This window comes from Cellvibrio sp. 25HG11W-0 (genome assembly GCF_057815475.1).
This window is the reverse complement of sequence record NZ_CM174230.1, coordinates 2,652,886-3,575,631: the sequence shown is the minus strand read 5'-3', so window position 1 is coordinate 3,575,631 and position 922,746 is coordinate 2,652,886. Positions and strand designations below refer to the sequence as shown.

General features: G+C 47.0%; 729 protein-coding genes, 5 tRNA genes, 1 other RNA gene, 5 pseudogenes, 1 CRISPR repeat array and 1 riboswitch (1 of these 742 only partly in view). Of the genes and pseudogenes, 460 read left to right on the top strand and 280 right to left on the bottom strand.

Going from position 1 to position 922,746, the window contains the following annotated elements; all coding sequences use genetic code 11:
* From AC0KUT_RS14885 to AC0KUT_RS14865, 5 genes are all read left to right on the top strand, one after another.
* A protein-coding gene (locus AC0KUT_RS14885; RefSeq protein ID WP_488831116.1) for an anthranilate synthase component II crosses the window boundary here: on the top strand, window positions 1-300 show its 3' portion. The gene continues 282 nt to the left of window position 1, outside the view; only the last 300 of its 582 coding nucleotides appear in the window; the start codon falls outside the window, past its left edge; the stop codon is at window positions 298-300.
* A gap of 90 nt (window positions 301-390) precedes the next feature.
* Window positions 391-780, top strand: coding sequence for a tautomerase family protein (locus tag AC0KUT_RS14880; protein ID WP_488831114.1), 390 nt, complete (start codon window positions 391-393; stop codon window positions 778-780).
* Window positions 781-824: 44 nt separating this feature from the next.
* Complete coding sequence (trpD, locus tag AC0KUT_RS14875; RefSeq protein WP_488831112.1) at window positions 825-1,862, top strand: anthranilate phosphoribosyltransferase; 1,038 nt, start codon at window positions 825-827, stop codon at window positions 1,860-1,862.
* 20 nt (window positions 1,863-1,882) lie between these two features.
* On the top strand, window positions 1,883-2,680 hold the full coding sequence (gene trpC, locus AC0KUT_RS14870; protein ID WP_488831110.1) for an indole-3-glycerol phosphate synthase TrpC: 798 nt from the start codon (window positions 1,883-1,885) through the stop codon (window positions 2,678-2,680).
* Between the two features lie 100 nt (window positions 2,681-2,780).
* Window positions 2,781-3,578, top strand: a complete 798-nt coding sequence (locus AC0KUT_RS14865; RefSeq protein ID WP_488831109.1) for a hypothetical protein — start codon at window positions 2,781-2,783, stop codon at window positions 3,576-3,578.
* Window positions 3,579-3,687: 109 nt separating this feature from the next.
* On the opposite strand, the gene AC0KUT_RS14860 is transcribed toward AC0KUT_RS14865, so the two are convergent.
* Complete coding sequence (locus tag AC0KUT_RS14860) at window positions 3,688-4,509, bottom strand: universal stress protein (RefSeq protein WP_488831107.1); 822 nt, start codon at window positions 4,507-4,509, stop codon at window positions 3,688-3,690.
* A gap of 194 nt (window positions 4,510-4,703) precedes the next feature.
* Here AC0KUT_RS14860 and AC0KUT_RS14855 point away from each other — a divergent pair, with 194 nt between their 5' ends.
* Window positions 4,704-5,189, top strand: a complete 486-nt coding sequence (locus AC0KUT_RS14855) for a MaoC/PaaZ C-terminal domain-containing protein (RefSeq protein ID WP_488831106.1) — start codon at window positions 4,704-4,706, stop codon at window positions 5,187-5,189.
* A gap of 27 nt (window positions 5,190-5,216) precedes the next feature.
* Here AC0KUT_RS14855 and rnt read toward each other — a convergent pair whose 3' ends face one another.
* Both rnt and pyrC read right to left on the bottom strand, forming a co-directional pair.
* Window positions 5,217-5,888, bottom strand: a complete 672-nt coding sequence (gene rnt / locus AC0KUT_RS14850) for a ribonuclease T (protein ID WP_488831104.1) — start codon at window positions 5,886-5,888, stop codon at window positions 5,217-5,219.
* A 9-nt stretch (window positions 5,889-5,897) separates the two neighbouring features.
* Window positions 5,898-6,935: a dihydroorotase gene (gene pyrC / locus AC0KUT_RS14845; RefSeq protein ID WP_488831103.1), complete on the bottom strand. Its 1,038-nt coding sequence runs from the start codon at window positions 6,933-6,935 to the stop codon at window positions 5,898-5,900.
* Window positions 6,936-7,127: 192 nt separating this feature from the next.
* On the opposite strand from pyrC, the gene AC0KUT_RS14840 reads away from it, so the two are divergent.
* The 8 genes from AC0KUT_RS14840 to recO all read left to right on the top strand — a co-directional run bounded on the left by AC0KUT_RS14840 (window position 7,128) and on the right by recO (window position 15,597).
* Entirely contained in the window at window positions 7,128-8,165 is a 1,038-nt protein-coding gene (locus AC0KUT_RS14840; protein WP_488831101.1) for a MotY family protein, read from the top strand.
* 186 nt (window positions 8,166-8,351) lie between these two features.
* Window positions 8,352-9,761 carry a DegQ family serine endoprotease gene (locus tag AC0KUT_RS14835; protein ID WP_488831099.1) on the top strand — a complete coding sequence of 470 codons (1,410 nt, stop codon included), beginning with the start codon at window positions 8,352-8,354 and terminating at the stop codon, window positions 9,759-9,761.
* 251 nt (window positions 9,762-10,012) lie between these two features.
* Window positions 10,013-11,812: a translation elongation factor 4 gene (lepA, locus tag AC0KUT_RS14830; protein WP_488831097.1), complete on the top strand. Its 1,800-nt coding sequence runs from the start codon at window positions 10,013-10,015 to the stop codon at window positions 11,810-11,812.
* Between the two features lie 26 nt (window positions 11,813-11,838).
* Window positions 11,839-12,687, top strand: a complete 849-nt coding sequence (gene lepB, locus AC0KUT_RS14825; RefSeq protein ID WP_488831095.1) for a signal peptidase I — start codon at window positions 11,839-11,841, stop codon at window positions 12,685-12,687.
* A 101-nt stretch (window positions 12,688-12,788) separates the two neighbouring features.
* The gene (locus tag AC0KUT_RS14820; RefSeq protein ID WP_488831094.1) at window positions 12,789-13,202 is read left to right on the top strand and encodes a DUF4845 domain-containing protein; all 414 of its coding nucleotides are present in this window, start codon (window positions 12,789-12,791) and stop codon (window positions 13,200-13,202) included.
* A 3-nt stretch (window positions 13,203-13,205) separates the two neighbouring features.
* Entirely contained in the window at window positions 13,206-13,883 is a 678-nt protein-coding gene (rnc, locus tag AC0KUT_RS14815) for a ribonuclease III (RefSeq protein WP_488831093.1), read from the top strand.
* Window positions 13,884-13,945: 62 nt separating this feature from the next.
* On the top strand, window positions 13,946-14,857 hold the full coding sequence (gene era, locus AC0KUT_RS14810) for a GTPase Era (protein WP_488831091.1): 912 nt from the start codon (window positions 13,946-13,948) through the stop codon (window positions 14,855-14,857).
* 8 nt (window positions 14,858-14,865) lie between these two features.
* Window positions 14,866-15,597 (top strand): DNA repair protein RecO, encoded by a 732-nt coding sequence (gene recO, locus AC0KUT_RS14805; RefSeq protein WP_488831090.1) that lies wholly within the window; start codon window positions 14,866-14,868, stop codon window positions 15,595-15,597.
* A gap of 1 nt (window position 15,598) precedes the next feature.
* Here recO and AC0KUT_RS14800 read toward each other — a convergent pair whose 3' ends face one another.
* Entirely contained in the window at window positions 15,599-18,403 is a 2,805-nt protein-coding gene (locus tag AC0KUT_RS14800) for a response regulator (protein ID WP_488831088.1), read from the bottom strand.
* 173 nt (window positions 18,404-18,576) lie between these two features.
* Here AC0KUT_RS14800 and cysM point away from each other — a divergent pair, with 173 nt between their 5' ends.
* The 5 genes from cysM to AC0KUT_RS14775 all read left to right on the top strand — a co-directional run bounded on the left by cysM (window position 18,577) and on the right by AC0KUT_RS14775 (window position 25,656).
* Window positions 18,577-19,467, top strand: coding sequence for a cysteine synthase CysM (cysM, locus tag AC0KUT_RS14795; RefSeq protein WP_488831087.1), 891 nt, complete (start codon window positions 18,577-18,579; stop codon window positions 19,465-19,467).
* A 42-nt stretch (window positions 19,468-19,509) separates the two neighbouring features.
* Window positions 19,510-21,009, top strand: a complete 1,500-nt coding sequence (gene rlmD, locus AC0KUT_RS14790) for a 23S rRNA (uracil(1939)-C(5))-methyltransferase RlmD (protein ID WP_488831085.1) — start codon at window positions 19,510-19,512, stop codon at window positions 21,007-21,009.
* A gap of 127 nt (window positions 21,010-21,136) precedes the next feature.
* Window positions 21,137-23,383 (top strand): GTP diphosphokinase, encoded by a 2,247-nt coding sequence (gene relA, locus AC0KUT_RS14785; RefSeq protein ID WP_488831084.1) that lies wholly within the window; start codon window positions 21,137-21,139, stop codon window positions 23,381-23,383.
* Window positions 23,384-23,434: 51 nt separating this feature from the next.
* Window positions 23,435-24,196, top strand: a complete 762-nt coding sequence (gene mazG, locus AC0KUT_RS14780; RefSeq protein ID WP_488835752.1) for a nucleoside triphosphate pyrophosphohydrolase — start codon at window positions 23,435-23,437, stop codon at window positions 24,194-24,196.
* A 203-nt stretch (window positions 24,197-24,399) separates the two neighbouring features.
* Window positions 24,400-25,656 (top strand): HD-GYP domain-containing protein, encoded by a 1,257-nt coding sequence (locus AC0KUT_RS14775; protein ID WP_488831082.1) that lies wholly within the window; start codon window positions 24,400-24,402, stop codon window positions 25,654-25,656.
* A 106-nt stretch (window positions 25,657-25,762) separates the two neighbouring features.
* Here the strand turns inward: AC0KUT_RS14775 and AC0KUT_RS14770 are convergent, their stop codons facing one another.
* Window positions 25,763-26,572, bottom strand: coding sequence for a pseudouridine synthase (locus AC0KUT_RS14770; protein ID WP_488831081.1), 810 nt, complete (start codon window positions 26,570-26,572; stop codon window positions 25,763-25,765).
* Between the two features lie 248 nt (window positions 26,573-26,820).
* On the opposite strand from AC0KUT_RS14770, the gene AC0KUT_RS14765 reads away from it, so the two are divergent.
* Window positions 26,821-29,043, top strand: a complete 2,223-nt coding sequence (locus AC0KUT_RS14765) for an NADP-dependent isocitrate dehydrogenase (protein ID WP_488831080.1) — start codon at window positions 26,821-26,823, stop codon at window positions 29,041-29,043.
* Window positions 29,044-29,216: 173 nt separating this feature from the next.
* Here the strand turns inward: AC0KUT_RS14765 and cspD are convergent, their stop codons facing one another.
* Window positions 29,217-29,474 (bottom strand): cold shock domain-containing protein CspD, encoded by a 258-nt coding sequence (gene cspD, locus AC0KUT_RS14760; protein ID WP_488831079.1) that lies wholly within the window; start codon window positions 29,472-29,474, stop codon window positions 29,217-29,219.
* A 386-nt stretch (window positions 29,475-29,860) separates the two neighbouring features.
* Here cspD and clpS point away from each other — a divergent pair, with 386 nt between their 5' ends.
* Both clpS and clpA read left to right on the top strand, forming a co-directional pair.
* Window positions 29,861-30,232, top strand: a complete 372-nt coding sequence (clpS, locus tag AC0KUT_RS14755; protein WP_488831078.1) for an ATP-dependent Clp protease adapter ClpS — start codon at window positions 29,861-29,863, stop codon at window positions 30,230-30,232.
* Window positions 30,233-30,277: 45 nt separating this feature from the next.
* Window positions 30,278-32,572, top strand: a complete 2,295-nt coding sequence (gene clpA / locus AC0KUT_RS14750; RefSeq protein ID WP_488831075.1) for an ATP-dependent Clp protease ATP-binding subunit ClpA — start codon at window positions 30,278-30,280, stop codon at window positions 32,570-32,572.
* A 129-nt stretch (window positions 32,573-32,701) separates the two neighbouring features.
* On the opposite strand, the gene infA is transcribed toward clpA, so the two are convergent.
* From infA to trxB, 4 genes are all read right to left on the bottom strand, one after another.
* On the bottom strand, window positions 32,702-32,920 hold the full coding sequence (infA, locus tag AC0KUT_RS14745; protein ID WP_488831074.1) for a translation initiation factor IF-1: 219 nt from the start codon (window positions 32,918-32,920) through the stop codon (window positions 32,702-32,704).
* A gap of 232 nt (window positions 32,921-33,152) precedes the next feature.
* A complete protein-coding gene (locus AC0KUT_RS14740) occupies window positions 33,153-33,860 on the bottom strand; it encodes an arginyltransferase (protein ID WP_488831073.1) in 708 nt (235 codons plus the stop codon).
* Window positions 33,861-33,920: 60 nt separating this feature from the next.
* The gene (aat, locus tag AC0KUT_RS14735) at window positions 33,921-34,667 is read right to left on the bottom strand and encodes a leucyl/phenylalanyl-tRNA--protein transferase (protein ID WP_488831070.1); all 747 of its coding nucleotides are present in this window, start codon (window positions 34,665-34,667) and stop codon (window positions 33,921-33,923) included.
* Between the two features lie 140 nt (window positions 34,668-34,807).
* Window positions 34,808-35,755, bottom strand: coding sequence for a thioredoxin-disulfide reductase (gene trxB / locus AC0KUT_RS14730; RefSeq protein ID WP_488831068.1), 948 nt, complete (start codon window positions 35,753-35,755; stop codon window positions 34,808-34,810).
* A 379-nt stretch (window positions 35,756-36,134) separates the two neighbouring features.
* Here trxB and AC0KUT_RS14725 point away from each other — a divergent pair, with 379 nt between their 5' ends.
* From AC0KUT_RS14725 to AC0KUT_RS14660, 14 genes are all read left to right on the top strand, one after another.
* Complete coding sequence (locus AC0KUT_RS14725; RefSeq protein WP_488831066.1) at window positions 36,135-38,009, top strand: efflux RND transporter periplasmic adaptor subunit; 1,875 nt, start codon at window positions 36,135-36,137, stop codon at window positions 38,007-38,009.
* Window positions 38,010-38,067: 58 nt separating this feature from the next.
* Window positions 38,068-40,215, top strand: coding sequence for an efflux RND transporter periplasmic adaptor subunit (locus AC0KUT_RS14720; RefSeq protein ID WP_488831065.1), 2,148 nt, complete (start codon window positions 38,068-38,070; stop codon window positions 40,213-40,215).
* Window positions 40,216-40,289: 74 nt separating this feature from the next.
* The gene (locus AC0KUT_RS14715) at window positions 40,290-41,129 is read left to right on the top strand and encodes an efflux RND transporter periplasmic adaptor subunit (protein WP_488831063.1); all 840 of its coding nucleotides are present in this window, start codon (window positions 40,290-40,292) and stop codon (window positions 41,127-41,129) included.
* A gap of 248 nt (window positions 41,130-41,377) precedes the next feature.
* Window positions 41,378-54,094 (top strand): tandem-95 repeat protein, encoded by a 12,717-nt coding sequence (locus tag AC0KUT_RS14710; RefSeq protein ID WP_488831061.1) that lies wholly within the window; start codon window positions 41,378-41,380, stop codon window positions 54,092-54,094.
* Window positions 54,091-55,593 (top strand): sensor domain-containing diguanylate cyclase, encoded by a 1,503-nt coding sequence (locus AC0KUT_RS14705; RefSeq protein WP_488831059.1) that lies wholly within the window; start codon window positions 54,091-54,093, stop codon window positions 55,591-55,593. Before AC0KUT_RS14710 ends, AC0KUT_RS14705 begins: the two co-directional genes overlap by 4 nt.
* Before the next feature lie 269 nt (window positions 55,594-55,862).
* Entirely contained in the window at window positions 55,863-58,169 is a 2,307-nt protein-coding gene (locus AC0KUT_RS14700) for a DNA translocase FtsK (protein WP_488835751.1), read from the top strand.
* A 108-nt stretch (window positions 58,170-58,277) separates the two neighbouring features.
* Complete coding sequence (gene lolA, locus AC0KUT_RS14695; RefSeq protein WP_488831057.1) at window positions 58,278-58,931, top strand: outer membrane lipoprotein periplasmic chaperone LolA; 654 nt, start codon at window positions 58,278-58,280, stop codon at window positions 58,929-58,931.
* Between the two features lie 2 nt (window positions 58,932-58,933).
* Entirely contained in the window at window positions 58,934-60,274 is a 1,341-nt protein-coding gene (locus AC0KUT_RS14690) for a replication-associated recombination protein A (RefSeq protein WP_488831054.1), read from the top strand.
* Between the two features lie 83 nt (window positions 60,275-60,357).
* Window positions 60,358-60,732: a fluoride efflux transporter CrcB gene (crcB, locus tag AC0KUT_RS14685; protein WP_488831053.1), complete on the top strand. Its 375-nt coding sequence runs from the start codon at window positions 60,358-60,360 to the stop codon at window positions 60,730-60,732.
* Window positions 60,733-60,778: 46 nt separating this feature from the next.
* Window positions 60,779-62,065: a serine--tRNA ligase gene (gene serS, locus AC0KUT_RS14680; protein ID WP_488831051.1), complete on the top strand. Its 1,287-nt coding sequence runs from the start codon at window positions 60,779-60,781 to the stop codon at window positions 62,063-62,065.
* A 77-nt stretch (window positions 62,066-62,142) separates the two neighbouring features.
* Window positions 62,143-63,195, top strand: coding sequence for a hypothetical protein (locus AC0KUT_RS14675; RefSeq protein ID WP_488831049.1), 1,053 nt, complete (start codon window positions 62,143-62,145; stop codon window positions 63,193-63,195).
* Between the two features lie 120 nt (window positions 63,196-63,315).
* Complete coding sequence (gene cysG, locus AC0KUT_RS14670; RefSeq protein WP_488831048.1) at window positions 63,316-64,701, top strand: siroheme synthase CysG; 1,386 nt, start codon at window positions 63,316-63,318, stop codon at window positions 64,699-64,701.
* A gap of 193 nt (window positions 64,702-64,894) precedes the next feature.
* On the top strand, window positions 64,895-66,382 hold the full coding sequence (locus AC0KUT_RS14665; RefSeq protein WP_488831045.1) for a SulP family inorganic anion transporter: 1,488 nt from the start codon (window positions 64,895-64,897) through the stop codon (window positions 66,380-66,382).
* Between the two features lie 50 nt (window positions 66,383-66,432).
* Window positions 66,433-67,296: a universal stress protein gene (locus AC0KUT_RS14660; RefSeq protein ID WP_488831044.1), complete on the top strand. Its 864-nt coding sequence runs from the start codon at window positions 66,433-66,435 to the stop codon at window positions 67,294-67,296.
* Window positions 67,297-67,308: 12 nt separating this feature from the next.
* Here AC0KUT_RS14660 and AC0KUT_RS14655 read toward each other — a convergent pair whose 3' ends face one another.
* Window positions 67,309-68,364, bottom strand: a complete 1,056-nt coding sequence (locus tag AC0KUT_RS14655; protein WP_488831043.1) for a LacI family DNA-binding transcriptional regulator — start codon at window positions 68,362-68,364, stop codon at window positions 67,309-67,311.
* 345 nt (window positions 68,365-68,709) lie between these two features.
* On the opposite strand from AC0KUT_RS14655, the gene AC0KUT_RS14650 reads away from it, so the two are divergent.
* Together AC0KUT_RS14650 and AC0KUT_RS14645 are read left to right on the top strand one after the other, a co-directional pair.
* Window positions 68,710-69,561 carry a GTP-binding protein gene (locus tag AC0KUT_RS14650; RefSeq protein WP_488831042.1) on the top strand — a complete coding sequence of 284 codons (852 nt, stop codon included), beginning with the start codon at window positions 68,710-68,712 and terminating at the stop codon, window positions 69,559-69,561.
* A gap of 300 nt (window positions 69,562-69,861) precedes the next feature.
* Window positions 69,862-74,463, top strand: a complete 4,602-nt coding sequence (locus tag AC0KUT_RS14645) for a two-component regulator propeller domain-containing protein (RefSeq protein WP_488831041.1) — start codon at window positions 69,862-69,864, stop codon at window positions 74,461-74,463.
* Window positions 74,464-74,484: 21 nt separating this feature from the next.
* On the opposite strand, the gene AC0KUT_RS14640 is transcribed toward AC0KUT_RS14645, so the two are convergent.
* Window positions 74,485-74,790 carry a DUF1244 domain-containing protein gene (locus AC0KUT_RS14640; RefSeq protein ID WP_488831039.1) on the bottom strand — a complete coding sequence of 102 codons (306 nt, stop codon included), beginning with the start codon at window positions 74,788-74,790 and terminating at the stop codon, window positions 74,485-74,487.
* A gap of 317 nt (window positions 74,791-75,107) precedes the next feature.
* Between AC0KUT_RS14640 and motA the strand changes: the two genes are divergently transcribed.
* The 3 genes from motA (at window position 75,108) to AC0KUT_RS14625 (ending at window position 77,750) form a co-directional block, all read left to right on the top strand.
* Window positions 75,108-75,962: a flagellar motor stator protein MotA gene (gene motA, locus AC0KUT_RS14635; protein WP_488831038.1), complete on the top strand. Its 855-nt coding sequence runs from the start codon at window positions 75,108-75,110 to the stop codon at window positions 75,960-75,962.
* A gap of 12 nt (window positions 75,963-75,974) precedes the next feature.
* Window positions 75,975-76,958 carry a flagellar motor protein MotB gene (gene motB, locus AC0KUT_RS14630; protein WP_488831037.1) on the top strand — a complete coding sequence of 328 codons (984 nt, stop codon included), beginning with the start codon at window positions 75,975-75,977 and terminating at the stop codon, window positions 76,956-76,958.
* A 279-nt stretch (window positions 76,959-77,237) separates the two neighbouring features.
* Entirely contained in the window at window positions 77,238-77,750 is a 513-nt protein-coding gene (locus tag AC0KUT_RS14625; RefSeq protein ID WP_488831036.1) for a DUF1993 domain-containing protein, read from the top strand.
* Window positions 77,751-77,883: 133 nt separating this feature from the next.
* On the opposite strand, the gene AC0KUT_RS14620 is transcribed toward AC0KUT_RS14625, so the two are convergent.
* From AC0KUT_RS14620 to AC0KUT_RS14600, 5 genes are all read right to left on the bottom strand, one after another.
* A complete protein-coding gene (locus AC0KUT_RS14620; RefSeq protein ID WP_488831035.1) occupies window positions 77,884-80,016 on the bottom strand; it encodes a vWA domain-containing protein in 2,133 nt (710 codons plus the stop codon).
* Window positions 80,013-80,582 carry an RNA polymerase sigma factor gene (locus AC0KUT_RS14615; RefSeq protein WP_488831034.1) on the bottom strand — a complete coding sequence of 190 codons (570 nt, stop codon included), beginning with the start codon at window positions 80,580-80,582 and terminating at the stop codon, window positions 80,013-80,015. Before AC0KUT_RS14615 ends, AC0KUT_RS14620 begins: the two co-directional genes overlap by 4 nt.
* Before the next feature lie 209 nt (window positions 80,583-80,791).
* Window positions 80,792-82,840, bottom strand: a complete 2,049-nt coding sequence (locus tag AC0KUT_RS14610; RefSeq protein ID WP_488831033.1) for a transglutaminase TgpA family protein — start codon at window positions 82,838-82,840, stop codon at window positions 80,792-80,794.
* Complete coding sequence (locus AC0KUT_RS14605; RefSeq protein ID WP_488831032.1) at window positions 82,833-83,834, bottom strand: DUF58 domain-containing protein; 1,002 nt, start codon at window positions 83,832-83,834, stop codon at window positions 82,833-82,835. Before AC0KUT_RS14605 ends, AC0KUT_RS14610 begins: the two co-directional genes overlap by 8 nt.
* 3 nt (window positions 83,835-83,837) lie before the next feature.
* Window positions 83,838-84,752: an AAA family ATPase gene (locus AC0KUT_RS14600; protein WP_488831031.1), complete on the bottom strand. Its 915-nt coding sequence runs from the start codon at window positions 84,750-84,752 to the stop codon at window positions 83,838-83,840.
* 326 nt (window positions 84,753-85,078) lie between these two features.
* Here AC0KUT_RS14600 and AC0KUT_RS14595 point away from each other — a divergent pair, with 326 nt between their 5' ends.
* Entirely contained in the window at window positions 85,079-85,954 is an 876-nt protein-coding gene (locus AC0KUT_RS14595) for a substrate-binding periplasmic protein (protein ID WP_488831030.1), read from the top strand.
* Window positions 85,955-86,087: 133 nt separating this feature from the next.
* Complete coding sequence (gene waaA, locus AC0KUT_RS14590) at window positions 86,088-87,386, top strand: lipid IV(A) 3-deoxy-D-manno-octulosonic acid transferase (protein WP_488831027.1); 1,299 nt, start codon at window positions 86,088-86,090, stop codon at window positions 87,384-87,386.
* Window positions 87,387-87,493: 107 nt separating this feature from the next.
* On the opposite strand, the gene AC0KUT_RS14585 is transcribed toward waaA, so the two are convergent.
* On the bottom strand, window positions 87,494-88,849 hold the full coding sequence (locus AC0KUT_RS14585; RefSeq protein ID WP_488831026.1) for a TolC family outer membrane protein: 1,356 nt from the start codon (window positions 88,847-88,849) through the stop codon (window positions 87,494-87,496).
* Window positions 88,850-88,972: 123 nt separating this feature from the next.
* Entirely contained in the window at window positions 88,973-89,128 is a 156-nt protein-coding gene (locus AC0KUT_RS14580) for a hypothetical protein (protein ID WP_488831025.1), read from the bottom strand.
* 484 nt (window positions 89,129-89,612) lie between these two features.
* Between AC0KUT_RS14580 and nhaD the strand changes: the two genes are divergently transcribed.
* The 12 genes from nhaD (at window position 89,613) to radA (ending at window position 105,486) form a co-directional block, all read left to right on the top strand.
* Window positions 89,613-90,869 carry a sodium:proton antiporter NhaD gene (gene nhaD, locus AC0KUT_RS14575; RefSeq protein ID WP_488831024.1) on the top strand — a complete coding sequence of 419 codons (1,257 nt, stop codon included), beginning with the start codon at window positions 89,613-89,615 and terminating at the stop codon, window positions 90,867-90,869.
* 161 nt (window positions 90,870-91,030) lie between these two features.
* The gene (locus AC0KUT_RS14570) at window positions 91,031-92,284 is read left to right on the top strand and encodes a cation:proton antiporter (RefSeq protein WP_488831022.1); all 1,254 of its coding nucleotides are present in this window, start codon (window positions 91,031-91,033) and stop codon (window positions 92,282-92,284) included.
* A 137-nt stretch (window positions 92,285-92,421) separates the two neighbouring features.
* A riboswitch (TPP riboswitch) is annotated at window positions 92,422-92,522 on the top strand.
* A gap of 56 nt (window positions 92,523-92,578) precedes the next feature.
* Window positions 92,579-93,397, top strand: a complete 819-nt coding sequence (gene thiD / locus AC0KUT_RS14565; RefSeq protein WP_488831021.1) for a bifunctional hydroxymethylpyrimidine kinase/phosphomethylpyrimidine kinase — start codon at window positions 92,579-92,581, stop codon at window positions 93,395-93,397.
* 36 nt (window positions 93,398-93,433) lie between these two features.
* Window positions 93,434-95,344, top strand: coding sequence for a phosphomethylpyrimidine synthase ThiC (thiC, locus tag AC0KUT_RS14560; protein ID WP_488831019.1), 1,911 nt, complete (start codon window positions 93,434-93,436; stop codon window positions 95,342-95,344).
* Window positions 95,345-95,429: 85 nt separating this feature from the next.
* Window positions 95,430-96,056, top strand: a complete 627-nt coding sequence (locus tag AC0KUT_RS14555; RefSeq protein WP_488831018.1) for an NUDIX domain-containing protein — start codon at window positions 95,430-95,432, stop codon at window positions 96,054-96,056.
* 130 nt (window positions 96,057-96,186) lie between these two features.
* Window positions 96,187-96,675, top strand: coding sequence for a DUF1249 domain-containing protein (locus tag AC0KUT_RS14550; RefSeq protein ID WP_488831017.1), 489 nt, complete (start codon window positions 96,187-96,189; stop codon window positions 96,673-96,675).
* Window positions 96,676-97,051: 376 nt separating this feature from the next.
* Complete coding sequence (gene cpdA / locus AC0KUT_RS14545; protein WP_488831015.1) at window positions 97,052-97,834, top strand: 3',5'-cyclic-AMP phosphodiesterase; 783 nt, start codon at window positions 97,052-97,054, stop codon at window positions 97,832-97,834.
* 3 nt (window positions 97,835-97,837) lie between these two features.
* Window positions 97,838-98,416, top strand: coding sequence for a YqiA/YcfP family alpha/beta fold hydrolase (locus AC0KUT_RS14540; RefSeq protein ID WP_488831014.1), 579 nt, complete (start codon window positions 97,838-97,840; stop codon window positions 98,414-98,416).
* A gap of 42 nt (window positions 98,417-98,458) precedes the next feature.
* Window positions 98,459-100,357 carry a DNA topoisomerase IV subunit B gene (parE, locus tag AC0KUT_RS14535; protein ID WP_488831013.1) on the top strand — a complete coding sequence of 633 codons (1,899 nt, stop codon included), beginning with the start codon at window positions 98,459-98,461 and terminating at the stop codon, window positions 100,355-100,357.
* 157 nt (window positions 100,358-100,514) lie between these two features.
* Window positions 100,515-102,878 (top strand): hypothetical protein, encoded by a 2,364-nt coding sequence (locus AC0KUT_RS14530; protein WP_488831012.1) that lies wholly within the window; start codon window positions 100,515-100,517, stop codon window positions 102,876-102,878.
* A 222-nt stretch (window positions 102,879-103,100) separates the two neighbouring features.
* Window positions 103,101-104,021 (top strand): PDC sensor domain-containing protein, encoded by a 921-nt coding sequence (locus AC0KUT_RS14525; protein ID WP_488831011.1) that lies wholly within the window; start codon window positions 103,101-103,103, stop codon window positions 104,019-104,021.
* A 94-nt stretch (window positions 104,022-104,115) separates the two neighbouring features.
* A complete protein-coding gene (gene radA / locus AC0KUT_RS14520) occupies window positions 104,116-105,486 on the top strand; it encodes a DNA repair protein RadA (RefSeq protein WP_488831009.1) in 1,371 nt (456 codons plus the stop codon).
* Window positions 105,487-105,513: 27 nt separating this feature from the next.
* Here the strand turns inward: radA and AC0KUT_RS14515 are convergent, their stop codons facing one another.
* The 3 genes from AC0KUT_RS14515 to AC0KUT_RS14505 all read right to left on the bottom strand — a co-directional run bounded on the left by AC0KUT_RS14515 (window position 105,514) and on the right by AC0KUT_RS14505 (window position 107,384).
* Window positions 105,514-106,398: a hypothetical protein gene (locus AC0KUT_RS14515; protein WP_488831008.1), complete on the bottom strand. Its 885-nt coding sequence runs from the start codon at window positions 106,396-106,398 to the stop codon at window positions 105,514-105,516.
* 78 nt (window positions 106,399-106,476) lie between these two features.
* Window positions 106,477-106,854 (bottom strand): PilZ domain-containing protein, encoded by a 378-nt coding sequence (locus AC0KUT_RS14510; protein WP_488831006.1) that lies wholly within the window; start codon window positions 106,852-106,854, stop codon window positions 106,477-106,479.
* Between the two features lie 143 nt (window positions 106,855-106,997).
* Window positions 106,998-107,384, bottom strand: a complete 387-nt coding sequence (locus tag AC0KUT_RS14505) for a PilZ domain-containing protein (RefSeq protein ID WP_488831005.1) — start codon at window positions 107,382-107,384, stop codon at window positions 106,998-107,000.
* A 150-nt stretch (window positions 107,385-107,534) separates the two neighbouring features.
* On the opposite strand from AC0KUT_RS14505, the gene AC0KUT_RS14500 reads away from it, so the two are divergent.
* The 6 genes from AC0KUT_RS14500 (at window position 107,535) to AC0KUT_RS14475 (ending at window position 112,889) form a co-directional block, all read left to right on the top strand.
* Window positions 107,535-108,446, top strand: coding sequence for an ROK family protein (locus AC0KUT_RS14500; RefSeq protein ID WP_488831003.1), 912 nt, complete (start codon window positions 107,535-107,537; stop codon window positions 108,444-108,446).
* 235 nt (window positions 108,447-108,681) lie between these two features.
* Entirely contained in the window at window positions 108,682-109,449 is a 768-nt protein-coding gene (locus tag AC0KUT_RS14495; RefSeq protein WP_488831002.1) for an ABC transporter substrate-binding protein, read from the top strand.
* Window positions 109,450-109,463: 14 nt separating this feature from the next.
* Complete coding sequence (locus tag AC0KUT_RS14490; protein WP_488831000.1) at window positions 109,464-110,483, top strand: FecCD family ABC transporter permease; 1,020 nt, start codon at window positions 109,464-109,466, stop codon at window positions 110,481-110,483.
* A gap of 2 nt (window positions 110,484-110,485) precedes the next feature.
* Window positions 110,486-111,274, top strand: a complete 789-nt coding sequence (locus AC0KUT_RS14485) for an ABC transporter ATP-binding protein (RefSeq protein ID WP_488830998.1) — start codon at window positions 110,486-110,488, stop codon at window positions 111,272-111,274.
* A gap of 52 nt (window positions 111,275-111,326) precedes the next feature.
* On the top strand, window positions 111,327-111,788 hold the full coding sequence (locus AC0KUT_RS14480) for a DUF4442 domain-containing protein (protein WP_488830996.1): 462 nt from the start codon (window positions 111,327-111,329) through the stop codon (window positions 111,786-111,788).
* Between the two features lie 60 nt (window positions 111,789-111,848).
* Window positions 111,849-112,889 (top strand): Gfo/Idh/MocA family oxidoreductase, encoded by a 1,041-nt coding sequence (locus AC0KUT_RS14475; protein WP_488830994.1) that lies wholly within the window; start codon window positions 111,849-111,851, stop codon window positions 112,887-112,889.
* An 88-nt stretch (window positions 112,890-112,977) separates the two neighbouring features.
* On the opposite strand, the gene AC0KUT_RS14470 is transcribed toward AC0KUT_RS14475, so the two are convergent.
* The 6 genes from AC0KUT_RS14470 to AC0KUT_RS14445 all read right to left on the bottom strand — a co-directional run bounded on the left by AC0KUT_RS14470 (window position 112,978) and on the right by AC0KUT_RS14445 (window position 119,507).
* Complete coding sequence (locus AC0KUT_RS14470; protein WP_488830993.1) at window positions 112,978-114,699, bottom strand: bifunctional protein-serine/threonine kinase/phosphatase; 1,722 nt, start codon at window positions 114,697-114,699, stop codon at window positions 112,978-112,980.
* A gap of 157 nt (window positions 114,700-114,856) precedes the next feature.
* Window positions 114,857-115,669, bottom strand: coding sequence for a formate/nitrite transporter family protein (locus AC0KUT_RS14465; RefSeq protein WP_488830991.1), 813 nt, complete (start codon window positions 115,667-115,669; stop codon window positions 114,857-114,859).
* A 529-nt stretch (window positions 115,670-116,198) separates the two neighbouring features.
* Window positions 116,199-117,044 (bottom strand): ion transporter, encoded by an 846-nt coding sequence (locus AC0KUT_RS14460; RefSeq protein ID WP_488830990.1) that lies wholly within the window; start codon window positions 117,042-117,044, stop codon window positions 116,199-116,201.
* A gap of 77 nt (window positions 117,045-117,121) precedes the next feature.
* Entirely contained in the window at window positions 117,122-117,376 is a 255-nt protein-coding gene (locus tag AC0KUT_RS14455) for a DUF2164 domain-containing protein (RefSeq protein ID WP_488830989.1), read from the bottom strand.
* A 35-nt stretch (window positions 117,377-117,411) separates the two neighbouring features.
* Window positions 117,412-118,854, bottom strand: a complete 1,443-nt coding sequence (locus tag AC0KUT_RS14450; RefSeq protein ID WP_488830988.1) for an MATE family efflux transporter — start codon at window positions 118,852-118,854, stop codon at window positions 117,412-117,414.
* Window positions 118,855-119,111: 257 nt separating this feature from the next.
* The gene (locus AC0KUT_RS14445) at window positions 119,112-119,507 is read right to left on the bottom strand and encodes a DUF3465 domain-containing protein (RefSeq protein ID WP_488830986.1); all 396 of its coding nucleotides are present in this window, start codon (window positions 119,505-119,507) and stop codon (window positions 119,112-119,114) included.
* Between the two features lie 140 nt (window positions 119,508-119,647).
* Here AC0KUT_RS14445 and AC0KUT_RS14440 point away from each other — a divergent pair, with 140 nt between their 5' ends.
* The 3 genes from AC0KUT_RS14440 to AC0KUT_RS14430 all read left to right on the top strand — a co-directional run bounded on the left by AC0KUT_RS14440 (window position 119,648) and on the right by AC0KUT_RS14430 (window position 121,722).
* Window positions 119,648-120,256, top strand: coding sequence for a transposase (locus tag AC0KUT_RS14440; protein ID WP_488830985.1), 609 nt, complete (start codon window positions 119,648-119,650; stop codon window positions 120,254-120,256).
* 148 nt (window positions 120,257-120,404) lie between these two features.
* Complete coding sequence (locus AC0KUT_RS14435) at window positions 120,405-120,740, top strand: hypothetical protein (protein ID WP_488830983.1); 336 nt, start codon at window positions 120,405-120,407, stop codon at window positions 120,738-120,740.
* A 259-nt stretch (window positions 120,741-120,999) separates the two neighbouring features.
* Complete coding sequence (locus tag AC0KUT_RS14430) at window positions 121,000-121,722, top strand: hypothetical protein (protein ID WP_488830982.1); 723 nt, start codon at window positions 121,000-121,002, stop codon at window positions 121,720-121,722.
* A gap of 105 nt (window positions 121,723-121,827) precedes the next feature.
* Here AC0KUT_RS14430 and AC0KUT_RS14425 read toward each other — a convergent pair whose 3' ends face one another.
* From AC0KUT_RS14425 to AC0KUT_RS14400, 6 genes are all read right to left on the bottom strand, one after another.
* Window positions 121,828-122,478, bottom strand: a complete 651-nt coding sequence (locus AC0KUT_RS14425; protein ID WP_488830980.1) for a hypothetical protein — start codon at window positions 122,476-122,478, stop codon at window positions 121,828-121,830.
* A complete protein-coding gene (locus AC0KUT_RS14420; protein WP_488830978.1) occupies window positions 122,475-123,029 on the bottom strand; it encodes an exosortase/archaeosortase family protein in 555 nt (184 codons plus the stop codon). Before AC0KUT_RS14420 ends, AC0KUT_RS14425 begins: the two co-directional genes overlap by 4 nt.
* 273 nt (window positions 123,030-123,302) lie before the next feature.
* Window positions 123,303-126,458 carry an efflux RND transporter permease subunit gene (locus tag AC0KUT_RS14415; RefSeq protein ID WP_488830977.1) on the bottom strand — a complete coding sequence of 1,052 codons (3,156 nt, stop codon included), beginning with the start codon at window positions 126,456-126,458 and terminating at the stop codon, window positions 123,303-123,305.
* Window positions 126,451-128,061 carry an efflux RND transporter periplasmic adaptor subunit gene (locus AC0KUT_RS14410; RefSeq protein WP_488830975.1) on the bottom strand — a complete coding sequence of 537 codons (1,611 nt, stop codon included), beginning with the start codon at window positions 128,059-128,061 and terminating at the stop codon, window positions 126,451-126,453. The genes AC0KUT_RS14415 and AC0KUT_RS14410 overlap by 8 nt, the downstream gene beginning before the upstream one ends.
* Window positions 128,058-129,371, bottom strand: a complete 1,314-nt coding sequence (locus AC0KUT_RS14405) for a TolC family protein (RefSeq protein WP_488830974.1) — start codon at window positions 129,369-129,371, stop codon at window positions 128,058-128,060. The genes AC0KUT_RS14410 and AC0KUT_RS14405 overlap by 4 nt, the downstream gene beginning before the upstream one ends.
* 195 nt (window positions 129,372-129,566) lie before the next feature.
* Entirely contained in the window at window positions 129,567-130,142 is a 576-nt protein-coding gene (locus tag AC0KUT_RS14400; RefSeq protein ID WP_488830972.1) for a hypothetical protein, read from the bottom strand.
* A 684-nt stretch (window positions 130,143-130,826) separates the two neighbouring features.
* Between AC0KUT_RS14400 and AC0KUT_RS14395 the strand changes: the two genes are divergently transcribed.
* The gene (locus AC0KUT_RS14395) at window positions 130,827-132,599 is read left to right on the top strand and encodes a glycosyl hydrolase family 18 protein (RefSeq protein ID WP_488830971.1); all 1,773 of its coding nucleotides are present in this window, start codon (window positions 130,827-130,829) and stop codon (window positions 132,597-132,599) included.
* A 110-nt stretch (window positions 132,600-132,709) separates the two neighbouring features.
* Here the strand turns inward: AC0KUT_RS14395 and AC0KUT_RS14390 are convergent, their stop codons facing one another.
* Window positions 132,710-133,690 carry an aldo/keto reductase gene (locus AC0KUT_RS14390; protein ID WP_488830969.1) on the bottom strand — a complete coding sequence of 327 codons (981 nt, stop codon included), beginning with the start codon at window positions 133,688-133,690 and terminating at the stop codon, window positions 132,710-132,712.
* A gap of 290 nt (window positions 133,691-133,980) precedes the next feature.
* Here AC0KUT_RS14390 and greB point away from each other — a divergent pair, with 290 nt between their 5' ends.
* The 3 genes from greB (at window position 133,981) to AC0KUT_RS14375 (ending at window position 136,639) form a co-directional block, all read left to right on the top strand.
* Window positions 133,981-134,457 carry a transcription elongation factor GreB gene (gene greB, locus AC0KUT_RS14385; RefSeq protein ID WP_488830967.1) on the top strand — a complete coding sequence of 159 codons (477 nt, stop codon included), beginning with the start codon at window positions 133,981-133,983 and terminating at the stop codon, window positions 134,455-134,457.
* Between the two features lie 249 nt (window positions 134,458-134,706).
* Window positions 134,707-136,086 (top strand): MATE family efflux transporter, encoded by a 1,380-nt coding sequence (locus AC0KUT_RS14380; protein WP_488830966.1) that lies wholly within the window; start codon window positions 134,707-134,709, stop codon window positions 136,084-136,086.
* Between the two features lie 58 nt (window positions 136,087-136,144).
* On the top strand, window positions 136,145-136,639 hold the full coding sequence (locus AC0KUT_RS14375; protein ID WP_488830965.1) for a nuclear transport factor 2 family protein: 495 nt from the start codon (window positions 136,145-136,147) through the stop codon (window positions 136,637-136,639).
* Here AC0KUT_RS14375 and AC0KUT_RS14370 read toward each other — a convergent pair whose 3' ends face one another.
* On the bottom strand, window positions 136,640-138,598 hold the full coding sequence (locus AC0KUT_RS14370; protein WP_488830964.1) for a S9 family peptidase: 1,959 nt from the start codon (window positions 138,596-138,598) through the stop codon (window positions 136,640-136,642).
* A 187-nt stretch (window positions 138,599-138,785) separates the two neighbouring features.
* Here AC0KUT_RS14370 and tilS point away from each other — a divergent pair, with 187 nt between their 5' ends.
* The 3 genes from tilS to rnr all read left to right on the top strand — a co-directional run bounded on the left by tilS (window position 138,786) and on the right by rnr (window position 143,299).
* Window positions 138,786-140,186 carry a tRNA lysidine(34) synthetase TilS gene (gene tilS, locus AC0KUT_RS14365; protein WP_488830963.1) on the top strand — a complete coding sequence of 467 codons (1,401 nt, stop codon included), beginning with the start codon at window positions 138,786-138,788 and terminating at the stop codon, window positions 140,184-140,186.
* A 292-nt stretch (window positions 140,187-140,478) separates the two neighbouring features.
* Window positions 140,479-140,688 (top strand): cold-shock protein, encoded by a 210-nt coding sequence (locus AC0KUT_RS14360; RefSeq protein WP_488830961.1) that lies wholly within the window; start codon window positions 140,479-140,481, stop codon window positions 140,686-140,688.
* 289 nt (window positions 140,689-140,977) lie between these two features.
* A complete protein-coding gene (gene rnr / locus AC0KUT_RS14355) occupies window positions 140,978-143,299 on the top strand; it encodes a ribonuclease R (RefSeq protein ID WP_488830960.1) in 2,322 nt (773 codons plus the stop codon).
* A gap of 291 nt (window positions 143,300-143,590) precedes the next feature.
* Here rnr and AC0KUT_RS14350 read toward each other — a convergent pair whose 3' ends face one another.
* The 6 genes from AC0KUT_RS14350 to AC0KUT_RS14325 form a co-directional block, all read right to left on the bottom strand.
* Window positions 143,591-144,757, bottom strand: a complete 1,167-nt coding sequence (locus AC0KUT_RS14350; RefSeq protein WP_488830959.1) for a carboxylesterase family protein — start codon at window positions 144,755-144,757, stop codon at window positions 143,591-143,593.
* A gap of 139 nt (window positions 144,758-144,896) precedes the next feature.
* Window positions 144,897-145,085, bottom strand: coding sequence for a hypothetical protein (locus tag AC0KUT_RS14345; protein ID WP_488830958.1), 189 nt, complete (start codon window positions 145,083-145,085; stop codon window positions 144,897-144,899).
* A gap of 581 nt (window positions 145,086-145,666) precedes the next feature.
* On the bottom strand, window positions 145,667-145,984 hold the full coding sequence (locus tag AC0KUT_RS14340) for a hypothetical protein (protein ID WP_488830956.1): 318 nt from the start codon (window positions 145,982-145,984) through the stop codon (window positions 145,667-145,669).
* 20 nt (window positions 145,985-146,004) lie between these two features.
* Complete coding sequence (locus tag AC0KUT_RS14335; protein ID WP_488830955.1) at window positions 146,005-147,243, bottom strand: RHS repeat-associated core domain-containing protein; 1,239 nt, start codon at window positions 147,241-147,243, stop codon at window positions 146,005-146,007.
* A gap of 111 nt (window positions 147,244-147,354) precedes the next feature.
* A complete protein-coding gene (locus AC0KUT_RS14330) occupies window positions 147,355-149,523 on the bottom strand; it encodes an FG-GAP repeat protein (protein ID WP_488830954.1) in 2,169 nt (722 codons plus the stop codon).
* A 463-nt stretch (window positions 149,524-149,986) separates the two neighbouring features.
* Complete coding sequence (locus AC0KUT_RS14325) at window positions 149,987-151,897, bottom strand: di-heme-cytochrome C peroxidase (RefSeq protein WP_488830953.1); 1,911 nt, start codon at window positions 151,895-151,897, stop codon at window positions 149,987-149,989.
* Window positions 151,898-152,341: 444 nt separating this feature from the next.
* Here AC0KUT_RS14325 and AC0KUT_RS14320 point away from each other — a divergent pair, with 444 nt between their 5' ends.
* A complete protein-coding gene (locus AC0KUT_RS14320) occupies window positions 152,342-152,728 on the top strand; it encodes a hypothetical protein (protein WP_488830952.1) in 387 nt (128 codons plus the stop codon).
* Window positions 152,729-152,817: 89 nt separating this feature from the next.
* Here AC0KUT_RS14320 and AC0KUT_RS14315 read toward each other — a convergent pair whose 3' ends face one another.
* Window positions 152,818-153,168 (bottom strand): hypothetical protein, encoded by a 351-nt coding sequence (locus AC0KUT_RS14315; RefSeq protein WP_488830950.1) that lies wholly within the window; start codon window positions 153,166-153,168, stop codon window positions 152,818-152,820.
* 15 nt (window positions 153,169-153,183) lie between these two features.
* Window positions 153,184-154,524, bottom strand: coding sequence for a flavohemoglobin expression-modulating QEGLA motif protein (locus tag AC0KUT_RS14310; RefSeq protein WP_488830949.1), 1,341 nt, complete (start codon window positions 154,522-154,524; stop codon window positions 153,184-153,186).
* Window positions 154,525-154,760: 236 nt separating this feature from the next.
* Here AC0KUT_RS14310 and AC0KUT_RS14305 point away from each other — a divergent pair, with 236 nt between their 5' ends.
* From AC0KUT_RS14305 to AC0KUT_RS14215, 19 genes are all read left to right on the top strand, one after another.
* Window positions 154,761-155,168 carry a Rieske (2Fe-2S) protein gene (locus AC0KUT_RS14305; protein ID WP_488830948.1) on the top strand — a complete coding sequence of 136 codons (408 nt, stop codon included), beginning with the start codon at window positions 154,761-154,763 and terminating at the stop codon, window positions 155,166-155,168.
* 60 nt (window positions 155,169-155,228) lie between these two features.
* Window positions 155,229-155,738, top strand: a complete 510-nt coding sequence (locus AC0KUT_RS14300; RefSeq protein WP_488830946.1) for a DUF4124 domain-containing protein — start codon at window positions 155,229-155,231, stop codon at window positions 155,736-155,738.
* A gap of 78 nt (window positions 155,739-155,816) precedes the next feature.
* A complete protein-coding gene (gene mtgA, locus AC0KUT_RS14295; RefSeq protein WP_488830945.1) occupies window positions 155,817-156,512 on the top strand; it encodes a monofunctional biosynthetic peptidoglycan transglycosylase in 696 nt (231 codons plus the stop codon).
* A gap of 141 nt (window positions 156,513-156,653) precedes the next feature.
* Window positions 156,654-156,923, top strand: coding sequence for an FmdB family zinc ribbon protein (locus AC0KUT_RS14290; RefSeq protein WP_488830944.1), 270 nt, complete (start codon window positions 156,654-156,656; stop codon window positions 156,921-156,923).
* 58 nt (window positions 156,924-156,981) lie between these two features.
* Window positions 156,982-158,805, top strand: a complete 1,824-nt coding sequence (gene aspS, locus AC0KUT_RS14285; protein WP_488830943.1) for an aspartate--tRNA ligase — start codon at window positions 156,982-156,984, stop codon at window positions 158,803-158,805.
* A 118-nt stretch (window positions 158,806-158,923) separates the two neighbouring features.
* Window positions 158,924-159,667, top strand: coding sequence for a YebC/PmpR family DNA-binding transcriptional regulator (locus tag AC0KUT_RS14280; protein WP_488830942.1), 744 nt, complete (start codon window positions 158,924-158,926; stop codon window positions 159,665-159,667).
* Window positions 159,668-159,789: 122 nt separating this feature from the next.
* A complete protein-coding gene (locus tag AC0KUT_RS14275; protein WP_488830940.1) occupies window positions 159,790-160,440 on the top strand; it encodes a helix-turn-helix transcriptional regulator in 651 nt (216 codons plus the stop codon).
* A gap of 3 nt (window positions 160,441-160,443) precedes the next feature.
* On the top strand, window positions 160,444-160,959 hold the full coding sequence (locus AC0KUT_RS14270; protein ID WP_488830938.1) for a GNAT family N-acetyltransferase: 516 nt from the start codon (window positions 160,444-160,446) through the stop codon (window positions 160,957-160,959).
* Between the two features lie 91 nt (window positions 160,960-161,050).
* Complete coding sequence (gene ruvC / locus AC0KUT_RS14265; protein WP_488830937.1) at window positions 161,051-161,572, top strand: crossover junction endodeoxyribonuclease RuvC; 522 nt, start codon at window positions 161,051-161,053, stop codon at window positions 161,570-161,572.
* A gap of 47 nt (window positions 161,573-161,619) precedes the next feature.
* Window positions 161,620-162,237 carry a Holliday junction branch migration protein RuvA gene (gene ruvA, locus AC0KUT_RS14260; protein WP_488830935.1) on the top strand — a complete coding sequence of 206 codons (618 nt, stop codon included), beginning with the start codon at window positions 161,620-161,622 and terminating at the stop codon, window positions 162,235-162,237.
* A 126-nt stretch (window positions 162,238-162,363) separates the two neighbouring features.
* Window positions 162,364-163,389: a Holliday junction branch migration DNA helicase RuvB gene (gene ruvB / locus AC0KUT_RS14255; protein WP_488830934.1), complete on the top strand. Its 1,026-nt coding sequence runs from the start codon at window positions 162,364-162,366 to the stop codon at window positions 163,387-163,389.
* A 291-nt stretch (window positions 163,390-163,680) separates the two neighbouring features.
* Window positions 163,681-164,367, top strand: a complete 687-nt coding sequence (gene tolQ / locus AC0KUT_RS14250) for a protein TolQ (RefSeq protein ID WP_488830931.1) — start codon at window positions 163,681-163,683, stop codon at window positions 164,365-164,367.
* 39 nt (window positions 164,368-164,406) lie between these two features.
* Entirely contained in the window at window positions 164,407-164,835 is a 429-nt protein-coding gene (tolR, locus tag AC0KUT_RS14245; RefSeq protein WP_488830930.1) for a protein TolR, read from the top strand.
* Window positions 164,836-164,842: 7 nt separating this feature from the next.
* Window positions 164,843-165,685: a cell envelope integrity protein TolA gene (gene tolA, locus AC0KUT_RS14240; protein WP_488830929.1), complete on the top strand. Its 843-nt coding sequence runs from the start codon at window positions 164,843-164,845 to the stop codon at window positions 165,683-165,685.
* On the top strand, window positions 165,682-166,962 hold the full coding sequence (gene tolB / locus AC0KUT_RS14235) for a Tol-Pal system beta propeller repeat protein TolB (RefSeq protein ID WP_488830928.1): 1,281 nt from the start codon (window positions 165,682-165,684) through the stop codon (window positions 166,960-166,962). Before tolA ends, tolB begins: the two co-directional genes overlap by 4 nt.
* A 46-nt stretch (window positions 166,963-167,008) precedes the next feature.
* Window positions 167,009-167,473, top strand: coding sequence for a peptidoglycan-associated lipoprotein Pal (gene pal, locus AC0KUT_RS14230; protein WP_488830926.1), 465 nt, complete (start codon window positions 167,009-167,011; stop codon window positions 167,471-167,473).
* Window positions 167,474-167,487: 14 nt separating this feature from the next.
* The gene (ybgF, locus tag AC0KUT_RS14225) at window positions 167,488-168,222 is read left to right on the top strand and encodes a tol-pal system protein YbgF (RefSeq protein ID WP_488830925.1); all 735 of its coding nucleotides are present in this window, start codon (window positions 167,488-167,490) and stop codon (window positions 168,220-168,222) included.
* 433 nt (window positions 168,223-168,655) lie between these two features.
* Window positions 168,656-169,861, top strand: coding sequence for a hypothetical protein (locus tag AC0KUT_RS14220; protein ID WP_488830924.1), 1,206 nt, complete (start codon window positions 168,656-168,658; stop codon window positions 169,859-169,861).
* Window positions 169,862-170,143: 282 nt separating this feature from the next.
* A complete protein-coding gene (locus tag AC0KUT_RS14215) occupies window positions 170,144-170,779 on the top strand; it encodes a class I SAM-dependent methyltransferase (RefSeq protein ID WP_488830923.1) in 636 nt (211 codons plus the stop codon).
* 22 nt (window positions 170,780-170,801) lie between these two features.
* On the opposite strand, the gene AC0KUT_RS14210 is transcribed toward AC0KUT_RS14215, so the two are convergent.
* The 3 genes from AC0KUT_RS14210 to AC0KUT_RS14200 form a co-directional block, all read right to left on the bottom strand.
* Window positions 170,802-171,995 (bottom strand): lipid A-modifier LpxR family protein, encoded by a 1,194-nt coding sequence (locus tag AC0KUT_RS14210; protein WP_488830922.1) that lies wholly within the window; start codon window positions 171,993-171,995, stop codon window positions 170,802-170,804.
* Between the two features lie 315 nt (window positions 171,996-172,310).
* The gene (locus AC0KUT_RS14205) at window positions 172,311-172,919 is read right to left on the bottom strand and encodes a TetR/AcrR family transcriptional regulator (RefSeq protein WP_488830921.1); all 609 of its coding nucleotides are present in this window, start codon (window positions 172,917-172,919) and stop codon (window positions 172,311-172,313) included.
* A 154-nt stretch (window positions 172,920-173,073) separates the two neighbouring features.
* The gene (locus AC0KUT_RS14200) at window positions 173,074-174,093 is read right to left on the bottom strand and encodes a nucleoid-associated protein (RefSeq protein ID WP_488830920.1); all 1,020 of its coding nucleotides are present in this window, start codon (window positions 174,091-174,093) and stop codon (window positions 173,074-173,076) included.
* A 77-nt stretch (window positions 174,094-174,170) separates the two neighbouring features.
* Here AC0KUT_RS14200 and AC0KUT_RS14195 point away from each other — a divergent pair, with 77 nt between their 5' ends.
* Window positions 174,171-174,518: a RidA family protein gene (locus tag AC0KUT_RS14195; protein ID WP_488830919.1), complete on the top strand. Its 348-nt coding sequence runs from the start codon at window positions 174,171-174,173 to the stop codon at window positions 174,516-174,518.
* Between the two features lie 147 nt (window positions 174,519-174,665).
* A complete protein-coding gene (locus AC0KUT_RS14190; protein ID WP_488830918.1) occupies window positions 174,666-175,835 on the top strand; it encodes a PilT/PilU family type 4a pilus ATPase in 1,170 nt (389 codons plus the stop codon).
* A gap of 41 nt (window positions 175,836-175,876) precedes the next feature.
* Here the strand turns inward: AC0KUT_RS14190 and AC0KUT_RS14185 are convergent, their stop codons facing one another.
* Window positions 175,877-176,746 (bottom strand): RluA family pseudouridine synthase, encoded by an 870-nt coding sequence (locus tag AC0KUT_RS14185; protein ID WP_488830917.1) that lies wholly within the window; start codon window positions 176,744-176,746, stop codon window positions 175,877-175,879.
* 510 nt (window positions 176,747-177,256) lie between these two features.
* On the opposite strand from AC0KUT_RS14185, the gene AC0KUT_RS14180 reads away from it, so the two are divergent.
* Both AC0KUT_RS14180 and AC0KUT_RS14175 read left to right on the top strand, forming a co-directional pair.
* Window positions 177,257-178,138 carry an HDOD domain-containing protein gene (locus AC0KUT_RS14180; RefSeq protein WP_488830915.1) on the top strand — a complete coding sequence of 294 codons (882 nt, stop codon included), beginning with the start codon at window positions 177,257-177,259 and terminating at the stop codon, window positions 178,136-178,138.
* Between the two features lie 76 nt (window positions 178,139-178,214).
* On the top strand, window positions 178,215-178,598 hold the full coding sequence (locus AC0KUT_RS14175) for a DUF3859 domain-containing protein (RefSeq protein WP_488830914.1): 384 nt from the start codon (window positions 178,215-178,217) through the stop codon (window positions 178,596-178,598).
* 83 nt (window positions 178,599-178,681) lie between these two features.
* On the opposite strand, the gene AC0KUT_RS14170 is transcribed toward AC0KUT_RS14175, so the two are convergent.
* The 3 genes from AC0KUT_RS14170 to AC0KUT_RS14160 all read right to left on the bottom strand — a co-directional run bounded on the left by AC0KUT_RS14170 (window position 178,682) and on the right by AC0KUT_RS14160 (window position 183,312).
* On the bottom strand, window positions 178,682-180,265 hold the full coding sequence (locus tag AC0KUT_RS14170; protein WP_488830912.1) for a cellulose binding domain-containing protein: 1,584 nt from the start codon (window positions 180,263-180,265) through the stop codon (window positions 178,682-178,684).
* A 367-nt stretch (window positions 180,266-180,632) separates the two neighbouring features.
* The gene (locus tag AC0KUT_RS14165; protein ID WP_488830910.1) at window positions 180,633-181,859 is read right to left on the bottom strand and encodes a glycoside hydrolase family 27 protein; all 1,227 of its coding nucleotides are present in this window, start codon (window positions 181,857-181,859) and stop codon (window positions 180,633-180,635) included.
* 376 nt (window positions 181,860-182,235) lie between these two features.
* Window positions 182,236-183,312 carry an arabinan endo-1,5-alpha-L-arabinosidase gene (locus AC0KUT_RS14160; protein ID WP_488830909.1) on the bottom strand — a complete coding sequence of 359 codons (1,077 nt, stop codon included), beginning with the start codon at window positions 183,310-183,312 and terminating at the stop codon, window positions 182,236-182,238.
* 114 nt (window positions 183,313-183,426) lie between these two features.
* Here AC0KUT_RS14160 and AC0KUT_RS14155 point away from each other — a divergent pair, with 114 nt between their 5' ends.
* Window positions 183,427-184,473, top strand: a complete 1,047-nt coding sequence (locus AC0KUT_RS14155) for a glycoside hydrolase family 43 protein (protein ID WP_488830907.1) — start codon at window positions 183,427-183,429, stop codon at window positions 184,471-184,473.
* Between the two features lie 164 nt (window positions 184,474-184,637).
* Window positions 184,638-185,717, top strand: coding sequence for an aldose epimerase family protein (locus AC0KUT_RS14150; RefSeq protein WP_488830906.1), 1,080 nt, complete (start codon window positions 184,638-184,640; stop codon window positions 185,715-185,717).
* A 436-nt stretch (window positions 185,718-186,153) separates the two neighbouring features.
* Here the strand turns inward: AC0KUT_RS14150 and tnpC (AC0KUT_RS14145) are convergent, their stop codons facing one another.
* The 10 genes from tnpC (AC0KUT_RS14145) to AC0KUT_RS14100 all read right to left on the bottom strand — a co-directional run bounded on the left by tnpC (AC0KUT_RS14145) (window position 186,154) and on the right by AC0KUT_RS14100 (window position 196,913).
* On the bottom strand, window positions 186,154-187,701 hold the full coding sequence (gene tnpC, locus AC0KUT_RS14145; protein WP_488829883.1) for an IS66 family transposase: 1,548 nt from the start codon (window positions 187,699-187,701) through the stop codon (window positions 186,154-186,156).
* 41 nt (window positions 187,702-187,742) lie between these two features.
* On the bottom strand, window positions 187,743-188,090 hold the full coding sequence (tnpB, locus tag AC0KUT_RS14140) for an IS66 family insertion sequence element accessory protein TnpB (protein ID WP_488829882.1): 348 nt from the start codon (window positions 188,088-188,090) through the stop codon (window positions 187,743-187,745).
* Window positions 188,090-188,380: an IS66 family insertion sequence element accessory protein TnpA gene (gene tnpA, locus AC0KUT_RS14135; protein WP_488829881.1), complete on the bottom strand. Its 291-nt coding sequence runs from the start codon at window positions 188,378-188,380 to the stop codon at window positions 188,090-188,092. The genes tnpB (AC0KUT_RS14140) and tnpA (AC0KUT_RS14135) overlap by 1 nt, the downstream gene beginning before the upstream one ends.
* A gap of 496 nt (window positions 188,381-188,876) precedes the next feature.
* Entirely contained in the window at window positions 188,877-189,365 is a 489-nt protein-coding gene (locus AC0KUT_RS14130) for a DinB family protein (protein ID WP_488830904.1), read from the bottom strand.
* Window positions 189,366-189,572: 207 nt separating this feature from the next.
* A complete protein-coding gene (locus tag AC0KUT_RS14125) occupies window positions 189,573-189,989 on the bottom strand; it encodes a hypothetical protein (RefSeq protein ID WP_488830903.1) in 417 nt (138 codons plus the stop codon).
* Between the two features lie 262 nt (window positions 189,990-190,251).
* Window positions 190,252-190,803 carry an N-acetyltransferase gene (locus tag AC0KUT_RS14120; RefSeq protein WP_488830901.1) on the bottom strand — a complete coding sequence of 184 codons (552 nt, stop codon included), beginning with the start codon at window positions 190,801-190,803 and terminating at the stop codon, window positions 190,252-190,254.
* Window positions 190,804-190,980: 177 nt separating this feature from the next.
* Complete coding sequence (locus AC0KUT_RS14115) at window positions 190,981-193,695, bottom strand: hypothetical protein (protein ID WP_488830899.1); 2,715 nt, start codon at window positions 193,693-193,695, stop codon at window positions 190,981-190,983.
* A gap of 215 nt (window positions 193,696-193,910) precedes the next feature.
* Window positions 193,911-194,735: a hypothetical protein gene (locus tag AC0KUT_RS14110; RefSeq protein ID WP_488830897.1), complete on the bottom strand. Its 825-nt coding sequence runs from the start codon at window positions 194,733-194,735 to the stop codon at window positions 193,911-193,913.
* Window positions 194,736-195,084: 349 nt separating this feature from the next.
* Window positions 195,085-196,458 carry a family 43 glycosylhydrolase gene (locus tag AC0KUT_RS14105; protein WP_488830895.1) on the bottom strand — a complete coding sequence of 458 codons (1,374 nt, stop codon included), beginning with the start codon at window positions 196,456-196,458 and terminating at the stop codon, window positions 195,085-195,087.
* Window positions 196,459-196,766: 308 nt separating this feature from the next.
* A complete protein-coding gene (locus tag AC0KUT_RS14100) occupies window positions 196,767-196,913 on the bottom strand; it encodes a hypothetical protein (RefSeq protein WP_488830893.1) in 147 nt (48 codons plus the stop codon).
* Window positions 196,914-197,594: 681 nt separating this feature from the next.
* On the opposite strand from AC0KUT_RS14100, the gene AC0KUT_RS14095 reads away from it, so the two are divergent.
* Both AC0KUT_RS14095 and AC0KUT_RS14090 read left to right on the top strand, forming a co-directional pair.
* Window positions 197,595-199,541 carry a glycoside hydrolase family 97 protein gene (locus tag AC0KUT_RS14095; RefSeq protein WP_488830891.1) on the top strand — a complete coding sequence of 649 codons (1,947 nt, stop codon included), beginning with the start codon at window positions 197,595-197,597 and terminating at the stop codon, window positions 199,539-199,541.
* A gap of 53 nt (window positions 199,542-199,594) precedes the next feature.
* On the top strand, window positions 199,595-201,568 hold the full coding sequence (locus tag AC0KUT_RS14090; RefSeq protein ID WP_488830889.1) for a family 43 glycosylhydrolase: 1,974 nt from the start codon (window positions 199,595-199,597) through the stop codon (window positions 201,566-201,568).
* 139 nt (window positions 201,569-201,707) lie between these two features.
* Here AC0KUT_RS14090 and AC0KUT_RS14085 read toward each other — a convergent pair whose 3' ends face one another.
* The 7 genes from AC0KUT_RS14085 to AC0KUT_RS14055 form a co-directional block, all read right to left on the bottom strand.
* Entirely contained in the window at window positions 201,708-202,430 is a 723-nt protein-coding gene (locus tag AC0KUT_RS14085; protein WP_488830887.1) for a FadR/GntR family transcriptional regulator, read from the bottom strand.
* A gap of 309 nt (window positions 202,431-202,739) precedes the next feature.
* A complete protein-coding gene (gene yjfF, locus AC0KUT_RS14080; protein WP_488830885.1) occupies window positions 202,740-203,696 on the bottom strand; it encodes a galactofuranose ABC transporter, permease protein YjfF in 957 nt (318 codons plus the stop codon).
* Window positions 203,689-204,708, bottom strand: a complete 1,020-nt coding sequence (locus AC0KUT_RS14075) for an ABC transporter permease (RefSeq protein WP_488830883.1) — start codon at window positions 204,706-204,708, stop codon at window positions 203,689-203,691. The genes yjfF and AC0KUT_RS14075 overlap by 8 nt, the downstream gene beginning before the upstream one ends.
* Before the next feature lie 24 nt (window positions 204,709-204,732).
* On the bottom strand, window positions 204,733-206,229 hold the full coding sequence (locus AC0KUT_RS14070; protein WP_488830881.1) for a sugar ABC transporter ATP-binding protein: 1,497 nt from the start codon (window positions 206,227-206,229) through the stop codon (window positions 204,733-204,735).
* Window positions 206,230-206,394: 165 nt separating this feature from the next.
* Window positions 206,395-207,339 (bottom strand): ABC transporter substrate-binding protein, encoded by a 945-nt coding sequence (locus AC0KUT_RS14065; RefSeq protein ID WP_488830879.1) that lies wholly within the window; start codon window positions 207,337-207,339, stop codon window positions 206,395-206,397.
* Window positions 207,340-207,381: 42 nt separating this feature from the next.
* Window positions 207,382-208,152 carry an SDR family NAD(P)-dependent oxidoreductase gene (locus AC0KUT_RS14060; protein ID WP_488830877.1) on the bottom strand — a complete coding sequence of 257 codons (771 nt, stop codon included), beginning with the start codon at window positions 208,150-208,152 and terminating at the stop codon, window positions 207,382-207,384.
* A 10-nt stretch (window positions 208,153-208,162) separates the two neighbouring features.
* Window positions 208,163-209,938 (bottom strand): IlvD/Edd family dehydratase, encoded by a 1,776-nt coding sequence (locus tag AC0KUT_RS14055; protein WP_488830875.1) that lies wholly within the window; start codon window positions 209,936-209,938, stop codon window positions 208,163-208,165.
* Window positions 209,939-210,255: 317 nt separating this feature from the next.
* On the opposite strand from AC0KUT_RS14055, the gene AC0KUT_RS14050 reads away from it, so the two are divergent.
* The 9 genes from AC0KUT_RS14050 to AC0KUT_RS14010 all read left to right on the top strand — a co-directional run bounded on the left by AC0KUT_RS14050 (window position 210,256) and on the right by AC0KUT_RS14010 (window position 226,626).
* Window positions 210,256-211,260 carry a glycoside hydrolase family 43 protein gene (locus AC0KUT_RS14050; protein ID WP_488830873.1) on the top strand — a complete coding sequence of 335 codons (1,005 nt, stop codon included), beginning with the start codon at window positions 210,256-210,258 and terminating at the stop codon, window positions 211,258-211,260.
* Window positions 211,261-211,380: 120 nt separating this feature from the next.
* Window positions 211,381-213,063 carry a ribulokinase gene (locus AC0KUT_RS14045; RefSeq protein WP_488830871.1) on the top strand — a complete coding sequence of 561 codons (1,683 nt, stop codon included), beginning with the start codon at window positions 211,381-211,383 and terminating at the stop codon, window positions 213,061-213,063.
* Window positions 213,060-213,752, top strand: coding sequence for an L-ribulose-5-phosphate 4-epimerase (locus tag AC0KUT_RS14040; RefSeq protein ID WP_488830869.1), 693 nt, complete (start codon window positions 213,060-213,062; stop codon window positions 213,750-213,752). The genes AC0KUT_RS14045 and AC0KUT_RS14040 overlap by 4 nt, the downstream gene beginning before the upstream one ends.
* A gap of 92 nt (window positions 213,753-213,844) precedes the next feature.
* Window positions 213,845-215,362 carry an L-arabinose isomerase gene (gene araA, locus AC0KUT_RS14035; protein WP_488830867.1) on the top strand — a complete coding sequence of 506 codons (1,518 nt, stop codon included), beginning with the start codon at window positions 213,845-213,847 and terminating at the stop codon, window positions 215,360-215,362.
* 216 nt (window positions 215,363-215,578) lie between these two features.
* On the top strand, window positions 215,579-217,198 hold the full coding sequence (locus AC0KUT_RS14030; RefSeq protein WP_488830865.1) for a DUF6351 family protein: 1,620 nt from the start codon (window positions 215,579-215,581) through the stop codon (window positions 217,196-217,198).
* A gap of 146 nt (window positions 217,199-217,344) precedes the next feature.
* A complete protein-coding gene (locus tag AC0KUT_RS14025; RefSeq protein ID WP_488830863.1) occupies window positions 217,345-218,712 on the top strand; it encodes an MFS transporter in 1,368 nt (455 codons plus the stop codon).
* 169 nt (window positions 218,713-218,881) lie between these two features.
* Entirely contained in the window at window positions 218,882-219,850 is a 969-nt protein-coding gene (locus AC0KUT_RS14020; RefSeq protein WP_488830861.1) for a glycoside hydrolase family 43 protein, read from the top strand.
* Window positions 219,851-220,317: 467 nt separating this feature from the next.
* Window positions 220,318-223,749 (top strand): LamG-like jellyroll fold domain-containing protein, encoded by a 3,432-nt coding sequence (locus tag AC0KUT_RS14015; protein ID WP_488830859.1) that lies wholly within the window; start codon window positions 220,318-220,320, stop codon window positions 223,747-223,749.
* Between the two features lie 102 nt (window positions 223,750-223,851).
* Window positions 223,852-226,626 (top strand): TonB-dependent receptor, encoded by a 2,775-nt coding sequence (locus AC0KUT_RS14010; RefSeq protein ID WP_488830857.1) that lies wholly within the window; start codon window positions 223,852-223,854, stop codon window positions 226,624-226,626.
* A gap of 491 nt (window positions 226,627-227,117) precedes the next feature.
* Here the strand turns inward: AC0KUT_RS14010 and AC0KUT_RS14005 are convergent, their stop codons facing one another.
* A complete protein-coding gene (locus AC0KUT_RS14005) occupies window positions 227,118-228,749 on the bottom strand; it encodes a sodium:solute symporter (protein ID WP_488830856.1) in 1,632 nt (543 codons plus the stop codon).
* A gap of 496 nt (window positions 228,750-229,245) precedes the next feature.
* Between AC0KUT_RS14005 and AC0KUT_RS14000 the strand changes: the two genes are divergently transcribed.
* From AC0KUT_RS14000 to AC0KUT_RS13990, 3 genes are all read left to right on the top strand, one after another.
* Entirely contained in the window at window positions 229,246-232,107 is a 2,862-nt protein-coding gene (locus tag AC0KUT_RS14000; protein WP_488830854.1) for a TonB-dependent receptor, read from the top strand.
* 158 nt (window positions 232,108-232,265) lie between these two features.
* A complete protein-coding gene (locus AC0KUT_RS13995) occupies window positions 232,266-233,729 on the top strand; it encodes a family 43 glycosylhydrolase (RefSeq protein WP_488830852.1) in 1,464 nt (487 codons plus the stop codon).
* Window positions 233,730-233,825: 96 nt separating this feature from the next.
* Complete coding sequence (locus tag AC0KUT_RS13990) at window positions 233,826-236,228, top strand: beta-L-arabinofuranosidase domain-containing protein (RefSeq protein WP_488830850.1); 2,403 nt, start codon at window positions 233,826-233,828, stop codon at window positions 236,226-236,228.
* Between the two features lie 108 nt (window positions 236,229-236,336).
* Here AC0KUT_RS13990 and AC0KUT_RS13985 read toward each other — a convergent pair whose 3' ends face one another.
* A complete protein-coding gene (locus AC0KUT_RS13985) occupies window positions 236,337-237,842 on the bottom strand; it encodes a methyl-accepting chemotaxis protein (RefSeq protein WP_488830849.1) in 1,506 nt (501 codons plus the stop codon).
* Window positions 237,843-238,564: 722 nt separating this feature from the next.
* Between AC0KUT_RS13985 and AC0KUT_RS13980 the strand changes: the two genes are divergently transcribed.
* The 10 genes and pseudogenes from AC0KUT_RS13980 to AC0KUT_RS13935 all read left to right on the top strand — a co-directional run bounded on the left by AC0KUT_RS13980 (window position 238,565) and on the right by AC0KUT_RS13935 (window position 248,379).
* Window positions 238,565-239,575 carry a methyl-accepting chemotaxis protein gene (locus AC0KUT_RS13980; RefSeq protein WP_488830846.1) on the top strand — a complete coding sequence of 337 codons (1,011 nt, stop codon included), beginning with the start codon at window positions 238,565-238,567 and terminating at the stop codon, window positions 239,573-239,575.
* Between the two features lie 8 nt (window positions 239,576-239,583).
* Window positions 239,584-239,946: a response regulator gene (locus tag AC0KUT_RS13975; protein ID WP_488830844.1), complete on the top strand. Its 363-nt coding sequence runs from the start codon at window positions 239,584-239,586 to the stop codon at window positions 239,944-239,946.
* A 14-nt stretch (window positions 239,947-239,960) separates the two neighbouring features.
* Entirely contained in the window at window positions 239,961-240,266 is a 306-nt protein-coding gene (locus tag AC0KUT_RS13970; protein WP_488830842.1) for an STAS domain-containing protein, read from the top strand.
* Between the two features lie 2 nt (window positions 240,267-240,268).
* Window positions 240,269-242,500 carry a chemotaxis protein CheA gene (locus AC0KUT_RS13965; protein ID WP_488830840.1) on the top strand — a complete coding sequence of 744 codons (2,232 nt, stop codon included), beginning with the start codon at window positions 240,269-240,271 and terminating at the stop codon, window positions 242,498-242,500.
* On the top strand, window positions 242,484-242,993 hold the full coding sequence (locus AC0KUT_RS13960) for a chemotaxis protein CheW (RefSeq protein WP_488830838.1): 510 nt from the start codon (window positions 242,484-242,486) through the stop codon (window positions 242,991-242,993). The genes AC0KUT_RS13965 and AC0KUT_RS13960 overlap by 17 nt, the downstream gene beginning before the upstream one ends.
* A gap of 5 nt (window positions 242,994-242,998) precedes the next feature.
* Window positions 242,999-244,705: a methyl-accepting chemotaxis protein gene (locus AC0KUT_RS13955; protein WP_488830835.1), complete on the top strand. Its 1,707-nt coding sequence runs from the start codon at window positions 242,999-243,001 to the stop codon at window positions 244,703-244,705.
* A gap of 71 nt (window positions 244,706-244,776) precedes the next feature.
* Window positions 244,777-245,595 (top strand): CheR family methyltransferase, encoded by an 819-nt coding sequence (locus AC0KUT_RS13950; RefSeq protein ID WP_488830832.1) that lies wholly within the window; start codon window positions 244,777-244,779, stop codon window positions 245,593-245,595.
* A 4-nt stretch (window positions 245,596-245,599) separates the two neighbouring features.
* The gene (locus AC0KUT_RS13945; RefSeq protein ID WP_488830831.1) at window positions 245,600-246,100 is read left to right on the top strand and encodes a chemotaxis protein CheD; all 501 of its coding nucleotides are present in this window, start codon (window positions 245,600-245,602) and stop codon (window positions 246,098-246,100) included.
* A gap of 13 nt (window positions 246,101-246,113) precedes the next feature.
* Entirely contained in the window at window positions 246,114-247,154 is a 1,041-nt protein-coding gene (locus AC0KUT_RS13940; protein WP_488830829.1) for a protein-glutamate methylesterase/protein-glutamine glutaminase, read from the top strand.
* Window positions 247,151-248,379, top strand: a pseudogene (locus tag AC0KUT_RS13935) (EAL domain-containing response regulator). Before AC0KUT_RS13940 ends, AC0KUT_RS13935 begins: the two are co-directional and overlap by 4 nt.
* A gap of 256 nt (window positions 248,380-248,635) precedes the next feature.
* On the opposite strand, the gene AC0KUT_RS13930 reads toward AC0KUT_RS13935, so the two are convergent.
* Window positions 248,636-248,761 (bottom strand): hypothetical protein, encoded by a 126-nt coding sequence (locus AC0KUT_RS13930; RefSeq protein WP_488830827.1) that lies wholly within the window; start codon window positions 248,759-248,761, stop codon window positions 248,636-248,638.
* Window positions 248,762-248,815: 54 nt separating this feature from the next.
* Entirely contained in the window at window positions 248,816-249,049 is a 234-nt protein-coding gene (locus tag AC0KUT_RS13925; protein ID WP_488830826.1) for a hypothetical protein, read from the bottom strand.
* A 314-nt stretch (window positions 249,050-249,363) separates the two neighbouring features.
* Here AC0KUT_RS13925 and AC0KUT_RS13920 point away from each other — a divergent pair, with 314 nt between their 5' ends.
* On the top strand, window positions 249,364-249,951 hold the full coding sequence (locus AC0KUT_RS13920) for a hypothetical protein (protein ID WP_488830823.1): 588 nt from the start codon (window positions 249,364-249,366) through the stop codon (window positions 249,949-249,951).
* 122 nt (window positions 249,952-250,073) lie between these two features.
* Here AC0KUT_RS13920 and AC0KUT_RS13915 read toward each other — a convergent pair whose 3' ends face one another.
* The 9 genes from AC0KUT_RS13915 to cobT all read right to left on the bottom strand — a co-directional run bounded on the left by AC0KUT_RS13915 (window position 250,074) and on the right by cobT (window position 259,652).
* Window positions 250,074-250,358, bottom strand: coding sequence for a hypothetical protein (locus tag AC0KUT_RS13915; RefSeq protein WP_488830821.1), 285 nt, complete (start codon window positions 250,356-250,358; stop codon window positions 250,074-250,076).
* 456 nt (window positions 250,359-250,814) lie between these two features.
* Window positions 250,815-252,827, bottom strand: a complete 2,013-nt coding sequence (locus AC0KUT_RS13910) for a bifunctional 2',3'-cyclic-nucleotide 2'-phosphodiesterase/3'-nucleotidase (RefSeq protein ID WP_488830820.1) — start codon at window positions 252,825-252,827, stop codon at window positions 250,815-250,817.
* A 56-nt stretch (window positions 252,828-252,883) separates the two neighbouring features.
* Entirely contained in the window at window positions 252,884-254,878 is a 1,995-nt protein-coding gene (locus AC0KUT_RS13905) for a DUF6359 domain-containing protein (protein ID WP_488830818.1), read from the bottom strand.
* 335 nt (window positions 254,879-255,213) lie between these two features.
* Entirely contained in the window at window positions 255,214-255,618 is a 405-nt protein-coding gene (locus tag AC0KUT_RS13900) for a hypothetical protein (RefSeq protein ID WP_488830816.1), read from the bottom strand.
* 56 nt (window positions 255,619-255,674) lie between these two features.
* Window positions 255,675-256,286 (bottom strand): glutathione S-transferase, encoded by a 612-nt coding sequence (locus AC0KUT_RS13895; protein ID WP_488830814.1) that lies wholly within the window; start codon window positions 256,284-256,286, stop codon window positions 255,675-255,677.
* Window positions 256,287-256,631: 345 nt separating this feature from the next.
* On the bottom strand, window positions 256,632-257,246 hold the full coding sequence (gene cobC, locus AC0KUT_RS13890) for an alpha-ribazole phosphatase family protein (protein ID WP_488830812.1): 615 nt from the start codon (window positions 257,244-257,246) through the stop codon (window positions 256,632-256,634).
* A gap of 2 nt (window positions 257,247-257,248) precedes the next feature.
* Complete coding sequence (cobU, locus tag AC0KUT_RS13885; RefSeq protein ID WP_488830810.1) at window positions 257,249-257,803, bottom strand: bifunctional adenosylcobinamide kinase/adenosylcobinamide-phosphate guanylyltransferase; 555 nt, start codon at window positions 257,801-257,803, stop codon at window positions 257,249-257,251.
* On the bottom strand, window positions 257,804-258,577 hold the full coding sequence (locus tag AC0KUT_RS13880) for an adenosylcobinamide-GDP ribazoletransferase (protein ID WP_488830808.1): 774 nt from the start codon (window positions 258,575-258,577) through the stop codon (window positions 257,804-257,806).
* Window positions 258,578-258,584: 7 nt separating this feature from the next.
* Window positions 258,585-259,652 (bottom strand): nicotinate-nucleotide--dimethylbenzimidazole phosphoribosyltransferase, encoded by a 1,068-nt coding sequence (gene cobT / locus AC0KUT_RS13875; RefSeq protein WP_488830807.1) that lies wholly within the window; start codon window positions 259,650-259,652, stop codon window positions 258,585-258,587.
* Window positions 259,653-259,815: 163 nt separating this feature from the next.
* Here cobT and AC0KUT_RS13870 point away from each other — a divergent pair, with 163 nt between their 5' ends.
* Window positions 259,816-261,006: an amino acid aminotransferase gene (locus AC0KUT_RS13870; protein WP_488830805.1), complete on the top strand. Its 1,191-nt coding sequence runs from the start codon at window positions 259,816-259,818 to the stop codon at window positions 261,004-261,006.
* Between the two features lie 105 nt (window positions 261,007-261,111).
* Here the strand turns inward: AC0KUT_RS13870 and AC0KUT_RS13865 are convergent, their stop codons facing one another.
* A complete protein-coding gene (locus AC0KUT_RS13865; protein ID WP_488830803.1) occupies window positions 261,112-262,188 on the bottom strand; it encodes a hypothetical protein in 1,077 nt (358 codons plus the stop codon).
* A 454-nt stretch (window positions 262,189-262,642) separates the two neighbouring features.
* The gene (locus tag AC0KUT_RS13860) at window positions 262,643-263,305 is read right to left on the bottom strand and encodes a mechanosensitive ion channel domain-containing protein (protein WP_488830801.1); all 663 of its coding nucleotides are present in this window, start codon (window positions 263,303-263,305) and stop codon (window positions 262,643-262,645) included.
* Between the two features lie 162 nt (window positions 263,306-263,467).
* Here AC0KUT_RS13860 and AC0KUT_RS13855 point away from each other — a divergent pair, with 162 nt between their 5' ends.
* The 3 genes from AC0KUT_RS13855 (at window position 263,468) to AC0KUT_RS13845 (ending at window position 266,652) form a co-directional block, all read left to right on the top strand.
* On the top strand, window positions 263,468-264,184 hold the full coding sequence (locus AC0KUT_RS13855; RefSeq protein WP_488830799.1) for a glycerophosphodiester phosphodiesterase: 717 nt from the start codon (window positions 263,468-263,470) through the stop codon (window positions 264,182-264,184).
* 25 nt (window positions 264,185-264,209) lie between these two features.
* Window positions 264,210-265,487, top strand: coding sequence for a lytic murein transglycosylase (locus tag AC0KUT_RS13850; RefSeq protein ID WP_488830798.1), 1,278 nt, complete (start codon window positions 264,210-264,212; stop codon window positions 265,485-265,487).
* 70 nt (window positions 265,488-265,557) lie between these two features.
* The gene (locus AC0KUT_RS13845; protein WP_488830796.1) at window positions 265,558-266,652 is read left to right on the top strand and encodes an SGNH/GDSL hydrolase family protein; all 1,095 of its coding nucleotides are present in this window, start codon (window positions 265,558-265,560) and stop codon (window positions 266,650-266,652) included.
* Window positions 266,653-266,773: 121 nt separating this feature from the next.
* On the opposite strand, the gene AC0KUT_RS13840 is transcribed toward AC0KUT_RS13845, so the two are convergent.
* Both AC0KUT_RS13840 and AC0KUT_RS13835 read right to left on the bottom strand, forming a co-directional pair.
* Window positions 266,774-267,910 (bottom strand): endo-1,4-beta-xylanase, encoded by a 1,137-nt coding sequence (locus tag AC0KUT_RS13840; protein WP_488830795.1) that lies wholly within the window; start codon window positions 267,908-267,910, stop codon window positions 266,774-266,776.
* 58 nt (window positions 267,911-267,968) lie between these two features.
* On the bottom strand, window positions 267,969-268,799 hold the full coding sequence (locus AC0KUT_RS13835; protein WP_488830793.1) for a diguanylate cyclase: 831 nt from the start codon (window positions 268,797-268,799) through the stop codon (window positions 267,969-267,971).
* 236 nt (window positions 268,800-269,035) lie between these two features.
* Between AC0KUT_RS13835 and AC0KUT_RS13830 the strand changes: the two genes are divergently transcribed.
* Complete coding sequence (locus AC0KUT_RS13830; RefSeq protein ID WP_488830792.1) at window positions 269,036-271,240, top strand: alpha-glucuronidase family glycosyl hydrolase; 2,205 nt, start codon at window positions 269,036-269,038, stop codon at window positions 271,238-271,240.
* Window positions 271,241-271,419: 179 nt separating this feature from the next.
* On the opposite strand, the gene AC0KUT_RS13825 is transcribed toward AC0KUT_RS13830, so the two are convergent.
* The 3 genes from AC0KUT_RS13825 to AC0KUT_RS13815 form a co-directional block, all read right to left on the bottom strand.
* Window positions 271,420-271,554, bottom strand: a complete 135-nt coding sequence (locus AC0KUT_RS13825; RefSeq protein ID WP_488830790.1) for an N-acetyltransferase — start codon at window positions 271,552-271,554, stop codon at window positions 271,420-271,422.
* 47 nt (window positions 271,555-271,601) lie between these two features.
* The gene (locus AC0KUT_RS13820; protein ID WP_488830788.1) at window positions 271,602-271,994 is read right to left on the bottom strand and encodes a hypothetical protein; all 393 of its coding nucleotides are present in this window, start codon (window positions 271,992-271,994) and stop codon (window positions 271,602-271,604) included.
* A 210-nt stretch (window positions 271,995-272,204) separates the two neighbouring features.
* Window positions 272,205-272,309: a transposase gene (locus tag AC0KUT_RS13815; RefSeq protein WP_488830786.1), complete on the bottom strand. Its 105-nt coding sequence runs from the start codon at window positions 272,307-272,309 to the stop codon at window positions 272,205-272,207.
* A gap of 231 nt (window positions 272,310-272,540) precedes the next feature.
* On the opposite strand from AC0KUT_RS13815, the gene AC0KUT_RS13810 reads away from it, so the two are divergent.
* The 3 genes from AC0KUT_RS13810 (at window position 272,541) to AC0KUT_RS13800 (ending at window position 276,582) form a co-directional block, all read left to right on the top strand.
* Window positions 272,541-274,925 (top strand): DNA polymerase II, encoded by a 2,385-nt coding sequence (locus AC0KUT_RS13810; protein WP_488830785.1) that lies wholly within the window; start codon window positions 272,541-272,543, stop codon window positions 274,923-274,925.
* A gap of 149 nt (window positions 274,926-275,074) precedes the next feature.
* Window positions 275,075-275,479 (top strand): SMI1/KNR4 family protein, encoded by a 405-nt coding sequence (locus AC0KUT_RS13805; protein ID WP_488830783.1) that lies wholly within the window; start codon window positions 275,075-275,077, stop codon window positions 275,477-275,479.
* A 293-nt stretch (window positions 275,480-275,772) separates the two neighbouring features.
* Window positions 275,773-276,582, top strand: a complete 810-nt coding sequence (locus AC0KUT_RS13800) for a lytic transglycosylase domain-containing protein (protein ID WP_488830782.1) — start codon at window positions 275,773-275,775, stop codon at window positions 276,580-276,582.
* A 173-nt stretch (window positions 276,583-276,755) separates the two neighbouring features.
* Here AC0KUT_RS13800 and argF read toward each other — a convergent pair whose 3' ends face one another.
* From argF to AC0KUT_RS13785, 3 genes are all read right to left on the bottom strand, one after another.
* Window positions 276,756-277,673, bottom strand: a complete 918-nt coding sequence (gene argF / locus AC0KUT_RS13795; RefSeq protein WP_488830780.1) for an ornithine carbamoyltransferase — start codon at window positions 277,671-277,673, stop codon at window positions 276,756-276,758.
* A gap of 52 nt (window positions 277,674-277,725) precedes the next feature.
* Window positions 277,726-278,889 (bottom strand): acetylornithine transaminase, encoded by a 1,164-nt coding sequence (locus AC0KUT_RS13790; protein WP_488830778.1) that lies wholly within the window; start codon window positions 278,887-278,889, stop codon window positions 277,726-277,728.
* Window positions 278,890-279,278: 389 nt separating this feature from the next.
* Window positions 279,279-281,708 carry a response regulator gene (locus AC0KUT_RS13785; protein WP_488830776.1) on the bottom strand — a complete coding sequence of 810 codons (2,430 nt, stop codon included), beginning with the start codon at window positions 281,706-281,708 and terminating at the stop codon, window positions 279,279-279,281.
* Between the two features lie 155 nt (window positions 281,709-281,863).
* On the opposite strand from AC0KUT_RS13785, the gene AC0KUT_RS13780 reads away from it, so the two are divergent.
* The 4 genes from AC0KUT_RS13780 (at window position 281,864) to AC0KUT_RS13765 (ending at window position 289,558) form a co-directional block, all read left to right on the top strand.
* Window positions 281,864-284,050: a TonB-dependent receptor family protein gene (locus tag AC0KUT_RS13780; RefSeq protein WP_488830775.1), complete on the top strand. Its 2,187-nt coding sequence runs from the start codon at window positions 281,864-281,866 to the stop codon at window positions 284,048-284,050.
* Window positions 284,051-284,200: 150 nt separating this feature from the next.
* Window positions 284,201-286,639, top strand: coding sequence for an ATP-dependent helicase HrpB (hrpB, locus tag AC0KUT_RS13775; RefSeq protein WP_488830773.1), 2,439 nt, complete (start codon window positions 284,201-284,203; stop codon window positions 286,637-286,639).
* Window positions 286,640-286,782: 143 nt separating this feature from the next.
* Window positions 286,783-287,922, top strand: a complete 1,140-nt coding sequence (locus AC0KUT_RS13770) for a carbohydrate porin (protein ID WP_488830771.1) — start codon at window positions 286,783-286,785, stop codon at window positions 287,920-287,922.
* Window positions 287,923-287,959: 37 nt separating this feature from the next.
* Window positions 287,960-289,558: a methyl-accepting chemotaxis protein gene (locus AC0KUT_RS13765; RefSeq protein ID WP_488830769.1), complete on the top strand. Its 1,599-nt coding sequence runs from the start codon at window positions 287,960-287,962 to the stop codon at window positions 289,556-289,558.
* A gap of 274 nt (window positions 289,559-289,832) precedes the next feature.
* Here the strand turns inward: AC0KUT_RS13765 and AC0KUT_RS13760 are convergent, their stop codons facing one another.
* Together AC0KUT_RS13760 and AC0KUT_RS13755 are read right to left on the bottom strand one after the other, a co-directional pair.
* Window positions 289,833-290,495: a response regulator gene (locus AC0KUT_RS13760; protein WP_488830767.1), complete on the bottom strand. Its 663-nt coding sequence runs from the start codon at window positions 290,493-290,495 to the stop codon at window positions 289,833-289,835.
* 25 nt (window positions 290,496-290,520) lie between these two features.
* Window positions 290,521-292,086: an ATP-binding protein gene (locus AC0KUT_RS13755; RefSeq protein WP_488830765.1), complete on the bottom strand. Its 1,566-nt coding sequence runs from the start codon at window positions 292,084-292,086 to the stop codon at window positions 290,521-290,523.
* Between the two features lie 207 nt (window positions 292,087-292,293).
* Between AC0KUT_RS13755 and grxD the strand changes: the two genes are divergently transcribed.
* A complete protein-coding gene (grxD, locus tag AC0KUT_RS13750) occupies window positions 292,294-292,611 on the top strand; it encodes a Grx4 family monothiol glutaredoxin (protein WP_488830763.1) in 318 nt (105 codons plus the stop codon).
* A 191-nt stretch (window positions 292,612-292,802) separates the two neighbouring features.
* Here the strand turns inward: grxD and AC0KUT_RS13745 are convergent, their stop codons facing one another.
* Window positions 292,803-293,117 carry a hypothetical protein gene (locus tag AC0KUT_RS13745; protein WP_488830761.1) on the bottom strand — a complete coding sequence of 105 codons (315 nt, stop codon included), beginning with the start codon at window positions 293,115-293,117 and terminating at the stop codon, window positions 292,803-292,805.
* A 130-nt stretch (window positions 293,118-293,247) separates the two neighbouring features.
* Here AC0KUT_RS13745 and lpxL point away from each other — a divergent pair, with 130 nt between their 5' ends.
* Both lpxL and corA read left to right on the top strand, forming a co-directional pair.
* Window positions 293,248-294,180: an LpxL/LpxP family Kdo(2)-lipid IV(A) lauroyl/palmitoleoyl acyltransferase gene (lpxL, locus tag AC0KUT_RS13740; protein WP_488830759.1), complete on the top strand. Its 933-nt coding sequence runs from the start codon at window positions 293,248-293,250 to the stop codon at window positions 294,178-294,180.
* A gap of 107 nt (window positions 294,181-294,287) precedes the next feature.
* On the top strand, window positions 294,288-295,244 hold the full coding sequence (gene corA, locus AC0KUT_RS13735) for a magnesium/cobalt transporter CorA (protein ID WP_488830757.1): 957 nt from the start codon (window positions 294,288-294,290) through the stop codon (window positions 295,242-295,244).
* Window positions 295,245-295,402: 158 nt separating this feature from the next.
* On the opposite strand, the gene AC0KUT_RS13730 is transcribed toward corA, so the two are convergent.
* On the bottom strand, window positions 295,403-295,798 hold the full coding sequence (locus tag AC0KUT_RS13730; protein ID WP_488830755.1) for a hypothetical protein: 396 nt from the start codon (window positions 295,796-295,798) through the stop codon (window positions 295,403-295,405).
* Between the two features lie 196 nt (window positions 295,799-295,994).
* On the opposite strand from AC0KUT_RS13730, the gene queE reads away from it, so the two are divergent.
* Complete coding sequence (gene queE / locus AC0KUT_RS13725) at window positions 295,995-296,645, top strand: 7-carboxy-7-deazaguanine synthase QueE (RefSeq protein ID WP_488830753.1); 651 nt, start codon at window positions 295,995-295,997, stop codon at window positions 296,643-296,645.
* Window positions 296,646-296,764: 119 nt separating this feature from the next.
* The gene (gene queC, locus AC0KUT_RS13720) at window positions 296,765-297,457 is read left to right on the top strand and encodes a 7-cyano-7-deazaguanine synthase QueC (protein ID WP_488830751.1); all 693 of its coding nucleotides are present in this window, start codon (window positions 296,765-296,767) and stop codon (window positions 297,455-297,457) included.
* A 17-nt stretch (window positions 297,458-297,474) separates the two neighbouring features.
* Here the strand turns inward: queC and AC0KUT_RS13715 are convergent, their stop codons facing one another.
* Window positions 297,475-301,416: a bifunctional diguanylate cyclase/phosphodiesterase gene (locus tag AC0KUT_RS13715; protein ID WP_488830749.1), complete on the bottom strand. Its 3,942-nt coding sequence runs from the start codon at window positions 301,414-301,416 to the stop codon at window positions 297,475-297,477.
* Between the two features lie 297 nt (window positions 301,417-301,713).
* Between AC0KUT_RS13715 and AC0KUT_RS13710 the strand changes: the two genes are divergently transcribed.
* From AC0KUT_RS13710 to AC0KUT_RS13675, 8 genes are all read left to right on the top strand, one after another.
* Window positions 301,714-301,789, top strand: a tRNA-Lys gene (locus AC0KUT_RS13710).
* A 123-nt stretch (window positions 301,790-301,912) separates the two neighbouring features.
* Window positions 301,913-301,988 (top strand) — tRNA-Lys (locus AC0KUT_RS13705).
* Window positions 301,989-302,204: 216 nt separating this feature from the next.
* A complete protein-coding gene (nadA, locus tag AC0KUT_RS13700) occupies window positions 302,205-303,263 on the top strand; it encodes a quinolinate synthase NadA (protein WP_488830747.1) in 1,059 nt (352 codons plus the stop codon).
* A gap of 116 nt (window positions 303,264-303,379) precedes the next feature.
* Window positions 303,380-304,252, top strand: coding sequence for a 4-hydroxy-tetrahydrodipicolinate synthase (gene dapA, locus AC0KUT_RS13695; RefSeq protein WP_488830745.1), 873 nt, complete (start codon window positions 303,380-303,382; stop codon window positions 304,250-304,252).
* A 157-nt stretch (window positions 304,253-304,409) separates the two neighbouring features.
* Window positions 304,410-305,513, top strand: coding sequence for an outer membrane protein assembly factor BamC (locus AC0KUT_RS13690; RefSeq protein ID WP_488830743.1), 1,104 nt, complete (start codon window positions 304,410-304,412; stop codon window positions 305,511-305,513).
* Window positions 305,514-306,284, top strand: a complete 771-nt coding sequence (locus AC0KUT_RS13685; RefSeq protein WP_488830741.1) for an MBL fold metallo-hydrolase — start codon at window positions 305,514-305,516, stop codon at window positions 306,282-306,284. It begins immediately after the preceding gene.
* Window positions 306,285-306,376: 92 nt separating this feature from the next.
* Window positions 306,377-307,087 (top strand): phosphoribosylaminoimidazolesuccinocarboxamide synthase, encoded by a 711-nt coding sequence (purC, locus tag AC0KUT_RS13680; protein WP_488830739.1) that lies wholly within the window; start codon window positions 306,377-306,379, stop codon window positions 307,085-307,087.
* 325 nt (window positions 307,088-307,412) lie between these two features.
* Window positions 307,413-307,688 (top strand): PilZ domain-containing protein, encoded by a 276-nt coding sequence (locus tag AC0KUT_RS13675; RefSeq protein ID WP_488830737.1) that lies wholly within the window; start codon window positions 307,413-307,415, stop codon window positions 307,686-307,688.
* A 36-nt stretch (window positions 307,689-307,724) separates the two neighbouring features.
* On the opposite strand, the gene AC0KUT_RS13670 is transcribed toward AC0KUT_RS13675, so the two are convergent.
* Window positions 307,725-308,252: a leucine-rich repeat domain-containing protein gene (locus AC0KUT_RS13670; protein WP_488830734.1), complete on the bottom strand. Its 528-nt coding sequence runs from the start codon at window positions 308,250-308,252 to the stop codon at window positions 307,725-307,727.
* Window positions 308,253-308,518: 266 nt separating this feature from the next.
* Between AC0KUT_RS13670 and AC0KUT_RS13665 the strand changes: the two genes are divergently transcribed.
* The 9 genes from AC0KUT_RS13665 (at window position 308,519) to AC0KUT_RS13625 (ending at window position 317,362) form a co-directional block, all read left to right on the top strand.
* Window positions 308,519-309,172 (top strand): YiaD family glycine zipper/OmpA-like lipoprotein, encoded by a 654-nt coding sequence (locus AC0KUT_RS13665; protein ID WP_488830732.1) that lies wholly within the window; start codon window positions 308,519-308,521, stop codon window positions 309,170-309,172.
* A 209-nt stretch (window positions 309,173-309,381) separates the two neighbouring features.
* On the top strand, window positions 309,382-309,780 hold the full coding sequence (locus tag AC0KUT_RS13660) for a BlaI/MecI/CopY family transcriptional regulator (protein WP_488830731.1): 399 nt from the start codon (window positions 309,382-309,384) through the stop codon (window positions 309,778-309,780).
* 20 nt (window positions 309,781-309,800) lie between these two features.
* Window positions 309,801-311,363, top strand: a complete 1,563-nt coding sequence (locus tag AC0KUT_RS13655) for a TonB family protein (protein WP_488830729.1) — start codon at window positions 309,801-309,803, stop codon at window positions 311,361-311,363.
* A 106-nt stretch (window positions 311,364-311,469) separates the two neighbouring features.
* Complete coding sequence (locus tag AC0KUT_RS13650) at window positions 311,470-312,117, top strand: energy transducer TonB (protein WP_488830727.1); 648 nt, start codon at window positions 311,470-311,472, stop codon at window positions 312,115-312,117.
* A 76-nt stretch (window positions 312,118-312,193) separates the two neighbouring features.
* The gene (locus AC0KUT_RS13645) at window positions 312,194-312,715 is read left to right on the top strand and encodes an energy transducer TonB (RefSeq protein ID WP_488830725.1); all 522 of its coding nucleotides are present in this window, start codon (window positions 312,194-312,196) and stop codon (window positions 312,713-312,715) included.
* A gap of 9 nt (window positions 312,716-312,724) precedes the next feature.
* Complete coding sequence (locus tag AC0KUT_RS13640; protein WP_488830723.1) at window positions 312,725-313,573, top strand: class I SAM-dependent methyltransferase; 849 nt, start codon at window positions 312,725-312,727, stop codon at window positions 313,571-313,573.
* Between the two features lie 240 nt (window positions 313,574-313,813).
* A complete protein-coding gene (locus AC0KUT_RS13635; RefSeq protein ID WP_488830721.1) occupies window positions 313,814-314,593 on the top strand; it encodes a 2OG-Fe(II) oxygenase in 780 nt (259 codons plus the stop codon).
* Window positions 314,594-314,940: 347 nt separating this feature from the next.
* Window positions 314,941-316,386 carry a circularly permuted type 2 ATP-grasp protein gene (locus tag AC0KUT_RS13630; protein WP_488835749.1) on the top strand — a complete coding sequence of 482 codons (1,446 nt, stop codon included), beginning with the start codon at window positions 314,941-314,943 and terminating at the stop codon, window positions 316,384-316,386.
* 1 nt (window position 316,387) lies between these two features.
* Complete coding sequence (locus tag AC0KUT_RS13625; protein WP_488830719.1) at window positions 316,388-317,362, top strand: alpha-E domain-containing protein; 975 nt, start codon at window positions 316,388-316,390, stop codon at window positions 317,360-317,362.
* Window positions 317,363-317,895: 533 nt separating this feature from the next.
* Here AC0KUT_RS13625 and AC0KUT_RS13620 read toward each other — a convergent pair.
* Window positions 317,896-318,054 carry a hypothetical protein gene (locus AC0KUT_RS13620; RefSeq protein ID WP_488830717.1) on the bottom strand — a complete coding sequence of 53 codons (159 nt, stop codon included), beginning with the start codon at window positions 318,052-318,054 and terminating at the stop codon, window positions 317,896-317,898.
* 195 nt (window positions 318,055-318,249) lie between these two features.
* On the opposite strand from AC0KUT_RS13620, the gene AC0KUT_RS13615 reads away from it, so the two are divergent.
* From AC0KUT_RS13615 to AC0KUT_RS13510, 22 genes are all read left to right on the top strand, one after another.
* Window positions 318,250-320,394, top strand: coding sequence for a cellulose binding domain-containing protein (locus tag AC0KUT_RS13615; RefSeq protein WP_488830715.1), 2,145 nt, complete (start codon window positions 318,250-318,252; stop codon window positions 320,392-320,394).
* Window positions 320,395-320,416: 22 nt separating this feature from the next.
* Window positions 320,417-323,878 carry a DUF1592 domain-containing protein gene (locus AC0KUT_RS13610; RefSeq protein ID WP_488830713.1) on the top strand — a complete coding sequence of 1,154 codons (3,462 nt, stop codon included), beginning with the start codon at window positions 320,417-320,419 and terminating at the stop codon, window positions 323,876-323,878.
* Between the two features lie 8 nt (window positions 323,879-323,886).
* Window positions 323,887-325,221: a DUF1552 domain-containing protein gene (locus AC0KUT_RS13605; RefSeq protein WP_488830712.1), complete on the top strand. Its 1,335-nt coding sequence runs from the start codon at window positions 323,887-323,889 to the stop codon at window positions 325,219-325,221.
* Window positions 325,222-325,365: 144 nt separating this feature from the next.
* On the top strand, window positions 325,366-326,556 hold the full coding sequence (locus tag AC0KUT_RS13600; RefSeq protein ID WP_488830709.1) for a M48 family metallopeptidase: 1,191 nt from the start codon (window positions 325,366-325,368) through the stop codon (window positions 326,554-326,556).
* Entirely contained in the window at window positions 326,546-327,208 is a 663-nt protein-coding gene (locus tag AC0KUT_RS13595; RefSeq protein ID WP_488830707.1) for a TIGR00266 family protein, read from the top strand. The genes AC0KUT_RS13600 and AC0KUT_RS13595 overlap by 11 nt, the downstream gene beginning before the upstream one ends.
* Before the next feature lie 11 nt (window positions 327,209-327,219).
* Entirely contained in the window at window positions 327,220-327,903 is a 684-nt protein-coding gene (locus tag AC0KUT_RS13590) for a TIGR00266 family protein (protein WP_488830705.1), read from the top strand.
* 10 nt (window positions 327,904-327,913) lie between these two features.
* Window positions 327,914-328,933, top strand: a complete 1,020-nt coding sequence (locus AC0KUT_RS13585) for a TIGR00266 family protein (RefSeq protein ID WP_488830702.1) — start codon at window positions 327,914-327,916, stop codon at window positions 328,931-328,933.
* A gap of 177 nt (window positions 328,934-329,110) precedes the next feature.
* Window positions 329,111-330,214, top strand: a complete 1,104-nt coding sequence (locus AC0KUT_RS13580; protein WP_488830701.1) for a GmrSD restriction endonuclease domain-containing protein — start codon at window positions 329,111-329,113, stop codon at window positions 330,212-330,214.
* Window positions 330,211-330,858, top strand: coding sequence for an MAE_28990/MAE_18760 family HEPN-like nuclease (locus AC0KUT_RS13575; RefSeq protein WP_488830699.1), 648 nt, complete (start codon window positions 330,211-330,213; stop codon window positions 330,856-330,858). The genes AC0KUT_RS13580 and AC0KUT_RS13575 overlap by 4 nt, the downstream gene beginning before the upstream one ends.
* Before the next feature lie 376 nt (window positions 330,859-331,234).
* A complete protein-coding gene (locus tag AC0KUT_RS13570; protein WP_488830697.1) occupies window positions 331,235-331,444 on the top strand; it encodes a hypothetical protein in 210 nt (69 codons plus the stop codon).
* A gap of 18 nt (window positions 331,445-331,462) precedes the next feature.
* Window positions 331,463-331,900 carry a hypothetical protein gene (locus tag AC0KUT_RS13565; protein ID WP_488830696.1) on the top strand — a complete coding sequence of 146 codons (438 nt, stop codon included), beginning with the start codon at window positions 331,463-331,465 and terminating at the stop codon, window positions 331,898-331,900.
* 31 nt (window positions 331,901-331,931) lie between these two features.
* Window positions 331,932-332,222: a DUF1330 domain-containing protein gene (locus AC0KUT_RS13560; RefSeq protein WP_488830694.1), complete on the top strand. Its 291-nt coding sequence runs from the start codon at window positions 331,932-331,934 to the stop codon at window positions 332,220-332,222.
* 28 nt (window positions 332,223-332,250) lie between these two features.
* Window positions 332,251-333,699 (top strand): mechanosensitive ion channel domain-containing protein, encoded by a 1,449-nt coding sequence (locus AC0KUT_RS13555; RefSeq protein ID WP_488830692.1) that lies wholly within the window; start codon window positions 332,251-332,253, stop codon window positions 333,697-333,699.
* Between the two features lie 78 nt (window positions 333,700-333,777).
* On the top strand, window positions 333,778-334,068 hold the full coding sequence (locus tag AC0KUT_RS13550; RefSeq protein WP_488830690.1) for a peptidylprolyl isomerase: 291 nt from the start codon (window positions 333,778-333,780) through the stop codon (window positions 334,066-334,068).
* Between the two features lie 31 nt (window positions 334,069-334,099).
* Complete coding sequence (locus tag AC0KUT_RS13545) at window positions 334,100-334,870, top strand: SAM-dependent methyltransferase (RefSeq protein ID WP_488830688.1); 771 nt, start codon at window positions 334,100-334,102, stop codon at window positions 334,868-334,870.
* Between the two features lie 194 nt (window positions 334,871-335,064).
* Complete coding sequence (locus AC0KUT_RS13540) at window positions 335,065-335,535, top strand: hypothetical protein (RefSeq protein ID WP_488830687.1); 471 nt, start codon at window positions 335,065-335,067, stop codon at window positions 335,533-335,535.
* 150 nt (window positions 335,536-335,685) lie between these two features.
* Window positions 335,686-336,861, top strand: coding sequence for an acyltransferase family protein (locus AC0KUT_RS13535; protein WP_488830685.1), 1,176 nt, complete (start codon window positions 335,686-335,688; stop codon window positions 336,859-336,861).
* Window positions 336,862-336,896: 35 nt separating this feature from the next.
* Entirely contained in the window at window positions 336,897-337,250 is a 354-nt protein-coding gene (locus AC0KUT_RS13530; RefSeq protein WP_488830684.1) for an antibiotic biosynthesis monooxygenase family protein, read from the top strand.
* Window positions 337,251-337,327: 77 nt separating this feature from the next.
* The gene (locus tag AC0KUT_RS13525; protein WP_488830682.1) at window positions 337,328-337,606 is read left to right on the top strand and encodes a hypothetical protein; all 279 of its coding nucleotides are present in this window, start codon (window positions 337,328-337,330) and stop codon (window positions 337,604-337,606) included.
* 129 nt (window positions 337,607-337,735) lie between these two features.
* Window positions 337,736-338,299 (top strand): hypothetical protein, encoded by a 564-nt coding sequence (locus AC0KUT_RS13520; protein WP_488830680.1) that lies wholly within the window; start codon window positions 337,736-337,738, stop codon window positions 338,297-338,299.
* 995 nt (window positions 338,300-339,294) lie between these two features.
* The gene (locus AC0KUT_RS13515) at window positions 339,295-341,538 is read left to right on the top strand and encodes a cellulase family glycosylhydrolase (RefSeq protein ID WP_488830678.1); all 2,244 of its coding nucleotides are present in this window, start codon (window positions 339,295-339,297) and stop codon (window positions 341,536-341,538) included.
* A gap of 280 nt (window positions 341,539-341,818) precedes the next feature.
* The gene (locus AC0KUT_RS13510) at window positions 341,819-342,091 is read left to right on the top strand and encodes a helix-turn-helix domain-containing protein (protein WP_488830676.1); all 273 of its coding nucleotides are present in this window, start codon (window positions 341,819-341,821) and stop codon (window positions 342,089-342,091) included.
* Between the two features lie 47 nt (window positions 342,092-342,138).
* On the opposite strand, the gene AC0KUT_RS13505 is transcribed toward AC0KUT_RS13510, so the two are convergent.
* The 3 genes from AC0KUT_RS13505 to can all read right to left on the bottom strand — a co-directional run bounded on the left by AC0KUT_RS13505 (window position 342,139) and on the right by can (window position 348,078).
* Window positions 342,139-344,388, bottom strand: a complete 2,250-nt coding sequence (locus AC0KUT_RS13505) for a PAS domain S-box protein (RefSeq protein WP_488830674.1) — start codon at window positions 344,386-344,388, stop codon at window positions 342,139-342,141.
* 159 nt (window positions 344,389-344,547) lie between these two features.
* Complete coding sequence (locus AC0KUT_RS13500) at window positions 344,548-346,911, bottom strand: PAS domain S-box protein (protein ID WP_488830672.1); 2,364 nt, start codon at window positions 346,909-346,911, stop codon at window positions 344,548-344,550.
* Window positions 346,912-347,448: 537 nt separating this feature from the next.
* Window positions 347,449-348,078, bottom strand: a complete 630-nt coding sequence (gene can / locus AC0KUT_RS13495) for a carbonate dehydratase (RefSeq protein ID WP_488830671.1) — start codon at window positions 348,076-348,078, stop codon at window positions 347,449-347,451.
* Window positions 348,079-348,260: 182 nt separating this feature from the next.
* On the opposite strand from can, the gene sbcB reads away from it, so the two are divergent.
* From sbcB to AC0KUT_RS13380, 23 genes are all read left to right on the top strand, one after another.
* Window positions 348,261-349,730 (top strand): exodeoxyribonuclease I, encoded by a 1,470-nt coding sequence (gene sbcB / locus AC0KUT_RS13490; RefSeq protein WP_488830670.1) that lies wholly within the window; start codon window positions 348,261-348,263, stop codon window positions 349,728-349,730.
* A gap of 216 nt (window positions 349,731-349,946) precedes the next feature.
* Window positions 349,947-351,164 (top strand): argininosuccinate synthase, encoded by a 1,218-nt coding sequence (locus AC0KUT_RS13485; protein ID WP_488830668.1) that lies wholly within the window; start codon window positions 349,947-349,949, stop codon window positions 351,162-351,164.
* Window positions 351,165-351,486: 322 nt separating this feature from the next.
* Window positions 351,487-352,944: a cytochrome-c oxidase, cbb3-type subunit I gene (gene ccoN / locus AC0KUT_RS13480; RefSeq protein ID WP_488830666.1), complete on the top strand. Its 1,458-nt coding sequence runs from the start codon at window positions 351,487-351,489 to the stop codon at window positions 352,942-352,944.
* 10 nt (window positions 352,945-352,954) lie between these two features.
* Complete coding sequence (gene ccoO / locus AC0KUT_RS13475) at window positions 352,955-353,566, top strand: cytochrome-c oxidase, cbb3-type subunit II (RefSeq protein ID WP_488830664.1); 612 nt, start codon at window positions 352,955-352,957, stop codon at window positions 353,564-353,566.
* 2 nt (window positions 353,567-353,568) lie between these two features.
* Window positions 353,569-353,736: a cbb3-type cytochrome oxidase subunit 3 gene (locus AC0KUT_RS13470; protein WP_488830662.1), complete on the top strand. Its 168-nt coding sequence runs from the start codon at window positions 353,569-353,571 to the stop codon at window positions 353,734-353,736.
* 24 nt (window positions 353,737-353,760) lie between these two features.
* Window positions 353,761-354,678, top strand: a complete 918-nt coding sequence (gene ccoP / locus AC0KUT_RS13465; RefSeq protein WP_488830661.1) for a cytochrome-c oxidase, cbb3-type subunit III — start codon at window positions 353,761-353,763, stop codon at window positions 354,676-354,678.
* Window positions 354,679-354,825: 147 nt separating this feature from the next.
* Window positions 354,826-356,259: a cytochrome c oxidase accessory protein CcoG gene (ccoG, locus tag AC0KUT_RS13460; RefSeq protein ID WP_488830659.1), complete on the top strand. Its 1,434-nt coding sequence runs from the start codon at window positions 354,826-354,828 to the stop codon at window positions 356,257-356,259.
* Between the two features lie 67 nt (window positions 356,260-356,326).
* Window positions 356,327-356,875, top strand: a complete 549-nt coding sequence (locus tag AC0KUT_RS13455) for a FixH family protein (protein ID WP_488830658.1) — start codon at window positions 356,327-356,329, stop codon at window positions 356,873-356,875.
* Window positions 356,876-356,881: 6 nt separating this feature from the next.
* Window positions 356,882-359,365: a heavy metal translocating P-type ATPase gene (locus AC0KUT_RS13450; RefSeq protein ID WP_488830656.1), complete on the top strand. Its 2,484-nt coding sequence runs from the start codon at window positions 356,882-356,884 to the stop codon at window positions 359,363-359,365.
* A gap of 53 nt (window positions 359,366-359,418) precedes the next feature.
* Window positions 359,419-359,694 carry a cbb3-type cytochrome oxidase assembly protein CcoS gene (ccoS, locus tag AC0KUT_RS13445; protein ID WP_488830654.1) on the top strand — a complete coding sequence of 92 codons (276 nt, stop codon included), beginning with the start codon at window positions 359,419-359,421 and terminating at the stop codon, window positions 359,692-359,694.
* Between the two features lie 72 nt (window positions 359,695-359,766).
* Entirely contained in the window at window positions 359,767-360,663 is an 897-nt protein-coding gene (locus AC0KUT_RS13440; RefSeq protein ID WP_488830652.1) for a sulfite exporter TauE/SafE family protein, read from the top strand.
* Between the two features lie 175 nt (window positions 360,664-360,838).
* Window positions 360,839-362,650, top strand: a complete 1,812-nt coding sequence (locus AC0KUT_RS13435; protein ID WP_488830650.1) for a BamA/TamA family outer membrane protein — start codon at window positions 360,839-360,841, stop codon at window positions 362,648-362,650.
* An 85-nt stretch (window positions 362,651-362,735) separates the two neighbouring features.
* Window positions 362,736-363,116 carry a lactoylglutathione lyase gene (gloA, locus tag AC0KUT_RS13430; protein WP_488830648.1) on the top strand — a complete coding sequence of 127 codons (381 nt, stop codon included), beginning with the start codon at window positions 362,736-362,738 and terminating at the stop codon, window positions 363,114-363,116.
* Between the two features lie 28 nt (window positions 363,117-363,144).
* Window positions 363,145-364,767 carry a protein adenylyltransferase SelO gene (locus AC0KUT_RS13425; protein WP_488830646.1) on the top strand — a complete coding sequence of 541 codons (1,623 nt, stop codon included), beginning with the start codon at window positions 363,145-363,147 and terminating at the stop codon, window positions 364,765-364,767.
* A gap of 128 nt (window positions 364,768-364,895) precedes the next feature.
* The gene (djlA, locus tag AC0KUT_RS13420; protein ID WP_488830644.1) at window positions 364,896-365,672 is read left to right on the top strand and encodes a co-chaperone DjlA; all 777 of its coding nucleotides are present in this window, start codon (window positions 364,896-364,898) and stop codon (window positions 365,670-365,672) included.
* 119 nt (window positions 365,673-365,791) lie between these two features.
* A complete protein-coding gene (locus AC0KUT_RS13415) occupies window positions 365,792-367,099 on the top strand; it encodes an MFS transporter (RefSeq protein WP_488830642.1) in 1,308 nt (435 codons plus the stop codon).
* Window positions 367,100-367,216: 117 nt separating this feature from the next.
* A complete protein-coding gene (locus AC0KUT_RS13410; protein ID WP_488830640.1) occupies window positions 367,217-368,074 on the top strand; it encodes an SPFH domain-containing protein in 858 nt (285 codons plus the stop codon).
* 20 nt (window positions 368,075-368,094) lie between these two features.
* Window positions 368,095-368,307: a type II toxin-antitoxin system antitoxin gene (locus AC0KUT_RS13405; RefSeq protein ID WP_488830639.1), complete on the top strand. Its 213-nt coding sequence runs from the start codon at window positions 368,095-368,097 to the stop codon at window positions 368,305-368,307.
* Between the two features lie 710 nt (window positions 368,308-369,017).
* Window positions 369,018-369,908, top strand: coding sequence for an AEC family transporter (locus AC0KUT_RS13400; RefSeq protein ID WP_488830638.1), 891 nt, complete (start codon window positions 369,018-369,020; stop codon window positions 369,906-369,908).
* Between the two features lie 256 nt (window positions 369,909-370,164).
* Window positions 370,165-370,701, top strand: a complete 537-nt coding sequence (locus tag AC0KUT_RS13395; protein ID WP_488830636.1) for a GNAT family N-acetyltransferase — start codon at window positions 370,165-370,167, stop codon at window positions 370,699-370,701.
* A gap of 208 nt (window positions 370,702-370,909) precedes the next feature.
* Window positions 370,910-371,476 (top strand): phage tail protein, encoded by a 567-nt coding sequence (locus tag AC0KUT_RS13390; protein WP_488830634.1) that lies wholly within the window; start codon window positions 370,910-370,912, stop codon window positions 371,474-371,476.
* Between the two features lie 124 nt (window positions 371,477-371,600).
* On the top strand, window positions 371,601-377,144 hold the full coding sequence (locus tag AC0KUT_RS13385; protein ID WP_488830632.1) for a beta strand repeat-containing protein: 5,544 nt from the start codon (window positions 371,601-371,603) through the stop codon (window positions 377,142-377,144).
* Window positions 377,145-377,801: 657 nt separating this feature from the next.
* Window positions 377,802-377,966 (top strand): hypothetical protein, encoded by a 165-nt coding sequence (locus tag AC0KUT_RS13380; RefSeq protein WP_488830630.1) that lies wholly within the window; start codon window positions 377,802-377,804, stop codon window positions 377,964-377,966.
* A gap of 277 nt (window positions 377,967-378,243) precedes the next feature.
* Here AC0KUT_RS13380 and AC0KUT_RS13375 read toward each other — a convergent pair whose 3' ends face one another.
* A complete protein-coding gene (locus AC0KUT_RS13375) occupies window positions 378,244-378,657 on the bottom strand; it encodes a GNAT family N-acetyltransferase (protein WP_488830628.1) in 414 nt (137 codons plus the stop codon).
* A 102-nt stretch (window positions 378,658-378,759) separates the two neighbouring features.
* On the opposite strand from AC0KUT_RS13375, the pseudogene AC0KUT_RS13370 reads away from it, so the two are divergent.
* Both AC0KUT_RS13370 and AC0KUT_RS13365 read left to right on the top strand, forming a co-directional pair.
* Window positions 378,760-378,975 (top strand): annotated as a pseudogene (locus AC0KUT_RS13370) (IS110 family transposase); the annotation flags it as partial.
* A pseudogene (locus AC0KUT_RS13365) lies at window positions 378,965-379,807 on the top strand (IS91 family transposase). The pseudogenes AC0KUT_RS13370 and AC0KUT_RS13365, both read left to right, overlap by 11 nt.
* Before the next feature lie 468 nt (window positions 379,808-380,275).
* Here the strand turns inward: AC0KUT_RS13365 and AC0KUT_RS13360 are convergent.
* The 3 genes from AC0KUT_RS13360 to AC0KUT_RS13350 form a co-directional block, all read right to left on the bottom strand.
* Window positions 380,276-380,758 carry a GNAT family N-acetyltransferase gene (locus AC0KUT_RS13360; protein WP_488830626.1) on the bottom strand — a complete coding sequence of 161 codons (483 nt, stop codon included), beginning with the start codon at window positions 380,756-380,758 and terminating at the stop codon, window positions 380,276-380,278.
* A gap of 461 nt (window positions 380,759-381,219) precedes the next feature.
* Complete coding sequence (locus AC0KUT_RS13355) at window positions 381,220-381,735, bottom strand: CPCC family cysteine-rich protein (protein ID WP_488830625.1); 516 nt, start codon at window positions 381,733-381,735, stop codon at window positions 381,220-381,222.
* A 539-nt stretch (window positions 381,736-382,274) separates the two neighbouring features.
* Entirely contained in the window at window positions 382,275-383,693 is a 1,419-nt protein-coding gene (locus tag AC0KUT_RS13350) for an aminotransferase-like domain-containing protein (RefSeq protein ID WP_488830623.1), read from the bottom strand.
* 187 nt (window positions 383,694-383,880) lie between these two features.
* Between AC0KUT_RS13350 and AC0KUT_RS13345 the strand changes: the two genes are divergently transcribed.
* From AC0KUT_RS13345 to purU (AC0KUT_RS13335), 3 genes are all read left to right on the top strand, one after another.
* Entirely contained in the window at window positions 383,881-384,687 is an 807-nt protein-coding gene (locus AC0KUT_RS13345; protein WP_488830621.1) for a PhzF family phenazine biosynthesis protein, read from the top strand.
* On the top strand, window positions 384,680-385,561 hold the full coding sequence (gene ilvE / locus AC0KUT_RS13340) for a branched-chain-amino-acid transaminase (protein WP_488830620.1): 882 nt from the start codon (window positions 384,680-384,682) through the stop codon (window positions 385,559-385,561). Before AC0KUT_RS13345 ends, ilvE begins: the two co-directional genes overlap by 8 nt.
* A 671-nt stretch (window positions 385,562-386,232) precedes the next feature.
* Window positions 386,233-387,093, top strand: coding sequence for a formyltetrahydrofolate deformylase (purU, locus tag AC0KUT_RS13335; RefSeq protein WP_488830618.1), 861 nt, complete (start codon window positions 386,233-386,235; stop codon window positions 387,091-387,093).
* 122 nt (window positions 387,094-387,215) lie between these two features.
* Here purU (AC0KUT_RS13335) and AC0KUT_RS13330 read toward each other — a convergent pair whose 3' ends face one another.
* Together AC0KUT_RS13330 and AC0KUT_RS13325 are read right to left on the bottom strand one after the other, a co-directional pair.
* Window positions 387,216-388,052, bottom strand: coding sequence for a Crp/Fnr family transcriptional regulator (locus AC0KUT_RS13330; RefSeq protein WP_488830616.1), 837 nt, complete (start codon window positions 388,050-388,052; stop codon window positions 387,216-387,218).
* Between the two features lie 336 nt (window positions 388,053-388,388).
* Window positions 388,389-388,829, bottom strand: a complete 441-nt coding sequence (locus AC0KUT_RS13325; protein WP_488830614.1) for a PRC-barrel domain-containing protein — start codon at window positions 388,827-388,829, stop codon at window positions 388,389-388,391.
* A gap of 346 nt (window positions 388,830-389,175) precedes the next feature.
* Between AC0KUT_RS13325 and AC0KUT_RS13320 the strand changes: the two are divergent.
* Window positions 389,176-389,744, top strand: a pseudogene (locus AC0KUT_RS13320) (DUF4142 domain-containing protein).
* A gap of 29 nt (window positions 389,745-389,773) precedes the next feature.
* Here AC0KUT_RS13320 and AC0KUT_RS13315 read toward each other — a convergent pair.
* Window positions 389,774-390,313: a hypothetical protein gene (locus tag AC0KUT_RS13315; protein WP_488830612.1), complete on the bottom strand. Its 540-nt coding sequence runs from the start codon at window positions 390,311-390,313 to the stop codon at window positions 389,774-389,776.
* A gap of 622 nt (window positions 390,314-390,935) precedes the next feature.
* Between AC0KUT_RS13315 and purU (AC0KUT_RS13310) the strand changes: the two genes are divergently transcribed.
* Complete coding sequence (purU, locus tag AC0KUT_RS13310) at window positions 390,936-391,796, top strand: formyltetrahydrofolate deformylase (RefSeq protein WP_488830611.1); 861 nt, start codon at window positions 390,936-390,938, stop codon at window positions 391,794-391,796.
* 152 nt (window positions 391,797-391,948) lie between these two features.
* On the opposite strand, the gene cynS is transcribed toward purU (AC0KUT_RS13310), so the two are convergent.
* The gene (cynS, locus tag AC0KUT_RS13305; protein ID WP_488830609.1) at window positions 391,949-392,389 is read right to left on the bottom strand and encodes a cyanase; all 441 of its coding nucleotides are present in this window, start codon (window positions 392,387-392,389) and stop codon (window positions 391,949-391,951) included.
* A gap of 343 nt (window positions 392,390-392,732) precedes the next feature.
* On the opposite strand from cynS, the gene AC0KUT_RS13300 reads away from it, so the two are divergent.
* From AC0KUT_RS13300 to AC0KUT_RS13270, 7 genes are all read left to right on the top strand, one after another.
* The gene (locus AC0KUT_RS13300) at window positions 392,733-393,578 is read left to right on the top strand and encodes a hypothetical protein (RefSeq protein ID WP_488830608.1); all 846 of its coding nucleotides are present in this window, start codon (window positions 392,733-392,735) and stop codon (window positions 393,576-393,578) included.
* Between the two features lie 38 nt (window positions 393,579-393,616).
* Window positions 393,617-393,976 carry a DUF6164 family protein gene (locus tag AC0KUT_RS13295; RefSeq protein WP_488830606.1) on the top strand — a complete coding sequence of 120 codons (360 nt, stop codon included), beginning with the start codon at window positions 393,617-393,619 and terminating at the stop codon, window positions 393,974-393,976.
* A gap of 184 nt (window positions 393,977-394,160) precedes the next feature.
* The gene (locus AC0KUT_RS13290) at window positions 394,161-395,258 is read left to right on the top strand and encodes a phosphoribulokinase (RefSeq protein WP_488830605.1); all 1,098 of its coding nucleotides are present in this window, start codon (window positions 394,161-394,163) and stop codon (window positions 395,256-395,258) included.
* A gap of 5 nt (window positions 395,259-395,263) precedes the next feature.
* Window positions 395,264-396,067: an HAD-IIB family hydrolase gene (locus AC0KUT_RS13285; RefSeq protein WP_488830603.1), complete on the top strand. Its 804-nt coding sequence runs from the start codon at window positions 395,264-395,266 to the stop codon at window positions 396,065-396,067.
* A 107-nt stretch (window positions 396,068-396,174) separates the two neighbouring features.
* Window positions 396,175-397,473 carry a glycosyltransferase family protein gene (locus tag AC0KUT_RS13280; RefSeq protein ID WP_488830601.1) on the top strand — a complete coding sequence of 433 codons (1,299 nt, stop codon included), beginning with the start codon at window positions 396,175-396,177 and terminating at the stop codon, window positions 397,471-397,473.
* A 2-nt stretch (window positions 397,474-397,475) separates the two neighbouring features.
* Window positions 397,476-399,233 carry a sugar phosphorylase gene (locus tag AC0KUT_RS13275; protein WP_488830599.1) on the top strand — a complete coding sequence of 586 codons (1,758 nt, stop codon included), beginning with the start codon at window positions 397,476-397,478 and terminating at the stop codon, window positions 399,231-399,233.
* 367 nt (window positions 399,234-399,600) lie between these two features.
* Window positions 399,601-401,913 carry a sensor histidine kinase gene (locus AC0KUT_RS13270; RefSeq protein ID WP_488830597.1) on the top strand — a complete coding sequence of 771 codons (2,313 nt, stop codon included), beginning with the start codon at window positions 399,601-399,603 and terminating at the stop codon, window positions 401,911-401,913.
* Window positions 401,914-401,949: 36 nt separating this feature from the next.
* Here AC0KUT_RS13270 and AC0KUT_RS13265 read toward each other — a convergent pair whose 3' ends face one another.
* The 6 genes from AC0KUT_RS13265 to AC0KUT_RS13240 all read right to left on the bottom strand — a co-directional run bounded on the left by AC0KUT_RS13265 (window position 401,950) and on the right by AC0KUT_RS13240 (window position 407,557).
* Window positions 401,950-402,453 carry a methylated-DNA--[protein]-cysteine S-methyltransferase gene (locus AC0KUT_RS13265; protein ID WP_488830595.1) on the bottom strand — a complete coding sequence of 168 codons (504 nt, stop codon included), beginning with the start codon at window positions 402,451-402,453 and terminating at the stop codon, window positions 401,950-401,952.
* Between the two features lie 37 nt (window positions 402,454-402,490).
* Complete coding sequence (gene lnt, locus AC0KUT_RS13260; RefSeq protein WP_488830594.1) at window positions 402,491-404,077, bottom strand: apolipoprotein N-acyltransferase; 1,587 nt, start codon at window positions 404,075-404,077, stop codon at window positions 402,491-402,493.
* A gap of 118 nt (window positions 404,078-404,195) precedes the next feature.
* A complete protein-coding gene (locus AC0KUT_RS13255) occupies window positions 404,196-405,053 on the bottom strand; it encodes a CorC family transporter (RefSeq protein ID WP_488830592.1) in 858 nt (285 codons plus the stop codon).
* Window positions 405,054-405,134: 81 nt separating this feature from the next.
* The gene (gene ybeY / locus AC0KUT_RS13250) at window positions 405,135-405,596 is read right to left on the bottom strand and encodes an rRNA maturation RNase YbeY (RefSeq protein WP_488830590.1); all 462 of its coding nucleotides are present in this window, start codon (window positions 405,594-405,596) and stop codon (window positions 405,135-405,137) included.
* A gap of 14 nt (window positions 405,597-405,610) precedes the next feature.
* Window positions 405,611-406,690, bottom strand: coding sequence for a PhoH family protein (locus AC0KUT_RS13245; protein WP_488830587.1), 1,080 nt, complete (start codon window positions 406,688-406,690; stop codon window positions 405,611-405,613).
* A gap of 192 nt (window positions 406,691-406,882) precedes the next feature.
* Window positions 406,883-407,557: a BON domain-containing protein gene (locus AC0KUT_RS13240; RefSeq protein WP_488830585.1), complete on the bottom strand. Its 675-nt coding sequence runs from the start codon at window positions 407,555-407,557 to the stop codon at window positions 406,883-406,885.
* Between the two features lie 707 nt (window positions 407,558-408,264).
* Here AC0KUT_RS13240 and AC0KUT_RS13235 point away from each other — a divergent pair.
* The 9 genes from AC0KUT_RS13235 to AC0KUT_RS13195 all read left to right on the top strand — a co-directional run bounded on the left by AC0KUT_RS13235 (window position 408,265) and on the right by AC0KUT_RS13195 (window position 415,485).
* The gene (locus AC0KUT_RS13235; protein WP_488830584.1) at window positions 408,265-408,426 is read left to right on the top strand and encodes a DUF1328 domain-containing protein; all 162 of its coding nucleotides are present in this window, start codon (window positions 408,265-408,267) and stop codon (window positions 408,424-408,426) included.
* 64 nt (window positions 408,427-408,490) lie between these two features.
* A complete protein-coding gene (locus AC0KUT_RS13230) occupies window positions 408,491-408,784 on the top strand; it encodes a hypothetical protein (RefSeq protein WP_488830582.1) in 294 nt (97 codons plus the stop codon).
* 10 nt (window positions 408,785-408,794) lie between these two features.
* Complete coding sequence (locus AC0KUT_RS13225) at window positions 408,795-409,253, top strand: hypothetical protein (RefSeq protein ID WP_488830580.1); 459 nt, start codon at window positions 408,795-408,797, stop codon at window positions 409,251-409,253.
* A 317-nt stretch (window positions 409,254-409,570) separates the two neighbouring features.
* Window positions 409,571-410,893 carry a sigma-54-dependent transcriptional regulator gene (locus AC0KUT_RS13220; protein WP_488830578.1) on the top strand — a complete coding sequence of 441 codons (1,323 nt, stop codon included), beginning with the start codon at window positions 409,571-409,573 and terminating at the stop codon, window positions 410,891-410,893.
* A gap of 20 nt (window positions 410,894-410,913) precedes the next feature.
* Window positions 410,914-411,141, top strand: coding sequence for a histidine kinase (locus AC0KUT_RS13215; protein WP_488830576.1), 228 nt, complete (start codon window positions 410,914-410,916; stop codon window positions 411,139-411,141).
* On the top strand, window positions 411,134-412,660 hold the full coding sequence (locus tag AC0KUT_RS13210; RefSeq protein WP_488830574.1) for a sensor histidine kinase: 1,527 nt from the start codon (window positions 411,134-411,136) through the stop codon (window positions 412,658-412,660). Before AC0KUT_RS13215 ends, AC0KUT_RS13210 begins: the two co-directional genes overlap by 8 nt.
* Window positions 412,661-412,687: 27 nt before the next feature.
* Window positions 412,688-413,134, top strand: coding sequence for a response regulator (locus AC0KUT_RS13205; protein ID WP_488830572.1), 447 nt, complete (start codon window positions 412,688-412,690; stop codon window positions 413,132-413,134).
* Between the two features lie 20 nt (window positions 413,135-413,154).
* Window positions 413,155-415,098, top strand: coding sequence for a response regulator (locus AC0KUT_RS13200; RefSeq protein ID WP_488830571.1), 1,944 nt, complete (start codon window positions 413,155-413,157; stop codon window positions 415,096-415,098).
* A 180-nt stretch (window positions 415,099-415,278) separates the two neighbouring features.
* Complete coding sequence (locus tag AC0KUT_RS13195) at window positions 415,279-415,485, top strand: hypothetical protein (RefSeq protein ID WP_488830569.1); 207 nt, start codon at window positions 415,279-415,281, stop codon at window positions 415,483-415,485.
* 78 nt (window positions 415,486-415,563) lie between these two features.
* Here AC0KUT_RS13195 and miaB read toward each other — a convergent pair whose 3' ends face one another.
* A complete protein-coding gene (gene miaB, locus AC0KUT_RS13190) occupies window positions 415,564-416,880 on the bottom strand; it encodes a tRNA (N6-isopentenyl adenosine(37)-C2)-methylthiotransferase MiaB (RefSeq protein ID WP_488835747.1) in 1,317 nt (438 codons plus the stop codon).
* 240 nt (window positions 416,881-417,120) lie between these two features.
* Between miaB and AC0KUT_RS13185 the strand changes: the two genes are divergently transcribed.
* Entirely contained in the window at window positions 417,121-417,561 is a 441-nt protein-coding gene (locus tag AC0KUT_RS13185) for a hypothetical protein (protein ID WP_488830568.1), read from the top strand.
* On the opposite strand, the gene AC0KUT_RS13180 is transcribed toward AC0KUT_RS13185, so the two are convergent.
* A complete protein-coding gene (locus AC0KUT_RS13180; protein ID WP_488830567.1) occupies window positions 417,554-417,883 on the bottom strand; it encodes a type 1 pili tip component in 330 nt (109 codons plus the stop codon). The two genes, AC0KUT_RS13185 and AC0KUT_RS13180, sit on opposite strands and share 8 nt — an antisense overlap.
* A gap of 312 nt (window positions 417,884-418,195) precedes the next feature.
* On the opposite strand from AC0KUT_RS13180, the gene AC0KUT_RS13175 reads away from it, so the two are divergent.
* The 5 genes from AC0KUT_RS13175 to AC0KUT_RS13155 all read left to right on the top strand — a co-directional run bounded on the left by AC0KUT_RS13175 (window position 418,196) and on the right by AC0KUT_RS13155 (window position 421,928).
* Complete coding sequence (locus AC0KUT_RS13175) at window positions 418,196-418,531, top strand: DUF6172 family protein (protein ID WP_488830565.1); 336 nt, start codon at window positions 418,196-418,198, stop codon at window positions 418,529-418,531.
* Window positions 418,532-418,822: 291 nt separating this feature from the next.
* Entirely contained in the window at window positions 418,823-419,209 is a 387-nt protein-coding gene (locus AC0KUT_RS13170) for a GntR family transcriptional regulator (protein ID WP_488830564.1), read from the top strand.
* 10 nt (window positions 419,210-419,219) lie between these two features.
* Window positions 419,220-420,104: an ABC transporter ATP-binding protein gene (locus AC0KUT_RS13165; protein ID WP_488830562.1), complete on the top strand. Its 885-nt coding sequence runs from the start codon at window positions 419,220-419,222 to the stop codon at window positions 420,102-420,104.
* Entirely contained in the window at window positions 420,101-420,778 is a 678-nt protein-coding gene (locus AC0KUT_RS13160) for a hypothetical protein (protein WP_488830561.1), read from the top strand. Before AC0KUT_RS13165 ends, AC0KUT_RS13160 begins: the two co-directional genes overlap by 4 nt.
* Window positions 420,779-420,785: 7 nt before the next feature.
* The gene (locus AC0KUT_RS13155; protein WP_488830559.1) at window positions 420,786-421,928 is read left to right on the top strand and encodes an acyltransferase family protein; all 1,143 of its coding nucleotides are present in this window, start codon (window positions 420,786-420,788) and stop codon (window positions 421,926-421,928) included.
* 33 nt (window positions 421,929-421,961) lie between these two features.
* Here AC0KUT_RS13155 and AC0KUT_RS13150 read toward each other — a convergent pair whose 3' ends face one another.
* Window positions 421,962-423,503 (bottom strand): amidohydrolase family protein, encoded by a 1,542-nt coding sequence (locus AC0KUT_RS13150; RefSeq protein WP_488830557.1) that lies wholly within the window; start codon window positions 423,501-423,503, stop codon window positions 421,962-421,964.
* Window positions 423,504-423,669: 166 nt separating this feature from the next.
* Here AC0KUT_RS13150 and AC0KUT_RS13145 point away from each other — a divergent pair, with 166 nt between their 5' ends.
* A complete protein-coding gene (locus AC0KUT_RS13145; RefSeq protein WP_488830555.1) occupies window positions 423,670-424,731 on the top strand; it encodes an AraC family transcriptional regulator in 1,062 nt (353 codons plus the stop codon).
* An 80-nt stretch (window positions 424,732-424,811) separates the two neighbouring features.
* Here AC0KUT_RS13145 and AC0KUT_RS13140 read toward each other — a convergent pair whose 3' ends face one another.
* Entirely contained in the window at window positions 424,812-426,149 is a 1,338-nt protein-coding gene (locus AC0KUT_RS13140; RefSeq protein WP_488830553.1) for a DEAD/DEAH box helicase, read from the bottom strand.
* Window positions 426,150-426,715: 566 nt separating this feature from the next.
* Window positions 426,716-428,914, bottom strand: coding sequence for a catalase/peroxidase HPI (gene katG / locus AC0KUT_RS13135; RefSeq protein WP_488830552.1), 2,199 nt, complete (start codon window positions 428,912-428,914; stop codon window positions 426,716-426,718).
* An 898-nt stretch (window positions 428,915-429,812) separates the two neighbouring features.
* On the opposite strand from katG, the gene AC0KUT_RS13130 reads away from it, so the two are divergent.
* The 14 genes from AC0KUT_RS13130 (at window position 429,813) to cas6f (ending at window position 448,639) form a co-directional block, all read left to right on the top strand.
* On the top strand, window positions 429,813-432,464 hold the full coding sequence (locus AC0KUT_RS13130; RefSeq protein ID WP_488830550.1) for a glycosyl hydrolase family 8: 2,652 nt from the start codon (window positions 429,813-429,815) through the stop codon (window positions 432,462-432,464).
* 350 nt (window positions 432,465-432,814) lie between these two features.
* Window positions 432,815-433,351, top strand: a complete 537-nt coding sequence (locus tag AC0KUT_RS13125) for a MarR family winged helix-turn-helix transcriptional regulator (protein ID WP_488830549.1) — start codon at window positions 432,815-432,817, stop codon at window positions 433,349-433,351.
* Window positions 433,348-434,376, top strand: a complete 1,029-nt coding sequence (locus AC0KUT_RS13120) for an HlyD family secretion protein (RefSeq protein WP_488830547.1) — start codon at window positions 433,348-433,350, stop codon at window positions 434,374-434,376. The genes AC0KUT_RS13125 and AC0KUT_RS13120 overlap by 4 nt, the downstream gene beginning before the upstream one ends.
* A 46-nt stretch (window positions 434,377-434,422) precedes the next feature.
* Window positions 434,423-435,970 (top strand): DHA2 family efflux MFS transporter permease subunit, encoded by a 1,548-nt coding sequence (locus AC0KUT_RS13115; protein WP_488830545.1) that lies wholly within the window; start codon window positions 434,423-434,425, stop codon window positions 435,968-435,970.
* A gap of 137 nt (window positions 435,971-436,107) precedes the next feature.
* Entirely contained in the window at window positions 436,108-436,449 is a 342-nt protein-coding gene (locus AC0KUT_RS13110) for a DUF1820 family protein (RefSeq protein ID WP_488830543.1), read from the top strand.
* A gap of 106 nt (window positions 436,450-436,555) precedes the next feature.
* A complete protein-coding gene (locus AC0KUT_RS13105; protein WP_488830541.1) occupies window positions 436,556-438,145 on the top strand; it encodes an FGGY family carbohydrate kinase in 1,590 nt (529 codons plus the stop codon).
* Between the two features lie 654 nt (window positions 438,146-438,799).
* Window positions 438,800-440,008 (top strand): polysaccharide lyase family 7 protein, encoded by a 1,209-nt coding sequence (locus AC0KUT_RS13100; RefSeq protein ID WP_488830539.1) that lies wholly within the window; start codon window positions 438,800-438,802, stop codon window positions 440,006-440,008.
* A gap of 293 nt (window positions 440,009-440,301) precedes the next feature.
* The gene (locus AC0KUT_RS13095; protein WP_488830537.1) at window positions 440,302-441,021 is read left to right on the top strand and encodes a ZIP family metal transporter; all 720 of its coding nucleotides are present in this window, start codon (window positions 440,302-440,304) and stop codon (window positions 441,019-441,021) included.
* A gap of 176 nt (window positions 441,022-441,197) precedes the next feature.
* Window positions 441,198-442,049 (top strand): WYL domain-containing protein, encoded by an 852-nt coding sequence (locus tag AC0KUT_RS13090; protein ID WP_488830535.1) that lies wholly within the window; start codon window positions 441,198-441,200, stop codon window positions 442,047-442,049.
* Window positions 442,050-442,173: 124 nt separating this feature from the next.
* On the top strand, window positions 442,174-443,178 hold the full coding sequence (gene cas1f / locus AC0KUT_RS13085; RefSeq protein WP_488830534.1) for a type I-F CRISPR-associated endonuclease Cas1f: 1,005 nt from the start codon (window positions 442,174-442,176) through the stop codon (window positions 443,176-443,178).
* On the top strand, window positions 443,175-446,108 hold the full coding sequence (locus tag AC0KUT_RS13080) for a CRISPR-associated endonuclease Cas3'' (RefSeq protein ID WP_488830532.1): 2,934 nt from the start codon (window positions 443,175-443,177) through the stop codon (window positions 446,106-446,108). Before cas1f ends, AC0KUT_RS13080 begins: the two co-directional genes overlap by 4 nt.
* A gap of 3 nt (window positions 446,109-446,111) precedes the next feature.
* The gene (gene cas7fv, locus AC0KUT_RS13075) at window positions 446,112-447,059 is read left to right on the top strand and encodes a type I-Fv CRISPR-associated protein Cas7fv (protein ID WP_488830530.1); all 948 of its coding nucleotides are present in this window, start codon (window positions 446,112-446,114) and stop codon (window positions 447,057-447,059) included.
* An 8-nt stretch (window positions 447,060-447,067) separates the two neighbouring features.
* Complete coding sequence (gene cas5fv / locus AC0KUT_RS13070) at window positions 447,068-448,078, top strand: type I-Fv CRISPR-associated protein Cas5fv (protein ID WP_488830528.1); 1,011 nt, start codon at window positions 447,068-447,070, stop codon at window positions 448,076-448,078.
* 9 nt (window positions 448,079-448,087) lie between these two features.
* On the top strand, window positions 448,088-448,639 hold the full coding sequence (cas6f, locus tag AC0KUT_RS13065; protein WP_488830525.1) for a type I-F CRISPR-associated endoribonuclease Cas6/Csy4: 552 nt from the start codon (window positions 448,088-448,090) through the stop codon (window positions 448,637-448,639).
* A 172-nt stretch (window positions 448,640-448,811) separates the two neighbouring features.
* Window positions 448,812-453,217: direct repeats of the CRISPR family, unit length 28 nt; unit sequence GTTCACTGCCGCGAAGGCAGCTTAGAAA.
* Between the two features lie 319 nt (window positions 453,218-453,536).
* Here cas6f and AC0KUT_RS13060 read toward each other — a convergent pair.
* Complete coding sequence (locus tag AC0KUT_RS13060; protein ID WP_488830524.1) at window positions 453,537-454,208, bottom strand: UPF0149 family protein; 672 nt, start codon at window positions 454,206-454,208, stop codon at window positions 453,537-453,539.
* A 210-nt stretch (window positions 454,209-454,418) separates the two neighbouring features.
* Here AC0KUT_RS13060 and AC0KUT_RS13055 point away from each other — a divergent pair, with 210 nt between their 5' ends.
* The 3 genes from AC0KUT_RS13055 (at window position 454,419) to AC0KUT_RS13045 (ending at window position 457,457) form a co-directional block, all read left to right on the top strand.
* Window positions 454,419-455,624 (top strand): glycerol-3-phosphate dehydrogenase/oxidase, encoded by a 1,206-nt coding sequence (locus AC0KUT_RS13055; RefSeq protein WP_488830522.1) that lies wholly within the window; start codon window positions 454,419-454,421, stop codon window positions 455,622-455,624.
* A gap of 198 nt (window positions 455,625-455,822) precedes the next feature.
* Window positions 455,823-456,839, top strand: a complete 1,017-nt coding sequence (locus AC0KUT_RS13050) for an aspartate carbamoyltransferase (RefSeq protein ID WP_488830520.1) — start codon at window positions 455,823-455,825, stop codon at window positions 456,837-456,839.
* A gap of 102 nt (window positions 456,840-456,941) precedes the next feature.
* Window positions 456,942-457,457, top strand: a complete 516-nt coding sequence (locus AC0KUT_RS13045) for a GNAT family N-acetyltransferase (protein ID WP_488830518.1) — start codon at window positions 456,942-456,944, stop codon at window positions 457,455-457,457.
* Between the two features lie 111 nt (window positions 457,458-457,568).
* On the opposite strand, the gene AC0KUT_RS13040 is transcribed toward AC0KUT_RS13045, so the two are convergent.
* On the bottom strand, window positions 457,569-458,864 hold the full coding sequence (locus tag AC0KUT_RS13040; RefSeq protein WP_488830516.1) for a diguanylate cyclase: 1,296 nt from the start codon (window positions 458,862-458,864) through the stop codon (window positions 457,569-457,571).
* A 273-nt stretch (window positions 458,865-459,137) separates the two neighbouring features.
* Window positions 459,138-459,581 (bottom strand): YchJ family protein, encoded by a 444-nt coding sequence (locus AC0KUT_RS13035; RefSeq protein ID WP_488830514.1) that lies wholly within the window; start codon window positions 459,579-459,581, stop codon window positions 459,138-459,140.
* 183 nt (window positions 459,582-459,764) lie between these two features.
* On the opposite strand from AC0KUT_RS13035, the gene AC0KUT_RS13030 reads away from it, so the two are divergent.
* From AC0KUT_RS13030 to AC0KUT_RS13015, 4 genes are all read left to right on the top strand, one after another.
* Window positions 459,765-460,928: a 1-acyl-sn-glycerol-3-phosphate acyltransferase gene (locus AC0KUT_RS13030; RefSeq protein ID WP_488830513.1), complete on the top strand. Its 1,164-nt coding sequence runs from the start codon at window positions 459,765-459,767 to the stop codon at window positions 460,926-460,928.
* Window positions 460,929-460,939: 11 nt separating this feature from the next.
* Window positions 460,940-463,066 (top strand): ATP-dependent DNA helicase DinG, encoded by a 2,127-nt coding sequence (gene dinG / locus AC0KUT_RS13025; protein WP_488830511.1) that lies wholly within the window; start codon window positions 460,940-460,942, stop codon window positions 463,064-463,066.
* Between the two features lie 189 nt (window positions 463,067-463,255).
* The gene (locus AC0KUT_RS13020) at window positions 463,256-463,582 is read left to right on the top strand and encodes a YqcC family protein (RefSeq protein WP_488830510.1); all 327 of its coding nucleotides are present in this window, start codon (window positions 463,256-463,258) and stop codon (window positions 463,580-463,582) included.
* A 358-nt stretch (window positions 463,583-463,940) separates the two neighbouring features.
* On the top strand, window positions 463,941-465,980 hold the full coding sequence (locus tag AC0KUT_RS13015) for a carbohydrate-binding module family 20 domain-containing protein (RefSeq protein ID WP_488830508.1): 2,040 nt from the start codon (window positions 463,941-463,943) through the stop codon (window positions 465,978-465,980).
* A gap of 166 nt (window positions 465,981-466,146) precedes the next feature.
* Here AC0KUT_RS13015 and AC0KUT_RS13010 read toward each other — a convergent pair whose 3' ends face one another.
* Window positions 466,147-466,752 carry a PEP-CTERM sorting domain-containing protein gene (locus AC0KUT_RS13010; RefSeq protein WP_488830506.1) on the bottom strand — a complete coding sequence of 202 codons (606 nt, stop codon included), beginning with the start codon at window positions 466,750-466,752 and terminating at the stop codon, window positions 466,147-466,149.
* A gap of 618 nt (window positions 466,753-467,370) precedes the next feature.
* Window positions 467,371-469,110, bottom strand: coding sequence for an arginine--tRNA ligase (gene argS / locus AC0KUT_RS13005; RefSeq protein ID WP_488830505.1), 1,740 nt, complete (start codon window positions 469,108-469,110; stop codon window positions 467,371-467,373).
* 265 nt (window positions 469,111-469,375) lie between these two features.
* Here argS and AC0KUT_RS13000 point away from each other — a divergent pair, with 265 nt between their 5' ends.
* Both AC0KUT_RS13000 and AC0KUT_RS12995 read left to right on the top strand, forming a co-directional pair.
* Complete coding sequence (locus AC0KUT_RS13000; protein ID WP_488830504.1) at window positions 469,376-470,155, top strand: enoyl-CoA hydratase; 780 nt, start codon at window positions 469,376-469,378, stop codon at window positions 470,153-470,155.
* A gap of 58 nt (window positions 470,156-470,213) precedes the next feature.
* Window positions 470,214-471,026, top strand: a complete 813-nt coding sequence (locus AC0KUT_RS12995) for an SDR family oxidoreductase (protein ID WP_488830503.1) — start codon at window positions 470,214-470,216, stop codon at window positions 471,024-471,026.
* A 171-nt stretch (window positions 471,027-471,197) separates the two neighbouring features.
* Here the strand turns inward: AC0KUT_RS12995 and AC0KUT_RS12990 are convergent, their stop codons facing one another.
* Window positions 471,198-471,986, bottom strand: a complete 789-nt coding sequence (locus AC0KUT_RS12990) for a glutaminyl-peptide cyclotransferase (RefSeq protein ID WP_488830502.1) — start codon at window positions 471,984-471,986, stop codon at window positions 471,198-471,200.
* A 54-nt stretch (window positions 471,987-472,040) separates the two neighbouring features.
* Here AC0KUT_RS12990 and AC0KUT_RS12985 point away from each other — a divergent pair, with 54 nt between their 5' ends.
* Complete coding sequence (locus AC0KUT_RS12985; RefSeq protein WP_488830500.1) at window positions 472,041-472,685, top strand: DUF502 domain-containing protein; 645 nt, start codon at window positions 472,041-472,043, stop codon at window positions 472,683-472,685.
* A 131-nt stretch (window positions 472,686-472,816) separates the two neighbouring features.
* Here the strand turns inward: AC0KUT_RS12985 and AC0KUT_RS12980 are convergent, their stop codons facing one another.
* A complete protein-coding gene (locus tag AC0KUT_RS12980) occupies window positions 472,817-473,284 on the bottom strand; it encodes a late competence development ComFB family protein (RefSeq protein ID WP_488830498.1) in 468 nt (155 codons plus the stop codon).
* A gap of 357 nt (window positions 473,285-473,641) precedes the next feature.
* On the opposite strand from AC0KUT_RS12980, the gene AC0KUT_RS12975 reads away from it, so the two are divergent.
* Window positions 473,642-474,463, top strand: a complete 822-nt coding sequence (locus tag AC0KUT_RS12975) for an HDOD domain-containing protein (RefSeq protein WP_488830496.1) — start codon at window positions 473,642-473,644, stop codon at window positions 474,461-474,463.
* 191 nt (window positions 474,464-474,654) lie between these two features.
* On the opposite strand, the gene AC0KUT_RS12970 is transcribed toward AC0KUT_RS12975, so the two are convergent.
* Window positions 474,655-475,611 (bottom strand): tRNA dihydrouridine synthase, encoded by a 957-nt coding sequence (locus AC0KUT_RS12970; protein ID WP_488830494.1) that lies wholly within the window; start codon window positions 475,609-475,611, stop codon window positions 474,655-474,657.
* Window positions 475,612-475,830: 219 nt separating this feature from the next.
* Here AC0KUT_RS12970 and AC0KUT_RS12965 point away from each other — a divergent pair, with 219 nt between their 5' ends.
* The 9 genes from AC0KUT_RS12965 to AC0KUT_RS12925 all read left to right on the top strand — a co-directional run bounded on the left by AC0KUT_RS12965 (window position 475,831) and on the right by AC0KUT_RS12925 (window position 500,393).
* Window positions 475,831-477,219, top strand: coding sequence for a DEAD/DEAH box helicase (locus AC0KUT_RS12965; protein ID WP_488830493.1), 1,389 nt, complete (start codon window positions 475,831-475,833; stop codon window positions 477,217-477,219).
* A 420-nt stretch (window positions 477,220-477,639) separates the two neighbouring features.
* Window positions 477,640-478,443: a PhoH family protein gene (locus AC0KUT_RS12960; protein WP_488830491.1), complete on the top strand. Its 804-nt coding sequence runs from the start codon at window positions 477,640-477,642 to the stop codon at window positions 478,441-478,443.
* Between the two features lie 104 nt (window positions 478,444-478,547).
* Window positions 478,548-479,405, top strand: a complete 858-nt coding sequence (locus AC0KUT_RS12955) for a methyltransferase domain-containing protein (protein WP_488830490.1) — start codon at window positions 478,548-478,550, stop codon at window positions 479,403-479,405.
* Between the two features lie 442 nt (window positions 479,406-479,847).
* On the top strand, window positions 479,848-481,671 hold the full coding sequence (locus AC0KUT_RS12950) for a TolC family outer membrane protein (protein ID WP_488830489.1): 1,824 nt from the start codon (window positions 479,848-479,850) through the stop codon (window positions 481,669-481,671).
* 278 nt (window positions 481,672-481,949) lie between these two features.
* Window positions 481,950-484,088 carry a type I secretion system permease/ATPase gene (locus AC0KUT_RS12945; protein WP_488830487.1) on the top strand — a complete coding sequence of 713 codons (2,139 nt, stop codon included), beginning with the start codon at window positions 481,950-481,952 and terminating at the stop codon, window positions 484,086-484,088.
* Entirely contained in the window at window positions 484,088-485,503 is a 1,416-nt protein-coding gene (locus tag AC0KUT_RS12940) for an HlyD family type I secretion periplasmic adaptor subunit (protein WP_488830485.1), read from the top strand. The genes AC0KUT_RS12945 and AC0KUT_RS12940 overlap by 1 nt, the downstream gene beginning before the upstream one ends.
* Window positions 485,500-486,108, top strand: a complete 609-nt coding sequence (locus AC0KUT_RS12935; RefSeq protein ID WP_488830482.1) for a response regulator transcription factor — start codon at window positions 485,500-485,502, stop codon at window positions 486,106-486,108. The genes AC0KUT_RS12940 and AC0KUT_RS12935 overlap by 4 nt, the downstream gene beginning before the upstream one ends.
* Before the next feature lie 258 nt (window positions 486,109-486,366).
* Window positions 486,367-499,992: a retention module-containing protein gene (locus tag AC0KUT_RS12930; RefSeq protein WP_488830480.1), complete on the top strand. Its 13,626-nt coding sequence runs from the start codon at window positions 486,367-486,369 to the stop codon at window positions 499,990-499,992.
* Between the two features lie 68 nt (window positions 499,993-500,060).
* The gene (locus tag AC0KUT_RS12925) at window positions 500,061-500,393 is read left to right on the top strand and encodes a hypothetical protein (protein WP_488830478.1); all 333 of its coding nucleotides are present in this window, start codon (window positions 500,061-500,063) and stop codon (window positions 500,391-500,393) included.
* Between the two features lie 57 nt (window positions 500,394-500,450).
* On the opposite strand, the gene AC0KUT_RS12920 is transcribed toward AC0KUT_RS12925, so the two are convergent.
* Together AC0KUT_RS12920 and AC0KUT_RS12915 are read right to left on the bottom strand one after the other, a co-directional pair.
* The gene (locus AC0KUT_RS12920) at window positions 500,451-502,367 is read right to left on the bottom strand and encodes a bifunctional diguanylate cyclase/phosphodiesterase (protein WP_488830476.1); all 1,917 of its coding nucleotides are present in this window, start codon (window positions 502,365-502,367) and stop codon (window positions 500,451-500,453) included.
* Between the two features lie 35 nt (window positions 502,368-502,402).
* Complete coding sequence (locus AC0KUT_RS12915) at window positions 502,403-502,990, bottom strand: transglutaminase-like cysteine peptidase (protein WP_488830475.1); 588 nt, start codon at window positions 502,988-502,990, stop codon at window positions 502,403-502,405.
* A gap of 655 nt (window positions 502,991-503,645) precedes the next feature.
* On the opposite strand from AC0KUT_RS12915, the gene AC0KUT_RS12910 reads away from it, so the two are divergent.
* The gene (locus AC0KUT_RS12910; protein WP_488830473.1) at window positions 503,646-506,267 is read left to right on the top strand and encodes a choice-of-anchor I family protein; all 2,622 of its coding nucleotides are present in this window, start codon (window positions 503,646-503,648) and stop codon (window positions 506,265-506,267) included.
* A gap of 169 nt (window positions 506,268-506,436) precedes the next feature.
* On the opposite strand, the gene AC0KUT_RS12905 is transcribed toward AC0KUT_RS12910, so the two are convergent.
* Complete coding sequence (locus AC0KUT_RS12905) at window positions 506,437-506,805, bottom strand: 50S ribosome-binding protein YggL (RefSeq protein ID WP_488830471.1); 369 nt, start codon at window positions 506,803-506,805, stop codon at window positions 506,437-506,439.
* Window positions 506,806-506,838: 33 nt separating this feature from the next.
* On the bottom strand, window positions 506,839-507,633 hold the full coding sequence (locus tag AC0KUT_RS12900) for a YceH family protein (RefSeq protein WP_488830469.1): 795 nt from the start codon (window positions 507,631-507,633) through the stop codon (window positions 506,839-506,841).
* A gap of 264 nt (window positions 507,634-507,897) precedes the next feature.
* On the opposite strand from AC0KUT_RS12900, the gene AC0KUT_RS12895 reads away from it, so the two are divergent.
* A complete protein-coding gene (locus tag AC0KUT_RS12895; protein ID WP_488830467.1) occupies window positions 507,898-509,073 on the top strand; it encodes a hypothetical protein in 1,176 nt (391 codons plus the stop codon).
* Window positions 509,074-509,187: 114 nt separating this feature from the next.
* On the opposite strand, the gene AC0KUT_RS12890 is transcribed toward AC0KUT_RS12895, so the two are convergent.
* From AC0KUT_RS12890 to AC0KUT_RS12880, 3 genes are all read right to left on the bottom strand, one after another.
* The gene (locus AC0KUT_RS12890) at window positions 509,188-509,742 is read right to left on the bottom strand and encodes a shikimate kinase (protein WP_488830465.1); all 555 of its coding nucleotides are present in this window, start codon (window positions 509,740-509,742) and stop codon (window positions 509,188-509,190) included.
* 61 nt (window positions 509,743-509,803) lie between these two features.
* Window positions 509,804-510,214, bottom strand: coding sequence for a hypothetical protein (locus AC0KUT_RS12885; protein ID WP_488830462.1), 411 nt, complete (start codon window positions 510,212-510,214; stop codon window positions 509,804-509,806).
* A gap of 35 nt (window positions 510,215-510,249) precedes the next feature.
* Complete coding sequence (locus AC0KUT_RS12880) at window positions 510,250-510,549, bottom strand: hypothetical protein (protein ID WP_488830460.1); 300 nt, start codon at window positions 510,547-510,549, stop codon at window positions 510,250-510,252.
* Between the two features lie 853 nt (window positions 510,550-511,402).
* Between AC0KUT_RS12880 and AC0KUT_RS12875 the strand changes: the two genes are divergently transcribed.
* From AC0KUT_RS12875 to AC0KUT_RS12860, 4 genes are all read left to right on the top strand, one after another.
* Window positions 511,403-513,544 carry a glycoside hydrolase family 6 protein gene (locus AC0KUT_RS12875; protein WP_488830458.1) on the top strand — a complete coding sequence of 714 codons (2,142 nt, stop codon included), beginning with the start codon at window positions 511,403-511,405 and terminating at the stop codon, window positions 513,542-513,544.
* Between the two features lie 416 nt (window positions 513,545-513,960).
* A complete protein-coding gene (locus AC0KUT_RS12870) occupies window positions 513,961-515,655 on the top strand; it encodes a cellulose binding domain-containing protein (protein ID WP_488830455.1) in 1,695 nt (564 codons plus the stop codon).
* A gap of 389 nt (window positions 515,656-516,044) precedes the next feature.
* Window positions 516,045-516,305 carry a TIGR02647 family protein gene (locus AC0KUT_RS12865; protein ID WP_488830453.1) on the top strand — a complete coding sequence of 87 codons (261 nt, stop codon included), beginning with the start codon at window positions 516,045-516,047 and terminating at the stop codon, window positions 516,303-516,305.
* A gap of 151 nt (window positions 516,306-516,456) precedes the next feature.
* Complete coding sequence (locus AC0KUT_RS12860; RefSeq protein WP_488830452.1) at window positions 516,457-517,470, top strand: DUF4380 domain-containing protein; 1,014 nt, start codon at window positions 516,457-516,459, stop codon at window positions 517,468-517,470.
* A 64-nt stretch (window positions 517,471-517,534) separates the two neighbouring features.
* Here the strand turns inward: AC0KUT_RS12860 and AC0KUT_RS12855 are convergent, their stop codons facing one another.
* The gene (locus AC0KUT_RS12855; RefSeq protein WP_488830450.1) at window positions 517,535-518,386 is read right to left on the bottom strand and encodes a 6-pyruvoyl trahydropterin synthase family protein; all 852 of its coding nucleotides are present in this window, start codon (window positions 518,384-518,386) and stop codon (window positions 517,535-517,537) included.
* Window positions 518,387-518,731: 345 nt separating this feature from the next.
* Here AC0KUT_RS12855 and AC0KUT_RS12850 point away from each other — a divergent pair, with 345 nt between their 5' ends.
* From AC0KUT_RS12850 to AC0KUT_RS12830, 5 genes are all read left to right on the top strand, one after another.
* Window positions 518,732-519,256, top strand: a complete 525-nt coding sequence (locus AC0KUT_RS12850; protein WP_488830449.1) for a YfiR family protein — start codon at window positions 518,732-518,734, stop codon at window positions 519,254-519,256.
* Between the two features lies 1 nt (window position 519,257).
* Window positions 519,258-521,954 carry a response regulator gene (locus AC0KUT_RS12845; RefSeq protein WP_488830447.1) on the top strand — a complete coding sequence of 899 codons (2,697 nt, stop codon included), beginning with the start codon at window positions 519,258-519,260 and terminating at the stop codon, window positions 521,952-521,954.
* Window positions 521,951-524,383, top strand: coding sequence for a two-component system response regulator (locus AC0KUT_RS12840; RefSeq protein ID WP_488830445.1), 2,433 nt, complete (start codon window positions 521,951-521,953; stop codon window positions 524,381-524,383). Before AC0KUT_RS12845 ends, AC0KUT_RS12840 begins: the two co-directional genes overlap by 4 nt.
* A 71-nt stretch (window positions 524,384-524,454) precedes the next feature.
* Window positions 524,455-526,497 carry a TonB-dependent receptor plug domain-containing protein gene (locus tag AC0KUT_RS12835; RefSeq protein WP_488830443.1) on the top strand — a complete coding sequence of 681 codons (2,043 nt, stop codon included), beginning with the start codon at window positions 524,455-524,457 and terminating at the stop codon, window positions 526,495-526,497.
* 28 nt (window positions 526,498-526,525) lie between these two features.
* The gene (locus tag AC0KUT_RS12830) at window positions 526,526-528,568 is read left to right on the top strand and encodes a TonB-dependent receptor plug domain-containing protein (RefSeq protein ID WP_488830441.1); all 2,043 of its coding nucleotides are present in this window, start codon (window positions 526,526-526,528) and stop codon (window positions 528,566-528,568) included.
* A 4-nt stretch (window positions 528,569-528,572) separates the two neighbouring features.
* On the opposite strand, the gene AC0KUT_RS12825 is transcribed toward AC0KUT_RS12830, so the two are convergent.
* The 4 genes from AC0KUT_RS12825 to tpx form a co-directional block, all read right to left on the bottom strand.
* On the bottom strand, window positions 528,573-528,875 hold the full coding sequence (locus tag AC0KUT_RS12825; RefSeq protein WP_488830440.1) for a hypothetical protein: 303 nt from the start codon (window positions 528,873-528,875) through the stop codon (window positions 528,573-528,575).
* 147 nt (window positions 528,876-529,022) lie between these two features.
* Window positions 529,023-531,500 (bottom strand): EAL domain-containing protein, encoded by a 2,478-nt coding sequence (locus AC0KUT_RS12820; protein WP_488830438.1) that lies wholly within the window; start codon window positions 531,498-531,500, stop codon window positions 529,023-529,025.
* Window positions 531,497-531,880, bottom strand: coding sequence for a hypothetical protein (locus AC0KUT_RS12815; protein ID WP_488830436.1), 384 nt, complete (start codon window positions 531,878-531,880; stop codon window positions 531,497-531,499). Before AC0KUT_RS12815 ends, AC0KUT_RS12820 begins: the two co-directional genes overlap by 4 nt.
* 197 nt (window positions 531,881-532,077) lie before the next feature.
* Complete coding sequence (gene tpx, locus AC0KUT_RS12810; RefSeq protein ID WP_488830434.1) at window positions 532,078-532,575, bottom strand: thiol peroxidase; 498 nt, start codon at window positions 532,573-532,575, stop codon at window positions 532,078-532,080.
* A 274-nt stretch (window positions 532,576-532,849) separates the two neighbouring features.
* On the opposite strand from tpx, the gene ffs reads away from it, so the two are divergent.
* The 17 genes from ffs (at window position 532,850) to AC0KUT_RS12725 (ending at window position 550,601) form a co-directional block, all read left to right on the top strand.
* Window positions 532,850-532,945: signal recognition particle sRNA small type (ffs, locus tag AC0KUT_RS12805), an RNA gene on the top strand.
* Window positions 532,946-533,145: 200 nt separating this feature from the next.
* Window positions 533,146-535,335, top strand: coding sequence for a DNA polymerase III subunit gamma/tau (gene dnaX / locus AC0KUT_RS12800; protein WP_488830433.1), 2,190 nt, complete (start codon window positions 533,146-533,148; stop codon window positions 535,333-535,335).
* A gap of 26 nt (window positions 535,336-535,361) precedes the next feature.
* Entirely contained in the window at window positions 535,362-535,682 is a 321-nt protein-coding gene (locus AC0KUT_RS12795; RefSeq protein ID WP_488830431.1) for a YbaB/EbfC family nucleoid-associated protein, read from the top strand.
* A 65-nt stretch (window positions 535,683-535,747) separates the two neighbouring features.
* Window positions 535,748-536,341, top strand: a complete 594-nt coding sequence (gene recR / locus AC0KUT_RS12790) for a recombination mediator RecR (RefSeq protein ID WP_488830429.1) — start codon at window positions 535,748-535,750, stop codon at window positions 536,339-536,341.
* Between the two features lie 3 nt (window positions 536,342-536,344).
* The gene (gene rnd / locus AC0KUT_RS12785) at window positions 536,345-537,514 is read left to right on the top strand and encodes a ribonuclease D (protein WP_488830427.1); all 1,170 of its coding nucleotides are present in this window, start codon (window positions 536,345-536,347) and stop codon (window positions 537,512-537,514) included.
* The gene (locus AC0KUT_RS12780) at window positions 537,511-537,807 is read left to right on the top strand and encodes a YcgL domain-containing protein (RefSeq protein WP_488830425.1); all 297 of its coding nucleotides are present in this window, start codon (window positions 537,511-537,513) and stop codon (window positions 537,805-537,807) included. Before rnd ends, AC0KUT_RS12780 begins: the two co-directional genes overlap by 4 nt.
* Window positions 537,808-537,810: 3 nt before the next feature.
* A complete protein-coding gene (locus tag AC0KUT_RS12775; protein WP_488830423.1) occupies window positions 537,811-538,251 on the top strand; it encodes a YcgN family cysteine cluster protein in 441 nt (146 codons plus the stop codon).
* Window positions 538,252-538,392: 141 nt separating this feature from the next.
* Window positions 538,393-538,923 (top strand): hypothetical protein, encoded by a 531-nt coding sequence (locus tag AC0KUT_RS12770; RefSeq protein ID WP_488830421.1) that lies wholly within the window; start codon window positions 538,393-538,395, stop codon window positions 538,921-538,923.
* 281 nt (window positions 538,924-539,204) lie between these two features.
* Window positions 539,205-541,274, top strand: a complete 2,070-nt coding sequence (locus AC0KUT_RS12765) for a VWA domain-containing protein (protein WP_488830420.1) — start codon at window positions 539,205-539,207, stop codon at window positions 541,272-541,274.
* A gap of 2 nt (window positions 541,275-541,276) precedes the next feature.
* Entirely contained in the window at window positions 541,277-541,753 is a 477-nt protein-coding gene (locus tag AC0KUT_RS12760) for a GNAT family N-acetyltransferase (RefSeq protein ID WP_488830418.1), read from the top strand.
* Window positions 541,754-541,990: 237 nt separating this feature from the next.
* Entirely contained in the window at window positions 541,991-542,458 is a 468-nt protein-coding gene (locus AC0KUT_RS12755) for a Dps family protein (RefSeq protein ID WP_488830416.1), read from the top strand.
* 137 nt (window positions 542,459-542,595) lie between these two features.
* Window positions 542,596-546,558 carry an ATP-dependent RNA helicase HrpA gene (gene hrpA, locus AC0KUT_RS12750; protein ID WP_488830414.1) on the top strand — a complete coding sequence of 1,321 codons (3,963 nt, stop codon included), beginning with the start codon at window positions 542,596-542,598 and terminating at the stop codon, window positions 546,556-546,558.
* Between the two features lie 162 nt (window positions 546,559-546,720).
* Window positions 546,721-547,119: an HvfA family oxazolone/thioamide-modified RiPP metallophore gene (locus AC0KUT_RS12745; RefSeq protein WP_488830412.1), complete on the top strand. Its 399-nt coding sequence runs from the start codon at window positions 546,721-546,723 to the stop codon at window positions 547,117-547,119.
* A complete protein-coding gene (locus AC0KUT_RS12740) occupies window positions 547,119-547,973 on the top strand; it encodes an HvfB family MNIO-type RiPP peptide maturase (protein ID WP_488830411.1) in 855 nt (284 codons plus the stop codon). Before AC0KUT_RS12745 ends, AC0KUT_RS12740 begins: the two co-directional genes overlap by 1 nt.
* On the top strand, window positions 547,970-548,716 hold the full coding sequence (locus AC0KUT_RS12735; RefSeq protein WP_488830410.1) for an HvfC family RiPP maturation protein: 747 nt from the start codon (window positions 547,970-547,972) through the stop codon (window positions 548,714-548,716). Before AC0KUT_RS12740 ends, AC0KUT_RS12735 begins: the two co-directional genes overlap by 4 nt.
* A gap of 328 nt (window positions 548,717-549,044) precedes the next feature.
* Window positions 549,045-550,079, top strand: a complete 1,035-nt coding sequence (locus AC0KUT_RS12730) for a porin (RefSeq protein WP_488830409.1) — start codon at window positions 549,045-549,047, stop codon at window positions 550,077-550,079.
* A gap of 63 nt (window positions 550,080-550,142) precedes the next feature.
* A complete protein-coding gene (locus AC0KUT_RS12725; RefSeq protein ID WP_488830408.1) occupies window positions 550,143-550,601 on the top strand; it encodes a hypothetical protein in 459 nt (152 codons plus the stop codon).
* A gap of 61 nt (window positions 550,602-550,662) precedes the next feature.
* Here AC0KUT_RS12725 and AC0KUT_RS12720 read toward each other — a convergent pair whose 3' ends face one another.
* The 4 genes from AC0KUT_RS12720 to AC0KUT_RS12705 all read right to left on the bottom strand — a co-directional run bounded on the left by AC0KUT_RS12720 (window position 550,663) and on the right by AC0KUT_RS12705 (window position 556,202).
* Entirely contained in the window at window positions 550,663-551,388 is a 726-nt protein-coding gene (locus tag AC0KUT_RS12720; RefSeq protein WP_488830407.1) for an energy transducer TonB, read from the bottom strand.
* Window positions 551,389-551,479: 91 nt separating this feature from the next.
* Window positions 551,480-551,695: a hypothetical protein gene (locus AC0KUT_RS12715; RefSeq protein WP_488830405.1), complete on the bottom strand. Its 216-nt coding sequence runs from the start codon at window positions 551,693-551,695 to the stop codon at window positions 551,480-551,482.
* Between the two features lie 45 nt (window positions 551,696-551,740).
* Window positions 551,741-554,416 carry a TonB-dependent receptor domain-containing protein gene (locus tag AC0KUT_RS12710; RefSeq protein WP_488830404.1) on the bottom strand — a complete coding sequence of 892 codons (2,676 nt, stop codon included), beginning with the start codon at window positions 554,414-554,416 and terminating at the stop codon, window positions 551,741-551,743.
* Between the two features lie 109 nt (window positions 554,417-554,525).
* Window positions 554,526-556,202 carry a hypothetical protein gene (locus AC0KUT_RS12705; RefSeq protein WP_488830402.1) on the bottom strand — a complete coding sequence of 559 codons (1,677 nt, stop codon included), beginning with the start codon at window positions 556,200-556,202 and terminating at the stop codon, window positions 554,526-554,528.
* Between the two features lie 505 nt (window positions 556,203-556,707).
* Here AC0KUT_RS12705 and AC0KUT_RS12700 point away from each other — a divergent pair.
* Window positions 556,708-557,583, top strand: coding sequence for an MlaA family lipoprotein (locus AC0KUT_RS12700; protein ID WP_488830401.1), 876 nt, complete (start codon window positions 556,708-556,710; stop codon window positions 557,581-557,583).
* Between the two features lie 30 nt (window positions 557,584-557,613).
* Here the strand turns inward: AC0KUT_RS12700 and AC0KUT_RS12695 are convergent, their stop codons facing one another.
* The 3 genes from AC0KUT_RS12695 to mutS form a co-directional block, all read right to left on the bottom strand.
* Entirely contained in the window at window positions 557,614-557,874 is a 261-nt protein-coding gene (locus AC0KUT_RS12695; protein ID WP_488830399.1) for a PilZ domain-containing protein, read from the bottom strand.
* Between the two features lie 342 nt (window positions 557,875-558,216).
* On the bottom strand, window positions 558,217-558,540 hold the full coding sequence (fdxA, locus tag AC0KUT_RS12690; protein ID WP_488830397.1) for a ferredoxin FdxA: 324 nt from the start codon (window positions 558,538-558,540) through the stop codon (window positions 558,217-558,219).
* A 111-nt stretch (window positions 558,541-558,651) separates the two neighbouring features.
* Complete coding sequence (gene mutS, locus AC0KUT_RS12685) at window positions 558,652-561,303, bottom strand: DNA mismatch repair protein MutS (protein ID WP_488830395.1); 2,652 nt, start codon at window positions 561,301-561,303, stop codon at window positions 558,652-558,654.
* Between the two features lie 208 nt (window positions 561,304-561,511).
* On the opposite strand from mutS, the gene AC0KUT_RS12680 reads away from it, so the two are divergent.
* On the top strand, window positions 561,512-562,810 hold the full coding sequence (locus AC0KUT_RS12680; protein WP_488830393.1) for a tyrosine-type recombinase/integrase: 1,299 nt from the start codon (window positions 561,512-561,514) through the stop codon (window positions 562,808-562,810).
* A 52-nt stretch (window positions 562,811-562,862) separates the two neighbouring features.
* Here the strand turns inward: AC0KUT_RS12680 and AC0KUT_RS12675 are convergent.
* The 50 genes and pseudogenes from AC0KUT_RS12675 to AC0KUT_RS12430 form a co-directional block, all read right to left on the bottom strand.
* Window positions 562,863-564,365, bottom strand: a pseudogene (locus tag AC0KUT_RS12675) (type VI secretion system Vgr family protein); the annotation flags it as partial.
* A gap of 12 nt (window positions 564,366-564,377) precedes the next feature.
* Window positions 564,378-565,769, bottom strand: coding sequence for an AAA family ATPase (locus AC0KUT_RS12670; RefSeq protein ID WP_488830392.1), 1,392 nt, complete (start codon window positions 565,767-565,769; stop codon window positions 564,378-564,380).
* A gap of 296 nt (window positions 565,770-566,065) precedes the next feature.
* The gene (locus AC0KUT_RS12665) at window positions 566,066-566,317 is read right to left on the bottom strand and encodes a T6SS immunity protein Tdi1 domain-containing protein (protein ID WP_488830391.1); all 252 of its coding nucleotides are present in this window, start codon (window positions 566,315-566,317) and stop codon (window positions 566,066-566,068) included.
* On the bottom strand, window positions 566,248-566,727 hold the full coding sequence (locus AC0KUT_RS12660) for a GAD-like domain-containing protein (RefSeq protein ID WP_488830389.1): 480 nt from the start codon (window positions 566,725-566,727) through the stop codon (window positions 566,248-566,250). The genes AC0KUT_RS12665 and AC0KUT_RS12660 overlap by 70 nt, the downstream gene beginning before the upstream one ends.
* Before the next feature lie 15 nt (window positions 566,728-566,742).
* On the bottom strand, window positions 566,743-567,405 hold the full coding sequence (locus tag AC0KUT_RS12655; RefSeq protein WP_488830387.1) for a GAD-like domain-containing protein: 663 nt from the start codon (window positions 567,403-567,405) through the stop codon (window positions 566,743-566,745).
* 17 nt (window positions 567,406-567,422) lie between these two features.
* Window positions 567,423-568,127 carry a polymorphic toxin type 15 domain-containing protein gene (locus AC0KUT_RS12650; protein ID WP_488830385.1) on the bottom strand — a complete coding sequence of 235 codons (705 nt, stop codon included), beginning with the start codon at window positions 568,125-568,127 and terminating at the stop codon, window positions 567,423-567,425.
* 84 nt (window positions 568,128-568,211) lie between these two features.
* Window positions 568,212-568,427, bottom strand: a complete 216-nt coding sequence (locus AC0KUT_RS12645) for a hypothetical protein (RefSeq protein ID WP_488830383.1) — start codon at window positions 568,425-568,427, stop codon at window positions 568,212-568,214.
* Between the two features lie 463 nt (window positions 568,428-568,890).
* Window positions 568,891-570,081, bottom strand: coding sequence for a DUF1444 family protein (locus AC0KUT_RS12640; RefSeq protein ID WP_488830382.1), 1,191 nt, complete (start codon window positions 570,079-570,081; stop codon window positions 568,891-568,893).
* Window positions 570,082-570,086: 5 nt separating this feature from the next.
* Complete coding sequence (locus tag AC0KUT_RS12635; protein WP_488830380.1) at window positions 570,087-570,845, bottom strand: PoNi-like cognate immunity protein; 759 nt, start codon at window positions 570,843-570,845, stop codon at window positions 570,087-570,089.
* A 54-nt stretch (window positions 570,846-570,899) separates the two neighbouring features.
* Complete coding sequence (locus tag AC0KUT_RS12630) at window positions 570,900-571,280, bottom strand: hypothetical protein (protein ID WP_488830379.1); 381 nt, start codon at window positions 571,278-571,280, stop codon at window positions 570,900-570,902.
* Between the two features lie 299 nt (window positions 571,281-571,579).
* Window positions 571,580-572,320, bottom strand: a complete 741-nt coding sequence (locus AC0KUT_RS12625; RefSeq protein ID WP_488830377.1) for a hypothetical protein — start codon at window positions 572,318-572,320, stop codon at window positions 571,580-571,582.
* A 4-nt stretch (window positions 572,321-572,324) separates the two neighbouring features.
* Window positions 572,325-573,935 (bottom strand): Tox-REase-5 domain-containing protein, encoded by a 1,611-nt coding sequence (locus AC0KUT_RS12620; protein WP_488830375.1) that lies wholly within the window; start codon window positions 573,933-573,935, stop codon window positions 572,325-572,327.
* Window positions 573,936-574,109: 174 nt separating this feature from the next.
* Window positions 574,110-574,397, bottom strand: coding sequence for an immunity protein Tsi6 family protein (locus AC0KUT_RS12615; RefSeq protein ID WP_488830373.1), 288 nt, complete (start codon window positions 574,395-574,397; stop codon window positions 574,110-574,112).
* A 21-nt stretch (window positions 574,398-574,418) separates the two neighbouring features.
* The gene (locus tag AC0KUT_RS12610; RefSeq protein WP_488830370.1) at window positions 574,419-574,694 is read right to left on the bottom strand and encodes a hypothetical protein; all 276 of its coding nucleotides are present in this window, start codon (window positions 574,692-574,694) and stop codon (window positions 574,419-574,421) included.
* Between the two features lie 2 nt (window positions 574,695-574,696).
* The gene (locus AC0KUT_RS12605; RefSeq protein WP_488830369.1) at window positions 574,697-575,626 is read right to left on the bottom strand and encodes a PAAR-like domain-containing protein; all 930 of its coding nucleotides are present in this window, start codon (window positions 575,624-575,626) and stop codon (window positions 574,697-574,699) included.
* Entirely contained in the window at window positions 575,616-576,941 is a 1,326-nt protein-coding gene (locus AC0KUT_RS12600) for a DUF2169 family type VI secretion system accessory protein (protein ID WP_488830367.1), read from the bottom strand. Before AC0KUT_RS12600 ends, AC0KUT_RS12605 begins: the two co-directional genes overlap by 11 nt.
* An 18-nt stretch (window positions 576,942-576,959) precedes the next feature.
* Entirely contained in the window at window positions 576,960-578,984 is a 2,025-nt protein-coding gene (locus AC0KUT_RS12595; RefSeq protein ID WP_488835746.1) for a type VI secretion system Vgr family protein, read from the bottom strand.
* Window positions 578,985-579,165: 181 nt separating this feature from the next.
* On the bottom strand, window positions 579,166-579,594 hold the full coding sequence (locus tag AC0KUT_RS12590; protein WP_488830365.1) for a tetratricopeptide repeat protein: 429 nt from the start codon (window positions 579,592-579,594) through the stop codon (window positions 579,166-579,168).
* Window positions 579,595-580,026 carry a tetratricopeptide repeat protein gene (locus AC0KUT_RS12585; RefSeq protein WP_488830363.1) on the bottom strand — a complete coding sequence of 144 codons (432 nt, stop codon included), beginning with the start codon at window positions 580,024-580,026 and terminating at the stop codon, window positions 579,595-579,597.
* A 10-nt stretch (window positions 580,027-580,036) separates the two neighbouring features.
* Window positions 580,037-581,566: a hypothetical protein gene (locus AC0KUT_RS12580; protein WP_488830361.1), complete on the bottom strand. Its 1,530-nt coding sequence runs from the start codon at window positions 581,564-581,566 to the stop codon at window positions 580,037-580,039.
* A gap of 174 nt (window positions 581,567-581,740) precedes the next feature.
* A complete protein-coding gene (locus AC0KUT_RS12575) occupies window positions 581,741-582,028 on the bottom strand; it encodes an immunity protein Tsi6 family protein (protein WP_488830373.1) in 288 nt (95 codons plus the stop codon).
* A gap of 21 nt (window positions 582,029-582,049) precedes the next feature.
* On the bottom strand, window positions 582,050-582,325 hold the full coding sequence (locus AC0KUT_RS12570) for a hypothetical protein (protein WP_488830370.1): 276 nt from the start codon (window positions 582,323-582,325) through the stop codon (window positions 582,050-582,052).
* Between the two features lie 2 nt (window positions 582,326-582,327).
* Window positions 582,328-583,257 carry a PAAR-like domain-containing protein gene (locus AC0KUT_RS12565; protein ID WP_488830369.1) on the bottom strand — a complete coding sequence of 310 codons (930 nt, stop codon included), beginning with the start codon at window positions 583,255-583,257 and terminating at the stop codon, window positions 582,328-582,330.
* Entirely contained in the window at window positions 583,247-584,572 is a 1,326-nt protein-coding gene (locus tag AC0KUT_RS12560; protein ID WP_488830367.1) for a DUF2169 family type VI secretion system accessory protein, read from the bottom strand. The genes AC0KUT_RS12565 and AC0KUT_RS12560 overlap by 11 nt, the downstream gene beginning before the upstream one ends.
* Window positions 584,573-584,590: 18 nt before the next feature.
* Window positions 584,591-586,615 (bottom strand): type VI secretion system Vgr family protein, encoded by a 2,025-nt coding sequence (locus AC0KUT_RS12555; protein WP_488835746.1) that lies wholly within the window; start codon window positions 586,613-586,615, stop codon window positions 584,591-584,593.
* A gap of 181 nt (window positions 586,616-586,796) precedes the next feature.
* Complete coding sequence (locus tag AC0KUT_RS12550) at window positions 586,797-587,225, bottom strand: tetratricopeptide repeat protein (protein WP_488830365.1); 429 nt, start codon at window positions 587,223-587,225, stop codon at window positions 586,797-586,799.
* Complete coding sequence (locus tag AC0KUT_RS12545) at window positions 587,226-587,657, bottom strand: tetratricopeptide repeat protein (protein WP_488830363.1); 432 nt, start codon at window positions 587,655-587,657, stop codon at window positions 587,226-587,228.
* Window positions 587,658-587,667: 10 nt separating this feature from the next.
* Window positions 587,668-589,197 (bottom strand): hypothetical protein, encoded by a 1,530-nt coding sequence (locus AC0KUT_RS12540; protein WP_488830361.1) that lies wholly within the window; start codon window positions 589,195-589,197, stop codon window positions 587,668-587,670.
* Window positions 589,198-589,371: 174 nt separating this feature from the next.
* Complete coding sequence (locus AC0KUT_RS12535; RefSeq protein ID WP_488830359.1) at window positions 589,372-589,605, bottom strand: immunity protein Tsi6 family protein; 234 nt, start codon at window positions 589,603-589,605, stop codon at window positions 589,372-589,374.
* 198 nt (window positions 589,606-589,803) lie between these two features.
* Window positions 589,804-590,232: a tetratricopeptide repeat protein gene (locus tag AC0KUT_RS12530; protein ID WP_488830357.1), complete on the bottom strand. Its 429-nt coding sequence runs from the start codon at window positions 590,230-590,232 to the stop codon at window positions 589,804-589,806.
* Entirely contained in the window at window positions 590,233-590,661 is a 429-nt protein-coding gene (locus tag AC0KUT_RS12525; RefSeq protein ID WP_488830355.1) for a hypothetical protein, read from the bottom strand.
* A 9-nt stretch (window positions 590,662-590,670) separates the two neighbouring features.
* Entirely contained in the window at window positions 590,671-592,125 is a 1,455-nt protein-coding gene (locus tag AC0KUT_RS12520) for a hypothetical protein (protein WP_488830353.1), read from the bottom strand.
* 147 nt (window positions 592,126-592,272) lie between these two features.
* Window positions 592,273-592,791 carry a hypothetical protein gene (locus tag AC0KUT_RS12515; protein WP_488830352.1) on the bottom strand — a complete coding sequence of 173 codons (519 nt, stop codon included), beginning with the start codon at window positions 592,789-592,791 and terminating at the stop codon, window positions 592,273-592,275.
* Window positions 592,792-592,808: 17 nt separating this feature from the next.
* Window positions 592,809-594,083 carry a DUF4150 domain-containing protein gene (locus AC0KUT_RS12510; RefSeq protein WP_488830351.1) on the bottom strand — a complete coding sequence of 425 codons (1,275 nt, stop codon included), beginning with the start codon at window positions 594,081-594,083 and terminating at the stop codon, window positions 592,809-592,811.
* On the bottom strand, window positions 594,073-595,398 hold the full coding sequence (locus AC0KUT_RS12505) for a DUF2169 family type VI secretion system accessory protein (RefSeq protein ID WP_488830349.1): 1,326 nt from the start codon (window positions 595,396-595,398) through the stop codon (window positions 594,073-594,075). Before AC0KUT_RS12505 ends, AC0KUT_RS12510 begins: the two co-directional genes overlap by 11 nt.
* Window positions 595,399-595,416: 18 nt before the next feature.
* Window positions 595,417-597,672 carry a type VI secretion system Vgr family protein gene (locus tag AC0KUT_RS12500; RefSeq protein WP_488830347.1) on the bottom strand — a complete coding sequence of 752 codons (2,256 nt, stop codon included), beginning with the start codon at window positions 597,670-597,672 and terminating at the stop codon, window positions 595,417-595,419.
* A 12-nt stretch (window positions 597,673-597,684) separates the two neighbouring features.
* Window positions 597,685-600,528, bottom strand: a complete 2,844-nt coding sequence (gene tssH, locus AC0KUT_RS12495; protein WP_488830346.1) for a type VI secretion system ATPase TssH — start codon at window positions 600,526-600,528, stop codon at window positions 597,685-597,687.
* 12 nt (window positions 600,529-600,540) lie between these two features.
* Window positions 600,541-601,410 carry a hypothetical protein gene (locus AC0KUT_RS12490; protein WP_488830344.1) on the bottom strand — a complete coding sequence of 290 codons (870 nt, stop codon included), beginning with the start codon at window positions 601,408-601,410 and terminating at the stop codon, window positions 600,541-600,543.
* A 31-nt stretch (window positions 601,411-601,441) separates the two neighbouring features.
* Window positions 601,442-602,515, bottom strand: a complete 1,074-nt coding sequence (tssG, locus tag AC0KUT_RS12485) for a type VI secretion system baseplate subunit TssG (protein ID WP_488830342.1) — start codon at window positions 602,513-602,515, stop codon at window positions 601,442-601,444.
* Entirely contained in the window at window positions 602,512-604,386 is a 1,875-nt protein-coding gene (gene tssF, locus AC0KUT_RS12480; protein WP_488830341.1) for a type VI secretion system baseplate subunit TssF, read from the bottom strand. Before tssF ends, tssG begins: the two co-directional genes overlap by 4 nt.
* Window positions 604,383-604,910, bottom strand: coding sequence for a type VI secretion system baseplate subunit TssE (gene tssE, locus AC0KUT_RS12475; RefSeq protein WP_488830339.1), 528 nt, complete (start codon window positions 604,908-604,910; stop codon window positions 604,383-604,385). Before tssE ends, tssF begins: the two co-directional genes overlap by 4 nt.
* 2 nt (window positions 604,911-604,912) lie before the next feature.
* Complete coding sequence (locus tag AC0KUT_RS12470; protein WP_488830337.1) at window positions 604,913-605,719, bottom strand: type VI secretion system accessory protein TagJ; 807 nt, start codon at window positions 605,717-605,719, stop codon at window positions 604,913-604,915.
* A 294-nt stretch (window positions 605,720-606,013) separates the two neighbouring features.
* Complete coding sequence (locus tag AC0KUT_RS12465) at window positions 606,014-606,439, bottom strand: STY0301 family protein (protein WP_488830335.1); 426 nt, start codon at window positions 606,437-606,439, stop codon at window positions 606,014-606,016.
* 9 nt (window positions 606,440-606,448) lie between these two features.
* Window positions 606,449-606,841 carry a BPSL0067 family protein gene (locus tag AC0KUT_RS12460; RefSeq protein WP_488830332.1) on the bottom strand — a complete coding sequence of 131 codons (393 nt, stop codon included), beginning with the start codon at window positions 606,839-606,841 and terminating at the stop codon, window positions 606,449-606,451.
* Window positions 606,842-606,927: 86 nt separating this feature from the next.
* Window positions 606,928-607,422 (bottom strand): Hcp family type VI secretion system effector, encoded by a 495-nt coding sequence (locus AC0KUT_RS12455; RefSeq protein ID WP_488830329.1) that lies wholly within the window; start codon window positions 607,420-607,422, stop codon window positions 606,928-606,930.
* 103 nt (window positions 607,423-607,525) lie between these two features.
* Window positions 607,526-609,019, bottom strand: coding sequence for a type VI secretion system contractile sheath large subunit (tssC, locus tag AC0KUT_RS12450; protein ID WP_488830327.1), 1,494 nt, complete (start codon window positions 609,017-609,019; stop codon window positions 607,526-607,528).
* Window positions 609,020-609,049: 30 nt separating this feature from the next.
* Window positions 609,050-609,574: a type VI secretion system contractile sheath small subunit gene (tssB, locus tag AC0KUT_RS12445; RefSeq protein WP_488830325.1), complete on the bottom strand. Its 525-nt coding sequence runs from the start codon at window positions 609,572-609,574 to the stop codon at window positions 609,050-609,052.
* Window positions 609,575-609,617: 43 nt separating this feature from the next.
* Complete coding sequence (gene tssA / locus AC0KUT_RS12440) at window positions 609,618-610,643, bottom strand: type VI secretion system protein TssA (RefSeq protein ID WP_488830323.1); 1,026 nt, start codon at window positions 610,641-610,643, stop codon at window positions 609,618-609,620.
* Between the two features lie 11 nt (window positions 610,644-610,654).
* Complete coding sequence (locus AC0KUT_RS12435) at window positions 610,655-611,056, bottom strand: TssQ family T6SS-associated lipoprotein (protein WP_488830321.1); 402 nt, start codon at window positions 611,054-611,056, stop codon at window positions 610,655-610,657.
* A 55-nt stretch (window positions 611,057-611,111) separates the two neighbouring features.
* Window positions 611,112-613,511, bottom strand: a complete 2,400-nt coding sequence (locus AC0KUT_RS12430) for a serine/threonine protein kinase (protein ID WP_488830319.1) — start codon at window positions 613,509-613,511, stop codon at window positions 611,112-611,114.
* A 276-nt stretch (window positions 613,512-613,787) separates the two neighbouring features.
* On the opposite strand from AC0KUT_RS12430, the gene tagH reads away from it, so the two are divergent.
* Genes tagH through tagF form a run of 7 tightly spaced genes read left to right on the top strand, consistent with a single transcriptional unit; the run spans window position 613,788 to window position 623,531 of the window.
* Window positions 613,788-615,275: a type VI secretion system-associated FHA domain protein TagH gene (gene tagH, locus AC0KUT_RS12425; protein WP_488830318.1), complete on the top strand. Its 1,488-nt coding sequence runs from the start codon at window positions 613,788-613,790 to the stop codon at window positions 615,273-615,275.
* Window positions 615,272-616,111 carry a PP2C family protein-serine/threonine phosphatase gene (locus AC0KUT_RS12420; protein ID WP_488830315.1) on the top strand — a complete coding sequence of 280 codons (840 nt, stop codon included), beginning with the start codon at window positions 615,272-615,274 and terminating at the stop codon, window positions 616,109-616,111. Before tagH ends, AC0KUT_RS12420 begins: the two co-directional genes overlap by 4 nt.
* Window positions 616,101-616,670, top strand: coding sequence for a type VI secretion system lipoprotein TssJ (gene tssJ / locus AC0KUT_RS12415; protein ID WP_488830313.1), 570 nt, complete (start codon window positions 616,101-616,103; stop codon window positions 616,668-616,670). Before AC0KUT_RS12420 ends, tssJ begins: the two co-directional genes overlap by 11 nt.
* A 1-nt stretch (window position 616,671) precedes the next feature.
* A complete protein-coding gene (gene tssK / locus AC0KUT_RS12410) occupies window positions 616,672-618,006 on the top strand; it encodes a type VI secretion system baseplate subunit TssK (RefSeq protein WP_488830311.1) in 1,335 nt (444 codons plus the stop codon).
* Between the two features lie 25 nt (window positions 618,007-618,031).
* Window positions 618,032-619,321, top strand: a complete 1,290-nt coding sequence (icmH, locus tag AC0KUT_RS12405) for a type IVB secretion system protein IcmH/DotU (RefSeq protein WP_488830309.1) — start codon at window positions 618,032-618,034, stop codon at window positions 619,319-619,321.
* Window positions 619,322-619,335: 14 nt separating this feature from the next.
* On the top strand, window positions 619,336-622,917 hold the full coding sequence (gene tssM, locus AC0KUT_RS12400) for a type VI secretion system membrane subunit TssM (protein WP_488830307.1): 3,582 nt from the start codon (window positions 619,336-619,338) through the stop codon (window positions 622,915-622,917).
* Window positions 622,918-622,922: 5 nt separating this feature from the next.
* On the top strand, window positions 622,923-623,531 hold the full coding sequence (tagF, locus tag AC0KUT_RS12395) for a type VI secretion system-associated protein TagF (protein ID WP_488830305.1): 609 nt from the start codon (window positions 622,923-622,925) through the stop codon (window positions 623,529-623,531).
* Between the two features lie 166 nt (window positions 623,532-623,697).
* On the opposite strand, the gene AC0KUT_RS12390 is transcribed toward tagF, so the two are convergent.
* Both AC0KUT_RS12390 and AC0KUT_RS12385 read right to left on the bottom strand, forming a co-directional pair.
* Window positions 623,698-626,820, bottom strand: coding sequence for an FG-GAP-like repeat-containing protein (locus AC0KUT_RS12390; RefSeq protein WP_488830303.1), 3,123 nt, complete (start codon window positions 626,818-626,820; stop codon window positions 623,698-623,700).
* Between the two features lie 150 nt (window positions 626,821-626,970).
* On the bottom strand, window positions 626,971-627,738 hold the full coding sequence (locus AC0KUT_RS12385) for an IclR family transcriptional regulator (RefSeq protein ID WP_488830301.1): 768 nt from the start codon (window positions 627,736-627,738) through the stop codon (window positions 626,971-626,973).
* A gap of 263 nt (window positions 627,739-628,001) precedes the next feature.
* On the opposite strand from AC0KUT_RS12385, the gene AC0KUT_RS12380 reads away from it, so the two are divergent.
* From AC0KUT_RS12380 to AC0KUT_RS12365, 4 genes are all read left to right on the top strand, one after another.
* Window positions 628,002-628,766: a phytanoyl-CoA dioxygenase family protein gene (locus tag AC0KUT_RS12380; protein ID WP_488830299.1), complete on the top strand. Its 765-nt coding sequence runs from the start codon at window positions 628,002-628,004 to the stop codon at window positions 628,764-628,766.
* A gap of 128 nt (window positions 628,767-628,894) precedes the next feature.
* Window positions 628,895-629,974 carry an NHL repeat-containing protein gene (locus tag AC0KUT_RS12375; RefSeq protein WP_488830298.1) on the top strand — a complete coding sequence of 360 codons (1,080 nt, stop codon included), beginning with the start codon at window positions 628,895-628,897 and terminating at the stop codon, window positions 629,972-629,974.
* Between the two features lie 522 nt (window positions 629,975-630,496).
* Window positions 630,497-630,832, top strand: coding sequence for a hypothetical protein (locus AC0KUT_RS12370; RefSeq protein ID WP_488830297.1), 336 nt, complete (start codon window positions 630,497-630,499; stop codon window positions 630,830-630,832).
* Window positions 630,833-631,917: 1,085 nt separating this feature from the next.
* Window positions 631,918-637,269, top strand: a complete 5,352-nt coding sequence (locus AC0KUT_RS12365; RefSeq protein WP_488830296.1) for a cellulase family glycosylhydrolase — start codon at window positions 631,918-631,920, stop codon at window positions 637,267-637,269.
* A 462-nt stretch (window positions 637,270-637,731) separates the two neighbouring features.
* Here AC0KUT_RS12365 and AC0KUT_RS12360 read toward each other — a convergent pair whose 3' ends face one another.
* Together AC0KUT_RS12360 and AC0KUT_RS12355 are read right to left on the bottom strand one after the other, a co-directional pair.
* Complete coding sequence (locus AC0KUT_RS12360; RefSeq protein WP_488830294.1) at window positions 637,732-638,781, bottom strand: LacI family DNA-binding transcriptional regulator; 1,050 nt, start codon at window positions 638,779-638,781, stop codon at window positions 637,732-637,734.
* Between the two features lie 294 nt (window positions 638,782-639,075).
* The gene (locus AC0KUT_RS12355; protein WP_488830292.1) at window positions 639,076-643,770 is read right to left on the bottom strand and encodes a family 31 carbohydrate-binding protein; all 4,695 of its coding nucleotides are present in this window, start codon (window positions 643,768-643,770) and stop codon (window positions 639,076-639,078) included.
* Window positions 643,771-644,020: 250 nt separating this feature from the next.
* On the opposite strand from AC0KUT_RS12355, the gene AC0KUT_RS12350 reads away from it, so the two are divergent.
* On the top strand, window positions 644,021-645,421 hold the full coding sequence (locus AC0KUT_RS12350; RefSeq protein WP_488830290.1) for a hypothetical protein: 1,401 nt from the start codon (window positions 644,021-644,023) through the stop codon (window positions 645,419-645,421).
* Here AC0KUT_RS12350 and AC0KUT_RS12345 read toward each other — a convergent pair.
* Together AC0KUT_RS12345 and AC0KUT_RS12340 are read right to left on the bottom strand one after the other, a co-directional pair.
* Window positions 645,400-646,023, bottom strand: a complete 624-nt coding sequence (locus AC0KUT_RS12345) for a hypothetical protein (RefSeq protein ID WP_488830288.1) — start codon at window positions 646,021-646,023, stop codon at window positions 645,400-645,402. The genes AC0KUT_RS12350 and AC0KUT_RS12345 overlap by 22 nt on opposite strands.
* Before the next feature lie 126 nt (window positions 646,024-646,149).
* Window positions 646,150-648,642: a family 31 carbohydrate-binding protein gene (locus tag AC0KUT_RS12340; RefSeq protein WP_488830286.1), complete on the bottom strand. Its 2,493-nt coding sequence runs from the start codon at window positions 648,640-648,642 to the stop codon at window positions 646,150-646,152.
* Window positions 648,643-649,126: 484 nt separating this feature from the next.
* On the opposite strand from AC0KUT_RS12340, the gene AC0KUT_RS12335 reads away from it, so the two are divergent.
* Window positions 649,127-651,430 (top strand): DUF5060 domain-containing protein, encoded by a 2,304-nt coding sequence (locus tag AC0KUT_RS12335; RefSeq protein ID WP_488830285.1) that lies wholly within the window; start codon window positions 649,127-649,129, stop codon window positions 651,428-651,430.
* 98 nt (window positions 651,431-651,528) lie between these two features.
* On the opposite strand, the gene AC0KUT_RS12330 is transcribed toward AC0KUT_RS12335, so the two are convergent.
* On the bottom strand, window positions 651,529-654,471 hold the full coding sequence (locus AC0KUT_RS12330; protein WP_488830282.1) for a TonB-dependent receptor: 2,943 nt from the start codon (window positions 654,469-654,471) through the stop codon (window positions 651,529-651,531).
* A 49-nt stretch (window positions 654,472-654,520) separates the two neighbouring features.
* On the opposite strand from AC0KUT_RS12330, the gene AC0KUT_RS12325 reads away from it, so the two are divergent.
* The 3 genes from AC0KUT_RS12325 to AC0KUT_RS12315 all read left to right on the top strand — a co-directional run bounded on the left by AC0KUT_RS12325 (window position 654,521) and on the right by AC0KUT_RS12315 (window position 657,441).
* Window positions 654,521-654,742 carry a hypothetical protein gene (locus AC0KUT_RS12325; protein WP_488830280.1) on the top strand — a complete coding sequence of 74 codons (222 nt, stop codon included), beginning with the start codon at window positions 654,521-654,523 and terminating at the stop codon, window positions 654,740-654,742.
* Between the two features lie 125 nt (window positions 654,743-654,867).
* A complete protein-coding gene (locus AC0KUT_RS12320; protein WP_488830279.1) occupies window positions 654,868-656,424 on the top strand; it encodes a sugar porter family MFS transporter in 1,557 nt (518 codons plus the stop codon).
* A 45-nt stretch (window positions 656,425-656,469) separates the two neighbouring features.
* The gene (locus AC0KUT_RS12315; protein WP_488830278.1) at window positions 656,470-657,441 is read left to right on the top strand and encodes a Gfo/Idh/MocA family protein; all 972 of its coding nucleotides are present in this window, start codon (window positions 656,470-656,472) and stop codon (window positions 657,439-657,441) included.
* Window positions 657,442-657,494: 53 nt separating this feature from the next.
* On the opposite strand, the gene AC0KUT_RS12310 is transcribed toward AC0KUT_RS12315, so the two are convergent.
* From AC0KUT_RS12310 to AC0KUT_RS12295, 4 genes are all read right to left on the bottom strand, one after another.
* Window positions 657,495-658,214: a GntR family transcriptional regulator gene (locus tag AC0KUT_RS12310; RefSeq protein ID WP_488830276.1), complete on the bottom strand. Its 720-nt coding sequence runs from the start codon at window positions 658,212-658,214 to the stop codon at window positions 657,495-657,497.
* Window positions 658,215-658,332: 118 nt separating this feature from the next.
* A complete protein-coding gene (locus tag AC0KUT_RS12305) occupies window positions 658,333-659,040 on the bottom strand; it encodes a phytanoyl-CoA dioxygenase family protein (RefSeq protein ID WP_488830274.1) in 708 nt (235 codons plus the stop codon).
* A gap of 19 nt (window positions 659,041-659,059) precedes the next feature.
* On the bottom strand, window positions 659,060-660,337 hold the full coding sequence (locus AC0KUT_RS12300) for a glycoside hydrolase family 26 protein (protein WP_488830271.1): 1,278 nt from the start codon (window positions 660,335-660,337) through the stop codon (window positions 659,060-659,062).
* A 22-nt stretch (window positions 660,338-660,359) separates the two neighbouring features.
* Entirely contained in the window at window positions 660,360-661,964 is a 1,605-nt protein-coding gene (locus tag AC0KUT_RS12295; protein WP_488830269.1) for a glycoside hydrolase family 43 protein, read from the bottom strand.
* A gap of 384 nt (window positions 661,965-662,348) precedes the next feature.
* Between AC0KUT_RS12295 and AC0KUT_RS12290 the strand changes: the two genes are divergently transcribed.
* Window positions 662,349-663,131 (top strand): diguanylate cyclase, encoded by a 783-nt coding sequence (locus tag AC0KUT_RS12290; protein WP_488830268.1) that lies wholly within the window; start codon window positions 662,349-662,351, stop codon window positions 663,129-663,131.
* Window positions 663,132-663,301: 170 nt separating this feature from the next.
* On the opposite strand, the gene AC0KUT_RS12285 is transcribed toward AC0KUT_RS12290, so the two are convergent.
* The gene (locus AC0KUT_RS12285) at window positions 663,302-663,529 is read right to left on the bottom strand and encodes an IS3 family transposase (RefSeq protein WP_488830266.1); all 228 of its coding nucleotides are present in this window, start codon (window positions 663,527-663,529) and stop codon (window positions 663,302-663,304) included.
* A gap of 111 nt (window positions 663,530-663,640) precedes the next feature.
* Between AC0KUT_RS12285 and AC0KUT_RS12280 the strand changes: the two genes are divergently transcribed.
* Window positions 663,641-664,849: an IS256 family transposase gene (locus AC0KUT_RS12280; protein ID WP_488829801.1), complete on the top strand. Its 1,209-nt coding sequence runs from the start codon at window positions 663,641-663,643 to the stop codon at window positions 664,847-664,849.
* Between the two features lie 52 nt (window positions 664,850-664,901).
* Here AC0KUT_RS12280 and AC0KUT_RS12275 read toward each other — a convergent pair whose 3' ends face one another.
* The 3 genes from AC0KUT_RS12275 to AC0KUT_RS12265 form a co-directional block, all read right to left on the bottom strand.
* The gene (locus tag AC0KUT_RS12275) at window positions 664,902-665,000 is read right to left on the bottom strand and encodes a hypothetical protein (RefSeq protein ID WP_488835744.1); all 99 of its coding nucleotides are present in this window, start codon (window positions 664,998-665,000) and stop codon (window positions 664,902-664,904) included.
* Between the two features lie 54 nt (window positions 665,001-665,054).
* On the bottom strand, window positions 665,055-665,351 hold the full coding sequence (locus AC0KUT_RS12270) for a hypothetical protein (RefSeq protein WP_488830264.1): 297 nt from the start codon (window positions 665,349-665,351) through the stop codon (window positions 665,055-665,057).
* 174 nt (window positions 665,352-665,525) lie between these two features.
* Window positions 665,526-665,693 (bottom strand): hypothetical protein, encoded by a 168-nt coding sequence (locus tag AC0KUT_RS12265; RefSeq protein WP_488830262.1) that lies wholly within the window; start codon window positions 665,691-665,693, stop codon window positions 665,526-665,528.
* 1,266 nt (window positions 665,694-666,959) lie between these two features.
* On the opposite strand from AC0KUT_RS12265, the gene AC0KUT_RS12260 reads away from it, so the two are divergent.
* The 13 genes from AC0KUT_RS12260 (at window position 666,960) to AC0KUT_RS12200 (ending at window position 683,379) form a co-directional block, all read left to right on the top strand.
* On the top strand, window positions 666,960-667,814 hold the full coding sequence (locus AC0KUT_RS12260; protein WP_488830260.1) for a hypothetical protein: 855 nt from the start codon (window positions 666,960-666,962) through the stop codon (window positions 667,812-667,814).
* 358 nt (window positions 667,815-668,172) lie between these two features.
* On the top strand, window positions 668,173-668,463 hold the full coding sequence (gene tnpA, locus AC0KUT_RS12255) for an IS66 family insertion sequence element accessory protein TnpA (RefSeq protein WP_488830258.1): 291 nt from the start codon (window positions 668,173-668,175) through the stop codon (window positions 668,461-668,463).
* Window positions 668,463-668,810: an IS66 family insertion sequence element accessory protein TnpB gene (tnpB, locus tag AC0KUT_RS12250; protein ID WP_488830146.1), complete on the top strand. Its 348-nt coding sequence runs from the start codon at window positions 668,463-668,465 to the stop codon at window positions 668,808-668,810. The genes tnpA (AC0KUT_RS12255) and tnpB (AC0KUT_RS12250) overlap by 1 nt, the downstream gene beginning before the upstream one ends.
* A gap of 41 nt (window positions 668,811-668,851) precedes the next feature.
* On the top strand, window positions 668,852-670,402 hold the full coding sequence (tnpC, locus tag AC0KUT_RS12245; RefSeq protein WP_488830256.1) for an IS66 family transposase: 1,551 nt from the start codon (window positions 668,852-668,854) through the stop codon (window positions 670,400-670,402).
* A 138-nt stretch (window positions 670,403-670,540) separates the two neighbouring features.
* Window positions 670,541-671,593, top strand: a complete 1,053-nt coding sequence (locus AC0KUT_RS12240) for a UDP-glucose--hexose-1-phosphate uridylyltransferase (RefSeq protein ID WP_488830254.1) — start codon at window positions 670,541-670,543, stop codon at window positions 671,591-671,593.
* 12 nt (window positions 671,594-671,605) lie between these two features.
* Window positions 671,606-672,763 (top strand): galactokinase, encoded by a 1,158-nt coding sequence (galK, locus tag AC0KUT_RS12235; protein ID WP_488830252.1) that lies wholly within the window; start codon window positions 671,606-671,608, stop codon window positions 672,761-672,763.
* A gap of 58 nt (window positions 672,764-672,821) precedes the next feature.
* Entirely contained in the window at window positions 672,822-673,742 is a 921-nt protein-coding gene (locus tag AC0KUT_RS12230; RefSeq protein WP_488835742.1) for a 2-dehydro-3-deoxygalactonokinase, read from the top strand.
* Between the two features lie 75 nt (window positions 673,743-673,817).
* A complete protein-coding gene (locus tag AC0KUT_RS12225) occupies window positions 673,818-674,912 on the top strand; it encodes a glycoside hydrolase family 117 protein (protein WP_488830250.1) in 1,095 nt (364 codons plus the stop codon).
* 201 nt (window positions 674,913-675,113) lie between these two features.
* The gene (locus tag AC0KUT_RS12220) at window positions 675,114-675,983 is read left to right on the top strand and encodes a hypothetical protein (RefSeq protein ID WP_488830249.1); all 870 of its coding nucleotides are present in this window, start codon (window positions 675,114-675,116) and stop codon (window positions 675,981-675,983) included.
* 20 nt (window positions 675,984-676,003) lie between these two features.
* Window positions 676,004-676,339, top strand: a complete 336-nt coding sequence (locus AC0KUT_RS12215) for a hypothetical protein (protein ID WP_488830247.1) — start codon at window positions 676,004-676,006, stop codon at window positions 676,337-676,339.
* 33 nt (window positions 676,340-676,372) lie between these two features.
* Window positions 676,373-677,407, top strand: coding sequence for a UDP-glucose 4-epimerase GalE (gene galE / locus AC0KUT_RS12210; protein WP_488830245.1), 1,035 nt, complete (start codon window positions 676,373-676,375; stop codon window positions 677,405-677,407).
* Window positions 677,408-677,699: 292 nt separating this feature from the next.
* Window positions 677,700-681,335 carry a TonB-dependent receptor gene (locus AC0KUT_RS12205; RefSeq protein ID WP_488830243.1) on the top strand — a complete coding sequence of 1,212 codons (3,636 nt, stop codon included), beginning with the start codon at window positions 677,700-677,702 and terminating at the stop codon, window positions 681,333-681,335.
* Window positions 681,336-681,405: 70 nt separating this feature from the next.
* The gene (locus tag AC0KUT_RS12200) at window positions 681,406-683,379 is read left to right on the top strand and encodes a hypothetical protein (protein ID WP_488830242.1); all 1,974 of its coding nucleotides are present in this window, start codon (window positions 681,406-681,408) and stop codon (window positions 683,377-683,379) included.
* A gap of 115 nt (window positions 683,380-683,494) precedes the next feature.
* Here the strand turns inward: AC0KUT_RS12200 and AC0KUT_RS12195 are convergent, their stop codons facing one another.
* Entirely contained in the window at window positions 683,495-684,301 is an 807-nt protein-coding gene (locus AC0KUT_RS12195; protein WP_488830241.1) for an alpha/beta hydrolase, read from the bottom strand.
* 5 nt (window positions 684,302-684,306) lie between these two features.
* Entirely contained in the window at window positions 684,307-685,422 is a 1,116-nt protein-coding gene (locus AC0KUT_RS12190) for a Zn-dependent alcohol dehydrogenase (RefSeq protein ID WP_488830239.1), read from the bottom strand.
* Between the two features lie 182 nt (window positions 685,423-685,604).
* Between AC0KUT_RS12190 and AC0KUT_RS12185 the strand changes: the two genes are divergently transcribed.
* From AC0KUT_RS12185 to AC0KUT_RS12160, 6 genes are all read left to right on the top strand, one after another.
* Window positions 685,605-686,471 carry an AraC family transcriptional regulator gene (locus tag AC0KUT_RS12185; protein ID WP_488830237.1) on the top strand — a complete coding sequence of 289 codons (867 nt, stop codon included), beginning with the start codon at window positions 685,605-685,607 and terminating at the stop codon, window positions 686,469-686,471.
* A 315-nt stretch (window positions 686,472-686,786) separates the two neighbouring features.
* Window positions 686,787-689,201: a beta-galactosidase gene (locus tag AC0KUT_RS12180; protein WP_488830236.1), complete on the top strand. Its 2,415-nt coding sequence runs from the start codon at window positions 686,787-686,789 to the stop codon at window positions 689,199-689,201.
* 94 nt (window positions 689,202-689,295) lie between these two features.
* The gene (locus AC0KUT_RS12175; RefSeq protein ID WP_488830235.1) at window positions 689,296-691,494 is read left to right on the top strand and encodes a glycoside hydrolase family 3 C-terminal domain-containing protein; all 2,199 of its coding nucleotides are present in this window, start codon (window positions 689,296-689,298) and stop codon (window positions 691,492-691,494) included.
* Window positions 691,495-691,549: 55 nt separating this feature from the next.
* Complete coding sequence (locus AC0KUT_RS12170) at window positions 691,550-693,907, top strand: alkaline phosphatase D family protein (RefSeq protein WP_488830233.1); 2,358 nt, start codon at window positions 691,550-691,552, stop codon at window positions 693,905-693,907.
* A gap of 313 nt (window positions 693,908-694,220) precedes the next feature.
* On the top strand, window positions 694,221-696,008 hold the full coding sequence (locus tag AC0KUT_RS12165; RefSeq protein WP_488830231.1) for a carbohydrate-binding protein: 1,788 nt from the start codon (window positions 694,221-694,223) through the stop codon (window positions 696,006-696,008).
* Between the two features lie 206 nt (window positions 696,009-696,214).
* Window positions 696,215-696,475 carry a hypothetical protein gene (locus AC0KUT_RS12160; RefSeq protein ID WP_488830229.1) on the top strand — a complete coding sequence of 87 codons (261 nt, stop codon included), beginning with the start codon at window positions 696,215-696,217 and terminating at the stop codon, window positions 696,473-696,475.
* A 162-nt stretch (window positions 696,476-696,637) separates the two neighbouring features.
* Here the strand turns inward: AC0KUT_RS12160 and AC0KUT_RS12155 are convergent, their stop codons facing one another.
* The 4 genes from AC0KUT_RS12155 to AC0KUT_RS12140 form a co-directional block, all read right to left on the bottom strand.
* A complete protein-coding gene (locus tag AC0KUT_RS12155) occupies window positions 696,638-697,891 on the bottom strand; it encodes an NAD(P)/FAD-dependent oxidoreductase (protein WP_488830227.1) in 1,254 nt (417 codons plus the stop codon).
* A gap of 76 nt (window positions 697,892-697,967) precedes the next feature.
* Complete coding sequence (locus AC0KUT_RS12150) at window positions 697,968-698,276, bottom strand: 2Fe-2S iron-sulfur cluster-binding protein (RefSeq protein ID WP_488830225.1); 309 nt, start codon at window positions 698,274-698,276, stop codon at window positions 697,968-697,970.
* Window positions 698,277-698,327: 51 nt separating this feature from the next.
* On the bottom strand, window positions 698,328-699,497 hold the full coding sequence (locus tag AC0KUT_RS12145) for a cytochrome P450 (RefSeq protein WP_488830223.1): 1,170 nt from the start codon (window positions 699,495-699,497) through the stop codon (window positions 698,328-698,330).
* 235 nt (window positions 699,498-699,732) lie between these two features.
* The gene (locus AC0KUT_RS12140; RefSeq protein ID WP_488830222.1) at window positions 699,733-700,674 is read right to left on the bottom strand and encodes a sugar kinase; all 942 of its coding nucleotides are present in this window, start codon (window positions 700,672-700,674) and stop codon (window positions 699,733-699,735) included.
* A gap of 271 nt (window positions 700,675-700,945) precedes the next feature.
* Here AC0KUT_RS12140 and AC0KUT_RS12135 point away from each other — a divergent pair, with 271 nt between their 5' ends.
* Window positions 700,946-701,794: a hypothetical protein gene (locus AC0KUT_RS12135; protein WP_488830220.1), complete on the top strand. Its 849-nt coding sequence runs from the start codon at window positions 700,946-700,948 to the stop codon at window positions 701,792-701,794.
* A 48-nt stretch (window positions 701,795-701,842) separates the two neighbouring features.
* On the opposite strand, the gene AC0KUT_RS12130 is transcribed toward AC0KUT_RS12135, so the two are convergent.
* Window positions 701,843-704,005 carry a cellulase family glycosylhydrolase gene (locus AC0KUT_RS12130; protein WP_488830218.1) on the bottom strand — a complete coding sequence of 721 codons (2,163 nt, stop codon included), beginning with the start codon at window positions 704,003-704,005 and terminating at the stop codon, window positions 701,843-701,845.
* A gap of 213 nt (window positions 704,006-704,218) precedes the next feature.
* Between AC0KUT_RS12130 and AC0KUT_RS12125 the strand changes: the two genes are divergently transcribed.
* The 7 genes from AC0KUT_RS12125 to AC0KUT_RS12095 all read left to right on the top strand — a co-directional run bounded on the left by AC0KUT_RS12125 (window position 704,219) and on the right by AC0KUT_RS12095 (window position 712,589).
* Window positions 704,219-705,793: an MFS transporter gene (locus tag AC0KUT_RS12125; protein ID WP_488830217.1), complete on the top strand. Its 1,575-nt coding sequence runs from the start codon at window positions 704,219-704,221 to the stop codon at window positions 705,791-705,793.
* 233 nt (window positions 705,794-706,026) lie between these two features.
* Window positions 706,027-707,166: a mandelate racemase/muconate lactonizing enzyme family protein gene (locus AC0KUT_RS12120; protein WP_488830216.1), complete on the top strand. Its 1,140-nt coding sequence runs from the start codon at window positions 706,027-706,029 to the stop codon at window positions 707,164-707,166.
* Between the two features lie 13 nt (window positions 707,167-707,179).
* On the top strand, window positions 707,180-708,199 hold the full coding sequence (locus AC0KUT_RS12115; RefSeq protein WP_488830214.1) for a zinc-dependent alcohol dehydrogenase: 1,020 nt from the start codon (window positions 707,180-707,182) through the stop codon (window positions 708,197-708,199).
* A gap of 7 nt (window positions 708,200-708,206) precedes the next feature.
* Complete coding sequence (locus tag AC0KUT_RS12110; protein WP_488830212.1) at window positions 708,207-708,971, top strand: SDR family oxidoreductase; 765 nt, start codon at window positions 708,207-708,209, stop codon at window positions 708,969-708,971.
* Window positions 708,972-708,976: 5 nt separating this feature from the next.
* On the top strand, window positions 708,977-710,422 hold the full coding sequence (aldA, locus tag AC0KUT_RS12105) for an aldehyde dehydrogenase (protein ID WP_488830210.1): 1,446 nt from the start codon (window positions 708,977-708,979) through the stop codon (window positions 710,420-710,422).
* A gap of 171 nt (window positions 710,423-710,593) precedes the next feature.
* Window positions 710,594-711,202 carry a GntR family transcriptional regulator gene (locus AC0KUT_RS12100; RefSeq protein WP_488830209.1) on the top strand — a complete coding sequence of 203 codons (609 nt, stop codon included), beginning with the start codon at window positions 710,594-710,596 and terminating at the stop codon, window positions 711,200-711,202.
* Between the two features lie 227 nt (window positions 711,203-711,429).
* Window positions 711,430-712,589 (top strand): IS3 family transposase gene (locus AC0KUT_RS12095; RefSeq protein WP_488830207.1). Its coding sequence is split into 2 segments (ribosomal slippage): window positions 711,430-711,682 and window positions 711,682-712,589, totalling 1,161 coding nucleotides; the frame shifts between segments, so codons are not numbered across the junction.
* 323 nt (window positions 712,590-712,912) lie between these two features.
* Here AC0KUT_RS12095 and AC0KUT_RS12090 read toward each other — a convergent pair.
* From AC0KUT_RS12090 to AC0KUT_RS12065, 6 genes are all read right to left on the bottom strand, one after another.
* Complete coding sequence (locus tag AC0KUT_RS12090; protein WP_488830206.1) at window positions 712,913-713,275, bottom strand: hypothetical protein; 363 nt, start codon at window positions 713,273-713,275, stop codon at window positions 712,913-712,915.
* A 223-nt stretch (window positions 713,276-713,498) separates the two neighbouring features.
* Window positions 713,499-715,811, bottom strand: coding sequence for a beta-galactosidase (locus tag AC0KUT_RS12085; RefSeq protein ID WP_488830204.1), 2,313 nt, complete (start codon window positions 715,809-715,811; stop codon window positions 713,499-713,501).
* A 90-nt stretch (window positions 715,812-715,901) separates the two neighbouring features.
* Entirely contained in the window at window positions 715,902-716,948 is a 1,047-nt protein-coding gene (locus AC0KUT_RS12080) for an SMP-30/gluconolactonase/LRE family protein (RefSeq protein ID WP_488830202.1), read from the bottom strand.
* Entirely contained in the window at window positions 716,935-717,696 is a 762-nt protein-coding gene (locus AC0KUT_RS12075; RefSeq protein WP_488830200.1) for a SapC family protein, read from the bottom strand. Before AC0KUT_RS12075 ends, AC0KUT_RS12080 begins: the two co-directional genes overlap by 14 nt.
* A 37-nt stretch (window positions 717,697-717,733) precedes the next feature.
* The gene (locus AC0KUT_RS12070) at window positions 717,734-719,287 is read right to left on the bottom strand and encodes a tryptophan halogenase family protein (RefSeq protein WP_488835740.1); all 1,554 of its coding nucleotides are present in this window, start codon (window positions 719,285-719,287) and stop codon (window positions 717,734-717,736) included.
* Between the two features lie 114 nt (window positions 719,288-719,401).
* Window positions 719,402-722,149 carry a TonB-dependent receptor gene (locus AC0KUT_RS12065; protein ID WP_488830199.1) on the bottom strand — a complete coding sequence of 916 codons (2,748 nt, stop codon included), beginning with the start codon at window positions 722,147-722,149 and terminating at the stop codon, window positions 719,402-719,404.
* A gap of 571 nt (window positions 722,150-722,720) precedes the next feature.
* On the opposite strand from AC0KUT_RS12065, the gene AC0KUT_RS12060 reads away from it, so the two are divergent.
* The gene (locus AC0KUT_RS12060) at window positions 722,721-727,223 is read left to right on the top strand and encodes an Ig-like domain-containing protein (RefSeq protein WP_488830198.1); all 4,503 of its coding nucleotides are present in this window, start codon (window positions 722,721-722,723) and stop codon (window positions 727,221-727,223) included.
* Window positions 727,224-727,825: 602 nt separating this feature from the next.
* Here the strand turns inward: AC0KUT_RS12060 and mnmC are convergent.
* The 4 genes from mnmC to trmL form a co-directional block, all read right to left on the bottom strand.
* Window positions 727,826-729,874: a bifunctional tRNA (5-methylaminomethyl-2-thiouridine)(34)-methyltransferase MnmC2/FAD-dependent 5-carboxymethylaminomethyl-2-thiouridine(34) oxidoreductase MnmC1 gene (mnmC, locus tag AC0KUT_RS12055; RefSeq protein WP_488830197.1), complete on the bottom strand. Its 2,049-nt coding sequence runs from the start codon at window positions 729,872-729,874 to the stop codon at window positions 727,826-727,828.
* A gap of 44 nt (window positions 729,875-729,918) precedes the next feature.
* Window positions 729,919-730,479, bottom strand: a complete 561-nt coding sequence (gene fldB, locus AC0KUT_RS12050) for a flavodoxin FldB (RefSeq protein WP_488830195.1) — start codon at window positions 730,477-730,479, stop codon at window positions 729,919-729,921.
* Window positions 730,480-730,506: 27 nt separating this feature from the next.
* A complete protein-coding gene (locus AC0KUT_RS12045; RefSeq protein ID WP_488830193.1) occupies window positions 730,507-730,953 on the bottom strand; it encodes a flavodoxin domain-containing protein in 447 nt (148 codons plus the stop codon).
* A 76-nt stretch (window positions 730,954-731,029) separates the two neighbouring features.
* Window positions 731,030-731,515: a tRNA (uridine(34)/cytosine(34)/5-carboxymethylaminomethyluridine(34)-2'-O)-methyltransferase TrmL gene (gene trmL / locus AC0KUT_RS12040; RefSeq protein ID WP_488830192.1), complete on the bottom strand. Its 486-nt coding sequence runs from the start codon at window positions 731,513-731,515 to the stop codon at window positions 731,030-731,032.
* A gap of 163 nt (window positions 731,516-731,678) precedes the next feature.
* Here trmL and pilM point away from each other — a divergent pair, with 163 nt between their 5' ends.
* The 17 genes from pilM (at window position 731,679) to AC0KUT_RS11955 (ending at window position 749,525) form a co-directional block, all read left to right on the top strand.
* Window positions 731,679-732,632, top strand: a complete 954-nt coding sequence (gene pilM, locus AC0KUT_RS12035) for a type IV pilus biogenesis protein PilM (RefSeq protein ID WP_488830190.1) — start codon at window positions 731,679-731,681, stop codon at window positions 732,630-732,632.
* Window positions 732,633-733,304 (top strand): MSHA biogenesis protein MshI, encoded by a 672-nt coding sequence (locus AC0KUT_RS12030; protein ID WP_488830189.1) that lies wholly within the window; start codon window positions 732,633-732,635, stop codon window positions 733,302-733,304.
* Window positions 733,304-733,981 carry an MSHA biogenesis protein MshJ gene (locus AC0KUT_RS12025; protein ID WP_488830188.1) on the top strand — a complete coding sequence of 226 codons (678 nt, stop codon included), beginning with the start codon at window positions 733,304-733,306 and terminating at the stop codon, window positions 733,979-733,981. Before AC0KUT_RS12030 ends, AC0KUT_RS12025 begins: the two co-directional genes overlap by 1 nt.
* A gap of 10 nt (window positions 733,982-733,991) precedes the next feature.
* The gene (locus AC0KUT_RS12020) at window positions 733,992-734,375 is read left to right on the top strand and encodes a general secretion pathway protein GspB (RefSeq protein ID WP_488830186.1); all 384 of its coding nucleotides are present in this window, start codon (window positions 733,992-733,994) and stop codon (window positions 734,373-734,375) included.
* 51 nt (window positions 734,376-734,426) lie between these two features.
* The gene (mshL, locus tag AC0KUT_RS12015; RefSeq protein ID WP_488830184.1) at window positions 734,427-736,229 is read left to right on the top strand and encodes a pilus (MSHA type) biogenesis protein MshL; all 1,803 of its coding nucleotides are present in this window, start codon (window positions 734,427-734,429) and stop codon (window positions 736,227-736,229) included.
* Between the two features lie 168 nt (window positions 736,230-736,397).
* Window positions 736,398-737,318, top strand: a complete 921-nt coding sequence (locus AC0KUT_RS12010; RefSeq protein ID WP_488830182.1) for an ExeA family protein — start codon at window positions 736,398-736,400, stop codon at window positions 737,316-737,318.
* Between the two features lie 224 nt (window positions 737,319-737,542).
* The gene (locus tag AC0KUT_RS12005; RefSeq protein WP_488830181.1) at window positions 737,543-738,868 is read left to right on the top strand and encodes a hypothetical protein; all 1,326 of its coding nucleotides are present in this window, start codon (window positions 737,543-737,545) and stop codon (window positions 738,866-738,868) included.
* Window positions 738,869-738,901: 33 nt separating this feature from the next.
* Entirely contained in the window at window positions 738,902-740,620 is a 1,719-nt protein-coding gene (locus AC0KUT_RS12000; RefSeq protein ID WP_488830179.1) for a GspE/PulE family protein, read from the top strand.
* Window positions 740,621-740,669: 49 nt separating this feature from the next.
* Window positions 740,670-741,890: a type II secretion system F family protein gene (locus AC0KUT_RS11995; RefSeq protein ID WP_488830177.1), complete on the top strand. Its 1,221-nt coding sequence runs from the start codon at window positions 740,670-740,672 to the stop codon at window positions 741,888-741,890.
* A 7-nt stretch (window positions 741,891-741,897) separates the two neighbouring features.
* A complete protein-coding gene (locus AC0KUT_RS11990; protein ID WP_488830176.1) occupies window positions 741,898-742,449 on the top strand; it encodes a hypothetical protein in 552 nt (183 codons plus the stop codon).
* Between the two features lie 192 nt (window positions 742,450-742,641).
* Window positions 742,642-743,049 (top strand): type II secretion system protein, encoded by a 408-nt coding sequence (locus AC0KUT_RS11985; RefSeq protein ID WP_488830174.1) that lies wholly within the window; start codon window positions 742,642-742,644, stop codon window positions 743,047-743,049.
* A gap of 25 nt (window positions 743,050-743,074) precedes the next feature.
* Window positions 743,075-743,506, top strand: a complete 432-nt coding sequence (locus AC0KUT_RS11980) for a type II secretion system protein (RefSeq protein WP_488830172.1) — start codon at window positions 743,075-743,077, stop codon at window positions 743,504-743,506.
* Window positions 743,496-743,960, top strand: a complete 465-nt coding sequence (locus AC0KUT_RS11975) for a type IV pilus modification PilV family protein (RefSeq protein ID WP_488830170.1) — start codon at window positions 743,496-743,498, stop codon at window positions 743,958-743,960. The genes AC0KUT_RS11980 and AC0KUT_RS11975 overlap by 11 nt, the downstream gene beginning before the upstream one ends.
* Entirely contained in the window at window positions 743,960-744,787 is an 828-nt protein-coding gene (locus AC0KUT_RS11970; protein ID WP_488830168.1) for a PulJ/GspJ family protein, read from the top strand. The genes AC0KUT_RS11975 and AC0KUT_RS11970 overlap by 1 nt, the downstream gene beginning before the upstream one ends.
* On the top strand, window positions 744,777-745,286 hold the full coding sequence (locus tag AC0KUT_RS11965) for a pilus assembly PilX N-terminal domain-containing protein (protein WP_488830167.1): 510 nt from the start codon (window positions 744,777-744,779) through the stop codon (window positions 745,284-745,286). Before AC0KUT_RS11970 ends, AC0KUT_RS11965 begins: the two co-directional genes overlap by 11 nt.
* Window positions 745,287-745,289: 3 nt before the next feature.
* The gene (locus AC0KUT_RS11960; RefSeq protein WP_488830166.1) at window positions 745,290-749,102 is read left to right on the top strand and encodes a DUF6701 domain-containing protein; all 3,813 of its coding nucleotides are present in this window, start codon (window positions 745,290-745,292) and stop codon (window positions 749,100-749,102) included.
* A gap of 3 nt (window positions 749,103-749,105) precedes the next feature.
* Window positions 749,106-749,525, top strand: a complete 420-nt coding sequence (locus AC0KUT_RS11955) for a DUF2721 domain-containing protein (RefSeq protein ID WP_488830164.1) — start codon at window positions 749,106-749,108, stop codon at window positions 749,523-749,525.
* A gap of 130 nt (window positions 749,526-749,655) precedes the next feature.
* On the opposite strand, the gene AC0KUT_RS11950 is transcribed toward AC0KUT_RS11955, so the two are convergent.
* Window positions 749,656-750,186 (bottom strand): glycine cleavage system transcriptional repressor, encoded by a 531-nt coding sequence (locus AC0KUT_RS11950; protein WP_488830163.1) that lies wholly within the window; start codon window positions 750,184-750,186, stop codon window positions 749,656-749,658.
* A gap of 98 nt (window positions 750,187-750,284) precedes the next feature.
* Between AC0KUT_RS11950 and AC0KUT_RS11945 the strand changes: the two genes are divergently transcribed.
* Window positions 750,285-750,521, top strand: a complete 237-nt coding sequence (locus AC0KUT_RS11945) for a YheU family protein (RefSeq protein WP_488830161.1) — start codon at window positions 750,285-750,287, stop codon at window positions 750,519-750,521.
* Between the two features lie 15 nt (window positions 750,522-750,536).
* Window positions 750,537-751,589: a 23S rRNA (cytidine(2498)-2'-O)-methyltransferase RlmM gene (gene rlmM, locus AC0KUT_RS11940; RefSeq protein ID WP_488830159.1), complete on the top strand. Its 1,053-nt coding sequence runs from the start codon at window positions 750,537-750,539 to the stop codon at window positions 751,587-751,589.
* Between the two features lie 37 nt (window positions 751,590-751,626).
* On the opposite strand, the gene AC0KUT_RS11935 is transcribed toward rlmM, so the two are convergent.
* On the bottom strand, window positions 751,627-752,001 hold the full coding sequence (locus tag AC0KUT_RS11935; RefSeq protein WP_488830157.1) for a hypothetical protein: 375 nt from the start codon (window positions 751,999-752,001) through the stop codon (window positions 751,627-751,629).
* A gap of 138 nt (window positions 752,002-752,139) precedes the next feature.
* Between AC0KUT_RS11935 and tusA the strand changes: the two genes are divergently transcribed.
* A complete protein-coding gene (gene tusA / locus AC0KUT_RS11930) occupies window positions 752,140-752,373 on the top strand; it encodes a sulfurtransferase TusA (protein ID WP_488830155.1) in 234 nt (77 codons plus the stop codon).
* A 58-nt stretch (window positions 752,374-752,431) separates the two neighbouring features.
* Here tusA and AC0KUT_RS11925 read toward each other — a convergent pair whose 3' ends face one another.
* Window positions 752,432-753,133, bottom strand: a complete 702-nt coding sequence (locus tag AC0KUT_RS11925) for a hypothetical protein (RefSeq protein WP_488830153.1) — start codon at window positions 753,131-753,133, stop codon at window positions 752,432-752,434.
* Between the two features lie 220 nt (window positions 753,134-753,353).
* Between AC0KUT_RS11925 and pdxB the strand changes: the two genes are divergently transcribed.
* From pdxB to AC0KUT_RS11910, 3 genes are read left to right on the top strand one after another with little or no spacing between them, the layout of a single operon-like run.
* A complete protein-coding gene (gene pdxB, locus AC0KUT_RS11920) occupies window positions 753,354-754,490 on the top strand; it encodes a 4-phosphoerythronate dehydrogenase PdxB (RefSeq protein WP_488830152.1) in 1,137 nt (378 codons plus the stop codon).
* A complete protein-coding gene (locus AC0KUT_RS11915; protein ID WP_488830151.1) occupies window positions 754,483-755,649 on the top strand; it encodes an ATP-NAD kinase family protein in 1,167 nt (388 codons plus the stop codon). The genes pdxB and AC0KUT_RS11915 overlap by 8 nt, the downstream gene beginning before the upstream one ends.
* A gap of 6 nt (window positions 755,650-755,655) precedes the next feature.
* Window positions 755,656-756,585, top strand: a complete 930-nt coding sequence (locus AC0KUT_RS11910) for a class I SAM-dependent methyltransferase (RefSeq protein ID WP_488830149.1) — start codon at window positions 755,656-755,658, stop codon at window positions 756,583-756,585.
* Window positions 756,586-756,697: 112 nt separating this feature from the next.
* Here the strand turns inward: AC0KUT_RS11910 and AC0KUT_RS11905 are convergent, their stop codons facing one another.
* Window positions 756,698-757,102, bottom strand: coding sequence for a hypothetical protein (locus AC0KUT_RS11905; RefSeq protein ID WP_488830148.1), 405 nt, complete (start codon window positions 757,100-757,102; stop codon window positions 756,698-756,700).
* Window positions 757,103-757,128: 26 nt separating this feature from the next.
* Here AC0KUT_RS11905 and tnpA (AC0KUT_RS11900) point away from each other — a divergent pair, with 26 nt between their 5' ends.
* From tnpA (AC0KUT_RS11900) to tnpC (AC0KUT_RS11890), 3 genes are read left to right on the top strand one after another with little or no spacing between them, the layout of a single operon-like run.
* Window positions 757,129-757,419 (top strand): IS66 family insertion sequence element accessory protein TnpA, encoded by a 291-nt coding sequence (gene tnpA / locus AC0KUT_RS11900; RefSeq protein ID WP_488829881.1) that lies wholly within the window; start codon window positions 757,129-757,131, stop codon window positions 757,417-757,419.
* Window positions 757,419-757,766, top strand: coding sequence for an IS66 family insertion sequence element accessory protein TnpB (tnpB, locus tag AC0KUT_RS11895; protein ID WP_488830146.1), 348 nt, complete (start codon window positions 757,419-757,421; stop codon window positions 757,764-757,766). The genes tnpA (AC0KUT_RS11900) and tnpB (AC0KUT_RS11895) overlap by 1 nt, the downstream gene beginning before the upstream one ends.
* 41 nt (window positions 757,767-757,807) lie before the next feature.
* Window positions 757,808-759,355, top strand: coding sequence for an IS66 family transposase (tnpC, locus tag AC0KUT_RS11890; protein ID WP_488830143.1), 1,548 nt, complete (start codon window positions 757,808-757,810; stop codon window positions 759,353-759,355).
* Here tnpC (AC0KUT_RS11890) and AC0KUT_RS11885 read toward each other — a convergent pair.
* Together AC0KUT_RS11885 and AC0KUT_RS11880 are read right to left on the bottom strand one after the other, a co-directional pair.
* Window positions 759,352-759,594, bottom strand: coding sequence for a hypothetical protein (locus AC0KUT_RS11885; RefSeq protein WP_488830141.1), 243 nt, complete (start codon window positions 759,592-759,594; stop codon window positions 759,352-759,354). The two genes, tnpC (AC0KUT_RS11890) and AC0KUT_RS11885, sit on opposite strands and share 4 nt — an antisense overlap.
* 216 nt (window positions 759,595-759,810) lie before the next feature.
* A complete protein-coding gene (locus AC0KUT_RS11880) occupies window positions 759,811-761,025 on the bottom strand; it encodes a pyridoxal phosphate-dependent aminotransferase (protein ID WP_488830138.1) in 1,215 nt (404 codons plus the stop codon).
* A 78-nt stretch (window positions 761,026-761,103) separates the two neighbouring features.
* Between AC0KUT_RS11880 and msrB the strand changes: the two genes are divergently transcribed.
* From msrB to AC0KUT_RS11865, 3 genes are all read left to right on the top strand, one after another.
* Window positions 761,104-761,502 carry a peptide-methionine (R)-S-oxide reductase MsrB gene (gene msrB / locus AC0KUT_RS11875; protein ID WP_488830136.1) on the top strand — a complete coding sequence of 133 codons (399 nt, stop codon included), beginning with the start codon at window positions 761,104-761,106 and terminating at the stop codon, window positions 761,500-761,502.
* Between the two features lie 390 nt (window positions 761,503-761,892).
* On the top strand, window positions 761,893-763,023 hold the full coding sequence (locus AC0KUT_RS11870; RefSeq protein ID WP_488830134.1) for an efflux RND transporter periplasmic adaptor subunit: 1,131 nt from the start codon (window positions 761,893-761,895) through the stop codon (window positions 763,021-763,023).
* 12 nt (window positions 763,024-763,035) lie between these two features.
* Window positions 763,036-766,149 carry an efflux RND transporter permease subunit gene (locus AC0KUT_RS11865; RefSeq protein WP_488830132.1) on the top strand — a complete coding sequence of 1,038 codons (3,114 nt, stop codon included), beginning with the start codon at window positions 763,036-763,038 and terminating at the stop codon, window positions 766,147-766,149.
* A gap of 101 nt (window positions 766,150-766,250) precedes the next feature.
* Here AC0KUT_RS11865 and AC0KUT_RS11860 read toward each other — a convergent pair whose 3' ends face one another.
* On the bottom strand, window positions 766,251-767,978 hold the full coding sequence (locus AC0KUT_RS11860; RefSeq protein ID WP_488830131.1) for a proline--tRNA ligase: 1,728 nt from the start codon (window positions 767,976-767,978) through the stop codon (window positions 766,251-766,253).
* Between the two features lie 179 nt (window positions 767,979-768,157).
* Between AC0KUT_RS11860 and AC0KUT_RS11855 the strand changes: the two genes are divergently transcribed.
* The gene (locus AC0KUT_RS11855; RefSeq protein WP_488830130.1) at window positions 768,158-768,583 is read left to right on the top strand and encodes an HIT domain-containing protein; all 426 of its coding nucleotides are present in this window, start codon (window positions 768,158-768,160) and stop codon (window positions 768,581-768,583) included.
* 99 nt (window positions 768,584-768,682) lie between these two features.
* Here the strand turns inward: AC0KUT_RS11855 and AC0KUT_RS11850 are convergent, their stop codons facing one another.
* The 7 genes from AC0KUT_RS11850 to mnmA form a co-directional block, all read right to left on the bottom strand.
* Window positions 768,683-769,156, bottom strand: coding sequence for an HU family DNA-binding protein (locus tag AC0KUT_RS11850; RefSeq protein ID WP_488830128.1), 474 nt, complete (start codon window positions 769,154-769,156; stop codon window positions 768,683-768,685).
* A 476-nt stretch (window positions 769,157-769,632) separates the two neighbouring features.
* Window positions 769,633-770,133 (bottom strand): DUF7931 domain-containing protein, encoded by a 501-nt coding sequence (locus AC0KUT_RS11845; protein WP_488830126.1) that lies wholly within the window; start codon window positions 770,131-770,133, stop codon window positions 769,633-769,635.
* A 94-nt stretch (window positions 770,134-770,227) separates the two neighbouring features.
* Window positions 770,228-770,668 carry a GNAT family N-acetyltransferase gene (locus AC0KUT_RS11840; protein ID WP_488830124.1) on the bottom strand — a complete coding sequence of 147 codons (441 nt, stop codon included), beginning with the start codon at window positions 770,666-770,668 and terminating at the stop codon, window positions 770,228-770,230.
* 3 nt (window positions 770,669-770,671) lie between these two features.
* Window positions 770,672-771,820 (bottom strand): JmjC domain-containing protein, encoded by a 1,149-nt coding sequence (locus AC0KUT_RS11835; RefSeq protein WP_488830122.1) that lies wholly within the window; start codon window positions 771,818-771,820, stop codon window positions 770,672-770,674.
* Window positions 771,821-771,943: 123 nt separating this feature from the next.
* Entirely contained in the window at window positions 771,944-773,323 is a 1,380-nt protein-coding gene (gene purB / locus AC0KUT_RS11830; RefSeq protein ID WP_488830120.1) for an adenylosuccinate lyase, read from the bottom strand.
* A gap of 60 nt (window positions 773,324-773,383) precedes the next feature.
* Entirely contained in the window at window positions 773,384-774,007 is a 624-nt protein-coding gene (hflD, locus tag AC0KUT_RS11825) for a high frequency lysogenization protein HflD (protein WP_488830118.1), read from the bottom strand.
* 117 nt (window positions 774,008-774,124) lie between these two features.
* Entirely contained in the window at window positions 774,125-775,225 is a 1,101-nt protein-coding gene (mnmA, locus tag AC0KUT_RS11820) for a tRNA 2-thiouridine(34) synthase MnmA (RefSeq protein ID WP_488830116.1), read from the bottom strand.
* Between the two features lie 300 nt (window positions 775,226-775,525).
* Between mnmA and AC0KUT_RS11815 the strand changes: the two genes are divergently transcribed.
* Complete coding sequence (locus AC0KUT_RS11815) at window positions 775,526-776,638, top strand: hypothetical protein (RefSeq protein WP_488830115.1); 1,113 nt, start codon at window positions 775,526-775,528, stop codon at window positions 776,636-776,638.
* A 121-nt stretch (window positions 776,639-776,759) separates the two neighbouring features.
* Here the strand turns inward: AC0KUT_RS11815 and AC0KUT_RS11810 are convergent, their stop codons facing one another.
* Complete coding sequence (locus AC0KUT_RS11810; protein ID WP_488830113.1) at window positions 776,760-777,197, bottom strand: NUDIX hydrolase; 438 nt, start codon at window positions 777,195-777,197, stop codon at window positions 776,760-776,762.
* A gap of 405 nt (window positions 777,198-777,602) precedes the next feature.
* Here AC0KUT_RS11810 and AC0KUT_RS11805 point away from each other — a divergent pair, with 405 nt between their 5' ends.
* From AC0KUT_RS11805 to AC0KUT_RS11790, 4 genes are all read left to right on the top strand, one after another.
* Window positions 777,603-778,727 (top strand): efflux RND transporter periplasmic adaptor subunit, encoded by a 1,125-nt coding sequence (locus tag AC0KUT_RS11805; RefSeq protein ID WP_488830111.1) that lies wholly within the window; start codon window positions 777,603-777,605, stop codon window positions 778,725-778,727.
* An 89-nt stretch (window positions 778,728-778,816) separates the two neighbouring features.
* Window positions 778,817-781,897: an efflux RND transporter permease subunit gene (locus AC0KUT_RS11800; protein ID WP_488830109.1), complete on the top strand. Its 3,081-nt coding sequence runs from the start codon at window positions 778,817-778,819 to the stop codon at window positions 781,895-781,897.
* Window positions 781,898-781,986: 89 nt separating this feature from the next.
* Window positions 781,987-783,090, top strand: a complete 1,104-nt coding sequence (gene apbC, locus AC0KUT_RS11795; RefSeq protein WP_488835738.1) for an iron-sulfur cluster carrier protein ApbC — start codon at window positions 781,987-781,989, stop codon at window positions 783,088-783,090.
* Window positions 783,091-783,188: 98 nt separating this feature from the next.
* On the top strand, window positions 783,189-784,841 hold the full coding sequence (locus AC0KUT_RS11790) for a PQQ-dependent sugar dehydrogenase (RefSeq protein WP_488830108.1): 1,653 nt from the start codon (window positions 783,189-783,191) through the stop codon (window positions 784,839-784,841).
* An 84-nt stretch (window positions 784,842-784,925) separates the two neighbouring features.
* Here AC0KUT_RS11790 and AC0KUT_RS11785 read toward each other — a convergent pair whose 3' ends face one another.
* Window positions 784,926-786,188 carry a glycosyl hydrolase gene (locus tag AC0KUT_RS11785; protein ID WP_488830106.1) on the bottom strand — a complete coding sequence of 421 codons (1,263 nt, stop codon included), beginning with the start codon at window positions 786,186-786,188 and terminating at the stop codon, window positions 784,926-784,928.
* Window positions 786,189-786,532: 344 nt separating this feature from the next.
* On the opposite strand from AC0KUT_RS11785, the gene prfB reads away from it, so the two are divergent.
* The 4 genes from prfB to AC0KUT_RS11765 all read left to right on the top strand — a co-directional run bounded on the left by prfB (window position 786,533) and on the right by AC0KUT_RS11765 (window position 791,032).
* Window positions 786,533-787,628 (top strand): peptide chain release factor 2 gene (prfB, locus tag AC0KUT_RS11780; RefSeq protein WP_488830105.1). Its coding sequence is split into 2 segments (ribosomal slippage): window positions 786,533-786,604 and window positions 786,606-787,628, totalling 1,095 coding nucleotides; the frame shifts between segments, so codons are not numbered across the junction.
* 76 nt (window positions 787,629-787,704) lie between these two features.
* On the top strand, window positions 787,705-789,198 hold the full coding sequence (gene lysS / locus AC0KUT_RS11775) for a lysine--tRNA ligase (RefSeq protein ID WP_488830104.1): 1,494 nt from the start codon (window positions 787,705-787,707) through the stop codon (window positions 789,196-789,198).
* 731 nt (window positions 789,199-789,929) lie between these two features.
* Window positions 789,930-790,901 (top strand): group II intron reverse transcriptase/maturase, encoded by a 972-nt coding sequence (ltrA, locus tag AC0KUT_RS11770; protein ID WP_488830103.1) that lies wholly within the window; start codon window positions 789,930-789,932, stop codon window positions 790,899-790,901.
* Window positions 790,898-791,032 carry a hypothetical protein gene (locus AC0KUT_RS11765; protein ID WP_488830101.1) on the top strand — a complete coding sequence of 45 codons (135 nt, stop codon included), beginning with the start codon at window positions 790,898-790,900 and terminating at the stop codon, window positions 791,030-791,032. Before ltrA ends, AC0KUT_RS11765 begins: the two co-directional genes overlap by 4 nt.
* A gap of 276 nt (window positions 791,033-791,308) precedes the next feature.
* On the opposite strand, the gene AC0KUT_RS11760 is transcribed toward AC0KUT_RS11765, so the two are convergent.
* The 6 genes from AC0KUT_RS11760 to AC0KUT_RS11735 form a co-directional block, all read right to left on the bottom strand.
* Window positions 791,309-792,028, bottom strand: a complete 720-nt coding sequence (locus AC0KUT_RS11760; protein ID WP_488835736.1) for a TrmH family RNA methyltransferase — start codon at window positions 792,026-792,028, stop codon at window positions 791,309-791,311.
* A gap of 135 nt (window positions 792,029-792,163) precedes the next feature.
* Window positions 792,164-792,922: a pyridoxine 5'-phosphate synthase gene (locus AC0KUT_RS11755; protein ID WP_488830100.1), complete on the bottom strand. Its 759-nt coding sequence runs from the start codon at window positions 792,920-792,922 to the stop codon at window positions 792,164-792,166.
* Complete coding sequence (locus tag AC0KUT_RS11750) at window positions 792,919-793,569, bottom strand: peptidylprolyl isomerase (protein ID WP_488830098.1); 651 nt, start codon at window positions 793,567-793,569, stop codon at window positions 792,919-792,921. Before AC0KUT_RS11750 ends, AC0KUT_RS11755 begins: the two co-directional genes overlap by 4 nt.
* Window positions 793,570-793,582: 13 nt before the next feature.
* The gene (locus tag AC0KUT_RS11745; RefSeq protein ID WP_488830097.1) at window positions 793,583-794,242 is read right to left on the bottom strand and encodes a TIGR04211 family SH3 domain-containing protein; all 660 of its coding nucleotides are present in this window, start codon (window positions 794,240-794,242) and stop codon (window positions 793,583-793,585) included.
* A 31-nt stretch (window positions 794,243-794,273) separates the two neighbouring features.
* Window positions 794,274-794,573, bottom strand: a complete 300-nt coding sequence (locus tag AC0KUT_RS11740) for a YciI family protein (protein WP_488830095.1) — start codon at window positions 794,571-794,573, stop codon at window positions 794,274-794,276.
* Window positions 794,574-794,593: 20 nt separating this feature from the next.
* Window positions 794,594-795,331 (bottom strand): VC0807 family protein, encoded by a 738-nt coding sequence (locus AC0KUT_RS11735; protein WP_488835734.1) that lies wholly within the window; start codon window positions 795,329-795,331, stop codon window positions 794,594-794,596.
* Window positions 795,332-795,423: 92 nt separating this feature from the next.
* Between AC0KUT_RS11735 and AC0KUT_RS11730 the strand changes: the two genes are divergently transcribed.
* The 5 genes from AC0KUT_RS11730 to AC0KUT_RS11710 all read left to right on the top strand — a co-directional run bounded on the left by AC0KUT_RS11730 (window position 795,424) and on the right by AC0KUT_RS11710 (window position 800,267).
* Window positions 795,424-796,293, top strand: a complete 870-nt coding sequence (locus tag AC0KUT_RS11730) for a PHP domain-containing protein (protein WP_488830094.1) — start codon at window positions 795,424-795,426, stop codon at window positions 796,291-796,293.
* Between the two features lie 102 nt (window positions 796,294-796,395).
* Window positions 796,396-797,022: an L-threonylcarbamoyladenylate synthase gene (locus tag AC0KUT_RS11725; protein ID WP_488830092.1), complete on the top strand. Its 627-nt coding sequence runs from the start codon at window positions 796,396-796,398 to the stop codon at window positions 797,020-797,022.
* Window positions 797,023-797,237: 215 nt separating this feature from the next.
* The gene (locus AC0KUT_RS11720; RefSeq protein WP_488835732.1) at window positions 797,238-798,068 is read left to right on the top strand and encodes a segregation and condensation protein A; all 831 of its coding nucleotides are present in this window, start codon (window positions 797,238-797,240) and stop codon (window positions 798,066-798,068) included.
* Window positions 798,065-799,048 (top strand): SMC-Scp complex subunit ScpB, encoded by a 984-nt coding sequence (gene scpB, locus AC0KUT_RS11715; RefSeq protein ID WP_488830090.1) that lies wholly within the window; start codon window positions 798,065-798,067, stop codon window positions 799,046-799,048. The genes AC0KUT_RS11720 and scpB overlap by 4 nt, the downstream gene beginning before the upstream one ends.
* A gap of 385 nt (window positions 799,049-799,433) precedes the next feature.
* Window positions 799,434-800,267 (top strand): pseudouridine synthase, encoded by an 834-nt coding sequence (locus tag AC0KUT_RS11710; RefSeq protein WP_488835730.1) that lies wholly within the window; start codon window positions 799,434-799,436, stop codon window positions 800,265-800,267.
* Between the two features lie 132 nt (window positions 800,268-800,399).
* On the opposite strand, the gene AC0KUT_RS11705 is transcribed toward AC0KUT_RS11710, so the two are convergent.
* The 3 genes from AC0KUT_RS11705 to AC0KUT_RS11695 all read right to left on the bottom strand — a co-directional run bounded on the left by AC0KUT_RS11705 (window position 800,400) and on the right by AC0KUT_RS11695 (window position 803,866).
* Entirely contained in the window at window positions 800,400-801,314 is a 915-nt protein-coding gene (locus tag AC0KUT_RS11705) for a GGDEF domain-containing protein (protein ID WP_488830088.1), read from the bottom strand.
* 447 nt (window positions 801,315-801,761) lie between these two features.
* On the bottom strand, window positions 801,762-803,162 hold the full coding sequence (locus tag AC0KUT_RS11700; RefSeq protein WP_488830086.1) for an ATP-binding protein: 1,401 nt from the start codon (window positions 803,160-803,162) through the stop codon (window positions 801,762-801,764).
* 8 nt (window positions 803,163-803,170) lie between these two features.
* Window positions 803,171-803,866 (bottom strand): response regulator, encoded by a 696-nt coding sequence (locus AC0KUT_RS11695; protein ID WP_488830084.1) that lies wholly within the window; start codon window positions 803,864-803,866, stop codon window positions 803,171-803,173.
* A gap of 224 nt (window positions 803,867-804,090) precedes the next feature.
* Between AC0KUT_RS11695 and AC0KUT_RS11690 the strand changes: the two genes are divergently transcribed.
* On the top strand, window positions 804,091-804,585 hold the full coding sequence (locus AC0KUT_RS11690) for a Spy/CpxP family protein refolding chaperone (RefSeq protein ID WP_488830083.1): 495 nt from the start codon (window positions 804,091-804,093) through the stop codon (window positions 804,583-804,585).
* Window positions 804,586-804,768: 183 nt separating this feature from the next.
* A complete protein-coding gene (locus AC0KUT_RS11685) occupies window positions 804,769-805,311 on the top strand; it encodes a flavodoxin (protein ID WP_488835728.1) in 543 nt (180 codons plus the stop codon).
* Between the two features lie 117 nt (window positions 805,312-805,428).
* Here AC0KUT_RS11685 and cmoB read toward each other — a convergent pair whose 3' ends face one another.
* Together cmoB and cmoA are read right to left on the bottom strand one after the other, a co-directional pair.
* Window positions 805,429-806,397 carry a tRNA 5-methoxyuridine(34)/uridine 5-oxyacetic acid(34) synthase CmoB gene (gene cmoB, locus AC0KUT_RS11680; RefSeq protein WP_488835726.1) on the bottom strand — a complete coding sequence of 323 codons (969 nt, stop codon included), beginning with the start codon at window positions 806,395-806,397 and terminating at the stop codon, window positions 805,429-805,431.
* 69 nt (window positions 806,398-806,466) lie between these two features.
* Complete coding sequence (gene cmoA, locus AC0KUT_RS11675; protein ID WP_488830082.1) at window positions 806,467-807,201, bottom strand: carboxy-S-adenosyl-L-methionine synthase CmoA; 735 nt, start codon at window positions 807,199-807,201, stop codon at window positions 806,467-806,469.
* A 156-nt stretch (window positions 807,202-807,357) separates the two neighbouring features.
* On the opposite strand from cmoA, the gene AC0KUT_RS11670 reads away from it, so the two are divergent.
* From AC0KUT_RS11670 to AC0KUT_RS11645, 6 genes are all read left to right on the top strand, one after another.
* On the top strand, window positions 807,358-809,124 hold the full coding sequence (locus AC0KUT_RS11670) for a bifunctional diguanylate cyclase/phosphodiesterase (protein WP_488830080.1): 1,767 nt from the start codon (window positions 807,358-807,360) through the stop codon (window positions 809,122-809,124).
* A 140-nt stretch (window positions 809,125-809,264) separates the two neighbouring features.
* A complete protein-coding gene (locus tag AC0KUT_RS11665) occupies window positions 809,265-810,911 on the top strand; it encodes a response regulator (RefSeq protein ID WP_488830079.1) in 1,647 nt (548 codons plus the stop codon).
* A complete protein-coding gene (locus tag AC0KUT_RS11660; protein ID WP_488830078.1) occupies window positions 810,908-811,651 on the top strand; it encodes a sensor histidine kinase in 744 nt (247 codons plus the stop codon). The genes AC0KUT_RS11665 and AC0KUT_RS11660 overlap by 4 nt, the downstream gene beginning before the upstream one ends.
* A gap of 83 nt (window positions 811,652-811,734) precedes the next feature.
* On the top strand, window positions 811,735-812,631 hold the full coding sequence (locus AC0KUT_RS11655) for an FHA domain-containing protein (RefSeq protein ID WP_488830076.1): 897 nt from the start codon (window positions 811,735-811,737) through the stop codon (window positions 812,629-812,631).
* 105 nt (window positions 812,632-812,736) lie between these two features.
* Window positions 812,737-814,026 carry a DUF5610 domain-containing protein gene (locus AC0KUT_RS11650; RefSeq protein WP_488830075.1) on the top strand — a complete coding sequence of 430 codons (1,290 nt, stop codon included), beginning with the start codon at window positions 812,737-812,739 and terminating at the stop codon, window positions 814,024-814,026.
* A 99-nt stretch (window positions 814,027-814,125) separates the two neighbouring features.
* Window positions 814,126-814,380 carry a glutaredoxin family protein gene (locus AC0KUT_RS11645; protein WP_488830073.1) on the top strand — a complete coding sequence of 85 codons (255 nt, stop codon included), beginning with the start codon at window positions 814,126-814,128 and terminating at the stop codon, window positions 814,378-814,380.
* Between the two features lie 30 nt (window positions 814,381-814,410).
* Here the strand turns inward: AC0KUT_RS11645 and AC0KUT_RS11640 are convergent, their stop codons facing one another.
* Window positions 814,411-815,643, bottom strand: a complete 1,233-nt coding sequence (locus AC0KUT_RS11640; protein ID WP_488830072.1) for an EAL and HDOD domain-containing protein — start codon at window positions 815,641-815,643, stop codon at window positions 814,411-814,413.
* Window positions 815,644-815,995: 352 nt separating this feature from the next.
* Here AC0KUT_RS11640 and AC0KUT_RS11635 point away from each other — a divergent pair, with 352 nt between their 5' ends.
* Complete coding sequence (locus tag AC0KUT_RS11635) at window positions 815,996-816,937, top strand: chemotaxis protein CheV (RefSeq protein WP_488830071.1); 942 nt, start codon at window positions 815,996-815,998, stop codon at window positions 816,935-816,937.
* 48 nt (window positions 816,938-816,985) lie between these two features.
* Here AC0KUT_RS11635 and AC0KUT_RS11630 read toward each other — a convergent pair whose 3' ends face one another.
* The gene (locus AC0KUT_RS11630; protein ID WP_488830069.1) at window positions 816,986-818,971 is read right to left on the bottom strand and encodes a transglycosylase SLT domain-containing protein; all 1,986 of its coding nucleotides are present in this window, start codon (window positions 818,969-818,971) and stop codon (window positions 816,986-816,988) included.
* A gap of 384 nt (window positions 818,972-819,355) precedes the next feature.
* On the opposite strand from AC0KUT_RS11630, the gene AC0KUT_RS11625 reads away from it, so the two are divergent.
* Complete coding sequence (locus AC0KUT_RS11625) at window positions 819,356-821,269, top strand: ATP-binding cassette domain-containing protein (RefSeq protein WP_488830067.1); 1,914 nt, start codon at window positions 819,356-819,358, stop codon at window positions 821,267-821,269.
* A gap of 41 nt (window positions 821,270-821,310) precedes the next feature.
* Here the strand turns inward: AC0KUT_RS11625 and AC0KUT_RS11620 are convergent, their stop codons facing one another.
* Window positions 821,311-821,775: a universal stress protein gene (locus AC0KUT_RS11620; RefSeq protein WP_488830065.1), complete on the bottom strand. Its 465-nt coding sequence runs from the start codon at window positions 821,773-821,775 to the stop codon at window positions 821,311-821,313.
* Between the two features lie 185 nt (window positions 821,776-821,960).
* Between AC0KUT_RS11620 and AC0KUT_RS11615 the strand changes: the two genes are divergently transcribed.
* The gene (locus tag AC0KUT_RS11615; protein WP_488830063.1) at window positions 821,961-822,464 is read left to right on the top strand and encodes a hypothetical protein; all 504 of its coding nucleotides are present in this window, start codon (window positions 821,961-821,963) and stop codon (window positions 822,462-822,464) included.
* Here AC0KUT_RS11615 and AC0KUT_RS11610 read toward each other — a convergent pair.
* Window positions 822,448-823,155, bottom strand: coding sequence for a hypothetical protein (locus AC0KUT_RS11610; protein WP_488830061.1), 708 nt, complete (start codon window positions 823,153-823,155; stop codon window positions 822,448-822,450). The two genes, AC0KUT_RS11615 and AC0KUT_RS11610, sit on opposite strands and share 17 nt — an antisense overlap.
* 349 nt (window positions 823,156-823,504) lie before the next feature.
* On the opposite strand from AC0KUT_RS11610, the gene topA reads away from it, so the two are divergent.
* From topA to AC0KUT_RS11565, 9 genes are all read left to right on the top strand, one after another.
* Window positions 823,505-826,126 carry a type I DNA topoisomerase gene (gene topA / locus AC0KUT_RS11605; RefSeq protein ID WP_488830059.1) on the top strand — a complete coding sequence of 874 codons (2,622 nt, stop codon included), beginning with the start codon at window positions 823,505-823,507 and terminating at the stop codon, window positions 826,124-826,126.
* Window positions 826,127-826,196: 70 nt separating this feature from the next.
* The gene (locus AC0KUT_RS11600; protein ID WP_488830058.1) at window positions 826,197-826,724 is read left to right on the top strand and encodes a DUF6586 family protein; all 528 of its coding nucleotides are present in this window, start codon (window positions 826,197-826,199) and stop codon (window positions 826,722-826,724) included.
* A 148-nt stretch (window positions 826,725-826,872) separates the two neighbouring features.
* Window positions 826,873-826,957, top strand: a tRNA-Leu gene (locus AC0KUT_RS11595).
* A gap of 73 nt (window positions 826,958-827,030) precedes the next feature.
* Window positions 827,031-828,344, top strand: coding sequence for a trigger factor (tig, locus tag AC0KUT_RS11590; protein ID WP_488830057.1), 1,314 nt, complete (start codon window positions 827,031-827,033; stop codon window positions 828,342-828,344).
* Between the two features lie 193 nt (window positions 828,345-828,537).
* Entirely contained in the window at window positions 828,538-829,161 is a 624-nt protein-coding gene (gene clpP / locus AC0KUT_RS11585) for an ATP-dependent Clp endopeptidase proteolytic subunit ClpP (RefSeq protein ID WP_488835724.1), read from the top strand.
* Between the two features lie 176 nt (window positions 829,162-829,337).
* On the top strand, window positions 829,338-830,636 hold the full coding sequence (gene clpX / locus AC0KUT_RS11580) for an ATP-dependent Clp protease ATP-binding subunit ClpX (protein WP_488830054.1): 1,299 nt from the start codon (window positions 829,338-829,340) through the stop codon (window positions 830,634-830,636).
* Between the two features lie 165 nt (window positions 830,637-830,801).
* A complete protein-coding gene (gene lon, locus AC0KUT_RS11575) occupies window positions 830,802-833,222 on the top strand; it encodes an endopeptidase La (protein ID WP_488830053.1) in 2,421 nt (806 codons plus the stop codon).
* A 226-nt stretch (window positions 833,223-833,448) separates the two neighbouring features.
* Window positions 833,449-833,721, top strand: coding sequence for an HU family DNA-binding protein (locus AC0KUT_RS11570; protein ID WP_488830051.1), 273 nt, complete (start codon window positions 833,449-833,451; stop codon window positions 833,719-833,721).
* Between the two features lie 340 nt (window positions 833,722-834,061).
* The gene (locus tag AC0KUT_RS11565; protein WP_488830049.1) at window positions 834,062-835,927 is read left to right on the top strand and encodes a SurA N-terminal domain-containing protein; all 1,866 of its coding nucleotides are present in this window, start codon (window positions 834,062-834,064) and stop codon (window positions 835,925-835,927) included.
* A gap of 47 nt (window positions 835,928-835,974) precedes the next feature.
* Here AC0KUT_RS11565 and AC0KUT_RS11560 read toward each other — a convergent pair whose 3' ends face one another.
* Both AC0KUT_RS11560 and AC0KUT_RS11555 read right to left on the bottom strand, forming a co-directional pair.
* Window positions 835,975-836,889: a GGDEF domain-containing protein gene (locus AC0KUT_RS11560; RefSeq protein WP_488830047.1), complete on the bottom strand. Its 915-nt coding sequence runs from the start codon at window positions 836,887-836,889 to the stop codon at window positions 835,975-835,977.
* 58 nt (window positions 836,890-836,947) lie between these two features.
* On the bottom strand, window positions 836,948-837,565 hold the full coding sequence (locus AC0KUT_RS11555) for a histidine kinase (protein ID WP_488830046.1): 618 nt from the start codon (window positions 837,563-837,565) through the stop codon (window positions 836,948-836,950).
* Window positions 837,566-837,992: 427 nt separating this feature from the next.
* Between AC0KUT_RS11555 and AC0KUT_RS11550 the strand changes: the two genes are divergently transcribed.
* The 8 genes from AC0KUT_RS11550 to AC0KUT_RS11515 all read left to right on the top strand — a co-directional run bounded on the left by AC0KUT_RS11550 (window position 837,993) and on the right by AC0KUT_RS11515 (window position 847,931).
* Window positions 837,993-840,005 (top strand): M3 family metallopeptidase, encoded by a 2,013-nt coding sequence (locus tag AC0KUT_RS11550; protein WP_488830044.1) that lies wholly within the window; start codon window positions 837,993-837,995, stop codon window positions 840,003-840,005.
* 19 nt (window positions 840,006-840,024) lie between these two features.
* A complete protein-coding gene (locus tag AC0KUT_RS11545) occupies window positions 840,025-841,677 on the top strand; it encodes a peptide ABC transporter substrate-binding protein (protein WP_488830043.1) in 1,653 nt (550 codons plus the stop codon).
* Between the two features lie 4 nt (window positions 841,678-841,681).
* A complete protein-coding gene (locus tag AC0KUT_RS11540) occupies window positions 841,682-842,617 on the top strand; it encodes an ABC transporter permease (RefSeq protein ID WP_488830041.1) in 936 nt (311 codons plus the stop codon).
* A gap of 1 nt (window position 842,618) precedes the next feature.
* Window positions 842,619-843,482 carry an ABC transporter permease gene (locus tag AC0KUT_RS11535; protein WP_488830039.1) on the top strand — a complete coding sequence of 288 codons (864 nt, stop codon included), beginning with the start codon at window positions 842,619-842,621 and terminating at the stop codon, window positions 843,480-843,482.
* A 2-nt stretch (window positions 843,483-843,484) separates the two neighbouring features.
* Window positions 843,485-845,098 (top strand): ABC transporter ATP-binding protein, encoded by a 1,614-nt coding sequence (locus AC0KUT_RS11530; protein ID WP_488830038.1) that lies wholly within the window; start codon window positions 843,485-843,487, stop codon window positions 845,096-845,098.
* A 423-nt stretch (window positions 845,099-845,521) separates the two neighbouring features.
* Complete coding sequence (locus AC0KUT_RS11525; RefSeq protein WP_488830036.1) at window positions 845,522-846,499, top strand: HPP family protein; 978 nt, start codon at window positions 845,522-845,524, stop codon at window positions 846,497-846,499.
* 229 nt (window positions 846,500-846,728) lie between these two features.
* A complete protein-coding gene (locus tag AC0KUT_RS11520; RefSeq protein ID WP_488830034.1) occupies window positions 846,729-847,538 on the top strand; it encodes a peptidylprolyl isomerase in 810 nt (269 codons plus the stop codon).
* A gap of 27 nt (window positions 847,539-847,565) precedes the next feature.
* The gene (locus AC0KUT_RS11515; protein WP_488830032.1) at window positions 847,566-847,931 is read left to right on the top strand and encodes a hypothetical protein; all 366 of its coding nucleotides are present in this window, start codon (window positions 847,566-847,568) and stop codon (window positions 847,929-847,931) included.
* Window positions 847,932-848,056: 125 nt separating this feature from the next.
* Here the strand turns inward: AC0KUT_RS11515 and AC0KUT_RS11510 are convergent, their stop codons facing one another.
* Together AC0KUT_RS11510 and AC0KUT_RS11505 are read right to left on the bottom strand one after the other, a co-directional pair.
* Window positions 848,057-848,809: a TIGR04219 family outer membrane beta-barrel protein gene (locus AC0KUT_RS11510; RefSeq protein ID WP_488830031.1), complete on the bottom strand. Its 753-nt coding sequence runs from the start codon at window positions 848,807-848,809 to the stop codon at window positions 848,057-848,059.
* A 125-nt stretch (window positions 848,810-848,934) separates the two neighbouring features.
* A complete protein-coding gene (locus tag AC0KUT_RS11505) occupies window positions 848,935-849,810 on the bottom strand; it encodes a LysR family transcriptional regulator (RefSeq protein ID WP_488830030.1) in 876 nt (291 codons plus the stop codon).
* Between the two features lie 131 nt (window positions 849,811-849,941).
* On the opposite strand from AC0KUT_RS11505, the gene leuC reads away from it, so the two are divergent.
* From leuC to AC0KUT_RS11400, 21 genes are all read left to right on the top strand, one after another.
* Entirely contained in the window at window positions 849,942-851,366 is a 1,425-nt protein-coding gene (gene leuC, locus AC0KUT_RS11500) for a 3-isopropylmalate dehydratase large subunit (protein WP_488830028.1), read from the top strand.
* 12 nt (window positions 851,367-851,378) lie between these two features.
* Window positions 851,379-852,026 (top strand): 3-isopropylmalate dehydratase small subunit, encoded by a 648-nt coding sequence (leuD, locus tag AC0KUT_RS11495; RefSeq protein WP_488830027.1) that lies wholly within the window; start codon window positions 851,379-851,381, stop codon window positions 852,024-852,026.
* Between the two features lie 21 nt (window positions 852,027-852,047).
* Window positions 852,048-853,124 carry a 3-isopropylmalate dehydrogenase gene (leuB, locus tag AC0KUT_RS11490; protein WP_488830025.1) on the top strand — a complete coding sequence of 359 codons (1,077 nt, stop codon included), beginning with the start codon at window positions 852,048-852,050 and terminating at the stop codon, window positions 853,122-853,124.
* Between the two features lie 55 nt (window positions 853,125-853,179).
* Window positions 853,180-854,289: an aspartate-semialdehyde dehydrogenase gene (gene asd, locus AC0KUT_RS11485; RefSeq protein ID WP_488830024.1), complete on the top strand. Its 1,110-nt coding sequence runs from the start codon at window positions 853,180-853,182 to the stop codon at window positions 854,287-854,289.
* Window positions 854,290-854,654: 365 nt separating this feature from the next.
* The gene (locus tag AC0KUT_RS11480; RefSeq protein ID WP_488830023.1) at window positions 854,655-857,984 is read left to right on the top strand and encodes a motility hub landmark protein FimV; all 3,330 of its coding nucleotides are present in this window, start codon (window positions 854,655-854,657) and stop codon (window positions 857,982-857,984) included.
* 91 nt (window positions 857,985-858,075) lie between these two features.
* Window positions 858,076-858,987, top strand: a complete 912-nt coding sequence (truA, locus tag AC0KUT_RS11475) for a tRNA pseudouridine(38-40) synthase TruA (RefSeq protein WP_488830021.1) — start codon at window positions 858,076-858,078, stop codon at window positions 858,985-858,987.
* Between the two features lie 185 nt (window positions 858,988-859,172).
* Window positions 859,173-859,811: a phosphoribosylanthranilate isomerase gene (locus tag AC0KUT_RS11470; RefSeq protein ID WP_488830020.1), complete on the top strand. Its 639-nt coding sequence runs from the start codon at window positions 859,173-859,175 to the stop codon at window positions 859,809-859,811.
* Between the two features lie 41 nt (window positions 859,812-859,852).
* Window positions 859,853-861,079 (top strand): tryptophan synthase subunit beta, encoded by a 1,227-nt coding sequence (gene trpB, locus AC0KUT_RS11465; protein ID WP_488830019.1) that lies wholly within the window; start codon window positions 859,853-859,855, stop codon window positions 861,077-861,079.
* Window positions 861,080-861,151: 72 nt separating this feature from the next.
* Window positions 861,152-861,961 (top strand): tryptophan synthase subunit alpha, encoded by an 810-nt coding sequence (trpA, locus tag AC0KUT_RS11460; protein ID WP_488830018.1) that lies wholly within the window; start codon window positions 861,152-861,154, stop codon window positions 861,959-861,961.
* Between the two features lie 116 nt (window positions 861,962-862,077).
* Window positions 862,078-862,938, top strand: a complete 861-nt coding sequence (accD, locus tag AC0KUT_RS11455) for an acetyl-CoA carboxylase, carboxyltransferase subunit beta (protein ID WP_488830017.1) — start codon at window positions 862,078-862,080, stop codon at window positions 862,936-862,938.
* Window positions 862,939-862,957: 19 nt separating this feature from the next.
* Window positions 862,958-864,262 (top strand): bifunctional tetrahydrofolate synthase/dihydrofolate synthase, encoded by a 1,305-nt coding sequence (folC, locus tag AC0KUT_RS11450; protein WP_488830016.1) that lies wholly within the window; start codon window positions 862,958-862,960, stop codon window positions 864,260-864,262.
* A 61-nt stretch (window positions 864,263-864,323) separates the two neighbouring features.
* Window positions 864,324-864,929: an SPOR domain-containing protein gene (locus AC0KUT_RS11445; protein WP_488830015.1), complete on the top strand. Its 606-nt coding sequence runs from the start codon at window positions 864,324-864,326 to the stop codon at window positions 864,927-864,929.
* Between the two features lie 182 nt (window positions 864,930-865,111).
* A complete protein-coding gene (locus tag AC0KUT_RS11440) occupies window positions 865,112-865,681 on the top strand; it encodes a CvpA family protein (protein WP_488830014.1) in 570 nt (189 codons plus the stop codon).
* 51 nt (window positions 865,682-865,732) lie between these two features.
* Window positions 865,733-867,262, top strand: coding sequence for an amidophosphoribosyltransferase (gene purF, locus AC0KUT_RS11435; RefSeq protein WP_488830013.1), 1,530 nt, complete (start codon window positions 865,733-865,735; stop codon window positions 867,260-867,262).
* A 33-nt stretch (window positions 867,263-867,295) separates the two neighbouring features.
* Window positions 867,296-868,483 carry an O-succinylhomoserine sulfhydrylase gene (locus AC0KUT_RS11430; protein ID WP_488830012.1) on the top strand — a complete coding sequence of 396 codons (1,188 nt, stop codon included), beginning with the start codon at window positions 867,296-867,298 and terminating at the stop codon, window positions 868,481-868,483.
* Between the two features lie 115 nt (window positions 868,484-868,598).
* Window positions 868,599-868,675 (top strand) — tRNA-Val (locus tag AC0KUT_RS11425).
* Between the two features lie 197 nt (window positions 868,676-868,872).
* Window positions 868,873-870,777 (top strand): molecular chaperone HtpG, encoded by a 1,905-nt coding sequence (gene htpG / locus AC0KUT_RS11420; RefSeq protein ID WP_488830011.1) that lies wholly within the window; start codon window positions 868,873-868,875, stop codon window positions 870,775-870,777.
* Window positions 870,778-870,866: 89 nt separating this feature from the next.
* On the top strand, window positions 870,867-871,334 hold the full coding sequence (locus AC0KUT_RS11415) for a methylglyoxal synthase (RefSeq protein WP_488830010.1): 468 nt from the start codon (window positions 870,867-870,869) through the stop codon (window positions 871,332-871,334).
* Window positions 871,335-871,336: 2 nt separating this feature from the next.
* Window positions 871,337-871,885, top strand: a complete 549-nt coding sequence (locus tag AC0KUT_RS11410; protein WP_488830009.1) for a hypoxanthine-guanine phosphoribosyltransferase — start codon at window positions 871,337-871,339, stop codon at window positions 871,883-871,885.
* 150 nt (window positions 871,886-872,035) lie between these two features.
* Window positions 872,036-872,791 (top strand): S-methyl-5'-thioinosine phosphorylase, encoded by a 756-nt coding sequence (locus AC0KUT_RS11405; RefSeq protein WP_488830008.1) that lies wholly within the window; start codon window positions 872,036-872,038, stop codon window positions 872,789-872,791.
* A gap of 152 nt (window positions 872,792-872,943) precedes the next feature.
* Window positions 872,944-873,156 (top strand): cold-shock protein, encoded by a 213-nt coding sequence (locus AC0KUT_RS11400; RefSeq protein ID WP_488830007.1) that lies wholly within the window; start codon window positions 872,944-872,946, stop codon window positions 873,154-873,156.
* A gap of 276 nt (window positions 873,157-873,432) precedes the next feature.
* On the opposite strand, the gene AC0KUT_RS11395 is transcribed toward AC0KUT_RS11400, so the two are convergent.
* Entirely contained in the window at window positions 873,433-874,344 is a 912-nt protein-coding gene (locus tag AC0KUT_RS11395; protein ID WP_488835722.1) for a CsiV family protein, read from the bottom strand.
* A 96-nt stretch (window positions 874,345-874,440) separates the two neighbouring features.
* Window positions 874,441-877,908, bottom strand: coding sequence for a transcription-repair coupling factor (mfd, locus tag AC0KUT_RS11390; RefSeq protein WP_488835720.1), 3,468 nt, complete (start codon window positions 877,906-877,908; stop codon window positions 874,441-874,443).
* Window positions 877,909-878,524: 616 nt separating this feature from the next.
* Here mfd and AC0KUT_RS11385 point away from each other — a divergent pair.
* From AC0KUT_RS11385 to sthA, 8 genes are all read left to right on the top strand, one after another.
* A complete protein-coding gene (locus AC0KUT_RS11385) occupies window positions 878,525-879,868 on the top strand; it encodes a Na(+)-translocating NADH-quinone reductase subunit A (RefSeq protein WP_488830006.1) in 1,344 nt (447 codons plus the stop codon).
* Window positions 879,869-879,871: 3 nt separating this feature from the next.
* Window positions 879,872-881,074, top strand: a complete 1,203-nt coding sequence (locus tag AC0KUT_RS11380; protein WP_488835718.1) for an NADH:ubiquinone reductase (Na(+)-transporting) subunit B — start codon at window positions 879,872-879,874, stop codon at window positions 881,072-881,074.
* A complete protein-coding gene (locus AC0KUT_RS11375) occupies window positions 881,067-881,843 on the top strand; it encodes a Na(+)-translocating NADH-quinone reductase subunit C (protein WP_488830005.1) in 777 nt (258 codons plus the stop codon). The genes AC0KUT_RS11380 and AC0KUT_RS11375 overlap by 8 nt, the downstream gene beginning before the upstream one ends.
* 2 nt (window positions 881,844-881,845) lie before the next feature.
* Window positions 881,846-882,514: an NADH:ubiquinone reductase (Na(+)-transporting) subunit D gene (locus AC0KUT_RS11370; protein ID WP_488830004.1), complete on the top strand. Its 669-nt coding sequence runs from the start codon at window positions 881,846-881,848 to the stop codon at window positions 882,512-882,514.
* Window positions 882,514-883,122 carry an NADH:ubiquinone reductase (Na(+)-transporting) subunit E gene (nqrE, locus tag AC0KUT_RS11365; RefSeq protein ID WP_488830003.1) on the top strand — a complete coding sequence of 203 codons (609 nt, stop codon included), beginning with the start codon at window positions 882,514-882,516 and terminating at the stop codon, window positions 883,120-883,122. The genes AC0KUT_RS11370 and nqrE overlap by 1 nt, the downstream gene beginning before the upstream one ends.
* A 21-nt stretch (window positions 883,123-883,143) precedes the next feature.
* Window positions 883,144-884,367: an NADH:ubiquinone reductase (Na(+)-transporting) subunit F gene (nqrF, locus tag AC0KUT_RS11360; protein ID WP_488830002.1), complete on the top strand. Its 1,224-nt coding sequence runs from the start codon at window positions 883,144-883,146 to the stop codon at window positions 884,365-884,367.
* Window positions 884,368-884,495: 128 nt separating this feature from the next.
* Window positions 884,496-884,738: a (Na+)-NQR maturation NqrM gene (nqrM, locus tag AC0KUT_RS11355; RefSeq protein WP_488830001.1), complete on the top strand. Its 243-nt coding sequence runs from the start codon at window positions 884,496-884,498 to the stop codon at window positions 884,736-884,738.
* 63 nt (window positions 884,739-884,801) lie between these two features.
* Complete coding sequence (gene sthA / locus AC0KUT_RS11350) at window positions 884,802-886,199, top strand: Si-specific NAD(P)(+) transhydrogenase (RefSeq protein WP_488830000.1); 1,398 nt, start codon at window positions 884,802-884,804, stop codon at window positions 886,197-886,199.
* Between the two features lie 71 nt (window positions 886,200-886,270).
* Here the strand turns inward: sthA and AC0KUT_RS11345 are convergent, their stop codons facing one another.
* Both AC0KUT_RS11345 and AC0KUT_RS11340 read right to left on the bottom strand, forming a co-directional pair.
* Window positions 886,271-886,591: a hypothetical protein gene (locus AC0KUT_RS11345; RefSeq protein ID WP_488829999.1), complete on the bottom strand. Its 321-nt coding sequence runs from the start codon at window positions 886,589-886,591 to the stop codon at window positions 886,271-886,273.
* 18 nt (window positions 886,592-886,609) lie between these two features.
* Window positions 886,610-887,182 carry a PilZ domain-containing protein gene (locus tag AC0KUT_RS11340; protein WP_488829998.1) on the bottom strand — a complete coding sequence of 191 codons (573 nt, stop codon included), beginning with the start codon at window positions 887,180-887,182 and terminating at the stop codon, window positions 886,610-886,612.
* A 229-nt stretch (window positions 887,183-887,411) separates the two neighbouring features.
* Between AC0KUT_RS11340 and AC0KUT_RS11335 the strand changes: the two genes are divergently transcribed.
* From AC0KUT_RS11335 to AC0KUT_RS11325, 3 genes are read left to right on the top strand one after another with little or no spacing between them, the layout of a single operon-like run.
* Window positions 887,412-888,650 (top strand): lipoprotein-releasing ABC transporter permease subunit, encoded by a 1,239-nt coding sequence (locus tag AC0KUT_RS11335; RefSeq protein WP_488829997.1) that lies wholly within the window; start codon window positions 887,412-887,414, stop codon window positions 888,648-888,650.
* A complete protein-coding gene (lolD, locus tag AC0KUT_RS11330; RefSeq protein WP_488829996.1) occupies window positions 888,643-889,362 on the top strand; it encodes a lipoprotein-releasing ABC transporter ATP-binding protein LolD in 720 nt (239 codons plus the stop codon). The genes AC0KUT_RS11335 and lolD overlap by 8 nt, the downstream gene beginning before the upstream one ends.
* A complete protein-coding gene (locus AC0KUT_RS11325; RefSeq protein WP_488829995.1) occupies window positions 889,355-890,584 on the top strand; it encodes a lipoprotein-releasing ABC transporter permease subunit in 1,230 nt (409 codons plus the stop codon). The genes lolD and AC0KUT_RS11325 overlap by 8 nt, the downstream gene beginning before the upstream one ends.
* 426 nt (window positions 890,585-891,010) lie before the next feature.
* Here AC0KUT_RS11325 and AC0KUT_RS11320 read toward each other — a convergent pair whose 3' ends face one another.
* Window positions 891,011-891,355: a YajD family HNH nuclease gene (locus tag AC0KUT_RS11320; RefSeq protein ID WP_488829994.1), complete on the bottom strand. Its 345-nt coding sequence runs from the start codon at window positions 891,353-891,355 to the stop codon at window positions 891,011-891,013.
* A 204-nt stretch (window positions 891,356-891,559) separates the two neighbouring features.
* Between AC0KUT_RS11320 and AC0KUT_RS11315 the strand changes: the two genes are divergently transcribed.
* The 3 genes from AC0KUT_RS11315 to AC0KUT_RS11305 are packed head-to-tail and all read left to right on the top strand — an operon-like array spanning window position 891,560 to window position 895,992.
* Window positions 891,560-893,809, top strand: coding sequence for an OsmC domain/YcaO domain-containing protein (locus AC0KUT_RS11315; protein WP_488829993.1), 2,250 nt, complete (start codon window positions 891,560-891,562; stop codon window positions 893,807-893,809).
* A 36-nt stretch (window positions 893,810-893,845) separates the two neighbouring features.
* The gene (locus tag AC0KUT_RS11310; RefSeq protein ID WP_488829992.1) at window positions 893,846-894,868 is read left to right on the top strand and encodes an NAD(P)/FAD-dependent oxidoreductase; all 1,023 of its coding nucleotides are present in this window, start codon (window positions 893,846-893,848) and stop codon (window positions 894,866-894,868) included.
* Window positions 894,869-894,894: 26 nt separating this feature from the next.
* Window positions 894,895-895,992 (top strand): ADP-ribosylglycohydrolase family protein, encoded by a 1,098-nt coding sequence (locus AC0KUT_RS11305; protein WP_488829991.1) that lies wholly within the window; start codon window positions 894,895-894,897, stop codon window positions 895,990-895,992.
* Window positions 895,993-896,076: 84 nt separating this feature from the next.
* On the opposite strand, the gene AC0KUT_RS11300 is transcribed toward AC0KUT_RS11305, so the two are convergent.
* From AC0KUT_RS11300 to AC0KUT_RS11250, 11 genes are all read right to left on the bottom strand, one after another.
* Complete coding sequence (locus AC0KUT_RS11300; protein ID WP_488829990.1) at window positions 896,077-899,190, bottom strand: efflux RND transporter permease subunit; 3,114 nt, start codon at window positions 899,188-899,190, stop codon at window positions 896,077-896,079.
* A 53-nt stretch (window positions 899,191-899,243) separates the two neighbouring features.
* Window positions 899,244-900,173, bottom strand: coding sequence for an efflux RND transporter periplasmic adaptor subunit (locus tag AC0KUT_RS11295; RefSeq protein WP_488829989.1), 930 nt, complete (start codon window positions 900,171-900,173; stop codon window positions 899,244-899,246).
* Window positions 900,174-900,292: 119 nt separating this feature from the next.
* Window positions 900,293-901,576, bottom strand: a complete 1,284-nt coding sequence (locus tag AC0KUT_RS11290; RefSeq protein ID WP_488829988.1) for a TolC family protein — start codon at window positions 901,574-901,576, stop codon at window positions 900,293-900,295.
* A gap of 82 nt (window positions 901,577-901,658) precedes the next feature.
* Window positions 901,659-902,045 carry a hypothetical protein gene (locus AC0KUT_RS11285; RefSeq protein ID WP_488829987.1) on the bottom strand — a complete coding sequence of 129 codons (387 nt, stop codon included), beginning with the start codon at window positions 902,043-902,045 and terminating at the stop codon, window positions 901,659-901,661.
* Between the two features lie 259 nt (window positions 902,046-902,304).
* Entirely contained in the window at window positions 902,305-902,631 is a 327-nt protein-coding gene (locus tag AC0KUT_RS11280) for a YnfA family protein (RefSeq protein WP_488829986.1), read from the bottom strand.
* Window positions 902,632-902,801: 170 nt separating this feature from the next.
* Window positions 902,802-903,938, bottom strand: coding sequence for a serine hydrolase domain-containing protein (locus tag AC0KUT_RS11275; RefSeq protein WP_488829985.1), 1,137 nt, complete (start codon window positions 903,936-903,938; stop codon window positions 902,802-902,804).
* Between the two features lie 87 nt (window positions 903,939-904,025).
* Window positions 904,026-904,511 carry an asparaginase domain-containing protein gene (locus AC0KUT_RS11270; RefSeq protein WP_488829984.1) on the bottom strand — a complete coding sequence of 162 codons (486 nt, stop codon included), beginning with the start codon at window positions 904,509-904,511 and terminating at the stop codon, window positions 904,026-904,028.
* A 146-nt stretch (window positions 904,512-904,657) separates the two neighbouring features.
* The gene (locus AC0KUT_RS11265; RefSeq protein ID WP_488829983.1) at window positions 904,658-907,156 is read right to left on the bottom strand and encodes a glycoside hydrolase family 9 protein; all 2,499 of its coding nucleotides are present in this window, start codon (window positions 907,154-907,156) and stop codon (window positions 904,658-904,660) included.
* A 407-nt stretch (window positions 907,157-907,563) separates the two neighbouring features.
* A complete protein-coding gene (locus AC0KUT_RS11260; protein ID WP_488829982.1) occupies window positions 907,564-909,171 on the bottom strand; it encodes an inorganic phosphate transporter in 1,608 nt (535 codons plus the stop codon).
* 66 nt (window positions 909,172-909,237) lie between these two features.
* Window positions 909,238-910,167: a polyphosphate kinase 2 gene (gene ppk2, locus AC0KUT_RS11255; protein ID WP_488829981.1), complete on the bottom strand. Its 930-nt coding sequence runs from the start codon at window positions 910,165-910,167 to the stop codon at window positions 909,238-909,240.
* 255 nt (window positions 910,168-910,422) lie between these two features.
* Window positions 910,423-910,953, bottom strand: coding sequence for a DUF2062 domain-containing protein (locus tag AC0KUT_RS11250; RefSeq protein WP_488829980.1), 531 nt, complete (start codon window positions 910,951-910,953; stop codon window positions 910,423-910,425).
* A gap of 172 nt (window positions 910,954-911,125) precedes the next feature.
* On the opposite strand from AC0KUT_RS11250, the gene AC0KUT_RS11245 reads away from it, so the two are divergent.
* The 12 genes from AC0KUT_RS11245 to AC0KUT_RS11190 all read left to right on the top strand — a co-directional run bounded on the left by AC0KUT_RS11245 (window position 911,126) and on the right by AC0KUT_RS11190 (window position 922,717).
* Complete coding sequence (locus AC0KUT_RS11245; RefSeq protein ID WP_488829979.1) at window positions 911,126-913,612, top strand: DNA internalization-related competence protein ComEC/Rec2; 2,487 nt, start codon at window positions 911,126-911,128, stop codon at window positions 913,610-913,612.
* Between the two features lie 260 nt (window positions 913,613-913,872).
* Window positions 913,873-914,499: a MotA/TolQ/ExbB proton channel family protein gene (locus AC0KUT_RS11240; RefSeq protein WP_488829978.1), complete on the top strand. Its 627-nt coding sequence runs from the start codon at window positions 913,873-913,875 to the stop codon at window positions 914,497-914,499.
* A gap of 13 nt (window positions 914,500-914,512) precedes the next feature.
* On the top strand, window positions 914,513-914,938 hold the full coding sequence (locus tag AC0KUT_RS11235) for an ExbD/TolR family protein (RefSeq protein WP_488829977.1): 426 nt from the start codon (window positions 914,513-914,515) through the stop codon (window positions 914,936-914,938).
* A 112-nt stretch (window positions 914,939-915,050) separates the two neighbouring features.
* Window positions 915,051-916,148 carry a tetraacyldisaccharide 4'-kinase gene (gene lpxK, locus AC0KUT_RS11230; protein WP_488829976.1) on the top strand — a complete coding sequence of 366 codons (1,098 nt, stop codon included), beginning with the start codon at window positions 915,051-915,053 and terminating at the stop codon, window positions 916,146-916,148.
* Between the two features lie 7 nt (window positions 916,149-916,155).
* Window positions 916,156-916,923 (top strand): 3-deoxy-manno-octulosonate cytidylyltransferase, encoded by a 768-nt coding sequence (gene kdsB / locus AC0KUT_RS11225; protein WP_488829975.1) that lies wholly within the window; start codon window positions 916,156-916,158, stop codon window positions 916,921-916,923.
* Window positions 916,920-917,393 (top strand): low molecular weight protein-tyrosine-phosphatase, encoded by a 474-nt coding sequence (locus tag AC0KUT_RS11220; RefSeq protein WP_488829974.1) that lies wholly within the window; start codon window positions 916,920-916,922, stop codon window positions 917,391-917,393. The genes kdsB and AC0KUT_RS11220 overlap by 4 nt, the downstream gene beginning before the upstream one ends.
* Window positions 917,394-917,406: 13 nt before the next feature.
* On the top strand, window positions 917,407-918,432 hold the full coding sequence (gene murB, locus AC0KUT_RS11215) for a UDP-N-acetylmuramate dehydrogenase (protein WP_488829973.1): 1,026 nt from the start codon (window positions 917,407-917,409) through the stop codon (window positions 918,430-918,432).
* Window positions 918,433-918,504: 72 nt separating this feature from the next.
* Window positions 918,505-919,179: an alpha-ketoglutarate-dependent dioxygenase AlkB family protein gene (locus tag AC0KUT_RS11210; protein WP_488829972.1), complete on the top strand. Its 675-nt coding sequence runs from the start codon at window positions 918,505-918,507 to the stop codon at window positions 919,177-919,179.
* A gap of 171 nt (window positions 919,180-919,350) precedes the next feature.
* A complete protein-coding gene (locus AC0KUT_RS11205; RefSeq protein WP_488829971.1) occupies window positions 919,351-920,004 on the top strand; it encodes a response regulator in 654 nt (217 codons plus the stop codon).
* 59 nt (window positions 920,005-920,063) lie between these two features.
* Window positions 920,064-921,914, top strand: coding sequence for an excinuclease ABC subunit UvrC (uvrC, locus tag AC0KUT_RS11200; RefSeq protein ID WP_488829970.1), 1,851 nt, complete (start codon window positions 920,064-920,066; stop codon window positions 921,912-921,914).
* Window positions 921,915-921,965: 51 nt separating this feature from the next.
* The gene (gene pgsA / locus AC0KUT_RS11195) at window positions 921,966-922,520 is read left to right on the top strand and encodes a CDP-diacylglycerol--glycerol-3-phosphate 3-phosphatidyltransferase (protein WP_488829969.1); all 555 of its coding nucleotides are present in this window, start codon (window positions 921,966-921,968) and stop codon (window positions 922,518-922,520) included.
* A 123-nt stretch (window positions 922,521-922,643) separates the two neighbouring features.
* Window positions 922,644-922,717 (top strand) — tRNA-Cys (locus AC0KUT_RS11190).
* Window positions 922,718-922,746: the final 29 nt, after the last annotated feature.

Below are 922,746 nucleotides of genomic sequence, written 5' to 3'. Positions count from 1 at the left end.
CGCGCGCCGTTTGTAATGCACGGTAAAACTTCACCGGTTTATCACAAAAATACGGGTGTATTTACCGGTTTAAATAATCCGTTTCAAGCCACTCGCTATCACTCGTTGGTGATTGAAAAAGAATCTTTGCCAGATTGTTTAGAAATTACTGCCTGGACGCAAAATGAGGATGGCTCTATGGCCGAAATTATGGGCGTGAAGCACAAAACGCTTGCCGTAGAAGGAGTGCAGTTTCACCCAGAATCCATCCTTACTGAGCATGGGCACGACATGTTACGTAATTTTCTAGAAGGAAAATAAAAGCGTTGTTGAATCATTTTTTCCTAAAAGGAATAATTTTTTACATGAAGCTGTTTGCAGTATGTGCAGCTTCAAAAAGGAGTGAAGTTTATGTCGCAAATCAAAATTTATGGAATTAAAGCGCAGTTAGATACCATTAAGGTGCAGTTGTCAGATGTCATTCACAGCTGCGTGATGGATGCCTTACAGTTTCCCGCGGATAAGCGTGCCCATCGATTTATAGGCTTGGCACCTGAAGATTTTTTTATGCCCGCAGGACGTAGCCAAGCCTATACCATTATTGAAATTACCATGATTGAGGGACGCAGTATTGCCGCAAGGAAACAATTGATTCGTCTGTTGTTTGATCGTATCGAGGCGACATTGGGAGTAGCCCCAATGGATGTGGAGATATGTATTTATGAAAGTCCTGCGTGTAACTGGGGCTTTCGTGGTATGCATGGCGATGAAATTTCATTGAATTACAATATTAATGTTTGACTTGCTGCGCGATAAGTTAAGTCAAAAATCCTATAGGTAAGCTTATGGATATAAAACAAGCGTTAAACAGCTTGGTGAATCGCATAGATCTTTCTACTGAAGACATGATTGCGGTTATGCATCAGGTAATGACCGGTGAAGCAACGCCTGCACAAATTGGTGGCTTTTTAGTGGCTTTGCGAATGAAGGGTGAAACTATCGATGAAATTACCGGTGCAGCCACTGTCATGCGCGACTTGGCCACCAAAGTGGTTATGGATGAAACATTTCTTGTCGATACCTGTGGTACCGGCGGCGATGGTGCGAATTTATTTAACGTTTCTACCGCGAGCGCTTTTGTCGTTGCAGCAGCAGGGGGCCGAGTAGCTAAACATGGCAATCGTTCAATATCCAGTACTACCGGCAGCGCTGATGTATTGGAGGCCGCAGGTATTAACTTAACGATTACGCCTGAGCAGGTTGTTCGCTGCGTTGATTCTATCGGTGTCGGCTTTATGTTTGCGCCTGCCCATCATAGCGCTATGAAACATGCTATAGGGCCGCGTAAAGAGTTGGGCCTGCGTACTATTTTTAATATGCTGGGCCCTATGACAAATCCCGCGGCTGTTAAGCGCCAGGTAATTGGTGTGTTCAGTGCGGCCTTGTGTCGTCCTATGGCGGAAGTGCTGGCGCGCTTAGGTAGCGAGCATGTCATGGTGGTGCACGCCAAAGATGGCCTGGATGAAATTAGTATCGCCTCTGAAACTCATGTGGCCGAATTAAAAAATGGCAAAGTCACCGAATATATCCTTAAACCGGAAGATTTTGGTTTGCAGAGCCAAAGTTTAATTGGTTTGTCAGTCACGAGTGCGCAGGAATCCTTGGCGTTAATATTTGATGCGCTCGGTAAGTGCCGTGGCGAGCATGCGCAAAAAGCAGCAGATATCATAGCGCTCAATGCCGGTGCAGCTATCTATGTCAGCGGCGTAGCAGCGACTATGGCGGATGGTGTAGAAATGGCACGCGATGCGATTGGTAGTGGTTTAGCCGCTGAAAAAATTCGCGAGTTAGCTGCATTTACTGAAGTGTTCAACGAGCAATAAACGTTTTAAAGAGAATAACTATGACAGATACACCAACAGTATTGCGTACGATAATTGCGCGTAAATGGGAAGAGATTGCTGAGCGCAAACAGCAGGTTTCGCTCGCTGAATTAAAAATAAAAGTGGCGGAAAAAGCCCCCGTGCGCGGTTTTGTGCGGGCTATTGAGACGAAAATAGCACAGGGTAAGGCTGGCGTAATTGCAGAAATTAAAAAAGCATCTCCAAGTAAGGGCGTCATTCGCGAGCACTTTGTACCTGCAGAGTTGGCGCGCTCCTATGAGCAGGGCGGTGCTGCTTGCTTATCAATTTTAACTGATGTTGATTTTTTTCAAGGTGCCGATACTTATTTGCAAGAAGCGCGCGCTGCGGTAAATTTACCCGTGATCCGTAAAGACTTTTTAGTTGATGAATACCAAATATACGAAGCGCGCGCTATGGGGGCGGATTGTGTGCTGTTGATAGTTTCTGCTTTGGAAGAGGGGAAGTTAATAGAGTTAAATGATCTTGCTCAAGCTATTGGTTTAGATGTATTGGTAGAGGTGCACGATGAGCAGGAGCTGGATATAGCATTGCGTTTGCCCAACAAGCTGATTGGTATAAATAATCGTAATCTGCATACTTTTGATGTCACCTTAGATACAACCTATCGGCTGCTCCATAAAATTGGCGCAGAGCGTATTGTGGTGACTGAGAGCGGTATATTGGCGTCCGCCGATGTGGCGGCTATGCGTGCTAAGCAGGTTAATGCATTTTTAGTGGGAGAGGCCTTTATGCGAGTAGATGATCCTGGCGCGGCATTGCGTGAATTCTTTCAGTGAAAAAGCCGGCGCAAGCCGGTTTTTTTTCTTTAGGAATTCGAGTTTTTTGTAACTTGAGCGTTAAGGGCTAGACTCAATAAAACCAATGAGGGGCCTGCTTATGTACGTTAAGAGAAAATGTAGCTTTCACTCTGGTGATTTGCGGTTTTTCCCCGCTTGTTTTTGCTATCGCTGGCTTTTGTCTTGTTGCTGGTTTTTTTTGGGTTGCATGAATGCGGGGGCGGCATTCGCTGCGGAGGTTAGCAATGCTAAAGGCGGTTTTCTGGATTTTAACCTTTACCCATATTTAAGCGATGTTCCGAGTGATAATAGCTTTACCCTTAATATGGCGACTAACTTACCTAACCGCATAAGCTATTTTGGTTTCATCAACCTATCTAATCAGGCCGATCGCACTGAGCTTGGTGATTTGACAGGGTATTACACCGAGCAAAATATTCGCTGGCAGCTGCGTGAAAATTCCGTTTTTGATGCGACCCTTCAATACAACACAAAAAACGGCAACGATAATGACAAGTTGCGTTTGGGAGTCCGCTGGCGAGCAAGTGATAGTGGGTTCTTGAAACCTTTTTTTAATGCGCTATCTTTAAAGTGGTCGGTAAATTTTCATGTGCTGCAATTCGATCATGATGAGCGGCGCGCCTGGCAAATTGAACATGCCTTTGCTCTGTCGTTCCCTTATTTGAGCGATAGGTTATATTTGGCGGGTTTTGTAGATCACAATATTAATGAAACTCTAGGGCCTGGCGTGCCTAAGAATCCAGTAGTCGCTGAAGCCCAATTGGGTTTTCGCCTTGTGGAGAATCTTTTTGTGGTAGCGGAGTATCGTTTGAATGAATGTCGCACGAGTGATGTAAATAATTTGGCAGTAGGTTTCGAATATAAAATGAAGTGGTAATAAAGTTTGTGGATATATGTAGAGCCAGAGACTTCCAGTTTTACTTTGTTAAATAAAAAGGCCGACACGGGAGTGTCGGCCTTTTTATTATTGGTATAAACGATGAATATTATTCGTGGTTTATGACCATTACATCAGTATCAACAGCTGCGATTAAACGCTCAGCGGTATTGCCGCGACGAGTTTTGGTCATGCCATTTTGGCCGAGTGTACCCATAATTATAAGATCGGCATTGATTTTTTCGGCAAGCGCTGAAACAACATCAGACGTGTAGCCATTGTCTACGTGAATCTGTTCGTTGGCCAAACCTGTTTCTTTTACAATGCGGCCGCGATCTGGATAGCTCATGGAGTCTAAGTAGCCATTGATCAAGTGCAACTCCGCGTTGTAAACCTGAGCGTAAAGTTTGGCTTGCTCAACAATTTTTTTGTTCAGTTCAACTTGTACATCGCGCTGTGCTTGGAAGTTAACGGCTGCCAAAATAACTTTGCGCTGTGCATTTGACCCTGGGCGAATCAAAACCACTGGACAGTATGCACCTTTCAACAATTCCCACTTGGAGTCGGTAAAGCTAAAGCGCGAATTACTGGCAGCTGTAGCGTGTACGGGCAGATAGATTAAGTCAGCATCATGGCGCTTTGCAGATTCCATAATGGATTTTTGCCATTCACTCGACCATGAGATTTCCATGGTGTAGCTGATACCAGCATTGGCAAGTGGCGTTTTAATGTTTTGCTCAAACCAGCTGAGGTCGCGAAACAGGTGAGAGTTGATTGAGCGAGTATCAACAGCGTCGGCATCGACAGCGACAAAGGCGTGAATGGAGGGCTTGGTGCTATTGAGTGCAGAGGTGATTATGGCGCGCTCTAATGCAATGTGATGTTCATCATTAGGGTCAACAACAACAAACAGCTTTTGTGGCTTGGTCATACTGGCTCCTGGGGTTCCCTTTGAGTAAATGGGGTTTGTTATTTGTAGGGGGTTAGAAAATTGAATGGCCCTAGCATAGCAACCCTAGGGTGTTTTTTACAGGGCAATCCCTCGCTGCTCACTGCTATGACGCAAAATAATCCTTAGTTCGCGTAAACTAGCCGTCAAATACATTTTAATGAACGAGTAGGCCTATGAATTTGCTTGAAAACTATCCAATTACCGAAATCTCCGTGGGCATGAGTAAGACTTACAGCAGAACCCTTACTGAAGCGGATGTGGTTTTATTTGCTGCATGCTCTGGTGATGTGAATCCGGTGCATTTGGATAAGGCCTATGCGGCGACTACGACTTTTGGCGAGCCTATTGGGCATGGCATGTGGACGGGGGCATTAATTTCCGCGGCGATTGCAACTCAGCTGCCGGGGCCCGGTTCTATCTACCGCAGTCAAAGCCTTAGCTTTAAGCACCCCGTAAAAATTGGCGATACCGTGACGGTGACGCTTACCGTGGCTGAAATTAAGGAGCGGGTAAAGTTAGTGACCCTTGATTGCGCAGCGCACAATCAAGAGGGCAAGTTAATTGCCAAGGGTGTTGCAGAGGTTATAGCGCCAACAGAGAAGTTAAGCCTGCCGGCGGGGCAGTTGCCTATTATCAACATTGCTACCCATCCACGTTAACGACAAACATGATGTGTTTGCGGAGCCTTAGGACTCCGCATCCATGTCGTTATCATCAGCGCCCAGCCAGCCGCCTAAGTCTTTCCAGCGATTGACTATCAAGCAGAACAAATCAGCCGTTTTTTCAGCATCATAAGCGGCTGAATGGGCTGCGCTATTGCTGAATTCGATGCCGGCGACCTGACAGGTTTTTGCCAATACCGTTTGGCCAAAGGCGAGGCCAGAAAGTGTTGCTGTATCAAACACGGAGAAGGGGTGAAAAGGGCTGCGTTTAATATGGCAGCGGTCTACGGCGGCATTGACGAAGTTCAAATCAAAATGCGCGTTGTGCCCCACCATGATTGCGCGGGTACAGCCATTCTCTTTAACAGCGCGACGAACTGCACCGAACAGATCAGTCATCACCATCAATTCCGGCTCAGCCATACGCTCTGGGTCGTCTAAATCTATGCCGGTAAAGTCCAGTGCTGCCTGCTCTATGTTGGAGCCCTCGAAGGGTTCAACATGAAAAGAAAAGGTCTCGTGGCGATGGACTACGCCATTGTGATCCATGCGAATGGTCACAGCGGCGATTTCTAGCAGTGCATCGCTTTGGGCGTTAAAGCCGCCGGTTTCCACATCGACGATTACGGGTAAAAAACCGCGAAAGCGTTGGGCGAGGGGAGATGATGGGTCGCGTTGGTTTTCAGGAGGATTCACGTTATCGCCTTATGCGGATTGTAATTGCCAGCGCAGAGTTTCACCCGCACGTAGAGGAGTGAGCGGTTGATCGCCCAAAGGAAGGCTAGCAGGTGCCTGCCAGTCTTGTTTGATCAAGGTGATTTTGTCGCTATTGCGTGGCAGTTGGTAAAAGTCTGGACCGAAGTGGCTGGCAAATGCTTCGAGCTTGTCGAGTGCGCCTGCGTCTTCAAAGGCTTCGGCATAGAGTTCAATGGCGGCATAAGCGGTATAGCTGCCGGCACAGCCGCAGGCGGCTTCTTTCTTGTCCTGTGCGTGAGGTGCAGAGTCTGTGCCTAGAAAGAACTTAGGGTTGCCACTTGTTGCCGCTTGAATCAATGCTTGCTGATGGATGCCGCGCTTTAGAATGGGCAGGCAGTAGTAATGTGGGCGAATACCGCCGGCCAGCATGTGGTTGCGGTTGTAGAGCAAGTGATGAGCGGTAATGGTCGCCGCCACATTAGCGGGCGCCTCGGCCACGAATTGAGCGGAGTCTGCCGTGGTAATGTGCTCTAGCACCATTTTTAAGGCGGGGAAACGTGTCACGAGCTGGTTAAAGGTTCGGTCGAGAAAGGCTTTTTCGCGGTCAAAAATATCGATGGCTGAGTCAGTAACTTCACCGTGCAGCAAAAATGGCATAGCGGCATCTTGCATCGCCTCCAATACCGGATAGATTTTACGTAGATCTGTGACGCCAGATGCTGAATTAGTCGTTGCGCCAGCGGGATAGAGCTTGCAAGCAACTACCCCAGCAGCTTTGGCGCGGGCGATTTCAGCGGGGTCGGTATCGTCGGTGAGATAGAGCACCATGAGCGGCTCAAAGTGACTGCCTGCGGGGCGAGCGGCGAGAATGCGCGCTTTGTAGTCCAAGGCTTGCTGTGCATTCATGACCGGCGGCACTAAATTGGGCATGATAATGGCGCGTTGGAATTGCTTGGCGGCATCGCCAACAGTGCGGCTAAGGGCATTTCCATCGCGTAAATGTATGTGCCAATCGTCGGGGCGGGTGAGGCTGAGCGTTTGCGTCATGGTGCAGTAAGTTCCAATGCATTCAAAAAGTGAGGGCATGCTACCAAAATTGGCTGCAAAGCGCAGCCGCCGCGCGGGATTATCTGGCTATACTTAAATTCAATGCCTTGTTCGTGTTGGGTTTGAATTCACCTGTTTGAGTTTTAGATGATGATGTTATTTGCGACAAAAAATCGGTTCAAAGCCACCTTTATGTGCTGTTTAGGAGGGGGCTTAGTTGTTTCCGCACTTCCGCTGCAGGCGCAAATTTATGGTGTTAGCTTTGAGGCCTCTGCTTGGAAAACCACGGCAGGGCCCTTTGTTTGTCGCTTAACCCACGAAATTCCTCAATATGGCGTGGGTGTTTTTGAACGCAAGTCTCGGCAAACAGAAACCTTTAGTTTGCAGCAAGGTATGCCCAAGCTAGCCCTTGGTGTAGTCACTGTCGCTGCGGTGCCACCGCCTTGGCGCGCGGATTTAGGGCAGCAGCCCTTGGCGCAAATCCAAGCGGTAGCGGGCAAAAACCCCGTTAATCTCAACGCAGCTCAGGCCGCGGCCCTCACTACCCAGTTAAACAATGGCATGCGTATCATGTTTAGCGGTAGTCAGCAAAATGGCGGTGTGCAGGGTGTTTTTATCACCTTGGAACCTAATAAATTTGCGGCAGCTTATAAAAAATATACACAATGCGTGGCGAACCTCATTCCTTATAGCTTTCAGCAGTTGGCGCGGGTTTTACTGTCATATCCAGCGCAGGCTACTGCGCTTTCTTCTTCGGCTAAAGCAGAGCTAGATAAGATTGCACGTTATGCCAAAGCAGATGCCAAGGTACTAGGCATTATTGTAGATGCGCATGCCGAACAGCTTGAGGATGAGCAGGCAGCTGTTGACGCGTCAAAGCAGCAGGCCGAGTGGGTTACGCAATATCTTGTGAGTAAAGGCATCAAGGCTGAGCAAATCACCACCCGCTGGCACGGTGATGAATTCCCAATCGCCACCAATTCGAACGACGCGGGGCGAGCAAAAAATCGGCGCGTAACCCTTAGGCTTGAATCGGCAGAAACGCGTCTGGCTACCGCGAAAAAATTGGCCGCGCTTAAAGCTGCAGCTTTAGCTGCGCAGCAATCATCATCGGTATCATCGATTCCGGCACCTCTGCCGAGTGCATTGGAGCGTTTAGTCAATATGGTCGATGAGCAAGATCTTACGAGCGGTAAGGTGCCGCAGATTCACGCAGATGACTTGCGCTGATGTAGATTTAGAATCTCTTTCAGATGAATTCCATAATTACTGCACAATTTTTCCATAGTGTTTAACGCAGAATTTGCAGTTCTCGTGGGAATTTTCTCGCTTAACCTCAGTCATAGCCTTGAATTTCGAAGCTGCCAGCTTTACGGCTGACAGTTAATATTGTCTATTTGTTTCAAGGAGTTATCTATGCGTAAATTGCTCACCAGTGTGTCAAGTAGCTTTGTACTTGTACTGGTTTTAGTCGTTCCCACCTCAGCCTTTGCAATTGAGTTGCCGGATTTTACTGCATTGATTGCCGAGCACTCGCCCGCTGTTGTGAAGATAACGGCCGTCACCAAGTCGGTGGCTATGCGTCAGCGTCCAAACATGGCGCCTAATGGGCAAAATTTACCGGATATTTTTCGTGAGTTGCTCGAGCAGCGTCAGCCACCGCGCGATCAGGGTTCACTGGGGTCTGGTTTTATTATTTCGAGTGATGGCTATGTGTTGACCAATAATCATGTCATAGGCGGCGCTGACGAAATTAAGGTGATTTTAAATGATCAGCGCGAGTTTGATGCAGAGTTGGTGGGGAGTGATGAGCGCTCAGATTTGGCGCTGCTGAAAGTGCAAGCTAAAAACTTGCCGACCTTAACGCTGTCGAGCAATGAAAACTTGAAAGTAGGGCAGTGGGTGATTGCCATAGGCTCACCGTTTGGGCTCGATTACTCGGCAACACAAGGCATTATCAGTGCCATAGGTCGTAGCATTCCCTCCGCGCATAATGAAAATACCTATGTACCTTTTATCCAAACAGACGTGGCGATAAACCCCGGTAACTCCGGTGGCCCCTTATTTAACTTAGAGGGTGAGGTCATCGGGATTAACTCGCAAATTTATAGCCCCAGTGGCGGCTCTGTTGGCCTGTCATTCGCCATTCCCTCAACTATTGCGCTGGATGTAGTTGCCCAGCTTAAAGATAAGGGCCGAGTAGATCGCGGCTGGTTGGGGGTTGTGATTCAAGAGGTGGATAAGGATCTCGCCAGTTCACTGGGGATGGATAAGCCCATGGGCGCCTTGATTAGTGATGTAGAGGCCGATGGCCCAGCGGATAAGTCCGGATTGAAGGTGGGTGACTTAATTATCAAGTTCAATGGCAGTGATGTGCACAGTTCAAGCGATTTGCCTTATCTTGTAGGCCGAATTCCGCCTAAGTCCAAAGTGCCTGTCATTATTATGCGCAAAGGAAAAGAGCAAAAACTTAACGTCACCATTGGCATTTTGGCTGTGTCACCTGCGGAATTGGCCAATCAATCTGTGCCTAAACCCAGCGGGCAAAAAACCATTGATCGTTTAGGTTTAGTGGTGAGCCCCTTGGAGCAAGCGCAGCGCGGCGGTGCAGAGGCCGGCGTAGTGGTGCGCGATGTTAAACCCGACAGCCCTGCTGATGAGGCGGGTTTACAGCCTGGCGATGTCATTAGCCAGCTGGCCTTTAGTGATATCAAGTCAGTTGCGGACTACAGTAAGATCGTAAAGGGCTTACCTAAAAATGAGCCTCAGGCGGTACGTTTTTATCGCCAAGGCAGACCGGTATTTCGCTCAATCGTGATTAAATAGCCTTAGGCCAAAAAGCCTCGCTAGGCCGCAAGCAGCTGCGGCCTAGCGCTGCAATGGCTGGGGGTAATTGTGGTGTTCGCATATTAGTTGTCGCAAAAAATCAATTGTGAAAAGAGAAGAGGGTTTGGAGTGCTTGTAAGGTCTTTCAGGGCTTTCATAGCGTGCTCAGGGCAAATAGGCTAGAATGCCGCCCAATCTTTTAACCCCCCATTTTGGGGACTTTTTCTTCTCTTTAAAGTAGTTAAGCGCCTGTGACTGACCTGAGCCATATCCGTAATTTTTCCATTATTGCCCACATTGACCATGGTAAATCCACCATCGCTGACCGCTTCATTCAGATGTGTGGCGGGTTGAGCGACCGTGAAATGGAGGCGCAAGTCCTCGATTCCATGGATCTTGAGCGCGAGCGTGGCATCACGATTAAAGCCCATAGCGTAACCTTGTATTACAAAGCGCGTGATGGAAAAACCTATCAGCTGAACTTTATTGATACTCCTGGGCACGTAGACTTCACCTATGAAGTCTCTCGTTCATTGGCCGCCTGTGAAGGCGCTCTGCTGGTGGTGGATGCGGGGCAGGGCGTAGAGGCTCAATCGGTCGCTAATTGCTATACGGCGATTGAACAGGGTTTAGAAGTTATTCCTGTACTCAACAAAATGGACCTGCCTCAGGCAGAGCCGGAGCGTGTTGCACAGGAAATTGAAGACATTATTGGTATCGACGCCACTGAAGCCGTGCGCTGTTCGGCCAAATCTGGCTTAGGCATGGAAGACGTACTGGAAGAATTGGTGCGTTTAGTGCCACCGCCAACCGGTGATGTTAATGCGCCCTTGCAGGCATTGATCATTGATTCATGGTTCGATAACTATCTAGGCGTAGTCTCGCTGGTGCGCGTAAAGCAGGGCACCTTGCGTATCAAAGATAAAATCATTGCAAAAACCCTCGGCAAGACCCAAATTGTGGATGGTGTGGGTGTGTTTAGCCCCAAGCTTACCCAGCTTAAAGAGCTTAAAGCCGGTGAAGTGGGCTTTGTGGTAGCGGGTATTAAAGATATTCAGGGGGCGCCCGTGGGCGATACCATTACCCATGCTGCGACCCCCGATGTTGAGGCGCTCGCTGGCTTTCAAAAAATTAAACCGCAGGTTTATGCGGGAATGTTCCCCATCAGTTCAGATGACTTTGAAGCTTTCCGCGAGGCCTTGGCCAAGCTCACCTTGAATGATGCATCACTCTTTTATGAGCCAGAAAGCTCCGATGCCTTGGGCTTTGGCTTTCGTGTTGGTTTCCTTGGTATGTTGCACATGGAAATCATTCAGGAGCGTTTAGAGCGGGAATACGATCTTGATTTGATCACCACTGCACCCACAGTGGTCTATGAAGTGGTGAATAATAGAGATGAAGTCATCTACGTCGATAACCCCTCTAAATTGCCCGAGCCGGGCTTGATTCGTGAAATGCGTGAGCCGATCGTTGAGGCCAATATACTGGTGCCCCAAGCGCATCTCGGTAATGTAATTACTTTGTGTGTGGAAAAACGCGGCGTACAAAAAGATTTACAGTTTACCGGTTCTCAGGTGCGGGTTTGTTATGAGCTGCCGATGAATGAAGTGGTTACTGACTTTTTCGATAGATTGAAGTCGGTAAGTCGTGGCTACGCATCCTTGGACTACAGTTTTTTACGTTTCCAAGAGGCTAAGTTGGTGCGACTTGATGTATTGATAAATACTGAAAAGGTCGATGCGCTGGCGATTATTGTACATAGAGACAAAGCGCAAAGAATGGGGCATGCCTTAACGGATAAGATGAAGGAATTAATTCCTCGTCAAATGTACGATGTTGCTATTCAGGCGGCGATTGGTGGTCAGATTGTGGCGCGCTCGACGGTGAAGGCACTGCGTAAAGACGTAACCGCAAAATGTTACGGTGGTGATGCTTCTCGTAAGAAAAAATTATTAGAAAAACAAAAGGCCGGTAAGAAACGTATGAAGCAGGTGGGCAGTGTTGAAATTCCACAGGCAGCGTTCTTTGCGGTATTAAAAATCGATAGCTAAGGCAACTTGCTTGCAAAGGAACATTAATGAGTAGTATCAATCTCCCGCTGATTTTAACCTTAGCCGTATTGATCACAGGTGTTATTTGGCTGTTTGATGCGCTGGTGTTGGCGCGGCCACGCAAAGCTAAATTGGCGGCGGTGGAGCAGCAATTTAGCGGCATGTCACTTACAACCGATGCACAAAAAGAGGCGTTTGTTGAGGCTAAGGATGTCGCGGCTAAAGAGCCCTTGCTGGTGGAATATGCTAAATCATTTTTCCCCGTACTCTTTATTGTTTTTTTTCTGCGTTCATTCTTGGTTGAGCCATTTCAAATCCCTTCAGGCTCTATGATTCCGACGCTTGAAATAGGCGATTTTATTCTAGTGAATAAGTTTGCTTATGGGGTTCGGCTACCCGTGTTAAATAAAGAAGTTATTCCGGTCAGTAAGCCTAAGCGCGGTGATGTGATGGTGTTTTTCCCGCCTCACGCCCCGGAGACCTACTATATTAAACGTGTAATCGGTCTGCCTGGCGACCGCATTTCTTACAATAATCATGTGCTCACGATTAATGGCCTGGTGATTCCTGAAAAATTAGAGGCAGTATTGCCTGTAGGTGCCCCTTATATGCGTGTTGTGAAGGAGACCATTGACGGCAAAGAGTTTATTGCGCATAAACACCTGATTCCCGGCGAACTGAGTCGCCATGGCTCTTGGGTCGTTCCCGAGGGGCACTATTTTATGATGGGCGATAACCGCGATAATAGTTACGATAGTCGCGGTTGGGGCTTTGTATCTGAAGACATGATCGTGGGCAAAGCGTTTACGGTATGGATGCATTGGGAGAAGTTTTTAAGTATCCCGTCTTTTGATCATGTGGGTCTTATTAAATAATAATTGATGTAAGTAAATTGACGGTAGGCGTACCTTTACCTTAATTCCGATTTTGGCCTAGGCTTAAAATTGGAGACATTCAGATCCTCTTGGGGGCAGCTATGAAAGCGATTAAATATCAGCGCGGTATGGGTATGTTGCAGCTTGCGTTAGTTTTGGCTATTGCCGGGTTCTTTCTGATTTTTGCCTTTAAAGTCGTGCCGCTCTATGCGGAAAATCGCTATGTTGAAAGCGCTTTACGCTCATTTGGCAGCGATGGTGTTGCTCTGGGTGATATGTCTAACGAACAAATTAAAGCTAAGCTTGGAAAATTTTATATTGTGAATAATGTTCGCTCTGATGGGCCAACCAACAATATTGTAATAGATAGGTCTAACGACAAGGTGTTGGTCACGATTGATTATGAAACTAGGGTTACATTGTTTGCCAATATAGATTTGGTTGCTGTCTTCAAAAATCATCTCGACAGCACTCGCCCTAACGAGTGCTGTAAGCCTGTCGTAAGAGTTAAATAATTAGTGTTAGTACTCAAGTATCAACAACTCGAGCAGCGTCTTGGCTATAAGTTTGAAAGTCAGCGTCAGTTACAGCTTGCACTGACCCATCGCAGCTACGGCGCGACCAATAATGAGCGCCTTGAGTTCTTGGGCGACTCAATTCTTAACTTTATTGTCGGTGAAGCACTGTTTCGCCGTTTTGATGCCGCGCGTGAAGGGCAGTTAAGCCGTTTACGTTCGCAGATGGTTAAGGGCGAAACCTTGGCTGAATTAGCGCGGGAGTTTGAGTTGAGCGATTGTTTGATTCTCGGTGAAGGTGAGTTGAAGTCAGGCGGTCGTCAACGTGATTCTATTTTGGCTGATTGTGTTGAAGCCTTAATTGGTGCGATTTATTTAGAGAGTGGTCTGGATGTATGTCGCGCGCTGGTATTGCGTTGGTATGCACATCGTCTCGATGAATTGAGTTTAGATACCTCGGCCAAAGATTCAAAATCGCGGCTGCAAGAATTTCTACAGGCGCAGCGTCAACCGCTACCTGAATATAGCGTCACTGATGTCAGTGGCGAGGGACATGCTCAGTTTTTTACAATTGAGTGTCGTGTTACCTTGTCTCGTACGCCTACAGTGGCGCAAGCATCAAGTCGTCGCGAAGCAGAAAAGCAGGCGGCTGCGGCTATGCTTGAGCTGCTGAATATTTAAGTTTTTTAAGGCTCAACAACGCCAATCTCTTTTTAAATTCTCCTTTCGTACAAGGTAAAGCTATGTCCTTTTCTTCCGAGCCCCCGAGTGGCCGCTGCGGTTATGTTGCTATTGTCGGTCGCCCTAATGTCGGCAAATCGACTTTGCTCAATCATATTCTCGGGCAAAAAATTAGCATTACGTCGCGTAAGCCTCAAACAACACGAAATAACGTTGTGGGTATTAAAACCGAAGGCGATGTACAAATTATGTTTGTGGATACGCCTGGGATGCACTTGGGGCAGCAAAAAGCGATTAATCGCTATATGAATCGCGCCGCCAATACGGCGATGAAAGATGTGGATGTGGTGGTGTTTGTGGTGGACCGATTTATTTGGACGGAAGAAGATGAAGCTGTCGCAGAGAAGTTACAGCATGCTTCATGTCCGATAATTTTAGCCGTTAACAAGGTTGACCAAATTGACGATAAAGAAACCTTGCTGCCGCATTTGCAGGTTCTTTCTGAAAAACTCACCTTTGCTGAAATAGTCCCATTGTCCGCGCTGCGCAACACCAATCTTGATCGTTTGGAGAAATTAATTGTTGAGCACTTACCTCAAGGGCAGCATATGTACCCTGAGGATCAAATTACCGATCGAAGCTCACGTTTTATGGCAGCGGAAATTGTGCGCGAGAAAATTACGCGGCAGCTGGGCGATGAATTACCCTACGAAATGGCAGTTGAGATTGAAGAGTTCAAACAAGAGGGTGGGCTGTTAAATATAGGGGCTTTGATTTTGGTTGAACGCGATGGACAAAAACGAATTCTTATAGGCGATAAGGGCGACCGCATTAAGCTAATTGGTACTCAGGCGCGCATTGATATGGAAAAGTTATTCGATATGAAAGTCATGCTTAAACTGTGGGTGAAGGTGAAGTCTGGTTGGTCTGATGATGATCGTGCACTGCGCAGTCTTGGCTATAACGACTTATAAATGTCTTTATGCGTATCGAGTTGCAGCCAGCTTATATACTCCATACGCGACCTTATCGCGACACCAGCTTATTGGTTGATTTTTTTACTCCTGACTTTGGGCGTATAAGCGCCATAGCGCGCGGTGTGCGCCAGCGAAAAGGCAATAAACGCCAGTTACTTAATCCCTTTTTGCGCCTGCTTATTTCTTGGCAGGGCAAAACAGACTTGAAACTGCTTACCAGTTTTGAGTCCGATAACCTTCATGTACATTTGCAAGGGCAGAGTCTTTATTCAGGTTTTTACCTTAATGAATTGTTGATGCGACTTTTGCCTGAGATGGACCCCCATAGCGAGATCTTCGCGCTTTATCAAGATACGCTCGCAATGCTTGGTTCGGAAGTAAATGTAGAGCCTTGCTTGCGTAAGTTCGAATTTCAATTGCTGAATGATTTAGGCTATGGCTTGGATTTTTCGGTAGATGCCGTAACGCAGCGGGAGCTTCATAGTGAAGGCTATTATCGCTGTGAGGCTCAGCAGGGTTTTATCGAATGCCCCGCCTTAGTATCAAGTTTTTCAGGAGTGCCAAGTCCGTTAGTATTTAAAGGCGCGGACTTGTTGGCTATAGCCGCAGATGATTACTGTGCGCCAGAAACCCGCCAAGCAGCCAAACAATTAGCGCGAATGCTCTTGCGGCCACTATTGGGCAATCGCCCACTACAGAGCCGCGAACTTTTTCGTCAGTTGAGTCCTCGTGTGTAATTTATTCGTTGCTATTGTCTAAACCAAACAGCTGATCGATATTCTTGCCTTTGCCCCAGTTCATGATTTCGTCGAGCGCGTGATTGAGTGCGGGCATGGCATCGCGTGCCTGCTCATATTGTTTGGACTGAAACAGTTTGTCGAGTAGCCCGCTAATGTGTTTTAGTTTGGGGACGCCACAGTAGCAGCTGCTACCATAAAGTCTATGGACTAATTCCCCCAGTTCTTGATAATTCCCCTGAGTCAACTCGAAATTAATTTGCTGCTTTTCTGCCACTAAGCCACTGAGCAACATGCTTAACATATCGCGTGCTAAGGCCGGTTTATTGTTCGCTAGTTTTAAACAAAGTTGGATGTCCACCGAGCTTTTTTGACCGTGTTCTTGCTCAGGTCTGAGCGCTGTGTCGGGCTTTATTTTATTGTCGTGTGGAATGATGATTTCCTTTTTCCCGCTAAGGCTGGCCCAGCGATTAATGACATGGGCAAGCTGTGCCTCATTCACGGGCTTGCTAATGCAGTCATCCATACCGGCGATAAGCAGTTCGGATTTATGCTCGGTAATAGTGTGGGCAGTTAAGGCAATTATTGGGGTGCGTTTATCTTTAGTTTCGGTGCTGCGAATGTGGCGTGTTGTTTCAATGCCATCCATGCCCGGCATTTGAATATCCATAAAAATCACATCAAATTCTTGTGCGGCACAGGCCTCAATTGCTTGCACGCCACTGTTAGCTTGAGTGACTTGCGTATTTAAGCCGCGCAATAGTTCTGATGCTAACTGCAAGTTTGCTGGGTTGTCATCTACCAGTAAAACCGACGCGGTTGGGCGCTGGGCCTCTTCGTCTTCCTGCTCGCGTAAGTCCTTAATATGAAGATCCAATTGTCGGCCGAGTGTTTGCAAAAATATTTCATTGGTAAGTGGTTTGTTGATAAATAACGCGGGACTTTTTTCGGTGTGAGCGCGAAATAGGCGTTGATGCGCTGCAGTGCAACACACAATGAGCGTGCAGTTAAATTCTGAGTTAAGTTGTGCTGCGAGATTGTTGAGTAACACCGGTGGGATTTTACGTTCGTTAGGCGCTATATCCAAAATAAAGAGCTCGTAGGGGGCATCCGTTTCGCGCGCGCTTCTTAAAATAGGAAAACAATCGTGAATGGCTTCAATTGTATAAATATTTGCATTCCACTCATTGAGCAGATCGGTAATTTGTTTCAGTGAGGCTTGGTTCTCGCCGCATACGAGCATGCGATAGTCGCTGAGGTTGGCCAGTTGATCTGGGGCGGGTTGGCGTTTGTCGATACCGAAACGCGCGGTAAACCAAAACGTTGAGCCTTTTTCTGGCGCACTGACAACGCCTATTTCGCCATTCATGCGTTCGACCAGGCCTTTACAGATAGCGAGGCCTAAACCTGTGCCTTCATACTCGCGGCTATTGGATGTGTCGACTTGATTGAAGGGGCTGAAGAGATGGTCTTGTTCCTCACGGGTCAGCCCAATGCCTTCATCGCTGATACAGACTTTGAGGGTGATTTGTGTTTCTTGACGATTGAGCAAGCTTACGTCAATTAAAATATTGCCTGTGTCGCTGTATTTGATTGCATTGCTTACCAAATTAGACAGTACCTGTTTAAAGCGCAGGGAGTCGCCGAGTAAATTTTTGGGGATGCTGCGTTCGATATGGTTGATAAGCTGCATGCCTTTTTCATGGGCACTGGGTGCGAGTATTTGCAAAATCTCATCGATATTTTTACGGATGGGGAGCGGCGCGTAATCGAGCGTTAGCTTGCCAGATTCTATTTTAGAAAAGTCTAAAATGCCGTTGATGACGGTGAGTAAGTTTTGCGAGGAATCGCGAATGGTCTCAAGGTATTCACGTTGCTGTTCATTCAACTCCGTTTTTAACGCAAGATTTATGAACCCGAGAATACCATTGAGCGGTGTGCGAATTTCGTGGCTGGTATTGGCTAAAAACTCTGACTTCACACGGCTGGCTTCCAGTGCTTCTTTGCGCGCTAAATCCAATTCCACGTTTTGAATTTCGATAGTTTCTAAGGTTTCGCGCAAATCTTCAATAGCGTGATCTATATGTCCCTGCATATCGTGTTGTGCATCTTCCATTGAAGCAGCCATGGTGTTGATTGATTCGGCTAAGCCAAAAAATTCGGAGGTGGGTTGTTCTGCGATACGTTTATTGAGTTTGCCGCGCGCTAATTCGTGCACTACATGTTTTATGTGTTCCAAGGGCTCGGTGATTTTGAAATAGAGCGCTATGGCAAAGTAGGCGCCAATTAGGAGACAGAGAATAGTGAGTGCGAGCGTGAGTATGATCGCTTCGTAACTCAAGACCGCGAAAGGTGAATGCAGCAGTTCTATTTCAACCCAGCCTATGCTGTGTTTACCTTCAAGGTTGACCAGCGGGTTGGCAAAGCGAATGCTGTCGGGAGTCGTGCGCACCAGCGGCGATTGCATGCTGGGTTCATGGTTGTCTTCGGTGGCAATAAACTGCGGACCGCTGTGAAAACTCTGATCGTTGTCGGCAAAGTAAACGTGAATAGCTCTTATGTAGGGTTCTTCAATGGAGGCATCAAGAATACGTTGAACCATCAACAAGTCGCGCTGAAGGAGAGGGTAGTGCAGCAGATGCGCTGTTTTTTCTGCGAGTATCTTGCCGCGTAGATCGATAAAGCGATCAATTTGCTTCACACACAAATAGGTGAGGCTGGCAGAGATCAAAATAATGATGCTGATAATCGGAATAAAAATTAAGCGCCAGACATCCACCTTGATACTGCTGCGTTTATGTTCCATTGATTCATCGCCTTTGCTGATGGCATTTGATCCATCTGCGGTCTTGTTATAAGGATGTGGGCGGATAAGCGGTTTCGCCCTCGTGGTTTCGGCGCTAGAATAGCCGCCCCCTGCGCGCTAGCGCAACCTGCGAGTGCCGCATAGACCCAAGCTCTAGCTATTTTGAGGATATTATGGACTTTCCCACTATTGAAGCCTTCGTAGGCAATACCCCCTTGGTGCGTTTGCAGCGCTTGCCCGGGGTGACCAGTAATCAAGTGCTGGTGAAGCTTGAGGGTAATAATCCCGCTGGTTCGGTGAAGGATCGCCCTGCGCTCTCCATGATTCAAGAGGCAGAGCGGCGTGGGCAAATTACCCCAGGGGATATCTTGATTGAGGCGACCTCGGGCAACACTGGCATCGCCTTAGCAATGGTGGCGGCAATTAAGGGCTACCGCATGATCCTGATTATGCCTGATAACAGCACCGCTGAACGAAAAGCGGCTATGACAGCCTATGGCGCTGAGTTGATCTTGGTAACTAAAGCGCAGGGCATGGAGGGCGCGCGGGATTTGGCGCTGCAGATGCAAGCTCAGGGCAAGGGTAAGGTGCTGGATCAATTTGGCAATGGTGATAACCCCCTTGCGCATTACCGCACTACCGGCCCAGAACTGTGGCAGCAAACACAGGGGCGCATTACCCATTTTGTGAGCTCTATGGGTACGACGGGTACTATCATGGGTACTTCGCGCTACCTCAAGGAGCAAAATCCTGCCATTCAAATTGTTGGGTTGCAACCTGCGGAAGGGGCCAGTATTCCGGGTATTCGCCGTTGGCCTGAAGAATATTTACCCAGTATTTATAAGCGTGATCAAGTGGATAGTATCGTTAATATGCCTCAGCAATTGGCGGAAGACACCATGCGCGATCTCGCGCGCAAAGAAGGTATTTTTTGCGGCGTATCTTCCGGCGGTTCGGTGGCGGCAGCTCTTGCGCTTAGTCAACAACTTGAAAATGCCATCATTGTGGCGATTATCTGCGATCGTGGTGACCGCTATTTATCGTCTGGCTTATTCAATCAGTAGTTTTACCTCTCGCTGCTTAGGCAGCGCTCATTGAGAAATCTCATGCCCAAAAATACCGGTAACAACTCAGGCGGCAAGCGCCCTCCCAACGCTAGTGGCTTGGGTAAAAAACCGCGCCCGAGTAAAACCGATGGGGTTAAAAAGCCTATCAACTATGTAAAAGACGATACGCCCCGTATGGATCGCCCGCGCAAAGTGGCGTCGACTATGCCGCAAACCAATAAGCGCTTAGGTGAGTTTGTAGTGGATCGCTTTGGCCATGATGGACGTGGCGTTGCCAGCCTAGAGGGCAAAACACTCTTTATTGATGGCGCTTTGGCTGGTGAGACTATCACTGCGCGCTTGGTTGAAGAGCATCCACGTTATATCGAGGCGCGTGTTGATCAGGTGTTGGTCGCCGCGCCGCGCCGTGTAACCCCTCCCTGTGCGCATTTCGCCGAATGTGGCGGCTGTCAGTTGCAATATATGGCACTTGAGCAGCAATTGGAGGTTAAGCAAGAGGCGTTATTAGAACAGTTGCTGCGTTGGGGGGGCGTGAGTCCTCAGCATCTCTTACCGCCTATCACCTCGGCAGGACAGGGCTATAGGCATCGCGCGCGCTTGGGTGTTTGGTATGAAGCAGATGGCAGCGTTACCTTGGGTTTTAGGCAAAAGCAAAGTAAAAACCTTGTTCATATCGCCCAATGTTGGGTGTTAGCACCCGTATTAAATCAATTGTTGGCACCCCTACACCTTTGGCTCACTGAGTTGCGCGCGCAGAAGCCGGTAACCCATATGGAGTTGATCGCCGCCGCGGATGGCGCCGTGGTGATTGTTCGCCATACTAAAAATTTGGCGGCAGCAGATTTGAGTAGCCTGCAGCAATTGGCTACTACGCAAGGTTGCCAAATTTGGCTTGAGCCTAATGGTGATGTAGGTTTGACCGATTTGCAGGGTGAACCCTGTGATCCGCGAGTGACCTACATAACAGCAGACTCTGCTCAGTCGCTCGCATTTCATCCCCAAGACTTTACCCAAGTTAACCCACAGGTTAACCAAGCAATGGTGCAGCAAGCGTTAAACTTGTTGGAGTTGAAGCCAGAACAGCGCTTGCTGGATTTGTTTTGCGGTATTGGTAACTTTACCTTGCCCTTGGCGCAGTACTGCGCTGAGGTTATTGGCATTGAGGCGGTGCCAGCCATGGTGGAGCGAGGGCGTGAAAATGCCGAGCGCTTGGGTATAAGCAATGCAAAATTTATCGCGGGCAACCTCGCAGATATGACCCATACTCAATTGCAGCGTTTGTGCGGCAAGGTGGATGCCATATTGCTCGATCCGCCCCGCGATGGTGCAAAAGATATCATTGCCAATATCCAGCAGTTGGTAGCACGTAAACAACTTTTGGTGCCGCGTATTGTCTACGTCAGTTGCAATCCTGCGACCCTAGCAAGGGATTCCAAACTTCTCGCCGACGCGGGCTATATCTTGGCTGCAGCGGGTGTGCTGGATATGTTCCCGCATACAAGCCATGTGGAGTCTATGGCGCTGTTTTTGCTTAAGTGATGTCCTTTATTTGAGCGTGATGGCCTTTATTTGAGTGTGATGGCTTTGGTTTGAGCTAAGACTTTGCTTGAATGAGGTACCGGATGGCGTCAGGGGCGCTATCCGCCATAATAAGAAGGTAAGACCTATGGTTAAAGTAAGAGAAGATCATCCCATAGCCGCCGATGGACAGGTGGATATAGAGGCTTGGATCGATCGCTTAAACAGTCTTCATATTCAGGCTGAGGTATCTCGTGCGGAATTGCGGCACGCAGCGGAGTTGAGTTTGTCGCTTGTAGACATACACGCCGACGATGATCACAACTGGGGTGAAGATGTCTCTTGTTTTCGCATAGGTCTAGAAATGGCGGAAATTCTCGCTGATCTCCAGCTGGATCAAGATGCGTTGGTTGCCGCCATACTTTACCGCGCGGTACGCGAAAATAAAATCACCCTGACCGATGTGCAAAATCGCTTTGGCGAAACCGTTGGCAAGCTGGTAAAGGGCGTGTTGCGCATGGCAGCTATTAGCTACCAGCGCAATGAAAACGAAGATAGGGTTTTAGGAAATCAGGCAGAAGAGCAGGCGGAAAAAATCCGTAAAATGCTCGTCGCCATGGTCGATGATGTACGCGTAGCGCTCATCAAGTTGGCCGAGCGAACCTGTGCTATACGCTCGGTGAAAAATGCCAGCAGTGAGCGGCGCCATCAGGTGTCGCGCGAAGTTGCTGACATCTATGCCCCCCTGGCGCATCGTCTTGGCATAGGGCATATCAAATGGGAGTTAGAAGATCTCTCCTTCCGCTATCTGCACCCTGATGAATACAAACAAATCGCCAAGCTGCTCGATGAGCGACGCCTAGCGCGGCAGGAGTATATCGACAATATGTTAGCGCTTCTGCGCACCGAACTGGGCAAAGCCAGTATTGATGGCGAAGTCTCGGGGCGGGCAAAACATATTTACAGTATCTGGCGAAAAATGAAGCGCAAGGGTATTCCTTTTTCGCAGGTATACGATATTCGCGCGGTGCGTATTTTGGTGCCGAGCGTGCGTGACTGCTATGCGGTGTTGGGAATTGCGCACAGTCTGTGGCGCAACATTCCCCATGAGTTTGACGACTATATTGCCTCGCCCAAAGAGAATGGCTATCGCTCGCTTCACACCGCCGTACTTGGACCTGAAAACAAGGTGCTGGAAATTCAAATCCGTACGTATGATATGCATGAGGAGTCGGAGCTTGGTGTTTGTGCTCACTGGCGTTACAAAGGTACAGACACTGATGCAGCCCAGGACGGCTATGAACAAAAAATTGCGTGGTTGCGGCAGGTGCTGGAATGGCATGAAGAACTGGGTGGTGATAGTGAACAACTGCAGAGCGACTTGCGTGCAGTAGATCAAGATCGTATCTATGTGTTTACACCCGATGGCCATGTGGTTGACTTACCGCGTACCGCGACTCCGCTGGACTTTGCCTACCGCATTCATACCGATGTAGGCCATCACTGCCGTGGCGCCAAGGTGAATAATCGTATAGTGCCGCTTAACTACCATCTCAATAATGCGGATCAGGTTGAAATACTCACCGGTAAACGCGAGGCGCCAAGTCGCGATTGGCTGACGCCCGCACTGGGTTATATCAATACCCCGCGTGCGCGTGCCAAGGTACAGCATTGGTTTAAACAGCAGGCGCGCGATCAAAATATTGCGGAAGGGCAGGCGCTGCTCGATCGTGAATTTAAGCGCTTGGCGTTATTGGATTTGGACTTTGAAAGCCTAGCGAAAAAGTTGCGCTTTAACAGCCTTGATGATCTCTATGCCGCTGTCGGTGCAAGCGATCTCGGTGTTGGTCAGGTGTTGAATGCCGCGCAGAAGCAATTAGATGATGCCAACCCCCAGCAGCCGTTAATTCCCTTCAAGGCGAAGTCGCCGAGTAAGAAAAAAGATTCAGACTTTTATATTGAAGGGGTGGGCAATTTACTCACTCAAATCGCCAATTGTTGCAACCCTGTACCAGGCGATGCCATTACGGGTTACATCACCCTCGGCAAGGGCGTTTCCATACATCGTCAGGATTGCAGCAATGTGTTGCAGCTGCAGAGCGAAGAATCGCAGCGGATTATCACCGTGGAGTGGGGAAATGCACCGCAGAGTGCCTACTCGGTGGATATTATTATTGAAGCCTATGATCGCTATGGTTTGCTTAAGGATATTACCGCGCTACTGGATCACGAGCGTATCAATATTAGCGCTATGCAAACCCTATCTGATAAACGTAAAAACACCGTGGATATGCAGGTAACGGCCGAAATCCGTGGTTTTGATGAATTGAGCCGAATACTGACTAAGCTGAATCAGTTGCCGAATATAGCTTCGGCGCGGCGTAAACACTCTTAAGGATTCTTTGTGCTAGAAGCTCAATACACTATCGATGATTTACTGTATTTAATGGCGCGCCTGCGCGATCCCGAAAGTGGCTGCCCTTGGGATATAAAACAGGATTATGCCAGCATTGCTCCTTCGACCTTGGAGGAGGCCTATGAAGTAGTGGACGCTATCGAGAAGCAAGACTTTGTCCATTTAAAAGAGGAGCTGGGAGATCTACTCTTTCAGGTCATTTTTTATAGTCAATTGGGCAAAGAGGAGCAGCGTTTTGAATTCTCCTCTGTGGTTTCTGGCTTAGTGGAAAAACTGGTGCGCCGTCATCCGCATGTGTTTCCTGATGGGACCTTACATAGTCGCGTGGATAATCGTCACACCTTGCCATTGGATGTTAAACAGCGCTGGGAAGCTATTAAGCAACAGGAGCGGGCCGCAAAAGGTGTGCAAGGTGTTTTGGCGGATGTCCCCTTGAATTTACCCGCTTTAAGTCGCGCAGCCAAATTACAAAAACGTGCAGCAAGTGTTGGTTTTGATTGGGATGATATACAGGGGCCAATCGCCAAGGTGCGCGAAGAACTGCTTGAAGTGGAAGAGGCACTAGGGCTGCAAGATCAAGCGGCAATTGAAGAAGAGCTGGGGGATTTGTTTTTTTCTGTAGTGAATATTAGCCGCTACTTGAAGCTTGATCCTGAATTGTTGTTGCGTAAAGCTAATCACAAATTTGAAGCTCGGTTTAATTTTATTGAGCAACATTGTGAGTTGGGCTTAGCGGAAACCAGTTTGGCTGAAATGAATCGATTATGGGATCTGGCGAAGCAGCGGTGCTAGTGCTGGCTAGATGCTTAATGGTTGGATGCTTAAAAAGCAGCAAAAGTCAAAATAAGTGCAATCTAATTTTTACGTCGGATTCTCATGGGCGTCTCGCTTTTTAAATTCACTGATAGTCATGAAATATGGCTATGCTTAACTTGCATGAAACGAGTAGTATCTGTGTTGACACCTAAAATAACAAATTCACAAGTGAGGTTAGATTGGATCGGCGAGAAGTTAAGCCGGGCTATGTGGATACCAAAAGTAGCAGTATCAAAATCCATGTTTCCGAGCTAAAAATCGGTATGTTCGTCTCCAAACTGGATCGGGATTGGCAGGAAACGCCATTCCTTATGCAGGGCTTCATGATTGAAGATTTGGATGATATCGATATAGTCGCCCAGTATTCGCAGCATGTGTGGATTGATGCGGTTAGGGCTGTCTGGGTGCCACCTGAAGAGCGCGGCAGTATTGCGGCGGCTAAACCCAAAACCAATACTTATATCAATAAAGTCGATGCTAAACAGGAACATACTGCCGCTTTGGGGGTGTTTCGCGAAGCGCACCGCCTCACCAAAACTCTGCTCGAAGATGCTCGCTTAGGCGGTGTCATCAATACCGAACAAGCAAAATCTACTGTTAAAGATTGCGTGCATAGCATACTGCGTAACCCTGATGCGCTTATCTGGATGTCGCGTATGCGCACTGAGGATGAATATACGTCAGAGCACTGCCTCAATGTCTGTATTCTCGCTATAGCTTTTGGTCGTCATTTGGGAATGAGTGAAGCGGAGCTAGAGAAGTTGGGGCTCTGTGGCTTGTTACATGATGTGGGTAAAATGCGTGTACCTCAAGCCGTGTTGAACAAAGCTGAACCGCTTTCAGACAAGGAGTTCAAGGCGATCAAAGCGCATGTCATTCATGGGCGCAACCTATTGATGTCGTCCCCCGGTGTGCCCAATGCCTGTGTTGATGTTGCTTACAGCCATCATGAGCGTATGGATGGCAATGGTTATCCGCGCAAGCTTAAGTCTGCGGGTATATCTGATTTTGCGCGCATTGTCTCGATAGTGGATGCCTATGACGCTATGACAGCAGACCGCTGTTATTCCAAGGCTATTCCTAGCACGGAAGCGCTCAAGAGAATTTTTCAAGATCGCGGCAGTCATTTTGATGAGCGTATGTCATTGGAATTTATTCGGTGTGTGGGTCTTTATCCACCAGGCAGTATTGTCGAATTAGTAAATGGTTTAGTCGGCATTGTTTTAGAGACTAACTATCGCTATCGCCATTTACCCAAAATTATTGTGGTAAAAGACTTAACAAAAAGCCTAGAGAAAGAGCAGGTGCTATCTCTTGATGAGATTGAGAAAAAAGAGTTGGATAAGACTTATCTTATTCGTCGTGCGCTAAGCGATGGCAGCCACGGTATTTGGATCAAGGAATATCGAGAGCGAGGTTTAATGTTTAGTCTTTAGCGATGCAACCTGTAGTTTAAAATCGTAAGGCGCCTTGGGGCGCCTTACGCATTTTTGGATAGTCAATATTCGGCTATAGCCACAAGGCAGCGCGTGCAAATGGGGCCTAAGGTTTAGGTGGTAAAATCTTGGGTTTTGCTTTTTGAGTAATAACCGTTTTATGTGGCGCTTTAGGTGTTCCTATATCTGCACGAGGACGCTCTGTTGCGCGTTTATTTTTAGCGTTGATAGCAATGTTGTTTTGCGCAGATTTTGGTCCTTTCGGCTGGCTGTGATGTTCAGTTCTCGCCCCGCTTTCATTTTTTGCTTGGCGCGGCTTATTGCCTGCGGGGCGCTTGCTGCGCGCGGGAATATTCGCTAATGCCGATGCAGGTAGATGCACGGTTTCCTGTTTGTATTTACCTTGTTCTATTCCATCCAAGGTCCAGTTACCAATTTTGACGCGCACTAGGCGGAGCGTAGGGTGACCTACTGCTGCTGTCATGCGCCGCACCTGCCGGTTGCGCCCTTCGGTAATGGTTATCTCCATCCATTGGGTGGGAATATTAACCCGAGTGCGAATCGGTGGGTCTCGCTCCCAGAGTTTTGGTGGTGCAATAAGCCGCGCTTCGGCGGGCTTGGTCATGCCGTCGTTAAGTTCTACCCCTTGACGCAATTTCGTTAAAGCGTAGCTGTTGGGTGCTCCCTCCACTTGCACCCAGTAGGTTTTAGGGAGTTTGTGGGCTGGATGGGCAATGTGATGTTGTAATGCGCCGTCGTCAGTGAGGAGCAATAATCCCTCTGAATCATGATCTAGGCGGCCAGCCGCATAAACATGTGGAATCTTAATAAACTGCGCCAAAGTGGGGCGGTTGTCATCGCTGGTGAACTGTGAGAGAACCCCATAGGGTTTGTTGAACAAAATTAGTGCAGCCATTGCGGTCTTAATCTTTTAGTCAGTGAGTTGAGTGTTTGAGTTCGGTTAACTTTCGTCACACACAAACAGTTTGCGGCCGCAATTCGGCCAAGCTGTGAATGCGAAAAGTTTACAGCACTGTTATACTGCGCGCGATTTATCTAGCCCCTTTTGGCTTAAATTTTTCATTCGAGGGTGCCGTGTCGGCGTTTTCCGTTGGCGGCGCTTTTGTGCTCTTGCAGCCTGTATTAACGGAGTAAACGTAAAAAATGACTGATTCCAAAATTATTTATACCCAAACTGATGAAGCCCCAGCCTTAGCAACCTACTCGTTACTCCCTATAGTTCAAGCTTTTACCCACTCTTCTGGCATTGCGATTGAAACCCGCGATATTTCATTGTCCGGTCGTATGATTTCTGCTTTCCCTGAATCCTTAACGTCTGCGCAGCGCATAGCGGACGATTTGTCTGAGCTGGGGAAACTGGCGACAACGCCAGAAGCTAATATTATCAAGTTACCCAATATCAGCGCGTCAATTCCACAATTAAAAACAGCTATAAAAGAGCTGCAGTCACAGGGCTATGCGTTGCCGGACTATCCAGAAGTACCGCAAAACGATGCTGAAAAAGAAGCCAAAGCGCGCTATGACAAAATTAAAGGTAGCGCAGTAAATCCTGTGCTTCGTGAAGGTAACTCGGATCGCCGTGCGCCTCTGTCGGTAAAGAATTACGCGCGTAAAAACCCCCATAAAATGGGTGCTTGGGCTGCAGACTCTGCGTCGCACGTTGCACACATGAGCGGTGGAGATTTTTACGGCAGTGAGAAATCTGCCCTAATTGCCAATGCTGGCAGCGTAAAAATTGAATTAGTGGCTGCAGATGGCAGCACTAAAGTACTTAAGGAATCGACCAACGTATTAGCGGGCGAAATTATTGATGCCTCAGTACTGAGCAAGAGTGCGCTGCGTGCGTTTATTGCGGCAGAAATCGACGATGCAAAAGCCAAGGGCGTCCTTTTTTCTGTGCACTTGAAAGCCACCATGATGAAAGTGTCTGACCCGATTATCTTCGGTCAGTTTGTCGAGGTGTTCTACGCTCCTGTATTGGAGAAGTACGCAGCTGAAATCGCTGAGCTGGGTGTTGATTTGAGCAATGGTTTGGGTGACTTTTACGCAAAAATTAAAGCACTCCCCGCTGACAAACAAGCGGCTATAGATGTAGATATGGCTGCGCTTTATGCCTCTCGCCCAGCATTGGCGATGGTAAATTCTGACAAAGGTATCACCAACTTGCATGTGCCAAGCGATGTGATTGTGGATGCATCTATGCCTGCCATGATTCGCGATTCAGGCAAAATGTGGAATGCTCAAGGCAAATTGCAAGATACCAAGGCATGCATTCCTGATCGCTGCTACGCTGGCGTTTATCAGGTTGTGATAGACGATTGTAAAAAGCATGGGGCATTTAATCCGGTCACCATGGGCAGCGTGCCCAATGTTGGCTTGATGGCTCAGGCGGCGGAAGAATATGGTTCGCACGACAAGACGTTTAAAATTCCTGCTGCAGGTGTGGTGCGTGTTGTCGATGCAGCGGGCGCAACATTACTGGAGCAAAAAGTAGAAGAGGGCGATATTTGGCGCATGTGCCAAGTCAAAGATGCGCCGATTCGCGACTGGGTAAAACTTGCGGTTAATCGCGCGCGCGCTTCAGGTGTTCCGGCGGTATTTTGGTTGGACCCTGCGCGCGCTCACGATGCGCAATTGATCACCAAAGTGAACAGCTACTTAAAAGAGCATGATACTAGCGGCCTTGAAATTCACATCATGACCCCTGAGACTGCAACGCAATTCTCCTTGGATCGTATTCGTGTAGGTAAAGACACTATTTCCGTTACGGGTAATGTGCTGCGCGATTACCTCACTGATTTGTTCCCCATTATGGAATTGGGTACCTCTGCCAAAATGTTGTCCATTGTTCCTTTGATGAATGGCGGTGGTTTGTTTGAGACAGGTGCTGGCGGATCTGCACCTAAGCACGTGCAGCAGTTCGTTGAAGAGGGTCACTTACGTTGGGATTCTTTAGGTGAGTTCCTCGCCTTGGCGGAGTCTTTGGATCACTTGGGAACTACTACCAATAATGCCAAAGCCAAGGTTTTTGCAAAAACCTTGGATCAAGCGAATGGTGCTTTCCTTGATAACAACAAATCACCAGGCCGTGCGGCAGGCGAATTAGATAACCGCGGTAGTCACTTTTATTTGGCACTTTACTGGGCACAAGCCCTAGCTGCTCAAACTGAAGATGCAGCGTTACAAGCTAAGTTTGCGCCAGTGGCTAAGTTGTTGTCTGAAAACGAAGATAAAATTGTTACTGAATTAAAGTCTGCTGCGGGCAAGCCGGTAGATTTGGGTGGATATTATCGTTTGGACAATGCCAAGGCTTCGCAAGCTTTGCGTCCTAGTGCCACCTTTAATGCTGCTTTAGCAACGTTATAATTCGAAAGAATTGGCGCCCTGCTCCTAGGGTGTAGCAAACAAACACCAATAGCCCCGAAGTGAAAGCTGAGGGGCTATTTTTTTGCTTGAGTGCGACCTGGCTCTTAAGGTTAATTTAGGAGCAGTAACGCTAAGGGCTATTTAACGCTAGATCCGATACTACTAGATCTAGGCTACGCGCTGACAGCTCGCGCATCCATAGTGTCGTCTGTCGTACTTGAAATCGGTTCGGAGGACTCTATATTAATAGCATGCAGCCCCTTGTCCCCTTTGGTTACATCGAAGCTAACTTTTTGCCCAGCTTTTAAGGTTTTGTAGCCATCCATAGTAATGGCTGAATAATGAACAAATAAATCTTCACTATTCTCATCACCAAGAATGAATCCGTAACCTTTTGCATTGTTGAACCATTTAACGGTGCCGGTTGGCATGATGGAATCCCTCTGCTCAAGAGATACCCTGATAGGGCATCGCCTTTGTTATTATTGTCCCAAAGGCTATAAGCGCACGGGGCGCCATAGATCTTTAGGTGCTATGAGCTGTAACTAGATCGTTCGAGCTATTATTAATATTAGAAAATTGCGTTGATGCACTGCTTTATGTCAGCTATTTGTTATTAATTTTTAGCCTGTTTTTTATTAACCTGTAACATTAAAAGGCATAAAAACATGGATGTTGCTGAAATTGTGTGCGGTGCTGCTTTGTTTTTATCCAACATTTGAACCAAAGTCAAGCATTTGTACGTATTAGGGCTTGTTATGCCAATGAGTTACAATACTTTCTGTCGACTAATCTTTTTATTTTGTATTGAGTCTCTATGGGCAATCTCTTAAACCTTCAACTAACCTTAAATCAAGACGGTGATGAATCGGCTGATGATTCAGATGGCGGCCTAGCCGTTTTAAGTGCTAAACCTAAGTTAAAGCGGCCACCTATGTATAAGGTGATGCTTTTAAATGATGACTACACTCCAATGGATTTTGTAGTCGAGATATTAGAAGATTTTTTTTCCATGTCTCGCGAACAGGCTACTCATGTTATGTTGACAGTACATCTTCAAGGCAAAGCAGTGTGTGGCACCTATACTCGTGATGTAGCGGAAACTAAAGCGGCACAAGTGAATCAATATTCAAGAGAGAATCAGCATCCGCTACTATGTGAAATAGAAGCGGTTGACGATGAAAGTTAGAGACCTTTGTTTCTAATTGGTGTGGGTTCGAAGAGGGTATGTGTGATGCTAAGTAAAGATCTAGAAGTAACATTAAATCTTGCTTTCAAGGGCGCTCGTTCCAAGCGTCATGAGTTCATGACGGTCGAGCATTTGTTATTGGCTTTGATTGACAACGATTCTGCGGCCAACGTTATGCGCGCTTGTGGGGCTGACCTCATAGTGTTGCGTAAAGAGCTGATTGAATTTGTTGACTCTACTACACCGCTTATTCCCGAAAACGACGTTGAGCGCGAAACCCAACCGACGCTTGGTTTTCAGCGTGTGCTCCAGCGCGCAGTATTTCATGTGCAATCTTCAGGTAAGCAGGAAGTGACGGGTGCTAACGTCTTGGTTGCTATTTTTAGCGAGCAAGAAAGTCAGGCCGTCTACTATCTGAAGCAACAAAGTATTGCGCGAATCGATGTGGTGAACTACATCACTCACGGCATACACAAGGTTGCGGGTCAGGGGGATGCAAGCCACGACTCGCATCAAGCGCAAGAAAATCATGACGAAGACAGTGCGACGGGCGAAGCCAGTAGCGCGCAAAGTCCATTGGAAAGTTTTGCAGCCAATTTAAACGAAGCCGCTATGCAAGGGCGAATTGATCCCTTGGTTGGTCGCGATGACGAGGTGGAACGAGTCTGCCAGATTTTATCTCGTCGGCGTAAAAATAACCCGCTCTTGGTGGGTGAGTCTGGTGTGGGTAAAACCGCAATTGCTGAAGGTTTAGCAAAACGCATAGTGGATGGCGATGTCCCCGATATATTAGCGGATAGTGTTGTTTACTCCCTCGATATGGGCGCTTTGTTAGCGGGGACTAAATATCGCGGTGACTTTGAGAAGCGCTTCAAAAGTTTGCTGAATGAATTGAAAAAGCAGAAAAAATCAATTTTGTTTATCGATGAGATACATACCATTATCGGCGCAGGTGCAGCTTCCGGCGGCGTGATGGATGCCTCTAATCTCTTAAAGCCACTGCTTTCATCGGGTGAGATTCGCTGTATGGGTTCTACCACCTATCAGGAATTTCGCGGTATTTTTGATAAAGACCGGGCGCTTTCTCGTCGCTTTCAAAAAGTGGATGTGGATGAGCCTACGGTGGAAGAGACTTACCAAATTCTCAAAGGCTTAAAAAGTCGTTTTGAGAAGCACCATAATTTACGTTATACCGACGGCGCCTTGCGTGCGGCAGCTGAGCTAGCAGAGCGCTATATTAATGATCGCTTTTTGCCGGACAAGGCGATAGATGTTATCGACGAAGCGGGCGCGTATCAGCAGCTGCAAGCGCCGAGCAAACGCAAGAAAACAGTAAGCGTGACGGATGTAGAAAACGTTGTTGCAAAAATCGCACGCATTCCCCCGAAAAGTGTTTCGTCGTCGGATAAAGAGCAGCTGCGCAAGTTAGATCAGAATTTAAAAATGACCGTGTTTGGTCAGGAAGAAGCAATAGATACGCTCTCTACGGCGATTAAGCTGTCGCGCGCGGGTTTGAGTGCAGGCGATAAGCCTATTGGTTCTTTCTTGTTTGCTGGGCCGACGGGTGTAGGTAAAACCGAAGTCTGTCGCCAGCTCGCCAAGTGTATGGGTATGGAGTTGATTCGCTTTGACATGTCTGAATACATGGAGCGCCACACTGTTTCGCGCTTAATCGGTGCGCCTCCAGGCTATGTAGGTTTCGATCAGGGCGGGCTATTAACGGATGCAGTCACCAAGCAGCCGCACTGTGTATTGTTGTTAGATGAAATAGAGAAGGCGCACCCTGAGGTCTTTAACCTTTTGTTACAGGTTATGGATCATGGGTCGCTTACAGATAACAACGGGCGCAAAGCAGATTTCCGCAATGTGATTTTGGTGATGACCACCAATGCGGGTGCGGATGTCATGAGTCGGGCCTCTATTGGCTTTACCCATCAGGATCACACCAGTGATGGCATGGAATCCATCAAAAAAATGTTTACGCCTGAGTTCCGCAATCGCCTTGATGCCATAGTGCAATTTGGCTCGCTGACATTGGCGACGATCAAAACCGTGGTTGATAAGTTCTTAATGGAGCTTCAGACGCAGTTGGATGACAAGCACGTTACGCTGGAAATTGCGGATGATGCACGCGAATGGCTAGCAATTCATGGCTATGATGTGAAAATGGGTGCAAGGCCGATGGCGCGCTTAATTCAAGAAAAGTTGAAAAAGCCTTTGGCGGAAGAGATTTTGTTTGGGTCTCTATCCCAAGGTGGTGGTACGGTTGAGGTTGAGGTAGATCCTATTAATGACAAGCTCGATATCGTCATTAAGGCGAAGCGTCCGCAACCTGCTTAGTTTTTGGGGTGTTGCGACTGTTGATTGAGTTTATTTAAGCGTATTAACAGTTGTATAAAAACAAAAGCCGCTATTTATAGCGGCTTTTGTTTTAGTGCCAAGCCTGCGTGGGCTCGACATAGATATTACTTAGCGTGCGCGATAGGTGATGCGACCCTTGCTCAGGTCATAGGGTGTCATTTCAACCTTTACTTTATCGCCAGTCAGGATGCGAATGTAGTTCTTACGCATTTTGCCCGAAATATGTGCGGTCACTATGTGGCCGTTTTCTAATTTAACGCGAAAAGTTGTGTTGGGCAGGGTATCAACCACTTCACCGTCAAATTCAATATTGTCTTCTTTTGCCATGCGGCAGTTTCCTCAGTTTTTACGATTGGTTTAGCGCTGTTGCAACCCGAGTGGTGGGTGTTTTTACACCCTCCTGCGCGCTTACTGCAGGGGGGTAAAAAAATAGGCGTGAATTGTGCCTTAATTAACCACTGGAGCCAAGTGCTAAGGCCATGAAAAGCGAGGAATAATCGGGATTTGGAGTGGAAATTAGCCTTTTTCCCTAAAAATCATCAAGGAACAATCTAACTGCTTAATTTAAGCGCATCCAGTGACGATTAATGAGCAGCTCTAACGGGTGATATTGGATCTTGTAATTCATTTTTTCACACTCTTTGATCCAATAACCTAGGTAGAGGTATCTAAGCCCGAGTTCTTGCGCTTGGTAAATCTGCGCCAAAATAGCGTATTTACCTAGGCTGCGCGCCTCCTCTTTAGGGTCAAAAAAGGTGTAAACCGCCGAGAGGCCATCCCCAAGCTGATCGCAAACGGCCACGCCGAGTAAACGACCCTGATGGCGAAACTCAAGAAACTGCGTGATATTCCATTCACTGGTTAGGAACGCTTTATATTGTTCCTCTGAGGGTGGATACATGTCGCCGTCTTGATGGCGCTGTTCTATATAGCGTGCGTAAAGGTTGTAATGCTCTAGGGTATTGATGTCGCTGCTGGCGGAGATTGTTAAATCTTGATTTTTTTGCCAGCAGCGACGCTGACTGCGATTGGCTTTGAATTCTGTGACGGCAATACGGCTAGAGATACAGGCTTGGCAGCGCTGGCATTGCGGGCGATAGAGGTGGGCACCGCTGCGGCGAAACCCTAACTGCGACAACTGTGTGTAGATTTCCGGCCCTATGGGAGCTTCGGGGTCTACGAATACCGTTGTGGCCTCTTGCCCGTCGAGGTAGCTGCAGGGGTGAGGGTGGGTGGCAAACAATTTGAGTGTCGAAAGGTCGGTCATTATCATCGCCTCGTAATACATGAAGCTAGTTATTCGATTGCTGCAGAAAGATTCACGACATTACCATTTTGGTAGATTGGGATCAATTTGCGTCCAATCACTGGGGGATTGTTTGGGAGCTGGAACAAAGTTTAGCAGTAATTGTTGGAATTCAGAACGTACTATTTCCAGAGCACCCAAGCTGAACAGGTGATCGTTAGCGACTTGGCAATCGATCAATCTAAAGTCCCAGTCGTTGAGTTGGCGCACAAGATGCGCGAAGCCCACTTTGGACGCATTGTCGGCGCGGCTAAACATAGATTCACCAAAAAATACTTTCCCCAATGCTATTCCATATAAGCCGCCGACTAGCTCACTGCTCGCCAATTCATCTCCGCCGCCGTCGCTATCGCGCCATACTTCAACGGAATGAGCGTAACCACGCTGGTGTAGTTCACTGTAGCCCGCAATGATTTCTTCGCTAATCCAAGTCCCATCGGCATAGGTGCGAGGCGCTGCGCAGGCGCGCATTACTTGGGTGAAGGCGTTATCAAAGGTGACGCGGTATATGCCCTGGCGCAGACATTTACGCAGGCTTTTTGAGATGTGCAGCTGGGTCGGAAAAATTACGGTGCGCGGGCTGGGGCTCCACCACAGAATAGGTTCGCCAGGATTAAACCAAGGAAAAATACCTTGGCGATAGGCACATAAAATACGCTCTGGTGACAGGTCACCGCCAGCGGCGAGCAAGCCTTCAGGCTCCTCTAATGCATTGGCCGGATTCGGGAATATATGGTTGTCCGCAGCGAGCCAAGTTAAGCGTGCCATAGATGATCCATTCCATAGGTTGAGAGTTGAAGAGTTATTGGGGTGGCTTGAGGCAGCGGGCGATTCTACGGGATTTTCGTAAAAAAAAGCCGCTCTAGGAGCGGCTTAGTGAATAACTATCGCACTAGAAGGCGTAGTTATTACAAATCATCCAAATACTTTTCTGCATCTAGCGCTGCCATACAGCCAGCACCAGAAGAAGTAATAGCTTGGCGGTATACATGGTCCGCTACGTCGCCCGCCGCAAATACGCCGGGAATGTTAGTGGATGTTGCGTTGCCGTGCAGCCCGCTTTTTACGGTGATATAGCCATCTTTCATATCGACTTGACCGGCAAAAATATCGGTGTTTGGTTTGTGGCCAATGGCGATAAATACACCTGCTACGTCAATATCTTGAGTAGAGCCGTCTTGGGTGCTTTTCAGGCGCAAACCATTAACGCCAGCATCGCCGCCCAAGACTTCTTCGAGCTGGTGATTCCAAATAATTTTGATGTTGCCATTTTTCTCTTTGGCAAACAGCTTGTCCTGCAGAATTTTCTCTGACTTTAATTTGTCGCGGCGGTGAATAAGGGTGACTTCACTGGCGATGTTGGAGAGATATAGCGCCTCTTCCACGGCGGTATTGCCGCCGCCAACTACAGCGACTTTTTGATCGCGGTAGAAGAACCCGTCACAGGTTGCGCAGGCGCTGACGCCTTTACCCATAAAAGCTTCTTCCGACGGCAGCCCCAAGTATTGAGCTGATGCGCCAGTGGCAATAATCAAGGCATCGCAGGTGTAGGTGCTAGAACCCACCAGCTTGAACGGACGTTCAGTCAGAATAGTTTCGTGAATATGATCAAAAATAATTTCTGTATTAAAGCGCTCCGCGTGTTCTTGCATTTGCACCATCAAATCTGGGCCTTGTAAGTCATGCGGGCCGCCGGGCCAGTTTTCCACTTCGGTGGTGGTAGTCAATTGTCCACCTTGCTGCATACCGGTGATGATCACTGGCTTGAGGTTGGCGCGCGCCGCGTAAATGGCAGCGGTATAGCCTGCAGGGCCGGAGCCGAGAATGATAAGTTGGTGATGTTGAACGTCGCTCATAAAAAAATCCTTAAACTGGCATGAGAATAGATGAACTCAATGTGGGGGCATGATAGGCGAATCACAATGACCGTGCAAAATTGTATGGGGCAATGTTTAAGATTGTGTATTGCTATAGTGGCTTATGGATTGTATTTGTCGTAGCTATGATGGGGTGCAATTTGAGATTATAACGATGCTGATAGCATGGCACTTGATGCAAGCCTTGGCGCGGCGCGGGTCATAGTTAAGCGTCGAATAAGCCTATAGGCTATTATCAGGTAAGCTTTGGGTCGGTAGTCTTGTTTTTAACAAGAACTTTATCGAGCGACAATAATGAATAAACCCTAATGAATAAACCCTAGCTTCTTGCGGTTTGCAGTATTTGAGAGACCTATTAATGCATTCACTCCCCACGGCGTTACGACTTTGGTTAAAGGCGCAATCGCAAGCCATCTCGGGTTGCACGGATTCCCTGCTTGTCGGATCTGCTAATGTCACAACAAACTCGGTCGAGTCGAGTACCGATAAATCACCGCGAGATACGGATGATGTAGTAAAAGCGGCGACTCGCGCGAATCCTTATCAAATATTGGCAAAATGGTCTCAAGGCAAGAGCGATTTGGCGCCCCTATCTCGCCTGGCTCAACAGGTATTGTCGAGCAAAAAATTACAGCTGCTCCCTTTAAATTCCCACTGCTTACTGCTCGCCAAACCGGTTGAGTTTGATGGAAAGCTTTGGGGGGTGGTGGTCCTAAAGTTACATAACCCCGACAATAAAGCGGCAAAGCCTGCTTTGATGACATTGCAGGCAGGCATGGTATGGCTGCAGTTTTTGGTGCATCAAGCGAAAACACCTGTTATCGCTCAGGTTGTGACTGAGGCTCCCGCGCGGGCACAGCCCCAGAGTGCGCCTCAGGCTTATTGGCTGCATCTTGGGCAGAGTTTGTTACAGGAAAATTCGCTGCGCGAAACGGCAATTAGTTTGGTTAATCTGCTGGCGACGCAGGCTAAGGCGGCGCGGGTGAGTTTGAGTTTTATGCAGGGTCGAGATTTGGTCCTTGAAGCGGTATCTTTTTCGGCCAATTTTGATGTGCGTACTCAGGCGATGCGCGCTTTAGTCGAGGCGATGCATGAGGCCGTGGATCAAGCGCAGGATGTATTTTGTAGTCGGCAAGAGGCGCTGGTTGATGGGCAAGTACAGCGCTGCCATCAAATTTTGCTTGAGCAGCAACAGTTAAATGCAGTGCAAACCATTTTGCTGCGCAAAGAGAAACAAAAAGATAAGGCGATTTTTGGTGTTGTCACGCTTGAGTATGTGCACTTACTTGAGGATAGTGCCGCGCAAACCGCATTCGTGCGTCAGTCGCTGAGCTTGGCGGGCCCTATTTTTTCATTGCAAATTCAAGTGGCACAAAGCGTAGGTGCCAAAGTGCGGCAGCAAGCGCAAGGTTTCTTGCAGCGCACGTTTGGCGAGGAGCGGTTACTGGGCAAGTTGGTTCTAGCCGGTGCACTGCTATTTTGCGCATTGATGTTTATTCCTGCGCAATACTGGGTTGGCGGCGATGCCAATTTACAGCCAGCCAATAAGTATTTGTTAGTGTCGCCACAGGATGGTTTTTTGAGTGCTATCAAAGCGCGCCCTGGGGATGACGTTAAAAAAGGTGCACTCTTAGCACAGCTAAACGACGACGACTTACGTTTGGAGCGCCGTAAATTAAGCAGTGAGGTGAAGCGCTATCAGCAAGCCTACGACAATGCCTTGGCAACTTCTAACCGCGTTGATGCTGCTATCGCCAGTGCGCAGGCGGATCAAGCGCGTATTCAATTGCAGCTCATAGAACAACAATTGGGGCGAACGCAGTTGCTAGCACCGGCAGATGGGGTGGTGGTTTCTAAAGATATATCTCAAGCCTTGGGTGCGCCGGTTAAACAGGGCGAAGTCTTATTTGAGATCGCCACAGAAGGCTATGTGGTTCAGTTGTGGGTGGACGAGCAAGACATCGGCGATATAGCGACAGGGCAGGAGGGCAAATTAAAGCTCTCCAGTTTGCCGGGCGAGGTGTTGGCCTTTAGGGTCAGCTCGATTACCCCCTTAAACGAAGTGCGCAGCGGGCGTAATTATTTTCAGATTGAGGCCGCCCTTGCCGATACCGCCGCGCTGCTGCGCCCAGGTATGAGTGGCTCAGGTAAGGTTGCCATAGCCGCGCGGCCTTTGGGCTGGATTTGGTTTCACCAAGCTTGGCGCTGGGTGCGCTTGAACCTGTGGTGGTAATCCTAGTTATGTATTTATCTAAGTCGATAGCAGGGCTAGACCTTGAGGGCTTCGCCATATGAGCGATCTTCTCTGGCCGCAACTGGCCAAACTGCAGCCGTCGCTGCCGCAACATATTGAATTCCAACGGCGCCACTATCAGGGCGAAACTTGGTATCTGTTGCAGGATAAAACCAGTGGTCGCTTTCATCGTCTCAATGGTTCCGCCTATCGATTGTTGAGCTTCATGAACGGGCGCAATAGCCTGCAAACTATTCTCGCAGCCGCGTCTGCGCCTGAGTTTTATGAGCAGCCAGAAGACGCACCAACGCGCGAAGAGTTAGTACATTTAGTACAGTATCTTCATGTCGCAGACTTGTTGCTGTGCGATATGCCGCCCAGCACTCAAGAGCTATTCACGCGGCAGCAACTCAAGCACAAGCAGCGCTGGCAGCGGCTGTTGGTGAACCCGCTTACCTGGAAAATCCCACTTGGCAGTCCCGATCGGTTACTGGATTTTTTATTGCCCCTAGCGCGACTTTTGGCAACGCCGTTTATGGGGGTGATCTGGTTGTGCCTGTTGGGCTATAGCCTCCTAGTCGCCGCGCAACATTGGCCAGAATTAACCCACGGTCAGCTTGATCATCTTTTGTCGCCCGGCAATCTTTTCCTGTTGTGGCTGACCTACCCGCTGTTAAAACTTCTGCATGAATTAGGTCATGGGCTTTTTACTAAAGTCTGGGGTGGCGAAGTACAAGAGTGGGGGCTGGTGTTCATTCTAGGGACGCCTTTACCCTATGTCGATGCCACCGCCGCCACAGGTTTTGCGACTAAGTCGCGTCGCTTGATGGTGAGTGCGGCAGGTATGGCGGTGGAGTTGTTTATTGCCGCCTTGGCGCTGTTGCTGTGGGTACAGGTAGAAGATGGTCTGTTGCGCGATACGCTCTTCAATATCATGGTTATAGGTAGCGTTTCTACCTTGTTTTTTAACGGCAACCCGCTCATGCGTTTTGATGGTTATCACCTTCTGGGTGATGCCTGCGATCTACCCAATCTAGCCGCCCGCGCTAATCAACAATTGAGTTATAGCGTTAACCGCTATCTTTACGGTGTGGCAGGGTTGGTGTCGCCTGCGGCCAGTCGTGCAGAGGGTTTTTTTTTGGTGAGCTACGCGCTTGCCGCCTTCGTGTATCGTCTCTTTATTCTGGTGGTGATTGTGCGTATTGCCGCCAGCTATTTCCCTACCTTGGGGTTGCTGTTGGCAATCTGGCTTATTTTTATCCAGTTGCTTTGGCCTGCGCTAAATTATTGTTTGAAGTTAATAAAGGGCAAATCCGCAGCGGGCCCAAAAACGCGTGCGGTAAAAGTTGTGAGCGGTGCGCTTGGGGTCTTGCTGCTATTTTTAATGCTCGTGCCTCTGCCCAGAACCACCAGCGGAGAAGGGGTCGTGTGGCTGCCGGATGACGCCAATATCAAAGCGCGTGCAGATGGTGAAGTGGTGCAATTAATGGTACAGGATGGTGAGGCTGTTGAGCAGGGGCAGCTTTTGATACAGCTGCGCAACAATACGCTAGAGGCCAATTTGCGCACTAAACAGGCAGTATTACGCGAATACAATGCGCGCTATCAAAAAGCCTGGGCGGAGGATCGCGCCGAAGCGCAGCTCTTAGTGCAGGACATAGCAGCGATAGAAGCAGAGCTGGGGCATTTACAGCTGCAGGTTTCGCACTTGCAGATATTGAGCCCAGCAGCGGGGCATTTTCGCCGCTTACAACATCACGAACTGGTGGGCAGCTATGTCCACTATGGTGATCGCTTGGGGATCATCGATAAACCCGAGCAAGTACGCGTGCGCGCAGCCTTAACGCAGGAGGAAATAGGTGCGGTCCGCCAAGCTACTCAAGCAATAGACGTGAAGTTCGCAGCACAGCCAATGCGAGCTTATAGCGCAGCCTTAGTTGAACAGGTTCCCGCAGGTACATTTGAGCTGCCGAGCGTTGTTTTAGGCGCGCAAGGCGGAGGGCGCTTGGCAATAGACACGCGTGTACCCGAGGGCACCAAAAGTACTAATATGATTTTTGTGGTGGATTTGGCGGTTACAGGGCTGCAATCCAGAGATTATTTCGGCGATAGGGTCTATATTCAATTTCATCACCCTTTGGAACCCGCTTTAATACAGCTATTTAGAATATTAGAGCAGCTTTTTATTCGAGGTTTTCAAATTTGACGATGAATAGGCTATAGTGAGTAAACTGTAATCAGCTAGTAAATGTTTGAAAAATAAGATAAATCAGGCAAGCCATGTATAAGTTGTTTATTGTGATGAGTGCTGTAGTCGCTTCGACTGCATTGGCTCAAACCGCTGAAGATGCGCAGTTAAATTGTCGCATAGAACCCTCTGTTGTCGTTGAGGTGAGCAGTGCCGTTGAAGGTATTGTCAGTGAAGTTCTGGTTGATAAGAATGATCGCGTCAAAAAAGGTGCGGTAATCGCACATTTAGAGGCTAGTTTGGAAGCGGCAACCGCTGAGTTGCGGCGCGTCCAGGCTGAGCTTACGAGCGATGTTGATGCACAGCAACTCGCGCTGGATTTTAGCCAGCGCTCGCTTGAGCGGGTCACCAATCTCTATCAGAAAAAAGCCGCTTCATTTTCCGAATTAGATAAGGTTAAAACCGAGCGCGCTATTGCAGCTCAGCAGCTGACTCAGGCCATGGATCGCAAGCGTCAGGCAGAGTTGGAGCATGAGCGCGCACTGGCAGATTTGCAGCGGCGCACTATCACCAGCCCTATCGATGGCATAGTGGTGGAGCGCTTTAAGGAGCCGGGCGAGCACATCGACTATGAGCCCCTGTTGAAATTGGCACAGCTAGATCCGCTGCGGGTTGATGTGTTCGCCCCAGCGAGCCTCTACGGTAAAATTAAAGCAGGTATGCGCGCGCAGGTTACACCGGATATCGGCAACAATACTCAGGCTTACAATGCTGATGTGGTGCTGGTAGACCAGGTTATCGATGGCCCCAGCAACACCTTTGGGATTCGACTTTCTTTCCCCAACCCCAATAATAAATTACCGAGTGGGTTGAAGTGTCGTGTAAGTTTTCAGGGTGTAACGCTCAATTTTTTAGATTCGCCTATGCCTTGAGTCTAAGTATTCACCAGTAATACTTTTGCGTGTAAGTGACGTCAGACTCTTCCTTAAGGCCGAAAACTGGTTATACCGCACGCCTTATATTGTTTTTTTATGAGAAAGCGCAATTTGATGAGAATGTGCCATGCTGTTGTATAGCTTACTAGCTAACATGGATATCAAGGATAGTTTTTAGTTTACTTTCCTTAACCCCGTATGGCGCCTCTTATGAGAGAGGTGACAGCGACTAATTAGTAACCTCGATGTCAACGAAACCGCGCAAAAATCGGCCTCTTATTGAGGCGCTCGAACCTAGGTTGTTGTTTTCAGCAACGGCGGATATTGCCTTGTTTGATGATGGCGCCGATCATGCGTCACTGCTGGCGCAGTCAGCGGCGGATACCGATTTAACAGAGATTTACCAACCGCACGATAATCAATTGCTCTTGGCTGATGATCCGCCGAGCCTGACCTATGGTGCAGTATTGGTGTTTGTAGATACAAGCATCGATCAATATGACCTGTTGGTTAATGATATTCGCACCAATAATAGTGACGCTAATCTACAGATTATTTACATAAATCTGAATGAGAATGGTGTTGATCGTATTAGTGAAACGCTCGCGCATTATTCGCAGGTCTCTGCAATTCATATTGTCTCCCACGGTATTGCAGGCGAAGTGCAATTGGGCAACCAAGTACTCAGTCTTGCCTCGCTTGATAGTTATGCCAACCTGCTTGCCAGCTGGAAAACGGCACTAGGCGAAGACGCAGACATTCTTATTTATGGATGCGATGTAGCAGCAACCCAAAACGGCCTTAATTTAATGGCGCGATTAAGTGAGCTAACGGGCGCCGATGTTGCGGCCAGCAATGATCTAACTGGCAATAGCGGCAGTGGGAACTGGGAGCTGGAAACCCAAGTCGGCAAAATAGAAGCTCTGTCGCTTTTTGCTGCGAGTCATGCTATGGACTGGCATGGCATATTAGCTGAAGTGACTTATATCAACACCGGTGTGCCCGCCGATCCCAACACTAGCTCTGACACAATTACGACCACCATGAACCCAGGGCAGACGTTTCAGTATGCCTCAAATGTGACCATTGATCATATTAGTGTGCCGCTCAAAGCTTTTGCTGGCGCTGCGGCACAAACCATTACCGTGCAATTAATGGATAGCTGGACAGGTACTGTGTTGGGGGCTGCCAGTATCGCTGCCAGTAGTTTAACCGACAGCTATGTGATGACGGATTTCAATTTCGCGCCAGTAGCGTTAACTGCCTTTAACACCTACTGGATAAAGATCACCTCCACAGGTACCGACGGCCTTGTGCGTGTGGCCTACCATCCCAGCAACGTATTTAACGACGGTATTTATGTTCACAATGGCAGCGGCGATTCTAGTCGTGATCTGGCATTTAAAGTGGGTGCAAGTGTTAATCAGGCCCCGGCGGGTACTAATTATGTGATCGATGCCCCCGAGGACACACCTAAAGTTCTCACTGCGGCGAATTTCGGTTTTAGCGATCCCGATGGCAATGCTTTTAGTGGAATAGTCGTAAGCTCTCTCACTGGGGGTGGTGTTTTTTCAGTAACCGGCAGTGGCCCTGTCAGTGTGAGTCAGTTTATTGCCATTGCCGATATTAATGCTGGCAAACTCATTTTCACACCTACTGCTAATGACAACGCTACCGATTATGCTCGTTTGGGTTTTCAGGTTAGGGATGATGGGGGAACGGCGAACGGTGGTATAAATACCGACCAAAGCGCTAATACACTTCAAATTGATGTTAGTTATGTCAATGATGCGCCGATAAATATAGTGCCGGCGGGGCCAATAGTTACCCCTGAAGATACCACTGTAGCTATCACCGGCGTTAGCGTCACTGATGTGGACGACTATGATCTATGGAATATAGAAGTCACCTTAACGGTTACTAACGGCACCTTAAACGTGAGCGGCGGTACTGCTGGCATAGCGGGTAGCGGTACCGCTACTGTTATTTTAACCGGCACCAAGGCGCAGGTTAATGCCACCTTGGCGGCGACGGTAAATTATACGCCTACCAGTAATTACTTCGGTGCGGCAACCTTCACTATACATACCGATGATAAAGGGGCAGGGCGCACAGGTGATACCGATGCGACTGACACCGATGTGGTGGCTATAAACGTAACCTCAGTCAACGACGCCCCAACGGGTGCCAATAACACCGTCACCACCAATGAAGACACCGACTACACCTTTGCCGCTGGCAACTTTGGTTTTAGCGATGTAGATAGCGGCGATAGCCTATCCGGTGTGCGCATCGACACCTTGCCTGCGGCGGGCACACTTAAACTCAGCGGCGTAGCAGTCACGGCGGGCGATGTCATCAGCACCGCCAATATCGCCAACTTAACCTTCAGCCCTGCGGCCAATGCCAACGGTGCCAGCTACACCAGTTTCACCTTCAGCGTACGCGATCAAAGCAACGCGTTCGACGCGTCACCCAATAGCATGACAGTCGATGTCACGGCTGTGAACGACGCCCCAACGGGTGCCAATAACACCGTCACCACCAATGAAGACACCGACTACACCTTTGCCGCTGGCAACTTTGGTTTTAGCGATGTAGATAGCGGCGATAGCCTATCCGGTGTGCGCATCGACACCTTGCCTGCGGCGGGCACACTTAAACTCAGCGGCGTAGCAGTCACGGCGGGCGATGTCATCAGCACCGCCAATATCGCCAACTTAACCTTCAGCCCTGCGGCCAATGCCAACGGTGCCAGCTACACCAGTTTCACCTTCAGCGTACGCGATCAAAGCAACGCGTTCGACGCGTCACCCAATAGCATGACAGTCGATGTCACGGCTGTGAACGACGCCCCAACGGGTGCCAATAACACCGTCACCACCAATGAAGACACCGACTACACCTTTGCCGCTGGCAACTTTGGTTTTAGCGATGTAGACAGCGGCGATAGCCTCTCCGGTGTGCGCATCGACACCTTGCCTGCGGCGGGCACACTTAAACTCAGCGGCGTAGCAGTCACGGCAGGCGATGTCATCAGCACCGCCAATATCGCCAACTTAACCTTCAGCCCTGCGGCCAATGCCAACGGTGCCAGCTACACCAGTTTCACCTTCAGCGTACGCGATCAAAGCAACGCGTTCGACGCGTCACCCAATAGCATGACAGTTGATGTCACGGCTGTGAACGACGCCCCAACGGGTGCCAATAACACCGTCACCACCAATGAAGACACCGACTACACCTTTGCCGCTGGCAACTTTGGTTTTAGCGATGTAGACAGCGGCGATAGCCTATCCGGTGTGCGCATCGACACCTTGCCTGCGGCGGGCACACTTAAACTCAGCGGCGTAGCAGTCACGGCGGGCGATGTCATCAGCACCGCCAATATCGCCAACTTAACCTTCAGCCCTGCGGCCAATGCCAACGGTGCCAGCTACACCAGTTTCACCTTCAGCGTACGCGATCAAAGCAACGCGTTCGACGCGTCACCCAATAGCATGACAGTCGATGTCACGGCTGTGAACGACGCCCCAACGGGTGCCAATAACACCGTCACCACCAATGAAGACACCGACTACACCTTTGCCGCTGGCAACTTTGGTTTTAGCGATGTAGATAGCGGCGATAGCCTATCCGGTGTGCGCATCGACACCTTGCCTGCGGCGGGCACACTTAAACTCAGCGGCGTAGCAGTCACGGCGGGCGATGTCATCAGCACCGCCAATATCGCCAACTTAACCTTCAGCCCTGCGGCCAATGCCAACGGTGCCAGCTACACCAGTTTCACCTTCAGCGTACGCGATCAAAGCAACGCGTTCGACGCGTCACCCAATAGCATGACAGTCGATGTCACGGCTGTGAACGACGCCCCAACGGGTGCCAATAACACCGTCACCACCAATGAAGACACCGACTACACCTTTGCCGCTGGCAACTTTGGTTTTAGCGATGTAGACAGCGGCGATAGCCTCTCCGGTGTGCGCATCGACATCTTGCCTGCGGCGGGCACACTTAAACTCAGCGGCGTAGCAGTCACGGCAGGCGATGTCATCAGCACCGCCAATATCGCCAACTTAACCTTCAGCCCTGCGGCCAATGCCAACGGTGCCAGCTACACCAGTTTCACCTTCAGCGTACGCGATCAAAGCAACGCGTTCGACGCGTCACCCAATAGCATGACAGTTGATGTCACGGCTGTGAACGACGCCCCAACGGGTGCCAATAACACCGTCACCACCAATGAAGACACCGACTACACCTTTGCCGCTGGCAACTTTGGTTTTAGCGATGTAGACAGCGGCGATAGCCTATCCGGTGTGCGCATCGACACCTTGCCTGCGGCGGGCACACTTAAACTCAGCGGCGTAGCAGTCACGGCGGGCGATGTCATCAGCACCGCCAATATCGCCAACCTAACCTTCAGCCCTGCGGCCAATGCCAACGGTGCCAGCTACACCAGTTTCACCTTCAGCGTACGCGATCAAAGCAACGCGTTCGACGCGTCACCCAATAGCATGACAGTCGATGTCACAGCTGTGAACGACGCCCCAACGGGTGCCAATAACACCGTCACCACCAATGAAGACACCGACTACACCTTTGCCGCTGGCAACTTTGGTTTTAGCGATGTAGACAGCGGCGATAGCCTCTCCGGTGTGCGCATCGACACCTTGCCTGCGGCGGGCACACTTAAACTCAGCGGCGTAGCAGTCACGGCGGGCGATGTCATCAGCACCGCCAATATCGCCAACCTAACCTTCAGCCCTGCGGCCAATGCCAACGGTGCCAGCTACACCAGTTTCACCTTCAGCGTACGCGATCAAAGCAACGCGTTCGACGCGTCACCCAATACCATGACAGTCGATGTCACAGCTGTGAACGACGCCCCAACGGGTGCCAATAACACCGTCACCACCAATGAAGACACCGACTACACCTTTGCCGCTGGCAACTTTGGTTTTAGCGATGTAGACAGCGGCGATAGCCTCTCCGGTGTGCGCATCGACACCTTGCCTGCGGCGGGCACACTTAAACTCAGCGGCGTAGCAGTCACGGCGGGCGATGTCATCAGCACCGCCAATATCGCCAACTTAACCTTCAGCCCTGCGGCCAATGCCAACGGTGCCAGCTACACCAGTTTCACCTTCAGCGTACGCGATCAAAGCAACGCGTTCGACGCGTCACCCAATAGCATGACAGTCGATGTCACGGCTGTGAACGACGCCCCAACGGGTGCCAATAACACCGTCACCACCAATGAAGACACCGACTACACCTTTGCCGCTGGCAACTTTGGTTTTAGCGATGTAGATAGCGGCGATAGCCTCTCCGGTGTGCGCATCGACACCTTGCCTGCGGCGGGCACACTTAAACTCAGCGGCGTAGCAGTCACGGCGGGCGATGTCATCAGCACCGCCAATATCGCCAACCTAACCTTCAGCCCTGCGGCCAATGCCAACGGTGCCAGCTACACCAGTTTCACCTTCAGCGTACGCGATCAAAGCAACGCGTTCGACGCGTCACCCAATAGCATGACAGTCGATGTCACAGCTGTGAACGACGCCCCAACGGGTGCCAATAACACCGTCACCACCAATGAAGACACCGACTACACCTTTGCCACTGGCAACTTTGGTTTTAGCGATGTAGATAGCGGCGATAGCCTCTCCGGTGTGCGCATCGACACCTTGCCTGCGGCGGGCACACTTAAACTCAGCGGCGTAGTAGTCACTGCGGGCGATGTCATCAGCACCGCCAATATCGCCAACTTAACCTTCAGCCCTGCGGCCAATGCCAACGGTGCCAGCTACACCAGTTTCACCTTCAGCGTACGCGATCAAAGCAACGCGTTCGACGCGTCACCCAATACCATGACAGTCGATGTCACGGCTGTGAACGACGCCCCTGCCGGTAGCAATTCGACTATCACCATGCTGGAAGGCGCCAGCCACACCCTTACCGCCGCCAATTTTGGTTTTAGCGATACCAACGACAGCCCCGCCAATGCATTTGCTGCGGTGCGCATCGCCAGCTTACCTGCGGCGGGCAGTCTTACCCTGAATGGGGTGGCGGTAAGTATTGGCGACTTTGTTAGCATCGCCAATATCAACAGCGGCCTCTTGGTATTTACGCCTGCGACCAATGGCAATGGCAGCGGTTATGCGAATTTCAACTTTCAGGTGCAAGACGATGGTGGCACCACCAATGGCGGCGTAAACCTCGACCCCACGGCGAATACCCTGACGTTTGATGTGACCTCGGTCAATGATGCCCCAGCTGGTAGTAATGCGACTATCAGTATGCTGGAAGGCGCCAGCCACACCCTTACCGCCGCTAATTTTGGCTTTAGCGATACCAACGACAGCCCCGCGAATGCGTTTGCTGCGGTGCGGATTGCCAGCTTACCTGCGGCGGGCAGCCTGACTCTCAATGGCGTAGCGGTGAATATTGGCGACTTTATTAGCATTGCCAACATCAACAGTAACCTCTTGGTGTTTACTCCTGCGGTTAATGGCAATGGTGCTGGCTACGCGAATTTTAACTTTCAAGTGCAAGACGATGGCGGCACCACTAATGGTGGTGTGAACCTTGACCCTACGGCGAATACTCTGACCTTTGATGTGACCTCGGTTAACGATGCCCCTGCGGGTAGCGATGCAACAATCAACATGTTGGAAGGGGCAAGTTATACCTTAACGGCGGGTAATTTCGGATTTAGTGACAGCAATGACAGCCCCGCCAATAATTTTGCTGCCGTGCGTATTGCGAGCTTACCTGCGGCGGGCAGCCTTACCTTAAACGGTGTCGCGGTGAGTATTGGCGACTTTGTTAGCATCGCCAATATCAATAGTAACCTCTTGGTGTTTACCCCTGCGGTAAATGGTAATGGGGCTGGCTATGCGAACTTTACCTTTCAGGTGCAGGATGACGGTGGCACGGCTAACGGCGGTGTGAATCTCGATCCCACTGCTAATACCCTGACCTTTAATGTAACCGCAATAAACTCGGCGCCCGATGGCGCCAACAGCACGGTGAGTTTGCAGGAGGATGCGAGCCATGTGCTCACCGCCGCCAACTTTGGTTTTAGTGATGCCAACGACAGCCCCGCCAATAGTTTGGCCGCCGTGCGCATCGCCAGCTTGCCAGCAGCGGGCACTCTTACTCTCAATGGTGCGGCGGTAAATATTGGTGACTTTATCAGTATTGCCAATATCAATAGTGGCTTGCTGGTGTTTACGCCCGCCGCTAATGGTAATGGGCTTGGCTACGCCAGTTTTAATTTCCAAGTAGAGGATGATGGAGGCACGGCCAACGGCGGTGTCAATCTTGATCCCGTGGCCAATACCCTGACGTTTGACGTAAGCGCGGTAAATGATGCTCCGGTCAATACAGTGCCCGGTGTGCAGATCACCATGGAAAATACCGACCTGATTTTTTCCTCTGGCAACGGCAATCAAATTCAAATTAGCGATGTGGACGCAGGGCTTAATAGTCTTGAAGTTAGCTTAAGTGTTATAAACGGTACATTCACCTTGGCAGGCGTGACGGGCCTGACCTTTACTACCGGTGATGGTACCGGCGATGGCAGCATGGTTTTTACCGGTACTCTTGCCGATATCAATGCAGCCTTAGCAACGCTTACCTATAGCCCCAATACCAGTTATACCGGTGGCGATACGCTGAGCATTACTACGCGCGATCAAGGTAATAGCGGCTCGGGCGGCCCCTTGGAAGATATTGACACTATCAATATCACCGTCAGTAATGTGAATGATCCGCCCACCATTACCATCACCCCAGCAACTTATAGTGCGATTGAGCAACAGGCGCTAAGCCTAGTGGGCACGGGTATTAGTGTGAGCGACCCCGATGGTAATCCGCTGACTCTCACTTTGGCAGTGACCGGCGCGGCCAGTCAGTTGCAAGTTGTTGTTGGCACTACGGGAGTTGTTATTTCGTCGGGCAATGGAACCAATAATTTAGTACTCACGGGTTCTATCGCTCAACTTAATGACCTGCTCGCGGGTAACAATGGCGCGAGCCTCAACTACACCTATGCTGGCAATAGCCCTGCAGCGAGCGAAACGCTCACCATGAGCGTCAACGATGGCGCCCTCAGTGCCAATGACACCGTCACCATCAACATTACTGCCGTAAATGATGCACCCTCTGGTACCAATGCCACCTTCAGTATTTTGGAGGGCGGCGCCCATGTTTTTAGTGTTGCCAATTTTGGTTTTAGCGATGCCGTTGATAGCCCCGCCAATGCCTTTGCATTTGTGCGTATCGCCAGTTTACCTGCGGCGGGTAGCCTGACTCTAAATGGCGTGGGGGTTGGTATTGGCGATTTGATCGCCGTCGCCGATATTGGCAGCGGCCTATTGATTTATACCCCCGCGGTTAATGGCAATGGTGTGGGCTATGCCAGTTTTAATTTCCAAGTACAGGACGATGGCGGTACCGCCAACGGTGGTGTGGACCTAGACCCCACGGCCAATACCCTGACCTTTGATGTCACCTCCGTCAATGACGCGCCTGCAGGTGCCGATGCAACCATCACCCTGCAAGAAGGCGCAAGCCGCACACTCACGGCAGCTAATTTTGGTTTTAGCGACAGCAATGACAGCCCCGCGAATAACCTCGCCGCCGTGCGTATCGCCAGCTTGCCCGCGGTGGGAAGCCTTACTCTTAACGGGGTGGCGGTAAATGCTGGCGACTTTATTAGCCTTGCGAATATCAACAGCGGCTTGCTGGTATTTACCCCTGCGGTGAATGGTAATGGCGCCAATTACGCCAGTTTTGATTTCCAAGTGCAGGACGATGGTGGTACCACCAACGGCGGTATAAACCTTGATCCAACGGCTAACACCCTGACCTTTGATGTCACCTCGGTAAATGATGCCCCCGCTGGTGCCGATGCGACAATTAGCATATTGGAAGGTGGTAATCACATACTCACCGCCGCCAATTTCGGGTTTAGCGATACAAATGACTCACCTGCGCACAACTTCGCTGCAGTACGTATCGCCAGCTTGCCTGCGGCGGGCAACCTTAGCCTGAATGGTGCTGCAGTCAATGTGGGCGATTTTATTGCAATTGCGGATATCAATGCCGGGCTTTTGGTTTATACCCCAGCCGTTAATGGCAGTGGGGTAGGCTATGCCAATTTTGTATTCCAAGTTCAGGATGATGGCGGCACCGCTAACGGTGGCGTCAATTTAGACCCAACGGCAAATACACTGAGTTTTGATGTCACTTCCATCAATGATGCGCCCAGCGGTACAGATACCACCGTGGGTTTATCGGAAGGCGCTAGCCACAGTTTCAGTACCGCAGACTTTGGTTTTAGCGATGTCAATGACAGCCCTGTTAATAACTTTGCGTTTATACGTATCACCACCCTGCCGGCCTTAGGGAGCCTTACGCTTAACGGAGTAGGGGTGAATGCAGGCGATATTATTTCGGTGGCAGATATAGGCAGTGCGCTGCTGGTATACACCCCAGCCGCTAATGGCAGTGGCGCTAATTACAGCAGCTTTACTTTTCAGGTGCAGGATGACGGCGGTACCGCCAACAGCGGGGTAGATTTGGACCCTACGGCCAATACCGTGACGTTTAATATTACCGCGGTAAATGATCCACCCAGTATCGACATAACGCTGACAAACTACAGTGTTAACGAGCAATCCATATTGGCTTTGCAGGGCACGGGTATCAGCGTAACCGATGTGGATAACGACCTCTTAACGGTCACCCTCAATGGAGGCAATAGCTATAGCCAGTTGACCGCAGTCGTGGGTACTAGCGGTGTCGTTATAAGTGCGGGGAATGGTACCGACAACCTTGTATTAACGGGTACACCCGCGCAACTTAACGACTTCTTTGCCGGTAATAATGGCGCCACCCTAGGCTATAGGCTTTCAGGCGATACTCCCGTTGCCAGCACCCAGCTCAGTATTACTGTGAATGATGGCACTCTCACCGCGAACGATACGGCGACGATTAATATCACGGCAATTAATGACGCGCCAGTGAACACAGTGCCGGGCCCCTTAGCAACAAACGCCAATCAAGCCATAGTGATTAGTGGTTTAAGTATTGCTGATGTCGACGCGGGAACCTCCAGCTTAACGGTCACCCTCGCCGTTACGCAGGGCACCTTGACCCTCGTCGGTGGCAGTGCGGTTATAGTAGGGAGCGGAAGCGCGACCCTCACTTTAACGGGCACGCTCGCGGCGATTAATTCATCCTTGAGTAGCAATCTCACTTACAACCCTACAACCGGTTTTGCTGGCGCAGATCAGCTGACCATGACCACCAATGACAACGGCGCAACCGGCAGCGGTGGCGCGCAAACGGATATCGATGTTGTCAATATCACCGTTGCGGCTGTGAACAGTGCCCCCACGAATAATTTGCCACCTGCTCAGGTTACCGCCGAAGATACGCCGAAAATTATTTCGGGCCTGAGCGTGAGTGATGCCGATGCAGGTTCGGGCTCAATGACCGTCACCTTGGGTGTCGCTCATGGTGTGTTGAATATTAGTGGCGGCAGTGCCACTGTGGTGGGCAATGGCAGCAACAGTATTACTCTCACAGGTAGTCTTGCCGCGATCAATTCAAGCTTGGCGGCGGCCTTAACCTATAGTCCTGACGCCAATTATTTCGGCGCTGATAGCCTCAGCATGGTAACCAGTGACAACGGCAATACCGGCAGTGGCGGCAATTTAACGGCGAGCAGCAGTCTCGCCATTACCGTCACTGCAGTGAATGACCTGCCGGGCACCAGCAACATAGTCTTAACGCCAATCATTGAAGATCATGCAGGGCGCCTGATCACCCAAGCAGAATTACTTGCCAATGCTACAGACATAGAGGGTGATAGCCTCAGTGCTGTTGGTTTACGCATTGCCAGCGGCGGCGGGCAGCTGATCGACAATGGCAATGCCACCTGGACTTATATTCCTGCAGCCAATGCTAACGGCACCATAGGTTTTAGTTACAGCGTCAGCGATGGTCAAGGGCTTACTGCCGCAGTGGCGACCTTGGTTATCACCCCGGATAACGATGCGCCTACTACCAGTCCGGTCATCCTTGCTCCCCTAATGGAAGATTCAGGTAGCCGCTTAATAACCCAAGCTGCGCTGCTAGCCAATGTACAAGATGTGGATGGCGACATTCTTACCGCGGGCGCCTTAAGCATTAGTAGCGGTATGGGCACGCTGGTGGATAATGGCGATGGTACTTGGACTTACACGCCCGCCGCCAATGACGACACAGCTGTAAGTTTCAGTTACACACTGAGCGATGGTACTGTGAGTGTCGCGGGTAGCGCGAGTTTGGACATTACCCCTGTTAATGATGCACCGACTACCAGCAATGTTACGCTTGCTCCCCTTGTTGAGGATTCCGGCCCGCGCCTGATAACCCAAGCTGCGTTACTCACCAATGCGCAGGATGTGGATGGGGATGTACTCACCGCGAGCAATCTCGTTATCACCAACGGCACTGGGCAGCTGATCGATAATGGCGATGGCACTTGGACCTACACGCCCGCCGCCAATGACGACACAGCTGTAAGTTTTAGTTACACCCTGAGTGATGGCACTGTGAGCATTGCAGGCAGCGCGAGCTTAGATATTACCCCTGTCAACGATGCGCCAAGCGCAAAAGATCTAGGGATCATTCGCAATCTGGAGGATGCAGCGGGTGATCAATTAAATCTGTGGGCTGCTTTTAGCGACCCTGAAACCCCCTCGTCGCAATTGATATACACGCTCGTATCCAACAGCAATAGCGCGCTGGTAACCAGTGCGACGATTGATCCGGCCAGCGGCATATTGCAGCTGCGCTATGGCGCCAATCAATTTGGCATCAGTGAGTTGGTACTGCGCGCCACAGACCCAGAGGGCGCTTTTGTGGATGCGCGCTTGTTGGTCGACATTGCGTCGGTCAATGATGTGCCGCTTACCAGCGGCATTAAGGATGTATTGCTAAATAATACTGAGTTAACAAAAACAATTACCTTAGCGAACAGTTTTAGTGATATTGAAGACACTAAATTGACCTATGTAGTGGTGAGTAATAGCAATCCCAATCTTTTGCAGACTGTGCGCATTGATCAGCAAACCGGGGTTATGACGCTCACCGCAGCCGCCAAGAATAGTGGTGAAACCTTGATAACGCTGCGCGCTACCGATGCGCAGGGTGCGTGGGTGGAAACGAGCTTTAAGGTGACCCTAGTATTGCCCGTTATACCGACTACTCCCGATGTTACTAACCCCACAACACCGCCGCCCTTAACGACAACGCCTGACACACCAACAGCGCCCTCGGAGCCAGAGTCAGGTCGTCCGCCTAATCCTGATATTGTTGTAGTGCCCGATGCAGTGGTTCCACAGGATCAGCCACCCTTAATGGCTGCCAGTAGTGATGTTGCGCTGGTTCAGGTCGAACCATTTGATGCTCAGTTAACGTCGCCGCCCGATGACAATAACCGCACGCGCACGGAACGTATGGAGCAAGCGCGTAACGCTGAAGCACTGAGTACTTTAGATGCCTCCTCGCTTCTGTCTGGTTTGATTGCACCCGATACCGGTTTTAATCTCAATGAGGTCGCTAACTTCAATGACGAAGTGCGTCGCGTGCGCGAAGAAATGGACGAGGCTATGGCGCAGCAATCCGAGCAAAAAGCGATGATAGCGGGCATTACTTTTTCAATTACCACGGGGCTATTGGTCTGGTCACTGCGCGCGAGTAGTTTACTATTTACCTTGTTCTCGATGATTCCGTTGTGGCGCGGTATAGATCCACTGCCTATTCTGGAGGAGGTTGATAAGCGGAAAAAAGAATTAGAACAGCAGCGTAAAGACAAACAAAAAGAAGATAAAAACGCCAAGGAAGTCGGCTACTTATTCGATCATATGGATGATCAAGACCAAAGGAAACGCACTAAATGATACGTATTACACCTGCAGTACGCCTGAGTTTGGGGTTGGTGATTTTGCTTGTTTCTATTTTGATTTTGGCACAGGCTTTGGGCTTTTTGCCCGGCACTGAGCAGCAACAGTTGGAAATTCGCAAGCGTCTGGCCGAAACTCTCGCGCAGCAGGTGAGCCTAGCCGTGTCGCGCAACGACAATCTATTGCTGCAGCATTTACTGAACAGCTCTGTTGAACGCAACCCAGAAATCATGTCGGCCGCGATTCGAGATAATCGCGGGCGTATTCTGTTGCAAACTGCTGAGCACAAAAAATACTGGGCAGGCGCTGATGCGCAACAATCCACGCCTACCCATATTCGCTTTCCTATATTTCACAATGGCGCCAAGCGCGCCGACTTTGAAATCAGTTTTGAAGAGTTGCTAAGCGAGCGGCACCCCTTTTTTCACATTCCCACCTTTATCGTCTTGATGATTTTCGTGTCTCTGAGCGGCTTCGTTGGCTTTTGGTTTTATATTAAGCGCGCACTGCATCACCTTGACCCCAGCGCGGTAGTCCCTGCACGGGTACGCAATGCGTTGAATATTTTGGCGGAAGGGGTGTTGATCTTAGATAGACGCGAGCAGGTAGTGCTGGCGAATACGACGATTATCGAACATCTCGCGAGTACCGAGACGAAGTTATTTGGCAGAAAGGCAAGTAGCCTTGGATGGGAGTTGGAGGCGCACCAAGACGTTACCCAATTCCCTTGGCTAGAGGCGCTCGCAACCGGTGTGCGTCAGGTTGGGATTCGCGTGCATTTAAAAAATAAGTCTGAAAAAGAGAAAATATTTCGCGTTAATGCCGTGCCGATTCTTGATATGCGCGGCAGCAGCCAAGGCACTATTGCCGTATTTGATGACATTACTGAGCTGGAAGAAAAAAGCCGAATTCTAGAAGACACCATTAAAGAGTTGGCACTCACCCAAATTGCGATAGAAAAGCAAAATAAAGAGTTATCTTACTTAGCAACTCGTGACCCACTCACCAATTGTTACAACCGTCGCGCGCTCTATCAATACCTTGAGGGCAAGAGCGAAGGTGGGCGCATTACCGATGGTGAATACTGCTGCATCATGGCCGATATTGATCACTTTAAACGTGTTAACGATACCTATGGTCATGGTGTGGGTGATGATGTGATTAAAATGACCGCGACCACACTACAAGAAACGGTGCGCGATCAAGATCGTGTGGCGCGCTTTGGCGGTGAAGAGTTTTGTATCATATTGCCCGGTGTTGATTTGGAGCGGGCATTTCAGATCGCCGAGCGCTGCCGCGAGAAGATCGCCGCCGCTGATTGTGATGGCGTGAAAGTAACTGGCAGCTTTGGGGTTACCTCCATTCGTTTGGGGGCGGCTAATACCCATGAGCTTTTACAACAGGCAGATCAGGCACTTTACTACTCCAAGCAACATGGCCGAAATCAGGTAACGCGTTGGCAGCAGGGCATGGTCGCCACCGAAACCGCACATTAATTTCCCCGCTAAATACTGCAAATTTGGGTGCAATTTAGTCAATATGGCGCTCTTGTGGCAGAGTTGCTCCCATAGTCCACTCAGCTGTGGTAAAACAGCGCGCAGCTATTACAATAAGCCCAGTTTTTAAAATTCGCGTATCGCGCACTCGCTCTGGCTTGGATGTTCGTGCCACCTTATCGTATTAACAGGATTGCCGTTTGAAACCCATATCGCCACAACGCGCCGCCGGGCGCAAAGCTCCGCCGTCTGAGCACGCCGCTAATCTTATGGTTCGCCTATTGAAAGAGGGGGCACTCATAGGTTTGGGCGCTATCTGTCTCTACCTCATGCTCGCCATGATGACCTATGACGCCAATGACCCAGGTTGGTCGCGGACTGGCAATAACACTTTTGTGACCAATGCGGGTGGCCCTTTTGGTGCTTGGATCGCCGATGTGTTTTTTTCACTCTTTGGTTATTTGGCCTATTTGTTTCCGGTCATGATTGCCTATCGCGCTTGGCTGGTGCTTAAGGACCGCACCCGCCAACATGAGTTTGATTGGTTGTTTTTTGCGCTGCGCACGGTTGGTCTTGTATTAGTTATGGTCACAGGTACCGGTTTAGCGGCCATGCACTACAGCGGTGGCGAGTCGGTGCTGCCTTATTCCAATGGTGGGCTCTTAGGTGCCGCTATTTCTGATGCGGTTGATGGTGCCTTTAGCTACACCGGCGGCACAGTATTAATGCTGGCGTTGTTTTTAGTCGGCATGACGATTTTTACCGATATCTCCTGGCTGCAAGTTATGGAAGATATTGGCCGCTGGGTAATGGTGGGTGTTAATCGCTTGCTGGAAAAATGGCAGGTGTATCAGCGCGAACGCAAAGAAAAACAATTCGCCCAACAGGCGCAGCAGCATAGGCGCGATGTTGTTGAACAGCATGCAAAAGTAGAGGCTAAACGCACCGCGCCGGTGATTATTGAGGAGCCGGTGAAAAAGAAACCCGCGCCCAGCCCTCGCTTGGAAAAAGAAAAACAACCCTCACTGTTTGAATCGCTAGAGCCTGCGGTAGGGCAATTACCGCCGCTGAGCCTGCTCGATCCCGCCGATAAACGCAGCGACAAGGGGTATTCCAAAGAATCCCTTGAAGCTATGTCGCGCATGTTGGAATTGAAGCTCAAAGATTTTGGTATTGAGATTGAAGTGGTTTCGGTTCAGCCCGGCCCCGTGGTGACACGTTTTGAAATTCAACCTGCGCCCGGTATTAAAGCCAGCCGTATCACTGGCTTGGCGAAAGATTTGGCGCGTTCACTCGCCGTGGTTTCTGTGCGGGTGGTAGAGGTTATTCCCGGTAAATCGGTCATGGGGATTGAGATTCCCAATGCCCACCGCGAAATGGTGCGTTTGAGCGAGGTTATTTCTTCAGAGCTTTATGATCACGCCAAATCGCCTTTAACCATGGCCTTGGGGCACGATATTTCCGGTGAACCGGTGGTAGCTGATTTGGCCAAAATGCCGCATTTATTGGTGGCGGGTACGACCGGTTCGGGCAAGTCAGTGGGGGTAAACTCCATGCTGCTCAGCCTGCTCTATAAGTCCACGCCCAAAGAAGTTCGCTTGATTCTGGTCGACCCCAAAATGTTGGAGTTGTCGGTTTACGATGGTATTCCCCATTTGCTGACGCCAGTTATCACCGACATGAAAGACGCCTCCAACGGCCTTCGCTGGTGCGTAGGAGAGATGGAACGGCGCTACAAACTGATGTCTGCCATGGGGGTGCGTAACCTTGCAGGCTTCAACCGCAAAGTGGACGACGCCAATAAAGCCGGAACGCCGATTCCCGACCCGCTGTTTAAGCCGGAAGAAAACTTTGAGCCCGGTGCTGAGGTGGCAACGGCTCCCGGCCTCGAAACGCTGCCCTGTATAGTCGTGGTGATCGACGAATTTGCCGATATGATGATGATTGTCGACAAGAAAAAGGTTGAACAACTTATTTCCCGTATCGCGCAAAAAGCCCGTGCGGCGGGTATTCACTTGATTCTGGCTACTCAGCGCCCCTCGGTGGATGTGATCACCGGTTTGATTAAAGCCAACGTGCCCACGCGTATTGCGTTTCAGGTGTCTTCCAAAATCGACTCCCGTACCATTCTCGATCAAGGCGGCGCGGAACAGCTTTTGGGCCACGGCGACATGCTCTATTTACCCTCGGGTACCAGTGTGCCTATTCGTGTTCACGGTGCTTTTGTGGACGACCACGAAGTGCACAAAGTGGTCGCGGACTGGAAAAAACGCGGTGTGCCGCAGTATATCGACGGCATCACCGATGATAGCAATGACTCTATACCGGTTCCGGGGATTGCCACTGAAGGTGGTGATAGCGACAACGCCGAAAACGATGCCCTTTACGATGAGGCCGTCGCCTTTGTGTTGGAATCGCGCAAAGCATCTATTTCATCGGTACAGCGCAAACTGCGCATTGGCTACAACCGCGCCGCGCGCTTAATTGAAACCATGGAGGCGGCGGGTGTCGTAAGCTCTGCGGGTCACAACGGCAACCGCGAAGTACTCGCGCCAGGGGGCAGGGGGGATTATTAAACCCTTTTGCTTTGTGCGTGTGTATTCATCCATTTTTTCATTTAGCCGTTGTTCATGCCCAGAATTTAACATCAACTGCTAAAGCCCTCACTCATTTGTGGATCTACTATGTCTATTTGTATTCCTTCTTCACGATCAATTGCTCAAATCCTGCTTGCGTTGACACTGGCCTGCAGTGCTTGGGTGAATGCGGCAAGCGATCAAGTTGCCGCTACCCAATTGCGCGGCCTGCTCAACGCTATGGATAGTTTGCAAGGCAAATTCGTACAGACAACCTACGATAAAAAAGGTGTAGAACAGGAGCAGAGCAGCGGTACGTTTATGCTGATGCGCCCCGGTAAGTTTTACTGGGAAACCCTTGAGCCTATGCCGCAGTTGTTGGTATCTAACAACAAAACCATTTGGCTATATGACGCCGATTTAGAAACAGTCACCGAGCGCGCGTTTAGTGATGACCTGCGTCAAACGCCAGCATTGCTGCTCAGCGCAGACATAGAACAGTTGCGTAAAAGCTTTACTATCACGCAAACCTCAAAAGATAAAACCACCAAAACTTTTACGCTCACGCCCAAGGTAACGGAAGGCTTATTTCAGCAGTTGTCGTTAGTGTTCAGTGCCGATCAGCTTGCTGAATTTGTGATTCAAGACAGCCTTGGCCAAACTACCCGTGCGGTGCTGCAGGATGCCAAGCGCAACCAACCGCTGCCCGAAGAAAAATTCTTTTTTGTTGTGCCGCAAGGCGTAGAAGTTATTAAAGATTAATCATGGATCTTTTTGCCAGCCACACCATTGCCTATCAACCCCTAGCGGCACGCATGCGTCCGCGCAATTTGGATGATTACATAGGCCAAGAACATTTGCTCGGCGCAGGTAAGCCGCTGCGCGAGGCGATTAGTCGCGGCCAGTTGCACTCCATGATTTTTTGGGGGCCGCCAGGGGTGGGTAAAACCTCCCTTGCGCGCCTTTTTGCCGAGCAAGCTGAAGCGCGTTTTGAAAGTTTGTCTGCTGTGTTGTCGGGCGTGAAAGAAATCCGCGCTGCGGTAGCCGCAGCGCAACAGGCGCGGGTGAATGGTGGGCGCAAAACTATCTTGTTCGTGGATGAAGTTCACCGCTTTAACAAATCTCAGCAGGATGCTTTTTTACCCTACGTGGAAGACGGCACCTTTATTTTTATCGGCGCCACCACGGAAAACCCCTCCTTCGAATTAAATAATGCACTGCTATCGCGCTGCCGTGTTTACGTGTTGCGCGGTTTGCAGGTTGAGCAATTGCAGCAGGTATTAGTGCAGGCATTAAAGGATGAGGATCGCGGCCTTGGCAAGCAATCGCTAAAAATTGATGACGACTCTCTCGCCACGCTTGCCCACGCCTCCGATGGCGACGCGCGCAAGGCGCTTAATTTATTAGAAATAGCGGCAGACTTGGCGGAAGAGCAGGGCGAATATCGCGTTATTAATGAACAGGTTTTAGCCGAAGTCTTGGCCTCGGATGTGCGCCGCTTTGACAAGGGTGGCGATATTTTTTACGAGCAAATCTCGGCGCTGCATAAATCGGTGCGCGGCTCCTCCCCCGATGGTGCGCTCTATTGGTTGGCGCGCATGCTCGACGGCGGCTGCGACCCGCTCTACATCGCGCGCCGCGTAGTGCGCATGGCCAGCGAAGATATAGGCAATGCCGATCCTCGCGCGCTGCCCTTGTGTCTCTCTGCATGGGATGTGCAAGAGCGCCTCGGCCATCCCGAAGGGCAGCTGGCCATAGCGCAAGCCGTGGTTTACTTGGCCTGCGCACCTAAAAGTAATGCTGTGTATAATGCCTTCAACCAAATCATGGCCGATGTACGCAGCCAGCCGGCGTTTGATGTGCCCATGCATTTGCGCAATGCGCCCACCAAACTCATGAAATCTATGGATTACGGCAGCGAATATCGCTACGCCCACGATGAGCCGGGTGCCTATGCGGCGGGGGAAAACTACCTGCCAGAAGAAATTGCTGAGCGTGTTTATTACCAGCCGGTCGAGCGCGGCTTAGAATTAAAAATTCAAGAAAAACTCGCGCACCTGCGCGCGCTAGACCAACAAAGTAAAAAACAACGTTACAAAAAGTAGGGCGGTTTCGTACAGCACTCCGCCATAGATCAATCCTTGATGGCTTGCTGTGCGCAGCAAGCCTCAAACACGCGGGAAAAGCTATGCAGTGGTTAGCAATCGCATTGGGTGGAGGATTGGGTGCAATGGCGCGTTTTGGCGCTGTGGCCTATATCACGCCGCTGTTGAATTATCGCTTTCCCATAGGCACCTTTGTGGTCAATATATTGGGCTCCTTTTTGATCGGAGTTGCCTATGTGATCTTGGTGGAAAAAACCACCTTGCCTGCAGAGTGGCGTTTGTTTTTTATTACTGGGCTCCTAGGCGGCTTCACTACCTTTTCTTCGTTTTCCTTGGAGTTATTGCAGTTGTGGCAAGAGGGGCATTTGTTACTCGTGCTCGCCTACGCAGCAGGCTCTGTGGTGTTGGGCTTACTTATGGCCTTCGCGGGCATGCAGCTCGCGCAAAAGATTTTCTAAAATTCCATTTCAATTATTATTCAACTTATAAAAGTGTATAAACATCATGTTAGATTCAAAACTCATTCGCAATAACCCCGAGCAAGTTGCCGCCGCGCTGAGCAAGCGTGGCTATGTATTAGACGTCGCCAAAATCAAAGCTTTGGAAGAAGAGCGCAAGGCGATTCAAATTAAAACCGAAGCTCTGCAGCAGGATCGCAATACGCGCTCCAAAGCGATTGGCAAGGCCAAGCAAGCGGGTGAAGATGTAGCGCCGCTAATGCAAGCGGTAGAAAATATTAAGCAAGAACTCGTCGATGCAGAATTGTCGCTCAATAAAATACAAGCAGAATGGGACGCCTTTGTTCAAGCCATTCCCAATACGCCCGCCGATGAAGTGCCCGAAGGCAAAAGCGAAGACGACAATGTAGAAATTCGCCGCTGGGGTATGCCGCGCAGTTTTCACTTCACCGTTAAAGATCACGTTGACCTCGGCGAAAGTTTTGGCGGCCTAGATTTTGAAACTGGCACCAAGATCGCCAGCTCACGTTTTGCGGTATTGCGCGGCGGTGTCGCACGCCTGCATCGCGCCCTCGCACAGTTCATGTTAGACATTCACACCGCCGAGCACGGTTACGAAGAAGTGAACGTGCCCTTTATTGTGAATGCTGCATCACTGCATGGCACTGGCCAGCTGCCTAAGTTTGAAGACGATTTATTTAAGCTCACTGACGAACGCGGCTTTTATTTAATTCCCACTGCCGAAGTGCCAGTGACCAATATCTACCGTGACGAAATTGTCGAAGACGCGCAACTGCCTATTAAATTAGTGTGCCATTCACCTTGCTTCCGCTCTGAAGCGGGCAGCTATGGCCGCGACACGCGCGGTATGATTCGTCAGCATCAATTTGAAAAAGTAGAGCTGGTGCAATTTGTACGCCCAGAAGAATCCGATGCGGCGCTCACTCAATTAGTCGGCCACGCCGAAACCATATTGCAGCTACTTGGCTTGCCGTATCGCACGGTTATTCTCTGTGGTGGCGATATTGGTTTTTCTTCTGCCAAAACCTACGACATAGAAGTCTGGGTGCCCTCACAAGATAAATACCGCGAAATCTCCTCCTGCAGCAGCTTCCGCGACTTTCAAGCGCGCCGCATGATGGCCCGCTATCGCAACCCCGAAACCGGCAAACCCGAATTGCTGCACACCCTTAACGGTTCAGGTTTAGCGATTGGCCGTACACTCTTGGCGGTGCTGGAAAACTACCAGCAAGAAGACGGCAGCGTAACGATTCCGGATGTGTTGCAGCCTTATATGGGTGGTGTGGAAACCTTACAGCCTGTTAAAAAGTAAGTTTTAATATGGATTAGTAAGGTGGGTGGCGCGCAAGCGATACCCACCTTTTTTATTGGTCATATGGAGATAGTGCAATGTTTGCAAAGGGTCTAAATTTTTTATTGTTCTGTTTTTCAGTTTGTGCTTGGGCGGACTCTGTATCCACAGATATTATATTTTCAGATAGTTATGAAGGCTATTTGTTTAACGAGAAGGATTGGGGTTGGGGTGATGAACGTGTTGCGACTTCCTATACGTCGCCGGATAAAACTGCTGCTTCTGAAAAAGTTGAAGTGACCTTGGCATGCCTAGAGGGCAGCGGGGCTGATTGTACTCCAGGGGTGTTGTACAAAAAATTCAGTGAAGATTCCGAAGGGAATAAATTTTATCTGATTAAAAATCAGGAGCAGAAGGATGTATGGATACAAGCCAATAATGTAAAGCCTCGTGTTCTTGAAAAGCAGCTGCTAAAGCTTGGTGGTGAACTAATTTTCTCTGATGATTTCGAGGAAAGCGACACAAGTCAAGAAGATGGTGTTCCCAATTTAGATGCCGAAAGAGATAGGCAGCTTAATAAACTTGTCCAACAATTTGGCCCTGTGCTAGGCAATGTGGTCTTAACAATTCCAAGTGAAATACAGAGCCTAAGTGTTAAAGAGTCGGACTTTGCTCCTGAGGGAGATTTTTTTGATTATCCTTTGTCAAAAGATTCGTATTATTTTAGCGGTCAATCAAATGAGTACCAAATTACGTCTACGGTTTTTAAGCGTCAGGGGAACTATCTGGGAATAGCCTTGGAAGCCGTTCCAGGATTAAAAGAATATAGTTTAGGGTTTGATAATAATGTTAATTATGTCTGGTTGGATGTGTCGGGGTTTCAGGCAGAGGTTGATGTGTGGACTTTAGAGCACTCAAGGGATTATTTGCTAAGCCAGTATGGCGGAAACTATGTTGTCCAAGAGATTAAATTATTCAATGGACATAAGTATGCATTGGTTGTCGAGTCATTTAGTGTCGGTAACCCTTTTGAACCCCCCAATGAAAATGATGTTAACCAAAATTATTTTTCCATTCCCTATAAATGGATAAGAATTCGTGATGATAGAAATCATTTGCGTTTTTGGTTTGATTTGACTATTTCATGCTAAGTCCTTTTAGGTAAATTTTGATATTGATAATTAGAGTCCTGTTTAGGCCTAACCTAAACCTTACGGCTTTATTTATTTTACTTTGGCTGTGACTAAAAGAAATTTCTCAAAGAGTTAGCTATGGAATACTTCCCCATTTTTCTCGATTTAAAAAACCGTCGCTGCCTGTTGGTGGGCGGCGGTGATATTGCGACGCGCAAGGGGCGCTTGCTGTCTAAAGCGGGCGCGCGCTTGCGCATAGTGGCGCCGAAGATTTCGGCAGAGTTGCGTGAACTGGTGGCGCAGAATAATGGCGAGCTGTGCGAGCGGAAATATCAGGCGAGTGATTTGCAGGGCTGTGTGCTCGCGATTGCGGCGACGGATATTGAGCCGCTTAACGAGCAGATTTCGCATGATGCCAAAGCCATTAATATCCCTGTGAATGTGGTGGATAGCCCTGCACTCTGCACTTATATAACCCCCGCGATTATTGACCGCTCGCCGTTGGTAATTGCGGTGTCGAGCGGCGGTGAAGCGCCGGTGCTGGCGCGTTTGATTCGCGCAAAATTGGAAACATTAATTCCCGCGAATTACGGTGTGTTGGCAACTATCGCAAAAAATTGGCGCGACCGGGTTAAGGCGCGCTTTGATAATGGCGATAGTCGGCGCCGTTTTTGGGAGAAAATTTTGCAAGGCCCCGCGGCAGAGTTGGCCTTAAATGGCCAAGCGGATGCAGCCGAAGCATTAATCGCCACTGAGATCGCGAGTGATGATGCGACTATGTCGAATGGCGAAGTGTATTTGGTGGGCGGCGGCCCTGGCGACCCGGAACTCTTAACCCTGCGCGCCCTGCGCTTAATGCAGCAAGCGGATGTGGTGCTTTACGATCGCTTGGTGTCCGATGGGGTGATGGAATTAGTGCGCCGCGATGCGGAGCGCATTTATGTGGGCAAGCGTCGCAGTGAACATGCCATGCAGCAGGAAAACATAAATCAATTACTGGTTGATTTGGCTAAGCAGGGCAAACGCGTACTGCGCTTAAAAGGCGGTGACCCTTTTATTTTTGGGCGCGGTGGTGAAGAGATTGAATTGCTTGCGCAAAATAATATTCCATTCCAAGTGGTGCCTGGAATAACCGCTGCCTCGGGTTGCGCGGCCTATGCGGGTATTCCGCTTACCCATCGCGATTACGCCCAATCCGTTCGTTTCGTGACTGGTCATTTAAAATCTGACGATGTGAATTGTAATTGGCCGGAGCTGGCAAACCCTGGCCAGACCTTGGTGTTTTATATGGGCTTGGTGGGTCTACAAGAAATTTGCAGTGCACTTATTGCCCATGGCCGCGCTATGACTACGCCCGTGGCGCTGGTCGAAAAAGGTACAACACAGGAACAGCGGGTGTTGATTGCCGATCTCGCTACCATTGCCGATCTTGTCGCTGCTGAAAATGTACACGCGCCGACTCTGGTGATTGTGGGTGAGGTGGTAAAACTCCATGAGAGCTTAAAGTGGTTTAAGGTGGTTTAAAGAGCCGCTTAAAAAGAGGCTTACAGGGATGTGGCCTAGATCTGTTCTGCAAGAGCCTGTGTAATTCCCCTTCAATTTTCGTCATTCCCCCGTTTAGGTGCTTAATAGGGTTAAAATACCCGCCTTTTGGCTGTTCTGACCTGTGTTTTAGAGGCTTGAACAGTGCATTCCTTTGCTATTCGGATTTTTACTCATGCTAAATGATTTAAAACAAACGTGGTTTTTTAACCTGCGCGGCGACCTCTTGGCGGGCCTTGTGGTGGCACTTGCCCTGATTCCTGAGGCGATTGCATTTTCGATTATCGCTGGAGTTGACCCAAAAGTTGGCCTTTATGCGTCGTTTTGTATTGCGGTAGTTATAGCCTTTGTTGGTGGTCGCCCGGGGATGATCTCGGCGGCAACGGGCGCTATGTCGCTGTTGATGATTACCTTGGTGAAAACCCACGGGCTGGAATATTTGCTTGCGGCGACACTCTTAACCGGGGTTATTCAAATTGTCGCAGGCTTTTTGCGCTTGGGCGACCTGATGGGCTTTGTGTCGCGCTCGGTGGTGACGGGGTTTGTAAATGCCTTAGCGATTTTGATTTTTATGGCGCAGCTGCCAGAGCTGACCGATGTGACCTGGCACGTTTATGCCATGACCGCAGGGGGCTTGGGTATTATTTATTTGTTCCCCTATGTGCCTGTTGTCGGCAAGATTATTCCATCGCCGCTGGTGTGCATTGTGGTCTTGACGCTCTTGGCTTTGGTACTTAAGTTGGATATCCGCACCGTGGGCGATATGGGCCAGTTGCCTGATACCTTGCCAATTTTCCTCTGGCCGAATGTGCCGCTCAACCTAGAAACCCTGTGGATTATTTTGCCCTATTCGCTGCCGCTGGCGGTGGTGGGTTTGTTGGAATCTATGATGACCTCCACCATCGTTGATGAATTAACCGATACCAATAGCGATAAAAACCGCGAGTGTAAGGGGCAGGGCGTTGCCAATATCGCCTCGGGCTTGCTGGGTGGTATGGCGGGCTGCGCGATGATTGGTCAGTCGGTGATTAATGTGAAATCCGGCGGGCGCGGGCGCCTTTCAACGCTCAGTGCGGGTGTATTCCTGTTAATCATGGTGGTGTTCTTATCCGATATTATTTCGGTTATTCCTATGGCTGCCTTGGTGGCGGTGATGATTATGGTGTCCATAGGCACCTTTAGTTGGGCGTCTATTACCAACCTTAAAAAATACCCGCTCTCGTCTAATATCGTGATGATAGTGACGGTGGTAGTGGTAGTGGCGACACACAACCTCGCTTATGGCGTGTTTGTGGGCGTGCTGCTTGCGGCGCTTTTCTTTGCCAATAAAATCAGCCATTTCATGTTAATGAACTCCAGCTTGGATGAGACTGAAACGGCGCGTACATACAATGTTATCGGGCAAGTGTTTTTTCGCTCGGCAGATAAATTTGTTGCAGGTTTTGATTTTAAAGAAGCGCTCAGCAAGGTGGTAATCGATGTGTCGCGTGCGCACTTTTGGGATATTACCGCCGTATCTGCTTTGGATAAGGTGGTGTTGAAATTTCGCCGTGAAGGTACTGACGTTGAAGTCATAGGTTTGAATGAAGCCAGTGCGACTATTGTGGATGATTTTGCGGTGCACGATAAGCCGGATGCTGTGGATAAACTGCTCGATCACTAGCTGTTAGATAACGCACAAGCAGTTGAATATAACGTACGAGGAAAATAATAATGACGCAAATAATTGCCTGTATCGATCATTCACCCTTGGCGCACAGCGTGTGCGATTACGCGATTTGGGCGAGCCAGCGTTTGGCCGCGCCACTGCATTTTTTGCATGTGCTGGATCAGGGCCGCTATCCCGCTCCGCGTGATTATACCGGCGCCATTGGTTTGGGCAGCCGCGAACATTTGTTGGATGAATTGGCTGACTTAGATGCCAAGCGCATCGGCGTGGCGCGGATTCAAGGCCAAGACTTACTTGATGCGGCTAAAGAGCGGGCGCGTGCGGCGGGTGTGGCAGAATCGCACTGTCGCCAGCGTCACGGTGACTTGGTTGAATCTGTGGTGGCGCTGGAGGATGACACGCGTCTATTGGTGATGGGGCGCGAAGGTGAAGGTGCGCAACAGAATGGCGATAGCGCGCGCAGCCATATTGGCAGCCATATAGAAACACTGGTGCGCAGCCTGCATAAACCCATTCTGGTTATTCCCACTGACTTTGTGCGCCCTGAGCGCTTTTTGATTGCGTTTGATGGCAGCGAAACCAGCCGTAAAACCGTTGAAATGATTGCAGCTAGCCCATTATTGACGGGTTTAACTTGTCATATATTGATGTTAGGCGCAGCGACGCCAGAGGCTCAGGCTGCTTTGGGTTGGGCGCAAACCCAACTGCAGCAGGCAGGTTACAAGCCTGTGGTAAAGCTTATGTCGGGCGTTTTGGGCGATATGCTGCCAGTCTATTGCGTGGCGGAGCAAATTGAACTGGTGGCAATGGGCGCTTATGGTCATTCGCGCGTGCGGCAGTTTTTTGTGGGTAGCAACACCAGTCATCTATTGCGACGTATGAATATTCCCCTGCTGTTACTGCGCTAGCGACCTGTTGGTCTAGCGCTTGTTGGGCGCTGGGCAGCTGGAGTCGCGCACGATCAATTGCGGATAAAATCCTTCACTCTCAACGAGTTTGCCATGGTTGCGAATGGATTCTATTAAGAGCGCTGTAGCGCGCTCAGCAATCGTTGAATTAGGTTGTTGGGCGGTGGTTAAGTTGGGCCAAGCTTGGCGTGAAAAAGGGCTGTCTTCAAACCCGACAATCGATAGCTGTTGGGGTACATCTATACCCTGAATGCGCGCGGCAAAGAGCGTGCCTGCGGCAATTTCATCATTACAGGCAAAGACAGCAGTGGGCTTGAGGTTTGAGGCCAGTAGTTGCCGCGTGCGCTTAACCCCCGATTCAAACGAATACTCCCCCGGTAAAATCAATTTCTTATCGAGTGCGATCTTGTTGGCTTTGAGAGCGGCTTTGTAGCCTTCAAGCCGTTCGCCACTGGATTTATGTGCTTCTTCACCGCCTAAAAAGGCGATGGACTTGTGCCCCAAATCAATTAAGTACTGGGTGATTTTGTGCGCTGCCGTGCGATCATCAATAAAAATACAGGGCGATTTGCTGTCAGGCGGTTGGGAGCCAGAGAGGATGCGCACGAAGGGAATTTTACGTTTATTGAGCGCAGCTAATACATCAGGCATTTCCGACATGGGCGGTGTGAGCACTAGCCCACCCACCTGACTGCGGTCGATCATGTTCAGCACTTCATCAGTAATGTCAGGCTTTTTTGAGTCACAGGGATGAATGACCAGTTCGTAACCTTGATTGCGGCACTCACCCAAAATTCCTTTTTGCATGTCGATGACATAGTTGCTGTTGGGGTTATCGTAAATAAAACCTATAGAGGACGCCGCGCCGCGCAGCAGCCGCGCCGATAAATTAGGCTGGTAATTGAGCGCCTTAACCGCCTGCATCACCTTATCTTGCAGGTCTTGGCCGACGCTGCCTTCTTTGTTTATTACCCGCGAGACAGTTTTAAAAGAAACGCCTGCTAGCTTGGCGACATCTTTAATCGTGGCTTTTGGTTGTGGGTGGTGCTTGTCTGAGCTTTGCTTCATGGAATTCATCGCGAGAAAAGGGCGTTAAGCGCACTGACTTTAGGGGTAGGGTAGGCGTGATTAGCTCAGGCTGGCCCAATATATGCGTTAAAGGTGCCCTAGGGTAGAGCTTGAGGTTTTAGAGCGCAAGGTCTATCCATATTCGATTACAGCGCATTGTAATTTCTGCAAGCGGCTGATGTATATTGGGTCTAGGCTTTTACTTTGCGCGTGCAAGAGCCGTATAAATACAAACCTAGCGCTAAATCCACTAGGTACATGTGAACTAAAGCGCGTTACTCTAGCCGCGTGCTAGATACATTACTCATTTTTCCACGGAGATTTAGGATGACAGCAATAAGCATAATGAAACTGATTATCAATCATTGGGCGAGCAAATTGTGTGTGTTATTGGTGGCTCTGGCACCCTTCACGGCAGTTCAGGCTGAACTGAGTTTAACGCAGGTATGGCAGGCGAAAGATTTGGCTACACCTGAGTCCGTGCTTTATGTTAAGCAAAAGCAAAATGAATTTTTATTGGTGTCCTTAATCGATGGCGTACCTACAGAAGCGGATGCGCAGGGTGGCATTGCTATGTTGGCACTTGATGGCACACCTATAGATAAGGCCTGGGTCACTGGACTCAATGCACCCAAAGGCATGGGTATCTATAACAATAAACTCTATGTGGCCGACATCAATGAAGTGGTTGTGATTGATATTCAACTTCACAAAGTTATTAAAAAAATACCTATTCCCAAAAGCATTTTTTTAAATGATGTCGCAGTAAGCGCGAATGGTGATGTTTTTGTCTCTGATACGCGTTTAAACCATATTTATCGTATTCAAGGGGATAAGCCGCAGTTGTATATGGATAACATTGAAGCGGCGAATGGTTTAACGGTCGTGGGGAAAAATCTTATTGTTGGTGCAGGTAAACAATTGCTGCAAATTGATCCTGCCAAAAAAATGACTACCCTCGCGTCGGGTTTTGCCCAAGGGGTTGATGGAGTCGAATTAATTGCACCCAATGAGTACATTATTTCCTGCTGGCCGGGCTTGGTTTACTACGTTAATGCTAAAGGCGAACTACAGGTGTTAATTGACTCGCAAGCTGAAAAAATCAACACCGCTGATATTGGTTATAACCCAACCCAGCGCCGTGTTTTTGTGCCTAATTTCTTTGCCAATACGGTGACTGCATATCAATTAAAATAAATCGCTTCTGGAGAAAAATATTGGCAATCCTTAGCAGAAAACTATAGTCAAACGAGTTATAGTTCTCTGCCACATAAGAAAGTCAGGGATGCCAATAACTTGCTTCAAATTGGGTCTAGGATAAAACAGCAAAATAATGATAAGACCGCAATTTGTTTACGTTGTTTGCGTGAGAGGTTAGCAGGGTTTATGGGGGGATGTAATACGAATAATCAATTCAGGGCTATTGCAATTGGCCAAGGAGTTGTTGGCAGGGCCATTAAGCATGCTCGGTCTTGGCTCATCAGTTCTATAGTGTTTGTGACGCAAGCAAGCGCTACAGCACGTTTTTGGGTACTCAGTAAGAGCGCTGCTGCGTACACTCTGTTTTTTATCAGTTGGCTATGTGTGTGCCCAACATTGCTTTGGGCGCAGCAGCAATCCACCGCTACTAGCCCCAAGCAACATATCTCTTTTCGTCATATTTTACCTGATCAAATTGCCGCAATTGGCTACGTAAATGCTATTGCGCAGGATGCGCAAGGCTTTGTGTGGTTTGGTGGTGCCAATGGTTTGGCTCGCTATGATGGTTATGAAATCAATATTTATCGAAATAATGAAGAAGACCTTCACAGTTTATCCGACAGCTATGTAAGTTCATTGCATTTGGCTACCAACGGTGACCTCTGGGTAGGTACGCGCAATGGCATTAATCGGTTTGATGCTACTTACAATCGTTTTCAGCGGTTTAACCTCCCACATGAAGCTCGCTTTGGTTTAAGTATTAATGATGTGATGGGTATCGCAGAACGTTCGGCGTCTTATTTATGGCTGGCAACGCGAGGTGGTTTTTATGGGTTCGATGTGGCGAATAACTCCTTTGATCGCTATGAAGAGAATAATGATCAACATAAAAGCGATGCGTTAAATACTCTAGTCGTTGATCAGAATGGGCTGGTATGGCTTGGCTATCAAAGTAGCGGTGTCGCAAGTTTTGATCCAAACACGCAAACATTTCGCTATTTTAACAGTGAGCGCGATCAGGGTTTTGCGGATGTACGCAGCCTTTATGTGGATGGTGCTAACGAGTTGTGGGTGGGCAGTTACGAGGCTGGTTTGTTTCGTTATGATGCGCTGCGCCAGCGTTTTGTTGCAATGGTGCACGACAATCGTGAGAAAAGTACAACCGTATGGACTGTGCTGGAAGATAAAACCGGCAACTTTTGGGTGGGTGATGGCAGTGCTGTATATATGCGCGCTAAGGGTGCCAAGAGTTTCACGCGTTTTTCCTATGAAGAAGGCAACCTGACCACGCCGGGCAATTTTGTGGCTAATGAATTGTTTGAAGATGTGGCCGGTAATATATGGTTGGGCTTCTTTCCCTCGGGGATCGATATGGTTGATCGCCAAGGTTCGGTATTTCATAACTATCGCTACAGTGCCAATAATAAAAATTCGGTAACTGATGGCGGTGTACTTTCAGCGTTAAAAGATGCTAAAGGTAATCTTTGGATAGGTACCGGCTACGGTTTAAATTATTTTAATCCTCTGCAAGAGCGCTTCACGCGTTTTATGCACGACCCGGCCAAGCCAAATAGTTTGAGTGGCAATACTGTATTGGCTATGACGCAGGATAAACAGAAAAACCTGTGGTTTGGTATTTGGTCGGGCGGGCTCAATAAATATAACGCCACTACTCAACAATTTACTCATTATATGCCCGAGGAGGGCAAGGCTGATTCGCTATTAGGGCGTGAGCCTTGGTCGGTGATCGAAGATCATCAGGGTTATATTTGGACTGCGAGTGAAGATGGAGTGAGTCGTTACGACCCTAAAACCAATAGCTTCAAACGTTTTTATCCCAAGCCAGAACAATTAGATGGCGATAAAACACTTTATGCACGTGTTGTCTATGAAGATAAACAGCACAATATTTGGGTGGGCGCATTACGCGGCTTGTATTTATTAGACCCTGATAGTGGAAAGTTCACCCGCTATCATCACCGCGATAATGACCCGCAGAGTTTGCGTGTTAATTTTATCTTTTCTTTGTATGAGGACAGCCGCAACAATTTTTGGGTCGGCACTGACGGTGGTGGCCTACATCTTATGGATCGTCAAGCGGGCACCTTTAAAACCTACCGGACGGTAGATGGTTTAGCGGACAATGTGGTCGCCGGTATCATCGAGGATCAACAGGGTTTTCTATGGGTGGGGACGCAAAAAGGTATTTCGCGCTTTGATGTTGATGCGCAAGTTTTTCGTAATTTTGATAAACGTCATGGTCTTGCGGATAATCTTTTCAATCGCAACACCCCGCAGTTACTGGATAATGGCGAATTATTCTTTGGTCACAGCAAGGGGTTTATTTTGTTTGATCCCCAAGCCATTGTAACCAATAGGTTTACACCGCCTGTAGTGCTAACCAATTTATTAATTCTCAATCAGCCAATGGGTTTGGGTGTGGCTGATTCTCCGCTTACCCAAGCCATTGGTGCTGCTAAATCTATAACACTCAAACATACCGACTCTATGTTTACACTGGAGTTTGCCGCGCTTAATTTTCAAATGTCGGATGAAAATAAATATCGTTATAGGCTTATAGGTTTTGATAAAAATTGGATTGATGCAGGCAGTAAGCGCACGGCAACCTATACCAACTTGGATGCAGGGGATTATGTCTTTGAAGTGAAGGGCAGTAATAATGACGGCATTTGGGGTGAAAACGTTGCAAGTTTAAAAATTAGTATACTGCCCCCGTGGTGGCTAAGTTTTTGGGCCTATGCAGGCTATTTTTGTATTGTGTTGCTCTTGCTTTACTGGCTGTGGCGCGCACATCAATTAAAATTGGTTTATGAGCAGAAAAAAGTTGAGCAGGAACGCTCCTTGGTGCGTCGTTTGCAACAAGTGGACAAACTAAAAGATGAATTTTTAGCAAATACCTCTCATGAGCTACGCACGCCGCTGAACGGTATTATTGGCTTGGCAGAGTCATTAAATGAGAGTATGGATGAAACGCTTTCACAGCAGGCGCACAATAGTTTGAAATTGATCGCTAAAAGTGGAAAGCGACTTGCGGTATTGGTTGACGATATTCTTGACTTTGCCAAACTTAAAAACAAAGCGCTGGCTCTCAATAAAAAAGCAGTAGATATTCGTGTGCTAGTCGATGTGGTGGCAAGCTTGTCTCGCCCTTTGATGGCCGGTAAGCCCATAGTGCTTAGGAATCTGTTGGCCCATGATTTGCCGCCTGTATACGCCGATGAGGATCGACTGTTACAGATTTTCCACAACCTGATTGGCAATGCCATTAAATTTACTCATCAGGGTTCTATTAATATTTATGCCGAGCGCAAGGCGCAGGATTTAGTTGTCACTGTTGAAGATACGGGTATAGGCATAGAGCCCGAGCAGTGCGAAAAGATTTTTCAGGTTTTTCATCAGGTGGAAGGCCATGCCGAGCGCGCCTATAGTGGCGCAGGTTTGGGTTTGTCGATTAGCAAACAGCTCATTGAATTACATGGTGGCACTATTTCAGTTGCATCAAGTCCGGGGCAGGGCTCGCGCTTTACCTTTAACTTGCCCTTTACTTTTGAGTTGCCTGACAGTAGTAGTCGCTCTGAATCAGATGTGATTGAGCCGTCTGATGTTGCAGAGTTAGCGGAACCTGAGCTTGCTACTCATGCAGCCAGTCAACGTCAAAAATTACCGACGCTCTCTATAAAACTTGGGCATATTTTAGTAGTAGATGACGATCCGGTTAATCGCTTGGTGGTAAGTAATTATCTGGAACTGCGTAACTATAGGGTGAGTGAGGCTGAAAGTGGCGAAGAGGCCTTGGCCTTTATTGCAGAGCAACAAGATGTAGACCTAGTATTGCTTGATATCATGATGCCAAAAATGTCGGGCTATGAAACCTGTAAGCGTTTACGAGCTATTTATCAAGCCTATGAGCTGCCTATTATTTTCTTGACGGCACGCAGTCAGACCAATGATTTGGTATTAGGTTTTGAACTGGGCGCCAATGACTTTCTTACTAAACCTATCGGTAAAGAAGAACTTTTGGCGCGAGTGGCAACACATATGCAGCTGCATGGTGCCACTACTTATTTAGATAAAAAAGTGGCTGAGCGCACCGAAGAATTACACAAAAAAAATGAAGGGTTAAAACAGGCTCAAGCAGAGTTGGAGCAGGCGTACAAGAAATTGGAAGAGGCCAGTTTGACCGATCCATTAACCGGCTTGCACAATCGTCGCTTTCTCGCCAAGTCTATGGCGGCAGATATTTCAATGGTCGACCGAGAATATAAAAACTGGAAAGTGACCGCTCAAGCGAAAAAAGAAACTCCATCACTTTTGTCTGCCCCTATACTGTTGCCTGAAAACCATGATTTGATTTTTATGTTGCTTGATGTGGATTATTTTAAGTCTGTGAATGATGAATATGGGCACAGTGCAGGTGATAAAATACTCGAACAGTTAAGTCGTTTACTGGAAGTGGTGCTGCGCGATTCAGATTATTTAGTGCGCTGGGGTGGTGAGGAGTTTTTGATAGTCGCACGTTTTTGTTCGCGTGCTGAAGCGCCTGAGATGGCAGAGCGTATTCGTCTAGCTGTCGCCAGCTTTCAGTTTGATATTGGCGGTGGCCAAATGTTAACGAAAAGCTGCTCGCTCGGTTATGCGGTATATCCTTTTTATCCATTAGTGCCAACGGCATTAACCTGGGAGCAAGTTGTTGATACGGCAGATAGAGCCATGTATTTAGCGAAAAAGTCAGGACGTAATTGTTGGGTTGGTATTGGGAATAATAAAGAAGATAGTGCCCACATTAACCCCGCGTTAAACAAAGATCTGGTGTCACTGGTGGCATCGGGCACTATTTCTGTAGTGTCATCCATTCCAAACGATGACATTATTTTTTAACTTCACACGAGCATTTGGGGACTAGCTGTTTTTTTGTGTAAAGGCTTGTTGTTGCTCAGGGCTCGCGGGGGTTTGATGTTTTTCTTTCCACTCGCTATAGGGCATGCCATAAATATGCGTGCGCGCCTCTTCATAATCGATGCTTAGTTGCTGTTCTTCCGCTGCGGCGACATACCATTTGCTTAGGCAGTTGCGACAGAAGCCTGCAAGGTTCATCAATTCAATATTCTGAACGTCTTTGCGCATATCTAAATGTTTAAGCAGTTGGCGCAAGGTGGCGGCTTCCAGTGCTTGCTGCGTTTCTGGGTGTAGATCAGATATTTTCATAAGTATCCTGTGTGGTTTTCAGCTAATGAATGGAGCTATCTATGGTGGCTATTGAAGGAAATTGGCGGATTTAACCTAGGCTGACGCTGAAATGGTTACATAGACAGAATGTTGATGCAATCCGGCTTAGTTGAGACTGGTATCTATCCGGTGTGACATTGATGGAAATACTCTACAGGCGCTTGAAGATACACCGTGGCTGCCTATACTCAGTCGAGTTGCGTTAAATATTCTGGCTGGCGTATGAATATTGAACATTTTTGCCGCTTGCTAAGTATTGATTAGGTGTTGGCACTTTTTATGTTGAGGATTATTGCGTGAATATTATTTTAGGAATAATCATTGTACTCGGTTGCGTCTGTGGAGGATTTGTTATCCATGGCGGTAACGTCATGCTGTTGATGTCACCCATTGAGATTTTGATTATTTGTGGTGCAGCTTTCGGCGCTATGATTATTGGTAATCCGCTATCCGTGAGTATTGGAGTTATGAAGTCAGCCGGTGCTTTGCTGACACCTTCAAAGTTTAAAAAATCTTTCTATTTAGAATTACTGACCTTGCTCTACGATATTTTGAATAAAACCCGCCGTGAAGGTTTAATGGCTATTGAGGGTGATATTGAAGAGCCAGATAGCAGCCCCATTTTTGCGAATTACCCTACCATTTTAAAAGATCACCATATTGTTGAGTTCGTGTGTGATTACCTACGCATTATGGTCGCGGGCAATATGGCGCCCCATGAGCTAGAAGCGTTGATTGATCAAGAACTTGAGGGGCATCATCAGGAGGCGTCTTTGGTGCCTGGAGCCATTCAAAATGCCGGCGATGGCCTGCCTGGTTTCGGGATTGTGGCCGCGGTATTAGGGGTTGTTATTACCATGGGTAAGATCGGCGGTCCGCCTGCTGAGATTGGTGCATCTGTAGGTGCTGCATTGGTAGGTACACTCTTAGGTATTCTGTTTGCTTATGGTTTTATCAGCCCATTTGCGAGTTACCTCAACCACAAGGTACGCGATGAATCCAGAGTGTACGAAATTATTAAAGCCGTATTGGTGGCTTCAATGAATGGTGTGCCGCCGCAAATTGCGGTTGAGTTTGGACGCAAGGTTACCTTTCACAGTGTTCGCCCCAGCTTTAAAGAGCTGGAAGAACAATACCGCGCCAAAAAGTAAGAGATTGGACTGATGGAAAAGGGCGCAACGCAACCCATTATTATCAAAAAGAAAAAAGGGCACGGCCATGGACACCATGGCGGCTCTTGGAAAGTAGCGCTGGCCGACTTTATGACGGCGATGATGGCTTTCTTTCTGTTGATGTGGCTTTTGGGAAGTACATCGCAGGACGAGCAAAAAGCGATTGCTGGTTATTTTCAAGACCCAGGCAGCAAATATGTAGTGGGCGAAGGTGGCGCTGATATGGGGTTGATTAATCAGGATCAACCCATTCCGCAGATGCAACCCAGTGACATTGAAAATGATCAACCTTTAGATCAAGTCGACTTACAAAAGGAAATCGAACGCATTGAAAAAGAGCAACTCGATCAACTGAAAAAGCAGCTTGAGACTGAGATTAATGCGCTTGACTCGGTCTTTCAGCAAATTAAAGATCAGATTCTTATCGACTTTACTGCGTTGGGTTTGCGTATACAAATTGTAGATAAAGATCAACGGCCTATGTTTGATGTAGGCAGCGCCAACCTCAAATCCTATTCGGTCGAGGTGCTAGCGGCTTTGGCGCCGATACTTGATAAAGTACAAAACAAAATCAGTATTACGGGCCATACCGATGCAACGCCCTATGGTGCAGGTGCAACTTATACCAATTGGGAGCTCTCGGCCGATAGGGCAAACTCTGCGCGCCGCGCCTTGCTAAATGGTAGTTACCCAGAAGCTAAGGTTGCGACTGTGCAGGGCATGGGATCGGTGGCACCCTATTTGGTGGATAAACCGACGGAACCCATTAATCGTCGCATCGCGATTATCGTATTGAAGAAAGCAGTGGCAGATGCACTTGGCAGTGGCGGCGGTATTGATGGGCAACAGCTTATTAAATCAACAAGTGGTGGGGCGAAAACTCAAGTTGTTGAACCGCCTAAACCTGTTCCACAGCCAACATTTTTAACACCTACCGAGGTTGATAGCGCAATTGATGCGGCAAGTGCGGATTAGGTTTTTACAAATATTGTTAAATGTTTTGGGCTGTGAAATACCATATGGCTTGGCAGGTAAATAGCATAAAAAACAGGAGGCTTCGGCCTCCTGTTTTTTTTGTGGAAAAAATTGTTGATTTTTGTGACATTAATTTATGGTTATTTATATGAATTTTTAGTGAAGCTATTGAATCAAGTGGGATTGCCCCCAGTAATGGAGTTCTTCGTGGTGCAGTGACTTTAGGTTTTCGCTGATTCACTCTCCATATTTCTGTCTGCCACACATAGGGTGTTTGCCATGCTTTACGATCTTACCGTTGTGCAATTTACGAAAATGCTTAATAACCTCAGTGCCATTTTGGAGAAGGGTGCTGCGCAAGCGGAAGCTAAAAAGTTCGATGTGAGTGTGTTGCTTAACGCTCGATTGGCGCCTGATCAATTTAATTTAATTCGCCAAGTTCAAATTGCTACTGATACTGCTAAGTTGAGCGTAGCTCGTCTTATTGGCAAAGAAGAAGATGCACCTAAACACGCGGATGATGAAACCACCTTGGCTGAATTACAGGCGCGAATTCAATCGGTAATTGCCTATTTGGCAAGCGTTAAGTCGGATGATTTTGCAGGTGCGTTAGAGCGCCATATTAGCCAGCCGCGCTGGGACGGTAAGTATTTGACCGGGTTTGAGTTCGCCGTTCAATACGCAGTTCCCAATGTTTGTTTCCACGTGACTACGGCATACGCGATTTTGCGTCACAACGGTGTAGACGTTGGTAAGAAAGATTACTTAGGCGTTATGCCTTTTAAAAGCTAAGTTGGCTGCGATGTAAAAAAGCCCCGCGAGTGATTACTCGCGGGGCTTTTTTATGTGCATTTACATCTGCACTTCGTTGTTTGTTACTTCCAGTTTCTTGGTGCTATGTCGATTCGAATTTATATGCGTGACGCTAATCTTTCGCGATTTTAGCTTTGCGTACCAATTGAATAAACTCAGTTCTATAACCGTAGTCATCACTGCCCTTATTGGCTTGCGCTAAGGCTATGACCTTGTCGTAATCAAAGTCGCCGCTGTATTTACTGCCGCGCAACAGTTGAGCAAAACCTGCTACCGCCGTGGCGAACTTAATTTCTTGTTGAAAGCTGACGTCGTTTGATGCTTTAGCGGCAGCGCTTACGGGCGTTTCGATTAATGCAGATTTTTTTGCGCCGGGTAATTTGTAGCGAATGCGTACAAACGCTAATTCATTCTTGTCTGCTATGGCGGGCTTATTCGCTGTAGGCTGATAGCGGCTTGGTTCTAATAGTTTACTGCTTGCTGTTACCGGAGTTACTTCATAAATCGCGGTTACGCGGCTGCCTGCACCTATTTCTCCTGCGTCGACTTTATCGTTATTGAAGTCTTCCTGCGCAAGTGCGCGTGTTTCATAGCCGATTAAACGATATTCAGCTACGGTTGCGGGATTAAATTCCACTTGAATTTTCACGTCCTGTGCTATCGGAAATAAATTCGCGGTAGCTTCATTAACGAGTACTTTTTGCGCTTCGCTGAGGGTGTCTATATAGGCAGCAACACCGTTGCCATTTTGCGCGAGCGTTTGCATGAGCGCATCTTGGTAATTGCCTTGACCAAAACCGAGCACAGATAAATAAATACCTTTTTCGCGTTTGCGTTCAACAAAATCTTGCAGGTTGTCCGCCCCCGTTTCGCCCACATTAAAGTCGCCATCGGTGGCGAGAATAATACGATTGACGCCTTTGGGGTTGAAGTTAGCTTCCGCTAATTGATACGCGCGCGCTATGCCTTCGGCGCCTGCCGTACTGCCACCGGCTTCCAGTTGTTGCAGCGAGGCGAGAATTTTTTGTTTCTCTTTAACCTTGGTGGGTTCTAGCACTGTGCCTGCTGCTCCGGCATAAACCACTATGGCGATAGTATCCTCGGGCTTAAGGGTATTGAGCAGTAGCTCCATGGATTGTTTTACCAGTGGTAACTTGTCTGGCTCATTCATGGAGCCTGAAACATCCAACAAAAATACCAAGTTGGATTGGGGGATTTCACTGGCGGGCAATTGGTAGCCTTGAATGCCGATGTGAATGAGCTTGTTACCCTTGGTCCAGGGTGAGTCCAAGACGGTGGTGTAGGTTGCGAAAGGCGTTGATCTATCCTTGGGCTGAGGGTAGGCATAATCAAAATAATTGATGAGTTCTTCTGTGCGCACTGAATCTTTGGGCGGCAGTTGGCCGCTGTTGAGCAGACGGCGCACAAAGCTATAGGCAGCGGTATCCACATCGATAGAAAAGGTTGATACCGGTGCAGCGCTGACCGTCACCACGGGGTTTTCATCGAAATCAGCAAACTTGTCGCGGTATTCTTTGTTGTCTTTTGGGCGTTGCGCTGGAAAATCCTCTGCGCTTTCATTCAATACCATGTCACGCGGCGCGCCAGCAACGGCGGGCGAGGCGAGCATGGGTTGCATCATGCGTTTACTTGCTACCTTGCCAAGATCTTGTGCTTTTAATTTCATAGCGGCAGAAGGTATTTCTGCCATAGGTTGTGATTCTCTTTTTGCGTCGTCGGCCATTATTATGTCTGCGCGCATACCTGCTACCACGACTTCTTCTGCCTCCATATTGAGTGGTATTTTCTGGGCGTTTTCATGTTGCGCTATTGCTCGCTCTAGCTGTTCTTGGTTGGGGCTGATCATTAGCTGTTGCATAAAAGTTAGGCCGCCTACAACTAAAAGGCTGGAGGCCGCTATCGCAGAAAATAGCATTGGCTTAGGCCACGCGCGGTTATTCGTTGTTGCTGCAGGCTGGTTGTCGCTAGTATTTTGATGGCGTGTGTTCATAGTGTTGCTTCCGTGAGAGTGGGGTTCACGGGTAAGACGAAGCCACTGCCATAATCCTTGGAAAAAAGTTAATTTTTTGGTTGAAGCTGCGCTTTCCGCGTTATTCGGTGCGGTGGCGTCCTCTTGCGCAGTCTTAAATGCCGCCATAGCCAAGGCTTTATGGCGCGCTTTAGTTTTGGCATCGGGGCTGGGCAGGTCGCTGTTAAGTCGTTGTTGCAATTCGTGATCATTCATAGTGATGGCTCCCAACCGCTATTGGGTTCTTGTTGCAGCAATTGCAGTTCTTTTCGAATTTCATGAAGGCGCCAGGAAACGGTGGATTCTTTAATGGCCAAAATGTCTGCGGCTTCTGCGTGGGTGAGACCTTCGCCATGTACCAGCAGGGCCGTTTCTTTAAAGCCTTCCGGCATGCCTGCCAGCAGGCGCAAAAGCTGATGCAAATAAATGCTGGTTTCGCCGCTGTCTGGTGTGCTCGCGTCTGGCCAGCTGTCTTGGGTGATGTCTTGATGTTGGTGGCGCGCTTGGCTTTTGTGCCAGTCCTTGGCGCAGTTGATAACCAAGCGATAGAGCCAGGTGCTGAAGCTCGCTTCAAAGCGGAATTGTTGGATGCTTTGGCCGAGCTTGATGCACGCCAGCTGCGTGATGTCCTCAGCGTCGGCGCGGCGCCCACACCAGCGGTAGGCTATGCGAAATATTTGGTCATAGACGGAGTCGAGCAATGACGCAAAGGCGCGGCTATCGCCCGCTTGGGCCGCCTGAATTAGCGTCATCTCCGGCATGGATTTACATCTTTCATTCATCGGTGTCCAAGTGCTAGGCGAGTATGGCTGGGTTAGTAATACGTTTGCTAAAAACAGGCGCGTACAAACTTAGACGAACGCTATCGGGAAAACCTTGGGGGATTCAGCGCTTTTTTGATTTTATCTTTTAGCGGCCAAGTATTATGGGGCCAGGTATTATGGGGCTAAGTTTCATGGGCTAAGTTTCATGGGGCTAAATTTCATAGGTGTCAATCTTCGGTGATCTTCGGGAATTTACCAATCGCTGCTTTGAGTTTTAGCAGCCGCTGAGCCTGTGCCAAATCGTTATCAGCATTGAGCCTAGTGTTATTGCAATAGGCTAATTGCTCAAAGAGTTTATAAATATAATTTAGGCTCGGGGCATAGGTCGGCTCTTTGGCAGTTACGCGCGCGAGGAAATCTTGCGCTGTTTCACCCTGAGTGCGGTTAAACCCCATGGGCGCAAGGCGTCGCTCTAGTTGTTGAAAGACGAGCGTTTCGGGGCGCAGCCTAGGTTTGGGGTGGCTGAGGCGCAGCGCCCATATCATGAGGGCGAAGAGCAGAAGTGCGCCACCGACGAACCATGCCAGTAAACGCCAAGGTTCTGTTCCGCCAAAAAGTTGAGTGAAGAGTCCCTCTTGTGTGTCTGTGTCATAACTCAGCACCCAGCGCTGCCATGCGTAATCGGCGGCATCCAGGCGGCGTTGTATTTCCCAAAAAAGCGCTGAGCTTGACCAGCGGTTGCTGACGAGGGATTGATCTTCATCACTGAGAGCATCATTTAAACCCTGTTCGATTCGCTCGGGTGCTACAGCGCCGGTGGGGTCTAGGGTTTGCCAGCCCTGGCCGTCAACCCAGACTTCGCTCCAGGCATGGGCGTCAGCTTGATTAACCAGCAGGTAATTTTCGTATTCATTCCAGCGCCCACCTTGATAGCCGACCACAACGCGCGCGGGAATACCCGCCGCGCGCATCATAAAGGTGAAACTGCTGGCAAAGTGTTCGCAAAAGCCGCGTTTAGTGGACATTAAAAAATCATCCACTGCCTGCTCACCCAATAACGGGGGCTGTAGGGTGTAGGTGAAATCTGCGTGAAAAAGCGCAAGTGCGGCAGCGATGATTTGCGCTTGATCCATACCTTGGTCGAGCCAACTCTGCACCAGCGCGCGGGTTTGCGGATTGCTGGCACGTGGCAGATGGGTGTTGAGCCGGCGCTGGGTGTCACTGAGCTGCGGAGCATCGGCCCAGGTGAAGGCTATGGCAGAGCGAACCTGATAGCGCAGCCGCTGCGTGAGCGGATAGCGTGCAATGAGGAGTGAGTCATTACCTAGGCGAATAGGATTGCCGGTGGCTTGAACATTGACTGGGGTGAGCAAACTAAAGAGCCATTGCTGTCCGTGTGGTTCCACAATAATGCTGTAGTCGAGTAGTTTTTGCTCGGTGCGTTCCGGTAGCGCGCGCGGCAGCTCGGATTTCCACAGGGGGCGCAGCGACCAGCGCCGTCCGTCAAATTGATCCAGCACCAAACCGCGCCAATAAAGCTCGGTATTGGGCGGTAAGTCGCCGTTAAACTCAACCCGAAACGCAGGCTCTTTACTCAGCGCTAATTTGCCTAAATCGCCCGGTGCAAGGCTATCGCTAAAACCTGTCTTTGCTGCATTTTGAGTGGGAATCGCCCAGAGTGGCCCAAGGCGCGGCAATACCACAAACAATATCAGCATAATCGGTAGCGCATGTACCACTACCATGGCACTGCGCTTAAGTTGGTGGGTGACTGTTTCACTGCGCAGTAATAGAAGGCTGCGCCAGGTAGCGATGAGTAAACCAATACACCCAAGCCCATAGACTGCGGCAAGCGGTGTTTGATAAAAGAGAAATTGGGCGGCGGTGATAATAAAACCAATAAAAATCACCAACTGCGCCTCACGGGGCGATTTTACTTCCAGTAGCTTTAATACGAAGGCGCACACCAGCAGGCCCACCATGGCCTCGGTGCCTGTTTTGCCGGCATAACTCGCGTAAAGGCCTGCTGCACAACTTAGTGCCAAAGTGCCTTTGATCCAATTATTGGGGCTATTCCAACGAGCGCGAAACATTTGCACGCGCCAGAGTGCGGACATTGCCCACACTAACCATAGCCACAGGGGCAATTGAAACAGTAGCGGCAAAATAACCAACGCTTGGGTAGCGAGGAGCCATGCCAGCTTAGCGCGCGGTAGGTAGCTGTTGGCGAGCGGCAGCTTAGGTGTTGTTGTGTGTGTATGAGCATGACTAGACATTGTCAGGCTCCTTATTGGTGTCGGCGGGCGGCAGTTGATAGCAGGCGAGGGCGCTTAGCACGGCCTGCAAATGGCTATGGCCGCGTGCTGGGGGTAATTTCTGTTCGGGTAAGTGCAAGCCGTAGATGAGCTGCTGTTGTTCGTAGGCCAGCGCCCAATGGCAAAGTCCACTTAAACGCTCCTCTTGTGATTGTGTAAGGCTGTCCCAGTTCAACCATTTTTCTGCAGCGAGCGCCTGTTGATACTCCTTGGTAAACAGGCCTTTCTCTTTGGCATATTGTTTCCAAGCTATGTGCTTAATGGGGTCCCCGGGTTGATATTCGCGCAGGCTGTGAAAGTCATCGCCGCCAGGCACATTGCTTTCGCCCTCCGCTTCGCCCCCGTGGGCAAAGGCCACAGGTTCTGGGCAGGCGAGTGGTTGGGGGTAGATGAGCGCATGGGCGTCAAGGTTAATCCAGCTCCAACAGCGAATAATGCCGAAGGGAAAGCGGCTTTGTACCAGTAGCCGACCAGGCCAGAAATAGCCGCGCCGCTCACTTGTGGCCCAGAGCTCTACCTGCTGAGGCACATTGCACTCAAGATTGATGACGAGGGTATCGCCGCCTGGCCAGCGCAATTCCAAATGTTCGCAGCCGCCCTTGTGGCGGCTGCACAGCTCCAACTTAAAGCTGGCAGGCTCGCCTGCAAAGGCGGGTTGCGCATTGATAAAGCGAATGCTCAGGCTCGCCATGTTGGCGTAGGCATGCACAATACTGGCGACGAACAGACTGATGAGAAAGTAGCTAGTCGCTAAAATAAGATTGTTTTGGTAGTTGGTGCCTAAGAGCCAAATCACCAGCACTACCAGTAAAAAGAGTGCACCGCTGCGATTGGGAAAGGTGTAGAGGTTTTTGTGCGTTAGCGCAATTTGGGCCGCGCGCGGTGCACGTTTATCGGTCCAGCGATAAACGCGCTGCTCCCAGCGCTGGCGCCAAGTATGGGGGCGGTCGCTCATGTGCTAACCCAGCACATTGACGCTATCGCGCAACTGCTGTACCAGTTGATCGCTGCGCAATTCATGATTACTGGCGCGCACTCTATGGCTCACCACCGCTGCTAGCACCGCTTGCACATCCTCCGGCACCACATAATCGCGCGCATGAATTAACGCCCAGGCTTTAGCTGCACGCAGCAAGGCCAAGGCACCGCGCGGGGATAGGCCGTAGCCAAAGCGCGCATCGCTGCGGGTGAAGGCTACAAGGCGCTGTACATAATCGAGCAGTGCGGAGCTGGTCGTCACTTGCTGTACGAGGGTTTGAATTCCACGCAGTTGCTCAGGTGTCAGCATAGGTTCGAGTTGTTTGATGGCCGCCCGCGGGTCTACTCCTTCAAACAGTAAACGTTCAGATGCGGGGCTCGGGTAGCCGAGTGAAATACGCATTAAAAAGCGGTCGAGCTGGGATTCTGGCAGGGGAAAGGTGCCGCTTTGGGAGAGTGGATTTTGCGTGGCAATCACAAAAAAAGGTGAGGGCAGAGGGCGACTTTTACCCTCAATGGTCACCTGTCCCTCCTCCATGGCTTCTAGCAGCGCACTCTGGGTTTTGGGCGAGGAACGGTTGATCTCATCCGCGAGCAATACTTGCGTAAACACTGGCCCTGGGTGAAATTTAAATAGGCCCTTTTCACGCTCAAAAATAGCTACGCCGAGGATGTCGGCGGGTAAGAGGTCACTGGTGAACTGCACGCGTTCAAACTTCAAACCCAGTACCTTGGCGAGACACTGGGCGAGGGTGGTTTTGCCCATACCGGGTAGATCTTCAATCAGCAGGTGTCCCTCTGCAAAGAGGCAGCTCAGCGCCAGTCGCACTTGTTGATCTTTGCCGAGTACAATCTGGTCAATTTGCGTGATAATTTTTTGAATCAGTGACTGCATGAGCATCCTTATACGTCTAATTACGGTTGAGCGTAAGTGCTTTAAATGACATGTTTTCAGTGGGTGGAATCTTAGCAGAATAGCCTAGGTGAGGCTGGGTAAGGTATAAAGAAACGCAAAGGCATAGGACTCTTAGGTATTTTCTATCTACACTAAAAAATCGCTAGTAGTGAATTTTAAACAGGGTCAGGATGTAAAATAGCCTAGCAAGAATAATACTTACGCTAAAACAGGATAGAACTTCACACTAGGATTTACATTAACCAAAGGTAAAAAAGTATAGATTGAGTGCACCTTGAGCACCTAATCTGTAACTATTCATTGGAATGAAATACATGGGTGCTTGGGGTTTCAGTTGCGTAGTATTTATCGTCATGCTTATGGCCACGCCTAAGCTTTATGCCCAAGTGCTGTCTGTTGATTCTTCTTCTATAGCTTCATCTGCGCCCAGTATTGTGCGTGTCCCCAAAATGGTGGTTCATGATATTTATCATGAGGACTTTTATTTTTATCGTATATTGCAGCTCGCGCTAACCAAATCGAGTGCTGAGTTTGGCCCTTATGAGCTTGAACAGTTTCCCTTTATTATTGCGGATAAGCGGCAAGTGTCAGAATTACTGCAGGGTAGTATTGACGTTATATGGCGTACCACCAATAGCGACTACGAAGCTGAATTTATGCCAATCAAAATCTCGCTGTTAAAAAATCTTACTGACTACCGTCTGTTACTGATTCGAAAAGGCGAGCAAGCGAAATTTTCTGCCGTAAAAAACTTGGCTGATTTGGGCCAGCTTAGGGGTGGTATACATACACAGTGGCCGGATTATGCACTCATGAAAGCGAATGGTTTGACGCTGGTGGGCGCGACGGTTTATCCCAAATTATTCAAGATGCTCGCTGCGGGTCGCTTCGATTATTTTTCCCGCGGTATTTATCAAATTCAGCCTGAAGCTACTTTGCATGCAGAGCAACATTTAGTGATAGAGCAGGAGCTGATGCTCTATTACCCGAACAGTATTTATTTCTTTGTACGCAAAGGCCAAGATGCACTAGCACGGCGCATTGAGCAAGGTTTGATGCTCGCGCTGGCCGATGGAAGTTTTGATGAATTGCTCAATAGTATTCCTCATTACCGCTGGGCTACAGATGCATTGCATGACCACACTCGCCGCGTCATTACACTCGCACAACCCGCTCATTAAGGAAGAGTACGTCACGCCAGCTCTTATCAGGAAAGCTGCTGTGGAAAGTACCCGTTGCGTTAGCTGTTGTGAATAATTGGCCTCATTCCTCTCACCTGTTATGCTGCACTCCCTATGATTTCGGGTGTGATTCATGCGTTTTATTTATACCGTCATTTTTTACCTCGCGCTGCCATTTATTCTTTTGCGCTTATGGCGGCGATCGCGCGCAGTACCCGCCTATGCCGAACGTTGGGGCGAGCGCTTTGGTTTCTTTGAGCCGCTCGTTACATCGAAAAAAGTCATCTGGTTACACACTGTTTCGGTAGGGGAGTTTTTAGCCGCCTTGCCGTTAATTCGCCGCTTGCAAGCGAATGCTGAGCTGCAATTGGTGATTACTACCACTACCCCCACAGGTTCTGAGCGGGTGCGTGCAGCGTTGAATGTTGCGGGCAATGCGGGCGTATTTCATGTTTACGCCCCCTATGATTTACCTGAAGTGCTCTATCGTTTTTTACAGCGAATTAAGCCCGCTTTATTCATTAGTATGGAAACTGAGCTGTGGCCCAACACCTTGGCGGCTTGCGCTAAGCGTTCCATTCCCTGCGTATTGATTAATGCGCGCTTATCAGAAAAGTCGGCCCGTGGTTACGCGAAACTGTCTGGGCTGACAAAACCTATGTTGCAGCGTTTAAGCTGTGCCGCCATTCAACATAAAGCCGATGCCGAACGTTTTATCGCCCTAGGTTTACCGGTGGAAAACGCGCAAGTAACGGGTAATATTAAATTCGACTTAACCATAGATGATGGTTTGCGAGAGCGCGCAGCACTATTGAAGCGGGAGCTGAGTGAGCACGGCCGGCGTTTGGTGTGGATTGCAGCGAGCACACACCAAGGCGAAGATGAAATTATTTTGGATGCATTTGCGCGCATGCGAGCGACTGGATCCACACAGGTGCAGGCAAGCTTTTTGGTGTTGGTGCCGCGTCACCCAGAGCGTTTTGATGCTGTGGCGCAACTGTGTGAGGCGCGCGGATTTCGCGTCGCGCGTCGCGCTAGCGGTGAATCGACGACTGGTAAAGATATTTTACTGGGCAACACCATGGGTGAAATGATGCTGCTGTTTGGCGCCAGCGATATTGCCTTTATGGGCGGCAGCTTAGTGCCCAATGGCGGGCATAACTTTATCGAACCTGCCGCTTGGCAGTTGCCCTTGTTGAGCGGCGAGCATCTTTTTAATTTCGCCGAAGTTGCACGATTGCTGAGCGTGGCGGGCGCCTTGCGCCTTGTAACAAATGCCGATGATTTAGCGCAGGCGCTGCAGGGTTTGATCGATGATGAGGCTCTACGCCATTCTGTGGGAGCGGCTGCCGCTCAGGTGGCGCGCGATAATCGCGGTGCTTTAGAAAAAACCTTAAAAATTATTGAGCGCTTTTTAACCGCACCTCATTAAAATCGCCCTGATAACGTTTTAATTAAACCCCCTTCAAAAAAACAAAACCCCACAGATCAGTGTGGGGTTTGTTTGAAATCTGCCGCTTTCGCGGCGCGGGTTACCGCTTATTCATATTTACTGCGATTGACCATGGCGCTATCGAGCAGCCACTTATCAATCTCTTGGACATTGGCTGGGGTGAGCATGCCCGCTACTTCGCGCAGTTTGATGGTATCTATCACATAGTCGTAGAGCGCATCAGAATAGTTGCGACGCGCTTGGTAGAGATTGCGCTGAGCTAACAGTACTTCCACCAAGTTACGTGTTCCCACCTCATAGCCTGATTGAGTTGCTTCCAAAGCTGATTGGTTGGAAATAATGGCTTGCTTGCGCGCTTGCACACGAGCTACATCGGTTTCAACTGACAAATGCAGGCCGCGAGTATTTTGAATCACGCTGCGCTGAGTGCTGTTGTAGAGCTCTTGCGCTTGGGTAAATTGTGCATAAGCTTGGCGCGCGCGACCGGAGGTTGCGCCACCACTGTAGAGTGGGACTTTAAGGGTCAGGCCAATAGAGGTGCCGTCGGTAGATTGATCTATAGGGCCAAATTGTTCGCCATCGCGAGTGTTGTCGCTATAGCCTAACGACGCACCTACTGTGGGCAAGTGTCCAGATTTACTCGCTTTAGCACTTTCATGTGAGGCTTCCGCGCGCAATTTGGCGGCCTTGAGGTTGTAGTTGTTCTTCAGTGAGAACTCGACCCAGTCAGCGCGGTTGGCGGGCGCCGGTGAAATAACAGGAAATTGGGGCGAGAGAGAGGCAATTTGCTCTTCGGGCTTGCCGGTTAATACTTCCAACGCTTCGTAGTTAATACCCAGGTTGCCGCGGGCTTCAAGCGTACTCGCGGTGGCGCTATCAAACGCGGCTTGGGCTTCATGCACTTCTGTTATTGCAGTCAAGCCGACCTCAAAGCGCTGTTTGGTTTGCTCTAGTTGATGAGAGAGAGCGTTTTGCTCGGCAATAGTCGCCTCAAGGCTTTCTACTGCGCGCAATACATTAAAGTAAGCGGTGGCGACTCGGACTATAAGGCTTTGTTGGTCAGCACCAAATTGTGCTTCGGCTTGTTCACTTAATTTGATGCCCTGTTGGTAGTTGTACCAAGCAGACATATCAAACAGTGGCTGCGTCAGCGACAAACTTAAGCTTTTTGTGGTCATGTCAGTGATGCTGTCGGCACCAATGTTGTTGTTGGTCTCGGTATCATCTTTGGTATAGCTGGCGGTGGCATTAATCTGCGGCAAAAGACCCGCGCGCCCTATGGTTTTGTTTTGCAAACCCGCTTCATGATTTGCTTGGTCAGCTTTTAATTGCGAGTCATTCTGCAGCGCCAGTTCGTAGATATCTAACAGGCTGTTCGCGCTGGCAGTAAAGGGCGTTAGAGAGAATAAGCTAACGAGCAGGTAAAGCTTGGTCTTTTTCATAAGAGTTTCCAAAGGTCCAAAAGTTAAAAATTGCTATTCAAGTGTGTATGTCTGACTGCTTTAGTGAGCCTTCAGCGGCTGCGATGAGCGGCTGGAATGAAAAAAGCGGTATGCAGAGCGGATTTAAGTTGGGTCGAGTGTAGCCGCTTGCCGTCTTGGGGTCGAGTAATCCTGTGCAATATCACTGGTTAAAAAGGGTAAACCGCCACCCCGAAAGGGAGAAGTTACAAATGTAAGTGATAGCCGCTTGTTGCTGTCATTAATTCGCTGTTTGTTCACACGCTAACTCCTTCTATTAATTACCTAAATTAGTTTAGGGGTTGGATGATTTTTAAGCGCAATCGCGCACAACTGGCCTATGCTCAGTTGATCTGCGTGCACATTACTGAATACTTTAGACGCACAGAATTTGTATATGGATTCATGTTTTTTCATATTTTGCGAGAAAGCTGGAATCGTTTTTGCTCATGCCTTGCTTCAGGTGATGAGTGGAAGATGCTCATTTTGACTTTTGTTGCGAGAATTGGGCGTGATTTTAACTCTAAAATGCCTCAATTATGGCAGTAGGGTGACTTTATCCATGGTTTTTCCATTGTTTGATTGCTTCATTTAAGTGCGGCTTTTATCATGCGCGCCCGCTTGCAGCTTGACCGGTTTAAGTACGTTTTAATACGTATAGATGTTGTCACCCTGACTAGCTCAGGGGCGGAGCTTAAGCTGCCTTCTTAATTTAACTGTTATATTTCCTTATTAAGGGTTTTTTATGCCTGTTCTTTTAGAAGTTGTATTGGTGACATTTGCACTTCTCGCACTTCTCGGTGTGGTCTTTGAAGAAGTTATTCATATCAACAAAGCTAAAACCACATTGTTTTTCGGCAGCCTTTCTTGGCTGGTGATGTTTATGTTTTCTGGCGGCCACATGGAACAGGATGTGATGCTGGAAAAACTCAATGAAAACTTGCTGGAAATTGCAACGCTTTGGTTGTTTTTGATGGCAACTATGACTTTCGTCGCCTATTTGAATGCTAAGGGCATTGTACAAACAGTGGTGCAGCGTTTGTGCCCCGCGCAAATGACCAAGCGTATGTTGATGGTATTAGTTGCACTCTTCGCGATGTTGTTGTCGATGGTGTGTGACAACGTAACCGCCACCTTGGTGACCCTTGGCTTGGTGCAGGCTTTTAACGTTGATAACCGCACGCGTATTAAACTCGCGGTATTGGTAGTCTTTGCGGTTAACTCTGGTGGTGTGGCGTTGATTACTGGCGATGTAACAACCCTGATGATTTTCCTCGGCGGCCATGTGACTATGCCGCAATTGTTCACCTTGATTTTACCCGCCGTATGCGGCGTGTTGGTGCTGGCTGCACTTATGTTCCCCGGCGTGAGTGGCGTAGTGACAACGGAAAAAGACCCGCGCAAATTTACCGGTATGGACTGGGCGATTGTGGGCACTTTTTTCACCACCATTATCTGCACCATGCTATTTAACTTCTTCTTCCATGTGCCGCCCGTACTGACCTTTTTGGTGGGTTTGTCTGTGATGTTTTTTATTGGTCACTTCATGCAATTGGATAAAGAAGAAACCAAAATTTTGGAGTATGTACGTCAAATCGAGTATGAAACCCTGCTGTTTTTCCTTGGGATTTTACTCTTGGTGGGCATGCTCAAAGAAATCGGCACCCTTGATTTACTGACTGACTTCTATGTACAGGTAGAGCCGGCTTATGCCAATTATATGATGGGGTTGTTCTCCGCCTTGATCGATAACGTACCGCTAACTGCAGCCTTGCTGAAGTCTGAGCCGGTATTGCCTATCTCTGAATGGTTGGCGTTAACCTATGGTGTCGGTGTTGGCGGCTCGTTGCTGGCGATTGGTTCTGCTGCCGGCATTATTGCCATGAGCAAGGTAAAAGGCCTTACTTTCGGCTCATTCTTGCGTTACACCCCTTTGGTGCTGATTGCCTATACCGCAGGCTATATGGTGACTTTGGTATTAGCGAGTGCTGTGTTTGGTTAAGGGCTTGCCTGTTCTAGTGCTGAAGTGAAAAAGCCGGGCTTGTCCCGGTTTTTTTACGTCTAATTGGTGCAAAGTCCTTGGTGTGCGCGGATTTTACACCGAATTTATGTCGGCAATTTATGGCTCTGTCAGTATGCGCCAACTTTATTGTAGAGGTGTCTATGTCACATTTAGAAATTGCCAAGCTTGATCTGCTGTATGTCGGGATCATTATTTTTACCGGGCTTTTGGGTGGCGTGTTCGCCAAAAAAATTAAAGTGCCGGACATCGTTATATTTCTGTTGATTGGGATTGGCTTAGGGCCGGCAGTGAGCGGCTTTTTGAGCGTTCCGGCAGACTCTACGATGAATCAACTTATCCTCACGATTGGCGCCTGCTATCTTCTGTTTGAGGGTGGTGCGACCCTGCGTTTTGCTGTTTTAAAAGAAATCTGGATCAGCCTGATTTTAATGGCCACCCTTGGGGTGTTGATTACTGGCGCAATCACATCGTTTGTAGGCGTTTATTTAGGGATTCCTCTGGGGATCGCCCTTGTGCTGGGCGCGCTAACAGCTTCCACAGATCCAGCAACTCTCGTACCTATATTTAAGCAGGTGCCGATTAAAGATCGCGTAGCGCAAACAGTGATGAGCGAGTCAGCGCTCAACGATGCCATGGGCGCTATAGCGACTTTTGCGGTAGTTGCCTATGTAATGGGCAGTAGTACTGGCACCGCAGAAGCTTTTAGCCTGACTCACTCCCTTAAAGAATTGGCATGGGAGGCCGGAATGGGGTTGCTGTTGGGCGCTATAGTCGGCTACTGCGCAACCTTGCTTATGGCACACAATGCTCTGGGGATTTTTCGAGGCGTCACGCCCTTCGTCATAGTGCTGGCGGTGATCACGGTATTTTTATTGGCAGATGCATTCGAGTCCTCAGGGTTTATGGCGGTATTTACTTGCGGCGCCATCATTGGCAATAAGGACTCATTTGGTTTGCCACTGGACGAACATGAGCATGAATATTTAGAGGACTACGTGGGTAACACGGCGCTCTTAATGCGCATGTTCATTTTTATTCTGCTCGGCTCTCAGGTTGATTTCCATTTACTTAAAGAATACCTCGGTGTAGGTTTGGCATTGCTTGTAGTGTTTATCTTTATTGCGCGCCCACTTACCGTATTGATTTGCGCAGCTCCCGATCGCCGTGCGGCATGGAGTTGGCAGGAGTTAGTGTTTATGAGCTGGACGCGTGAAACTGGTGTAATTCCTGCGGCTTTGGTCGGTATATTGGCGGGTATGAAAGTACCGGGCATGGATGTGGTAGGCGCAATTACTTTCATCTTTATCTTGGGTACGATACTTATTCAAGCACCTACTACTGCGTTGCTTGCGGGTAAGCTGGGGTTGTTGGCGAGTCAGCAAAAGAAACAGTAAAAGATCAAACAATGGGCATTTGCTTGCGAACATATCCTTTCTAATATGGCACCACGCGCGCGTCTCAGCGGGCGGTGGTGTCGCTTTATATCGCCAAAGGTTCCTTTACACCCCTTGGCAACTTCTCTAGACTGCAGGCTTTCTTGTCGGGGTGCTCGCTAATAATTCAGCTGAGCTGAGATATACCCGCCGACCTGATCCGGTTAGTACCGGCGTAGGGAACGAGAGCTTGTCACCTGGCAATTAACTTGCCCCCCTCTCTTTTCCGCGCTTTGTTTTTTTCGCGGGAACTCTATGCAGACCACAGCTAGATCAACAACACCCATTGCCCTGACGATTGCCGGTAGCGATAGCGGCGGCGGCGCAGGTATTCAAGCGGATTTAAAAACCTTTGCTGCTCTTGGCGTTTATGGTTGTAGCGCCATAAGCTCGCTGACGGCGCAAAATACCCAAGGTGTGCAGGCAGTATTGCCAATTGCTCCTTCATTTGTGCAGGCGCAAATTCACTCAGTTATGAGCGATATAGGGGTCAGTGCCATCAAAACTGGCATGCTTGCCACGGCAGATATTATTGCTGCTGTAACGGAATCACTAAAAGATTTCGCGCAGATTCCTTTGGTGGTCGATCCGGTAATGGTAGCGACGAGCGGCGATCGATTACTTGCACAAGATGCGATACAAATCCTGATCGCGCAGTTGATTCCGCGTGCGACTGTGATTACGCCAAACCTGCATGAAGCGGCCGTCCTGCTCCAAACTCACGTCGCGCAAGATGTAGCGCAAATGCAGCGTCAAGGTGAACAGTTATTGGCCTTAGGGGCTAGGGCGGTGCTTATGAAGGGCGGCCATAGTGAAGCTCAGGAGGCAACGGATCTGTTAGTTACACCCGAGGGTTGCTTTGCGTTTAGTGCCCCATGGTTAGCGACGCGCAATACCCACGGCACCGGTTGTACCTTGGCATCTGCAATAGCGGCGGGGCTGGCACAAGGTATGACGCTGCAGGCTGCGGTACAGGCCGCAAAAAATTATTTGCAGGGCGCTTTGGCGGCGTCAGCACAATTGCATATAGGTACGGGCGCAGGGCCTGTGCATCATTTTCATTCTTTTTATTAATCGTTTTTATTGTCAGTAAACTTTAGGGGAAAACCCATGAACACCAGCGTAGAAAAAATTCTGAGCGAAAGCGCTCAAGTGGATCAGGCTTCGGTACAGCCATTTACCGGCTCACGCAAAATTTATGTGCAGGGTTCGCGCCCTGATATTCAAGTGCCTATGCGCGAAATCACGCTGGCGGACACAGGAACTGAATTTGGCGGTGAAAAGAATCCACCGGTACGTGTTTACGATACCTCTGGCCCTTACACAGATCCCAATGTGAAAATTGATTTACGCACAGGTTTAAACGCGTTGCGTACCGCGTGGATTGAAGAGCGCAATGACTCCGAAGTGATTGAAGACAGCGACTCGGTATTTACTACCGAGCGTATGAATGATCCAAAATTAGCGCACTTGCGTTTCAATTTGACGCGCAAGGCACGCCGCGCCAAACCAGGCATGAATGTGTCGCAAATGCACTACGCCAAAAAAGGCATTATCACGCCAGAAATGGAATACATCGCGATACGCGAAAATATGGCGATGGCGCAGGCCCGCGAGTTGGGTATTGCGGATCAGCAACACAAAGGCGAGAGTTTTGGCGCAAGTATTCCTGCGGAAATTACCCCTGAATTTGTGCGCGATGAAGTGGCCCGTGGCCGCGCGATAATTCCGCTTAATATTAATCACCCGGAAGTTGAGCCGATGATTATTGGCCGCAATTTCCTCGTGAAAATTAACGGCAATATCGGCAACTCTGCTTTAGGTTCTTCTATCGAAGAAGAAGTAGAGAAGTTGACCTGGGGTGCACGCTGGGGTGCGGATACCGTGATGGATTTGTCTACCGGCAAAAATATTCATGAAACCCGCGAGTGGATTATTCGCAACTCCCATGTGCCCATTGGTACAGTCCCCATTTATCAAGCGTTGGAAAAAGTAGACGGCGTTGCGGAAAATCTTACGTGGGAAATTTTTCGCGATACGCTAATTGAACAAGCAGAGCAAGGCGTAGATTATTTCACCATCCATGCCGGCGTATTGTTGCGCTATGTACCGCTCACAGCCAAACGCGTTACCGGCATTGTTTCGCGCGGTGGTTCGATTATGGCCAAGTGGTGTCTTGCGCATCACAAAGAAAACTTTCTCTATACGAACTTCGACGAAATTTGCGCCATTATGAAAGCCTACGATGTGAGCTTTTCTTTGGGCGATGGCCTGCGTCCTGGCTCAATCGCTGATGCCAACGACGAAGCACAATTTGGTGAATTGGAAACCTTAGGTGAGTTGACCAAAATTGCATGGAAACACGATGTGCAATGCATGATTGAAGGCCCAGGTCATGTGCCTATGCACATGATTAAAGAAAACATGGAAAAGCAGTTAGAAGTTTGCGACGAAGCACCTTTCTACACCCTTGGTCCATTGACCACAGATATAGCCCCAGGTTACGACCATATTACCTCGGGGATTGGTGCCGCCATGATTGGCTGGTTCGGTTGCGCTATGCTCTGCTACGTAACCCCTAAAGAGCATTTGGGCTTGCCGAATAAAGATGATGTTAAATACGGCATCATCACTTACAAAATTGCAGCTCATGCTGCTGACTTGGCCAAAGGTCATCCTGGTGCGCAATTACGCGATAATGCTTTGTCTAAAGCGCGTTTTGAATTCCGCTGGGAGGATCAATTTAACTTGGGTTTAGATCCAGACACCGCGCGCTCGTACCACGATGAAACTCTGCCGAAAGAGTCAGCTAAAGTAGCGCATTTTTGCTCTATGTGTGGGCCTAAGTTTTGCTCGATGAAAATCTCCCAGGAAGTACGTGAGTACGCGGCAAAAAATGGCACTGATATCACCGCTATTGGCGATGACGACGTTATCCGTATGATCGATGTAGAAGCTGAAATGAAACAGAAGTCGCAAGAGTTTTTGGCGAAAGGGTCGGAGCTGTATCATAAGGTATAAGCTGCATCATAAACTGTATTACAGGATATAAATTGACTGGAGGGCTGGCAATAAGTCAGCCCTCTTGCATTTTGAAGGTGTAAAAGTGATTAAAAAACCAGATTACACGGCAGTGGATGTTGAAATCGTTCGCCGCGAAGAAATGTACAAGCGCTTTTTTCGCGTGGAAAAAATATTTTTGCGGCATAAATTATTTGATGGTTCCTGGGGGCAGGAAATTGGCCGCGAATTATTTGTGCGCGGTGAAGCTGTCGCGGTTGTTATTTACGATCCCGTGTTAGACCTCATTGCATTGGTCGAACAATTTCGCATAGGGGCACTTAACGAACCCAATGGCCCTTGGTGCTATGAAGTGGTAGCCGGAATGCTGGAGGAAGGTGAATCGCCTAGCGATGTTGCTTATCGAGAGCTTATCGAGGAGGCGGACCTGCGGCCTTATCACATGGAATATATTTGTAACTATCTATCCAGTCCTGGTGGTTGCGATGAAAAACTGCATTTGTACTGTGGTTTGTGCGATTTATCGCATGCCGGTGGTGTATTCGGCTTGCAAGAAGAGGGCGAAGATATTCGCGTTCATCTTATGCCCGCCAAAGACGTTTTAGAGAATTTATATGGGGGTGCCTTTAATAATGCCGCGGCGCTAATTTGTCTGCAGTGGCTGCAACTTAATCGTGCTCGCCTTCAGCAGCAAGCGGCATCACCCACTTAGAATAATTAGCACGGGGGATTGACTTAGAGCTGTCTCTGGCTAACACTTCATTTGCGCAGTAATTATTTATTGCGCTATTCAGTCTTTTTAATATTCCTCATGCTTTTTAACATGGGTTAAGTCAACGCTTATGTTCACTTTGCGCCTTACGCCACTGCCTGTTCAAACTCAAACCTTTCGCGAGCGATATAAGGTAAATTTGCCCTTGCAAATGGCAGAGTGTGAAGCGAATTATCTGCGTCTCAATAAATTGCTGTTACATTTGCAAGGGGATGAGTGCCGATTTATGACCAGTCGCGGCTCTCAACAATGGTTGCATCTTCTGCGTATAACTGAGCGCTCGCCTTACACCACTACCTTACAGCTCAGCCAGGTATCTTTGCAGGAACAACCTAATTGGTTGGCGATGCCTAAACTCACCTTGCGCTTATACAAAGATGCAAAATTAGTAGAGGTGTTGGCATGGGAGGGACATAAGCGTTTACGGGCTCGTTACGACTATCCAAATCAAGCAATGTATCAGCGTGATGAAAAGCACCAGCTCAATCAGTTTTTGGGTGAGTGGCTAAGGCTTTGTCTTGAAGAGGGGCATAGCCCTAACAACCTAACATCTATGTAATGGTGGACAGGTTTGTATTAAATTACTGTGCGCTTTTTATTTTCTTACGGTGTCTGATTCTACTAACAAGAAAATCCTATCCTGCTTTTTTGTGAAAGTCTTCAATGGTGGTCATGATCAGTCATTGCTGTAAAAAACATCGACAAGATTCAAACTGCTAGAGACTAAAGTGTGAGTAGCGCACATTTTTACGGTTTTTTACTTTGGATGTGCAATGAAACCCTAGTTTCTGGTGTCAATCAGCTAGCGAAAAGTGGCATTAGCGTATATCGTTGGTATTAGCTTTGACGCTTAAGCGTTCATAATTCGGTGAGGCAATATTGCTTCACTTTTAACCAGAATGCCAACCTGATTATCTAAGGGACAATAACAGCCTGTGCGTCTGATACAAATTACTGATTGCCATCTTGGACCAGAGCAAAGCGAAGCGCTGCTAGGTTTAAACACTGACCAAAGTTTAGAAGATGTGCTGCAGTTAATTGCACGCAAGGAATCTCACTTTGATGCCTTGCTGTGTACTGGGGATATAGCCAGTGCTGGGCATGCCGCATGCTATGAGCGCTTTGTACAAAGTCTGCGTCGCTACTTTCAGCAACCGCTCGCCTGGCTGCCAGGTAATCATGACTCCGCTGAAATAATGCTCACGCTACATCAACAGTTAGGTGCTGAGCAGCGTTTATTAAGTGTGGGCAATTGGTTGATTGTGATGTTGGATTCCAGTGTGCCGGGTCATGTACACGGACAGCTGGCAGCGAGCGAATTGGATTATCTTGCGCACATCTTGCGCACCCATCCCGAAAATCATTTCATGGTATGCCTACATCATCAGCCCGTGGTGGTGGGCAGTGCGTGGATTGATCAATACACTGTACGCAATGCTGATGCACTCTTTCAAATCACTGACAGTCATCCTCAAGTTAAAGTCATTAGTTGGGGCCACGTGCATCAAGCGTTCGGCGCTGAGCGCAAGGGCGTAGCACTTTTGGCTGCTCCTTCTACTTGTGTGCAATTTAAACCTCATTGTGACGACTTTACGGTAGATACGCTTATGCCAGGTTATCGCTGGTTTGAGCTGAATGATGATGGCAGTTTTGCAACGGGCATTGAACGTGTTACCGGTAAACACTATGTGATTGATTATAAGTCAGCAGGGTATTAGTTCTTGGCTGCACTGATTTATATTCACGGTTTTCTCAGCTCTCCTCATTCCTACAAGGCCCAGCAAATACACGTTTGGCTAAGGCAGTATCGCCCTGATATTGCTTATTATTGTCCGCAATTACCGCCTTACCCTGCAGAAACACAACGCATATTAGAGGATCTAGTGGAGTCCTTGAGGTCCGATCCTGTGTACCTCATGGGAAGCTCACTGGGCGGCTACTGGGCGACTTGGTTGGCAGAGAAGTATAATTTGCGCGCAGTGCTCATTAATCCTTCGGTCGCACCCTATGAGTTTATGCCCCAGTATTTGGAGGTTGACCTCAAGAGCTATCACACGGATCATGTCTTCCGTTTGCAGTCACATCATATAGATGAGCTAATCGCCGTAAATGCGCCCATACTGCATCCAGAGAATTACTGGCTGTTGGCGCAAACAGGCGATGAGGTGCTCGATTATCGTCGCGCTAAAGAGCGCTATAAAAATTCTAAACAAACTATTGAGACTGGAGGCGATCACGCCTTTCAGGGGTTTGAACTGCACATAAAACAATTGATTAGCTGGCTAGAACACAAGAGTTAATCAGACCTTCTTTTCATCTTAACGAGTTGCGCATTGTTAATTATGGCTAATTATTCTGCAGAAGATATTGAAGTACTTACAGGTTTGGATCCGGTTAAAAAACGCCCGGGTATGTATACCGAAACAACTCGCCCCAATCATCTAGCGCAGGAAATCATCGATAACTCGGTGGATGAGGCGCTGGCGGGGCACGCTAAATCAATCGAAGTGATATTACACAAAGATCAGTCGGTTACTGTGACAGATGATGGGCGCGGTATGCCGGTGGATATTCATCCTGAACAGGGCAAGCCGGGCGTAGAAGTCATTCTTTGTACGCTTCATGCTGGCGGCAAGTTTTCCAATAAAAATTATCAATTCTCCGGTGGCCTACACGGTGTGGGCGTGTCAGTTGTAAATGCGCTCTCGCAAATGTTGGAAGTGACTATCAAGCGCGATGGCAATGTTTATCGCATGGGCTTCGCCAATGGCGATAAAGCGAGCGATCTGGAAGTTATAGATAGTTGCCCCAAGCGTCAAACGGGTACCAGTGTGCGCTTTTTGCCTAACCCTAGTTATTTTGATTCACCCAAATTTTCTGTCACACGCATGCGTCATGTGTTGCGTGCCAAGGCTGTACTTTGCCCAGGTTTGAGCGTCACCTTTTTGGATGAGCAAACGGGCGATAAAGATGAATGGTATTACGAAGATGGCTTAAAAGATTATCTTGCCGGCGCTACCCACGAGTGGGAAACATTGCCCGAACAACCATTTGTTGGCGATTTTAGCGGCACTACTGAAACGGTAACTTGGGCTGTGCAATGGCTACCTGAAGGCGGTGAGCTGATACAGGAAAGCTACGTTAACTTAATTCCCACGGCGCAGGGTGGTACCCACGTTAATGGTTTGCGTACTGGGCTTTTGGATGCCATACGTGACTATTGTGAGTTTCGCAGTTTGATCCCGCGAGGAATCAAGCTGGCACCTGAAGATCTGTGGAATAACTGCTGCTTTGTTCTATCTTATAAGCATCACGATCCGCAGTTTTCTGGTCAAACCAAAGAGCGTTTAACCTCCCGCGAAGCGGCGGCCTTTGTCTCGGGCATTGCTAAGGATGCGTTTGCGCTCTGGCTCAATCAGCATACGGAAGAGGGCGATAAGCTCGCCGAAGTCTGCATTAATAATGCGCAAAAGCGAGTGCGTTCCAGCAAAAAAGTTGCGCGTAAAAAAATCACTCAAGGCCCAGCTTTGCCCGGTAAATTGGCCGACTGCTCCAGTGGCGAACCAGCCTTGAGTGAATTATTTTTGGTGGAAGGGGACTCGGCAGGCGGCTCCGCCAAACAGGCGCGCGACCGCGAATACCAAGCGATAATGCCCCTGCGCGGAAAAATTCTAAATACCTGGGAGGTAGACTCCTCAGAAATATTAGCCAGCCAAGAGGTGCACGATATCTCTGTTGCTATAGGTATGGACCCAGGCAGTGAAGACTTAAGTGAGCTGCGCTATCATAAAATTTGTATTCTCGCCGATGCTGACTCTGACGGTTTGCATATTGCGACCTTGCTCTGTGCGCTATTTGTAAAACATTTTCCGATACTGGTGCGCCACGGTTATATCTATGTCGCTATGCCGCCGCTCTATCGTATCGATTTGGGTAAAGAAGTTTACTACGCGCTCGATGAGGGCGAGAAAAACGGCATACTCAATCGCATCGCCGCAGAAAATAAAAAAGGTAAACCCAATGTACAGCGCTTTAAAGGCTTGGGTGAAATGAACCCGCTGCAATTGCGCGAAACCACCATGGCGCGCGATACGCGTCGTTTGGTGCAGCTCACCATCGACGACACCAATGTTGATGACGATACTATGCAAGTTATGGATATGATGTTGAATAAAAAACGCGCAGCTGATCGTAAACAATGGCTAGAATTGAAAGGTAATTTGGCAGAAATAGCGGTTTAGCGAATGTTTTTTGTTTTGACGGAGACTGAAGCGCCGATCGCAATCCGTAAATTTCATGAATTAGCTGGCGCCGAGGCTCGCACCTTGGCAAAAACTGGCTAGACTGAATACTGTTAATTTTCAATTAGCTACCCTTCAAATCGCTCAGGGAATTCCCATGAAAAATAATATCAATTTGTTCCTGAAGTCAGCACTTATGACTGCCGTTGTCTCTGCCACTCTTAGCTTATATGGCTGTGGTGGCAGCAGCGGCGACACTCAGACACCGCCTACGCCCACAGGACCTGACGCCTTTGTTGAGGGAACCGCGCCGCGCTTTGACCCCATCATTTCAGATTTACCTTTTAATACCGATTTTATTTTTGCTAAAGCGGCCGCTACTGATGGCACCGCTGATGTAGGCGCAGCGACAGATGCGGTGCGCTCCGCGCTCAATGTTATGGATGGTTTTTCGACCACAGCTTATTTTGATGTGATGATCAGTGGCAGTGTGGACCCTGCGACTGCCATTCCGCTCAAAAGTGTATTTTTAGTTGAAGTGAATACAGGTGGGAAAGATGCGCTCAATCCCGCCAATATTATTGGCTTGGTCGGCCCTGCGAACTTTGATGTAAAAGTAGTTTCGCTGGATGGTGGCACGAACAATGCCGTGCGTCTGCGCCCCTTGGTACCCTTAAAAGCTAAAACCAAATACCTCGTGTTTCTTACGGATGACTTGAAGGATACATCGGGTAAGGCGTTAACGCGTTCTTGGACTTATAACGCTCTACGTGATCCTAGTTATGCTGCTTTTGATACTTTGCTTCCCGTGCGCAACGCCCTGATAGGTTGGGAAGCTTTGGCGAGCGGGTTTATTGCGGCTGCCACTGCTGGTCAAGTTTCAGCTCCAGTCGCTAAAGAGAAGCTACTGCTTACTTATACTTTCACCACGACAGATCCACTGACACCCTTGGTGGCAATGGCTTCACCACGTGCCGCTGTTGCTGGCTTGCAAATCGCTGCAGGTGCAGCGCCAGCAGTTGCTGTTGGTGCCGCCTTGCAGTTGGATGCTGCAGGTGCGTTGCCATCGCCAAAGGCGCGCAGCCTGAAAGTGTCGCCTATGACGGGCATAGACTTCACTGAGCTAACGCAAGGTTTGCTAGCGGGTAATGTAGGTAAGCTATACACCGGAGCTATCAGCTTGCCCTACTATCAAACCACGCCCGCGGGGCTGGAGTTTGGTAAGTTTCTCACCAAAAACTGGAAACCAGATGTAGCGCTAGCGAGCCTTTTGGAGGTTACTCTCCCTAAGGATGTTGACGGCAGTTATAACCTGACCTACAGATTCCCCTTTGCCGCAAAAACAGCCGATGAAATTGTGCCTCTACAGGTTACTTTGCCGTTGCCATCTTGGGTGCCGGGTTATGCGGGTTCTGCAAACTGCAGTCAAATTTATGCTGCGACGGGTTACCCCTTGGTTATTTACGTACATGGTATAACCAGTGAGCGCTCTTCAGGTGTGGCACTTATGCATACACTTGCGAGTCAGTGTATAGCAACAGTCGCCATTGATTTACCGCTCCATGGCGTAGCGGCTAACAATCTATTTGCACCCGTATTAAATGTAGAGAAAAGTCAGCTGATTCACTATGCAGCCATTTACGGTGATATGGCGCCTCATGAACGTCACTTCAATGTGGCGGGTGCTGCGGGTGCTCCCGCACCGATGAATTTCGCTAATCCGGGTGCGAATGATGGCTCGGGAACCCAGTTTACTAATTTGGGTTACATGGCCAATATGCGCGATAACAATCGCGAGGCAGTTGTAGATTTCTTAAATCTCAGCGCTAGCCTTGGCAACCTTAAAGCTGAATTAGCCCAGAACTTTGCTGTCAGCGTGGATACCAATAATGTCTATGTCGTCGGAGTATCTTTGGGCGGTATATTAGGCGGTGTTTTCACTACGGCGAATCAGGTCGCTATTGCCAATGAGATGAAGTTGGGGATGACGCCGGTTTTGACGCCTTTGCGTGGTTTGGTGCTCGCGTCTAGCGGTGCTCAAGTCAGCCAAATCATGATTAACTCACCTACCTTTGGCCCTAGTATTGATGCAGGGTTGGCGGCGAGTGGTGTGATGGCGGGTACGGCTAATTACGAGCGCTTCGTTTATGCCGCTCAATCCATGTTAGATTCAGGTGATGTGGTCAGTTTTGCGCAGACCTTAGGGCAGCTAGGTGTTCCCGTATTGGCGCAGCAAATTAAAGATGACCAAGTTATTGTCAACTCAACCCCACGTGCGCCCCTCGCTGGTACAGAGGCGCTCGCTCGCCTAATGGGCGCCAAACCTTTAGGCGCAGGTGGTGAGCTAATGGGGGTAGGTTTAGTGCGTATGAATGCTGGGGGTCACACCTCGTTACTGCGCCCTGAAGGTGGTGCACCGCAGGTCACAGCAGAACTGCAAACTCAGGTAGCGACTTTTATTCTCTATAAAGGCAAGCCTGTAATTGGTGCTGCCGCGCCGGAAAACGTGATGGCACCCTAATTACCACGTTTATTTAGTGATCCATTTAAAATCCCAGCCTAGCTGGGATTTTTCATTTAGTGCGCTTTGTTTTTATATTGATCTTTTTTATTAGCGTCGATGTGAGGGAAATTTCACCACAAAAAAATACCCTGTTATTAAACCTTGTACTACAGCGTTTTTTTAGCAATCATGCCCTAAACAAGTACCCTAATATCAACGGTTAACGATTGAGCGCCTCTAATGACTCCACGCAATTACCTTTATCTACTTAAAAAATATGATGAATACCAACCGCAAATCGAGCGGCTTCTGGAATCTATTATCACCGCTCAGGCACCCACTAAGCTGGAAGATTCGAGCGAGCAACTAGCCTCTGCGATTAATCGTTTGCATCAGTCTTACCCCTTTGTGGAGTTACTTTACTGTGTTGATGAGCAGGGCACCCAAACGACTGAATCGGCGGCTGCCCCTAAGGTGGCAGACTCTAAGCGACGCGAGCCAGGTTTAGGTTCGGATCGCAGTAATCGCGTTTATTACACAGCTGCACGCGATAACTTTAAAACCGTTACCGTCACTCAGCCCTATCTTTCCAGCGCCACTCATCAGCTTGCGATTTCAGGTGTGCACCGTTTTAATTCCAGTGCAGGTGGTTTGCGTTATTTAGTACTTAACGTCAACCTCGAAAAACTTATCGCATTTTTAAATGGCGATAGTTTACGCAGCTTAGTGCACCCTTTCTTTCAGGTTGTTTATGGCATTATCGGGGTAATGTTGGTTATTGTTTCCGCGCTCTTGTTGTTTGCGGCGGGACAGTCGCTTTTTGATATGTTTTTGGAACACACGAAAACCGCCACCCAAGCGTTCCAATCGGTCATCTTAGTTACCTTAGGCCTCGCTATTTTTGATTTGGGTAAAACGATTTTGGAAGAGGAGGTGCTACTGCATAAAGATATCCATCACACAGGCTCAACACGCCGCACCATCAGTCGTTTCATGTCTGCGATTGTTATTGCTGTTTCCATTGAGTCGCTGCTGCTCATGTTTAAATCGCTACTCGGTGATGCAACCCATTTAAATTCGGCAGTCTTTATGTTGTTTGCGGCAGTAGCGCTTTTAGTTGGTTTGGGTGCTTATTTGAAATTGACAAGTGAAAAGAAGTAAGCCCAAGGCCCTCTTTACAGTCGATATTTTTGGCTGCAAGTTTTGTTGATCCATTGTTTTGCGAACAAATATTATTTGAGTCACAAGGAATTACATGAGTATCAAAACTAAAAGTGCATTTGTTTGCAATGACTGTGGCGCCGATTATAAAAAATGGCAGGGGCAGTGCACTGAGTGCGGCGTATGGAATAGTTTAGCGGAGGTGCGCCTTGGGCCTACACCGGCAAATCGCTCCGCCAAGTTTGATGGCTATGCGGGTGGTGCAGGTGCGACGCAGGTGCAAACACTGGCTGAAATTTCACTCAATGATTTGCCGCGCTTTAGCAGTGGTATGGGCGAGTTAGATCGTGTGCTGGGTGGTGGTTTTGTACCTGGGTCGGTGGTGTTAATTGGCGGTAACCCCGGTGCCGGAAAGTCGACCATACTGCTGCAAATTTTATGCAATTTAGCCTGTAATATCCCTGCACTTTATATTACTGGCGAGGAGTCGCTACAACAGGTTGCAATGCGTGCGCAGCGCTTGGGTTTGCCTACTGACAAATTACAGATGCTCAGCGAAACCAGTGTGGAGAGCATTTGTGCAACTGCGCAAAAAGTATCGCCCAAAATTATGGTGATAGATTCTATTCAGGTTATGCACATGGAGGATATATCCTCGGCTCCTGGCTCTGTTTCGCAAGTGCGTGAAAGCGCTGCTTACCTCACGCGCTTCGCCAAGCAAACCGGCACAGTATTAATTTTGGTGGGACATGTCACCAAAGATGGGTCATTGGCTGGCCCAAAAGTATTGGAGCACATGATCGATTGTTCGATTTTACTAGAAGGCGACAACGATTCACGCTTTCGCACCCTGCGCGGTAATAAAAATCGTTTTGGTGCGGTAAATGAATTGGGCGTTTTCGCTATGACGGAACAAGGCATGCGCGAAGTGAACAATCCCTCTGCAATTTTTTTGCAGCGCGCGGAAGAGCCAGCTTCCGGCTCAGTTGTCATGGTAATGTGGGAGGGGACGCGTCCACTCCTGATTGAAATTCAAGCCTTGGTTGACGATAGCCATTTAGGCAACCCGCGCCGTGTGGCTGTAGGTATGGATCAAAATAGGTTGTCGATGCTGCTCGCCGTATTGCATAGACATGGGGGCATTATGGTGGGCGATCAGGATGTGTTTGTGAATGTGGTCGGCGGTGTGCGCGTAATGGAAACCAGTGCGGATTTAGCCGTATTGCTGGCGATAGTCTCTAGTTTTCGCGACCGTATTTTACCGCAGGATTTAATTGTATTTGGTGAGGTGGGTTTGAGCGGTGAAATTCGCCCAGTGCCCAGCGGCCATGAGCGCTTACGCGAAGCGGCTAAGCATGGTTTCAAGCGCGCCATAGTGCCCTATGCCAATGCTCCGCGCGAAAAAAACATAGGAATAGAAGTCGTTGCCGTCAAAAACTTACAAGAAGCACTGGATGCCCTTTAGTTGTTAGGTGCAGTGTTTGCCTGAAGGTTAGGTGCTGCCGAGAGATGTTGTTGATAGCGAGCTGGATTCTTCTTTGAGGCTATCGCTCATTTCTGGCGGTAATTGCAGCTCTATTAAGCGATAGTGTGATTTGTGTAATTCTTCCCAGGCTTCTTTAAGGCTTGGAGTGCTAAAAAATAATGTATCAAAGCTGCCATCGGCTTGTGCCATTTTTAGCCCATCTAGGATACGCTCCGCCAATTCGCGTTTGTTTTTTTTGATGAAAAAATAGATTGGCTGTGGATAGTGCAGCAGTATTCCTTGATCAATGATCAATCCAAGGTCTTTATGTTTTTCGTATTCCAGCGTGACTTCTTGTAGGCTGCGCGCCATATAGTCAAAGCGTTTAATCGCAAGCATTTTAAACATGGATTCATAGTTGAAGCTGGTAACTGGGTTCATTGCATTAAAGCTATAAACTTGTGTATCGCTCCAATGAGTGCCTGTCCCAATTCTAAATTTCCGCAAAGCGGGTAAATTATCGACTTGATCGAATCGTCTAGTGTCTTCTGCGCGTATAAGCAAGCGTCTATATTCATTCACGCTTTTCATTAAATTAAATTTAATTGCCAATAAATATTCCTCGCGCGCAGGGCTGCTGCTACTCCAAAGTATATCTAAATCGCCTTTGGCTATATGTGTGCGCAAACGCTCGCGGGCAGCAAAAATGGGAAAGTAGTCCAATGTAATTTGTTCGTTGGGTTGCGCTGTTTTCGTCAGGGCGAGCAGTAATAGCTGTTCAAAATAGCGGCTGGTTTCGAGTGGCTCTAGGCTGCCGGGTTTAGGCAAGGTGAGATGAGTGCTTGATTGCGCTGGCGCACTGGATGGCATGAGCGACAACAATAAGCCAAAAAGGAAAAATAATTTATGCATGACGCTTCAGCTTGAAAGGTGAAAGAGTCAATAGTCTAGCGTCTTTTTTTGCAGCTAGAGCTATTTACGAGCAGTTCATTAAGTCGGAACAGAAAGAAAAAGAATGAGCTGCTCCAGCAATTCCTTGTCAGCAGGTGTGTCGGGTTGAAATTTGTAGCCTACGATATGTTCACGTACATGTACGAGGGTGCCATGTAGGTGAAGTTGTTTTTTGTCGCTATTTAGTTCGATATCATCTAGTAAAATATGTACACGCAGATTGTCGTCTTTGCGTAACAGATGTTCGTCTAACAGCGCTAAGCGTGCTCCTGTAACAGACAGGTCGAGCACGTGTGCATTCCAGCTTTTGGTTGAGTATTGTATTTCTGCGTAGGCCCGCAAGGGAAAACGTGCAGACTGACGCTTGTCTTCCTGAAGTGTTACATCCTCTTGAATGTAAGTTGAGGGTTTGTTCATTTTTAGTCTCTCTGGTGTTGAGCAGGTTGCTGCGAAATTGTTTGAGCGCCACTGCTATATCGCTCCTTGACGACTACTGCTGCTGACATTCAGGAAATAACAATATCTATTGCTCTGCACTTACAACATCTAAAATGGGTCAATTATAAATCACTCATGAGATCCGAAAGCTCACGCTCGGCGGCATTGGCATCGCCCAGGTTTAATTCAATTAAGCGTCTAAGGTGACAAACACTATCTATATCGATGGATGTGCAGATAAAACCCACTTGATCTAAATGCTGGTGTGAAGTGAGCACTGACATGGCAATGCTGGTGTTGTCAGCTAGGAGTACTTTTACCAATATGGGTTTGTCGCGCGCTATGTCCGCTGGTAATTTATGCTGCAATAACAAACCTTTAAGCGAAATATCCAGTAAGCTGGCGCGCCAGTGAATATCGCCCTGAGCTAATTCAACTTGTGCATCAAAGAGAATGCGGCTGAACTTGCGGCGTTCGTTGAGGTGTTGCTGATTGTCGCTCTTACTCATGACTCACTCGATTAGTTTTTACGTCGATCTGCTCTGAGTGTAGATGCAACCCACTGAATCGCCAGAATTAACCCGCTTAAATTACCGATTTGCCTCAGCTGTAGTGGCAAAACTATAATCCCCATATTTTTGATTCGCGGACGCATTGATATGACAGATTTTCGTATTGGTATTGATTTAGGGGGCACTAAAACCGAAGTCATTCTGTTGAATGGTGCAAGCCAGGAGTTGTTTCGCACCCGTATTCCCACTGTGCGCGACGATTATGCGGCAACCTTGAGCGCTATAGCTGGCTTGGTGGCGCAAGCGGAGGCTGCGGCGGGCCTTCAAAATTTACCGGTGGGTATTGGCATTCCGGGTACTATTTCCCGTAAAACGGGTTGGATCAAAAATGCTAATTCTACTTGGTTAAATGGCAAACCCTTTCAGGCTGATCTCTCGGCCCATTTGGGGCGTGCCATTAAGGTCACCAATGATGCTAACTGTTTAGCCGTATCTGAGGCTACCGACGGTGCAGGGCGCGGCTACGGCTTAGTGTTTGCCGGTATTTTAGGTACTGGCTGTGGCGCTGGTATTACCTACAACGCCGAGCCCCTTGTTGGGCCTAATGGTGTGGCAGGCGAGTGGGGCCACAGCCCGCTGCCGTGGACGCCTTCCGCGCAGTTGCAAGAACGCCCTTGTTATTGCGGCAAGCAAGGTTGCCAGGAAACCTTTCTTTCGGGCACAGGTTTGTGTTTGTCCTACAAGCTTGCTACTGGGGTTTCATTAAAAGGCCATGAGATAGCGGCGAAGGCCAGTGCGGGCGAGGCAGCTGCGCAGCAAGTGCTAACGGAGTATTTAGATCAGTTGGCGCGTGGCTTGGGTGCGGTTATTAATCTACTCGACCCTGACGTCATAGTATTGGGTGGCGGCGCCTCTAATATTGAAGCGATTTATCAACAGTTGCCGCAACTCTTGCCTCAATATGTGTTCGGCGGCGAATGCGATACCCCAGTAGTACAGGCTATGCATGGCGACTCCAGCGGCGTGCGCGGTGCAGCTTGGTTGAACCCGCTTGTTTAATTCTGTGTGCTTTATTAGTACTGAGCGCCGCACATGGCGCTCATATTTTAGGTGGCGATACCAAGTGCCCAAGTGCTTGAAGGTGTTACTTGGACTACTGCTGTTGTTGGGTGTCAATCTTGTCGTTGCCGCTCCCAGTACTTATGTGAGCATTGATGCAAAGATAAGAGACTCATCTGCGCCGGCCCACACAAAGGAATTGTCGCGGGTAAGTTCGCCGAGGCGCATAGCTTCAGTGAATATCTGTCTTGATCAATTGCTCTGGCAGCTCTTGCCACACAATCGGCTAGTCTCATTTAGTTACCTTACCGCCGATCCTATGTGGTCACCCATTGCGGCTCAGGTTGCCCCGCTTATTGCACAGCGGCATTTGTCACTCAATCACGGCTTAGCCGAGGAAATAGTTCCACTCAAGCCCGATATTGTACTTGCAGGTGAGTTTGATTCTGCCGACGCGGTTGATCTCTTGCGGCGTTTGGGTGCGCGTGTTGAGCGCCTAGCTCTTCCGCGTACATTGGATGATATTCCCGCACAAATTCGGTCGCTGACGCAGTTAGTTGGTGCAGAGCCGCAAGCTGAGCAGTTGATTCAGAATATTAATCATCAGCTAGAAATCTTAGATGCAGTGCCCAAAGCCGATATTGCGCCTACGGCATTTTGGTATTCATCCAATGGCGTGGTGATAGGTGGCGGCACCCTAGAGCACGAACTTATGCAGCGCGCTGGGCTGCGCAACCTTGCCGCAGAGCGCGGCATTCAGGGTTTTGCTCCGCTGGATTTAGAATTGCTTATAAGTGCTAAGCCGCAATTCATCATAATTGAAGAGAGCAATGCCAGTGCCTATTCCCTCGCGCGTGAATATTTAGCTCATCCCCTGTTGCGGCAGGATCACTTTAAGATTGTTCGTTTGCCGTCAGGGTTGTCGGGCTGCGCTGCAACTGCCGTTGAAGAGGTCGCTCTCGCGTTAAAAAATGAACTCAAATTGCATCACCCGCAACGCTAATCATGGCGGCTTTTATGAAAGGAAATAAGCAAGTGCGTTTACAGTTATCCATTGGGGCATTGGTAATCGGGCTCTTGGTCTCTATTGTAGGGGCCTCGGTCATGGCGCTCAATACTGGCGCGGCTGAGCTATCACTGCTGAAGGCCTTAACAGATCTTTGGCATGGCGAAGCGAGTTTGGAGGCAACGGTAGTTGGACAAATTCGTTTGCCACGGTTGTTATTGGCCTTAATTATTGGCGCTACCCTAGGTATGGCTGGCGCTGCTATGCAGGGTTTGCTGCGCAATCCACTGGCAGACCCAGGTGTATTGGGGGTAAGTAGCGGTGCGGCTTTTGGCGCAGTTACCATATTGTATTTTGGTATGGCCGCCAGCGCTTGGTACTGGTTGCCCGTTGCGGCTATTGGCGGTGCGCTGGTGTCGCTATTACTGGTCTATCTTTTGGCGGGTATGAACGCGAGTATGCTCGCACTTATTTTAGCGGGTGTAGCGATCAATGCGATTACGGGCGCAATGATTTCTGTCGCCTTGAATTTTGCGCCGAGCCTTTATGCCATGCAGGAAATTGTGTTCTGGTTAATGGGCTCACTTGCTAATCGTCATTTTGATCATCTGTATATTGCGTTGCCTTTTGCGGTTGTGGGTTGGTTGCTGATGCTCAGTCGTAGTCGTTTTCTTGATGCCTTGAGTTTGGGTGAGGAAACAGCGCGCTCCCTCGGTTTTCGCCATCAGCGCGAGCGCGGTATTTTGTTGGTGGGAATCGCTTTAAGCGTAGGCGCCTGTGTAGCGGTGAGTGGCAGTATTGGTTTTATCGGCTTGGTCGTCCCACATTTAATGCGCCCTTTAGTGGGCTATAGGCCTGGGCGTTTAATGTTGGTAAGCGCACTGGGCGGTGCACTACTTTTAGTGTTGGCTGATATTTTAGTGCGTGAAATAAATGTAGCGCGCGAATTAAAATTAGGTGTCGTCACATCACTGGTTGGCGGTCCTTTCTTTTTATTATTAATTTTAAAAACGCGTTCGCGGTGGGTGTAACCATGGTGCAGCTATCCGCACAACATATCTGCTTTACACGCGATGGTACGCGTATATTAAATAACGCCAGCCTGTGCTTTGGTGCAGGGGAAATAGTCGGTTTAATTGGCCCCAATGGCGCGGGTAAAAGCTCTCTTTTGCGTTTGTTAGCAGGTTTGCAGTTGGCCGATAGTGGGCAAGTGCTATTGCGTGATGCAGAGCAAGAACAGTTGCTCGATCAGTACAGCCCTGCGGCACGCGCGCGTCTTCTCGCTTACTTAGCTCAGCAAGAAACACCTGCGTGGCCACTGCAACTGGAACATTTGGTTGGGTTGGGGCGCGCACCTTGGCATACACCCATGAGCGGAAAATCGGCACAGGATCGCGCCGCTATAGCACGCGCCCTCGAACTCACCGAGTTGACACACTTGCGGCAGCGCAATGTGACAACCTTATCCGGCGGTGAATTGCAGCGCGCACTGCTCGCGCGCGTGTTTGCAGGCGAACCCCAAATTATTCTTGCGGATGAACCTATAGCAGCACTTGATCCCTATCATCAATTACACATGATGGAGTTGCTTGCCGAGCATGCCCAAAAGGGCGGTGCAGTGATGGCAGCGTTACACGATTTAAGTTTGGCCGCGCGCTTTTGCTCGCGCTTAATTTTGCTGCACAAAGGTGAAATTATTGCCGATGGAGAACCTGTGGCGGTGCTCACCAATGAAAATTTAGAGCAGGTGTACGGTATTAGCGCCTATGTGGATTGTCGTGAAGAAGGTGTAGTGATTATTCCACGCAAGCGTGTGTTGTAGTTATGTGTACAGTTAGTCATTAATTTTTGTAAGCACGCACCAGAGTGAAAAAATGAAAGCAGGTTTGTTTCGAGTCTTGGCTAATCTTTGGCCGCCCTTATTATTTTCTGGCATCAAAGCAACCCTGATAACACCGGACTATCGCGAGGTGCAGGTCACACTCAAGCTGCGTTTTTATAGTCGCAATATATTTGGTGTGCAATACGGTGGCAGTCTTATGTCTATGACAGACCCATGGTATATGACCATGTTAATGGAGAATCTCGGGCGCGATTATTATGTGTGGGACAAGCACGCCGAAATTAATTATATCGCGCCGGGTAAAACCCACGTACATGCACAATTTCTCTTAACTCAAGAAACACTCGATGATATTCGCACGCGCACGGCGTTGGGAGAAAAATATATTCCTGAATTCACTGTCAATATTAAAGATGATCACGACCAGCTGGTGGCGCAAGTAAAACGCCGTGTATATATAAAACTCAAACCGCGCGCGCGTACGCTAGGTTGAATTCACTCTGCTGTTCGATTTGCAGCCAAAACGAATTAGCTAAATATGTAAGGTATTCTAATGTTAAATGTCGCACTCTGTTCTTATGGTATGTCCAGTAAAGTATTTCACGCCCCGCTTATAAGCGCTAACCCAGACTTAACATTGCATACGGTTTTGCAGCGCAGTGCGACTAACGCCTTAGATGATTATCCACAGATTACAATTGCGAATACTTTCGAAGACATTATTAACAATCCTGCAATAGACTTGGTAGTAGTTAATACCCCAAATGCGCTTCACTATCCTATGGCGCGCGCTGCGTTAATGGCAGGTAAGCATGTGGTGGTAGAAAAACCTTTCACTCTAAGTTTACAGGAAGGCGAAGAGCTCATTGCTTTAGCACAACAGCAACAAAAAATTCTTTCGGTGTTTCAAAATAAACGTTTAGAAAGCGACCATCTCGATGCGCAAGCGGTGATCAATTCCGGTGTGCTTGGGCGCATAGTAGAAGTGGAGTGGCATTATGATCGCTATAGAAATAACGTCACCCATAAACGCTGGAAAGAAGACAACTTACCAGGAGCCGGCACTTGGTTTGACCTAGGTATTCACATGGTGGATTCGATGCTTTGTCTGTTTGGAAAGCCGCAAGCGGTTTATGCTGATATGCGCAGTCTGCGCCGCACCGAGGGCAGCACGGATTACTTCAATGTGTGTTTTCATTACGCCGATATACGTGTCACATTACGCTCTAGCACCTATGTCAGTGAGAAGGGCGCTACCATCAGTATTCATGGTGATAAAGGTTCTTTTTTGAAATTTGGGCAGGATGTGCAAGAAGCGCAACTGATGAGCGGCACCTTGCCGGGTATGGACACTTGGGCGCAACCAAAGCAGGATAATTACGCCGTTATTCATTACCACACAGATACTGAAACTAAACGTAAGATACAGTCAGGTAGTCGCGGCTGCTATGAATACTACTATCAAAATATTGTTGCAGCTATTCAGCAAAAAACCGCGCTGGAATTTTTACCTGAGAAATCGTTGTTGGGAGTACAAATGCTCTTGTCCGCTGAAATCAGTGCGGCTCAGGGGCGTCTAGTGACTATTGATTAAAATCTAGCTAACAGACTATTGATTAAATCTAGTTAGCAGACTGTTGAAAAAGTTATCGAGAGAGTTGGTGTTAGGCTGGGTGCCTTTTTTAGCGCGCTAACAGCCAAACAATAATCAAACTTAACCCCAAAGAAACTGATTTCCAAAATAATACTGGGTTGCGCTCTATAAGTGGTGGGCGACTTTTGTTCAGGAAGGTTATATTGGGGTGGCGCAAGTCATAAATAAATTCGGATAATTCTGCATAGCGTTTATAAGGATTAGGGTGCAAGGCTTTGCGCAGCACCTCATCAATCCACACCGGTATTTCGCGCTCTTCATTTAAAACCGACTGATAAACTAAACGATTTTGTGCAGCTTTAGTGCGCGCCTGCGCAACTTGAGTGCCGTAGGGGAGCTTGCCGCTCAGCATTTGATAGGTAATGACTGCAAGAGAAAACATATCAGAGTAAGGTGTTCCGCTTTCACCCAAAAAATATTCCGGTGCTGTGTACTGCGCGGTGCCGAGTAAATCTGTGCGTTCAATCGGTGTACTTATCTCCAATATACCTGCTACACGGGTAGCGCCAAAGTCGATAATTTTTACTGTCCCCGTGGTATCTATCATAATATTTTCGGGGCGTAAATCTTGGTGGAGCATTTCCATGCGATGAAACGCATGCAGGCCCTTTACAATTTGTTCGACTATGCCACGCACTGTTTCCATATCAGGCTTAGGGTTGTCAATCATCCATTGGCTGAGTGTTTGCCCCTCAATATACTCTGTAACCACATAGGTGAAATTGCGTTTGCGTGTTTGCGCACAGGGCTTGAGCACATAGGGACTATTAAGTCTTCGCGCTATCCACTCCTCTAACAGAAAACGTTCCAGGTAGGCTGGGTCTGTACGCAAATCGATGGATGGCGTTTTAATAATAACCTGCTCATGGGTTTCGCTGTCCTGAGCGAGGTAGACATGACTGCGGCTAGTGGAATGTACTTGGCGTACGATTTGGTAGCCATCAAACGTATTGCGCGCTTCTAAGGGGGGCGGGAAGGGCAGCTCCGTAAGTTGCTGATATAGTTCTTGTGTTGTCTGTTCGGGTAATTCATCAACACGCACTAGTTGCGCGGTGAGGTTGTCATCACTGCCTTTTTCATAGGCGCTCATCACTAAAAATTTTGCTGCTGCTTCAAAGTCGTCTGCATGTTGATGAATGGCATCTAGTATAAATTGCTGATCAAGAAACTCATAAACACCATCGGTTGCTAACAGAAATATATCATCGACTGCTAGCTCGAGGCATTGGTAATCAATATCTAATTGCGTTTCTATGCCGAGTGCGCGACTGAGATAGGATTCTTCCTGCGACACCCAATGACGATGATCGAGTGTAAACTGTTCGAGATTGTTGCTGCGTAGGCGATAGATGCGTGCGTCGCCTACATGAAGAATATGTGCATGAGTCGATTTAAAAATAAGCGCACTCAGTGTGCATACATAGCCTTTATTTTTGTCGTATCTAAAATCACTCTGCTGTGTCAGTGAATAAAGCCATGAATTTGTGGCTTGCAATACCTGATGTGCTGATTTTTTTACTGACCACGCTTCAGAGGTGCAAAAGTAGTCACTTAAAAAACTTTTAATGGCTGTCTCACTGGCGATTTGGCTAACGCTACTGCTACTAATACCATCCGCCAGTGCTATGGCTATACCCTTGGCACTTAACTGCGGCTCATGGGGAATGCTAATACCATGAAAATCTTGGTTGATTTCCTTGCGGCCCTTATCGGAGTATTGGCTAATACTGAGCTTTAAATGTTGAGCCATGAGGTATTGCCTGTGTGGCTAATTAATATCGTTAGAATTATAAAGTGTTTTCAATGTGAGTTTTAAGGAGGCAGGTTTCGAATTGTCTAACCAATAACACTACCAGCTTTATATAACAACACCTCGGCAGACGGCTGCCGAGGTGTTTTTTTGAAAATTAAGAAATGCTGCGTTTTGGCGCTGTTTTTACATGAGTGCTATAGAGTGTGAGGCCTGTGAATGCGAGGCCACCTACTAGATTGCCTAAAGCTGTGGGGATTTCATTCCAGATAAAATAATCTGCAACAGAAAAGTTTCCACCCATAATAATACCGAAAGGAAACAGAAACATATTTACTACTGAGTGCTCAAAGCCCATAAAGAAAAAGAGAAATATGGGCATCCACATGGCGATTACTTTACCGCTTACGGTAGTGGAAATCATGGCGCCGACCACACCGAGAGAAACCATCCAGTTGCACAGCATGCCGCGAATAAAGATAGTGACCCAACCATCAAAACCATATTGGGCATAGCCTACAGTACGCGACTCACCTATACCGGCAATTTTCACTCCTACAGGGCCTGGGTCGGTATTAAAGCCATAGGTGAAAACAAACGCCATCATAAAGGCAACTGTCAGTGCGCCGCCAAAATTACCTAAAAAAACCAAACCCCAATTGCGTAATAATCCCTTCATGGTAACGCCTGGGCGCTTATCGAGCAGGGCAAGGGGAACAAGTACAAACACGCCGGTTAGCAAGTCAAAGCCCATTAGGTAGAGCATACAAAAACCGACGGGAAATAGAATGGCGCCGAGTAAAAATATGCCAGTTTGGACGGCAATAGTAACTGCGAAAACAGCAGCTAATGCCAAAATTGCACCTGCCATGTAAGCGCGGATTAGCGTGTCTCGCGTTGACATGAAAACTTTGGACTCACCGGAGTCCACCATTTTTGTCGCAAATTCTGATGGAATTAAATAGGACATAGTATGCTCTCTCAATATTTTTTGGGGTTAGCTCACTACAGAGCAATATACTCTTGGGGCATTTTTAATAAGGCAATAAGCGTACCCATATTTAAAAAATATTAATCCGACGGCTATTTAGCGCTATTTAATGAGCTTGTAATAATGTTTGAAATTTTCAGTGCATTTTTTTGGTCGGTTTTGGTGACCAGCGTTATCAAAATAGTGCGCCACGAGGTTTTTCTGTATCAAAAAAACTTTATTTTGGTGCAGGCCTCACCTAGGAGTGTGCACAAAAATGTATTTAAATGGTGCAATTATAGATACTGCGAGTTCTAGAGTTTGATCTGAGAGATTTTTGTGCTGTTGGGGAGATATTAAGATTTGGCTTGAATGTTAAATAGGTATTTGAAAAGTAAAGCTTAGGTTTATTCCTGGGCTCAGTAGGTCGCGAGCGGCGAGGCATTATCTTCTGAAGCCAAAAATTTTAGGTGAGGCGTGCATCCCTATCTTTAACGTGGCGCCTGTAATTCGCTATCTATGTGGGAAGTCACTCATGATAGTGATTTACTTTGCTGCCGCAGCGATCGCAATAGTGTGCAATTTTATCGTGGCCTTGTTTGCCGCAGTTTGGGCAAAAAATGAGATTGCGCTCGCGCGACATTTCATGCGCAAGTTCAGCCGTAAATATGCCCGTTGGCACCGCAATAATAGAGTAGCCCGTAAGCATGGCGAGTGAGGCGATAATTTGCCCGAGTATAGTGTGCGGCGTTATATCGCCATAGCCGACAGTGGTAATAGTTACTATGGTCCAATAAATACTTTTAGGAATACTGGTAAAACCGTTGTCTGGCCCTTCGACAATAAACATGAGGGAGCCAAATATCACCGCGAGGTTTAACACCACAAAAAAGAATACAATAATTTTTCGTCTAATTTGATACATGGTGCGAATTAGACTATTAGCTTCTGTTAAATAGCGCACCAATTTAAGCACCCGAAATATACGCAGCACCCGCAGCAAACGGAAAATCAACAGGTAATTAGCACCGGGTATAAATAGGCTCAAATAGGATGGGAGGGTTGAAAGTAAATCTATGACACCATAAAAGCTGCGAATATATGACCAGCGGTTCGGTGAGCAGTAAACGCGCGTTATGTATTCCATGGTAAAAACAATGGTGAAAAACCATTCTAAGTAACCCATATACTCGCCAAGGCGAAGACGAACACCTGCAACTGAGTCCAGCATCAACAAACCTACGCTGAGGATGATGAAATAAATAAGCACTATATCGAAGAGTTTTCCTGCGGGGGTCTCGGTGCCAAAAATAATATCGTACAGCTGCTCGCGTAATTTATTGTTGGTTTTTTTAGGCGAAGAGGGTTCATTCATAGCAGTTCCTAGTGAAGCATCTAGATGATTGAAGGTCGTCAAACAATGAATCTATGGGTGTAATACACGCAGTATGTCTAACGCACAAAATCTGTAGGCTGTTCGATTTCATAAATTGCATCGGCAATGTCTGCCATCTTGCCTGCAAACAGTGCCTGCGCATCTTGTAAGCCTCGATTGTAATAATAGGCTCCGATTTCCTGAGTAATGAAATCCAGTAAAAACTCCGCATCAAACTGACCAAGTTCATGGTCCAGCTCTTTACTGCAGTATTTTTGCAGCTTAAAACTGATGAGGTCTTTTTCTGTTTTTGAGAATTCAATTTTGGCCATAATAAAGTTTTCACTACGCGATGAATGAGAAAGTCTTAGGCTGGTTGATGAATGACCAGCATTTTAAAGCGAAACATACGTGTCGTCAGCAGAATGGCGGCGCAACTTAAGCCTACTATAAGCGCCGTCCAAAATCCTGCAGCGCCCATAGGTGCTGCAATCCACGATGAAAATGTCAACACAAAGCCCAACGGCAGGCAAATTCCCCAAAAAGAAAACAGCATAATCAACATGGGTATCTTTGTGTCTTGATAGCCGCGTAAAACATTAATCATAGTAACTTGAATAACATCGACCACTTGAAAAATTGCACAAAGCATAAACAGCTGTATCGCGATTGCCAACACGGCAGGATCAGTTGTATAAAAGCTCGCAATCAGTTCGCGCCCAAAAAATAAGATGGGCGCGCTGATGCAGGAAAGACCTAATGCCAGCAATAGCGAGCTGCGCGCAAGGAGACGCGCGGCGATAAAATCCTGTGCACCTACAAGATAGCTAACACGTAGTGTGAGTGCCATACCTAAGCTTAAAGGGGCCATAAACAAGAGTGAGGTAGCATTGAGTACAATTTGATGCCCTGCAATCACATTGGGCCCGAGTGGCGAGAGAAAGAGCGCGATCATGCAAAACATGCTTACTTCTACAAACATCGCCAACCCGATGGGCAAACCAAGCCCTAATACTTGTTTAATAATGTAGATATCAGGTTTTACCCAGTCGCCTATTAAATGCAGGCGAGCATAGGCTTTATTGCGATGCAAATAGGCGAGCAATGCCAGAAGTGCACCCCAATTTGACAGTGCAGTCGCCCAGCCGCAGCCAATGCCGCCCATGGCTTTAATACTCAACAGGTCGCCAAATTCGTAGCCAAAGATAAAAATATAATTGAGCGGCAAGTTTAATGCGGTGCTTAATAGAGAAAACACCATAATAACGCGAGTATGGCCTAAGCCATCGGTTAGGCCGCGCAGTGCCGTTAGTAACAGCAGTGCGGGAACACCCCACGCGAATGCATTTAGATAACCTTGCGCAATCTCAGCAGTTTGTAAATCTAGTTTGAGCAGTATGAGTAGCGGGAAAAGGTGCGTGAGAATCGCGATCATCAGCACCGATCCCACCAGCGCTATATAAATTCCCTGCCAGGTGGTTGGCATAATTTGGCTATGATTATTAGCGCCGCGCTGGCCTGAAATAATAGGCTGCAAAGAACTAAGTGTGCCAATAAAAAACAGTAATACCGGCCCCCAAACACCTGTACCTATACCTACAGCGGCCAAATCGCGCGCGCTGGCATGGCCGGCCATTACGGTATCTATCACGCCATTTGCCATTTGTGCCAATTGCGCAATCAAAATCGGCGCACCTAAAATCGCCAGTGTTTTCCATTCGTGCAACGTGCGTGCAATCAAGCCTTGCGGTTGGGCGGGCGTTACGATTTGGGGCTGAATATCAAGAGGGGTGTGTTGGTGCGGTTCCACGAGTATCTCTAGGGGTAAGTTATGCCTTGGCGGCAGAGTGCTTACTATAACCTATTCAACCAAAGGGATTGGAGCCGTGGTGTGTCGTTTTTGCCATTGAGCGCACTGCATTGCATAGCTAGCACATAAAACAAGCTGGCTGGGCACGCATTCAAATCAAAAAAATTATTGGATGGGCCATCAGTCTTGGGTATTGAGGTTGATCTAGTTACCTTGAGTCATGTTAACGCTAGGCCGTTCAGCGCCTAATTAGATAATCATTCGTACTTCTCACCGTTATAACGCAACCAGCCACCAACATGCCTATTATTGGGGTCTCGGTGAGTCCAGTGGATAACGCCACCCTTAGCGCTCCATTCATACTCACCATAAAACTCTACCCTTTCCGTCACGGCTAAAGGGTCTAGCCGGGGTGCCAGATCAATATTATGGGCCACCAATAATGTATGCCCACTTTCAAGCTGCAAAATAAATCGTTGGTGACGACTCCCATCAATATCATCGGGCAAAACCTTAATAACGACACCAGCCCCTGATACCTGAACATCGCTTCGATGGGTTTGGTACAAATCCGCAATCGATGAATCGTCGCCCCAACAAAACTTTACAGAGAGCAAAAAACAGATACATAAAGAAAGAATGATTTTTTTCATAAAGTTTCTGCCTAAAAATACCTATTGCATTGAGATGGGTTACCGCATTGCATGAGTATGTAGCTTGACCCAGTGTAGCTTGCTTCCATCAATTTCGAAACCTGCCATTTTAATATTGTTGCACACTTTTTAATTGCATAATGATGCAGCGCTTTAGTGTGCCTAGTGTGGGCGTGTACTTATGGGGCAAAGTCCTACATGGAGTGGTCACTGTTGCGGATAGGGAGGTCGACATCTATGATCTCTGTCATCTTGCAGAAGAATTGGAAACTCAATATTTAGTTCGAGCATCTCACAACAGAAAAATCAATAGGTCAGCAATTCATTCTGAAACAACTGGCGAGTTACTATGGGACTTCATGAAACAACAAAAGGTTGTCGGTAATGCAGAAATTGTAGTGCCAAAAAATGGAAGCTGCCCCAAGCGAATAGACAAGTGTATCATTCGAGTTGGAGAAATATCCGTTTTACCACCTAGAAATAATAAAGACTTAAGAAGCACACCTACAGACTTAACTGTCTATGTGATCTATATCAAGGAAATAAATCCGCCTAAAAATGTTAGTGCTATTGAATGGATGCTTTGCACTAACATACCGACACGCTCATTTTCTGAAGCCAGTGAAAAACTAAAATGGTATTGCCTTCGCTGGCGCATTGAGGTTTATTTTAAAATTATCAAGTCAGGGTTTAACGTAGAAGATTGCCGCCTAGAAACTGCAAAACCCCCTGCCAGCTTTATTTGCTGAATTGTTATCTTTTTTAAAGTAATTATAATTGCTTCTATTTTATGCTTCTCCAGTTTCGCTATGGCGCTTCCACCTTCGGCTATCAACGCTCCAGCTGCAATGATTGCCGCCGGACTAACATCTGGGGCCAACTATTATATTATTTTTTGTGACCTCCACTAAAATTGACGCAGTTAATCCCAATGCCGCCACCTACGATACCCATGTGAATACCGCTATAGACCTGTCCGCAGCAAAGGAGGCCAGCGATGCGAGTATCACTTGGAAAGCTTTGGTAGCCACCTTAAATGACGACACACAATTCATTAGCCTATTTACTGCTGATGCCTCGGACTCTATTTATAATTTAAATGGCGACAAGGTAGCGGATAACAGTGCCGACATATTTTATGTCACCCTAGATCGCGCCATTATGTACGGCGAAGCCGGTACTAATGTCTGCGGCGCAAGCAATGAGGTCTGGTCAGTGCGGGCGACGCAGTGACCACCCGCGAGCTGGGTGAGGTTATTGTTCTCCACGAGGTTTGCGATTCAGCAAACAGCACTTGGAATTATGCGGCATCCCAGAGTAACACCGAAACCAACAAGGTATATGCAGCCTCCCCACTTTTAAAGGTACCGGCTGCGGTGGGTGGCGGCGCTAGGTATTGGTTAAAATGGTTCTAACAACTAATAATATATATAGCAAAACTTACATAGCCTGCTAGGCTAACAAAACTTACTAACTCTAAGAGGTTTTCAAGATGTCCCGTCCTATGCAGTTACTACTCCTAAGTCTAGGTTTCTGTTTCGGTAATTCAGCTATGTCTCAAATTACCGCTCCTGCAGGTTTAGTGCCCGCCGGGCTGAGTCCTGGAGATACATTTTTTGTCATATTTACCACCAGCACAACTATCAATGCTTGTTATGACTTAGACCCGACCAATATCGACACTCTGGCGACTAGCGCGGCAGCGGCGGGGACTCAAACCAATGGCGTAACTGGCTGGAAGGCACTTTACATTCATCAGGCAAATGGCGCAGGTCCAATTGTTAACACCGTACAGGCCTCTGGTGCTTGGAGCAACGTTACCAATCGCCCTATATACACCACCGCAGGAGTATTAGTAGCCAATAGCCGTGATGACATGTTTGACGGCACCAGTAACGGCAATAATGGCGCTACTGGTACAGATCTGCTTGCCCCCATAGATTTAGATGAAAGTGGTAATGTTGCGCCACAATATGTTTATACTGGTTTTGATGAGTTGGGAATGGCAGCCACAGGCAACGGCGATGGTACGGGGGTTAATGCGAAATTGGGTACTAATCTGGGCACTGGGTGTCGAGTAGGTGAAAGCCCGCAAGTGAGAAGAAGATGGGCTGATTCGACTATGGCAGCAGATGCACGCTCAGTTTACGTTCTTTCACCTCTACTACGGGTGGCCGGCGGAGTGACTAGCTCTGCATTGGGAATAGATTGGTAATTTATAGTTCCATGGAAAGCGCTAATTGTCGGCTTTGAAAGCTAGCCCCCAAAAGTTGGGGGTTCAGAAGATATAACAGCATATCTTCACCTCCTTAAAAATATATCAGAACATCCCGCCTTTAATTAATCCCCCTAATTTCTCTCTAGTACTAAAGTAATAGCACAATAGGATGGGCGCCACTAACAGCGCAAAAATAGCGCTTAAGTCTCTTAATGGTTTTAATAGCCAGAGCCACTCCAGTGCGGGTTTATGTGGCGTAAAAATATAGGGATCTTTAAATGTTCGAAGTAGCGAATCGCCATTAAGTGCAGTGATAATATTAATCTCAGCATGTAATATTATTGTTGTGCAAATAAGCGCTAAAATAACGGCAGTCCCTATCAGCCCATCCTTCAGTTTTTGCAGCGAATAAACAGCTATAAAGGCCCAAAATAATGGCAGTCCTAAAGTGGCCCCACTCATATGCCCTATGGATATAAATGTGAAGCCGGTAACATGTAAGTTAGGTGAGTAAGCATTATTGGACCAAGGTTTTTCGGCTTGAAATAAACTAGTTTTAATTTCCCAGGTTCGATTAGCTTCACTGTAATTTATACTTGGCGTTAGTTTTGAATAATGCATGTTTACCCAGCTTTCCGTTACCGCACCTACAATAGGTAAAAATAGGTAACTGCCTGTTATTTTCCACAGTAAAAATGCAGGCATTAATAATAAAGCTACAATCCACAATTTTAGGTTCTTACTCTTTTTCACAAATGATTAACCTCACTAATTGAACCCGCTGATAGAGCTGCATTACTGCTTTGTTCTTTAGAAAGTAAAAATTCATGGTGCCGAATCCATACCACAAAAAAGCAGACAGTAAGAAACCCCATTATTAAGGGCCATGCCTGTTCGTGAATACTGTTAAAAAGGGGAAGGGGGAGTGCAACTTTTATATAGAGTAGGGATATAAGGCGAAATACATTTATTATTTGTATAAAAAATATTGCTGCGACCATAGCTAGTAAACGCTGTGCCATAGTTATAGGTGTTGCAAGTATTGCAGCGACTAAAGTTACCCAGTAGGTCAGAGCACTACAGTCTCTGGTGATCTCAAGCGCGTAGCCCCAAGTATTACGCAGGACTACAGCTCCATGGCGAGCCACGCCGCTATCAATCGTCGATAACAGCCATGCAATTGTTTTGGCAAGTACCAAGCATAAGTCATCAATTAGTATTTCTGTACTGGCGAGTCTTAATATCACAAAGCCAATCAATAAATAGAGAAGAAAGTGGCCAGCGTAAATTCTATTTAATTGCATTGATGCTCTCTTTAAATGCAGGGTCATGTTAATTTATAGGGGGTTTATATGCTTTATTGCGTTGATTACAGTATAAAGAATAAAGAGAATGAGGGTGAACATCATTCGAGAATATCTTTTACTGATCCCCACCATTGAATTTATTCAGAAAAGTCACCATTTTTTAAAATATCCAGAAATGACAGTCGCGGCGACAGTTTTGCCTGATAGCTAATCTCATTGGGTGAGTGGGAGGTTAAACCCCAGTGTTTTAAAACGTGTTTGGCGTGGCCTCTATTTGGTTTGATATTGCGTTTTATTAGGTGCTTGTTTATGCATTAACAAATAAGCCGCAGGTAATACAAAAAGCGATAGCAGCGGTGCGCTGAGCATACCGCCGATCATGGGGACGGCGATGCGGCTCATGATTTCTGAGCCGGTGCCATCGCCCCATAGTATAGGTATTAACCCTGCGATTATCACGGCGACGGTCATTATTTTTGGGCGAATACGTTGCACTGCGCCTTCTTCTATTGCGGTGATGATGTCGTTGTGAGTCAGGGGTTTTATTTCGGCGTGTTTGTGCAGCGCTTGTTTTAAATAGAGCAGCATTATGACGCCGAATTCTGCTGATACACCTGCGAGTGCAATGAAGCCCACGCCGCTGGCTATGGAGAAGTTGTAGCCCATAAGGTAGAGCAACCACAGGCCGCCGGTGAGGGCGAAGGGGAGGCTGAGCATGATGAGAAGTGCTTCGCTTAATGAATTAAACGTTAAAAATAGTAAGACAAAAATAATGGCGAGAGTGGCGGGCACTAACCATTGTAGGCGTGCGTTGGCGCGTTCCATAAATTCAAATTGGCCAGCAAAACTTATACTAATGCCTGCAGGTAGTTGCACGGTTTCATTAATGCGTGCGCGCAGGTCGGCTACGGTGGAGGCGAGATCGCGCTCGCGTACATCGATATAAATCCAGCCATTGGTGCGCGCATTTTCACTTTTAATCATGCTTGGGCCAGTGGTGATATTGATGCTCGCCAAGGTGTTGAGGCTAATTTGGCTACCGCCGCTGGTGACTATGGGGAGATTGCGCAGTTGCTCAATGCTGCTGCGCCAGTCTTTGGGGTAGCGCAGGTTAATTGGGTAGCGCGCGCGGCCTTGGGTTTTGGTGTCGGTCACTTCGCCAATATTTTCACCGCCAATTAAACTGCTAACGATGGATTGCGCTTGGTTCATGCTCATGCCGTAACGGGCGAGGGCGGCGCGATCAAAGTCTATATCCAGATAGCGCCCGCCAGTTAAGCGCTCGGCAAGTGCGGAGGAAACACCGGGGGTTGCTTTGGCTATTTTTTCTATGGCGAGTGCAACTGTGTCGATTTGAGTTAAGGAATCTCCTGCGATTTTTATGCCTATAGGGCTTTTAATGCCGGTGGCGAGCATGTCGATGCGATTGCGAATGGGTGGAATCCAAATATTGGCGAGGCCGGGTATTTGCACTGCGGCATCTAATTCTGCGATTAATTTTTTGGGCGTCATACCGGGGCGCCATTGTACGCGCGGTTTAAATTGAATGGTTGTTTCAAACATTTCCAGTGGCGCGGGGTCGGTGGCGCTGACACTGCGCCCCGCTTTACCAAATACGCGTGCAACTTCAGGTACGCTTTTAATGAGGCGGTCGCTGCGTTGTAATAAATCGCTCGCGGCTTGTGCGGATAAACCTGGCAGTGCACTGGGCATGTAAAGTAAATCACCTTCGTCGAGCGGCGGTAAAAATTCCCCCCCTAAATGCATGATGGGCCAAGCCGTGCTGAGTGTTAATACGCAGGCGAACGCGAGGGTTATTTTGGGGTGGCGCTGGGTTTGTGCGAGCAAGGGTTTGTAACTGCTAATGAGCCAGCGGTTTATAGGGTTGGCATTTTCTGCGGGAATTTTGCCGCGAATCCATAAGCCCATTAATACGGGTACGAGGGTGATGGCTAAACCGGCAGCGGCGGCCATGGCGTAGGTTTTGGTGAAGGCGAGGGGGCCAAAGAGTCGCCCTTCTTGTGCTTCTAGGGTGAATACGGGGATAAATGACAGCGTAATAATTAACAGCGAAAAAAATAATGCGGGGCCCACTTCGCAGGCAGCCTCACTGATGACGCGCCAGCGAGTATCGCCGCTTAAGGTTTCTGTAGGGTGTGAGTGTTGCCAGCGCTCTATATGTTTGTGGGCGTTTTCAATCATCACAATGGCCGCGTCTACCATGGCGCCTATGGCGATGGCGATGCCGCCGAGGGACATGATGTTGGCATTTATGCCTTGGTGTTGCATGACCACAAAGGCCATGAGCACTCCGAGTGGCAGTGAAATAATAGCGACGAGGGCAGAGCGTAGGTGCCAGAGAAAAATGGCGCAAACGAGCGCAACCACAATAAATTCTTCGAGCAGTTTGTGGCTGAGGTTACTCACGGCGCGATCAATTAATTCACTGCGGTCGTAGGTGGTGACTATGTCTACACCGGCGGGTAGGCTGTGTTTTAAGTGTGCTAATTTTGTTTTAACCGCGGCAATGGTTTCGCGGGCATTGCCGCCCGAGCGCAGTATTACTACACCGCCGACAACTTCCCCTTCTCCGTCTAGATCGGCAATGCCGCGGCGAATTTCTGGGCCCAAACGTACCTGTGCAACAGCGCTAAGTGTGACGGGAACTGTGCCCGCTAACTTGAGCGGGATTTGGCGAAAATCGTCGAGGCTGGTGAGGTAGCCTTTGGCGCGCACCATAAATTCTGTTTCGCCCAGTTCTACCACACTGCCGCCGGTTTCCTGATTGGCTTGTTGAATGGCGGCGACTACTTGCCCGTGGGTGAGGTTTTGGCTGGCGAGTTTTATGGGGTCGAGCACGACTTGGTATTGCTGCACCATGCCGCCGATGGCAGCGACTTCTGCCACATTTTTTAGCGGTGCTAATTCGTAGCGTAAAAACCAATCTTGCAGGCTGCGCAATTGTGCGAGATCGTGCTGGCCGCTGCGGTCAACCAAGGCGTATTGAAAAATCCACCCTACGCCGGTGGCGTCCGGCCCCAGTGCGGCTTTGGCGCTGGGCGGCAATTGGGTTTGTATTTGGCTGAGATATTCCAATACCCGCGAGCGTGCCCAATAAAGGTCGGTGCCATCTTCAAATAAAACATAGACGTAGCTATCGCCAAACATGGAGTAGCCGCGCACGGTTTTTGCGCCGGGCACTGAGAGCATTTTGCTGGCGAGCGGATAGGTCACTTGATTTTCCACCAGCTGCGGTGCTTGCCCAGGAAAGCTGGTGCGAATAATTACTTGCACGTCGGATAGATCGGGCAGTGCATCTATGGGCGTATTTTTTGTTGAATAAATTCCCCAGCCGCTGATAAAGATCGTGGCGAGCAGTACCAGTAAGCGGTTGCTGATAGACCAGCGAATGATGTGCTTAATCATGCTGATGCTCCTTATCTTGTGCATTTGGGTTTGCTGTTTTGTGTGCGTTGTGACTTGCTGGCTGTATTTTTTCGAGCGCGACAATTATCCAGTAGCCCTCTTCATCAATGCGCGCACTTATATTCACATTGTCGCCAGCATGTAACTGGGCAGCGAGCTGTGGCGATTCTAAACGGAAGCGCATGGTCATAGCATCCATTGAAATACGTTGATCTTTTTGCGCGATAAATTCGCTGTGATCTATGCGAATTTTTTGATCGGCTATGCCTAAAATTTTACCGGTTGCGCGATGCAGCTCGGGTGCTGCGGCTAATGCTTGAGCGCGTAGGCCGAGCATTGAGGCTTCTGAATCTAAAATAAATTGAGCGCTGGCGACCACCTCTTGGCCCGCGCTGAGTCCACTCAGCACGACTGTTTTGTCTTGTATTTCGTGACCTATTTTTATGTTTACTGGGCGAAACTTACCGGGGCCATCTGCCAGCAACACCATGGCTTGTTGGCCGCTGCGAATGATGGCTTCGCTGGCGAGCGCGAGGCCAGTGGTATGAGCGGCATCGGTTATGGATAAATCCACTCGGCCACTGGCGCCGGGTTTAAGTATCCCAGCGCTGTTGTCGATGAGAATGCGTGCAGTGCTGCTTCGGGTGTTGGCATCGATGTTGGGGAGCAGGGTGTCGAGGGTTCCGGTTGCGATGATCTGTGTTTGGTCTGCGCTAAAAAAACTCGCGCTTGTGCCTGCTGCGAGTGGTTCTGTTATGCCGTGAAGTTGCGCTTCAGGAATTGCCGCGTCCAGCCAGAGGCTGTCTAAATTATTGATACGTGCCAAGGTTTGGCCACTGGTAAACGTCATGCCGGTTTTTACATCGAGTGAATCTATAACGCCGCTGATAGGTGCGCGCACAATAAACGTAGTTTGTACTTTTTCAGTTTTTTCGAGGGCACTGATACTGGTGTTGGGCATGCCGAGTAATTCGAGGCGAATTTTTGCGGCGGCGGTTAGGTGGTGATCGCCCGTGGATTTTACCGCGAGATATTCGTATTGGGCGCTGGCCCATTCGGGAATTAAAAACGCGGCTATGGCTTGGCCTTGCTCAAGGGTATCGCCTGCGGCGAGGGGCCAGACTTTTTCAACAAAGCCCGCGCTGCGCAGTTGCACTATGGCTTGCGTGCGTTCATTGGGGCGCAGTGTGCCCGTAAGGCTGAGGGTGCGCGCGAGTGGAATGGTTTCTACTTGGGTTAAACGCATGCCGAGGTTGTGGGTAATGCGCGGGTCTATATTGAGGCTTTGTGCGCTATCTTGCTGAGTGTCGTTTTGATGTTCAGCTGCGTATTTAGGTACCAGCTCCATATCCATAAAAGGCGATGGTCCAGGCTTATCAAAATGTTGACTGGGCACCATGGGGTCGTACCAGTAGAGCACTTTCTTTTCTGTTGTTTCGGTTTTGCTGTTTAAGGGTGCTGAGGGCGAGTCGCTGTGACTTTTGTTCGTAAATAAATACCCGATTAAGACCCCACTCGCGAGCAGTAAGAGTGCGCCGACAAAAAGCGTCAGGCTTGGGCGTTTGTGTTGATGTTGATGGGCAAGATTATCGATAGTGCTCATGGTGTTACCTCGCGGCTAGGCGTGTATTCGTTAGTAGAATTATTATTATTTTCAATGGCGGTGTTTTGTTTGAGTTGCGCTATTTCTGCTTTTTGAATGCTGTAGCGAAAATAAATTTGCGCGGCGATTTGATCCTGTGCAGCGCCGAGTTGTATTAATTTTAATTGCGCTTCCAAGCGTGCTTGGCGCGCATGAATCACATCCGTTAGCCCCATGCCGTTGTTGCCTTGCCAAGCCGCTTGAATAAGCGCAATTTTTTTATCCGCGAGCGGCAGAAAGGTATCGCGCTGGCGCGAATAGGCGCGTGCTAATTGTTGGTAGTCGGCGTAGTCGCTGATGAGTTCCGCTTTAAGGTTGCGTAGTTTTACATCGCGCTCACTGTCGATAGCGGCGCGCTCCGCAACGCTTGCAGCTATGCGCGGGTTTTGGCGGCTGCGGGTGAAGACCGGTAGGTCCACCGTGAATTTGAGCGAGAGCATATCTTCTGCGGGATAACCGCGTGCGCCATACATCACTTCTACTCCCCAGTCGGGGCGCTTGGCGGCGCGCGCTGCGGCTACTTGCGCGTCTAGCTTTTGGGTCATGGGTTCGTAGCGTAAAAATTCAGGGTTTTGTGCCAGTGAGTGTTCCAGGTCGCTGAGGTTTAAGGGCCATTCTGGCGCGCGGCCACTTAGCGGTTGCAGTGCTGCATCACCTAACCAGCGCTGCAGTTGGGCGCGGGCGCGGCTGTGCAAGCGTGGCAGTTCATCGCGCCGCTCTTGCAAGCGTGCGTTTTCTTCTTCGGGTATGAGGGTGTCCATCACCATGCTTTGTTTGCCGGTGTGGCTGGCTTCATGGGTTTTGGTGAGCAGGTTATTTTCTTTATCGAGCTGTTCGAGGACGACGAGTTGCTGTTCGAGTGCGCGTAGTTGTATCCAACTTTGTGCGGTGAGGCTTAGGATTTGACGTGTGTCTAGTTGCACATTGATGGCGGCTAAGTCTATCTCGCTATTGGCTTCTGCTTGGCGTGCGCGACGTTTAGCGCGATTGGGGAATTCTTGCATCACGCCGATTTGACGCATGGTCATAAAATCGGCCGAGGTGCTAAAACGATTGTCGCCCTCTACGGGCATATTATTGATGCCGACCGCGAGTTTTGGGTCGGGCAGGGCGCCGGCGGGTATTGCATTCTGTTGTGCTGCGTCAAGCTGCGCGGCACTGGCCTGCAGCTCGGGTGCTGTTTGCAGGGCAATACTGAGCGCTTGGTTAAAGCTTAGGTCTGCATAACTGGGGGTAGCCCAAAGTAATAAGCTGATTGCGCTTGTGCGCATTATTTTTTTTTTTGCCCAAGGCAATCATGAGTGCGAGGACCCATAGTCCACTCCTAATAATTCGAAAAACTATTTCAGATGATGAAAAATCGAAACATAAATGGTGTGAGTCATCGATAATTCAAGAAATAAGCAACAGTGGTTGAACCGAATAAATTTTATTCAGAGGTAACAGCTGTTGTGCGTTTTCGTGTATTAGGCGGTGATGGGAGGGCGCCAAACGGCATTTGGGTTGAAACTGGTAAAGAAAGGTGAGTTCATACTGGGCACTAACGCCATAGTGCGCGGTGCAATAAAGTCTGGGGCAATATAAATAAAGGCTTGGATGCTGGTTTTACACAGGTGGCAGCATTTCATTTGCGGGCAATCATGATTTGCTGGAGCGTTGCTGTCTGTGTCTTGATCTGCGCTTTGATTTGCATTTTGGTGCGAGGAATTATTAGCCTGAAGGCTAGTAGTCTCTGGACAGCATTTCATGCGCGGCATTTTTTTATCACCGTGCATCTTAACTTGGCTGGGTATTTTATCCATAGCGGCCATGTCGTGCTGCATCTTGGTGCTGGCTATTTTTTGATTACGGGCTTGGTTGTGAGTCTGATGTTGAGTTTGCGCGGCGTTTAATGTGATTGATTCTGTTGCGAGCATCATGGGGCAGACAAGATTGGACAGAAGTGTATCTGCCACCGCTTGTAGGGGCAGCACAAAACTCAAGAGCAGAATAAAAACCATTGGATAGCGGCGCATAGGCGTGAGTATAACCGAATATGCCAAGAGATATAGGCTCTATCTTTACGTGCTTTCTTTACGTGCTTCCTTTGCATGCATTTAACCTTTATAGGGCGCTGGTGCGCCTGCCGCATCTAGCTGGGGGTTGATTAGTGCTACCTGCATTTTTAGGTTTTAGTGCTGGGTTGGGTAGAATTGCTACTCAATCGACAAATTACAATGGCTGACTACCTTTTTTAAACCTCACGGTTGACAACGTTGTCCTGTTGGGTATATTTTCACTGCTCGTTAACTGTGAAAGCTTTGTATGAGGCAGTTTTTTTCGAGCTAATTAATTTTAGCTGGCAGGTATTCTTAATAATATTTTTCGCTATTAAATTTTTCATTTAAAAATCTGCACCGTTTATTTTAAAGGGTATGTGAGAAATAACCTTCTGACTCCCTTTTAAGATTTTTTCTTATTTCGTAACAGTAAGTAGCTGTTATTCAATGTTGTGATACTAATGAAAATTCCAATTCAGTTGGACGGTATTTTTATTGCCTAAAAAATATTAAAGATTGCTAGAGCATTAATAAAAAGATTGCTAGGGAATTAATAATATGCGCGATGGAACAGCCGTGTTTTGCAAGGAATCCAGAGGTTTAGGCTTCTGTTGGTCTTTACTGGCGTGCCACTACATTTTTTATGTAATGGCTTTATCGATAAAAAAGATTCTATAAGGAAACACAATGAAAACCTTTAGTGCAATTATGATGTTATGTGCAGGGCTGCTTGCACATCAGGTGCAGGCTTATGAATGTGGCGGAGTTGCTGCTTATCAATCTGGCACCACTTATGCGACAGGTGCGATTACAAAAAATGTGGGTGTTGCCTATAGCTGCAGTGTTGGCGGCTGGTGCTCGCAAGGTGGCGCCTATGCGCCAGGAACGGGTTGGGCGTGGGAGTCGGCATGGAGTAGTTTAGGTTCCTGCACGGCAACCTCTGCTATGTCGAGTGCATCTTCTCTTGTGGTTGCGAGTGCTGCGCCAAGTTCAAAAGCAAGTTCAGTTGCTGTTTCTTCTGCTGTTGCGGGTTGTGGTGGCTTAAGTGGTTGGACAAGTTCTGGTGTTTACACTACGGGAATGCAAGTTGCTGCGGACGGGGTGAAGTATCAAGCTAAGTGGTGGTCTCAGGGGCACCATCCCGCTATGTATTCTGGGCCTGATGGTGAGTGGTTGAATCTTGGTAGTTGCGGGGCTGCATCCTTATCGTCTGCTGTTGCTTCTTCAATAAAGCCGAGCAGTGCTGCTAGTTCAATTGCACCCAGTTCGGCTGCTAAAAGTTCAGTGGCTAACAGTTCAGTGGCGAGTTCATTAAGCCGTTCATCTTTAGCCTCAAGTTCTGTGCCGTCCTTGAGTGGGAAAAAGGTAGTAGGCTACTTTGCCGAGTGGGGCGTGTATGCGCGTAACTATCATGTTAAAAATATTGAAACGAGCGGTTCGGCCAATGTGTTGACTCATATAGTTTACGCCTTCGGCAATGTTAAAAACGGGCAGTGTATCGTGGGGGATTCTTATGCGGATTTCGATCGCGCCTATTCTGCGGCTGAAAGTGTTGATGGTGTCGCAGACTCTTGGGAGTCGACCAATGTGCGCGGCAGTTTCGGACAGCTGCGTCGTTTGAAAGCGATGCATCCCGGTCTAAAAGTGGTGTGGTCATTCGGTGGTTGGACATGGTCGGGTGGGTTCACACAAGCGGCACAAAATCCTACTGCGTTTGCAGAATCTTGTTACAACTTGGTGGAAGACCCACGTTGGGCAGATGTGTTTGATGGTATCGACATCGATTGGGAATATCCGAATGAGTGTGGTTTGGTATGCGACACGAGTGGGTTTTCTAGCTACAAAAATTTGATGCAAGCGTTGCGCACACGTTTTGGTGCTAATGCACTGGTGACATCGGCGATAGGTGCGGGCGCTGCAAAAATAAATGCCGCAGACTATGCGGGTGCTGCACAGTATGTCGATTTCTATATGCCTATGACCTATGACTTTTTTGGCGCTTGGGATAAAACCGGCCCAACGGCTCCACACTCTGCACTCTATGACTTTGCCGGTATTCCTGTTGCCGGGAATTATTCAGACAATGCATTGCAGTTGTTGCAGGCGAAAGGCGTACCTAAGAGTAAGTTGTTACTGGGTGTAGGCTTCTATGGCCGTGGCTGGGCAGGGGTCACCCAAACGGCTCCAGGGGGTTCTGCAACGGGTGCTGCTATAGGTTCAGTAGAGGCGGGTATTGAGGACTATAAAATTCTTAAAGCTAAATGCCCCACAGCGAATAGTTTTGCGGGTACTGCCTATGCAAAATGTGGGAGTGAGTGGTGGAGTTTCGATACCCCTGCATCTTTGAGTGGAAAAATGGATTACGTCAATCAACAAAACTTGGGTGGTACTTTCTTTTGGGAGTTGAGCGGTGACACCGCCGACGGCGAGTTAATTCGGGTGTTGAATAATGTGCGTTAATCCCTAAGAAATTTGTTGGAGCTTTTGCTGAAGTTGCAACATACAGCTCCTTGCTTTGCGGTGCCAAAATAGTTTTATTATTTTGTGCACCGCTTTTTTTGGCTTGATATTTACATCACACCGCGAATAGTAGCTTTTACTTTATCAGCATAAAAAGCGCTAAGCGTGCGGTGAAGCTCGGCAGACAGTGCAGGCAGCTCGCTCGCGGCAGCATTTTCGCGTACTTGTTCAGGTTTGCTGGCGCCAGTGATAACGCTGCTTACTGCAGGTTGATCGAGAATCCAGCGCATGGCCATCTGCGCCAAACTCATACCATTCGGTAAGTGCTTTGATAGCTCATCGGCAAAATCAACTGCCATAGGGAAAGGTATGCCCGCAAAGGTTTCCCCAACGCTAAAACAGGCGCCGTCTTTATTGAAGTTGCGGTGGTCAGTTGCGGCAAATTGATGCTCTTTGGTCATTTTGCCGGAGAGTACGCCGCTGGCGAGCGGTAGGCGCACTATGATGCCTACATTGTGTTGCTGTGCGAGTGGGAATAATTCACTGATGTGATCTTGGCGAAAGATATTAAAAATAGTTTGTATTGAAGTGAGCTTGGGGTGAGTAACCGCGAAGAGTGCTTCGTCCATGGTTTCTACACTCACGCCAAAATGCTTGATGAGCCCCGCCTGTTGAAAATCTTCCATCCAGCCAAGTAGATCGCCCGCTTTGAGTACGTCGGTAGGCACGCAGTGAAGCTGAGCCAAATCTAAGGCTTCTACCCCTAAACGCTGGGCCGACGCGGCTAAGTTCGCCTGCACCTTGGCTTTGGTGTATTGGTTCGGGAACAAGTCACCCGCACGCCCAACTTTGGTGGCTATAATGCGCGCTGCTGGATGAGCGTTGGTGTAGTCGCCAAGGCGTTGCTCGCTGAGGCCGCCGCCATACACATCAGCAGTATCCCAAAAGTTGATCGCGGAAGCGTCGGCAGCGGCGAGTACAGCCGTTGCGCGCTCAGACTCTATGGGGCCAAAATCGCCACCTAATTGCCAGCAACCTAGGCCGACTTCAGATAGCTGATAGCCACTTTTACCGAGTGTGCGTAGTTTCATGTGTGCCTCTGTTTGATTGTTTAATGTGTGTATTCGTTCGTTTGCGTGTTCGTTTGATGGATGGAGTGAGACTATTGTGTGAACAATAAAGGCCCTGTACACACCCGTGTATTTAGCCGTGCAGTTTAACTTTTTGTGGCGCCCAAGTTTGAGAAGAATTGTTAAGTGGCTTGAATCATAGTTAAAGGGCAAATGCAGTCTGTAGCCGTAAAAGTTGAGTTTTGTGCGTTACTAATATCGTGATTACTCTTAATCCTTGGTGTTTTTTGCTAGAAGAAAGATGTGCAACTATGAAAACTCCTTTAATTACCCGCGCGGGTTTTGATGCGCTGAAAGCTGAATTGGACCATCTTTGGCGTGTTGAGCGCCCGGATACCACAGCCAAGGTCTCTTGGGCCGCCAGCTTGGGCGATCGCAGCGAAAATGCTGATTATCAATACAATAAAAAACGCCTGCGTGAAATTGATCGGCGTGTGCGTTATTTGCGCAAAACCATCGAAGATATCAAGGTGGTGGATTATTCTCCCGTGCAAGAGGGAAAAGTTTTTTTTGGCGCTTGGGTGGAAATTGAAAATGACGACGGCGAAAAAAAGCGCTTTCGCATCGTAGGTTACGACGAAATTTTTAATACGAAAGACTACATCTCCATAGACTCGCCGATGGCGCGCGCACTTTTGAAGAAAGAAATAGACGATGAAGCGGTGGTGAAAACCGAGGCGGGTGAGTTTGTGTGGTACGTAACTGCAATTGAGTACCAAAAAAATTAGGTGTTGACCGTCTAGTGCCTCAAGTGCGGGGCAATTTTTGCTTGAGCTGGTTTTATTTTCGCCAGCTTGGTTTTTGAGGATGCTTGGATTAGGCTCCTTTTGGAGGCCCCAATGTAAAGAAGTCAAATGAGCCTATTACACTAGTGGTCTAGTTGACTATAATTCCCCTCTTTTTTTATAGCGCTGTGTCATTCCTATCGAATGCATCATGTGTACCTTCTTCTCACTTTATTAATAGCTGAAATTTTCATGACCGAAACGACGTCCGCCCAAAAGAAAGGCTTGTGGGGCATGAGCCGCCCATTGCTGGTTGAACAGAGCCTACAACTGAGTGTGCCGCTGCTGGATACCTTCTTTTTAAGCCGTGTGAGCGACTCAGCCGCTTCGGCAGCGGGGGCCATGACACCTGCGGTATTTTTCTGCGTGAATATTTTATGGGTGACGGTTTTTTCTGGTTCTAGTATTGCGAGCCAGCGTTTAGGTGCGGGCAACCAAGAGCGGGCCGTTGCCACTATCGCCACCTATGCCCTGTGGATTTTACTATTGGGCGCGCTGCTAACCTTTTTACTCTACGCCATAACGCCGTGGATCACCTCGGCCATGGGGTTGCCGGGCCAGGTGCAAACGGATGCGAATACCTATACGCGCATTGTGTGTTGGTTGATGTTGATTTGGTCCGCTAAATTAATTTTTCAAAGCATTTTAAATATTTACGGCCAGCCGCAGTGGAACATGGTGGCCAATATCGTATTTTTCTCAGCCAATATGCTGGGCAACAGCATTGTAGTGTTTGGATGGTTTGGCTGCCCACCGCTCGGTATTGTGGGTGTGGCCTGGGCGAGTGTGATTGCATCCATTCTGGGGATTTTAGTGAGCGGCACCATGGTGGTGTGGCAAGTAAAGTTGGCCTTTCATTGGCGTAACTTTCGCCAAGAGTTTCGCAGTGCAACACACAATACTTTTCGCATCGCCTTGCCCAGCATGATTGAGCCTATGTCGTTCGATTTAAATATGATTGTGCTGAACAGTTTTGCTGCGAGCTTAGGTGCAGCGGCCTTGGCGGCAAAAATTTATACCTTTAATACTTTTTTGGTGGGTTTAATTATTACCCTTGCCTTAACCATGGCCAGCGAAGTATTAATTTGCCAGTTTGTGGGTGCCGCTCGCTACGACAAAGCGATTGAGCAAATGCGCCAAAGTTTAAAAGCGGCACTTTGGGGTTCGGGGTTGGTGGTGTTTGCATTGGTGGTATTGCATAGCCCCATAATGCATCTCTATACGGATCAAGATGTCATTATCGCCAGCGCCTTTTGGTTGTTTTTATTGGCAGCTTTGTCCGAGCCACCGCGCGCCATCAATGTGATGGTGGGCGGCGTATTGCGCGCAACCGGCGATGGCTGGTTGATATCGACTGTTGGCCCCTTGTTTACCTGGCTAGTCGCTGTGCCCGCTGCCTATGTGATGGCATTTGTATTTGGCTGGGGGCTTTACGGCATTATGCTCGCCGCGATTTTAGATGAAGGTTGTCGCTCGGTAATGTATTGGAAACGCTGGAAAATGAATCGCTGGCAGCAAACCCATGTGCATGCGCTGGAGCAGAAAAAGCTTATGGCGGAGAGCCTGCAGTAGCGGTGTCTCTCTCGGTTCGGCGCCGACTTTTTTGAGTAAATTATGGAAGGCGTTGACGATGTACAAATCGATTGCACGCTTGGTGTTTAGTGTTGGTCTGTTTTCATCGCTTTGTGTACAGGCTAGGGATTGTTTGGATGAGTCGTCGTTACGCTCTCTGGATAAGGGTTATGAAGATGCCCTAAGAGTGGGTGATCTGGTTTATTTGCAGCAGTTGCTCGCCCCTAAATTTGTGTGGGTGCACAACTTGGCCGTGCAGTCTGAAACTAAGGCCGACTTGCTAAAACGCCTTAGCGAGCCAAGTGAGGTTCCCAAAGCACGCACCACCAGCAATTTAACTTTTCATCGATTGGAAAATACAGTGGTGGTGAGCGGCTTGAGCAGTGTGGAGAAATACAATGAGGACGGCAAAACTACTCGGCTAGCGCGCTATCAGTTTATGCGCACCTATGTGAAGGCGAGTGTTAAAGAAAATGCGAACGCCAATAGCAGTCAGTGCTTACTATTGGCGGTGCAAACCATGAAAGTATTTAGCAGTGACTCTCAGCTGTAATTATTTATTCTGCGCAAAAATCTTTAGATAAAAATTCAGTTCAGCCGTGAGCGCCTGTTCAATATTTTCACCTTGGCGAAAGCCGTGGCCCTCTTCTGCGAAGGTCACATACTCGGTATAAATCCCTTTTGCGGTGAGCGCTGCCACCATGGCTTCTGCCTGCGCAGGCGGTACCACCTTATCTTGTAAACCCTGTAAAAAAATCACCGGGCAATTTAATTGCTCAATGTGGTGAATGGGGGAGCGCGCGGTGTAAGTCTCCTGCTGTGCAGGGTAGGGGCCTACCAGCGAATCTAAATAATGCGCTTCAAATTTGTGGGTGTCCTGCGCAAGCGCCGCGAGGTCGCCAATACCATAGAGGCTTGCGCCTACCTTAAACGTGTTGCCAAAGGTGAGTGCCGCAAGCACTGTGTAGCCGCCCGCACTGGAGCCGCGAATGGCGAGTTGCTCGGGGTCGACTAGGCCGCGCTCCACCAAGTGTTGCGCGCCACTGCATACATCAATCACATCGGTAATGCCCCAATTATATTTCAGCCTATCGCGATACCGGCGCCCGTAGCCGCTGCTGCCGCGATAGTTCACATCTAATACCGCAAAGCCGCGGCTAGTCCAAAATTGTATTTTTACGTTGAGTGAGCTTTCGGTGGCAGCCGTTGGGCCGCCATGGCACATCACTAAGAGTGGTGGCAGGCTGTTAGCGCTTGCGCTAGCCGCAGGGTTTAGCGGGGCATAAAAAAAGCCGTGGCATTCTTCGCCATCGGTTGTGGGAAAGGTAATGGCGTCGGGGGAAGAAAAATAAGCTGGATCTATATCGAGCCTGTGTTGGCTCAGTTGCGCAATATGTTTGTTTGCGCGCGCGTCGCTGTCGTAGCGATAAAGTTGTGGCCCTTGTGTGTTAGTGGAGCCAATAAATACTGCGTGCTGCTTACCGCATTGCAGGCTGGAGATATCGCGCAGGTTTGTTGCATAGGTATTTAATACGCCGTTGATGAGATCAATTTCTCCCAGCTGCCATTGGCCTTTGCTGTTATAGCAGCAGGCAAGATTGTCTGCGTTTAAAAAACTGTAGTAGCTCATACCAAATACCCAGCGCGGCCCTGCGAATTCAGCGTCCAGTGCGAAGACTGTATGAGTGTTGTGGCCGTCCCAGCGGTAGATGTTCCACCAGTTGCTGCGATCGGAAATAAAAAACAATTCACCGCGCGGTGACCATTCTGGTTGTACAACCGCTTCGGCATCGCTGCCCGCTACGAGCTGTGCGTTAATCACAGCACCCTGTGCATCGAGTTCTGCGCACAGGCATTCGCTCCCATCCCACGGCATCTGCGGGTGATTCCAGCGTAAATAAGCGAGGCGTTTGCCGCAGGGACTGAGGCGCGGGTTGGAGTAAAAGTCTGCCCCTGTCGCCAGTAGGCTAAGGCTGCGGTCTGTTAAATCTATAGCGATAATGTGATTGGGCGGGTTGTGTGGTGTGGTGCCATAATCTTCGCGCACGGCTATCAAGCGCTGACGCTGCGCATCAAAACAAAAATCGGCGTAGCGGTATTGGCCTTCAGGGCTAAGTGGTTTGAGTGAAAATGGTTCGGTGGATAATTGCTCTAAAGTTAAATCACTAAGCGCTACATAATAAATACGCTGATCTGAATCCAGCACCAAAAATAAATATTCTTCGGTAACGAGGTAGGCTCCGCCCCCGTATTCGTGGGCGCGGGTACGCAGGCTATGAGGTGCAGGCAGTAGCTCCAAGGGCTCTGCTGCATCTTCAATTAAGCTTAGGCGCATAAGGGTGGTGCGCCCGCGTTCAAGGGGGCGGCTCTCGAGCCAATACACATAATCTCCACAAATTTGCGGCTCGCTCATGCGTAAACCTTGTGTGGCGAGTAATGTGGCACTGATCGGCGAGGGCCAGTGGCCATAAAGCAGTGTGGTGATAGGTGCTGGCGTGTGGTGTGTGGACATGGAGAGCCTTAATGCTAGAGAAAATAAATAAGTTATCGCGTGCGTAGAGTTCGTTTTGCGCAATGAAAATAGCGTGTCATTGTGCCTCTTGAGGCTGAATTTGACAAAGCCAAGCACTTTACAGCTTGCGAGGGTTTTTATTTGGCGGTAATTCCGTTTTAATGCCTCCATTCTCTGAGAGCTCCCTATGACGTTTACACCAGCACAACTCAGCGGCTACTTGCCTGCAATATCGCCCAATAGCTCAGCCAAACCGGTGTGGTGGGTGGCCTTAAGTGGCGGCTTGGATTCGACGGTTTTGCTGCATGCGCTTAGCGCATTGGCGTTGCCTGTTACGCTGAATGCGGTGCATGTAAATCACCAAATTTCCCCCAATGCAGATACTTGGCAAGCGCAGTGTGCAGAGCTGTGCGAAGATTTGGGCGTCGCATTTTACGCGCACAAAGTAAGTGTAAAAAATAATGGGAAAGGTGTTGAGGATGCCGCGCGCGAGGCACGTTACGGGGTGTTTTTGCAGCAAGTAGGCGCGGGTGATGTGCTGCTCACGGGGCATCATGCCGACGACCAAAGTGAAACGCTTTTGCTGCGCTTGATGCGCGGCACAGGCCCACGAGGTTTGGCGGCTATGGCGGCTAGCCGCGCCCTAGGTGAGGCGCAATTGCAGCGCCCGCTGTTACATTTCACCCGCAAAGAATTAGAGGCCTATGCGCTCAGCCATGGGTTGCGTTGGGTTGAAGATGAAAGTAATAACAGTGATGCCTATGACCGCAACTATTTGCGCAACCAAGTTATGCCTTTATTGCAAACGCGCTGGCCAGACTTTCAGCAGCGTTGGCAACAAACGGCATCACTCTGCGCCGATAATGAGCAGCTGTTAGAGGAGTTGGCGGCGCAAGATCTGGCGGCCGCTGAACCCCGCACTGAAAAAATTGGCGCGAGTTTAGATTTATCTTTTCTGCTTGGGCTAAGCGCGGCGCGGCGACAAAATCTTGTGCGCTTTTGGCTGCGCATTCAAGGTATGACGACACCAGAGCAAAGTCATTGGCAGCAGTTACAACAACAGTTTTTCACTGAGGTGCGCGTCGATGCAAGCCCCGATATCCGCTGGGGGAATGTTTCTCTGCGTAGTTTTCGGCAGCGTTTTTACGCCTTGCCTCTTGCTCAGCTCGCGGCTATTGATATCAGCCAAAAGTGGCGCTGGGATTTACCCGCACGATTGACTGGTGCGAGCGCGACTTCAATTCATTTAGGTGCAACAGGAATTGATTTAGGAGCGGCGGGAACATTAAATGCTGAATCCTGTTTGGCAGAAAGCCTACAACAAGGGCAGAGCCTCTTACGCGCAACCATTAGCCCGCTAGAGATTCGTTTTCGCCAAGGTGGCGAGCGCAGCCAACCAGCACGCCGAGCCCACTCACAAACCTTAAAAAAATTATTGCAAGAATATGAAGTAGAACCTTGGCTGCGCGACCGTCTACCTTTGGTGTTTTGCGCTGATCAGCTCGTAGCGGTAGCAGATTTGTGGGTCGCAGCGGGGTACAGCGTTCAGCCTGGTGAGTTGGGTATTAAGTTGTGCTGGCTGCCTTAAGCCTATTAGAGGCGATAGGCAGGGAGTAGATAAAGAATAGGTAAAGGCGGTAATTTTGGTTGGATTTTTAATGTTTGCTATTTACAGGGGTTGTCTGTAGTATCCTCCCCAAGCTTGAAAGAAAGCAATTTGAAAGTTCTGTTTGTCGTGACGTACCGGTAGTTTTTTGATGATAGGCGCAAGCCTTTTCCAAATCCCTTCGTAACATACCTCTCTCAGTTTAAATTACAGCCTGACTTCTTGCTACTCTAGCCCCTGAGGGCGCACTTTTACTTAAATTTTGGAAATAATTATGTCTACTACAACTACTGGCACTGTAAAATGGTTTAACGAAGCTAAAGGCTTTGGCTTTATTGAACAAGAATCTGGTCCTGATGTGTTCGCACACTTCAGCGCAATTTCAAGCCAAGGTTTTAAAACCTTAGCTGAAGGCCAACGCGTTCAGTTCGCTGTTACCCAAGGCGCAAAAGGCCCACAAGCCGAAAATATCGTTTGTATCTAATTGATACAACAATATTTTGAGGTTGAATTCGCTTACCGTTGTAGCAGCAATGTCTGTTTGTAAGCAAATAAAAAGCCTCTGCCTATCTTTCGGATAGGCCCAAAAAAGTGCTGGCGAATACCGCTGGCACTTTTTTTAATTTAATTTTTCCCTCATCCAATCCTCAATTATTTGAGCGATATCAGCCTAAATTTCTGCGTACTCTGTTTTTTGCATACACAAGTTTTGCATACACAAAACCCAGCATAGTTACTGCGCATCATTGTCGGCTGCCTAAACACGAGCATTCATGAAAAAAGTTCCTAATGCGGCGATTGATTCCGCAGACTACCAAAAATACGAAAACCCAATTCCCAGTCGCGAATTTATCGCGCAAGTTGTCGCCGCCAGCAAATCCCCCATACATCGCGACGACTTAGTGGCAACACTTGAATTACACAGCGAAGAGCAGCAAGAAGCCTTGCGCCGTCGCCTGCGCGCCATGGAACGCGACGGGCAATTGAACTACAGCTCTGCCAAAGGTTTTGCTGCACTTGATCCCGCCGATATTTTAACCGGCAGCATTATTGGTCACGCTCAAGGCTTTGGTTTTTTTAAAGCAACCGGCAGCAAAACGGATTTGTTTGTTCCGCCTAATCAAATGCGCCAGCTGTTAGATGGCGACATAGTAGAAGCGCGCATTAGCGGCACCAACAGACAGGGCCGTGAAGAGGTTGCCATTCTCAAAATCGTTGCGCGTGGTATTAAACAAATTACCGGGCAACTCAAGTGCGAGGGCGAACGCTATTTTATTCAGCCGGACAACAATCGCCTGCCCAACCCCATAGAAATTGAGCCAAGCAGCCTTAAGGGTGCCGAGCCAGAGCAGTTGGTGAGCGCTGCTATAGTGAAATACCCCAGCTATAGAAATAACGCTATTGCCGAAATCGTCGAGGTGCTTGGCGATAGATCTGATCCAGGCATAGAAATTAAAATAGCCATGAGTAATCACGATATCGTGAACAAGTGGCCAGCAGGCGTTTTAGCTGCCGCCGAGCAATATGGCGCAACCGTGAGCGAAGCCGATAAAAAACATCGCATCGATTTGCGCGATAAAGCTTTTGTCACCATTGATGGTGAAGATGCAAAAGATTTTGACGATGCTGTTTACTGCGAGCCGCTCGCCAGTGGCTGGCGTTTGTATGTGGCCATTGCCGATGTATCTCACTACGTGCACAAAGGTAGCGAGCTGGATGCCGAAGCCCACAGCCGCGCTACGTCCGTGTATTTTCCCGGTCAGGTTGTGCCCATGCTGCCAGAGGCGCTCTCTAACGGTTTGTGTTCGCTCAACCCCCATGTCGATCGTTTAGTCATGGTGTGTGAAATGACCATCACCGCTAAAGGCAAAATGACCGAACATGTTTTTTATGAAGGCATTATTCACTCGCAAGCGCGCCTTACCTACAACCAAGTGGATGCATTTTTAAATGCGCCGCACACAACCTCGGGCAAATATATACCCCATAACTTCCTCGGTGTTGTACCTGCTATTGGCAGTTTAGACAGTCTTTATCGCGTATTGATTAGCGCCCGCTCAACACGCGGCGCCTTAGATTTTGAATCCAAAGAAGTAAAATTTGAATTTAATGAGCAGCGTAAAATTGCTCAAATAGTGCCGGTAGTGCGCAACGATGCGCATCGCTTAATTGAAGAGTGCATGCTGCTCGCCAATGTGGCCGCTGCGCGCTTTATTGAAGGCTATAAATTGCCGGGCCTCTTTCGCGTACACAACGGCCCACAAGCGAAAAAGTTGGCGAGCATGCGCGACTTTCTCACCAGCAAAGGTTTAGTGCTAGGCGGCAAAGACAAACCCAAACCCAAACATTACGAATTGCTGCTCAACAAAATTGACGGCCGCAAAGATGCGCAGGCCATTCGCATGATACTGCTGCGCTCACTCGGGCAAGCGCGCTACAGTGCCGACAACCAAGGCCACTTTGGTTTGTCCTACGATGCCTACACACACTTTACCTCGCCGATTCGCCGCTACCCCGACTTACTAGTGCACCGCGCTATTCGCTCCATTATTCGCCACCCCAGCAAGCTAGGCACCATAGGCAAACGCATCAAAAAACTTTTGGGTCTTGGCTATGACGACGTAAGGCGTATTGAATCTGCAGACGCAACGCCGTTTCACTACGGTTACGATGAAGCCGATATGATCGCGCTGGCCGAGCACTGCTCGCTGCTATCGCGCAGAGCCGACAAAGCCAACTGGGACGTAGAGGCCGCACTCAAATGTCACTATATGCAGGATAAAGTCGGCGAAACATTTACCGGCATTATCAGCAGCGTTACGCACTTTGGTTTATTTGTAGAGCTAGTAGACACGCAAATAGAAGGGCTTATTCATATCAATGCGCTCGGCAATGACTATTTCAAATTCGATGCCGCCAGCCAAACGCTAAAAGCCGAAGGCAGCAAACGCACCTACGAAACTGGCGACACCATTGTGGTGTCAGTCGCCCGCGTAGATATGGACACCCATAAAATTGAATTTGCCGTTAAGGCAGTAGCAAAAGCGAACGGCGCTAAAAAACACACCGCTAAAAAGCGAGGAGGGCGATCCTAGTTGTTATAGGGCGCCTTTTTAAGTGCAATCTGCGTGTTGGGTAGTGAGGCCCAACACGCAGAAACCTAACTAAAAGACAAAAACTTAAAAATAATAAATCAAAAAGGCAAGACCAGCCCCTGTACTTCTCAATTCTCTTACCAGTTAGAAAAGTTTTAGGGAGAAGGCAAGGCCCCGTTGTTGCTGTAAGAGCGAGCAGCCCTAGCACACTTATATTTAATCAGAAGCCAAAAACTCCAAATAATAAATCAAAAAGCAAGACCCCATTTTTTCTTACAAAGTCAAACCAAGCTACCGTTTAACCTTAGAGAACAGCCAATCCCAAAGTGCATCCTTAGCAAAGGTTTTATCCCAAGAGTTATGCCCGCCGAAAGCATAGAGCGTGAAATTAAATTCATCCTCTGCAATATCACTTCCCAACACCCAAGGCCTAAGACCTCCCTCCGAGCTATAGCTAATAGTGTAATCATTAATCGGCGGCTTAGAGCTAGGGTAAAGCGACCACACATCCTGACCTGCAAACTGATCCACCATCGGCAAAATATAGGAGTGAAATGGAATAGTTTGATCGTCGTAGTTCAGAAATGTCCAAATCGGCATACCACGCAAACTCCTTGCCCTATTCAAGTAATCATCTAGACCACCACAAACCGGAGCAATGGCCGCAATCTTATCCGGGTTTGCCGCCGCATAGTTGAAAGTGCCTATTCCCCCCATGCTCGCACCAACCACATAGATTCTCTTCGCATCAATTCGGTATACCTGCTCCATATAGGCAACGAGCTTATTAAGCTCCTCAGGATTCCACCAGCCCAATCGCTCACCGTGATATACCTCGCGATCTATATGCGGTATCTCAGGATGGACAACAAATGCATCTTTAAGGTGAGGGTTAAGCGTATCTCTGGCTGCTGGGTTTAACTCGCCAGATTCAAGCAAGAAATTGCTAAACACCCCAGTCGGCAGCGGATAGGTTGTTAACTTGGGGCGCAATTCTTTATAGCCATTATCTCCATGCAGCACGATTACCAATGGGTAGCGATCTGCCGGCTTCGCTTGATAACTGATAGGTACATATAAGAAAAAGTTAAATCCATTCGGGTATCCCGTAACATCATAAAACCAGTCGTCAAAGATAGCCTGCTGCGTGTACCCAAGCACAGCCATACTTGATTGCGCAGAACTTGATTGAAGAGAACTTAAAGACACAGCACTCGACCGAGAGGAGCTCGCCAGCATCACACTCGCTCCTATAGAGCTCACTTCTACAGCACTAGACTCAGCAGAGGTCGACAGAGCAGAACTCACGTCGTACGCACTCGACGCAACTGAACTCAAGCCTGCACTATAGGTTGCAGGTGCAGATGACTTAGAGCTATCTCCACCACCGCCACCACCGCACGCCGATAACGTACAAACACCGGCAATACACCACCAAAACTTCCAACTAAAATTCACTCTCATTTCCTTTACCGTATTGATGACTATTAACAAAACGCCCCGATCCTAATGGCGTCCCCCTTTTGGGAGCGAAAATCTCGCCCCAAACTTTCAGCGATTACCCTCAGACAGAATAAGATGGAGCAGAAAAATTATGTTAACCCGCTAGCGGGTAATCTGTATAACCAACGCCACTCGACGCATACACTATGCCCCAGTTTACGTCAGTTAAGGGCAAGTCTTGCTCGAAGCGAACTAGCAAATCCGGGTTGGCAATGTAAAGGCTGACAAAGGCTACGGCGGTTGCACCACCCTTAGCGATTAATACCTCTGCAGATATGACCACGTGAATTTCTCATTGGCTAAGTAGATCAAGGGGTTAGACTCGAATGGCACTTACTTAAGCCCAACTCATTGAAAACTAGAAAGAAAAGGCAGTCTAGATGATAAACTGATTGTGACGAAAAAAATAGAAATCACCGAGACACTGTCTTAATGCGCATTATTAACAAAATGGCGCAACATCAACAGCGAAATATTAAAAGAGCCTGTAAATACTTCTGTGTAACTGCCGGTTATTGATAATCGCTCAAACGTTCATCAAAGACAATCATAAAGTGGTTCAATGCTGCGCGCCAATTTCGAATCGAAAAATTGACGACACCCACAGTTTAGGCTCGCGTAGATATGGACACCCATAAAATTGAATTTTCCGTTCAGGCAGTAGCAAAAACGAACGGCGCTAAAAAACACGCCGCTAAAAAGCGAGGAGGGCGACCCTAGTTGTTGTAGGGCACTTTTTAAGTGCAATCTGCGTGTTGGGCTGTGAGGCCCAACACACAGAAATTTAACTAAACGCCAAAAACTTAAAAATAATAAATCGGAAAGGCAAAAGGCAAGATCAGACCCCTTTGTCACATGTACCCCCTAAGCTTCAAGCAAAATATCTGATGCTAAAACCTCAATATATCCATCTGCAAGGAATATTTTTAACTGACTTGTAGTGTCATTTAATTGAGAAATTTTACCAGCTGTTAGATTTCCTGCTGCTGCATTGTCAATGATACTGATCAGATCAATAGTACATACAACTGACTTTACATTAGAGCATAAGATTTTAAAAATCTCTCTTTCTTTAGAGTCTTCTGCTTTATACAGTTGACACATAATCGAAAACTCTCCAGTTCCATGTAATTCAATATTTTTAAATCTACCGTCATGCCAATATATATCTTTAATATTCATGATTTTATTTCTTCCACGATTTATTGCGTCATTAGGATTCCTGTACCAGTTGCAACTGCTATAGCTCCACATGGTTCTGCAATCACGCATGCAACACCAGCTGCTACAGCAGCACCAATACCCAGTGCTTTCCATGCATTTGCGGTACTATTTGAAGTGCATTCTTGAATAGGGTCAGGTTCAAATCCATTATCCTTTGCACATTCTTTAATATGCTTGGGGGCGCCACTAAGTGTTTCCCCGTGTGATGCCCCCCCAAACTCACCTCCTACTCCTGCACCATTTTTACATTCCCAATGTAAGTGACGTTTTTTTATTCCATCTTGTACCGTGTAGTCAATTCTTATCCGACATCCTTTAGAGCACTCTTTCCATTGACCAGTCGTATGGTCGTTATTCGCAAGTCCATAAGGGTCAACTCCACGCAAAGGATTACCTTCCACATAAGCATAAGTATTAATCCCCCCGCCCAACCCAATCGGATCACTCTCAATATACCGTCCAATACTCGGATCATAATCTCGAAAGTAGTTGTAGTATAAACCCGTCTCGCCATCCAAATACTGCCCTGGAAAACGCGAATACAATTCAATGCTGTTGTTTTGGTTTTGCGCGAGTTTGCCTAAGGGTTGGTAGTCGCCCATCCAGACCACCTGCTGCGCGCTATCGGTAACAACTTGCGGTGTGTTTAGGTGATCGTTGTGAACAAAGTAGAGCGAAGACGCTGTACCCGCCACTGTGTAATTCAATTCCATTTGATCCACGTTCGGGCCACTTTTGCCCGTGGTTTTTAAGCTAATAGTATGGTTGCCCTGGGGAATAGTCACGCTGAGTTCAAGGGTGTTCCAAATGGCCCAGGTGGCGGTAGGGGTGAAATTTATTAAGGATTTTTGTACGCCATCCACTAAGAGTGCTAAGGGGCGATTGGCGGTATTGCCCAATGAGTAGCGCAACTTAATGTTATAGGTTGTACTTGAGGGTGCATAAAAAAGCCAGTCCGCTTGCCCTTCACCCACATAGTCAATAAAACCTGTGCCTGCATAATTGGCATTGTTGGTGGCTATGATGTGGCTACCTTGAAAGGACTCGCCGCTTTCATCGAGTAATGATGTGGCAGGTGTAGACGAGGTGCCTTTTACGGCTAAGGCAATTTGTTGGCTGCCCCAATAAACATATTCACGCAGGCTTGCACCTGTGCCATGGGTAACGAACCACCCAGCTTCATCTTTATCACAACATTGACGACGGACGCTATTCAACCGAGTTGCTTAAATTAATATGTATTTGTACCAATCGGTACCCAATAAAAAAGCGCATCAGAATTAACCTGACGCGCTTTTTTATTGGGTTAACTACTGTGGTTGTTAACCTTAGTAGAGGTAAACCGCTCCTGCTGCATCGGCGCTGTTGTCTGTTTGTTCTGCAGGGGTGCCGCCTTTGCCTGCTTCGCGGTGAGCGCTTACGGCCATGGTTGAACCATCGGCTGAGAGGTCGGTGTTAAAACCAAAGCGGTCATCGGTGTCGGTGTTGCTGGCTTTTACGTAGCTTTTTTTGCTCCAGGTGCCCATGTCGTAGTGGAAAACACTGACGGCGCCAGAGCGCAGAGCGCTGTTGTCGTTCTCGTCACCATTAATACCTATGGCGGCGCTGGCGTCGAAGTAGGTGCCAACTGCTAGGGTGTTGCCGTCGCGCGCGAGGCTGACAGATTGACCAAATTGGTTGCTGTCAATGACCACGGCGGCTTTGATGTAGGCGTCTTGAGCCCAGCTGCTGTCGTTGAGGCGGAATATGTAGACTGCGCCACTAGCAGGAGCCGATACATCGCTGCTGTTGCCATTGATGCCAGGGGCATTACTGGAATCGCCGGTTGCACCTACCGCAATAGTTTTGCCGTCGCCAGAGATATCAATACTGGCCCCAAAATAGCTGTTGAGATAGGTTGAGGCTGGTTTTAAATAGGCCTCTTGTACCCAGCTGCCATCGGTGCGACTAAATACATAGGCGGCGCCATTATTGAGGTAATCAGCATTTCCTGAGTAGGCGTATTTGGCGGCGGTGGTGCAGGCTGCATCAATTTTGATGCTTTCACCATCATAGTACCAGCAGGCATTAACATTTTGATCGCCATTTACACCTTGTGCATTGGAGTCTTCACCCAATGCGCCTATCGCGAGTTTATTGCCGTCGGTTGAGAGTGCGAGGCTCGCACCAAAGCTATCATAAGCTTGTGCGTTAGAGGCTTTTATGAAAGCTTGGTTCTGCCAGCCTGATTCTTCGGTGTAGTGGAAAATGTAAGCCGCACCAGAACCATTGCCACCTATAGCGCTGCTGGAGGTGATAGCGATGGTTGAGCTGCTACTCGATATGCTGCTTGAGCTCAGCGATGAGCTGGATGAGTTACTACTGCTGCTTGAGGGATAGAACTCAAAACAGGCAGTAGCTGAGCTCGATGAGTCGTAGTTGACGATTTGGTTATAGACTAGGCCATTACTGGTGGTGCCTACAGCGATAGTCATGCCATCGCCCGAGATTGCGAGGGATTCACCAAAGCGCAGTTCACTGGTCGAGAGAAAGTGCGGTTTCAAGTAGGCTTCTTGAGTCCAGTCGTTAGCGGTACGCTTGAATACATAGACTGCACCTACATTGTAATCTTGCGCTCTTATTTGGCCGTCGGTGCCGGTGATCTCAAAATTATTTTGGTTGCAGTCAATGCCATAGGAGGGGCTGTCTTCTAAGAGCGCTGAAACAGCAAGGCTATTGCCATCGTCTGACAGTGCTACGCGATAACCAAAGCGATCATTGATTAAAAACCGATTAGTGTTCAAGTTGGGTTGTTCGGTGTTAGAGGCTTTTAGATAGGCTTCTTGCACCCAGCTGTTATTTTCTTTTACGAATATATAAACGGCGCCAGAGTTGGTACTTTCGTTATTGGCTTGGTCGCCATTAGCGCCCAGTGCTTTGCTGTCTTCTGCAGGTGCTCCCACGGCTAGCGTCATACCATCCGCGGCTAAGGAGAGGCTCCAGCCGAAAAGGTCATTGGCTTCGACGTTAGAGGCCTTGAGGTAGCCAATGGCATTAATCATGGCGGTGGCGCTGTAGGTTTCTTCCGAGTCGACACAGCCTGAATCGCTGCAGGCTTGAACCATATAGCGGGTATTGAGCCAGTCGTGAATATGTACGCCGACCATATCTAGGGCGCTATTGGTGTCAAGATTGCCACCAACTTGGACATAGCCGCTATTGCCGCTGGTATTTTTCATCAGCTTGTAATAGCTGGCTCCTGCGACGGCAGACCATTCAAACTTAAGTGTTTTAGCGGCGCTTGCGCTGACTTTTACGCTGGGCCAAGTGCCAGAACCCGTAGCGGGTAGCGAGGTAGCACTGAAGCTGCTGCGCTGAGATGAGGTGCTGGAAGCTGAACTGGATGAGGGTTTATTGCTGTCGCTACCGCCGCAAGCCGCTAGCAAGAGTGAGCTAGTAACAAGGGAGATAACAAGGGTCGAACGGTTAAAAAAATGCGTGAAACGGTCAATATTCATTCAGCTTATTCCTGATGTTTTAAACTGGTCGGTGATTCTGTGTGCCGCAGCCGCTGGTGTCAATGAAATCACCCGAGATAAGCAGTTTTTACCCGAGAGTGGGTTGGAAAATGCACGCTAACGGCTTATTAAGGATTTGGATGCCATAGCAACAGGCTAAAGACCTCGCTCGCGGGGGAATGTTCAGAGTTTATTTCGACGAGTGAACTTCATCGACAGTTTAACGGATTGAATGTGCCGAACCTGTGAACAATTGTGCAAGTCATGGGCGCAAACATAATTCTTTGCTGGTCAAAACTCAGGGCTGAGTTGGGGTCTGGGTTGACGGTTTCTACTATTTTGTGTGACCTGAGCTTCGGTGCGCTTCAAGGCCAGCCGTGTGTGGCTGGCCTGGAGGCTTCTATTGTGGTGTCTATTATTTTGTCTGTTATTTTGTCTATAGTGCCGAGGATGTCCGACCATTCTATAGCGTCTTTAAGTACTCAACCAAGGCAAGGCGCTGAGAGTGATTTAACGGCGGTAGCTGGTAAAGCTGCGGTTTGCCGTCTGCATCTTTTATGGGCTTGCCTTCGGCGTTTAAGCGCATTACCGGTGTTACGCCTGCGGCATATTCATGGCCTTTATTGGCGTTGCTGGGCAGCTGGGTATCAAAGACGAACAGCTCTGGATACTGCTGTGCATCTCTTTGTACAAAACCCACTTTCTCCGCATCGAACTCCCGAGCCCCGAGTGTAAAGCGATTGGCGCGGCAGGCTTTGCCGCTAGCAATTTCGGCATCGCTACAGCTGGGTAAAAAAAGTTCATACAGATTAGCCACAGAGCCATTGTGCAAATAGGGTGCTGTCGCCCAAATGCCATTAAGCGGGCGTGCTTTATAGGCCGCGAAGGCTGCAGGGCTATTTGTAGGAACAACCTCAAAATCGAGATGTTTTTGGGTTTTCTTGATGGGGTTGTGGTTGATCGACGTGGCTAAATCATAGAGCTTCTCTGCCCAGCGACGAATAAGGCTCTTGTCGTGGTCTGGTTCGAGAATGACGCCTTCAACCGCACGACTTAACGCGGGTAAGGAAGAGGTTGTAGTGGCAAACTTAGGGCCATTGAGCATGACAAACTTATAGGGTTGCCCAGCGAAGTAACCGCTGTTACCACCATATTTAAGTGCATTCATTGCCATATAGGGGTCTGTACCTATGTTTTTCAGGCTTGCCATTTGCGCTGTAACTCGCCGTTTAGCATTGGTGCGATCAATTGATTGGTGGCAACTTTGGCATTGATAATCTACAAAAAGCGCGCGCCCTTCCTGTGCCAAGGCCTGGTTTATGGCGGGCAACACCTTCTGTCGGGCGAGATCTTCCCAAAGTGGCGACCAAAGATCCTCTAGGTGTGTTTCAGTGCGGTTTAGATTGCGCAACTCAACGGAGGATCGATAACCCGCATCTTTGGGGCGTTTGTTGAGGTCGAAGTGTGCAAAAACACCTAAGACTTCTCCTGTGTTGCGACCTAATGGTCCGGCTAAAGCGTTATCGGCGCTGCCATTCCACTGCACAAAGTCGTGTTGCGGCGTGTCCCAAAGAAAGGGGTAGCTAACGGGTGCGCAGGCGGAATTGTGATTGGGGGTATTAGGGGTGAGATTGCCCAAGATGCGATTATAGATGCGCCCAAAAGCATCGACACGACCGTAGCCGTAGGCCACATTTTGCTCGCCATGAAGCGGAGCATTGATGCGATTGTAGTAACTAACATCGGTCATTGCTGCACTTAAACGAGTGCGCAATTCTGCTATTTGAGCTGGCGAGTTAGTGTCGGTGATTTTTCTAGCAAGGCGGTCGAATTTGTCAGGTTGCTCTAGGCTGGCATTTAGCGCAGCGCTTAGGCTTTTTAGCATCATATCCATATCTGCGAGCGCGGGTGCACCATCGATGCGAATGGCGGTGCCTTGGTAGTTAATTTGCCCTGTGTGGCAGGCCGCGCAAGTGAAACCTATGTAGTTCTTGCCTTGGTGGCTGTCTTTCACCCAGCCTACAGCCAAGCCATCGGGGTTACTGTGGGAAGGTTTTTGCGGTAAGTAACGCAACCTATTCATATTTTCATCGCTGCGAAATAACGCAGTGCTATCCGCTTGCTCTAGATGTAGAAAAATATCGTAGGGGATGAGGTCCGAGCCTTGGGTAATGGTGTAAAACCATAGACTGTCGGCGCCGCTCCAATTTTGTTCGGGATAAATGGTTTTGCTGGCGCTATCGCCAAATTGATCGGTATCGCTGAGGCTGGCGTAACGGTCGCTATCAACCAAAATACCTTGGGAGACATAGGTGCAGGCATTGAGCGCAAGCAGAGTGATAGTTAGGGCGCAAGCTAAGCGTAGCGGATGCATGAGTAGTCCTTTCAATGATAGATAAAGAGTGCGTGTGATGTATGCGTGGCAGTGACTGCGAAATTTTATGCTTTTTTAGTGCTGAAATGAACAAAATATTATAAGTATTCAGTGTCAATTCAGGGAACTCTTGCGGCGCAAGAGGGACTAACGGATGATTGTTTAAAAAATAAACTTATTTTTTTACTTTTTTGTGTAAGTGTCACCCCTCTGTTGGATTTTCGTGGCAATAAAGTAACAACTGGCACGTTAATTCTGTCTGGATCTATTTCAGGGGCTGTTTTACTTGAACTGTCATAAATTGTGCGTAGACTGCCGCCTCGTCGCTTACCGGTCGTTAATTTACGGTTGGTTGTAAGGATGACTTGGCCGTAATTCAAATATTGAATCAACTTCAGCGATGAGTGTTAGATTCAAAATCATAAAAGCACAGCGGGACTTACAATGTTGATGAATCCTTTATTTGCGGATATCACTTTGCACAATCGCCTCGGACAGGATGTTAATCTTTCTGTCTATCAAATTAAGCACCACAATCGTGATTGCGTTTTTATCAGCGCCCCCAGTCAGCAAGCCTCCAGCCTAGTCGGTAAGAATGCCGAGCCTTTTGCGTTTCAATTGCGCCAACTGTTTGATTTGGATGCACGCAGTTTTGAGCTTATTGAAGTGCGCGAAACGCAAGGTCAATTGCAGTTGTTTCGCTGGCGTTTTGAATGGGTGGGGAATTCGCCGTTGTCGGCGCGCGCTGAGCAAGTTACCTCAGCGGGCCAAATGGCTATGTTGTTAAGTTTAATTGAAGTGCAGAGTAACCTGGCGGCAGTAGGGTCTTAGCGGGTGGAGGTTTCGAACATTCGCTTATAAACCCCGAAAAGCCGCGAAATTATGTGTTTGGCGCTGAAACGTTGAATGTCTGTTCAAGGCTATTTATACCAGTACCATTTGCGCGGCTTCTGTGTAAATTTATCGAGCAGTGCTTGCTTGTCTGCATCATTGGTAAACCAAAAATAATCATTCCCTGTTTTCGGTTTAAACCAACCTTTCACTTCGCTTATGTGTTCCGCCTGCAATTTTGGCATGCCTAATTTACGGTCGGCATTAAAGCTTTGATTCCACTGAACAAGTAGGTCGCGTTTGGCGCGCGCTAGCGCGAGGTCAGGGTTTTCAGCTTGGATTAATTTACAGCTAATAAAGCCCACTACTGGCTCTGCGCTGGTAGTTTCGTTTTCGAAGAAAATGTTTTCCCCCGAAAGTACAATCTTGTAGTGCGTCATGATAATCAATCTAACTCAGTTTATTTCTGCATCATTGTTCTGGTTTGGGTATAGGTGTGCGGCGCGCGGGAATTGCTCAAACATTTTGCTGAAGTGCTGCTGCACGCGTGCAATGTTCATTGAAGAGATTCCGCTTGAAAAACCAAACCACACATAGAGCCCATTTAAATTTTTAAACATGCTTGGAAGATATTTAGGTGCAGCAATAACCCCTTCTAAATGACGTTCGTATAGGAGCGGCAAATCGTCGAGAGTAACTTTACCGACAAAAAGCATGGGAATGATTTCAGGCACACCTGATTGAATGGCGCTGCGAATAAAATTTACATTTTCCACAAAACCTTTCACGTATGAAATGTCTTTGGTGAATACCGAGCCGCCTTCAAGTGTGCCGCCGCGGAACACGCGCTGCGTGACGCGGTAGCTGTCGTGTTCGCTTACGCCGCTGTTGAGAAAGTGTTGATAAACCTCGCAAAAATTTGCTCCGCGCTCGGCTAAGTCCACTGCTACCACTCGGTCGCTAATGCGTCGTGCACGCTGCGGGAATGAACTAAAGGTGAGCGTTTCCAGCAGTACGGCCATGCCTTCTTGAATCGCGGTTATACGCGGCGAACCTACACTTAACCAAGTGGCCCACGGTTGTAGGCGGCCATTGAGGGTGGTGCCTATATGTACCCAGCCTTCGTGTACTTCTAGAACTTGTAAATCTAATTCTGAAAAGCGCGCGCGGCGATTAATCTTAATGCAGTCGCCGCCAGCAGATGCGTCCGACACTATGTCGTCACTGATTTGCACGCGCACTTCGCCCGGGCCGAAGTAGTTGGCCATTCGCTCATGTAAAATTTGCACGGCATTTTCGGCGGGAATGTGATTGGTATAAGGGCAATTTAAATGTTCTACCGCGGGCAGTGAAAAAATATGACAGAGCTGCTCACCCATTTGGCGCAGGGTTTTGCGGTCGCCGCGTAAGTTGTCTGAAGCGGAACCATAAAGCATACGGCTAAAGTGTCCAAACTCTGGGCGTCCGCGATGGCGCAAAAGCTCGATTACAATTTGGTATTGATCTATGGTCGACTGCAGAATTTTGCCGAGCGCGTCGCCGCGTCCTAATTGCCGTCGTACATCGCCTTTTAATTCGGCTAAAAGTTGATAGACAGTGTCGGGCTCAAACCCCAGTTTTTGGCGCTGATAAAAGTCAGCCCCAAGTTCTGGCAGTTCGCGGCCGCCTTGGGCGCGAAAGCGCTCTTCCAGCTCGGCGGGCCATTTGATAGCGTCGAGAATGCGAATTGGCTTTTGTAGTGATACCAAGCGCGATGATAATTGCTTCAATCGTTCAAGGTAGAGTGCTTGAGTCATATCAGGGGGCCGAGAGAGTGAATACTGCAGGCACTTGCTGGGTTTTTTGGTGCCTATTCAATGCGACGGGGGTATCCCGCTGCAGATTGCTTTGTCTTTCGTTGTTTTAACCAGGCATCGTAACGGCTGTTGAATAGCGTTCAGTGGGCGTTGGTTAAAAGCTGCGCGGTTGGTTGCGTAGGTTTAGCGACATTCTAGCGGTTTGCATAGCATTTGTGGTTGGAATTTCGTGTTTGATGAATAGCTTATTTGCGAGGACTACTGGCGTCACTGGGTATAAATCGCCAAAATGGCGCTATCTTCCTCAATCGGCGGTTGTCAGCGGTTTTATTATGGCCTTTGTTGCATTAGAAAAACTTCATCTGCTTCATGATGGTTATCGCCAAGCGGTTCGACTCGCAGGGCAAAATTTGTTGTTGCTGCATGAAAATGGAAAGAGTTTGCTTATTCGTAATGCTTGCCCTCATGCGGGTGCGGCGTTAACGCAGGCAAGTTGCAAGGGTAATCGATTGCGTTGTCCAATGCATGGCATTGAGTTTGATTTAGATACGGGACGCGCTGCGGGTACTGCCTGTGCGCAATCGCTGCAGTTTTTTCCGCTAATTTATGAGGGAAATACGCTGGGTGTTGAGGTTAGTGAATAGCGTTGGTTGGTTCGAAAAAAGATTCACAGAAGAAAGCAATAACAAAAAGGATGCGGTGTTATGAAGCGTTTAATATTCAAGTCGTTAATGGTGGTTTTACTGGTGTTTGTGGTGGGTAATTATCTCATTTATCTCAAAACGGGGCAGTTGCCGCTTAATGATATGAAAGCGCGCTTGGGGAGTGATTGGCTGGTGGATTTACGGGAATTAATGTCCTTTGATAGTCTCTCTGCAGATGCTAAATCAGCCCTCAAGGATTTGAAAGGTAAGTATGTTGAGCCTGAGCCTATAGCGCCTGTTAAGGTGTATAAGTGGACTGACGTCAATGGCCAGGTGCATTTTGGCGATAAGCCTGGTGCTAACGCGGCAGAGCAGGTTGAGGTTGAAATGCGCAATGGAATATCTGCGCCAGAGCGGGGCGTTAGTCCAGCTGCTGGGGCTAAGGGGGGTATTGTAGGTGGTGAGTCAAATACGGCATCGCCAGCTGGAGGCGAATCGGCCTTGGATAAAGCGCGTACTGCCGCTGAAGCCATGCAGCAGCGCAATCAGGCCCAAGAGCAGGTTTATTGATTTCTCGCCAAAGTACCTTAGGTGCAGTGTGTAAATGAATAGGTTTATAAATCGCCAATTAATAATAGTTGAGCATTAATGAATAAATTTTGGCGACGAGCGCGCTGGTTGTTGAAGTGGCTTTTACTGCTCTTGCTGGCATATCAGTTGTGGTTTTTTGTGCACATTTTGGCTTGGCGTTGGTGGAACCCCAGTGAGACCCATTTTATGGCGCTGCGTTTGGCGGAGTTGCGCGAGCAGAATCCTCGCGCCGCCTTGCAGCAGCGGTGGGTGGATTACGCACAGATTTCATCGCATTTAAAGCGCGCAGTAGTGGCGGCTGAGGATGATCGCTTTATGGAGCATCATGGCTTTGATTTGCGTGGTATGCGCCAAGCTTTCGCGAAGAATCAGCGCAAGGGGAAATCGGTAGCGGGTGGATCTTCGATCTCCCAGCAGTTGGCAAAAAACTTGTTCCTGTCGCCCTCGCGCTCTTATTTGCGCAAAGGGCAAGAGGCTGGCCTTGCCTTAATGATTGAGTTGTTATGGGATAAGCGCCGCATTCTTGAGGTGTATTTGAACGTGGTGGAGTGGGGTGATGGCATTTTTGGCGCCGAAGCTGCGGCACGTCATTATTACCAATGTTCTGCTGGACAGCTGGGCCAGGCGCAGGCAGTGCGGCTGGCCATTATGCTTCCTAACCCCCGTGCCTACCAAAAATCTATGCCCACGTGGGTGAAGGCGCACGGGCGTAAAGTGCAGGCGCGCATGAATTACTCGCGTGTTCCCAAGTGATTAAACCCGCAGAAACCCGCAGCCTATGGTTCTCGCAGGCGGCTGCTTAGGCTATAATCGCGAGCTTTTTCGGACTTATCGAGGTTTTATCCGCGCTTAAGTCGTCGATTTTTGGTTGAATATTGTGTTGAGGTTAATGCTGTGCCTATTTATGAATATCAATGTGAAGCCTGTGGTCATAATCTTGAAGCGCTACAAAAACTGAGCGATCCACGGCTGGTGGATTGCCCCGTCTGCGCCAAACCTAGCTTGAAGAAACAAATTTCTGCTGCTGGTTTCCGTCTTTCTGGCGGTGGCTGGTACGAGACCGATTTTAAATCGGGTAATAAAAAGAATTTAGCCGGAGATACAGGAGCCAGTGCGACGAGTTCCGCAAGTGCGCCCAGTACGCCGGCCAAGGCAGCGGATTAATACCAACCGCTAAGCCGCGAATAATTTCTCGACATTAATTAATAAACAGGATTGTCCTATGCGCAGCCAATACTGTGGCGCTTTAAACGCCACTCATATCGATCAAGAAGTCACTCTCTGTGGATGGGTGGATCGTCGTCGCGATCACGGTGGAGTGATCTTTATCGACCTGCGCGACCGCGAAGGTATTGTTCAGGTAGTGTTTGACCCTGATGCCAAAGAAAACTTTGCCCTAGCCGACAAGGTGCGTGGCGAGTATGTATTGCAAGTGACTGGTAAGGTGCGCGCGCGCGCGGCTGCCACCGTGAATGCCAATATGGCGACCGGTGAAATTGAAGTTTACGGCACTGGCTTGAGTATATTGAACGAAGCGGAAACTATTCCTTTCCCCCTGGATTCGCATACAGTCGTGGGCGAAGATGTGCGGTTAAAGTATCGCTACATCGACCTGCGTCGCTTGGAAATGCAAAAAAGTCTGCGCTTCCGCTCTAAAGTGACCAGCGCAATTCGCAATTATTTAGATCGCCATGAATTCCTGGACATTGAAACGCCAATCCTGACCCGCGCTACTCCTGAAGGAGCGCGCGATTATTTGGTGCCATCGCGCACCCACGAAAATAAATTTTTCGCACTGCCGCAGTCGCCGCAGTTGTTTAAGCAATTGCTGATGGTGTCTGGCTTTGATCGCTACTATCAAATTGCTAAATGTTTCCGCGATGAAGATTTACGTGCAGATCGTCAACCAGAATTTACTCAGATCGATATTGAAACCTCGTTCATGAGCCAAGATCAAATTATGTCGGTTACCGAAGGCATGATTCGCGAAGTCTTTAAAGATTTGAAAGGCGTAGAGTTCGATGAGTTGCAGCGTATGCCTTACTCTGAAGCGATTACCAAGTACGGTTCAGACAAGCCCGACATGCGTATCCCGCTGGAATTAGTTGACGTTAAAGACTTGGTCACTGAAGTGGACTTTAAAGTTTTCTCTGGCCCCGCAAACGATCCAAAGTCGCGCGTTACTGCGCTTAAAGTACCCGGTGGTAATGACAAGTTAACCCGCAAGCAAATCGATGAATACACTAAATTCGTGAGCATTTACGGCGCTAAAGGTTTGGCATACATCAAGGTTAACGACAAAAACGATTTGGAAGAAGGTTTGCAATCGCCTATCGTAAAAAACCTGCCAATCCCCGTGCGTGCGGCGATTCTTGAGCGCGTTGCTGCTGAAAACGGCGATTTGATTTTCTTCGGCGCTGATAAACATAAAGTCGTGACCGAAGCTTTGGGCGCATTGCGCTGCAAGTTGGGCGCAGATTTGAAGCTCTACACCAAAGAGTGGGCGATGTTGTGGGTGGTTGATTTCCCCATGTTTGAAGAGCTGGACGGTGGTGCGCTTACCGCAATTCACCACCCCTTCACCGCGCCGTCATGCACCCCTGAAGAATTAAAAGCGAATCCTGCTGCTGCTTTGTCGCAAGCCTATGACTTGGTACTTAACGGTACTGAATTGGGTGGTGGTTCGGTGCGTATTCACACCAAGGCTATGCAACAAACTGTGTTCGAAATTTTGGGCATTAGCGAAGAAGAGCAGCGCGAGAAGTTCGGCTTCCTGCTCGATGCCTTGAAATACGGTGCACCACCACACGGCGGTTTGGCGTTTGGTTTGGATCGTTTGATTATGTTAATGATTGGCGCCAGCTCAATCCGCGATGTTATCGCCTTCCCCAAAACCCAAAGTGCTGCCTGTGTGTTGACTGATGCCCCTGGTTTGGTCGACGACCTACAGTTGCGTGAGTTGCACATTCGTCTGCGCAAGCAGGAGAAAGCCGCTGCTGCCGCCACTACGGAAGCGCAAGAGGCTGCTGCTGAATACGGTATGTAAGCATTGGCGTTAAGCCGCACGTAAAAAAGGGTGGGCAATGCCCGCCCTTTTTTTATTGTTAAAAACAAGACCAATTAAAAACAAGATCAGTTTAAGACTTTAGGTGGAGGAATAGTAAATGGCTGGACACAGCAAATGGGCCAATATGCGTCATCGCAAAGGGCGCCAAGATGCCAAGCGCGTTAAAATTTTTACCAAATTAATCCGCGAAATTACCGTGGCGGCTAAATCCAGCCCCAATCCTGCAGATAACCCACGCCTGCGCGCTGCCGTAGAAAATGCGCTCTACAACAACATGAAGCGCGACTCCGTCGAAAAAGCCATTGCGCGCGGTGCTGGCACTACCGAAGCAGATAACTATGAAGAGTTAACCTATGAGGGCTACGGCGTAAATGGCGTGGCATTTATTGTTGAGTGCATGACCGATAATCGCAACCGCACCGCTGGTGAAGTGCGTCACGCCTTTGATAAGCGCGGCGGCAATATGGGCGCTAGTGGTTCGGTATCCTATTTGTTCGCCCGCAAAGGCCAAATAAGTTTTGCGGCGGGCTTAAGTGAAGATGCTTTGATGGAAGCTGCCCTAGAGGCGGGCGCTGATGATGTCGTCACCAACGACGATGGCTCTATTGATGTATTTACCACCTTTGAAGAATATCTTGGCGTGAAAGACTCACTCGCAGCAGCGGGGTTTGCGGCAGAGCATTCAGAAATAACCATGATTCCTTCACTGACCGTTGCGCTTGATAAAGACCAAGCAGAAAAAGTGATTGCGCTGATTGATATGCTCGAAGATTTGGATGATGTGCAGACGGTCTACACCAATGCCGATATCGCTGAAGATATTATGGAGCAATTGGATTAACGCATTTTTGCGTTTATCAAGCTGTTGGCTGGTGCTTGGCATATCACTGTCGTAGCGCATTACCGTGGGAAGGAGTAAAAACACTAGGGTCTTTTTTCTTTAAGTCGCTAGAGGTTTTGGTAATGGATATGCAATTAGATAAGAATAAATTGCGCGCAGAGCGAGAGCAGCGCGCATGGAGTCAGAGTCATCTGGCGGAGGTTGCAGGGCTTAGCCTGCGTACCGTGCAGCGTTTAGAGCGCAACGGCGCTGCTTCCTTGGAGTCGGCCCGCGCTTTGGCTGCGGCGTTTGATACGCAGGTTGAGCAATTGCGTGAGTTAGCTGTTACCCCGCAACTCAAAACCGCAGATTCCGTTTCAATGGTGTCAGGGGTGCTTAGTCGAGTAAAAGCAAAAACAATCAGTGTTGGATTATTGGTTGCTGGTCTTGTGCTTGCGTCAACTGGTCTGATTTGGTGGTCCAAAGCCGTCGCGGAACCCATAATGATTAATTTATTGGTGGCCAGCGAAAATAAAACCTTGGCCGATGTGCAGCTTGTGAATACTGAGGATGAGATAAACGAGGTCGTATTGGATGAGCGGTTAAAGTTTAGGGTGGCTTCATTTCGTATAGATGGAGGCGTTATGCTCACCACAAAAATTTATGAGTTTACCAATAATCAATTTGAGCTGGTGGCAGAGCCGGGTTTACTCTGTGCCGACAAGCAAGCCTCTGCTATTCATTTTTCTGCCGCTAATGGCAAGGTTTATCGGCTTCTGTTTAGGGTGAATTAATTTATGTTGGATTGTGCGCAGGCTAAGTGTTTAGTGTTGGAAACTGAACGCTTATTGCTACGCCCGTTTGACGTCGCGGATGAAGAGATTTTCGTCGCACAGCTGACCGATCCTGATTTTATGCAATACTCACGTGCAGGTGCCTTGAGTGATGCGGCTGCACGTGAGGTATTTACGCAGCGCTTAAGGCTTTCTAAAACGCAATTTACCAAGCTAGCAATTATCGAAAAGTCTACTGAGTGGCTTATAGGTTACTGCGGAGTTGATTGCTGCGAGTTGGACGCTAAGCCAGAATTAGAGTTGGGTTATCGACTTATTGCGAGCGCGCGTGGCCGAGGTTATGCCACTGAGGCCGCTCGCGCTGTTCTTGAATATTATCAGCGACAGGGCGTCGTAAATATTATTGCGTTTACTGCGCGGGGTAATAATCCTTCACAAGCAGTTCTCAAAAAGCTCGGCTATAAGCTGGTTAAAACCAGTGAAATTGACAGCTTCCCTATTGTTGTTTTTCGCCGCTAACGGCTTGTCTGCTCTTCCTTTGCGTGCAATACTGTATGTAATTACAGTGCTCCATTCGTTCTTGGCTATGTTTCTCTTTTGGTTTTTCTCTATGGCGCTCATTTTGGGGATTGATCCTGGCTCGCGTAAAACGGGCTTTGGCATTATTAATGTACTCGGCAGTAAAACGGAGTATGTCACCAGTGGTGTAATTCGTATGTCCGATGAGTCGAGCTTGCCGGAGCGATTAAAGGTTATTTTCGACTCTGTCACCCAGATTATTAATCAATATTGCCCACAAGAAATGGCGATCGAGCAGGTGTTCATGGCGAAGAACGCTGCATCGGCCCTCAAGTTAGGGCAGGCGCGCGGTGCTGCGATTGTGGCGGCGGTTGCGTTGGATTTACCTGTATCGGAATATGAAGCGCGCAAGGTGAAGCAGTCGGTTGTGGGGAATGGTGCCGCCGATAAATTGCAAGTGCAGCACATGGTTAAAACACTCCTGCGACTGCCCGCGGCGCCACAAGAGGATGCTGCTGATGCCTTGGCAGTTGCACTTTGCCATGCCAACACACAACAACATTTAATTAAGCTGGCTGGTTCTAGCAGTTTTAGACGTGGCCGCGTAGTTTAATAAGCGCATTGCCTTGTGGTATGGCGCGATATAAATGAGAGATTTTTATGATTGGACGTCTACGTGGAATTTTGCTTGAAAAACAGGCGCCTTATTTGGTGTTAGAAGTACAGGGGGTGGGCTATGAGCTGCAAGCACCTATGTCGACTTTTTATAAATTGCCACCTCTCGGTGCGGAAGTGATTCTGCATACTCATCTTTCTATAACCGAAAATCTGCATCAATTATTTGGCTTTGCCGAGCAGCGCGACCGCGCTTTATTTCGCACCTTGATAAAAGTCAGTGGTGTTGGCCCTAAGTTAGGTATTGGCATACTCTCGGGTATTGAATCGGATGATTTGGCGCGCTGTGTGCGCGACAATAATGTTAAGGCTTTGACTAAGGTGCCAGGTATCGGCCAGAAAACCGCTGAACGCTTGGTGGTTGAATTGCGTGATCGCCTTAAAAACTGGGACTTGCCGCATAATGATCTGCTGTCACAAGGTGGAGTGCAGTCGTTCACTGCAAATCAAGATGTCTATGCTGAGGCTGAAAGTGCGCTGATTGCGTTGGGTTATAAGCCAGCTGATGCAGCTAAAATGGTTGCAATGGCTGCTAAGCAATTACCTGATGCGAGTAGTGAGCTTCTTATACGTACTGCTTTGCGCAGTATTGCCAGCGTGTAGTCTATGCACTGTCCGGGCATAATGCTCCTGTCAGTGGTATCCACATGCTTAATGAGCGCGTAGCTTTTATACTGCGCCTAGCTGAATAACACCTCGCAAACTCTTTATCCCCTCTACGAGCCATTTATGATTGAAACTGATCGCTTGATTGCACCTGCCATTAAAGAGCGCGAAGATTTTCTAGATCGCACTGTGCGCCCTAAAAGTCTTGCGGATTATGTGGGGCAGCCAATTGTGTGCGAGCAGATGGAAATTTTTATTGGGGCCGCCAAAAAGCGCGGCGAAGCGTTGGATCATACTTTGGTATTTGGCCCTCCTGGACTAGGTAAAACCACTCTGGCACATATCATAGCCAACGAAATGGGGGTGTCACTAAAGAGTACGTCTGGGCCCGTGTTGGAAAAAGCGGGCGATTTAGCGGCCTTGATGACGAATCTAGAGCCGGGTGATGTGCTTTTTATTGATGAAATACATCGGTTAAGTCCCGTGGTGGAGGAGATTCTCTATCCTGCCATGGAGGATTTTCAGTTAGATATTATGATCGGCGAAGGCCCGGCTGCGCGCTCCATTAAACTGGATTTGCCGCAGTTTACATTAGTGGGTGCTACCACTCGCGCAGGGCTTTTAACATCGCCACTGCGGGACCGTTTTGGTATTGTTCAGCGACTGGAGTTTTATAATGTCGCCGATTTGACTCACATAGTCGCCCGTTCGGCTGCATTGCTCGGCGTAAGTATGGATCGCCAAGGTGCTGAAGAGGTTGCCAAGCGCGCGCGCGGTACACCGCGCATCGCGAATCGGCTGTTGCGGCGGGTACGCGATTATGCAGAAATGAAAGGCGATGGCTTGGTAACGGCGCAAATGGCCGATAGCGCACTTAATATGCTCAATGTTGATGAGCGCGGTTTTGATCAAATGGATCGTCGTTTACTTGTAGCCTTGATGAATAATTTTGATGGCGGCCCCGTTGGTATTGAAAGCCTAGCAGCAGCTATTAGTGAAGACCGTGGCACTATTGAAGACGTAATAGAGCCTTATTTAATTCAGCAGGGCTTTTTGGCGCGCACTCCGCGCGGTCGAATATTGACCAATAATGCCTATCTTCATCTTGGCATGGCAATGCCTAAGCGCCTGCAGGAGTTGGGTGAGTGAATTTAAACACCGTCACTCAAGGCTGCGCTTGGGGTGGTGCTTAAGTGGTAATGCTCAGTTTGATTTCTTTTTGGGTGCGTGCCGAGAGTAAGGGCGTTATTAGTATCCATCAAATTTAATATAAAACTATATGAAGTTAAGGCGTGCAGAATTTTGGCGCGCTTTAGGCTATCATGAGCCCGCATTTTTTGCCCGACGGCCTGGCGTTTAAAGCATTGGCCCTGTAGCCGATATATAGGCTCAGATTGATTCATTTTTTCATAAGTCATTACTTAAGAGTTCAAGATTCCTATGCCTGAAGCTGATAAAAGTTTATCGATACTGCACCTGATTCTCGAGGCGAGTTTTTTGGTGCAAATGGTGATGCTGATTTTGTTCGTCGCATCTGTTGTGTCTTGGGTGATGGTGTTTCAGCGTGAGATGTATCAGCGCAAAGCGTCTTCGGCATTCGATTACTTCGAAAAACAGTTTTGGTCTGGTATTGATCTGAATCAGTTATATCGTCAGGGCAATGGCCGCACAGAAGTTGTTGAAGGTATTGAAAGTATTTTTCGCGCAGGCTTTAAAGAGTTTACGCGTTTACGCCAGCAGGCTGGCGCCGATTCAGATGCGGTAATGGAAGGCTCTATGCGGGCCATGCGCGTTGCGCTTGCGCGCGAAGAGGAAAAGCTCGAAGAGAATTTACCCTTTCTTGCCAGCGTGGCATCGGTAAGCCCTTATATCGGTCTTTTTGGTACTGTTTGGGGCATCATGAATTCCTTTCTGAATATTGCGAATGCGGGCCAACCTAGCTTGGCGACAGTGGCGCCGGGTATTGCAGAGGCCTTGATTGCTACGGCGATGGGGCTTTTTGCCGCTATACCTGCAGTATTGGCTTACAACAAATTTTCAGCGCGCGCAGAAAACCTTTTAAGTAACTATCAGACTTTTGCGGAAGAGTTCTCGGCCATTCTGCATCGCCAGGTTCACAGCAAATAAGGCTGTTTTATTGTCATTTGTAAAAAACAGGTCGCTGTTATGTCTGGATTTGGTCCAAAAGTTAAGAAAAAGCTTAAAGCGGAAATCAATGTGGTTCCGCTCATTGATGTCATGTTGGTGTTGTTGATTGTGTTTATGATCGCTGCACCTATGATGACTCAGGGAATTAAAGTGGAGTTGCCGCAGGCAGCATCTGAACCGGTCGAAAGTAAAGAGGACGATCCTATAACCGTTTCTGTAAAGGCAGATGGCGGCTACTACATCGATTTGGCGGGTGACCCAGAACAGGCGCGCCCGCTTCAGGAAATTAAATCTATCGTAAGCAAGGTACTGGCTGAAAAACCTAATACCTTGGTATTTGTCCAGGGCGATAAAAAAGTGGAATACGGTGTAATTGTGTCTCTTATGGGCGAGCTCAAGCTGGCGGGCGCACCCTCTGTGGGCTTGATTACGGAGCCGCCGCGCTAGGCATTCTATGAAGGTCGAGAAATCATTTTCACTCCCAATATTTCTAAGTGTGTTTTTACATGCAAGTTTGTTGGTATTGTTTTTAGGGAATTGGGACTTCTTCAAAAAAGAAGAGGTACCCTATAAACCTCATTACGTAACGGCAAAATTAGTCGATTTGAAGCCCAAAGCTAAGGCTGCTCCACTGCAAAAGAAAGAGCAGGTGTTAGACTCCAAGGCTTATGAAGACCTGAAAAATTTAAAAAAGCAAGATGAGCAGAAGCGCAAGCAGGCAGAAGCCTTGATCCAAAAACAAAAGGATCAGCAGGCTAAGTCAGCCGCTGAAGCAGAAAACAAAAAACAACAAAAAATTAAAGAAGAGCAAGCAAAGCTAGCCAAAGCTAAGGCCGCTAAAGCCGAGGCGGAAAAGAAGCTCAAGGCAGAAGAGCAGGCGCGCAAGGCGGAAGCTGAGAAAAAGAGCAAGCGTGAGCAAGAGGCCATGGAAGAGAAGCGTCGCGTGCAGGCGGCGCTACAGCGCGAAGAAAAAATGATTAGCGAATCAAATGATGAGGTTAACACCAAAAGTTATGAGGAGATGCTGATCGAGCGCGTGGAGCAGAATTGGAGTCGCCCGCCTTCGGCGCGGCGCGGTTTGGAAGTGGTATTAGAAGTAAACATGTTGCCCAATGGTATTGTGACGGATCTGCATGTTGTAAGAAGTAGTGGTGATCCTGCATTTGATCGCGCAGCAGAGCAGGCTGTTAGGCGTGTTGATCGATTCACCGAGGTAATGCAAATTCCACCAGATATATTCGAGAAGTATTTCCGTGTATTCAAATTTACTTTCAGCCCAGAGGACTTAAGACAGTGAAGCGATATTTGTTGGTGTGTCTGATATTTATCAGTGCGGTTGCCCAGGCGCAGTTAAATATGCGCATTACTAAGGGTGTGGATAATCCCACTAAGATTGCTGTGGTTCCTTTTGCGTGGACTGGTGGAGCCCTTGCCGAGGATTTGGCAAAGATTGTTGGTAATGATTTAGAGTTTTCTGGACAGTTCGAGGCAATACGTGCTGACCGCATGCTCTCCTATCCTAAAAGTGAGCTAGAGGTTCATTATCGCGATTGGAAGATTCTCGGTTCTGAATATCTGCTAATTGGCTCCGTTACTCAGCAGGCTGGACGTTACTACGCGAGCTATGAGCTGTTTGACGTCGTGCAGCAAAAGCGCGTATTTGCTAAATTGACAGTAGATGGCAGCGAAGCTCAGCTGCGCGATATGGCCCATCATATTAGCGACAAGGTCTATGAAACCATTACGGGTATTCGCGGTATCTTCTCCACGAAATTAATCTATGTTGAGGCATTTAAGAGCCCGCAAAAATATCGATTAATGCTTTCTGATGTGGATGGCTTCCGCCCTCGCTTATTATTGGAATCGCGTTATCCACTTTTGTCGCCGGTGTGGTCCCCTAATGGCCAGCGTGTAGCCTATGTGTCTTTTGAAGCAGATAACAAACCGGCAATTTATGTGCAGGACTTGGCTACAGGTCGTCGTCAGCAGATGACGAACTTTCGTGGGTTAAATGGTGCTCCGGCATGGTCACCTGATGGGCAAAAATTAGCAATGGCGTTGTCTAAGGATGGAAATCCAGAAATTTATGTAATGAATGTTTTGACGCGTCAGCTCACGCGTGTAACCAATCATTTTGCAATTGATCATGAGCCTTCATGGTCTGCGGATGGCTCATCGGTATTTTTTACCTCTGATCGCGGTGGAAAACCACAAATTTATCAAGTGACACTTGCTACTGGACAGCAAGAGCGTGTAACCTTCGACGGCGATTACAATGCACGTGGTCGCGTCTCGCCAGATGGTAAAAGTCTCGTTATGTTGAATAAGCGGCCCGGTGGTCAATACCATATTGCTGCTCAAGACATAAAAAGTGGTAATTTACGCATTTTGTCCGAGACAAGTTTGGACGAATCACCTAGTATAGCGCCCAATGGCGCTATGCTTATGTATGCGACTCGTTCTGGTGGTAAAGGAGTATTAGCAGCGGTATCTTTAGATGCGCGCATTAAAATCCTCCAGCCTCCAAAACAAGGTGATGTGCGGGAACCCGCATGGTCGCCATTCTTCAACTAAATCCCCTGTACTAAACTAGACCTATCCTTATTGGAGTTACACACACATGATCATTAAAGCAATTAAACAAGGTTTGACTTTCGCTGTTGTTATGTCTTTTCTCGTTGGCTGTTCAAGCAATGACTCTAAGCCAGTTGAAGAAACTTCAACCGGTACTGTTGCACCAGTTCAGGCTGTTCAAGAAGCTCAATTGTCAAACGTAGTATATTTTGACTTTGATCAATACACCTTGACTGCTGAGAGCCGTGCTCTTTTGTTGGCTCACGCTGACAAATTGAAAGGCGCTTCAGTTGCTGTTCGCTTGGAAGGTCACGCTGATGAGCGCGGTTCACGTGAATACAACATGGCTTTGGGCGAGAAGCGTGCTAACGCAGTTCGCGATTTCTTCGTAACTCAAGGTGTTAACGGTTCTTCTTTGGAAGTAGTTAGCTTTGGTGAAGAACAACCAGTTGCTACTGGTAGCGATGAATCATCTTACGCTCAAAACCGTCGCGTAGAAGTTAAGTACTAAGAGTCTAAGCCCGTATGCTGAAAAACTTACTCGCGGTTGCTCTGTTAGTGGCGGCCCCAGTGTTGCAAGCGCAAGTACGGGTAGTTGAGTCTTCACCTCAAGGCACTCGCCTTGGGGTGGCTCAGCCCTCTCTCGCTGTATCTGCTGATTCTGATGTTTTTTCTCAAATTCGTGCTTTGCAAGATGAAGTTACGAACCTGCGTGGCCTTGTTGAAGAGCAAGCCTACGAATTAAAGCAATTAAAACAATTGCAGCTCGATAACTATATCGATCTAGATAGGCGCATTAGTGGTGTTAAATCAACTGCGAAAGTGGACACTATAGCCTCTCCATCTGCTACTGCCCCAATGCTGGGTACAGAGACATCTGTTCTGGATGGTGTGTCTGAAAGCGATGCATACAAAGCCGCTTATGATTTATTGAATCAAAAAGATTTCGATGGTGCGGTAAGTGCTTTTAAGGCGCACTTGACGCGCTTTCCCAATGGTGAATTTGCCAGCAACAGCCATTATTGGTTGGGCAAGGTCGCTATGCTTAAAAAAGACTATCCAGCTGCTCAGCAGTGGTTTAGTGATTTGATTACACGTTTCCCTAAGGCCTCAAAAGTACCTGATACTAAGTTAGATTTAGGTAAGGTGTATTATATTTTAGGCGAAAAGGCTAAGGCAAAAGCGTTATTGCAGGAAGTTGCTTCTGGTAATAGTGATGCGGCGCGGCTTGCTGATAGATTTTTGAGTGAGAACTTCTAGTTTTTGTTCATTGATTTAATATTGTGCGTCACTGGAACATTTTTAGTGACGCAGCTGAGGCGTGGCATACTTAACCTAGTCAATAATGTGTCGAAGGTAAGTCAGTAGGCACTCGTTAACCCGGCTAGTTATTTGCTAGCGCCCATCTCCCATATTTGTGCAATTCTAATTCAGTAAGCTCCTTTGATAAAAAGACACAGAAGTTGTTTAGGCTTCTGTTGTGTGCTTATTGGTCGCTCAATATCCTTTTCTTGTAGTATTTTTAATTTCTTCTACCAATTCTATTGTGAATTCTGATGTTGGCTTGGTGTCTCAGCAATAGCATGGCGTAAACTGTGACATGATGTGTGGTTTAAAAAGAGATAAATTTTACTGGAGGTTTAACTTGTTTAAAATCTGTACTCTATTTTGCGTACCCCTTTTTGCAATTATTATGTCGATGAATAGTTTGGCAGCATCGGCAGTAAGCAAAGACCCTCTGTCCTATAACCTCGATTTTAAAATGGAGTTGATACCACAGCAGGAGGGTGCTCAGGTTAATATTACTATCGATAAGGGGCAGTTGATGGAGCAAATGCGATTTGATAACCCACATGGGATTTACTCCAATATTAAAGCGACAGGCAAGCTTACATTTAAAGATGATGTGGTGATTTGGGATTTGCCTAGTGATAAGGCGCAGCTATCTTATTTTGTAAAAATTCCTCATGAGCGCAGCCCGGGAAAGTTCGACGCAATGATGACAAAGGATTGGGCCATATTCAGGGGTGATGATCTGTTTCCTGCTGTGCATACCAAGGAAGCTGATGGTGCATATTCGGTAGCGACGTTAACGGTTGTTTTACCGGAGGGGTGGAAGAGCATCGAAACTGGCTGGCCCAGAAAAAAAGGTACAACTTTTTCTATCGATAACCCTAGTAGACTCTTTGATCGACCAACTGGGTGGATGATCGCGGGTAATATCGGCACTCGGCGCACTCGGGTTGCAAAGACATCTATAGCGGTAAGCGCCCCTAAATCTGAACATTTCCAAAGAATGGATGCGCTTACATTTCTAAATTTCGTGTGGCCCGAAATGCACGATGCATTTAAAAGTACCCCTAAAAAACTCTTGGTGGTCGGGGGTGGTGACCCCATGTGGCGCGGTGGTCTTTCGGCTTCTAACTCATTATTTTTGCATGCTGATCGACCTTTGGTGAGTGAGAATGGAACAAGCCCGTTGTTGCATGAGCTCACACATATGGTGACGCGTATAAGTGGTACAGTTGTTAATGGTAAAAATGATGACTGGATTGCTGAAGGCATTGCGGAGTTTTATTCTTTTGAATTACTTTATCGAGCTAAGGGTATGACTAAGTCCAGGCGCAATGGGGTGATTGCTTCGCTCGCTAGCTGGGGCGCAGATGTTAAAAGTTTGCGTGCGACTAAGTCGAGTGGCCCAGTAACGGCGCGAGCAGTTGTGTTATTAGATGAGTTGGATAAAGAAATTCGTAAGCGTAGTTATGATAAATATTGTTTAGATGATGTGGTTCGAGAGTTGATGCCTAAACGTAAAGTCTCACTACATGATCTAAGTATGGCGAGCGAAAAGTTGGTGAAGGGAAAGCTGAAGGCCTTAGAGTCACCACTACTGAAATAAAATAGTGCGGTGTTGATGTTTACTTTTTGAGGTGACAGGGCGGGTTGTTTTTTCTTTATGTATGCATCTGTCATTTTTGAAATAGTATTTTACTTGCATGATGTAGTGAACGGGTTAAAAGGTTTTCCAGATAAAAGGTTTTCTAAGTAATTGGCGTGAAGGGAGTCTGCCTTAGCAAAATATACATAGACTCGTTAAGGCATAGTTTTTGATGCTTTGTTGTCATAAATTTGTATTCTTTTCTCCATAGACTAGCTGGCTATTTAACTGAGAGATAATCTAGTGCCTAAATTAATTGCGCCACCTGAAAAGAATAGCTTTGTCACTTACGGTGTCTGGCTTTATCACGAAAAAAGCAGCCAGATAAAGCGCATTAAAAAGCAGGTGTCTCCCAGTGTCCATGGCGATCGCCACTGGAGTTCGAGCTACGTTCTAATGGATTACTTTACGGCTAAGCCACTTAAGAAAAAGGCGAGAGTCTTAGATGTTGGTTGCGGTTGGGGGCCAACGTCTATCTATTTGGCGAGTAAGGGCTGTGTTGTTACGGGCCTGGATGTGGATGCTGATGTGTTCGAGTTTTTGCAGGCTCAGGCTGCACTTAATGAAGTGAGTGTTACTACACGTCAGGGCCCAATGAGTTCCATGACAAAAAATGATTTGGCAAATTACGATGTAATTGTTGGTGGTGATATTTGTTTTTGGGATGAATTAACAGATGAGTGGTTTGCCATGCTCAAGCGTGCCGCTCAAGCAGGTGTTAAGAAATTAATTTTAGCGGATCCTGGCCGCAGTCCATTTTTTACCTTGGTCGATAAGTGTATAAAGCGCTGGCCAGTCGAGGTCCTTAGTTGGTATTCGTTGGAGCCTAAACGTTTTAGTGGAACCTTATTGATCGTTGATTTGAGTAAAGCTGCTTAGCTGGCATGCTTTAAGTTTGTTATTAGATGGTCTTGGCAAATATCAGTCCGCCCCACAGTAAATTTCTATCGCCAGCTCCAGTGTTTATTTCGGAGCTGTGGCCGCGCAGCACATAGCTGAATCTATAACCGTGCTTATAGGCAAAGGTGTAACCGATCCATGCCTCCACTAACACTGGATTTAGCTCGCCATGTTGATAAGTGACGGGGCTGTCGCGCCATTGTCCCTGTAAAAAAGCATTGTAAGCTCGTGCCTTGATCGCTATTCCTGCCCAAAAATAATGCTCGTTGAGCGCTGTCTTGGTGCTCGCATAGGATGACTTTTCGCCATAACTGGTTAAGTCTGGGTTGAATGATGACCAGAGGCTGTGGATTTTCCCCGTGCGCAAACTGAGGCTCCAGCTGGTTTCTGTCAAATAGCCTATAGATGCTTGCCAGGTAGATTTAACTTCCAAGTTGTTGGTTGTCTTGCCAATGACTTTTTGACGAGCTACGAGATAGCGTGCTGTTAATTCCCCTCCCTCACTGATTTGGTTGTTCCAGCCCTCGGCTTTGGTTCCTTGAGTGTTTCTGTGGGCGATATTTTGTAAGTCACCCACGAGATTTAAGCCCAGTGCGCCAAGTATAAGCGTGCTTTTCCACGCGGTATTGTTAACTAAATCCACGTTTTCTTTTGAGCTAGCAAGATAAACCAGGCTAGCATAAGGGCGATCCAGCGAATTGGCTGCTGCAAGAGTGATATCTTCGGGTGTAAATCCATATGCGCCTAGCTCTCGACTTACAGACTCTATTTGCTGATCATGATGGGTGGTGTGTATACCCAGTGCTTCATCGATGGCGTGAAGTGGCGTCAATAGCGATAGGGCTGCTTGGTGGGCTTTGTGCCCAGTCTGTGTAAAGTTAAGCCCATAGGTGTAATCTTGATCGCGGTGGCCCGGTACAAATAAATCATTATCGAACGCAAATGCCCAACTGTTGTGAGGCTTTGGTGACGTTTTGGTTAAATGTAATAGCGGCTGCTTTTCTTCTTCAGCTAGGTGTGCAATTTGAAGCCACTCTAATTGTTGCTGGGGAATGCGCAGTTTAGTTTCTGCCTGTGCAAAGCTGTTTAAGCTGAGCAGTAATGCAATGGTTAAAATTTGCAGTGCTGCTGCCCCGAAGAGATCATAGCGGTGAATTTTAGGCCTTACTGGGTAAGGGGTTATGTCGATACTCATGTTCGCTCCAATTCTTTTTTGATAAAAATATGACCAGTCGTCTTTTATTTGCTTAAGGTGTATTAGCTTGGCGGTATTAATTTACTTACCTTAATTAAGTGACTGGTCGTCTTTCTTCTGTGGAGAAGAGACTAGGGTTGCACAGGCTGTTTCCAGAGGTGTGCAAGTCGTAAAAGGTAATTTGGTCGTATCTCTAAAAGGAGGCGAGCAAACGTTTGTTGTAGTGCAAAAGCGTGCTTGGTTCAGGTGGTAAGATTAAGGCTATCCGTTGTTCGGGTATAAATAACTTCAAGAGTAACTACGCTTAAGGCTGCACTAGTCTTTGCTTGGCTCGAACAGTTCAGGTAAAACAGTTAAAAATGCATTCAATGGTTCACGGCTTTTGGCTGCTTTCATCCGCATGACTGTGCCTTCCCAAGCGTTAAATAAAAACTCCGCCAATATTGAGGAGGGAATTTTGCTGTTCTGTTGTAAGTGACTGTTTAGTTCTTGATTGAGCCGCGCTTCTTCTAAAACATCTTCAATCGCTTGGGTGCTGTTACGCAACATTTGACGCACTTTTAGGCGTATAGCCTCGCTGGATTCAGACATCTCTTGGCACATGTTGCCAATAAAGCAACCGCCATTCATGTTTTCTTCGCAGCCACCAATATTCTCTACAAAAAAGCGAGTGAGTCGCTGTTGTGGGCTAATACTGCGGTCACCGAGTAGATGACGATTTTGAATCATGCGCTCTTCAGTGACTTTTTCCAGTGCCTCAATAGCAAAATCCTCTTTGCTTTTGAAGTAGGTATAGAAGGAGCCTTTTGGAACATCGGCGGCGTTGACTATGTCCTGAATACTGGTGCCGTTATAGCCACGCGTGGCCATGACTTTTAAGCCGGCATCAAGGAGTTGATCTTTTTTAACTTCGCGTTTGCTCATGTGACTCATAGTATGACCGGTCGTCTTGTTTTGCAAGTGTTGTATTAGGTCTTGTCGTTATAAGCTTTCGTGATTTTTTAGATAAGGCACTTATAACGATGCTATTAGAAAACGATAAATTTAGCATGCTTTCGATGATTCTTGCGCTGGCCTGCTAACTTCCTTCTTTCAGGTGTTTAATTAGGCGCGCTTTTAAGGCGGGCGGTAAATTGCGAATCGTTAGTACATCTTGATCAGCATCATATTCAATTTCACGGCCAAGGCAGTCGGATGCGAAGCTCATGCTTAAGGATTCATTGCGCCCGCTGATGCGTACATAGCTACGAATTTGACCAGCATGGGGGATAAACTCGGCTTTGAGTTCTGGCTTTTGGGATTCTAAATGGCGTACAAACTGCTCGGGTGGGTAGCTTTTAATTTCCTGGGCAAGGTTTTGCGATAGTTCGCTAATGGCGACAGCTTTACCTGCTTTATTCTGCTCGAGACAGTAATCTACGACCTTGGCGCGGGTGATCTTAGCGGTTGGTTCGTCCAGTGTTTGACTGAATTTATCGACCAACTGTAAAAATTCAGCGGTATCGCCTTTAACGTCATGCTTATCGCTAAAGCCGATAAATTGGGTGAAGGCGTCGGCGATATCTTTATCGCCGCGACTCCGCATAAGCGTGAGGTATGTGGTGGAGTCACCCGCATCCCAATCGCTGAGATTTATTTTAGCGGCTAGGGTAAAACCGCCGCTATCAATATAAAGCGCATCATTTAGGCTGATATCGCCATCAAAATACAGCCCGCTTTGGTGCTCTAGTAAATACACGTAAAGGTATTGGCCGGCTTCAATGTTCTCTTCAACGAAGCACACATAGGCATCTAGCAGCGATTCACTGGCTTCAAGGTTTTGTTGCAGTTGTTGTAGTGCTTTATGGGTGAAGCTGGTAAAACTGAGGCGTTCGTGGCGATAGTCTTGCAGCCATGCAGGAAGGGGAGATTCGCCCAGTTCGGTTGAAAAACGCCCGTAACTCTTACCGCCCTTGCGAATAAATTGCGTTTTGAGTTCGTAGGCGAGTTCTTCTAATTTGCCTGAGGCCGCTAGCGGCTGCTCTAACAATTGAATGCCCATGTTGGTGCCTGGGGCATGACGAAAAATACGATGTGCGATGATCGATGCTAGAGCCATAGGAAGTCTGCGCCAAAAAGTGCGTATTATAGGCGCCCCTCGCTCTTTGCAAACCCTTATTCACGGAAAAGCCCAAGATGATTAGTCGATTAAACCCAGCACCGCGCTGGTCGGATGCCACTATTTACCAAGGTATCGCGTATTTTGTTGAGGTTCCTGCAGATACTTCAATGGGGATAGAGTCACAGATTGCCCAGTTGTTGATGCAGGCTGATGTAACCTTGGCACAGCTGGGGAGCGATAAATCGCGCCTATTATCTGCCACAATTTATCTAACGCAGCGCGATGATGTGGACGCACTGAATAGTGCCTGGGAGGCCTGGCTGCCAGCAGAAACCGCACCGTCCCGTGCTTGTGTGAAGGTTGAGTTGCTCGACCCTTTAATGCGCGTGGAGATTGCATTTGTGGCAGCGCTAGTGGCTTAAAACACTCGTCAAACTGTCGGCTGCTCAGCAATGCCAACCAGTTTATAAATTAGGGCGACAAGTTGATATTAGGTGGTCGATTGCACGGTGAATTGATCGATCTTATCTATACTCCTTTGATCAATAGGGGAATAGGTGAGGTGTTACATGGCGGTTCCATTCGATCAGTATTTAAATATTTTAGCGAAGAAAGACGGCTCAGATTTATATTTGAGCACCGGGGCGCCGCCCTGTGCGAAGTTTCAAGGGGTGCTAAAGCCGCTCAGCCAAGAGCCGCTTAACCCAGGTGAAGTTGAAGCGATTGCCAATACCATCATGGATGAAGAGCAGCGTGCTATTTTTGCCCATGAGTTGGAAATGAACTTGGCGATCTCTATTCATGGCGTGGGTCGCTTCCGTATCAATATCTTCAAGCAGCGCAACGAAGTTTCGATAGTGGCGCGCAACATCAACACTAACATCCCCAAATTTGATGACCTAGGGCTGCCCGAAGTCTTGAAAGACGTCATCATGGCTAAGCGCGGCTTGGTGCTCTTTGTGGGCGGAACTGGCTCGGGTAAATCTACGTCACTTGCGGCCTTGATTGATCACCGCAATAGCTCCAGTGGCGGCCACATTATTACGATCGAGGATCCCGTTGAGTTTGTCCACAAACATAAGCGCAGTGTGATTAATCAGCGTGAAGTGGGGGTCGATACACGCAGTTACAAAGCAGCACTCAAAAATACGCTACGCCAAGCGCCGGATGTAATTCTTATTGGTGAAATACGCGACCGCGAAACTATGGAGCACGCCCTTGAGTTCGCAGAGACTGGGCATTTGGCTATATCAACCTTGCACGCCAATAACTCTAATCAGGCGCTGGAGCGAATTATCAACCTATTTCCTGAAGAGCGCCGCCCACAGCTGCTGATGGGGCTTTCGCAAAATTTACGAGCGTTTGTGTCGCAACGGTTGCTGCCCACGGTGGATGGCAAACGCTGTGCAGCGATAGAGGTATTGCTGGGTACTAAAACGATTCAAGAATTAATTCTGAAAGGCCGCATGACGGAAATTAAAGAGATCATGGAAAAGTCGGAAAACTTGGGGATGCAAACCTTTGATGGCGCCATTTTCAAACTTTATACGGCGGGAAAAATTAGTTTTGAGGATGCGATTGCCAATGCGGATTCACCTAATAATTTGCGTTTGCGTATTAAGCTTCAAAGCGAAAACGCGCCGCCTCCTGAAGCTCCGCGCGAAGAACCTAAGCCCAGCCTAACGAATTTTAGTGAATTGAGTTTGGAAAGTATTGATGAGGATGAACCCGAGCACTAGTCAGTAGGTGTCGGGTTCAACGTTGTTTTTTTGAATTGTTTTTAGATAAGCCGCATCAAATTCAAAAAATCAGCTGGGGCGGGCGTTTCAAAATGCAGTATTTCGCGGCTGCCGGGCTTGCTGATACTCAGTGACAAAGCATGCAGGCCCATGCGCGGCCCAGCAATGCCGTAGCGCATATCGCCGATAATGGGGTAGCCGAGCCAGCTGAGATGAGCGCGAATTTGATGCTGGCGCCCTGTTTCGAGTGTGACATTGAGCAGGCTGCGCTGCGCCGTATACTCTTCGGTGCGGTAGTGGGTCACCGCGGGTTTGGCATCGGGGTGGGCACCTACATGCATGCGATACTCGTGCTCATCTAAACGCAATGGTTCATTGATCGTACCTGCAGGCGGGTTGGGGTTGCCTTTGACAATGGCAAGGTATTTCTTGTCTGCGGTCTCCCAAGTGCTCATAACGGTCTCGCGTATTGCCCGCGACGTGGCAAACAGCAGTACCCCAGAGGTATCGCGATCAATGCGATGCACTGGCCAGAGTTGAACGGGTTGGCTGCGGCGCGAGAGTTGTTTGCGCAGTATTGCCAATGCGTGGTTTTGAGTTTCTTTTGTCGTTCCCACAGACAACAGACCAGCAGGTTTGTTGATAGCGATGAGGTCGCGGTCTGAATATAAAATTTCTAGCGGTACGCTGGTGTGGCTTTTAGCATTTGTACTTGACGAGCTGGTGGCGCTAACGGTGATGCTATCCCCTGGATGCAGGGCAAAATCGTGTTGTGTCACTATGGTTTGATTAACGCTGACACAGCCAGACTGCAGGCGCTGTTTAATTTTGCTGCGTGACCACTGCGGTAGCTGGCTAAATAAGAAGGGAAGGAGGGCAGAATCGACCTGCACCTGTAGCTTATCCGACATGTAATACCCTTAACGGAGAGTGATGTGCGCAAGCGACGTAGAGTGGCATTAAGGGCACAGAGAATTTATGGGCGCTAAGGTGACAGCTTTCAGGCTATTTGGCCAGTATTCTAGCGTTTGAGTTACCGATTTGATGCGCTGCTTAGTCGCTATGTTGAATCGTTTTTTGGGTTTGCTACGCTCAGTGCTTAATAAAATTTATTTGAATTACAAATTGCTAAGCTAGGGTATTAACGCTATAAACTAGAGGCGCGTAAGTAAGCAGCGCCGAGTTTTTGTTTACATGGTATCCGAATGGGTTAGTGTTGATTGAGCGTTACCCTAATAAGGCTGCGTCAGCAGACCTATAATGATTGGGCGCGATAAAAGCACTCTGCAGGGTTAGTCATTACTTGCAGTTGGTCAATATAGCGGATTCCTATAGTTAGTAGACCAATATAATAGGCCAATAATTGGCTTTAGCCGCCTCATACATAGGTCTTTAAACAGACTAAAAAGAAGGCCAGTCAAATGGCCAATAAGAAGGAAAGTCGCGTGGAAGTCGACCAAGAAGAGATCACCCCTTACCGCGAAGTAATTGCTAAAATTATTTCAGGCGAAGAGCCTGTGCCTGCATTGCCTGCTGTAACTCTTGAAATTCGTCGCGCCTTAGCTGATTTGAATACTTCAGCCTTATCGCTGAGCAAATTGGTAGCGCAGGATGAAAAGTTGAGCGATCAGCTATTGCGTTACGCTTCCAGTGTGGCGGTGCACAGCATGATGCCACCACAAACGATATTAGATGTGGTGCGTATTTTAGGAATGGATCAGGTGGGGCGCATCACCATGGTTCACACCATCAAAGATATTTTTACGCCGCAGCCCGCAGCCCATAAACGCCTATTTTTATCCGCATGGGAGCGCGTTATTTTAAAGGCTAGCACCGCTGCCTTTTTGGCGAAGTCTCTAGGCCATGTGATACCTGATCACGCTTTACTGGGTAGCTTGATGACGGAAATTGGCACACTTGCTGTCTTAGCAACCTTTAAACCAGATCAGCCGTTACCGAGTAATGAAATCTTTATAAAGCTCTGTCGTGAGTTTGCTAAACCTTTGAGCGAACTGATTCTTGCAGCCTGGGAAATTGAATCTGAATACACAGAGCTTGTCGCTAACACGGGTAATTGGAAAGGCCGTGCCGACAAGCCGTTTGACTTAATTGATGTGGTGAATTTAGGGCTGTATCACTCGCTTAAGGCGCGTATGGTGGGGCGGTCACTGCCAGCACTTGCTGAGCTGAGTGCCTACCGTAAATTAACCCATCCTAAAAATTTCATCACAGATACCAATGAGTTGGAGATAGTGGTTATAGGGCGCGATGTGATCAAGTCCATAGCGGAAAGCTTGCGCTGAAATTACAGCTGCATATAATCCGCGCTCGCCTTCCCACTATCAAACTAGCCTTTTGTGGCTAACATACTTACACGTTATGGCCAAGAAAAAACCAGAAGTAAAATTAGTAAGCTGGGGTAGTTACACCCAGTGGAACAGTGAGTCCAAAGACCTGCCTAAATTAGTCAAAATGACCCGTGAAATTCCCTGTGAGTTAGACGTTGAATTTGGCTACATTCTTAATATTAAAAAAGCCAAAAATCAAAAGCTACAGTATTGTATTTATCACCCGAATATTCCCGATGAAGCAGGCGTTCCCATGGCACCTTTTGCGGGAGAGGAATATATCAAACAAAATGATTGGAATTTTTTTATCGGCGATACAGTCTGGCTGCCGCTAGAGAATAAAAAGGGACCTTGGCGTATAACCTTGGCAATAGAAGGGGTATTAGTAGCCGATGAGACATTTCAGCTAGAGTGAGAGTTTGGTTGTGTGGTCAGCTGACGTGAGAAACAGATGAGAAAGCAAAAGGGCACCTGTGGGTGCCCTTTTGTATTTAACGCTTAATTACAGGTAGTACGAATATCATTGAGCCCAGTGCGATTTATTCCTGAGCGCGAAGTCAGCTCAGTAGGGCAGGCCACTTCTTTGTATTTCAAGTTAGGGTTGTCGGCGGCTTGAAACCAATCTACAAACCACATACAGCCCTTATACAAATCAGTTAAACCACGTGTTTTAAACACGCTGTCGCATTTGTTGGCGACACAGGATTTGTATTGCGTCGAGCTGGCGTTGTAGCCCAGTTGATCTTTACAGGCTGCGAGGAAGCCACCGTATTGTGCACCTAGCTCAGAGGTGGAAACGCCCCATTGCGATGAGCAAGCATTGAACGCGCCCACGCCACCGCCGGGGATTAAAATATCAAACTGACCACCGCTCACATCGCCGCCAATATTGGTCGCCTGCACAATCATCGTTTTACCCGCCAATGCCGCCGAGCCTGGGTCATTGCCGTAGTGGCCTGCACCGGTAAACTGAATTTGGAAGCAGCGGCCACAAATGTCGCCATTGGAGGTGGCGGCATAGCCGTAAGCGAGGTTGTCGTTAACGGCGAAAGGCGCTAGGCCCCAGCACATATGTGCATTGCCGCCGTCGCAGCTGCTGGGTAGGTTTAAGTCACTTTGCAAGGTGTTATTGGTGGAGCAGCTTTTTAATGCCGCTATACCCGTAGGTACATTTGCAGACCAGCCGCAGTGAGGTTTACAACAATCCCAATAGCGTGTGGCATAGCCATCGCAACCCGCCACTATAGGCGCAATACTGCTTGTGCTGCTTGTGCTGCTGGAGCGGCTTGATGGGGTAGGTGTAGAGCTCGGTGTCGCAGGGGTAGAACTTCGTGGGACCGAACTTGGGGGCATAGAGCTAGGCTTTGTGCTGCTTGCGCCACCCACGACGCCATAGGGTGATGGTTGGCCTTGGCAGGTAGAGACTGCCACACAGCTTTTATTGTTTTCATAACCCCAGCCGCTCGTCGTAGTTGCACACAGGGGAATGGGGCTGCCGTACCAATTGCACTGTTGCCCGTTGGCTGCGGTCGAACTTCTGGGCGTTGAGCTGGGTGGCGTTGAACTAGGTGCTACCGAACTCAAGGGCTTGGAGCTAGGTGCTATTGAACTGGGTGCTACAGAACTCAGGGGTTTTGAGCTTGGTGGCGTGGAACTAGGTGCTGTGGAGCTGGGTGGTGTAGAGCTAGGTTGGCTATTACCACTGCACACAGCGCCTGTCACTGTGGGTTTTTCAGCCGCGCTATTGTTGGCTTTGGTGCCCTGCAGGCCAAAACTTACCGTTTGGCCGACACCAATATTGCTATTCCACGATAGGGCAGAGGCGCTGTGAGGGTTATTACCCGTGACTGTCGCGTTGTAGGAACTGGTCATTACATTGCTGTTGTACTGCCAGCCGACAGTCCAGCCATTAATGGCACTGCTGCCGTTGTTGGTAATACTAATCGTGGCGGTAAAACCGTTGTTCCACTCGTTGTTTACCGTGTAGGTGCAGTTTGCCGCTTGGCTCATACTGCCATAAAGGCTGGCACTTCCGCAGAGAAGCACGGTGAATATAGGTTTTATTAGGCGTTGAATTCTCATATGTTTTTCCTTTAATGAGCAACTTGATGAACATGGAGTCGATAACAGTTGTTGTAGCCTTGCGGTCTAGCAACTCCAATAGCCTCAAATACAACAAGCCTAATACTTTTATGGCGAACTTTAAGTTTATCGAGAGTTTGTTTCGTCGCTATGGCGACTAATAAAGTAGGGCAATGCTAGGCAGCATTTTCCTGAGGAACACAGCATTAATTATTATTTTTAAAATACCTGGTAAGGCTACAGCAGTAGCACGCGTGCAACTGTGACATGTTCAGCAACAGTAACCGTACTACGCGCAACAAAACACACGAGTAAGGCTAGTGCGTTTTGTTGCTGGCGGACAACTTTTTCCTCTTAGAAATAAGAATTAATGTTTACTAGGGGTAAGGCGATACACAATCACATCTTCTGCGGGTATGACCTGATCAAAGTTCTTGGCTGTACTGCCCTTAGCATTGCTCCATAGTTCTTGCCATTGGTAAATCATTTTGGAAAAGCGCAACTCGCGCTTGCTGAGTTTATCGACAATATCCTGCTCGACCCAATTGAAACTATAAGTCCTTGCTTGGCGGCCGCGATTTAAAAAGGCGATGGCCCAGTCGCCCCCCGCTAAGGGCTTGGCAAAAATTTCAATATCGCCATCGCGCAGTACGCGCAGCGCTTGAATGCCGAGCTTATCTTGGTTGAGTGCTATTACGGCGCGATTAGTCAGGGTGCCAAGGGTTGCAGCGCTCATGTTGCGTAAATCATTGCCGGTAATCAGTGGTGAATTCATCATCGCCCACAGGGTGAAGTGCGCGCGCCCTTGGCTGTCGCTAATACCATTGCCCACTTCTAGCATGTCCATATCATTCCAGCGCCCAGGGCCCGCAAAATCGCGCAGGCCTGTTTGCAAATCCAAAATTTGTAACACGCTCAGTGCGGCTGTTTTTGGGTCGCCTAAATAACAATCCCAACATTGATAAATATCGCTTGTAGTGCGCCACGCGTGGCCAATCTCGGGCGCCCATTGTGTGGGGTTATTGCTGCCCCATTCGCAAATGCTAAAGACCATGGGGCGACCGGTTTTATAAATGGCGTCGCGCATTTTGGTGTAAGCCGTTTTTGCATCTAGGCCGCGTGTATCACACCAGTCATATTTCACGTAGTCGATGCCCCAGTGCGCATACATAGCCGCATCTTGGTCTTCAAAGCCTTGGCTGCCGGGGTAGCCAGCACAGGTGGTTTTACCTGCGTCGGAATAGATTCCTAGCTTTAGGCCCTTGCTGTGAACATAGTCAGCTAAAGCTTTCATGCCAGAGGGAAAGCGTTTGGGGTCGGGTTGAATAAAACCTAAGAGGCTGCGTTCGCCATGCCAGCAGTCATCGATGTTGACGTACTCATAGCCAGCGTCTTTCATGCCTGTGGTAACCATGGCGTCTGCTGTCGCACGAATTAAATCTTCATTGATTCGGCATTTAAATTTATTCCAGGTGTTCCAGCCCATGGGGGGCGTTTGTGCGAGTTCAGTAAATTTTTGTGCGTAGGCGCCTGTGCAAAAGCTCAACGAAATGAAGGTTAACAATACTGCGGTGAAGCTGCGAATATGACGCATGGGAACTCCCTCTTTCTTTTTATTAATGTATGTTTTAGTGCTCGTGTTTTTATGTGTGCGTAATAAAAAAGTGTTTGAGTTATAGGTGTCTTGGAGCCGATTGGTGAGGCAAAAAGATCGTGCTGCGACCGAGCGACAATAGTGGTAATTAGGCGACATTGCTTGTTGCTAGTAGCATTCTTGTTATTGGTTGTACTTGTTGTTATTCAAAGCAAAAACGGTGTTATACCAGCGCGTGAGATATTAAAAATGGTAATACATCATAAACTAACCTCACCTATGGGGGGAGGTTAGTTTTGTGTGATAGCTCAGCTGTATTTATATGAGCATTGGCAGGGGAGGGCAAGCTTGGTTTGGCACCTTAATAAAACTTATTTCATTTGTTATTTTCTAAGCGTCGGCTTTTATAACTATCCAACTCTTTTGGGTTGACCTGCGGCCAGCCCTCAGCGTCCCAGTGAATGTCTAGTATTTTCAATTTTTGCAGATAGTTGTCAGCGGTTTCATAGGCGTGTAGCACAAGGTAGTCTTTACCGTCCCAGCTATAAGCGCTGTTGTGGCCAAGGCCAACCCAGTTTTTATTGCCTTTAATTAACAGGCTCCCACCGCCTTCGTTCATATCCTTGCCGGTTTTATCTAAATAAGGGCCGGTGATAGATTTAGCGCGTCCTACGACCAAGTGATAGGTTGATTGCGCGCCTTTGCAGCAAAGCCCCCAAGACGCGAATAAGTAATAGTAATCACCATGGCGAAGAATAAAGGGCGCCTCGATTTCACCCGGGCCTGCTTCACTGCTGGTGGCCGCTTTAGGTAGGTCGCGCTTGGCAAGGCTAAACCAGGTTTGCGGTTGGGCGGGGCGAGTCCAGTCAGCGTTAAGCTTGAATATTTTTAAGCCGCCCCAGAAGGAGCCAAAACTCATCCAGCCTTGGCCATGCTCATCTTCAATAACCGCTGGATCAATCGCGTTCCACATATCCCGTTGGGGTACAGATTCAATCACTATGCCCTTATCTGTCCAGCCGTAATCAGGGGAATTGGGGTTGAGGGTCTTAGAAACCGTCACGCCAATCGCAGAGGTGTTTTTGCCAAAGGCAGACACCGAGTAATAAAGGTAAAAAAGATTATTGTGGCGAATGATATCTGGCGCCCACAAGTGCCCATCAAAGCTAGGCGAGACCGCTTTGGCCCAGCTTGGCTCGGTGGCAAAGGCGCGGTCTGAGTAGCGCCAGTTGATACGGTCTTTGGAATTATAAATAGTGATGCCGGGGCCAGTGCTAAATAGATACCAAGTATCTCCTTCGCGGGTCATCACCGGATCGTGCACATCAACTTGCTTGGCGCAGAGCGCTGGGGCGATAACTAAGCTCAGGAGGCAGATGAGCTGACGCAGTCGTTGGCAGAGGGATCTGGGTGTAGACCCCACTGCAGTAATAAAGAGGATGTTTAAAAACATAGATAATTCTCGTATTGGTCTAATTCTTTGAATATGTAATATAATATTAATTCATCGAGAATAATAGTTAACTAGCGTTAAGTCTCCAGTGGAGGCAGCTATAACGGAGTTTTTATGAAGTATGCGTTGAGTTTTGCGATCTTGCTATTAGCGGGGGCTTTGGCGTCTTGTAATACCGGTTGTACGAGTAACTGTAAAAGTGGATCAGACAATGCATTACCTGCTTTATCGGGCGCAGCCGAACCCTTAGTGCGGCAGCGCGCCGACCCCTATATTCATCGCACCCCCGCAGGCCATTATTATTTTATTGCCACAGCCCCCGAATTTGACCGTATAGAGTTGCGCAGCGCTACTTCACTCGCGGGAATAAAAACCGCCGTAGCTAAAACAGTGTGGCGTAAACACAATACTGGTGCGTTGGGGGCAAACATATGGGCGCCAGAATTACACTATGCGAATAATACTTGGTATATCTACTTCGCCGCCGCAGAAGCAGAAAATCCTTGGTTGATTCGTATGCAGGTATTGGCGAACAAAGCTGCCGACCCTATGCAGGGCACTTGGGAAGAGCTGGGGCGGGTGCAAACCGCACGCGATTCTTTTTCGCTTGATGCTACGCGTTTTGAACATAAGGGGCAGGCTTACTTGGTGTGGGCGCAAAAAGACCCAGAGGAAACCCTAAACTCCGCACTCTATATTGCCAAGCTGCTATCACCTACTCAAGTAGGGTCGCCAGAGGTGGAAATTTCGCGCCCAGAATTGGCTTGGGAGATTCAGGGATATAAAGTCAATGAAGGTGCTGCCGTACTTATTCGCAATGGCAAAATATTTATCAGCTATTCTGCTAGCGCCACAGATCACCGTTACGCCATGGGTTTACTCTGGGCAGGTGCTGAAGCCGATTTACTGAATCCCGCCTCATGGCATAAGTTGCCAGAACCCGTTTTTACTACCAACGAAAATCTAAAACGCTACGGCCCTGGCCACAATAGTTTCACCAAGGGTGATGATGGTGAAACTGATTTTATGGTATATCATGCGCGCGACTATTTAAGGCTGCAGGGTACGCCACTTACGGACCCTAATCGTCACACCTATATTCGGCGTCTAGCCTGGACGAGCGATGGCTTCCCAGATTTTGAGCAGGACAAGCCCGATTAAGTATCAGTCATACTTTGCTTAAGAGTCTGTTGAAAAGAAACACGCTAGCGTAGCGACACAGCACAAAAAAATGAAATAGAACAACTTACACCTTCAATTAAAAAAGGCTATTTAACGTTTTTATATTTATGTAAATAGCATTCAAGTCTGAGAGCATATTGGTCATGTCAATTACATCTGCAATTACACAAAAAAAATTCGGCACCACGCCAAGTGGCGAAGCGGTCACAGAGTTCACCCTCATCAACAAGCGCGGCAGCATTGCCAAAATCATCAATTTTGGTGGCATCATTACCGAGCTGCATGTATGCGACAAGCATGGCCAATTGGGTGATGTAGTATTGGGTTTTGAAACCCTTGAACCCTACTTGGAGCAATCCCCCTATTTTGGTGCTTTAATTGGCCGTGTGGGCAACCGCATAGCCAATGCGCAATTCACCCTTGATGGAAAAACCTATTCATTGGCTGCGAATAACGGCAGTAATAATTTGCACGGTGGGCCAATAGGTTTCGATAAAAAGGTGTGGCGCACCGAGCCTTTTGAGAACGAGCAAGGGCCGGGCTTAATATTACAGTTGCTCAGTGAAGATGGTGATCAAGGTTTCCCCGGTAATCTAGCGGTAAGAGTTACCTATCAATTCACGCACAGCGACGAGTTAATCGTGGATTATTTCGCCACCACCGACCAAGCAACCCCGGTGAATCTCACTCAGCACAGTTATTTCAATTTGGCGGCGTTCAGCCCTGAGAGCGGCGGCGACATTCTAAGTCACGAGCTACAAATTTTTGCCGACCATATTAACGCCGTAAACGAAGTGCAAATCCCCCTAGGCGAGCCTATGGCAGTAGCCAATACCCCCTTTGATTTTCGCAGCCCGCGTTTGATCGGCGAATTAATTAACGCTGAACATGAGCAAATAAAAAATGGTTTTGGTTACGATCATAACTACTTGATAAATCAAAAGACCTACAAAGAGCTTACGCTGGCGGCGCGCGTAGAAGAGAAGTTTTCTGGCCGAGTATTAGAAGTATTTACCCAAGAGCCGGGCGTACAATTTTACTCAGGCAATTTTTTAGATGGCTCCCTCACCGGCAAAGGCATCACCTACCAAAAGCGCACCGGTTTTTGTTTGGAACCCCAGCACGCACCGGACTCCATTAATCAACCGCAGTTTCCATCCATAGTCCTGCGTCCTGGTAAGGAATATAAAACTCGCACGATTTTTAAACTCTCCGTTAAATAATTGATTTGAGTAGGGTGGAGTCGCGCAGCGCGCCGCCGAAGCAATAAAAAACGCCCTGTATTGAAAAGTACAGGGCGTTTTTATTGGGTAAATGTTGTTGCTATGTTTTTCTTAAGTCGCTTTTCGGCCGGAGACGGAAGTTTGGTTAATCTGTCTAGGGTTTTAACTTTTGCACTTTTTTCGATAATGGTTTTCGCCCGCTGGCGAGTCACTTTTCTTTGCTTCGCCGAAAGAAAAGTAACCAAAAGAAAGGCGACCCAACTCGTTCGTGTTTCCTGCGCGCTTCGGAAAATCACCGTCGTTCCGACACGCCATCCCTGGCGTGACGTCACTAAAACGGACGTCCTGTCCGTTTTCCGGCAATTTTCCTCCAGTGCTCGGCGAACTCATATGGGATAGTTAAAATCAACAGCAACAGCAACAGCAACGTAAGCGTCTAACCAACCACACCTAGATTTACTTGCCAAGGCATCAAATCTTCAAGTCCATCATCTGTATTGCGCTTAGGGATTTCTGTCAGCAAATGCTCAACATACTTTACCGGATTCAGACCATTTGCCTTAGCCGTTTCGATAATCGAATATAAAATCGCGCTGGCTCTCGCACCGCTGGCGGTGTTGCTAAACAGCCAGTTTTTGCGGCCGATCACAAAGGGTTTTACGGCGCGCTCCGCGCGATTATTGTCGATGCACAGTTGTCCGTGTTGTGTGTAGGTAGTGAGCTTTCTCCATTGTCGCAGCGTGTATGCGACCGCATGACCTAATGTGGATTTAGGGGGCGTCTGTTCCACTGATTTATCGAGCCATGCTTTAAATTCAGTGAGCAGCGGTACAGCATGCAACTGCCGCAGGGTATATTTTTCTTCCGGTGTTTTGTCGTTCAGTAGCGCTTCCACACGGTAGAGTTTCTGAATGTGCGCCACTGCCCAATCAGCACGGCCTACTTTGCCCTTTGGTTGTACTTTTTGCGCATCGGTAAATTTCCGGCGTGCATGAGCCATACAACCAGCCAGTGTTGCTTGAGTGCTTTCGTAAGCCGCATAACCATCAACCTGTAAATAGCCTTTATAGCCGCTTAGAAATTCTTTCGGGCAAGCAGCTGCGCGACTGGGTTGATAGTCGTAAATCACAATGTTGTTCGCGGAGCTGTTCGGATCAGGAGAATCTCTGCCGCTACAGTAGACCCACATGTAATTTTTTTTGTCATCCTGAAGCACTGTCACTGGCGTTTCATCTGCATGGATGGCGGTTTGTGTTAGCAGCGTTATTGTTAATCGCTGCAATAGCCTTTCAAGAACATCCGCACTACGCATTATCCAGTTGGACAGGGTGTTGCGATTGAGGTCGATATTCAGTTGCTTAAAAATAATTTCCTGGCGATACAGCGGCAGTGCCAATTGGTATTTATTGCCGATAATGTGTGCCAGCAAGCTGGGCGTGGCCATACTTTTGGGAATGGGGCTGGCTGGCACAGGGGCGATCACAATCGGCGTATTCGTATGGTTCTTTTCGCACTGACGACAGGCGTATTTCAGGCGCAGGGTTTCAATGACTTTTAAACTGGCGGGAATGTATTCTAGTTGTTCACTTTTTTCTTCGCCGATTTTGTGTAAGTCGCCATTACAGCAAGGGCACATTTTTTCTGTATCAGCGATATCAATTATGCGTGTTTCACGCGGCAAATCGGCGGGCAATGGTTTACGGCCGGTTTTCTTTTTAGTTGAAGTGGCGGCAGATGTGATATCCGCCGCTGTAGCGTCTGTTGTTATCTCTGCGTCACTGTCTGCACGGATTTCGTCTACTATTACTTCCGCTTCGTTAAATAACCAATCAAGTTGATCTGGGGATTTTTCTGAAGACGTGCCAAATTGGCGGCTTTGCGCCAGCTTGAATTGCTCACGCAGAAAACGAATTTCTTGCTCCAATATTTTATTTCGCTCTTTAAGCGAATCAATTTCGACAAGTAATTTATGAGAGTTTGGCATGGCCGTATTTTACTACGACCACCGAGGTTACATCAAAATAATTAACTGGCTTGCTGAAAAAATACCGGTTGATGCCCAATCACATCATAACCGCCTAGCAGCCACTGTAATTGTTGTTCACTCAAGGTAAGTGTTGCAGTTTGAATTTGTGTTGGCCACTTAAAGCGGGATTTTTCCAAACGTTTGTACCAGAGTACAAAGCCTGTAGCATCCCAATAAAGAATTTTCAGTTTATCGCGCGAGCGATTACAAAATACATACAGCGCAGGCTCAAATGCCGAGCGCTCCAACGCTTGCTCTATCACTACGACGAGGCCATTGATGGATTTGCGAAAATCGATAGCATCCTTGTACAGAAAAATAGCAGGCGGATCAACAAAGCAGCGCATTATGCAAGCGCCTTAATAACGTCCGCTAACCATTGCGCCGATACTCCCGTGGGCATACGCAGCTGTGTGGCACCGATGTGAAGCTGAATACTTTGGTTTTCGAGGGGTTTTGTCGTTATCGCAACAAAGCGATTTTCTGCGGGTTGCGTCGCCAATTGCTTTTTGCGTGTACTGAAATATTTATTATCAATCTCGCGCTCTGCGCAAAATGCCTTCGCGGTTTGTCCTGAGGCGGCTTGCTCCTTAATCAGTGCTCGCCATTGCTCTTGTGTTAATCTGGCCATCATCATTCCTCTGTTGAAAAAGGATTAGGCTAATGATTGGTGGCCAAAATGGGAATGTGTGCTTTATTGGACGCTTACACAGCAACAGCAACAAATTAGTTTTGCTTTTAAAATCTTGCTAGTGGCACCCGTTCTCACCCCATGAGAATTTCCCGAGCATCGCAAGGTGCTAGGGCAAATTGGGCAGGACGCCCAATTTAGTCTTGATGGGACAGGGACGTCCCATCAAGACGGCCCGTAGGCGCCTGAGAAGCGCAGGATCAGAAATTCGCCGGGCCGCCTTTCTTTTGCTTACTTTTCTTTTGGCGGAGCAAAGAAAAGTGAGGCCTGCTGCAGGCATGGATAATGAATGATGATTACAAAGTTAAACGTCTAGTACCAAACTTCATCGCAATAATATTGCGAAAAAAGACTTATCATAAATCGAAGACCTGACCCCATATTTCAAATAATGAAAACATACTGGCAATTGTCATGATGGTTCCTTATGCATACACGCTTTTTAGGCTGTTCTTCTATATGGTTCATATTGGTGTAGAAACTTGGGAAATGTATCTTTGGGGCGATCAAGACCACAGTCAGCTAATATCATGGCTACATTACCACGATGATAGGAACCATGAATAATGAGGTGATTTAGTATTTCACTTATACTCATGCGCCCGTGGTCGCCATCAGTAAAGATAAATTGTATTTCTCTATCAAGTTCTGGAGGCTCAACATTTGAAACGTAATGTATCAGCCACGTATCCGTTTGATTTATTGAATCACAAAGTTCATCTAAAGAGGGCGTTTCGTCTGTATTCGTCGAGCCAAAAGGATGTGCCTCACCTTGCATATGAGCTATAAATATTTTGTCAACCACGAGCGTGTGATTCAATAAGCGAACAGCTAATGTTTTTTTGTCCAGATATCTTTCGTTATCTACTTGCTTTAGCAAATTTAGAGTTTCTGAATTTGCCCAGCGCTTATAGCAAAATTGACTTTTCATTCATGTCTCCTTAGGTCTGACCTAGCCTAACTTCCGCTCACGCGTGGCGTTGTAGTGAAGCCGAAGCCGAAACGGAAAAAGTTTGGCTGTGGCTGCGTTTGTTAGCATTTTTTCTAGTGGCACAAACCGACCACTTATTTTTTAAATTGGGGTAAAGTCTTCGTTTTATGGTTATTAAAACTAATCATAAATAAAAGACCCCGTTACTTATTCTAATGTTGCACTAAAATCAGGTATTAATGAATTACCATTACTATTTGATTTTAGTTTAATAAAATATCTTCTCTTTGAAACATCTGCTGGAAACCGATAATTACCGAAAGACCAAGCTTCAAGAGCTTTTACAGCATTAGCATAAAGTATTGAACTATCAGGATGACTTGTACTTATTAGTTTGATATTTGAAGGGCTAAGCCAAAGCTTTGAGGCTGGGTCTGAAGTAAGATTAAATCCCAGTACGACCCATAGATTTTTATAAGCTTTTAGATGTTCTGGGATTTCAGCATTAACTAAGAAAATTGGCTCCATAGGTAGCCTCTCAAGCTCTTTAGCTGATGCATCTCGTTCGAAAGTTGCACACCCAGAAAGACATAGCGCCAGAAATATAAAGGCAATATTTTTCATATTAAATCCATTAATAGTATTCAGAATTATATGCGACAGTGCGTAAATTATATTATTTTAGAAACACAACAAACCGAGCCATAAAATCTACTAGGGTGAAGTCTTTGGTTTATGGTTGACAAAAGTCTAATGGGTGACCCCGTTGCCCTCAGTCGGCTTTCGGCCAAGAGCGGACGTTCATGGCAGCCCGTCAGATGCCTTATAACTGGCACTTCAATTCCAAATAGAATAAAAAGATTATCACGGCGTCGTTTGTTAGGCGCTACTTGAACCTAGCAACAACAAATTTAACATTTAGAGGGTCTTGGAATACTTCGAAGGGTTTTCCTGCCCAAAAGTAATCATAATAACTTTTATTATTTGGATGAGGAACGGCGAATTGATCGCGAATAAACCCTAATCCAGTATATAAACTATCTAGCCTTGAAAATTTTTCATCATTTGTTGCCTCTACACCTACTTGTAAAAAATCCTCTCTATCATTCTTGAGCTGAGCCTTAAACCCACCAATCATTAATTTGGCATATCCATTATTTCGATATTCGGGCTTCACATACACGCACCTTATAACCTTGTAGATTCTATCCGTAAAATAGGCGGAAAAATACATTGGGTTATTTTCAAATTCATCATTAACTAAATAGTTATTTGGACGAACTTTTTGATCGTTCATTAACTTTGGGTTTGTGATTTCCATTGTTAATTTATAGCCGCACTCAAATATCTCTCTCACCTTGTCATTTTCTAAGTAGAGCCTTCTTGCATCGTCTTTTTCCAAATTTTTCAAACCCATCCCCTTAACTATCAGTGCCACATAATCCTGTAAAAAACATTTCAGTAGAAATGCATATTCACAACAATGCTTATGATTAATATTTACGTAAGCCATATTTCTTTATCACTGCTTTTGCGAATCGGTTCGAGCTAACATTCGACCGAGAGCGTACATTTGCAAGATTTACTCTGCCCCCAAATTCAGCCTAATGCATGATTAAGTATCCAAATAAATTTCTTTTGCATTAATTGCTTTTCCTCCAGATCGAGATTCGTCGGCGATGATTCTCATCTTTTGTCCAATAGCGAGCTGACACCAAACTCGCCACCCGCCGTCCTTAAAATTATCATAATGAAGAAAATAATCGTCATTATGAGCGTCCTTAGCAAAGAGATAAGTGGCACTATCTTTTGTTCTATTTGTTATTTGAACTGATATTAAGCCAGTAGAATCCAAATCTTTTTCTTCAATAATTTCTAAAGAGTGATTATTGAGTATATTAACTGTAGATGCTTTAAATGGATTGCCTTGAAGGTTGATTACTAAAAACTTTTTCACCATGCTGTCTATGCTACTACTATCATTTAGGTGATCAATTTCAAAAATATTCTTGAATACAAAATTAAGCAACTCTAGTCCTTCAGTTTGAAAATTCGAACAGTAGTTTTGTCTTGAAAAACAAAATTCCACTTCTTCAAAAACTTTGAATGCCTGGTTATTAGCCGCCCTAGAATAACCCTCATCTCTAAAGACATCGGACAAAATTCTCGATGCTCGCAAAAGCGCATCGATCGTACCCTGCGGATCACTATCTACCAAACCTTCCATCTTTCTTTTCCATGCACTTGCTCTATATGTTCCAATAGTTGCTCGATATGGGCCCGCATCCTTCCATTTTTTTGTTTTTTCAAACACCTCATCATATTGACCTGAGAACAACATAGCTAAAAATAGCCCGCTGTAAATGGTTTTACCAAAGTTAATAACGCTTGGATCATTTCTAGTCCAACCCATTTCGATTAATTTTTCATACTCAGCTTTAGCCAGGTCAAATCTGTTAGTTGAATGATATAGTCTTGCGAGTAAATAATAGGAGGATGGCTGCTCTGGCTCAGACTTTATGGCCAGCTTGTACTGATCTTCAGCAAAATTATAATCTTTTAATGCTTCTAATATTCGCCCATAACCTCTATGGTATAACCCACTGCCTTCATAAATAAATTTCGATTCTTTAAGTCGTTTAAAAATACCGACTGCTATATCAGTATTTTTTCTTGATTTCCGAATTCCGTTGTTAACATCGGTTATTAGTATCTTCAAGCCTTGATTTGTCTCACTTGGAATGTAGTCAGCGTGCCAAATAGGAGTGTCTTTTTGATTCTGACGAATATCAATCTGATTAGAGATATTTCTTCTTTTTAGAATATCCCCCTGAACTTTACTTCGAGTTTCTATATTTCGAGGCGACACCAGCAATAACTCTCGAACAGAATCACTTAACCTGTATATTTCACCTTGTTCGGATGAAATCCTAGTTATTAAACTCGTTTTAGATAACTCACCGATTGCAGAAGAAATATCATCAATTGTTTTATTCAGCAGCTCACAAAGTGATAATCTTGTCGAAGAGTCTTCAACAAAGATGGTTTCCAGAATTTCCACCGCGCTTTTACTTAACGCTTCTATCAAATTGTTGTAGGAAAACTCTGCGATTTCCTTATTCGCAACATTTAACGACTCTGGAATATCTCGACCGGTAACGATTAAATCGATTGTTAGTCGTATAGCAAGTGGGTTATAAAAACATCCTTTCGTTAGTTGCGCATAAGCCGAATCCTCTAGTTGTTGGCCACCTCTTTTAGATAAATATGTTCTAGCTAGATGGATGGCAGATCCTTCTTTAAGTGCTTCCAAACTAAGAATTGTTGCATTTGAAATAACCACTCTACTGGTAACTAGCACTTGCCACGTTGGCGGAAGTTGATAGTTTAGTTCTTCAAAGTTATTTTCTTTGTCCCTTAAAAGGGTTTCTAAATTATCGATACACAAAAGTATTTTCTCGTTCGCCATAGCTTCTTTTGCATTTTCAAATGATGAGAAATTATCATCATATATCTCATTGATTGAACTTAAAATATTGCCCCGAAGCTCTTCCATTGTTTCAATTGAGTCTAGTGATACAACTCCGTCAGACGTTAACTTTTCAGTTTTCATCGTAATAAAAATGACAGAATCGAGCGTCTTAGAAAAAGTAGGAGTAGAAACTATAGTATTAAGTAAATCTAGTGCTAATGCGGTTTTTCCTGATCCCCCTGGGGCGACTAAAGCGACTGTATTAACTCTAGGATTTGCGATGAATTTTTTAAGCTCTTGCAATTCTTTTGACCTGCCTATTAAACCTGTCAGACCATGGTCAAATTGCTCAGGAAGATTATTAGGGATTTGCCAAATAACTTTATTTACCCAGTTTTCTGGTGGATCCGTGATGAGTCCCGCTTCAGCCGATTCAAGCGCATTTTTTACTTCACTTAACCCCAAGATTTCATTAACAGGATCGCTCGCAATCGCTGCAACTCTATACCAGTAACAATCCCAGAAAGGCCTGTTTGGGTGCGCAATGGCATTTCTGACTTCGTATATATCAAGGTGATGAAAGAGTGAATATAGATAGTTAATGGAGTCAATCAAACTGCTATCACGTGCAATATCTAATGCAAACCCAAACAGTTCGTCAAGATATGTTGCTTCTACGACATCTTTAATTGAGTTTCGATTAAATATTCGTCCTTTATCTACCTCGCGTTGATGTATGTTTTCCAATACATCTAAATTTAGCGAATTGATATCGCCATTATTTAATACAAAATTTCCGAGGGCTTCTTCAATTTGATGAAGTAGCATTGTTGTTTTTCTCTTGATTTCGTTAGCCAATTTAAAAACTCCTTGAAATTTGACCTGAATTTGAAAATCATTGCATTTTCAAAGGTTGTGTTATTGTCAATAATGAGATGGAGCTGTTTGCACACTAAATTTTACAATTGAAACAAGTATATTATTCATACTAAAAATAATCCAAATTCCAATTTGGAAAAATTCGACTCATGCTCTCGAAATCCCGAGCATCGCGATAGGCTCCAAATGCCTTGTCATATTAATTTCTTATAATCCTCTATACTCATTAAATTTATATTTGGAAGAATAGATTCAAATAATTTGTCATTGCTGACCATAATACTGTCATGACTGAATAGATACACAGTATGCAATATATCTAACCAGTCATTTTTAGCTGCGTTTTCTCTTAAACAATTCTTTTTAAGCTCATATGTATAACTTGAAAAGAAAAAAAGGTCCAACTTGTCATTGTAAATTTTATGTATTTCATCATTAGTCATGCTCGCATCATCAAATAAAATATGAAAATAAATAGGAGCAGATCTTAATTTTTGATACTCCATCGCAATTCGTGATGCATGAACCCCTTCCGGTAGATTTTTAACACCTATAGGAATATCAACTTTAGGTTGGAGGAACATAGTTTCGAGATCTAGCTGAATATATTCAGGCTCCGGTTTTGGACGAACATAACAATCATTCGACTTCATTTGAAAATCTAATGTATCACGTTCATAGCTCTTGACTAAATCATCATAAGCTTTAAGTCCAGTCGAATCTTCAGCAATCAAACCACCTAACTTATTGGTTATGATATTGGTTTGATCTCTGGATATATCGCCTGAAAATCCAGCCTTCATAATTTCAAACGGCATAGCCTCAATTATGCCAAGATCCACCTCTGCTAGAGCAGTTAATATACTTTTTCTTTTTTGGCTATCTGAGCGCTTATCAATACCTTTCATCAATTCAAAAATTGAAAATATGGATGTATAAGATTGGCGCAATAATTCTTGGTTTTGTTGAATTTTTCTTCCTAATGCACGTAATGCGTTAGTTTCTAAGTAGTATTTCAAAAAAGCTCATCCCAATTAATATATCGAAGTTCAGCGGCAGTTAGTAAGCTGAGGTTTTTTTGGCTATTTTATACGAAGAAAAATTACAAAAGGAAAACTTACTAACTGTCCGGCACCTTAGACGCAATCTGAACATCAAGCCTAATAATTTTTACAAACTTCCGCTTTGGGCACTAAACCGACCTTTACGCTAGCCCAGTCGAAATCTATTGTCCATTACGTCACATAACAGTCAAAAGCAGGCTTTAAATTAACCTGACTCTCCCCCAACGCCCCAGGCTGTGTTTACTCGGGGCTAGCTCATTGAGTGTTTCACTGCGTAGTTCGCGCCCCTGCTTATGAGATGAACTTATCGAAAACTTAGCCAATCTACCTCGATGGCATCGCCACCAGTTTGCGTAATAACAATGTTGCGCACACCTTTTGGAATCTTTTTGGCAGTGGCACTCGACATTTTCCAATCAGTTGATTTGCCAATTTTCACACGGCCCAGCAAGGGTCCATCTTGGCTATCCAAGTGGATTTCGAGTGTGCCGCTAGTGCTAGCTTTAGCACGCAGCTTGATTGTTTTTTGCTTACCCCGACCAAAGTCAACCTCATTGAATCCTACCCATGATTTTGTGGTGCCAAATGTTGTTTTCCAACCTGCATGTGGATTGGCTTGGTCAATAAATGAAACCGCAATGCCTTCGGCACTTTTTGCGCTGTAGCGATCAATTTGAATCTCGCTTTTGGCATCTACCAGTCCAACACCGCGCAGTGTAGGTGTCACTTTTTGGATGGTGCCATCGGCATTGAAGAACAGCTTATCGGCGCGAATCGAACGATTTTTGTCGAAAGCAGGTGACAGATCTCTATCGTGGTAGAAGAGATAGGACTGGCCTTGCCAATCGAGAATGGAGTGATGCACTGTCCAGCAACCGCTTTCGGATTCATCGAGAATCACGCCGGCTTGTTTGAACGGGCCCATGGGTGAGGTGCTGGTCGCATATTCCAGGCGTTCGATCTTATTCTCCACGTGCGGATAGGTCAGGTAGTAAGTGCCCTTGCGCTCAAATGCAAAAGGTCCTTCCAGTAATCCTTTGGTGGGTAGATTGTCGATAGCCATGGGCTCGCCATCGATCTCCGTCATATTGGGTTTGAGTTTGGCGACGTAAATCTTGCCTAAGGAGTAATACAGGTAAGCTGTGCCATCTTTGTCGATTAGCACGTTAGGGTCGATTCCCAGCACGCCTTGAATGTAATTAGGCTGAGGTTTGAAAGGGCCGTAGGGCGTGTCTGAAACTGCTACACCAATTCTAAATTCTGGAGGCTTGGCATCGGGGCTCTCTGTCTTGCCGTCACTTTTGGCAATGGCCGGGAAGTAGAAATAATATTTTCCATCTTTGAATACACAGTCCGGGGCCCACATTGCATAGGCGGTAGGGTCGGTCCACTCCACGCTGGTTTGCGCGACGATCATGCCGTGATCTTTCCAGTCACTAAGGTTGTTCGATGAGAAGACGTGATAGTCCTCCATCACAAACCAGTCGGGTTTTCCTTGGTATTCCGGTGGGGCTTTAATGTCATGGGAAGGGTAGACATATATTTTGCCGTCGAATACCCGCGCAGTCGGGTCGGCGGTGAATTGATCCATGATCAAAGGATTAGTCGCAAAGGCTGGTGTGGTTTTCAGGAAGATAGCAACACCGAGGGTCAGTAAGTAGCCTAGAGAATGTTTCATGCTTGCCCTTTTAAATTCGCATTAGTAGAAGAGGGCACAGAGTGCCCACTCGCACAAATATTGTCAAAATTCAGCTGAATACTTTTAGGTGCTATACCTTTGGCGAGAGTGGACATTGATGACGGTGGAGTTTTATAGATCTCAAGCTCCTAACCTGCTTGGCGCTGGAGCCTAATGGGTGCATGGCTCGCACTGCTCGGTTGGTTTATTGGGTGATGTATTAACGCAATATTTGCCGCGTTACTTTCCAGGTAAATTAGCAATAAAAAAACCCTGCCATTCTGTGAATGGTGGAGCTTGCGGTTAAATCAGTAAATGCCAGCAGCCTGCGAGATATTAAGCCGCGGTAAGTCGTTGCCGAGAATAATCTCAAACACTGAAAGAATAATCAGAATCAGCAGTATAACGAACAACACTCGCACGATTTGGCCGACAGGGGCGGGCAGTGGCAGCATGCTCACTAGCCATCAAATAAGCCCGAAAACTACGACATAATCGATAGGGCTAATAATGACCTAAATGATGTTTCCTTTGATTTAACTGTAGGTGCTGAGTAGAAGCTTATGGTTTGTACGGTAAATTGGCGTTTATACAGTGGTAGCGGATAAATAGAGCCTTGAGTGGTGTATGCCCACGTGGACGGTTGCCAGCAGTGCGTTAGCGAATAAATGGCATAGGGCGCTGTTTTTATATCCCTACTTAAGAAAGGTAAAAAACCTCAAAAAGCCTTGGTTTAAGGGGCATTTTCTGGGTAAAATCAATTTGTCTTATAATAATAAGGGTGATGGGTTTGCATTTCTGCCCCATAACAATAATTACAGGTGTTCACTATGTTCATCTCCATGCCTGCAGACCTTGGCCTATGGGTACTGAAAGTTGCCACTTCGGCAGCTACTTGCGGCGGTTTAGTGAATTCGCGCTATCAATGTCTGTTTGGCAAAACGTGCCGCAGTTACTCTCATTCATGCGGGGGAAGAGAATAGTAAAGCTCAAGGGTGAGCTTCTGGAGTGCTGTTTAGATGAAGGGCGCTGCTTAGATTAAGGATGCTGTTTAGATTAATGTTTTTGTGATTAACCACATTGCTGCGCTGCTGATCCGGCGCGGTCGATTTTTATAATAAGGGTGAGTGTGTGCTATGAAAAAAATAAGCAAGTGTTGGATTGCATTGGGTGTGTTGCTGCTAGGCATTTGTGGTTTAGGGGGCTGTAGCAAGTCTGCGCCTGAGGCGCTAACTAGCCCCAACCAGCAGCTCAATGTAAAAGTATTTGTTACCCAAGCCAAGGCATTGGCCTATTCAGTCGATAGCGCAGCGCAGCCCGTTATTCTTGAGTCTGCTTTGGGTTTAGCGGTTACTGATGCGGATTTTACAGCGGGTATCACACTTGAGTCGGCATCGCCCATTAGCCAAGTGAATGACAATTACACTATACGCGTGGGTAAGAAGCACCAAATTGATTACAAGGCTAATGAACAAACCTTTGTGATTAAAAATGCACAGGGCAATCGCTTGAGTGTTATTTTCCGCGTGTCCGATGATGGCGTTGCGTTTCGTTATGCCTTGACCGATGCAGGCATCGCTCACAAACAATTTGTGAAGGAAACGACTAGCTTCCGTTTTGCCGAAACTGCCAAAGCTTGGTTGCAGCCTATAGCAGTGGCGCAAACCGGATGGAGCAATGTAAACCCTTCCTATGAAGAAAATTATCAAATGGGTATTCCTGTAGGCACAGCTTCAACACTGGGTGCTGGCTGGGTGTTTCCCGCATTGTTCAATACTAATAATCGTTGGGTATTAATTTCTGAAGCGGGTATGGATGGCACTTGGCACGCCTCGCGTTTAGCCCATGATTCCAGCCACGGCGAATATAAAGTTGATATTCCTCAAGCGCCTGAAGTGTTTACCGATGGTGCACTCTTGGCGAGCGGCACCGATAAATTAATTTCGCCTTGGCGCATTCTGGCTATAGGCGATTTGGCGACCCTGATGGAATCAACCCTAGGCACCGATGTGGTTGAACCTGCTGTTGCCATGAATCAAGATTTTATTAAACCCGGCCACTCCTCATGGAGCTGGGCAATATTAAAGGATGACTTTACTACCTTCGAAGTACAGAAAAAGTTCGTCGATTACGCCGCTGATATGCGCTGGGATTACACCTTAGTAGACGCCGATTGGGATAAAAAAATTGGCTATGAAAAATTACAAGAATTGGTGGATTACGCCGCGCAAAAAAATATCGGCATATTAGTTTGGTATAACTCTTCAGGCGATTGGAACCTGACTCCCTATAGCCCCAAAAGTGAATTGCTTACTCATGAGCAACGCAGCGCTGTGTTTTCGCGCTTGCAAAAAATTGGCGTCAAGGGCGTTAAAATTGATTTCTTTGGCGGCGATGGCCAATCCATGATTGCCTACTATGTCGATATATTAAAAGACGCCGCGCAGCATGATTTGTTGGTTAATTTTCATGGCGCTACGCTGCCACGGGGTTGGCAGCGCACCTATCCTAACTTGATGTCTATAGAAGCCATAAAGGGTTTTGAATTTACTACGTTTGCGCAGGCAGATGAGGATGTCGTTGCTCAGCATGTAGCTGCGGCGCTGTTCACGCGCAACCTGTTTGATCCTATGGATTTTACGCCCATGGTGTTTGGCGACATTCCTAATATTGAGCGTGCAACCGAAAATTCTTTTGAGTTAGCCGAGTCGGTATTGATGGTATCTGGCATACAGCACTTTGCTGAAATTCCCGAAGGTATGGCAACTGTGCCTGAGTATGTAAAAGACTTTTTGCGCGAATTACCGCGCGAGTGGGACGACGTAAAATTCATTGACGGTTATCCCGGAAAGTTTGTCGTTATTGCGCGCAGAGCGGGAGATGTCTGGTATGTAGCAGGTATTAATGCCGAGCAGGGCGATAAAAGCCTAACGCTCGATTTAGGTTTCATGGGCGCTAAGCAGGGCACACTTATCACCAGTGGCGACACTGAACGCAGTTTTAGTCAGCGCGCTATAGATAGCAAAACGCCGGTAACACTCAGTGTGCGACCCAGTGCTGGTTTTGTAATGGTTTTAAAATAGTGTATTGGCTCAGCCAAAAAACTATTTAAAAGATGTGAATTCTGAGAGGAAACATGAAAAAAATATTACCCATATTATTATTGCCTGTCATGCTTGTGGGCTGCGGCAAAGAAAACACACCGGTGGTTGGGGCTAATTCTCCTCAGGTAAGCGCAAGTACACCTCAGATAAGTAAGAGTGAGAATGTAAAGCCGCAGGCTGAAAGTGCAGCGCAATCGCGTCAAGAAGATGAGTATCTCAATAGCTTTACGAATCCTATTTTCCCCAATGGCGCTGATCCGTGGTTGGAATATTTTGATGGTAACTATTATTTAACGACGACTACCTGGACCTCGCAGTTGGTGATGAGAAAATCACCCACTTTGGCGGGCTTAGCTAAAGCGACCCCCATTCATATTTGGTCGGAAAGTGAATTAGAGCGCTGCTGTAATTTTTGGGCGTTTGAATTTCATCGGTTAAATACGCCTAAAGGGCCGCGCTGGTATGTGATGTATACCTCTGGTATTGCAGAAAATTATGATCGCCAACATTTAAGTGTGATCGAGAGCCAGGGCGATGACCCGCTTGGCCCTTATACCTATAAAGGTTCGCCTATGCCGGATATTTGGAATATCGACGGCAATTATTTTGAACATGAAGGGCAGCTGTATTTGTTGTGGTCGCAGTGGGTGAAGGACGAGCAAACTATTTGGATTTCTAAAATGTCTAACCCTTGGACGGTGGAAGGCGAAAAGGTGATGATTTCTCATCCGCAATATGATTGGGAATTTTCAGGCATGAAAGTCAATGAAGGGCCAGAAATTATTAAACGTAACGGCAAAACGTTTATGGTGTATTCGGCGAGTTTTTGTAACACCCCGGATTATAAGTTAGGCCTTATAGAATTAACCGGCAGCGATCCTTTGAGTGTGGCGGCTTGGCATAAATATGACCAGCCCGTATTCAGTAAAGCCAATGGCGTTTATGGCCCAGGCCACAACGGCTTTTTTAAATCACCCGATGGCACAGAGGATTGGTTGATCTATCACGGCAATGCGAGCGAATTGGAGGGCTGCAGTGGTACGCGCTCACTGCGCGCGCAAAAATTCACCTGGCATGATGACGGCACGCCAAATTTTGGTGAGCCAGTTGCGGCAGGCGAGCCTGTTGTATCGCCTGCGGGTGAAAATGGTCCATTGGTTACGCAGGTGCAAGGCACGCGTGTGAATCTCGTCAGCAAAGCTAACAATACTTGTGTGCAGGTAAGCAGCAAGGGTAACGTTGATGCTGCCAGCTGTTCGGCAGGTGAAGCGGCAAACTGGAATTTAGATTACACCACCGAGGGAAAATATCGCTTAGTGAACAGCGCTGGGTTATTTTTAACCGCAGGCGGGGCGCAGTGTGTTGCAGCGAATACTGCAGGCCTGAGTGTCGCGCCTTGGCATAATCAAGCGTGCCAAGAGTGGCAAATACAACCACATTTACAAGGTTGGGTGAGTTTGATTAATGCGCAAACGAAAAAGGAGCTGCGTTTTGCTAATTGCATAGAAGCAACGTCTAAAGAAACGAAAAAATCGGTTGAAGATGTACCGCTCTTAGTTGAAGAAAAGCAGACGTGCGTGCAGTGGCGAATAGCCCCTACAGCGGAAATTGCCATAACCAGCACTCAAAGTGGTAAGACGGTGACATTGTCTGGTACCAATGTTGAGCAGGATGAATGGCGCAATGGAGCAAATCAGCGCTGGCATTTTGTTGCGGCAGAGGAAGGCTATTTTTATATCGAGTCAGTTGCCAAGCCTAAGCAGTGCATCGCCATTGCGCAGAAATCAGTTGTACCAGGCAGCAATGCTGAAGTGGCGGCATGTGCGGAGCAGCAGAGCCAATGGCAAGTGGAGTTTTTAGTGGATGGCACGGTTAAACTTGCGAACCGAAAAAGTAATTTGGTGCTGGATTTAGCCAATGGCGGCTTGGCGAATCACACTAACTTTGCGCAAGCTCAGTGGTTGAACAGCCATAGTCAGCGCTTTCAATTAAAACCGATTCAATAACGCGCGAGTATCGAGTGCGGCCATTAGCAATGGCCGCCATAACAACGGTTTTTAACCATATGTAGAAAACCCCATAAAAAAAGCAGAACTCAGGTTCTGCTTTTTTTATGGGGTTTTCAGCGCTTAGATTAGGTTCGATCTAGCTCGGCAGTTTTTCTTGCTTAATGATTTCATCTTCAATGAAGTTTAGTGCTTCATCAACGAGGGCCAACATAGATTGTTTGGCGCGCTCTGAATTGCGGCTTTTAATCGCGTTAAAAACTTTAGCATGATCTTCGATGATGCCTTCACGGTTGCCTTTAATGGGGCTGGTATGGCTAATACTTACGCGCAGGGCGGTGGAGATGAAATCGCGCAGGCGAATATAAAAACGGTTGTTGCTGGCGTAGAGGATGCTGACATGAAAGGCTATGTCTGACTCTAAGTCTTCTTGGCTATGCTCTTCGGCGACGCGCATACGCTCAAGCGCATGCTCAATGGCAGCGAGCTTAGTGTCATCGGCATAGCGAGCGGCGAGGGCCGCGGCTTCGGGCTCAATGGCAATTCTCACCTGCAAAAACTCTTTCAAAACTTTTAAGGTGGGGCGACTTTTTAAGGTCCAGCTTAATAGGTCAGGGTCAAAAATATTCCACTGATCTTCTGGCAAAATGCGAATGCCTTGGCGCGGTTTGCTGGAGATAAGCCCTTTCGCGGAAAGCATTTTAACGGCTTCGCGCACGGCGCTGCGGCTTACACCAAACTTTTCGCAGAGCTCTGCTTCGGTCGGTAGACTGTCATCGCTATATTCGTTGCAGATAATGGAGCGACCGAGCTCCTGCACCATACGTTGAGAGAGATTAAAGTTGCGATCGAGAACAGCCATCAGGTTAATGTCCAATTAAATAGAAGATCGCTGCAGAGTAACGATTTATTATTGATAATACAATCTGAGAATACCAATTAGCGTACTCGGCGCCATTACATCCTTAGCGGTGAATACGTATCATTTGTGAGTTAAGCGTTTACCTAGGGGCTTTCTCGATTGACTCTGCCAGCGCTGAGTTGCTGAACGCGTACAAATCCTTTCTTCTCTCGTCTTCGCTTAAATACAGGCCGTTAATATCGCCGCCTTGAACGCTATTATAAAAAAGCCCAGAGGTATAAGTTCTGGGCTTCTTAATAATCATATTTATTATTTTGGCCGCGCGCGCACCAAGAGTTGTTGGAGTGCGATGAAGCAGAAGAGCAGTAGCCCAATAACAATTTTTGTCCACCAGCTGCTCAGAGTCCCGTCAAATGATATATAGGTTTGCACGACACCCATAATGAGTACGCCAATCAGTGTGCCGAACATGTAGCCATATCCCCCGGTGAGCAATGTGCCGCCTATAACCACTGCCGCGATTGCATCCAGTTCTACCCCTACGGCCGCGAGTGAGTAGCCGGAAAAGGTATAAAAGGAATAGACAATCCCTGCGAGCGTTGCGAGAAATGCGCTTATGGCATAGATGCGAATGGTGGTCTGCGCGAGTGGAATACCCATGAGTGCGGCTGAATTTGCATCGCCACCCACGGCGTAAACACGCCCGCCAAAACGTGTGTAGTGGGCGACTATAATCGCGCTAAATAACACCAGCAAACAAATAATAGTTGAGCTACCAATCCACGCATCGCCCGGTAGCATGAAGCCGAATTCTGCTACTTGATAATAAAAATCATGCTCAATAGGAATAGACTCTTCGCTTATCACACTTGCTAAGCCGCGCGCGAAAAACATACCGGCGAGCGTTACAATAAATGGTTGCATTTTGTAGTAATAAATAATCGCACCCATGATGGCGCCAAAGGCGGTGCCGCCGATAAGTACCACGGGAAATACCAGTAGTGGGTGCCAGTGATACTGGCTGATTAGCACACTGGAGACAACGCCGGTAAGCGCAATAACGGCACCGACTGATAAGTCTATACCGCCGGATAAAATCACAAAGGTCATCCCCACTGCGGCGATAATTAAAAACGCATTATCGCTGAGCAGGTTAACGAATACCCGCGAACTGCCAAAGCCTTCAAATTGTGCGGAACCTATACCGAATAATAAAAAGAACAAACAACAGGTAATGGCGAGCGGAATAAATTTAGGATTAAGCACGGTTAATCTCCTTCTTGTTGCTCCAGAAATTTAACTGGCTTAACTGTTGTTGAAAGCGAGGCGACTGCATAAGTAGCACAATAATAATGGCACTGGCTTTAATCAGCAGATTAAACTTTGGTGGGATGCCGCTTAAGATAATGGTTACGGTCAGTGTTTGAATAATGATGGCGCCTATGATCGCTAAGAGAATTGAAAAGCGCCCACCCATTAGTGATGCACCACCAATAACAACCGCGAGAATGGCATCTAACTCTAACCATAGGCCCGCATTATTGGCATCGGCCCCCTTAATGTCGGCGGCGGCAATCATACCGGCAATGGCTGCACATAAGCCGGCTACGGTATAAACACTGAGTTTAATAGCGCGCGCATTTAAACCCATGTAATGACTGGCTGAAGGATTTGCGCCTACCGCTTCAATGTATAAACCCAGCGCCGTTTTGCGTGTGAGTAATTGCACCAACGCAAATGTAATAATTACGAGCACTACAGGGAAAGGCAGGCCAAGGAAATCGCCAGTGCCTAAAAAAGCAAAACCTGAATGATCGAAGGTGACTACCTGACCTTCATTAATTAATTGTGCAATACCGCGTCCGCCCACCATTAAAATTAATGTGGCAACAATGGGTTGGATACTCATATAGCCCACGAGAAAGCCATTCACCATACCGGCGATTAAGCCCGCAACTAAACCTGCACCAATAATAAGTACTAAGCTATCTACACCTTTGGTTATGTAATAGGCGCTTACTGCACCGGCAATAGCCATGATCGAACCGACAGATAAATCTACACCTGCGGTTGCAATCACCAGCGACATACCAATGGCTAACAGTGCCACGGGTGCCGCGCGATTAAGAACATCGATTAGGCTGCCGTAAAAGCGGCCATCTTTAAATTCAATGGCAAAAAATTCTGGTGCGATTATCGCGTTGATAATCAGCAGCACCAGTAAGCCTGCGCAAGGCCAGAGATAGCGGCGCAGGCTGGGGTTGTTAATAAAATTCATATCTGCCTCAAACAATACTGAAAATTAATTGGCTGCAATAGCTTGCATAATGCGCTGTGGATTGATGTCATCGCCTTGAAGCTCTGCAACTTTTTTGCGGTCACGCAATACCACCACCTTGTTGCTAAAGGCGACAAGTTCCTCAAGTTCAGAGGAGGCGACAATAAGGGACAAACCTTGGTCGCAGAGTTTACGAATGAGGCGAATAATTTCAGCGTGGGCCCCAATATCAATACCGCGTGTGGGTTCGTCCAAAATTAATAATGAGGGGCTGGCGGCCAGCCAGCGCGCGAGAATGACTTTCTGTTGGTTGCCACCGCTGAGCTGCTCAATAGGTTTTTCAATATCGGAGGTGGCTATGTTTAATTCTTTGACATAGCGATTGGCAATGTCTTCTTGCTCAGCGCGCCCAATATATTTCCACCAGCCCTGTTTAATTTGACGGGCGAGAATTATATTTTCACGGATGGATAGTTGGCCGAGAATACCGTCGTGTTTGCGATCTTCAGGGCAGAGGCCAACGCCGGCAATAATGGCATCGCGCGGGCTAGAGAATTGAACGGGTTTTCCAGCAAATAATAGCTCGCCGCTATTGCGTTTATCGATGGCAAACAGCAAGCGGCAAAGTTCGGTGCGGCCTGAACCGAGTAGACCTGCAAGGCCAACGACTTCTCCTCTGCCGAGGGTTAGGTCCATGGGGGCGAGGTTGGTGCTGTTGCCAAGGCCTTTGAGTTCTAAAATAGTATCTTTGCTACTGCCAGCTGTTTGGGGCTTGTGTTCGCCCAGTTCTGCAAGTTCTTTGCCGAGCATGTGGCCAATTAATTCGCTGCGGGTTAAGTGTTCGGTGACAAATTCGCCCACCAGTTCTGCATTGCGCAACACCGTAATACGATCGCACACGGCATAAACCTGATCTAAAAAGTGGGTGACAAAGACTATGCCTATACCTCGTGCACGCAGGTCACGCATGATGCGAAATAGTGACTGCACCTCATCCGCATCGAGGCTAGCGGTGGGTTCGTCCAAAATTAAAACCTTGGCCGACATATCTACGCCACGCGCAATGGCAATTAATTGCTGCACCGCAATGGAGTAACTGGAAAGGGGCTGGGCAACATCAATATCCAAATCGTAACCTTTGAGTAGCTCTTCAGCATCGCGATTGACCTTGCCCCAGTTTATTAAACCAAAGCGGCGCGGCTCGCGGCCGAGATAAATATTTTGCGCCACGGTTAAGTTGGGCAATAAATTAACCTCTTGGTACACGGTGCTAATGCCAAGGTCTTGAGCGTCGCCGGTATTGCAGGGAAATATGGCTTGCCCTTCTAATAGAATATCGCCGCCATCGCGCTGATATACACCGGTCATGACTTTAATGAGGGTGGATTTCCCCGCGCCATTTTCACCGAGTAGAGCATGAATTTCGCCTGCGCGTAGGGTGAAGTCAATCCCTTTGAGGGCGTGCACACTGGGGAATTTTTTATGTATCCCCTTGAGCTGTAAAACGGGAGTTGTGTTCATAGGTTGGTTTTTCTTGTTTAAATTTTATATTTGAATTTTAAATACTCGGAATGCGCCTAGGGTTGAGCACTGAGTTTTGACATTAAAAAACGAGTGCACATCCCTGTGCATTCTTTGGGTCGATTAATACTTGGCGATATTGATTGTTTTCGACCTTTGCTTGGCCTACTTGGCAGCGCGCTGCGTTAATTCTGCGGCAGCATTTTCTTGAGTAAACACAGCGCCGCCCATGCGAATCCATTTTTCAAAATCTTTTTTGCCTGCGCGCGCTTGATCGATAACATCAAAAGCTGGGCCACCCAAGTGTGGGCTAAGCTCTACCGAGACGTTGATTTCACCACTGACAATAGCTTTAAGAGCATCATCTACCGCATCAACTGACACAACCAAAATATCTTTTCCTGGCTGCAGGCCCGCTTCTTTTACCGCTTGAATTGCCCCCAATGCCATTTCATCGTTGTGCGACCAAATCGCGCAAATACCCTTGCCACCACCTTCTGCTTTGAGCATGGTCTCCATTACTTCTTTGCCTTTGGCTCGGGTAAATTCTGCCGTTTGGGTGCGAATAATTTTCGTCTCGGGGAATTTGGCGATAGTCTCGTTAAAGCCTTTCATGCGGCCAATAGCGGCGCTGGAACCAACGGTACCTTGTAATTCTAAAACGCTACATTTCCTCGCCGTATTTTCGACAAGCCACGTGGCCGCGCGTTGACCCTCTAGTTCAAAGTCGGGTGCTATACGGGTGAGGTAGAGCGATGGATTGCTTACGGAGACATTGCGGTCGAGAATGACGACTGGAATACCTGCGCGCTTAGCTTCCATGAGTACGGGTTGCCAGCCTGTCTCTACGACCGGTGCAATTAAAATGGCATCGACGCGCTGGGCAATAAAACTGCGTACTGCCTTGATTTGATTCTCTTGCTTTTGTTGTGCATCGGAAAATTTGAGAGTGATACCGCGTTTTTCTGCTTCTGCTTTTACCGATTCAGAGAAGCTGGTGCGCCAGCCAGATTCTGACCCCACTTGGGCAAAACCTACTGTGAGTGCGCTGGCGCTGGCGCTAATACCAATAGCGGCAGCAAGGGTTAGGGTTTTAAAAAAAGTTTTCATCAGAAATCCTCTTGGTTGAAATCTATCGATTATTGTAAAAAATTAAATCCAGCCACCGTCAACGATAAAATGTTGCGCGGTGCAGAGTCGGCTATCGTCGGAGGCGAGAAACAGTGCCATGGCACTAATATCTTCAGGCATGACCGATTTTTTTAAGCATTGATTGTTGAGAATGTTTTTGGCAGATTTTTCTTGGGTGAGCATAGCGACTTGACGATCCGTCATCACCCAGCCGGGCACCAGCGTGTTAACGCGAATATTATCGCCACCCATATCGCGCGCTAGGCCGCGCGTTAGGCCTTCTATCGCGGCTTTAGAACTGGTGTAGCCGGGCATGCCGCCTTGGGTGGCGTACCAGCTCATAGAGCCTAAGTTGATAATGGAACCGCTGCCCAGTTCGAGCATTTGCGGGTAGACCGCTTGCGCTGCAAAAAAATGATGGCGCAAATTTACCGCAAGGCGCTCGTTCCAATAATCCACTGTCACCTTACGGAAATCGTGACGAGCATCATCGGCGGCATTGTTAATTAATACATTAATAGGGCCAAGGTCGCTGTAAATTTGTTTAATCGTTGCTTGCAACTTAGGAATGTTAAGCAGATTGCAATGATAAAAGCGCGGCGGAATCGTATCAGGTCTATGGCTGAGTTGTTCCACCAGTTTTTCCGCATCTTGAGTGCGAATATCAATAAAACAAACCTGTGCACCCTGACGATTAAATGCCTCTACCAAGTTGGCGCCTATGCCAGAGGCGCCGCCAGTAATGAGCACGACTTTGTACTTTAAGCTGGGGTATTGATTTGTGAGTGTCATGGCCATCACCCTAGTGAGAGTGGCCGGGCACATCGGCGCCGCGACAACCCACTAAAAAATCGAAGTCGCAACCTTCATCGGCTTGCATAACGTGTTCAAGATAAAGTTGTAAATAGCCGCCGCTCTTGTGTTGAACTTTTTGCGCGCGCAAGCGTTCGAGGCGGGCGTTAATATCCTGATCACTGACTTCTAATTCGAGCAGGCCTTGCTCGGCGTCTAATGCAATCCAGTCGCCATCTTGCACGGCTGCAAGGGGCCCAAATTCTTGCGCTTCGGGTGCGACATGCAGCACGACTGTGCCGAATGCTGTGCCGCTCATGCGCGCATCGGAAATGCGCACCATATCGGTAATGCCTTGCTTCAGCAGTTTAGGGGGAAGCCCCATGTTGCCCACTTCGGGCATGCCGGGGTAACCCTTTGGGCCGCAGTTTTTTAATACCATTACGCTGTTGGCATCCACATCAAGATCGTCGTCCATAATGCGAATTTTGTAATGGTCAAAACTTTCAAAGACCAGTGCTCGGCCGCGATGCTTCATTAGTTGTGGGGTTGCGGCGCTGGGTTTTAATACTGCGCCGCGGGGGGCGAGATTGCCGCGCAAAATACAAATGCCCCCGTTATCGCACAGCGGGTTTTCCAACGGACGAATAACCTCGTCGTTGTAGCAGGGCGCCTGGCTGTTGTTTTCCCACAGGCTTTTGCCGTTCGCGGTTAAGCATTTTTTGTGCAATAAGTTGGCGTCGCCCAAGCGTTTTAATACCGCAGGTAGCCCCCCTGCGTAATAAAAGTCTTCCATCAAATACTGGCCAGAGGGCTGTAAGTTTACCAAGGTTGGCACTCGGTGGCCGTAGCTATGCCAGTCGTCAAGAAGTAGGGGGATGTTCAAGCGGCCCGCAATTGCTTTTAAATGTATGACGGCATTGGTAGAGCCGCCAACCGCCGCGTTGGTACGAATGGCGTTTATAACGCTTTCGCGGGTAATTAATTGCGAAATACACAGATCTTGTTTCACCATTTCCACTATGCGCATACCCGATGCATAGGCAAGGGTTTTGCGGCGTGAGTCAACAGCGGGAATGGCAGCGTTCTGCGGTAGCGATAGTCCCAGTGCTTCGACCATGCAGGCCATTGTGGAGGCGGTGCCCATGGTGTTGCAGGTACCGGTGGAGCGCGACATGTCGGCCTCGGCATCCATAAATTCTTGCAGGGTGATTTTGCCCGCTTGGTAGTCTTCGCTCATGCGCCATACCAGCGTGCCTGAGCCAACATCCTTACCTTTGTGTTTGCCGTTGAGCATAGGGCCGCCAGTTACCACTATGGTTGGCAAATCGCAGCTGGCCGCGCCCATTACCAGTGCGGGAGTGGTTTTGTCGCAGCCGACCAATAGCACTACGCCGTCGATGGGGTTGCCGCGAATAGATTCTTCTACATCCATGGCGGCGAGGTTGCGGGTGAGCATGGCGCTGGGACGCAGATTGGATTCGCCGTTGGAAAAAACGGGAAACTCTACTGGTACGCCGCCTGCCTCAAGAATACCTCGACGCACACTTTCAGCCAGATCGCGAAAGTGTCCATTGCAGGGGGTGAGCTCAGACCAGGTATTGCAGATACCTATAATAGGTTTGCCTTGGAAGTGATGCTCAGGTGTGCCCTGATTTTTCATCCAACTGCGGTACATGAAGCCGTTTTTGTCTTGCGTACCAAACCATTGAGCACTTCTCAGGGGTTTGGTGCCTGATGTGTTTGAAGTAGGTGTGGGTAAGCTTGTCTTAGTCTCTCGTCTCATGTGGGGCTACATCGCAAAAGGCCACGGCTATGGCGCAGGTCAGGCTCAAGGCTATTCCTAGCCAAACCAGTAATTTATTATTAATATCATATAATATAAGAGCTGCCTTAGGGGATGACAAGTGCGATTGCCTAGGTTTACACAGTAAATCTGAGTCATTTCCCTCGCGGACAAATCTTTTCGCATCTAAGGCTTGATTTAATTGTAATATAATATCAATATAAATCAACCCCTGTGAGTTTACATGAAATCTGGGGTGTTTTTTTGTTAATTAGCCTCCCGCGAGTGGATGCACTATAAAAAGAAAGGTCATATGTATGAAAGACAAGCCTGTGAAAAATAACCCTATGCGTTCATTCATTCAGTCTTTGGTGGGCGCACTTGGCGTTTGCTGTGCGACTTTTGCGCTAGGGGCGAACCCCATTTTTACTGATGTGTTTACCGCTGACCCGGCTGCCATGGTTCATAAAGGCAGGGTCTATCTCTACGCTGGTCACGATGAAGCAAAAGACAATACCAAGTTTTTTGAAATGCACGATTGGCTGGTTTACTCATCAGATGACATGGTGAACTGGACGGCTCATGGGCCGCGCTTGCATGTGAAAGACTTCGCTTGGGCAAAGGGCGATGCTTGGGCGGGCCAGGTCATTGAAAGAAAAGGTAAATTTTATTGGTATATCACCGCGCGCCACACCGATGACAAGCCCGGTTTTGCGATAGGTGTGGCTGTGGGTGATAGTCCCCTCGGTCCGTTTAAAGACGCACGTGGTACTGCGCTCATCACCAATGATATGACCACCGACACCCCAAACGATTGGGACGATATAGATCCTTCGGTGATGATCGATAATGATGGGCAGGCGTATCTTTTCTGGGGTAATAGCAAGCCGCGCTATGCCAAGCTCAAAGCCAATATGACGGAATTAGATGGTCCTATACAGACGATTCAGGGCTTGCCGGAATTTACGGAAGCAATTTGGGTGCACAAATATAAGGATAATTATTACCTTTCCTACGCTATGGGTTTCCCTGAAAAGCTGGGTTATGCCATGAGTAAGAGCATTACCGGCCCGTGGGAATACAAGGGTATTCTCAATGAGGTGGCGGGCAATACGCCTACCAACCATCAAGCTATTATTGAATTTAACAACAAGCATTATTTCATTTACCACACCGGCGCTGGTCGCCCCGACGGGGGTCAATTCCGCCGTTCCGTCAGTATTGAGGAACTCTTCTACAACCCTGACGGCACCATTAAGCGCATTGTGATGACCAGCGAAGGCGTCAGCGCGAATAAAGCAGCGCCTGCCGCGAAAAAATAGATTCATTACCCAGGACTAACCCCTGCAAAGCAATTGACAGGGGGTGGTCTTGCTGGAACAATATTGTCATACAATATTAATATCCTCTGATGAGGCAATAGTATAAAAATAGGTGGAAATATGACGTCCTACGCCTTGGGGCTGGATTACGGTTCTGACTCGGTCAGAGCGCTGTTGGTAGATGCCCTGACGGGTAAAGAAGTGGCGAGCCATGTGGTTTATTACCCACGCTGGAAAAAAGGTCTGTTTTGTGTGCCTGCAAAAGATCAATTCCGCCAGCATCCCCTCGATTATCTCGAAAGCTTAGAGCAGGTAGTGCAAGGCCTATGGGCTGTGGCACCCGCCAATGCAGCGGCACAAGTGGTCGGCCTAGCCTTTGATACAACGGGGTCTACGCCTATCGCGATTGATGATCAGGGCGTTGCCTTAGCGCTCAAACCCGAGTTTGCTGAGAACCCAAACGCTATGTTTGTGTTGTGGAAAGATCACACAGCGGTAAAAGAAGCTCAAGAAATTACCGCGGCGGCAAGTAAGGCAAACGAAAATTACTTGAAATACGAAGGTGGTATTTATTCGTCTGAATGGTTTTGGGCAAAAACCTTACACGTACTCCGCGAAGATGCGGCAGTAGCTCAGGCTGCTTATCTCTGGGTAGAGCATTGCGATTGGATGTCTGCCGTACTTACGGGCACCACTCACCCGAGTCAATTACGCATGGGCCGCTGTGCAACCGGCCATAAATTAATGTGGCATCAAAGCTGGGGCGGTTATCCACCCAATGATTTTTTTGTCGGCATAGATCCTTTGCTTAATGGTTTGCGCGATAAATTGCCTGCCGCGACTTTCACGTCTGATCAAACCTGCGGCCATTTAATTGCCGACTGGGCGCAAAAATTGGGTTTGCCACTGGGCACTCCGGTCAGTTTCAGTGCGTTTGATTGTCACATGGGCGCCGTTGCTGCCAATGTAAAGCCTGGTGTACTCACCAAAATTATGGGCACGTCCACCTGTGATATTACCGTCGCCACTTATGACGATATTGGCGATAAATGCATCGCGGGTATTTGCGGCCAAGTAGATGGTTCGGTAACACCTGGCTTCGTTGGTTTGGAGGCGGGGCAATCGGCATTTGGCGATCTGTATGCGTGGTTCCGCAATTTAGTGAACTGGCCCGTGGTGAATATTCTGCAGAGCTCCGCTTTGATTGATGAAGCGACTAAGCAGCAACTTGCGCAAGAAATTGAAGACAAAACATTGGTGGCGCTCAGCCAAGCCGCTAGCCAGCTCGCGATTGGCGAGGCAGGTATCACCGCGCTCGATTGGGTCAATGGTCGCCGCACCCCCGATGCGGACCAAACTGTTGCTATGGCAATTGCCGGTTTGAAAATGGGCAGCAGCGCGCCGCATATTTTTCGCGCCTTGGTCGAAGCGACAGCCTACGGTGCACGCGCGATTATTGAGCGCTTTAAACAGGAAGGTGTCGCGGTTAACTCGGTGGTGGCCATTGGCGGCATCTCCAAAAAATCTGACTTTGTAATGCAAACCTGTGCCGATGTTTGGAATTGCCCTATTGAAGTATTAGAGAGCGAGCAGAGCTGTGCTTTAGGTGCTGCGATTTTTGCGGCCGTCGTCGGCGGCGTTTACCCCGATGTTGCCAGTGCGCAAAAAGTAATGGCCTCAAGTGTGTGTAAAACCTACCAGCCGAATGCACAGGCTGCCGCTGCTTATGAAGGCTTGTATAAACAGTATTTGGCGCTGGCAGCCTTTGAAAGTACGGGCGCTGTTAAGGGGGCTGGAATATGAGCTACACCGAATTAAAACGCGAAACGTTTGAAGCTAATATGGAATTAAATCGCCGCAATTTGGTGGTGTATACCTGGGGCAATGTTTCGCAAATTGATCGCGCAAAAGGTGTTATTGCGATTAAACCGAGTGGTGTGTCTTACGAAGTCATGACTCCCGACGATATGGTTATTGTGGATCTGGAAAATGCTGTCGTTGAAGGAAAAATGCGCCCTTCATCTGACACTAAAACGCACACCCATTTATATCGCCATTTTGACAGCATAGGTGGTGTGACCCATACCCACTCAACCTATGCCACTGCTTGGGCGCAAACCCAACAAGCCATCCCCTGTTTTGGCACCACGCATGCGGATTACGCCTACGGCGAAATTCCCTGTACTGCAGTAATGAGCGATGCACAAATAGAACGCGATTACGAAGAAGAAACAGGCGTGCAAATTACCGACTGCTTTAAAACTCGCAGCCCGCTTGAAGTACCCATGGTAATTGTTGCGGGCCACGCCCCCTTTACTTGGGGCAAAAGTGGTGCTGATGCGGTTTACCACGCAGTGATTCTCGAAGAAATTGCGCGTATGGCCTACCTGACGAAAACCCTACAACAAACAACCGCGCCGTTAAAACAAGGCATTGTAGATAAACACTATTTGCGCAAGCACGGGAAAAATGCTTACTACGGGCAAAAATAATATAGTCACATTACTATTTAAAATTTGATTAATACAGAAATCGTAAGCTGAGCTGAAACACTTGGCACACTAGAAAATATTGAGGAATTAACATGAAAATATACGGCGATAAAGAAGTTTGGTTGGTAACGGGTTCGCAAGATTTATATGGCCCAGGTGTATTAAAGCAAGTTGCTGAAAACAGCCAAAAAATAGCGGCGGGCCTTACTGAGTCCAACAAAATTTCGATCAAAGTGATTGCACAGGACACGGTGAAGTCTCCTAAAGAAATTTTAGCGGTATGCCAAGCGGCGAACAGTAATCCCAACTGTGTTGGTTTGATTTTGTGGATGCACACTTTCTCTCCCGCAAAAATGTGGATCGCCGGGTTAAGCGCACTGAGCAAGCCTTACATGCATTTGCACACCCAGTTCAATGCTGAACTGCCGTTTGCTGAGATCAACATGCACTTTATGAACCTCAACCAATCGGCTCACGGCGACCGCGAGTTTGGTCATGTGAGCACCCGCTTGCGTCAAGAGCGCAAAGTGGTTGTAGGTCACTGGGCAACTGAATCGGTGCAAAAACAAATCGACAGCTGGTGCCGCGTCGCTATGGGTTGGTATGCCAGCCAGAATTTAAAAGTCGCACGCTTTGGCGACAACATGCGTCAAGTGGCTGTAACTGACGGCGACAAAGTAGCTGCACAAATTAAATTTGGTTACGAAGTTCATGCTTACGGTTTGGGCGATCTGCAAAAAGTCGTCGATGCAGTCACTGATGAGCAGGTTGCAGCGCAAATCGAAATCTACAAACAAGAATACGACGTAAATTCGGCAATATTTGCCGATGAGCATCAATACCAAATGCTGAAAAATGAAGCGCGTTTGGAGTTGGGTATGCTGAAATTTTTGACCGACGGCGAGTTTGGAGCATTTACCAATTGCTTCGAAAATCTGACTGGCTTAACCAACCTTCCAGGTCTTGCGACGCAACGTTTGATGGCCGCAGGTTTTGGTTACGGTGGTGAGGGCGATTGGAAAACCGCGGCGATGGTACACATCTGCAAAGTGATATCCAAAGGTCGCGCGGGTGGTTCCTCCTTTATGGAAGACTACACTTATCACTTCGGTGCCGTGCATGTAGGTGGTGTGGATCAAGTATTGGGCGCACATATGTTGGAAGTTTGTCCTACTATCGCGGCTGAAAAACCAAAACTGGAAGTACATTTGCACACTATCGGTTGCCGCAATGACATTGCCCGTTTAATTTTTACCGGTAAAGCTGGCCCAGCGCTGTGTATTTCGTTAATCGATATTGGCACGCGTTTCCGCGTGATTATCAACGAAGTAGATACGGTAACACCCGCGCAAGAATTGCCTAATCTACCTGTGGCAAAAGCCTTGTGGGAGCCGCGCCCCAACTTGGAAATTTCAGCCGCAGCTTGGATTCAAGCAGGTGGCGCACATCACAGTGCCTACACGCAAGGTGTAACGGCCGATGAGATTGTGGACTATGCTGAAATGGCCGGTATTGAGGCAGTGGTGATTGGTGAAGATACCACCGTGCGCAACTTTAAAACTGAGTTGCGCCACAACGCTGCTTACTATCACTTGAAAGATGGTGTGTAGTTAGTCGTAAAAATTTCGTTCATCACAGGGAATGTGATGCCTGAATTGCAATATGAACAATATGCCTCTGTTGCGCCAAGTTGAATTGGCTTAATAATCCATCCAGTTTTTGTTAAAAAAGCACTATTCCATAACCAGTTTTTCAATAAAATTATTTGCCAATAAAGTGTTCGCCAATAAAGTGTTTACCAAAAAAATAACGACAGAGAAGTTGCTATGGATTTCATAAAAAAATTATTGGGTGTTGTGAGTTTAAGCTGCCTTGCAGTTTCCTGTTCCAATTTGGACACAGCAGCATCGACATCGGCGTCAAAGGAGAAAATTGCTTGCAGTAACGTCTTGAGTTTTAAGTCTGCAGAGCACAATGTCGTTATCAAAAGTGCACGCCTGGTTCCTGCTGGCCCGGTGCCTTCGGTTCCTTATCAGCGACCCTATGCGGGGACACTTGCCAGCTATTGCCAAATAGATGGCGTGATGGATGAGCGCAGTGGCGTTGCGGGTAAATCCTATGCCATTGGATTTTCTATTGCCTTGCCCCAGAACTGGAATGGTCGCCTGATGATGCAGGGCGGCGGTGGACTTAATGGTGTAATAGCCGCGCCTTTGGGTACCAGTGCCGCTGGCGACATCACAGGGTTGCAGCGCGGTTTTGCGGTAGTGACCACAGATACTGGGCACCAAAGTGATCAGGGTTTTGATGCGAGCTTTTTTAACGATCAAGAAGCGGCGCTGAATTTTTTATATCAAGCCATTGGTAAGGTTGCGCTGACGGCGAAGCAAATAGTTGCGCAACACTACGGCCGCGCTATTGAGCACTCTTATTTTATGGGTTGTTCCACTGGCGGGCGTGAAGCCATGCTGATGTCCCAGCGCTATCCGCGTTTGTTTGACGGTATAGTGGCTGGAGCACCTGCCATGCGTACCAGTTTTTCCAATCTGGCGGACAAATGGGTTGCTGTGTCATTGAATCAGGCTGCACCTAAGGATGCGCAGGGCAAACCAATTTCTGAACGCGCACTTTCGGCACAGGATAAGTCGGTAGTGATTAGAGGCTTGTTGCAGGCTTGCGATGCAGAGGATGGGGTAGTGGACAAGATGATCGCCAATCCATCCGGTTGTCACTTTGATCCTATGACGCTGGTTTGCGCAGGTAAAAAGACCGATGGCTGCATTAGTCGCGCACAGGCGGCAGCGATCAAACAGGGTTTTGCGGGCCCAAAAAATTCGCGCGGTGTACAAATTTATCCCGGCTTTTGGTTTGACACAGGTATTGCCGATTCTCAAGGAATTCCCGGCTTGTTAAATCCTGGTTTTCATCCGGTAAACGGGCCAGTACAAACAACCACAATGGATATAGATGACGAAGCCATGCAGGCGGCAACGGCGAACGCTTTTGTGGGGGATACGGCTTATTGGACCCTGTTAAATACGTTCTCCAGCAATGGCGGCAAGCTAATTTTTTATCACGGAGTGAGCGATCCCTGGTTCTCTGCGCAGGAGACTGCACGTTATTACGATCAGCTGGTTAAGGATAATGGCGGTGCGGCAGAGGTCGCAAAGTGGAGCCGCTTGTTCCTGGTGCCGGGCATGGGCCATTGCGGTGGTGGCTCAGCCACGCTGGATCGCTTTGATATGATCGACCCCATAGTCGGCTGGGTTGAAAACAATAAAGTGCCGGAGCAAGTAAGGGTTACGGGGGATGCTTTTCCCAAACGCAGTCGTCCACTCTGTCCTTACCCCAGTTACGCGCATTATCGCGGCACAGGTGACTCTGAAAAGGCTGAAAATTTTGACTGCAAGGCAGCTGAGCCCGTTAATGCACTGAGGCAGAAATAGACGCTAAAAGCAGCGCGCGGTTTGGAACTTTTTAAATTTAAGGAAGCGGCAATTACTCTTTGGTGTATTGCCGCTTTTTTTAACGCCATTATTTGTCTATTAGATAAAGCGTGGCTCTGAGTAAAAAATTACGAGGAAAAATAATAATGCAAGCACACCCAGCTACAGCAAACGATAAGATGTCGATCATGGAAAAAATCGGATTCGGCGCCGGCGATATGGCGTTGAATGTGGTTATCTCCTCCATGATGTTGATCATCACGTTTTATTACACTGATATCTTTGGTTTAACTCCCATGGATATGGGCATACTTTTTTTTACCGTAAAAATCGTTGGCGCTATATCTGATTTGGTGATGGGGCAGATCACCGATAAATTTACGTTTTTGCAGGGCCGCTATCGACCCTGGCTACTCTGGTTGGCAATTCCCTATGCGGTTAGTGTGTTCTTTGTATTCACTACGCCCAATTGGGCCTACGATGCCAAATTAATTTGGGCCTATTCCACCTACATTATGATGACGCTGATTACCTCGGGTGTTGGCATTCCCTATATTTCTTTGCCTAGTGCGCTCACCAGCGACCCCAAAGAAAAACTGTCGGCTAACGGCTACCGTTTATTTCTCGCCAAAATCGGTGCTTTTATGGTGGCGATTGTGGTGCCGCTAGTGGCGGGCATGTGGGTCGATAAATCGGTGGGCTATCAAGTGGCGATGGCCATAATGTCGGTGATAGGCGCCGCCATGTTTTTGTTCTGCTATTTCAATACCACCGAGCGCGTGGTGCACGTGGTTGAACCGCAGCCGCTGCTCAGTCAGTTTTTGCAATTATTAAAAAATGATCAGTGGTTAATTTTGGTCGGCGTCTGTGTGACTGGGACTATCGGCTATGTAATTCGCGGTTCGGTTGCCATCTATTACGCTAAATATTATTTAGGTGGCGACGCAAAAACTGTATCAGCATTTTTATCCACCGGTGTAGCTGCCGCTATTTTAGCGATGATTGCCTCCACTTGGATTACCAAGTTCTACTGCAAAATTAATTTGTTTCGCTACACCCAATTAATGGTCGCTGGCTTGAGCGTGGCTATTTATGTGTTGGTGGGGCCACAAGATATGTTGTTGGCGTTTGTGTTGTATTTTTTATTATCGTTTGTGGTTGATCTGCATGCGCCAGTGTTTTGGTCCATTATTTCCGAGACGATTGATTACGGCCAAGTTAAAAATGGCAAGCGTGTCTCCGGTTTTGCCTATGGTGGAATATCCGTGGGCCAAAAGGCGGGTATGGGTATTGCCGGTTTGATGGTGGGTTCGCTGCTCACCTATTTTCAATATGTGCCCAATCAAGCGCAATCGGAAACCTCGATGATGGGTATTGCCTTAATGCTGTCGGTGATTCCCGGCTGCTTCCATGCGCTGATGGGCCTGTTGATGTTTAAGTATCGCATTAATGACAGCTATTACGGCGAACTGAAAAATACCATGCGTGAAAAAGGCTACATTGCGCAAAATTAAAGTAGGTTGGTGGTGAGCTTGCGAACCCCAACACGACCATCTTGCTGCACCGCCAAAAGCCAATTAAATATGCGCTCAGATTTACGGCGGTTGGTGCGACATGGCCATGTTGGGATTCGTTTCTCACCGTCAACCTACACGTAACATTTAGAAAAAGTGGAGATTTTTTGTGAGTGAATTGTTAAAACCTTTGATCCCCCAGCGCGCTGATCCGTTTATTTATAAACACAGCGACGGCTACTACTATTTTACCGCGTCGGTACCGGCCTACGACCGTATTGAATTGCGCCGTGCAAAAACCATTGCCGAGCTGGCGACAGCGCCAACGGTTGACGCCTGGTTTAAACCAGAAACTGGCCCCTATAGCGAGCTGCTCTGGGCGCCTGAGATTCACTTTAATAAAGATCCAGAGTCGGGTGAGTCGGCGTGGTATGTGTACTTTGCCGCAGCTCCCAGCCGAGAAATTAAATTCGATCTATTCCAGCATCGGATGTATTGCGTGCGCAATAAAAATGAAAACCCACTTGAGGGCGAGTGGGAATTTATGGGGCAAGTCGATAGCGGTATAGATACGTTTTGTTTAGATGCCACCACCTTCACTCATAACGGTGTCTTGTATTATTTGTGGGCGCAAAAAGATGTGAATGTTCACGGTAATTCCAATTTGTATATCGCCCCGATGAAAACACCGTGGCAATTGGCTGGTGCACCGGTAATGCTGACCAAGCCGGAATTTGAGTGGGAAATTCGCGGCTTTTGGGTGAACGAAGGTCCATCGGTATTAAAGCGCAATGGCAAGATTTTTATCAGCTACTCGGCCAGTGCCACGGATGAAAACTATGCAATGGGTTTGCTTTGGGCAGATGAAAACGCTGACCTGCTTAACCCTGTGTCATGGGTTAAATCGCAAGAGCCTGTGTTGTGCTCGGACCTTGAAAATAGAATTTACGGTCCTGGGCATAATAGTTTTACTTATGCTGAAGATGGCAACACGGTGATGCTGGTATATCACGCACGGACTTACACAGAAATTGAGGGAGACCCACTCTGGAATCCTGATCGTCACACCTTCGTAAAACCCCTCCGCTGGAATGCGCAGGGTATGCCAGTGTTTGGTAAGCCCTCAATGATTGACTAGTCAATTGATCCTGTCTAAACGCGAAGCGTAAAAACGCAGTCCCTAAGCTCGCTTATCAGCGGGCTTTTTTTTAAGTGACACCTTTGGGATAGGTGTTTTTGGCTCAGTCATAAACTGCTGATTTTTAATGCCCTTTTCATTGAGTTCACGCCGAACACGGGTTATTGAATGCCGTGCGCTATCTTCACTGTCATGGGTAGAACTTTGGTGGATGTCGACAATACTCAAGGTACTGGCGCACGTAGATTGAATACATAGCTTGCCGACGAATGGTGCAGAAATTGTTGTTTTGGGCTTTACTCCCCGATAACATTGTGACAACATAAATTATAGTAATATTGTATGATAAAATGTCAACAGTAAAGACTAAAGATCGAGCGCCCTTTTGCCTATGGCAGCGGTGCTTGGTTGTTTTTAAAACACCCAGTTTTTTAAATAAGAAATAACAACAGAGAGAGTACATTCATATGAAGCTATCCAATATAGCGCTCGTCATGGGCAGCCTGCTTATTTTAGGCGGCTGTGGTGGCGGCAGTGGCGGCGGTGATAAAACCTACGCAGCGGTTCCCGCGTCAGTCGAGCCAACCTATAGCAAACCGAGCATGTCCAACACTGTCCCCCTTGCCGGCAATGGCGCTGTGGCCTGGCAAGATATTGGTGTGCATGATCCATCAATCGTTAAAGCTGATGATGGCTATTATATTTTCGGATCGCATTTGGCTGCGGCTAAATCGACTGATTTAATTAACTGGGAATACATATCCGTACTTTCGGGTAATGGCTCGGTAGATGAGAGCCCTCTGTTTAATACCTACTCCACGCAAGCAGCTGAAGGCATTGCGTGGACCGATGGTTTTAAAGGTAACTGGGCAGCTGATGTTATCAAAGCACCCAACGGCAAATATTGGTTCTACTATAACCACTGCGCGCAAGTTGAAGCAGATAATGGTGGATGCTGGAATCGCTCTTACTTAGGTTTGGCGGAAGCCGATTCGGTGCAAGGTCCCTATGTAAACAAAGGTGTTTTCTTGCGCAGCGGCTATAGAAACGCCGACGAATTTATAGCGCACCCACTGGATAACGGCCAGACAACCTACAACGCCGCAATTGATCCCAATGCGATAGATCCTGCCGCGTTCTACGATAAAAACGGCAAGTTGTGGATGGTTTACGGTTCTTATTCGGGTGGTATTTATATTCTGGATATGGATGAAACAACGGGTAAGCCAGTAGTGGGTCAAGGCTATGGCACGCGTTTGTTAGGCGGCGATTACCGCGCTATTGAGGGTTCATTTGTTATCTATAGCCCAGTAGCAGATTACTACTATTTGTTTTATTCGGTAGCGGGCTTTGCGGCGAACGATGGTTACAATATTCGTATTGCGCGCTCCAAAGCGCCTCAAGGTCCTTACCTTGATCCAGAGGGCAATGATATTTCCAAAATTACCGGCACTCTTGAAGTGGGTGCTAAATTGTTGGGCGGTTTTGAGTTTACCCAAACCTTGGGCGAAGTGGGTCCGTCTTGGGGTTATCAATCACCCGGTCACAACTCAGCTTATTACGATGCCGCCACTGGCCGTCACTTGTTGGTGACGCACACGCGCTTCCCCCCATCGGCTACCGCCTATCCCACCAACCCCGAAGCACATGCTGTGCGCACCCATGAAATGTTTGTTAACAAAGAAGGCTGGTTAGTGGTATCACCCGAGCGCTTTGTTCCACTTACGGGCAGTAATTTGGTGGATCTTGCGCAGGTGCCAGGTCACTACAAGTTTGTAAATCAAGGCAAGGCCGTGAATAAAACGGCGATTAAATCGGGCTATATCACGCTCAATGAAAATCGCAGCGTAACCGGTAGTGAAAAGGGTTCGTGGATGTCACAAGGTGATGATTCCATCAAACTGGTATTGGATTCAGGCACTTATTTCGGTGTGCTCAAGTGGCAGTGGGATAATGGTCTGAAAGAATTGGTTCCCGTGTTTACCGCTATGGCGCGCGATGGTTCATCGGTATTTGGTAGTCGCACCGATACCATTGCCGGCACCATGGCTGCATTGAATACCGTTGCTGACGCACTGAATATCAAAACCGAATTAACCCTTGCCGATGAAGGCTACTCGCTACCGACTATTGGTAAAAGTGGCACTGTCATTAATTGGGTAAGCAGCAACGAATATTTTATCGACTCAAAAGGTAATGTATTTATTCCCACGCCTGATCTTGGCGACCAAAAGGTTGTCTTAACGGCGAATCTTTTGTTAGGTGGTCAAGCTACTTCAAAGACATTCAACATCACCATTAAAGCGCGCCCCGCGTTTAAAAATGCAGTGGCTCGTTATTCGTTTGATGGAGCCTTAACCGATAGCTTAGGCAATTTTGCCGTTGCGAATACAACGGACAACAACCTGTTGAACCTCAACCTTACGGCGCCTGCGTACACCGCTGGCTACGCAGGTCAGGCATTTAACTTCTTGGGTAATAATGGCGTAAGGCTGCCAGACAACATTATTAATTCTAGTCAGTACACGGTTTCTTTCTGGATGAAAGCGGATGCGCTCACTGCTTATACGCCTGCATTTTTTGCCACCAAAGCGACTGATCAGTGGATTAGTTTTATCCCCGATAGCGCTGCACATTTCACTACCACCGCGCTGTTGTGGAGCACCATTTTCCAAGCCGATACAACCTTGGATGATGATTGGAATCAAATCATACATAGCGCTAAAGCACCGCTAAATGCATGGCAACATGTGGCGATTACCTATGCCGATAAAACCATGAAGCTTTATGTTGATGGTGCACTTGTTGGTGCTATGCCGCGTCAGGATATTTTCAATGGCACCGGTGGTATGTTTGCTTTGGGCGTTAACTACGGTTGGGACTTACCCTTCGTAGGGCAAATTGATGAGTTCATTGTGTATGACTACGCCCTGAGCAGTTTGGATATCAATGGTGCGGCTATAAACAATTTAACCGATCCTGCGCAATTTGCTGGCTTTGTAAAAAATGCATTGGAGTTGGGCGATCTGTCTGCGGTACGTGAAGATTTTAGTTTAATTCGCGTCGGTCCATTTGTTTCAGGTATCAGCTGGACATCAAGTGACGAGCGCTACCTGAAGCCTACCAATGGTACCGCGGTTGTTACCCAGCCTACGGCCGATGAAGGCGATAAGACAATTACTTTGACCGCACACATTGCATATCAAAATTTTACCGACACCAAAGAGTTTCAAGTGACGGTTAAATCTTTAGCGCCAGCGGAGTACGCCTTTGAGGGCGATTTGACCGCCTTAAATGCAGTTGCAAATGCGGGCACCGTGACCGGTAATTTCCTGTGGAATACGGGCGGCGCGGTGAGTTATGTTGCAGGTGTTAAAGGGCAGGCGGTGAATTTGAATGGTTTATCGGGGGTTCGTTTACCTGACAACTTGATCACCACTAACAGCTATACCATTTCACTTTGGTTAAAGCCGACGGCATTTACTGATTACACCACAGCATTCTTTGGTGGCGCGAGCGCCAATGCGTGGCTAAGTTTGGTTCCGTCTATGACGGGTTCAAATAAAACCCGTCTGTGGGCCAACATGGGCGCCTTTTTCGATAATGCAGAACTAGGTAGTCGTATCCCCCTAAATAAATGGACGCACTTAGTCCTAATGGTGGACGGCGAAAAGAACAACACCATCAAAATGTACGTTGACGGCGCACTGCAACTTGAAGCTGCTGGATTCCCGCGTGTTATGACGGTTGCGGGTGAAACCAATGAGTTTGCGCTGGGCGTTAACTATTGGGATACCCCTTATAACGGTGCAATTGATGAGCTGAAAGTGTTCACGGGCACGATCAGTAACGAACGAATTAACTCTCTCTATCAAGAAGGATTAACAGCCAATCAATAAACAGACTATGGGGGGTGACACCTCCCTATCGTTGATTCTTTTTGGGTTGAGTTAATGCGCAGAGCATTAGCTCACACACTACTAAATATTGTGGAGTTAAATATGTTTAAGAAAACAGCATTAGTCAGCGCAATAGTTGCTGCAATGATGGCGCAAAGCAGCAGCGCGCAAGACGAACAAGTGGAAGAGCTTGTTGTTACGGGTATTCGCAGCAGCTTAACAAAAGCGCTCGATATCAAGCGTAACAATACGCAAATCGTAGATGCCATTGTCGCTGAAGATATTGGTAAGTTTCCGGATAACAACGTAGTAGAAGCCCTGCAGCGTGTAACGGGGGTGCAAACTACCGGTCGCGGCGGCGGTGAAGTGACGGGTATTTCGATCCGTGGTTTGACCGACGTAAATACCACGGTCAATGGTCGCGATGTGTTCACCGGTGTGGGTCGCGATGTCGCAATTTGGGATATCCCTGCAAGCTTGCTGAGCAGCGTTAATGTTTATAAGACGCGCTCTGCTGAACGCACCGAGCGTGGTATCGCGGGTTCTATCGACGTAAAAACTAACCGTCCGTTTATGTTTTCCGGTGAGAAAGTGGTGTTAGCGGGACGCGCTATTTATTCTGATCAGCCTGATGAAATTGATCCCAATTTTAGTGCGCTTTACAGCAATCGTTGGGATCTGGAAAGTGGCGGTGAATTCGGTGCCTTGGTCAATGTTGGCTACGCTGAAACTCATTTTCGCGATGACACTATGACTGCCGGTGCGGTGTTCCCTTACTTTTCTGAGTCGCCTGCATCTAATTATTCGCCATATAAAATGATTCCTAATACTTCAAGCGGCAATCAGGTTTGGCAGGCCGGTTTGGAAACAGGTATTCCTTACAGCGCGGGTTCAACCATGAACGTCGATGGTGAAACCGTTGACTATTTGTTGATGCGCGACGCGGTGTTTGGCACCTCTTTATCAGGTTTTCGTAAGCGCCCTGCGGCAAGTTTTTCTTTGCAATGGGCTCCGAATGATGAGTGGGAATTCCTCGCAGAAGGTTTCTATACCGGCTATCGCAATACCCAGCAAAATGCTATGTGGTTCACTAATACTCTTGAACATCAAAATGGCAACATCGTTATTCCTGTCGTTTATGAAGGGACCAATGTTGTTAAAGCGCACCAAGGGCGCGATAACGGCAGCTTCCAAAGTGGTGACTATTCTGATGGTAAAACGGATAGTTACCTCTATGCGTTGGGAGCCAAGTGGGAGCCAACGGATAAGTTGACGCTCAACTCCGAGTTGGTGGTACAAGACAGTAAATACACGACCAATTTCTTTGCGATGCGTTTTGATCGCACCGCCTATGGGTTGGATGTGGATTACAACAATCGTGACGGCGTGCCTTCAGTTGCGTTCTGGGATAACCCCGCAACGGCAGTTGATGAGTCTGATATCAGTGCGGTAGGCAATTGGAATGCAGGGACTATTTACGACAATGGTTCCACTAATGAAGGCAATTCGGTTGCTTACTCTATAGATGCCGATTGGGTCCTAGATGGTAGTTTTATCGAGAGTATTAAGGTCGGTGGTCGCTACCAAATTCGTGGCGCTGAAGTTCTTTCTCGCGACGACAATAAAGGTATTAAAGATACTGGCGTGAGTAAGTTAATGCAATTATTGAGTGCTGCCGGTGCTTCAGGTGATGGTTCAGGTTTGGTGTTTACGGCAACGGACTACTTTAGTGGTCGCGCCAATGTATTCGATAGTTTTATCACGGCTGATGGCTCTTACCTGCTGAAAAACCAAGATGCAGTGCGCAGTGTTTATGGTCTTGGTACTCCGGCTCTGGCTAAAAATTTCAGCGTTGATGAAAACGCCGCCGCGCTCTATGCCACCACTAAATTTCACCTCGGCGATAGTTTGAGCGGAGAGTTTGGTTTGCGTGCGGTGGATTATCAGCAGGACTTGGAGTTCTGGAAGAATGGAGTGCTCACGCCAGGTACCTCTTCAGTGAGTGAAGTGTTACCGAGTTTAGTGCTCAACTGGGATATTACTGAGGATGTGATAGGGCGCGTGGCCTATACCGAAACCTTGCGTATGCCTGAGTATGGTTCTCTGGACCCCAATCAAACTTGGCAAGACCCTTTAACCAGCACGCCTTATGGCACAGGCAGTGGTGGCAACCCAGAGCTGAGCCCTACTTATTCCAAAAACGTTGATATGTCATTGGAGTGGTATTTTGCAAAAAGCAGTTCGCTCTACGGTGCTGTCTTCAAGCGTGAAATCAACGGTTTGGTAATCGACGGGAAAAAGACTGTCATTCGTGAAGGCGACGATGGCGTCACTCGCCCCTATGTGCTGAATGCCTCGGTTAATGCGGCTGATGGTGAACTGAGCGGTGTGGAAATTGGTTTGGTTTACTTCCCAGACAACCTGCCAGCAATGTTGGATGGTTTGGGTGTGCAAGCCAGTTACACCATGCTCGATTCTGAGCAGCTGAATCCTGAGTTTGCTGTCGATGGCAGTATCAGTGGCTACAACAAATCGAAGATGAGTGGTGTGTCTGACTCATCCTACAGTTTGGTGTTGGCTTACGAGAAAGAAGACTTTGGTGCGCGTTTGTCTTACGTATGGCGTGATAAGTTTTTCCAAGGCAACGAAGCGTCTATCTTTGCTAACCCCATTCAATTTTGGAGTCGCCCTGAACAGGATCTGTCCTTCCAGCTTAGCTATGACGTGAGCGACGAGTTGGCGATTACTTTCGATGGGACCAATTTGTTGGATGATGTTTACCAAAACTACTACGGCGAAGGTAATCAAAACTTGTTTAACTTTGGTAATGCAATCTACTCTAAAACCTACGCGGTGGGCGTGCGCTATTCGTTCTAGTGGGTTGTTAGCTCGACATCATTGTCCCTAGCAGTGATGTAAGCGCTCTATAACATTGCTTAAAACATCGCGGGCTTAACCGCTTAATGTAGGTTGAGTTCTGCACTAAGTATTTATTGTTGTATTGACCTTTTGCTGGGCCTAGTGCCCAGCTTTTTTTTGAGCTGAAATTAACGGGGGCATTAAAGTATTTCATGCTAAAGCAGCGAGTTTAAATTTATCCACTAAATAGCTAGCATAAACCCAATAAGAGTATATAATAATATAAATAGCGGGGCGCACTAGCTAACCCCTAGCGCACCGCTGTTGTTGATGTATGTAGTTTTTATTGAAGCTTTACCCATTGTCGTTGGAAGGTGTTGTGTTTTAATCGCACCGCACAATTTTGCCGCTATTTATAGCGGCTTTTTTTTGCATCGAATTTCATGGGATAGTAACCAAAAAAAAGAGCCGGCCAGAGCTCTTTTTTTGGGGTTGAAGCAGCGATTAAATTACCAAAACAGCGTATAAATCGCCGCGGTAATCATCAAAATAACGAAGGTATGGATAATGTCCCACTTATCAATTCCCGCGCGAATTTCGGCGCGTTGTTCTGCGCTTATAGAGCCGTACGTTAGACCGCGTAACTGTTCCTCACTCGCGGGTTTGGTGACGAGGCTAAGCGCAATAACCAATACAAGAATAATGAGGAATAGCATTGAGCAGTAATAAAGCCAATTCATGGTGACAAGGCTCATGAGAAATCCGTCTGGATCGAGCTGATCTCTAAATATAGTAAGTACTAAGCGCATAATACCCAGCACGAAACCGCTGACTAAACCAATAAATCCTGCTGTAGGTGTAATGCGCTTAGAAAAGACTCCGAGTAAAAAGACGACTGCAATACCGGGTGCTATAAGCGCCTGTACGAGTTGTAAATATTCATAGAGAACGCCAGACACCCTTTGCATGACTGGAATCCACGCTACGCCTAAAATAACCACAACTATAGTCGCGGTACGCCCAACGGAAAGCAGCTTGGTTTCGCTTGCGTCAGGTTTAAATTTTTTGTAAAAGTCGATGGTGAAGAGTGTTGCAGATGAATTAAATAGCGATGCCAATGAACTCATTAATGCGGCAAGTAAGCCAGCGATGACTATTCCTTTAACTCCTGAAGGAAGCAGTTCAGTAACCAAGACTGCGAAGGCTTGGTCGGCGCTTTCGACATGAATTTTCCCTTGGGCATTGAGCGCAAAGGCAATCATTCCCGGGATTAGAAAAATAAATACCGGCAGCAATTTTAAGTAGCCTGCAAAAATAGTTCCGCGTCGCGCCGCTTGAATCCCCTTAGCGGAAAGTACGCGCTGCACAATATATTGATCTGTACACCAATACCAAAAACCAATAATAAAGGAGCCGAAAATAACGCCGGGCCAAGGAAAGTTGGCATCGTCGGCGGAGCGAATTAAGTGCATATTCTCGCCGTTAATACGCTCCAGCTCGGCAAAGCCGCCTACCTTGTCCAAGCCTACGACCAAAATAACCAAGGAACCAAAAATGAGCACCGGTGTTTGCAGTACCGAGGTCCACATAATCGCTTTCATTCCGCCCAGAACCGTGTAAACACCCGTGAAGAGCACCAGCCCCATGGCGGCAATCCAAAAGAAATCTATGCCCCAAAGGCTATCAATTCCTAATATGGTTTTTAATACTACGCCGCCTGCATAAACAGTAACCGACACCTTGGTTAGCACATAGCTCACCAGTGAAATAAACGATAAAAAAGTACGCGAGCGCGAAGAGTAACGACGTTCTAAATACTCCGGCATAGTGTAAATTTTACTACCCCAATAAAAAGGGGCGAACACCCAACCGAGCAACAAAATAATCCATGATTGCAATTCCCAGTGGGCCATTGCCATGCCCGATTGCATGCCCGCACCGGACAAGCCCACTAAGTGCTCTGAGCCTATATTGGAGGCAAATATTGAGGAGCCTATCACCAGCCAGCCCGCATTGCGGCCCGCGAGAAAATAGTCGGATGTACTCTTTTCTTTGCCTAGCATTGACCAGACCACTACAGCAACAAGCAGCAGCATAAAGCCCGCGAGTACCGCCCAGTCCAAGGAGGAGAACTGAATCATGATAAATACCTGTAATAAATTTATTTTGATTATGGTGTGCATCCCTTAATGGCTCGATGAGGCCTGCAAAAAAGGGAAGTGGTCAATAATACGAGAGTTATATTATTATTGTAAGATATTAATGATTGCGATTTATACAGATATTTGGATGCTCATGTGTAGCGCATGAATACCCCTATTTCATCGGGAAGCAAGGCTTTCCGGCCGTTTCATAAGGAAAATTCGAGCACCGTGCTACCTTTGGTAATGTTTTCTCCTTGGGATATTAAAAATATCCGCTAGTGGTTGACGTTACAGAGCCTAAAATACTAGTATTTAATTGTCTTACAATATGCCTATTTCGGTTGCCAACAGCGGCAGAAGTGGGCCGTCTTACACCCAGACAATAAATATAGAAAGTAATTTCTGTAAAAAATAAGACATATAGGCACTGACGTTAATAATAACAATTGCTCAAGCGACGCAGCAGAAAGCAATTGATCACGGGAGAAAACACATGTTTCAGAAGAGAGCACTTAGCTTATCAATAGCGACTGTCGTCGCATTGGGAGCATCCTACGCCACTACTGCAGTGGCTCAGGGGAAAGATCAAATTGAAGAAGTTGTCGTAACCGGAATTCGTGGCAGTTTGACCAAAGCCTTGGATGTAAAGCGCAATAACACCCAAATCGTCGATGCGATCGTTGCGGAAGATATTGGTAAATTCCCCGACAATAACGTTATAGAGGCGATGCAGCGTGTTACTGGTGTACAAGTCACCAACCGTGGTTCAGGTGAGGTTGCTGGTATTTCTATTCGCGGTTTGGGCGACATTAACACCACCGTTAATGGCCGCAATATATTTACCGCATCGGGTTTGGCGGTTGCGTTGCAAGACATTCCCGCTAGCCTGATCAAACAAGTTGATGTGTATAAAACCCGTTCCGCTTCGCAAATTGAAAACGGCATTGCCGGTTCAGTTGATGTTAAAACTCAGCGCCCTTTTGATTTTGATGGTTCCAAATTTGTATTGGCTACGCGTGCGATTAATCAAGAGCAAGCAGATGGGATAGATCCAAACATCAGCGGCCTCGCGAGCAACCGCTGGGATACTGGTTCAGGCGAATTTGGTGCATTGGTAAACTTGTCTTATGCTGAAACCAATTATCGCGATCAAAGCGTAACGCCTGGCGCAATGGTGCCTTTTGCAAGTAACAATCCAGTTGCGCCATTCACCAATTATGAACGTATTTTTCTCGACAAGCCTGGCGTAGCCGAAAATCCAATTTGGTCACCGGGTTTGTTGAACGGTCTACCTAATGCTGCGGGTTCTACGCTGGATGTCAATGGTCAGCCGATGGAATATTTGTTGGGCCGCGACGCTATCTTCGCGAGCGATTTTACCGGTAAGCGTGAGCGCACTGCAGCCAACTTATCTTTGCAATTTGCCCCTAATGATACCTCTGAATATTTATTTGAAGCTTTCTACAACGGCTATCGCAATGAATCATTTAATTCATTGTTGTTCTCTTTTGCTGACTGGTGGGGCGAGTACGCCAACAACCCAAGTGCTGCCAATGTTAAAGTTTTCCCAGGCACCAATATTATTAAATCTCGCAGTGTTGCAAATCAGTATATGTTTACCAGTGGCGACTTTGGCACCGGCAAAACAGACAGCTATGTATACGCATTGGGTGGTAACTGGGATATTGGCAATAACCTAGCTGTAAAATCTGAATTGGTATATCAAGACAGCGAGTTCTCGACTGAGTTTGTGGGTATGCGCTTTGATAAAGTCGGTCATCAATTGGATGTGGACTTTAATTCAGGTGGCGGCTTGCCTGCATACAGCTTCCCTGATAATCCTGCGACTGCTGATGTTGATGAAAGTGATTTGACTGACTTGGTGGCTTGGAATAGCGCGCAGTTCTATGACACAGGCACGCGCAATACTGGCGACGCGGCCACCTTTACTACCGATGCGACCTACACTACCGATTTCAGTATTTTTACTGCATTCGATTTTGGTGTGCGTGTTGATAAACGCACTGCTGCAGAAGCAAGCAGAAGACAAGGTGTTAAGAACGACATTACTGAGTACGATAGCTACAATCTAATTGATGGCGCTTACAATGGCGCAATTCCGATTGAGTCGATTGATGGTCTTGCGTCTATCAATAAAGGCTTCTTTGATGGTCAAGCTAAAGTTCCGACAACCTGGGCAGTTGCAAGTGGCCCATACCTAAAAAGCAATATTGCTGAAATGAGAGGGTTGTATGGTCTAACTGAATTACCGCTTATCAATGGTTTTGATATTGAAGAGCTAACTACTTCTGCCTATGTCACTGCAAAATTCGATACTGAATTAGTCGGCAATCAATTAGATGGTGAATTTGGTTTGCGTTATACCAGTTCGGATACCGATATGGTGTTCACGGACATTAATAAAGAGTTAGCAAACCCCACGCTTGATAATTCTTCTTCAGCCAGTGCCAACACCTCTAAAGTTTTACCAAGTTTAATGGTTCGTTATCACTGGACTGACAATTTGGTGTCGCGCTTTGCATATACCGAGACTTTGCGTCGTCCTGCATTCGGTCAACTCAATGCCAATATTACTTACAACGCAGACGTGACCAATATTGGTTACGGCACTGGCGGTGGAGGTAATCCAGATTTGAAACCTACCGAATCTAAAAACTACGACTTCTCTTTGGAATGGTATTTAGCCGAAGGTAGCTCTTTGTATGGCACTTTGTTCCAACGTGACATCAATGGTTTCGTTATCGACTTCCGTCGTCAGGTTCAAGCTCAAAAACCTGATGGAAGTGGAATTGGGACCTATGTTCTGAGCCAACCTTACAATGCCTCTAACGGTGAATTGAAAGGTTTGGAATTTGGTGCTGTTTGGTTTCCGGATAATCTACCATCAGTACTGGATGGCTTTGGTGTTCAGGCAAGTTATACCGCGTTGAATTCATCACAAACCACACCTATTACCAATTCTGCTGGTGATATTATCGAAACCAAAGAAACCGATTTGTTTGGTGTGTCCGATGAGTCCTACAGCGTAGTGTTGGCCTATGACAAATACGATGTAGGTGTTCGTCTTTCTTACTCATGGCGCAGTGAGTTCCTGAACAACTATGAAGCAGCCGCGTTTGCCAACCCGCTGGAAGTTTGGAGAAAACCAGAGTCCAGCTTGGATTTGCAAGTGAGCTACGATGTTAACGAAAACTTGTCCTTGACTTTAGATGGCACCAATCTAACCGAAGAAATTTATCAAAGTTACTACGGTGCAAATGGTGCAACCACCAACAACTTTGGCTCATCTCTCTACAGTCGTACCTTTGCGATTGGCGCACGTTTAACGTTTTAATTAGTGCGTAGTCCTGCTTTATACAGCACTTGATTTTCAAGTGCTTGTATAAGCGCCTAAAGATCCTTAGTGGTCTTTACCCTTGAGTTCCATCAATTATGGTGGGGCTCTATTCTCGATCCTTGATCCCAAAATAACTAATAACCCAGGGTTTATCTATGCGAAATCTTCTAGGTGTGTTTAAAACTATTGCTGCTCTAGCGGCTTTGTCATGTGTTGTTAATGCATCGGCACTCAGCCTGAAAGGCACCACCGATATTCACGACCCCTCTACCATTATCAAAGAGGGCAATACCTACTGGACGTTTGGTACAGGTGCTGGCACAAGCAACTTTCCTATCAACGCTCTCTATTCCACGGATTTAATTAATTGGAAACGCGGCCCTTCACCCGTTGCTGCCAATACATATCCGAGTTGGATTAACTCTAAAGTCCCAGGTTTTGATGGAAACTTTTGGGCGCCTGATCTTATCGAAATGAATGGGAAATATTATTTGTACTATTCAGCTTTTTCCGCAACCTCTGGTATGCGCTCCGCTATAGGGGTGATGGTGACTGACTCTTTAAATACTCCCAACTGGCAAGACTTGGGTATGGTGGTATCCACAGTTGATGAAGGCACACTCGGTGGCCAACCTGTAAATACCATTGATGCAGGTGTATATCGCGATGCACAAAATAATGTGTGGATGGTATACGGCTCTCACTATGCAGGAATCTTTGTTCGCCAAATTAATACTACTACCGGTAAGTTGTTGAATAGCGCGCGCTATCCAGTGGTGGGTAATAATTATGCATGGCATGAGTATGAGGCTGCTCAGGTAAAATATATCAATGGCTATTACTATATGTTTGTAAACTTAGGTGAATGCTGTCAGGGCACTAATAGCGATTACTATATAGTGACGGGTCGCTCTACCAGTCCAACAGGTCCATTTTTAGATAAGAATAGCGTGAGCTTATGGAATTACGGTGGCAGTACAGTGTTGATGTCTGATGGTAATTATATTGGCCCAGGTCACTTTGGTTACTATTACAATAACGGTCAGCACCTAGCGTCTATTCACTATTATGATGGCACTACTGCTACTGGTTGGCCTGCGCGCTTAGATTTATTGCAAATGAGTTTCGCCAATGGCTGGCCTGAATTGACGCGCAATTATTCGCTAAAGTCGGATAATAATATCGCGGTAAACGGTACATACAGAATCACACCTGCGCACAGTGGTAAATCTTTAGATATTGCCAATTGCGCTACCGCGAATGGTACTAATGTACAGCAGTGGAGCTGGTTAAATAACAATTGTCAAAAATTCAATATCACTTCTGTCGATGGGATTTGGCATAGTATCTCACCGATAAATGCACCTGATAAGGCGTTTGATATAGATGCTTTCTCCACCAGTAACGGCGCTAATGTTATGTTGTGGAGTGCCGCTGCAACTCAAAATCAACAATTTCGTTTTCAGGCGGCGGGTTCAGGTCGCTATCGCATTGTGAATCGCAACAGCGAAAAGTGTTTAGATGTTTCCGCTGCGACAACTGCAGATGGGGGTAATCTTTTACAATGGCAGTGTATTTCTGGCAGTGCTAATCAGATGTTTACCTTACAGAAACAGTAATAAAAACCACTTTTTTGTTTTAGTCAAATTGCCAATCTTCGCTTGCGTGGGGGTTGGTATTTGAAAATATAGCTTTTGAAATGCTAGGAATAGATTATGAAACGCTTTTTATCGCTTAGTTGTCTTTTTCTCAGCACCAGTTTATGGGTTGTACCGGTAAATGCTTTGGAGCTGGTTCCACTACGCGATGTGCAATTGCTCGAAAGTCCTTTTTTACATGCACAAAATCTTAATAAAGCCTATGTGATGGCTTTGGACACCGAAAAACTCTTGGCGCCGTTTCGGCGCGAAGCGGGCTTGCCATTTAAAGAAACCTACGGCAACTGGGAATCTACTGGTTTGGATGGTCATATGGGTGGGCACTATGTATCTGCGCTCGCTTTACTTTATGCCTCCACCAAAGATCCCGTCGTATTGGCCCGTTTAAATTATGTTATTGCTGAATTAAAAAAGTGTCAGGACAAGCTCGGCACCGGTTATATCGGTGGCATTCCCGATAGCCAAAAAATGTGGGCGGAAATTGCCAAGGGTGATATTCGTGCAGATAATTTTTCTACCAATGAGCATTGGGTGCCTTGGTATAACCTACATAAAATATTTGCGGGTCTGCGCGATGCCTACTTGTATGCGGATAACCAGACCGCGAAAGAAAGTTTGGTTAAGTTGTCGGACTGGACGCTGAAACTCACTAAGGATTTATCTGCAGAACAAATGCAGACTATGTTGCGCACCGAACATGGCGGTATGAATGAAGTGTTTGTCGATGTGGCGCAAATAACCGGCGATAAAAAGTATCTTGCGTTGGCAGAAGCATTTTCTCACCAGGCTATTTTACAGCCCTTAGAAAAACAGCAGGACCAACTGAATGGGCTCCACGCCAATACTCAAATCCCTAAGGTTATCGGTTTTAAACGCTACGCTGATGCCGCAAAAAATTCGGAGTGGAATAAAGCGGCAGCATTTTTTTGGCAAACGGTTGTAGATAAGCGCACAGTTGCTATTGGCGGTAATAGTGTTAAAGAACACTTTCATGACAGTAGCGATTTTTCCTCAATGATTGCAGAGGTGGAGGGGCCGGAAACTTGCAATACTTATAATATGCTAAAGCTCACTGAGCTGCTGTATGTGTCTTCACCAGATGCGGCTGACGCTGAAGATTTTTCACCACAAATGAAATATGTGAATTATTACGAGCGCGCACTCTACAACCATATACTTTCTTCACAAAATCCAACCACTGGCGGTTTTGTGTATTTCACGCCCATGCGCCCCAACCATTATAGAGTCTACTCACAAGTGCATGATGGTATGTGGTGCTGCGTAGGTTCAGGCTTAGAAAGCCATTCAAAATATGCAGAATTCATTTATGCTCGCGCTAAAAAATCAGGTAAGCCTGCGGATATTTTTATTAATCTCTTCATTCCTTCGCATATGGAGTGGAAGGATCAGGGCATTCGTTTAACGCAGAAAACACGCTTTCCTGATGCTGAAAGCACACGAGTTACTGTTGATAAGTCGGCGCGCTTTCGCTTACATTTACGCTACCCCAGTTGGGTGGAGGCGGGTAAGTTGAGTCTCTCGATAAATGGTAAAAAATATATCGTTAAACAAAGCCCCGGGAGTTTTATTACGCTAGATCGCCACTGGAAAAAAGGCGACTATATTGAGCTGGGTTTGCCCATGCACAATACGTTAGAGAAAATGCCAGATGGTTCAAATTACTATGCAGTTTTACATGGCCCCATTGTGTTAGCAGCCAAAACTCAACCATTTTCGGCTGAAAGGTTAAACTATTTTAGCGATGACTCACGCATGGGGCATATTGCAAGTGGAAAGATATGTCCACTTGACGCTGCACCGTTCTTATTGGGTAATAGTCAGACGTTTATTCAGCAACTAAAACCTGTTGCAGGAAAATCCCTTACATTTAATGCCTCAGGCTTAATTAATGGGAAGCAGCTAGATAATATTGAACTTATTCCCTTTTTCCGTTTACATGAATCACGCTACGCTATCTACTGGCCCTATAGCACGGCGGATGATCTTGCTAAGGTTCGTGCTCAAACCGCTGCGAGTGAGAGGGCACAAATTGAACTGAAAGCGAAAACGATTGATCAAGTTGCGCCGGGGGAACAGCAACCGGAATCAGATCACTTTTATAAAGGGGAGCAAAGCGAAGCAGGTGTGTATGCAGGCCGCCATTGGCGCCATAGCCGCGCGTGGTTTAGTTATGTGTTAACCGATGTGCAGCAGCAGGCTAAAACCTTACAGATCACCTACGCGGGAATCGATGCTGGTCGCCGTTTTGAAATTCACTTAAATGATCAGCTGATCGCCAAGGTGGAATCTATAGGCGATACACAGGAATTTTTCACCGTAAACTATTCGCTCCCTGCAGCAATCGTGAGCAGCGCAAAGGGTAAATACATCTTAAAATTTATTGCCGAGCCTGGTTCTATCGCTGGTGGTATTTACGGGGTGAGATTGATGCGTAAATAAGTTTTGTGGCAATTTTACGGGAGTCACTAAATCTTATAGTTAAATACTAACCTCAGTATGTATAGCGTGCTGAGGTTATTTTTATAGAGATTATATTACGTAATATTCTTATCGTAGTTTAAAGTAATCCATCATTTCTTGCAGCTGTAGAGCCTGAGTGGTGAGCTCCTCTGCGGTAGAGTAGAGTTCCTCTGCTGAGGATGAGTTTTGTTGTGTAGCTATACTGATTTGGGAAATGGCGATACTTATTTGTCCGGCACCCGTGGTTTGTTCATCGCTCGCGGCAGAAATTTCTTGTACTAAATCTGCGGTTTTACGTATCGCAGGAACTATATCTTCTAAAAGTCTACCGGCACTTTCTGCAAGTTTTACTGAGCTATTGGCAAGTTCTCCAATCTCTTTCGACGCTGATTGGCTACGCCCCGCTAATTTACGTACTTCACTGGCCACTACGGCGAAGCCGCGCCCATGCTCACCTGCTCGGCCTGCTTCAATTGCTGCATTTAATGCCAATAAGTTAGTTTGATAGGCGATATCATCAATAACACTTATTTTGTCAGCGATCTTGCGCATTGCATCAACCGTGTTATGTACGGCTGCGCCACCTTGGTTTGCATCATTTGCACTCTTACTGGCTATGCTGTCAGTTATTTTTGCGTTGTCATTATTCTGAGCGATCGAGGCTGTAATTTCCTCCATTGACGCACTAGTTTCTTCAATGCTGGCGGCCTGTTGTGTTGACGATTGGCTGAGTGACTGGGCGGTAGTGCTTAGCTCTTCAGAGGCGGATGAGAGTGAGTCTGCGGTAGAGCGGACCTCACCGATGATTTCAGCGAGCTTATTTGACATTTGTTGAATTGCATAGAGAACACTGCTCGTATCTTTTGGACTGACAATAACCTTGACAGATAAATCACCTTCAGCGATTTTAGAAACTACATCCGCTGTGTAGCGAGGCTCGCCGCCGAGTTGCGTAATTAAACTTTGAGTTATCATTACCCCTAAAATCACACTGACTAAAATGCTAAAAAGGATACAGCTGATATTGAGTATTAGTGAATGCTCATAACTAAGATTCGAGGCATTGTATGATTGCTCTGCTACCTTGAGTTGCACGTCTACCAATGCTGTAAATCGATCAGAGACGGGTTCTATACTTGGGTAGAGTTTGTAGAGTACAAATGTATCCAATGCTTCATAATCTTGCATGGAAATAATATGTACCAATTCATCAATTGCTTTATTTGACTCTAGAAGAAGAGGCTTTAATTCTTTTACCAGCCTTTCTTCGTCAGTCACTAGTTCTGTTGAAAGATATGCACTCCAGTTATTTTTAATGGTTGTTTCTGCAACCTTTATTCGTTCTACCCCCTCCTGCCAGCTTAAGCCTCGATTGCGCAGCTTATGAGCTGTATCAACAATATTGATCGCGTACATATCCGCTATGGTTTTTAGGTCCTTTAAAGGAATAACTCTGTCTTTATAGACGGAGGCCATGGCTTGATTGGCGTCGCGCGTTGATTCAATGCCCATGAAGCCAATAATCATCATTAGCGCCACCAGCGCACTGGCAAACGTCGTAAGGCGTAACGCCACTTTCATGTTTTTAAACATGATTATCTCCATTTGAAATTGCGGTTACACAGTTGTCGTTATTGAAATTATAGTGCTGCCCTTGTGGGAGCGAGCTAAGAGCAGAATCTTTTTTAAACCTGTAGTTAAGCCTCTTTAATTATCAAACAACTGTAGTTATCAATAGTCACTCTGTCAAAAACCTGAATAAGTATATAAAGGGAGAGTAAGTAGAGCTTTGATAAGGAGGGGCGCTCAAAAAATAGCGATCTAAGCTACAAAGTTTATGTATTACTACATCAGTAGACCCTCAAATTAGTGAGTTTACTACTGTCTAGGGTTTAGATTACGGGTCGATTAAGTGTGTGAGTCATTGCATTCGATAATAGGCAAGGACTTTTGACACATTAATAATCCCCGTCTATACCTACGAAGACTAATAAGCATAATTTGGCAGTGCAGCTGAGTGCAGGCCATCTATATATAACTGTAATAGCTTTTACGCTATTACATTGAGAACTTGGCCTATGTCTTCAACACCCCACAATAGCGACCGATCAACTACTGATATTTCTGTTACTTATTCAATATTGGTGCGATGGGTTTATGGCTCCTTTGCCGTCCTTTTACTTGTTTCTTTATACCTGATTTTTAGCGGCTCATTGGGGGGAGGGCTCCAGCTTCTTCTCGTGCTAATACTTAGTGCTTCGGTGGTAGGTGGTGTTGTTAAGCTAAAGTCATTGCAAGTATTAATAGAGCAGCTTTTGACTGATAGAAGTAGTCTGGTAAATGCTGGTGTCCTAGGCTCCGCGCATATGCAGGTGCTCAATAACTATCAACAACTTATTAAAGATGTACTCCCTCTTTGGGCGCGCCAAACTGAATTGGCGCGCCACCAAATGGAGCAAAGCGTTAATGATTTAGTCAGTTGTTTTTCGGAAATACACGAACGGCTACAAGTGGCTGTAACTAGCTCTGCTGCTACTGTGGGTAGCATGAAAGGTGAAGCGGGGTTGGGGGGCGTTATTCAGTTTGCAAATAAAGAACTTAATCAATTAACAAAAACGTTACGTAATGCTATAGCGCAGCGCGATGAGCTATTGGGTGAAATATCAGGTCTGTCAAAAATTACAGTTGAATTGAGTGGTATGAGTGCAGAGGTTGCAGGCATTGCTTCTCAGACCAACCTTTTAGCGTTGAATGCGGCTATTGAAGCTGCACGAGCTGGTGAGTTTGGGCGGGGCTTTGCAGTAGTTGCGGATGAAGTGAGAACTCTCTCAACTCGCTCAGGAGAGACTGGCTCTCGTATTGGCAGGCGTATTGAGCAGGCTAATTCAACTTTGCAGACAACCTTGGAGCGGACTACTGACTATGCAGCGAAGGATAATTCTCGCTTGAGTGAGTCGGAGTCTTCTATTGCGCAAGTGTTAGAGCAGTTTCAAGCGTCAAGTGAAAGAATTTTAGAGTCGGCGCAAAGTTTGGAGCATGAAAGTTCAGGTGTACAAGCCAGTGTTGAAAATGTGCTGGTTAACTTGCAGTTTCAGGATAGGGTCAGTCAAATTCTCGGCCATGTTACCCAGGATATGGAAAAGTTAGTTGCAGTTGTAGAAGAGCAGCAAACACGGTTGAAACATGGGGAACCCGTCACACCTATAGATGTAAGTGAGTGGTTGGCGGCAGTACAAAAAACCTATACCACGCTAGAGCAGGTTGATGTGCATCGTGGTAGTAATTATGAGAAAAGCCCTGGCAATTCAGAAATAACTTTCTTTTAGGAGATCTTATGTCCAAAGTGATTTTAGTAGTAGATGACTCAGCAAGCGTAAGGCAGGTTGTTGGTATTGCCTTAAAAGGAGCTGGCTACACTGTTATTGAAGCATCCGATGGAAAAGATGCATTGGCTAAGTTAGACGGTCAAAAAATAAATTTAGTTATTTCAGATTTAAACATGCCCAATATGGATGGCATTACTTTTGTTAAAGAGATGAAGCAAAAGCCTAACTATAAGTTTACCCCGGTCATTATGTTGACAACGGAGGGGGCGGAAGGAAAAAAGAAAGAGGGGCAGGCAGCAGGTGCTAAAGCTTGGATTGTAAAACCTTTTAGGCCAGAACAAATGTTACAGGCTGTCTCAATGCTGATTTGATGGAGTGGATCGCTATGACAATTGAGCGAAAGACCGTAAAAGGTATAGCAACACTAAGTTTTTCGGGTGAGTTGACGATCTATACAGTATCCCAGCTCTATCAGTTGCTCTTTGATGGTTATGAAGCATTACCCGCGCAAGTGGAGCTTGATCTTAGTGCAGTTAGTGAAATTGATACTGCTGGGATACAACTTTTACTTTTCTCTAAAAAGTCTTTCGCTGAGGCGAATAAAACGCTTTTTGTAGTGAGGGCAAATGAGTTAATCGACAATGTTTTCTCCATGCTGGATGTAACATCAATATTGTCAAAGGAAACCTAGGCATGAATTTAGACGCTGCGCTACAAACATTTTTTGCTGAGGCCGACGATTTACTTAATTCCATGGAGGCTGCTTTGTTGCGCATGGAGGATGGTGAAGCTGATGTGGAAACCATCAATGAAATATTTCGAGCGGCTCATACAATAAAAGGTTCAGCTGGCTTATTTGGATTGGATGAAATTGTTAGCTTTACCCATATAGTAGAAAATGTGCTAGACCGTGCCCGTGACGAAAAAATCAAAATAAGTAGTGACCTATTAAGTGTGCTCTTGCCTTGTCGTGACCATATTAGCGTACTAGTAGAAAATGCTCGCCATCAACACAAAGGAGATGCTGACTGTGTGGCAGCAGGAAGGACGTTGCTGGAGCAACTAAATCCGTGGCTTGTAGATAGTGCGCAGGATTTAAGCAGTTTAGTTAGTGAACAAGTTAATGAAGAGCAGAGTGTGGCGAGTATAGAGGCTGCAAACAATGCGCATATTATCGACACGGATGCATGGCATATTTCCGTACGTTTTGGTGGTGATCTATTGCGCAACGGCATGGATCCGCTGTCAATTATTCGATTTTTGAATTCAGTGGGCGAAGTGAAGCATATAACAACTATTGCAGATAGCTTTCCTGAATTAAGCGATTTCGACCCCGAAACGCTCTATCTAGGTTTTGAAATTACCCTGCTAAGTGATGCAAAACAGAAGGAAATTGAAGATGCCTTTATGTTTGTGCAGGACGATTCAGATATCACCATCATTCCGCCGCGCAGCAATATCGAATCATTTATCAATTTGATTGAATCACTGCCTGAGGGTTCACAGCGTTTAGGCGAAATTCTAGTAAGCAGTTATGCCATAACTCACCAAGAGCTGGATGCTGCACTTGCTGCACAAAAAGATCAGGCGAGATCCCAAGGCGCAGTGTCTATGTTGGGTAATATCTTGGTTGAGCAGGAGGTTATAACCGAGGAGGTAATTGATGCCGCGCTTAAAAAGCAAAAGAAAATTGTTGAGCGAAAAACATCGGGTGCAGATAACTTGTATATACGCGTTGATGCTGCGCGCTTGGATATACTGATTAATCTCATTGGTGAATTGGTTGTCAATCGTCAACGAGTGGATTTGTTGGCGAGCAAAATGGGTAATCCGTTGTTGCTTGAGGCGATAACGTCGATGGGGAATTTCACTGAGCAAATTCGGGATGCTGCATTAACATTGCGAATGGTCGCTATAAGTGAAACATTTCAAAAATTTAAGCGTGTAGTCCGCGATACGGCTAAAAGTTTAGGTAAAGAAGTTGAACTCATTATTGAGGGTGCAGAGACCGAATTAGATCGCTCTATGGTAGAAAAACTAAATGATCCCTTAATGCATATAGTGCGCAATGCTATGGATCATGGAATCGAATCGCTCGTACTCAGACGTGAGCGACAAAAATCTGATATGGGCACAATCCAGCTGACGGCACGTCATGAGGCTGGGAATATTGTTATTGGTATAAGTGATGATGGGGGCGGATTAGATTTAGAGCGCATTCGCAAGAAAGCGATCGCTAATAAAGTTATTGAAGTGAATGAAATACTTAGTCGTCAGGAACTTTATCAGCTGATTTTTCATCCTGGCTTGTCTACTGCAGATCAGGTTACTAATCTCTCTGGTCGGGGCGTCGGCATGGATGTGGTTAAACGCAATATAGAGTCGCTGCAAGGAAGTATTGAGATTGAAAGCGAGCTTGGCGTTGGCACTAGTTTTAGTATTCGTTTACCGCTCACACTTGCCATTATTGACGGATTTCATGTTTCGACTGGCGCAATAGATTTTATAGTACCGCAAAATACTATTTTAGAATGTGTTGATTTGAAATCTCTTATTCATGTTCAGGGGCAATCTTGCGTTAACTTACGCGGTGATCAGGTTCCTTATATTCGCTTGCGCGATATTTTCTCGTTAAAGTCAAGCGCCGATGTGCGTGAGAAAATAGTCGTAGTGCAATTTGGGGAGAAACGCGCCGGTATTGTTGTAGATAATTTACATGGAGAAATTCAGACTGTCGTTAAACCTATGGGGCCAATCTTTCAGGCATTAAAAGGTATCGGAGGCTCTAGTCTATTAGGTACAGGTGCTGTGGCATTAATACTAGATGTTCAACAACTTATAGGCTTTGCTGTTAATCGCGAGCATGCCCGTAATAACGTGCACCTAATGGATATACAGGAGCTTAAAAATGAATCCGCTGACTAAGTCAAAAAAACCGGTAGAGGCTGAGGTGTTGCAACAATACCTAACGTTTAGAATTGGTAGTGAAAATTATGGATTAGAATTGTCGCAAACACGAGAAATTATTGAATACGGTGGGATAACTGAAGTGCCTTTGATGCCTAGTTTTTTGCGCGGTGTTATTAATCTGCGTGGCGAAGTGGTGCCAGTAATAGATTTGGCTGTTCGTTTGGGGAGAAAGCCAATTGAAATTAAGCGGCGGACTTGCATCATAGTTGTAGAGTTAGAAAATAATGATCAAAATCACATCCTCGGATTATTGGCTGATGCGGTAAGTGAAGTTATTGAAATTGATGATGATAATATTGAAGATGCTCCATCGTTTGGCGCCAATATAAGAGCTGAATTTATTCAAGGTATTGCTAAGCAAGGCGAAGAGTTTGTGGTTTTGTTGGATGCTAATAATACACTTTCTATTCGTGAGCTATCTCACTTGGTTGAAGCTCAGCTGCAATAAATTTAATGGGACTTAAAAATATGTTAAATCAATTATCGTTGAAAATTAAAATTCAGATTCTTAGTATTTTGATAATCTTGGGGTTGTGCACTCTGGGTGTTTCGGCCTATCTACAGATAAGTCAATATAACATTATGGTCGCAGAAAGCTCACAGCACATACAGCGTCGCGCTAATATTTTGGCTCGGGTTGAGAATGCCTCGACTGATTTTAAAACACAGGTACAGGAATGGAAAAATATTCTTATTCGCGGTAATGACCAAGTTCAGTTTGACAAATATTTATCTGGCTTTATAGAGCGAGAGCTATCTGTTCAAGAAAACTTAAACGCTGCAATTGAACTGCGCTTGAAGGAAGGGCAAAGTGTTGATTTGTTTAGTGCTCTAAAAAAAGAACATCAACTACTCGGTGTTAATTATCGTGAAGCACTAAAGAGCTTTGTGCACAGCGATCCCAATACGGGTAAAGCTACTGATAGATTGGTCTCGGGGATGGATCGTGAAACCGCGGGACAAATGAATGATCTTGCGGAAAGTATCTCTGCAGAGTTTGAAAGATATCTTGCTGAAGTTGATGCGAGTGCAGAAGTTCTCTACGGTGAAACTGTCAAAAAATTAATCATGATAAGTATTATCGCTTCAATTGCTATTATAGTCGTTATGATTATTATTTTTCGCGATTTATTTAAAGTTCTCGGGGGCGAGCCTGCCTATGCAGCAGAGGTGGTGGCGCAAGTAGCAGAAGGAGATCTGAGTGTAAAAATCCAGCTAAAATCAGGGGATAAAACATCACTTTTGGCGAGTATTGCTAGCATGTGTACACAATTAGCAGGAATTATTGCTGATGTAAAAAGTTCTGCAGATGCGTTGTCATCTGCTTCTGAAGAAGTTAATGCTACGGCGCAGTCACTTGCGAAAGGTGCTTCAATTCAAGCTGCCAGCGTTGAAGAGACCTCTGCTTCTATGGAACAAATGTCTGCTTCTATTGCACAAAATACAGAGAATTCTAGTGTAACAGATGGCATGGCTCAGAAAGTTGCGCGCGATGCGGTGGCTGGTGGTGATGCTGTGGGTGCAACGGTAGAGGCTATGCAAAAAATTGCAGAGCGAATTAGTATTATTGACGATATAGCCTATCAAACTAATTTATTAGCATTGAATGCTGCGATTGAAGCGGGTCGTGCAGGCGAGCATGGGCGAGGTTTTGCAGTGGTGGCGTCAGAAGTTCGAAAATTGGCTGAACGCAGTCAAGTTGCGGCGCAGGAAATCGGTGCTTTGGCTTCTGAGACCGTTAAGCAGGCAGATTTGGCGGGTAGGCTACTGCAAGATATGGTTCCTTCTGTGCGTAAAACAGCTGATTTGGTACAGGAAATTGCTGCCGCTTCTGCAGAGCAAAATTCAGGTGTGGCACAAATTAATGCCGCTATCGGTCAAGTTAGTCAAACCTTACAGCAAAATGCTGCAGCGTCTGAAGAGTTGAGTTCAACCGCAGAAGAAATGAGCGTGCAAGCAATTAACTTGCAGGAGTCTATGACCTATTTTGTGCTCGAAGGAAAATCAGCTTTTCGCAAGTCAGATAATGCTTTGGAGATGAAGCGAAAAGCTACCGAAGAAAATGTTGCGACGCAACGCCAATCTGGAGCTAAGAAATTAATTTCTGCAAAAGGTGGTGGCGACGATGAGTTGGATAAAAATTTCGTTCGTTTTAATTAACTGTGAGTAGTCTAATAATTAAGTAGTTGACTTGTAGGTAAATCTAGTACTTGCGTCGCTTGAGGTCATTGATGACAGCAGAATGTAATACACCGCTACCAAGCGATCATGAGTTTCAGTTGTTTCAATCGCTTTTTCAGCTCAAGCTGGGAATACATCTTCCTATGCAGAAAAAAGCGTTACTGAGTAATCGGTTATGGAAGCGGCTTCAAGCCTGTCGTTTCAATAATTTTACTGAATATTATAGATTTATCAATGAGCCATCGGGAAAGTCTGAACTGAAAGTAGCATTAGAATTAATCACAACGAATGAAACTTATTTTTTTCGTGAGCAAAAGCATTTTGATTATATGCAAAATGTGATTTTCCCTGGGCGTAAATCACCATCAACTTATCGTGTGTGGAGTGCAGCTGCCTCTACAGGGGAAGAACCTTATAGCATAGCTATGTTGCTACGTGATCGCTGTACGTCTCCTTGGGAGTTGCTGAGCTCTGATGTTAATGAAACGGTTATTGAGCATGCCAAAACTGCCATATATCCTGACATGCGCGCGCGAAATATTCCCCCTAATTACTTGCGTCGATTTTGTCGTAAGGGCATAGGACCGCAGGAGGGCTATATACGTGTTAATGCTGAACTACGGCAGTTGGTGCAGTTTTTCACCCTTAACTTGCACGAAGAATTCCCTAAAATAGGTATTTTTGATTTGGTGTTTTTACGTAATGTATTGATTTATTTTGAAAGCGAAAACAAATCAAAGATACTTGACCGTATTGCAAATACTTTAGCTCCTGGTGGCTTACTGTTTGTCGGACACTCGGAAAGTTTACATGGATTAAGTTCTCGCTTTGTACCATTACAGCCCGCCATCTACCAATTGCGAACCTAGTATTATGGTTTCATCTATTCTGTTGCCAACTAGATCATTGCTTAGCATTCACCCTGGTGAATGGCACTTTGGTGCAGATTATGAATTTCTCCACACTGTATTAGGATCCTGTGTTGGGCTTGTTGCCTGGCATCCCAGGTTGAAGGTGGGTGGGCTTTGTCATTATCTTTTGCCATCCGTTCCTCTTTTAAAGCGGGAGCAAATGCGAGATTGTCGTTATGCAGTAAATGCTTTGCCACAGATGAAGAAATCAATGTTGGACTATGCGGCTATAGCAGAGTTTAGAGTAAGTCTATTTGGTGGTGGTGATATGTTTAGTTTTAATAATCCGCGTTCTATAGGTGCAGCAAATATCCACTATGCGAAAATGTGGCTGGAACGTGAAAAAATATCACTTCACAACACAGATATAGGTGGTTCTATTTCTCGTTCTATAATGTTCTCTATTCGTAGTGGCGAAGTTATTTTAAAGCGCTATTCAATGAATCCACAGCAGCACTTATAAAATTAGAGGTGCTATGACTATTGAAGTGATGATTGTCGACGATTCGGCTGTGGTACGTCAGGTAATGAGCGCCACCCTAAGTGAAGCGCCTGACATTAGTGTTTATGCCACTGCATCAGATCCAATTTTTGCTTTGCAGCAAATGGAAAAAAAATGGCCAGATGTTATTGTGCTAGATATTGAAATGCCTCGTATGGATGGACTGACTTTTTTGCGCCAACTTATGCAAACGCGGCCAACACCAGTGATTATTTGTTCGTCCCTTGCTGAAAAAGGCGCTGAGCTCACGCTGCAAGCCTTAGCCGCTGGAGCAATTGATGTGGTTACCAAACCACAACTGGGCATTAAAGATTTTTTGTTAGAGGCAAAGCATCTGCTATGGCAAACTGTTAGAGCGGCAGCTGGTGCGCGTATTACTAAACAACTACACGCTCAACCTAATAAAGTAATTGTCACACCTACCCAAGACCTTGTGACTATGACGGTTACTACTGATTCTATTACGGTGATAGGTACGTCCACTGGGGGGACTCAGGCGCTCGAAGCTATTTTAACTAAAATTTCTCGCACCTGTGCAGGAATAGCTGTTGTGCAACATATGCCAGAAAAATTTACTGCAGCCTTCGCAAAGCGACTAGATGGTTTGTGTGCGGTCGATATCAAAGAAGCTGAGTCGGGTGATAGGCTTATCCCTGGACGCGTGCTTATTGCACCTGGTGGTCATCATCTTGAGATTCAGCGTTCCGGCGCACAATATGTTGCCCGTGTTTTTCGCGGCCCGAGTGTTAACCGTCATTGTCCATCGGTTGATGTTTTATTTCGCTCTGCCGCTCGTGCAGCAGGGCGCAATGCTTTAGGTATTATCATGACGGGTATGGGGGATGACGGTGCGCGTGGGCTATTAGAAATGCGTCAAGTGGGTTGTAGAACCATTGCTCAGGATGAAAGCTCCTGTGTGGTGTTCGGCATGCCCAAAGAAGCTATTAACTTAGGCGCAGCGAAAGAAGTTAAAAACCTTAGCCAAATTCCAGCAATTCTTGAGGGTAAGGCATGAAATCATCGATTGCTGAATTAGCGATTTTAGTCACCGACGATAGCATCACTCAGCGCGAGTATGCCAAAAGTTTATGTGTGTCTTTGGGGGCGATTACTGTTTATGAGGCTGAAAACGGTGCTGAAGCACTTCGTATTTTACAGAAGAAGAAAATTGATGTTGTTTTAGTGGATTTAGAAATGCCGATCATGGATGGGGTGGAATTAATTAGGGAGATAGCGAGTGAAAAGTTTTTATTGAATCTTATAATTTTAAGTGCCAAGGATCCAATTCTCATTTCTAGTGTAGGTACTATGGCGGAAGCAGATGGATTGCATGTATTAGGAACTTTTCAGAAGCCACTATTACCGGATATGTTGGAATGTAGTCTTGTGCGTTTGCTGCGAGAATTGCAGCAAGTTCCTAATCAGGCTATAGAAACTAATACTGAGGTTACTGCACTTGAGTTAAGTGTTGCCTTGCAAAAAGGTGAGGTAACCTTGGCATTTCAACCTAAGTTGACCGTGCAGGGACTATTGTTGCGCGGAGTGGAAGCCTTGGCGCGTTGGCATCATCCTCAATTGGGTCTCATTTCGCCAGGTGTTTTTATTCCGCTGGCTGAGCGCCATGGCATGATCGATATTTTAACGCGTAAGCTTTTAGAGCAGGCTTTTGCTACAAAAAAACAATGGCAGCAACTCGGTCTACGTTTTCACTTAGCATTCAATTTATCCCCCTGTCACTGGCAGAAGTAGACATCGTCGATTATATTCAAAATCTCGCACAAAAATATGATATAGCGCCTGCGGAGATTACTCTCGAAATTACTGAAAATGCACTTTTGGGAGAATTGGCGAGTGCAATTCGCACCTTGGCGCGATTGCGTTTAAAAGGGTTTCATATTGCAATTGATGATTATGGTACAGGTTTTGCGAATGCTCAGCAGTTATCACGGGTGCCAGCAACTGAGTTAAAAATAGATCGATCTTTAGTGCATCAAGCTGCGTATCGCTCGCAACAACTAACCATATTAACCAGCACTGTCGAACTTGCTCAAAAGTTAAATTTAACGACTGTTGCAGAGGGCGTTGAGACACCGGAGGACTTTAAAATTCTAGAAAATATTGGAGTGGATTTAGTTCAAGGCTTTCTATTTTGCAAGCCTTTGTTTGCAGAGGATCTATTGCGTTGGGTGAAGTCTGATTTGAGTAAGCTAAGAGCAGAGTACGTACAATCAAATAAATAAATATTAGATGCCCTTTTGGGTGCGTGATTTTTCCATAAGTAATATACTTGCTGCCAGAATACTTCCCAATATTACTACAGTTCTATGCTTAGTTTAAATGGAGGGCTGCGGTCTTAGTGCATTGTATTGTAATACTGTAACCGCCTATTGTGGTGGTTTATACATAGGCGAGTTGTGTTGTACAGATATATTACTACTCATAAAAGGCGAACCCTAAGAATAGGGCGCCGCCTTGTTTTGTCTCAAACGGTAAAAATTACGCCGCTTTTTTCAGTTTTTTCTTCAGTACTTTTAACTTACTTTCTTGCTTAGCAATTTTATCTTTACGTGATTTGATTGCTTTTTTGATGCTTACAACAGTTTTAGATAGCTTCTTAGCCATGATGGAGTCTCCAAAAGTTAACATTGAAATAAATAGTGTACAGCTTGTTTATCTTCAGTCTGCTTGATTATCACGAATAAAATCGCGGATAAACTTGCGTATCTCTCTGGCGGCGCTGGTATCTAAAGCTTCACATAAAGCAATAAATTCATCGCGATCTGCACCATTGATACGAATCAAAAGTTGAGAGTCTTTTTTCCCCACTTTTACTTTCGAATCGGTGAGAGTACTTTTTTCCAGCTTTGCCTTAATTTTATTCACCTTAATGGCACCTATTGTTGGTGCCATAGACAAGCACCTATGATCAGTGCTTAAGGAAATATTCAAGAGCACAGAAGATATACTTAGTATATACAAAATATATCATTTGTTTAGTTAAGCTTTTGTGACAGCTGATGTCGGATAGAGGTGGGTATTGATAAGCTGGAGGCGACTGTATTTGTATGAGCTAATTTTTCGTCCTAGCTGCATGGCTCTCTTTCTGACGAAGGGATAGGTTGAAGCTCATAAGAAAGTCTTTGCGATTCTTTGACTTTATCAATATTATGCGGCCCCCTTTAGGCTGGATTAGTCTAAAAATGTATATCACAAAGGAAGCTTTTATGCGTCAATCTTCTCCCTTTTTGCCAAGTTTATTGAGTCTGTGTCTATTCAGCTTAACTGCCTGCGGCGGCGGCGGCGGTGGTTCAGATAAGTCTGCCAGTGCAGACGTTAAAAGCAGTGTTCAATCCAACCAAGCATCAAGCCAAGCATCAAGTGCAGCCAATAATCCAGATTTTAATGCGATTGTTGGGTTATATGATGCGAGCATCACGACGAATAATATTAAAGATGAAAGTTATCTCTATATTAGTGGTAGCGGAAAAGTAACTGCCTATAACTATATGGGTGACAGTAAGGACCTTGGTAATAACTGTTATCGTGAAGCTACTGGTACTGACATTAATGTTGGCCTCACAGGAAAAGCGCTCATCTATTCCGCAGCTAAAGCTGAATATACTACCGATATTGACGGTAAGTCAGTGGCTTGGGTGTTGGGCACAGATAATCAAATTTCTAAAGTTGTTTATGCAGGTTCAATCAGTGCTAGCAGGATCAGCATGTCGGTCTCTGGTGCATCTTTAGTGGTTGATAGTAAAAAAATAACCAGTCTCAGTATTGGTGATATTACTGCTGCACTCTGCAAGTAATAGGTAGTGTAAAAGCAGGGGGGGGCTACTCCTGCTTTTACGCGCACATTTTACCACCATGATAATTTGTGCAGCCGTTACCTTAAAAGAACAAAAATATAGCGACGCCTATAGCTCGCTAATTATGCAAGCACAGAAACCCCTTCGTTTAACACAACAGTTTTCGCTTCTGAACGCTCGATCATTTTGACGAGTGCAGATTGAATCGTTTCATCTTCGCGTGCATCGTTTTTACTGGCGAATTTTTCTGTTTGAATTGCGGCACCTTCCTCCATGACAAACTCTACGACGACTTGGTTGGCATAGTTTACTGTAGTGCCGTAGTAGGCTATAGAAATTCTAGGAAAGCCCTGAAACCCCATTTTGGCCCGCTTTAGTATTCGTTTTTTCGATTTTTCTAAATTCATATAGGGCTCTTGACGTCTGGTGAAGGGGTGAGTGGTGGGTAAGCGTAGGTTCAACAATCGAAGACTGAAACTCAACTGGAGTCCCTCCCGCTATTGCTAACAACTACCAAGGTGCAGTGATTTTTCAATGCGTACTGCATTGTGCAGTATTTTTAAGCAAAAAAGTATGAAGAGTCTATATGAAGAGTTTAGCTGGTGAGTCGTTTGTTCTCGGGGGAATTATGGGTGCAAGCAAGGTTTGGCGATTTCGGATAGTAAGTGGCTGAGATTTTAAGTTGTAGGGAATGACTAGCAGTAGAAGATCGACTCTGCGGCATTAAGGTGCTGCAGATGCTTTTTGAGTTGAGTTGAGTTGAGTTGAGTAAGAGGAGGAGAGGTGATTTTAATGGAGTGTTACAAACAAAAATCCTGCCTCTGCAAAAGCTGAGGCAGGGACTTAAAATGCAGTCACTATACTTATTGTAAATTTAATTCATAAACAACTTCACCCTTGGTATTAACCTCTAATTCGCTTGCTATTGGCAATTGCGCACTTACGAAGTTGCGCGAGCGAGTGGTATTGGGCGCGCGAAACACAATCGTTAAGTTTGTAGCGCTTACTATAGGTGCAAAGGACCAATTGCCATCTGCCGTTGGTGTTACAGGGCTGTTGGCACGAATATAGTTAGCCAGTATTTCACGATTGCTGTCGGGTGAATCTATCACCACGTGGTCGCTGCCGGTGCCGGGGAACTTGCCGCCATTAGCGCGGTAGTTATTGCTCGCCACGATAAATTCTTGTGTATCCGTCACTGGCTTGCCTTGGTGTTTGAGATTAACAATACGCGTGGAATCTGCATTGATAACGGCACAGTCGCGATTCATATGCGCCGCTTTGGTGACATCGATTTGATAGGCGACTCCGTCAATAACATCATAGTTGTAGGTTGGGAAACCGGCGTAGTCGATCAGCTCTTGAGGCTCACTCTTGGTGGTATCAATTTTAAAGAATTGCGATGCCGAACATTCCAGCCAACCTTTCAATTCCGCACCGGTAATTTTTACCGCGACCAAGGTGTTGGGATACAAGTAGAGGTCGGCGGCATTGCTCAATGTTAACTTGCCTTTAGCGACAGTGGTAAAGCTGCTTTCATTGCTGCAGTTTCCTTCGCGATCACAGGCTTTAAATGGGGCTGCGGCAGAAAGGACCGGTAAGTCCTGCAGATTTACATCACCCTTAATTAGTTCTTCCACATAGGCTTTTTGCGCGTCACTTACGATTTGAATCGATGGGTCGTCTTTTACCAAGGCTAAAAAGCTAAACATATCATCGGTGGATTCGCCAATGGGTGTGCCCATATAAGCGATGGTTGCATTATGCTCTTCAGTTAATAAGGCGGTAATGACGGAATCTGGTTCTACGGCGGCGACTGCATCTACCACTATAGGGCGTGCCTCTACTTTGCTGGTCACTACCGTCCATGACTTGGCTTTAGTGTCGTATTCCAATTGCAAATCTATAATGCCTAGGTGACTGCCCCAATAACCGGGCATTACCGCAGGGACATTTTTAATAGTACCTTTTTCAAGATCTACACCCGTGGTTTTGGCATAGGCGGCGGAAGGAAAGACGAGATGGCTGTGGCCAAACATAATGGCATCTATATCGGGCACATCGGCTAAATACCAGCTGCTGTTTTCGGCTTTTTCATTCAGGCTATAAGCAGTAGTGCTAATACCCGAGTGGGCTATGGCAACTACTATATCAGCGCCGGCGGCTTTCATCTGCGGCACATATTTTTCTGCCATGGCTTTAATGTCTTTGGTAGTGACTTTGCCATCCAGATTGCCCTTGTCCCACTGCATAATTTGCGGTGGCACAAAACCGATAAAACCGATAGTAATATCGTGTTTGTTACCTTCTTTATCCATGAGCGATTTGGTAATTAGTTTGTAGGGCTCAAAATAGGGTTGGTCATTTTCTGCATTGTTGTCGCCATCATTTTTAAAAATGTTGGCACTAATATAGGGGAAATTGGCATCATTTACGCTTTCTGCTAAATAATCCAGGCCGTAATTAAATTCGTGATTGCCATAGTTGGCGACATCGTAGTCGAGTTCATTCATGGCTTGATAAACCGGATGCACTTCACCTGCTGTGATGCCTTTTGCCGCTTGCCAATCGCCCATAGGGCTGCCTTGAATTAAATCGCCATTGTCGACTAATACTGAGTTGCTCAGCTCAGGTATTTCCGCGCGTGCATTGCGAATAAGTGTCGCAGTGCGAACTAGGCCAACTTTAATATCGGTCGCTTTACTGTAGTAGTTGTAGTCCATTACATTGGCGTGAATATCGGTTGTCTCCATTAGGCGAAGATCAGCGCGTACTTTTTTTCCTTCGACTTCTTTATTATCGCTACCGCAAGCCGTTAATAATGTAGTGGCGAGGGTAAATGCCACGATAGAAAATCGTTTGATTGGGAAGTTCATAGCAGTCCTTAGATAAAAATTAGTTGATTAAATGTAGGTGTGGGTCTTTGAGAGGCTTATTGGCAATTGCTTAGCTCTTGTAAATTAGCGACAGACTCCAAGCTTGGGTAGGAGAGATAATTGTCACGTGTTCCAGTGATCTCTAAAATTTTATTGAGCATGCTGGGGTTATTGGCAGGGCTGAAGTAAGCGCGTTGGTTGGATTCCAATTTCACATAAATAGTGGTGCTGTTAGTTAAGTCAGCAAGCTCCAGCGCATACTGGCCATTAACTGCGGCGACTACTCGCCCTGCGACCACTAAGTGTGTATTGACTGCGGCGCTGTAGGCAGTGGTCACTGACACTCTATTATTGGAGTAGCAACTAGCGGTGCTACTTGTGCTGGAGCTGCTACTAGAAATGCTACTAGAAAAGCTGTTAGAGCTAGTTGCAGACACTTCTATCATGCCGGTTACATATTCGATGCTGGGATTGTTTAAATAGTTGTCGCGTATTCCGGTAACTTTTATGGTTTTTCCTATAAGTGCGGGATTATTTTGGGGACTAAATTGCGCGCGATATTGGCTTTCGAGTTTGACAAAAATAGTGGTCGATGGATTTTGTGTATCGGCCATCTCCAACGCATAAATGCCATTGATAGCTTGAGTGACGACACCTTGTACAACGACTGCGGTGCCGATCGATTTAGTTAAAGCGACGCTGACGTTTATGGCTCCAGAGTTAGAACCAGAGGAGATTGAAGAGCTAGATACATTAATAGATGAGTTAGCTTGACTCGACGAAGCAGCGCTGCCATTTACCGCTAGGGGCGCGCCGTAGGCACCCTTGGCAAAGGTGGCAGGGTTCCATGGGTTATAACCACCGCTTGGAGAGCTCCAGGGTTGACCATTATCTGGGTCGGTTAATTCCTGAGTTGCTATGGGGTAGGGCGTGGCAATGCCTGCAGGGTGAGTTGTGCTATTAAACTGCGTGTAGCTCTCGGGCGTCGCCAACCAATTTATTATATTGATACTCAGCTGTGCGGCATTGCCTGTATCGGTCCAACCGGGGTAGGTACTTTTGCTGCCGCCCGAATCCTGACGGCGATAGCGCGGTGTGCTGTCTTCAATAGGGCTTGAGTCACCAATAAAAGCGGCTTTGCCTGCGCCGGATTTAGCAATAGCCACATAAGCGCCTTCAGTCGCGCCACCAAAATATAGACCCGAATCTACCGCGCTGCCCCATTTTGATGGGTTGTCACTGTTAGAAAAATAAACTAAACCTTTAGCGCGGCTGGGGTCCACAATCGCCAGAGTTGCCCCTGCCGCCATAAGTACTGGAGCTACTCCGGCCGTAATTCCTTCACTTTGATTTTGCGCTGCTATCGCACTGGCGCCCGCCAATAAGTTGATAGCATTAAAGCGAAAGCGAATACCAAAGGTATTGACTAACCAACCGGCATTGGCATTTGCAGGATTGCGCAGATCACCGTAGCTGCTGCCCAGATTGTATTTGGCTAAATTGGAGCGGTTGTAACCATTAAATACTTCAGTGGCATCCCAAGTATTTAAATTTCGATCAGCATTGTAGTGATCGCCAATAAAATATATGCCCTTGCCGGCGGCAATAAACTGCTCAAGCGCCGTCTGTTCGTCTAGGGTAAAAGGTCGATTGGATTCTGCTAAGACTAATACATCCGCTTGGCTGATAGCGGCGTAAGTAATAACCGCTTCATTCGCGGCGGAGGCTGCAGCGCTCGGGTTGGTGTAATCATTTACAAATTGAATAATGCCGTCATTATTCTTATCGACGCCGCGATACTCTTTGACGGTATAACCTTGGTTAACTAAGCTATCGGCAAAATCAGAAAAGCCGCCGTTAATAACCCAGTCAGCATTGCCTTCAGTACCGCCATGTGAAACATCAAAAAAAACTGTCTTGCCATTATTGGTGCCTGCAGATGGAGTTTTTACTGGCGCTGGATAATTCCACTCATAATCGGCACAGACACCCACAGTGGAAAATGCAAAGGATAGCAGCAAGGCATACTTATTTAATGGTGATCGGCTCATGTTAAAGTCCCTATAATTTAAGTAAAAATGACACATGGAGGACTCTATTCTGGATAGATGACGGTGGCGTGAACCTTGGTTTACTATTGCGTGAATAATTTATAAGGCCGAGCGGCCATATGTGTCATGAAGCAAGCATTAAAATAGTAAAATTTTGATGTGGTGGGGGAAAATAGAAGGGGGCGCTCTAAGCGTAAACGGCTTACTACTTGCTAAGCAGTAGCTGACGTCGGCCACAATTTTTTAGTTTACAGTTTGAGGAGAGCGACTTGAGTGGAAGAATAAAGTGGTGAGGGGCTCAATTCAACCTACTAGACATTCAGTCACCTTAAAGATTAATCTCTGCACCATCCTTCCCCTAAGCGTACTTTCAAACAATTCGATTTTTCTGCAAGCCATTTCATTCCAGTATCAATGCCATTGCTGGCCTGAATTATTTCAGTGAATCCGTTGCGTTCAAAAGATATTTTATTTTTGTCACTGGTTCCTTGATATTGTTTTGGACCATCGAGATTCACAATAATAATTGTGTAGGTACCATCACCACCGGAAATTTCAATAAATGTTCCCTCTGGGCCATACCATTTACCGAGCCAGTTATCTGTTGCTATTGCTGTTTTTTCTGTGCTTGCTGGGTTTGTATTTGATGCTGTGTTAGCTGTAGTATTGTTCTCACTACATGCAACTAGCAGCAGTAATATTAATGGTGATAGATATCTGTATAGTCTTGTGTTTTTCATATCGCTTTCTCGCTTTTTTAGGAATACAGCTACGCAATGGGTACATGTTTATTGGTTTATGGATGCTTGTGCATAATGGCGGTAAACAGGGTGCTGTTTATATTGCACTCTAGCCACCTAGCCACGTGTGGGTAAACACCGCTATAAAACCAGTCTGGGTCTACTCCCGCAAATTGTCGAATAAATGGAAATATAGCTACATCGGCATAGCGGCGTTGATTGTCTATTAAACTGTTGTGCTGGCTTAGGCGCTGTTCCAATTGCTGGAGAAATATTTCGGCTTGGTGGCGGTAATCAATTTGGCGCTGCTCTGGGTGGCGGTCAAAATATTTATAGTGGTCCAAATGTGGCTTGAACTCATGGTCGCAGCTGTTAACTAGCGCGGCCATCTCTGTATTTGCGCTTGCTAGTAACCAGTTCTCTGGGTCTGCTATTTGTAGTGCCCACTGCATAATGTCGCAGCTCTCGTCTAATATGCGTCCCGTAGCGGTTACCAGTACGGGTACGGTTCCCTTGAGCGAGCAATCTAAGAGGCTTTGCGGTTTACTCTTGAGTGCTACCTCAATAATATCAACAGGGATTTTCGCACTATACAGCGCCATGCGCGCGCGCATGGCATAGGGGCAGCGGCGAAAACTATAAAGACGATGAGTGTTTGATTTATTCATGATCATATGTGTATAGCACAATTTTTTTGGTATTTTTTTGCATTGGGTTTTTATTTTGTTTGAAAAAATATTGTGTGAGTGCCTGAGGTACCGGGAAGAAATTCACGCGATAAACGTTTTTAAAATTGATATTTTTTTAGTTGGTCTTTAAGGGGTAAGTGATTTTTCGAGTTGTCTACCGGTTACTATTTTAAGATTGCCTTTCGTGGTCGACTTTAAAGGATTTTTATGAAGAGTGAAAGTAGTTTAAGGTTAAGTTTGTGCGAGACTCGCTTCGATTTAGGCTCGGCTACTATAAAATCTAAGCGTGTTACCCTGTTGGTGTTAAATGCTGCATATGGAGCCTTAATATGAAACGCCTATGTGTTTAATAACCGCGCGTAATTCTGGCTCGCTATGAAGCTCAATGCCGGTGTAGCTTGCGTAGTCAATATGGAGTTGCTGAAAGAGGCGAGCGTTACCTAGTTCCAGCCCGAGAATGTGGGCGATGATGATGCGTATTACACCACCGTGACAGATGATGACGCTATGTTCTGGTCGGCCTTGCTGCACAGCTTCTTCCCACGCGGAAATGATACGCTGAGAAAAATTATTGAGGCTTTCACCATTGGGTGGCTGCTTTTGATTGGGGTGATCCCAAAATGCTTTCAGCTGTGGCCATTGGTTTTGCAGTTGATTGAAGTCTACACCGTCCCAGTCACCAAAATTCATTTCTTTGAATTTTTCCTGCAGTTGCAAAGGCAGGGCGTGGCGCTGTGAAAATTCGTTTGCGACTTGTGCACAACGAAGTAACGGAGAGCTAATAATACTTGCTATGGGGTTTTCGCGATGTAGTTGTGTAAGTGTATGTTGCAGCTCGGTACGACCTTGCTCGCTCAGTATAATATCCGTATGGCCATAGAGTGCGGCAGGGCCGGCCACCTTACCGTGGCGCACGAGGGTGATAAATCTGCTTGCCATCGTTAAGGTGCATTCCCTGTAACAGGTGTTGCCGCCTTCAGTGTTAGGGGTATACCAGCAGCTACAAAAAATACTTGATCTGCAATGGCTGCCAGTTGTTGATTAAGTCGTCCTGCTTCATCGACAAATTTTCGGCTGATCTCACCCATGGGGATTACTCCCAATCCCACCTCATTAGCGACAAAAATAACATGTGCTTGTCTATGTTTTGTTTGCACAGTGGCAATTAAATCATCGAAGAGCAGTTGAAAGGATTGTTCTGGCGCGTGAAATAGTTGGTTGTTAAGCCAGAGTGTCAGGCAGTCAATTAAAATACATTGAGGTTGTTTAATTTCTTCACCCAGTGCGGTGGCTAAATCCAGCGGGCATTCGCGCAACTGCCAATTTTGTTGGCTAGTTTGACGCTGTTGTTGATGGTGTGCAATGCGCTCTTTCATTTCTGTATCTAAGGCGGTAGCGGTTGCTATATAAAGCAGCGGTAGATTTGTTGTGCGCGCCATCTGCTCGGCAATGCGCGATTTTCCTGAGCGCGCGCCACCCAGTACCAGGCTAATCATTTAAAAAACTCCAGAGTGTTGCTGCAGAATAAGTAGCAAGGCATAGATGCTTAATTCGCTAATTTGCTGTGCCGCGCCTAATGCGTCGCCAGTATAGCCGCCGAGCTGGCGATCAAAATAAAATTTAGTGCAGCTACGAATTGTAAACATTAATATTGCCAACACTAAACTGCTTTGCCAACTTAAGAAAAAAAGTACAGGTAGCGCGCTGATTAATAAAATGGCGAGATCGCGGCGCGATTGATTGTTGGCGAGGGGTTTGGATTTTCCGCTATCGGGGTCGGTTACATAATTCATTGAGAATATTAAGCTGGCTGCAAGGCAACGTGAGAGTGAATAGGCAAGTACAAGGCTAACCACTATGTCGAGCGTTTCAGCGAGCAGTAAATACTTTCCAAGTAACGCCATTAGTAGGGCACTTGCACCATAGGTGCCAATGCGGCTGTCTTTCATGATGCTGAGTTTTTGCGCACGGGTAAAGCCGCCACCGCAGCCGTCGGCGGTATCGGCTAGGCCATCTTCGTGAAAAGCGCCAGTGAGTAATAAGCTAAATATCATGGCAAGCCAAAGGCTGATGTTGGGTGAAAATATTGTGTGCGCAAGATAAAAACAGGCTGCCACCAAAGCGCCGAGTAGCCAGCCCACTGCGCAAAAATAACGGCTAGCCGCATTTAAACGTTCGGGTGAATACTCTACCCAAGCGGGCATAGAGATACGGCTGAAGAATCCCAGTGCCAAAAAAAATAAATTTATTTCTTGTTTAAGAAATTTCACAGAGTTTTTAAACCTTTACGCCAGCACTGGCAAAGGTGGCCATATCATTGTAGAAACATATTGCTGCATTAAGCAGCGGCAGGGCGAGGGCGGCCCCCGTACCTTCACCTAAGCGCAAGTCTAAGTTTAATAAAGGCTGCGCCCCTAAACGCTGCAGCATGAGTTGATGGCCAGACTCTAAAGACTGATGTGCGAAAATCATATAGTCGCGCGCTGCTGGATGCAGAGCAACGGCAAGCATGGCAGCGGCGGTGACTATAAATCCATCCACAAGAATGATTTTTTTTGCGGCGGCAGTCGCGAGCATAGCGCCGCAGATTTGCGCAATTTCAAAACCGCCAACTTCTGCTAGTAAGTCGAGCGGCTCAGTGCTGCTAATGCGTGCGAGTGCTTGTTGAATTAAGATAATTTTTTTGGCGAGCTGTGCATCGTTAATACCTGTGCCGCGCCCTACGCATTGGGTGAGCGGTGCTTGGCTTAATGCAGCCAGTAGTGCTGCCGCTGAGCTGGAATTGCCAATGCCCATTTCACCAAAGGCGAACAAGTTAGAACCTTGGTTAATATGGTGCTGTGCAAGTGTTGATCCTAGGTTGAGTGCGGTTTCAAGTTCGCTCTTACTCATGGCAGCTTGCTGTGCAAAGTTGTGTGTGCCCGCCGCTACACGCTGATTAATAAGGTCATGCGGTTGCGGTTGAATTTCCTCTGCTATGCCTGCATCGATAATCACGAGCGGTAAGCCTGCGCTGCGGCAAAAACAATTAATTGCAGCGCCACCCGCGAGAAAATTTAATACCATTTGTTGAGTGACTGCGCTGGGGGCAATGCTGACGCCTTCGGCGGCTATACCATGGTCGGCGGCGAACATCAGCATTCTAGGGCGGTTAATTTGCAGATAGTCGTTTGGTATCTGGATATTACTGCTGACTGCATCGCTGTGTTGAATGAGGGCGATTTGCATGGCGAGGTTTTCCAACTGTCCCAATGCGCCCAATGGTTTGGTTTTTTGATTGATGCGGTCTTGAATACGACTGCGCACAGCTTGATCGACGGGGGTAATGTGCCAACTGGGCAGCATAGTAAATTCCTTTGGGCTGAACTTGAACTGAAATGGTGCGTAAGTCGGTTATAAATTGCTGCGACTAAGTGCGGCGCAAGGTAGCATATTTTGCGCTGAACTTGGCAGATGTGCGTATAATCGCGCCTTTCAAATTACTACTATTTCGTCCTTTGGAGTCTTTATGTTCGAAGCCTTGCCCCTGTTGCCCGCCGATCCCATTTTAGGTTTAAGTATGGCCTTTGCGCAGGATGCTAATCCACTTAAGGTCGATTTAGGTGTTGGTGTTTATAAAAATGATACAGGTGTGACACCGATCATGCAGGCGGTGATGGAAGCAGAAAAGCTGCGCATTGCCCGCGAAGCAACTAAAGCCTATACGCCGCCAGCGGGTTACCCCGGTGCCAATGAAGCGGTGATGCAATTAATTTATGGTGTAGGCCATAGTGCGGTGACGGCTCAGCGTGTGCGCACAATTCAAACCCCCGGTGGTTGTGGTGCACTGCGCGTTGCTGCCGAACTTATTGCGCGTGCAAAACCTGGTGCCAGCCTTTGGGTCAGTACGCCTACCTGGGCTAATCATGTGCCACTATTAGCCAGTGCGGGTTTAAGCCTGCGCGAATATCCCTATTACGATTACGCTACACATAGCATTGATTTTGCGGCGATGCTCGCCACGCTGAATGCAATACCGCGCGGTGATTTAGTTTTACTGCACGCCTGTTGCCACAACCCGAGCGGCGCTGACTTAAGCCGTGCACAGTGGCATGAGGTGGCGGATGTTCTAGAGGCGCGCGGCGTTATCCCGTTTATTGACATGGCCTATCAAGGTTTTGGTGAAGGGTTAGAAGAGGACGCCTATGGTTTGCGTCTCATGGCGGCACGTATGCCTGAGGCTGTTGTTGCAACGTCTTTTTCGAAAAACTTTGGCTTGTATCGCGAGCGTGCGGGTAGCCTTAGTGTGGTATTTGCCAATGAGCTGCAAGCTGATGCAGGTATGAGTCAATTATTAAGTGTGACACGTGCGCTCTATTCTATGCCACCAGCACATGGTGCGGCCTTGATTGATATTATTTTACACAGCAATGAGCTGACGCAAATGTGGCGCGATGAGTTGACGCTGATGCGCGAGCGTATTGCAGGCTTGCGGGTGCAATTAGTGGCGAGTTTAAACCAGCTGCAGACGCAACAAGATTTTAGTTTTATTGGGCAAGAGCGCGGAATGTTTTCATTCTTAGGCTTGAGTGTGGAGCAGGTGCGTCGTTTGAAGACGGAATACAGTATCTATATGACCGATACCAGTCGTATTAGTGTGGCGGGTTTAACTGCTGAGAAAATGGATTATGTCAGTAGAGCAATAGTGTCTGTGCTCTAAATATAGTAATTTTATTATCGATATATGAATAGAGAATAATATTGAGGTATTAAAAAAGGCGAAGCTCCTAGGGGCTTCGCCTTTTTTAATGGAGATAAATTTATGTTACTTCAATTGAAATTCAATTTTCTTAAAGCTGATATCCATTTCTTTGAAGGTTTCAGGCACGCTAGTGCTCCAAGGGTTAATGTTGCCACGTAACACATTACCCGATTTGGTTTCGCCTACGAACAAACCGCGCTGAATAACTACATTGCTTAGATCGGCCAAGGATTTGTTGGTGCGCACGTAGTTGACTTCAGAATAGAACGTAAGCTTGTTCATAGGAATAGTTACGCGCACCCACTTATCGAGCATGGTGGCTTGATCAACTTCAATAATTATTGCTGCATTAAGGTTGCCGCCGTCATGCAAGGTAATACCAATGTTGACCTTACCTGCGTCCATCGCATCTACCGTTGCGCCGGTTACGTAGCTGGCGTAGGTTGTTTTTAAGCTGGCGACTGTAGGTACTTTGGTGTTGGCAGTGTTAATTTTTACATCGAGCACGAGGTTTTCAATGTCGCCAAATCTATAACCCATGGCGAGAATATTTTTCTCGAAGCCATTGGCGTGTTGGTGATCCCAGTCGGCCACTTTTTTAACCAATACCATATTGATAGTGTCTGCACCATTACAAGAGTCGTTTACCTTGGCGCTGGTGCTGAAGTTATAGGTTGTGCCGGTTTTAGCGAGGTTAGTCCATTCGGCAGTAACGCCATTTGTCGCGTGATTCCAGCCGCTGAAATTTAAGCTGGAAAGGCTTTGGTTTTGTACGCCGCCATCGTAATCCGCAAAAAGTGCGTAGGTTTTAGCCGCTGCACTGATGTTCACACCGCAGTTTTGAATTTCAGCAAGGGTCACACCGCTAGCGAGGGTTTGTGCATTGCTGGTGGTTTCATCGCTTGCGTTGGCAAGGCTACTAACAGTGGCTGAACTTGCAGGTGCTACGCTTGCGGCCATTGAGCTGGCGGGTATTGAACTTGCCGGCATAGAGCTCGCTGCAACAGAGCTAGGTACTGGTGTGCTAGAAAGTGCAGCTGTGGATGAAGGCTTAGGCGTGCTGGAGCCACCTCCGCCACCGCAAGCGGCCAAACTGGCGATGATAAAACTGAGACTGGTTACAGAAAGAATTTTGCGCATGGTCCTACCTTATTATTAGTGTCGATTTTAGTTATTAGTCTTGATTTTGATGGTCTATTTTGAGGATCGTGTCGATTTTTATAAGTAGCGCGAACCCTTAAGCCTGAGCCTTAGGGTCGAAGCTCTGTAAAGCGCTATAGCCATCTCACTGTGCGCTTTGGGCAATTTGCGGGCGAAACTATATAGAGTTTCTAACCTTGGCGTAAATAATCGTTTTTTTTTGGACACAAAAACCAAGGTTGTCCTTGGTTTTTGTGTGTTGGTAGGATGAAACTGCTAGAGAATTAGGTTCTACCATGAGCGATCAATGATAATCATGCTGAATTCAGCGAGAGACTCTCTGTGTATTGTTTAGGTCGCTAGCTGTGTATTGTGGGGCGCTAGGTGTAAGGTCACAACAAGGAGCTATACGCTTTTAGGGGTTCTTTTGGGGCTGTTGTCGATGCTCTTGCTATTAATCCTGCGCCGCTAAGCGCACTTGAGGCGCTTGGGCCATGTGCTCTGTTTTTTTGTTGGTGTTTTGGAGGCTGTCTTCAGCGGCAATTTCTTCGGTGTCGAGGTCTTCAAAGTCGTGTTCAATTTTCAGTACGGCTTTTTGCAATATAAGGCTGTTGGGGTAACTAAGTAGGTTGCCATCGCCGCAGCGCAGGAGTACATGGAACATGGTGATCTCTTCAATAATGCCCGTCATATCATCATCTTTATCAAGTATGCGAATACGATCACCCACTTGATAGGGAAAGCTAAAGAAAATAATCATGCTGGCGGTCACATTGCTCAAAATAGACCATTGAGCAAAAAGCGCTATGCCGACTACGGCAAAAATTGACGATAAAAAGACAGAAATTTCGCTGTAACCCAATCCCAGTAGTAAGCACATAACGACCAAACATAAAAATGTCATACCCATATTGAGTAAGCGCGTGATGTGGAGTACGCGCAAGTTGCCGAGGGTGCGGCGAATAGCTGTATCGCGAATGATTTTATTGACCAGCTTGGTCATGAGGTAAAAGACGATAAAGGTAATGCTAAGTAAAATAAATTTTGTCATTAGCGTGTGGTTTAAAATACGCTCTATGAGCGGATTTTCGATAAAGATACTAGCTAGTTGGTTCATCTTGGCTCAACTTTTACGGCGAATGTTATGGCAAAAAAATAGTGATGTGGTTGGTGTTGTGCAACGCAACAGAAATACTTGTTATACATACATCGGGGATGAAGATAAGTTTGCTATTCTAAGCCATCTTGTACTCGTTTGATGCTTAATAGGTAAAGATATATGACATCACTTAAATGTATTGCACATCGCGGTGGCCCTTTAGGCGGACAGCCCCTGCCTGAAAATAGTTTAGCCGCTATGGCGCGTGCGCTCAATATGGGTGTAGATGGCATTGAGTTAGATGTATTTCTTTGTAATGGGGAGTTGCTTGTCACCCACGATCGTCGTTTAGGGCGGGTGGTGAGCGGTGAGGGAATAATTGACCAGCAGCCTAAAGCTTATTTGGCTCAGCAGCGTTTAGAGAATGGCGAGCCCATACCGCGTCTAGAGCAGGTGCTGGCCCTTGTGGGTGAGCGCGCGCTGTTAAATATAGAAATAAAGGGGCAGGGCGTCATGCCTGTACTCAATCGTTGCTTGCGTGATTTTGTGAGTGCGACTCAGGGCAGTTTTGAACCTTACATTATTTCTAGTTTCGATCATCAACAAATATTTCAAGCCTTACAATTATTGCCTGATGTGAAACGAGGGGTGTTAATAGAAGGCGTGCCTTTGGATTATGCCGCGTGTTGTGAGCCATTAAAGGCGTACTCGCTAAACAATCACCTGAGTTATTGTCTGCCAGAATTGGTCCAAGATGCTAATAAACGTGGATTTCACACTTGGGTCTATACCGTCAACCGCGCTGATGAGTGGGAGTACTTGCATCAAATTGGCGTGGATGCTGTATTTACCGATAAACCTAATGAATTTTTGGCTTGGCAAACTCAGTGTATTTAGTTTGCTGGCCTCTACTGGAGTTGTTATGAAAACCCTCAGGACGTTAATCGCCCTTGCCAGTTTAAATGTGCTAATAGCAAATGCGGCTATGTCCTCTGCTTCAAGCTCGTCTTTGGCATCGACAGAATCACCCACAGAACCACCCGCCATTATGCTAACCGCTGAAATGTTTTCCGCGTGTTTAAAAAATTTCGCAGAAAAGGCAGCCGCTGCGGGTGTTTCTAAAATCACCATTGATGGCAGCCTGGCCCATGCACATTTGAATAGTCGCGTGCTTGAATTAGATCGCCAGCAGCCAGAGTTCACGACAACTTTTGCACACTACTTTAATCGTAGCGTGAGTGATCAACGGGTTGCTCAAGGGCGTGAGCTTTGGGTAAAGCACCGCGTGTTGCTGGATAAGGTTGCGCAACAGTATGGTGTGCCCGCAGTGTACCTTTTGGCATTTTGGGGGCTTGAAACAAATTTTGGCAGCTATTTTGGCAATATTCCGGTGGTGGACTCATTGGCCACGCTAGGCTGCGATGCGCGACGCAGTGAATTTTTCACGCGCGAACTGATTTTCGCGTTGCGTATCCTTGACGAGGGTGCGATTACTTCTGACAAAATGGTGGGGTCATGGGCGGGTGCTATGGGGCACGTGCAATTCATGCCTTCAGCATTTTTACAGTATGCAGTAGATTACGATGGCGATGGCAAACGGAATTTATGGGGCAGCACGGCAGATGCTATGGCATCGGGTGCCAATTTTTTACAACACCTTGGTTGGCAGCCGGGCGAACGCTGGGGGCGTGAAGTGAAATTGCCGAAGGGATTTTCATTTATCGAAGCGGGTTTAAAAAATAAAAAACCATTGTCACAATGGAAAAAATTAGGGGTAAGAAATGCTGACAATAGCCTCTTGCCGCAAGCAGATATGAATGCTTCACTGTTAGTCCCATCTGGATATCAAGGCCCTGCTTTTTTGGTTTACGAAAACTTCAATGTGATTATGCGTTGGAATCGCTCCGAGTACTATGCCTTGGCTGTTGGACATTTGGCGGACCGCATTGCAGGTGCAGGAACATTATTGCAAGCACCGCCAACAGACGCACCGCGCTTGCACCGCGCGCAGGTTATTGCCGTGCAAACCCAGCTTCAGCAACGAGGTTTTTACGCTGCAAAAATTGATGGTGTGTTTGGTTCGGGAACACGAAACGCCCTTAGTGAGTTTCAACACGAGCAGGGCATGGTTGCCGATGGCTTTGCAGGGCATAAGGTGCTCGAATTGTTGGGTGTGGTGACCGATGCTGTTGCGCAATAAAGCACGTTAATTTTATATCTATAAGCAGTTTAATAATTTATTGATAACCTAATAGTGAAAGGGGGTGGCGATGAAAATAATCCATAGCTTATTGCAGGGCTTGTTTATAGCGGCATTAAGTTTTTCTATAGTGGCAGCGGCTGAGCCGGTGCAAACAATTAGCGCTGATAATCCGGAATATCTCTATACAGGCCGCGTTGACTTTTCCGACAAAAAAGTACCGCAAATTTCATGGCCTGGCACTAGTATTAAAGCAAATTTTACGGGCACCTCTTTGGCTTTAAGCTTAGATGATCGCTTAGGGAAAAATTATTTCAATGTGTTTGTGGATGGCGACACGCAACATCCCTTTGTGCTTGAAGCCAAGCAGGGTGAGCAAACCTATGTGATATCGACTGCATTGAAGCCGGGCAGTCACAGCGTAGAAATTTATAAGCGCACAGAAGGGGAGGAAGGGGCAACGGGTTTCAAGGGTTTATTGTTAGACGCTGATGCCAAATTACTGCCCGCACCAGCTCGCCCTATCCGCCGCATAGAAATTTATGGCGACTCTATAACGAGTGGTGCGGGGAATGAAGGTGCTGATAATGGCGCTGACCATCTTTTATCAGAAAAAAACAACTATTGGGCTTATGGTGCAATAACCGCGCGTAATTTGAATGCGGAACTGCATACCATTTCTCAAAGTGGTATTGGCATTATGATCAGTTGGTTTCCCTTCACTATGCCGCAGTTTTACGATCAGCTCAGTGCCGTGGGTAATAATGATAGCCGTTGGGATTTTAAACGCTGGACGCCAGATGTGGTGGTGGTGAATCTATTGCAAAACGACAGTTGGTTGATAGATCGCGAAAAGCGCCTGCAGCCAATCCCTAGTGATGAGCAACGTATCCAAGCCTATATAAAATTTGTACGCACTATTCGTGCTAAATATCCTAAGGCGCAGATAATTTGTGCATTGGGTAGTATGGATGCAACGGCCGATGAGAAATGGCCTGGTTACATTAGCACCGCAGTGGCCAAGATGAAAAAGACCTATAAAGATGACAAGCTCGATACTATTTTCTTTGAGTTTACCGGTTACGGGCAGCATCCGCGCATCGCACAGCATAAGGCGAATGCTACTTTATTAAGTGCTTTTATAAAGCAGAAAATGAATTGGTAGCGCGGCAGAATGTCAATGATTTAAGTCTTGCGATTCAAGTGAGGGCAGGACTAATATCATAGAGCTAAAAATAGAAAAAGCGCCTTTATGCGGCGCTTTTTCTATTTTAGGGGCTTGCTTTCTATTTCATGTCGAGTAGGCGAAAGTAAGCTGATTTCGGTTCATGCTTGCGATCAAATAATAATGGGTAGTTGGTGCGCCCTTTGATTGGGAAGTCATTGAGCCAGCTGGCGTCATCACTCACTCCCCACATGGTTACACGTTCAATGTTGTCCTTGTGCTTACGGAATAGTTTAAACAGTGCTTCATAACGACGGGCTAATTTATCCTGCACTTTTTGCGGTAAACCCGTGGTGTAGGGGTCGCGCTCTGGGGTGTAGTCAAAGCGAGTTGAGATTTCAGCCACGGGGATATTCCAGACCGATGGCAATACATCTACATCTAATTCAGTGAAGTGTACGCGTAGGCCGAGCTTGGCAAAGGCGACAATACTTTTTTCAATTTCTTTGATGCTAGGCGTTTCAATGTTTACGTGACCTTGAATGCCGAGCCCATGAATAGGCATGCCGCGTTTTTGCAAGCGCTTAATCATTTCTACTACCGCTTCGCGCTTGCCAGTGTTTTCGATATTATAATCGTTGTACATGAGGTGTGCTTTTGGATCTACTTCATGAGCAAAATTAAATGCCTTATAAATAAAATCGTCCCCCAATATTTTATACCAGTGGCTTTCGCGCATTTTAAGATTATCGTCCATAGCTTCGTTGACGACGTCCCACGCCTGCAATCGGCCTTTATAGCGGCCTGCCAAGGTGGTGATGTGATCTTGCATTTTACCGAGTAGCGCTTCTTTACTGATGTAGTTGCCATCTTTATTTTTAAACACACCATCAGGAATTTGGCTGTGCCACACTAATGTGTGCCCAACGCTATACATATTGTGCTGGGTGCCAAAGTCGACATAAGCATCGGCATCGCCCCAGTTCCAGCTGCCGTCTTCATTGCGAATTTCACCCCACTTCATGCAATTTTCTGGCGTGACCGAATTGAAATCACGCGCGATTATTGCCATTAATTTTGGATCTTTATTTTTAACAATACTGGCGCTGAGTGCAGCGCCGACATAAAAGTCTTTTTTAAACGCATCTTTTAACGTTTTCGCTGCACTCATTTTTTCGGCAGCGATGAGTTGCGAGGCGGGTAGAGCTAGCGCACTGCCTGAGGCGAATGCAAGTAGGTCGCGGCGAGTAAGTTTCATGGGTATTCCTCAGTTTCAAAATAATAATCTGTGTATGTAATACATGCTGAGCGTGTTTTTAGGGCAGTGTGTCTGGATCAAACCAGAGCTCAGGTCTGTTAATGGGCGTTTCTTTGGAGAGAGTTGGATTGCTAAGCCTAAACACTAAGCGGTTTTTCATATTGGCTTTCGCGATTACATCTTGTACCGCTTTGTCCGCTAAAAAAGTGGCATCAAAGCTGCCGTCTGCAATGGCTTTTTCAAGTCCATCTTCAATAATTGCTTTAAGTTTTTTGTTGTTTTTTGATACAAATAGATAAAACGGCATTTGATAATAAACCATGAGGTTTTTCTCTATGCCGAGCTCCATGTTCGGGCGTGCGTCCAATTCACCAAAGGGTTCATGCACACCGCGTGGGAAGCCATCGAATCGACCGCCCTCGACCATATAAAATAAATTGGGGTATTTGTTGGCTTTAATAACTTTAAAACCATTGGCTTCCAAAATGCGAGAGTCTGCCCAAGTGCGTCCCTGCCCAATTGTTAGTTGTTTTAGATCGGCGAGTGTTTTGACATGATCAAACTTAGCTTGGTTATTTTTATTGATAATAAAAATGCGATAACCCAACAGGCCTTTAAAAAGGGGAATGCGAATAGGTTCAATTTGTTGCTCTAGGGTGGCATCTGATGAGTTCCAACAGACATCAAGTGCGCCTTCAGTGGCAATTTCTTCATTGATGCGCGCTTGGGTGAAGTTTTCTTGCAAGACTTTTACGGTGTAATTGGAGTCTGTATGGGCCAATGCAAGCTTTAACATTTTAATGGCATAAGCCGCATTGGGGTCGTTGTAGTCATTAACACGTAAGGTCTGTTCCTCCGCAATAACACGGCTGCTTAAGAGTATAAGCACGAAAAGAGCTATTTTTTTTATCATAATTACGCCTGCTGAAAGGGTGTTATGTGTTAATTGATGTGGCTTAACATTGAGCCTTAAATCCCTATAAAGCGTAGACTAAAATGATATGAAAGCTCGATCTAGCCAACCTTTATTAACATTTAAAAACTTGTCATCTTGTATACGAGTGTTATATTTGAATCGACTATAAGTCTAACCGTTGTTTTGAAAAAGTCCATACGGAGTTGAATGTGAAGCAAATAATAATAGGTAAATTGTTGGTGCTCTTGGTGGTCTGCGTATCACTGAATTCACTTGCCGTGCGTGCGGAAGATGGTTATGAGATGTGGTTGCGCTATACCGTCGTTGCCGATGCAAAGTTACGTAAAAGTTATCAGCAACAACTAACTCAGCTCGTTATTGAAGGTGATTCGCTCACACTGCAGGCGGCAGCGGCGGAATTACAGCGCGGTTTGGGTTCTATGCTCAGTAAGCCTATCAAGAGAGCGTCAAGCTCGCCTATGCAGCATGCGTTGCTCTTGGGCACGCCTAAAAATTCCCCATTAATTGCTGGTTTGACACTTGATGAACGTTTAGCCGCTGTGGGTGACGAAGGGTATCTCATAGAAACGGCGCGGGTGAATAAACGTGATGTCGTGGTGATCGCTGCTAATACGGATATTGGCGTGCTCTACGGTAGCTTTCATCTATTGCGTTTAATTCAAACTGAGCAATCCCTCAAAAATATAGCTATTAGCTCATCGCCCAAGCTGGAGTTTCGCGTTGTTAATCACTGGGACAACGTAAACCGCATTGTGGAGCGTGGCTATGCGGGCCTTTCGCTGTGGGATTGGGGTACCTTGCCCGAGTATAAATCGCCACGCTACACCGACTATGCGCGCATAAATGCTTCGCTGGGTATTAACGGTACGGTTATTAACAATGTGAATGCTGATCCGCGTATGTTAAGTGATCAGTTTTTAGAAAAAATTGCGGCTTTGGCAGATGTGTTTCGCCCTTATGGTATTAAGGTTTATGTCTCGATTAACTACAATTCGCCTAAATTGTTTGGCGATTTAGATACTGCAGACCCGCTCGATCCGCGCGTTATTGCTTGGTGGCGTGAGCGCACTGAGCAGGTCTATAAATTTATTCCCGACTTTGGTGGCTACCTCGTTAAGGCCGATTCTGAAGGCCAGCCTGGCCCACAGGGCTATGGCCGCAATCATGCAGATGGCGCTAACATGCTGGCTGATTTACTGGCACCCCATAAGGGCATGGTGTTTTGGCGAGCATTTGTCTATCACCCCGATATTGGCGATCGCTTTCGCGGTGCTTACGACGAGTTCACCCCGCTTGATGGTAAATTTAAAGACAATGTGATTCTGCAAATTAAAAATGGCCCCATTGACTTTCAACCGCGCGAGCCTTTCTCTCCACTGTTTGCTGCCTTGCCGCACACCAATATGATGATGGAGTTTCAAGTTGCTCAGGAATATTTCGGCTTCGCAACGCACTTGGCTTATCAGGGGCCACTCTTTGAGGAGTCATTAAAAACCGATACTTTTGTAAAAGGCGCGGGCTCTACCATTGGCAATATTTTGGAAGGCAAGGTCTTTGGTGCGCGTCACACCGGTATGGCCGCGGTTATCAATCCTGGTACTGATCGCAACTGGACCGGTCATCCGTTTGTGCAATCGAGTTGGTATGTGTTTGGACGCATGGCGTGGGATCACAACCTCAGCGCGGCAGCCGTTGCGGATGAGTGGTTGCGCATGACGTTTTCGAATGAGGAAATGTTCATTAAGCCTATTAAAAATATGATGCTTAGCTCGCGCGAAGCCGGCGTTAATTACCGTTCGCCCCTTGGTTTGACGCACTTGTATTCGCAGGGGGATCACTACGGTCCTGCGCCTTGGACGGCAGACATGGGGCGCGCAGATTGGAATGCGGTTTACTATCACCGCGCTGCGCAAGACGGTATTGGATTTGATCGCACCGCGAGCGGCTCTAATGCGCTTGCTCAATACCCAGCCCCTATTGCCAAGTTATATGGTGATTTGGACACCGTGCCTGAAGATTTGCTGTTGTGGTTTCACCATGTTTCTTGGGATTACAAAATGAAATCGGGCCGCAGCCTCTGGCACGAATTGGTAGACAAATACTATGCCGGTGTTGATCAGGTGCGCGCTATGCAAGCGGATTGGGATAAGCAAGCGGCGTATGTTGACCCAGAGCGCTTTGCAGAGGTTAAAGCGCTGCTGGCGGTACAAGAGCGTGAAGCCGTGCGCTGGCGCGACTCCTGCGTACTCTATTTCCAAACACTGTCTGGCAAAGCGATTCCCGCCGAATACGAGCAGCCAAAACATGATCTCGCCTATTATCAATTTTTAGCGCGCACGCGCTATGTGCCAGACCCTTGGCACCCAGCTGGCGCCAGCCGCGTGTTGAAATAGCTACTTGTAAAGCCTTGGATTAAACCAAGGCTTTTTTGTTTCGAGCCTAGCAGTGTGCCTATTGATGTTTGGTGGCAAGCATCGCCACTTAAATCCCTCTTTCCAAAAAATCAAATAATATTGAGGCACCCACAAACTAAATTTGCATTATATTTATTGTTTTTTACCACAGTCGCTTGTTAAGCTTTGACACGATACCAATAATCATAGGCCCTACGAAATCCAAGACTTTCATAAAGACTAACTGCTACAGCGTTCGAAGCTATAACTTGTAAATATGCCGAGTTAGCACCTAATTCATAACCCCAACTCATTAAGTTTGAACAAATTTCATTAGCAAACCCTTCTTACCCGATTTATTTTATTTAAATTCTTTACTAATCGAAGAAAAATAAGATAAAGACAATACAAAACCAGAAGTTAGGATGATAAAGTAAGAAATCATTCCGTCAGCAGCGCCTATAATAGCAAGTCCCCAAATAGGTAATAAAAGTCCTGAGGCTATTGTGTATACCATGAAGCATGAGCGGCCCCACTTTTTAAATTTATAGAGCCCTACTAGGGATACCATAAAAAAGGCTGCAAAAAAATAAGGTACTGGACCATTAATATCTATTAGTCCGCCATAGCCATTCCACGCCAAAGCATTTAATGTTTTTTCACTATAAATGTAGTTCCAGGCGAATGGAATAAGCATGTAAATTAAATAGAGTGCAATAATGCCCTGCACTATATTTTTAAAAAAAGACTTCATTTACTCTCCCTATATGACGAGGCTGTAGAAAAATAAAGTTCAAAAACACAAAATATTTCCCAGCGCGTGGTTGTTTTAAATTGGCGACTATTTGAACAGTTTTTCTCGCTATCGACAAGATGCACAGCAAAAGTGGACTAATCCGTTATTCTTTGCCCAAAAACGATTGTGTTGCGCCTATAAAAACACTTCAGTGCTCTTTTGTTCCCACTATGTCGCATATCTCCAGAGTTTTTCCACATTGTGTACCATGCAGTATAACTGCCATTGCGCAATTACCTTTTGCTCTCCGCGCAAGTTGAGTTTGTTGAGCATTTTCTTTGCTATGGGTCAATCTTATTATTAGCGGGGTTATGCTTATTGCTGCAGTTCGGCTTATTTATGAATGCCTGCGTGACCTATACCGATTCTGGATGCTGGGTGGGGCGAGGCTGTTTGCTAAGGCAACAGCGAACGACGGGGTTATAGCTCAGCAGTCTGGTTTTAGGCTCTTTTTAATAGTCACAGAAAAATTGACATTACAAAGGTATACTGTTCGCCTATCCAGTGATTCTGTTTTTCTTTATGTCGATCAATGCCTTTTTATTAAGCCGTCAATGGCGCGACACGCCTAAGGGTGTGTTGCTGGATTTGTGGTGGGCGACGGAACAGGGCAGCTGTTGGACGCAAGTGAGTGGGCAGGAGGTGGTGTTTTTTGTTGCGCGTGCGCAGGCGGAGCAAGTTCAACAGCTATTGCAGCCGTTGCGTAATTGGCGCATGGCCGAAGTTGCGTTAAAAACGTTTCGTAATCAGCCGGTTAATGCGCTGTATTTTTTACGTCAGCGCGATGCGCGCACAGCGCAAGACATGCTGCGGGCTGAGGCAATAACGTTTTGGGAGAGCGATATTCGCCCGCCCGAGCGCTATTTAATGGAGCGCTTCGTCACCGCGGGTGCTCAGCTTAATGATCTTAGTGGTTCCGTGGCGCCGCATGTCAATCCGCGCATTAGCCCTCTGCCTGAGGGGCAATCCCTGTGGCGCCCGCAGTTGCGTATGCTCTCACTGGATATTGAAACCAGTATGGATGCCAATGAACTCTATTCCATTGGTGTTTGGAGTGCTGAGCAGCAGTGCGTTTTTATCTGTGGTCAGGGTGAAAATACCGAGCAGGTGTATTTTTGTACTGACGAAAAATCGTGTTTAACCCAGTTTTTTAACTTTTTAGCGCAGCATGATCCCGATATTTTAATCGGTTGGAACTTAATTCAATTTGATTTGCTGGTGCTGGAGAAAATTTGTCAGCGCTTGAAGATCCCGCTTGCCTTAGGCCGCGCGCGCCAAGCTATTCACTGGCGCCACGAAGAGGGCGACGCGGGGCGCAGCTTTGTGGTGATTCCAGGGCGCGTGGCACTGGATGGTATTGAACTCTTAAAAGCCGCTAATTTTCGTTTTGATAGTTACTCACTGCAGAATGTTGCCGAAGAACTTTTGGGCGAAGGAAAGTTATTGAGCGGTGCAGAGCGCGGCGCTGATATTAGTCAATTATTCCTGACTGATAAGTTGGCGTTGGCGAAATACAACCTGCGCGACTGTGAGTTGGTGTGGAAAATATTTGCCCTAAAAAAATTATTGGAATTCGCACTGGAGCGCAGTCAGCTTACGGGTTTGCTGTTGGATCGCATCGGCGGTTCGGTAGCTGCGTTTGAATATTTGTATTTGCCGCGTTTGCATAGGCGCGGTTATGTGGCGCCTAATTTGGGTGAGCTGGAATCAGACGTTATCAGCCCCGGCGGCTATGTGATGAATTCGCGCCCAGGTATTTATGACAATGTGCTGGTGCTGGATTTTAAAAGCCTGTATCCCAGTATTATCCGCACGTTTTTGATCGATCCCTGTGGCTATTGGCTCGCACAGCATCAGCAGTTAGTGGACGCGGAAACGGTCAGTGGATTTAATGAGGCTTATTTTGCCCGAGAGGGGCATATTTTACCCCAGGTGATTGAGAGCCTCTCTGCCGCGCGCGATCAAGCCAAGTTAGAAAAAAATGCGCCGCTCTCCCATGCTATCAAAATTATTATGAATTCTTTTTACGGCGTATTGGGTTCTCCGGGCTGTCGTTTTTTCGACCCGAGTGTGTGCAGTTCTATCACACTGCGAGGCCATGAGATTATTCAGCGCAGCCGCGCCTGGATTGAGCAGCAGGGTTACGGTGTTATTTACGGTGATACTGATTCGCTGTTTGTGTGGTTGGAAAATAATTGTGTAGGCAAGCCGCCTAAAACACCGGAGCAGTGCAATAAAATAGGCGCGCGTTTGGCGCGAGAGTTGAATCTGTGGTGGCGACAAACCTTGCAGGAGGAGTTTCAGGTTAAAAGTGCCTTGGAGATTCAATATGAAACACACTACCTACGTTTTTTAATGCCCACCATGCGCGGCTCAGACGAGGGCACCAAGAAACGCTATGCCGGTTTAGTCGAGGTAGCGGGGCAGCGCGAATTGATTTTTAAGGGGTTAGAAAATGTACGCACGGACTGGACGCAGCTCGCCAAAAAATTTCAAGCAGAGTTGTACCGCAAAATTTTTGAAGGTGAGGACTATAGCGACTTTGTTCGCAGCACTATGAGCAGCCTGCTGGCGGGCGAGTGCGATGAGGATTTAGTGTATCGCAAGCGGTTGCGACGCCATTTGCATGAGTATCAAAAAAATGTGCCGCCACATGTGCAGGCCGCGCGTAAATATCAGCATTTAACGGGCATTACTCTGCGCCGTGGGGAGTGGATTGCCTACGTGCTCACCTTAAGCGGGCCGGAACCGCTAGCGGCGCAGCAGAGCCCGCTGGATTATCAGCAATATATCGATAAGCAGCTTACTCCGGTCGCCGATAGCATTTTGTATTTTTTGAATGAGTCGACCCACACCTTAACGGATCAGCAGCTCAATCTATTCCAGTGATTGGCCTTAAGGCTTCGCTACTAATATTGCAACTCTGGCGTAAGGTGCGTGAAATCCTAGCCCTAGCGATCTTTCGGTCTTCCTGACTTGTTAATCCGTGCTGCTTCGGGCTATATTCCCCCTCCCGATTTACACCCAAAGGTTTAACAATGGAAGAGATACTGGAACTTCTGCGCGACCACAATGAATTAGTGCCTGTGCCGCTGGAATTGCCTGATCACGATCGTCTGGTCGAGATTGAAGAGGAAATACTCTTACCCATACCGCGCGATGTGCGCACTTTTCTGCTTGAGGCCAGCGATGTAATCTATGGCTCATTAGAGCCGGTTACGGCGGCAGACCCTAACTCTCATACCTACCTGCCTGATGTAACCTCTATGGCCTGGGCCCAAGGTGTGCCACGCTACCTGCTACCCATCTGCGAACATCGTGGCAGCTATTACTGCGTTGATCCTGATGGCGAAGTGTTTTTGTGGCGCGATGGTGAGGTGAATGAAGATGAGACTTGGCCGTCTATTTGGCAGTGGATACGGGATGTGTGGCTAGAGTCTTGATGTAGGCGCGTGATTCTTGTTGTTTAATTCTCTTGTTTTATGAGCGCTGATTATTATCTTTTGCTCTTGATTGCCTCGGGTTAATGGTTTATCACAATCAATAATAATATAAAGCTATATCAAAACTAGGCCCTCATCACGAATTTGGCGCTAGATGCCGCACCGATAAGTGTCATGGGCTACACTCAAGTCCCCCTGATAACAAAAGTGAGGGACGGGTCCCTCACTTTTGTTATCTATGTACTGAGTGACCGTATTCAATAGATGTATTGATCTAAGGGTGTTTCTATTCCATGACGTCTTTGCAAAGACTTGCTTGCTGCTTACTGCTGATAGCCATCGGCAGCGTCTGCTATGGCGAGGAGGCGGCAATGCACATAGAGGTTAGATTGCCTGAAGCTAATAAGCCTTCTGCTGCCGCTACGTTGGATTTTGAGGCACAAGTGCGAGCAGTAGCAGAGCAAACGGCTGCGCGTGAAGCCGCTCAGCGCGAGCAGGAGCGTTTGGAGTTAGAGGCTGCGGCGCAGGCCAAGCCCAAAGATAAGAGCTTTAAGTTTTTTAAATATCGTAAAGAGGGCACTACAGCTTACTCAGACCGAGCCCCGCGCAAGCTCGACTATCAAGTCATTGTGTACAGCAGTTGCTATGCCTGTAGCGCGCTTTCCCGTGTTGATTGGCGCGTGACCCGCTTGTATATGACCGAGTTTTCCTATTCTATTGCTCAAGCTGCGACTGAGTACGGGGTTGATCCGGCATTAATTCGCGCGGTGATTCACGCTGAATCTAACTTTAATCCTTTGGCGCGTTCACGTAAGGGCGCTATGGGCTTGATGCAGCTGATGCCGGGAACCGCAAAAGATATGGGCGTAAGTGATACGGCGAATGCAGCGCAGAATATTCGTGGTGGAGTGAAGTATTTAGCCTATCTGTTAAACCGATTTAACAACAATATCACCCTAGCAACGGCGGCATATAACGCTGGCCCAGGTGCTGTGGCGAAATATCAGGGTGTACCTCCCTATGAGGAGACAAAAACCTATGTGTTCCGCGTTAATATTTTGCGCCAACGCTATAAAACTCAGTCTGAGTTAGCGCGCAATTAAGCGCTTTTTTATCCGCTATTAGTAGGTTTATTCTGCGTTAATCTGCTTTTGTTTGATTGCGGGTTATGTTTTATTTCCCCTTTAGCTGAAGCAGAAAATCACAGCCAAAAAAAATGCCTGATGGATAGATCCTCAGGCATTTTTTATTTGTACCGGTTTGTTCAATGTTTAGTTTATTGGTTGAACAAAAATTCCATCAAGGCTTTTTGCGCGTGAAGACGATTTTCTGCTTCTTCCCAGACCACGGCGGCGGGGTCATCCAATACTTCAGCGCTCACCTCTTTACCGCGATAGGCGGGGAGGCAGTGCATAAAGAGCGCATCACTGTTGGCGTGGCTCAATAGTTCGTGATTGACTTGATAGCCGCTAAAGATTTTTTCGCGCTGTTTCTTTTCATCTTCTTGGCCCATAGACGCCCAAGTGTCGGTGACAATAAGATCGGCGCCGGTAACCGCTTCGCGTGGGCTGGCTGCCATGTGTACGCGATCTTTAGCCGCTTCAAGCATGTGATCCCAAGGTTCAAAACCTTTAGGGGTCGCTACGCGCAATTCAAAATCGCAGAGTTCAGCAGCTTGCATATAGCTCTGGCACATATTGTTGCCGTCGCCCACCCAGGCGACTGTTTTGCCCGCGAGCGAGCCGCGCTGTTCGACATAGGTTTGAATGTCGGCCAGCAGCTGGCAAGGGTGATGATCGTCGGTTAAACCGTTGATAACAGGTACGCGTGAGTACTCGGCGAAACGCTCGACTGTGGCGTGCGCAAAGGTGCGAATCATCACCATGTCGACCATGCTAGAAATGCAGCGAGCTGAATCTTCGATGGGTTCACCGCGACCTAGCTGTGAGTCTTTGGTGGACAGAAAAATAGCGTGGCCGCCCATTTGCGCCATACCAGATTCAAATGAAACGCGGGTTCGGGTCGATGATTTTTCGAAAATCATCGCCAGGACTTTGTTTTTGAATACTTCTGGTGAGGTGCCTTGGCGCTGGATTGCTTTGAGTTCTATCGCGCGGGCGATAACCTGTTTTAGTTCGTCGCGGTTTAGATCGCTAAGGGTTAAAAAATGTCTCGGTGCCTTTGAGGGAACCATAATCATTGCTCTACTTTTTTGTATTGCAGCGCGCGCCTTATGCGCGCGCTTGTTAAAACTCCATCACCAATTCAACAACCTTGGTGACCAGCTCTTTCGCTTCTGCTGCCGTTAAAATAAACGTGGGCAATAAACGAATGGTATTTACAGACGTAACGTTGATCAAAATGCCTTTATCGCGTCCTTTTTGAACCAAGTCAGGGCAGGGCGCGTTGAGCTCTATGCCGATCATCAAGCCTTTGCCGCGAATATCAACAACCTTGGGGTTGTCCGCGAGTGCAGTTCTAAAATCTGCCAGCAGTTGCTCGCCCAGGTTTTTGGCTTGCTCAATAAGTTTGTCGGCGAGCAGTGTTTCTATTACCGCTATACCGGCGCAACACGCCATAGGATTGCCGCCAAAAGTAGTGCCGTGGTTGCCGGGCTGCAGCACTTCCGCTGCTTTGCCTCTCGCTAAGCAAGCGCCAATTGGCATGCCATTACCCAAGCCTTTAGCCGTGGTAACGACATCCGGTAGCAAATTGTTGTGTTGATAGGCGAAAAAGGTACCGGTACGGCCGTTGCCTGTTTGAATTTCATCGAGCATCAATAGCCATTGGTGCTCATCGGCAACTGCGCGCAATTGGTTTAGGTAGTCGGCAGCAGGTACCCGCACGCCGCCTTCGCCCTGCACGGGCTCAACCAAAATTGCCACAATATTTTTGTGCTCTTGGGCGGCGGCTTTTACTGCTGCCACATCGTTATAGGGCACCCGAATAAAGCCTTCGACCAATGGCTCAAAACCAATCTGTACCTTGGGGTTGCCGGTGGCGCTCAAGGTGGCGAGTGTTCTGCCGTGAAAACTGTTGGCCATAACGATGATGGCTGGGTTTTTTACGCCCTTTTCATTGCCGTATTTACGTGCGATTTTAATTGCTGCTTCATTGGCTTCAGCGCCGGAATTGGAGAAGAACACCTTATCCATACCCGATTGCTCAATGAGCATATCTGCCAAGCGCTGTTGCTGGGGAATATTATAGAGATTGGATACGTGTACCAAGCTTGCGGCTTGTTCACACAGCGCTTTGGTGACAGCGGGGTGAGCGTGGCCAAGGCCGCAGACAGCAATGCCGCTGATCGCATCCAAATAGGAATTGCCTTGCTCGTCCCACACTCGGCTGCCCGCGCCCTTAACGAGGGTGAGGGTTCTGGTGCCGTAGGTGTTCATCAAGCTAGACATGCTGTGCTCCAATTTCAAAAAGTAAAAATAACGCGTTTATTGGTGCTGCCCATGGGCGGCGGCATCCAATGATTTGTAGTAAGTAAAACAAAGTGGTGCGGGTAAATCGGACCCAATATTTGAAAAGACAAACCCATTAAGTCAGCTGATAACTGACGTTGAAAATGGGGGCTTAAACAGGGGGGATTTACGCGTTTACGACCATTTTAAAGCGATCTTGTTCGGGGTTTTTACCGCGGCTTTGATCGGCCCCTAATTACTGCTCAGTGAAATTCGCGCAGTATTAAGGTTTAAACAGGCAGCCAATATATAAGTTATTGGGATTATTGGCAAATTCCGCATGGGCCTGAGTAGCGTTTCAGCGCCCATGGTGGTGCTTGTTTTGCTTTTTATAGGGTAAATTTGCCTGCAAAGTCGATATCGGTTTGCATGTGGAAGCGGCTATCCGGCGGCTGAATAAAAAAGCCTTCAAACAGACGCACACCCAGTGCCCACAGGTTTGATAAATTGAGTGAGTCTTCGATTTGTGTGGCGATGACGATAACATTACTTTGATTGGCTGCGTTTACGTAGGCTTCTAATTGCGGGTTTGTCTCCAGCGCTTTGATCAGTTCGGGTGCTAAGCGTACATAGTGAATTTCCAACTCTTGTAATAATTCAATACTTTGCGCTTGAGAGCCCGCACGGGTTAAGCAGAGCCCGCAGTTGATGGTCGCTATAGTTTTGGAGAGCTTACGTGCATGGGCTAAATTATTCAGTACCCACTGCTCTTCCAACATGAATATTAAGCGTTGGTTGCCGCGCAGGCGCGACGAGCGCAGTACGTTGGCGACAAAGGAAAAAAATGCACTTTGTTGCAGGGTTTCTTCGGCGAGGTGAATGAACAGCGTGGCATCCTCACGCGTATTGCTATTGTCAGATATTGCCGTTACTGCCTCTTGTAGCACCCAGCGGTCTAATTCTACATAGCGCTCTGGTTGGGTGAAACGGTTTAAAAATTGCGCGGCGGGTAGCAACTCGCCGTCTTCACGGCGCAAGCGTGTGAGCACTAAAAAGTGATCAATGTGCGCATCTTCTAAGCTGATGATAGGTTGAAAGGCGAGGCGAAGATCGCGTTTAAATTCAATTTTACTGGGCTCAATATAGGTCGCCGATACGCTCTCGGGGTCTTTATGGCCGGGATTTTCTTTGGTGATGCTTTGAAAGCTGCGCTCGGCCTGTATCAAGGCATGGTTGGCGCTCCCTAAGGCTGGATTTAAGTGCGTAATGCTTAAATTAATATCCAGTTTTACTGAGGTCGCGCCTAATTTGTAATCTTGTTCCAGTAGGTATTTAACGAGCTGGGCACTGCGCTGTTGATGAAAACCTGGGCTGCGTTTACTGGCGAGCACGCAAATGACCAAGGTTGAAAGATCTACCCAAAGCTCATCGCTACCGATGATGGCGCTCAGGTGATGGCACAACTGCTCGTGCAGCGTGAGCTGTTCGATGGTGTTGTATTGTTGGCTGAGCTCGTCGAGATGGCTGATGCTTAAATAATAGAGTGCACTTAAATCTTTGCCGAAACTATTGTTTTGCAGTTCGTGATTCAGCGCGGCAAAAAAATAACTGCGCGTTGTCTGCTGGGGTTGTTGGCTGCGCTGCGTGACTCGCGCTATACGATTTTTTAACGCATAGGTATTTTGCAGGGCCTGCTCGCAAGCGCTAATTAAATCCATGCCTTCTACGGGTTTGAGCAACAGCCCGTTAATTCCCAGTGCTTTCAATTCTTTGTGCTGCTGTGTGTCGGTATCCGAGGTGACAAAAATAATGGGCAGCAGAAAAAACTGTGGGTCTTGGCGCACCAAAATCGCAAGTTCCATACCGTTCATATCCGGCATGTGCATATCTAGAATTAATAAATCGGGCTTAAATTCCGCGGCGCGCTGTAAACCTAGGAGCGGTTTGTTCACGCACAGCACCTGCATGCCCGCAGCGCGTAAAAATTCCGCTTGGTAATTGGCGATCTGCGAGTCGTCATCGACAATCATGACTCTGTGGCTTTTTTCGTGTTGATTGATCGCGTTGTGTAACTTGGCGATTAAAAAGTGAAAGTCTAATGGCTTGGTTAAGTAATCACTGCTACCTGCGCGCAGTGCGCGTAGTTTTGCATTGACGTCGGTACGCGCCGACATCAATAAAATAGGCACTTGCTGGTGGACGAGTGCTTTCATTTGCTGCAAGAGCGTAAGCGCTTGCAGGCCGCCATGCTCAAAATCAAGATCCATCAATATGGCTTGGGGTGTATGCAAATAGAGATGTTGAATACAGTCTTGTGGTGTTTCGAAATACTCCACGCGAAAGCCCGCTTCACGCAAATAGACACAGAGCAATGCGCTCAGTGAGGGGTCTGGATCGATCAAAAATATAGCTTTACTTTGGGCGGCGAGCTTGTCGTTAAGAATGGGTTCGGGTTTGAGTATGGGCGTAGTGGATGCCATTTGAGCTTGTGGGGCATTGAGCATGGCCGTTTTTAGGTGTGTTATGCGCTCTGCCAGTTGCGTGCGTTCTTGGCCGCCAAATCCGCGTTCGAGAACGAGAAGATCATTGATATAGCTGTCGAGTTCTTGTGCGCTTTGGCTCAGTTCAGGCAGTCCAAAGCTGGCACCAGATCCGGCTAATTTATGCGCAAACTGTTGCAGGGCTTTAACACCTTCTTCGCTCCAATTTAGATGCTGTAGGTGGCTCCATATTTCGTCGAGGCGGCGCGCGCGCAAGGTAAGGCTGGCGCAAAACTGACTGCGCAGTTGTTCAACTTGGTTATGAAACTGTTGTGGCATAAATAGATCCTTTGATCTTGCGGTCAGTATACTGGTCCCTAACGAAGCTTCGGTCATAGACGCTTTGTGTATTTATAGGTTGGTTTTTCTATACACAAAAGATTGTTAATCACATTAGAGTGCATGATTGAGCACAATACAAGGTGTTAGGTGGAATGGCGTTTTACAAGATGAAATTATTAGGTTCTTGGGCCTTAGTCGGCTGGTTGTTGTACAGCCCTTGGGTGAGTGCAAAACACACAGTTCCCGCTCCTGTAGGGGTATTGGAAACACTCCTAGTTGAGGCGTCATCAACCGCGGCGAATGATACGGCTGTGGGCGTTAATCTGGTGTCATTATCCACAAAAGATCTTTTGCCCAGCGCACGTATCGACAGCGCAGAACTATTGCAACACCTACCCGGTTTGCAGGTGGATTCGCGCAGTAATTACGCGCAGGATACGCGCATCAGCTTGCGCGGTTTTGGCGCGCGCTCAGCCTTTGGGGTGCGCGGCATTGACCTGCAGCTGGATGGTGTTCCGCTGTCGATGCCCGACGGCCAGGGGCAGTTGTCGAGCGTTATGTTGGATGAGGTTGCTGCTGTGGAATTATTGCGCGGCCCCATTGCCGCGCTCTATGGCAATGGCGGTGGAGTAGTGCGGTTGAGTTCTGCGCTGCCGCAGGCGTCGCAGCTACGCCTAGGGCTTACTGCGGGTGATGATGGGCTGGCGCGCGAATATTGGTCGGGTGCGTGGCGTCAAGAGGGCTTGGCCGCCCAGCTTGCCCTAAGCGATATGAGCACCGATGGCACGCGGCCGCACGCGGCGGCAGAGCGGCAGCAGTTAAGTGGGCAGCTTTATTATTTATGGGATAAGCCCGAGTGGGATAATCCACTTGAGCTGCGCCTCAGTCATCATGCAAGTCACGATCCGCGCTTAGAAGATCCACTCGGGCTCACTGCGGCGCAATGGCGCCAAGACCCTCAAGGTACGGCAGTTGCTGCCGAGCGTTTTGATACCCATAAAACCATTGAACACGAACAGACCTCGCTCAGCCTGCGCCAAGCGCAAGGTGATAGCCGCTGGCAATTAGCGCTCTGGCAGGGTCAGCGGGATATCGAGCAGTATCTCGGTTTTGGCGGCGAAACAACCAATGGCGGGGTAGTGGACCTCGCCAAGGATTTTGCTGGTGTTAATGGCAACTTCACCCAAGATCTACAGGTTTTTAGCATGCCCGCCACTGTAAGTGTGGGCGCGGAAGTGGCGCAGATGGCGGATCGCCGTCGCGGCTTTGTAAATGATGTAGGGCGCAAAGGCGAGCTGCGCCGCAATGAGCTCGGCACTGTACTCAATCGCGATATCTACAGTTTGTTGGAATTACAGGCTACAGAGCGCTGGCGTTTGTTCGGCGGTGGGCGTTTAAGCTATGTGGATCTTGAAGTGGATGATTTTTACCTTCAGGCCCCGAGCAATAATGACCCCTTGGGCAACCCTGATGATTCAGGTGCACGCAATTTTGATGAAGAGGCCTGGGCTCTGGGTACATCCTATAGGCTGCCTGCTGATGGATTTGCTGATCTTAGCGACTGGCAGCTATTCGCCAGCGGTGGGCGCGGCTATGAAACGCCTACACTCACGGAAATGGTATACAGAGCAACCGCTACGCCTGCTGGTTCAAGTGGAGCGAGCGCGGACTTAAGCGGTGGGCTGAACCTGGATTTGGCGGCGACGCAAAATCGCCAATATGAGTGGGGGCTGCGTTATCAATCTAGTGGCGTTGCGCTGCGGGGGGATGAGCGTTTGTCAGAATTCAGCCTCACGCAATTTAGGGTAGAGAGCCGCGCAGAGATTGTGGTGGATCAATCCAATAATGGGCGCACCACCTATAGCAACGCTGCCGCAACGCGTCGCAAAGGGGTTGAAGTTAACGCCTACCAACAACTAAACGCCTATTGGCAATGGCGCGCTACGGCGCAATATTTAACCGCAATTTACCATGAGGGCGAATGGCAGGGGCGGCAGATGCCCGGTGTAGCGCGGGCTAACAGCCAACTACAGCTGGATTATCGTCCCTTGGGCGACGCGCGTTTAGCTCTAGGTTTGGCACTGCAAGGGCGAACTAAGGTGGCGGCCAGTGACGACAATCAAATTTATGCCCCCGCCTATGAGCGCTTTGATGCGGTAATGCAAGGCGAGCAAACCTGGGCCGCTTGGCGCCTTGAGTGGTGGCTTAGGCTGAATAATTTAACCGATGAAAACTACGTGGGTGCGGTCATCGTCAATCAAACCAATGGCCGTGCCTTTGAGCCAGCGCCTGGGCGCAGTTTGGCCGGTTCGCTGCAGTTGGCCTATGTGTTTGACTAAGTTCGGTTTGGTTTGCACAGGTGTGATGAAAAACTGTTTGGCCAGAGGGTTATTCGCGGCCATGTTTTGTCATCAGCGCTATGCAGTAGAATGCAGGGTTTTCAACATCTTCAGGTGTTGCCGTCGTCAGCCTTACCTCTGGAACCTATCTTGTCATTAGACCTAAGCCATCTTCCGCTTTACAGCCTGCGCAGTGATTTCATCCATGCTTTGAGTGCTACGCCACTTTTATTAGAAGCCGAGCCCGGTGCCGGTAAATCTACCCTCGCGCCCTTGTGGGCGTTGGAGCAGGCGCCTGCGGGGCAGATGGTGTGGTTGATTCAGCCGCGGGTATTGGCGGCTCAGGCGTTGGCAAACCGGTTGGCTCAGCTATTGGGCGAAGACGTTGGCAAGCGGGTGGGTTATCAGGTGCCCTATGGCGGGCGCCAGTCCAGCAGTACCCAGTTGCTGTTAATGACCCCGGGCATTTTGCTGCAACATTTGCTGCAAAACCCGACGCTTGAGGGCGTGGCCTGTGTGATGCTCGATGAAATTCACGAGCGCAGTGTGAATCAGGATTTGGCTTGGGCATTGTTACAAGAAGTGCAAATTCTGCGCGAGGACTTACAGCTGGTGCTCATGAGCGCCACGCCCGACCCCGCACTGCAACAGCAAATTCGCCAGCGGTTGTTCACGCCTGGACGCTGCTTTCCAGTGACTACGGCTTATGTTCCCGCAAAAAATACCGCGCAAACTTATGGCAGTGGCTATGGCGGCACCGAACCTTTGGAGCGTCACTTACTGCGCGCCTTGGCAACATGCCCCCAGTGGCAGCAGCAAAGCTGTTTGGTGTTTCTACCGGGGTGGCGCGAGATAGAAGCGGCTGCGGCTGCCATTGCGCAGCAGTATCCGTCCCAGGCTATATTTCGTTTGCACAGCCGTGTGGCCGCGCCAGAGCAGATGGCCGCATTAGACCCTGCACGAGGGGCGCGTATTATTCTCGCCACCAATATTGCCGAAACCTCGCTCACGATTGCCGACGTTACCCTCGTGGTGGATTCAGGATTGGCGCGTCGCGCTGAATTTGAGCAGCGCACAGGGGTAACGCGCTTGCGCACTGCGCGAATCAGCCAGGCCAGCGCCGAACAGCGCCGTGGTCGTGCGGGGCGGGTGCAAGCGGGCCACTGCATTCGGCTCTGGTCGCAAGATCAACCCCTAGCCGCTGCCGATCTGCCGGAAATTCGCAATACCGATTATTTGCCGCTCGCACTGCGTATCGCCCACTGGGGTAGCCCGCTTAAAGACTTGCCTTGGATTGAAGCGCCCAACGCAATGGCATTTGGCTTAGCGCAACAGCAGCTGCACAAAATGGCGTTAGTGGATGCGCAGGGTCGCATCACCCATGAAGGGCAGCAGGTGAGCGCGCTGGGGACGCATCCGCGCATTGCCGCATTGCTCTTGCAGGCAGTGCAAACGCAATTTACCGAAGCCAGTTTGCTCTTAGCCTTGGCGCTGCATTTTGAGCTGAGCAGCGAAGGTGATTTGGATGCCTACCTGCAGCTCGCACAACAAGAAATGGCGCGCAACCGCCAGTGGCAGCAACAGCGCAAGCGCTGGTTGGGCGTATTGGCCATTCAGCCCAGCGCGGGCGAAGCACTGGATGCACTGACTCTAGCGCGCGCCTTTAATGACCGTATCGGTGTGCGCCAAGAAAGCGGGCGCTATAGGCTTAATTCCGGCATTAGTATTGAGGCGCAAGGGCGGGTGGAATCCCACTGGGCAGTATTTCCTTTGCTGTATCCCAAAGCCAAAGGTCATGCAGGTTTGGGCGTGGCCTTGACCTTATCGCAAGCGCAGCAGCGGCAGCTGAGCATTCTGAAAACGCAGCTAGTGCTCAAGGCATCGCAATGGCAACAGCACTGCAGTTGGCACATGGGCGGGGCGATTATCGATGAGCACTGGGAGAAAATTCCCGCGCGCGAATTGGCCCCACAGCTCATTGCACATATTCGCGCCAAAATGCTTGAGAGCGGTTTGGCGGCGATGAGTTGGTCGCCCGCTGCGGAACGTTTGTTGCAGGCCGCGCGGCTATTAGTTGCCGAGCAGCTGTTGGAATTGCCCGCTCTGGACGATGCCAACCTGATAGATTGTTTAGAACAATGGTTGGAGCCCTTTGTTGATGCCTCAACGCGACTGGAGCATCTTCCTTTTAATGCGGGTTTGGCGTTTTACTTGGGTTATGACAACTGCCAAAAGATTGCTGCTATTTTGCCGGAAAGCCTAACCTTGCCGAGTGGACGCAATGTGGCCGTCACGTTTTCGGCAGAAGGGGCGCCGCAAATTAGCGCCAAGCTACAAGAATTTTTTGGCTGCGAACAATTGCAGTTGGCCGAGGGCCGTTTGCCGCTCAAAATTCACCTGCTCGCGCCCAACGGCAGCCCTTTGGCAATTACCACCAACCTGCAAACTTTCTGGCAGCAGGGCTACCCCGATGTGCGCAAAGACATGCGCGGTCGCTATCCACGTCACCCCTGGCCAGAAAACCCCTTCGAGCATCAAGCGACAGCGCTCACCAAGCGCAAATTGGCGCTGCAAGACAACAAGCCCTAAATTTCCCACCCAATACACAACATAAGTAGGCTTCAGGTATTGCTAGCTACTGCTAAGTGGCTAGCCGATTAAAAATCACCCTCACAATATTCTCTGCCTATACTTTGAAAATTCATTTCCGTTAGTTTGAAAGGATTTTCAGCATGAAGAAAATAGTCTGGGGTTGCGCATACTATTTTTGCTTAAGTTCAGCTTGGGCCGAATTGCCTGCTCAGCGAGTGGATGAGCCCTATGTTGACGGCTATAGCCCCTTCGAATTAACCACGGCATTGACCTTGGAATCTATTGTCAATTTGCAGGGTGGCTTAGATACCGGCGCACGCCAGCTTGCCAATGTTGATTTGACCTTGGCGCTTGATACTCAGGCCGCTGGTTGGTGGTCTGGGGGTGAATGGTTTGCCTATGTACTTGGTGATTATGGTCGTAATCCTTCGGACTTAACGGGCGACCTGCAGGGAATTTCCAATATAGCCACTGATAATAATATTTTGCTCTATGAGTTTTGGTACCGACATAGTTTTGCCAATGATGCTGTGCAAGTGCTCGTAGGTTTACATGATTACAACTCCACATTTTATTCGTTGGAGTCTGCTGGGCTATTCACGCATCCCTCATTTGGTATCGGGCCAGACACTGCTCAAGTGGGCCCTTCAATATTTTCAACCACAGCTGTGGCGGTGCAGCTTAGTGTTCATGTAGACGGACAGTATTTACTGGCTGGAGTATATGACGGTGTTCCTGGTGACCCAGCGCATGGACGCGGAACTCATATTAAATTTGGGCGTGATGACGGTACCTTTAGTGCATTGGAGTGGGGTGTATTGAAAGAGCAAAACTACAAAGTGGCGCTCGGTTTTTGGCAGCATACTGCGTTAGTGGAGAATCCCGTCATAGGTGCATTAACCGATAGCAACTCGGGCGCTTATGTTATTGCAGAAAAATATGTTAATGAAACCTTAGCGGTCTTCTTGCAGTTGGGGCAGGCAGATGAGCAGCGCAATCAACTCGAACATTACGCTGGTGCAGGTGTGGTATTCAATAATATTTGGCACCCTGACGACAGTTTGGGATTGGGGGTAGCCCATGCGCGTAATGGTAAAGCCTATCTGCTAGAAAACCCTGGGTTACTGAGCGCCGAGACATCATGGGAGTTAAGTTATTTCACGCCGATAGTCGATTACTTAAGTTGGCAAGTAAGCGCTTATTACATTGCTCAGCCGGCGATGGTGCCCACAGGTGAGGACGCTTTAGCAATTGGGACACGGGCTTATATAGAATTTTAACGAATTAAATGAAGTTATTAAGGGAGTCGTAGGTGTTATGAATATCAAGCAATCAGTGGCGCTAGGTGTGGCTGTATTCATTGGTCTAATCTGTATGAATACCTACATTGGTTATAACTCAGGGCAACAGCTGTCGCGGTTGTTAAATTATATTTCTGGTCCGGCATGGAATACGGCCGATGGTGCTATGGAAGGGCAAATAGAACTGCAGGGGCAAATTATTTATTTGCAAAAACTCTATTATAAAGAAGTCTCATATGGACAGATTAAAACGGATTTAGATAATGCTATGGCTGCGGAGACGGAAGCGCTAGATCGGCTTAAGTTAGCAGGGTTGCTTGATAATAATTTGGTGACGAAACTCAACGCCAAGTTGAGCCTCTTTCACAGCACTCGCGATGCGTTTTTGGGCAAGTTGCAGTCCGGTGCCGATGCCCAAGTGGAATATCGACAAATCAGTGCATATCTCGATGAACTGATGGGATTTATAGCCGAGCTGGAAGCAGAGGCGGATAGTAAAGTTGAAAATGAATCGGCCACCATTGATTCCTTAACAAAATCGGCTACCAATGAATTGCTTGTTGGCTTTCTCGTTAGTCTTGGTTTAGCTGTGATGATTTATCTTTTTGCGCACAAGGTTATTTTACAGCCTTTAGCCATTGTGACAGCTAACTTGCATGCACTGTCTTCTGGTTCTGGTGACTTAACCGCGCGTTTGCCTAGTGCAAAAAATGCAACTGAAATAGGTCAGCTGGCTGTTGAGTTCAACCGCTTTGTAGAGAAGTTACAAAGCCTGATTCGTAAAGCGCAACAAAGTAATGAATCTTTGATGGCGGCTAATGCACAAATTGCACAATCACTGCAGTTGACAGCGCAAGGCGTCGACTTGCAGGTTCAAGAAATTTCGCAGGTGGCGCAGGTAGTGGATAAGGTATCGCAGACTTTGGAGAAAGTTGTGGGTGCGGCGAGTCGCGCCAATCAAGCGTCTGAACATGCGGCTGAAACAACGCAAACGGGTAATAAAATGGTGACACTCACACAGCAGGGAGTGGATGAAGTTGCGGTTGAAGTGGACAAGGCATCGCAAGTGATTGCTGATTTGGTTAAAGACAGCAGTAGTATTGGCTCTATGTTGGAAGTGATTCGCAGTATTGCGGAGCAAACCAATTTGCTTGCCCTTAATGCAGCTATTGAAGCGGCACGTGCAGGTGAAACTGGACGCGGTTTTGCAGTGGTTGCCGATGAAGTGCGCAGTTTAGCCTCGCGTACTCAGGATTCGACGCAGGCGATAGAGACAATTATTGCTAATTTAACGCGTGGCTCCGCCAAGGCGGTGACGGTCATGGAAGATGCACAGCTTAAAACGGGCAACATTAAAGAGCGCATTGCGAACACCTCCAGTGCTTTCGCGGAAATTGTGAAGGCGGTGAAGCAAATTCAACAAATGAATGCTGAAATTGCCAATGCTTCGGAAGAGGAGAAGGATGGCATGACACAAATCACGCATAGCATGGAAACTATCTTGCAGCAGGCTCATAAAAACCATGAAGCGGGTGAACAGCTGCATGGTTCAAGCAAACACTTAGAGCGAGAAGTGAATAATCTTGCTGGGTTGTTGAAAGAGTTTCGCACCTAGATTCAACTGAGGGGGAGGCTCTTAATCAGAAAAAAGTCACTATAGGAATAAAATTCTGCTGCCGCTCACGGTAAAGCAGTGCCTTTGTAAATTATGGAAAGAATGTGCAGGGATTAAGGAGAAATTGTGACATTTAATATTTAGGTGTGTTGTGCTGGTTTTTTGCACATTTTTTTGTGGCTTGAGTGTTGCTGGAGCGCAGTTTCATCCTTGGCTGCACGATGCGGTGCAATCTATGTGGTTGGGAAAATCTATAGATGGGAGAGGACTGGCTCTATGAAATTTGGAGTCTGTATCCTGCACCGTAAACGGAGTGAATGAGTTCGCCGCTGTAAATCGGCAAGAGTTTTTTACGCAGTTTGGTGATGTGTGAATCCATGGTTCTGTCACTTACAATACGGTGATCTGTATAGGCATTTTTTAACAATAAATCGCGCGATACGACGCGGTGTTTATTTAAGAGTAATGTTTCTAAAATACGATACTCAATGCTGGTTAACTCCATGCTTTTCCCTTCAATAATAACGCTAACAGTATCTTTATCCATCCGTAAAAATTCGTCGGTTTCAGTACTGCTAGTCTGAGCGCGGCGCAGCACGGCTTTTACCCGTGCGACGACTTCGCGGGGGCTAAAAGGCTTGCAAATATAATCATCAGCACCTACTTCAAGGCCGACCAAACGATCAATTTCTTCCACTTTGGCTGTGGTCATAATAATGGGAACCTGCGACGTTTTGCGCAACTCTTGGCAAATGCTTAAACCATCGCGATTGGGTAGCATTAAGTCTAAAATAATCAAATCCCAGGGTTCATTTGATGCGCGTTCAAATCCTATTTTGCCATCGCTTTCGAGGCTCACCGAAAAGTTTTCACTCTTGAGGTAATCGCTGAGTATTTCGCCTAAATCGATTTCGTCTTCAATAATTAAGATATTCATGAGTGTGTCCTTAGATACTTACAGGTTAACTTTGTAATAGGGGCAGGCGAATGGAAATTTTTAAACCGCCTAATTCGCTATGATCTATTTTAATGGTGCCATTGTGGGCGAGTACTATGTTTTGACAAATACTAAGACCTAAACCAGCACCGCCAGTTTCACGGCTGCGCGATGACTCTGCCCGATACAGTCGCTCAAACAGTTTTTCGTGTAGCTCGCTATCAACGCCGGGTGCTGTGTCGTCAATGCTCAATAAGGCATTGTTGCCGTCACGCATGAGGCTCAGAGCTATGCGCCCAGGTGCGTGTGTGTAGTTAATGCTGTTGTTCAATAAGTTAAGTAACAATTGTTGTATTCGCTGTGCATCGGCCATCACCATGAGTGATTCCGCAGGTTTGTTAAAGCTTAATGTAAGGCCCGTTTGCGCAGCCTTGGTTTCCATTGAATGGCATAAATCATCGAGTAATTCTTCAATATTGCAGGCTTGCTTGCGGTAGCTCATGTCACCAATATCGGTGAGTGCCAGTTGATATAAATCATTCACGAGCCGGGTTAAACGCGATGCGTGTTTTTGTAAGCGCCCGAGCGCTTTGGCGTCAAATTGACGCACGCCATCTTCTAAGGCTTCTAGGTCGGCTTGCAGTACGGCCAAAGGCGTGCGTAATTCGTGTGAAATATCGGCGACCCAGCGTTTGCGTGTTTTTTCACTTTGCTCAAGGGTGTGCGCCAAATGATTGAGATGTTCTGCCAAGGTGGATATCTCATCCTTGCCGCGGCTTGAAATTCGTTCGCCGTAATCGCCGCTGCTGAGACGTTGTACATGGGTGGCCAATTTTTTAACGCGGGTAGTGAGTAGATGCGACAGCGGAATGGCGCAAAGCAATGCAATGCCAATAGCGGTAATGGTCATTAATAAAAAATGTTGCTGTTGCTGCTTGGCAAATTCGGTGTCGCGCAGATCGCGCAGTGCAGGGTTCATCGGTGTACCGAGATAGCCAACGAGTTGTTTTGCTCCGCCAAAGTGACTGGTGAGTTCACTTAAAATATAATTTTCATTGGGCCACTTTTTCCCTGCGATAAGGCGCTGTTGTGCATCCAATAAAATAAAACGTTTAAAAGGTTCGTGCCGTAAGTAGTCATTAGCTTCTTGATGTTTTTGGCGAAGAGTATTTTGCAATGCTTGAGCTTGCTCTGAAGAAAGTCTCGGCATGCTGGGTGGCATTTGTAAGAATGATTCCGGCGCGGGGCCGTAGTTATCCTCGTCTGCATTTTCATCAAAGGGATCGTTCATGTCTCGACGCTGGGGAAAGGGGATAGGGCTGGGATTGCGCGAGCGCTTTTGCGGCATATAAATTTGAACAAAATAAAGCCAATAACGGTTGTTGCTGGCAAAGTTGTACCAGCTGCCGCGCAGTTGATAATAGCTTTCCAGTGCGTTGATTAATTTCGCATTGCGTGCTGCTTCTTTCTGTTCAATGTATTGCGCAAAGCCGCGCTCAAAACTGAGGCGCGAATATAAAAATAGGCCACCGGTCAGGAGCAGTATGAAGCTCAAAAAAGTGATGAAAATTTGGGCGCGCAGATTAAACATAGTGCGATAGTACCTATTTTAGGTAGTGGCTGACATTAACAGAATATGCAAAAACCACCATTTGGCCAACTGTCGCGATTGGCCGCGAGGGCGGTCTCAGGTAGAATGGCAATACTTGAGTGAATTACTCGGACATATCCGTACTCACCTAATTCCCTTCATGCTCAACCTTACATTAACCACCACTCCTGTCAGAGGTAGATTTAGATGGAAGTTTTAGACACGATCAAACAACAAATAGCCGATAACGCCGTAATTCTGTATATGAAAGGTTCGCCCAGCGCACCTCAGTGCGGTTTTTCTCAGCGCACAGTTCAGGCGCTTATGGCTTGTGGGCAGCGTTTTGCGTATGTGGATATTTTGAGCAACCCAGATATTCGCAGTGAATTGCCCAAGTACGCTAACTGGCCAACTTTTCCGCAGCTGTGGGTGAAGGGTGAGTTGGTTGGCGGTTGTGACATAGTGACGGAGATGCACACCAATGGCGAGCTGAAGCCTTTGATCGATGGTGCCACGGCAGAATAAGTTCGACCCCGCTGTACGCAAAATCGTTTTGCGACAGGTCGTATTACTGTCAATTAATCTGTGCTGACTGGCATAGCGGTAACTCTTATTATCCGTGATCGATAGTGTTGCCATAGCTGGTTTAATAGTAACCAGCTCAACAATAGTTAGTTCAGCAATAGTTAGTTCAGCAATAGTCAGCTCAGCAATGGTCAGTTCAGCAAAAGATAGCTCAAGAGTAGCCCACCGCAGATTAGGCTGAGTCCACAAAGGCTCAGCCCAATCAGGCGTTGACGTGCGCGGGCTTGATTGGCAGGATTTTGTTGCAACTCATGGGCGCGCCAGGCTAGATCTTTCGATTTAAGCAGCTTGCCCCGCACCTTAATTAGAGCGGCCATATCTTTAGCCAAGCGTGCTTGCTCTTGCGCATCTTGCGTTTGTTCTAGGCGGAGCTGCAAGTCTTTGAGTTGTTGCTCTAGCTGTGTCAACTTGCTATCAAGCACGGCGGAAATATCTTTTATTTGCATAGTTGCTGCTCTTATAAATTCGGACTTACCATAGCAGAAACCTCTTGATTTGGCAGGCGCGCCCTCGTTTTTTTTGTGCGCAGTGCGGTCTTGTGTCCTAGGTTTTTACGCCAACAGAGTGAGAGTATTTTTGGATAAACATAGCTCGCCACAATTCCATTCTTCTTTTTATCTGCCGACTTATTGGCCTACTTGGATTGCCTTGGGGCTCTTTTATGTCATAGCACACTTGCCCTATGGATGTGGCTTGTGGCTGGGGAAATGCGTAGGTGCACTTTTTTTTCGCTTGGCCGGCTCGCGTCGGCGCATTGCGGAAACCAATGTGGATTTGTGCTTTCCTGAACTGTCGGCGGTTGAGCGACAAGCGTTGGTGCGTGGAATACTCACTTCTTGTGGCGTGAGTCTTATGGAGTCGGCTATGGCACTTTGGGGTCCAGCCGATAAATTTCGTGCGCGTCACAATATTCAGGGCTTGGAGCATTTGCGTCAAGCGCAGTCTCAAGGTCTGGGCGTGCTACTCGTCGGTTGCCATTTCACCACGCTTGACGCTGCCGCACGCATTTTGGCCTTTTATACCGCCTACGATATGCTCTACCGCAAAGACCCTAATCCACTTCTCGCGTACGAATTAATTCGTGCTCGAGAGAGCTTTGCGGGTAATGCCATAGTGCGCAGCGATACGCGTCAATTGATACGTAATTTGCGCCAGGGAAATGTGGTCTGGTATGCGCCGGATCAAGATTACGGTATGAAGCACAGTGTATTCGCTCCCTTTTTTGGTGTTCAGGCCGCAACGGTTACCGCTACCGCCAAGGTTGCCCAGTTGGGAAAGGCGGTGGTGTTGCCTTTTGCGCACTATCGCGATGCGCAGGGTGTGTACAGTCTGGAGATAGGCGCACCCTTGGAGGCCTTTCCTAGTGGGGATGAGCAGGCTGATGCTGCACGTATTAACCAGTTGTTTGAAGTGGCGATAAGACGCCAGCCTGATCAATATCTATGGGTCCATCGTCGGTTTAAAACACGCCCTGAAGGCGAGCCTAGTTTGTATCGAAAAAAGAAATAGTGTTTAAAGAGTAATTTAGGGTTAAAACCTAATAAAATACTTTAAGTGTTGCATGGATATGCTATAAAGCCGCCAAATTCATCGTCCATCCTAAGGAGCAAATGCCTATGTTGAGAATGTTTAAAGTTCAAGGTCATACGCTGCGTGAAGACAAGGTGGAAGATGATAACTTGCGCCCCGCTATGAGCGCTGCGCTTTGGATCGACGCCCATGAACCTAGCGATGAAGAGCGTGAAGCCTTAAACGGTTTTTTGCGCGCGGAGCTGCCTGAGTCTGATGATGTTGAGGAGATTGAATTCTCGGCGCGCTATTTTCAGGATAATTCCGGTATACACGTCCACTCCCTGTTTTTGGCGCCCGGTGAATCGGGCCGACACAACACCGTAACCGTTGCTTTCATTTTACAAGATAAGCGTTTAATTACCGTGCGTGAAGGTGATCAGGCGGATTTTCGGCTATTGCGTATGCGCGTGCGCGCCGGCCAAGTACAGGTAACGTCTTCGCAAGACTTACTGGTAACCATGCTTGAGCAAAAAGTGGAAAACCTCGCCGACGTGCTCGAGGATATTCATCGCAAGTTAGAAGATGTTAGCCACATGGTGTTGGAAGATGTCGACGCAGAGCTGGAAGATGCAATAGATCGTTTAGCGAAGTTGGAAGATAGCAACGGTAAAATTCGCCTGTGCTTGATGGATACTCAGCGCTCAATTTCTTTCTTGCAGCGCCATCTGCGTGAATCTTTTGAGTTGCAGGAAACGGCGCGAGAAATTAAGCGCGACGTAGATACGCTTATGTCTCACACCGCGTTTTTGTTCGATAAAATCAACTTCTTGATGGATTCAACCCAAGGCTTTATTAATATTGAGCAAAACCAGATTATCAAAATATTCTCGATTGCGGCCATGGTGTTTCTACCTCCGACCGTGGTGGCCAGTGCTTACGGTATGAACTTTGATTTTATCCCGCAAACCCATTGGAAGTATGGCTTTGAGGTGGCAGTGTTCTTGATGATCATTTCAGCGGTTTTACCCTATTGGTATTTCAAGCGGAAGGACTGGCTTTAAGGGTTAGTAGTAGGCGGTCTTTGCTCTATGGGTGCAGGCACAAGGAACTCACATTTGGTGTTAATTGTGCCTATTTATACTTGTTTAAACCTAGGTTGTTGAAATTTTTCAGGGTTCTACCCGTTCGAATCTTTTTAGTTTTTTTAGTCTTGAATTGCTTAATCCTCAACCCATTCCCAGCGTAAAGGTTGCCCAAAGTCATCTAAAATAACTTTTTTACGCGGGCGTGGCTTGCGCGTTGGGTAAGGGCTTTGGCCGGTTTTTTTGCGTGCCTCTATGGCGGCCACTACCTCTGGCAGAGGGGTGCGGTCTTCCTGGCTGGTTCCGTCAAAGAGACTAACCAGCGGGCCGTTGCCATAGGGTCGGCCACTGAGGCCGCGCGGCACTTCATCGACCGTCCCGCCTTTGGTAAGGAATTCTTCAATTTGTTGATCGAGCTCGCCATGGAGCTCGCGTCGGGTTTTGGTCGGTTTCATGTTGCTGATGTTAGTCTGCTCTGAGTGACACAATAGCACTTGTTTGAAGGTTGCCTGAATTGGGCGACTGGCCAGCATAGCAGCGCCTATCAGCGAGGGCAAATGAGGTGTAGCAGGCTGGATTGAGTTTGCTCGCATAGAGCGGTAACTTTGAGGTAAACTGCGCGCAATTTACCGACGTTTGTTAATCTTCCCTGATTTTTATCATCGGTCATTCCCTTGTTTTAGGCGACTTCACTTTTGTTGCTTTCTTTATTTCTGTTTACATTCTCCTATGACGCAACCCAGTTTAAAAATCACTGAAATTTTCTATTCGCTGCAGGGCGAGTCCAATACTGTAGGTCTCCCCACGGTCTTTGTGCGCCTTACGGGGTGTCCTTTGCGTTGCGGTTACTGCGATTCCGAGTATGCGTTTTATGGCGGCGAGCGCCTGTCGTTGGAAGAGATTTTGGCTAAGGTTGCCAGTTACAAGGCGCGCTATGTCTGCGTCACTGGCGGCGAGCCCTTGGCGCAGCGTGAGTGTATTAGCTTGTTAACTGCTCTGTGCGATCAAGGTTATTCTGTTTCGTTGGAAACCAGTGGCGCCTTGCCGCTGGATGATGTTGATGCGCGTGTTGTGAAAGTAATGGATTTGAAGACTCCTGGCTCGGGTGAGGTAGGGCGTAATCGCTGGGAGAATATTCCGCTGCTGAATGCGCAGGATCAAGTTAAGTTTGTGTTGTGCAGTCGTGAAGATTATGACTGGGCGCGCTTTAAACTCGATGAGCATCAGCTAAACACCAAGGTGGCGGATGTGCTTTTTTCGCCTAGCTTTGGCCAGTTGGAGCCTTTGACACTGGCAGAATGGATTTTGGCAGATAATTTGCCGGTGCGTTTCCAAATGCAGCTGCACAAATTGCTGTGGCAGGATGTGCCTGGCCATTAGCAGCTTGTAGACATTGCCTAAATTGAGGTAGGAGTTGATGTTGGTTGCAGGGATAATTCAGTTGATGGGTGTGTTTTGGTAAGTCTCTTCTTTTGCAGATTAAAAATTTCGGATTACATATGTTTCAGAAAAAAGCAGTAATTTTAATTTCAGGTGGGTTGGATTCGACTACGGTATTAGCGATTGCCCGCAGTCAGGGTTACGACTGCTACACCATGAGTTTTGATTATGGTCAGCGCCATAGAGCAGAGCTGATAGCCGCAGAGCGAACAGCTCTGGCGCATGGTAGCACTGTGCATAAGGTGATCAATTTAGATTTGCGTACTATTGGCGGTTCCGCTTTGACGGATAATTCAATTGCAGTGCCTGAGCATGAGGCAGCAGAAGGCGCCATTCCTATTACCTATGTGCCGGCCCGCAATACCGTATTTTTGTCTATCGCTTTGGGCTGGGCAGAGGTTTTAGGGGCGGAGGATATTTTTATTGGCGTCAATGCAGTAGATTTTTCCGGCTATCCCGATTGCCGCCCTGACTATATTGCAGCCTATGAAGTTATGGCGAACCTTGCTACGCGCGCTGGCGCTGAAGGGGGCAAATTACATATACGCACGCCGCTGATCAACCTTAGCAAGGCAGAAATAATCCGGCAGGGTTTAGCCTTGGGTGTGGACTACGGTTTGACTGTGTCTTGTTATCAGGCGAGCGATGCGGGTGAAGCCTGCGGTAAGTGTGACAGCTGTCGCTTGCGTAAAGTTGGTTTTGAGCAAGCGGGCGTGGCTGATCCTACTCTATACAGGCCTCACTCTTTATAAGGCTTGCTGAGAGCTGCCTACTTAGCCTTGTGCGAAGCCAGTATTTGCTGCTCAAATTCAGCCAGGCAGCTTGGCATGCCAAAATAATAGCCTTGAAAGAGCGTGCAGCCGTTGCGCTCTAAAAAATCTTTTTGCTCGGCCGTTTCCACCCCTTCCGCAATGACTTGTAAATTCATATTTTGCGCCATGGCGATAATAGTGCGCACTATCACGCGATCGTTGGGATCGAGGGCTATGTCGCGCACAAACGATTGATCTATTTTGAGCTGGTCCAATGGCAGGCGTTTTAAATAAGATAGGGAAGAGTATCCTATGCCGAAATCGTCCATTGAAAAACCAATCCCCGCATTTTGTAATTGCTGCATTTTTTCGATGCTTTGATCGACATTTTTAAGCAGTGAACTTTCAGTTAACTCTAGCTTCAATCGCTGCGGCACTATGCCGCTGGCGGCGACTTCAGCTAGGACATCGTCTACAAAATTAGGTTGATTGAATTGTATTGGGCTGACATTGACCGCGAGTGTCAGGTGCGCAAACATAGGTTGCTGCTGCCACAAATATAATTGCGCGCAGGCCTGCTGGATCACCTGTTTGCCAATCATAATAATGAGGCCGGTGTGTTCGGCAACCGGAATAAACTCTCCGGGGGAAATCATACCCTTGCTGGGATGATACCAGCGCAAGAGTAGTTCGGCTCCTTGAGCTTCACCAAGATGATTAACTTGAATTTGAAAGTGCGGTGTAAGCTGTTGGCCTAATTCCAACGCTGCGCGCAGATCGGTCTCTATGGAGGCGCGTTTTTCGAGGTGCAGTTGTAGATGTGGGTCGAAGAAGCGAATGGCGTTGCGCCCGCTGTCCTTGGCTTGATACATGGCAGCATCGGCGTGGCGCAGTAGGTCATCAACTGAGCGATCTTCACTGCTGTATAAATTCACCCCAATGCTAATGGTGCAGTGGTGCATTGATTGCTGCAGTGGATAGGGCAGGGTAATGAGTTCGTGCAAAGTCTCGGCACGTGTTTTAGCTTCTATTGCTGCAGCCTTGGCATCGTTGCCTAGGCCGTCAAAAATCACAACAAATTCATCTCCACCTAAGCGTGCGACTAAATCGGTCGAGCCAATGATGCTGCTTATGCGCTCTGCTACTTGCACGAGTAGCTGGTCGCCAATGTGATGGCCGCGAGTATCGTTGAGCATTTTAAAATGATCGAGGTCTATAAAGAGCAGTGCACCGTGTTGGCCGGTGTGGCTGCTTTGGGCTAAAGCAAGCTTTAGGCGATCAAGCAGCATGCGACGATTGGGGAGGCGAGTCAGGGGGTCAAAGAAAGCGAGATTGAAAATCTTTTCTTGGTCATCCGCGCGGCGCAACTCACCTGCGATACGCTCGGCGAAAATATGCAATAGGGCGCGCACTTGAGCTGAGGTGGGTAGGGGCTTTTGCGCAAGCAGTACCAAAACTCCAATGGCATCGCCCTGAGAGTCTTTAATGCTTACGCCGATATAGCTCTCAATCTTGGCAAGGCCAAATATGTTTTTCTGCGGGTGGAGAGTTTGAATATTGGATGTCACAAAGCTCAGGCCGTCTTGGAGTATTGCATCGCAGGGGGTATTACTGAGTGTGTAGTTAAGGTTTGGCTGCGGCTGGCCATTTTTAATGTAGGCATGACTGCTTGCGGTGCCTGTACTTTGAGGTGTGATAAGGCTTATTAAAGCGTGTTCAGCGTCTACAGCTTGCGCGAGTGATTGAAGTATGGTGATAAAAAAATCAGTGCCTACGGCTGAATCAGCTGCGGCAGCGGCAAGTGCTACATCTAAGCGCTTGCGCTCAGTAATATCCTGAAAGGTACCTTCTAATAGCGGTTGCCCCTCTTTTTCTGTGTATTGGGCTTGAGCTTGTAGCCAGTAACCTTGGCCTGCTATATCAATTTGTAGTTCGATCCAGAGCGGTTTTTGCTGATTTATGGAGCGTTTCAATGCGCTGACAAAAAGTGCGCGATCTTTGGTGTTGATAAGGGGCAAAAATTCATTGCCATCACAGTTTAATTGGGTGCTGGGTAGTTTGAATAGCTGTGTCATTGAGGGGCTAAAGCTGTAGCAGTCCAGCGTTGAGTGCCAGCTCCAGTGAGCAATACGCGCATTTAATTGCGCGGCTTCTAAGCGTTGCTCACTATCGCGTAGGGCGCGCTCAATGAGTTTGCGCTCGACCAACTCCTGCTCAAGTTGCTGCAGTGCTGCTCGCTGCGGCCCTAGGTCAATATCGAGACAGTACATCTCTTTTTTATCGGGAGTATCGATGAGTACGTGATTGGAGTAGACCCATACCTCTTCATTTTGCGCATTTTTTAACGCTAATTCGCCTGAGGGTATAGCGATATTCTGATCGTGCCAGTCTTCAATCGCTTGATGTACGCCCTCGCGCATAAAGCCGGGGATAATCAGGTCTTCTAGCTTTTTCCCCATGGCATCGCCAGCACTAAAACCGTAGAGGTCTTCGCTGGCTTTATTCCAGAAAATGACTTCATGGAAGCGGTTGTAGCCCTGTACTGCAATATTGCGTGTTGCTTCAAAAATATTGCGAAAACGTTGTTCGTTCGCTAGGTCTGCTTTGTGGCTGTGAATGCGTTTGGTGATGTCGCGTGCGATACAGATAAATCTATCGTCGTGGCGAAAGGTTCCGGGTTGCTTGGCAATCGACAGTTCAAACCATAGGGTTTCTTGTTGGTCGCCTTGAGGGGTTTCTAGTGCGATTACTTTATTGTGTGAAATGCCCCATTGGTCGGCGTCATTGAGTGCTGCTTGCCAGATTGTTAATGCTTGTGGGGGCAAAATGTCGACGATGTTTTTGTTGGTTAAGGTGCTGGGTGAGAGTTGATTGATTGGACTTGAGCCATTGGCGAAAAGAAAGTTGCCAGTACGATCCATTTCGAAGAGTAGATCTGGTATGGCCTGCAGTAGTGCACCTAGGTGTTTTTTTTGAACTTCTTGCTCTTGATTGGATACGCCCAGTTGGGCTGAGGTTAATCCTAATTTGGTGTGGGCTGTGGCAATTATGAGCCCCATCAGTGCCATGCTGGTGCTATAGAGCCATATCAACCAATAACTCGCGCTCTCTTCTTGGGTAAAAAAAGGCCCTAGTCCACGCTCTGTTGACCAGATGGCAATAAAGCTGCAAATGAGAACTATCAGAGTGCTCCCAATGAGTCCAAACGTGAGGCTGGCCCAGGCGACACAAATAAATGTTAGGAAAACAATGGGGGCGGACGACACGGCTTGAAACTGATTGAGGGGGAAGCAGATAGCGGCTACCCCCGAACTGAGCAGCAATAAGCAGAGAAAATGCCACCTGCTGGCCATTATGTATTTAATGTGGTTGCTGGTGCCCCTCATGAGTGCGGGTGCGGCGAGCAGTACGCCTAGGCTGTCACCCATCCACCAACCAAGCCCGTTATGGAATTGCATTGCAGTAAAAAGGCTTTGGTCTTCTAATCCAATGGCAAGGCTGCCAATGGTGGCAGGTAGCAGCATGCTCAGTAAGGTGACAGCGATAAATATCAGACTCTGGCTGCGGTCTAGCATATTGAGGTGGCAGTTGAGGCTGCGCAACAAGAAGACGGTGAGCAGTGGACCAAGAGTGTTGCCTGTTGCCGCGAGAAGGCTTTGGCTGAGGTTGAAGCCGTTGAGCAGGCAGATGCTTAGCGCTGCGCAAAAAATTCCCGGCCAAACCTTATGTGACCAGCGATAAAGCGCGGCTACAGCTATGCCGCTTGGAAGCCAGAAAAGCGTAATTTGTGTGCTGAGAGGAACTGACAGGCCTAGCCAGCCAGTTAAACTATAGGCAATAAAAAGCGCGGCAATTTGGTAGCGTCTAGCTAATGATTGCGAGTTTTCCTTAGCTATAGAGGCAAGCTGCATGCATTCATCCCGGTTGTAACTGCCGTGTTTATAGAGTTCTGGCGGCATGTCATCGTCTGGTCATTATAGGGAGTTTTATGGAATTGTTGCCAGTCATCAGCAGCTTATTGATTTTAATGTGGCTACTTTTTCGTTGTGTGTAGAATTGAACGGTGCGAAAGGGGGCGATGATGTTGCGATGGTACGGTGTTGAATCTTTCATTTTTAGTGGTGAGCTTGATCTTAAAATCCACATAACGTATTTTTAGTGACCAATTGTTCTTTACTGTCATGGGTTTAGGTATTTTTTTTCAAAAAAACTCTTGTCTTTTTTTGCCAAAACATTATTATACGCGCCTCCTAATTGGGTCGTTAGCTCAGTCGGTAGAGCAGTTGGCTTTTAACCAATTGGTCGCAGGTTCGAATCCCGCACGACCCACCATATTTGAAGACTCATGTTGGAGTTGGTGTATTTCGCATCGTTTAACATGATGATAGTAAGAAGAAATTAGTAAGTGGATTAGTCAGTTGTGTGTTAGTTTATGACTAATCAAATCCCAGTTTTGGGTCGTTAGCTCAGTCGGTAGAGCAGTTGGCTTTTAACCAATTGGTCGCAGGTTCGAATCCCGCACGACCCACCATAATAAGGCTTCGAGAGGGGCCGGCTCGGCAGATTGATTCTGTCATGTGAAAAAAGACGCTTAGGCGTCTTTTTTTTTGGCTTTTTTGAGTCGAGTGTTGTTTGGTGAGAGCGATATACGCATAAAGCTGCGCCAAATATCTGTGCGTGCTGTGATAAAATTCCCATCTTCTTTGCTTGCCGCTCTGGTGCAGGCGACTTGTCTTGAGGCTATTCGATGTCAGATCTACTCACTCTTGCTGCGCGTGCCGACTCATCGGCAGAAGATTTGGTCAAGCAACACTTGGCGCGAGCCTGGAGTGCACCGCAATATACGTCAGCGCAGGAGGTGGATTATAAGGCAAAGATAAGGCGCTTATTGATCCAGCACAATGCGGTCTTGGTGGCGCACTATTACACGGATCCTTTGATTCAAGCGCTGGCTGAGGAAACCGGTGGTTGTGTTTCTGATTCACTGGAGATGGCGCGTTTTGGCAAAAATCACTCAGCGGATACCTTGATTGTGGCGGGTGTGAAGTTTATGGGTGAGACCGCCAAGATACTTACGCCAGAAAAGCGGGTGCTTATGCCAACACTAGAGGCGACCTGTTCGCTTGATTTGGGTTGCCCAATTGAGGAGTTTTCCGCTTTTTGCGATCAACATCCAGACCGCACGGTGGTGGTTTATGCCAACACCTCAGCGGCCGTTAAAGCGCGCGCTGATTGGGTGGTAACCTCAAGTATTGCACTTGATGTGGTTGATTATCTGGATCGTCAGGGCAAGAAAATTATCTGGGCTCCGGACAAACATTTGGGTACTTATGTGCAGCAAAAAACCGGTGCTGATGTGTTGCTTTGGGATGGCGCTTGTATAGTGCATGAAGAATTTAAAGCCAAGGGAATAGAGGATTTGAAGTTGCTCTATCCGGGGGCTGCTGTGCTGGTTCACCCGGAGTCGCCTAAAGCGGTAGTGGATTTGGCGGATGTGGTGGGTTCTACATCGCAGCTCATCAAGGCGGCGCAAACTCTTCCTAATCGTGAATTTATTGTGGCGACTGACCAAGGTATTTTCTACAAGATGCAGCAGTTAAGTCCGGGTAAGGTGTTTCATATCGCGCCTACTGCCGGTAGCGGTGCTACTTGTCGCTCTTGCGCAAATTGCCCTTGGATGGCGATGAATGTACTCGATAATCTCGCTAATGTATTTGAACAAAATGACAATGAAATTTTTGTCGACAGTGAATTGGCTAAGCAAGCTATGATTCCACTGCAGCGTATGCTCGACTTTAAAAAGTAAGTGCGAACAGGGTTTTAGATGTTTCTTTACTTGTTTCAGGGCTTGCCACTCAGTACCATGGCGCCTTTCAATTTTTTGATCGCGCTAGTCGATAACCTAGCTAATGGAGCCCCCGAATGATTCAAGGCAGTATGGTTGCCCTAATAACCCCAATGAATGCAGATAACAGCCTAGACTGGGCTGGTTTGCACAAGTTGGTGGACTGGCACCTAGAGCAGGGAACTCATGCCATAGTGCCTGTGGGGACGACGGGAGAGTCGTCTACTTTGGATATTGATGAGCATATAAACGTTATCAAAAAGGTGGTCGATCAAGTGAATGGCCGAGTACCTGTTATTGCCGGTACGGGCGCTAATTCTACGAGCGAGGCTATAGAGTTGACGCAAGCGGCGAAAGAGGCCGGTGTAGATGCCTGCCTACTGGTCACGCCTTACTACAACAAACCCACCCAAGAGGGTTTGTTTCTTCATTATGAGCGGATTGCCAAATCAGTCGCCATACCGCAGCTACTCTACAATGTGCCCGGTCGCACCGCTGTAGATATGAAAAATGAAGTGGTTTTACGCTTAGCGGCTATCGACAATATTATCGGCATCAAAGACGCTACTGGCGATATGCTGCGCGCTAAAGCCCTTATTGAACAGGCTCCCGCTGATTTTGCCGTAATATCTGGCGATGATGCTACGGCGGTTGAATTAATTCTTTTAGGGGGTAAAGGGGATATTTCTGTCACTGCGAATGTCGTACCTGCTGCCGTTGCACAAATGTGTGAATTGGCATTGGCGGGTAAGGCAGAGGAAGCGCGTGCAATTAATGAGCGTTTACTGCCTTTGCATACCGCTATGTTCCTTGAGTCCAACCCCATTCCCGTTAAATGGGCGCTAGGGTATTTGGGTTTAATCCCATCGGGAATTCGTCTGCCTCTGACGTCTTTGTCAGCGCAGTATCACCAACAAGTTAAGGCAGCATTACAGGCAGCTGGTTTATAAGGCTGCACTTCTGCTGCCTTTAATAGGTTTATCCAAGAGTCCAAGTATGCGAATAACAGCGACAATTGCTCCAGCTACCACCCTGAAGTCTAGGTTTAAAAGTGTTTCGTTCTATGCAGTGATGGCTTGTTTAAGTGCTTCACTATCTGGGTGTGGCATGTTTTTTGGCGACGATGGCATTTTTCGCAACCGTGAAAATGATTATTTAAAAGCCGACAATATTCCACCATTAGTGCTTCCAGTGGGTAAGCATTCGGCAGCAATGGGTGAGCTTTATCCTATTCCGCCTATTACTGCGACTGACTTCGGTTATGACCCAAGCTCTTCAGAGTATGAAGTGCCGCGCCCTTTACCTTTATCCGCTAATCTGCAACAAGAAAATGTAAAAATTCAACGGGTTGGTGGAGAGAGTTGGATTTTGTTAAATATTTCTGCGGGTGAAGTCTGGCCGCGAATTCGTAATTTTCTTAATGTGAATGGTTTGGCTGTTAGCCGCGCTGATATTAGCAAGGGGATTATCGAAACGAGCTGGTTGCAGTTTAAAACAGATTTGAACTCGCGCGACCGCTATAGATTACAAATCGATCAAGGCGTGCAGCCAGAGACAACTGAAATTCATATTACCCATATGAGTTTGCCCAGCAGTGAAAAACCCTCGGCTGATTTAGGTTGGCCGGCGCATTCAGTTAATGCTGAGCGTGAAAAATGGTTGATGGATGAATTGGCAGCGACTCTCGCAAGCGATACGACGGAGGGCGGTACTTCGCTCTTGGCTCAAGCTATTGGCGGCACCGTGAAAGCGAATTTGGGTATGTTGCGCGGTGAGCCCAATATGACCATTAAATTGGATAATCAGCGCGCGTTTGCCACCCTCAATTATGCCGTTAAACGCGATGGATTTACGCTCTTCGAGGCTGATACTGACGCAGGTGTTTATTATGTTCACTATGAAGACCCTGAAGATACCAAGCCAGGCTGGTTCAAACGCTTTTTTCATATAGGCCTACACCCCAAGGCGCCAAGCACGCCTTATAGCTTAGCTCAAATTAAAACCAATATGCTTACCGGCGAAGCATTTGAAACTGCGCCTATGGGCAATGTTAAAAAAGAAAAAGTCTTACGCAATGCGCCTGGCTACTTAATTGTGGTTACGGGCAAAGAGGGTGAATATTTGGTGCGTGTTCGCGATCCTTATGGCAAGCGCTTACGCACACACGATGCGCGTGAATTGCTGACGATACTGCGTAAAAATCTGATTTAAATGCGGAGTCTTTTTCGGTTTGCCTCACTTGGCAGTGGTAGTCGCGGTAATGCGACCTTGGTTGAGTGGGGCGGCGAATCTTTATTGATTGATTGTGGCTTTAGCGTGAAAGAAACTGAGTTGCGTTTAGCTCGACTCGGGAAAACGCCACAAGACTTAAGTGCAATATTAGTTACACATGAGCACAGCGATCATATAAAAGGTGTGGCAGCCTTAGCCCGGCGTCATAAGCTTCGTGTATATATGACCCCTGGGACTTATCACAGCCGCGATTTAGGTGAATTGCCGCACTTAGAGCTTATTGAGGCCTATGCGGCATTTCAGTTGGCAGGATTGAAGGTGATTCCTGTCGCTGTACCTCATGATGCGCGAGAACCGGCTCAGTTTGTTTTTGAATATGCTGGCTTGCGCTTGGGCGTGCTGACAGATTTAGGCAGCATTAGCGCACATGTTGAGGAGGCTTATCAAAATTTAGATGCTATGGTGCTTGAAGCTAATCACGACCCACAGATGCTCGCGTCTGGTAGCTATCCATCTTCACTGAAACAGCGTGTTGGTGGTCTCTGGGGACATCTCAGTAACCAGCAGGCAGCAGGATTTTTGCACAGATTAGACTGCGAGCGTTTACAGCATTTAGTGGTGGCCCATATTAGCCAGCAGAACAACTCGCTCGCCTTGGCACAGGCAGCTTTAGCGCCAGCCGCAGCGAAGGTGAAGCAGGTCACCTATGCTTGTCAAAACCAAGGATTTGATTGGCTTTCAGTGGTATGAGTCAGGCTTTACACCATGTGCCATTGCGTTTTTAGTGACGCCTTGGTTATAGATTTCATTTTTATATATCTACTTTTAACGCAGGTCACACAATGGAAAAGCGCGAAGAGCTTTACGCGGGTAAAGCTAAATCTATATACAAGACTGATAATCCTGATCAGGTCATTATGTTGTTCCGCAACGACACCTCTGCGTTCGATGGCAAGCGTATTGAACAGTTGGATCGCAAAGGCATGGTGAATAACAAGTTCAATGCCTTCATTATGGGTAAGTTACAAGACGCAGGTATTCCCACTCACTTCGTTAAGCTGTTGTCTGATACTGAAGTGCTGGTTAAGTCTATGGATATGATCCCGGTTGAGTGTGTTGTGCGTAACTTGGCTGCAGGCTCGCTGGTTCGTCGTTTGGGTGTACAAGAGGGTATAGAGCTGACGCCACCTACATTCGAATTGTTCCTCAAAAATGATGCTTTAGGTGACCCTATGGTCAATGAATCTCATGTTCAATCTTTTGGCTGGGCTACGCCTGAGCAATTAGCGCGCATGAAAGAGCTGACCTTTCAAATCAATGATGTCCTTAAAGCGCTGTTTGCATCTGGCAATATGCTATTGGTGGATTTTAAAGTGGAGTTCGGTTTGCACAAAGGCGAGGTTATTTTGGGTGATGAATTTTCACCTGATGGCTGCCGTTTATGGGACAAGGATACCCGCGAAAAGCTAGATAAAGATCGTTTTCGCCAAAACCTTGGAAATGTAGTTGAGTCTTATGAAATGGTTGGCCAGCGCTTGGGTTTAACCTTTTAGCTGTTTGAATACAGGAAGTGTTGCGCAGCTGTAAGCTTCCTGTATTCGTTGAATGATAAATGTCTTTAATTTCGCTATAGCTATAGCTAATGGCGTCTTAGCCGAGAAATCGTGCGCTACTAACGTGAATTCCCTCGTTTTCGACACTATACTCATCTCACATGAGTTTGTTGTACACCCCTGAGCATGGGTCTAACTTCCCTTACTTTTATTGTCGCTTCAAAAATTGTGTAAGTCTTTATTGTAATCAAGGCTAGTGCGACTGTTGGATGAGGTGTGTTTACTATGCTATTAGAATTAAAAGTAAAATAATGGAGATTTTATTGTGATTGAGCGTCGTTTGTTTGAACGTACCACTACTTCTGTGCGGGTCGAAATGTCCAACCCCAGTTTTGGCACTATTATAGGTTTTGCCAAGGATATATCTGATGGCGGGGCGCTGGTTCAAATTGAAAACCAGGTATGCCCGCCCATAGGTACAGAAGTCGCTGTGATGTTTCGCAAATCTATCGGCGCCATTAATCTTGAGCCTGTGCGTATGAAGGTTGTGCATCAAATGCGCAATACTATTGGTTTGATGTTTGTTAAGGGTCTTAATTAGCCTTTTTTGTATGTCAATGGGCTCACTTTACGGGTTTCAGTGAGTGCACTGGCTGGGCAGTGTTATTTTAAATAGTTTGCTGTCTAAGTTGGCTTTAAGTTGCGTTATATCGCCGCAGCTGAGTTCTGGGTTGTTTTCTAAATTCAATAATTGTAAATGTAGCAGTGTTAAAAGTGGTGCTGCTTCCTTTATATGATTGTGGGCGAGGATTAGCTCCTGTAATTGGCCTAATTTATTCAGTTCACTGATATTCCGCAGTTCATTGTGTGCAAGGTTGAGCGACTCTAAGGCAGAGAATTTTGCTAGTCCATCCAGTGATTTAATACCTGCATCACTACAATTTAACCGAGTTAAGTCTTGTGCGCGAGTAATGTGCAAGTCTTGAAGTGTCTGCGCAACGCAAGTTTTAAGTTGCAGATCCACAATGTGGAAGTCTTTAAAAATAGGTGCAGGCGTATAGACCACATTGTCATTGACACTCACAGAATATTTTTGACATCCATTTAAAAAAGCAGCAGCTGCAAATGCAAACATCATCAGAGTGTTAGAACCTTTATTTGTCATAGTGAATTGCCTTGAGCATAAATGGGTTGTTAAAAAGTCAGAAAGTAAAGCGCAGTTAATATTGTGACTAGGTTGTCGCCATTGTCACCGTCCTCAGTATAAGATGCTAGCAATAAAGATTATTCAGTTTGAGTTCAGTACAATTTGTCAGTATTTGCAAAGCTAATCAATAATTCCTTTTTGATTTCCATGGCTGAGAATAGAAAATTTTCTGTAGATCTATCCCATTCAACTGTAACTTCATTATCCACTAGAGATTTATGACTATGAAATATCTTATCGCTTTATTGTTGACCGTTAGTATTGTTGGCTGTACTACTACAGACCCCTATACCGGTGAGAAAAAAACCAACAGTACTACTAAGGGTGCTGGAATCGGCGCGTTGGCTGGAGCAGTGTTGGGCGCGGCTACCGGTGATAATAAAGGCGATCGCAGAGATCGCGCATTAAAAGGCGCACTTTTGGGTGGCGCTATCGGTGGTGGCGTAGGCAATTATATGGATCGCCAAGAGACTAAACTGCGTCAGGAGTTACAAGGCACTGGCGTGCAAGTACGCCGTGAAGGTAATAATCTATTTTTGGTGATGCCGGGCAATATTACGTTTGCTTCAGGCAATGCGGATATTCGCTCTGACTTTTTTGCTGTTTTGAACTCGGTGGCTAAGGTGTTGGCCGAGTTTAATCAAACCTCGATTCGTGTTACGGGTCATACAGACTCAACTGGCAGCGATAAAATTAATCAGCCTTTGAGTGAGAATCGTGCAAATAGTGTTGCTATGTACTTACGTAGCCAAAAGGTAAGCAGTGCGCGCATCCAATCTTATGGTTATGGCTCACGCTATCCTGTGGCAAGCAATGACAATGATGCAGGTCGTCAGGCCAACCGTCGTGTAGAGTTGGAGCTTATTCCCAACGAGTAAAAATACGCGTTTGGAAAAAGCCGCTGCAGGTAACTGCAGCGGCTTTTTTTGTTTTAAATCAGTTGGTTATCAATATGTGCTATTTTTTTAGCACAACATACTTGACTTGTTATGTGGGTGTGCTAATTTTGTAGCATGGTGCTATGAAAATAGCACCAAGAAGAAATACCACTAACATTAAATAGGCTAAATAAATTTAAGGTGGCTTTATGAGTAAGAGCAAATCCCCGTCCGCGGATTCCATGGTGCTTAGTCGTCGCGAGCGAGAAATAATGGATGCGCTCTTCGAAGCCGGAGAACTATCGGCGCAGGAGGTTAGGGCGGTGCTGCCAGAGGCACCGGGATATTCGGCCGTGCGTGCGCTCTTGGCAAAACTGGTAGAGAAAAAAATTATCGATTTTCGCGAAGATGGCCCGCGTTATATCTATTTTCCCGTGATGGCGCAAGAAGAGGCACGCGCGAGTGCCATGCAGAAATTGCTCAAAACATTTTTTGGTGGATCTACGGCGGCGGCGGTAAATGCGCTCTTGGGTATGAACGCAGAAAAACTGACGGCCAGTGAAATAGGTGAGTTGCAAGCTGCGATAGAAAAAGCCAAACAAGAATAATTTCTAGCTGAGGTGGCATTATGACACTGCAAATAGTTACCACGCTTTTAATGACGTGGATATTAAAGCCATTGTTATTGTTGGGTTTACTGTTAATGGCAATGTTCTTGTTGCGTAAAAAATCTGCTTCATTACAGCATTTCGTGTTAGCGCTAGGCTTATTTGCTCTTTTATTGCAGCCTCTGCTCGGCTTGGCTCTGCCTACTATTTCTTGGCATCTTGTATTTTTAAATGATGTCTTACTAAGTGAATGGGCGGTATATGTCATCTCACTTTTGCCTGCACAAATTACTAAGGCTCAAGTCTTAATAATAATGGGATGCTATTTTCTTGTAGCTAGCTGGTTGATATTTTATTTTCTATTGGGTGTATGGGGTCTGTATCAGCAAACGCGGAGCGCGCAATCAATAAATTCACAATCTCTTGAGCAATTGACCAAAAACCTATGTGAGCTATTAGATATAGCTCGCCCGGTTAAGGTTGTTACATCTTTGGCGGTAGATTCCCCTCAAATGTGGGGTTTGTGGCACCCCGTTATTATGTTGCCGCGCGACGCCTTGCTATGGAACGATGAAAAACAACTAACGGTTATGATTCATGAACTAGGTCATATTAAACGTTACGATTGGTTGACGACAATTGGGGTTAAGTTAAGTTGTGCTTTTTTCTGGTTTTTGCCACTTGTGTGGTGGTTTGCACGGAAGCTTTATCAGCAAGCTGAAATTGCATGCGATGATTTTATTTATCGTTTGCGTGATAAGCACCTTTTATACGCTGAAGTATTAATGGCCTTTGCTGGAGCAGAAAAAGCATCGATTCTGCATGATTCAAGTGCCTTGGGTATAAAAGGGTATTCGGCAATTTACGAGCGTATATATGCAGTTTTGGATAAGCGTCGCCCGCGTCACCAAGTGCCTATGGAAGCGGTACAGTATTGGTTTTTATGCTCGCTCTTCGTGTGGGTGCCTTTGGCGAGTTTGCAACTCATGCCTATTCAGCAGGTATTGGAACAGCGACTTAATGAATTTGAACTGGGTGTGTGGAAACAGTCTGGTGAGGCTATTGATGTAACAGAAGCTGAGTCGAATTCAGTAAGTGCGGCCAAATTGGATTGGCGTAAGTTAAGCCTACAGCATCCAGATTCTAGACCTGTCGAACTTGCGTGGGAGTCTCAGCGGAAACCGAACGACAAGATTGAGATTGCCTTTGAGGAAGCTGAGTTCAATAGTCAGCTACATACTACGCGACCTCTGCGTCCTAAGCTTGAGCTGTCTGATATTAATATTGAGGCTTATTTGCCACTAAGCATAGTGACGCCTAATTACCCTAGTGGTGCCTTACAAAGAGGTATAGAGGGTTGGGTGCAAGTTGAGTTTACTATCGATATAGATGGCTTCACGAGTGCTGCTAGAATTATTGCTCAATCACCTGCGCGGGTTTTTGAAAAAACTGTTTTAACTGCGCTCGCAAAATCGCGCTATCGCCCGCAAATTATCAATGGTCAAGCCATAGGCTTGGCGGGGGTTATAGAGCAGTACACCTTCAAAATCGAAATCCCTTCAAGGCCTGAGCGACGACGCTAGTCGCGCAAATTTAAGTCCCCCCCAGTGTTGTTGTTTTTTCACCTTTCTATGAGGCGGGGAGAGTCATGTCCAGTGGTTGTTATTTCCATACTATGAGGTTACATCTATGCAAACAATACATGCTAATACAGTGCCTTTTGTTGGTACATTTTCATCTCCTTGGGTGCGGTTGGCTGGCGTTATTCCTATGGCGCTTATAGCGACTCTGGGTTTGCTCTATGCTATGTATTCTATGGTGATTTTTGATTATCAAGAAGTGGAGCCAGCCCCGAAAATAATTATTCCTTCAGTAGTCATGCCCAAGATAGTCGCCATTGTAAATATTTTTGATGATTTGCCTGTTCGACCTGAAGAGAGAGTACCTCCGCCTAAAATCGTGGCGACTATAGAGCCTGTAGGAGAAAGGGTTGATGGTGGATTAAAGTTGGATCCTAGTAATGTTGTTATAGATGATGGGAGATTTGATCCTTTCGCTACATCCGCGAAAATTATGCCTTTTATTAAGGTTGCACCTATTTATCCTGCAGTTGCGGCAAATAAAGGCATAGAGGGTTATGTGGATGTACTCTTTGACGTGAGTGAAATAGGTTCGACAGAAAATATTCGTATTCTTGAATTTGTACCTTCAAGTATTTTCAATAAGAGCGTGATCAAAGCGGTTAAAGCATGGAAATATAAGCCTATGCAAGTCGAAGGTGTTGCGATAAAAACACGTGATGTAAAAGAACGTATTCGTTTTAACATGCAGAAATAAGCGATTGTTCCGTCTGAGGCAGTATGGTTACTGCGAAGTTGCTGTCCATTGTTATCTACTAAAAAAAGGAAAGAATATGAAAAGTTTATTCGCGTTATTAATTAGTGTGGTGATTTCTGGATGTACTTCCGCATCTCATGTGGCGAAGAAACAGCCAGCGTCAATTGAACCTATAATGGTAAATGGTCAGGTGTATCGTCCTTTGAGTGCAGTGGCTCCTCATTATCCTTTAGTCGCAATAAGGGATAATATGTCGGGGTTCTGTACAGTAGTGTTTACTGTGGCAAAAGATGGAGTCACGAAGGATCATGATATTGTTGAATGTAGTGATAGGGTATTTAAAAAAGAAAGTTTAAATACTGCAAAATCATTAAAATATTCTCCTTTAAAGTTGAATGGTACTCTTGTTGAAGTAACCGGTGTTAAAAGGACATTCAAATTCAAGATGGTGTCAGAGAGTGGGTTCAAGCTATTCAAGCAAGAGATGCAGCCTCGGTGGACAGCTCATATGGCGCAGTTTTGTAGTGATGAGGCGAAAAATACTGCTACAAAAGACCAGCTCGAACAATGCCGCTTGGCTCGGCAATTCTTTAGGTAAATACTTATTATGGCTGTAGTGGCTAGCACCAAATCATTGCCTTTAATTATTTTGTGCAATACCGACGCGCAAGCTGAGGCTGCACAGGCACTTGCGCAGCAGTTGCAGCTGCCATTGATATTTAATCAAGCACCGGAGCAAGTGCAGGACGCTGACTTTGTGGTACTTTTTTCTGCGCAGTCTATTGCGCTGCAACAAACAGGGCGCAAAGCGCCTGGGCCAATTTTGGCGGAGTTTACTGAAGGGGCCGTTGATCATCGCCGCAAGTTTGGTGGCGGTAAGGGGCAGATGATCGCTAAGGCGGTGGGAGTAAAGGCCAGTGTTTACCCGCGGGTGCTGGATGCCACGGCGGGCTTGGGGAAAGACAGTTTTGTCTTGGCCACCCTAGGCTGCACAGTGGCTATGCTGGAGCGCTCGCCGATTGTTTATCAGTTGCTACAAAGTGGTTTGATACGTGCCCAGCAGTTTGCACAAGAGCAGGGCGATGGGGAGTTGCTTGATGTTATCGCGCGCATGGCGCTAATTCCTCAGGATAGCCACGATTATTTACAGTGTTTAACTCCCGAACAATATCCCGATGTGATTTACCTAGACCCTATGTTTCCTGATCGCCAAAAAAGTGCAGATGTTAAAAAAGATATGCGCGTTTTCCATTCGATAGTCGGCAGGGACGAAGATGCTGATGGGCTTTTACCCATGGCACTGACGCGAGTGAATTACCGCGTTGTAGTCAAACGCCCGCGCAAGGCACCCTTTTTAAACAATCAAGCTCCATCCTATCAGCTCGAGGGGAAATCCAGTCGATACGACGTTTATACCCTTAAAAAAATGCCTGAAAATTTGAATTCATTGAATTAGGAATTTTCTATATTGCTGCGCACCTTTGGCACAGAAAATTCCGTCAATGTGGTGCATTATTATTGGTGAAACTGAGAGATAAAGTCTGCTCAGCTAAGCAATCCATCTGAAATAGGTGTATCTTAATAGGAGCACGCATATGTTCAGAGTATCCTATGTATCTATGCAGGCACTATCAATGTGCTTAATCGCCTAGCCTTTAGACTACCATCGCTTTTAGGAAACTATTTGAAGCTTGCTATGACCCCAACTGAAATTTTCACTGCAGAGTTACCTTTAAGCACTCTTTCTGTGTCTTCCTCCTCCGTGCCAGTGGCAGCGCTGAATCTTGAGTTGGAGCTGATTTCTGATGGTGTCCATGGCAATTCAGATAATCAAAACGACATACTCTTAGACCCATTCGTAGGCGAATTGTCACCTGAATTGGAGTTGGAGTTACTTTTCGATCGTATTGCTTCAGCACTAAATCATCAAGGTTACATAGTATTGCCGCAAATCTTGCCGAGTGAGTTAACGTTGAGTTTAGCTGCTCACTTGGGTTGTGAGCGTGATTTGCAATTAAGGCGAGCTGGAGTAGGGCGAGAGGATGGCTTTCAGCTCAATGGTGATATTCGACGCGATAAAATTCTATGGCTAGAGCCTGATATGGGGGCTGTCACGCAATTTTTATCTTGGATGGATAAACTCCGTATGGGCTTGAACCGTCGGTTATTTTTAGGGCTGCGTGAGTATGAAAGCCACTTTGCAGTGTATGAGCCGGGCGCCTTTTATCAGAAGCATCTCGATGCATTTAAAGGGGAGCCAGGGCGGAAGCTTTCAACCGTTCTTTATCTCAATGAAGACTGGATGCAAGGTGACGGTGGTGAGTTATTGCTCTACGATGAGGCGGGTTTGGAGTCGCTCGAGCGCATTGCACCACAATGCGGCAAAATGGTCATTTTTCTCAGTGAAGACTTTCCTCATGAAGTGCTTGTGGCGCATCGCCGCCGCCAAAGTATTGCTGGCTGGTTTCGTATTTAACCCTATTCACTATCAGCCTATTGAACAATGTGTGTGAAGTAGTAAGTTCTTTTGCTCAATGTAGGTGTCCAAGCCTAAAGTGTAAATAAAGTGGTTTAAATGCCTCCCTTGCTAGGGGGTTGGCAATAAAATTGCAAGTAACTAGCTGTAGCTCGCTGAGCTTTTTGGGAAAAAGGCTGGCGGCAAAGGATTGATGTTCGGCGGGCTTTTTGTGAACTATCGCCCAGTGTTATTGCATAAAGCATCGACAGTAATGTTTTACGCAGTACCTTAGTCGACGTTTCCACAGCTCAAAACATGTCTAATAATGTGAGGCCAGAATGCTGAAGGAAGCCACCATGAGTGCAATGAAAATAGATTGGCAGGATTATAATCCCGGCCACTTCTACGATGAGTTAATTAATGCACCGGGTAAGCCCCGCCCCGAGACTCGACATCTCGCTCAATATTTGAGTTCGCTTTCGGGTGAAGAGCTGCAAGAACGCAAAATATCTGCGGAACTTGCGATTAAAACTATGGGCATATCATTTACGGTTTATAGTGATGCGGGCAATATTGACCGCGCTTGGCCGTTTGATATTATTCCGCGTGTTATTTCGCAGCGAGAATGGCAAAAGACTGAGCGCGGGCTTATTCAGCGTTTAACTGCCTTGAACTGTTTTATCAACGATATCTATAATGATCAAAAAATCCTTAAAGATAAAGTGGTACCTGCCTTTTTGTTGGCTGATTCCGTTAACTTCCGCAAAGAATGCATGGGCATGAAGCCCGCCTATGGTGTTTGGTCGCATATCTGTGGAAGCGATTTAATTCGCGACAACAAAGGTGAATTTTTTGTTTTAGAAGATAACCTGCGTGTGCCCTCAGGTGTGTCTTACATGCTGGAAAATCGCAAAGTCACCAAGCGCGTTTTTCCTGAATTATTTGAAAATCACAAAATAGTTCCTGTCACCGAATACCCTAATCAATTATTTGACACATTAGCCTCATTGTCGCCGCGTCAGTCAGACGCGCCAGAAATTGTCGTGCTCACACCTGGCATATATAACTCTGCTTACTTTGAGCACTCCTATCTTGCACAGCAAATGGGTGTGGAGCTTGTAGAAGGTGGAGATCTAGTTGTTGAAAGTGATGATTGCGTTTATATGCGTAGCATTGATGGTTTGAAGCGTGTTGATGTTATTTATCGCCGTATAGATGATTTGTTTTTAGATCCTGACATGTTTAATAAAGACTCGGTGCTGGGTGTGCGCGGTCTCATGCGCGCATGGCTCAAAGGTAATGTTGCTTTGGCCAATGCACCAGGTGCTGGTGTTGCGGATGACAAGGTGATCTACACCTTTGTACCTGCCATGATTAAATACTATTTAGGTGAAGAGCCTATATTGCCCAATGTACCTAGTTTTTTATGTGTTGATAAAAAGCAGTGCGATTATGTGTTGGCAAACCTAGATAAACTGGTGGTGAAGCCTGCGAATGAATCTGGCGGTTACGGCATGATCATAGGCCCACAAGCGAGCAAGAAAGAATTAGAGGATTTTGCACTTCTGATTAAATCTAATCCGCGCAATTACATGGCGCAACCTCTTATCGCTCTTTCAACTGCGCCCATCCTTACCAATGGTAATGCTGAACCGCGCCATATTGATTTGCGTCCTTTCGTATTACAGGGACGCGAGCATCATGTAACTCCGGGTGGTTTGACGCGAGTGGCAATGAATAAAGGTTCCTATGTGGTGAACTCGTCGCAAGGTGGCGGTAGTAAAGATACTTGGATTGTGGTGGAGGACTAATATGTTATCGCGTGTAGCAGAACGAATTTATTGGTTAGGCCGCTATATGGAGCGCAGTGAAAACACTGCGCGCCTAGTGAATGTGAACTCCAATTTGTTATTGGATTTGCCCAGTGGTGTGAGGGTGGGCTGGGGCTCGCTGATTGATATCAGCGGCACTGGCACCTACTTCGAGCGAGATACTGAGCAAGCCGATGAAAAAACGGTTATTCACTTCATGCTGGCAGACCGCAAAAATCCCGCATCTTTAATCAATTCCTTGAGTTGGGCACGAGAAAATTCGCGTATTACTCGCGAAGCAATGCCCATGGAAGCTTGGGAGTTAATTAATGATCTCTATCACTTTATCCGCGATAGAGTAGACCGTGTTTACTCGCGTCGCGACCGCAATATTATTTTGCTACATGTCATCAATAGTGTGCAGCAATTTAATGGATTGTTGGCGGGCTGCATGAGCCATAACAATGCGTATGACCTTATCCGCATTGGCCGAAACCTTGAGCGTGCCGATATGTCTACGCGCATTGTTGATGTGGGCTTGGTTAATCTATTGCCGCATTTGTCATTGGGGGGAACAGAAGTTCTTGAGCCTTATGACAATATTTTGTGGATGAGCGTGTTGCGCTCACTCAGCGGTTATCAAATGTATCGTCAGCATGTACGTGATCGTGTGAATGCACGCGATGTGGTGACTTTTTTGTTACAAAATGAAGACTTTCCTCGCGCCGTAGCTCACAGCTTAAAACAGCTCGAGCAAGGACTCTGGTCGCTGCCAAACAGTGAGAAAATATTAACAGCTATTGTTAATCTCCAGCAAAAAATCGAAGAAGCTAAAATAACTGAGCTATTGGAGCATGGTTTGCACGAGTTTATTGATGAGCTGCAATTGGAGATTGGAAATTTACATGTGAGCATTGCTGAAACATGGTTTTTGCCGGTGGTGCTTGCTACCCAGGAGCAAAAAGCATCTGCGTAAATGACCGTTTTGTATGATCGCTCTTCAATCTAGCCCGCTTCTGCGGGCTTTTTTGTATTTGTCTGAATGCTCTTTAGGGGATGGCCTTTGGGATTTATTAAGTGAAGTTGGTGGGGGATGAGTAAATATCCTGATAAATGTATTTTTACTCAGTACAAAAAGAGCCAGTGTTTAAGTTTTTTAGTTAGCAGCTGTGTTTGGTCGCTGTAATTTATTTGTCGTATCTATACTACTACTACTATTGTTAATTTGTCTTTGTGGCTTTAATTACGCATATTAAACATATCGCGTGCTCCCTATTTATCCAATGTGCTAAACATAAGTATTAGTGTTTTTTATTTATTGTCACATTAACAATAAGTGTTTGGTTGATTGATGGCAGGCTGCTGTTAGCGCACTTTTTGTCGTCAAAATTATAGGTATCTGTAAAACTGTGTAAAACAGTGCAAATAATTGCACTAATTTTTTTTTAGTAGCTACTATCCTTTCATAAAAATTATAAATCTTTTTAGAAAATACAATTTACTTAAGCTCTACACCCGCCCACAAACTATTTGTGAAATAGCACTGTTATTTACGGTCGCTACTTTTCTAAAAAAAGCATTTTTTAGATAAGCGCTACTTTTCTTTTTTAAGGCCACAACCAAACTTTTGTTTGGGTTAACTTTTGCTAAAAATGGTTGCGCAATCATTTTGCTGAATCCAATAACGCTGGGCTCTGCAGCGTGCTGGGTTTTTACGCCTATTTTTTATCAAAAAATAAAATAAATCGCTCAATAAAATTTCACTCAGCAGTGCCGGGCTCTTAGCAAGAGCGCAATTATTTTAATAATAACAATCAATAAACCTTGCCAATTTTTTTGGCGTTAACTTCTAAGGAAAATATTATGAATCGTTACGAGGCTGCTGCGATTAAGCCGCGCAGGGTAAGGGGGGCTTTAGGCTCCGGGCTTGCGCTGGGGTTTGCTCTGGCTGTATCCGGTTTGTCCGTCAATGTATTAGCCAGCTGCGACTATGCAGTGGTGAACCAGTGGGGCAATGGATTTCAGGCAAGTATAAAAATAAATAACACAGGTTCCAGCGCGATTAATGGCTGGGATATTGCCTGGCGCTATGCGGGCGATAACCGTGTCACCAGTAGTTGGAATGTGGCCTTAAGTGGCAGCAACCCCTACAGCGCTAAAAACATTTCTTGGAATGGCAGTATTCAGCCTGGGCAATCGGTAGAGTTCGGCTTTCAGGGTTCTAAGGGATCTGCGGCGGCCGAGATTCCAATCATAACCGGCGCAGCTTGCGGCGCTGTTGCCTCTAGCTCGGTTGCTTCCTCCATTCCTGTTTCCAGTAAATCTTCAGCTGTGCCTTCGAGCGTACCGTCGAGTGCACTTTCAAGTGTGTCCTCAAACGTTTCCTCAAGTTCAACTGCCGCGCTGGGCTGCGGCAATAGCAATTTATTGTTTTGTTTGGACTTTGAAAATGTTGCACCTGGCGCTACACCAGCTGGGTTTACCAAAGAGGGTAACTCCATTGATGTAGTTCAAGGGCAAGAGGCGCACAGCGGTACTCGCTCGGTAAAATTTGCGAGTAATAATGCGGGTAACTACGGTTACTTTAAAAAGAACTCTGTGTCTGGCAGTCACTGGGGTCGGCTCTATTTCAAAATGAAAATACCGGTACCCAATATTAATACTTGGTTGCATACCACCTTTGTCAGTGCGCGCGGCAACAATGCGGAGTTCCGTTTTGTGGATGCGGTGCAGGAGGCCAGTGGTGCGCATCAATACCTCTATAACTCTGAGCCAGGTGATGTTTCACTGCAGGGGAAATACGCCTATCGTTTTGATAGCGAATGGGTTTGTAGTGAGTGGTTTGTGGATAGTCAAACGCAAACTTACAGATTCTTCCGCAATGGTGAAGAGTTATTCTTTACCCATAACGGCACTGCTACCAACAAAACTAACTTGCCGGGTTTTACACCTGTACCAGCAGTGCTCGACTCGCTCGGTTTTGGTTTTCGCTCCTATCAACAGTCCTCGGGGGTAGAGGGTTGGCTGGATGATGTGGCGGTAGGCACTGAGCGAATTGGCTGTGCCATTGGCGCATCTAGCTCATCGGCCAGCAGCAGTTCTATAGCTGCAAATCGCCCGCCGGTGGCCGCAGTTGCGCGCACCTCAGTGACCACCACCACCTATGGCCCCGTCACCCTGGATGCCAGCGGCTCAACCGATCCGGATGGCGACAGCCTGAGCTTCAGCTGGGATTTGGGTAACGGTAAAACGGCTACAGGTGCGCAAGTAACCACTTCGGGTTACACCCAAGCGGGCAACTTCACCGCCAAGGTAACCGTGAGCGATGGCAAGGGTGGGGTGGACACCGCAGTCGTTAGCGTGCAGGTGTTCAGTGATGTCATTAGCAGTGCCTCCAGTAGTGCTCGTTCTTCTGTGCCCTCGTCGGCCTCTTCCTCTGCTGAGTTTGTTCCCAGTAGCCGTAGCTCATCGAGTGTGGCGCGCGCCAGTTGGGTGTTGAGCGAGAGCAACTCCTACTTAAATTTTGTGACGACTAAAAATACCAATGTGGTAGAGGCGCATAGCTTTACCAGTATTAGCGGCGCCATAAGTGCCGAGGGTGTGGCGAGTTTGGTGATAGATCTCAATTCAGTTGCCACCAATATCGGCCTGCGCGATCAGCGTATGCGCGATTTACTGTTTCAAACCTCCACTTATCCAACGGCGACAATCACCTTAACACTTTCCCCTGCGACCTTAAATGATCTGGCGATAGGAGCGAGTGTGCTAATGGATATTTCTGCAACGCTCAATCTCCACGGCGTCAATAGCCCAGTCGCCGCCAAGGTGATGCTGCAGCGCTTAAGTGCAACGCGGCTATTGGTGCGCTCAACAGCACCCGTGCTCATATCGGCAGCGGATTATGCACTGACCGAAGGGGTAGAGGCGCTGCGTCAAGCGGTGGGTATCGCATCCATTAGTGCTGCGGTTCCCGTGGACTTTGTGCTCGTTTACGACGCCAATAATTAGCAGAGGCTCAAGAGAATTTATCATGAAAAAATTATTGAAAATTTCCATGCTCGCTGTGGGGCTAATGGGCTCCGCGGGCAGCTATGCTCAGGGCGCCTGTTCGGCAGTCTATGATGCGGTCAATCACTGGGGCAGTGGCGCTCAGGTGAAAGTTAGTTTTACCAATAATGGCGCTCCACTCGCAGGTTGGGAGTTGTGCTGGAACTTTAATGGCAGTGAAGCCATTGCCAATATGTGGGACGGCACCTACAGCGCATCGGGTAAGCGTGTCTGTGTCAAAAACGCGGGTTACAACGGCAACCTTGGCAGCGGTGGTTCGGCCACCTTTGGCTTTATTGTCAATAACCCTGCGGCGCAAGCGCCCACTGCATTTACGCTCAATGGCGCCGCCTGCGGTGGTAGCCCTGCCAGCTCTGTGGGCTCTAGCTCCTCACTCAAAAGCAGCTCATCAATTGGCATAAGTTCGTCAGTTGGCAGCTCGCTTAAAAGTAGTTCGCTAACCAGCAGCAGTGCGCCCAATACCGCCGCTAGTTGGGTGCTAGATGCGACTAAGTCCAATCTCCATTTTGTGTCGGTAAAAAATACCGATGTGGCAGAAAACTTTAGCTTCACCCAACTGCAAGCTACGGTGGATGCCTCCGGCAAGGCGGTGTTAACGATTCCGCTGGCGAGTATCTCTACCAACATCAGCATTCGCAATGAGCGTATGCAGAGCATGTTGTTTGAGTCCAACTATTTGCCCAGTGCCCATTTTAGTGCGCAACTGAATATGGCCGCGCTCAATGCCATGGCGGTAGGTGCGGTACAGGTGATGCCGGTAACGGGCGAATTGATTTTGCACGGTGTGGTTAAAGCCATGAACTTCGAGGTGCTAGTGGTCAAGTCGGATGCCAACAGCCTGAGCGTATCGCCGCGCATGCCGCTGGTGATTAACTCGGTCGACTTCGATATGAATGCCGGTATTGAATTGCTGCGCACCACCGCCGGTGCCAGCAGTATTGGCGAGCGAGTGCCGCTTTACTTCACCTTGCAGCTGAGCAAAAACAACCCCGCTAATCTGCCGCCAATCAACTTGGCTGCAGTGCCTAATGCACCGCTTAGTTTGATGGGCAACGTCAATCAAGGCTCGGGTGATGCAACTCTAACCTGGACCGATGCCAGCAATAATGAAACCGGGTTTTTGGTGCGCCGCAAAGGCGCAGATGCGCGCTGGAAAACAGTCGCTGCACCTGGGGCTAACAGCGTTAATTACATCAATAGTTTGGCGGCCCAAATGGGCACCTATGAGTTTAAGGTGATCAGCTTTCAGGGCAGCATGCCCTCGGCGCCCTCCAATATTATTGCGCTTAACTATCAGTTAGCTTCATCCGCCTCCAGTGTTGTCTCTTCTAGCGTTCGCTCCTCAAGTTCTACCGCTGCATGGGTAGGCGATGTGGCGCGCGGTAAAACCGCTTGGGAGAACGCCGAGGTGGGCTGTCTCTTTTGTCACGCGGTGAATGCCAACGGCACGGCGGGCAGCAGCAACAGTTTGATCGACCCGAAAAACCTGCGCTACACCAGTGTTTCTGGGTTGACCAAATATATTGAAGACAATATGCCACGAGGCAATGTCACCGCCTGTGTGGGCCAGTGCGCCGCCGATACCGGGGCCTACTTCCTCTCGCTGCAGCCAGTGGTGGCTTCGTCCAGCAAGTCTTCAACACCACCGAGTTCAGTCTCATCCAGTTCATCGGTTGGCAGCAGTAGCAGCCAGGCAAACTTGGATGGCGCCGCGCTCTTTGTGGAAAAAGGCTGTGCTAATTGCCATGGTGCGCGCGGCGATAACCCCAATCGCCCCATAGATGTGAATCGCTGGACGCGTGCGTCCTTGATTACCAAAATTGATGCGAGCATGCCCGCCGGTAACCCCAGTGCCTGTGTCGGTAACTGTGCAACGGCGATCGCCGATTACATTTTGACTTGGCGCCCCGTGGTGAGCTGCGATGCCGGTGAAGATGTGCTGGCGCGGCGTTTGCGTTTGCTCACCAACCGCGAGTACGGCAATACCCTGAATGATTTGCTGGGTATCACCACCGGTGCGAGTGTGGCCGCAAGCTTGGGGCTGGATGCAACCGTGAAGGGTTTTGACAACAACGTTGAAGCAACCCAAATCACCAACGTGCGTATGGATGCCTACTGGAATGTGGCGCAGCAGTTGTCTGCCAGTGTCAACTTAACTGGCTTGCTCAGCTGCACTACCGCTACCACGCGCGATCAGTGCGCCAGTACCTTTGTTCCCGCCTTTGGCAAAAAAGCCTTCCGCCGTCCATTGGCAGCGGCAGAGACTACCTCTTACAGCAACCTGTTTAAATTGGGTGCCAGTAATGAGGGGGGCGCGCGCTTGGTTATTCAAGCTATGTTGGCCTCACCTAACTTCCTCTACCGCTCGGAGTTGGGCACCTTGGTGAACAACACTTATAAACTTAGCGCCTACGAAACTGCAACGCTGCTGGCCTATACCTTCACCGGTTCTATGCCCGACAGCACACTCTTTACCGAGGCCGACAACAACCGCTTAACCAGCGCGGTGCAGCTGCGCACTCAGGCGGAGCGATTATTGGCAACCACCAAAGCGGGCGATCAATTGGCGCACTTTGGTATGCAGTGGTTGAAGGTGGGTGATGTAGCGAATTTGCAGCGCGATAAAACTCTCTACCCGCAATTTACGCCAACGATTGGCGCGGCCATGAAAACCGAATTGGATCTGTTCTTGAAAGAGATTTTCCTCAAGCCCGGTTACAAAATGGCGGATGTATTTAACCCAGGTTTCAGTTTCCTTAATGGCACCTTGGCGAGCTACTACGGCATGAATAACGTGACCGGAACCCAGTTCCAAAGAGTGGCAACCAACGCCCAGCGCGGCGGGGTCTTGGCCATGGGCGCGGTAACCGCAACCCTGTCTTCGGTTAAAGAGTCGCACCCGATTCATCGCGGCCTGTTAATTCGTCGCAACCTGCTGTGCCAAGACTTTGCGCCGCCACCGCCTAATATCGGCGAGGTGGAGCCACTGGATCCCAATAAGCCAACGCGCGAGCGGTTTGCGGCCCACACCAATAACCCTAACTGTCAGTCCTGTCACCAGTACATAGACAATATTGGTTTTGGTTTTGAAAACTACAACGCGGTCGGTCAGTTCCGCACGGTGGAAGGCAACAATCTGCCGGTCGATGCCAGCGGTGGTATTTCTGGCTTGGCGATTATGACCGAGTCAGACAGCTACAGCTTTAGCGATTTGCGCGGGCTCTCCACGGTGCTGGCCACCTCGGGCAACCAAGCCACCTCCATGTGTTTAGCAAGGCAGTATCAGCGTTTTGCCAATGGTGTGTCTGAGCCCAATGAGTGTGCAGTCGCCGCAAGTTATTCGCGCTGGCAAAGTAAGTCCACGGACCTGCGCGACATGATGCTGGAAACTGTAACTTCACCCAACTTCCTGACCCGCAAATAGGAGTCATCATGAAAAGACGTTCTGTAATAAAAGCACTTGCGGCGGGTTCAATGACAGCCATGACGCCCTTGGCAGCTATGCTGGCGCGCTCGGCCATGGCGGCCGAAACGCAAAAAATTCGCACCCTTTTTATCTATCACCCCAATGGTTGTGTGCCCAATGTATTTTTCCCCTCCGAGGGCTCGCTGATAGGCAAGGGTTTTCCTGGCATGACCGCGCCTTTGCAATCGGTGGCCAACCAATTGGTGTTTTTGGATGGCATAGGTTACGAGGGCTCAGCCAATACCCACGAGGGCGGTGCGCTTAAGTGTCTCACCGGCGCCAGCAGTTCAGCGGCGGGCTTGTCCTCCATTGAAGTACAAATGGGCAAAGAGGACTGGATCAATCGCGCCAGCTCGGGCGTGTCGGTGCCCTCGGTACAAATGGGCGTAGGCACCAAGTGGGGTACGGATACCTCCAAGCGTGTTAGCTACGACAATGGCAGCACCCTGCACCCGGTGGATGATCCGCGCATTCTCTACCCGCAATTGTTTGGTGCCGCCAGTGGCGGCGTTGACCCCAATCAGCTGCAGGTATTGGCGCGCGCTCGGGAGGATATCAATCGCCTGTCCACGCAGCTGGGCAGTATTGAACGCCAGCGCTTGGAGCAGCATGTGGCGGCTTTAGACGTGTTGGAACAGCGCCTTAACTCCGCCTCTAGCGGCGGTTGTTTGGATGTGAACAGCAGCATTAAACCGCGTGTGGATGCGATTGTTGGGCGCGAGGACAGCGCCCTTTGGGCCACTCAGGTGCTGGGTAATATCTCTGCCATTCAGCAGGATATTGCCGTGGCAACCCTGTCCTGTGGCATTACCCGCAGCATCGCCTTTATGTACGGGGTGCCGGTATCGCCCATAGTGGTGCCCGGCACCGGTACTGGCGATCACGATCTGTCGCATCAGGACGCCGCCGCCCACACCACCAGTAAAATTTGGTGGATGGGGCAAATCAAGCAGCTGATCGACAAGTTGGCGGCCACGCCCGATGTCAATGGCAGCCTGTTGGATAACACCATCATTTGTACGGTATCCGACTTGGGCCATGGCAACTTCCACAACCATCACCGTATTCCCATGTTTTTAGCCGGCGGTAAAAATGCTGGCCTAATAACTGGGCGCTCGGTAGACCTGCGGCCCCTGGGCGAAAAGGGCAAGCGCTGGGGCGATCAGTCCACCGCTGAAGGCGGCGTTAATCACTCTAATGTGCTTATGACCATTGCCGAAAAAGCCGGTTACCGCAACGTTACTATGCCCACCGCCAATGGGCGCATTAACAATGTGTGGGTCAATGGCACCGGCCTCTAGCCGCGTTTAAGTTCCTGCATAACGGCCTAGCGGCTTAGTTTGGCCCGAATCGGTGTTGCCGGTTCGGGCCTTTTTTTGGCCTGCGCAAAGGCGCAGGATTAGGGTAAGATCGACCGCTTTATGGAAAAGGACTGAGGTTTTATTGTGACTACATCAACATCCACCTATGACTGCATGGGTTTTAGTGAAACCCTGCCCAAGGGCAAAGCCTCGGGCCGCCTCTCTATCGATCAAGCTGGGCTGCAGTGTGTTATAGGCGAGCAAACTATTCGTCTGCCGCTGCAAAATTTGCAGGTCACTCTCGGTGGCGCCAGCAATCGGCTGGTATTTTTTGAGCACCCACTGGTTAAGGGCTGGAGTTTTTACAGCAGCGACCGCGCGGTATTGCACAACCCCCATCTGCACAGCCAGCCGAGCGTAGCGGCACTGTTAACTCAGGCCAAACAAAAACATCTACTGGGCCGGAGCTTTCTGGTCGGCGTTGTTCTATTGGTGCTGGCCATACCGCTCTTGCTCGTGATGCGCATGGATTTAATTACCGGCGTTATCGCCAAAAAAATCCCTGCCGAGTGGGAGCAAAAACTGGGCGATACCACCATTGCGCAATACCAATTGGGCAAAGAGGTGATGGCAGAAAAGCAGGCAGATAAACTCCTGCAGCCGCTGGTTAAGCCTCTGCTAGCTGCGCTTGAAGATAGCCCCTACCAATATCACTTTCACATAGTGAACGAAGGCAGCCTCAATGCCTTTGCGCTGCCCGGCGGCCAAGTGATGATTCACTCAGCGTTAATTCTGCGCGCCGACTCCGCCGAGGAATTGCTTGGCGTGCTCGCCCATGAAATTACCCACGTAGAGCAGCAGCACGGTTTGCGCAACGTTATAGGCGCGGCGGGTATTTATGTGATTGCCGGTGCGGTTTTGGGCGATGGCAGCGGCATGCTCGCACTGCTGGGCGGCGCTGCGCCGCTACTGCTCAATCAAAGTTACTCGCGCCGGTTTGAAACCGAGTCGGACCTGATGGGTTTTGCGCTGCTGCAAAAAGCGAAAATTAATCCTAGTGGCCTCGCGAGCTTTTTTGAAAAAATGATCGCCGAAGAAAAAAAGCAGCTGGAAAAAATCGACGATGAAGACAACCGCGCGCTGGCTAAAAAAGCGCTGCAATTTTTATCCAGCCACCCCGCCAGTGAGGCGCGCATCGAAAAACTCAGCGACTTGAACGCCAAGGCCAATCACCCCTACGAATACCTAAACCTAAGCGCCGAGTTTGCCGAGCTGCAAACGGCGGTTAAACAATTTGTTACCGAAACCCAGGGAGAAAAAAGCGATGAAGAGTGAAATTAAGGGCTCACAAGCCTTTGGCTATTTGGATGTGGAGCTGGCACCCGGCGAAACCATCATTACCGAGTCGGATGCCATGTCCAGTATGGATGCGGCCTTGGATTTGACGGCGCATTTAAACGGCGGTTTTTTTAAGGGCCTTATGCGCAAATTTTTAGGTGGCGAGTCGCTGTTTATTAATCACTTCACCAACAACACCAGCGCGCCCAAGCGCATGACCATAGTGCAGGGCACCCCCGGTGAAATTCTGCATCGCAAATTGAATGGCGAAGTTTTCTATTTGCAGCCAGGTGCATTTTTAGCTTGCTCTACCGGCGTAACCCTAGGCTTAGAGTTTGCGGGCTTTGTCTCATGGATAGCGCGCGAAGGTATGTTCCGTTTAAAAATGAGTGGCACAGGCGACCTTTATTTTGGTGCCTATGGCGCCTTGCTCGAGCGCGACATAGACGGCGAATACATAGTGGACACCAGTCACCTAGTTGCCTACGAGCCGGGCATAAAACTTAAGCTGCAATTGGCGGGCGGTATTTTCTCCAGCCTGTTTGGCGGCGAAGGTTTGGTGACTCGCGTTGAAGGCAAGGGCAAAATTATTATTCAATCGCGCAGCATTACCGGCCTTGCGGGTTGGTTGAATCCTAAATTCTGGTAGGGAACACACAAATGAAAATTGAATTAGTAAATCAACCGGGCAACACCGCGGCCAAAATTACCTTGGCGGCTGGCGAAACCTGCACCGCCGAGGCGGGCGCTATGATCGCCATGAGCGGCCACATGAATATCACCACCACCACTCACAAAAAAGGTGCGGGCGGCATTTTAAAAGCAGCCAAGCGACTGCTCTCGGGCGAATCTTTTTTTCTCAACCATTTTGATCCCGCCGGCAAAGCGGGCGAGTTGTGGTTGGGCTCTAACTTAGCCGGTGACATGCTCGCGTTAGAATTGGACAATGAAAATCTAATCGTCCAAAGCGGCTCTTTTTTAGCCTGCGAAGAATCCATTGATATGGATATGGGCTGGCAGGGTTTTAAATCGCTGCTGTCGGGCGAAAGTATGTTCTGGCTCAACCTAAAAGGGCGCGGCCAAGTGGTGCTCTCCTCCTTCGGCGCCATCTACCCCATAGAAGTAGACGGCGACTACATAGTCGACACCGGTCACATAGTCGCCTTTAACGAAAGCCTCAATTTCACCATTACCAAAGCCGGTAGTAGCTGGCTGCAATCATTTTTAGGCGGCGAAGGTTTGGTGTGTAAGTTCAGCGGCAAGGGCACAGTTTGGTGTCAGTCGCACAACGCCAATAGTTTTGGCCATGCTCTTACATCCAGCCTGCGCGTGCGCAAAGCCTAAGGAGAAAAAAATGCAGAATTTATACAATGTTGTTATCACCGGCGAGTTGGCGGCGGGTGCAGATCAAGCCGCTGCGATCAATGCGTTTGCCACGCTATTTAAAATCAGCGAAGAAAAAGCGCAGCAAACTTTTAGTAAGGCTCCGGTAACGGTTAAAACCAATATCGATAAAACCACCGCTGAAAAATTTCAGGCTGCCATTAGCAAAACCGGTTTAATTTGCCGTATGAATGAAGTAGCCCAAGGCGATGAACTTGCTGTTGCGAATGAAAAAAGCGAAGTGCTAGTCAGTACCGCTGTTGCCGCTACCCGCGTTGCAAAAACCGAGCGCATAGCCAGTGTTGAAAGCCCCACCAGCTTTAAAGGCTTTAGCTACAAAATAGAAGGCCGCCCCGACTACAGTTTTTTAACGGTGCAAATCCCTGCTGATAAAACCTTAAAAGTAGAAGCCTCCGCCATGGCCACTATGGATACCCATGTGGTCATGAAAACCAAATTAAAAGGTGGTTTCGGGCGCTTCTTAACGGGTGAAAGTTTATTTCTCAATGAATTCACCGCCGCTAAGGGTGCCGGCGAAATTGGCATAGCCCCCGGCACACCCGGCGACTTAGTGCACCAGCACCTAGACGGCAATACCATCTTCCTGCAAAACTCTGCCTTCGTTGCCGCCACTATGGAGGTCAACTTAGAAACCAAATGGCAGGGCATGTTAAAAGGCTTTTTCTCCGGCGAAAGTTTCTTTTTAATCCGCGCCAGCGGCAAAGGTGATTTGTGGTTCAACTCCTACGGCGCGATTATCGAAATCGACGTAGAGGAAAACTACGTAGTAGACACCAGCAACATAGTCGCCTTCACTGAAGGCTTAGATTATGAAATCACCAAAGTCGGCGGTTACAAATCTTTGTTCTTATCGGGCGAGGGTTTTGTGTGTCGCTTTACGGGGAAAGGTAAGGTGTGGATTCAAACGCGTAATGCACAGGCGTTTACCTCTTGGGCGCATTATTTTAGACCGGTGCAGAAGAGTAAGTAGTTGATGGGAACACCAGGTGCTGGTAGGGGCTTGGTGTTTTTTTTGAAGGGTTTGGTTGGGTGTAATGGGCGGTAATGCGGGCACTTGTTGTGAGAAGCCACAAAAAACTTAGGCGGAAACTTTCCGTCTAATAACATTGTTATGAAAATTGAATAATGGAAATCTAAAGGAGCATCAATGAGTCTCGAAAAAGAAATAAATACTGCAAGGAAAGAGATAGTATCTGACGGGTATGATATGTCCTTGGGTGAAGTCATGAATTTGTATAAAGATGACGAGCTAAAGATAAATCCTGAATTTCAAAGACTGTTTCGTTGGGATATTACTAGAAAAACAAGATTCATTGAGTCGATATTATTAGGCATCCCAATACCCCCTATTTTTGTTTTTCAGGACAAAGATGGAAATTGGGAGTTAATTGATGGACTTCAACGGCTTTCAACTATTTTAGAGTTTTCAGGGATTTTAAAAAGTCCTGAAGGAAAGAAAGTAGAGCCGAGCACACTTGAGGGAACTAAATTTTTGCCAAGCCTATCTGATAAGCGCTGGCAGGTATGGAATGAGGGTGATTCTGCAATTGACAAAACGATGCAAATGCAGGTCAAGCGGGCAAGAATACGCGTTGAAATATTACTGAAAGAAAGTGATGAAAATGCCAAATATGAACTATTTCAACGGCTAAATACAGGCGGCGCCCAATTATCACAACAGGAAGTTAGAAATTGTGTCGCTGTTATGATTAATCCTGATTTATACAAGCGCCTGATTAAACTTTCCGAAAATGATGATTTTACTAAAACGACGAATCAGACAGAAAATGCCGTTGAAAAGCAAGCAGGGGTTGAACTTGTTCTTAGATATTTTGCATTCAAACATCACCCATATAAAAATGGTTTAGATGTCCATGAGTACCTTGATTCAGCGCTAGTAGAAATATCTAAAGATGACAATATAGACTGGGAAGAAGAGGGAAAGGACTTTAAGAAAACATTCAGCCTGCTAAATGAAGCTCTCGGTAATAAAGCATTTAAACGTTGGGATGGAAGTGATTTTGGTGGGAAGTTTCTAATGTCACTCTATGAGACTATTGCCTTTGGGGTTTCTCAAAATATTGATGAAATCACTAGTAAGGCTAGAAATGATCAAAAAACATTTGTCATTTCCAGAGCGAAGGAGCTCTGGACTGATCCCGTTTTCGAGAAAAACTCTGGTGCTGGCATTCGTGGAACAACACGCCTTTCAAAGCTTCTTCCAATGGCTAAAGGTTTCTTTAAGCCATGAGTAAAATTAGAACGATTGATCAACTTCAAACTATCTTAGATGGAGAATTTTCGTGGCGCCTGAAAGAAATTGCAACTCTAAAAATTATTGTTCGATCTTCTGATAACCTTAGTAGAAGCACAGCCGTCAGAGCTTCAATACCTTTGTTGTACGGACATTGGGAAGGTTTTATAAAAAACTCATCAACCCATTACCTAGACTATGTGAACGGCCAATCATTGACATATAGAGAGCTGAAGTCTTGCTTTATAGTTTTTGGTGTTAAAAGAAAGATTAACGACTTAGTCAGCTCTAAGAATTCTAGTGTTTCGATCGCTACTTTAGAGTTTTTACGAGATGAACTTGATGAAATAGCAAAATTAAAAATTGAATCGGCAATTCGCACTGAATCTAATTTGAGTTCGAAAGTATTTGCTAATATAGCTCAATCTATCGGTATTGATACGCAAGGCTACGAATCCAGATACCATCTCATTGACGAAAGTTTGTTAAATAGAAGAAACCACATAGCGCATGGTGAATATTTAGATGTCGACTCGGAAGGGTTTCGAGAGTTGGCAAATGAAATACTTTATTTGCTTCGTTCATACAAAACAGATATAGAAAATGCAGTCTCACTTAAAGAGTACAAGCTAAGTGCATAACATAACAGGTGAAAATGCGAGGGATGAAAAATCAGGCCTTGCGTTCTGTCTAGTCGCAATTTACACCATCCATGCCTGCAGCAGGCCTCACTTTTCTTTGCTCCGCCGAAAGAAAAGTAAGCAAAAGAAAGGCGGCCCAGCGAATTTCTGATCCTGCGCTTCTCAGGTGCCTACGGGCCGTTTTGATGGGACGTCCCTGTCCCATCAAAACTAAATTGGGCGTCCTGCCCAATTTGCCCTAGCACCTTGCGATGCTCGGGAAATTCTCATGGGTTGAAAGCGGGTGCCACTAGAGGGATTTTTAAAAGTAAAATGCTTTTGTTGCTGTTGATTTTAACTATCCCATATGAGTTCGCCGAGCACTGGAGGAAAATGGGTGGAAAACGCGCAGGACGCGCGTTTTAGTGACGTTGCGACAGGGATGTCGCATCGGAACGACACGCATTTTCCGAAGCGCGCAGGAAACACGAACGAGTTGGGTCGCCTTTCTTTTGGTTACTTTTCTTTTGGCGAAGCAAAGAAAAGTGACTCGCCAACGGGCGAAATCGGTGATCAACATTGGCAATTTTTATTTCAAATGCAGTAGAGGGCGTAAGTTGTGTATGTGGCCTTAATGATTGGAATGCTTCTGATTTTTGGATATGTCATTTTTCAAGGAAAAGAAGAGGCACGGAACACAGAGGTGGATATTTTTGATGCGATGCTTAACTATGTAGGCGTTCATATAATTGATGCTGAGACAAACAAACACGACTACTACGAAAGGCTACCAGTTGATGGAGAGTTAACTGAGTTATTGCAAAGTCTTGATATCGAGGGTGTTGAGCATTCTATAACTATTGTGCCAAAGCAAGGTGAATCACTTTGCATTCATGGAAAATTTTGTCCCGAAGGTGGAATGGAGGCAGACTACTCCAGTCCGGAAATTGATGGATATAAAAGTGCTAAAAATCCGCTTAAAACTAAAAAAGATATTGAAAAATTAATTTCTTTATATGTTAAGCAAGACAAAGTTTGGGTTGATCTTTATAGGTTTGAGTAGCTATACCGCATTAAATAGAAGAGGTAGCTAAATGAAAGGGTATTTGGTTGTAGATCTATTAATTAAAGATTTAGGCGGTTTCAAAGAGTATGCTGCTAAAATCCCCGCGTTTGTCGAGAAACATGGCGGCAGATATATCGTACAGGGTGTGGTTCCTGAAAAAATGGAGGGTGATTGGACTCCCGAACGACTCGTAATAATAGAGTTTCCATCCACACAAAATGCAAAAGATTTTCTAGCTGACCCAGAGGCGCAGAGTTTGATTGCGCTGCGCCATAAATCAACTGAGAGCCAGCTAATATTGGCAGAGGGTTGTGTTTAATTTCGTTGATTTCTACATTGGATTTGTTATGCACAGTCTAGCTCATAAACTTACTCGGTACCTGTTCACCATTCTGACTTGTTACGCATTGCTGTACTCGTTAATAGCGGTTGCAGAGCTAGGCTCTGCAGCGACGCAGCCCAATCACGAGATTGCGACCGATGTGCAGTTAATCGATCTGGCAGATTCGCTTGATAATAATAAGCCTATTGACGTAACCCGTAGGGTTAGTGATGACCTGATTAAAAAGCGTATTGAAAATATTCTCACCAGTAGTGAGTGGTTTGCGGAACTTAAGGTTACGTCTTCTGAAGGCATTGTCACGCTTGTTGGCGTTGCGCTTGAGCCAGACTTTAAGGACTGGGCGGGCAGTGTGGCGAATCGGACCGAGGGTGTGGTGGCTGTTATCAATAAGCTTAGCCTTGATGCGGGAGATGAGATTAGCTTTGCGCCAGTGCTAACTGAAAGCCAACTCTTGTGGCGTAAAACTATTAAAGCCTTGCCTTCACTGGGTATTAGTTGTGTTGTTCTGTTGATTTTCTATGTGCTTGCGCGCTATGCCGCCGCACTGAGCCAAAAATTAACGCGCGCCAAAATAGAAAGTGTGATGTTGCGGCGTTTAATTGCAAATCTTGTGGCTGCACCAGTGATGCTGATGGGTATTTATCTAGTGTTGCGAATAACCGGATTGGGACAAATAGCCATTACCATATTGGGAGGAACAGGGCTAATTGGTTTGGTGTTGGGCTTTGCCTTTCGGGATATAGCAGAAAATTTTCTAGCGAGTATTTTAATCAGTATCCAGCGCCCGTTTCGGCTGGGTGAAACAATTCAGGTACTCAATCATATAGGTGTAGTGCAAGCGGTTACTACGCGCGGCACAGTGTTGATGACCCTGCAGGGGAATCATGTGCAGGTTCCCAATACCATTATTTACAAGGAGTCCATCACTAATTTTTCTGCGAACCCTCATTTGCGTTTGGATTTTCTTGTTGGTATTGGTTACGACGCGAGTATAGCTGATGCGCAGAGTATAGCCTTGCAAGTATTGCTTGATCATCCTGCTGTGCTTGCAAAACCAGAGCCTTGGGTGCTGGCGGAGGCCTTGTCGGCTTCCACGGTTAATCTAAGAATTTATTTTTGGGTGAATAATAGTCTGCACAATGCCCTAAAAGTTAAATCAGCTATTATTCGCAATATCAAGTACGCCTTTTTGGATAAAAATATTTCAATGCCAGACGATGCGCGCGAAGTTATCTTCCCGCAGGGAATAAAGATTCACACAGATGCAGCTGTTGACGCCGGCATTTCGGCTAAGCAACCTAATGCTAAGAGAAAGCAAGCGCCAGAAATCAAGGAGACGGGTGATAATAAGGAGCGAACGGAAGCAGAGGCTAATTTGGATACGGATATTCCTGCAATCAAATCCCAAGCGAGCCGCTACTCATTGGATGAGGGTGATACCAATTTATTATAAGTCGAACCCTGAGAGCCCACTTACATTTAGTGAAACAGTTAGAGTGCCGATTTAGCGCAATACATAAGAGTCCACACCATGAATTCAAAAAGACAAACAGCCTCGGCGCGGCATATTTTGGTTAAAACCAAAGAAGAAGCGGAGAAAATAAAACAACTTATCGCCAAGGGTTCTGACTTTGGCGCTATGGCGAGAAAGCACTCTAGTTGCAGCTCGTCGAAAAAAGGCGGCAACCTGGGCGAGTTTAGCCCGGGTCAAATGGTGAAGGCGTTTGATAACGTGGTTTTTAAATTGCCTGTGCATGTAGTCCATGGCCCTATCAAAACGCAATTTGGTTATCACCTGATTGAAACTATCTACCGCGATTAATATCCCGCCGCTCCTTTTTTGAAATTTTTTTATGACTCAACAAAACACCACCAACGTCGTAAGGCGACTAGACCAGCGCCTTGCGCATTTGCAGGCGGGTATTTTGGCGCAGGTGCAGCAGGGGGCTGTGTATAGCGATATTTGGGATTTATGTTGTGACCATGGGCGCTTGGGTTTGCATTTACATCAGCAGCCCGCACTCGCGCAAGCACAGCTGCATTTAATTGACTGCGTGCCCAGTATCATTGAACAGTTACAGCTTGTGCATGGCGCGCGCCTAGATGCGCGTTTGCGCTTTGCCTGTATGGATGCCGCGCAAATTGTTCTACCTGTGCAGGGTAATCAGGCGCTGGTGATTGCCGGTGTGGGCGGCGATACCTGCATTAGTATATTGCAGGCGTTGTTGACACAGATAACCGCTCTGCAATCCCCAGATTCGCTGCAGTTTTTTACCGATGTTTATCTAAGCCCTAACTCCGGCTGTTATGAGTTGCGTCAGTTTTTAGCTGGCCATAATGCGCAGCTGCTCAGCGAAGACTTTATTAGCGCCAAGGGTTTTCACCACGAGCATATAGTTGCGCGCTTTGCTCGCCAGCAACCCAACTTAGAGCAGGGTGCGCCGCCAGGCGCAATTAGCTACACCGGCAGCAGCCTATGGCGACCCTTCACCCGCGAGAAAAAAATCTATTTGCAGAAGTTGCTGGCTCATCACCAAAAAGTGAACGTCTATCGCCCTGAGCTGTGGCGCACTCAGGCGATTGCGGATTATCAGACGCTTATTGGCGAACTGGCTGAGGCATAGCAGCTTATAGTGCTGCTTTAATTTATATCCTTCTGAGTAAATCTTCTGGGAAAAGGTTTGGCTTCATCTTAATATAGCCGCCTTGTTTTTGATCTCTTTGTTGCTGCTGTTTTAAGGGGGGAATCTCAGGAATGGGATTAAGTGATTTGTGCATCTACAATCTTGGCTATTAAGTTAAATTCAGGAGCTCTAAATTGAAGCGGATTTTGTTTGTTTTTTTGTGTGTTTTTTCCAGTGTTTTATTAGCTGAGGAAAAAAGTAGTGATTTCTCATTTAACGCAAAGCTAGGCGTTTCACATTTTACCGGCGGCTTAGGGCTTGAGGTACAAAAGGGGAAATGGAGTCTTGGTGTGGGTGTTCCAGGTACTGTATCTTTAAAGCGCTATCAATATGAAAATAAAGATTCTTTGTATTATGGGGTCTATTTAAATCGTTTTAATGATAATAGTTATGATGATACCAAGGACGGTATTTATTTTGATAAATATAGGTTTAAGGAATATGGCGTTGGTGCCGGGTATATTTGGTTGTGGCCGTCTGGTTGGAATATTTCAACGGGGCTTACATTGGGCAACTTTGAAACAGTATATTCCAATTCTCAATTTAAAATGACGAAGACGGGAATTAGATTGGCGTTTGATTTATCTGCTGGCTATAAGTTTTAATTAAAGGCTTTTGTAACCTGAGGGCAGGGATGCCACCTGAACTAACACTAGTATTCAATAACTGTTAATTCTTTGCTTCTTGAACTAATTTTCTGGGCAATAGTGTGGCTTCCCCTTATTATGGCTGCCTATTTTTAAGGGACTTTTGCCATGTTCAATACCACAGCTTCAAAACCTAGCCCGCGCCTACAGGGGTTAGACACGCTCCGTGCTATCGCCATTATTATTGTGTTGATCTATCACTATAGGGTGGTGGTGAGTCGCGAGGATATTTTTGGTTTTTGGAGTCAGCTGGGTTGGACGGGGGTTGATCTCTTTTTTGTATTGAGCGGCTATTTGATTGGCAATCAAATATTTTCTGCTTTGGTAAAGCAGCAGGCTTTCTCTTTAAAGCAATTTTATATGCGGCGTTTTTTGCGCACCCTACCTAACTACTATGTGGTACTGGGGTTGTATTTTTTATTCCCCCTAGCGCTGGGCGGTACTGCAACCGCGCCTCTCTGGTCATTTTTAACTTTCACACAAAATTTGAATATGCACGCCGGTGAAACCTTTACGCACTCTTGGTCGCTGTGTATTGAAGAGCAATTCTATTTAATTCTGCCGTTGCTTGCGCTGGTGCTGGCCGCACAGCGCCGAGTTATTAGTTTAAGCTGGTCGCTGCTAATAGGCGCTATGATATTTGCCGCTTGTTTGCGCGCTTATAATTATCAAACCCATGGGCAGGCGGCTATCTCCAGTCGCGACTTTATGGAATATATTTACTATTCCAGTTTTACGCGCTTTGACGAGCTCTTACCGGGCGTGGCTATCGCCCTGCTTAAAAACTTTCACCCTACTTTTTTTGCGCGCTTGCTGGCGCGCGGCAATCTGCTGTTAGTGGCGGGCATAGCGGCGGTGGCGGGGGTGTTTTATCTACTGCAGCATTATTTTTATATAGAGGGTTATGGCTATAGTTTTGCTATGGTCTCGCTGGCTTACAGCGCTATTGCCATAAGCTTTTCGTTATTGGTATTAGCGGCGCTCAGCCCCCAATCGCTGCTGTATAGGTTGCGCGTGCCCGGTGCGGCCAGTTTGGCGCTCTGGTCCTATGCCATTTATTTAATTCACAAACCCTTATTTTTAGTGCTTAAGCAGCCCTTAACCGATTACGGCATTGATATTAATGCCGCTGCGGGCGTTGTCATCATTTTGGGTGTTAGCTTGGTGAGTGGTTGGGCGCTGTATCAATTTGTTGAATCACCCTTTATGAGCCTGCGTGAACGTTTTTATCCGTCCAATATTAAATCCACGGTCGCAACGACTGTTCGGCCAGAAGCGGCTTAATTGAATAGTGTTGATAGGTAAAAAGGAGCTAGTTAATGGAACAGGTCAGCGTTATAAATACAATACTAGTGCCTGCGGGAATGGAGCAGGAGGCGGAAAATATTCGCGCCGATTATGTGGCTTATTTTCAACAGCAAGAGGGTTTTGTTAGTTCAACCTTTTATAAATCCCTAGAGCGCGAAACCGAAGGCTCGCTTCAATACGTGAATATAGTGGTGTGGGAAAGCTATGCGCATTTTGAGCGAGTGGTGAATAAAGGCTTTGCTAATACGCAGGGCGAAAATAACGATGGCAGACGAGTGTTGGGCAAAGGATTCCCTGAGCCTATAGTGGTCTCTCCAAGGCGCTATAAGATCATTGCGCAAACGGCTGACGGCTCCAACGTATAGGTAGTTTTGAATTGTGTCGATAATGTAAATGGGTGTTTTGGTTGTTTTTATCACGCGGAATATTATAGGTATTTGCAATGAATGATCTTATCGCTGTAATTGCTATGTGCATATTTTTTGTAAGCTCTTACCTTGTGTATGACCTATTTGCTAATGGTTTTAATGTCTATGTGCTTTTGGGGGCTATGCTGGGCTTTACATTGGTGCACTTTATGTGGCCAAAAAGCCGCAATGGTGAGAGCTCATGGTATGAGGCTGTCGAGTTTATATTTGAGCTGCCCTATAAAGCGATAGCATTTTTACTAAGAAGTGCGTTTTCAAAATCTGGTAAATCAGATTTGGATATTGATGTGTAGTTTTTTGGGCAATACAAAATGGCTTTTTATTTCTATCCTGTAGCGCTAGGTGATGCGGATAATTAATATTACTTTTTTGTGAATGAGTAGCCGTATTTTAGAGAGTAATTTTCGTGAAAAGGGTGTTTGATGATCTTTGCATTTATTGTTTTCGCTGAGCTTGGCTTTTGGGTCTTTTTAGGTTTGGGGCTTTGGGTACGCTATGTGGTGCGTTGGCCGCGTCTAGGTATGGTTTTGCTATTAGGTGTACCACTAATGGATGTGGTGTTGCTCGTTGCTACAATTTGGGACTTAAAAAGTGGTGCTATCGCAGAAGATGCTCATGGGGTAGCCGCGCTCTATCTCGGTATCACCTTGGTTTTTGGGCGCAGTATCATTCGTTGGGCAGATGAACGAATGGCTTTTAAATACGCGAATGGTTCTGCACCTCAAAAGAATTCTTTGAGTGGTTGGGCGCATACTCGCTATGAATGGATGCTCTGGTTGAAAGGTGTTGTGGCTTGCTTTATAGCCTCCGTTATAGTCTGGTTGGCAATCTTAATTGTTGGTGATCCTGAGCGAACTCAATTATTGGAGGAGTGGCCTCTGAGCTTGGCGGGCATGATGTTGCTCTGGTGTGTGTTTGGCCCGCTTTGGTATAGCCTTTGGCCTAAGCCGATCCCATTAAAACCTTCGTCGAAAGAGATCGATTAACCGCTTTTTTAACCCCAATAATTCCGTAATAGCAACTATTGAATGTGTTGAAGTGGGCTCTATTTATGGATTGGTTCTTGGCTTAAGAGCCTGCGGCAACAACTCTGTATTTTAACTTTTTACACATAATTATTTGCTAATACTGTTAGCTAAATTAGTACTGCCATTCATTTTTTATTGGCGTTCTACGTTAATACGCCTCCTTTCTAGAAAGAAATATCAAATACAATTTTTACTTCGTAGTAGTTTAATAAAGGGGTTTTTTATTTGAGATTTTCGGTTCATTCTTCCCCTTGCTTTTCGTGCAGTCATTCGTACATAGCTTGTCGCTCAGTTCGTCTTTCCTACAGTAAATAAGAATAATTAAAAGCAATTTATGGCGCCATTTACCTAGCTTTACGATAACAATATCGCAATAATGAGGTTAAGATTCACTTTTTAGTGGTTTTATTTCCATTAGTGGAGTACTTTTTACAGCCTGTATCGGCAATCAATTTTCTGAGCAAGGTTGAGGTTGGCTTAATAGATACAATTTTAATCCCAAAAAAATAAATTTAATAATTATAAAAATACGTTTTCTCTAAAAGACTCTGCGTCTACACCTAAATTAAAATTTAACAAACGTTGAATATTTAAAATATTTTCATATCGAATTTATGTTGGTCACTTATTTTTTAAGTTGCTGCTGAGTTGTCGGTGAGTGATCGCATTACGCATATGTAAACAATGTCTGGGATTTATCGTGTTGTGAAGGTCGCCCTTTGCTTCTTGTTATATCTTTTTCTATTTTGAAAAACTTCTGGTGATGTAAACCTAGTCGTTTTTTGTGCGAGGTTCTCGATGATGATTTGGCTTGCAGCTATTCCATTATCGGAGCAGGAAGCCTGTGTAAATTGTAACGCAGCTACCTTTACTAACGAGTTTCTTAAGGTTTGCCATTAGGTAAGTCTTAGGAATGCTTGGTTGCCATCGAATAATAAATGAGGATAAAAATCATGGGTAGATCAATTGCACCCACTAATACTGTCCCTCGTGCGGTTAAGCGCGCAGGTAGTATTCTTGGGATGAGTGTCGCCTTGGCGGTGTTGTCGCAGAGCGCTTCGGCAGCATGTGATTATATAGTGACCAATAGTTGGGGGTCGGGATTCACCGCCGCCATACGTATTTCTAATACAGGTTCAAGCCCTATTAATGGCTGGAATGTTAGCTGGCAATATAATACTAATCGCGTGACTAATCTGTGGAACGCTAATTTCAGCGGCAGTAATCCCTATACTGCGTCTAACTTGGGATGGAACGGAACTATTCAGCCAGGTCAAACCGTTGAGATCGGTTTTCAGGGAACAAGTAACGGCGCGGCAGAGAAGCCAACCGTAACAGGTGCTGCCTGTGCTGGCGGAACGGTTAGCTCAGTACCGAAAAGCTCAGTCGTATCTAGCTCAGTACCAAGTAGCTCGGGCGATCCTAGCTCAGTGCCAAGAAGCTCAGTTGCACCTAGTTCAGTACCGAAAAGCTCTGTTGCTCCATCTTCGGTACCTGTGAGTTCAGTCGTGTCTACAGGCTTACAATGCAATTGGTACGGTACGCTCTACCCATTGTGCGTAACTACGGCATCAGGTTGGGGTTGGGAAAATAACAAAAGCTGTATTTCTCGCAGTACCTGTACTTCGCAACCTGCGCCTTATGGTGTAGTGGGTGGCGGCACATCAAGTGTTGCACCTAGTTCTGTGCCTAAGAGCTCGGTAGCGCCAAGTTCAGTAGCACCAAGTTCAGTGGCGCCTAGCTCTGTACCTAAAAGCTCTGTTGCTTCAAGTTCAGTTGTACCTCCTAGCTCTTCTTCGGTAGTTTCTAGTGTAGGTAGTGCAGCAACTTATCGTGTTAATGCACAGGGTAAGATTACGCAAAACGGCACTGTATTCCCTGTTAAGTGTGGATCATGGTTCGGCCTTGAAGGGCAGCATGAGCCTAAAGATGCTGAGCACAATCCAGATGGCGCGCCTATGGAACTTTATATCGGCAACATGTGGTGGAACGATTCAGGTCGAACCATTCAACAAACCATGACCGAAATTAAAGCGCTTGGTATTAACATGGTACGTTTCCCCATTGCGCCACAGACCTTGGATGCAACTGATCCTCAGGGTATTGGTAGTGTGCAAGACGGCGGTGTGTTGAAAAATTCCAAATCGCAAATGCAAACCAATGCTCGTCAAGCGTTAGAAGACTTCATTAAGTTGGCGGCTAAGAATGATATCAAGGTGTTAATTGATATCCACTCTTGCTCTAACTATGTAGGCTGGCGCGCAGGCGTATTGGATGCTAAACCGCCTTATGTGGATGCAACCCGTGTGGGCTATGACTTTACCCGCGAAGGTTATTCATGTTCAGCTACCGGTAATCCAAGCAGTGTGACCAAAATTCACGCTTACGACGAAGCTAAGTGGTTAGCTAACTTGAAAACAATTGCTGGTTTGCCTAAAGCTCTTGGTGTGAATAACGTAATTGGTATCGATATTTTTAATGAGCCATGGGGTTATTCTTGGACCGAGTGGAAAACGCTTTCTGAGAAGGCTTATACCGCTATCAACTCTGTAAATACCGATGTATTGGTATTTGTGGAAGGTGTTTCGGGCGGCACTATTGATGGTACTAAGGTTCCACATGGTGATTTAGCGTCTAATCCAAACTGGGGTGAGAACTTCTACGGTGCTAATACAGCTCCGCTGAATATCCCTAAAGACCGCGTTGTTATTTCTCCGCACACCTACGGTCCATCTGTGTTTGTACAGAAGCAATTTATTGATCAAGCACAAACAGGTTGTGCTGGCTTGGAAGGTGATGAGGCCGGTGATGCTAAGTGTAAAATTACACTGGACGCTACACGTCTTGAAGCTGGATGGGATGAGCACTTTGGCTTCTTAAAAGCGCAGGGTTACGCCATGGTTGTCGGCGAGTTTGGCGGCAATATGGATTGGCCTAAAGGTGCTAGTACTGCTGAGCAAACCCGTTGGAACCACATTACTTCTACTGTGGATCGCACTTGGCAAGAACTCTTCGTTGATTATATGAAGAAGAAAGATATCCAAGGTTGCTACTGGTCAATTAACCCTGAATCAGCAGACACTGGCGGTATTTACCAACATGCCTATGATCCAGTATCCAACAAATCAGGTTGGGGACAATGGAAGGACTTTGATCCAAGAAAATCAGATTTGGTTAAGCGTCTTTGGGGTAATTAATCCATAGCGAAAATAGCTAAATTTGTATAAGTTAAAAAAGAGGTCGGCGCAAGTCGGCCTCTTTTTTTATTGTCTGAAAAGTGACATGAAAAGTGACCACAACGATTTATGTCCTGCCTTAAATCTTGCCGAAAACCTCTGCTGAGGTAGTTAGGTAGGAAAGTGCCGCATTAAATAGTTCGAAATATGTGTAAGATGGATAGCGCCTTGGTGCTGATTTTTAAATTCTTAACGTTTCGCTTGGATCATAAACCGAGCAGTAAGTAGAGGTGTACTTTCCATGACTGATTACAGTAAAACTAAAACGAGTTTTTATCGTCGAATTTATGTTGCTTGGTTGGTTGAGCAGGGTATTAATACCGTGCCTAAAATTGTTGCCGCAACCCAAATGCCTAGGCGTACTGCCCAGGATACCTTGGCGGCCATTCATGAATTAGCCATAGAGCTTGATAATACTAATGGCGTTTTTAGTGTGGTGTCTTGGGGTGCAATTAATGCACGGTGGGTAGGGGATAACCTACAGGAGTTAAGATTAGTGTTGAGTTATCCTTAATTTATTATGGGTTTGCTTTTATTGGTAATGTGATTGATTTACAAGCTTCATAAAATCAATGGAAAGCTCAGGTCAGAAATACAGTTTTTTTGTTTTGATGTGTTGTTATTGGTATATAGATGAAACATACCATGCATTTTTTTTGCTAATTCCATTAAGTGCTCTGCTTCAATTTCGTGATTTTGCGGGTGAGTAATTTTATGCTCATGGGTTTCTTCTAATGTTAATGCATCTGCTGGGGAGGGCGAGAGCAAGCTTATTTTTACTTTATTTTCCTCGTCTTCGATAACTATGCGTATGGAGCTGCGCAAGTCGCTTTGCTTAATCGCCTTCTGTAACAAATACGTTAGAATTTGATCGAAGCCATAGGGGTCAATATTGATTAGTTGATGTTTGTGGGGGGATAAAATGTGGATATTGATCTGGTAAAGATCGCCAAATCCTTGAATGCGTTTTACGCAATCTTCTACCATGGGTAAAACGCTATGCTTTGCCAAGTGGAGTGGTTCTTGCTCAATGTCACGCTGACTGCTGAGGGCATTCATGGCTTGTTCGAGTGTGACGCTAGCTTGTGCAGCAATTGCTGTGAGCCGCTGTATATCGCCTGCTAGTGGAGCCGTATTATTAAGCATAGACATGGCTTCGGTAAGAGTTTTAATGGGGCTACGTAAGTCACGTTTTACATTGGCAACAAATTGAATGCGCGCCTCTTCTTGTTGTTTTTCTGCCGTTATGTCGCGCACTATGCCGATAAAATAGGGCTCCTTTTCTTGCATTACCCGTGAAATCATTAAGTCCATTGGGAATTCACGGCCATTTCGTCGCTGCCCCATTATCTGACGCCCGATACCTAAAATCGAGTGTGAACTTGATAAAGCTTGGCTTGTGAAATAATGCGCATATTCTGATTTGTATTCTTGTGTCATCAGCTGGCCGATATGGCCGCCGATGATTTGCGTGGCTTTGTAGCCAAATATAGTTTCGGCAGCATAATTAAAAGATTGAATAATGCCCAGTCTATTGAAGCTGATGATGCCATCTGCAATGTCATTGAGAATGGTTTTGGTTGTCTCTGTACTGGCTTCTAGTGCGGCTTTTGCTTGTGCATGTTGCTGCTCTTGGTCAAAATTTAAAATAAAGTGGGCGATAGTTTGTAGCAGTGGATTTAGTTTTTCGATTCCGCCATGAGTAAAGTCTTCGGGTGAGTTGGCCATGCCGAGTATGGCAATTTGTTGATTTTGATGGTTAAAAATAGGTATGCCAATAAAGTTATTTATTGCTGGGTGGCCAGAAGGTAGACCCCCTGTGCGCATGTCACGCTGTAAGTTATTACTAATGACTATTTTTCCTGTTTCTACTATAGACCCCAATAAGTTATGTGGATTTTTGAACTCTCCATTGGGTGGTAAATTTTTTTCTTGATAGTGTTCTATCGACCCTTGATTTTTTGTGCTGGAAAAAATGAGTGCCTGCATATAGGGCTTTTGCTGTGGGTCATATTTTACTTGAAAAATAAAACCTAATTCACATTGCGAGAAGCTTAGTGTGTCTTCTAGTAATGCAGTAAGTGCGGAATGTGTGTCTTGCTCATCAATAAATACATGCTGGGCGTTATTAATAATTTTTTCAATGCGCTGCTTTTGGTGTAGCTCCTGGCTAAGTGCGAGAAGATGTTGATTTTGTTTTATGTGGTTTTCCATGGCAGTGCGGGTACGGCTAGTGCTTGTCATAACAAAGAAAATAAAAAGTATGGTCATGACGACTATGGCAATTGCAGTAGGACTTTGTTGTTGGTAAATGGTGTAGGTGAATGGGGCAATTGTTAGGAGTACAAAGCCAAGAGCTGAGTATTTATCAGCTGTTAGTGAGGTTGTGGCGCCGCTGATAACGCCAGCTAAGGAAAATACCAATAGAGCTTGATAAATACTGTCGTTGGGTGCGAAAAGTAGGAGACTGGCGGCACCCCAAGCTGCACCTGTAAGCCAAGTGCAAAGGCGAAATGCTCTAAGCCATAGGTTAAGGCTGTAGAGTTGCTGGGTGTTTTTCCACAAAAGCCACAAAATCAAACGCGCCAAAAGCATGCCGACTAAGTACATATTCCATAGTAAAATTTCAGCCTTACCAATGATGTTCCAATGAGAAATGCTGAGAATAATGGCAATAATGAGTGAAGAGGCAAGAGATGAGGGGAGGCTATTGTAGAGCGAGCGAACCTGTTCACTTTTAAGTGTTTGTGTAATGAGCGACTCAGTGCTCGATGTTTCCATTATTTGTGGGTGTGTTGGTATATCGGACATTCCTATTCCTAAGCAGTGTTTGATATTTTAAAAATGACTTCGTGGGAAGTCCGTTGAATATATTTAGGCGCCAGAGCTAATAAGCTAATGCCTTCGCGATTCCCTAGATTCCAGCTAATAAAGTATTTGATAAGTGTATTGTTTAATGAACTTTAGTTTTTACTCGTCCAGACTGTATTGTGTAAATATGAGGTAGAAGCAACTACCTTGCCCTAGTCGCGACTCAACCCCAATCTCACCTTGCATTTGTTCCATTAAGGCTTTGCATATGGCAAGGCCCAAACCAGTGCCGCCCTTTTGGCGGGTACTTGAAGAGTCAATTTGTGAAAATTTTTGGAACAGTTTGTATTGCGACTCTGGGGCTATACCTTCACCCTGGTCGATGATTTCAATGCGCGCAGCTGTATCTTGGGTCGTGAGTCGAATAATAATCTCTCCTTCACGTGGAGAAAATTTGATGGCATTGGAGAGTAAGTTGGTGAGTACTTGTTGTAGGCGCATTTTATCCGCTAAGACTTGCGCATAGGTCGTTTTTGCTTCAAGGGTGAAGCGAATCTTATGTTGTTGAGCAATATTTTGGTTGGCCTCAAGGGCTGCATTGATTTCGACGTACAAATTGAGTGGCTCATTGTTAAGTTGCATCTTGCCGGCAATTAATTTATCCATATCTAACAAATCATTAATCAGCTGGGCGAGTTTATCGCCGTTCTGGCTGGCAATGCGAATAATTTTACTGGTGTTGTTATCCAATGCACTTATTTGGCCGCTGTCGAGTAATCTGAGTGCACCAATAATGGCTGTTAATGGGGTGCGCAGTTCATGGCTTACAATGGATACAAATTCACTTTTTAGTTGATCTAGGCGGACGCGCTCACTGATGTCGCGTAATACGCCCACAAAAACGTGTTCGTGATGACGCTCAAGACGAGTAATGTCCATTTCTATGGGAAAGGTCTCCCCATTTTTTTTAAGCCCGGTTATGGTTTTAGTGAAAATACTGGAGCTGATGTTTAGATGCTGCTTGTCAGTGGCAATGCTATTGTGAATTTCTGTGGCGGCCTCTGGCGTAAATAGCGGGCTTAAAGATGTGTCCAGTAAGTGCGATCCTCGGTATTGAAACATTTTGGCGGCAGCGGGGTTTAGGCTTTTAATCTTACCTGTGCTGTCAAAAACCACAATTCCATCGAGGATATTGTTAAGAATAGCTTGGTTGTAAGTTGCCTCTTCTTGTAAACGACGCTCACTAATAACACGGTGACTAATATCAATTATTTGCATTACCCATTGGGTATTTTCTTTTTGTTTTTCAGTAATGCCTAGGCTTACTATACCGATGAGTAGGTGTCCCATGTCATTGCAGAGCCTAGCTTCAAATTGTGTGCTATTTGCCGTGTAGGGGGAATAATTCTGGCGTAGGTTTTCCATGGTGTTCTGCAGATGATTGTGTTGATCTGCAGCGAATAAACTGTGCGCCTTCAGTTCGGGGAGTTGCTCTTCACTCCAGCCAAACATCTCAGTGAAGCTGGTGTTGACATGCAACCATTTACCTTCGTCATCGAATAGGGCGAGTGATTGGGGGGACATATTGAACGCATCAGAAAAGCGCTTTTGGCTGGCAGCTAAGGCAGCCAAGGTTTGTTGTTTTTCGCGGCGATTTACATGAATGTTTAAAAGTAAAAAAGTAACCCAAAATGCAGTTATCCAGCCCGCAATACGTACACCTTTAAGCGTGTTTGAAAGTGATTCTGGTGCGCTGTAACCAGTAATAGACCAATCTTTTCGTGGTATTTGTAATGCGATTGTGTGAGTGACTTTAAGGCGCTGCGAGTTACCCCAAATAACCTTTTTGGTTTGATTGTCGGTGATGGCAAGTTTAATTTTTAGGTGTTGAGCTTTAGCGGTTATAACCCCAAAGAGCGAATCAGCGTTGATTACAGTGCTGATAAGCCCCCAATAGCTACCGTCCTGTAAAAAAACCGGTTCGCGATAAATTAGCCCTAAACCACCTTGCGCTAGTTGCAGTGGGCCAGCCAATAGCGGCTTGCGACTTTTAATCGTTTTTTCGACCATTGGCCACTGTTGTGGGTTGTCGGGGTAATAAAGCCCAAGTGCTGCTTCATTGCCTTTTAATGGGTAGATGAATGTGATGCGATTGCCCGGTGCTAAGCCTATATTGCGAATATGTGCTGCACGCTCTTGTAGATTTGTTAACCATGGCGCTAAATCTGCTTCGACGAGCGCTCCTGCTTTGGCTTGAATATAGGCATGTAAGCTGTTGGTTAAATAGAGTGATGCGATTAGCTCTTGATCGAAGATGTTGGCTAGGTCGTTAACCTGCGCACTTAAGCGTTCGCGTTGGGCTTGGCGTTGATTGTTTAATTCGTGATCTAAGCCGAGTTCAATAAGGGCAATGGCTATGCAAAAAGTAGTGAGTCCCACGCTTAAGTTGCCTAAACTAGTAAGCCGCCTAATCCATTGTGGGCAGGCTTGGCGGGCTTTTGCGAGAAGTTTAAGTTTGGTCATCGAAAGCAGAAATCCTTGGATGCTGTCTTTAGTCGCACGGAAGTTTGGTCATCATCTCGCGAAAATATTCTCGCGTTTTCAAGTTGTAGAACGTAAGTTTGGGTGGATGGTGCTATTCAAGCGCAGCTTACTTATTGGAGTTCTTTGAGAAAACTATGGTTGCTTTGAGAAAACTATGGTTGCTTAGAGAAAACTATAGTTGATGAAATGGGTTTGTTCAGAGAGTTATTTTTATGACGCAGCTTGTTAATAATCGTGCAGTGCTTGTCTGGGTGTAGCTTTACCAATGGATGCGGAGGTCTTGGCTGCTGGATTGGCGCCGTTAAAACGGACCAGCTATATGAGGTTATGATTCAGCCTAGAGGCTGACTGTGTGGCGCGCGCCAGAGTTGTGCGCTTATGGTAACTGGGTGAGCGGGGAAGCTTGGTGAATAGAGTAATAGGGTAATTGGGTGAACGGGTGCCCCAATGAGGCCATTAGGGCAGTGTTCGTTAACCTAGTTACTGCGATGCAGTTGCTAGGGTTGATTAGGTGACTTAATAAAGGCGATATTGCTCTGGTAATTGCTCGGTTGAGCAAATTGGCTCCATCAGCTTGCGAATAATTCCGTCGTGGATATCGTAAATCCAACCGTGAACGCTGAGTTCTTGGCCGCGTGCCCAGGCATTTTGAATAATGTTGGTGCGCGCTACATTGTTCATTTGTTGCATCACATTGAGTTCGCACAGGCGATCAATGCGCGCATCGGGGTCGCTGATTTGGTCCATGATCTCTTTGTTGTTGTAGTAGACATCGCGAATGTTGCGCAACCAGTAATCAATTAAGCCGAGTTTACGGTTTTCCAGTGCTGCTTTTACACCGCCACAACCGTAGTGGCCGGTGACTATGACGTGTTTTACTTTTAAGAATTCGACCGCAAAGTTAAGTACGGTCATGCAGTTCATGTCGGTATGAATCACTACATTGGCTACATTGCGATGTACGAATAGCTCGCCCGGCGCTAAGTCGACTATTTGATTGGCGGGTACGCGGCTGTCGGAGCAGCCGATCCATAAGTACTCGGGTGTTTGTTGTTGTGCGAGGTTGGAAAAAAACGATGGGTCTTGCTCTTTAATTTTTTCGGCCCATTGTTTATTGCTGGCAAACAAGCTGTCTAAATCGCTCATGGTGGCTCCATATAAAATAAAATTATGTGAGCTGTGTGCTCGGGTTTAGGGGTATGGCGGCAGTATAGGGGAAAGCAAAGACTAAGTGATACAGTGGGCAGGCGCTTCTTTTGGGGTTTCCCCCAAAATTAGGAAGTTGCCAATGAGAATTTGTTTAAAAGTTGTTCGTGAGAGATTATCTGATGAAAAATGATGTACCCGTTACGCTCTATTGGCACGACTACGAGACTTGGGGTGAGGTGCCCGCTCAAGATCGGCCTTCACAGTTTGCAGGGGTGCGTACTGATGAAAATTTGAATGTCATTGGCGAACCGCTGATGATCTATTGCCAGCCAGCTGCAGATTGCCTGCCTAAACCTGAGGCCTGTTTGGTCACGGGGTTGTTGCCACAGCAGGCGTTGGAACGGGGAATCCCCGAGCGCGAGTTTATCGCTAAAATCCATGCAGAGTTAGCGCGACCAGGCACTTGCGGTGTGGGCTACAACTCAATTCGCTTTGATGATGAAGTTACGCGTTTTGCTCTCTATCGCAATTTTTATGACCCCTATGAGCGCGAGTGGCGCAATGGCAATTCTCGCTGGGATATTATTGATGTGGTGCGCATGACCCGCGCTCTGCGCCCCGAGGGTATTGAGTGGCCTAACTATGAGGATGGGCGACCCTGCTTTAGGTTGGAGATGTTAACCGCGGCTAACAATCTTGCGCACGAGGCGGCGCATGATGCGCTCTCTGATGTCTATGCCACCATCGCCATGGCACGTTTGATTAAAACGAAGCAGCCAAAATTATACGATTACGCCTTTAAGCTACGCGATAAACGCTGCGCCGGTGCCATGATCGATATTGGTGGTCATAAACCTCTGCTCCATATTTCTTCGCGTTTTGCGGGAGAGCAGGGCAATGCAGCCTTGGTGCTGCCCTTAGCAATTCACCCGAGTAACAAAAATTCGGTCATTGCCTACAATCTTTTTGTTGATCCTGAGCCGCTGCTGCAGTTATCGGTCGAGGAATTGCGCACACGCCTTTATACGCGCACCGAAGATTTGCCTGAGGGTGTGGAGCGCTTGGCGCTGAAAGAAATACACCTCAATAAAACCCCCATGATACTACCGCCCAATATGCTCGATGATGCAACGGCGGCGCGGTTGAATTTAGATCGCTCGCTCGCGGAGCGTCACTGGCAGCGCCTAGCGAACCTGAGTGTGAGCGAGCACCAAGCGTTGCAGGCGAAGCTCTATGCGCTTTATAGCGAATCTAATTTTGCCGAGCGCACAGATCCTGAGCAGATGCTCTACAGCGGCTTTTTAAATGATCAGGATAAAAAGCTCATGCAGCAGGTGCGTCGTGCAAGCCCTGAGGCACTTGCATCTCAGTCGTTTGACTTCAGTGATGCGCGTTTACCCGAGCTTCTGTTCCGCTATCGCGCGCGTAATTTCCCCGCCAGCTTGAATCCTCAAGAGCAATTGCGTTGGCGCGAGTTTGTTCGGTCTCGTCTTAGTGACAGTAGCGCGGGAGCAGGCCTTATTCTGCCTGAGTTTCAGCAGCGTTTGGCCGTGTTGCAGTCTGCTGAGGGCACATCGCCTGCGCAGCAACAACTGCTGTTGCAATTAGCTGCTTATGTACAAGAATTGGGGCATCAATGGGGGCTTTAGCAGCGAACTTATTTGCTTTCTCTTTGGACAATAGCCATTTTGGGTGTGGGAATTTGTGCCGCTTACGAGTACAATTCCGCGCCCAAGTACCTGCTGGCCTCACCTACGGTGAATCATAGCGGAGGATGCGCCGAGCATTTTTCAACCTCTGCGTCCAGTACCTCTACTCAAAAATCTATTTTCTCAATCCTTTTAGTGCAATGGCGGGAGCCCCCTATGTCATCAATCAAAAAAGTCGTTCTAGCTTACTCCGGTGGTTTAGATACTTCAGTTATCGTGAAATGGCTGCAAGAGAATTACAACTGCGAAGTGGTGACCTTTACAGCTGACATAGGTCAGGGCGAAGAAGTTGAACCAGCGCGCGCCAAGGCTGAAGCCTTGGGCGTTAAGCAAATTTATATTGATGATTTACGTGAAGAATTCGTGCGTGATTATGTGTTCCCTATGTTTCGCGCCAATACTATTTATGAGGGTGAATACCTGCTCGGCACTTCAATTGCGCGCCCTTTGATTGCTAAGCGACTCATTGAGATTGCCAACGAAGTAGGTGCTGATGCTATTTCTCATGGCGCTACGGGTAAGGGCAATGACCAAGTGCGTTTCGAATTGGGTGCCTACGCACTTAAGCCCGGTATCAAGGTAATTGCACCTTGGCGCGAGTGGGATTTGACCTCGCGCGAGACGCTGATGAGCTATTGCGAGCAGCATAATATCCCAGTTGATTTCAACAAAAAGAAGAAGTCTCCTTATTCTATGGATGCCAATTTGCTACACATTTCCTATGAGGGTGGTGTGTTGGAGAATCCATGGACTGAAGCAGAAGATGACATGTGGCGCTGGAGTGTATCGCCCGAAGCTGCACCCGATGTGGCGACCTACCTCGACCTTACTTATGAGAAGGGCGATATCGTCGCTATTAATGGCGAGAAAATGTCTCCTGCAACCGTATTGACCTATTTGAACAAAGTAGGCGGTGATAATGGTGTGGGTCGTTTGGATATCGTTGAAAACCGTTATGTCGGTATGAAGTCGCGCGGCTGCTATGAAACTCCTGGTGGCACCATTATGATGCGTGCGCACCGAGCTATCGAATCTATCACCTTGGATCGCGAAGTTGCGCATTTGAAAGACAGCATAATGCCTAAGTATGCCGAGATGATTTACAACGGCTTCTGGTGGAGTCCTGAGCGTTTGATGATGCAAACCATGATCGACGAATCGCAAACCTACGTGAATGGCGATGTGCGTGTAAAACTTTATAAGGGTGCCGTACACGTTGTGGGCCGCCGTTCAGACGATAGTTTGTTTGATGAAAAAGTGGCTACCTTTGAAGATGACGCCGGTGCTTACAATCAAAAGGATGCAGAAGGTTTTATTAAACTAAATGCCTTGCGTATGCGTATTGCAGCTAACAAAGGCCGTAAATTACGTTAATACTCGAGTGGGGGCGCACTCAGCGCTCCCGCAGCAGCACCTCAATCCTTGCATTGAGTGTTAATTGTGACGGCAAATCTCCCATCACTGACTAGACTGTGAAGCTCGTATTGTTAAAGTAACGCGAGTCGTTAGGCGTAATTGCTTAGCAACTAGTCAAAGCAGCATAAATTTATTGATAAATATCAAGCTGGGTATTATCAGAAAGAGACAAAGCCGTCTGCTTCAGGCAAAATGCCGCACCTTTAATAGGGTTAATGCCTTAGTGCCATAGTGTCTGTGTCATTGGTCTTCATTTTTCATCAAGTAATAGGAAAGTCCTATGGGTAGTCATGCGACAGTAGCTGGTGATCCACCAGTTTACGACTTCGATGTAGTGCGTAAATTTGCCATTATGACAATTGTCTGGGGCATTTTTGGGATGGCGATGGGGGTATTTATTGCCTCTGAATTGGTTTGGCCTGGCCTTAATGATCTGTTACAGCCTTACACCAGTTTTGGTCGTTTGCGCCCTCTGCACACCAATGCAGTTATATTTGCATTTGGCGGATGTGCCCTTATGGCCACTTCATTCTATGTAGTGCAACGCACCTGTCAGGTTCGTTTGTTTGGTGGCTGGTTAATACCTTTTGTGTTTTGGGGTTGGCAGACGGTCATATTGCTGGCGGCCATAACTTTGCCGTTGGGTATGACTACCACAAAAGAATATGCAGAGCTTGAGTGGCCAATTGATATATTGCTCGCGGTGGTTTGGATTGCTTACGCCATAGTGTTTTTTGGCACCATCGTTAAGCGTAAAACCTCTCATATTTATGTTGCCAACTGGTTTTACGGTGGCTTTATTGTCACAGTAGCCGTGTTGCACATCGTCAACAGTGCCGCAGTGCCTGTAACGCTATTCAAATCTTATTCTGCCTATGCAGGTGCTGCCGATGCCATGGTGCAGTGGTGGTATGGTCATAATGCTGTAGGTTTCTTTTTGACTGCTGGCTTCCTTGGCATGATGTATTATTTTGTGCCTAAGCAAGCGGGTCGTCCGGTCTACTCCTATCAGCTGTCTATTGTTCACTTCTGGGCGCTGATTTCTTTGTATATCTGGGCTGGCTCACACCATTTGCACTACTCAGCTTTACCGGACTGGACTCAGTCGTTGGGCATGGTAATGTCGTTGATTCTGTTGGCACCCAGCTGGGGCGGTATGATCAACGGTATTATGACCTTGTCAGGTGCTTGGCATAAATTGCGCACCGATCCGGTATTGCGCTTCTTGGTGGTTTCTCTCTCTTTCTACGGCATGTCTACGTTTGAAGGCCCCATGATGGCTATCAAAAATGTGAATGCCTTATCGCACAACACTGATTGGACCGTAGGTCATGTTCACTCTGGCGCTCTGGGCTGGGTGGCGATGATTTCTATCGGTGCTACTTACCACATGTTGCCCATTCTGTTTGGTCGCAAAGATATGTTCAGCATCAAATTGATCAATCTACACTTCTGGTTGGCGACAGTAGGTACCGTACTTTACGTAGTAGCTATGTGGGTTAACGGTATTACGCAGGGTTTGATGTGGCGTGCGTTTAACCCCGATGGTTCATTAACTTATAGCTTCATTGAATCGGTTAGCTTCAGTAAGGGCGGTTATTTTGTGCGTATGATTGGTGGCCTGCTCTTTTTGTCTGGCATGCTTGTCATGGCTTACAACACCTACCGCACGGTGAAGGGTGCAAATCAAACCGAGTCGCTCGAAGCAGCGCCAACCACTCAGGCTTCGGCGGTATAAGGGGAAAGTCATGAAAGGTCATGAAATTGTAGAAAAGAATATTGGCTTGATGACCGTATTGATGGTCGTTGCCATTAGTTTCGGCGGCTTGGTGGAAATCGTTCCGCAGTTTTTCTTAAAGGAAACTACAGAGCCGATCGCTGGTTTGAAGCCGCACAATGCTGTGCAATTGGAAGGGCGCGACATCTATATACGTGAAGGTTGCCATGTGTGCCACACGCAGATGGTTCGTCCACTGCGTGCAGAGGTCGAGCGCTATGGTCACTACTCAGTGGCAGGTGAGTCTGTTTATGAACACCCCTTTCTCTGGGGCTCTAAGCGTACTGGTCCTGATTTGGCACGCGTTGGTGGCCGTTACTCAGATGACTGGCACAAGGTGCATCTGTTTAACCCACGTATCGTGGTGCCTGAGTCGATAATGCCTGCTTATCCACACTTGTATGACAACAAGTTAGATGGCAAGCACACTGCCGACAAGATGCGCGCACTGCGCTCTGTAGGCGTGCCTTATACCGATGATGATATTGCAGGCGCAGGCGCTGCTGTTAAGGGTGTAACCGAGATGGATGCACTCGTTGCTTACTTGCAAAATCTGGGCTTATTGCTCAAAGAGAAGCGTTAATAATGGACGTAGGCACAATGGGTGCAATTTCAACGGTATTGGTAACTATTGCCTTCTTCGGTGTGACTATTTGGGCTTTTTCGCCCAAGCTTAAAAAGCGCTTTGAAGAAGATGCCAAGTTGCCATTTATCGATGAACAAGAACATAAGCAGACAGATGATTCCAAGTAATCATCGAGAAGGGCGGAGTTAACTATGAGTTTATTTTGGAGCTGTTGGATCGTCGGCCTCACCCTCACTAACCTAGCGTTATTGTTGTGGATTCTGTTGGCTAATCGCAAGGTGGCGGTGTCAGATACTGAACCTTCTGAAGCAAAAACCACCGGGCATGTTTACGATGGTATTGAAGAGTATGACAACCCATTACCGCGCTGGTGGTTTGGTTTGTTTATAGCGACATTCGTTTTTGCCGCTGGCTACCTGATTATTTTTCCTGGTTTGGGACTTTATAAAGGTATTGAGTGGAAAGATTCAGGTGCTTGGACCTCGGTGGGTGAATTGCGTGGCCATCAAGCTGAGGCTGCTGCACTCTACTCAGAAACTTATGGGGCTTTTGCTGCTATGCCGGTAGCTGATTTGGCGAAGAATCCTGATGCCTTAAAAATGGGTGTACGCCTCTTTTCTAACAACTGTGCTATTTGTCACGGTGCGGATGGTGGCGGTAACGTCGGCTTCCCCAACCTAACTGACAAAGATTGGCTCTATGGTGGTACGCCAGAGAAAATTTTGGAAACTATTACTCATGGCCGTAAAGCTGCAATGCCTGCTTGGGGTACTCTTCTTGGTGAAGAAGGCGTAGTTGATGTTACTGAGTATGTGTTATCGCTTTCGGGTACTAAGCATGATGCAGAAAAAGCAGAAGCTGGCGCTAAGCTGTTCTCTACTAATTGTGTTGCATGTCACGGTGCTGATGGCAAAGGTAATCAGTTAGTGGGTGCACCTAATTTAACGGATGAAATTTGGCTTTACGGTGGTGAACCACAAACCATTCGTCAAACTATTCGCAGTGGCCGCAATGGAGTGATGCCCGCTCAAGAAGAGTTATTGAAAGAAGACAAAATCCATTTGCTTGCTGCTTATGTTTATAGCTTGTCATTGGAAGAAACCAAGTAATTCTTGCCTGAGTGAAAGGGGCCTTCATGCAGAGGCCTAAATAGAAAGGGCAGGCATGGGCCTGCCTTTTTTTTTGAGTTAAATTTGCTGTACTTTAATTTAGGTTGGTTAGAGCGACTGCAAATGGCACCTTATTGAGGTAATTCCGTGAGCGACAAACCTACAGCACCTTCATCAAATGAACCGGCCGCTAAAGGGCAGGATTCTGCAATTCGCTATGTCAATTTGTATGAGTCAGATGACAAGATCTATACCCGTCGCATAACGGGATTCTATCAGCGGCTACGTCGCTACACCGGCTTGCCCTTAATGTTGGGTTTTCTGTTGATGCCATGGTTGGTAATTGATGGTCGTCCCGCCATGTTGTTTGACTTACCCGCGCGTAAATTTCATATTTTATGGCTCACTTTTTGGCCGCAAGACAGCATGTATTTGGCATGGCTGCTGATTATTGCCGCGTTTTTATTGTTCACTGTGACTGTTTTGGTAGGGCGTGTGTGGTGCGGCTTTACCTGCCCACAAACGGTGTGGACCCAAATGTTTATGTGGGCTGAGCATCTGTGCGAAGGGGATCGAAACAAACGTATCAAGCTCGATGCGCAGCCCATGTCGGTAGAAAAGTTTTTACGTAAGTTTGGTACACAGGCGATTTGGACCGGCATAGCATTAATTACGTCTCTCACCTTCGTGGGCTATTTCACACCTATACGTGGGCTTGTTGTTGAATTTTTCACTATTGATTTGGATGTGGTACCGGCATTTTGGATATTCTTTTTTGCCGCTGCTACCTATTTGAATGCTGGGTTTATGCGCGAGCAAGTGTGTAAATACATGTGCCCTTATGCTCGCTTTCAGTCGGTCATGTATGACGCTGATACCCTGACGGTTTTTTATAATGCGGTACGCGGTGAAAAGCGTGGCCCCCGTAAAACTAGCGATGATTACAAAGCTGCTGGTTTGGGTGATTGCATCGATTGCTCCTGGTGTGTGCAGGTGTGCCCAGTAGATATAGATATCCGTGATGGCCTGCAGGCGGAGTGTATTGACTGCGGTCTCTGTGTCGATGCCTGTAATAGCGTTATGGAAAAAATGGATTACCCTCTCGGTCTAATCAGTTTTACCACCGAAGATGCGATTCTGCATGGTAAAACCAAGGTGTTTCGTCCACGCTTGATTGGCTACGGTTTGATGCTGGTTATTATGGTTTCGCTTTTTGTCTATTCAATTGCTACGCGTGTACCGGCGGGGATTGAGGCGCAACGCGACCGTGGTGTGCGCATGTACCGAGAGACGGGTGATACCATTCAAAATGTTTACACCATAAAAATTAATAATATGGATCGCAAAACCCATATTTATGATTTGGACGTAAAAGGTGCTTATGATTTTGAAATCCAAGGTTATAAACATATCCCAGCACTTGAAGGAGAAGTTCTCACTATTCCTGTACGTGTTGTGGTGAAAAAATCTGATCTAAAGGCGAACAAGACAGAAATTCGGTTTACTATTCGCGCCCAAGAAAACCCTGAAATAGTAGCGAGCCACACCACAACGTTTATCGGGCCTTATGTCGAGCCTTAAGGTTTTTTGATTAAGAAACTTTAATTCTGCCTATTTAACGTTGCATTAACTGAGTGAAATATCCGCTATGAACACGAGTAGTAATGATGAAACGATCAAGCCTTGGTACCGCCAATTTTGGTTTTGGTTTGTGTTTGGGCCACTGATTTTTATCATCATCATGTGTGGCTTTACCGTAAGTATTGCGCTGAGCGGCTCTGATGATGTGATTATCGATAACTATTACAACGAAGGCCGCATGATTAATCAGGCATTTGATCAAGATAAGCGAGCTAAAGCCTTGGGGTTAAGTGCAGCTTTGCGGTTTGATCGCGCTACTGGTGAAGTATTGTTAACTTTCGAGTCAATGCCTGTGGATGCTGATCAAGTGCCTGATAAGTTGTTGTTATTTATGGGGCACCCCGTTAAAGCAGCTAAGGATCAGGAAATCATTTTGACATCAGTAGGCGATGGGCATTATCGCGGTGAGCTACCATCTGAGCCGCGTTATTCTTGGTATTTAACACTTTATCCCGTTACTGATTTGGAGCAGCGCGATGCGGCGCCTTGGACACTTAGCGGTGACATTAATTTTTCGCGCAGTGAAACCACACATTTGAACCCTCGGGTTAAATAATTCTGCATGACATCTGCTGATTCCCCTCAGTCTGCTGCAGCGCAGTCTTGTTTTCATTGCGCCTTGCCCATTCCACCGCAGGCTTTTTACCCCGTTATCGTAGAAGGGCAGCAGCAGTTAATGTGTTGCCCCGGTTGTCAGGCTGTTGCCATGGCGATAGTAGATGGAGGTTTAGAAAACTTTTATCGTTATCGCGCCACTACGGCTGCTAACGGCAGCATCACCTCCGCTGCAGTGCAACAAGTTCAAAATCAATCTTGGGATATTTATGATTTAGTTCAAGTCCAAGCTGAGTTTGTGGTGCCTCTCGATGAGCGTTATGCCCAAGCGAATTTGTTGCTTGAGGGAATTAGCTGTGCAGCTTGTAGTTGGCTGATTGAAACGCATTTGAAAACCAACCCTGCCGTTCGCTCCATTAGTATTAATCTCGGCAGTCACCGCTGCGCCTTGGTGTGGGATAGGGCAACGCCCCTAAGTCATTTATTAAAAGCGCTGGCGGCTATAGGTTATGTGCCGCGCCCCGCAACTGACGATCAGGCTCAGCAGTTAATTAAAAAAGAAAACCGTATAGCTCTGTTTCGCTTGGGTGTCGCTGGCTTTGGCATGATGCAGGCGATGATGGTTGCGGTGGGCCTCTATACCGGTGCCAGTGGTTTTTGGTTAGATTTTTTACGCTGGTTGAGCATGCTTGTGGCAACGCCGGTGGTGTTTTTCTCCGCATGGCCATTCTTTCAAGCGGCATGGCGCAGTGCGCAAAGTCGTCAGCTTGTTATGGATGTACCTGTTGCGTTGGCGATTGCTCTGGCTTATAGCGCCAGTGTTTGGGCAACGCTGAGTGGGTCGGGTGAGGTTTATTTTGAATCTGTATCCATGTTTACCTTCTTTTTGTTACTGGGGCGTTATTTTGAGTTGCGCGCCCGCCATCGCAATCGCCTTGCCTACGGAAATTTAGCCCAGTTAATGCCGCTCACAGCCTGCTGTCTTGTTGCGCAGCAGGGTTGTGACCTAGAGCTACAGCAGCCGCTGAGTATGCTCAAATTGGGCGACAGAGTTTTGGTTAAACCTGGTGATACCTTTCCCTGCGATGGGCGTGTGGTTGCAGGTGAAAGTGCTGTTGTTGAGGCTTTGTTAACCGGTGAGGCCGAGCCTATAGCCAAAGGTTTAGGGGATATGGTCATAGCGGGTACTCTCAATCAGCAAAGCCCCTTACAGGTTGAGGTAACAGCCTTAGGTGCTGCGACTCAGTTGTCGGCCATTGAGCGCTTGGCGACGCAAGCTGAACAAGAAAAGCCACAGCAGGTGCTGGTAGCCGATAAGATTGCGCGCTTTTTTATTGCGCGTTTATTGCTAGTAGCAAGCGTGGTGTTTTGGTTTTGGTTTTGGTATGAACCGGCCCGAGCGCTGTGGGTGACGCTTTCGGTGTTGGTCGTTACTTGCCCTTGTGCGCTCGCGCTTGCCATGCCCGCGGCACTTTCGGCTGCAACGGCTAATTTGCGTAAGCGCGGTTTTTTGGTCACGCGCGGTCACGTGGTGGAAACACTGCAGCGGATCAATCATTTAGTCTTTGATAAAACAGGAACGCTCACGCGCGGTCAGTTTAGTGTTGCTTCAGTGCGGGCCTTCAGTCCAGATGGGCGTGTTAAAGAGGCCTATGCCGAACAGCGTCAGCAACTTTTAGATATAGTCTCAGCCTTAGAGGCAGAATCTAATCACCCGCTTGCCAGTGCTTTTACGAATAGGCTCAATGCGCCGAAAGCACAAAACGTTAAATATTTCGCCGCACAGGGCATAGAAGCGCAAATTGAAGGTTGCCGATATCGAGTGGGAACACCTGCGTTTGCGAGTAGTATTTGGGGGCAGAGTGAGTCATTAGATCCTGGTGTTTTCAGCCCACCCGACACGCAGTCGCAGTGGTTGCTGCTCTGTACGGAGCAGCAACCACTGGCGTGGATTGGGGTGCAAGATGAGTTGCGCCCCGATGCCCAAGAACTCATGCAGCAGTTGCGCGCGCAGGGTTATAAATTGAGCCTGCTCAGTGGCGATACCCCTGAACGCGTCGCTGCTTTGGCGCAACACTTAGGGATTAGCAGTTTTAAAGGCGGTGCAACGCCAGCCGATAAATTGGCGCAGTTGAGCCTTTGGCAGGCTCAGGGCGATAAGGTGTTGATGCTTGGTGATGGCATTAATGATGTGCCTGTATTGGCAGGGGCGGATGTGTCGGTTGCTATGGCCAGCGCTTCCGATCTAGCGCAAACGCGTGCCGATGGCGTGTTACTGAGCAATCGCCTGTTGGTATTGTTGGAGGCACTGGGTTTGGCGCGCGCGACCCATAACATCATTAAACAGAATTTGGCTTTCGCCTTGCTTTACAATCTGCTCGCGTTGCCCTTGGCGGCTGCAGGCTTAGTACCTCCTTGGTTGGCTGCGTTGGGCATGACCTCTAGCTCTCTTATCGTGGTGTTTAATGCGTTGCGCTTGATGCGCTATTAGCGTCAACCGTTCAATAGCCTGTTTGTTTCATCTATTTTCTGACGAGTTCCTCTATGGAAAGCCTCTATTTTTTAGTGCCCTGTGCAATGGTGTTTCTTGCGCTTGCCATCAAAGCCTTGTTTTGGGCCATTAATTCTGGGCAGTACGACAACCTTGATACCGAAGCTCATCGCATTTTATTTGATAGCGATGCTAAAAAAACTGAGCCTAAAATCAAGGTGGCAGGACGTGAAGAGCCTACATCAAACACAGATAAACCACAGGAAGCAGCCTTGCATAAGGAGCGCGCTACCCAAGAGCTAGATGCTGAACTCAAATCTAAAATATAAGTTAATCAATAACCTGGGCGGTCATTATCCGCGCACTAGGCTTCACAATATTACCAAGGCGAGACTTTCTGGATGGATTGGGCAATTCTAATAACCGCATTTATGTTGGGGCTGTTAAGTAGCGCCCACTGTGTTGGTATGTGTGGCGGCATTATGGGCGCCTTGGCAATGGCCATTCCCGCCGAGGCGAAAGCGCGCCGATGGTTTATTTTATTGAGCTATAACCTTGGGCGAATCCTCAGTTACAGCCTAATGGGGTTATTAGTTGGTGCGTTCGCGCACCAACTCGCCGCGTGGGGCGCTGTAGTATGGTTGCGTTGGTTAGCAGGCTTACTCTTAATTGCTATGGGACTTTATTTGGCCAACTGGTGGCATGGCCTGACTTATTTAGAGCGGGGTGGGCGCTATCTTTGGGCCTATTTGCAGCCTATAGGTAAGGCCTTAATGCCTGTCACCTCTGCGCCTAAGGGGTTGTTGCTCGGGGCTATTTGGGGTTGGCTGCCCTGTGGTTTAGTCTATAGCGCCTTAGTTTATGCCATGGCGCAGGCTAATCCGATCGGCTCAGCAATGGTGATGTTGGCCTTTGGTTTGGGCACCTTACCCAGTGTTCTCGCGACAGGTTTAGCGGCGCAACAGATAGCACGCTTACTGCGCGTGCAACATGTTCGTCAACTATTTGCCGTTATTATCATACTGTTTGGTCTCTGGACCCTGTGGGGTGGCGGCCACCATGGGCATCATCATGGCGGCATGGATCATTCGGAGATGAATCATGCAGAGATGAATCATGCAGAGATGAATCATGCAGAGATGAATCATGCAGAGATGAATCATGCAGAGATGAATCATGCAGAGATGAATCATGCAGAGATGAATCATGCAGAGATGAATCATGCAGAGATGAATCATGCAGAAATGGAGAATTTACCTTCGAAAGAGACCCAACACAGTGTTGTGGCACCTGAATAAACTATAGTGTTGCTATAAGATGGGTTTAGGTGGGTAGTCGACACCTGTAAATCGATAATTTGCTACAAATTAAGTGAGTTTAGCGTTTGAGTCCGTCAAGCAGGCTTTCGCATAGATTTCATGTCTATCCATCACAGCTATGGGTACTTCTTTCCTTAGTGAATGAGACTTTGTTATGACAACAAGCGCCCTGAAAGGCTTAATTTTTGTTTTACTGATATTTTTGGTGCCGATAATTAAAGCTCAGGCAGTGGATGACATAGCTGTCGCAGAAAAACCGCCTGTAGAGCAGCCTGTTTCAGTCACATCCCCTGAGCCGGAAGAACATGCATCGCTAGAGCAAATACTCAAGCAGGATTTATCTCAAAAAACAGAGGATGCCGATGCGAGTTGCGTGGCATTTTCTGGTGTGCGCGAAGCTGTGTCTGCAGCAAAAGAGTCGCGCATTAAAAATAATTTCTTTAAAAATTTTTCCGGTAAGCGGATTCGTCATATTGAATTCAAAACTCTATCCATTTTTGATCCAAATGATCCGCGCGAAAATAATCGCCTCTATTTGTTGCTCAATAAGTTGCATGTTAATACACGGCCTAAGGTCGTGCGCACCCAATTACTCTTTAAAGAAGGCGAACCTCTGGATATTAAGCATGTTCAGGAGTCTGAGCGGATTTTACGTAAACGCGCCTACCTCACCAATGCTTATATATTACCCAAGACTATTTGTGCTGAAGATATAGATGTACTTGTCGTGACCCAAGACTCTTGGGCCTTGGAGCCGCAGATTTCCCTTAGTCATAAATCGCAAGACACCCAGACCGGCTTTGCTATTGCCGACGGTAACATTTTAGGCAGCGGCAATAGCTTGGTTATTGGCTATGCAGAAAGTCAAGCGCGTACACTTATCAGTTACGACTTCAGCAACCCGCATGTATTCAATTCGCAAATCTCTGCACGTATTTACTATGCAGATACTAGCGATGGCAATAACACGCTGTTAAATATTGAACGCCCCTTCCATTCGTTAGAGACGCCTTGGGCTGCGGGTTTTTATACCGAAGATATTACTCAGCTCGATACCATTCGCCACGCTGACCTTCAAATCAACGAATATAATCATCAAAGTATGATGAACCAAGTTTATGTTGGTTTTGCAACAAAGGTCACGTCCAAGGCTACTCAGCGTTTGCTATTTGGTTTGAGTAATGAAGAAGATAATTTTTTCATAACGGAAGATACGCTTCAGGATATTCCTAAAGAACGCAAGGCCGTTTATCCATGGGTTGAGTATCAATACTTAGAAAATCGCTTTGGCGTGTTTAAAAATCTAAATCAAATTCAACGCCCAGAAGATGTGGCGCTGGGCAGTAATTTTAGTTTGCGTTTAGGTTATGCCGGCACTCAGTTTGACAACCCTGATGATGTGGTGCGCTATATCAGTCATTATTCTTTAGTGCAGGATGTGCGCGAAAAACATATGTTCGAAACAAAATTGTCACTTGATGGGCGCTACCACTTTAATCTCGAAGGCATTGATAGCACAGTGGCGGGTGTTGCCGTGAGCTACAACTACTTTCAAGATGAAAAACGTCGTTGGTATGCGAGTTTAAGCTACGATGTGGGGAAAGATTTAGCCCAATATGAAGAGTTAACCGCAGGCGATATTACCGGCTTGCGCGGCTACCCCAGCGACTATCAGCGTGGCGACGAACGCTATATTTTCACCCTAGAGCGCCGTTATTTTTCTGATATTCATATCTTCAATTTAATGCGTGTAGGTGCTGTAGTGTTTTTTGATATGGGAAAATCTTGGGGCTTGGAGCCCTATGGCGCTAGCCCGTTACTCGCCGATGTGGGTTTTGGTTTGCGCCTCAGCTCTACCAAGGTACGTATAGGGAATGTGGTGCATATAGATGTCGCTACACCTACGACTGCCCGTGCCGGTATTAGTAATGTGCAGCTAACTGTAGGTGCCTTTCAGCGGTTTTAGTATGTTGCTTTCGTCCAATTCATCAGCTGCCACCCAATAAGTGGCAGTTATTTTTTCTGCTTTGTTAAACTTCCACAGGAAAATTATGCGTTTATTACACACCATGCTGCGCGTCGGCAATATGGAAAAATCTATTGAGTTTTATACCCAAGTTTTAGGCATGAACTTGTTGCGCAAACAAGACTTTCCGGATGGTAAATTTACCCTGGCTTTTGTCGGATATGGCGAAGAAAGCACGCACACCGTGCTAGAACTTACCTACAACTATGGCGTTGAGTCTTATGATATAGGTAAGGGTTATGGCCACATTGCATTAGGCTGTGAAGACGTTTATGCCACCTGCGCTAAAATTCGCGCAGTTGGTGGGAAAATTGTGCGCGAGCCTGGCCCTATGTTGCACGGTACAACTATTCTCGCCTTTGTCGAAGATCCCGACGGTTATAAAATCGAATTACTCGGCGTATAAATTTCGCCGTGTCGCAGGTGCACCCACTATGACGTCTACCCAACTCACACAATTACAATTCGATAATCGCTTAGTGCAGAGCTTGCCTGCTGATAGTGAAACAGAAAACTATCGGAGGCAGGTGAACGGCGCGATTTACTCACATGTAGTGCCGACCAAGGTGCGCGCGCCGCAGTTAATTTGCGCTGCACGCGAAGTGGCGGAGCTGTTGGATTTAACCTCTGATGTTTTCGCGCAGCCTGAATTTGTCCAACTGTTTTCGGGCAATCAAATACTCGAAGGCATGGCGCCGCACGCCTGTTGCTATGGCGGTCATCAGTTTGGCAATTGGGCGGGGCAGTTGGGTGATGGTCGCGCGATAAATCTTGGTGAAGTGCACAACCGAAAAGGCGAGCACTGGACGCTGCAGTTGAAGGGGGCAGGCCCGACACCCTATTCACGCAGTGCTGATGGTTTGGCAGTATTGCGCTCCTCGTTGCGTGAATTTTTATGCAGTGAAGCCATGTTTCATCTAGGTGTGCCGACGACGCGCGCACTGAGCTTAGTTGCTACAGGCGAGTCAGTGCGACGCGATATGTTTTACGATGGCAATCCGCAGCTGGAAGCTGGCGCGGTTGTTTGTCGTGTCGCCCCGAGTTTTACGCGCTTTGGTAATTTTGAGCTGCTCAGTGCGCGCGGCGATAGTGTGCTGCTTAAGCGCATGGTGGATTTTACGATTCGCGCAGATTTTCCCACGCTGCTAAAAAAGCCTGAAGAAGAAATAACGCCTGCGCACTATATTGAGTGGTTTACCCAGGTCTGCGTGATTACCGCGCAGATGATTGCCCACTGGATGCGCGTGGGTTTCGTGCACGGCGTCATGAACACGGACAATATGTCGATATTAGGTCTCACTATCGATTTTGGCCCCTACGGCTGGTTGGAGGGTTTTGATCCCAATTGGACGCCCAATACTACCGATGCGCAGGGGCGTCGCTATAGGTTTGGTAATCAGCCTCATATCGCCCTGTGGAACCTCACGCAGCTCGCCAATGCCATATATCCCCTCATAAATGCAGTTGAACCCTTACAAAAAGCACTAGCGGAATACACGCGGGAATACGATCATTGCTGGCAGCGCGATATGGCGAATAAATTGGGGCTAAGTAGTTTCAATCCATTGGCCGATCAATTGTTAGTTGATGAACTGCAAGCTGTATTGCAAATCACAGAAACGGATATGACCATTTTTTATCGGCAGCTGGCGCAATTGGATATTAATAAATATGCGCTCTGCGCGGATGCTGAACTAGTAGATTGCATTCGCGCTGCTTACTATGTGCCGCCGAGCGCAGACAGTGAGGCGCGTATGGCACAATGGCTGCGCCGTTATGGCGAACGTGTGCAGCAAGATTATGTGTTGAATGGCAGTGATGACCAACAGCGTTGTACGCGCATGAACGCGGTAAACCCTAAGTATGTACTGCGCAATTATTTGGCGCAGCAGGCGATCACTAAAGCGGAGCAGGGTGATAATAGCGAAGTGGAGAAGTTGCTCGAAATATTGCGTCATCCCTATGATGAGCAGCCAGAGTACCAAAGTTATTTTGCGCTGCGCCCCGAGTGGGCGCGTCATAAGGCGGGTTGTTCAATGTTGTCATGTAGCTCGTAATTGTTATGTGTTTCGTATTAGTTATGTGAATCGTAGTTGTCATGCGATCCTATGCGAAGAGTTAATGGCTGTATGCAATCTCAGCAACAGTGCACCCTTATTTTAAATGATTTAAACCGAGATAAAACATGATTGGAAAAGTAATAGGTTTTGCGCTGGGGTTTGCCTGGCGCGGTTTTTTGGGCGGTTTGGTTGGCGCCTTAATTGGGCATTTTTTTTATGATCGCAATCAGCGCAGTGCGTCGCTATCAGGCGAGCGCTTAGAGGAAGTTCAGCGCACTTTTTTCACCACCGTATTTGGCTTGCTGGGCTATTTAGCAAAATCCGATGGGCGCGTCAGTGAAACTGAAATTCGTCTCACAGAAATTCTCATGAGTAAAATGGGGCTAACACCAGATCATCGCCGTGAAGCGATTAATTTATTTAAAGCGGGCTCTACCACTGGCTTTGATGCCGACACAGTGCTCGATGAATTTAAGCGAGTGTGCGGTGCCAGCCCAAATCTTGCGCAAATGCTCTTGGTGTATTTAGTAAACCTCGCGCTTGCGGATGGCACTATCAACGAACAGGAGCAAGTGGTATTGCGTCAAGTAGCGGATCGCTTGGGCTTTTCGCGCAATGCTTTCGAACAATTGCTGCGTATGATCAACGCGCAAAATAGTTTTGGTAAAGGCCAACAACAGCGTTCGCAGGCGAATGAGTTGGATGCAGCTTATATCGCCTTAGGCGTCGAAAAATCTGTTACCGATGGCGAACTCAAAAAAGCCTACCGTAAACTGATGAGTCAATATCACCCTGATAAACTTATCGGCCAGGGTATGCCCGACGATATGATCAAAGCGGCTACGGAGCGCTCGCAAGAAATTCAAGCGGCCTATGATCTCATTAAAAATACTCGCCCTTAAGTGTAGTGGGTGATGCACTTAATTTTAGAATGTAGAACGATTGAGTCTACAGGTTAAGACCATTATTAAGTCGGGCGCTATTAGCGCCCGTTTTTTTATTTAACTTAAGGAATGCATTCATGCAGCCCGAACTCGTTCTAAAAGGTCTTGCGTCTAACCCGCGTCGCTATGTGTTCTTTTCTATTTTTTTTACAGCGCGCGCTTACTATCCCGTTTTGGCTATTTTGTTTCTCGATTTGGGTTTGAGCCTCGATCAGTTTGTGCTGCTCAACCTAATTTGGGCGCTTACCATTTTTGTATTTGAAGTTCCCTCCGGCGCGCTCGCCGATACCTTCGGTCGCCGCCGCTTACTTATCACCGCCTCGGTATTAATGATTGTTGAAATGCTCTGCCTGTTATTCGCCCCGCGCGATGGTGGTCTGCTGCTCTTGGCGCTCTGTGTTATCAATCGAATTTGCTCTGGTTTATCGGAAGCCTGTGCCAGTGGTGCTGATGAGGCGCTAGCCTATGATTCGCTGCCTGAAGACGGGCGCGTGGCGGCGTGGGATGCATTGCTCGCGCAGGCAATGCGCTGGCGTTCTCTTGGCTTTGTGGTGGCCATGATTCTCGGCGGTCTCTTGTACGACCCCGACACGCTGAATTTTCTTTTGCCATTGCAGTGGCATATTTCTGCCGACACGGCGCATCGCTTGCCTGTTGCGCTGGTGTTGCTGCAGGCGATAATTTGTTTCGTCGTGTGTTGGCGTATGCAGGAGCCGCCCCATGCGGCAGCTGGCTCTACGCTTGCACACGCCTTCCATCTCACCCTTGGCACCGCGCGCTGGGTATTGCGTCATCCTGTGACCTTGGTTGTGGTAGTTCTTGGGGTTGCCTTAGATTCTGTTGTGCGTAACTTTGCGACTATCACCAGTAGTTACTATCGCTTGATTGAATTGCCGGAGTGGACCTATGGTTTTGTGGGTGCGGCTTTAGGGGTGTTTGGTTGGTTTGTACCGAGCATGGCTCAGTATTTAAATAATCGCTTTAGCATGCTGCAAAACTTTGCACTTATTGCGCTGGGTACTTTCATCGGCTTAGCCGCTTTAATTCCCGCTTGGCCAGTTTATGGTTTAGTGCCCGCTATGTTCTTAATGACCATGATGTTCTTTTTAGGCTTTACTGTGAGCCGAGTATTGCATCAAGCGGCTGATTCATCGCGACGAGCAACGGTGTTGTCGGTAAAAGGGTTGATTTTTAATTTGGGCTACGGGCTATTTAGTCTCGGTTTTTCAGGTCTTTTATCTGCCTTCCCCGATACGCCAGCCGGTACCGCACTGCGCACTGCGCTCCTGTGGCAGCTGCCATTTTTTGGTGTGCTGTGCGTAACTCTGTTTAGTTGGGCATATATCGTGTTGCGGAAGCAGGCTCCATTGCCGCAAGAAAGGTAAGTTTAGGTCAGCTCATATTTGACTAATTTATACATGGTGATATCCTAATGATATCACTATGATTTATTGGTGAAGGTTGATATTAGCGAGTTAATTACCTTTTAGGGAGCAGGGCTTATGAGCAGTGAATCGAAAGCGAAGTGCAGTTCGGGTTATGGGATGGTGGGGCTGTTGTTTGTTGCGCAGCTGCTAACCATCGGTGCTTTGGTGTTGTTGCCTGGGTTTATTAAGGTGGCGGCGGGGTTGGTGGCTATTCTGGTGTTTATTTGCTGGTTCGGTTTTTATTTGGTGCAGCCTAATCAAGGGCGAGTGCTGCAGTTGTTTGGGCGCTATGTAGGTACCGATAGAATTAACGGCTTGCGCTGGGCCAATCCGCTGTATAGCAAGCGCGCAGTGAGCCTGCGGGTGCGCAACTTTGAATCGGGTCGCTTGAAAGTGAATGATGCTAACGGCAACCCTATTGAAATAGCCGCGGTTATTGTGTGGCGGGTGATTGACACCGCTGAAGCGGTGTTTGAAGTGGACGACTATGAAAATTACGTCACCATTCAAAGTGAGGCAGCACTGCGTAATTTGGCAACGACCTATCCCTATGAGCACGATAAAGACGATGAGCGTTTGTCGTTGCGTAGCGATTCCAATGCTATCGCCATTGAGCTGCAAAAAGAGGTGCGCGATCGCTTGCTAAAAGCAGGCGTAGAAGTCATGGAGGCGCGCTTGAGTCATTTGGCGTATTCGCCCGAAATCGCCCAAGCTATGTTGCAGCGCCAGCAGGCGAGTGCGGTTTTAGCGGCGCGCAAAATTATTGTGCAGGGCGCTGTGAGTATGGTGTCTGACGCTTTGGATCAACTGAAAGAACAGGGTGTTGTGGAGCTGGACGGCGAGCGCAAAGCGGCGATGGTGAGTAATTTATTAATCGTGCTGTGCGGCGATCAACAGGTAAAGCCGGTGATTAATACGGGCAGCCTTTATTAATCCATAAGGGGGAAATTGCCTTGTCTAAAAAAGCCTTTGCTCTGCGCATTAATGAGCAGGTTATTGCGGCTATGCAGCGCTGGGCCGACGATGACTTGCGCAGTTTGAATGCGCAAATAGAGTATGTGTTGCGGGATGCTTTGGTGAAGTCTGGGCGTGTAAAACTGGTGCAAAAAGTGGTGACAGATGTAGAAGCGTTGGATGCAGCCACGCCCGATGTTGAAGATGAATAGCTGTTTAAGTAAATCTTGACGGCGCAGTGCATAAGTTGCACTTTAAAAAACAGCTCTCACGTTTCCGTGGGAGCTGTTTTTTTTTGACCTTATGTAGCCGCGTTATTAATCGTGCTGATTAGGTTTGGATAAATTGGTATTGGTATTGAGTCGCTTTGGGTTCCAGCACCGCTTAATGGCAATGCGTTTGTCGCGTTTAAGTGGGCTGGCTGGGTGCGATGCTTACTAGCGCTGCTGTTGCCAGCAGCCAAAGCATGCTAAGTGGGCTTTTAATCCAATACCCATAAAAATAATACAAATAAATTTTTTTGATGCCTAAGAAACGATTTTGGTGTTTGAAGGCTTGTTTTAGGTTATGAGGTGGGTTGATTGGTTGTGATGACGCCTGAATTATCCTTATGTAGACATGAATTTATAATATAATTCGTGAGTGGTGCCGCTGTCATGGGTGCATAACGAGTGGCCTGCTTACCTCTGAATCGGTATTCACAACTTCATTCTATGGCCCAGGATAGCTAAAGCATGGAGTGTAATTAGCCTGCTACACTGCGCGGCTCATGGGGAAGGGTTCCCCGTGCTCAATGTTTATAGCGCGCAACCGTCTTTGTCTTAGGTGCGCACTGATTATTTACAGCCGCTATCTAGGTTGTTTCACGTTCCTGCTTTATTTCCACCTTCTACCTTTTAGGCTCTACTTTTTAGGCTTTATTATGCTCAACGAATTACTCGCCATTCTTGCCCCTATCATGATTTCTACTGCCATAGGTTTTGTGTGGGGTAAGTCTGGGGCTGAATTTCCGACGGATTTTATCTCGCGCATGGTGATGTTCGTAGGCACTCCGTCGTTGATTATTGGCGTAATGGCTAAGGTGGAAGTTGAACCTGCGGTAATGGGGCAGGTGGCACTGGCATCGGCATTGGTAATGGTTCTGATGGGCGTGGTGGGCTGGGTTTGTCTGCGCTGGCGCGGGCTGGATATGGCTACCTATTTACCGTCGCTGCTGTTCCCTAATAATGGCAACATGGGCTTGCCGTTATGTCTCTTCGCCTACGGCCAAACAGGACTCGCCCTCGCGTTGGGCTCTTTTATGGTGATGATGGTGGCGACCTTTACCGTGGGCTTGGTATTGGTGACAAGCAGTGAAGGTGGTTGGTGGAAACGCATGGAGTCTATTGCAAAACAGCCTGTGATCTACGCCATGGCTATTGCCGTGGTATTACTCCTTGCCGATATTCACTTGCCGCGCTGGATCACCAATACCCTCGACTTGCTTGGCGGTGTCGCCATTCCGTTGATGACAATTGCACTGGGTGTGTCGCTTGCCACCCTCAAGATCAGTCGTTGGAAGCGCAGTTTGGTGTTTAGTCTCGCCCGTGTCGGTGGTGGATTGTTACTGGGGTTTTTAGTTTGCGAACTAATGGGCCTGACCGGCGTGTCGCGCAATGTGGTGCTGTTGCAATCTGCTATGCCTATTGCCGTGTTTAATTATCTGCTCGCGCTGCGTTACAACCATCATCCAGAAGAAGTAGCTGCTATGGTGTTGATGTCCACCTTGTTGGCGTTTGTGGGGCTTCCTTTTTTGTTGGCGATGATTTTGTGATTAACTTTTACTGCGTTAAGAAATGCATCGTTTTACCAACTGAAATTTCAACTGAATCCCTAGTAAGTTACTAAATGGATCTTTGGCGATGTTGGTTGTTCATCGTTAGGTCCACACCGCTAAACCATCTAGCTTTGCCCTAGGGTGCTGTTTGGTAAAACCCTTTTAGGGGCGGCTTCCATACTTAATTGCTCTTTCGCAACACATTAGCGCGCTCTAAATAGGTTGTGCGCGATGAGATATTTGAGGGTATTGCGTGAATATTCCTAGAATTTTGCAAAATTTGAATTTATCCGATGGCTTGGTGGTGCGTGAAGCAACTGCAGAAGACCAGGTATTTTTGAAGTCGCTGTTTTGTGCGACGCGCGACTATTTGTACTCTCTACCGCTGTCTCAGGCGCAGTTGGATGTTTTAGTGCAACAGCAATTTTTGTCACAGCAAATGGGTTATGCCAAGCAGTTTCCACGAGCAGTGAATTGCATCATCGAACGCAAAGGCGCGTCAGAGGGTAATAAATCGGTCGGCAAGTTGATGCTTGGTGAGTTTGAGAAAAAGATGCACATCGTTGATGTGGCGCTGCTGCCAGAAGTGCGTTGTCAAGGGTACGGCACTGGTCTGTTGCGCCAACTGCAACAACATGCTGGTGCAGAAAATCACATAATAAGTCTTGCGGTCGATAGACAAAATATCCGCGCCAAACAGTTTTATGTCGCATTAGGGTTTAAATGTATAGCTACTTCCGAAACCCATGAAACTATGGTCTGGCAGGGCGCATTGGAGGTGCGGGAGTAGTATTGGGCTTGGCTCGGTTTAGTGTGTTATAGGCTGTAATTCTATTTGCCTACCCTTGGGCGTATTCTTAACGCTGGCAGTAATGGAAATAACATTCTCGCGATTAATTTCAAAAATAGAAAATGTTAAAAGATCATCTACCCTTCGGGTGGTGGTGAAGGAGCTCAGTGAACATATCATTCATTCATAAATAGATAAGGAACATAGTATGTCAGAACCATTTGTTGGTGAAATTCGCATGGTTGGTTTTAATTATGCACCCCCGGGTTGGGCTTTTTGCGATGGGCAAATTATGTCCATTCAACAAAATAGCGCCCTGTTTGCACTATTAGGTACTACCTATGGTGGCAATGGTCAAACTACTTTTGGTTTGCCCGATTTACGTGGTCGCGGTGCTGTAGGCAAAGGCAGTGGCCCCGGTTTGACGCCGGTAGCTCAGGGCGAAATGTCTGGTCGAGAAGCGGTAACACTTACTACCGCACAATTACCTGTGCATACGCCAGTTGCTACAGTGGAAATTGCTATACCTGCGTCTTCTGCTGGTGCAAATCTTGCTGCTGCGCCATCTAATACAGCTGTGTTAGGTCCTGTTTCGGCAGCGGGCCGAGCCGGTACTCTGTATGCGACCGATGCTGCCGATACTACGCTCAAACCTTTTAATGCACCTGTAGCTGTTGCATCTATAGGTGGTAGCTTACCTGTTGAAATTCGTGACCCCTATGTTGGAATGAATTTTATTATTGCCTTGCAAGGTATATTTCCAGCGCATAGTTAATTTCATGTGTTAGTGCAAGTAGGCATTTCTATATTCACGTGTAGAAATGCTTGTTTTTTAGATTTCTGGTTGTGGCGCTTTAGGCTCCATCATCCAATTAACATTAGGCAATAGAGGAAATATCATGCCATTGAAAAAATTGAGTCATCTCCTGTGCATAGGCAGTGACCGGGCTAGAAAAATGAGTACAGCTTGGCTGCGTTTATGCGTGGGTATTTTTTTAGTGGCATTGGTACAGGCCGCTTGGGCGGCGACGCCTGCCGATCAAAATTATGATGGTTTAACTGTGGCCGACCAGGGCAGTAATTCCGTAACAATTAACGGTATTACCTATACCAATAACGCCGCTGTACATATAGCCATAGTAGACGACGGTTTACTTGCTGCCGGTGCAGATCATGCGCTGGGATATAGGACGTCGGGGCCCAACACATCTTCATTGGTTAGCTTTAAAACCAGTGATGGAGATGAGTTCAAACTGAATAGCTTTGCGATTTCTAGTGGATTGGGGGATGTTAGTTTCACCATCAGGGGCTATCGCGATGGTAGCGAAGTAATTAATGAGGTGGTTAATGTCCCTAGCTCCACAACATTTAACGTATCTGCCAATTCCAGCTGGGAAAATATTGATGAGGTTCGTATCACAGGAACTGACCTGGATATAGACATAGATGATGTGGATTTTAGTTCTAAGGTTTTACCTACTCCTACCATCAATAATGCAGCCTACAACGCCTCGACGGGTGCGTTGGTTGTAACCGGCACAAATTTCACGGGAACGGCTGGCGCGACTAATGATGTTGTAGCCAACAAATTTACCCTGACAGGTGAGGGTGGCGCTACCTATACATTGACCGACACCGCCGATGTAGAGATTTCCTCCGCGACCAGTTTCACCTTAAACCTGAGTGCAACTGATCGCGCCGGTGTTAATGTTATGACCAATAAAAATGGTGGCAGCTCCACGGGCGGAACCAACTATAACCTCGCCGGTGCGGCAGGTTTTATCGCAGATGCTCCTGCCACAGCAGATGCCGCCAATACCATTACGGTTTCAAATGTCCCCCTGCCAACTATCAGTAACGCAACCTATGATGCAAGTACTGGCGCACTCACAGTAGCAGGCGCTGGTTTAACTCGGCGTGTAGGCGCTACTAACGACATAGTGGCCAATAAATTTACCCTTTACGGTGAAGGCGGTAATAGCTACACCTTAACCGATACCAGCAATGTTGAAATAACATCGGGCACCAGCTTTACGCTTACGCTTAGTGCGACGGATAAAGCGGCCTATAACCTCATGGCCAATAATAATGGCGGCTTATCTACTGATATCTCTACCTATCGTTTGGTTGCGGCAGATGACTGGGCGGCAGGGGCAGATGCCACTTTGGATGTGGAAGATTCATCTGGGAACAACATTACCGTGAGTAATGTGGCAATTCCAACAATTGCCAACTCCACGTATAACTACTCAACCGGTGTACTGGTGGTTAGCGGTACCGGTTATTTAAGCAAGCAGGGCGCTACCAATGATGTGGTGGCCAATAAGTTTACCCTGACCGGTCAGGCGGGTGGCACCTATACCCTGACGGATACCGCCAATGTTGAGGTCACGTCTGGCACCAGCTTTACCCTAACGCTAAGTGCAACCGATAAAGCCGGCGTCAACAACTTATTGAATAAAAATGGTTTAACGGCGGTGAGCGGTACTACTTATAATCTTGCCGCTGCTGAAGATTGGGCAGCAGGTGCAAATGCAGCGGTCAATGTGGCAGATTTGACGGGTAATGATATTACCGTGAGTAATGTAGTGACTGTAGCGGGCGCTCCAACTATAGGTACTGCCACTGCGGGCGATACTCAAGTCAGTGTGAATTTTAGCGCTCCAGGTTCCAATGGTGGTTCGGCGATTACGGGTTATACCGTTACCTCCAGCCCCGGTGCTTTAACGGGGACAGGTGCGGGTTCACCTATCACAGTAACAGGCTTAACCAACGGGGTGGCTTATACCTTTACCGTAACGGCTACCAATGGTGTTGGTACTGGCTCTGCCTCGGCGGCCTCAAACAGTGCAACTCCTAAGGCGGCACAAACCATCACCTTCGGCAATCCGGGCACGCAAAATTTTGGCACCACGCCAACCTTGAGCGCCTCTGCGAGCTCCAGCCTAACGCCTACTTTTAGTTCTACTACCCCAGGTGTGTGTACTATCACCAGCGGTGGTGCATTAACGTTTGTGACCACGGGTACCTGTAGTATCGATGCTGATGAGGCGGGCGATGGGAGCTACTTGGCTGCTGCGACCGTAACACGTTCATTCAGTGTGGCTGCTGTGGTGCCGGGAGCGCCTACGGCGGTGAGTGCCACGGCGGGTGATACTCAAACCACGGTGAGCTTTACCGCTCCGGCTTTCACAGGTGGCGCAGCAATAACTGGCTATACCGTTACCTCTAGCCCCGGTGCTTTAACGGGAACAGGTGCAGGGTCACCTATAACAGTGACCGGGCTCACTAATGGTGTTGCTTATACTTTTACGGTCACTGCCACTAACTCGGCGGGTACGGGCACGGCGTCTGCTGCATCGAGCGCTATTACGCCAAAGGCGACTCAATCTATTACCTTTGCCAATCCTGGAGCCCAAAATTTTGGCACTAGCCCAACCTTAAGTTCTACGTCTGATTCGGGTTTGACGCCAATTTTTACCTCATCAACCCCAGCTGTTTGCGGTATTACCTCCGGTGGTTTGTTGAACTTTGCATCTGTTGGCACCTGTACGATTAATGCAAATGAGTCGGGTAATGGTGCTTACTTGCCCGCCGCTCAGGTGAGCCGCTCATTTAATGTTAATGCGGTAGCGCCCGGTGCGCCAACCGCTGTGAGTGCATCCGCAGGCGATACTCAAGCTTCAGTTAGTTTTACGGCCCCAGCTTTTAATGGTGGCGCTGCGATTACGGGGTACACAGTTACCTCAAGCCCAGGTGGTCTAACAGCGACGGGTGGATCTTCACCGCTTACGGTGACGGGACTTACCAATGGTATTGCTTATACCTTCACCGTTACTGCCACCAACCCAGTCGGGACAAGCGCGAACTCAGCTGCTTCTAGTTCTATAACGCCAGCAGCACCTTTCGTGAATTCACCTCCGGTTATCACGCAAGGTGCTTCCACCAGTGTCACCATGAGTGAAGATGCAGCTCCAACAGCCTTTGCATTGAATTTGACGGCCTCGGACAATGACGGTGATTCACTCAGCTGGAGTATTGTCGGGGCAGCGCAACACGGTAGCGCGGGTGTATCTGGCGGCAACCTGAGCTATACCCCAACCTTGAATTACAACGGTAGCGATAGTTTTATCGTAAAGGTGAGTGACGGTACCGATAGCGCGAGCATTACGGTAAATGTCATCATCACTGCTGTGAATGACTTGCCAGTCATCAGCGGTAGCCCAATAACAGCGGTGAATCAGGATGCTACGTATAGCTTCGCGCCAGCAGCCAGCGATGTGGATACAGCGGATGTGCTGACATTTAGTATTGCCAACAAACCGAGCTGGGCGAGCTTCAATAGCGCAACGGGTGCACTCACGGGCACGCCAGTAGCTGCCAACGTTGGGGTCACCAGCGGAGTGGTGATCAGCGTAAGCGATGGCACCTCAAGTGTGAGTCTTGCCGCCTTCGATCTACAGGTAGTGAATGTAAATGACGCGCCAGTTATCAGCGGCTCACCGCTTACGTCAGTGGATCAAGATGTTGCCTACAGCTTCACCCCCGTGGCCAGCGATCTTGATGCAGCCGATACTCTGACATTTAGCATTGCAAACAAACCAAGTTGGGCGACCTTCAGTACAACAACTGGGGCACTTACCGGTACGCCAGTACATGCTGACGTAGGTACTACTAGCGGTATTGTTATTACTGTGAGCGATGGCATTCTCTCTGCTTCACTGCCAGAATTTGCGATTGAAGTGATTGAAACTATTGATCCTGCGACACCAGTATTAACGGTGCCTGCGACCTTCTCCATCAATGCCACTGGGCTTTATACCAAAGTCAGTTTGCGTCAATTATTAGGTTTGGTATCAACTGCCGACCAAGCGCAGCTAGATCAAGCACTCAAAGGTCTAGCGCGCAATGGTGTTTCAGCTAACGACTGCTGCACCACTAAGGTGGAGGGCTTAGTCGATGGCAGTCTGCTCTTGCCGCCGGGTAGAAATAAGGTAACTTGGGTTGCTACCAATGGCGCAGGTGAAGCGACTAAGGCTCTGCAAATGGTTGATGTGAACCCATTAGTATCTATGAGCAAGTCGCAAATTGCCGTGCGCGGCAGCAAGGTAGAGTTCAAAGTTATTCTCAATGGTGCTGCACCAAGCTATCCCTTAAGTGTTGACTATGTCATTGATGCCAGCACTACGGCGAGCGTTGCAGAACATTCACTTATCAATGGCTCAGTGAGCTTTACCAGCGGGCAACGTGAAATAGCCGTGCCAGTGCAGCTGAATAGCGTTTCTGGTTTGAGCGATAGCCAATTGGTGGTGAGCTTGGGTGATAAGGTCAATAGCGGCGTCAATAAACTCCATGTGATCAGTTTGCGCGAAGGCAATGTGCCGCCTAGGGTAGACATTAAAATGACACAGGGTGGTGCTAACACGCGCTTGATTACACCGAGCGGCGGCCCAGTCACCTTGGTGGCCGAGGTAACTGATCCCAACGTCGCAGATACTCACAGCTTCGATTGGTCAGCCACTAGCGGTTTGGCAGACACAGATGGCAATCCAGTGGATGCAGTGCGCATATTTGATCCTGCGAGTCTAAGTGGCAGCCATCAAGTTTCAGTCACAGTTGCCGACTCTGCAGGTGCTAGTGTGTCGGCGCAAGCCTATTTCCGTGTAGTGACTAGTTTGCCTCAGCTAAGCGAGAGCGATGATTCAGATGGCGACGGCATCGATGATGTAATTGAAGGAACTGGTGATGATGACGGTAACGGCATCCCCAATTACCTCGACAATATGCCCTCCAGCAATGTGTTGCCGCAGGTCGGCTTAATTACTAACTCCTATCTCTTGGAATGTGATCCAGGGGTGCGCTGTGGCCTAGGTTTATTTGCCTTAAAAGGCAACTCTGGCGGCGTACAAATTTTGGATGGCGATCTGGGTAGTCTTGGTGATTTGAAAGCAGATGACAGCTTTAAACCCGTAGGCGGAATTTTTGACTTTACGATTAATGATTTGCCCTCGCCAGGTCAAACGGTGCGTATCGTTATACCTCAGCAAGCGGCTATTCCCACGCAGGCTAGCTATCGTAAATTCCAAAAAGGTCGTTGGGTGACCTTTATTGAAAACGCCAATAATAGTCTTGCATCATCTGCAGGCAGTCCTGGTTATTGCCCGCCTCCTGGTGCAGCTGAATGGACGCCCGGCTTAACGGTTGGTCATATGTGTGTGCAATTAACCATTGAGGACGGCGGCCCTAACGATGACGATGGTCTAGTGAATTCTGCTGTGGTTGACCCCGGGGCCGTCAGTGCACCTGTGGTGGTGGCGCCACCACCCGTTGAGCCGCCCGTAGTAAAACCGCCTACCAAATCCAAAGGTGGTGGTGCAATCAATCTGCTATGGCTGTTAATGCTCGGTGGTTTAGGCGTGTTGCGCGGTGTTAAGCAGCGCTAAGGTTTTTAAACACTAAACTATAAAAAGCAGGCTGCAGCAATGGAGCCTGCTTTTTTATGCGTGCAACTTAGACGGTAGGCGGTTGATGTTTAAAAGGGTGATATTTACTCTGGGTTATAAGGGTTTTGAAAGAGGCAATTATAAATTGTATTAGCTTCGACTTAATCTGACACTTCTGCTTGTAAAGAAGAGAATTCCCCGTTTTGATAAAGGTGTCAAATCTTAAATCAAAACAAAAGGTGGCTCTCATGATTCACAAAACAATCCCATCATTTGGTCTCTGGACTACCTCTGTCACCCTATCAACGCGGCATATTTTTCATACCGAGAGCTTGTTGTGAATGGAAAAGTATTAATAGTGGGCGGTGATACACTGGAGCTATATTGGAAAGTACAAGTTTCTAGCCTGAAATAAAGAGCCACGCGGTGATGGCACGAATCACTCTAAATAGTCGCTCTGTAATCAGTGTTTAAAAGCCCAAGACAACTTTTTGTCGTGGGCTTTTTTAATTTTGGGGTTATTTAAGCTTGCTGTTATTAAGCCCGTTGCGAAGCCAGTGAGAATTCCGTGTGTTTATCTCGGAAATATAGTAGGTGCTTTCAGTCTTGGATATTTATTAGTGAAGGATTGACGCTAAACATAAATATTTAATACGCATGGGTCCTTCAAAAGTTATCACCGTGCCTTATTGTGCATCCAATAAAAGTTATTGGCGCAGTGCAAAAACAGCGGCGATTCACATGGCACTCAACAATGACTTTTTCGCCAACTTGGGATTAATTTCGTTACGTGATCGCTGGACAGAAATTCATTATCCGTAGGGAAACGCCCTGTGCGGAGCCGTTGGTCCGACACTCGGTGCAGGGTATTGTGGGGAGGGGGTGCTATAAACTCCTCCTTACCCGATTTAAGCTGATTAGTTTTCTGCCCAACTCGAATCTGATTCGATAATGAGACTTACAGAGTCAATTGTACCCATACCCATGTATTCTCCGTATTCTCCGTTGATTCCATACTCTGGGTGATGACAATGGGATAGGTCGCGGCTGCGCGCGACATATCCTTATTTGTTATGTGTTATTTTTTAATGAAAAAATATTATATTGTAGATGATAATACGTATACATACTTTTCTTCATTAGTCTTTGTGTATCCGCTACGGTGATATAGGTTAATTGCACGACTATTTTTAAAGACCTTTAGTTTTATAGCACTAAAGCCTTTGGATTTAGCTATTTCCTTTGCCATTGCTAATAGCGTGGCCCCAAAGCCTTTGTTTCTATGTGCTTCTAAAATTTGTAAATCTGCCACAAAGATACTCCCTTCATTTTCACGAAGAGCTAAGTAGCCTAGAAATTCATTTTCATAAACCTCATAGATTTCAAATGTTGAATAGAGCTTGAGGCGTTTTTCAAAATCCCATGGAATTTGGTGTTCAGCAAAGTATGCCTTCATTGATTCTTTACTAAGAAGAAGGCAATCCTCATGTTTTTTAGTTGGCACAAGCTTCATTGATTCGACTCTGTGTAACGAATGATATGCCCCCTCTTAACAGTCAGCCCTGTGTCAGCGCAAAGTATCGGTGCTGTCATAACTACCAGAGGAGCGAATTTCATGAATCTTACAACACTCGGTATCGATTTAGCGAAAACTTCTTTCAGTCTCGTTGGTATGGATAAGAACGGGAAGGTCATTCTGCGCAAAACCCTCAAGAGGGCACAGCTGCTGCCTTTCATAGCGCAATACCCGCCTTGCTTAATCGGCATGGAAGCCTGTAGCGGCGCTCATTACTGGGGCTGCGAGTTTCGCAAGCAGGGCCATGAAAAGCGCCAGCCAATGGCTGGCGCGGCAGCAACGCAAATTATTACCGGTGGATTACTTTATGGCGACCTTCACCTTGCCTAGTGAACTGCGTGAGCTCGCCAAGGCAAATCCTAAACACATTTACGCGCTGTTGTTTGACTGTGCCGTCAGTACGCTCAAGGATTTTGGTTTGCATAAAAAATCCTTTGCAGCGGAATTGGCGATGACCGCCGTATTACACACCCACACGCGACGGCTCGACTATCACCCACATGTACACATCATTATCCCGGGTGGCGGCGTTAAGGTAGAAGGCGCAACTGCGCTTTGGAAAATCATCAACAAACGCTACCTGTTTAATGGCCGCGCACTCGCGCGCGTTTTTCGTGCGCGCTTATTGGTTGCAATTCGCACCGGCGGGTTTAGGGTTCCCGACACACCTGAAAAATAGGTAGTGCAATGTCAAGCGGTGGGGCGAGGTTTACCGGCCCTACAATACCTGTCGCGCTATCTCTACCGAGGCGTCATCAGCGACCAGAATATTCTTAGCAATGATGGCGAGACAGTGACCTTTCAATATAAGGACAGCAACACTGGAAAGATGCAAACACGAAAGCTGCGTGGCGAAGACTTTATGGCGCTAGTGCTGCAACACACCTTGCCCAAAGGCTTTCGCCGTGCACGCGACTACGGTTTTCTGCACGGCAATGCCAAACGTTTGTTACAGCGAGTGCAGTGGGCGCTGCAGGTTAAGCTTCCCGCATTCACACCCAAACCAAGACCACACTTCACCTGCACGAAATGCCAATGTGTGATGTCGATTGTGAGCTTTATCCGGCCGCGACCTGCGCCGCAATAAATCGGGGCGCAGCAAACACAGCCATTCATGTAACGCGGAGAAAAGAAAAAGACTTATGGGATAGTGTAAATCTTTATCGTCGACACAGGCGAGGCAAAGACTCGCCCATCAAAAATGCGAGCGCCAAGCAGCTCTCGCCTTCCGTTGAAAACTCAAGAATATATTTCCTATAAAGAGACGAACGAGACCAGGCTTGTTCAACAATGGGATAGGTCGCGGCTGCGCGCGACATATCCTTATCTGTTCTGTGGTAAAGCTCCCCTGTAGGGGTGCACCGTTTTAGGGGGTTTTATTAAACGCTAACGACTAACGACTAACGAATGACAAGCGCGTTTCTTCGGGTGGATGGGCTAAAGAGTTGTAGCGCAGAGAAAGCGGCCAGTTGGTTTCATGTTCAGTAAATATTCTGTGCAAAGCCGCAGCAGAGTGTTGTGGGTAGGAGGTGCTAGAAGCTCCTTTCTGCCCGTTTTAGGTATTTAAATTCAGTTCTAATTTATTTAAAACCTTATTAGTTTTATTACCTGTACTGTGACTGGTAGATATCAATTTGAAACCGCATTCTTCATAAAGCTTACACGCCGGAACATTGGTTGATAGAACTTCAAGAAAAACAGAGTTCTTATTTAATTCCTTGGCATGTTGGATAGCTCTATTAACCAGTGATGTAGCGATTCCTTGACCTCTTTGGCTAGGCGACACCCACATTGATATTAATTCGTATTCATTAGTTTTATGAATACCCCCGATTATACCAGCAGAAAGCGTACCAATTTTAGCGATAAAATAATTACACGTTTCATTGCCAGATGCTCGACTTCTCCATTCTAGTTCACTGAAATTTAACGCAGCTTCATACGTTGCCGAAAAAGCTTCCGGCGATTCCTTTAATGCCTCTAAACGAATAGATTTTAGCGCTTCCCAGTTACTTTCACGAACCGATATTAATTCCATGCTGTTTTTGCCTAATTTATGAGGTGAAAGTCCCCTGTAGGAAGATCACCATTTAATGCAATTTATTAAACGCTAACTGCTAGCGGATGGCAAGGGCGTTTCCGCGAGGAAGGGCCTGGAGAAGTTGTAGTGAAGCGGAAACCACGCCAGCGCAGCGAAAGCGACCGCAGGTTGCGTTAACCCATCAGCAAAACTACGAGCTGACGAAGACTAGGTGTCCCTGAAGATCTCGCTGTACCTTGTGGTGCGTCCAGTAAAAGTTATTGGCGCAGTGCAAAAACAGCAGCGATTCACATTGCACTCAACAATGACTTTTTCGCCAACTTAGGATTAATTTCGTTACGTGATTGCTGGATAGAAATTCATTATCCGTAGGGAAACGCCCTGTGCGGAGCCGTTGGTCCGACACTCGGCGCAGGGTGTTGTGGGGAGGGGGGAGCTAGAAACTCCTCTTACCCGATTTAGCTGTTGCCTGCACCGCGAAACTCTTTAACATAACCGAAGATCTCTGACTTTCTTTTACCAAAGCGAACGCGAGCTTGAATAAGAGACTCTTTATTTGCACCACCTTCATATGCTGGATCGCGAAACTGAACAGCATCATCTTCCCAATTGCAAATTTCACATATTTCATAAGAGCCACTATTCCAATCTGATAGTGTTAAAAACTCACAGCAAGGGCACGCCCGAGGAGTAACTAATACGGTAGTTGGCTTCGTTGTTGCTTCCCGTCCTTCGATACAAGACCAGAATAACTTGGAATCTCTTGGGTGCTCTCGAATGAAGTGATCCCACCCTTTTATGATAAGGAATCCAGGAGGGTTTGACGCACCTACATCGTTGATACATTCATCAAAAGCATCCCAGTTATTTCCATAGTACTCAGGAAATTCCAGGGCTTTTGCTAGCAAAGAGTGGATTTCATCGATTCCCATTCCTTGCTTTATCTCAATTTTTAATTCAGGTGTTCGATACATAATTTACAGCTAACATTTATATCGTGGTCGCGACGACCGTTTTGCCCGCGACTTATATGTCTTTGGGCGCTTACCGCACGATAGGCTGAAACCTCAATCTCGTCAATAACTTAGCATTACACCTTCGCAATACCCCAAAAGGCAAAACGGTCGCCGCGACTCATATCACCTTTTTGGGTGCCCTACACAACTCATTGAATCTGCTAAGAAAAATTATCATTTTGAAAAATATCCAGAAATAACATTTGCGGCGATCGTTTTAGCTGAGGATTTATCTTAGTGAGTGATCAGTTGGTGCAAAAAAGTTTTTTGAAAAGTGAGGGGCATGCTTTTCTGGGTTGATGTTGTTTTTATGGCGTACTGCTTCTGCTTGAAATCTTAAGGGTGAGTAATTAATTGAGGGTGTTAAATTTCTGCGATTAATTGAGGGCGGCTGCTCATTAATATCCTTACCTATTTTAATGCTGTCCCTGAGAGGCGCGACTTAATTTCCTAAGGTGAAATTACTTTGGATTTTTTTTGGATAATTGATGTGGCGTTTAACTTGCTGCCATTAAACCCGCTAAGGTTGCGAGCGCGCGTTCGATGCGTTTGTCCCATACGCAGGCGCAGGAGAGCCGAATAAACGAGCGGTATTTTTGGCTTGCGGAAAATATTGGCCCCGGTGCGATGCTTATGCCTTGTGTGAGCGCTTTGTGGGCGAGGGCGAAGGTGTCTATGTCGCCTGGGAGTTCTAACCAAATTACAAAGCCACCTTGGGGGCGTGTAATTTTGGTGCCTTCGGGAAAGTAGTGAATTATTGCTTCGGTCATGCGCGCAACGGCCTGTTCATATTCACTGCGCACACGGCGTAGGTGGCGTTCGTATTGGCCGCTTTCGAGTAGTTCGGCTACCGCGAGTTGTTGAATACCCGCTGTGGCGAGGTTGAGTACATATTTCATGTATTCCACTTTTTCTTGAAAACGCCCCGGTGCTATCCAGCCTACGCGCAAACCGGGTGAGAGTGTTTTGGATACTGAGCTACACAGAATGACATCGGCCTCTGGGTCCATCGCTAATAGCAGCGAAGGGCGTGCGTGGTTAAAGCTTAAATCCCCGTAAATATCATCTTCAATTAATACAATGCTGCGCGCCTTGAGCATGGCAACGAGCTTGCGTTTGTGCTCATCGGGCATGCAGCAACCGAGCGGGTTGCTGTAGTTGGGAGTGACTACGCAGGCCTTAACGGGCCAGCGGCTTAGGGCTAGTTCTAGCGCTTCTAGCGACATGCCGGTACTGGGGTTGGTGGGAATCTCCAGTGCTTCTAAGCCAAGTGATTCAATGACTTGCAGTAACCCATAAAAGGTGGGCGATTCTATGGCGACAGTGTTGCCTGGTTGAGTAACCGCACGCAGGGCGAGACTTAGGGCTTCTTGACAGCCGTTGGTGATGACGAGGTTGTCTGGGTGAACGGCTGCGCCAGCATCGGCGATGCGACGTACCAGTTGCCGACGTAATTCGGGCGCACCGGGGGAGAACTCATAGTTGGCAACACGCAGGCGATGTTGGCGCGCGACTTGGGTGAGTGCGCGCTCAATGGCGCGGCTCGGCAGAAATTCAGGTGCTGGCACCGCCGCGCCAAGTTGAACTATATCGGGGTTGTTGGCTGCTTTGATGAGCTGCAACACCATATCTTGCCCCGTTACGGGGGCAGGGCGCATGGTGGTGACCAAAATGCGTGGTGGTTGGACGTGAATTTTAGGTGCTGCTTTTACATAAAACCCCGAGCGATTGCGCGCTTCGAGTAGACCTGAATCCTCCAATAGGCGATAGGCGGCAATGACTGTTGCTACGCTCATGCCTTTTGCTTGGGCTTGTTGGCGCACGCCGGGCATGCGGTCGCCGCTATTGAAGCTGCCGGATTTAATCAGCGCGGCGAGTTCATCTGCGAGTTGGCGATAGAGAGTATCCATAGTCATTCTGCTCTAGTGCCCGAATTGCGCTCAGTCAGCACAGTTGCGGCGATTTCAATAGGTACAGATTTTGGAGTGAGTAATCTGTGCTGCTTCAATTTATGTTTTTTGAAACTGTACTCTAGTGCGTTCAAAAAATACACTGCTGATCCCGCCGAGCTTCGGTGTTTTGTATCTTCATGAGGAGGTAGTAATGGAATATTCGTTTTATCTGGTGGATGCCTTTGTTCGCGTCGCGCGCCCTTTTACGGGTAACCCTGCTGGCGTCTGTATTTTGCATAGCGAGCAGCCTGCAAGTTGGATGCAGCAGGTCGCCGCAGAGATTAACCAAGCTGAAACTGCTTTTTTACTGAAACGCCAAGATGGCAGTTGGCAGCTGCGTTGGTTTACGCCGACAGTGGAAGTCAACCTCTGCGGCCACGCAACCCTCGCGGCAGCCCATGTACTGTGGGAGCAACAAGGAGCAACTGTAACTTGCTTGGAATTTCACACCGCTAGCGGTTTATTAAAAGCCGAGCGCAGAGGAGAAAGTATCGCCTTGGATTTCCCCGCTGATCCGCCGAAGGCTTTAGCTGAGTTGCCTATAGGTATTGAGCAGCTTTTAGGAGAAAAGCCGCAGTGGTTTGGCAAGGGCAAAGAATTCCATGTGGCGATAGTGTCTAGCGCGCAGGTTGTGCGCGATTTACAGCCAGATTTTGAACGCATTAAAACTATTGCGCCCATCGGCCTTATTGTTAGTGGGCCCAGGAGTGGTGATGATAGCGATGTCGATATGGTTTCCCGTGTTTTTGCGCCTAACGCAGGTATTAACGAAGACTCGGTAACAGGCGCTGCTCACTGCACACTCGCAGTTTATTGGGGGGAGCGTCTCGGCAAATATTATTTACGCGCTCTGCAGGCATCCGCTCGTTCGGGGTCACTCGCACTTGAGTGGCAGGGTGTACGGGTTGCGCTCATAGGCACTGCGCATACGCGCTTAACCGGAGTTTTTTATGGATAATTCTAAGCGCTCTACCGCAGCTGCAATTTGTTGGATGAATGGCCGCATAGTGCCACCGGAACAGGCGACAGTATCGGTATTTGATCATGGGTTGTTATATGGCGATGGCGTGTTTGAAGGCATACGTTTTTATGGCGACCGCGCTTTCCGTTTGCAGGCGCATTTAGAGCGGCTATTGCTGTCGGCGCGCGCCATAGCCCTTGAGCTGCCCTATAGTTTGACGGAGCTCAGTCACGCAGTAGAGGAGATTATTCAAGCTGCGCCCAATAGCGATGGCTATTTGCGCTTAGTCGTCACCCGTGGTCGCGGTGCTTTGGGTATAGACCCCGCCACTTGCAGCGCCCCTTCTGTGTTTATCATTGCGGCGCCGCTTGCCTTAGTGAGTGAAGAGGTGCGCGCTAAGGGCGCCAAGGTGATTATCGCGGCCACACGTCGCTTAGGCCCAGATGGCTTAGATCCGCGCATTAAAAGTTTGAATTATTTAAACCATATTATGGCGCGCATGGAAGCCAACCACGCCGGTGCCGACGAAGCTATATTGCTCAATAGTGCTGGCCGTATTGCAGAAGGCAGTGCGGACAATATTTTTATTGTGCAGCGTGGCGAGCTGTTAACGCCGCCCGTGATTGAAGGCGCGCTCGATGGTATTACGCGGCAAGTGGTGCTCGAACTTGCAGAGAAGCTCGGCATTAAATCGCGTGAAACACCCCTCGCGCCTTATGATCTATTCACCGCCGACGAATGTTTTCTTACTGGAACAGGTGCGGAATTAATTCCGGTGGGGCTTGCTGATGGTCGCCCAATCCCCCAGTGCCCCGGCCCAGTCTATTTGCGGTTGGCGGCGGCGTTTAGGGAGTTGGTGTTGGTTGGGTGAGAAGCTAAGTAAAGTAAAAACTTTTACTAACTAGTGGTGATATTGGAGCTTATCCTGCAGAATCAGGTCCCTATATAGATTGAGAGTACGAGTATTTGATGGCCGGCAAGAAAAACATAGCGCGCTTTAATGATTCAATTGACCAACTGGTTGCAGGAAAGGCAATACAGTGAGAGTTGATTAAGAAACAATTGTGGTGGTGCAGTGCGCATATTACTATGGTTGGTTAATGAGTGCCTAGGAGGCTGATGTGCAAATATTGTTTTTAGTTATTTTATTGTTTTGGATTATATGGGGCATATTTGGTTTCTTTTTTATATATGTAATGAATCGGGTAATAAAAAATCGACTGAGTGAATGCCATCGCCATTATATAACTCTGATTGGTTTGTGGTGCACCCAGTTGATCGCACTTCTAGTGTTATTTGTGACTCCCGGCTCAGGGTATCATAGTGGTACTCACGAGTATGACAATATATTAATTCCTGTTTTTTTTATTTATCTTATTTCTTATCTCTCTTCACTATTTTTATATTTTTGGTTAAATTCAAAAATTAAAAAAAAGAGCGATGGTATTAAGTGCTAGTAACTACTGTGGCTTTAGTTAACTAGAGTTGGGGTTTTGATGTGAAAATTATGAGCTATTATAAAATTTTAAAGAGAAAATAAAAATGTCCGCCGTAAAAGAAATTGTTTTAACCTTTAGTTGTAAAGACTCCAAAGGTTTGGTAGCCGCCGTGGCAACCTTATTTGCGACCTTGGGGTTTAATATTAAAGAGTCTTCGCAGTTTGAGGATGTACAGAGCTGTCGCTTTTTTATGCGCACGGTGTTTGAATGCCCTGAAGGGTATAACCTCAGCCAAATTCGCTCGCTGTTTAAGCCTCTCGCAGAACAGTATCAAATGAATTGGACCATTGCCGACACCGCTTGTAAGCCACGGGTGTTGATAGCCGTGTCTCAATGGGGGCATTGTTTGAATGCATTGCTGAATAGTTGGAAGAATGGTTCCTTGCCAATTGATATTGTAGGCGTTGTCTCTAATCACAATGTAATGCGCGATTTAACCGAGTGGTATGAATTGCCCTTTCACTATTTGCCCATCACCGCGGATACCAAAGCGCAGCAGGAAGGTGAGTTGTGGCAATTGATGCAGGATTTGCAGGCAGAATTTTTAGTGCTGGCGCGCTATATGCAGATTCTTTCCGATGATCTGTGCAAAAAATTGAATGGTCGCGCAATTAATATTCACCATTCATTCTTGCCTGGGTTTAAAGGTGCCAAACCTTATCATCAGGCCTTTGATCGCGGTGTAAAATTAATTGGTGCCACGGCGCATTTCGTCACGGCTGATTTGGATGAGGGCCCCATAATTGAGCAGTCGGTAGAGCGCGTGTCTCATATTTATTCACCTGAAGATATGGCGGAAATCGGGCGTGATATTGAAGCCGTGGTGCTCAACCGCGCCGTGCGCTGGCATGCTGAACATCGCGTTTTATTAAACGGTACTAAGACAGTTGTATTTAGTCGTTAAGGTTTTGGTGCGAAGCATGCTCGGGTCATTAATCAAAGTTGATAGAGCTTACTGTTTAATCGTTCGTAAGGTTCAACAGCTGGTGACATCTAATAGCTGGAAATTTACAAAGGTCAGCCGTTCTAAATGAATTTAGCTTTACGAGTGTTTTTTAGCGAGCAGCTTAAGCCGAATGGAGATATGTTCGGTATTAGTCGAGCCTTTTCTTTTTTTACTACGTCATAGCACTCACAAACTTCATTCATAAGGCCCTTTTTGTTAATTATTTTAATCTTTCCTCGGCTATAGCTGATAAATTTTTGTTGTTGTAATTTTCCAGCTGAATGCGTTATTCCTTCACGTCTTACACCCAACATATTAGCGATACACTCATGTGTTAGATAGAGATCATCTTGCTCTAAAAGGTCAGCATTCATCAAAAGATACCGGCATAGTTGTTGGTCTACAGTATGCAAGCGGTTGCAAACGGCCGTTTGTGAAATTTGAGTAAAAAATATTTGCGAGTAAAGTAATACCATTTTCAATAGCGCATCTTTCTTGTAAAGTTCTTTCTTGAGGTGATGCGCCTTTATGCGGTAGGTGAGGCCTGAGGTTTGGACCGTTGCATAACAAGTGGCGTGATCGCTACCCATAATGCAAGGTAGGCCGACTAAGCCATCTTTCCCGACTAAGCCTACACTTGGCATTGAGCCGCTTTCAGTGATATAGCCTATACATATTACTGCCGTAGTCGGAAAATAAATCCATTCAAATGGCATTCCAGCTTCATGAAGGTTTTCTTCTGCTTGCACATAATAAAGCTCTAAATTAGCTAATAACTGTACGTAATCATTTTGTGGTAAGCCGGCTAATAATTCATTGTGCTTAGGTGAGTTAAATTCTGTGTCATTAAATTCCTTTCCTGTGTTTGCATGAAAAGCAGAGATTTTTCTTGGCGTGTTAATTTGTGCTGCAGTCATGTTATTACCTCGATAAATAGTTAATTAGTCTTAATAATCTAATGTTAAAACCCACATTCACTCATAAACGTTTGATATGAAAAATACCGATATAGTCTTAACCACCTTCATTCTTAAGGTGGTTTTGCAAAGCTAGTGCCAATATTAAATGTTCTTTAATTTCAATGGGTTGGATAGTGGTACTGCAGTGGCGGGGGGAGGGGGAGGATTGTGTATTAAGTAGTTCTTTCAATTTTTGTGAAAGTTTTACATATTTAACTGCGGAGATTGGATTGTTCAGAGGGGTGTGTGTCTCCCTTCCGCCAATAATCTAATGGGCGGAAGGGAGGGAGAAAATTAGTTTCTATTTTCCCAGTAAGGTTTGGCTTCATAAAAGTCATGAACTTTTTTTGACCAAGTTTGATCAGCCATATCAGGCCAGCTATCTTTGTCGAAGCCTGGCGCGTTACTCAAGCGCTCTTTGTTGGCATTCAGCATGAAACATTTATTTTCGGTGTCAAGAATTAATGCATTCCATGGTACTGCAAATAATTTTTCTCCCATACCTAAAAATCCACCAAATGATAGAACTGCATAAGCTATTTTTCCAGTATGCATGTCTAGCATGATTTCTTTTATGTCACCCAGATCGTCACCCGCGATATTGCGCACATCGTTACCTATTAAGGTGTTAGCACCCATTAGGTGAGGGCCTGGGCCTTTCTTGTAATCTAGTGTGCTTGTGGTGAAATGCGATTGATTGTAAATACCGTAGGTATCTCTTTCTAAATAATTCATAGTAATCTCCTTAGCTTAGTTTATAGATAGAAACCAAATTGCATCAGGTGTGGTGCTTTTTGGTTTTTTTAATATCTCCTTATTGATTTTATTATTCTGTTTGTAATGACACATATCGATATTTATTTTTTTTATAAAATATACATTTATTTTGTAAAAAATACTTTCTTGTGGATGAGTGTATGGACCATAAAGGTGGGTGATTATCTTTAATCTAATGGTAATAAATCTAATTTCTAATATATTTATTTGTTGGCTTTATTTTTGCCTTTGTTAATTGCAGCGTGAGATTGGGTTTTTATCTTGGCGCTTATTTTATATATCTATTAATACGTGAGGTATTATTATGAAAATTGTAAGTATGTTTAATGTTGGTGTATGCATGGCCTTGTTGTGTTGTTCTACTGCTTCTTTGGCTGATGAAGTTAGTGTAGAGGACTTTGTTGGGAAGGCTTCTGCGATGAATGTCGCTGAAATTGAATCGGGTAAGCTTGCGCTCGAAAAATCTTCATCAATGGATGTAAAGGGTTATGCTAGAAAAATGATTGGCGAACATTCATCATTAAACAACGAGTTGCGCATATTGGCCTCAAAAAAAATATGGAAATAGAAGATGAGGCATCAATGTCTGACAAAACAAAGAAGTTTATACTTGAGCAGCGAGATGGGAATTCGTTTGATGAGGCTTATGCCGACAATGAAATTAAAGCCCACGAAGATGCCATTGTGCTTTATAAAAAAGGAGCTAAGTCTGCTGACACGGCAGTTCGAGCTTTTGCGGTTTCTGGGTTGCTAAAGATTGAGCAACATCTAGAGTTGGTAAAAGCTCTTTCCTTTAAGTCTACTTCAGCCCCTAAAACTATGAAAATCTACAATAGCTATTCATCCTCAAGTCGCGTGAGTACAGTTAATTAAGAGGGTTTCTCGTAAAGCATTAGCAGGATCTAAGAGGTCCTGCTTAATGACGTGTTGGCGCTATTGTCGGTTTCCTGGTATTCCCCGACCGCTTCACTAATTATATTTTTTGCTATCAAGTTTTCCCGCTCCGAGGTTGCTTCTACGATGAGGATAAACTGACCGTTATTGATGGCATCCTGCACTAGGTAAGCAAAGGGTTTATTGTGCTCGCTGATGCCTACTGTTGCCCCCAGAAACCCACCTAGGCTAGCTCCCCAGCCTAATAGCGCCAACGGAGCTAAGAGAGGGCTTGCTACAAATAAACTTACATTTGCTGTTACTAATGCAATTTCTGCGACTATCCCTACGCCTGTACCTACTGCGGCGCCAACAGCTCCATCGATTAACATTTCATCCAGGGTTTTATTGCTGTCGTCTTTGTCGGAGTGGGGAGGTGCGATTTTGTGCTCGCGATTGATATGAATACGCCTTGAAGGTATTCCAAGGGTGCGTAATTTTTTTACAACTGTTTCAGTTTGATCTTTTTTCTGAAAAAAACCTGAAACGAAGTGCTTATAGCTATTCATAAAATATTCCTCTAGTAAGATATTGAAGTGGGCTGTATGTAGTTTTGAAGTTAAATTAAGGCTGTTTTTTTGTAACTAGTTTGATGTCTGCCATGTGTGTATTTTGAGCTGTTCAAAAGAAATAATAATAGGGTTAATCGATATTAAAGAACTGCATTTTTGGCTGAAAGTGTTGGTGTTCAATAAGCTTCTTCTGGCTTTCAATCCTTGCGTTACGGTTGTAATAAGACATGTATGGTGACAATTCGAGTAGTTTTATATACATTCTGTTTTCTTTAATGGAGCAGGATTTAATCCTATCAATTCAAGTACTGGTTTTTGGGTTAATTCACTGTACTGTTAATAAGCTTCATAATTAATAGCTTTCTCTGTATCGCTTAACAGTGCGCTAGAGCACATTGGAACTATTTGATTCCACTAAGTGATTAGCGCTTTGGGTTGTGGTTTAAGGTATAGCTATTGGATGAAAATAAGTTGGTTGTGATCAAGTGAGTTGTGGGGGAATGAGTTATTTTTACCGAGTAAGTTATGCGTATAATGGCTAACTTCAGCATCTGCCCAAGTCTATAAATCTCAGCCGTTGACTAATAATTGATCATTGGCTTTTTGACGAGAATTTACTATGTCTGCCGTAAAAGAAATCGTTTTAACCTTTAGCTGCAAGGATTCCAAAGGCCTTGTGGCCGCTGTGGCTACCTTGTTCGCAACCTTGGGTTTCAATATTAAAGAGTCTTCGCAGTTTGAGGATGTACAGAGCTGTCGCTTTTTCATGCGCACGGTATTTGAATGCCCTGAAGGGTATAACCTAAGCCAAATTCGCTCGCTGTTTAAGCCTCTCGCAGAACAGTATCAAATGAATTGGACCATTGCCGACACCGCTTGTAAGCCACGGGTGTTGATAGCCGTGTCTCAATGGGGGCATTGTTTGAATGCATTGCTGAATAGTTGGAAGAATGGTTCCTTGCCAATTGATATTGTAGGCGTTGTCTCTAATCACAATGTAATGCGCGATTTAACCGAGTGGTATGAGTTGCCCTTTCACTATTTGCCCATCACCGCGGATACCAAAGCGCAGCAGGAAGGTGAGTTGTGGCAATTGATGCAGGATTTGCAGGCAGAATTTTTAGTGCTGGCGCGCTATATGCAGATTCTTTCCGATGATCTGTGCAAAAAATTGAATGGTCGCGCAATTAATATTCACCATTCATTCTTGCCTGGGTTTAAAGGTGCCAAACCTTATCATCAGGCCTTTGATCGCGGTGTAAAATTAATTGGCGCTACGGCGCATTTTGTCACGGCCGATTTGGATGAGGGCCCCATTATTGAGCAATCGGTAGAGCGCGTGTCTCATATCAATTCACCTGAAGATATGGCGGAAATAGGGCGCGATATTGAAGCTGTGGTACTTAACCGCGCCGTGCGCTGGCATGCTGAACATCGCGTTTTATTAAACGGCACTAAGACAGTTGTATTTAGTCGTTAAGGTTGTGGTGCGAAGCATGCTCGGGTCATTAATCAAAGTTGATAGAGCTTACTGTTTAATCGTTCGTAAGGTTCAACAGCTGGTGACATCTAATAGCTGGAAATTTACAAAGGTCAGCCGTGATGCTGACCTTTGTGTTTTCTAGCAAGTCGTTACCAGCTTTTATAAGGCAAAAATTTTCCATTAAGATTTATAATAACGCGGTCACCTTTAGGGTTTTCTTCTTTGTCGATATCCATAGAGAAGTCAATTGCACTCATAATGCCGTCACCGAATTTTTCATGTATTAGGGCTTTAATGGTAGGGCCGTAAACGCCAATCATTTCATATAGACGATAAATGAGTGGGTCTTGCGGGATGGTGTCGCCCCAGGTTTTTGTAGGGCACTCCATTAAGGCGGCTTTAGCCCCTTCGGAAAGGTCGAGTATTTTGCATAGGGCTTCGGCTTTATCGCTCGGCGCGCTATTCATGCCTAAGCAAACAGATGTTGTCCAAACTGGTGACATGCCCAGCGCGGCGGCAATGCCCTCCCAGCTTAGTTGTTGCGTTTGCTTTTGAAGAACAATTAATTCAACAAGATCAGTTTTTTTCATAGCAAGGTTCCTGGTTGCGGCTAAAGTAATTAACGTGTGATGTTAGTTAAGAGTTCGTAGTAATAATATTTACTCTGAATGATTGCGCTAGGGCTCTAGCCCTATGAAAATTAAAATGACCCCTGCCGGTGCTAGCAAGTAAGGTTGAGCACTAAAAAGTGGCGCTTGCAGTAAGTTTAAGCAGCGTTTTTTGTGCATCACAGGGCTAGCTTCAAAGGTATACGCGATATTTGTGCCAATATAGATAAAACTTTAGTGAAGGGCGCAAACATTTGTGTGTCGTACAGTGTGTAATATAAATAATTGATGAAATAAATTTTTAGATGAAAGAGAAGGATGTTGCATGAAGTTTGCAAAATTTTGGGCATTTACACGCTTGCCAGTGAAATCTACATTTTTTGGGCAAGACACCGTAAAACTATGGGGTGCGTCCAACAAAAGTATGGATGCAGCAGTAGCTCAGGCTAAAGCGCGCGCAGAATCACTGCGCAGTTTTTTCCAGGGAGAGCACTTGGCTCAGGGGGAGTATGAATATTGGGCTGACTTTATTCGTGAAGAAATACTTGAGGAAATTTACAGCGACGATGGTCGTTTGTTGGGTGTTGTAACACGTAATCACTATGGTGCAGAAGTCTTAAACTCTACCTCAGTACTTTTTGGTGATATCGATGTAAACACGGGTACAGCAGGTTTTGTTGCCCGTTTTCTGGCCCGCTTAGGTATACCCCTAAAGAATAAGGCCTATTACATGCAACAGCTAGAAGCCTATCAGCGTCAGCATCCACAATTAAATATCAGCATTTTTGAAACCTGTGCAGGTTTACGCTTTGTATTGACCAATCAAATGCTTGCTCCGAATGATGCTTTTGCTCAAAAAATGTTTCTTGAGCTCGGTGTTGATAAGCTCTATAAAACCTTATGTTTGCGTCAAAATTGTTTTCGTGCGCGCCTAACACCCAAACCTTGGCGAATGCATCTTGCGCGCCCTGCAAGTCGTTTTCCGCGCGACCCAGCCACAGAACAAGTAGATTTTGAGCGTTGGTTGGGAGAGTACCAAAGAGCGAGCAATCAATTTGGGGTAGTAAAGCAAATTCAACAGCTGGGCAATCAATCGATTCCTGCTGATGTGAAGAAAATTTTAGCGGTGCATCAGCGCTGTGTGGCAGCAGCGACTAAGCCTTTGGCGTAATGTCTATCCATAACCCTTTAAAAAAATGACATATATATATGGCGATACTTTTATTTAAATTAACCCATGTTCCTGATGATGAGGCAGCAGAGGTGCGCGCTTTATTGGATGAAGCAGAAATTCACTACTACGAAACAGATGCAGGATTTTGGCGCGTAGGGCTGGATGCTATTTGGCTCGCCAATGGCGCACAAGAAACCCATGCGCGTGAATTGATGGAGGCCTACCAAGCGACGCGAACCAGCCAGCAGCGGCAACTTTACGGTGAATTACAAGCCGATGGGCGTGCGCCGAATTTATGGCAAAAGTTCTGTGAAAGCCCACTGCGTTTTGTCGGTTTTATTCTTATTGTTGTATTTATTTTGGCATTAACACTATTGCCCTTTCTGTTGCTGTAAGTGGAATATTTTTTTGATATTTTTCATTAGGTTATGCTAAAACCTTTTGTCATATTCCAAGGTGATGCGAAACTATATTTGATGGTGATACGGTTTAGTATTACCTTGTAAGATAGTGGAAAAAATCACTATCGTTCGAACATTGGACTTTATCTTGCAGGTGTTTCCTATAAGGAGACTCAGTATGCACAAACCATCGCACTCAGACCCGCTAAATACCTCATCAATAGATTCACTACGGCCGCGCCAGACCTTGGAGTGGTCTGCGATTACAGCAATTCTTGCAGATTTTATGGTGGTGGAGCACTTACCAGACGATTTTTCTCACCTTGCGCAGTGTTATTATTTTCCCCTGGCGCAGCTTATTGCGCGTGATTATGGTGATTTTTCTGTGCGCACTGGGCGCCCACAAATTTTGGGAATTAATGGTGCACAGGGCACGGGTAAATCAACCTTGGCTGCACTGCTAAAGCGCATATTGGAGGAGGGTGCGGGATTAAGGTGCGCAATACTCTCTATTGATGATGTGTACCTCACGCGCGCAGAACGAAAAAAATTAGCGGATTCAATACATCCTTTGTTGCAAACTCGCGGTGTGCCTGGTACTCATGATCTTTCTTTAGCATTGGATGTATTAGCCAAACTGAAAGATGGCAGCGAGCAGCGTAACTCACATATGGCGCCGGCTATAGCTGATGGCGATGTATATTTTGGAGAGCCATCTGTACAACAAAAAACCTCTACAATTCTTAAACTTCCTCGTTTTGATAAGGCTTGCGATGATCGAAAACCGGATGCAGAATGGTTTGCGCAGCAGGCGCCAGTCGATATTATTTTATTTGAAGGTTGGTGTGTGGCGGCGCGGCCGCAATCTGAAACAGATTTAATCGAGCCTATTAATAAATTAGAAGCTGAAGAGGACACCAAGGGAATTTGGCGCGGCTATGTTAACAACTCCCTCGCCAGCACTTATCAAACGCTGTTTTCCCAGCTTGATGGCTTAATTATGATAAAGGCTCCCTCTATGATGGCCGTGGATGAGTGGCGCTGGGAGCAAGAACAAAAATTAATTTCGCGCAGTCATGCAAGCGCTCATTCGCAATTAATGAATCGTACGCAAATAGAAAGATTTATTCAGCATTATGAACGCCTTACTCGCCATATTTTAACCGAAATGCCAGCGCGGGCCGATCTTGTGTTCCATCTAGATAATGAACACGCTATTACGCAGGTTAGTGGGCTTTGGTCGCAGGATGCACTTTTTCGGGCAAGGGAGGGCTGAACACTATGGTGCAACTTATTATTTTTACTGATCTCGATGGCACACTACTCGATCACCACACCTACAGTTACGCGCCTGCAAAAAGAGCATTGGCGGAAATTAAAGCCAGTGCGATTCCGCTTATTTTAATCTCCAGTAAAACCCCTGCAGAAATTTTATCTCTACATAAAAACATGGTATTGAACTCGCCTTTTGTGTGTGAAAACGGCGCTGCTATTTTTTGGCCGGAAGGTACAGGTTATAGAAAACAGGCGCTAGTCCCTGAGCGAGGAATTTTATTAAAGGTTTTAGCTGATTTGAGTACAGAGTTTAATTTTAAGTTTACGGCTTTTGCGGACTGCACCACGCAGAAATTAGCAGAACTGACGGGCTTGTCATTGGCTCAGGCTGCACTTGCGGGGCAGCGCGAATTTACCGAACCACTGTTATGGCAGGATACGGCAGCGCGCCGCGAGATATTTATCGAACAACTTGTACAGCGAAAATTACAAGCTCAGCAGGGCGGCCGCTTTCTTACAGTGATGGGTGAATCCACCAAGGCAGAGGCAATGAAGTTGCTTATTGCACACTATGCTGCTCGCCAACCGGTCGTCACTATGGCGCTGGGCGATAGTTTTAATGATGAGGCTATGCTGCAAGGTGCCGATATCGCGGTGATTATTAAATCGGCACATTCGTCACAGCTGAAAGTGGAAATACCGGAGTGGATTATTCATACCGAAGAGACGGGGCCAAAGGGTTGGCAGGAGGCAATGGATATAGTCTTGCCTGTTATGTTGGATACAGCTGGAAATCAGCAAATCATTTAACCAATTACTCATTTAACGATTGTATTTAGGGTGATTGTTTTTTCTAAAAGATAGGCGTCAAGTGAAATACGCGCAGATTACATATAACAATTCAGCGAGGTATTACTATGGGTGATTTTCATCAGAATGGCGTTATTGCAACGCTACATAATTTAGCTAAGCGTCCTCTTAGCGATTTAGAAAGAGAATTAGAAGGTTTTAATGCTACACGTTCTTTAGGTTTAGTCTTGCCCTCTCTTTTTTCTGAGTTACAAGGTAAAGCCTTGGCGACGATTGTTGAGGAACTTACGCATGTTAATTATTTGGATGAAATTGTTATAGGTCTCGATCGAGCAAATCTCGATGAATATCAAGAGGCACTTAGATATTTCTCTAAGTTGCCACAGCATCATAGAGTTCTGTGGAATGATGGGCCACGTTTGATGGCTATTGATGCACAGTTGCAAGCCTTGGGCTTAGCGCCTGGAGAGATGGGTAAGGGGCGCAATGTTTGGTACTGTTATGGCTATGTGCTGGCTTCAGGCCGCGCCGATGCTGTCGCGCTTCATGATTGCGATATAGTGACCTATGATCGAGAATTACTTGCGCGTTTAATTTATCCCGTCGCCAACCCTGCGTTTAATTATGAATTTTGCAAGGGATATTACGCGCGGGTAACACCCAGTAAAATAAGTGGTCGTGTTACGCGTTTGTTTGTCACCCCGTTATTGCGCGCCCTTAAAAAAGTATGTGGTCATAATGATTTTATTGAGTTCCTGGACGGTTTTCGCTACCCCTTGGCGGGTGAATTTTCTATGCGTACGGATGTGATTAATGATTTGCGTATTCCCAGTGATTGGGGCCTAGAGATAGGTGTGCTTTCAGAAATGCAGCGCAATCATGCGAACAATCGCTTGTGTCAGGTAGATATTGCCGATGTCTACGATCACAAGCATCAGGATTTATCATTGGATGATGTGGACAAAGGGTTGTCCAAAATGAGCACTGATATTGCCAAGGCAATTTTTCGCAAGCTGGCGACCAATGGTGAAGTATTTTCAAGTGAAAAAATTCGCACCATCAAAGCAACCTACTACCGCATGGCGTTAGATTTTATTGAGATATACCACAATGACGCACTGATTAATGGCTTGAGCTTTGATCGACATAGCGAAGAGAAAGCGGTTGAATTATTTGCGAAAAATGTCATGCGCGGTGGCGAACACTTTTTGGAAAACCCGATGGAAACGCCATTTATTCCCAGTTGGAATCGGGTGATCAGTGCCGTGCCCGACATTCTTGAGCAATTGAAAGCAGCAGTAGAGGCAGACACCGAGGAGTACGCTGCACTGGCCGGCATTACTCAGAGTAAAGCGCTAGACGATTTGTCTAAGGGAACTGTGTCATCTATTCAACAGGTGGGTTAATTATGAATATGAGCGCAAGTGATCACGTAGTGGAACATAGTCGCCGTGTAAAAGAGCATTTATTATTTATTTATCCCGATGTAAATCAGGAGCAGTTGGCAGCAGATTTAATTGCCTTGATGGGTTTAAGTGAGGCCTGCCAAGTGCCGCGCACCCATTGTAACCACTGGGATGAGTCAGACACATTGCTGATTACCTATGGTGATAGCATTGTGAATGAACGCGAATTGCCTTTGGTGACCTTGAAGCACTTTTTAGATAAACATCTGCGCGATAGCTTTAGTGGTGTTCACATATTACCCTTCTTTCCCTATAGCTCCGACGATGGTTTTTCGGTAATAGATTACTTGACTGTTAACCCTTCATTGGGTGAGTGGGATCATATTAGCGCTATAGCGAAGGACTACAAGCTCATGGCAGACTTGGTGATTAATCACATGTCGAGTCGCAGCCGTTGGTTTGAAAACTTTAAAAAACGTATAGATCCTGGTAAAAATTACTTTATGGAGGCGAACCCTGCAGCCGATCTTAGCGCAGTCGTACGTCCGCGCAATTCACCGCTCTTAACAGAGTATCAAACCTTGGGTGGCCCGCGCCATGTGTGGTGTACCTTTAGCGCCGATCAAGTGGATTTGAATTTTAAAAATCCCGAGGTGCTCAAAGAGTTTGTCAATATTATTCGCCATTATCTTGAGTGGGGCGTAAAAATATTTCGTATGGATGCAGTCGCTTTTTTATGGAAAGAGGAGGGCACTCCGTCAATTCACCTGCAACAAACCCATGAAATTATTAAGCTCCTGCGTACGCTGATTGAGCACCATACTCCAGATACGGTTGTTATCACTGAAACTAATGTACCTAATCGCGAAAATTTAACCTATTTTGGCAATGCCAATGAAGCGCATGTTATTTATAATTTCTCACTGCCGCCGCTATTGCTCTATACACTTTTAAGTGGTGATTGCCGTCATTTAAAAACCTGGATGATGAGTATGCCGCCTTCACAAGCAGGCACTGCGTATTTGAATTTTATTGCTTCGCACGATGGCATAGGTCTGCGCCCACTCGATGGATTGGTAAGCGATGAAGAGCGTGATCATTTGGCGGAAACTATTATAGGTTTTGGTGGAAAGGTTTCTTATAGACGCGATAACGAGGGCAATGATAAGGCTTACGAATTAAATATTGCCCTTTTCAGTGCACTTAAAGGCACTATGGATCGCGCTGAAGATGGTTTTCAAATGGAGCGTTTTATTTGTGCGCACGCTATTATGTTTGCATTGGAAGGTATTCCGGCCATCTATATCCACAGTTTGTTCGGCACAGAAAATGATTATATTCGCGTGGAGCAAACAGGGCGTGCTCGTTCTATAAATCGCCATATTTGGCAGCAAGAAAAATTGGAAGAGCAGCTAGAGAATGCAGATAGTCACCATCAGCAAATATTTAAAGAGTTGTTGCGGCTGCTGGCTATTCGGCGCAAACAGCCCGCATTTCACCCCAATACTACCCAATTTATTATGCACCTCGATACCAAGGTGTTTGCTTTTTGGCGGCAGAGCAGTGATCGAAAGCAAAGTATCTTTTGCTTAAATAATGTCACCCCGCGCACGCAAACCATAAATTTGACCGATATAAATTTAATTGGCAATGAACAATGGTTTGATTTGATCAGCGGCTTTCAATATGTAGAGCCAAGTGGTCAATTGCATTTGGCACCCTATCAAACTGTGTGGATTACAAACTATTTGGTGCCTTAAATTCACGAGTTTTTTCTGCGTTAAATATAGTAGCCGATGTGTTAGGGAGATGCGCCTAAGCATTGGCTGCTGCTGATCACTTATGCATTTTTCTTCGTTAAACTCCGTTGTTACCACACATTGGCTACTAAAGCTTTTTGAAGCTATGCTCAAGTCAGTTGTGCACCTCTGTTGTATGTGAAGTTATGGCCCTCTATGAGTCTATTTTAGGCGTCACAACCCACTAAGCCTGATCGCTTTAAGGGAGCCCGCTCCCAAAAAATATTCTCCCATTAGGTTTTTATCTTAATCAAGCTTATTGGGTAATGAGCTGACGCTTAGAGCGAAAAATGCGGCTTTTTGATAGCTGATCAATGGAATAGAATTCATGAATCAATCTAGCGACTATGCTCGATTACCACAGCAAAAATGGGAGCAGCTGCTAAAACGGGAGCAAACGAAGTCCTTGTATGGCGGTTTTCCTATTGCTGTATTGGGTAATGTTTTTCTGGCATTGCTATTAATTTATGTGCAGTTAGATGTTGTGAGCCATCAAGTATTGGCGATTTGGGGTGCGTCATTGGGCTCCGTACTCCTTTTGAGAGTTTTTCATTATCGCGAGTATGTGAGCCATTCTTTGGACCTGCCGCTAGCCCGTTTGTTGATTAAATTTAGGCTTAGCGTACTTGCAACAGGTATAGTCTGGGGCGCTTCTGGTATTTGGTTGTTTCCTGCTGCTAATGCGGAACATCAATTTTTTGTTGCCTTTGTGCTGGCGGGGCTTACGGCGGCAGCGGTAACTTCCTTGGCGATGGATAAACTATCGGCCATGGCTTTAATTTTTCCAAGTTTGCTTCCTATCACCTGCCATTTACTCTTCGAGAATACTCAAACAGGTTATGCCATGGCGGCCATGGTCACTTTTTTTATGATCTATGTCGCTATGAGTTCAATTCGTCTGCAGCACGATATGCATGAAAGTGTTCGTTTGCGGGTCATTGCGGGCGATCGAGGGAAAAATTTAAGTCGCCAGCAGGCACTTAATGAAATTATTGCCGGTGCTCAAGCAGAGTTTATTGATCAGACCCAAGAGCTTGTCGCTTATGAAAACCTTATTAGTAAATTACTGGCGTTAACGGATGGCCAATTTGGTTCGATCAGCCTGATAGATACAGATAAAACCAACGAGCTTTATTTCAAGAATCATACAGTGGCGAGTCAATTGTTATCCTTTAATGAACTATTTCTTTATAAAAGTTTTCTTGAATCTGGACGGTTATTTCAGCTGCTAGAAGCGCGCTTTAAGTGGTCGGTAGAACAAAAAGTTTCGCTCATTATTAATGGTGTGGCTGCAATTGATGGTGCAGAATTTGATCTGGGGACGGGTGATGATATAGGGGGTTCTGCAGTCTCTGGCTACCTCTCTTTATTGGCATTGCCCATTCTTTATTCGGGGCGGCTTGTAGCACTTTTATTGATTATTAAAAAGCAGATTGCGCATTTTCAGCCTGATCAAAAAAATGAAAATAACAAAGGGTTTACGCAAGGGGATGAAGTTTTTCTACAACCCTTGAGTGCGGTTGTAGGGCAGTTAGTGAATGCGGCTGAAATCAATAGGGCTCATGCTCGGGTTCAGAAGGAATTAGCCTATACTTATGACTTGATGGAGCGCTCAAATGCTGTGGCATTGATTGGAACCTGGAGTGTTGATTTTGACCCCCTGTGTATACATTGGAGTTCGGTTACAAAATCAATGCACGAGGTTGCTGAGGATTATGTACCGGATATTGAAACTGCTATAAATTTTTATAAAGAGGGTGAGTATCGCGATACTATAAGTCGTGTTTTTAATCAGGCGGTATCAGAGGGTATAGGTTTTGATGAGGAACTTGTGATTGTCACCCTTAAAGGTAATGAGCGCTGGGTTCGTACGATTGGGGTTCCAGAATTTAAGCATGGTGTTTGTCAGCGTGTGTATGGCACTTTTCAAGATATTACAGAAGCTAAGCGTATAGAGCGTGTGAAGAATGAGTTTGTATCCACTGTAAGCCATGAATTGCGCACGCCTTTAACCTCAATTAGCGCATCGCTAGGGGTTATGCGCAGCGGAAAGCTAGGTGATTTCCCCCAGCCTATTCATCAGCTTTTAGATATAGCCTTTTCCAATAGTTTGCGTTTAACCCACTTGATAAATGATTTGTTAGATATGGATAAGCTTGTGGCAGGGGAAATGCATTTTGATGTGCAGCCTCAAAATATTATGGCCTCGGTTAAACAAGCGCTTATAAGTAATAAGGCCTACGCAGAACAGTATGGCGTTTTTTTGTGTTTTGAAGAGGAAGCTAGACCAGAAAACATCTTAGTTGATAAACAGCGCTTACAGCAGGTGCTTGCTAATTTATTGTCGAATGCGATTAAGTTTTCCCCTGCTGGTGGCGTAGTGAGGGTAGAGCTAGCTGTTGTAGAAAATTACTTGCGTATTTCAGTTGTAGATCAGGGGCCGGGCATTGCGTTGGAGTTTCGGGGCAAAATATTCCAAAAGTTTTCGCAGGCTGATTCGTCAGATACGCGCCAAAAAGGCGGGACAGGTTTGGGCTTGGCAATTACCCGTGAATTAGTTGAGCGCATGAACGGTCGTATAGATTTTTTGTCGGTTGAAGGGCAGGGTGCTAATTTTTTTTGTGAGTTTCCGATAGTTTGATTTTTCGTTAATTTTTCTGCTTTAGGCCTCTTCAATTTAAAGGTTATTAAAGGCGGCTGCTTCGCGCTGGAGTAAGGTCGCTTTGCGCGATAACCCCCAGCGGTAACCTGAGAGCCCACCATCTTTGCGAATTAGCCTATGGCAAGGAATAGCAATGGCGAGTTTGTTGGCGGCACAGGCAGAGGCGAGTGCGCGCACTGCGTTGGGTTTTCCGATGCGCACTGCTAGGTCACTGTAACTTGCGGTTTCACCAAGAGGAATTTGTGCAATAGCACTCCACACCAGTCGCTGTAACACTGTGCCTTGAATATCCAAGACTAATTTCAGTGATTGCTTGGGTTGCGCAATATAGTCAATAATTTGCTTTAATGAATCGCAAGGTTTGGACTCTATCAGTGTTTTCGCTGGGAAACTGGCTTTCAATTCGGCTTCTACAGACTGCCTAGTGTCCCCCAATAAAATAGCGCATATTCCTTGCTCGCTGTGTGCAACTAAGACCTCATTAAGTAAAGAAGTTGCACGTGAAAAATGAATGGCCATGTTTTTTCCTTTCACTATAAAGGGCGCTTAGGCGCTATTACGTATCTTGTTTTATCGGGTTAAGCTTTTGTGAAGCATAGAGGCCGAGCAAGCTCAATAGTGCAAGGAGTGCTAGCGGCCAACTGCCAATCATCATAAAGGGCGTCCAATCTTTCACTGGGTAAATTTTCCCACTAAAGGTTTCAGTGGTGAAGGCGTGACTTTGGTTGACGATTTTTCCGTGATTATCAATAAAGGCACTGGGGCCATTATTGGTGCTGTAGATTAAATAGCGGCCCGTTTCCAGTGCGCGCATTTGGGTCATTTGCAAAAATTGCTTGGATTGAATGGAATCTAAAAACCATCCAAGGTTATTCACACTCAATAGCACCTGCGAACTCTTTGCGCTCTGGGCGACCAGATCGGGAAAGGCAATTTCATAGCAGACTACTGGGTTGATGCGAATACCGTTGGCGATAAGGCCGTGCTGGTCTTGAGGGCCAATGCTGATGTAAGACGTTGGCAAATTAAAAAACTCAATTGTATCGCGTAAATATTTTTCGAAGGGCACATATTCGCCAAAAGGTACCATGCGCCGTTTGTGATAAAATCCTAAACCTTCTCCGAGGCCGGCAATGGAATTGTAGTAATTGATTTTTTCTAAACCGTTACTTGCCGATGGCGCCTCATCAAATAGTACGCCGGTAAATAAAGCGGTGTGGGTTTGTGCTGCCTTGGTGTTCATTTCCTCTAAAAAGGGCAGAGCTTTGTGATAGGTTAGCTCCGCGGGAATGGCGGCCTCAGGCCAAACAACCCAGTCATTCCCCCAAAGTTCTTCGCTCATGTCGCGCAGTTGGTCCAGTGCTGCAACAACGGACTCTTTGTGCCAGCTGAGCTTTACACTTTGATCTAAATTAGGTTGCACGAGCCCGACGCTAATAGCGTGTTCGCTGGGCAGCGCCCAGGTGATCGTTTTTAATAATGCGCCTGTACCCCAAAGGCTCGCCGTAATAAAGCTAGCAATGATGAGAGACCGCGACATTTTTTGTACAGATGTTTGTTTCCAGTGAAAATATAATTCGGCGATTAAACATCCGCTCAGTACGGGAATTAAACCTGTGCCTATTACACCTATCACAGGCGCCCAGCCTGCGAGCCATGTATCAATGTGTGCATAACCAACAAATAACCACGGAAAGCCGGTGAGAAACCACGTTCGCATCCATTCGCCCAGTAGCCAACATGCTGGTAATGCGACGAAGAGTGCGAGCATATGACGACTGAACCAGCGCCCGAAAATATAAAAGGGTAGTGCGAATATTAAACCCATAAAAATGGCAAATATCAGCACCATAGCGCCTGCGAGCAGGGCAGTGGCACCGCCAAAATTATGAATGCTTACAAAGATCCAATGCACACCTGCTGCAAATAGTCCTGTGCCAAATAACCAGCTGTAGCAAAAAACGGTTTTTAGTTTTTGTGCTTTGATGAGGCTTGCAAATAAGGCGATGGCAACAATCGCAAGCGGCCAAATATTGAAGGGGGCGAAACTCAAGGGTATGAATGCGCCAGCTAAAGTCACTAAAATCAGTGCTAGCCCTTGGGGGAGCTGGAGTGGAGCTGTGGTATTGGTGGTGTTTTCCATGAGTGTTATATTCTAGTGGTGAAGTAAATGCATTTTTTGCCTAATCGCGCTTAGAAAAATCCCGCCAAGGGGCGGGATTTTTCTAAGCGCGATTAGGCAAAAATGTGTGCTTTATTGCTTATTCTTCCAATATGGTTAAACGTAACAAATGTATTTGACGATTGTCAGCGTAGAGCACACGGAATTGCAAATTATTAATGTGGGCGACTTCATTGCGTTTGGGTAAGTGCCCAAATTCTTGCATGAGTATACCGCCGATAGTGTCGAAATCTTCGTCACTAAATTCTGTTTTAAAATAGGTGTTGAAATCATCGATATGGGTGAGGGCTTTAATAATAAAATCTGTTTCACTCACGCGTTTGATAGAGTCCGAGGTTTCTTCCTCCTCGTCAGTCTCGTCTTCAATTTCGCCTACAATTTCTTCTAAAATATCTTCGATGGTAAGCAGGCCAGAAATACCGCCGTACTCGTCCATGATCAATGCCATGTGGTAGCGGTCTTCGCGGAACTCACGCAAGAGCACATTTACGCGCTTGCCTTCGGGCACTATGTTGGCGGGGCGCAGTACGCTTTCCAAATTGAAATTCTCGGTGCCGTTAAGGGCGAGCGGTAGTAGATCTTTGGCGAGCAGAATACCGCGTACATCGTCGAGATTTTCACCTATCACGGGATAGCGGGAGTGCCCAGAACTCATTACTTGTTCCAGGGTTTCTTGAATGCTCGCATCTATGCGCAGAGCGACGATTTGTGAGCGCGATACCATGATCTCGCGGGCGTGGAGTGTTGATACATCCATAGCGCCTTCGATGATGCTGAGCGCTTCGGGGTCGAGCAGGTGATTGTCGGCGGCGTCTTTAATAATTTCAAGCAGCTCATCGCGTGATTTAGGTTCGGTGCTAAAGCTGTGCAGTAGTTTGTCCAACCAAGAGCGTTCTGGTTTTTCGGTTGAGGTGCTACTGGGATAGTCGTCCGACATGATATTTTTCCTAAGGGTTTCTTCGTTATTTTTACTAAATGAAAGAATAAAGTGTTTTGGTGAAAATGTTTGTGTAAGAGTCTAGTTGGTTTCGCTGTAAGGTGCGGGAAAACCTAAATCGACAATGATCGCCGTTTCTAAGGCTTCCATCACTTCAGCCTCGCCATCATCGATATGGTCGTAACCTAACAAATGCAAGCTGCCGTGCACGAGCATGTGCGCCCAATGGGCAGCGAGGCTTTTGCCCTGTTCTGCCGCTTCGCGCTCTACTACGGGGGCGCAGACCACTAAGTCACCCAAGAGGGGTATATCGACTTCTTCTGGCAAGTCAGCAGGAAATGACAATACGTTGGTGGGCTTGTCTTGACCGCGATATTGGGCGTTTAGGGTCTGGCTTTCATCGTTATCAACGATATAAACGCTGACTTCGGCTTGGGATAGCTGTTGTGAGTTGAGAGCCGCGCTAATCCAGCGCTCTATATCAACCACAGCCGGAATCTGCAAGCTTTGGCTATTGCTCTCTATGTCTATTTGGAAGGTCATTTTTGGGTGTTGCCTTAGTGCTGGTCGGGCTTAGGGTGTTGTTGCTCAAATGCTTCGTAGGCTTCGACGATACGTTGCACTATGGGGTGGCGCACCACATCTTTGGAGGTAAAGTGAGTGAAGCTAATGCCATTCACGCCTTCTAATACTTCAATGGCGTGGCGCAAGCCTGAGGCCATGCCGCGCGGCAAGTCTACCTGAGTCGGGTCGCCGGTAATGACGGCTGTAGTGCCAAAACCAATACGCGTTAGGAACATTTTCATTTGTTCGCGGGTGGTGTTTTGGCTTTCATCCAAAATAACAAAACTGTTATTCAGGGTGCGGCCGCGCATAAAGGCGAGTGGGGCGACTTCAATAACGCCGCGCTCCATTAACTTGCCAACAGTATCGAAGCCTAACATTTCAAATAATGCATCGTAGAGAGGGCGCAAATAGGGATCGACTTTTTGCGCTAAGTCGCCAGGTAAAAAGCCGAGCTTTTCCCCTGCTTCTACCGCTGGGCGCACCAGCAGAATGCGCTCAATCTCATTTTTGAGCAATGCTTCTACCGCACAGGCTACGGCTAAATAGGTTTTACCGGTACCGGCGGGGCCAATGCCAAAATTAATATCGTTCTTTTGAACTTGTTTTACATACTGCTGTTGATTAAGGCCGCGCGGTTTAATCGTACACTTTTTAGTTCGAATTAAGGCTACACCACCTTCTAGGTTTGTGTCTTTGGGGGCGGCATATACGCCCTCGGGCTTGTCGCTGTTGTGTTGCGCTTGGCCATCGGCCTTATTTAATTGTTCCATAAGTTGTTCAATACCAGAGGTTTGCAGTGCGAGGTGCACTTCATCGGGGGTAAGGTCGTCTTGTTCGGTAATCGCGTAGAGGTTGCGTAGCAGCTCAGCGGCGGTGCGCACACGATCAGAGGGGCCGCTCAGCATGAACAGATCACCGCGATTGCGGATTTCTATTTCCATACGCTCTTCGATTTGGCGTAGATGCGAACCTAAAAGGCCGCAGAGATTGGCAAGGCGACGGCTATCACTGGGTTCCAGCGTGAGTTGCTGGGTGACGGTTTCTAGAGGGGGGGTAACTTGGGTGTTCAAGAGATTAGTGAGCTCATATTACATAATGAAAACTAAGACTAAACCATTCGGCGAGAGGGATAAAGCCTAAATTGCAGTTCAGTGGGTAACGGCACTGAACGGAATAAGCTATTTTCATTTAACTTATTGTATTTATTGATGTTTTTTGTGGTGGATGGGGCGACTAGCGCCCCGAAAAATACCATGATTCAATTATGAAGACTTTACTTGAAGGTTATTCACCACACTTTTCACGTCATCGTGTTTGGCGGTTATAGCTTGAACAAGTGCTTTTTCCTCTTGGGATTTGACTTCGCCCGATAAAGTTACTGTGTCATTGTGCGTGTCTACGTCAATCGCAAGGCCTTTTATATTCTTAGACGCTAGCAGCTCGGTTTTTATTGCCGCAGTCGTGGATGCATCCGCAACGTATTGTGCAAAACTGCGTCTTTTGGGATCGGGCTTATTTGCAGTCATAGTGGGCTTTTGGACGACTTTAATCTTGTTGTTTACTGAGTCAATTCCTTCTACCCCTAACGCAATATTTTCAGCGAGCTCACTGTCAATATCAGAATTTACTTCGCCCTGTAGTGTGGCGACGTTGTTATCAACGCGAATATCGATCTTAAAAGGATTTAGATGTTTGTTAAGAATTAACGCAGTTTCAAGCTTACTCTCGATCCATCCATCTTTAAATGCTTCCTTGCTGTCTTTCCATGTTTGTTGACTATCTTGCTTGAAGTCAGCCCAGAACTCCGAAGCTGTTTTTTTGTCTTCATAACTTTTATTTGGTGCGGATGAATTGTCGCCAGCATTTACTGATAATGATGCAGCCAATGCGAGAGAGCTAACGCTGAATATAAGTGAATTTAATAGTTTCTTTTTCATGATGTGCTCCTTTGAATATTTCTTTGGGTAAAAATGCATGCGTTTTGATTGATGTACGCATGATTTTGCTACTGCGTATTTCATGCCAACCATAAGGATTTTCTCTAAGTCTTTGAGTTTATTGATTAATTAAATTCTCATGCAGCATGTGAAGGCGCTGATAAATTAATAGCGACTAAGAATCGTTGGAATTTTTACAAAAAATGTAAATAGGATAATATTTTTTATTGGATGTTTAATTAAGCGGCTTGAAAGAATGTAAGAGTTAAATTTTTAATAAATAGCTCGATAGAAAGCGTAATTTTTTTGTCGAGCCTGACTTTCTTGTTAAATTTAAGGTGCAGTCAGCGCGCGGGCTAAAAAAAGTGCCTCATGATTTTTCTATCATCATTGGGCATTGTTGACTGAGCGGAGTTTTTTGGGGCGCTAATACAGATAGGGGGGATTGTTTTTCTAAAGTCTAGTAATTAAGGATGGGCGCATTAAATATATAAACATCTAGTGTGAATTGAGGCTTTCATGTAAGAAATTCAATTTATTGAATTTCTTACATGATTTCGGTGTTGCCATATTAATTTTTTTACTAAAAGCCATATTCTTTATGGATTTATGGCTAGAAAATAAGCTTAACGAGTGTTTTTTTTGAAGTAAATGAGTTGGCACGTTCATTGTAAGTAACTTATTGAACCCATTAAAAGGAGTGTGCCATGCTTTATTACTCTATCATTTTTTTTATTGTCGCTATCGTTGCTGCGCTATTTGGTTTTGGTGGTATAGCCGGTGCCGCAACGGGAATCGCACAAATACTATTTTTCGTATTTCTTGTGCTATTTATTGTTTCATTGATATTTGGTCGGCGAAGAATGTAACTACGTATTAAGGTTGGCTTTGTAACTATATGCAATAACTTAATTAATAATTGTGAGGTTAAAAATGAATACTCAAAAATCAGAAAAACATACTGCAGATGAAAAAGTAAGCAATCTTACTGTGGCGGAAGCTGTGTCGCAGTTTAAAGATGCAACATCGAATATCTATGATGCGGTTGGATCAATTGGAAATGCTACGGCAGCGAAAGCTAAAGTACATATTGATGATGGGAAGGTGCGCGCTTTAGAGCTTGAGGAGAGGGCGGAAGAGGCGCTAAGAGCAAAACCGTTGATCACTGTTGGTGTTGCATTTGCTGCAGGTTGGTTAGCTTCATATCTGCTACAGCGTCGTAACTAAGGGGCCGATCATGAAAACACATGATCTGGCGAGCAATTCTCCTGAGGCGGCAGCGCCTCAGGAGGATGACCAGCAATCTGGAATGGATTTTGAAAAAACACTTTTGCTCGGAGAACAAATTACCTGTGTTATGGGCAGTATAGTAGACCTCGCGCGCGCAGAGCTGTTATTGGCTTTGCAGACCTTACCAAAATTAATGATGCTTTGGTTAATGATGATGCCGATAGCGCTGCTTACGTGGTGTTCTCTCTCGGTACTATTTGCATGGTTCGTGTATGCAGCTAGTGCGCAGATTGGTCTTAGTGTTTTGGTGTTCTCCTTACTGCAAGTATTGTTATTGTTAATATGTCGTTGGCTTTTTGTGCGTTATCGTACACGCATGACGCTACCTTATACGCGTGCCCAAGTTGATGACTTTGTGCGGAGTGTAAAAAATGAACTTAGCAGCCAAAGTAGAACTAAAGAATGATCATCTCGTAAGGCAGAAGATTTTGTTGCAGCAAATGTGGGGCGCAAGAGTAGAGGCTAGGAGTTTTAGCTCTTGTTTAATCACATTCGTATTAGTACCTTTTGCTGCGGGTATATTATCTCGACTCATTGTGACTTCATCTTGCTTAAAATCTCATCATTGGCCGTTTTCCCCTTTGGCATTGTTAAGGTTTCCCCTTTTCCGTAGGTAGCTTAAAAAGAGAATTAGTTCGCTAAGTTACTGATTAGCGTGTTTTTTAATGCTCGACTGGTCTAGAATCGGCCTAATGTTATCTAGCTAACAAGAGGGGTTGAATTGTGGCTGACGTTTTATTGGTCGACGACGACAAACGGTTTTTAGATGCAACTGTACAATTGTTACAATTGCTAGGACATAGAGTGACCGCAGCTGAATCAGTTGCTAGCGCGAGTATATTAGTTAATAAACATAAATACACTCACATGATATTAGATTTGATTTTACCAGATGGTAGCGGGTTGCATTTGCTGGAAAAAATACCAGCAGACAGCAATGTAAAAGTTACGCTAATAACTGGTCATCCATCCATAAAGTCTATAGTTAAAAACCTGTATGGTTCAAATATTAGTTATTTAATTAAACCTATAGACCTGCAGCAGTTAGAGACACTTTTTGAAGATAAAAAGCGCGTAGCTTCCCCTCAAGACTCAACAATAGATTTACATTTTAATTGTTTGGTGGGTGAGTCCTCTTCCATGAAAAAGCTCTATGAAATGATTACTCGTGTAGCTGCTACCAAAGCAAATGTTATGTTGTTTGGAGAAAGTGGAGTAGGCAAAGAAATGATAGCCGCTGCTATTCATTATGCGAGTAAACCAAGTGGTGACTATGTGGCCGCTAATTGCGGGGCATTTTCTCGTGAGCTTATTAATAGTGAGTTGTTTGGTCATGAAAAAGGTGCTTTTACAGGAGCCGTACATCGTAAAATTGGTGTCTTTGAGCAGGCGCATAATGGAACTTTATTTTTAGATGAAATAACGGAGATGCCAATAGATTTACAGCCAAATTTATTGCGTGTTTTGGAGACAAAAGAAATAGTTCGTGTAGGTGCAACAAATACGGTGGATATTGACTGCCGTGTAGTGTCTGCAACTAATAGAGCTGAGCGAGATATTGCTGAGCAGGGTTGTCTGCGAGAGGATCTATATTTCAGATTGGCGGTATTTCCTATCCATATCCCGCCCTTGCGCGAGCGTAAAGAAGATATTCCATTGTTGGTGCAATACTTCTTATCATTTTTCAATGATGAATATGCGAATGATATAGGTGTTGATGATGCCGCCATGAAGAAAATCATGGAGTATGATTGGCCTGGCAATGTACGTGAGTTACGTCATGTTATTCATCGCTCCTATATCATGGCCGATCAGAGTCTTAAATTATTAAGTTTGCCTGAAAACATGTCATCCCCATTTTCAAAAGTTTCTATTAATACTGCGGTGGGTATTAGTGTTGGTCGAACTGTGGAGGATGTCGAGCGAGAATTGATTAAGTCAACGCTTGAGCATGTGGAGGGAGATAAAAAACAGGCAGCTGATATGTTAGGTATTAGTTTAAAGACGCTATATAACCGGATTAATAGCTACGAAGATATTCACTAATAGGGTTAATGGTGCTGAATATGCGAGATGATAAAAATCGTTTTATACATGATGTGCGTAATCCACTTAACACCATTTCGATAAATGCTGAATTAGGAAAATTAACATTAGAGCGAACGGGGGATATTCATAAAGCAATCAGCATCTTCGAGGCTATTTTAGCCGAGTGTCGTCTATGCAGTAATGTAATTGATGCATTCGGTAATAAAATTTCATTAGATGATAAAGAGGGTGGGGCTAGTGAGTAAGTTCTTGCTGGGTAGTATAGTCTTTTATCGAAAGATGCTGAGTAAACTTCCTGATTCTGTGTGGATTATGGCTCTAGTTGCCGCAATAACTTTTTTTGCGATTAGTTCAGTACTTACTTATAGATCTATCTCGGTAATTACGAGTAACAATGCCAGTATCAATAATACACTGCAAACCATTAATCTAATAAAAGATCTCGATAGAGAGCTATCGGCTGCAGAGTCTAGTCAGCGGGGTTATCTATTAACTCAGGATCCTGAGTATTTAGAGCCTTATCATAAAACATTGGCTGTGGTCGATCGCTTATTGGAGCGACTCAGTGAGTCCTCCACTGAGTTACCCTATCAAAAAGTTCGTTTTGAGTCTCTCTATATTTATGTGCGTAGCAAAATTGAACATATGCAACGAATTGTTAAATTAACTGACAGAGATAAAATTCGCACGGCAATTCGTCAGGTTAAAACAGATGAGGGAATTGAGTTGATGCGCGCCATTTCACAGTTGATTGTTGAAATGGAAAATGATGAATTTAAACTTCTTAAAAAGAATAAATCTGAGGCTGCAAAAAATAGGCAATTTATTATTGTGGCATTATTATTTGCTAATGGGATCGGGTTGGTATTGTCTTTAGGTGTTTTTTATATCTGGTATAGAAATGCCTCTCGGGTGGCGGAATTAAATGCTCAGTTGGCATCGGCTAATGCGCTCTTGGAAGAGAAGGTTAGCGCTCGTACTCAGGCACTATTGCAGTATTCTGAGGAGCTGCAGCGCAGCAATAAGGAGCTGGAAGACTTTGCATTTGTGGCTTCACATGATTTGCAGGAACCACTTCGTAAAATTCGTGCTTTTGGCGATAGATTACAGCAAAAATTTTCCGCTGAATTAGGTGAGAGTGGCGCAGATTACGTTGCTCGTATGCAGGCAGCCTCAGGGCGCATGTCAGCGCTTATTGATGATTTGTTGAGTTTTTCACGCGTTACCACGCAACAAAATCCTTTTGTGAATGTCGATCTTAATAGTGTGATGGACGGGGTATTAGATGATCTTGATTATGCTATTGAGGATGCTAAGGCTCGAGTATATATCGAGCCATTACCTAATGTAGAGGCGGATGCTTCACAAATGTCACAGGTGTTTATGAATTTGATTGCAAACAGTTTAAAGTTTCGCCGAGTTGATGCACCACCTGTCGTTACCGTGACCAGTGAAGTGAATATATCGTCGCCCTTATCTGATGATGATCGGTTGTGGTGTTGTTTGCGTGTTGCTGATCAAGGGATAGGATTTGAACCGCAGTATGCAGAGAGAATATTTAGTTTGTTTCAGCGCTTGCATGGCCGAGATGTATATACTGGAACCGGTATAGGTTTGGCGTTATGCCGTAAAATTATTGAGCGCCACGGTGGTACGATTAGGGCGGAAAGCGAGCCAGATGTGGGTACGGTATTCATTATTTATCTTCCACTAACTCAAAAATTGATTGATCCCTTGATGGATGTAAATGCAGACCTTTCTTAGCGGTCTTATTACTTTAAGGATGTAAATATGAATGCACCAAGAAAAACGTTAGTGATTTTGATGGCAGATGATGATGCAGATGATCGTTTGCTGGCGCAAGATGCAATGCATGAAAGCCGCGTATTGAATGAGCTTCATTTTGTCGAAAATGGCGTAGAGTTATTAAGTTATTTGCGTGGTGATGACGGTTATAGCGATCGTACACTTTATCCAATGCCAGGTTTGATTCTGTTGGATTTAAATATGCCTAAAATGGATGGCCGCGAAGCTTTGGCTGCAATTAAGGCCGACTTAAGCTTGCGCCGTATTCCCGTTGTTATATTAACTACTTCAAAAGCAGACGGAGATATGATGAAAGGCTATGACTTGGGCGCCGCCTCCTACATCACCAAACCTGTTACGTTTGATGCATTAGTTGAACTCATGCGCACCCTAGGGAAGTACTGGGTGGAGTTTGTTGAGTTGCCTTGTTGAAATCCGCCTAAGGAGACGGTATGCAAAACGTTAAGCTACTCATTATTGATGATGATGAGGATGATTTTTTTCTTGTTAAAGAGTTGCTGGAGGAGATTAGTCAGACGTGCGTATTGGATTGGGCTCCTAGTTATGAGCAAGGGCAGTTATTACTGCGTAAAAATGCACATGACCTCTGCTTGATGGATTATAAATTGGGGGCTCGCGATGGTATTGAGTTATTAACTTTTGCTCATGAGATCGGTTTTTCAGGCCCTGTAATTTTGCTGACGGGTATGCATCAAGCAGAGATAGATCGTCAAGCTCTACGTGCTGGTGCTGTGGATTATTTAGTTAAGTCAAATCTTAGTGCGGAGCAGCTTGCGCGCTCGATTCGCTATGCTTTGGCACGGCGTGAAGTTGAGCGAGAAAGAGTAGAGCGCTTAAAAGCAGAGGCAGAAAATCGCTCAAAAAGTGAATTTTTGGCTCATTTGAGTCACGAGCTACGTACACCCTTATCTGCAATTCTAGGTTTTACTGAAGTATTGTTGAATAAAATAGATGATATTGAAAGTTCAGCACATTTACGTATTGTTCATCGCAATGGGAAACATTTACTGGGTTTGCTGAATGATATTCTTGATCTTTCTAAGATCGAGGCTGGCAAGCTAGAGCTAGAAAAGCAAACAGTTTCTCTTTCCGTTTTTCTAACGGATATTTATTTTTTAATGAAAGCTGCGGCGGTAGATAAAAACCTACAGCTTCGTATTGAGGCGCCGCACCCCTTGCCCATTGTTATTGTTACAGACCCAATGCGCTTGCGGCAAATTTTACTTAATTTAATCGGCAATGCTATCAAATTTACTTATGAAGGAGAGGTGCTGGTTGTTATTGACTGGTGCGATGATGCAGATAAAAAATTATTACGTTTTAGTGTGAGGGATTCGGGCATAGGAATTTGTGCTGATACGCTGCAAGTAATATTCGAGCCTTTTGTACAGTCTAAAGATTCTTTGGTTCATCCACGCGCAGGGACGGGTTTAGGTTTAACAATAAGTAAGCAATTAATTGAGCGTTTGGGCGGTACTATTAACGTTAGCAGTGAAGTTGGAAAGGGAAGTGAGTTTAGTTTTACTCTCGATATAGGCGACACCGAGGGTATTGCTACTGCCTCCTTAAAATTGGATGCTACTGCAATTCAAAATAGTCAGGTTGAGATCCCACTTTTTTCTGGACGTGTACTTGTAGCAGATGATTTACGTGATATTCGTATGCTAATTGGCCATTTTGTGCAGCTGACGGGAGTGGAGGTTGTGTATGCTCGCGATGGAGCAGAAGCTGTGCGTATTGTGGAGATGGAGCGCTGGGCAGGTAGAACGTTTGATTTGATTTTGTTAGATATCCATATGCCAGTTATGGATGGTCATCAGGCGGCACAACAGCTGCGTGCAGAGGGGTTTACACATCCTTTGATTGCTTTAACCGCTGCGCACATGAAGGGCGATATGGATCAGTGTTTTGCTTCTGGTTTTACTGCTTATTTGGGTAAGCCTTTGGATCAAGCCAGATTGTATAAATGTTTAGCGCGTTTTTTGCCAGTTAAATCTATAGCATCCGCCTCAAGAGAGACACTCTCTAAATCCATTTTAGTCATTGAAGATGATGCAGATGCACTTGCTGCAATGAAGGGGTTGTTGACGCTGATAGGTTGGGATGTGATTGGTGTTCAATATGCTGCTGCTGCATTGCAGCAATTAGATTTGCAATGTCCACAGGTAGTTTTAATCGATTTAAACTTACCTGATATGAATGGCTATACATGCGCTGCACTTATTCGTGAGCGCTATCCCGATGTCCGTATCATTGTTGTTAGTGGTGAGGCTGTGGATACACAGCGTGCTGAAGAATCTGGTATTGCCGCGAGTTTATTAAAACCCATTTCTATGGCGCAGCTTGAAATGGTATTGGAAGGGCAGTTGGCGTAACGATTTTCTTTTGAATTTGTATATTTCACTCATTCGTTTGTAAATTATTCAAATTTTTAGGTCTATATCTTTAAATCAATAACTGAAAGCTTACTTAACTTACTGTGAATAAAGGGTTTAAAAAAGTTGGCATAGATTCCGCAATATAGAAATTACCTACACACAAAATTAGGAGTTTTTATGAATTTATTACAACGTATATTTATAGTTGCCTTGTTAGCTATCCCCCTAGCTGCTTGTGATTCGAATGATGGACCAGCAGAAAAATTGGGGGGTGAAGTTGATAATGCGCTTGATAATACCCGCGATACATTGGATGACGCGGCTGATGAGGTCAAAGATGGCATTGAGGATGCCTGTGAAAAGGCATCTAATAAGGACTGTTAGTGCGTAGGCGCTACAGTTTTACTAAATAAAAAACCTGTGTTGGGTAGACCAGCACAGGTTTTTTTATTTAGTGTTTTGCTATTTGATCCAATCGATATCTAGCTCGGAGCTGATAAGGATGCCGCGCAGCGAGTTAGTGAGCGCCTCTTCGATGAGGATATCGGCAAACTTACCTATGAGGTCGGCATCGTTACAGCGGAAGTTAACCACACGGTTATTCTCGGTGCGGCCCGATAACTGGCCCGGGTCTTTGCGCGAGTAGCCAGTCACCAAAATGCGTTCAGTATTACCCACCATGCGGCGGCTGATGGCCAGCGCTTGCTGAATTAAGCGGTCTTGTAAAATCGCTAAGCGATGTTTCTTAACTTCATCAGGTGTGTCATCGGGGAAATCCGCTGCGGGGGTGCCGGGGCGGGCGCTGTAGATGAAGCTAAAGGATGTATCAAAATCCATATCTTGAATCAGCTTCATGGTCGCTTCAAAGTCGGTGTCAGTTTCACCAGGGAAGCCGATAATAAAGTCCGAAGAAAAGCTGATGTTGGGGCGATTCTTTTTGATGCGACGCAGTTTGGATTTGTATTCCAGTGCCGTGTGGCCGCGCTTCATGGCCATCAAAATACGGTCTGACCCGCTTTGCACTGGCAGGTGCAAGTGGCTGACCAGCTCGGGCACTTCGTTGTAAACATCAATTAATGAATCGCGAAATTCCACTGGATGTGAAGTGGTGAAGCGAATGCGATCAATGCCATCGATAGCGGCGACATAGGTAATTAACTCCGCTAAATCCACAGGTGTGCCGGTCGTGCTTTCACCCTGATAGGCGTTAACATTTTGGCCGAGCAAATTCACTTCGCGCACACCTTGTTGTGCGAGGTGAACAATTTCCGCCATCACATCGGCTACTGGGCGGCTCACTTCTTCGCCGCGGGTGTAGGGCACTACGCAAAAGGTACAGTACTTGGAGCAGCCTTCCATAATAGAAACGAAGGCGCTTACGCCGTCTGCATCGGGTTGCGGTAAACGGTCAAATTTTTCGATTTCAGGGAAGCTGATGTCAATGACTGCCGTACCCTCTTTGCGTGGTGCATCCATCATTTCTGGCAGGCGATGCAGGGTTTGGGGGCCAAAGATTAAATCTACATAGGGCGCGCGCTTAGAAATGGCTTCACCTTCTTGGCTTGCCACACAGCCACCTACACCTATCACTAATTCAGGCTTGGCTTTTTTGAGTTTTTTCCAGCGCCCTAGCTCGTGAAAGAGGCGCTCTTGCGCTTTTTCGCGAATAGAGCAGGTATTAATGAGGATAACGTCGGCATCTTCAGGGTGCTCGGTAGCCACCATGTTGTGCGATTCGCCCAAAAGGTCCTTCATGCGCGAGGAATCGTACTCATTCATCTGGCAGCCGTGCGTCTTGATATAGAGCTTTTTAATGGGCTTGTCAGTGTGGGTGCTGAGCGGCGCAGCGGCTGTTTGTGCTGCAGCGAGTGGTGCGTCGCTAATAAGTGCTTCACCGGGAATGTATTGATTGACGGACATGGAGCTTACCTGAGTAAAAAACGGTCAAAAAAGAGGCGGGCATTATAGGCGCTTAAGCCGTTAGAATCACCCTTCATTTTATGTAGGGTGATTTCTGAAATGTTAAGTGCCCAATTGCTCAGCCAGATTGCTGATGCCTACACGCCGCTGCTGCTTTTATTATCTCTTGCGCTCTGTTCCGTAACGCCATGGCGCTTGGCCTGCACGCGCTTGGTGCAGTTACTCTTGTCGGCCATGTTGGTTTACGGGCTTATGGGGGCTGATAAGCTGTGGTATGGCTGGGCGAGCCTGGGGCTCGATTATTCCACCCATACTGCTGCTGCCCTTGCGCTCGTTGTCTTTGCAGGGCGTTCTCTTGGGAAACGGTTGGCGTGGGTCTGCCTGCTGACGAGTTTGTTGACCTATGGCGAATTGATGTTTTATCTGGGCTACCACAGCTGGGCTGATATGTTCAGCACAGCTGTAGTTATGGCCTTGGGCTTGTGGGCAATCTATAGGGTGATCGCGGTGCCTATTGGGTCTAAAAAAACCGTCAATTAAGTTTTTTCAGGTGACTCAGGTGTTTGTGGCTCAGGGCGATAAACTGTGGTGTAGGTCCCATGTCTTCATAGAGCGGGTCGCCTTCTTCGTCGCGGCTAATGATTTTGTCGCCCTCAACATAGGGCATGCCACTTTCTAAATCGTTCAACGCGGCGGAAAGCAAGTCGGTGATAAGCTGTTCAGTGGTTCGTTTGGGGTACATTTCCACCAATGCCGCCAGCTTGGCTGCATCCTCAACGGGTAGATGCACGCTATAGCTGTTCTTTGTCAGCTCGCCGCTGGCCGTTTGATCCCAAAGTCGAAACAGATTGCTAACTTTCATGAGTTAATTCCTCTTAAGCATTTAAAACAAGGCATTTTCACTGTGCCCGTCTGTTTAGTTATAGCTCAGGTGTGTTGGCCTGAGCAGTCTTTTTAAGGTAAAAATCATCATTATGTAGGCTTGTCGTCTTTTTTCTGCGTGCTTCCTCCATGGCTTTATAGCGCTGTGTGTGGCAGCCAGCTGTCGTGGCCTAACGAGCGGTTCTGCCGTGTTACTCGGCCTTCTGTCGTGTTACTATGCCTCCCCTTTATTACAGCACCCGTTCGCATCAAAATTTGAACAAGTGTTTCCCTTTTGAGTTACAGGTATTCCATGAAAAAGACGTTCCAGCTTCACATCGAAGGTAAAAATAACGACCGCGTGTTGGAGGCTATCAAGCACGAATTGCGTAAATACGCCAAGCGTGAGCGCAACAAGCAGCTGCCTACAGGTTCTGATTACTGGAGATTTGATTGCAAGTTCGGTGCCACGGCAGAGGTTGCAGAAGAGTTGCGCCTAGCGGATATGACCAAACATATTGATGCGTTGGTGGCGACTGGTGTAGAAAGCTTTTATGTTGAAATTATCGCTGCTGCCGCAATACGTAAGGCGCGCGATGCAGCAGAAGATGCAGGTGAATTTGACGAAGAGGATGACTTGGGCGAATAAGCTAGGGCATCTGTGCTTAGAGGCCTAATGAATTCATATTAGGCTTGTATAAGTGCCAAATAAAAAACCGCCGATGACTATGTCTCGGCGGTTTTTTATTGCCTGCTTTTTATGTTAGATGATGACTGCTCATTTTTCATTTCATGGTTTCTATCCATAACCGGTCATGATTTTTATCCAAAAGAAGTCCAGCTGATGTGCGGTGATCGTTTATATACGCTGATCGCACTTCTTGACGACTGTGTATATCTGTATATACTGTGCATAACGATATGCACAGAGGGTTGCTCCGTGACGGAAGGACTGTTTCTTTCTCAGGCCGATAGCCGGCCTATGTATTTACAAATTATTGAACAAATCAAATTAAAAATTTTGGCAGGTGATTGGCCGAGTGGACACCCTTTGCCTTCGATTCGAGAATTAGCGGCAGATACAAAGGTGAGCGTTATTACCATTAAGCGCGCCTATGCCGAGCTAGAGCTAGAAGGACTTATAGTGACGCAAGCGGGGCGCGGCTCTTTTGTTGCGAAGGCGCAAGAAATATTAAAAGACCTGCGTCAGCTTGAATTAGATAAAAATATTGAAACCCTACTCGATACAGCGAAGCACGTGGGTTTAAGCCATGCAGAGTTACTAGAGCGAGTGCGAAAACATATTAATCAGCGTGAGCAATCTTGAGGTAGGTGAAATGGAAAACGTGATACGACTGGCGGGCGTGAACAAACACTATGAGCACTTCCAGCTCAAAGATATTAATTTGCAGTTACCCGAAGGCGAAATTATGGGGCTGGTGGGCGTGAATGGTGCGGGTAAGTCCACCACCTTGCGCATTCTCATGGGCTTAATTCAAGCTGATGCGGGTGAGGTTGATGTTTTAGGCTATCGCCTGCCTGAGCAGCAAGTTCAAGCAAAGGCTGAGATAGGTTTTGCCTCTGAAGATATGCGCCTCTATAAAAATAAGGATATGGATTGGCATATGGGTTTTATTCAGTCAGTCTTTCCGCGCTGGGATGCAAGTTATGCAACGCACCTGTTAAAGAAATTTGATTTAAAAGCGAATCAAAATATTAAAGGTTTTTCTCACGGGCAGCGCGTAAAGGCGAGTTTATTATTGCTCTTGGCACGCAGGCCAAAATTACTTATTTTAGATGAACCCACAACAGGGCTTGATCCCGTTGCCCGCAGTGAAGTAATTGACGAATTGGCCGATGTATTGCGCGACGATAAACGTAGCGTGCTCTTTTCTTCGCATAACACCCACGATATTGAACAGCTCTCGGATTCCATCACGTTTTTGCATGATGGGCAACTGCTCGCATCCCAGAATATTGATGACTTTTTAAATAACTGGCGCTCTATTCGCTGCCAGGGGGCGCTTGCGGCCAGTGATATTTGTTTGCCTGACCTAGCGCGGGTTAAAAAAAGCGGTTCTTTAATGAACCTGCAAGTTGATAATTATCGCGATGATAATTTGGATATTTTGCGTGCACAGGGTTTAGAGGTTGTTGAGGTTATGCGCATGAGTTTAGAAGAAATTTTTATCGCCACCGTAAAAAAAGGAGCCGCTCAATGACTATTGACTTCAACATGGTTAAACGCCTTACTCTAAAAGATTGGCAAATTCATCAGAAGGTAATTGCAGGCTATGTAGCTGGCGGCATATTGGGCTTGGCAATTTTTGGTATGCCCCATGCTTATACATTTTATATGGGTGCAGTCATAATGCTGACGGTGACGATAGCGTCAGGTTTTCATGCGGTTAGTGTAACGATCATTAATGAGAAAAAAGAGCAGACTCTGCCTTTTATTATGAGTTTACCCATACGCCCTATAGAGTATGCCTTGGCTAAGTTTTTCGCCAATTTTACTATCTTCATTGTGCCCTGGTTAGTGATGATGATGGGGCTCATTTTTATTGCGCTGTTCGGCCCCATTCCTAACGGTATGTTGCCTTTTTTGGTGCTGGTTGGCACGCTGGTAGTGGCGAACTATTGCATTGTATTGAGTGTGACCATGATGACTGAGTCAGAGGGCTGGTCCATATTCACTATGGTGCTGGTAAATCTCTTACTGAACCCCGTGATTATGTTAATGACGAGCAACCCTGATTTTTATTCGCACTTTAAAGAGGAAACCATGGTGTGGCCGGCTATAGCCAGCCAAATACTGCTGGCACAAATGGTAGTAAGCATCATTTCTATTGGGCTTGTTCTAACCCATCAAGCGCGTCGCTTGACGTTTATTTGAGGTGATTGTGAATACTTCAAATTTTCGTCTTTATTACATGGATAACCTGCGTGCGATCTTAATGATTGCCGGTGTGTTCTTTCATGCAGCCCTGGCCTATAGCCCTATGTTGCAGCCGCTGTGGTTGAGCGCAGATAAAATCAACTCACCTTGGGTAGATTATGTCATCAATTTTTCACACACCTTTCGCATGCCGTTGTTCTTTGTCATCGCCGGTTTTTTTGCGGCATTGTTGGTGGAGCGTCGCGGTGTTGGCGCCATGCTGAAAAATCGCAGCCTAAGGATTTTGTTACCCCTTGTGGTGTTTGTGCCGCTGGTCATGCTGGGCGTTATATTGCCTATTGGTTGGGTGCTTGAAAATATACAAAATCTTTCGCCGCTGTTGCAGATGATCGACCAGATGAAAGACATGCCCAATGCACCGAAGCCACCGCCGACCACAATGCATTTATGGTTTCTGTATTATTTAATGTTTTTTTATGTGCTTATTTGGGTCTTTCGCTTGCTGGTGCCAACAGTTGTTAAAACAACACTGCTGGCCTTAAACCCAATGGTTGCACTTGTGTTGCTGCCTTTGCTATTGCTGCCAGGGTTATCCTTGGTAACGATCCCCTATCCGCCGCCGGATAGTTTTATTCCCCAGCTCTGGGCATTCGGTTATTTCGGATTGTTTTTTGCTTATGGTTATTTGCTGTTTAATGGCTATGGGCTGATCGAAAAATTCCAAAACAAATGGCCGATTCTGGTGGTGGCCAGCTTAATTTTATTTGTACCTTTTCAAATGTTGCTGCCAGAACAGGTGAATTTTGACTCTCAATCTCCAGCTTGGCCTAAGCGCTTAGGCTTGATGATCTGCCTAGCGTACATATCGGTTTTTATGTCGGTGGCCGGTTTGGCGTTTGCCAAGCAAGTACTAGATGTTCGCAATGACGTTATGCGCTTTTTTGCTGACGCGTCCTATTGGATATACATCGCGCATTTACCGCTACTGTTTGCTATTCAATATTGGTTATTAGATCAACCTGGCGGCCTGCTTTATAAGTATTCGCTTTCTGTGGGCGTGACCTTGCTTGTCTGCCTAGTAACCTACGTCCTGCTCGTGCGTTGGACGCCCATTGGCTGGATGCTCAACGGGCGGCGCAGGGCTTAATATGAACGGCTACTACACAGTGTTGTGTGTAGATTATTGTGTAGTATGCAAAGCCGATAGCGTTGTTCGCGCTATTGGTTTCCCCTTGAGAATGACCCAGTTAATTGAGTCGTAGGCTGTAATATCGGTTAATGGATTTTTACTGAGCAATAATAAATCGGCAGCTTTATTCGTTGCCACGCTGCCAATATTTCTATCCAATCCTATCTTTTTGGCATTGCCTATGGTCATCGCTTGAAAAAGCTCGGGTAAGCTAATTCCCATATCGACCCAGCGTTGCATTTCTTGGCGGCCATTTAATCCTGGAAACTGTGTATATATAGGGCCACTGGGCGTGTCACTACCAAATATAAGTAGGGGTTTCTGTTGGGCGAGTTGGCTGCTAACTATTTGAATATTTTTCAACATGGGCTGATAAACGGCTTTGACTTGCTGGTATTTTTGTTGATCCGTAAGTGTTGAGTCCTTGCCAAAATACTCACCTATCTCTTGTTTCATCCATTGCCCCGCCTCTGATTGGTACCACTCGATGAGTGACGCGGGCATCACCTGTTTTATATAGGGTTCTTGAAAAAAGTCGGGGTTAAATAATTCTTGTTCGCCGTAAAGGACTTGAACCGTAGGCTGTACGGCGATATTGGCGGAAGCTAATCGCTTAGCGATTTGGGTTAAGTCCGCGGGGGTGGTGTTGGCATTCGCATGCCATAGGCCGTGGACCAGCATGTCGACATCGGTTGCCAGTGCGAATTCGTAGGACTCCTGTGAGTTGCCATGTAAAAACACGGGCAGTTTCTTTTGATGTGCAGCTGCAACCAGCTCGCGAATAATGGCCTTGCTGGGAACAGGGAGATTGCGTTTTTTTCCAAAACCTTTTTCATAGTAAATTTTTACGCAGAGTGCTCCATCTTCTTTAATGGCGGCGACTAGCTGTGCCGGTTTGTGGGGGGCTGCATGGCTATTTTGTGATATTGAATGTGCTTGGTGATCGTCTTGTAAGTAATAACGTGCCGCATCCACCTTCAATTGAATTTCTTCAGGCAAGGTAGCGATGGGATAGCCCTGAGGAATAGGGGCAGGGGCACAGAAGTACGCTTGGGGTGCAAGTGGCTGTTGATTCCACTGGGTGATAAATTGTTTGGTGTTGGCGAGATCCAGTAGCGTGGTAAAGCCAGCATATAGATAGCTCCTTGGAATCTGGGCCAGTGCTTGCTGATAAACCTTTGTATCTTCGTTACCGGTAAAGCCTGGCACGCCACTAAGGTGTACATGGGTGTCGATAAGGCCTGGTATTAAATATTGCCCTTGGCCATCAATTACCTTATCGGCGCTATATTGGGCAGTGCTTATGGCCTGTATCCGCCCATTTTTAATCATCACGTTGAGAGGTTTTTTACTGAGTGTGGCGTCGGCACTGACAATGATGACATTGCGAATTAACAGGCTGTCATTACTACTGGCATAGGTTTGTACGGGTAGTAATACACCTAAGATGAGGACGAGTGCTAAGCGATAAAGCGCGGATGTGCTCTTTTTTAAGCGAGCTGTCAGGTGGTCATAATGTGCAGGGTTTGTCATGGCTGTGGCTCCTTATATAGTATCTGTGGGGCGCAGATTTTCGCCATTTGATCCCATGGCAGCGACCTCAAGCGCGATTGAGGACCTTAAAGCAGGTAAAATCCTAAAAAATTAATGCAAATACCGAGTTATAAAACTCTTTTTAGCGGATATAGAGACATTGGTTATGGAGCAAAGCTTTATTCACCTTTATTTGTCGTCGGGGGTGATTTGTTTATTACTTGCGGTAGGGTTTCTTGTATCTCAAAAGTTACAGGCGTTACCTGCGCGTTTACTCGGTATTAACTACGGCCTTTATGCTGTGCAGAATCTTTTGGCTGTTTTAATTTTGGCCTTTTCATGGGAGTTCGCAGCTGTTTCACGCGCAATTATCGCGTTGACTCTGGGGCCTGCTATTTATTTCTATTATTCCAGCTTGGTGGGGGAGTTGCGCGGTATCAGCAAGCGTTGGTGGCTGCATTTGTTACCTGCAATTTTAGTATTTGGTAGCTGGCTGCTGCAGGCCCCTGTGTTGTGGATGATCGACTACTTAATTATCGGTAGCTTTGCGATTTATCTCGCTGTCATTATCCGTCTGTTAGTGGGGGGCGAGAAGCGTTTAGCGCATTTGGCGCAGTTCGCTGCTCCTGCCTATCGCTGGCTGCTTATTCTGGCGAGCTTAATGGCAATCAATTTGTTGATTGAGTTGCTGGTGTTAGTAGACCTTAGTCGGGGAATATCGCCGCGTCGGTCATGGGTTTTGTGGGGTGGGGCTGCGGTCTTTTTGGTGTTTAATGCGCTAACAATGGTACTGATGATAGTGCGCGCTCCTTTAATCGAGTGGATGCATGCCCTGCAGGATTTACGGACAACCAAAGCAAAGCCCGTGAGTGATGTGGAAGCGAAGGCAGTATTTGAGCGCTGGGAAGCTATGGTTGCTGAGCGCGAGCTGTATAAGCGGGAGGGTGGTGTAACTTTGGAGCAAGCGGGTAAGTTGTTGGTATTACCAGCGCGCCAAATTTCACAGGCGATTAATCGTGTATATGGTGGCAGTTTTTCGCAATACCTTAATGATTGCCGAGTAAGTGCGGCGCAAGCATTGTTGCGTCAGGAAGCGGAAATGCCGATCACTCGATTGCTACTTGAAGCCGGGTTTAGTACAAAATCTAATTTTAATAAAGAGTTTATGCGAGTGACTGGACTGACGCCGAGCGAATATCGCAAGCAATCCGAGAAGCAACAGGCCTAGTCACTATCACTATCACCAGAACGCAAAAAAGCCGCCAGAGATGAATCTCTGGCGGCTTTTTTATGGGCAAAACCCAAGCGCTATTCTGGTTTGGGCTTCGGCGGGCGCGGCGGGCGGCCTACGCGGGCGCTAATGGCGGCTTTGCCTGCTTTGGTGGGCGGTTTGCCCGCTTTGGCGGCAGAGCTGCGGCTTTTGGTGACGCCTTTTTTGATGGTCGCTTTTTTCGGTGTAGGTATGCGTGCATCGGCGCGCATTTTTGGGGTGACTATCTTGGTGGGGAAGTCGTTTACTTCATAGCCTTTGACGCGTACACGTTTAATTTTACTGCCAATTAACTCTTCAATCATGGCGAGCTTAAGCGCTTCTTGCGGGCCTACCAAGGAGATTGCCAGGCCTTTTTTACCGGCGCGACCGGTGCGGCCTACACGGTGTACGTAGTCTTCGGTAAAGAAGGGCAGGTTGAGGTTGATGACGACATCTAGCCCTTGAATATCCAAACCGCGCGCGGCAACTTCGGTGGCCACTAACACTTGCAGCTTGCCATCTTTAAATTCTTGCAGCGCACGTTTGCGTGCGCCTTGAGTTTTTTCGCTGTGGCATACCGCCGCTTCTACCTTGTCATCTTTCAGCGCTTTAATCAGCTTGTCCGCTTCTTCGCGGGTGCTGGTAAAGGCCATAACTTGATACCAGCTTTGGCTGCGCAGTAGTTCTACAAAGAGTTTGTATTTGTGTTCTTCTTCCACTGGGTAAACTACATGGTCGATGGTATCGGCCACGGCATTTCGCTTTGATATAGCAATAAGAGTAGGGCGGTTCATCGCTTGCTTGGCGAGGTTGTTTACCAAGGGTGAGCTGGTGGCGGAGAAGAAGAGCGTTTGGTGCTTGCGCGTGATGCTGGTGAGCAATGCGTGAATGTCCACGACAAAACCCATGTCGAGCATGCGGTCGGCTTCATCGAGTATGACAAACTCGGTGCGCGCTAAATCGATGTGGCCCATTTCTACGTGTTCTTTTAAACGGCCGGGGGTGGCTACCAATATATCGGTACCGGCTTTGAGCTTATTAGCCTGACTACTGACCTTGCCGCCGCCGTAGCAGCTGGTAATTTTAAGTGATGTGTATTGCGCGAGGTCGGTAATGTTTTCGGCCACCTGCTGCGCCAACTCGCGCGTGGGCGCCATCACCAGCACGCGGGTTTGACCCGGTTGGGCTGCTTTAGGGTTATCCAGCAGTTGTTGCAGTACCGGCAAGGTGTAAGCACAGGTTTTACCGGTACCAGTTTGCGCAGTTACCAATAGGTCGCCTCCGCGTCGTGCAGCGGGGATGGATTGCTCTTGTACTGGCGTCATTTGGGTGTAGCCAATAGTTTTAATAGCGCGCAGTAATTCAGGGGCAAGGCCGAGCGAAGCAAAATTCATAGGAGTATCGATGACTTGGTAAAAATAAGGGCGCGCAGTATAGAGGATTGGCGCTATTTAGGGGGATTTAGTTTGTGCAAAAAACAGTCATTTAAATAGAATGTGGCAGCGTTATAAGGGGTTTAACGGAATTACTTGGCGAGGTGGTAAGCATTTGAATTGCTCAGTGTTCTTTTGGGCAAAAAAAAGCGGTGTCAGAAACTGACACCGCAAAAATTAAGGTTCCTGACGAGGGAGACCTAACGACACACAAAAGACTTTAGGGGCTTAACAGGATGTAAACACTTAAAGTCAATTTGACAATTTCACTATAGCAAGTAGAAAAAGCCTCTTCCACGTGAGTCACTCATTTTTTTACGTGTTTTGCATCGCAAAAGTGACTTATATGAATATTATTGTCACTTTGACTATAATATTTTATCGCAAGTAAAAGTATTTTTTGTATATGGATTATCTTGCGGTAATTGGCTTAAGAAGTAAGAAAATCAGTTTGGATTGTTATTTCTAAGTACAAGAAAAGGGGCGATGAATGCTTTCACCGCCCCGTTTGGGTTGTTGCGCGCTAACTAGTTCACATCAAACCTATCCGCATTCATCACTTTTACCCAGGCTTTTACAAAGTCTTTTACAAACTTCTCGCGGTTATCGTCTTGCGCATAGACTTCAGCGTAAGAGCGCAAAATCGAGTTGGAGCCAAACACCAAATCCACCCGTGTTGCGGTCCATTTCACAGTGCCTGTAGCGCGCTCTACAATGTTGTAGCTGTTTTTACCGGTCGGTTTCCACTGGAAGCTCATGTCAGTGAGGTTGACGAAAAAGTCATTGCTGAGCACGCCAACCTTATCGGTAAACACACCATGGGCCGTACCGCCATGATTGGTGCCTAGGACGCGCATACCGCCCACTAATACAGTCATTTCTGGCGCCGTCAAACCCATAAGCTGGGTGCGATCCAACAGCAATTCTTCGGGTTGAACGGCATAATCTTTTTGCGCCCAGTTGCGGAAGCCGTCATGAATGGGCTCCAGCGCTGCAAATGATTCTGCATCAGTTTGCGCATCAGTGGCGTCGCCGCGACCAGCCACAAACGGTACGGTGATGGTCACGCCCGCCGCTTGCGCTGCCTTTTCAACGGCTGCTGTGCCACCCAATACAATCAAATCGGCCATGCTGACGGCTTTGCTCAGATCGGACTGGACTCCTGCGAGAACCTCAAGCACTTTTTGCAAGCGCGCAGGTTCATTAGCTTCCCAATCTTTTTGGGGCGCTAAACGTATGCGCGCGCCGTTGGCACCGCCACGGAAATCGGAGCCGCGAAAGGTGCGCGCACTGTCCCAAGCTGTGGCAACCAATTCCGCCACACTCAAACCGCTGGCCAAAATTTTTGCTTTTAGCTCGGCAATTTCTGTCTCGCTTAAGGTGTAATTCACGGTCGGCACAGGGTCTTGCCAAATTAATTCCTCTGCGGGCACATCAGCGCCCAGGTAACGTGCTTTGGGGCCTAGGTCGCGGTGAGTCAATTTAAACCAAGCGCGCGCAAACACGTCAGAAAAGTAGGCTTGGTCTTTGTGAAAACGCTCGGAAATTTTGCGGTACTCGGGGTCTACCTTCATCGCCATATCGGCGTCAGTCATCAAAGGCATACAGCGAATAGAGGAATCTTCTACGTCCACCGGCTTATCTTCCTCTTTGATGTCTACGGGTTTCCACTGCCATGCACCCGCTGGGCTTTTGGTTAGCTCCCACTCGTGATTAAGCAGCATGTCGAAGTAGCCGTTATCCCACTGGGTTGGGTTAGTGGTCCAGGCGCCTTCAATACCGCTGGTGACGGTATCGCGACCTATGCCGCGAGTTTTGTGGTTGTTCCACCCCAAGCCCTGCTCTTCAACATCAGCCGCTTCTGGCTCTGGGCCCAAATTCGCAGCGTCGCCATTGCCGTGTGCTTTACCCACGGTATGACCGCCGGCAGTTAAGGCCACGGTTTCTTCATCATTCATCGCCATGCGCGCAAAGGTGATGCGAATATCGTTGGCAGTCTTTTGCGGGTCTGGGTTGCCATCCACACCTTCCGGGTTTACATAGATCAAACCCATCATTACTGCCGCCAGCGGGTTCTCAAGGTCGCGCTCGCCCCCCTGAGCTGATGAAGAGTAGCGAGTACCTTCGCCGCCGCTTTTGGCCAGCCATTCTTTTTCTGAACCCCAGTAAACGTCTTTTTCGGGGTGCCAAATGTCAGCGCGCCCACCGGCAAAGCCAAAGGTTTTGAAACCCATGGACTCATAGGCCATATTGCCCGCGAGGATCATTAAATCTGCCCACGACAGCTTGTTGCCATATTTCTTTTTAATGGGCCACAAGAGGCGGCGGGCTTTATCCAGGTTGCCGTTATCTGGCCAGCTGTTGAGCGGGGCAAAGCGCTGGTTGCCTGTGCCTGCACCGCCGCGCCCATCGGCAATGCGGTAGCTACCGGCGGAGTGCCAAGCCATGCGAATAAATAGGCCGCCATAGTGCCCCCAGTCGGCTGGCCACCAGTCTTGGCTGCTCGTCATCAAGGCTTTAAGATCCGTTTTAACGGCAGGCAAATCCAGTTTTTTGAACGCGTCGGTGTAGTTAAAGTCCTCGCCAAGTGGGTTAGTTTTGCGATCCTGTTGATGGAGAATGTCGAGATTCAGGGCATTGGGCCACCAAGCTGTGTTGGACTTGCTTGAAGCGGTATTGCCGCCATGCATCACTGGGCATTTACCGCCAGATTGTGTGTTGTCCATTGTTCTCTCCTGGTTTACGTTGATGTAAATGTAAAGGTTGGTCGGAATGGGAAACAAAGCCGCAAACTGCCAAGGGTTGTTTCGCGAATCCTCTAAACAAGTTCACCTTAGTCTAAAATCGACCAATAACTAAAATTTATATTTAATAACTGCCTGATTGCCTAAGGCTATTTGTTGGGTTTGGCGTTGATGCAAGGCGGTTTTAATCTTTGTCATAAATACTCAGTGTTACAGTTGATTGTTTAATACCAAAAAAATCTACCGATAGCAGAGGCGAGCGCTTTGGTAATAGGCAGCGCTAAGGCTGAATATCCCAAGATCGTGCCACAGGTAACATATCAAGGTATTTAGCTAGTCGAGGTGTTTAGTTAAACCGCTTCATAGGCAGGAGGGCGTTAAAGCGGGGGATTCGCTATTCAGGTGCGCAACTGGGATAGCAAGTGACTGGCATCGGTGCCCTATGGCTTTAAGCTCCTGTGAACATGCTTTTAAATATAAAATTATTTATGGTCATTTTGACCATAAATAGAAAATAACCGACGATTTTGTTAAGTAACTTCAATAAATTGCGTTTTGTATGTTTGGCGCATTTAACCGCTCTTGCTATAGTGAAATTGTCATTATGACTTTAAGTTTTCGGCCAAAACTTGCGTGACCCTTAAATAATAATAGTGAATGGACGCAAGCCTTATTGGCGTGCTGATTTTTCACAGCGTTGTGTAATAAAGAAATCTAGCCTCGGCGAATAGTCACTTAATCCGGAGAGTGAATGTTTGCTGATTTTTTATTACAGGTTACGGCGCAATGTAGTATCAAAAAAATATATATCTCACAAACCTTATTGAACCCAACACAATTTTGTCGATGGTTTGATATCTATGGTTATTCGGAGCTAATAATGAAAATAAAAAGTCTAACAACAGCGTTTTTTGTCAGTGTTTTAAGTGTTCCCTCTTTAGCCGCTCAATTGCTTGAGCATGTTGAATCTGAAGCGGGTAGTTTGTTGCCGGGTTATACCGGCATTATTGCGAGCCCTTTTAATGGTGTTGCTGCTTATGGCAATGGTGATGGGGTAGAGCACAGTACGGTTAAGTTAAATAATGCCCCTGGTGTTTTTCGGATTGATTTACGTGGCGCAAGCAGTGCAACGTCTGCGGCGGGTATCTCAATCTATGTCGATGGAAAAAAAGTAGGAGCTGCGTCGTTTAGTGGTACCGCTGCCGCGACAAAATCGGTTGAGTTTAATGTGGGCGCAGTAAGTACATCGCCCAAAATAAAATTTTTATTGGAAACCGATTCTGGCTCCAATGATACTTTGTTAGATTGGTATGAGCTCTACTATGTAGGCCAGCTGCCAGCACCTTTACCGGCGCCAGTGCTACCTCTTAAGGGTGCGTTTGAAACCGGTGTTTACCGCAATATGTTTGTTGAGGCGGGTTATTCGCAAGCGGCAGTGACCGCCAAGGTGAACGCTGCTTACAATCAACTCTTTCACAGCACCAGCAAAGATAAGAATTCAGGCGAGGCTATCTTTATCGATGCGCCCAATGACCCGGGAATGGCGTACATTTGGGATACGGGTAATAACGATGTGCGCAGTGAGGGAATGTCTTACGGCATGATGATGGCGGTGCAAATGGACCGCAAAGATGACTTCGATAAGTTGTGGGCCTGGGCGAATAAATACTCGCTCAACAAAACCGGTGAAATGAAAGGCTATTTTGGTTGGCAAAAAACCACAGCGGGTGGAAATATAGATTCAAACCCCGCACCTGATGGCGAAGAGTATTTTGCCATGGCGTTATTTTTTGCGTCGAACCGCTGGGGTGATGGAACGGGTATTTACAATTACCGTGCAGAGGCCAATAAATTGCTCGACAACATGATCAGCAATGGCCAAACCCATTACGTAAATAGTCAGTTGGTGAGTTTTAGTTTATTTGATCCGGCAACTGGGCACATATTGTTTTCACCCTACGGCACGCAACACACCGACCCTTCGTACCACTTGCCTGGCTTCTATGAACTGTGGGCGCGTTGGGCAGATCGCAACAATGATTTTTGGGCGCAGCGCGCTATCGCTAGCCGTGCGTTTTTAAAATCTACAGTAAACAGTACCACCGGTCTGAATCCTGATTACGCCAATTTTGATGGCAGCATCGTCAGTAGCACTTCGCCAAACCACAAAATATTTGCCTATGACGCTTGGCGTACCATAAGTAATGCGGCGAATGATTATGCGTGGTGGAAAGCCGATGCTTGGCAGGTTACCTACGCTAAAAATCTTCATTCATTTCTTAAGAGCAAGGGTGTTGATTCCTATGCAAGTCTCTATGAATTAAATGGCCAAGTTTACAGCGGTAATACTGACCACTCGCCGGGTTTGGTGGCCATGAATGCAGTGGGCTCTTTGGCCTCTAACAGTGCGGATGCGTGGGACTTTGTAAATGCGTTTTGGAATACCCCTGTACCTACAGGCCAATACCGCTATTACGATGGCTCGCTTTACATGTTGGGCCTGTTGGCGGTAAGCGGTAACTATCGTATCTATTGCCCCAATAACGGTTGCGGCACGGCGCCTAGCTCGGCGGCTTCATCTAGCTCGGCGGCGTTATCTAGTTCGGCGGCTTCATCTAAGCCGGTACCAAGCTCTGTACCAGCAAGTTCCGTAGCGCCTAGCTCCAAGCCTGCTAGTTCTGTTGCCCCGAGCTCTGCTCCTATTAGTTCTGCGGCAGCAAGTTCACCTGTTGCAGTAAGCAGCTCTGCCAATGTTGCTTTGATAGGGCGCCTAGAGGCAGAGAACTACGCGGCACAGTCTGGTATTCAAACTGAAGCCACGAGTGATACCGGTGGTGGTTTGAATATTGGCTACATCAACAGTGGCGACTATGTTGAATACCAAATCAATGTGCCAGCAGCGGGTACTTACAAAATGCAGCTGCGCGTTGCCTCGGGTACAGCAGGTGGGGCTATCAATGTTGTGGCGAAAAATGCCCAAGTAGGCAGTGTTGCGGTAAATGGCACCGGTGGTTGGCAAAGCTGGGTCACAGCAAGCATCAATGTAAATCTGGCGGCTGGCGCGCAAACCCTGCGTTTGAATTTCACCGGTGGCAGCGGCTACTTGTTCAATCTCAATTGGATGGATTTTAGCGCTGCAGCTACAAGTTCGGTGCCTGCTAGCCAAGCGGCGTCAAGTAAGCCCGCGAGCAGCGCGGCGGCTTCATCGGTTGCCGCAGGTGCGGGGTTGAATTGTCAGCACGTTATTGTGGATCAATGGAGCCAAGGCTACACCGCCGCCATTCGCGTCACCAATACCAGCACGGCACCTATTTCGGGTTGGTCGGTAAACTGGCGTTATAGCGATGGCTCAGTTATGACTAATAGCTGGAATGCCAATGTGACCGGCTCCAACCCCTATGCAGCCACACCTTTGGCTTGGTTAAACACCATTAACCCTGGCCAAACCGTGGAGATAGGCATTCAAGGTAGCAAGGGAATCCCTAATGGCGCTGCGCCAACTGCCGTGGTAACGGGGCCTAAATGTAACTAAGTCAAAACAGGGCCAATGGCTAGAAATTGGCGAATGCTTTTTTTGTACTATTTTTTTTGATCTGTGTTTTTTTGATCTGTGTTTTTTAATGTTGTCTCTCTTGATGTAGCTTTGCGGTGCCAGACTTCTGGCACCGCTTTTTTTTGAGCGTTTCCTTCCTTGTGTGACTCAATAGTGTTTAGGCCTATCGGTACTGCTCGAAGCAGTTTTGCAGCGCAGGCGCATTTTTTACTTACATATTTATTTATATAACCAAATCACGATTTTGGTGCCATAGCTCGCCCCAAACGATCTTTTGATAATTAGTAAGCTATGTATACTATATGCCTAGCTATCAATAAGGATCCCTCATGACTTTCCCCAATGTACCCAATGCCAGCAGTCTTATCCCTGAAGCCGAAAACCTAGGTTTCCTCTTAGCGGATAACTCCCGTCTTACGCGCCGTTTGGCCGCCTGTTATTTGGAGCGGCACGGCATAACCCTAGCGCAAGCGCGCGCCCTGTTGTGTGTGTGTCGCTGGGAGGGAATGCGTCAGGTGGAGTTGGCCGATTATTTGGAGATTCAACCCATCAGTGTGGGGCGCCTATTGGATCAACTCGCACAAGCGGGATTCATTCAGCGCCGCCCAGACCCAAATGACAGACGTGCTTTCAAACTTTACTTAACCGCTGCTGCTGGGCCGACTATCGCCCTCATTAATCAAGGCGCGCGCGAGTTTCAAGCGGCCATGTTGGATGGGCTAACAGCGGAGGAGGTCAGCGCACTCTTTAAGGGGTTAAATCGTGTGCGGGAGAACCTGAATAATCTCGCTAAGTGCCCGGCGGCACTACTTTCCACACCGTCAGAAATAACACCCGCAGTCGATCAAGAGGTAGAAAAACCATGAGCAACAACAAATCCCTTCGTCAATTACTCTTAATCGCCGTGCCTTTGGCTGCGCTGATTGCGGGCTTATTGATTTATTTGCTCGGCGGCCACGAAGTGGGAACTGAAAACGCCTATGTAAAAGCCGACATGATCAGCATTCGCCCGCAGGTGGCAGGTACTGTTGTCTCTCGTTTAGTGGCAGAGAATGAACAGGTCAAAGCGGGCCAATTGTTATTCACCCTCGACCCCAAGCCTTTTAATGTGGCGATTAACAAGGCTCAAGCCAAATTAGATGAAGTACGCACCAATCTCGCCGTGCTACATGCGAGCTACAGCGAGAAGCAATCTGAATTGCAATTGGCTCAAGCCAACCGCGACTACGCCAGTAACGAGCAAGCGCGCCAAGCGAATTTGGCCGCGCGTAAATTAGTGGCTAAGCAAGCCTTCGATGAGGTGAGCCACAATCTGCGTGTGTCTGAGCAACAAGTCATTACCTTAGAGCGGGATTTAACGCGCATTGCCGAATCGCTCGGGGGCGATCTCAACTCTCCTATTGAGCAACACCCTAGCTATCGCGCCGCCCAAGCTGAGTTGGAGCAGGCGCAGTTAAACCTTGGTTATACCCAGATCACCGCCGCTAAAGAGGGCGTTGTCACCAAACCGCCTGAGGTAGGTGAGTTCTTAGGGCAGGGCGCTTCGGCCATGGCGCTGGTAGCAAGTGACAACCTTTGGATAGAAGCCAACTTTATAGAGACAGATTTAACCCATGTGCGCACAGGCCAAAAGGTGAGGGTAAAAGTGGATACCTATCCCGATGAGGTGTGGGAAGGAGAAGTGCAAAGTATTAGCCCTGCTACCGGCGCGCAGTTCTCGGTGATACCCGCCCAAAATGCAACCGGTAACTGGGTCAAGATCGCTCAGCGTGTGCCCGTGCGCATTAGTATCAAACCCAATGCCCATGCACCTGCTTTGCAAGCTGGCCTAAGTACAGAGATAGCGATTGAAACTCATCATAAGCGCAGCCTTTTTGGATTTTCAATCTAACAAGCTGGCGCTTTCTATCGACTTAACTCTTGGGTGAACGACAGACATGAGCAATTCTGAAATAGCCACCGCTACGGGCAATGCCAAACGCGGGCTGATCACCATATCGGTGATGCTGGCGACGATTATGCAGGCGCTGGATACGACTATCGCCAATGTGGCCTTGCCGCATATGCAGGGCAGCATGTCAGCCACACAGGATCAAATCTCCTGGGTGCTGACCTCTTACATTGTCGCCGCCGCTATTTTCTTGCCACTCACCGGTTTTTTAGCCGATAAGTTTGGGCGCAAACGTTTGTTTGTTTGGTCGGTCGTGGGTTTTACCATCGCCTCAATGCTCTGTGGCGCAGCGCAAAACCTGCCGCAAATAGTGCTATTCCGTTTATTGCAGGGTGTTTTTGGGGCCGCGCTTGTGCCCTTATCCCAATCTATTTTGCTCGACAGCTACCCGCGCGAAAAACATGGTTCGGCTATGGCGATGTGGGGTATGGGGGTGATGTTAGGGCCGATACTCGGGCCCACCCTAGGTGGCTGGCTCACCGAGTATTACAGCTGGCGCTGGGTGTTTTATATCAACTTGCCTTTTGGCATTTTGGCCCTAGTGGGCATTCTCAGTTCGATAAAAGAAACCGAGCTAAAGCCGGAGCGCAAGTTCGACCTGCTCGGTTTTGCCTTCTTGAGTTTGGGTATAGGCGCTTTGCAAATGATGCTGGATCGCGGCGAAACCCTCGATTGGTTCAATAACCGCGAAATCATCATCGAGTGTGGGCTGCTGTGTCTTGGCTTCTATTGGTTTATCGCCCATATATTCACTCACAAAAATCCTTTTATCGAACCGGCAATTTTTAAGGATCGCAACTTCTCCGTCGGTATGGTGTTTATGTTTATCGTGGGCATTATATTACTGGCGACCATGGCGCTCTTACCGCCGTTCCTGCAAAGCCTGATGGGTTATCCGGTCATAGATGTCGGCCTTGTCATGGCGCCGCGTGGGGTGGGGGTGATGCTTGCTATGATGTTAGTGGGCAAGCTCTCGGGCAAAATCGACCCGCGCCAGCAAATCTTTTTTGGCCTAATGCTCACGGCCATATCCCTGTGGGAAATGGCGCGCTTCACCACGGAAATTACCAGCTGGGACATCATCAGAACCAGCGTAGTGCAAGGTATAGGCTTGGGCTTTATCTTTGTGCCGCTGTCTACCGTCACCTTCTCCACGCTCGATGCACGCTTCCGCAATGAGGGCACGGCGCTGTTCAGCCTCACCCGTAATATCGGCTCCAGCATTGGTATCTCGGTAGTGATTGCACAGCTACAGCAAAATATTCAAAAGAACCACGCCGCCTTTGCCGATTACATAACGCCCTACAACCAAGCCCTCGCCAAAGTGGGCGAGTCGGGCTATTGGAATATTCACACCACGCAGGGCTTGGTCGCCATTAACGGCGAGGTGCAGCGGCAGGCCGCCACGCTCGCCTACTTGCAGGACTTCTACCTCATGATGTGGATAACCCTCGCGGCCTTGCCCTTGCTGTTCTTAATGCGCAGCCCCAAAAAGCAGCTAAAAGCCGAAAACCCAGTGGCAGCGCTAGAGTAAAGTCTGTTTAAAAACTGTGCAGCTTGGGGGAGAATAGCCAAAAGGTGTGCTATGCTGCGCGCCCTTTGTCGAGGCCAGTGAATCGCTGGTTTCCAAATCAGTATGTTTTTAGTATCAGTAAACTTTTAGAGAGTCTTATGGCAGTTAAACCCGTTTACAAAGTGATTTTTCTTAACCAGGGTCAGGTTTACGAAGTCTTTTGCTCCGCGATTTATCAAAGTGAAATGTACGGCTTTATTGAAATTGAAGAGTTTGTGTTTGGCGAGCGCAGCCAGCTAGTGGTTGACCCCGCAGAAGAAAAGCTCAAAAACGAATTTGCCGGTGTAAAACGTTCTTATATTCCGATGCACGCCATAGTGCGCATCGATGAAGTAGAAAAAGAAGGCCCCGCCAAAATTAGCGACATCAAAGGCGGCAGCGACAAAATCGCGCAATTCCCCTACGGTGGTTTTATTCCCAACCCCAATTTGGGCGAATAAATATCTTGGCAACACTCAAAACGCCCAGCTTAGTCTGGGCGTTTTGCTATCTCTCAAAACAAAATCCGCCTACACTCAAAACCAATAACACTCAGAGACGCGGCCCATGCTCAACAACAATTTGTATCTCGCCATAGATCAAGGCGGCCAAAGCACGCGCCTAGCCCTGTTTGATATAAAGGGAAATTGTGTATGTGTTTACTCTGCTCCCTGCGCTACCCAACACCGCCAAATACAGTATGGCAATTGCCAGCAAAGCAATAGTCAGCCGCAAGAATTTATTGAGCAAGACGGCGAAGAAATTTTAGCGGGCATTCGCAGCTGTCTCGCCAATATCACTGAATTTCTTGGGGGTGAGGTAACGCGCATAAAAGGCGCTGGGTTTGCAGGGCAGGGCTCATCGCTACTCTGTTGGGATAATCAAACCGGAGCAGCTTTAACGCCGGTACTCAGTTGGCAAGATATTCGCGGCGAAGCCTATATCAACGGCTGCGCGCTCACCCAAGAGCAAGTGCAAGCTAAAACGGGCCTGCGTTTATCGCCACACTATGGCGCCAGCAAAATTCGCTGGTGTTTAGAGCATGATCGAGCGGTAATTCAAGCTCGCGTCGACAATTGTTTAACTATAGGCCCCATCGTCAGCTATATATTTTGGCACTTGCTCGGCCCAAAAAACCAAGTAGATCCCGGCCACGCGCAGCGCACGCTCCTATGGAACCTAGCGCGCAATCAATGGGATGAAACGCTGCTCGCAGAATTTAAAATTCCCGCGACACTGTTGCCAGAATGCCGCTACCACAATCAGCACTTTGGCGAATTACAGCTCGGTACCCACAGCATTCCTTTTGGCGCCAGCGCGCGCGATCAAGGCGCCTCTTTATTTGCTCGTGGCACCCCGGCGGGCGACAGCATTTACCTGAATCTCGGCACAGGTGCATTCATCCAGCGCCTCAGTAAAAATATGCAAGCGCCTACAGGGCTGTTAGTCAGCCCGCTCTGGTTGCCGCAGCCCTCGGCTGTTAACGCTCAGGCTCATCCAATAATAGAAGTCTCATCGCCCACCTGTTACCAAGCAGAATTTACCAGCGTGTCGCAAACAGAAAACAGCTCATCCGAATCGCTCTACGCCTATGAACCACTCTACGCGTGGGAAGCCACCGTCAACGGCGCAGCAGCAGCCACTGCCTACCTGCAAGAACACACCGGCCTTGCCGTCACTCCCGCAGACATGCAGCAAGCGCTCGGCTTAAATCCAACTCATGAATGTTATTTTTTAAATGCGGTCGGTGGTTTAAGCGCGCCTTATTGGCGAACAGATTTACATTCGCGCTTTAGCGATAACTTAAGCCCACATGAAAAAATTCTTGCGTGGCTCGAAAGTGTTTTATTTCAATGCGTCATTAATATTCAGCGCATGGAATCACTCGGCGCAGCACGCAGCATCATCATCAGCGGCGGTTTCAGCAAAGCCGATGCGCTCTGCCAAAAGTTCGCCGATCTCACACATATAAAAGTAGAGCGCAGTGACAACAGCGATGGAACCCTGCAAGGTATAGGCTACCTTGCTGCCGCCATGCCTGCGACCTGGGCACCACAGTTGCAATGCGATATTTTTATACCCAATAAAAATGAGCAGCTTGCACAGCGTTTTACACTGTGGAAAAAAGCGATGGAGCATTGGCTAAATGAATCTTAGTCACCCTTGTTCATATGTGCGGGTAAGGTGTTGGCTGGCACTGGCTTTTGTATACCCATAATTCCCCGCTGCTGTGCTGCTGATATTTTTAATCAAAGGCTTTTTGGCGCCTCTATTATTGTTTTGACTATTATTACTTTCTCTATTATTGCTTTCGGTTGGAGGCAGTAAAATTCGCCATCTCGGTGGTTAGGGTCTGCCGCTAAACTGCTCACATTTTTGTGTGGTATTCATTATTCCTGCACGTTTTTACTTCCCGTCTTACTTATTAAAATCCTTATATTTCAATCGCTTTTAACGATTCTCCCTCACGGCTAAATTGGTTTTTATCAAATAGACTATAAGCCCTCTGTCGACATCTGTATTTTTATGCTGCGATTATTGGTAATTAAAGTGGATGATATATTATTACCAATTTAAGGATTTTATTTGGTAATTAAATGGGCTTACCAATTACCAAATTGTAATAATTGTTGGCATTTTTGTTATTACAATGTGGTACTATTTTTTGGTCTTCACTGTTTTTCCTCTGCGGAGGCATGTGTAGATAGCTTGTCGCCAGTGCTCTCTTAGCTACTAGTAAAGCGGGGTGGAGCAAGCACCAAAAAAATAAATCAACACAATAATCACATTTATCAAACAAGGGTAAAAACCATGACAGCAAATACTTTTATGGGCACTTTTTTGCGCCCGCTTAGCTATGCCGCGTTTATTGGCAGCCTATTGGTAAGCACCAGTGCTATGGCGCTCACCGTTACATCAAGTGGTTCCGACGGCAATGTCGCTACCAACACTATCGACAATAATCTCAATACTCGCTGGTCTGCTAATGGCGACGGCCAATGGATCAAATACGACTTAGGTCAGTCCTTCACTATTGATGACCTCTCTATCGCCTTCTACAAAGGCGCAGATCGTACATCCACCATTGAGATTCAAGTTTCCACCGACAACAAATATTGGAGCACCGTTTTCTATGGTACTCAGCCCAAAAAAACCAACAGCCAACAAGAATTTAATATCACCGATACCGCGGGTCGCTATGTAAAAATTATTGGCCACGGCAACACCTCCAATAATTGGATCAGCTTGACGGAAGTCGATATCAACACCCTAGGCGGCGCGACCAGTTCCACTGCAAGTTCTACTGCGTCTACTGCAAGTTCTAGTATTAAATCCAGCGTTAGCGCTAGCTCAGTGGCTAGCGGCGGCACAATTCCCGCAGCGCTTTACACTAACTTTGAAGCAGAAGGCAGCAGCCCTTTTGTTAACGGCAATTCCATGGTGTTTAAAGCACTGGTAGAAAAAGTTGTCACCTCTAACGGCAATGGCTGGCGTCATGAATTAAAACTCATTAAAGATTTGCGCCAGGGCATGACTAAAAATTACGAATACTTTAAAGCGGATGTAAAAGTAGACCTGTCGAAAGGCGGTAAATTAATTGCACTGCAATACCACGCCGAAGACACAGGTACTATCGTAAAAGTGTATGTGTCCGACAGTGATGAGTCTGGTTTTATCAACAGCGTTGCCAAAGACGGTATTTTTGATGTCTATGTACGCATGTTGCCCGCCAGCGGCGGCAGTGAAGAAAAATACGCATTGGGCACCATCAAAACTGGTGAAAGTTTTACGCTTACCTCTACCAACAACTACGGCAAGGTAACCGTATCTGCCTTCTCCAAATCTAAAACCCTAACCGTAGCTGACGGCGGCGCTTCTTATCTTAAGTTTGGTAACTACCTCCAATCGCAAGACCCAGTAGGCAGCGCTAAGTGTTCAGACTTTGCGTCCTGCTACACCAAGTTTGGCATCACCACCGCAACCATCACCATGAGTAACGTGTCTTACAGTCGCCAATAACGTCTAATTCACCTTAAGCAGCTGTAAAAAAACCGACCCACATTTTTGTGGGTCGGTTTTTTTATAGGGCATAGTTTGCGGTAAACTCAACCTATGGTCTGCTAATGGCCAATTGCGGTAGATGTGCCAAGGTTTGTATGCTTGCGATGCAATAGCTACTCTCTGTAATGCCATTGTGCTAAATAGCGGCTATCTTAAGTGCATCGAAGTTAATTGCACCTGTATCAACTGTGCTGATATTAATCGCATCGATATTAATTGCGCCTACCCTAACAGTGTCTTGCCTACATCCTATGTCTGAAATTATTTATATTCTTTTATTATCCCTACTCGCTGGCGCCGCTATGCCGATAGGTGCGCTCTGTGCGCGGCTTGATCTAATTCATCCTTCTATTTTGGGGTCATCTTGGCGTCATTTCATTGTCGCCTTCGGTGGTGGCGCACTCATCTCGGCAGTGGCCTTAATATTAATTCCCGAAGGCACAAGTAAATTAACCCCCGCACCGGCGGCATTTTGCTTTGCGGCGGGCGGCCTCTTTTTTTATTGGTTGGATAATTATTTAAACAAACTAAAAAGTTCTGCAGGTCAGCTAGTCGCCATGCTCTCCGACTTTATTCCCGAAGCTATTGCCCTAGGCGCCGCCTTCGCCGCCGGTGAAAACTTCGGTTTATTACTGGTACTGCTCATGGTGTTGCAAAACCTGCCCGAAGGGTTCAACGCCTATGAAGAACTTTGCAGCAGCGCAAAGCTGCGCTCAAATACCATTGTTGTCGCTTTTGCGGGCTTAGCATTAGTAGGTCCAATCGCCGCCGCCATAGGCTATTACCTATTGGCGCAACAGCACGAACTTATGGGCGGTTTAATGCTCTTCGCCAGCGCCGGGATTTTGTATTTGGTATTTCAAGACATAGCGCCCGAATCTAAAGTAAATCACCAAGGCATGCCCGCCTTAGGCGCAGTTGCTGGGTTCTTGTTGGGCTTGGTGGGTAATATGTTGATTGTGGGTGGGTGAATGTTCTCGTGATACAGATATTTAAACTGCTAGAACTGTCATTTCAATGTTCCAATGTAATATTTTTCAGGATGGCTTAACGTAAAAGCTGAGGGCATTATTTAGAAAACACCTAAATGAAGTGTGAAGTAAGGTATAAATAGTAAAATATATACCCCTATGAAAGGATCTGCGTTTTGGAAAATATAATAATTCACAATTTCCCCCCTAAAACCCTAGCGCGATTTAGGTTAATTGAATTGCTAGCCTACTGGGAGGGGCGAGTGAATGCTCAGGACTTAAAACACTATTGTGACCTTAGCCGACAGCAGAGCAGCAGTGAACTTAATAATTACAAAGAATTCGCGCCGCAAAATCTCATGTACAACGCATCACAAAAAGCACATTTACCGAGTGAAAGCTTCACACCCTTATTTATCACTACAGCTGCAGATGAATACCTTTACTGGTTTCATCACGGACATGTAAGTGCGCCGTCTACGCATCATTTATCTGAATCACTTTCAATTCCATCACGAAAAATATCGCCTTTTGTAATGCGCGGCATAGTGACAGCTATGCGCCAACAAAAACGCTTGGAGGTGGATTATGTATCGCTCAACAACCCCAACCACGAAGGCCGAATCATTTCGCCGCACAGTTTTGTGAATACCGGTTTGCGCTGGCACCTGCGTGCATGGTGCGAAAAAAGTGGAGACTACCGCGATTTTGTTTTAAGCCGTTTTCGCGGCACGCCAGAACTGATGGAAAAAGCAACACATACCGCAATCGAAGACACCGCTTGGAATACTCCCGTCATTATTAAACTTGCGCCTGATACGCGCTTATCCCCCGCTAAACGCGCCGTCTTAGAAAATGATTACCAAATGCAAAACGGCCAATTACACATCACCACTAAAGGCTGTTTAGTGCAATATCTCCTGCGCGAATTGCAAGTCAGCATCAAAGTTATCGACGGCACCCCCGAAGCCCAGCAATTAATATGTGTAAACCCTCAAGACATAAAACCATGGTTATTCGACGCTTAATGGCTGTAATGCGGTGTAATAGCTAAATACCTGCCTAGTTTGTATACCTGTGTTTATGCGCAGTGTTGTGGCGTATTGAAAAATGCGTAAAGTTACGTGATTGAAAATAAAATGGAGCTTTAAGGTGAATGATCTATCCCCGTCAGATTTAAAGGCAATACTGCATTCAAAACGCGCAAACCTCTACTATTTAGAGCATTGCCGCGTAATGCAGAAGGACGGCCGAGTCTTGTACTTAAAGGAAGCTAAGGCAGAAAATCAATACTGGAATATTCCCATAGCCAATACCACCGTAATTCTTTTAGGTACGGGCACCTCCATTACCCAAGCCGCCGTGCGCATGCTCGCCCAAGCGGGCGTACTAATAGGTTTTTGCAGTGGTGGCGGCACACCGCTCTACATGGGTAGCGAAATAGAATGGATGACCCCGCAAAGTGAATATCGCCCCACACAATACCTACAAGGCTGGATGGGATTTTGGTTTGAGGCCGAAAAGCGCCTAGAGGCCGCTAAGGATTTTCAGCAAGCGCGCATCGCCTTTTTACAAAAACTTTGGAGCAGCGACAGGGATTTAATCGCCGAAGGCTTTAATGCGGAAGATAAAGACACCCAACAAGCATTAACCACCTTCACAACCGCTATTATCAGCGCGCAAAAACCAGCCGATTTACTCTTGCAAGAGGCTAGGCTCACCAAAACGCTCTATAAAATTGCCGCCAATGCAACCAAGCATGGCGACTTTACTCGCCAGCGTGACGCTCAAAATAATAGTACAGACAAAGCCAATAGCTTTTTAAACCACGGCAATTATTTAGCCTATGGACTAGCCGCCTGCACCCTATGGGTATTAGGCATACCCCATGCCTTTGCTGTTATGCACGGTAAAACCCGTCGCGGTGCTTTGGTGTTCGATATTGCCGATCTCATCAAAGACGCTATAGTCCTGCCCACCGCATTTATCTGCGCCAAAGAAAACGCCACAGAGCAAGAATTCCGCCAGCAGTGCTTGCAAATGTTCGCCAAACACAAAGCGTTAGATTTTATGTTCGAGCAAGTGAAATTGGTTGCATTGCAGGGCAAAGCAGAAGAGGAAAACCCACAGGAAAATTATGGGGTAAGTCTTACATGATGGTCACCTTTGTAAGCCAGTGCGAAAAAAATGCCCTCAAAAAAACACGCCGCGTGCTTGATGCCTTTGCCAACCGCATTGGCGATAACACGTGGCAAACCGTAATTACCGAAGACGGATTATTAGCTATTAAAAAAATGCTGCGCCAAACGGCAAGTAAAAGCACGGCGGTAAGCTGCCACTGGATAAGATCGCGTGCGCGCAGTCAGTTTTTATGGGTGGTGGGGAATAGGAATAAATTTAGTGAGGAAGGGGTTGTACCGGTTAACTATACAGATAAAGAGGTTTTAATGGACGTTCCAAGTGAAAAGCCAAAAGCAGGTATTTTATATGCCAATACACATCTGCAACCACTAGCCGAGCATTTGTTTGCTGTTGGGTATGTCGCAGAATCCCTGCATAAAAAATTGGTGCCTAATGCAGAGGAAAAATCGTTAAAAGTAAGTTTTTTAGCAGGATGCTTACACGATTTAGGTAAATTAGATCCAATTTTTCAATCTTGGGTTATTAACCCTAAAAAAAGGGGTTTTATTGCTGATGATGGCCAGCATGTTGATGATGTTAAATTTAGTTTTGATAAGCATCCTCGGCATAATGAGGTGTCACTGCTGCTTTGTTATTTGGTAGATAGCCCGTTATTGAAGTTGGTGAATAAATCCAATAAGAACGCTATTAAGCATGCTGTCTATTGGCACCACGCAAAACCCTATCGTAAGGAAAAAGATGCCTTCTCATCTTATAAATTAATATCGAAAAAGCTAACTGCTAACCAAAAAGAAAAATCACTTGATGAAATATTGGTATCTGCTACCAAATTGCTAAATCAGGTCTCCGGTATAGATAAGCGTTATAGCGGTGCAGCAAACTCTAGGGTGGCTGATATATATAATCAAGAACTTGATATTGACTGTACAGATGACCTAAGTGATGCTCCACCATTGCCTAGTTATAAAAACTACGAGCCAGAGGAAGCTGTTCAAGATTATGCAAAGGCAGTAAGAGTAAATGCTGACAATAATATATACAGAACATGTGTGATTACAGCAGATCGAGTTGTGTCATCGTTAAATGCTACTGAGTTGCATGATGCACTAATTAATAAAACCTTGGATGACGTTGTGCTTGACTTACTGTTACCAGAGTCGTCATTAATTTCTCATATTGAGCAGTGTTTACAAAATTTTCCTGATGACGAAAGAGGTAAGCAGCAGCGGATGGCCGCTGAAAATCTTAATAACGCACAAGGTGTTGGAGTATTGGCTGGTGCAGCAGGATGTGGGAAAACAAAAATAGCGCTGGAGTGGGCGAAGCTAAAGAATGCACAAAAAATAATATGGGTTTGCCCGAGAGTGCAGGTTTGCCAAGGGTTGTTCTATGAGTTAACCAGTGACAATTACTTGCCTAGTGCTACGGTTGAAATTAATACGGGTGAATTTAAGTTTTTAAACAATTGGGGGGAATTAACGCCTGATGATGAGTATTTTTCTGGTGATGTAGTTATAACTACAATAGATCAAGTTTTAGGATCAATAATTAGCCATACCAAGGCTAACACCTTAGTTGATTTTATGAATGCTCACGTGGTGTTTGATGAGTTTCACGAATATGTAAATATGTCGGCTTTTAATTTGTTGTTTGCAGAGCTTGTGGCTTGCAAACAAACCAAGGAAATCCTTGCCAATACCTTATTGGTCTCTGCTACACCTCATTACACCTATGTCGAAGAGCTTTTAGGTATAGATAAAGACGATATGGTCGTAATGTCATCGTTTAATCACAGTCAATACCAATTGGATTTTAAGCTGTTTAACGATAGTGTTTTAGATGATAACAACCCTCTGTTTACTCGGCAGCAAGGTAATACATTTGTAATCAGTAACATGGCGCTTACTGCACAGAATAGTTTTATTCGCCATCAGTTAGATGAAAATTCAATCTTGTTACATTCAAAATTCAAAAAAAGTGACAAGCGTAAATGGTTTGATGAAGTTTATGAGTGTTTTAAGAAAGACGGCACAGGAAAGTATGAGGTATTGCGTAGTGGGCCAATAGTCCAAGCGTCACTCAATATTAGCTGTGATTATATGGTGGCTGAAATTACCAGCGCCGAAGATTGCTTGCAACGACTAGGGCGTTTAGATCGGTTCGGGAAAAACGAAAAAAACACCTACTGTTTAGCTGTACCTGAGGCTATTGCTGCTGCAAAAGGTAATAGCGCCGCTACACGTTTTTTATCACACATGCATGTGTTAAGTTCCGTTAGGGCATGGTTTCAAGTTTTGAAAAATGAGCTGGATGAAAAATCGTTTAGGTTGGTTGATATCTACGATCTATATCGAGAGTTTCATTCTAAAGATAATACGAGAAAATATATAGAAGGTGATTTGGTTGGCTCTCTAAAATCTAGTGTTATAGCAATAAATTCGAAGGTTCTAGATCCTATTGTTGTTCCGCCTAAAAAATCACAGGAAAAATCCCGGTCCAAAATAAGTAAGTCTTCCTTAAGGGGGGACAATCGATTTGTGCAAATGGCAATTTGCAACTTAAATGATCGCTATAAACCTGAGTTTATAAATAAGTATGCTTATTTAATGCCGTTAGATGATGTAACTGACATCGACAACTTAACCTATTCTACCAATGCAATAAATGGGTATGGAAAAAGCGATCAAAATTTAGTGGCGAATATGTTTAAAAAGCATCACAACATTATGGGTGGGATAAAACCATTTAACGATTTCACTTTGTTAAATGAGGCAAGAGATCCTGAGCTTCCCATTTATTTGAGTTATATCACGCAGGATTTAGAGCAAGTGGGTGGTGAGTCTGCACGACATAGTCATGCAATATATTATGCTGTGTGTGATAAACAGCCAATAGGCGCAATTTCAATCAACCAAATTAACAACACAACCGACCTTGAGGATTAAAGCATGGAAAAAGTAACTGGAATTAAAAGTGTAGATTTTAAAATTAAAGCCTTAGGGCATGGGGTAGTGAATTGGAATGGGCCTACCTCTTTGAATGGTGGAGATGGAAAAACAGTGGATAACCATACACTTCCTAAATTACGTGGCTACACCAATTTGACCGGAAAAATTAAAGATGAAACAGGCTACAAATATAAAAAAGAAGCCACCGATATTAATTTTAAGGAAACGCCTTTGTATATTAGTCAAAACTGTATAAGGCACCACTTGTTTAGAGATCAGGCATTTGATTTGCATTATGCCAGCGAAAAAAATTTACAATTGGTTATTTCGTCTATCACTGGATTAATTCGGGGGTATGTAGTCCCATCTAGCCAATGTAAGCGTACTAGCCCATTGTTACTTGAGGATTTTGTAGACCAGTTAGGTAATGGTAATTTTGAACAGTACGGCCAAGCTGGTGCTCGTGATAGTTCGTCTTTCTTTTCTAAAACTACATTTGGCGATACTGAGTACACATCTTATGGCTCAATAAGTGTCGAGCAGTTGCAGTTTGTGTCTCTGGATAGAAAGTTTGATCGTGCTGCAATAGTTGTTAAAGAAGGTCAGGGTGAAGAAATTGCTGAAGAAGTTACCGTTTTTATAAAATCACTTAACCCAGAGTTAAATCCGCAAGCTACCTTCCACCCTAATTATGTTCGTAAGGGTACTATTTTTGAAGAGGGGGAAGTGGGGATTTTACTAAATGATGATGCGATTAAAGTTTTAATTACACATACGCTATCAATGATAGAAAGCCTATCTATTAGGCAAGCAAAGAGCTATATGTATGTAGATGAAATAAAAGTTGATTATAACGATAGCAATAAAATGATGCGTATAAAAAGGAATGAGTCAGAAATTTCTGAACATCCAGAGTCATCATTTGCAGTGTATTTTTACGCTAAGTAGGGGTTTTCATGCGAATTGAAATTGAGTATGAAGCTTCTTGGCGAAATTCTTTTTTGGATGGTGACAATAATAGTCCTCTTCCTAAAAATGGCCGAGAGTATTTAGGTTCAATGACCACCTTGAAAAAGGATGGTAATTTTATCGAGAGAAAAGTTACCTTAGATACCGTTATGGGTTTGTTGAATCGGCTAATAGGAGATCAGCGTAAGTTGTATCAAGCGAGAGAGATGAAAACCTCTGGGTTTTATTTTTTTGAGGATATTGAATCTAAGGTTAGCTTTGAAGATAAACCATTACTGACAAATGAGATTGTATACATCCGCAACATGAAGGGAAGTACAGACCAAAATTCCTTTACCGGAATTATTAAATCAAGTGACCCAATGTTTTCATCGGATTACTCTCGTGAACTTTGGGGGGTGTTGGCTTTAGATTTGCAATCGCTTTGTACCTTTATTAATGATGATTCCAATGTGATTGATGGGATTGATACTGACCCACTAAATGCCTGTGCATTAATGGAAGAGTTGGAGAAATTAAAGCCTGTAAATAATGATGGATTTGTGGCGGAAGCTTTAACGACCTTGGAGTCATTTTTCCCAGGAACTATTTATCTTAATAATAAAGATTTAGTTATAACGTCCTCTTTATATTGTTCAGCGCTTTATCTGCAGTTGAATCGCTTAACTAAGCGTTTTGACTTGACATCTGCACTCACTAAATCTGGAGGGATAAGTGGTATATCGAAAAGAGGGTTTACCAAAAAGGACTTTATGGATCGTTTTACCTCAGGTAAGAAAAAAATGCTTTGGGGTAATCCATTTATGTTAAAAAAATTAGTGAAGGGGCAAGGTGAGGTAACGTCAATTTTAACTAAAGCCAGCGGTCAGCTTGAAATAACAATTGATGTTGATCAGCAAAAAGGTCAAGAAATAAAAACGATGATTGAGAATGCCGGTGTGTCTGCTTTTTATCTCGGTAAAAAAGGGCTGGCCTACGTTTCTAAAATTCGAGTATAGGGTGGCGTAATGAACTATTACCTAGATATTGTATTAAAGCCCGATGCAGAAATGCGTGAAAATGTATTGATGAACAAGGTTTATACCAAGCTACATAAAGCACTTTGTGATTTCCAAGCCAGTGATGTTGGTGTTAGCTTCCCTAGCTGGAGTGTCATGTTGGGTACGCGAATTAGGCTGCACTCTAATTCGGAGCGATTAGGGCAATTACTTGCTGCAAATTGGTTAGGTGGGCTTGCAGGCTATTGTGATGTTAGTGGTGTGAATACTGTGCCTGATAATGCGCAGTATCGTGTTATTTCGCGTATTCAGACCACAATGTCTAACGCCAAGCTTCAACGTTTAATCAAAAGGGCTGGTATGGAGGCAGTAGACATCAAAGCCTACAAGGCCAAAATGTTTACCCGTGGGTTGGATAATCCATATGTGGAATTAGATAGTAGTTCTAATGGCCATAAACATAGACGTTACATTAAATTTGGCGATTTACAGTCGACCGCGCAAGTTGGTGATTTTGATCATTTTGGGTTATCTAAATCAGCCACTGTACCTTGGTTTTAAAATACTGGGTTAAACCGCCAAAGCGCGGTTTAACCCAAATTAACCAAGTAAAATTGCTCTTTAAAAATGCGCAATAAAATCAATAGGTTACAAAGCCGCTCTAAACAAAGGGTAAAACCTTAAAAATTAGGTAAGTGGTTGTTGTAACTTATTTTTTTGCTTGTAAGATCTAGTTCACTGCCGCGAAGGCAGCTTAGAAATTTAGTTGATTGGCATATGTGACCTTACTGTCGTTCACTGCCGCGAAGGCAGCTTAGAAATTCGCTTTGTTGCTAAAAGTGTTATAGGGAGCGTTCACTGCCGCGAAGGCAGCTTAGAAATTGCTAGAATAGGTAGTGCTGTCTACTCAATAGTTCACTGCCGCGAAGGCAGCTTAGAAAACTAGATCGAGTTGCGACTTAGACACACTCGTGTTCACTGCCGCGAAGGCAGCTTAGAAAAATTCAGTACAGCATTAAACTCAGGTCTTTCAGTTCACTGCCGCGAAGGCAGCTTAGAAAGAAATAGTGCTTAGCAAAGTTAGCGCTGAACGGTTCACTGCCGCGAAGGCAGCTTAGAAATTTTCTATACACAGATTTTTGTTCAAGCCAGCGTTCACTGCCGCGAAGGCAGCTTAGAAAATCTATGAGGGTGCTACGCCTCGTGATGCTCAGTTCACTGCCGCGAAGGCAGCTTAGAAAATTTACATCAATATCACCCGTCAACCTAGAATGTTCACTGCCGCGAAGGCAGCTTAGAAACAATGTTCGGCTCGTTGCGTCATTTGTATACGTTCACTGCCGCGAAGGCAGCTTAGAAATTGCCATAAATCAAGCGAGCTTCCCCGCTGATGTTCACTGCCGCGAAGGCAGCTTAGAAAAAATGCTGCAAGGTTGTTAAATCAGGGGCGAAGTTCACTGCCGCGAAGGCAGCTTAGAAATTTTTCATAAGAGGCTTGCCCTCGCCCCGCGTGTTCACTGCCGCGAAGGCAGCTTAGAAATCAATAAATGGCACACTTTGGGCATTAACGGAGTTCACTGCCGCGAAGGCAGCTTAGAAACTGTTAAAATTCCACAACATGCTTAAGGCTCTAGTTCACTGCCGCGAAGGCAGCTTAGAAATAAAATGGGGGCTGCGTAGTGCATTTAGAGACGTTCACTGCCGCGAAGGCAGCTTAGAAAAGAGAAATACAACGCCGCCGCGCGTCTGCTTAGTTCACTGCCGCGAAGGCAGCTTAGAAAATTCTGAGTGTCTCCCGACAAGTCTAGGCAAAGTTCACTGCCGCGAAGGCAGCTTAGAAAACAGCACTATTTCTCAAATATGCCCAATCAACGTTCACTGCCGCGAAGGCAGCTTAGAAAAGCCTGCAGAATCCAATAGCCCAGCTTTTTATGTTCACTGCCGCGAAGGCAGCTTAGAAACAACATATTTTGATTGCGCCATTCTGAGTGTCGTTCACTGCCGCGAAGGCAGCTTAGAAAAAAAAATAAGGGTGATGAATGATGCGAGTGTTCACTGCCGCGAAGGCAGCTTAGAAAATATATGCGCCAGCACATGCAGCGTCTTTTATGTTCACTGCCGCGAAGGCAGCTTAGAAATGGCGATAACACCCGTTTTTTATAAATGACAAGTTCACTGCCGCGAAGGCAGCTTAGAAAACAGGAATTGTCATGGCAGGAGGGTGCCATGCGTTCACTGCCGCGAAGGCAGCTTAGAAATACATCACCACCGGTCGCCACGGCACCCAGCGGTTCACTGCCGCGAAGGCAGCTTAGAAATGCAGCACCCCGACCGCCCTGCAGCCCTTGGTGTTCACTGCCGCGAAGGCAGCTTAGAAAGTCTGCGGAACACGCAAGTTTTGTTTCTGCAGGTTCACTGCCGCGAAGGCAGCTTAGAAAAGTAGATGCGCGCTTTAAGTCAGAGCGCGAAAGTTCACTGCCGCGAAGGCAGCTTAGAAAATCTTCATTGTCGGCATCTAAGGTGTTCGCCAGTTCACTGCCGCGAAGGCAGCTTAGAAATTCCATTACAGACGACAAAGAATTTGTTACACGTTCACTGCCGCGAAGGCAGCTTAGAAAGCGTTTTAAATGAGTTGAGAGCATGTTTCCCTGTTCACTGCCGCGAAGGCAGCTTAGAAACACCACCGCCTGAGCCATCGCCGCCAGTTTCGGTTCACTGCCGCGAAGGCAGCTTAGAAAGTAAGTTCAGCTGCGGTAACATCAAGCGCCGTGTTCACTGCCGCGAAGGCAGCTTAGAAAGCAAAATCCCGAAATCAACAATAAGCGCTTGAGTTCACTGCCGCGAAGGCAGCTTAGAAATGAATCATTGGCCACTGCGATTTTTATGTACTGTTCACTGCCGCGAAGGCAGCTTAGAAATACAGAAATTAAACTTGCGTGGGCAGCAGCTAGTTCACTGCCGCGAAGGCAGCTTAGAAATGGCAAGCCTTCATGAAATACGATCATTACCAGTTCACTGCCGCGAAGGCAGCTTAGAAATTTGCAATATGCGGCGCTTATTGCAGCGATGAGTTCACTGCCGCGAAGGCAGCTTAGAAATGATTTGAGTTTTGCGCTCCACTAATTGCCACGTTCACTGCCGCGAAGGCAGCTTAGAAATTTCAAAAAGGTAAAACAAATAACATACGGTAGTTCACTGCCGCGAAGGCAGCTTAGAAATGTATCTCTCGGTGATGATTCTCGCAAGCGTAGTTCACTGCCGCGAAGGCAGCTTAGAAAAGTCTGTCAGCCTTAGCGTGCTTGGCATTATTGTTCACTGCCGCGAAGGAAGCTTAGAAATATTAAGCCAAAACATTTTTGCGGCTGATCAGGTTCACTGCCGCGAAGGCAGCTTAGAAAAACATTGAAGTTAGGAAAAGAATGAGAAAAACGTTCACTGCCGCGAAGGCAGCTTAGAAATGAGTTGATAGACGTGATAACTTGCGCCGCTGGTTCACTGCCGCGAAGGCAGCTTAGAAATCAATTAAGAACGCTTTTTCAACTGCTGGCTAGTTCACTGCCGCGAAGGCAGCTTAGAAAATTAACGGCGGGTAGTGATTGGGTGCATGAAAGTTCACTGCCGCGAAGGCAGCTTAGAAATGTACTGGGTGACGGTCTGCGCGCGTTGTTTAGTTCACTGCCGCGAAGGCAGCTTAGAAATTGCGTATGCGTCCGATTCATTAAACGGATTTGTTCACTGCCGCGAAGGCAGCTTAGAAATGATTAGCGTTCATATATGCATTACCAACCGAGTTCACTGCCGCGAAGGCAGCTTAGAAGAAAACTGTGGCGCGGGGCGACAAGGGGCAAAAGTTCACTGCCGCGAAGGCAGCTTAGAAAAACTCATGCTTAGCTTTTGTTAAGGCGTCAACGTTCACTGCCGCGAAGGCAGCTTAGAAATAAGCAATAGGTCACCACACGACTACTCACGGGTTCACTGCCGCGAAGGCAGCTTAGAAAGGTAAATCTGCGGGATAAATACTTTCTTTTGGGTTCACTGCCGCGAAGGCAGCTTAGAAATGGTTAACAAAGAGCAGTGCGAAAAATCTTTGGTTCACTGCCGCGAAGGCAGCTTAGAAAGGCTGATGAATTTGTAAGTAAAAAATCCTTTGGTTCACTGCCGCGAAGGCAGCTTAGAAAGATGGGAGTTCTTCGTCGAGTGTTGCGGCTGTGTTCACTGCCGCGAAGGCAGCTTAGAAAATTATGAGCGTTTACCGCTGGCCCGCTGATAAGTTCACTGCCGCGAAGGCAGCTTAGAAAGATTTTTGTTGCTTCGATTTTTTTTGCTGTGAGTTCACTGCCGCGAAGGCAGCTTAGAAATGCTGCGTTATCTCAGTGAACCCGCGCGCTGTGTTCACTGCCGCGAAGGCAGCTTAGAAATACTACGCATCAGCCAGCTCGCTCAATTCTCTGTTCACTGCCGCGAAGGCAGCTTAGAAATCTGATTTTTTGCGAGGGTTTTGCGACGGGTGGTTCACTGCCGCGAAGGCAGCTTAGAAATGCCTTTGCAGGTGCTTTAGGCTACGCATTGAAGTTCACTGCCGCGAAGGCAGTTTAGAAAAGTCGATGGGAAATATTTTAAAGGCCCCAGAAGTTCACTGCCGCGAAGGCAGCTTAGAAATATAGACGAAATAAAAAGCTTTTTATTGTGATGTTCACTGCCGCGAAGGCAGCTTAGAAAATCAAAAATTAAGAGTGTTCAGCGCGGCGTTTGTTCACTGCCGCGAAGGCAGCTTAGAAAACAGCAAACGGTTTGCGTCATCTGCCGGGTCTGTTCACTGCCGCGAAGGCAGCTTAGAAAGATTGCTTGCAATTCGCTTGTGTCTATCATTTGTTCACTTCCGCGAAGGCAGCTTAGAAAGCTTGAAGTGTTCCAGCAGCGGGAGGACAATCGTTCACTGCCGCGAAGGCAGCTTAGAAAGATTTACTTGAGCATAACTATTTTCAAGTTGCGTTCACTGCCGCGAAGGCAGCTTAGAAACAATTTGGGAACCAGGTGAAGGCGCTGATCCGGTTCACTGCCGCGAAGGCAGCTTAGAAATCACGCCGAAAGAACTGCGGTGTTCATTGCACGTTCACTGCCGCGAAGGTAGTTTAAAAAAACCTATTTCTAGCGCGTTTTTGGTGGGTGGCCTCAATGTCGCCTTTTCGAAAACTACGCCATCCGCCGCCTGTATGACGAGGAGTCGGAAATATGGTGGTTCTCGGTGATAGATATTGTGCAGGTACTTACGCAGCAGCCTGATTATCAAACGGCGCGCAAGTATTGTAATAAGCTTAAAGAGCGTTTAAATGAAGAAGGGAGTCAACTGGTTACAGATTGTCACCAGTTGAAACTGCTCGCTGAAGATGGCATGCAACAAATGACCGATGTAGCCAAAACTGAGACTCTACTGCGCTTGGTGCAATCAACCCGACTATCACCCACAACACTTTTTAAACTTTTTCCCGCTGCCGCATACGCAGGGGTCATTGCGGCCAATTTTGGCGGCGTCGCGAATGAAGGGGGTGCGGTTGGCTTGGGCGTTGGCGCGTTGGTTGAGCCAGTAGGTGTAGAGGCTTTGGGCGGCGTATTGGAGGTGGTTTTTGAGTTCTTCGAGTTCGTCTGGGGTGAGGGTTTCGGCACCGGTGAATTGGTCAGGGCCGGCGAAGTAGGTGATGGTGGCGAGGTCGCCGGCTTCGGCATCGGGAATTTCTTCCCATTGTTCTGCGCGTAATTCAACGGCGCGCACATAGCCTAGGCACCATTCTTCGGCGTCTATTAGGGTTTTGCCGTCTTCTTCGTATTCAAAGAAGAGGGGGTCGAAGTCGTCTGAGCCGTCTATGAGGGCGGCGCCAATAAAGTTCATTTGGTCGATGAGCAGTGTAATGAAACGGTCTAGTTCGGCTTCATCGACACCTTCCGGTTCTTGGTCGCCCCAGATGGCGCTGAGCCATTCGCTGGGCATTATGGCGTCGGGGCTTGAGACTATCCCGGTTAAGAAACCATCCAGCTCTGAGCAGTTTTGTACCGCATCTTCATTGTGGTGTGCACGGGCGAGAATGGTGTCGATGAATTCTATGGCGGCATCGGTGAAGGGGCTGGGGTTCATAAACTGGGCTCTTTAATGGGCCGCTGCACGTGGTTGGGCGGCTGATTTTGCGATTGATGAGTATTTGAGCAGGGCGCAGTTTACCTTATTTGATATTTAGCTGTTAGCGCGTAGACTCAACCCGCGGTGAATGACGTAGAAAGAGTGGTTTTGGCGCTATAAAAGCTTGCTCCTTGGCTATGTGGTTTCTCAAAGAATTTCGGGTGTTATATGGAAACAATGAAATACGATGTGATTGTAATTGGCGCAGGTATTCAGGGCGCAGGTGTGGCGCAGGCAGCGGCAGCGGCAGGTTATTCGGTATTGGTGCTAGAGCAAACTGCGCCTGCGGCGGGTACCTCGAGTAAATCGTCGAAATTGATTCATGGTGGCTTACGTTATTTAGAAACCGCACAGTTTGGCTTGGTGCGCGAAAGTTTGCATGAGCGCGCTTTACTGCTGCGCTTAGCGCCGGAGCTGGTAAAGCTACAGCATTTACATATTCCTGTTTATAGCGATTCCACACGCTCGCCCTTAACCATACGTGCGGGTTTGAGCCTTTATTCTGTGTTGTCGGGGTTTGATCGCGATGCGCGTTTTAGCCGTTTAGCCCCAAAGGACTGGGCTGAATTAGAAAACTTGCGTCTAGATGGTTTGAAAGCGGTGTTTCGCTATCAAGAAGCGCAAACAGATGATGCTGCCTTGACCCGCGCGGTATTGCATTCGGCCATGCAGTTAGGGGCAGAAGTGCAAATGCCTGCACGGTTTGTGGGGGCGGTACGCAATGGCCAGTGCTGCCATGTGGAATTTGAAAATACCCAAGGTGTTCAAACAGCAAGCTGCCGCGTGTTAGTGAATTGCGCTGGGCCCTGGGCTTTGGATGTTTTAGCGCGTGTTACGCCGCGCTTGCGGTTGCCTGCCATTGAGTTAGTGCAGGGCAGCCATATTCTGTTGCCGCCGTTGCTCAAGCAGTATTTTTATTTAGAGGCACCGCAAGATAAGCGCGCTGTGTTTGTATTGCCTTGGCAGGGCCAGCTGATGGTGGGTACTACAGAAAAAATGCACCAAGGCGCACCTGAGGCCGCCCACTGCAGCGACGATGAGCGCAATTATTTATTGAAAACACTGATGCATTACTTCCCCGATTTAACCGTGCCCGCTGATGAAGTGAAAACCTTTGCGGGTTTACGCGTATTGCCCCGCAGTGAGCGCACCGCCTTCGCTCGCCCGCGCGAGGTGATGTTTAACCTTGATGATGAGATACGGCCACGGGTGTTGTCGGTTATGGGCGGCAAGCTCACTACCTATCGCGCAACGGCGTTATTGGCACTGGCGCGGCTTGCGCCTTCACTGCCGGTAACAGAGGCCAAGGCGAATACGGCTAGCTTAAAGCTGGTGCCTGTATCTGAAGCGGAGTTAATGAGCTGCACTGTGTAGTGCTGTTGGTTTCATCGACTTTTCTAGCTTGCTTCGCAGTGCGTGCTATTCGCCTGCTTTTTCTTACTCGCTTGGCTCCTTAAACAGGAAGCCAAGCGCAAAAAATGCTTTCAGCCTAAAAAACAATTGGTCACAGCGCCCTAAGGGGCTAAAATGCCCGCCAGTTTTTCCCTTCCCCCCGCGCTTCGAGGACTCTCTGTGAACTTTACCGGTGCTCACATTCTCTCTATTACCCAATTTGAACGCGCAGACATTATGCGTGTGTTTGCTGTGGCTGATGCCATGGAGCCCTATGCGTTACGGCGCAAGGTGACGCGCGTGCTTGAGGGGGCCATCCTCGGCAATATGTTTTTTGAACCCAGTACCCGTACGCGGGTGAGCTTTGGTGCGGCGTTTAATTTGCTGGGCGGCAATGTGCGTGAAACTACCGGCTTTGAAAGTTCATCCTTAACGAAGGGTGAGTCGCTGTTTGATACCGCGCGCGTGCTTTCGGGTTATAGCGATGTAATTTGTATGCGCCACCCACAAGCGGGCAGTGTGGCGGAGTTTGCGGAAGGCAGCCGCGTACCAGTGATTAATGGTGGCGATGGCCCCAATGAACACCCCACGCAAGCCTTGTTGGATTTGTACACTATTCGCAAAGAGGTTCGCTCGCGCGGCTTAACCATTGATAATTTGCGCATTGCGATGATTGGCGATTTAAAGCATGGGCGCACGGTGCACTCACTGTGCAAATTGTTGTGCTTGTTTGAAAAGCTGACAATTTCTTTGGTGTCGCCCAAAGAATTGGCGATGCCAGAGTACATAGTGGAAGAGCTGCGCGCGGCTGGCCATACCGTCACCATTAGCGAAGACTTGCCCACCAGTATTGGCAAAATTGACATCGCCTATTCCACACGCATTCAAGAAGAGCGTTTCGCCACGAAAGAAGAGGCGGATATGTATCGCGGTCGCTTCCGCTTGAATCAATCTATTTACACTGAGTTTTGCGAGCCGAACACGGTGATTATGCACCCGCTGCCGCGCGATTCGCGTGCAGAAGCCAATGAGCTAGACAATGATTTAAACAGCAACCCCAACTTGGCCATTTTCCGCCAAGCAGATAATGGCGTATTGGTGCGCATGGCCTTGTTCGCATTGGTGTTGGATGTGGCAGATAAAGTAGACCTGCACGCGCGCGAAGTGAATTGGTATAGTTCGCTGCGCAATCACTAGAGAGAAAATATTTTTATTAAATCCGCTGTGGGCAACTGCAGCGGATTTTTTATTTTTAATCCACGCTATTTTAAAACTAAGCCATTTTTGAAAAGGTGCGGCATGCATATAAAAATTGTGGATGAAATAGATGCGCAGCGGTTGGTGGGTTTTTATCAAACTAATCGCTTGCACCTTCAAACGTGGGAGCCTGCGCGCAGTGATGATTTTTATACGGAGAGCTATTGGCAAGAACTACTGCGCCAGCGTAGGTTAGAGATGGATGCGGGCCGCGCGGTATTTTTTATCGCGCTAGATGATGCAGGTAATGTGATAGCCAGCTGTAATTTAACCAATATAGTGCGCGGTAGTTTTCAGGCAGCTTATATGGGCTATGCGGTGGCTGCTGCTTGGGAAGGTAAGGGCATCATGAAGCAGTTGTGCGAGTATGTGGTGAACTATGGGTTTAGCGAATTACAGCTCAACCGCATTATGGCAAATTATTTGCCGCACAACATCCGTTCAGAGAAGTTGCTGGCGGGTTTAGGTTTTGAGCGAGAGGGTTACGCGCGCCGCTATCTACAGATTAACGGCGACTGGCAAGACCATGTGTTGACTGCGTGTGTGCGAGGGGATTAGGCACGGGTTTATTTGCTGCTAGCCTTTTTTGCTACGCTAGATTTTGGATCGAAATTTTTTTTGTCGCATGTGGTGATGAGAACATTATGGCCTCGCATGAAACAAACCGCTTTAATTTAGAATATCCAACAGCTGATGTAAGAGCGCGGGTGTATTCATCTCCTTATCAACGTAGGTATAAATACCGAGTTCATGGTCTGCTGGATCTCGGCTGCGGCGGGTGTTTTCAGCGCCTTTTATGGACGGCACTAAAAGAGCTATAGGAATGCCTCGCGTTTTATTGTTTTCGCGGAGTTCCGTGCAGAGTGCTGCGTGATTTTCATCAGAAAATTCAACATCCAGTAATATTACATTGGGCGATGTTGCTTCAGCGAGGGAGAAGCATTCGGCAGCGCTATTGGCCACGCTAAGATTAAAATGCTGTTGCAAAATAACGGAAAAGTGGCGCGCGGCTTCGCTGTTTGCGGCAATTAGAATATTTTTTTGTGTCACTACTTCATCAATCCACGCGCGATTGCGCCCGCTGCGTTTAGATTTATACAGTGCATTGTCTGCGTGCTTAATGAGTTCTTCTAAATTGTGACCATTGGTTTTTGTGCAGCTAGCGCCGCCAATACTGGCAGACACGAGATTGTGCGTGGGCGATGTGTCGTGACGAATACCCTGTGCGGCTATGGCGGCATTAATCGTTTGCGCGACGCGATAGGCACCTTCGCTGTCGGTATCTGGTAATAGCACAATAAATTCTTCGCCACCGTAGCGGCCAAATAAATCACAGGAGCGTTGCAAGCAGGACTTAATCGCGAGTGTGACTTTTTTCAAGCAGCTATCACCCGCGGGGTGGCCGTAGTGATCGTTATAAAGTTTGAAGTGATCTAGGTCGATCATTAAGGCGCTGATGGGTTGTTGGTTGCGTTTAGCTTGGGCCCAGAGCTGCATGGCTCGCTCATTAAATGTGCGGCGATTGTAGATATTGGTAAGGCTGTCTAATTGGCTTAGCGCCTCTAATTCACTGTTGAGTTTATTGAGTTGGTCGCGCATCTCGACAATACGGGCCATGGCGCGGATTTTGGCGTGGATGATGGTGAAGCTTACGGGTTTAATGAGGTAATCATCGCCGCCCGCTTCTATCCCCGTGCGGTAACTAGAATCTTCATTTAAACCTGTTACGAAAATAATGGGTATCCAGTAGTCGCCCAGCCATTCACGGATTAAGCGGGTGGTTTCAAAGCCATCAAGCCCAGGCATTTCCACATCCATGATGATCATATCAACAGGGGTGTTTTCCAATAGCTGTAATGCCTCTTCGCCACTGCGCGCCATGATGGGCGTGTGACCTGCTTCTACAATAAAGCCACGCATGGCATGACGCAGGGTAGCACTGTCTTCTACGAGAAGAATTTTCATAAGCATTAAATATGGTTAGAGAGTGAATCAGCGAAAACGCATCGATTAAATGTATTCATATCAGAGAGAATAGTTCGCTCTCGTGAGCAGAGAGTTGGAACAAGCAATAGGTTTGCTGACTCTCACTCGGTGTTCTGGCTCATTTTTTTACTTATTGAGCTTAGTTGCGATTGTGGCGCGGCGCAGAACTAATTGAGCGAATATATACGTACTTTAGGTGGTGGTGTTTGTTTTTTGGGCAGTGGCGATGCTTGAGTCACACATTTATTGAATTTAGGTGAGTGTATCGCGTTGATTAAGGTATAGCCAACCTTGTGGGCTGCGGGTGAAATGTGAAATTTCGTGATGTTGCTGTAGTTCACCCGCGCGGCGAAAGTGAGCAATAAATTCTACAATTCCCTCTTTGTCATCTGGGCCACCCTGTTGGGTTGCTAAAATTTCTAGGCGCAGCCATTCGCAGGATTTAGCCCAGCGGCGTATATCTGCGCGGTTGGAGCCTTGGCGCTCAGTTTGGTGCCACGTTTGCCATAAATAATCTATGGCGAGTGTGGCATGTGCGCTATAGCGTGAACGCATTAAGGCTTCTGCAGTGGGCGCAATGCGGGTGCCATTTATATAGGGTAAGCAACAATGGGCTAGACTCTCTTGGCTGCCGCAGGGGCAGGGCTGCTGTGGAGAATGGTGCTCGGGGGCTGATAATGGCTTTTTAGGTGGCATTTTTCGCCTCTTTTCGGTATTTTGTGCGGCTATTTTCCCTGACTAGGCGGCATAGCGCTAGCGGCAATTTGTATTGTTGCGCATCTATATTTATGTGACTGCTTCTTATTTGCGCTTAGGTTTTTTAAGTGGCTCGCCCTAAGTCTCCATCAACATTTACTCATTAACAGTAATCTGCCCGCTATGAAAGAGTTCGACGATATTCGCCCTTACCACGATGATGAAGTGCGCCCTACCATAGAGCGTCTTTTAGCCGACCCAGAGTTGAGCGATGCATTGGTGCGGTTAAAATTTCCTAAATGGCGCAAGGGGTTTGGTTGGCTGCTGCGCCCATTGGTAAAAGCAAAATTGAGCCGTGAATTAGCGCGAGTTAATAATGTGCGCGCATTTCAAGAGGTGGTGGCTAAGTATATGGGCTCAGTGGTAGCTACCACTGTCGCGTCCCTTACGGTATCTGGCTTGGAGCGTTTAGATCCACAACAGTCTTATTTGTTTATCAGCAACCATCGCGATATTGCAATGGACCCCGCGTTTGTCAATTTTGTTTTGTTTGAAAATGATTGCAATACCCTGCGAATTGCGATTGGTGACAACCTGCTCACCAAACCATTTGTCGCCGATATTATGCGTTTGAACAAATGTTTTATTGTGAATCGTTCAGCTAAGGCACCGCGCGAAAAACTAAAAGCTGCGAAACATCTTTCCGCTTATATGCATCACTCAATCGTCAATGAACACTCCAGTATTTGGATTGCGCAGCGTGAAGGTCGCGCAAAAGACGGCTGCGATAAAACTAATTCTGCCGTGCTAGGTATGATCATGCTCAATAAGCCGAAAGCGGTTGAGCTGAGTGAATACGTGAAAGAGTTGCGTATAGTGCCTGTTGCGATTTCTTATGCGCTAGACCCCTGCGATGCCGCTAAGGCGCGCGAGCTTTATCAACAGCGCACGCAAGGTAGCTATCAAAAAGAAGAGCATGAAGATGTGAAAAGTATCGCCTTGGGAATAGCCGGGCAAAAAGGCAATGTGCACTTGGAATTTGGTGAAGTACTGCAGGGCGATTACACCGATGCAGATGAGTTGGTGGAGGATATTGACCAGCATATATTGCAGGATTATGTATTACATGCGACCAATTGTTTCGCGTATGAAATGTTGCATGGCACTGCTCCAAAAGTAAATTACAGCGCGAAAAATATTCCTTTCAATACGGCTGCGCTAGCGGAAGAAAAAGCGGCATTTATTGCGCGGATGAATGCCATACCTGAGGAGCATCGCGCTATAGCCTTAGGTATTTACGCCAACCCTGTGTTGAGCAAAATAGCGGCTTCCCAAGTCGCCCACTAATTGGCTATTGCATGTTAACTGACGCGCTTAAAAAGCAGATTCAAGGTTCTTACAGCAAATTTTTGGAAAACAAAAATTTAAAATCGCGCTACGGTCAAAAATTAATGATCGCCGAGATCGCTAAAACCTTGGGCGGTATTGAAACTGACGATGAGAATGTTCGCACCAGTCATAGCCATATTTGTGTGGTGGAGGCGGGTACAGGCACGGGTAAAACTATCGCCTATTTATTACCGGCCATTATCATGGCGAAAGCTATGGGTAAAAAATTGGTAGTTTCTACCGCGACAGTGGCCTTACAAGAACAGATTGTGAACAAAGATTTACCGGAGCTGGCGCGCCACAGTGAATTAGTTTTTTCCTTCGCGCTTGCCAAGGGTCGTGGCCGCTATCTGTGTTTAAGCAAATTAGATAATTTATTGGCTGAGTATGAAAGCGGTGCCAACCCGACTAAAGCATTGTATGAAGATGAGTTGCCTAGCGTTACCGCGCAGGGCGTAAAACTTTATCAGGGTATGATGGAGTCGCTCGCCTCCAATAAATGGAACGGCGAGCGGGATACTTGGCCGCAAGCTTTGGAGCAAAGCGAGTGGCAATTAATCACCACAGATCATCGCCAATGCACAGGGCGCCGTTGCTCAAATGTATCGGCCTGTAGCTTTTTTAAAGCGCGCGACTCTATTCACTCGGTAGATTGTATTGTCACTAATCACGATTTGGTACTCGCTGATTTGGCTTTAGGTGGCGGCGCCATATTGCCCGACCCTGCGGAAACGATTTACGTATTCGATGAGGGTCATCACTTACCGCAAAAAGCGCTTAGCCACTTTGCCCATCACAGCCGTATGCTTTCTACCAGTAAATGGTTAGATCAATGTAATAAAGCGCTGGGTGCTATGCTCGGCCATATTAGCGGCGCCGGTAATGTTGATCGCTATGCGGAGCAGTTGCCCGCAGCACTCATGGATTGTAAGCAGCGTTTGGATCAGGTTTATCCTTTTATTGATGCGCTGGTGCAAACCATTGCGGTGGATGAACGTCAATCGAATTACCGTTTTAACAATGGTGTTGTGCCGCAAGAATTATTAATTCCCTCGGTGGAACTCTATAAAGGCTTTTCGCGCTTAAGCGAGTTACTCAATAAAATGTGCGAAGAATTAAATGAGGCCATGGAAGACCCTCATTGCCCGGTACCTAAGGTGGATTTGGAGAATCACTATCCTGTGGTGGGTACTTGGCAATCGCGCGCTGAAGCAACGCGAGATTTGTGGGGCAGCTACGCAACCCCCGATAAAGATTCTGTACCCAAAGCACGCTGGCTAACGCCGGTAGATAATTCCGGCAGTATGGATATAGAAGTTTGCTCTAGTCCTATCCTTGCGGCTAAAACACTTGAGTACAGCTTGTGGGACAAAGCCTGTGGCGCAGTGGTTACCTCTGCGACTATGACCGCGCTGGGCAACTTTCAGCGTTTTCAAATGCGCGCGGGAACACCTGCAGACTCCAATTATCAAGTAGTGCCCAGCCCATTTAATTTTCAACAGGCAACGTTGGAAATTCCCGCGGCAGCAGTGGAAGCCAATAATGCGGAAGCGCATACGCTGTCGCTAATTAATTGCCTGCCCAATTTATTAGAGCGCGATGCAGGCAGCTTGGTGCTGTTTTCATCTCGTCGCCAAATGCTGGATGTGTTTGATGAAATGCCTGATGAACTGCGCGATTTAATATTGGTGCAAGGCGATAGCTCTAAACAAGAAATGCTCAACCAGCATAAAAAGCGTATAGATGCAGGCGAGGGCAGTGTGCTCTTCGGTTTGGCGAGTTTTGCCGAGGGTGTGGACTTACCCGGTAACTACTGCACTCATGTGCTTATCGCAAAATTACCCTTTGCAGTGCCTGATGATCCCATTGAGGCTTCGCTGTCGGAATGGGTTGAAGCGCGTGGCGGCAATCCCTTTATGGAGATTACTGTGCCTGATGCATCCCTTAAACTGATTCAGGCGTGTGGTCGCTTGCTTCGCACGGAAACCGATACCGGAAAAATCAGCTTGCTCGACCGTCGTATCATCACCAAACGCTATGGCAAGGCCATTTTAAATTCGTTGCCACCCTTTACCCAGGTGGTACATAAGTATTGAGATTGGCCATGAAGTTTAGGTTGCTGTTGCCGGTAGCCCATACATTTATGATGAAAAATAAAAAAGTTATCGCAGAGACCATTCATTATTTGCGTTATGGAACCTTTGTCGCGGCTTTGGCACAGAACAATTGTGTAGCCAAATAGTCCAGATGACAAAGGGTTTTTCGTATAATACAGAGGTGAAAAAATGACGGACGTTCATGTTGCCGTTGCAGAGCTTTTGATGGATATAGAGCGAGAGTTGCGAGTGTTGCAGTTGTGGGAAGATGAGCTGCCGCCTGCTGATGCTTTGGCCAGTACGCAACCTTTTGCTGTGGACACATTAAATTTTCCGCAATGGCTGCAGTTTATTTTTATTGAGCGAATGTATTTTCTTGTTGATCAGCGCGCCCAGTTACCGAATAACTGCGGTATTGCGCCCATGGCAGAACAATACTTTGCAGTATTGCAGTTGAACTCGACTCCGTTAATTTCACACTTGCAAAAAATGGATGATTTATTAACCCATGTCTGATGTGCGCTGATTTTTTACCTTCTTTTTATGGAAGTGAACTTGGTGTGGTCTGCCTAGTTTAATTTTTTCGATAATTCCGAATAAGGCTCGCAGAGAACTGCGGGCCTTTTTTTATGTTTTTTGTGTTGGTATGTAGCAAGCATATTAATGTGTTTCCTTTTGCTACAAATTTATGTGCTGCATACGTATTCAGTTTTGTTTGCGGAGTGAATACGTATGCAGTGCGTGGCCTGAAGTGTGTCTGAGCCTCAAGATTGATTGCTGTAGCTACTGCCTAGTGGCTGTTGTACACAGGGAGCGTTAATCGATTGGATCACGATAATAATCATAATTTACACTCATTAATCAGGATATTTTTATGAAAACCAATGCATTTAAGTTGGGCATATTTTTTTGCTCGATATTCTTTTCTCTTAATAGCCACGCGCTTGATCGCACCGTGTTTGTTCATTTGTTTGAATGGCAATGGAATGATATTGCGGCTGAGTGCGAAAATGTTTTAGGACCTAATGGCTTTTCTGCTGTGCAGGTGTCTCCGCCACAGAAATCTGTCAGTGGCAGCCAGTGGTGGACACGCTATCAGCCAGTGAGTTATGCCATTGAAGGGCGCTCCGGTACTCGCACCGAATTTGCCAGCATGGTGAGCCGCTGTAAGGCGGTAGGTGTGGATATTTATGTGGATGTGGTTGGTAATCACATGGCCGCTCGGACGCGCAGCTTTCCCGAAGTGCCCTATGGCAGCAACGATTTCCATAGCTGCACAACGCCGATAAATTATGGCAATGCTTGGTCTATTCAAAACTGTGATTTATCGGGGTTGAATGATTTAAAAACCGAGTCTGATTACGTGCGCGGTAAAATCGCAGCTTATATGGAGGATTTGCAATCCATGGGCGTTGCAGGCTTTCGAATGGATGCGGCTAAGCACATGGCAGCAGCAGATGTGGCTAATATTATTAGTCGCTTAAGTGGTCACCCCTATATTTTTCAAGAGGTGATAGGTGCGGCGGGTGAGCCTGTGCAGCCGAGCCAATATACCTATATTGGCGATGTGACTGAATTTAATTTCACCAATACATTAGGTAATTATTTTAAGGGGCGCGGCGCGTTAAAAAATATTAGCAATATAGGTACGGGCAATTGGGCTGGTTGGCTGGCGAGCAGTGATGCAGTGGTGTTTGTGGCCAACCATGATAATCAACGCCAAAACACCGGGAATATTATTACCCATAAAGATGGTGCTAATTTAAATAATTTGGCTCATGTGTTTATGTTGGGCTGGCCCTATGGTTACCCTAAAGTGATGTCTAGCTACGATTGGACTGATCACGACCAGGGGCCACCGAGCACCGGTGCCAGTGCGTGCAATAATGGTTGGCTGTGTGAGCATCGTATTCGCGCCATTAAAAATATGGTGGCTTTTAGAAATAATACTAATGCTGCTTTTTCTGTTTCCAACTATTGGGATAATGGCAATAATCAAATCGCATGGGGGCGGGCAGGTTTAGGTTATGTGGCGATCAATCGTGAAGATAGCGGTAATCTAAATCGCACTTTTGCCACAGGCATGGCTGCGGGTACCTATTGCGATATTATTCACGCTGATTTTAATTATGCGACGGGTGTTTGTAGCGGTGCGAGCATTACCGTTAACGCCAGTGGTAATGCAACGTTTAATGTGGCTAGTCACGATGCGGTGGCGTTCCATGTGGGTGCTAAAGTGGGTGTTCCCTGCGTGAGTTGTGGTGGCGGTAATAGCAGTGCTGCGAGTAGTGCGCGTAGCTCTGTTGCGGTTAGCTCTGCAGCAACAGATGCATGGTATTTTCGCGGCACGCCAAATGCTTGGGCGGCTACGTCTATGAGCCTTGATGCTGGGCTTTATTGCACAACACAAACCTTTGGCGATGCCAGTACCTCGCCACGTTTTAAAATTGATCACTATGCTAATTGGACAGAAAGTTATCCTGCCAGCGATGTTGTTGTGACAGCTAACACAACTTACCGCATTTGTTTTAATGCCCAGACTCGGGGTGTTACGGCAACGACAGTGGCGACCAGTTCGGTTGCTAGTAGCGCAGCGAGTTCCAGTGTCGCAAGTGGCAATGTGAATGTGACGTTTGTGTGTAACAACGGCACCACTTATTCTGGCCAGAGTGTCTATGTTGCAGGAAATCATGGTGCCTTGGGTGGGTGGAATCTAGCACAAGCAATAAAATTAACGCCATCAGCCTATCCCAGCTGGAGTACAACGCTTTCATTGCCAGCCAATACCGCGATTACGTGGAAGTGTGTAAAGCGGGAGGAGGCAAATGCGGCAGCAGGTATTCAGTGGCAGTCTGGTGCTAATAATAGCCTTGCCACAGGAAGTGTTGGGGGTACAGTGACGGGAAGTTTTTAATAAAGGGTTTTTATTGGTCTTTTGATCTGATTGCAGTTGCTTGATTTATAACTGCTTTATGGGTCTTCGCCTTAAACATTTTTTAAATGTTGTTGTAGATGTATCTTAAATCGGCAGCCTCTTTGACGCAGAGGCTGCCGATTTTTGCATTTAAAACACTAAGAAATTATGCCGCTTTTCGTAGTTGTCTTATGGCAAACACGGCACCTAAGGCGAGCAGTAACAAACCTAGGGTGTTGGGTTCTGGTACATGAGCGCTGGCGCTGGCGTTGTCGCTAATGCGCACATTGTCGACTGCCCACCATTCATCATTAGGGCCTTGGTCTAGTGTTGATGAAAATCTTAGGGTGAGTGAGGTTGCGCTGGTGTTGAATACGAGGTTGATGGGTACTAATAGCTCGTTCCAGAGGTTGTACATTTGTCCGGCAACTTGGCTGCCTTGTGCATAGGTATAGCTGTTGCTGAACAGCACATTGTTGTTAGCAGTAACCATGAAGCTTTCGCCATCCCAAGAGTCACCTTTCCAGAAATCTAAATTAATGTAGACCTCGGTTTGGGTGCCTGAAAGTGCAAATGTTTTTTCCGCTGTGGCGCCTGCGCCAAAGAGATTAAAGCCACCTAATACTTCGTTGCCAGCAATGCTGCTGGTGCTGTTATTGCTCCAGCCGCTCGCGCCGCCGGTGAAGTCTTCGTTGGTGATAAGTGCTGCTGAAGCGCTAAAGCTAAATATTGCGGTTAAGGCAATGAGTGCTTTGATGGTGGTGTTGCGCATGTGTTGCTCCTATTAAGGTGTAAAAGCTGCTGTTGAGAGCAGTTAATATCCCGATTTATTGTGTTGAGGGTAGGCAAAGTGGAAACAGACTGCCCTGGTGATGTTGCATGGACATGGTTGCTCGACCTTACTATTGTTTTTTGAGCTGTGTAATTATTCGCGGCGTTTCATGTCACAAATCAACTAATGCACTTGTTATGCCATTTTATAGTTTAATTTTCAATGTTGTGATGCTGTCTGCATATAAAAGGAGGTTTGCGTCACTTTGTTGTGCTGTTTATGGTTGACGTTAGACTTTTTAGGCAGTTTTTTTGTCAGCATGTGACCAAAATTGTCATAAAAACCTGTTTTGTGATACCTAAATAGATGGGAGTCTATAGGTTAAGAGTCGTTATTGATTAATGTTAAATAGCGCTCGCGCTCGGCGCTATGAGGCTAAGGCGTTTGGTGTGCTAGTGGTGGGAAGGAGGTGCGGGCAGTGGAATGATATTAGCGGGTGTGGAGCGGCGGGTCTGATGTGAGTCGATAATTGGCTGGCTAGCAGAGTTTGGATTACTACAAGCGCGTCATTTCATTGGTGACGCGCTTGTAGTTGACGGTGTTTTATTAGAGGCCGCGTTACATTTTTTCCATGACATCGATGCCGAGCAACTCTAAACCTTGCGCTAGGCTGCGCGCCACGAGGTGACACAGGCGTAAGCGACTGTCGCGCAGCTCCGGTGCTATGCCTTCTTTTAAAATAGGACAGGCTTCGTAAAAGGTCATATAGAGGCTAGCGATATCGTAGAGATAGGTGCAAAGCAAGTGCGGCATAGCTTCACGCGCTACTTGATCGAGTACTTCACTGAATTGCAGCAATTTTATCGCCAGGGTTTTCTCTTGTTCAGTGCCTATGATAATGGCGCTGCTAAGGGATTCTGGCGTGACGCCTGCCTTGCGGAAAATGCTTTGCACGCGGGTGAATGCGTACTGCAAATAGGGGGCGGTGTTGCCTTCAAAGCTGAGCATGGAATCCCAGTTAAACACGTAGTCATTGGTGCGTGTTTTACAGAGATCAGCGTATTTCACTGCGCCTATACCCACTTTACGGGAGATTTCCGCTATTTCTGCTGGGCTTAAATCGGTACTCTTTTCGCTTACCACGGCTGCGGCGCGTTCAACGGCTTCTACTAATAGCTCGGCGAGTTTAACGGTACCGCCGGTGCGGGTTTTGAAGGGTTTGCCGTCGCTGCCCATCATGGTGCCGAAGGCGAGATGTTCAAGGCTGGTAGTGTCGTTTACAAAGCCTGCTTTGCGGGCGAGGGTAAAGACTTGTTGCATGTGCAGCGATTGACGCGCATCGATAAAATACATAATGCGGTCGGCATTGAGGCTTTTGGTTCTGTAGCGCAATGCGGCCAAGTCGGTGGTCGCATAAAGAAAGCCGCCCCCTTGTTTTTGAATAATTACTGGAGAGGGGTTGCCTTCTTTGTCGGCAAGTTCCTGTAAAAACACAACCTGTGCACCTTCACTTTCTTTGGCCAACCCTTGTTCTTGTAATTCTTTAACCAGCGGTGCGAGGTCGTTGTTGTAAAAGCTTTCGCCGCGTACATCTGCATCGGTAAGGGTGACGTTGAGCTGTGCATAAATCTCAGTGCTGTGGTGCAGAGAAATGGTTTTGAACTGCTGCCAAAGCTTGAGCATGTCGGCATCGCCCGATTGCAGGCGCACTACGTAGTTGCGTGCTTTATCGGCGAAGGCAGCATCATCGTCAAAGTGTTTTTTGGCTTGCTGATAAAAAACTTCCAGATCTTTGAGCGCCATTTGACCGTCGCCATTGGCACCCAGCTGTTCTTCCAGTTCCGCAATCAGCATCCCGAATTGCGTGCCCCAGTCGCCCACATGGTTTTGTCGAATAACTTTGTTGCCTTGGAATTCAAGTAGGCGGGCGAGGGCATCGCCAATGATAGTGGAGCGCAAATGCCCCACGTGCATTTCTTTGGCGAGGTTGGGGCCTGAGTAGTCTATTACGACGGTTTGTGGTGATGGCGCTTGGGCAATATTTAAACGGTTGTCTTTTTCGGCGAGAGCTACTTGAGCACCGAGCCATTCGGGCTTGAGATCGATGTTGATAAAGCCTGGGCCTGCGATTTCTACTTTGTCGGCTATGTCGGCCAGATCCAACGCGGCGATAATTTTAGCGGCCAGTTCGCGTGGATTGGTGCCCATGGCTTTGGCGGCGCCCATGGCGCAGTTGGCTTGGTAATCACCAAAGCCAGCCTTTTTGCCTGGCGCTATGAGTGCGGGTAGGTCTGCTGCTATGCCACAGGCTTGCATGGCGTGGAGGACACGGAGATTTAATAATTCGCGGATATTCATAGGAGTCGATCAACAGCTGGGAAAGATGGGGGCGAATTGTACCTGCCACCCTCCACCTATGCCATCTTTTGCTGTTTTAGGTGCCCGCGCCGGAGCTGCTTTTGCTGGAGCAGTGCTTGGCGCAGTAGTTTGGTGAGTTCAAAAACTAATCAGCATCGAAGTGGAAAACCTAAGCTTTACCAAAGAAGAGAGTGAGTTTGACTATACTCAACCGACCCTCGGTTTTAATCTATTCAATTACATAACTTATTAAAGGGAATACACCATGATTAGCAGCCCTTGTTCCGCTCTTGAGTTGCAGCTAGACGCACGCGTACTGCGGCTTCGCTTAAATCGACCTGAGCGTAAAAATGCGCTCTCGCTCGCTATGTATTCTGCCTTGGCTGATGTCATTGCCGCTGCCGATAATGATGCGGATATACGGGTGATAGTGCTCACTGGCAGTGATGATTTCTTCACCAGCGGCAACGACTTGCTGGATTTCATGAATGAACCGGAATTGCACGATCAGCATCCAGTGTTGCGCTTTATGCGCGCGCTACAGCTGTGCAACAAGCCAGTGGTGGCCATAGTGCGCGGCCACGCTATTGGTATTGGCACCACGCTACTGCTGCATTGTGATTTGGTCTACGCGGCAGAAGATGCACGTTTACAACTGCCTTTTGTGAATTTAGGTCTGTGCCCAGAGTATGCGAGCAGCTATCTCATTCCGCGTTTGTTGGGGCATCAGCAGGCGGCAGAATTATTTTTATTGGGCGAAGCGTTTAGCGGAGCGCAAGCCTCAGTTTTGGGTTTGGTGACGGCGGCTATTCACCGCGATGATTTGGCGGAATATGCAGAGGCTAAAATAGCGCGTTTAGCTCAACAGCCTCCCGCTGCAATAAAACGCACAAAAGCTTTGTTGAAAGCGGCGCAGCGCACAGCGGTAGATGCTGCTATGGCGGCGGAAATTATTGGTTTTGCTGAGGGGTTGGGGTCTGAAGAATGCAAAGAATCAGTTACCGCTTTCTTTGAAAAACGCACACCTGATTTTTCACGCTTTTAGCTAAGGCAATTAATAACGAATGAACTGTTCAGTCAATTGCGAATAACAGGATTTGATTATGTTCGATTTCCAGCAAAAAAATGTATTAGTAGTTGGCGGCACCAGCGGAATTAATCGCGGTGTTGCGGAAGCCTTTGCGCAAGCCGGCGCGCGCGTTGCGGTAGTGAGTCGTGCGCAAGAAAAAGTGGATGACACTATTGCTGCTCTAAAAGCAGCAGGTGCGGCAGAGGCGGGCGGGTTTGCCGCTGATGTGCGCGAGTTTGATGCGCTTAAGTTGGGGATAGATAAGCTCGCGCAGGCTTGGGGTAAATTTCATGTGGTGGTATCCGGTGCAGCGGGTAACTTCCCTGCGCTGGCGATGGGTATGTCGCCCAATGGTTTTCGTTCAGTCATTGAAATTGATTTGCTCGGTACTTTTCATGTCATGCAGGCAGTCTATCCACACCTACAAAAACCGGGCGCCAGTATTATTAATATTTCGGCGCCTCAAGCGATTACACCTATGGCGGGGCAGTCGCATGTGTGCGCGGCGAAAGCAGGTGTAGATATGATTACGCGCACGCTCTGCTTGGAGTGGGGCGCAGAAGGCGTGCGTATTAATTCGGTGATTCCCGGCCCAATTGACGATACTGAAGGCATGAAACGCTTGTCGCCCACAGAGGCTTTGCGCACGCGGGTAGTGCAATCTATTCCGCTGCAGCGCATGGGCACAAAAACAGATATAGCCAACGCCTGCATGTTTTTAGCGTCTGATTTTGCCAGCTATATTAGCGGTGCGGTTATACCTGTCGATGGCGGTTGGGCGCAGGGCGGGGTGAGTGTCGTCGGTGCTGGATTGGCGCAGATGCTTCAGCCTAAACCATCTGAATAGGTATTCTGGTTTTGGGTGTTATCACCTGCTAAAAAATTATCTGCGTTGCTGTGCCGGCTTTTGTATGTGGCCTGCATTTAATTGCCACAAAATATTTTAACAAGTTAGTTATAGGCATCCCAAAATAGGCTCAGGCTGCGCTAAGGCTACCTGAGCTGTTGTTTGTCCTCGTCATTGATGAATTTTCAATAAAAAGAGTTTTGGCCACTGCTTTCCGGTTATCCACATGGCCTGCCGTTGTTCATCCCATGCCATGCCATTAAGCACCGATTCTGTATCTTTTAACTGTAGGTCGCGTGCAATAGGGCTTAGATTCAGTTTGGCGACAACTTGGCCCGAAGTGGGGTCAATTTTGAGCAGATGATTGTCGTACCACACGTTGGCCCAAATAAACCCTTGCGCATATTCCAGTTCATTAAGACGTTCAACAGCTTGTTCACCATCGCGCACAGCGAGGGTTTTGGTCACGACAAATGATTCTGGGTCGTGAAAACTGAGGGTGCTAGTGCCATCGCTGCGAATAAGGCTTTTACCATCGCTGGTTAGGCCCCAGCCTTCGCCTTCGTAACTCAGTGTTTTCTCGTAGCTAAAGGTGTCTTTGTTGTACACCAGCACGCTTTTTTCTTGCCAGGTAAGTTGATATAAATATTTGCCATGCAAGGCCAGCCCTTCAGCAAAAAAGCGCTCGGGCAGGTCTTGTTTGTGCGTGAAGGGGCGTGCGATTTTGGCCCAAGTGCTATCGGGCTCAGCAATGGGATAACTAATGAGCTGGGATTTCCCATAGAGTCCGCTACTTTCGTAAAAATAGCCCTTATCAATTAATAGGCCTTGGGTAAAAAGCGTCGCTTTATGGCTGCGCTCGGCGAGAATCTCATAGCTCAGGCTCGTGGCGGCTTGGCAATTCGCTATCAGTACTAGGCTCGGGCACAATAGCCAGCCCCAGAGGGTTATTTTTTTCACCTTGGCTCTCTTATTCGTTGTTTGGTTTAAGTACTTATTGGAAAGGCGATCATCATGAAGCGTTTGCGGGCATTTGTCAGTATCACTCTCATAGGCGGGTTTATGGTAGTGCTGCCTATTGTCATTTTTATTTGGATGGTCGAATGGCTGCTGGGGGTAGTGCGCGACTTGGTTCGGCCTTTAAGTCGTTGGTTGGTAGAGCAAACGGCTTTGAGCCATTATTTGACTGATTTAATTGGCGTAATGCTGGTGTTAAGTATTTGCTTCTTAATTGGTTTATTTATCAAAACCAGTGTGGGCGAGTGGGTTCATGACCGTATAGATGCATGGCTGACTCGATTGGCCCCCGGTTATAAAACCATTCGGGAGATTGTGTCGCAATTATTGGGTGGTGAGGGTAATACTTCGCTCTTGAAGGGGGAGGTTTGCCGCGCCTATGTAATGGGGCGACCAGCGGGTGTGTCGGTCACGGCTATAGTCACGGCGAAGCATCTTAACGGCGATTACACGGTTTACGTACCCACGGCACCGATTCCAACTTCGGGGTTCGTGTATCACCTCGCCGCAGATTGTGTAGACCTGTTGCCCTATATCAGTGTTGAAGAGGCTATGCGCACGGTTATTGCCTGCGGCAGCGGTTCGCAAATAATCTCTGATGAGGCAAGAAAGCTCGCGGGAAAACCTAAATCTAAGGGTTAGCTTTTTTGGCAGGGGGATTGGGGGGGATGTGAGTGCGTTACTCTGGATAAGCCTTGTTGTACCAAACTGCCAGTGGTTGGCTGGCAGTTTGGAAAAGTATCTATCTGGCTATTTATTAAAGGCTAAAAAGGCTAGCTGCTTTTCTTTTTTGAACTCTTGGCTTTAGGGGCAGATTTACTCGCTTTTGCTACTGGTGCAGCCGCTAAGCTCTCGTTGATCGATTCCTGTGCCGCTGCTTTATCGGGTTTACTTGCGCGATTGCCAATTAAAGACACTTCTAGCGGTGGTAGCTTCACATCTTCGCCTCTCTCGCGGCTCTCAACATGATTGATGGCTTCGGTCACCGCCAAGCTCACCTTCTTTTCTATTTCGCCCATATCTTGCGGCGACATAAAAAAAGTCATGTCTACGTCGTGGCGAATATAGCGCGGCGGTAGGCGATTAAGCGCTACGCAGGCAACATCGGCGAGAAAGTCTCGGTCGCCTTCCTGTACGCGCTGACTTTGGTCGTAAATCTCTTGGGCGACCAGTCGCTCGTAATAGTTGTGAATAAAGTCAACGTTATCATCATTCATAAAATAAGTGCGATTGGTTAGCATGCGAGTATCTTCTCTATAGACGGCTTGAGTGCTAGGCAGTGTAGATGGTGTTTCAAGAGTATAGACCCTGAATGTGCAATGGCGAGAAACCTAAAATTTGTTTGCGCTGGTTATGGCCCTCCAACAATGTTCCTCTAAACTCTAGATATCAGCCTTAGTGTTATTGGTTTTATTTGAGTAGTTTTAACCAGTTCGTGTTTTTCTGTTATTAAAATCTGACATTTCTATTACTTTATTGCTATCCCTCTAACATTTGCTATACCCATTATCAGGCCTACAGAAAAATTGAGCGGACAGTCTGCCGCAGGCCCCCTATAAAAATTTGCATCGTCAATTTGTCGCAGAGTGAGGATTACCGTGGATCTTAAAAGTTTAATTGATAACGCTCAAAAAATGCCCAACATCCCTAAGGTCGTGCAGGAGCTAATAGAAAGTTTTGGCGATGAAAATATTAATAATGAGGCTATTGCGCAAAAAATCAGTGCTGATCAGGTTCTGACCGCAAAAGTCTTACGCGCGGCGAACTCAGCACACTACGGTGGCAATCGGAAAGTGGGTTCAGTCAGTGATGCTGTCTTTATTCTCGGATTTAACGCAGTGCGTACCTTGGTGCTTGCGTCTGGCTTGACCGGTGCATTTAAGGCACCCGAAGGATTTGATTTACCCAAGTTTTGGCACGATAGCTTCGCGGTTGCCAGTACCTGTAAATGGTTGGCGCGCTTTTCTCACGATGATGTAGAGACTGCTTTTACGACGGGTATGATGCATAACATTGGTGAGTTGTTAATACATATCCTTATGCCGGAAGAGTGTTTGGAAATTAAGAAAGTAGTGGACCGAGGTGCGCGCAACTCGGATATTGAGAAAAATGTACTGGGCTTTAACTTTCCCGAAGCGGGCGCTGAGTTGGCTAGCCGATGGAAGTTCCCCGATGCCATTGTGGCGGGTATTCGCAACCAATTGAATCCGCTTAAAGCCGATGAGTTTTCACGTTTGGCTGGCCTGATCAATCTTGCAGACTACATAGTGCATATGAATGAATTGGGCGATGATGCAGCGCTTGTGGCCAATTTTCCTAATGAATTGGCGACTCAGCTGGGTATTAATCTCGTTAAAATGATGGAGAAAATAGAAGACACCAAAGACTTGGTGGGTGGATTTGATTCGCTTTTGAGCTAGATATACTTTTGAATCACATGAACTTTTGAGCTACATGAACTTTTAAGCCACATGAACTTTTAAGATAGACGTGTTCATGAAAGGAAATATGTCCCATCAAGCTAAAAAACCCCGCACTGCGGGGTTTTTTGTGCGTGCAATGCATGGATTAGTGTTGGTTTAACACGCTGTGCGGCATCTAAAATACAGCGCTAAAGTGCCGCGATGGCTGAGCCAAAACAGGCTTCAATATCGGCGGGTAAGCTTTTTCGTTTTACTTCATCAAAAAATACACCCGCCTGCGGGTATTGGCGGCTTAAATACATCAGCCACTGTTTCACGCGGTTGCCGCAGTTGCGCTCGTCATAGAGAGGCGTGGTGGTTTGATAGTAGTCAAATAGCATGGTGCAAATCTGTGCCCAGCTAAGTGGTTGATAATCCTCTCCCGCGAGATGGGCTTTAATTTGCCTTGCTAGATCAGGGCAGGCGAGCAGCCCGCGCCCCAGCATCACATCATCGCATTGAGACTCTTCGCGGCAGCGCAGATAATCCGCTACTGACCAAATTTCACCATTGGCGATGACGGGAATTTTAAGCTCGCGTTGGATGTCGGCAATATAAGACCAGTAAGCTGGGGGCTTATAGCCATCGGCTTTGGAGCGGGCATGTACGGTGAGCTCATCGGCGCCAGCGGCTTCTACCGCGCGCGCGTTATCTAAATAACTCGATCGATCATCAAAGCCCAAGCGAATTTTGGCCGATACGGGAATCGCTTTAGGTACTGCATCGCGCACGGCTTTAATAATGGCGTAGACCCTGTCTGGCTGGCGCAGCAAGCAGGCGCCGCCTTCGTGAGAGTTGACGGTTTTGGCGGGGCAGCCAAAATTTAAATCGATCGCCTTGGCTCCATAGCGCACTAGTTCTAGAGCATTCATCGCCATAGGCTCTGGTTTGCTGCCGAGGAGCTGCACCTTAACGGGCGTGCCATTAGGTGTGTTGCAATTGGATTCTAATTCTTGGGCGTACTTATAAAAGACCTTATAGGGGAGCTTTTGGTCGGTAACGCGAATGAATTCGGTCACGCAACCGTCCAATCCGCCAATACGGCTGAGAATGTCACGCACGTGATGCTCGACAACACCCTCCATCGGGGCCAGCATAATCCGCATAGTTATTGCCTTGTGTAATAGGTCGCAATCTTGTTTTAGGTTCGATTGAGCGAACACGAGTGTCGAAGTAGCTCTATAATGGGCGGCATTCTACGCATGCGGGCGCTATATTCCAGCGCGTTTGCGGCATTTGATTGATAAATACGCGCAATCTGCGTAGATTGCGCGCCTTTTCCCCATTTGCTGGCTGTTTCACCTATCGATTATCGAGGATGCTCTATGTCTAACCCACGCTTTCAGGATCTGATTTCTGACGCTCAATTACAGAAGGCAATCAATCTGCTGGGCTATGAGCAACCTACGCCAGTGCAGCTGGCCGCTATACCTGAAATACTGGCGGGCAAAAATGTGCTCGTTAGCTCTAAAACGGGAAGTGGCAAAACGGCTGCGTTTCTTTTGCCCACCTTGCAAACCATATTGACGCGCGCCACCTTGCATCCTGCTAGCTCGCGTATTTTAATTCTTACACCTACGCGGGAATTGGCGCGGCAGATTTTGAAAAATGCCGAGCAGCTCTTAAAGTTCACGCCCATAAAAGTCGCCATGATTTGCGGTGGAGAAGAGTTAAAGTATCAAAAAGCTGTGTTGCGTAAAAATCCAGAAATTATCGTAGGTACTCCTGGTCGTTTGGGTGAGCATATCTCTCATAAGTCAACGGACTTTAGCGGTTTGGATGTGCTGATTTTAGATGAAGCTGACCGCATGCTGGAAATGGGATTGAGCGAAGATGTATTAAAGATCGCAGAGACCTGCGCTAAAGATCGTCAGACGCTTTTATTTTCAGCCACTCTTGAGTTAAAGGGTTTGCGTCACTTGATTGGCCAAGTTGTCTTAGGCGATGCAAGTGAAATTCACATTGACGAAAAGCCTAATGCCATTACTCAGCAATATGTTTTGGCTGATGATGTAAAACACAAAGAAAAATTATTGCTGTCGCTACTTGCCAGTGCAAGCTATGAAAAAGTGGTGGTGTTTACCAACACTAAAATCAAAGCGGCACAGCTGGATGGTTTGTTGCGCTACAACAAATATCGCGTAAGTGCGCTGCACGGGGATGTGACCCAAGATCAGCGTAAAATCACCTTGGATTTGTTCCGTCAAGGTAAAACCCAAGTGTTAGTCGCGACTGATGTGGCGGCGCGTGGTTTGGATATTTCCGGCGTTGACTTGGTTATCAACTTCGATATGGCGCACTCAGCCGACGATTATTTACACCGTATCGGGCGCACTGGGCGTGCAGATGCCGAGGGCAGAGCGGTAACCTTTGTTGCTGCGCCGGACTGGAATCTTGCCAAGGGTGTTGAGCGTTATTTGCAGGTGGAGTTTGAAAAGGTATCGCTGCCAGGCTTAATCGCTAATTATAAAGGGCCGGATAAACTTAAGTCTTCAGGTAAGGCCGCGGGTACTAAAAAGAAAGATACAGCGAAAGATAAAAAAGCTGCAGCAAAAAAATCGACAACTGAGAAAGTGAAGGTGCGTGAGCGCGATAAAAAGAATATTGGTAAGCGCCGTGCGCCTGCGGCACCTGGTGAAGGTGCACCTCTCGTCGATGGTTTTGCGCCGCCTAAGAAAAAAATCACTAAGTTTGTAGATGATGCAGATGTTTAATTCTGTGTATTTGCACAGCATATATACCGTGCAAGTAGTACAAAATTATTTCAAATCGGTTATTGACCACTCTTCTAAATAAGCCTAGTATCAGCTTAGGGTTGCTGAAAAACGCAATTCTAAAGCTCTGATACTAGAGTTAAGCTTTAAGACAACTGACAGAGGTTTTTATTCGCTGTCACTTGATCGTCACACTGTTTTGTTTTACTCGAATTGTTTTTGGTGAGTCTTTAGTGAAGAAGTACTTGATGTGTTTTATGCATTATTTCAAGTAAACGTTTATTCATTTAACACTGGCAAACAGAGGAGATAAAATCGACACCTATCTTGCGACACAAAGTATTTGCGTATCTCGGGTATATCACAACAATGAGCAATTATTGCTCCTGTTTACTTTGAACCTGTAGGGGATAAATATTTATGGCAAAAAAAACGAGTGCCAGACGCAACACAAACCATCATTCATACAGCGACTACGGCGGCGGTTCGCGCCATAAGTCGACGCGAAAAGGTTCGCGAAGTGATGACAATATTGTCGAAATATCTTCTCGGTCACAGCAAGTCGAAACTGCTTACTCTCCCTCCCGCTCCGCCCAACCCTTTCGCGCTAAAAGTAACTCCCAACAGCAATACATCAACGCCATCAACACGCATATGCTTACCTTTGGTATTGGCCCTGCCGGTACAGGTAAGAGCTATTGTGCGGGCGCCTTGGCTGCTGAGGCTTTGGAATCGGGCCGTATTGAACGCATTATTCTCACGCGTCCCGCCGTGGAATCGGGGGAAAACCTCGGCTTTTTGCCGGGCGATTTAGACCAGAAGTTTTCAGTCTACATTGATGCCTTTCGCGATATTTTAAATGAGCGCTTAGGTGCGGGTACGGTGGACTATTGTTTGCGCCATGGTCGCATAGTCGCTGCACCACTTGCATTTATGCGCGGTAAAACTTTTAACAGTAAAACCTTTGTGATTTTGGATGAGGCGCAAAATACCAGCCCCGCGCAAATGAAAATGTTCCTCACGCGCATTGGTGAAGACTGTAAGGTGGTTATTAACGGTGATATCAAGCAAAGCGATATTCGTGGTGTGAATGGCTTGGCTGATGCCGTGATGCGACTTGGCAGTTTACCCAGCGTTTATATTCATGAGTTTGAGCGCGAAGATATAGTGCGCAGCGGTTTGGTGCGGGACATTATTGATTGTTACGAACCTCCGGAAATTTAACTTCTCGATCGAAGTGTGCTTGACGGCACACTTCGATTTTGACTTGCCATTTATACAGTGAGTCGTCATGCTGCCCGCACATTTTTTTATGGGCTGATTTCAGCATGAATTTACTGCGCTGTCCCCTGTGTCATGCATCTTTCATCTCTCTCGATAACGCTAAAAGCAATCTATTAGGTGGTGAACTACATCACAGCCTTGTCTGTGTAAATCGCCATAACTTTGATCGGGCTAAAGAAGGTTACTTCAATCTCCTGCCGGTTCAATTTAAACAATCCCTTGAACCTGGCGATTCGAAGGCGCAATTGCGCGCGCGTCGTTTGTTTTTACACGCTGGCCACTACGCTGTTTTGCGAACGGCTATCCAACATGTACTACCTCAATCAGCACTCGCCTTGCTTGATCTGGGCTGTGGTGAGGGTTATTTCACTCAAGCACTGGCGGAGCAGCTTCCTTCTGCACAGGTTTATGGTGTTGATATCTCAAAAGAGGGGGTGCGAATGGCCGCAAAATATGCAAGCCAGCAGACTCATTTGGTGAAGACTCAAACACCTCTTTATTTAGTAGCATCCGCGTTTGATGTGCCGCTGTTAGATAGCAGTCTAGATGTGATTACGCGCATTTATGCACCCAGTCGCGCGACTGAGCTGAATCGATTATTAAAGCCAGAGGGCGTTTTAATTGTGGTAACGCCCGGTAATGATCATTTGTTGGGACTGCGCACACAAATTTATGAAGAGGTTCGACCTCATCCTGTGCCCCAAGCGCCGGAAGGATTTACTTTGCTGTCGCAGAGTGAACTTACAGGGGGCGTGTCCGTGTGCCCTGGTGAAATGACGGAGGCATTGTTAGCTATGACACCTTTTGCATGGAAGATGCCTTCATCTTTATCGGTTTCCATGATTCAGGAGGGTATTGAAGATGGTTATCACTTTATCGTTTCTTGTTATGGTAAATGCTAGCCTTTTTTAAGCCTGTGCGAGATGCAGCCAGTCATACATCACAGATGTTGCTGTAATCGCATGAAATACCTTTTTTCCGTGATATGTGTCTCAATGTGGAAATGTTGTGCGAATGTGGCAGCTAAGTTACTATTCAGTTGTTTTTTCTATGATTTTTTGCATAAGGCGTGTGCAGTGGGTGTTCGTAAGCGGCGTTTTTTTTGAAATAGGGATTGTTACAGAGTGTAGGATAGTGATGGGCTTATGAACAAATATACGTAAAATCCATTAAAAATAATAGATTGTGTAGTTTTCATGGATTGAAATTGACTTGGCGAGACACTCTAGCGAGTAAATTAATACGTGTGATTTGGATGTTTTTAAGTCTGCTTGTTTGTCGGTGTTGCTTGCCCGCTTTGTGTGATGGCACCCCTAAATTGTTAGAACTGCTCAGGAATCCTTAATGCGTAATTCAGCTTTGGCTATTAATTCGATCTTTACTCTCTCTTTTTTGCGTGTACTTCACTCCCCCATTATTCGATTTGCACCGATTTTCTTGTTGGGGTTTGCCAGCGTTAGCGCACAGTCTGAAATCGCGACTGGCGACCTTAAGACGACAGTGATGCAGGCGCTTGAAACTAGCCCGGAGGTGCAATCCACGTGGCATTTGTTCCAAGCGGCGACGGAGGATGTGGCTCAAGCGCGCTCGGGTTATAAGCCTAGCGTCGATATATCTGCGGCTACTGGCAAAACTTCACGTGACTATGATGGCCGTGGCAACTACACCAACACCCAAGCGCAGCTGACACTGACGCAAACATTGTTTGATGGTTTTAGAACCCGTGGTCAGGTGGAATATTTTAATGGCGAACGTTTGGTTCGTTACTATGAACTTTTAAGCAGTTTAGATTCTGTGGCGTTGGATGCAGTCACTGCCTATCAGGATGTAAAGCGCACCCGCGAATTAGTGGAATTAGCGCGCGCCAACTATGCCAAGCATCGCGATGTTTATGGCCAAATTGAGGAGCGCACTATTTCTGGTGTAGGTCGTCGCGTCGACTTAGAGCAAGTGGCGGGGCGTTTGGCATTGGCGGAATCCAATCTCTTGACTGAAGCAGCCAATTTGCATGACGTTACTGCGCGCTATTTGCGTATTGTGGGTCAGTTGCCCGCAGCAGACCTGAAGTCCTCAGCACTGTCGAGTGCTCCTTTACCGGAAAATATTCGCATAGCCATGCAGTTGGCCTACGAAGGCAATCCTAGTTTTCATGCGGCGATTAAAAATATTACTGCAGCTCAGGCCAACGTGAAAGTTGAGCGTGCCGGTTACTACCCTAAAGCTGAGCTGCGTGCACGTCAGGTTACTAGTCGCAACCAAAATGGTTTTGATGAGCGCGTAGACCCAAGCCGCTACGGTGACGAAAGTGCCATAGAGCTAGCATTGACCTATAACCTTTATAGCGGTGGCGCAAACCGCGCAGCCGTGCGTCGTTCGCTGGCGTTGGTCGATGAAGCAAAAGATCGTCGGGATTTAGCCTGTGTTGATCTACGCCAGAATACTCAAATTGCCTACAACGATACTCAGCGTTTAAAAGAGCAGTTGTTGGCACTGCAGCAACATCGCATCGCCAGTGACAAGGTGCGCACAGCCTATAGCGATCAATTCAATATAGGTCAGCGCACTCTGTTGGATTTGTTAGATGCTGAAAATGAATATTTTCAAGCCAGCCGTTCCTTGGTGGTGGCTCAGGGCGATATCGAAATTGCCTATGCGCGTGCACTGACCGCTATGGGTAAATTGTTGCCCGTATTAGGTGTGGTGCGCGAAGGTTTGGATTTGTTACAGGGTACCAAGGTGAATGATTCGCTCAGTATCTCTAACTCAGTTTGCCCTGATATTGCACCGATTGCGTTGGGGCGTGATGATTTAATCTCTGAAGTGACATCATTGAGTGGCGATGCGCTTTTTGATCTTAATAGCTCTAGCCTTAAGGCCAGTGCGCAACAAAAGTTGGATGTGCTTATTGCCAGTATTAAGGCGACTCCCAAGGTTGTGAATATTGGGATTGAAGGGCACACCGATAGCAGTGGCTCCGATGCGTTAAATGCACGCTTGTCTGATATGCGTGCTCAACGAGTGCGCGATTATTTTGTGCTAAATGGTTTGGAAACTATTCCTATGTCGGTGGCAGGTTATGGTGCTTCACGCCCTGTTGCTGATAATAAGACCGCAGCAGGTATGGCGGCAAATCGCCGTGTTGTGGTCACGGTTAATCGCCAGCAATAATTTTTGGTTGAAAATCACAGCAGTGGCTTGAGTGAAATTGCTCAAGTACTGCTGAGTTGTTTGCAATATCCGTTATGGTTAAATTCACTCTTTTAGCCACTTCTTTTCTAAGAGCTTCTATACTAAGGCCGCTAAGCGCGGTTTTTTTGTGATTAACATTCCCTCACAGTAATTCAAGCGCTGCTTTTTTGTTAAGTGGCTTGCATTTTAAGCTGATATATAACGTCCTGTAGCGTCTGCTAATGAATGTTGATATGAATTCCTCGAAGGATACTTCTTTGTCCGAAACTACAAAATCGTTCACCGCTGATTCTTTGTTAGAATCGTTGCTCATTCTTGTGCGTGCACATCAAATGAATGCCAGTGCGGAAACGCTGATTGCAGGCTTGCCATTAGTTGCCCATCAACTGACCCCATCGTTATTTGCGCGCGCGGCCAAGCGTGCGGGCTTTACCAGCAAGCTCGTGCAGCGCGATCTCCGCTCCTTAAATTCAGCACTTTTTCCTGTGGTTTTGTTGTTGCAGGACAACCAGGCTTGTATGTTATTTGGGCTGGATGAGTCCACGCAAGAGGCGCGAGTTGTGTTTCCTGACTTGGGTGATGCGCCAGTGTCACTGCCGATTGCGGAAGTGACGGAGCGCTATACTGGCCGTGCAATTTATGCGCGCCCAGAGGAGCGCTTAGATGCGCGCGCGGCAGATGTCGGTAAGCGCCACACGGGTCACTGGTTTTGGAGTGTGATCGCCGATCATAAGTACCTCTATAAAGATGTATTGCTCAGTGCGCTTTTGATCAACTTTTTTGCGTTAATCGCGCCGCTCTTTGTGATGAATGTGTACGATCGTGTGGTACCCAACCATGCGACTGACACTCTGTGGATTTTAGCCCTGGGCATGTTGATTGCCATGAGTGCTGATTTTGCGTTGCGTTTGATGCGTGCCTGGTTTGTGGATTTAGCAGCAAGTCGTGTTGATGTAACACTTTCGGCCACGATTATGGAGCGGGTGCTGGGCATGAAAATGTCTGAGCGTCCTGCATCTGTCGGCTCTTTTGCCGCGGGCCTTCAATCGTTTGAATCGGTGCGCAGTTTTATCAGTTCTGCCACGATTCTTGCCCTAGTGGATTTACCCTTCGTATTTTTATTTATGATGGTCATTTTAATCATCTCTTGGACGCTGATGATTCCTATCGTTATAGGCGTGCTGTTGGTGGTTATTTACACCCTCGCGGTACAGCATAAAATGCACATGCTCACTGAAACCTCCATGCAGGCTTCAGCGCAGCGCAATGCAACCTTGGTGGAAAGTTTGAGCAGTATTGAAACGCTCAAAACCTTGGGTGCTGAAGGTCGCATGCAAATGTTGTGGGAAAAGTCGACGCTGATGCTGTCGCGCATCGGGGTGAAAATGCGCTTGCTCTCCGGCTCTGTTTCAAGCTCCACACTATGGGTGCAGCAGGCGGTATCCGTGGTGGTTATTATTTTGGGTGTCTATGAAATTATTGCGGGCAATCTCACCCAGGGTGGTTTGATTGCTACTTACATGTTGGCGGCGCGGATCATGGCCCCCGTAGGTCAAACGGCGGGGTTATTATTGCAATACCATTCAGCGGCTACGGCATTGCAGTCGCTCAACAGTATTATGGATAAACCCATCGAGCGGCCTGCAGATGCCAATTGGATTAGTCGCCCGCGCTTAAGTGGCGCTATCGAGTTTAAACAGGTGAGCTTTTCTTATCCGCAAGATGAGCGAGAAGTCTTGCGCAGTATTTCGATCGCGATAAATCCCGGCGAACATATCGCCATCTTGGGGCGCAATGGCTCCGGAAAAACCACCTTAGAGAAAATGATTGCGGGTTTGTATGCGCCTAGCGCGGGCAGTCTTTTGCTTGACGGTATTGATATTCGACAGCTGGATCCTGCAGAGCTGCGCCGCAACCTGGGTTATGTATCGCAGGACATAAATTTATTTTTCGGCACACTGCGTGACAACATTGCGATGGGCAGTACCGGCGTGAGTGATGCTGAAATTTTGGAGGCGGTGCGCCTCAGCGGTTTAACAGAATTTGTGAATTCCCATCCTATGGGGTTGGCCATGCCTGTGGGTGAGCGCGGGCATTTGTTATCGGGTGGCCAGCGTCAATGTGTTGCTATAGCGCGCGCGCTTTTAAGCGATCCATCTATCTTGTTGATGGACGAACCCACGGGCTCCATGGATCACTCCAGTGAAGAAGAGTTTAAACGGAATATTGCGGAGTACAGCCAAGGTAAAACTCTGCTGGTGATTACCCATCGCACGTCATTATTAGAGCTCGTTAAGCGCATTATTGTGATAGATGGCGGCAAGATTGTGGCCGATGGCCCCAAAGAACAAGTGGTTGAAGCGCTGCGTCAAGGTCGTATTGGGAGGGCTAATTAATGGCTGCTGCTGAACAGCGACTGTTTGAAAAACTCGGTCGGTGGCTGGCGCGCTTCGGCGCGCCCGCCAGTCGCTTTATGGACAGGTTATATAAGCGTTGGCTGCAGCCTTTGAGTGATCAATCGCAAGATTGGGTAACCGATTCCGACTGGGCACGCTTACAGCAAGAGCCGGTGCGTGCGCGGCTCATGCTGCGCTTTATGGTGCTGGTGGTTTTGCTCCTGTTGATCTGGGCGGCCTTTGCGCCGCTTGATGAGGTTGCACGCGGTGAGGGCAAGGTTATTCCCTCCTCGCAACTGCAAGTGATTCAATCATTTGATGGCGGCGTAGTTGAGAAAGTGTTAGTGCACGAAGGGCAAATAGTGGAAAAGGGCGATTTGTTGTTGCGCATCGATCCCACGCGTTTCATTTCCAGCTTTCGCGAAAATCGCGCCGAAAATTTCGGCCTGCAAGCGCGTGCGGTGCGCTTACAAGCCTTGACCTCCAAAGCAGAATTTACCTTACCTCAAACACTGTTGGATGCAGCGCCCGACATAGCCGAGCATGAACGCAGATTGTATTTTTCCAATATTAAAGAGTTGGATGAGCAAATGTCGATTGCGCGCAGCCAATTGGAACAGCGGCAAGAGGAGTTAAATGAGGTTCGTGCCAAGCTTACTCAGGCAACGCGCAGTTTGGAGTTAACGACACAAGAGTTAAATGTCACGCGCCCCTTGCTCGCCAGTGGCGCTATTTCTGAAGTGGAAATTTTACGTTTGGAAGGTGAGCTTGCACGCGCTAAGGGCGAGCGCGAGCAATCGCTGTCGCAGGAGTCGCGCTTAGTGTTAGCGGTTGAAGAATCAGCCGGAAAGCTGCGCGAAACTGAATTGATGGTGCGCAATAAGTGGCGCGGTGAACTGTCTGAAGTGCTCAATAAAATAGCCTCCTTGGCAGAGAGCAGTACTGGTCTTGCGGATCGGATTAAATATGCAGAAATTCGTGCACCGGTGCGCGGTACTGTACAGCGATTATTTACCAATACCGTGGGGGGCGTTGTGCAGCCGGGGCATCAGGTGTTGGAGTTGGTGCCACTGGATGATCAGCTACTTATAGAGGCTAAGGTATCGCCTAAAGACATCGCGTTTTTACATCCTGGTCAAGAAGCCATTGTGAAATTTACCGCTTATGATTTTGTGGTTTATGGCGGTCTTAAAGGAACACTAGAGCATATTAGTGCCGATACCATTACCGATGAAAAAGAGCGCACATTTTATTTGGTGCGAGTGCGTACCGAGCGTGCGGGTTTTAATCCTAAGCTGCTCATAATGCCCGGCATGACAACCCAAGTAGACATACTGACAGGTAAAAAGACCGTGCTCTCCTATCTTCTTAAACCCTTGCTTAGGGCCAAACAAAACGCTATGACTGAGCGATGAGCACACATTTTTTTATTGCACCTATTGAGACCTTCTCGCCGCGTTGGCGCGAAGCCTTTCCCGCTGCAGTGCTCGTGGCGGAAGCACCTGGCGTGCTTATGGAAGGGGATTATGTGTGGCTGCTGCTGTCGTCTACTCAGGGTGCTGAACAAATTGTACGTTTAACCAATATAGGTATGCGGGTTATTGCCATGACGGCCGTCGAAAGCCCAGCACAAGCACAGCAGGCCTTGGCGGCTGGTGCTGTGGGTTATGTACATTATCTCGCTGTGCCCGCCGTGTTAACCCAAGTTGCGCAAGTAGTGGCGGCAGGCGGTTTGTGGTTGGGTGCAGAATTGATGCGGCAACTGGTATTGGCCACCGTTAAGCGGCTACCGGTAACTCCAACAGCGGCAGAAAATGCATTGGATGTATCCAGTTTGACACCGCGTGAGCTTGCCGTAGCCGAGCTAGTGGCTGCGGGTAAGTCAAATAAAGAGGTGGCACGCGAACTGGGTATTACCGAGCGCACTGTGAAGGCTCATTTGGGCGCTAGCTTCACCAAACTAGAAGTGCGCGATCGTTTGCAGCTTGCGCTAATTTGGGCGGGTAAAACGCAGGCCTAACTAGCGCCTAATTCTTTATGCGTGTTATACCCAGTTATTGATGGCTATTTAATTCTCACCCAGTGAGAGATAAATGCAGCGCCTGTTTTCCTCCACTCTCTACTATCCCTTCTTGTCGATTCCCTTTTGTCAGTTTTTTTGCTTTAGCGCTTCTTATTGTCCAATGGTCCAATGGCGTTAATATCATCTTTCACTAGACTTCAGCCTAAGTAAATTTTTTTATTGAGCCACCTGTTTTTATCCCCTTTGGAGCTAAGTATGAGTAACCCTGTTGCCACAGTTGCATTTTTACAAGGACAAGCTTGGGCTAAAAGCCCTGACGGGAGTTTGCGTCCCTTAACGGTGGGCAGTGTGCTCCAAGATAATGAGATCGTGGTAACGGCTGAAGGGGCGAGGGTCGAGCTGGATCTGGGCAACAGTGAATTTGTGACAGTGCAAGGTGGTCAAGAATTGGGCATGAGCCCTGACCTCAATACAGATACGGCGACAAATATAGATGAAGCCCTGCTGAGTGATGCCAGTGTGCAAGAGGCGCTAAAGGTATTGGAAGAAGGTGGTGACCTTACTGAAACCTTGGAGGAGACTGCTGCAGGTTTAGGGGGCGGTGCCGGCGGTGGAGGTCACGATTTTGTGCGTTTGGCGCGCATTGTGGAATTAACGGAGAATAATAACTACAGCTTTCAAACTGAGGCTGAATCGGCGGCCGATGCCGAACTGCGCAGCGGCACGATTAATCATGCCCCCTTAGTAACAGATCAGGCCTTAGAAGGCGCTGAGGACACCACTATAAGTGGCAGAATTCTAGCGACGGATGTCGAAAAAGGCGTATTGATTTATGAAGTAGAGCAGGGGCCTACATCGGGAACCTTGCAATTAGATAGGGCCACCGGCCAGTTTATTTATACCCCGACAGCCGACTACAACGGTCCGGATAGTTTTGTTGTTACCGTCATTGATGACCATGGCAATCGCACCAGCAGCCGAATTGATTTGACCATAACACCGGTCAATGACGCGCCCGTTAGCAGCGATCAAAACCTCACTACCTTGGAAGATACGCCTGTTGATGGTCAAGTCGTGGCGACTGATATCGAGAACGATACTCTCAGCTACGTTGTTTCCAGTCCTGCGGCTAATGGCACTGTCAGCCTTGATGCGGCGACAGGGGTTTTCACTTACATCCCCAATGCGGATTACAACGGCAGCGATAGTTTTATCGTCACCATTGATGATGGCCAAGGGGGCACTACTACTAGCAAGATTACAATAGGTGTTATTCCGGTCAATGATGCGCCTGTCAGTGCGGATCAAAATCTCACCACTCCAGAAGATACGCCGCTAGATGGCCAAATTAACGCGAGCGATATCGATAAGGATGTTCTGAGCTATAGCATATCTAGCCCCGTTACCCACGGCACCGTGAGTCTCAATCCTGCAACCGGTGCCTTTACCTACACACCCAATGCCGACTACAACGGTAGCGACCGCTTTGTAGTTACTATCGACGACGGACAGGGCGGCACTACGACCAGCACCGTCAATATCGGTGTGACCCCGGTGAATGATGCGCCCGTCAGCGCGGATCAAAACCTCACTACACCCGAAGATACCTCGCTCGCTGGCCAAGTAGTTGCACGTGATGTAGATGGCGACACATTAAGCTACAACCTGTCTACGCCTGTGACGCATGGCACGCTCATTCTCAATGCCACTACCGGTGTTTTTACCTATACCCCCAATGCTAACTACAACGGCAGTGATCGTTTTGTGGTGACAATTGACGATGGGCAGGGTGGTACCACGACCAGTACGATTAATATTGGTATTACGCCTGTTAATGATGCGCCCGTCAGCGCGGATCAAAATCTTATTACACCGGAAGATGTGCCGATCAATGGGCAAGTTGTGGCGAGTGATGTGGATGGCGATGCGCTTAATTACAGAGTCACCACCATCGCAGCCAATGGCACAGTGAGTTTAAATGCGGCTACCGGGGCCTTTGTTTATTCCCCCAATGCGAATTTCAATGGCAGTGATCGCTTCGTGGTAACGGTTTCTGACGGCAACGGTGGCGTCACCTCGAGTACGATTAACATAGGCGTTACTCCCGTAAACGATGATCCGGTAGCGAATAATCTCAGCCTAACCACACCTGAAGATACGGCGGTGAGTGGTGCGATCAGTGCGAGTGATGTTGATGGAGATAGTTTGACCTACAACGTTATTGGTGCGGGCCCAAGTAACGGTAGCCTCAGTTTTAACAGCAGTACGGGCGGCTTTGTTTATACCCCTAATCATACTTACACTGGGAGCGACAGCTTTCAGGTTCGCGTCAGTGACGGCCAGGGTGGATCGACAACGAGTACTGTTTCAATCGGTGTAACCCCTGTTAGTGACCCCGTAGTAAATAGCATCACCAGCCCAAGTGCGATAGAAGGCGCCGACCTTAGCTATAGCGTCACCTTGAGCCGCGCGACCACGAACCCACTTAGTTTGCCCTACAGTCTCGGCGGTGGTAGTGCGATTGCAGCTGACTACGGCACCCCGACCTTCAGTAACGGCGTTACCTTAGTAGGCGGCAATCTCATTATTCCAGTAGGTGTGGCCAGCTTCAGTGTCACTGTGCCCACGGTGGATGATGTGCTCAGCGAATCCACCGAAACCCTGCCCTTGATCATTGGCGGCGTGACCGGCACCGGCAGCATCACCGACAACGATGGCACCCCAAGCCTGAGTATTAATAACATCAGCGTAAATGAAGGGGCGGGCACGGCAACCTTTACCGTCACACTGTCGAGTGCCTCCAGCCAAGCAGTCAGTGTCAATTACGCTAGTAGCAACGGCACCGCCACCGCCGGTAGCGACTACACCGCCGTTAACGGCACCCTCAACTTCGCGGCGGGTGATCTCACCAAAACCATCACCGTGCCTATTACCGATGATAGCCTCGCTGAAGGCCCCGAGAACTTCAGCATCACCTTAAGTACCCCGAGCAATGCCACCCTTGGCACCGCTGTGGGTACCGGTACTATTGTCGATAATGATGGCGCACCAAGCCTCAGCATCAACAACATCAGCGTGAACGAAGGCGCGGGTACCGCGACTTTCACGGTCACCTTATCCGCCGCTTCAGGCCAAGCGGTTACGGTCAACTACGCCAGCAGTAACGGCACCGCCACCGCCGGTAGCGACTACACCGCCGTTAACGGCACCCTCAACTTCGCGGCCGGTGATCTCACCAAAACCATCACCGTTCCGATTAGCGATGACAGTCTGTTCGAGGGTAATGAAAACTTCACCATCACCTTAAGCGGTGCCAACAACGCTAGCATCGCCACGGCGACCGGCACGGGCACCATTGTCGACAACGACAGCGCGCCCACGGTCAGCAGCATCAGCAGCCCCACGGTGGTAGAAGGTGCGGACTTGGTCTACAACATCGCACTCAGCAACGCGTCGACGACCACCACTACCTTGGCCTACACCTTAGGCGGCGGCAGCGCGAGCGCCGCAGACTATGGCACCCCGACCTTCAGCAACGGCGTCACCTTAGTGGGCAGCAATCTGCTCATTCCCGCGGGCGTCACTACCTTCAGCGTCACAGTGCCCACGGTCGATGATGTGCTCAGCGAACCCACCGAAACCCTGCCACTGATCATTGGCGGCGTGACCGGCACCGGCAGCATCACCGATAACGACGGTGCGCCAAGCCTCAGCATCAACAACATCAGCGTGAACGAAGGCGCGGGTACCGCGACTTTCACGGTCACCTTATCCGCCGCTTCCGGCCAAGCGGTTACGGTCAACTACGCCAGCAGTAACGGCACTGCCACTGCAGGCAGCGACTACACCGCGGTCAACGGTACGCTCAACTTCGCCGCGGGTGATCTCACCAAAACTATCACCGTTCCGATTACCGACGACACCATTTTTGAAGGCCCAGAAAACTTCACCATCACCTTAAGCGGTGCCAACAACGCTAGCATCGCCACGGCGACCGGCACGGGCACCATTGTCGACAACGACAGCGCGCCGACGGTCAGCAGCATCAGCAGCCCCACGGTGGTAGAAGGTGCTGACTTGGTCTACAACATCGCCCTCAGCAACGCCTCGACCACGACCACCACCTTGGCCTACACCTTGGGCGGCGGCAGCGCGAGCGCCGCAGACTATGGCACCCCGACCTTCAGCAACGGCGTCACCTTAGTGGGCAGCAATCTGCTCATTCCCGCGGGCGTCACTACCTTCAGCGTCACAGTGCCCACGGTCGATGATGTGCTCAGCGAACCCACCGAAACCCTGCCACTGATCATTGGCGGTGTGACCGGCACGGGCAGCATCACCGACAACGACGGTGCGCCAAGCCTCAGCATCAACAACATCAGCGTGAACGAAGGCGCGGGTACCGCGACCTTCACAGTGACTCTGTCGGCGGCTTCCGGCCAAGCAGTCAGCGTCAACTACGCCAGCAGTAACGGCACCGCCACCGCCGGTAGCGACTACACCGCCGTTAGCGGTACGCTCAACTTCGCCGCGGGTGATCTCACCAAAACCATCACCGTTCCGATTAGCGATGACAGTCTGTTCGAGGGTAATGAAAACTTCACCATCACCTTAAGCAGCGCCACCAATGCCAGCATCGCCACGGCGACCGGCACGGGCACCATTGTCGACAACGACAGCGCGCCGACGGTCAGCAGCATCAGCAGCCCCACGGTGGTAGAAGGTGCTGACTTGGTCTACAACATCGCCCTCAGCAACGCCTCGACCACGACCACCACCTTGGCCTACACCTTGGGCGGCGGCAGCGCGAGCGCCGCAGACTATGGCACCCCGACCTTCAGTAGTGGCGTCACCTTAGTGGGCAGCAATCTGCTCATTCCAGCCGGTGTCACTACCTTCAGCGTCACAGTGCCCACAGTGGATGATGTGCTCAGCGAACCCACCGAAACCCTGCCACTGATCATTGGCGGCGTGACCGGCACCGGCAGCATCACCGACAACGACGGTGCGCCAAGCCTCAGCATCAACAACATCAGCGTGAACGAAGGCGCGGGTACCGCGACTTTCACGGTCACCTTATCCGCCGCTTCCGGCCAAGCGGTTACGGTCAACTACGCCAGCAGTAACGGCACTGCCACTGCAGGCAGCGACTACACCGCGGTCAACGGTACGCTCAACTTCGCGGCCGGTGATCTCACCAAAACCATCACCGTTCCGATTACCGATGACAGTCTGTTCGAGGGTAATGAAAACTTCACCATCACCCTAAGCGGTGCCACCAATGCCAGCATCGCCACGGCGACCGGCACGGGCACCATTGTCGACAACGACAGCGCGCCGACGGTGAGCAGCATCAGCAGCCCCACGGTGGTAGAAGGTGCGGACTTGGTCTACAACATCGCCCTCAGCAACGCCTCGACCACGACCACCACCTTGGCCTACACCTTGGGCGGCGGCAGCGCGAGCGCCGCAGACTATGGCACCCCGACCTTCAGCAACGGCGTCACCTTAGTGGGCAGCAATCTGCTCATTCCCGCGGGCGTCACTACCTTCAGCGTCACAGTGCCCACGGTCGATGATGTTCTCAGCGAACCCACCGAAACCCTGCCACTGATCATTGGCGGTGTGACCGGCACGGGCAGCATCACCGACAACGACGGTGCGCCAAGCCTCAGCATCAACAACATCAGCGTGAACGAAGGCGCGGGTACCGCGACCTTCACAGTGACTCTGTCGGCGGCTTCCGGCCAAGCAGTCAGCGTCAACTACGCCAGCAGTAACGGCACCGCCACCGCCGGTAGCGACTACACCGCCGTTAGCGGTACGCTCAACTTCGCCGCGGGTGATCTCACCAAAACCATCACGGTTCCGATTACCGATGACAGTCTGTTCGAGGGTAATGAAAACTTCACTATCACCCTAAGTGGCGCCACCAATGCCAGCATCGCCACGGCGACCGGCACGGGCACCATTGTCGACAACGACAGCGCGCCCACGGTGAGCAGCATCAGCAGCCCCACGGTGGTAGAAGGTGCTGACTTGGTCTACAACATCGCCCTCAGCAACGCCTCGACCACGACCACCACCTTGGCCTACACCTTGGGCGGCGGCAGCGCGAGCGCCGCAGACTACGGCACCCCGACCTTCAGCAATGGCGTCACCTTAGTGGGCAGCAATCTGCTCATTCCCGCGGGCGTCACCAGCTTCAGCGTCACAGTGCCCACAGTGGATGATGTGCTCAGCGAACCCACCGAAACCCTGCCGCTGATCATTGGCGGCGTGACCGGCACGGGCAGCATCACCGACAACGACGGTGCGCCAAGCCTCAGCATCAACAACATCAGCGTGAACGAAGGCGCGGGTACCGCGACCTTCACGGTCACCTTATCCGCCGCTTCAGGCCAAGCGGTTACGGTCAACTACGCCAGCAGTAACGGCACTGCCACTGCAGGCAGCGACTACACCGCGGTCAACGGCACGCTCAACTTCGCGGCCGGTGATCTCACCAAAACTATCACCGTTCCGATTACCGACGACACCATTTTTGAAGGCCCAGAAAACTTCACCATCACCTTAAGCGGTGCCAACAACGCTAGCATCGCCACGGCGACCGGCACGGGCACCATTGTCGACAACGACAGCGCGCCGACGGTCAGCAGCATCAGCAGCCCCACGGTGGTAGAAGGTGCTGACTTGGTCTACAACATCGCCCTCAGCAACGCCTCGACCACGACCACCACCTTGGCCTACACCTTGGGCGGCGGCAGCGCGAGCGCCGCAGACTATGGCACCCCGACCTTCAGCAACGGCGTCACCTTAGTGGGCAGCAATCTGCTCATTCCCGCGGGCGTCACTACCTTCAGCGTCACAGTGCCCACGGTCGATGATGTGCTCAGCGAACCCACCGAAACCCTGCCACTGATCATTGGCGGTGTGACCGGCACGGGCAGCATCACCGACAACGACGGTGCGCCAAGCCTCAGCATCAACAACATCAGCGTGAACGAAGGCGCGGGTACCGCGACCTTCACAGTGACTCTGTCGGCGGCTTCCGGCCAAGCAGTCAGCGTCAACTACGCCAGCAGTAACGGCACCGCCACCGCCGGTAGCGACTACACCGCCGTTAGCGGTACGCTCAACTTCGCCGCGGGTGATCTCACCAAAACCATCACCGTTCCGATTAGCGATGACAGTCTGTTCGAGGGTAATGAAAACTTCACCATCACCTTAAGCAGCGCCACCAATGCCAGCATCGCCACGGCGACCGGCACGGGCACCATTGTCGACAACGACAGCGCGCCGACGGTCAGCAGCATCAGCAGCCCCACGGTGGTAGAAGGTGCTGACTTGGTCTACAACATCGCCCTCAGCAACGCCTCGACCACGACCACCACCTTGGCCTACACCTTGGGCGGCGGCAGCGCGAGCGCCGCAGACTATGGCACCCCGACCTTCAGTAGTGGCGTCACCTTAGTGGGCAGCAATCTGCTCATTCCAGCCGGTGTCACTACCTTCAGCGTCACAGTGCCCACAGTGGATGATGTGCTCAGCGAACCCACCGAAACCCTGCCACTGATCATTGGCGGCGTGACCGGCACCGGCAGCATCACCGACAACGACGGTGCGCCAAGCCTCAGCATCAACAACATCAGCGTGAACGAAGGCGCGGGTACCGCGACTTTCACGGTCACCTTATCCGCCGCTTCCGGCCAAGCGGTTACGGTCAACTACGCCAGCAGTAACGGCACTGCCACTGCAGGCAGCGACTACACCGCGGTCAACGGTACGCTCAACTTCGCGGCCGGTGATCTCACCAAAACCATCACCGTTCCGATTACCGATGACAGTCTGTTCGAGGGTAATGAAAACTTCACCATCACCCTAAGCGGTGCCACCAATGCCAGCATCGCCACGGCGACCGGCACGGGCACCATTGTCGACAACGACAGCGCGCCGACGGTGAGCAGCATCAGCAGCCCCACGGTGGTAGAAGGTGCGGACTTGGTCTACAACATCGCCCTCAGCAACGCCTCGACCACGACCACCACCTTGGCCTACACCTTGGGCGGCGGCAGCGCGAGCGCCGCAGACTATGGCACCCCGACCTTCAGCAACGGCGTCACCTTAGTGGGCAGCAATCTGCTCATTCCCGCGGGCGTCACTACCTTCAGCGTCACAGTGCCCACGGTCGATGATGTTCTCAGCGAACCCACCGAAACCCTGCCACTGATCATTGGCGGTGTGACCGGCACGGGCAGCATCACCGACAACGACGGTGCGCCAAGCCTCAGCATCAACAACATCAGCGTGAACGAAGGCGCGGGTACCGCGACCTTCACAGTGACTCTGTCGGCGGCTTCCGGCCAAGCAGTCAGCGTCAACTACGCCAGCAGTAACGGCACCGCCACCGCCGGTAGCGACTACACCGCCGTTAGCGGTACGCTCAACTTCGCCGCGGGTGATCTCACCAAAACCATCACGGTTCCGATTACCGATGACAGTCTGTTCGAGGGTAATGAAAACTTCACTATCACCCTAAGTGGCGCCACCAATGCCAGCATCGCCACGGCGACCGGCACGGGCACCATTGTCGACAACGACAGCGCGCCCACGGTGAGCAGCATCAGCAGCCCCACGGTGGTAGAAGGTGCTGACTTGGTCTACAACATCGCCCTCAGCAACGCCTCGACCACGACCACCACCTTGGCCTACACCTTGGGCGGCGGCAGCGCGAGCGCCGCAGACTACGGCACCCCGACCTTCAGCAATGGCGTCACCTTAGTGGGCAGCAATCTGCTCATTCCCGCGGGCGTCACCAGCTTCAGCGTCACAGTGCCCACAGTGGATGATGTGCTCAGCGAACCCACCGAAACCCTGCCGCTGATCATTGGCGGCGTGACCGGCACGGGCAGCATCACCGACAACGACGGTGCGCCAAGCCTCAGCATCAACAACATCAGCGTGAACGAAGGCGCGGGTACCGCGACCTTCACGGTCACCTTATCCGCCGCTTCAGGCCAAGCGGTTACGGTCAACTACGCCAGCAGTAACGGCACTGCCACTGCAGGCAGCGACTACACCGCGGTCAACGGCACGCTCAACTTCGCGGCCGGTGATCTCACCAAAACCATCACCGTCCCGATTACCGATGACAGTCTGTTCGAGGGTAATGAAAACTTCACCATCACCTTAAGCGGTGCCAACAACGCTAGCATCGCCACGGCGACCGGCACGGGCACCATTGTCGACAACGACAGCGCGCCGACGGTGAGTAGCATCAGCAGCCCCACGGTGGTAGAAGGTGCTGACTTGGTCTACAACATCGCCCTCAGCAACGCCTCGACCACGACCACCACCTTGGCCTACACCTTGGGCGGCGGCAGCGCGAGCGCCGCAGACTACGGCACCCCGACCTTCAGTAACGGCGTCACCTTAGTGGGCAGCAATCTGCTCATTCCAGCGGGTGTCACTACCTTCAGCGTCACAGTGCCCACAGTGGATGATGTGCTCAGCGAACCCACCGAAACCCTGCCGCTGATCATTGGCGGCGTGACCGGCACGGGCAGCATCACCGACAACGACGGTGCGCCAAGCCTCAGCATCAACAACATCAGCGTGAACGAAGGCGCGGGTACCGCGACCTTCACGGTCACCTTATCCGCCGCTTCAGGCCAAGCGGTTACGGTCAACTACGCCAGCAGTAACGGCACTGCCACTGCAGGCAGCGACTACACCGCGGTCAACGGCACGCTCAACTTCGCGGCCGGTGATCTCACCAAAACCATCACCGTCCCGATTACCGATGACAGTCTGTTCGAGGGTAATGAAAACTTCACCATCACCTTAAGCGGTGCCAACAACGCTAGCATCGCCACGGCGACCGGCACGGGCACCATTGTCGACAACGACAGCGCGCCGACGGTGAGTAGCATCAGCAGCCCCACGGTGGTAGAAGGTGCTGACTTGGTCTACAACATCGCCCTCAGCAACGCCTCGACCACGACCACCACCTTGGCCTACACCTTGGGCGGCGGCAGCGCGAGCGCCGCAGACTACGGCACCCCGACCTTCAGTAACGGCGTCACCTTAGTGGGCAGCAATCTGCTCATTCCAGCGGGTGTCACTACCTTCAGCGTCACAGTGCCCACAGTCGATGATGTGCTCAGCGAACCCACCGAAACTCTGCCACTGATCATTGGCGGTGTGACCGGCACCGGCAGCATCACCGACAACGACGGTGCGCCAAGCCTCAGCATCAACAACATCAGCGTGAACGAAGGTGCGGGTACCGCGACCTTCACAGTGACTCTGTCGGCGGCTTCCGGCCAAGCAGTCAGCGTCAACTACGCCAGCAGTAACGGCACCGCCACCGCCGGTAGCGACTACACCGCCGTTAACGGTACGCTCAACTTCGCCGCGGGTGATCTCACCAAAACCATCACCGTTCCGATTAGCGATGACAGTCTGTTCGAGGGTAATGAAAACTTCACCATCACCTTAAGCAGCGCCACCAATGCCAGCATCGCCACGGCGACCGGCACGGGCACCATTGTCGACAACGACAGCGCGCCGACGGTCAGCAGCATCAGCAGCCCCACGGTGGTAGAAGGTGCTGACTTGGTCTACAACATCGCCCTCAGCAACGCCTCAACCACGACCACCACCTTGGCCTACACCTTGGGCGGCGGCAGCGCGAGCGCCGCAGACTATGGCACCCCGACCTTCAGTAGTGGCGTCACCTTAGTGGGCAGCAATCTGCTCATTCCAGCCGGTGTCACTACCTTCAGCGTCACAGTGCCCACAGTGGATGATGTGCTCAGCGAACCCACCGAAACCCTGCCACTGATCATTGGCGGCGTGACCGGCACCGGCAGCATCACCGACAACGACGGTGCGCCAAGCCTCAGCATCAACAACATCAGCGTGAACGAAGGCGCGGGTACCGCGACTTTCACGGTCACCTTATCCGCCGCTTCCGGCCAAGCGGTTACGGTCAACTACGCCAGCAGTAACGGCACTGCCACTGCAGGCAGCGACTACACCGCGGTCAACGGTACGCTCAACTTCGCGGCCGGTGATCTCACCAAAACCATCACCGTTCCGATTACCGATGACAGTCTGTTCGAGGGTAATGAAAACTTCACCATCACCCTAAGCGGTGCCACCAATGCCAGCATCGCCACGGCGACCGGCACGGGCACCATTGTCGACAACGACAGCGCGCCGACGGTGAGCAGCATCAGCAGCCCCACGGTGGTAGAAGGTGCGGACTTGGTCTACAACATCGCCCTCAGCAACGCCTCGACCACGACCACCACCTTGGCCTACACCTTGGGCGGCGGCAGCGCGAGCGCCGCAGACTATGGCACCCCGACCTTCAGCAACGGCGTCACCTTAGTGGGCAGCAATCTGCTCATTCCCGCGGGCGTCACTACCTTCAGCGTCACAGTGCCCACGGTCGATGATGTTCTCAGCGAACCCACCGAAACCCTGCCACTGATCATTGGCGGTGTGACCGGCACGGGCAGCATCACCGACAACGACGGTGCGCCAAGCCTCAGCATCAACAACATCAGCGTGAACGAAGGCGCGGGTACCGCGACCTTCACAGTGACTCTGTCGGCGGCTTCCGGCCAAGCAGTCAGCGTCAACTACGCCAGCAGTAACGGCACCGCCACCGCCGGTAGCGACTACACCGCCGTTAGCGGTACGCTCAACTTCGCCGCGGGTGATCTCACCAAAACCATCACCGTTCCGATTAGCGATGACAGTCTGTTCGAGGGTAATGAAAACTTCACCATCACCCTAAGCGGTGCCAGCAACGCTAGCATCGCCACGGCGACCGGCACGGGCACCATTGTCGACAACGACAGCGCGCCCACGGTGAGCAGCATCAGCAGCCCCACGGTGGTAGAAGGTGCGGACTTGGTCTACAACATCGCCCTCAGCAACGCCTCAACCACGACCACCACCTTGGCCTACACCTTGGGCGGCGGCAGCGCGAGCGCCGCAGACTATGGCACCCCGACCTTCAGCAACGGCGTCACCTTAGTGGGCAGCAATCTGCTCATTCCCGCGGGCGTCACTACCTTCAGCGTCACAGTGCCCACAGTGGATGATGTGCTCAGCGAACCCACCGAAACCCTGCCACTGATCATTGGCGGCGTGACCGGCACCGGCAGCATCACCGATAACGACGGTGCGCCAAGCCTCAGCATCAACAACATCAGCGTGAACGAAGGCGCGGGTACCGCGACTTTCACGGTCACCTTATCCGCCGCTTCCGGCCAAGCGGTTACGGTCAACTACGCCAGCAGTAACGGCACTGCCACTGCAGGCAGCGACTACACCGCGGTCAACGGTACGCTCAACTTCGCCGCGGGTGATCTCACCAAAACCATCACCGTTCCGATTAGCGATGACAGTCTGTTCGAGGGTAATGAAAACTTCACCATCACCTTAAGCAGCGCCACCAATGCCAGCATCGCCACGGCGACGGGCACGGGAACTATTATTGATAATGATCTTGACCCATTAAATCACGCGCCTAAGGCTGTGAATGATCCAACTACTACGCCCTACAATATTAATTTAGGGAATACATCTACCGACTTTTGGGGTGCTCTCACAGCGAAAGGCGTAAATTTAGCTTTTTATAAGGCTAATGGCTCTGTGGGTGCGATGTTCGAGCGGGCAAGTGATCACGCCATTGGTGTTGCCACAACACCCAGAACAGTTCCCGGTACCAGCGTCGCTGATCAAATTGAATACGATCAAACCACGGGTAAGTCGGAAGCGATTGTGATGAACTTTACCAAGGGAGCCTTGAGTCAAGCCACTTTCTCGGTCAGTAATCTTTTTCCCGGTGAAAATGGTGGTGAGATGGGGGCTTGGGAGGTGTCTTACCAAGGAGTCATTATCGCTGCTAATACTTTCCGTCTTACGGGTACCAGTGATAAGGGAACCTTTACGATTGATACCGGTGGTAGGGTTTTCGATAGTGTTAAATTCACGGCGTTGAATACCAATAACGGTACTGGTGATGGAGGCGACTATTTCATCACCAATTTTGTGGGTTCAGGCCCTGGCACCACTACCGGTAGCTATGTTGTCAATGAAGGTGGCACAAGTGTTGTGGGCAGTACGAGTAGTGTTCGTTTATTGGCAAACGATACGGACGCTGATGGCGACACACTAAAAGTGACGCATATTAATGGCAATCCCATTACCGAAGGCCAATCGATCTCCTTACCTAGCGGTGCGACCTTAGTTATACATACTGATGGTAGCTTTAGTTATGCCACTAACACAGCCTATGATTATTTAAATGCGGGGCAGCTAGCCACAAACAGTTTCACGTACAGCATATCTGATGGTAGAGGTGGAGTTGATACAGCTACAGCAACTATGACCATTGTGGGGGCAGGCCCAGCGCTCTCTACTACGGGTACCAGCGGTAATGACACTATCGTTGGCACGAGCGGCGCCGATTTAATTATCGGTGGTGCTGGTAATGACTCTCTCACAGGGGCACTTGGTGCTGATACGTTTAAGTGGAGCTTGGCGGATAAAGGGTCAGTAGGAGCACCTGCAACAGATACTGTGATCGATTTTAGTAATGCCCAAGGTGATGTGTTACATCTCTCGGAGTTATTACAGGGCGAAAATTCAGGTAACTTAACGAATTATTTGCACTTTACTTACAATGCAACGGCTAACTCTACCACTATAAGTATCAGCAGTTCTGGCGCTTATGGGGCGGGTGGGTATAGCGCTGCATTAACGGATCAAATCATAGTGCTCAATGGTTATAGCACCTCTGGCTCAGATACCGATATCATCAACCAATTAAAAGCGGCGGGGCGCTTGATAACGGATTAAATCATTATCAATGCCTATCATCTTATTGTGGATGATAGGCCCCCATTGTTTTGTGGTTGAGGTGGATTATGTACATAAAGCGCGATGCGCAGTTCAACATAGTAGCTATAAGTCGCGTACCTGTAGTTGGGTATGAGGAGCATCGGGAGGCAGACACTGATACAGACCTGGTTGCTTTTTTGGAAGGGCTTAAGTCGTCGCAGCAAGTCATCTTAGAACAATCAGATTTGGCGATGGCGCGGGTACTAGAAGATGTAATTCAGCTTTTAGTCACGCAAGGTACTATTCGTTTTACGGATTTGCCCGACGCCGCACAACACAAGTTGTTGGCGCGGCGTGAGTTGCGGGGACAGCGTCAAGCGATAGACTTATTGGACGACGGCGATAATATTTCACTCTAAATTATTATAATAATCGAGAGTGAAATATTAATTTAAACATTCTATTTACATTTTTGACTAAACAATATTTGGGCCGGTAAAACCGTCCATGCCCAGTTTATTCAATGTCTGCTGTTCTGCTTCAGAATTCACACCTTCGGCAATCATGATGACTCCCAAGGAGTGACCCAATTGGCATAAGCTTTGTAAAAAATGCAAATTATTGGGCGAGGTGTCTATGGCGCGTACCAGAGCGCTGTCCACTTTCAAATAGCTTAATCCTACATCCTGTAAATCATGGAATTGGGTGAACTCTAAGCCAGCATGCTTCATTCCTACTTTGCAGCCCAGTTGACGTAACTGCCCTGTAAATAAACGCAATTCCTCCAAGTGGCGCAATGCACACACCTCGGTAAACTCTAAATAGATTGATGATGTTTTTAGGCTGTTACGTGCTAATAATTGCAGTGCGCGTGCGCGAAAGCCCGCATCGCAAAGCGCTTGAGCCGATACGTTTAACGCTATCTTCGACGTACTTTCGTCAATGTCCTCTATGACCTTGTTTAAAACGGCTAAATCAATTTGTGGCATAAGCTCCAAGCGTGTTGCCCAGGGAATAAAGTAACCTGCTGGCTGGAAAATATTGTCAAACTCAAGTCGTAAGGGGGCTTCATTATGTAAAAGCTCGCCTGTGCTAGTGCGTACGGGGAATTCGCCTAATTTCAATTTATTAAGACTTAACGCGGAGAGAATAGTATCGCGCCATTCATCGCGGTTGCGCTGCGGTTGAGCGGGGTTATTACTATCTACTGACAGTGCTATGACCGCACGGTTGCCGGTCAACTCTGCTTGTGCGAGAGCACCGTCCAGTTGTTGCAGTAAATTGAGCCGCACTTGACCGCTGTGATAGGCAATACACGCGAGTGGTAGTGCCACATCGTTAAAGTTGTGTTGCGCTAGCTGCAGGTTAAGTTGTTGTGATATTTCACTGCTCACTGCTTCAAGTGCCGCGTGGGTGGGCAGCACTAGCGCGAAGTCGCTGCCATTGAGACGCCCGACATGGCTATCGGGATAACCTGCTGCAACCTGCTGCAAAGCTTCACCTATGTGGCGCAACAATTGATTGGTGTGTGAGTGGCCAAGCTCAATGTTTAATTCACTTAAGCGCATCAGGCGTGCAATGGCTACTACACCCTGCATTTCGCTATCATCGCGGGTGAGTTTGGCATCGAATAAATTCATAAAATGGTCGCGTTGCGCAAGCCCAGTGAGGCTATCAAATTGCGCGTCGCGGCGCAGCAGTTCTAATTGTCGCGTCTCTTTTTCCAACATGGTTTGAACACCTTGAGACAGGGTGTTCATAGCACGCACCAAACGGCGAAACTCTTTTGTTTTAGGTTCTTGCGAGGTAATAAAACGGCGCTCGCCAATGGCTTCAGCCTGTTGTACGACTATATCCAATGGGCGCGAAATATATTTCAACACAAAGCTACCGATTAAACCGCTGAGCAGCGTGGCGACAATAAACCAATCAAAAAGATCGCGCGCATTGCGCCACAGGCTTTCTACCGCATAGCGCGAGTGGCTTTTTACCAATAGGGTGCCATATTGTTGCCAGCCATCTTGTACTTGAGCAATGCCGGGCGCTGAATTGATGTTGGCCAGTTTAAAAAACCAGTTGGGAACATCGCTGTCTAGCGGTTCATTAGCAGAAAAGTTGCGCGCAATAATGGGTTTTTTATTGGGGTCGTTAAAAATAATAAATTCATAGTGGCCTGCGTCAAACTGCGCGGTTAAAAACAATTCTATGGCGACAGGTTCTTTGTCCATTTGTGACATGGACAACGCAAGGGTATTAGCGTTATCAATATTTTTTAAGCGCAGCTGTTCTTGTAAGTAAATTTTTGCCGACATGAGGCTGATGGCAAAGGTTCCACCTAGGGTGATAACTAACAGCAGCGCAATGCCGATCCATAATTGTTTTATCAGTGACATATTTGGGGTCTCATCGAATTCTAGGAATTCTCTCACTACTTAGATAATAAATCGAAGCCTTCTTGGCGCGTCCGGTTTAGTAGGTTGCGCCAACGCGATAGGCGCGCGGTGGGATCTGCTAGGGCTTGTTGATTGCCAATCCACAGGCCTTCACTGTTGAAGCTAAACACAGGGCGCAAATCCGGGCGGTTAGTGGCCGATTCGAGCCCAGTGACTAGGCTGTCTAAAATGAGTGGGATTGCGCTGGTCGAGGAGTAGTAGCCGAGCACCATATGTGCTTGGTAAATTTTACTCTGGGCACTTCCCATACGGGCTTTTACGTAAATCAAACGCAATTGCTGAATAGGAATGCCAAGTTGCACCAAGCTTACATATTTAGCAATGGTGTAGTCTTCACAGTCACCTGCACGCATGCCCATGGTCTCCATGGGTGTTGCCCAGTAATCACTTTGTTGCCATAGATCGCGATCTTCGGTGTAGTGAATCCGCTGGTTAAAAAAATTATTAATTTGCGTGATTTTTTCCAGTTCGGACTTATCTTCTAGTTCATTCATAAGTTGTTGCCAGGCGCTAAATATTGCCACGCCATCAGCGCCATAACGTGTTTCCATGTTTGCGAGCATTTTCTGTCCATCGAAATTTGCCCCCGTTATGGCTGCAAAGCAGAGCAGAAGACCTAAACAAATCGACTTTAGGTGCTGGCGAGTGCATAAAATTTGCGCTAATAAGGGTATAGGTGAACGTTGTTCGGATAATTGTTGGGGGGGGATTAAAAGGCAAACCAGTGGTGCCAGCCTTGCCTGCAATGTCACAGCCCCCCTTAAGTACACAGCTGCACGGCAGCTATAACCCAATATATTCGGAACTACAGCCTTGCCCAACCTGTTTGAGATTGTCTGAATTCTTTTAAGGCTAAGTCGTAGGCAGTTGAGCATGCAGGTTGGGTAGCGAGAACCGGTCAGATGAAAAGTATCCTTAGTATAGTCAGTCTCTCTCGCATTGCTGCTTATCTCTCAAGAGTGATTCATGCAGTCATTTGTGAATATCACTCTACTGGTCTTTGTGCCCTAGCTATTGGTTATTGCTTCTTACTATTGTTGCGACCACTGTTTTTCCATTAGCCTTGTTAGGCTTGTCATTGAACCCTCATGAAACTGTAGTCCCTTTGTCATATTGGCTTGTTAGCGTTGTCGCCGAAAATCACAGCTCAAACCATGACCTCCAGGCTATCGATAGTGGCGAATGGAGGCTATTTATTTTTTAGTGACAGGGTAAACAATGAAAACTTTTTATTTTTTCTCTCGCGTACAGCGCTTGGCGCAAACAGCCGCGCTAGCCAGTGTGGCCTTAACCTTAGGTGCCTGCGGTGGCGATAATAATGCCTCATCGAACAACAGCTCCGCGATGAGTGTAGTGTCTTCCGCTGTTAAAAGCTCCATAGTTAATAGCTCGGCAGTGAACGCTAGCTTGACAGCTCAATCGAGTCTTGCCGCAAGCGTAACGCCTTCGTCTGCCGCGCAATCTTCAGCTGTTTCGGTTCAAATTATGTTGAACGAAATGCGCTCAACGGAAGGTGGCTACGACTATATCGAAATTTATAATGCCGCCAATACTGACTACACCTTCGCTGAGGGGGATTGGGCAGTAAATGACATCAAAGGTTTTGCAACGGATAAAACGGCTGGCATAGCAATTCCTGCCGGCACATTAATAGCAGCAAAGGGCTTTTTAGTGATTGCTGTTGATCAAACGGTCGCGCCTTTTGGTTTGCCAGAAAATGCGCTGATTGGCGGCGTCAATAGTTTTGGTTTAGGTAAAGGCGATACAGCAGTTCTTGTGTATAAGGGTGCAATTCTTGAGCAAAAAACATGGGCGGATGGTGCTCATGTAAATGCTTTTGGGCGGCTGCCGGATGGCGGAAATTGGCATGATGAAACTGAATCCTTAATCGCAACACCGGGTATGAGCAATAAGTTGCCTGCGATAGCGGTAGAGACGAAACCAAGCGATATCGTCATTAACGAGGTGGTCTCTAAAGGTCGCACCGATATCAATTTTGATTATGTTGAGCTTTATAACAAAGGCTCTGAAACCTATGTGTTTGCGGAAGGTGAATGGACCCTCAGTGATGGTGGCGTGCCTATGCCCATTCCTGCTGGTACTGAAATATCAGCCAAAGGCTTTATTGTATTGCTGACAGATATTTCTACGAGTGCTGCACTGCCTGTTAATGCACCATCGAAAAGTGTGCGCAATGCAGCGGCCACAACGTTCGGTATTGGTAAGGGCGAGCGTCTATTGCTGAGTTATAAAGAGACCATTGTTGACGAACTGAGCTATGGAGACTTTCATGTTAATGGTTATGGTCGTCTACCTGATGGCGGTGCGTTAATTGATTTGGGTGATGGCACTAAGCCACAACTTTATGCCTCACCCGCGTTAAAAAACTTTATGACACCTACGTTAAGCCTAGCGGTGAACACATTAAATTTTACGGGCTATAACGATCAAGAAACGGCACTGGAGAACAACGGTTTTCGCGTGTTTGGCTTGAATGCTACCTTGGCGCAAGATGTGGAGCCAGAATACATCGCAGTAGCGGAAGACTCGCAAACTGCTTGGGTTAGCTTGCAGGAAAATAACGGTATAGCGCGCATTAATTTGGCTGGCACACCGAGCATCACCCATATTTTCCCCTTGGGTTTTAAAGACTATGGCGCTGCAGGCAATGAGATCGATGCAAGCGACAAAGACAATAAAATTGAATTTACGGCCTATCCCAATGTGTATGGTATGTATCAGCCAGATGGTATCGCGGTGTTCCGCGAGGGCGGAATGGACTATGTGATTAGCGCTAACGAAGGCGATGTGCGCGACTACTACACCAATTTTGAAGAGGGCGTTAAGGTCTCTGGTTTGGCTCTCGATGAGGTAGCATTCCCCAATGCGGCGGATCTACAGCAGGACTCGCAATTAGGTCGTTTGCTGGTCACTCAGTTTGCCAAGTCTCCAACTGCCGAAACACATTATTCAAAGCTGCTTAGTTTTGGGGGCCGTTCTTTTAGTATTTGGAATGGCACCACGGGCGAACAGGTATACGACAGTGGAAAGGATTTAGCTGTACAAGCTAAAGCTGCGGGTGCGTATCCTGATGATCGCAGCGATGCTAAAGGTACTGAGCCGGAAAATGTTGCCGTGGGCATGATTGGCGCTAAGCGTTTTGCTTTTATTGGATTGGAACGCGCCGATGCAGTAGCGGTTTACGACATTACTGATTTGAGCAATGTACACTTTTCGCAATTTCTAAAAACCCAAGATGATGATGCGCCTGAGGGCATTTTGTTTATAAGTGCTGCTAATAGCGCCAATGGTAAACCGCTGTTGGTGGTATCCAATGAAAATAGCGGCAACGTAACGGTTTATCAAAGCAATGCAGAAGGGCAATTCAGCTTTGCTTCGCGTTTGGTATTGGAAGGTGGCGCAGCAGCGGCAGAAATTAGTGCTTATGATCCTATTACGAAGCGTTTGTTTGTGTTGAACAATGGTGAACTCTTGGCCAGTTCGCGTATTGAGGTGTTAAATCTTGCGGATCCTACGCAGTTAGCATACCTGACGACTATTGATTTGAGCCCCTATGGTGGCGGTATTAATAGCGTGGCGGTGAGTAATGGAAAAGTTGCTGGTGCGTTGCAGGCGGTTGATAAAACGCAGCAGGGCAGTGTGGTGATTTTTGATACGAGCAGCTATGCGTTATTGGGTATCGCCAAGGTGGGCGCGCTGCCCGATATGTTGATCTTCACGCCTGATGGTAAACATATATTGACGGCTGATGAAGGGGAAGCCAGCGATGATTACGCTATAGATCCCATAGGTTCGGTATCTATCATCACATTGCCTTAGTTATTTTCGGGCACAAAAAAAGCCGCTGAATAACAGCGGCTTTTTTTGTTTTTAGGGCCAGGTATTTTTAAATGCTGTTATATATCAATGACGCTAGTTTATTAACGTATCGAACGCATCTATTGTGCATGCGCGAGGTAACGCTTTGTGCACATGGCTAATGTCTTACCTATTTAAAATAACGATTGGCATCCATTATTTCGCTGAGCTCGACACTGGCGACCGATGCTTTGGTTTGTAGCCATGTTGCAAGCTCTTGTTTTTGGGATTCAGTAACAGAGTCATAACGCTTTTGTGCGGTGATAAAGCCAGACAGACGTTTACTGGATAAACCCCCGCCAAAGCCTAAGCCCTGAGGCGCAAGCGCATCAATAAAGAATGCATCGATGAAGTCGCGCAAAGTGTCGTCACTAAGGTCGTCTTTAAATTTGCATTCCAGTTCAAAGCCAAAGGTGGCGAACTCTTCGAGATAAAGCTTTTTACGCAGGCGTTTGCTACGTTGTGAGATTTTGGTGTTGGACGAGTTTGTTGCTGTCATGGGGCTGCCTTAAGTCATTTCTATAATAAAAATTTAGCTGGGTAAATCAGCATTGGTAATGCCATTCAAATCCATCAGGGTTGCCATTTGCTTTTCTAGCAATGATACCTTGCTTTCGAGTTCATTGATTTTGTTGTTCTGCAGCTCCAGTGTTTGCTCAAGCTGTTTGTAGTTGTCGTCATTGGGGCTTGCCGTGGTTTTGCTTTGACTTTGCATCGCAGCAATCGCGTTTAAGTCGGGTTGACCACAGAGAAGGTGCATGTAGCGATCTTCACGCTGCCCAGCTTGCTTGGGAATATGCATAACAATGGGTGTTGTTTTGGCGCAGAGCTGAGTTAGTTTTTCCTCAACCGCTTCAGGGGTGCCGAAATCGAACATACGTTGAGTGCGAGTGAGAATCTCGGCAACTGTTTGGGGGCCGCGCAAGAGTAATACCGTCAAAATAGCTTGAGTGGGTTTATCCACGCTCAGCACGCGAGTAAGCCGTTGACCATAACGATGTGCACGAGAACCGTAGTCGACCTCAACCCATTGCCGATCTTGCATGGCGCTTAAGCTGCGCTGTACCGCACCGCTTTCATAGTTAGTTACTGGTTCGCGGCTCGTTTTTTGATTACACGCTAGCAATAGGCTATTCAGTGTAAGCGGATAGGCATCGGGAGTAGTGAGTTGCTTTTCCATAAGTGAGCCTAATACTCGTGCTTCTATGGTCGACAACATGGCTACATCATCTGCTGAGCTGGGCGTAGCATCGTTTTCTGGAGCCTCGATGTCTTCCGGCGCTATTTTATCTTCTGGAGCTATTTTATCTGGATTTTCCATAAACATTCATGTCTCTCGCTGAAAATCGGTCACCCACTTTACGCGGTTAAGCAAAATATTTCACGGTAAGCTTTTTAGATTGATACGCAATTTTCTGTCAATCGGCGTTAAGGCTGATCGGGGTGGTCGTCATCTGATCATATGGCATATTAAATGTACCAGTAGGATGCAGGGCATTTTTCCCTAAGCTGGCTATACTTTAGGCTAAGGTTCAGAACGCGGATCGATTTAATGCAGTTACGCTGCGCGGCTTTGTCGAGGATTGACGATATGGATACACTTTGGCTGACATCTGGTTTGGCTCAGTTTTTTATGGCGCCTGATCAGCAGCTTATGGTTAGTAGTCAGGGTAAATTATTGGCCGATGCGCAGGCTTGCATGGCTAAACCCCTAACACTCGCGAGCTTTGAAAAGCTTTGCGCGGGGAAAAGTGTCATTGTTTTATTGGCAGATGAAGGGTTTTTTGATGAGGAGTACACTGAGCTAATCCCTGCGTCAATGGCAAAGATTGCGCTTTTAACTGAGCAAACCACGACGGAGCTGCGCGCGCAATTAAGTGCGCTTGATGTTGATGGCTATGTGACGAGTGCTATGTCATCTAAGGATTTGTATTTGGCGATTAATAAAATAATCGACGACAAGAAGATTGCTACTACATTGCAAGAAGAGTTAAAAACCTTTTCGAATATTGCTTTTACGGCTATGTCGTCTGCGTCTGAAATGGGCGTTGTGACAGTTTTTGCTGAAAAGGTACAGGAGGTCATGGATCTCGAGCGTTTGGCACAACTTATTTTTGGTTGTTTGAAAGATTTCAAGCTAGAAGGTGCCTTACAGTTTTCGTTTGATGACGACGTGACTGTGTTCCCTAAAACGGCCACTATAAGTCAGCGGCGACTTTTGCAGGGCACGCTGACGGCACAAGCACGCATCATTTCACATGGCCGGTTTTTGTTGTTTAGCTTCAATCATTTGCAGCTTTTGGTTACGGATGCTCCTGTAGATGATATGGAGCGCTACGGCCGTTTGCGTGATGTTTTAGCGCAAGTTGTGTCTATTGCGGAAGCGCGAGCCAAAACCTTACGGGTCAATCAACTATTAAAGGCCCAACAAGATAATACGCGGATGGTCATGATGTTGTTGGAGATGGCATCTAAGGATAATCGTAATTCTGTTAAAGATATTATGAATAACTTGTCATTATCCTTGCGTGATTTGGCCCTAGGGATGGATTTAACATTGACGCAGGAAAATGCCATGTTGAAGCTTTCGGAACGCGCTTTAAATTCCCTGGAAACATTGCAAGAGGCGACAGTAGCAGTGGAAGAGCATTTTCGCAGCTTATTGCAGCAACTGGATAACGTGGCCAGTTTGTTGGAGACACCTATCAGTGAGGCTGATGCGGGTAGTGAAGCAGAGGACTCGGATGGAAGTGTGTGTTTGTTTTAATCGGCAAGTTATCAGGCTGCACCATTTGGGTAGGCAGCCTTATAATTGCAGAATTTTGAGGCAAGGTGCTGGCTAATCACTGCGTGATTGCGCTGTTAGCCACTAAATTTGGTGCTAGGCATCTTCTTCAGTGTAGCCATGGCCTTCTTGATAAATTATCTCGTCGATAATTTCCATTTCTGTTTTATCATTGCAATCCACCACAATCTCAGCGTGCTGCAGGTATAGCGGTCTTCTCTCGTTGTAAATGTCGCTAAAAGATTGGTCTGGAGCACGCGCGATACCGCGTTGATCCATGTTGTGAATACGTCTTTCTAACTCTGGTTGCGCCACATCCAAAAAAATCATAGGGCCTATGTGCTTGAGGTGCGCCATACTTTTTGCACTATAGACAGCACTGCCGCCTGTGGCTATAACTTGATGAGAAAAGCGTGTATGGAGTAATAGCTCCTCTTCAAGTGCGCGCAGTTTTTTATAACCTTGTATTTCAAGAATTGTTTGCAGGCTGATGTTTTGTTGTGCCTCTAATAATTGATCGGTATCAATAAAGTCTTTTGCCAGTACCTTGGCCAATTGTACGCCAAGAGTACTTTTCCCTGCGCCAGGCATACCAATTAAAATTAAGCTGTTGCTAAATGCATTCATGGTAAGCCCTATTGTTAGCGCCATTGTAAATAGCGAGTGTTAGCGCATTGGCTGAAGAAGATGGTAACAATCATTTCTGCAAAAATTACAAAAGTCTAGTATTTGCTCTATTGCTGGCGTGAAATATGGCGACAAGTGAATAGCGAAAAAAATCTTTGGCGGTGGTGAGGTAATCGTGCAGCCAAAAATATATTTTCTCCTCTAGCTCTTTCGTCCGGATCGCTACATTCATCTCTTCATTGCTAAGTGTAAATACATCACACGCGAGAAGTGGCGAGTCTTGGGATTTGGTGTCATCAGTCACCACAATACTTAACTGAGCTTTAGTGCTGTCCCATTCGAAGAGTAAATATAGTGAGTCATCTTTAATATTCTTATCCAGTAACGCTATTGCTTTTGCTGTCGTTGACTCAAGGGCTTGTTTTAGTTCGATGTCGCGAGTGATCATATTGATATCAAGTTGCAGTTGTAAATTGAGGAGGGGATGTCTGTTCATGTATGGCTGAGAGCGGAGAAGAGGGTGGCTCACTATTACTCCGATTCGTCTTCATCGCCATAAAAACGTTCAAACGCATCAATGATCAATTCTTCATCTGCTTCTGACAGCTCTGCAAGATCCATGATGGACGGGTCATCTATGCCTAAAATATTTTCTATATGCTCAAAGTCTAGGCCAGCAGCGGTTGCCTCTGCAAAAAAAGCGGTTATGGCATTGATTAATGCATCTTCATTGCCGCGGGCTGTTTTTAATGCGGTTGCGGTTTGCGTAATAAGTCGTGCGTTAAGCTCATTGTCGACAGTTAATGTAGGCTTTGATTTTTTGTCGTTCACGCTGCGCTTCCTAAGAGGTAATTGTAGCCGCGCATTATACCCTCATGTTCTGTGTTTCTACGAATATCCGTATGCATTAATACGCAGTCTTTATAGGTAAACTTACTGAGTAATTCTGGTGTTAGACGCAATTTGTCGTCTCTTAACTACTTTTCTTGACAGATTATGCATTGCGTGATTTTAGTCACGTATAAATCATATATAATTTTACTCCTAGGGTTGTTATTTACCCATATTTACACTAACTTAGCGCTTCTACATCCTGTGTGGTTACTGATGAAGCGGATCTTTAAACTGCTCTATCTGAAGTTAAGCGGCTATTATAAGCGGCTATTAAATGTAATTTACTGATAGGCGTAGCTTACTTTTACTATAAAAATTGAAGTGTTAGGTAATTCATTAATATTCACAATTTAAATCTGTACGGCCAACAAGAAAAATAAATGGCAGTGAGGTTTGAAGGTATGGTTAGGTTATAAAGTAGTTCCAAGCCAACTGCTCTAAGCAATTGTTACTTTAAATAGTATCTAGTTTAAATGTTTAGAGATTATCTCCCTCGTTTTCTATCGAATGTATTGTGACCCTGTTTAGTTCATGTGATGAATGATTGCGCAACCATATTTAATTTCTAGATGTGTAACGTTGTGAAAGACAGGTGGTATTCACAGTTAAAGTGGGTTCTTTTGTGCCCCTTTAGTAAAGAGTCTGTTTAAGGATAGACATTGCCGTCAGCAATTTGAATGGTTGGCGATTGATTTACAGGATGTATCGGCAAGCAGCGTCTGTTGGTAAATGGCGTTTAATAATAACGAGGGTTATTCAAGACCTTCTTTTCCGTATCCAGGAGCATTTAATGACAACTCCACTTAAAAAGACCTATGTCTTGGCAGCTATGCTGAGTATGGGGCTAGTTGCCGCAAGCCAAAGTGCTAGCGCAGCTTGCAGTTATAAAATTAGTAATGAATGGAATACTGGCTTGCAGGGTGAGATTGTAATCACCAATAGTAGTTCGGCAGCAATTAATGGTTGGACAATTGGTTGGCAGTACAATACCAATCGCCTGTCTAGCTCGTGGAATGCTAACGTAACCGGAAGCAATCCTTATACAGCTAAAGACGTGGGATGGAATGGCACTATTCAGCCAGGTCAATCTGTAAGCTTTGGATTTCAAGTAGATAAGAAGGGTGGTAGTGCAGAGGTGCCAACTATTACTGGTGCTGCGTGCTCCGGTAATACGCCTCCTGTGTCATCAGTAACTCCACCTTCAAGTGTGCGTCTGCCTTCAAGTACTCCTCCAAGTTCGACGCCACTTCCTAGCTCGACACCTCCGTCAAGTACACCGCCAATCACTTCGGGCCAGCAATGTAATTGGTACGGCACTTTGTACCCATTGTGCGTAACTACGGCAAGTGGATGGGGTTGGGAGTCAAACAAGAGCTGTATTTCACGTAGCACTTGTACTACTCAGCCAGCGCCTTACGGTGTAGTGGGTGGTACTCCACCGAGCAGCACTCCACCAAGTAGCACTCCGTTGCCAAGTAGCACTCCGTTGCCAAGTAGCACTCCGTTACCTAGTAGCACTCCGTTACCAAGCAGCACACCGTTGCCAAGCAGTCGTCCTGCTACAAGCAGCTCTGTGGGGTGCCCACCGAACTGCACTAGTGAGTCGAGCAGAGCTGAATTTATCCCTTCTTCTATTAGATCTAGCTCTTCAGTGGCCCCTGTAGTCCCAGGTGTTCGTTTGGATAATCCTTTCGTGGGCGCTAAGTGGTATGTAGATCCAATTTGGTCAGCAAAAGCACAAGCTGAAACCGGTGGTTCAAAGGTTTCTGGCTTCAATACTGCAGTTTGGATGGATCGTATCGGCGCTATTGAGCCAACAGACGGTTCAACAGGCTTGCGCGATCATCTTGATAACGTAATCGCTCAAGGCGCGAATCTGTTTATGGTTGTGGTTTATGACTTACCAAACCGTGACTGTAAAGCATTGGCTTCTAACGGTGAGCTTGTTCAAGGTCCCGAAGGTTCTCAGCGTTACAAAACTGAATATGTCGACAAACTCGTATCAATTTTAGGCGATGCTAAATACAAGAATATCCGTATTGTCGCTATTATTGAGCCTGATTCCTTGCCGAATTTGGTTACTAACTTGAACCAAGAAGCGTGCTCTAAGGCTAATGACGCTACCTATGGTTATATTCCTAACACTCAATACACTCTCAATAAGCTCTATCCGTTAACCAACGTATACAGCTATGTTGATATTGGCCATTCAGGCTGGTTGGGTTGGGATGATAACTTGGGTAAAGCAGCTACTTTGATTGGTAATGTAATTAAAGGTACGACCAATGGTGTGAAAAGTGTTGCGGGCTTTGTATCAAATACCGCTGGCTATACGCCAAACACTGAGCCTTTCCTTGATGCCTTATCAAGTGGTTCATTTGGAACTGGTGGCGGCACTCAAGTTCGTCAAGCTGCATTCTACGAGTGGAACCCCTACTTTAGTGAAGTGGCCTTTGTTAAAACTTGGCGCACTAAAATGCTAGCTTTGGGTTTCCCAGATACTCTGGGTATGTTGATCGATACTTCGCGCAATGGTTGGGGTGGTGCAAGTCGTCCTACCGCAGTTTCTACCAGTACCGTGTTGGATACTTTTGTTAATCAGTCTCGCGTAGATAAGCGTGCTCATCGCGGCAACTGGTGTAACCAAAAAGGTGGTATCGGTGAGCGTCCACAAGCTGTTAATGCGGGCGGTATCGATGCTTATGTTTGGGTTAAACCACCAGGTGAGTCTGATGGCGCGGCTTCTTTAGCGCTGTCTTTCGATCCACAAGATCCTGCAAAAGGTTTCGACCGTATGTGTGACCCAACCTACACCCTCTCTGGTGGTGGCGGTACTGTTGAGTCTGGCGCTATGGCAGATGCTCCAGTAGCGGGTCGCTGGTTCAGCAAAGGCTTCCAACAATTGCTGAATAATGCTTATCCACCACTTTAATCGTGGTACTAACTCGGCATGAGTTAGTGTTTAACGAGGTCATGGATGACCTTTGATTTACAAAGCTTGAGTTGCAAATGAGTGGTTAGCGTTTGTCACTCAAGTTTTTTTTGCCTAAAAAGTGAAGTATTGATGCAGCGCTATAGCTGCTGTCCATAAATTAATAATGATTTTTTGTGACCCTCTAGCCTTTGGGTTTAATGCATAAGGGTACGTTACTGATGAGTTTTCTATAGGAAATTCTTATGCGGTTTTAACGTCGTAAAGCATCATTTATGAAGTGATCGCGCAAGTTTTCTCGTTTGAAGTTGTATCTTGCGCCCTCTGTTGAAGTATTGCTAAAAATTATTATCACTACTTTATATCTACGCGTGAGCCTTTTGGGCTCTACAACTACTAGCGAAGGAGCACATGCTATGATTACTAAATGTCAATTTATACGTAGGATCCTCGTACCGATTTTTGTCGGTATCCTACTGATCAGTTCCCCCCTCTATGCTCAGTCAACGACGAATATAATGCCGCTGGGCGACTCTATTACAGGTTCGCCTGGTTGCTGGCGCGCTTTTCTCTGGGAAAAATTGCAAAATGCTGGTCTCACCGACAAGTTAAATATGGTTGGCACTCTTGCGCCGCAAGGTTGTGCAGTTCCACATGATGGCGATAATGAAGGTCATGGCGGAATTTTGGCTACTAATATGGCCAGTCAAAATCAATTGCCTGCATGGCTTTCTGTCACCAATCCCAAAATTGTGTTGATGCACTTGGGCACCAATGATGTATGGAGTAATCGCTCAACTGCCAGCATATTGGGTGCATTCACCACCTTGGTAAATCAGATGCGCGCTAATAATCCCACCATGAAAATTCTAGTGGCAAAAATTATTCCTATGGATGCTGCTGGCTCCTGTGCGGGTTGCCCTAATGGTGTTATTGCGCTTAATAATGGCCTCACTAGTTGGGCTGCGGGTTTAACCACTTCTGCTTCGCCTATTGTATTAGTTGATCAGTGGACTGGATTTAGTGCCACTGCTGATACTTATGATGGTGTGCACCCGAATACCCAAGGCGATAAAAAAATGGCGGATAAGTGGTATCCGGCACTCGTTGCTGCCTTGGGTAATGTTCCGACGAGTAGTTCTGCAGCAAGCTCAGTTAAGTCAAGTGCCGCACTCAGTTCGGTGCGTTCAAGTATTGCAGTTACCAGTGCTCAGCAGTGTAATTGGTATGGCACTTCTTATCCTTTGTGCGTTTCTACGCAAAGCGGTTGGGGCTGGGAAAATTCAAAAAGTTGTATAGCGCGTGCAACTTGCAGTGGTCAGCCAGCTCCCTACGGTATAGTGGGGGAGGTGGTTGCAAGCAGCTCAGTGGCGCCAAGTTCAGTCAGTGTGGTGAGTTCAAGCGGTGCGGCCAATCGTGCGCCTATTGCCAAAATTACAGCAAGTACTTATATGCCAACAGGGTGTACGACGAGTGGGCGTGCTTCTGCTGCGGGATCTACTGACCCTGATGGGGATAGCTTGACCTATGAGTGGGCAATCTCAACCGGCACATCTTCATATGCATCTGTTGCAACAGGGATAGATATTACTTTTGGTATGACCCAAATTGTCACGTACAACATCAAGTTGACGGTAAGTGATGGAAGAGGTGGCGTTAGCGTAGCTACTGCACAATTGAGCCATTCCAACACTGACTTTTGTTCGGGCACCAGCAGCAGTGGCGGTTCTGTAAGTTCCTCGGCGCCAAGCTCGGTTCCTATCATATCCTCTTCGAATGTTAGATCGTCTAGTTCAGTGGCTGCTGTTTCCGGCGCCTGCAGTTATGTTGTTACAAATCAATGGAACGGTGGTTTTACAGGCGCTATCCGCATTAAAAATAACGGAGTTTCAGTGCTAAATGGCTGGAATTTAAGTTGGAACTATAGCGATGGCTCGAAAATTACCAATAGCTGGAATGCTAATCTGTCAGGAGCAAATCCCTATGTTGCAGCTAATCTTAGCTGGAACAGCAGTATTCAGCCTGGCCAGACAGTTGAGTTTGGGTTCCAGGGCACTAAAGGTGGTGCGGCTGCACAGGTTCCTCAGATAGCGGGCACTGTCTGTCAATAATGATTAGAAAGTGAGGATATAAAAAAGGTCGCAAGCTCATCACTTGCGACCTTTTTTATTCAAATAGTATCGTCCTCTAACAAACGCTGTAGGTGTTGGTATCTAGTCTTGTTATGTCTTTTTTGTCGTTGATGATATGAATGGCACCGAATATAAAACGTGTTGGTGCAGTGGTTTTAGGTATCTGTTCAATTTGGGCCTCATAGCTGAGGAGGCGCTACTGAGGTTTGGTTGTCTAGAGTGCATTTTTACCTGATGGCTATGTAGTAAAAGGTCAATACATCAAAATGTATTGGATTTATTGGTCCTAGCCTTTAAGCTGGCCTCTCAACGGATGCGAGATTCGATCCATTCATACAATAAATCTAATACCAATGGAGTTGCCTGTTATGTCAATTAGTCTAGATATTTTTGCTGAATTTCAAGTCCTGCGTATGTTCGATGTCTCTGGTACGCAAATTGGTATCAAAGTTCATTCAGCGGCTGCACCTGAACTTATTGCGGCTGCCCAGCGGCTGCACCAAAAACAATTAATTACGCAGTTAGATGGTGGTTATTTAACACCTCTTGGTTATGAGACTGCGGTACACCTTCAGCAAGCTTTACACATATTAAGCACATCGTCTGAGTTGGATGTGGCTCATTCTTAATGTGCTCAGGAATCATGTATCAAAATTTCTGCGTTTAAAACCGCTAAGCTTTCCCAGATATTTCACGACCTGAGTTATTCGGGAGCAGGTGCTAATTTTGCTTAAGTTTCGCGTGTTTTCTTTTTTTAATATTTCTTTGATGGTTTGTTTGATGGTTATGATCACATCTATGGTGCAGGGTGCTCCTGCGCCAGTAACGCACTTAACGCTCTCTAATCAGGTTATTAATGTCGATATTACTCCCGATATCGGTGGCCGTCTTTTGAGTATTTCGCTCCAAGGGCAAGATAATTTTTTACTTGTAGGTGATGCAGTTGCAGAGAATTCAGCCCCCTTGGTTAGCCCCCAATCGGGGCATATGCCCTATATGGGGCATGAAATGTGGGTTGGTCCTCAGTCTCAATGGTGGGTGCACCAATTATTAAATGCGGAGCGAAGCGAACAGAAAGCGGTTTGGCCTCCAGATCCTTATATAGTATTGGCTAAAAATAAAAAGGTATTGGAGAGCGATAGCCAAGTTGTTTTGCGCAGCCCAAGCAGTCCTATCTCTGGCGTGGTAATGGAAAAGACTTACTCATTGGTAGCGAACAATCCAAACCAATTGCAGTTGGATGTGAGTGTGGAGAATATTCGCGATACGGATGTACGTTGGGATATTTGGTTTAATTCACGCGTTACACCTGCAAGCCAAGTTTATGTGCCGATAGCGAGTGAACAGGATATAAGAGTTAATAATCTTGAAGATGATATCCACGGGCCACTTGCATATGACTTGAGTCAAGGCATTTTTCATCTGGATTCTCAGTCGGTGCCCTCGAATAAATTAGGACGCAAGGGTAAGCTTTTAATTCAGCCTTCTCATGGTTGGATAGCGGCGTTTCGTGCAAAGCAGCTACTTGTAATTCAATTTACGCATCAATCTCACGCGAGTATCCATCCAGAGCAGGGGCAGGTTGAGCTGTATTTGGAATACCCAATGGAGGAGGCAAGCGCAGGTGTGCTTGAATTAGAGGTTCATGCGCCTTATAAAACGCTGAAGCCTGCAGATGTTATGCGAGCGCAAGAATTGTGGACCTTGCTTCCTTATGAGGGTGAAGATAACCCCGTTGCGCACAGAGCATTTTTACGTGTGCAGGCCAAAACCTTGGGTTTGGGTGGTTTTTAACGGCTAGGCTGATGATGGTATTGGCCGCCGATGTATTCGGCGGCAATAGTTCTACAAAACAGGCTTAAGCTTCGGCAATAGCGCCTTTATTAATCCCTTCGTAGGCTTTTACTCTAATAGATGTCTCGGGATGCGAGCTGCGGGTTTGTTGCGCAATATGATAAGCAAGTAATTCGACAGTTGTATCTGTCTCTATTAAATAACAGCAGCGTTTCGGCAAGGTGATTTCAAAGGGGCCTTGTGCAGAGACATACGCAAACTTCATGTAGTCTGTTCCATTTATGACAGGAGTGTCGGTGATATCTTGTCGCGTACCTATATAGATATCCTTCCATTTTTCTGCCCAATACTGCTCCAATTCCGGTGACTTCTTACCGTTTGCCCAGATGTCGAGCCGCGAGCGATGCCCGTGGGCTATACGTTGACAATTCCCGAGATGCTTTTTGAGGCCGTGGCTGTAGTGGTAGTAAGCACCGTCTATAGGTTCTACGCTGAAACTCAACTCTAAGCGGGCTATGCTCAACGGGAAGTGTTGTTTTAGCTGGGTGATACACCAGCGTGCGATAGATTCTGGCGTTAGGGTTTCTGCCTCAACTAAGGCAATCGCATCACGTGGAGAGCGTGTGTGCAAGTGCTCTCCTTGCGCGCCAAACTGCCAGCGAATATCAATATAGTCGCTACTTTCTGTTAGCGTTATATTCGGCGAGTGGATCGGCACAGCGAGTCTATGATCTAACTCTGTATCCAGCCAATGACGCAGAATCTTCTTAACGGTACCAAAATCACAGACCATCCCCTGCTCATCTAACTCGCCATGCAAAATAATATTGGCCAGCCAAGTCTCGCCCAGTAGGCCTCGCTCTGGATCTAGGTAGCTAAAATCTACATTAGTAAGGTTGTCGACAAACAGTTGCATGTTGGAGCATCTTCATGGGAATGGGGTTGGCATGATACCACTTGGTTATGATTATGTGCGTTGCCTATGGCTATCAAGGGTTAAGCTCTTGTTTGTAGTGTTTTTTTACCTTAACTGTCCTCGGCGCCAGAAACTGGTCTATTCTCAGTTAGAATTGCCTAGTGATTCAAGGGTCTATAGAGGTAGTGTTGTTGAAAGTCTGCCTTAAAGGGTAATGTTTAAGATGAGTTTTCCCGCTTTCGCGATCCTTTTATTAATAATAAAGGTGAGTCACTAAATGGAATGTTAGGAGGGGTGTGGAGATTTACGTAGCGAGGGCTTTCGCATGGGTAAATCTTTAAGGTTATGAAATTCTTAAGCCGATATCTACTATTGGGGTGCTTACTCCTCGCCAATCTCGCATGGTCATCAGAGACGACCCTGAGGGTTGCGTTTGTCTATAATTTCATCAAGTTTATTGAGTGGCCGACAGCAAAAGTTCAGCAGAGCATGCGTCTTTGTGCACTGGGAGTTGATACCGAGGTTCGGCAGGCATTAACTCAAATTAAAGGTAAGTCCGCTAATAAACAGGTCATCGAGTTGGTCTATTTGGACTCCGAAGAAGATCTCGTTAAGTCTCTTAGTTCTTGTCAAATGGTTTACCGACCCCTTCGTTCAAGCTTGCATGTTTTACCGCACCCGCTTCCACAGGGAGTTTTATTGGTCGCAGATGAAGATAAGCACCGTGATCTTAATGCAGGTATCTCACTGGTGCGGAATAACGAAGGTCGAATTGAGTTTAATATCTATCGACCTGCAATAGAGCAAGCTGGTGTGGTGGTTAGCAGTCAGCTCCTAAAGCTGGCTAAAAATTCCACGGAGGGCCTCTAGTATGCGCTTACCCTGGAGCTTGTCGCGCAAAATTAGCCTATTGGCAATGTTAATTACGTCACTTGCTGTGCTCGCTGCATCCTTGGTGGGGGTATGGCAGCAGTACAACAGTGCCTATGCCCAAACTGATCGTCAGTTAAAAACCTTAGCTGAAGCAACAGCCTTTGGTGTTGCTGCGCCGAGTATGTTTAGTGACGTGCAAGCCGCAAATGAATCCCTTAAATCATTAAGTGTTGACTCTCAAGTTGTGAGTGCTCGGCTCATTCTTGCCAATAATGAACAGCTTGCAGAGTATCACCGTGAAGATGTAGATGTTCGCAGTGTCGATAAGCAACTGGTGGTGGACGTTAATTGGAAGCAAGAACAAATTGGCCGCTTGTTGTTGGAGGTCGATACATCAGGGCTTCAGCGAGTACTTTATCAGCAGATAGTTTTCGCGTTAATGACTGCATTAATCGCACTGGTCTGTGCGGGCATTCTCTCTACTGGGTTAATACGACTTATTACACAGCCATTGCGCGGATTGAGTGAGCTGGCGGAAACGATTGGTGCGCAGGGCGACTATAGATTGCGTGCACCTATGTATCGCGGCAACGACGAGGTTGGGCAACTAACTTTGCGTTTTAATGCCATGCTTGAGCGAATAGAGTCTCAAGATAGTCAGTTACGCAAGCAGCACGATTTGCTTGAGCAGCGTGTTGAAAAACGAACTGAACAACTGCGTTTAGAAACAGAGCGCGCAGAGGCGGCGAGTCGAGCAAAAAGTGAATTCTTAGCGGTCATGAGTCATGAAATTAGGACTCCGCTCAATGGCATCATGGGCATGACGAGTCTCTTATTAGAAAGCCCACTAGACAGCAAACAAAAACGTTTTGCACGGGTTGCGCGGCGCTCGGGCGAAGATTTGCTGACGATCATTAATGATATTTTGGATTTCTCCAAGATAGAAGCTGGCAAGCTAGAGCTTGACCCCCGCCCATTCAAATTAAACACACTTCTCGAAGACTTGGCCGAGCGCTATGCCCCTCTTGCACAAGCCAAGGGCGTTGAGTTGCTCTGTCATACACCTATACCACCTATATCTGTTTTAGGGGATTCACCACGCCTGGCACAGGTGCTTACTAACTTATTAAGTAATGCGATTAAATTCACCGAGCTAGGTGAGGTGATGCTGGAAGTAAAGCAATTAGAGATTACCAATGAAAGTGTAAAGTTGCATTTTGGGGTGCGTGATTCTGGAATTGGAATTTCATCGGAGCAGAAAGAAAAGCTATTCAATGCATTTACCCAAGCCGATTCATCAATGACACGTAAGTATGGCGGCACAGGTTTAGGGTTGGTTATCTCGCAGCGACTTATAAAATTGATGGGCGGGGAAATTAGAATATTAAGCGAGCTAAATAGAGGCTCCTATTTTCATTTTGTTTTAAATCTACCCCGCACTAAAGAGCAATATTCCTATGATTTAGTGAAAGGATTTGAAAAATTACGTGTGCTCGTTGTGGATGATAATCAAACAAACCGTGAAATCTTGCAGTATTGGCTGCAAAGCTGGAGGGTAATGCCTGTTATGGCAGAGTCTGGTGCTCAGGGATTAGAAATTCTTGAGCAGGCGCTGGTGGCAGGGCAACCATTCGACTTGTTGATTACGGATTGGATGATGCCAGAGATGGATGGCGGGCAATTTATTGCTGCAATTCAACAGGTCCCACAGCTGCTTGATTTATCCATAGTCGTTTTAAGCTCAGCAGGAATAAATGTTAGCGACAGTTTGCCTGCACATATTGTTTATTTAATGAAGCCTGCACGACAGTCAGAGCTTTACGAACTCTTAGTGGCAGAGGTTGCCGGCAATGGGCTTCCTTTGCGTCAGCTCGGCTTTGCAAGCGCTTTAGGGGGAGAAGTCGAATTAAATAATAATGGGTTAGGGTTTTGTAAAGGAAAGGTGTTGTTGGCAGAGGATAATCCCGTCAATCAAGAGGTTGCCATAGCGATGTTACAAAAAATTGGTATTAATCCAATTGTGGCAGCTAATGGCCAAGAGGCGCTAAACCTACTTGCTGAGGAATCTTTTGATGTGGTTTTGATGGATTGTCAAATGCCCATCATGGATGGTTTTGAGGCCACAGCAAAAATTCGAGCGCGAGAAAAAAGAGATGGTTTGGAACCTATTCCTATTATTGCACTAACGGCTAATGCAATTGTAGGTGATAGGGAGATGTGCATTGCAAAGGGCATGGATGATTACTTAAGTAAGCCATTCACTGCAGAGCAGTTACACGCAATACTCTTGCTGTGGTTGCCTTCGCAAACAATTAAAGAGTCGGAGTTAGTCGAACCCAATAATAGTGTTTTTATTGATCTAAGAGTGATAGATCAACTCCGTGGGTTGCGCGAGGGACTTTTGCCCAAAGTAATCCAATTATTTAGCAGTTCAAGTCCTGGGCTGCTTGCAGATATGCAACAAGCAATCGCGGAAAATAATTCAGATCGACTTTATAGAGCTGCGCACAGCTTAAAGAACAGCGCGGCTAATTTGGGCGTGGTCGCACTTGCAGATTCCTGTAAAGAGCTAGAAGCACGCACGCGTGTAGGTGATATGAGCGACGCGCAGTTATTGGTTGCTACCATAAAAACCTACTATGAAGGCGCATTGGTTAGCTTGGCTCCTTATGCGGAAGGGGGTTGCATCACGTGAGAAAAATAGAAGATGCCTCCGCAGTTATTCTTGTAGTAGAAGATGATGTTGCAGCAAGTTTGATGATGACAGCAACCCTTGAGGAGGCTGGTTTTTATGTGCTTACTGCTGCAAGTTGCAGTGAAGCGCGGATAATGTTTTCGCAGAAAATGTTTGATTTAGTGTTAATGGATGTGCTCTTACCTGATGGTGACGGATTTAGTTTGTGCGAAGAATTCTTACAGCACCGTAAAGGACTTGATTTGTCTATCGCTATGGTGACTGGTTTAGACGATTTAGAGTCTATACGTCGTGGTTATCAATCAGGCGCTACAGATTTTATAACTAAACCGGTAAGTTGGGGAACCCTGCCTTACAGAATCGATTATTTGTTGCAGGCAAGTCGAACACTTGTTGATTTGAGTTTGAGTGAAAGTAAAACACGTGCACTTCTGTCAAGTATCCCCGACATCATTATGCGTGTAGAGCGTGATGGCTGTGTGTTAGATATGCAAGTGGGATCCTACGTTTTTGATATGGAAGATTGGGTTTATTACGAAGACACACATACTCATGGCTATTTACCTATGCAAGTTATGCGTGAAATCGAAGATGCACTTGCCTTGGTGTTGGCGGGTAATGGCATGCAAATGGTTGAGTTTCAATGGTCACAAGATCCCTCGCGTATCCGCTATTGGGAGGCGCGCTTAATCTATCGTGATCAAAAAGATATATTGATGGTGGTCAGAGAGATCACACTGCGTAAGCAGCAAGAAGTTCAAATGCGTTTGTGGGCAAAAGTTTTTGAGGGTAGCAGCGAAGCCATACTCATTACGGATGCTAGTTTCCATATTATTTCTGTAAATAATGCCTATCAAAAAATAATGGGTTTTAGCGAAGCTGAAGTCCTTGCAGTAGATGCCAATGCCGTCGGATCTCGCTTACATACGCACAGTTTTTTCCGCAATATGCTCTCTGTATTGCATGAGAAAGGGCATTGGCAGGGGGAGCTAACCAATCAGCGAAAAAATGGTGAGCAATTTCCCTGCTGGTATTCAGTTAGTTTGCTGGTTGATTCAGATGGCAACCCTGAAAATTACATCGCTATTTTTAATGATATTACAGAGTATAAAAACTCGCGTAAACAAATAGAGTTTTTGGCGCACCACGACAATTTAACGGGTTTGCCTAATCGTGTTTTACTCAATGATCGCTTAGATATGGCCATTAATACAGCCAAGCGTCAGGGTGAAAAATTGGGTGTTTTATTTATTGATTTAGATCGTTTTAAAAACGTTAATGATTCCCTTGGTCATGCTGTAGGCGATCAAATATTGAAAGAAGCAGCAACCCGTCTAAGTTCAGTTGTTCGCACTGAGGACACTGTTTCTCGCTTGGGCGGAGATGAGTTTGTTGTGCTATTTCCAAAGTTAAAGCAGGAGGAGTGTTTAGCTGATTTGACCATAAAAATTCGCGATAGCCTGCAGCTTCCCTATACAGTATCGGGCATTAGCATACATATTACTCCCAGTGTCGGCATTGCAATATTTCCTGGTGATGGTACCGATGCCAGTACATTGATTAAAAATGCAGATGCCGCCATGTACTTGGCGAAAGAAAAGGGTCGGAATAATTTTCAATTTTATACACCTGAACTCAATGCGCGAACCTTCGATCGCTTAAAGCTTGAGAGTGATTTTAGGTTGGCCCTAGAGCAGGGTGATTTTGAGTTGCATTATCAGCCGCAAGTTATGGCGTCGGATGGCAGCTTGTGGGGCATGGAAGCCTTAGTCCGTTGGCGTCATGCGGAGCGAGGACTTATTCCTCCCGGTGATTTTATTCCCTTGGCGGAAGAGAGTGGTTTGATTATTCCGTTGGGTGAGTGGGTGCTGGCAGAGGCTTTACGTCAGCAGGAGCTTTGGGCGCAGCAAGGTTTTTCTGAGTTGGTTGTTAGTGTCAACATATCTGTTATGCAGTTTAAACAGAATAATTTTCTTGAGCGTGTAGAGACTATTTTAAATGAGGTTGGAGCGAACCCGCAATTAGTCGAGCTAGAGCTTACGGAAAGTATGCTGATGAATGATATGGAATCATCCATAGAATTGCTGAAAAAATTAAGAGCTTTGGGGTATCGCACAGCTATAGATGATTTTGGTACTGGATTCTCTAGTTTAAATTACTTGCGTCAATTGCCAGTTAATGTGTTGAAGATAGACCAGTCCTTTGTGCGCGATATGCTGGTGGAGCCAGCATCTTTAGCCATAGTTGAATCCATTATAAAATTGGCGCATGCCTTGGGTAAGGAGACAGTTGCTGAAGGTGTGGAAACGGAAGAGGAGTATCGATTGCTGTGTGAGCGAAACTGTCGAGTCATTCAAGGTTATTTTATTGCCAAACCTATGCGCGCTGTAGATTTTGAGCTCTGGATGAAGTCCCGTAACGTGAAATAGATAATAAGTAGATGAGCTAGTTATTTTTATATTGCATTAATGGATTGATGCTTAACCTTGTGAGCTAGGGTATGCCGTACATCTATACAGATATAGTGAATTATAAAAAAAGAGTGATATTTATCAGCTTCTCGTTATGGCTCAGCGCTGCTAATACCAGTGCTCGTGAAACGGAAGACTATATGACGTTAGATTTAGAACAGTTACTTCAGGTTAAAGTTACAGGCGCCACGTTGCGCGATGAATCATTAGCGTCTGCTCCTACGGCAGTAACTGTTTTCAATCGTGCGCAACTGAATAATCTTGGAATGGATTATCTCTATGAGTTGCTGAGCTTAGTGCCTGGCTATCAATTTAATCGCAATGCGGATAGCCCTGCGGGCTATACCTTTAGTGCTCGCGGGCGACGCAACAGTTCTGAAGCTCGGGAAGTTTTATTGTTGGTGGACGGGCGCGTATTTTCCGATTCGCGCACGGGTGGCGCAGATGGTTCGCTGCCTTTTTTCCCCTTGTCACAGATTGAGCGAGTCGAGGTAATTCGCGGTCCAGGATCGGCCCTCTATGGCTCAAATGCCATGACGGGGGTGATTAATATAGTGACGCGTAAACAGGAAAATCAGGTGACGCTTGCGACAGGTTCACAGGGGCGAGCTAGTGCTGATTTATTGCTTTCGTACAATCAGGATGATTGGGATTTTAATTTATTTGCGCGTAGCTATGCGGATCAAGGTCAGCAGTATAATTTTGGTTCTGAAGCAGCCTTGATGGAAACACAAGATCCCGTCCGAGCTAACAATATAGATTTGTCCATTGGGCGGCATAGTACCCAGTTGAGTTTTACTTATCATCGTGTACGCACAGAAGATTTTTTTGTCGCGGAGAGCATCGACAATAACATTAACGAGTATTTACAGCTGTTTCGCAATGTAGATTTGAAGCAGGACTGGCAGGTCGCGCCGGATTTTAGATCGCATTGGCAGGCTTCATATACTGATATTCGTCAGGAGCTTGCATTCACAGCCTTGCCAGCTGCTGCGTTAGCTGCCGTCAGCGAGCCCGCTAGTTCTGCACCCTTGGTCTTAAAAGGTGTTTTGGCGGGTGATACCTATCAGTTGGTGAATAATAATGATTGGACCTTAAGTTCTACTGCAAGTATGCAATTTGGTTTTGATTGGCATCAGCAGCGAGAAACGCAGGCCTACGCTTACAATAATTTTGATCTTGGGCAGTTAGTGCTAGGAGAGTTTCCAGTTCAATACTATGGTGATTTATCCCATTTGACACCAGTTGGTCTTGGGCATTCGCAAGGGGCTCTGGGTATTTATAGTCAATATCTGTATCAATTCAGTTCAAGTGGGCGTTTAAATCTGGGGCTGAGATACGATGATTATCAAAATATAGGTGCGCATTTGAGCCCGCGTTTGGGTTGGGTGCAGCAGCTGACGGAGCAGCAGACACTGAAATTACTGTACGGGGAGGCTTATCGTGCGCCATCGCTGAGTGAAATGGGCTTGATTAACAATCCAGTCTTAGTTGGCAATCCAGATTTACGCTACGAAATTGTTAAGACCTGGGATGTAATTTGGATGCATAACTCTCAGGAATTTCGCATAGTTGCTGATTGGTTTCACAGCCGTTATAAGGCGCCTATTGGTACGGGCTTTTTGGGCTCTACACGCACCTATATTAATGGCGATGATGAGTCGAGTCAGGGGGTGGAGCTGGAGTTGAGTCGGCAGTTGAATTCGCGCTGGCTGATAAATGCCACCTATACACATTTTACGGACTTGCCAGATACTGCATTTCGCGAAGCTCGGCAGCTGGCCTCATTGGTGCTGAATTATGATTATAAAATGTGGAATATTAATTTCTCGGGTGTTTATTCGGGCGAGCGCTATGCCACCAAAACAGCTGATTTTGAGCGTGAGTTAACTGGTCAATGGCAGCTGCAAAGTAAAGTTGGCTACAGCTTTAATCAAAAAACTGAATTGGTGTTTCAAATTAAAAATTTACTTAACGCGCGAATTCAAACGCCTGCACAGGGTTTAACGTTGCAAGATGGTGTTCCTAATCGCGGGCGTGAATGGCATTTGGGAATTCAATTTCAATTGTAGGGATATGGCAAGCGGAGTCTTGAGTCCTATGGTGCAAAAACGACGCTTATGTTGCTCATTCGTAGTGGCAATAGGTTTCCTAGGAGGCAGCCTTACGGCTGAAGCGGCGAAGACGAATCGAGTAGATGATTATCTATCGTTAAATCTTGCGCAGCTCATGCAGGTCTCGGTGACAAGCTCAACACTTCGCGATGAATCCTTCTTGCGAGTTCCTTCAGCGGTAACCGTATTTACTCGAGCGCAATTGGATTCTCTAGGGTTTGATTATCTCTACGAAGTACTAAATCTTGTCCCTGGGTTTCAATCCAATCGTAATGCAGATAGCCCTCACGCTTATACCTACAGTGCACGTGGCAGACGGACAGGCTCCGCTGCGCGTGAATTGCTACTGATAGTAGATGGTCGTGACTTTACTGACCCGCGTGGTGGCAGCGCGGATGTCAGTTTCAGATTGTTTCCTTTAGCATTGGTGGAAAAAGTAGAAGTAATTCGTGGGCCTGGCTCGGCGATTTATGGATCAAGTGCTTTTACTGGCGTTATCAATATTACAACCCGCACCCAAAAACAGGCGTTGAGTTTGGCGGTCGGTAGCGATAATCGTAGGCTTGTAGGTGTCAGTGGTTTTGCTGAGGGAGATGACTGGACTGCAAGCACGATGCTACAGGGATTTGCTAGCCAAGGGCAGCATTATAGGCTTAAGGATTATACCGGCGCACCATTCACAACGACAAATGACCCTTATGATAGTTATGATCTTAATGCCGATTTGCGTATTCGTGATACTCAGTTTCGTTTTACCTATCATCGCCTGTCAACTGAAAACTTTTACATGCTGGAATCCATCGGCGATGATGTCAATCGCGACATCGAGTCCTCATTACAATTTAGTTTGGAACATGATGTTGTCTTTAATGAACGCCTAAAAACTCACATCATGCTGACCTACAGTCAGGCGCAACAAAAATTCAATACCATTATTTTACCTGAAAATTTTTTAGCCCTAGTGAGCGAGCCTGCCAGTACCGAGCCCATGGTAGGGCATGCATTGTTAGCGGGGGAACGCTATGCGTTAAAAATTTCGAATGATTTTTCTTTGGGTGAAAATGATAGCTTGCAGTTTGGTTTGACACTGCACAATAATCGTGAGACCGATGCTTTTGTCCATACAAATTTCGATTTAACTCAGTTTGTGCAGCGTGACTTTCCCGTTCGTTTTTATGGAGACTTTTCTCATTTTAGTCTTGTAGGAACAGAGGCTTCACAAGCAGCTTTGGGGGTTTATGGGCAATATTTGAATGAGTTAAACCATGGTTTACATTTGACATTAGGTGGTCGCTTTGATCGCTATGAACACATTGGGCAACATTTCAGCCCGAGGGTGGGTTTGGTACAAGAGTTAAGCGCGCAGCATTCATTTAAATTGCTGTATGGTGAAGCCTATCGCGCGCCTTCATTGAGTGAAATTGGGCTGATGAATAATCCCTTGGTGGTGGGTAATCCTGACTTAACCTATGAGATTGTCAAAACATGGGATTTGATTTGGGCGGGGCAATGGCAAAATTCGACCGTGACTTTTAGTGTGTTCAATAATAGTTATGAGTTGCCCATAGTGCCGCTTTTAATTAATAGCACGCGTACCTTTGGCAATGGTGCTAATCAACAAAGCCATGGTTTTGAGAGTGAGTGGGTGCAGCAGTTGGGCGACTACTGGCAATTGCGAACGAGCTATACAAAGCTTTTCTCATTACCGGATAGTGCATTGCGCGAAGCTGATAATTTTGGTTCTGCGACATTATATTATGAGCGAGCTAATTGGGGTTGGAACTTGGCCGCAATTCATCATGGCGAGCGCTTTAGTTTAAATAACATTAATCAGCTGCAGTCGTTATCCTCCTATTGGCTTATCAATACTAAGGTGCGCTATGCGTTTGCCAACAACTATGAAATTTATTGGCAGCTTAAGAATGTGCTCAATGAGGGTTACATGACGCCTGTTCAAGGTAACCGCTTGCCTCAAGGTGTTCGCAATCCGGGGCGGGAATGGTTGATTGGTTTAAATTGGGAATGGTGAGTTATTAGATAAATAGGCGAGAAAGGTTTTCACCTAGAGCGCCAAAGTAACTCGCCAATAAAATCTTTAATGAGCTGCGCTGTAAGCGGTGATACACAGCTCGAAAAGCGTGTTGCCATTTTGCGGGTAAGTCGAGAACGAGTATGGGATCGTCGATTTGTACCCAGCTAGCGCCGGTTTGCGCTAAAGCCGCAAGTAATTCCTCATAAGCGATTATTTGTGCACTACCTAATTGGGTATTGACTGAGAATGCGCAGCAGGCGCTTTTAACGCTTCGCTCTGCCGGCGAAAAGGGAGTGTGGCCCAAACTCTATGCCGCCTTGCGTGAAGAGTAATTGACATTGCCTATGTGCAGGATTCTTTAAAACTAGCACTGGCGTATTGTTTAAAAAATTTGGAGGGCGTGAAGCAAGTATTGTAATTAAGCAATACTCTTTTGTTAAATATTGGGGCTTTATTTGTTGAGGGAAGAAATTTTGAAATTTTTCACATGTTCTTGAGCTTGAGCTGCTGGTAATGGTGGTGAAAATAAATTTCCTTGAATAAGGTCGCATTGCTGCTCCTGCAGAAATGCCAATTGCGTATTGTCCTCAACACCTACACCTACTATACGCAGAGGCATTATTTTATTAAGCTTTATAAGTGTCGCGATCAATGTATTGTGCTCATTACTCTCATTGATTTTATGGATCAAGCTGCGATCAATTTTTAAGTATTCAGGTGCAATGCGAGCAATAAAGTTTAACGATGCGTAGCCGAGCCCCACTTCATCCATTGCTATTTGGAAACCTAGGGCCTTAAGCTTTTTGAGTTGTGTTAGGTGGTCTTGTGTGCGTTCTTGTAATAGTTGTTCAGTAATTTCAAGTATTAGATACTGAGGATTTAATGAGTGCTTAGTCAGTATTTGAGTGAAGAAATTTACTAAATTTCCATCGTGGAACTGCTTTATATTGATGTTGATGGAAATGGTAAGTGGAGTGCCCAAACGCTGCCATTCTGCAGCTTGAGATGCCGCTTCATTTATTACCCATTCACCTAGCTGCTCCATAAAACCATTTTCTCGTGCGTAGGGAATAAAGTCGTCAGGGACTAAGCAGCCGCGCGTGGGGTGGTGCCAGCGAATAAGTGCCTCAACGGACATAATGGAGTGGTTGTTAAGGTCCACAATGGGTTGGTAGTAAAGTTCAAATTCTGCTGAATTGATGGCTTTCCGTAAGTCGGTTTCTAGCAAAAGGCGACTGTGAACATATTCGGTGAGCTCTTTGCGGTAGAGCTGATAGTTGCCTCGGCCTTTGGCTTTTGCATCATAGAGCGCACTGTCAGCATTGCGCAGTAATGTTTGTGAGTCATCGCCATCGGTTGGGTAGAGCGCTATACCGAAGCTAATGCCTACATGAACTTTGTGTTGATTGATGCGTATGGGGCGGCTGATGCGCTGTATTAGTTTCTCTGCAACTGTTGCTACTGCTTCGTATTTTTTAACATCGTGCAGCAAAATAATAAATTCATCACCACCAATACGCGCTACGCTATCTTCGCGGCGAAGGGTTCGCTCTAGGCGTCGTGCTACTGTTTTTAGCAGGAGGTCGCCGGCTTCATGGCCGAGGCTGTCATTGATTTTTTTGAAGTTGTCTAAGTCAGCAAAGAGTAGGGCAAAAGGTGCAGATCCGCGGTTGGATTTTTGAATGAGATAATCTATATCCTCATTTAATTTGGTGCGATTTTTCAAGCCTGTCAGTGGGTCAAAATGTGCTAGTTGAATAAGCTTGTTTTCGTAGTGTTTACGCTCAGATAAGTCTGAAATTTGAAATAAAAATCGTGGTTCATTGCCGTGACGATTGATGATGGCGACGCTGGCTAGCGCGGGTATTTCTTGTTTGTTTCGGTGAATGTAGCAGGTTTCATATTGAACAAAATCTACCTTGGTGTCTTTTAATTTTATGAGTTGTTCCTGTTCTCCCGCACGGGTCTGGTTGTGGCTAATATTGAAAATATTAAGCTGAGCTGCCGCACTAGCTTCATACCCTAGTAGTTTTTGTAGCGCGGGATTGAATTCTAAAATGTCACCCTGGATGTTAACAATTGCCATCCCGAGAGGGGCGTAATCAAATATGGCGTGAAAGTGTTGTTCGCTTTCGGTGAGTGCTTGACGGGTTAATTCTATATCGGTGATGTCGGTGTTACTGCCCAACCAGCGAATGATGTCGCCCTTATCGTTGCGCTGAGGTGTGGCGCGGGTATCGAACCAGCGGTATTCTCCATCCGCGCGACGAACACGGAACTTGGTTGTTAATTCATTGCCAGTGGTTACTGCTGATTGCCATTCTGGAATAACCTTGGGTCTATCCTCGGGGTGGATCTGTTCTGCCCAGCCGTAACCTAGCTGGGATTCTCGCGATAGCCCCGTGTATTCACACCAGCGGCGATTAATGAAATCGCATTCGCCGCTGGGCAGGCAGGTCCAGATAAATTGCGGTAAACCTTCTGCTAGTTGGTAAAAGCGAGTGCGGCTGACTTGGTTTTTATATTCTTCTTCTGCCCAAATTAGGCCTGCGAGAATGGCATTTTTTAATTCGGCCACACCGAGATCGCGTTTAGGGAGGTAGTCAAATACGCCGTCGCGCATAACGTCTGCAATGATGCGCTCGCTACTGTTGCCGCTAACCATGATGATGGGCGTGGGCAGTTTTCGATGCTGCTGAATAGCATCAATTAACTCCGAGCCTTGGGTGTCGGGTAATTGGTAGTCGATAATTGCGCAGTCAAATTCAATATTTTGTAGCAGTTTCTGCGCACCTATTGATGAGTCAGATTCCACTATTTTTAAGGGGATTAAAGATTTTATTAGCGTTCTGGATATGTGTTCGCGATCTACCTCATCATCTTCGACAAGGAGAATTTTGAGGGTTTTATTGGTATTGGATAGGTTCATATTGGCTTTGCATCCTGGCCGCCCAATGGTAATAAGATCGCTTTCGAATAAGCACGTAGGTGTTGAAAGCAGGGCAGTAATTCATGGATGAGGTGCACCATAGGATTAGTGAGGGTCTTTGAAGTGGCTTCACTGCAGTTTCTGGGGTGACCGGTGCGATTAATGCTTAATGCTGTGGGTGTGACGACGTTGAGCGTGAATTGCTGTTCTTCTGTTTTTGTGCAGGCTTGGCTCGGGGCAATTTCTGAGGGGGATTCGTAAATAGTACCCACGGATGTGGCATCCAAGAGTTCTCGGTAATAGATTGAGTTGACGCTGTCGGGGGTAAGCTTCATTTCCTGCGACATCCTTAGCTGGTTGTTTAGTCCAAGCGTTGTCATATATGGTCTCCTTGCCCAGATGTGGCTTTGGGGCTGGAGCCAAAAATTACTTTCCGAATTAACTCGGTGGTATCAGTATAGGTAATTCTTCCTAAGTGCCAATAATATTCCTGAAAGTGCGGCGAAAAAAATGCCAGAGTAGTTGGCTCTGGCATTTTTTGGGATTTAGATGTTAGGTTTGTGGGCCAAACAGCAGCTTATGCTAATGATTTTAGCGCTGCATCATAATCAGGCTCATTAGCAACTTCGCTCACAAGCTCGGTATGTAACACCTTGCCGTCAGTATCCAATACCACGACTGCACGTGCGGTCAGGCCGGTAAGGGGGCCGTCAATTAGTTTTACACCAAAGTCGCTGGCGAAGCTGGAGCGAAACGCTGAGGCAGGGATAACCTTGTCTAAGCCTTCTGCACCGCAAAAGCGTGCTAGAGCAAAAGGCAAGTCCTGTGAGGCGCAGACAACGACGGTGTTGTCGAGTGCACTTGCTTGCGCGTTAAATGTACGCACAGATTGCGCGCACGTTGGCGTGTCTACGCTCGGAAAAATATTTAACACAATACGTTTTCCTGCTAAATCACTCGTTGCCACTTCAGATAAGTCAGTTTTTACCAAACTGAAAGCAGGAGCTGCAGCGCCAACGGTGGGCAGATTGCCGTTAGTGTTAAATGGGTTTCCTTTGAGGGTCACTGTTGCCATGGTAATACTCCTATTTATGGTATGAGAGATTGTAGGTATGGGGCGCGCATTAGTTAAAGCGTGCAGCTAGCCTAGTTGATGGAGGCAAAAAAAGAAATTGCAAGGCGCGCCAAAGGTGAAATATCTTCTAAATCTTTTTGTTTTAGGTGAATGTCGAGTTGTTAGCTGAATCAAAATGAATGCAGTTGCGTCTTGCAATGAGCCCTCAAAGTGTTGATAATGCGCGCCTCTTGCGAAGCTAGCTACATTTTCTCGCAAGCTGCAATGGTGATCTAATCGGTCCCCTCGCAATAATGACCTGTGAACTCCGCCAGGCCCGGAAGGGAGCAACGGTAGCAGTTAGTTATGTGCCGGGGTGTGGCTGATTAGATTGCCACCTTAATTTGCCCCTCCCCCTGTATTTTCTTAGCTTGATCTCATCGCCCCTCGCTCTTGAGGCGTCATTCGATTTTGTGGTTTTTGCCTAGGCGCTACTGCGGCCATAGGGCTCTTCTTGTGCTTTTTAGTGTCTATTGTTGTCTTGGCGGCTATAATCGCCCCTCTTAAATAAATTGACGAGTAGCGATTGGCATGAGTTATCAAGTCTTGGCGCGCAAGTGGCGCCCGCGAGTATTCCGTGAAATGGTGGGTCAGGAGCATGTGCTCCAAGCCCTAATCAATGCGCTCGATCATAATCGTCTCCATCACGCCTATCTATTTACCGGCACCCGCGGTGTGGGTAAGACCACTATTGCACGTATTCTTGCCAAATGTTTGAACTGCGAAACGGGTGTTAGCTCCGAGCCCTGTGGTCAGTGTGCTTCCTGTCGTGAAATTGCCGAAGGGCGCTTTGTGGATCTCATTGAGGTGGATGCGGCCTCGCGTACCAAGGTTGAAGATACTCGCGACCTGCTTGAAAATGTGCAGTACGCTCCGACTCGTGGACGCTACAAGGTCTATCTCATCGATGAAGTGCATATGCTCTCCAACAGCAGTTTTAATGCGCTGTTGAAAACCTTAGAGGAGCCGCCCCCGCACGTTAAATTTTTGTTGGCGACTACCGACCCACAAAAATTGCCCATGACAATTTTGTCGCGCTGTTTGCAGTTCAATCTCAAAAACATGAACCCTGAGCGCATCGTTAAGCACTTACAATTTGTGTTGGAAAAAGAGCTGGTTCCCTTCGAGGAGCGTGCGCTTTGGCATTTGGGGCGCGCCGCCGACGGCAGTATGCGCGATGCTATGAGCCTCACAGATCAAGCCATTGCTTATGGTTCAGGCAAAATCACCGAAGCTGAAGTTAGCACTATGCTTGGCACCATAGATCAGGCAGCGGTGTATGACATAGTCACAGCCTTGGCGTCGCTCGATGGCCGCGAGTTATTGGCGGCGGTAGAGCGTATGTCTGAGCAGGCACCGGACTATGCGAGTGCACTGGGTGAAATGTTGTCCATGTTACATCGCATCGCTATTGCGCAAGCTCTGCCAGAAGCCGTGGATAATAGCCACGGTGATCGCGAGCGGATTATGCAGTTAGCACAACAAATCCCCTCTGAAGATGTGCAATTGTTTTATCAAACAGCGTTGTTAGGGCGACGTGATTTACCCTTGGCGCCGGACCCGCGTGCTGGCTTTGAAATGGTCTTATTGCGGATGCTTGCCTTTAAACCGCAGGGTGTGATTGACGTGCCCAATCAGTCTTTACCTCAGCCGACGGGCCCAAAGGTTGCGCCAGTAAGCGCGCCACAAATTGCATCGCAAGCTAGTCCAGCGCCGAGTGAGCCTAGCCCATCTGCAAACAGCCCAGTGGTAGCTACTGTGCCCACTTCGAGTACATTAGTTTCACCTCAAGAATCTGCTTCATCTCAAGTACCTGTTGAGCCACCGGCTGCACCGGCGGCTACTTTGCCCTCTGCGCAAGAACTTGCAACAGCGACACCTTCAGCTCCAACAGTTGCCCCAATCGTGCCTGTGCCAAGTCCACAGTCTATAGTTTCGATGCAGCCTGCCGCGCCGCAATCGGCGATCGAAAAGCCACCGTTTGATGGCCCCTATGATAATGCGCCGAGCCATGGCGAGGCTGCGACTTATAATGAAGCGCCGAGTTATGCGGCTGATTATGAAGAAGTTCCTGATGGAGAATATGAGGATGATTACACACCGGCGTCGGCTTATTACCAAGCGCCGACGGCCGCTGAGCCTCAAACACTCAATACTGCAGGAGATCTTGAGCCAAAAAAGTCTGAGGCGGCTCAGCCGCCGATAGCGGTGGCAGAAGCGGAGCAGTTAGAGAGGCTGCAGCCCATAATGGCTGAAGCACTCAGCGTGCCTATCAATAACGCGCCTATCAATAATGTGCCTAGCAAAAAATCCTTGCGCAAAGTGCTTTATGAGGAGGCAGCGCCACAAGATTGGTTGGAAATCTATCTCGGCTTGGGTGTTACCGGTATTTTGCAAAGTACTATCGCTAACTGCCAGATGATCGGGCGTCAAGGCAATGAATTTCAGTTTGTATTGGATGACACCAACAGCACCCTTTACGATGTGAGCCATCAGCAGCGCTTAGAGGCCTTGCTCACTGATTATTTCGTCGAGCGAGTAAGCGTAAAAATTCAAGTGGGCGTGGTTAGCGCAGAAACACCTGCAAAAATGGCGGTTCGTCTAAAAGAAGAACGGCAAAAAGACGCAGAGCAGGCGATTAAACACGACCCTATAGTGCAGCAGTTAATGGCCCAGTTTGGCGCGACGTTGCGCGAAGATACGATTCAACCGATTAATTAATACACTGCTCAATTTGTGAGGAAATTATGCAAGGCCTTGGCGATTTAATGAAGCAAGCTCAAGAAATGCAAGCCAATATGCAAAAAATGCAAGCAGACTTGGCGAAGCAAGAAGTAACCGGCGCTGCGGGTGCAGGTTTGGTCAGTGTGGTTATGAATGGCCGCCACGATGTAAAGCGCGTGAATATAGATGCGAGCTTGATGACTGAAGACAAAGAAATGCTTGAGGATTTGTTGGCCGCTGCGGTCAACGACGCCGTGCGCAAAGTGGAGAGTCAAAGCCGCGAACAAATGGGCAAGATGACCGCAGGTATGGGAATACCACCTGATTTTAAAATGCCGTTTTAAAATTTCGTTTGTTTTCAGTAGATATTTTCTGTTTGCTGGCTTTCTGTTTATGAGTGTTGTGCGTTATGTTTAGCCCCTTGATCGACGAGCTTATGTCATCCCTGCGCTGCCTGCCCGGTGTGGGGCCTAAATCTGCCCAGCGTATGGTGCTACATTTATTGGAGCGCGATCGCATCGGTGCAGAGCGCTTGGCGCAGGCTTTGCACAAGGCCTGTGAAGGCGTAGGGCGCTGCACGCGCTGTCGTACCTTAACTGAGCAGGAGCTGTGTGGTATCTGTAAAAATCAGCGCCGCGATAATACGCTGCTCTGCGTGGTAGAAACACCTGCAGATGTATTAGCTATAGAGTCCTCAGGCACCTATCAGGGCAAATACTTCGTATTGCAAGGGCATTTGTCGCCTATAGATGGCATAGGCCCAGAAGATATCGGCATAGATCAGCTCATTCAGTTGTTGCAACAAGAGCCTATTACCGAAGTCATTTTAGCCACGAATCCCACCGTGGAAGGCGAAGCAACGGCCTATTATATTAGCGAGCGCGCCAAGCACCTCAATGTCACTGTATCGCGTATTGCGCATGGCGTGCCCCTTGGCGGAGAGCTTGAATTCATTGATGGCGGTACACTAGCTCACGCTTTCTCCAGCAGAAGAAGTTTTTAATTTATGTTGATTCCCACAGAACCACTTTGGATTGATAGCGATGATCAATTAGCGGCGCTTTGCGCGCAATGGCAGCAGCAGGCAGCTATCGCAATTGATACCGAATTTATGCGCAGCGATACCTTTTACCCTATTCCTGGGTTGCTGCAAATTGGCGATGGCAAGGGCTGCTATTTGATTGATCCCTTAGCGATTCAATATCTCGCCCCACTGCGCGACCTAATGCTGGACGAAAATGTCACCAAGGTGTTGCATTCCTGCTCAGAGGATTTAGAGGTGTTTCAGCGCTGGTTAGACGTTGTACCATCGCCTTTATTTGATACGCAAATTGCAGCGGCTTTTGCCGGATACGGTTTTAGTTTGGGCTACTCGGGTTTAGTGAATGCGGTCTTAGGGATAGAAATTCCGAAGGATGAAACGCGTTCAGATTGGTTGCAGCGGCCTTTGTCTCAGGCACAATTAAAATATGCGGCGCTCGATGTAGCTCACATGTTAATTATTTACGGCAAACTCCTGCAAATATTAAAAACCAGCGAGCGCTTGGCGTGGGTTAAAACTGATTGCGCTGATTTGGTGGCGAATGCTCGCCGAGCGGATGACTTTAGCCAAGCTTATGAGAAAGTCGGTTTTGGGTGGAAATTGCGTCCGCAAGAATTAGCCATTTTGCAGCAGCTGTGTATTTGGCGCGAAATAGAAGCGCGCGCGCGCGACATACCGCGCAATCGCCTGATAAAAGAGCCTTCGCTATGGGAGATGGCGCGCAAGCGGCCAACAGATGTCGCACATTTACAGCGCATTGATGATATTCCTTCGCGCACCTTAAAAAATGATGCGGATGAGTTGCTCGATATTATTCAGCAGGCAGCCAGCAGTGCAGAAACAAGTTGGCCCGTGCGGCTTGATGCACCCTTAGCACCAAGTGAAGGGCCAATCATGAAAGCCCTGAAAGCCTATGTGCGCGAACAGGCGGAGCAGCTTGAAATGCCAGCAGAAATATTGATTCGCAAAAAAGAATACGAAGGTCTCGTGCGTTCGGGCATGAATGGCGGCAGTTATAGTTTGCCTGAGCGTTTGCAAGGTTGGCGCTTTAACATTATTGGCAACGGCTTGTTGCATCTGGCGCAAACGTTTAATGGTCCGGAAACTGTCAATACAACAGAGAATCTCTCATGAAAATTATCTGCGAAATTTACCGCAGCCCCAAGGAAGAAGGGATGTATCTTTATGTTAATAAATCCGAAGGCTTAACCCGAGTGCCAGAAACATTACTCGCACTCTTTGGACGCCCCCAGCAGGCTATGGTGCTGCTCTTAACGCCCGGCAAAAAGTTGGCGCATGCAAGTGTGGAGAAAGTGGCAGAGTGCTTGGAAACCCAAGGCTATTACCTGCAAATGCCCCCGCGTACTGATCAAGACCCAGATGCCGAGCGCATCAGAGCACTCAATTCTAAAATGTCTGGTAACTAAACAATGGCACAACAGGTTTTTTGGGCGGCGAAGAAACTTTCGCAAATGACACCTGCTGAGTTTGAATCACTCTGTGATGGCTGTGGTAAGTGCTGCCTGCATAAGTTAGAAGATGAAGACACCGGTGATGTTTACTACACCAAAGTCGCCTGTCGTTATTTGGATCACGACACCTGCCGCTGTCAGGAATATAATCAGCGTCAGGCGTTGGTTCCAGAGTGCGTTGTGCTTACGCCCGAATCGGTGAAAGACACCTATTGGTTGCCTGAAACCTGCGCCTATCGCTTGGTGGCTGAAGGCCTGCCGCTATTTGATTGGCACCCCTTAATTTCGGGCGATCCAAACAGTACACACACCGCAGGTATGTCTGTTGCCGGGCAGGTTGTGGCTGAAGATGCGGTAAAGCTCGAAGATATGGAAGATTACATAGTGCGTTGGGTTTAAATGATAGTGCATTGGGTTTTGTTGACGGTGCGTTGTGTTTAGGTGATAGCGCGTTGAGTTTAAGTGGTTGGCTCATTAGTCGACGTTGATTTAAAGGTTACATATTTGCGTAATTACGCAGGGGTTAATAGGCGCTAAGCAATGGAAAATATGACGGAATACCAGTATGCCTGGATGATCTACGCCATAGGGGCTTTGGGTTGCTGCTTGGCTGCTTGGCTGTTGTTTCGCCGCGCGGGTCGCGCCTGGGCACATTTTTTTGTGATTACGGTGATGGTATTGCTGTTCACGCCCTACGCGGTAGATGCGGAGACTATGACCATGGCACCCGCTATTTTTGCGTTGGTGTTTGGATTTATGACGGAAGGCTTTGAGTCAATAAAACCTGTTATTAAATTGATGCTTGGTCTTTGGGTCGTACTTTTAGTTCTTTCATTCATTTATCAGCTGTTGACGCGAGTTCGGCATCAGTCTGCAGCCAGCGCGGAAGAATATGACCGCCAAGAAGAGGTTGCGTCACGCCGGACTCAGCACAACACCTCTAAACAACGTGGTAATCGCTATCGGGACGATGAGCCTCCATTCGATAGTGTGCGTGGGCTTTCGCGAGATGAGCGCCAGGCACGCGCTGAATTGCTTGCAGGCGAGGAGCCTATGCGCGCAATTCGTTGAGTTTCACAGGTCTAACCTTATTAATTGATGTAGCAAAGGTGGTTTTTGTTTTAAGTTTCTTTTGATTACAAGATAGGCCTTCATTTCTTTCAACTACAGCTCGCTAAAACAGCGGGCTGTTTTTTTATGCTCTAACGCATCTTTCCCATAAAATGGCAGTTTGGTCATTAACTGCTATAAATAATAGCTATATACACTTCAAAAACATCCAAATTACAGCTAAACCTCTATTTGGGTGACGGTTACAAATATTTCCCTTTTCTCCGTTAACAGGGTTTGCGATGCGCCATCTAATAAAATTCAATGTTGTTTTTATCTGCGCTTTTATTGTCAGTTGTCTGTTGAGCAGCGTGACCTTCGCTGTCACTACAGCGCCTGCACGTTTAGCCTCTGATGTACGCGTCATCATTGATATTTCTGGCAGTATGAAAAAAACCGACCCTCGCAACTTACGTAAACCCGCGGTCGATTTAATTGTGCGACTTATGCCAGACAACAGTAAGGCGGGTATTTGGACCTTTGGGCAATCCGTCAATATGTTGGTACCTCACCGCGTGGTGGATGATGCCTGGCGCAAACAAGCAGCAACTCAAGCCAAAAGTATCAACTCCATAGCACTTCATACCAATATAGGTGCAGCACTTGAAAAGGCCACTGAAGATTTTGCAGTACCTTCAGAAAATTATCGCCGCAATATTATTTTGCTAACCGATGGTGTGGTTGATGTGAATAATGCGGCGGTGGTTAACCTCAATGAACGCAAGCGCATACTGACGGAGTTATTACCCAAACTTAAGGCTGCGGGTTATGTCATACATACCATTGCTTTATCGCAAGATGCCGATCAGGAGTTGATGAAAAAATTATCGACCTCAACGGACGGTATGTTTGCCGTCGCGCAGACGGCCGATGAACTTATGAGTACTTTTTTGCGTATATTTGATCAGGCCGTCCCTGCAGAGCGCGTACCATTTGATGAAAATGGGTTTTTAGTTGATGCCAGTATTCAAGAGTTCACTGCTTTAATCTTTCGGCAAACAGAGGTGCCCGCCACTGTCATAGTGGCACCGGATGGGCGTGAGTTCAGTGCAACCGATCCTGAGCATAATGTGAACTGGTATAGAACGGATACCTATGACCTAGTAACGGTGCAACAGCCGCAGGCAGGGCAGTGGCATGTAAAAACCAAAATGGCGCCCAATAGTCGCGTTACAGTGGTCAGCAATCTGCAGTTGATTGTGAATCCGCCGCACAATAATTTAAAACCCAATGAATCTTTAGCATTGGTTTACTCATTCAGTGAAAGTGATCAGGTGGTTGTTAAGCAAGAATTTTTACAGCTGCTCTCCGCTGATGCAGTAGTTGCAAAAATGGATAGTCAAGAAATAGCAGAATACAGTCTCAATCCTTCTGCTATACCTGCCGACGGCATTTTTCACGCAAGTGTCAGTGGCTTTACATTGCCGGGCAATTACGATGTCAAAATGATTGTGGATGGTAAAACCTTCAAACGTGAATTTAGCCATCATCTTGTCGTATCTGATTCACTCTTCAGTTTGAAAAAAAGCCAGCAGGAAAATCAAGGTAAACGCACCTATGCCTATCAACTTTTGGCCGATATAACGGCAGTCGATGTAATGGCGACACAAGTCACTGCCAAAATCAGTAATTCACTCGATAATAATATGGCAAAAGCATTAAATGCCATAGGCAAAGAGCACTGGGAGTTTTCATTTACACCGGTGCAAGCTGCAAAATATACCATCGAGTTGGTGGTGGAAGGCAAAGAGTTGGATGGCACTGCGCTGAGCGAGACTATTGTTGCGGACGATTTCTACTATCCCGACGAGGCAAGTGTTCTTGCCGCACAGGCGGCTGCTCATCCTGAGCCTGCTCCCGTTGTGGAAAAGCATGAAGAAGCTACCAAAGAGGCAGTCCCAACAGATGAAAACCAAGATCATGATGCAGATGAGTCGGGCGCGGATAAAGACTCAGAGAGTAATATATGGCTTTATATCGGTATAGGCATGGGGAATCTCCTGCTTTTAGTGATGGCTTTTTTTGTGTATCGCATGATCGCGGGGAGTAAGGGAAAAAGTGAGTTGGCCGCTATTGAGGAAACCTTAAATACCGATATTAGTAAGGTGAAAAAGAGCGCTGAGACCCCTAAAAACGGTACAGCTAAAACGGTGATAAATGTCAGTGGCGACGAAGATATTGCAGAAAAGCCAATAACGGAGCCGACAGAAAATCTTCTGGATGATTCTGATGCGGAGGGCGTGGATCAAATGATGGCGGATGATTTATTTCCGATAGATAATATCGAGGACACAGACCAAGAAAAACCATAATAATGCAAAGTTTCTTCCCACTTGAATTGGCACCTGACATTATCGATTTTCACGCTGTAGAGTTACTGCGCTTCCCTTTGATTGCAAAGTTTTATCAGGCGCAAGGCTACAACATTAAATGCGGCCGGCAGGAACTCATACTAAGCCTGCAAACACGCCAACAGGAAATTCTAGCTGCTGCGCGTTTACTTCCCCTAGAAAATGGCGATTATTGGCTACGTAATTTATTGGTCGCTAAAATCTGGCGTGAAAAAGGTATAGGGCATAAATTTATGCAGCAAGCACTTATCCACATGGGCGATAAAAATTGTTATTGTTTTGCATTGCCGGAGGTGGAAGCGTTTTATCGGCGGCTTGGATTTATTAATTTACGCACGCAGGATTCACCACCCGCAATTACTGATTTGGCGCAACGCTATGAATTGCGCAGTCGCGGTTGGCGTTTAATGGGGCATGGTTCTGATGTGGTTAGTATTTGATGGTTTACAGGTTTGAGTCTTTGAAATACTTGCGGATTTGCGTGGCTTTTGATTAGTTGGGGGAGTTAATAATGAGCTGGATTTGTAATGGCTGGATTTGTAATAAGTAGGCTCGTTATGAGCTGATACAATCTAGGCTATAGTCAATGCCAAATAGTATAGCCCTCTGTTTTTATATACCATTGAGTCGTTAGATTGAGCAATTAATACATTCACAACATCTAGAAAGGAGCCATTATGAATATCGATATAGGCATATCACAAGCTCACCGCGAAGATATAGCGCTGGGGTTGTCGCGCGTATTGGCAGACACTTACACGCTCTATTTAAAAACGCATAACTTTCATTGGAATGTGACTGGTCCTATGTTTCAAACACTGCATTTGATGTTTGAAACCCAATACACTGAATTGGCGTTGGCGGTAGATTTGATTGCTGAGCGTATTCGTTCACTCGGATTTCCCGCTCCTGGCACTTACAAACAATACGCAGAATTAAGCAGTATAAAAGAAGAGCAAGGTATTCCTAAGGCGCAGGAAATGATTCGTCTGCTTGTGGAGGGGCAAGAAGCTGTTGTGCGCACAGCTCGCTCGCTTTATGCAACAGCCGAAGCTGCAAATGATGAAGCAACTGCAGATCTATTAACTCAGCGTATTCAGCTGCATGAGAAAACTGCTTGGATGTTGCGCAGCCTCTTAGAGTAGGCTTATTTAAATTCTTTCGTTAGATCATCACTGCAGCAGCCTTTAAAATAAGTCTGTTCATCGTTAATAACGATCAAAAGCCCAGCCCTGCTGGGCTTTTTGTTATTATGCCCTCTAGATTTGAAGGGTGATAAGTTATGCAAGTTGATTGGTCAAAATACAAACAAATGCTAGATGCGGTGATGGGGCAAGATCGTCACCGTCTTGCGCGCCGCTTGCAAGAATTCGAGAAATTAGCGCGTGCTGATAAGCTAAGTGAAGAAGCTTTGGATAAATGGTTGCAGCAACAATCCCGCTCGCAAGCCAATCTAGAGCGGCGTCAGGGGCTGATACCTGTTGAGATTGAATTTCCTAATTTACCGGTCTGTGAAAAACGCGACGAAATTGCACAGATTATTGCGGCTAATCAAGTTGTGATCTTGGCCGGTGAAACAGGCTCGGGTAAAACCACACAGATCCCTAAAATTTGTTTAACGATTGGGCGCGGCGTTAAAGGTTTAATTGGCCATACACAGCCGCGTCGTATTGCCGCTAATACAGTCGCAACCCGTATTGCGGAAGAGTTGCACACCACCTTGGGTGAGAAGGTGGGGTATCAAGTTCGCTTTAGTGACCAGTCCAATGAAAACACCCTGATTAAAGTGATGACCGATGGCATTTTGTTGGCTGAAATTCAACATGATCCCTACTTAAATAAATACGATACGCTGATTATTGATGAGGCCCATGAGCGCAGTTTAAATATCGATTTCTTACTGGGATATCTCAAGCAATTATTGCCCCGCCGCCCTGATTTAAAACTGATTATCACCTCTGCCACTATAGATTTAGAGCGCTTTTCTGCGCATTTTAATAACGCTCCTATTATTGAAGTGTCCGGCCGAACATTCCCCGTTGATGTTTGGTATAGACCTTTATTTGAACAGCGTAGCGGAGATGATGCTGAGCAGGAGCCAGATCAGTACGCGGCAATAGTTGAAGCTGTACATGAAATTGAATTGCATGAAAAATCTAATCGTGGCAGCCGTGGTGGCGACATTTTAGTTTTTTTAAGTGGTGAGCGAGAAATTCGCGAAACAGCTGAAGCGTTGCGTAAAGCTCAGTTTCCGCATATGGAAGTGGTGCCATTTTATGCACGCTTGAGCTTGGCGGAACAACAAAAAGTGTTTCAGCCACACACAGGGCGGCGTATTGTTCTTGCTACCAATGTTGCAGAGACATCTATTACCGTTCCTGGTATTCGCTATGTTATCGATCCAGGTTTTGCGCGCATTAGTCGCTATTCTTACCGCACTAAAATTCAGCGCTTACCCATAGAGCCTATTGCGCAGGCCAGCGCCAATCAACGCAAGGGGCGCTGTGGGCGTGTCGCAGAAGGTATCTGTATTCGCCTTTATAGCGAAGAGGATTTTAACGGGCGCCCTGAGTTTACCGATGCGGAAATTTTGCGTACAAATCTTGCGGCCGTTATTTTGCAGATGCTTCATATGCGCATGGGGGATATTCACAAATTTCCTTTTATTGACGCACCTGATCACCGCTTAATTAGCGATGGCTTTAAATTGCTTGAAGAGCTGCAGGCGGTAAATAGCCAGAATCAGCTCACGCCTATTGGGGTGACCCTAAGCAAGTTGCCGCTTGATCCGCGCTTAGCGCGCATGCTACTCGCTGCTCAAGCGCAATCTTGTATTCGCGAGTTGTTGATTATTGCAAGTGCACTTTCAGTACAGGACCCGCGGGAACGGCCTGCCGATAAGCAACAAGCCGCCGATCAATCTCATCGCCGTTTTTGGGTGGATCACTCTGACTTTCTCGGTTATGTCGCCCTGTGGGATCACTTTGAAACCCAGCGACAAGCACTAACTCAAAATCAATTGCGCAAACTTTGTAAAAAGGAATTTCTATCCTATTTGCGCTTGCGTGAATGGCGCGATGTGCATCATCAACTTTGTGTTGCAGCAAAAGACTTAGGCTTTAAAGCTAACAGTGAGCCTGCAAACTACGAGGCTGTGCATCGATCTTTGTTGCATGGTCTTTTGGGTAACTTGGGTTTTAATCATGAGGAGAGAGAGTATCTCGGCGCGCGTAATCGTAAGTTTGCGATTTTTCCGGGTTCCAGCCTAAGTAAAAAAACACCAAAGTGGATGATGGCCGCTGAACTGTTAGAGACATCAAAACTATTTGCGCACACAGTTGCAAAAATTGAACCTGAATGGGTCATTGAAACGGCGCAGCATTTAGTAAAGCGCCAACACTTTGAACCTCACTACGATAGCCGCAGTGGGCAGGTGATGGTTTTTGAAAAAATTACGCTGTATGGTTTGGTTATTATTGAGAAGAAGTCCGTCAGCTATAGTCAAATTGATCCAGCGCAATGTCGCGAAGTATTTATTCGCGCTGCTTTGGTCGAGGGGCAATATGAGTTGCATCCTAAGCGTAGGCACCTGCCTAAAAATATCGCGGAACATGATTTCTTCGGTCACCAGAAAAAACTTTTAGCTGAGCTGGAGGATCTTGAATCCAAAGCGCGCCGCCGCGACATAGTTGTGGATGAGCAGGTGGTTTTTGATTTTTATCAAGAGCGAATCCCTAGCCATGTTGTAAATTTGGCGGGCTTTGAGTCTTGGCGAAAAAAAGCGGAGCAGGGCAATCCGCAACTGCTGTACCTTACGCGCGAAATACTTATGCGCCACGGTGCGGGGGATATTACTCAAGCTCAGTTCCCAAGCGAGTTAGAGTGGCGGGGCATGCAGTTTCCCTTGAGTTATCATTTTGAGCCAAATCATGCTTTTGATGGTGTGAGTATTCATGTGCCGGTTAGTCTTTTACATCAAGTACCTGAGGCGCGCTTGGAATGGTTAGTGCCGGGCATGCTGCGCGATAAATGCATTGGTTTGATTAAATCTTTGCCAAAAAATTTGCGCAAACATTTCGTACCGGTACCGGATGTAGTCGATAAATTGCTAGCAAGCTTGGCGCCTGATAATAAGCCTTTAACGGATGCCTTGGGCTTTCAGTTAAAGCGACAAACCAGTGTAGATATTCCTAAAGAAGCTTGGCTTGAAGCAAAGGTTGACGATTATTATCGTTTTAATATTCATGTTGTCGATGATAAAGGAAAAATTATTGCCAGTGACCGCGATCTTAATCTGCTACGTGACAAGTATCGTGAGCGAGTGCAGCAAAATATCCAGTCTGCAGCAAGCGATATTGAGCGCACAGATATTATTGCGTGGGATTTTTCCGAGCTGCCACAGGCCATTCAATTACCGCGCGGTGGTATTAGCATTCGCGCCTATCCCGCATTGATCGATAAACAGTCATCAGTGGCACTGCAAGTGTTGGATAATCCGCTGCAAGCGCGGCACTTCACTCAACAGGGCATTACCCGGTTGTTATTTTTGGCGCATGCCCAAAGTGTGAAGTATTTACAGAAAGAGTTGCTGACGGGCCAAGATATGGCATTAAGCCTTGCGGGCATTGGCACCCGCGCGCAAGTGGTAGATGACCTAATCATGGCGGCTTTAATGCAATTGGGAGTGCCAGATCAGCAGCAGTTACCGCGCACGCAGAGCGCGTTTGAAGTGTTGGTGTTGTCGACTAAGGAGAGCCTAATTGCACAGGCGCAGGACTTGGCGAATCATTTGCTCAATAGCTTGAAGCTTTTAGTTGAGGTCAAAAAAAATCTTAAGCAACATAAAAATGCCTTGGTTTTAGCATTTACAATCAGTGACATTAATACCCAGCTGCAGCAGTTGTTTTATCCTGGTTTGGTCTATCAAACCCCCTATATTTGGCTGCAGCAGTACCCCAAGTATTTGCGTGCCATAGGGCAGCGTTTGGAGAAGGCGATACTCAACCCTCAAAAGGATCGGTTGCAGCTGGCCGAAGTGGCTCCCCATTGGCAGCGCTTGGTGGACTACTTGGCGAAAGAGGGTGACTATCGTTTCTGGCAAAATTCAGCGCTGCTGGAATATCGTTGGTGGATAGAAGAGTTGCGGGTATCGCTTTTTGCTCAAGCTTTAAAGACCTCTGTGCCAGTGTCACCCAAGCGTTTGGATAAGCAATGGGAACAGGTATTGAGTGATGCTGAATTGTAGAAGTGATTTGTAACAAATTCAGGGTTCAAGTATCTAAGCAGTAACCTTGAAGCACTAGCGCGCTGAAACCTGCGGATGTTTTGTTTTTCATGTTTAAAATGTGCTAAGTTTCAAGGGCATTTTTACCACAACGCAATGAACCTAATCTAAAGGATACATCTTATGAATAACAAAATATCTTCTCTGTCTGCGGTTATTGGTGCAACATTTCTGGCTTCTGCGGCTTTGGCACCTATGGCTTCAGCGGCAGATGCAACTTTCACCGCGACGACTATGGAAGCGGGCTACACCCTTGCAGAGCATGCTGAAGGCAAGTGCGGTGAAGCAAAATGCGGCGCTGACATGAAAAAGTCCGATAAAAAGACTGACGGAGAAGCTAAGTGCGGTGCAGATAAAAAAGCAGATGCTGAGCATAGCTGCGGCGCTGAGATGAAAAAGGCCGACGGCGAAAAAACCTGCGGCGCTGACATGAAAAAATCTGACAAAGAGCATAGCTGCGGCGCAGATATGAAAAAAGCCGATAAAGAGCACAGCTGCGGTGCAGATAAAAAAGCTGAATAATGTTTACTTCTTCGGCATCTAGCTACACTGCTGAGATCTCCGGCGCAGGCTTAGGCCTGCGCCGGAGTCTTTTGGGGCCACTGAATGAACTGACCCCAGAAGATATACAGTTTATGGAAGTGGCGCCAGAAAACTGGATTCATGTCGGCGGACGTTTAGCCAAAAAATTACGTGCCTATACCGAGCGCTTCCCCTTTGTTTGTCACGGCTTATCGCTCTCTATTGGCTCCCCTGCGCCACTTAATGTTGAATTGTTGACCGACATAAAAGCTTTTATGCAAACCCATAATGCGCGCTATTACAGCGAGCATTTGAGTTATTGCAGTGACGAAGGACAATTGTACGACTTGCTGCCAATCCCCTTCACGGAAGAGGCTGTTAAATATGTTGCCGCGCGTATACGTCAAGCGCAAGATATTATTGGGCAAAAAATTGCGTTTGAAAATTCATCTTATTATTTTGCGCCACAACAAGAAATGAGCGAGAGCGAGTTTATAAATGCTGTTGTGCAAGAATCAGATTGTGCGCTTTTGTTAGATGTTAATAATGTTTATGTGAATAGCATTAACCACAATTATGATCCTTACGCATTCTTAAAAAGTCTACCGGGTAAACGTACTGCCTATATACATATTGCGGGTCATTTCGAAGAGGCAGAAGATTTGCGCATAGATACTCACGGCGCCCCAGTGATATCGCCAGTCTGGTCATTGCTGGAGTATGCCTATAAAGAGTTTGGCGTTAAGCCAACACTGTTAGAGCGGGATTTCAATATTCCACCTGTCGCAGAGCTAATGACAGAAGTCGCACAGATTAATGCTATTCAGCAATCTATATTTGCCAATTCTTTATGAAGACTTTCCAAAAAATGCAGCGAGAGCTGGCGCAGCATTTACGGGCTCCCGAGCACTTTCCAGCACCAGCAGGCGTAGAAACGCGGCGCTTAGCGATTTATCGCGACTTGATTTTCAATAATATTGAAGGCTTTGTGGCAGGGGCCTTTCCGGTGCTGCGTTCACTTTATAGTGAATCCTTATGGCATGAGTTGATACGTGATTTTATGTTATTACACCCATGCCAAACCCCTTATTTTTTACACATCAGCCAAGAGTTTTTGCATTACGTAACCCAAGAGCGCGAAGCGAAAACTAATGACTACGCCTTTATGGGGGAGCTTGTTCATTACGAGTGGGTTGAGTTGGCATTGGATGTGGCCGAGGCAATTATTCCTCCAGCGCAGACTTATGCTCTCACGCCTTTGCTGTTAAAAGCGCGTGTATCGCCGTTAGTTGTGGGGTTACAGTATCAGTATCCCGTTGAAAAAATATCCAGTCGTTTTCAACCAAATGAACCTCAATCAAGTTTTTTATTGGTTTATCGTAATCGCGCTGATGAAGTGGCCTTTATGCGCGCCAATCCTCTCACTCTGCGCCTAGTGTTTTTGTTGCAGCAGCCTCACAATCTTCCTCTTAGTGCAATTTTTGACCAAATAGCTCTCGAGTTACAGCATCCTGAACCGATAAAACTACAGCAACAAGGTTTGAGTATTCTCAAAGAACTGTTTGATTTAGACATTATTAGCCACTTTGAGCCATAGTTTGAATGATAGAAAGTGACTTTACCTGTGACCTGTTAATAGCACAAAAAAAGAAGTTGGCGCTGAATTCGCCCTATTTGTGTGCAATTTTTACGTTAATTTTCCGATGTTTGCGCTAGATCTACCACTTACTATTATTTTTATATATATAATCGCCGCGCAATCAACATTTCTTAGTTCTTTGTAATATTAATGAAATATAAATGACACAAAATGGACACGAACTCGTCGTGTAACCGTCATAAAAGAATGTTGTTGTGCAAGGGGGCTGGACGTTAAAGCGCCTATGTCAATTACAAATACAGAAATACCACTAGGGGATTACTTCATGAAAAAAGCATTACTTCCACTTGCTCTGGCTTCACTTTTCCCACTTTCAGCAATGGCTGATGTTGTTGTATACGGTAAAGGCAACGTGTCTTTCCAGAATGCTGATGAAGCAGATCAAACGCAACTTGAATTAGTTAGCAATGCCTCTCGTATCGGCATTAAAGGCTCTGAAGAGATATCTTCAGGTTTGAAAGCTATTTATCAATTCGAATATCAAACTGCAGTAGATAGTGGCAATGAAGGATCACAAACCTTTGCACAGCGTAATATCTATATTGGTTTGCAGGGTTCTGCCGGTACTATTATTGGTGGAAAGTTTGATACTCCCACTAAGGCGGCCCAAGAAAAAGTTGACCTTTTTAATGATTTGGAAGGTGATATTAACTATTTGCTAGACGGCGAAACTCGTGCGGCCAATATAGTGCAATACACCACTCCGTTAATGGGCGCAGTTGCAATCAATGTTGCGGTAGTTGCAGCCGAAGCTGGTGAAAATGGTGATGATGGTGTTTCTGCTTCAATCGCTTACAGCACTCCAGCTCTGTACTTGGCTTTGGCTGCAGAGACTGATGTTACCGGAACTGGTGCGGCTTCGTCGTTTGCTAAGTCTCGAGATAAAGACGCTAAAATTTCCTCATCTGGTTATGATGTTACCCGTATTGTGGCTCGTTATACTGTAGGCGCTGTACAGCTGGGTGCTTTGTATCAGCAATCAAGTGGTGTAATTAAGGTGGCGCTCGGAAATAATACTGTTATTTTAGATGCTGATTCAGACGCATGGCTGGTGTCTGCCAAGCTGAATACAACTGATAAATTGGCTCTCAAAGCTCAATACGGTACCGTTACTAATGAGCTCGGTGTATCACCTGCGCAGGTTGATGTTGATGGTACTCAAATCAGTGTAGGTTTTGATTACGCGCTATCTAAAAATACCACTTTATTTGGTTTTTATACGGCGGAGTCTGCAGATGTAGCATCGGTAGAAGCTGCTGATGACAACTGGATCGGTGTTGGCTTGGATCTGAAATTCTAATTTTAGGCTAATCTAAAGATCATAAAAGGGTGCTTCGGCACCCTTTTTTATACGGAGATTTATATGCGTAAGAATTTATATGCAGCAATATCGCTCTGCTTTTTTTGTGGCGTAGGAAATGTATGGGCTGACAGACAAGAGGGTTGTGATGCAGCTGTAGATGTTGCTGATTCTTTAAATGTGAATACGCAAGCTGATTGTGACTATTCAGATGAAGGGTTAAATGGTTATTTTCGTAAGGCATTCTCAGCAAAACAGGAAAAAGAGGTGCTCACACAAGAGACTTTGGTAACACCTGATGCGACCGTAAGTCGTGCACAGGTGACTACAGTCACGCAACAATCAGAACAATCGTTAAAAGTGGTTGTTGATCAATGGGCGGCGGTTCCTTTGGCGCGCACACAGTTGCTGCCTAAAATGTTGGCGGTATGCCCACAGGGTTTTAGAGTCGTTTATGAAGAGTATCGTCCTATCGCTATGGGTCGTATTGAATTAACCCTAGGCGCCAACTGCATAAATTAAAAAAGCCGCAGTGCGGCTTTTTTAATGAGGTTGAACCTCGTTTTGTAATATTGCCTATACTTTATTTCGCGTAGTTAACCACGGCTATGTAGTGCATGGCAGTCGCTTTATTTTCAACAAAGCCTGGAATAAACTTCGATTTTTTCAAGGCGTCTTCGATATTGTTCGCATCACTTTTCTTGCGCATTGCTGCTTCAATGGTATTCACTGACTCTACGTTACCATTGGATTCCACATTCGCCATGATACGCGTTACCTTGGTGTCAGCAAAAAATAATTTACCATTGCCGCGATCTTTCGTGGTGTATTGTACATACCAGTCATTCGCATCGAGTCGTTCTTGTGGCGCGGTATAGTGAGTGCCGTATTGTGACTGTAGGGTCCCCAAGTTAGGGAGCATCACTATGGGGTTTTGTGTACCGTTGAGTGAATAAATAACACGAAATTGCATTCTAACGGGTACTGCTTGACCGTCTATTTTTGCCGCTTCAAATGTGGCTGATTGCAATGCGGATTCGGTTGATTTTTGCATGGAAACCATAGGGCTATTTTCATAGCAATTTACATTGTTTATGTTACCTGTGGTCATTACATCTGCTTGGCAGTAAACCGCTACAGTTTTAACACCTTCGCCAAAGCTAGTGGGGAGGGTAATCATTTTGGCTAGAGTCTGTTCTGCTGTGCCAAAATGCGCAGGTGAATATTCTGCGGCAAAGCTCGCAATGGGAGCTGCAGCTGCTAGGATGATGAGAGTGTTGAGTATTTTTTTTAGGTTTTTGGTTTTCATTGTTATGCTCCTCATGTATCAAAAGAGGGCTTATTAAGCCTCTAAGGTTCAATCGCCGCGAGCTCCAAGAGCTCATCCGCCGACCTTGAACTTAGGTTAGCATCGCATAGAGCACATTTATGTGAATATATTGTGACATTCTGGCGTTTTTTTTGCAGAAACATCCCTTTTTTTGATTTTCCTCTTCAAATCTACCACTTTTAGCATCATTTTTTACTTGTTGGGTTAATGCTGCCTTTTTGTTGTGCAACAAATATGGCTTAATTTCATCTGCGCTATTTGAATATCGTGCTAATAAAAAAGCCACCCGAAGGTGGCCAAAAGGGATTTAAAATTTTTCCTGCGACTCAACTTAGAAGTTGTAGCTAATATCTACGCTTAAAGATGTGCCGACTTCTTGTGTAAGTATGGCGACATTCTTTCCTGATGAGTTGGTTTGCGTAATTTCTCGGTTTTCATCGAGTAGATTGCGCAATTTTCCCTTGAGAGTTAGCTGCTCGGTTGGGTAGTAGGAGTAGGTGATGTCTAACGAACTGAAGGGTTGCTCGAAGGCGTCGTCATGTCCTGTTTCAAGTGCTGAGAAATAAATTTTCTCGCCTGCAACATTGTAGCTAAAGGCAGCTGCGTGTTTTCCGTCATCTGAGTCGTAACCCAATTGCATATTTAACACGTAGGGTGATTGGCCCGTCATGGAACGCACAGGGTTAGTAAAGCCTTGGCCTGCAGGTGAAACAATTTCCGAGTCGCTAAGGGTTAGGTTGCCAGACAAGAAGAATCCGTAATCTAAATTGTAAAGGCCCTCTAATTCTAAGCCGTAAATTTTACCGGAGTCGGCATTGTAAAAACCCAGTAAAACGTCTTGATCTGAGCCTGGAATTAATTTTTGTTCAATGGGGTCGGTGATATCTTTATAAAACAATGATGCCGTAAAGTTATCGCCACCGTCAAAATACCATTCGCCGCGCAACTCAAAGTTATCTAAGGTGGCTGCCACTAAATTGGGGTTGCCTTGTACTCGCTGATTTAACTCTGGATCTATATAGGTTACATCTGATAACTCACGAAGATCGGGACGAGTCAGTGTTTGCGAGTAGCTGCCGCGTAATTGAAAGGTTTCTGAACCCATGAAGCCATCATTGATATAGGTGACTGCTAGCGAGGGGTACCAGCCGTCATCGCGCGATGCAAATTTTTGATCTTCTTTTTGCAGATCAGCAATCAGCTTCTGAATGGTGACACCTGAGTAGTCCAGTAAATCAACAGGTAGTAGCGCGGTGCGGAAGTCTTCATAGCGAGCACCGGCGGTAATTCTATAGGTGTCACTGAAGGTGGCATCAATCATACCGTAAAAAGCATCGGTCATTTGTGCTGCTACATAGCTTTCAGTACCAAAGCCTTGGCTCATGGTAAGTTCTAAGCTGTTATTGATGTCTGCTACGTTTGCATCGCTGAATACTGTACCTGGAATGCCTTGTAGGAAGTTGCCGCCACCGGTAGTAACCCAAGCTGTATAGCCATAGTATTCGCGTGCTTTGTCATTGTAGCTATAGCCACCAGTTAACACGACTTCAGTGGCATCAAAAGAGAGTGGTAGCTTGGCATTCCAACCATGGCTGCGCACATCATCTTTCAAATTGAGATAGGAAAAACTGTTAGTGGCACCAGAGGACAGGCTGGTGCGAATCAGTGCGCCGGTGGTGGGGTCTATTTCATTGTCGCCTACGATATTGGACCCGCCAGGTAAATTAGTTTCTACGCTTGAGTCAGAATAGAACCAATCAAATTCAATATTACCCAGTGTGTCGCCGGCCAATTGGTCAAAAGAATGTTTACCCAATAGTTGGGTGACATCAAGTTGGCGATCTTGATAAGTGGTTTGGTAGGTGATCTTTTGCTTGCCATCAGAAATAAGATTGTTGTTGTTTTGTGCAAGGGTGATAGCGGCCTCGTCACTTTCGTTACCAATTTGCATGTAGCTAACTTGAATTTCATGGTTATCTTGAAATTTAACGCCAAAGCCGATAGACGCGAGATCTTTGGTGTCTTCAACTGAGCGTTTAATTTCAGCGTAATTTACATCCGGTGAGCCTACACCTTTTCGGATTTGATTTTTGTTGCGCCATTCAGTTTTTTGCGACCAGTTAAGAATGCTGCCGAGTGTCCAGTCATCACCTAGCTCCCAAGAATCGCCAAGTGCTATAGCCATATTTTGGTCGTAGGGTGTTTTTTTATTTTTTATTTCCACGTCGCGATTAATAGCCTGCATTAAGTCGCGGTTGGTGTGGCGAGCTTGAGTGATTTGCTCGGGTGAGTGGATACCGTTAGTGGTGTCTGCAAAACTTAAAAGACCATTAACGCTAATCTTACCTTGGTAGTCGTCAAGGGCATTTGCGATCGCTGAGGGTAGGCCTTTATTATTGTCTCCGCCTGCATAACTTAATACGTCATCACTGTTATTGGAATTAGTGCCAGTGCCTATACTTAGGTTCAGAACAAATTCATCGGGGACTGTTTTAGTGCGAATGTCTACATTACCACCGCCAAAATTTGCGGGTAGATCTGGGGAGTACGATTTCTGAATTTTCAGACTTTCAACAATTGACGCGGGCAAAATATCCAAGGGTAAAACATTGCGCGTTAGTTCTGGCGATGGAACCTGAGCGCCATTGAGCTGTACGCTTGAGTAACGTTCACCCAAGCCGCGTACATAAACATATTTACCTTGGTTTAGCGTTACGCCAGTTACACGTGTTAGTGCTACAGCGACGTTAGAATCGCCAGTGCGAGAAATTTGGTCGCTGCCCATAAGGTCGGCAGAGAAGGCGTCTTCCATGCGCTCTTGCAGTACAGATTGTGCGCCACTTTGTTGGCGACCTGTAACCAGCATTTCTTCGAGCGATGGAGCTTCTATAGTGGGCATTTCCACTTTTGGTTTGGTGCTTTCAACTTGTGCCATGGAGGCCATTGAAAGGGAAGCGGCGGATAAAGCTATAAATAATTTGTGCTTGGATAGGGTGTTCTTTTGCATGATTCTGACCTTCTGAAGGCGATTGATTCAACTGCACAGGGCCACAAGAAGAGAGGCGCCCTTAGGCGCCTCTTGTTGTTACCGGCAATATTCAGTTTCTAAACCAGTCTTATTTGTTCAGACCAACAGTCCAGCCAGTAACCCAGTCATCAGACTCAGATACAGCGCCGATGAAGTCGACAGAGTCAAAGAAGGTGTTGCTGCCAGCCACTGGAGCGGTAGTGGTAGATGGGTTTTTAGACAATTTAGTGACATCTACAACAGGTACGCTGAAGGCCATTAAGTTGCCATCACTAAAGGCTGATGCAGTGATGTAGGCCAATGGGTTTGTCGCCAAGTCTTTGATTACAGTTGCGGGCAGGGTGCCAGCTGCAGAAGCTGAGTCCATCACAACGTTGTTGGTATTGCCTGCTGCTGTAGTAAACCAAGTCTTATCGTTGAAACCTGCGTTACTTGGGTCAACTTTGCCAGTTTTAATGGATTCGCTACAAGCTACTACTGTGCTCTTAACAACTGAAACGCCTGCTTCCATGAAATCGACAGTCTGTGGGCCTTCAGTATCGTCTTGCTCAAAGCATTCTTGTGAAGCGTTGCCTGTAGCACTTGAGGTAATAATAGAGTTGTAAATTTCGAACTGAGTACCTTCGCGTAACAAGGGGCCTTCTGAGTCGCCTTTACCTGAAGGTACTGTGCCTTGGCCTTGTTTTACGCCAGTGGTGATACAAGTAACATTTGAAAAACGTGGGTGAGATACAGGTAGCATATCGTCAGCGCGGCCTTCACCAGTGTTATCACCTTCGATACAACGGTTTGCACCAGAGGTGTGTACGGCTAACGCAAATTGGATGTTACCTTGGTAGCCGTCGGTAAAGTCGAAAGAGTCATCGGCTGCGTTAACGGCAACTATGTGCTTGGCATTTACAGCGCCACCGAAGAATTCGAAGCCATCATCTGCGACACTATAAGTTTGTACGTGGTCGATCACAGTACCCGAACCTACGGTGTAAAGTGTTAAACCATTTAGTTCGTTACCATCAACTACTTCGTAGCCGGCATGTTTAATGACAACATACTTAAGGGCGCCTGAAGATTCGGCATTGTTGTTGCCGCCGTAGGTGCCTGGGCGACCTTCAGAGGTGATGTGGCAATTGGTGTGATCGCTACACTTGTTGGTTAAACCGTTACCCAAAATTTGAACGCCGCCCCAAAGACCGCGGTCAGCTTCAGTGGCGGTGCCACCGATAAGATCTTGTTTCGCACTGAATATGATCGGTGCAGTTTTGGTACCTTCGGCGATAATTTTTGAGCCGCGCGCAACACGCACATAGTCTTCTGGATTGGTAAAGGCTAATTTAGAGCCAGCTTCAATAGTTAAAGAAGGACCTTGACCTTGTTGGGGTACTAGCACGCCAGCTGCTGCAGCATTGGCATCAACATCTTCGCCCATAAACAAGCTGTCATCAAAAATATGAACGCCGCCGTTAGGCAATGCAGGGATATAAAGATCAACCGTGAGTGGGCGAGTGTCACTCACGAATGAAACGCTGTAGTTACAGTTATTACCTGACATAACCCCTGAAAACTTTTGACCTGCAAGCTCATAAGTTGCACACAAATTGGCCGCAGCTGAAGAGCTGCTTGCTGCGTTATTGTTGGTGGTGTTGTTAACGGGATTATTTGAGTCTGTAACGGTGTTGCTAGGGTTCAGATTGATGTCACCACCGCCACCACAGGCAGCCAAGGTTGCAGCGAGAAGATTTAAAGCAAACAGGTTTTTGATATTCATGAGGATTAACTCTCTTCAGGTCTAAAGGGGTGATGGAAAATGTGAACGCTGTTGGTCGCGTTTGTGGGTGCTATCTTTGATGACAAATGTGAAATTTAGGCGACAAATTTGTTAAGCTTTTATTTCCATTTGATGTCAGAAATATTGCAAGAAAGGCGTGGGTGCTTTTCTACTATTGAGGTAGCCAAGGGGGGAGGGGGATTTAGTTTTGGGTGATGTTTACTGTGATATGGGTGTGGAATGACACGGTTTATCGCGGAATTAGACGATGTTGGGCGAGAAGCGCTAAGGGCATGATCGGTAATGACAGATGTCATCTGAGTAGTTTAGTTACATGAAAAGCCTTTAAAAAGTGTTATTCTGTCACCCTCAGCGGACACTGGCTCGTGGATGCTGGAGTAGGGTTGGTCACGTTTTTTTATGAGCTTTTCGAGTATTTAGAGGCAGCATTGGGTTATGTTGGTCTTTACTATTTCCTGGATGAAATAATTTTTTGAGTATTTCTATGTTAAATTTTTCTTGCCCGAAACTACCTAAGTCGCCTCTATTCCTCTCGGTATTGATAAGTCTATTCGGCAGTTCTGCCAACGCCCAGCAATTAGAAGCGCCAAAAGATCCAGATCCTTGGCAGGGTTTTAATCGCGGTGTATTTGCATTTAATGAAGTCTTAGATAAGTGCTGCTTGAAGCCTCTGGCTATTGGTTATAAGGCTGTTATGCCTGATCCCTTAGAAGTTGGTGTGAGTAATATTTTTGCCAATGTTAAAGAGGTGCCGAATATCCTCAACGGCTTGTTGCAAGCGGATTTTGGTGGAGCTGCGCACGATACCGGACGCTTTCTAGTGAACTCTACTCTGGGTGTGGGTGGTTTACTTGATGTAGCCCAATACATGCATCTGCCTAAAGATGACGATGAAGATTTTGGTCAAACTCTCGCAGTCTGGGGTGTGGGTTCTGGCCCTTATTTGGTGTTGCCACTGTTCGGCCCTAGCACTCTGCGTGATGGTGTCGCGCGGCCAGTTGATTGGTATTCAAATCCATTGACCTACATAGAGCATGACCCGACAGAAAATGCCACTACGGCGACCGCACTGTTAACGACTCGTGCAGGATTATTGGATTTAGAAAAAAATATTGTGGGTGACAAGTATGTCTTCTTTCGTGATGTTTACCTGCAGCGGCGCGACTACCTTATTCACAATGGTGAGGTGGTTGATGATTTTGGTTCAGGTGATTTTGGTAGTGATGATTTTGGTGCAGAAGATTTCGATTCGGCAGACTTTGGTGCTGTGGATATGGAATCTGAAACAAACGAAACATCTACTGAAGATCAATCTGCTGTACTTGAGCGGCAGGGAAAGCGTGAGGTTACTGCGAAGTAACCTCGGCAAAAGTTCAATAAATACTGCTGCTTAAGGCAGTACTTCCAAGATAACGAGCCCCAATTGATAAGTCCCATCTTCGCCTTCTGCAGAGCGTGCAACCTTTGCGCGTGCTTTCAGTGTGGGGTTGTGGCCGTGGTCAGACGATACTTCCACTTCTAGTACTGTGTCGATGGGTATAGCGTGTTGTGTTTCCACTTGCATGCCACCACCACTCAGGTCGCGGCACAGTCCTTCTACTATAGATGCATCCACAGATAGCTTGGCATTCAGCGGTGCGCTTATCTTCATGCGGATAAAATCTCGTTTTTCACTGTATGGTTTGTCACTTGTCCCCATGGCCGTCTCCTATTATTACTTGTAGTGAAAGTGTTCATTTGAGTATTGAGCTGGAACTTATTATTTTCTTGCTAAAAGGTCATTTGCCAGACAGGTTTGAGTGTAGCACAGGCATTTCTAAAGCCATGGTCAGTGGGCCTATTTTTGCGATGTGGTGATAATGGTGCGTGCTACAGATGTTGTGAGAGGTTGGTACCGAATAAGCTGCTTGGTTTTAGGCGGGTGCATGTGAAAGTATTGTCGAAAAAAAACCGCGCAATGCGCGGTTTTTAGTTACGGTAACGCCTAGCCGAATTAACGCTCTAAGTGTTGCAACTTACCTGGTACACCATCCCAGTCCTCAGCATCTGCTGGAGATTCTTTCATTTCGGTGATGTTGGGCCAGATCTCTGCCAATTCTGCGTTCAGCTCGAGGAATACCGCCTGATCTTCGGGTAGCTCGTCTTCCGAGAAGATGGCACCTACAGGACATTCGGGTTCGCACAGGGCGCAATCAATACACTCATCCGGGTGAATAACTAAAAAGTTTGGGCCTTCATAGAAACAATCTACAGGGCAAACTTCCACACAGTCAGTGTGCTTACATTTGATGCAATTTTCCCCAACTACAAACGTCATAGGAGACTCCACAGGTTACTAGTTTCAAGATGGCAATAAACCGAGGGGCGCATTCTAAACAGCCTTGGCCATTTTGGGTAGGCTTTTGCCCTCAGTTTTCGTGTGTTTCGCTTACTTGCCGCGTTTTAGAATCTCTTTTAGGCGATAGAGCTGTTCCAATGCCTCGCGCGGCGAGAGGTTATCAGGATTAATTTTCATTAAAGCATCTACTGCAGGGTTAGGTAGAGCATCAAATAAACCTGATTGCATGACTTTCGGCGCCACCGAATCGCTGGCGCTCGCCATTTGCTCATGGGTCTCTCCACTCGACGCAGTCTCGCTAATATGCACAGCATGAGGATGTTCGCCCTTTTCCAATAAATGCAATTGCGTTTGCGCTTGGGCAAGCACTTCAGCGGGAATGCCCGCCAGTTTTGCGACCTGCAGACCGTAACTTTTGCTGGCGGGCCCCTCTTGCACCTTGTGCAAAAATACAATGTTGTCGTTGTGTTCGGTTGCATTCAAATGCACATTCGCGATGCCTGCAACGGTTTTGGGCAAGGTGGTGATTTCAAAATAATGCGTGGCAAATAGGGTAAAAGCGCGCACTTTTTCAGCGAGATGTTTTGCGCAAGCCCAGGCGAGTGATAAACCATCAAAGGTGCTGGTGCCGCGCCCAATCTCATCCATAAGTACCAAGCTACGCTCAGTCGCATTGTGCAAAATATTGGCAGTTTCGGTCATCTCCACCATAAAGGTTGAACGGCCACCGGCTAAATCATCGGAGGAGCCAATGCGCGTAAAAATACGATCTACAATGCCGATCTGTGCACTTTGCGCGGGCACAAAACTGCCGATGTGTGCGAGTAAGGTGATGAGCGCGGCTTGACGCATATAAGTCGACTTACCGCCCATATTGGGGCCAGTAATAATCAACATGTGGCGATTTTGGTTGAATTTGAGGTCGTTGGGTACAAAGGGTGCACTGGTAACCTGCTCAACCACCGGATGCCGTCCCCCAATAATATCAATACCGGGCGCTTGGCTTAATTGCGGCTTGCACAGGGCGAGCGCATCGGCGCGCTCAGCCAAGGTTGCCAGCACATCCAGTTCCGCGACAGCGGCAGCGGAATCCTGCAAGGGAATTAGCTGTTGATTGAGTATATCGATGAGTTCTTCGTAAAGCGCTTTTTCCCTTGCCAGCGCACGGCTCTGTGCGGACAGGGCTTTATCTTCAAACTGTTTTAACTCGGGCGTGATGTAGCGTTCAGCATTTTTGAGTGTTTGGCGGCGAATATAATCAGCGGGTGCCTTTTCTGATTGGGCACTGGTCAGCTCAATAAAATAGCCGTGCACGCGGTTGTAGCCGACCTTAAGCGTTGGTATGCCGGTGCGCTCGCGCTCGCGGGTTTCTAGGTCGATTAGGTACTGACCTGCGTTGGTGCTGATATTGCGTAAATCATCCAGCTCGGCATCGTAACCCTCGGCAATGACGCCGCCATCGCGAATCACTACCGGCGGGTTTTCAATAACCGCGCGCGACAGTAGATCGACCAACTCGGGAAAGGTGGAAATTTGTTGGGCGAGTGTCCCTAGCTGCGGCGCTAGTTTGCTGGATAGTTCAGATTGCACTTCAGGGTAGGTGCCGATCGATAAGAGTAAGCGGGATAAGTCCCGTGGGCGTGCAGAACGCAGAGCGAGGCGACCGAGAATGCGCTCCATGTCGCCGACACGCTTTAAAATATTATTGACTACCTCAAATGCATAATTTTGTTGTAGTTCTGCTATCGCCTCTTGGCGTCCTAACAGCACATGCATATCGCGTAAAGGGCGATTCAACCAGCGTCGCAGTAAGCGGCTACCCATACTGGTCGCTGCGCGATTCAGCACCGAAAAAAGTGTATGTTCTTCGCCGCCGTTAAGGTTGATATCCAGCTCAAGATTGCGTCGGGTCGCTGCATCCATTATCACTGCTTCATCGCGGTTTTCATGGGCAAGGCAGCGCACATGGGGCAGGGCGGTACGCTGGGTTTCGCGCGCATAGCTTAACAAGCACCCTGCGGCGCAGAGTGCGGTGGTTAGATGTTCGCAGCCAAATCCCGCTAAATCTTTCGTGCCAAATTGCTGGATTAATAAACGCTCAGCTGTTTCATAGTCAAACTCCCATGGGCCGCGACGGCGTAAGCCTTTACGATTTTCAACGAGTTCTGGAGTGGTGACATGATCGCTTAGTAATAGCTCGACAGGGCTTAGACGCTGCAATTCTCCCAGCGCAGACTCCAGCCCTTGTACTTCAAGTACTAGGAAGCGGCCGCTGGCCATGTCAAGCGATGCTATGCCAAATGTACCAGTGGTTAGATCATCACCGGAATAGTGTAGTGCCACCAAAAGGTTGTCGCGGCGTGAATCCAAGAGCGCTTCATCGCTCACAGTGCCGGGGGTGACTATGCGCATGACCTTACGTTCAACCGGCCCTTTACTGGTTGCAGGGTCGCCCACCTGCTCGCAAATCGCCACCGACACCCCTTCTTTGACCAGCTTGGCTAAATAGCCATCCGCTGAGTGATAGGGGATGCCCGCCATGGGAATTGGCTCACCATTAGACTTGCCGCGTGCTGTCAAGGTGATATCCAAAATCTGTGATGCGCGCTTGGCATCATCAAAGAACAGCTCGTAAAAATCTCCCATGCGATAAAACACGATTTCATCTTTATGCTGAGCTTTGATGCGCAAATACTGCTGCATCATAGGGGTGTGCTGGTCGGTTGGGGCGATTGATGTCATTGCGAATAAGTCTTTTAAGTTGTTAATTTAAATGTGTATTAATTACTTTTCATGGTTCGTTTGATGCACTATGAAGCACCCTGATACAACCTGTAATCGCACAAATTAGTATAGGTTAAAGTATAGGTTGTTTGAGGTATGATCCCACTTACAAAACAACCTACACTAATTTGACAATCATTCACTAATTCAGAGGCTTGGATTGACGATGCAGCTTACCTCTCAAGACGACAAACCCAATAAAGCTCTGACCAGCAGAGCCATCGAAACCATGAAGCCTACGTCTAAAGAGCAGGCTGATTCGGGAGAGAATCGCGGCTTGAGGGTAACCTGCGGTGCAAAAGGGATTAAGACCTTTATCTATCGCTATCGCAGCCCGCTTACCAATAAGTTAATGCAAATAAGTATTGGGCATTATCCCACAGTCTCACTGGCAGAGGCGCGCCTCAAATGCGCCGAATTGAAGTTGATGCGAGCTAATGGTCTTTGTCCTGCCTCAGTGCGGCGCGAGCGCAAAGCGGAAGAGCAGAGAGTTCAGCAAGATCGTCAGAGCCAGCCGAGTGCATTTACTGTAAGGGATGTGGTGGAACTCTACCTCACTCAGCATATTGAAGACCGCAAGGCAAATGGAAAGATCATCGCTGGTGTTCGCAAACCCAAAGGTCAATCTGAAACACGGCGCACACTTTATGGTGATGCGGTAAGAGTACTGGGTGATATACCTGCAGTGAATGTTACCCGCAAAGATATAACCAATATGGTGATGGCAATTATCGAGCGCGGCGCCAAGGTGCAAGCAGGAAATGTATTGCGGGAACTCTCTGCCGCATACGAATATGCGATTGGTTTGGAAAAATTACCCGATACATTTGCCAATCCTGCTTTGTTGGCAAAGGCCGGATTACGGCAAGCAAAGGTAAAATTAACCTGCGAGCGCGGCAAGCGTGTTCTCTCCGAAGCGGAATTAAAAAAGCTGCTGCAATGGTTGCCTGGCTCTGCTTACACCACAACGCAAAAAAACATACTCAGGTTTACCCTCTGGACGGGTTGCCGCACGGGAGAAGTTTGTGCAGCGGAGTGGAAAGATATCGACCTTAATAAAAAGACATGGCACCTGCGTGATACCAAAACCGGTGTGGAGCGCCATGTGCAATTATCCACTCAGGCCGTTGAATTTCTAAAAATATTGAAACTTACTACCGGTGAGTATTTGTTTCCATCAATAAAAGGCAAAAAACCACTGCAACAAAAACAACTCACTGAGCAGGCATGGCGGTTAAGAGCGGATGGGCGCATGTTAGATATTGAGCCTTGGACTCCACATGATTTGCGTCGCACGGTGCGCACAGGTTTATCAAGGTTGGGGTGTCCAAACGAAGTCGCTGAAGCGATCTTGGGCCATTCTCGTAGTGGAATCGAGGGGACTTATGATTTGCATAAGTATGAGAAGGAGTGTGCGCATTGGTTGCAAGGCTGGTGTGACTGGGTTGAATCGTTAAAATTTTAGAAGGATGACGCCCGCTTACCCAATGGGTTTCATCGTGTTCGACTTCAATGTCTTGGTTTCGTTGGGCGTGGAGCCAAATTTGTTCCTGGCCGATTTTGTCCTCAAAGCGAAAGGCGTTGGCGTCTTCCCACGTACCCTTAGGGGTAGAGCGGGTTAAAAAACCGGATTGAGTGGCGTTAGCCGGTAATGCCCAGGGCACCGGCTGCAAGTTGTTGTATACACGGCTGGTAATCACCGGGCGATCGGGGTCGCCGTTTAAGTAGTCAATCAATACTTCTTGGCCGATGCGCGGTACATGCATACCCCCAAAACCCGCGCCCGCCCAAGGGTGGGAAACCCGAATCCAGCAGGAACTGTTCTGATCATTTTTATCGTATCTGTCCCAATGAAATTGCACTTTTACGCGGCCGTGTTCGTCGGTGTACAGCTCTTCGCCCGGCGGGCCGGCAACAATGCCGGTGTCTGGCCCTTGGCTGACGGGCTTGGGTGTTAAACGTTCGGGACGATAGGCTTCGCTGCTGCGATGGGCTTCAATGTTTACCTGCATCACAAAGGGTGATGATTCGCTATTGGCTTCGTAGTCGTTATCCTGAAAATCGTAATCGCAGGCGAGAATCAGGTATTCCTGATTGTGGTGTGCCTGCGGGTGCAGTGCGAGGCTTAACAAATAACCAGGTGCAACACCGCGCGCCGAGGCTTTGCCATAACTGCGTTGATGGGGGCTGCGCAGTTCTTCCATGCGCACCTTGGCATAGTCATCGCCTTCATCCACATGGGGATAACTGCCGGGGAAATCGTACACATCAAAGCTGCCAAAGGGGTGGCTGGCGGCTTGTACGCGGTTGGTGTCGAGCAGCGCATTGGCTTGCAAGAAATTGTAATCCCGCGCTTGATAGCTGCCTGAGGTGACGCTGCCTGCACCGTGCCAGAGATCCATAAAATCTTCATTGGAGCGCGAGCTACCGGCTTCGCGGAAGGGCAAGCTGGTATAGGCAGGGGTAGGGCTGGCGAGGCCAATGTCATCGGTCATCACTAGCGTATGGGTACCGGCATTGTGTTCAAACCAAAACCAAATGCCCTCGTGTTCGAGCATACGCATCACAAAGTTGGCGTCCGTCTCGCGGTACTGCACGCAGTATTCCCAGGTGCGATAACGGCGACAGAGGTTAAAGCGAAACTCAAAGGGATAAGCCCCCAGTACTTGTTTCACCATGTCTTGCACGGTCATGTTTTGATAAATGCGGTAATCCTGCCGACGGGTGGCGTACCAGAGCCAAGGGCGCAGGGTGGCTTGATACAAATAATGCCGACCCTGTTTGCCGATATTGCGAAACGCGGTGCATTGGCCATTGAGGTGGCGCTGGGCGCCGCCTTCAAGTACCACATCCAAGGTCATGGGTTGGCCAAGCAGATCGTTCGGCTGAATGCTGCCGCTAGGGCTTTTTAGAATGAGATCAAAACTGAACAGTTCAGACAGCGCTTCGCGCCCGCGCAAGCTGGCAAAACGCAACTGGTCCGCGGGCAACGGGCTGGTGAGGTTGTATATACGTTCCATGGTAAAGCTCCTTTATACCGCTTCCGGGGTGGCCAGCTCATTGGCTTGAGTCGGCTGCGCGCTGCTTGGTGTGGTTAGTACGGGTTCTGCACCGGTGCTCATGTTTGTTATCGGCGGGGTGATTGCAGGCGCAAAACGGTAGCTGAACTCACCTTTGTCGGCACTCAGTTGAATCTCGGTAAGGCTCTGGCCATCTACCATGCGGGTTAACAGCTCGCGGCTAATCACCGGCAGCAGGCTGTGAGTGAGAATGGCGTCGATCATGCGACCGCCGGATTCCACCTCGGTACAGCGCTGAATAATCAAATCAATTGCGGCCTGATCGTAGCTGAAGTTGATGTGGTGTTGCTCACCGGTGCGCTGCGCAATGCGGTTAAGTTGCAAGCGAACGATTTTGGCCAGGGTGTCATGATTGAGCGGGTAATAGGGGATTACCACCAAGCGCCCTAAAAAGGCCGGTGGAAACACCTGCAACAAAGGTTCGCGCAAAGCGCTAGCCATGGCATCGGGTTCGGGCATTAACTCTGGGTCGCGGGTGAGGTTGGTGATCAACTCAGTGCCGGTGTTAGAGGTAAGTAGAATCACCGTGTTGCGAAAATCTATCGCGCGACCTTCGCCATCTTCCATCCAGCCTTTATCAAAGACTTGAAAGAACAGTTCATGTACATCGGGGTGGGCTTTTTCCACTTCATCTAACAACACCACGGAATAGGGCTTGCGGCGTACCGCTTCGGTGAGTACACCACCTTCGCCATAACCCACATAACCAGGCGGTGCGCCTTTAAGGCTGGAGACGGTGTGTGCCTCTTGGTATTCGCTCATGTTGATGGTGATGAGGTTTTGTTCGCCGCCGTAGAGGGTTTCTGCCAGTGCCAAGGCAGTTTCGGTTTTACCAACGCCGGAGGGCCCGACCAGCATAAATACCCCAATCGGTTTGTTGGGGTTATCCAAATGGGCGCGCGCGGTTTGAATGCGGCGGCTGATTTGCTCAAGGGCGTGGCTTTGGCCAATAACGCGCTGATCCAAATGCTCGGCCAATTGCAATACGCTGCTGATTTCATTGCGCACCATGCGCCCAACGGGAATGCCCGTCCAATCGGCGACCACTGAGGCAACGGCGGTTTCATCGACTGCTAATAAAATTAAGGGACTATCGGCCTGTAACTCCGTCAGGGTATGCAGGCCTTGTTGATGGCGCGCTAACAGCTCGGCCATGTCGCTTGCGTTAGGTATTGTCGCGTTCAATTCAGCCGTTTGTGCTTCGCTGCGATTGGCATCAGGCAGCGCAAGCTGTTGCTTGGCTAGGCGAATCTCATTGAGCTGCTGACGCAGCTGTAGGAGTTCATCGACTAGGTTTTTCTCGACCTGCCAACGGTTGGTTAATTCGGCTTCGCGGGTGATCAAGAAATAAAAAAGAAAAATGAAAATAGAAAAACATAGCCGACAACTTACTTCCCGTAAATTGTCGGCTTTGTAATTTTTTCCGAATTGTTAAATAGCGGTTTTATCGCGGAGGGATAATTATTTATCCTATAGGCGTGTTATTTTTGTTGGGTTTTAAGTCATCTGCTTTTCAGAAAGCTTGGATAAATAAAACGCACCATCATCTTCTGCTTGAAAAATATCTTCGCCGTCTAGCATGTAAGCCTGCAATAGGTGATTAATTCCACTTTTCACTCGTCTTTGTAAGTTTAAGTTTACTAAACTGATCCAAACAGTTCACTCGCGCTGGGTAGCACTACGGGTGTATCCAAGTCGCACAGCATGGATAGCTGCTCAAGAATTTTTACTTTCTTAATGTTTTTAATATCTGCTGATCCACCCAATGCTAAGGCTGGTGAGAAGGTATACATTTCATCGTGAGTGAGCGGACCATATTTTTTTAGGCAGCGATCAAATAGTAATTTATCGTTTTTATCTCGGTAGTCAGTTGCTTTCTTGCTTTTGGCCATAAAAAAACACCGATAGCTTTATCTATAGTCTCTGCGTCTAATGGTGTATGGCTAAAATCACCAGGAAGAATATTATTTAGGTGTGGATTTAAAATGGTAACAGAACGACTTTTGTCTCCCCAAATATACAGTTCCCCAAAAGCTGAGCGAGCTATAACGGAATAACTTTCTCGCTCTGCAAAAGGAGTTTTTTGCAGCCATTTGTTGAGGATATCCTGATAATCATTTGGATTAACTATCCAAAATAGCCCATCCGAAAATCCTGTAAAGCCATATTCTTTCCAGTATTTTAATAATCGGCTGGGTAATTTATTTTGAAAGCCCTCATAAGCCTCTTTCTCTACTGATGTGGATTCCGCTATTGGCGTAAATCCCCCATAATTTAGAAATTCGTTAAAGTATTGATCCACTTTACAAGCCTTAATCTAAACCGACCCGAACAGTTCACTCGCGCTGGGTAGCACTACGGGTGTATCCAAGTCGCACAGCATAGATAGCTGCTCAAGAATTTTTACTTTCTTAATATTTTCAATATCCGCAGAACCACCTAATGCTAGTGCTGTAGAGAATGTATACATCTCGTCGTTACCAAGTGGGCCATATTTTTTAAGGCAGCGTTGAAAAAGAGGTTTTCCTTTATCGTCTTCATAGTCCAATAATTCCTTATTCTTCAATTCGAAAAATATTCCAATGCCTCTATCTATCGATGCTACGGTTGGTTCGAGTTTTTCAGCGTCTCCGGGAATTATTTTATTCAAATGAGGATTTATAATTGTACTCGAATTGCTCTTGTCTCCCCGCACATATAATTCTCCAAAAGCCGTGCGTGCGATAACATAAAAACTCTCTCTCTCCCAAAGATGGGTTTGCTTAAGCCATTTTTCTAGAATATCCTGATATTCACTTGGATTAACCATCCAAAACAATCCTTCTCCGAAACCAGAAAAGCCATACTCTTTCCAGTAGCCTAGTAGCCTTTCCGGTAGTCTATTTTGATATAGGAGTATGGTTTCTTCATCGAGCGGAGCCGAGTTGAATGGTGGAGAAAAACCTTCACCAGTAAGAAACTCATTAAAATATTCGTCCATTTTGCAGTCCTCAATACTTAGGGGCATCGGTGCATATTTGCGTTCATCTTGTGATCGCCGTTTCCATTGGCAACAGCTTCTTTTGCGTCCTTATCTAACATTTCTACTCTGGTCATTGTTTCCCCTTTGGGGGTCTTATTCCATTGCGAGCCAATGGACTTGTTAACACCGGCATCACCAAAATCTGCAATAACATCTTTTCCGCCAGCATACATGTCGGGATTGTGAAGTGCGTTCAGGGTTTTCATTTTATCAGATGCCATTTTTTCGGCGTCCTTTTTTGAATGCCCAGCATTCCTAAAGTTTTCAACCATCCCATTTTCATATTTTTTTCTATCGCTCGCAGTACTCGCTCTATTTCCAGTATACGCAGCTCTACCATCAAGGTATTCCTTTGCGGTCATATTATTCAAACCGTCTTGCTGGCCTTTTAGTTGGCGATCATATTCTTTCGGGTCACCTTTTTTGTTTTTCTTAAAGCAAGGTAAATCTTTCTTTTTGAGTTTGTTGCTTGCTGTAACTTTCCCCCCATTCCCTTTAGGCCCCTGCGGCTCTGGCGGTTTACTAATCTCTATCGCATCTGCGGCTTTGGCTGTGTCATCTGTTTTGCTAATGGCTTCGGCAGATTTTACCGCAGTGTTGGCATCTTGTGCTGTTTCCATTGCCTGTGTTGCTTTGTTTACGTCGCTTAGTGCGCCTGCCGTTTCACCCACCTTGGCCACTTTGTTAGCCTTAAAGACGGCGAACGGCAGCGTGGCGATTTCGGTGATGCCGCGGGTTACTGACTCTACGTATTGGCCCTCTGCTCAGGGTTTGGTGACCGGCGCGACAAGGGCTTTGCCGACACTGGTTGCGGTGTTGGTAAAGTCACTGGTGATGGTGTCTGTGGTTATATTGCCCAGGCGCATTTCTTCCATAAGAATTTGCGCATCAAGAACTTGCCCTTGAATCCCGGCGGGGGTGAGCATGCTTTGTTGTAGGTCGATGGCTTTTTTGCCACCTTCGTAAACAAGTTCACCCACACCTACGAGTGCATCTTTCGCAAAGCCGAGCAGGCCGCGTGTGCCTTGCGCTGCGTAGTCGGCTAGGGTGCCGGGTTCGCCTTTAATTTGCCCTATGAGGCCATTGGCAGATTGATGTAAATCAGCGAAGCGAACGTATTCATCAGCTGCATCGGGATTGATGAGTTGTTTGCTGATGGCTTCGCGTTGCGCTTTTAGTTCTTCTAGTTTTTTACTGGTGCGCTCACCCGGTTTTTGTTGCTGGGTATCGAGTAGGGCGCTCGCTTCTTTAAAGGATTAGTCGCGCGCGGTGTAATCGCCCGAGGTCACAGTGCCTGCGGCATGTCACTCGCTGACAAAATCTTCATAGGGGTTGACCCGCGCGGAATTGCGATAGGGCAGTGAGGCGCAAGCGAACGCGAACGCCGGGCTGGCCTGCCGACCACTAACGCCTGCCCCTAGTTTTTTAGGTTACTCGACCTTACTATTGCACTAGTGCTTTTAATTGCTCAGAGCTTGGAAAAATAGATACTGCAAATCTATCTGGATTGCTTATCACTGGTGTGTCCGAAATTAACCCCATTATATCCTGCAGGCGAGTCCAAGCTATGGGAATAGGTTCACCGTCTTCAGGTACCAAAACAACAGTGTCGGCTTTAGGTAACCATAACGGAACACCAACGCCTTCAGTCCAGCCAACATAACTCACGATGTGACCATTTTTTTTAGCAAGATTGTAAGTAGAGATAAACGGATCTTTTTCTTCGTTATGATAAATTTTTTGCAAAGCTGTTTGCTGCGAGCTATAGACCTGATTAAGCCATAATTTCTTTAGTTCTGAGTAGGCCTGTGTTGATGGGTGACCTAACGGTAGCTCCACTTCACGCCAATTATTTTCCTCCAAGCAAAGCAAGCTAGGAGACAAAGATTTTCCATTGTTATGCAGTGCTTTGGAAACTTCTGCTATTAGTTTTTCGATGGTTTCTGGCTTGTTACTATCAGCGACAATCATCATATCTGCGCTCATTGGCGCCACAATTATTTTCCTGTCTGGTTCGATGGCGCTGAAAACAGATGGCAATAATATTCTGGACGCGTCATAACCATCATCCCATGTGGCCTGATAAATTCCTGCTTCAATTTGCTTAAACTGGGGTTGGCTATTTTTTGAAAGATTGCGCATTGCATCTTCCCGTACTTGCTCTATTGATACCTTCCAGGTATTCACATTTTCCATAACAACAGTTTGCATCAGGCGCGGTCGATCAATGACAATGCCGATGACAAAGTCACCGGTTAATGGAAAAAGTAACTCATTTCCTGCGTCTACGCCTTCTGCTTTGAGTGCTAGTGCTTTATTGCTTGACAGCATCAATGAGCGTAATACTGGTTGTAATAGATGTTTTATGTCGGAATAAGAATCAATAGATGACGGAGGCTGAAGATCCTCTTGGATTTCGGTCATTACCTTATCATGTTCGGCGGCGCTGGCATCTTTAAACTGCTGAAAATAATTGCTAAGTGAAACTTGATCTTGATCAAGTTTCAGCACGAAATCTTCAGGACGATATTGGATCGATCGAGTTTCACCATGTTGTTTTAAATGTTGTATTAATAACTGTGCAAACTCGTCACGAGACGCTGATTTTTTAGTGAGAAATCCAAATAATCCCATTACTCTTATTCCTTCCAATGCGCTAAATCTTTTGGGTAATTAGGGTGATCGCAAAAAGAGCTGTCGTCGATCCCCCAAAGCTTGACAATCAACGCAGCTTCAAAACACCAGAAGCCAAAATAGCCTGAGTCTTCACGTTTGGCATTATCGTACCAATAGGCTTTTTTGCATCCTTGATACCAACCCTTCAGGAATTTAGCAACTAATGCTGCTTGCTTTTCTTTTGGTGCATCTAGAGTGTCGAGTAATGGCTGATAAGGTCGTGGATAAAATAATTTGTCTGATGCTGAATGAGTTGAATCCAATTTCATAAGGATTCGGTCGAGCAACGCGTCTCTTCCTGTGTTATCAATTAATTTAATAGTTCGCACTAACGTCGCGGTATCCACATTCAAATTGACCGCAAAGCTCAGTAGCCATAAGTAAACAGGATAGTTATCAAAATCAAGCCCTGCGTATTGCGGCCATTCTTTTTCAGGTAATAATGAGTGGAGACATTTTTTTGCCGTTTCCCAGGCGTCAAGAGCTTTATAAAATTCCTCTTTCAGTGTTGATATGTCGTCACCACGTGAATATTTTGATATTAATACGTGATATTGCTTAGCAAACAATCTGTAGGCGTATGAGACACCTCCACCCGCATTAGCTGCAGGCTCATTTTTGATTTCATCGTACATTTCAATAATTTTTCCTTCATCATATTGAATCCATTTATCAAAATATGCCTTATTGATGTAGGCTATGTCTTTTAACTGATTTCGCATTGTTGCCTCGTATTTAAAATGGTTTTTTTCCGCGAATAATATTACCAGCGCTGTCTAATGTTTTCCCAGTAAAATTACCTGTGTTGCTTTTTTTACGTCGCTTAGTGCGCCTGCCGTTTTACCCGCCTTGGCCACTTTGTTAGCCTTAAAGACGGCGAGCGGCAGCGTGGCGATTTCGGTGATGCCGCGGGTTACTGACTCTACGTATTGGCCCTCTGCCAAGGGTTTGGTGACCGGCGCGACAAGGGCTTTGCCGACACTGGTTGCGGTGTTGGTAAAGTCACTGGTGATGGTGTCTGTGGTTTTATTGCCTAGGCGTATTTCTTCCATAAGAATTTGCGCATCAAGAACTTGCCCTTGAATCCCGGCGGGGGTGAGCATGCTTTGCTGTAGGTCGATGGCTTTTTTGCCACCTTCGTAAACAAGTTCACCCACACCTACGAGTGCATCTTTCGCAAAGCCGAGCAGTCCGCTGTGGTGTAGTCACCTGCAGCTTCGAAAGTGCCTTGTATTTCCCCAATTTAATCATCCGTAGTGCTGTATACATCACCGATACGAACATATTCTCCGGCGGCATCTGGGTTGATGAGCCGCTTTTCGTTTGTCTCTCGCTGGACTTTAATTTACTGGTTCGTTCGCCCGGAAGTGCTTTGGCAATTTGAAGGGGTGGCTTTTTCTGGGGTAAATACCCTCGCTTTGTGTGCAAGGGCATCAATCAATTTTACTTTGTAAAATTATTTCAAGAAAAGGTAATCAAGCCTACCTAAGGAGTTTCTTATGTCTATGGCTCTGGCGATTGCTTCATCAGCTGGTTCGACGATAGAGTCCTCTAACCAAAAAAAGATGCCACTCGTTGTTTCGATATAACTTGTTTGTTTGGGTATGTGCATTTGCACTTCTTTATTTTTAAAGAAATTTAACCAGCCTATTTCTGTATCATAATCCTTTTCATAATCTACAACATGATCGTATAGGCTATTGGTGTACGCATATGCAGTCTGTAGATCAACTATTTTTTGTATATTTGAAATCAAATCAATTAAATTTTTAATTGAAGAAAATTCAGAAAAGCAACATGGCGGCAATTCAATATTGATAAACCCTAAATTAGTCTCCCCGCCTGCACCAATTGAAACAAGATATTTTTCTTCAAGTGGCTTTTTTAGGTTCGAGTATGAGTTAGAAAATTTTGCCCAAGATGTAGCTTCTAGCGAAAATTCCATTTTCTTACCAGTTATATCTGTGTAGACGATCTCCTTATCGTAAATGTGAGCTAGCACTACTTTTTCGAAATTAGTGAAATCAGAATCTATTTCTGTCCAAGAGCTGGGTGTGTCCCCCCAGCTGTTAATTCTTTCGAAAATACGATGGAATTTTTTAAGATTTAACAAAATCGAGTGGCTTAGATTTATATATTGGCGGGCTGTTAATCTGTCCGTTTTAAATCGGCTAACAATCTTAATAGTCTGATTCATTACGTTATCCTTTTGGTGTCACTACTACTTTCACGCCTTTCACATCTTCTGATCTGAAGATTTCGCGTAACTGAGCAGCCTTTTTCTGGGTGGGTACATGATATTCTAAATTTGCGCCAACATCTCTAGCTATGGCAGCATCTTTTTCAGCTATTTTGGCTACGTTTTTAGACGCCCAATCTTGACCCTCTGGTGGCCAACCTTTAGGGCCAACTTCCCAATCCTTTGCGTCAGTTAGGGTATTGGTTTCTGGGTCATAACCATCAAATTTTTTCTTACCACTTTTCATTCGGTCGGTTTCTACAACATATTCTGTATCTTTTGGCGCGCCAGTGACTTTCTCTTGATAATCTGCACCCTTTGTCGGTGTTGTTTCTTTTTGCCAAGTCCCGGGACCTCCATCACTTTGTCCATGTACATAGGATGGCTGTTTCTTTTGGTTAATTACTTTCCCCCCATTCCCTTTAGGCCCCTGCGGCTCTGGCGGTTTACTAATCTCTATCGCATCTGCGGCTTTGGCTGTGTCATCTGTTTTGCTAATGGCTTCGGCAGATTTTACCGCAGTGTTGGCATCTTGTGCTGTTTCCATTGCCTGTGTTGCTTTGTTTACGTCGCTTAGTGCGCCTGCCGTTTCACCCACCTTGGCCACTTTGTTAGCCTTAAAGACGGCGAGCGGCAGCGTGGCGATTTCGGTGATGCCGCGGGTTACTGACTCTACGTATTGGCCCTCTGCCCAGGGTTTGGTGACCGGCGCGACAAGGGCTTTGCCGACACTGGTTGCGGTGTTGGTAAAGTCACTGGTGATGGTGTCTGTGGTTATATTGCCCAGGCGCATTTCTTCCATAAGAATTTGCGCATCAAGAACTTGCCCTTGAATCCCGGCGGGGGTGAGCATGCTTTGTTGTAGGTCGATGGCTTTTTTGCCACCTTCGTAAACAAGTTCACCCACACCTACGAGTGCATCTTTCGCAAAGCCGAGCAGGCCGCGTGTGCCTTGCGCTGCGTAGTCGGCTAGGGTGCCGGGTTCGCCTTTAATTTGCCCTATGAGGCCATTGGCAGATTGGTGTAAATCAGCGAAGCGAACGTATTCATCAGCGGCATCGGGATTGATGAGTTGTTTGTTGATGGCTTCGCGTTGCGCTTTTAGTTCTTCTAGTTTTTTACTGGTGCGCTCACCCGGTGGCGCTTCGGGGTTTTCTGCGTCTTCCGGCGGCAATTCCGCTGGATTGGCGTGTTCTGCGCGCACATTGCCAGTGGGTGGCATAAAGGTGAGTTTGCCAAGGGTGTTGCCGGTGCCTTCCGGTGCCATGGCGGGTAATTCCATGGTGCGTATATGCGGGCGCTGGCGAAACTCTTCATATTCTTCATGGGTCATTTCGACGCTGACGAGGCTATCGGTTTCACCGGTTTGCATGTCGGTGCTTGTTTGATAGTTAAGCTTTTTAAAGCCGTTGGCGTCGGCGCAGGCTTTGGGGTCAAAGCCGGGTTCGGGTTTCCATGCTAACACCACCCCTTCGGGGTGATTAACGATGTCCAGTCCTTGGCGGTGAGTGACCTGACTGGTGTAGGGGTTTAGCAAGAGAGGTTGCTGCCCTGTTGATTGGGTTTCACTCATGTTTCCATGTTCCTGTGTTGTCCTTTTCCTGCTGCCGTCTAAGGTGTTGTTGATTAAAAGGCGCTACCACCGGCACAAAAGCCACATCCCTAGGCACACAAGCCGGTTGTGGTGGTAGCGCGCTAGTCGCTGAATAACCTTGATTTACTGAATTCTTTGGGTGGATATATAAAGCTAACCAATGTTGTAAAGTTTTTTGTATTGGTAATCTATTTCACAGAGCAGATCAGCGAAGTCAGGTTGGCTGGCATCTATTTCTCGAATCGCTTGTACACCTAAAATAATGTCTTTGACGCGTTGCTCATCGGCGCTGTGTTTGAAGTTTCCGAGTGAATCAAAATCTTGTGCAATAAACTCCAGTTGAGCGGCTATAGAGTTCCACAAGCCGTAGGTTGGATTTTCTTGCACTAAAAGCGCGATGATGTTTTTGGCATTCAATACATTTTGATAATGGATATTCACTAAGGATTCCTTTTCGGTGAATTATTCGTTATCTAAACAGCTCGATACATTATCAATGTGATCTTTTATCACCATTTCTTCAGGGCTAGCCAGTTCACGTGAAGCCAATATGGCATAAGTGAATTTTCTGTCTCCCAATTGTGTTACTGGATTAATTTTGCGCACCGCATTTTCGCTTATAAATTTCATTTGGGCTTTAATTGATTCTAACGTGTCATTTTTGCCATTTTTATATGTGAACGCTTCTATTTCATGAATAGTTCGTTGGGCTGCTAGCGCTAGTTTTTCGTAGTCCATAGTTATATACCCACCTTATTCATTGAAATGACTTGTTTTTTCGTAGCCTCATTGACAAACAATTGGGCGCCGCCACCGCTAGTGCTTATCGGGTTTTTAGGGTTTGTCCAATTATCTACAATAGGTTTGGAATGACTTTGTAAGCCACTAGCTTTAGGCATCACAAAGTTTTTAAGTGTGCGGCCTTCACCGCTAATTCCTAAAGAGTCAGGGCTTTGAGTTCCTTTGGGGTCAAACCAGTTGCCAGGAAAACCATGAGATTTTACGTGTTGAGACATGTGCTCTGGAGGTGGAAATGAAATGACTTCCACTGGCTTTTTAAGGTCAACACCTCCAATCCTAGAGTCATCTTTACTGCCGAGAGCCTCTGTGATTTGTGATTCGCTAAAGTCATTTTTTTTAAGATAATCCCGAGCCACCTTTTCTCTGGCTGCAACGTGTTCAGGGCTTGTACCTTCCGTTTTAGCTAGCGCTACATCGGCAGCAGAAGGCGCTGTTGGCGATGCTACCTCATTCATTTTGTCGATAGTTTCTTGGTTGTGTTGCACCGGTTTATTCGGTGCTAAACCCGAAGCTTTGCCATTCATCCAGAACATGTCGCCGTGGCGAAGGATGCGCTGTTTGTCGGCATTGACGGTGGAGCTGTGCTGGCCGCCTCTGAACGAGGCGGTGCCGCCGACGGTGCTGGATTTTATGCCTTTTTGTACCCCGGGCTGATCACCGGTAGTGGTGGGTATGTAGCTGGCGAGGGTAATCAGCGGCGTGCTATTTGCGCGTACATGAGGTACTTCTTTAGTGGCGCTGCCGCATTGCGCAATGATCGGATAGGGAATGGGGACTACGGCACTGCCTACAGGGGTTTTGCACACATCCGCCACCATGCTGATAACAAGCCATGCGCCGTCTTTGCGGGCGGTTATATTATTGGGCATTTGAGGTTTCCTTTCCTTGTGTGGGTGTGCGGCTTTGCCATTTCAATAATGGCGCCGTTGGATCTGTTTCAAAGCGCGCTTCAAGGCTGGTGGTTAAGGGATTTTGGGGGATACGGCAGCGCCAAACCACATTCAGTGTTTGGGTGTCGGTGTCCAGCACCAAGGTATCGATAAGCATGGGCAGCGGCAGCGGCGTGCCGTTTTCCAAGCGCGCCATGACGAACGCACGGTGTTCTGGCAGCGGTAGTTGTACATAGCCTTTGGGGGCTAGACGTGGATCAAATAAATGCCAGGCTTCCAGTACTGCATCTGCACTGGGCCAAGGAGCTTGTTGATCGAGCGGTGCGCAGTTCCAATAACCTTCATCAAAATCGGTTGGGAGCAGCGGCCAGCGCTCTTTTTCCCAGCGCTCATCATAGGTGCCACTTAAGCCGATGCGCGGTGCCCAGCTGCGGGCAATAGGCCCGAAGCCGGCGGGTTGTAAGGGGTATTTCGCAGCGGCAGCAACGATTTGTTGTGTGTTGACGATTCCGTCGGGATGTTTGATGAGTAGTGGTTCTTTGAGTGTGTCTTTGGGATAAAAAATACTCGGCGCCAGCATTTGCTTGGGTATCTCTTTACCCGCTTTACGCAGGCTGCGTTCATAGCGTTTATCGAGCCAGCCAGCGCCTAATGGATTGCTAAAACACACCTCGTTTAAGAGCCACTCGGGTTGGGTTGCGTCAGTGGCATGTGCGGGGTTAGCGACTTGGCAGCTGCCACCAAAGGCGTTTTCCCAGCGCAAAGGAACCTGTGTTGCAGTTTTGGCTCGCTGTAATTTCCAGCCTAGAATCCCCTGCTGAAATACGCCTTGTGGAAGAACCTTAAGGGTTTTTTCCAGCACGGGGGTTAATGCTGCAGGGCTTGCCTCAGTTCTGCTGTGCAGGCGAATTTGAATCGGCCAGCTGTCAGTGGCTTTACCCTGGGGGGCGTAAGCATTGCCGATGACCAGCAGATCACAGCGGGGCTTAAAAGGGGCTAAATCGGTTTCTTGACGTAGGCTGTAGTGGTAAAACGGTTTGCTAGCCGCGTTTTGTTGTTCATTGTCACCTTTATTTTTAGCGCTCGGGTTTATCTGATCCTCACCCCAATAGTCATCCTCCACGTGCAATGGCTGGGGTTTGAGGTCTTGCACCTCAAGTTGTGCTGCACCCGTTGCGGGGTTAATGGTAATCCCATAACCCACGCGCATCACCACGGTATCGCATTCACGCCCTTTAAGATCAATTGATCCAAAGCAAAGCGCAGGAAAGGGCGTTAAATTGGTCATTTGCATTAATACAACGTCCTTGCCTTAGTTCAGGTCGATATCTTTGCCGGTGATTTGCATGGGGCCACTGGCCTCAAGCGTAATGTCGGTACCCACCAGCGTAATCTTGCCGTCGCTGTTCATAATGAGCGCCGCCTTGCCTACCTGTAAGGTGATGCTTTTACCCGCTTCCAGTACTAGGTTTTCACCGGTTTTAAAGGTGGTGTTTTTGTTCACCTGAGTGTTTTTACTGTGCCCAACTTGCTCGCTCTGGCTTAAGGCCACAATCGTGTTCATGGCGGCGCCGACGTTGAGGCTGTAAAGCAACCCCACGTTATCCATCCGTGCCAGTCCCACGTTGTGCATACTGGTTTTGTTGATAGTTTCCTTTTTGTGGCCACTGACATTAACCGTGGCATTTTTGCCAATGCTCAGGGTGTCGCTTTTACCAATATCGGTAGTGCGATTAGCACCAATGGTAATGGTCTCGTTCTTACCTACCGTTTCGGTACGGTTATCGCCAATACTGATTTTTTCGTCTTTACCCACATCTTCACTGCGGTTGTCGCCAATGCTGATGGTTTCATCGTGGTCAACGCGCTCTTTGCGGTTGCTGTGGATGGTGATGGTTTCGTTGCCATCAACTTCTTCGGTGCGCTCTTTGTGCACGGTGATGGTTTCATTGCCATCGACGGTTTCGGTGCGGTGGCGCTTGATGTGGTTGGTTTCATCGCGGTCGATGGTTTTGGTGCGGTCGTTACCGACCCAATGGGTTTCATCGTGCTCGACTTCAATGTCTTGGTTGCGTTGGGCGTGCAGCCAAATTTGTTCTTGGCCGATTTTGTCCTCAAAGCGAAAGGCGTTGGCGTCTTCCCAAGTACCCTTAGGGGTAGAGCGGGTTAAAAAGCCGGATTGGGTGGCGTTGGCCGGTAATGCCCAGGGCACCGGCTGCAAGTTGTTGTATACACGGCTGGTAATCACCGGGCGATCGGGGTCGCCGTTTAAGTAGTCAATCAATACTTCTTGGCCGATGCGCGGTACGTGCATACCCCCAAAACCCGCACCCGCCCAGGGGTGGGAAACACGAATCCAGCAGGAACTGTTCTGATCATTGTTATCGTAGCGATCCCAATGAAAGTGCACTTTTACCCGGCCGTGTTCATCGGTGTACAACTCTTCGCCCGGTGGGCCGGCAACCACGCCGGTGTCTGGCCCTTGGCTGATGGGTTTGGGTGTTAAACGCTCGGGGCGATAGGCTTCGCTGCTGCGATGGGCTTCAATGTTTACCTGCATCACAAACGGCGATGAATCGCTATTGGCTTCGTAGTCGTTATCCTGAAAATCGTAATCACAGGCGAGAATCAGGTATTCCTGATTGTGGTGTGCCTGCGGGTGCAGTGCGAGGCTTAACAAATAACCGGGTGCAACACCGCGCGCAGAGGCTTTACCGTAACTGCGTTGATGGGGGCTGCGCAGTTCTTCCATGCGCACCTTGGCATAGCCATCGCCTTCATCCACATGGGGATAACTGCCGGGGAAATCGTACACATCAAAGCTGCCAAAGGGATGGCTGGCGGCTTGCACACGGTTGGTGTCGAGCAGCGCATTGGCTTGCAAGAAATTGTAATCCCGCGCTTGATAACTGCCGGAAGTGACGCTGCCGGCGCCATGCCAGAGGTCAATAAAATCTTCATTGGGGCGCGAGCTACCGGCTTCGCGAAAGGGCAAGCTGGCATAGGCAGGGGTAGGGCTGGCGAGGCCAATGTCATCGGTCATCACCAGCGTATGGGTACCGGCATTGTGTTCAAACCAAAACCAAATGCCCTCGTGTTCGAGCATGCGCATCACAAAGTTGGCGTCTGTTTCGCGGTACTGCACGCAGTATTCCCAGGTGCGATAACGGCGACACAGGTTAAAGCGAAACTCAAAGGGATAAGCCCCCAGCACCTGCTTCACCATGTCTTGCACGGTCATGTTTTGATAAATGCGGTAATCCTGCCGACGGGTGGCGTACCACAGCCAAGGGCGCAGCTGCGCTTGGTATAAATAATGGCGCCCCTGTTTGCCGATAGTGCGGAAGGCGGTGCATTGGCCATTGAGGTGGCGCTGGGCAATTGAAAGAGTTAATAGATAAAAAAGAAGTCACAATAGAAGCAGCTGACAACTCACTTCTTGTGGGTTGTCAGCTTTCTGTTTTTCGAATTTTTAAATAGCGGTTTTATCGCGGATGGGATAGTCGTATGGCAATAATTTAAGTTAATTGCTTTTCGGATAATTTTGATAAATAAAACGCACCATCATCTTCTGCTTGAAAAATTTCTTCGCCATCGAGCATATAAGCTTGCAGTAAATGATTGATGCCACTTCTTTCATTACCAAGATGAATTTCACACTGGCCTAGGCGATAGTGTACAAATGGGTTTTCTTTTCCATCAGGCCCATTGAGCGCATCGAAAAATTTCTCGCGGGCAGCGGCAAAATCTGTTAGTTGGTAGAGCGCATCGCCAATAGAAGCTGAAAGCCAAGTGTAAGCTTCCCAATCAACTTTTGGTTCTGGCAGTAGTGAAAAGGCTTGGCTCCACTTTTCTATGGCAGCTGAAAAATTTTCATCATCACATAATTCGTTGCCTTCTTCGGATAGATTTTCAATTGCGGTATAGATTTCGTCAGGTAGTTCCATTTATTTGTCCTGCTTGTTTTCGAGGAAAAATTTTAGGTATTTAGGGTCTTGCTCACGAAAACAACGTCCCTTTGATATTTCATTTGCTTGCGATAGCCATTCAATTGATTCTAATTTATCTCCCATTTCAAAATATATAGTTCCCAATAAAAAATAGGGGCCATCTTGGTGTTTTTTTACCGTTCCTGATGAAAATAACTTGTTCATTAATGTTAACGCTGCATCAAATTTTTTTGAGTTCCTATATATTCTGGCTACTGAGCTTACAAAGCTTTTACTTACATCCCAACCAAATTTTGGTTCTGGAACTTTTGCCCATGCGGTAGTCGCCATATTAACGGCCAGTTCTATTTCGCCCAACTCTAAATTATTTCTTGCATTTATTAGTATTGCGTCAATCTCGTTTCTAATTTCTATAGCTAAATCTTCCAATTGTTAACTCCTATTTTAAAGGTGGTAGATAATTCTCAGTTAATTTTGCGCCTGCAGATCGATTACTTGAATAATGTTCAAGTGTATAGTTTTTGGAGTCGAGCATCCATTTTCGTACTTCGGGTGATTTGGCTCCATATTGGCGCCCCGTTTCGTTCCACCAGCTTACGGCATCTTTAGGATGATGTGCCATATCCGCATCTCTCAATGGATACCATTCACCATCGGATGATTTAAATTCAATACCATCTTCTCCATCTCGTAGTTTTCCTTCTTCTCGCATTCTGTCTTGAACTTCTTTTCCTGTTCTCGATTTTTTGCCGGGGGTTCGTCCTAAATACTGCTCCCGCAGTTTTTTAATTTTTTGTTTAATCTTCCCCCCATTCCCATTCGGCCCCTGCGGCTCTGGCGGTTTACTAATCTCTATCGCATCTGCGGCTTTGGCTGTGTCATCTGTTTTGCTAATGGCTTCGGCAGATTTTACCGCAGTGTTGGCGTCTTGTGCTGTTTCCATTGCTTGTGTTGCTTTGTTTACGTCGCTTAGTGCGCCTGCCGTTTCACCCACCTTGGCCACTTTGTTAGCCTTAAAGACGGCGAGCGGCAGCGTGGCGATTTCGGTGATGCCGCGGGTTACTGACTCTACGTATTGGCCCTCTGCCCAGGGTTTGGTGACCGGCGCGACAAGGGCTTTGCCGACACTGGTTGCGGTGTTGGTAAAGTCACTGGTGATGGTGTCTGTGGTTATATTGCCCAGGCGCATTTCTTCCATAAGAATTTGCGCATCAAGAACTTGCCCTTGAATCCCGGCGGGGGTGAGCATGCTTTGTTGTAGGTCGATGGCTTTTTTGCCACCTTCGTAAACAAGTTCACCCACACCTACGAGTGCATCTTTCGCAAAGCCGAGCAGGCCGCGTGTGCCTTGCGCTGCGTAGTCGGCTAGGGTGCCGGGTTCGCCTTTAATTTGCCCTATGAGGCCATTGGCAGATTGGTGTAAATCAGCGAAGCGAACGTATTCATCAGCGGCATCGGGATTGATGAGTTGTTTGTTGATGGCTTCGCGTTGCGCTTTTAGTTCTTCTAGTTTTTTACTGGTGCGCTCACCCGGTGGCGCTTCGGGGTTTTCTGCGTCTTCCGGCGGCAATTCCGCTGGATTGGCGTGTTCTGCGCGCACATTGCCAGTGGGTGGCATAAAGGTGAGTTTGCCAAGGGTGTTGCCGGTGCCTTCCGGTGCCATGGCGGGTAATTCCATGGTGCGTATATGCGGGCGCTGGCGAAACTCTTCATATTCTTCATGGGTCATTTCGACGCTGACGAGGCTATCGGTTTCACCGGTTTGCATGTCGGTGCTTGTTTGATAGTTAAGCTTTTTAAAGCCGTTGGCGTCGGCGCAGGCTTTGGGGTCAAAGCCGGGTTCGGGTTTCCATGCTAACACCACCCCTTCGGGGTGATTAACGATGTCCAGTCCTTGGCGGTGAGTGACCTGACTGGTGTAGGGGTTTAGCAAGAGAGGTTGCTGCCCTGTTGATTGGATTTCACTCATGTTTCCATGTTCCTGTGTTGTCCTTTTCCTGCTGTCGTCTAAGGTGTTGTTGATTAAAAGGCGCTACCACCGGCACAAAAGCCACATCCCTAGGCACACAAGCCGGTTGTGGTGGTAGCGCGCTAGTCGCTGAATAACCTTGATTTACTGAATTCTTTGGGTGGATATATAAAGCTAACCAATGTTGTAAAGTTTTTTGTATTGGTAATCTATTTCACAGAGCAGATCAGCGAAGTCAGGTTGGCTGGCATCTATTTCTCGAATCGCTTGTACACCTAAAATAATGTCTTTGACGCGTTGCTCATCGGCGCTGTGTTTGAAGTTTCCGAGTGAATCAAAATCTTGTGCAATAAACTCCAGTTGAGCGGCTATAGAGTTCCACAAGCCGTAGGTTGGATTTTCTTGCACTAAAAGCGCGATGATGTTTTTGGCATTCAATACATTTTGATAATGGATATTCACTAAGGATTCCTTTTCGGTGAATTATTCGTTATCTAAACAGCTCGATACATTATCAATGTGATCTTTTATCACCATTTCTTCAGGGCTAGCCAGTTCACGTGAAGCCAATATGGCATAAGTGAATTTTCTGTCTCCCAATTGTGTTACTGGATTAATTTTGCGCACCGCATTTTCGCTTATAAATTTCATTTGGGCTTTAATTGATTCTAACGTGTCATTTTTGCCATTTTTATATGTGAACGCTTCTATTTCATGAATAGTTCGTTGGGCTGCTAGCGCTAGTTTTTCGTAGTCCATAGTTATATACCCACCTTATTCATTGAAATGACTTGTTTTTTCGTAGCCTCATTGACAAACAATTGGGCGCCGCCACCGCTAGTGCTTATCGGGTTTTTAGGGTTTGTCCAATTATCTACAATAGGTTTGGAATGACTTTGTAAGCCACTAGCTTTAGGCATCACAAAGTTTTTAAGTGTGCGGCCTTCACCGCTAATTCCTAAAGAGTCAGGGCTTTGAGTTCCTTTGGGGTCAAACCAGTTGCCAGGAAAACCATGAGATTTTACGTGTTGAGACATGTGCTCTGGAGGTGGAAATGAAATGACTTCCACTGGCTTTTTAAGGTCAACACCTCCAATCCTAGAGTCATCTTTACTGCCGAGAGCCTCTGTGATTTGTGATTCGCTAAAGTCATTTTTTTTAAGATAATCCCGAGCCACCTTTTCTCTGGCTGCAACGTGTTCAGGGCTTGTACCTTCCGTTTTAGCTAGCGCTACATCGGCAGCAGAAGGCGCTGTTGGCGATGCTACCTCATTCATTTTGTCGATAGTTTCTTGGTTGTGTTGCACCGGTTTATTCGGTGCTAAACCCGAAGCTTTGCCATTCATCCAGAACATGTCGCCGTGGCGAAGGATGCGCTGTTTGTCGGCATTGACGGTGGAGCTGTGCTGGCCGCCTCTGAACGAGGCGGTGCCGCCGACGGTGCTGGATTTTATGCCTTTTTGTACCCCGGGCTGATCACCGGTAGTGGTGGGTATGTAGCTGGCGAGGGTAATCAGCGGCGTGCTATTTGCGCGTACATGAGGTACTTCTTTAGTGGCGCTGCCGCATTGCGCAATGATCGGATAGGGAATGGGGACTACGGCACTGCCTACAGGGGTTTTGCACACATCCGCCACCATGCTGATAACAAGCCATGCGCCGTCTTTGCGGGCGGTTATATTATTGGGCATTTGAGGTTTCCTTTCCTTGTGTGGGTGTGCGGCTTTGCCATTTCAATAATGGCGCCGTTGGATCTGTTTCAAAGCGCGCTTCAAGGCTGGTGGTTAAGGGATTTTGGGGGATACGGCAGCGCCAAACCACATTCAGTGTTTGGGTGTCGGTGTCCAGCACCAAGGTATCGATAAGCATGGGCAGCGGCAGCGGCGTGCCGTTTTCCAAGCGCGCCATGACGAACGCACGGTGTTCTGGCAGCGGTAGTTGTACATAGCCTTTGGGGGCTAGACGTGGATCAAATAAATGCCAGGCTTCCAGTACTGCATCTGCACTGGGCCAAGGAGCTTGTTGATCGAGCGGTGCGCAGTTCCAATAACCTTCATCAAAATCGGTTGGGAGCAGCGGCCAGCGCTCTTTTTCCCAGCGCTCATCATAGGTGCCACTTAAGCCGATGCGCGGTGCCCAGCTGCGGGCAATAGGCCCGAAGCCGGCGGGTTGTAAGGGGTATTTCGCAGCGGCAGCAACGATTTGTTGTGTGTTGACGATTCCGTCGGGATGTTTGATGAGTAGTGGTTCTTTGAGTGTGTCTTTGGGATAAAAAATACTCGGCGCCAGCATTTGCTTGGGTATCTCTTTACCCGCTTTACGCAGGCTGCGTTCATAGCGTTTATCGAGCCAGCCAGCGCCTAATGGATTGCTAAAACACACCTCGTTTAAGAGCCACTCGGGTTGGGTTGCGTCAGTGGCATGTGCGGGGTTAGCGACTTGGCAGCTGCCACCAAAGGCGTTTTCCCAGCGCAAAGGAACCTGTGTTGCAGTTTTGGCTCGCTGTAATTTCCAGCCTAGAATCCCCTGCTGAAATACGCCTTGTGGAAGAACCTTAAGGGTTTTTTCCAGCACGGGGGTTAATGCTGCAGGGCTTGCCTCAGTTCTGCTGTGCAGGCGAATTTGAATCGGCCAGCTGTCAGTGGCTTTACCCTGGGGGGCGTAAGCATTGCCGATGACCAGCAGATCACAGCGGGGCTTAAAAGGGGCTAAATCGGTTTCTTGACGTAGGCTGTAGTGGTAAAACGGTTTGCTAGCCGCGTTTTGTTGTTCATTGTCACCTTTATTTTTAGCGCTCGGGTTTATCTGATCCTCACCCCAATAGTCATCCTCCACGTGCAATGGCTGGGGTTTGAGGTCTTGCACCTCAAGTTGTGCTGCACCCGTTGCGGGGTTAATGGTAATCCCATAACCCACGCGCATCACCACGGTATCGCATTCACGCCCTTTAAGATCAATTGATCCAAAGCAAAGCGCAGGAAAGGGCGTTAAATTGGTCATTTGCATTAATACAACGTCCTTGCCTTAGTTCAGGTCGATATCTTTGCCGGTGATTTGCATGGGGCCACTGGCCTCAAGCGTAATGTCGGTACCCACCAGCGTAATCTTGCCGTCGCTGTTCATAATGAGCGCCGCCTTGCCTACCTGTAAGGTGATGCTTTTACCCGCTTCCAGTACTAGGTTTTCACCGGTTTTAAAGGTGGTGTTTTTGTTCACCTGAGTGTTTTTACTGTGCCCAACTTGCTCGCTCTGGCTTAAGGCCACAATCGTGTTCATGGCGGCGCCGACGTTGAGGCTGTAAAGCAACCCCACGTTATCCATCCGTGCCAGTCCCACGTTGTGCATACTGGTTTTGTTGATAGTTTCCTTTTTGTGGCCACTGACATTAACCGTGGCATTTTTGCCAATGCTCAGGGTGTCGCTTTTACCAATATCGGTAGTGCGATTAGCACCAATGGTAATGGTCTCGTTCTTACCTACCGTTTCGGTACGGTTATCGCCAATACTGATTTTTTCGTCTTTACCCACATCTTCACTGCGGTTGTCGCCAATGCTGATGGTTTCATCGTGGTCAACGCGCTCTTTGCGGTTGCTGTGGATGGTGATGGTTTCGTTGCCATCAACTTCTTCGGTGCGCTCTTTGTGCACGGTGATGGTTTCATTGCCATCGACGGTTTCGGTGCGGTGGCGCTTGATGTGGTTGGTTTCATCGCGGTCGATGGTTTTGGTGCGGTCGTTACCGACCCAATGGGTTTCATCGTGCTCGACTTCAATGTCTTGGTTGCGTTGGGCGTGCAGCCAAATTTGTTCTTGGCCGATTTTGTCCTCAAAGCGAAAGGCGTTGGCGTCTTCCCAAGTACCCTTAGGGGTAGAGCGGGTTAAAAAGCCGGATTGGGTGGCGTTGGCCGGTAATGCCCAGGGCACCGGCTGCAAGTTGTTGTATACACGGCTGGTAATCACCGGGCGATCGGGGTCGCCGTTTAAGTAGTCAATCAATACTTCTTGGCCGATGCGCGGTACGTGCATACCCCCAAAACCCGCACCCGCCCAGGGGTGGGAAACACGAATCCAGCAGGAACTGTTCTGATCATTGTTATCGTAGCGATCCCAATGAAAGTGCACTTTTACCCGGCCGTGTTCATCGGTGTACAACTCTTCGCCCGGTGGGCCGGCAACCACGCCGGTGTCTGGCCCTTGGCTGATGGGTTTGGGTGTTAAACGCTCGGGGCGATAGGCTTCGCTGCTGCGATGGGCTTCAATGTTTACCTGCATCACAAACGGCGATGAATCGCTATTGGCTTCGTAGTCGTTATCCTGAAAATCGTAATCACAGGCGAGAATCAGGTATTCCTGATTGTGGTGTGCCTGCGGGTGCAGTGCGAGGCTTAACAAATAACCGGGTGCAACACCGCGCGCAGAGGCTTTACCGTAACTGCGTTGATGGGGGCTGCGCAGTTCTTCCATGCGCACCTTGGCATAGCCATCGCCTTCATCCACATGGGGATAACTGCCGGGGAAATCGTACACATCAAAGCTGCCAAAGGGATGGCTGGCGGCTTGCACACGGTTGGTGTCGAGCAGCGCATTGGCTTGCAAGAAATTGTAATCCCGCGCTTGATAACTGCCGGAAGTGACGCTGCCGGCGCCATGCCAGAGGTCAATAAAATCTTCATTGGGGCGCGAGCTACCGGCTTCGCGAAAGGGCAAGCTGGCATAGGCAGGGGTAGGGCTGGCGAGGCCAATGTCATCGGTCATCACCAGCGTATGGGTACCGGCATTGTGTTCAAACCAAAACCAAATGCCCTCGTGTTCGAGCATGCGCATCACAAAGTTGGCGTCTGTTTCGCGGTACTGCACGCAGTATTCCCAGGTGCGATAACGGCGACACAGGTTAAAGCGAAACTCAAAGGGATAAGCCCCCAGCACCTGCTTCACCATGTCTTGCACGGTCATGTTTTGATAAATGCGGTAATCCTGCCGACGGGTGGCGTACCACAGCCAAGGGCGCAGCTGCGCTTGGTATAAATAATGGCGCCCCTGTTTGCCGATAGTGCGGAAGGCGGTGCATTGGCCATTGAGGTGGCGCTGGGCAATTGAAAGAGTTAATAGATAAAAAAGAAGTCACAATAGAAGCAGCTGACAACTCACTTCTTGTGGGTTGTCAGCTTTCTGTTTTTCGAATTTTTAAATAGCGGTTTTATCGCGGATGGGATAGTCGTATGGCAATAATTTAAGTTAATTGCTTTTCGGATAATTTTGATAAATAAAACGCACCATCATCTTCTGCTTGAAAAATTTCTTCGCCATCGAGCATATAAGCTTGCAGTAAATGATTGATGCCACTTCTTTCATTACCAAGATGAATTTCACACTGGCCTAGGCGATAGTGTACAAATGGGTTTTCTTTTCCATCAGGCCCATTGAGCGCATCGAAAAATTTCTCGCGGGCAGCGGCAAAATCTGTTAGTTGGTAGAGCGCATCGCCAATAGAAGCTGAAAGCCAAGTGTAAGCTTCCCAATCAACTTTTGGTTCTGGCAGTAGTGAAAAGGCTTGGCTCCACTTTTCTATGGCAGCTGAAAAATTTTCATCATCACATAATTCGTTGCCTTCTTCGGATAGATTTTCAATTGCGGTATAGATTTCGTCAGGTAGTTCCATTTATTTGTCCTGCTTGTTTTCGAGGAAAAATTTTAGGTATTTAGGGTCTTGCTCACGAAAACAACGTCCCTTTGATATTTCATTTGCTTGCGATAGCCATTCAATTGATTCTAATTTATCTCCCATTTCAAAATATATAGTTCCCAATAAAAAATAGGGGCCATCTTGGTGTTTTTTTACCGTTCCTGATGAAAATAACTTGTTCATTAATGTTAACGCTGCATCAAATTTTTTTGAGTTCCTATATATTCTGGCTACTGAGCTTACAAAGCTTTTACTTACATCCCAACCAAATTTTGGTTCTGGAACTTTTGCCCATGCGGTAGTCGCCATATTAACGGCCAGTTCTATTTCGCCCAACTCTAAATTATTTCTTGCATTTATTAGTATTGCGTCAATCTCGTTTCTAATTTCTATAGCTAAATCTTCCAATTGTTAACTCCTATTTTAAAGGTGGTAGATAATTCTCAGTTAATTTTGCGCCTGCAGATCGATTACTTGAATAATGTTCAAGTGTATAGTTTTTGGAGTCGAGCATCCATTTTCGTACTTCGGGTGATTTGGCTCCATATTGGCGCCCCGTTTCGTTCCACCAGCTTACGGCATCTTTAGGATGATGTGCCATATCCGCATCTCTCAATGGATACCATTCACCATCGGATGATTTAAATTCAATACCATCTTCTCCATCTCGTAGTTTTCCTTCTTCTCGCATTCTGTCTTGAACTTCTTTTCCTGTTCTCGATTTTTTGCCGGGGGTTCGTCCTAAATACTGCTCCCGCAGTTTTTTAATTTTTTGTTTAATCTTCCCCCCATTCCCATTCGGCCCCTGCGGCTCTGGCGGTTTACTAATCTCTATCGCATCTGCGGCTTTGGCTGTGTCATCTGTTTTGCTAATGGCTTCGGCAGATTTTACCGCAGTGTTGGCGTCTTGTGCTGTTTCCATTGCTTGTGTTGCTTTGTTTACGTCGCTTAGTGCGCCTGCCGTTTCACCCACCTTGGCCACTTTGTTAGCCTTAAAGACGGCGAGCGGCAGCGTGGCGATTTCGGTGATGCCGCGGGTTACTGACTCTACGTATTGGCCCTCTGCCCAGGGTTTGGTGACCGGCGCGACAAGGGCTTTGCCGACACTGGTTGCGGTGTTGGTAAAGTCACTGGTGATGGTGTCTGTGGTTATATTGCCCAGGCGCATTTCTTCCATAAGAATTTGCGCATCAAGAACTTGCCCTTGAATCCCGGCGGGGGTGAGCATGCTTTGTTGTAGGTCGATGGCTTTTTTGCCACCTTCGTAAACAAGTTCACCCACACCTACGAGTGCATCTTTCGCAAAGCCGAGCAGGCCGCGTGTGCCTTGCGCTGCGTAGTCGGCTAGGGTGCCGGGTTCGCCTTTAATTTGCCCTATGAGGCCATTGGCAGATTGGTGTAAATCAGCGAAGCGAACGTATTCATCAGCGGCATCGGGATTGATGAGTTGTTTGTTGATGGCTTCGCGTTGCGCTTTTAGTTCTTCTAGTTTTTTACTGGTGCGCTCACCCGGTGGCGCTTCGGGGTTTTCTGCGTCTTCCGGCGGCAATTCCGCTGGATTGGCGTGTTCTGCGCGCACATTGCCAGTGGGTGGCATAAAGGTGAGTTTGCCAAGGGTGTTGCCGGTGCCTTCCGGTGCCATGGCGGGTAATTCCATGGTGCGTATATGCGGGCGCTGGCGAAACTCTTCATATTCTTCATGGGTCATTTCGACGCTGACGAGGCTATCGGTTTCACCGGTTTGCATGTCGGTGCTTGTTTGATAGTTAAGCTTTTTAAAGCCGTTGGCGTCGGCGCAGGCTTTGGGGTCAAAGCCGGGTTCGGGTTTCCATGCTAACACCACCCCTTCGGGGTGATTAACGATGTCCAGTCCTTGGCGGTGAGTGACCTGACTGGTGTAGGGGTTTAGCAAGAGAGGTTGCTGCCCTGTTGATTGGATTTCACTCATGTTTCCATGTTCCTGTGTTGTCCTTTTCCTGCTGTCGTCTAAGGTGTTGTTGATTAAAAGGCGCTACCACCGGCACAAAAACCACATCCCTAGGCACACAAGCCGGTAGTGGTGGTAGCGCGCTACTCGCTGAATAACCTTGATTTACTTAATTCTTTGGGTGGATATATAAAGCTAACCAATGTTGTAAAGTTTTTTGTATTGGTAATCTATTTCACAGAGCAGATCAGCGAAGTCAGGTTGGCTGGCATCTATTTCTCGAATCGCTTGTACACCTAAAATAATGTCTTTGACGCGTTGCTCATCGGCGCTGTGTTTGAAGTTTCCGAGTGAATCAAAATCTTGTGCAATAAACTCCAGTTGAGCGGCTATAGAGTTCCACAAGCCGTAGGTTGGATTTTCTTGCACTAAGAACGCGATGATGTTTTTGGCATTAATTATTTGTTGCGGGAGTGTGTTCAGGGTATGCCTTCCTCGATCTCTGTTACTGGTCTAACGTTAAGCCGATATAAACCTCAAAAGCATGCTGAAAAATTGCTTTCATTCGTCTTCCGGCTATAGGTCTTACATGAAGATTGTCGTGGCAGAAGAAGGCGTGGCGGCTTTTTAGGTGAGCTGTTTTTCAGATAATTTTGTTAAGTAAAGTACGCCATCATCCTCCGCTCGAAAGATCTCCTCGCCATCGAGCATATAAGCTTGCAGTAAATGATTGATGCCACTTTTTTCATTGCCAAGATGAATTTCACATTGTCCTAGTCGATAGTGAATAAAAGCGTTTTCTTGTCCATCTGGGCCATTTAAGGCATCAAAAAATCTTTCGCGTGCGGCTGAAAAATCTTTTAGTTGGTAGAGCGCATCCCCAATGGAGGCCGATAACCATGTGTAGGCTTCCCAATCAACTTTTGGATCGGGCAATAATAAAAAAGCGTCTTCCCATTTTTGAATGGCAGCCTTAAAATTATCATCGTCACAAAGTTGATTGCCTTCCTCAGAAAGGTTCTCTATGGCTTCGTAAATGTCGTCGTCAAGTTCCATTTATATTCCTTTTTTATTTTCTAAGTAAAACTTTAAGTATTTGGGGTCTTCTTCACGAAAGCAGCGGCCTTTAGATATGTTATTTGAAATATCGAAATGCAAAAAGGCTTTGTCTCGTTCTCCCAATTCAAAATACGTCATACCAATTAAAAATTCTGGTTCATCATCTATGTCAGATGATGGATAGTTTTTTAATTCATTTATCCATCTTAATGCGTATGTCGGTTTTGTTGACTGAGCCATTAATCTTATGGAGGCAAGAATTTTTCTTGTTGTAATATCGTACTCATATTTTGGTTCTGGAATTAAGCCCCAACCTTCTTCGAGAAATTTTTGTGCGCTATCCGCCTCTCCTTTTTCTAATGCTTCTCTAGTTTTTTTACCTAAATCTCGTAACACAATTAGGGTGATTTCGTCCATCGTTCGCATATATATGCCTCATTTAAGTGGAGATGAATATGTTTCGGTTAATTTTCCACCTGCAGATCGGTTAATTGAATAATGATCTAACGTGTAGTTTTTCGAATCAAGCATCCATTTTCTAACTTCAGGAGCTCTTGCTCCGTACTGTCGCCCAGTTTCATTCCACCATGTGACGGCATCTTTGGGGGTATGGGACATATCAGCTTTACTTAGGTCGTACCATTTCCCATCCGACGCTTTAAACTCAGTGCGACCAGTATCGATATTCTCCCTTAACTTACCTTCTGTTCGCATCCGCTCCTGCACTTCTTTACCTGTGCGTGATTTTTTGCCGGGTGTTTTGCCAAGATATTGTCTTCGTAATGATTTAATTTTGACGAGAATCTTCCCCCCATTCCCCTTAGGCCCCTGAGGTTCAGGGGTTTTGCTGATATTGCTCGCTTCAGATGCTTTATTCGCGTCTCCTGCTGTATCAGCCGCTTTTGTTGCTTTGACTGCTTCGCTGGCGGTGTTGGTTACTTTAGCGGCATCGGCGGCGGTGTCTAGTGTTTTGGCCGCTTTTACGGCTTTAGCAGTGCTTGCGCTGGCTTTTACGAGGGTGCCCACAGGAATCAGTATGGAGGCAAAACTTCCACCTTTTTGGGCGTCATTTTCTAGCTCAAAAATATCTCCCACATTTCCCATTTCTTGAATGCTGGCCGATTGACTGGCGAGCGCATTGGCGCGAGCTAGGTTGCCGCTTTCATAGGCTTTTACTGCGCTATAGTCGAGATATTTACTGAAGTTGTTGAGGTTGAGCGGGTTGCCCATACCACTTTTAGCGCCCTCTACCACGAGATTGGCGAGGTCAGAGGGGATGTTGCCAACACCTTTTAAGACGCCGATACCGAACTCCCCTGGGTGCTCCCAAGACTCGCCTGCAATACGCTTGGTGCTGCTCCATGCGGCGGCGGCACCTTCTTTGGTGCGCTGCCAGAAGCTGCGGTCATCTTTGGATTTGTCTATCAGTGCTTGCAGGTGTTCATTGGGTTGGCTGTTATCGGCCTTTGGTGTTTGCTGCTCCGGCGGTAATTCCGGTGGGTTGGCATGTTTGGCTTTCACATTGCTGGTAGGAGGTATAAAAGTGAGCTGACCGAGTGTATTGCCAGTACCCTCGGGTGCCATGGCGGGCAATTCCATCGTGCGAACATGAGGGCGTTGACGAAATTCTTCATATTCTTCATGGGTCATTTCGACGCTGACGAGGCTATCGGTTTCACCGGTTTGCATGTCGGTGCTTGTTTGATAGTTAAGCTTTTTAAAGCCGTTGGCGTCGGCGCAGGCTTTGGGGTCAAAGCCGGGTTCGGGTTTCCATGCTAACACCACCCTTTCGGGGTGATTAACGATGTCCAGTCCTTGGCGGTGAGTGACCTGACTGGTGTAGAGGTTTAGCAAGAGAGGTTGCTGCCCTGTTGATTGGGTTTCACTCATGTTTCCATGTTCCTGTGTTGTCCTTTTCCTGCTGTCGTCTAAGGTGTTGTTGATTAAAAGGCGCTACCACCGGCACAAAAGCCACATCCCTAGGCACACAAGCCGGTTGTGGTGGTAGCGCGCTAGTCGTTTTATAGGGATTCACTCTTACGGGTAAACATCGTCTTCTAGTTGTAGTGCGATGAATTTAAACTGCTCGAATAGGCCTTTGGTGAAGAGGAGTTCGTCGCTGAAATTAGCTTGTTGGGGTTTGTCATAGAGTTTCGTTAAATAATCTTTTCTAGAGTAATTTCTAAATCCATAGCCGGGGGTGCCAAACATACGCGATACGCAGAGACGCTCGCCCATGACTTCTTCTTCAAAGGCATATTTTCCTTTGGGTAAGCCCCCCTCGGCGGCGCTTTTAAAAAACTGTTGTTCGAGGATGTTGATAAACCAGGCAAGGCCAGCGACGGGGAATTCGACTTCGGTACTGCCAGACCATTGAATTGCTTCAGCATCCTTTTCCGGATAAGGGCTGGTAAGTGCCCAGATCAAATGGTCACCCTCTTTTAATAAATAGTAATAGGTCGCGAGCGTGGGAATTTCATTGGGCTCAACAAACTTGAGGATAATTCTAGGGTCGCTATCGAGTGTATTCGGGTCGATGTTGGTAAATGTTTTCATGGCTGTCTCAGTCATTATTATTTCGCCGCTACAGTGAGCAGAGCATTGTGTTGCTTTAGTTCGCTAAGGGTTTTGGGGGATTTATCCAACATCAGTAATTCAACAGGGCCATAGGCGGTGGTGTTTTTTACATTGGTGTCAAGGGTCATTCCCTTGCCGGTAAATTCTTCCCAGGCAGCGACTTCGCTGGCGAGTTGATGTCTAGCAAGTAATAAGTCAGTTTCATCGTCGGCAAAACCTTTGCTTTCGGCAAAAGCTCTCATCTTGTTTTTATCTTTCGTGTTTATGTCTTCTGCACTCACGCCCTTCGCAAATACATAATACTTAGGCGCAAAATCCTCTGCGAGTACCTGTTGGGTGATTTCTGGAGGCACTTCGCTGATTTGTGGGTTTTCGGCCAGAAGTTTTTGTAAATTGCTGTTGGTGGGGATGATAGTTTCTACATCAGCCACGTCACTCATTTTATGTGTGTCGATGATGAGAACGCTGTAGTTTTTCTTGGGGTTGTGACGGGTGCCAAAGGCATTGAGCAATGCTTCCGCATCAGTATCGCCATGTTCCACCATGGAGAGCGGTGCCATCCAAGAGATGGTTGCGCCATGTTCGCGTACTTTACCGATATAGCCCTCGTCTTTGGCATAGTCTGACTCTATAACCCGCACGGCAAATTGTTCTGGTGCGCCGCTGTTAATGACCGCCTGTTTATCTGCTTGAGTGTAGGGTGAGGCGGGCAGAGGTTTGCCGGCTTGCTTGGCGGCCATCACCGCGGGTGCGGCATCTTGCAATTTTTGTGCGGCTTCGCCCAGGGTTTTGGCGAAAGTAACACCTTTTGGTGTCGGTGCCGCAGAGGGCGCCGTTGGTGCTGCTACCTCGTTCATTTTGTCGATAGTTTCTTGGTTGTGTTGCACCGGTTTATTCGGTGCTAAACCCGAAGCTTTGCCATTCATCCAGAACATGTCGCCGTGGCGAAGGATGCGCTGTTTGTCGGCATTGACGGTGGAGCTGTGCTGGCCGCCTCTGAACGAGGCGGTGCCGCCGACGGTGCTGGATTTTATGCCTTTTTGTACCCCGGGCTGATCACCGGTAGTGGTGGGTATGTAGCTGGCGAGGGTAATCAGAGGCGTGCTATTTGCGCGTACATGAGGTACTTCTTTAGTGGCGCTGCCGCATTGTGCAATGATCGGATAGGGAATGGGGACTACGGCACTGCCTACAGGGGTTTTGCATACATCCGGCACCATGCTGATAACAAGCCATGCGCCGTCTTTTCGGGCGGTTAAATTATTGGGCATTTGAGGTTTCCTTTCCTTGTGTGGGTGTGCGGCTTTGCCATTTCAACAAGGGGGCTGTTGGGTCTGTTTCAAAGCGCGCTTCAAGGCTGGTGATTAAGGGGGTCTTGGGGATGCGACAACGCCAAACCACTGTGAGGGTGTTGGTGTCGGTATCCAGCACCAGGGTATCGATAAGCATGGGCAGCGGCAGCGGCGTGCCGTTTTCCAGACGCGCCATGACAAAGGCACGGTGTCCGGGCAGCGCCATTTGCACATAGCCCTTAGGGGCCAGCGTTGGGTTAAACAGGTGCCAGGCTTCCAGTACAGCATCTGCACTGGGCCAAGGCGCCTGCTGATCGAGCGGTGCGCAGTTCCAATAGCCTTCATCAAAATCTGTTGGGAGCAGCGGCCAGCGCTCTTTTTCCCAATGTTCATCATAGGTGCCACTTAAGCCGATGCGCGGTGCCCAGCTGCGGGCAATAGGCCCGAAGCCGGCGGGTTGTAAGGGGTATTTCGCAGCGGCAGCAACGATTTGTTGTGTGTTGACGATTCCGTCGGGATGTTTGATGAGTAGTGGTTCTTTGAGTGTGTCTTTGGGATAAAAAATACTCGGCGCCAGCATTTGCTTGGGTATCTCTTTACCCGCTTTACGCAGGCTGCGTTCATAGCGTTTATCGAGCCAGCCAGCGCCTAATGGATTGCTAAAACACACCTCGTTTAAGAGCCACTCGGGTTGGGTTGCGTCAGTGGCATGTGCGGGGTTAGCGACTTGGCAGCTGCCACCAAAGGCGTTTTCCCAGCGCAAAGGAACCTGTGTTGCAGTTTTGGCTCGCTGTAATTTCCAGCCTAGAATCCCCTGCTGAAATACGCCTTGTGGAAGAACCTTAAGGGTTTTTTCCAGCACGGGGGTTAATGCTGCAGGGCTTGCCTCAGTTCTGCTGTGCAGGCGAATTTGAATCGGCCAGCTGTCAGTGGCTTTACCCTGGGGGGCGTAAGCATTGCCGATGACCAGCAGATCACAGCGGGGCTTAAAAGGGGCTAAATCGGTTTCTTGACGTAGGCTGTAGTGGTAAAACGGTTTGCTAGCCGCGTTTTGTTGTTCATTGTCACCTTTATTTTTAGCGCTCGGGTTTATCTGATCCTCACCCCAATAGTCATCCTCCACGTGCAATGGCTGGGGTTTGAGGTCTTGCACCTCAAGTTGTGCTGCACCCGTTGCGGGGTTAATGGTAATCCCATAACCCACGCGCATCACCACGGTATCGCATTCACGCCCTTTAAGATCAATTGATCCAAAGCAAAGCGCAGGAAAGGGCGTTAAATTGGTCATTTGCATTAATACAACGTCCTTGCCTTAGTTCAGGTCGATATCTTTGCCGGTGATTTGCATGGGGCCACTGGCCTCAAGCGTAATGTCGGTACCCACCAGCGTAATCTTGCCGTCGCTGTTCATAATGAGCGCCGCCTTGCCTACCTGTAAGGTGATGCTTTTACCCGCTTCCAGTACTAGGTTTTCACCGGTTTTAAAGGTGGTGTTTTTGTTCACCTGAGTGTTTTTACTGTGCCCAACTTGCTCGCTCTGGCTTAAGGCCACAATCGTGTTCATGGCGGCGCCGACGTTGAGGCTGTAAAGCAACCCCACGTTATCCATCCGTGCCAGTCCCACGTTGTGCATACTGGTTTTGTTGATAGTTTCCTTTTTGTGGCCACTGACATTAACCGTGGCATTTTTGCCAATGCTCAGGGTGTCGCTTTTACCAATATCGGTAGTGCGATTAGCACCAATGGTAATGGTCTCGTTCTTACCTACCGTTTCGGTACGGTTATCGCCAATACTGATTTTTTCGTCTTTACCCACATCTTCACTGCGGTTGTCGCCAATGCTGATGGTTTCATCGTGGTCAACGCGCTCTTTGCGGTTGCTGTGGATGGTGATGGTTTCGTTGCCATCAACTTCTTCGGTGCGCTCTTTGTGCACGGTGATGGTTTCATTGCCATCGACGGTTTCGGTGCGGTGGCGCTTGATGTGGTTGGTTTCATCGCGGTCGATGGTTTTGGTGCGGTCGTTACCGACCCAATGGGTTTCATCGTGCTCGACTTCAATGTCTTGGTTGCGTTGGGCGTGCAGCCAAATTTGTTCTTGGCCGATTTTGTCCTCAAAGCGAAAGGCGTTGGCGTCTTCCCAAGTACCCTTAGGGGTAGAGCGGGTTAAAAAGCCGGATTGGGTGGCGTTGGCCGGTAATGCCCAGGGCACCGGCTGCAAGTTGTTGTATACACGGCTGGTAATCACCGGGCGATCGGGGTCGCCGTTGAGGTAATCAATCAACACTTCTTGGCCGATGCGCGGTACGTGCATGCCCCCAAAACCCGCACCCGCCCAGGGGTGGGAAACACGAATCCAGCAGGAGCTGTTCTGATCGTTGTTATCGTAGCGATCCCAGTGAAAATGCACTTTCACGCGGCCGTGTTCATCGGTGTACAACTCTTCGCCCGGTGGGCCGGCAACCACGCCGGTGTCTGGCCCTTGGCTGACGGGCTTGGGTGTTAAACGTTCGGGACGATAGGCTTCGCTGCTGCGATGGGCTTCAATGTTTACCTGCATCACAAACGGCGATGAATCGCTATTGGCTTCGTAGTCGTTATCCTGAAAATCGTAATCACAGGCGAGAATCAGGTATTCCTGATTATGGTGTGCCTGCGGGTGCAGTGCGAGGCTTAACAAATAACCGGGTGCAACACCGCGCGCAGAGGCTTTACCGTAACTGCGTTGATGGGGGCTGCGCAGTTCTTCCATGCGCACCTTGGCATAGCCATCGCCTTCATCCACATGGGGATAACTGCCGGGGAAATCGTACACATCAAAGCTGCCAAAGGGATGGCTGGCGGCTTGCACACGGTTGGTGTCGAGCAGCGCATTGGCTTGCAAGAAGTTGTAATCCCGCGCTTGATAACTGCCGGAAGTGACGCTGCCGGCGCCATGCCAGAGGTCAATAAAATCTTCATTAGGACGCGAGCTACCGGCTTCGCGAAAGGGCAAGCTGGCATAAGCAGGGGTCGGGCTGGCAAGGCCGATATCATCGGTCATCACTAAAGTATGGGCACCGGCACTGTGTTCAAAATAAAACCAAATACCTTCGTGTTCGAGCATACGCATCACGAAGTTGGCATCGCTCTCGCGGTACTGCACGCAGTATTCCCAGGTGCGATAACGGCGACACAGGTTAAAGCGAAACTCAAAGGGATAAGCCCCCAGCACTTGCTTCACCATGTCTTGCACGGTCATGTTTTGATAGATGCGGTAATCCTGCCGACGGGTGGCGTACCAGAGCCAAGGGCGCAGGGTGGCTTGATACAAATAATGCCGACCCTGTTTGCCGATATTGCGAAAGGTGGTGCATTGGCCGTTGAGGTGGCGCTGGGCGCCGCCTTCAAGGGTGACATCCAGGGTCATGGGTTGACCGAGTAGATCATTGGGCTGAATGCTGCCGCTAGGGCTTTTTAGAATGAGATCAAAACTGAACAGTTCAGACAGCGCTTCGCGCCCGCGCAAGCTGGCAAAACGCAACTGGTCGGCGGGCAACGGGCTGGTGAGGTTGTATATACGTTCCATGGTAAAACTCCTTTATACCGCTTCCGGGGTGGCCAGCTCATTGGCTTGAGTCGGCTCGACGTTGTTGGGTAGTGCGATTAGGGGCTCTGCTGAGATGCTTATATCCCTTAGCGGCTGAGCGGCTGCAGGCGCAAAGCGGTAGCTGAACTCACCCTGGTCGGCACTGAGGTGAATCTCAGTAAGGCTCTGGCCATCTACCATGCGGGTTAACAGCTCGCGGCTAATCACCGGCAGCAGGCTGTGAGTGAGAATGGCGTCGATCATGCGACCGCCGGATTCCACCTCGGTACAGCGCTGAATAATCAAATCAATTGCGGCCTGATCGTAGCTGAAGTTGATGTGGTGTTGCTCACCGGTGCGCTGCGCAATGCGGTTAAGTTGCAAGCGAACGATTTTGGCCAGGGTGTCATGATTGAGCGGGTAATAGGGGATTACCACCAAGCGCCCTAAAAAGGCCGGTGGAAACACCTGCAACAAAGGTTCGCGCAAAGCGCTAGCCATGGCATCGGGTTCGGGCATTAACTCTGGGTCGCGGGTGAGGTTGGTGATCAACTCAGTGCCGGTGTTAGAGGTAAGTAGAATCACCGTGTTGCGAAAATCTATCGCGCGACCTTCGCCATCTTCCATCCAGCCTTTATCAAAGACTTGAAAGAACAGTTCATGTACATCGGGGTGGGCTTTTTCCACTTCATCTAACAACACCACGGAATAGGGCTTGCGGCGTACCGCTTCGGTGAGTACACCACCTTCGCCATAACCCACATAACCAGGCGGTGCGCCTTTAAGGCTGGAGACGGTGTGTGCCTCTTGGTATTCGCTCATGTTGATGGTGATGAGGTTTTGTTCGCCGCCGTAGAGGGTTTCTGCCAGTGCCAAGGCAGTTTCGGTTTTACCAACGCCGGAGGGCCCGACCAGCATAAATACCCCAATCGGTTTGTTGGGGTTATCCAAATGGGCGCGCGCGGTTTGAATGCGGCGGCTGATTTGCTCAAGGGCGTGGCTTTGGCCAATAACGCGCTGATCCAAATGCTCGGCCAATTGCAATACGCTGCTGATTTCATTGCGCACCATGCGCCCAACGGGAATGCCCGTCCAATCGGCGACCACTGAGGCAACGGCGGTTTCATCGACCGCTAACAAAATTAAGGGACTATCGGCCTGTAACTCGGTCAGCGTTTGTAAGCCTTGTTGATGGCGCGCTAAGAGTTCGTCCATAGCGCTGGCAGAGGGAATGATTGCGTTTAGCTCTGCCGTTTGAGCCTCGGTACGATTGGTTTCGGGCAGTGCAAGCTGTTGCTTGGCAAGGCGGATTTCATTGAGCTGCTGACGCAGTTGCAGCAGTTCATCGACTAAGGTTTTCTCAGCCTGCCAGCGCGTTGTTAATTCGGCTTCGCGAGCGAGGGCGGCATCGAGTTGAGTTTGACACTCCTCGGCGCGGGTGGGGTTAGCTAAACCCAGTGCTGTTTCACGGGCAATAATGTCGCTTTGAATACGCAGGCCAGCAATGTGGCGTTGACAGTCTTCCAATTCAGCAGGGGTAGCATGCTGGCTTACGCCAACGCGCGCGCAGGCGGTATCCAGCAGACTGATGGCTTTATCCGGTAACTGACGCGCGGGAATGTAGCGGTGCGAGAGTTTTACTGCCGCGGCAATGGCATCATCGAGCAATAGTACGCCGTGATGTTTTTCCAAACTGGCGCTAATGCCACGCAGCATATCGATGGCTTTGGCTTCGTCTGGCTCACCTATTTGCACGACTTGAAAGCGGCGGGTTAGGGCTGGGTCTTTCTCTATATATTTTTTATATTCGCTCCAGGTGGTGGCGCCAATCGTGCGCAGAGTGCCACGGGCAAGCGCGGGTTTTAGTAAGTTGGCGGCATCGCCAGTACCTGCGGCACCACCGGCACCGACCAGGGTATGTACTTCGTCAATGAATAAAATGATGGGCTTGGGGCTGGCTTGTACTTCGTCGATGACTTGGCGCAGGCGTTGTTCAAATTCGCCTTTCATACTGGCGCCCGCTTGCAGAAGACCTATGTCCAACAACAGTAGGCTTACGTCTTTTAGTTGTGGCGGTACATCGCCTTGCGCAAGGCGCAGCGCGAAGCCTTCCGCGACCGCGGTTTTACCGACACCTGCTTCGCCAGTTAGCAGAGGATTGTTTTGGCGGCGACGCATAAGAATATCGACAATTTGACGAATCTCTTCATCGCGTCCGGTCACTGGATCAATTTCTCCATTGCGCGCGCGCTCGGTTAAATCGACCGCAAAGCGGCGCAGCGCTTCTTGCTTACCCAGTGCACCGGGCGCCATGGCGCCACTGGCTTCACCGGGTTCGCCAATTTGCAGGTGGCTGGCATCGCTGGCGCTTAATTGAGTTTCAGGTGATTCCTGAATAATCTGCATAAGTTCGCTGGTAAGTTTATCGGCCTCGATGTTTGCGAGGCTCGGTGAAACTTGCGCTAACTTTTGCTTGAGATTAGGGGTTTTTAATAGGCCTAACAGTAGCGTGCCGCTGCGCACTTGATTGTGGTTAAACATTAGGGTGGCATAGACCCAGGCGCGCTCTACGGCATCCTCAACGTTTGCCGATAGATCACTGATAGCATTTGCGCCGCTGGGGAGGCGTTCCAGGGCTTGGGTGAGTTCTGCAGCAATCGCACCGCTATCCAGTTGGTAGTGACGCACAATACGGTGCAAGTCACTATCATTGAGCTGCACAATTTGATGCAGCCAATGGACGAGTTCGACATAGGGATTGCCACGGAGTTTGCAAAATACCGTAGCTCCCTCGATGGCTTTGTAGACCAGAGGATTGAGTTTGCCGAATAGGGCGGTGCGACTGATTTCGCTCATAAATAATCCTTATTATTTAGTGGTGTCTTTTTTCTTGGTATTTTTCTTTTTACTGCGTTTTTTATTTTTTGGCGGATGAAGACGCTCGTAATCTTCGATAGTCATGCGTGCGCCAGTAAAGTAGTGGCCTTTGCGATCCAATTCATCGGTGATGGGGGTTGTTTCTGATTTGCTTAAATTCCATAAAGGGCTGTCGGTTGCTTTTTCCAGAATATAAGACAGCGCGATTCCATTTTTAAATACTCGCTCAATACCGTTGCGGTCGAGGCTGTAAAGTAAAATTTCATAGCGAATTGGCAGATTATCTTTGTCCCAAGTGGTTGGCACTAGGCGCGCATAATTTAATGAAGGTGAATCGGGCAGATGACCTAATACTCGCTCACCTAAGCCGGCTTCAGCGAGTAGGGGATAGTAGTTTACGATGTTGCGTCCGCGGCCTATATCTAATACGTGTAAAAAACGATAGTGTTTCCACGTAGTGGCGGAGAATAACCCTTCACCTAAACCCGAAAGTACGAGATAAGAAGTTTGCGGTACTTTAATTTCGATAAGACGCATGGTGTCAGCATTGAGGTGTGGAAAACTACCCCAGCGATTTGGGTTAATAGCATAGCGTTTTTTTTGGTATTCAATCGCACCGACCTCGCCTGTCTCACGTAAATAGATGGGTGCATCTTTATATTGAGGTTCGTGGCGCAGCATTTGATTAATTGCGCGAGTATCTACCCGCTCTGTCAGCAGTGTGGTGGCAACGCGCTCCATTTGCCAGACCCCGTCAAATGCTTGAGCTAAAAAAGGATCCGGATCTGGTGATGTTTGAGCCATCAGGGCCTGACTAAAAAATCCGATGATTAATGCGCAAATATGTAGCTTTTTTTTCATGATTTGAGTCATCTATAAGTTTAAGTGAACGTTAGTGGTGCTGATGCACAGGAAGTGGTTTTTGGTATTGATTTAATATATTTTCCGGATGCAGTATGACATCGTTTAGGTGTCCTTTTAATGGCGCTCGTTCCCCCAGCCAGCTGTTCCAACCTAGGTGTTTGTTTGGCCCCAATTGCATGCCGGCAGTTTGTCCATCATTGTGTAGAATGAGATGTAGATCCCAGCTGAGTTCGATACCAATGTAGCTGCGCACCCAATCCAACAGTTGGCGAAACTTGGGTTGAGTTGGCAAAAACTGGTTGTAGGCTGATTCTTTCATCGGGCCAAGATGAATGCGAAAGTGATGTTGGCGGTCGCGTACTTTTTTACCTAGTACCGCATCATAACCGAGCGTTGCGCCACTGAACCCGCCGAGATAGCTTCGTTGATCTTTCGGTAATTTGAGCCAATGACAAACAAACTGTTCGATTTGAACGGGCACTTTAAAATAGTTGGCGAGAATTTTTTCTAAACCTTCAGCGCTGCGGGTTTGTTGCACTAAATGACCTGCTTGATGCCAGCGGCCATGGTTAGCAATAGCGTCTGGTGTTTCATTGGGGTCAATGCCCAGGCCCGTGAGGCTGGCAAGGTGGCGGGAAAAATTATCTTCTTTTCGGTCTAAGCTCGCACAGGACTGCGCATTTGCCCAGGCGCGATAGAACAGCATAATTAAGCGATTGTGAAATAAATCGGCAAAGTCGCTGAGAGTGTAATCGCCATGGTGCGCCATGCGCTCTTTGACGTATTCGGTAAAGACCAAGGGCATGGCGCCATTGGGACCAAAGAGCCCGAAGCTATAGATGTTGAGTTTGGGTTTACGTTTACCGCTGTAGTGATAAAGCTTGGCAATAGTTGAAGTTGCAAAGGCACAGCTTGGTTCTTGGCCGAGTTGCAGGGGCTCTTGAATGTAGCGATGCGCGCGCCCTAGGCGAGGGTATTCGGGTATGCAGGATTCCACTTGGCGCAACAAACTAAATAAATCAAAGCCATAGGGGTTGGCCTCAATGGCTTGCAGTAAGGTTTGAAGTTTGTCGTGTGGGCCTGGGGTTAGCACTGCATTCATAAAATTGCTCTGCCTCCCACGCGTGCCGCCCAGTGGCCAATTTTTCCTCGTTGTGCACTAATCAAATGAAATTCGGTAAACGAATTAATACTGACGTGACGCGCGAGGTAGCGCTCTAAAACGGCACCCAACAAGTAGGGACTGGCGCCAGCAAAGGGAGTTTCATCAACTTCTATAGAGATTGCTACACCGCGCCCGAAAATAAGTGGCCCTGTGCCAGGTAAGCGACGCGTTATCGCGCTGAGTTCACTTTTAAGTAAGCTCTTGCTGTGGCGATTGGTAGCGGGATCGCCTAATGCGGTGTAAAGGCTCAATAATTCGCGCAAGGCTTTTGCTCCTTGTTCTGGTGTGTCATGCGCAAGGCTTTGATAGGAGAGATTGAGGTGGCTGATAAAGCGCCAGTGCATTTCACCTTCATCAATCGCTGGAGTCGGGCGCGTGGGGCCGTGAATGATTCGAATTCCAGCTATAGGTAGAGATTCCACTGGGGTTAAATCTTGCTCGGTTCCGATGGAAAGTAATAGCGGTAAATCTCTGTTGGTGCAGGTCATTTCTACACCAAGTTGACGCATGGTTTTACTAAAGGGTGCATCTTGCTGATCAACCAAGGATAAAAATATTTCTGATCCTTGATAAGTTGAGCGCGCGCCGTTGCGTTGAATTTTTTCAGATGCGAGTCGCGGTTCTCTGCGCATGGAAAAATAAGCTCCATGATTACCCTTGTCATCGGCATTGGTGGCATAGAAGGGGCGGAATTCCTCTTCAATGGTATTGTCCCGATCGAAACCTTCAGCGCGCTCTATGCTGTACACCTCGTAATCCAGCGGACGTTCGCGATCGGGTATCGCATGGAATTCATTACGTGTGTCAGAGAGTGGGATGCGGTCTGAGCGCATCGAGAGTAAATTAATCGCGGGCGTGCAAAAGAGCGCGAAACTATTCTGATCGACTATTTGTTCGAATTCTGCCGTGTCTTGATCAAGTAAAATCGCAATTTCAAATTGTTGGCAGGCATCGTATCGGTCTAAAAATTTCTTGATTCCATGGAGCATAAAAAAATGAAAGCGGCTTGGCATGGAAAAATATTCATGCAGTAGGCGATAGCCTTGAAAGCTTTGATTGGCGTAGGGTAAAAGTGCTTCGTTTTCATCAAACCCTTGGGGGGAAAGTGTATCCGCTGAAAGAAATTGCCACGCCTCGGTTTCAATGCGATCTGTTGGGCGTATAGCAACACCTAAATTATGCCCCAATATGAGCTCGTATAAGCACGAGGCTAATTGCTGGCCGCCACTGAGATGAATGGATATTTTGTCTTTTTCTTTGCCGGTATACAGCAGGGGCACATGGAGTGAGAACTGCATGCGCAGAATGGAAATTGGTTTTGATTTTACTTTGTGACGCAACAGTTTTAAATCTATGGGCATCGGTTGAAACTGTGCATGGGTAATTTTTAGTGGCAGTAATTCAACTTCATGCGCAGTGCGGAACTCACAGGGTGTTTTGCCGAGGACTGGCTTGGAACGCAGACGTGTGCCGCGGGCTAAGGTGTAGCCATTGCGTTGGTTGTTGGCTAGATCGCCTGGCGTCATGCGTACAATACACATTGAAGGGGTGGGCGCCAAATAATTTGGATAAACCACTTCAATAAGTCGTTGAATAAAACGTGGGAATTCCGCATCCATTTTTAATTGAATGCGTGCAGTAAGAAAACTAAATCCTTCCAGCAGGCGCTCAACATAGGGATCTGCGACATCTATACCGTTCATGGCCAAGCGCGAGGCAATTTTCGGATAGTGTTCGGCAAAAGTCTCACCTGCTTCGCGCAGGTAAGCTAATTCCTTGTTGTAGTATTCCAACATTTTTTGGTTCATTGGGCTGAGCCTAAAAGATCAGTTAGTTGCACCAAGCCGATTTCCAAATCTATGTGGCTGCGAAGCAAAAATTCTAGCGGGTAGGGCTCTGCCCACAGTTGCCCTTTTATTTCCAGCGATAATTGGTTTTTTGCGGCATAGTCATCGTTCATGGGCAAGGCATTCACATGTAAGCTCTCGGGTATGATCCGCGGCTCAAATGCAGTGAGTGTTTGCGCTATAGAGCGTGCAATCATACTGCGGTCATCGTCGACCAAATACTGCCCAGAAAGCGCCGCCACTCCAAAATTCAATACTGATTTTTGGGCGTGAGACGCTGCTGAAAAATCGATTGAGGATTCTGCATTGGTGGTGTTGAGCAACCAAGTCATATCGCGCAAAACACTGGCGCGATAGTCACGCTTATTCATACTAAACGTATTAAAAACTTCCTTTTTTTGTTGCGGATTGTGATCCGTCAGCCGTTCGAGCAAGCTTGGTAATAAGCGCGCGCCGCGTGCAGGTTTGATGGCAGTATGTTGCATGCTTAATTGCCACTTAGTTGCTGTAAACTACGGACAGAAAGCAGTGAAAACTCAACTTCATCTGCTATCAGCATTTTTTGACCTAACCCGGCCCAACTTTCTGCGCTTAGTGGCGTCCACTCTGTCAGTGCCGATAGCGCCAGTTGATCGTTGTTAGTGGCATGGCTAGCGGCATAGCGACTAGGTAGGAAACAAACGTGCTCTGACGCGTCGATTAAGGTAATTGTTGCTGGCATCCACACTAGATCGCGTAAATCCTTTGGTGGTTCTAGCGTCATTTGCTGGATTTGCGTGAAGGGAACCCAGTAATAGCTACCATTAATAAACAGTTCGCAGATAGGTCCAAGGCGTGAGTCGCCATCTGCGATCGAATTGACGATTTGATCATTAATTAAAAACTTGCAGGTTGGCGCCTGATTATATGCTTGTTGCTGTAATTCATCTGCTATCGCGGGTTGGTTGTTTGCTCGCGCCACTAAAGCTTCCGCAAGTAGATCTTGCCAAGGCTCCACTGCGGCTTTGGCGGTGGGTGCCCGTTGCCCGCTGAATACTTGCTCGCGAAAAATTTCTGCGCAAATTAACTCTCTATAGGTTTGTGCCATAGGGATGGATTTTGGATCCAATTGTGCAGTTGTTTGCAGTTGTTGTAAGCAGCGGTTCCACTGGCCAGAAATCATGAGCAGTTGAGCTAGATGTACTCGGTATTCCACTTTAGCTGGATTGCTGCGAATTGATTGATGTAGCTGCGATATTTGTAAGTCAATCGCTACATTATAGGTGGTGGATTCTTGGGCTGTTGTTGATTGCATTTGTGCAAATCCTAGCAGTTTTTAATTAAAGTATGAGAAATCTGCAAGCAGCTTGCTAGTCGAAAATCTGTACCCTAGTAATGTGGTTTGGGTGGAGGCTTAAGGGCTGGTCGCCAAGGTCAAGATAGCCTTGAGTAGCAATTTTCTTCTCGTTGCTATTGTTTAAACATTTAAGTGTTAAACATTTAAGTGTTAAACATTTAAGTGTTAAACATTTAAGTGTTAAACGCTTATCTGTAAAACTCTTATTAAGAAATTTTTTAACCTCTTTTGAGAGTTTTTTTGGATCGCCTACTATTTGCACGAAAAGGCAGTCAGCAATTGCCTTTTTCCGTTTGGCAGTGGTGCGAAGGTTGCTGTACAAGACGTTGCGGAGCGCTTTATTTTTTGGAAGAGAATGGCGCTTGTGTCTAAATAACTGCAGCCAACCCAAAAGGTATCTTTCGGGCCACGAACTAAATTCCATGTGACTAGGTCGTGCGTCTTAAATTCTTGTATTTCGTCAGGGACCTGTGACGAGTAATCAGATAAGGTTCCATTGTAAACGCTAACATTCTGTAGCTGTCGCTCACCCGTTGAGGTAACAGCGGACCATTTTGTTGTGTTCGTTGCAACCATAGGGGTTTCAGTTATGGATGAGGGGCATTGAATTTCGTAGGCCTCTGTAAAGCTTGCCGCTAACGAAAAAATAAAAACTGAAACAACAAAAATAACTTGCATTTTAAGGCCTCATTCAATTACATAAAAAGTATTGGCGTCATTGCTGCGCTTTGTGCCTTTTGGTCTGTTGAAGCGAATAGGACGTTGTTTAACTTCACCTTGTTGGTTCCACTGGTCTAGCACGACGATATTTTGATCGTTATGTTGTAAATAAATGGCTGCATGCCGTCCGAGTGAGTCTGTTGGATAGTTTCCATTGGTGTCGAAGGTAGCGATAGCTGTGCCTCGCGCTATTTCACCAAATTTGGCTTCTGATACCTTAATACCTTTTTTCCATAGGGTGCTCTGCGGAGCACTGGTTGCTTGCCGAACAAATTCGACACACTCAGTATTGCCCTGCGCGTTTACGTAAAGTCCCTTACCGAATACACTTTGTTCCGTCACTTTTAATTTGTAGCTCATTGATCAGAGTCCTTCTTGGGATCATTTAATAGGAGTAGATAGTTGCATTTAAAACGTTGCCTGCTGAGCAGGCAACGTCGGGCCAATTAAGCGGCCTTGTTTTGCTTAACATCCCAAGCGCCAGTAACTGCTGCGCCCATGGAGCCGTTAGCATTTTGTTCTTTAACTTCCACCTTGATCTGGGAGTAAGAAACGCCAACTTCTTCCATAACGCGTGGGCTACTAGAGTCGCCGGTAGGGCAAACGCGAGTAATAAGCACATCGCTTAAGGTGACTTTCATGTATTGCTGTTGGCCGTCGCCCACTTTGCAGCAAGAAAGCTCAACAGAAGCAATGTGTTTACCGCTGGCGCAGTACTTCATCAGGTTGGGAGTTGATTTATCGATATAGTGAGAAAACACTAATTCGCTAAAGTTCGCTTTCCCTACGCCGCCGCCGCCGCCGGTGTTAGCCGATGACGATTGAGTAACTGCGTAACCCCAGTTAAGAACATCAATTTGACCCTTGTGGTTAGAGTCTTGTGATTCGCCGGCAATACCGTCGATTTTTATGAAAAAATCTTGTAATGATTCGGTAGACATGGTGTTTCTTCCTTTGTTAATACAACATCAAGTGTTAATTTCCCCCTTGAGGGGGAAACTTTTCCTATTAAGAGCTAGCTGCAATGCAGCAAGATCCTAATCTCTAGTTACTACCATTTTTTACAGAAGGTAGTTTTGATACCAAGCGCAAAGATACGGTAAGCCCTTCAAGCTGGTAATGCGGTCTTAAGAAAAATTTAGAAGAGTATTGACCTGGATTTCCTTCAATTTCTTCCACATAAACCTCTGCCGCCGCAAGTGGTTTAAGTGCTTTGGTTTGTTGCGATGAATTAGCCGGATCACCATCCACGTAATTCATGATCCAATCATTGAGCCAGCGCTGCATATCTTCGCGCTCTTTGAAGGAGCCAATTTTATCGCGCACTATGCATTTCAAATAGTGAGCAAATCGACAGCATGCAAAAAGATATGGTAAGCGTGCAGCAAGATTTGCATTTGCTGTTGCATCTGGATCGAAATATTCACTAGGCTTTTGCACTGATTGAGCACCGATAAATGCGGCTATATCGGTATTCTTTCTGTGTATAAGAGGCATAAAGCCATTTTTTGCTAATTCGGCTTCGCGTCTATCGGATATGGCGATTTCAGTTGGACATTTCATATCTACACCACCATCATCGGTGGGAAAGGTATGCGTGGGTAAGTTCGGCACTGCACCGCCAGACTCCACACCGCGAATAGATGTGCACCAGCCATATTGCTTAAATGAGTTATTGATATTTACGGCCATTGCATAGGCTGAGTTTGCCCAGCAGTAGCGTGTATGATCAGACCCGTCTATATCTTCTTCAAAGTCAAAATCATCGATTGGATTTGATTTTGCTCCATAGGGAGTTCGTGCCAGAAAGCGCGGCATGGTGAGCGCCAAGTAGCGAGAGTCATCTGATGCGCGAAGGCTGCGCCAAGGGGCATACTCAGTATTTTCAAAAATTTTGGTTAGATCTCGTGGGTTGGCAAGTTCTTGCCATGAGTCCATTTGCATGACTGTTGGTGCTGCAGCACTTATAAAAGGACAGTGCGCGGCGGCAGAAATTTTTGCCATTTCACCCAGCAGCTCTACGTCTGGCGGTGAGTGATCAAAATGGTAGTCACCAACTAGGCAACCATAAGGTGAGCCGCCGAGTTGATCGTATTCCTGTTCGTAGACTTTTTTGAATATTGGGCTTTGGTCCCAACCCACGCCTTTATGACGGCGCAGTGTGCGATGCAGTTCTTGCTTGGTTATAGGCATGAAACGGATTTTAAGCATTTCATCTGTTTCAGTATTATTGACAAGATAGTGCAAGCCGCGCCAAGCACTCTCCAGCTTTAAGTACTCTTCATGGTGAATGATGGTGTTGATTTGTTCCGATAGACGAATATCTATTTCAGCAATAATAGCTTCGATGGCCTTGTAGGCATCGTGATCAATAGTCGTCGACATTGATAGTGCTTGTTGTGCAAGTGTTTGCACTGCAATTTGCACAGCGGATTTTGCTTCTTCTGTTTTAGGTTTAAATTCTTTTTGCAGCAGGCTTGAGAAGTCACTGGTCTGACTTAGTTGCTCAGCAGGATTTATCGCTTCAGTTAGCTCCATGGGGAGTGCTCCTGTTTAAATGTATGATAACTATTCGTTGTCTGCTGTTGCAGATTCAGCTTTTTTAGGAACCGTTGCGAGGCTTTGCAAGAGTGCTGGGTCTTGCAGTACTTTACTTATCAGTTCCTCTGCGCCAGTCTTGCCATCCATATAGGTGAGGAGATTGTTGAGCTGAGTGCGAGCATCCAATAATGTAGATAATCCTTCAACTTTTCTGGCTACTGCGGAAGGCGAGAAGTCCTCCATGCTGTTAAATGTGATATCAACCGCTAAATTGCCTTCACCGGTTAAGGTGTTGGGAACACTAAACGCAACCCGTGGCTTTATGGCTTTCATGCGTTCGTCGAAGTTATCTATATCGATTTCAAGAAATTTCCTGTCTGTTACTGCGGGCATCTCTTCTTGTTGCTTTCCTGCTAAATCCGACATTACGCCCATGATAAATGGAATCTGGATTTTCTTTTCAGAGCCGTAGATTTCTACGTCGTATTCAATCTGGACGCGGGGAGCACGATTGCGTGCGATAAACTTTTGACTACTTTGATTGTTGCTCATGAATGATCTCCTAGATTAAGCGCTGGGATGTTTACAGGTACTATTAGTGTTTGAAGCCAGTAATGTTCTCGGCTTGAGATACTCCATCGGGAGCGATTTCTTTTAAAATGGTAAAAAAGTCTTGTCCAATCATATTCCTTGCTCTCCGTATTAAGTGTGGTGCTGGGTTGGCCGGATCATTATTTTCAAGAAACTGACAAACGGTGTCTAGCAATGCGATTGCATCTGTTCTGTTTTTGACTTTATTGATATTGACTGTTTTTTCATTAGTTGTTGTGTCATCACTTTCGTGAGCGAGTGATAGCTCAGCCCCCTCATCCTGCTCGTGCTTTTGGGTGTTTGCTTCAGGAACTATTAGGTTAATGAACGCGTATAGATTCTTTAGGTCTGGCGCGTATTCGATGCCAAAACTTTGCTTTAATGCTGCATCGAGCATGCTTATTTCTTTGCGTAAATCATTAAGAAGTAACATGTCTGCATTATTGTTTGTGAGTTCTTCTTTCAGGGCTTGAATAAGCTGATCTCTGCGCAGCGGTTGCTCATCCTCATCTTCTCTGCCGGTTAGAATCCGCTCTATTTTCCCGAGTGTGATTTTGCCTGCTTGTCTCAGTGAGATTTCAGTTGCACGCAAATCTCCTATAAGACCTTGCGCGGCTCCAATAGGTGCTATCGCATTGCTACGCGGCAAGGGGTCTTTTTCTCCATCAAATTCAAGACTGGGGTAGGCGCTTTCCCAGAAGTGTTGGCAGAGATTCTTAATAACTTGTAAACCTTTTAATGTGCCATTTAACCCCTGGCGGTGAGTTGCCGCACGGGTGATGATGGTGACCAACCGAAAGTCTCTACTTTTCTCTAAGAGTTGCATTGCCTTGGGGAGCGCTTTGGACCAATCAGGCCCCGCAGCAGGAATAATGGTATCTCCATATTGCTGCTCTGGCTGAGTGTTTAACATGTTCTCTAAGTCAATAAACTCTGGATCGTAATCTAATTCAACTCCGCTTCCTTTATCTGAGGATTGGGAGTCGCTAATAAGTGATTCGAGAAGCTGTTCAATTGAAGAATATTCCATTTCAGTTGACCCTAGATTCCATTTTGGCCGCTAAGCGCAACGATAAATTCTGGTCCCCATAGTGGATGGGTGCTTTCGGCGGGTGATAATTTAAAGGTGGGGTCTAATTGTAGAGCTTTGTAAAAGGAGTGTCGGCACAGCGTAACTCGATCAGTGACACAGTAGATAAAGGCGAGATACTTCAGTGATTCTACTCGGGTCTTAGGGCTTGCCTGCCAAATAATTGTATTTAATAAGTCCGACTCGGCTTGACTATAATTGCCAGCGTGAAAATAGGATTTGCCGCTCTCCAGCTTTAAGGTGGCCTCGCTTTTGGCCAAGTCGATGCCGCTCTTCTTTTCCTGTACTGCACAGCCGCTCAGAGCAACGGCAACCAACGAGAGTGCAACGATAAAATGCTTTTTAATATTCATGGCTATATTTCTGTCAAATTTAATGTGCTATGGGAAGATTGAATATTCATTCGGGCTACCTAAATGAATATTCAATGGTTGTGTTTTCTGATGAACTCACATCTACATCAATTATTTTTGATGGGTAGTTTGGATGAGACAGCTCAATTCTATGTTTGTTTTTATTCAGTTTCAGTTCGTGTAGTGGTGGTGTTACGCCCGCCATTTTTCCATCGACCCAAACCTCACCCCACGGAAGTATTTTTAAGTTCAGCGTCCATTCCTGTACTGCTTTTACTTCTGTTGTGTTGTTTGTTGAATCAGGTGATTTTTGTGAGTCAACTCGCACTTCCTTTTTTGGCTCGCTTGACTGATAGTCTGTTTTTGATCCCGTGGGCTTGTCTTTTATTTGCGGCTGGGAATTGCCTTTTTCGGAAAAGTTGTGTTGGACCTCAGTAGTTTTTTCTTTAGTTATCTCAACAGTGCGCATTTCCGTCAGCAAGCCGGGGCTACGTATTTCTATATTGTGAATGCCCACTGGTAAGGACAGTTCTCTCATTGGTGGGCTTACACCAAGTTTTTTATTCTCAACCCAAACTTCTCCCCACGGAATAATAGTGAGTTTAAGTAATCCCGTTTCTATGGCTGGGGATGAGAGTTTAATCTTTTTAGGTTTGACGATGGCTTTGGGTTGCGCTTGTAGGGTCTGTTGTGGCTCTACCACTTCTGGCGCGGCTGCTACCGCTACGGTAATTGTCTCTATGGGCCTGCTAAATCTGAAGCTGTCATTTATGGGGGCAGCTGCAGGTATTGTCTGGGTGTCACGAAAGGGCGCGACATTTTCATCTAAAACTCTGTCTAAGAGTTTCGCCGGTGTGCGTTGGTAGGCAAAAAACTTGTTGTCTTCAAACTGTGTATCGACCTCAGCGGTTGTTGGCGCGCTCTTGTTGTCTGTAAGCTTATTGGCTGCATTCGAGGCTGTTTCCGTTTGCTGGGAGCTAAAAGCCTCATCAGCTGTTGTAGCTGCAATAGTTGTTCTTTCGGGGGTGCTTAGAAAAACGAATACCAGGAGACCGAGCGCGCTGAGTACTACGCCAGATATGGCCAGCGCGTGAAGCTTAAATCTTGAAGAGATATGCGTTCTTGGGTTGGCGTTATGTTGACTCGTTGATGTGTCGGAGCGAGGTGCATCATTTTTCTGAGGTTTTTTTGCGGGGGCTTCATCGGTGGGAATTACGACGCTGTAATTGCCGCGAGAATCAGTTCCGTCAATCAGCTCCTGTACGTCAGAAAAGCTGCTTTTGCTGGTTGGCTCCGGAGTCGCTAATGGATTAGATTGTAATAAATCCTTTGCAGGGGTACTTGCATCATTGCCGGTTCGGGCGGCAGTGGCGGTTAAGATCTTTTGCTTTAGGGCTTCAATTTCTTCGGTAGATAAAATGACAGTTTTTCCGTCATCCTCAGTTTTCGCTGTTGAGGAATTGTTCGTTACTGGAGATGGGGAAACCAACGCAGAAAGCATGACACTTGCGGAGGGTGATGTGGCGACATTTAATGCTTCGCGAAACTCGTCAATACTTTGAAAGCGATCCGCTGGCTGCAATTTAAGCGAGCGATTGATTGCGCCTAAGAATGATTCGCTAAAGTCTGGGTATTGATTCGCGGTTAAGGGTTGCAGTGTGTCTTTCATCATACGCGAGACGGAAGCGCTCGGTGCTCGCCCTACTATGGTGAAGTACAATACCGCGCCTAAAGCATATATATCTGTCCACGCCCCCTGTTCGATTGCAGTATCTTCTGTGTATTGCTCAATTGGCGCGTATCCGGGCTTAACAACAATTGTTAGCGCGCTTTGCATGCCTGCAATTACTCGACGTGCCGAACCTAAATCTAAGAGCACGGGCTGGCCATTGTCTTGAATGACAATATTGTCCGGTGCTATGTCTCTATGGAAAATTTGACGAGCATGTAGTAGTTCAATCGCATCGAGTAGCGGGCTAAGCATGGCTTTAAGCCAGCGCTCAGTAGAGTCAACACGGAAGTCCTTTAAAATATTGCGAAGCGTCTTGCCTTTGTAGTGGGGCATAACCATATAGGCTGTGCCGTTGGATTCCCAAAAACGCAATATTTCTACCAAAGCTGGGTGCTTAAATTGTGCGAGTAACCGAGCTTCATCAATAAAACTTTGTAAGCCAGCGGAAAAGGTGTCTTTATGTCGCTCTGAACGCAGATTTACATGGGTGGTTGCGAGGCGATTTGCGATAGCGGCGGGCATGTATTCTTTAATGGCCACACTGCGCTGTAACAGCGAATCGTGCGCAGCATAGACAATACCAAAGCCACCTTCCCCGATGATGTCAGTAACAATAAATTCATTTAGTTTCGTGCCAATAGGCAACGCCGAAGGAGAGTAATGTGAAATCTCATCGTGTGCGGCTTCTTTTGCCGACGCTTTTACGCTCATTGTGGCGTCCATGCAAACCCTGCTGAAATTAAATTATCGAAACGGATGGTGGAAAAGTTGAAGAGAAGTACAAATGCATGGGCGTTAAAATATTGGAGGCTTCCATCTAACTTTATGCGACGAGATTCTATTGCCTAATCAAATTTAGCTTTGTGATCCATGTCTCGTATATTGATTTGTGATGCAAGATTTTATCGCTATCATGTCAACCTTCGGTTTTGGGAAGAGTTACTTGTGTGTGTTTGTGCGCCAAGTCTAAAAATTATAGTGTTTAGGGATTAAAAAATTATGCTCGATACACCGGGGTTGGCACTTGTTACCTTGTCTTATGATGGTACCCCCTTAAATGGTGATCGACTTTGTCATTTAAAGCCTGGCCAAAAAATCAGCGTTGGGCGTGGCGTTGATAATGATCTTGTTTTGGAGGATCCGTCACGACTTGTGTCGCGTGTTCAAGCTCAGGTGAGTTATAAAAATGCAACATCTGCAGTTCTTATGAATGTCAGCACCTCTACCAGTATCTTTATCAATGAGCGAGAAGTTCCACCGGGGATGGATGATACCGTAAAAATTTCCGACGGTATTTTTTTGGGACGTTATTTGCTTGGGTTGACTTCTTGGGGAGAGCGTGAGGTCGAGTTGGATGCGGTGGGTGTGCCTGAATCTGAAGCTTCAGTATCTCCTATAAGCCCAATGCAATTTATTCCTGAAGATTTTGATATATTCGCAGCGCCTGACGCGGACGTTAGAGTTGATGAGAGTAACAATTTTGAGTTGAGTGATTTAGATTTTGAGTCAGCGAGCGCTCGGCAATCCTTGCTCGGCGATAATTACTCTGAAGATTTATTGTCGGGTAGTGAGACTGTTGGTGAGTCTGAAGGCAGCTTAATGGCTGGAGGGGATCAGCTTTTTGATCCATTGGCTCTATTGTTAGGCGGGCAAGCCGATCTATCGGTCTTTAATCAAGTAGATCTAGGGTCAGAGCTGTCGACGCCTTTTGTTGCACCTACGCCCATAAAAACGAAAAAGGAATTTAAGCCTGAGCCTGCAAGAAAAAGTGAGCCAGGCAATCACGAGTCGCGTGCCCTCCCATTGGAAAGCTCTGCGCCTGTTGTTCCTAAGCATCGGGAATTGGATGGGGTTGCTCCACTTAATGCCAAGAAAGTAGTGCCTGGCAGTGATGAGCTGCTTAAGGCATTTGCTGCGGGGGCGGGCCTGGATGTTTCCCGTTTGCCGGAATTTAATGTTGAATTTGCATCGCAGCTGGGGGCCTTGATGTTACATCTAACTCGCGGAACCATCAGTATGATGCACGAGCGTTCGCTGACCAAGCATGAGATGCGCGCTAATGTCACAATCATCGCCTCGGCAGGTAATAATCCCTTGAAGTTTGCACCTGATGCGCAGTCCGCATTGATTCAGTTACTCGGAGAAAGGTTCTCAGGTTTTATGGAGCCAATAGCGGCAATCGATGATGCATTTGTCGACCTGTCTGCCCATCAAGTGGGATTAGTTGCGGGGGCCCGTGCCGCCGTTTATGAAGTTGTTAAGAAATTTAGCCCTGATAGACTGCAAAAATATTTAATTTCAAATCAGATAATTGATGCTTTGGTTCCTATGTCTAAAAAATCTAAATTATGGGAGCTTTATGAGGCAAGTTATTCTGAGTTGGCTGGTGACGCTAAAGAGGATTTTGAAATCCTATTTCAGCAGGCATTTGCTGATGCCTACGAAAAGGAAGTGGATAGGATGAATGAAGCTCGAGGTTTGCAATGACGACATATAGGGCCGCGTCAGGGAAAACGATTGATTTTGCAACCCTTTCGCGCCAGGGTGCTCGGGATTATAACGAAGATGCTTGCGGCTACTGGACTTCTGATGTTGGTGCGTGTTTTGTAGTCTCGGATGGCGCGGGTGGTCACGGTGGCGGAGATGTGGCCTCGGAGGCGGCAGTAAAAACATTCCTGATTGGGTTTTCTGAATTGCCATCGATCGAAAAGCCCCATATCGATTCACTTTTGTTGCAAGCCGATGCTGCGATTCGTTATGGGCAGCAATTGTCCGGTGGATTAAAAAAAATGAGCGCAACCATTGCAGGTCTTTTTTTTGATGAAAATGCTGATTTTGCCCAGTGGATTCATCTGGGAGATACCAGAATATATTTTATACGTCGGCGCGAGTGCAGGCAATTAACGAAAGATCATAGCTTGGTGCAGCGATTTATAGATTCCGGCATGTTGCAAGCGGCCGCGGCCCATGAAGCTGTGGCGCGCAATGTTCTTTATGCCGCACTTGGAACCGGAGATGAAATGTTATGTGAGTCGCTTGATGTGCCTTTTCGCGTACAAGATGGAGATGTTTTTTTAATTTGCTCTGATGGGTTTTGGGAGGATGTTGAGGTTGGCGCTTTGGTGAATACCCTGACGGCATCGGCATCGGCAGAGGAATGGTTGATACGCATTGAAGAAGAGATTCTAAACAAGCAATCTTTAGCTCAAGATAATTATAGTGCTGTAGCGGTATGGGTTGGAGCCCCGAATGAAATTACGCTTCCCTGGGATCCTGCCCTTTACGATAAATCACACATGGATAATCGCAATCATGATAATTGATACAGGCTTCATTTTTGCTTTGAAGAAAGCGGTTCCGATTGCGCTCAAAACTAGTCGAGTAATACTGGTTTCAATATTGTTGATTATAAGCGCTTGTGCGTCGTCGCCTAGAAAAGACATTTTCCAGATTACGTATATAGCCGCTAACAATTTGAACCCTGATATCAATGGGCGTCCATCACCCGTGGCGATTACGCTTTACCGTTTGGCTAATAGTTCAGCTTTTGAAAAAAGTGATTATTTGTCGTTAGTTGAGAATGATCAAGTCATTTTAAGTAAAGATCTGTTGTCAAAAGAGGTTGTCATTCTTAGGCCGGGTGAAATACTGCAAAAACGTTACATCCTGTCTGGGAAGGAACGTGCGTTCGGTATAGTGGCTGGGTATCGAATTATGGATTCTAGTGATTGGCAACTTGTACATTCTACCCCCAAGGCTCGATCGAGAATCTCTAAGACATTTAATAGTGATCAGTCCCTCTATGACCGCACTATTTTGGTGGGAAAAAACGCACTAAAACTTAAACCTCTCGAAGTAAATAATGAAAAGGACGTGTTTTGATATGGAGCTGTTTAAAAAAGTAATATGGTCTGAGGGAATGTTTTTACGGCCGCAGCATTTTCAGCAGCAAGATCGATATACGGACTTTATATTGCATCAGCGATCTCTGGCGCCTTCTTATTATTTTTGGGGTTTTAGACAGTTAAGTATCGATGCATCAGCCTTAGCTATAGGGTTGATTTCTTTAAATTATGCGGAGGGGATTTTTCCTGATGGTACGACTTTCAGTTTCCCCTCGCAATCCGAAGTGCCCGAACCTTTAGAGATTAAAGAGGGGGTTGTTGATCAAGTTGTGTATTTGGCGCTCCCTATTAAGCGGTTAAATTCTGATGAGATAACTTTTGATGATCGTGATATGTCGCAGGCTCGCTACAAGGTTACTGATAGTTTAATTGAGGATATTAACTCCACTAAAGGCGAGCCTGCTGAGTTACAAATTGCCAATCCGCGCTTACGGTTATTGCTCGCGCAAGATTTGACGGATTCTTGGGTGTCATTAGGTGTGATAAAGATAGTTGAACGAAAAAGTGATCGCCAAATACTTTTAGATGACAACTATATTCCCCCGTTGATTTCGCGCGGGGCCTCACCGTTACTAACAAATTATCTTAATGAGGTCTTGGGGTTGGTGCAGCAACGTGCCGATGCCTTGGGGGAGCGCATAAGTCAGCCAGGGCGCGGTGGAGTATCCGAGGTCGGTGATTTTCTAATGCTGCAGTTGCTTAATGGAGTCCAACCTAGAGTTTCTCATATATTGGAGAATCACGGCATACCACCTGAAGAAGTCTATAAGCTGATGATCTCTCTCGGAGGAGAGTTGGCCACTTTCGCGGCAGAAAATAAGCGTTGCGAAACCATTCCCAAATATAATCATGATGACCCTATATTAACCTTTCTTCCTTTAATGCAAATGTTAAGACGCTACTTGTCTACTGTTTTGGAGCGTAATGCCATAGAGATAGAGCTAGTTGAAAAGGCATATGGAGTAAGAGTTGGGCTGGTCAGCGATAGAGAGCTGATTTCAAGCTGTCAATTTGTCTTGGCTGTTCATGCTAGTGTTGCGCCAGAAATCATCAAGGGAAATTTCCCTAAACAAATTAAAATCGGCTCAGTTGATAAGATTCGTGATTTGGTCAACTTGCAATTACCTGGAATTTTGATCAATCAACTCCCAATTGCACCGAGGCAAATTCCTTATCATACCGGCACGCATTATTTTGAAATGGATGCGTCCTCCGACATGTGGAAGTCGTTTAAAGCATCTGGGACGATTGCAATGCATGTCGCGGGAGATTTTCCTGATTTGGAAATTCAATGTTGGGCAATTCGCAGATAATACTTCATAAAAGGGAAGTTTCATTATGGCTCCAATTGATTCATTTGGCATTAATCAGTCGCGCACTTTTGTCATGCCTAATCCTGGAGGGGCGCGTAGCGGCAATCAAGGAGGTCAAGTAGCTTTGGGGGCCGTAGCCACAGAAGAGGAAGATGTGGTATCAGGTAGTAACCCAATAATTGCGATAGCAAATCCAATATTGAATATGATTTTCCAAATTCGTACGCTTGTCCATAATCCAGACCCCTCGAAGTTAAGAAGTTATTTGATTGAAGAAATAAAGAAATTTGAGGCGAGAGCTAAGTATGAGGGGGTGTCACAGGAGCACTTGGCTGCGGCGCGTTATTGTCTTTGTACGGTAATTGATGAAACAGCCGCCCAGACTCCATGGGGTGGCGGCGGTGTTTGGGCTAAGTACAGTTTATTGGTTACTTTTCATAATGAAACATGGGGTGGTGAAAAATTCTTCCAAATTTTATCGAAGATCACTCAGGCCCCAGCGTTGCACCTCGATCTAATAGAGCTCATGTTTTATTGTATTTCTCTCGGCTTTGAGGGGCGCTATAAGGTTGTTTCTAATGGCCAATCTCAATTAGAGGTGTTACGTAGGCGCTTGGCTGAAATAATTGCTGATAATAGAAGTGAAAAAGTTAGAGCTTTTTCTATTCGTTGGCAAGGTGTTGCTAAAGATAGGCGACCTATGTGGAATGCACTTCCGGTATGGGTTTCTGCGGCTATATTCTTATTTTTTTCCGTAATACTTTATTCTATTTTGAGCTTTAAGCTATCGGATAGATCTGATTTCACCTTTGGGTCTATATCAAAAATTCATTTGCCTGAACTGCCGGTATTTTCACAATCTCCAGTAAGGGCTAGTACCCTAACACTGCTCTTGCAGCCAGAAATAGAAGCTAATTTGGTGCGCGTAAATGAAACGGCGAGTGTTGCCACCGTGATTTTATTGGGTGATGGGTTATTTAATTCTGGCAGTATAGATATCAATGCCCCCTATAAGCCTGTACTTAGAAAAATTGCAGATGCGATTGATGAGATCGGTAATGGGGTTATTGTTTCCGGTCATACTGATAGTCAGCCTATTCGTACTGCACGATTTCCTTCAAATTGGCATTTGTCGATGGAGCGTGCTCGCAGTGTGGCACAGCTATTAAGTTTATTTATTCAAAATAAGTCTTTGAAGATGAATGTCGAAGGGCTCGGATCAGCTGAGCCTGTTGCATCAAATGGTGAAGCTGAGGGGCGCGCGCTTAATCGGCGTGTTGAAATTAAAATATTTACAAATTCTCCGAATAATTAAAAGGAATTGACAACGTGATAAGTCGTTTTTTTCGATTTTTATTTAATCCCTATTTTTGGGTTTTTATAGGAATATTTGCAGTTGTATTATTGGTTTGGTTTGCTGGCCCGCTGTTTGCTTTCGCAGATTGGCGGCCTTTGGCCTCGGTAGCTGTGCGCTGCTGGGTAATAGGGATATTTGTAGGGTATTTTTTGCTTAAGTTAATTTTTGGATTGCTACGCAAGCGAAATATTAATGCTAAATTGCTGGAGGCAATGACGAAATTAAAGCCGAGCGATAGCGGCGACAGCAATAATGTTAACGTAAGTGAATTGCAGAAGAATTTTAATAAGGCATTATCTCTACTTAAAAAATCCACATTTAATAGTGAGTCCGGTTTCTTTTCCAAAATTAATAGAAAGTATGTTTATCAGCTGCCCTGGTATGTTTTTATTGGCGCACCGGGATCAGGAAAAACCACAGCGCTAGTAAATAGCGGCTTAAAATTTCCATTGGTGGATATGCTGGGAAAAGAGTCGGTTAAAGGCGTTGGCGGAACTCGTAATTGTGATTGGTGGTTTACCGAAGACACCGTCTTTCTTGATACGGCGGGGCGCTACACTACCCAAGATAGCGATGCTAGTACGGATAAGGAAGAGTGGCTGGATTTCATTAACTTACTGCGTAAATTTCGTCCAAAGCAGCCGCTAAATGGGGCAATTGTTACCGTCTCGATTACTGATTTGCTAACACAAGACGAGCACCTTAGGGAGCATCATGCGAGCCAGCTCCGCGCTCGATTAAGTGAGTTAAGCGATAATCTTGGTGTGAATTTCCCTGTCTATGTATTGATAACGAAGGCAGACCTTTTGGGTGGGTTTTCTGATTATTTTTCTGGATTAAATAAAGAAGATCGAGAGCAAGTGTGGGGCTTTACACTGCCAGTAGCGTCAGAGCCTTCGAATGTTGAGGCTGCCCTTCCGGAGCAAATTGCACATGAGTTGGCCGCTTTATCGAAAAGACTTTTTAGTGGCTTGCCAGATGCAATGTTGCGCGAGCACGATATGGCGCGGCGCGCGCATGCTTATGCGTTTCCACAGAACTTTTCTAATTTGTTACCTTTGGTTAATCAAATCATAGGGCAAATATTTTATGGGAAAGTATTGGCGAGCATTAATTTTCGCGGCGTTTACTTTGTAAGTGGAACCCAGGAAGGTACACCTTTTGATCGTGTTTTAGGTGCTCTAGGTAGACGCTTAGGCGCTAACTCTAGTCTTAATATCAATACCAACCCCCAGACTTCATCAGGAAAAAGTTACTTTATTAAAGATCTTGTTAATAGAGTGATCTTTCCTGAGGCGCACATGGCAGGAAGGAATAAGAAGGAGGAACGGAAGGAGTTGTTGTTTGGGGTTGCTGGACACGGAATTGTAGCATCTTGTTTTATTTTGCTCTGTATTTTATGGGCTGCCAGCTACTTTAAAAATTTAGCTTATGTAGATTTTGTAGACAAAAAAAATAATGCAGTCGCTCAGGAGTTTTCGAACCTTGCTGCACAAAAAGGCACTGGGGTTTTAGAGTACTTACCCGCGTTAAGTGAGTTATTAGTTTTAGCTGATGGTAATGGTTTCGCGGTGATGGATCCGCCTCTCGGAGTTGGTTTGGGATTATATCAGGGGGAGAAGCTTAACTCTGCAGCTCAATATACCTACCGCAAAGCATTAGAGCGTACCTTGCTGCCCGGCGTGTCAAGACGATTGGAGTTTTTGTTACGCTCGTCTGATGAGCATGATTTAGGTTTGTCATATGAATCGTTAAAGGCCTATTTAATGCTTGCTGATCCAGTACATTACGATGCTAATTTTCTATTTGCATTCGTAAATAAGGATTTTCAAGAGCATCTGCCATCTGGCGTTTCACGTGATGTGCGTGAATCTCTTAGTTTGCATTTGCAGCATTTGTTACTAGATAAAATAATTAGTTCTCCTTACCCTTTTGATTTGGGGTTGGTACAAGAGAAGCGGCAGCTCTTAAGCCGTTCTTCTTTTGCTGAACGAGCTTATTCGCATCTAAAGGCATCACTGCTACAAAAAAACACTGGTGGATTTTCATTTTCAGAAGCGGGTGGGCCGAAAAGCGCATTTGTATTTCGAAGAAATAGCGGCCAGCCGTTAGGTCTTACTATCCCGGACCTGTTCACTTACCATGGATATCACAAGCGCTTTTTACCTGCTTTAAGTGAGTTGGTTGGCAGTATGTCAACAGAGGATGGTTGGGTGTTGGGTGCATATTCGGCTTTTGAGAATACGAATTTAAAGGTTGCTTCACTGGCTAATGCTGAGCGCGCGGTGAAACGCTTATATCTTCATGAATATGTGATTCTTTGGGAGGACTATCTTTCTGATTTAAGGCTAGTTGAGACCCATTCAATGGCTGAGACAATAGAGGTCGCACGTATCTTATCGGCCGTCGATTCTCCGCTTATACAGTTGCTACAGGCTGCTGCGCGTGAACTCAATTTAGGGAATTCCTTCTCAGCGGATGCGACCTCTGTAATGAGTAGTGCTGTTAAACGTGCGGGGACTGTAGTTTCTAACATGGAGAGAAATATCGGTGCTTTGGCTAATGAGCTTGGGCATGATGATGAAGTGTTAGAGCGGATTGTTGATGATAGATTTAAAGCTATTATTCAATTGGTGCAAGGGCAAGGGGGTGCTTCTTCGACTGATGCCATCTTGAAAATGTTTAATGAAGTCTACATTAATTTATCCAATACAGATTACTCAATTCGTAGCGGCTCAACAGCGCTAGGTCAGACCGATGCCATATCACTTATACGCTCTGAGGCGGCGCGCTTGCCCAGCCCAGTAAGGCCAATCTTGGAAGGTTTAACGCAGGAGGGTAGTCGGCAAGCTGAAGGTGGCATTAGAAATACATTAAGCTCTGAGCTGGATAATTCTATTGGAGATTTTTGTCGAGTTGCAATAAGAGGACGCTATCCATTTGATCATTCATCTACGCGTGATGTCACTCTGGCAGATTTTTCACGAATGTTTGCGCCTGCGGGGATGATGGACCAGTTTTTTAGTAAGCATCTAAAATCTATGACAGATATGACAGGGCGCTCATGGGTGTTGCGAGCGACCAATGAAAATAGTATTTCAATTGGTTCTTTTCAGCAAGCGGCCCGAATTCGCGATGTATTTTTCCCTTCGGGGGCTCGCTCGCCCGAGCTTTCCTTCGAGTTTATAGTCATTGAAATGGATGCTGCTATAAATCAATTGACGTTAGATTTTGATGGTCAAGTGTTTCAGTATGCACATGGGCCGCAAATTTCTCGGACCGTTGTTTGGCCTGGACCTAGAGGGAGTAATCAAATTCGATTGGAGTTAAATGGTGTTGATGTGTCACGAAATTCACTTCAGGTTTCTGGCCCTTGGGCGTTGCTGAGGCTATTTGAAAATAGCGAAGCTCGCAAGCGTATAGAGCCGGAAAAGTTCGTTGCTACTGTGTTAGTTCACGGCTATAGAGTTGTATTTGAGGTGACGGCCAGTAGTGTTCATAATCCATTTTATCTTGCAGAGTTAACGCAGTTTTCCTGCCCAAAACGACTTTAAAGTTAATGAGTGAAGAAAAGCAAAATACTAGGTTTAGTTATTATGGGAAGTTACCATCCGTTGGAGACTTTATTTCCAGAAATATTGAAGCTGAATTATTAGGTAATATTGATGATTGGTTTAAGGGCGGGATTTCACATATAAAATCAGCACAAAAAAATTGGCTGGATTTTTATTTGATCGCTCCTGTTTGGTGCTTCTATATCCCTCCTGGCATTTGGGGAGGGGAGTCATTATGCGGTGCTCTAATGCCAAGCGTAGATCGCGTAGGGCGTTATTTTCCATTCATTGCATTGATCGATGTAATTGAAGTCACACCAATATCCCTCGCCTCGCTCTGTGCTCGTGCCTCCAATCTATCTCTGCAGCTCCCTTTGTTGCTAGAGGGGGCACATCAGCCGGATGATGTTGTGACTTTTTTCGAATCGGTGTCTCTTTCACTGGATTTAAATCTAGATGAATATAGCGAAATTGAGAGAGCGCTTTATTCATCGCAAGGGGCTAGAAGTTACTGGTGGAATCAATCCGCACCGAGTCAAACTTTATTTGAGTTCCCTTTTGCCCCTAATGCCAGGTTATTCGAAATGTTGTTTTTTAGAGCGATCTCTGAATGAAAAAATCATCCACCAAGTAGTTGGTAGGTACATTCTTATTTCGTAACCGCTAATTCTTATTGGAAAGGCGATTAAACTGGCGGCGCCAGCTATAAATTTGTAGGGCACTAACATCCAGATCACTTGCCCTTCCGTGGGCAAAAAAAGCATTTTTTAAAACAGTTTACTATTGGGTCGACACGATTTTTATATCATCAATAGTGGTGTCGTACATGCGGCCATTGCTGGATACAAAAGAAGCGCGCAGTTGGTAAAACTGGCCTTCTGGTAACTCGGCGCTGGGCGTTAGGCCTTTAAGTGAAAAACTCATGGTGGATGTTCCGGATTCGGTTTTTAATGCCCCCGAGTCTATTAACGCTATGTCCTTAACAGGTATCCATTTAGATTTAAAGTGTCGCAACCAAAAGCGAATTCCCCCCTCATCTGAGGCAATGACTTTATTGCCTGATCCGGCGTGGTACTCGACGTTTAATCGAATTTTATTGTTTTGAGCCCATATTTTGGTACGCAACTTTTTCTCGTCAGTAAATTTTATAAAGGGCGCTATGGTTAGAGCCACTTTCACTTTGACTGCGTCGCTTAGCTTGGGGGCTTTTTTTGAGGCAACTTTGATGGTTGCAGATCCTGGATGTAGAGCAGTGATTGTCCCGGCACTATCAACGCTGAGCACTTTATTGTTGCTGCTGCTCCAGGTAAGTTCTTGATTGTCGGCATGGGTAGGTAATAGGGTAGTGGTGAGTAAGTGACTTTCTCCTACAAACAGCTGCGCCGGATAGCCGCCGAGCTTTAGTGATTTAGCCGGTACCGCAAACCAAGGCGTAATGTTAACTTTGCTGTGAGCGCTTATACCCTTACTTGGACTGGTGGCCGTGATGATGGCGCTTTGGCCTATTTCCCCCAGTGCTTGTATTCGTCCTTGGTTGTCTACTTCGACAGCACTTTCATCGCTGGATGACCATTGCAGCCGGGTGTCAGCATTGACTGGTGTTAGTTGGGCAGTAAGTTTTAATGCCGTGCCTTGGCGCAGATTTGTTTGTGCCGGTTCAAGGCGCAGACTTTCTACATCTGCTTTGTCGGTATCAAATAATTGATTGGCGGGTTTGTTGGTGAAATTTTGAATTTCCCCATTGCGCCATCTAATACTAATACGCTCAATCGTTTGCGCGCTCCCTAAACCAAAATGCACAATGTTTAACAGGCTTTGGGAGAAAACGCCTCCCGCTGAACCTACCCGTTTGCGATAAACACCTCGCGCGGTGGTGATTTTAACTTCAGCGCCGATGGCATCCACATGGGCTTTAGGTGAGTAGCCCACTCGCACTAATGCGTAATGTCCGGTTATAGTTTTGTTGTTGCGATAGAGGTACCACTCACCACCTTCACTGCCGTTTAATAGGTCTAGGCCGCCATCCAAGTCAAAATCAAAGGCTTGACCCATATCGCCATTGCCGGGGCCGCCGACATCATTGGCACCGTGTTGAGTCAGCGTGTGAAAGTGACCTTTGCCATCATTCAATAGCATGTAATCAGAAATGCGCGATCCAATATTCCCCCAGCGGTAAAGAAATAAATCCTGGTGACTGTCGTTATTAAAATCACCCGTGGTTACACCCAGCGTATTGCCGCCGGGTTGAATTTTCCATTCGCGTGAAACGTCAGTGAATTTTCCTCCGTCGTTGCGTAACAGAATGTCGGTCATATTACGATTCTCTGGAACAAATTCGGGGGTGGCGCTAGTAACACCAGAGAGGCTAAATTTAAAATTCCAAAAAACATCCCCATTGCGAACTAATGCGGCTTTCCAGCGGCCTTTGCCTAAGTGACCAAAGTAAACTCCATTTTCCGCAATATTATCCGGCCAGCCTTGTGCTTCGCTGGGGTCTATTTCCAGCTCCTGCCCAACGGAAAGTACCTTCGATATTTTATTTCTGCCGAGAAAAAATGGATAATTTTTTCCTCTAAATTCACCCTGCGCGAGGAAATAATAATTGTGCAATTTAATCTTGTCAGCAGCGGTGAATTCGAATTTATCCACACCTTTAAAGCCGCGCGGTTTGATCGAGAATTCTTGGGTAATGGGGTCGTGATCGACTGCAGGTGCTTCACCTTTGCCGTGTTCAACTTCTTTGCCGCGTGCGAGGTAAAGGTCCTGATCTCCATCATTGTCGATATCCAAATCGGCGACTGCCATTATGTTGTGTAAGGCGATGACCTCGGTAGGGAATTGCGCGGTAATATCGGTGAAAGTGAAATCGCCATTGCCCAGCCAGACGGAAAGTGGGCCAAATAAAATCACATCATCAATGTTGTCGTGGTTTAGATCGGTCACTAAAGAGCGCGATGGTTCCTGATCTTGCAGGCCTGCAATTGCGCGCTGCGTAAAGGTTCCATCACCTTTGTTTTCGTAAAAAAAATGTTGCGGTTTTTCATGTGTAAGACTGGATTCGTTAATGAGCATTAAATCCAAATCGCCATCCAAATCCATATCTGACCATTGCGCAGCGCGGCCACGGCCTCCTTTGTTGATACCCACATCGCCTGTTGTTAATACCAGTGTGCCATTGTCATTGGTGTAGAAATTGGCTTTGGAGGGATCTGTGCCATTGCCGCCGCCTTGCGTAACGATTAGATCCAGATCGCCATCATTATCGTAATCGCCAACGGCAGTACCGTGCAGGTCGTGCATAAACCAGCGCGCCAGATTTTGACTGTGTTTAGTTACAGTACCGTCGCCATTATTCCAATAAAGTTTGCTGCTCTCTTCATTGTGATTATTCACAATAAAATCGTAATCGCCGTCATTATCTATATCGGCTACGGTTGGCCCCCCGTATTTAATTGAGCTGACTTTATCAATGCCTGCACTAACGGATATGTCCTCAAACTGAGGGACATCGAGATTGGGTACATCTATTAATTCAAGGCGATGAATGTTGAGTATTGCGTTGTTTGCTCTGAGGCTGAGATTAATCTTGCCCTGCGCAGGAAGTTTGATGAGCGCGGTTAATTGCTGCTGACCAGAATGCGGAATATCAATATTGTCGAGTAGTAATTCATCGTTGGCGTAAAGACTAAAGTTGGCATAGTTTTTAGGGTTGTCGACGACCAACACCATTTTTTTTATCAGGCTGCCTTGAGCCTGATATTGAATTATTTTAGGTGTTGCGGGATTGAGATAGAAATCACTGACAATAGAGGCAGCCTGGGCATTTATCGCACTCAGGAGCCAAGCTGCGCTTAGAAGAGATAGGTATTTAAGACTGGAATGGATTGCTTTATTTATCATCATTTAACTCACCATAAAGTTATAACGGTCTATATGGCGATATCAGACAGGGCATGAATTTGCTGCCTGATTAACGCCAAAACCTAACTTTACCTCAGTGAGGGTAATGCTGATAGTTAATTGTTAACAAAAATGACGTAGATTGAGTGTGAGTTACAAATCGCCCAGTTGCAGGGCAATTTTGTTGGCAGTAGTCACAACCAGTGTTTGCAGTTCTTCTTGCGGTATCTGCTGGCTCCAGTGTGACTTGAGGGGTGAAATGGCCAATGCTGCAATCACCTTACCTTCTGGTCTACCGATGAGTGCCGCAAAATCGGTGGCGCCTTCAATAAAAGGACTTTGTGCCGCGAGACAGCCGCTTTGTTTGATATCTTCCAATTCAGTGATCAGTGCGGAGCGTTTATTTTTGCTGAATTTAGTGTATTCGGCGTCGCGCTCCAAAATCATGTCACGCACCGCCGGATTGCTGTTGGCGAGCAGTAATTTGCCGGCGGTAGTGGTCATGGTGGGAAACAAAGAGCCTTCGCTCATGTTGAGCGAGATAGGGCTGTGCCCGCGTGCGTGCACAATAATCATGGTCTGGCTTTGGTAGAGCATAGCCAGATAGCAGGATTGGCCAATATTAACCGCAAGATCTTCCATATAGGGCAGAGCGCATTGGCGCATTTGATCGATAGGCGAAATGCTGCGCGACAAATTGTAAAGCTTGAATGACAGCCGATATCGGCCTGAAAGCTCATCCCGCAATAAGTAGCCACGGGCTTCCAAGCCAATTAACACGCGGTAAATGTCATTAGGGTTGCGCCCTAAGCCCTGAGCAATTTCAGTTTGTGATTTAGGCAGCTCCTGAGTCACCAAGTATTCCAATATATCCAACCCTTTATCCAAGGCCGGAACCGCGTATTTATTGGCAGCAGTCATCAAAGTCGTTTAATCCTGTGGTCGAACTCGAATTTTTCGAGGGCAATTGAAGCTGTGAGCTTCATTCACCCCATTGTTTACGTCACAAAAATACCTTATTCATCATCAAATAAATAGGAATTTACGGTTTTTGGTCTAGTTATATTTATTTTTATAGAAATATTCTATTCATATATAAATAAAATACTTGCCTTTTGGAAGTTGATGGATGATGATTGTTAACAATGCAAATTAAGCAGAAATCAACCGTTGGAGACTAGGTTATGAGCGCAACAAAACTGACCCAAGAACAGATTGAAACCTACCATCGCGATGGCTATGTGATTGTGCGTGGCTACTACTCGCCTGAAGAAATTAAACGTTTGCAAGATACTGCTTTTAATGACGATTCGTTAAATGAACGTGCGTGGCAGAAAAAAGATGGCTCAGGAAAAGTCAGTAAAGTCTGCCTGTGGCAACAAACAGGCGATGACTTTTACAGCATGTTTTCACGTGGACGCCGTTTGGTAGATACCGCTGAAGCTTTAATTGGCGAGCCGGTTTATCACACTAGTACCAAAATTATGATGAAAGAGCCCTTTGTTGGTGGCGCGTGGGAATGGCATCAGGATTTTGGTTACTGGCATCGCGATAACCTTATGCTTTATCCAAAATCATTGAGTTGTATGGTGGCAATTAACCGTGCAACGGAAGAGAACGGGTGTTTGCAAGTGCTTAAAGGTTCGCATCATTTAGGGCGTCTTGATCACAGTAAAACCGGTGATCAAAAAGGTGCGGATATGTTGTTTGTGAATGAAGCACTTAAATATCACGAGCTTATCAATGTTGAGTTGGAGCCTGGTGATACCTTGTTTTTCCATTGCAATCTGTTGCATAAATCGAATGAGAATCGCTCATCCGAACCGCGTTGGTCGATGATTAGTGCTTATAACGCTATCACCAACCAAGCGTTTCAGGAAAATGAAGCGGTTTATTATCCATTGTACCCAGTTGATGATGACGCCATTCTGAATTGGAAGGCTGCATAGTTTTTTAAGTTGTGTTATTGGTTCTTGCTCTGCCGGGGTAATGTTCGGCAGAGCTTTTTATCTTTAGGTTGTAGGTTTAATCCCGTCATCCATTTATTTTTATCGTCTCATTCGGAGCTTTCCCGCCAATGATTAAGCAAAATATTCCGTTGCCAAAATCCAATATTGATCCGCATGGTTTAATTGTAGGGCAGGGTGATTTTCGTTATCGCGTTAACAGTCACTGGGGCTTGCTGGATGCGCAAAAAACACCGGTAGAAAATTGCCACGGCTTTGCCATGGATTCACAAGGCCGCATTGTGATGGTGACAGATCATCCACGTAACAATGTGATTATTTACAGTAAGGATGGGAAATTGCTTGATGCGTGGGGCACACAATTTCCCGGAGCTCATGCACTGCGCATTGTTAATGAAAATGGTGAAGATTTTATTTATTTGGTGGATAGCGGTTGGGTACTGAATCGCAATTGGGATGGTAAGTCTACTGATGATTGGGCGTCGCCCTACAACAAAGTGATTGCTCAGAGTGGGTTTATCGCCAAGCTTACCTTGGATGGCCGTTTGATTTATACCATCGGTCATCCGCAAACCATTGGTGTTTATCGCCCGGATCAGCCTTTCAGGCCGACTGATATCGCTATAGCCCCCAATGGTGATCTTTATATCACTGATGGCTACGGATCAGATTATTTACTGCACTATGATTCCAATGGTCGTTATATTCGCCATTGGGGCGGTAGTGATAATGCTAACGCGGCAATGAATTTAAAAAATACTCACGGTATAGAAGTGGATTTGCGCAATCCACAAGATCCGCATCTGATGGTGAGTTCTCGAGCGGAACAGGTATTAAAATTATTTGAATTAAATGGCGATTACCGTGGCGTGATCGATGCAGCGGGTGCTTATATTGGCGGGCCTGTTTTTAGCGGTGATCATTTTTTTGCCCCAGTATGTTGGTCTCATATCGATGGAAAAAATGCAGACGACTCAGGCTTTATCAGTGTGTTTGATCGACACAATCGTGTAGTGGCCAATCTTGGTGGAACTCAACCGGAATATATCAATGATGTTTTGCAGCCTATGGCTAGCACCTGGGATGTATTTAATCATTGCCATGCACTCTGTGTAGATGAAGATGAGAATCTGTATGTGGGGCAGTGGAGAGCGAATCAAACTTATCCTTTTAAATTGGAGCGGTTGTAAGCACCAGAAAGTTCATGATTTGGGTGTTGTACTTTTTTTGGCTTCATACTACGAATAGCTATACCTGTAATGGCTGCACGGTAACAGCAACAATTCCTTTGATTGAATCAGAGAAAGGCCAGCTTATTTGCTAGTTTTTGGCATTGTCTTTATCGAAAGCTGGAATTAATATTTCTTTAAAACAACTAGGTCAAGTGATTGTTGATGCCAGAAAAGCTCGCCTTACCGAAGGTGGGTCCTTAGGTCTAAAGGGGTCGTCTGCGTCAAATCCAGCGGAGAAAAATCTTTGACCAATAAAAGTGCCTATTTTTAAAGATTGACTTGATTATCGAGTTTTTGTGATCCATAAGGGCGATCAATCCACTTGAGGGTTTGCGTATACTAAAAGTAGGGCAGGGCTATTTTGGGAGAGATGAAAAATACTGCAAGTGCCTGGAGTTCCCCCTGTTGCTTCAGCACAGGGGCGAAATTTATGGTCAATGTTGGCCGCTAAGCATTTTGATTATATGCCACTCGCTGTGCATGAGCCTTGACTGGATCTTGAAAGTCGTTCTGAACTTCACTTGTGGTGAAAAAATTGTGCTGGGTTACCCCCTCGGCAATATTTTATATGTGTCGCCAGATAATAAGATGTTTTACGATTTAACTTCATTCAACATGGAAAAGGCGATTGATGATGGTAGTTATGATAGGTTGTTTAATCAGCCTAGGATGATTAAAGTTGCAATTAAGTATGCCAATTTCCCCGCCCGAAAAATTATTCATATTAAAAATCCTTTAATCGATATGAATATTCTTGCGTCTGATCCTAAATATTGGATTTCTTTACTAACGCTGAGCTTACCTCGCTTACAATAATATTGTCCTGCGTTAGTGGTTTTGTATTTACTCTTGCATGAAATTAATTTGTCTAAATGTACGGCTGAACTCAATAACAAGTAAAAAATAACAAAGATTGAAGGAGCCTTTCATTTAGCGTTTCTCAAGTACTTCTTCACTAAGCTGGTGAGTGTGATATCCCACGCGACAGGCACTGACAAACCTTTTTGGTGTGGCCTTTATAAAGCGAAACGCGACAATGGAACTCTGCCGCAAACGGACGATTAAAACTTGCCATGAATGACGCGCTCCAGGGCAATACTCTTCGTTTCCATCTGTCTGCATTTACACCCGCGATACCACGGCAAAACGACCCGAACCGATGGTGGCGGCATGCGGCCGTCAGTATCCATCGGTCCATTGCGATTTAAGTCCACGCCTACTGGTTGAGTGTCTGCATATCATCAATCGCGGTTGCTGCAATTGCTGCTGCAAGCCTCAATCTCATCGCAGGCGCTTCAACAGTGATTGCAGTCAAACGAAGGGTGTCTGACTGTGTTCGCGTATCAAGCACTTTAGTTGCAACAACTCGGGAAGACTTTTATCTAAAAAGATGGGGGTTTTGTTAAGAGGTGGTGTACAGCGTTGCTTCTTGAAGTGCCTGTCTTGTGTTACGTGGGGTGAGGTTTATCGCTTTAATAGGTGTTAAAATGTAACCGGTTACTATTTTGTGAGTACTTTTGTATGGTTATTATAGCTATATGAAACAGTGTGTTGCAGTATCGGCTGTATATGTTAACGTTATTATTGAGACAGGCGACCGTTTTTTTGTGTTGTTAATGTAATCGATTACATATAGTCTTTAATAGGTTCATGGGGTGCGATAACAAGAATAGATAAGCTGTCGACACAAATTCATGGCATTCAGCTCACTCTCCCTCTCCAAATCAGGTGAGCAAGTATTCAGGAAACATAATATTGCGTGCAGGAAGTGCGCCTATAGAGAGAAAGCAAGTCAATACATGACAATTATGCAGCTCCTGCCTTATGGCGTGGGATGGCTATTGTTTGGGTAGTGCTTGCGCTGGTCAAGATAACTCTAATATTAACTAGCAGGTGTTTTTATGAAACAACTTCAACTGAAGTCCGCCATTTTGGGGATTTTTATGACGGCGAGCGCGCTTCCGGTATTGGCCGGGCAGTGCAGCTCCGTCGCATGGTCCTCCAGTACCACCTACAAGGGCGGCGAAGTCATTGTCTATCAGGGCGATGAATACAAGGCGCGCTATTGGATCAACCCGGGGAAAACCCCCAACAAGGCCGATGAATGGGACGCATGGCAATGGCAGCAACAGTGCAGCACTAGCCAAAGCTCGGTAGTCGTTGCTTCGTCGCTGCGCTCGTCGGTGGCGGCTTCGCTCGCGCCCGCGTCAGTAGCGGCTTCGTCGCTACGCTCATCAGTAGCCCCTTCCTCTGTCGCGCCCTCATCAGTCGCACCTAGCTCACTGGCGGCGGCTGCTCAGTGCAATTGGTACGGCAATCTTTATTCGCTCTGTAAAACCACACCTTCAGGCTGGGGCTGGGAAGAGCAAAAAAGTTGTATTGCGCGCAGCACCTGTAGCGAACAGCCAGCGCCCTATGGTGTGGTAGGCGCCGCCTCTAGTGCTATTGCTGCCAGTTCACTGCGCAGCAGCTTGGCACCTAGCTCGGTGGCTAAGTCTGCTGCCAGCTCGATTGCTAGCTCAATTAATAGCTCGGCTAAAAGCTCCAGCCTTGGCGCTGTGACCTCCTCTAGCCTTAGTTCGGTAATAGGCACGCCTAAAAACCCGGGCTTTGTGTATGCCACGCCCGACGGTCACTTTGGCCTGGACGGCAAATACTTTTACACCAACGGTTCCAACCAATACTTCATGTTCTACAAGCACCCCAAAATGGTGTTGGATGTGTTGGGCGACATGAAAAACCTAGGCATGACCAGTTTGCGCGCCTGGGGTTTCTGCGATGGTGAATACTATGGCAGCACCGACTACACCGGCTATTGGGACCCGATTTTTGGCACCGGCACCCAGTCCGACAGTCACTGCTTCCAGCCTAATAACCCCGATAAAGTGACCGCAGCGGCGCGCTTCAATGAAGTGGGCTTTAAGCAGTTGGACTTTATGCTGAAGGAGGCGGGCGATCGTGGCATTAAAACGATTTTACCGCTGACTAACTACTGGGCTGGTTTTGGCGGCATGTGCCAATATGCGGCCTGGTCACCTAATATCGACGTGGATGGCGATGGTCAAACCACCGATGCCGACGAGGCGTTGCAATGCTATCGCGTTGAGATCAAACAGCGTTACGCCGAGCGTTTTACGGCGACTACCCCCGATGGCATTAACAAGGCAGTGGCCGATTACAACGCCGCTATAGTCAATGGCCCGCAAGGTAAAGAAGACTACGAGTTTATCGTTGAAGCGGCGGCGAAATTCTATGGGGATGCTTGGTCGCAACAACGGTTCCGTGAGTACATCAGCTATGTGTTGAATCGCACCAACCACTTGACCGGGATTAAATACAAAGACGACCCCAGCATTATGATGTGGGAGCTGGCTAATGAGCCGCGTTGTGTTGGCTGTACGGAAGAGCAGCGCGCTGCATTCCACCGCTGGATCGACGAGACCTCACGCTATATTAAGTCTATCGATGGCAAGCATTTGGTCTCTACCGGTATGGAAGGGTTTGATGCCTCCAACCCTTGGGAAGAGCGTCAGCGCGAGGAGTTAGTGGCACAGGGTCAAACCCGCGCGCAAGCCGAAGCGGCCATTCCGTTAACCTATAAAGAGGGTACTGACTTCATTGCCGATCACAGCTATCCCGCTATTGATGCCTACTCCTTTCACCTCTATCCAGATTGGTGGGGCCTGAATGAAGCGGAAGCCAAAAGCTATATCAGCAGCCGTATCGATAAAGCCCGCGCCGGTGGCAAGCCCGTTTATTTGGGCGAGTTTGGACGCATGGTGGAGTTTGATCAGGCGGCCATGTACGACTATCAATTTTGGGATGGCCGTCAGGGCGTAAGCCAAGCGGAGCGCGAACGCATTTATGGCGAGTGGTACGACCTTATGGATGCCAAGCAGTTGGATGGCGCCATGCTCTGGTTGTTGTCGGGCCTAGATTACTGGGAGAGCGACAATATGCTGCCCTGGACTTACAACGGCAAAACCGACTACGGCAACAAAACCAAATACTGTTTTGCGCCTGAGTATGAGGCCAGCCGCACATCACACCCAGGTGCTGCCGCCAACCTGAACAGCTGGACTTGCGATGGTCTGTACAACGACTGGGACAGGTTTACCGTTTACTGTAACAGCGCGCGCACCGATGCTGTCTGTTCTAAAATTGGCGCCTACAGCAATTTATTGCAAACTCAGAAAAACACCGTCGATGGCACGGGTATGGCCACTGTGTCCAGCGTGCCTAAAAGCAGCAGTTCTGCCGCTGCCAGCTCTGCGCCTAGCCGTCAAAATATCTATGTGACTGGTCGCTCTATCTACCTTGCCAATGGTACGCCGCTGGTTATGCGTGGGGTGAACCTGCAGTACGGCGACGACCCAGCGGTTAAGTTTGCATCCATCGCGCAAATCGCTAAAACCGGCGCCAATGTAGTGCGCTTGCAACTGCGCGCCGATACCACTGCCGCTCAGCTGCGCAGCGCGCTCGATGAAATTGTGCGCAACCGCATGCTGGCTATGCCCATGTATTGGGAAGATGGCAGCCGTGGCAGTTATCAAATTACCGGCGGCAGCGATGCCAATGCGATTGATAACGGCGTGGCTGGTGGCGATGACGCCGTCAGTAAGTGGACGGAAACCTGGGGTGCGGTAATTAAAGACCCTAAATACCAAGCTTACTTGCTGATTAATATCGCCAATGAATGGGGTCAGGATAAAACCGTATGGCGCGATACCTACGCCAAAGCGGTAAAAACCCTGCGCGACAATGGCATCACCGCGCCCTTGGTTATAGACGCGGGCGACTGGGGCCACAACCCTTACTTCTTTGATGGCGGTGCCAGCGTGCTGGCGGCAGACCCGCTGCACAACACTATCTTCTCGGCCCACGGTTATTACGAGTGGTCAAACGCGGCGGAGATAGATACGCGCATGCAGTACCTAATCAACACCCAGTTGCCGGTAGTGGTGGGTGAGTTTGGGCGCAGCAATCACACCGCCGGTGGCAAAACTACCGATCACTTTTACTTAATGCAAAAAGCGCAAAGCTTATCCATGGGCTGGATCGCCTGGTCTTGGCGCGGCAATGGTTTGGGTGAAACCATGCTCGATATGTCTAATGCTTACGACAGCTATTCACTGACTCAGCACGGGGTGGATATAGTCGATTCAGCGGCGGGTATTAAAGCGACTGTAGTGCCCTTGGCGGCGAGCTACTTTGGTGTAGCGACTAGCTCGGCAGCGACAAGCTCGCAAGCCTTAAGCTCGGTTGCGCCCAGTTCTATGGCGGCGTCTAGCAAGCCTGCGTCGTCCCTTGCCAGCTCAAGCAGTGTGCAAACTGTAAGCTCGGTAGCAACCAGTTCTACACCGGCTGAAATGACTTGGAACTATGCCGCAGCCAGCGCCAGTCTGCAGGGTGCGGCAGTGTTATCTGGCGGTGCGGTGGAGTTGAAAGCTGCTGGTAGCGGCGCCATTTGGACATTCAATGCGCCTATGGCAGGGGAGTATCGCTTAACCCTAACCTGGAGCACGCCCAGCGGCAGCAAAGTTAATACGCTCATGGTGGACGGTGCCGGTGTTGCCACCAGCTTCAACTCAACGACCCCTGCAACCAGTATTCGCACTTTGATGCTAAGTCAGGGTAGCCACAGCGCCGGTATTCAAGTAAATGCCAGCGACTGGGGATATATGACGGTGCATAGTCTTAAGGTGGAATTGTTGGGTGGCTTGCAAATTCAAAGCCCGGCGAACTTTGCGCAGCTGGCTTCGGGTAGCAATATTCAAATCAACTACCTTAAACAGGGTGCAGGCAAACTGAGCTACAGCCTCAATGGTGCCGCGCCGGTGAGCTATAGCGGTGCCAGCCCCTTGGTTATTCCCAATCAGGGCGATGGTACCTATCGTCTGCAATTTGGGGTGGAGGGCACGGGCCTGAGCCAAAGTCTGCGCCTGCAAGTGGGGGCAGCGGCGAACAACCAGTTTGTAGAGCGCTCGGGTACGCAGTTTGTGCTGGGCAATAAACCCTTCTATTTTAACGGTTCTAACCAGTACTACTTAATGTACAAGCCCGAAGCTATGGCCAAGGACTTCTTTGAGCGCGCCGCCCATTTAAAAATGAATGTGGTGCGCACCTGGATGTTCTGCAACGACACCAAAACCCACGACGGCGTCTGCATCAATATGAAGTCCAATGGCTCGTTCATCTTGAGCAAACCAGCGGCTGAGCGTACGGCGCAGGAGCAGGCGATTATCGACCGCAGTTTCCAACTGTTTGATAACTATGTGGCACTGGCCGAGCAACATGGTATTCGCTTGGTGCTGTCGCTTGGCGACCATTGGAACTACTTTGGCAATATCGACAGCTACGGTGGTTATGCCAGTGCACCTGGGCGTGAAGTCTTCAAGACTTTCATCACTAATCTGCTCAATCACACCAACACTATCACCGGTGTCGCCTACAAAAATGATCCAACCATCATGATGTGGGAGCTGGCCAATGAGCCGCGTATTGGCAGCGACTTGCCCGGTTTTAGCAGCTGGGTGAGCAGTATCGCTGCGCACTTAAAATCCATCGCACCGCAGCAGTTGGTCTCTATTGGTATGGAGTCATCTTTTGGTGCCGCTGGGGCGGGCGATAGTTACGCCAATCTACGCGCGGTTAACAGCGACCCTAATATCGACGCTATTAGTGCTCACCTTTATCCAACTTGGTGGGGTTTAACCGATGCTCAAACCCTGGGCAATTTCGACCTATTGGCGGACTTGGCGCGCGATTTGGGTAAGCCAGCTTATATTGGCGAGTTCAGCTGGCCGGTCAACGAGCAACGCACCACCGGCGCGCAAACGGTAAAACTGGCTAGTTTTACTGACCAAGCGCTTGTGGATAGTTTTGTGAAAGTGTCTCTGCAGCAGCGCGACCAATACTTTGCCAGCTGGTACGCCAAAGCTTGGGCCCAGCGCGATGCCATTGGCGGTATGCTCACCTGGCAGCTTTCCGGTTTGGAGTGGGGTAATGGTTTAACACCTTTGGGCGGCTGTCAGTGGTGCTCTGGCCCCTATGGCGAAGCCAGCGGTGGCTGGACAGCTAACAACGATGGCTTCCAGTTCTACTGCGCAATTAATGAAGCCGAACTCAGCCTTAGCAAGCTAGGCGCACCGGGCAATAATGTTGAAGGCAAGGTAATCCACATGGCCTGGCACAAGCCCAGCTGCGACATTATCAAGCAGTACTCGGAGCTGTATCAGGGCTTAAATCAATAGAGCTGTAATACTTGTCGTTCTCTCTTCCCTCGGGTCGGCTTAAGTCGCTCGGGGGCTTTTTGCTTTGGTCGTACTTATAAAATAGTTGTACATTACGTGTTTTATGTTGCCATCGTTTTTAAGGTGCTCGCTAATCCCCTGCCAAGAGCAAAACAAGTAATCCAGTTATGCCTATAAACAAATTTGGCAATAACACCAAAAAAAACCTTCCTTAATAAAAACGGGTGCCTAACAGAATTTAGTCATCACCTCGTGGCCACTATCCCAGTAATTGGGATCAATATTGTCGACAGCAAATTAATAGTAGTAACCGATTACAAATTATTGATGTTGTGCTGCTTTAAATCATAGTCATTCACTGATAATTTTTATTACTTTATTAATCAATAGGTTATAAAAATAAAATCAACTATTAGAACACTAAAAAATAAAAATATAAGCAGTCTTAAAATAGGCCAACGTTTATTGAATCTCGTTGACTGAATCCCGATCTTTTAAATAATGATCCAATTCTATTTGCACTTTGGAGGTGATTTTTTTATCGAAGTTCGAGCGAATAGATTCCACTAATAAATCTACCGCCGATTGCGACATTTCATAAATGGGCTGATGGATTGTCGTCAGTTTTGGCCACATGGATTCAGCGAGCGTGGTGTCATCGAACCCTGCGACGCTCAGTTGTTCAGGTACGTCGATATGCAATTTGCGCGCAGCTGCAATTACGCCTGCAGCCATATCATCGTTAGAGGCAAAAATGGCACTGACTTTGGTTTTTTTTAAGATTTTTTCAGCGGCGCGCATGCCGCCTGCAAATTCAAAATTGCCTTCACCAATCCAGCTCGATGCTACGCTTAAATTGTGTTTTTGCATGGTGTCCATATAGCCCGCAAACCGACGGTGACTAGTTTCTTGAGAGAGATCGCCCTTAATGAAACCAATGCTTCTATGGCCTTTATTGATAAGGTGTTCGGTCATTTGCACGGCGGCACTATAGTCATTGATGTGAACGCAAAAGGCGCGTTTGAGTTGCGCACCTGGCCCGACGCGTACATAGCGCAGCCCTTCGGCATCCAGCGCATCGAGCAGCTTGGCATTATCGCTTAGCGGCGGTGGTACTATGATGCCGTCCAGTGCATGGCGACGAACCATTTTTTTAATATGGGCATTGATGTCCAAATCGGAAAAGTCGCAGGGTTCCAGAATTAGGTGGTAGCCCAATTGGTTGCAGCGCAGCATGGTGCCGATCAAATATTCTTTAATAAAAGCGCCTTTACTTTGATCGTAAAAAAAACCTATCTCATAGGATTTTGCGCTAGATAAGCTGCGCGCTGAAATATTGAGCTTGTAGTTCAGTTTTTCTACGGCAGTCATGACGCGTTCGCGCGTTTCATCGGACACCTTGCCGTCTTCATTGAGCACGCGTGATACGGTCATTAGCGAGACATTGGCCATTTCCGCTACATCGCGCATGGTGGATTGTTTGTTTTTTTCGGGGGAGCGTCTTCCACTCATTAGATATTTCCATTGGATCAAAGGGGGTGAGTATGCGCGGCATCATAACGCGATTGTTATCCAGAGCAAATTATCCAATGCCAAATCGTGCAGCTCAATTGATAAATAAGAGGTGGTGCGGGGAAGGGGGAGAAAAAAGACGACCCAAAGGATCGCCAAGAGGTTATCCGCTACAGCACAGGTGTTGCAGCGAACTTCACCAGTCAAAACCCTATTGCCTAAAAATTACAGACTGAGGATAGGGGTGGCGCGATCCTTGCGCCATTAAACTATTTTTATGAAATTACACGTGGTTTACAGCGATTTCACAAAATCTACGACGGCTTTTTTATCTGTAGAGCTCAGTGCATTATAGGCGCTGCGCGACGCTTGACCCGCGCCGCCATGAGCAGCGATCGCAGCTTCGACGCTGGTGGCAGAACCGTCGTGCAGGAAGAGAACTGCGCGATTACGCGACTCCAGTAGCGTCAGGTTGTGGCTTAAACCCCATAGTGCAGGGGTGCGGTAAGGTTGATCGGCGCCTAAGTCCCAGATTTTCATATCCGTGTATGGGCGGATATTAATGTTGCGCAGGTGCGAGGGTGCATCAGCGCGAGTTCTGGCTTCTGGCTTGTGGCAACCACCACAACCCACTTCATTGAACACCACATCACCACGTGCAACTGAAGGATTGTCATATACCGCTGGGCGACGCGCGGGTACTGTCAACACTTCGGTGTAGTTAATGAGTGTTTCGAGCACGCGCGGCGGTAGATCTTCAGCTCTTACACCGTGATCCTCTAAAAGTGCGTTGCGAATTTGAGCTTCAACTGTGGCTACCTGGCCATCCCAACGGAAACCCGCTTCACGCCCATCCATCCACTCCAGCAATTTTACGCCGTATACCGGTGGTGGTAGGCGTTTGCCGCGTGGTGTGTCAATCACCTCTGAGCCGCGACCATCGCGGAAGTGACATCCGCCACAGCTGCGCTCACCAATTTTTACTTGGTCGTGTGCACCATGACGAACCTTGGGGTCAATACCGTGGAACAGGTGGTGACCAACAATGAAGTCATTCATCAGGCCTTCCGAGTGAACAGTGACCAAGGGTTGGGTAAAGATAGCTTCCTGCTCATTGAAAATATCCGCACCCGGTGCGCCGGCGATAATCATGGTGGTTCCGGCACGACCCGCTGGGTTCAAACGTGGATCTCCGTAGTTACCCCAACCTAAACCGACGGTGTAGTAGGAGAAGTCGTTGTAAACCTGCGAGCCTGCTACAGCGGTGATCTCAAATTGAATGACCTGACCGTAACTGAACTCACTGCCAAACCCAGTACCCATGTTGTAGGTGAATTGTTGTTGGCCGTTGGTGTTACCGGCGTGATGACGCGCGGCTTCAATCCGCAAAATACCGCCGCTGGCCGAGTGGCGCACCTGTACATTGTTGGGCGAGTCATCGACCCAAATGGTGTAGCGATCCAAATCGCGCAACAGGCTGTTGTTGTGGCAGGCATCCGATACCGCTGCGGTACAGCCGTCGTGCGCAATCGGGTGACGCCAGCGCATCCAGTTGGCAGAACCATCGGTAAAGGGGGTGTAGGCATTGACGTTAACCCGTGTGGCGATAGTGAAGAGTGCCGTGTGAATCCAATCGGTACCGGGCAAGCTGCTCATTGCCAGTGGGTGCTTGTAACGGAAGAAGTAAGTGTAATTAGCTGACGAACATGGAATGGTCAGGGTCGAATTAACCAACTTGGCCATTTTAAAGGTCTTGTTGCCATCGTCAGAGCAATGCATTTCAAGGCCAGAATCGCCCGCGGTACGGGTGAAGCCAACATTGCCCGCGGTGCCTTCGGGAACATTATTTGCGCCCCAGCGCCAGGTTAATGTGCTGCCGGTGATATCAAATGCAAAACCACGCGGATTAGCAGTGGCGCCATTGATGGGCGTTGCTAGCGCGTCTGGGCGATTAGCGCGGGGGGCTGGGCCAACTTCATTGCCACCAAAGTGCACATAGCCTTCGTGGGAATTGGTGGTGAAATCCAGATTGCTAAAATCTGGTGGGTTAGTTGCCACACTGATTGCGGTTGTTTTGGCTGAGCAATTGCCAGAATCATCACAGGCTTGTACGGCGTAGTTGTGACGCTCACCGGATTTCATACCACCAGCGGTGAATGTTGTTGTGGTCGGGCTGCCAATTTTCACGTCGTCTTTAAATACGTTATAGAGTGCAACCAAACCTGCCGCATCGGTCGATGCATTCCAACTAAACAAGACTGCGTTAATCGAGCTGCCTTTACCGGTGAAATTGCTCGGAACGGTAGGGGCTGTGGTATCGGGCGTAAAATTGCCCGTTGCCACAGAAATTGCCGCGCTTTTTGCTGAGCAGTTATTGGCTGCATCACAGGCGCGAAGCGCATATTGGTAGCTGCTGTTTTCGGTCAAACCAGAATCGTTGTAGTTGGTGCCGGTGGGCGATGCAACCAGTATGTTGTTGCGGAACAATTCATAGCGGGCAACACCACGGTTATCGGTAGCGGCAGACCAGATCAACGCAATGGCGCGGCCATTCTTTTGTGTACCTTGTAAATTACCCGGTACGCTGGGCGCTTCAAGGTCAGGCGGCAGGCACGAGCTGGCGACAAAGGCGCCTTCTTTGGTGAAGCTGACAGTGGCGTTAATGGCGCACTGACCGGCGGTGTTATCTTGAATTTGGGTGCCTATAGTGTAAGTGGCCCCCAAGGTTAGACCTTCGATAGTTCGCTCCCAATAACCATTGCGTAAAGTCGCAGTTGAACAGCCGCCGTTAAAACATAGGTTGGCAAAAGTAGCGGTGAAGGGTTTATCTCGATGGCGAATAATACCGCTGGTATTGCTCACATAAACCAAGCCGAAATCACCGCTCGCGGCGGGTGCTGAGCTGGATGAGGATTGGCTACTGGAACTTGGCAACACTACGGCTGAAGATTGGCTGCTAGAACTCAAGGGTGTTGATGATTTACTGCTTGAACTCAGCGGTGTTGATGACTTGCTGCTGGAGCTCAAAGGGGTTGAGGATATGCTGCTCGAACTTAGCGGTGTGGATGACTTACTGCTGGAGCTGGGGGCAAGTGAGGAAACGCTAGCCGAGCTGGCACTGACGCTGCCAGTGAAACAGGCAGTTTCGCTTAATGCACTGCCGGGTTTGAGGTTGCCAGAGGTGATGCATTGACCGGTGGCATTGTCCTGAATTTTAAACTCGACCTTATAGTTGGTCGCAACGCTGACCGAACCAAAATTGCGCTCATAGCGGCCATCGGTTTTAGTGGCCGTTTGGCAATTGTCATTCAAGCATAAATACACAAAACCGCCGGTTTGGCCACCATCCAAATGGTACAGTAGTCCGCTGGTGGTCAAGCCAAATACACCTGCACCACCAGTATTAGCACTGCTGGAGCTAGTCGGTGCAGGTGCTGAGCTGGCGGGAATAGATGAGGCTGGCATTGAAGCTGGTGCTGAAGAGGTCGCGGCCGAACTTACGGGAACTGAGCCGGAATAACAAGGGGTGCTTGCGACCGCATTGCCGGGTTTAACCGATGCAGATGTTAGGCATTGGCCAATAGCATTGTCTTGGATTTTAAATTCGATTGAATAGGTTGTGGCCGTCGTCACCGGTGCGAAAGAACGCTCGTAACGATTACCCACTTTAGTCGCTGTACGGCAATCGCCATTCACACACAGGTACACAAATCCTGCGGTTTGGCCGCCATCTAAATGGTACACAGTACCGCTGTTGGTCATACCGAACACACCGCTAGTGCTAGTGCCTCCAGTTGAACTTGCTGCTACCGAGGTTGTTGCGGCAGAGCTTGCAGGCGTGGAACTGGGTGCGCTGGAGCTTTTTGGTGTGGAGCTGGCTGCTGTTGAAGATGGCGTGCTACCAAAACCCAATTTGCTAAACAAATCGCTGGAAGTTTGGTAGATAAATGTTTCGCCTGTTAGCGCATTATTATTCAATTCATTCAGCCAATTGGTTTTGATTGTTACATTAGCCTCTACTCGGCTATCGCCCCAATAACCTTCATTGCCTGACGCCCAGCGCGATTGCGCATTCCAGTTGGCGTCAATGTAAGTCACCGCTTTTAAGTGCGATGAATAGGTATCCATAAATTCAAAATAGCCCACAAACCATTCATTCCAGATTTGGTTGGCAGTTTTATTTATCCGACCGGTGCCGCGTGCTGCATCAGCGGAATAACTCAATTCTCCAATCGCAAAACGCTGCGGAGTGGATTCATTAATCATCAGCGGTTTATTGTGTGCAACCGCAAAGTTTGCCGTCTTGTTCACTTCGCGGAAATTACAATCTTGCGGTGAGAAATAAGACAGGCCAACCCAATCTACATACTGGTCACCTGGATACCACTGCTCGATATTGGAATCAACTGGGCAGTAGGACATGGTTTGCCACACCATCGCAATGCGATCGCTAAAACCTAAGGTGGCGATGCGGTCGTGCACATAGCGGAAGGATTGAATTACGCCGCTCGGGCTATTGTTGTTCCAGGGGCCATCTACCTCATAGGCCCAGCGCAAAAATACTGGGCGATTGTAGCTGGCAAGGGTGTTAATAAGGGTGTCGATATTGGCGTTGTAACTGCCTGCGGCCACGGCGTCTACCTGGCCGTTCATAGACACACCCACCACTAAGGCACTGTTGGGGTAGGTGTTGGCCAATTCGCGAATATTATTGCGCCCTGCACCGGCATCGGCGTTGTTATTCAATCCATCAAGGTTGGTAATACCAACATAGTTGGTTACACCTGCAGGCACATGACCAATGGCGTTTTTGTAATTATTAATGCTGTCAATATCCTGTCCGACGGTCATTAAAATACTGTTGTCGTTAGGCACAAATTTTCCGCTAATGGCATAGCTGCTGGGCGCTAAAAGTCCCAAGCCAGTCGCTAGGGTCGCTAGTGCGACCCAGCGACTTAGCTGGAACCTAGTGGGGGTAAGTTGCGACATAAGTCTTTCCTCGTTATTGTAAAGGTTGTTATTAGTTAATAAATTGGCTGTATGTCTGGTGAAGTTTTCTTATGGCTCTTCCTGAGGGATTATTGTTATTTTTAGTTATTGCTGTTAACGTTACCACTGTTTAAAAAGCTTTACAAATAACTTGTATGGTTTTTGTGAGGGAGAGTGCAATTGATCTAAGGAGCTTGTGTTAAGTGAATAAAGATCAATAAAAGAGGCTGGCTCAAACATGATAAAAATAATGAAAAAAAATCATACTTTTAGGTTGAACAGACCCTTAGAGTTGGTGCTCTTAGGGTGTATTTTAAGTGGGATGTCAGGCTGCGAAAAAAATCTGGAAGCAGCGCCCAGTCAGCGCGCGCAAATGCAGGCACAGTTGCTGGCGAGCGGCGGGGTTGCCCAGCACCAAACGTTATGCCCGCGCTCGGTTTTAGATACACTTGTGCCTATAACTCAGTTGCACCCAGCACCTTTAGCGAATCAGCCGAAAATGACGGTTGCGGGGCTAAAGCGTTTTATTCAGCAAAAAAATATTACCCGCCTCGATGATCTGCTCGGTTATTTCCCCGATGAATATCGCACAAATTTTTCACTGGTGGAGCACACTCGCGCCACGGGCCAGTCCAATCTGAATTATCCACGCATTATTTTATTTGGCGCTGATGGTCATTTTTTATTGAATATTGGCACCAAGCCTGATGACCCTAAATATCATTTTTTAGATGTGGCGCAATTACATGAAGACACTGGTCACTGGGAGTTTTCAGTGTTTGATTTTAACGGCGAAAAGCCACAGGTAATCCGCAATGATCCTAGCTGCGCCGAGTGTCATGGCACGGCCAATGCGCGCCCAGTGTGGGGCACCAATTTAGATTGGCCTGGTGTATTTGGCGATAACATTGCGCCAGGGCCACAAGGTGAAGCGTTGGACGGAAAGCATGCCGAAAAAATGAATGCACTTATGCGCGGCGAATTAAATTCACCGCGCTTTGGGTTTTTACTCTGGAGCCCGCAGCCCTTAACACGCGGGGCCAAACGCCGCATCGCGCACCACGCCTTTGGTGCAGAATTAATTTTGTCGAACATTGCTATGGGCAGCGCCACGGCGCGCGGTGCTTTTGTGCGCTTGCAAAACACTATGCCCAGCGCCTACAGGGAGGCGCGCGCAAAACTGTTATTGGCTTATTATCGGCAGCGCGGAAATAATACCTTTAATCCGCTAGCGACAGAGGGCGATATTTATACTCAGCTAAATACACTTGGGCTGGATGTCAATGAAGCCTTCTCGCTTGCGACCCTAGCCGCTAAAGAAACGCCCAGGCTCGATTGGAGTATGGGGGAGGGTGACCTGTTAGATATGTTGATGCTGCAGGTATTAAATGACTTGCGCTTAAGCGATAAAAACCTAGCGCAGCTGTTGGCCCAGAGCCCTGCTGAAAAAGGTTTGGTGGACTGCCCAGACACCTTGAAAAATATGGCGGAGCTGATCGACTTTAAAATGTTGCACCTGTTTTATTTGCGCGGCAGTGCGCGCTATCAGGTCAACTGGGTTTACTACCCACTGGATGCGGAAGATATTTACGAGCGAGTATTTGAACCACTCACTGAAAGTCTTACAAACTACTTATCCGCTAAAAAATAACTGTTGGTTTGCGCATTAAATTCGCACTGATAGTTAAAGCTTTGCACGGTTGAATTATCGCTTTGCTTTGTGGCGTTAACGCGCTGCTCGAGGCGAATAGAATTGCCCAGCTCAATATAGTAACCGCCGAGAACACAGCCGTTTATACCAAAATTTAACTGGCTGGCGCTGGGGTAATAAATGGGTGCGCTGGAGTAGAGTGAAATTTTATCGGCGCTCTCTGGTGTAGATATGTCGACACTGTAGATACCTGCATCATCCTGAATTATTTTATTTTCCTTTGTTGCCAATAGTTGTTGCTGCAAGCGGCTTAGCTCTGCCTGGCTTAAGCTGTTGGGTTTTGCTTGCATTGCACTGCTGGTAGTTTGGGTTTGCGCTTTGGTATGAATTGTTTGGTTGTTACTCGGTTGGTCTTGGGGGCGATAATTGTTGTTGCTGGTGGGTTCGCTTAAGGGCGCTACAATTATCTCTTGTTGCTCGGGTGCACCCTCAGGTGGCTCGTAATTAATTGAGTTGCCGGGGTAGGTGCCCAGCATTTGCATCATGGCTAATAGGCTTATGGCGCCAATGCCAAAAGCCATTAAAAAGTCTTTGATTTTCATAGTAGTACTGGTGGTTTTGAGGTCTGAAGGTGAAGTGGCTTAAACTGCCCGATTAGTTGTCAATCGGGCGGTTTAAGGGCAGCAACACGCTTACGTTAAGTGACAAGTGTTAACAACTTAGCCAATTTAGTAGCAGCTAGCCGATTTAGCTTGGTTGATATCGGCAAAACAGCGCTGACATTGATTTGAGTAAAGTGGATGGCTGGCTGGGCAATTATTGCTGGGGGCAAGGCTGCTGGCAGCGGCGCTGCTGAGGGGGACGACAGAGCTTTTACTGCTAGAGCTTTTGGCCATAGAGTTCTGCACTGCTGAAGAGCTTTGTATTGCAGCAGAGCTTTGCGCCGTGCCACAGCCACCGCGATATTCGCAAGCTTGTGCGCTTACGCCTGGCTGCCAGCTGCGGGTAAATTTCAGCATTGAGGTTTTTACTGAGGCATCCAAATCGCCCGCATATTTGTCGATGGCGCCATCGCCCATATAAAGACCTAGGTAGGCCATTATGTCGTCGGTAGACAGACCACAGCCAAAGCCGGTGGTAAGTACTTGGCGGGGATCGGAGCCCTTGGCTTGACTGGCTTCATTGCGATCAATCCAGCCGTCGCCATTGGTGTTAAGGGCGTTGGTTAAGTCTGAACCTTGTTGTGGACCTAAGAGCGCCATAAAATATTTGCGCACATCTTCAGTTTTCATGCGCGGGTTAAGTGAGGGCACTGCGCCCTGATAACCGGCGGCGGCCACAAAGGCATCGTCAATATCAATTCCCAAGTTGTATTCAATATCGAGCATAGCCTCTTTGGCATTGGCAGGGTCGCTACAAATACTGGCGTTGCTGACGAAGATGCCATCTTTATTTAAACAGCCAGTGTCATTGCCCACCATGGTCACGCAGACAGTATCGCACCAGCTTTGGGTAAATTCACCGCGACGACCCGATACCACATGAGAAGGGTTGGTATCACTTTGGCAGGTAGCCGCTTTGCTGCTGACAGTGCCGCTAGAACTAGCGGTTAGGCTAGAGGGGGCAATTGAGCTTGCTGCCTTGCTAGAGAGCGTAAGGGAGCTCGCCGCTTTGCTTGAAGCTGTGCTGGAAAGCGTCGCTTGACTGGAAGTAACCGCTTGACTTGAGACTACAACTGTACTTGTGTAACAGGGCGTAGCTGCAACGGCTTGGCCGGGTTTAACCGATGCGGAAGTCAGGCATTGACCGGTGGCATTGTCTTGGATTTTAAATTCAAGACTGTAGCTGGTGCTGCTGACAACTGGGCTAAAGGCGCGCTCGTAGCGACCGTTCACCAAGCTGGCGCTGCGACAGTCGCCGTTAACACAGAGATACACAAAACCGCCGGTTTGGCCGCCGTTTAGGTGATAAACCGTGCCGCTGCTGGTCATGCCAAACACATCATTGCTGGCAGCTGTGCTAGTTGCGCTGGATGCAGGAGTGCTTGACGCGGGTGTTGAGCTTTTAGCCGCTGAGCTATTCGCGATTGAGCTTTTAACAACTGAGCTATTAACCGCTGAGCTGGCACTGCTGCCATAACCCAAGAGGTCAAACAAATTGCTTGCCGTTTTATAGCTAAAACGGGTGCCGGTAAGACTGCCATTGGCCAGCTCGGCGGCCCAGTTGGCTTTAATAGTGCTGTTGGCTTCTACGCGGCTATCGCCCCAGTAGCCTTCATTGCCCGAGGCCCAGCGCCACTGCGCATTCCAGTTGGCGTTAATGTAGGTCGCGGCTTTTAAATTGTTGGAGTAGCGTTTCATAAATGCAAAATAGTTTATAAACCACTCGTTCCAAATTTGATTGGCAGTTTTGTTCACGCGCCCAGTGCCGCGTGCGCCATCGGCAGAGTAGCTTAATTCACCTATGGCAAAGCGCTGCGGGGTAGATTCATTAATCATCAGCGGCTTATTGTGCGCCACGGCAAAGTCGGCGGTTTTATTCACTTCGCGCCAGTTACAATCTTGCGGAGAGAAATACGATAAGCCCACCCAATCTACGTATTGATCGCCGGGATACCATTGATTGATATCGGAATCAATCGGGCAGTAGGACATGGTTTGCCACACCATCGCAATGCGATTACTAAAACCCAGAGTGGCGATGCGGTCGTGTACATAGCGGAAGGATTGAATAACTCCGCTAGGGCTGTGACCATTCCAGGGGCCGTCCACCTCATAAGCCCAGCGCAAAAATACTGGGCGGTTGTAGCTGGCAAGGGTGTTAATAAGGGTATCGATATTGGCGTTGTAGCTGCCCGCGGCCACGGCATCCACTTGGCCGTTCATAGAAACACCCACCACTAAGGCACTGTTGGGGTAGGTGTTGGCCAATTCGCGAATATTATTGCGCCCGGCACCGGCATCGGCGTTGCTATTCAAGCCATCGAGGTTGGTAATGCCCACATAGTTGGCAACGCCCGCGGGGGTAATAGCATTGCTGTTTACATAGTTGTTGATACTGTCTACATCCTGGCCGACAGTCATCAAAATACTATTGTCGCTGGGTACGAATTTACCGGTAATGGCCGCGGCATTATGAGCTCCAAGGCTAAGACCCGCCATGATGCTGGCGATTTGGGTAAAGCGCCCAAATTGCCGGGTAAGTTTAGTGATGCGTGACATATTTAATCCTCATTATTGTAGTGACATGGTTTGGGCTCTTATTATCAAACTCTTGCTCCTGCGGGCTTACCCGCTGCGCCTATAAGGAATGGGGCAAGCTGTATCGTCGCTTATTAAAGATAACGTTAACATTTTTTTATTGGATGTTTCAAATATCGAATAGTTATTAGGGAATCTTTAACTCAAAGGCGGGTAAATTTGTAACCTTTTTGGTTTTTTAAGGGTAGAAGTCAGCGTTTTTTTAGTGGCAGTTAAATGCTCGTTTCTATCGCCATGTCTCATTTCCCAAACCTGCTGGACCAAACTGCCAATTAGTTGCTTTTGTTAACAAAAAACTGTGAACACCTACATCTCGAGAAAAATAACCTCTGCTAGGCTGCGCTGGAGCCTTATGTGCGTATGCGATAAGGCTTGAATAAAGGCATCTGCTTCAAATAATCAACGGCTGTAATACCCTAGAAACTATAAAAAGTGAGTAATACCTATGGTCAAATTAATGCTACATAAAAACAAATTGTTATTGCTGTATTTCATGTTGGTCTCCCTGTGTGCATCCTTTAATGCCTATGCAATTGATGAATGTAATAACACAAATGAATGCAAAACTCTGTGGGGCGATACTGCCAATGACTGTAAAAACAGCAAGTCGCTCACTAGTGTTTGCATGTGCGGCACCAGTGCCTGCGCGACAACACTGCCGGTGAGTAAAAGCTCGGCATCGAGCAAGTCATCAAGCGTGAGTCTGCCGGTCTCCTCTGCGGCACTCAGTCTGGCTGCTTCTTCTATTGCCGTTAGCTCCAGCCAAGTACAGTTGGTGGATGAGTGCAATAGCACCGCGCAGTGCAAATTGCAGTGGGGCAATAGCGCCAATGATTGTAAAAATAGTCAGGCGCCCAACAGCATTTGTATGTGCGGTACAACGGCCTGTTCGCTCTTATCGCCCGGCGCGTCAAGTTTGGCCGCTTCAAGTCGCGCCGCTTCTAGTGCATCAGTGGTTGCAATTTCTTCAAGTGCATCCTCACAGCCCGCAACCAATAATCAGTGCCTAGTGAGCGGAAATTTAAAACAGTGGCATAGAGTTGAACTGCTGTGCAGCGGTTATGCCGCTAACGAAGCCAGCGCCGCCAGCTTTACCGACTTGCGCTTTGATGTGACTTTCACTCAGGGTTCCACCCGCATTAAGGTGCCGGGGCACTTTGCGGCAGACGGCAATGCCGCCGATAGCGGCGCCACCTCTGGCGATAAATGGCGCGCCTATTTTTCGCCGCCTACAACGGGCACCTGGGCTTACGCTGTTTCTTTTCGCAAGGGCACTAATATTGCCGTAAGCAGCAGTGAAACTGAGAGCAGTGCGCAGAGTCCCTTAAATGGTTTGTCGGGCAGTTTTGCCGTGGGTAATTCCACCGCCGTGGCGCCCGACATGCGCAGTCGCGGTTTGTTGCAGCATAGGGCAGGTGAGCGCTACCTGCGTTTTGCGGGCGATAACAGCGTGTTTATTGAAGGCGGTATGGACAGCCCAGAAAATATTTTTGGCTATTCCGATTTTGACAACACCACCAAATACACCGGCGGTTCCTGCAAGGGCATATTGCATGATTTTGCTACCCATGAAGCCGATTGGAACAACGGTGATCCCAGCTGGAAAAATGGCGATGGTAAAAGTTTAATTGGCCTGGTGAATTACATCGCCTCCCATGGCGTCAATGCAATCTACATCATGATGAACACGGTAAATGGCGATGGCTGCGATGCGCACCCCTGGGCCAGTTACAATGCCAATGGCAGCGTAAAATCCTTTGATGTGAGTAAGCTCGACCAGTGGGAGCGAGTGCTTGAGCATATGTCCGCCAAGGGCATAATGATTCACGCCATGACGCAGGAAACCGAGAATGATCAGCTGCTAAATGGCGGCAACCTAGGGCTGGAGCGCAAGCTCTATTACCGCGAATTAATTTCGCGTTTTGCCCATCACCCCGCGCTGCAGTGGAATCTAGGTGAAGAAAATACCAACACCACAGCACAAGAAAAATCTTTTGCGGATTTCTTCAAGCAGCTCGATCCCTATGGTCATCCTATAGCCTTGCACACCTTTCCGGGCGAGCACGAACTTAGGTATGCTGGTATGTTGGGCCACAGCACCTTGGATGGCATCACCATGCAGTTTGGTGGAATTCCTGAAGCAGCCAGTGCGGCTAATGGTGTTTATGCTACAACCATTCAGTGGTTGGATAGATCCGCCGCTGCCGGCAACCCCTGGTACGTCACTTTTACTGAAGCCTCAGGTGGCGATGCCCCAACCCCTAATACCCCCGTTACCAGTCGTCAGCGCATTTATTGGATGTACGCGGGCGTAATGGCCGGCGGCGGCGGTTTTGAGTGGTATTTAAAAAATAACGGTGCCGGTCACGCCTATGACTTGGCGGTAGAAAATTTGCGCGAGTTTGACCAGCACTGGCAGCAGACAGGTTATCTCGTAAATTTCTTCAACAATATTTTGCAAAAAGACTTAGGTATTAATTTGCAAAATCTTCAGCGTGATAACAATGCTACCAGTACCGACAGTGATTGGGTTTTGTCGGCAGGTGGCAATAGCTATGTGGTCTTTCTGCGCACCGGCGGCACTACCAACATAACTCTACCCAATGCGGGTAGCTACTCGGTACTGTGGTTTAACCCGCGCACCGGCGTTACCACCCAAGGCACCAGTTTGGCCGGTAGCGGTACCCGTGCACTTGGCAATCCACCGACAGAAACCACTCAAGATTGGATTTTGGTGGTCAGCAAATAACCCTTGGCGAGTTGTGCGCTAATGCGTTAGTTAAAAAAATGGGGGAAGCCAAAAGCTTCCCCCATTTTTTTGTTTTTAAATCACCCATTCACTGCAATTTAAAAGCTTGCTCTTACCCCTAGGTTGTAGCGTGCACCGAAGGATTGTGCGCTGACGAGTTGGTTGCTAAAACGACCGTGAAGACGGGTGTTTTCTTCCAGAATATTTAGGCCTTCAACAAACACGGTGAACACATCATTAAGCGCGTAGCTAGCGGTTAAGTCGACTTGTCCGTAGGCTTCGGCAAACACTGGTTCATTGGGTGCGCGCAGTTGGTCGGTGGAGAGCAGGAACTCATCGCGCCAGTTGTAGGCGATACGCACTTGCACACCGTTGTTGTCGTAGAAGGCAACTAAGTTAGCTGAGTCGCTCAGACCGGTGAGTGCAACTTGATTGCTGGTACTGTAGATGTCGTAATCTACATCGCCGTTAACCAAGGTGGCATTTGCTTGAGCACCGAAACCAGAGTCGCCAAACATATGTTGCAGTGCGATTTCCACCCCGCTGACCTCGGACGAACCTTGGTTAATGGGTGTGGTGAGCTGCCAGTTAATGCTGGGTGAATTGGCTACTGCGGTGCCATCGCAGGCGGCAATATCGCTGCCGTTCAGTGGGCAGGCGCCACCTAGATCACCTTGGCTTGGGTCGCTGTAGGCTAGGCCGTCGGCGTTATAGAGCAGACCTGAGGTGGTGCTGGTTGATACATAGTTATCAACAAACTTTTTAAAGTAGCCGATAGAGGCATAGCTAGCATCGGCGTAGTACCACTCAAGCGAAACGTCGAAGTTGTCAGATGTGTAGGGCTGCAAATTGGCGTTGCCTTGATAGGCCAAATAGGGGCCGTTGGGACGTGAGTTGGCAAGGCTTACGGCGGGGCGCAGGGAGGTTAAGTCGGTGCGTGTTAGGCTGCGACCTACAGAGCTGCGCACTATAACGTCATCGGTAACTTCAATGCTGAAATCTAAACTTGGCAAGAAGTAGGCGTAGCCCCCTTTAAGTGACGTCTCACCGTATTCAGCATCGTCGGTATATTGTGGACGCAGCTCGGTCAGACTTTCATAGCGCAGGGCGTAGGGTGTTACCTGACGAGTGTTGCCGGTCACCTTGGTGTCTTCGTAGCGCACACCACTAACCAAGTTTACCGGCATGCCGTTAAATTCGGTGGCGAACTCAAACTCGGCATAGGCAGAACTAGTGGCTTCGTTAACTTGGTTGTACACTTCTGGGTTAAAGGTGAAACCGTATTCTTGTTCTATCTGACGGTACATGGCGGGCACATCAAATTGCACGAAGTTGGCAAAGAGTGATTCATGGCCACTAAAGTCGCTAGCGGTGTTGCCCTTGGGCACTACAGTCAATTGATCAACGCTGGGGTTCCAGGCGCGGCCAAGGGTAGTCATGTTCATGCGCCAGGTTGTTTCGTAATTAAAATCTACATAGCTGGTGCCTAGGTTGATTTTGGTGAGCGCGCTGTCGCTGCTGTTTTCCCAAACCACATCAAACTTGGCTTGGTCAATGGTGTTTTCAACTTCATTGCCACGACCAATGACTAGGTTGCCACCGACACTGGGCAAATCGTATTGCGTGGCCTTGTAGGCACCATCGTAAAGCCAGTGTGCATTGCCATCAAAACCGGCGGCGGCCATTTGCGCTGGGTCGTTAAGTATTGGCAATTGTGTTCCCTGACCATAGTCTACGGTGAACTGACCGGCGTAGCACTGGCCATAGGTGGCGCAGTAGAAGTCGGCATTAGTGAGCAGTATGGATTGCTCGGACAGGGTGCCGTCGGGCTGTGCGTGGGAGACAGAGTGATGGGCATCGAAAGTGGCGGTCATTTGATCGCTAATGGCCCACTCAAGGTTTAAGCCCACCGAGTCGTTAGTGGTTTGCACTTGATCTATGTAGCCGATAAAGTCAGTGCCGCCCGCGCCATTGACGATTTTGCTGATGGTGCCATTGCTGTCGGTTGCTCCATTAACCCAATTGCCGAACCAGTGCGCGGTTTGGTAGCGCTCTATATCGTCTTGGTAATCCGAGTAAAAGTAATCCAACTTGGCGGTTAGCGCATCGGTAACTTTCAGTTGACCTACCAACTGTAAATTAGTGCGTGTGCGCTCGTGGTTGCTCACATCCATATTGTAGTTTTGCGGCAGCCAAATGGTGCCGTCTGGATTGCGCGTTATGTCTATCGCGGAATCATCAATGCGATTGCCGCCGCAGTTGTCGCTAGCGGTGCTAAAGCCCAGCTCGCAGTTGCCCTTGGTTTGGCGCAGCCAGCCGTCGGTGGCAATAATATCTTGCGCGCTGTCGCGCTGTGAGTAAGAGCCTGCCGCTAATAATCCAAGGCGGCCATCGGCGAATACATTTGAGATCATGCCGGATATTTCGGGGGTGGTAGTTGCGCCCTTAATGACGGTGGTGTCCGACATGGCTTTTACGCTAAATGCGGCTTTCATTTCATTGTGATCAAAAGGCTTAGCGGTTTGAATATCAACCGTTGCGCCTATGCCGCCCGATGCTTGGCTGGCCTTAGCGGTTTTATACAGATTTACGCCGCTAACAGATTCCGACGCAATTTGCTCAAAGTTAAAACTGCGGTTTTGTGTTCCACCTACGCCTTCCTGCTTGGGTGAGTCAGCAAAAGGCATGGAGCGGCCATTGAGTGTTACCAAGTTAAAACTGGGGCCAAAACCGCGCACGGTGATTTGATTGCCTTCGCCATTTTTGCGATCAATCGATACGCCGGTAATGCGCTGCAGTGACTCGGCTAAGTTGGAATCGGGGAACTTGCCCATGTCTTCGGCGGAGATAGCATCTACTACACCGGAGGATTCGCGCTTGATATCCATGGCGCGCTCCAGCGAGCTGCGAATACCGGTCACGACAACTTCCTCAATACTGCTGCCTGCTTCCTGTGCCATGCTGATGCCCGAGGTAGTTGCAGCTATAGCGGCGGCAATACTGGTGGCGAGTAACTTCATTTTCATATTTTGTGGTTTCATTATTGTCTTCCCCTCTGAGTTTTTATTGGACTCTTGTTAAAACCTTAGTATGCCCTTAGTGGGCTTTGTTGGTGCCGCACTAGCCATGAGCTTGAGCCTCTGGATTGCGTGCAATTTACGCTTGATATCGATGGTATTTGTCGATAGAGTTAACGTTAACAATTGGCGTGCGGATTTGCAACAGGAAAATGCAGGTTTTTTAATCAAAGGCATTTTGGGTGGCGCTGGGTTAAAAACTGGAATATGGGTTAGAGGCTTAGCGCAGGGCTGACTTTAGTAGTTTAATACTGTGCAAATTTGTATTTTCCATTTTACTCTTAAATGGTGTTGAGTAAGAGACTAGTAAGAAGTGATTACTCAGTCAATTAATAATGAATAAATAAAAGGTGTTGCTACATGAGTTACAACAAATATCTAAGCCTTGTCCTGGCGATGGTGGTTTCCTTAGGTGGGTTTGTGTTTGGCTTTGATGCCTCGGTCATCTCTGGTGCCATAGCGCAAATTAGCCAGCAGTATTCGCTTAGCGCCCTAGAGCAGGGGTTGGTGGTAAGTTCTCCCACCCTCGGTGCGGTATTGGCGGCTAGCGTCGTGGGTTACTTGACCGATGCCTATGGGCGCAAAAAAATTCTACTAAGTATCGCTTTGCTCTATGTGGTGTCAGTCTTGGGGTCGGCCTTTGCCAACGGCTACCTTATGCTGGTGGTGTTTCGCTTTATTGGCGGAATGGCTTTTGCCTCGCTCATGGTGGCACCTCTATATATTGCTGAGATAACCCCGGCTGCGCTGCGCGGAAAATATGTTTCTATTAACCAACTTAATATTATGTTGGGTTTTTCTGCCGCCTATTTTTCTAACTATTGGCTGTTGTCACAAGTTAGTTCGCCCGCTGAATGGGCGCAAGTCTTGAATTTAAAAGATGATCTTTGGCGTTGGATGCTGGGCTTAGAAATCATTCCCGCTGCACTCTATTTTGTGTTGCTGTTTGCCGTACCTGAAAGTCCGCGTTGGTTGATTTTAAATAAACGCAGTCTTGAGGCTAAAAAATTATTGGTGCGCTTATTCCCCGCGGCTGAGGTAGATGAACAGTTGTCCTACGGCACCAGTCATAGCGATAGCGGTAGCTTTTTCACTAAGCTTGCCAGTTTGTTTTCGCACAAAACTCGCTTTATTTTAGTGGTGGGTATAGTGGTCGCTATTATTCAGCAGGCCACGGGTATTAATGCTGTGTATTTTTACGCCCCGACTATTTTTGAGCAGAGTGGCGTCGGCACCAATGCCGCTTTTGCGCAGGCAATTTGGATTGGTATTATTAATATTGTTTTCACCCTGATAGCGGTTGTCTGTATTGATCGTTTTGGTCGTCGCCCTTTGATGCTGGTGGGCTTAGTGGGGGTTATGTTAAGCATGGGGCTGTGCGGTTATGGCTTCTCACAAGCTAAGTATCAGCTTACCGAACAAAATTCCGCGGCTGTGGCGCCCGCGGCACTGCAGCAGTTAACGCCTATGTTTAATTTGGCTTATACCAATGACGTGGACTTTAAACGCGACCTGCGTATGCACTTGGGTAATCAGCTGGCAAAGCAGTATGAAAGTGAGTTGCTCACTGCTGCAATAAAAATAAATTCTACGGTGATTTTGCTCGGTATTTTAGGGTTCGTGGCTGCCTTTGCGGTATCCCTTGGGCCTGTCATGTGGGTGCTGCTGTCGGAGATATTTCCTAATCAAGTGCGCAGTGTTGCGATTGCGTTTGTGGGGGTTATTAACAGTATAGTCAGTTTTGCTGTACAGTTATTTTTCCCCTGGCAGCTAGAAAATCTGGGGGCAACCGCGACCTTCATTATTTATGGATTATTTGCTGTAATGGGTTTGATTTTTATTATGCGATATTTACCTGAGACCAAAGGTCAATCGCTTGAGCAACTGGAGATATCCTTGGCAAATAAATCAGTTTGATAGATTGTTGTTAAATTATTTAATCAATAGCGGAGATGATAGTCTGTGAGCGATAAGGTTAGGTGGGGTATAGTTGGGGCAGGGCGCATAGCGCATACATTTGCGCAGGATATTGCCCTAGTGGGGTCGGCAGAGCTTGTTGCCGTGGCTTCTCGTTCGCTTGAGGCTTCAGCTGGGTTTTCCGCGCAATATGGATTAAAAAAATATTACGGTAGTTACGCAGAATTATTTTCCGATATAAGTGTTGATGCAGTTTATATCGCGACTCCACACAATTTGCATTGTGCTCAGGCTTTGGCGGCGCTAAACGCAGGTAAGCATGTATTGTGTGAAAAGCCTGTGACAGTTTCTGTCGCTGAGTGCGAGCAGCTAATTGCCTGCGCCACGTTTAACCAGCGCTTTTTTATGGAAGCAATGTGGACCTATTTTCTGCCGGCGATACGCAAGGCGCAAGAATGGATTGAAATAGGTCGAATTGGCCAGATTCGTCATGTGAAATCTGACTTTGGTTATCCTCTACCTTATGATCCGCTACGCCGCGAATACGATGCTTCACTAGCTGGCGGCTGTTTGCTGGAAATGGGTGTCTATCCAGTTGCAATGAGTCATCTGTTTATTCAGGAGCCATTGTTGCAGCACTATTCCAGTGTAAAGCTTGCTCCCAATGGGGTAGAGACTGATGTGTCAACAATCTTGACCTTTCCAAATGCTATGGCAACTATTGGTAGTTCATTCAGTGCCAAACTACAAAATTGGACCTATATCATTGGTAGCCATGGATACATTGCGATACCCGACTTTTGGCGCGCCGATAAATGTTTTCTGTATAAATTAGATGAACAGGTGGATGCATTTTACGATGAGCGAAAAACACTTGGTTTTGATTATCAAATTGATGCCGCAAGTCGAGATATTTTGGCGGGTAAGCTAGAGTCAGATGTGGTCCCGCATAGCGCCAGTTTGCGTTTTCAGCAACTTATGAAGCTTATTAAAGCTGAATGGAATCACATCGTATAGGTATGAAATTTCATTAAGGGGCGGCGTATTGCGCCACCCCATTTCATTGCTGTTTAATTGAAGTATGTTGGATGTTCCTGAGGTATTACTTTTAGGATATTGTAAACATCCTTCAGGTGTAAGCTCATCGCTGCAGTTGCCTTTTCTGTGGATCCCACTTTTATGGCATTGATTATGGCGGAGTGTTGATTAAGAATTCGTTTATATTGGCCTACCACATGTAAGCTTAAATTGCGCACTCTATCCATGTGATATTTTTCATATTCAATTAATAATGCTGCGCGGGGGTACTGGGCAAAAACTGCCAGTGTTTGATGGAACTCATCGTCCATATTTTTAAACGAAATAGCATCCTTATCTGCTGCCGCTTTATTTTGATAATCAATAATTTTTTCACAGGCGTTTGCTACATCTAATCGAAAATATTGGTCAGTGTTGGCTGCAAGTTGTTTGACAACTGAGACCTCCAAAGCCTCCCGAATAAACTGGGCTTCTAAAATTTTTTCTTCGCTCAGTTTTGAAACATAAGTTCCTCGCTGAGGTAGAATTTCCACAAAGCCAATAGTAGCAAGTTTCATTATGGCCTCACGTATCGGTGTCCGGCTAACGCCAAATTGTTGAGTGAGGGACGCTTCGGAAATCATTTGCCCGGGCAGCAGTTCCATGCTTAGAATAGCGTCGCGCAACAACTCGAAAATCTGGCTAGCTGCAGAGCGATCGAAGGATAGTCTCGTTGATTCAGGGCGCATATTGATTATTGATTGTTTGGCCACGAGAGTCTCCTCGACAGGTATGGATTGTAAGGGATTAAACTTTACTGTTTATTCCTCGATGTACTTTCCACATCGAGGTTTTGCTCTGCAAAAGTGAATTCCCTATCCTTTTTTACTCTTATGCTAATCGGTCCTCAACGACATGACTGGTTGAAAATTGATAGCGCATATTGCGATAGACACAAATGTCGGTAATGTTTTCCGGTGTGCCTACTGGAGCAGAGCGGTAATTAGTAGATACGCGGTATTTCCCTGTTACGGGTAATACTTTATGCCAAGTGTGTCCGTGCAATAAAATCAATGTTCCTTTTTTTGGGATAAATGTTTGTTGCTCAGGAAAATCGACATCATGGTCGCAAGCTGGCAACAGGCCTATTCTGTGAGAGCCTTTTACTGCCATGGTATAGCCGCCGGTTTCCTCGGTAATATCCATTGTGTAAATCAAGCGGTTCATGTTGAAGCGAGAGGGATCTTCCGGTGGACAATCTTGATGCCATGCCTGGCCTTTTGTGCCTTGGCGAGAAAACATCACCATACAATATTGGGTGTACCAATCATCGCCAAGAATCGCTTGCGTGAGCGCAATTAACCGAGGGTCTTTCTCAACTGAATCGAACAGATGCTCTCCCTCTCGCTGAGGAAACCAAGGAATTACCTCGGTATCCGATTTTTCTAAAAACTCTTCATTGTGAGAAAACTCGGGTGACTCCCCAAAGTGCCCAAGAATTTTTTGGTTGTAGCTATCCATTAAATCAATAGGAAAAAAGTTTTCCAACATAATGTAGCCATCGCGCCAAAATTGTTCTGCAAGTTGCTTATAATTCATAAAATGAGTATCCAGTTTATCAGTGACGAGATTCTTGAACAAAAATAGGGCTTTTAAGCGCTTTGGCAAAGCGTGTTAAAATACTCGGATTTGCTTCTATGCGGCTATCACCCCAATAGCTCTGTTTGCAGCCTTCTGCTCCAGCCGTGGCATTGGGTTCGCAATACCACATTGATTGTGTATGCCAGTTGGTATTTATATATGCTGCTGCACGAATCACGTCACGATTTTTTTCGATATAGTCAAACCAATCCTGATACCAGCTATTCCAGATTTCATTTGCAGTCATTGCTGTTGGACGATTGGTAAATATACAGCTAGCTGTTAATTCAGAGGTGCTATAACCTGCAGGGGCCGCTTCGGCAATCATTACAGGTTTATGGTGGGCACGAGCGAAGTCGAGCAATCGGTCATGCTGAGATACTGCACTCACTGCAGGAGTAAACCACTCTGGATTTAGTGCGTCACAGCTCCATTGATGTTTGCGATAGTGCTCGCCATAAAATTTTGAAAAAGAAATCCAATCGACAACATCGTCGCCAGGGTAATATTTTTCCAAATGGTTCTCGTTAGTCACCTTATAAATATCCTGATCGCGCAGCCAAGAGGCGGTTTGCCATACAGTGGCAATTTTATCGGCATTTAACGCATTAATACGTTCCTTTATATAGCGGTAAGCTGCCTTGTAAGCATCGGGGTTGTAGCAATTCCAAGGACCGTCAAATTCATAGCCTATGCGTAAAAATATTTGACGATCAGATTTTTTGAGAAAGTTAATTAACTTATCGACTTCGCCGCGGTAAAAATCCGCCAGTTCGGGTGTTATATCTGAATCTACTATGCCACCAATGGCTTTGGTAGGAATCGATTTGCAGTCAGCATGTGCATCGGTGATATCCAAACCAACGGCTAAAGCAGTGCCGGGAAATTGTTGTAGTGTTTCAACAAAGTTATTTCTGCCTGATCCATAATCGACATCGGTAGTTACACCAGCAAGGCTGCCGTATTTGAAAGAGTGAGAAATTTTAGTGTAGAGGGTTACTCCGCCCGGATAGGGGAACTCTGGATCTTTGTCTAATACATTGGTTTTAAATGCATTGAGGGTTTCAGTATCTTGCCCGATTACAAATAAAATTTTCTCCTTCTTAGGCAAGTTTCGCGCAACTATTTTTGCAGGAATTGCAGATTCATTTGTTGCTAATGATGCTATATCGCTTTGAGTGACGGCTGTATTGCAGCCGTTCAAGAGTAGAGTGGCAATAAACAGCAGCGACCATAATGCGGGTGTTTTTTTCATAGAGATTATCTCCAGTTAGTTATTATTCGCCAAGTTCTTGGTAGGAAAACCAATCAAAATCAGCGTGTACTTTTTTGCCGGTAAAATCTTGACAACACAATCCAATAAATGCTCCGGTAAATGCGGCACGGTACTTATGCCCGCCATCGCGAACAACATCATCTGAAAGAACGCTGCCGTCTCGCAGCGGGCCACACTTTATCCAACTCTCGGGTTCATTGGTGAGCGAGTAATAAAACTGTAATTCATCGCGCTGCCATGTCAATTGTAAATAAACAGGTTGTGTTTTTGGATAGCATATTTTCTCTACCATAGGCTCAAACAGCTCACCATTAATTACCTCAATTAGGTGTAATTGATTGAAATTTGAATCTGTCTCATCGTTTGTTGCGTGAAAATAGATATAGTGATTAGTGTTGTAGTAGCAGACTATGCCGGCCATTTGCTGGAATGAAGTGGGTGAAAACTCCATTTTGCAGGCTGCAATAACATCAAAAGATTGTAAGCGCCGTGCAATTAAACTTTGTTCATGAGTTGAGCTAAGTGACTCTCTACCTTTTAAGCGTAAAAAATCCGGCCGTTCAGTTAGGCTTATCCAGGTTTCATCCGTGGGAATGCGCAATGACTGCCAATGGGGAGCAAGTTTACTGGTGTTGAAATTGTCCTTAATCGCGATAGCAGGGTAGGGGTGCTGCATCAAATCTGGCGCGGGGATGGTTAGGCGTGTATTTTTATCTGCATTAGCAAGGTGCGGCCAGTCATCTTTCCAAAACAGTTGTTCAATCAATGTCTCCCGGCCAAGAGTACAGCGTTTGGCGGGCATTATGGGTCGGCTACCGAGATAAACGATGTACCACTCCCCGTTTTGTGTTTCTATAAAATCTGCATGACCTGTGCGTTGAAAAAATGCACAGGGCGAAGCCTTGACAATTGGATTCTTCGGGTGTAACTCATAGGGGCCGGTAATATTTTTTGCACGTGCGATAGTGACAGCATGGTTATATTCAGTCCCACCTTCGGCGAGTACCAAGTAATACCATCCGTTGTGGTAATATAGATGCGGCCCCTCTGTGCACCCCAATTCGGTACCTTGAAAAATATGATGAGTGGCGCCAATCAGTTCGCCGCGCGTCTCATCCCACTCTTGTAATTGAATGCCACCAAAAAACTTCCCTCCTCGGTGATCAACCAGCATATTGACTAACCATTTTTTCCCATCTAGATCATGAAATAGAGAGCCATCGAAACCATTGGAATTGAGATAAATGGGGTCTGACCAAGGACCATTGATCGATTGACTGGTGACGAGGTAGTTCGGTGTATCCTTCCAGGGGCCATCAAATGAGCGCACATTGCTGTACACCAAATAAAAAGTACCGCGATTGTAACTCAGGCAGGGTGCCCACACTCCGCAAGAATCCGGCATGCCTTTCATGTTGAGCTGGGAACTGCGGTCAAGAATCTGACCAATGGTACGCCAGTGCACAAGATCGCGAGAGGTGTGTACTTGCACACCGGGAAACCATTCAAAGGTTGACGTTACGAGGAAATAGTCATCCTCTACGCGAATAATACTAGGGTCTGGATTGAACCCTCTTATAATCGGATTGGTAATTTTTGTAATCATTTCTCGCCTTTAAAGAGTGAACCTAAACAGAGGGTTGGGCGCTGTGTACTTGATATATCTGCTACCACTGGCGAATTATTTTCGTGTTTGACAGAAGAAATTCCATAGGGTAATGTTAACGTTAACTGGATCGATTGGCAACTTAGATATTCGCTATTTATACATCTCAGGTTGCGTTTAAGCCCCTTTTGCCGAAATCAAGATTGTGGGGGATAGGTGATACTTCCTCTTTTTTACCTTTAACAATTTGCTTTTAGGGGGATTTGTGAATTTAGTTGCGAGTATTAAGCCTCCCTCGGAGTCGATATGCTGAAAAGTTTAATTAATTCAATTAAGTGCTTTTTCTTTGTCTTACTAAGTGGGTTCGCGTCCGCGGAAATTATTTTGACTCCCCCCATTGCTAACTCAAATGATCAGTATTGTCTGGATATGTTGCGCCTCGCGCTAAGTTACTCTGAAAAAAAATTCACTATCGAGGAGCAGCCTCTGCCGGAAAAGACTCTTCCACGAGTTACCAGTGAGGTGGAAAGTGGTGAGCTCAGTGTAATGTGGACAGCGACAGACAAAGAAAAAGAGCAGCAATTGCGACCCGTTCGTATACCGTTGTTTAAGGGTATGTTTGGCTATAGGGTTTTTATAATCAATAAGAGTAATCAAGCTAAATTTGATCAGATTAAAACCCTTGAGCAGTTACGCCAAAATGTTTCCTTTGGGCAGGGCAGAACTTGGGCGGATACTGAAATTCTCAAGGCTGCCAACTTTAATGTAATCACTACGATGAAATTTGCGGGTTTGATGAATATGGTTGAAGGTGGACGCTTTGATGCGTTTCCACGCGCTATCCATGAGCCATGGGGGGAACTACAAAGCTTTTCAGCATTGGATTTGGCGGTGGAGAAGAGAATTCTTTTGGTTTACAAAAATCCATTCTACTTTTTTGTTTCAAAGGACAATGAGCGGTTGGCAGATGCATTACAAACAGGATTAGAGAAGGCGCTTGCTGATGGTGAATTTAATAAATTGTTTTTTGGCAACGCCGCTGTGAAGTCTGCGTTGGAGAATGCTGGATTAAAAACTCGTCGTATATTTGAAATCGATAATCCCAATCTTTCAGCAGATACGCCAATAGATCGCACTGAACTATGGTTAGACATCTCCTCGCTGTAACGGTTTGGTATTTTTATGTGTTGTCGTTAGTTAGAGAGTCAACCCCAGAGTGCTCTCTGTGACTTTGCCCCGGTTTCGGGGCTTTTTTATATGTATTGGCTTAATATCAGTGTGATAACCACCACCAACTTCAGACAGTTAACTAAAATACATTTATTGCCTCAAGGCGCTCAGGGATAATACCAAGACCAAGACCAAGACCAAGACCAAGACCAAGACCAAGACACAAGGGCACTGTGGCGGCGGTTCTGATTATAGTCTACTTCGATATATTCAAAAATAGAATCGCGGTTTTGTTCTCCATCCTGTAATGGCTTGCCGTGAATCAGTTCAGCCTTGGGCGAATGAAAGAAGCTTTTCGCACACACATCTCCCCAATAATATTCCTTTAGGATCATACTTTGTGCGAGATAATATTTTTTAATAAGCTCCTGAATGCATGCGATGAGACTGTAATTAAATCTGTGTAACTGTTTATCATTAACCCTCCGAAGGGAAGGATAAACAGTATGAACCCAAAAGACCTTGAAGCCTTTGCCCGCGAAGCGGCAATGCACCTGAAAACCGAAAAAGATCTGAGTAATTTCACCCAGATGCTGACCAAAGTCGCCGTAGAGGCTGCCCTCAACGGTGAGCTGGACGCCCATCTTGGCTATGAGAAGCACCAGAAATCCACCGCCTCCAATAGCCGCAATGGGCACACCACTAAAACACTGAAAACGGAAGAAGGTGAATTCCAGCTCAATACCCCGCGGGATCGTGAGGGCAGTTTTGAGCCGCAACTGGTGAAGAAGCATCAAACTCGCTTTACCTCCATGGATGACAAGATTCTGAGCCTCTACGCCAAGGGCATGACAACCCGTGAAATCGTCGCAACCTTTAAAGAAATGTATGGTGCTGACGTATCACCCACATTGATCTCCAAAGTCACCGATGCGGTGATTGAGCAAGTGATTGAATGGCAATCGCGCCCGCTAGATGCGGTCTATCCGATTGTCTATTTGGACTGTATTGTGGTGAAAATCCGGCAGGATAAGCAGGTAATCAACAAAGCGATTTACCTGGCGTTGGGCGTTACTATGGACGGCCAAAAAGAGTTGCTGGGCCTATGGTTATCAGAAAATGAAGGCGCCAAATTCTGGCTTGGAGTACTAACCGAACTTCAGAATCGCGGTGTGCGTGACATCTTGATTGCCTGTGTTGATGGTCTCAAAGGCTTTCCTGACGCCATCACTGCCGTCTATCCGCAAACCCAAATCCAGCTGTGCGTGGTGCACATGGTGCGCAATTCGGTGAGATATGTGCCTTGGAAGGACTACAAGGCCGTAACCACTGACTTGAAGCGGATATACCAATCCGTGACCGAAGAAGAGGCGCTTTTGGCGCTGGAGCAACTAGGCGAGCGCTGGGATGACAAGTACCCGCAGATCAGTCGCTGCTGGCACACGCATTGGGCGAACCTGCGCACGCTATTCCAATATCCTGAAGACATTCGGCGTGCGATTTACACGACGAATGCGATTGAATCCCTGAACAGCGTCATTCGCCAAGCCATCAAAAAACGGAAGTTATTTCCGACCGATGATTCTGCGAAAAAAGTTATTTATTTGGCGATTCAAGATGCGGCTAAAAAGTGGACAATGCCAATTCGAAATTGGCGCGCAGCATTGAACCACTTTATGATTGTCTTTGATGAACGCTTGAGCGATTATCAGTAACCGGCAGTTACACAGAAGTATTTACAGGCTCCATGCGATGCATATTGGCCACCTAGATCGCTGTGAACAATAATACCTGCGGTAACTTTCGTCGCCACAAGGCCATTACTAACACATCACAAAAAGATTGAGTATCTATATTTTTACTCATTGAACAGTCAACAGTTTTACGCGAATAAAAATCAATCATCACCGCTAAATATAACTAGCCTTTAGTAGTTTGGATATAAATACTATCCGCCACCCATTTGTCATCGGGATACTCCGTAGAAACATCTCTGCCAATAGGTATGGTGCAACAAGCAGTGCTTGATTGCTGTGAATAGTCACTTTGAATAGTTTGCCCGCCTTTGCAATTACTACCTATCTTTTCAAACTTAATATTAATCGTTTTTATGTCGAGTGGATTATTTTGTTTCCCCAAATCATGAAACATTCGTCCAGCACCATGGCGACCTTTTTCGGCTGCAAGTGCAGCCTTTACCAACACATCAATCGCCACTCTTTACTGCATGTGCCGACTGACCACCAAACGGCTATTTAGCCAGCTTTAATATCCGTATCGAGAAACTAATAGCACGCGCGCCATCATCGAGATTGAAAATAGCGCGTAGTATGTCAGCATAAATTCATAGCGATTTATTTTTAATGCTTCGCAAAGTAGGTGGCGCCATTTTTAGAATTTATAGCGTTTCTGCTTGCTCTGCCAGTTTGCGCTTAAGGCGAGCGTTTTTGGTTGCAGGAGTGGCTCTCTTTCGACACCAGATCGGTTGTTGTTCAGCGTACTGCGCCAGCTGTAGATTTGGCTGAGGTAGGTGCCCAGCTTTTCAGCGGCCTCGGCCACACTAAAACGCTCAGCATGCTTTAGTGGCTCTGACTTAAAGTCGGCTGTATATCTTTTGTTCAACTGCGGGGGCGCCATTGATCACCACTGGAGCAGGTTTACCCAGTTTCAGGGTGTCCGATATTGGTGGAGGGGATGCATGCAGATGTAATACTCATCAGTAATCAAATATTTCAATATGCGTTAAAATGTCGTCTATTATAAAAGTGGTCGAAAATGGTGATGCTTTTACAATTTAGGACCATAAGGTTAGTTTCCGGTTTTGTTCTGGTGTGGCTGAGGTTTTTACTTCAGACATGAACTTCTTTGGTTCGGTTAATCTAATGGATTTTACTGAAGTAAATTTTAATTCGGGTGCCGGTATTGCCTAGGTTAATTGCCACTATCGTGACGGGTGTGGCTCCTATGTGATCCAACGGTATTTGGTAAGTAGATAGCGCCGTCAGTATTTGGTGTGGGTCTGCTGCAAAATATTGATGGTCGTGAGGCAGAGTTTATTTGGAGTGATACAGTGTGCTAACAAATTTAAAATACAATGGTAGCTGGTCATCAATTTTATTCTAATAACTCGTTAGGAGTCACTTCGGAATTTTTTTAATTAATTAATCACTATGCATTGTTTTTGATTGTGCGCACGCGTTCTTCCGGCATGTATGATCAGCCCAATGTAAAAAAGTGATAGTTACTTTGCGATATTGGTTGCGCAGGCAGTCATTAGTCTATTCAGAAAATAGCAAGCCATGCGCCGGATAAGTTTCATAATTTTTCTATCCACTTCTATATAGATATGAAAATACATAGAGTCGCAGGTGGAGATTATCGCTGAGCACCGCTATAGGGCTAGTATGCAATATGGATTTACTGGGAGGCTAATAATAAATTAGTAGCAGGTGATTTGGTGATGGGTATTGTGCTTTACGATGGCTCTAATTAGGGGGCAATGGGAAATATTAATCACGGAAGCATCCAGTATTGTTTTTGCATGATGGTCACGTAACCCCTTTGCAGGTGGTAATAGTTGGGCATAAAAATACTAGCACTACAGCTGGTGATGCTGATATGATCTTTGGCCGCTTTGAGTTTTTATCGTATTTAGAGAAACATAATATATTTAATTTGTTGCGAAGTTTATGAACTATTAAGTAAATAGCTCGGACGTACGGCGAGTCTTTTATTTAAATTAAATGTTATTAATAGGAAGTGTTGGGTGGGATAATTAAATAGTTATAGTGAATTTCGTGTTGTCTCGAAAAGTCAGAGGGTGCAATGAAAAAGCTGCCAATAGTAGGTTTAATTATCCTATCATTATTGTCGTGTCATGCTTCTGCAGAAAAAATTCGAATTCCTGTGGGGGTTTACTCTGAGCATATTAATGCCTTTCAAACAGTACTCGTCAATGGTGAGTGCCCTCATCCGCGTGACTACCCAATTACTAATAATCAAATACTTGCTGAATTTCTAATTTTTTGTGAGGCGTTGAGGTTGGGAGGCTTGGAGCCTAGCTTTGATTTCAAAGCTTTCCCTGTCTATGGACGCTTACTGCGTGAGTTGGATGGTAATTCTATCGCTGCCTTGGCTTTTGGAGGGTGGCGCCGTGATTTTGATGAGTCTCGCTTTTATATTTCGAGTCCAATAATTCCAGCTAATACTTTTGTTAAAGGTGTTTTCGTAAAACCTACCAATGAATTAGCATTGAGTTTTAATACTCGACAGCAAATCAGCGCACTCACTGCCGTGACTAATGCCGGGTGGGAGGTTGATGTTGAAAGTATTGATTGCGTTGGCTCTAAAATAATAAGTGCACGCACCTATGTAAATATGTTTCGTATGGTAGGTGTAGGGCGTGCCGACTATCTAATTACTACTTTTCCGGCGAACGATAATCTTGAGGTGGAGTTGTATGGAGTTAAATTGCGCCCCATAGAAGGTGTTAAATTGGTATTTAAAGATTCACTGCATTACGCCGTCAGTAAAAATTATACTGATGGGAAAAAGATATTTTTAGCTTTGGAAATAGGCCTATCTGAATTAAAAAAGGATGGAACGATTAAGGCAGTAATCGATAGATTAGGCTTAATTAACCCAAGGATATCTTCTTGGAAAAATATAGGTTGTGAGTAGGCTTGATAAACGATAATAAGCAGCGCTCCTGGAGCTAGTTAAGGAGGATTATCTGAGTGTTGTCATCTTGATTCGATGTGATCTTTTCATTCCTCACCTCAAGTGCCTGCCAGTCTGCCGACAAGCTTATTAGCTATGTCTCCTGTTTTTAGTTACTTTCCCCCTCTATTCCCCTCTATTCCCCAAGCCTACCTCGTGATTTGCACTAATGATCAGAAAACTCATTGGTAAACCTTAATTTAAGGGCAAAAAAGCCTAAACAATATGTGATTTATCTGCTTATTATGTAAGCGTCCAATAAAGCACACATTCCCATTTTGGCCACCAATCATTAGCCTAATCCTTTTTCAACAGAGGAATGATGATGGCCAGATTAACACAAGAGCAATGGCGAGCACTGATTAAGGAGCAAGCCGCCTCAGGACAAACCGCGAAGGCATTTTGCGCAGAGCGCGGGATTGATAATAAATATTTCAGTACACGCAAAAAGCAATTGGCGACGCAACCCGCAGAAAATCGCTTTGTTGCGATAACGACAAAAACCCTCGAAAACCAAAGTATTCAGCTTCACATCGGTGCCACACAGCTGCGTATGCCCACGGGAGTATCGGCGCAATGGTTAGCGGACGTTATTAAGGCGCTTGCATAATGCGCTGCTTTGTTGATCCGCCTGCGATTTTTCTGTACAAGGATGCTATCGATTTTCGCAAATCCATCAATGGCCTCGTCGTAGTGATAGAGCAAGCGTTGGAACGCTCGGCATTTGAGCCTGCGCTGTATGTATTTTGTAATCGCTCGCGCGATAAACTGAAAATTCTTTATTGGGATGCTACAGGCTTTGTACTCTGGTACAAACGTTTGGAAAAAGCCCGCTTTAAGTGGCCAACACAAATTCAAACTGCAACACTTACCTTGAGTGAACAACAATTACAGTGGCTGCTAGGCGGTTATGATGTGATTGGGCATCAACCGGTATTTTTTCAGCAAGCCAGTTAATTATTTTGATGTAACCTCGGTGGTCGTAGTAAAATACGGCCATGCCAAACTCTCATAAATTACTTGTCGAAATTGATTCGCTTAAAGAGCGAAATAAAATATTGGAGCAAGAAATTCGTTTTCTGCGTGAGCAATTCAAGCTGGCGCAAAGCCGCCAATTTGGCACGTCTTCAGAAAAATCCCCAGATCAACTTGATTGGTTATTTAACGAAGCGGAAGTAATAGTAGACGAAATCCCGGCAGACAGTGACGCAGAGATAACAACAGACGCTACAGCGACGGATATCACATCTGCCGCCACTTCAACTAAAAAGAAAACCGGCCGTAAACCATTGCCCGCCGATTTGCCGCGTGAAACACGCATAATTGATATCGCTGATACAGAAAAAATGTGCCCTTGCTGTAATGGCGACTTACACAAAATCGGCGAAGAAAAAAGTGAACAACTGGAATACATTCCCGCCAGTTTAAAAGTCATTGAAACCCTGCGCCTGAAATACGCCTGTCGTCAGTGCGAAAAGAACGATACGAATACGCCGATTGTGATCGCCCCTGTGCCAGCCAGCCCCATTCCCAAAAGCATGGCCACGCCCAGCTTGCTGGCACACATTATCGGCAACAAATACCAATTGGCACTGCCGCTGTATCGCCAGGAAATTATTTTTAAGCAACTGAATATCGACCTCAATCGCAACACCCTGTCCAACTGGATAGTGCGTAGTGCGGATGTTCTTGAAAGGCTATTGCAGCGATTAACAATAACGCTGCTAACACAAACCGCCATCCATGCAGATGAAACGCCAGTGACAGTGCTTCAGGATGACAAAAAAAATAATTACATGTGGGTCTACTGTAGCGGCAGAGATTCTCCTGATCCGAACAGCTCCGCGAACAACATTGTGATTTACGACTATCAACCCAGTCGCGCAGCTGCTTGCCCGAAAGAATTTCTAAGCGGCTATAAAGGCTATTTACAGGTTGATGGTTATGCGGCTTACGAAAGCACTCAAGCAACACTGGCTGGTTGTATGGCTCATGCACGCCGGAAATTTATCGATGCGCAAAAAGTACAACCAAAGGGCAAAGTAGGCCGTGCTGATTGGGCAGTGGCGCACATTCAGAAACTCTACCGTGTGGAAGCGCTACTGAACGACAAAACACCGGAAGAAAAATATACCCTGCGGCAGTTGCATGCTGTACCGCTGCTCACTGAATTTAAAGCATGGCTCGATAAATCAATGGAACAAACGCCCCCTAAATCCACATTAGGTCATGCGGTCGCATACACGCTGCGACAATGGAGAAAGCTCACTACCTACACACAACATGGACAGCTGTGCATCGACAATAATCGCGCGGAGCGCGCCGTAAAACCCTTTGTGATCGGCCGCAAAAACTGGCTGTTTAGCAACACCGCCAGCGGTGCGAGAGCCAGCGCTATTTTATATTCGATTATCGAAACGGCTAAGGCAAATGGCCTGAATCCGGTAAAGTATGTTGAGCATTTGCTGACAGAAATCCCTAAGCGCAATACAGATGATGGACTTGAAGATTTGATGCCTTGGCAAGTAAATCTAGGTGTGGTTGGTTAGACGCTTACCTTATTATCGGTGCATAATTCTTTTCAATGGTGTAGATTGTTGACAATATCTGATATCGCTGGGTTGTGACTCACCTTTGCGAGTGTTTAAGACACCGTTAATAATGATTAGCATTAGTTGGATAAGTATATGAAACCAGAGTTTGCATTAAGTGATCACTCGCACCGTCGGTTTAATCCGCTAACGGGCGATTGGGTATTGGTCTCGCCCCATAGAGCCAAACGGCCCTGGCAGGGTCAAATTGAGGAGCTGGCGGCGGATGATAAGCCTGCCTATGACCCATCGTGCTATTTATGCCCGGGCAATACCCGCATTAATGGTGCAGTGAATGACAGCTACGTGGGTGCTTATGTATTCACCAATGACTTTGCGGCGCTGGAGCCGGAAGACAGGGATTATCAAAGCAGTAGCGATTTGTTTTGTGCGGAGAGTGAGCGCGGCACCAGCCGTGTTATTTGTTATTCCGAAAGCCACAATAAAACACTGCCGGAAATGTCCCAGGCGGCGGTGACAAAACTGATTGATACCTGGTGCGATTTGTATCGTGAGCTTGGTGAAGAGCATTCCTGGGTACAAATTTTTGAAAACAAGGGCGCTATTAATGGCTGCTCTAATCCTCATCCGCATGGGCAAGTGTGGGCAACGGGTTCTGTGCCGACGTTGCCGCAACGGGAGGATGAAAAGCAGCTTGCGTATCAACATAAGCATCAGAGTTCTATGTTGTTGGATTATGCGCAGCAAGAGTTGGCCTTTAAAGAACGTATTGTGGTGCAAAATCAGGATTGGTTAGTGGTAGTACCTTATTGGGCTAGCTGGCCATTTGAAACGTTGCTCTTACCTCTGCGCCATGTGCCCGATATGTTGAGTTTGTCTTCATCGGAGCGTGAATCTCTGGCCGATATTTTGATTCAATTAACGATTCGTTACGACAATCTATTTAAGACTTCCTTTCCCTACAGCATGGGGTGGCATTGCGCACCTTTTACCGCAGAAGATCATAGCCATTGGCAGTTGCACGCACATTTTTATCCGCCGTTATTGCGTTCGGCATCCATTAAAAAATTCATGGTGGGTTACGAAATGTTAGGTGAAGTTCAGCGTGATATTACTGCTGAGCAAGCGGCGCAATATTTGCGTTATCAATCCGCTATTCACTACAAAAATACTGCATTAAAAGATTAAGGGTGTTTGGCTATGACTATGTTGGAAAGTGTTACTCAGTGTTTTACAGGCCATTTTAATCAGCTGCCTGATTTAATTTCAAAAGCGCCTGGGCGCGTTAATTTGATTGGTGAACATACTGATTATAACGATGGTTTTGTACTGCCGGCCGCGATTGATTTTTTTACGCTGGTTGCGGCCTCGGCGCGCAACGACAAAATAATAGAGGTCGTTGCACTTGATTATGAAGAGCAGTCTGATCGATTTTGGTTTGATGAGATATATATAAATAATCCCACCCAAATGTGGAGTAATTATGTCCGCGCAGTGGTGCGCACATTGGTGGATCGCGGCTATCAGCTCAAGGGCTGTAATTTGGTGGTGTCAGGCAATGTTCCACAAGGCGCTGGTTTAAGTTCTTCCGCATCTTTGGAGGTTGCGTTAGCGCAGGCGATTTTAACGGTTGCCGGCATTCAAATTTCGGCCACTGAATTAGCGCTGATTGGCCAAGCAGCAGAAAACAATTATGTAGGCTGTGCGTGCGGCATTATGGATCAACTGGTCTCGGCTGGCGGAAAACAAGGTCATGCATTATTGATCGATTGCCGCAGCTTGGAGGCTACACCTATCCTTATGCCTTCAGAGTTGTCGATTGTCATTATCAACTCAGGTGTGAAACGAGGATTAGTCGACAGTGAATATAATTTGCGTCGCGAGCAATGCGCAGAAGCGGCGAAATTTTTTAATCAATCGATTTTGCGCGATGTGACCAAAGAGCAGTTTTTCGCTGCTGCGCATCAATTACCTGATGTGGTGCGCAAGCGCGCACAACATGTGATTGAGGAAAATGAGCGAACCCTGAAGGCAGCTGAAGCGCTCGCGGAAAATAATGTTGCACTGTTAAGTCAGTTGATGGCAGAAAGCCATGCATCCATGCGCGATCTGTTTGAGATCACCACGTCTGAAATTGATTATTTAGTTGCATCGTTGGATAAAGAATTGGGTAATAAAGGCGGTGTACGTATGACAGGTGGTGGTTTTGGCGGATGTATTGTCGCTTTGGCGCCACAACAAAAACTGTCTATCGTGGAACCGATTCTTGCTGATTACCAATTAAAAACGGGTTTGATCGCAACGCCTTTTATCTGTACCCCAGAGCAGGGCGCTAGTTTAGTTGCATTGGAACGTTAATATTCTCCTCGTTTATTCTTACGAATAAATGCGGGTATGAGGTTATATCGTGGATGAAATGATTGCCATTGATTGGGGCGGCACCAATTTTCGACTACAGGTTGTAAATAACCTGGGCGATATTGTGTATAGCATTGCCCAGCCTATTGGTATTAATCAGTCATCACGCGCTGAGCTTGAAGCATGTTTGGTTAATGCAGTTGCACAGCTACCTCAGCAATATTCGGGTGCGCCGATTGTGATGAGCGGGGCAGTGGGCTCTAATGTGGGTTTGCATGAAACGCCTTATGTTGAATGCCCTGTTGACCCTTATCAACTGGCAGAGCATTTAATTAGTGTTCGGGTTGGCGATGTGAGGGCCTATATTGTTCCAGGGATTAAAACGCATGTGCGCGCAGGATTGCCCGATGTTATGCGAGGAGAGGAAACTCAGGTGCTGGGTTGGATGCAGCAGGCGAGTAAAGCAGAGTTAAAAGAGGCGCTCCTGTGCTTACCTGGCACCCACTCTAAATGGGTGCTAGTTAAGCAAGGAAACATTATCGATTTTTACACCGCATTTTCGGGCGAACTTTTTGGCAGTTTATGTGCGCAGAGTTTGTTAGTTAGTGGTGTGCAAGTTCATGATGATGCTGCGTTTCTCCAAGGTGTTAATGCTAATTTTAGAGATGCTTTTTTATTGAACTTGATGTTCAGTGCGCGTTCCCGAGTCTTAGCGGGCATGCACGAAAAGAATGTGAGTGCCGCGTATTTGTCGGGTGTATTAATTGGTGCTGAAGTAAAAGCGGCAATGAATTTATATGGAAAAGGGAAAAAAATACACCTGATCGGTGCCGATCAACTAGTGAATAGTTACGCTACAGCGATAAAGATTTACAGTGGTAAATCGATTAAACATCAAGGCGCATTGATGGCAGTTCAGGGGGCAATGTTATTGGCGAATCGATTTTTCGTGAGTCACTCGCTGGAGCGCCGCGCCTGATAAACTTTGCACCTGATAAGTATTGTTCCTGATAAAAATAGTTCAAGTAATCATTTTTAAAATAGTGAGTTAAATATGGGTGATTCCGCAGAAAAAAAATTAAGTAAAGCCAGTCTTCGCGCCATTGAGCTTGGTTATGACCAAAAAAATGCAGATTGGGTATTTGAATTTGATGTGAAACCCTTGGGAGGCGATTTTGCCTACCAAGAGGGTGTAATTCGCCGTGACCCTTCAGCAGTTATCAGCGTGGATGGTGTTTATCATGTTTGGTATACCAAGGGGGAAGGGGAAACTATTGGTTTTGGTAGCGCCAACCCCGATGACAAAGTATTTCCGTGGGATAAAACCGAAGTGTGGCATGCCACATCCGATGATGGTTGGGATTGGACGGAGCAGGGGCCTGCGGTAGTTGCGGGTATCGCGGGCTCTTATGATGATCGCGCCGTATTTACGCCAGAAGTGTTGGCGCATGAAGGGCGTTATTATTTGGTTTATCAAACTGTTCAAGCGCCTTATTTGAATCGCACCAAAGAATGTATTGCGCTCGCAAGTGCTGATTCGCCTTATGGCCCTTGGGTTAAAAGTCCGGCTCCTATTTTAATGCCAGCAGATAATGGTGTTTGGGATGGCGAAGAAGATAACCGCTTTAATTGTTTGACGCGTGGAGATTTTGATAGTCATAAAGTGCATGACCCTTGTTTGATGTTTTATCAAAATAAATTTTATCTTTATTACAAAGGTGAAATTATGGGGGAGCGCATGAACTTTGGTGGCCGTGAAATTAAACATGGCGTAGCGATTGCCGATAAGATTGAGGGACCCTATGTGAAATCGGAATTTAATCCGATCACCAACAGTGGGCATGAAGTTGTTATATGGCATGTGAAGGATGGCATCGCCAGCCTGCTGACCACTGATGGGCCAGAAAAAAATACCTGCCAATGGTCACCCGATGGAATTAATTTTGACATCATGGCGCATATCAAAGGAGCGCCTGAAGCGTTGGGCTTATATCGTGATCCAGCGGCTGACACTCAAGATCCTATTGCAGGTTTGGCTTGGGGGCTGTGCCACAAATACGATCCATCATGGAATTGGAATTATATTTGTCGTTTCAAAACTCGCCGGCAAGTGCTAGATCCGGGCACATTTCAGAATGTGGCATCCTAATTAAATAATTCAGGTGATATTTTTTTAAGTGCTGCGATAGGCTATCGCAGCACTTGTATATATCCTTTCACTTATTTTTCGCGCTGCCTTTTCCCGCCTATAAATCACTTAAAATTCTCTAAAACATCATGTGCGTGGCATTGCAATTGGCTGATATTTGCGCTAGTATAATGTAAACTGTTAACAATATGTGGGCTGTGTATGTTGCGTATAATAATATTAAGTTTAGCTATGTTTGCTATAAACGTATTTTCTGCAGCTCCAACAGTAATCACTTTTGGCTCAGGGGAGATAGCGCCTAAAGAGGAGATATATGAATATCATTTGTTGCGTCTTGCGCTGGATGCCACTAAAGCGGAATACGGCGAGTATGAAATTAGGGATTTGCCTAAGGGCGATGTCCCTACTTATTCGCGTTTGCGTATTTATGCTGAAGACAATCAATTTGAAAATTTTGTATATAAAGATTCGGCATCCAATGAAATAGTTGAAAAGTTACACGGAGTGGAATTTCCTGTTGATTTGGGTGTGACCGGTTATCGGATTGGGTTTGTATCGCCTGATTCCAAACGCAAGATAGAAGAAATTGAAACCTTGAGTGAATTAAAGCAACTTAAAATAATTCAGGGGCGTGGTTGGTTGGATAGCGAAATACTTAAAAAAATTGGGTTTAAGGTTGTTGAAGGCGGTAATATCAAAGGTTTGTTTTATATGGCAGCCAATGATAGGGCCGATATATTTTTGATAGGTGCGAATGAGTTAGAGCGGGAGTGGAAAAAGAATCAGGATGTTAAGTATTTAAGCTACGACCAAAATGTGTGTATTTATTATCCACTACCAAAATTCTTTTTTTTAAATAAAAAAAATAAAGACTTAGCTGCGCGCATTGGAAAGGGGCTTCTTATTGCCTATGAGGCTGGCGCCGTTAGAGAGTTGTGGGATGAGTATTATGGTGAGGCGGTAAAATTTGCTGACTTGAATAAAAGGAAAATATTTAGATTTGATAATCCTTTAATTGACTCGTTAGGAAAGGAATATGAGCGCTTTGTTATAAATCCTGAATTACTGTAATAATTTTTCTGGAGTTTGTGATGCGCTGGCAATCAGTAAATGTAAAAAATCCTATTGAGGCAGCTAATCGTTACCAGCGATTATTTTCTGCTCATGTAATGGAATTAAAGCATCCCTTTGGGGAGAGTAGCTTTTTTATAAATTTAGGTGGCGCGTCACTAAAGTTGGCTGGTATTCAGTGTGCTAAAAATGAGGCTAAAAAGCGCATAAAATTGAGTATGAAAGAGAAGGATATTCTTGCGGTGGTTGATAGCCTGATTAAAGAAAGAGAGCTGTTTCAAGTCGAATCCTGCAGTGGAAATTTATTTTATACGGATGACGATGGTAATGTTTTCGAAATTATCTGCATCAATTAAGCCTCAAATTAATCGTGCATATGGGAAATGGTAATGAAGTCGTATCTTAGGAAGGTTTTGGTGACCGGTGGGGCGGGTTACATTGGTAGCCATGTTTGTATTGAGCTGATTAATAATGGTTACTTTCCTGTTGTGGTGGATAATTTATTGAATGGTAAGTTAGAGTCACTTGCCAGAGTTGAAAAAATCACCGGCGTTAAACCCGATTTTTTCCAAATAGATATTAATGATAAAGCCAGCTTGCATCAAGTCTTCGAAGATTATGCAATAGGCTGTGTTATGCATTTTGCAGGTTTGAAAGCCGTAGGTGAGTCCACTCAAGTTCCCATTAAGTATTATCGCAATAATGTGGCAGGAACTGTGTCGTTGTTGGAGGTCATGGAGGCGCATTCAGTATTTGATTTTGTTTTTAGTTCATCGGCGACCGTTTATGGCGATCCTGTATCGGTGCCGATCGATGAGTCATTTTCCTTATCGGCCACTAACCCGTATGGACGCAGTAAGCTTATTGTAGAAGATATTTTGCGTGATATGGCGAAAGCACCAGACAATCAGTGGAACTTTTCAATTCTGCGCTACTTTAATCCTGCGGGCGCACATGAGTCGGGTTTAATTGGTGAGGACCCCAAGGGGATACCTAATAATTTAATTCCCTATATCGCTCAGGTAGCTGTAGGTAAGCGTGAGGCGCTCACTGTTTATGGTAATGATTACGCAACTGCTGATGGCACTGGTGTACGCGATTACATACATGTAGTGGATTTAGCGCGAGGCCATGTGGCTGCACTCAATGGTTTGACGCAACAAGGGCAGGGCTGTTCGATCTATAACTTAGGGACTGGCACTGGCTATTCTGTATTGGAGATGTTGCAGGCTTTTGAGCTGGCATGTGGTAAATCGATACCCTATGTTATTAGTGAGCGGCGCCCTGGCGATATTGCTAGCTGTTATGCGGATGTCTCTCTAGCGAGAGAGCGCTTGGGTTGGGTTGCTGAGTATAGTGTTGAGCGCATGATGGCAGATACTTGGCGCTGGCAATCGCGCAATCCTAATGGTTTTGCTGAATAAAGTTTATCTGTGTTTGCTGTTGTGTTCTTTGGGAGACCTTGCGTCTCCCTTTTTTTGTCTGCTAGCTTACTTTTACCTTTATTATGGCGGTAGGGCGGAACAATTTAAGGTTACTTTTTTTCACACTCCTTAATGCTTAAGTGTAGATTGCTAACAATCTACAATTTATTATTGACAATAAATGGTGGCTGAGTAGTATTGGAGTTGGCGTTAAAACTTTGCTTTTGTGTTCGCTCCTTGGAAGTGGGCGGCATAAAATAAAACAATAAATACCTTACATGGGGGCTTTACGATGTCAAACATCACTCACCGACTTAGAATTACGGCGTTGTCAGCAGCAATATGTGCAGTCAATAGTGCTGCTATTTATGCACAGCAAGATAACAGTTCAGTCAAGCAGGATCAGGACGTAGAAGAGGTTACTGTAACCGGTATTCGCGGCGCGCTTCAGCGCTCGATAGATGACAAGCGTAATGCTAAAAATATTACCGATACTGTGAATGCTGAGGATATGGGTAAAACCACAGATCAGAATATTGCGGATTCTTTAGGGCGAGTGACAGGGGTGACGGTTGTAAGTCGCGATGGCGAGGGTTCAAGTATTACCGTGCGCGGTGCGACTGCGGCACAAAACATCATCACTCTAAATGGCCAGCAATTAACCAGTACCGACTTTAGTCAGTCAGTCGACTTGAGCTCATTTTCGGCGGACATTCTCTCTAAATTAGAGGTGGTGAAAACCCCCAGTGCCGACCATGATGAAGGCTCCCTTGGCGCCAGTATTAACTTGGAGACTGTGCGCCCATTGACTCAGCGCGAAAATACTCGCTCGGTGACGGCTCAAGGTCGCTATAACGACTTCTCTGACAATGAAGACTATAAGTTGCAGTTTGCTGCAACCCACAAATTTCTCGACGACACCCTAGGTGTTGCATTTACTGCTTACAATGAAACCAATAATTATCGTAGAGACCAGTACCGCGTAGAAAACTTTCTAGAGTCGCCAGAGATTGCTGCCGCGACGGATCAAAATGGCGAAGTGGTATCGGGTCTCAAGGCAATCTATCACTCCAACACCGGCTATGAATTATCGCAAAATGCTTCTGATCGAAAAGGTATGACATTAGGTGTTCAATGGATGCCAAATGAAGATACTGAGCTGATGCTGGATACCACCTATAGCACCCAGGAGCAAACGCGCTCTTTGGATGCATTAAAAACCCGCTACCCGCGCAATTCTAACTTTGTAGAAGGTAAAAAACCGCTGGGTGATTTGCGCCCTGCAGCCTCATTTACCGACCCACAAGCTGACTGGTATAGCGTAGATACAAGCACCAATACCATGACCAAAATGATTAACCGTTTTGGCGCTGGGGATATGACCCGCTCAGAAGGTGGTGACGATCAAGTGAATGGCAGCATAAGTTTGCAGTTGAAGCAAACCTTAACCGATAGCTTCCGCATGGAGGCGCAAGTGGGCTATTCAGAGAGTACTTCTGAGAGTTTGCCTAATGCCTATGCGGCTTTACAAAACTATAGAAATATTCCAGCTACGCATTTGTTTGATGCGGGCGCAGAGGTTGAACCCGTTGGTTATGACTGCACCAGTGGCCGCTGTGTACAAGTGTTTGGCTCGTCGTTTGTCGATTTTGGCAGTCAGCTGCTCGATCAAACTGTCGATGGTGTATTCATTCCTGGCTACGAAGATAATATTGTTAAAACCGGTTTCAACCCACTTGATACAGATACATTCCACTTGGCTTACTTGTCGGAAACTGATGTAACTGTGGAAGATACTCTACAGAATGCGCAGGTAGATTTTGATTTTGATCTGGACAAGTTTGGTATGACTACCATTGAGTTCGGTGCAAAAATAACTCAGCGTGAAAAAATGGTAGATAACCAGCGCTACCAATTTAACTCAGTCACAAAAACAGAAGTAGTTACTGACAAAAACGGCAACCCAGTGGCTGTACCCGGCGGTGCGTTGCTCGATGTAACGGCTTCTTTGGTGGCGCGCAATGGTTTGCCTTACAACGACTTCATGAGCACGCTGGGCTATGGTCGCGACAGTGCAACCAATGGCTGGTTACCTATAGATGCTCGCGCGGCAGTTGGTCTAGTACTGGATGATGCCAACACTGAGCGCACACCCAACAAAACCGAATCGCGCACTACCGGTATAGATACCGAGGCCCTCTACCTTAAAACCAATTTTGCATTCTTTGATGAGCGCTTAACTGGTGACATAGGTGTTCGCTATGTTAAAACTGAGGTTGAGTCTAAAGGCTATGCAGGTGCAGACTTTTGGCAATTTAGCGAGTCGCTAGAGCGTGAATTTGATCTAGTAAAATTACGTGACCTGCGCGATACCAGTTTGCCTGAATGTCGCCCCTACACCACCGCTTTAGGTGCGGAGCGCCCAGGTTATGAGGCTAAATTCGAACGTGTAGATGGTTTAGGTTGGGATACCTCTAGCGGAAGTGATCCCGCCGGTTGGACCCCCATTCCCGATCAAGGTCCTTGTCATGATCCAGCCTATGCTTCTTGGGCAGCCTTTCAGCAAAATCCAGCGCTGCCAGACCCAGGCGTTACCATCAATTGGTTAACCATGTGGCGTTATGCGGATGTGTCCACAACCCGCCAAAGTGGTTGGGGTGCGTCAGGTATAACCTATGACGGCACTACGCCTATTGCGGGTAATAACGCTAATCAATTTGCGTTTAACTCCGTGGTGAATAATGAACTGCAATCCTTTGAGGCAGAGGGCACTCATACCTACACCAATCTACTCCCCAGTTTGAATTTAAATTATGCCATTAGCGATGACTTAGTTGGTCGTTTTGCCGCGTCTAAAACCATGACACGCCCCGAAATTGACCAGCTTCGTCCTGGCTTCCAAGTGGTTGAAAATGGCTACTGGGCATCGAGCGATACGGGCAGCAAGGTAAGCATGTACAACACTAAGTTGGACCCACTTGAGTCTAACAATTTAGACGTGTCTTTAGAGTGGTACTTTACTGATAGCGGTATGGTAAGTGTTGCCGTGTTTAACAAGGACATGACTAACTTTACCGATGTAGAAAGTGCAAAAACCTACATTAGTGATCTGCGCAATGTTGATGGTCCAATTGATGCCTCTACGCTGATTAAGTTGCCAACAGAAGATGCAGCTAACGATTATGGTTTACAAAACTGTATGCCGTTGCGTGCAACCGCTGACTATGGTTGGTGGGCGACAGATGCCAATCGCTTTAGCGATGACCTGCGTGATTTGTGTGGCCAATATAGCGTCAATAAAATCATCAATGGCAAGGGCGCTACTATTACCGGCGTAGAGTTGGGCTACAGTCAATCCTATGATTTCCTACCCGGTTACATCTTAAGTGGTTTGGGCTTTTCGGCAAACTATACCTATCAAAACAGTAAGTATGAGTCCGACAAATCAACCATTGACCCCACCAAAAATCTGCCCGCCTTTCCTGTGGCCGATACCCCAGAGCACAGTTACAACTTAACTGCATATTGGGAGCAGGATGGTCATCAAATTCGCTTTAGCTATCGTGGTTCAAGTGACTCCTTAGTGGGTACCGATTACAACACTGGTTTGCAGGGGCGCACCTGGAATCAGGGTTCAATTTGGAATGAAGGTCGCGACACGCTCGATTTTGCAGCTACCTATGCACTTAACGAAAGTGTGAACTTCACCTTCCAAGCCACTAACTTAACGGACGCTGTTTACCGTACTTATTTTACTAGCCGTGAATTGGAAGTGCAGCGTGTATATAGCGCTGACAGTGCCAGTGGATATGACTTTGTCGCCTATGAAGAGGGCAATCCATTGGATGGGGAAGCTACTAAATCGCGCACCTACACTGAATATAAAGTTGGTCCAACTTTCCGTTTAGGTGTGCGTGTAGCCTTCTAACTTACCGACTAAAGACCGGTGCGGGCTAGCTCCGCTCCTATCGCGAATAAAATAAATACGGGTGTTTATTATGAAACTATTTAAAAAATCAAAGTTGTGCCTCAGCTTGATAGTTGTCTCTGCATTAACGGCTTGTGGCGGCGGCAGTGGTAGCGATGGTAAAAAAGACAGCGCCGCTAATCTTGCAGCACCAACTCACAGTGGCAATATTGTAAAAAGCTACAGCGAGAAAGATGCATTTGAGTTTGTGGAATTATTGAAGGGTGCCACTGATACCGACGGCGATATTTTGCTGGTGCGGAATTTGTCGGCAGATATTGCCGATACCACCGGTTTTGAAAATGCGAGCGTGCGTATTGGCGTGCGCCCCAGTGCCTTGGCTCCACTGTTAGATACAGGCGATGTGCGCACTATTACTTATACCTATAACATAAGTGATGGCGTACACGATGTTCAGCGCACCGCAACTTTCTCAATAGTGGGTGAGGACGCCGCACCTGAGTTTGAAAATATTGCAGTAACTTCCGCTGAGGATGCCGCTGATACCGTAACGCTTGATTTATTGCAGGGCGTAACCGATGCCGATGGCGAGCCCTTATCAATTGGCAATGTAAAGGTTGTATCCAATCCCGACTCTGCAGCTACCTTGGTTGGCAATATTGTCACTATCAATGTTGGTTCTTTTAAAGATTCAATAAAAGGTGGCGACACACGGGTATTCTCTTATGAATACACCGTAAATGATCACAACCATAGTTTGCCAAGAACGGCGGTAGTCACTATTAATGGTGTGTCTACTGAGCCAGAACCACCCACGGTTTACGGCCCACAAAAAGCGAGCTTTACCACCGCAGGTGCAAAAATAATTTTGGATTTGGTGGCCTCACCTAACGTAATCGATTGGAATGGCGATGCGGTCAGTGTTGATTACAATACTCTGCAGCCAGTGGGGGATGCGCCTGCCTTTACTTTTGCGGGTTCCGCCAATGGTAAGTTGATTATTGAGCCGGCTGCATTTTACCAGCATGTCGAGAGTGCTAAGACATTCACCTACACCTATGATGTGGTGGATTCTACCGGTCGCAAAGCAGCTGCTAGTGCAGAGCTGAGTGTGACCAGAGCGCCTGCGGTATTGCGTATTACCAATGGTGGCTTTGAAAATGGTCTAGTGGGTTGGGCTGCAGAGACGGGTGGCATTGCTTCTATAGCCACAGCATCTGCTTTAGGATTAGATTTTGAAGGCGCGCAATTAGTGAAGTTTTCTGGGGCTGAAACATTAACGGCGAACCTGGCGGGTATAGAAGCAGGTGCAACCTATGTGGCAGAAAGTCGCGTGAAGCATGCAGATGGTTGGGGTGGTGCTGCAACATCAGCGATATTTGGCACTGTTGGGGGCGTACCTGGTACACGTATCACCGGAACCTCAATGTACGAACACGGTGCAGGCGCGCGTACTAATGTGGTGGCCTTTGTGGGTACGGCGGGAATGTCATATGCCTTTAAAACTGCCCAAGTTACCGAGCTTGATGATGTGCGTGTTTATAAGTACGGCTTTGAGCAGGTTAACAACCTTATCTCTGCTGGCGACTCTACCTTTGATTTGGGTGCAGGTAACTGGAAGTTGGCTGACGGCGCCATGGTCAGTGCTAATAGCCCTCTTAGCGGTGCTATGAGCTTAGAGTCTGGCAAGGTTGGCGATGTGAGAAATATATTGCCCTTGGCTACTGGTGCTGTTAAGAACGGCAAGCGTTATTTGGTGACAATGGATGTGGAGATTATTGGCTTTGCTCCTACGAATCATACCTTCCGCGTGTCAGTAGTTGACCCTGCCAATAATGACTCAACTGTTATTGGAGGTGCATTCAAAGGTGTTTATATGTTGTCAGAAGCTAAGCAAACCTTTGCTGCAGTGCTTGATGTTGCACGTGATTCTACGGTCACTGATTGGGCAACAAAAGCTCAGGAGTTGCATATAGGCACCAACGTGTGGGGTCAGGGTTTCAACTACCGTATTGACAATGTACGTTTATTTGAAATCCCCTAGTACATCTGCTTGTTTTAACGCCTTATAAAAAAACCGACCCTGAGTTTCTCGGGGTCGGTTTTTTTATGGGCTAGAGTTTAGCAATAAAGTAGCAATGGGTTTGAACTGAAATATTCTATTTAAGGGTGTTTTGGATGTCGTTAAAAAAGTAGAGGGTTTTACTAATATTTTTGTGCCAATACTCCCAATTATGCTCCCCGGGGAGAGCTTCAAGTTTCACCTCTATGCCCAGTGCGCTTAAGGCCTCGTTAAACGCTAAGTTACCTTGATAGAGTAAATCTTCGGTACCGCAATCAAAGCGCAAAGGGGGCAATGAATCTTTGTGGGTTTTTAACCAGTAAAGTATGTCGGCCTCCTGTGGTTTTTGGCATTGGTAGATGGATAAGTCTTCACCCACAAAGAGTGCCATTTCACTTAAGTGGGTGATGGCGGAGTGGGCTGATACCCCTTTAAATATATGCGGGTATTTGGCACCCAGGCGCAGCGCGCCATAGCCGCCCATGGAGAGTCCAGAAATATAAATAGGCGATTGCGCCGAGGCGGATGGGTTGTTGTCAATTACCGCCGCAATCACATCTTCTACAATCCATTTTTCGTAATCCTCCCCATTGGTTAGGGGGAGATAAGCCGAGCCACTGTGAAATCCACCATCCGACGGCATCACCAATATCATCTCAGTTAAATTACCTTGGTTATAGCAGTGCATATAAGCCTGCTGTGCACCGCCCAAACCCTGCCATACCCAGTGGTTGCCATATACGCCGTGTAGGAGCAGCACTATGGGTAGATTCTCGGCGTTACTGTGTGGGTTAAAAACACTAATATCTGCGCGCTTTTTTAAATGGCTACTCTCAACACAGAGCATCTGCACGGCGTCGGGCATAAATTTTAGGTTGGACTTTTCTACTCTAATAACGGTCATTTGTGTCACTCCTCATCATCAAAGATAACAACACCTTTGGCGATACGGCCATTAATTAAATCGTCAAAACCCTGAGCAACATCTTCAATGCGATAGGTTTTGGTGACCAATTCATCGAGCTTTAATTGGCCTGAGCTGTAGAGATCCATAATGCGCGGGAAATCCCGGTCGGGATTGCACATGCCATAAAGTGGATTGATATAAATTTTGTCCCATTCAAATAATTCACAATCAAAATCAATGCGCTGTTCAATGCCGCTGACTTGCACCGCCATCCCGGCACTGCGAATAAGTTTGAGTGGTGCGGAGCCAAGCGCGGGAACGGCGGTGCACTCAAACGCGTAATCTGTTCCGCGCCCGCCGTTGATCGCACGCACTTGAGTGGCTACCTCATTGAAATCTTTATCTTCTCGCGTCGCGATGACGCCATGGGTTGCGCCGAATTTTTTAGCTTGATCTAGTCGCTCGCTATTGATATCAATGGCGATAATTTTATTGGCGCCCGATAATTTTGCCGCTTGTATAACATTCAAGCCCACGCCACCACAGCCAATCACACTGACAGATGATCCCAATTTGACATTGGCGGCATTGACGACCGATCCCCAGCCCGTCATTACACCGCAACCAATAATTGATGCGGTAGCGTAGGGGATGTCGCAGTCAATTTTTACTACTGCAGATTCTTTAACAATAGTATGTTCAGACATAGTGCCGAGATGAAATGAGCGCTCAATCGGCGTTCCCTGATGGCTGGCAGCTTCTGCGTGAGCATGTCCACAAAGGCCTTGTCCACAAACGGGTGAGTTTATCTCGCAAATATGCATATTCCCTTCGCGGCATTGGAAGCAGTGACCGCAGGGAATTGCCCAATTTAAGATAACTCTATCGCCAGGTTTTACTTTGGTAACCGCCGAACCAACGGCTACTACAATACCCGCACCTTCATGGCCAACAATAAAAGGTTTTTTCCAAGTGTTGATCGAGTCCCAATCGGTGTGGCATATGCCAGACGCTTTTAATTTAACATGTACTTCATTCTGTGCCGGCATACCAATGGCGATACTGGTTAAATGGAAATTGCCCATTCCATCAGACAATATGGCTTTTGAGTTAATCATGGCAGTTTGCTCCAGTGTTATTTGTAGAGTTAATGTTAAGTGAGCTAAGCATTGAACAAATAGGCTAGAATCAACATAACAGACATTATCTATAGGGTATTTTTTTAGTTGCGATGCAATTGCTAGCGTATAAAAAATATAATTACTTTCGTCCCGAGTATATTGACTACTGGAAAATTAACATGCGCAAAAACAACGTATATTGTGAGCCGTTTTGCATACAGCATGGTTATGATTTTGAAATTCATCATGTGGTTTATTCGGAGGATTCTCCTTATTCCTGTTTTATGCATTTTCATGAGGTTCACGAACTTATCGTGTTTGATACTATAGAGGGAACCTTTTTTTACAGTCAGGGTAAGTCGACCTTATGTGATCAGGATTTAGTGTTCACTCCCGCGTTAGAGACACATGATTTTGAGTTGTCATCGCGCAATAAATCTTGGTATATCATCCAATTTCTACCTGAAATTTTGCTGTCGTCTGGATTAGAGCAGGCAGAAGAATTTTTTAAGTATGGTATGCATTTGCGCTTAAAGTCTGAGGATGCAAGCGCAATCCAAACTTTGGCAAAATGGTTGCTGGAATCGTATAGTGAATCGCCATCCAGTAATCGTAGTGAAGCATTACTGCGAGCCCTACTAACTTGGGTGGCGGAACGATCAGTACCATTAAAGCCACCGCACTACGATACACTGGTGAAATCTTCCGGTTATGTAAAGCTTGAGCCAGTCGTTAATTTGTTTCGCCACAATAAAAGTGTTGAGCTCTCTCTGGAGCAAGCGGCGGCGTTGTGTTGTATTTCACCTGCCTATTTTTCACGCTTGTTCAAATCGGTGTTTCGCTGCAATTACTCTGATTACAATGTTAAGCACCGGCTTTACAGTGCGGCTAGAATGTTAAGCCAAAGTCAGTTTTCCATTACTGAAATCAGTTACGAGCTCAATTTTTCCAGCCCGTCCCATTTTATTTCTCAATTTAAAAAGTTATTTGGCGTCACCCCTAAAAAGTTCAAAACCACCATGCTGCAGCGGGTTAGTGATATCTAGCCCAAGATGCGCACATATACTGTGCGTGGCCGTGAACGGGCACACTGTGTCGGTTTCAATGTAACAAAACACCATTGTTATAAATGGCACTAGAAAAACCAGGAATGTCATTAATTTGACATTTAGGGTTTGGATGCGCGCGGTTATTTAATGAGTGCTTGTCGACCTTGATAAAACGCCAGCATGGTGTATATTGTTGAATGTTAACAAAAAATGAATGGCTGCAATAGTGGGAATTGGTTGTTTCATACGATTTCGTTTATAAATCGCGGCTATTGATAACACTTCAATATATAAATTAAAAATAGGTGATTCATGATGTGTTCGAATTACAAGCTTGATCGATCCATTGCATTGTTACTGAAAACTAGCGTGCTGAGTGTGGCCTCATTGTTCCTTATCGCCTGCCAGGATGAAGCTGTTGACAAAGCTCCTGCTGCAACCCCAGCCCAAACCCAAACCCAAACCCAAACTGCGGCCACTGAGAAGGTATTGTTTGATTTTGAGGGCGATCAGTTGCCCGCGGAAATCAGTTTTTTTAATGCTCAGGGAAGTTTGGTTAAATCCTCAGCGAGTGATACCTCAACATCGCAAGCATTAAAAGTAAAGTTCAACTCTGTTGATCATGAATACACCTCCTTGGTTATCCAGCCAAAGTCAGACAATTGGAATTGGACTGATTTCGGCGATGCCAGTCTTGCTTTTGATATCGCCAATGAGGGTGACCATTCTGTACAGTTATTTTTAGATGTATCTGATGCAAAGGGCAATAACTTTACACGCAGTGTCAGTGTGCCGGTAGGAAAGTCTCGGGTTTACTATTCCAAGTTAAGTGGTCACGACATGGTAAGCGCCAACCCTGATTCCAAGGTGGAGCTTAATGCCGCTTCCGGTTTGCGCGGTAATCCTCCGACTTGGGCGGGAGATGATGTGCAGTTTATTTGGATGTGGGGGGTAATGAATCTAGATCTCTCTGCGATTAAGCGCATATCGCTCAGTGTGCAATACGCCCTGCACAACAAAGAAATTACCTTGGATAATATTCGGGTGATAAAAAATCCGGCCATGGATAAAGATTTTTTAGTGAGCCTAGTGGATAAATTTGGTCAGCCTGCCAAGGTGGACTTTGCCGGTAAAATTCACTCAGAAGCTGAGTTGGCCGCGGCGACTAAACAAGAGTTAGCTGAATTAAATAATGGTGCACCACTGACGGATCGCTCGCAATACGGCGGTTGGAAGAATGGCCCCAAGCAGCCAGCCACAGGTTTTTTTCACCCTAAAAAAGTGGATGGAAAATGGTGGTTGGTTGATCCAGAAGGCTATTTATATTTTGCCACAGGTTTGGACATAGTGCGCTTGGCCAACGCTTACACCATGACCGGCTATGACTATGATGCCGCGACTATTGAGCAGCGCAGCGCCGACGATTTAACCCCAGAAGACTCTAAAGGTAAGATTGCAATTAGCGCCGCCGCGCAAAAAACTCGGCATCAGGTTTCTAAAACCCGCGCCGACATGTTTGAGTGGTTGCCCAAGCACACTGACCCCTTAGGCAATCACTACGACTACAATCGCGACGCCCATTCTGGCCCTTTACTTAAGGGTGAAGTGTTTAGTTTTTACAGCGCCAACTTGGAGCGAAAATACGGCGAAGCCGAACCTGAGTCCTATTTAAGACAGTGGGAAAAAGTGACCGTGGATCGTATGTTGAGTTGGGGCTTTACTTCGCTCGGCAACTGGACTGATCCAAAATTCTATAACAACAAACGCATTCCCTACTTTGCCAATGGCTGGATTATTGGCAACTTCAAAACTGTGTCCAGCGGCAATGATTTCTGGGGCGGCCTGCCAGATCCATTTGACCCTGTCTTTAAAGAGCGTGCATTGGCAACCGCTAAAGCCATTTCTGAAGAGGTGAACAATAGTCCTTGGTGTGTAGGTGTGTTTATCGACAATGAAAAAAGTTGGGGACGTTCGGATAGCAAAGAATCCGAATACGGCATAGTGCTCAACACCTTAACGCGCGATGGTGCTGATTCACCGACCAAGGCAAAGTTTACCGAGTTAATGAAGGCCAAGTACTCGGACATAGCCGCATTAAATACAGCCTGGGGAACTTCGGTTGGTTCTTGGGCTGAATTTCAACAAGGTGTTAAAACCGGCATAAACAACGATGCACAGTTGCAGGATTTCAGTCTGCTGTTTACGGCTTATGCAGCGGAATACTTCAAAATTGTTGAAGCGGCCTTAACTCAATACCTGCCTAATCATATGTATTTAGGCGTGCGCTTTGCCGATTGGGGAATGCCAAAAGATGTGGTTAAGGCAGCGACTAAATATGCCGACGTGATGAGTTATAACCTCTATAAAGAGGGCGTCACTAAAAATAGATGGAAATTCCTAGCGGAGCTGGATATGCCCAGCATTATCGGTGAATTCCATATAGGTAGTACCGAGTCGGGTTTATTTCACCCGGGTTTAGTGCATGCCGCCAACCAAGAGGATCGCGCCAAAATGTACAAAGAGTACATGGAAACCGTGGTGGACAACCCTTACTTTATTGGCGCCCATTGGTTTCAATATATGGATTCCCCCGTGACTGGCCGCTCTTACGACGGGGAAAATTACAATGTAGGTTTTGTATCGGTTACCGACACGCCCTATGCACCCATGGTGAAAGCTGCCAAGGAATTGCACAGTGAAATGTATGAGCGTCGCGCTAAAAAGTAATTTAGGTTAAATGCGCAAAAAATAAAAAGAGCCAGCCAGTGTTGGCTGGCTCTTTTTTTTGCTCAAAAAAATACTAATAAATATAGGTTTTACTATGTTTAAACAGTCGCTGTTAATCATCTTGCTTTGTTCCAGTCAATTAGTCTTTTCTGCTGAAAAAAAAGCGCTTGAGCAGCCTTGGTTTGACGCAAATATTGGCTTTGACACGCGCGCAGAATTGTTAGTTAACGCCATGACACTGGATGAAAAAATTGCGCAGCTTTCACACAGCACTCCCGCTATTGATCGGCTCGGGGTAGTTGAGTACAACTGGTGGAATGAAGCCCTACACGGCGTGGCGCGCAATGGTAAGGCGACAATTTTTCCTCAGACCATTGGGCTTGCCGCTAGTTTTGATCCCGATCTTGCCTTTAGGGTTGCCTCCGCCATTTCAGATGAAGCGCGCGCTAAATATGCCATTGCCCAAGCAATGGGGAATAGGGGGCAGTACGCCGGTTTAACCTTCTGGACGCCGAATGTAAATATTTTTCGCGACCCGCGCTGGGGGCGCGGGCAGGAAACCTACGGCGAAGATCCGCTGTTAACGGCGGTTATGGCCACGGCTTTTGTGAAAGGCTTGCAGGGCGATCATCCTAAGTATTTAAAAACTGCCGGTCTCGCCAAGCATTTTGCGGTTCACTCTGGCCCTGAATCCCTGCGCCATCATTTTAATGTAACGCCCTCCAAAAAAGATTTGTATGAAACCTATTTGCCCGCGTTTGAGGCGCTAGTGACCGAGGCCAAGGTGGCCGGTGTTATGTGTGCCTACAATGCCGTTAATGGCGAGCCTGCCTGCGCTAATAGCCAGTTAATCAATGATGTGCTTAAGGGTGGCTGGGGGTTCAAGGGTTATATTGTTTCGGATTGCGGGGCACTTTACGATTTACACGCAGGCCACAAGGTCACTAAAAATTCGGTTGAGTCGGCGGCCTTGGCACTGGGTGTGGGCGTCAACTTAAATTGTGGTAATACCTATGAGCAATCCTTAAAAAAGGCCTTCATTCAGGGTTTGGTCGCAGAGACACTTATCGATGAGCGACTTAAAGAGCTTTTATTAATTCGCTTTCGCTTAGGTTTTTTTGATCCGGCCAGTGAAAACCCCTATAGCAATTTTAAACCTGAGGTGATTAACAGCGAAAAAAATAAACGCTTGGCGCGCGAGGTGGCGGCTAAGTCGATTGTGTTGCTCAAAAATAAAAACAATACGCTGCCGCTGGCAAAGGACATTAAGGTTCCCTACGTCACTGGCCCCTTTGCGGCTTCCGCCGATATGTTGATAGGCAACTATTACGGCATATCTGGGCACCTAGTCACTATATTGGAAGGTGTGGCCGACAAGGTATCCCTAGGTTCCTCGCTCAATTATCGCAGTGGTGCCTTACCCTTTCACCCCAACATTAACCCTCTTAATTGGGCCCCTGAAGAAGCTAGGACGGCGGATGCCGTTATAGCGGTGGTAGGTGTAACGGCCGATATGGAAGGCGAAGAGGTAGATGCTATAGCCTCGGCGGACAGGGGTGACAGGGTTGATATTACCCTGCCCAAAAATCAAATCGATTATGTAAAACAAATCGCCAAAAATAAAAAAGGCCCATTAATTTTAGTGGTTGCTGCGGGCAGCCCAGTAGCCCTTGGTGAATTAGAGGCGCTGGCTGATGCCATACTTTGGGTTTGGTACCCAGGTGAGCAGGGCGGTCATGCGGTTGCCGATGTGTTGTTTGGCGATGTAAATCCCTCGGGGCATTTGCCGCTTACTTTTCCTATGTCGGTGCAAGACTTGCCGCCCTTCGATAACTATTCCATGAATGGCAGAACCTACAAATACATGGAAAAAACGCCGCTCTATCCATTTGGATTTGGACTTTCCTACACGCATTTCGTGTTCGAAAATCTGAAAGTGCAGGCGCAAAAAATTGCTGAGGGAAGCTCGCTAAACCTAAGCGTTGAGTTAAAAAATGCAGGAGATATAGCTGGCGCCACCTTGGTTCAAGTGTACCTCTCGCCCCTATCACCCATTGTGGGGGAGCCCATCGCCGAATTAAAAGCGTTTCAATCTGTAGCGCTTAAGCCCCATGAAAAACAGCGCGTGCAATTAACCATCGACAGCAAGAATTTGTATCGAATAAATGAGCGCGGTGAAAAAGTCTGGCCAAAAGGAAAATACCGTCTATCCGTGGGAAATTCTCTGCCCTCCAAGCGCAGCCTTGATTTGGGTGCGGCGCGCTATCAGCAAAAAATTATTCATTTTAAATAGTGTGATTGCATAAAGAGCACAGATTAAATTAAACATTAAAAAGAGTAGGTGAGATATGACCGAGAACTTTTCACGCCGCGAAGCCTTAAAGCTTGCTGTTGCTGGCTTGGCTACGGGTGTTACTGGTTGCGCTATAAATACCGGTAAAGCTACAACTCTAGCTCCCGCTGCATTGAGCACCACAATTGAGGATAGCTGGCGCAATAGCCATGACCGAGTTTGGCTGGGCGGAGACTACTGGGCTAACCCCATGGAGGATTGGCGCATTGTAAATGGCGGCGCGGAATGCTTGAGTGCAGGCGGTAATCGCAGTGTTCATGCCTTAAGACACCAATTAATAAACACCGCGGGTAGCTTTACGCTGGCGGTTAACCTTAGGCGCTTACAGTTGGGCTTAGAGGATGGCGGCGCTGGCCTGCGCTTGGGCGCCAAGAGTGACATTAACGAGCACCGCAGTAATTGTTTTGTGCAAGCGGGCATAGACGCGGGCATTATTCACAATCAATTAGCCTTGGGTGACAAGCGCCTGGAATTGTCGCAGTTGGTCGCCCAGCAGGAAATTAGGTTAACGCTCAAGGGTGAGCCGCGCCTAGGGGTTTATGCCTTGCAGCTTGAGGCGCACTTGCTCAGCAGCGGGGAGTTACTGGGTAAGCTAGAGGATTTAATCGCGGCCGAAAAACTCTTGGGGAATTTGTCGGTAGTGAGCAATTTTGCTTTTTCCTCTGACGTTGCCGCGCCGGTACAGGGCAGCCGCTATAGATTTTCACAGTGGTCTATAACGGGAGATGCATTCAGCGATTTACCCGAGCAAAAATTTGGCCCTATTTTATGGTGTATGTACAGCTTAAATGACCCCCGCAGTCACGAGGGCTTTGTGTTAAAACTCAGTGTACTCACTGGCCCCATGGGCGCTAAGGACAACAAAGCTGTTGAATTAGAAATTAACAAATCGGGCCGCTGGCAAACCCTAGCTAAAGCCGAGTTAGATACAGATGCCTGGCTGGCAACTTTTCGTATTGCGCACTGGAATGAAGCTGAGGCTATAAGCTATCGCGTGGTTTATCGCGAGCAGTGCCGCGATGGCAGCCAGCTGCCAGATTATTTTTCTGGCACTATTAAGGCTAATCCCCAGGGGAGGAGTTTGCGCATGGCGGCACTTACTTGCCAAAATGATTACGCCTTTCCCTATGCGCCAGTGGCTGAAAATGTTGCAAAATTAAATCCAGATTTGGTGTTTTTTTCCGGCGATCAGCTCTATGAGAATCACGGCGGTTTTGGTTTTATTCGCGCACCCGCCGCGCCCGCCATTTTGAATTACCTGCGTAAGTTTTATCAATTTGGCTGGGCCTTTAGGGAGGTAATGCGCAATGCCCCCACCATTTGCCTGCCGGACGACCACGATATATTACAGGGCAACCTCTGGGGCGAGGGCGGTGCTGCAGCACCGGCGGACGCTCCGCTGGCGGGTAATGTCGACGCCTGGGGCGGCTATGTGACGCCAATTCGTGTTGTCAATGTGGTGCATAAAACTAACACATCACATCACCCAGACGCCTATGATCCAACCCCTAGCGCGCGCGGCATGAGTGTGTACTACACCGACTTGGTCTATGGCAATGTCGGCTTTGCCATTCTTGCCGATCGCCAGTGGAAGAGCGGCCCTGAGCGTCTCAATATTAAAGTGGGTGTTACCGGTGAAGATGAGGCGCCAAACTACATCAACCCAAAATTTGATCGCGCCGACTTACAGTTATTAGGGGCAAGACAAGAAGAGTTTTTAACGCACTGGGCCAGCGATTGGCGCGGCCATGCGTTAAAAGCAGTCTTGAGTCAAACTGTGTTTGCGGGCATATCCACGCACCAACCTCTGCCTACAAAATATTTAAAATATGATTTCGATTCCAGTGGCTGGCCCGCCGGTGCGCGCAATCGCGCAATTGACATAATGCGCACATCCAAAGCATTGCATATTTGTGGCGATACTCACTTGGGCTCCCTGTCGCAATATGGTGTGCACGCGCAGCGCGATAGCAACTGGGCTTTTTGTACGCCGGCAATTGCCGCGGGTTGGCCTAGATGGTGGCGCCCCGACGCAGTAAATGCTCCCGTTCACAATCGCCCACAACATGGACTTGAACAAACCGGTGAATACTTAGATAGCTTCGGCAATAAAATTTATGTCTATGCCGTGGGTAACCCTGAAGTAGGGAAATCGCCGAATCGCTATATTCAAGCCCATGAAAAGGGCAGTGGTTTTGGTTTTATTCTGTTTGATACTGCCGCCAAAACCTATAGCACCCAAGCCTATCGCTTTTTAATTGATGTGAGTGACAATAATCCGCATAACCAGTTTGCGGGTTGGCCAGTCACTATTCATCAGGATGAAAATGCGGGAATAAATAAACTAGGCTAGTCACCTTGTTGCGCCAGAAGACCAGTAGGGAGCTTTACACTCCCTACTGGTTTAGCCTGCCAGTTCGCGCTGTTAATCTTTCATTTTCTTCTCGCTGTGTAAATTTGTAACCTTTTGCCCGCTCTGCTTAAAAACCCATTGCACACAATTGATTAATGTTAACAATTAACATATATTGGTTTTTCAGCATTACCTGCCAGCATTGGCTATCGACATAGATGTCGCGTATTTATAAAAATAATATAGCTAACCATTACTTTTACCCATTGATACCTGTTCCGTATCTATAACAATAATTATTTGGAGTTCTACGATGAAAAAATATTTTTCATGTGCCGCCGCATTGCTGTTGGCTTCAGCTTCGCTCTGCAGTTTTGCTGCCGATTGGGATGGGGTACCTATTCCCGCCGCCGCTGGCAGTGGCAAAACCTGGCAATTGCAATCTATTTCCGACGAATTTAATTATACCGCCAGCCCAACGGCGAAGCCTGCAGCCTTTAATACCCGTTGGAATCCCTCATTTATTAACGCCTGGACTGGCCCTGGCGATAGCGAATTTAATGCAGGGCACTCCTACACTACAGGTGGCTCTTTAGGCTTGCAGTCAAGCGCTAAAGTGGGCACCAATAAAATTTATACCGGTATTATTTCGTCAAAGGATACCTTTACCTACCCACTGTATTTAGAGGCAAGGGTTAAGCACACGGGCAATACCTTGGCGAATGCGGTTTGGATGTTAAGTGCAGACTCGACCCAAGAAATTGATGCAATGGAATCCTATGGCAGCGATCGCACCGGGCAGGAGTGGTTTGATCAACGCATGCATGTGAGTCACCATCTGTTTATTCGCAGCCCCTTTCAAGACTATCAACCTAAGGATGAAGGCTCTTGGATCCTGAATTCACAGGGCACTTGGCGCGGAGCCATGCATGTGTATGGCGTGCATTGGAAAGACCCATGGAATTTGGATTACTACATTGATGGCGTAAAGGTTCGCAGCGTGTCTGGCCCAGCCATGATCGACCCTAATAACTTTACCAGCGGCACCGGTATCAATAAACCTCTGCACATTATTATCGATGTGGAACATCAAGATTGGCGTGATGTGCGTCCAACGGCGGCCGAGTTAGCGGATGTTAATAAGAGCACCATGTTTGTCGATTGGATTCGTGTTTATAAACCCGTGGCAGGTGCGGCGAGTTCAAGCAGCCTGAGTACAAGCAGCGCTGCAAGTAGTTCTAGCTCTAGTGCGACTAGCACAACGCAGGTAATCGATTTTGCTAATTATTTTGATACTGGAAAGTCTACCGCAGTTGTAGCGGGTGATAACTATATTGGTTTCAATAAAGCCGGTGGCGGTAATATCAATTACAACACCGCAGGTGATTGGGCTGACTATTTGGTAACCCTGGCAAAAGACGGCCAATATAAATTTGAAATTACCGCCGCATCGCCCATGACCAGTGGCTTGGGTGCCAAGCTAAGTATCGATGGTATCTATGTGGGCACTATTGCTATTAGCTCAACCAGTGGTTGGGAGAATTACAGTAAATTCTCTTTAGCTAACCCAATTTCTATCGGTGCGGGCACCCACACATTGCGCATAGAAAGTGCAGGCACTAGCGCTTGGCAGTGGAATGGCGATGATATTCGCGTTACTCAAGTGGGCAGCGACCCAGTAGGTTCACCCGCCACACCTGTGGCCGAAGCTATGACCCTGCAAGCGGAGAGCTTCAGCGCCACTGGCGGTGTCTACGACGGGTTTAAAATTTATACGGTAAATGGTGTGCAGGGCATCAACTACAATCAGCGCGGCGATTGGGTTGAGTATTCCGTGAATGTAAAAGTGGCGGGCAACTATAGTTTTAATGCCTATGTGAGCACACCCATGAGCGGTTCCGCCTTAGAGGTAAGTGTGGATGGCGTTAAGGTGTTAACTCAAGCTGTGGCGAACAATGGCAGCTGGGATAGTTTCCAAAAACTAACCGCCGCTAGCAAGATTAATTTGAGCGCAGGTGTTCACACTATTCGGGTTACTAGCGCAGGCACTACCAGCTCAACTTGGGAGTGGAATGCGGATAAGTTTGAGTTGGTTCCGTAGTAATACTTTTTCCCATGGAGTTCACATACCCATTGAAATGATGGGTAAATAAAAACACCCAACAATTGCGCTTAAGCATAGCGCCGTTGTTGGGTGTTTTTTTGTGGGTGCAATAGCGATTGTCATTATTTTTTTTGGGTGAGATAATCCAGCGTGATTAAGCTATAACGATAACTCTAGTTAATTCACCTTAAAAGGACTCATAGATGAATATTCAAAAAACGCTCATATTCCTTGTTTTTATCTTGCTGCTTTGCGCCTGTACAGGACGGGAGCTGATCACCGGTGTGGCCCAATTTGAAGCTGATAAGCACTGTAAGACCAGCAGTAACATTAGCTACTTAGAATGCGGTACTATTCTGGATGATGAGTATGAAAAAAACAAACTATTAAAGGAACAGCAGCTGCGTGAAGCCGATGAAGCTATACGGCAGGAAAATTTGGAAAAATTAAAGAGCGCTAAATAATTATTAGCAGTTAAGAAATAGGTTGGTTGGTTAAATTATCGGCCTAAAAAACATTGGCATTCAAAACGCTAGCGCCTTAAAAAGTTATACCCATCACGGTTGATTCCGCACAACAGTTATTTTTAATGGAAAATAGGAAAACTCTTCTCGTTTTTTTCAGTGCTATTCCTGCAATAACTCTAGCTTTAATTCGCGGCTAGTATCTGCCAGTGCAGCTTTGTTTATGCGCGCGTTGGCTTTGATGAGTTTGGTGCCCAGTACATAGGCTTTGGCGTTGTTGACGGCATCTACCGCCAGCAACTCATCGCCGTAAAAATACCAAGTGGAAAACTTTTGTTCAGTGGTGTTTTCGTGTCGAATTATGACTTGGTCATATCCGGTTGATAGTCCCACCATTTGTAATTTTACATCGTACTGATCCGACCAGAACCAGGGTAGGGCATTATAATCTTGCGCTTTACCACAAATATCCAGCGCCGCAATTTTGGCTTGATCGACAGCATTTTGTACCGATTCCAAACGTATGTGACGTTGATAGTGTGGATTAAAGTGATAGCTGCAATCGCCAATAGCATAGATGTTTTCGTTGCTAGTGCGCGCCTGTGCATTGACACAAATGCCGTTTTCAATGGTTAAACCAGCTTGTTCTGCGAGGGTTTTATTGACCCGCACCCCGACCCCCACAATAATAATATCGGCTAGATATTCTGCACCGTCGCTGGTATGCACTTTATTAACGCCAGCATCGGTGGTGATGGCGCTGACATTTTTCTCGGTAACAATTTTTACACCATGAGATTCATGCAGTTGTAAAAAAAAGGCCGACATTTCAGGGGCGGTGACACGAGCGAGAATGCGATTTTCGCGCTCTAGTACCACCACGGATGCGCCCAATTTTTTTAGCGAGGCCGCCGTTTCCAGACCTATATAACCACCGCCAATAATTACGACACGTTTGTTCGGGCTCTGGTGAATGGCGACTTTGATGCCTAGGCTATCTTCCATGTTGCGCATAAAAAAGAGATTGTGCGCATCAGCTAAGCCATTAATCGCAGGCACTATCGGGCTTGCGCCGGTAGCGAGAATCAATTTGTTGTAGATAATTTCATCGCCATTGTCCACATTGATTTTTTTTGCGTTTGAATACAGTTGCGTAACTTTAACACCCAGTAGTAATTCAATGTCATTTTGTGCGTAGCTCGTTTCTGGTTTTAAAGCGAGCTTATCTATTGCATCATCGCTAGTGATATAGGTTTTGGATAGCGGTGGGCGGTGATAGGGTAGTGTGGGGTCGGAATCGATGAGCAATATTCTGCCTGCCCAACCCTCTTTGCGCAGCGCAAAAGCAGCGTTAACACCAGCGTGACTTGCGCCGACGATAATACAAGTTTGTGTTGTAAGCAGATGATTAGTCATAGCGAGGAACCCACAAATAATGGTTTATGATTGCATGGATTTTACTGGGGTGTGTTGCTGGTCTGTGATTGCTGGGTTAGCCAACCACTTCGAGTATTAAGCCATCCACTTGCTCGTTGATTTCTATTTGGCAGCACAGGCGACTACGCTCATTAACATTATCGTCAAGTTCCAGCATATCTTTTTCGATTTCACTTGCGGCGTTCAATTTACTGGCATGTTCTGTCGGGACATATACATGGCAAGTTGCACAGGAACATACGCCACCGCAGTCGCCGCCAATACCTAGAATGCCATTATTAACCGCCAGCTCCATTACACTGCCTGAAGTTGCTTCCAAAGTGATGCTGTCTTTGTTGGGGGTAATGAAAGTAATTTTTGCCATTTTGTTTTCTCGCGTAAAAGTGTTGGGTTCAATCTTTGTTTGAACAAGATATTATTTGGATAATTGTAGATGCAACTTGTGGTAGCCAACCTTGCGCTGGAAATTACCCCAGTTTTCGATGTTTTCTTGTGCATCACCCAGGGTGATCTTATCGACTTGTTGGCACAGTTCATCTAACAGGATTTGCATAGCTACCCGTGCGTGGGTTGCACCAAGGCAATTGTGATGACTAAAACCAAACCCTACGTGCGGGTTTAATTTACGATCCAACACCACCTCGTTGGGGTTTTCAAAAACCGCTGCGTCGCGGTTGGCGGAAGCCCAGCAGAGTGAAATCCGCGTATCATTTTTTACTGCATGCGCACAGACTTCACTATCTTTAGTCGCAACTCTTCCCATATGGGTGAGTGGTGAGAAATAGCGAATTAACTCTTCAATTGCACGATTATGAATTTCAGGTTCTTTGCGTAAACGTGTCAGCGATTCGGGGTTTTCACCTAAGTAAGCGAGAGTATTGGTGACCATATTAATCACTGTGTCGCGACCGCCGGCAAAGGTAAGCACGATAATGCCTTTAATTTCATCGTGAGTTAATTTTCTACCCTGTAATTCAGTGGCTAGTAACACGGAAAAAATATCGTCACTGGATGATTTTTCTGCCTCAGCGATTTTTTTATCAATGTAGTTGTACAGTACCTGCGCCTTACTACCGTCTAATGGGTTATCTTCGCTGCGGAAAACATGTGTTCCCCAACTAATAAATAAATCTGCTTCTTCATAAGGAATGTTGAGCAGTATGGTTAATGCTCGGGATTGTAAGGGCAGCGCAAAATCGTAAATGGCTTCAATTGAATCCTGTTGTAGAGATTCTTGTACCAATGCTGAAATCTGTTGGCGCAAAGCTTGGCGATAAGTTTCTTCCAAAGGACGTTTAAACCAAGGCTCTAAAAAGGCGCGGTAATCGCCGTGTAGGGGCGGGTCTATTTCAAAGGGAACCTGACGAATATCGCGAATATTGACTTCGGAGGGCACCACTATCCTGCCGGGGGTGGCAGCGGAGCTAAAGGTTTTCCAGTCGTGCGCACATTTGCGCAAATCTTTATGGCGTAACACCATCATCACTGGATCATTTTGATCATCTACAAAGCCAACACCTTGTTCAAGGCGAGCCTTTTCAAAAGGGTCGGGAATACCTGCGTGATTAAAGGGGCACTTGTTCATAGTGTTAGTCTCCAAGTGATCATTGATAGGTTTCATAATAGAGCGGAGGGGCTGTGGCTAATACACAGATAAGGTGAAGAAATATCAGAAATTTGACATGCTGTTGATGGAAAAAACTATGCAGATACAACCTTATAATTATTCTAATGGTAACTTGATTGGTAAAAGCTCCGACTAAAATGGAGCCGAGCTTTTACCTTTTCTAGCAAAAAGAGACTTGATGCCTGTAGATTTTCTACTCGGTGGTTACGCTATTTAGATGGCGCATAAATAGTTCTCTGTTAAGAATGGCTCCTTTATGCTGAATAACCAGCGCGGAGATTTGTGCGGCAAAACGAATTGCTCTTTCAGGATCTAGACCGCGTGCACGTGCCGCCAGATAGCTGCCGTTGAATGAATCACCGGCGGCAGTCGTATCGATAACCTGGGTGACGGGTTCGATGGCAATCTCTAGTTGTTCTTGAGGTGATTGGTAAATGATAGGGGCAGGGCCATCTTTTATAATGATTTCATCAATTTGATAAACACTTAAAAATTGGCTCACCGCTGTCGCGGAACCTAACTGATAAAGGTTGGTAAAATCCTCTAAACTCGGCAAAACCAAATTGCTTGCACGAAAAGCAAGTTCATATTGCGCTTTGCAATCCTCAATAGAAGACCATAATTTTGCGCGATAATTGGGGTCAAAAATGACCTGGGTACCTTGTTGTTTCAGCCAGTGAATAAACTCCCAAAAACTAGCTCGACTATCTTTTTCTAAAATGGCCAAAGAAATACCAGAAAAAAACACTTGCTCGGGAATAATGAAGTTCTCGGCGGAAAATTGTGCCTGATGTAAATGCATGACCTGTTTTGCCGCTGAGTCATTGCGCCAATATTGAAAACTGCGTTCGCCGCTACTGGAGTTGTTGATCATATATAGCCCCAAACTTTTGTCTGGGTGCTGATAAATCAAAGCGGTATCTATATCCTCTTGCTGCAAGGCGGAAATCAAGTTAGCACTGGGTGCATCTAGGCCCACTGCCGTCATAAAAGAGACTTGCATTGCTTCTGGTGCGCAGCGTTTTAAATATACCGCCAAACTGTGTACATCCCCTGCAAAAGATTGTTGCCATAAGTCAGGGCTAGCAGGGCTCAATTCCAGCATGCTTTCGCCAATAATAACAATTCGTTTCATGATCTCTTCGCTTGTTTGGAGTTGGGCATGGTTTTTAGTGAATGGTCCATTCTATAGATGCGCCATTAAAATGTAAAATGTTGACAATATTTTGTGGGTGAATGATCTTGATTAGGTCTAAACGGTTTGTGGCCGATGGTCTACTCTTTATGAAGTGAAATAGTTAGTTGGCTGTGTATTTAGCTGGAGAAAAGTTGTGAACTTACATCTACGCCACATAGTTGGGATTCTATTTTTGTCGGGTATAGGGGGCTCTTGCGAGTGTCTTGGCATGCAGGTTGTCAATTATCGTATTCCCAGCACCACCATTGATCAATACGAAAATTATACGGTTGAGTTGCTAAGGTTGGCGCTTGAAAAAACGCGTGCTAGCTATGGCGATTATCAGCTTCGGCCTTTGCCAGATGGTGTTAATAGACTCAGAGCAAAAAAAGCTATTGCTAGCAATGAATACGCTAATTTGGTTATTGAGGATAGCTATGATGGCTCTGAAACTGCTGATGTTACCTACATTCCATTTCCTGTTGATCTAGGTATTTTGAGTTATCGGGTATGTTTTGTGAATCCACGTGTGGCTAAAGCAGTTGCGACTGCTCATACGTTGGGTGAGTTGAAGCGCTATCGTATTTTACAAGGTATTAATTGGACTGATACGAAGGTTCTGAATGCCAACGGATTTAAAACACTAGAAGTGTCTGCATATAAGAGTTTCTTTCGTATGGTGTCGTCTGGTCGTGCGGATTTGTTTTGTTTGGGCGCCAGTCAAGTAATGAATGAATACCTTAATAATAATAGAGGTCTGCAATTGATGGTTAATGACAGCTTCTACTTTTATTATAAATTGCCGCGATTTTTTTTCCTCAGCACACATGACATTATCTTAAAAGAGAGGATTGCGCAGGGATTGTTACTTGCCTATCAGGATAAAAGTCTACAGGCACTATGGGAGGAGAAGTTTTTAACTAGCTTAATGTACATAAGGTTAGATACGCGAAGAAGCTTTGTGCTTCATAACCCATTGAGTGAGGCATTAAATCCAGCCTATGAGAAATATTTTATGCCATTGACTGCATTTGCTCAGTCTGGTGATACTTCAATTAAAAATAAATATTTAAAATAAAAAAGCCATACTCTTTCGGGTATGGCAAACAGGACGACAATGGAATTTTTAGTGCGTAATACTTCGGCTGTACTGGTATGCTCTTAGTGCAACTGAGCTTATGTGGCCACCATCATCTGGAAAGCTCACTTCAATTTGATTGTTGGCGTTGAGCAGTGTATATGAAATCGGAATTTCAATTACCCCAAAAAAGTTTTCCCGCCCTTTGCCTTGATGGTACTGATCGTAACCGCGATAATCTTTGGGTACGGTCACTTCGGTACCATTGATGGTCACTTTTGGCTGTAATGACTTTCCATGATTGCGACCTATACCCAAGCGTAATGTGGCTTCTCCAAATTGTGCAGGTGCGATGCCATTAATTTCAAACTTAAGTATGCTGTTGGCTTGAATCGCTTTTAGATATTCAGTTGCGTAGACTTTTTGTTCAACTTTGGTTTGATCAATTACCATTGCACTTTCATAGTTCATTGTGATGATCATGGTGCCGTTAGCGCCAATGTTTAAAGTGTCAGGAAAAGCGGCGCTAGTAGTTTCTGTTAATACTGGCGCATTTTGACTATCTGTATGTAAATGTTTAATTGTGGCATTTGCAAAAGCTGGATTATTTAATGAGTAGTCACTCAGTGTGAAATCTACATTATTAAATTCCAAATTATTAATGATTACATACACGCGCTTATCATCAGCATAGGCATTGACTACTAGGTCTGGATCGCTAGACGCGATATCAATACGTGTCCCCTTAACGTCTGACCACAATTGATAGAATTTAATCATGTCAGTAAAAACCCACTCGTCACCGGTTTCACCGGGCGCTTCTTTGCGTTGACGCATAAGGCGATCATTGTAGGGAATACCGTTCACACGCCCCCATTCTGCTTTTATTGGAATAAATGGAATTGTCTTGGCGATATGGTCGGGTCGTTCCATAAAGCTCATCAATAAGCCATTTAGTGCAATCAAGCGTAATCCATCACGCTGAGGGGTCCAGGGATCATAAAACATAGAATGAATGCTAGCGCCATATTCTGAAATAACCAAGGGCTTGATGCTGCCAAATTTAATGGTGTCGTATTGCTCTAGCAGATCAAGTGTGGCCTCGACGTTGCTACCGCGACGATATTTTTCGCGATTGTTGTATGCTGGGAAATCGTAAAGATGAATGGAGTAAAAATCCATATTGGCGCCAGCTATATCAATAAAAAGCTTGTCGCGGTTGAGCCATTGCTGAAAATTATTTTTATCGTAATCGGGAAAGGCTACGGTGTAGCCACCAATCAATACATCACTATTGGTTTTGCGAATTTCTGCGGCGACTGTGTTGTGGTATTGGAATACCTTTTCTACAGAAACGGGGGAGCTGCTGGCATCCACAAGGTCATAAAGGGGTTCATTCATCACTTCAACATAAAGCGGTTTGGGTTGGCCAAATATATCGCCGACACCTTTATTAAAGTATTTCGAGAGGAACTGCCCCATATAATGCCCGGTAGCGGTCCCAAAAGGCTCGCTTGCGCTATCCGTTTGGGAAAGCGCCCAGCCTTTGCGGGTCAGTTTTCCATCGGGCCAATAGGGGTGCTGCTGTGCTCCCACAATCATATCTGTTAAACGATTTTCAAATTGGCGGACTTTTGCACTGTTGGCGTTGTTGCTGTACACCCAGCGAACGCCATCACCTTTGGTTTGCGCATCAGTTTCACTGACAAAACCTAGGCGAGCAGAGTCTTGATTGAGTTCACCTAGCTGCCAGCTGATACCGCCGGTATCGCGGCCAAAATACACATCATAGCCTTCCATGACTTCCGTAATCAGGTCAGCCGAGGCATTGGGTGCCCCTAAACTTTGGGCATTTGAACCAAACCAATCCGCCTCAGTATTGGAGGAGTGGATGGTGATAAATTTACGTCGGTCAAAGCTGTCTACGTTGCCAACTATATGTTTGATATCCCTATTGAAGCTGATTTTCGGTCTGCTGTCGGTCGATGCAGCTGCACTGCTTATTGAGCTTGATAGGCTCATACTGCTCATCGTACTCGACACGCTAATACTGCTATTACTTGCGGCTAAACTGCTAATAGCTGCTGATGAGGGCGTCGAGCTGACACCTGCCTTGCTAGTGGTTGATGGGGGAATTGATGTCCCGCCGCCGCCGCAACCGCCCAGAATTAGGGTATAGGTTGCGATAGTCATTAGTTGAATGAGTTTCATATCACACCTGCAGGAGTTATATTTATTTGGCCAGCTTGATTGATGGCAGTACAGATAGTAACAGTTCACCTCTAAAATGTATATATTTAATTGTTAACAAAAATAACGCGTGTTACACTTGAGCTAGAGTCTCTATTGTGGTGGGCTTGATTTTGTCGGTGTTTGTGGGCTGGTTGCTCGGTTCAAATAATAACTATTGAGTGGTAATTAGATATGCAGAGAGCAAATAGAAACGCGTTTTTCTTTTCCTTTATTGTGGCTCTGGGTGGATTTGTCTTTGGTTTGGATATAGCCCTTATTTCCGGCACCATTAAGTATATTATTGCTGAATTTAATTTATCCGCTTTTCAAGTGGGGGCCATTGTCGGTGGTGCTACAGGTTTGGGGTCAATTGTAGCGCTGTTATGCGCTGGCTATTTTTGTGAGCGATTTGGGCGGAAAAATACCTTATTAGTGATTGCGGCTCTTTATTTGGTGTCTGCACTAGGCTCGGCATTTGCGGTTAGTTTCGAGACACTTTTTGCGGCGCGCTTTTTGGGCGGTTTGGCTTTTGCATCGCTCATGCTTGCCTCAATGTACATTGGGGAGATTGCTCCGCCAGGCATGCGCGGTAAGTTGGTGGGCTTGAATCAAATGAATATTGTCGTCGGGATTTTTATTGCGCAGCTTTTGAATTTCTACATAGTTACTGTAATTAGTTCGCAACCTGTCTGGGCGAATTGGATTGGTTTGACAGAGTTAACCAGTTGGCGCTGGATGTTGGGGTTGGAGATTTTTCCGGCGCTCGTCTGGTTTTTACTGCTCTTTCTTATTCCAGAGAGTCCACGTTGGTTGGTGATGAATGGTCGAAAGCACAAGGCAGAAGAGGTGATCGCTAAAATTGCCCCTGCTGCGATGGTTCGCTACCAATTTGAGCAAATTTGTGAAAACTTGAAGGGGGCGGAGCATTCGCTAAGTGTGAGTGAACAATTGAGGTTGTTGTTTAATTCCAGGTTGCGTATTGCACTTTTTATTGGCGTCGGAGCGGCTATGTTGCAATCGCTGTGTGGCATGAATGCTGTTCTGGGGTATATGCCATTCATCTTTTCACAGGTGGGAGGGGGCGATGCCAGTGCATTTCAGCAAACTGTATGGGTAGGGGCAATAGGCTTATTTTTTACATTCCTTGCGTTAGTCATGATTGATCGAATGGGACGCCGTCCTATTTTACTCTGGGGATCGGTTTGGGCTGCTGTGAGCATGGGGATTGTTGCCTATTGTTTTGCTGAGGCAACTTATGTGTTGACGGCGGAATCCGTAGCAACTTTTGGTGGGCGGGTTGATGTGTCGCTGTTAACACCCATGCTCGGCATTGAGTATTCTAGTGACTTGGAATTTAAACTTGCATTGGCGAAAAATTTGGGTTCGGCAGCGTTTGGCTCCTTACCGGCTGATCTGCTTAGTGCGGCGGCGCACATGCAAGGTGTGTTGGTATTTGTTGGGTTGATAAGTTTCGTGGCAGCATTTAACTTTTCGTTAGGTCCGGTCATGTGGATTTTATTTTCAGAGATATTCCCCACTCGAATCAGGGGGGTTGCTATCCCTGTTTGCGCGCTGGTTTGCACATTATTTGGCGGGGTGTTGGTGCCAACGTTGTTTCCTTGGCAGATAGAGGTTCAGGGTGTAGCGGCCACATTTATGATTTATACCTGTTTTTGTGTATTGGGCGCTTTTTTTGTTTTAAAAATGGTGCCGGAAACCAAGGGTAAAAGTCTTGAGGAGATCGAGGCTCAACTTACGACGGATTAATGGCGTGACATTTTATTAATTACTCTCTTATGTGCTCTTGGCGTATTGCCGGATGCAGGCATTAAAACGCTTTCGTCTGGCGATATCGGCAGATATTGCCTTGCTCTCTAGTGTTTTCTCATCTTTATTGTATCCCCGCATCTTACTTTTGAAATTATAAGACTTTTCTGCTTTACAATTACCTGTCTCGAGTGTAGATTGTTAACAATAGACAAATGCATCGGGATAGATCTATGCTAAATACAATTTCTTGCGTGAGTAATAATGCACTCTCTGCAACACACATCAAAGCAGTCAAAATTGAATACTACCAAGTACCTTTGGTTGAAGTGTTATCTGATGCAAAGCATGGCGATCACACCTGTTTTGAGCTGCTCGTTTGCCGTATCTATTGCCAGGATGGTGCTGAGGGTGTTGGTTATACCTATACCGGAGGTAAGGGTGGGCGCGCGATCTATTCCCTTTTGGATGATGAATTAAAGCCAATGCTTATTGGCCGAGATGCGTCAGATATTCACGCGATTTGGGAAGATTTGGGTTGGCATCTGCACTATGTGGGGCGTGGCGGTTTGGTCAGTTTTGCCATTTCCGCGGTCGATATTGCCCTGTGGGATATACGCTGCAAGCGTCTGAATTTACCTTTGTGGAAATTGGCGGGAGCCGCCAGTAACAAGACCCGGTGTTATGCGGGTGGCATTGATTTGAATTTCAATGAACAAAAGCTGCTAAAGAATATAGATACGTATTTGGGTCGTGGTTTTAATGCTGTAAAAATTAAAGTTGGAAAAGATAATTATAAAGAGGATGTTGCGCGTGTTGCTGCTGTGCGTCAATTAATTGGTAAGGATGCCACTTTTATGGTCGATGCCAATTATTCTATGACTGTTGAAAAAGCCATTCGCTTTGGCCGAGCGATAGAGCAGTACGATATTACCTGGTTTGAAGAACCAACAATTCCCGATGACTATGAAGGTTATGCCCGCATCGCAGACAGCATTAATATTGCGCTGGCGATGGGTGAAAACCTGCACACTATCCACGAATTCACCTATGCCATCAAGCAAGCCAAATTAGGTTTTTTACAGCCAGATGCTTCCAATATCGGTGGCATCACCGGTTGGTTGAAAGTGGCAGAGCTCGCCTATGCCCACAATTTGCCCGTATGTAGTCACGGCATGCATGAACTGCATGTATCACTGATGTCTTCCCAGCCGCACGCGGGCTATCTCGAAGTTCATTCCTTTCCAATTGATGCTTACACCACACGTCCGATAGTTATCGCCGACGGCCTTGCCGTTGCATCCGATGAGCCTGGAACAGGTGTGACATTTGATGAAACATTATTACGTCCACATTTAATCAAACAATCCTGAGGGGATCGAAATTATGTTAGCTGCTCAATATGTTGGTAATAAAGGCTTTCAGGTTGTTGAGGGCCACATGGTGGCCCCTGCTGCTGATGAAGTACGTTTGCAAGTAGGATTTGTCGGTATTTGTGGTACAGATATGCATATCTATCATGGTGTGATGGATCAACGCGTTGCACCGCCGCAAATTATTGGTCATGAAATGTCAGGCACCATTGTTGAAATGGGCGCAAGTGTAACTGGCTTTAATATTGGTGACCGTGTAGTTGTGCGCCCGTTAGATTACTGCGGTGAGTGCCCTGCATGTACAGCAGGCCACAGCCATGTGTGTCACAAATTAAAATTTATGGGGATTGATAGCCCAGGTGCATTCCAAAATTCATGGACTGTGAAAGCGCGTACATTGCACAAGCTTCCCGACAATATTGATCTTAAGCAAGGTGCGCTGATTGAGCCATTGTCGGTAGCAGTGCACGATATTTCTCGCGCTCGGTTAAAAGCAGGTGAGAAAGCGGTCGTTATTGGTGGTGGCCCCATTGGCCAATTAGTTGCTCTGGTAGCAAAGAGTGTTGGTGCAGAGGTAATGATTTCTGAGGTCAACCAAGTGCGCAATGAGTTTGCGCAGAAAAATGGTATTAAAGCTGTTAATCCGCTTGAGCAAGATTTGGATGCTGCCGTTAAAGAGTGGACAAATGGTAAGGGCGCAGATGTTGTATTTGAAGTGTCTGGTGTGAAAGCTGCTATTGAAGCTATGACTAAAATTGCCTCTGTGCGCGGCCGTATTTGCATGGTTGCGATTCACTCACAAAAACCAGAAGTTGATCTGTTCCAGTTCTTCTGGAAAGAGCTTGAACTTGTAGGTGCGCGCGTCTACGAGGCTGCCGACTTTGATATGGCAATTGAATTGGTCGCATCAGGTAAAGTAAATCTGGAGCCTTTTATTAGTTCGGTATCCAGCCTGAATAACATTGGCAGCGCTTTTGCCAGCATGGATAACAATCCTGCTGGTATGAAAGCTTTAGTATCTTGCGCGGAGTAAATTATTCATGTTGGATCAATTCAGTTTAAACGGTAAGGTCGCATTAGTGACTGGCTGCAAGCGTGGCATAGGTAAAGCCATGGCTGTTGCACTTGCGGAAGCAGGTGCAGATGTTATCGGTGTATCTGCCTCGCTCGAATTACACGGCTCTGATATAGAAAAAGCAGTGCTGGCAACTGGTAAAAAATTCAGTGCGTATCAATGTGATTTTGGTAATCGTGCAAGCCTTTATGCGTTTATCGAAAAAGTAAAAGCAGAGCATCCGGTGATTGATATACTGGTGAATAACGCCGGCACGATTTTGCGCGCCCCCGCGGCTGAGCACAGCGATGAGTATTGGGATCAGGTGATCAATGTAAACTTGAACTCACAATTTATTTTGAGTCGTGAAATTGGCAAAACCATGCTTGCGCGCAAAAGCGGAAAAATTATTTTCACCGCGTCATTGTTAACCTATCAGGGTGGCTTAACTGTGCCTGGTTATGCAGCGAGCAAAGGTGCTGTGGGGCAATTGGTGATGGCGCTGTCGAATGAGTGGGCATCGCAAGGTATTAACGTCAATGCTATTGCGCCCGGTTATATCTCTACCGATAACACCGAAGCGTTGCGTAATGACAAAGATCGTTCTGCGTCTATTCTTAGTCGTATTCCGCAAGGCCGCTGGGGCACGCCGGAAGACTTTAAAGGTCCGGTGGTCTTTTTGGCATCAAGCGCCTCTAACTATATGAACGGCAGCACCGTGTTGGTTGACGGTGGCTGGATGGGGAGATAAGCACCATGAAAAATGATCTCAATTTTATTAATGGCCAATATGTGCCATCAAAAGTGGCTGGACATATTGCTGTTTACAGCCCAAGTACGGGTGCTGAAATTGGCCGCATCCCGGAAGGGTGTAAAGAAGATGCTCAAGATGCATTAGAGGCAGCACAGGCAGCACAAAAGCCTTGGGCTGCCCTTACCGCGCGTGCCCGTGCAACATTGCTGCGTAAATTTGCTCAGGCAATTCGCGATGAAACTGAATTGCTTGCCACTATGTTGGTGCAAGAGCAGGGCAAGTTGCTCGATGTGGCGCGCGGTGAAGTAACTGCAACGGCTACGTTTATCGAATACGCCTGCGACAATGCACTCACGATTGAAGGCGATATTTTGCCTTCCGATAAACCCAATGAAAAAATCTACATCCACAAAGTGCCGCGCGGTGTTGTGGTGGCGATCACTGCTTGGAACTTTCCTTTAGCACTGGCAGGTCGCAAAATTGGCCCTGCGTTAATAACGGGCAACACTATTGTTATTAAGCCTACTCAGGAAACACCTTTAACAACATTGGAGCTGGGTCGTATTGCCAATGATGTCGGCATTCCAGCGGGTGTGTTGAATATCGTCAATGGTTCTGGTTCAGTGGTGGGGCAGCATTTATGCGAAAGCCCTATCACTCGCTTAATTACCATGACCGGTAGTACCCGTGCCGGACAAATTATTTATAAAGCCAGTGCGCAGCATTTAACCCCTGTGATGTTAGAACTGGGCGGAAAAGCACCTTTTATTGTGATGGAAGATGCTGATTTGGAATTGGCGGCCGAAGAGGCGCTCTGGACGCGTTTTGCCAACTGCGGACAAGTGTGTACCTGCGCCGAGCGCCTCTATGTGCATGAAAAAGTATATGACGCATTTGTTGCCAAGTTTGTACCTAAGGTGAAAGCCTTGGTAGTGGGCGATCCTATGAACCCTGCAACGCAAATGGGGCCAAAGGTTAATCGCCGTGAAATTGAGCAGATTGATGGCTTGGTAAAAAAAGGTTTGGCGCAAGGGGCGGAATTAGCCTGTGGTGGTAAGCCTGCGGTAGTGCCTGGTTTTGAACAGGGTAACTGGTACGAGCCAACAGTCTTGGTGAATGTGAAACAAGATAATATTTTGGTTCATGAAGAGACCTTTGGCCCCATATTGCCGATCGTGAAAATTAGCAGCATTGATGAAGCGATTGCTTACACCAATGACAGTGAATACGGACTTTCTGCGTATCTTTTTACGCAGAGCCTGAATTATATCCATCGTTCTATCGCAGAAATGGAAGTGGGTGAGGTCTATGTAAATCGCGGTATTGGCGAGCAGCATCAAGGTTTCCATAATGGTTGGAAGATGAGCGGCGCTGGTGGCGAAGACGGTAAATACGGTCTGGAGCAATACTTAGAAAAGAAAACTGTCTATTTGAGCGAGAAATACTAACATCGCTAATTTGAGGCTTTACAGTAGTCTGACCAGTGAATAGTAGTAATTTTGGATACAAATAGTCATTTTTACTCACTGTTATTGTTTAGATTATTGTCTATTGTCTGCAAATAGCTTAGCCTTACTAGTATTCTCTAATAAGGCTATTTTCGAAAGGTCATGCAGATCATGAAAGAAACAAAAAAAATTATTCCGGTAAGGGATCAAATTGCCGATCAAATCAGGTCAGATATTATTGCTGGCGATATGGCACCGAATGCTAAGTTAAATGAAGTTGCTTTGGCGGAGCGTTTCGGCGTATCGCGCGGTCCAGTTCGCGATGTCTTGTTGCAGCTGACAAAAGAAGGGTTGCTGGTAGCTAAAAATAATTGTGGTGTATCTGTAAATAGCGTTCTTTCGCCTGAGCTGCAAGAGCTAATGATCGATATCCGAACAAAAATTGAACTTCATGCAGTTAAAAATTTAAAAGGTAAGTTGCAAGAAGCTGATTTTTCTGCGATAGATGCGATTTTGGATCGTTTGCAGGATGCTTTTGACAATGAAAATTTTACTGAAGTTACGAAGGCTGATATGGAGTTTCATCGCTATTTGGTTATGAAAGCCGGCGGCGAAGAACTAGTTAACTTGTGGCAACCGATTATTTTGCGTATGCGCATGAACTACAAACGCATCACTAAGCCGGTGGATTGCGTTAATGAACATAGAGCGATTAGTGATGCACTGCGTAAAGACAATATTCGTGAAGCGACTGCTGCGCTTAAATCAAATATTCGTTAAGTTAATAATCATTATTGTTTAACTAATTAATTCAAGAAAAATCGACCTGAGCTTAAATTGTTTTTAACCTGCTAATGTAGGTAGCAATTTGAACTCAGGTTTTTTTTTCAATCCGAATTTGTCGAGCAGGCTTGTACTGTCTTGATTTCTCATCGACTATGGCAATGAACCCCTCCACCAATATCGGACACCTTAGAAACTGAGTAAACTTACTCCAGAGGTGATCCATGAGCAAGAAACAACCCCCGCAAACGAACAAAAGATATACAGCTGAGTTCAAAAGCGAAGCCCTAAAGCTAGCCGAGCGACTTAGCGTAGCAGAAGCCGCCGAAAAGCTGGGCATCTACCCCAGTCAAATTTACAGCTGGCGCAGCGCACTAAACAACAGCCGAACTGGTGTCGAAAGAGAGTCACTGCTAGCAACCGAAAATGCTCGTCTAAAACGCCAACTGGTAGAGCAAGCAGAGGAACTAGAAATCCTAAAAAAGGCGGCTACCTACTTCGCGAAGCATCAAAAATAAATCGCTATGAGTTTATGCTGACCTATTGCGCGCTATTTTCAATTTCGATGATGGCGCGCGTATTGTTAGTATCGCGAAGTGGGTATTACAGCTGGCTAGATAACCGTGAGGTGATCAGTTGGCGCATGCAGCAAAGGGAAGCGATTGACGTGTTAGTAAAGGCAGCGTTCGTTGCTGGAAAAGGTCGCTATGGCGCCGAACGAATTTTTCATGATTTGGCGGAGCAAGATAATCCGCTCGACATAAAAACGATTAGTAAAAGCCTGAAAATACAGGGTTTAATTGCTAAGGCGGCCAAACTATTTAAAGTTACCACTGACAGCAATCACGCACTGCCAGTTGCGCCAAATTTGTTGGAAAGAAATTTTGCAGCGCATCGACCTAATGAAAAATGGGTGACGGATATTACTTACATTCAGACCACTGAAGGCTGGTTATATTTGGCGGTGATGATTGACTTGTATTCGCGCAAAATTGTTGGCTGGTCGATGAGTAAAAATATAGATGCTCAATTGGTTTGTGATGCATTAATGATGGCGTTGTGGCGACGGAAATTTCCACAAGACGTTATTGTTCACAGCGACCGAGGCAGCCAATATGCATCGCATGCATTTAGAGATTTATTAAATAAATATTCGCTCAGACAAAGCATGAGCCGCAAGGGAGATTGTTGGGATAATGCGTGTGCGGAAAGTTTCTTTCATTCACTAAAGGTTGAGTTAATTCACGGCGAGCCACTACTGAATGGAAAACAAACACGCGAATCTATTTTTGAATATATCGAAGTAGATTACAATCGGTACCGCCGCCACAGCGCTATTGGCTTTATTAGCCCTGAACGCTTTGAGGCAACAAATGTATGTTAGTTAACTGTCCGATGTTGGCGGTGGGGATCATCCCCGTCGTAGCGGGAATTATGGACAATTTCAGGCTCCACTAACATATTGCCATTTTAATTTTTAAAAGAGCTTGCGGCATAAAAATTGACAATTACTATCATCTGACCATTTGTTTAAATGCTCTACTAAAGATACAGGAATCATTATGAAAAAAATAATGTTGAATACAATAATAAAAATTTTGTATCTTGCTAAACCCATTTTTCTCAATCTAATATTTACAAATGTTCCTACTCCCCAAAAAATAAGTAGCACTAGCGTTATATAAAAATCAAACAACATCGTAAGCCTCACTTAAAGTGATTAAAAAAATGGATCCAGTTTTCACCATTTGCAAGAACTCGATAATCATTGACCATCAATAGTGGTTGGTCTTGCGCAACCTGCTCACCTTCAGACACCAACACCTTTTCAACAATGCCAGTGGTTTCGGCATATACACGAATAATACCTTCGGGTGGCTCAAGCCAGCCCACGACGGTTTCTTTGCGCGCATAGTGGCTGAAGAAAAGCCAAACAAAAACAGCAAATACCCACAGCAATAAAACGCTGAGTATGAGCGTATGGGATAGTTGAGGTAGCAAAACAACATCTCCAAGCAGTCTTTGCTTGCGATAGTCAATTGCTTGTTGACGAAAAAGCTGTTTGTTCATTCCTTTAACACACTTAAATTATTTATATTTATTTAAGTGGGCAGGATAATTTCGGTAAATCTATATGTCAATAGTATACTGTCAACAAAGTGGTCTGATTTTTTCGGGTTCGATATTTTTATTAGAATTATTATTTTAAATTAATTTTGGCGCTATAAAAGAGTGGAGTGTAAGGGCTAAAAAGTGTAGCCCTCAAGTTTAAATCTTGAGGGCTACACTTTATTTATTGAATAGGCGGAATTTTACTGCGACGTGTATAGAGTGATTTGTTCACCCGTTTGGCAGCATCCACCATGGGCTGATAGGGGATGTCGGTATTGCTTACCCAGCCCACGTTGTAGTTTTCGCCATCGTAGGCGCGGCCAGTGACTGGGTCATCCACATATTGGAACCAATGAGCGCCCACCATGTAAGGGTTGTCGATTACGCTATTCATGTAGTTTTCATACATTTTTGCGCGGTCGGTTTGGTCGGCAGCAATCACTAATCCTGGATGATAAAAATCTGTATCTGAGGTTGAGCCTATGTGGTATTCACCGATGATGGTGGGGAAATCCAAATCTTTCAAAAATCCCCAGGTGTCTGGGTGCATGCCTTCACGATAATTATTAAAGCTGAGAACATCGCTGTATTTTTTTGCAGCGGCTACCACTTCAACCGGCATACCCCATTCGGCGGCGATTCTCACACCCATATACATATGGTTGGGTAGGGCGCGTTTAATTTCGCTACTCACAATGCTGAAATAGGTTTCTGCATAGTCGGCGTAGAGCATAGAAAAGTCTGCGCGTGAGGCATCGTTAAGTTCATCCATAGTGATGCCTGCGGCAAAGCTTGACCATGACTCGATCTGTGTGCCCCATGCGTTGTTTAGCGCTGTTATATCGCTGTATTTTTTAGTGAGCAATTGTGTAAATTGTTTTTTCGCAGGGCTTTCATCAGCGGTTCTGCTTAATGCGTAATACACAGCGCCAAAATGAGCGCGGTCATTTTTCATCGAGCCCCAACCTTTTTCATTGTCCACAAATACACCGACACACCAGGGTGTGTTTTTTACTTCGCGACCAATTTGTTTGATGGTCAAATGCGCGCGACGTTTAAATTCTGGATCATAAACATCGGGCAGTGGTGACCAATAATCCTGCCCGGAATAAATCACTTTGAAGTCGCCGATAATCCAACCGTTGGCAAAAAATGGCATGCGCTGGTTGTCGTAAAACATCGGATCAATCCAATTACCAAATGAGGTGAAGCCCCAATCCACCATGCGATCCAGAGTCACATCGCGCCAGGTTTTTATATAGGAATTGGGTGAGCTTTGGCCGTAACGGCGCTCCAAATTGGCTTTGTAGAAACTATACACTTCACCGTGTTCGATCACACCTTGGTGCACTGTGCGCCGGTAGCCATAGTGTTCGCCGAGTGCGTGATCATAGGGAGGCAACCATTCAAACATTTCACGGCGCAGTGGCGATGCGAGAAAACGAGAGTTCAATGATTTTTTACCGACCGGGATAATATCGCGCGAATCTTCCGGGGTTAATTCTTCCGGATCTATTTTGCGCACGCTGGCATCGTTGAAGTCATAACCAGTGATGGTTTCTAAATTAGCCATACGCACATTGGCGATAGCGCTGGAAAAAAACAAATAGCCTTCCGGGTCTACCATCCACCAGCGGCCATCCACTTTTGCGGTGCGGAAATAACCTGTGCCTTCCAATTTAGGGCCTTTGCTCCAGCCACCAAAACGCGATCTGTCTTCCGGTTGTTTGGCATTGGCCAAACTGGCTAACTCGGCATCTGCCGCTGCTTTTAATTGTTTTTCTGAATGAATTTTAGTGGGGTAATCTTTTTTAGCGGCTTGGCCAAATTTATCGACTATACCTACCAGATATTCCGGATCTTGGGCTGGATTAACACGCAGCTCAAGGTTGTCCACAATTAAGGTATTGGTTTCAAACTGGGCGTAGGCTTTGAAAATAATTTTAGTCACTTTAGTGAAATCAAAATCGCGATCACCTGAGCGCCAAGCTAACTTTTCTTCGCTGGTTTGCCATGCTGGTGGGGTTTCGCGCATACCCGTTTGTGCATTGGCAACACGTCCGGTTAAGGGGGCATAAAAACGGGCTGATTGACCTGCATCAATCACTGCGCTGCGCTCTTGTTTACGGCCTTTTGCATCCATTAATGTCAGCCAAAATTGAAATGATTGGCTGCCTGGATTGTTCACATCTAGCGACAAATTTAAATCGCCTGCATAGCTCCAATTCCAATAGCCTTGTGCGGGGGTAGGTAATTCAATAGTGGATTCTTCGCGCGGCTCGAACACCAATTTAAGTGCCTTGCCGTATTTTTTTTCTTGCCCAGTAATCAGACTTGCTTTGAGGTTATTTTCCACGGATTTGGTCAGTGAAAAATGATCAAAATTTTCAATGCTGCCTAGTGGTGAATCTTGATTGGCGACACTGCCGAGTGACATGAGCGCCAGAGTGCTGGCGAGTATATGTCTGGCAAATCGTATTTGATTTCTCTTCATTGTTGATTCCTCTCGTGTTTTATAAAATTTTTCATGGTTGCTTTTGGTGCCCCCAAGGAAATTGAAAATAGGAATAATTTCAGCGTTACATTATTTTAATGACAGGCTCATTAAGGTGTCGTGCGCGGTGATATATAAGGTTTTTTCGTCGCTGGAAAGAGTGCAGTTAGCGGTGAGTTTTTCGGTGTGAATTTTTGCCAGTACTTCACCCGTTGGAGAAAATACCCAAACACCGCCAGGGCCTGTCGCAAATAAAAAGCCGGATGAATGTGTCGCCATTCCATCGGGTACACCTTGGTGTTCGGTGTTGTTTTTAAATTCACTCGCATCATAAAAAATACGTTTATTCGATGTATTTCCTTGCTCATCAAGGTCATAGGCCAACCAATGCGGATGTTCTGGATCTGACACGCCGATGTATAGGGTTTTCTGATCTATTGAGAGGCCAATACCGTTAGGGGACTTTACTTGATCATCCAGCAGTACGGTTTCCCCTGAGGGCGTTACTTTATAAATGCCTTGAAATTCAATGGCTCTACGCTTGTCAGTCATGCCGCCAGCCAAGCCATAGGGTGGGTCAGTAAAGTATAAATTTCCGCTGCGGCTGAGCACCGCATCGTTAGGGCTGTTGAGTCTTTTTCCTTTGAACTCGCTGGCAACATTTTTGTATTGTGGCGCAGGGCGGTTTAACGGGGCGTTCATAAGTGCAACGCGTCGGTCGCCTTGCTGCAACAAAATCAATTCGTTGTTTTTATTGAGTAATAATCCATTGGGGCCACCGTTATCGTCATTGGGAAAGAGTGCGGTTGCACCAGCGGGCTCTAAATAAAGGCGAGTTCCTATGCCGGGTTGATATTGCATAATGCGATTGTTGGGAATATCTGAGAATAGCAATGCTTGCAATTCATCAACCCATAGCGGCCCTTCAGTCCAGCGAAATCCATCAGCACGAATAAGGATTTTTTTCGTTGGGTCGATCAGCTGTAAAGCACGGGGGTCAATAATCTCAATGGATCCTGTCGCTTGGTTGAGTTCTGGCGCTAAGTGACCTTCACTTTTATCCCATTTTTTTGTGGTGCAAGCAGCAATAGTGCAGGTCATCAGGAAAAGTATTGTAATTACATTAAGCTGTTTCATGTGTTAATCCTTGCAGGCGATTGTTTTTAAAATCAATTAGACGTTGTAATTGCTGTAAGGACTGGATAATAAATTTTATGGGAGCCAAAAAATGTTGCTCTTGTAACCGGTTGATTTCCACTTCACTTAAACCATTCAATCTATCGGTATTGATGGTATAGATACCTTCGTAACTAAAACTTGATCCGTCATTAAACGCGATGTTAATGCGCGCCGATTCCAGCAACTGATGGTTTAATAGCTGTGCAATAAATACTTTTGTCATGGTTTCACTGGGTGTTAATTGACTCAGTAATTCATTGATGGAATTTAAATAAGCGGTGGGTGTTCCGTCGGTATTAAAAAGCGACTCTCCTTGCGTGTGGCTAATACGTTTGCTCTGAGTGTTGATGCTAATAAAATCACTGTCGTGTTCTGGGGTGGGTGATTGGGTATTCTCAGTAGCGTGGCGACGCCCAACAATAAATGGCTGACGTTGGATGTGGAGCGGAATGTAATTGGCGTTCCATCGGTGTTGATCTAAATAAAGATTCTCTTCAGGCGCAAAACCTAATAGGGCATATAGATTAAACTGACCTGTGTCAGGGTCTTTCATAAAACATAGCGGGTATTCATGGGGTAATTTTTTTAGCTCATGGATCAATACCGGAACGTTATTAATATTTTCACCGTATTCTGCACCATGCTCAGTAATCACTTTCAGTTGCGCGTGTGTTTGGTGATTCAGTATTTCAATGGAAGTGCTCATATGTTCTCGCTATCGTAATTGGATAATAAAGTCCACATTAAACGGGCTGTAATCCATATTTTTTAATTTTGTTAATAAGCGCTCTGTTGCTGGGAAGTTGGCTTTTGAGTTGTTGCGACAACGTTGCATTTTTGTTGAATAACACTTGCGCTAATTGTTGATTGTGTTGCGACATACCTAGAGTGCTGGCTTCTGTTGTGTAGCCCATTCCGTACAGTAAATATTGATAGCTGGCAGCAGGAAATACCTCAGTCGCGCGATCAAAATCCATATGCCAAGGCGGTTGGTGGCGCCACAAAGTCATTAACTCTTGCAAGCTTTCTGGAATGCTACTTAAGCGTCGATTGTCTCGCCAAAAATCACTGTCGTCGCGTTTGCTAAGGGTGTAATGCAATTTCAAAAAATCAATAATACGTTGCCAGCGATATAAAAAAGTTTCATTAAATCGTTTTGCAATGATGTCCATCGCGGGGCGTGTTGCTGGTAGTTGGTCGGCAATCATCGCGGCTGATATTTCAATCAATACTAATGCCGATGCCTCCAGCGGTTCAAGAAACCCTGCGGATAACCCTACAGCGACACAATTTTTTTCCCAAAACTTTGCTCTGTGCCCTGGTGTTATAGGAATTTTTCGCACAGAAATTTGTTCGGTATTGGAGGAGTGTTGTCTGAGGTATTGGTGCAGTTTTTCTTCGGCTTGCTCTGTGCTGGTGTGCGCGCTGGAAAATACGTGGCCTATACCGCGTCTGCTTGGCAGGCCTATATCCCAAATCCAACCGGAATCCTGTGCGGTAGAAATGGTGTGCGAGGCGATGGGGCTGTTGTCATTTTCATAGGGCAGGTGGACTGCCAAGGCTGTGTCGATAAAAAGTACATCTTTACAGGATATAAACGGCACTTTGTAGTGTTTGCCCAGCAGCAGCGAATTAAATCCACTGCAGTCTATAAATAAATCGCCTGCAATATCGCCCTGTGTATCGGTAGCAATTGAGGTGATATCGCCATTGTCGGCGGCATTAACATGAATGACATCGGCTAATAAATGGGTGACACCAAGGTTGGTAGTGCAATGCTTTTTTAAAAATTCGGCAAATGCACCGGCATCCAAATGGTAGGCATAGTTTGCAACAGCGGCATATTCCGGTGTGGTAATTAATTTCGGCGCTAAGCCCGCTTCACAAAGGGTTTCTTGTACGCAGACGGCGTTGGAGAAAGATTGGTTGTGTGGATTAACTAACCAGTGGGGCGCAAGATTAATCTCGGAAAAGCCTTGCGGTAATACTAGAGGGTGATAATAAAAATCGTCTTTTTGACCAGTACACCAATGCACAAATTTTGCCCCCTGTTTAAAGGACACATTACATTCACGCAGAAAATCTGTTTCACGCACGCCCATTTTTTTTAAGGTGTTGCGCATGGTGGGCCAGGTTCCTTCACCGACGCCAATGATGGGTGTTTTGGGTGATTCTACGAGGCTAATTTGAATGCCTTCGCTATGCTGGCTGCGTATTTTGGCTGCGAGCGTGCCTGCGGTAATCCAACCGGCTGCACCACCACCAACAATGACAATGGATTTTATTGCTTTTGTCATATTTGCACCGCCGTTTTTATTATCCATTTAATCTGTTTCGTTTTAAAAAAAAGGTCGCCAATAGTAGGCGACCTTTTTTGTACTCAATCATAATTGGGTGTTAAACACTGACAATTAGAATTTCGCACGTACACCTACGTTGTAACGAGAACCGTATTGCTCGTAATCTTTAATTTGATTAGTCCAACGGCCGTAACGATGGGTTGCTTCATCGGTTACGTTCAAGCCTTCGATAAATACGGATAGATTCTCATTGATTTCATAACTTGCGTTGATATCAATTTGATCATAGGCCGCAGTAAAGACGGGTTCATTGCCGGATGACAGGAGGAACTTGTCGCGCCAGTTATAGGCAATACGAATTTGGAAACCATTATTTTCGTAGAAACCAACAAAGTTGGCTGAATCGCTCAAGCCTTGTAGCGCCAAATCATTGTCCAAACTGTAGACGTCGTAACTGTCATCGCTATCTACCATGGTGTAGTTAACAATGGTGCCGAAGCCTGAGTCGCCGAACATGTGCTGTACATTAAATTCCCAACCATCAACCAAAGAGTCGTTCAGGTTTTGTGGTGTGGAAACTTCCCAGACAATAGCTTGATCACCAGGTTGTGAAGTACAGGCTGATGTTGGGTTAGCTACTGAGCCACCTGGGCAACCAGGGCGCGGATTGGCGCTGGGGTTAGTCAGCGGGCCATTGGGGCTGTTGATGATGCGGTCTTCTTGGCCTACAGCAATAAAGTTATCCACTTTCTTGCGGAAGTAACCACCGGATACATAACTGCCTTCGCCGTAGTACCACTCAAGTGACAGGTCGAGGTTTTCGGATTCGAACGGTAATAAACCCGGGTTGCCTTGATTGGCTTTGAATGGACCGGTTGATAAGTGCGTGACTAAATCTGTACCGGGATACATTGCATCAATATTGCTGCGCGCAATAGTTTTGCTGTACGAGAAACGCGTTACCAGATCATCGGTTAAATTTAAACTTAAATCGAAGTTAGGTAAAAAATTATCGTAATTGCCGGTGAGCGTATCTGATTGCTCTGCGTCAGCGTAAATCTTCGACATTTCTAACGGCGATACCCAGTTAAATCCTACGACTGGATTGCTGATGGTGTAGGAGCTAACATCAGTTTCTTCATAGCGCAGGCCAACATTGGCTTTAACCGGCATTTGGTTAAACTCTGCATCAAAATCAAATGACAGATAAAGCGCGTTAGTTTCTTCTTCAATACCATTGGTGCCGTAGTTCATTGGGTTATTCAGATTTTGCGCGTACACCAAATCAATAAATTCATTGGCGCTAAATACAGGTACATATTCAAAACCTATATCACCTGTTTCAAAACTGAGATCCAGATTGGTTAGGTCCATACCGCTTAACGCAAAGTTAGCGCTGTAAATATCTTTTACATCTACGGTGTTTTTGGTTTGTGCTACACCAAAATTAATCGCTGTAAGTGCACCTGCATCGGCATTTTGCCAAACGCCGTGCAATTGAACTTGTTGAATATTATTTTCCAGTTCATGACCGCGCTCTTGATACAAGTCGCCGACAATATTGTCTTTGTTGTATGCGCCGCCGGGTAAGTCTGAATCGTCATAGGAAACGCTGGGCAATTTGCCAGAGAAATCCGCTGCGATATCCACTGCACCAAACGGGTTTTTGGTATTGGCAATGCGCTCGGCAGGCTGTGCACCTGGGTTCGCATGAGAGGTTGAGTCATGTGCATCCAGAGTGAAAGACAATTGATCATTAACGTCCCACTCTACATTTACACCGAATGAATCATTTTCAGTATTAAAACCGTATTCCCAGGCCCAAAAGTTCAATTCATCGTTGCTGCGCGCTGGGTTAATGATGGTGCCATTGGCATCAGCTTTGCCGGTTTGTACATCATCAAACCAAAAACTCATGCGATTCATCGCGCCGTCTTCTTCAAGACGTGACATGGTGTAATCAACAGTGGCGATCAGGTTGTCGGTTGGGGCAAATTGCAATACCAATTGACCGTTTTGGCGGGTGCGCTCGTAGTTGGCATTCTCCAAATCGACAGTGGGGATACGCCAAGTCGCTTTAGTGGGATTGCGATCAGTATCAATAGCGCTGGTGTCAGAATTTTGTTGGCCGGGATACCCTTGGCTCCATCCATTTTGTGTGCCGATACGATCGACATGGAAGTTGCGTTCTGCGTAGGAGTAGGAGGCGAGTACACCAAACTTTCCATCGGCAAACGTGTTGCTAATCATGCCGGAAACTTCTGGTGTTACGTCATCGCCCGTTTCCACGGTGGGTTCGATAACTCCTTTCACGCTGACATGAGCAACCATTTCATTAAAATCAAATGGCTTGGCTGTTTTTAAATTGATGGTTGCACCCAATCCACCGGAAGCTACATGAGCCTTACCGGTTTTATACACTTCTACTCCTGAAACGCTTTCTGCAGCAATTTCACGGAAATTAAAGCTGCGAGAGATAGGCGTGCCATCCAACGCAGATGAGTTAGGCATTTGACGGCCATTCAAAGTCACCAGATTAAAACTGGGACCGAAGCCCCGCACGGTTACTTGATTGCCCTCATTGTTGCTGCGGTCAATAGATACACCAGTGATGCGCTGTAAAGATTCAGCGAGGTTGGTGTCGGGGAATTTACCAATATCTTCCGCACTGATGGCATCGACTACACCGCTGGCTTGACGTTTGGTTTCCATTGCGCCAGTGAGTGAGCTTCTAATTCCGGTTACTACAACTTCTTCTATCGAGCCGGAATCTTGTGCGTAAAGGTTAATGCTGGATGCAGCGATCACAGCAGCCGAAAGCACTTTTAATTTAAAACGGTCTTGAATAATCATCGCCATACAACGCTCTCCTAGTGAGTATTACTTTTTTAGTCTTTTATCCGCTTGTTGTTTTGGTCGCATTAGCGTCAAAACGGGTCTTAGGGTCGAAGTGAAAGTAAGGGCCAATTTATAACAGCTGAAAAACCCAGCATGTGCCCATTACTTTGCTTAAGTATAATCGGCGCACTCCTTTTGAATGTCAATTATTAATTGTTAACAAAAAGGTGTTGGTGATATGTATGAATGGCGTATATATCGGTTTTGAAGGTAATTACGCTGGAGGTGTATTCTTTGCGGCTCGCACGGTTTTTCAGTTTAACCCTAAAATAGTTAATGATTAACTGTAAATTGTTGACAAAGTTGGCATTAATGCTTAAAAAGGTTGTGTAGACTTACGCTTGGATTGTTGAGGGTGCACTTTTACTGGTTGTTAGTTTGCGCGAGCAGGGGATTTGCCACGCCCGCCGCTAACAAGGCTCAAGCAGAGCCAACTTTAAATAACAACAATAAATTGCTATTCACAGTTTGTAATATTTTCCAATAACGATAATTTTCACTACATCAATTTTTACTACACAAAGAGGCATCTATGTTTAAGCAACATAAGCTCGGCCTTGCTATTGCCGCTATTTCTACCGGATTATTCGGTAGCCTTGCGTCTTTAGCATCGGCAGAAAACGTTAAAGTCGATATCAACGCCAACATCAAACACTCGGTTAATGGGGTTTCTGATTTCGGCCGTGAAAGACGTATTACCATTCACGCCAGCCCTATGGAAAATGACTTCCTCGGCGAAAAAGAAAAGCTGGATTACTTGATGGACTTAGGCGTGACCTTTGGCCGCGACAACGGCTTGTCCATGTATTACTTCAGTCAAACTGGCGGTGACATTGCCCGCTCTAAATATTCGCCAGGCCCTTTTCCATATGGCTATGCCGAAAAGGCTGATCTATCGCAACTAAGCAAACTCTCGGCGCAATATAAAGACAACCTAGACACCAAATACGCCGATGCGCAGGAATACTTTGGCCGCACCTCTTCTCTTATCATGGGCACTCAGCCGCGCCCCGCCTTTCCCAACTGGAGTTCCTACTCTTGGTTTGGCGGCGGTTTAACCACTGAAACGCCCTGGCGCCCGCGCACCTCACTTGACTCTGCTGAATGGTACGCCGAATTTCTAAAGCAATTCTTTGTGAAATACGAGGGCGACCCCACGGCTATTCCTATGCCTAAGTATTGGGAAGTAGTCAACGAACCCGACATGCAAATGAATACCCAAGGCGGCGAAGGCCACCTATCTACTTGGGAAGAACTGTTTGAGTATCACAATGTTGTCGCCAATAAAGTGCGCGCCGAACTGGGCGCTAAAGCCCCTAAAATTGGCGGTATGACCTGGGGGCTACACGATCTGCAAAATGGCGATCAAACCGCCACAGGTGCAACCCGCGGTCGCGGTGACAGCCTGTTAAATGCTTTTTATGGCACCGATGCTGGCAGCGTTGCTATAAAAAATGCCATCACCAATGGAATTTTTGCCAAGTCACCCACCATGGCTGCCAATGGTCCAGACCCCAAAGCCAATTGGTACCAGTGGGATTACATCTGGAAAGGCTTTATGGATGCCGCCGGTAAAAATATGGATTTCTACTCCATCCATTTATACGACTGGTCTTCATGGAGCGGTAGCACCACCAAAAATGGCGCATTGCGCACCGGTTTTCAAACCGAAGGTGTAATGGACTTAATGGAATGGTATGACATGAAAATGCTCGGCCAGCACAAAGAAGTGATTGTGTCTGAGTACGGCAATATTACCGGCACCTCTATATCCACACTGGATCGTCAACGCATGCGCTGGGAAGTACTCAAACCCTTCTCGCAAATGATGATGGAATTTATGGAGCGCCCAGATTACATCACCCTCTCAATGCCCTTTATTGTGGTTAAAGGCGAATGGGGCGATGACGGCAAAGAAAACCCCTACGGTCAAAGCTTGCTGGATCGCGACTACTCCACCTGTACTGAAACCGCCACCGCCTACACCAACTGTACCTGGGACTTTAACCCCTCGATTAAGTGGTATGAATTGTGGCGCGACGTGGACGGCACCCGGGTAGACACCTATGCCAGCGACCGCGATATTCAGGTTGATGCCTATGTGAACAACAAGCACATGTATGTGATTCTTAACAGCTTGGAATCTACCCCTACCACAGTTGATTTGGCCTTTGCCGGTATCAGTGGCAACACCATCAAAAATATCACCATGCGCCACCTTTATTTGGATGAAGGGATTGATGCCGACAACAAACCAAGTAACGGTGTAGGCAAGCCGATTTTGGCCGATGCGACCCTGACCAGCCTGCCTAAAAACGTCACCATAGGCGCTGATGCCACGGTAATTATGGATATTGAGTACACCAATAACCTTAACCCTGCGCTCAACAGCAAAGAGAAAAAATACCCAGCTGAAGCTCTTACCCCCAACGCCCCTTATCGTGTGGCGGCCAGCAGCTTTAGCACCCAGGTTAATGGTGTAGCTAAACCGGCCAAAGGTGAAGCGCAACTGCGGATAACCGGTGCTTTCTTCATTAACGGCCAGATAGCGGCCGACTCGTCCGACAGCCGCATGGTGCTTAAAATTAACGGCAATGCGGTGACCTTCAAGTCCGATTGGCGCGGCGATGAAGCAAGAAGAACTGGGCGCTCCATGGCTACCTTGGAAATTCCTTTCCCAATTTCCTACCTCAATAGCACAGGTAATAACAGCATAGAATTCTCCAGTATTTATCAAGGGGAAGTTGCCGCTGTGGCTATGCAGGTATGGGATATGGACACTCAAGTCACGCGCAGTGCACCTGCAGCTTGCAGCCCCTGCACCGCAACCACTGGCTTAAACTTGAACAAAACCAGCATCGACAATTTGTTGGTCACTCGCTCGGTTGCCCTACAGGCTAGTGTTACCCCAGTTGCAGCTTCCAACCAAAACGTCACCTGGGTTTCTTCTAACCCTAGCGTCGCCAGTGTTGATCAAAACGGTTTGGTAACGGGTAACAACCCAGGTAGCGCCACTATTACTGCTACTACTGTTAGCGGCGGCATAAAGTCTACCGCCACTGTGTCTGTAGGCCAGTTGTTGCCAGAAAGTGTTGCGGTAGTGGGTTTACCTAACCCGCTTTACATAGGTGCCAGCAAGCAATTAAGCGCAGCGGTAAAACCCATTCATGCGCCCAACCGTGCAGTGACCTGGACTAGCTCTAACACCGCAGTGGCAACCGTTGACAGCAAGGGTGTAGTAACCGGCTTAAAAACCGGCACAGTGACTATTAACGCCAAAACAGCGGCCAATAACATTGTAGGTAGCGCCACCCTGCAGGTAAAAGCCAAGGCACTGACCGGCATGGCAATAACGCCCGCCAGTACTTTGATTCCACAAAATGACAGCCTGCAAATTCAAACTGCCTTTACCCCAAGCGATGCCAGCGACAAGTCGGTTAGCTGGACCTCAAGCAACACCGCTATTGCTACCGTTAGCAGCACCGGTTTGGTGAAGGGCGTAGGCCTAGGCCAAGCGGAAATTACCGGGCGCAGTAACGACGGTGGTTTTAGTGGTAAAACCCAAGTTGAAGTTGTGGCCTCTAATACCAGCCTGGTCTATGTAGAAGCTGAAAACTTTGATCGGACCGGCGGTGCCTATAGTGGTTTTGTAAAGAATACTGCACTCGGCAACATCAACGACAACCAAACCGGCGACTGGGTAGAGTTTGATATTAACTTCACCCAAACCGGTATCTATCAACTGGTATTAGCCACGGGCACACCGCTGGATGGCGCAGGGGTAGAGTTCTTTGTTAACGACATCTCCAATGGCCGCTCCTCACTGCCGAACAATGGCAACTGGGATCAGCATGTGACCACTGTGGTTACCAACGGCCTGCAGATCAATGCAACTGGTGTTAATACCATCAAGCTCTTGAGCGTCGGTGCCGGTGGCGCTTATCAGTGGAACCTGGACAAGCTTGGTTATCGCCTATTAAAGGCAACGAGCGGCAGTTCAGTGTCTTCAGTTGCCAAGTCGTCAGTCGCGCCATCATCAGCGCCTAAGTCGTCAGTAGCGCCATCTTCGGTGCCTAAGTCGTCGGTAGCGCCTTCTTCAACAGCGCCTTCTTCGACAGCACCGTCTTCGGTAGCTAAGTCATCAGTCGCGCCAGTTGGATCCTCTAGTTCAGTGAGCAGCGGGCTTAAAATTGTGTTGGAAGCAGAGGCCTATAGCGCCACCGGTGGTGCTTACCAAGGCTTCCAAAAATACACAACACAAGCGGGCGTAGGTGCCATTAACTACAACCAACGCGGCGACTGGGCCGACTACAGCATCACTGTTGGCACTGCCGGCAGCTATAGCATCGACGCCTTCGTGGGCACCACGCTTGCCGACGGCGCTATAGAGATACTTATCGACAATGTGTCGGTTGCCAAAAAAACCGTTCCCAACAACAACAATTGGGATGCGTTTGCCAAGCTAAACCTGAGCAATAGTGTGCAATTGACGGCGGGCACCCACACAGTGCGCATTATTTCTGCGGGCACTACGGCATCAACTTGGGAGTGGAATGCGGATCGCATAGAGTTCACCTTGGTGGCAGCTACACCAAAATCCTCTAGCGCCGCCAGCTCTTCCGCGCAAGCTACCGCAGTAGTTGTGCAGGCAGAGGCCTTCACGGCAACCGGCGGTACTTATCAGGGTTTTGAAAAGTACACCACCGCCGCAGGCGTTGGCGCCATTAACTACAACCAACGCGGCGACTGGGCCGACTACAGTATCAACATTGCGGCCACAGCCAACTACAAAATCAATGCTTACCTAGGCACCAACCAAACCGGTGGCGCCATAGAGATATTGATTGACGGTGTGTCGGTTGCGAAAAAGACTGTGCCCAACAATAACAACTGGGATCAATTCTCACTGTTAGAAGTCATCGGCAGCCTGCGTTTAACGCAAGGCACCCACAGCCTGCGCATCATCTCGGCCGGCACCACCGCATCAACCTGGGAGTGGAATGCAGATCGTATTGAGTTCGTGCCAGTAAACTAAATACTCAGTAGAGTCTCCTCTGCTCGTTTTGCCCACACCCTAATTGGGGTGTGGGCTTTTTTATGAGTTAAAGTTTATAGCTTTAGCGAGCATATTTATTCATCAAACGACTTGGCTTTAATTCCTCTAAATATATCTTGGTGAGGAGTTCTTTGCGCACTAAGAGCTGCATAGTCATGATGTCGGGAATGGTTCCCCATAGATGACTAATACCGTCGGTTTAGCAGCGATTGGCTGCAATGAGTTCGCTTCTGAGTCATTGTTTGAATAACTGCTGCACTCGTCGGGATATATGGCTTTGGCTTTACTAATGGTTTTAATTGCCTACGCTAGGGCGTTAGCATCAGACTCGATGCCAGCTCTGAGTGGCGTAATTATTTCCATTTCATCATTCATATGTCGAATCGTGAATTCATTGAATTTAGGTAATAGGTTTCCCGTTCCGCCTTTGCAAAACACCTCAAAGCGCGGGATCAAGTCAATGTGACCTAGCTTGGTTGGACTGTCGGCTTCTTAAATATGTCCACTCCTAAAATAGGTGTCAACTTATGCTAGGACTGGACATCTTGATGTTTTGTTGTGTCGGGTATTAATAAATGTGACTAGCGTTTATTTTTAATTAAATCTCTAATTAAAAATCGCGCTGGATTAAGTGCGTTGATTAGCTCACGTGTTGCCGGTGGAATCTCTTGGTTGATTTGTGCGGCAAGAATTTCTGCGCAGAGTGGTGTGTAAGCGAGGCCGCGTGAGCCGTGACCAATGTTAATGAAAAGCCCTGGCCAATAGCTGCCTGGTAATGGTATTCCGGCGCGTGAATTTTTTCTCAGCGGAGCGAAGTCATTTAGAAGCTCTTGTTCTTTGGGAGCTGGACCTACGGCAGGCAGGTAGTCGGGTAGTGTGCAGCGAAACGCGACGCGTCCGTCTAGTTTGTTTAAATCTGTTTCCTGCAATTGCGCTGCTAATTCAGGGATAAGCTTTTGTAAGTTGTTGAGATTGGTTTGATGATCGCTTGCGCGTAGTTCTGAGCAATCGTCTTTTAGGTTGAAGGTTGCACCAGTGCAGTATAGGCCTTGCACTGCAGGGCCTATATAGCCCTCGCCACAGAGTAGGGTTTTAAGTTGGTTGCTGTTTGCGTTTGCAGCTATATAGGTGATCTGCCCGCGAATAGATTTAATAGGTAGGTGCTGCGTTTGGCTGAAGTCTTTAACGTCGCGGGCATTGGCGAGCACGGTAACAGGCGCGCTAAATATCTGTTCTTCGGTGTGAACATGCCATAAGCCATCATTATATTGAATACTTAGCGCTGCTTGAGTGGTGATGATTTGAATATTTTTATGTCGCACTAGTTGTTCGCAGAGCGCACGCGGATTTATCCAGCCTGCTTGCGGGAAATAAAGCCCTGAGTAATCTAATGTTGTGCCTGCAATTTCGCTGGCTTGTGCTGCAGTTACTTGAGTTACTAGGTTCGCAGCATCTGTAAACTTGTGTTGTAAATTAGTATGCAGCTCTTGTTCGCTTTGATCGTAGGCGAGTTGTAGCACTCCGCATTGTTCCCCTGCTTTTTGCCAATAATGTTGATAAAAACGCAGGCTGTATTGTAGGCCGCATAGATTAAATTCAGCCTGCATTTCAGTTTTATGGGAAAGCTTGGCATAGAGCACACCTTGAGGGTTGCCTGAGGCTTCATTTGCTAGCTGAGGATGCCGCTCGAGTAGCGTGACCTGCCAGCCGCGTTCAGCAAGCGCGCGCGCACTGCTGCAGCCTGCCAGACCGCCGCCAACAATAATGGCGCGTTTGTCATTCACTCTGGGATTGAGATTGATTGCCCAAGGCACAGGGTAGGGGGAAAAGCTACGGCGATTGAAAAAGGTATCCGCTTCTGGTGTTTGCGGGGGCCGCGCAAAATAGCCTTTTACCATTTCGCGTTTGCGCCCGAAGCCGGGTACTTTTACTACATCGAACCCCGCATGTTTTAAACCATTTTTTACGATAGCGGCAGCGCTGAAGGTGGCAGCCGTTGTTTGGTGGTAACTGAGTAACGCTATGGCGTTAAATAGTTCCTCGCTCCACATGTGTGGGTTTTTTGAAGGCGCGAAACCGTCGAGAAACCAGGCATCGACTTTGGTACATGATTGGGCGAAGAGTGGATGTGTAGTCGCCAATAATTGTTGAAATCCGAGTGCCGCATCATTGATGATAAGTGTGAGTTTGACGCGGCCCAGAGAAAAGTTAAGGCGGTGAATGCCGGTGCCAATAAATACAGGGTAGGCATCAATTAAGGCTTGGGCGAGATCATCTAATTCGGGCCAGAGCGCAAGTGCACGCGTTAAGTCTGTTTTGCTAAGTGGAAACTTTTCGACGCTGACAAAATGTAGCTGCGAATCTTTCGGTGCAATATTTAGCCAGAGCTGCCATGCGGCAAGAAAGTTTAAGCCAGAGCCAAACCCAGTTTCTGCAATGGTGAAGAACTCGCCGTTAATTAATGTTGGCCAGCGTTCATTGAGTTGATTGTGTTGTAAAAAAACGTGGCGAGTCTCCTCTAAGCCATTGGCACGCGAGAAGTAGACATCGCCAAAGGCGGTGGAGACTGGCTGGCCTTCTTGATCCCATTCAAGCTGCGCATGGGAAATACTGCTGGATTCTTCGCTCACGGATTTCTCAGAAGGTGTTGTTTAGGATTGCTGCAGAAGATTTCTTAATCTGCAGATTTGGCTGGGCTCTGATGTGTGTCGGGCAACCCAAACTCGGTGAGTATTTGTTGGCACCATTGCTCGATGCGTTCTGCACTTAAATTAAATTCACTTTCCTCGTCGAGCGCCAAGCCTACAAATGCTTCGCCATCAGGTGTTAATGCTTTGGAGCCTATGAACTCATAACCAGTTTTGGGCCAGTAGCCACAGGTAACTGCGCCGCGCGCAATTAATTTGCTGTGTAAATAGCCCATGGCATCGAGGAACCATTCGGGATACCCAATTTGATCGCCCAATCCATAAAGCGCAACCTTGCGTCCGCTGAGGTTGATGCCATCCAAATCATCCCAAATTTCTTCCCAATCCTCTTGCAGCTCGCCGTAATCCCAGGTGGGTATACCAAAAATTAAATAATCGTAAAACTCTGCCTGCACTATGGGTGTGTCGGAAATATTGAAAAAATCTACGCGCTCCTCTCCTAGCCGCATGCGAATTTTTTCGCCTGCCATTTCGGTGTAACAAGTAGATGAGCCGTAAAAGAGCCCTATGGTTTTATTTTCACTCATGAGTTTGATTGTTGCTTCGCGTAGTCATTAAATCAGATTGGCCCATTGGGCAATCCAGTTGCGTGTTTCTGTAGCTGGGTCGTCGCCACTGCAGGCATCGAGTACGAGCGGTTCACCTAAGCGTTGTGCACCAAGGTCGGCAAAGGCAGCGTCGAGTGCAATGCCTGCTTCATTAAAGGTGGTGTAGCTACTGTCACCTAAATTGATGACACCATAACGACGCCCCGCAATGCGGGGGACATCGCGTGTTAAATGTAAATACAGAGGTTGGATGTTGTCGGGGAGTTCACCGGAGCCAGTATTTGAATGGCATAGCAGGATGATTTCTTCGGCATCGCGTGCTAAATCTTTTGCCGCTGCGTAGGTATTAAGCGTTGTTTCGTGACCTAGCTTGTTAAGTTCTTCCGCGGCAATTTCGCCAACCTGTTCAGCAGCGCCATAAACGCTGCCAATAAATATTTGAATTTTACTCATGCGCAGTTCCTGTAGATGACACCTAGTGGTTGGAGTTCGTAAAGTAGTAATGCATTGCTCATTAAGCGGTTGTTTTTCATTTTGGCGTTGGGGTGACCTCGAGGGAGCCAGCATATCCTATCTGACGCCAAGCTTCATAAACCATCACTGCGACTGCATTAGATAGATTCATGCTTCTACTATTGCCTACCATGGGGATGCGCAGTACTTGCTCCTGCGGTAGTGCGCTGCGTATTTCGGACGGTAAGCCGCGGGTCTCAGGCCCGAACAATAAATAGTCACCTGTCATAAAACACGCATCGCTGTGATGGCGCGTACCTTTGGTGCTCAGCGCAAAAATACGCTTTGGTTGCTCTTTCGCTAAAAAGCTGGCCCAGTTGCCATGCAATTCGATAATTTGTGTTTCAGCATAATCTAACCCCGCGCGCGCAACATTTTTTGCATCCAGCTTAAAGCTGAGCGGCTCTATAAGGTGCAAGCGACAGCCGGTATTAGCCGCTAAGCGGATTATATTTCCGGTGTTGGGAGGTATTTCTGGTTCGAAGAGAACTATGTTGAGCATTTGGCGTTTTTTGCCTTTATGGTCTATGTTAAGAGTTATGTATTTACTGCCAACTATAAGTAAGAGTTATTAGCTGAGTGGCAGTGATTTTACTTGTTTAGCGGAAGTTTCACAGCCGCTAATTCTCTCGTTACCCCAAGTACCGCCGTCTGAGAGGCCTACGTTGACGTCAGTTGCTCAAATAATACGCTTTCTAACTCCCTCTGGTCGTGGAAGAAACGAACTGTTAGGTATTGAGTTTGGCGAAGACTATGTCAGCTTTGCTCATATAAGGCGAGTTTCCAATCAACAGCCACAGTTACTTCACTGTGAACAATTATTATTTGAAGCTGGCTCCAATCCTGTTGAGCTCCTCCGTGCTCGGTTGCTTAAATTGGGTTTGTTGACTGTGCCGTGCAGCTTTGTTTTAACCGCAGGCGCATATCAGCTGGTTTTGGGAGAGGCGCCCAAGGTTCCTGCTGAAGAGTTGGCGGAAGCTCTGCGTTGGAGATTAAAAGATGTTGTGCAGTATCCCATCACAGAGGCGGTGGTCGATGCTTTTTTATTACCTGAAGATAGTGCTCGTGGCACCAATCGCATGGCTTATGCAGTAGTTTGCGAGAGTAAAAATATTCAACTGCTCGCAGATCATGCGAAGCTGGCGGGGTTGAGCTTAAAAGCTATAGATATTCCTGAACTGGCTTTGCGTAATTTGGCTGAAGCCTGCTGTGATACTGAGCGCGGTATTGCCTTGGTAAAATTAGTACAGGGTGGCGGTAGCCTACAAATTTTTCGCGGTGGCGCACTGTATTTGTCGCGTCAATTTTCACTTCCCTACAATGGTGGTTTGCTGGATGACTTACCCGCAGATGCCTTGATTCTCGAGTTGCAGCGCTCCTTGGATTATTTTGAACGGCAGATGCGTCAAGTTCCCCCAACGCATGTTTATTTGTGCGGCGAAAATGTGACCCCCGATAAACTTACGGGTGCTATTAGTAATGCACTGGCTGTCTCTATTAATGTTCTCGATTTGGCAAGTGGTTTGCAAATTGCCGAAGGGGTGGCGGAGCACAGCTTGTCATTATGTTTGGCTGCAGTCGGTGTAGCACTGCGTCAAGATCAGTTAGGGTCAAGCTAAATGCAGCAAATTAATTTATACAAAGCTCAGTTTCAACCTAATCGCGATCCCTTGCGCAGTATCCATATATTGTCTGGAATGGTTATTTTGGTGTTGTTGTTGATTTTTTTAAGTGTGTATAAAGCCCGTGCAATACATACATTACAGCTCCAAGTCGCCTCAGATCAGCTTGCCTTAGCGACTTCTAAAGCTGAATTGGCAGAGTTGCTTGTGCAAAATCCAAAAAATGATTTGGCGCTATTTGATGCAAAAATTTTGGGGTTGACGGATGATTTTAATAAGCGCCAAGAGATATTTGAGGTTATATCTAATAAGGATTTGGGTAATAACACTGGCTTTTCTCTGCAGTTAGCCGCGCTCGGACGGCAGTCTATGGCCAGTGTCAGCCTCCGAGCATTTTCTTTGCAAAAAGGCGGAAACTATGTGGAGCTGTTAGGGACTACGCGCAGCGCGGATCAGGTGCCGCTCTATATTCAACAGTTACGCACAGAGCCTGCATTTGCAGGGGTGGGATTTGGTGTGCTGAATGTCGTACCACAAAGTGCTAATAAAGCAATTTATCAATTCAGTCTTGCAGAAATGTTGGATGCTAAAACCTTAAAGTTGCGCGATAAAACCTTGGTGCAAAGTTTGCTGGAAGCGAGCGAAAAAGCTGAAGAGGTTCGTCAATAATGAAGTACTGGAAAATTGTAGCTGAAAAAATTGATGCTCGTGTGCTGCGCGAGCGTGTGCTTATTGGCGCGGCACTTATCGTGTTGATCTATTTATTTTGGCAGCTTATGGTTGCTTCGCCTTTGGAAAAGCGTGAGCTACTTTTGAAAAATGAGCTGGCGACAATTAATTCAGAGCAGCAGCAAACAGAGTTGCAAATTAGCACGCTAAAAATGGCTGCAGCAAGTGAATTATATCAGGTTAAGAAAGTAGAAATTGCAAAGCTAGAGCAGCAGATTCTGGCGGCGGATGAGCGTTTAAAGGGACTATCACAAGGTCTGATCAGTGCTGATCAGCTTCCAAAGGTGTTGGAAGATATGTTGTTGCAAAGTGCGCAGCTTAGGTTGCTTAAGGTGCAAACGCTACCGGCCACCGAATTACAATTGAATACAACGATTACCGAGCCGGATGGAAAAACATCGCTCGCGCTTAAAGGCACTGGTGTCTTCAAGCATGGTGTAGTGCTTGAACTGGCCGGTGGATATCAAGAGTTGTTAGCGTTATTGAGTGCCATTGAGGCGCTGCAATGGAGATTTTATTGGGAGAGTTTGGATTATGAAGTTTTACAATATCCGAATGCCCACATTGAGTTGCGCGTGTTTACATTATCCTCAGAGGAGGGGCTCCTAGGTGTTTAAGGTGTCCAAAATGTCGAGTAAAGCGGTGATTCGTTGCGGGCTAGCGATTCAGTTGCTTTTTTGTGCGTCTTTCTGTTCGGCACAGCTGTCGGCTGCCGCACAAAATGTCGCCACAGAAAATAAGCTGGTGCGTGACCCCACTATACCTTTAGGGTCTATTACAGCCAAACAGGCTGCCTCTCCGAGTTACCATCTCATGTCAATTTTAATAAGTGAGCGCCGTCGCACAGCGATAATTAATGGCCAGCGCTTGCGCGAAGGACAATTAATTGTGGGCTCAGATGGGGTAAGAGTTAAACGCATATTGGCTCAAGCAGTGATAGTGGAACAAGGGGAAAAAACTTGGGATTTGCGCCTGAGTTCACAACAAATCAGAACACCGCATCAAAATTAAGTGCCGGAGTTTTGAGTATAAATAGATTGCGTGATTACTTGAGGTTGTGAGATGTATATCCACCCAAATGATATTAATAAAACAAGGTTTGCTCCGATACTGACAGTAAAGCCTTGGGCTGTGTGTATTGGTATGCTTTTACTGGCGTCCTGCTCCAGTCAAGAATCAAAAACACTTATCACTGAAACTGCGCTTAATGATGTTGCGCAGCAGCACGCAGCAGCACCTAAATCCGTACCAGATGCCGTCACTAATAGTTTGTTAAATAGCCAAAGTATGGTGTCTGCTGGTACAGCGAACGGTGTTACCAAAAAGGTTAGCGAACGTTTTGATGTGGCAGTGCGCAACGTTCCCGCAAAAGATTTTTTCTTGGGCCTAGTAAATGGCAGCGGCACGAATATAGTCGTACACCCGGATGTAAGCGGGTCTATTACGCTTGAATTGAATAATGTGACTATAGAAGATGTGTTGCGTGTGACACGTGATATTTATGGTTATGAGTATCAAGCGCGCAATAATATATACACTATTTATGCGAATGCATTGCGCACTGAAGTGTTTCAAATTAATTATCTGGATGTGCAGCGAGTTGGTGTTTCGGATACCAGTGTGATGATCGGGCGAGCGCAGTCTAGTGGTAATAGTAATTCCAATAGTGGCGGTGGTGGTGGCGGTAATAATTCAGGAAGTAGCGGTGATACGGCTAACTTGCTGGGCATGATTGAATCTAATGCTAAAGGAAAGTCCACGACTACAGCCCTTACGCCTGGGTCGCGCGTGCAGACTATGAATCGCACCGATTTTTGGGCATCGTTAAATACAACTTTAGTGTCTATTATCGGTGGAGAAGGCGAGAATCGTTCAGTTATGGTGACACCTCAAGCGGGTATGGTGGTGGTCAAGGCAATGCCTAATGAATTAAGTGCGGTACGGGAGTTTCTTGAGCGTTCGGAGTTAAGTGTTAAGCGTCAGGTTATTCTTGAAGCAAAAATTCTTGAGGTTCGATTAAGTGAGGGTTTTGAGGCAGGCGTAAATTGGGGCGCGATAAGCGGGCAATTAGGGTATAGCCATGTAACGGGCAGGGGGCCGATAGAGCAATCAGATTCACTCTCTATACAATACGATGCCAATGGAAATTCACTGGGTTCTTCACGCAGCATTAGCGAGTCGAGAACGATTGGGAGCGATAATATATTTACGTCGCTGTTGCAGGTAACGGATATAGGCAAGCTGCTGAGTTTGCTAGAAACTCAGGGCGCTGTACAAGTGCTGTCAAGTCCACGGATATCCACAGTGAATAATCAAAAAGCGGTGATTCGTGTTGGCTCGGATGAATATTTCGTGACAGGAATATCCAATAATCAAACGACGAATGCCGCATCGACAACAGATACACCGAGTATTGATTTGTCTCCTTTTTTTAGTGGTATTTCATTAGATGTGACCCCGCAGATTTCAGAGAAAGGCGAAGTTATTTTGCATATCCACCCTATGGTGAGCGAAGTGACTGACCAGCTAAAAGTGTTTACAGTCGGAGATAAGAGTTTCTCTTTGCCTTTGGCATTGCGTGGGATTCGTGAATCAGACAGTATTGTTAAGGCATCTAATGGTCAGGTTATTGTCTTAGGCGGGCTCATGACGGAGTCGATTAATCAGATTGATGGCAAGCGTCCGCTTTTGGGTGATATACCATTGCTCAACACCTTCTTCAAAACCAAAAATAAAAGAAAGGTAAAGACAGAATTGGTGATTCTGTTGCGCCCTATTGTTGTGGATGATACAACTTGGGCAACACAGGTTGATGAAATGCAACAAAACATGCAGCGTATGGGTGATGTCTATCGTAATAAATAACCTGGTTCAGTTGAATAATATTTATTAAGGTTTGACTGAAGTTTAATGATTTTTCATATTCCTTATGGCTCTGGATTGTGGTCTTTAAAAGGTTACGCATTGCCCCCGCAAGCGAATATCAATAGGTTGCAGTTATGAGTGTATTGTATCTGTAGCCGTGAGGTTTTTATGTATCGTCAGCATTTTGGCTTAACGGCATACCCGTTTTCACTCACACCTGACACACAATTTTATTTTAATAGCCAGAGCCATCGCGAAGTGTTAAGTACAATACTTTTGGCTTTGCGTCACAGCGAAGGATTTATAAAGGTTGTCGGTGAAGTAGGTACCGGTAAAACTTTATTGAGCCGGAAATTATTAGCCAGCCTTGGCGCTGGTTTTATCACGGCATATATCCCCAACCCTTACTTAACACCCGATGAGTTGAAGCGGTTTTTGGCCGAGGAAATTGGTGTTCCTTATAGCCCTAGTGCGCCGTCCTATCAATTATTGAAAGATATAAATTTGCGTCTTGTTGAATTGGCTCAGCAAAAACGTCAAGTTGTATTGGTGGTCGACGAAGCGCAGTCTATGCCTCGTGAAACCATCGAGTCATTGCGGTTACTTACCAATTTAGAAACAGAGAAAAATAAATTGCTTCAAGTGGTACTGTTCGGGCAGCCAGAATTGGATGAAATGCTAAATCGCGCCGATCTTCGTCAGCTGAAGCAGCGCATCGTATTTGCTGAGTATCTACAAACTATTCCCGCTAAAAGTTTGCCAGATTATATTGCGTATCGCTTAAATTCTGCGGGCTATAGCGGTGAGTCCTTATTTAATCGACACAGCTTGAGCTTGCTCTACAAGGCTTCGGGCGGCGTGCCGCGCCTTATTAATGTGATTGCACACAAGTCAATGTTGGCAGCCTATGGGCAGGCGAGTTTTCAGGTTAAGCGGCGGCACATGATTCGAGCCATTAAGGATACCGGTGAAAGTCGTGCATTGGGGCGTATTTTGGCACGTCAAGATATGTGGTTGTGGCCTTTAGCGGCAGCCTGCGTTGCAGCAATTGTGGTTTTTATACCTAGGTTAATAGGCGGTGTTTTTTGAGCCTTCTTAACGATATGTTGCGCGACCTGTCGCAGCAGGAAAAAAGTCTTTCTGCTCCAGAGTTGCAGGAGAATAAACTATCGCAAGCAAATTTGGCGCAAAACTCTGACCGCGAACTTTTCGAGCAATCAAGTCTTGCGACTATCAAGCGAATACCTTGGTTACCTAGCATTGTAGTGTTTTGTAGCGTGTTAATTATATCGCTGTTAGTTAAACACTATGTTGTGCAAAAAGAACCTGCTGCAGTTGTGGTGATTGATGTGGTTGAAAATACAAAAACGAAGGAATCAACTATTGGTATCACTCCTATAGTTGAAATCTCCACAGATAATAATGTGCTTTTAGCTGCTGAGCAGCAGGCGGCATCGCTAGACACTGGCAGCACCTCCGAGCCGATCTTATTAGAACAATTAAATAATCAAAGAATAATCCAGACAAAGCAACTGGATGAGTTGATCTTATTGGCGGAACAAGCTCTGGTCAGCGATAGGTTAACAACACCTATTGAAACTAGTGCTTATGCATACTACCAAGAAGCACTAAAACTAGACCCAGAAAATTCCGCCGCCAAATTGGGTATGCAGCGTATTGCGGAACGCTATTTGGCTATGACGGGATTGGCTGAAACGACAGATTCGATGTGGACTGACGCCGAATTAAAGCGAGCAACAGGACTTGTTAAGCGTGCAGCATGGGTGGCGCCAAGTTATACCGCTATTGAGTGGTATGAAAGTAGGCTTGACCAGTTAGTTAATAATTCAACTGACTCTTCATCGTTGGAGATAGGAGTAGGGGCAGGCGAAGGCGAAGAAATACCGACTACTACCACTGCGTTAGTGACTGCGGTTGGTACAGTAGCGGGTGAGGATATGGTTGTCGCATCTGAATCCCAAGTGCCAAAAAATTCAACAGCCATTATAGATCCATTTGGTGAGCAGGCACTGAATGCAGAAGAAGCTCAATTATCGGTAGTGACGAATACGCATTGGCAGGATCAACAGGCAGTGATGCAGGCAAAAAAACTGATAGCCCAAGGTGACGCTCTTGCCGCTGAGGTGCTCCTGAAAAAAACTCTAACCCACATCGAAACCCCCACATTGTCAGCAGCTTATTTATTGGAGCTTTATAGCCAACAAACGCGTATTCACGATTTCTCTGCTTTACTTGAAGATGTCACTTATTTATCCGAGCTAGATCGCCAATACTTTTCTGCCAAGCAAGCACTTCTACAAGGAGATGAACTCAAGGCTATTGAGTTGTTAGAGGCACAATTGGCGGCGGCGGAGTCCCATGAAAATTATCGAGCATTATTGGCTGGCCTTTATCAACACAGTGGTCAATATGTTCAGGCTAGCAATAGTTATCGACGATTACTGGCGAGCTTTGGTGATAAACCAGCCTATTGGTTGGGATTTGCGTTGGCACTGGATGCCTTGAACCAGAAGTCTAGTGCGCTTCAGGCCTATAAGCGGCTTGATAGTTATCGAGAATTAGAGGCTGCGGTTCGCGATTATATTGTGCAACGTATCCACGCATTAAGTAGTGAGTAAGCTTTTAAACTTTTTTAGTATCGAGTGGTGAAAATGACATCTACAACACCTCATAAGCGTATTCGTATTGGCGACTTACTGGTCGAAAAAAATATTATCAGCGATACCCAGCTGCAGGATGCCTTACGCGAGCAAAAAATTAGTGGGCGTAAACTCGGGGCAACACTTGTAGAGCTGGGTTATGTTGAAGAAAATGCGCTGCTAAATTTGTTGTCGGCGCAATTAGAGATTCCATTCGTAGAATTAAAGCAATTCCGTTTCGATAAAGATTTAGTTCAAAAGCTGCCTGAAACCAGTGCGCGTCGCTATAGAGTTATATTGCTGCGCGAAGATGCTGATGGGTTGTTGCTAGGTATGGCTGATCCCACAGATATTTTCTGTTTGGATGAGTTGCAGCGTATTTTACAAAAAGATTTAAAACCTGCGGTTGTGCGTGAATCCGAATTGTTAGATGTGTTGGATATTGCTTACACCCGAGCCAGTGAAATTGCCAGCTTAGCAACTGAGCTTGATGAAGAGTTGCAGGAGTCGGCCGTTGATCTGGCTGAGTTTGCAGTAGACGCAGCCGATAGTGATGCGCCAGTGGTCAAATTGCTACAAAAGATATTTGAGGAGGCTATTAATAGTAAATCTTCAGATATTCATATTGAACCTGATGAAAAAGTCTTGCGTATTCGCAATCGTATCGATGGTGTATTACTTGAGCAGGTCATGAATGAAAAGCGTATTGCGACAGCCTTAGTGGTGCGCTTAAAGCTTATGTCAGGTTTGGATATTTCAGAGAAGCGTTTACCGCAAGATGGACGTTTTAATTTAAAAGTGAAGCATCACAATATTGATGTACGTATTTCTACTATGCCAGTGCAGTTTGGTGAGTCTGTTGTAATGCGGCTTCTCGATCAAACAGATGGCGTGCGAACCTTGGATAAGGTAGGCATGCCTCCCCATCTAATTGAACGTTTTCGTCGTGTTATTACTCGCCCTCATGGTTTGGTGTTGGTTACGGGGCCAACAGGTAGCGGTAAAACAACAACGCTCTACGGTGCTTTATCTGAACTTAATAGCCCTGAGAAAAAAATTATTACCGTGGAAGATCCAGTTGAGTATCGGCTGCCGCGGGTTAACCAAGTGCAGTTGCATGAAAAAATTGGTTTAACCTTTGCCAGTGTATTGCGCGCAACATTGCGGCAAGATCCGGACATTTTGTTGGTGGGGGAGATTCGTGATGCCGAGTCTGCGGAAATTGCATTGCGCGCCTCTATGACTGGTCATATGGTGTTATCGACGCTGCACACTAATGACGCCGTGACCTCTGCATTACGGTTAATCGATATAGGTGTGGATGGGTACTTAGTGGCTACAGCATTGAAAGCCATTGTTGCTCAGCGCTTAATTCGCCGTATTTGCTCTAGCTGTATTCAGCCGCATAAGCCCGATGCCAACGAACAGCAATTGTTGGCGACGATTGGCAAGGGCCGAGATTTTTCTCAACAAGTATTTAAACAGGGTGCAGGTTGTCCGCATTGCCATAATACGGGTTATCGCGGTCGTATTGGCGTGTTCGAAATGCTTGAGCTTAATGCACCTATGGCAGAAGCCCTGCGTATTAATGATATCAATGCATTTACTCGTGCTGCCTATGCGAATGAAAACTTTGTAACGCTCAGTGAGTCGGCTTTGAGTTATGCCTTAGAAGGTGTAACAAGCCTCGATGAGGTCATGGCAATCTCTGCGCAAGTAAATGAAATTTAAATGAAGGTGTATTTTATGCACTCAAACAATTCTTGCAGGATTAATCGCTATGGCGATATATGAATATAAAGGGCGCAATAATGATGGGCGACTGTTAACGGGGCAACTGGATGCTTCGTCCAAGGATGCAGCAGTGAATCAGTTGTTGGGCCGCGGTATAACACCTGTTGAGCTACAAGAGTTCGTGGAGAGTTTAAGCCTTTCGGAGCGCTGGACGCGTGCAACGAATAGCGGGAAGGTTGAAACGGTTGAGCTGATCATGTTTTGTCGTCAAATGCATACCATTACCCGCGCGGGTATCCCCTTAATAAAAGGTTTGAAGGGGTTGGCTGCCTCTTTGCGTAATTATACTTTTCAGCAGTCACTTAATGATATTGTTGAGCGTTTAGAGGCGGGTGTAGAGTTGTCGACGGCAATGCGCTATCACCCCAATATATTCCATAATTTGTTTGTGAGCATGGTAAGTGTGGGGGAAAACTCGGGTCGTTTAGATTTGGTGTTTAAACAATTGAGTGAGTACATGGAGCGTGATCTGTCGACAGTTAAGAGCATCAAAACAGCTTTGCGCTATCCATCGTTTGTTTTGATTGCTATCAGTATTGCGATGGTTATTATTAATATTAAAGTTATTCCTGCTTTCGCGGGTATGTTTTCTAAGTTCGGTGCACAGCTACCTTTGCCTACTAGAATTCTGATGAGTGTGTCAGATTTTTTTGTGAATTATTGGTTGTATATGTTGCTGGCTATAGTTGTTACCACTGTGTGGGTAATTCATTATGTGCGCACGCCAGAGGGCAGCCGTGTGTGGGGGCAAAAAAAACTCAAGATTATTGTGGTGGGGGATATTATCGAGCGCGCCTCCTTAGCACGCTATGCGCGTTCATTTGGATTGATGTTAAGCGCGGGCTTGCCGCTTTCCAACGCACTTGAGTTGAGCGCAAAAGCTATTGATAACCCTTACCTAGGCGATAAAATTCGCGGAATTCGTTCAGGAGTAGAGCGGGGTGAAGGGCTATTTCAAACGCATTTATTGAGCGGTATGTTTACGCCCTTGGTGTTACAAATGATTTCCGTGGGAGAGGAGAGCGGCCAGGTGGATGCGCTTTTAGCAGAAGTAGCCATTTTTTATGAAAGTGAAGTGGAGTATGACGTTAAGCAGCTAAGTGATCGTATAGAGCCCATTATGATTGTAATCATGGCTGCTTTTGTGACCATATTGGCCTTGGGTATTTTTCTGCCTATGTGGGATATGTACTCCATTCAAAAGTGAGGTGCTCGTGATTAAACCCTATGGCCGCGGGCGATTTGAAATATTTGTTGTGGCGTCAGCTATAAGTATTATTGCAGCCGTAGGTTTAGCCCGTTATACGCTGTTGGCACGAGATGCACGTAATCTATCTTTTGAGTTAACGGCACATCATTTTATGACGGGTGCAGCAAATTTGCGGACTCAGTGGCTTATGGCGCGTAATACAGATGGTAGGGCTGAATCTTATTTTTCTGCCTATACTGAAGGGGCAAGCAAAAATCTGTCTGGGGCGCTTATTTTTTCTTCGCAAGGCTGGCCTTTAGGGCTTGTAGCACCTTCAGCGCTAGATCGCCCCCCTATTATTGAAAATTGCTATCAGTTGTGGATGAGTTTATTGCAAGATCCTGCACCTATATCTATTGAGGGTAAAACGGTCTTGGGGAGCAATGATTATCATGTGTCGGTACAAGGTAATGCATGCCGCTATAGGCTTTATGATGAGCAGGGTGGGGATTACTATTTTGATTACTTCCCTGAGGATGGAAGGATGTTACGGCATATTTTTGGTGTAATGAAATAAGAAACAATTTGCTTATCAACTGGTAATTTCGTAACTCTACGCTATATTCAAGTTAACTGCTGTTGTTTCAGACGTTTGTAACTGGGGCTTACAAGCAGCAACTTCTGCATGGACGACCTTCAAGCGGTCTATTGATTTTTTTACCAAACACGTCGTTTTTAAAATAGTATTCATTTTGTGGAGTTACTTTATATGAAGCAACAATCTGGCTTTACATTGATCGAGTTAATCGCAGTCATCGTCATTTTAGGTATTCTGGCAGCAACGGCTTTGCCGCGTTTTGTAGATTTATCTGACGCAGCAGAAGATGCGGCCGTGAAAGGTGTGGCGGGTGCTTTAGGCAGTGCAGCAGCTTTAAATCATGCAAATAACATTGCTGATGATGCTGGACTCACGATTACAACCGCTTTGGTTTCTGTAGCGGCTTGTGATGACGTAAAGGGGGCTCTTGATGGCGGATTACCTTCTACTGATTATGTTATTACTGATGGTGCTGTTGTTGCAGGTGGGGGTATTAGTGTTGAGAAAGGGGCTTCAACGTGTATCGTTACATACAAGGGAAAAACTGGAAACTTTACCGGTTACGGCGTTACTCCTTAGTATTTTTTTTGATTTATGAGTCAAAATGAAAAACACGCATCAGGGTTTTACGTTAATTGAATTAGTTACCGTAATGATTCTGGTAGGCGTTATGTCGATTGCGTTAATGACCCGCATGGGGTCTGTTAATACAGCCGCAGTGCAAGCAGGCCGCGATGATGTCATCGCGGCCTTATTTTTTGCGCAACAGGCAGCCATGATGCGCAGTAATATTCAAGTAGTAGTGAGCAGCAGTGCTATTAGCGTGACGGAAAATGGTGCTCCGGTGCAATCACCGATTAAGTACCCCTTGGCAATGCCTTCGGGAATAAGTTTGTCATCTTCGCAGGCGGCTTTTGTTTACGATAAGTTAGGGCGTACCACAGCAGGTACTATTAGTTTGACAGGCTCGGGGAATACTCAGGGCACAAGTGCTCAAGTGGCGCTTGATGCAAGTGGCTATGCCTATGCGAATTAAATCAGAGCGACGCTTACATCGAGTAAGTCAATCTGGCGTTAGCTTGATAGAACTGATCGTTTTTATTGTGATTGTGAGTATTGCACTCTTAGCACTAACAGCTGTTTTTCAGCAGGCAACAAAAAGCAATGCAGATCCGTTGATTCGAGTGCGCACTTTAGAGGCGGCGCAATCACTTTTGGATGACATCATTGCATTAAAATATGACGGTGCAACTCCCTCTGGTGGTGTACCCGCTTGCGGTGCTATTGGCAGTGGTATCAGCTGTAACAATACGCCTGATTCTGACTTAAATGATGTGGATGATTACTCCGGCTACAGCGATACACCTTACCCCTCTTACACGCGACAAGTCACCATTACCACTAACAGTAATCGTAAACTTATTCAGGTAAAAGTGACTAATCCCTTGGGTGAATCTATTACCCTTGCGGCAGAGCGAGCAAATTTTTAATGTCGCTTACACCGATAAAAGCATTAATACCTACTCGTGCTCAGCGCGCTATCTTGTTACCTACTTCCTTTCCTAATGGTTTTACGCTTATAGAGCTCATTACAGTTATCGTGATTTTGGCGGTGATCTCATCTATAGGTACGGGTATGGTGGTGCGCACTATGGAGTCCTACCAATCTACGCAGCAGCGCGCACTTTTAGCGAATACTGCCCGCCCAGCACTGGAACGCATGACACGCCAACTGCGCGGTGCTCTGCCTTATTCAGTACGTGTGATAAATACGAATCAATGCATTGAATTCTTGCCTATTTCAGCCGGTGGAAATTATCTATCACCTGTGCCGGATCAGTTTAATGGAGTGACTGCATCGTCGAGTATTAATGTGTCTCCCTATGCTCTTGAGTTCGGGGCGGCGGAATATGTCAGCATTGGTGCAATGGGGGCTAATGAGCTTTATGGCGGCAGTGGTGGATCAATTGCAAAATATAGTACTTCTTCAGCGGCAACTCAGTTGCAGCTGACGGGCACAAAGCGCTGGCTGCGCAACTCAATCAATAAACGTTTTTATATTGTGGATAATCCGCAAGCATTTTGTGTGATAGGCGGTGAATTGCGTTTTTACCAAGGGTTGCAGCTCAATCAGGCGTCACCCTCGTTGACTGGCTCCTACGATATTCTGGCTAAGGGTATTACCGCCGCTCAACCTTTTAGTTTGGAAATGGGCAGTGAAAATCGTAATACACGTATTAATATTACATTGACCTTTGGTGAAAATAATGAATCTATCAGCTTTAATCATAGGGTGATGATTCGCAATGTACCTTAATAAAATTAATCGAGTTAGACCAAACTATGAGGCAGGCTTCCTCTTGCCGCTAGCACTATTTATCGTGGTAGTAATGGGAGTGCTCGCATTAAGTATTTCACGCACAGCCACGCAAACACAAAGTTCAAGTATCGCTGAGCTAATTAATGTCCAAACATTTTATGCAGGAGAAACTGGCGCGCAGCGCGCTATGCAGGTTCTGTTTTTTCCTGATTCGACTAGTCGTCAAGCGGTGGATGGGCGCTGTGCCAGTTTAAATCAAAACTTTAGTTTTTCAGGTATCAATGGGCTCAACCTGTGTAGTGCGCAAGTAAGTTGTCGTTGTCGCTATGCCAATGGCAGTGTGTGTTCGGCTGGTACTGCAACGAACTATTCAACTACGGCTGCAGTCGGGCTTACTATTAGCTTTTATACAATTTCTAGCGTGGCCAATTGTGGTCAAGCTGATATTAATGCTATGCGAACTATAGAGGCAAATGCCTTTTTGGAGCAGGAATAAACTATGCGACAGTTTTTTTCGAAAGCGCTTTGTTTTATTCTTTTTGGCCTATTGTTAAATGCACAATATGCGCACAGCGTTGCCTGTACAGATATTTTTACCAACGGCATTCAGGCAACGGCTACTAATGGCAATATTGCCTTAAGTTATTTCTCAAAAATCACTGGCGGCAGCGCCACACTCAAATCAAAAACCTTAACCGATAACAGCTCACTGCAAGCATGCAGTGGTTCAAGTTGTGTTGCAGCGGGTATTACGGCGACTAAATCTACACCGACTTTTTTAACCGGTAATGGCTCTGATGGCGCTATAAATCTCGGTTATAGAGGTAGTCAAAATATTAATGGTGGTCAATACACCACTATTTCAGTAGGGCAGGAGGCCAGCTTACGCTTTAATAATCCAGGCACTGGTTATAAAACCGGCGCCATGTCAACGTCTTATAAATCTGTTTTGGAGTTTAGGCCAGGTGATTATTGGATTAATGGAGATTTAACAATAGGTCAAGAAACTGAATTGAAGTTGCTTTCTGGGACTGGGCCTGTACGCATTTTTGTAAATGGCAATATTAGTTTTGGTTTTAAAGCTTATACGTCTGGTTTTTCTTCTAGTGATTTATTAATTTATGCTACTGGTTCTATTACAAGCGACAATGAGCTTACGTTAAGTGCCTATCTGTATGCTGGTGGCAATGTCTCATTAAATTATCGTTCCGTTATTAATGGTGCAGTATCGGGTGCTAATTTTACGAGTTCAGGCAATGAGGTCACAGTAAATTATCAGGGAGCTAACCTTACATCTGTTGATTTTAGCCCGTTCTGTAGTGGCGGGTCAGTCGCGCCTGTATTGCTTGGCTCTTGGCACATGGATGAGGGCAGTTGGTCAGGCGCTGCGAATGAAGTTGTTGACAGCAGTGGCAATAACAATCATGGGCGTGCACGTATTGCCGCGGGTTCAAGTAATTTGCCGACAACAGCGTCGGGCAACCCTGCATATACTAGTGGTAATCAAAATACGTGTTATTACGGGTCTTTTGATGGCGTCGGCTCACCTGCTCGTAGTCTTACGTATGTAGAGCTGACGGGCTTTCCTTCTTTACCTCAAGGTTTTACCTTTGCCGCGTGGATTAAATCCTCCAACGCTGGCGCACAGCATCAGCGAATATTGGTGCGCGATGACGCCCAAAATGGTTGGGGTTTTAGTTTGGCGGATGGCACCGGCCAACCAAAATTGCGTTTTTTTGGGCGCAATATTACAAATAATGGTGCTGTAACAGGGCAGGGCTCAAATCCTAATTGCGGTGTTTTTTGTATCGATAGCAATCCTGTTATTAGCAGTAATCAATGGCACTATGTTGCAGCTGTCGTCGATACACAAAGCAAAACAATTACCTTGTATGTTTACAGTCAAGCACGAGTTTTGTTGGCGAAAACATCAGGGGGTTATGCAGGTACTTGGACGGATGGTTCAGGCTTGGCTGCCATTGGGGGCGAAACTTCCGCATCGGGTGAGGGGCAGCAATCATCTTGGCACTTTCTCGGTAATATAGATGAGGTGAATATTTATTCAGGTGCGCTGGCTCAAGCAAGCATCGAAACCCTTATGCAAACGGTACGAACCTGTGCGGGTCCTGACCATTATGAGCTACAGCTGGCGAGTGAAACAATTGCCTGCGAAGGTGCAAAAATCAATATACGTGCCTGCGCTAACAGTGCCGTACCCTGTACGGTTGATGCCTCGGTAAATACAAATGTGACGTTAAATACCGATGGTGGTGCTTTAACCGCCTCGACCTTGACCATGTCGGCGGGTGAGGCCAGCACTGTACTTAAATACCCTGCTGCCGTAGACAACACTCTCGTTAATTTAAATTTGTCGAATGAAATTACGCTAGCAAATAATGCACGCAAGTGTTGTACGGGAAGCTCAAACTGTAACGTGTCAAATAGTTGCGCCACTACCTTTAAGCGCGCGGGTTTTATTTTCTCTAATTCACCATTAGCGAGTGGCGATATACCTAATCAAGTTGCGGGAGTGACTGATTCCAACGTCTATCTGCGTGCAGTAAAATCAAATACAAACACGGGTGCTTGTGTTGCGCGTTTCACTTCGCCGCAAACTGTTGAGGTTGCCTATCAATGTCGCAATCCAATCACCTGTATTACTGGGCAGAGCTTACTGTTGGGCGCTGCTTCAGCAAAAAGTAATGCGAATGCAGTAGCGGTAGGTAGCATTCAATATAGCAATGCGAGCCTCGCATTTGATGCCAATGGTTCAGCCAATATTCCTGTCAACTATTCTGATGTTGGGCAAGTTAAGCTTTACGCAAGGCTTGCATTACCTGACACAGTTACTGAGCCTGCTTATACTTTGACGGGTATTAGCAATGACTTTGTGGTTAAGCCGCATAAATTATTGATAAGTGCGGTGAGCACTCTGAGCAATAGTGCGAATCCAAGTAAGACCAATGAAACTGGCGGTGGGTTTGTGGCAGCGGGTGAAAATTTCAAAGTATCAGTGCAGGCGCAAAATGCGGCGAATGCAGTGACCCCTAATTTTGGTAAAGAACAAACGCCAGAAATTAATAACATGGGGTTGCTTGTGAATACCTTGGTTTATCCTGCAGGTGGGGCACTAACAGCCCTTACGAACGGCGGGAGCTTTGTTGCTGCGACCCCCGTGGGTACATTCGTCAATTCAGGTATTCAGTGGAACCAAGTTGGCAGTATAACGCTGAGAGCAAATCTGACGGATAGCGATTATTTAGGTGCAGGTAATATTCTTAATTATCCTGTCAGCGCCACGGTCGGACGTTTTTATCCTGATCATTATTTTTTAGCGGCAGCCAGTGCTACAGATATGAGTAGTGCCTTAGCGTGCACCACTGCTGGTTCTACGCCTTTTAGTTATATGGGTGAACCTAAGGTTGGGTTGATCTATGAGCTTAGGGCACGCGGTGTGGGTGGCACAATACTGAGTAACTATGATAATACCGATCAAGCTCAGTACTATGCCGCTTCTATGGCAACGCCTAGCTATGTGGCGGAAAATAACAATATTGGCAATGGTGATGCGCTGTTTAATGCAAGGTTAATCGTACCTGCAGTAACGTGGAATGACGGTGTTCTATCTCTGAACTCATCCTCGGCAACCTTTGCTCGCGCCACAGCATTAGGTGGCATCACTACGCCCGATGGCCCTTATGCGAGCTTGCAGTTTGGATTGAAACTGATAGATACATTTGATTCGCGTAGCCTTCAAAACTTGGATATGAATTCTGCTACGACAGGAGCTTGCAGTGGTGCAGGTTGCACAGCTGTTCAGTTGGGGACACCATTGAGTTTTCGCTTTGGGCGTTTGCGCTTAGATGATGCCTTCGGTCCTGAAACCGCTTCATTGCCGGTTACATTTGTTACCCAATATTGGACGGGAGGTTATTTTGCCAATAACGTTAATGACTCCTGTAGTTCAATACTGCGCAGTGCAATTAGTTACCCTGCGGGTAATTTACTAACAGCTGCAAATCTAACGGTGAATCTGACGGGAGGTTCTACTCAAGGCGTCTATGGTGGTTTGACTGCGACAGGTGTGAAATTTACAGCAGGCTCTGCGCAACATTATTTCCAACAACCCAGTGGCGGTGCTACGGGTAATTTTATTGTTGAGGTTGATTTGGCTGCTTATCCTTGGTTGCGTTTTGATTGGGATCAGAATGGGGACTTCAATAACGACTCAAAATTGCCTAAGGCAAATTTTGGTTTTGGGCAGTATCGCGGTCATGACCGCATTATTTATTGGCGCGAAAGGTTTCAGTAGCTTATGGAAATGACCATCACAACACCGAGTTTACTTTTCCCCGCAATTTCACTCTTAATGTTGGCTTATACCAATCGGTTTGTGGTTTTGGCGAATGTGATTCGGCAATTGAGTAAGTTAGAGAATGCGTCCTCTCAAGATCTTGTGGTTCGCCAAATTGACAACTTGCGTAAGCGTATGTTGGTTATCCGCAGAATGCAGGCATTTGGGGTTTTATCCTTTGTGTCTTGCACGCTCTCAATGTTTGCGCTTTTATTGGGTTGGTCGCTTATGGGCCAGTTTTTGTTCGCTAATAGTTTGATACTCCTCGTTGTTTCTTTGTTATTTTCTTTTTACGAGGTCAATATTTCTACTACCGCCATCAATATAGAGTTAGAGCGCTTTGATGAAAAACTATCCAGCAAGAAAAGTAGCCATGAATAGCTGCTTTTCTTGAAGTGGATTTTCTCGGGGGAGGGGTAATTGTAAGCGGCGTGTTAATTTTTAGGAGAAGGTGCCGCTAAAAAAGGGGTTTTAGGCTTTTTTGTGTTGTTTATCTAAGCTTCCCTCTTACTTATACCTTTTCGGTCGAGGACTCTAAGCGAATATCGATCGCCAACTCATCGGCAATTTTATCGAGTTCGTCATAGAGGTCGTTAAGATTGACAGTTTTGGGCACTTCGATGATCCCGCTTGCCTCAAACAGCGGTTCACCAGACCAAGGCATGCTCGAACACGCCGTTTCCAGCTCACCCATGTTAATATGCCGCCCTGCAAACGCTTGAGCGATCTCGAGAACTATACCAGGGCGGTCACCACCAACTACAGTGAAGCTAAATTCACGACAATCGGCCTTGGTAGTGACCAGTGCGTTTTCGATGATGATTTTGAACCCTTGCTTGTCTAGGTCTTGAAGTGCCTTTCGCAATTGCGCTTGATGCTGATCTGCTACAGCAACTTGCAATATACCGGCGAACTTTCCTGCGAGGTGAGCCATGCGGCTTTCGAGCCAGTTCCCTTGGTGTTGGCTTATCGTTTGCGCGAGCTGTTCAACAACACCGGGTTTGTCATCACAAATAACAGTTAGAATCAGTTGGGTATTCACATTGAATCCTTATTTTGTATTTAGAACCTAAGGTTACTCTGCTTGCAGATAGCAGACAAGCCATACATCTTGTCAAATAGTGAACGATTGAGAGCTGAATGATAATTCCCTTTGAACAATTATCCACTGAGGCCCTACAGGGTTTAATCGAAGAGTTTATAACCCGCGAGGGCACAGATTACGGCTGGGAAGAAGTTACACTTGCCACAAAAGTTGAACAAATACGACGCCAATTGTTGAAGCGTGAAATTATGGTGGTGTTTGATGTGGCGACTGAATCCGTTAGTTTATTAACCCGGCAGCAAGTTGCACAGCTGGATGACGAAAACATTTAATTATACGAGAAACTTGTGAATCATTTATTTTTACATTGTCGTGCGGGATTTGAAAAAGAGTGCTCAGCAGAAATAACCGAATTAGCCGGTGAACTCGGTGTATATGGTTATACCAAAACTAAGGAGAGTTCTGGTTATGTGGTGTTTATTACTCAGGAAGCTGACGGTGCTCTGAGTATTCTTCAGCGGTTGCGTTTCCGCAAATTAATATTTACTCGGCAATGGTTCGCTGGTGCGGGTTTAATCAGTGATTTGCCTGTTGCTGATCGGGTAACGCCATTACTGGCAGCAGCAGAGGCATTGCCAGTTGGATTCGAGCTTGTTTTGGAAACCGTTGATACTAATGATGGTAAAGAGCTTTCTGGTTTAAGTAAGAAATTTACTGCGCCCTTCAGTAAGGCGCTTAGAGCTAAAAAATTATTACAAGATAAAAGTGGCTGGCGATTACATTTGGTATTTATTACTGGCACTCAGGCCTTCTTAGGTGTTAGTCAAGTTTATAATAGTTCACCTTGGCCTATGGGTATTGCGCGCTTACGTTTACCGAAAGAAGCGCCTAGCCGCGCAACGCTGAAGCTCGAAGAGGCTTGGCATCATTTTATTCCGGCTGATGAATGGGATACACGTTTGGCATCGGGTATGCGCTCTGCCGATCTGGGTGCGGCACCCGGTGGCTGGACTTGGCAGCTTGTGCAGCGCGGTATGTATGTAGAGGCTATTGATAACGGTCCGATGGATAAGCGACTCTTGGAGTCAGGCCAGGTATTGCAGATTTTGATGGATGGTTTTTTGTATGAACCTAAGAAACCATTGCATTGGTTGGTGTGCGATATAGTTGATAAGCCCGCACGGGTTTCCAGCATGATTATCCGCTGGTTTACTAAAGGGTATTGCCGTGAGGCTGTATTTAATTTAAAGCTACCTATGAAGCAGCGTTATCTTGAAGTTAAAAAGTGTGAGCAGCGGATTATGGCTGAATTAGAGAAGGCGGGTATTAAAATAGAAATACAATTTAAGCAGCTTTATCATGATCGTGAAGAGGTGACTGGTCATATACGTGTACTTTAAACACGTCTAAATGCTCTGTGCGGAGTGTTCTGTAATTTTACTGATAACACGTGCGGTCGTGCTCATCAGGCGAGGTGTGTTCTAAGACCCATTCGGTCAAGAGTACCCAGTCTTCTATTAAGTCGCGTAGCATTCGCATTTGTTCAGGAGGTAAATCTTTTCTTTGCAACGACTTATGGCCTATGTCGGTGAGTGCGGAAATTATTTTACCAACTGTATGGGCTTTAAGTGAGTGCAGTAACTCTGTGTTGCGCAACATTTCGCCCGTATAGGAGCCGTGAAGCTCCTGAAAGGGAGCTATCTTGATAGTGTCCATGGTGTTTTTAATGGCGTGAGCCAGCAGCGGGTGCTGCACATGTAACAGCCTAAAGCTGAACTCCAGTGCTTGGCGGCTGAAATAGTCTGTTGGCATATAATCGCTGTTTGAATTCCGAGACATCGAACTAGGTTCCCCGGTTAAAGAAATGATCCTTGTGGCCTTTTTATCCATTAGCCTAAGCATAGTCATCAAAGTGTTATTTGCTCAAAATTTAATAGAAGATTTAAAACTATGAATGACACAATTAATAAATATTTAGATACGTCTGGATTGCTTTGTCCAGAACCCGTCATGCTGTTGCATAAAATGGTGAGGACTGCGCAAGTAGGAGAGCTGATTGAGGTGAAGGCAACGGATCCATCTACACTGCGCGATATTCCTAAGTTTTGTCATTTTCTTGGTCATGAGCTGGTCGAGCAAAAACAGATAGAAAAGGGCTACTTATTTTATATTCGTAAAAATTGACGCATAAAAAAACGCCGCTGCTGCGACGTTTTTTTATGGTCAAAGATATATATTTAAGCTATTGAATGCCATCAACTAAAAGTGATATGGCGGCCAAGGCTTCTGGATCTTCCGCTTTAATTTTATTCGCAATTTGGTGTTGAAAGAAATAGCGAAAGTTTTCACTAGTCTGAGCTTCGTAAAGGCACTCATCACCTGGAAGCACGGGTGTGCTTACCACTTTTTCCAAATCAGTTAGCATGGCGTAAATGCTGCCATCAAAATGCAGGCACCAGCTTACGACTTCTACTAATGCTAAGCGTTTGGTATCTGCTATGGATAAAACAGCGTGAGTACCTATAGTGTCTGGCAGCTCTTGGATAACATCGTCACCGCTTTCACATTGCACCTCGTAGTAATCAGCGGCTGTTTCCAGCTCAATGATTTTGTGCATAGGTGCATCAAAGAAAACTTCGTCAATACCCGGGTCGTAATAACCTTCCCAGTGACCATTAAGCGGATCGCAAAGTTGGGGGCAGGGCACAATATCATTGAGCCAAGGAACTAGGCCTACAACTTCGCCGTTGGCGCGCAGCCCCCAACAGAGAACTTTGAGGCTAAAGAGTTTTTCGGAGCTGCTGTCATTGGAGTAGAGCATTTCCAAACCATCTAATTCAGGAGAGAGGCGGATAAAGCGCTCATCGTGAATAGCGGAGTAGCTCTTTTTGGTGAAGAGATCAACGACATTATCCATGTTGTGACCAGTGTTCGAGGTCTTCATAATACCACCCCCTAAATTGAGGCGAGAATTAGGGTGAACCTAACCCCCCGAAAGATGGTTTTAACGTCACCATCACTATATAAGGTATATGCTAAACCCCCAAAGCACAACTGCTACGCTAAGATTTTTTATAGCGGGCTGTTGTTTGGCGCTTTAGTAATCTACAAAATGTGTATAACAACATCCATTGGGTGCGATTTGAGCAATTAAGCGAGTGTTTATGAAGATAGTAGCGGATGAAAATATCCCCCTCATTGAAGAGTTTTTTGGTCGCCTCGGCGAGGTAATTCGCCTGCCTGGTCGGCAGATGACCGCAGCAGATGTGCAAGATGCTGACGCCTTGATCGTGCGTTCGGTTACACCCGTAAATAAAGCGCTCTTGGCCGGCAGCAAGGTTAAATTTGTCGGGACTTGTACTATAGGCGTCGATCATTTAGACCAGAGTTATTTTGCCGAGCGCGATATCGCGTGGTCAAGTGCGCCCGGCTGTAATGCCAACTCGGTAGTGGAGTATGTTTATTCAGCACTTACGCAGCTGGATATCAATTGGTTGGAGCACAAGGTTGGCATTATTGGTTGCGGCAATGTGGGCGGGCTTTTGTATCAACGTTTGCGCGCTCAAGGTGTTGAGTGCGTTTGTTACGACCCCCATAAAACCCGCGCTGAAATTGCCGATTTGGGCACACTTGATGAGGTTTTGGCTTGCGACCTTATCAGTATGCATACACCTTTGGAGTTAACGGGATCGCATCCGAGTTTTCATCTGTTGGGTCTTAAAGAGTTGCGCCAACTTAAGCCTAATGCAGTTTTAATTAACTGCGGTCGGGGTGCGGTGATCGATAATCAAGCGCTACTGCAAGTATTAAATGAGCGGGCTGACTTACAGGTAATTCTCGATGTGTGGGAGCCTGAACCCGCTATTTCTTTAGAGCTGTTAGATAAAGTCAAAATAGGCACACCGCACATTGCCGGTTATAGCTACGACGGTAAGCTCAAGGGCACTGAAATGATATATCAGGCTTTTTGTCGACATTTCGGCATAGAGCCTAAGGCGTCTCTCGCCGAATTGGTTCCATCTTTGGCCGACAATCATCTGCACGTTGCCCGCGTAAGGGATTCATGGTTGGATGCTACCAGCCTTATTCAGCAGGTTTATAGGGTGGCGCAAGACGATGCAAATTTGCGGGCCTTAGCACAAGAGGCAATTCAGCAGGGGGCAAACTTTGCGCTCGGTTTTGATGGTTTGCGTAAGCACTATGCGGTGCGGCGTGAGTTTCACAACTATGAAGTGCCTTTAGCAGGCGCGACAGAGCAGGAAAAAAACTGGTTAGCTGCCTTAGGTTTCCGCTGTGTTTAAATTGGGGTTGATAATTAATCCCTATGCGGGCTTAGGCGGAAGTGTCGGTTTAAAAGGTTCTGATGGTGAGGTCATACGTACAGAGGCGCTGGCGCGTGGCGCAGAGCCGCGTGCGATGTCCCGTATGCAGCGCGCGCTTAATCAACTCTTGCCCTATAAAGAGCAGATAGAAATTTACTGTTATGGCGGCGCCATGGGTGAAACCTCTGCCCTTAGCTTAGGTTTTAATACTCAATGTGTAGGCGCCGCTATGAATGAGCCGACACAGCCAGAAGATACCTGCGCTGCCGCACGCGCGTTGCAGCATGCGAGTGTTGATTTAATCCTGTTTGCCGGTGGCGATGGCACGGCGCGTTTAATCGCTGATGTGATTGGTACAAGTCAACCCGTGCTTGGCGTGCCTTCCGGCGTAAAAATGCACTCAGGCGTTTATGCGGTAGCACCCGAGTCTGCAGGTGAAATTGTGCAGCACATACTCAGCGGTAAGTTAGTCAATATCGCCGAGCGCGAAGTAAAAGATATTGATGAGAACGCTTTTCGCAATGGCCAGGTGCGCGCGCGTTTTTACGGCACGCTTATGGTTCCGGAAGATTCGCAACGCTTGCAGCAAGTCAAAAATGCGGGCACCGAACGCGACGAGCTAGCGCAGCTGGATGCGGCTCAAGAAATGATAGGGCAGGTGCAGGCAGATACACTTTACATTGTCGGCCCTGGTTCAACTACGCACCTTTTTTTACAGGAGCTGGGTTTAGACGGCAGCCTTTTAGGTGTGGATGTGCTGTTAAATAATCAACTTATTGCGCAAGACGTGGGTGCAGCCTATCTACTCGAATTAGCGGCGCAGTATGCAGAAAAAAAACTTTTGGTAAAATTAATCATTACAGCCATAGGTGGGCAGGGGCATATCTTTGGGCGAGGTAATCAACAGCTATCGCCTGAACTCTTGCGCCGTATTGGTAAGGAAAATATCCACATTATCGCAGCGCGCGGAAAAATACTGGCGCTCAATGGTCGCCCCTTGTTGGTTGATACCAATGATGTGAACTTGGACCGTGAATTGCGCGGCTATTGGCCAGTCATTGTCGGCTATGGTGATACCATCATCTATCCTGTGGGCTATGAAGCGCTTAGCGACAACCCTCTTGCAAACAACCATTAGGTACACATGCAGATTATTTTAGAACGCCTAGCTCTTTTAAACGCAGCCATTAAGCGCAGCATCAAGATTGACAGCTATAGAGTTTTCCATGGTCGTGGCCGCTGCTTTCCTGATTTAGAATTCATCACCATTGATTATTACCAGCCTGTTATTTTAATTACGCTCTTTGCCGAGCCGCCCGTAAATGTTGTGGCTGAGTTACAGGCTTATATTTCGCGGGAATTTGAAAATGGCACCATTTTATTGTTACAACGTCGCTATCTTCAGGGGGCTCCCAGTGAAATATTACTTGGCAGCCTACCCGAAGAAGTTTTCGCGCGGCGCGGCGCTCTGGTGTTTAATTTGCACTTGGCGCGCCAGCAAAACAGCGGTTTTTTTCTGGATATAGAGCCCGCACGGCAATGGTTAGAACAGCAGGCAACAGGCAAGCGCGTACTAAATTTATTTGCCTACAGCTGCGCGTTTTCGCTAGTAGCCATAGCCGCTGGCGCCGAAAAAGTCGTGAATGTGGACATGAGCAGCGCCGCGCTCAATTTAGGGCGCGACAATCACCGCTTAAATGGCTTGCCGAAAGAGCGCAGCGAATACCTTGCCGAAAATATTCTAAAATCCTGGAGCCGCATTAAAAAACGCGGCCCCTATGACCTAGTTATTATCGACCCGCCCTCCTACCAAAAAGGCAGCTTCATCGCCCATAAAGACTACGCCAAAGTCGTGCGCCGCTTACCCGAGTTAATGCCTGAAGGCGGCCTAGTATTAGCCTGCCTAAATGCCCCCGAGCTCAGCGAAAGCTTTTTGCGCGAGCAGTTTGCAGAGCAGTGTCCAAGCGCTGAATTTATGGAGCGACTAGAGTCCCATGTGGATTTCCCCGATGTAGACCCAGAGCAGCAGTTGAAGCTTTTGGTTTATAAAGTAGCTGCTTGCATTGAGGGGTAATGTTTATTTGCTGGTGGGTTCCCTCAATTGCTTTCGATGAGTAGAATACGCAATTTAATGAAAAAGCAAAAGGTTAGACGCGACCCTGTTGCTCCGCTTTAGGTTTTTCAATTCAATCCTTAAAAGCCGAATCGATCTCTGCGTAAAGAGGGCTTATTTTACGATAGTCATTACTGAAGTTGTCGAAACAAGCAATACTTGATGGGGCATCAAAAATAGTTTTACTTCTATCAAATTTTGAATAATGAAAAATACTGTATTTTACTGATGCGACTTTATTGGAAATATCAAAAATTTCATACCCAGATTTTACCAGTCTGGTTTCATGCATAAACTTAATATTTATCACCCTCCACTCATAATTTAATGTCATTGATAAATTAGATGGGCTTTTCTCATATGATGAATCTTTTTGTGGGTGGCCTCCTATATACTTAATATCATAAAAATTTCCATTTTCATCCTTGTATCGTAAGCGTCCAATAAAGCACACATTCCCATTTTGGCCACCAATCATTAGCCTAATCCTTTTTCAACAGAGGAATGATGATGGCCAGATTAACACAAGAGCAATGGCGAGCACTGATTAAGGAGCAAGCCGCCTCAGGACAAACCGCGAAGGCATTTTGCGCAGAGCGCGAGATTGATAATAAATATTTCAGTACACGCAAAAAGCAATTGGCGACGCAACCCGCAGAAAATCGCTTTGTTGCGATAACGACAAAACCCCTCGAAAACCAAAGTATTCAGCTTCACATCGGTGCCACACAGCTGCGTATGCCCACGGGAGTATCGGCGCAATGGTTAGCGGACGTTATTAAGGCGCTTGCATAATGCGCTGCTTTGTTGATCCGCCTGCTATTTTTCTGTACAAGGATGCTATCGATTTTCGCAAATCCATCAATGGCCTCGTCGTAGTGATAGAGCAAGCGTTGGAGCGCTCGGCATTTGAGCCTGCGCTGTATGTATTTTGTAATCGCTCGCGCGATAAACTGAAAATTCTTTATTGGGATGCTACAGGCTTTGTACTCTGGTACAAACGTTTGGAAAAAGCCCGCTTTAAGTGGCCAACACAAATTCAAACTGCAACACTTACCTTGAGTGAACAACAATTACAGTGGCTGCTAGGCGGTTATGATGTGATTGGGCATCAACCGGTATTTTTTCAGCAAGCCAGTTAATTATTTTGATGTAACCTCGGTGGTCGTAGTAAAATACGGCCATGCCAAACTCTCATAAATTACTTGTCGAAATTGATTCGCTTAAAGAGCGAAATAAAATATTGGAGCAAGAAATTCGTTTTCTGCGTGAGCAATTCAAGCTGGCGCAAAGCCGCCAATTTGGCACGTCTTCAGAAAAATCCCCAGATCAACTTGATTGGTTATTTAACGAAGCGGAAGTAATAGTAGACGAAATCCGTGCAGACAGTGACGCAGAGATAACAACAGACGCTACAGCGGCGGATATCACATCTGCCGCCACTTCAACTAAAAAGAAAACCGGCCGTAAACCATTGCCCGCCGATTTGCCGCGTGAAACACGCATAATTGATATCGCTGATACAGAAAAAATGTGCCCTTGCTGTAATGGCGACTTACACAAAATCGGCGAAGAAAAAAGTGAACAACTAGAATACATTCCCGCCAGTTTAAAAGTCATTGAAACCCTGCGCCTGAAATACGCCTGTCGTCAGTGCGAAAAGAACCATACGAATACGCCGATTGTGATCGCCCCTGTGCCAGCCAGCCCCATTCCCAAAAGCATGGCCACGCCCAGCTTGCTGGCACACATTATCGGCAATAAATACCAATTGGCACTGCCGCTGTATCGCCAGGAAATTATTTTTAAGCAACTGAATATCGACCTCAATCGCAACACCCTGTCCAACTGGATAATGCGTAGTGCGGATGTTCTTGAAAGGCTATTGCAGCGATTAACAATAACGCTGCTAACACAAACCGCCATCCATGCAGATGAAACGCCAGTGACAGTGCTTCAGGATGACAAAAAAAATTACATGTGGGTCTACTGTAGCGGCAGAGATTCTCCTGATCCGAACAGCTCCGCGAACAACATTGTGATTTACGACTATCAACCCAGTCGCGCAGCTGCTTGCCCGAAAGAATTTCTAAGCGGCTATAAAGGCTATTTACAGGTTGATGGTTATGCGGCTTACGAAAGCACTCAAGTAACACTGGCTGGTTGTATGGCTCATGCACGCCGGAAATTTACCGATGCGCAAAAAGTACAACCAAAGGGCAAAGTAGGCCGTGCTGATTGGGCAGTGGCGCACATTCAGAAACTCTACCGTGTGGAAGCGCTACTGAACGACAAAACACCGGAAGAAAAATATACCCTGCGGCAGTTGCATGCTGTACCGCTGCTCACTGAATTTAAAGCATGGCTCGATAAATCAGTGGAACAGACGCCCCCTAAATCCACATTAGGTCATGCGGTCGCATACACGCTGCGACAATGGAGAAAGCTCACTACCTACACACAACACGGACAACTGTGCATCGACAATAATCGCGCGGAGCGCGCCGTAAAACCCTTTGTGATCGGCCGCAAAAACTGGCTGTTTAGCAACACCGCCAGCGGTGCGAGAGCCAGCGCGATTTTATATTCGATTATCGAAACGGCTAAGGCAAATGGTCTGAATCCGGTAAAGTATGTTGAGCATTTGCTGACAGAAATCCCTAAGCGCAATACAGATGATGGACTTGAAGATTTGATGCCTTGGCAAGTAAATCTAGGTGTGGTTGGTTAGACGCTTACCTTGTATCTAACAAATCCTATGTTTTTTAATGCAGCAGCAGAGTGAGCTTCATTTTTATCACCAGCTAACAACCCTACGCCTTTCTTTATGTGCTCATAAACCTTCAGCCCTCCTTCTGCCTCACAGTACTGTTTAAACCGGTAATAGCCTTTAATATTATCAAAAAAATAGAACCCAATTAGTATTGGAAAAATTGAAATGATGACAATTGGCTTGATGAGTGACTTCATGCTTTTCCTTTGCTTGGGTATATGGAGTATTCTTTCTGCTTAATTATTAAGTCTATTTTTACATTCGTTGCCGGCTCTCATATGGTAAGTTGTTGAAATTAAAGCAGCTTTTCTCTTGTTGATTAGACGATAATAAGGTAACACACATATAAAAATGGCCAGCAAATAATTGCTAGCCATTTTTATATGTGTGTTATTTCAAACTTACAACAAAGCTTACTGCGAGTAGCGGCCCAAAAACTCACCAAAGCGATTGATGGCGCGGGTGAGGTCGTCTTCGCGCGGTAAAAAAACTATGCGGAAGTGGTCGGGTTTTGGCCAGTTGAAGGCGGTGCCTTGGACTAAGAGGATTTTTTCTTGAATCAAAAAGTCCAGCACCATTTGTTGGTCGTCGCGAATTTTGTGCATGTCCAAATTGATTTTAGGGAAAAGGTAAAGTGCACCGCGCGGTTTGACACAAGACACACCGGGTAGATTCGCTAGGGCGCTCATGGCGGCATCGCGCTGGTCGCGCAGGCGGCCACCGGGCATGATCAATTCATTAATACTTTGGTAACCACCCAGTGCAGTTTGCACCGCGTACATGGCGGGCACGTTGGCGCAGAGGCGCATGGAGGAGAGCATCTCCAAGCCTTCAATGTAATTTTTAGCGCGATGCTTGGCGCCGCTGATAATCATCCAGCCGGAGCGGAAGCCCGCGAGGCGATAGGATTTGGATAGGCCGTTAAAACTTACACAAACCACATCCTGCGCGAGGCGTGCCATGGGGATAAATTCCGCATCGTCGTAGAGGATTTTGCTGTAGATCTCGTCCGAGAAAATAATCAAATTATGGCGGCGTGCCAGTTCGACAATTTGCTCCAATACTTCTTTGCTGTACACAGAGCCGGTGGGGTTATTGGGGTTGATTACCACAATGCCGCGGGTTTTATCGCTAATTTTGCTTTCTATGTCGGCAAGGTCGGGGAACCAGTCGGACTCTTCATCGCACAAATAGTGACGCGCTTTGCCGCCAGCGAGGTTTACCGCCGCAGTCCAAAGTGGATAGTCGGGTGCAGGCACCAGAATTTCATCGCCATTGTTTAGCAATGCTTGCATGGCCATCACAATTAATTCGCTGGCACCATTGCCAAGGAATATGTCGTCAATGTCCACGCCGGGGATTTGCAGGCGCTGGCACTCTTGCATAATGGCTTTGCGCGCGACAAATAGCCCCTTTGAGGCGGTGTAGCCCTCGGCGTTGGGAAGGTTGTAGATGACATCTTGAATAATTTCATCGGGCGCCGCAAAGCCAAAGGGCGCGGGGTTGCCGATGTTCAATTTAAGAATGCGGTGGCCTTCTTCTTCAAGGCGGTAAGCGTGCTCCAGTACGGGGCCGCGAATGTCGTAGCAAACTCCATTGAGTTTGTCGGATTTCTTAATCAGAGTCATTGCAGTAAGATGCCTTTAGCGCGGGTATAAAAGCCCGAATAATCAAGCCTATACGCCTAGCCTGTCAAGGAAATCATTATGTCCGCACCCGAAAATCACGATGACGCCTACTGGCGTGAAACATTAACCCCTGAGCAGTACCGCATTTGCCGCGAGAAGGGCACTGAGCGCCCCTTCACGGGCGAATACTGGCAGGACTTTGGTGCTGCCATTTATAACTGCCGCTGTTGCGCTGAGCCGTTGTTTGAGGCGGATACAAAGTTTGATGCGGGCTGTGGTTGGCCAAGTTTTTTTGCTCCGCTCAATGACACGGCCATTAAAGAGGAATTTGATACGACGCATGGCATGCGCCGCACAGAGGTAATGTGTCGCAAGTGCGGCTGTCATCTGGGGCATGTGTTTACCGATGGCCCTGCGCCCACGGGCCTGCGTTACTGTATTAACTCCGCATCTATTTTGAAAGTATCCAAGGAGTGACTGCGGCCCAGTAATCCCCATAGCACGAGGATATTTTTTTGGGCTGCCCCTTTGGCTTGTTCGAAATCTCGCAGTGTGGATTGAATTAAGGGTAATTTAGGCTGCACTAACGGGTTGAGTCGCTGGACTGATAGGCTGCATCAAGCCATTTCCATGCTATGTAAACTAGTGTTAATTGTTATTTTATTTGACCTTTAACTTGATTTTTTTTCGTATTCTTGCGGCATATGTCCTTTGATATATTCCCTCCATCGACTTTCTTAATAGAACTCAGTCTTTAATTTGGAGCAGTTTTACGTAGGTGCTGGCGTCAGTGCCTTGTGTAGCTGTCATTTCCAAAGAATTATTAATTAGCCATAACTCTTGAGTGGCTAGCGTTAAGGAACCTATATGAAAAATCTGTTGCAGCGACAGTTATGTTTTATCGGTCTGCTTGTGTTCAGCGCTTGTGGCAGCGCCCAAACGGATAAACAAGCGGCAAAGCCTGTAGAAAAATTCGTTGAGGTGATTGTGCAACCCGTTAGCGAACAGACGCTCACCAGTGCAATTGAAGCCTTGGGAACCTTACATGCGAATGAATCTATAAGGCTCACTGCGAATGTCACCAATACGGTAACGCGTATTAATTTTGAAGATGGGCAGCGTATACGCAAAGGCCGTGTATTGGTGGAAATGACCAGTGCTGAAGAGGCTGCGCTCTTAGACGAAGCGCGTGTGAATGCTGACGAGGCTAAAAAACAATTAGACCGTGTGGAGGCATTGGCTAATAAAGGTGCAGCATCTCAGTCGTTATTGGATCAGCGGCAGCGTGAATATAAAGCTGCGCGTTCACGTGTGTTGGCAACAAAGTCACGCGTAAAAGATTTGCGTTTGTTAGCCCCCTTTGATGGTGTGGTGGGGTTGCGGAATATCAGTGTTGGGGCCTTAGTGACGCCGGGGGATGTGATTACCACGCTTAATGATGACAGCAAAATGAAGTTGGACTTTACGGTGCCTGCTATTTATCTACGCAGCCTAGCCATTGGCTTGCCGATCGTTGCCATTAGCCGCGATCTAGGTGATAAAGTTTTTAAAGGCAGTGTATTTAGTATCGACAATCAAATTGACCCTGTGACGCGCTCGATTAAAGTGCGTGCGCTGTTGGATAATAGTTTGGGCGATTTAAAGCAAGGCATGTTGATGCGTATAAACTTGCAAACAAATCAGCGCACAGCAATGGTTATTTCTGAAGCAGCCTTAGAGCCTCTCGGCAGTAATAACTTTGTATTTGTACTAGCGCAACAAGACAAAGCAAAACCTGCACAGGTGATGCGTCGGCCCATTATTATTGGCGAACGTCTTGTGGGGGCGGTAGAAGTGTTAGAAGGTTTGGCGGTGGGCGATAAAGTGGTGACCCATGGATTGCAAAAAATTCGCGATGAGCAACGGGTATCGGTGAGGGCGGAAGAGCAGCCTGTTAACTTACAGCCCCATGCGCAACCTGAGACCTTGTCCGATTTGCTGCAACAGCAGCAGCCTTGAGGATAAGTCGTCATGAAACTCTCCGATATATCTATCAAGCGTCCAGTATTCGCATCTGTGATTGCGATCCTACTCATTGCATTTGGCTTGGTTGCTTTTGAGCGATTAACGCTGCGTGAATATCCTAATATTGATCCCCCTGTAGTTTCAATTCGCACAGGCTACCCTGGTGCTGCGGCCAATATTGTTGAGACGCGCATTACTAAAATGATTGAAGATCGTATCTCGGGTGTTGAAGGCATTCGCTATATCGAATCATCGAGTGAGAATGGCGTATCCAATATAGTGGTGCAGTTTGAAACTGGCCACAATATGGATGCGGCGGCTAATGATATTCGCGATAGAGTTGCGCGTGTGTTGGATGACTTGCCGCCCGAGGCCGACCCGCCTGAAGTACAAAAAGTTAGCTCCGATGAAGACGTTATTCTTTGGTTTAGTTTGGCGGGTGAAGATATGACTATGCCTGAACTATCTGATTACGCTGCGCGCTATTTAGTTGATCGTTTTTCTGTCGTGGATGGCGTAGCGCGCGTGCGCATTGGTGGCGAGCAACGTTTTGCGATGCGGGTATGGTTGGATCGCCGCGCATTGGCGGCGCGCAATATTGTAGTCAATGATATAGAAGCAGCCCTGCGCGCAGAAAACATTGAGTTACCTGCAGGTAGTGTTGAATCTATTGATCGTCAATTCACATTGCGTATGGCTCGTTCCTATCGCACCGTTGATCAATTTCGTCAGCTGGTGGTTAAGCGCGGCGACGACGGCCATTTGATTCGCTTAGGCGATGTGGCGCGTGTCGAGAAAGGTACAGTCGAAGATCGCAATCTATTTCGCGGCAACGGTGTCTCTCAAGTTGGTATTGGCATTATTAAACAATCTACAGCGAACACCATCGACGTGGCTCGTGGCGTTAAGATCGAGCGCGATAAAATTAATGCGATTTTGCCTAAGGGCATGAGTATTGAGGACAGCTACGATAGTTCGGTGTTTGTCGAACGCGCGATTCACGAGGTGTATATCACCTTGAGTATTGCCATTGCGATGGTAGTCTTGGTTATTTATCTATTTTTAGGCAGCTTTCGCGCCATGCTGGTGCCAGCCGTAGCTGTGCCTGTGTCTATTATTGCGACCTTCACCGTGCTTGCAGTGCTGGGCTTTTCCGTCAATATGCTTACGCTTTTAGCCTTGGTCTTAGCGATAGGTTTGGTGGTGGATGATGCGATTGTGGTGTTGGAGAATATTGTTCGCCACATAGAAGAGAAAGGTAAGTCACCCTTGTTGGCAGCCTATGACGGTACTCGTGAAGTTGGCTTTGCTGTAATCGCGACCACGTTGGTGTTGATTGCGATTTTTGTACCTATAGTATTTTTAAAAGGTGATATCGGCCGTTTGTTTTCAGAGTTCGCCATTACCATGGCGGCGGCGGTAGGTTTTTCGGCACTTATTGCGCTCACGCTTTCGCCTATGCTCGCGTCTAAAATTTTACACAGCAACGATAAGAAAAATGCTTTTGTTATGAAAATCGATACGGGTATGCACCGGTTGCGTGGTCGCTATAAGGTGGCAATCGCATTTTGTATCGCACATACCCGCTGGGTATTGGTTGCATTTGTGGCGCTCTTGGTGATGAGTGTATTTTTAGCCCAGAAAATTCCTTCAGAATATGCGCCTCGTGAAGATCGCGGCACTTTTTTTGTGATGGTAAATGGCCCTGAAGGTGCCAGTTACGCCTACATGGAAGAATATATGAATGAAATTGAGTCGCGCATGATGAAGTATGTGGACTCGGGCGAGATCACGCGTTTAATGGTGCGCGCCCCGCGTGCTTTCGGCACAATCGAGAGTTTTAATAGCGGTATGATTATCGCTGTTATGAACGACTGGAATCAGCGCCGCAGTGCTTTTGTCGTGATGGATGAAATTCGCAAAAAGCTTGCCGATTTGCCGGGCGTGACGGCGGCCCCGGTAATGCGGCAAGGCTTTGGTTCGCAAGCACAAAAGCCCGTGCAATTTGTTATAGGTGGCGGCACCTATGAGGAATTGGCGAAGTGGCGCGATATTTTGCTGGCGAAGTTAGAGCAGGATAATCCAGGTTTGACGGGGATAGATTGGGATTACAAAGAAACCAAGCCGCAAGTTGAGATAGCCATCGACAGTAATCGCGCTGCAGATTTAGGTATTAGTGTAAACAATATCGGGCGCACGCTAGAAGCCATGTTGGGTTCGCGCCGTGCGACGACCTATATTGATGATGGCGAAGAGTACGATGTGATATTGCAGGGTGAGCGCAGCGAACAGCGCACCACCACTAGTTTACAAAATATGTATGTGCGTTCATCTCATTCCGGTGAGCTAATTCCATTGGCAAATGTGGTTGAACTTAAAGAGCTGGCTGATGCAAGTAAACTCAATCGTTACAATCGCATTCGCTCGCTGACCATCGAGGCAAACCTTGCGGATAACTTACCGCTCGGCGATGCCTTGCAGCACTTAAATAAGTTGGTGCGTGAGAATCTTCCGCCGACAGCGGTGGTTGATTACAAAGGCTTGTCGCGTGATTTTCAAACAGCGGGCAGCTCGGTCATGTTTATTTTCCTGTTGGGGATATTGATTACCTTTTTGGTATTGGCTGCGCAGTTTGAAAGTTATATACACCCCTTTGTTATTATGCTTACTGTGCCATTGGCGATTATGGGGGGAATGCTGGGGCTTTATTTCAGTGGCAGCAGCTTTAATCTCTATTCGCAAATAGGTTTAATTATGTTGATTGGGCTTGCGGCTAAAAACGGTATTTTGATTGTGGAGTTTTCTAATCAATTGCGCGATCGTGGCGTGGAATTTAAAGAGGCGTTGTTAGAGGCTTCTTCTGCGCGGTTACGTCCCATTTTAATGACGAGCTTAACGGCTGTTGCAGGTGCGCTGCCACTGGTGGTCTCATCGGGCGCAGGTTCTGAAACGCGTTTTGTGATAGGTATAGTAGTTATATCAGGTGTGGTCGTAGCCACATTGCTCACTTTATTTTTGGTGCCTGTGGCCTATAATTTATTCGCGCGCAATACAGGCTCGCCTGGAGATGTAGAGCGTAAGCTCATCAAAGAGCAGGCTGCTTATAGTGGCGACGATTGAAATCTTATCAATCTTTGATGCGAAAATAAAAAAAGCCCCGTCTCAGGTGACGGGGCTTTTTTATTTATTGAGTTAAAAATCACTAATACAGGTAGATATATTTACTTGTTAATACGAGCCGTTAAGAAGTTAACAATGTCTGCTATAGCCACTTCCTGTTTTTCGGCATCGCGACGGCCTTTGTATTCTATATTGCCCGCTTCTAAACCGCGGTCGCCAATGACAATGCGATGCGGTATGCCAATCAGATCGGTATCAGCTAACATACCGCCCAAACGTGCCTTTTCATCGTCCATTAAGAGTACATCCACACCAGCTGCTTGTAGGGCTGTATAAATCTCTTCACATTTTTCGGCAACCGCCGCAGATTTGTGCAAGTTGATTGGCACAATTGCAACATGAAATGGCGCTATAGAATCAGGCCAGATAATGCCGTTCTCATCAAAGTTTTGTTCAATGGAGGAAGCCACTACACGGGTGACACCTATGCCATAGCAACCCATGATCATGGTTTTTTCTTTGCCGTTCTCATCAAGCACTCGGGCTTTTAAGGCTTCTGAGTATTTTGTGCCCAATTGGAAAATATGGCCCACTTCAATGCCGCGTTTAATCTCTAAAACACCTTTGCCACATGGGCTTGGATCGCCTGCAACAACATTGCGAATATCTGCCACTAGGGGGGCTTGTGCGTCGCGCTCCCAGTTAACGCCGGTTAGATGGAATCCGTCTTTATTGGCGCCGCACACAAAGTCTGCAAGATGCGCTGCTGCGTAATCCACAATGACAGGAATAGTTAAACCTACCGGGCCAATAGAGCCCAAGCCTACGCCCAATTCTTCTTTGATGCGCGCTTCAGGCGCAAGCGTTAAGGGTGCGGCTACCCCCGTAATTTTTTCCGCTTTAATTTCGTTGAGTTCGTGATCGCCACGTAGTACCAGAGCAACCAATGGTTGGGTTTTGTCTTCGCGTACAGCGCCCAATACAATTAAGGTTTTCACCGTTTGATTGGCGGCAACCTTGAGAAAGCTGCTGACGTCTTCAATGCTGTGTTGGCCTGGCGTAGCCACTTCATGTACTGATTGGCTGGGGGCAGGGCGCGGTGCTGCTGGTGGCAGAGCTTCGGCTTTTTCGATGTTGGCGGCATAATCGCTGCCATTACTGAACGCAATATCATCTTCGCCGCTGTCGGCAAGAACATGAAACTCATGAGAGAAGGCGCCACCAATGGAGCCAGTGTCGGCCAATACAGGGCGGAAATTTAAGCCTAGACGGCTAAAAATACTGCAATAGGTACTGTGCATAACATCGTAAGTTTGCTGCAATGATTCGGTGCTGCTGTGGAAGGAGTAGGCATCCTTCATAATAAATTCGCGCGAGCGCATTACACCGAAACGCGGGCGAATTTCATCGCGAAATTTGGTTTGAATTTGATAGAAATTAGCGGGAAGTTGTTTGTAGCTTTTGATTTCGCCGCGAATTAAGTCGGTGATAACTTCTTCGTGAGTGGGGCCAAGGCAGAAGGCGCGGTCGTGGCGATCGTTCATGCGCAGTAATTCTGGGCCATATTGTTCCCAGCGGCCAGATTCTATCCAGAGTTCACTGGGCTGTACTACGGGCATGAGCACTTCTTGAGCGCCAGATTTATCCATTTCTTCGCGCACTATGCGCTCGACTTTACGCAGAACGCGTAAGCCCATTGGCAGCCAGTTATAAAGGCCTGAGGCCATTTTGCGGATCATACCTGCACGCAGCATTAACTGATGGCTAATGACTTCGGCATCGGCGGGGGTTTCTTTGAGCGTAGCAATTAAAAATCGACTGGAGCGCATAGTAAGCAAATCTCAATGTCTATAATGAAAGTGGAGTTAATAGGCTAAAAGCCGCTATTCTACGGTGGAAGATTGATTGGGTATAGGGCAAGCTTCTATAAACGACTTTTATAAGCCACTTCGGTCCGTCATCTAGAAGGCATTGGCCGTGTTAGAGCACTAATCTTTAGGAGAATTTTATGTTTGTACTTCATCCCCGCCTAGCGCAAGACTCAGTAATTATTGGCGAATTCGATTTGTCGCTGTTGTTGCTGAGCAAAGATGCTAATTACCCTTGGTGTATTCTTGTACCGAAAGTAGAGGATGTTTTTGAGATACATCATTTGGGTGAAGAAGAGCAACTACAGTTAATGCGCGAGTCTTGTCGTTTGTCTGAAGTGATGACGAGCATTTTTGACGCAGACAAGATGAATGTGGCAGCACTGGGCAACATGGTGCGTCAGCTGCATATTCACCATATAGTGCGCTTTACGGATGATGCTGCTTGGCCTCAGCCAATTTGGGGTAAGTTTGAAGGTAAGGAGTACAGTGCGGAGGAACTGGCTGCGCGTATTAAACGTTTGCAAAATGCGCTTGTGGGTGAGGGCTTTAAGGTTATTAAATAATCAACGATACGTTTAGTCTATAGGGCGTAAATACGTAAGCCTTAAAACAAAAAACCCCGCAGCTGCGGGGTTTTTATTGAAGATTGGCATAGAATAAAATTAAACAGCCATTTCTTTCAATTTTTTCAGCGGGCGTACTTTCACAGTGGTGCTCGCGGGTTTGGCTTTGAACATCACTTCTTCTTTGGTGAAGGGGTTTATGCCTTTGCGCGCTTTCACGGCAGGTTTCTTAATGGTCATGATTTTGAAGAGGCCGGGGAATACAAACTCACCTACACCTTTCTTCTTGATATGGCCTTCAATGATGTTACTTAACTCATCCAATACTGCTTGAACTTGTTTTCTGTTCAATTCGGTTGTTTCGGCAATTTGAGTCAGCATTTGCGTTTTGTTTTGACGCTCAGTAATTGCTTTAACAACAGCTGGAGCTGCTTTGGCAGCAGGTGCTTTTTTAACAGCAGCTTTGGCAACTGGCGCTTTTTTAGCAGCGGCTTTTGGGGCAGCTTTGGGTGCAGCCTTAGCGGCAGGAGCTTTTTTAGCAGCAGCGGCTGCAGCAGGTTTCTTAACGGCCATAGTGATTCCTTTTTATTTACTTGAGTATGTGTAAGTGTTCGAGGTTAATTGATTGTCTTTTAAGCAGGAGGCATTTGCTGGACTCATGCATGCATGAATAGTGGCATCTACCTATATAGCTATAAATCAATATCGTAAAAATACAAACAAAAACTGCAAAAACCCCCTGTTTTTACAGGCTTCTACGCCAACAATGAGGATTGGCGCTATATATAAAGGATAAAAACTGAATCGGCAACCGAAAACTGGGTTTTTCCGCAGGGAAATACCGCAATCTAGCTGTGGTGTGCATTTTGGTCACAATTCCACCTCTGGTGCAAGCTGGGCTAATCGCAGGGTAACAGCTGTGTTGTGGCAGTTTTTAGTATTCGCTCAGATTCAGATGAGCATTTTTGTTATAGAAGCTTGAGTATAAATAGATCGAGTTTGGAATGATTGGCATGGTAATAAATATGCACACTAGGTGGTTAACAGAATTAAATGGTAAGGATCTGTAAGTCAGGATCGGGTTGTGCATATTGCCAGCAGTAGTTGAACTGTTCGCGTAGTTGTTTTACTTCACGCTGCGCAGCGCAGTTGGCAAAACCACGATAGACGTTATCATCATTTTTATAGACTAGCCCCCAGGTATCGCACAACATAAACCCCATATGTTGATCATCTGGTTCTTGCGTTAATTTACGTAGAATGATTTTGCTGGAAAGACGTTGCGCCAGATGAATTAACGGGTGACCTATGGCGAGAGCTGGTTTGGTATCTTTAATTAATATTTGAATTTGCGCATGACGATTGGCGCGTGCCATGGTGGATAGGCTTTGGATGAAATCGTCCTTTGCAAAGATATCAGCGTCAAGACTGCGGGTTAAAATTGCAATATTGCGTCGACTTTTTTGGCTAAAGGAAAGGGTGTAGTGACGAAAGTCTTCTATACCGTCGAGTAGCCATAAATCGGGGCTTGCAGATGACTCGGTCGCCATGAGTATAGATTCCTATTTTAGTGTGAATGCTTTTCTCTAAGCTGGTGTGGCGGGGGGCTGTGAACCTTGGGGCACTAGTAAGGCGAGTTACGCCCTACTTTAAGTACACGCTGATGTGCGCTATACCTGCATCTATAAACTTTTCGCCCTTTGTAACAAATCCTAGCTGCTGATAGAAGTGCAAACGTTCAAGTTGTGCGTGCAAATAAATGTTGGCTTGTGGGTTGAGTTGTTGGCAGTGGGCGACAACTCCGCGCATTAACACTTGTCCCCAGCCCTGCTGGCGATAGGCTTTACGAATAGCAACGCGACCTATATGAAAAAGCGCCTGTTGCGTGTCGTCATGCTCCAGCAGTAGTCTCGCGCAACCTAGTGCTTGTTGGTGATTGTCGAGCAATAGAAAATGGATGGCTGTTTCATCAAAGCCATCCCACTCTTCAGCTGCACTCACCCCTTGCTCCAGTATAAATACCTTTTGGCGCAATTGTTGTAACTTTGTTTGGTCACTGCGCCAATCGGTAATGGTTAAGTGCATGGGTTACTCGTCAACAAGTAAGGTTTCTTGGCTGACCATTTGGGTGATGGCTGCATTGTCCCGCTGATCTTGTACCAAGGGTTCCAGTGTTGCCCAATTAATTTCAACCTCGGTGCAAACTAATTCTGCCAGTGCTTTTGAGCAGCGGAGCGCAACGCCATCGGCAAATAATACCGTGCCTTTTTCATCGGTATGAAATGCTAAGCGAGCGGCTGGGTGTCTCCAGAGTAAATCGCCCTCGGTAAGTGCTTCCTGCCAGCTTCCAGCATCTAGTTCATTCGCTTCTGCTTCTAGATCGATGTATTTGCGCTCAGTCATATGTTTGCCAAACCAGCGGGCAATATTTTCTGCAGAGCAGTGTTGTTGAATGATCTGCTGGATTTGCGCAATGGCGGCGCTATTGATCTCACCAGGGTTAGTTTGTAGTTGCGCATCTGGGTCGGTAAAGCGCAAATCATTGGTGAGCGCTGAGGCTATATCTTGTGTTAACTCCGTTAAAATATCGGCGTGATTAGGCGCGCGAAAGCCGATTGAGTAGGTCATACAGTCGCCTTCTGCGACACCCCAGTGAGCCACGCCAGGTGGAATATAAAGCATATCACCAGGTTCTAGCACCCATTCATCTTGGCTGGTAAATTTTTGCAAAATATTGAGTTGTACACCTTCGAGGTGTGGTGATTCTGCTGTACAGTCTTGGCCAATTTTCCAGCGGCGCTTGCCTAGGCCCTGCAGTAAAAATACATCGTAATAATCAAAGTGGGGCCCAACGCTGCCCTTGTCAGGTGCAAAGCTCACCATGATGTCGTCGAGCCGCCAGTTGGGAATAAAGCGAAAACTGTTTAGTAGTTCATTCACTTCTGGTACCCATTGATCAACTGCTTGCACGAGAAGTGTCCAGTTGGATTCCGGCAGCGTGGCAAAGGTTTCTTCGGAAAAGGGGCCGTGTTGCAACTCCCAGGGTGTCTTGCCTTGCTCCAATACTAAACGCGATTCAACTTCTTCTTCTAGCGCCAAGCCGGCCAACTCATCGCCGTCGAGGGGTGATTCAAAATCGGGAAAGGCATTGCGAATCAACAGCGGTTTTTTTTGCCAGTAGTCGCGCAAAAACGTTTCAATTGGCATGTCGCCGAGATGGGTGAGGGCGGTGTTCATGTGATTACCTTTTTGGTTAGTGGCAGTAACTTTATGTGGTTAGTGGCCAGCTAAAATCTTTCAGTTCGATGTAAATGTATCGTTCTATAAAAAAGGGCCTTAGCGGCCCTTTATGAATCTTATTTAAATCGCCTTGGCTTGTGCAACCGCGTTGCCAATGTAGTTGGCGGGTGTTAAGTCGCGCATAGTTTGCTTGGCGTGTTCAGGAATATCCAAGGTTTCTACAAATGCAGCGAGCACCTCTTTGGTAATGGCGTGGCCGCGGGTGAGTGCCTTTAATTTCTCATAGGGTTCTGCGACATTGTAACGGCGCATAATAGTTTGAATTGGCTCGGCCAAGACTTCCCAAGAATTATCCAGATCTTGCGCTATGCGCGCGCGGTTAATTTCGAGTTTGCTGATGCCTTTGAGTGTAGAGGCATAGGCAATCATGCCGTAGCCAAAACCTACACCCATATTGCGCAGTACCGTTGAATCTGTAAGGTCGCGCTGCCAGCGAGAAATAGGCAGTTTTTGTGCAAGGTGGGTAAAAATTGCGTTGGCAATGCCCAGATTACCTTCGGAATTTTCAAAGTCGATAGGGTTAACTTTGTGCGGCATAGTGGATGAACCCACTTCGCCTGCAATGGTTTTTTGCTTGAAGTAACCGAGTGAAATATAACCCCAAACATCGCGATTGAAATCGATCAGAATGGTGTTGAAACGCGCGATAGCATCGAATAGCTCGGCGATGTAGTCGTGGGGTTCAATCTGGGTGGTGTAGGGATTGAAGGTCAGGCCAATGCTTTCCACAAATTCTTGCGCATTGGTTTGCCAGTCGATATCGGGGTAGGCTGAGAAGTGCGCGTTGTAGTTGCCTACAGCCCCGTTGATTTTCCCGAGCAACTCTACTGATTGAGCTGCGTGTAACTGACGACGTAAACGCGCAACTACGTTGGCCATTTCTTTGCCAACGGTAGTGGGTGATGCAGTTTGGCCGTGAGTGCGCGAGAGCATGGAGTCAGCGGCGAAATCGTGCGCAAGTTTAGTAATGCCGTCAATTAAGGTTTGGGCATCGGCGACAAACACATCGCGTCCGGCTTTTAACATTAAGGCGTGTGACAAGTTGTTGATGTCTTCACTGGTACAGGCAAAGTGCACGAACTCTAACACGGCCTCTAATTCTGCATTGCCAGCGAATTTGTTTTTAAGGAAGTATTCCACCGCTTTTACATCGTGATTGGTGGTGCGTTCGATGTCTTTAATGGCTTGTGCATCTGCAGTGCTAAAGTCAGCAGCAATTGCATCGAGTTGTGCATTGGTAGCGGCGCTGAATGCAGGTACTTCAGGAATGCCAGTGTGGCGGCTGAGCTGTTGCAACCAGCGAACTTCTACTAAAACACGCGCGTGAATTAAACCGTATTCGCTGAAAATTTTGCGCAGCGGAATTGTTTTGCTGCCGTAGCGACCGTCTACGGGCGAGATGGCATTGAGTGCGGAGAGAGTGTCGAAGCTGTTGTCCATGGTGGGTTCCAGTGCAAGTTTTAAATTAAAAAGAATTCGGTGTGCTAAAGCCGAAAATTGCTACATGCGACGCAATAGTTCATCGACCTGGTAACTGAGCTGTTTACGGTTTAAGAGCAGCTGCCAGCGATTGCCGCCAACTTGACGCCAGAGCATTGCCGAGCGCACAGCGCTAAGCAGCAATGCGCGAATTTGGTTGGCGATACGTTGCTGCTGCAAGTAATTGTAGTCGCCGTTTACTTGAATGCGAAAACGAAAAGTGCTGAGTGTTTCGCTGTAAAGGCCGCCCATATTGCCTATAACATTTTCATGAAGACTGTCAAAGTGTGCAGCTTGTTGGCTTATTTGTGTGAGACGGCTGCCTATGACCTTGAGCATGTCTTTGCGCCCAGTGAGCTTTTTTTGTAAGTGCAGTACGCCTAAACCATAGCGTAGTGTGTCACGCTGTTTTTGTGAGTTGGGCTGTAATAGTTCGCGCATGGTTTCTAAACCTACCCGCAAGTTGGCAGTGGTATTGCCATATACATCAAGCGTATTAGCTGGGTCCATATTGAGAATGCTTTCAATGGAACACTTGTAGGCTTCGGGTGGTACATAACCGGTTTTGGCGAGTTGCTCCACTAGCGCTGTCGCTTGAAAAATGCCGGCGAGGGCGAGGGTAATGTCTTGCCAGTTTTTACTCACAGTATTTCTCTTTTTAAAGTGTTTTTAAGCTGAATGTTTAATGCTGTTCGGTTCAGTACACATTATTGAATGAAATGTTGCTGTTGCTGGATGTTGGTTGTGATGAATGCCAAGCCTTTACCGATTATCAGTTGCCTCAATCACAGCGCCACCTAAGCAAATATCATCTTGATAGAAAACAACAGACTGCCCAGGAGTAATGGCTCGTTGCGGTTCGTCAAAGAGTACCGCGAGTTTGCCGTCACCCATTAGCGTTACGCGGCAAGCTTGGTCAGCTTGTCTATAGCGATTTTTTGCCATGCAACGGAATTCGTTGGTGGCGGGTTCGCCGTTGATCCAATGAGCTTGTTGTGCGATGAGGTGATTGGTGAACAGCAGCGGATGCTCAGTACCCTGCACGACCACTAGCACATTGCGGGTTAAATCCTTTTGTGCGACGAACCAAGGTTCTTCGTTGCCGCCTTTGACTCCACCGATTCCCAAGCCTTGGCGTTGGCCAATGGTGTGGTACATCAGCCCCGCATGCGCACCAATCACTGTACCGTCGGGTGTTTGAATTTCGCCCGGTTGTGCTGGCAAATACTGCTGTAAAAAATCTTTGAAGCGGCGTTCGCCAATAAAGCAAATGCCTGTGCTGTCTTTTTTGTTGTGGGTGATAAGACCGTGCTCTTCAGCAATGCGGCGCACCTCGGGCTTTTCCAGTTCGCCTACAGGGAAAAGGGACTTGGCAAATTCTGCTTCACCCACGGCATGGAGAAAGTAACTCTGGTCTTTGTTGGGGTCTAGTCCCTTTAATAGCATGCTGTGGCCTGCGCGATCTGCGCGGCGCACATAGTGGCCAGTGGCAATAAGCTCGCCGCCCAGCATGCTGGCGTACTCTAAAAAAACTTTGAATTTGATTTCGCGGTTACAGAGTATGTCGGGGTTGGGTGTGCGCCCCGCTTTATACTCTGCAAGGAAGTGCTCAAAGACGTTATCCCAGTATTCGGCGGCAAAGTTGGCGGTATGAAGCTTTATACCGATTTTTTCACACACGCGCTCCGCATCGGCCAAATCGGCCTTGGCAGTGCAGTAGTCGGTGCCGTCATCTTCATCCCAGTTCTTCATGAACAGGCCTTCAACCTCGTAGCCTTGTTGCTTAAGTAGCAGGGCAGATACGGAGGAATCAACACCGCCGGACATGCCGACAATAACAAGCGGTTTGGAACTGGTGGACATAGGCTAAGACTACTGGGGGATAAATGAGGCGGGCATTTTACCCGTCTTTGGACCCTCTTATACAGCCTTTTTAGCCTTGAGGCAGGTAATTGGCGTGAGTTTTTGTGTTAACAAAGGTGGGTAAAAGTGCGACTTTTGTCACAGACTGGTTGAATTCTTGCGAATTGGCGCGGGTAAAAATCTGATTTGAGTGAGGTTTGACGTCCATTTGTTAAGATGCCGACCGCCTCAGTTTGGAGGTGGCTTTCTTCAATGCGTCCCCCCTTAGGTGGGTCTAAAATTTATTCAAGGATTTCAACAATGAAAAAAATGGGCTTTTTACTGGGAGTATTTCTAGTTGTGTTGGCCGGTTGTTCTGCTAAGCCAGCACCGGTGGATACTACTCCACTGAATCCAACCGTTATGTTGACGGCTAAAACAGTCATTAATGGCTATGTATTCCCCGATAACACGGGAACGCAAACTGTTTACACCCGCGCAACCCTGCGTCGAATTGATACTAAGATTGATTTTGATAATTGGCTGGCACGCAAAACCTTTGGCAATGTTAATGATACGCTGATAGGGCTCACTGAGAAGAACTTGTCTTGGCGTATCAATCACCAACAAAAAAATTATATCGAATGCCCTTTGTACGGGTGTTCAAACAACATCTGGAAGAGTTTAACCCAAGCCGAAGACGATGAAGATCAAGAGGAGTCATTTGAAGCGAATACGCCTGAAAATTGCCCTATGACCTCCAAAACCCAGTTTGATGTGGTCGATAAAAAAGTGTCGCGCGATATCAACGGTTTTCCTGCGAATCAATATCAACTGCAATGGACCGTGACCAATACTGACAAAGCAGGCCGCAAAGATGAGCATAAAATTCTGATGGATTTTTGGATGACACAGCCCACTGAATCGATGAAAGAGGGCTGGAAAATACACGGTCAATTCCAAGATAATTATCTGCGTGTAGTTGGGGCTAACGACTCAATACTTGGGCAAATGCTCGGTCAAAAAGTCTACAAGTCCTTGGCTGCCCTAAGCGGCGATATTGAAAAAACCGATGATATGACGCTGTTGAATGGCAAGTTGGCTGCGCTTAAGGGCTACCCAGTGTCGATTAAGTTGGAATGGTTTATGAGCAATAGCAATACCTGTCCTGAATTGGTTGCGCAACGAGAGGCTGCTCAGGAATCAAGCTCAACGCCGGATATCGATTTCAAAGACCCCGTGGGTTCACTGGGTAATTTGGCTGGTGGTTTCTTAAAGAAAAAGGCCAAAACGGCTATGAAGAAAAAGTTTGAACGCGACCCCAATAAACCCATGATTCGCTATATTTACGACGTGACTTCAGTCGGCGTAGAAGAGAAGCATGACAGTGTATTTATGGTGCCAGTAAACTATAAATTGACGAATAGACAGTAAGTACAGTGCTGGAAAAACGGTTTGCGCCATAGGCGTGTAGCCGTTTTCACGGCCTGACAAAAAAGCCGCCAAAATCAATTTTGGCGGCTTTTTTCGTTTTCCGTACTATCACTGGGTCAGTCTAGCCAACAACATCTAAGGGGAAGCGGCGGCCTGCGAGGTATTCTTCGATGATTTGTAAGGTCATGGGGCTGCGCAGTTGATCTTTGCGTTCTACTAACTCTGCATGACTGAGCCACACTGCCTCGATAATGCCGGTATCCAATGGCAGAGCGGGGTTGTGGCTTATGGTTTTAGCGATAAAAGTGGTACGACAATAAGTGATGCCATTACTTGGCGCGGTGTACAGGTTCACGCCGACCACACCCGTGAGGCTGACCGTCCAGCCGGTTTCTTCTAAGGTTTCACGGAGTGCAGCGGTCTGCAGTGTTTCATTCGGCTCTAGGTGCCCCGCGGGTTGGTTGTAAACCTTCCGGCCATCGGCTTCTTCATACACCATTAAAAAGCGATTATCGCGTTCTACTATAGTGGCTACAGTTACATGGGGCGCCCAGCTCATGGCAATTCCTTATTGGTCAGGAGTTTTTGTGGCGTGCATTATCTCCGAGTCTCTTTTCTTCGTATAGATGTGGATTGCTACTGCCAGTATCTGACACTTGTCAGGTCATAATGAGCGCCTAGCCATGATGATTGTCATGAATCGGTTGTAAGCATGGGTTAGTAGTTGGTCTGAGGCCGTTAACCCCTTATGATGCCACCGACCACATGGTCTGTAGACTGGACAACGGCCCTAAATTAAGGTCTACTCTGTTACAAATTGTGACAAAAGTCGGTATTTGTTTGTGAGGGGGTTATGCAACAATTTCCCCGTCTGATTCAAGGAGCATGAACCCTGCGAGCCTAAGTCTCCAAATGTGCCCTTCAGCTTTATTCCTGTTTTCTTACTACTAATGGTTCTTCGATTATGAACAATGTGAAATCAATCGGTATTGCAGTCGCAAGCCTTATCGGGATTGTGTTGCTTGTTGGCGGCATCAAGGGCGGGCAAATTGCCGCCATGGTTCAAGCGGGGGAGAACACTCCGGTACCTTCGGAGACCGTGAGTACCTTTACGGCCGAAGAGCAGCATTGGCCCAATTCCTTTAGCTCTATGGGCACTGTTGAGGCCTCTGAGGGGATTGTGATCTCTGCTGAAGTGGCGGGTAAGGTGCAAACTATTAACTTCAAATCAGGCGAGCAAGTTAAAAAAGGCACCGTTATTTTGGTGCAAGAATCTGGTAACGAAAAAGCGCAGCTGAGTGCGGCTGAAGCGCGTTTGCGCTTAACAAAATCGAGCCATGAGCGCTTAGTGCAGTTGCGCAAAACCAACTCGGTATCGCAAAACGATTTGGACACGGCAGTTCAACAAATGGAATCTGCGCAAGGCGATGTGGATAACCTGAAAACCACTCTTGAGAAAAAAGTTGTGCGCGCGCCCTTTAATGGTCGTCTCGGCATCCGCAAAGTAGATTTGGGTGAAGACTTACAAGTAGGCGGCGAAATTGTTTCACTGCAAGCCACTAACAGTGTACGGGTTAATTTCCCTGTGCCGCAATTTTGGCTAGTACAAATGTCGCGTGGCTTACCGGTGAGCATTAATGTCGGTGACGGTTCTGATGCGGTTATGGCGGGTGAAATCACCGCAATCGCTGCAGAAATTAGCCCTGTTACGCGCAGTGCGATTGTGCAATCTTATTTGAACAACGATAAAAACCAATTGATTCCTGGCATGGCAGTAGAGACAACAGTAACCCTGTCGGAGCCACAAGCTGTTTTGGCAGTACCGAGCACGGCGGTTATTTATGCCCCCTTTGGCGATACCGTTTTTATCATTGAGCCAGGTGAGCAAGCGGGCAGCTTTAAGGCGCGCCAACAATTTGTGCGCTTAGGTAAGTCGCGCGGCGATTTTGTAGAAGTTGTTGAAGGCTTAAAGGCGGGTGATGTCGTTGCAGCAGCAGGTGCATTTAAACTCTTAAATGGCCAGAAAGTAATGATCGGCGAAAAACCTATGCCCGAGTTTAAATTGGACCCAGCCCCCGCTGATAGTTAAGCGAAGGATTACATCAAGCATTCATTAGGTTGCGCCCTCATTGCGGCGCAACACACCTCTTAATCCATAAGCTGCCACGAGCCTAACTTATGAAATTTACCGATATTTTTATTAAGCGCCCGGTACTCGCCATAGTGGTGAGCCTGCTTATTTTAATTCTAGGGATTCAGGCGGGGTCGAACTTAACGGTTCGTCAATACCCGCGCAGTGATATCTCCGTCATTATTATTAATACTGTTTATGTGGGTGCCAACGCCGAATTAGTGCGTGGCTTTATTACAACACCGATTGAGCGTGCTATAGCCTCAGCAGGCGGTATTGATTACATCGAATCACAAAGTGCTATGGGTAGCTCTACGGTGACAGCGCACTTGCGTTTGAACTATGACCCACTCAAGGCCATGACGGAAATTTCCGCCAAAGTAAATCAGGTGCGTGGCGATCTGCCGCCAGAAGCGGAAGTTCCCGCTATACGCATTGAGGCGGCAGATTCGCAATTTGCCGCTGCTTATTTGAGTTTTAGCTCTGAAATACTCGGTCAAAATCAAATCACTGAGTTTCTAACCCGTTCAGTACAGCCGCGCTTAACGGCGGTAGCCGGTGTGCAAAAAGCCGATGTATTAGGTGGAAGAACCTTTGCGATGCGCATTTGGCTGAAGCCTGAACGCATGGCTGCGCTTAATGTGACGCCGGTGCAAGTGCGCGCGGCGCTAGCGGCGAATAATGTGCAGGCAGCCGTAGGGCAAACACGCGGTAGTTATACCCAAGTCAATTTGCGCGCCGATACTGATTTAAAAAATGTGGACGATTTTAAACGCTTGGTCATTCGCAACTCAGCAGAGGGAACGATTCGTCTTAGCGACATTGCTGATGTGGCCTTGGGTGCAGAAAATTACGACGTAGTGGTGAACTACTCCGGCGATACCGCGGTATTTATGGGAGTGTGGGTTGCCCCCAATGCCAACGCGCTGGATGTGATGAAAGCCGTTAATAAAGAAATGAAAGCGATTCAAGCTGAGTTGCCGAGTGGATTGTCCGGTACGGTTGCTTATGATTCTACTCAGTATATTGATGCAGCTATCCATGAAGTCATTAAGACACTGAGTGAAACTCTCTTAATTATTGTCATCGTAATTTTTCTGTTTCTTGGTTTTAGCCGCTCAATCATTATTCCCGTATTGGCTATCCCCCTGTCCTTGGTGGGCGCGCTCTTTATTATGCAGGTTTGCGGTTTCTCACTGAATTTGATTACGCTGTTGTCGATTGTGCTCTGCGTGGGTTTAGTGGTGGACGATGCCATCGTCATGGTGGAAAACATCGAGCGTCATATTCAAGATGGAATGAAACCTTTCAGGGCGGCAATAGTGTCAGCGCGCGAGCTTGCAGGGCCTATTTTGGCCATGACAGTTACACTTGCGTCGGTTTATATTCCAATCGGCTTACAGGGTGGTTTGATTGGCTCACTGTTTCGCGAATTTGCAATTACCCTTGCCGGTGCAGTAACGATTTCTGCCATTGTTGCCATCACACTTTCACCGATGCTTGGCTCACGCATGCTTAAGCCGCATACGGGTTTGAAGGCCCCGCTTGAAAAACCTTTTGAACGCTTCCGTGAGTGGTATAGCCGTAAGCTGGGTGCGAGTTTAGAAAATCGTACTGGCGTTTATATTTTTTGGGTGGGTATAACACTGCTGTGTATTCCGCTCTATAGCATGTCACCTAAAGAGTTGGCACCAACGGAAGATCAGGGTGTTATTTTTGGCATAGTGGATTCCCAAGCTAACTCGACGGTCGATCAAGCATCGTTTTACGGTAAGCAAGTGAATGAAGCCTTCATGAGCATTCCTGAAACAGACTTTACCTTTCAGCTAACCTTTCCTACCGGTGGCTTTTCGGGGATGGTGACTAAACCATGGGCAGAACGCGACCGCGATGTGTTTCAAATTATGCCGGAAGTGCAACAAAAATTGGCGGCAGTTTCGGGTGTAAGAATTCTACCCATCACGCCACCTGCATTACCCGGTGGTGGTCAATTCCCGGTTGAGTTTGTATTAGCGTCTACGGCAGATGTGAAAGAGATTTACGATTACGCCTTAAAGGTTCAAGAGATTATGGCGAAGTCTGGCAAGTTTTATTTCCAAACTCTGGATGTAAAAGTGGACCAGCCTGATTACAAATTAACGATTGACCGTGAAAAAGTTGCTGATCTCGGTTTGGATTTACGCACAGTCACCAATGATGTAGGTACATTGTTAGGTGGGGGTTATGTCAACCGTTTTAATATGGCAGGGCAGAGCTATAAGGTAATTCCTCAGGTGAAGCGTGTAGAGCGCTTAACACCTGATGATCTTGCGAGTCTTTATGTGACGGGTCCGGAAGGTACTTTAATTCGTCTGGACCAAGTTGCCAGCATGAGCCACAGTACTGAGCCGCGCTCTATCAATCGTATGCAGCAATTGAATGCCGTGAAAATTAGTGGTGTTCCGGGTGTGCCGCTAGGCGAAGCCTTGGCGTTTCTTGAGCAGGAAACCCGTAAAATCTTGCCTAAAAGTTACACCATTGATTACACCGGCGAGTCGCGCCAGCTGGTTCGTGAGGGCAACACCTTCCTGCCTGCATTTATAATGGCGATTGTGATGATCTTTTTGGTATTGGCGGCACAATACAACAGCTTCCGTGACCCCTTGGTTATTTTGGCCGGTTCTGTCCCCTTAGCCATGTTTGGTGCTTTGTTATTTACCTTTTGGAAAATTCCAATGCCGATTCCCTTCTTTACCGATGGATTTACCAGCACGCTTAATATTTACTCACAAGTTGGCTTGGTAACACTCATGGGGCTGATCGCTCGTAACGGGATTTTGGTGGTGGAATTTGCCAATAAATTGCAAGAGCAGGGCACGGCAAAATTAGATGCAATTCGCGAAGCTTCGACACTGCGTTTGCGTCCGGTAATGATGACCAGTGTAGCCACCATTGCGGGCCATACACCGTTGATATTTGCGGCAGGTGCAGGTGCAGAGGCGCGTAATTCGATTGGTATAGTGCTGGTGTTGGGCATGACAATCGGGACTTTCTTTACCCTGTTTGTCTTGCCATCGGTCTATATGCTGCTAGCAAAGGATCATCAACATGATCACGATGACCTAGATGCTTTAGCTGAAGCAGACTAAGTCAAACGTGAAGTGAAAAAGGGTGCCCTTGGGCACCCTTTTTTGTTAGGGTGCGCGCAGGTATTTTTAAGCTACTCAACGGGAGATTAATCGTGACTGTTTTAGGTGTTGCTGATGTAGAGGCCGTATTGGCTCAGGTAATAGAGCCGACCCTTGGGCGCGATCTCATGTGTTTAGGGGTGGTAGAGCAAATTAAGATTAATGGCGCTGAAGTGTATGTCGCCATTAAGCTGGGTTACCCTGCCCAAAGTATCAGTGCGTCTTTGGCTGAAGCAATTAATGAAGCTCTTTTGGCGCTGGATACAATTGAAGATTTGTCTGTTGATATAGATTGGGCGGTTGCGGCAAACAGCGCCGCAAACTCTCAGCAGGCGATTACTGGCGTGAAAAATATTATTGCGGTGGCGTCCGGTAAAGGTGGGGTAGGCAAGTCGACGACAGCGGTTAACTTGGCCTTGGCGCTAGCGGTTGAAGGTGCGCGCGTAGGTATTCTCGATGCGGATATTTATGGCCCGAGCCAGCCGCAGATGTTAGGTATTGGTCAGCGTCGCCCCGATGTGGTGGGTGAGCAGGGCAAGCAGCAAATGTTGCCGATTAGCGCTCATGGTATTCAGTCTATCTCTATGGGTTATTTGGTTACCGAAGAGACTCCCGTTATGTGGCGCGGCCCTATGGTGAGCGGTGCGTTGCAACAGCTGCTCATGCAAACTCGCTGGGATAATCTCGATTATTTAATTATTGACATGCCGCCGGGTACGGGCGACATCCAAATTACACTGGCCCAAAAAGTGCCAGTGACAGGCTCGGTAGTGGTGACTACTCCGCAAGATATTGCCTTGCTGGATGCAAAAAAAGGCATAGAGATGTTTCGTAAAGTAAATGTGCCAGTGCTTGGTGTGATTGAAAATATGGCGCTCCACACTTGCTCCAATTGTGGGCATGAAGAGCATATTTTCGGCGCAGGTGGCGGTGCACGTATTGCACAGGATTATCAAACAGAATTGCTGGGCTCTCTGCCGCTGGACCTATCAATTCGCGCTGATGCAGATCGTGGCGTACCCTCGGTAGCGGCTGATGCGGAATCAAATGTGAGCCAGTTGTATCGTACTATAGCGCGCAAATTGGCCGCGAACTTATGGCTGCACAATCTCGCTGCTCAGGCTATGCCTGATATTGAAATATCAGATGACTAGGTGTTCAGTCGTTTGAATTTGGAGGCCCGATGAGCATGGCTCTTCGGGTTTTTTACCTTTTGTGGGTGTAATTTTTTAAAAGTGGTAGAAGGAGTTTTATGTTTCAGATCTCGCTCGTTAAATATCTTAAACGTGAATTTGTTGTAACTGCCATCTTGGTGGCGTCATTACTGTTTTCGAGTTCATTTATCTATGCGGGTTCATACCAACCCCTAAAAACACTATGCGATGGTTTTGCGCAATTACCAGTGGTTACTCAAGCTGATACTTGCTTGGGGTTAGTGGTGAAACGTGATGCAACGAATGGTTTGCGTATGCCGCGCAGCTTGGTGCAAACACCTGATGGTAAGTTATTGATTCTCGATATGGGTGGGTGGTCGCCTAAGCAGGGGAAATTACTGTTGTTAGATTATCCTCAAAAAAGCACTGAGCTAAAAATTTTACGCACTGGCTTAAATTTACCACACAAAATTTTGATCGGCCCTTTGGGGAAGATCTATTTTAGTGAAGCTAACCGTATTTCTCGTTTTGAATGGGAAAATGGTGAAATGGTTAATCAGCAGGTTGTGATAGATGGACTGCCTTTTGCGACGGAGTATTTGCATCCACTCAAAAACTTCACTTTTGATAGGAGGGGGAATTTGCTGGTAAATATTGGCAGTTCGTCGGATCGCTGCGCCAAAAAGGCGACCTTAACGAATTGTATGGATGGCACTGAAGCCAGTATTCGCCGGTATAGTTATGCGGCCAAAACCGATAGTTATGGAGCGGATTTTGAAATTATAGGGCGGGGTTTACGCAACTCTATGGCGCTGGTTGTGCACTCATCAGGAACTATTTTACAGGCAGAGAATAGTATTGATTTACCTGATGCTGATGAGCCTTATGAAGAACTTAACATTATTGATGGTGGTAAGTTTTACGGTTGGCCGTTGTGCTATAACCATCACGTCAGCTTAGCGGGTGGTGAGTGCAACGCGGAGAATTACCAAGGGCCCTGGACCTTGCTGCCGCCGCATGCGGCTCCCTTGGATATGCTGTATTACACCCATGCAAAATTGCCGAACTTACACAATCGACTACTGATGAGCTGGCATGGTTATCGAATTGTGGGTAACCGCTTAGTCAGTTATGAGGTGGATACAAAAGGCCGCCCCCTGTTGCAGGAGCGTGCGTATTTTTGGCGTGCACCGACAGTATCTGAGGGTGAATACACCAAACATTTATTCAATCCAAAAGGTGGGTTTTATTCTGTCTCTGTAACAAATAAGGCGACGCAAAAAGACAGAGCAGGTGATGCGTCTAATTATGTTGCACAGCATCAAGAAGTTATTTCTCAATGGAATGAAATTGAAGGGGTGCGACCAGAGGGGGCGCCTGTGGGTTTAACTCAGGCGCAAGATGGAAGTTTGTTTATTGTTGATGATCGCAATGCCGCCATTTTGCGGCTGTCGACAGGTGACCCTTATCAGCCTCAGAAAGTATTAGCACAAAAGCCAGTAACTATTGCATCTGTGGTGCCGCCCGCGGCAGTTAATGCTGTTTTGCAGCAGCATTGCGCCAGTTGTCACAATGAATTGCAGCAGCCTACAAATATGTTGCTCAGCTCGGCTCGTTGGTTGGCGAAGCAGGAAGGTAAAACATTAATGGAACAAAAAATCTTCGAAGAAAAGCTGCGACCTATGCCGCTTAATGGACATTTAACTGCGCAAGAAAAGGAGGTATTGATCAGTTGGCTTAAGGGGCTTTAATTATTGAAGAGGGTAGAGGCCTCAACGTTAATCCCCCTCGCGATGAGGGGGGTTATTGGTTTCGCTTGGTCTTATCGAGCGCACTTAAAACGTTGGTAATTCATCCAATGTGATCACATCATTGTGATTGTAAACCTTGGTTTTATGGGCATTGGTGTTGTAATACTCGCCCGTCCAAAAGTTGCCAGAGTCTGTAACGCCTGCAGCGGTGTCACTGTCATTCCACACCATAAACCACAACCATTGGGCCTTGTCAGTCGCCATATTGTCAGGGTCAGGTATGTTACTGTTTTCACTCATTGCCACCATTTTGGGTGAATCTGAGTAGGCTGTTGCTGCATTGAACAGGCTAATTTGCGAGCCGTATCGCTTCGCGCCGTCATAAACATCTTGGCTCACAATATCGACATAAGCATCGCCAGGGTACCAAGATTTTTTCTGTCCATTCCAAACCCAAATTAAATTGTGCAAACCATGGGTATTAGTAAGGCGATCATAAAGGTGACGCCACAATAGAACTTGCGCTTGTGCAGGATCTACTCCGTCGGTACGAGCGCGGCCCCACCAAAACCAGCCTCCTTGATCATTGCCTGACGCTTCGTGCAGTGGGCGCCAGAGCACAGGTACACCTGCAGTCTGTAGCGTTTTTAATTCAGCCGCGATAATGTCTATATCGGTATTCATTTGGGTATATGCGGCACTACTGGTATCGAGGGCGCCGTTTACAACCGGAATTTTAAAGGTTGATTTGTTGGTATAAAACTCTGTAGTCGCGCGGCTTGGGTCGCGCCAATGCCAGCACAGTGAAACCAATCCACCGCGATTCCAATGGGTAATTGCCTCTTCTGTTTGTTGATAGCCTGAACCGCCCCAACTGCGGGTGTAATTCATAAAGTCGTAACCCATAACTGCCGGCGCTTTACCTGTGTCATCGGCAACCCGTTGATACATATCAATTGCATCTTGCCAAGTGAGATCTTGCTGGCCGGAGAGCGTTTTCTTGCCCCAAATAGAGCGTAAGTAGTCGTAAACCGCTTGCGTTTTAGCGCTGGCATTTGGATCGATTAATTTTGCGTTAATCGCGTTGCCGAGGCTTGCGGCAGAGCTGCTGGCTGCCGTGCTTGATAAGGGCGTGGAGCTAGGCAGTGCACTACTACTGGAAAGGGGGGGGGGGCTTGAGGGAGCAATACTTGAAACTGCCACAGTGCTAGATGCAGCTAAAGAGCTCGCTATGGGCGTAGAAGATTTGTTGGGTTGTGGTGTTGATCCGCCACCACCGCAAGCGCTAAGTATTAGGCTTAAGCTGAGGCAGCTAATACTTTTAATGGTCAGTGTTAAATATGACATTTTCACTCCAAGATTATTATTGATCACTTAATGGGCAGTTTGGCTGAGGGAATGATACTACGTTCGATGTGCCTTGTAATCGATTACATGTGTCATCAAATGTAAAGACAATCTTGAGTGTAGAAGTGTTTCTGCTATTGCGGCGTTTAGTGATCATCATATTCACGGTAAAAAACATGGATAATTCGACTCTAGCCTAAAGATGAGTGCATCTATCTATTGCGTCATTACTGGCGTGTTATTTCTGTTGCGTGATTTGGCCTCCTTGCCCTTCTCATGTAGAATGCGCGCCTCGCATTTTCTTGCCCTGTTGGGCGTCAACTCTATAGAAATTAAACCAGATCATGGAAATTAACCCCCTATTAAATGCATTAAAAGACCTCACTGAGCGCACCAATGTGCTTAGGGGGTATCTTTGACTACGCGACTAAGCAAGAGCGCTTAGCGGAAGTTGAGCTAGAACTTGGTGAGGCAGATGTATGGGAGAAGCCCGAGCGTGCCCAGGCCCTAGGTCGCGAGCGTGCATCACTTGAAAACGTAGTGAAAACCATCGACGATTTGGGTGCGGGCGTAAGCGATTGCCGCGAATTGCTCGATATGGCAGTAGAAGAGAATGACGAAGCTAGTGTGGCGGATGTTCAAGCTGAAATTACGCGCTTAGACGAACAGCTACAAGAGTTAGAGTTTCGCCGCATGTTTTCGGGTGAAATGGACCCTAACAATGCATATCTTGATATTCAGTCAGGTTCTGGCGGCACCGAAGCGCAAGATTGGGCCGAAATTGTGTTGCGCATGTATTTGCGTTGGGGCGAAGCGAAAGGTTTTAAAACTACTCTTGAAGAATGTTCTGAAGGTGATGTTGCGGGTATTAAGAGCGCGACTATTCGCTACGAAGGTGAATACGCCTTTGGTTGGCTACGCACTGAAACGGGTGTTCATCGCCTAGTGCGCAAATCACCCTTTGACTCAGGTAACCGTCGTCACACATCATTTTGCTCGGTTTTCGTATCCCCTGAAATTGACGATGACATTGAAATTGATATCAACCCATCAGATCTACGCATAGACACCTATCGCGCGAGCGGTGCCGGTGGTCAGCACATTAACAAAACTGACTCAGCGGTGCGGATCACCCATATCCCCACCAATATTGTGGTGCAGTGCCAGAATGAACGCTCGCAACACGCGAATCGTGATCAAGCTTATAAAATGCTGCGTGCAAAAATGTACGAGCACGAAATGCAAAAGCGCAATGCCGAAAAGCAAGCGCTTGAAGATAGCAAATCTGATATTGGCTGGGGCAGTCAAATTCGCTCCTACGTATTGGATGATTCACGCATTAAAGATTTGCGCACCAATGTGCAAACGAGCAATTGCCAAGCCGTGTTAGACGGTGCCCTCGATCAATTTATGGTTGAGAGTTTAAAGGCTGGTTTGTAAGCCCTAAGGGCAAATTGAATTAACTACTTTTTACCGTTATTTTTCATTTCACCTTTATAAAAGATCAGTGAAGACTATGAGCAACGAAAATACTCCCGCACAGCCAGCGCAAGAAGAAAACAAACTCATTGCGGAGCGTCGCAGTAAGCTTGATGCAATCCGCGAAAAGGGTAATGCCTTCCCCAATGACTTCCGTCGCGGCGACAAAAGCGTCGATCTGCAAGCGACTCATGGTGAAAAGACCAAAGAAGAATTAGAAACGCTCAATCATCAAGTGAGTGTAGCTGGTCGCATTATGGCGAAGCGCGGTCCATTTTTTGTATTGCAAGACGGCGAGGGCAGCATTCAGTTGTACGCTGATAAAGCCGCGCAAGAAGTAATAAAGGAAAAATGGGGCCTGTGGGATTTGGGCGATATCGTTGGCGTAAAAGGCGCGCTACACAAATCAGGTAAGGGTGATTTGTATGTGAACTGCGAGGATTTTAAGCTGCTCACCAAAGCACTGCGCCCGCTACCCGATAAATACCACGGTTTGAATGATCAAGAAATTCGCTATCGCCAGCGCTATGTGGATTTGATAGTAAACCCTGAAGTGCGCGATACCTTCCGTTTGCGCTCTAAGTGCATTAACTTCATTCGTAGCTATATGGTCGGGCGAGATTTCATGGAAGTGGAGACACCCATGCTCCATGTAATTCCCGGTGGCGCATCGGCTAAGCCGTTTGTTACGCATCACAACGCACTGGATATGGAAATGTACTTGCGTATTGCGCCTGAGTTGTATTTGAAGCGTTTGGTTGTTGGTGGTTTTGAACGTGTGTTTGAAATTAACCGCAACTTCCGCAATGAGGGTGTATCGACTCGTCACAATCCAGAATTCACCATGATGGAATTTTATCAAGCCTATGCCGACTACAAAGACTTGATGGATTTAACGGAAGACATGCTGCGTAAAATGTCTCAAGAAGTCATGGGTACGACAGTTTTGAAATACCAAGACAGCGAATATGATTTCGGCAAGCCTTTTACTCGTTTGTCTGTATTTGATGCTGTACTGCAATACAACCCGCACATTAGTGCTGAGCAATTAAGCACTTTGGAAGGCGCGACAGCAGCAGCTAAAGCGCTGGGTATTAAGGTTAAAGACTCTTACGGTTTGGGTAAAATTCATATCGAAATCTTTGAAGAAACAGTTGAACATAAATTGGATCAGCCGACCTTCATTACGGAATACCCAATTGAGGTGTCGCCACTGGCGCGCCGTAGCGATCACAACCCTGCGGTAACCGATCGTTTTGAATTCTTTATTGGCGGCCGTGAATTAGCCAACGGTTTCTCTGAGTTGAATGACGCAGAAGACCAAGCTGAGCGTTTCATGCAGCAAGTGCGCGAAAAAGATGCGGGTGACGATGAGGCTATGCATTACGATGCTGATTTTGTACGTGCACTGGAATACGGTTTGCCGCCTACTGCAGGGCAAGGGATAGGTATTGACCGTTTAATTATGCTGTTTGCGAATGCACCGTCTATTCGCGATGTGCTGCTGTTCCCGCACATGCGCCCAGAGTAAAAGCTTGATAAAAACCAAAAAGGGTGCCGCAGTACCCTTTTTCTTAGTGGTGCGCCGAGCATGGCGACATTCTAGGAGGTGAAAGTCCTCTGTGCGCCTCGTCGAGGAGGAAGCACTAGCCTATGCAAGGGTGTCCATCGTGAGGTGGAATCTGAAGGAGTTGTAGCGCAGCGGAAACCATGAGCGAAGCGAAAGTGACCGAAGGGAACGGTAACCAAATGGCAAAGCAAGGTGATGACGAACAGACAAAAGCGAAGTGTTGAACAGCTTTAGCTGGCCCGAAGGGTAGGAGCGAAGCTAGGTATAAATCAGATAGTTAGGCTGTTACAGCGGGGTAACTTGGCCATAGACAAATAACCCTAACCTCGACCGGACGTGTGTAGCAGTAGATCTGGCGTTGCCTTGTGAAAGATTGTCGTCTTACCTCGGGAGATCTTGTTGTGTGTTTCGCGAGAAACTAATTCGTCAGCGATGGTGAATGATGCATAGCAAGAAGTCAGCAGAGGGCATAGTAGTTATTCGACGTACAAGAATAACGAAGACCTGAACTGGTAGTAGCAAGAAGCAGTGAGTCCGCTCTCTGGGTTGTGGTGCGGCAGCAAAGGGTGAAAAAAAATGAAGCGAGTAGTTTTTTTTCATCGCTCGTTTGTATTGGGTAACGGCGGCACCGAAACTCGATGCAATCAAGAGCAGTAAGCAACATAGGCGAAAAGAAAACACGAGTCTTGATAATGAGTAATGAACTGATGGACGCAATCTGCGCCCCATCAAACTCAAACAGCGCATTCAAACAAGTCAAACGCAACAAAGGCGCAGCAGGTGTGGATCGGTTAACGATTGAAACCACTGAACACTGGTTGCGTTCACACAACAATGCCCGTGAGTTTCGCCAACAACTGCTCGACGGAAACTATCACCCGCAAATGATACGCGGCGTGAAAATCCCCAAGGCCGATGGCAGCGAAAGACAACTGGGCATACCCACCGTACTCGACCGCTGGATACAGCAGGCGATAGCGCAAGTATTAACGCCGCTCTATGAGCCGCACTTCTCGAATTCCAGCTATGGATTTCGCCCGAAGCGCAGCGCGCATGACGCGTTAAAACAAGCGAGTGCCTACGTGAAAAGCGGAAAAGTCTATGTGGTGGATGTGGACTTGGAGAAATATTTTGATAGCGTCAATCATGATCGGTTGATGTCGCGCTTATCGAAAGCAATAAACGATAAGCATGTACTGACATTGATCCGTCGCTATTTAACGGCAGACTTGTTACAAAACGGACTGGTAGAGCAACGACAAAAGGGTACACCGCAGGGCGGTCCCTTGTCGCCTCTGCTATCCAATATTGTATTGGACGAACTGGATAAAGAGCTTGAACGGCGCGGTCACACATTTTGTCGCTACGCCGACGACTGCAACATTTATGTCAGCAGTCAGGCAGCAGCAGAACGGGTCATGACCAGCGTCAAAGGTTTTATCGAAAGCAAACTCAAACTCAAGGTCAACGATCTTAAAAGTGCCTGCGCATTGGTGAGTGAGCGACAATTTCTAGGTTACCGCATTCACAAGAGTGGTGATTTGGCGCTATCGCCGAAGACACAAGTGCGCATGAAGCGACGAGTGAGGGAGCTGACGTACCGAAACCGGGGGCGCGCGTTCGAGCAGGTTATTTCGGAGTTGAATCAATTCTTGAGGGGATGACTGCACTATTTTCGCTTGGCGAGATTAAGCACAAAATTGCAAAGTCTGGACGAATGGATCAGGCGGCGATTGCGGTGTTATCGACTCAAGCAACGCAAGCGAAGCTACAGCATTGCAAGTTGGATTATTAGCTTGGGTGTGAAAGCAACTCTGACGTGGCAGCTGGCCATGTCCTCGAAAGGTTGGTGGCGGTTATCGAGAAATCCAGTGATTAATCAAGCGCTGTCGAATGCATGGTTTAAGGAGCAAGGCTTGTACAGCTTGCGAGAGAATTACGCGTTATTAAATTTACCACCAGAACCGCCGTATGCGACCAACGCATGTACGGTGGTGTGTGAGGACGGAGGCCGTGAGGCCTCCTCCTACTCGATTTTTAACTTTTCAGTTGGGGTTTAAAAATTAAGTGTTTATAGCAAATCTCTAAATGCGATAAGTGCAGCAGTCACTGCGACATTCAGTGACTCGACGCCATTATTCATGGGGATTTTTACTTTTTCTGCGCACAGCGCAAAAACTTCAGCTGAAACACCGTGGGTCTCATTGCCCAAGACATAGATAGCGGGAGTTGTTGGAGTGAAGGTACTAAGTTGTTTTTCGGTATGAGAGGAGAGGGCGCAGGCTACCGCTCCCTTTGCGATGAATTGTTGCAAGGCTTGCGATAGATTTTGACAGCGCAAAATGGGTGCGCGAAAAAGCGTGCCTGCACTGGCTTTAATAACGAGTGGGTCGATCTGCGCATTTCCTTTCATTGGTAACAATATGCCATCGATGTTTCCTGCACAGGCTGAGCGAATAATCATGCCTAAATTTTGTGGGTTGGTGATGCCATCAAGTGCAAGTAGGCGGTAATTTTTCTTGGGGGGCTGCTCTAAAAATTGTTCGAAGGTTTGGTAGCCTGGCAATTGCAGGTCGGCTGCTACTCCTTGGTCTTGAGTGGCATTTTTCGAAATACGCGAAAGAGCGGTGCGCTCGTGATAAAGAATCTCGGCGCCTTTTTTTTGTGCCAAGCTAATAATCTCATCGACAATTGAGGCAGATTTATTGGATTTGGCGAGATGTAGTCGATAAATGCTTACTGATTTATCTTCCAGTGCCTCTAGTACGGTTTTGCGTCCATAAACTGTCATGAGTGAGTCGAAAAAGCGCTTTTTGGCTTTGTAGACTTCTGAGTCTTGGCTAGGCGTTGTTGTTGGGTTTTTATCTGTCACGGGAATGTCTCATGAGTGATCATGGTTTGTTGTGTGCGAGTGAAGGAAAGGCATTTAACCGCAAAGTTTTTTGTATGCGGAGACTGCATTGCTCCAGCCCATGCTGATGGCATCAACGGTCAGTGCGTGACCTATTGAAACTTCGAGCAGTTCAGGGGCTTGGCGAAAATACGTGAGATTTTCTAGATTCAAATCATGTCCGGCATTAAGACCAATACCTATATCGGCGGCATGAGCGGCGGCGGCGTAGTAGCGTTGAAATAGTGTCGTGAAAACGTGATCTCGTTGCGTGTAAGCGGCAGCATAGGGCCCTGTGTAGAGTTCAATTCGGTCAGCGCCGAGCTCTTTTGCTAAGCTAATTTGCTCTACATCTGGGTCCATAAAAAGACTAACGCGTACGCCAGCGTCTTGTAATCGTTGAACGATGGGTTTTAAGTCTCGCGCTGCTTTTTTTAAGTCGAAGCCATGATCGGACGTGAGCTGATCATTGCTGTCGGGTACCAATGTGCATTGTTCGGGGCGAGTATCTTCCACTAGTTTTATAAAACCAGGAAAGTCCCCGATTTTTTCAGCAAAAGGATTGCCTTCTATATTGAATTCAGTGCCTTTGTGGTTAGTAATCAGTTCTTTGATCGCGTAAACATCACCGGGACGAATATGGCGCTGGTCGGGGCGGGGGTGTACGGTTAGGCCGTCGGCTCCAGCGGCTAAACATAGCTCACCATGCTTAACGACACTGGGGTAATTCCCCGGCCGCGAATTGCGAATTAAAGCAATTTTATTCAGGTTGACACTGAGTGCAGTGGGTCTCATGGTGCGGTTACCAATGCATCTTTAATGCGCGAATTTTCCAGGGGTGGCGTGATGACGCTTGCGCTGGTTAGGCGCTCAGCTGAGAGTACACGTATTGCATAGTTAGGTGCTTCAGGATAGGCCCTAAACATACCGCGTGGCTCTTGGGCAATTTTTTCGATAACCTCCATGCCTTCTATAATTTTACCGAACACGGTGTAGCCGGGCTTGGTGTCAGTTGCGTTTAGGCTGGGGTTGGCTTGTAAATTAATATAGAACTGCGAGGTGGCGCTGTCGGGATCTGCAGTGCGTGCCATGGCGAGTGTTTTGTAATCATTGCTAAGGCCATTGAATGATTCATTTTTAATGCCTTTGTTTGTTTCTTTCGCATTAAAATCAAACGTCATGCCGCCGCCTTGTACAACAAAACCGGGTACAACTCGATGGAAAATAGTGCCGTCGTAAAACTTGGTGTCCACATAGTTTAGAAAGTTTTGTGTCGTGATTGGCGCTTCTTTATTGTAAAGCTCGACAACAAAACTCCCTAAATCGGTTTTAATCAATACGCGCGTATTGTCCGCTTTATTTGTGGCAGATGAAGTCGACGCAAAACTTACATTTGCGATCATGAGTAGTGTAAATATAAATGCAATAGATTTTCTTAGCATACTAGTTCGCTCCTTAGCGCCATTCTGATTTGCGCTTGCTGCGGCCAATACCTTGCAGCATAAACGACAATATAATCCCGCCTAAGACTAAAGCGCCGCCGTAGAGCCAATGATTGAAACGATCGGTATCGCGCAATTGATCATTCTCAGCTTTGAGCGCATCGGCTTGTGTTTGCAGAATCTGATTGTCACGCAATACGCGTTGGTGGTCTTCCTCAAGGGTGGTTGCGCTGGTTGCTGCTTGGCGCATATCTTCGGTGTCGCTGAGGAACTGCTGATGCTCTTCTTGCAGTGTAGTGAGTTGCTGCTGCAAATTTTCTTTTTCAAGTTGGAGTGCCGCCTTGTCGCGGTCGTCACTGGTGAGCTTGGCAAGCTGCATGGCGGCAGTGGGTTTGTCTGATAGGTTTTGGCTGCGTACCCAGCCTTCGGTTCCCTCAGGTGTTTTAACCTTGGTCCATGGGCTGTTGTCGGTGCCTAAAGCTTCTTCAATAACGCTTAATCGCGTTCCGCTCACAAGACTTTTTTGCACTATCTCGGCCTGTGGATTTTTATCGCTGCGCACAACAATATAAATAACATCGGATACAAATTTATCGGCGGCAATGGTGTAAGTGCTAAGCAGCGAGCCAAGGCACAAAAAAAGGCCGCAGCCAACATGGGTGATTTTTTTCACTGTAGCTCCAATCAGTTTTGAAACAGGGTTGTTAGGGAAGAACCTTTTTAAAAGGTTTTACGATTACCTTGGCGTAAATACCTGCTGCTACATAGGGGTCTTGGTCGGCCCATGCTTGTGCATCTTGCAATGAAGCAAATTCAGCGACAACTAGGCTGCCAGTAAAGCCTGCCTCGCCAGGGTTGTCGTTATCTATGGCGGGATGAGGGCCAGCAATAAGCAGGCGCCCAGCATCTTGTAAATTTTGTAGGCGCGCTAAGTGAGCAGGTCGAGCGGTCTTGCGAAGTTCTAAGCTGTTGGCTATGTCTTCACTGATAATGGCGTATAACATGAGCGGTCTCGTTGATGAAATTAAGCGTCTGTGCCGTCGTTGATTAATTCTTCCAAGGTTAAGTTGGTAAGCTGTTTAATACTGCGGAAAACGTAAAACAATGTACCCATGAGAATGATCATCATAGGCAGTGCAATAACGGGATAGCTAAGTGCGGTCATTTTTCCTAATTCAGCATTAAATTCAGCGGTGCCTGACGGGCTCAGCAAAATAACTTTAGCCAACACATAATTCAATACAGAAGAAATGAAAAATGAACCTGCGATAAGCAGCGATGCAGTATTGAGTGTGCGTTCAAATTGACGGTGAGAATTATGGAGCGTTAAGGCTTCATCCACTTTGTGGATTTTTAGCACCTTGTCGTTATAGACAAAAACTTTCACCAGGGGGTAGCGTGTCTTGGTGGAGACTAAGGTTGCTATACCCAAGAGTGCAGGAATTGCCGCCTCTTTGATGGCGATATATTTTGCATCGAGATGCAGCAAACTGATGCCGCCAGTGAGCAGTACACTCACAATGCCGAGCGCAGAAAAGCCATTGATTTTACGGTTGCGAATAAAATCCTGTAAACCATAACCAATAGGAAACGCGAGCGCGACGACCAAGCCCCATGTTGGACCTAAATATTCATCGTTGCTGAGCTTGGTCAAAATCAGGGTGGGCAACACAATGTTCATCATCAAGTTGGCCAAAAAGCTTTCTTTTTTGGGTTTGGGAGCGGAATTAGTCGCTTGAGGCGCGTGCTTCTCGGTTACCATAGTGCCTTCAGTGGTAGCGTCCATAGGCTCTTTTGAATCAAGAGTGTCATGGGTCATGGGTTGCCTCAATTGTATTGTTCTGGGGAGTTTGCGTGATTTTTGATCTGCACAGCCACACTCATTTTTCTGATGGTAGCTTAAGCCCTGCCGCACTTGTTGCTCGCGCGAAAGCGCAGGGCGTCGATGTGCTTGCAATAACGGACCACGATACCATAGCTGGTTTGGAGTTTGCACAAAAAGCCGCAGTCGATGAAGGTATAACATTAATTAGCGGTATCGAATTTTCAGGCAGTTGGGGTAAGGGTGGCGTACATATTGTAGGCCTTGGGCTTGATGTGAATTCCGTCGCGCTCAATGCTGCTATAAAGTTTCAAGAAGATGCGCGCAATAGTCGTGCTCAGGCAATAGCTGAGCGGCTGGTTAGAGCGGGCTTTCCAGATGCGCTCGCCGGTGCCCAAGCTTTAGCGGGCGAGGGCTCCATAGGTCGACCACATTTTGCACAATACTTGGTGGCCATAGGTGCAGTTAAAAATATTAATGCTGCGTTCAAAAAATATTTGGGCGCGGGCAAGTCGGCAGATGTTAAATATCAGTGGCCTAATATGTCACAAATCATTGAGTGGATTCATCAGGCGGGTGGGGTTGCTGTATTGGCCCATCCGGCAAAATATGCACTTACGCGGACTAAAATGTGCGCCATGATCAGCGATTTTGCGCAAGCAGGGGGTGATGCGCTGGAGATAGTGAGCGGTTATCAAGAGCAAAGCTTAACCAATGACTTGATTCGGATTGCTACTAAGCATCAGTTACACGGCTCCTGCGGTTCAGATTTTCACTACCCAGATCAGCCTTGGCAGGAATTGGGGCGTTTTTTACCTATGCCAAATAGCATTCCGCCGGTTTGGGAGTTGTTAGGTTACAATTTGCCGCTTTCAGACGCGCAGCTTCAAACAATTCAGTAAATCGACCGAGCTTCAGTTGCGTTATTATTTCTGAATTTAAAAGAGCCATTGCATGGATTTAGTGCTGGCTCTACAAATACGTATTTTGTAGGAGGTGCCAAAATGGCACAGTTTTTTCAGATTCACCCCGAAAATCCACAGGCGCGCTTAATTGTGCAAGCGGCAGATATTATTCGCAAAGGTGGCTTAGTCGTCTACCCGACAGATTCTGCTTACGCCTTGGGGTGTCATATCGGTGATAAAGACGCTCTAGAGCGCATTCGCAGCTTGCGCAAGCTCGATAAAAATCACAACTTCACCCTCATGTGTCGTGACTTGTCGGAGCTGGCGACCTATGCGCGGGTTGATAATCGCGATTTTCGTTTACTCAAAAATCACACGCCTGGAGCCTACACCTTTATTTTAGAGGCGACCGCCGATGTGCCGCGGCGCTTGATGCACCCTAAGCGTAAGACTATAGGCTTGCGTGTTCCTGATAACGCTATAGCGCTCGCGCTCTTGGCGGAATTGGGTGAGCCGCTTATGACGAGCAGTTTATTGTTACCGGGTGAAGAGTTCCCCATGACCGACCCCTACGACATGCGCGACATCCTTGAGCACCATGTAGAGCTGATCATCGATGGTGGTTATTGTGGGCTGGAACCAACAACGGTTATTGATTTGACTGGCGATGCGCCTGAATTGATTCGCCAAGGTAAGGGTGACTTCTCGGTATTTGAGGTTAACTAACTGAAATTAAAAGATATTATTAGTTTTTGCCACGGTGCTGTCAGCATCTAGGCATTATGGCTATAATGCCCTCCTTAATTTAAGTGCGGCCTTTTGTCGCCTTATACTTTTATTTTCTGTCAGAGTTTTTCTGTGTGAGCCAAACCCTTGAACCACAAGACGCTGATTTGCTCGGCGATCAAACAACCGCCGCTGAAGCGGTTGTTGGTGAGGCTTTGCCTGATGCAGCTGAAACCGTTGTTGACCTAGGTCCTAAACAGCCTCAACAAGGTGAAATGCCGTTCGCCATGGTTCATGGTAAGGCCTACACCCAGTTACCTAACGATTTGTATATTCCGCCGGATGCGCTAGAGGTATTTCTCGAGGCGTTCGAAGGGCCCTTAGATTTATTGCTCTACCTTATTCGGCGTCAAAATATTGATATTCTCGATATCAATGTGTCGGAAATTACCACTCAGTATATGGCCTATGTTGAATTGATGGATGTGAGTCAATTTGAGTTAGCCGCTGAATATTTGGTGATGGCCGCCATGCTGGCTGAGATTAAGTCGCGTATGTTGCTACCGCGCTCTGCGACAGAAGAGGAAGAGGACGATGATCCACGCGCTTCGCTGATTCGTCGTCTGCAAGAATACGAGCGCTTTAAGCAAGCTGCTGAAGATATAAACGAGCTGCCGCGCATGACGCGGGATCTTCATCAGGCCGTAGCTACGCCGCCAGATCGCAATTTGACACGCCCTGACCCAGAGGTTGAGCTCAAAGAGATTTTACTGGCGCTTGGCGAAGTTTTGCGCCGTGCAGATATGTTTGAAAGCCATCATGTGTCGAAAGAGCGCCTCTCTACTCGCGAACGCATGGCGCAGGTGTTGGATAAGTTGGCGCATCAACACTTCGTACCTTTTGTAAGCCTCTTTACGCTAGAAGAAGGTCGCCTCGGCGTAGTAGTCACCTTTTTGGCCGTTATGGAATTGATTAAGGAGTCTCTTGTCGAGATTGTGCAAAGTGACTCCTTCGGACCCATTCATGTTAAAGCTAGAACACAATGATTAACCAAACTGAACCTGATGATGTGCACGACCTTGACTCTGATACAGATATGCAAGAGTTAGAGGGTACACCCGATACTGATGCTGTATTGGCTGCGCGTGAAGCTCTGCTTGAAGGCACCATGCAAGAGGAGGAGTCTGCGACTGTTCCCGTGACGCAGCAGCCTGTTGATACCGACATGCTGCGTAAAATAGTCGAGGGGGCAATTTTGGCCGCCTCTCAACCGCTTACGATTGCACGTCTTTTGGAACTGTTTGATCCAGAAGTGGCTCCCTCAAAGGATGAGATACAGCAAGCGCTGGACGCTATTCAACATGACAGCGTTGAGCGCGGTTTTGAGTTGAAGGAAGTGGCTTCAGGCTGGCGTTTTCAAGTGCGCGAAGAGTTGGCACCTTGGGTAAATCGCCTCTGGGATGAAAAGCCGCAGAAATACTCCCGTGCACTGCTCGAAACTCTTGCGTTAATCGCCTATCGTCAACCTATTACTCGTGGCGATATTGAAGAGATTCGTGGCGTGGCGGTGAGCTCACACATAGTAAAGACCTTGCTGGAGCGCGATTGGGTTAAGGTAGTCGGGCATCGTGATGTGCCGGGCCGTCCGTCGCTCTATGCAACGACGCGTCAATTTTTAGATTATTTCAATTTAAAAAGTTTGGAAGATTTACCTTCGTTAAGTGAGATTCGCGATTTAGATGACTTAAATCCGGTACTTAATTTAGGTGATGTTGAGGGTTTAGGCGAAAAAGATACAGATGCCCCCATCCCCGATGAAACCACGGCCGTGGCATTGGATGACTTGACCGCTGAAGCGTCGCAAGCTGATGCAGAAGAAGTGTTTGTTGAGGGTGAAGATGCATTTGAACCTGTTGTTGAGTCGGTTGCTACTAAGCTGCCGTTAGACAGCGACACTAATGAACTTGAGCCGGAGCAAGACCCAGCCACTCAAGCGGATATCAATGAGGAAAATAGCAGCACCTAAGGTGCTGAAAACAAGTATGGTAAAGAAAACTCACACAGATCATTCTGATCACTCTACCCGGGCTGTGAAGCCAGTAGTTGCCGGCAAAAAAAAATCTGCACCCGCGTCGGCAAAAACCACTTCTCATACTGAAAAACGCACCCCGAATCGCGCTGAGCGTCGCAGTGATGGTCGCCCTGCCAAACCTGCAGCGGGTGGCGATACGTCATCACGCGGCGAAGCGCACGGTTCACAGCAGCTGCCGAAAGGTTCAGCACCTAAAGCAGGTAGCCTAAAGCCTAGAGTGCAAAAACCACGAGTATTGGTAGAAAACTCTGTTGAAGATACACTTGAGAATGCCGCGCCTACCGATGAAAAGCTGCAAAAAGTGCTCGCACGCGCAGGCATGGGTTCGCGCCGTGAAATGGAGCGCGCCATAGAGGCAGGTTCGGTCAAGGTGAATGATCGCATTGCAACTCTGGGTGATCGCGTTAGCGCTCAAGACAAAATTTTTGTGAATGGGCAGCGTGTGCTCATGCGTGCTGAAGCAACCCGTCGCCGCGTTATTCTGTATAACAAACCTGAAGGTGAAATCTGTTCGCGCTCAGATCCAGAGGGTCGCCCAACCGTTTATTCTCATTTGCCACCCTTGGCGGGTGAGCGCTGGATCTCTGTAGGTCGATTGGATTTTAATACCAGTGGTTTGCTGCTGTTTACCAATGACGGTGAGCTAGCCAATAAATTGATGCACCCTTCATCGGTGATTGATCGTGAGTACTTGGTACGTATTCAAGGTGATGTGACCGATGAGATGAAGAAAAACTTATTGAAAGGTGTGGCACTGGACGATGGTGTTGCGCGCTTTACTGATATCGTTGACGGTGCAGGTGAGTCCCGTAACCGTTGGTTCTACTGCGTGGTAATGGAAGGGCGTAATCGTGAAGTGCGTCGTCTGTGGGAATCACAAGGCGTGAAAGTAAGCCGACTGAAGCGTGTGCGCTATGCGAATATTTTTATTCCATCGCATGTACGCGTTGGTCAATGGATTGAGCTAAGCGAAAAAGAAATAAATGATTTGTGTATGACAGCTGGTTTTGATAGCTCGAGCTATACACGCATTATGGAGCCTTCGCGCGATGATAAAATTAAGCAGGAGCGTCACGATAAAAAATTGCGTGCATCAACTGCACCGCCTAAGCGTGCGAAAACACCTGCGCGCAAGCGTCCACCGCAGGCTTAGACAGTAGTTAATATTCGCGACACTGCTATACAAAAAAACATAAAAAAACCGAATCAGCGATGATTCGGTTTTTTTATGTTTTGAGTAAAAATGTTTCTAAAGTATAGGTACTTAGTTGAGGGGGGAATAGGTTTAAACATTTACCTGCGCATTACTGGTAATCACGCAATTCCTACCAGCGTCTTTAGCAGCGTAGAGTGCCTTGTCAGCCCGTTCAAATAAATTGTCGATATGTTCTTGCTGATCGTGATCGCGCGTCGCAACTCCAATACTCACCGTAGCTTTGAGGGCAATGCCATTGGCGTTAATTGCAGTGTCTGCAATCGCTTGGCGAATTCGATCGGCAATAATGACAGCGCCACTGGTAGGGGTTTTGCCGAGGACTACGACAAACTCTTCTCCACCATAGCGGAAAGTCACATCTGAACCGCGACAAACGCCTTGAATTGTCTGTGCGATTTCGCGCAGGACTTGGTCACCGCGATTATGCCCATATTGATCGTTAATGGCTTTGAAGTGATCGACATCGATCATCAGCAGCGATAGCTCGTGGTGATGCCGTTCAGCGAGTTGCAATTCGCGCCGCAGAGCCGTGTCCAAAGCACTGCGATTGCCGAGCATTGTGAGTGGGTCGATAAGCGCCATACGGGTCGCTGCTTGGTAGCGCAAGGCATTGCGCAAAGGGTAAACCAAGCTACCTAAGAGTACTTCAAGGCTACTGAGTTCCTCTTCGCTAAACCGTTTGCCGCGGCTAAAAATAATTTCGCCTAGATAACCTTCTGCTGTATTCAAGCGATAGTCACAATGATGCAGGCCACTGCGGCCGCAATTCACTACCTCTTCAGCCTCTGCAAAGGTGAAACTAAGCCCTGCGACACTGACTAAGCTTTTTAGATTTTTAAAGAATAACTCAATGATGTCGCGCGGCTCTAAGCTCATTTGTAGCGCCTGCAGCAATTTGTACCGGCCTACCAGCTCCTGCTCGTGAGAGAGCGGCATAAGCGCAATAGGATTGCTATTGGTGGCGTTAGGAGTGGTCGTTACCATAGTCATGTCCCGCATAGTGGTTACCTGTCGCACTAGATTGAGATGGATAGCAGAGGCAATACATTGCCGCTTAAGCCAGACTCTTTGTTTATGTTGGCGTCCAATTCACGCCTATGTAAGGTAATTAGCGAAAACCATGCCATTTGCAGGGGGAATTAAAAAATCTATATAAAACAGTATGTTGGCTTTATGTTTGGATGTGGGTTGTAATTGGCTTCAGTAGAATCGCCAAAAAAGCAGCGTTAGTTGAGTGGGTTTGAGGAAGGAATTCGCCGCCAGTCAAGGCTTTGTCGGTGGGGTTTTGTTGGCGAAGGGCAGTGAGGATTACAGGGAGGTTAAATCTGAACAAAGAAGGTGTATTGGTCGAGTTTGGCTTTCTCCTATTAAGAGTTGACTGATCTTAGAGTTATTTGAACCTAAGGCTTTAATGATCGAAAACGATAAATTTTAAGTCTCGCAAATCGTATCGAGTTGCACACTTATGGCGAGTCCGCCGCCAGGATTATTACTGGCCCAGATGCGCCCGCCTTGGTGCAACGAAACACTGCGATAGGCAATGGCAAGCCCTAGACCATAGCCGCCGCTTTCGCGCGCGCGCGCTTGATCGGTACGGAAGAAGGGTTGGAATATATCATCAAGGGACTCTTCTGCGACGCCCGGTCCTTGGTCACTGATGCGCACGCGAAATTGCTCACCGCGCTTGGCGGGTTCTAGGTCAATGGTGATGGTGGAGTTTAGGGGTGTATAGAGCAGTGCATTGCGTAAAATATTTTCAAAGACGCCTAACAGCATATTGCCATGGGTGGATACTAGTGCTTCCTCTAAATGTGTATTTAATACAATTGCGACCTGTTTCTCATCAGCTTCAGCTTGGTAGTTGTCCATCAGCATTTGCAGCAAACAGCGTAAATCGACTACGTCATCGAGCACCCAGCTGTCTTGCCCTTGAACGGGGAGGGAGAGAATGTCAGTAATAATATTATTGAGATAGTCAGCGGCTTGTTTAATTTTTTCTAGCTCTGCATCAACTATGCCCTGGCTGCGAGATTGAGCCAAGGCTAAGGCTACTTGCAAGCGAGCTAGAGGCGAGCGCAGTTCGTGTGATACATCCTTAATCAAGCGTTTTTGTTCTTGCATGGACTTTTCAAGGCGTTCGGTCATGTGATCAAAGTCGCGCCCGAGAGCGGCAATTTCATCTTTGCGACCATAAAATTGACGGCCGATTCTGACGCTAAGATCGCCGCGTGCAATTTGTTGGGTGGCTTTTTGGAGTGTGTTAATGCTGCGGGTGAAGTGGCGCGCGAGAAAAAAACAAGCGCTGCCACTCACTAAAATGGATACCAGCAGCAGCGGCCAAATATTATTGATAAAAAGTTCCCAGATGATATCGCGGTCTGGCCCTTCATCGCGCCCAGCAGAAATGGTAATTAATTTGACGCTGTTGCCATCATTAAGGGTGATATAGCGCCCAAAGAGCTTACGGTTGCGATCCTGTACCTTATCGAAAGGGTGTTTGATGGTGAGGCGCGGCGCTAAAAACATAACGCCGGGTGGCAGGGGGCGATCCAATAAATCGCGATTTTCTTTGTCGACCACAAACACAAAGCGGGTCGACCAGCTGGGCATGGATTCTAAATCTTGAATAAGCTGACGGGTATTGCGATTGACCGCATTACCCACCAGTTGGAACAGCAGGCGTTTGGCAGGTTCATCATCGGTGGTGCCCGAGTGTTGTAAATTGCCGTCAGGGGTTATGTCAAACCAGTGCACAACAATGTTGGTGCCCACAATGATGACCGCGGTAATGAGCCAAAACGTAAAGAAAATCTTGAGGTAAAGTCGGGTCATCAATTCGGTTAATCGTCATTCATGGTGAGCATGTAGCCAGCGCCGCGCACATTGATAATAAGATCTTTGGTAGAACCGGCGGCGGTAATTTTTTTACGGATATTGCTGACGTGTACGTCAATACTGCGGTCATAGGGTGTGAGTTTACGATTGAGCGCCTGCTCGGTCATTTCATCTTTGCTAATGACTTGCCCTGCACGGCGCACTAAAATTTCTAGCACACTAAATTCGGTACCCGTGAGCGGAACATCTTGCGCCTCCCAGGTAACGCTACGAGTGCCGAGATGCAGTGATAGCTTGCCGGATGTGAGTCTCTCGATATTGGGTGTGCTGGCTTCTTTAGGGGCTGCGCGGCGCAAAATAGCGCGAATGCGTGCGACTAATTCCCGCGGATCGCAAGGTTTGGAAAGATAATCGTCGGCACCAATTTCCAAGCCTATGACTCTATCCACGGTATCGCCCTTGGCTGTGAGCATGAGCACGGGGGTCTGATGGCGTTGACGAATGCTTTTGAGCACTTCAAAGCCGTTGCGAATAGGAAGCATCACATCCAGTACTATAGCGGCGTAGTCGTTATTGAGCCCTAGGTCTAGCGCTACCTGGCCGTCATGGGCCATATCAACACTAAAGCCTTCGGTATTTAGGTACTCACCGAGTAGTTGGCAGAGTTCTTGGTCATCATCAATAAGGAGAACTTTCAGCATAGTCTGTGTAACACCCTTGAAATTATTTGGCGCCGAGTGTGCATGAGCGTGGCACGAGAGTCATGATTCTTGTGGAATCGTTAACCATTCTTAACAGTATAGGGTAGATAATCACTACAGCTACTCCACAGCGAAAAATCAAGTTGGTGGCGACCGTTTTACTTCGCACGGTGGAATCTAGTCAACATGAACAATTTGTTATCAATTTATGATTGGAGATTACTATGAAAAAATTATCACACTTAGGTATGGCAACGTTCCTGCTGGGCGCAATGACCATAAGCTCGGTAAGTTTCGCGGGTGAACACGGCGATAGAAAAATGTGTTCAGGTCATCATGCGCAACATGGTGCAGAATTTGGTGGGCAAGGTAAAGACGTTAAGCGTTTAGGTAAAGCCTTAGATTTAACTGTAGAGCAAAAAGCGACCTTAAAGACTCAACGTGAAGCGACAAAAGAACAGCAAAAACAAAGTATGACAGCACTACATGCAGCGCATAAGGCTTTAATGGATGCTGCCGATGCAGGGGCTAAACCAGCCGAATTAACAGTCTTGGCGAATAACTTGGGTAAGCTGCAAGGGCAGCAGGCACTAGCACGTGCTCAGGCGCAACAGCAGTTCATCGCGATATTAACGCCAGAGCAGAAGCAAAAAATGATCGAATTAAAAGCTAAGCGTGAGGCCAAAATGGCTGAGCGTAAGGAAAAACGTGAATCTTGATCGCTCGGCCAGATTGATTTTTTAGCAGCACATACCTCTGAGGAAACCTTGCCCTGCTATTGCGGGGCTTTTTTGTTTTAAGGTGGTACTCAACTAATTTCAGCGAACGTCGCTTGCATGCGTGGGCTAATGTTGGGAAAATCCGCGCCTAAATGTTTTTCCCCTACAGCGATTGAGGTGATTGTGGCCAATATAGGTCTATTTTTTGGTAGTGACGAAGGTAATACCGAGCGTGTTGCCTACCGTATTCAAGCGCGTTTGGGTAAGGACGTGGTGGATGTGAAGGATATTGCTGATGTGACTCAGCTCGACTTTGCCGACTACGACAAAATTATTTTGGGCATACCTACCTGGGATTTCGGCCAAATTCAGTCCGACTGGGAAGAGTTTTGGGACGACATAGCCGCGGTAGATTTTTCTGGTAAGCAAGTCGCACTCTTTGGCTTGGGTGATCAGTTCGGCTACGGGGACTATTTTCTCGATGCGATGGGCATGCTCCACGATGTCATTATTCAAACGGGTCCTGAAATCGTCGGCCATTGGTCTACCGAAGGTTATGAGTTTGAGGCATCCAAAGCTGAAATACCGGGTGCTGGACTTTTTGTAGGTTTAGCCTTGGACGAAGATCAGCAAGAGAACCTCAGCGCTGAGCGTCTTAACCGTTGGTGTGTGCAAATTCATACCGAATTTGGTTTGGATTCTGAGATTGATGCGTTGGATGATTAACGCGTTGAGCGATGCAGGACATAAGAAAAATGGCGCTACGAGGCGCCATTTTTTTATTCTTTATCTTTACTGTTTTCCACCAAAATCTATTTGTGGCTCGTGTTATTTTCCACCAGTTTAGGCTTCTGCAATAAATACCGCGCGAACAGGTGCCGGATGGCCTTCAGCGGTAAGAGCAGGGTTTTGAGGGTCTAAAAATTCTGGTAGTGAATGAAAGCGCATCCAGTGAGTGGCGCGCTGTTCTTGCGTGGTGGTGGGGCATACATCCACAACGCGGGGATTTTTAAATCCCATTTTGCGCATCCAAGCGAGCATAGTGTCGCAGCTCGGTAAAAACCATACATTTCCCATCATCGCATAGCGGCCTTCGGGCACCAATACGTCGCCGAGCTCTCCTTCTATCACTAAGGTTTCCAGCACTAATTGACCACCGGGGCGCAGGGCTTCACGCAGTTCGCGTAGGTGATCCATCGGTGAGCGGCGGTGATAAAACACGCCCATGGAAAATACCGTATCAAATGCTTGCAGCTTTTCCGGTAACTCTTCTATGCCCAGTGGCAACACATCAATGGGGTGCTCGGCGCCTGCAAAATGCTTAATTGCTTGAAACTGGACCACAAAACGAGGTGATGGATCTATTCCTATTACCCGCTGAGCGCCAGCACCGAGCATGCGCCAGCAGTGATAACCATTGCCGCAGCCTACATCCAAAATCAGACGATCTTTTAGTGGGGCCAAAAAGGGTAGGACGCGTTCCCACTTCCAGTCTGAGCGCCATTCTGTATCAATATGAATATCATGGACAAAGTAAGGGCCTTTGCGCCAGGGGATCAATTCTTCTAGTGCACTGCGAATGTGGTCGCGGGTTGCCTGCGGGATATCCTGCTCGGCGCCTATGGTGACTGAGCCATTAAAATCCAGCCTAGAGGCATCGACCTGGGGCAGTTTGGCGAGTGATTTTTTCCATCCCGCCAAGTCGCCATAACGCTTTTCATCCAACCCTGCGGCAATTTGTTGGGGCAGTATTTCTGCCCAAGGGGCGAGAGGGGTGTCTTTTAAAGCGGCTAAGAGCAAGTCGTAATTCATCATAAACAGCAAAATATCAGTCGGTTAACAGCGGGCTAGTGTAGGGGTAAAAATATCGCGCAGCAGAGTTTATTTAATGGCGATAATCGAGGCGAAATTAAAGCATTGAAACCAAACGTCCACGCTTTGAAAGCCTGCGGCGCGCAAACGTTGGCGATGGGCTTGCAGGGTTTCAGGAATCAGATAGTTTTCAATAGACGTGCGTTTTTGGGCGATTTCTAACTCACTGTAGCCATTAGCCCGCTTAAAGTTGTGGTGTAACTCGGTCATCAGTTGTTGATGGGGCGCATCATCAAAGGCGACTTTTTCAGACAGTATGAGTACGCCGTTTGGGAGTAAGCCGCGATAAATATTTTCCAGCAGCGGTAAACGCTCCTCTATCGCAATAAATTGCAGAGTGAAATTGAGGACGGCCATGGACGCGTGATCAAGCACGACATCTTGAATATTTGCCGCAATTAATTCGACGGGAATTTCACCGCTGTCGGCGGCAATGACTTGCGCGCAGCGCGCTAGCATCGCCGCTGAGTTATCGACACCCACAATGCTGCAGTCGGCTACTTGAATGCGATGGCGCAATGCAAGGGTTGCCGCACCCAGGGAGCAGCCTAAATCATAACAGCGGCTTTGCGGCTGCGCGTAGCGCTCTGCTAAGTTGCCAATCATATTAATGATAGTGGCGTAACCGGGCACTGAACGTTTAATCATATCGGGGAAAACATCAACTACGGTTTGATCAAATGCGAACTGGCTAACCTGCGCCAAGGGATTGGCATAAAGGGTGTCTGTTTTATGTTGATTCATGATGTAGACCGTTCGTTGACTAATTTGGTTGGCATTTAAGCATCGCGCATTGTAACCCTCTCTTTATGTGACAACAAATTATCAGTTTCATCAAACCGTCATATTGGGGGGTAAAGATTCGCCATTAAATAGGTTCGCACTAAGACTGAGTAAAAAATGCAATCAAATCTCTTGATTCCTGACCAAGCACTTACTCAATTAACCCTGCAAAAGGAATTACGACGTTTAATTGATTTTAAATTGTTGACCCCTGTTTTTCAGCCCATAGTGGCACTGGATAATCCTCGTATTTTAGGTTACGAAGCGCTTATTCGCGGCCCTGCGAATAGCGCGTTACAGTCTCCCGATAGTTTATTTGCCGTGGCCCGTGAGTGTCGTTTATTGGCGTCTTTGGAGTTTGCCTGCCGCGCAGTATCGTGTGAACGGTTTGCCGAGCTTGGTTTACCGGGCAAACTATTTCTTAATATGACACCCATAAGTTTTACCGATAGCCAATATCGCGATGGCGTTACCCGCGAGATTTTGCAGCGGGTGGGGCTTAAAGCAGAGCGAATTGTATTTGAGTTAACCGAAAGCCAGCCACTGGATGAATTAGATTTGCTCAGTGCAGCAGCAGAGCATTTTCAACGGCAGGGTTTTGCCGTGGCGCTTGATGACTTGGGTGCTGGTTATGCGGGCTTGCGCGTTTGGAGTGAGCTTTGTCCGGATTATGTAAAGATAGATCGACATTTTATTTCTGGTGTAGATCGCGATCCTGTTAAACGTGAATTCGTGCGCGCCATGTTGGATATAGCACAGCGTATGGGGCACAAAGCTATTGCAGAAGGCATAGAGACGGCGGCAGAGTTAAGTACGCTTGTCTCCATGGGTGTTGAGTATGCGCAGGGTTATTTTATTGCGCGCCCAACGGCGGAGCCGAAAATGCAAATGCCCGAACATATTTATGCATTTTGTCAGGCATCCTTTGCTCGCCATCAAGATTGCTTTGTGCATAAAGTGGGCGGTATTGTCATGGACTCAATTGTAGTCGCACCTAATGTGCTGGCGGAGGATGTGGTCAGAATGTTTCGCGCTGATGTGCGTCTTATGTCCATTCCTGTTGTAGATCAAGGTGCAGCATTAGGGATGGTGAGTCGCGCTGAACTCTTAAATATTTTTTCGCAGCGCTTTGCGCACGAGCTGCATGCCCATAAGCCTATTAAGGAGTTTATAAGTCAGCTCTCTATAGTGGTGGATGTAGAGGCTGAGTTGAAAGCTGTTGGGCAATTAATCACGGAAGATCCAGTGCAAAATTTAAGTGTTGATTTCATCATTACGAAAGATAAACACTATTTGGGCGTAGGCAAGGTACGCGATCTTCTACGGCGTATTAGCGAAGAAAAGTTACGTGTAGCGCGCTACAGCAATCCCTTAACGCAGCTGCCTGGCAATGTGCCGCTCTATGAATGGATTGACCATCTGCTGCTGCAACAAAGCCCTTGTATTGTCGCCTATTGTGATATTAATCAATTTAAATCATTCAATGATTGTTTTGGTTATGCGGCAGGCGACGAGGTTATCCTGAGGCTCAGTCGTTTACTACGTGAGCATCTAGACCCTATACAAGACTTTATTGGTCATGTTGGTGGGGACGATTTTGTAGTGGTGATGCGTAGCCCTGATTGGCGCGCGCGTTGTGAGGCCATATTAGCTGATTTTGCAGCTGCTGCCAGCACCTTTACCCCTTCAATACAACGTGAATTTTGGAGCCTTAATCGTCAAGGCCAGCGTCAAAAATATGGGCCCTTAACCTTGGCGATCGGCTCAGTCGAACCAGCATTGGCAGATTGTAAAACCCACCAACATCTTGCCCAATTACTGGCCGAAGCGAAGCACCATGCCAAGCAGCAGGGCGGCAATTGTCTGTTTGAATTTCAGCGGTAAAAACGTTCATTCTAATGATTCGTGTTGGCGCTTTCATTGAGCGCAGCTTGGGTGATACACCTGATGCAATTTACTTCCAGTATTCGCCTGTAGCTGAAGGTTGGTCTAGTATTAGGCTAATTTAAATGGGAGGTGAATTGATGTCTGATCTTGGTTACTACAAGATGCATGCGCTGGTTGTCGATGATTTTGAAAACTTTCGTAGCAGCCTTCATAAAATGCTCAGTAACATGGGAATCGGCAATGTCGATTCTGCGCAAAGTGGCGAAGAAGCACTTAGGCACACTAAGGCGCGCGCCTATGATTTAATACTTTGCGATCTTAATTTAGGCAAAGGGAAAAGTGGTCAGCAAGTACTAGAAGAATTGCGTATGGTTGATAACCCCTGCGCAGATAGCCTCTTCGTACTGGTGTCGGCTGAGACCAGTAAAGGCATTATTATGGCAGCCTATGACTATGAGCCGGACGCCTATTTAACCAAACCCATCACCCCTAAATCACTGGATCAACGTCTGTCGCGTTTAATGGAGCAGCGCCATGAGTTGCGCCCCATTATTACTGCGCAGCGCCAAGGTAATTTAGATGAGGCAATAGTCTTAAGCAAAAAACTAATTGCCAGTGGCAGTCGTTATATCAATAGCTGCCAAAAAATGCTGGGGCAAATGTATTTAAAAGAAAAAAAATTCGCTGATGCCGAGGCGCTTTATCGCAGCGTGTTAGATAATCGTGAGCTTGAATGGGCGCAGTTGGGTATGGCGCATACCAAGGCGGGAGAAGGTGACTTGATCGGCGCTCAGCAGTGGTTAGAGGCAGTGCTGCAGAATAACCCACTCTGCATGAAAGCCTACGACCTGCAAGCAGACATCTATCAACTGCAAGGCGCCTTGCAGCCCATGCAAGAGGTGCTAAAGCGCGCCACGGAAATCTCGCCATTATCCATACTGCGTCAGCAGGCACTGGGTGATGTGGCCCAACAAAATAATGATCTAGTGACTGCAGCGAATGCACTTAGGTCTGCAGTGAAGCTCGGTAACAACTCCACTTTCGATAAACCTGAAGTGCATACGCGATTTGTTCAGGCCACTATAGATCTAAGCTTGGTCGATGCTGACTTGGCCAAGCCTCTAATGCGTGATGCAGTGAAATGTGTATCCGAAACCGAAGAGAAGTTTGGTAAGTCCCCCGATAGAAAAGCTAGGTCACTTTTTTTAGATGCTCAATTGCAGTTTTGTGCGGGTGATTCACGCAAGGCCATGGCGTCATTGACCGCTGCCCAAGAGGTGGTGGATGAGATGAATGGGGGTAGTGACATTGACGTAAAAATAGAAATGGTGCGCGCGTTGCGTTTGTTAGGCAGGAGCGCAGATGCGGCACAGCAATTATCTTTACTGTTACATCAATATTGTGATGATGAAGAGCAGTTACAAAAACTTGATGTACTGCTGGAAGAACCCCGCAGCGAAAAAAATAAACTCATGGTGGCGGAAATCAATAAAAAAGGTATTGCTCTTTATAACGCCAAAGATTATACGGCTGCAGCAGAGTCTTTTAATATCGCTTTGCAAAAATTGCCGAACCATCTTGGGTTGCGTTTAAATCTTGTGCAAGCGCTGGTGGATAATCTTAAAAATAACGCCGATATGGTCTTAATGGAGCGAGTACAACAAGCATTCACCTACATGGGTAAAACAATTACTCAACAGCATGCTCAATATCGTCGTTATCGACAATTACTTGAGGCCTTTAATGATTTGAAAGAGAGTAAAAACTTGCGAGGTGCATCATGACAGTCCCAATAAGTGAGGAAAACTCTTCCGTGGTTCAGGGTGGAAAAAAAGATGAATACAGGCATTCGCCAATAGATTTTTCGTTTGTATTGGCATCCAGCGTTCACGATATGAAGAACTCTTTGGGGATGCTTATAAACACCTTGTCTGCAATGGTTGAGCATGCACCTCCGAAGGATGATATTCAGGCCAAATTTTTCTCAACCTTAGAATATGAAGCTGCGCGAATAAATACTGAACTGGTGCAACTGCTTTCATTTTATCGAATGGATGAGCATCAACTTGCACTCGATATTGATGAGCATTATGTGAGTGATGTATTAGAGGAGCAGCTAGCGCGAAATCATACCTTGCTAAGTGCATGCAATCTCTCTTTTGAGCTATGCTGCGATCCAGATTTAGTGTGGTATTTCGATGGTGAATTATTGGGCGGGGTCATTAACAATGTATTGGTCAATTGCGCACGTTATTCGCGCGCTAAATTGTTAGTGACAGCGACTGTGGAGGCGAATTACCTGTGTATCGCCGTGGCGGATGATGGTGCAGGTTATCCTGATGACATGCTGTTGGATTCTTCTGCAGCAAGTCCAACATCTTTTGGTTCTGGCAGTACTAAGCTAGGTTTGTTATTTGCGCGTAAGGTGATGGAGCTGCATAAATCTAAACAACATCAGGGCTATCTCGCCATTGCTAATCAAGGGCCCTTGGCGGGTGGGGTGCTAAAACTCTACTTGCCCTGAAAATCAGCGGTTGAATTCGTGATAAGGCTGCTGCATTATCTCAGCTCGTTTTGTTCAAATGCTACTCGTGAAGGTCATGTTGTATGTTAAAAATCCGCTTTAAAGACAATAAATACAATGCGGTATGGTTAGTTGAGCCCAAAATCACCATAGGTCGCTCAGCGACGAATGCGCTGGTGATCGACGATCCTCTGGCTGGCGATATACATATCGAAGTACTTGTTAACAATGAAGAGCTTACGCTTAAAAACTTACTACCCATGCAGCCAATTATGGTTAATGGAATGGAAGTTAGCGGTGCCTGCGCGCTAAAACCTGATGACATGATCACAATTGGTGCAGTAGAGCTTGTCGTAATTGATCCTAAGCGTGAAGCCAAGGTTATTGCCCAAGAAGCGACCAACTCTACCCAGCTACGCGCACCAAAAGCTACTGGTTGGTCGCTTAAGGCCAATCATACCGCGCTGGGTAATCGTGTGTTTCCACTAAAAGACGTTATGGTTATTGGTCGAGCCAGTGAATGCGACATTAGTTTGGCTGCGGCGCATATGTCACGCCGTCACGCTCAGTTGGAAGTCGTAGACGGTAACTTATTCGTAAAAGATTTGGCGTCAGCCAATGGTACATTTCTCAATGGCAAACAAATAACCGAAGCGCGGGTAAAGCGCGGTGATGAGCTGCGTTTTGATGCATTAAGCTTTGGTGTTATGGGGCCTTCTGATGATATGGCCAAAACGACCGTCAGAAAGTTAGATGTTAAATCTGAGGCCGTTGCTGCTCATAAAGCATCTTCCGGTGTTAAAACTCATGCCAAGGCTACGGTGGCACCCACTCGGTCGTCATCCATTACGCGCCCGAGTACTGATTTTAACCCTTCATCGGAAGCAGAGCCGGGTTCAAATAAAGGTAAATATGGTCTTATTTTTATAGGTGTTTTAGGGGTTGTGGTTATAACTGTATTGTTTCTAACACGTAAATAATTCTTTCAGAAATTACTCTAATGGCCGACAAGCTATGACAGGCCCCAGCTATTTTAGTTGGGGCACAGTGTTTAACTGCAAAACTGTTCGTGTCAGAGGAGACTTATGAATATATCTCAAGTGGGTCAAAGTGGTTTTTTAACATCCAACTTACCGCAGCAGGATGGGTTGAATTCCGATGCGAAATCGACCAAATCCCCCATAGTAGATCAAAGCGTAAAAGCAGCAGGTGTGCAGGATAAGCGCCAGCAGGCTTTGAGTATAGTGAATAAAACGCTAACCATGGCCTATGAAAAAATCAGTTCGCGCGGCAAGGATGTTAGCGCCGAATATGATCGTTTTGAGCCACTGACAGCGGAGAAGGTCGCCAATAATATTCTTGGGTTTATAGAGCGACGCCTACAGCTTGATAAGGCCGAAGGTGCTTCTGCTGAGGATCTGCAGGCACGACTTGAAGCAGGTCTATCGGGGTTTAAAAAAGGTTTTGCTGAGGCAAGCGAAAAGCTAAAGGCACTCAGTTTACTTGCACCTGAAATTGAGGCCGATATAGGTAATACCTATGATCGCGTAATAAAGGGTGTAGAGGACTTACGGGCTAAGTTCATCGGTGATTTAACCTCAAATAGTTCTCCCAAGGCTCAGTCTAAAGCCGATTCGACCTTGGTTGCCCCTCTTAAAACCTATACATCAACTTCAACAGCGACGACAAAAACAGATGACTTGCATTTGCCGCAACTTAATTTAGGTCGCTCGTCTGCTACAAACGTTAAATATGAATACGCTCGTGCACGGGAGTTTAGCTTTGAGTTGACCACCAAAGAAGGTGACAAAGTGGTTATTCGTGCTGCAAGTAGCGAAGGCTTTGCGCTTGAGACCGCGCAGCGTCCTGGGGCTGCTGTAAATAGAGCGCAAGGTAGCTACAGTGCGAGTGAATCAATGAATTTTCAGGTTGAAGGCGATCTTAATGAGAGTGAGCTGCGAGCCATAAATGAACTTTTGGGACGAGTAAATGATTTGGCGGGACAATTTTTTGATGGGAATTTAGACAGTGCTTTCGAGTTGGCTTTGGGGCTTGGATATGATGAAGCCCAAATTGGTGGCTTTTCATTAAATTTAGCTCAAGTTGAACTTCGACAGACAAGCCAAGCCTATCAAGCTTATACCCCAGATAACGCATTACTAAATGATGAGCAGAATTTCCTACAGCTTAGTCAGCAATACTTACCAATGGGGAACTTTATTAAGAACTTATTGGATAGCTTAGATTCTGCCCAAGATTTTTCGAAGCCTCAAGAGCTATTGACCGATGTGGCAAGACAGCTACCAGATGAGCCTGCACAGGGTGAGCGTTTAGCGCAATTTATGCATGAGATTTTTGCTTTGAAATTAGCGTAGTAGGGAGCCTGATAAATCAAGCTTAGATTTAGGTGTTGAATCTGGATGCTAGAGTTGAGGGCCGATTTACCGTTAAAATAGTGTTTTTGGCGAGGTCCTATGAAAACTCTTCTTTTATATTCAACATCAGGTTGTCATTTATGCGAGTTGGCGCAAGAGATAGTTTTCCCATTGTTAGACGAATATACGGTTCAAGTAAGTGTTATTGAGATATCTGAAAGCGATGAGCTTGTGGAGCGCTTTGGCGTGCGAATTCCCGTGTTGGTATTTGAGGGTATAGGGCAGGATGAGTTGGGGTGGCCCTTTGACTCCGTACTGGTGAGGCAATATTTGGATAGAGTTGGCTGCCACTAAAAATCAGTCTGTGCGGCTGTTTTGTTAAAATTATTTTGTGCTCGCGCTTAAATTGTTAATGGTTTCTTCCACCCAGACTAACGCCTCTAAATAGATAGCCGAGATCATGTTCTCGCTGATACCTTGGGTTTCTAAATAGTTCCAGTCTATAGAGTCCCACTGGCCTTGCTCGTGGGATTTTACTATTTTTAAAATAATACCCTCGGGACCAAGGTGTTTTAGCATGGCTTGATTTAGCGGCTCAGTGAGGGAGATTTTGCTTAATAAGTCTTCCAGTGGTGCATCTAAAAATGCATCTAATGTGGAGAATAGCCCAACTGTAAAATAAGAATCTGGGCGTATGCTGCTATTCATTTTTGCTGCAATTAATTCACACATTCGGGCACGGGTCAGTGCTGTCACGCTTAATTCATGCGGTTTACCGCCCAGATTAGACAGCGCGAGCAAATCTACCCAGTTTTTCAATTTATTGAGGCCGAGTAACATGATGGCTTGGCGCAGTGAATCGACGTTACGCGATAAGCCAAAGGCTGCTGAGTTAACGAGGCGTAATAATTTGAAACTGAGTAGTGGATCGCTTGCGATCATGCGTTCAATTTTATCTATGGGTGAGTTTGGATTGTGTAGTGTTGACAGTAATTGCAATACGGCCTGTTTGTTTTCTGCAATTTTTCGCCCGCTGATAATTTTAGGGCGTGCAAGAAAGTAACCTTGAAAAAGATCGAATCCCAATGCTTTACACGTTTCGAACATTTCATAAGTCTCTACTTTTTCAGCGAGCAGGGTAATTCCTAGCGGCTTAAGTAGGCTGATATGTTGTTGTAATTTCGAGGCAGATAAATAGATTACATCCAGTTTAATAATGTCTGCATAGGGAACTAAAACCTGAGTTTGTTCATTCAGCTCAAAGTCATCCAAGGCTATTGTGTATCCCTGCTCACGCAGCCGCTTAAGTGATTGAAGCATGCTGTCATCAATGTTTTGCCCTTCCAGTACCTCAATTACCATTTGCTGATTGCTAAACGGCGGCGGAGAATCTAACAGTGTGCGTGTGAAGTTGATATACGCGCGGTGTTTGCCTACTAGCTGCTCAATGGGCATCTCAGTGAATGCATTGAGTAAAACTTGCGAGCTTGCTGCATCACCATCGAATACCTTCGCAGCAAAGATTGCACTATTGCGACACAGCAATTCATAGGCCACTACTTGCATTTGCGCGTTAAAAATTGGCTGGCGTGCAAGTAGTGGAGTTGATTCAGGCATAAAGTCAGCTATAAATTAAGAGTTTAGGGTGTTTTGGGTGTTAATAGATTGTTTGAGTGTAGTTGGGGTATGGCAGCAAAACCAATTTTAAGTGCATGTATTCTAGTACTTTTTTATGGTCTTCAGGGTATAAGCTTGTTTAAAAATGTAATCGTGTACAGCTTGGCTCTAATTTATTTTTTTGAGGTTTTTGGTGGCTATTCATCCCTTTGTTTGAATGCTAGGCAGTGGATTTGGGAATCTAGTGATGACACTGGTAATGTTAAAACCTAGCTGGTTGCCATTTACTGCCTATACTTAAAATATTTAATTTGCGGAGTTTCCGCGCAGATATCATACGAATGGTAACGGCATGTCGAAATTATTAGACTCTATTGATCAGCGAACTCGTCTGGTGGGGGAGAATCGGCTGGAATTATTAATGTTCCGCCTTGCGACTTCGCAAATGTTTGCAATAAATGTGTTTAAAGTGCAGGAGGTTGTGAAGTTGCCCCCTTTGCGCCATGTCCCTCATAGTCATCCATATATCAAGGGTGTGGCTCATCTTCGTGGTCAAACCGTCCCTGTGATTGATCTCAGTGCCGCTATAGGTGTGGGTGAGCTGAAAGAGTCGGCGAGCTCTAATCTTATAGTGGCGGAATACAATCGCTCGGTTCAAGCTTTTTTAATTGGTCCTGTAGACCGCATTATCAACTTAAATTGGGAATTGATATTGCCTCCGCCTAAGGGGGCTGGGCGCAGTCATTTTCTAACTGCAATTACTAAAATCGATGAAAAATTAGTGGAAATTTTGGATGTAGAGCGGGTGCTCGCGGACATTATTCCTTATAACACCCAAGTTTCTGCCAGTGTGTTAGATGTTGATTTGGTGGTGGAGGCGCGCAGACGTAAACTCAAAGTTTTATTAGCTGAGGATTCGCCAACTGCAGTAAAGCAGGTGCGTGAAACCTTAAGTAATTTAGGTATTGAAGTTGTATCTATGCAGGATGGGTTGCAAGCGCTCAATTTATTACGGCAATGGACAAAAGAGGGGCGCAAGGTAACAGACGAAATTCTCATGTTAGTAACAGATGCTGAAATGCCAGAAATGGATGGCTATAGGCTGACAGCAGAGGTGCGTAAGGATCCTCTACTCAGGGATCTCTATGTGGTTTTACACACCTCATTGAGTGGAAGTTTCAATCATGCAATGGTGGAGAAAGTGGGTTGCAATGATTTTTTGTCTAAGTTTCAGCCAGATGAGTTGGCGAAAGTGGTGCAAAAACGATTACGTGCTTTTTTAACGCCAGAATAAAAAAAACGCGGCTATTGCCGCGTTTTTTTATTGCTGTTTAGGACATTTTTATAGTTGTTGAAGAGCTTCTGCTTGGCTGACAAAACTTGTTTTTTCGCCGAGCCTATAAGCGTAAATCACCGAAAAAGAAAGAATGTTTTGCACATAGCCGCGCGTTTCTTTGTAGGGGATAGTTTCGATCCATACATCATAGGGTAACTGCGCGTCCTTATCTTTGTTGAGCCAGCGTTTCACCCGCGATGGGCCTGCATTATAGGCTGCGGCAGCTAAGATGCGATTGCCGCTAAAGCTATTAAGCAGTTGGTCGAGGTAGTGGCTGCCGAGACGCAGATTTTTTTCCGCGGTTAAGAGATCTTGGGTTTGAAAGTGTAAGCCATTTCTCTTTGCCGTTTGCTGTGCGGTGGAGGGAAGTAGTTGCATTAATCCCATGGCGCCTGCGGGCGAGCGGGCCTCTTGGTTGAACGCACTTTCCTGACGAGTAACAGCGTAAATAAACAATGGATTTACTGAACTGTGTTTGGCTGCTTTAGAAATGTAGTCGCCGTACACAATAGGAAATCTCACCTCTAGGTCATCCCAATAATTTGCGTCTATCATGGCTTGAATGCCATGGCGATACCAGCCCCAGCGCTGAGCGAGTCGCCCTGCGATAACAATTTGCTCGCTGGGCATCTTCCGGGTGCTGTAATACCACTCGCGGCTTGCTGAACTTAGGTCGCCACGCATGAAAAATTCACGTGCACGTTGAACTCCTGGCGATTGTTCAACTACAGCCATTTGCTCATCGGTAAAAGCAAGCGGCTTATCGAGTAAGTGATAGTCGATCCCTGTTTTATCTGCAGCGAGAAAGCCATAAAAGCTACGGGCTGGGGCTATATCTGCATAAATACTTGACGGTGTTTCGCCGTTAACTTCTTTGATTCGAAGTTGTTCCATAGTGCGCGCTTGCCAATAGCGCCAGCGCTCGCTTGTTTTGGCTTCTGAAGGAAGACGGGTAAGCCATTCATTGGTTTTTTCCCAATCTTGCTTGCGTAGCGATTCGCGAATCAGCCATTCGATTAAGTCGACGCGTGTTAGTTCTGGTGTCGCGGCAGTGAGTTGTTCTGCTTCAGTCTCATGATCTTGATAGAGCAGGCGCAACGCAATTTGATACTTCATGTTGAGGCGCTGTTCATCCGTAAATAGTTGTTGAGCATCATAACTGTGCCAGAGGCTGAGAGCTGTGCGGGCATCTTGGCGCGCATACTTTTCTAAGCCGTACAGAATAACTTCGCGCATTTGTGGCGATTGCTTGCTGAAGCGCGCTTTTTGCTGCAATAGTTTCGGGTTGGCTGCGACTTGTTGATACAGAAGGGCAAGTGGGCGTTCATTCGTGGGTAATATGTTAGCGAGATAGGCCATCATATTTCTGTCGTTTGCTGCAACGGCCTTGCGATGACGATCCCAGATAATGGTGGGAGTCATTTTGCCCGCTTTTTTCCACTCGGCAAATACTGGGTCGCAGGCTTTGGATTGGGTTTTATCTATATTCCACAGAGGAGCCACATCCTCTAGTGCAGATTTGTCGCCTGTTTCTAGGCGGGCGCGTAATTGTAAGCACGCCAGCTCGGGATCAGTGAGGCGGCTATCGTAAAAATGGCGGTAGTCGGCCCAGCGCTCTCGCTGTGCTAAGGTGCGAAGCCAGCGATGGGTCATGCGCTCCGCTAGAAATGAATCAGGGTAGTGCTGGAAAAAGTCAGCTATCTCTTGTGTTGGGAGGCTGAAAAGGCGATCCGTTAAATCTTGATATTCTAGATAGGGTAATAGCGGGTATTTTTTTAGCTTAGCAATGAGGCGTTGATATTCTGTTTTATTTTTTTTCGCGAGTGCCTTTTGCGCTTGCGCATACCAATCACGCTCTTGTTTCAATTGCGTGTTAGTGGTGTTGTTAATAGTAGTGGTTGCAGTAGCTGCTTGCGCCATATTCAGGGTCATACTACCGATGAATACGCTGGCACTGAGACAAGCTTGCCAAAGTATTGTCGAAAACCTCATGAGAACCTCAAATTGCTGTGTGCAAAAATTGCACTTATTACATGTGTAGACCTCGACTGCGCGACTTGCTTGCGAGGTGACCTTATAAAGTTACTGCTGATAGTTGTTGGTTGGAATTGAAATAATACTTTCTTGGTTAACTCATACCGCTGAGATATGATGCGCCTCCTTTGCCTTTTTCGCGACTTGATTTAGCTGTATCGCGTTGAGTGCACCAATTTCCAATATAGACTGGCTTGAATTAACTATAGGCCAGCTCTGGTCATTTGCTGCAATGACAGATCTATTTGTGCTGTCTTATGTAGAGTGCGATTGAGGATATCAGCCCCCAGTCGCTTCTACCAGTGGCGTTTCGGTCCTTAAACACTGTGAATAATTGTTTATATGTCTTTGATTAAAATTGAAAAAGCGTTTTTAAGTTACGGCCTACAGGTCTTGCTCGATGGTGTTGAATTGACGGTTGAAAAAGGTCAGCGACTTTGTTTGATTGGTCGCAATGGCGCAGGTAAATCGAGCTTGTTAAAAGTGATTGTCGGCGATGTGGACTTGGATAAAGGCGATGTTATTCGGCAAAGCGGTATTCGTATTGCGCGCCTAGAGCAAGATCTGCCAGAAGCGGATGATCGTCAAGTATTTGATGTTGTCGCAATGGGGCTGCAGGGGGTAGGGGAGTTGTTGGCGGAATACCGTCATATATCCCACTCAGCAGAGATAAGCGATGCCCAGTTAGCTCGCATGGCTGAGTTACAGCACAAAATTGAAGCTGTTGATGGTTGGGCGATGCAGCAAAAAGTAGATGAGATTTTGTCGCGTCTTGATTTGCCTGCTGAGCGTTATATGCGCGAACTCTCGGGGGGGTGGCGCCGCCGTGTGGCTTTGGCGAAATCACTGGTGCTCGAGCCTGATGTTCTGTTGCTTGATGAGCCGACAAACCATTTAGACATAGCGGCAATCGATTGGCTGGAAAAACAGCTACTTAATTTTAATGGTGCCCTGATTTTTATTACCCATGACCGCTCGTTGTTGCAGACATTGGCGACGCATATTGTAGAGTTGGATCGCGGTAATCTGCGTTATTGGGCCGGCGATTATGAAAGTTATTTGGTCTATCGCGAGCAAGCGCTTACAGAAGAGGCGCGTCATAATGAGCTGTTCGACAAGCGTTTGGCGCAAGAGGAGGTCTGGATTCGCCAGGGTATTAAGGCACGTCGTACCCGCAATGAAGGGCGTGTTCGGGCGCTAAAAGCACTGCGTGAAACACGCTCTGAACGCCGTGAAGTGATAGGCAAGGCCAACTTCTCTCTCGCTACGGGTGATGCGTCGGGTAAGTTAGTGGCTGAGCTTAAGTCAGTCTCTTATGCCTTTGGCGCTAAAACTATTGTGAAGGATTTTTCCAGCGCTATTGTGCGTGGCGATCGTATAGGGTTGGTAGGTGCCAATGGCGCCGGCAAAAGTACGTTATTAAAGTTAATTTTGGGTGAGCTGCAGCCTCAATCTGGTAGCGTCAAAATGGGCACAAACCTTAAAATTGCCTATTTTGATCAGTTGCGTGATCAGTTGGACTTGAACAGCAGTGCAGTTGATAACGTAGCCGAAGGGCGCGAGTTCATCGAAATTGACGGAAAATCAAAGCATATTTTTTCTTATTTGAGTGACTTTTTGTTTAGCGGTGAGCGCGCTCGCACACCGTTACGCGCTCTGTCAGGCGGTGAGCGCAATCGCGTTTTGTTGGCAAAATTATTCAGCAAATCAGCCAACTTACTCGTGCTTGATGAGCCGACCAATGATTTGGATGTAGAGACCTTGGAGTTGCTAGAGGAGATTCTGACGGATTATCAAGGTACGGTACTGCTCGTTAGCCATGACCGCGCCTTCCTGAATAATATTGTCAGTAGCGTTATTGCCTTTGAGGGGCGCGGCAATGTGCTCGAGTATGTAGGGGGGTACGACGATTGGATTCGCCAGGGAGGTAAATGGACGGAGGCAGACTTACCGGAATCGACAGTTGTTGCTCCTGCCCCTTCTGTGCCTCAGCCAGTTGCTGAGCAGCTTGTACCCACGGCAACTAAAGCGAAAAAGCTCAGTTATAAGTTTCAAAAAGAATTTGATGAGTTGCCGCTAAAAATAGAGAAAATTGAGCAGCGCTTGGCGCAGCTCAATAGCGAGGTGGCCGCTGCAGACTTTTATACGCAAACGGCGGCTTTGATAGAGTCAAAGCTCCAAGAGGTTGCTGCTGTACAACAGCAATTAGAGGTCTGTTTTGAGCGTTGGGCAGAGCTAGAGGATATGCAGCAGTAACTCTAGCTTGTGTCGATTAAATCATAATTCTGCAGAAAGCGTTAATCATCTGCCAAGTCTTGTTTTTTAACCAGTACGGCAAGCACATCGCAGCTTGCGCCGTGAAGTACGCTGTTCGGTGTCGAGCCTAACAGCAGTGCTAGGCCTTTTTTGCCGTGGCTTCCCACAACAATAAGATCTGCCGACTCTTGTTCGGCGAGGTAATGAAGTTCAGCTGCCGCTTGGCCTAGGAGTACGTGCTGTTGTTGAATAGGGTAGTGTGAATTCTTGGCGAGCTGCCCGAGTTCTATTCCTGCTTTTTGTAGCTGCTGCTCTTGTACGCCACTGAGATCGACCGGCATATCGCCACCATAAGCAAAAGCAATAGGCTCAAGCACATGGGCTAATGAAAGGCGCGCATTACAACTGGCCGCTAGGGCAGCAGCTTTGTGAATGACCTGAGGGCAGTCCTCTGAAAGGTCGACCCCGACTATGATGTGGCTATAGCTAATGAAGTCTGCTGGCATCTTTATTCCTTGAGTTGTGGTTAAGGTCTTTGTGGTGCGAAAAACTTCAGGTTAATAGGAAATGGGGTAGCCGAAGCGTCCGCGTAGCGGAATTCTACTTCCCTGCGCATACATTGTTAATAACCATTGTTTTGTTAATGATAGTTGCCTTGTTAATAAATGCATAACAGCAGGATGTATCAGTAGTGAATACGACACTTTTTTTTATTTTAATTGTGGTTATCGCGCTAATTTTAGGCCCTTTGGTGATGCTTAAGCCTAAGCCCGGGCAGAAAATCAAAGAGCAGCTGCGCATGAACGCGCGCGCTTTGGGTTTAAGATTTACGCTTCGCAGCCTCCCCAAGCTGAAAACAGATATGGAGGCATCCGGGGTTTGCCCTGTTTATTATTTGCCACCCTCGGAGGCTTTAGCTTCGCAGCCTGAGTGGTTATTGATGCGAACTCGCTATGAGCATGAGGCGAATTTTTACAAGGAATGGGATTGGCAAACAGATTCGGTTGCTACTCGTGATGCGCAGGCGTTGCTACTCGGCTTTATGCCGCAGTTGCCTGTGTCAGTCTGTGCCATTAGCGCAGGTCCTCAAGGAGTTTGTGTGTTCTGGCGAGAGCAGGGTGGTGAGCCTGTGTTGACGCTCATCCATGATATGTTGTGTGCCCTAGAGTCGTGTGTTGTTATTGAAGCGGGGTAAGTGATGGGCTGTCGAACTCATTGCTCAGACTTGTGCGTGAGCCATCTATCAACTGGCTGAGTTCTTTAATTAGCGTTAAGCGCTTAGAGTCCTGATGAAACGATTCGAGCAGTTGCTGTTGAGCTTTGCGATAAAACTCATAAGCGGTAAAACGATCACTGCTGGCCATGGCTTTTCTACCTTGCTCAATTAGAGACATGGCGCCCACCATCAGATGCGCCCAACGCAGCTCTTGCGTGATCGCAATGAGCTCAGTCTCGTCTATAAGCCCTTGCGCAACCAATTGAGGTAGCAGTGCGAGAGCTGCTTTTAAATAGGTTTGTGTTTGGGCAATTTGGGTGTCGCTATCTTTTTGGAAGCTGATAGTAGGGTGTTCATTGGGGTTAAGTAGGCGTGCAGAGTGGGCTTCAGCCTTTTGTATCGCTACTTCAATGTATGCTTTGTTGTTTTTTTCAATATCGAGTAAGGTCTTAAGTTGAGCAATAAGTCGCTGATTAAATAGCTGTGTAATGGTGCGATTGGGGAGTGTGCTGTCCAAGCACCCAACTAAATCACCTAGTTCTTCAATTTTTAGACGTAACTGACGTTGCTGTTGGCGACGTATAACTTGTTGTTTCTGCTTGCGGCTTAGCAGATTGACAATTATGAGCGTGCAAAGCATAAGTATTGAGAGGAACACAATTATGATCATGCGAGATTCTATAAAACGTCTATGGTTAAAAGGGCGGTTATAAAGGTTTAATCATGCCATTTATATCGCTTGGCAGATTTCCATAAAAATACAGCAAATCATAGGGTTATGTTTACTTTTTGAGATCTTATTTGGTTTTGTGACAGCACCTCCAATATCACCTGTTGGGGCGGCTGCAAGAGTTTATAGACCAAATAATAGCTTGACCCCTAAGGTCTCAGGTCTTATATATGCGCACCTTGAAGTCATTCTAGCCTTTATTGCGGCCCTTATTATGGAGTTTTTGGCGCATTTATCAACATGCGTATCTCCTTAGGCCTTTCCATCGACAGAGACAATAAAACGTATTATGGGTAAATCTTTAGTTATCGTTGAGTCGCCCGCTAAGGCGAAAACCATCAATAAATATTTGGGTAACGATTTTATCGTTAAATCCAGTATTGGACATATTCGCGACTTACCCACCAGCGGAGGTGCCAAACCGGTCGATGCTAAAGAGCGCGCCAAGCAGGCAGCGGCAACGCGAAAGCTTTCGCCAGAAGCCAAGGCGCTTTATCAGGCGAAAAAAAGTAAGTCTCAGCTGATTAATCGAATGGGCATTGATCCTGAAAACAACTGGGAGGCTCATTACGAAATATTGCCAGGTAAAGAAAAAGTCGTAGATGAGCTGAAAAAGCTCGCGGAGAAAGCTGACATTGTTTACCTCGCAACCGACTTGGATAGAGAGGGGGAGGCTATCGCATGGCATCTGCGTGAGGCAATAGGCGGCGATGAGTCTCGCTACAGGCGCGTGGTGTTTAACGAAATCACTAAAACCGCTATCCAAAATGCATTTAAAAACCCAGGGCCAATAGATCAGGACCGAGTGGATGCGCAACAGGCGCGCCGCTTTCTGGATCGCGTTGTGGGCTATATGGTGTCGCCTTTGCTTTGGGAAAAGGTGGCGCGCGGGTTATCGGCAGGTCGAGTACAGTCAGTTGCTGTGCGCTTGGTGGTAGAGCGTGAGCGTGAAATTCGTGCATTTATCCCAGAGGAATATTGGACTTTATTTGCGGATTTGCAGGCAGATAAAAAGCAGTCTGTCAGTTTTGAAGTAAAAAAATTCAAAGACGATGCATTCAAGCCCGTCAATAAAGATCAAGCAATGACCGCAGTAGCGGCACTGCAAGACAGCAGTTATAAAGTTGTGAGTCGCGAAGATAAGCCGACACACTCTAAGCCTTCGGCGCCGTTTATTACTTCAACCTTACAGCAGGCAGCAAGCACCCGTTTAGGGTATGGCGTTAAGAAAACCATGATGATGGCTCAGCGTCTGTATGAGGCAGGTTATATCACCTACATGCGTACTGATTCGACTAATTTAAGTAAAGATGCGGTTGAGTCTTGCCGAGAATATATTTTAGAGCAGTTCGGCAAGCGCTATTTGCCTGAGGCGCCTATAGGTTATTCAAGTAAAGAGGGGGCGCAAGAAGCGCATGAGGCGATTCGGCCTTCTAATGTTGCTGTTATGCCCAATCAACTTAGTGGTATGGAACGTGATGCTGAGCGTTTATATACCTTGATTTGGCAGCAGTTCGTCGCCTGCCAAATGACACAAGCAGAGTACACCAGCACGAGTGTTGTGGTGAGCGCAGGTGACTATGAGTTGCGTACGCGCGGCCGTGTCATCCGCTTTGATGGCTACACCAAGGTGTTACCGCAAGTCGCTAAAAAAGACGAAGATGTAGTGTTGCCTGACATGAAAGTAGGCCAAGTATTGCCCTTACAAAAGCTTAATCCGCAGCAGCATTTCACGAAGCCTACTGCGCGTTTTACGGAGGCGAGCTTAGTAAAAGAGTTGGAGAAACGAGCTATAGGTCGCCCTTCAACCTACGCCGCGATTATTTCTACTATTCAAGATCGCGGCTACGTGCGTCAGGAAAATCGTCGTTTTTATGCTGAAAAAATGGGCGATATAGTTACCGAGCGCTTAGTGGAAAGTTTTGATGACCTTATGGATTATGGTTTTACCGCGAGCATGGAAGAGTCGTTGGATGATGTTGCAAAAGGCGGCAAAAATTGGCGTCAGGTGTTAAATGAGTTTTATGCTGGCTTTAGTAAAAAGCTGTCATTAGCGGCTGGTTCAGACAAGGGAATGCGCGCTAACGATCCGACAAATACTGATATTAGTTGCGCTCTCTGTAGCCGAGACATGCAGATTCGCACCGGTAGTACAGGTGTGTTTTTAGGTTGTTCAGGTTATGGGTTGCCGCCTAAAGAGCGCTGTAAGCACACTATGAATTTGGTGTCCGGTGATGAGGCTATTGATGCAGATGCAGATGAAGAGGCAGAATCGCGATTGCTGCGCGCCAAGCATCGTTGCAAAATCTGTAACTCTGCCATGGATTCTTACTTGCTAGATGAGACGCGTAAGCTCCATATCTGCGGAAATAACCCTGATTGCGCAGGTTACGAAGTTGAGCTAGGTACATATCGATTAAAGGGCTATGAAGGGCCAACGATTGAATGTGATAAATGTTCGAGTCAAATGCAACTTAAAACGGGGCGTTTTGGAAAGTATTTTGGCTGCACTAATAGCGAATGTAAAAATACTCGAAAATTGCTGAAAAGTGGCGAGGCTGCTCCCCCCAAAGTTGACCCAATTGTCATGGCCGATCTTCGTTGTGAAAAAGTAGATGATCACTACGTGTTGCGTGATGGCGCTGCAGGGTTATTTTTGGCGGCGAGTCAATTCCCGAAAAATCGCGAGACGCGCGCGCCCTTAGTTGAGGAGCTGCTGGCGTATAGAGATCAAATAGACCCTAAATACCACTTCCTTCTATCGGCTCCCGTTGCCGACCCTGACGGCAATAAAGCCATTATCCGCTTTAGCCGCAAAACAAAAGAGCAGTACGTGCAAACCGAAGTCAATGGTAAGGCCAGTGGTTGGAAGGCGCTTTATTCTGGCGGTAAATGGCAGGTGCAAAAGTAGTTTTGGGTGCGGCGATCATGTCTGATCGCCGCAGTTGTTTGTCAATATTTTACTTTTGCAGGCTCCGCTCATGGCCGCCACTCATCTTTCGCTCGTCAATCAAAAATTAGCCTATCTTCGCTCAATGCTCTCCCTGCTGGAATCTATAGATACTGAACAACGGGGCGCCACTATGGCGAATCGGGCGCTTGTCGATGCTGGGTTATTCCACCTAAATGTGGCTTATCAGTTCTATTTACGCGAGCTTGCAGAAGTTAATCGCCTTAAGACGTGCGCAGATATTTATAGTCTTACACAGTTAAAAGCGCGCCTCGATGCTTTGGGGCGATCTCCGTCAGAGGTTCAGGAGTTGTGTGTTCTAGCAGGGCAACCTGAAAGCTGGTTGGCTATGATGCTGTCGGCCTATGAGGCTATTTTTCTGTCGCCACCACCGATCCTTGAGCTTAAGGCTTTTCCTGTGCATGAAAATGCTATTCCCCTGATTGATGTAACCGCTGCAACCGCTATAAGGGTTTATTCTCCCTCTGACTTGGCGGCTGCAAGCCAAGCATTCATCGCACTTATAGGGCGTCAGCGAGAAACAAGTGCAGAATATTGATAAAAAGTTGAACCCTTCTTATGACTGTGGCACAATCAGCACCCTTCGCGGCTAGAGGTGAATGATTTTTATAAAAGTGCATAAAAATCAACCGCTTACGGCATTCGGGAAGTGAATGTAGGGCAACGCTCCTTAAAGCGTCAAAAAAGCGGACGTGGTGAAATTGGTAGACACACCAGATTTAGGTTCTGGCGCTGCAAAGTGTGAGAGTTCGAGTCTCTCCGTCCGCACCATATTCTTAGCAGGTGACTGTGCGTCACCTGCTAATTCAACGGCTAATAATTTCAGTTATTTCACGAGGCACATATGCAGGTTTCACTTGAAACGACTTCTGGACTGGAGCGTCGCTTAACCGTAGGCGTACCAGCTGAGCAAGTAGAAAACGAAGTCGAGAATCGCTTAAAACAAGCGGCTCGTGACGTGAGTATCAAAGGTTTCCGTAAAGGCAAGGTGCCATTATCTGTTGTTAAGCAGCGCTTCGGTGCTGGTATTCGCCAAGAAGTTGTAGGTGATGTAATTAATCGTTCTTTTTATGCTGCGGTACAAAAAGAAAATGTGAAGCCTGCAGGTCAGCCTGCTATTGAAGCGAAGCAATTGGCTGTAGGCAAAGATTTGGAGTACGTCGCAACTTTCGAAGTATATCCTTCGGTTGTTTTAAGTGATTTGTCTGCCTACGAAATTACTCGCTATCAGGCTGAAGTTACCGAGGCTGATGTAGATAATATGGTAGAGGTGTTACGTAAGCACCAAGCTACTTGGAATGTTGTAGAGCGTGCTGCTGCAAATGACGATCAACTTGATATCAATTTTGTGGGCACCAAAGATGGCGTTGAGTTTGCGGGCGGTAAGGCAGATAACCACAAGCTAGTATTAGGTTCTAATTCTATGATTCCTGGTTTTGAAGAGGGAATTATTGGAATGAAGGCGGGTGAGCAAAAAGACATCACCGTTACATTCCCTGCTGATTATCAGGCGGAAGAGCTGCGCGGTGCTGAGGCTAAGTTTTCCATTACCGTAAACTCTGTGTCTGAGGCGGTATTGCCGGATTTGAAGAAAGAGTTTTTTGTTAAATTTGGTGTCGAGAAAGGCGGGGAAAAGCAATTCCGCAAAGAAGTAAAAGCCAACATGGAGCGTGAATTAGGTAACGCCCTGAAGGCCAAGGTAAAAGGGCAGGTTATGGATTGCCTCGTGGCGACTCATACTACTGATGTGCCTAAGGCCTTAGTGGCTAATGAGGTCAATGTTCTGCGCAATCAAATGATGCAGCGCTTTGGTGGGCAACAGCAAAACTTTGATGTTAAATCTTTGTTGCCGGACACTATGTTCCAGGATGAGGCAAATCGTCGTGTGACCTTGGGTTTGATAGTTGGTGAGATTGTGAAGTCCGCCAAACTTAAGCCAGATGCTAAGCGCATACGCACAATGATTGATGAAATAGCGTCAACATATCAAGAGCCGAGTGAGGTTGTGGAATATTACAGCAGCAATCCAGAGTTATTAGCTGGTGTTGAATCTGCGGTTCTTGAGGATCAAGTAGTAGATCATATTCTCACCGCGGCCAAAGTGACTGATGCTCAAACTTCTTATGATGAAGTTATTAAGGCTGGTGCAGCAAAGTAATAGCTTAAAAAAGCCGCAAAACGCCTGTTTTGCGGCTTCTCTTCTCTGAAATACTCCGCAAATATCCTCTTTTGACTGGCATATAATCCAATCACGAGTTAAGCTCATCTGTGTTAAAACTCTCACGAAGCTCCCTTTTTAGAGATGCTGTTAGCCTGAATAAGGATGAAATTGCAAGATGCCAAACGAATTTATGAAATCTCAAGTCGCTGCTATTAATAGTGGTTTGGTCCCCATGGTCATAGAGCAAACCGCTCGTGGCGAACGCTCCTTCGATATTTACTCGCGCCTTTTGAAAGAGCGTGTAATATTTTTAGTGGGGCCTGTAGAAGACTACATGGCCAATTTGGTGGTTGCCCAGTTATTGTTTTTGGAGGCAGAGAATCCAGATAAAGATATACATTTATATATCAACTCTCCTGGTGGTTCAGTAACTGCAGGTATGTCAATTTATGACACTATGCAGTTTATTAAGCCAGACATCAGTACCATGTGTATCGGTCAAGCTTGTAGTATGGGTGCCTTTTTGCTTAATGCGGGAACTAAAGGTAAGCGTTATTGTTTGCCAAATTCCCGAGTGATGATTCATCAGCCAAGCGGTGGTGCACAAGGTCAGGCTTCAGATATTCATATTCAAGCCCAAGAAATCTTAAAGATTCGTGCCAGATTAAATGAATTAATGGCATTGCATTCTGGGCAGACGATTGAAAAAATTGAGCTTGATACGGAGCGAGATAATTTTATGTCTGCACAGCAGGCGAAAGATTATGGCCTGGTTGATGCGGTAATTGAAAAGCGTATTCTTGCAGCGAAATAATTTTTATAGGTCTATGGTTGCCCTAAGCCATTGGCGCTGAATAGCATGGTAGTTGAGTTTGGGGGCATATCTTGGTTGGGGCATAATTCATTTTTGCAGGCTGTAATATATTGGCCTCTAATGGGTTCAAAACTCAGTCCCTGACATTGTAAATATAATTAAGCGGAGTGGTTTCAATGACCGATCACACCAGTGACGCCGGCGATAAAAACGGAAAACTTTTATACTGTTCTTTTTGCGGCAAGAGCCAGCATGAGGTACGCAAGTTAATTGCAGGGCCTTCAGTATTTATATGTGATGAATGCGTCGATCTTTGTAATGACATTATTCGCGAAGAGATTCAAGAAACTGCGACTGAAGGCAGCTCTGAGAAGCTTCCTAAGCCTCATGAAATTTCAGCCATTTTAGATCAATATGTTATTGGTCAAAAGCGTGCTAAAAAAGTGCTGGCTGTAGCTGTTTATAATCACTATAAGCGTTTGCGTTTTGGCGGTAAGTCGTCAAAAGATAAAGAAGCTGTTGAGTTAGGTAAGAGCAATATTTTACTTGTTGGGCCCACAGGAAGCGGTAAAACTTTGTTAGCGGAAACTTTGGCTCGCTTATTGGAGGTGCCGTTTACTATTGCTGATGCAACGACGTTAACCGAGGCGGGTTATGTTGGTGAGGATGTAGAAAATATCATTCAAAAGTTGCTGCAAAAATGTGATTACGATGTCGAGAAGGCCCAGCAGGGTATAGTCTACATTGATGAAATCGACAAAATTTCACGTAAATCTGATAACCCATCGATCACTCGTGATGTTTCGGGAGAGGGGGTTCAGCAGGCGCTATTAAAACTTATTGAGGGCACTGTTGCATCTGTTCCACCTCAGGGTGGACGTAAGCATCCCCAACAAGAGTTCTTACAGGTTGACACTTCTAACATTTTATTTATCTGTGGTGGTGCTTTTGCAGGGCTCGATAAGGTCATTCGAGATCGATCTGAAAAAGGTGGGATTGGATTTAGTGCAGAGGTCAAAAGTAAAGACGATAAGCGTAACTTCGGTGAAACATTACATGATTTAGAGCCGGAAGATCTAGTACGTTATGGTCTTATTCCTGAATTTGTTGGGCGCTTGCCTGTAATTGCTACCTTGGATGAGCTAGACAAGGCCGCATTAATGCAGATTTTGATTGAGCCTAAAAATGCATTAACTAAGCAATATGCACGTTTGTTCGATATGGAGGGTGTGCAGATAGATTTTCGTCCAGATGCACTGGAAGCTGTTGCTGAACGAGCAATGGAACGTAAGACTGGTGCTCGCGGTTTAAGATCCATAATGGAAAATGTTTTGCTTGATACCATGTATCGTATTCCTTCTGAGGAGAATGTGGTTAAGGTTGTTGTTGACCAGTCTGTGATAAAGGGTGAGTCTGAACCTTTGTTGGTTTATGGCAGTACGGAAAAGCAAGCTAAGGCTGCAGCCGATGAATAGCTCGGTTTCAAGATTTGCTTGTTCCTTGAGCAAATAATAAAAAAGAGCGCTTTTTAGCGCTCTTTTTTATTATTTGTAATCTAAAAACTTGTAATTATCCTCGCTCGACCCCAATCTTGTTTAGTAGTAGACGCTTGTATGTCTTATCCAGATAGAGAGGAACCTATGGCCGCTGATATTCAATTAAATGTAACTCTAAACGATATCCCTTTGCTCCCCTTGCGTGATGTGGTTGTGTACCCTCATATGGTGACTCCTTTGTTTGTGGGGCGTGGTAAGTCGATTGAAGCGCTTGAACAGGCCATGTCGACTGATAAGCAAGTGTTACTTGTGGCTCAAAAAAATCCTCAACAGGATGACCCCCAGGCGGAGGATCTTTATAGCATCGGGACCGTGGCCTCAATATTACAATTGCTCAAATTGCCAGACGGCACAATTAAAGTTTTGATTGAGGGTAGGGATAGAGCCAAAATTGAAAAATTTACAGATGCGGGATCATTTTTTTCTGCTGATATTGCTTTTATTGAAAGTGAAGAAATTGAAGCTGCTGAAGCACAAACATTAGTATCCACAGCAATAGCGCAGTTTGAGCAGTATGTAAATTTGAGTAAAAAAGTTCCAGCGGAGGTTATAACCTCATTATCTGGTATAGATGAGCCAGGCCGTTTGGCCGATACCATAGCGGCGCACATGTCGTTGGAGTTGCCAAAAAAGCAAGCCATATTAGAAATGGCTTCTATTAGTGAGCGCATTGAACATTTGCTGGGTTTGATGGATGCCGAGGTCGACCTTTTCCATGTGGAAAAAAAGATTCGTGGTCGCGTTAAAAAGCAAATGGAAAAAAGCCAGCGTGAGTATTATCTGAATGAGCAAATTAAAGCGATTCAGAAAGAGTTAGGAGAGATGGGTGAAGAGGTTAATGAAATTGATGAGTTGGAGAAAAAAATCATCAATACCGGAATGCCTAAGGATACAGAAGAAAAGGCACGCGCTGAACTTAATAAATTGAAAATGATGTCGCCTATGTCGGCAGAGGCATCGGTGTTGCGATCTTACATAGACTGGATGATTAAGGTACCGTGGAGCAAAAAAAGTAAGGTTAGGCATGATCTTGTGCGTGCTGAGGATGTTCTAAATAAGGATCATTTCGGGCTGGAAGAGGTTAAGGAGCGGATCTTAGAATATCTTGCAGTTCAGCAGCGAGTGAAAAAAATCAAAGGGCCCATTTTATGTCTGGTGGGGCCGCCAGGTGTAGGGAAGACATCTTTAGGTGAATCCATAGCTCGCGCAACGAATCGTGAATTTGTACGCATGGCCTTGGGTGGGGTGCGTGATGAGGCCGAAATTCGTGGTCATAGACGCACTTATATCGGCTCCTTGCCTGGCAAACTTATTCAAAAAATGGCAAAAGTTGGTGTTAAAAATCCTTTATTTTTATTGGATGAAATTGACAAAATGGGGATGGATAATCGCGGTGACCCAGCATCGGCTTTATTGGAGGTTCTAGATCCTGAGCAAAATAACCATTTTAATGATCATTATTTGGAGGTGGACTACGACTTATCCGATGTGATGTTTGTCTGTACTTCAAATACTATGAATATTCCTGGTCCATTACTAGATCGTATGGAAGTTATACGTATACCCGGATACACAGAGGATGAAAAGTTAAATATTGCACTGCGCTACCTCATCCCTAAACAGTTGAAGGCTAATGGTTTAAAAGATACAGAAATTGACATTAAGCCTGAAGCTATACATGGCATCATTCGTTATTACACACGTGAAGCTGGGGTGCGTGGGCTGGAGCGCGAAATAGCCAAAATATGCCGGAAGGTGGTAACTCGTCATGTAAAAAATAAGAAGCTTGGCGTTAACGTAGTAGACTCAAGCACCTTGGAAGATCTCCTTGGTGTTCGTAAGTTTGATTTTGGTAAGGCTGAAAATAGAGATCAGATAGGGCAGGTAACTGGCTTGGCTTGGACTCAGGTGGGCGGTGAACTTCTAACAATTGAAGCATCATCAGTAGTCGGTAAAGGGCGTATTATCAAAACTGGGTCTCTCGGCGATGTAATGCAGGAGTCGATTCAGGCTGCTCTAACGGTTGTTCGCTCTCGTGGGCAGGCTTTAGGCATAGCTCCTGACTACCATGAGCGTGTAGATATACATATACACGTTCCAGAGGGAGCAACACCTAAGGATGGCCCTAGTGCGGGCGTAGCAATGTGCACTGCATTGGTTTCGGTTCAAACTGGAATAGCCGTAAGGGCTGATGTAGCTATGACAGGAGAGATTACACTGCGTGGCGAGGTTTTACGCATTGGTGGGCTTAAGGAAAAGCTTCTGGCTGCGCACAGAGGTGGAATTAAAACGGTCATTATTCCTGCAGATAATGAGCGTGATTTAAAAGAAATTCCAGCGAACATCAAAGCAGATCTTGTGATTAAGCCTGTTAAATGGATAGATGAAGTGTTAGAAGTGGCGCTGCAGCATGTTCCGACCCCTTTAAGTGATGAGGAGTATAAGGCGCTGGAGAAGGCCGCTCAAAATTCTGAGGCTGGGTCGACACGCCTCAGTACCCATTAATTAATATAATGCGGCAACATTTTGTGTATTTATCGCTGAGCTGCATGATTTGTGAGCAGATCTGAGAAGCTTTTACATAAAGCGGTAAGCTTTCCTTGACCCTCTCGGTGTCTGTTGGTATAAATCGCAATTCGTTTGCTGCACAGGTAATGCAGGGCGATCTATTTACATAAAGCTTTCTCTGCCTTGTGTGTGTTTTTGAACAAATAATCAAAAGGGGTTAAGTGTGAACAAAACTGAGCTGATTGAAGCCATTGCCGCGTCTGCGGATATTCCTAAAGCTGCCGCAGGTCGCGCCTTGGATGCTGTAGTTGAAAGTATCACTGGCGCCTTGAAGAGTGGTGATTCTGTTGTGTTGGTTGGATTCGGTACCTTCTCGGTCAAGGAACGGGCTGCTCGTACTGGCCGTAATCCTCAAACTGGCGCAGAGATTAAAATCGCTGCGGCTAAAGTACCTGGATTTAAAGCAGGTAAAGCCTTAAAGGATGCTGTTAACTAAGTTTGGAATTGGAGCTTTTTGTTGTATTCAGCGATTCTGAGAGCTGCAAAAAGTTAGAGAAGGCGCATCTTGGGTGCGCTTTTTTTTTAATAGAGCTTAGCGTGTGTGTTATTGATGGTAATTGCCTGCTGCGTTCAGTGCAGTAGTAATAGTATTTTTCCAGCAATATTGATTAATATCTATTTCTAAAAATAAGTTCTATTTGTCGGCCAGAATAGCTGTATTTTTTTGGCCTTACTTTATTAATTCAAATAATTACATATTAGTCGTTTGTCTATATCGTTAACTGTGCTGTTGCATTATTCAACGAATGGGCCTGCTACAGTGTTTGGAGTTTAAAATGTTGCAAAATCTTAGAGACAATTCTAGAGGGGTTATTTCTTTTATCCTTATTGGATTTCTTGTAATCATTTTTGCCCTTACTGGTGTTGATGCGTTATTTAATTGGGACAGCTCTGTCAATCAAGCCGCCAAAGTGAATGGTGAGAAGGTTACAGAAATGGAGGTTCAGCGCGCAATTTCCATGCAAAAACAACAGATGATCAATCAGTACGGAGAGCAAATACCTGCTCAATTTTTGAGTGAAGAATATTTGCGCAAACCGGTTATTGAAAATTTGGTTCAGCGCTTGGTGCTAACTCAAGCCGCTACTGACGGGGGGATGGCTACGAGTAAGGATTATTTAAGTAAGCAAATTGCCGTGGCTGAGCAATTTAAAGATGAGTCTGGCGCTTTTAGTAATGTTCGTTATCAACAAGTGTTGCGCAATATGGGATTGACTCATAGCACTTACACTAAGTTATTGTCTGACGAGTTGATTTTTAATCAGCTGCAGTCTGCTATCAATGCAACCTCATTTGCAACCCCATCTCAATTTGAGGAAGTTGTTGCTTTAAGTTTTGAAACAAGAGATGTGAGCTTTGCGCTAATTCCAGCTGCTAAAGTAAGTGAATCTGTAGTTGTAAGCGATGATGAAGTTGCTGCTCACTACGCAGCGAGCCCTCAAGTGTTTACTAGCCCAGAACAAGTTGCTGTTGACTACATTGATTTAAACGTCGCAAATCTGATGAAGGATGTAACAGTTACTGAGGCTCAAGTGCGCAAGCAATACGAACAAAATGTGGCATCGTTTGTGGCGACTCCAGAGCGTCAAGCCGCTCACATTTTGATTGAGGATAACAGCCCAGAGAAAATAAAAAGTGTGAATGAAAGGCTCGCTTCAGGAGAGGACTTTGCGGATGTTGCAAAAGAGCTGTCTGACGACTTGGGTAGTAAAGAGCAAGGCGGAGATTTAGGGTTCACCAAGGGGGATGCTTTCCCCGCTGAGTTTGAAGCTGCATTGGTTAGCTTGAAAGTGGGTGAGGTATCCGCCCCTGTTAAAACGGATGCTGGAACTCATTTTATAAAGTTAATGTCTGAAAAGGGCAGTGAACCGGCAAGTTTTGACGAGCAAAAATTAGCAATAGAGGATCAATTAAAGCGTGCTGAAGCGGAAAATGTATTTGTTGCTAAATTGGAAAAATTAAGAGACTTGTCGTACAACGCTGAAAGTTTACAAGAAGTTGCAATCGAATTAAATTTGAAAGCAGAGAATAGCGGCTTGTTTGCGCGTACCGGCGGTAAAGACTTAACTGCAAATACACAATTTATAGAAGCGGCTTTTTCTTCAGAAGTACTGCAAGAGGGTAATAGCAGTGAGGTTTTGGAGTTGGATACCACTCGTGTGGTGGTTTTGAAGAAGACTGCTTACAAGCCGAGTGAGCTTCGTCCATTGGATGAGGTGAAGAGTGAAATAACAGCACAGCTCAAAGTGGAAAAAGCACGTAAAGCTCTTGCGGAGCAGGGAAGTGGGCTTATTTCAGGTTTGAACTCCGGCTCAACGTTGGCTGAGCTAAGTGAGTCTGCAGGTTTAGAGGTTAAAGAACTTAAGGGGCTGAAAAGAGCAAGTGCTGATTTAGATTCGGATGTTTTACGTTATGCCTTTTCTATGGCTAAACCACAGGCCGGCGGCGCAAGTTATGGCGGCGTTATGACTGCGGGTGGTGATTTTGCTGTGGTAGTTTTGGACGCAGTCAATATTGGTACCATGGCTGATGTTACACCGGAGCAAAAGTCCGCAATAGTTGCACAGCTTGGAAATATTTATGGGCGAAATGATTTCATGAGTTTTCAGAAATTTTTAAAAGATAGTGCAGAAATTAAGTAAATAAAAAGCCCCGAAAGGGGCTTTTTATTTACTTGCTGAACGTGGTATTAGCTAGCTAATGTAGTACGATTTCTACCATTTTCTTTTGAGCCGTAAAGTGCATGATCAGCTTTTTCTATCCAATTACAATGATCTCGAATAGAGTCGTCTAACTCTGCGATTCCTGCACTTATTGTAAATTTAACTTCATGGCCTTCACTATAAACTGTCATGTTTTCAATTGTGGTTCGTAATCGCTCTGAAAACACATAGGCACCGTCACTATTGGTGTTTGTGAGAATGATTGCAAATTCTTCGCCTCCATAGCGCCCGGCAATATCTAGGTCGCGCGCCTGATCTCTTATTGCTTTGCTTACTTGGCGAATGGCTTCATCACCTACAGTGTGGCCATATTGATCATTAATTTTTTTAAAATGGTCGATATCTAACATTATAAGACTTGAGGGGTGCTGGTAACGATCAAAACGTTTGTGCTCATCAATTAACCGGCTTTCCCAGTAACCACGATTAAATAAACCGGTCAGGTGATCTACGCGGCTAAAACTCTGCAGTTGTTTGTTGGCTTGCTGCTGAGCGAGTTTGTTTACAGCGCTATCTGTAACATCATAAATGATTAAGCATATGTGACTGACAATACCATTAGTGTTAGGTAGTGGAATAATCGTGCTATTTTGATACATATGTTCTGCACTGCCGGTGATGGGACGGTAGTGGGGAAACTTAAAGAGGTAAGGCCGCTGCTCCCAGGTTGTGAAGGTGGCGTTTTGCAATACAAATACTGCATTGGCTTTATGCTTGAACCATTGTTCAGATAGCTCTGGAAAAACTTTGAAGATGCTTTTACCTAAAACATCTTCGGGCGCTTTACCGCTATGGTTTTGCATAAAGCTATTCCATATTTCTACGCTATAGTCTGCATTCATCACTACAAGGCCTACATCAATATTTTGAAGTATATCCATGTGCCAATGAGTGTCACTAAAGCTTGTGTCTGCGCTTGTTACCATTGTTTTAGCCAACTCAGTCCAGTAAGTAGTTTAATTTCTCAATCAGCCCAGAGATTGAGTGTTCAGCAACGACAAGTAGAAGATCGCAGTTTATTTGATGGTTTTCTATGGTGTAATTAATTTCAACCACCAATGCTTGCTTCCATTTCATATTATTGTTCTGGAGTAAATCTGTAATATTGCAGTGTTGCCCAAGTAGCATGGGGGGGCCAAAGCTAAAGTGAGTGTCAAGCTGCTCGGCCATTCCCCTTAGGCAAGCTCCATTAAGTACATTGGCAGTATCCATCAACAGTTCATATTGAGCCTGTTCGTCTGGAACTCTGTCATATTTCAGAAGTTTGGCTAAATCATTAAAATCTGTTCCATGAAAAATGAGCATAGCTTCTCCGGCTATGCCACCACCGATAAAGCCCTGGCACACACCGTGTACTATGTCTTCTTTTGTCTCGCGATTAAGTGAGTGCAGCGCCATTGCTATATCTGTGGGATTTAAGACGCTTACGTGGGGTATTGAAAGCACCACAAAGACATCCAAGAGGCGTGCCAGACGATCGCCCGCTTGGCCCATGGCCACATTGGTTATTTCTTGGAGGCAGTCTCGCTGGTCTTCAGTGAGCAAATATTCGCGCATAATGTGGATCTTGTTATAGAGGAAGCAAGAGGGTTTTTAGAAGCTTAGCAGTTATCCCTGAATTTGTAAGAGAAGTTATAAGCAATGTGTGTATGTTGTTGCTCTGATATTCCTCCTACGTAGGTGTTTTAGGCTTTAAATAGTCTTAAGTTCACCTAAATGCTTATAAAATATAGTTTTTTTATCCTTTTATTGGTAGCTTGTAAGATTAGTTTTGCTGTTGTTTTGCGAGCAAGGCAGAGTTATAGCGATGTTTTCGACATTTTAAGGCCTTAATAAACAAAGGCTTTTTCAGTGAGGCAGTACTTTTAATTAGCTGGTTTTTAGATTGGAACTTAAACATTGATTGAGGCGTGTTATGGCTGCGATAAAAACACTTGGTAGGTACTGGCGAGTAGAGTTTAGACAGATAAGGATGTTATCTGTTGTGGCTCTGCTCTTTGTGAGCGCCTGTAGTACAGATTCACTCCGAGAGGCAGCACTAACAACACCAGCAAGCGAACCAGAGCAGCTATGGATCATGCCTGCAAACCAAGAGGCGGCTAGCTATTTGGCCGAATGCAAGCAGGGCTACGAAAAAGTTATCTCACTCATGAATGAGCTCTCTGCGCCGACCCGCACTTATGAAGCATCAGCACTCCTGGGTGTTATTAATGATATTGACCTTATTCTTGATGGACAAATTAATTTGGCAGGACTCTATGCCAATGTTCATCCAAATGAAGCGATGCGTACGAGTGGTGAGGCCTGCGAGCAAAACTTTATGGCCTTGGTTAGCCAGATTAGCTTGTCGCGCCCACTTTATAATCGCCTGTCAGCACTGAACCCCCAGCAGCTAGACGACGTTGACCGACGTTTTTTGGCGCATATGTTGCGCGACTATAAGCGTTCTGGTGTTGATAAGGATGAAATAACGCGTCAGCGTATTGGTCAACTTAACGAAGAGATCAATTTGATTGGTCAGGATTTTGATAAGAATATCCGTAGTGGTTCACGCCAGCTAATCTTAAATTCTTTAGCTGACTTGAAGGGTTTGCCTCAGGATTATATCGAAAAGCATCAACCTAATGAGCAGGGGCAAATTGTCCTCACTACGGCGTATCCTGATTACTTTCCATTTATGCAATACGCGCAGAGCGATGCCTTGCGGAAGCAGTACTATATTTTATTTCGCCAACAGGCTTACCCCGAAAATAAAGCGATATTGCTTGATTTAGTCAATAAACGTCATGAGCTGGCTCAACTACTGGGTTATAAAAACTTTGCGGAATATATTACCGAAGACAAGATGATTAAGTCTGCTGAGAATGCGCAGAGCTTCATTGATAAAGTTTCCGCTATTGCAACTGCTAAGGCTGATGATGAATATCAGGTGCTACTCAAGCGCCTGCAAAAGATCGACCCTAGAGCGACAGAGGTTACTGATTGGCAAAAAGTTTATCTCGAAGAGCTAGTTAAAAAAGAACAGTATCAAGTGAGCGCACAAGAGGTTCGGCAATACTTTCAGTACGATAATGTGCGCCAAGGTATGTTTGATTTAACCCAGACTATGTTTGGTATAAGTATAAAGCCATGGAAAACAGCTGTTTGGCATGACTCCGTTGAGGCCTATGAGGTCTGGGATCAGGGTGAGGTCGTGGGGCGCTTTTATTTGGACATGCATCCACGCGAGGGAAAATATAAACATGCGGCAGAATTCCCCATTCAAAATGGCATAACAGGAAAGCAGTTACCTGTGGCTGCTTTGGTGTGTAACTTTCCTGGTGGCGATGACAGTGAAGGCTTGATGGAGCATTCAGATGTGGAAACTTTCTTACATGAATTTGGCCACTTACTACACAATATTTTTGCTGGGCGTAATCAGCGCTGGATGTATTTTTCAGGCATAAAAACCGAATGGGATTTTGTAGAAGCTCCATCACAAATGCTGGAAGAGTGGGTTTGGGATGCTGATACGCTCGCGACTTTTGCACGTAATAAAAAGGGTGAAACTATCCCCCCGGCACTGATTAAAAAAATGCAGGCAGGGCGTGAGTTTGGTCGCGGCATGTGGACTAAGCACCAGCTATTTTATGCGGCGCTCTCTTTGGGTCTATATAACCAGGATCCTGCTGTAATGGATTTAGATAAGTTCATGGAGCAAGTGCAATCAAACTATTCGCCGTTTGGCTATGTTGACGATACCTATTTCTATACAAGCTTTGGTCACTTAAATGGTTATTCTGCGATTTACTATACCTATATGTGGTCGCTTGTTATTGCCGCCGACATGCACAGTGAGTTTAGTAAAAAGGGACTTAGGAATAGAGAGCTTGCACAATATTACCGTAAAACAGTATTGGCACCTGGTGGTGAACGTGATGCTGCGGATATGGTGACTGAGTTTTTAGGGCGCCCTTATAATTTTGATGCCTTTGCGAAGGACTTAACCAAGCACTAAGTGAGTGCGAGTAATCTTAATGATTGCTCGCGTTGATGATTACTTTAAGAGCAATTTCTGTATGCGCCTTGTTCGGTATCTACTAATTTTTAGCCTGTGCCTTATGTTTTCAGCGTGCGGGGATCGAAAGACCCTGGTTGACGTGGGAAATGAAAAAGGGATTTTATACTTAGGTAATTCTGCGGAACCTGCTGATATAGATCCTCACATCACCACCGGTTCGCCGGAACATAATATTCAAACAGCTCTTTATGAAGGCTTGCTCGCGAAAGATCTTGAAACCTTGGAGCCTATACCGGGAGTTGCGGATACGTGGAGTGTATCTGCGGATGGCAGAGTCTATCGCTTTCATATTCGTGATACGGCGAAGTGGTCTAATGGCGAGAAGTTAGTTGCACAGGATTTTGTGGGCACTTGGCGTAGGGCATTAATGCCCAGGCTAGGTAATGCATGGGCAGTATATCTTTTCGTTATAGTTAATGCGGAAGCCTTCAATAAGGGGGAAATTAGTGATTTTTCCCAGGTGGGTGTAAAGGCATTAGATGAGCAGACACTGGAGATAACTTTGGTGAATGCTACACCTTATTTTTTGCAAATGCTCGATCATAACTCTATGTTTCCCTTGCATATCAAAACGATTGAAAAGTTTGGTGAAATAGATGAACGCAGCACGCCCTGGACTCGCGCCGAAAATTTTGTTGGGAACGGCCCATTTATTCCTGTCGAATGGACGCCGAATAAGGTTTTTTCAGTAAAGAAGAATCCCTACTACTGGAATGCAGAAAGCGTAAAATTAAATCAAATTGATTTTTTACCTATTGATAATCTTGTGGTGCAGGAGCGCATGTACCGGAACGGCCAATTACATATAGTAAATAAGTTGCCGCCAGATAAAATTGCTCAATATCAGGGGGACCCTGCGTTGCGCACTTTTATGAATTATGCGACCTATTTTTATAGATTAAACACTACTATTAAGCCATTAGACGATGCGCGAGTGCGAAAAGCCTTGGCTTATTCAATTAATCGGGAGGCTATAGCGAAGTACATCACTAAGGGTGGTGAAATTCCCGCTTATTCATTGACGCCGCCTAACGACTATTATGCTCCACAGGCGCGTATGGTCTACGACATAGACTTAGCTAAAAAACTATTGGCTGAAGCGGGCTATCCCGATGGGAAAGGCTTTCCCAAGTTGACTCTGATCTATAACACCGATGAGTCGCATTTGAAAATTGCAGTGGCAATACAGCAAATGTGGAAGAAATCACTGGGTGTAGACATTCAATTACAGAATCAGGAGTGGAAGGTTTTTGTAAACAATCAACACCAAATGAATTATGAGATGTCTCGTGCCTCTTGGGTTGGTGATTATGTAGACCCCAATACCTTTTTGGAAATGTGGATTACTGACGGTGGTAACAATGAAACGGGTTGGACCAATAAAGAGTACGACTCTTTAATTAAGCAGGCTTCGTTAGCACAAAATAATGCCGAACGGGTGGCATATTTTCAGCGTGCAGAACATATTTTAATGGATGAGGCCCCCATAATTCCTATTTATACTTATTCTTGGAATCGACTTGTGTCACCAAGCGTTACAGGGTGGGTTGATAATGTTCAGGACTTTTATCGTTTTCAAGACATCACTTTAGTTCCTTCAGAAAATTGATTCTATGTTGATATTTATAATTAAGCGGTTGTTACAAGCTGTCCCCGTACTGCTCTTGGTGGTTACAGTCACGTTTTTTATGGTGCGCGCAGCACCTGGAGGTCCATTTGACGAAGAGCGTTCTGTTCCACCTGAGGTATTAAAGCACCTCAATGAGCGTTATCACTTGGATGATCCACTTTGGAAGCAGTATTTAGATTATTTAGGTAATTTGGTGCAAGGGGATTTTGGTCCTTCGTTTAAGTATCCTAATCATACGGTTAACGATTTGTTGTCGGCTGGTTTTCCTGCAACCTTAGAGCTGTCGTTCTATGCCATTATTTTTGCTCTTTTACTCGGTATGCTTGCGGGTGTTATGGCGGCATTAAAAAGCAATAGTCTGCAGGACTATGTCCCCATGTCGATCGCCATGATTGGTATTTGTATGCCGTCATTTGTATTGGGGCCAATTTTATTATTGATTTTTGGCATTTGGTTGCAGTGGTTGCCGGTGGCTGGCTGGGGCCAAATAGCAGGGGATAAGGTACTGCCCTCTATTACACTCGGTTCTGCCTACGCAGCATATATTGCGCGAATCACACGCGGTGGCATGCTTGAGGTTTTATCGCAGGATTATATTCGTACCGCGCGTGCGAAAGGCTTGTCGAGTGCACGTATTGTGTTTGTGCATGCGCTTCGCGGTGGTATCACGCCGGTTATTTCTTTTCTCGGCCCTGCAATGGCAGGGTTGTTGGCAGGTTCATTTGTCGTTGAGACAATTTTTCAAATTCCTGGTTTGGGGCGTTTTTATGTGATGGCAGCATTTAATCGTGATTACACCATGATATTGGGCTGCACGATCTTTTTTGCTTTTTTAATTATTCTGTTTAATTTATTGGCCGATGTAGTGCTGGTGTGGCTGAATCCAAAGCTGCGTCAAGATTTGAGTGGGGGAGCCTAAGATGCAAGAGTTTGAACAGGGCACTTCGCTCACCCAAGACGCGTTTATGCGTTTGCGTAAAAATAAACTGGCGATGTGTGGTTTATTTATTCTGACTTTTTTTATAGTGATTGCACTATTAACTCCGCTCATTGCGCCTTATGAATACCAAGCGCAAGATTTAGAACTGGGCGCCTCTGCTCCGTCTATGGCGCATTGGTTTGGGACGGATACTTTGGGGCGTGATCAGTTGACACGTGTTATGTACGGCAGCCGTGTTTCCTTAATGGTTGGTTTTATTGCAACATCGGTTGCATTATTAATTGGTGTGCTCTGGGGGGCTACGGCTGGTTTTCTTGGAGGGCGCGTAGATGCATTTATGATGCGCACGGTGGATGTGCTTTATGCCTTGCCCTTCACCATTTTTATTATTTTGCTAACAGTTATTTTTGGTAGCAGTATGTTGCTATTGTTTTTAGCCATAGGTGCGGTCGAATGGTTGACTATGTCGCGCATTGTGAGGGGGCAGGTACTCACTATAAAGCGCCAAGAGTTTGTGGAAGCCGCAGTTTCTATGGGACTTTCTTCTTGGCAAATTATTACACGCCATCTTATTCCCAATGTATTGGGGCCCATCATTGTTTACACCACACTTACTATACCCAGTGTGATTCTATTGGAGTCCTTTTTAAGCTTTTTAGGCTTGGGAATTCAGCCGCCGCAAAGCTCTTGGGGCTCGTTGATATCGGGTGGTGTAGAAACCATGGAAGAGTACCCTTGGTTATTAATTTTCCCTGGTTTGGCGCTATCTTTAACGCTATTTTCGTTAAACTTTTTAGGTGATGGGTTGCGCGATGCCCTTGATCCTCGCAGTTCCAAGGATTAATTATGAGCGTGCAAGCACTTTTAACAGTTGAAAATTTACGCGTCGTATTTAATACCCGTAATGGTCAAACATTGGCGGTAGAAAACTTATCCTTTTCGCTTAACCACGGTGAGGTTTTGGGGATAGTGGGTGAGTCTGGCTCAGGAAAATCCGTTGCCTGTTATAGTCTTTTGGGTTTAATTCCTATGCCGCCAGGCAAGGTTGAGTCGGGTCGTGCACTGTTTCATGAGCGCGACCTATTGCAAATGTCAGAAGCAGAATTGCGGCAGGTGCGCGGCAATAAAATTGCGATGATTTTTCAGGATCCTATGACGTGTTTGAATCCCTATATGCGTGTAGTGGATCAGTTAAATGAAGTGGTTATACAGCATAGTAAATTATCCAAGCAGGAAGCCCGCCAGCGTTCAATAGCTGCTTTGGAAGAAGTGGGTATTCGCGATGCTGAGGCGCGTGTAGATGACTATCCCCATCAGTTCTCCGGTGGTATGCGACAGCGTGTGATGATCGCCATGGCACTTATGTCTGAGCCTGAATTGTTGATTGCTGATGAACCTACAACCGCGCTCGATGTAACTGTGCAAGCGCAGATTCTTGCTCTCATTAAAGATCTCCAAAAAAATCGTGCGCTTTCCGTTATTTTTATTACCCATGATTTGGGTGTGGCGGCGCAGATGGCTGACCATATTTTGGTTATGGAAAAAGGGCGCATGGTGGAGCAGGGTGTCACTGCAGATATTTTTGAGCGTCCGTCCCAAGCCTATACACAGAAATTGTTGAGTGCTGTACTGACGAGCGCGAAACCTACACCTAGCTTGGCCAAGCTCGATGAGGCACCCTTGGTGCAAGTGAATCATTTAAAAACGTACTTTACCTTGACGGCAGGATTCTTCGTGAAACGTATTCTGCAACAAACCAAGGGCGTTGACGACGTCAGCATTAAAATTCATTGCGGTGAAATTGTGGGCTTGGTGGGTGAGTCAGGTTCAGGTAAATCTACCTTGGGGCGCAGTATTGTTCGCTTGCTCAGCGCACAAGAGGGTGAGGTTATTTTTGAGGGGCGCGATATTCTCAAACTTTCCGAAGCAGAGTTAAAAAGCTCGCGACGCGACTTCCAAATGATTTTTCAAGACCCTTATGCGTCGCTCAATCCGCGTATGACGGTATTCGATACGCTCGCAGAGCCATTGCTGACTCATGGTTTGGCAAATAGAAAAAATGTAGCAGAGCAGGTTAATGCGCTGATGGACGATGTGGGTCTTGAGCGTCGTTTTATTCGTAAGTATCCCCATGAATTTTCCGGTGGTCAGCGGCAGCGTATTGCTATTGCCCGTGCTATTGCGCTAAAACCAAAACTGATTATTGCCGATGAACCGGTTTCTGCGTTGGATGTGACTATACGCGCGCAAATTTTGGCACTGCTCTTGAAGCTTACGCAAAAACATAATCTTACAATGTTGTTTATCTCGCACGATATGTCAGTTGTGCGTTATTTGTGCGATAGAGTTGTTGTAATGCAAAAAGGTAAGTTGGTTGAAGAGGGGGAGACGGAAGCTCTGTTTACGAATCCACAAGCTGCCTATACACAACAATTACTGGCTGCTATTCCTAAGTTGTAGTTTGGTTGGGTGTTACTGAGTCCCTATAAGGCTCTGTACAATTTTTAAAAATTCGCTTAAGTTTGGTCGCCTGGACTAAGTGTCTCCCATTCTCTCTAGCGCCTTCACATTAATCCATCCTCAGAAATATAATTGATTCATCGCGTCTGAGGTGCGGGCCTCAGTGTAGCAGTGCATCGCACTGCTTGTTGCGTGTCATACAGCGCAATTGTCGGCGGCTCTTCACAATATGCGTGATAGCTGTTACGAAGGTTGCTGGTGCTGCTCATCGTAGTCATTCTTAAATTGCATATAATCTGACCCTCTAAAATTAATTAGAAATTCGTTTAAAGCTTGCCTCTGTAGTAAAGACCGCAGGTTTTTATTGCACCAACTCGAACAAGGCCCTAGTCTGTGCGCTTATTTGGTGCGAGGTGGGCTGTGATGTCTAAACATCTTTTTCATGAAGTGCGCTTGTTGTTAGGTATAGAGCGTAATACTACGGGTAACAGCGAAAAGCTGATCTCAGCGCTAGGTGCATTTTTTGGGATTTTGTGTGTCTACTGGTCTATGCGTTGGTGTTTCCCCCATGGATTTATGCATACCGCAGGTACCCTGATTATGGTTACTTCAATGGGGGCGAGTGCGGTATTGCTGTTTGCGGTCCCCCAAGGTGCCTTATCTCAGCCTTGGGCTTTAATTGGCGGTCATCTACTTTCCGCATTGGTAGGTGTTGTATGCCAACAACTTTTTCCTGATAGAACCTGGACCCCAGCATTAGCGGTGGGCTTGGCGATTGGTGTTATGCACTATTTGCGTTGTATTCATCCGCCGGGTGGCGCCACTGCGTTAGCCGCGGTTATAGGCGGTGCCGAGATTCACCAATTGGGGTTTTATTATTTACTGATGCCGGTTGCATTTAATGTATTAAGTCTTTTGGTGGTGGCTGTGCTGTTTAATGCGTGTTTTTCTTGGCGTCGTTATCCTGCTCATCTTACTCGTCGCGTCCTTGTTAAACCGAGCCAAGCTGCGGAACGGCAGTTTGAATTGACGCAGGAGGATTTTTCGGCCGCGATGGAAAGCTTGAATTCTTACATGGATATAACGAGTGAGAGCCTTACTCAACTACTTGAGTTGGCGAAGCAGCATGCCGAAAAAAATATTACTCACCCCAAACATATTCGAGCAGGACAGTTTTACAGCAATGGAAAGCTGGGGAACTTGTGGAGTGTTCGCCAGGTCATAGACGCTGCAGATAATGGTGACCCAAATAAAGATCAAATTATTTATAAGGTAGTCGCAGGTGCAGGTGGTTATGTCACAGGAATCTGTTTGCGTTACGAGTTTCAGCAATGGGCTAGATATGAAGTAATGGCTCAAGCTAATGGGCATTGGCTTAAATATCAAGATGAAGATACTTAGCCTTTAAAGGGCATAAATAAGAGGTACAGTGCGCCTGCCTGAGGGGTGAGGTCATTGTGTATCCTATGCCCTTATCAGTTGCAGATTACAAACTCCTACAAATTAGCGTTGGGTAAGCGTAGTAATACAGGCTAAGATGCGGCCTTAATTAACATTTAGGGTGCTATTGCTACTCTGTGCGCCTTTGGATTCATTTAATTCACCTGAAGATATTGTCACGAGGTTTTCCATGGTTTTTACCAAGTGTTCACAACAGTCCATTACGTTTATTAAGCAGGCATTAACGACGACGGGAGTTATTGCTAGTTTGTTTTTTGCGCAATTTAGCTCTGCGACCACGGTACAATTTCAAACTGTTATGGGTGATTTTGAAGTTAATCTCTACGATAAAACTACACCGGAAACAGTTAAAAACTTTCTTGCTTATGTAAATGCAGGAGCCTACACCAACGCTATTATTCATCGTTCGGTTGCGGGCTTTGTGGTGCAAGGCGGTGGATTTACTTATACGGGTACCTTGCCGCCCACGAGTATCGCGCAAAATGCCGCGGTAACAAATGAACCTGTGTATTCCAACTTGCGCGGTACTATCTCTATGGCAAAATTGGGTACTTCGGCAAACAGTGCTACTAATCAATGGTTTTTTAACTTGGCAGATAATAGCGCTAATCTCGATAAACAAAACGGTGGCTTCACAGTATTTGGCCAGGTCACTGGTAATGGGATGGGAATTGTAGATGCGATGGCGGCGTTAAATCGCTTTAATATGGGTAGCCCATTTGATTCGATTCCACTGCGTAATTACACCGCGACTGATGCAACTAACAATGCGCCTATTACTGACGAGCAATTCGTCGTTATTCTCGGTGTGGTGGTCTTAGACGCAAACCCTGATACAGCCGCAAATTTAAATCCGACCAAAAATACACTACTTAATCAAAAAGACAGTGGCAGCAGTAGTGGCGGTACTCAAGGCTGGTTGTTGATTTTGTTGGCAATGCTTGCGCTGGGGCGTAAAAGCCTATTGAATAAAGGCTAATTTGAACTCTAGCGAGGAATGGCCTAAATGATTACCTATTTTTATTGGTTTGTTGTATTGAGCGTTACACTCTTTGTGTTTCTGGGTGTGGGACGCTATTTGAAATGGAAAATAGGTGCTATTGGGGCATTGTTGGTGTTTTTAGTTGGCTGGGGAATGTACGTGTTTCACTATGAGCAGTCCTTTGTTAAAAACTATGGCGGTGTTATGGCTGTTACGGTTCCTGATGGCCAAATGCATATGCAGGCCACGTGGAAGGATGATAATTTGTGGATCGAAAATTATGATCCTGCGACTAACCGCTGTATTTTCAGTGAATATTCTAAAGGTAGCTTGCTGGAAGGCAAGGTGACAATTAAAAATTGTAACCCCTTAATGCCAAAAGCCGAATAGGTTTTTTTAGGATTATGGTTGTTGACTAAAGCCTGATTCTCTCTTGCATATGCATCCCGAATGCATTGTGCAATAAGAGAATCAGGCTTTTTTATTGGGTCACTTATAGCGGCTGATGCTTGACGTTAAAAATGAAAAACGGCAGCAGCATATGGGCCGCGTAATTCAAGATTCACATCATCGTCGTTGAGTTTAATATGAGCTTGTTTGTAGCCCAGCTCTATTCCAAGATCCAGCGCGGAATCAAACATATAACCTATTTTGGCGGAGTAGTCTTGGAGGATGTTGCCGTCATAGCGAATGGCGTTGCCTTCAAGCCCTGCGGAAAAGCCGGTAAAGGGCAAGTCAAATTGAAAGCGTGCATAGACTAAAGGTGCCGTTGCATCTACATCAATATTCTCTGCACTGAACGCACTCTCTGCTTTTACATAACCTGAGTATTGGCGCAGTGTTACACCTAAATCAAGGTTAAGCCAGTTATCGAGAAACTCATAGTAGAGGGTTGCATCGGTGTAGCTTAAGTCAAAGTCGGTGGTGACATTTTCGCCCATAATAAAATCCGTTCCGCCTAATTCAAAACTTTTTTCGATAGTAGCGCTTTGACGGCTACTTAGGTCGTTTTGTTGCAGTTTTAGATTGGGCAGAAAGGGTATAGGGTGCTCTATCGCGATGTAATAAAAGCTGTTGTTTTTTTCATCTACGCCTAGCTCTTGGGTGGTTAAGGCTGGCTTGCCAATATCGCCGTCGTATTCGGTTTGCCAGGCGCCGGCGCCGGCATAAATGCCAAATACAGTATCTGCTTGCAGTGTGTGGCTTGTGGCAGCAAGGCCCAGAGCGGCAATAAGGCTGAACAAAGGCTTATGGCAAAGTGTTTTCATGGTGAATGTCCTGAGTGAGCGGTTGATTTAGTAATGAGGTAATTGTAGCTGCTATCTGTGTTAATTCTGTTAAGCGGGCCGCGCGTATGTGCAAGCGGCGGTAAAAACCACTATGAGTGGTGAGATTAATCGTGTGGTGTCGTTTTAATCAGCTGCAAGAATGCGCGGGCAGCATTGTTAAGGCTGCGCTGTTGGTGATAAATACAGCCTAATGGTCGCTTAATGACGGTTTGGTCAACATCCAATACAGTAAGTTGTTGATCGATTAGGTTGCTGGGGAGTACTCCCCAGCCTAACCCAATGCTCAGCATCATTTTGATAGTGTCTAAATGATTAGTCGCCATGGTGATGTCGAGGGCTTGTCCCTCATTATCAAATAGCGTTTTAATGAGTTGTGTGGTGTAGGTGTTGGTGTCGGGCATTATGGCCTGATGGGGGCTTAAGTCTGCTAGTTGTAATTTTTTTCGTTGCGCCAAGGGGTGGTTTGGCGCTGCGACAAATTGCAGTTTGTCGTGCCAGAGGGTATGGCTGTTAATGCGTGAATCTTGCTGCAGCGCCAGGGTGATGATTGCTAAGTCGAACTTGCCTTGAAGTACAGCTTGATAGGCTTGCTCTGAGTCTAAAAAGTGTAAGTCTAACTTTACTTGGGGATGGCGCTGCGCAAAAGTTTTTAAATAGTTTGGTAAGTAATGCAACCCAATATGATGGCTGGTTGCAATGCTTAGTTTACCTTGTATGTCACCTCGTAAATCAGCGATAGCTTGCTGCGCTGCCAGCACTTCTCCCAGTATTAGTTTTGCCTTCTCCAAGAGTAGGTGCCCTGCTTGCGTAAGAGCAATTTGGCGGCCTATGCGATCAAACAGTTGTGCTTTAAGTTGTTCTTCTAGCAGCGCAATTCGTTTGCTGATGGCGGGTTGCGTTAAATGCAGGCGCTCGGCAGCTGCTGAAAACGAGCCGGTCTCTGCAATAGCTACAAATGCGTGAAGATGTTGAGTGTCCATAGCGGCATTTTTATAGTATTCCTGTGTGGAATGCAAACTATAAAAAAGATAAATTTGTTTTATGGGTTTGTGCCCCGTAGAATTGCGCCATTAGACAATACTTCTTCTCGTAATATTCGGAGATTTACCTCATGACGGCCAAAACCCTGTATGACAAGCTTTGGGACGCCCACTTGGTGCAAGAGCGCGATGACGGCTCGGCGCTTATTTATATTGACCGCCACATCATTCACGAAGTGACATCGCCCCAAGCGTTTGATGGTCTGCGCTTGGCGGGCCGTAAACCTTGGCGTGTGGATTCCATATTGGCAACACCCGATCACAATGTGCCGACCACTCAAAAAGAGCGTGCGTTTGGCGTTAAAGGTATTGAGGACCCTGTGTCACTCATTCAAGTCCAAACCTTGGATGACAACTGCGATGAATTCGGCATAGTTGAATACAAAATCAACGACAGCCGCCAAGGTATAGTGCATGTAATCGGCCCAGAAACCGGCGCTTGTTTGCCCGGTATGACTGTAGTGTGTGGCGATTCCCACACGGCAACCAATGGCGCCTTAGGTGCTTTGGCGCATGGTATAGGTACTAGCGAAGTTGAACATGTAATGGCAACCCAGTGTTTGGTTGCCAAAAAAATGAAGAACATGTTGGTGAAGGTAAATGGCGTTTTAGGTTTGGGCGTTACCGCTAAAGATGTGGTTTTGGCTATTATCGCCAAAATCGGCACCGCCGGTGGCAATGGTTGCGCCATGGAATTTGGTGGCCAAGTGTTTCGCGATATGAGCATGGAAGGGCGCATGACCGTGTGCAATATGGCGATTGAAGCGGGCGCGCGCGCGGGTATGGTAGCGGTAGATCAAACCACTATCGACTATGTGGAAGGCCGCGCCTACGCGCCCAAGGGTGATGTCTGGAAAAAAGCCGTTGCCGATTGGCGCAATTATGTGAGCGATGAAGGCGCGCACTTTGATGTGGTGGTCGAATTAAATGGCGCCGATATCAAGCCGCAAGTGAGCTGGGGTACATCGCCCGAAATGGTGGTGTCGGTAGAAGATAAGGTGCCGGACCCGGCGCAGGAAAAAGATGCAGTGAAACGTGAAGGTATGCTGCGTGCACTTCACTATATGGGTTTGCAAGCGAATCAAGCGATTACCTCTATTAAGTTGGATCGCGTGTTTATCGGCTCCTGCACCAATTCGCGCATAGAAGATATGCGCGCGGCTGCGGCTGTAGTTAAAGGTCGCACCAAAGCCGCTTCGGTAAAAGAGGCGATTGTAGTGCCAGGCTCTGGCGCGGTTAAAGCGCAGGCAGAAGCTGAAGGTTTGGATAAGATTTTCATCGCCGCTGGTTTGGAGTGGCGCGAGCCGGGTTGCTCCATGTGCTTGGCGATGAATGCGGATAAGTTGGGCAATGGTGAGCACTGTGCTTCAACATCCAACCGCAATTTTGAAGGCCGACAAGGCTACGGTGGCCGCACCCATTTGGTAAGCCCAGCTATGGCTGCAGCGGCGGCAATTGCCGGTCACTTTGTCGATGTGCGTACATTTGTAAATTAAGAGGAGCCACGCATGAAAAGTTTTACTGTTTTACAAGGTTTGGCGGCTCCTATGGATCGCGCCAATGTCGATACTGACATGATTATCCCCAAGCAATTTTTGAAGTCCATTAAGCGCACTGGTTTTGGCAAAAATTTGTTTGATGAGCTGCGCTATATGGATGAAGGCAAGCCGGATCAAGAATGCACTGGTCGCCCAATTAATGCTGAATTTCCGCTTAACTTTCCTCGCTATAAAGGCGCGACAGTTCTGTTGGCACGCGAAAACTTTGGCTGTGGCTCCAGTCGTGAACACGCCCCCTGGGCGCTGGATGATTACGGCTTTCGCTGTGTAATTGCCCCAAGCTTTGCGGATATTTTCTACAACAACTGTTTTAAAAATGGTTTGTTACCCATCATCTTAAGTGATGCAATTGTCGATCAGTTGTTTAAAGAAATGTACGCGGCAGAAGGCTATGAGTTAACAATTGATTTGGCGGCAAAGCTCGTTAAAACACCAAGTGGCGAAACCTTTGCGTTTGAGGTGGATGAGTTTCGCAGGCACTGCCTGTTAAACGGTTTGGATGATATAGGTCTAACCCTTGAGCATGCCGATGCGATTCGCACTTACGAAGCTAAAAAGCGCGAGTCGGCACCTTGGTTATTTGATGTAGTTAAATAGATTTTTTTGGGAGAGAGCACTGTGGGAAAGCATATTTTAATTTTGGAAGGCGATGGTATTGGCCCCGAAATCGTGCGCGAAGCGCGCAAAGTACTTGATGTTGTGAATGAAAAATTTAGTTTGGGTTTAACCTTTGAAAATGAACTGATGGGTGGTTGTGCAATTGATGTGCACGGTGTGCCTTTGGCGGATTCAACCCTTGAGCGCGCCCGCCTTGCGGATGCCATTTTGCTCGGTGCTGTGGGCGGCCCTAAGTGGGATAAGTTGGATCGTTCGATTCGCCCAGAAAAAGGCTTGCTGAAAATTCGCTCGCAGTTGGGTTTGTACGCTAACTTGCGCCCGGCACTCTTGTATCCTCAATTAGTAGATGCGTCTTCGCTAAAGCCCGAAGTGGTTTCCGGCTTGGATATTTTAATCGTACGCGAACTGGCGGGCGGTATTTATTTCGGCGAGCCACGCGGTATCCGTATTTTAGAAAACGGCGAGCGCGAAGGTTACAACACCTATAAATACAGCGAGAGCGAGATTGTTCGTATCGGTCGCACTGCGTTTGAAATGGCACGTAAGCGCGGAAAGAAAGTCTGCTCAGTCGATAAAGCTAATGTGCTGGAAGCGACAATGCTTTGGCGCGAAGTTATGGATGAGCTGCACAAAGAATATCCTGACGTAGAGTTGTCGCATATGTATGTAGATAACGCGGCTATGCAGTTGGTGCGTGCACCTAAACAGTTTGATGTGTTGGTGACGGGCAATATGTTTGGCGATATTTTGTCTGATGCGGCCGCCATGTTGACTGGCTCTATAGGTATGTTACCGTCAGCTTCCTTGGATAAAGATGGTCGTGGTATGTATGAGCCTTGCCACGGCTCGGCGCCGGATATAGCGGGCAAGGGCATTGCTAATCCGTTGGCTACCATTTTGTCGGTGTCAATGATGCTGCGCTACTCGCTAGCAATGCCGGACGTGGCGGATGCCATCGAAGTTGCTGTGGGTAAAGTGTTGGATCAAGGTTTCCGCACAGCGGATATTTATGTTGAAGGTACGAAGAAAGTGTCTACCTCAGAAATGGGTGATGCAGTGGTAGCGGCTTTGGTGTAGGGGGGATCCCCTCGGCGGCAATCAAGTTAATACATTTAAATGAGTGAGAAATACAATGAAAGTAGGTTTTATCGGTTGGCGCGGTATGGTAGGTTCGGTTCTTATGGAACGTATGCAGGCAGAGAGCGATTTTGCCGACATTGAGCCTGTATTTTTCACCACATCCAATGTGGGCGGCGCAGCACCTGCGGTAGCCAGCGGTTTGCCTGCATTAAAAGATGCGTTTGCTATCGAAGATTTAAAACAATTGGATGCCATTGTCACCTGCCAAGGCGGCGACTACACCAATGAGGTTTTTCCGAAGTTGCGCGCTGCGGGCTGGAAGGGCTACTGGATTGACGCGGCCTCTAGTTTGCGCATGAAAGATGACGCCATTATTGTACTTGATCCCGTAAACCAAAGTGTCATCAAAGACGGTCTCGCCAAGGGTGTAAAAAACTACGTCGGCGGCAACTGTACTGTTAGTTTGATGCTGATGGGCTTGGGTGTGTTGTTTCGCGAAGGTTTGGTGGAGTGGGTGACCTCCATGACTTATCAGGCGGCATCGGGTGCTGGTGCGCAAAATATGCGTGAATTGATTTCACAGATGGGTGCCTTGCATTCATCTGTTTCGGACAAGCTAGCTGACCCGCGCTCTGCGATTTTGGAAATCGATCGTTTGATTGCTGAAACCATGCGTGCAGATGCATTCCCAACTGATAACTTCGGTCATCCTTTGGCGGGTAGTGTTTTGCCCTACATCGATAAACAATGGGAAACTGGTCAAAGTAAAGAAGAGTGGAAAGGCCAGGCTGAGACTAACAAAATATTAGGCCGTGATGGCAACCCAATTCCAGTTGATGGTTTGTGTGTGCGTGTAGGTGCTATGCGCTGTCATAGTCAAGCATTGACTATCAAGCTGACGAAAGATGTACCTATTGCTGATATTGAAGCATTAATTGCTAATGCGAACCCTTGGGCAAGCGTGGTGGCTAATGAGCGCGAGAGCAGTTTGCGTGAGCTTACACCTACTAAAGTGACAGGCACTTTGAATATCCCTGTAGGGCGTTTGCGTAAAATGAATATGGGTCCGCAATACCTGTCAGCCTTTACTGTTGGCGATCAGTTGTTGTGGGGTGCGGCGGAGCCTTTACGTCGCATGTTGCAGATTTTAAAAGAGGCCTAGGCTTCGTTGGTAGTCCAATAATCTGAGAAAATCGCAAACCCTGAGTTTTTACAAGACTCGGGGTTTGTGCTTTTTATAGCTTTAAAGCTGATTAATGCAGATTTAAATGACTGTCTTTTTTCACAAAATTGCCAGTTGGTAAGAAAAAATAGCCAAAAAAGGCCTTGCGGTAGGTATTTGTCAAGACCCCAAGTATTGATAAAAAGCTATTTATAATGAATACTTACAGAAGATACTGAAGATACATTCGAGGTTTGATCTACACTAAAACCCGCTACTGCTCAAATGCGGTAGTTGTATTTCTTAACTAATATGCCTAGCTAATCAAATTATACTAGGCCGTGAAATAATAAAAGGATCGCGCTATGCGTCTTCGTCAGTTGGTTTTAGCCTGTGGTTTTTCCTCGTTAGTGCTATCGCATTATGCCAGTGCCTTAGGCTTGGGTGAGGTTACGCTCAAGTCAACACTGAATCAGCCGCTTTCAGCGGAAGTCAAATTATTGGATACTCGCGACCTCAGCGCTGAGCAGATTCTTGTAACCTTGGCTGCCCCTGCTGATTTTGAGCGCAATGGTGTCGACCGTTTATTTTTCTATACTGAATTACAGTTTGAGGTTGTCTTGGATGCGCCAGATGGCCCTAAGGTATTGATCACCTCTCGTAATCCGGTGCGCGAACCCTACATGAACTTTTTGATCGAAGCGCGTTGGACGGCAGGTCGGTTGTTGCGTGAGTACACATTGCTGATGGATTTGCCTACCTTTGCGGAGGATCAAGGTACTCGCGCAGTAGAGTCATCCACCGCAGGCTATAAGCCTCAGTCAAATAATTATGCTACACCCGCCAGACCGGCGGCTCGTCAGGCATCCAGCCCAAGCCGTTCTGTGGCTCCAGCCCCAAGTTTGAGCGGCGATGAGTATCAAGTAAAAAGTAATGACACCCTGTGGGAAATCGCACAGCGTATGGGTTCCGGTAGTGTGCATCAAAATATGATGGCGCTCTACAAAGCAAATCCCGATGCGTTCATCAAGGGTAATATCAATCTTCTTCGTCGCGGCCAAGTGCTGCGTGTTCCTACAGCTGATGAAGTTAATTCAATTTCACGACGTGAAGCTGTGAGTCAATTTGCTCAACAAACTAATGACACCGCATTGGGTGCTCAGCTGAATGCATCGCGACGCGATTCTGTGAGTCGGTCTGAATCGACGGGTGTGAGTGGCCGCGTTAAGTTGGCAGCACCAGTGTCTGGTGCTGCACGCTCGGGGCAGGGTAGCGGCGCTAATGATGGTAGCGGTAAAGCATTAGAGTCGGAGTTGGCTACGACTCTCGAAGAGTTGGATAAATCTAAAGCTGAAAATAGTGAGCTAAGCTCGCGCGTAAAAGAGCTGGAAGCACAAATTGATACTATGGAGCGCTTGGTAGATGTGAGCAATGAAAAATTGCGCGCACTTCAGGTCGCTGCCGAACAACAAGGGCAGGCGGTTGCGGCAAATACTGCTGAGCCTGTAGTTTCTATTGATGAGCCAGCTGTTGCCAATGTTGAGCCTGTTGTTTCCGAGCCGGAAGTAGAGAGCAAGCCTGTCGCGGAAGAACCAGAGGTCAAGCCTGTCGTAGCTCCACCTAAACCAATGGTACAACCACCTGTACGTATTCCCACCATGGTGGATAAGTTAAATGATAATGCTCCTTGGCTAGGCTTGGGGGCTTTAGCTTTGGCTGTGGCTGGGTTCTTGGTTTATCGACGTCGCAAAGAAGCAGCGGAAGAAGATGTTAGCTTTGAAGATGAAGCCTTCACTGCAGATGCTAGTTTTGATGAGCCCACGGAAAACCTAGGGTCAGATTTAGAGCTCGATGAACCAAGCGCAGATCTATTTGAGGAAGATGAGCAACCTGTTGAGGCTGAAACAGGAGATGTGGTTGGTGAGGCGGATATTTATATTGCTTATGGCAAGTTAGATCAAGCCGAAGAGATGTTGTTAAAGGGATTGAATAAAGATCCTCAATCGGCTGATATCCGTTTGAAATTACTTGAAGTTTATGCGCAGCAAGAAAATGCAAAAGAATTCGATAAGCATTATGCGGGCTTGTTGCCTTTGGCAACGGGAGCTGTTTTAGCGCGGGCTTCAGAGTTGCGTGCAGGCATTGCTGGTGCAGGCGAGTTTAATCCGGAAAGTTTTGATGTTTCTGCGGATGATGATTTGTTTGCAAATTTAACCGCAGATGATGTGAAAAGTACTAGTGCTAATTCCGCGTCAAGTGCTGAAGACTTTAATGTAGATGACTTTCAAATTGATGATGATGCTTTGGCGCTTGATGAGCTGGAGGCAGATAGCCTAGGCGACGAGTTGAATTTTGATTTGGACTTGAGTGATGACTTTGTTGCGCTTGATGCTGACAGTGATAGCGCATCCGCATCAAGCGCTACTGAATTGGCAGAAGAAACCCTAGATTTTAACACCGATGATTTAGATCTTGATTTTGAAGGTGAAGATGAGACCCTCGATGGTGCTGATGACTTGTCTGCGCTGTCATTAGCATTGAGTGAGATAGATGCTGAGAAGCCAGAAGCGGGTGAGGATATTACGGCGACTGATTTAACCGATGACGAGTTCAGCTTTGATTTAGATGATGACTTATCGTTAACTGATGACTTGTTAGTAGTCGATAGCGCTAAGCCAGCAGTCGCAGTAAAGGAAGAGCAGTTGGATGTTGCAGCGGATGATTTCGATCTTGATAAAGATGTAAATGAAGTTGATCTTGCTGCACTTGATCATGAGATGGAAAGTCTCGACTTTGAAATGGACGATGACCTAGAGTCACTTGCTTCCGAGGAGGGGCTTGCGCTTGATTTTGAAGGAGAGCTTGATCTTGAGGAGGAGCTTGATCTTGAGGAGGAGCTTGATCTTGAAGAAGAGCTGGCAGATTTTGAATCTGCATTTGATGAAGATACTGCTTCGGTTGGTGAGAGCCTAAAGCATAGCGGTTTGGTGCTTACTGATGATTTGGACGTTGCGTCTGTTGCTAGTTCGCCTGTGGATTCTGCGTTAGACGATGATTTTAACTTGGAGGATGAAACCGAACTCGATCTTGCAGATACGGATGAACTGGAAAGTGTTGATCTGGTAGATGTTGACGCTGAATTGATTTCTAGTGCTGAAAAGGCGCTGGAATCTGATGCCTCTACTGATGAGTTGGATGAACTCTCTTTCGATTCAGAGCTCGCAGGTGATCTGGATGGCTCACTAGAGCTTAATGTTGATGAAGAACTTGCGGTTGATTCGTTTGATTTGGAAGATGATGATGTTGCCGATAGTCTTGCAGAATTAGCTGCGGGTTTGGATGAAACAGAAGCTGACACTGCGAGCAATGAAGTAGTTGCTGAGGATGAGGCATTAGAAGAAGATTTATTTGCTCAAGCATTGTCTGATTTCTCTGATGAAAACACAGAGCTTAATTTAGACGATTTTGATTCTAGTGATACTCAGCTGGCTGATTTATCAGATGAGGATATGGATTCCGAGTTGGATTATCTTGCCGATGCTGATGAGTCTGCTACCAAGTTGGATCTGGCGCGTGCTTATATAGATATGGGTGACATAGACGGCGCCAAAGATATTCTTGCTGAGGTGGTCAGTGAAGGCACTGAGGAGCAGCGTAAAGAAGCCACCGGTTTGCTGGGTGGCATAGACGCATAATCTGTCCTTTGGTTTAAAAAGCCTTGTACATTAGTGTGCAGGGCTTTTTTATTTTTTATCATTGGCATTAACTTTTTTTGATTTATCTATTATGAGTGAAAATTATGTGCCTCTTTCAAAGCCTTATCAGCGTAACGGTGAGGTGGTGAGTGATACTGTTTGGCCTGAAGGTATGCAGCGAGTTGCGCTGGGCATAGAGTACAAGGGCTCTGGTTTTCATGGCTTTCAGATGCAGCCTAATGGTGTTAAAACCGTCCAGCAGGCACTTGAATATGCATTGTCCAAGGTGGCAGATGAGTCTGTTTCTTTGGTTTGTGCAGGGCGCACCGATGCTGGTGTACATGCCACCCATCAGGTTATTCATTTTGATACCCTCGCTAAACGTCCTGGTAAAGCTTGGGTGAAAGGAACCCGACCCTATTTGCCTGATACTGTCAGTGTGCGTTGGGCGCTAAATGTTAACCCACATTTTCATGCACGCTTTAGTGCGCAAAATCGAACATATCGTTATTTATTATCCGACTCGCCTACGGCGTCTGCGCTTTTGCATGATCAGGTTACTTGGTCATCAAGACCATTGAATGTTGAGCTAATGCAACAGGGGGCTGCCTACTTGGTGGGTAGGCATGATTTTACATCGTTCCGTGCAACTCAGTGTCAAGCTAAAAGCCCTGTGCGTCACATTGAACATTTACACTTGGTGCGACGTGGGGATTTGATTGTGCTTGAGGTCCAGGCCAATGCCTTTTTACATCATATGGTGCGCAATATCGTGGGCGTGCTGTTGGCGGTAGGTGCTGGCGATAAGTCGCCGGAGTGGGTGGCGCAGGTTCTTGCAGCCTGTGATCGCAGTGCTGGTGGTGTCACTGCTAAGCCTAATGGGTTGTATTTGGTGGCAGTTGATTATCCAAAAGAGCTTCACTTGCCACAATTGGCACCGGGGCCGCTCTACTTCTCGGAGCCTATTGGTGGATTTGGTGCTGATGCTTTAAGCCATAAGTGATCTATTAGCTGCCATGGCTGCGAATCAGCTCTATACGGTATTTAACGGCGCTTTCTGGTAATATCGCCTACTTAATTTTATGGTCTTAAGTCAGCTTTTCAATTGAGATTGGCTGCGGTATCGTCAATTTGTGGTCTTAATGAGTGCAAGCCACTTATCAGTTAGTACAGCGAGATAGGGTTATTGTGAAGTCGGTAAGAATCAAAATTTGCGGCATAACGTCGGTGCAAGATGCCCAAGCTGCCATAGCAGCGGGTGCCGACGCTTTGGGGTTGGTATTTTATGCTGCGAGTCCGCGCGCTGTTTCTATAGCCAAGGCCAAGGCAATTGCGTTGTCTGCAGGCCCATTTGTCGTGGTGACGGGTTTGTTTGTGAATGCAGAGGTTGACTATGTACAAGCGGTGCTTGCGGAGGTTCCATTGCACTTATTGCAATTTCATGGTGATGAATCCGTAGCCTACTGTGAATCTTTTCGGCGCCCCTATATGAAGGCCTTGCGTATGAAACCGGAGCTGGATGTGGCAGCCTGTGTGGCGCAATACGCGAGTGCAAGTGCGCTGCTGCTTGATGCTTATCGTCCAGGTGTGCCGGGTGGTACGGGTGATACATTTGATTGGGGCAGGGTGCCTCAGATTGCAGCGCGCCCACTGGTGCTTGCCGGTGGCTTAACACCCGCTAATGTAGCTGCTGCCATAAAGGCTACAGCTGTCTATGGGGTTGATGTGAGTGGTGGTGTAGAATCCTCCCCCGGCATTAAAGATCATGCAAAAATAACAGCATTTATAGCTAATGCGCAGGCTGCCGCTCTCGGTAGTGCTGCTTAAAATTAGAAAGTCTTTTTACATATTGAATAGGTGAATAAACGGTGAGCAATACTCCTGAGTCTTCAGTCATTGACTACAGTAACTTTCCTAGCGAAGACGGTCATTTTGGCCCCTATGGTGGGCGTTTTGTATCTGAGACACTTATCTACGCGTTAGATGAATTGCAGGATATTTATTTTCGGTTAAAAGATGATCCTGGTTTTCAGGCTGAATTTGACAAAGATATGGCCCACTATGTTGGTCGTCCTTCACCTTTGTATCTTGCCGAGCGCTGGACTCGTGAGTTGGGCGGCGCTCAGATCTATCTTAAACGCGAAGATTTGAATCACACCGGCGCACACAAAGTAAACAATACTATTGGCCAAGCTTTGTTGGCTAAGTTCACGGGTAAGTCTCGAGTTATTGCGGAGACTGGCGCAGGCCAGCATGGCGTAGCCACGGCAACAGTGGCGGCGCGTTTAGGGCTTAAGTGCCGAGTGTATATGGGCGCAGAAGATGTTAAACGTCAGGCGTTAAATGTTTATCGTATGAAGTTACTCGGCGCAGAAGTTTTTCCTGTTACTTCGGGGTCACGTACGCTAAAAGATGCGATGAACGAAGCCATGCGCGACTGGGCAACCAACGTAGATGATACTTTCTACATCATTGGTACAGTGGCAGGCCCGCATCCTTATCCGCAGTTAGTGCGTGATTTCCAATCCATTATCGGGCGCGAAGCGCGCAGTCAATCACTTGCACAAGCGGGCAAATTGCCCGATGCGTTAGTTGCCTGCGTCGGTGGTGGTTCTAATGCCATAGGTTTATTTCATCCGTTCTTGGCCGATGAAAGCGTTAAAATGTACGGCGTTGAAGCGGGTGGCTTAGGCATTGAAACCGGTAAACATGCGGCTCCGCTAAATAAAGGTGTACCCGGTGTATTGCACGGCAATCGCACCTACTTGATGGAAGATGAAAATGGTCAAATAATCGAGACTCACTCAGTTTCGGCTGGATTAGATTACCCTGGTGTCGGCCCTGAGCACTCTTGGTTGAAAGATATTGGGCGTGTGAATTATGTAGCTATTAATGATGATGAAGCTTTGGCTGCGTTCCGCAAGATCACCTTAACCGAAGGGATTATGCCCGCGCTAGAGTCGAGTCATGCCTTAGCCTATGTAGAGAAATTGGCGCCAACGATGGATAAGGATCAAGTTATCATTGTCAATCTTTCTGGGCGCGGTGATAAGGACATTCTGACCGTTGCAGCCATGGATGGAATTACCGTTTAGGCATTGAATTAAACATGTGCTGTTTTCGCCTGATAGTTTTGGGCACTAATAAATGATTAGGATTGTTTGTCGATGAGTCGTATTTCTACGCGTTTGACCCAAGCCAAAGCGGCGGGTAAAAAAACCTTGGTAGCTTACATAGTCAATGGCGACCCTGCACCTGAGGTGACTCTGCCCACAATGCATGCGATGGTGGCAAATGGGGTTGATGTAATTGAGTTAGGTGTCCCCTTTTCTGATCCTATGGCGGAGGGGCCCGTTATTCAACAAGGCCACGAGCGTGCACTTGAACATCATATTAGCCTTAGAGGCACCTTGGCATTAGTGAAACAATTTCGCGCGACAAATAGCGAAACGCTAGTGGTGCTTATGGGTTACGCGAATCCGGTAGAGCGTTTTGGTTACAAGGCATTTGCAGCAGCAGCGGCAGAGGCGGGTGTAGATGGATTGTTGACTGTCGATCTGCCGCCGGAAGAAGTCGTGGTGTTGAAGCAGGAATTGGAATCCCACGGTTTAGATAATATTTTCCTGTTGGCGCCTACAACAACAGTAGCGCGCGCGCAAAAAATTGCCGCTCATGCGACAGGTTTTCTGTATTACGTCTCCCTAAAAGGGGTGACGGGGGCTGGTCATATAGACGTAGGTGCCGTTAAGGCCAAGCTGGCCGAATTTGGTTCATTGACCAATCTACCTGTGTGTATCGGTTTTGGCATCAAGGATGCTGCTACTGCTAAAGCCGTTGCAGAGCTTGCTGATGGTGTTGTAGTGGGCAGTGTGCTGGTCGATAAGATGGGCTCTATGGCAGGTCAACCTGCAGCAGATGTGGCGGCTGCGGTAGGTGTTATCGTGGGCGATATGCGTAGAGCTATAGATAGTCTTTGATGGCAATCAGTTTTTTAACATTGAGGGGCTTTAGATGTGAGCCTCTCAATCAACACAAGTGATCAGGTTGGTAGATAAGGTCTACAGCTTGATCTCCATTAAAAAGAGATACATCCATGAGTTGGTTAGAAAAAATCATACCGAGTATTTCCCGTTCAGAAACCAAACGCAGTAATAAGGTTCCAGAAGGCCTCTGGGAAAAGTGCAGCAAATGTGATGCTGTGCTTTATAAGCCGGAGATGGAGAAAAACCTTGATGTCTGTCCTAAGTGTGATCACCACATGCGTGTGGGTGCAAGGGCGCGTTTGGGTATGTTTTTAGACCCGCAAAATCGTCAAGAACTGGCGGTGGATGTTGAGCCAATCGATCGTTTGAAGTTTAAAGATGTCAAAAAATATAAAGAGCGCTTAGCTACCGCGCAAAAGCTTACCGGCGAAAAAGATGCCTTAGTTGCAATGCGCGGTGAGTTAAAGGGTATGCCTGTCGTGGCCGTAGCGTTTGAGTTCGCTTTTCATGGTGGCTCTATGGGTTATGTGGTGGGAGAGCGTTTCACTCGAGCCGCTACATTGGCGCTGAAAGAAAATATTCCACTGGTATGCTTTTCGGCAACGGGCGGCGCGCGTATGCAAGAAGCCTTGATTTCGTTGATGCAAATGGCGAAAACAAGTGCTGTAATTGAACGTTTGAAAATGCAAGGCACGCCTTATATTTCCGTAATGACCGATCCGGTTTATGGTGGCGTATCGGCTAGTTTGGCACTTTTAGGTGATTTAAATATCTGTGAGCCGGGCTCGCGCGCAGGTTTTGCTGGTCCGAGTATTATTGAGCAAACGATTCGCCAAAAATTACCCAAGGGCTTTCAACGCGCAGAGTTTTTGTTAGAGCATGGCGCAATTGACATGATCATTCATCGTCGCGATATGCGCGATAAGCTGGCTTCTCTTCTCGCAAAATTTACTCGCAAAGCTGCTGTTTAAGCAGCTGCGGGCTAAACGCATGCAATTTCAGTCGTTATCTGCTTGGTTGGGTTGGTTAGAGCAGTGCCACCCGTGTGAAATTGACCTGGGTCTTGCGCGCATTGCGCGTGTTGCTCAAGTCCTTGATCTGCTTACTCCCAGCGCCATTGTTATTACAGTGGCGGGCACAAATGGTAAGGGCTCTTGTGTTACGGCAACGGCTGCGCTGTTGCGTGCGGCCGGTCACTCGGTAGGTGTTTATACCTCGCCTCATTTAATAAGTTATAACGAGCGCATTCAAGTTGATGCAGCGTCAGCGAGCGATGACGAAATTTGTGCTGCTTTTGAAGCAATTTTCAACGCGTGCCAGTTGCTTTCTGCGGCTGATGGCGCTCCTTTAACCTTGACCTATTTTGAGTACGGCACCCTTGCTGCGCTGGAGGTTTTTCGCCGTCGCAAGGTCAGCGCCATGGTGCTTGAAGTGGGTTTGGGGGGGCGCCTCGATGCGATTAATATTCTTGCGGCGAACATCGCCGTCATTACCAGTATCGATATAGACCACCAAGATTGGCTGGGGGATAATCGTGAACTTATCGGCTATGAAAAGGCCGGTATTATGCGCGCAGAGCGTCAAGCTATTTGTGCCGACCCTCAGCCACCCCAGTCAATCACTGCTTATGCTCAAACCGTTTCTGCTCCACTCTTACAAATAGGGCATGATTTTGGTTTCGAGGTGGATCAAGCTTCCGATAGTTGGTCGTGGTGGTCAGCGGTGACACGCTTTGATGTTCAGCCTCTGCCGCATTTACCACTTCCGAGTGTTGCGGCCGCTTTGCAGGTCGCGCATTGTTTGGGTTTAGATTTGATGGCGCTAGATGCCTTTAAGCTTGTATCTGAGCTCAGGGTGCCTGGGCGGTTTCAGGTTGTGGAATGGGAAGGGCGTCAATGTATTCTTGATGTGGCGCACAACCCCGCCGCGACAGCCTATTTGGCGCAGCGTTTGATTAATTTGCCCAAGCTGACGTGTGAGCAGGAATCATCTAAAGCCAGGACCTTTGCGATTGTGGCTATGATGTCGGATAAGGATCGAACAGCAAGTCTGGCCAATTTAATTCCCTTGGTTGATGTCTGGTATCTGGCGGACTTATCGGATATTCCCCGCGCAGCAAATCCCCAAATGTTAATTCAGGACTTGCAAGGCTTAGGGCGCGCGGCGGAGTTTTGCGGCTCAGTAGAACAGTGTCTAATGCAGCTCCTTGCGGCATCCAAGGCTGGCGATAGAATAATTATCTGTGGTTCCTTTTATACAGTCGCAGCAGGTTTGAAATTACTGCAGGCTTTTTGATATTTAGAGTAATTGCAGCCATTTTAGATTGGCGAATTTTGAGTTTTCCTGTGAGGTGAGTGTGAGAGAGTCGGTAAAGCATCGTCTTATAGGTGGCGCCGTGTTGGCAGCCATTGCTGTACTGTTTTTGCCTGGTTTTTTTAAGGATAAGCAGGCCTATGAGGTTGATACTAATTCACATATTCCCACTCGCCCCAGTATTACGGCGGTCGCGTTTAATGAGCCTGAGCAGCCGGAAGACATAGAGCCGGCCCCAGAAGCTGAGTCCATGTTTGTACCGCCTGAAACTGAAGCTATTGCAGTGTTCAGTGAAGAGCCAGTTGCAACTCCATTGCCCATTGCAACAGCAACAGCAACGACCAAAGCGCAAGAAGCGGTGCCTGAAAAAGCAGCAGAGCTTGTAACCGATATGCCGTTAAATAGCCAAGGTCTGTTAGACGCCTGGGTGATACAAGTCGCTAGTTTGAGTACTCTAGAAGCCGCTGCCAAATTGCGCGATCAGTTACAGCTGGATGGTTACAAGGCCTACATTCGCTCTGTCGAAGGTAAAAAAATTCATCGTGTGTTTATTGGGCCGAAACTCGACAAAGCCAAGGCTATAGCATTGAAAGCCGAGCTGGATAAGCGTCTAAAAGTAAATGCTATGGTTTTACCTTTTAAGCCTTAAATATCAAGCATGTGTAGGTTGAGTCTGATTGGCGCGGATGCTCGTGTCTCAGCTCTGTCCTTCGCTTACAGGGCTTCACTCAGGTCTTGAGCCTTTGCATCTTAACCTGCTTTTTTAAACCACAAATTGTTTAGCTCTGTTAGAATGCGCGCCTCTATTTAAGCTGGAGCCGAGCAAATTGCTTGTGCGCTCTGGTTGATGCTATCCCCTTGGAGCAGACCTTACGCATGAATTGGGCAGATTGGGCAATAATCAGCATCTTCTCTCTCTCCTGTTTTATTGGTCTGGTGCGCGGTCTGGTGCGCGAGGCCCTCTCTCTGGTTATATGGATCTGTGCGGCACTCGCTGCAAAATTGTTTAGTCCGCAACTTGACGTTTTTCTGCTCGATCATATAGATACTCCCTCTGTGCGTGCTATGGCGGCCTTTGCTGTGATTTTTGTCGCGGTACTATTACTGGGAGCTATGCTGACCTATTTAATCAGCGCTTTGGTGCGCGCTACCGGCTTGTCGGGTACAGATCGACTCTTGGGGATGCTGTTTGGTGCTACGCGTGGATTTATTATTGTCATGGCGCTGTTGCTAATACTGCCTGCCTTTATTCCGATACATGAAGATACTTGGTGGCAGGAAGCGCAATTAATCCCTCACTTTCTCAGTTGTGAAGTATGGGTCAGAGATGCTTATGAACAAGTCAGTCAATTTTTCATGAGTTTGTTCGGTGCTGCGGAAGTGGCAGAGCAGGCTATTTAAGTATTTAAACAGCTTTATTTTTAAAGTTTTACATCAAATCGAGGCGAATTTATGTGCGGCATTGTAGGTATTGTGGGTAAGCACGATGTCAATGTACAACTCTATGATGCGCTGACAATCCTGCAGCATCGCGGGCAGGATGCAGCGGGTATGGTCACCTGCCAGGATGGCCGTATGACGCAACAAAAGGCCAATGGTTTGGTGCAGGATGTGTTTCGAACACGACACATGCAGCGCTTGGTCGGCAACATGGGTATTGGCCACGTACGCTATCCTACCGCGGGCTCATCGGGCCCTGCCTTGGCGCAACCGTTTTATGTGAATTCCCCTTACGGAATTGCCTTGGCGCACAATGGTAATTTGACCAATGCGGACAAACTCAGCGAAGACTTGTTTAAGACTGACTTGCGCCATGTGAATACCGATTCGGATTCAGAAGTGCTTTTGAATGTGTTTGCTCACGAGCTTCAAGTTTTGGGCAAGTTAGTACCCACAGCAGATGATATTTTTGCTGCAATTTCAGGTGTACATCATCGCGTAACCGGTGGCTATGCAGTGGTGGCACTGATTGCCAACTACGGTTTAGTCGCGTTTCGCGACCCTAACGGTATTCGTCCTTTGGTATACGGTAAGCGTGTAGCAGAAGCGGGTGGCGTAGAGTATATGGTGGCATCTGAGAGCGTTGCCTTAAATGTATTAGGCTTTGAATTGATCGACGATGTGGCACCGGGAGAGGCGATTTTTATTGATGTGGCTGGCGTTTTACATCGTCGTCAGTGCGCTAAAAACCCTAAGCTTAGCCCCTGTATTTTTGAGCATGTGTACTTTGCGCGCCCCGATTCCATCATGGATGGCATTTCAGTGTATAAAGCGCGTTTACGTCAAGGCGAAAAGCTGGCCGAAAAGATTCTGCGCGAAAATCCTGATCACGACATTGATGTGGTTATTCCAATTCCCGACTCAAGCCGTGTGGCAGGACAGGCATTGGCGCACAAGTTGGGCGTTAAGTTTCGCGAAGGCTTGGTTAAAAACCGCTACATAGGCCGCACCTTTATTATGCCCGGCCAGCAGCAGCGCAAAAAGTCTGTGCGTCAAAAGTTAAACCCAATTGATTTAGAATTTAAAGGTAAGAATGTGCTCTTGGTGGATGATTCCATCGTGCGCGGCACAACCTGCCAGCAAATCATTCAGATGGCGCGCGATGCGGGTGCTGCGAAAGTGTATTTCGCCTCGGCAGCGCCGGCGGTGAAATACCCAAATGTATACGGTATTGATATGCCGACGGCAGAAGAATTGATTGCACATGGCCGCACTGATGAAGAGGTTTGCCAAGAGATAGGTGCCGATTGGCTGATTTATCAAGATCTAGAGGATCTTATTGCCGCTTCAGCAGAGGGTAATAGTCGCGTTACTGAGTTTGATTGCGCGGTATTTACGGGCAAATATTGCGCGGGCGATGTAACCCCTGAATATTTGAATCGTATAGCGGCAGCGCGCAGCGACAGTATGAAGGCGGGTAAAAAATCAACTAAGCAAATTGAGTTGCCCATAGGCTTGCACAATAGCTCGGCGCGCGGATAAGTGCGTCGGTAAATTTTGATCGAGGTTTATGCTATGGACGATTTTGAAGACCCGCTTTTAGGTGCAGCGCTGGATACCTTGGCAGTTCGTGCGGGCCAGCGCCGCTCTCATGAAGGTGAGCACAGCGAGGCGCTATTTTTAACCTCTAGCTATGTTTTCGGCAGTGCACAGGAGGCGGCAGATCGTTTTTCGGGTGCGACGCCAGGCAATGTTTATTCGCGTTATACCAACCCAACGGTACGCAACTTTGAAGAGCGCATAGCGGCACTTGAAGGTGCTGAGTCGGCGGTAGCAACCGCGTCGGGTATGGCTGCTATTTTGAGTACCTGTGTAGCGCTTTTGAAGTCGGGCGATCATATCGTCTGTTCGCGCAGTGTGTTTGGTACCACAACGGTTTTATTCACCAAATATCTGCAAAAGCTAGGTATCAATACTACGTTTGTTACCGCGACTGACTATGCCGCGTGGGAGGCAGCTTTTACGCCAGCCTCCAAATTAGTGTTTGTAGAAACACCGTCTAATCCTATGAGCGATGTCATTGATATCCAGCGGTTGGCGGATATCACTCATGCTCACGGCGCAATCTTGGCAGTTGATAACTGTTTTTGTACGCCAGCATTGCAGCGCCCTTTAGAGTTTGGTGCTGATTTAATTATTCACTCCGCTACCAAATACATCGACGGCCAGGGTCGTTGTTTGGGTGGCGTAGTGGCAGGGCCTAAAGTATTGGTAGATGAAGTCTTAGGTTTTGTGCGCTCTGCTGGCCCAAGCTTAAGTCCATTCAATGCATGGGTATTTTTAAAAGGCTTGGAAACGCTGCGCTTACGCATGGAAGCGCATTCAAGTAACGCCTTGGCATTGGCGCAATGGTTGGACCAGCAACCGCAGGTGGAAAAGGTATTCTATGCGGGCTTACCTTCTCATGTGGGTCACGAGTTGGCGGTTAAGCAACAGTCGGCCTTTGGCGGTGTTTTATCGTTTAGAGTAAAAGGTGGTCGCACCGAAGCCTGGCGATTAATCGACTCAACTCGGATCATGTCGTTAACGGCAAATTTGGGTGACACCAAAACGACCATAGTGCATCCCGACACCACAACCCATAGTCGCTTAACCCCAGAGCAAAAAGCCGAGGCGGGGATTACTGAAAATCTTATTCGCATTGCGGTGGGGTTGGAGGATATCGAAGATCTGAAGGCTGATCTTGCTCGCGGGTTGGTTTAAATCTAAAACGTTGCTTTTTTAAGCGCATAGAGTAAAGCAAGTGTGAAAACGTAAAAAATTACATTTCAGACTTGTGTCAGCAGGCGCGGCTTGGTAAAGTGCGCGCCTCTTCAAGAGGACTATAGCTCAGTTGGTTAGAGCACCACCTTGACATGGTGGGGGTCAGCAGTTCGAGTCTGCTTAGTCCTACCAAATTGTAAAAGGCGCATTTTAGTGACTAAAATGCGCCTTTTTTATTGTCTGCAATATAGCCAATTCGCGTCTTGTTAGATGTCTTGCTCTTTTTGCCCTTGAAATTTCTCATAGCTACCCCATCTTCTGAACATAAGTTTTTAGTCATGCAGGCTAAATATTATTCAATTGTAAAATTTTGATTCAGGAGTAACACCATGACCGTAGATGCGCGCAAAGAAACTCGCGGCTTTCAAACCGAAGCAAAACAATTGCTGCACTTGATGATTCACTCGCTCTATTCCAATAAGGAAATCTTTTTGCGTGAGCTGGTATCCAATGCCTCGGATGCTGCCGACAAGTTGCGCTTTGAAGCGGTTTCTAATGGCGATCTCTACGAGGGTGATAGTGATTTAAAAATCCGTATCGATTTTGACAAAGAAGCTAAAACTCTAACCATCAGTGATAACGGCATAGGTATGTCGCGCGATGAAATCGTGGAAAACCTCGGTACCATTGCTAAATCCGGCACTGCGCAGTTCATGCAAAATTTAACGGGCGATCAAAAGAAAGATTCACAGTTGATTGGTCAGTTTGGTGTGGGCTTTTACTCTGCCTTTATAGTTGCAGATCGCGTCGTGGTAACGAGCCGTCGCGCGGGTACACCGAGCAGTGAAGGTGTGCGTTGGGAGTGTTCAGGCGAAGCAGAATTTAATGTAGAAACCGTTGAGAAGGCTGGCCGCGGCATGACCGTTGAGCTGCATTTAAAAGATGATGCCTTAGAGTTTGCAGATAACTGGCGTCTGCGCTCAGTCATTAAAAAATATTCAGACCATATCGCTATTCCTGTCGTGATGAAAAAGCCACAGCCAGCAGGCGAAGGTGAAGATTTGGTCGCAGATACCGATGAAGTCATCAATACCGCGACTGCACTCTGGACACGTTCGCGTACCGATGTAACAGAAGAAGAATACAAAGAATTTTATAAGCATGTAAGTCATGACTTTGCTGAGCCATTAAGCTGGAGTCACAACCGTGTTGAAGGTAACTTAGACTACACCAGCTTGTTGTTTATCCCTGGTCGCGCACCCCATGACTTGTATAACCGCGATGTATCTCGTGGTTTGAAGTTGTACGTTCAGCGCACTTTTATTATGGATGACGCGGAACAATTTTTGCCGCTCTATCTGCGCTTTATTAAAGGTGTGGTTGATTCGAACGATCTCAGCCTAAACGTTTCTCGTGAAATTCTGCAAAAAGACCCCAATATCGATAGCATGCGCTCTGCACTGGCGAAACGCGTGTTGGATATGTTGACCAAAATGGCGAAAAACAAGCCTGAAAATTACAGCAAGTTTTGGAATGAATTTGGTCAGGTCATGAAAGAAGGTCCAGCAGAAGATTTTGCTAACCGTGAAAAAATTGCCAAGTTATTGCGTTTCGCCTCTACCAATACTGATACCGCTGAGCAAATTCATTCACTCGATCAATATGTTGAGCGCATGAAAGAAGGCCAAGAAAAGATTTACTACATTGCGGCAGAAAATTTCAATACGGCTAAACACAGCCCTCATCTTGAAGTCTTCCGCAAAAAAGGCATTGAGGTTTTGTTGCTCAGTGATCGTGTCGACGAGTGGTTGATGAGCCATCTCGCAGAATTTGATGGAAAATCACTGCAGGATGTAGGTAAGGGTGAATTAGATTTAGGTAAACTCGATTCTGAAGAAGAGAAGCAAGCCCAAGAAAAAGTGGCAGAAAATTTAAAGCCGCTACTTGAGCGCGTAAAGGCCTCTTTGAGCGAGCAGGTTGCTGAGGTTCGCATTACCCATCGTTTAACTGAATCGCCTGCTTGTGTGGTGGTAGCTGAGCACGACATGGGCGCGCAAATGCGCCGTATTCTTGAGTCTGCAGGGCAAAAAATGCCTGATTCAAAGCCGATTTTTGAGTTAAACCCTGAGCACCCGCTGGTTAAAAAATTAGAGACAGAAGCTAATGGTGAACGCTTTGATGATTTGACCCATATTTTGTTTGATCAAGCGAATTTGGCCGAAGGAGCCCAGCTCCAAGATCCAGCAGCCTATGTGCAGCGCCTAAACAAATTGTTGCTTGAATTAAGCAATTAACGAAATAGCCCGCGTGCGGCGCTGTTAATCAAAATGACCTTGTCTATAATGGGCGAGGTCATTTTTTTGCCTGAAATATGGGGTTGCTCATGGAATACAAAAATATAAGCTTGGCTGCCACTAAATCTATAGCGTTGGTAGCGCACGATAATAGAAAGCAAGATCTTCTTCGGTGGTGTCGCAAGCATCAGTCAGATTTAGCGCAGCATCGCCTTTATGCTACAGGCACCACAGGTACGCTTATTGCCGGCGAATTAGGTTTGGATATTATTAAGCTTATTTCGGGTCCATTAGGTGGCGATCAACAAGTCGGCGCGCTAATCTCCGAAGGCAAAGTGGATATGTTAATCTTTTTTTGGGATCCTTTTGAGCCCTTGCCTCATGATCCGGATGTAAAAGCGCTGTTGCGTATTGCTGCGGTATGGAATATTCCGATTGCTTGCAATCAAAGCTCTGCGGATTTTATTGTTTCATCACCATTTTTCAATCAAGAATCGCAGCACTCGGTGCCCGATTATGCAGCCTATATGGCAAAGCGCTCTACTAAGGAAGTCTAATAGTGAATGCGGATACTAAAAAATTGGAAGCAGTCTTTGCGCAGGCCGAATGTATATTCACTTTGGCAGAGGTTGAGGCGGCATTAGATGTGATCATCGCGCAAATTACGGCAGATTTTTCTGGAAAGAACCCCTTGGTATTAGGCGTTATGAATGGGGCTTTAGCCTGCATGGGGTATATGCTGCCACGCTTACCTTTTTTATTAGAAATGGATTATGTGCATGCAACGCGCTACCAGGGCAAGGAGGAGGGCAGTGATTTGGTATGGAAGCGTCGCCCCCATGTTTCTATGCAGGGCCGCCATGTGATTTTGATTGATGACATTTTGGATCGTGGGATTACCTTGGCCGCACTGCAGGACTATTGTCAGCATGCGGGTGCCGCAAGTGTAGTTATAGCCGTCTTGGGTGAAAAACAAATTGCCAATCATCAGGCGATGGTTGCTGCGGATTATGTTGCCTTGAAGATTCCCGACCGCTATGTGTTCGGTTATGGTATGGATTACCAGGAATACTGGCGGAACGCGCCGGGTATTTTTGCATGTAAATGAACCCTGATTTTCAATGTGTCGACATAAATGTTGGTGTGATCTTTAGCTGGCTCTTAAATGTTGCTTCGACATTTATTTCATCTTGCTTTCTTGTTCTTGTCTCAGCGATAGACGTGAAATCAGTAACAATAGAATTAAAGGAAATTTGAGATGTTAGCGATAATAGGTGGTTCAGGCTTTGCACAATTTCCTGAGTTAGATGTGCTGCAGCGACAATCAATAACCACGCCCTATGGCGATCCTTCATCTGAAATTTTACATGCGCGCCTTCAGGGGCGCGAATTGGTATTTTTACCGCGTCATGGCGATGGCCATCGTCTGCCGCCACATCTTATTAATTATCGCGCGAATATTTGGGCACTGAAGCACATAGGTGTTACGGATGTTATAGCACTCAATGCTGTGGGGGGCATCACTGCCGCCATGGCGCCACAACAGCTGGTAGTACCCGATCAAATTATTGATTACAGCTATGGCCGTGAACACAGCTTTAATTTACTGCTCGACGACTACGTCAATCACATAGATTTTACCCAACCTTATTCTGAAGTGTTGCGTCAACAGTTATTAAAGGCATTGAGTGCCGCGGGCTCAGCACATGTTGCTCAAGGCGTTTATGCTTGTACGCAGGGCCCCAGACTGGAAAGTGCTGCTGAAATTCGCCGTTTAGCGCAGGATGGCTGCGATATTGTGGGTATGACCGCAATGCCTGAAGCCGCCTTGGCGCGGGAGCTAGAGCTTAATTATGTGGCACTGTGTTTGGTGGTCAATTGGGGAGCCGGTGTGCAACCAGGGCAGATTTCTATGGCAGAAATTCTTGCTAACCTAGAGCAGGGCGTGGCACAGATAAAATCTTGTTTACTGCAAATGATTAAAACGCCAAATATTAATGATGCTCAAAAATAAATTCACCTCATTCTCTATGTTTTGTTAAGATCCCGAAAGCTGGTTTTTTCACGAAAACTGGCGTTTGGAGTGGCTGGTATAAGCCAGCAGATCAACGGATGAAGCAAACCCGGCAAATAACAATAAACAGCAAGTGCTCTAGAGGTGTTTCAATGGCAGATCGTGAGATAGGCACCGTTAAATGGTTTAACAATGTGCGTGGATATGGATTTATTACTCGTGGTGAGGGCGGGGACGATATTTTTGTACACTTCAGAAATATTCGTGCCGAGGGATATCGCTCGTTGAGTGAAGGGCAGAATGTAGAGTTTCAATTAGAGCAAGGTGATAAAGGCTTACAGGCTGAAGATGTAGTGCTTGTTTAAGTTTTATTGATTTACCCGTTGTAATTAATCGCTACTTTTTAAATTGAAACACCGGCTCATGCCGGTGTTTCAATTTAAAAGGCTGTTTTTAGCACTTATTCTGTGGACCAACGTAATTTTTTCTCCTTTCTTTGGTGCGTATTAATCACAAGGCTATTACTGTGTTGTTGCCAAAATTTTTAAGTCGCAACAAAAAAATCATTGTGCATTGGAAGATGCATCATTAGTATTTTTTTATTCCTTGCTCGAAACAGCTATGAATATCTTTTACAGACCCTAGTTTGAGTAAGGAATAATTTTAATGATAACGCCGAGCACTGGGTGATCAAGGTAGTGAACTTCATTGCTGCGCATATCGCGGGCTTGCTGTACGAGTGCGATTTGGCGAGTGACATAGGCTGGGTGTTCTTCTTCGTTGGCCACTTCTAAATTAAGTTGGGTGATGCCTAGCTCTCTATTCTCGTTGGCGAGCGCTTGCTCAAAATCTATTTGTGTATCTAAGCTGTTGTTCAAGCTAACTTCAGTGCTGACAGCTTTGCGATAATTGGGTCGCAGTGGTATAGCGGGCCATTCTGTACTTTGTTCCTGACCTACGTTGACATCAAATTGACTGAGCCACAGATTGGTTTGAATTTTTAAGTAGGTGGCAACGCTCAAGCGAATAGTGCCTTCCAACTGGTCGTGTTGCCCAAAGGATTTGCCTCCGTTAATGATAATGGAGCGCGCAGATTTATTGTTGGTAATGACTTGTCGCCAAGCTTGGTGAAAGAGCAATTGATAGCGCGAGTCCCGCTCAATTTTGCGAGCTTGCGCGTCTAAGCTGCGGTCGCTGCTCGGTAACCAATAGTAGGGCTCTTTGGTTAGATCAATACTGCTTGCTGCAGAAGGTTGTGACTCTGTGTTGGGTTCCGCTTGAGCATTGGGATCTTTCAGTTCCGACCAGCGGCCTGGATACTGGAGTTTTATGTTTCTGCTCATATGCTCTTGCGGGTCAGGATAGTTGCGCGCAAAGACAATAAGTTCTACTTGGTACCAGCCTTCGTGCCCGCCAGCGGCTAATACCTGCGTGCTTTGGCCTAATAATGTGAATAATAGAGTGCCGAATATTGTAAAGAAAGCAGTTTGCTTTGGTATGAAACGTCCTACTTGTCTGCATGTCTTTATCTTTAAAGCAGCCGCTATAAGCATTGATGTTGATTTAGAGGTTGGCATAGACGGATCTCGCGACTGTACATCAGTGAAAAGGGGAGAATGTAAAACTGTGTGAAAAATACTATGCATCGTTTAGTGACTCATCTTGGGTGTTAGATATTCCAACAGATCGCTAATGGTTTCCAGTCGTTTTTCAGTAGATTCCATTTCAAGGCTAAATTTTAGTTGATTGGCGCCTTCGAGTTTATAAATACGTGCTTGTGATTGAACCAGCGTGACAATTTGGAAAGGATCAACGCGTGTGTCGCTTGCGAACTCCACTTTACCGCCGCGACCATTCGCTTCGAGCTTGGTGATGCCGAGCGCTTGTGCGGTGAGTTTAATTTGAGTGACGCGGAACAGGTTTTTAATTTGTTCTGGTAGCAGCCCAAAGCGGTCAATCATTTCCACTTGTAGATCGCGTAAACTTTCTTCGCTGTCGGCATTCGCGAGGCGCTTGTACATCACCAAGCGCGTGTGTACATCCGGCAAATAATCCGCAGGAATTAACGCGGGTATGCGCAGGTTAATGTCGAGATTATCGCTAAATGCACTTTCAAAGTCAGCTTGCTTGCCTTGGCGAATTGCTTTTACAGCGCGGTCGAGCATGTCCATATAAAGCGAGAAGCCAATGGTTTCAATTTGTCCGCTTTGCTCCTCACCTAACAATTCACCCGCACCGCGAATTTCCATATCGTAGGTGGCGAGAGTGAAGCCTGCGCCTAAATCTTCAGCGCTGCTAATCGCTTCCAAACGTTTGACTGCATCATCCGTCATGGCGCGGCGCTCCGGTGTGAGTAAGTAAGCATAGGCTTGATGGTGCGAGCGACCTACACGGCCGCGCAATTGGTGCAATTGCGCCAAGCCAAATTTATCAGCGCGGTGAATAATAATGGTGTTGGCACTGGGGATATCGATACCGGTTTCAATAATCGTGGTACACACCATGATGTTAAAGCGTTTGTGGTAAAAATCGGACATAACACGTTCAAGATCGCGCTCCCGCATTTGACCGTGACCAATACCTACGCGTGCTTCTGGCACTAATTCTTGTAAGTCGCGCGCAATTTTCTCTATGTTGTCTACTTCGTTGTGTAGATAGTAAACCTGACCGCCACGCAAAATTTCGCGCAGTATGGCCTCTTTAATCGTTGGCTCATCGTGGGTACGCACAAAAGTTTTTACGGATAGGCGGCGGGCCGGTGGCGTGGCGATAATCGAGAGATCGCGAATGCCCGCCATGGACATATTAAGGGTGCGCGGAATGGGTGTGGCAGTGAGTGTGAGAATGTCAATTTCTGCACGCAGAGATTTTATTTGTTCTTTTTGGCGCACCCCAAAGCGATGCTCTTCATCGATAACCAATAACCCTAAATCTTTAAATTTTATATCGGGCGAGAGTAGTTTATGAGTACCGACAACTATATCGACCTTGCCATCAGCAAGGCGCTCAAGTACTTGGTTGACTTCTTTGGTGGTGCGAAAGCGCGAGAGTACCTCGACGCTGATAGGCCAGTCGGCAAAACGATCTTTTAGTGATTCGTAATGCTGTTGTGCGAGCAGCGTGGTAGGTGCAAGAATCGCGACTTGTTTGCCGCTGTAACTCGCAATAAAAGCAGCGCGCATAGCGACTTCCGTTTTGCCAAAACCCACATCGCCGCATACCAAGCGATCCATGGGTTGATTGGATAGCATGTCCTTAATGACGGATTCAATGGCGCGTTGCTGATCTGCTGTTTCTTCAAAAGGAAAGCTGGCCGCAAAACTTTCGTAGGCTTCTTTTGGGTCGGGAAAGGCATGGCCGCGCCGCGCCGCTCGCCGCGCATAAACTTCGAGTAACTCTGCAGCGGTGTCGCGAATTTGTTCTGCTGCTTTGCGTTTGGCTTTTTGCCAGACTTCGCTGCCAAGGCGATGCATGGGCGCGAGATCGCTGTCGGCACCGCCAAAGCGACTGATAAGGTGCAGGCTGGTAACTGGCACGTAGAGCTTGGCTTCGTCGGCATATTCCAATGTTAAAAATTCATTGGTTTGACCATCGACGGTAATAGTTTCTAAACCGCGATAGCGACCTACACCGTGATCTAAATGCACTACGGCGGCACCGACTTTTAATTCGGTGAGATTTTTGACAATTAAATCGGCATTGTCTTGAGTCTGCTTGCGACGGCGCTGTTGCTGTACGCGCTCGCCAAATAATTGCGCCTCTGAAATTATCGAAATATTGGGCTGGCTTTGCACGAGGCCTTGTTCAAGCGGTGCTACCGTGATGGCGATTTTTTCTTTGCCCTGTAAAAACTCATTCCAATTATCGAGGGTTTTAGGGCGTATTTGAATACGGCTTAATAGTTCTAAAAGTGTTTCGCGACGACCTGCGGAGTCGGCGCAAAATAATACGCGGCCGTTATAAGCCTTTAAGTAGGCTTCAATAGCGCTAAGTGGGTTTTCAGCTTGGGCATTAATGGGCAAGGCGGGCGGTATTTCGGTGGCGAAATTGTATTGGCCTTGTTTTTTTTCGAGAGTTGTTGCCCCTACAAAGGTGCGTGGATAATTTTTTAATTGGCCGAAAAACTCATCTATGGCGAGGTATATATCCTTGGGCGCAAGAATAGGACGCATAGGGTCAACGCGGCGACTTTCGTAGCGACGCAAAAGTTCGACCCAAAAATTCTCGGCAGATTTTTCAATGTCGCCCAGTGCATAAATTTGGGTGTTGCTGGGTAGGTAATCGAATAAATTGCTGCAGGCGTCAAAAAATAATGGCAAATAGTATTCGATACCCGGTGGGGAAATTCCAGCACTCACATCTTGGAAAATCGGGCATGCTTTAGGGTTGTTGTGAAAACGCTCCATCCATTGCTGTTTGAATAAGTTGATGCCGTTTTTATCGAGCGGAAACTCTTTGGCCGGCAGCAGTTGGATTTTTTCGACTTTATCGATAGTCATCTGCGTTTCTGGGTCGAAGGTGCGCAGAGTTTCGATTTCATCGTCGAATAGGTCAATGCGGTAAGGGCTGGCACTGCCCATGGGGAATATATCCATGAGCGCGCCACGCACCGCAAATTCACCGTGTTCGTAAACGGTATCGACACAGTGATAGCCTGCGCGCTCTAAATTTTGGCGCAAGTTATTGGTATCTATTTTTTCACCCACAGCCACCATGAGACTGTTGCCGAGTAAATAAGATTGCGGCATCAGTCGCTGTAGAAGCGTGGTAATAGGCACCACTAAAATGCCGTGTTTAACACTGGGGAGTCTATAGAGGGTGCTGAGTCGCTCAGAAATAATATCTTGATGCGGCGAAATGGAGTCGTAGGGGAGGGTTTCCCAGTCGGCTAAATGCAGAACCTGCAGCTGATCGTCGCCCTTCGCGAAAAACGATAATTCTGTTTCCATGCGAATAGCTGCGCTGGTGTTGGCGGTAATCACCAAACTCAGCCCATTATGGTTGCACGCGGCATTAAAAATACTGAGCGCTTGTGCGCTGCCATGGAGTTGCCCCCAATATTGACGATTTCCGGGGCGATCTGAAATTGGGGGGGCGCTGGGTAGGTAGAGAGTCATAATCGAGAAACGAAAGCCTGACGTAAATAGATGTGCGCGCATTGTACCTAGCTTGAGCGCGAGAGGCAGCGTTTAATCAATATTGCCTAAGGAGAGGATTGATATTTTTTTGCGTATTCCTAGCCAGAGTTGCAGTAAGGTTTTGATTCATGTGAGAGATAAATGCAAATGATAATCAATGTTATTTATTGGTGGCATAGAAAATTGCTTTTAGTATTGCGCCTCTTTAACGACAAAAATACGTGTTTTAACAGTAAATACGCCGTCAAATACTATATCTGCTATGGTTATTGGTCTAAGCGGCGATTATAATCGCGGCGTTTCACTATTGGCTGATTAAAACTTTCGATAAATCAATCTCTTGTAGACGTTTAATACGTAAACATTGAGGTTCTGCAGCGAAAGTCACTGGCCTTCGTTTTCAAACTTTGAAATCACTTGCTTTTAAGTTTGTTAACCCCTTTGTAAAGGTAGGCTTCACCCTAAATTGCCCCTTGGTTCCCGCCAGGAAGTAACTTTGAGGCAATAGTTGGATTTGATTGCTAAGACCCTTTACATTCCACATGGTTCGGTAGTTGCCGAGCTAACATCCACACGAATGATTAGGCAGAGACGTATGATAAAGATTCGTCGAGGATTGGATTTACCTATTGCAGGTAATCCGGTTCAATCTATAGAGGATGGCCCTCAAGTTCGCCAAGTAGCCTTAGTTGGGTTTGATTATCACGGTATGAAACCAACCATGGCTGTACAGGTTGGCGATAAGGTCAAACTAGGGCAAGAAGTTTTTTCCGATAAGAAAACCCCCGGCGTTATCTACACCGCGCCTGCTGCTGGTACCGTAGTTGCGATTAATCGCGGCGATCAACGCGTATTTCAATCCCTCGTGATTGATGTAGAAGGCGATGATGCGGTTGAGTTTGCTAAATACTCTGCCGCTGAACTGGCCGGTTTAGCACGCGAACAAGTACAGCAAAACTTGGTGCAATCAGGTTTGTGGACTGCGTTGCGCACCCGCCCCTTTAGTAAGGCTCCCGCTGTTGGTTCTGTGCCAAGTTCAATCTTCGTACAGGCTATAGACACCAATCCCTTGGCGGCTGATCCTGCGGTTATTGTCGCTACCAATAAAGAAGCTTTTGCCAATGGTCTAACCCTGTTGGCGCGCTTAACCGAAGGCAAGGTGTTTGTTTGTCAGGCACCAAGTGTTGATTTACCTAAAGGCCAAGGCGCGAATATCGCGATAGAAACCTTCACCGGTATCCACCCTGCAGGCAACCCAGGCACCCATATTCACCATTTAGATCCAGTCAGTGCACGTAAAACCGTGTGGACTATTGGCTACCAAGATGTAATTGCCATGGGTGAGCTGTTCACTACAGGGAAACTCTCCATGAGCCGTGTTGTAGCTTTAGCTGGCCCACAGGTTGAGCGTCCACGTTTGGTGCGCACACGTGTTGGTGCAAACCTTGAAGAACTTACTCAAGGCCAAACCAAAGCGGGCGAGAATCGCCTGATTTCCGGTTCAGTATTTGGTGGTCGCAGCGGTCATGGCAATATCAATTTCTTGGGACGTTTCCACACCCAAGTGAGTGTTTTGCTGGAGGGTCGCGAGCGCGAGCTGTTCCATTATCTGCGTGCAGGTACCAAGAAGTTCTCGGTAATGGGTATTTTTATATCTAAGTTGCTAGGCGCTAAAAATCTTAATTTCACTACGTCTACCAACGGCAGTGAGCGCGCCATGGTGCCAGTGGGTGCCTATGAACGTGTTATGCCGCTGGATATTTTGCCAACGCAATTACTGCGCTCTTTAATTGTTGGCGATACTGAATCAGCCCAACAGTTGGGTTGCCTAGAGTTGGACGAAGAAGACTTGGCACTGTGCACATTTGTGTGCCCGGGTAAGTATGAATACGGTCCATTGCTGCGCAATAACCTAAGTCGAATTGAGCAGGAGGGCTAATTGATGAGTTTAAGAAGCTTACTAGACAACATTGAACCGCACTTCCATAAGGGCGGTAAATATGAAAAGTGGTATGCGCTTTATGAAGCGGCCGACACCATTTTTTACAAACCTGCTGATGTCACCAAATCTACATCACATGTGCGCGATGGTATAGATTTGAAGCGCATTATGATCACCGTGTGGCTCTGTGCTTTTCCTGCCATGTTTTTTGGGATGTACAACGTAGGCCTGCAAGCCAATACTATTTTGGCAGCGACAGGTGCTAGCGGTATTGATAACTGGCACGGCATTTTGGCCAGCTGGTTTGCTGGTCACGATCCAGCGAGCATCTGGGATAACCTAGTTCTTGGCGCTGCTTACTTCCTGCCCATCTACGCTACTGTGTTTATTGTGGGTGGTATTTGGGAAGTGTTGTTTGCCATGGTGCGCGGTCATGAAGTTAACGAGGGGTTCTTTGTTACTTCTATTCTGTTTGCGCTGATCTGCCCACCTGATTTACCTCTGTGGCAAGCTGCGCTCGGTATTAGCTTTGGTGTAGTAGTAGGTAAGGAGGTTTTCGGCGGTACCGGTAAAAACTTCCTTAACCCAGCCTTGGTTGGTCGTGCCTTTTTGTTCTTTGCTTATCCTTCTGAAATGTCAGGCGATGGAGTTTGGACGGCAGTAGATGGTTACACTGGTGCTACCGCTTTGTCTGTTGCTGCTCAGCAGGGTATGGATGCAGTGGTAAGTCAGTTGTCGTGGATGGACGCTTTCCTCGGATTTGAGCAGGGCTCTATAGGTGAAACCTCTACCTTAGCGATCATGATTGGTGGTATTGCACTGCTGGTTATGGGTATAGCCTCTACGCGCATCGTACTTGGTGTACTTCTGGGTACTGTTGCCACTGTGCTTATTTATAACTGGTTAGGTGCAGACAGCAAGAACCCAATGTTTGCTATGCCTTTCTGGTGGCATTTTGTGGTGGGCGGGTTTGCGTTCGGTTTGTTCTTTATGGCGACGGACCCTGTATCTGCCTCAATGACTAACGCTGGTAAGTGGTGGTTTGGTGCGTTGATAGGTTTCATGGTGATCACTATTCGTGTGGTTAATCCCGCCTATCCAGAGGGCATGATGCTGGCAATTTTGTTTGCCAATATGTTTGCGCCTACCATCGACTACTTCGTCGTTCAATCCAACATTAAGCGGAGACTGGCGCGTGGCTAATCAACAAACAGCAAAGTACACCATCATGGTCACCTTGATCATGTGTATTGTGGCCTCAATTTTGGTGGCGGGCTCGGCAGTATTGCTGCGCCCCTATCAGGCCGCTAACAAAGCGCTGGATTTTAAGCGCAACGTATTGTCAATTGCCGGTATTTTAAAGGCAGGCGAGTCGGTTGATGAACAGTTCAAAACAATCACCGTTAAAGTGATTGATTTGGACACTGGTCGTTTCACTGATGCCGTAACGGATACTGACAAATTTGATCAGAATGCTTCGTCTAAAAATCCTGACATGTCCGACAAGATTCCTGCCGAGGATGATATAGCTAAAATTATTCGTCGCGAAAAGTACGCCAAAGTGTTTTTGGTGAACGATGAGCAAGGCTTGTCAAAAGTCATACTGCCGGTGCGCGGCTATGGCCTCTGGTCAACTATGTCTGGCTTTGTTGCTTTGGACAAAGACTTAAATACCGTGGTGGGTTTTGGTTTTTATGATCAAAAAGAAACCCCTGGATTGGGCGGTGAAGTTGATAATCCAAAATGGCGTCAGCTCTGGGTAGGCAAAAAAATCTATTCGGATGCGGGGCAGCTAGAGATAAGTGTCATCAAAGGTCATGTTGATGAGACTACGCCAAATGCTGAGTACAAAGTAGATGCGCTCTCAGGTGCTACCTTGACCAGTAATGGTGTAAACAACTTAATGAAGTTTTGGATGGGCGACAATGGCTACAAGTCGTTCCTCACTAACCTGAAAAACGGAGAAGCTTAATCATGAGCATTAAAACGAAAGATCTCCTTACTAAGCCCATTCTGGAAAATAACCCAGTTATTTTACAAATCTTAGGTATCTGCTCTGCCTTGGCAGTAACCTCAAGTGTGAAAGTAAGCTTGGTAATGGCAATTGGCCTTACTTTGGTGTCTGCTTTTTCTAACTTATTCGTATCGATGATCCGCAATTTCTTGCCAAGTAGTGTGCGTATTATTGCGCAGATGATCGTAATTTCTTCTTTGGTAATTGTGGTTGACCAAGTGCTTAAAGCGGTTGCTTATGACATCAGTAAGCAACTTTCGGTATTCGTTGGTTTGATTATTACCAACTGTATCGTAATGGGGCGTACTGAAGCCTTTGCTTTGAAGAATCCACCGATTCCGAGCTTTTTGGACGGCGTGGGTCATGGTCTTGGTTATTCAGTGTTATTGATTGTAATTGCTACTATTCGCGAGTTGTTTGGTGCCGGTAAGTGGTTTGGCGTTGAGGTATTACCGCTGGTAACTGACGGCGGTTGGTATGTACCTAACGGCCTGCTGCTTCTGCCACCAAGCGCCTTCTTTATTATTGGTTTTATCATCTGGGCGTTGCGCAGCTGGAAAACCAATCAAGTCGAGAAAGAAGAATTTAAAATCGCGCCTAACTCAACTAAAACAGCGGAGATCGCGTAATGGAACATTTTTTAAGTTTGTTTGTTCGCGCCGTTTTTATTGAGAACATGGCGTTAGCCTTCTTCTTGGGTATGTGTTCTTTCTTGGCAATGTCTAAGAAAATCAACGCAGCTATAGGCTTGGGTATCGCGGTAATTGTGGTTCAGGCCGTAACTGTGCCAGCTAATAATCTGATTTTGACTTATTTGTTAAAAGAAGATGCCTTAGCTTGGGCGGGTGTCACCGGTGTGGACCTTACCTTTTTGAGCTTCATTTCATTCATCGGTGTAATTGCCGCTATTGTGCAGATCATGGAAATTGTCATGGACAAATACATGCCTGCACTTTACAACGCGTTGGGCGTATTTCTGCCCTTGATCACCGTAAACTGCGTCATCATGGGCGGTTCACTGTTTATGGTAGAACGCGATTATAACTTCGGTGAGAGTGTAGTTTATGGTGTCGGTTCAGGTGCCGGTTGGGCTATTGCCATTGTGGTGCTCGCTGGTATCCGTGAAAAAATGAAATACTCAGATGTACCTGAAGGTCTTCGCGGCTTGGGTATTACCTTTATCACTGTGGGATTGATGTCATTGGGCTTTATGTCCTTTGGCGGCATTTCTCTCTAAGTTCTTGAGGAATAACGGCGAATGAATACCGAAATTATTTTAGGCGTAGTCATGTTTACCTTCATAGTGCTTGCACTAGTGGTGGTGATTCTTGCTGCGCAAGCCAAGCTGGTAAACAGCGGTGATGTGTCAATTCTCATCAATGATGAAAAAACCATAACCGTACCTGCGGGCGGTAAACTGCTGCAAACGCTTGCGGCAAACAATGTGTTTTTGGCTTCGGCCTGTGGTGGTGGCGGTAGTTGTGCCCAGTGTAAATGCGTTGTTAATGACGGCGGCGGTTCTATTCTGCCGACGGAAGAAGCGCACTTTAATCGCCGCGAGCAAAAAGAAGGCTGGCGCTTAAGCTGCCAGGTTCCGGTAAAACAAAACATGAATATTCATGTTCCGGAAGAAGTGTTTGGTGTTAAACAGTGGGAATGTACCGTTGAATCTAATCCCAATGTAGCTACCTTTATTAAAGAGTTGACTTTACGTTTACCAGAAGGTGAAAGTGTAGATTTCCGTGCGGGCGGTTATGTGCAGTTAGAATGCCCGCCGCATCATGTGAAATTTTCCAATTTTGATATTGAAGAGAAATTTCGTGGTGACTGGGAGCGTTTTGGATTCTTCAACTTAGAGTCAAAAGTGACTGAGCCAGTTATTCGCGCTTACTCTATGGCTAACTATCCTGATGAAAAAGGTATTGTGAAGTTCAATATTCGTATTGCAACCCCACCGCCTAAATCTCAAGATATTCCCTGTGGTCAAATGTCTTCTTTTGTATTTAATTTGAAGCCAGGCGATAAAATTACCGTGTACGGTCCCTTTGGTGAATTCTTCGCTAAAAAGACCAATGCGGAAATGGTGTTTATTGGTGGTGGTGCAGGTATGGCACCTATGCGCTCGCATATTTTTGATCAGTTACGTCGTCTTAAAACAGACCGTAAAATGTCTTTCTGGTATGGCGCTCGCTCATTGCGCGAGTTGTTCTACAAAGAAGAATACGATCAATTGCAATCAGAAAATGAAAACTTTAAATGGCATATCGCTTTGTCTGACCCTCAACCGGAAGACAATTGGAGTGGCATGACAGGTTTTATTCATAATGTGCTTTATGAAAATTACCTGAAAGATCACCCCGCGCCTGAAGACTGTGAGTTTTACATGTGCGGCCCACCAATGATGAATGCGGCCGTGGTTAAACTCTTAAAGAGTTTAGGTGTGGAAGACGATAATATTCTGCTCGATGACTTCGGTGGTTAATATTTAAGGAAACGAGGCAGGTTAACCCCGCCTCGTTTTTCTTTTTGTAGTGTGCGACTTTTAAATTTTAGTTTTTAAATGTGTGGGAGTAGGCGGCTTTTTGCCTGCGCACATATGGAGGATTATGTATGGGTACTCTAATCGTAACTTTAATTGCAATGGTGTTTGTAGCACTGGCGCTATCATTAAGTGTGCTGGTTGGGCGCAAGCCAATTACAGGTTCTTGTGGCGGTGTTGGTAAAGCATTGGGTGAGCCGGATTATGTGTGCGCACTTTGTGGTGGTGATGAAGCTAAGTGCGAAGCTGAAAAGCTTAAGGATGTCGAGGTTAAGTCAGTAGATGCTATGACCTATGATGCCACCAAGAAGTAATCATTACTCCGGAATAATTATTGCTTAGCTCTTACCAATATTAGAATGTAGAAGGGGAAAAAATTGGCTGATCACAATTATGATCTTTTGGTAATTGGCTCTGGCCCCTCAGGGGAGAGCGCTGCAATCGCCGCCTCCAAGGCGGGAAAGAGGGTGGCTGTGGTAGAAAATAGGGCATTAGTGGGTGGTAGTTGTGCGCATAAGGGCACAATTCCTTCTAAGTCGTTGCGTCATGTGGTTAAGCAAATTATTCAATTTAAAGCCAACAGCTTATTTCGTGAAATTGGCGATAGTCGACGGTTAACCTTTCCTCGGGTGTTGGCTTCAGCCGCCAAAGTGATCCCTAAACAGGTTGAGTTGCATACCAATTTCTACGTGCGCAATCGTGTCAATGTACACATAGGCCAAGCCTCTTTTGTTGATGCGAACACTGTTAGTCTTTCGCTCTTGGATGGAGGTCGCGAAACAATACATGCTGAAAATATTGTTATAGCCACAGGTTCACGTCCTTATCGTCCAGTTGATGTTGATTTTACACATCCACGTATCTATGACAGCGACTCCATTTTGGAAATGCAGCACACCCCACGCCATATCATTATTTACGGCGCGGGTGTTATCGGTTGTGAATATGCATCGATTTTTTCGGGTTTAGGTATGCGTGTTGATCTCATCAATAATCGCGAGCGACTGCTCTCTTTCTTGGATGATGAGATTTCAGATGCGCTAAGTTATCACCTGCGCGATAGCGGTGTAACTGTGCGCCATGGAGAAGAGTTTGAGTCCATTGAAGCTTGTGATGCCAACGTTACCATCTTTTTAAAGTCAGGTAAGCGCCTAAAGGCTGATGCCATTCTCTGGTGTAATGGACGCAGTGGGAATACTGAAAATTTGAATTTGGCGGCGGCGGGTTTAGAGGCAGATCATCGTGGTAACCTTAAGGTTGATGAGTGTTATAAAACGGCAGTAGATAACATATATGCTGTGGGTGATGTCATTGGTTGGCCCAGTCTTGCTAGCGCCTCCTATGGTCAAGGGCGTGCGGTAACTACGGGAATATTGGGGCAAGAATGCCGCGTGGTTTCTGATGTGCCTACAGGTATCTATACTCTGCCTGAAATTAGCTCAATTGGTAAAACCGAGAGTGAGTTAACCCACGCTAAAGTTCCTTATGAAGTTGGGCGCGGTTTGTTTAAATATACGGCGCGTGGTCAAATCAGCGGTGATGAAGTGGGTATGTTGAAGTTGTTATTTCACATAGATACTCATGAGATTCTCGGTGTGCATTGCTTTGGCGCTGAAGCTGCAGAGATTGTTCACATTGGCCAGGCGATTATGAATCAAAAGGGAGGCGGTAATAATATTCACTATTTTTTGAATAATATTTTCAATTACCCGACTATGGCTGAAGCTTATAGGATTGCTGCACTTGATGGTGTAAATAGAATTAGTCGGCGCTAAAATCTGAGCGGAGCTTCAAAAATGAAAAAGGCACTCTCGGAGTGCCTTTTTCATTTTTTGATAGCTACAAGTTACTCTTCGAGAATGACAGTGTTGGTGTTGGGGTGAAATTTTCTTACGCTATGAATGACGTGGTCGTATTCGAAATAGACAATAAACTCTCCATATTTCCAGCTTGAAATAGGTGGTTTTCCTCGCGCTTCCGTTTTCTCAATAGGCTCGCCAAATAGGTTTACTACGTGCGCTTTGGTCATGCCTGTTGCTGGCATATCCATCTGGGGCGCATCGGCGGCCTGTTCGCCAATAGGAATACGGATTTCTTCAGCCATGGTGCCAGTAACAATGAGCATACTGAAGCAAAGCGCCAGCGTCATGGGGAATTTGTGTAACATGGTGCGCCCTCGTCTTAACTACTGTAGATATTGCTTGTTTTTACGCCGTTCGGCCATTTGCGCGCGCATGATTTGTTGGCCGATTAATTGTTGATGCGCATCATTTATGCGATGAAATTTTGCCGCAATTTGAAACTCCCCGCTGGTACTGGGTTCACAGCGAATAATTTTGGCAAACTGCACTAAGCCGGCATTGCTCGGTAAGAAAATTAAACGCATCACAATAAAGCTATTTTCTGCGACCTCTTTGGAGCTGCCAAAGGCGATGCCGCCTTCGCTGAGATTAACCTGCTTAATAGTTTTAGATGGTGCTATGGGTTTGCTTTCCGCCATAACATGCTGAGCAATTAAGTCGATTTTGCGATTAAGGTTAAAGAGGTATTCGCTCAGAGCGCGATTGTTCTCTTTGATTTGATGGAATAGCTGGGTGTTTTCGCTGTCGAGTTTGCGTAATTCAGCGTGAAATTTTAGCGACATACTGTTGGGGAATTGCAGCTCTGGGGCCGCAGTGTTGGCGGTAACCTCATCGACTGACTTGAATTCTAGGGCGATACTTTCGTCGATGCGAAAATAACTGCGGCGCTCACTCATAGTAGAACTCTTTATTGAAATTGAAACAATCTAACCATAGCACAAGCCCTGCTTTTTTCTCAGTTCTTTGGGTAATACAGGTGGTTAGTTATGCCTGCAGCAAGCAGTGCTGAGCAGGGCAGCTCACTTATCTGCGCGATTAAGCATTTAATTAAATAGATCAGTCTATTTTCCACCCTTAAATGACGGTTTCGCTTGAGCATTGCAGGGCGATTGGGTTTAATGCCCCATGCTAAAAAATATCCCCCTTTATATCGGCCTACGCTATACCCGCGCCAAGCGCCGCAATCAGTTTATTTCATTTATCAGTGTCTTTTCATTGGTGGGCATGGGTTTGGGCGTTATGGCGCTCATTGTCGTCATGTCGGTGATGAATGGATTTGATCGAGAGATGAAAGAGCGCATTCTCAGCGTCATTCCTCATGGTTATATCGACCAAGTGCCCTATGTAAAAGACTGGCATGCCTTATCAGCTATCGTCGATCAAGCCCCTGGGGTAGTTGCATCGGCGCCCTATATCGGTAGCCATGTAATGGTGAGTTATGACGGTGGGGTAGAGGGTATTGAGCTGCAAGGGGTCCTGCCTGAAGCGGAAGCCAATGTCTCTATTGTTGATCAGCGTATGATTGTGGGCAGTATGGCGCAATTGCAGCCGGGTGAGTTTGGCATAGTCATGGGGCGCCTGCTCGCGAGCCGCTTGGCACTGATGCCAGGCGATAAAATTCGCGTCACCTCGCCGGATATTTCTATTACTCCCTTAGGCGCTTTCACGCGTTCACGTAATTTTGTCTTGGTGGGTGTATTTGAGGTGGGTGCGCAAGTGGATAGCAGCCTTGCATTGATTCATCTACAGGATGCGCAGAAATTTTTACGTAACCCAGGCGTACAGGGTTTGCATGTGAAAACTCAAGATATGTTCAGTGCAGCTCAAGTAATGAAAGGCTTAGCCTTGCAACTGGGCGACACTTATCGGGTGCGCGACTGGAGTCAAACTCAAGGCAGCTTGTTTCAAGCCGTCAAAATGGAAAAAATTGTCGTCGGCGCACTGCTTATGATTATTATCGCAGTAGCTGCATTTAACATAGTGTCCAGCCTCGTGCTCATGGTGGCCGATAAGCGCTCAGACATTGCCGTGCTGCGTACCTTGGGTATGAGCGCGCGTGACATTATGGCGGTGTTTGTGGTTCAGGGCAGTGCGGTTGGCTTTTTTGGGACTTTTGTCGGTGCTGCGCTCGGCTGTATTGTCGCGTTCACGCTCACGCCCATTATGGACGGCTTGGAGCGCTTATTCGGCTTGCAGGTATTTGATCCTAATGTCTATTTCATCAGTCAGTTACCCTCAGTATTGCTCTGGCAAGATGTGGTATTTATTTGTGTGGTAGCCTTGATGCTAAGTTTTATTGCAACCCTTTATCCGGCCTATAGAGCCTCTAAAATTGAGCCTGCTGAGGCACTGCGTTATGAATAGTTCCGCTCCTGTTTTAATTTGCCAGCATGTAAGTAAAGCCTATCGCCAAGGCAACCTTGCAGTTGATGTGTTGCGCAATGTTAATTTTCAGATTAATACACGCGAACGAGTTGCCATAGTCGGCGCATCCGGCTCGGGTAAATCCACGCTGTTGAATATTCTCGGCGGCTTAGATGTACCCGACACAGGAGAGGTGAGTGTGGCGGGGGAGCGATTGTCCAGTTTGAGCGCCGATGAGCGCGGTCGTCTGCGCAATCGTAGCCTCGGTTTTGTTTATCAGTTTCATCATCTCTTGCCAGAATTTACCGCGCTAGAAAATGTCGCCATGCCGCTGTTGATTGGGCGTCACTCGGTGCGCGAAGCCAAGGCGCGTGCGAATGCCTTGCTGGCGCGTGTAGGTTTGGCGCAGCGGGTTGAGCATAAGCCTTCTGAATTGTCAGGTGGCGAGCGCCAGCGCGTTGCAATTGCGCGTGCGTTGGTGACTAATCCCGCATGTGTATTAATGGATGAACCCACCGGTAATTTGGATACTCATGCAGCAGACTCAATTCAGGAATTAATGCTGGAGTTGAATCAGTCCATAGGTACCAGCTTTGTGGTCGTTACCCACGACCTAGGTTTAGCTGCACGCATGGATCGCATCCTACGTTTGGTCGACGGCCAATTGCTAGTTGATGAACCCTTAATAAAATCGGGTGCTATTGGTGTTTAGTAAATATGTATTTTTAGTGGGCGCGCGCTACGGGCTGTCCAGTCGTCATAGTCAGTTAGTCTCATTTATCTCACGCTTGTCCACTGCGGGCTTGGTCATAGGGGTGGCGCTGCTAATTGTGGTGATGTCGATCATGAACGGTTTCGACAAAGAATTGCGCGAAAATATTCTCGGCATAATGCCTCAAGGCAGTATTTATAATCGCACCGCCATAGATAATCCCGATGAAATTATGGCGCTAATTAAACAGCATCCGCGAGTGCTTGCCGCATCACCCTTTGTACAAATTCAGGGGCTGCTCAGTCATAAAAAACAAGTAGCGCCTACAGGTTTGTTTGGTATAGATACCGAATTAGAATCTACCACCTCCACACTTGAAAGCTACTTGCCGCCCAACACATTTACACATTTAGCTGCGAGCACTAATGGCATCATCATTGGGCGCGGCATAGCTGAAAAACTGCAAGCAGATGTCGGCGAAAGCCTGCGTCTAATTATTCCCTCCGAAAATAATGGCTCACCCAAAATTAAAGTGGTCGAGGTTTTAGCCATTTTAGACAGTCACACCGAAATTGATAATGGCTTGAGCTTAATGGGCTTAACGCAAGCATCAGCCTTGTCCAACAACCCAGGCCAAATTTCAGGTATTCGTATTAAAGTGGATGATCTATTTGCCGCACCGCAAGTCGTGCGCGAAGTGTCTGATTTATTACCCGTAGGTTTTTATGGTTCAAGCTGGATGCGCACCCACGGCAATATTTATCAAGCGATTCAAATGTCTAAAAGCATGGTAGGTATGTTGTTGTTTTTGATTATCGCTATTGCCGCATTTAACCTGGTGTCCACACTTATCATGGTTGTAGTCGACAAGCAGGGCGACATCGCCATACTGCGTACCATGGGTGCCAGCAGTTATGAAATCATGGCGATATTTATGGTGCAGGGTGGCTTAATTGGCTTAACCGGCGCTTTCCTCGGTTTAATTTTGGGTGTAGTGCTATCACAAGTTGTAACGCCCTTAGTGCAAGCAATAGAAAAGTTATTTGGAATACAATTCCTTCACTCCGATGTCTATCCCATTTCCTATTTGCCCTCAGATTTACATTGGGCCGATGTGGCCCGCGTTGTCATCACTGCCCTAGTGATTAGTTTTTTCGCCACACTTTACCCCGCCTGGCGCGCCAGCCGCATACAGCCAGCAGATGCGTTGCGGTATGAATAAGTTGGAATTACAACCATCATATTAAGGTTGTTAATGCTTCCATAGTAATGTCGTTTTGGATCAAGGTGTCTGCCCCTTGGTCGTTTATTGACTCATCGCGATGGTTGTTTGACCTTAGGCGAAACCACGGCAAAGCGAGTCATTCGCCATCGCGGTTTGTTTGGCCCTCTAATTCCGCCGGAACTACTTAATCGAATAAGGTGCTGCACAAATAAATTCTGGGCGTTGAGTGGCTCTAAATTCAAAGCGCAAATAAAAGCTGCCGATAATCGATGAATAGAATCTGGTGGTCGGGCGGTAATGGAAAATCGAAGAAAAGAGCCCGCCCCTTGATCGCCCCAAGCTACGTGCGAATTTCTATTCGCAACTGTAACTGCAGAAACTTTTTTTGCCTCGACGACCCTCTAACCGTGTTATTTTCTGAAGCTACTTTTTCCCCATTAGATCCTTTAGGTTTGCAAAAGGGTTTGAGGTGGCGGGGGCGAGTGTTTTTTCTTTGGTGGCGCCATAGAGTGTGAATTCGTTGAATTTGGCGTGTTCATTGTCGTGGCAGTAGAGGCACAGCAACTCCCAGTTGCTGCCGTCAGATGGGTTGTTGTCGTGATTGTGATCGCGGTGGTGAACGGTGAGTTCGCGAATATTTTTAGAGGTAAATTCGCGTGCGCAGCGGCCACAAATCCAAGGGTACATCTTCAGTGATTTTTCACGATATCCTTGTTCGCGCTGGCCATAGTTCAGGCTTGGGCCATTTTTATTTTGTTCAGTTGTCATAATGATTACCTTGGGGTTGCTCTCGTCACTAACAATATTTCAGCTTAGGCTATTTCGTTTAGGCTACGAAAAAATAATGCACTTGCTGCGTTAATACGCCGATCTTTGCTCAGTCCCACAAATATACAGACTATTCCCGCGAAAAGACCGATAATTGTCGCCATTCTGAATCATCCTTCAATGAGCTCTCGCTAAAGACCTGCAGTGAATCAGGTTTTAAGCGTATCTGCTTATCACACCCACATTGGACTCAATTTAATGGAAATCAAGGTTAACTTTCTCGACAAGCTCAGGCTTGAGGCCAAGTTTGATGACTTTACAGTCATTACCGATCAGCCCATTCGCTATAAAGGCGATGGTTCGGCACCTAGCCCTTTTGATTACTTCTTGGCATCTTCGGCGCTCTGCGCGGCTTATTTTGTGCGGGTCTATTGTTTGGCGCGGGATATTCCCACGGAAAATATTCGCCTATCACAGAATAATATTGTTGACCCTGAGAACCGCTACAACCAAATATTTCAAATTCAGGTGGAGCTGCCGGAAGATATTTCCGAGAAGGACCGCCAAGGTATTTTGCGCTCCATTGACCGCTGCACGGTGAAAAAGGTGGTGCAAACTGGCCCTGAATTCGTCATAGAAACAGTGGATAACCTCGACCAAGACAAGCAGGCCATGTTGATGGCGCCTGCAGAGGGTGCAAGCAGCACCTTTATTTTGGGCAAAGATTTACCGCTTGAGCAAACTATCGCCAATATGACCAGCCTTTTGGCTGAGCTTGGGGTGAAGATTGAAATCGCCTCTTGGCGCAATATTGTACCCAACGTATGGTCGCTGCATGCGCGCGATGCGGCTTCGCCTATGTGCTTTACCAATGGTAAGGGTTCCACCAAAGAGAGTGCGCTCTGCTCGGCGCTGGGTGAATTTATTGAACGCCTTAACTGCAACTTTTTCTACAACGATCAGTTTTTTGGTGAAGACATTGCCAATAGCGACTTTGTCCATTATCCCAATGAAAAATGGTTTAAGCCCGGCCCTAGGGGTGAGCTGCCCGCGGGTATTTTGGATGATTATTGCTTAGCCATTTATAACCCCGAAAATGAGCTGCTGGGCACGCATTTGATTGATACCAATTCTGGCAAGGTTGAGCGCGGTATTTGCTCCTTCCCCTACGTACGTCAGTCCGACGGCGAAACAGTTTATTTTCCGTCTAATTTAATTGAAAATCTATTTTTAAGTAATGGCATGAGTGCGGGCAATAATTTGCTCGAGGCACAGGTGCAATGCCTGTCAGAAATTTTTGAGCGCGCGGTTAAAAAGCAAATTATCGAGCAAGAACTCGTGTTGCCAGATGTGCCTATGCAGGTATTGGAAAAGTACCCGGCTATCCTCGCGGGTATTCATGCCTTGGAAGAGCAGGGCTTTCCTATAGTGGTTAAAGATGCATCCTTGGGCGGGAAATTCCCCGTGATGTGCGTGACCTTAATGAACCCCAAAACTGGCGGTGTGTTTGCATCATTCGGTGGCCACCCGAGTTTTGAAGTTGCGCTAGAGCGCAGCTTAACCGAGTTATTACAAGGTCGCAGTTTTGAAGGTTTGAACGATGTGCCACGACCAACGTTTAATAGCATGGAAGTGACTGAGCCGGAAAACTTTGTAGAGCATTTTATTGATTCTACTGGTGTAATTTCTTGGCGCTTCTTTAGCGCGAAGCATGACTATGAATTCTGCGAGTGGGATTTCTCCGGTACTAATACTGAGGAGAGCGCAAGTTTGTTGGACATTTTGGCGGATATGGGTAAAGAGGTTTATATCGCCGATTTTTTTGACTTGGGCGCTAGCGCCTGCCGTATTTTGGTGCCGGATTATTCAGAGGTTTACCCTGTTGAAGATTTAATGTGGGACAACACCAATAAAGCGCTCGATTACCGCGCGGATATTTTGAATATCCATGAACTCAGTAAGCGCGGGCTGATTAAATTGCTGCGGCGCTTAGAGGATAGTCAATTAGATAACTATACCGATATAAGAACGCTCATAGGGATAGAGTTTGACGATAATACTGTGTGGGGTCAGCTAACGATTCTGGAAGTAAAAATTCTTGGGTATTTGGCTATAGGTGAGCGCGGAGAAGCTATTGAATTAGTCGCCGAGTTTTTACAGTACAACAACAACACCCTTGCGCGCGGTTTATTCTATCAGGCGGTACACGCCGTACTTGAAATCACCTTGGATGACGACTTGGCGCTAGAGGATTTCATTGGCAATCTCAATCGAATGTTTGGCAAAGAGACCATGGAAAATGTCGTCGGTACAGTAAACGGTGACATAAAATTTTACGGTCTCACTAAAACCAGCATGAAACTGGAAGGTTTAGATAAGCACCAGCGCCTCATCGACAGTTACAAAAAACTGCATCAAGCGCGTGCGAAATATGCAGCGAGTAGGGCAAGTTAGTAGTGAGTAAGGCCGGTTAATATAAAAAGGAAAAATGTGAAAACTGAATTTGATGTTCTCATTATTGGTGCGGGAATGGCGGGGCTTTCGGCCGCGTGCTATTTGGATGCGGCGGGTAAAAAGGTTGGCGTGCTCGAGAAGTCACACAATGTAGGTGGGCGAATGTCCACACGCGTGAAAGATTCATTGCAATGGGATCATGGCGCGCAGTATTTTACCGCGCAGTCGCCAGCTTTTAAGGCTCAGTTGGCAGAGTGGATTTCTGCGAAGGTTGCCGCCCCATGGGATTCTGCTGTCGGAGCTTGGGACGGCGAAGCGCTCCGTGATACGAAACCTACTGAGCGATGGGTGGGCGTACCTTTTATGCGGTCGCCGCTGCAATTCATGGCTAGAAATCTATCTATACAATTGAATACGCAGGTTACGTCTGTAGCCCCAACGAAATTAGGCTGGCAGGTGAAAACGGAATTGCGTGACTGGTGCGCTAAACAATTGATTGTCGCTATACCTGCGCAACAGGCTCAGCAACTATTACCACAGAATCATTGCGCCCGTGAGCTTGTGGAAAATGTAATGATGGAGCCTTGTTGGGCCGTTATGTTGTCAGCTGAGTCTAGGTTTGAACTTCCATTCGCGAGTGTATTTGTGAATGTGGGGCCGCTTGGTTGGGTCGCGCAAGATAATACCAAGCCATCGCGTAATTTGCATAATGCTTCAATTCAAACCTGGGTGCTACATGCAACACCAACATGGTCACAGGAAAATTTAGAAAAAAATGCTGATGAAGTCGCATCCATACTCGCTGCAGAGTTTAGCCGTTTGTTAGCGCTGTGGGTTTCTCAATCGACGCCGCCTGTGTGGACACTAATATCGGCGCATCGCTGGCGATACGCACGGGGTAGTGTAGGTGAACCGAACTCTACGGTGTTGGCTACACAAACTTATAGCGGGCAGCGAGACAGTAGTTTGGTCTTAGCGGGAGATTGGTTGATGGGTGGGCGAGTGGAAGGTGCGTATTTATCGGGTATTGCAGCCGCTAAAAAAATGATGGAGTTTTAAAGGCAGTAAAAAATAGGGGTAAAATTATGGATTCACACAAGCAAGATGTTATGGCGCGAGCTTCTGCAGCATTAAAGCTTATTTATGTAGCCGACGCCTTATCAATGCCGGTGCATTGGTACTATAACCCTCTAGATATCATAAGGGCTTTTCCTGGCGGCATTAAAAAGTTTGAAGCGGCACCACAGATGCATCCATCGTCGATTATGTCTCTTCATTCCACTCATGCGGGTGGACGAGGGTCGCAAAATGTTACGGCCGAGCCCGAAGTTGTTGGCGGTATAATTTTAAAAGGAAAGCGACAGTTTTGGGGTGTTGCCAATCAACACTACCATCAAGGCTTGGCGGCGGGTGAGAATACATTGAATGCTCACTGTGCCAGGCTTGTTATGCGAACCTTAAGTGCCAATAGCGGTCGTTATGACTCGGCGCTTTTTTTAGAAAACTATATTGCATTTATGACCGCAGAGGCACCGCTTCATCCAGATACCTATGCAGAATCATATCATCGCGGTTTTTTTGCAAATTTAGCCAAAGGTCTACCATCGCACAAATGCGGGGCGCATACCCACGATACTGCATCCATTGGTGGTTTGGTTACAATTGCACCTATTGCAATTTCTGAGCTGTTAATTGATAGATCCCTTGCGCGAGTGCAGGCTTTGTGTGTTGAGCATTTGTATCTCACGCACCCCGATAAGAAGTTAGCAGAAATCTGCAATTACTTTGTCCTTCTAATCGATGCTCTTTTGTTTCGTGAGGATGAAGACGTGCGAGAAATTATCGCACTTGCCGCACAAAAATCTGCGAGCTTAGATATTAAAAAGCTCATGCAGCGAAAATTAGAAGATAACGAAGTGGTGGGTGGCGTTTTTTCTAAGGCATGTTATATCGATGATTCATGGCCAAGCATTCTTTTTTTGCTTTACAAATATTTAGATGACCCTGAAAAGGCACTGTTGATTAATACCAATTTAGGTGGGGAAAATTGCCATCGGGGTTCGGTGTTGGGTGTTTTACTGGGCTTGGCCACTGCCCAAGGTGTGGATGTTCTCTTTTCACAGCTAGTTAATGTTGAACAAATTCATGAGGAAATCACTTCGCTTGTAATGGTTTGTGACTAGGTGTTTTTTCTTAAGCACTTATCCTTTTTTCACTCAAAGCACGGCTTCAACAAGTTTGGCTGCGCTTTGAATGAAATCAGAGATTTAATTGTTTAGTAGCCTTCTATACGCCATGCGATATAAACCAGGTAATACCAAGAGCGTTAATAGCGTTGATGAAATGATGCCACCAATTACTACGGTGGCTAGCGGTCGTTGAACTTCTGCGCCGGTACTGGTATTTAATGCCATAGGCAAAAAGCCTAATGCCGCTACCAGTGCGACCATTAAAATAGGGCGCAAGCGTAACATGGCGCCTTCGCTTATCGCAGTGTCAAGACGTAAGCCTTTTCTTATGCCGTCGCGAAAGGCGGACACCATCATCACACCGGTTAAAACAGCTACACCTGACAACGTGATAAAACCAACGCCAGCGGTAATAGATAATGGGATGTCACGCAGCCAGAGAAAAATAACACCGCCGGTTAAGGCTAGGGGTACGCCACTGAAGACCAGTAGGGCATCTTTGGCAGAACCAAAGGTCATCATGAGTAAGGCAAAGATCATCAGCAATGTTAATGGCACCAATAAACTTAAGCGTTTGGACGCCGATTCTAATTGCTCAAAGGTGCCGCCGTAATCCAGCCAATAACCGGGTGGCAGTTTTATTTTCTGCGTAATTTTTTGTTGTACCTCTGCGACAAATCCACCCAAATCCCGTTCGCGAACATTGACGCTCACCACCAAACGGCGCTTTCCATTTTCGCGGCTAATTTGGTTCGCGCCCAGCGCTAGGTTTAACTGTGCGACTTCGCCCAGTGGAACATATCCGCCTGTAGGTAAAGGAATGGGAAGATGGGATAAGGCTTGCAGATTGTTGCGCAGCGTTTCAGGCAAGCGCACCACGATATCAAAGCGCTGGTCACCGTCAAATATTTGCCCAGCTTCTTTTCCGCCTGTAGCGGTGGTTAAGGTGTTTTGTACATCGGCGACATTGAGTCCATAGCGGCGTAATTTTTCATGATGCACATCTATCGACAATATTGGCAAGCCTTCTGCCTGCTCGACTTTAATATCATCTGCACCTGCTATTTGTTTAAGCAGAGCGGCAATTTGGTTGCCGGAGATCATGAGTTGGTCTAAATCATCGCCATAAATTTTGATACCAACATCAGAGCGCACGCCAGAAATCAATTCATTAAAACGCATTTGGATGGGCTGGCTAATTTCATAGGCGTTGCCTGGCACTTGCGCTAGCTGAGCTTCAATTGCTTTGAGCACATCTGCTTTGGTGATTTTTGCATCGGGCCAATCGGCTTTATCTTTGAGCATGATGTAGCCATCGGAAATATTCGGCCCCATAGGATCGCTGGCAACTTCATCTGTCCCAGTTCCGGCGAAGATGGTTTTAACTTCGGGCACTTTTAACACCGCGCGCTCAACTTGAATTTGCATGTCCAGTGATTGACTTAAGCTCGTGCCAGGAATGCGCAGAACTTGGACGGCAATATCGCCTTCATCAAGTGTGGGAATAAATTCAGTGCCCATACGCGCGGCCAACCAACCCGAGCCGAGTATTAATACAACAGCAGCGCCTAAAATGGGTGCGCGAAAATGTAGTGCAGCAGCCAGTGTAGGTTGGTACGCGGTTTTGCATGCCTGTACTAGCCGATTTTCTTTCTCTTCTATTTTTCCTGTTAAACAAAGTGCAAGGGCCGCAGGTACAAAGGTTAGCGATAATATCAAGGCGGCGATTAAGGCCATGATGACGGCTAAAGCCATAGGCGTGAACATTTTCCCCTCAACGCCGGTCAAGGCAAGTATCGGTAGGTTCACCAAAATAACCACAAGCACACTGATTAAACTGGGCGTAAATACTTCTCGTGTGGCGCGGAATACCGTGTGTAGGCGCTCTTCTAATTCAAGCAAACGCCCAAGTTGGTGTTGCCGTTGTGCCAAACGCATTAGGCAGTTTTCTACAATGATCACGGCACCATCGACAATCAAACCGAAATCCAGCGCACCTAAGCTCATTAAGTTAGCGCTGACTTTGGTGTGGAGCATGCCAGTCATGAGCATGAGCATAGAGAGCGGAATAACCATGGCCGTTAAGAGTGCCGCGCGCAAATTGCCGAGCATGAGCAGTAAAACAACCAATACTAAAATGGCGCCTTCGAGCAGGTTTTTTTGTACGGTTGCAATGGTTTTGTCGACCAGAACTGTGCGGTCGTACAGCGGTTCGGCGCTAACACCTTCCGGTAATGCTAGATTAATTTCCGCTAATTTTTCAGCGACTTCTCTGGCGACAGTTCGGCTATTTTCACCTACCAACATAATCGCCGTGCCGCGCACTGTTTCCACGCCATCGCGAGTTGCTGCGCCGGTGCGCAATTCTTTGCCGAGCCCGACCTCGGCAATATCTGCCAGGGTGATGGGCACGTCATCTCTGCGTGCAACTATGACGTTTTTAATCGCGGGAATATCGGCTAATTGCCCTGGTACGCGAATTAAATATTGCTCACCATTTTTTTCAATGTAACCCGCGCCGACATTGGCATTGTTATTTTGTAAGGCTTCAACCACTGCTTCAAAGGTAACGCCGTAGGCCAGCATTAAACTTGGGTCGGGGGTGACGTGAAACTGCTTTTTGTAACCGCCCATGGTATTAATTTCAGTAACTCCAGGGATTAAACGCAATTGCGGGCGTATCACCCAATCCTGCAGTGTGCGTAGTGCCATGGCGTCATAGGGTTCGCCATTGGCTTGCTGTGCGTGTGGAGCAGCTTGGAGCGAGTAGTGAAAAATCTCGCCAAGACCTGTGGCCACGGGTCCCATCTCCGGCGCGATTCCAGCGGGCATTTGGCTTTTGGCTTGCTGCAAGCGTTCATTGATCAGCGTGCGCGCGAAATAAATGTCTGTACCTTCTTCAAATACTAAGGTTACTTGCGAGAGCGCGTAACGGGATAGGGAGCGAGTACTCTGCACATGAGGAAGCCCCGCAATGGCAACCTCCACGAGATAGGTTATGCGCTGTTCCACTTCGAGTGGTGAATAGCCGGGTGCCTGAGTATTAATTTGTACCTGCACATTGGTGATGTCAGGCACTGCATCAATCGGTAAGTGTTGGTAACTCCAAAGACCGGTTCCTGTTATCACAACGATAAAAAACATCATTAACCAGCGGCGCGCGATAGAAAATTGAATAAGTGCATCAATCATGGCGCTTTACTCCTATGCGATGAAGTAAGGAGACGTTGCCGTCATACTGCAGATTAGTGTTCATGTTCTGCATTCTCCTTGCCTAGGTCAGACTTGAGCACAAAGCTGTTGCGCGAGACATAACTTTCCTGTGCTGTAACGCCTTCCCGTATTTCAGTGAAGTCTTTATCGGCTCGCCCGATACGTACTTGGCGAGTTTCAAAACCCTTATCCGTTTGCACAAAAATAACTGTATTGCCTTCTAGTGTTTGCAGTGCTTCATTGCGCACGGCGACCGCGACATTTGTAGCCGCTAGGGTAACGTCAGCCTTAACAAAGTGACCAGGTAACCACTGGCCTTGAGGGTTGTCGAGTGTAACGCGAGCGGTGACAGTTTGGTTGATGGGGCTCGCCATTGGGGCGATATAGTCTAGGGTGCCCTGGGCTATAAAATGCTGTTGTGCTTGTTCGATACGAACGGATTGCCCGCTATGCACGCGCGCCAGATCGCGCGGAAAAACCGATAACTCAATCCAAACACTGCTTAAGTCTGCGATGACCAACAAGGGTGCATCTGTGGTTAGATCGCCCAGTGTTGCGTTGCGCTCTATAACAACGCCTGCAATGCTCGCTTTTAACTCGTAGCTTTTTAAGCTTTCGTTACTCTCAATGGTTGCGAGTACATCGCCGGGTTTTACCTTGTCGCCCAAGGCGACTTTGATACTGCGAATTACGCCGGGAAAACGCGCCGAAAGTTTTTGCACGCGTTCATGGTTGACGCTTACTAAACCGTACAGCGGTATGGTTTCGTTGATGGTCTCTGCGCCCGCCTGCGTGAGTTCGATGCCCGCATTTTGTTGTTGCTGGTTACTGAGCAGAATTTTTTCGTCGTGTTCGTCGTGGCTTTCTGAGGTTATTGTTTGTTCATTTTCGTGATCTTGATGGGCTTTCTCGGCTGTTGCAGCAAAAGTATTTTTGGTGGCGGAAAAGTAAAAGGTGAACAAACAAAAAGCCAGCATGCAGCAGAAGTTCAGTAGTGATCGAGCTGTTGTTATGCAAGGTCTTTTTATGCAGGGTGTTGCGATCCATGGTGTTGAAGCGCAGCGATTTTTTTGAGCTGTGTTCATGGGGTAACCTCACTAATTTTTTTATTCAGTGCCGCGCCGGTAATGCGCTCCAAATCAATGCGAGTTTCCTGCACGCGCACCGCTGTCTCTATATAGGCTTGCTGGGCATCCAACAATTCGTGTTGGGCTAGATTGAATTCCAAATAGCTGTAGCGCCCGCGTTCAAACCCCGCAGCTGTTTCGCGCTCTGCGCGTTTAAGGGCAGGTAAAACCTGTGCGCGCAATGCAGTGAGTTCAGATACCGCCTGCTGGTGCTCTTCAAATAAACGGCGTAGTTCGGTTTGCAGCTGAATGTGTGTACTATCGAGCGCGAGCTGAATACTTTGTTGCTCAGCGCGTGCAGTCGCTATAGCGCCGGATGCGCGCTTGGTGGAGCCCAGTGGCATACTGATGCCCGCGACCATGGCGGTATCATCCGTTGCTTGCATATGCCGCACACCCAAATTCCATTCAAGCTTGGAGCGGCCTTCGCTGCGCGCTTGTCGCAGTACGGCTGTGCGAACCTGTAGATCTTCTGCTAAGAGTAAAATGTCTGGGTTAGTGGCGAGCTGAGCTTGAACATCCGGTAAGGCAAGTGCGGGCGGGGTTGCATAGAGGTCAGCAGCAACGCTAAAGCTAGGGGCTGGATCTGCCCAATAAGTGCTTAAGGTCATGCGCGCTGTATGCACACCTAGCTCTGCGCGTTGCACTGCTATTTGGGCGCGGGCTAGGGCAGCTTGCGCGCGCCACAAATCGGCTTCTGGCGTTTTGCCTGCGCGCACTTGCTGGCTTAGTGAGTCGAGGGTTTGCTGTGCAAGTTGCCGGGCTTCTTTTACTAAGTTGTGCTGTTCCTGGGCGGCGACGACTTGAATAAATTGATGGGTAACCTCCGTTAAGACATTCAACATAAGTACCCGCTGCGCAGACGCTAGTTGCTGTTGGCGCGCGGTTACCAAGCCCATGCGTGCATCGCGCTGATCGCCCAGCTCAATAACGGATGACACCGACAGTGTTAGCTCACTGCCATCAGTGCCTTTAAATTCACCCGTGCCCGCAATATTTTCTACATCAGCGGCAGCGCGAAGTTCGGGCCGTAACGCGGCGGTTTGCTGCTCTCCTGCCAAGGCTTTTACTTTAAAGTCGTAACCGATTAACTGCGGGTTGTATTGCACCGTAGCGCGTATGGCATCCTCTAAGCGCAGAGGTGCTGTGTGTGATGCGCTTGTGGCGGCAAATCCTAAAAATGGAAAACACGCGACAGCAAGCGCAAACGGGGCGCATGCCTTTTGTAAATAATTCATGTGGTTCTCTCCAGTGATGCGCGTATCGTCCGACCTAAGCCAGGCTTAGTGATGAGCAATACACAGATTCCCCCAGTGGGGATTAGATCAATGCGGTGAGAGAGGCGGGCGGTGCTCGCAGAGGGGGGCGCAAACCGCTAATGCGGGCCGTGCCATAAATTACATCGCGAATAACAGCGAAGTGATTGGGCAATACTAAAAAGATAATAACGAGGGCAATTAGTAGCGGTAATACAAGGTCTTGTTGCGGGGATTTAATTTGCACAGATTGAGAAAGGTCTACATCAACGTCTTCATGGGCTTCACTAGGGGAGTGAGTATCATGGCCGCCGATAATATCAAAATGCATGGAGACAGGCGGTTCTTGGCCGTCAAAACAAAAGTGACCATGAACACCGACTAGGCCAACCAAAAGCCATATAGTCAGTGCTGCAAGACCCCATTGTTTAAAACGTTGATGCCAATTCAAGCGTTATGTTGCTCCAATTTAGGTTCGTTCCAATTCGCTTTCGCTCTATTTTCTAAAATAGCTGTTTTGAATTGGTAGCTGCACTTATTAATCGCCACTTTTATTAATCGCCACTTTTATTAATGATCACTTTACAGTTTACAAGCTGGGTGGCTACAGCTATGACTCCACAAGGCTAACAGCAAAACTTTACAGATGAAAGTTATTATTGTTTAAGTGGTGATATTCATTGTTAGGGGGATTCACCGCTTTCGAATACTTACGCACTTTTCCATCCAGCCACAATAATAGCCACACCTAGCAGCACAACTCCTGCGCCTAAACCATCATAGGTGCTTAACTTAACGCCATCTACCACACGCAACCAAACCAATGCCGTGGCAATGTAAACCCCACCATAGGCCGCGTATACACGACCACTGGCCGCAGGGTGCAAAGAGAGTAGCCAAACAAAAAGCGCAAGGCTCAGTGCAGCCGGTAATAACAACCAAATGGAACCCTCTTTGCGCAGCCAAAGGTAAGGCAGGAAACAACCAATAATTTCAGCCAGTGCGGTAGCAATAAAGAGTAGAAAAATTTTAATCATTTAGCGCTCGGGCTGGATGGCGTGAAGTAAGCAGGTGTGTGTTGAATGCTCGAATCTCAGCTGAAGCCCACAATAATATGTTTTTTATAGAAGGAAGCTTGAGGCCGAGCTTGCACACATAATAGGATATGTCGTAGCTGTGCCGCGACATATCCTTATTTGTTATGATTTTATTCTTGAAACATAATGTTAATAATTTTTTCTGAAAATCTCCACTTAACTTTAAATTGATAATTATTCATATTTGAAAGAAGGATAATATTTATATCGTCATCAGGAAGGCGCAAAATATCTGAATGGAACCCCTTCATTTGTCCAGGGTGCCCAATTGTATTGTGCCCACCTACAGGCTCTATACCGAGGCCGAATCCATAACCGACAAAAGGGACAAAACCATTTGTAAATTCATATGGCGTAATTGCTTCTTTATAAGAAACTTCATTTATTAATTTTCCGTTATGTAGAGCCTCGCTCCAAATAAATAAATCCTCTACAGTCGAATATAATGCTGCCGCGCCATTATAAGTGGTCATGTTCACATTAATTTCTCTATAAGGCTTATCTTCAGCCACACCATAGCCAATAGCGCTGTGGTCATATTTAACGCTATTCTCATAAAGACCGGTACTCTTCATGCCTAAGGGTGCAAAGATATTTTTTTCCATATACAAGCCCAGAGGAAGCCCTGATACCTTCTCCACAATTAGACCCAATACAAAGTAGCCGTTACTACAGTATTGCCATTTCTCGCCAGGCTCAAAAAACACTCCATTTTTTTGTATATAAGAAAGGTGCTCTTGTTCAGATACTAACTCGTCTATTGGAAATGGGAACTGATCATCATTTTCCTGTTCCCACATGCCGGACGTGTGATTTAGTAAGTTTCTGATACTTATTTTTTCAGCGTTAGGCAGGTTAGGGTAATATTTAGCCAAAGAATCATTTACTGATAGCTTTCCACTCTCTGCCAATTGTAAAATTGAAACGGCTGTAAATTGCTTGGTAATAGAAGCTACTCGAAATATTGTTTTGGTGTTATTTGGGGTTTTTTCTTCAATATTTGCAGCCCCTACTCCACCACTTATAATGATTTTCCCATCTTTTGATATGAGATAAGAGAATCCAGGATGTTCTAAATCATATAAGCCTTCAAAATATTTTTTTAATTCATCTGCGTGATATTTTTCCTTGATCTCTTTATCTGCAAATGGGATGGTCTCCTTCAAGGCGCATGACACCAAAAAAAGTATTAATATAGCCATAAAAGCATGGCAGGTAATTTTATAAAAATATGTACATTTACTCATAACAACCCCAAGTTATCGTTTGAAAGTGAAATTCCTATTTATCTTTGATAGCTTCCTTTAGGTATTTCCTTTGTCTAAGCCCAATACCTACTTACGCAACTCAAAGCGGCTTTCTGCAACATTTTTTATACATTCATCTGGGTCAAAAACACATCCGTTCATGACGATGTAAACCCCGTTGGGAAGTATTTTTACGGCCATAAGTGCGGCGCCTAAATTAAAGTCTGCATCGGAGTCGCGAAATTCGGCGGGGTACATAGAGCCAACTAATACAATGGTTTTTCCTTCGATACCTTTTAGTGTTTGACCGGTTGCGGTCATGGTATCGGTACCGTGGGTGATGATGAATTTATCGCTGCTGGATTCTGCCACTGCGCTGCGGATCAGCGCGCGATCTGTATCGGTGAGTTCGAGGCTGTCTTTGCGCAATAGGGGTATTAATGTGATTGGTAAGGTGATGCCAGCGCGCGCTAGAATTTTTGGCGCTTTGGGTTCGCCAATATGATAGTCATTTTTGGCATCGTAATAAATTTTGTCGAGGGTGCCGCCAGTGGTAATTATGCAGAGGGTCATGGTTGTTCTCACAAGGAGGTATTTTAATCGAGGCGGCCATTCTTGTTTAATCTCTGGTGCACTGCAAGTTGTGAAGACTAAAAAGCCGCCCAAACTAGGTTTGGGCGGCTTTTTAGTGAGCGCTGCTCGGGTTGGAAATAGACGCGTTATTTCTCGCCTAATAGCTCTTCGGCGGCATTGACCAAGAAAATATACTCTGCCGCTTGGGTAATGACATATTCGTTTTCACCCCAGAAGAAGGGCCAGTCTTCACGGTTTTCGGGGAAGTCGGGTTTCAAAATTAAGATGCCGGGCACTATGCCGCCTGCGATAAACGAGAAATCGGCGCGGTTCATGCCGTAGGCGACTTCTTTAGAGCGGGTACCCACATTGCTTACAAGTGATAAGTTGTGATCTGGGTGAGTGCCATAAAGAAAGTTTAATGCGCTTAGCACTTGCTCTTTATCAAACAGTTTGGGGTAGGCTTTGTGCATATAGTAATTGGTAATTGCAATACGTATTACTGTACCGCTGCCGGCCCATCCTCCGTTGGTGATGAGCACACCAAAAGGGTTTTGCTTACTGAGTTCTGCCTGTTGTTTTTGATAGGCCACGACTAGGGGTTCTAGCTGGTCGCGAAATGCCTTGGGCATTTTGGGTTGGGCACGCAAGAACCAGACGGCGTGGAATTGGAATTTATCAGCAAGCTTCGGTAATAGTGTGCTAATCACCTCTGCATATTGAGATTCACCGGTGGTGAGTAGTAATTCGGTTGCCGCTTTTAATTGTTCTTCTTCTAAACCACCACCCGCGGTGTTGCCCACTTGAAACATGTCGGGCTCGGTTTTGGCCTGTTCGTCTGCCCAGGCTTTTTGCGCGCGCATTAAGGCTTCGCGTGCGAGTTCATCGTTATAGCCTTTAAGTGCGCGGCTCGCCGCGGCTAGGCCTGCAATTGAGCCGTAATTGAGCGGCGTGGATTTACTGGTAAAGGCCCAGCGATCGTCAAACTTGCCGCTTTTTTTGCCATTCTCTTCGAGCTTACCCATTTTGGGGTCGTAAACCTGATTATCGGTTTTGGTAATGCCATCACCTAAGTGTGTGTACTGTTCTATGTGAGCTTCCACTATGCCAGGGATGGCGCGCCCGAGTGCGCGGTGTTGGGCAATGAGCGCGAGGGTGCCGTGTTCAATTTGTTGCAGCACATCAGGCTTGCCATCGGCCACGTGCAGGTCTACTAATTTTTCGGGGTAGTTGACGCTGGTGACATCGCGTTTAAGGCCGAAGTTTTCCCAGACGGCGACCAAGTCCATCACTGTGGCGTATTGGGATTGGGTGCGAATGTCGAAGTCGCCCGCATCGTACCAGCCGCCAATATTTAAACCGGGAATGTGTTCGCCGGGTTTGTAGGGAGTGTCGGTAGTGGGGCCTTGACCGTAGAGATCAAAATGCTCGTGATTGATCGGCGCTTGCAGGGCGTCGTCTAGGTGAGAGGCGCCGTGCCAAACGCGGTAGGCCTCATTCACCAGCATGTGATCCATCTGCACCGGCATATAGGTGTCGAGTGTGGGGTGCCAAGCGGCTTCATAAACCTCGGTGTCGATGCGGAAGCTGGCGGTTTGTTGATCGCCGTATTGAATGGCGTAAAGGCCAGGCTCTTTCACTTGCGTAAAATCGAATTCGCGGTAGATGTAGCGCAGGTATTGGCCCCAAGTGTTGGGTTTGGCGCTGAGCACGGTTTTGCTGCTGCCATCGGCTTGAATTTTGATGAGTTTGGCGGTGTGGATTTTTTTATCCAGCTTGTCCATCTCTATGACGGCAACTTTGCGTTGGGCGGGGTGATAACCCACTTGCGAATGCGCGATCATGGGTTGGCGCAGCCAGTTTTTGGCTGTGCTTGCTTGCAGGTCCCACTCTATTACCGCACCGGTTTTACCGGCGGGAATGAGTGAGCGCACTACAAACCAGCCGTTTTGTGCCTTGGCGCGGGCATCGTAGAGAGCAAGCGGCGAGCCATTGCTGCGAATGGTGACGCGGTTGCTGCTGTCTTCTGGTGCCAATACCAGCTGCTGCCCCTGGGCCAAGGCGTGCGCTGCGGCTGTGCCGTTAATTTCTTTTTGGCCACCGGGGTAGACGGGAAAGATGCCAGCGGTTTCATCCATTAAGAAGGCTTTGTGAAAGTAGGCTGAGGGCACAAATTCCAAATTAAAACCTGCAATACCTTCCAGCGCTTTAGGCAGGGCCTTGGGCAGAATCACACTGATGTGCACACCTTCGCCTTGAGCCTGTACCTTGATGGAATAGTTCAAGTCGTAGGCGGGGTAGCGCATAAAAGCTTCAATCGCCTGCTGCTCTGGGTAGATTTTGCGCTCGATAAACTGGGGGATTTCATCCCATTGTTCGGGCGTTGCATTTAAGCGCAAATCGCCATTGGTGGCATTGCGCTCGCCATGTTGGATCAGCTCTATACCGCTGATTTTAGAGTCGCTAAATAGGCCGTCGTACCAGTTGCTAAACACCAGTACATTTAAGCCTTGGGTTTCGAAGTAGTCCTGATCATTGAGCTGGAGTTTGGCTTTGTCGGCCAATACACCGCTGCTTAATAACAAGGTAATTGCACCTGTGAGCGCAAGTTTCAACCGGTATTTACTTGAGGGTTTAAGGTTCATGAGCTAGATCTCTTAGGGTTATTCCTGAGATCTAGTCTATATGAATATAAGGCGGGGGCCAGTAGGCTGGATGCGTCTTGCTTCTGTTGTAGGGTTGATCAGTAAGCCATTAATTTTTACCTGTAATATTGGGTTTGTATATGGTTTTTTATTGGGTAGATTTTAATGTTTAAAATTTAATTAATTCTATATTTATCAATAGTATAGGCGAGTATTAAAGATTTTAGATTAAGTATGAGATTAGCTAAAAAGACGACGTTTGATAAGAAGACATTTTTTGTAAAGCTGCATTAATTTTGATTAATGCTGCTTTTTTAGGCGGCTTTAGGTTATTAATTTCGTTTAAACCTATAAAAACGGCAGCCCAAAAGCTGCCGTTTTTGATTTGTAGTAATTAGTTGAGAACCTTAAAAAATATTTCTTAAGGTTACAAACGCCAAGGCGCTGAGAATAGCGGCAGCGGGTAGGGTAATTACCCATGCTAGGGCAATGGGTTTCATCAGGTCCCAATTGGTGGAGTTGTTGACTAAGCCAATTCCCAGTACGGCACCAATCAAAATATGGGTGCTGGATACGGGTAAACCTAGGAGTGATGCCATCATTACCACGGCGGCAGCGGCCAATTCTGCCGAGAAGCCAGAGGCTGGGTGCATTTTGGTAAGGTTGTGGCCCACAGTTTGAATAACCTCTTTGCCGATAAACCAAAGACCAGCAATAAGAGCAACGCCAAAGGTCACCATAGCAACAGTGGGGACGGCGGCTTTTGAGCCAATTTCTCCGCTACGTAATACATCCATAATCGCGGCAAATGGGCCTATGGCGTTGGCGATATCATTTGAACCATGGCTAAAAGCAAAGCCTGAGGCGGTAAATACCTGCATCCAGCTAAACATTAAAAAAGTCGAACGACTCAAGGATTCGCCTTTAAGGGTTTTGGCCATGATAAAAGTGGCCATCCAGACCCCGGCGCCAACCATTCCCATGATTAAGTAGTTATGCAGGGTGCTCAGCCCCAAATCCATATTTTTTAAGCCTTTGAATAAGAGCATGGAGGAAATAATAATGGCACCCAGCGCGGCAATAATAGGCACCCAATTTTCTAGCGCTTTATAGGCCTTTAATTCGCCGCTTTTACTGTCAATTGTGTGAATTTCTTTGTAGTAGGGCGATTCCAATTCTTCAGGCTGAAAATCCTTTTGCGATAATGTATGCGCATCGCGCGCCATAGCGCTGGTGTAGGATATTTTTTGAATATCACTCAGGCGTTCAAAGGCTCGTTTGTGCTCATCTTTCAGTTTGTTCTTTTCTACCTTGATGACTTTAAGCTGTTCTTCGGCCTCGTCGTTGTAACTTAAGATATGCTTTTTAATCGCCCCGAAAAGGAGGTAAGACACAAAACCGCCGAGTACTGGCGATAGCACCCAAGACACGGCGATGGCGCCAATTTTGTCCCACTGGACTAATGCAAAAGCGGTTTCGCTGCCGTTTAAAATAAAACCCAAAGTAATAGAGCTGCCGACTATGCCGCCGATAATGGCGTGGGTAGTGGAGACGGGATAACCTTTTTTAGAGGCGAACAATAACCATATACCAGCGGCCAAGAGTGCCGACATCATGATGTAGACAAACTGCATGGGCTCTACGGTCATGCGCGTTAAATCTACTATCCCGCTGCGAATGGTTGAGGTGACCTCGCCGCCAGCAATCACCGCACCGCTAACTTCAAACACGGCGGCTACACAGAGCGCTTGTTTAACCGTGAGGGTGCCTGCGCCCACGCTGGTACCAAAGGAGTTGGCGACATCATTGCCGCCAATATTAAAGGCCATGAATAAACCAAAAGCGGTTGCCAAAAGGAATACAGCAACATGCGTGTGGTTGGTGTAATCCAAACCCCAGTAGAGAAAGTAAGCGGTGGCCGCGGCCATAATTACGCCGAAAAACAGACTGAGAACCGGTAATGAGTGTTGCGGTGACATGGTATTTGCGCTGGTTGCGGCGAGATCATTATTCATGGGGGAATCCTTCAGCAGCTTAGTATGGTTAAGGTGTCTGTTTATTGTGTTTACAGATTGTGGTGGTTAAAAAACTTCTGGTACAAACATCTCCACGGCAACAGGGCGACGGCTGTAGTCGTCGTGGTATTCGCGTTCGGGTAGTTCGATATGTGGACGTTTGATTTCTGTGTAAGGCATTTGCTGAAGCAGATGATGTATACAGTTGAGGCGCGCTTTCTTTTTATCCACGGCTTCAACTATCCACCAAGGGCATTCAGGAATGTGGGTGCGTTCTAGCATGATTTCTTTGGCTTTGGTGTACTGCTCCCAGCGGCGGCGGGATTCCAAATCCATAGGGCTGAGCTTCCATTGTTTGAGCGGGTCGTGAATGCGCCCTAAAAAGCGCAGGTTTTGTTCTTCATCTGAGATGGAGAACCAGTATTTGATAACTTTAATACCGGAACGTGCGAGCATTTTTTCGAACTCAGGTACTGAGCGGAAAAACTCTTCGTATTCATCGTTGTTGCAAAAGCCCATGACCTTTTCAACACCGGCACGGTTGTACCAGCTGCGATCAAATAGGACTATTTCACCCGCAGCGGGCAGGTGCGATACATAGCGCTGAAAATACCACTGGCTGCGCTCGCGCTCGTTAGGTGCGGGTAATGCGGCGACGCGACAAATACGGGGGTTGAGGCGTTGAGTAATGCGTTTAATCACACCGCCTTTACCGGCGGCATCGCGGCCTTCGAAGATTACGACGACTTTATGGCCGCCTGCTGCAACCCAATCCTGTAGCTTGACCAGCTCAGCCTGCAGTCGAAACAGCTCGCGGAAATACAGGCGTCTGTAAGTTTTGGCATCGGCGGGCTCGGTGCCCATCATGCGTCCCAGCTCAATACCCGGGGTTTGGCCGTACCAATGGTCTTCCATTTCCAGTTCTATTTCTTCGTCGTAACTATCGAGCAGATCAGCATTGATCCGCTCCATATACTGAGCATCGTCCAAGGTCATGGTTAACTCACTTTTGGTTAGGGTAGAAATCCAAAATATAAAGAGCGTTTATGACACCTAGGTGATGGTGTGAAAGGAAAATGGTGGGATGGGGTTTTTAGGTTATTTTGCTAGGGGGGAGTAGGTGCTGTAGTGATGCTATATGGTTATTTTTGACGCAAAGAGGCGATATTACAGAGCGAATATTACAGGCGCGCGCTGAATTCGGTTATCAGGTTTGCGCTTTAATTGTTTGTTTTGGTTGATACTAAATCGTTACAAGGGTTTGTTGTTGCGGCTTTTTTTGCGTTTTTCCCAGTTACGATTAACATTCCAGCGCCAGTAGAGCTGCATGGTGATGTAACCAAGGGTGGCGAGAATGAGCCCGAGCAGGAGTGAACCGAGTAGAAAGGGTGGTAATAAACGCTCTAATTCATTGGTTACCCAGCTCCAGGAAAGCTCAAAGGTAAATTTTGTGGGGGCAATGCGCAGTACAAAGCAACCCAAAACATAGGCAAAGTAAAAGAAGAAGGGCAGTGTAAGGGGGTTGGTAATCCACACGAGTGCAACGCAGATAGGCAGGTTGCAGCGAAAATAGAGTGCAGCGACTGCTGCAATCGCCATTTGGCCAGGCAGTGGAATTGCAACGGCAATAAAGATTCCAATAAAAAAGGCGGTAGAAACAGAATGTCTATTCAGGTGGAATAGGTTTGGGTCGTGTAAAAGATCGCCCAAAAAATGCAACGCTGGGTTGCTTTTAATTGCAGCAGCGGAGGGAATGAAGCGTTTCAGAAAATTGCGAGCCATGTAAAACCACAGTACTGCTGAAATAAGGTCGGCATTATGCCCTTAATTAAGTATGAACTCTATGGCAGTGAGAATATTATCTACGCGCTTGTTACGAGAATTGAGTTTCGACTAAGCTTAGTTCCTACAAATTATCGTGTTTATATATTGCCTCGGACAAGGATGCCGAACTATGCCAGCTTTTTACGTTCTGTTCGCACTGGGGGTTCTCTCCCTTAGCATCGCACCGCAGTTACTACCCATTCATTATTTATTTTTTGTGCTCCTACTGCTTGCGCTCATCAGTCTATGGCTGGGTGTGAGGGGATTAGCTGAGCCATTTTCTGGACGAGTAAAAATTGGTTTGCTGAGTATTCTCGGGTTGCTGCTTGGCTTGGCCTGGGGGAATTATTCAGGGCAGCTACTGCGCGCAGAGCAGCTCAACCCTGCTTTAGAGGGGCGCGATCTTTTGGTGCGTGGCCGCATTCAAGGCTTGCCTGTCGTCGCGGGTGAGCGATTGCGCTTTACCTTGGCGCTGGATGAATTTGCAGCTGTGAATGCGAATACCTTTGGGGCTAAAGGCCTGAAAGAGATGCGGCTCCCATCGTCTATCCAGCTCAGTTGGTATGCCTTCAGCCCCTATCAAAAAGTGCAGTATAAAAAATCGAACGAGAAAACAGCCAACTTACCTGAGCTGGTTCCCGGACAGGTTTGGCAGTTGCAGGTGCGCCTGAAACGCCCCCGTGGTTTGGTCAATCCAGCGGGCTTTGATTATCAAGCTTGGCTGTTGCGCAAAGGCATAGGCGCTACGGGTTATGTGCGCACCAATACCAATAACCAATGCGTTAGTTGCGGCGCGTCTGAGGCTTGGATGGGACTGTCGGTGCAAGTAGATCAGTGGCGCTATGCGTTACAACAGTGGTTGTTGCGCACCAGTCAATCGAGTGAAAAGGGCATTTTAGTTGCGCTCTTGATTGGTGAGAGCACCCAGGTCGATAAACAACAATGGCTGCGAATGCAGCAAACGGGAACAAGTCACCTCATTGCAATATCGGGTTTGCACGTTGGGTTTTTGGCGATGTTTGGTTATGCGCTGGGCTTGTTGCTGGGGCGTATTGTGCAATCTTGCTGGCATCGCCTGCCTGCGCAGTACGTCGCCTATGGCAGCGCGATTTTCTTTGCGTTGGGTTATTCCGCCTTGGCCGGTTTTAATATTCCCACTTTGCGCACCTTTCTGATGTTGGCGCTGTTTTATTGGCTGGCGATTTGGCGGCGGCAGGGGCGCATTGTCGATATCTATTGTTTCGCCCTGGCGTGGGTGGTGTTGCTTGATCCTCTTGCTGGGTTTGATATGGGCTTTTGGTTATCCTTTGGCGCGGTAGGTTTGCTGTTGCTCTATTTTACGGGGCGCTTTAGCGTGCAGCCCAAGCCCAGAGGCTTTAGTCGGCTTTCACTTACCACCATGTTCGTCGGTTTTAGTCGCTCGCAATGGGTAATGTTTATTGGGCTTTTGGTGCCGCTCAGTGTTTTTATTAATAGTGTTTCATTGACTGCACCCCTCGCCAACTTTATTGCCATTCCTCTTGTCACCTTCCTTGTAGTGCCCAGCCTTTTATTGGCTGCTACCGTGCATGCCTTTTGGCCTTGGCTGAGTCTGCAGCTATTGTGGGTGGCTGAGCAGGGCATGATCTTGTTGAAATATTGGTTGGACTGGTTGCTTGCCTTGGCGCCAGGGCAGCTCAATCCCATCGTGCATTTTTCGCCAGAACTGGCCGCACTTATGGCGTTAAGCGCATTTTTGGTGTTATTGCCCCGTGGACTCTTGCCCGTTTGGTTTGGTTGGCTTGGGCTGGCTTTGGGGAGTTTATTGACGCTGCTTAGCCCAGCAGATCTACCGCCGCTCAAAATAACCGTATTAGATGTAGGGCAGGGCACGGCCGTTGTGGTGCAAACACCCGATGGAACCTTGGTGTATGACGCAGGGCCGCGCTACAGCCCTAATTTTGAGGCAGGTAGCGCCATTGTTATGCCTTATTTGTTTTCCGAAGGCATGGCGAGCATCGATAAACTGGTGTTGAGTCATATGGACCGCGACCACGTAGGAGGAGCAGAAAGTTTGCTGACGCGCCTCAAGGTGGGCGAGCTTTTGATTGGTGAGCAACCCCGTGCGGCTGATTCCTCTATTTATAGTTCCGCGCAAAGTTGCCACAACTACCCAGCATGGCGTTGGGGCGAGGTGGATTTTCAATTTTTGCACTGGGCGATTAACCCGCGCGCCAATGCCAATAATCATTCTTGTGTGCTCTTGATTCGCTATAAAGATCAATCTATTTTGCTGCCGGGGGATGCTGAGCAAGAGGTGGAAGCGCAGTTGCAGCGCAACCCCGAGCTGCCTAAACCCTTAACGGTGCTCTTGGCGGGGCATCACGGCAGTCGCACCTCCTCATCTGCTGCATTTGTGGCCGCCACTCTGCCAGAGCACGTGATTTACTCCACAGGATTTGGCAATCAGCACGGCCACCCGCATCCATTGGTGCAGCAGCGGTTTGCCGCCATAGGCGCGCAAGCGTGGAATACTGCCACGGCGGGCGCCCTGCAGTTGGTGTGGACTGAGGAGGGCACGTTAACCCTAGTGGCTTATCGCCAGCGCCATAAGCGGTATTGGTTTTCCCTAGATTGAAGTGCAGTTTTTGGGTAAGCCTTGAGCAAATTTAACCGCCTATGCAACTTCTTCACAGATTTAAAGACAAACCCCTGCCAGATCATAGCTTTATCAATTGCTTGTGGTAAGGTAACGCGCTTTCATGTGGCCATAGCCGCCTACCTTTTGGTGGTAAGCAAGGCTGCTATTTACTGAACGATTGCGTGGCACAAACGCGTTAAATACGCGCTCGCCAGAGCACAATAAATAAGAATTTTCCATTTTTAGAGGATCCCAGTGTGTTAGAAATCTTCCTAGCCGGCGGCATTTTGATGTGGCCCATTTTGATTTGCTCACTCGTCGTCATTGCCATCAGCGTCGAGCGTTACTGGACACTTAATCCTGCAAAAATTGCTCCTAAAACCTTACTGGCTCAAGTCTGGAGCTGGATCAAGAACAACCAAGTCGATGCCGGTAAGCTGCGTGAACTCAAGCAGTCATCGCAACTCGGTCAGATTCTCGCGGCGGGCTTAAGCAACTCCAAGCATGGCCGCGATGTCATGAAAGATTCGATCCAAGAAGCCGCCACGCAAGTCATCCACGAGCTGGAACGCTACATCAGTATTATCAGTACCATCGCCAATATTGCGCCGTTGCTTGGCTTGCTCGGTACCGTGTTTGGGATGATTCAGGTGTTTAACTCCATCATGATTCAAGGCACTGGCAATACCGGCATACTCGCGGGCGGTATTTCGGTTGCGCTCTACACCACAGCTGCTGGTTTGATGGTGGCGATTCCTGCGACGATTAGTCATCGCTTTTTTCAGCGCCGTATCGACACCATAGTCGTCACCATGGAAGAGGAGGCGATCAAGTTGGTTGACGCGCTCCACAGCGACCGCCGTGTCGATGTAAAACAAGCGTAGTGCGGAGGCCTCTGTGAAATTTCGCCGCCAAAACCGCGATGAAGAGGGCGTAAATCTTACCCCCTTAATCGATGTGGTATTTTTACTGCTCATTTTCTTTATGGTGTCTACCACCTTCACCAAAGAAACCCATCTCACCTTGGATTTACCTGAAGCGACGGGCGAGCCGAGTAGCGATCTACCGGATCAATTAGAGATCGTTATCAGTGTTGATGGCAGCTATTCACTGAACGGCAAAGCCTTGGTGAATAACAAGATTGAAACGCTTATGTCGGGCATTCAAAAGCTGTCAGAAGGCAATACCAAACTGCCGCTGATCGTCACCGCTGATGCCAAAACGCCGCATCAAGCGGTAGTGCAAGCCATGGATGCAGCGGGGCAACTTGGTTTTAGTCATTTGAGTATCACCACGCGCCAGCCAGAACCTGAAAAAAACTAAAAAGTTAGTTAGAATTCCCCCCAATCAAACGCCTGCAGGCTTATTGTGATGCAGGCGTTTTTATTTCTATCTCTGTGTAGCTGCCATTACTTTGAGTAAATCAACTAACCCTATGCCAAATAACGCGACTACTGCTGATAAGGCGCTCGCCCGTGAACAGCGCTGGCTGAATGCATGGTACGGCAAGCGGCGCTGGACGCTGTTGTTATTGCCGGTGATGTGGTTGTTTATCCTTCTAGCGGCCTTGCGACGCGGATGGCTGAAACGCTACCAGCAAAAGACTTTGGCAACACCCGTGGTGGTGGTTGGCAATATTTCGGTAGGCGGAACGGGTAAAACCCCACTGCTTATGACCTTGGTAGCCTATCTGCAGGAGCAGGGTTTCACGCCGGGCGTTATCAGTCGTGGCTATGGGGGCAATGCGCCTGCCTACCCTTATCTATTGGATGCTCAAAGTACCGCGGCGGAAGCGGGCGATGAGCCGCTGAGTATTTTCTTGCGCACAGGCTGCGCCGTTTGTGTGGGTAGCGATCGCTTGGCTTCGGCGCGTCGCTTGGAGGATGTAGGCTGCAATATTTTGTTGAGCGATGATGGCTTACAGCATTATAAATTAGGTCGCACTTTAGAGATTGCGGTGGTGGACGGTCAACGAGGTGTCGGCAATGGTTTTCGATTACCTGTGGGGCCGCTGCGTGAATCGATTCAGCGTTTAAAGCAAGTTGACTGGGTGCTGGTGAATACTCCAACTGCTGATTTTTCTCTGCTAGGGTTGAGCGATTTATTTTGGATGCCGATGGAAATTAAGGCGCTGGAACTTGTGAACCTAGTGTCGGGAGTGGCTAGTCCCCTCACTGATTTTGCGGGAAAAACAGTAAATGCAGTGGCGGGTATTGGCAATCCTGAACGGTTTTACCAAAGTTTAAGGCTGGCGCAACTGAATCCAATCGCCCACAGCTTTGCAGATCACTATGCTTTCACGCCCAAAGATTTAGCTTATGGTGATGAGTTCGCGCTGGTGATGACCGAAAAAGATGCAGTTAAATGTCGCCCCTTCGCCCAGCCCCATTGGTATTATTTGGCGATTACGGCTGAATTGCCGGCGAGTTTTTATCAAGCGCTTTCGGCCAAGTTGGATAAGTATGCCCAATCGCAAGTGTCTTTTTTAACCAAAGCCTCTATTCGTTTAACCAAAACATCTTTTCGAAAATGAGTTGCCTATGAGCTTTTATGTTGTGATTCCCGCGCGTTTTGCCTCTACGCGCCTGCCTGCAAAACCGTTAAAAGAAATTGCCGGTAAACCTATGATTCAACATGTTTACGAGCGCGCCTGCGAGTCTGCCGCCAAAGCCGTTATTATTGCGACCGATGATGCGCGTATTGAAGCCGCTGCCAAGAGCTTTGGTGCACAGGTGTGTATGACCTCGGCAGCACATAATTCCGGTACCGATCGCCTGCAAGAAGTGGTTGCGCAGCTCGGCCTGTTACCGACCGATATTGTGGTGAATGTGCAGGGCGATGAACCCTTAATTCCTCCGGCGGTGATTAATCAAGTTGCGCGCAACATGGCTGAAAATAGTTTCGCCAGTGTCGCCACCTTAAGTGAGCCCATTCACAGCCTAGAAGACTTTCGCAACCCGAATATTGTCAAAGTAGTTGCGGCGCAAAATGGTAACGCCTTGTATTTTAGTCGCGCGCCTATTCCTTGGCCGCGCGATCATTTTGCGCAAAACCAAGTTGATCAATTGCCTGCCAACTTTCCTGCTCAGCGTCATATAGGCATCTATGCCTATCGCGTGGAATTACTCCATCGTTTTGTAACCTGGCCGCAGGCACAGCTGGAGCAGATAGAGTCTTTGGAACAATTGCGCGTATTAGCCAATGGCGAAGCTATTCATGTGCAAGAAGCCTGCGCGCCTGTGCCAGGCGGGGTAGATACAGAGGCGGACTTGCTCCGCGTTAAACAGCTTTTGGAAAAGAATTCATGATTAAGGTTTTATTTGTGTGCTTGGGTAATATTTGTCGCTCGCCCACAGCAGATGGTGTGATGCGCAAGTTGGTGGCAGACGCGGGTTTGGAGGATGCAATTTCAATCGATTCAGCCGGTACCGCCTCTTGGCATATTGGTCGCGCGCCCGATCCCCGCACAGTAGCTGCCGCAAGCGCGCGCGGTTTTGATCTCGCACCATTGCGCGCGCGTCAAGTTAGCAAGCTCGATTTTGCTGAATTCGATTATGTATTGGCCATGGATAACGCCAATCTTGCAGAATTGAACAGTTTAAAACCCGCGAACTACAAAGGTCACTTGGGTTTGTTTTTAACGTTTGGTGAGCAACAACAATTCAGTGAAGTGCCAGACCCTTATCACGGTGGCAGCGAGGGTTTTGAGTTGGTGTTGGATTTAGTAGAAGATGCGGCCAATGGCCTGCTTAACGATATTCGCAAACACATGCTTTAAGGTTGAATTGAACGTGCCCCTTTTTTTACCTCATTTTAATTTACAAGCGCACAACACCTTAGCCGTGCCTGCAATTGCCCAGTATTTTGTCAGTGTGCGCACGCTCGATGAGGTGCATGAAGCCTTGGCTTTTGCTAAGGCAGAAAAATTACCATTACTTATTCTCGGCGGCGGAAGCAATATTGTGTTGCGCGACGATTTCCCTGGGCTCGTTATGCAGCTGCGCACAGAAGGAAAAACCCTGATTGCAGAGACGAGTGAGCACGTTTGGTTAAAGGTTGCTGCCGGCGAAAACTGGCATGAGCTTGTAGAGTACAGCCTCGACGAAGGTTATTGTGGTTTAGAAAATCTCTCGTTGATTCCCGGTTGTGTGGGCGCCGCACCTATACAAAATATTGGTGCCTATGGTGTGGAGCTGAAAGATGTTTTCGCTGAGCTGACGGCAATTGAATTGTCCTCAGGCGTGGAAATTAGCTTCACCCCTGAAAGCTGTCGTTTTGGATATAGAGACAGCGTGTTTAAACAAGCACTTAAAGATAAGTATTTGATCACCTCAGTAACGTTTAAGCTTTCCAAAGAGCCGCAGCTAAAGCTCGATTATCCTGCGTTGACATCAGCACTGAGTCAGTTGTCAAAAGATCAATTGAGCGCACGCGCAGTCAGTGATGCCGTCATCACCATTCGCGCAAGTAAATTGCCAGACCCACAACAAATACCCAATGCCGGTAGTTTTTTTAAAAACCCCGTCATAACACGTGTGCAATATGAAAAATTATTACAGCGCTATCCTCAGCTCGTCGCCTATCCCGTTGATGAGTGCCATGTGAAGCTGGCGGCTGCTTGGCTAATAGATCAAGCAGGTTGGCGCGGGCGGGCGCTGCAAGGTGCTCGAGTACATGAGCTGCAGGCGTTGGTTTTAACTAATCCTAATAAGCTGGCTGGCTCGGTTGTGTTAGCTTTGGCTGATCAAATCCAAGCAGATGTACATACTCAATTTGATGTCGAGTTGGAGATGGAACCTAGGATTTATCCCTCTTGAATGTAGGTGCGAGAGTTTATGCACAGAGTTCATGACAATGAAGAGGCAGTGGTTAACACTTAAGAGGAGTTTATGCAGCAAACCGCGCTGTTTCAATCCAACGTGACAGAGGTTCTCGTGGACGCTCGGGACGGTTCTAGGGGTGATGTACGCCTATATCGCCACTGGATGGCAGCATCTCAGGCCGATGAATGTTTACGTGTTCTCACCCATGAATTAGCGTGGCAGCAGTCGATTATTAAAATGCATGGCCGTGAGCTGCCGATTCCCCGTTTAAATGCTTGGTATGGAGATGCTAGCTGCAGCTACCGTTATTCCGGTATCGCCTTCGAGCCCTTGCCATGGACACCTAGTTTGAATGCGATCAGGCAGCAGTTAGAGGTATTCATGAGTGAGCTGACCTCGACCGAGGTGCGGTTTAATAGTTTACTGGCAAATTTTTATCGTGATGGTTCAGATAGCGTTGCGTGGCATGCAGACGATGAGCCAGAGTTGGGCCTTAAGCCCTTAATTGCGTCGCTTAGCTTGGGGGCTGAGCGCCGCTTCGGGATGAAGCCAAAAACTGCGTTGATAGCAGCAAAATCCTTGAGTGTCGATTTGCCTCATGGCTCGTTGCTTATCATGCAAGGCGAAACACAGCATCATTGGTTGCATCAACTGGCAAAAACTGCAAAAAGCGTGGAGCCGAGAATCAATCTCACCTTTCGCCAGATAAAGCTAACTAAAAGTTATAAAAAAAACCCGTAAACGCCCGCCCTCACTCAATGGCTGCTAAGCTTGTCCAAACAGGCCTTAAAGAAGTCATTAAAATCTGGTAGTTTAGTGCGACTCTAACTACAATCGTTAAAAACGCGCCAGTGATAACAAAAGGGCAATAACAACAATGATTTTAATCCGTGTACGGATTTGGGGGCTAGTTTGACAAAGATTCTCGTAGTCGATGATCACGATCTAGTTCGCATGGGTATAGTGCGTATGTTGGCAGACGTCGAAGGCTTTCATGTCATCGGTGATGCTAAAAGTGGCGAAGAAGCTGTGACAAAAGCGCGCGCACTTAAACCTGATGTGGTGTTAATGGATGTAAAAATGCCCGGTATGGGCGGCCTAGAAGCGACGAAAAAGCTGCTAACGGTTAACCCCACGCTTAAGATTATCGCAGTAACCGCTTGTGACGACGATATGTATCCCACGCGTCTTATGCAGGCGGGTGCAGTAGGTTATGTCACCAAGGGTGCTGAATTTTCAGAAATTATTGATGCTGTGAATAAAGTCACCCGTGGTGATCTTTATATGAGCAATAGCATTGCCCAGCAGTTGGCCTTGCGCACCTTCTCTGGCGGAAACAACCAAGAGTCACCTTTTGAAAAGCTGTCTCAGCGTGAGCTGCAAACCGCTATGTTGATTGCCAATGGCCAAAAAGTGAATGATATAGCCAATACGTTTTGCGTCAGTCCCAAAACAGTAAACTCTTATCGTTATAGGATTTTTGAAAAACTCAATATCAATAGCGATGTTGAGCTGACTTTATTGGCAGTAAAACATAATCTGCTCGATCCTGAAGCAGTCGTATAGCGACTGCTGTATTCCTCAATAATTTATCTGGCCTTCCATAGTAAATAGTGATCGTCCCTATGAATCCTAATGATCCTCAGGATGCAGAGCAGGGGTTCGATCCAGCTCGTTTCCTCTCAAATACCACTCAGCAACCTGGCATCTATCAAATGTTTGATAGTAAAGGGGCGATTTTGTATGTGGGTAAAGCAAAAAACCTCAAGGCGCGCCTTGCTAGTTATTTTCGCAAAACTGGCTTAACGATTAAGACGCAAGCCTTAGTCGCTAAAATAGCGCGGGTAGAGGTGACGGTAACGGCAAGCGAAACTGAAGCCTTAATTCTTGAGCAAAATTTAATTAAGTCCAATCGCCCGCCCTACAATATTTCACTGCGTGACGATAAATCTTACCCCTATATTTTTATCTCAAGCGGAGAGGATTATCCGCGCATTAGTTATCATCGCGGTGCAAAAAAAAGACGTGGAGATTATTTCGGTCCTTATCCAAATGTAGGTGCGGTGAAGGACAGTCTGAATTTTTTGCAAAAAACATTTCGTATTCGCCAGTGTGAAGACAGCGTATTTAATAATCGCACACGACCTTGTTTACAATATCAAATTAAGCGCTGTAGTGGCCCATGTGTGGATCTTATTAGCCCTCAGGATTATCAAATGGATCTGCGCCATACGCGCATGTTTTTGGCGGGTGAGGGCGACAATTTATTGGGTGAAATGGCTGATCAAATGGAGTCTGCTGCGCAGCAGTTGGCTTTTGAAAAGGCGGCTACCCTGCGCGATCAAATTACTTCACTGCGGAGTATTCAAACCCAGCAAGTCATGGAAGAGGGTAATGGCGATATAGATATTATTGCTGCCGAAGTGCGCGCTTCAGCGATTTGCGTACATGTGCTCTTTGTGCGTCACGGGCGAATCTTAGGCAGTCGCAGTTTTTATCCCAGCGCTACGCTTGCTGAAACGCCGGCTGAAGTGCTTGCGGAATTTATCCCCCAGTTCTATCTGGCCAGCCATGGGCGCGATATTCCGCGTGAGCTGGTCATAGCGCAAGCGCTTGAAGGGCAGGAGACTATAGCGGCTGCGCTGCAACAGTCCTCTGGGCGTCAAGTCTATATAAATTATCAGGTGCGTAGTCATCGCCAGCAGTGGCTGCAAATGGCTGCGACTGCGGCAACTCAAAATTTAATTGCACACATCAACAGTAAAAAGAATTCTTTGGACCGAATGCGCGCCCTGCAAGATGTATTGGGACTCGATGAAACACCAAAACGTATGGAGTGTTTTGACATTAGCCACAGCAGCGGTGAGCTAACCGTCGCAAGTTGCGTGGTGTTTGATGGTGACGGGCCGCTTAAGTCTGATTATCGCCGCTTTAATATTGAAGGCATAACCGGCGGTGATGACTATGCAGCCATGGAGCAGGCGCTGCAACGCCGTTACACCAGATTGCAAAAAGGAGAAGGTAAGTTGCCTGACATCCTGTTAATCGATGGTGGTAAGGGGCAGCTGGGTAAAGCTATAGAAGTCTTGGGTAACCTAGGTGTGCAAGGCGTTCAGCTCATAGGTGTAGCCAAAGGCAGTACTCGTAAAGCGGGTTTTGAAACCCTCTTTGATGGTGATACGGGTGCAGAAATCGTTCTTGCCAGCGATTCTCCCGCATTGCATCTTATTCAACATATTCGCGATGAATCGCACCGTTTTGCCATTACTGGCCATAAGCAACGCCGTGATAAAAAGCGCAGAACATCCACGCTAGAGGATGTGCCAGGCATAGGTGCTACACGTAGGCGTGAGTTGCTACGCCATTTTGGGGGGCTGCAAGAAGTGCAGAAAGCCAGTATCGCGGATCTCGCCAAGGTAGGTGGTATCAGCCAAAAGCTTGCAGAAGAAATCTATGCTTTTTTCCATAACGACTAGGTGATGGTGTATTATCGCGCCTGATTTCACCGCTTTTTTTGAGATACAGTTATGACCCTCGCCAATCAGCTCACTCTGATGCGTATTTTTTTAATACCGCTCTTTGTTGTGGTTTTTTATATGCCTTTTGGATGGGCGCATTTTGTCTCAGCCCTTATCTTCACAGTTGCTGCCATAACCGATTGGGCTGATGGCTACGTGGCACGTAAATACAATCAAAGTACGCCGTTTGGTGCCTTTCTTGATCCAGTAGCCGACAAGCTCATGGTCGCTATTGCGCTCTTATTGTTGGTGACCATTCATCACTATTCCGCGTGGTTTGTAGTGGCGTCTGCCGTCATAGTGGGGCGGGAAATAATCATTTCTGCGCTACGTGAGTGGATGGCAGAAGTAGGGCAAAGTGCCAGTGTGGCCGTTTCCTATATTGGTAAAATTAAAACCACACTGCAAATGACAGCCATCATAGTGTTATTGGCTGATATACAACTATTATACCCAATTGGATTTATTGCATTAGCCGGCGCTGCGGCATTAACGCTTTGGTCAATGGTGCTTTATCTCCGTGCAGCTTGGCCATTTTTGTTGGCAGACGCCGAGCCTAAATAATAAAGTAGCTAGTTTGCGCACAGGTTGTACGGCATTTGAGCAAAAACAAAAAAACCTTCTATAACACCTAGAAAACACTAGGATTTTTAAAATGAGTCCGTTAGAATTGCGGCCTCCGAAAAGGGCGCGATAGCAAAGCGGTTATGCTCTGGATTGCAAATCCAGTTAGTCCGGTTCGACTCCGGATCGCGCCTCCACATTTATACAGCTTGTTATGATGTAAGTA

What these genes read in the sequence shown, in the direction of transcription:
- AC0KUT_RS14880 (WP_488831114.1), top strand. Translation starts at nt 391, where the DNA reads ATGTCGCAAATCAAAATTTATGGAATTAAAGCGCAGTTAGATACCATT.
- trpD (WP_488831112.1), top strand. Translation starts at nt 825, where the DNA reads ATGGATATAAAACAAGCGTTAAACAGCTTGGTGAATCGCATAGATCTT.
- trpC (WP_488831110.1), top strand. Translation starts at nt 1,883, where the DNA reads ATGACAGATACACCAACAGTATTGCGTACGATAATTGCGCGTAAATGG.
- AC0KUT_RS14865 (WP_488831109.1), top strand. Translation starts at nt 2,781, where the DNA reads ATGTACGTTAAGAGAAAATGTAGCTTTCACTCTGGTGATTTGCGGTTT.
- AC0KUT_RS14860 (WP_488831107.1), bottom strand. Translation starts at nt 4,509, where the DNA reads ATGACCAAGCCACAAAAGCTGTTTGTTGTTGTTGACCCTAATGATGAA.
- AC0KUT_RS14855 (WP_488831106.1), top strand. Translation starts at nt 4,704, where the DNA reads ATGAATTTGCTTGAAAACTATCCAATTACCGAAATCTCCGTGGGCATG.
- pyrC (WP_488831103.1), bottom strand. Translation starts at nt 6,935, where the DNA reads ATGACGCAAACGCTCAGCCTCACCCGCCCCGACGATTGGCACATACAT.
- AC0KUT_RS14840 (WP_488831101.1), top strand. Translation starts at nt 7,128, where the DNA reads ATGTGCTGTTTAGGAGGGGGCTTAGTTGTTTCCGCACTTCCGCTGCAG.
- AC0KUT_RS14835 (WP_488831099.1), top strand. Translation starts at nt 8,352, where the DNA reads ATGCGTAAATTGCTCACCAGTGTGTCAAGTAGCTTTGTACTTGTACTG.
- lepB (WP_488831095.1), top strand. Translation starts at nt 11,839, where the DNA reads ATGAGTAGTATCAATCTCCCGCTGATTTTAACCTTAGCCGTATTGATC.
- AC0KUT_RS14820 (WP_488831094.1), top strand. Translation starts at nt 12,789, where the DNA reads ATGAAAGCGATTAAATATCAGCGCGGTATGGGTATGTTGCAGCTTGCG.
- era (WP_488831091.1), top strand. Translation starts at nt 13,946, where the DNA reads ATGTCCTTTTCTTCCGAGCCCCCGAGTGGCCGCTGCGGTTATGTTGCT.
- recO (WP_488831090.1), top strand. Translation starts at nt 14,866, where the DNA reads ATGCGTATCGAGTTGCAGCCAGCTTATATACTCCATACGCGACCTTAT.
- AC0KUT_RS14800 (WP_488831088.1), bottom strand. Translation starts at nt 18,403, where the DNA reads ATGGAACATAAACGCAGCAGTATCAAGGTGGATGTCTGGCGCTTAATT.
- cysM (WP_488831087.1), top strand. Translation starts at nt 18,577, where the DNA reads ATGGACTTTCCCACTATTGAAGCCTTCGTAGGCAATACCCCCTTGGTG.
- rlmD (WP_488831085.1), top strand. Translation starts at nt 19,510, where the DNA reads ATGCCCAAAAATACCGGTAACAACTCAGGCGGCAAGCGCCCTCCCAAC.
- relA (WP_488831084.1), top strand. Translation starts at nt 21,137, where the DNA reads ATGGTTAAAGTAAGAGAAGATCATCCCATAGCCGCCGATGGACAGGTG.
- mazG (WP_488835752.1), top strand. Translation starts at nt 23,435, where the DNA reads ATGGCGCGCCTGCGCGATCCCGAAAGTGGCTGCCCTTGGGATATAAAA.
- AC0KUT_RS14770 (WP_488831081.1), bottom strand. Translation starts at nt 26,572, where the DNA reads ATGGCTGCACTAATTTTGTTCAACAAACCCTATGGGGTTCTCTCACAG.
- AC0KUT_RS14765 (WP_488831080.1), top strand. Translation starts at nt 26,821, where the DNA reads ATGACTGATTCCAAAATTATTTATACCCAAACTGATGAAGCCCCAGCC.
- cspD (WP_488831079.1), bottom strand. Translation starts at nt 29,474, where the DNA reads ATGCCAACCGGCACCGTTAAATGGTTCAACAATGCAAAAGGTTACGGA.
- clpS (WP_488831078.1), top strand. Translation starts at nt 29,861, where the DNA reads ATGGGCAATCTCTTAAACCTTCAACTAACCTTAAATCAAGACGGTGAT.
- clpA (WP_488831075.1), top strand. Translation starts at nt 30,278, where the DNA reads ATGCTAAGTAAAGATCTAGAAGTAACATTAAATCTTGCTTTCAAGGGC.
- infA (WP_488831074.1), bottom strand. Translation starts at nt 32,920, where the DNA reads ATGGCAAAAGAAGACAATATTGAATTTGACGGTGAAGTGGTTGATACC.
- AC0KUT_RS14740 (WP_488831073.1), bottom strand. Translation starts at nt 33,860, where the DNA reads ATGACCGACCTTTCGACACTCAAATTGTTTGCCACCCACCCTCACCCC.
- aat (WP_488831070.1), bottom strand. Translation starts at nt 34,667, where the DNA reads ATGGCACGCTTAACTTGGCTCGCTGCGGACAACCATATATTCCCGAAT.
- trxB (WP_488831068.1), bottom strand. Translation starts at nt 35,755, where the DNA reads ATGAGCGACGTTCAACATCACCAACTTATCATTCTCGGCTCCGGCCCT.
- AC0KUT_RS14725 (WP_488831066.1), top strand. Translation starts at nt 36,135, where the DNA reads ATGCATTCACTCCCCACGGCGTTACGACTTTGGTTAAAGGCGCAATCG.
- AC0KUT_RS14720 (WP_488831065.1), top strand. Translation starts at nt 38,068, where the DNA reads ATGAGCGATCTTCTCTGGCCGCAACTGGCCAAACTGCAGCCGTCGCTG.
- AC0KUT_RS14715 (WP_488831063.1), top strand. Translation starts at nt 40,290, where the DNA reads ATGTATAAGTTGTTTATTGTGATGAGTGCTGTAGTCGCTTCGACTGCA.
- AC0KUT_RS14710 (WP_488831061.1), top strand. Translation starts at nt 41,378, where the DNA reads ATGTCAACGAAACCGCGCAAAAATCGGCCTCTTATTGAGGCGCTCGAA.
- AC0KUT_RS14705 (WP_488831059.1), top strand. Translation starts at nt 54,091, where the DNA reads ATGATACGTATTACACCTGCAGTACGCCTGAGTTTGGGGTTGGTGATT.
- AC0KUT_RS14700 (WP_488835751.1), top strand. Translation starts at nt 55,863, where the DNA reads ATGGTTCGCCTATTGAAAGAGGGGGCACTCATAGGTTTGGGCGCTATC.
- lolA (WP_488831057.1), top strand. Translation starts at nt 58,278, where the DNA reads ATGTCTATTTGTATTCCTTCTTCACGATCAATTGCTCAAATCCTGCTT.
- AC0KUT_RS14690 (WP_488831054.1), top strand. Translation starts at nt 58,934, where the DNA reads ATGGATCTTTTTGCCAGCCACACCATTGCCTATCAACCCCTAGCGGCA.
- crcB (WP_488831053.1), top strand. Translation starts at nt 60,358, where the DNA reads ATGCAGTGGTTAGCAATCGCATTGGGTGGAGGATTGGGTGCAATGGCG.
- serS (WP_488831051.1), top strand. Translation starts at nt 60,779, where the DNA reads ATGTTAGATTCAAAACTCATTCGCAATAACCCCGAGCAAGTTGCCGCC.
- AC0KUT_RS14675 (WP_488831049.1), top strand. Translation starts at nt 62,143, where the DNA reads ATGTTTGCAAAGGGTCTAAATTTTTTATTGTTCTGTTTTTCAGTTTGT.
- cysG (WP_488831048.1), top strand. Translation starts at nt 63,316, where the DNA reads ATGGAATACTTCCCCATTTTTCTCGATTTAAAAAACCGTCGCTGCCTG.
- AC0KUT_RS14665 (WP_488831045.1), top strand. Translation starts at nt 64,895, where the DNA reads ATGCTAAATGATTTAAAACAAACGTGGTTTTTTAACCTGCGCGGCGAC.
- AC0KUT_RS14660 (WP_488831044.1), top strand. Translation starts at nt 66,433, where the DNA reads ATGACGCAAATAATTGCCTGTATCGATCATTCACCCTTGGCGCACAGC.
- AC0KUT_RS14655 (WP_488831043.1), bottom strand. Translation starts at nt 68,364, where the DNA reads ATGAAGCAAAGCTCAGACAAGCACCACCCACAACCAAAAGCCACGATT.
- AC0KUT_RS14650 (WP_488831042.1), top strand. Translation starts at nt 68,710, where the DNA reads ATGAAACTGATTATCAATCATTGGGCGAGCAAATTGTGTGTGTTATTG.
- AC0KUT_RS14640 (WP_488831039.1), bottom strand. Translation starts at nt 74,790, where the DNA reads ATGAAAATATCTGATCTACACCCAGAAACGCAGCAAGCACTGGAAGCC.
- motB (WP_488831037.1), top strand. Translation starts at nt 75,975, where the DNA reads ATGGAAAAGGGCGCAACGCAACCCATTATTATCAAAAAGAAAAAAGGG.
- AC0KUT_RS14625 (WP_488831036.1), top strand. Translation starts at nt 77,238, where the DNA reads ATGCTTTACGATCTTACCGTTGTGCAATTTACGAAAATGCTTAATAAC.
- AC0KUT_RS14620 (WP_488831035.1), bottom strand. Translation starts at nt 80,016, where the DNA reads ATGAATGATCACGAATTGCAACAACGACTTAACAGCGACCTGCCCAGC.
- AC0KUT_RS14615 (WP_488831034.1), bottom strand. Translation starts at nt 80,582, where the DNA reads ATGAATGAAAGATGTAAATCCATGCCGGAGATGACGCTAATTCAGGCG.
- AC0KUT_RS14610 (WP_488831033.1), bottom strand. Translation starts at nt 82,840, where the DNA reads ATGTCTAGTCATGCTCATACACACACAACAACACCTAAGCTGCCGCTC.
- AC0KUT_RS14605 (WP_488831032.1), bottom strand. Translation starts at nt 83,834, where the DNA reads ATGAGCGACCGCCCCCATACTTGGCGCCAGCGCTGGGAGCAGCGCGTT.
- AC0KUT_RS14600 (WP_488831031.1), bottom strand. Translation starts at nt 84,752, where the DNA reads ATGCAGTCACTGATTCAAAAAATTATCACGCAAATTGACCAGATTGTA.
- AC0KUT_RS14595 (WP_488831030.1), top strand. Translation starts at nt 85,079, where the DNA reads ATGAAATACATGGGTGCTTGGGGTTTCAGTTGCGTAGTATTTATCGTC.
- waaA (WP_488831027.1), top strand. Translation starts at nt 86,088, where the DNA reads ATGCGTTTTATTTATACCGTCATTTTTTACCTCGCGCTGCCATTTATT.
- AC0KUT_RS14585 (WP_488831026.1), bottom strand. Translation starts at nt 88,849, where the DNA reads ATGAAAAAGACCAAGCTTTACCTGCTCGTTAGCTTATTCTCTCTAACG.
- nhaD (WP_488831024.1), top strand. Translation starts at nt 89,613, where the DNA reads ATGCCTGTTCTTTTAGAAGTTGTATTGGTGACATTTGCACTTCTCGCA.
- AC0KUT_RS14570 (WP_488831022.1), top strand. Translation starts at nt 91,031, where the DNA reads ATGTCACATTTAGAAATTGCCAAGCTTGATCTGCTGTATGTCGGGATC.
- thiD (WP_488831021.1), top strand. Translation starts at nt 92,579, where the DNA reads ATGCAGACCACAGCTAGATCAACAACACCCATTGCCCTGACGATTGCC.
- thiC (WP_488831019.1), top strand. Translation starts at nt 93,434, where the DNA reads ATGAACACCAGCGTAGAAAAAATTCTGAGCGAAAGCGCTCAAGTGGAT.
- AC0KUT_RS14550 (WP_488831017.1), top strand. Translation starts at nt 96,187, where the DNA reads ATGTTCACTTTGCGCCTTACGCCACTGCCTGTTCAAACTCAAACCTTT.
- parE (WP_488831013.1), top strand. Translation starts at nt 98,459, where the DNA reads ATGGCTAATTATTCTGCAGAAGATATTGAAGTACTTACAGGTTTGGAT.
- AC0KUT_RS14530 (WP_488831012.1), top strand. Translation starts at nt 100,515, where the DNA reads ATGAAAAATAATATCAATTTGTTCCTGAAGTCAGCACTTATGACTGCC.
- AC0KUT_RS14525 (WP_488831011.1), top strand. Translation starts at nt 103,101, where the DNA reads ATGACTCCACGCAATTACCTTTATCTACTTAAAAAATATGATGAATAC.
- radA (WP_488831009.1), top strand. Translation starts at nt 104,116, where the DNA reads ATGAGTATCAAAACTAAAAGTGCATTTGTTTGCAATGACTGTGGCGCC.
- AC0KUT_RS14515 (WP_488831008.1), bottom strand. Translation starts at nt 106,398, where the DNA reads ATGCATAAATTATTTTTCCTTTTTGGCTTATTGTTGTCGCTCATGCCA.
- AC0KUT_RS14510 (WP_488831006.1), bottom strand. Translation starts at nt 106,854, where the DNA reads ATGAACAAACCCTCAACTTACATTCAAGAGGATGTAACACTTCAGGAA.
- AC0KUT_RS14505 (WP_488831005.1), bottom strand. Translation starts at nt 107,384, where the DNA reads ATGAGTAAGAGCGACAATCAGCAACACCTCAACGAACGCCGCAAGTTC.
- AC0KUT_RS14500 (WP_488831003.1), top strand. Translation starts at nt 107,535, where the DNA reads ATGACAGATTTTCGTATTGGTATTGATTTAGGGGGCACTAAAACCGAA.
- AC0KUT_RS14490 (WP_488831000.1), top strand. Translation starts at nt 109,464, where the DNA reads ATGAAAGGAAATAAGCAAGTGCGTTTACAGTTATCCATTGGGGCATTG.
- AC0KUT_RS14485 (WP_488830998.1), top strand. Translation starts at nt 110,486, where the DNA reads ATGGTGCAGCTATCCGCACAACATATCTGCTTTACACGCGATGGTACG.
- AC0KUT_RS14480 (WP_488830996.1), top strand. Translation starts at nt 111,327, where the DNA reads ATGAAAGCAGGTTTGTTTCGAGTCTTGGCTAATCTTTGGCCGCCCTTA.
- AC0KUT_RS14475 (WP_488830994.1), top strand. Translation starts at nt 111,849, where the DNA reads ATGTTAAATGTCGCACTCTGTTCTTATGGTATGTCCAGTAAAGTATTT.
- AC0KUT_RS14470 (WP_488830993.1), bottom strand. Translation starts at nt 114,699, where the DNA reads ATGGCTCAACATTTAAAGCTCAGTATTAGCCAATACTCCGATAAGGGC.
- AC0KUT_RS14465 (WP_488830991.1), bottom strand. Translation starts at nt 115,669, where the DNA reads ATGTCCTATTTAATTCCATCAGAATTTGCGACAAAAATGGTGGACTCC.
- AC0KUT_RS14460 (WP_488830990.1), bottom strand. Translation starts at nt 117,044, where the DNA reads ATGAATGAACCCTCTTCGCCTAAAAAAACCAACAATAAATTACGCGAG.
- AC0KUT_RS14455 (WP_488830989.1), bottom strand. Translation starts at nt 117,376, where the DNA reads ATGGCCAAAATTGAATTCTCAAAAACAGAAAAAGACCTCATCAGTTTT.
- AC0KUT_RS14445 (WP_488830986.1), bottom strand. Translation starts at nt 119,507, where the DNA reads ATGAAAAAAATCATTCTTTCTTTATGTATCTGTTTTTTGCTCTCTGTA.
- AC0KUT_RS14440 (WP_488830985.1), top strand. Translation starts at nt 119,648, where the DNA reads ATGATGCAGCGCTTTAGTGTGCCTAGTGTGGGCGTGTACTTATGGGGC.
- AC0KUT_RS14430 (WP_488830982.1), top strand. Translation starts at nt 121,000, where the DNA reads ATGTCCCGTCCTATGCAGTTACTACTCCTAAGTCTAGGTTTCTGTTTC.
- AC0KUT_RS14420 (WP_488830978.1), bottom strand. Translation starts at nt 123,029, where the DNA reads ATGCAATTAAATAGAATTTACGCTGGCCACTTTCTTCTCTATTTATTG.
- AC0KUT_RS14415 (WP_488830977.1), bottom strand. Translation starts at nt 126,458, where the DNA reads ATGATTAAGCACATCATTCGCTGGTCTATCAGCAACCGCTTACTGGTA.
- AC0KUT_RS14410 (WP_488830975.1), bottom strand. Translation starts at nt 128,061, where the DNA reads ATGAGCACTATCGATAATCTTGCCCATCAACATCAACACAAACGCCCA.
- AC0KUT_RS14405 (WP_488830974.1), bottom strand. Translation starts at nt 129,371, where the DNA reads ATGCGCACAAGCGCAATCAGCTTATTACTTTGGGCTACCCCCAGTTAT.
- AC0KUT_RS14395 (WP_488830971.1), top strand. Translation starts at nt 130,827, where the DNA reads ATGAAAACCTTTAGTGCAATTATGATGTTATGTGCAGGGCTGCTTGCA.
- AC0KUT_RS14390 (WP_488830969.1), bottom strand. Translation starts at nt 133,690, where the DNA reads ATGAAACTACGCACACTCGGTAAAAGTGGCTATCAGCTATCTGAAGTC.
- greB (WP_488830967.1), top strand. Translation starts at nt 133,981, where the DNA reads ATGAAAACTCCTTTAATTACCCGCGCGGGTTTTGATGCGCTGAAAGCT.
- AC0KUT_RS14380 (WP_488830966.1), top strand. Translation starts at nt 134,707, where the DNA reads ATGACCGAAACGACGTCCGCCCAAAAGAAAGGCTTGTGGGGCATGAGC.
- AC0KUT_RS14375 (WP_488830965.1), top strand. Translation starts at nt 136,145, where the DNA reads ATGTACAAATCGATTGCACGCTTGGTGTTTAGTGTTGGTCTGTTTTCA.
- AC0KUT_RS14370 (WP_488830964.1), bottom strand. Translation starts at nt 138,598, where the DNA reads ATGTCCACACACCACACGCCAGCACCTATCACCACACTGCTTTATGGC.
- tilS (WP_488830963.1), top strand. Translation starts at nt 138,786, where the DNA reads ATGACGTTTACACCAGCACAACTCAGCGGCTACTTGCCTGCAATATCG.
- AC0KUT_RS14360 (WP_488830961.1), top strand. Translation starts at nt 140,479, where the DNA reads ATGTCTACTACAACTACTGGCACTGTAAAATGGTTTAACGAAGCTAAA.
- rnr (WP_488830960.1), top strand. Translation starts at nt 140,978, where the DNA reads ATGAAAAAAGTTCCTAATGCGGCGATTGATTCCGCAGACTACCAAAAA.
- AC0KUT_RS14340 (WP_488830956.1), bottom strand. Translation starts at nt 145,984, where the DNA reads ATGAATATTAAAGATATATATTGGCATGACGGTAGATTTAAAAATATT.
- AC0KUT_RS14330 (WP_488830954.1), bottom strand. Translation starts at nt 149,523, where the DNA reads ATGAATATTGACCGTTTCACGCATTTTTTTAACCGTTCGACCCTTGTT.
- AC0KUT_RS14325 (WP_488830953.1), bottom strand. Translation starts at nt 151,897, where the DNA reads ATGCATCCGCTACGCTTAGCTTGCGCCCTAACTATCACTCTGCTTGCG.
- AC0KUT_RS14320 (WP_488830952.1), top strand. Translation starts at nt 152,342, where the DNA reads ATGTTGATGAATCCTTTATTTGCGGATATCACTTTGCACAATCGCCTC.
- AC0KUT_RS14315 (WP_488830950.1), bottom strand. Translation starts at nt 153,168, where the DNA reads ATGACGCACTACAAGATTGTACTTTCGGGGGAAAACATTTTCTTCGAA.
- AC0KUT_RS14310 (WP_488830949.1), bottom strand. Translation starts at nt 154,524, where the DNA reads ATGACTCAAGCACTCTACCTTGAACGATTGAAGCAATTATCATCGCGC.
- AC0KUT_RS14305 (WP_488830948.1), top strand. Translation starts at nt 154,761, where the DNA reads ATGAATAGCTTATTTGCGAGGACTACTGGCGTCACTGGGTATAAATCG.
- AC0KUT_RS14300 (WP_488830946.1), top strand. Translation starts at nt 155,229, where the DNA reads ATGAAGCGTTTAATATTCAAGTCGTTAATGGTGGTTTTACTGGTGTTT.
- mtgA (WP_488830945.1), top strand. Translation starts at nt 155,817, where the DNA reads ATGAATAAATTTTGGCGACGAGCGCGCTGGTTGTTGAAGTGGCTTTTA.
- aspS (WP_488830943.1), top strand. Translation starts at nt 156,982, where the DNA reads ATGCGCAGCCAATACTGTGGCGCTTTAAACGCCACTCATATCGATCAA.
- AC0KUT_RS14280 (WP_488830942.1), top strand. Translation starts at nt 158,924, where the DNA reads ATGGCTGGACACAGCAAATGGGCCAATATGCGTCATCGCAAAGGGCGC.
- AC0KUT_RS14275 (WP_488830940.1), top strand. Translation starts at nt 159,790, where the DNA reads ATGGATATGCAATTAGATAAGAATAAATTGCGCGCAGAGCGAGAGCAG.
- AC0KUT_RS14270 (WP_488830938.1), top strand. Translation starts at nt 160,444, where the DNA reads ATGTTGGATTGTGCGCAGGCTAAGTGTTTAGTGTTGGAAACTGAACGC.
- ruvC (WP_488830937.1), top strand. Translation starts at nt 161,051, where the DNA reads ATGGCGCTCATTTTGGGGATTGATCCTGGCTCGCGTAAAACGGGCTTT.
- ruvA (WP_488830935.1), top strand. Translation starts at nt 161,620, where the DNA reads ATGATTGGACGTCTACGTGGAATTTTGCTTGAAAAACAGGCGCCTTAT.
- ruvB (WP_488830934.1), top strand. Translation starts at nt 162,364, where the DNA reads ATGATTGAAACTGATCGCTTGATTGCACCTGCCATTAAAGAGCGCGAA.
- tolQ (WP_488830931.1), top strand. Translation starts at nt 163,681, where the DNA reads ATGCCTGAAGCTGATAAAAGTTTATCGATACTGCACCTGATTCTCGAG.
- tolR (WP_488830930.1), top strand. Translation starts at nt 164,407, where the DNA reads ATGTCTGGATTTGGTCCAAAAGTTAAGAAAAAGCTTAAAGCGGAAATC.
- tolA (WP_488830929.1), top strand. Translation starts at nt 164,843, where the DNA reads ATGAAGGTCGAGAAATCATTTTCACTCCCAATATTTCTAAGTGTGTTT.
- pal (WP_488830926.1), top strand. Translation starts at nt 167,009, where the DNA reads ATGATCATTAAAGCAATTAAACAAGGTTTGACTTTCGCTGTTGTTATG.
- ybgF (WP_488830925.1), top strand. Translation starts at nt 167,488, where the DNA reads ATGCTGAAAAACTTACTCGCGGTTGCTCTGTTAGTGGCGGCCCCAGTG.
- AC0KUT_RS14220 (WP_488830924.1), top strand. Translation starts at nt 168,656, where the DNA reads ATGTCGATGAATAGTTTGGCAGCATCGGCAGTAAGCAAAGACCCTCTG.
- AC0KUT_RS14210 (WP_488830922.1), bottom strand. Translation starts at nt 171,995, where the DNA reads ATGAGTATCGACATAACCCCTTACCCAGTAAGGCCTAAAATTCACCGC.
- AC0KUT_RS14205 (WP_488830921.1), bottom strand. Translation starts at nt 172,919, where the DNA reads ATGAGCAAACGCGAAGTTAAAAAAGATCAACTCCTTGATGCCGGCTTA.
- AC0KUT_RS14200 (WP_488830920.1), bottom strand. Translation starts at nt 174,093, where the DNA reads ATGGCTCTAGCATCGATCATCGCACATCGTATTTTTCGTCATGCCCCA.
- AC0KUT_RS14195 (WP_488830919.1), top strand. Translation starts at nt 174,171, where the DNA reads ATGATTAGTCGATTAAACCCAGCACCGCGCTGGTCGGATGCCACTATT.
- AC0KUT_RS14190 (WP_488830918.1), top strand. Translation starts at nt 174,666, where the DNA reads ATGGCGGTTCCATTCGATCAGTATTTAAATATTTTAGCGAAGAAAGAC.
- AC0KUT_RS14185 (WP_488830917.1), bottom strand. Translation starts at nt 176,746, where the DNA reads ATGTCGGATAAGCTACAGGTGCAGGTCGATTCTGCCCTCCTTCCCTTC.
- AC0KUT_RS14180 (WP_488830915.1), top strand. Translation starts at nt 177,257, where the DNA reads ATGGCCAATAAGAAGGAAAGTCGCGTGGAAGTCGACCAAGAAGAGATC.
- AC0KUT_RS14175 (WP_488830914.1), top strand. Translation starts at nt 178,215, where the DNA reads ATGGCCAAGAAAAAACCAGAAGTAAAATTAGTAAGCTGGGGTAGTTAC.
- AC0KUT_RS14170 (WP_488830912.1), bottom strand. Translation starts at nt 180,265, where the DNA reads ATGAGAATTCAACGCCTAATAAAACCTATATTCACCGTGCTTCTCTGC.
- AC0KUT_RS14165 (WP_488830910.1), bottom strand. Translation starts at nt 181,859, where the DNA reads ATGCGTCATATTCGCAGCTTCACCGCAGTATTGTTAACCTTCATTTCG.
- AC0KUT_RS14160 (WP_488830909.1), bottom strand. Translation starts at nt 183,312, where the DNA reads ATGTTTTTAAACATCCTCTTTATTACTGCAGTGGGGTCTACACCCAGA.
- AC0KUT_RS14155 (WP_488830907.1), top strand. Translation starts at nt 183,427, where the DNA reads ATGAAGTATGCGTTGAGTTTTGCGATCTTGCTATTAGCGGGGGCTTTG.
- AC0KUT_RS14150 (WP_488830906.1), top strand. Translation starts at nt 184,638, where the DNA reads ATGTCAATTACATCTGCAATTACACAAAAAAAATTCGGCACCACGCCA.
- tnpC (WP_488829883.1), bottom strand. Translation starts at nt 187,701, where the DNA reads ATGCCAAACTCTCATAAATTACTTGTCGAAATTGATTCGCTTAAAGAG.
- tnpB (WP_488829882.1), bottom strand. Translation starts at nt 188,090, where the DNA reads ATGCGCTGCTTTGTTGATCCGCCTGCTATTTTTCTGTACAAGGATGCT.
- tnpA (WP_488829881.1), bottom strand. Translation starts at nt 188,380, where the DNA reads ATGATGATGGCCAGATTAACACAAGAGCAATGGCGAGCACTGATTAAG.
- AC0KUT_RS14130 (WP_488830904.1), bottom strand. Translation starts at nt 189,365, where the DNA reads ATGAAAAGTCAATTTTGCTATAAGCGCTGGGCAAATTCAGAAACTCTA.
- AC0KUT_RS14125 (WP_488830903.1), bottom strand. Translation starts at nt 189,989, where the DNA reads ATGAAAAATATTGCCTTTATATTTCTGGCGCTATGTCTTTCTGGGTGT.
- AC0KUT_RS14105 (WP_488830895.1), bottom strand. Translation starts at nt 196,458, where the DNA reads ATGAAACATTCTCTAGGCTACTTACTGACCCTCGGTGTTGCTATCTTC.
- AC0KUT_RS14100 (WP_488830893.1), bottom strand. Translation starts at nt 196,913, where the DNA reads ATGCTGCCACTGCCCGCCCCTGTCGGCCAAATCGTGCGAGTGTTGTTC.
- AC0KUT_RS14095 (WP_488830891.1), top strand. Translation starts at nt 197,595, where the DNA reads ATGAAAAAAATAAGCAAGTGTTGGATTGCATTGGGTGTGTTGCTGCTA.
- AC0KUT_RS14090 (WP_488830889.1), top strand. Translation starts at nt 199,595, where the DNA reads ATGAAAAAAATATTACCCATATTATTATTGCCTGTCATGCTTGTGGGC.
- AC0KUT_RS14085 (WP_488830887.1), bottom strand. Translation starts at nt 202,430, where the DNA reads ATGGCTGTTCTCGATCGCAACTTTAATCTCTCTCAACGTATGGTGCAG.
- AC0KUT_RS14075 (WP_488830883.1), bottom strand. Translation starts at nt 204,708, where the DNA reads ATGAATTTTATTAACAACCCCAGCCTGCGCCGCTATCTCTGGCCTTGC.
- AC0KUT_RS14070 (WP_488830881.1), bottom strand. Translation starts at nt 206,229, where the DNA reads ATGAACACAACTCCCGTTTTACAGCTCAAGGGGATACATAAAAAATTC.
- AC0KUT_RS14065 (WP_488830879.1), bottom strand. Translation starts at nt 207,339, where the DNA reads ATGAAAACTTTTTTTAAAACCCTAACCCTTGCTGCCGCTATTGGTATT.
- AC0KUT_RS14060 (WP_488830877.1), bottom strand. Translation starts at nt 208,152, where the DNA reads ATGACACTCACAAATCAATACCCCAGCTTAAAGTACAAAGTCGTGCTC.
- AC0KUT_RS14055 (WP_488830875.1), bottom strand. Translation starts at nt 209,938, where the DNA reads ATGAGACGAGAGACTAAGACAAGCTTACCCACACCTACTTCAAACACA.
- AC0KUT_RS14050 (WP_488830873.1), top strand. Translation starts at nt 210,256, where the DNA reads ATGAAAGACAAGCCTGTGAAAAATAACCCTATGCGTTCATTCATTCAG.
- AC0KUT_RS14045 (WP_488830871.1), top strand. Translation starts at nt 211,381, where the DNA reads ATGACGTCCTACGCCTTGGGGCTGGATTACGGTTCTGACTCGGTCAGA.
- AC0KUT_RS14040 (WP_488830869.1), top strand. Translation starts at nt 213,060, where the DNA reads ATGAGCTACACCGAATTAAAACGCGAAACGTTTGAAGCTAATATGGAA.
- araA (WP_488830867.1), top strand. Translation starts at nt 213,845, where the DNA reads ATGAAAATATACGGCGATAAAGAAGTTTGGTTGGTAACGGGTTCGCAA.
- AC0KUT_RS14030 (WP_488830865.1), top strand. Translation starts at nt 215,579, where the DNA reads ATGGATTTCATAAAAAAATTATTGGGTGTTGTGAGTTTAAGCTGCCTT.
- AC0KUT_RS14025 (WP_488830863.1), top strand. Translation starts at nt 217,345, where the DNA reads ATGCAAGCACACCCAGCTACAGCAAACGATAAGATGTCGATCATGGAA.
- AC0KUT_RS14015 (WP_488830859.1), top strand. Translation starts at nt 220,318, where the DNA reads ATGAAGCTATCCAATATAGCGCTCGTCATGGGCAGCCTGCTTATTTTA.
- AC0KUT_RS14010 (WP_488830857.1), top strand. Translation starts at nt 223,852, where the DNA reads ATGTTTAAGAAAACAGCATTAGTCAGCGCAATAGTTGCTGCAATGATG.
- AC0KUT_RS14005 (WP_488830856.1), bottom strand. Translation starts at nt 228,749, where the DNA reads ATGATTCAGTTCTCCTCCTTGGACTGGGCGGTACTCGCGGGCTTTATG.
- AC0KUT_RS14000 (WP_488830854.1), top strand. Translation starts at nt 229,246, where the DNA reads ATGTTTCAGAAGAGAGCACTTAGCTTATCAATAGCGACTGTCGTCGCA.
- AC0KUT_RS13995 (WP_488830852.1), top strand. Translation starts at nt 232,266, where the DNA reads ATGCGAAATCTTCTAGGTGTGTTTAAAACTATTGCTGCTCTAGCGGCT.
- AC0KUT_RS13990 (WP_488830850.1), top strand. Translation starts at nt 233,826, where the DNA reads ATGAAACGCTTTTTATCGCTTAGTTGTCTTTTTCTCAGCACCAGTTTA.
- AC0KUT_RS13985 (WP_488830849.1), bottom strand. Translation starts at nt 237,842, where the DNA reads ATGTTTAAAAACATGAAAGTGGCGTTACGCCTTACGACGTTTGCCAGT.
- AC0KUT_RS13975 (WP_488830844.1), top strand. Translation starts at nt 239,584, where the DNA reads ATGTCCAAAGTGATTTTAGTAGTAGATGACTCAGCAAGCGTAAGGCAG.
- AC0KUT_RS13970 (WP_488830842.1), top strand. Translation starts at nt 239,961, where the DNA reads ATGACAATTGAGCGAAAGACCGTAAAAGGTATAGCAACACTAAGTTTT.
- AC0KUT_RS13965 (WP_488830840.1), top strand. Translation starts at nt 240,269, where the DNA reads ATGAATTTAGACGCTGCGCTACAAACATTTTTTGCTGAGGCCGACGAT.
- AC0KUT_RS13960 (WP_488830838.1), top strand. Translation starts at nt 242,484, where the DNA reads ATGAATCCGCTGACTAAGTCAAAAAAACCGGTAGAGGCTGAGGTGTTG.
- AC0KUT_RS13955 (WP_488830835.1), top strand. Translation starts at nt 242,999, where the DNA reads ATGGGACTTAAAAATATGTTAAATCAATTATCGTTGAAAATTAAAATT.
- AC0KUT_RS13950 (WP_488830832.1), top strand. Translation starts at nt 244,777, where the DNA reads ATGACAGCAGAATGTAATACACCGCTACCAAGCGATCATGAGTTTCAG.
- AC0KUT_RS13945 (WP_488830831.1), top strand. Translation starts at nt 245,600, where the DNA reads ATGGTTTCATCTATTCTGTTGCCAACTAGATCATTGCTTAGCATTCAC.
- AC0KUT_RS13940 (WP_488830829.1), top strand. Translation starts at nt 246,114, where the DNA reads ATGACTATTGAAGTGATGATTGTCGACGATTCGGCTGTGGTACGTCAG.
- AC0KUT_RS13930 (WP_488830827.1), bottom strand. Translation starts at nt 248,761, where the DNA reads ATGGCTAAGAAGCTATCTAAAACTGTTGTAAGCATCAAAAAAGCAATC.
- AC0KUT_RS13925 (WP_488830826.1), bottom strand. Translation starts at nt 249,049, where the DNA reads ATGGCACCAACAATAGGTGCCATTAAGGTGAATAAAATTAAGGCAAAG.
- AC0KUT_RS13920 (WP_488830823.1), top strand. Translation starts at nt 249,364, where the DNA reads ATGCGTCAATCTTCTCCCTTTTTGCCAAGTTTATTGAGTCTGTGTCTA.
- AC0KUT_RS13915 (WP_488830821.1), bottom strand. Translation starts at nt 250,358, where the DNA reads ATGAATTTAGAAAAATCGAAAAAACGAATACTAAAGCGGGCCAAAATG.
- AC0KUT_RS13910 (WP_488830820.1), bottom strand. Translation starts at nt 252,827, where the DNA reads ATGAACTTCCCAATCAAACGATTTTCTATCGTGGCATTTACCCTCGCC.
- AC0KUT_RS13905 (WP_488830818.1), bottom strand. Translation starts at nt 254,878, where the DNA reads ATGAGCCGATCACCATTAAATAAGTATGCCTTGCTGCTATCCTTTGCA.
- AC0KUT_RS13900 (WP_488830816.1), bottom strand. Translation starts at nt 255,618, where the DNA reads ATGAAAAACACAAGACTATACAGATATCTATCACCATTAATATTACTG.
- AC0KUT_RS13895 (WP_488830814.1), bottom strand. Translation starts at nt 256,286, where the DNA reads ATGAATAAATCAAACACTCATCGTCTTTATAGTTTTCGCCGCTGCCCC.
- cobC (WP_488830812.1), bottom strand. Translation starts at nt 257,246, where the DNA reads ATGGCAAGCAGATTTATCACCCTCGTGCGCCACGGTAAGGTGGCCGGC.
- cobU (WP_488830810.1), bottom strand. Translation starts at nt 257,803, where the DNA reads ATGATTAGCCTGGTACTGGGTGGCGCGCGCTCAGGAAAATCGCGCATT.
- cobT (WP_488830807.1), bottom strand. Translation starts at nt 259,652, where the DNA reads ATGCTGCCCAGTTGGCACATTACCCCCGTCGATCAAGCTGTGCGCAGT.
- AC0KUT_RS13870 (WP_488830805.1), top strand. Translation starts at nt 259,816, where the DNA reads ATGTTCGAAGCCTTGCCCCTGTTGCCCGCCGATCCCATTTTAGGTTTA.
- AC0KUT_RS13865 (WP_488830803.1), bottom strand. Translation starts at nt 262,188, where the DNA reads ATGCGCAAAATTCTTTCTGTAACCAGTCTCAGTTTTATCATCGCCAGT.
- AC0KUT_RS13860 (WP_488830801.1), bottom strand. Translation starts at nt 263,305, where the DNA reads ATGAACCAACTAGCTAGTATCTTTATCGAAAATCCGCTCATAGAGCGT.
- AC0KUT_RS13855 (WP_488830799.1), top strand. Translation starts at nt 263,468, where the DNA reads ATGACATCACTTAAATGTATTGCACATCGCGGTGGCCCTTTAGGCGGA.
- AC0KUT_RS13850 (WP_488830798.1), top strand. Translation starts at nt 264,210, where the DNA reads ATGAAAACCCTCAGGACGTTAATCGCCCTTGCCAGTTTAAATGTGCTA.
- AC0KUT_RS13845 (WP_488830796.1), top strand. Translation starts at nt 265,558, where the DNA reads ATGAAAATAATCCATAGCTTATTGCAGGGCTTGTTTATAGCGGCATTA.
- AC0KUT_RS13840 (WP_488830795.1), bottom strand. Translation starts at nt 267,910, where the DNA reads ATGAAACTTACTCGCCGCGACCTACTTGCATTCGCCTCAGGCAGTGCG.
- AC0KUT_RS13825 (WP_488830790.1), bottom strand. Translation starts at nt 271,554, where the DNA reads ATGAGTTGGGGTTATGAATTAGGTGCTAACTCGGCATATTTACAAGTT.
- AC0KUT_RS13820 (WP_488830788.1), bottom strand. Translation starts at nt 271,994, where the DNA reads ATGAAGTCTTTTTTTAAAAATATAGTGCAGGGCATTATTGCACTCTAT.
- AC0KUT_RS13815 (WP_488830786.1), bottom strand. Translation starts at nt 272,309, where the DNA reads ATGCTCAACAAACTCAACTTGCGCGGAGAGCAAAAGGTAATTGCGCAA.
- AC0KUT_RS13805 (WP_488830783.1), top strand. Translation starts at nt 275,075, where the DNA reads ATGGAAGAGATACTGGAACTTCTGCGCGACCACAATGAATTAGTGCCT.
- AC0KUT_RS13800 (WP_488830782.1), top strand. Translation starts at nt 275,773, where the DNA reads ATGACGTCTTTGCAAAGACTTGCTTGCTGCTTACTGCTGATAGCCATC.
- argF (WP_488830780.1), bottom strand. Translation starts at nt 277,673, where the DNA reads ATGGTTCCCTCAAAGGCACCGAGACATTTTTTAACCCTTAGCGATCTA.
- AC0KUT_RS13790 (WP_488830778.1), bottom strand. Translation starts at nt 278,889, where the DNA reads ATGTCTAGCTTGATGAACACCTACGGCACCAGAACCCTCACCCTCGTT.
- AC0KUT_RS13785 (WP_488830776.1), bottom strand. Translation starts at nt 281,708, where the DNA reads ATGCCACAACAGTTTCATAACCAAGTTGAACAACTGCGCAGTCAGTTT.
- AC0KUT_RS13780 (WP_488830775.1), top strand. Translation starts at nt 281,864, where the DNA reads ATGGCGTTTTACAAGATGAAATTATTAGGTTCTTGGGCCTTAGTCGGC.
- AC0KUT_RS13770 (WP_488830771.1), top strand. Translation starts at nt 286,783, where the DNA reads ATGAAGAAAATAGTCTGGGGTTGCGCATACTATTTTTGCTTAAGTTCA.
- AC0KUT_RS13765 (WP_488830769.1), top strand. Translation starts at nt 287,960, where the DNA reads ATGAATATCAAGCAATCAGTGGCGCTAGGTGTGGCTGTATTCATTGGT.
- AC0KUT_RS13760 (WP_488830767.1), bottom strand. Translation starts at nt 290,495, where the DNA reads ATGAATATCTTAATTATTGAAGACGAAATCGATTTAGGCGAAATACTC.
- AC0KUT_RS13755 (WP_488830765.1), bottom strand. Translation starts at nt 292,086, where the DNA reads ATGTTTAATCTGCGCGCCCAAATTTTCATCACTTTTTTGAGCTTCATA.
- grxD (WP_488830763.1), top strand. Translation starts at nt 292,294, where the DNA reads ATGGAAGTTTTAGACACGATCAAACAACAAATAGCCGATAACGCCGTA.
- AC0KUT_RS13745 (WP_488830761.1), bottom strand. Translation starts at nt 293,117, where the DNA reads ATGCAAATAAAAGATATTTCCGCCGTGCTTGATAGCAAGTTGACACAG.
- corA (WP_488830757.1), top strand. Translation starts at nt 294,288, where the DNA reads ATGTTGAGAATGTTTAAAGTTCAAGGTCATACGCTGCGTGAAGACAAG.
- AC0KUT_RS13730 (WP_488830755.1), bottom strand. Translation starts at nt 295,798, where the DNA reads ATGCTGGCCAGTCGCCCAATTCAGGCAACCTTCAAACAAGTGCTATTG.
- queE (WP_488830753.1), top strand. Translation starts at nt 295,995, where the DNA reads ATGACGCAACCCAGTTTAAAAATCACTGAAATTTTCTATTCGCTGCAG.
- queC (WP_488830751.1), top strand. Translation starts at nt 296,765, where the DNA reads ATGTTTCAGAAAAAAGCAGTAATTTTAATTTCAGGTGGGTTGGATTCG.
- AC0KUT_RS13715 (WP_488830749.1), bottom strand. Translation starts at nt 301,416, where the DNA reads ATGCCGCCAGAACTCTATAAACACGGCAGTTACAACCGGGATGAATGC.
- nadA (WP_488830747.1), top strand. Translation starts at nt 302,205, where the DNA reads ATGTCAGATCTACTCACTCTTGCTGCGCGTGCCGACTCATCGGCAGAA.
- dapA (WP_488830745.1), top strand. Translation starts at nt 303,380, where the DNA reads ATGATTCAAGGCAGTATGGTTGCCCTAATAACCCCAATGAATGCAGAT.
- AC0KUT_RS13690 (WP_488830743.1), top strand. Translation starts at nt 304,410, where the DNA reads ATGTTTTTTGGCGACGATGGCATTTTTCGCAACCGTGAAAATGATTAT.
- AC0KUT_RS13685 (WP_488830741.1), top strand. Translation starts at nt 305,514, where the DNA reads ATGCGGAGTCTTTTTCGGTTTGCCTCACTTGGCAGTGGTAGTCGCGGT.
- purC (WP_488830739.1), top strand. Translation starts at nt 306,377, where the DNA reads ATGGAAAAGCGCGAAGAGCTTTACGCGGGTAAAGCTAAATCTATATAC.
- AC0KUT_RS13670 (WP_488830734.1), bottom strand. Translation starts at nt 308,252, where the DNA reads ATGACAAATAAAGGTTCTAACACTCTGATGATGTTTGCATTTGCAGCT.
- AC0KUT_RS13665 (WP_488830732.1), top strand. Translation starts at nt 308,519, where the DNA reads ATGAAATATCTTATCGCTTTATTGTTGACCGTTAGTATTGTTGGCTGT.
- AC0KUT_RS13660 (WP_488830731.1), top strand. Translation starts at nt 309,382, where the DNA reads ATGAGTAAGAGCAAATCCCCGTCCGCGGATTCCATGGTGCTTAGTCGT.
- AC0KUT_RS13655 (WP_488830729.1), top strand. Translation starts at nt 309,801, where the DNA reads ATGACACTGCAAATAGTTACCACGCTTTTAATGACGTGGATATTAAAG.
- AC0KUT_RS13650 (WP_488830727.1), top strand. Translation starts at nt 311,470, where the DNA reads ATGCAAACAATACATGCTAATACAGTGCCTTTTGTTGGTACATTTTCA.
- AC0KUT_RS13645 (WP_488830725.1), top strand. Translation starts at nt 312,194, where the DNA reads ATGAAAAGTTTATTCGCGTTATTAATTAGTGTGGTGATTTCTGGATGT.
- AC0KUT_RS13640 (WP_488830723.1), top strand. Translation starts at nt 312,725, where the DNA reads ATGGCTGTAGTGGCTAGCACCAAATCATTGCCTTTAATTATTTTGTGC.
- AC0KUT_RS13635 (WP_488830721.1), top strand. Translation starts at nt 313,814, where the DNA reads ATGACCCCAACTGAAATTTTCACTGCAGAGTTACCTTTAAGCACTCTT.
- AC0KUT_RS13630 (WP_488835749.1), top strand. Translation starts at nt 314,941, where the DNA reads ATGAAAATAGATTGGCAGGATTATAATCCCGGCCACTTCTACGATGAG.
- AC0KUT_RS13625 (WP_488830719.1), top strand. Translation starts at nt 316,388, where the DNA reads ATGTTATCGCGTGTAGCAGAACGAATTTATTGGTTAGGCCGCTATATG.
- AC0KUT_RS13620 (WP_488830717.1), bottom strand. Translation starts at nt 318,054, where the DNA reads ATGATTGCGCAACCATTTTTAGCAAAAGTTAACCCAAACAAAAGTTTG.
- AC0KUT_RS13615 (WP_488830715.1), top strand. Translation starts at nt 318,250, where the DNA reads ATGAATCGTTACGAGGCTGCTGCGATTAAGCCGCGCAGGGTAAGGGGG.
- AC0KUT_RS13610 (WP_488830713.1), top strand. Translation starts at nt 320,417, where the DNA reads ATGAAAAAATTATTGAAAATTTCCATGCTCGCTGTGGGGCTAATGGGC.
- AC0KUT_RS13605 (WP_488830712.1), top strand. Translation starts at nt 323,887, where the DNA reads ATGAAAAGACGTTCTGTAATAAAAGCACTTGCGGCGGGTTCAATGACA.
- AC0KUT_RS13595 (WP_488830707.1), top strand. Translation starts at nt 326,546, where the DNA reads ATGAAGAGTGAAATTAAGGGCTCACAAGCCTTTGGCTATTTGGATGTG.
- AC0KUT_RS13590 (WP_488830705.1), top strand. Translation starts at nt 327,220, where the DNA reads ATGAAAATTGAATTAGTAAATCAACCGGGCAACACCGCGGCCAAAATT.
- AC0KUT_RS13585 (WP_488830702.1), top strand. Translation starts at nt 327,914, where the DNA reads ATGCAGAATTTATACAATGTTGTTATCACCGGCGAGTTGGCGGCGGGT.
- AC0KUT_RS13580 (WP_488830701.1), top strand. Translation starts at nt 329,111, where the DNA reads ATGAGTCTCGAAAAAGAAATAAATACTGCAAGGAAAGAGATAGTATCT.
- AC0KUT_RS13575 (WP_488830699.1), top strand. Translation starts at nt 330,211, where the DNA reads ATGAGTAAAATTAGAACGATTGATCAACTTCAAACTATCTTAGATGGA.
- AC0KUT_RS13560 (WP_488830694.1), top strand. Translation starts at nt 331,932, where the DNA reads ATGAAAGGGTATTTGGTTGTAGATCTATTAATTAAAGATTTAGGCGGT.
- AC0KUT_RS13555 (WP_488830692.1), top strand. Translation starts at nt 332,251, where the DNA reads ATGCACAGTCTAGCTCATAAACTTACTCGGTACCTGTTCACCATTCTG.
- AC0KUT_RS13550 (WP_488830690.1), top strand. Translation starts at nt 333,778, where the DNA reads ATGAATTCAAAAAGACAAACAGCCTCGGCGCGGCATATTTTGGTTAAA.
- AC0KUT_RS13545 (WP_488830688.1), top strand. Translation starts at nt 334,100, where the DNA reads ATGACTCAACAAAACACCACCAACGTCGTAAGGCGACTAGACCAGCGC.
- AC0KUT_RS13535 (WP_488830685.1), top strand. Translation starts at nt 335,686, where the DNA reads ATGTTCAATACCACAGCTTCAAAACCTAGCCCGCGCCTACAGGGGTTA.
- AC0KUT_RS13530 (WP_488830684.1), top strand. Translation starts at nt 336,897, where the DNA reads ATGGAACAGGTCAGCGTTATAAATACAATACTAGTGCCTGCGGGAATG.
- AC0KUT_RS13525 (WP_488830682.1), top strand. Translation starts at nt 337,328, where the DNA reads ATGAATGATCTTATCGCTGTAATTGCTATGTGCATATTTTTTGTAAGC.
- AC0KUT_RS13520 (WP_488830680.1), top strand. Translation starts at nt 337,736, where the DNA reads ATGATCTTTGCATTTATTGTTTTCGCTGAGCTTGGCTTTTGGGTCTTT.
- AC0KUT_RS13515 (WP_488830678.1), top strand. Translation starts at nt 339,295, where the DNA reads ATGGGTAGATCAATTGCACCCACTAATACTGTCCCTCGTGCGGTTAAG.
- AC0KUT_RS13510 (WP_488830676.1), top strand. Translation starts at nt 341,819, where the DNA reads ATGACTGATTACAGTAAAACTAAAACGAGTTTTTATCGTCGAATTTAT.
- AC0KUT_RS13505 (WP_488830674.1), bottom strand. Translation starts at nt 344,388, where the DNA reads ATGTCCGATATACCAACACACCCACAAATAATGGAAACATCGAGCACT.
- AC0KUT_RS13500 (WP_488830672.1), bottom strand. Translation starts at nt 346,911, where the DNA reads ATGACCAAACTTAAACTTCTCGCAAAAGCCCGCCAAGCCTGCCCACAA.
- can (WP_488830671.1), bottom strand. Translation starts at nt 348,078, where the DNA reads ATGAGCGATTTAGACAGCTTGTTTGCCAGCAATAAACAATGGGCCGAA.
- sbcB (WP_488830670.1), top strand. Translation starts at nt 348,261, where the DNA reads ATGAAAAATGATGTACCCGTTACGCTCTATTGGCACGACTACGAGACT.
- AC0KUT_RS13485 (WP_488830668.1), top strand. Translation starts at nt 349,947, where the DNA reads ATGTCATCAATCAAAAAAGTCGTTCTAGCTTACTCCGGTGGTTTAGAT.
- ccoN (WP_488830666.1), top strand. Translation starts at nt 351,487, where the DNA reads ATGGGTAGTCATGCGACAGTAGCTGGTGATCCACCAGTTTACGACTTC.
- ccoO (WP_488830664.1), top strand. Translation starts at nt 352,955, where the DNA reads ATGAAAGGTCATGAAATTGTAGAAAAGAATATTGGCTTGATGACCGTA.
- AC0KUT_RS13470 (WP_488830662.1), top strand. Translation starts at nt 353,569, where the DNA reads ATGGACGTAGGCACAATGGGTGCAATTTCAACGGTATTGGTAACTATT.
- ccoP (WP_488830661.1), top strand. Translation starts at nt 353,761, where the DNA reads ATGAGTTTATTTTGGAGCTGTTGGATCGTCGGCCTCACCCTCACTAAC.
- AC0KUT_RS13455 (WP_488830658.1), top strand. Translation starts at nt 356,327, where the DNA reads ATGAACACGAGTAGTAATGATGAAACGATCAAGCCTTGGTACCGCCAA.
- AC0KUT_RS13450 (WP_488830656.1), top strand. Translation starts at nt 356,882, where the DNA reads ATGACATCTGCTGATTCCCCTCAGTCTGCTGCAGCGCAGTCTTGTTTT.
- ccoS (WP_488830654.1), top strand. Translation starts at nt 359,419, where the DNA reads ATGGAAAGCCTCTATTTTTTAGTGCCCTGTGCAATGGTGTTTCTTGCG.
- AC0KUT_RS13440 (WP_488830652.1), top strand. Translation starts at nt 359,767, where the DNA reads ATGGATTGGGCAATTCTAATAACCGCATTTATGTTGGGGCTGTTAAGT.
- AC0KUT_RS13435 (WP_488830650.1), top strand. Translation starts at nt 360,839, where the DNA reads ATGACAACAAGCGCCCTGAAAGGCTTAATTTTTGTTTTACTGATATTT.
- gloA (WP_488830648.1), top strand. Translation starts at nt 362,736, where the DNA reads ATGCGTTTATTACACACCATGCTGCGCGTCGGCAATATGGAAAAATCT.
- AC0KUT_RS13425 (WP_488830646.1), top strand. Translation starts at nt 363,145, where the DNA reads ATGACGTCTACCCAACTCACACAATTACAATTCGATAATCGCTTAGTG.
- djlA (WP_488830644.1), top strand. Translation starts at nt 364,896, where the DNA reads ATGATTGGAAAAGTAATAGGTTTTGCGCTGGGGTTTGCCTGGCGCGGT.
- AC0KUT_RS13415 (WP_488830642.1), top strand. Translation starts at nt 365,792, where the DNA reads ATGCAGCCCGAACTCGTTCTAAAAGGTCTTGCGTCTAACCCGCGTCGC.
- AC0KUT_RS13410 (WP_488830640.1), top strand. Translation starts at nt 367,217, where the DNA reads ATGAGCAGTGAATCGAAAGCGAAGTGCAGTTCGGGTTATGGGATGGTG.
- AC0KUT_RS13400 (WP_488830638.1), top strand. Translation starts at nt 369,018, where the DNA reads ATGCTCAACGAATTACTCGCCATTCTTGCCCCTATCATGATTTCTACT.
- AC0KUT_RS13390 (WP_488830634.1), top strand. Translation starts at nt 370,910, where the DNA reads ATGTCAGAACCATTTGTTGGTGAAATTCGCATGGTTGGTTTTAATTAT.
- AC0KUT_RS13385 (WP_488830632.1), top strand. Translation starts at nt 371,601, where the DNA reads ATGCCATTGAAAAAATTGAGTCATCTCCTGTGCATAGGCAGTGACCGG.
- AC0KUT_RS13380 (WP_488830630.1), top strand. Translation starts at nt 377,802, where the DNA reads ATGGGTCCTTCAAAAGTTATCACCGTGCCTTATTGTGCATCCAATAAA.
- AC0KUT_RS13375 (WP_488830628.1), bottom strand. Translation starts at nt 378,657, where the DNA reads ATGAAGCTTGTGCCAACTAAAAAACATGAGGATTGCCTTCTTCTTAGT.
- AC0KUT_RS13360 (WP_488830626.1), bottom strand. Translation starts at nt 380,758, where the DNA reads ATGGAATTAATATCGGTTCGTGAAAGTAACTGGGAAGCGCTAAAATCT.
- AC0KUT_RS13355 (WP_488830625.1), bottom strand. Translation starts at nt 381,735, where the DNA reads ATGTATCGAACACCTGAATTAAAAATTGAGATAAAGCAAGGAATGGGA.
- AC0KUT_RS13350 (WP_488830623.1), bottom strand. Translation starts at nt 383,693, where the DNA reads ATGACTATGGATACTCTCTATCGCCAACTCGCAGATGAACTCGCCGCG.
- AC0KUT_RS13345 (WP_488830621.1), top strand. Translation starts at nt 383,881, where the DNA reads ATGGAATATTCGTTTTATCTGGTGGATGCCTTTGTTCGCGTCGCGCGC.
- ilvE (WP_488830620.1), top strand. Translation starts at nt 384,680, where the DNA reads ATGGATAATTCTAAGCGCTCTACCGCAGCTGCAATTTGTTGGATGAAT.
- purU (WP_488830618.1), top strand. Translation starts at nt 386,233, where the DNA reads ATGTCCGCCGTAAAAGAAATTGTTTTAACCTTTAGTTGTAAAGACTCC.
- AC0KUT_RS13330 (WP_488830616.1), bottom strand. Translation starts at nt 388,052, where the DNA reads ATGACTGCAGCACAAATTAACACGCCAAGAAAAATCTCTGCTTTTCAT.
- AC0KUT_RS13325 (WP_488830614.1), bottom strand. Translation starts at nt 388,829, where the DNA reads ATGAATTATTTAGAAAGAGATACCTACGGTATTTACAATCAATCGCAT.
- AC0KUT_RS13315 (WP_488830612.1), bottom strand. Translation starts at nt 390,313, where the DNA reads ATGAATAGCTATAAGCACTTCGTTTCAGGTTTTTTTCAGAAAAAAGAT.
- purU (WP_488830611.1), top strand. Translation starts at nt 390,936, where the DNA reads ATGTCTGCCGTAAAAGAAATCGTTTTAACCTTTAGCTGCAAGGATTCC.
- cynS (WP_488830609.1), bottom strand. Translation starts at nt 392,389, where the DNA reads ATGAAAAAAACTGATCTTGTTGAATTAATTGTTCTTCAAAAGCAAACG.
- AC0KUT_RS13300 (WP_488830608.1), top strand. Translation starts at nt 392,733, where the DNA reads ATGAAGTTTGCAAAATTTTGGGCATTTACACGCTTGCCAGTGAAATCT.
- AC0KUT_RS13295 (WP_488830606.1), top strand. Translation starts at nt 393,617, where the DNA reads ATGGCGATACTTTTATTTAAATTAACCCATGTTCCTGATGATGAGGCA.
- AC0KUT_RS13290 (WP_488830605.1), top strand. Translation starts at nt 394,161, where the DNA reads ATGCACAAACCATCGCACTCAGACCCGCTAAATACCTCATCAATAGAT.
- AC0KUT_RS13285 (WP_488830603.1), top strand. Translation starts at nt 395,264, where the DNA reads ATGGTGCAACTTATTATTTTTACTGATCTCGATGGCACACTACTCGAT.
- AC0KUT_RS13280 (WP_488830601.1), top strand. Translation starts at nt 396,175, where the DNA reads ATGGGTGATTTTCATCAGAATGGCGTTATTGCAACGCTACATAATTTA.
- AC0KUT_RS13275 (WP_488830599.1), top strand. Translation starts at nt 397,476, where the DNA reads ATGAATATGAGCGCAAGTGATCACGTAGTGGAACATAGTCGCCGTGTA.
- AC0KUT_RS13270 (WP_488830597.1), top strand. Translation starts at nt 399,601, where the DNA reads ATGAATCAATCTAGCGACTATGCTCGATTACCACAGCAAAAATGGGAG.
- AC0KUT_RS13265 (WP_488830595.1), bottom strand. Translation starts at nt 402,453, where the DNA reads ATGGCCATTCATTTTTCACGTGCAACTTCTTTACTTAATGAGGTCTTA.
- lnt (WP_488830594.1), bottom strand. Translation starts at nt 404,077, where the DNA reads ATGGAAAACACCACCAATACCACAGCTCCACTCCAGCTCCCCCAAGGG.
- AC0KUT_RS13255 (WP_488830592.1), bottom strand. Translation starts at nt 405,053, where the DNA reads ATGTCGGACGACTATCCCAGTAGCACCTCAACCGAAAAACCAGAACGC.
- ybeY (WP_488830590.1), bottom strand. Translation starts at nt 405,596, where the DNA reads ATGACCTTCCAAATAGACATAGAGAGCAATAGCCAAAGCTTGCAGATT.
- AC0KUT_RS13240 (WP_488830585.1), bottom strand. Translation starts at nt 407,557, where the DNA reads ATGAAAAAGAAACTATTAAATTCACTTATATTCAGCGTTAGCTCTCTC.
- AC0KUT_RS13235 (WP_488830584.1), top strand. Translation starts at nt 408,265, where the DNA reads ATGCTTTATTACTCTATCATTTTTTTTATTGTCGCTATCGTTGCTGCG.
- AC0KUT_RS13230 (WP_488830582.1), top strand. Translation starts at nt 408,491, where the DNA reads ATGAATACTCAAAAATCAGAAAAACATACTGCAGATGAAAAAGTAAGC.
- AC0KUT_RS13225 (WP_488830580.1), top strand. Translation starts at nt 408,795, where the DNA reads ATGAAAACACATGATCTGGCGAGCAATTCTCCTGAGGCGGCAGCGCCT.
- AC0KUT_RS13215 (WP_488830576.1), top strand. Translation starts at nt 410,914, where the DNA reads ATGCGAGATGATAAAAATCGTTTTATACATGATGTGCGTAATCCACTT.
- AC0KUT_RS13205 (WP_488830572.1), top strand. Translation starts at nt 412,688, where the DNA reads ATGAATGCACCAAGAAAAACGTTAGTGATTTTGATGGCAGATGATGAT.
- AC0KUT_RS13200 (WP_488830571.1), top strand. Translation starts at nt 413,155, where the DNA reads ATGCAAAACGTTAAGCTACTCATTATTGATGATGATGAGGATGATTTT.
- AC0KUT_RS13195 (WP_488830569.1), top strand. Translation starts at nt 415,279, where the DNA reads ATGAATTTATTACAACGTATATTTATAGTTGCCTTGTTAGCTATCCCC.
- miaB (WP_488835747.1), bottom strand. Translation starts at nt 416,880, where the DNA reads ATGAATGAGTACGATTCCTCGCGCATGAAGGACCTTTTGGGCGAATCG.
- AC0KUT_RS13185 (WP_488830568.1), top strand. Translation starts at nt 417,121, where the DNA reads ATGTTAAGTGCCCAATTGCTCAGCCAGATTGCTGATGCCTACACGCCG.
- AC0KUT_RS13180 (WP_488830567.1), bottom strand. Translation starts at nt 417,883, where the DNA reads ATGAAAGTTAGCAATCTGTTTCGACTTTGGGATCAAACGGCCAGCGGC.
- AC0KUT_RS13175 (WP_488830565.1), top strand. Translation starts at nt 418,196, where the DNA reads ATGAAAAAGACGTTCCAGCTTCACATCGAAGGTAAAAATAACGACCGC.
- AC0KUT_RS13165 (WP_488830562.1), top strand. Translation starts at nt 419,220, where the DNA reads ATGGAAAACGTGATACGACTGGCGGGCGTGAACAAACACTATGAGCAC.
- AC0KUT_RS13160 (WP_488830561.1), top strand. Translation starts at nt 420,101, where the DNA reads ATGACTATTGACTTCAACATGGTTAAACGCCTTACTCTAAAAGATTGG.
- AC0KUT_RS13150 (WP_488830557.1), bottom strand. Translation starts at nt 423,503, where the DNA reads ATGACAAACCCTGCACATTATGACCACCTGACAGCTCGCTTAAAAAAG.
- AC0KUT_RS13145 (WP_488830555.1), top strand. Translation starts at nt 423,670, where the DNA reads ATGGAGCAAAGCTTTATTCACCTTTATTTGTCGTCGGGGGTGATTTGT.
- AC0KUT_RS13140 (WP_488830553.1), bottom strand. Translation starts at nt 426,149, where the DNA reads ATGAATTTTGCTTCGCTCGGCCTTGCCCCTGAATTACTGCGCGCTATT.
- katG (WP_488830552.1), bottom strand. Translation starts at nt 428,914, where the DNA reads ATGGACAACACACAATCTGGCGGTAAATGCCCAGTGATGCATGGCGGC.
- AC0KUT_RS13130 (WP_488830550.1), top strand. Translation starts at nt 429,813, where the DNA reads ATGAAAATAAAAAGTCTAACAACAGCGTTTTTTGTCAGTGTTTTAAGT.
- AC0KUT_RS13125 (WP_488830549.1), top strand. Translation starts at nt 432,815, where the DNA reads ATGACTTTCCCCAATGTACCCAATGCCAGCAGTCTTATCCCTGAAGCC.
- AC0KUT_RS13120 (WP_488830547.1), top strand. Translation starts at nt 433,348, where the DNA reads ATGAGCAACAACAAATCCCTTCGTCAATTACTCTTAATCGCCGTGCCT.
- AC0KUT_RS13115 (WP_488830545.1), top strand. Translation starts at nt 434,423, where the DNA reads ATGAGCAATTCTGAAATAGCCACCGCTACGGGCAATGCCAAACGCGGG.
- AC0KUT_RS13110 (WP_488830543.1), top strand. Translation starts at nt 436,108, where the DNA reads ATGGCAGTTAAACCCGTTTACAAAGTGATTTTTCTTAACCAGGGTCAG.
- AC0KUT_RS13105 (WP_488830541.1), top strand. Translation starts at nt 436,556, where the DNA reads ATGCTCAACAACAATTTGTATCTCGCCATAGATCAAGGCGGCCAAAGC.
- AC0KUT_RS13100 (WP_488830539.1), top strand. Translation starts at nt 438,800, where the DNA reads ATGACAGCAAATACTTTTATGGGCACTTTTTTGCGCCCGCTTAGCTAT.
- AC0KUT_RS13095 (WP_488830537.1), top strand. Translation starts at nt 440,302, where the DNA reads ATGTCTGAAATTATTTATATTCTTTTATTATCCCTACTCGCTGGCGCC.
- AC0KUT_RS13080 (WP_488830532.1), top strand. Translation starts at nt 443,175, where the DNA reads ATGATGGTCACCTTTGTAAGCCAGTGCGAAAAAAATGCCCTCAAAAAA.
- cas7fv (WP_488830530.1), top strand. Translation starts at nt 446,112, where the DNA reads ATGGAAAAAGTAACTGGAATTAAAAGTGTAGATTTTAAAATTAAAGCC.
- cas5fv (WP_488830528.1), top strand. Translation starts at nt 447,068, where the DNA reads ATGCGAATTGAAATTGAGTATGAAGCTTCTTGGCGAAATTCTTTTTTG.
- cas6f (WP_488830525.1), top strand. Translation starts at nt 448,088, where the DNA reads ATGAACTATTACCTAGATATTGTATTAAAGCCCGATGCAGAAATGCGT.
- AC0KUT_RS13060 (WP_488830524.1), bottom strand. Translation starts at nt 454,208, where the DNA reads ATGAACCCCAGCCCCTTCACCGATGCCGCCATAGAATTCATCGACACC.
- AC0KUT_RS13055 (WP_488830522.1), top strand. Translation starts at nt 454,419, where the DNA reads ATGGAAACAATGAAATACGATGTGATTGTAATTGGCGCAGGTATTCAG.
- AC0KUT_RS13045 (WP_488830518.1), top strand. Translation starts at nt 456,942, where the DNA reads ATGCATATAAAAATTGTGGATGAAATAGATGCGCAGCGGTTGGTGGGT.
- AC0KUT_RS13040 (WP_488830516.1), bottom strand. Translation starts at nt 458,864, where the DNA reads ATGAAAATTCTTCTCGTAGAAGACAGTGCTACCCTGCGTCATGCCATG.
- AC0KUT_RS13035 (WP_488830514.1), bottom strand. Translation starts at nt 459,581, where the DNA reads ATGCCACCTAAAAAGCCATTATCAGCCCCCGAGCACCATTCTCCACAG.
- AC0KUT_RS13030 (WP_488830513.1), top strand. Translation starts at nt 459,765, where the DNA reads ATGAAAGAGTTCGACGATATTCGCCCTTACCACGATGATGAAGTGCGC.
- dinG (WP_488830511.1), top strand. Translation starts at nt 460,940, where the DNA reads ATGTTAACTGACGCGCTTAAAAAGCAGATTCAAGGTTCTTACAGCAAA.
- AC0KUT_RS13020 (WP_488830510.1), top strand. Translation starts at nt 463,256, where the DNA reads ATGACGGACGTTCATGTTGCCGTTGCAGAGCTTTTGATGGATATAGAG.
- AC0KUT_RS13015 (WP_488830508.1), top strand. Translation starts at nt 463,941, where the DNA reads ATGAAAACCAATGCATTTAAGTTGGGCATATTTTTTTGCTCGATATTC.
- AC0KUT_RS13010 (WP_488830506.1), bottom strand. Translation starts at nt 466,752, where the DNA reads ATGCGCAACACCACCATCAAAGCACTCATTGCCTTAACCGCAATATTT.
- argS (WP_488830505.1), bottom strand. Translation starts at nt 469,110, where the DNA reads ATGAATATCCGCGAATTATTAAATCTCCGTGTCCTCCACGCCATGCAA.
- AC0KUT_RS13000 (WP_488830504.1), top strand. Translation starts at nt 469,376, where the DNA reads ATGATTAGCAGCCCTTGTTCCGCTCTTGAGTTGCAGCTAGACGCACGC.
- AC0KUT_RS12995 (WP_488830503.1), top strand. Translation starts at nt 470,214, where the DNA reads ATGTTCGATTTCCAGCAAAAAAATGTATTAGTAGTTGGCGGCACCAGC.
- AC0KUT_RS12985 (WP_488830500.1), top strand. Translation starts at nt 472,041, where the DNA reads ATGAAGCGTTTGCGGGCATTTGTCAGTATCACTCTCATAGGCGGGTTT.
- AC0KUT_RS12980 (WP_488830498.1), bottom strand. Translation starts at nt 473,284, where the DNA reads ATGCTAACCAATCGCACTTATTTTATGAATGATGATAACGTTGACTTT.
- AC0KUT_RS12970 (WP_488830494.1), bottom strand. Translation starts at nt 475,611, where the DNA reads ATGCGGATTATGCTGGCCCCGATGGAGGGTGTTGTCGAGCATCACGTG.
- AC0KUT_RS12965 (WP_488830493.1), top strand. Translation starts at nt 475,831, where the DNA reads ATGTCTAACCCACGCTTTCAGGATCTGATTTCTGACGCTCAATTACAG.
- AC0KUT_RS12960 (WP_488830491.1), top strand. Translation starts at nt 477,640, where the DNA reads ATGGCAAAAAAAACGAGTGCCAGACGCAACACAAACCATCATTCATAC.
- AC0KUT_RS12955 (WP_488830490.1), top strand. Translation starts at nt 478,548, where the DNA reads ATGAATTTACTGCGCTGTCCCCTGTGTCATGCATCTTTCATCTCTCTC.
- AC0KUT_RS12950 (WP_488830489.1), top strand. Translation starts at nt 479,848, where the DNA reads ATGCGTAATTCAGCTTTGGCTATTAATTCGATCTTTACTCTCTCTTTT.
- AC0KUT_RS12940 (WP_488830485.1), top strand. Translation starts at nt 484,088, where the DNA reads ATGGCTGCTGCTGAACAGCGACTGTTTGAAAAACTCGGTCGGTGGCTG.
- AC0KUT_RS12935 (WP_488830482.1), top strand. Translation starts at nt 485,500, where the DNA reads ATGAGCACACATTTTTTTATTGCACCTATTGAGACCTTCTCGCCGCGT.
- AC0KUT_RS12930 (WP_488830480.1), top strand. Translation starts at nt 486,367, where the DNA reads ATGAGTAACCCTGTTGCCACAGTTGCATTTTTACAAGGACAAGCTTGG.
- AC0KUT_RS12925 (WP_488830478.1), top strand. Translation starts at nt 500,061, where the DNA reads ATGTACATAAAGCGCGATGCGCAGTTCAACATAGTAGCTATAAGTCGC.
- AC0KUT_RS12920 (WP_488830476.1), bottom strand. Translation starts at nt 502,367, where the DNA reads ATGTCACTGATAAAACAATTATGGATCGGCATTGCGCTGCTGTTAGTT.
- AC0KUT_RS12915 (WP_488830475.1), bottom strand. Translation starts at nt 502,990, where the DNA reads ATGCTCGCAAACATGGAAACACGTTATGGCGCTGATGGCGTGGCAATA.
- AC0KUT_RS12910 (WP_488830473.1), top strand. Translation starts at nt 503,646, where the DNA reads ATGAAAACTTTTTATTTTTTCTCTCGCGTACAGCGCTTGGCGCAAACA.
- AC0KUT_RS12905 (WP_488830471.1), bottom strand. Translation starts at nt 506,805, where the DNA reads ATGACAGCAACAAACTCGTCCAACACCAAAATCTCACAACGTAGCAAA.
- AC0KUT_RS12900 (WP_488830469.1), bottom strand. Translation starts at nt 507,633, where the DNA reads ATGTTTATGGAAAATCCAGATAAAATAGCTCCAGAAGATAAAATAGCG.
- AC0KUT_RS12895 (WP_488830467.1), top strand. Translation starts at nt 507,898, where the DNA reads ATGGATACACTTTGGCTGACATCTGGTTTGGCTCAGTTTTTTATGGCG.
- AC0KUT_RS12890 (WP_488830465.1), bottom strand. Translation starts at nt 509,742, where the DNA reads ATGGCGCTAACAATAGGGCTTACCATGAATGCATTTAGCAACAGCTTA.
- AC0KUT_RS12885 (WP_488830462.1), bottom strand. Translation starts at nt 510,214, where the DNA reads ATGAACAGACATCCCCTCCTCAATTTACAACTGCAACTTGATATCAAT.
- AC0KUT_RS12875 (WP_488830458.1), top strand. Translation starts at nt 511,403, where the DNA reads ATGACAACTCCACTTAAAAAGACCTATGTCTTGGCAGCTATGCTGAGT.
- AC0KUT_RS12870 (WP_488830455.1), top strand. Translation starts at nt 513,961, where the DNA reads ATGATTACTAAATGTCAATTTATACGTAGGATCCTCGTACCGATTTTT.
- AC0KUT_RS12865 (WP_488830453.1), top strand. Translation starts at nt 516,045, where the DNA reads ATGTCAATTAGTCTAGATATTTTTGCTGAATTTCAAGTCCTGCGTATG.
- AC0KUT_RS12860 (WP_488830452.1), top strand. Translation starts at nt 516,457, where the DNA reads ATGGTTATGATCACATCTATGGTGCAGGGTGCTCCTGCGCCAGTAACG.
- AC0KUT_RS12855 (WP_488830450.1), bottom strand. Translation starts at nt 518,386, where the DNA reads ATGCAACTGTTTGTCGACAACCTTACTAATGTAGATTTTAGCTACCTA.
- AC0KUT_RS12850 (WP_488830449.1), top strand. Translation starts at nt 518,732, where the DNA reads ATGAAATTCTTAAGCCGATATCTACTATTGGGGTGCTTACTCCTCGCC.
- AC0KUT_RS12845 (WP_488830447.1), top strand. Translation starts at nt 519,258, where the DNA reads ATGCGCTTACCCTGGAGCTTGTCGCGCAAAATTAGCCTATTGGCAATG.
- AC0KUT_RS12835 (WP_488830443.1), top strand. Translation starts at nt 524,455, where the DNA reads ATGCCGTACATCTATACAGATATAGTGAATTATAAAAAAAGAGTGATA.
- AC0KUT_RS12830 (WP_488830441.1), top strand. Translation starts at nt 526,526, where the DNA reads ATGGTGCAAAAACGACGCTTATGTTGCTCATTCGTAGTGGCAATAGGT.
- AC0KUT_RS12820 (WP_488830438.1), bottom strand. Translation starts at nt 531,500, where the DNA reads ATGAACCTATCCAATACCAATAAAACCCTCAAAATTCTCCTTGTCGAA.
- AC0KUT_RS12815 (WP_488830436.1), bottom strand. Translation starts at nt 531,880, where the DNA reads ATGACAACGCTTGGACTAAACAACCAGCTAAGGATGTCGCAGGAAATG.
- tpx (WP_488830434.1), bottom strand. Translation starts at nt 532,575, where the DNA reads ATGGCAACAGTGACCCTCAAAGGAAACCCATTTAACACTAACGGCAAT.
- dnaX (WP_488830433.1), top strand. Translation starts at nt 533,146, where the DNA reads ATGAGTTATCAAGTCTTGGCGCGCAAGTGGCGCCCGCGAGTATTCCGT.
- AC0KUT_RS12795 (WP_488830431.1), top strand. Translation starts at nt 535,362, where the DNA reads ATGCAAGGCCTTGGCGATTTAATGAAGCAAGCTCAAGAAATGCAAGCC.
- recR (WP_488830429.1), top strand. Translation starts at nt 535,748, where the DNA reads ATGTTTAGCCCCTTGATCGACGAGCTTATGTCATCCCTGCGCTGCCTG.
- rnd (WP_488830427.1), top strand. Translation starts at nt 536,345, where the DNA reads ATGTTGATTCCCACAGAACCACTTTGGATTGATAGCGATGATCAATTA.
- AC0KUT_RS12780 (WP_488830425.1), top strand. Translation starts at nt 537,511, where the DNA reads ATGAAAATTATCTGCGAAATTTACCGCAGCCCCAAGGAAGAAGGGATG.
- AC0KUT_RS12775 (WP_488830423.1), top strand. Translation starts at nt 537,811, where the DNA reads ATGGCACAACAGGTTTTTTGGGCGGCGAAGAAACTTTCGCAAATGACA.
- AC0KUT_RS12770 (WP_488830421.1), top strand. Translation starts at nt 538,393, where the DNA reads ATGGAAAATATGACGGAATACCAGTATGCCTGGATGATCTACGCCATA.
- AC0KUT_RS12765 (WP_488830420.1), top strand. Translation starts at nt 539,205, where the DNA reads ATGCGCCATCTAATAAAATTCAATGTTGTTTTTATCTGCGCTTTTATT.
- AC0KUT_RS12760 (WP_488830418.1), top strand. Translation starts at nt 541,277, where the DNA reads ATGCAAAGTTTCTTCCCACTTGAATTGGCACCTGACATTATCGATTTT.
- AC0KUT_RS12755 (WP_488830416.1), top strand. Translation starts at nt 541,991, where the DNA reads ATGAATATCGATATAGGCATATCACAAGCTCACCGCGAAGATATAGCG.
- hrpA (WP_488830414.1), top strand. Translation starts at nt 542,596, where the DNA reads ATGCAAGTTGATTGGTCAAAATACAAACAAATGCTAGATGCGGTGATG.
- AC0KUT_RS12745 (WP_488830412.1), top strand. Translation starts at nt 546,721, where the DNA reads ATGAATAACAAAATATCTTCTCTGTCTGCGGTTATTGGTGCAACATTT.
- AC0KUT_RS12740 (WP_488830411.1), top strand. Translation starts at nt 547,119, where the DNA reads ATGTTTACTTCTTCGGCATCTAGCTACACTGCTGAGATCTCCGGCGCA.
- AC0KUT_RS12735 (WP_488830410.1), top strand. Translation starts at nt 547,970, where the DNA reads ATGAAGACTTTCCAAAAAATGCAGCGAGAGCTGGCGCAGCATTTACGG.
- AC0KUT_RS12730 (WP_488830409.1), top strand. Translation starts at nt 549,045, where the DNA reads ATGAAAAAAGCATTACTTCCACTTGCTCTGGCTTCACTTTTCCCACTT.
- AC0KUT_RS12725 (WP_488830408.1), top strand. Translation starts at nt 550,143, where the DNA reads ATGCGTAAGAATTTATATGCAGCAATATCGCTCTGCTTTTTTTGTGGC.
- AC0KUT_RS12720 (WP_488830407.1), bottom strand. Translation starts at nt 551,388, where the DNA reads ATGAAAACCAAAAACCTAAAAAAAATACTCAACACTCTCATCATCCTA.
- AC0KUT_RS12710 (WP_488830404.1), bottom strand. Translation starts at nt 554,416, where the DNA reads ATGCAAAAGAACACCCTATCCAAGCACAAATTATTTATAGCTTTATCC.
- AC0KUT_RS12705 (WP_488830402.1), bottom strand. Translation starts at nt 556,202, where the DNA reads ATGAATATCAAAAACCTGTTTGCTTTAAATCTTCTCGCTGCAACCTTG.
- AC0KUT_RS12700 (WP_488830401.1), top strand. Translation starts at nt 556,708, where the DNA reads ATGTTAAATTTTTCTTGCCCGAAACTACCTAAGTCGCCTCTATTCCTC.
- AC0KUT_RS12695 (WP_488830399.1), bottom strand. Translation starts at nt 557,874, where the DNA reads ATGAAGATAAGCGCACCGCTGAATGCCAAGCTATCTGTGGATGCATCT.
- fdxA (WP_488830397.1), bottom strand. Translation starts at nt 558,540, where the DNA reads ATGACGTTTGTAGTTGGGGAAAATTGCATCAAATGTAAGCACACTGAC.
- mutS (WP_488830395.1), bottom strand. Translation starts at nt 561,303, where the DNA reads ATGACATCAATCGCCCCAACCGACCAGCACACCCCTATGATGCAGCAG.
- AC0KUT_RS12680 (WP_488830393.1), top strand. Translation starts at nt 561,512, where the DNA reads ATGCAGCTTACCTCTCAAGACGACAAACCCAATAAAGCTCTGACCAGC.
- AC0KUT_RS12665 (WP_488830391.1), bottom strand. Translation starts at nt 566,317, where the DNA reads ATGGCCAAAAGCAAGAAAGCAACTGACTACCGAGATAAAAACGATAAA.
- AC0KUT_RS12655 (WP_488830387.1), bottom strand. Translation starts at nt 567,405, where the DNA reads ATGGACGAATATTTTAATGAGTTTCTTACTGGTGAAGGTTTTTCTCCA.
- AC0KUT_RS12640 (WP_488830382.1), bottom strand. Translation starts at nt 570,081, where the DNA reads ATGGGATTATTTGGATTTCTCACTAAAAAATCAGCGTCTCGTGACGAG.
- AC0KUT_RS12635 (WP_488830380.1), bottom strand. Translation starts at nt 570,845, where the DNA reads ATGCGAAATCAGTTAAAAGACATAGCCTACATCAATAAGGCATATTTT.
- AC0KUT_RS12625 (WP_488830377.1), bottom strand. Translation starts at nt 572,320, where the DNA reads ATGAATCAGACTATTAAGATTGTTAGCCGATTTAAAACGGACAGATTA.
- AC0KUT_RS12620 (WP_488830375.1), bottom strand. Translation starts at nt 573,935, where the DNA reads ATGAGTGAAACCCAATCAACAGGGCAGCAACCTCTCTTGCTAAACCCC.
- AC0KUT_RS12610 (WP_488830370.1), bottom strand. Translation starts at nt 574,694, where the DNA reads ATGGACTACGAAAAACTAGCGCTAGCAGCCCAACGAACTATTCATGAA.
- AC0KUT_RS12605 (WP_488830369.1), bottom strand. Translation starts at nt 575,626, where the DNA reads ATGCCCAATAATATAACCGCCCGCAAAGACGGCGCATGGCTTGTTATC.
- AC0KUT_RS12600 (WP_488830367.1), bottom strand. Translation starts at nt 576,941, where the DNA reads ATGCAAATGACCAATTTAACGCCCTTTCCTGCGCTTTGCTTTGGATCA.
- AC0KUT_RS12590 (WP_488830365.1), bottom strand. Translation starts at nt 579,594, where the DNA reads ATGGAACTACCTGACGAAATCTATACCGCAATTGAAAATCTATCCGAA.
- AC0KUT_RS12580 (WP_488830361.1), bottom strand. Translation starts at nt 581,566, where the DNA reads ATGAGTGAAATCCAATCAACAGGGCAGCAACCTCTCTTGCTAAACCCC.
- AC0KUT_RS12570 (WP_488830370.1), bottom strand. Translation starts at nt 582,325, where the DNA reads ATGGACTACGAAAAACTAGCGCTAGCAGCCCAACGAACTATTCATGAA.
- AC0KUT_RS12565 (WP_488830369.1), bottom strand. Translation starts at nt 583,257, where the DNA reads ATGCCCAATAATATAACCGCCCGCAAAGACGGCGCATGGCTTGTTATC.
- AC0KUT_RS12560 (WP_488830367.1), bottom strand. Translation starts at nt 584,572, where the DNA reads ATGCAAATGACCAATTTAACGCCCTTTCCTGCGCTTTGCTTTGGATCA.
- AC0KUT_RS12550 (WP_488830365.1), bottom strand. Translation starts at nt 587,225, where the DNA reads ATGGAACTACCTGACGAAATCTATACCGCAATTGAAAATCTATCCGAA.
- AC0KUT_RS12540 (WP_488830361.1), bottom strand. Translation starts at nt 589,197, where the DNA reads ATGAGTGAAATCCAATCAACAGGGCAGCAACCTCTCTTGCTAAACCCC.
- AC0KUT_RS12530 (WP_488830357.1), bottom strand. Translation starts at nt 590,232, where the DNA reads ATGGAACTTGACGACGACATTTACGAAGCCATAGAGAACCTTTCTGAG.
- AC0KUT_RS12525 (WP_488830355.1), bottom strand. Translation starts at nt 590,661, where the DNA reads ATGCGAACGATGGACGAAATCACCCTAATTGTGTTACGAGATTTAGGT.
- AC0KUT_RS12520 (WP_488830353.1), bottom strand. Translation starts at nt 592,125, where the DNA reads ATGAGTGAAACCCAATCAACAGGGCAGCAACCTCTCTTGCTAAACCTC.
- AC0KUT_RS12515 (WP_488830352.1), bottom strand. Translation starts at nt 592,791, where the DNA reads ATGAAAACATTTACCAACATCGACCCGAATACACTCGATAGCGACCCT.
- AC0KUT_RS12510 (WP_488830351.1), bottom strand. Translation starts at nt 594,083, where the DNA reads ATGCCCAATAATTTAACCGCCCGAAAAGACGGCGCATGGCTTGTTATC.
- AC0KUT_RS12505 (WP_488830349.1), bottom strand. Translation starts at nt 595,398, where the DNA reads ATGCAAATGACCAATTTAACGCCCTTTCCTGCGCTTTGCTTTGGATCA.
- AC0KUT_RS12500 (WP_488830347.1), bottom strand. Translation starts at nt 597,672, where the DNA reads ATGGAACGTATATACAACCTCACCAGCCCGTTGCCCGCCGACCAGTTG.
- tssH (WP_488830346.1), bottom strand. Translation starts at nt 600,528, where the DNA reads ATGAGCGAAATCAGTCGCACCGCCCTATTCGGCAAACTCAATCCTCTG.
- AC0KUT_RS12490 (WP_488830344.1), bottom strand. Translation starts at nt 601,410, where the DNA reads ATGAAAAAAAAGCTACATATTTGCGCATTAATCATCGGATTTTTTAGT.
- tssG (WP_488830342.1), bottom strand. Translation starts at nt 602,515, where the DNA reads ATGAATGCAGTGCTAACCCCAGGCCCACACGACAAACTTCAAACCTTA.
- tssF (WP_488830341.1), bottom strand. Translation starts at nt 604,386, where the DNA reads ATGAACCAAAAAATGTTGGAATACTACAACAAGGAATTAGCTTACCTG.
- tssE (WP_488830339.1), bottom strand. Translation starts at nt 604,910, where the DNA reads ATGCAACATACTGCCATCAAACCTGCACGCGGCGCGCGCTTATTACCA.
- AC0KUT_RS12470 (WP_488830337.1), bottom strand. Translation starts at nt 605,719, where the DNA reads ATGCAATCAACAACAGCCCAAGAATCCACCACCTATAATGTAGCGATT.
- AC0KUT_RS12465 (WP_488830335.1), bottom strand. Translation starts at nt 606,439, where the DNA reads ATGCAAGTTATTTTTGTTGTTTCAGTTTTTATTTTTTCGTTAGCGGCA.
- AC0KUT_RS12460 (WP_488830332.1), bottom strand. Translation starts at nt 606,841, where the DNA reads ATGAGCTACAAATTAAAAGTGACGGAACAAAGTGTATTCGGTAAGGGA.
- AC0KUT_RS12455 (WP_488830329.1), bottom strand. Translation starts at nt 607,422, where the DNA reads ATGTCTACCGAATCATTACAAGATTTTTTCATAAAAATCGACGGTATT.
- tssC (WP_488830327.1), bottom strand. Translation starts at nt 609,019, where the DNA reads ATGGAGCTAACTGAAGCGATAAATCCTGCTGAGCAACTAAGTCAGACC.
- tssB (WP_488830325.1), bottom strand. Translation starts at nt 609,574, where the DNA reads ATGAGCAACAATCAAAGTAGTCAAAAGTTTATCGCACGCAATCGTGCT.
- tssA (WP_488830323.1), bottom strand. Translation starts at nt 610,643, where the DNA reads ATGGAATATTCTTCAATTGAACAGCTTCTCGAATCACTTATTAGCGAC.
- AC0KUT_RS12435 (WP_488830321.1), bottom strand. Translation starts at nt 611,056, where the DNA reads ATGAATATTAAAAAGCATTTTATCGTTGCACTCTCGTTGGTTGCCGTT.
- AC0KUT_RS12430 (WP_488830319.1), bottom strand. Translation starts at nt 613,511, where the DNA reads ATGGACGCCACAATGAGCGTAAAAGCGTCGGCAAAAGAAGCCGCACAC.
- tagH (WP_488830318.1), top strand. Translation starts at nt 613,788, where the DNA reads ATGCTCGATACACCGGGGTTGGCACTTGTTACCTTGTCTTATGATGGT.
- AC0KUT_RS12420 (WP_488830315.1), top strand. Translation starts at nt 615,272, where the DNA reads ATGACGACATATAGGGCCGCGTCAGGGAAAACGATTGATTTTGCAACC.
- tssJ (WP_488830313.1), top strand. Translation starts at nt 616,101, where the DNA reads ATGATAATTGATACAGGCTTCATTTTTGCTTTGAAGAAAGCGGTTCCG.
- tssK (WP_488830311.1), top strand. Translation starts at nt 616,672, where the DNA reads ATGGAGCTGTTTAAAAAAGTAATATGGTCTGAGGGAATGTTTTTACGG.
- icmH (WP_488830309.1), top strand. Translation starts at nt 618,032, where the DNA reads ATGGCTCCAATTGATTCATTTGGCATTAATCAGTCGCGCACTTTTGTC.
- tagF (WP_488830305.1), top strand. Translation starts at nt 622,923, where the DNA reads ATGAGTGAAGAAAAGCAAAATACTAGGTTTAGTTATTATGGGAAGTTA.
- AC0KUT_RS12390 (WP_488830303.1), bottom strand. Translation starts at nt 626,820, where the DNA reads ATGATGATAAATAAAGCAATCCATTCCAGTCTTAAATACCTATCTCTT.
- AC0KUT_RS12385 (WP_488830301.1), bottom strand. Translation starts at nt 627,738, where the DNA reads ATGACTGCTGCCAATAAATACGCGGTTCCGGCCTTGGATAAAGGGTTG.
- AC0KUT_RS12380 (WP_488830299.1), top strand. Translation starts at nt 628,002, where the DNA reads ATGAGCGCAACAAAACTGACCCAAGAACAGATTGAAACCTACCATCGC.
- AC0KUT_RS12375 (WP_488830298.1), top strand. Translation starts at nt 628,895, where the DNA reads ATGATTAAGCAAAATATTCCGTTGCCAAAATCCAATATTGATCCGCAT.
- AC0KUT_RS12370 (WP_488830297.1), top strand. Translation starts at nt 630,497, where the DNA reads ATGAGCCTTGACTGGATCTTGAAAGTCGTTCTGAACTTCACTTGTGGT.
- AC0KUT_RS12365 (WP_488830296.1), top strand. Translation starts at nt 631,918, where the DNA reads ATGAAACAACTTCAACTGAAGTCCGCCATTTTGGGGATTTTTATGACG.
- AC0KUT_RS12360 (WP_488830294.1), bottom strand. Translation starts at nt 638,781, where the DNA reads ATGAGTGGAAGACGCTCCCCCGAAAAAAACAAACAATCCACCATGCGC.
- AC0KUT_RS12355 (WP_488830292.1), bottom strand. Translation starts at nt 643,770, where the DNA reads ATGTCGCAACTTACCCCCACTAGGTTCCAGCTAAGTCGCTGGGTCGCA.
- AC0KUT_RS12350 (WP_488830290.1), top strand. Translation starts at nt 644,021, where the DNA reads ATGAAAAAAAATCATACTTTTAGGTTGAACAGACCCTTAGAGTTGGTG.
- AC0KUT_RS12345 (WP_488830288.1), bottom strand. Translation starts at nt 646,023, where the DNA reads ATGAAAATCAAAGACTTTTTAATGGCTTTTGGCATTGGCGCCATAAGC.
- AC0KUT_RS12340 (WP_488830286.1), bottom strand. Translation starts at nt 648,642, where the DNA reads ATGTCACGCATCACTAAACTTACCCGGCAATTTGGGCGCTTTACCCAA.
- AC0KUT_RS12335 (WP_488830285.1), top strand. Translation starts at nt 649,127, where the DNA reads ATGGTCAAATTAATGCTACATAAAAACAAATTGTTATTGCTGTATTTC.
- AC0KUT_RS12330 (WP_488830282.1), bottom strand. Translation starts at nt 654,471, where the DNA reads ATGAAACCACAAAATATGAAAATGAAGTTACTCGCCACCAGTATTGCC.
- AC0KUT_RS12325 (WP_488830280.1), top strand. Translation starts at nt 654,521, where the DNA reads ATGCCCTTAGTGGGCTTTGTTGGTGCCGCACTAGCCATGAGCTTGAGC.
- AC0KUT_RS12320 (WP_488830279.1), top strand. Translation starts at nt 654,868, where the DNA reads ATGAGTTACAACAAATATCTAAGCCTTGTCCTGGCGATGGTGGTTTCC.
- AC0KUT_RS12305 (WP_488830274.1), bottom strand. Translation starts at nt 659,040, where the DNA reads ATGAATTATAAGCAACTTGCAGAACAATTTTGGCGCGATGGCTACATT.
- AC0KUT_RS12300 (WP_488830271.1), bottom strand. Translation starts at nt 660,337, where the DNA reads ATGAAAAAAACACCCGCATTATGGTCGCTGCTGTTTATTGCCACTCTA.
- AC0KUT_RS12295 (WP_488830269.1), bottom strand. Translation starts at nt 661,964, where the DNA reads ATGATTACAAAAATTACCAATCCGATTATAAGAGGGTTCAATCCAGAC.
- AC0KUT_RS12285 (WP_488830266.1), bottom strand. Translation starts at nt 663,529, where the DNA reads ATGATCCTAAAGGAATATTATTGGGGAGATGTGTGTGCGAAAAGCTTC.
- AC0KUT_RS12280 (WP_488829801.1), top strand. Translation starts at nt 663,641, where the DNA reads ATGAACCCAAAAGACCTTGAAGCCTTTGCCCGCGAAGCGGCAATGCAC.
- AC0KUT_RS12275 (WP_488835744.1), bottom strand. Translation starts at nt 665,000, where the DNA reads ATGAGTAAAAATATAGATACTCAATCTTTTTGTGATGTGTTAGTAATG.
- AC0KUT_RS12260 (WP_488830260.1), top strand. Translation starts at nt 666,960, where the DNA reads ATGAAAAAGCTGCCAATAGTAGGTTTAATTATCCTATCATTATTGTCG.
- tnpA (WP_488830258.1), top strand. Translation starts at nt 668,173, where the DNA reads ATGATGATGGCCAGATTAACACAAGAGCAATGGCGAGCACTGATTAAG.
- tnpB (WP_488830146.1), top strand. Translation starts at nt 668,463, where the DNA reads ATGCGCTGCTTTGTTGATCCGCCTGCGATTTTTCTGTACAAGGATGCT.
- tnpC (WP_488830256.1), top strand. Translation starts at nt 668,852, where the DNA reads ATGCCAAACTCTCATAAATTACTTGTCGAAATTGATTCGCTTAAAGAG.
- AC0KUT_RS12240 (WP_488830254.1), top strand. Translation starts at nt 670,541, where the DNA reads ATGAAACCAGAGTTTGCATTAAGTGATCACTCGCACCGTCGGTTTAAT.
- galK (WP_488830252.1), top strand. Translation starts at nt 671,606, where the DNA reads ATGACTATGTTGGAAAGTGTTACTCAGTGTTTTACAGGCCATTTTAAT.
- AC0KUT_RS12230 (WP_488835742.1), top strand. Translation starts at nt 672,822, where the DNA reads ATGATTGCCATTGATTGGGGCGGCACCAATTTTCGACTACAGGTTGTA.
- AC0KUT_RS12225 (WP_488830250.1), top strand. Translation starts at nt 673,818, where the DNA reads ATGGGTGATTCCGCAGAAAAAAAATTAAGTAAAGCCAGTCTTCGCGCC.
- AC0KUT_RS12220 (WP_488830249.1), top strand. Translation starts at nt 675,114, where the DNA reads ATGTTGCGTATAATAATATTAAGTTTAGCTATGTTTGCTATAAACGTA.
- AC0KUT_RS12215 (WP_488830247.1), top strand. Translation starts at nt 676,004, where the DNA reads ATGCGCTGGCAATCAGTAAATGTAAAAAATCCTATTGAGGCAGCTAAT.
- galE (WP_488830245.1), top strand. Translation starts at nt 676,373, where the DNA reads ATGAAGTCGTATCTTAGGAAGGTTTTGGTGACCGGTGGGGCGGGTTAC.
- AC0KUT_RS12205 (WP_488830243.1), top strand. Translation starts at nt 677,700, where the DNA reads ATGTCAAACATCACTCACCGACTTAGAATTACGGCGTTGTCAGCAGCA.
- AC0KUT_RS12200 (WP_488830242.1), top strand. Translation starts at nt 681,406, where the DNA reads ATGAAACTATTTAAAAAATCAAAGTTGTGCCTCAGCTTGATAGTTGTC.
- AC0KUT_RS12195 (WP_488830241.1), bottom strand. Translation starts at nt 684,301, where the DNA reads ATGACCGTTATTAGAGTAGAAAAGTCCAACCTAAAATTTATGCCCGAC.
- AC0KUT_RS12190 (WP_488830239.1), bottom strand. Translation starts at nt 685,422, where the DNA reads ATGATTAACTCAAAAGCCATATTGTCTGATGGAATGGGCAATTTCCAT.
- AC0KUT_RS12185 (WP_488830237.1), top strand. Translation starts at nt 685,605, where the DNA reads ATGCGCAAAAACAACGTATATTGTGAGCCGTTTTGCATACAGCATGGT.
- AC0KUT_RS12180 (WP_488830236.1), top strand. Translation starts at nt 686,787, where the DNA reads ATGATGTGTTCGAATTACAAGCTTGATCGATCCATTGCATTGTTACTG.
- AC0KUT_RS12175 (WP_488830235.1), top strand. Translation starts at nt 689,296, where the DNA reads ATGTTTAAACAGTCGCTGTTAATCATCTTGCTTTGTTCCAGTCAATTA.
- AC0KUT_RS12170 (WP_488830233.1), top strand. Translation starts at nt 691,550, where the DNA reads ATGACCGAGAACTTTTCACGCCGCGAAGCCTTAAAGCTTGCTGTTGCT.
- AC0KUT_RS12165 (WP_488830231.1), top strand. Translation starts at nt 694,221, where the DNA reads ATGAAAAAATATTTTTCATGTGCCGCCGCATTGCTGTTGGCTTCAGCT.
- AC0KUT_RS12160 (WP_488830229.1), top strand. Translation starts at nt 696,215, where the DNA reads ATGAATATTCAAAAAACGCTCATATTCCTTGTTTTTATCTTGCTGCTT.
- AC0KUT_RS12155 (WP_488830227.1), bottom strand. Translation starts at nt 697,891, where the DNA reads ATGACTAATCATCTGCTTACAACACAAACTTGTATTATCGTCGGCGCA.
- AC0KUT_RS12150 (WP_488830225.1), bottom strand. Translation starts at nt 698,276, where the DNA reads ATGGCAAAAATTACTTTCATTACCCCCAACAAAGACAGCATCACTTTG.
- AC0KUT_RS12145 (WP_488830223.1), bottom strand. Translation starts at nt 699,497, where the DNA reads ATGAACAAGTGCCCCTTTAATCACGCAGGTATTCCCGACCCTTTTGAA.
- AC0KUT_RS12140 (WP_488830222.1), bottom strand. Translation starts at nt 700,674, where the DNA reads ATGAAACGAATTGTTATTATTGGCGAAAGCATGCTGGAATTGAGCCCT.
- AC0KUT_RS12135 (WP_488830220.1), top strand. Translation starts at nt 700,946, where the DNA reads ATGCAGGTTGTCAATTATCGTATTCCCAGCACCACCATTGATCAATAC.
- AC0KUT_RS12130 (WP_488830218.1), bottom strand. Translation starts at nt 704,005, where the DNA reads ATGAAACTCATTCAACTAATGACTATCGCAACCTATACCCTAATTCTG.
- AC0KUT_RS12125 (WP_488830217.1), top strand. Translation starts at nt 704,219, where the DNA reads ATGCAGAGAGCAAATAGAAACGCGTTTTTCTTTTCCTTTATTGTGGCT.
- AC0KUT_RS12120 (WP_488830216.1), top strand. Translation starts at nt 706,027, where the DNA reads ATGCTAAATACAATTTCTTGCGTGAGTAATAATGCACTCTCTGCAACA.
- AC0KUT_RS12115 (WP_488830214.1), top strand. Translation starts at nt 707,180, where the DNA reads ATGTTAGCTGCTCAATATGTTGGTAATAAAGGCTTTCAGGTTGTTGAG.
- AC0KUT_RS12110 (WP_488830212.1), top strand. Translation starts at nt 708,207, where the DNA reads ATGTTGGATCAATTCAGTTTAAACGGTAAGGTCGCATTAGTGACTGGC.
- aldA (WP_488830210.1), top strand. Translation starts at nt 708,977, where the DNA reads ATGAAAAATGATCTCAATTTTATTAATGGCCAATATGTGCCATCAAAA.
- AC0KUT_RS12100 (WP_488830209.1), top strand. Translation starts at nt 710,594, where the DNA reads ATGAAAGAAACAAAAAAAATTATTCCGGTAAGGGATCAAATTGCCGAT.
- AC0KUT_RS12090 (WP_488830206.1), bottom strand. Translation starts at nt 713,275, where the DNA reads ATGAACAAACAGCTTTTTCGTCAACAAGCAATTGACTATCGCAAGCAA.
- AC0KUT_RS12085 (WP_488830204.1), bottom strand. Translation starts at nt 715,811, where the DNA reads ATGAAGAGAAATCAAATACGATTTGCCAGACATATACTCGCCAGCACT.
- AC0KUT_RS12080 (WP_488830202.1), bottom strand. Translation starts at nt 716,948, where the DNA reads ATGAAACAGCTTAATGTAATTACAATACTTTTCCTGATGACCTGCACT.
- AC0KUT_RS12075 (WP_488830200.1), bottom strand. Translation starts at nt 717,696, where the DNA reads ATGAGCACTTCCATTGAAATACTGAATCACCAAACACACGCGCAACTG.
- AC0KUT_RS12070 (WP_488835740.1), bottom strand. Translation starts at nt 719,287, where the DNA reads ATGACAAAAGCAATAAAATCCATTGTCATTGTTGGTGGTGGTGCAGCC.
- AC0KUT_RS12065 (WP_488830199.1), bottom strand. Translation starts at nt 722,149, where the DNA reads ATGGCGATGATTATTCAAGACCGTTTTAAATTAAAAGTGCTTTCGGCT.
- AC0KUT_RS12060 (WP_488830198.1), top strand. Translation starts at nt 722,721, where the DNA reads ATGTTTAAGCAACATAAGCTCGGCCTTGCTATTGCCGCTATTTCTACC.
- fldB (WP_488830195.1), bottom strand. Translation starts at nt 730,479, where the DNA reads ATGAGTGAAAATAAAACCATAGGGCTCTTTTACGGCTCATCTACTTGT.
- AC0KUT_RS12045 (WP_488830193.1), bottom strand. Translation starts at nt 730,953, where the DNA reads ATGAGTAAAATTCAAATATTTATTGGCAGCGTTTATGGCGCTGCTGAA.
- trmL (WP_488830192.1), bottom strand. Translation starts at nt 731,515, where the DNA reads ATGCTCAACATAGTTCTCTTCGAACCAGAAATACCTCCCAACACCGGA.
- AC0KUT_RS12030 (WP_488830189.1), top strand. Translation starts at nt 732,633, where the DNA reads ATGCAGCAAATTAATTTATACAAAGCTCAGTTTCAACCTAATCGCGAT.
- AC0KUT_RS12025 (WP_488830188.1), top strand. Translation starts at nt 733,304, where the DNA reads ATGAAGTACTGGAAAATTGTAGCTGAAAAAATTGATGCTCGTGTGCTG.
- AC0KUT_RS12020 (WP_488830186.1), top strand. Translation starts at nt 733,992, where the DNA reads ATGTCGAGTAAAGCGGTGATTCGTTGCGGGCTAGCGATTCAGTTGCTT.
- mshL (WP_488830184.1), top strand. Translation starts at nt 734,427, where the DNA reads ATGTATATCCACCCAAATGATATTAATAAAACAAGGTTTGCTCCGATA.
- AC0KUT_RS12010 (WP_488830182.1), top strand. Translation starts at nt 736,398, where the DNA reads ATGTATCGTCAGCATTTTGGCTTAACGGCATACCCGTTTTCACTCACA.
- AC0KUT_RS12000 (WP_488830179.1), top strand. Translation starts at nt 738,902, where the DNA reads ATGACATCTACAACACCTCATAAGCGTATTCGTATTGGCGACTTACTG.
- AC0KUT_RS11995 (WP_488830177.1), top strand. Translation starts at nt 740,670, where the DNA reads ATGGCGATATATGAATATAAAGGGCGCAATAATGATGGGCGACTGTTA.
- AC0KUT_RS11985 (WP_488830174.1), top strand. Translation starts at nt 742,642, where the DNA reads ATGAAGCAACAATCTGGCTTTACATTGATCGAGTTAATCGCAGTCATC.
- AC0KUT_RS11980 (WP_488830172.1), top strand. Translation starts at nt 743,075, where the DNA reads ATGAAAAACACGCATCAGGGTTTTACGTTAATTGAATTAGTTACCGTA.
- AC0KUT_RS11975 (WP_488830170.1), top strand. Translation starts at nt 743,496, where the DNA reads ATGCGAATTAAATCAGAGCGACGCTTACATCGAGTAAGTCAATCTGGC.
- AC0KUT_RS11970 (WP_488830168.1), top strand. Translation starts at nt 743,960, where the DNA reads ATGTCGCTTACACCGATAAAAGCATTAATACCTACTCGTGCTCAGCGC.
- AC0KUT_RS11965 (WP_488830167.1), top strand. Translation starts at nt 744,777, where the DNA reads ATGTACCTTAATAAAATTAATCGAGTTAGACCAAACTATGAGGCAGGC.
- AC0KUT_RS11960 (WP_488830166.1), top strand. Translation starts at nt 745,290, where the DNA reads ATGCGACAGTTTTTTTCGAAAGCGCTTTGTTTTATTCTTTTTGGCCTA.
- AC0KUT_RS11955 (WP_488830164.1), top strand. Translation starts at nt 749,106, where the DNA reads ATGGAAATGACCATCACAACACCGAGTTTACTTTTCCCCGCAATTTCA.
- AC0KUT_RS11945 (WP_488830161.1), top strand. Translation starts at nt 750,285, where the DNA reads ATGATAATTCCCTTTGAACAATTATCCACTGAGGCCCTACAGGGTTTA.
- AC0KUT_RS11935 (WP_488830157.1), bottom strand. Translation starts at nt 752,001, where the DNA reads ATGCCAACAGACTATTTCAGCCGCCAAGCACTGGAGTTCAGCTTTAGG.
- tusA (WP_488830155.1), top strand. Translation starts at nt 752,140, where the DNA reads ATGAATGACACAATTAATAAATATTTAGATACGTCTGGATTGCTTTGT.
- AC0KUT_RS11925 (WP_488830153.1), bottom strand. Translation starts at nt 753,133, where the DNA reads ATGAAGACCTCGAACACTGGTCACAACATGGATAATGTCGTTGATCTC.
- pdxB (WP_488830152.1), top strand. Translation starts at nt 753,354, where the DNA reads ATGAAGATAGTAGCGGATGAAAATATCCCCCTCATTGAAGAGTTTTTT.
- AC0KUT_RS11910 (WP_488830149.1), top strand. Translation starts at nt 755,656, where the DNA reads ATGCAGATTATTTTAGAACGCCTAGCTCTTTTAAACGCAGCCATTAAG.
- AC0KUT_RS11905 (WP_488830148.1), bottom strand. Translation starts at nt 757,102, where the DNA reads ATGATTGGTGGCCAAAATGGGAATGTGTGCTTTATTGGACGCTTACGA.
- tnpA (WP_488829881.1), top strand. Translation starts at nt 757,129, where the DNA reads ATGATGATGGCCAGATTAACACAAGAGCAATGGCGAGCACTGATTAAG.
- tnpB (WP_488830146.1), top strand. Translation starts at nt 757,419, where the DNA reads ATGCGCTGCTTTGTTGATCCGCCTGCTATTTTTCTGTACAAGGATGCT.
- tnpC (WP_488830143.1), top strand. Translation starts at nt 757,808, where the DNA reads ATGCCAAACTCTCATAAATTACTTGTCGAAATTGATTCGCTTAAAGAG.
- AC0KUT_RS11885 (WP_488830141.1), bottom strand. Translation starts at nt 759,594, where the DNA reads ATGAAGTCACTCATCAAGCCAATTGTCATCATTTCAATTTTTCCAATA.
- AC0KUT_RS11880 (WP_488830138.1), bottom strand. Translation starts at nt 761,025, where the DNA reads ATGACTCTGATTAAGAAATCCGACAAACTCAATGGAGTTTGCTACGAC.
- msrB (WP_488830136.1), top strand. Translation starts at nt 761,104, where the DNA reads ATGTCCGCACCCGAAAATCACGATGACGCCTACTGGCGTGAAACATTA.
- AC0KUT_RS11870 (WP_488830134.1), top strand. Translation starts at nt 761,893, where the DNA reads ATGAAAAATCTGTTGCAGCGACAGTTATGTTTTATCGGTCTGCTTGTG.
- AC0KUT_RS11865 (WP_488830132.1), top strand. Translation starts at nt 763,036, where the DNA reads ATGAAACTCTCCGATATATCTATCAAGCGTCCAGTATTCGCATCTGTG.
- AC0KUT_RS11860 (WP_488830131.1), bottom strand. Translation starts at nt 767,978, where the DNA reads ATGCGCTCCAGTCGATTTTTAATTGCTACGCTCAAAGAAACCCCCGCC.
- AC0KUT_RS11855 (WP_488830130.1), top strand. Translation starts at nt 768,158, where the DNA reads ATGTTTGTACTTCATCCCCGCCTAGCGCAAGACTCAGTAATTATTGGC.
- AC0KUT_RS11850 (WP_488830128.1), bottom strand. Translation starts at nt 769,156, where the DNA reads ATGGCCGTTAAGAAACCTGCTGCAGCCGCTGCTGCTAAAAAAGCTCCT.
- AC0KUT_RS11845 (WP_488830126.1), bottom strand. Translation starts at nt 770,133, where the DNA reads ATGGCGACCGAGTCATCTGCAAGCCCCGATTTATGGCTACTCGACGGT.
- AC0KUT_RS11840 (WP_488830124.1), bottom strand. Translation starts at nt 770,668, where the DNA reads ATGCACTTAACCATTACCGATTGGCGCAGTGACCAAACAAAGTTACAA.
- AC0KUT_RS11835 (WP_488830122.1), bottom strand. Translation starts at nt 771,820, where the DNA reads ATGAACACCGCCCTCACCCATCTCGGCGACATGCCAATTGAAACGTTT.
- purB (WP_488830120.1), bottom strand. Translation starts at nt 773,323, where the DNA reads ATGGACAACAGCTTCGACACTCTCTCCGCACTCAATGCCATCTCGCCC.
- mnmA (WP_488830116.1), bottom strand. Translation starts at nt 775,225, where the DNA reads ATGTCCACCAGTTCCAAACCGCTTGTTATTGTCGGCATGTCCGGCGGT.
- AC0KUT_RS11815 (WP_488830115.1), top strand. Translation starts at nt 775,526, where the DNA reads ATGAAAAAAATGGGCTTTTTACTGGGAGTATTTCTAGTTGTGTTGGCC.
- AC0KUT_RS11810 (WP_488830113.1), bottom strand. Translation starts at nt 777,197, where the DNA reads ATGAGCTGGGCGCCCCATGTAACTGTAGCCACTATAGTAGAACGCGAT.
- AC0KUT_RS11805 (WP_488830111.1), top strand. Translation starts at nt 777,603, where the DNA reads ATGAACAATGTGAAATCAATCGGTATTGCAGTCGCAAGCCTTATCGGG.
- AC0KUT_RS11800 (WP_488830109.1), top strand. Translation starts at nt 778,817, where the DNA reads ATGAAATTTACCGATATTTTTATTAAGCGCCCGGTACTCGCCATAGTG.
- AC0KUT_RS11790 (WP_488830108.1), top strand. Translation starts at nt 783,189, where the DNA reads ATGTTTCAGATCTCGCTCGTTAAATATCTTAAACGTGAATTTGTTGTA.
- AC0KUT_RS11785 (WP_488830106.1), bottom strand. Translation starts at nt 786,188, where the DNA reads ATGTCATATTTAACACTGACCATTAAAAGTATTAGCTGCCTCAGCTTA.
- lysS (WP_488830104.1), top strand. Translation starts at nt 787,705, where the DNA reads ATGAGCAACGAAAATACTCCCGCACAGCCAGCGCAAGAAGAAAACAAA.
- ltrA (WP_488830103.1), top strand. Translation starts at nt 789,930, where the DNA reads ATGAGTAATGAACTGATGGACGCAATCTGCGCCCCATCAAACTCAAAC.
- AC0KUT_RS11765 (WP_488830101.1), top strand. Translation starts at nt 790,898, where the DNA reads ATGACTGCACTATTTTCGCTTGGCGAGATTAAGCACAAAATTGCAAAG.
- AC0KUT_RS11760 (WP_488835736.1), bottom strand. Translation starts at nt 792,028, where the DNA reads ATGACAGTTTATGGACGCAAAACCGTACTAGAGGCACTGGAAGATAAA.
- AC0KUT_RS11755 (WP_488830100.1), bottom strand. Translation starts at nt 792,922, where the DNA reads ATGAGACCCACTGCACTCAGTGTCAACCTGAATAAAATTGCTTTAATT.
- AC0KUT_RS11750 (WP_488830098.1), bottom strand. Translation starts at nt 793,569, where the DNA reads ATGCTAAGAAAATCTATTGCATTTATATTTACACTACTCATGATCGCA.
- AC0KUT_RS11740 (WP_488830095.1), bottom strand. Translation starts at nt 794,573, where the DNA reads ATGTTATACGCCATTATCAGTGAAGACATAGCCAACAGCTTAGAACTT.
- AC0KUT_RS11735 (WP_488835734.1), bottom strand. Translation starts at nt 795,331, where the DNA reads ATGGTAACCGAGAAGCACGCGCCTCAAGCGACTAATTCCGCTCCCAAA.
- AC0KUT_RS11725 (WP_488830092.1), top strand. Translation starts at nt 796,396, where the DNA reads ATGGCACAGTTTTTTCAGATTCACCCCGAAAATCCACAGGCGCGCTTA.
- scpB (WP_488830090.1), top strand. Translation starts at nt 798,065, where the DNA reads ATGATTAACCAAACTGAACCTGATGATGTGCACGACCTTGACTCTGAT.
- AC0KUT_RS11710 (WP_488835730.1), top strand. Translation starts at nt 799,434, where the DNA reads ATGGGTTCGCGCCGTGAAATGGAGCGCGCCATAGAGGCAGGTTCGGTC.
- AC0KUT_RS11705 (WP_488830088.1), bottom strand. Translation starts at nt 801,314, where the DNA reads ATGGTAACGACCACTCCTAACGCCACCAATAGCAATCCTATTGCGCTT.
- AC0KUT_RS11700 (WP_488830086.1), bottom strand. Translation starts at nt 803,162, where the DNA reads ATGACCCGACTTTACCTCAAGATTTTCTTTACGTTTTGGCTCATTACC.
- AC0KUT_RS11695 (WP_488830084.1), bottom strand. Translation starts at nt 803,866, where the DNA reads ATGCTGAAAGTTCTCCTTATTGATGATGACCAAGAACTCTGCCAACTA.
- AC0KUT_RS11690 (WP_488830083.1), top strand. Translation starts at nt 804,091, where the DNA reads ATGAAAAAATTATCACACTTAGGTATGGCAACGTTCCTGCTGGGCGCA.
- cmoB (WP_488835726.1), bottom strand. Translation starts at nt 806,397, where the DNA reads ATGAATTACGACTTGCTCTTAGCCGCTTTAAAAGACACCCCTCTCGCC.
- cmoA (WP_488830082.1), bottom strand. Translation starts at nt 807,201, where the DNA reads ATGAATCAACATAAAACAGACACCCTTTATGCCAATCCCTTGGCGCAG.
- AC0KUT_RS11670 (WP_488830080.1), top strand. Translation starts at nt 807,358, where the DNA reads ATGCAATCAAATCTCTTGATTCCTGACCAAGCACTTACTCAATTAACC.
- AC0KUT_RS11665 (WP_488830079.1), top strand. Translation starts at nt 809,265, where the DNA reads ATGTCTGATCTTGGTTACTACAAGATGCATGCGCTGGTTGTCGATGAT.
- AC0KUT_RS11660 (WP_488830078.1), top strand. Translation starts at nt 810,908, where the DNA reads ATGACAGTCCCAATAAGTGAGGAAAACTCTTCCGTGGTTCAGGGTGGA.
- AC0KUT_RS11655 (WP_488830076.1), top strand. Translation starts at nt 811,735, where the DNA reads ATGTTAAAAATCCGCTTTAAAGACAATAAATACAATGCGGTATGGTTA.
- AC0KUT_RS11650 (WP_488830075.1), top strand. Translation starts at nt 812,737, where the DNA reads ATGAATATATCTCAAGTGGGTCAAAGTGGTTTTTTAACATCCAACTTA.
- AC0KUT_RS11645 (WP_488830073.1), top strand. Translation starts at nt 814,126, where the DNA reads ATGAAAACTCTTCTTTTATATTCAACATCAGGTTGTCATTTATGCGAG.
- AC0KUT_RS11640 (WP_488830072.1), bottom strand. Translation starts at nt 815,643, where the DNA reads ATGCCTGAATCAACTCCACTACTTGCACGCCAGCCAATTTTTAACGCG.
- AC0KUT_RS11635 (WP_488830071.1), top strand. Translation starts at nt 815,996, where the DNA reads ATGTCGAAATTATTAGACTCTATTGATCAGCGAACTCGTCTGGTGGGG.
- AC0KUT_RS11630 (WP_488830069.1), bottom strand. Translation starts at nt 818,971, where the DNA reads ATGAGGTTTTCGACAATACTTTGGCAAGCTTGTCTCAGTGCCAGCGTA.
- AC0KUT_RS11625 (WP_488830067.1), top strand. Translation starts at nt 819,356, where the DNA reads ATGTCTTTGATTAAAATTGAAAAAGCGTTTTTAAGTTACGGCCTACAG.
- AC0KUT_RS11620 (WP_488830065.1), bottom strand. Translation starts at nt 821,775, where the DNA reads ATGCCAGCAGACTTCATTAGCTATAGCCACATCATAGTCGGGGTCGAC.
- AC0KUT_RS11610 (WP_488830061.1), bottom strand. Translation starts at nt 823,155, where the DNA reads ATGATCATAATTGTGTTCCTCTCAATACTTATGCTTTGCACGCTCATA.
- topA (WP_488830059.1), top strand. Translation starts at nt 823,505, where the DNA reads ATGGGTAAATCTTTAGTTATCGTTGAGTCGCCCGCTAAGGCGAAAACC.
- AC0KUT_RS11600 (WP_488830058.1), top strand. Translation starts at nt 826,197, where the DNA reads ATGGCCGCCACTCATCTTTCGCTCGTCAATCAAAAATTAGCCTATCTT.
- tig (WP_488830057.1), top strand. Translation starts at nt 827,031, where the DNA reads ATGCAGGTTTCACTTGAAACGACTTCTGGACTGGAGCGTCGCTTAACC.
- clpP (WP_488835724.1), top strand. Translation starts at nt 828,538, where the DNA reads ATGAAATCTCAAGTCGCTGCTATTAATAGTGGTTTGGTCCCCATGGTC.
- clpX (WP_488830054.1), top strand. Translation starts at nt 829,338, where the DNA reads ATGACCGATCACACCAGTGACGCCGGCGATAAAAACGGAAAACTTTTA.
- lon (WP_488830053.1), top strand. Translation starts at nt 830,802, where the DNA reads ATGGCCGCTGATATTCAATTAAATGTAACTCTAAACGATATCCCTTTG.
- AC0KUT_RS11565 (WP_488830049.1), top strand. Translation starts at nt 834,062, where the DNA reads ATGTTGCAAAATCTTAGAGACAATTCTAGAGGGGTTATTTCTTTTATC.
- AC0KUT_RS11560 (WP_488830047.1), bottom strand. Translation starts at nt 836,889, where the DNA reads ATGGATATACTTCAAAATATTGATGTAGGCCTTGTAGTGATGAATGCA.
- AC0KUT_RS11555 (WP_488830046.1), bottom strand. Translation starts at nt 837,565, where the DNA reads ATGCGCGAATATTTGCTCACTGAAGACCAGCGAGACTGCCTCCAAGAA.
- AC0KUT_RS11545 (WP_488830043.1), top strand. Translation starts at nt 840,025, where the DNA reads ATGATTGCTCGCGTTGATGATTACTTTAAGAGCAATTTCTGTATGCGC.
- AC0KUT_RS11540 (WP_488830041.1), top strand. Translation starts at nt 841,682, where the DNA reads ATGTTGATATTTATAATTAAGCGGTTGTTACAAGCTGTCCCCGTACTG.
- AC0KUT_RS11535 (WP_488830039.1), top strand. Translation starts at nt 842,619, where the DNA reads ATGCAAGAGTTTGAACAGGGCACTTCGCTCACCCAAGACGCGTTTATG.
- AC0KUT_RS11530 (WP_488830038.1), top strand. Translation starts at nt 843,485, where the DNA reads ATGAGCGTGCAAGCACTTTTAACAGTTGAAAATTTACGCGTCGTATTT.
- AC0KUT_RS11525 (WP_488830036.1), top strand. Translation starts at nt 845,522, where the DNA reads ATGTCTAAACATCTTTTTCATGAAGTGCGCTTGTTGTTAGGTATAGAG.
- AC0KUT_RS11520 (WP_488830034.1), top strand. Translation starts at nt 846,729, where the DNA reads ATGGTTTTTACCAAGTGTTCACAACAGTCCATTACGTTTATTAAGCAG.
- AC0KUT_RS11515 (WP_488830032.1), top strand. Translation starts at nt 847,566, where the DNA reads ATGATTACCTATTTTTATTGGTTTGTTGTATTGAGCGTTACACTCTTT.
- AC0KUT_RS11510 (WP_488830031.1), bottom strand. Translation starts at nt 848,809, where the DNA reads ATGAAAACACTTTGCCATAAGCCTTTGTTCAGCCTTATTGCCGCTCTG.
- AC0KUT_RS11505 (WP_488830030.1), bottom strand. Translation starts at nt 849,810, where the DNA reads ATGGACACTCAACATCTTCACGCATTTGTAGCTATTGCAGAGACCGGC.
- leuC (WP_488830028.1), top strand. Translation starts at nt 849,942, where the DNA reads ATGACGGCCAAAACCCTGTATGACAAGCTTTGGGACGCCCACTTGGTG.
- leuD (WP_488830027.1), top strand. Translation starts at nt 851,379, where the DNA reads ATGAAAAGTTTTACTGTTTTACAAGGTTTGGCGGCTCCTATGGATCGC.
- asd (WP_488830024.1), top strand. Translation starts at nt 853,180, where the DNA reads ATGAAAGTAGGTTTTATCGGTTGGCGCGGTATGGTAGGTTCGGTTCTT.
- AC0KUT_RS11480 (WP_488830023.1), top strand. Translation starts at nt 854,655, where the DNA reads ATGCGTCTTCGTCAGTTGGTTTTAGCCTGTGGTTTTTCCTCGTTAGTG.
- truA (WP_488830021.1), top strand. Translation starts at nt 858,076, where the DNA reads ATGAGTGAAAATTATGTGCCTCTTTCAAAGCCTTATCAGCGTAACGGT.
- trpA (WP_488830018.1), top strand. Translation starts at nt 861,152, where the DNA reads ATGAGTCGTATTTCTACGCGTTTGACCCAAGCCAAAGCGGCGGGTAAA.
- accD (WP_488830017.1), top strand. Translation starts at nt 862,078, where the DNA reads ATGAGTTGGTTAGAAAAAATCATACCGAGTATTTCCCGTTCAGAAACC.
- folC (WP_488830016.1), top strand. Translation starts at nt 862,958, where the DNA reads ATGCAATTTCAGTCGTTATCTGCTTGGTTGGGTTGGTTAGAGCAGTGC.
- purF (WP_488830013.1), top strand. Translation starts at nt 865,733, where the DNA reads ATGTGCGGCATTGTAGGTATTGTGGGTAAGCACGATGTCAATGTACAA.
- AC0KUT_RS11430 (WP_488830012.1), top strand. Translation starts at nt 867,296, where the DNA reads ATGGACGATTTTGAAGACCCGCTTTTAGGTGCAGCGCTGGATACCTTG.
- htpG (WP_488830011.1), top strand. Translation starts at nt 868,873, where the DNA reads ATGACCGTAGATGCGCGCAAAGAAACTCGCGGCTTTCAAACCGAAGCA.
- AC0KUT_RS11415 (WP_488830010.1), top strand. Translation starts at nt 870,867, where the DNA reads ATGGAATACAAAAATATAAGCTTGGCTGCCACTAAATCTATAGCGTTG.
- AC0KUT_RS11405 (WP_488830008.1), top strand. Translation starts at nt 872,036, where the DNA reads ATGTTAGCGATAATAGGTGGTTCAGGCTTTGCACAATTTCCTGAGTTA.
- AC0KUT_RS11400 (WP_488830007.1), top strand. Translation starts at nt 872,944, where the DNA reads ATGGCAGATCGTGAGATAGGCACCGTTAAATGGTTTAACAATGTGCGT.
- AC0KUT_RS11395 (WP_488835722.1), bottom strand. Translation starts at nt 874,344, where the DNA reads ATGCTTATAGCGGCTGCTTTAAAGATAAAGACATGCAGACAAGTAGGA.
- mfd (WP_488835720.1), bottom strand. Translation starts at nt 877,908, where the DNA reads ATGACTCTCTACCTACCCAGCGCCCCCCCAATTTCAGATCGCCCCGGA.
- AC0KUT_RS11385 (WP_488830006.1), top strand. Translation starts at nt 878,525, where the DNA reads ATGATAAAGATTCGTCGAGGATTGGATTTACCTATTGCAGGTAATCCG.
- AC0KUT_RS11380 (WP_488835718.1), top strand. Translation starts at nt 879,872, where the DNA reads ATGAGTTTAAGAAGCTTACTAGACAACATTGAACCGCACTTCCATAAG.
- AC0KUT_RS11370 (WP_488830004.1), top strand. Translation starts at nt 881,846, where the DNA reads ATGAGCATTAAAACGAAAGATCTCCTTACTAAGCCCATTCTGGAAAAT.
- nqrE (WP_488830003.1), top strand. Translation starts at nt 882,514, where the DNA reads ATGGAACATTTTTTAAGTTTGTTTGTTCGCGCCGTTTTTATTGAGAAC.
- nqrF (WP_488830002.1), top strand. Translation starts at nt 883,144, where the DNA reads ATGAATACCGAAATTATTTTAGGCGTAGTCATGTTTACCTTCATAGTG.
- nqrM (WP_488830001.1), top strand. Translation starts at nt 884,496, where the DNA reads ATGGGTACTCTAATCGTAACTTTAATTGCAATGGTGTTTGTAGCACTG.
- AC0KUT_RS11345 (WP_488829999.1), bottom strand. Translation starts at nt 886,591, where the DNA reads ATGTTACACAAATTCCCCATGACGCTGGCGCTTTGCTTCAGTATGCTC.
- AC0KUT_RS11340 (WP_488829998.1), bottom strand. Translation starts at nt 887,182, where the DNA reads ATGAGTGAGCGCCGCAGTTATTTTCGCATCGACGAAAGTATCGCCCTA.
- AC0KUT_RS11335 (WP_488829997.1), top strand. Translation starts at nt 887,412, where the DNA reads ATGCTAAAAAATATCCCCCTTTATATCGGCCTACGCTATACCCGCGCC.
- lolD (WP_488829996.1), top strand. Translation starts at nt 888,643, where the DNA reads ATGAATAGTTCCGCTCCTGTTTTAATTTGCCAGCATGTAAGTAAAGCC.
- AC0KUT_RS11320 (WP_488829994.1), bottom strand. Translation starts at nt 891,355, where the DNA reads ATGACAACTGAACAAAATAAAAATGGCCCAAGCCTGAACTATGGCCAG.
- AC0KUT_RS11305 (WP_488829991.1), top strand. Translation starts at nt 894,895, where the DNA reads ATGGATTCACACAAGCAAGATGTTATGGCGCGAGCTTCTGCAGCATTA.
- AC0KUT_RS11300 (WP_488829990.1), bottom strand. Translation starts at nt 899,190, where the DNA reads ATGATTGATGCACTTATTCAATTTTCTATCGCGCGCCGCTGGTTAATG.
- AC0KUT_RS11290 (WP_488829988.1), bottom strand. Translation starts at nt 901,576, where the DNA reads ATGAATTATTTACAAAAGGCATGCGCCCCGTTTGCGCTTGCTGTCGCG.
- AC0KUT_RS11280 (WP_488829986.1), bottom strand. Translation starts at nt 902,631, where the DNA reads ATGATTAAAATTTTTCTACTCTTTATTGCTACCGCACTGGCTGAAATT.
- AC0KUT_RS11275 (WP_488829985.1), bottom strand. Translation starts at nt 903,938, where the DNA reads ATGAGTAAATGTACATATTTTTATAAAATTACCTGCCATGCTTTTATG.
- AC0KUT_RS11270 (WP_488829984.1), bottom strand. Translation starts at nt 904,511, where the DNA reads ATGACCCTCTGCATAATTACCACTGGCGGCACCCTCGACAAAATTTAT.
- AC0KUT_RS11265 (WP_488829983.1), bottom strand. Translation starts at nt 907,156, where the DNA reads ATGAACCTTAAACCCTCAAGTAAATACCGGTTGAAACTTGCGCTCACA.
- AC0KUT_RS11260 (WP_488829982.1), bottom strand. Translation starts at nt 909,171, where the DNA reads ATGAATAATGATCTCGCCGCAACCAGCGCAAATACCATGTCACCGCAA.
- ppk2 (WP_488829981.1), bottom strand. Translation starts at nt 910,167, where the DNA reads ATGACCTTGGACGATGCTCAGTATATGGAGCGGATCAATGCTGATCTG.
- AC0KUT_RS11250 (WP_488829980.1), bottom strand. Translation starts at nt 910,953, where the DNA reads ATGGCTCGCAATTTTCTGAAACGCTTCATTCCCTCCGCTGCTGCAATT.
- AC0KUT_RS11245 (WP_488829979.1), top strand. Translation starts at nt 911,126, where the DNA reads ATGCCAGCTTTTTACGTTCTGTTCGCACTGGGGGTTCTCTCCCTTAGC.
- lpxK (WP_488829976.1), top strand. Translation starts at nt 915,051, where the DNA reads ATGCCAAATAACGCGACTACTGCTGATAAGGCGCTCGCCCGTGAACAG.
- kdsB (WP_488829975.1), top strand. Translation starts at nt 916,156, where the DNA reads ATGAGCTTTTATGTTGTGATTCCCGCGCGTTTTGCCTCTACGCGCCTG.
- AC0KUT_RS11220 (WP_488829974.1), top strand. Translation starts at nt 916,920, where the DNA reads ATGATTAAGGTTTTATTTGTGTGCTTGGGTAATATTTGTCGCTCGCCC.
- AC0KUT_RS11210 (WP_488829972.1), top strand. Translation starts at nt 918,505, where the DNA reads ATGCAGCAAACCGCGCTGTTTCAATCCAACGTGACAGAGGTTCTCGTG.
- uvrC (WP_488829970.1), top strand. Translation starts at nt 920,064, where the DNA reads ATGAATCCTAATGATCCTCAGGATGCAGAGCAGGGGTTCGATCCAGCT.
- pgsA (WP_488829969.1), top strand. Translation starts at nt 921,966, where the DNA reads ATGACCCTCGCCAATCAGCTCACTCTGATGCGTATTTTTTTAATACCG.